Below are 651,281 nucleotides of genomic sequence, written 5' to 3'. Positions count from 1 at the left end.
GATGGGTACTGCAGTGAGTCCCGCCACGTCCCGGCCGCCGGTGCCGTCACTCATGGCCCGCCCTCGGCTCGGTCGCCCGGGATCCGCTCCCGGGGTTGATGGGTACTGCAGTGAGTCCCGCCACGTCCCGGCCGCCGGTGCCGTCACTCATGGCCCGCCCTCGGCTCGGTCGCCCGGGATCCGCTCCCGGGGTTGATGGGTACTGCAGTGAGTCCCGCCACGTCCGGGCCGCCGGTGCCGTCACTCATGGCCCGCCCCCCCGGGTCAGTCGCCCGGGATCCGCTCCCGGGGTTGATGGGTACTGCAGTGAGTCCCGCCACGTCCGGGCCGCCGGTGCCGTCACTCATGGCCCGCCCCCCCCGGGTCAGTCGCCCGGGATCCGCTCCCGGGGTTGATGGGTACTGCAGTGAGTCCCGCCACGTCCGGGCCGCCGCTGCCGTCACCCATGGCCCGCCCCCCGGGTCAGTCGCCCAGGATCCGCTCCCACAGCAGTGAGTCCCGCCACGTCCCGTCCAGCAGGATCGTGGAGTGCGCCACGCCGTAAGGGCTGAACCCGTTGCGGCGCAGCACCCGCTGCGAGGGCAGGTTCTCCAGGTTGGTGGACGCCTCGGCCCGGCGCAGCTTCAGCACGTCCCGCATCACCTCCAGCGCCAGCGCGACGGCCCGCCCGGCGTGCCCCTGGTTCTGGGCGTTGCCAGCGATCCAGTACCCGAGCGAGCCGCGCCGCAGGTGCGGCTGCGGCAGGATCCCGCCCACGGTGACCTGCCCGATGACCTCCTCGCCGGCCAGCACCACCCCCGGCCACAGTGTCCCGGACTTGTGCGCGTCCAGCAGCCCGTCGATCCGCTCGGCCTGGCCCCTCGCGGTGTAGAAGGACGCCGGCTGGGCCGGTTCCCACGGCCGGAACGCCTCGACGTCCCGAAGCCGGTGCTCGGCGATCGGGGCGGCGTCGGCGGGCTCGATCAGGCGGATGCTGGTGGTGCCGGGCATGGAGTTGTCCTCGTCATGGTGGGATGGGAGGGACAGCCTATGTCGCGGACCCCCAAAGCGCTCGACACCGCCGATAGCCTCACCCCGTGACCCACCCGCTCGTGACCGACGTGCTGACCTCCGACGACCCCTGGCGCGTCCTGATACCCGCCGCGCTGAACCCGCCCGCCGACGCCGACGCGGTGGCCGCGAGCGCGGGGGAGTCCTACGAGGACGCCGACGAGCCCGGCCGGTCGCGGCTGGTGTCGCTGCTGCGGATGCTGGAGGGGGCCGCCGACCCGGTCGTCATCGGGCTCCTCACCCGGCACCGCTCCCGCGACCTCGTGTCCCTCGCCCTCACGCGCCGCCTCGCCCTACCCGCGCCGACCCTGGACGCACTCATCGCCGAACGCGGGCTCGACGCCGGAACGGTGGCCGCCCTCGGCCTCTCCGGCGACCCCGCCCGGGCCGCCGCGCTGGGCGGCCTCCTCGGCGACGGGGACGTGGGCGGCGAGGCCGCGCTCGCCCTCGCCCGGCTCGGCGCGCGCGAGTGGACCGAGGCCATCGCCCGCCGCCTCTCCGAGACCCGGGGCCGCACCCACGTCGCCTTCACCGTCGCGCTGGAGGAGATGGGCGATCCCGCCGCCGTCCCGCACCTGCTCGACTGGCTCGCCCACGGCCCCGGGCTGCCCGCTGGGGACGTCCACCGCGCGCTGGTCCGCCTGACCGGGCGCGACCCGCTGGTGCCCGAGGGCGATTTCTCCGCACAGGTCCGCCGGATCTGGCGCGACCTCGATCTCACCACCCGGCCGGAGCCGGACGTCCGCGTCACCGCCGACCGGCCCGGCCGCCTGACACTGACTCTCGATGAGGGACGCGGGGGCGTGCGCGTCGCCTACGACCCGCCCGAGCCGGGCTCGTCATGGCCGCGCTGGAACAAGACCCTGCGGGTGGGCGGGCATCCGCTCTACTCGCTCGGCTCCGACTGCGACACGTGCGAGACCATGATGGTCCTGGGCGGCTTCCCGCCCGCCGAGGCGCGGGTCAACGCCGTGCGGGTGCGCGACGCGCTCGCCGACCTCCGTGAGCTCGCGCCCGCGACGATCGCCGCCCTGGAGCCCGTCGTGGGCGAGCTCGAAACCGGCGTCTACCGGGCCGCCCTGGTCGGCCTGCCACTGGAGCGGGTGGATCATCCGGGGTCGTCATGGTGGAACCGGCGCCTCGGCGAGCGTGCCGAATCGGAGTGGGAGGAGGGCGACGGCTGGTCCGGGACACCCCACTTCCAGGTCCCGGAGCCGATCCTCGGGCCGGTGCCCACTTTCGGCATCGTGATGCCCTCCGAGCCGCTCGACGGGCTCGACCCGTCCACCGTCGCGGCTCACTCCCGGGCCATCGCCCGCGGCGAACGGCCGACGGCGCTGGTCCTGGCCTGGGTGGAGGACAAGTACGTCCAGGCCGAATGGGCCGAGCGGCACCTGCTCGGCCTCGTCCTCGACGGCCACCACCGCCTCGCCGCCTACGCCGGGGCGGGTGTGCCCGCCAGCGTCCTGCTGCTCGTGCGAACGCGGCACGACGGCCTCCAGGATGAGATCCTCGACGCCCTCTAACCCCGGTTCGCGCAGTAGATCGAGTCGCTCGCCGAGTGCCCGTCCCCGTTGCCCGTCACCACGATCGAGTGCGAGGCCCCGGTGCATCCCTGCGTGCGGTTGTAGCTGCCCTTGCTCCCGGGCGCGGTGACGCTGTAGCTGCGCGACCCGGAGAGCCGGTAGGTGAAGGTACGCGAGCCTTCGCCGTTGACGCCGGAGAAGGTCACCGACAGGGTCGCCGGTCCGGTGCCGTCGGTGGTGACGGAGAAGGTGGCCTTCACGTCGCAGTCGGCGCCGGAGCCGGAGCAGCCGGTCCAGCCGATGCCGCTCATGCCCACGCCGGTGACGTGGGCGGGCGGTGGCGGGGGCGGTTCCTTCTCCGGCTCGGGCTTCTCACCGGTCTCGCCGGGACCGGTGCCCGGCCCGGGGGACGAGCCGGGTGGGGACGACGCGCCGGGGGAGGAGCCCGGGGCGTCGGAGCCCTGCGAGCCGGGCTCGTAGGTCGGCGGGATCCAAACGCCGCTGTCCTGCTCGGACGCGGCCAGGCCCGGCGGCGCCTTGTCGGGCGGGGTGGCCACGATGGCGGCGATGACCACGGTGAGGGCCGCGGCGGCCGCGGCGGTGGCCAGGACGCGCCTGCGGAGCGGCCACGGGTCGAATGGAGTGCTGGTCGGCGGGGTCACGGCGAGACCACCTGGGTTAAAGAGGGCGTGACCTGCATCATACTTCGGGCCGCCAGGTTCGCGCCGTCGACAGTGGACGCACGGGGTCGATGTAGCGCGGCAGGCCGGGTTCGCGGCCGCGGATGGCCGTCAGCTCGGCGGCGGTGGCGGCGGTGATGCGGTCGGCGGCGCGGCGGACGTCCCCGGGGTTGTCCATGGACAGGCCGCTCAGGTCGACCACGCGCCCGAAGTGGACGCGCGCCACCGGCCGCCGCCACAGCGCCGAGACGAGCCGGGCGGCCATCGTGCCCGGGGCGTCCCACGTGGTGATCTCGTGCGCGCCCCACTGGGCGACCACGACGACGGGCGCGCCGGTGAGCAGGGCCAGGCGGGCGACGCCGGTCTTGCCGCGCTCGGGGCGCAGCAGCGGGTCGAGGGTGATGCGTCCCTCGGGGTAGGCGGCGATGGTGGAGCCCTCGCGCAGGGCGTCGGTGGCGTGGTGGAGGGCCTCGGTGACGGTGTGGGCGCCCCGGTCCACGCGGATGTGCCCGCTGCGCCGCATGAGGGTGCCGAAGACCGGGGTGGTGAACAGGCCGCGTGAGGCCATGATCCGGGGCGCGAGGTGTTTCCGCGCACAGGCCGCGATCAGTACGAAGGGGTCGAAGGGACCGATGTGATTCCCGGCCAGAATGAGCGGACCTTGCCGTAGCTTGTCCGGTATGTCGCCGGTAACGCGGACCCGGCTGAAGGCGGGGATGAGGACTCGGGAGAGGCGCAGCAGGAAGCGCCACAGGCCGGGCGGCCGCCATGTTCTACGTTCTGTAGAGTTTTCTACGTCCCGTAGAAGTACCTGAGGAGGGCCTTCGATGGAAGTACTCGACGCCTCGCGCTGGCAGTTCGGGGTCACCACCGTCTACCACTTCCTGTTCGTGCCGCTGACCATCGGTCTCTCCTTCCTCGTGGCCGGATTCCAGACCGCCTGGTACCGCACCGGCAACGAGAGGTGGCTGAAGCTCACCAAGTTCTACGGGAAGCTGTTCCTGATCAACTTCGCCATGGGCGTGGTCACCGGGATCGTCCAGGAGTTCCAGTTCGGCATGAACTGGTCGGCGTACTCGCGGTACGTCGGCGACATCTTCGGGGCCCCGCTCGCCATCGAGGGCCTGCTCGCCTTCTTCCTTGAATCGACGTTTCTCGGGCTGTGGATCTTCGGCTGGGACCGTCTCCCGAAGAAGATCCACCTGGCCTGCATCTGGATCGCCGCGGCGGGCACCGCGATGTCGGCCTACTTCATTCTGGCCGCCAACTCCTTCATGCAGTGGCCGGTAGGGTACCGCCTCAACGCCGAGACGGGCCGGGCCGAGCTGGTGGACTTCATGGCCACCATGACCAACAAGGTCGCGCTCATCACGTTCCCGCACACCCTCTTCGGGTGCTTCCTGACCGCCGGCGCGCTCATCATGGCCGTCGCCCTCTGGCACCTCTACCGCAAGAACACCCCCGACGACGACCGCAAGGCCTTCCGCTCGGCGGCGAAGATGGGCGCGATCACCACCCTGATCGCAATGGCCGGGATGTTCGTCACCGGCGACATCCAGGGCAAGATCATGACCGAGACGCAGCCCATGAAGATGGCCGCCGCCGAGGCCCTCTACGAGACCGAGCAGCCCGCCGACTTCTCGCTGTTCACCATCGGCAGCCTCGACGGGACCGAAGAGGTCTACGCCCTCAAGGTCCCCGACCTGCTCTCGTTCCTGGCCACCGGGACCTTCGACGGCAAGGTCCTCGGCATCAACGACGTCCAGAAGATGTACGAGGAGCAGTTCGGGCCCGGCGACTACCGCCCCAACATCCCCGTCACCTACTGGAGCTTCCGCGGCATGATCGGCTTCGGCGCCCTCGCCGCGCTGATCGCGCTGTGGGTCCTGTGGTCGATGCGCAAGGGCCGCACGCCCGCCAGCCGCCTGCTGAAGTGGCTCGTCCCGTTCGTGCCGCTGATGCCCCTGGCCGGCAACAGCCTCGGCTGGATCTTCACCGAGATGGGCCGCCAGCCCTGGATCGTGTTCAGCCTGCTCAAAACCGCCGACGGAGTGTCGCCCACCGTCACGCTGGCGCAGATCCTCACGTCCTTCATCGTCTTCACCGTCCTCTACGGGACCCTCGCGGTCGTCGAGGTCGGGCTGCTCCTGAAATACGCCAAGGCGGGCCTGCCCGACGTCACACCGCCCCCGCCCTCCGACGACACACCCGACGGCGAGGACAAGCCCCTCGCGTTCGCCTACTAGTTCGACTACCTGGAGACCGTCATGGATCTCGTCGACGTTTGGTTCGTGCTGATCGCCGTCCTCTGGACCGGCTACTTCATCCTCGAAGGCTTCGACTTCGGCGTCGGCGCCCTCCTGCCCGTCCTCGGCCGCGACGAAGTGAACCGCCGCGTCATGATCAACACGATCGGGCCGGTGTGGGACGGGAACGAGGTGTGGGTCCTCGTCGCCGGCGGCGCCACCTTCGCCGCGTTCCCCGAGTGGTACGCGACCCTCTTCTCGGGCTTCTACCTGCCACTGCTGCTCATCCTCGTCGCGCTGATCCTGCGCGGCGTGGCCTTCGAATACCGCGGCAAGCGCGACTCGGCGTCCTGGAAGGCCCGCTGGGACGCCTGCATCGTGTTCGGCTCGGTCGTCCCCGCGTTCCTGTGGGGCGTGGCCTTCGCCAACATCACCAAAGGCGTCCCCATCGACGCCGCGGGGGAGTACGCGGGCGGATTCTGGAACCTGCTCAACCCTTACGCGCTACTGGGCGGGCTGACCACGCTCTCGCTGTTCCTGCTGCACGGAGCGGTGTTCATCTCGCTCAAGACGGCCGGGGGGATCCGGGACTCGGCCCGGGTTCTGATCTCGCGGCTCGGGCCGGTGGTCGTGGTGATCGCGGCGGCGTTCCTGGTGTGGACGGGGGTGCTGCACGGGAACGGGTGGTCGATCGGGGTTTCGGTGGGGGCTGCTGTCTCCCTCCTCGGTGGTCTCTTCGCCGTCCGGGCGGGGCGTGACGGGTGGGCGTTCGCCGGGACCGCGGCGGCGATCGGGCTGTCGGTGGTGGCGCTGTTCGTGGCGCTGTTCCCGGATGTGATGCCTTCTAGCTTGGATCCGGGGTGGAGCTTGACGGTGGAGAATGCTTCTTCGACGCCTTATACGCTGAAGATCATGACGATCGTGGCGGGGGTGTTCACGCCGATCGTGCTGTTGTACCAGGGGTGGACTTACTGGGTGTTCCGGAAGAGGTTGACGGCGAAGAGTATTCCTCGGTGAGGGGTGGGGTGGGGTGGGGGTTTTGGGGCGGCTTTTGGGTCGCCCCTTTTTTGTCTTGCGGCAGTCCCCAGCCCCCAGCCGTCGCGAGCACCCCCCGTTGCGCCACCTCTCCCATCACCCTCACCCCGGGCTCGGGCCGTCTGGCTTCTCGTCCCGCCCCCACGGATCTTCCGTCCTCTAGTCCCTGCATTGGCGCTATGACACGGTCGCCGTCTGGCCTGGGCTTTCAGCCCTCGCCCCGACCAGGACGCTGTCCTGGACCTGGGCCTCTCTCGGAAGGGGGCTTCGCCTCGGCTCTCGGGCCGTTGTCCCCAGGCTTCAACCCGGGTCGGGCTTGTTTTGGGTTGTTCTTTGCGAGCGGCGGTGCCCTTCGTCGGTCGGCCCCGGCACCATAACGACGAACCTGGGGGTGTCAAGCCAAAGAACGCGGCTTGACACCCCCAGAACCCTCGTTACCGATTCCTTTACGGCCGACCGACGAAGGACCCCACCACCCGAAGCCGGCATCTGCGCTATCGCGCCAGCTTCCGTGGGGCACCCTCCGCTGGTTGGGCCGATACCCACCCCGCTCACCAACCCGCTTCGCCCGCCCCGCCTGCCCGCCCCACCCACATCGCCCGCCCCGCCTGCCCGCCCTGCCCCGCCGCGCCCTCGCTGTGCCTTTTCCAGCCGCGCGTCACCGCCGCATCGTCGCCTGCCCCCGCCAGCCTCCGTATGTGCCCTGCCGTTTTCGCGCCTTGCCCGCGTCTGCGCCTGTGTCCCGTGCGCGCACACGCTTCAGCCCACTCGGCCCGCCTCAACCACTCACCGGGCGCCTCGCTTACCCGCCCGCTCCGGCCCCGCCCGGCGGCCCCACTCATCCCGGGCAGCACTACGGCCCGGCGGATGTGTCACCACCGGGCCGTTCGCGTTCAGAGCCGCTGCCTTCTGCCTTTGCCGCCGCCGCTGCGTTGTGGTGCCTTCGTGCTCTTCCTGCCGTCGTACCTTCGTACTCTCGTGCCGTCTGTCGTCGTGGGCTTGGGGTTAGCCCAGTTCGGCGAGGCGGGCTTCGAGTTCGGCGAGTTGGGCGCGCAGGCGTTCCGCTTCTTCGGCGGCGGAGGCGCGGGCCTGTTCGACGATCTCTTCGACGAGGGCGGCCACCGCTGGGGATTCCAGGGAGCGGACCATTTCCACCGCGTGGGAGGACTTGATGGGGACGGCGCGGGCGACGACCTTGGTGCCCTTGGCGGCGGCCACGGTCCACTCGTCGTCCTTGAACTGCAAGGTGACGGTGAGCTCGGGGCCGCCCTTGGGCTTGGGGGCGGTCTTCTTGCGCGGGGCGGGAGCCGGGGACGGGGATGCCGTCGGGCTCGTGTTCGCTTCGCCGTTGGGCTGGTGCGGGACCGCGCTGTCCATGTCGCTCATCATGTGACCCCTCTTGTTCGTACCGTTATCGACGCCATTGTGCCGCTCCTCCAGAAGCGGCGCGCCCTTAGGTGGCGCCGCCGTGGCGGGCTCGGGTTCGGCCGCCTTGCGGGGAGCGCGGCTGAGTTCGCCGCGTTCGGGGAGGCGGATGTCGGCCACGGAGAACGGCAGTTCGTCGTTGCCGAACCGCACGGTCACGAACTCGCCCTCGGCGGGCTCTTCCAGCCGCATCACCTTCCCGATCCGGCCGGCGATCTGCCCCGCCGCGTCGGTGAACACCACCTTCGGATTCTTCCCGGTTGCGAGGCTCTCCTCGATGACCTGGAGATCCGACGTGGACAGACCCATGTTCGGAACACCACCTTTCAAAGCGCTTCGTACAGTTGTATCAAGACCATGTGACAAACCGTTCGCTCGCCCACCTGCTCGTGGGCAGAATGACGCCGTGATCATTCGCCGTGAGAAGCCCGAGGACGTGGGCACCGTACACGTCGTGCATGAGGCGGCTTTCGGCCGTGACTTCGAATCCGGTCTCCTGAAAGGATTGCGGGGGGACGGGGGCTGGGTTCCGGAGCTGTCGCTGGTGGCCGAAGTGGACGGCCGGATCGTCGGTCACGCCGTCTCCACCAGGGGATTCGTGGGGGAGCGGCGGGACGTGGTGGGGCTCGGCCCGATCGGTGTGCTGCCGGGAGAGCAGGGCGGGAGGGTGGGGACGGCGCTGATGCACGCGTCGATCGCGGCCGCCGACGCGCTGGGCATGGCGGCGGTCGTGCTGGTGGGGGACCCGGGGTTCTACGGGCGGTTCGGGTTCGCTCCGGCGGCGGGTTTCGGCGTCGAGGCGCCCGAACCGAACTGGGGCGCGTACTTCCAGCTGCGGACGCTGGCCGCGTACGCACCGGGTCTGGCGGGCCGGTTCGTGTTCGCGGGACCGCCGGCCGCGAGCGCGCCGCCCATCGAGCGAGCGGGCGGTTAGCCCTGTCCTTTGCTAACCCTGCCTTTTGCTAACCCTGTTCCTCGGCGATCTCGCGGGCGCGGTCGCGGGCGGCCTCCACGGCGTCGGCGATGGCCGCGCGGACGCGGTGGCGCTCCAGCTCGCGGACGGCGTTGATCGTCGTCCCGGCCGGTGAGGTGACGGCCTCGCGCAGCTTGACGGGGTGCTCGCCGGTGTCGCGCAGCATCGCGGCGGCGCCCACGGCGGTCTGGACGATCAGGTCGTGCGCGGCGGCGCGGGGCAGGCCCAGCAGGATCGCGGCGTCGGTCATGGCCTCCACGAGGTAGTACATGTAGGCGGGGCCGGAGCCGGACAGGGCGGTCACCGCGTCCTGGTGCGCCTCGGGCATCCGCAGGGTCTTGCCGAGGGGCCGGAACAGCTCCTCGGCGACCGCGAGGTGCTCCTCGGTGGCGTGCTCGCCGGCGGAGACCACCGTCATCGCCTCGTCGACGAGGGCGGGGGTGTTCGTCATGGCGCGGACGACGGGGGTGCCGTCGGGCAGGCGCTTGGCGAAGAAGGACGTGGGCAGTCCCGCGCAGAGCGACACCACGACCTGCGAGGCGCTGACGTGCCCGGCCAGTTCGGTCATCAGCTCGGCGGCGTCCTGCGGCTTGACCGCCAGGACGACCACGTCGGCGGCCGCGGCGGCCTCGGCGTTGGCGAGGACGCGCACGCCCAGCGCCTCGCGCAGCTCGGCGGCGCGTTCGGGCCGCCGCGCGGTCGCGATGAGGGTGTCGCCGGGACGTCCGGCGCGCAGTAGACCCGCGAGCACGGTGTGCCCGATCTTGCCCGCTCCCAGCACCGCGACGGTTGTCATGGATCCTCCAGGGGAAAAGAGATCTGGACGGCTCCGTCGGCGCTGACGGTGCCGTCCAGACTAACGAGCGTCCGGGGCCAGGGGACTCAGTCGAGCTCGGCGAGTCCGGCGTTCTCCAGCAGCTCCTTGCGGATCTTGCGGGGCAGGCGGTCGACGTAGACGGTGCCGTCGAGGTGGTCGGTCTCGTGCTGGAAGCAGCGGGCGAGGGTGCCGTCGCCGGTGTAGACCACGGGGTTGCCGTGCATGTCGAAACCGCGGACGGTGGCCACCGCCGTGCGGGTCAGCTCGTGGTACTCGCCGGGGACCGACAGGCAGCCCTCCATGTCGGTCTCCAGCTCGCGGGGCGCGGGCGCCGGGTCGAGGACCGGGTTGACGACGTGGGCGACGAGGTGCTCGTCGTTGGCGTCGGGGCAGTCGACGACGAACACGCGGGCGTCCACGCCGATCTGGTTGGCGGCCAGGCCGACACCGTTCGCGGCGTACATGCTGGCGAACATGTCGGCGATGAGCTGCGCGAGCTCGTCGTCGAACTTCTCCACCGGGGCGCACGCCTTGTGCAGCACCGGCGTGCCGTACAGGGTGATGGGGCGCGCGGTTCCCTGCGGCGCGTCGGTCATCGCTCCTCCTTCTTGCAAGTCATGTGCAAGAACCCTATCCGGCGGCCGGGACGGCGCGCCGCACGCCGTCCAGGGACCACGCCAGCAGCGCGAAGCCGATCGCGATGGCCAGCTGCGAGGCGACGCCCCTGGGCCAGTAGATGTGCCACTGCGAGAACGCCACCGAACCGGCGACCAGCACCACCCCGCCCGCGATCGCCTTCGGCCCGGCGCGCATGACGAGGACGGCGGAAGTCAGCAGAGACGCGGCCACGAACGCGTAAGCGCCGACATAGCCGAGGTCGTTGCCGATCTCGAAGAGCCGGTTGAGGACCGGGTCGCGGTCCATGGCCATGCCGTGGTGCCCGCCGCCGGAGTGGACGCCGTTCTGCACGAGCCAGCCCGTCCCGATGCCCGCCAGGGTATCCAGGGCGCCGTAGAAGCCGAGGTAGATCCAGCCCGCGATCCGCGCGCCCCACGCCAGGACGCCCGGCAGCCCGGCGGGCGTCCCGCGCAGCAGCAACCACTGCGCGACCGCGAGCAGCGGGAACACCGGGATCAGGATGATGTGCATGTTCGTCCACCACCGGGCGGTGTCGGCGGTGAGCTCCTGTGGGTGGGACAGTCCGATACCGGCCAGGACCAGCGAGGGCCCGGCCACGGCTACGTAAATCAACCAGCGCATGTGCGCATCGTAGGGACCTGCGATGGAGATCACACGGGCGGAAGGCCCGGACCGTCCACTTCGAGCCCCGTTGGGGTGGCCCGCGGCGCGCGGCGCGTCGCAGGATGAGGGCCGCCCACCACCCCGGCAGGAGAGGAAGCCGCCGTGCCACGCCGTCCCAGCGCCGCCACCGGACTCGCGCTCATCGTCGCCGCCTCGGTCGCCTTCGGCTTCTCCGGGCCGCTCGCCAAGGGCCTCATCGGCACCGGCCTCCCGCCCACCCAGGTCACGTGGTTGCGCGTCACCGGCGCCGGAATCGCGCTGACGGCCGTCGCGCTGCCGGTGTTCCTGCGCCGCCCGAAACTGCCGCTGGCGGGGCTCGCCGCGTTCGGGCTGGCGGCGGTGGCGGGCGTCCAGGCCTTCTACTTCCTGGCCGTGCAGCGCCTCCCGGTCGGCGTCGCGCTCCTCTTCGAGTTCGCCGGACCCGTCCTGGTGGTCGCCTGGGTCCGCTTCGTGCGGCGCTCGCCGCTGCCGCGCGCGGCGGTGCTGGGGACGGCGGTGAGCCTGGCGGGGATCTGCGTGGTCGTGCAGATCTGGACCGGCCTGCGCCTGGACGGCCTCGGTCTGCTCTTCGGCGCCTGCGCGGCGGTCTGCCAGGCCGCCTACTTCGTCGGCGGCGAGCGCCTGACGGCCACCGTGGACACCCGGGTCCTGCTGGCCTCGGGTTTCGTGGTGGGCGCGGTGGCGCTGACGCCGGTGGCGCGGCCGTGGGACATCGACTGGTCGCTGCTGGCGGGCCCGGCGGTGGTGGCCGGGGCGCGCCCGGCGGCGTGGATCCTGGCGGCGGTGCTCATCGTGGGGACGGTGATCGCCTACCTGCTGGGCATCGCCGGGCTGAAGCGGCTGTCGGCGCCGGTCGCGGGCGCGCTGGGGTACCTGGAGGTCGTGGTGGCGTTCGCGGCGGCGTGGGCGCTCCTGGGGGAGCGGCCCACGCCGGTGCAGCTGGCGGGCGGCGCGATCGTCATCGCCGGGGTGTTCCTGGCGCAGCGCGCGATCGCCGCCCGCGAGCCCGTCCCGTCAGCCGTGTGAGGGCCGGGGCACCCATTTCCACATCGCGACCGCGCCCAGCGCGCCGAGCAGCCCCATGGCGATGATCGCCGGGCCGAGGGCGAAGACGGCGGCGATGCCGCTCATGAGCAGCGGGCCGCCGGTGACGCCCATGTCGGCGCACAGCCGCCAGCCGCCCAGGAACCGCGCGCGACCGACGTCGGGGGACGCGTCGGCCCCGAGGGTCATCACGATGCCGCTGCCGATCCCGTTGCCGAAACCGAACAGCATCGCCACCGCGCCCAGCGACCACACGTCGTGGGTCAGGGGGATCAGCAGCAGAGAGATCGCCATGATGACCATGCACGGGATCGCCACCCAGCGGCGCCCGTACTTGTCCATCACCTTGCCCGCCGGGTAGAAGAGCAGCATGTCCACCGCGGCGGCCACGCCGAAGACCACGCTCGTCGCCGCCGGGTCGATGCCCAGGACGTCGGCCCACAGCGGGATCACCACCGGACGCGCGGCTCGCAGCGCGCCGACCGCCGACGCGGCCAGCCCGAGGGTGAGGAACACCGGCAGGTTCTCGCGCAGGACGGCCAGGGTGCCGTGGTGGCCGTCGCCGGGCTTGACCGCGTCGGCCTTGTCCGCGCCCTCCGGCGAGGGCACGAGCAGCAGGACCGCGAGCCCGGCCACCGCCGTCACCAGGTGCACCCAGTACGCGGCGGAGGTGCCCCACCACGTCAGGGCCAGCGCGCCCAGGAACGGCCCGGCGAACATGCCGATGCGCTGCGTCCCGCCGAGCGTGGACAGCGCGCGGGCGCGCAGGGCGTAGGGAACGGCCTCGGTCACGTAGGTCTGGCGCGCCAGGCCCCAGGCCGCGCGGGCCATGCCCATCAGGAACACCGACACCCCGAGGAGCCACAGGGAACCGGTGAAGGCGCAGCCGACGAGGGAGACGGTCAGCAGGACGGTCGCCAGGGTCATCGTGCGGCGCTCGCCGATGCGCCCGGCGAGGGCCCCGGCGGGGATGTCGGCGGCGAGGTTGCCGATCCCGGCGAGGGCGGCGATGAGCCCGGCCACGCCGATCGAGGCCCCGAGTTCACGGGCGGAGACGACGATGATCGGCGCGACGGCGCCCTGGCCGATGCCGAACAGGACGGTGGGCAGGTAGACGGGGGCGATGAGGGAACGCAGGGATACCGGCGTGGGGGCGGTGGTCGTCATGGGCGGCCATCACACCGAATGGCGGCTCCGTTCGCGAGAGATTCGAGAGGCATACTCGCAATCTTGGCATGGGTACGATCGCCCGCATGACGAGCCTCGTGCGACCCTGGTCACTGACCGAGCCCGGAACTCCCCTGGAGAACGCCCACCGCGCCCTCGACCGGATCGAGGCCGTGGACGGCCGGGTGCGCGCCTTCGTCGCCGAGCCGGACCGCCGGGAACGCCTGCTCGCCGAGGCCGAAGCCGCCCCCGAGGGCCCGCTGCGGGGCGTCCCGGTCGGCATCAAGGACATCGTCAACGCCGAGGGCCTGCCCACCCGCGGCGGCTCCGGACTGCCGCCGGAGGTCGTCGGCGGACCCGAGGCCACCGTCGTCACCCGCCTGCGCGCGGCCGGGGCGCTCGTCGCGGGCAAGACCGTCACCGCCGAGTTCGCCGTCCTCGCCCCCGGCGAGACCGTCAACCCGCACGACCCCGCCCACACCCCCGGCGGCTCCAGCAGCGGCTCGGCCGCCGGAGTCGCCGCCGGGATGGTCCCCCTCGCCATCGGCACCCAGACCGTCGGCTCGGTCATCCGGCCCTCGGCCTTCTGCGGGATCACCGGCTTCAAACCCACCCACGGGCGCATCCCCATCGACGGCGTCATCCCCAACGCGCCCACCTACGACACCCTCGGACTCCACGCCGCCGACCTCGCCGGGATCGCCGCCGCCGCGCCCGTACTCCTCGACGGCTGGCGCGACACCGCCGACGCCCGCCCGCCGGTCCTCGGCGTCCCCGACGGCCCCTACCTCGCCCACGCCGACATCGGCGCGATCGCCTCCCTGGAGGAGCAGATCGAGCGCCTCCGCGAGGCCGGATACGCCATCGTCCGCGCCCGGCCCTTCGACGACTTCGAGCACATCCGGGCCGTGCAGTTCACCGTCAACCGCTTCGAACTCGCCCGCTCGCACGCCGACTGGTACGCCAAGTACGGCGAGCTCTACCGCCCGCAGACCGCCCGGGCCATCGGCGAGGGCCACCCGATCACCGAGGGCGCCTACGCCGAGGCGCTCGCCGAGCGCGAGGACGTCCGCGCCCGCCTGGCGGCCCACACCGACGCCGCCGGTGTGGACGTGTGGCTCGCCCCGCCCGCGACCGGTGTCGCGCCGGAGGGGCTGGGCAACACCGGCAACGCGGTGATGTGCCTGCCCTGGAGCTTCACCGGCTGGCCGTCGCTGACGCTGCCCGTGCCGCGCCCGGCGGGCGCGCTGCCCCTCGGGCTCCAGCTCGCCGCGCGTCCCGGCGCCGACGAGGAGCTGCTGTCCTGGGCCGCCGGGGTGGAAGGCGTGATCCGTTAGCTGCGTGCGCGGGCGGTCTCTTGCTACCTTGAGTCGCCCGCGCATTCCCGAGCGCCAGAGGACGACATGGGAAACCCTTCACCCGGCTACGATCCGGCATACCAGCAGCCCTCGCAGGGGCAGTACCCACAGCAGGGACAGCCCGTCTACCCGGCGCAGCCCGCGGAGGGCCAGCCCTACGGGCAGCCCCCGGCGGCCCAGCCACCCGCGTACGGCCAGCCGCAGCAGCCCTACGGGCAGCCCCAGCAGCCCGTGCCCCCTCAGTACGCTCCCCCCGGGCAGCCCGCGCCGGGCCAGCCGGTCCCGCCGCCCGGCGGCTACGGCGTGCCCAAGCTCGGGCCCGTGCGCCCCGGCGGCGCGTCCCTGGCCATGAGCATGGCCTTCGTGCTGGCCGGCGTGGAGTTCATCGCGCTCGCGCTGGCCCTGTACCGCACGTTCTCCGGGGACCACCCGCCCTTCGGCGGCGACAGCGGCGTCAGCCGCATCTTCGACCTGCTCGGTTATCTCATCACCATCGGCGCGATCGTGCTCCTCGCCATCGGCGGCGCCGGGGTGGCGGGCGGCAAGGACTCCGGCCGCGTCCTGACCGCCCTGGCCGCCGGGTTCTTCCTGATCGCCAACGTGCGTCAGATCATCTTCGACGCCGGCTGGCTCATCAATTTCGAGTTCAACCTGGAAGTCCTGTTCTACATCCAGTTCATCCTCAGCCTCATCGGGGCCGTGGCCGCCGCGCTGGCCACGTTCCCGCTCGCCGGGCGTCCCGCGTCGCGCTGGTTCGCCGAGAAGACCCTCGCCCGCTAGGGCTCACGCGGTGAAGAGCTCGCGCTCGACCTCGTCGAGCGCGAGCCGCACCGCCCCCAGCGCCACCGAGCGGTCGGCGAGCGTCGATGCCTCGACCGGCACCGGGTAGAGGCACAGGTCGGCCAGCCGCGTCCGCAGCGGCCCGATCAGCTTCTCCCCGGCCTGCGACAGCCCGCCGCCGACGACCACCAGCTCCGGGTCGACCGTCAGCACCGTCGCGGCGATGCCCGTGGCCAGATGGTGGACGAGGTCCTCCCCGGCGGCGTGCCCGTCGCGCAGCAGCCGGGCCGTGTCATACCAGCCCATGCTCCTCATGATCCCGATCTCCCCGGCCGCCCCGTGCCGTCCCGGATGGACCTTCCCGCCCAGCAGGATGCCCGCCGAGATCCGCCGCCCCGCCAGGATGTACACGACGTCCGCGGCGCCCTCGGCGACCCCGCACCAGTGCTCGGCGAGCGCGGCCATGTTCGAGTCGTTGGCCACCAGCACCGCCCCCGGGCACAGGCCCGCCAGCTCGGTCGGCAGGTGCAGGCCCGTCCACCCCGGCAGGTGCCCGGAGAGCGCGACGCGGCCGGTGGCGTCCACGATGCCGCTGGTGCCGACGCCGATGGCGCGCACGTCGGCGGGATCGATCCCGGCCAGTTCGGCGACCTCGGTCAGCGCCGTGCGCATCGCCGAGACCCGCTGCGGCGCGGGAGCCTGCGGGTCGAGCGCGACGCGCTGCCCCGCGCGGACCTCGCCGCACAGGTCGGCGGCCACCGCGTACAGCTTGTGCGCGCCCACGTCGATGCCCAGGACGTACCCGGCGTCGGCGTTGAACGCGAACCGCCGCGCGGGACGGCCCACGACGCGCGGCCCGTCGGGCGGGCCGCTCTCGCGGACCAGGCCGCGGCCGAGGAGCTCGCCCACGGCGTCCTCGGCGGTGGGCCGGGAGACCTCGGCGTGCGCGGCGACCTCGGTGAGCGTGGCCGGTCCCCGTTCGTGCAGCACCCGGAGCACGGCCACGGTGTTGAGCCGGCGTAGCAGGCTGGCATCGCCCCCGCCACGTCTTTTGATGACGTCCCTTGCCATACCGTCCCTCTGCGCGTATGTCCCACCCGAGTGCCGAGTCTGGCACAGGGATTTCGCAGACAGGTTGCCGAATGACGGGTGAAAGTTCTTCACGCCTGGCCGATCATGGGTATCGCCGAATCGGCACGGGCGTCTTGACCTGGGAACTAATGTCGGCCCATGGCGCACCGCATGGCAGATTCCGCGCAGGAGCCGCCGCATCCGCACAGGTGGATGATCCTGGCGGTCATCGGTCTCGCGCAGCTCATGATCGTGCTGGACGCCACGGTCATGAACATCGCGCTCCCGTCGGCGCAGCAGGAACTGGGCTTCAGCAACGACTCCCGGCAGTGGATCGTCACCGCCTACTCGCTGTCCTTCGGCAGCCTCCTGCTCATCGGCGGGCGCCTGTCGGACCTGTTCGGGCGCAAGCTGACCTTCATCGTCGGCCTGATCGGCTTCGCCGGGGCCTCGGCCCTGGGCGGCGCGGCGGGCAACTTCGAGATCCTGGTCAGCGCCCGCGCCCTCCAGGGCGTCTTCGGCGCGCTGCTGGCCCCCGCGGCCCTGTCGCTGCTGACGACCACGTTCAGTGATCCGAAGGAGCGCGGCAAGGCCTTCGGCATCTTCGGCGCGATCGCCGGTGCCGGTGGCGCCATCGGCCTCCTGCTGGGCGGCGTCCTCACCGAGTACCTCGACTGGCGCTGGTGCCTCTACGTCAACCTGGTCTTCGCCGTCATCGCCCTCATCGGCGCGATCGTCTACCTCCAGCCCGGACTGCACGCCGACAAGCCCTCGCTGGACATCCCCGGCACCATCGTGGTGACCGCCGGGCTGTTCTGCGTGGTCTTCGGCCTCTCCCGCGCCGAGACCCGCTCGTGGGGCTCGCCGATGGTGTGGGGCTTCCTGGTGGCCGGCGTCGTCCTGCTGATCGCCTTCGTGTTCATCGAGATGAAGGTCGCCCACCCGCTGCTGCCGATGCGCGTGGTCCGCGACCGCGACCGGGGCGGCGCCTTCGTGGCGGTGTTCATCGCCGGCGCGGGCATGTTCGGGATCTTCCTGTTCCTGACCTACTACATGCAGCAGACCCTGCAGTACTCGCCGGTCAAGAGCGGCGTGGCGTTCCTGCCGATGGTCGCCGGGATCATGATCACCGCGCAGGTCTCCACCATCGTCCTGCTGCCCCGCATCGGGGCGAAGATCCCAGTGGCGCTCGGCATGGCGCTGTGCGCGGTCGGCCTGGTGTGGCTGACCCGCATCGACGTGGACAGCGTCTACGTCACCGAGGTCATGCCGCAGCTGATCCTCACCGGTCTCGGCTTCGGCCTGATCATCGCCCCCGCCATGAACATCGCCACCGCCGGCGTCAGCGAGCTGGACGCCGGGGTGGCCTCGGCGACGGTGAACACGTCCCAGCAGGTCGGCGGCTCCATCGGCACCGCCCTGCTGAGCACGCTCGCGAACAACGCCGCCACCGCCTTCATGGACGGCAAGCAGCCCACCCCGCAGCTGCTCGGGGAGGCCGCCCTCAAGAGCTACACGACGGCGTTCTGGTGGTCGGCGGGCATCTTCGTGATCGGCGCGATCGTGTGCGGGCTGATGCTGCGGCCCGGCAAGCACGAGGCCGGGGTCGACTCGCCCGCGATGCTGCACTTAGGACCGGTGGTTGGCCCTCCGCGCGGCCTCGGCCGCGGCGGCGCGCCCGTCCGCCTCGACACCGGCGATGATCCCGTCGACGTCGCGCTCGGCCCGGTTCTGGCTCATCTTCGTCTTCGCCTCGATCCGCGAGATCACCAGCTCGACCCCGACGATGCCGGGCAGCAGTCCGTCCACCCAGGAGCGCGGCGGCTCGTCGACGGTCCACGGACGCGGCCGCCCCGCCTCGTGCTTGGCCGCCAGGCGCCGGATCTGGTCCTCCACCCACGCCACGTCGTCGCGGATGACGAGCTCGCCGTGGACGTTGGCCGCGCGGTAGTTGAAGCTCGGCGACACACGCGAGTCCTCATCGCGGGAGGCGTACCAGTTGGGCGTGACGTAGAAGGTGTCCTCCCGCAGCAGCACCATCGCCTCGCCCGTCCACGGCGTGCGCCACTGCGGATTGGCGCGCGCCAGGTGCCCGTGCAGGGCGTGCCGCTCGGGGTCGTAGACCCACGGGATCCTGGTGGTGAGCAGGCCGCGGGCGGTCGCGGTGACCAGGTCGCCGGCGCCGTGGTTCACCAGTAGTTCGGTGACGGCGTCATCGTCGGCGGCGAAATGCGCTGGCACGTACATGTCGATCTCCTCGGTCGCGGGCGGAGAGTATGCCGCGCGCTCAGGCGTCCCGAACAGTCCACGTGGGCCGGATCACGGCGAACCCGCCGAACTGGAGGCCCGCGATCACCAGCAGCAGCACCGGAGGCGGCAGCGCCGCCCCCGCGCCCGCCAGCGCCGCCCCGGCCGCCGCGGCCGAGATCTTCATGGCCGCGCCGAGGGTGAACACCTGCGCCCGCGTGCCCTCCGGGGCGTGCTCGGCGCGGACGTGGAACGTGCTGCTCAGCAACGGCCCGTTCGCCAACCCCGCCAGCGCGTAGACGACCACGCACAGCGCGAAGGACGGCGTCACCGCCGCCAGCGCGAGCGCCGCGCCCGTCCCCAGCAGGCTGTAACCCGCCAGCCGCATCGCCGGAGGCGTCCGGCGCAGCCTCGTCAGCGACAGCGTGGAGGCCAGCGCGCCCAGCGCGAACGCGGTCATCAGCGGCCCCGCGCCCTCCGGATCACCCCACCGCCCCGCCAGCAGCACCGTCGTGAACGTCAGCGACCCGATGCCCAGGTACGCCAGCGTCGTCCCCGCGGTGATCGCCCGCAGCGGCCGCACCGTCCACAGCGCCCGCAAACCCGCCCCCAGCGCCGCCGCCGTACTCCGCCCACCCCCACCCACCCGGTGCGGCAGCGTGGCCACCAGCACCGCCGCCAGCGCCGCCCCACCCGCCATCGCCAGCGTCGCCGTCGCCGGCGACCACAGGTACGCCGCCCCCGATGCCAACGCGGGCGCCGCCACCGAAGACGCGTTGTACGTGGCCGCGTCCCACGCATAAGCCCGCGACTGCCCCTCCGGCGCCACCAGCCCCGCGACCAGCGCCGACAACCCACCCGTGATCATCGGCCCACACGCCCCACCCCCCACCGCCACCAGCAAAACCACCCACGTCGGAGCCCGCCCGACCAGCCCCGCCAAACCCGCCAGCGACCCCGCGAACCCCATCAGAGCCCCGCAATAAAGAAGCCGAGGCCGCCGTGTCCTCGCCGCCAGCGCCCCCGACAACGGCCCGGCGAGCAGATGAGGAGCCATGAACCCGGTGAGCACCAGCGCACTCAACCCCGGACGCCCCGTCCGGTCCAAAGCCAGCAGAGCGACGGCGATGCCGACACCGTCATCGGTGAGCCGCGCGAGAAAGGCGGCGGCGAGATACCGCGGGAGGGGAGCCACACACCCAACTGTAACGGTTTATCGAAGCAATGCGTTACGGTGGACGAGTGAACACCGGCTTCCGGCCCGCCCACCGCCTCACCGACCTGGCCAACCTCCTCCACGAGGACCCGGAGGCGAACAACGAGCGCATCACCGCAGTCCTCGCCGTCCACGGCGAACACGACACCGTGAACGAAGAAGAAGCGGAGGACCTGCGCGCAGCGGTGAACAGGCTCTCAACACTGCTGGCCGAAACCGACGAGAACCACGCGGCCGAACAACTCAACGCCATCCTCGCCGCCCACGCCGCCCCACCCCGCCTAGAACGCCACGACGGCCACCCCTGGCACCTCCACGTGGAACCAAGAGGCGCGAGCTGGAGCGAATGGCTCCTCGCCGCCTCCGCACACGCACTCGCCCGCCTGCTGGGAGAACGAGGCCGCATCGCCTGGGGCAAGTGCCCCGGAAACCGCTGCCCCGAGGGCCCGTACTTCGTGGACGACGGCCCGGGCCTGCCCAGGCGCTTCTGCTCGCAGGCGTGCGCGGCACGGGAGAGGCAGGCAGCGCTGAGGCGAAGGAGAAGAGAAGCGGGGGAGTGAGAGGGGGAGTAGGGCAACCCACTGGGCCCGTGCACGAAGCCCGCCCGAGGACAGGGGCGAGACGCGGGGCAGAGCCGGGTGCGATGCGCAGCCAAGAGCGAGGGAACTAAGCCGGGCAAGGCGACTGGCTCGCTACGGGGTCAAAACCCGGGCAACAGACAAGCTCGTTGTTTTAGACCCGGGCAAGGTGACTGGCTGGCAACGGGGTCAAAACCCGGGCAAACAGACAAGCTCGTTGTAGTAGAGCCCAAACGACACGGCCCGCAACCCGCGAACAAACCGCGCCCCCGAGACCAGATCCGCGCGAGCTGTCTCGGGATAGGAGAGGATCCTCCCTCGGTCGGCCGGATGGTTCTTCGAACGAGGGTTCTCGGGGTGTCAAGACAGCACTTCCGTCTTGACACCCCGAGGTTCATCGTTCACCGTCGCAAAGGCCGAACGCGGGTGGAGCCTCCCGAGAGAGGTCCGGCGTCCAGGGGCCGCACCCCTGGTCGGGTCCCAGGGGTGAAACCCCTGTCCAGAGGGTGAGGAACAACCACCGCCAACCCAGGGAAGAGAAAGCGGCCGATCCGCAAAAACCCCACCATTCACCCACCAGTAACCCCAAAACCGGGCGCGTTACCCCCCAAATCCCCCAAACCTCCAGTTATCGTGTCCGCTCACGCCCACCTGGAGGACCCATGGACCGACGTGTATTCCTGCGCACCGCCGTCGTCACCACCGCCGCCACCGCCCTCACCGGCTCCCTCTGGCAGCGCGCCGCGGCCGGCAAGTCGACCCTCACCACCCCCTACGGCCCCCTCCGCGAACCCGACGCCAACGCCATCGCCCTCCCCGAGGGCTTCACCTCCCGCGTGGTGGCGCGAAGCGGAAAGAGAGGATGGCACCCCGCCCCCGACGGCGGCGCCTGCTTCCCCGACGGCGAGGGCTGGATCTACGTCTCCAACTCCGAGGTCCCGGACGGCGGCGCCTCCGCGATCCGCTTCACCCCCGAGGGCGAGATCGACGACGTCTACCGCGTCCTCTCCGGCACCACCCTCAACTGCGCGGGCGGCGCGACCCCCTGGGGCACCTGGCTGTCCTGTGAGGAGACCACCGGCGGCCGCGTCTACGAGACCGATCCGCGCGGGGAGAAGAGCGCCGAGCAGCGCCCGGCGATGGGCCGCTTCCGGCATGAGGCCGCCGCCTGCGACCCGGACCTGAAGGCCGTCTACCTCACCGAGGACGAGCCGGACGGCTGCTTCTACCGCTTCACCCCCGACTCCTGGGGCGATCTCTCGACCGGCCGCCTCGACGTGCTGTGCGAGAACCAGGTCTGGCGGGAGGTGCCGGATCCGCTGGTGGGCCGGAAGGGCACCCAGACCCGCCACCAGCTCGACGACGCGGTCCACTTCGACGGCGGCGAGGGCTGCCACTACGCCGACGGGGTCTGCTACTTCACCACCAAGGGCGACAACTCGGTGTGGGCGTACCGGACCGGGGACGCCTCGGTGGCCGCGATCTACCGGGGCGGCGGGTCCCTCAGCGGCGTGGACAACCTGACCGGCACCGCCGGGGGTGACCTGTACGTCGCCGAGGACGGCGGGAACATGGAGATCAACATCATCACCGCCGACGGGATCGTCGCCCCCGTCCTGCGTGTGCGCGGGCACGACCGGTCGGAGATCACCGGCCCGGCGTTCTCCCCGGACGGCACCCGGCTCTACTTCTCGTCCCAGCGCGGCGAGAAGGGCGACAAGTGGGGCTCCGAGGGCGTCACGTTCGAGGTGACCGGCCCGTTCCGTCGGTGACCACAAGCCACTCTCGGTGACGGTATCCCATGCGGTTTGGGACATGTGGATCTTCCTGTTAGCCTCGGGCCGTAGGGATGCCGCCGTCAGATCGAGGCTCCACATTGTCCACGATCGTCATGCCCCGGTTCGGGCCGCTCGTCACCGGGAACTGTGTGCCGCAATCGAACCGGCTCACCGGTGCCGGGCTGTTCGGGACTTTAAGGCCCGGCCCGGGGACCGTCGACTTCCCACCGTCCCTTGCGGACCATCTGCGGGCGCTTCCCGCCGCCTCCCTTCACTCGGCCGCCACCCCCGCCGAGATCCCTTTCGGGCGCCTCTGGTCGAAGCCTTCGCGCGCCCGAAGCGTCTCCGTCTCCGGTGAGAGCGCCGGGATCGCGCCACCCTTCGCCGTGCCCGCCGCCACCGGCCGTCCGGCCGCCGGGTCCGCCGCGCCCACCTCCGGAAGGAGACCGCGATGACCGACCGCCGCCTCGCCGTCATCGGCATGGCCCTGCGCATGCCGCGGGCCGGCACGCCTGAGGAGTTCTGGGACCTCCAGCTCTCCGGCCGCAGCGCCGTGCGCCACTTCACCCGCGAGGAACTCCTCGCCGAGGGCCTGCCCGCCGACGACCCGTCCTTCGTCGGCGCCACCGCGCCCTTGGACGGCGTCGACCTCTTCGACGCCGACTTCTTCGGCATGAGCCACGCCGAGGCCCGCGCCACCGACCCCCAGCACCGGCTGTTCCTGGAGGTCGCCCACCACGCCCTGGAGGACGCCGGGCGCGCCGCCCCCGGCTCCCGCACCGCCGTGTTCGCCGGGGCCGCCGACTACCACCTGTACCCCCTCGGCGGGTACCTGCGCCGCAACCTCGCCGCCGAGGTCGCCGCCGCCGACCAGGTCACCGGCCTGCGCCTGATCATCGGCGGCGACCCCGACTTCGTGGCCACCCGCACCGCCTTCAAGCTCGGCCTCACCGGACCGGCGATGACCGTGCAGACCGGCTGCTCCAGCGGGCTCGCCGCCGTCCACCAGGCCGCCGCCGCGCTGTTGTCCGGGGACGCCGACCTCGCCGTGGCGGGGGCCACCGCCGTCCACGTCCCGCAGGTCACCGGCTACCACCACGTGCGCGGCACGATCCTGTCCCGCACCGGAGTGTGCCGTCCCTTCGACGCCGCGGCCGACGGCACCATCGGCGGCAGCGGCGTCGGCGCGGTCGTCCTGAAACGGCTCGCCGACGCCGTCGCCGACGGCGACCGGATCCACGCGGTGATCATGGGCGTCGGCCTCAACAACGACGGCGACCGCAAACGCGCCTACGCCGCCCCCAGCGGCGCCGGGCAGACCGAGGCGATCCGCCGCGCGCTCGACGTGGCCGGGGTGTCGGCCGCCGACATCGGCTACGTGGAGGCCCACGGCACCGGCACCATCAAGGGCGATCCCATCGAGTTCGCCGCGCTGACCGCCGCCTTCCGCGCCGACACCGACGCCGTCGGCTACTGCGCCATCGGCACCGGCAAGCCCGTCTTCGGGCACCTGGACTCCGCCGCGGGCATCGCCGGGCTCCTGCGCGCGATCTGCGCCGTCCGCGACGGCCGCATCCCCCCGCTGGTCAACCACGACACCGTCAACCCGGCCATCGACCTGGCGGACAGCCCGTTCCGGATCCCCCTCGCGGCCGAGGAGTGGACCGGGCCGCGCATCGCCGGGGTCAGCTCCTTCGGCGTGGGCGGCACCAACGCCCACGCCATCGTCGCGCAGGCGCCCGAGCCCACCGCCGCGCCGAACACCGCGCGCGGCGTCCTGCCCGTCTCCGCCGCCCACCCCGACGCGCTGCGCGAGCTGGCCGCCGCCTACGCCGCGACCCTGCGCGCCGACGGCGACCTGCCCGGCGCGCTCACCACCGCCCGGCACGGCCGCCGCCACCACACCCACCGCCTCGCCGTCCACGCCGGCACGGCCGAATCCGCCGCCGACGCGCTGGACGCCTTCGCCGCCGGCCGCCCCGGCGACTACACCGCCGGTGACGCCGGAACCGCCGTGCCGCTGCTCGCCTACACCGGCCAGGGCAGCCCGTACCGGGGCATGTCCCGCGCCTTCCACGACGCCTACCCCGTCTTCGGCGAGGTCGTCGACCGCGCCCCCGCCCACCTGCGCGAGGTCCTCCTCGAACCCGGCGACGAGCCACTGGGGACCGAGCTCGCCCAGCCCGCGCTGTTCGTCCACCAGGCCGCGCTCACCGCGCTGCTGCGCGCCCAGGGCGTCACGCCGTCCGTCGTCACCGGCCACAGCGTCGGCGAGTTCGCCGCCCTGCACGCCGCCGGGGCCCTGTCCTTCGCCGACGGCGTCCGGCTCACCGAGGCGCGCGGGCGGCTGATGGCCGCCACCGCCCCCGGCGGAATGCTCGCCCTCCAGGCGAGCCCGGACGAGGCCGCCGCCTTCGGCGAGCTCACCCTGGCCGCGGTCAACGGCCCCGAGAGCGTCGTCCTGGCCGGTCCCGCCGACGCCGTCGACCGCGCCGGGGAGACCGCGCGCGAACGCGGCCTGCGCGCCACGCGTCTCGACGTGGACCGCGCCTTCCACTCGCCGCTGCTGGACCCCGTCCTCGGCGAGTACCGCGAGGCCGCCGCCACCGTCGCGTGGCGGCCCGCCGGGATCGCCTTCGTGTCCTCCATGGACGGTGAACTCCGCGAGGCGGGCTGGACTCCCGACCCGGACTACCTCGTCGCCCAGGCCCGCCGCCCGGTCCGCTTCGACGCCGTGGTCGCCACCCTCGCCGCGATCGAGGGCGGCCTGGCCGTGGAGGCCGGGCCGAAACCCGTCCTCACCGGGCTGCTCCTGCCGCGCGTGCCCACCGTCCACACCGCCGGGCTCGCCGCCTGGGACCGCGCCCTCGCCGCGCTCTACACCGCCGGTGCCGCCCTCACCTGGGGCGAACCCGACGGTCCCCGGGCGTGGTTGCCCCTCTACCCCTACCGCCGCCAACGGCACTGGATCGATGCGCCGACGACGACCCCCAAGGGAGCCACGATGACCGACCGACCCGAGGCCGATCTGCTCGCCGAGCTCACCGCGCTGGCCGCCGCGAAGCTGGGCCGCGAGCCCGCCGCGACCGATCCGGACACGTCCTTCGCCGCCTATGGCGCCGACTCGCTGCTGCTGGTGGCCCTGACCCGCGAGCTGGAGGTCGGGTACGGGGTGCGGGTGAGCATGCGCGAGCTGTTCGAGGACGCCGACACCGTCCGCAAGCTCACCGCGGTGGTGGCCGCGCGCAGGCCCGCCGCGCCTCCGGCACCGGTGGCCCCTGCGGCCCCGCCGGTCGCGGCCCGGCCGGTGGCGCCGCCCGCGCCGGTCGCGGTGACCGCCCCGGCCGCGCCGCCGTCCGGGGACATCTACGCCGTGCTGGCCCAGGCCGCGCACCAGACCGCGCTGGCCGCGCAGGCCTCGGCGGAGGCGGTCAGCGCCGCCGCGCGGCTCCTGGAGCAGCGCGCCCCCGCTCCCGTGGCCCCCGTGCCCCTGGCTCCCGTCGCGCGTCCCGAGCCCGTCAAGGCGCTCCCGGCCGCCCCCGCGCCACCTGCCCGCGCCAACCGGGACGTCCCCGACTTCGGCCTCTACTTCTTCGGCGACTACCCCGACGCCGCCGCCGACGGCGCCAGCACCGGCTCCTACGCGCTGCTGCGCGAGGCCGCCCGCTTCGCCGACACCAACGGCTTCACCTCGGTATGGCTGCCCGAGCGGCACTTCGACTCCTTCGGCGGGCTGTTCCCCAACCCCTCGGTGCTGGCCGCCGCGATCGCCGCCGACACCACCCGCGTCCGCATCAACGCCGGAAGCGTCGTGCTGCCCCTGCACGACACCATCCGCGTGGTCGAGGAATGGTCCATGGTGGACGGCCTGTCCGGCGGCCGCGCGGGCATCGGCATCGCCTCCGGCTGGCACCCCGCCGACTTCGTCTTCCACCCCGAGCGCTTCGCCACCCGCGCCGAGGTCATGTACGAGCAGCTGGAGGAGCTGCGCGGGCTGTGGGCGGGCAAGGCCGCCGCCCGCACCGACGGCTCCGGCTCGCCCGCCGAGGTCCGCCTGTTCCCGCGCCCGGTGCAGGCCGCGCCGCCCATGCACACCGCCATCGTGGGCAACCCCGAGTCCTACCGCCGCGCGGCCGCCGCCGACCTGGGCGTGGTCACCAACCTGATGACCCAGACCCCCGAGCAGCTCGCCGCCAACATCGCCCTCTACCGCCGGACGCGCGCCGAGCACGGCCTCGACCCCACCGCCGGGCGCGTCACCGTCCTCCTGCACGCCTACCTCGGGCCGGACGCGCGGGCCGCCCGCGAGGAGGCCTACGGGCCCTTCCGCAACTACCTCAACGCGTCCCTGAAGCTCTTCGGGCAGATGGCCGCCAGCCTCGGCCTGGGCGCCGACATCGACCGGCTCGCCCCCGCCGACCTCGACTACCTGTTCCGCCGCGCCTACGACCGCTACTGCGACACCCGCGCCCTCATCGGCAGCCCCGAGTCGGTGCGCGCCATCGCCGACGCCGTCACCGCCGCCGGGGCCGACGAGATCGCCGCCCTGGTGGACTTCGGGATGCCCGCCGACGCCCTGCGCCGGGGCCTGCCGCACCTGGCCGCCCTGCGCGACTCCTACACCGGCGCCGGCGACGAGCTCACCCCCGCCGAGGAGCGCATCTGGCTCGCCGAGAAGATCGCGCCCGGCGAGTGCGCGTACAACGAGCCCCGCGCGATCGCCCTGTCCGGCCCGCTCGACGCCGCCCGCCTGCGCGAGGCCGTGGACGCCCTCGTCGCGCGCCACCCCGCGCTGCGCACCGTCTTCGGCGAGCGCGACGGGCGTCCCGTCAAGCGCGTCACCGCGATGCCCGCGGAGTTCGCCGTCGAGGACGTCGCGGGAGCCGACGAGGACGAGGTCGTGCGCCGCGCGATCGCCGCCGAGAGCGTGCGGCCCTTCGACCTGGCCGGGGGCCCGCTGTTCGTCACCCGGCTCCTGCGCTTCGCGCCCGACCGGCACGTCCTCGTGCTGTCCTTCCACCACATCGTCGTGGACGCCGCCTCGGCCACGGTCCTCACCCGCGACCTGTCGCTGCTGTACCGCGGCGAGCCGCTCCCGCCGGCCGACGGTCCCGTCCCGGCGCCCGAACCGGCGGCCGTGGCCGCCGACCTGGCCTACTGGCGCGAGCGCCTCTCCGGCGAGCTGCCGGTCCTGGAGCTGCCCACCGACCGGCCGCGCCCGGCGATCCCGTCGGCGGAGGGCCGCGCGCACATGTCGCGGCTGGCGCCGGAGCTGACCGCCCGGATCGGCGAGCTGGCCCGCGCCAACTCGGCGACCGTCTACATGACCCTCCTGGCGGGCCTGGCGGTGACGCTACGGCGGTTCACCGGGCAGGACGAGGTCGTCATCGGCCTGCCCATCGCCCGCCGCCCCGAGGGCACCCAGAACACCGTCGGGTTCCTGGTCAACACCCTCGCGCTGCGCATCGACCTGTCCGGCGACCCCGGCTTCGCCGAGATCATCGCGCGCGTCCGGCGGGCCACCCTGGAGGCCTACGACCACGCCGAGGCGCCCTTCGAGACCGTCCTGCGGGACCTGCGCGTAGAACGCGATCCCGGCCGCAACCCGGTCTTCCAGGTCATGGCCGAGTACAAGAACGCCGAGGCCTTCGTCCTGGACCTGCCCGGCGTGACCGCCACGCCGCTGGAGGTCTGGCGCAGCCGGGCCATGACCGACGTGCTGTGGCACTTCACCAACGGCCCCGCCGGGATCGGCTGCCACCTGGAGTACTCCACCGACCTCTTCGACGACGCCACCGCCGAGCGGATCGCCGCGCACCTGCGCGACACCCTGGAGTCGGCCGTCGCCGGAACCCGCCCGGCCGAGCTCGTCACACCCGACCGGGACGCCCTGGAGCGCCTCCAGTGGGGCGCGCCCGCCGAGGCGCCCGGATGGCTCGTCCACGAGCGCTTCGCCGCGCTGGCCGCCGAGCGGCCCGGGTCCGTCGCGATCATCCACAGGGGACGCGCGAGCACCTACGGCGAGCTCGCCGCCGACGCCGCCCGCCTCGCCCACCACCTCCGCGAGCGCGGCGCCCGCCCGGGCGAGATCGTCGCGGTGCGCACCCCGCGCGACCCGCGCTTCCTCACCGCGATCCTCGCCGTCCTGCACACCGGCGCGGCCTACCTGCCCATCGACCCGGCCGTCGGCGACGCGCGCGCCGCCGGCCTCATCGCCGACTCCGGCGCGCTCCTCACCGTCACCGCGGGCGACACCACCGCCCCCGGCGAGCGCGTCCACCTCGACGGCCTCGACCTCGGCGGCCACCCCGACGCCCCGCCCACCTCCGCTGTCGGCCCCGGCGACCCCGTCGCGGTCATCTACACCTCCGGCTCCAGCGGACGGCCCAAGGGCGTCCTCCTCGCGCACGGCGCCCTCGCCACCTTCGCCGCCGTCCAGCACCGCCGCTTCGGCCTGACCTCCGCCGACCGCTCGGCGATGGTCTGCGGATTCAGCTTCGACGGCTCCATGGGCGAGACCTGGCCGGCGCTCACCACCGGCGGCGGCCTCGTCCTCGCCGACGAGGAGGACCGCCGCTCCTCACGCGACCTCGCCCGCTGGTACGACGCCAACCGCGTCACCGTCAGCCTCCTGCCCACGCCACTGGGCGAAGGCCTCATCCGCCTCCCGCTCGCCGAGCAGCCCGGCCTGCGGATCCTGTTCGTCGGCGGCGACGTCCTGCGCGTGCGCCCCACCGGGCCCACGCCCTACGAGCTGTACAACCTGTACGGCCCCTCGGAGGGCACCGTGTGGGTCACCGCCCACCCCGTCGGCACCGCCGGGCCGGTGCCCGTACCCATCGGGACCCCGCAGGACGGCACCGGCGTACTCCTGCGCGACCCCGCCGGACGCCCCGTCCCCATCGGCGCCCACGGCGAGATCCACCTCGCCGGGACCGGCGTCGCGCCCGGCTACCTCGGCGCGCCCGCACTCACCGATGAGCGCTTCACCACCGACGCCGCCACCGGCGAACGCGTCTACCGCACCGGCGACCTCGCCCGCTGGACCAACGACGGCGTCCTGGAGTTCCTCGGCCGCGCCGACGACCAGGTCAAGATCCGCGGCTTCCGCGTCGAACCCGGCGAGGCCACCGCGGCCCTGCGCGAACTCGCCTTCATCACCGACGCCGCCGTCATCGCCGTCCGCGACGGCCACGGCGACGCCCACCTCCACGCACACGTCGTCGGACGCGGCGACCGGCTCGCCGACCGCGCCCGCGCCGCGCTCGCCGAGCGCCTGCCCGACTACCTCGTGCCGCGCGCGTGGACCGTCCACGACCGGCTCCCGGAGAGCGCCAACGGCAAGACCGACCGGCGCGCGCTGGCGTCCGTCCCCGTGGACGCCGTCGCCGCCGAGGGCGTCCCGGAGCGCCTGACCCGCCTGTGGGCCGAGCACGTCGAACCCGGCGGGCCGGAGGCGTCCTTCTTCTCCCTCGGCGGGCACTCGGTCACCGCGATGCGCCTGCTGAACGCCGTCCGCGAGGAGTTCGGCGTCGAGTACCCCTCGGCCGACTTCTACCGCCGCCCCACCCTGGCGGCGATGGCCGAGCGGCTCGGCGCGACGGCGGAACGCCGCGAGGGCCCGGTCTCCATCCAGCAGCGCAACCTGCTGGCGAACTGGGACGAGCACCCGGCCATGTGGAACATCGGCTTCCGCCTCGACCTCACCGGCGACCTCGACCTCGCCGCCGCGCAAGCCGCCTTCACCGCCCTGGCCGCCCGGCACGAGTCCCTGCGCAGCCGCTTCCACCGCGTCGACGGCGCATGGGTCCAGACCGCCGAGGACCCCGGGCCCGTCGAGCTCACCGTGCTCGACCTGCGCGAGGACGGCGACGTCGACGCCGTCGTCCACGAACTGGTCATGGCGCCCCTCGACCTGCCGGGCGGACGCCCGTGGCGCACCGCCGCGCTGCGCCTGGGCGAGCGCGAGTGGCGGATCGTGGTCACCGCCCACCACGCGATCACCGACGGGTGGGCGATGTCGCTGCTGCTCACCGAGTTCGCCGAGTTCTACACCGCCCGCCTGGAGGGCCGCGAGCCGGTGCTGGCGCCCGCCGGGCAGTCCATCGACTACGCCGCCCGCCAGCGCGCCGCCGACACCCCCGCCGAGCACGACCGGCGGATCGCCTACTGGGTGGACCGCCTGCGCGAGCAGCCGATGTCCTTCCCGCTGCCCTACGACCTCCCGCCCGGCGAGATCGCCGGAGGCGAGGCGCGCATCGTCCGGCGGGCGCTCCCCGCCGAACTGGCCGCGCGCATCCGCCGCGTGGCAGCCGAGGGCGGCGTGACGCCCTTCGCGCTGCTCGCCACGTCCCTGGGCGTGTACCTGCGCGAACTCACCGGCCAGCGCGAGCTGCTGGTCAACGCCGCCTACGCCAACCGCGAGACCACCGCCGACGAGACCGTCATGGCCTCCCTGGCCGTGGCGTCGATGGTGCAGATGGACATCGACCCCGCGCGCGGACTGACCGACCTGGCCACCGAGGTCATGGCCCGGCACGCCGAGGGCGTGGCGCACCACCGCTCCTTCTGGCCGATCTTCGATGCCCTGCGCGCGGTGCGCGGCGCCGACGAAGTCCCGCCGCCGCCCCTGTCGGCGCACTTCCAGTACCAGAGCACCATGGAGGCGCCCGTGTCGATGCCCGGCCTGACCGCCGAGGCCGACGAGATCCCGCTGTCCGGCGCGCGCGGCGTCGCCGAGTTCTTCACGATCCCGCTCGCCGACGGCATGGACGCCGGGCTCGCCTTCGACACCGACCGGCTCAGCGAGGCCCGCGCCTGGGAGTGGGTGGAGGGCTTCATCGCCACCGTCGACCGGCTCACCGCCGATCCGCAGGCGCCGGTGGGTGAACTCAAGGTGAATGTCGGACCCGCGATCTAGGCTCGCGGCATGTGCCGCAACATCCATCGCCTGTACAACATCGACCCGCCGGTCACCGAGGACGAGATCCGCGACGCCGCCCTGCAGTACGTGCGCAAGGTGAGCGGCGCGGCGAAGCCCTCGGCGGCCAACGCCGAGGCCTTCGAGCGCGCCGTGGACGCGGTGGCCGAGGCGACCGCCGGGCTGCTGGCGGCCCTGGTCACCAGCGCGCCGCCGCAGAACCGGGAGGAGGCGGCCGAGAAGGCGCGCGAGCGCTCCCGGGCGCGGTTCGGGGGCTAGCCACCGGACGGGAGGGCCGCCCTGGTGGCCCTCTCAGCCCGGCGGGGTGGTCAGCGGCAGCCGCGCCGGGTCGTCCAGCGCGAAGGTCGGGACGCCGCCCGGCCGGTCGGTGGCCGCGAGCAGCGCGGCGGTGTCCTCGTCCGGCGGGCACTTGCGGCCCTCGGTCTCGTCCAGATAGGACCGCAGGAACTCCCGCAGCGCGGCCCCCGAGACGGTGCCCGCGCCGTCGAGGCCGGTCAGCTCCGGGTCCACGTGCAGGCTCAGCAGGACGAGCCCGTAGAGCCGCCCGGTCTCCGCCGACAGCGCGGGCTGGAAGTACGGCAGGTCGAGCGCGGCACCGCCGTGGCGGGCGTAGAACCGCAGCCGCGCGGTCGGGTCGCCGTGGGCGGCGCTGCCCGCGTGCGCCTTCGGGTGCTCCACCTCGGCCAGGATCGCGCACGGCCGGTACCGCACGATCCAGTCGTGGACGACGTGCGCCAGCAGCTGCCCGCCCACGCCGGTCCCGCGCTGCGAGTCCAGCACCGCCAGGTAGGTCAGCAGCTGCACGCGCGCCGCCGGATACCACCGGCCGATCGCGGCGGCCACCGGGCGCTTGCGGGCGTCCAGGACGGCCGTGCCGGTGGTGCGGCCGTCGGCGACCTCGGCGCGCAGATCCGCCGGGGAGGCCAGTTCGGCGGGCGGGAAGCTCGGCGTGAGGACCTCGCGGTGGACGTCGTCCCAGAGCGGGTCCGCACCGGTCAGATCGGCGAATCTCATGGCCCTCCTCGCGTCCCCATCAGGCTAAACGCCACCGGGCCGCCGTGTGGCCGATCTGGACGCCGGGCTCCGGATGCGGCAGTCCGTGACCATGCCGCCCGCCGGCGGACACGTGGACGGCGAGTGGTCCGGGGACGCCGCCAACGGCTCGATGGACCGCGCCTGCGCCCGCGTGGCCGAGCCGGGCATGCCCGCGGTGGCCTTCACCGAGCACGTGGACCACACCGCCTGGCCACGCCGCCGGTCTTCGACGCCGACGGCCATCTGGAGCACCTGGCGCGATGCCGCCGGAAGTACCCGAACCTGCGGATCATCAGCGGCGTCGAGCTCGGCGAGCCGCACCTGCACCGGGCCGCCGCCGGGCGGCCGCCGGCCACCGGCTCCTTCGAGGGCGCCCTCGGGTCCCTGCACCGCCTGCCCGTGGACGGCGGGTACGCCGAGCCGCCCCAGTCGTTCACCGAGCGCGAGCCCGCCGAGGTCGTGCGCGCCCACCTCGCCGAGATCCCGCGCGTGATCGCCGGGGCGCGGCCTTCGGGTCCTGGCGCACATCGACCACCCGGCGCGGTACCGGCCGCGCGACTCCGAGGAGGAGTTCCGGCACGCCCTGCGCGCGGTCGCCGCTGATCCTGGACCGGTGGGGCGATGCCGGCGGGCGCGCGGTCACCTTCGGCAGCGACGCCCACGAGCCGGAGCGCCTGGCGCGCGGCCTGCGCGAGGCCGCCGTGATGGCCGAGGGCTTCGGGTACCGGCCCGGCCGCCACCCCTTCGACGTCTGGTACCGCTGAACCCCGGCACCCGGCCCGGCCCGGCTCGACCGAGCCGAGCCGGGCCGGGTGGCTCTCAGGGGCGGCCCAGGGACGCCAGGAGCCGCTGCGCCTCGGCGGTCTGGGTGTCGTCGAGCAGCCGCGACTTCTCCGCGGCGATCATCAGGTGCTCCCGGGCCTCCTCGGCCGGGCCGTGCTTGGCCAGGAACGCCCCCATCCGCAGCCTCGCCGAGGCGATCAGCCGGTTGTCGTTGCGGGTGTGGACCAGCCGCAGCGCCTGGAGGTAGTGCCGCCGCGCCAGGTGCGGCTCCTCGCGCGCCTCGTGCAGCTGCCCGAGCGCGATCTCCACATAGGACCGGCACAGGTCCGCGCCGATTCCCGTCAGCAGCGTCCGCGCCTGATGCAGGGGCGCCAGGGCCGCCTCGAAACGCCCGGCCCGCAGGTGCAGTTCCCCCTGGTGCCGCAGCAGCGTCGCCTCCAGCTGCGGCCTGCGGGGTCCGGTGGGCAGGATGCGGAGGGCCTCGGCGACGGTCTGCGCGGCGTCGTCGTAGCGCTCGTGCTCCAGCTCCAGGCCGGTGAGGATGGCGTAGGTCCACAGGGCGTCGTGGGACTGCCCGGTGGCGGTGGCCAGCGAGATCGCCACCCGGAAACTGGTGCGCGCCTTGGCGTACTGGTCCAGCGAGGAGTGCGCCACGGCCAGGCCGTGGTGGATGAGCCGCTGCCCGCGCAGGTCCCCGCTGCGCCGGGCGGCGTCCAGGGCGACGCGGTACAGCGCGATCCACTCGCGGCGGTTGCCGCGGACCGCCAGCCAGCCGTGCATGCCCGCCGCGAGCTGCCAGCAGCGGCGCGGGCGGTGCTCGGCGGCCTGCCGGGCGCAGCGGGCGATGTTGACCGCCTCGGCGTCCAGCCACTCCAGGGCCTGCTTGGCGTGCTCGAAGCTCCCGGCGGGGGTCCGCTCGGGATCGATGACGGGATGCTCGGGCCGCAGCCGCCGGTGGGCGGCGTCGACGCCGACGGCCATCCAGTCCAGGAGCCGGTCGATGGTCAGCTGCGCCATCGCCGGGCCGTCCTCCTCCTCGTGCCGCTCGGCCGCGTAGATCCGCAGCAGCTCGTGGAAGCCGTAGCGGCCGTTCTCCAGCGCCTCCAGCAGGTGCGTGGCGGCCAGCTGCTCCAGCCCCGAGCGGGCGTCGGGCTCGTCCAGGTCGGCCAGCGCCGCCGCCGCCTCCACCGTGAAGGTGTCCAGCGGCGCGATGGCCAGGCTGCGCCACAGCCCCCGCAGCCACATCGGCTGCGCCCGGTAGGAGGCGTCGAAGGTGGCCCGGACGCCCGGGTCGCCCGGCAGCCGCATGTGGTCGAGCCGGTCGGGCCCGGTCAGCTCCTGGATCGCCGTCTCCAGCGAGACCTTCGAGCGGCGGCGCAGCCGTTCCCCGGTGAGCCGCAGCGCCACCGGCAGCCCGCCGCACAGCTCCGACAGCCGCCGCAGCCGGTCCTCGTCGCGGCCGCGCTCGTCGGGCAGCAGCAGCCGCAGCAGGTTCACCGACTCGGTGGAGTCGAAGGGCCCGAGGGTGACCTGCGTGCCGTCGGTGCGCGCCGACAGGGCGGGCAGGTCGCCGCGGCTGGTGATGATGACCGCGCAACCCGGGGAGCCGGGCAGCAGCGGCAGGATCTGGGCGTCGTCGGAGGCGTCGTCCAGCAGGATCAGCAGCCGCCGGGAGGCGGTGACCGTCCGGAACCGCCCGGCCAGTTCGTCGGGATGGGTGGGCAGCACCGCCGGTGGGACACCGAGGCTGCGCAGGAGCTGGGAGAGCGCGGCGGTGGCGTCCAGCGCCGGGCCGGGGTCGTGGCCGCGCAGGTTGACGTGCAGGAGCCCGTCGGGGAAGCGGGACGCTATGCCGTGCGCCCAGTGCACCGCCAGCGTCGTCTTGCCGCTCCCGGCGATGCCGTTGATGTTGACCACCGGCGCGTGCGGCCCCACCAGGAGCCGGTCGAGGGTGGCGAGCTCGGCGGCGCGGCCGGTGAAGGTGGAGATGTCGGCCGGCAGCTCCGCCGGGGGAGGGGTGAGGCGGGACGAGGCGGGAGTCTGCCGCACGGGAGCCGCGGCCGGGCGCGCCGAGGACGGGTCGTCGCCGCGCAGCAGCGACTGGTGCAGGGCCTGCATGCGCGAGCCCGGGTCGATGCCCATCTCGTCGACGAGGTGGGCGCGGAACCCCTGATAGAAGGACAGGGCCTCGGCGCGGCGCCCGCAGCGGCCCAGCGCGGTCATCGCCAGCTCCGCCGGGCGCTCCCGCAGGGGATGCGCCGCCGAGAGGGCGATCAGCTCGCTGACCACCGACTCGTGCCGGCCCAGTTGCAGCTCCAGCTCCAGGCACTCCTCCCACACGACGAGCCGCTGCTCGTCGAGGTAGGTGGCCCGGTGGGCGAGGCTGGGGCTGCTGACGTCGGCGAGGGCCCGGCCCCGCCACAGTTCGAGTGCCCGGCGCATCAGTTCCACGGCCCGGGCGGGTTCGGCCTCGGCGACGGAACGGGCCTGCCCGGCCAGCGCGAGGAACTCGCGCGAGTCGAGCGTGGCCCCGTCGAGGCTGAGCCGGTATCCGGTGCCCTCCGTGAGGATGCGGGGCTGGCCCCGGCGGCCCTTGAAGGCCTGCCGCAGGACCGAGATGCAGTGCTGGACCTGACGCGTGCTCGTCGGTGGTGGGCTCTCGTCCCACAACGCGTCCACCAGCTGGCTGATCGGGACCACCCGCTCGGCGTCCAGCAGGAACGCGGCGAGCGCGGTACGGGTTCTTCTGCCACGCAACTCGATCCGGTCGTCTTCCACCGCTTCGACGGATCCGAGTATCCGAAACTCCATTGTCTCCCCAGGTGCAGCGCGGTCTCCCGTGGTGCTCGGTCCCGTCAACGAGTCCCACCGGGTGTTTCCTCCTGTGTACGCGGACCGGTACCGCGCTCGCTTCGGGTCTTCGGTTCCTTTCCATCCGAACCGCACTTCGCGTTCACCGTTTCGAGGACGGCGAGGACCGGGGGAGGACGGGGGGAGGACGCGGCGGTGATGAATGGAGCACGGCGTCGCCGACAGTGATCGTGGCCGGTGACGCCGTGACCACTGAGGAGGGTGACATGAAGAGGATCACTGTCCGCCGATTGGTTCCGGTGCGGCTCCCTGCAACGGCCAAGGCGATCTATGACGGCGATTCGTTCGGCTGGCCGGGTTGTGACCCGGTCTTCCACGAGCCGCCGGCGCAGTAGCCGGGCGTGCGGGGTGCCCCGGCCCGAGACGGAGGTGACCACATTGAAGAAGATCACGATCCGCCGGACCGAGGTCGTGCGCCTGACCAGCGCCGCGCAGCCGCTCTACTCGAACGGTTGCGTTGTCGTCGTCCAGCAGTAACCGGGCCGTCGTTCCACTGTGGAGTGACCGTGAAGAAGATCACCGTGCGCAAGACCGAGTCGGTGCGCCTCACCAGCGCCGCCGCCCCGCTCTACGGCCCGACGCCGAGCTGTGGCGGTTTCGACCAGGCGTAAGCGCCCATGAGAACCGGAAGGGGTTCGACCATGAAGAAGATCACGATCCGCCGGACCGAGACCGTGCGCCTCACCAGCGCCGCTCAGCCCCTCTACAGCGGCGGCTGCGGCGGCCCGCTGCAGCCGAACCAGCCCGTCCTGGCCTAAGGAGCAGACGTGAAGAAGATCTCGATCCGTAAGACCGAGACCGTTCGCCTGACCTCCGCCGCCCAGCCGCTGTACAGCGGCGGCTGCGGTGGCGGCCCCTCGGTGCCCGTCGTCGACCAGCTCGCTTAAGGGGACCGGCCGTGAAGAAGATCTCGATCCGCAAGACCGAGACGGTGCGCCTGACCTCCGCCGCCCAGCCGCTGTACAGCGGCGGCTGCGGTGGTGGCCCCTCCATCCCGGTTCGCCAGGCCTAATCCACCCGGAGGACCGCATGAAGAAGATCGCCGTTCGCAAGGTCGAGACCGTGCGTCTCACCTCCGCCGCCACGCCGCTCTACATGGGCACCGGCTGCGAGGTCGCCGCCTAGGTCCACCCGAATCCGCCGTCCCCCACTGACGGCGGACGGACCCGCGCGGCGAAACCCGGCCCCGGTACCCCCGGGGCCGGGTCGTCGGCTCCGCGATCGCAACACCGGTGGCGCCGCGGCCCGGCCCCCCAGGGGGCCGCGGCGCCACTCTCCCGGCCCGCCCGTCCGCGTCGGCACACCCCGCGGACCACCGGTCGCCGGGACGGACCCGCCCGATTCGGCGCGGGCGGCCCACCCGCCCGCGCCACCCGACCCCCGGGAGCCGCCATGGCCGCCGCCGACACCCTCCACCGTCCACTCCGGATGCACCACCTCACGTTCCTCGACGAGGGCGAAGAGGTGACCGTGGGGCGCCCCGACATCGACTCCTACATCCACCTCCCGCCCGACGGCGCGGCCCTCCTGAGGCGGCTGTCGCAGGGGAGCACCCCCGCCGAGGTCGCCGAGTGGTACCACGCCGAGTACGGCGAGACGGTGGACATGGCCGACTTCCTGGAGGCCATCACCGACCTCGGCTTCGTGGCCGCCGAGGGCGAAGAGGTCGCCGCCGCGCCCCGCGTGAAATGGCAGGGCCTGGCCAGGGTCCTGTTCTCCAAGCCCGCGTTCGCCGTTTACGGGCTCCTCATCGCCGGAGCCGTCGCCGCCACGGTCATGGACCCCACCCTGGCGCCCAGCTACCGCAACAGCTTCTTCCACCCCTCGCTGCTGGTGGTCTCGCTGACGCTGTTCATCGGCCAGTTCCCGTTCCTGATCCTGCACGAGGGCGCCCACGCCCTCTCCGGCCGCCGCCTCGGGCTCAACTCCAGCCTGCGCTTCAGCCGCCGGCTGTACTTCATCGTCCTGGAGACCGCCATGGACGGCCTGGTCTCGGTGCCCCGCGCCAAACGCTTCCTGCCGATCCTCGCCGGGGCGATCACCGACCTCGTCGTCACCGCCGTCCTCACCCTGACCGCGGCCGCGACCACCGGCATCGTGCGCGGCATCTGCCTCGCCTTCGCGCTCACCACCCTGATGCGCCTGCTGTGGCAGTGCTACTTCTTCCTCCGCACCGACCTCTACTACCTGGTCGTCACGGTCCTGGGCTGCACCAACCTGCACGCGGTCTCCCGCAACCTCCTGCACCGCCGCCTGGCGAAGCTGCTCCGCCTGAAGACCCCGCCGACCACCCCCGGCGCCGAAGCCGACTACAAGGCCGCCCGCTGGTACTCCTGGCTCCTCGTCGTCGGCTACGCCGCGATGCTGGTCAGCGTCATCACGGTGGTCATCCCCTCCACCGTCTACGTCGTCGTGGAGGTCTTCGACCGGATCGACGCCGGCGCCTCGGCCGGGATGATCGCCGACAGCATCGTGGTGGCCGTCCTGATCCTGTCCCAGTTCGTCATCGCGGGCGCGCTCGCCCTGCGGGAACGGCTTCGCAACACCACCACATTGGAGAACCCGTCATGAGTGGACAGACCTTGAGTGGGCAGGCCTCGCTTGGGCAGACCCCGGCCGGACATCGCTGGTTCCGCCTCGACGGGCGGGACACCGTCCCCGACCTCGGCGCCGCCGCCCCGCTGACGGCGCCCCTGAGCGCCCACAGCCGCCTGCGCGGCCCCTACACCTTCGGCGGGAGCCTCGCCCGCGCCTTCGTGCCGGACGCGCTGCGGATCGTCCCCGACCTGGTGCGGCTGCACGAGACCGCCGTGCTGTCGATGGCCCCCGAGCTGCGCGAGACCGTCGGCGCGACCAAGGACACCCTGACGTCCCTGGCCGTCCCCGCCGAACGCACCCGCTTCTACTCGCGGCTGCGGACCCTGCGCCTGGCCCACGCCCTCACCGAACTGGTCCGCGACTCCGTCAAGGCTGGCGGCGAGAGCCGCACCCTCATCATCCGCGACGCCGAGGCCGCCGACCCCACCGACGCCGAGCTCATCGCCGTCCTCCTGCGCCGCGTCGACCCCGAACTGCTCACCATCGGCGTGTGCACCGCCGCCGGCGCGGACCTCCCGGACGTGCTGGCCGAGGCCCTCGCCGCCCACGCCACCGCCGAGGACGTCCCCGCGGGCGAGCCCGGTCCCCTCCCCGCCGACCCGGCCGCCGCTTACGTCGCCGCCGAGGGCCTCACCGGCGACGACCGCCTCCACGCCGCCTACGCCGCCCTCGACGACGACGCCCGCGCCGCCCTGCACGCCGCCCGCCTGGCCGAGCTCACCGCCGCCGACGAGCAGAGCCTGCGCCTGGGCGCCGTCCCCTGGCACGCCGAGCACACCGGCCACGACGAGGCCGTCGCCGCCCTCCGCCACGCCCTCGACTACTGCATCGACATGGGCTATTACGACGCCACCGTCGACTTCGGCCGCCGCGGCCGCGTCTTCGTCAACGCCGACAACGACATGGAGAACTGGTGGGCCTTCACCACCAAGATGACCACGTCGCTGGCCGCGCTCGCCCGTCCCGAGGAGGCCGAGGCCCTCTACGACGACGCCCGCGCCACCACCATCTCGGTCGCCATCCACCAGCAGGCCGCCTACGCCACCGCGATGCTCTACACGCGCCACCACGAGCCCGAGGACCGCGACCACCGCAAGGCCAAGGCGTGGATCAACCAGGCCATCGCCTTCGCCTCGCAGCTGCCCGATCCCGCCGAGCGGGCCTTCGGCTCGGCCTTCTACCGCAACGGCCTCGCCCTCATCGAGCTGCACCTGGGCGAGCCGCAGAAGGCCCTGGACCTGGTGGACGAGGGTCTGCGCATCCTGGACGGCACGCTCTCCCAGGACGAGCACAAGCTGCACCGCTCGGTCCTGCGCTACAACCGCGCGCAGGTCCTGGCCGGTCTCGGCCGCGTCGAGGAGGCCCTCCAGGACTACTCCGAGGTCATCGAGGTCGACCCGAACTACCCCGAGTACCACTTCGACCGTGCCGCTCTCCTGCGCCGCCTCGGCCGTGAGGAAGAGGCCCTGCACGACTACGACGAGGCGATCCGCCTCAGCCCGCCCTTCCCGGAGGCCTACTTCAACCGCGCGGTGGTCCGCGCCGCCCTCGGCGACGTCGACGGCGCCCTGCGCGACCTCGGCGAGACCATCGCGCTGGAGCCGGAGAACGTCGACGCGCGCGTCAACCGCGCCGAGCTGCTCCTGGAGTCCGGCCGCGTGGACGAGGCGGGCGGCGATGTCGCCGCCGGGCTCGCGCTGGACGCCGAGCGCGCCGAGCTGCACGTCCTGCGCGGGCACCTCGCCGCCGAGACCGACGCCGGGGCCGCGCTGGCCGCCTACGACCGGGCCCTGGAGATCAACGCCGACCTGCTGGGCGCGCTCACCGCCCGCGCGGAGCTGCGCTACGCCGCCGGTGACCTGCCCGCCGCGCTGTCCGACCTGGACACCGCCGCCGCCGCGCACCCGGATGACCCGGCGGTCCTGTTCAACCGCGCGGTGGTCCTCATCGACCTCGGCCGCCCCGGCGACGCCCGCGCCGATCTGGAGAAGGCCGCCGAGGCCGCCCCCGACGACGAGGACGTCGCCGGGAAGCTGGCCGAGCTGCGGGAGGCGGCATGAGGGAAGAGCGGAACGGCCCGGCGGTAGGCCGGGTGCCGGGTGTTTCCGGGCGACCGAATGCCGCAATGAGATGGAGCGGCATGAGGGAAGAGCGGAACGGCCCGGCGGTGAGCCGGGTGGCCGGTGTCTCCGGCGGCCTGAGGATTCCTGTGGCGGGAGGCTCGCGATGACCGTCACCGACGCCCGTCCGGCCGCCGACACGCTCCTTCGCCGCACCTTCGGCCAGTTCGCCACCGGCGTCGCCGTGGTCACCACCGCCGGGCCCGACGGCCCGGCGGGGCTCACGGTCAACTCCGTGGCCTCGGTCTCGCTGAATCCGCCGCTGATGCTGTGGTGCCTGCGCCAGGAGTCGGCCTCGCTGGAGGTGTTCTCCACCTGCCGGGCCTTCGCGGTGAACGTCCTGGCCGCCGGTCAGTCGGAGGTGGCGCGCACCTTCGCCACCCGCGACCATCCCGACCGTTTCGGCACGGTGTCGTGGACGCCCGGGCACGAGGGCGCGCCGGTTCTGTCGGGCGTGACCGCGTGGCTGGTGTGCCGCCGGACGTCGCCGCCGATCCCGGCGGGTGACCACGTCGTCGTGTTCGGCGAGGTCGTCCGCCACCACGCCTTCGGCGGCGAGCCGCTCGTCTTCGCGCAGAGCCGCTTCCGGCGCCTGTGCGGCGAGGAGCCCTAGCCGCCCGCGCGATCTCCGCTCCGCCGTCCGCGCTCGCGGCGCATCGGGACGGCGCGGCGGGCTCGCCTTTCGCGGCCCGGGGAAGCGGAAGGCGGGGCGGAGGCGGCCTGTTCGGCCGGGAACGAGGGGGCCGCCTCCCCTGTCACGGCAGTGAACCCGGGATCTACCGCGGTAAACCCAGGATCTCGGCCAGGTCGAAGTTGACCGGCCGCTCCAGCTGCTCGAACGTGCACGAGCGCGGCTCGCGGTCGGGCCGCCAGCGCTTGAACTGGGCGACGTGCCGGAAGCGCACGCCCTCCATGTGGTCGTAGCCGACCTCGACGACCAGTTGCGGTTCGAGGGGCACGAAGTCGTAGTTCTTGCCGCCGCTCCAGCGGCTGCCCTCGGCGTTGCGGGGCGTGCGCGTCCCGGACTCCTGCCGCTCGGGCGCCCACGGGTGTCCCTCCACGGTGGTCACCAGCGGCTGGAGCTCGGTGACCAGTTCGGCGCGCCGCGCCATCGGGAACGCGCTGCACGCCCCGACGTTGACCAGCTCACCGGCCTCGTTGTACAGGCCGAGCAGCAGGGACCCCAGGTACTCCGGGCCCGCCTTGTGCGGCCGGTAGCCGGCCAGGACGCAGTCGGCGGTCCGCTCGTGCTTGATCTTGATCATGGTGCGCTTGCCGGGCTGGTAGGTGCCGTCGAGCGGTTTGGCGACCACGCCGTCCAGGCCGGCGCCCTCGAAGACGGAGAACCACTCCTCGGCGGTCTTCGGGTCGGTGCTCATCGGCGTGACGTGGACGGGGGAGGGGGCCGCGCCGAGGGCCTCCTCCAGCCGCGCGCGCCGTTCGGCGAAGGGCCGCCCGGTCAGGTCCTCGTCGCCGAGGGCGAGCAGGTCGAAGGCCACGAAGTGCGCGGGGGTCTCCACCGACAGGAGCCGCACGCGGCTCTCGGCGGGATGGATGCGCTGCTGGAGCGCCTCGAAGTCGAGCCGTTCGCCGTCGGCGGCCAGGACGACGATCTCGCCGTCGACGGCGCACCGCTCGGGCAGCAGCGCCCGCACCGACTCCACCAGTTCGGGGAAGTAGCGGGTCATCGGCTTCTCGTTGCGGCTGCCGATCTCGACCTCGTCGCCGTCGCGGAACACGATGGAGCGGAAGCCGTCCCACTTCGGCTCGTAGCCGTAGTCGCCGACGGGGATGCGCGCCGCGGCCTTGGCCAGCATCGGCGCGACCGGGTGCGTGACCGGAAGTCGCATGAGTGCATTCTGGCCTCTCAGGAGGCGTCTTTCGGCGCGAATCTGGAAGCGAACACGTAACGCACGACCACCTGCAGGGCCGCGGTGACCGGCAGCGCGGCCACCGCGCCGACGAGCCCGGCGGCCGCCCCGCCGACGAGCGCGGCGGCGAAGGCCGACAGGGGCGTCAGCGAGGTCGCGGTGGCGAAGACGCGCGGGGCGAGCAGGTAGTTCTCGAAGAGCTGGTAGGCGCAGAAGAACGCCACCGTCGCGATCGCCGTCGTCAGGCTCACCGTGAGGGCCATGCCGACGCCGAGGATCGCCCCGAGCGTGGCGCCGACCTGCGGGACGAGGTCCAGCGCGGCGACGCCGAGGGCCAGCAGCGCCGGGTAGGGCACGCGCGCGACGAGGAAGAAGACGTAGGCGCAGCCCCCGGCGGCCGCGCAGATGACGATCTGCCCGGACACGTAGCCGCCGATCTTGCCGAGGGCCTCGCGCATGACACCGGCCCACTCGGGGTTGCCGAGCAGCCGCGCGACGCCGTCCACGATGCGGGGGAGGGCCATCATGAAGTACACCGTGAGCGCGGCGATCGTCATCACCGAGAACACGCCCGCGCCGATCTTGCCGAGCAGGCCGATGAGGAACCCGAAGGAGCTCGACAGGGCGTCCGGCAGCGCGGTGAGCGCCTTCTTGAGGCCCTCTTGTACGTCCTCGCGGCGCACGAACTGACCGATCGCGTTGTTCTCGTCGGAGACCTGGTCGCCCAGTTTGGTCAGCGTGTCCGGCAGCGACTCCAGGAGCTGCGCGAACTGCCGGACCGCCGGGGCGAGCCCGACGGCGGCGAGGCCGAGGACGATCACGGTGAGCGACACGCACACGATCGTCACGGCCAGCCCGCGCCGCATGCCGTGCCGGGTGAACAGCGAGACCAGCGGTTCCAGCCCGGCGGCGAGCAGGAAGCTGAGGAAGATCAGGATCAGCACGCCGATGGCCTGGACGGCCAGGTAGGCGACGCCGCCGGTGAGCAGCACGATCGCGGTGATGACCGCGTAGCGCCAGAACGGCGGGTGGGTCGTCTCGCCCATGGGGCCTCCGCTCACCGGTGGTGTCTGCGTGAAGCCTAGGGACTGAAGGTGATTCAAATCCCTTTTCGCGAAGATCACCAGCACGGAGCGTCACATCTGGCAGCCTTGTCGCATGGCTGAGACGGCGGAAAAGAGCGTGTTCCTGCGCTGGACGACCATTCTGCCCGTTCTGGCCCTGGTGGCCTTCCTGGTCTTCCTCGGCACCGACCTGCCCAAGTGGGGCGTCCTGGTCGTCGCGCTGCTGCTCGGCGGGGCGGTCCTGGCCTCGGTGCACCACGCCGAGGTCATCGCCCACCGCGTCGGCGAGCCTTTCGGGTCGCTGGTGCTGGCGGTGGCGGTCACCATCATCGAGGTCGCGCTCATCGTGTCGGTGATGGCCGGCGGCGACGAGTCGAAGTCGGCCGCGCTGGCCCGCGACACCGTCTTCGCCGCCGTGATGATCACCTGCAACGGCATCGTGGGCCTGTGCCTGCTCGCCGCCGCCCTGCGCCGCCGGGTGGCGATCTTCAACCCGGAGGGCACCGGCGCGGCCCTGGCGACCGTGGCCACCCTGGCGACGCTGTCGCTGGTCCTGCCGACCTTCACCACCTCGGCCCCGGGACCGCAGTTTTCGGCCGCGCAGCTGGCCTTCGCCGCGTGCGCCTCGCTGGCCCTGTACGGGCTGTTCGTCGGCGTCCAGACCGTGCGGCACCGCGACTACTTCCTGCCCATCACCACCGCGGGCGAGGTCGTCGACACCGAGGAGCACGCCTCGCCGCCGCCGATGAAGGAGGTGGTGATCAGCCTCGTCCTGCTGCTGGTGGCACTGGTCGCCGTGGTCGGCGACGCCAAGGCGGTCTCCCCGACGATCGAGCGCGCGGTGTCCGACGCCGGTCTGCCGCACGCGGTCGTCGGCGTGGTCATCGCCCTGATGGTGCTGCTGCCGGAGACCCTCGCCGCCGTGCGCGCCGCCCGCCGCGACCGCACCCAGACCAGCCTGAACCTCGCCTACGGCTCGGCGATGGCATCGATCGGCCTGACGATCCCCGCGATCGCGATCGCCTCGATCTGGATGACCGGCCCGCTGGTGCTCGGGCTGGAGCCGACGCACATGATCCTGCTGGCGCTGACCGTGGTCACCGGCATCATCACCATCGTCCCGGGACGCGCGACGCTGCTGCACGCCGGGATCCATCTGTCCATTCTGGCCGCGTTCATCTTCCTGGCCATGACTCCTTGACCGCCCGGGGCCGGTGGGCCACACTCGGCGGGGACCGCCTTGGAAAGCGCTTGCCATTGTCGTTTCGCGGCAATGGGGCGCCGTTCGTCAATGGAGTCCCATGCGCCGCCGCACCCTCCTCACCGCCGCCGCCCTCGGCGGAGCCTCCGTCCCCTTCGCCGCGCTCCCCGCGTCCGCCGACGACGTCCCCGGCCTCCGCGCCCGCGCCGCCGCGCTGCTGACCGGCGGCGACTTCGACCCGGCCGACCCCGCCTTCGCCGCGCCCCTGGCGTCCCTCGCCGGGCAGGCGTCCGCCATCGCCGCCACCCTCATCCGCGACCCCGCCCGCGACCGCCTGTGGCCCGACCTCGGCGACCTGACCACCACCATCGCCAACGTGTCCCTCAGCTACCGCCGCCTGCGCACCCTCGCCCTCGCCTGGGCCACCCCCGGCACCGCCCACACCGGCGACCCCGCGCTGCTCGCCGAGGTCCTGGCCGGACTCGACCTGCTCTACCAGCGCGGCTACAACGAGACCAAGCCGGAAACCGGCAACTGGTGGTTCTGGGAGATCGGCAACCCCCGCGCGCTGATGGACGTCTGCGTCCTCGTCCACGAGCACCTCGGGCCCGAGCGGCTGGCGGCGTCCCTGCGCGTGGTCGACCGCTTCTGCCCCGACGCCGACCGCCGCACCAACGCCCCCACCCTCGCCGAGACCGGCGCCAACCGCGCCGACAAGGCCGTCATCGTCGCCCTCCGCGGCATCGTCGGCGGCACCCCCGCCAAACTCGCCTCCGCGCGTGACGCCGTCTCCGACGTCCGTGACGCCGGACGCAACACCCTCCTCGGCTACGAGACCACCGGCGACGGCTTCTACGAGGACGGCTCCTTCGTCCAGCACACCTACATCGCCTACACCGGCACCTACGGCAACGTCCTGCTCGCCGGGCTCGCGTTCATCATGCGCCTGCTCGCCGGATCCCCCTGGGAGATCACCGACCCCGCCCGCACCGTCGTCTTCGACGCCGTCGAACGCACCTTCGCGCCCTTCATGCACGACGGCCTGATGCTCGACACCGTCGCCGGGCGCGCCATCTCCCGCGAGACCGCCGGCAACCACGCCTGGGGCAACGACACCGTCGGCGGCGCCCTCCTCCTCGCCGAGAGCGCGCCCCCGGAGTACGCCGCGCGCTTCCGCGCCCTCGCCAAGGGCTGGATCCGCGCGCGCACCTCCCGCCCCTACCTGGACGCCGCCCCGCTGGCCGCCCTGCCCCGCGCGCTCGCCGCCGTCCGCTCCAGCGCACGGCCCGCGCGCCTCCCGAACGGCTTCCACGTCTTCGCCGACATGGACCGGGTCGTCCACCGCCGCCCCGCCTGGACCCTCGCCCTCGGCCTCTCCTCCCGCCGCATCGCCACCTACGAGAGCGGCAACGGCGAGAACCCCCGCGGCTGGTTCACCGGCGACGGCGTCACCTACCTCTACGACGGCGACCAGGACCAGTTCTCCGACGCCTTCTGGCCCACCGTCGACTCCCAGCGCCTGCCCGGCACCACCGTCGACCCCGCACCCCGCGCGCCCTTCTCCGGCAGCCTCCACCGACCCGCCACCACCTGGTCGGGCGGCGCGTCCCTCGACACCGTCGGCGTCGCCGGACTCGACCTCGCCGCCTTCAGCTCGGCCCTGCGCGCCCGCAAGTCCTGGTTCTGCCTGCCCGAGGCGGTGATCTGCCTGGGCGCGGGCATCACCGCGCCCGCCGAGACCGTCATCGAGAACCGCAACCTGCACACCGCCACGCCCCGCCTCGTCATCGACGGCGAGCACCAGCCCCGCGACCCCGGCGCGGCGACCGTCCACACCGCCGCGTCCTGGGCCAACCTCGACGGCACGGCCGGCTACGTCCTGCTCGAACCCGCCGACCTGCACGCCCTGCGCGAGGACCGCACCGGCGCCTGGCGCGACATCAACACCGGCGCCGACACCGGCGGAAGTACCACCCCGCTCACCCGCCGCTACCAGACGATGTGGCTGACCCACACGTCCGGCGGCACCTATGCCTACGCCCTGCTCCCCGGGGCCTCCCTCGGCCAGACCCGCCACTGGGCCCGCCGCCCGCCGGTCACCGTCCTCGCCAACACCGCCGACGCCCAGGCCGTCGCCGCCGACGGCCTGCTCATGGCGGCGTTCTGGCGCGCGTCGTCCGTGCCGGGCCTCACCGCGTCCGGCCCCTGCGCCGTGGTCGCCCGCACCTGCCGCGACCGCCTGGAACTGGCCGTGTCCGACCCGAGCCGCACGGCCGCGTCGGTGACCCTCGACCTCCCCCTCGCGGTCACCCGCCAGCTGGACGGCACGGGCTTCACCGTCGACGCGCCCGGCCGTGTGACGGTCGCCCTGGGCGGGACCCGGGGGCACACGCTGCGGGGGGTGTTCGCGCTCTAAGGAACCCGGCCAGAACGACCGCGTCGCCGACATGTGGGCCGCCCACCGCGCGCCCTGACGTCACCACCCGACGAGCCGCCCGCGTTCGAGGCAACGCGCGCGGCCGGGCAGACGAGGATGAGCATGACCCGCCCGCGACGGGCTTCGTTGATGGGGGGGGCTCCTTTCGCGGGAGCTCACCTTCGCCGTGGCACGGGCTGCCGGGCGGGAACGCGGGAGACGCGAATGGGTCCGGCGAGGCTTCTCGTGCGGGCAATGAAAAACCCCGGGCCATTCGGCCCGGGGCTTTTCGTATTGGTGTCGAAGGGGGGACTTGAACCCCCACGCCCGATAAAGGGCACTAGCACCTCAAGCTAGCGCGTCTGCCATTCCGCCACTTCGACTTGCTCTGCGCTCACTCTACCCTGCGTCTCCCGGGCCTCTCCAACCGGTATTCCGGTTGTCGGCCCCGGTTGTTCCGGGTGACTCGCACGAGTGGGAACAGTACACGATCGTGGTCGGGCGGGTTGTGGGGAGGGGTGTTTCGTGGGGACGGTGGGTTAAGGCCGTCCGGCTATGTCAGTGCGTTGGCCATGGCGACCACGACCGGGCCGAGTAGCGGGAGCGCGACGTTGGAGAGGGCGTAGACGATCGTGTACGCCATGAGGGGGGTGGTGTTGCCGGCCTGCTGCTGGACGGCGGTGATGCCGGGGGTGGAGCACTGCTGGCCGCAGATGGAGCCGAGGACGAGGGGGGAGGGCAGTTTCATGATCTTCCAGCCGACGATCAGGGAGATCGTGGCGGGGATGAGGGTCATGAGGACGCCGGCGATGGGGAGGCCGATGCCGAACTGCTTGACGAGGCGGACGGCTTCGGGGCCGGAGGAGAGGCCGACGGCGCAGATGAAGGTGGCCAGGCCGAGGGTTTTGATGACCTCGGCGGCGGCGGGGTGGTACTGGCCGACTTTGGGGTCGCGGGCGCGGAACCAGCCGAAGGCGAGGCCGGAGAGGAGGCAGCCGCCGCCGGTGCCGAGGCCGAGGGGGATGTCGCCGAGGGGGACGACGATCTTGCCGATCATGAAGCCGAGGACGACGCCGATGGAGATGAAGACGAAGTCGAACTTGACGCCGGGGTCGATGCGGAAGCCGACCTTGGGCACGAAGGCGGCGAGGTCGGCCTTGGTGCCGGTGAACTTGAGGGTGTCGCCGCGGTGGATGTCGGTGCCGGGCTGGACGGGCAGGTCGTGGTCCATGCGGTTGATGCCGGACAGGAAGACGCCGTGGCGCTGCTGCGGCGGGATCTGCTCGCGGAGCTCGCCGAGGGTGGCGTGGGAGAAGCCCTTGGCGGTGACGACCACGTCGGCGGCGTCGAGTTCGAGGTCGGTCATGCCGGACGTGGGGGCGACCTCGGGGCCGAGGACCTTGTCGCCCGACAGGAGCGCGTCGCGGGGTCCGACGAGGAGGACGATGTCGCCCAGGACGAGGCGGGCGGCGGGTTCGGCGGCGATGTTGTCGCCGCCGCGGCGGATCCGCTCGACGGTGACGCCCTTGCCGAAGCGCTTCTCCACGTCGGCGACGGTGAGGCCGTCACCGGCGACGATCTGGTGCGCGCGGCCGACGAGGCCGGGCAGGGCGGGGGAGGCGGCCTCGTCGGTGGAGCCGCCGCCGAGCTTGCGCCACAGCTTCTCGGCCTCGGCGCGCAGGTCGACGCGCATGATCAGCGGGAAGAACTGGCTGGCCATGAGCACGATGGTGATGAGGCCGCAGATGTAGGAGATCGAGTAGGCCGTGCCGACGTTGGCCTGGAGGGTGCTGATCTCGGCCGCGGGCAGGTTGAGTTTGGCGATGGCGTCGGTGGCGGTGCCGACCACGGCGGACTCGGTGGCGCCGCCGGCCATGAGACCGGCGGCGGTGCCGATGTCGAGTCCCATGATCTTGATCGCGGCGGCGGTGATGGTCAGGACCATCACCACCTCGATCACCGTGAACACGCCGTAGCGCAGGCTCTTGCGGTTGAGACTGGCGAAGAACGAGGGGCCCGACAGGTAGCCGAGGGTGAAGATGAACATCGCGAAGGCGATGTTCTTCACCTCGTCGTTCAGCTTCACGTCGGCGAACATGCCGACGACGATGGCCACGATCAGGGTCCCGGCCACGCCGCCCAGGGAGATCTTCCAGATCCGCACCGCGCCGATGGCGAAGCCGAGCGCGAGGCAGATGAAGAGCGCGATCTCGGGCGTGCTCTGGATGATGTTCTTCGCCCAGTCCATGTCGGTCAGCCGCCGTTCCGCTTGTCGAACTCGGCCTTGTACTCCTGCCCGATCTCCCAGAGCCAGGAGCCGATCTTCTCGTAGGCGTCCATCGGCAGGTTCGCCATCGAGACGCGGACCGACCAGTCGGGGCCGTCGAAGCCGCCGCCGTTCAGCAGGACGATGGAGCCCTTCTCGGCGAGCCGGAAGATCGGGTCGACCGGTTCGTAGGTCTCCTGCATCCACGCGGCGAACTCCGCGCCCCAGTTGCGTTCGGCCCAGGACAGCAGGTCCAGCTCGGTGTAGTAGTGCGCCGAGTGCGGGTCGTGGGGGAGGTTCACGCCCATGCCCTTGGTGAGGGCGTTCATGCGGCGGGCGATGATCGACTGGCAGATGTGCTTGTACTCGTCGCCCTCGTCGAGCAGGGCCTGGAGCGAGAAGAGCGCCATCTGCGTCTGCTGCGGTGTGGACAGCCCGGCGGTGTGGTTGAGGGCGACCTGCCGGGAGTCGGCGACGAGGCGGTCGATGAACCTGAGCTTCTCCGGTTCCAGGGTGATGGTGGAGTAGCGCTTGTTCAGCAGGTCCTTCGTGGACTGGTCGTGCGCGGCGAGCATCTCGTCGAAGACGTTGTCCTGGTTGACGGCGATGACGCCGAGGCGCCAGCCGGTGCAGCCGAAGTACTTGGAGAAGGAGTAGACCCCGATGGTGTTGCGGGGGACGGCCGCCATGAGCGACTGGAACCCGTTGACGAAGGTCCCGTACACGTCGTCGGTGATGACGGTGAGGTTCTTGTTCTTCTCCTTGACGATGGTGGCGATCCGGTTGAGGGTCTCCGGCGCGAGCATCACCGAGGGCGGGTTGCTGGGGTTGACGCAGAAGAGCGCCTTGACGCTGGGGTCGGCGAGCTTGTCGATCTCGGCGTCCGGGTACTGCCAGGTGTGGAAGCCGTCCTGGTCGACCTTGTCGGCCTGGAGTTCCAGCACGTTGAACTGGTAGCGCTCCAGGTGCGGGATCTCCAGGTACGGGGTGAAGATGGGCGTCATGATCGCGATGGTGTCGCCGGGCTTGAGCAGGCGGTTGATGATCGCGGTGTCGAAGATGTAGCACATGGCGGCGGTGCCGCCCTCGGTGGCGAACAGGTCGAAGCGGCCTTCGGCGGGCGTCGTCCCGGCGCACATCTCCTTGACGATGTACTCGTGGACGACCTGCTCGATGCAGGTGAGCATCCGGTCGGGGACGGGGTAGTTGTCGCCGATGACGGCGTCGGTGAGCTCGTGGACCCACGTGTCGGGGTCGAAGCCGAGGCGGTCGACGCCGTAGGCGACGGACCCGGTGAGCAGGTCGGCGCCGGTCTCGTGGCGGTTGGTGGTCAGGAACGCGGTGAAGCGCTCGGCGATGCCGCCCTTGGCGGGCATGCCGCCCAGGACCGACCACTCGCTCCAGGCGCGGTTCGACTCCTCCAGCGCGAAGCGCAGGAGGAGGCCGAAGGCCGCGCGCGGGACGGTGGCGACCCAGTTGGGGTTGCCGCGCCCGGCGTTGAGCATCTGCCCGGCCCCGGCCTGCGCGTTCTCGTCGGCCAGTTCGATCAGCCGGTTCTTGATCTCGAACGGGCTGAGCTGGAGGAGCTGATGCTCCTCGTCGCGGCTGGTCTTCGTGCCGGCCGGATCGATCGTCGTCATGGTGCGGTCGTCCCCCCGTTAGTCGTCACGCCAGCAGCGCGACGATGATGGTTCCCCAGATCGTGAGCAGGGTGTTGCCGATGGCGTACGGCACGGTGTAGCCGAGGACCGGGACCTGGCTCTTGGCCTGGTCGGTGATGGCGCCGATGGACGCCGTCGTGGTGTTGGCCCCCGCGACCACGCCGAGCAGGATCGGCGTCTTGAACTTGAAGACGTACTTGCCGAGGTACAGGCAGATCACCATCGGCGTGAGCGTGACGATGAGCCCGGCGCCGACCAGGCCGAGGCCCTCCGACTTGACGCCGGAGATGAACTGCGGTCCGGAGGTGATGCCGACGATGGCCACGAACATGCACAGCCCGCCCTGGCTCATCAGCCAGTTCGCCGCCGGTGGGAACCGCCCGAAGGTGGGGGACTTGGCGCGCAGCCAGCCGAAGACGAGGCCCATGATGAGCGCGCCGCCGGAGGTGGTGAGGCCGATGCTGGCGCCGGCGATGGCGAGGGTGGGGATGCCGATGAGGCCGCCGACGACGATGCCGAGCCCGATGTAGGAGAAGTCGGTCTCGTCGCTGCTGCGGTTGGGGTAGCCGATGACCTTGGTCGCGGCCTCGACGAACTCCTTGCCGCCCTGGATGGTGATCTCGTCGCCGCGGTGCATGACGGTGGAGTCGCTCCACGGGATCTGGATGCCGCCGCGCACGAGCTTGTTGACGAACACGCGCGGGGCGTGCTCGGCGAAGGCGTCGCCGACGGTGGCGCCGACGAGCTTCTTGTTGGTGATGACCAGCGGCAGCTGCTCGATCTGGTAGTCGAGGAGCTCCTGGTCGTCGACCTCCTCGCCCCAGGTGTCGTCGATGTCGAGGGCGACCAGGTCGGGGCGGCGGGTGGTGACGGTGACGATGTCGCCCTCGCGCAGGACGGTGCCGGAGTCGAGCTGCTGGATGCCGCCGTCGCGGCGGAGCTTGTGCAGGATGACCCGGTGCCCCTGCTGGAGGGCCTCGCGTTCGATGTCGCCGATGGTGCGCCCGATCAGCTCGGGCCGGGTGAGCTTGTAGGCGCGGCGGACGACGGAGTAGTAGGCGGGACCGGCGTCCTTCTCGGTGGCGGTGCCGAGCTGCTTCTCCATCTCGTGGGAGGCGGCGGCCAGGTCCTTGGTGCCCATCATGCGCGGCGCCACGGTGGACAGGAAGTACGCGGCGGCGGCCGTGCCGAACAGGTAGCAGACGGAGTAGCCGACGGCGATCTGGCTCTGATAGGTGGTGATCTGCTCCTGGGTGATGCCCGGCAACTGGGCTATCGCCTGATCGGCGACGCCGATGACGGCCGATTGCGTCAATCCGCCGGCGAGCAGGCCCGAGCCCCAGCCGGGTCCGTAGTGGAGCAGCTTGGCCATCACATAGGACACGATCAGGCCGATGACGCAGGAGATGACGGCCAGGATGACCTGCTTGATCCCGTCGCCTCTGAGCCCGGCGAAGAACTGCGGTCCCACGTTGTAGCCCAGGGCGAACAGGAAGCCGATGAAGGCGACCGTCTTCACCAGGTCCGGGACCTGGGTGTGGGTCAGGGCGCCGATCAGCACGCCCGCGAGGAGGCTGCCGGTGACCGCGCCCAGCGTGAGGCTCTTGTACTTGAGCTTGCCGACGAAGAACCCGATGGCCAGCGCGAGGAAGATCGCCAGTTCCGCGTGTTCCACCAGCACGTTCTTCAGCCAGCCCATCGAACCCCCCGCTCCCATGGCCGTCGCTGGTCAACGTACATCCATCCGATGTGATCGAAAGGGGCGATTTGTGAAATCCGTGCGAGCCGGATCACACCGCCTTGACCCTGACGTAACGTCAGGTCATAGCGTCGGCCGCGGAGGTGAGCACGCATGCCCTACACGGTGGGACGGGCCGCCGCGCTGGCCGGTGTCACGGTCCGCACGCTGCACCATTACGACCGCCTCGGACTGGTCCGGCCACGCGGCCGCGACCGCTCCGGGTACCGCCGGTACACCGACGGCGACCTGGAGCGGCTGCACCAGGTCCTGTCCTACCGCGAACTGGGCTTCGGGCTCGACGACATCGCCCGCCTCCTGGACGACCCGGACGCGCGCCCGCTCGACCACCTGCGGCGCCAGCGGTCGCTGCTGGAGGAGCGGATCGCGCGGCTGACGGCCATGGCGCGGGCGATCGAGCACATGATGGAGGCGACCGAGATGGGACTGTCCCTGACCCCCGAGGAGCGATTCGAGGTCTTCGGCGAGCACGACCCCGCGAAGTACGAGGACGAGGTCCAGCGCAAGTGGGGCGCGAGCCCCGCCTACAGCGAGAGCCGCCGCCGCACCGCGTCCTACGACAAGGCGCAGTGGGCGGCGATCAAGGCCGAGGCCGAGGCCATCACCCTGGCCTTCAAGGACGCCATGGCGCGCGGCGAGCCCGCCACCGGCGCGGCCGCGATGGACCTCGCCGAGGAGCACCGCGCGCACATCACCCGCCGGTACTACGACTGCGGGTACGACGTCCACCGCGGCCTGGCGGCCATGTACGTGCGGGACCCGCGTTTCACCGCGACCTACGACGTCGTCGCGCCGGGCCTGGCGGCCTACATCTCCGCCGCGATCACCGCCAACGCCGACCGCGCCGGAGCCTAGATGTGAGGGCTCCCCCCGGGGAGCCCTCCCCATGGACACCTCACGCGGCGTCACCGCATGCTGGAGACGAACGAGCAGCCACACGTCCCAGGAGCCCGCGACATGAGCGCCGCACCCGAGCCCCGCCCCTACGTCGTCGGACCCGACGACGCCCCCGACAAGTACCGCCTGCGCCGCCAGGTCGGCGGAGGCGGCGAGGCCGAGCTGTGGGAGGCCGAGCTCACCGTGGACGGCGCCGCCGAGCGCGTCGCGGTGAAGGTCCTGCGCGACCGCCACGCCGTGGACGCCGGAGCCTGGCGCGACCGCTGGTCGGAGCAGGCCGAGCTGCTGCGCCTCATGCGCCACCCCGGCGTCGTCGGCGTCCACGCCTACTTCGAGGGCGCCCGCATGCACCTGGCGGGCGAGACCCCCGACCCCGCCGAGGGCCGCACCCACTACCTGGTCATGAACTGGGTCGACGGCCAGGACCTGCGCCAGTGGGTCACCGAGGGCCACGACCGCGGCGCCGCCCTGCGCCACCTCATGCAGATCGCCGACGTCCTCGACTGGCTCCACGAAGGACGCGCCACCCCCTCCGGGCGCCCCGTCGTCCACGGCGACGTCAGCCCCGGCAACGTCGTCATCAACGCCGACGGGCAGGCCGTCCTGGTCGACTTCGGGCTCTTCCGCATGGCCACCGCCATCGCGCTGCCCTCCGCCGGAACCCAGGGCTACCTCGCGCCCGAGGTCGTCCTCGGCGGCGAGTACAGCCCGGCCTCCGACCGTTACGCCTTCGGCGCGCTCGCCTACTTCGTCCTCACCGGCAGCGCGCCCCCGGCCGATCCCGAGCTGCTGCGCCTGGAGATCGCCGACGCCGTCGACCCCGGCGGCGTCGCCGACGCCGACCTCCTCGGCCGGATCTTCGACCCCGAGCCGGCCGAGCGCCCGGCCGTCGGCGACTGGATCCGCCTGCTGCGGCAGCACTCCTCGACGATGATCCCGCGCGGGGCCTCGCTGCCCGCCCCGGCGCCGCGCAGCTCGCTGCCGCCGCCGCGCCCGCCGCGCGTCCTGGCCGCCCGCCGCCCCACCGTGTGGCGCGAGCCGGTCACCACCGGGCCGGTGCTCACCGTGCCACCGCCACCGCGGTCGCTGCCGCGCGCGCGTCCCATCGCCGCGCCTCCCCCCAAGCGCCGCTTCGACACCTGGCAGTGGCTGGTGGCCGTGCTCGCCGTCGTCCTCGTCGTGGCCTTCTGCGGCCTGATGGGCGCCGCCCTGTGGGCCAACTCCCACGGCGACGACTCCGGCCCGATGAACGCCAACAGCAACTACTCTCCGTTCATCCTCCAGCCTCCGCCGGGGGCGACCCGGGTGCCGATCACGATCAACGGGCAGGGCTACGAGGCCATCCAGGCCGCGCCCTGCGCGAAGTTCACCGCGCAGGACTACGCGCTGCCGGGCGGCTACAACAGCGTCGACCTCCAGCTCGTCCTCGCCGATGACAACCCGAAGGGCACCGGCGCGCTGTTCACCGTCGAACTCGACGGCAAGGAGGCGGCCAGCACCACCGTCGGCCAGGGCGACTGGGGCAGCCTCAGCGTCCGGTTGCGCGACGCCAAGGTCATGCGCGTGACGGTGGAGTCCACCGCCCCCGGTACGTGCGCGGTGCTCTCCGGAAGCGTCTCGTGAAGGCGCTGCCCGACCTCATCGTCGAATACGAGGGAAACACCACGGTCCTGACGGCCACCGACACCCTCACCTTCGGCCGGGACGCCTCCTGCGGCCTGTGCCTGGACAGCGCCGACCTCGGCGTCAGCCGCATCGCCGGGCGCCTCTCGGCCACCGGGAGCGGCTGGGCGGTGACCAACCTCAGCCGCAAGCGGCCCCTGCACATCGTCGACGCGGCCGGGTTCGGCGTCCCGCTGCCGGTGGTCTCCGCCGGTGGCGTCCCCAGCCGCCGCTCGGTCGACGGTTCTCCGCTCACCGTCCTCGTCGTCGGCGAGGCCTGGACCTACGCGCTCATCCTGCGCCTGGACTCCGACGACCCCACCGGGAGCATCGAGGACCCCCTCGACGAGAACCGGACCCGCACGCAGCTGCCCGCGCTCACCGACCGCCGCCGCGAGGTCCTGGTCGCCATGACCTCGGGATACCTGCGCCCCTACCCCTACTACGACCCGCGGCCGCGCACGTACCAGGAGATCGCCGACATGCTCGGCCTGCCCAAGTCCACCGTGGTCAAACGCATCGAGCAGGTCCGCCTCGACCTGGTCAACGCCGGTGTCCTCGGGCTGGAGAAGGAACTGGACGCCCGCCGCACCCTCTGCGAGTGGCTGTTGGCCACGCGCGTGCTCACTCCCGCGGATCTGGACTGGCTCACCGTGCGCGCCGCCGCGCGGGATCGCGCTTCACCGAGCACATAGGAGCAAAGGATCTCCAGTACGATCTTGCCCATGCTCGTACTCGGAGGTTACGGCGAGGGCCTCGGCCTGGCCGACAAGGGAATCCGCGTCATCCCCGCCGACCGGCCCTCCTACGCCGTGGCGCGCGACGGCGTGATCTACGCCGCGCTCGAACGCGACGGCGCGCCCGGCGGCGTCCTCGCCGTGCGCGAGGACGGCACGGTGCTGGCCGTGGAGTCCTCCGGCGGCGACTCGCCCTGCCACCTCGCCTTCCACGGGCACTGGCTGCTGGTGGCCAACTACGGGGGCACCGTCGGCGTCCTGCCGCTGTACGAGGACGGCGGGCTCGGCGCGCTGCACGAGGCCGTCGCGCACGTCGGCTCGGGTCCCAACGCCGAACGGCAGGAGGGACCGCACGTCCACCAGGTGGTGGTCTCACCCGGCGGCGGCTGGGTCCTGGCGGTGGATCTGGGCACCGACGAGGTCGTCGTCTACGCCTTCGCCGACGGCGAGCTGACCCGGCACGGCGCCTACGCCGCCACCCCGGGCAGCGGCCCCCGGCACCTGGCCTTCTCCCCGGACGGCGCGTACGCCTACCTCGTGGGCGAGCTGGACGACTCGCTCACCAAGCTCGCCTGGCACGAGGCGCGCGGCGAGCTGAGCACCGTGGCGCGCCTGCGCACGCTCCCGGAGAACGTCGCGCTCACCAACTACCCCGGCGCGGTGCGCGTCTCGGCCGACGGCTCGCTCGTCTACGTCACCAACCGCGGCCACGACTCCATCGCCGTGGTCGACGCCGGGCCGTTCCGCCTGCGCACCACCGTCCCGTGCGGCGGCGAGTGGCCCCGCGACGCCGTGCTGTCGGGCGACCTGATGTACGTGGCCAACCAGTTCAGCGGGACGGTGGACGTCCTCGCGCTGGAGGACGGCGTCCCGGCCGTCACGGGCGAGCGCCTGGAGTTCCCGGCGGTGACGAGCGTCCTGCCGCTCTAGGCCTTGCGCGCCAGGAGCTGCGCGCCGCGCGAGCGGTGGCCGTTCATCGTGGCGACCTCGACGCCCTCCTCGGCGAGGATCTCGAAGCCGCCGAGGAGCCCGCGCAGGTGCTCGATCGAGTGATGGCGGCAGCGGGCGCCGTCGTCGGTGGTGAACACGCCGTACGGGCCGTCCTGGTCGGCGGCGTAGCGAGCGAGGTTGCGCTCGTCGTCCTGGAGCAGCAGGTCGCTGACGTACAGCAGCCCGCCGGGCGCCAGCAGCCGGGCGATCTCGGCGATCAGCGCGCGCTGGTCGGCGTCGGCGGGGACGCAGGTGAGCACCGCGAAGAGCAGGACGACGTCGAAGGACCCGCCGGGCGCGGCCACGGCGGGCGGATCGGTGATGACGCCGAAGCGCAGACCCGGGTGCTCGCTCCGGCCGCGGTCGATGAGCGCGGGGGAGAGGTCGACACCCGACACGTCGGTGAACCCGAGCTGGCCGAGCTCGCCCATGAGGCGGCCGTAACCGCAGCCGTAGTCGAGGACGCGCGCGTCGCGCGGGATGTCGGCGAGGCGCTCGGGCCGCAGCGGGTGGGTGAAGGTCTTGGCGGCGCCGGGGCCGTCCCAGTAGGCGAGCTGGCTCATGCCCGGGCAGCCTACCCGCGGGTCGCCCCGGAACCTCCCGGCCCGGGGCGAGTCGATCAGCAGCCGTTCGGGTACTGCTTCCACCAGCAGTAGTTCGGGCAGTTGTCGTAGTGGATGCAGCAGTACTTCTCGTGGCCGTAGGCGCACGCGCCACAAGTGCCCTGGTCGAGGGGGATGCAGCGGTAGGCGCGGGCGCCGGTGCGCGGGACCAAAGAGTCCAGTAACCGGTCGGAGATGGCGCGAAGCGCGGTCATGATGCTCCTTCGAGGTGACGCGGCGGAACCTTGGCCGCCGTGTGGGGCAGACGCTAGTGATGCGACCGGGATCACGTTGCCCCCTGTGGACGAATCACGCTTTAGCGGCCTACCGGAAGCCTCGTGCCCGCCGCAGGGCCGCCGCGATCTCGCCCGGCGCCGGGTCGTCCAGGACGGCCGCGAGGTGCCCGTCGGGACGCGCCAGCCACACGCGTCCGGGCCGGGCGTCCAGGGCCTCGCCGCTCACCCGCAGCGCCGGGACCGGTGCCGCGGGCGCGTCGCCGGTGTGCAGGAGCGCGAAGTCCCCGAGGTGCTCGCGCAGGCGCCCGGAGCCGTGCGGCTCGTCGGGGCACACGTCGCCGGGGGCGACCGCGAGGCCGTCGCGCGGGGTGGTCAGCGGCGAGCGCGCGTAGGAGTGAGGCGCGTACAGCCGCCCGCTGTCCACCTGGGCGAGGGCCCCGGCGTCGCCGCTCGCGGCGCGGGTGAGGACGTCCTCGCGGTGGGCGGCCTCCTCGGGGGTGCGCGGGACGAGGAAGCGCATGGTCGCGCCGGTGACGCGCAGGTTCTCCAGCGCCGCCGCGCGCCGCTCGTGGTGGTAGGACGGCAGCAGCGCCGGTCCGGCCAGCCCGGCGCGGTCGAGGGCGATCTTCCACGCGGCGTTCTCGGCGTCGGCGATGCCCGAGTTCAGGCCGCGCGCCCCGAACGGGCTCATCACGTGCGCGGCGTCCCCGGCGAGCAGGACGCGCCCCTCGGCGAAGGACGGCGCGGCCCGCTGCGCGAAGCGGTACGACGACAGCCACACGATCTCGTAGGGCAGGCCGCCGGTGATGAGGCGGATCCGGCGGTCCACCTCACCGCTCGCGCGCGCACCGGCGAGGTCGAAATCGCCCGGCACCTGCCAGTCGATCCGCCACACCGAGTCCGGCTGCGGGTGCAGCAGCACCTGGCGGCCGGGATTCCACTCGGGGTCGAAGTGGAAGCGCCGCTGCGGCCCGAAGGGCAGCTCGGCGCGGATGTCGGCGATCAGGAAGCGGTCGCCGAAGGACTCGCCGGGGAAGTCCAGCCCGAGGGCGTCGCGGACGGCGCTGTGGCCACCGTCGGCGCCGATGAGGTGGCTGGCCCGCAGCGTGCCGCGCCCGGTGCGGACGGTGACGCCGCCGTCCTGCGCCAGGCCGGTGACGGGCGTGCCGTAGCGGATCTCGACGCCCGCGCTCCGGACCGCGGCTTCCAGGACCTCCTCGACGCGCCACTGCGGGATGTTCACGAACGGCGGGAAGCCCGTGACCGTCTCCGGGAACGTGATCCGGAAGAGCTCCCGGTGCCGGTGGTAGGTGCGGCCGTGCGTCCACGTCACGCCCTCGCGGGCCAGGACCTCACCGCAGCCGGCCCGGTGCAGGGCGTCCAGGACCTCGCGCTGCACGCAGATCGAGCGCGAACCGGCCGCCTCCCGCCGCTCCGCCGTCTCCAGCACCACCGCAGGGACGCCCCGCCGGGCCAGGAACAGCGCGGCGGCCAGGCCCACCGGCCCGCCGCCCGCGATCGCCACGGGCTCCACGCTCAGCCCTTCAGCTCCGCCCACACCTCGCGGTCGCGCTCGGCGGTCCACACGCGAGGCCAGTCCACACCCGCGCGCTCGTCCCAGTAGCGGGACACGTTGAACGGGAGGCAGTGCTCGAAGATCGGCCACGACCCGTACCGGGGCGCCAGGGCCGCGTGCGCGGCCTCGAAGGCGTCCCGCAGCCCGCCACCGCGCTCGGCCGCCGCGTCCACCTCCCGGCACATGACGGTCAGGAAACCCCGGGTCTGTGCCACCGCCGCCGCGACCTCGTCACGGCCCTCCACGACGTCCCCGCGCCCGCCGATCAGCGTCGTGGCGCCCAGGGCGGCCACCGCGTCCAGCGTCGCGCCCGCCCAGTCGCGGTGGAAGGCGTCCCCGGTGTACAGCGCGGCCCGCGCCTCCACCAGGTCACCGGCGAACAGGACGCCCCGGCCGGGCAGCCACGCCACGATGTCCCCGGCGGTGTGCCCGCGCCCGAGATGCCGCAGCACCAGGTCGCCGCGCCCGCCGCCCAGATCGATGGTCAGCTCGCCGGTGAACGTCACCGTCGGCCGCGTCAGGCCCGGGATCGACTCGGCGCCGGTGAACAGCCGCGGCATCCGCCCCGCCTCCGAGGCCCAGTCCTCGGCGCCGCGCTCGCCGATCAGGAAACGCGTCCGCTCGTGCGCCACGATCTCCTGCGCGCCGAACGCGGCCGCGCCCAGCGTCCGGACCGCGTGGTAGTGCGACAGGACGAGGTACCGCACCGGCTTGCCCGTGCGCTCCCGCAGCCGCTCCAGCCACCGCCCCGCCATCACCGGCGTGGCGCGCGCCTCGAAGCACACCAGGAAGTCCTCGCCCTCGATCGCGCCCACGTTCGGGTCGCCCTCGGCGGTCAGCGCGTACACGCCCTCGGCGAGCTCGGCGAAGGTCTCGGTCTTCTCGGCCAGGTCGGCCGAGGAGGCGAAGGGCACGGACACGGCGGCTCCTAGCTGACGTCCACGGTCACACTGTGCAGCCCGGTCGCGCCGTCGGGGGCGACCGGTGCCCGCTGCTCAGTCTGCACGACTCCGCCGCCGTCGGTGGCCCGCACGGTCAGGCGATGCTCGCCCGGCGTGGCGTCCCATTCACAGACCCACTGCCGCCAGGTGTCGGAGGAGGTGACCTCCGACAGCCGCGCGGGCAGCCACGGCCCGTCGTCCACGCGCAGCTCCACGGCCTGGATCCCGCGATGCTGCGCCCAGGCCACCCCGGCCACCGCGACCTTCCCCGCCGTCGCCTTGCGTCGCGGGGTGTCGATGCGCGACTCGGTCTTGATCGGCGCGGGCGTGGACCAGCCGCGCGGGATCCAGTAGGCGTCGAAGTCGGCGAAGGAGGTCAGCTCCAGCTCGGTCAGCCACTTGGTGGCCGAGACGTACCCGTAGAGGCCCGGGACGACCATCCGCACCGGGAAGCCGTGCCGCACCGGCAGCGGCTCGCCGTTCATGCCCACCGCCAGCATCGCGTCCCGGCCGTCCACGCACAGGGCCGTGGGGGACCCGGCGGTCCACCCGTCGGCGGAGCGGCCGACGAGCTGGTCGGCACCGGCGTCGGGACGTACCTCGGCCAGCAGGTCGGCGAGCGGGACGCCCAGCCACCGCGCGTTGCCCACGAGCTCCCCGCCGACCTCATTGGACACGCACGTGAGGGTGATGTCGCGCTCGATCATGGGGCGCTTGAGGAGGTCGTCGTAGCTCAGCTCGATCGGGTTGGCGCACCTGCCGTGGATCCGCAGCCGGTAGTCGGCCGGGAGGAGGTTCGGGGGCACGAGGGCGGTGTCGATGCGGTAGAAGTCGCGCGCGGAGGTCTGGAAGGGCGTCAGGCCGTCCACACCGAGCTCGGCGCCCGCCGGGCGCGGGGGAGCGGGGGACGCCGGGGCCGGCAGCGCGACCTTGTTCCGCGCCTCCTCCACCGCGGTGCCCTGCCCGAAGTTGCGGCCGATCGCCACCCCGGCACCCGCCCCGGCCAGCGCGAGCCCGGAGACGGTGATGAAGCGGCGGCGGTCCCAGGCGCGCGGATCCCACGGCGGCTTCTCACCCGCCACCGGCGCCCGCCGCAGCAGGCCGTAACCGACGGCGAGCGCGACCAGGCCCGCCACGATCGAGGGGATCGCGTCCACCGCGCCCGAACCCTCGCGCGTCACCGCCGCGACGACGCCGACGGCGGTGAACAACGCCACGGCCACACCGGCGTAGCGGAGCCTGCGCGAGCCCACCACGCCCACCGCGGCCGCGATCACCGCGAGGAGCACCGCCGTGCCGACCTGGAGGGCGAGCTTGTCGTAGGTCCCGAAGACCCCGATCGCCCACTCCTTCACCGGCTCGGGAGTGGCGCGCACGACGTGGTCGCCCACCGCGACCAGCGGCGCGCCCGAGGGACCCGTGAGCGCCGCCGTCAGCTCGCCCGCGCCGAGCCCGGCGCAGGCGGCGACGACACCGGAGAGGGCCGCGGCCCACCGTTCGACTGCCATGCCCCCATTCTTGTGCGCCCGGGGCCGCGCGGCCCGCCCCGCCGGGCGGCGGTAAGGGAGCGGTAACCATTCAGGGGCACCGATTCCCGGAGGGATTGATTCCGGCGCCGCCTTCGGCCACCATGTGCCCACATGACCGATCTCCGCCTCGGCATCATCGGCTGCGGGAACATCTCCGGCCAGTACCTCGCCACCCTCACCGGCCTCCCCGGCGTCACCCCCGTCGCCTGCGCCGACCTCGACCCCGCGCGCGCCGCCGCCACCGCCGCCGGGCACGGCCTGCGCGCCCTCGGCGCCGACGCCCTCCTCGCCGACCCGGACGTGGACGCCGTGGTCAACCTGACCGTCCCGAGCGCCCACGCCGACGTCACGCGCGAGGCCATCGCCGCCGGGAAGCACGTGTGGAGCGAGAAGCCCCTCTCCCTGACCCGCGAGGACGCCGCCGCCATCACCGCCGAGGCCGCGGCCGCCGGGGTGCGGGTGGGCTGCGCGCCCGACACGATCCTGGGCGCCGGGCTCCAGACCACCGCCCGGGCCGTCGCCGACGGGCTGATCGGGCGTCCCGTCGCGGCCACCGCGTTCTTCGCCACCGCCGGTCCCGAACTGTGGCACCCCGACCCGGAGTTCTTCTACGCCAAGGGCGCCGGGCCCCTGCACGACATCGGCGTCTACTCCCTGACCGCCCTGGTCGCCATCCTCGGCCCGGTCGCCACCGTCACCGCCGTCACCGCCAGGGGCCGCGACCAGCGCGTCATCGAGTCCGGGCCCAAGGCCGGGCGGACCGTCCCCGTCGAAGTCGCCACCCACTACAGCCTCACCCTCGGCATGGCCTCCGGCGCCGTCGCCACCATCGTCACCTCCTTCGACGTGCCCGGGCACCACCTGCCGCACCTGGAGGTCCACGGCACCGACGGCTCCCTCACCGCCCCCGACCCCAACCGGCACGACGGGCACCCCTCGCTGCGCCGCCGGGGCGAACGCGAGTGGACCGAACTGCCGCACACCGGCGGCTACCTGGGATCCCGGCGCGGCATCGGCGTCCACGACCTGGCGACGGCACTGGCCCAGGGACGCCCGCACATCGCCTCCCTGGAACTGGGCGCGCACGTCCTGGACGTCATGCTCACCGCCGACGAGGCCGCCGCGGCCGGACGGACACTGCCCGTGGCCGGCGGCTGCGCCCTTCCACCGCCGGTGCCCGGCCTGATCGGAGGATGAGCGGCCGAAACCGGCACGATATGACCGGAATGTCGTTAACCTCCTTGGCAGCCGGGTTCACACGAGGCTGTTTCAGGAGGTCGACATGCTCGGACGCATCGCTCCCGCCGCCGCGCTCGCCGCCGTCCTCGCGGTCGGCGCGGCCGCACCCGCGCGGGCCGAGGACCCCGCGCCCGCCTACCCGTCCTCGATGGCCGCCCTCGGCGACTCCATCACGCGCGGCTTCAACGCGTGCGGCTGGTTCTTCGACTGCACCGCCCGCTCCTGGAGCACCGGCGACAGCGACCGGGTCAACGGGCACTACCACCGCCTGACCACCCTCAATCCCGGGCTGGAGGGCAACCGCCACAACAACGCCGAGACGGGCGCGAACTCCGCCGACCTCGTCGCGCAGGCCTTCGACGCCGTCGAACAGCGCGTCGACTACGTGACCGTCCTCATCGGAGCCAACGACGCCTGCGCCGACACCGAGGCGGGCATGACCAGCGCCATCCAGTACCGCACCAACGTCTCCGCCGCCCTCGACGCGATCAAGGAGGGCCTGCCCGACGCGCGCGTGTTCATCGCCTCCATCCCCGACGTCTACCGGGTCTGGGAGGCCGGGAAGGACAATCCCGACGCCCGCAACACGTGGGAGCTGGCCGGGATCTGCCAGTCGCTGCTGGCCGACCCGCTGTCCACCGACGCCGCCGCCGAGCAGCGCCGCGCGAACGTGCGCCAGCGGGTGGTCGACTACAACACCGCGGCCTCGGAGCTGTGCGCCGCCTACGGCCCGAACTGCTCCTACGACGGCAACGCCGTCTTCGGCACCCAGCTCACCGCCGACGACATCTCCGCGTGGGACTTCTTCCACCCGAATGTGGAGGGCCAGGCCCGCATCGCCGAGGTCACCTTCGCGGCGGCCTTCGGGACCGAGCCGTCGCCGTCAACGTGATCGGTTGCTGGTAAGAAGGGGGGATGAGCGCAGCCGCATCCCTCCCCCCTCACCCGTCCGCCGAGGACGAGGTCGTCGAGATCTGCCGCGACCTGCTGCGGATCGACACGACCAACACCGGCGACAACGACACCAGCGCCGGTGAGCGGGTCGCCGCCGAGTACGTCGCGGAGAAGCTCGCCGAGGTCGGCTTGGAGCCGGTCATCGTGGAGAGCGCGCGCGGCCGCGCCAGCGTCATCTGCCGCTACGAGGGCGCCGACCCGTCCCGGGGCGCGCTGCTGATCCACGGGCACCTCGACGTGGTGCCCGCCGACGCCTCCGAGTGGTCGGTGCACCCCTTCTCCGGCGAGCTCAAGGACGGCTACCTGTGGGGCCGGGGCGCGGTGGACATGAAGGACTTCGACGCGATGACCCTCGCCGTCGTGCGCCAGTGGAAGCGCGAAGGCCGCGTCCCGCCGCGCGACCTGGTCCTGGTGTTCTTCGCCGACGAGGAGGCCGGTTCGGCTTATGGCGCGCACTTCGTCGTCGACGAGTACGCGCACCTGCTGGACGGCGTCACCGAGGCGATCGGCGAGGTCGGCGGTTTCTCCGTCTCGGTGAACAACGACCTGCGGCTCTACCTGATCGAGACCGCCGAGAAGGGCCTGGACTGGCTGCGGCTGACCGTCTCGGGCCGTCCCGGGCACGGCTCGATGATCCACGACGACAACGCGGTGACGCAGCTCGCCGAGGCCGTCGCGCGCATCGGCCGCACGCGTTTCCCGGTCGTGATCACCCCGACCGTGCGGGCGTTCCTGGAGGAGGTCTCGGCGATCCTGGACGTCGAGCTGGACCTGGAGAACCCCGAGGCGACCATCGCCAAGCTCGGCCCGATCGCCCGCCTCATCGGCGCCACCATCCGCGACACGGCCAACCCGACGCGCCTGGACGCCGGGTACAAGGACAACGTGATTCCCGGCAAGGCGCAGGCCGTCATCGACTGCCGCACGCTCCCCGGGCGCAGCGAGGAGTTCGAGCGGCAGCTGCGCGCCATTGTCGGCCCGGACGTGCAGGTCGACTACATCCACCGGCAGCCGGCCCTGGAGACGAGCTTCGACGGTGCCCTCGTGGACGCGATGGCCGCCGCGCTGCGCGCCGAGGACCCGGGCGCGCGTCCCGTCCCGTACATGCTGTCGGGCGGCACCGACGCCAAGGCCCTCAACCGGCTCGGCATCCGCTGCTTCGGTTTCGCGCCCCTGAAGCTCCCGGCCGACCTGGACTTCTCCGCCCTGTTCCACGGCATCGACGAGCGCGTGCCCGTCGACGGCCTCCAGTTCGGCGTCCGCGTGCTGGACCGGTTCCTGTCCGGCAGCTGACCCGAAGACCCCGCGGCTGAGCCCCCTCGCAGCAAGCACCCGTGACCGCATCGGAAGAAAGAGCGAGCTCATGCCCCACGACACCGCTTCCCGCGTCCCGGAGGTGGCCGCCGCACTGGAGGCGGTCATCGTGGCGACCCGCAGGCACCTCGACGTCATCGCCGCCGAAACGCGCGGTGACGCCGAGGTGTGGGCCGCCTACGTCGCCCTGAACGAGGCCAGCGTCGCCTACGACCGGCTCATCGACGAGGTCTACGGCGAGGCGACCCCGTGGGACCCGCGTCCCCTCCCCGGCGGTGACGGCGAGGGCCCCTGGGCGGGCGGCGACGACCTCGCCGAACCCGACGGGCAGCCGGTGATCATCTCGGTGCGGCAGCGGCGCGACTACCTCGTGCCCAGCCAGGCGGCGCTGATGCGCATCGCCGAGGCCGCGCGCGAGGCCGTCCCCGATCCCGAGGACGACGGTTCGCCGCTCACCGGGATCGGCGACGCGGTCCTGGAGCTGCTGCACGCCGGTGGCGGGACCCTCTCGGCCCTGGAGATCGAGGAGCTCACCCCCCTCGACGGGCTGGTCGTGGTCAACGAGATCGCCGCCTCGATCGACCTGGACGCGGTGGGCAACGGCGGTGAGGACGCGGCGTTCGTGATGGGCGGCGAGCAGCCCGTGGTGGGGCGCCTGGACGAGCGCTCCAACTACGACTACGACGATGAGGACGAAGAGGAAGAGGACGAGGGGGAGTAGCGGGCACGGAGACGGCCGTGAGAACGGCCGTGTGCCGAGACCCCTCCGGCACCACCGGGGAGAGAAGTGTCGTGGCCGGGTGGTCGTGGTGGATGCTCACGGGAGCGGCGCATCCGGCCCGGCCGGCCACGACGTATCCGTGTGCCGGGGAGTCTCGGTGACCACCGGCCCGCGAAGAGCGTCCTCAGCACCGGGGTCCAGGGCGACGCCCTGGTCGGGTGCAGGGCGAAGCGCCTGCGAGCCCCGCCCCGTCGGCGGGCTCCCACGGCACTCCGTCCCCAGGACCCCGGGACCCGGGTCGGTCAGTACGACAGTCCCGGCAACCCGATCCCCGTCCGGGTCCGCCGCCGTCGCAGCGTGACCTTCCGTTCTCCACCGGGGTAGCGCGCGACCCGGGCCAGTTCCCAGCCGCCGTACTCGGCGGCCACGGAGAGCCTGGCCTGGGCGGTCAGGGGGTCGACCTCCCCGCCGATGCGCAGGGGAACGTACTCGTAGGCGTCGGTGGAAGACTCGTCGGCGCCCGCATCCATCTCGTCCATTCCGACATAATGCACCCGTTCGCCGGTGAACGCCACGCCTCCGCGCGGTGTCTACGCCTGGCGTTCGGGGTAGCCGATCTGCGGCGCGGACACGTCGTCGAGCGCGAGGCGGATCTCGGCGGGCAGGACGACCTTCTCGGCGGCCATCGCGCCCATGAGCTGCCCGACGGTGCGGGCGCCCAGGATCGCCGAGGACACCCCGGGACGGTCGCGGACCCAGGCGATGGCGACTTCCAGGGGCGACACGCCCAGGCCATCGGCGGCGGTGGCGACGGCCTCCACGATCCCGGCGCAGCGGTCGTCGAGGTAGGCGCCGACGAAACGCGCGAAGTGCACCGAGGCGGCGCGGGAGTCGGAGGGCCGCCCGAAGCGGTACTTGCCGGTCAGGACGCCCCGGCCCAGCGGCGACCACACCAGCATGCCCAGCCCCAGCGACGTGCACGCGGGGATGACCTCGCGTTCCACACCGCGCTGGACGAGGGAGTACTCGACCTGGGTCGCGGTGATCGGCGCGCGTCCCGGCCACGCCTGCTGCCAGGTGGTGGCGCGCGCCGTCTGCCAGCCGGAGAAGTTGGAGACGCCGACGTAGCGGGCGCGCCCGGACGACACCGCGTAGTCGAGCGCCGAGAGCGTCTCCTCCAGGGGCGTGTCGGGGTCGTAGAGGTGGAGCTGCCACAGGTCGACGTGGTCGGTGCCGAGCCGCGCCAGGGACTCGTCGAGGGACCGCAGGAGATGCGCGCGGGAGGTGTCGCGGCGCCGGTCGGCGCCGGTGCGGACGCCCGCCTTCGTGGCGATCATCACGTCGGCGCGGGGGAGCACGGTGCCGAGGAGCCCGCCGAGGATCTGCTCGGCCTCGCCGTCGGCGTAGACGTCGGCGGTGTCGACGAGCGTTCCGCCGGCGTCCACGAAGGCCTTGAGCTGCGCGGCGGCGTCGTCGGCGTCGGTGTCGACGCCCCACGCCATCGTCCCGAGCGCGAGCCGGGACACCTCCAGCCCACTGCGTCCCAGCGGTCTCTGCTCCATGACCAGGGACGGTACCGGGAAGCGTCGAGCCGCGCCGCACGCCCCGCCGGACGGCGGAGGCGTCGGGCTAGGCTGATGCGATCGTCCACCGGGCGAATCAGATGGAACGTCTGCGATCGGGAGGGGTTGACGTGCGTCTCGGGCTCAGTCTCGGTTACTGGGGGAGCGCCGCCGAACCGGCCGCTCATCTCGCGCTCACCCGGCACGCCGAGGAGCTCGGCTACTCCGTCGTGTGGGCCGCCGAAGCCTACGGATCCGACTCGGTGACGATGCTGACCTGGCTGGCGGCGCAGACTTCCCGCATCGACGTCGGCTCCGGCGTCATGCAGATCCCGGCGCGGCAGGCGACGATGACCGCGATGACGGCCGCCTCGCTGGACGCGCTGTCCGGCGGCCGGTTCCGGCTCGGGCTGGGCGTGTCGGGGCCGCAGGTCTCGGAGGGCTGGTACGGCGTCCCGTTCGCCAAGCCGCTGGGCCGCACCCGCGAGTACGTCCAGGTCGTGCGCGCCGCCCTCAACCGCGAGCGCGTCGCCTTCTCCGGCGAGCACATCACGCTGCCCCTGCCCGACGGCCCCGGGAAGGCCCTGCAGCTGGCCATGAAGCCGCGCCGCGCCGACATTCCCCTTTATCTCGCGGTCATCGGCCCGAAGAACCTCGAACTGGCCGGGGAGATCGCCGACGGCTGGCTCGCGGTGTTCTTCGCCCCGGAGTTCGCCGCCGAGCAGCTCGCACACGTCAAGGCCGGCGCCGAGAAGGCCGGGCGCGACCTGTCGGGCTTCGACGTCGTCCCGACCGTGCCCGTCGTGGTCTCCGACGACGTGGCCGCCGCCGCCGACCCCGTCCGCGCCTACACCGCCCTGTACCTGGGCGGCATGGGCAGCCGCAAGCAGAACTTCTACCACAACCTGGCCGTGCGGATGGGCTTCGAAGAGGCCGCCGACAAGGTCCAGGACATGTACCTGGAGAAGAAGCACCGGGAGGCGATGGCCGCCGTCCCGCACGAGTTCATCGACCGCGTCTCGCTCATCGGGCCGCCGGACCGCATCGCCGACCGCCTCGCCGCCTACGCCGAGGCGGGCGTGACGACGTTGTCGGTGACGCCGTTCGCCGCGACCCCCGAGGAGCGGGCGAACACACTGCGAGTGGTCGCCGAGGCCGCCGCCAAGGCCGGAGTGGGGGAGTAGCGCGTGGAGATCTGGCAGGCCATCATCCTCGGCATCGTCGAGGGCCTGACCGAGTTCCTCCCGGTCTCATCGACCGGGCACCTGACGATCGTCGAGGAGCTCATCGGGCTCAAGGTCAACGACCCGGCCGTCACCGCCTACACCGTGGTGATCCAGATCGGGGCGATCGCGGCGGTGTTCGTCTACTTCTGGAAGGACATCTCGCGCATCAGCGTGGCCTTCTTCAAGGGCGTGTTCAACAAGGAGGAGCGGCAGAACTTCGACTACCGCTTCGCCTGGTACATCATCATCGGCTCGATCCCGGTGGGCATCGTCGGCTTCCTCGGCAAACCCATCATCAAGGGACCCCTGCGCAGCCTCTGGGTCGTGGCCGCCGCGCTGATCCTGTGGAGCTTCGTGATGTGGTTCGCCGAGCACGCGGCCACCATGCAGCGCCGGGAACGCGACCTGACCTGGAAGGACACCCTGATCATCGGGCTGGCCCAGTGCTTCTCGCTGATCCCGGGCGTCTCCCGCTCCGGCGCGACGATCTCCATGGGCCTCCTGCGCGACCTCGACCGCGTCACCGCCACCCGCCTGTCGTTCTTCCTGGGCATCCCCGCCCTGACCGCCGCCGGGCTCTACGAGCTCAAGGACGCCTTCGAAGGCGACATCGGCGTCGTCCCGATCCTGGTCGGCACCGTGGTCAGCTTCGGCGTGGCCTACGCGTCGGTGGCGTGGCTGCTCAAATTCGTCTCCGGCCACAGCATCAAGGCCTTCGTCTGGTACCGCATCGGACTGGGCGTGCTGATCATGGTGCTGCTCGGGACGGGTGTGCTGCAGGCGACCTGAGCCCGGGCCACCCGCGTCCCCTCGCAACGATCAAGGGCGACGTACATTCGGTGTCATGCCGACAGTCCTGCTGCTGCGCCACGGACGGACCACCGCCAACACCGCCGGGATACTCGCCGGGCACATGCCCGGCGTCAACCTCGACGACACCGGGATGGCGCAGGTCGCCGACGCCGCCAAGCGGCTCGCGGGCCTGCCCCTCGCCGCGGCCGTGACCAGCCCCCTCGACCGCTGCCGCGAGACCATCGGCACCGCCCTGGGCGACCGGGACCTCACCGTGGAGATCGAACCCGCGCTCGCCGAGTACCGCTACGGCGACTGGGAGGGCCGCAAACTCAGCGAACTGGCCGCTGAGCCGCTGTGGCGGACCGTCCAGACGCACCCGTCGGCGGCCACGTTCCCGGGCGGCGACTCCGCCGCCGACACCGCCGCCCGCGCGGTCCGGGCGATCCGTGAACGCGACGCCCGCGTCCTCGCCGAGCACGGCCCGGACGCCCTGTGGCTCGCCTGCACCCACGGCGACATCGTCAAGGCCGTCGTCGCCGACGCCCTCGGGCTCCACTTCGACCTGTTCCAGCGCATCTCCGCCGGTACCGCCTCGATCACCGCCATCCGGTACACCCCCGAACGCCCGTACCTGCTGCGCCTCAACGACACCGGCAGCGATCTGTCCGATCTGGTCGCCGCCCGCCACAGCGTCGACGACCCCCAGCCGGAGGAGCCCGGCGGCACCGCCGGGATCGTCGGCGGCGGCCGGTGATCCACATACCCGCGACCGATAGGCTCTAACCCATGACGGGCCAGCTGTACGAATTCCTGCCGCCCGAGCGCTTCGTGGCCGGAACGGTGGGAGAACCCGGTGAGCGCACCTTCTTCCTCCAGGCGCGCGGCGGCGGCAGAGTCGTCAGCGTCGCGCTGGAGAAGGGCCAGGTGCGCCTGCTCGCCGACCGCATCGACGAGCTCCTCGGTGAGGCCGCGCGCCGCTTCGGCGCCGAGGTCGAGGGCAGCGCGCCCGTCGACCACGGCCCCCTCGACACCCCCATCGAGGAGGAGTTCCGGGTCGGGGCCATCGGCCTGGGCTGGGACGCCGAGAGCGAGCTCGTGGTCGTGGAGATGATCCAGGTCCCCGAGGACGAGGACGTCGAGCCCGACGACGAGAAGCTGGACCGGATGCGCGTCCAGATCGCGCCCGCCGTGGCCCGCGCCTTCGCCACGCGCGCCCGCAGCGTCGTGGCCGCCGGGCGTCCCCCGTGCCCGTGGTGCGGTGGGCCCATCGACGTGGCCGGGCACCTGTGCCCGCGCTCCAACGGATACCGGCGCCGCGAGGACGGGGACGACCCCGTTGTCTGACCCGGCGTCCTCCGAGGCCCTGCTGCTGGAGGGCGAGCTGGAGATCGAGGGGCGTCTCCTTGAGGCGTCCAACGCGACCCTGCGCGCCTTCGTCGAGCTCGACGGGCGCCGCGAGCGCTGCGTGTACAAGCCGATCGCCGGTGAGCGGCCCCTGTGGGACTTCCCCACGGGCACCCTCGCCGGGCGTGAGGTCGCCGCCTACCGGGTGGCGCGCGCGTTCGGGCTGGACCTGGTCCCGCCCACGGTGATGCGCGAGGGCCCGCACGGGCTCGGCGCGTGCCAGCTGTGGATGGACGAGGAGGACGAGCCGCTGGTCGCCTTCGTCCCCGCCGGTGAGGTCCCCGGCGGCTGGCACGAGGTCGCCGCCGCGCGCGACGAGGAGGGCAACCCCTACCGTCTCGCGCACGCCGCCGCCGCCGAGCTGGCGATGATGGCCGCCCTCGACGTGGTCCTGAACAACGCCGACCGCAAGGGCGCGCACATCCTGCGCACCCCCGGCGGCGTGTACGGCGTGGACCACGGCCTGTGCTTCCACCCCGAGCCGAAGCTGCGCACGGTCCTGTGGGGCTGGGCGGGGGAGCCGCTGCCCGCGGCGGTGGCCGCCGCGCTGGAGCTGTTCCTGGCCGCGCCCGCCGAGCCGTACGGGCAGTTCCTGACCGCCGAGGAGCTGGACGCCACGCGCGCCCGCGCCGAGAAGCTGCGCGCCGACGGCCGCTACCCCTCGCCGCCCGCCGACCGGCCCGCGCTGCCCTGGCCACCGGTGTAGATGATCTACGTCTCCGGGCCGACGCGAGCCTGATTCACTCCGGCTCTGGATAGTCTCGGGGAATGGAATCTTGGCAGTCACCTCGCCTACCCCGGGTACCCGGCACACCCGTACCGCTGGCGCTCTACGACACGGCGTCCGAGACGGTCAAGGTGTCGCTACCTGGTGAGACCGCGCGCATGTACGTCTGCGGCATCACCCCGTACGACGCCACACACCTGGGCCACGCGGCGACGATGCTGATCTTCGACCTGGTCAACCGGGTCTGGCGCGACAACGGCCACGACGTCGTGTACGCCCAGAACGTCACCGATGTGGACGAGCCGCTGCTGGAGCGCGCCGAGCGCGACGGCGAGGACTGGATCGTCCTGGCCATGCGCGAGACGGCCCTGTTCCGGGAGGACATGGAGGCCCTGCGCATCCTGCCGCCCGCGCATTACATCGGCGCGGTGGAGTCGATGCCGGAGATCACCGAGCTCATCGGCGGGCTGATCGAGGCGGGCGCGGGCTACACCGTCGAGGACGGCACCGGCGACGTCTACTTCCCGGTGACCGCCTCGGCGGAGTTCGGCTACGAGTCGAACTACGACCGGGCCACGATGCTGGAGTACTTCGCCGAGCGCGGCGGGGACCCGAAGCGCGAGGGCAAGCGCGACCCGCTCGACGCGCTGCTGTGGCGGGGCCGCCGCGAGGGCGAGCCGTACTGGCCGTCGGCGATGGGCGAGGGCCGTCCCGGCTGGCACATCGAGTGCGCCGCGATCGCGCTGACCTACCTGGGCGAGACCATCGACGTGCAGGGCGGGGGCAGCGACCTGATCTTCCCGCACCACGAGTTCTCCGCCGCGCACGCCGAGGTCGCCACGGGCAAGCGCCCGTTCGCCGGGCACTACGTCCACGGCGGCATGATCGGCTGGCAGGGCGCGAAGATGTCCAAGAGCAAGGGCAACCTGGTGTTCGTCTCGCGCCTGCGCGCCGACGGGCACGACCCGGCCGCGATCCGGCTGGGCCTGCTGTCGGGCCACTACCGCGAGGACCGGGAGTGGACTCCGGCGATCCTGGAGGCCGCCGAGGCGCGCCTGGCGACCTGGCGCGCGGCCGCCGCCCGCCCGTCGGGCCCCTCGGGTGAGGCGCTGGTGGCCGAGCTGCGCGCCCGCCTCGCCGACGACCTGGACGCCCCCGGCGCGCTGGCCGTCGTGGACGCCTGGGCCGCCGCCGAGGGCACCGACGCCTCCGCGCCGGACCTGGTCGCCGGAGCCGTCGACGCGCTCCTGGGCGTCGGGCTGCGGTAACACCCCTCTCCACGGACGGCGGGCACGTGTGCCCGCCGTCTTTTCGTGTGCGGCCGCTCACACCGGCGAGAATGGGGCTTGACTCTCCAGCCGCTGGAACCCGGAGCCTTTCACTCATGAGCGACACGCGCCCACTGACCATCGGTGAGCTGGCCCGCCGGGCCGGCGTCCCCGTGCGGACGGTGCGGTTCTGGTCCGACGAGGGGATCCTCCCGCCCGCCGCGAGGTCGGCGGGCGGGTACCGCCTCTACGGCGAGGACGCCGTGGCGCGGCTCGACCTGGTCCGCACGCTGCGGGACCTGGGCCTCGACCTGGCCCTGGTCCGGCGGGTGCTGGCCGCGCAGGACACCCTGCCGGAGGTCGCCGCCGCGCACGTGCGAGCGCTGGACGCCGAGATCCGCGTGCTGCGGACCCGGCGGGCGGTGCTGGCGTCGGTCGCTCGACGTGGCAACAGCGCCGAGGAGATGAGAGTGATGCACGAACTGGCGAAACTGACGGCCGGAGAGCGCCGCCGCATGATCGACGATTTCGTCACCGCGACCTTCGAGGGCGTCGACGGCGGGCACATCGCCGAGGGCATGCGAGGGCTGCCGGACCTGCCGGACGAACCCACGCCCGAGCAGGTCGACGCGTGGATCGAGCTCGGTGAGCTGATCGGCGACGAGGACTTCCGGATGCGCGCGCGGCAGATGGCCGTGGCGGGCGCGATGGGCGAGCGCGAGCCGCTCCCGGTGGACAACGAGAGGATCCTCGCCGAGGGCGGCGCGGCCCTGGCGGCGGGCGTCGACCCGGCCTCGCCGGAGGGACGCGCGGTCGCCGGCCGGATCCTGACCGCCGACCTCGACGACGCGGCCCGGGTGCGGGTCGCCGACGAGCTGGCGCTGTTCACCAGCGCCAAGGTCGAGCGGTACTGGGCGCTGCTGGGGATCCTGGCGGGCCGCCCGCCGTTCCCACCGCGCATCCCCGCCTTCGAGTGGGTCATCGCCGCTCTGCGCGGTTAGAAATCCGCGCGGTTAGGAGACGAAGCCGGGCCACGGGCACCCGCCCGTGGCCCGGTCGGTCTCAGGCCGCGTGCGCGGCCTTGCGGGGCGTCTTGCGGACGAAGGACTCGCGCGCGGCGGCGAAGCCGGAGCGGTCGTCGAAGATGTCCTGCGCCATCTCCGCCAGCTCGCGGGCGGCGTAGTAAGCGGGCGGGCGCGAGCCCTGCAGGAACCGCAGCTTCGCGTCGTAGGTCTGGCGCCAGTGTTCCGGCGAGGCGTACAGCGCGGCCTGGTCCATCAGCCACTCGTCGAAGGCGGCCGGATCACGCGGGCCGACGCCGTCCACCAGGCCCAGCCGCAGCGCGGTGGCGGCGTCCACCGGCTGCTTGTCGTCGAGCAGCTGACCGGCCAGCGTCACCCCGACCCGCCGGGGCAGCGTGTAGGTGTGCAGCTCCGAACCGAACAGGCCGATGTCGTAGAACGGGTTGAGGACGACGCCCTCGCGCGCCAGCGCGACATCGGCGGCCAGCCCCAGCATCGCCCCGCCGGCGCCCGCGCTGGCGGTGTAGGCGGCGATGGTGAGCTGACCGGTGTCGGAGACCAGCGCCGAACACACGTCGTTGATCGCGTTGATGTTGTCCCAGGCCTCCTGGGCGGGATCCTCGGCCGCCTCCACGCGGTTGAGGTCGATGCCGTTGGAGAAGAACTCGTCGGTCCCCTTGAACACCAGGACCGAGGTGTCCTGCTCCAGGGCGTGATCGAGGGCGCGCAGGACCCGGCGGCAGTGCGCGGTGCCCATCGCGCCGTTGTGCGCGCGCACGGTCAGCACGCCGACCGGACCGATCCGGCGGTAGCGGACCTCGCGCAGCGACTCCGGCGCGTCCAGCTCCGGGACGTCGAGGTCGCCCAGGACCCGCAGCGCCGACTGCTTCACGCCGTCACCGCCCTCGGCCCTCGGGTGCTTCAGGCGGCCCAGCCACAGCGCCCGCCCGTCACCGGTGGCCACCGCGACCGCCTCCTCGTACCGCCCCACGACCGTGCCGGGCCGCGCGGGACGCTCCAGGAGCTCGCCCACGTGGGCGTCGTAGGCGTGCACGACCATGCCGCGCAACTCCGTGCGCACACCCGGCGCCGAATCGGCGGCGGCCACCCGCACCGCGATCGACCCGGCGTCCCAGGACCAGTCGAACATCCGCTCGTCGCGCTTCAGCAAGGGACGCGTGCGCGCATGCGGGACGGGCCGGGGCGCGTCCTCCTGCGGCAGCGGCCGGAAGGTCGGGTCGGCGGCCTTGGCCACGACCTCGGCCACGCACTCCAGCGCCGCGTCGGCGACCGGCCCGTTGTACACGGCCGACTTCGCCACCCCGCGCGGCAGGGGGAACGTCCGCGTCGCCCAGATCGGACCCGCGTCCATCTCCTCCACCGCCTGGAGGGCCGTCACACCCCAGAGCGCCTCGCCCTCGGTGATCGCGTGGTCCAGCGAGGACGGACCGCGGTCGCCGACCGGCCCCGGGTGGACGATGATCGTCGGCCAGCCCGTCCACACCTTCTCCGGCACCCGGTGCTTGAGGAACGGGCACACGATCAGGTCGGGGGAGACGTCCTCCACGGTCTCCACGATCGCGTCCTCGCCCATGTCCGCCAGGGCGATGCCGACGTCGTGCCCGGAGGCGCACAGGGAGGTCCATACGCGTTGGCTGAGGCCGTTGAACGCCGAAACCAGCAACAGGATGCGCATGACTCGCCTTTCGGTCGAGGAGGGGGCGCCTCCGGTCCGAGGGGGTTGGACCCGGGCGAGCCTAGCGAGTGACCATGAAAGGGACCAGACCGGGTGTGTGCCGGAATTGTGGGCGGCACCGGCCGTTATCCGTCGCACTCATAGTGCGACGGGCCCGAACGGGTGATGGGTGCGAATGGGTATCAAACGTCACCGTAATGGGCGTGCCGGGCATGAAAAGGCCCGCGCGGGGCAGCGCGGGCCGATACGGAAAGGGGAGGTCACTCCGTGTGGTCGCCACCCTGGCGGCGACGCAGGTAGCGCTCGAAGTCGCGGGCGATCTCATCGCCGTCCGGCTGCGGGGACGGCTGGTCGTCCTGCCGCTCCAGCGACTCGATGTACTCGGCGATCTCGGCGTCGGACCCGGCCAGCTCCGCGATGGAGTTCTCCCACTCGGCGGTGTCCTCCACCAGCCCGCCCGTGGGCACCGGGATGTCCAGGATCTCCTCCAGCCGGCCCGCCAGGGCCAGCGTCGCCTTCGGGCACGGTGAGGCCGCCGCGTAATGCGGGATGTGCACCCACAGCGAGACCACGTTCAGCCCCGCGCGCCCGATCGCCTCCTGGAGGACCCCCACGATGCCGGTGGGGCCCTCGTACGCCGAAGGGGTGAGCTTCAGACGCTGAACCAGGCCCTCGTCGGCCGCCGTGCCCGAGACCGGCAGCGGGCGCTTGTACGCCACGTCCGACAGCAACGCGCCCAGCAGGATCACCTGATCGACCTCAAGGCTGTGACACAGCTCAAGGATCTCCTCGCAGAAGGAGCCCCAGCGCATGTTCGGCTCGATCCCGTGCAGCAGCACCACGTCCCGCGTCGCCCCGTCCGGCGAGCAGGCCGTGAAGTGGGTCGTCGGCCACTCGATGTGCCGGCCGCCGTCCTCGGTACGGGTCAGCGTGGGGCGATTGACCTGGAAGTCGTAGTACGGATCGGGATCCAGGTGGCCGATGCGGGTGGCGCCCCACTGCTCGGCGAGATGCTCGATCGTCTCCACCGACGCGCCCGTCGCGTCGTTCCAGCCCTCGAAGGCGGCGATCAGCACCGGTGACCGCAATGTGGGAAGACCGTCGAACTCTGTCACCCGGCAAGGGTACGCGGCCCCCCGCGCGGCTAACCTGGACGGGTGTCGAACATTCCGCTGCTCACCGCCATTAAAGAACGTGTCCTGATCGCCGACGGCGCCATGGGCACGATGCTCCAGGCGGTCGATCTGAGCGTCGAAGACGACTTCCAGGGGCATGAGGGTCTCAACGACATCCTCAACGTCTCCCGGCCAGACGTCGTCCAGTCCGTCCACGAGGCCTACCTCAAGGCGGGTTCGGACTGTATCGAGACCAACACCTTCAACACCAACCTCGGCGGACTCGGCGACTACGACATCCCGCACCGCACGTTCGAACTCGCCGAGGCGGGCGCGCGGCTGGCCAAGGAACTCGCCCACGGCTACTCCACCGCCGACCGGCCCCGCTACGTCCTGGGCTCCCTCGGGCCGGGCAACAAGCTGCCCACCCTCGGCCACGTCACCTACGGCGACCTCCGCGACAACTACCAGCAGGCCGCCGAAGGCCTGCTGACCGGCGGAGCCGACGCCATCCTCGTGGAGACCTGCTACGACCTGCTCCAGGCCAAGGCCGGGATCATCGGTGCCAAACGCGCCATGGCCGCGCGCGGGATCACCGTCCCGCTCATGTGCCACGTCACCGTGGAGACCACCGGCACGATGCTGGTCGGCAGCGAGATCGGCGCGGCCCTGACCGCGCTGGAGCCCCTCGGCATCGACTTCATCGGCCTCAACTGCGCCACCGGCCCCGCCGAGATGACCGAGCACCTGCGGCACCTCTCGCAGCGCGCCAAGGTGCGCCTGTCGGTCATGCCGAACGCCGGCCTGCCCGAACTGACCCCTGAGGGCGCCCGCTTCCCGCTCACGCCCGTGCAGCTCGCCGACGCACTGGAGCGCTTCGTCGGCGAGTACGGCGTCGGCCTGGTCGGCGGCTGCTGCGGCAGCACCCCCGAACACATCCGCCAGGTCAGCGAGCGCCTCGCCGGGACCGCCGCGCCCGTGCGGACGCCGGTGATCGAGCCGGGCACGTCCTCGTCCTACCACCACGTCCCGTTCCAGCAGGACGCCTCGATCCTCATGGTCGGCGAGCGCACCAACGCCAACGGCTCCAAGGCCTTCCGCGACGCCATGCTGGAGGCCGACTGGCAGAAGTGCGTCGGCATCGCCCGCGAGCAGGCCCGCTCCGGCGCGCACCTGCTGGACCTGTGCGTCGACTACGTCGGCCGCGACGGCTCGGCCGACATGCGCGAGCTGGCGTCCCGCTTCGCCACCGCGTCCACGCTGCCGATCATGCTCGACTCCACCGAGGTCCCCGTCATCGAGGCGGGCCTGGAGTCGCTCGGTGGACGCTGCGTCGTCAACTCGGTCAACTTCGAGGACGGCGACGGCCCCACCTCCCGCTACTCCCGGCTGATGCCGATCATCGCCGAGCACGGCGCGTCCGTGGTGGCGCTGCTCATCGACGAAGAGGGACAGGCGCGCACCAAGGACTGGAAGGTCCGCATCGCCCGCCGCCTCATCGACGACCTGACCGGCCGCTGGGGCCTGGACGTCGCCGACGTGTTCATCGACGCCCTCACGTTCCCCATCGCCACCGGGCAGGAGGAGACCCGCCGGGACGGCATCGAGACCATCGAGGCCATCCGCGAGATCGCCGCCCTCTACCCGGGCGTCAACTTCACCCTCGGCATCTCCAACGTGTCCTTCGGCCTCAACCCGGCCGCGCGGCAGGTCCTCAACTCGGTGTTCCTGCACGAGTGCGTGGAGGCCGGGCTGACCAGCGCCATCGTGCACTCCTCGAAGATCCTGCCGATGGCGCGCATCCCCGACGAGCAGCGCGAAGTCGCCCTCGACCTCGTCTACGACCGCCGCCGCGAGGGCTACGACCCCGTCCAGCGGTTCATCGAGCTCTTCGAGGGTGCCTCGGTGGCCGCCGCGCGCGCCACCCGCGCGCAGGAACTGGCCGGGCTGCCCCTCGACGAGCGCCTGGAACGCCGCATCATCGACGGCGAGCGGCAGGGCCTGGAGGCCGACCTCGACGAGGCCCTCCAGACCCGCGACGCGATCGCCATCATCAACGACACGCTCCTGTCGGGCATGAAGACCGTCGGCGACCTCTTCGGCTCCGGCCAGATGCAGCTGCCCTTCGTGCTCCAGTCCGCCGAGGTCATGAAGGCCGCGGTGGCACACCTGGAACCGCACATGGAGAAGGCCGACGGCGCCGGCAAGGGCACCATCGTGCTGGCCACCGTCAAGGGCGACGTCCACGACATCGGCAAGAACCTCGTCGACATCATCCTGTCCAACAACGGCTACACCGTGGTCAACCTCGGCATCAAGCAGCCCATCAACGCCATCATCGAGGCCGCCGAAGAGCACAAGGCCGACGCGATCGGCATGTCCGGGCTGCTGGTGAAGTCCACCGTCATCATGAAGGAGAACCTCGCCGAGCTCCTCCAGCGCGGCATGGCCACCCGCTGGCCCGTCCTGCTCGGCGGCGCCGCCCTCACCCGCGCCTTCGTCGAGGACGACCTGCGCGACATGTTCTCCGACGGCGAGGTCCACTACGCCCGCGACGCCTTCGAGGGACTGTCCCTCATGGACCGCGTCATGACCGCCCGCCGGGGCGGCGCGCCCGTCATCGACGCCGAGCGCCAGGCCGTCCTGGAGCAGCGCCGGGCCCGCCGCGAACGCCACAAGAGCGTCACCCTCGCCGACGGCCCCGGACTCGACGACACCTCCGTGCGCGCCGACATCCGCTACGGCGTCGACGTGCCCACCCCGCCCTTCTGGGGCACCCGGGTGGTCAAGGGCCTGGCGATGAACGACTACGCCGCCTTCCTCGACGAGCGCGCCACCTTCGTCGGCCAGTGGGGCCTCAAACCCGCACGCGGGGGAGAGGGCATGTCCTACGAGGAACTCGTCGAGACCGAAGGCCGCCCCCGCCTGCGCTACTGGCTCGACCGGCTCGCCGCCGACAAGGTCCTTGAAGCGGCCGTCGTCTACGGCTACCTGCCCTGCTACAGCGAGGGCAACACCCTCGTCGTGCTCGACGAGAACGCCGCCGCCGAACGGGCCCGCTTCACGTTCCCGCGCCAGCGGGTCGGCAAGCGCCTGTGCATCGCCGACTTCTTCCGCTCCGGCGAAGAGGCCCGCGAGAAGGGCTACGACGTCCTCGGGCTCCAGATGGTCACCATGGGCCTGCCGGTCAACGAGTACACCGCGAAACTGCTCGCGCAGAACTCCTACCGCGACTACTTCGAGGTCCACGGCGTCTCAGTGCAGCTCACCGAGGCGCTCGCCGAGTACTGGCACCACCGGATGCGCACCGAGCTGGTGCTGCCCGGCGGCGGCACGGTCGCCGACGCCGACCCGGCCGACCTGGACGGGATCCTCGGCACCGACTACCGCGGCTGCCGCTACTCCTTCGGCTACCCGGCCTGCCCGGAGCTGGAGTCGCGGGCGGACATGGTCCGGCTGCTGGACGCCGGGCGCATCGGGGTGGAACTGAGCGAGGGCTTCCAGCTGGTGCCCGAGCAGTCCACCGACGCGATCGTGGTGCACCACCCGGACGCGAGCTACTTCAACGCGAAGTGAGCGAAAGGGGCGGCCCGCGGGCCGCCCCTTCTCACATCGGCAGCGAGCGCAGCGCGAGCGCGCCCTCGGGCCACTCGGCGCCCTCGCGCAGGACCCTGCGCATGGTGCGGGCCGGCATGACGATCTCGCCCCCGGGCTGGTGGGCGGTCACCTCGCCCTCGACGAGGGTCCAGCCGAGCCGCTCGTAGACGGGGACGCGCGTCGGCAGGCAGAACAGCAGCGCCAGGTCCAGGCCCAGGACGTCGCGGGCGTGGTCCATGATGCCGCCCACCGCGACGCGGGCCAGGCCCCTGCCGCGCTCGGTGGGCGAGACGATGACGGTGCCCAGCCCGGCGATGTCGAGCTCGGCGCCGCCGGCGGTGACGGGGACGCGGGCGACACCGGCCGCGGCGACCAGGCGCCCGCCCGGCTCGCGGACGGCAAAGTAGACGTCCTTGGCCATCCAGGTCACGCCCAGGCGGCCGGTCTCGAAGGGGTCGACGGTGTGGCCGGTCAGCTCGGCGAAACGCTCCGGGCCGAGCTCGGGCAGGAGTTCGAGGGTGTATCCGGACATCGATCAAGGATGCCCCGGTGTGCGCGAGACCACGAGCGGACGCCGCCCTCGATCACCTACGGTTGGTGGCGTCCCCGCCGATCAGAGGAGCCCCTGCCGTGCCGATGCCCGCCGCCGTCCTGTTCGACATGGACGGGACCCTCACCGACAGCGAGAAGCTGTGGTCGATCGCCCTCGACGAGCTGGCCGCCACCCATGGCAAGACCCTGTCGGCGCACACGCGCGAAGCGATGGTCGGGACGAACATGCACGTCTCGATGGTGATGTTCCACGACGACCTGGGCCTGCCCCACGAGGGCATGGCCGCCAGCGTGGTGTGGCTGGAGACGCGCATGGCGGAGCTGCTGGCCGTGGGCGCGCCCTGGCAGCCGGGCGCGCGCGAGTTCCTGCTCGCGGTGCGCGCGGCGGGCCTGCCGACGGCGCTGGTGACGGCCACCGCCCGCGAGCTGACCGAGACGCTGCTGGACAACACCCTCGGGCGGGAGAACTTCGACGCGAGCGTGTGCGGGGAGGAGGCCGGCGCCTCCAAACCCGACCCGGCGCCCTACCTGCGCGCCGCCGGGCTGCTGGGCGTCGACCCCCGCGACTGCCTGGCGGTGGAGGACTCGCCCACCGGGCTCGCCTCGGCCCACGCGGCCGGCTGCCGCGTCCTGGCGGTGCCCAGTGAGGTGGCGCTGGTGGTGCCGGAGGGGGTGCACGTCATCGACTCGCTCATCGAGGCCGATCTGGACCTGGTGCGGGCCTTGATGGTTTGACCCGGAGCCGTTGCGGGTATGGACAAAGGACGGCCGATGAGAACCGTCCTTTGTGTACTCAAGACTACTCCCCGCTACGGGGAGACGACAATGGCCCACACCAGTTACAGAGGGTGTGGGCCATTGACTCGTCCGGGTGGGGCCTACTCGTAGGAGATGGCCTTGAGGACGTTGAGGCGGTTGGCCCGGTAGGCCGGGATCAGAGCGGCCAGGACACCGATCACGATCGCCGCGATGAGGTAACCGGCGATGGTCCCCCACGGAAGCGCCAGTTCGGTGACGAAGTCGTTCTTCAGGGCCCGCTGGCCCAGCACGCCCAGCCCGACGCCGACGCCGATGCCCAGCAGCGCGCCGAACAGCGAGATCACCACCGACTCCACGGTGACCATGCCGCTCACCTGCGACCGGCTGAAGCCGACCGCGCGGAGCATCCCGAGCTCACGGGTGCGTTCCAGCACCGACAGCGTCAGCGTGTTGATCACGCCGATGACCGCGATGAACATCGCCAGCAGCAGCAGGACCTGGATGACGGTCAGCATGATGTCGATGATGCTCTTCATCTGGTCGCCGATCGCCGAGACGTCGGCGACGGTGACGAGCGGGTTGTCGGCCAGCAGGTCGTTCAGCTTGTCGGTGACGGCCTTCTTGTCGGCTCCGTCGCCGAAGGCGATGAACGCCTGCACGGGGCTCTTGAGCGGGAAGTACTGCGCGTCGGCGGAGGACACGTAGATGGCGGGATCGTCGCTGTCACCGGAGGCGATGATGCCGCTGACCGTGAAGGTCCGTGGCGCCGGGTCGCCGCTGAAGGTGATGGTGGCCGAGCCCCCGAGCGACAGTCCGTACTCCTTGGCGACCGCCTGGTTGACCACGAGGTCGGTGCCGGAGCCGAGGGAACCGCTGCCCTCGTGCATCTTCTGCCCGAGCATGTAGGTCATCGCGGGCAGGTCGTCGGTGGCCTGCACGAAGACGTCCTTGCCATTGAGCTTGGCGGCGCCGTCGAACCACACACCGGCGACCTTGTCGACGCCCTGGACCTGCTTGGCCTCGCCGAGGATCTTCTCGTCGAAGGTCGGCGGGACCTGGCTGGGCGCGGTTCCGGCGATGAGCACGTCGGCCTTGAGCGAGGTCTCCAGGAACTTGTCGAAGCTCGCCTGCACCGAGGCCGCCAGGACGCCGATCGCGGTGATCAGGGTGACCCCGATCATCAGCGCCACCGCCGTGATGGAGGTGCGGCGCGGGTTGCGGCCGGAGTTGAGGCGGCCCAGCTTGCCGGGGATCGACCACGACATCAGCCGCCCGATGAGCGACACGAACGGCCGCGCGATCAGCGGCGTCGCCAGGATCGCCCCGATGAACAGCAGGCCGATGCCCGTGGCGAAGACGCCGAGGGTGGCCTCCTTGATGCTGAGCTGCCAGATCACCAGCGCCGCGCCCGGGACCAGGAACAGCCCACCGGCGACCGCGAAGGGCCAGACCGGCCGGATCGCGTTCGCGGCGTCGCGCAGCGCGGCGATCGGGGGAATCCGGGAGGCCCGGATCGCGGGGAACAGCGCGGCCAGGATCGTGACGCCGATGCCGATCACCAGCGAGGCGATGACCGCCCCGACCGGCACCGACAGCTCCGCCGTCAGCTGACCGCCGAACAGGTTCCCCAGCACGGCCGTGCCGCCCCATCCGGCCAGGATGCCCAGGCCGAGCCCGAAGACACCGGCGATGACACCGATGAAGAGGGCCTCCAGGAGCACCGAACCCAGCACCTGCCCACGTGCCGCGCCCATCGCCCGGAACAGCGCCAGCTCACGCGTCCGCTGCGCCACGATGATGGAGAACGTGTTGATGATCAGGAAGATGCTGACCAGGACCGCGATCGAACCGAAGGCGATCAGGACGTAGTTGAAGGCGTCGAGGACCGTGCCGAACTGGTCGCTCACCGACTTGGCGAGCTCCTCACCGGTCTGGACCTTGTAGTCGCCGCCGAGGGCCGCCTTGACGTTGTCGCGCAGCTGCTCGTCGGTCGTGCCCGGCGCGGCCTTGACGTCGATGGACGTGAAGACGCCGGTCTTGTCCAGCACCAGCCGCTGCGCCACCGGAGTGGTGAAGTACATCGTCTTCTCGCCGCCGAGGGTGTCGCGGCCACCGGTGAAGCCGAAGACGCCCGAGACGGTGAAGGTCTGCTTGCCGGAGCTGTCCAGCAGGGAGATGACGGTGAACTTGTCGCCGACCTTGAGCCCGTTGGCCTCGGCGAGGTTCGCCGAGAGCGCCACCTGGTCGTCGGAGACCGGGCCGGAGCCCTCCCGCATCTCGATCGGGTCATCGGCGCCGACCCAGTTGGCGGCGATGGTCGGCGCCCCGAAACCGGGCGCGACCTTGCCGTTCTTGTCGACCACCTGGACCACGCCGGCGCCGTCGGTGACCAGGCCCTTGGGGGTCCCCTCGACGCCCTTGACGCCGGCGAGCTGCGCGAGCACGCTCTCCGGGATCGCCTCCGGCTGCTGAGTGGTCTCGTTGGTCTTGGCGGAGGTCACCTGCACGTCGACGCTCTCGAACGCCGTGGTGAACATCGACTCGATCGAAGCCCCGAACGACGAACGCAGGACCAGCGAACCGGCGATGAACATCACGCCCAGGATGATCGCGATGGCCGACAGGAACAGCCGGGCCTTCCGCGACATCAGGCTCTTGAAAGTTGCCCGCAGCATGGCTAGGCGCCCTCCGCCCGCTGCGCCTGCTTCGCCGCCACGATCTCCTCAAGGCGCTTCAGCTCGTCCAGGACCTGCTCGGCCGTGGGGTCCATCAGCTCGTCGACGACCTGGCCGTCGGCGAGGAACAGGACGCGGTCGGCGTAGGACGCCGCGTTCGCGTCGTGGGTGACCATCACGATGGTCTGCCCGAAACGGTCCACCGACTCGCGCAGGAAGTTCAGGACCTCGGCGCCCGAGCGCGAGTCCAGGTTTCCGGTCGGCTCGTCGGCGAAGATGACCTCCGGGCGCGACACCAGCGCGCGGGCACACGCCACACGCTGCTGCTGACCGCCGGAGAGTTCGGTGGGCTTGTGCGTCAGCCGGTCCCGCAGGCCGACGGTGTCGATGACCTGGTCGAACCAGGCCCGGTCCGGCTTGCGGCCGGCGATGGACAGCGGCAGGGTGATGTTCTCCTCCGCCGTCAGTGTGGGCAGCAGGTTGAACTGCTGGAAGATGAAGCCGATGTTGTCCCGCCGCATCTGCGTCAGCTGGCGGTCCGACATCCCGGTGACCCGCAGGTCCCCGATGAAGACCTCACCGCGGTCGACGGTGTCCAGACCGGCCATGCAGTGCATGAGCGTCGACTTGCCCGAACCCGACGGCCCCATGATCGCGGTGAACCGGCCACGGGCCATGTCCACGCTCACGTCGCGCAGGGCGACGACCTGGGCCTCACCGGTGCCGTAAACCTTCCAAACACCCGCGGCGCGCGCCGCGATACCCGCGTCGGCCATGGTCGTTGAAGCCACGTTACCCATCCCTCCCCGAGAGGTTGAGCGTCCCTGTGACGCCCCCTGGTGACAGCGATGCTGTTGTCAACCAAGCTAAGGCGGCCACGGGCCCGAACCGTCCTGCGCGGGAACGGTCTTTCGCTACGCCCCTCGGCGTAGGAGTCCCCCCACCCGGGATCAGGGGAACCCTGAGAACCCGCCCTCGGGACGATCGCCGCCTCCTCCCTGGGAAGGAGGAACCTGTGAACCCTCTCAACTCGGAGGCCTACACCCACCGAGCTCAGAGCGACACGGCCTCAGCGACGGGGTTTGACCAGGCCCGACTCGTAGGCCAGGACCACCGCCTGCACGCGGTCGCGCAGCCCGAGCTTGGTCAGCACGTGCCCGACATGAGTCTTCACCGTCGTCTCACTGACCGTCAGCTCTTTGGCGATTTCGGAATTCGACAGGCCGCGCGCCACATGCACCAGCACCTCCCGCTCCCGGTCGGTCAGCGAGTCCAGCGCCAGCGGCGGGCGCTCACCCGGATCCGGCAGCCGGTCGGCGAACCGCTCCAGCAGCCGCCGCAGGATCCGCGGCGCCACCACCGCCTCACCCCGCGCCACCGTCCGGATCGCGGTGATCAGCTCATCGGCGGGCACGTCCTTCGACAGGAACCCGCCCGCCCCCGCCCGCAGCGCGCCCACGACGTACTCGTCCAGATCGAAGGTCGTCAGGATCAGGATGTGCACCGGCAGCGACGCGTCCACGATCGTCTTCGTGGCCGCCACACCGTCCATGCGCGGCATCCGGATGTCCATCAGGACCACGTCCGGCAACAACCGCCGCGCCAGGTCCACCGCCTCCTGACCGTCACCGGCCTCACCGACGATGTCGATGTCGGGCTCGGCCCCCAGCACCATCCGGAACCCCGTGCGCAGCAGCGGCTGGTCATCGGCGAGTAGGACCCGGATCGGGCGATCGGCGGTATCGGTCACGAGATGCTCCCGTCAGATGGGCTGTCGACCGGGATTTTCGCGTACACCCGGAAACCCCCGCCCGGCCGGGGGCCCGTTCTGAGCGTGCCCCCGTACAGGGAGATCCGTTCGCGCATGCCCACCAGACCGTGCCCGACGCGCTCCCCGGGCACCGGCGGCGTCAGGCGCGGGCCGCGCCCGTCGTCGAAGACCTCCACCTGGAGCTCCTCCTCGCCGAACTTGATGCGCACCTCGGCCTTGGCACGGCCACCGTGCTTGAGGGTGTTGGTCAGCGCCTCCTGGACGATCCGGTACACCGACAGCGCGACACCCGGGTCCAGCTCCCGCTCGGGCCCCTCGATCAGCAGCCGCACCGGCAGCCCCGCCTCACGGACCTGGTCCACCAGGCTCTGCACACCCGACAGGCCCGGCTGCGGGGTCAGCTCGGCGGCGTCCTCGTCGGAGGTCCGCAGGACGTCGAGGAGCCGGCGCATCTCGCGCAGCGCGGTGCGCCCGGTGTCCTCGATCGTCGACAGCGCCTCGTCGGCGCGGCGCGGATCGTTGGCCAGCACCCGCCGCGCGCCGGTGGCCATGACCCCCATGACCGACACGTGGTGGGCGACGACGTCGTGCAGCTCGCGGGCGATGCGCCGCCGCTCGTCCGACACCGCCTGCGCGGCCAGCGCCTGCTGGTTCTCCTCGGCGACCTGCGCGCGCGTCCGCAACGCCTCGACCAGCGCCCGCCGGTTGTGCACCAGCCGCCCCGAGAACACCGCCGTCAAGGCGAGCACGTACGTCGTCACGTAGGTCGCGGTCGTACTGCCCTGCCCCATGATGTCGGCGGGGAAGAAGTACGTGGCCAGCGTCCCCGAGCCGAGCAGGAGACCGATGGAGATGAGCGCGGTACGCCACCCGTGGTCGGCGCACGCGGTGTAGATCAGGATGTACAGGGAGAAGCTGGACGTACCCCACCAGGCGTCGTGCACCACGAGCGGCAGCACGTAGCTGGCCACCTGGAGCGCCACGGCGACCTTGAACCAGCGCCTGCGCAGCACGATCGCCAGCGAGCCCGGCAGCATCCACGGCAACGCCGTCCACAGCAGGCCCCGGAACCGCTCATCGCCCGAATTGGCCATGAGCAGGAACCCGAGCGTGCTGAAGAACAGCCAGAACAGCGCGACGAAGAAGTCGAAGACCATCGGCCGGGCACGCAGCCACCGATGCACACGACCGTCCCGGCCCCACCACCCCGGTGCGGCCTCCCGCTGTTCACTCACATCCTGGACGGTAATCGGTCTCACCCGGCGTCGACTCCTTACCGGGACCGATTTGCCGGTCATCCGCGAGGAGGAGTGACCACCCCGTCACGACCAGGGGCACCCGGGTACGGGGGAGGAGTACCACCGAACTCGGGGCACTTGTCCTGATGCGGGCACCACGAGCACAACCGACCCGGCTTCGGCGCGAACTCACCCGTCTCCAGGGCCTGCTCGATGGCCGACCACAGCGCCTTCAGCGCCCGCTCGAAACGCTCCAGCTCCTCGGCGTCGGGAGAGTGGTCCAGCACCACCTTGTCCCTCAGATAGAGCAACCGCAGCATCCGGGGAACCACCCCACGCGTGCGCCACAGCACCAGCGCGTAGAACCGCAACTGGAACAGCGCCTTGTTCTCGAAGGCCTCCGCCGGGGCCTTCCCCGTCTTGTAGTCGACGACCCGCACGTCACCCGCCGGCGACACGTCCAGCCGGTCGACATAACCCCGCAGCACCAGCCCGTCGTCCAGCGTCGCCTCGACCAGCGTCTCCCGCTCGGCCGGCTCCAGCCGCGTCGGATCCTCCACCGAGAAGTAGCCCTCGACCAGATCACGCACCGACGCCAGCCACGGCTCCAGCCGCGGATCCTCCGCCGCGAAGATCCCCGCGATCGCCGTGTCCTCGACGAGCAGCCGCGCCCACTCCGGCTCCACCAGCGACACCGCCCGCGCCGAAGTCCGCTCCACCGCCGGAACGTCGTACAACCGCTCCAGCACCGCGTGCACCAGCGTGCCCCGCGCCATCTCCGGCGTCGGCTCCTCCGGCAACCGGTCGATACTGCGGAACCGGTACAGCAGCGGGCAGTTCTTGAAGTCGGCCGCCCGCGACGGGGACAGCGACATCGGCACGACCGGCAGCGGGGAACCCATGCCGCCCATCGTAGGGATCACCCCCGACAGCCGCATCCGGCGACCCGTAGCATCGACGTGATGGACGATCGGGCACCCCGGCAGGACGGTCGGAAACGCGGCGGCGCACGGCGCCCCGGCACACCGCGACGCCGCGGCGTGCGCCTCGGCCGCGTCCTCGGCATCCCCGTCTACCTCAGCGCGTCCTGGCTCATCCTCGCCGTGCTCATCGTCATCGTCTACTCCGACACCGTCCGCGCCAGCCTCCCCGCCCTGCCCGAAGGCCTCGTCTACGTCGTCGCCTTCAGCTTCGTGGTCACCCTCTGCCTCTCGGTGTTCCTCCACGAACTCGGCCACGCCCTCACCAGCCGCCACTACGGCATCGGCGTACGCGGCATCACCCTGGAGATGCTCGGCGGCTACACCGAGATGGAGGAAGAGGCGCCACGCCCGGGCGTGGAGGCCAAGGTCGCGCTCGCCGGACCGGCCGTCTCGCTCGTGCTCGGCGGCATCGGCGTGGCCCTGGTGATCATGCTCCCGGGCGGGAACCTGGGCCACGAGCTGGCCTTCCAGTTCGCCGTGTCCAACATCATCGTGGCGGTCTTCAACGCGCTCCCCGGGCTCCCGCTGGACGGCGGCCGCGCGCTGCGCGCGCTGGTCTGGAGCGTCCGCGGCGACAAGCACGTCGCCACCCGCGTCGCCGGGTACACCGGCCGCATCGTGGCGGCGCTGACGCTGCTGGCCGGGGTGTGGCTGTTCTACGCCAGCGGCGCCAGCAGCATCGTCAGCCTGCTGTTCACCGGCATGGTCGCGATGGTGCTGTGGGCGGGCGCGGGCCAGGCCATCCGGGTCGGCGAGGTCGGCGGGCGCATCCACCTGCTGACCGTGGCCGACCTGATCCGGCCCGTCACGTCCGTCCCGACCGGCACGCCCCTCTCGGAGGCCCTCAGGCGCGCCGAGGAGACCGCCGCGATGGGCGTCCTCGTGGTGGACTCCTCCGACCGGCCGGTGGCCCTCATGCACGGCCACGCCGCCCGCCAGGTGCCCCTCGACCGGCGCCCCTGGGTCACCGTCGACGCCGTCTCCCGCGATCTCGAACCCGGCGCCGCCCTCGGTCCCGAGATGCGCGGCGAGCAGATCATCAACGCGATCCGCGCACGCCCGTCCACCGAGTACGTGGTGATGAGCGAGGGTGAGGTGCGCGGCGTCGTGGTGGCCGCGGATATAGCCAGGGTCCTGGACCCGCGTACGATACGCCGTCCGTACCCGACCAGTGACAATGGAGCACCATCCTGATGGAGCAGCGCAGGGGACCGTTCCGCGAGGGCGACCGCGTCCAGCTCACCGATACCAAGGGCCGCATGGCCACGATCACGCTGGAGAGCGGCAAGGAGTACCACACGCATCGTGGCGCCATCGCCCACGATGACCTGATCGGCAAGCCCGAGGGCTGCGTCGTCCGCACCGTGGGGATGACCGAGTACCTCGCGCTGCGTCCGCTCCTGTCGGACTTCGTGCTGTCCATGCCCCGCGGTGCCCAGGTGATCTATCCCAAGGACGCGGCGATGATCGTCGGCGTCGGTGACATCTTCCCCGGCGCGAAGGTCCTGGAGGCCGGCGCCGGATCGGGCGCCCTCTCGTGCTCGCTGCTGCGCGCGATCGGGGAGGAGGGGCACCTCTACTCCTACGAGATCCGCCCCGACTTCGCCGAGATCGCCCGCAAGAACGTCGAGTCGTTCATGGGCGGCCCGCGCAAGAACTGGACGCTCACCACCGGCGACCTGGCCGACGCCGACGTCCCCGCGGGGGAGATCGACCGGATCGTGCTGGACATGCTGGCGCCCTGGGAGCACCTCGACCTCGTGGAGAAGGCCCTCATCCCCGGTGGCGTGTTCATCGGCTACGTGGCCACCACCACCCAGATGTCGGATCTCGTGGAGGCGATGCGCGCCAAGGGCGGCTTCACCGAGCCCCGCGCCTTCGAGTCGCTGGTCCGCGACTGGCACCTGGAGGGCCTGGCCGTGCGCCCCGACCACCGGATGATCGCGCACACCGCGTTCCTGGTGGTGGCGCGCAAGCTCGCGCCGGGGACGGTGGCGCCGATGCGCAAGCGCAAGCCGAGCAAGGGGCAGGAGGCGTACCAGGAGCGCCGGGGCGGCGCGCCGGGGACGCGGGGGGCGGCGGAGAGGGTTGCGGCTGTCGCCGAGGCGGGTTCCGAGGTCGTTTCCGTGCCCGAGGTCGAGGCTGCGCCTGAGGCCGAGGCCGTGCCTTCGGCCGAGGTGACGGCGGAGGCTTAGGCCGGTCGGGGTTCGGCCTGTTCCCGGGCTTGATGGCTCGGGTTTACGGCCGTAGTGCTGGGGCTTGCGTCTGGGCTGCCGCGCATCCGGGTCGCGGGGCGACCCGGATGCTTGCCACTGAAGTGCTTTGTACCCGGCGTGTGCGGACCACGGGCCGAGCCCCCGCCTTCGTGTTTGAAGCCGGGTCTTAAGAGCGCAAGCCGCACACATCGCCGGGGCAACGGTGAAAGAGCGATTTCTCCATCTTTTCGGTCGTCGAACTAAAGCCCGTAGGGGGCACAGCCGGCCCCACCCAACCTGGCCGAACTCACGGCCGGTGGGGTTGCGGCCTTCTTGGCTTCAAACGCCGGGTACGGGGAATCGAGGGCAAGTGTTCCGGCCGGCCACGGCCGGAACACGCGGCAGCACCATCACTCGGGTGGCCACGACGGCGGGTGAGGTTTGTCCGGAAGCCCGTGTGATCGGCTTCCATCGCGGACAGCCTGTGCCGGGCCCCGCTGCGGCCGGTCTGATCTCCGCGTTGGCCCCACTGTGGCCGGTCGGTCAGCCCGGTCCGACCGTGTCCGGTGGCCGTCACGCTTCGTGCTGGAGCATGTCCAACCCGCCCGAAACCGGGCACGACACGCCCGGCCGACTCTTCATCACAAAAACGGCCCGACCAAAAACGGCCGGGCATGTCGTCTTTCCGCCGCGAGCGCCAACTCGGGGGTGTCAAGTTCACGACTGAAGATCGCCGGGAGGGGTGGATCCCGGTGGTTTTCAGTGTCGTCCGGGGCTACTCCGGGACGGGTCCGGCGACCACGGAGTCGTCGGCGGAGCGGCGTACGTGGATGCAGTCGCCGGGGCAGTCCTTGGCCGCGTCGATGACGTCGAGGCGGTACTCCCGGGGCACGTCGACGCGGGCGCCCTTGTCGGTGAGGAGCTCCCCATCAGGGCCTTTGACGTACGCGAGCCCGTCGATGTCGAACTCGAAGACGTCGGGGGCGTACTGGGCGCAGAGCCCGTCCCCGGTGCACAGGTCCTGATCGATGAACACGGTCAGGGCGTCGTTGTCGGTAGCCACGGGGCAAGACTAACCCCGCGCGGGGCGGGTGTCGGCGGTCGGTGGGAGAGACTCCCACCGCAATCGAGCCCTTACCCACAGGCGTGTCGCGATCTATGCTCGGAGCCTTGTAACGGTTAGGGTTGAACGTACGACCTTCAGCCCCCGGGAGGTGGGGACGTGGCACGTAGCGATGACGCAGAGGCCCGCGCCGCGCGATGGGAACGAGAGACCCGTGATCTCTCCAGCCAGGTTGCGTACCTGCAGGAGGAGCTGGCTCTCGCCCGGCGCAAGATGACCGAAACGCCGCGGCACGTGCGGCTGCTCGAAGACCGTTTGGCGGCGGCGCAGGCGCAGATCCAGAGAATGTCGGAGCAGAACGAGAGGCTCGTCTCCACGCTCAAGGAGGCGCGCGACCAGATCGTGACGCTCAAGGAGGAGATCGATCGGCTCGCCCAGCCGCCCAGCGGCTACGGCGTGTTCCTCGGCGCGCACGAGGACGGGGCGGTGGACGTGTTCACCGGCGGCCGGAAGATGCGCGTGGCATTGTCGCCGTCCATCGATCCCGAGGACCTGCGGCTCGGCCAGGAGGTCCTGCTCAATGACGCCATGAACGTGGTCGCCGCCTACGGGTTCGAGCGCACCGGCGACGTGGTGACGTTGAAGGAGGTCCTCAGCGACGAGGAGGGCACGCCACGGCGGGCCCTGGTCGTCTCGCACGCCGATGAGGAGCGCATCGTCCACCTCGCCGACAGCCTGATCGGGGAACCGATCCGGGCCGGTGACGCGCTCATGGTGGAACCGCGGTCGGCTTACGCCTACGAGCGGATCCCCAAGAGCGAGGTCGAGGAGCTGGTGCTGGAGGAGGTGCCCGACGTCAACTACAGCGACATCGGCGGCCTCGCCCGGCAGATCGAGCAGATCCGCGACGCGGTGGAGTTGCCGTTCCTGCACGCCGAGCTGTTCCGTGAGCACCAGCTGCGCCCGCCGAAGGGCGTCCTGCTGTACGGCCCGCCCGGTTGCGGCAAGACGCTGATCGCCAAGGCGGTCGCCAACTCCCTCGCCAAGCAGCTGGCGGGCGAGAAGGACGGCGGCGAGCGCGCCAAGAGCTACTTCCTGAACATCAAGGGCCCGGAGCTGCTGAACAAGTACGTGGGTGAGACCGAGCGGCACATCCGCCTGATCTTCCAGCGTGCTCGTGAGAAGGCCGGCGAGGGCCAGCCGGTGATCGTGTTCTTCGATGAGATGGACTCGGTCTTCCGCACCCGCGGTTCGGGTGTGTCCTCCGATGTGGAGAACACCATCGTTCCGCAGCTGCTGTCGGAGATCGACGGCGTGGAGGGGCTGGAGAACGTCATCGTCATCGGCGCCTCCAACCGCGAGGACATGATCGACCCGGCGATCCTGCGGCCCGGCCGTCTGGACGTCAAGATCAAGATCGAGCGGCCGGACGCCGAGTCCGCCCGCGACATCTTCTCCAAGTACATCCTGACCGACCTGCCGTTGCACCCCGACGACCTGGCCGAGCACGGTGGCTCGCGTGAGGCCTGCGTGGAGGCGATGATTCAGGCGGCGGTGGAGCGGATGTACACCGAGACCGACGAGAACCGTTTCCTTGAGGTCACCTACGCCGACGGTGACAAGGAGGTCCTGTACTTCAAGGACTTCAACTCGGGCGCGATGATCCAGAACATCGTGGACCGGGCCAAGAAGATGGCGATCAAGGAGTTCCTGACCACCGAGCGCAAGGGCCTGCGGCTCCACCACCTCCTCGACGCGTGCGTCGACGAGTTCCGGGAGAACGAGGACCTGCCGAACACGACGAACCCCGACGACTGGGCCCGCATCTCCGGCAAGAAGGGCGAGCGGATCGTCTACATCCGCACCCTGGTGTCCGGGAAGGGCAGCGAGGCGGGGCGGTCGATCGACACCGTCAGCAACACCGGCCAGTACCTGTAGGTCATCGACGATGGGGACGGGACGCCTTCGGGCGTCCCGTTCTTCGTGTGTCAGGGGGGTGGGTCGCCCCAGGAGGCTTTGACCTCGCGGTAGGGGAGGACCTTGATGCGCACGCCTTCGCGCAGGTAGCCGGCCAGGACGAGGGCGCGGCGGTCGTCGGCGAGGACGTGGACGCAGCCGTGGGAGTAGGACAGCGCGTTGGTGCGCAGGACGGCTCCGGCGTCGTCGGTGTCGGGGGTGGTGTGCAGGAAGACGCCGGGGGAGCCTTCCAGGAGCTGCGCGGCGGAGCCGAAGTCGTTCAGGATCCACTCGGCGGGCAGTGGGCGGAGGGGGCCGCCGGCCTTGGCGGCGTCGTACTCCTTCTTCAGGACCGCCCGTTCGCCGCCGGCGGCCCATTCGAGGGCGATCTGGGTGAGCGTGGCGTCCAACCGGACGGTGTCGGGCACGAGCGGGATGGGCAGGGACCGCACCGAGTGCCAGCGGCCGTTCCGCTCGAATTCCACGTCCCCGCCGCGTTCGCGGAGGGGTGTGCCGTTGGCGAGCTGGGAGTTCTTCCACACTCGCGACAGGTGGGCGCGGTCGGGGCCGAGCCGGTAGGTGCCGGGGGCGGTGGGGTCGGCGGTGTGGCCGTCGGCGGTGTAGGAGCGCCAGGGGCCGCCGCGCGCGGGGATGCGCCGCATGATCACGCCGTGCACGAAGACCGCGATCTCGCCCATCGGGAGCATCCGGCCGTCCTTCCAGGCCACCTCGGTGACGTAGGGATCGAAGACGAGCAGGACGTCGGCGGGGCGCGGGGCGGCGGCCTCGGCCATCTCGGCCTCCACGCGCGGCCGGTCGATCGCGGGGGTGTGGTCGAGGAGTTCGCCCAGGGCGGTCGCGGTGAGGTTCTCGTACACCGCGATCCGCTCGGCGGGCGGCAGGGCGCGCAGGGCCTTCCAGGCCGCGCCGTAGGCGAGGCGGCCGTCGAGGGCGGCGCGGACGGCGTCCAGCGCGCGCTGGCGGCGCAGCGCACGGCCGGTGGCGGCGTTGCCCGCCGCGCGCTGGAGCCACAGCGCGGGCGCGAGCCGGGGCGCCGCGGCGCGTGGCGACGCGGGCGTGAGCGCGTCCGGCCGCGGCGGACGGCGTGCGTGCATGATCGGCCCCCTCGCTTACAGGGTGCCGGGGCGAGCGGGGCCGTGTGCCCGGATCGGGCCAACCGGGCGGGGCGGGAATCCGCCGTTACGCCGTGGGCGTATCGGCTCGCCTTCACCCGGTCCGGCCGCCTAGGTTCGGGCCATGACCCTCATCTCCGTGAACGGCACCCGCCTCTACGTCGACGCGCGCGGGCCCGAAGACGGCGTCCCGGTGGTGTTCGTGCACGGCGGTCCCGGCATGAGCTGCCACCCCTTCATGAGCGCCCAGGGCGACGCGCTCGCCTCGCGTGGCCTGCGGATCATCGGCGTCGACCAGCGCGGCCTCTTCCGTTCCGATGAGCTCCCGGCCGACGCCGAGATCACCATCGAGGCGATCATCGGCGACTTCGAGGCCCTGCGGGAGGCGCTCGGGCTGGACGGCTGGGGCGTCATCGGCCATTCCTTCGGTGGCTGGCTCGCCACCCACTACGCCGTGGCGCATCCGGGGCGGGTGCGCTCGGTGCTCTTCGACTCGCCCGGCTGGGACCAGGACATCGCCGGGCGGCACCGGCTCGCCATCATCGCCGAGATCCTCGACGGCCGGGGCGACGAGGAGGGCGCGACGCGGGCGCGGCGGCTGATGATGAAGCCGGAGCGGCTGGCTCTCGCCGACGACGTGCACGGGCAGATCGCGGCCCTGGGCGAGGACGCGTGGCGGATGACCTTCGCCACCCGTGAGGCCTCCGACGCCTTCGACGCCGCACAGGCCGAGGTCCCCGAGGACGCCTGGCGCTGGGAGCGGCACCTGCACCTGCGCGCGCGGTCCTTCGAGCCGGCGCTGCCGCTGCTGGAGAAGCTGACGATGCCCACGATGCTGCTGCACGGGCGCCACGACCCCGTCGTCCCGCCCGCCGCGGTGGGCGCCTACCGGGCGGCCGTCGCCGAGCCGCGCGCCGTGCGGCTCGACGGCTCGGCGCACCTGCCGTTCGCGGAGGAGCCGGAGGCCTACACCGAAGCGGTGGCGGCCTTCTTCACGAAGGGCGCGTGAACTCGCCGTACCAGCGGCGCACCGGCGGCTCCTCGCCGTCCAGGTAGTCCTCGACCGTCACCGCCGTGAGGCCGTGAGCGGCGAAGGACGCCATCTCGGCCCGGGTCAGCGGCCACGGCATGCGGCCCGGGTCGCCGTCGTCCTCGCGGTGCCGGGCCAGGACCTGGAGGGTGCCGCCGGAGGCGACCAGGCCCGCCACGGCGGCGATGGCGCGCTCGCGGGCGCCGCCGGTGAGGACCTGCACGGTGAAGACCTCCACGACCAGGTCGAAGGACCACACCGAGGGCAGGTCCAGCAGGTCGGCGGCCAGGTAGTCGACCTTCGAGTCCGGGAACCGCTCCCGGGCGGCGGCCACGGCGGTGGGGGAGACGTCGAAGGCGGTCACCGACCAGCCCAGGGACGCCAGGAACTCCGCGTCGTCGCCCAGCCCGCAGCCGACCACCACGGCCCGGCCCGAACCGGGCCGGGCGCGTTCGACGAGGCCCGGGAACGGCGCCAGGTCCGCCCACGGGACGACCGCGCGCCCGTCCCGGGCGGCGGCGTAGAGCTCTTCGAACCAGCCGGTGTCGTCACCGGCTTCGAGGGAACGGGTGGCTAGATCGCGTGCGGTGGCGCGGAGCGCGTCGTCGGTCATGGGAGCGATCTTGCCCTAAGCGGGCACGGGGATGCGCCCCACGATCTCCCGCGCGATCGCCAGCGACGACGTCGCCGCCGGGGACGGCGCGTTCAGCACGTGCACCTGGCCCGGGGCGTCCACGATCAGGAAGTCGTCGACGAGGCTCCCGTCGCGCGCGATGGCCTGCGCGCGCACACCCGCGCCCGCGCGCACGATGTCCCCGGTGCCGATCTCGGGCACCAGCCGCGCCAGGCTCGCCGCGAACAGCCGCCGCGACAGCGACCGGCGCACCTCGCCCATGCCGTACCGCCAGTGCTTGCGCGCCAGCTTCCACAGGCCACCGTAACCGGCCGCCGAGGCCACGTCGGCGGGCCGGACCCGCGCCCACGTGTAACCCTCGCGGGCCAGCGCCAGGACCGCGTTGGGACCGGCGTGGACCGTCCCGTCGATCATTTTCGTCAGGTGCACCCCGAGGAACGGGAACTGCGGGTCCGGGACCGGGTAGATCAGCCCGTTCACCAGGCCCACGCGCTCCGGGCGCAACTCGTAGTATTCACCCCGGAACGGGATGATCCGGGCGGGCGGGCGCAGACCGGCCATCCGGGCGATCCGGTCGGAGTGCAGGCCCGCGCAGTTCACCAGCACGTCGGCGGGCACCTCCCCGCCGGTGGTCTCCACCACCACGCCCGAGCCGGACCGAGCGATACCCGTCACGCGCGTCCCCAGGCGGACCTCGCCGCCCTCCTTCACGATCAGCTCCGCCAGGGCCCGGCAGACCGCGCCGAAGTCGGTGATGCCGGTGCTCGCCACCCGCATCGCCCGCACACACGAGACGTGCGGCTCGAACTCGCGCGCCTCCTCCGGCGACAGCATCGTCACCGGCAGGCCATTGGCCACCGAGCGCTCGAACAGCGCGTCCAGGCGGGGAATCTCATCAGTGGAGGTCGCCACGATGAGTTTGCCGCAGATGTCGGTCGGGATACCGTGGTCGGAGCAGAACTCGACCATCGCGGCCGCCCCGGACTTGCACAGCCGCGCCTTGAGACTGCCGGGCTTGTAGTACACACCGGCGTGGATGACGCCCGAATTGTGGCCGGTCTGGTGAACGCCGACCGACACCTCTTTCTCCAGGACCGTCACCGACGAACCCGGACGGTCCAGCAGCAGACGGTGAGCCGTCGCCAGGCCCACGATCCCGCCACCAACCACGACGTAACGCGCCACACCAACTCCAGTCCACGACCAGGTGAATCCAGGTCGAACCTACCGCCGGAACGTAACCGGCCTTACACATCCCGGCCACGGGCCATCAAACCCGTGGACAACCAAGGGGTTTAAACTCCACGCGGTCTGAGGTCCTATCGTCAGGGGAGACATGTCAGAGATCATCGCCCTCGGTCAGCCGACAGTAGGGGAAGCCGAGATCGAGGCCGTCCGCGAGGTCTTCGCCTCCGGCTGGCTCGCCGGCAACGGCCCGACCTGCCGCAAGTTCGAGGAGCAGTTCGCCGCCGCCACCGGCACCGCGCACGCCCTCGCGCTGAACAGCTGCGGCGGAGCGCTCCACCTGGCGATGCTCGCCCTCGGCGTCAAGCCCGGCGACGAGGTCATCGTGGCCGACTACACCTTCCCCGCGACCGGCCACGCGGTGATGTGGACCGGCGCCAAGCCCGTCTTCGCCGACGTGCGCGCCGACACCTTCACCATCGACCCGCAGGCCGCGGCGTCCCTGGTCACCGACAAGACCGCCGGCATCATCGCCGTCGACCCCTTCGGCCTCCCCGCCGACTACGACGAGCTGCGCGCGATCGCCGACCGGCACGGGCTGTTCATCGTCCAGGACGCCGCCTGCTCCTCCGGCGCCACCTACAAGGGCGCCCCCGCCGGCGCCCAGGGCGACATGGCCACCTTCTCCTTCCACGGCCGCAAGGGCATCACCGCCGGTGAGGGCGGCGCCCTCGTCACCGACCGCGCCGACCTCGACGCCTACGCGCGCAAGATGCACTCCTACGGCATCGAAGGCGCCGTGACGCGCGCCGCCCTCAGCAACCTCCCCCTCCCCGTCTTCGACGAGGCGGGGTACAACTACCGCATGTCGGACGTCGCGGCCGCGATCATGATCGCCCAGCTCGATCGGCTCCCCGCCATCCTCGACGCCCGCGCCGCCGTCGCCAAGATGTACGGCGAGCTGCTCGGCGACTTCGAGCTGCTCACCCTCCCGCACGTCCCCGCCGACCGCACCCACCCCTGGCAGTCCTACGTCGTGACGCTCGCCAAGGGCGTCAACCGCGGCGAGGTCGCCATGAGCCTGCGCGACCGGGGCGTCCAGTGCACCTTCGGCACCTACGCCTCCCACCAGCAGCCCGTCTACGGCGAGCAGCCGGTCCTCCCGGTGTCGGCCGACCTCTTCGACCGCCACCTCGCCATCCCCATGCACGCCAACTTGACCGACGACCAGGTCGAGACCGTCGCGGCGACGCTGCGCGAGATCGTCACCACGGTCGCCTCGAAGAACTAGGACGAGACGCTCACCATGACTGACAAGAAGGTCTTCTTCACCGGCGGCGCCGGCTTCATCGGCATGCACGTCCTGCCGCTCCTCCTGGAGCGCGGCTACACCGTGCGGGTCTTCGACAACATGAGCCGCGGCGACCAGGCCGCGCTCGCCCCGTACCTGGAGTCCGGCAAGGTCGAGCTCGTCGTCGGCGACGTGCGCTACGGCGCGGCCGTCGCGGCGGCCATGCGCGGCTGCACGCACGTGATCCACTTCGCCACCGTGTCGATCAACAAGAGCGTCGCCGACCCGCACGAGTCGATCGACATCAACATGACCGGCAACAACAACGTGTTCGCCACCGCCGCCGACCTCGGCGTGAAGCGGCTGGTCTTCGCGTCCACCGCCTCGGTGTACGGCGACCCCGAGCGCCTGCCGATGCACGAGGACGACACGCTGCGCCCGCTCACCCCGTACTGCATCACCAAGCGCGCCGGTGAGGACCTCCTGGGCTTCTACCAGCGCACCAAGGGCCTGTCCTGGGTCGCCAACCGCTTCTTCAACGTGTACGGGCCGGGCCAGAAGCTCGACGCGTACTACACCTCGGTGATCAACACCTTCATCCAGCGCATCAAGTCCGGCCAGCCGCCGACGATCGACGGCAAGGGCGAGCAGTCGATGGACTTCGTGCACGTCACCGACCTGGCCAAGGCCGTCGTGGCGTCGCTGGAGTGCGAGGCGGAGAACTTCCCGGTCAACGTCGGCACCGGCGTGGACACCTCCATCGCGCAGCTGGCGAAGATCCTGATCCAGGCCATCGGCTCCGACGTCGAGCCGATCTTCCGCCCGCGCGACGTGCTGGTCTCCCGCCGCGCCGCCGACATCTCCCGCGCCAAGGAGCTGCTCGGCTGGGAGCCCACCATCACCGTCGAGGAGGGCATGTCCGCCCTGGTGGCCGAGGCCCTCGAAGCGTAAGTGAACACGGCCGGCCCGACGCGAAGGGAGCACCCGTGACCGCCGGGCTGCCCGACAACCCGTACAACCAGCACGCCTGGATCATCGGCGACCCCGTCATCGGCGAGGGCACCTGGATCGGGGCGTTCACCGTCGTGGACGGCTCCGGTGGCCTGACCATCGGAGCCGGCTGCGACATCTCCTGCGGGGTGCACATCTACACGCACTCCACCGCGCGCCGCTGCGTCACCGGCCGCGAGTATCCCGACATCGACCGCGCGCCGGTCGTCATCGGCGATCACGTCTTCATCGGCGCCAACGCCGTCATCAACATGGGCGTCACGATCGGCGACAACGCCGTCATCGGCGCCGGAGCCGTCGTGACGCGCGACGTCCCGCCACGTACCGTGGTGGCGGGCGTACCGGCACGACCCACCGCCACCGTCGAACTCGGTGGCGCCACCGTGCGCTTCGTCCCCCTGGCGGACGAGGCCCCGCACGCCCCCTGACCGGGCCATTGGCCTTCGAGCGAGGAACACTCAAGTGCGTATCGCGGTCGTGAACAACTTCTTCCCGCCCCGCACCGGCGGCAGCGCCCACCTGTCGGAGTCACTGGCCAAGGGGTACGCGGCCAGAGGCCACGACGTCCTCGTCATCGCCGCCGCCTACGGCGGGGCCCCCGCGGTCGAGGAGCGCGACGGCATCCGCATCGTGCGCCTGCCGTCCTGGCAGCTTCCCCAGACGCGCCTGGCGGTCTCCTTCGACATCCTCTTCGCCACCCGCCCCGGGATCTGGCGGCGTGTGAAGAAGGTCCTCGGCGAGTTCCGGCCCGACGTCGTCCACCAGCACGGGCAGTTCTTCGACCTGACCTGGGCGACCGGCCTGTGGGCGCGGAAGAAGAAGGTCCCCACCCTCCTGTCGGTGCACACCCGCCTGGAGAACCCGCAGGCCAGCTACCACGGCGTGTTCCGGGCCCTGGACGCCATGATGGTCCGCCCGCCGATGAAGCTGCACAAGCCGCGCCTGGTGGTCATGGACGTCCTCATGGACGAGTACATCAAGGCCCGCTACAAGAAGGCCTACGCCGGTCTCGACTACATCCCCGTCGGCGTCGAACCCGACTGGACCCTCGGCGGCGACCCCGCCCTCGTCCGCGAACGCCACGGCCTCGGCGACGCGCCCCTGATCCTGTCGATCGGGCACGTCATCCCACTGCGGGACCGCGTGACGCTGGTAGAGTCCCTCCCGAAGGTCCTGGCGGAGTTCCCCGACGCGAAGCTCCTCGTCGTCGGCCGCACCTACTTCGACGCCTACCAGAAGCGCGCCCAGCAGCTCGGCGTCACCCACGCCATCGTCGAGGTCGGCGTGGTGCCCAAGAGCGACATCCCGCACTACCTCGCGGCCGCCTCCGTGGAGTCCCACGAGCAGGGCTTCGGGCTCGGCACCGCGACCCTGGAGGCGATGGCGGCGGGCGTGCCCGTGGTCGCCCCCGCCCGCGCGGACAACTTCCCCGGGATCGACCTGGTCGACGGCGGCAACATCTGGCTCACGCCGCTGGGTGACTCCGACGCGATGGCCGACAATATCATCGCCGTCCTGCGCGACCCCGCGCACGCGAAAGAGGTCGCGCTGGCCGGGCAGGCGCTGATCCGGGAGCACTTCACGATGGACCGGGTGCTGGACAAGCACCTGGAGGTATTGGGGCGGCTCGCGGGGGAGTAGGGCGGGCGGTCTGCGCTCGCCATGCCGGCTGTGTCCGTGGAGGCGGGCGCGTGGCTCGCGGGGCTTCGGGCGCGCCCGGCCACGCTGCTTCGTGCCGCACACACGTGGCTTGTGGTGGAGATGGCCCGGGCTGGTTCGGGGAGCGGGGTGTCGGTGGACGGTGGTGGGTGCGCACGGCGAGTGGTGAACCGGCCGGGCTTCTGCGGCCGGGCCGCAAGGGCGGGCTCGGGCCGGTGATGTACGCGCTGGTTCGCACTCGCCTGACCCGGTGCGCCGACCCAGTTCACCCACCTGCTTTAGCCACCCACCCGCCTTGCCACATGCCACCACATGCCGCACACACGTGGCTCGTGGTGGAGACGGCCCGGGCTGGTTCGGGGAGCGGGGTGTCGGTGGACGGTGGTGCGTGCTCACGGCGGCTGGTGAACCGGCCGGGCTTCTGCGGCCAGGCCGCAAGGGCGGGCTCGGGCCGGTGACGCACGCATCGGTTCGCGCCCGCCTCACCCACCCAGCCACACACCGGGTTCACCACCCCTCCTCACCCACACCCACCTCACCCACACCCACCTCACCCTCCCCATCTCGCGCTGGAAGCGACGCGGCGCGGGGATGGGCGAGCGTGGCGAGAACATGCCGCTGAGGCGTGACTTTCGCGTGGGTGGGATGCGGCGTCCCCGGTGACTTGTGCGCCGGGGCTGCGGCGTAGGTGCGGGACCGCCGTCCTGAGGCGCTCGCGGGCTTGCCCGGCCGTGACGCGTGTTGCGGCATGCGGGCTGGTGAAGCGTCGCCCCACCCGCCTGCCCGGCCGGGCAGGCCCGGCTCAGGTTGCGGGCTCGCCCGGCGGTGACGCGTGTTGCGGCACGCGGGCTGGTGAAGCATCGCCCACCCGCCCGGCCCGGCCCGGGTCGCGCACGTCCCACCGTCTCGCGTGCCGCCGCCGGGTGTGCCGTGTGCCGCAGTGCGTCCCGTCACCCGGCTTGCCGCCGTCCCGAACCACCCACCCCCGGCCACGCGAAAGGGCCGGTACCACCCGGTACCGGCCCTTCGTTCGCTCAGTTCGTTCGCGCAGTTCGTTTACGCTGTGCGCGCTCCCCGCCGGGTCAGGACCCGTCGAGCATCTGCGCCACGAGCTTGTGCGGGGCCAGGATCGATTCGCGCTCCTCGTCGATGTCGACGGTGCCGTCCAGCAGGCCGAGGAAGCGGTTCAGCTGGGCGACCAGGGGCTCGACGTTGGTCACCAGTTCGGGGATCTCGATGATCGTCTGCTGGCGGTAGCCGAGGCCGGACTCCATCTGGAGGTCGTTCGACACGTGCCGGTAGATCGTCACGTCGCGGCGCAGGAGGTCGATCTCGATGACGCGCTGGCGCTCGGTGATCGACAGGGTGCGGACCTTGCGGTGGCCGAGGCGGCTGGCCGAGCAGGTGGCCACCGAGCCGTTGGCGAAGGTCACCACGGCGTCGGCGACGTCCTCGGCGTCGGGCAGCGACGAGGGGTGGAACCGGCCGGTGCCGCCGGTGATGCCGGCGGCCTCGCCGCCGACGAGGCGCAGGCAGGCGTCCACGTCGTGGATGAGCAGGTCCCAGGCCACGCCGGTGCGGATGCGGGGCGCGTAGGGGCCGTGCCGGACGGCGGCCAGGTGGACGGGGTCCTCCACCATCGCCGCGACGGTGACGATGGCGGGGTTGAAGCGCTCCACGAAGCCGCACATGAGCGGGATGCGGTTCTTGGCGGCCACGTCGACCAGCTCGGCCGACTCCTCGTAGGTCGAGGTGACGGGCTTCTCCACCAGCAGCGGCAGCCCGGCCTCCAGGACCGGCGCGGCCAGCTTGTAGTGCAGGCTGGTGGGGGCGGCGATGACGACGGCGTCGATGCCGCTCACGTCGTCCAGGGACGGGGCCCAGGTGCCGCCGAAGCGGCCGGTGATGGCCTCACCGGTCTGCTGGACGGGGTCGACCACGAGGGCCAGTTCGGCGCGCTCCGACTGGGAGATGACCCGCGCGTGCAGGGATCCCATCGAGCCGGCGCCGATGAGGGCGATGCGGGGCGCCGCCATGTCAGGCCTCCATGATCGTGCGGACGGCCTCGACGATGGTGTCGAGGTCGGCTTCGGACAGGTACTGGTGCACCGGGAGCGACAGGCACTCGCGGGCGACGCGCTCGGCGACGGGCACGTCGGAGGCGATGACGCGCGGGTTGTCGCGGTAGCAGTCGTAGTCGAAGACGGTCTTCGGGTAGTACACGCCGGACCCGACGCCGCGCTCCAGGAGCTTGGCGGCCAGCTCGTCGCGGTTCACGGGGGCCTCGCCGGAGACGAGGACCGTGTACTGGTGCCACACGTGGGAGCGGCCGGGCAGCTCGGTCGGCAGGGTCAGGCCGGGGACGTCGGCGAGCCCGGCGGACAGGCGCGCGGCGTTGCTCTTGCGGGCCTTGACGACCTCGTCGTACAGGCCGATCTGGGGCAGCGCGATGGCGGCCTGGAGATCGGTGAGCCGGTAGTTGTGGCCGGCCATCTCGTACTGGTAGCGGGCGCGCATGCCCTGGTTGCGCAGGACGCGCAGCTTGTCGGCGAGGGCGGCGTCGGAGGTGGTGATCATCCCGCCTTCGCCCGTGGTGATGTTCTTCGTCCCGTACAGGGAGAAGCAGCCGATGCCGAAGGAGCCGGCGCCGCGCCCGTCGAAGGTGGCGCCGACGGCCTGCGCGGCGTCCTCGATGACGGCGAGGCCCTTCTCGGCGGCCAGCGCCGGGATGGCGGCCATGTCGGCGGTCTGCCCGTACAGGTGGACCGGCATGAGGACCTTCGTGCGGTCGGTGACCGCGCCGGCGAGGGCCTCGGCGGTGACGCAGAAGTCGGTGGCGTCGATGTCGGCGAAGCGGGCGGTGGCCCCGGCCTCCAGGATCGCGTTCAGGGTCGCGACGAACGTGAAGGGGCTGGTGATCACCTCGTCGCCGGGCTGGAGGTCCAGTGCCTGGACGGCGGCGACGAGGGCGGTGGTGCCGTTGTTCACGGCGATCGCGTGCTCGGCGCCGGTCAGCGCGGCGAAGGCCTCTTCGAGAGCCGCGACCTTCGGTCCGCTGGCCAGCATCCCGGACCGGATGACCTCGGTGACCAGCTCCTCGGTGCCCTCGGGCAACCGGACCGTCGACACAGGGATCACGCGTTTACTCCAACCAGTGGGGGGACCGTCATGTGGGAAAGCGAGGCCGACGGTACCAAACCGGCCCCCAGGTCAACGCGTCCCCGTATAGCGCTCACATGCTAGTGTCTCCTGTTCAAACCATTCCCATTCCGGCGTAACCTTGCACCCACTCGCCGGTCACGAACCCATGCGAGCCTGGGGCGGCTGAAAGGAGTGCGTCGGTGTCCGAACTCACCGCCGTGACCTCACCAGACATGGCAAAGACGGACCCACGCGAGAGGGAAAGCACCATCGACACTGAGAGTGCGGCCCCCGCGAAAGACGCCCCCGTGAGCCTTCTCGCACGCATCAAGTCGGTCGTCGCCAAGCCGCTCGTGGTCCATACCGTCCGGTACGGATTCATCGCGGCGGTGCTCCTCGCGGTCGGGTATTCGCTCTATTCCTCGTGGGACGACATCACCGCCTATCTCTTCCAGCTCGCCTGGCAGTCGGTGCTCCTGTCCTTCGCGGCGGTTTTCGCCGGGATGTACGCCAATGTCCTGGCCTGGCGGGTCATCGTGCGGTCCCTGGACAGCGAGGTGACGGTCGCCTCGGCGGCGCGCATCACCCTCCTGGGCAACCTCGCCAAGTACCTGCCCGGCTCGGTGTGGGCCTACGTGGCGCAGATGGAGCTCGGCAAGCGCGCCGGGATCCCCCGCGCGCGGGCGTTCGTGGCGTCCATCATCGCCGTGGGCCTCTCCACCACCGCCTCGCTGCTGATCGGCCTGTTCGGGCTGCCGTCGCTGCGGGCCACCGACGGCGGAGAGCCGTTCATGTGGGTGCTGCTGGCGCTGATCCCCGTCGCCCTGTTCTGCGCGCACCCCAAGGTCCTCACCCGCCTCATCGAGATCTTCCTGCGCGTCCTGCGCCGCCCGCCCCTCGGGCACCAGATCAGCTGGCGGACCGTGCTCACCGCAACCGCGCTGTCGGCGGTGGCGTTCGTGTGCTTCGGCGTGCACCTGTGGCTGCTGGCCAACGCGGCGACCGACCCGGGCCTCGACGGGCTGTTCCGCAGCGTCGGCTCCTTCTCCCTCGCGATGACCATCGGCATGCTCGTGGTGATCGCCCCCAGCGGACTCGGCGTCCGCGACGGCGTCATCACCGCCGCGCTCGCCCCGTTCGTCGGCCTGACCACGGCCGTGGCCATCGCCGCGATCTCCCGGGCGGTGTTCACCGTTGCCGATCTCGTCGCCGGTGGCGCCGCGGGGATCTCCACCGTGGCCGAGCTCCGCAAGCACAAGACCGAGGCGAAGGGCTAGAGACGCACCCATGCTGACCGAACTCCGGTCGGCGGGTGCGAACGCGCCCTCCGACAAGTCCGTGCACCCGCGCCGCGACCCGGCGCGGTTCCTGCTTTTCCTGGCCGGCTCCTGGGCCCTGGCCGTCGCCGCCCACCTCATCGGGCTGGACTGGCTGCTGCTGCCGGTGATCTGGCTGGGCACCGCCTCGCTGCTGCGCATCGGGACGACGCTCCTCGACCGGCTCGTGCCCGCCCTCGGGCTCGTCGCCGGTCTCCTCATCATCGGCGGCTACGTCACCACGCTGTGGCCGTGGGGGCTGGCGCCGGTGCCCATCGGGGGAGCCGCGCTCACGATCCTCGTGGTGGCGTCGTACCTGACCGGGCGGCGCCCGCAGATGCCGCGGCGGGTCACACCCACCGACGTCACCATGACCGCCGGGGGCGTCCTGGCCGGACTGCTGGCCGCCAAGCCGACCATGGCCACCACCGGCCTGGGCTGGGCCGCCTACGCCGGCATCACCGGCGACCGGCTGCGCCAGTTCAACCTCTTCGACACCATCCGCGTCCTGGGCGGATACCCGGCCGTGCAGCCCCACGAGGCCGCGCCGATGCTGGAGTCGAGCATGCTCCCGGCCTACCCCGCCGGGATGCACTACGTGTACGCCGTCATCGACTCGTTCATGACCGGCACCACCGACCCCGGCCGGTCGCTGGACGCCCTCCAGCGCTACCACTGGTACGTCCTCATCTCCTACGCCGTGTTCGCCGTGACCGTCGCCTGGGCCGCCCGGTACCTCGCGCCCGGCCTCGCCGCGTGGAAGCAGATGCTGGCCACGACGACGATCCTGCTGTTCCTGGCCACCGGCATCTACACCACCGGCCTGTGGGAGGGCTTCGACGCGCAGACCGCCGGGATGCTGTTCCTGGCGCTGCTGGTCGCCGTCCTGGCCCGGCCCACCAAGTCCGTCGGCGAGCAGCTGCTCCTGGCCGGCGCGCTCACCGTGGCCGTCGCGCACACCTACACCCTCTACGCGGTGTTCGCCGCGATCGCGGTCCTGGCCGCGCTGGCGATCCAGTGGCGGCGGCTGAAACGCCACCCGCGGATGCTCATCGCCGCCGCGGTGTTCTTCGGCGCCGCCGCGTCCCTCCAGGTCGTCATCCCCGCCCTCCAGGGCTTCGAGGCCAGCGACCACGTCAACGCCACCGGCTTCATCATCGTGATGCCCCGGACCCTGGCCTTCGCGCTGCTGGCGCTGGCCGCCGTCGCGCTCGTGCGCCGCGGGCTCACTCGCAGCCCGCGCCTGCGGGTCCTGGCGATCACCAACATCGCCGGGCTGCTGTTCGCCATCGGCCTGTGGATCTACAACGTGGCGTTCATCGGGACCGGCTCCTACTACTTCGAGAAGGTCGTCTACGCCCTCGCCATCGTCAACCTGGTGACCTGCGCGGGCGCGCTCGCGCACGTCAAACCACGGCTGCGCCTGCCCGTCCACCCCGGCGTCACCGCCGTGGCGATGGTGCTGCTGGCCGCCGTCATCACCGGGACCATCCCCAGTGGCCCCGCCAAGTACAACCACGCCGAGCATCAGCCGGGGCCCGACACCAACTGGGTCAGCGTCTACGGGTCCGGCACCATCTACGCCGGGTTCACCCCCGCGCTCACCTGGCTGGCGCAGCGCGGCCTCGTCGGCGACGGTGTCCCCACCCAGATCGTGTTCAGCTCCAGCGGCGTGGCCAACCAGCAACTGACGCTGGTCACCTCGATCCTCAACCGCAACATCGGTGGCCTCTACCGCCAGATCTACGGCGTGGAGCTCACCGGACTGCGCGGCCACGAACCCGGCGACAAGCTCGACGCCACCACGCAGACCAGCCTCGACCTGTACAAACTCGTCTGCACCGAGAGCAAGGTGCCCCTGCGGGTCATCACCAACGACCCCGGCACCGCCGCCATCCTGCGCGAATTCGCCGCCACCAACCCTGGCGCGGGCCTCACCGTCATCCTCGCCGAGGACCTTCCCGGGGAAGGACCACCACCCACCACCTGATTCCGGCGTCTAGGCTTCCAACATGACCGTTCGCCGCATCATGGGCACCGAAGTCGAATACGGCATCTCAGTGCCAGGACAGCCGGGCGCCAACCCCATGGTGACCTCCAGCCAGATCGTGAACGCCTACGGAGCCCGCCCCGAGCTCGCCAAGGGCGGGCGGGCCCGCTGGGACTACGAGGAAGAGTCGCCCCTGCGTGACGCGCGGGGCTTCACCTACACCGGGGCCATGTACGACCCCGCCGAGACCCTCGCCGACGAAGACCTCGGCCTGGCGAACGTCATCCTGACCAACGGCGCTCGCCTGTACGTCGACCACGCCCACCCCGAGTACTCCACGCCCGAGGTCACCAACCCCCGCGACCTGGTCCTGTGGGACAAGGCCGGCGAGCGCGTGATGGCCGAGGCGGCGCGGCGGGCCGCCACCGTCCCGGGCCACCAGCCGATCAACCTGTACAAGAACAACACCGACAACAAGGGCGCCAGCTACGGCGCGCATGAGAACTACCTCATGAGCCGCTCGACGCCCTTCGCCGACATCGTCGCGTACCTGACGCCGTTCTTCGTCACCCGCAACGTGGTCACCGGCGCCGGGCGCGTCGGCATCGGGCCCGACGGGTCCCGCGCGGGTTTCCAGCTGTCGCAGCGCGCCGACTACTTCGAGGTCGAGGTCGGCCTGGAGACGACGCTGAAGCGGCCCATCATCAACACCCGCGACGAGCCGCACGCCGACGCCGACAAGTACCGGCGCCTGCACGTCATCATCGGTGACGCCAACCTCTCCGAGATCTCCACCTTCCTGAAGATGGGCACGACCTCGCTGATCCTGGCGATGATCGAGGACAAGGCCCTCACCGGCGATCTCGGCATCGCCGACCCCGTCGCCGAGCTGAAGGCCATCAGCCACGACCCGACCCTCACGCACAAGGTGCGCCTGCGCGACGGGCGCCGCATGACGGCCGTGCAGGTCCAGTGGGAGTACTTCCGCCGCGCCAAGGCCTACGTGGAGGACCGCTGGGGCCAGGACGCAGACGAGGTCACCCGGGACGTCCTCGCGCGCTGGGAGAGCGTCCTGGACCGGCTGGAGCGCGACCCGATGCTGCTGGCCGAGGAGCTGGACTGGGTCGCCAAGTACCGCATCCTCAAGGGTTACCGCGACCGCGAGGGCCTGGGCTGGGAGCACCCGAAGCTGCACCTGGTCGACCTGCAGTACTCCGACGTGCGTCCCGGCAAGGGCCTCTACAACCGGCTCGTCGCGCGCGGCGCCATGCGGACCCTGTTCACCGAGGACGAGATCCGCGCCGCGATGGGCGAGCCGCCCAAGGACACCCGCGCCTACTTCCGCGGGCGCTGCCTGTCGAAGTACGGCACCGAGGTCGTCGCCGCGTCGTGGGACTCGGTCATCTTCGACGTCGGCAGCGAATCGCTCATCCGCGTGCCGATGATGGAGCCCGAGAAGGGCACCGAGGCGCACGTGGGCGCGCTGTTCGACCGGTGCGCCTCGGCCAAGGACCTGCTCGACATCATCACCGGCGGAAGGTGAGCGCGGTCCACCCGTGACTCGCGTTCACCTGACACGGATTGGACAATGTGGACCGGCGTCCGCCGCGTGCGGACGCCGGATCTTCGCGGTACGGTTCAGAGCACACGGTTAGCACACCAGTACACAGCCGTTACTGTGAGCTACCCCGAAACAGGACATGAGGTGATGGCGATGGCGACCAAGGACAGTGGGGGACAGTCGCAGTCCTCCCGTTCGCGCCAGGAGTCCGAGATCGACGAGACCCCGCCGCCGGAGGCCAACCCGGAGGTGCAGGCCCGTCACGAGGAGCTCACCGAGGAGGTCGACGACCTTCTCGACGAGATCGACGCCGCGCTGGAGAGCAACGCGTCGGAGTTCGTGCGGTCGTTCGTCCAGAAGGGCGGCGAGTAGCCGCTCGTCCCTTCGGGCGGGTGGCCGGGTGACAACACGAGAGGGGGGCGGTTGAGCGGGGAACGACCGGCGGGCACGGCCCTCCGGAGCAACAGAACCCAGCCGACGGCAACGGGGACGGGCGGAGACCACCGGGCGCGAGCGCGGAGTCGCCGCCCTTCACCGTGCCCGCCCCTCCTCCGGGAGGCGCGCCGCGTGGGGGAGAGACGACGCGCGGCGCGACCTTCAGTATCTTTGGCGTGCCGTACCGTACGCCGAACGGACGCAGACCGAGTGACAGGAAGAGGGAGCCCGTGACCACTGGAGCAGACTTCCCGGGACGGATGCCGGCGGCCTTCACCGCGACCGGCTCGTCCTCGTTCGCCGAGTTCCTCCAGGCCGCCGCGCCCGAGCTGCTGCCCGGTCGCCGCGCCCTCCCCCCGGGGGCCCTCGACGGCGCGCAGCCGCATGCCACCACCATCGTCGCCCTCGCCTTCGACGGCGGCGTCATCATGGCCGGCGACCGTCGCGCGACCCAGGGCAACCTGATCGCCAGCCGCGACATCGAGAAGGTCTACCCGTCCGACTCCTACTCGCTGGTCGGCATCGCCGGCGCGGCGGGCATCGGCATCGAGATGGCGAAGCTGTTCCAGGTCGAGCTGGAGCACTTCGAGAAGATCGAGGGCACCCCGATGTCGCTGCGGGGCAAGGCCAACCGCCTGGCGACCCTGGTGCGCGGCAACCTCGGCGCGGCCATGCAGGGCCTGGCCGTGGTCCCGCTGTTCGCCGGTTTCGACCTCGACGCGGTCGAGCCCGCCACCGTGGGCCGCATCTTCAGCTACGACGTGGCCGGCGGCCTCTACGAGGAGCGCGAGTACGACGGCATCGGCTCCGGCTCGCTGTTCGCGCGCTCGGCGCTCAAGAAGCTCTACCGGCCCGGCGCCGACGCGCGCAGCGCGCTCCGCTGGGCCGTCGAGGCGCTGTACGACGCCGCCGACGAGGACAGCGCGACGGGTGGGCCCGACCTCACCCGCGGCCTGTTCCCGGTGGTGATGACGGCGACCGCGGAAGGGACCGAGCGGATCGGCGACGACGACATCGCCGCCATCGCCCGTGAGGTCATCGCCGAGCGCACCGAGCGTCCCGGCCGTTAGTCGTTGTCCGGTAGTTGAAGGGAGACCGCCGTCGTGGCCATGCAGTTCTACACCTCGCCCGAACAGATCATGCGGGACCGCTCGGAGTACGCCCGCAAGGGCATCTCGCGCGGCCGCAGCGTCGTCGTCCTCAGTTACGCCGGAGGCGTGCTGTTCGTGGCCGAGAACCTCTCGACCGCGCTGCACAAGATCAGCGAGATCTACGACCGGATCGGTTTCGCCGCCGTCGGCCGCTACAACGAGTTCGAGAACCTCCGCGCGGCCGGTGTGCGCATGGCCGACCTGCGCGGCTACGCCTACGACCGCCGGGACGTGACGGCCTGGCCCCTGGCGAACGTGTTCGCGCAGAGCCTGGGCGCCATCTTCACCGAGCAGACCAAGCCCTTCGAGGTCGAGGTGTGCGTGGCGGGCGTCGGCGAGACCCCCGAGGACGACGAGCTGTACCGCCTGACCTACGACGGCTCGATCAACGACGAGCCGGGCTTCGTGGCGATGGGCGGCCTGGCCGAGCAGATCGGCTCCGTGGTCCGCGAGTCCTATGAGGCCGGTGCCGACCTGGCGACCGCGCTCGCCCTGGCAGTGAAGGCCCTGGGCAGCGTCGGCGGCGAGGGCGGCGCGGCGCGCGAACTGAAGGCCGGTCAGCTGGAGGTCGCCATCCTCGACCGCGGCAAGCCGGGCCGGACGTTCCGGCGCATCCGGGGCGCCGCGCTGGAGGCGCTGCTCCCGGCTGAGCCTCCGGTGGAGGAGACGCCCGACGAGGACGAGGTCGACGTCCCGCTCGACGAGATCATCGACGGTGAGACCGGCGGCGACGAGAAGAAGGACGGCGACGCCTGATCCGGCGGTCCCCTTCGGACCGTGAGATCGTCCGATGCGGGCGGTGGGCACCGTGTGCTCACCGCCCGTGTTGTGTTCACCGTAGGTGATGGCGCGTAAAAACTGTCGGTATCGACAGTGTGGACTGTCGGCTTCGACCGGTAGTGTCGTCCCATGGACAGGCGGATTTTCGGTCTGGAGACCGAGTACGGTGTGACCTGTACGTTCCGTGGACAACGGCGGCTCTCGCCCGACGAGGTGGCGCGTTACCTCTTCCGTCGGGTGGTCAGCTGGGGCCGCTCCAGCAACGTGTTCCTGCGCAATGGGGCCCGCCTTTATCTCGACGTCGGCTCCCATCCCGAGTACGCCACGCCCGAATGCGACTCGGTGACCGAGCTGGTGCGGCACGACCGGGCCGGCGAGCGCATCCTAGAGGGTCTGCTGATCGACGCCGAGCGGCGCCTGCACGACGAGGGCATCGCCGGTGACATCTACTTGTTCAAGAACAACACCGACTCGGCCGGAAACTCCTACGGCTGCCATGAGAACTTCCTGGTCTCCCGGCACGGCGAGTTCGGGCGGCTGGCCGACATCCTGATCCCGTTCCTGGTGACCCGGCAGTTGATCTGCGGTGCCGGGAAGGTCCTCCAGACGCCCCGGGGCGCGGTGTACTGCCTGTCGCAGCGCGCCGAGCACATCTGGGAGGGGGTGTCCTCGGCGACGACGCGGTCGCGGCCGATCATCAACACCCGCGACGAGCCGCACGCCGACGCCGAGCGCTACCGCCGCCTGCACGTCATCGTCGGCGACTCCAACATGAACGAGGTGACCACCTTCTTGAAGGTGGGCAGCGCCGACCTGGTCCTGCGGATGATCGAGGCGGGCGTGGCGATGCGGGACCTGACCCTGGAGAACCCGATCCGGGCGATCCGCGAGGTCTCCCACGACATCACCGGCCAGCGCAAGGTCCGCCTGGCCAACGGCCGTGAGGCCAGCGCGCTGCAGATCCAGCAGGAGTACCTGGCCAAGGCCGCCGACTTCGTGGAGCGCCGTGGCGGCGACGAGGTCGCCAAGCGTGTCGTGGAGCTGTGGGGCCGGGTCCTGGAGGCCATCGAGAGCGACAACCTGGGCGCGGTCGAACGTGAGGTCGACTGGATCGCCAAGCTGAAGCTCATCGAGCGCTACCGCGCCAAGAACGGCGACATGCCGATGTCCTCGCCGCGGGTGGCGCAGCTCGACCTCGCCTACCACGACGTGCGGCGCGGCCGGGGCCTGTACTACCTGATGGAGCGGCGCGGGCTGGTCGACCGGATCGCCGGTGACGTGGAGATCTTCGAGGCCAAGGAGCGTCCGCCGCAGACCACCCGGGCGCGGCTGCGCGGCGAGTTCATCCGCCGCGCGCAGGAGCGCCGCCGTGATTTCACCGTCGACTGGGTGCACCTGAAACTGAACGATCAGGCGCAGCGCACCGTGCTGTGCAAGGATCCGTTCCGTTCTCGTGATGAGCGTGTGGATAAGCTCATCGCCGGTATGTGACGCGCATGACGTGAGGGCGGTGGTTTCCAGTGGCGACGAAGTCTGCCGGTGACGACGAGGTGACCCCGGACGAGGCCGTGGTGACGGCCGAGGGGAAGCCCGCCGAGCCGGAGGCCGGCGAGGACACCGCCACTGCGGAGACCGCCGAGCCCGAGGGCACGGCGCTGACGCCGGAGGCGCAGGCCGCCGCCGACGAGGTCCGCCGGCCCGTGAAGGGCCGGATGGGCCGCATGGAGCGTCGCCGCCAGAAGATCCGCGACGAGATCGAGCGCAACCGCCGGGGCGACTTCAAGGTCCCGACGTGGGTGCTGACGGTGGCCCTGATCGCGTTCGTCGCGGCTTGGGCGGCGCTGATCTTCTGGGCCTGACCGGCGCGCTGTTCACCGGCTCTGCTTACCGGGCCTCGCCACCTGTGGCGAGGCCCGCGGCGTACCGTCCGGCGGCGGCGCTGGTCAGGAAGTAGGCGTGGTCGGCGTCCAGGCCCCGGCCCATCGTCGACAGGCCCACCGGCAGCGCGCGGAGGGCGGCGTCCAGGCCCTCGGAGGCCACCCGCACCACCCGGTGCCGTCCGAGCGCGGGCAGCTGCTCGCGGACCCGGTCTTCGAGGTCTTTCGGGAGCTCGCCGGGCAGTACGAGGTCGGCGGGGGCGAGCGCGACGCGCCCGTAGGCGGTGAGGCTGTGGTGGGAGATGCCCAGGTGCCGGTCGCGGGCGTCGGCGTCGGACAGGCGCAGCGCGCCGACGGGCCGCCCGCCGAGGGCGGCGGTGGCGTTGACCGCCTCGCCGGTGCTGGTGCCGGAGAAGCCCCAGGTCGTGCCGGTGCCGAGGTTGCCGGGTCCCTGGGTCACGATGGCGACGTCGGCGCGCAGGGCGTGCCGGGCGGCCAGGAGGCCGGTGTGCACGTTGGTGGCTTCGAGGTCGCCGCCGAAGGTCTGCCCGGTGGTGACGGTGCCCGCCAGGAGCGGGGCGAGGCCGTCGAGGGTGCGGGAGAACCACGCGGGGAGCGCGCCTCCGTCGGTCATGACGTAGGCGACGCGCAGGTTCGGTCCGCCGGCGTGGACTCCGGCCAGGATCGCGGGGAGGGCCGAGTGCAGGTCGGCGGTGACGACGGGCATTCCGCCGATGTCGTCGGCGGTGGCCAGGGCGTCGCGGTGGGGGGAGGCCTCCTCGTCGGCGGCCAGGACCATCGTCTGCATGGGCGTGTACCGGGCCTTGACGACGTGGCCGGGGGTGGTCCGGTCCTCGGGGAGCGCGTCGGGGAGGGCGATGACGTGGGCGTAGCCGCCGGTGCCGAGCCCGGCTTTGAGGGCGTTGGTGTTGAGCAGGACGCGGTCGCCGACGGCGGGCGTCCCGATGAGCTCGGTGTAGGCGAGCGCCCGGACGGTCTCTGGATCGTCGGGGGTTCTGCGGTGGAGTTCCACCGTCAGCTCGCGCGCGCCGTTCCAGGCGCGTCCCAGTGCCGTCACCGTTCCGCTTCGCCACCGCACCACGAGGGGGAGGTTAGCAGGGCCACACGTTCGTAGCGGTGGAGCGGTCGCGCGGCGGTGGTGCGATGGCGTCACCCGAGGCTGCTGCTAGTTTCTGTTGTGTGTCCCGCTCGCGTACCGAACGTCTGGTGAACCTGGTCATCTGCCTGCTGTCGACCAGGCGGCACCTGACCGCGGCCGAGATCGCCCGCACCGTCCCCGGTTACGAGCACGACGCGCGCGACTCCCGCGCCCATGAGGCCTTCCAGCGCAAGTTCGAGCGCGACAAGGCCGAGCTGCGCGAGCTGGGGATCCCCGTCGAGATGGGCACCGACAGCATCCTGGACACCGAGGTCGGCTACCGCATCGCCCGCCGCGAGTACGAGCTGCCCGAGCTGCACCTGCACGCCGACGAGGCCGCCGCGCTGGGTGTGGCCGCGCGTCTGTGGCAGCACGCGGGGCTGGCCTCGCGGGCGACGTCGGCGCTGGCGAAGCTGCGCGCCGGGGGAGTCGACGTCGATGACGCCGAGTACGAGGACTTCGCGCCGGTCAGCACGGTCGACGAGGCGCTGGCCCCGATGCTGGCGGCGGTGAACGTGCGGCGGGTCGTGGAGTTCACCTACCGCGTGCCCAGCGCGGACGTGGCCGCGCGCCGTCGGCTCCAGCCGTGGGGCGTGGTCTGCTACCGGGGGCGCTGGTACGTCGTGGGCCATGACCTGGACCGGGACGCCGAGCGCTGCTTCCGGCTGTCGCGGATCCTGGGGCCGGTGGCGACGACCGGTGAGGCGGGCGCCTACGAGATCCCGGTGACGGGGGACCTGATCCGGCACGTCGCCGACGCCCCGCAGGCGCCGTCGCGGCGCGCGACCGTGCGCGTCCGGCCGGGCCGCGCGGCCGGTGTGCGGCGGCGGGCGGTGCAGATCCTGCCGCGCGCGGGCGCCGTCGACCGCATCGTGGTGCCCTACACCGACGCGCGTTCGCTGGCGCGGACGCTGGTGCGTTACGGCCCGGACGTGACGGTGGAGGACCCGCCGGAGGTGCGCAAGGAGATCGTCGCGCTGCTGACCGAGATGGCGGCCGTGGGCGGTGCCCGATGAGCGCCACCGGCACCGGGCGGCTGACGCGGCTGCTGAACCTCGTCCCCTATCTCCAGGCGCGGCCGGGCATCCTCGTCGCCGACGCCGCCGCCGACCTGGGCGTGACCGAGCCGCAGCTGCGCGAGGACCTGACGCTGCTGTGGATGTGCGGGCTGCCCGGTTACGGGCCCGGTGACCTGATCGACATGTCCCTCGACGAGACGGTGACGATCACCTTCGACGCGGGCATGAGCCGTCCACTGCGGCTGAACTCCGATGAGGCGCTGGCGCTGATCGTGGCGCTGCGGCTGCTGGCCGAGACCCCGGGCGTGGCCGACGTGGAGGCCGTCCGGCGGGCCCTGGCGAAGCTGGAGTCGGCCTGCGGTGACGCCGCCCCGGCGGCCACGCGCGTCGAGGTCGGCGCGATGGCGCCCGAGGGGTGGGTGCCGCAGATCCGCGCGGCGCTGCGCCGCCGCCGGGCCCTGCGCATCACCTACTACACCGCGGGCCGGGACGCCTCCAGCGAGCGCGTCATCGACCCGATGCGGCTGCTGGTCGTCGACGACTTCACCTACCTGGAGGCGTGGTGCCGCCGCGCCGACTCGATGCGGCGCTTCCGCCTCGACCGCATCGACGCCCTCACCGAGCTGGACGAGCCGTGCTCCCCGCCGCCGCAGGCGCGGCCCGGCGACATCCGCGACGGGCTGTTCCAGACCTCCGACGAGCAGCCGATGGTGACCGTGCGCATCGGCCGCGACTCGCGCTGGGTCACCGAGTACTACCGCTGCGAGGACGTCCGGGAGGAAGAGGACGGGCGCTGGCTGGTCTCGCTGCGCGCGGCGAACCTCGACTGGGCGGCCCGCTTCGTCCTCGGGCTGGGCGCCGACGCGCAGGTGGTGGCCCCACCGGAGCTCGCCGCGCGCGTCGCGGGCGATGTGGCGGCGGCGCTGGCGGCCTATGACGAGGCCGGAGGGTAGGGTGTGCCGGTGATCTGGTGGGTGCTGGCGGGTGTGGTCGTGCTGTCCCTGGTCGTGCTGGCGATCGCGCTGGTCCCGGTGCTGAAGCGGCTGGTCCGGCTGCGGTCGGAGATGACCGCGCTGCAGGCGCGCGCGGCCGAGGGCGAGGCCCTGCGGCTGCGGCTTGAGGAGCTGACGGCCGACGCGCAGATCGTGCGCGAACGACTGGAAAATTTCCGTACTGATAGCCGGTGACATTGCGCACCCGATACGGACGGGTGCGGCGAATCGGACGAACGGCCGCTTGACGATCTTCGATACCCCGGTCAGGATGGCGGTCGGTGAAACGAACGGCCCGGTTGAGGGGCCACGCGAGCCGACGGGGACAATTCAGGACCCGTACGATTGGGGTCGTCCCCTTATCTGGAGGTGCCGTCGTGTTCAACGCGCTCAAGCCCTGGCACATCGCCGTCCTTGTCGTGGTGCTGATCCTGCTGTTCGGCGCGAAGAAGCTCCCGGACGCCGCCCGTGGTCTCGGACGCTCCCTGCGGATCCTCAAGGCCGAGACGAAGAACCTGCGCGACGAGGCCAAGGCCGACGACAACAACACCGAGATGGACGCGAAGGCCGAGCCGCAGCACTCGCGCAAGACCATCGAGGGTGACGCGATCCAGCAGACCACGCGGGACAAGACCCGCGAGGACGTGTGACGATCCGTCACTGACCTTTAACGATGGCCTTGAAATCCCGAGGCGCGAAGAAGTCCCAGTTCCAGAAGGCCTCCGACGGCTCCATGACGCTCATGGACCACCTGCGCGAGCTGCGCAGCAGGTTGTTCAAGGCCAGTCTGGGGCTGGTGCTCGGCCTCATCGTCGGCGTCATCTTCGCCCAGGAAATCATCAACTTCATCACCGATCCCTACTGCGATTTCATGCGCGACAGCCTGATCAAGGACGGCGCCGACATCGCGGGGTTCAAGTGCAAGTTCAACGTGGTGTCGCCCGTCGACATCTTCCTGCTGAACCTGCGCGTGGGTCTGCTGGTCGGCTTCATCCTCTCGGCACCGGTGTGGCTGTACCAGCTGTGGGCCTTCGTCGCGCCCGGCCTGCACAAGCACGAGCGGCGTTACACCTACCGCTTCGCGGCGGTGGCCGGCCCGCTGTTCATCGGCGGCGCGATCCTCGGCTACTTCGTGATCTCGAAGAGCCTGCAGTTCTTCCTCGGGTTGTCCAACCAGTATGACCTGACACCCGACATCAACGGGTACTACGACTTCGTCACGAACGTCATGTTGCTGTTCGGCGCCGGATTCGAGTTCCCGCTCCTGATCGTCGCGCTGAACCTGGTCGGTGTGGCCAGCGCCAAACGCCTCCTGTCGTGGTGGCGCGTGGCGACGGTCCTGATCTTCGTGTTCTGCGCGGTGGTCACCCCGACCCCCGACCCCTTCGGCATGACCGCCCTGGCCATCCCGATGGTGGGCATGTACTTCGCCGCGGTCGGATTCGCCTTCCTGCACGACCGGCGCAAGGCGAAGCGCGAGGCCGCCAACTGGGGCGGCGACCTGAGCGACGACGAGGCCAGCGACCTCGGTGACATCGTCACCGGCGAGGAGCAGGCGAGCGAGGTCGACGACCCGACCCCGATCTCCCCGGCCGAACCGCCGCGACGCTACGACGACGACGCGACGTAGAACCTGAGCGACGACCCGGTGCCCGTCCCCGAAAGGGGGCGGGCACCGTTCGATTCGATGATCGTTTAAACGGGTCGACGGTGTCGGATCCCCGGTGTAGACACGTCCCATGTCCGTTTCACCAATCACCCTGCGGGTGGCCGTGGCCGATGATCTGCCGGCCATCACCGAATGCTTCTCCTCCTCGTTCCTCTTCGACGACAACCCCGACTTCAAGGCGGGCATCGCCTTCGTGTGGGACCCCGAGCGCTGGCTGGTCGCCGAGGAGGAGGGCCGGGTCGTTGGCACCGGCGCCATCTTCACCCGCGACATGACCGTCCCCGGCGCGGTGATCCCCGCCGCGCACATCACCGCGATCTCGGTACGCCCCGACGCCCGCCGCCGCGGCACCCTCGGGCAGCTCATGCGACGCCAGTTCACCGACGCCACCGAGTCCATCGCCGTGCTGTGGGCCAGCCAGACGCAGCTCTACCGCCGCTACGGCTACCGCGACGCCGCCGACTCCTGCACCTACGAGGGCGATCTGCGCCTGCTCGGCATCCCCGACACCGCCGTCCCCGGCCGGATCCGCGAGATCAGCCTGGAGCGGGCCGCCGAGCTGCTCCCGCCGCTGTTCGACACCGCCGCCGCGGCGCGCCCGGGCATGTCCTCCCGCGACGAGGCCTGGTGGAAGCGCCACCTCAACGACCCCGCCTCGCAGCGCCACGGCGCCTCCGCCCTGCGCGTCCTCGTCCATGAGAACGCCGAGGGTGTCATCGACGGCTACGCGCTGTGGCGCGTCAACATCAGCTGGACGGTCCGCGGCGCCGAGCACCAGAGCGTCATCCAGGAGCTCATCGCGCCCGAGACCAGCGCCTACCTGGCGCTGTGGCAGTGGTTCGCGGGCCTGGACATGGCCCCCATGTTCCTCCTGCGGCGCGGGGCGGCCATGGACGAGCGCCTGCGCCACCTCGTCGGCGAGCCCCGCCAGCTCCAGCCGCGCGTCAACGAGACCCTGTGGGTGCGTGTCCTCGACGTCCCCCGTGCCCTGGCCGCCCGCGGCTACGGCCGCGACCTCGACGTCGTCCTGGAGGTCACCGACCGGCTCGTGGAGGCCAACCGCGGCCGCTTCCGCCTCACCGTCAAGGGCGACCTGGTCACCTGCGAGCGCACCGAGGACCCCGCCGACCTCAGCCTCGACGTCGACGTCCTGGGCGGCGTCTACCTGGGCGGGCGCTCGCTGGCGCTCTACGCCTCCCTCGGCGAGGTCACCGAGCACACCGACGGCGCCCTGCACGCCACCGCGACCGCGTTCTCCTGGCCCGTCGCCCCGCACGCGGTGGAGCTCTTCTGACGTGACCCTCCGTCTGCGCACCGAACGCCTCGACCTGCGGCCCTTCGCCGCGACCGACCTCGACGAGGTCCACGCCTACCGGCGCCTGCCGGAGGTCGCCGCCTACCTCTACACGCCGGTCCTGTCCCGCGAGCAGGTCGCCGAGCGGCTCACCGAGCGCGCCGGGTGGACCACGCTGGCCGGCTCAGGGGGCGTCAACCTCGCCGTCGTGCTACGGGACAAGGACGCCGTCATCGGCGAGGTGAACCTCGTCTGGTACAGCGAGGACAACCGCGCCGCCGAGCTCGGCTACGTCTTCCACCCCGCCTTCGCCGGGCACGGCTACGCCTCCGAGGCCGCCGCCGAGATCCTGCGGTACGCCTTCGAGGAGGCCGGGCTGCACCGTGTGGTGGGCCGCTGCGACGCGGAGAACACCGCCTCCTGGCGGCTCATGGAGCGCCTCGGGATGCGGCGGGAGGCCCATTTCGTCCGCAACGAGATCATGCCCTACTCCAAGGACCGCGACGACCCGTACGTCTCCGAGCTGATCTACGCGATGCTCGGCGACGAATGGCGCGCGCGGGCCTAGACACGTGTTGAGGGCGGCGGAATGCTCCGCCGCCCTCCGGGACACTTCGATACCGTCTCGGGACTACTCCTGCCCGGCCTCGGCCGGGGTCTCCGCCACCGCGACCTCGGCCGGAGCCGCGCCCGCGACCGCGATCTTCACCGGCTCCGGGGCCGGCTTCGTCACGCCGGACACCCGCACGGTCAGCACGCCGTTGTCGTAACCGGCGCTCACCTGCTCGGCGGTCACACCCACCGGGAGGCGGTAGTCGGCGCGGAACTCGCCCGCGCTGCGACCGCGGACCAGGATCTTGCCGCCCTCGGCGACCTCGCGCTTGCGCTCGCCCTTGATGGTCAGGCGGCGCGGGGCGACCTCGATGTCGATGTCCGAAGCCGACACTCCGGGCAGGTCCACCGAGATCACGACGTCGGAACCCTCGGTGACCACGTCGGCGGCCACCCGGGAGACGGGAGCCGCGCTCGCCACGGGGCGGCGGGCGGGGACGCCGAAGACGTGGGAGACCAGGCGGTCGAACTCCGCGTTGACGCGAACGCTTCGAACGGCCGGTTCCCAGTAACGCAACACCATCGCGATGCTCCTCTAGTTCACGTTCGAATTAGCACTCGCGGGGTGTGAGTGCCAGTGCGAGTAGAGACGCCGCAGGTGGGGGACTTAATTCCGCTCGGTGATCCGGATCACCGCGTCCAGGCCGTGCACGGTTCCCGGACCCGTCGCCGGTAGCAACAACGTCCGGCACCCGATCGATGCCGCGCCCGCGTCGGCCAGCGTGTCGCCGACCATCAGCGCGTCGGCGGGCTCCACGTCCAGCGCGAAGCAGGCCCGCTGGAAGATCTCCGGGTTCGGCTTGCACACGCCCAGCTCGTAGGACAGCACCCACTCGTCGACGAGGGTGTCGAAACCCAGCTCCTTGGCCACCGGGCGCAGGTCGAAGCCGATGTTGGACACCACCGCCGTCTTGATCCCGCGCTCCCGCAGCGCCGTGAGCATCGGGATGGTGTCGGCGTAGGCGTGCCACCCGTCCGGGGCCACCAGACGCGCGTACATCGCCTCGGCGAGGCCCTCGAAGCCCAGGCGCGGGTTGTCCAGCCAGATCTGCTCGACGAGGCCGGTGAACGCCTCGGCGTGCTCGGCCTCCGACAGGTCCCGGTTCGCCCACGCCGCCGCCAGCGACGGGCGCACGCGGGTGGGACCGCGTCCGCTGGGCCAGCCCGCGTGGACCACCGCGTCGGCGATGGCGGTCACCCGGATCGGATCCAGCTCGACCTCCAGGCACGCCGCCGCGCGCCGCACGGACTCGTCGGTCGGTTCTATCTGCGCGATGGTGCCGTGGAAATCGAGGAGCACGGCGGTGGGTGTGTTTCCGGCCACGAGATGAACCCTAATCGCCCCCGCCACCCGGTGTTGTGGCCGGTCTCGGCGCTGTCACCCATCCGGAGGGGTCTAGGCTGGAGGTTCGGGCGCGCACGGCGCGCCTGTAAGCGTCATGCGTGTTGTCGCACCCTGCGGTTAGGGTTGTGACATGAGTAGTCCCGCCGAGCGGTATGCCGCGGCCCGCAGGCGGGCGGAGCATCCCGCGCTCGCCGAGTTCAGCTCCGGGCTGGAGTTCGGGCTCGACGACTTCCAGATCCGCGCCTGCCGCGCCCTGGAGAGCGGCGGCGGCGTCCTGGTGTGCGCCCCGACCGGCGCCGGCAAGACCGTGGTCGGTGAGTTCGCCGTCCACCTGGCCCGCCGCACCGGCCGCAAGTGCTTCTACACCACCCCCATCAAGGCGCTGTCCAACCAGAAGTTCGCCGACCTGGTCAAGGTCTACGGCGAGGGCGAGGTCGGGCTGCTGACCGGCGACAGCGTGATCAACGGGGACGCGCCGATCCTGGTGATGACCACCGAGGTCCTGCGGAACATGCTCTACGCCGGTTCCAGCGCCCTCGAAGGCCTCGGTTACGTGGTCATGGACGAGGTGCACTACCTCGCCGACCGGTTCCGGGGCGCGGTGTGGGAGGAGGTCATCATCCACCTCCCGGCGTCGGTGACGCTGGTGTCGCTGTCGGCGACGGTGTCCAACGCCGAGGAGTTCGCCGACTGGCTGGTGAGCGTGCGCGGCCGCACCGAGGTCGTGGTCTCCGAGCACCGGCCGGTGCCGCTGTGGCAGCACATGCTGGTCGGGCGGCGCATGTTCGACCTGTTCGGCAACGCCAACGCCGCCGAGCTGCGCGAGGTCAACCCGCAGCTGATGCGCGAGGCCCGCGAGCAGCAGCGCCGCCTGGGCGTGGACCACCGGGGGCGGCAGCGGCGCGGGCGTCCCGTGTCGCGTCCCGACGTCATCGCCCGCCTCGACGACGAGAACCTGCTCCCGGCGATCGTGTTCATCTTCAGCCGCGCCGGATGCGACGCGGCCGTGGCGCAATGCCTGGCGGCGGGCCTGCACCTGACCAACGCGGTGGAACGCGCCGAGATCACGAAGGTCGTCGAGCGCCGCACCGCCGGGATGGCCCCCGACGACCTGCACGCCCTGGGCTACTGGGACTGGCTGGACGGGCTCCGGCGCGGCCTGGCCGCCCACCACGCCGGCCTGCTGCCGGTGTTCAAGGAGGTCGTGGAGGAGCTGTTCTCCGCGGGCCTGGTCAAGGCCGTCTTCGCCACCGAGACCCTCGCCCTCGGCATCAACATGCCCGCCCGCTGCGTGGTCCTGGAGCGGCTGGTCAAGTTCAACGGCGACGCCCACGTCGACATCACCCCGGGGGAGTACACGCAGCTCACCGGGCGCGCCGGGCGGCGCGGCATCGACATCGAGGGCCACGCGGTGGTGGCCTGGTCGCCGGACCTGGACCCCCGGCACGTGGCCGGGCTGGCGTCCACGCGCACGTTCCCGCTGCGGTCGAGTTTCCGGCCCTCGTACAACATGGCGATCAACCTGGTGGCCAACATGGGCGCCGAGCGCGCCCGGGGGCTGCTGCGGTCCAGCTTCGCGCAGTTCCAGACCGACCGGGCGGTGGTCGGGCTCGCCGAGCAGGTGCGCGCCGCCGAGCGCGCGGCGGCCGTTCACGACAAGGACATCACCTGCCACCTGGGCGACTTCGACTCCTACTACGCGCTGATGCTCGACATCAGCGGCCGTGAGAAGACCCTCGCGCGCTCGGGCAAGGCCGAGCGGCGCGACGCGGTGGCCGAGTCGCTGGCCAGGCTGAAGGTCGGCGACGTCATCCACATCCCCGGCGGCAAGCGCGCCGGGCTGGCGGTGGTGCTGGACACCGGCGTCCCGCGCGGTGGCGAGCAGCGCGTCACGGTGCTCACCGAGAACCGGTGGGCCGGGCGCATCACCGAGGCGGTCTTCGCCGAGCCGGTGGAGGCGCTGGCGCACGTGCGCGTCCCCAGGCACTTCAACCACCGCGCCCCGGCGGCGCGGCGGGACCTGGCCGCGACCCTGCGCAACACCGGCGCGGTCGCGCACGGCCCGCGCCGGACCCGCCGGCAGGTGCCGGTGGGCGAGGACGTGGAGCTGACGCGCCTGCGCGAGCGGCTGCGCGCGCATCCCTGCCACCAGTGCCCCGAGCGTTCCGAGCACGCCGGGTGGGCGCGGCGGCGGCAGCGGCTCATCGACGACAACACGCGCCTGCGCCGCAAGGTCGACGCGCGCAGCGGTTCCCTCACGCGGGTCTTCGACGCGGTCTGCGCGGTCCTGGAGTCGCGCGGCTACCTCGACGGCGGGCACGTCACCGATCACGGCCGGACCCTGTCGCGGCTGTGGACGGAGACCGACCTGCTGGTCGCCGAGTGCCTGCGCGCCGGTGTCTGGGAGGGCCTGAACTCCGCCGAGCTGGCCGCGGTGGTGTCCACGGTGCTCTACGAGTCGCGCCGGGACGGCGACCTGCCCGCCACGCTCCCGCAGGGGGCGATCTCGCAGGCCGTCACGGCCACCCTGTCGGTGTGGGAGGGCCTGGCCGCCGAGGAGCGCGGCAAGAGCCTCGACGCGTCCCGCGAGCCCGATCTGGGCTTCGTGTGGCCGATGTTCCGGTGGGCGCGCGGTGAGCCGCTCGCCAAGGTCCTGGCCTCGGTCAACGGGCCCGACGTGGAGATGCCCGCCGGTGACTTCGTGCGCTGGACGCGGCAGACGATGGACCTGCTCGGCCAGATCTCCGAGGCCGTCGGCCCCCGGCACTCCCTGCACAAGACCGCGCGGGAGGCCGCCACCGCCCTCAAGCGGGGCGTGGTCGCCTACGTCTGACCGGTGACGCGGGCGGCGAAGCCGTTCACCAGATCGGCGAACAGGCCCGGCCGCTCCGCCATCGGGAAGTGCCCGCAGCCGTCCATGACGCGCGCCCGGCTGTCCGGCAGGGCCGCCGCGAGCGCGAGCCCGTCGGCGGGCCGCGCGGCGGTGTCCTGCGCGCCGGAGAGCACCAGGACCGGCAGGCCGAGGCCGTCCAGGGGCGGGGCGGGTTCGCTCAGGTAGGCGTCCACCAGGCGCAGCCAGCCGGGCCGCCCGCGCGCCGCGGTGTTCCGCGCGGCGGCCGCCCGGGCGTGCGGGCGGTGGAAGGGGGCGACCAGCACCACCGCGGAGGGGACCGGCGCGCACGTCCCGCTCAGCAGCTCCAGCAGCAGGTTCGCCGCGAGGCAGTGCGCGACGACGATGTCGGCGCCGCCCTCGACGCTGGCGCACACCCGCCCCAGGCGCGCCGGGAGCTCGCAGCCGCCGTCCCACGGCAGCTCGGCGTCCCACAGCTCCAGGCTCGGCGCGGCCAGCGCGGCGAACGCGTCCCAGGACGACGCCGCGGCCCCCGGGCCGTGCAGGAGGAGCGTCCGCACGGGCGCCCGCACGGCGGACGAGCGCCTGGGCCGCGCGGTGACGATCATGGTGGACACCGGCATGACGGTCCTCCTCAGACGCCGGATGCGCTGCCTACCGCGAACCTCGCACGCCCCCGCGAGGGCGGGCAAGGGGCACCGCAAGAACCTGCCAGCGGCGCATACGGCCCCGCGCGGGCCACCGGCAGGTTCCTGTCAGAGCGCGGCGACCAGGCGCCGCATGGAGCGGATCGCCGAGCGGATCTCCTGGAGCAGCCGGTCGGCGTCGGGCGGCGTGCGCGGCGCGCTGCCCACGGTGTCCACCACGGCGCCGTAGGGGAGCGTGAACGCGGCCACCGCGTCGCAATGCTGGAACGGCACGTAGATCGCCGAGGTGACCACCAGGACCCGGTCGCCCGCGCCCAGCTTCGCCACCTGATCCGCCCAGAAGCGGCACGTGTCGGGGGTGTTCGCCCGCCGCTTCGCCGGCGCCGAGGACGGCGCGGCCACCACCCGCAGGACCGTGGTGTCGGGCAGATGGTGGGTCTCCACCCGCCACGCCCGGTGCGGATCCGCCGACGGGTCGCCACCGGCGTCCACCGTGGACGGCTCGCCCGCCCCGAACGCCCGCCGCGCGCCCACCGTCATCGCCTCGACCTCGAAGACGCAGTCACCGGCGTCCACACTCGACGCCTCGGCCAGCTCGGCGGGCATCAGCGGCCGGAACCCGCCCACCGCCGTCACCGACGGCGAGGACGTGCCCGACGCCAGCAGCGCCGCCGCGTGCGCCGTGCGGTCCAGGCACGCCGCGAACAACCCGCCCAGCACCAGCACGTGCGTGTAGGAGTCCAGGCGCGGCGGCGCCGGCCGCACCAGCCCCAGCGCGTCCGCCGAGGACGTGATCAGCGCCGAGGTCGCCGGATCGAAGGACCGGCGCACGGCGTGACTGCGCTCGCCGCCGCCCCGGAAGTCCCAGTGCGCGGCCGAGAAGCCGTCCAGCCAGGCCAGGACCTCGGTGACCGGGCCGCGGGGGACCATGCCCCCGAACGCGGCCGCCAGGCGGCGCAGGGGAGCGCTCGTCGCCCACGCGAGGGCCTCGGCGCGCACGCCGTCGGCACCGGCGCGGCCGGGCAGAGGAGGGTTGGGCACCCGGACACGATAGACGCCCACCGGCCCCCGTGGGCGGTCAACCGCCGGGCAGCAGTCCCAGCTGCGCCGCGCGGGCGCCGGCCTGGAAACGCGACTCCGCGCCGAGCTTGCGCAGGATCTCGGCCACGTGCCGCCGGTAGGTCCGCACCGACATGCCCAGCCGCCTGGCCGCGGTATCGTCCTTGTGCCCCGCCGACAGCATCCCGACGATGGTCACCGCGAGCGCGTCGGCGTCCTCCCCGTACCAGCGCTGGTAGGTCGGCAGGCACGTGGCGGTGTCCCACACCGCGTTCAGCGAGCGGCGCAGCCCCTCCAGGATCACCGTCCCCCGGATGACCAGGCACTGCTCGCCGGAGCGGGCGGTACTGCCCCACACCACCGCCGCGCGCCGGTCGGCGATGACGGCGTCGTGGACGCCCCGCCGCCCCACCCGGACCTCGGCGCCCAGGGCCGCGGCCGCCTCGGCGTGGCGGCGCAGCGCGTCCTGGGACAGCGCCCGGGCCGAGACGAGGTGCCGGACCCGGACGCCGCGCGCGGCCAGCTCGCCGACCGCGCGCAGGTGCGCGGTGAGGCGCGCGGAGGTGTGCGCGGTCGCGCCGGAGACGGCCAGGACGTACTCGCCCTCGGTCTCGGCGGTGAGGGACGCCGCGGCGTCCCACCAGTCGCGGGGGCACTGCTCGACGCGGGTGTCGGGACGACGCCGGGCGCGCCTGCTGACCCGCAGGGCCTCTTCGAGGAACCCGTGGGCGCGTATAAGGGTCTCTTCAAGTCGGTCGGTGCCGGTTTCGGCGGTCTTCTGCCCGAGGCCGGACCGGTATTCGCGCTCATGTTCATGAATCGGTGACATCTCGCCCCGCCATGTTTGTCAATCCCCCTCCGGGGTCGAGTATATAGCTGGCATTTGGGATCAGCACAGGATGATCAGTGCAGGCGAAACGGCATGTGAGGGCGGTACTTCCGGGCATTGGGTCCATAGTGGACAATCTCTCTCGGGTCGGGTGCCATAACGTCGAGCTAACGGAGAATGAATCCTCCACTTAGTCGGGTGGTCAATTCCGGCGTGCTCGGCTAAATGAACAAGAAAGGGGCTTTGGGAATGAGCGAATGGTGGCCGTGAGGACACTTTCAGCGTTTGGGAAGCCGACCGTGGGGCCGCGGTTACGAAGAGAGGTTTTCCTTGCGGACGCAAGTTGTCCGCAAGGCTGCCTAGTGTCGTCTTCATGACGCACACAGAACAGCTCGCCCCGGTCGCCCTGCGCGGCTTCGCCACCATCACCTACTGGGCCGAGGACGTCGCCGCCGCCCGCGACTGGTACGCCGCGATCCTGGGCACCGAGGCCTACTTCGACCGCTCCGGGCCCGACGGGCGTCCCGTCTACGCCGAGTTCCGCCTCGGCGACCGCCGCGCCGAACTGGGCATCGCCGACAGCCGATTCGCGCCGCCGACCGGCGCGAACGGACCCGGCGGGGCGATCATGTACTGGCACGTGGACGACCTGACCGGCACCTACGAGCGGCTCCTCGCCAACGGTGCCACCACCTACCAGCCGCCCACCGAACGCGGCGAGGGCTTCGTGACCGCCGCCGTGGTCGACCCCTTCGGCAACATCCTCGGCGTCATGTACAACGCGCACTACCTGGAGATGCTCCGTGACTGACATCGACGTGGACGGCATCGAAGTGGGCGAACACCGCGGCGCGCCGGTCGTGCTCGCCGCCACCCGGCGCGCATGGGAGGACTGGCTCGCCCGGCACCACGCCGACCGTACCGAGGTCTGGCTCAAGATCGCCAAGAAGTCGGCGAAGGCCGAGCGCACCATCGATGCCCAGGACGGCCTGCGCGGCGCGCTCTGCTTCGGCTGGATCGACTCGGTCCGCCACCCCCTCGACGGCGAGTACTTCCTCCAGCGCTACGGCCCACGCCGCGCGAAGAGCCCCTGGTCGCGCCGCAACATCGGCATCGTGGGCGAGCTGACCGCCGCCGGGCGGATGCGTGAGCCGGGCCTGGCGGAGGTGGAGCGCGCCAAGGCGGACGGCAGGTGGGCGACGGGGCTCGGGACGGGCTGAGGGGCGCGCGGGCCGCGCTTTCATGGGCCGCCCGCCCGGCCCGTCACCCCGGTCGTGACTTCGCACTCGGCTCACGGCGGCGGTGGATCCGATGGAGCTCGCGGTACCCGGGGCGGGATCGCCCCGGCCGAGTCCGGGGCATCCTGACCCGTCGGCAGGGCGGACACCGGCGGCCGGTGGGTGACGCCGACCTCGCCCGCCTCGGGTGGGCCTCGTGGAACCGGGCCGCCTTCTCCCGCCCGGCGATGGAAGGGGGTGGCCGCGCTGGTGGCGGCCCTCTGGCCCACGCGACCGGTCGGTGCGGCAGGCCGTCGCCGGGTTCCGCCGCGACGCCCCGCCGCGCGCGGGCCTGGGCCGATCCCGGCCGCGGCTGCGGGTGCGATCAGGGGCGCACGGTGCGCCGATGAGCCTTCGGTGTCGTGGGCGGCCGGGTGTTCGGGTCACCTCTGCGGCTCCGGCGCCCGTACGGCGCGTGGTTCCCGGCCGCAGCGCCGTACCGGCCGGCGGAGAGCCTTCGTTGTGGGAGTTGCCCCGGCTCCACCGCCACTCCTTCTCCGCCGCTACCCCAGCCGCAGTCCCCGGTGGGTCTCGCGGAATCCGGCCGCCGCCAGGGCCGCGCCCAGTGGGGTACCGGTCACCGGCACACCGTCGCCGCGTTCGACGGCCAGGGCCCCCAGCCCGGCGCGGCGGACGGTCTCGACCAGGCCGCGCGCGGCGGCGTCCAGGGTCCGCTCCTCACGGGTGAAGGACAGCATCGTGCGCCCGCCGCGCTCGACGTAGAGGGCCGCCTCGCCGTCCACGAGGACCACCAGGGCTCCCGCGCGGCGGCCGGGCCGGTGGCCGCCGGTGCCGTCGGCGACGGTCTCGTGCGGATCGGGCCAGCCCAGGCCCGCGCCGAAGGGGTTGGCCGGGTCGGTCGCCGCCAGGACGACCACGTCGCCGGTGCCCGGTCCGGCGCAGGAGCGCAGGCGGTCCACCGCGCCCGGTTCGGCGAACTGGGCCGCGCCGAGGCCGGCCACGAAGTAGCCGCGCCGGACCGCGCCCCGGTCCTCCATCGCCGACAGCACCGGGTACAGCCCGACCGTGGTGTCCTTCACCAGGACCCCGTGCCGGTCCAGCGCGGTGGCCGCGCGGGCGTGCAGGCGCCGGGTGGGATCGGTGTCCGGCGCGGGGAGCCGCTGCCAGCGGCCGGCCGCGGTCGGCGGTGACGTGCGCGCGGACGTGCCCAGCCGGAACCGCGCCGGACGCGCCCGCCGCGAGCGCGGGGGGGCGGGCCGCGACTTGTGCGCGCCCGCGCCCGACAGCAGCGTCCGCAGCGGCGCCAGCGAGTCGTTGGTGATCCAGCCCGACCACACCAGGTCCCACAGGACCGCCACCAGGGTGTCGTCGTCCTCGGCGTCGACGGTCTCGGCCAGGTCCCGGAAGAACCGCGCCTGCCCCAGCGCCTCCAGCACCGCCTCGTGCAGCTCGGTGGACAGCGCCTCCGGGTTCGGTTCGGGCAGCAGCAGCTCGGCGGTGTCGGCGTAGGCGAGGGTGATCCAGCCGTCATTGCCGGTCAGCGCGCCCGCGCCCGCCCACAGCAGCTCACCCGAGGAGGTCAGCTCGTCCAGGTAGACCGGCGTGTAGTCGCCGACGCGGGCGGGCAGGACGAGCCGCTCCAGCGCCGAGGCCGGGACCGGCTGGCCCTGCAGCTGCTCCACCGCCGCCGCGACCGCGTCCACGCCCACCGCTTCCTCACCGACGCCCTGCCACGCCGGTAGGAACCGCGCGTAGGCCGTCGCGGGGACCGGCGCGATCTCCGCGCGCAGCGCGGCCAGGCTGCGCCGCTTCAGCAGCCGCAGGACCTCCACGTCGCACCACTGCGGCTCATCGGCGGTGAAGCGGCCGTGCTCGACCGAACCGGCCGCGTTCAGCCGCCGCAGCACCGGTTCCACCGTCGCCACCGGAACGCCGAACCGCTCGGCTGCCCCGGCGGCCGTGAACGGTGTGTGCGTGCGCGCGTACCGCGAGACCAGATCGCCCCACGCGTCGGCCACCGGCGCCAGGAACGCCGCCGGGAGCCCCTCGAAGGACGCCCCCAGCGCCTGCGCGTAGCGCCCGGCGTCCTCGGCCAGGATCCAGCGGCCGCCCCAGCGCGCCACCCGTCCCGCGCAGGACAGCTCCTCCGCCCAGCCGGGCGCCGCGCCGCGCGCGGCCAGCTCCTCGTCCGACAGATCACCGACGACCCGCAGCAGCTCCACCACGTCCTCGGCGTCGCGCAACCGGTCCGCGCCCGTCCACTGCAGCCAGCCCGCCGCCTCGGCCACCACCGCCGGATCCAGCAGCTCGGTGTGGTCGACCTCGCCCAGCAGCTCCGCCAGCAGCGACGAGTCCACCGCCAGCGCGTTCGCGCAGCGCTCGGCGATGGGCGTGTCCTCCGAGTACAGGTTCCCCGCGACATAGGCGAACAGCAGGGACCGCGCGAACGGCGAGGGCCGCTTGGTCTCCACCTCCACCAGCCGCGTGGTCCGATTCCCCAGCTCCCGCATCAGACCCGTCAGCGCGGGCAGGTCGAAGAAGTCCTCCACGCACTCCCGCGCCGCCTCCGCCGTCACCGGGAAGTCCTCGAACTCCCGCGCCACCCCGAACAGCTGCGCCGCCCGCTGCCGCTGCTGCCACAACGGCTGACGCCGCCGCGGATCCCGGCGCGGCATCAGCAGCGACCGGGCCGCGCACTCGCGGAACCGCGCCGAGAACAACGCCGAATTCGCCAGCTGACCGGTCACCATCGCCGAGATCTCACCCGGATCGAAGACCACCAGATCGGCGCCCGGCGGCTCCGGCATGTCCGGCAACCGCAGCATCACGCCGTCATCGGTCGGCAGGATCTGCGCGTCCACCTTGTACCGCTCCGCCGCCCGCGCCGCGATCGCCAGCGCCCAGGGGCCGTTCACCGGCTTGCCCAGCACCGAGTGGACCGCCAGCCGCCAGTCGCCCAGCTCGTCGCGGAACCGCTCCACCACCACCGTCCGGTCGTCGGGCACCGAACCGGTCGCCTCCCGCTGCGAGGACAGGTACGAGGACAGGTTCGCCGTGGCGAAGGCGTCCAGCTCCGGCCACACCCCGGCGTCCTCACGCAGACGGCGGCCGATCGCGCGGCCCAGCTCCACCGGGCGCCCCGGGTCCTCGCCCTTCCAGAACGGCATCCGCGCGGGCTGACCCGGCGCGGGCGTCACCAGCACCCGGTCCGGGGTGATCTCCTCGATGCGCCACGTGGAAGCGCCCAGCACGAACACGTCACCGGCCCGCGACTCGTAGACCATCTCCTCGTCGAGCTCGCCGACGCGCGAGCCGCGCCCGCCGTCCACCAGCGACACCGGGTACAGGCCCCGGTCGGGGATCGTGCCGCCGGAGGTCACCGCGAGCCGCTGCGCGCCCTCCCGGCCGGTGAGGACGTCGGTGCGGCGATCCCACACCAGCCGGGGACGCAGATCGGCGAAACCCGTCGACGGATAACGCCCGGCGAGCATGTCCAGGACCGCCGTCAGCGCCGGTTCCGGCAGCTCCCGGTACATCGAGGCGCGCCGGACGGTCGCGGCCAGCCGCGCCACCGGCCACGGGTCCATCGCCGTCATCGCCACGATCTGCTGCGCCAGCACGTCCAGCGGATGCTTCGGGCCGGTCATCTCCTCCAGCGCGCCGGCGCCCATGCGCTCGGCCACGACCGCGCTGACCAGCAGATCGTGCGGGTGCGTGGGCATGACCACGCCCTTGGAGACCGCGCCGACCTGGTGCCCGGCGCGCCCGACCCGCTGGAGACCGGAGGCCACCGACGGGGGCGAGCCGATCTGCACCACCAGGTCCACGGCGCCCATGTCGATGCCCAGTTCGAGACTAGAGGTGGCCACCACCGCCGGGAGCGCCCCCGACTTGAGCGCCTCCTCGACGTACCGGCGCTCCTCACGCGACATCGAACCGTGGTGGGCGCGCGCGACCGTCGGCGCGACACCGGCCGCCACCGGCGACTGGGCCGTCATCTGCCCCGGGATCGCCGTCGGGGCGAGGATCTCGGCGGCGAGCTCGTTCAAGCGCCCGCACAGGCGCTCGGCCAGGCCCCGGCCGTTCACGAAGACGATGGTCGCGGAATGGGCGCGGATCAGGTCCAGCAGCCGCCGCTCGACCGCCGGCCACACCGTGCCCTTGCGGCCGTCCTCATCCGGCGGGATGTCGGTGAGGTCGGGGATCGGGACCTCGACGGTCACCTCGATCGTCTTCGCCGAAGGCGGGCGCACCACCGTCACCGGCGCCGCGCCGCCCAGGAACTCCGCGGCGCGCTCGATCGGCCGGACCGTGGCCGACAGGCCCACCCGCTGCGCCGGGCGCTCCAGCAGCGCGTCGAGGCGCTCCAGCGTCAGCGCCAGATGCGCGCCCCGCTTCGTCCCGCACACCGCGTGGACCTCGTCGACGATGACGGTCTCCACCGACCGCAGTGATTCACGCGCGGCCGAGGTCAGCAGCAGGAACAGCGACTCGGGCGTGGTGATCAGGATGTCGGGCGGGGTGCGCGTGAACGCGCGGCGCTCGCTCGCCGGGGTGTCGCCGGTGCGCATGCCGACGGTGACGTGCGGAGCGGGCAGGCCCTCGGCGTCGGCGATCGCGCGGATGCCGTCCAGCGGGCGGCGCAGGTTGCGTTCCACGTCGTAGGCGAGGGCCTTGAGGGGACTGACGTAGAGGACCCGGCAGCGCGCCTTGGCGTCCTCGGGCACCGGGCGGGTCGCCAGCCGGTCCAGGGCCCACAGGAACGCCGAGAGGGTCTTGCCGGAACCCGTCGGCGCCACCACCAGCGCGTTGTCGCCGCGGGCGATCGCCTCCCACGCCCCCGCCTGCGCGGCGGTCGGGGCGGTGAAGGCCCTGGCGAACCAGTGCCTCGTGGCGGGGCTGAAGGCGGCGAGCGGGTCGGCGGTCATGTCCCGATCATGCCCCGGGGGTCCGACACGCGGCCCCTTCTCCGCGACGCCGATCGCCGATAGGCTCCCCGACACCGCGAACGGGAGGGAGTACCCACATGGACCTGAGCGCCGAAGCCGAGGCCATCCGTGACGACCTGGTGGCACTGCGCCGCGAACTGCACCGCATCCCCGAGATCGGGCTCGACCTGCCGCTGACGCAGGCGGCCGTCCTGCGCGCCCTCGACGGGCTCGGCCTGGAGATCACCACCGGGCGCGGGCTGTCGTCGGTGACCGCCGTCCTGCGCGGCGGGCGTCCCGGGCCCGTCGTCCTGCTGCGCGGCGACATGGACGCCCTGCCGGTGACCGAGCTGTCCGGCGAGGAGTTCACCTCCGCGCACGACGGCGTCATGCACGCCTGCGGGCACGACCTGCACACCGCCGGGCTCGTCGGCGCCGCCCGCCTGCTCGCCGCGCACCGCGAGTCCCTCGCCGGTGACGTGGTCTTCATGTTCCAGCCGGGTGAAGAAGGCTTCGACGGAGCCGGGCACATGATCGAGGAAGGCGTCATCACCGCCGCCGGGCGTCCCGCCGACCACGCCTACGGGCTGCACGTGCTGTCCGGGATGCTGCCCGCCGGGGTCTTCACCTGCCGCCCCGGGCCGCTCATGGCCGCCTCGGCCGGGCTGTACGTCCGCGTCCTCGGCGCCGGAGGCCACGGCTCACGACCCCACAGCGCCCTCGACCCCGTCCCCGCCGCCTGCGAGATGGTCACCGCCCTCCAGACGATGGTCACCCGCAGCGTGGACGTCTTCGAGCCCGTGGTCATCACCGTCGGCACCTTCCACGCCGGGACCCGCCGCAACATCATCCCCGACGAGGCGACCTTCGAGGCGACCGTGCGGACCTTCTCCACCGAGATCGCCAAACAGGTCGGCGACAGCGCGATCCGGCTGTGCGAAGGGATCGCGGCCGCCCACGGCCTGCGCGCCGAGGTGCGCTTCGAACCGGAGTACCCGGCGACGATCAACGACACCGCCGAGTACGAGTACTCGGCGGCGATGGTCCGCCGGGTCTTCGGCGAGGACCGCTACAGCGAGCTCCGCGACCCCCTCACCGGCTCGGAGGACTTCTCGCGCGTCCTGGAACGCGTGCCCGGCGCGTACCTGTTCCTGGGCGCGTGCCGCCAGGACGACCCGAACACCGCGCCGAGCAACCACTCGCCCCGCGCGGCCTTCGACGACGCGGTCCTGCCGGACGCCGCGCGCCTGCTGGCGGAGCTGGCGCTGGGGAGGCTCTCCGGATGAGCTTGTGCGTGGACGTGTTCACCGTGCCGGACCGGCGGATCACGAAGGTGCCGGAAGACGCCTCCGACCTGGCCGGTTTCGAGGTCTGGCGATGGAAGGTCTGGGCGTCACCGCTGGTCCGCGCGCTGGACGCCCGGTTCTTCCCGCGGCTCGACGGCGCCGACCTGTGGGTGGAGCCGGAGGACCTGGACGCCTTCGGCGCGGAGTGCGCCCTGCTGCGCCGCTGGCTGGACCTGATCGCCGAGGCGAGCGGCGTGAGGGCGGAAGACGTGGGGCTCCGGCTGGCGCACATCGAGGCGGCGGTGGAGCGAGCGCGGGGAATCGGTGGGGGAGTGGTGGTCTGGTAGCGCGCGAGCCGCCGTTCGCGGTAGGGGCGGGTGTGCCGATGAGGCGCGGGTGGCCCGGGCCAATGGGGACGGCCGGGCCACCGGTGTCCGTCAGTTTGCGCTTCGGCCGACGGGCCATCACCCGAGCCGATCCGTGTGAGCACCTCCGGGTCCGCCGCAGCCACGGCGACGGTGTCCACGTGGCGGGGGAGTGGAACCGGCGAACGCGGATGGCGCACGGCCGTGTTCGCTTCGGCGGACCCGGTTCCCGGGGCGATGCACGCTCTCACCGGTGAGACCGGCGCGTGCCGGTCGCCGCGGTGGGCGGTCGTGCCTCTGGATCGCGTGTGCACGTCGGGTGAACCCGGCGATGAGCCTCGCCATCGCCGGAGAGCCGGGATCGCGCGTGCCGGGTGAGCCGGTCGTGTGCGGGTGAGCCGGGGTGATGGGCCGGCCGGGTGGAGAAGTGCGCTCGCCGCGCCGGGTTTCGCTGTGCGCATTGCCCGGAGCGCCGGAGGCCGAGGTGTATCCCGGCGTGGCGTTGTGGGTGACCGGGATGCCGTACTTCGGGGATCGGGTGGGTCTCGTGGCCGTTCGGTGCTGCCGGGGCGGGTGTCCGGGCTCGCGCGTGGTGGTGTCGGCCGTATGAACCGGCCGAAGGCGCTGCCCCGCCGGCGCGATGCGTCGTGTGAAGTGCCGGATCCGGAGGTGCGCTCCGGTGCCGCCCGGGACGGCGAGGCTTTTGGGGTTCGCGCCAATCGCCGCCCGCCGGGCTACCCGGCCCGCGACCCCGGGTGTCCCCGGACTCGCGGGCCGTATGACCCGGGTGTCGCGCTGTTTCCGTACGAGAAGCCGTGCCGTGCCGTCTCGCCTGCCGTGTCTCGCTCGCGCCGCAGGTGCCGGGGCGCGAGCGGGCGGGACCGCCGGGCGGCCGGTTCGCGCTAGAAGTCGACCGGCTCCGCCTCGACCACGGCCTCGTCGGCGGTGGGGGAGGTGCCCGTGATGCCGAGCTTCTCCTTGATCTTCTTCTCGATCTCGTTGGAGAGGTCCACGTTCTCCTTCAGGAACGCGCGGACCTTTTCCTTGCCCTGGCCGAGCTGGTCGCCCTCGTAGGTGTACCAGGCACCGGACTTGCGGATGATGCCCTGCTCGACGCCGACGTCGATGATGGAGCCCTCGCGGCTGATGCCGTGGCCGTAGACGATGTCGAACTCGGCGATCTTGAACGGCGAGCTGACCTTGTTCTTGACGACCTTGACCTTGGTGCGGTTGGCGACGGCCTCGCCGCCGTCCTTGAGGGTCTCGATGCGGCGGACGTCGAGGCGCACCGACGCGTAGAACTTCAGGGCCTTACCACCGGTGGTGGTCTCGGGGCTGCCGAAGAACACGCCGACCTTCTCGCGGAGCTGGTTGATGAAGATCGCGGTGGTGCCGGTGTTGCTCAGGGCGCCGGTGAGCTTGCGGAGCGCCTGGCTCATGAGGCGGGCCTGGAGGCCGACGTGACTGTCGCCCATCTCGCCCTCGATCTCGGCGCGGGGCACCAGGGCCGCCACGGAGTCGATGACGATGAGGTCGATGGCCCCGGAGCGGATCAGCATGTCGGTGATCTCAAGGGCCTGCTCACCGGTGTCGGGCTGGGACACCAGGAGCGCGTCGGTGTCGACGCCGAGGGCGCCGGCGTACTCGGGGTCGAGGGCGTGCTCGGCGTCGACGATGGCGGCGATGCCGCCCTCGGCCTGGACGCTGGCGATGGCGTGCAGGGCGAGGGAGGTCTTACCCGAGGACTCGGGACCGTAGATCTCCACCACCCGGCCGCGGGGGTAGCCGCCGATGCCGAGGGCGACGTCGAGGGCGATCGAGCCGGAGGGGATCGCCTTGATGTCGGCCTTGGGGCGGTCGCCCAGGCGCATGACCGAGTTCTTGCCGAACTGCTTGTCGATCTGTGCGAGGGCCAAGTCGAGCGCTTTGGCCTTGTCAGGTGCGGAAGCCATACCGACCCCTCCCGGATACGAAGCGGTTTTCGATGTCGATGCTTTAGCCATGCCGGTCACGGTAGACGCCGGGTGTGACAACCGCGTTCCGGCGTGGCCGTGACGACTCTACCCGAACTAACGTTCGATACGGGACGAGGTTACGGGTACCGCTACCTGCGCAGACGAGCGGGTACGCGGTCGCCGTACGCCACGCAGACCGCGCGCCAGATGTCGCCGATGTCCTCGCCGGCCGCGATCGCCTGTTCGACGGTGCGCCCGGCGAGCTGCGGCAGTACCTGGTCGGCGGCGACGCTGGCGGCGTAGGCGGGCCCGAAGGTCTCGCCCATGCGCTCCCAGAAGTCGGTCCGTCGCATCCTCGTCCTCCTCCGTTACGTGCGTGCGCGCAGCGCGAGGGCGACGACGGGGACCGTCGCCACGGCCGCGCACAATGCCAGGATCGGGTAGCCGAAGCCGTCCAGGACCACCCCGGACAGCGCTCCGGCCGACGCTCCGGCGACGCCCATCGTGACATCGGACAGGGCCTGAGCCGACGCGCGACGCGCCACGTCGACCGATTCGGTCAGCAGCGCCGATCCGCCCACCATCGTGCAGGACCAGCCGAGCCCGAGCAACACCAGCCCGATGGCCAGCTGCGTGCTCCCGTCGTCGGCGGCGGTCCCCGCGGTGGCGCAGGCGGCGATGAGCAGCGCGATGCCGGTGAGGATCACGAACTTGCGGCCGAAGCGGTCGGCGGCCCAGCCGACGACGGGGGAGAACGCGTACATGCCCGCCACGTGCAGGGCGAGGATGACGCCGACGATGCCCTCGACGCTCATGCCGTGCCCGGCGTGCCCGTCCATGCTCTGCTTGATGTGCACGGGGGTCATCACCATGACGCCGACCATGACGAGGTGCCCGATGGCGACCGCCGCCAGCCCGAGGACCGCGCTCGCGCTGCCCCGGACGGCGCGCCACCCGGCGGCCAGCCCGCGGTCGGCGCGGGTGACGGCGGGCGCGGAGGCCAGGGCGCGGGCGGTGAGCAGCGGGTCGGGCCGCAGCATGATCCACAGGACGAGCCCGGCGAGGACGAAGCCGACGCCGCTGGCCAGGAACGGCCCGCCGTACTTGGGCAGGCCGAGGGTGTTCTGCGCGAAGGAGTCGGTGGGCGGCATGACGACCGGGCCGGCGACGGCGCCGATCGTCGTCGCCCACACCACGAAGGCGAGCTGGCGGCCGCGTCGCGCGGGTTCGGCGAGGTCGGCGGCGGTGTAGCGGGACTGGAGGTTCCCGGCGGTGCCGCCCCCGAAGAGGAACATGCCGAGGAAGCCCAGGGCCACCGAGTCGGCGATGACGGCGAGGATGATCAGCGCGGCCCCGACCGTCCCGAGGGCGTAGGACAGCACGAGCCCGGGCCGCCGCCCGAAGGCGTTGGTGACGCGGACGACGGGGATGGCGATGACCGCCGCGCCGATGACGGACAGGCTCTGCCCGAGCCCGGACAGCCCGGGTGTCCCGGTCAGTTGCAGGAACAGCAGGGAGCCGACGGACACGCCGATGGACAGGCCGACGCCGCCGAGCACCTGGGTGCCGGCGAGGGTGCGGATCGTGCGGCTCTGCAGCCGCCGCACGTCCACCGAGGGGGTGGTGACGGACACGGGGTAACTCCTGGGGATGGGTAGGGGAGCGGAGTCAGCGCAGCTGGAGGGTGGGGGCGAGCGCGATGGCGACGGCGTCGGCGACGCGCTCGCGGTCCTGCGCGCGGGAGAGGTGGCTGACGGTGATGCGGATGCCCGGGGCCGACCGGAGCCGGTTGACCGAGCCGGGGCTGACGGCGTATCCCGCGTCGCGCAGGACCGTCACGGCGGAGGCCTCGTCGGGGACCGGTACCCACACGTTGAGTCCGGTGCGCCCGGCGCAGTGCACGCCGCGTTCGGTGAGGGCTCTGATGAGCCCTGATCGTCGTTCGTCGTAGGCGGCGCGAGCGCGGGCGACGACGCCCTCGACGGCGGGATCCTCCCACAGCCCGAGGACGAGGTGCTGTAGCACGGTCGACACCCAGCCGCTGCCCATGCGCATGCGCCCTTCGACGCGGGCGATGACGTTCTCGGCGCCGGAGACGGTGGCCAGGCGCAGGTCGGGTCCGTAGGGTTTGGACACCGATCGCACGAACAGCCACCTGTCGGTGCCGCCGACGACGGGGTGCAGGGGATCGGTGGCCAGCTCGCCCCAGTGGTCGTCCTCGACGACGAGGACGCCGGGGTGTTCGGCGAAGACCTCCCGCAGGGAGGCGGCGCGCGCGGCGGTGATGATGGCGCCGGTGGGATTGTGGGCGCGGCTGGTGACCACGGCGGCCCCGGCGCCCTTGCGGAGGGCTTCGCGCATCCCTTCGGGCGTGGGTCCCTCGGCGTCGACGGGGACGGGGATCGCGTGCAGCCCGAGGGTGGCCACGAGGTCGCGGAGGTTGCCCCAGCAGGGGTCCTCCACGGCGACGCTGTCGCCGACGGAGAGGTGCGCGGTGAGGGCCTGCTCGACGGCGTCGAGGGCGCCGTTGGCGAAGGTGATGCCCCCGGCGGGCAGGCCGTCGGCGGCCAGCCGTTCGGCGGCGAGGTCGGCCAGCTCGGGGCAGGGCCCGGCGCGGCGGTATCCGGTGGCGGTGTGGGGGACGCGGCTCAGCGCGGTGCCGAGACCGGGCAGGAGCTCCGGGTCGGGTTCGCCGCCGCTGAGGTCGAGGACCCCGGGGGGCAGTTGCGCGGGCCCGCGATGGGCGACGGGGAAGCGGTGCCGCACGCGCGTCCCCTGCCGTCCGGCGGTCTCGATGATGCCGCGCTGCCGTAGCGCGCGGTAGGCCGAGGCCACGGTCGCCGTCGCCAGCCCGAGGTCCTCGGCGAGGCGCCGGACCGGGGGCAGCGCGTCGCCGGGCGCGAGATGCCCGTCGCGGACGCCGGTCTCCACGCTCGCGGTCAGCTCGGCCGCCGTGCCACCAGTCAGCTGGTATTGTTCTGCCACAACTCAGGGATTGTACTAGAACAATCCGCTGACGCAAGAGAGGAGTCCCGGTGACCTACCCCCGCACCGACCGCACCACTTCCCTCCGCGAGCCCGCCAAGCTCCGCTACGACGCCGACGAGGCCCACCGCATCCTCGACGAGGCCTACGTCTGCCACATCGGCTACACGGCCGGCGACGGGCTCCCGCGCGTGCTCCCCACCGTCCACGCGCGCGTCGGCGAGACCCTCTACGTCCACGGCTCCACCGGCAGCCGCGCCATGCTCGGCGCCCGCGACGAAGGCGTCGACGTGTGCGTGACCGTCACCCTCCTCGACGGCCTCATCCTCAGCCGCTCCTGGTTCCACCACTCCGCCAACTACCGCTGCGTCATCGCCCACGGCAAGGCCCGCCTGGTCGGCGACCCCGACGAGAAGCTGACCGCGCTCGCCGCGATCGTCGACTCCTTCGCCGAGGGCCGCTCCACCTCCTCGCGTCCCCCCTCGGCCCGCGAGCTCGCCCAGACCGCCGTCCTGGCGCTGCCGCTGACGGAGGTCTCGGTCAAGACCCGCACCGGCGGGCCCAAGGAGGAGCCCGAGGACATCGGCCTGCCCTACTGGGCCGGGGTCGTCCCGCTCGTGCTCACCCCGCAGGAGCCGGTCGAGGACGATCATGTGACGGTGCCCGCTCCCGCGCATGTTGCGTCCGCCGGACGCCCCGTGCAATCTTGAGCGCCATGGGCGTGACCAACATCTGGGCCTACCTGATCGGCACTCTGCTGATCATCCTGCTACCGGGTCCCAACTCTCTGTACGTGCTGTCCGTCGCCGCCCGCAGAGGCGTCCGCGACGGCTACCGCGCGGCCGCCGGGGTGTTCATCGGCGACTCGGTCCTCATGGTCCTCTCGGCCGCCGGGGCGGCCTCGCTGCTGAAGGCCTCGCCGACGCTGTTCAACATCGTCCGCTGGGCCGGCGTGGCCTACCTGTGCTGGATCGGCTTCAACCTCGTGCGCGAGGCGATCCAGATCTGGCGGACCCGCAAACAGGCGGGCGAAGCGACCCCCGACGTGCCCGCCGCGGCCTCCACCCGCGTCGAACGGCCCTTCTACCGGGCGCTCGGCGCGAGCCTGCTCAACCCGAAGGCGATCCTGTTCTTCGTCTCCTTCTTCGTGCAGTTCGTCGACCCCGAATACGCCTACCCCGCCCTGACGTTCCTGATCCTGGGCGCCATCGTCCAGGTCTTCAGCCTCAGCTACCTGACCCTGCTCATCTTCTCCGGCTCCGGCCTGGCCAACGCCTTCCGCAGGCGCCGCCGCCTCGCCTCGGCCGGCTCGGCGACCGTCGGCGCGGTGGTCATCGGCTTCGCCGCGAAACTCGCCGTGACCAGCATGGGCTGACCCGTCTCCCCGGTCCCTGTCACACCCGTGTGATGGGATCGGGGACATGGCCTTTGGTAACAGCGCCGGACGAGGCGGCGGGCGCGGCAAGTGGAACAAGCGACGCGATGACGACGGCGACGAGGCCGAGCGCGCACCGCGCGACCCCGCCAAGGAGGCCGAGCGCGCCCGCGAGATCTGCCTCCGCCTCCTCTCGGCGCGTCCCCGCACCCACGCCGAACTCACCGAGGCCCTCACCAAGCGCGAGATCCCCGAAGAGGTCGTCACCGAGGTCCTGGAGCGCTACACCGAGGTCGGCATCATCGACGACGCCGCCTTCGCCGGCGCCTGGGTCACCAGCCGCCACCGCGGCAAGGGCCTCGCCCGCCGCGCGCTGAGCGAGGAACTGCGCCGCAAGGGCGTCGACCGCGAGGTCTCCGCGCTCGCCCTGGAACAGCTCGACGAGGGCGACGAGCGAGAGATGGCCGCCGCCCTGGTGGCCCGCAAGCTCAAGGGCTTCTCGCCCTCGGTCGAGAACGACGCCAGGGTCCGCCGCCTCGTGGGCATGCTCGCCCGCAAGGGCTACCCGCCGGGGATGGCCATGTCCGTCGTCCGCGAGGCCATCGCCAACGAAGACCTCGATCTGGCGGAGGACTGATGCGGACGATCGGCGCCGCGCAGCGACGCGCCCGCCTGGCCGCCCGGCAGCTCGCCCACCGCGCCACGCCCCTCGAAGTGGCCCGCGCGCTGGTGGTCCTGCACGGCTCGGACCCCGCCAGCCCGCACCTGTCGATCGCCGCGCGCGGCGACCACACCCCCGCCGACGTCGAACGCGCCATGTACGACGAGCGCGTCCTGGTCCGCATGCACGCCATGCGCCGCACGGTCTTCGTCGTCCCCGCCGACCTGGTCGCGGTCGTGCACGCCTCCTCGACCGTGGCCGTCGCCGCCCGCGAACGCCGCCAGATGGTCGCCTTCGCCACCGCGCAGGGCTTCACCGCCTTCGGCGAGGCCGAGGCGGCCGTCCTCAAGCGACTCGCCGAGGGCGAGGCCACCGGCGCCGAACTGGGCCGGGCCGTCCCCGCGCTGCGCACCTCGTTCGTCTACGGCCGGGGCACCTCCTACGAGGCCGCCCAGACCCTCGGCACGCGCCTCCTGCCCGTCATGGGCATGGAGGGCTCGATCATCAGGGGCCGCCCGAAGGGCTCGTGGACCAGCGCGACCTTCACCTGGTCGGCCGCCACCCCACCGTCCCCGATGCCGCCCGCCGAGGCGGAGGCCGCGCTCGTCGGCCGCTGGCTCGCCGCGCACGGCCCCGGCACCGAGGCCGACCTCAAGTGGTGGACCGGCTGGACGCTCACCGCCGTCCGCCGCGCGCTCACCGCCGTCGGCGCCGTCACGGTCGCCCTCGACGAGGGCGAGGGCTTCGTCCTGCCCGGCGACGAGGACGACGTCCCCGCGCCACCGCCGTCCGCCGCGCTGCTCCCCGCGCTCGACCCCACCCCGATGGGCTGGAAGGAACGTGGCTTCTACCTGTCCCCGGACATGATCGGCGAGCTCTTCGACCGCAACGGCAACATCGGCCCGACCCTCTGGTGGGACGGCCGCGTCATCGGCGGCTGGTCGCACACCCCCTCCGGCGAGATCGCCGTGGAGTACCTCGCCGACCCCGGCGCGGACGGCCACGCGGCCGTGGACGCCGAACGCGAGCGCCTCGCCCGGCTGATCGGCGACGTCCGCGTGACCCCGCGATTCCGCACGCCACTGGAGAAGCGCCGCAATACCTGAATCACGCTCACCCCACCGGGCGGTGATCCTCGGTACCGTGAACACCACGCCGCCGCCGGAGGACCCACCGTGACCGGACCCCGCACCGACGAGATCGAGCACAAGTACGACGTGCCGGACGGCTTCGCCCTCCCCGACCTCGGCGCGGGCCCACCCCGCGAGTACCTCCTGCGCGCCGTCTACCACGACACCCCCGGACTGCGCCTCGCCGCGCACCGCGTCACCCTCCGCCGCCGCGAGGGCGGCACCGACGAGGGCTGGCACCTCAAACTGCCCACGGTGGGAGAGTCGCGCGCCGAGATCCACGCGCCGCTCGCCGATGACGTGCCGCCGGAGATCCTCGGCCTGGTCGCCGCCTTCACCCGCGGCGAGGACCTGACCGCCTCGGCGACCCTGACCACCCGCCGCGTGCTGCGCGAGGTCACCGCCGACGACGGCGCCGTCCTCGCCGAGATCGCCGACGACACCGTCACCGCCACCCGGGGTACGCGCACCGAGACCTGGCGGGAGATCGAGGCCGAGCTCAAGGACGGCCCCCGCGCGCTGCTCGACACCATCGGCGAACGCCTACGCGAGGCCGGTGCCCGGCCCGCCGCCACCGCCTCCAAGCTCGCCCGCGCCCTCGGCCCCGACCTCCCGCGCCGCCGTGCCGCCGGGCGCGAGGGCGGCGCGGGCGCGGCGGTCACCGCCTACCTCGCCCGCCAGCTCGACGCGATCCTGCTGCACGATCCCCTCGCCCGCCGCGCGGAGTTCGACGCCGTCCACCGCATGCGGGTGGCCGTGCGGCGTGTGCGCAGCCTGCTGCGCAGCGCGCGGCCCGTCCTCGCCCGCGCGCACACCGACGAGCTGCGCGGCGAGCTGGCGTGGCTGGCCGGTGAGCTGGGTGAGGTCCGCGACCTGGAGGTCCTGCGGATGCGCTTCACCGCGCACCTCGACGGGCTCGGCCTGCCGCGTCCCCGCCTCCTGGACGACCTGGCCGCGAGCGAGGCGGCGGCCTACGGGCGGCTGAACCGGACGCTGTCGCGCCGGCGGTACTTCGCCGTCCTCGACGGACTCGACGCCCTGGTGGCGCTGCCCCCGTTCACCGGCCGCGCGAAACGCGCGGCCGACGACGAGCTGCCCCGCCTGCTGAGCCGGGTGGCACGGCGGCTGATCACCGCGCACGACGAGATCCTGGTGGCCGAGGACCCCGCCGCGCAGCGGCACGAGACCCGCAAGCTCGCCAAGCAGCTGCGGTACGCCGCCGAGGCGGCCAAGCCGGTGCTCGGGAAGCGCGCGGCCCGGGTGGCGAAGGCCGCCACGGAGGTCCAGGAGACCTTCGGGGGAGCGCAGGACGGGGTGATCGCGATGGAGCACCTGCGCGGGGCCCAAGCGGGCGCGGGGGACGCGGGGGAGGCCTTCACCCTGGGCGTGCTCTACGGGCTGGAGGTGCGCGAGCACGAGGACCGCGCGGCGATGGACGCCGCGTGGGCGGGGCTGCTCGAAGCCCTCGATTAGGGCTTGAACCGGGTGGCGGCGGCGGTCATGATCTCCCGATGGATCTCGCGGCCCTCGGCCTGACGGGCATCGCCCGCTTCCACACCTTCCGGGGCGTGCCGCTGATCAGCGCGAAGGTCCCGCCGGGGGAGCACGACCGGGTGTGGCGCGAGCTGCGGGCGGCGCATCCGGAGACCGGCCTGTGGCCGCTGCTCGGCGCGCTCCCGGCACCGCTCGGCGCGAGCTCGCGCGAGGCCTGGGACCTCCTGCGCGGGATGGCGCCCGGCGCGGGTCCCGAGCCGGAGCCGCCGCCCGGGAGCCTCGCCGAGTGGGCCGCCGTGCGGTCGGTCGGCGCGGCGCTGGGGCCGGTGTGGCTGGACGAGGCCCTGCGCGTCGATCCGGCGGAGCGGACGGCCGAGATCGTGCGGGCGCAGCGGGAGTGGTGGGACCCGGGCACCGCGTCCCTCCTCGACCCGGCCGCCCTCGCCGCCGTGCTGCCCGGCGAGGTCCCCGAGCCGCCGCCGAACCGCCGAGGGAGTGACCGGCCGGGGCACGCCGCCGAGGTCCTCCTCGTGCCCGCGCGCGCCGGGTACGAGGTCCCGGGGCTCGTGCCGGAGGTCATCGGCACCGTCAACTGGTGCGGGAGCGCGTCTCACCCGGGGCTCGACGTCGTCGACCAGATCGCCGTGCTGCGCCACCTGGAGGGCGTCTACGGCGCCGAGCTGTACTACTTCGGCCGCGGCGTCGAGCTGGCGGTGTCGCGGCCGCCGGTGACCCGTGAGGCCGTGGCGATGTGCGCCATCGAGCAGTTCTGCTTCTCCGGCTCGCTCACCGAGACCATCGGCGGCGTCCGCGACGTCGCGATGGAGCAGGCGGCGGGCCGCCACTGGCATCTGTGGTGGGACTGACCTACGCCAGCACCACCAGGGCACGCCCCAGCTCGATCGGCAGCCGCCCCGGCGGGAGCCTGCGCGCCGCCGCCTCCACGAGGTCCCGGGTCGACAGCCCGGTCGACTCCCCGCCGAGCCTGGCGGTGAACCAGCCGTCGTCGCCGGTGATCGCCACGTCGGGCGCGACCTCCTGCAGCGCGTCCAGGACGAACCACGCGCGCCAGGCCTCGCGGTCGGCCCGCTCCTCGTCGGTGACGGGCACGCCCGCGTCGTCGGCGTGGACGGCGAGCTCGCTGGCGAAGTACCAGACCTGCCGTCCCAGGGGGTAGGGCCCGACGGCGGTGTCGATGGACGCCTCGCCGCCGCGTGCGCGCAGGTCGGGGTGGGTGTCGGCGACCTTCGCGCGCCACAGCTCCAGCAGGGCGTCGGTGGTGAGGGGCCGCAGTTCGGCGACCACGCGCTCATTGAGGTCCTCGTAGCCGACCTGTTCGCCCTCGCGGCTCGCGTACTCGGCGACGGTGCCGTCGAGCCCGGCGCGGGCGTAGTCGGCCAGCCCGCACAGGTGCGCCAGGAGGTCCTTGCGGGACCAGCCCGCGCAGCGGGTGGGGTACGTCCACTCCGCGGGCTGCAGGGACGAGTAGAAGGCGTCGACGCGCTCGGTCTCGCGGTCGAGTCGGTCGAAGGCGTCGGTCGTCATGGGATGGACTCTAGGCCCGGAGGGCGGCGTCCGGGGTGTGAAGCCGCGCGGGCCGGTCCGGACGTAGGAGGTGAGGGGGTCTCCGAGCCGGGGACTATCCTTGCTGCGTGTCTGTGGAAACCACTCCTAAAACGTTCGAAGTGCGCACGTACGGCTGCCAGATGAACGTGCACGACTCCGAGCGCATCTCCGGCCTGCTGGAGACCGCCGGGTACGAGCGCGCCTCCGATGGCGAGTCCGCCGACGTCGTCGTGTTCAACACGTGCGCCGTGCGGGAGAACGCCGACAACCGCCTCTACGGCAACCTCGGACACCTTCGTCCCGTCAAGGACGCCCACCCGGGCATGCAGATCGCCGTCGGCGGCTGCCTGGCGCAGAAGGACCGCGGCGAGATCGTCAAGCGCGCGCCCTGGGTGGACGTGGTCTTCGGCACCCACAACATCGGTTCCCTGCCGGTGTTGCTGGAGCGGGCCCGCCACAACGCCTCGGCCGAGGTGGAGATTCTGGAGTCGCTGGAGGTGTTCCCCTCCACGCTGCCGACCCGGCGCGAGTCGACGTACTCGGGCTGGGTGTCGATCTCGGTCGGCTGCAACAACACGTGCACCTTCTGCATCGTGCCGAGCCTGCGCGGCAAGGAGAAGGACCGCCGTCCCGGCGACGTCCTCGCCGAGGTGCGCGCGCTGGTCGCCGAGGGTGTCAGCGAGGTCACCCTGCTGGGCCAGAACGTGAACTCCTACGGCGCCGAGTTCGGCGACCGGGAGGCGTTCTCGAAGCTCCTGCGCGCCTGCGGCGAGATCGAGGGCCTGGAGCGGGTCCGCTTCACCAGCCCGCACCCGCGCGACTTCACCGACGACGTGATCGCCGCGATGGCCGAGACGCCGAATGTCTGCCACCAGCTGCACATGCCCCTCCAGTCCGGTTCCGACCGGATCCTGAAGGAGATGCGCCGCTCGTACCGCTCGGAGAAGTACCTGGGGATCCTGGAGAAGGTCCGCGCGGCCATGCCCGACGCGGCCATCACCACCGACATCATCGTCGGCTTCCCCGGCGAGACCGAGGAGGACTTCCAGGCCACCCTGGACGTGGTGCGCAAGGCGCGCTTCTCGGGCGCCTTCACCTTCCAGTACTCCAAGCGGCCCGGGACGCCCGCCGCCGACATGGACGGCCAGCTGCCCAAGGCGGTCGTCCAGGAGCGCTACGAGCGCCTCGTCGAGCTGGTCAACCAGATCGCCTGGGAGGAGAACCAGAAGCTGGAGGGCACCGAGGTGGAGATCCTCGTGGCCGCCGGTGAGGGCCGCAAGGACGAGGCCACCGGCCGCCTGTCCGGGCGCGCCCGCGACGGCCGCCTCGTCCACTTCGACGCCACCATGCTCGTCGACGGCGAGGGCGGGTTCCTGGAGCCCGACATCCGCCCGGGCGACGTCGTCCGCACCGTCATCACCTACGGCGCCCCGCACCACCTGGTCGCCGACGGCGAGCTGCTCGGCCACCGGGCGACCCGCGCGGGCGACGCCTGGGAGGCGGGCAACACGCCGAAGCTGCCGGGGGTGAGCCTGGGCATGCCGACGATCGGCGCGCCGAAGCCGCTGCTGAGCATCGGGCAGCCGTCGGAGGACGACGGCTGCGCCTGCGGCGGGCACTGATCGGGCCCGCTCAGCCCACCACCGTGAGGCCGTCGTGGATCTCGTCCACGGCGGCCTTGTCGCCGTCGGCGCCCATGGCGACCAGGATCGCCCAGGTGTCGGCGACGCGCACCGCCGTGACGCGCAGGTAGCGGTAATCGGGGACGCCGACGTAGTTGTAGCGGACCGAGGAGGTCACCGCGTCGTGCCCGCTGACGGTGAGGCTCTTCGAGGACTCGGTGTCCACGGCGAGTTCCGCGCGTGAGTTCCCATTCTCGGCGAGCCCCTTCGCGATGCCCAGCACGGTCTCCTCGCGAGCCTCGTAGGGGGACGCCAGGAACTCCGGGGTCGGCGCGAGCATGAAGGACCCGGCCCCCGCGCTCTCCGGGGCCGCGAGGCCGCCGTCGGCGGCCTTCTCCCAGCCGCCGGGGATCGGGTAGCACAGGCCGCTGGCCCGGTCGGTGACGTGGTCGTCGTCGCCGCACCCGCCGGGCAGGAGCAGCACGACCACCACGACGCCGGCCGCCACGACCGCGATCGCGCCCAGGATCACCGCCAGCAGGACGCCCGGGCGCCGCCGGCGCGGGCCCGCGATCGGCTCAGCCACGGGCCACCAGCCAGGCGGCACCACCGATGACCAGCAGCAGGACGGCCAGGACGAGCAATAAGAGCCGGTGACGGCTGCGCAGCATGGACTCCATACCCACCATCCTCGCGCGCCCGTCAAGTCCGGGTCAGGACATGACGTCCAGATTGTCGTGGATCTCGTCCACGGCGTCGGCCTCGTCATCGCTGAAGCCCACCGAGGACAGCAGCGACCACGTGCCCGGCTCGACCTCGATGGCGGTGAGCCGCACGTGGATCTCCGCCGGCCGCCCGGCGTCCCGCTCGTACCACAGGAACGCGCTCACCGCGTCGTGCCCGTCGATGCTCCCGGTGCTGGTCTGCACCCGCGAGTACCGCAGCGCCGGGTCGTCGCGGGCGATCCCCGCGTACTCCACGGCCAGCTCCGTCAGCCGCTCGGGATCCCCGGCGTAACCCGGCATCGGCTCCGCCTTGGCCCCACCGCTCGCGGTGCCCTCCAGGACGCCGGGAGCGGCACCGGGCGCCCGATCCCAGCCCGCCGGGATCGCGTAGCACAGGCGGGTGGCGTCGTCGGTGACGTAATCGCGGCCGCCGCATCCGCCGCGCGTGAGGAACCAGGAGACCAGGCCCCCGGCGGTGATCACGACGACCGCGACGAGGCCGAGGGCGCGGACGCGCCCGTGGCGGACGGGCGTCTCGGGGGTGGCCTCCTGGATCATCCGTCCATCCTGGACGATGGCGGGCGCCCGGCGGTATCGGTGGAAACCCGTAAGTGCCTCAGCCGTGCTTCGCCCGAATGCGTTCATAGGCCACGCGGGCGGCCTCGGGGTCCGGCACGCTCACCGGCAGGGTCCGTCCCGACACCAGCGTGAAGACCACGGCGGGCCCGGGACGCAGCAGCGCGCGCCCGCGCCGGGCCTCGCCGGCGTGCACCGAGCGGATCGTGCGCAGCGGCAGGCGGACCACACTGGCGGGCAGGATCCCGAAGCGCACCCGGACCGAGTACAGGTCCATCTCCAGCCGGACGCGCCGCCCGGCCGCCGCGCGCACCGCGCAGGCCACCGCGATCAGCGCGAACACGATCCGCGCCGGGAGGAAGCCGATGAGCGCCGCGGCCAGGGCGCAGGCCCCGGCGGCGGTCAGGAACGCGGCGGTACGGGTGCGGGCGCGCGCCTCACCGGCCCAGGAGCCCTGCGCGCGTCCGACCCGGTACTTCGGCGGCACGGTCAGTCCAGCAGCGCGTCGCGGAGCTTCTCCACGTCCTCGAAACCGATGACGCGCGCGTAGGCCTCCACCGAGCCGAAGCGCTCGCGCAGCCCGGTGAGGGTGTCCAGCATCGCCTGCGCGGGCGCGGGGAAGCCGGTGAAGGTGCTGGCGCGGTTCTTCTCGGCCCACTCGCGGTAGCGGCGCTGCCCGTGGTCGGTGAGGTGGTAGTCGGCGGCGATGACCTCGTCGGGGACGCCCAGCAGCGCCAGCGTCACCGCGATCACCAGGCCGGTGCGGTCCTTGCCGGCGATGCAGTGCACCAGCGCGGGGGTCTGCCCGGCGAACAGGTCCAGGGCCTCGCGGATGGCCTCGGCGCCGGTCTCCAGCATCGCGATGTAGCGCTGCGGGAGGAACTCCGGGGCGGCCTCGGGACCGGCCTGCGGGAACCGCTCCCAGCGCAGGTGCAGCAGCTCCAGGTGCCGGTGCTCCACGCCGTCGGCGGTGAAGAACCCGTGTGTCTCCCGCTCGACGGGGGTGCGCAGGTCGATGACGGTGCGCAGGCCCAGCCCGGCGATGCGGGCCAGGTCCTCGCCGGTGGCGGTCTTGAGCTGGTCGGAGCGGAACAGCACGCCGTGCTTGACGGTGCGCCCGTCGGCGGTGCGCAGACCGCCCAGGTCGCGCATGTTGTGAACGCCGTCCAGGACGACGCGGCGGGGTTCGTCCTCGGTAGAGGAACGCGGCCGGGGCGTTTCCGCCCCGGCCGTCGTCACTTCGCTCATCAGGTCGCCTTCTGCGCCAGCTCCAGGAACCGGCGCTTGCCGGCGAGGGACTCCTCGGCCTCCTTGACGCGACGCGCGTCGCCGGACTCCTTGGCCTTCTCCAGCTTGCGCTCGGCCTCCTCGACCTGCTGGCGCATCTGCGCCAGCAGCGGGTTGTCCTCGATCGAGGTGCGGCGCCACGCCACGTCCACCGCGTCGCGGATCTTGGACTCCACGGTGCGCAGCCGCTTCTGCAGCCCGGCGGTGTTCTCGCGCGGGACGCGGCCGACCTCGTGCCACAGGCCCTGGATCTCGCGGAACTTCTGCTGGGCGGCCTTCACGTCGGCCTCGACGTCGATGGCCTCGGCCTCGGTGAGCAGCTCGCGCTTGCGGTTCAGGTTCTCCTTGAACTCGTTGTCGCGGGCGGTGAAGACCTCGCTGCGGCGGTTGAAGAACGCGTCCTGGGCGGCGCGGAAGCGCTGCCACAGCTTCTGCTCGACGTCCTTGCCCGCGCGGCCGGCGGCCTTCCAGTCGTCCATGAGGGCCTTGAGGGCCGCGGCCGTCTCGTTCCACTCCTCGGAGCGGGACAGCTGCTCGGCCTGCGCGATCAGCTCCTCCTTGCGCGACTGGACCGTCTTGCGCTCGGAGTCGAGGCTGGCGAAGTGCGCGCCCCGGCGGCGGGTGAACCCGTCGCGGGCGGCGGCGAACCGGCGCCACAGCGCGGTGTCGGTCTTGCGCTCGACACCGTGGATGGTCTTCCACTCGTCGACGATCGTCTTGAACCGGTCGCCGCTGGCCTTCCACTGCGTGGACGACTCGGCGAGCTGCTCGGCCTCGGCGACGAGCGCCTCCTTGCGGGCGAGGGCCTCGGCGCGCGCGCCGGCCTTCGCCTCGGCGGCCTCATCGGCCTTCGAGCCCGCCCGGCCGGACAGCTCGTCCAGGCGCGCGGCCAGGCCGTCCAGGTCACCGACGACGTGTGCCTCGTCAAGGCTCTCGCGGAGCTTCTTGATCGCCGAGACCGTGTGCTGGGGGTCTGCGTTGCCGGAATTGAGGCGTGCGGCGAGCAGATCGACCTCGGTCACCAGATCGGCGAAGCGCCGCGCGAAATGCGCGAGCCCCTCCTCGGGAGAACCGGCCTGCCAAGAACCCACGACGCGTTCACCGGCACCGGTTTTGACGTACACCGTGCCATCCGCGTCGACTCGACCGAACGCCGTCCAGTCGTGCCCGTCTGCGCTCATCACGCTCATTCCTCTACCAACTCTGACTTGTCTCGCCCGACCCTACGGTGATTCCGTACGGTCCGCCACTGTCGATGTACACCGCTCTCCGCATTCTCACAGGTCCGCCCGGGGACGCGTCGAGGGCCCGAAGCCGAACCGTGACCGTATTGCATACGTCGCGTGCGGTTACCGTGAGGTGTGCGTGGAGATGACGGACTGCCCGGACCCGTGCTCGCCCTCGTCGGCCCGACGGCGGCGGGCAAGTCGGCGTTGTCCCTGGCGGTGGCCCGTGCGGTGGGCGGCGAAGTGGTCAACGCGGACTCGATGCAGCTGTACCGGGGCATGGACATCGGCACCGCCAAGCTCACCGAGGCCGAGCGCGAGGGTGTCCCGCACCACCTCCTCGACATCTGGCCGGTGCGACAAACGGCGGATGTGGCCTCGTACCAACGGCTGGCCAGGGCTGCCGTAGAGGGCATTCTTTCCCGGGGAAGGGTTCCCATCCTCGTCGGCGGCTCCGGGCTGTACGTGGACGCCGTCCTCGACGAGTTCGAGTTCCCCGGCACCGACCCGGAGATTCGCGCGCGGCTGGAGGCCGAGCTCACCGAGAGCGGCCCGGCGGTCCTGCACGCCCGCCTCGCCGAGCGCGACCCGGCCGCCGCCGCCGCGATCCTGCCCAGCAACGGGCGCCGCCTCGTCCGCGCGCTGGAGGTCGTGGAGCTCACCGGCGGCTTCCGCGCCGAGCTGCCCGAGCGCGTCCCGCACTACCGCGCCCTGCGCCTGGGCGTCGACCGCGACACCGCCGGGCTGGACGTGCGCATCGCCGACCGCGTCGGGCTGATGTGGAAGGGCGGCCTGGTCGACGAGGTCCGCGCGCTGCTCCCCGAGGGCCTCGCCGAGGGCCGCACGGCCTCCCGCGCGATCGGCTACCGCCAGGTCCTGAACTTCCTCGCCGGTGAGTGCACCGAGCAGGACGCCCACGACGAGACCATCCGCGTCACGCGCCGCTTCGTGCGCCGCCAGCGCTCCTGGTTCGGGCGCGACGACCGCGTCCGGTGGCTGGACGCCGCCCGCGATGATCTCGCCGCCGAGGCCGAGGGCATCATTGACCGGTGGACCTGAACAAGATCGCCGGTGAGGGCGTCGCATTCGCCAAGGGGCACGGCACGGGCAACGACTTCATCGTCATCCCCGACCTGGACGCCTCCCTCGACCTGAGCGACGCGCAGGTCGCCGCGATCTGCGACCGCCGCACCGGCCTGGGCGCCGACGGCATCCTCCGCGTCGTGCACGCCGCCAAGGCCGCCGAGGCCGAGGGCCAGGCCGCCGAGTGGTTCATGGACTACCGCAACGCCGACGGCTCCATCGCCGAGATGTGCGGCAACGGCGTCCGCGTCTTCGTCCGCTACCTGCTGGACGCCGGGCTCGCCGAGGGCCCCACCGTGCCCGTCGCGACCCGCGCGGGCCTGCGCGTGGCCGACGTGGTCGGCGGCGACCTGCGCGTGGACATGTCCGCCGCCCGCCACCTGGGCACCGAGCGGGTCACCATGGCCGGGCGCGAGTACACCGGCGAGCACGTGAGCATGGGCAACCCCCACATCGTGGTCGAGGTCACCGAGGAGGAGCTCGCCGCCCTCGACCTGAGCGGCGACCCGTCCTTCGACCCGGCGGTCTTCCCGAACAAGGCGAACGTGGAGTTCATCGCGCCGACCCCGACGGGCGTGCGGATGCGCGTCCACGAGCGGGGCGTGGGGGAGACGCAGTCCTGCGGCACCGGAGCCTGCGCTGCCGGGGCCATCGGCCTGGCCAAGGGCAAGGGCACCGCCACGGTGGACGTGCCCGGCGGGCGCCTGACGGTGACCGTGGACGAGCGGACGCTGTGGCTGAGCGGGCCCGCGGTGATCTTCGCGGCCGGGCGCGTGCTGATCCCCTGAGCCACCGATGAGCGGCCACGTGTGTGCCGCGCGTCGAGAGGGTCATCGATAAGAGTGAGTTATGTCGATGTCGTGATTCGGCTCACATGCCCGCGAAACATCCCGAAAAGCGCCGCAACGCGAAGGGCCCCGGATCACCGGGGCCCTTCGCGTCAGTACCGGTCTAAGGACGGGTTCTTCCCCGCCAGCAGCGCCTTCTTCACCGCGTCGGCCACCGCCGGGGCCACGTGCGGGTCGAACACGCTGGGGATGATCACACTCGGGTTGACCTTGTCGGCGCCCACCACGTCGGCGATCGCCTGCGCGGCGGCGAGGGCGGCGGCGTCGGTCCACTCCTCGGCCTGCGCGTCGAGCATGCCCCGGAACACCCCGGGGAAGGCCAGCACGTTGTTGATCTGGTTGGGCTGGTCGGAGCGGCCGGTCGCCACGATCGCCGCGTACTGCGCCGCCTCGATCGGGTTGATCTCCGGGTCGGGGTTGGCCAGCGCGAACACGATCGGGTCCTTCGCCATGCGGGCGACGTCGGCGCCCTCCAGCAGGTTCGGCGCGCTCACACCGATGAACACGTCCGAGCCCACCAGGGCGCCCTTGAGGTCGCCGGAGTAGCCGTCCTTGTTGGTGTGCTCGGCCAGCCACCGCCACGACTCGCGGTTCTGGACCTCCGGCAGGCCCTTGTGCAGCGCGCCGGGACGGTCGCAGGCCACGATGTCGCCCACACCCTGCTTCAGCAGCAGCTTCATGATCGCCGTACCCGCCGCGCCCGCGCCCGACACGACCACCCGGACGTCCTCGATGCGCTTGCCGACCACCCGCAGCGCGTTGGTCAGCGCCGCCAGGACCACGATCGCGGTGCCGTGCTGGTCGTCGTGGAACACCGGGATGTCCAGGCGCTCGCGCAGCCGCTCCTCGATCTCGAAGCAGCGCGGCGCGGCGATGTCCTCCAGGTTGATGCCACCGTAGACCGGGGCGATCGCGGTCACGATGTCCACGATCTCGTCGGTGTCCTGCGTGTCCAGGCACACCGGCCACGCGTCGACACCGCCGAAGCGCTTGAACAGCGCCGCCTTGCCCTCCATCACCGGCAGCGCCGCCGCCGGCCCGATGTTGCCCAGGCCCAGCACCGCCGAGCCGTCGGTCACCACGGCCACCGTGTTCCGCTTGATGGTCAGGCGGCGGGCGTCCTCGGGGTTCTCCGCGATCGCCATGCACACCCGGGCCACACCCGGCGTGTATGCGCGCGACAGCTCGTCGCGGTTGCGCAGCGAGACCTTCGACGTCACCTCGATCTTGCCGCCCAGGTGCAGCAGGAACGTCCGGTCGGAGACCTTGCGGACCTTCACCCCCGGCAGCGATTCGAGGGTCTGCGCCACCAGCTCGGCGTGCGCGGAGTCGGAGGTGTCACACGTGAGGTCGACGACCACGCTCTGGTGGTCGGAGCTGACCACGTCCAGCGCCCGGACGATCGCCCCCGCCTCGCCTACGGCGGTCGTGAGCCGCCCGATCGCCCCCGCGTCGGCCGGAAGCGAGACGCGGACGGTGATGGAGAACCCGGCACTGGGCAGCTGGCGAATGGACACGACGCTCCTCTTCGAGACACACCTGGGCGATACAACCCCCAACATTCTTACTCCCATTCCCGCGCCCGCCGCCGGACGGTGCCGCGGGCGTGCGCCCGCTCGCAGAAGATTCACCCGGCGTACCGCCGTGTCCCTGGCAAGATGACGGCATGGAACGCGTGCTCGGCATCGGCGGACACTTCATGCGGGCGGCCGACCCGGCGGCGCTGGCCGCCTGGTACCGCGACGGCCTGGGACTCGACACCGACCAGTACGGCCTGTGGACGCAGGAGGCCGGACCGACCGTCTACGCCGCCTTCGAGGCCGAGACCGACTACTTCGGCTCCCGCGAGCAGCAGGTCATGATCAACTTCCGGGTCCGCGACCTCGACGCCATGCTCGCCCAGCTCCGCGCCAAGGGCGCCGACGTGGCCGAGGAGACCCAGGACATGGACGGCGTCGGCCGCTTCGGCTGGGTCACCGACCCCGAGGGCAACCGGATCGAACTCTGGCAGCCCGCCTGAGGCCCCACCGGCGGCCCGTCCGCCGGTAATCTCCCCTCCCATGGGAGCCGTCGCGCTCGCCGCGGTGTCGGCGATCATCTGGGGCGTGGGCGACTACGCCGGCGGACGCGCCTCGCGCGCGATGCCCGCCCTGCGCGTGACCGCCCTCGTCCAGCTCCTCGGCCTGCCCGTCGCCCTCGCGGCCGCGCTCGCCATGACCTTCTGGGGCACGGGCGCCACCGTCGTCCGGCCCGCCGACCTCGCCTGGGGCGCCGCCGCCGGACTGGCCGGGCTCGCCGGGATCGTCCTGCTCTACCGCGCCCTCGCCGGCGGCGCGATGGCCGTCGCCGCGCCCACCACCGCCGTGGCCGCCGCCGTCCTCCCCGTCGGCATCGGCCTCTTGCTCGGCGAACGCCCCGGCCCCACCGCCCTCATCGGCGTGGTCTGCGCGCTCCTCTCGGTCGCCCTGGTCAGCGCCGCCGGCGGAAGCGGGAAGGTCACCGCCGGGCTCGTCCTCACCGCCATCGGCGCCGGGACCGGCTTCGGCCTGTTCTTCGCCGGCATGGACCGCTTCGGCGAGAACGCCGGAATGTGGCCCCTCGTCGGCGCGCGCGTCATCGGGGCCGTGCTCGGCCTCGCCGTCCTGCTGCTCACCCGCCGTCCCGAGGGCCCGCTCCCGCGCCGGGAACTGGCCGCCGCCGGCAGCCTCGACACCATCGCCAACGTCACCTATCTGCTCGCCCTCCATTCGGGAATGCTCGCGGTCGTCGCGCCCGTTGCATCCCTGTACCCGGCGTCCACGGTCCTGCTCGCCTTCGCGCTGGACCGGGAGAGAGTGCGGCCCGTACAGGTCACCGGCCTGGCGCTCGCGGGGGCCGCGCTGGTCCTCACGTCCATCGCGTAACGGATCGCCGGGGGTAATGGGATGCGTTACGCGTATCGGCGTGCCACGATCTACGTAATGACTGAGACGAACATGAACCCTGAATTCGAAGACGACTTCGACGATCTGTTCACCAACACCACCGGCGACTTCGAACTCGCCGAGCGGAACGCCCTGCGGCGGGTGGCGGGTCTGTCGACCGAGCTGACCGAGATCACCGAGGTCGAGTACCGGCAGCTGCGCCTCGAAAGGGTCGTGCTCGTCGGCGTCTGGACCGAGGGCACCCTGGACGAGGCGGAGAACTCCCTCAAGGAGCTGGCCGCGCTGGCCGAGACCGCCGGTTCAGAGGTGCTCGACGGGCTGATCCAGCGGCGTTCCCGGCCCGAGCCCGCGACCTTCATCGGCAAGGGCAAGGTGTCGGAGCTGCGGGACGTGGTCGCCGAGGCGGGCGCGGACACCGTGATCGCCGACGGCGAGCTCACGCCCAGCCAGCTGCGCGCGCTGGAGCAGGAGATCAAGGTCAAGGTGATCGACCGCACCGCGCTGATCCTGGACATCTTCGCGCAGCACGCGAAGTCCCGGGAGGGCAAGGCGCAGGTCGAGCTGGCCCAGCTGCAGTACCTCATGCCGCGCCTGCGCGGCTGGGGTGAGACCTTGTCCCGGCAGGCCGGTGGCCGTGCCGGTGGCCAGGGCGGCGGCGTGGGTCTGCGCGGCCCGGGTGAGACGAAGCTGGAGACCGACCGCCGGCGCATCCGCACGCGGATCGCGCGGCTGCGGCGGGAGATCGCCGAGATGCGGACGGCGCGCGACACCAAGCGCACCAACCGGCATCGGCATCTCGTGCCGAGCGTGGCGATCGCCGGTTACACCAACGCCGGCAAGTCCAGCCTGCTGAACCGGCTGACCGGCGCGGGCGTGCTGGTGGAGGACGCGCTGTTCGCGACCCTCGACCCGACCACGCGGCGGGCGCTGACCTCGGACGGGCGCCACTACACGCTGTCCGACACCGTCGGCTTCGTGCGGCACCTGCCGCACCAGCTGGTGGAGGCGTTCCGCTCGACGCTGGAGGAGGTGACCGAGTCCGATCTCGTCGTGCACGTGATCGACGGGTCGCATCCCGACCCGGCCTCGCAGGTCCGGGCGGTGCGGGAGGTGCTGACCGAGATCGGCGCCGACGCCCTGCCGGAGATCCTGGTGATCAACAAGATGGACGCGATCACCCCCGACCGGGAGATCGAGCTGCGCGCCGACTACCCCGACGCGGTCTTCGTGTCCGCCCACACCGGCGCGGGCATCGACAAGCTGCGCCTGGTGGTGGAGCAGGCGCTGCCGCAGCCGGCGGTCGAGATGACCGTCTGCGTCCCGTACGTGCGAGGCGATCTGGTGTCCCGGATCCGCCAGCGCGGCGAGGTCCTGAGCACCGAGCACCGCGGGGACGGCACGGTCGTCCACGCGCGGGTCGACGAGGCGCTCGCGGCGGAGCTGCGACCGTTCGAACTGGCCGCTGACACGGCGTGACCGACGAGGGCCGGGGTGTGCTCTGCCCTGGCCCTTTCGGTCCGTTCCGGCTAGTACCATCCTGGCCGTTAGTACGGGGTCTTGAAGCCGTTGATCCGGCGCGTCGGTTGAACGTGAACCCTTCTGGCAGACTGTGCGGCGTGCGTCGACTGAAACTGCGATCTTCCGGGCGGACGCCCTCGCGCGTCGTGGCGACCGCCCTGCTCACCGCCGGTCTGATCGGCGTGGCCGCCCTTCCCGCGGCCGCCGACCCCTCGGGTGAGCCCCAGCCGCCGAAGGCCGGCGAGGACGTCTGCTCGATCTCCGACCAGCGGCTGTCGACCCTCGTGGGTCTGGCCGCCGACGGCGACGGGTACTGGGCCGTGGCCGACGGCTCGGTCAACATGTCGCAGCTCGACGTGATCCAGCTGGACGGGTCCTGCAAGGTCAAGAAGACCGTCACCGCCTACCGCGGCGGTGGTCCCGCCGACCCGGTGGACCCGCAGGACCTCGCCATCGACAAGGACGGCCGCCTCTGGGTGGCCGACTTCGCCGACCCGGCCAAGACCCGCGACCGCATCGCGTTGTGGCGGGTGGATCCGAAGGACCCGAACAAGTCGGAGCTGTACCGCCTGACCTACCCCGGCGGGGAGAAGCACGACTCGACGGCGCTGCTGCTGACCCCGGACGGCAAGCCCCTGGTGGTCACCAAGGACGCGCGCAGCGCGGTCCTGTTCGCCCCCACCGGTGAGCTGAAGGACGGCCAGACCGTCGAGCTCAAGGAGGCCGGCAAGTTCGAGTTCAAGGCCACCGACACCCCCGGCGGCCCGATCGGCCCGCCCGGGCAGGTCGTGGCGACCGGCGCGGCGGTGTCCGCCGACGGCTCGAAGGCGGTCATCCGCACCTACACCGACGCCTACGAGTGGAACGTGACCGGCGGCGACGTCGCGAAGGCGATCACCGGCGGCGCCCCTCTCCGCACGGCCCTCCCGGACGAGGCCGTGGGCGAGGCGATCGCCTACAAGGACGGCAAGTTCGTCACCGGTTCCCAGGACGAGGGCTCCGGCGCGGCCCTGCGCTCCTACGACCCGGTGGTGCCCGAGACGCCCAAGGCGGAGTCGAAGGACGAGGGCGACTCGCGCAGCTTCTTCGACAAGCTGACGCTGGACCAGATCATCTGGATCATCGTCGGCGTGGGCATCGTGGGCCTGGTGCTCGCCGGTGTGGGCGTATTCGTGATCGTGCGTTCCCGCAAGGCGCGGGCGGCCGCGGCCGCCAAGCCCTCGGGGCAGGCCGAGGACGCCATCGACGACCATCTGCGGGGACGCCGTGGCGGCCCCCGGGACGAGGAGGACCCGCGCGAGCGGGGCTTCGGCCCGCCGCGTGAGCGCGTCCAGGAGGAGCGCGGCTTCGCGCCCCCGCCGCAGGATCGGCCCGGGTACCGCGAGGAGCCCTACCGCGCTCCCGACCGCCGTTACGGGCCGCCGGAGCCGCGTCCGGCCGCCGAGCCGCGCCCGGACCGGCGCCCGCCGTCCCCGCGTCCCGGTGGCGGGGGAGCGGTCTACGGCGGTGGCGGCAACTACGAGCGTGAGCCGCACCGGCGCGAGGACGACGCCCGGCCGGACTTCGGCATCCCCGACGACCGGCGCTAGACCAAGAGAGCGGCCCGGCTGGAAGTTTCCAGCCGGGCTGCTCTCTTTAGTGCGAACGTCAGATGCGGCGCAGGACCGCCACCACGCGCCCGAGGACGCTGGCGTGGTTGGCGGGGATGGGGTCGTAGGCCGGGTTCTGCGGGACCAGCTCGACCACCTCGCCCCGGCGGCGGAAGGTCTTGACGGTGGCCTCGTCGTCGAGGAGCGCGGCCACGATGTCGCCGCTGGTGGCGTCGTCCTGCTGGCGGACGACGACCCAGTCGCCGTCCTGGATGGCGGCGTTGATCATCGAGTCGCCCTTGACGCGCAGCAGGAAGTGGCTGCCCTCGCCGACCAGCTCGCGGGGGAGCGGGAAGACCTCTTCGGCGTTCTGCTCGGCCAGGATGGGCGTTCCGGCGGCGATCTCGCCCAGGACCGGCACGAAGGCCGGGACGGGCCGCGCCAGGGACTCCTCGGCGGCCGCGGTGGCGTTCTGCGGGCGGATGTCGACCGCGCGGGGCCGGTTGGGGGCCTTGCGCAGGAAGCCCTTCCGCTGGAGCACGCCGAGCTGGTAGGCGACCGAGGACGCCGACGCCAGGCCGACGGCCTCGCCGATCTCGCGGACGCTGGGCGGGTACCCCCTGGCGTCGACCGACTCGCGGATGTAGGCGAGAATGCGGCGTTGCCTTTCGGTGAGCTCGGCTTTCGATTCGCCCGAATCGCCGTTGTCGCCGGGCTTGGCCGCACTGATGGCCACCTGAGTCCTCCTCATGGGTGATCGTCGCTGGTGGCGACATTAGTCGGTTGTGTCGGCTAAGGCAAACATCCGTTCGAAATCCGCCGTCGTGTCGACGCGGGACGGTCACATTGTGTGACCATTGTGGCGCGTGTGATCGAGGGGACAGGGTCCGTTCGGGCCGGATCCAGCGGTTCGGCTTGCGGCGCCGCCACGAAAGACATACCGTCGGTGCCACAACATCTAGTGGTTGTACCTCGCTCGCCCATCTATGGGTAGGGTCCGCCTCCGGGCCGGATCCGCCCGGCGGGTAAGGTGTGGGACGACCGCGAAGGCGATGTGCGGTCCACGTGGCGGCGGAAGGAGGCGGGTGGCGTGCGGTGTCCTTACTGTCGGCACTCGGACTCCCGGGTGGTCGATTCGCGTGAGGCCGAGGACGGCCTGATCATCCGGCGGCGGCGCTCCTGCCAGAGCTGCGGGAAGCGCTTCACCACCGTCGAGGAGTCGGTCCTGGCGGTCGTCAAGCGCTCCGGCGTCACCGAGCCCTTCAGTCGCGACAAGGTCGTCACCGGCGTCCGCAAGGCCCTCCAGGGGAGGCCCGTGGACGACGACGCGGTGGCGGTGCTCGCGCAGAAGGTCGAGGACGCGATCCGCTCGCGCGGCGCGGCCGAGGTCCCCAGCCACGAGGTGGGTCTGGCGATCCTGGAGCCCCTGCGGGACCTGGACGTGGTCGCCTACCTGCGTTTCGCCAGCGTGTACCGCGCCTTCGAGTCCCTGTCGGACTTCGAACGCGAGATCGCCCTGCTGCGCGCCGAGGCCGAGGGCGCCGCCGTGGCGCAGGCCGTGCACGTCGACGCCGGCGAGCCCGCCGCGCACGACGTCGGCCCTCCCGACGAGGAGAGCGGCGGAGAGCCCCGGGTCCCGGCGGCCCGCGAAGCCTGATCGACCGGTGTTCCGGACCATGGCACAGCCATGCCCGGGAACGCCGGATATATGAGTCTTGTTGTCATATAGGAAGCGTGGCGGTGACGAATCGCGCGCGGTATCGAAGGAGAACCATGACCGAGGCAGTCAGCACCACGTCGGGTCCGGGGAAGGCCCGTCGCGGTGGCGTCGTCACCGGCAAGAAGAAGGGCAAGGGCCTGACCGTCGACCGCGTGTGGACCACCGAGGGCGTCCACCCCTACGACGAGATCGCCTGGGAGCGCCGTGACGTCGTCATGACGAACTGGCGCGACGGCTCGATCAACTTCGAGCAGCGCGGCGTGGAGTTCCCCGGGTTCTGGAGCGTCAACGCCACCAACATCGTCACCTCCAAGTACTTCCGCGGCGCCGTCGGCACCGAGCAGCGCGAGTGGAGCCTGCGCCAGCTCATCGACCGGGTCGCCAAGACCTACCGCAAGGGCGGCGAGGACCACGGCTACTTCGCCACCGAGACCGACGCGCAGGTCTTCGAGGAGGAGCTGACCTGGCTGCTGCTGCACCAGTACTTCAGCTTCAACTCCCCGGTGTGGTTCAACGTCGGCACGGCTTCCCCGCAGCAGGTCTCGGCCTGTTTCATCCTCGCCGTGGACGACTCGATGGACTCCATCCTCGACTGGTACAAGGAGGAGGGCCTGATCTTCAAGGGCGGCTCCGGTGCCGGTGTGAACCTCTCGCGCATCCGGGCGTCCAAGGAGCTGCTGTCCTCGGGCGGCAACGCCTCCGGCCCGGTCTCCTTCATGCGCGGCGCCGACGCCTCGGCGGGGACCATCAAGTCCGGTGGCGCCACGCGCCGCGCGGCCAAGATGGTCGTCCTCGACGTCGACCACCCCGACGTCGCCGAGTTCATCCAGACCAAGGCCCGCGAAGAGGACAAGATCCGCGCCCTCCGCGACGCCGGTTTCGACATGGACCTCGGCGGTGACGACATCGTCAGCGTGCAGTACCAGAACGCCAACAACTCCGTGCGGGTCTCCGACGAGTTCATGGCCGCCGTCCAGAACGGCACCGACTTCCCGCTGCGCGGCCGCCTCGACGGCGCCGAGATCGAGCGCGTCGACGCCAAGGACCTGTTCCGCAAGCTGGCGACCGCCGCGTGGGAGTGCGCCGACCCGGGCATCCAGTACGACGGCACCATCAACGACTGGCACACCAACCCCGAGACCGGCCGCATCACCGCGTCCAACCCGTGCTCGGAGTACATGTCGCTGGACAACTCCAGCTGCAACCTCGCCTCGCTGAACCTGATGAAGTTCCTGCGCGACGACGACTCCTTCGACGTGGCCAAGTTCGTCAAGGCCGTCGAGTTCGTCATCACCGCGATGGAGATCTCCATCTCCTTCGCCGACTTCCCCACCGAGAAGATCGGCGAGACCACCCGCGCCTACCGCCAGCTCGGCATCGGCTACGCCAACCTCGGCGCGCTGCTGATGGCGTCCGGCATGGCCTACGACAGCGAGGACGGCCGCGCCTACGCCGCCTCCATCACCGCCCTGATGAACGCGGTGTCCTACCGCCGCTCGGCCGAGCTGGCCGGCATCGTCGGCGCCTACGACGGCTACGCCCGCAACGCCTCGGCGCACACCCGCGTCATGCGCAAGCACGCCGCGGCCGTCGACGCCGTCAAGACCTTCGGCGCCAACGACAAGGCCCTCGTCGAGGAGGCCGTCGCCGAGTGGCGCGAGGCCCTGGAGACCGGCGAGAAGAACGGCTGGCGCAACGCGCAGGCCTCGCTGCTGGCCCCCACCGGCACCATCGGCTTCATGATGGACTGCGACACCACCGGCATCGAGCCGGACCTGGCGCTGGTCAAGTTCAAGAAGCTCGTCGGCGGCGGCTCCATGCAGATCGTCAACGGCACCGTGCCGCGCGCCCTGCGCAACCTGGGTTACCAGGAGGAGCAGATCGAGGCGATCGTGGAGTTCATCGCCGGCAACGGCCACGTGGTCGGCGCCCCCGGCCTCAAGGAAGAGCACTACCCGGTCTTCGACTGCGCCATGGGCGAGCGCACCATCGCGCCCATGGGCCACGTGCGGATGATGGCGGCCGTCCAGCCGCACCTGTCCGGCGCGATCTCCAAGACGGTCAACCTGCCGGAGTCGGCGACCATCGAGGACATCGAGGACGTCTACTTCCAGGGCTGGACCCTGGGCCTGAAGGCGCTGGCGATCTACCGCGACAACTGCAAGGTCGGTCAGCCCCTCTCGGTGGTCAAGAAGGAAGAGGCCGTCGTCGAGGAGACGCCGCGGGCCGAGATCGAGAAGATCGTGGAGTACCGGCCGGTCCGCAAGCGCCTGCCGAAGAAGCGGGCCAGCGAGACGGTCTCGTTCTCCGTGGGCGGCGCCGAGGGTTACCTGACGGCGTCCAGCTACCCGGACAACGGGCTGGGCGAGGTGTTCTTCAAGATGTCGAAGCAGGGTTCGACCCTGGCGGGCATCATGGACGCCTTCTCGGTGGCGATCTCCATCGCGCTGCAGTACGGCGTCCCGCTGGAGAAGTACGTCGAGAAGTTCACCAACATGCGCTTCGAGCCGGCCGGCATGACCGACGACCCGGACATCCGCATGGCGGCCTCGGTGATCGACTACCTGTTCCGGCGCCTGGCCCTGGACTTCCTGCCCTACGACACCCGTAGCGAGCTGGGCATCCTGACCTCGGCCGAGCGGATCGCCGAGGCCAACGGCGAGGACCCGGCGAGCGTGGGCCGTGACGAGGACGAGGTCGACTTCGCGGCCCTGGCCTCCTCGGCGCCGATCGAGAAGGTCGTGGAGAAGATCGTGGAGAACGCGCCGTCGCGCGCCAACGTGGGTTCCTCGACGGAGCTGCTGGAGCGGGTCATGGGCAAGGCGGCCGACGCGCCCCTGTGCATGACCTGCGGGACGAAGATGCGCCCGGCCGGTAGCTGCTACGTGTGCGAGGGCTGCGGCTCGACCTCCGGTTGCAGCTAGGCGGCCAGAACGGCGGTGCCCCCGGTTCGCGATGAACCGGGGGCACCGCCGTTTTCGGCGTGTGAGTCAGCCCATTCCGCTGATGACGGTGAGGGTCGTCCACAGGCCGACGTGGACGCGGTCGCCCAGGTTCAGCGGGTAGGCGACGTTCTTCGGGAGGGGCTGCTGGGCCTCGTTGATGAAGGTCCCGTTGGCCGAGCCGACGTCCACCACCGCCCATCGCCCGTCGGGCTGTGCCACGAACAGGGCGTGGGCGTGGGAGACCGCCGCGTCGGTCGGGGGGCCGGAGAGGTCGATGTCGGGGTTGATGCCCTTGGACGCGCTGCGCCGTCCGACCAGCAGCTGCGGGCCGTGGAGGCGGAAGCGGCGCTGGGGGCAGTAGGCGGGGTACTGCATGGTGTTCGGGTCGAGGTCGTTGGCGCGGCAGATGCGCTCGAAGTAGCCGCGGTCGGCGTCGGCGGTGACCTGCCAGGGCCCCATGGGCGCCACGACCTGCGGCTGGTGGCCGTAGGGCGCGCCGAACGGGTCGGCCGCCGGGGGCTGCGGGGGAGGCGGCTGGTGGGCGGCGAACGGGTCGGCCGGGGCCGGTGGCGGTGGTGGCGCGCCGAACGGGTCGGCGGGCGCGGGTGAGGGGACGCCGAAGGGGTCCGCCGGTGCCTGGAAGGCCGAGGTGTGCTCGATCGGCCGGGACGGCGGGTGGTCGAAGGCCGGGGGCGCCGGGAAGGACGGCGGCTGCTCGATGACCTGGAACGCCGTCTGCGGCTCCAGCGGCGGAGGCGGCGGGGGAGCGCCGTTGGTGGGCGGCGGCGCGTGGAACATCGAGGCCGGTGGCGCCGGTGGGGGAGCGGCCTGGGGCGCGCCGAACGGGTCGAGCGGCGGCTGGTGCTGGACGCCGGGCGCCTGCCCGGCGGGAGCCACCCCGGGACCCCAGCCGCACGCCTCGCAGAAGCGGTCCAGCAGCGGCTCGCCGCACTCCGGGCACGGCGAGGGCTGGGGGGTGTACCAGGCCGTCGGCGGTTCGGCGGCGGCGTGCGGCGGCACGTGGGGCACGGCCGCCGCGCCGTTCATGGGCGCGCCGCACTCGTCGCAGAAGTCGGCGGTCGCGGAGTTGTGTCCCGCTGGGCAGATGGGCATGGGGATCGGTGCTCCAGGCTGGCTCAGGCGTCGGTGGCGTCGTCGTCTTCGGCGCGGCGTCTGAGGGCGACGGTCGTGGTCGACCGTACGCCCGCCATCTCCACGTCGATGCTCTTGGCGTCGGAGCGCAGGCGGACGGTGCCGGTCGGGGCGTCCTCGATCTCGACGAGCTTGCCCAGGGCGGCCAGGGCCTGGGTGTGGTCGGACTCGGTGGCCAGCGCGACGGCGCGGCCGAGCTTCTCGGTGGCCAGTTCGCGTTCGTCGTTCTTGAACGCGGCCACGCCCTGGAGGATGGCGGTGGCCAGTTCCTCCTGGCCGGTGTAGTGCGCGACGCGCGGGTTGATCTCGGTGAACAGGGTCGTCTCGTCGGTCCATTCGACGGTGACGGTGTGCTCGGCGAGGGTGGTCTCACCGGCGGTGATCTTGAGGCGGGTGGCCAGGCGGGGCGCCTCGCCGACCTCGCCGACGGGGATCTCCAGGCACACGTGGAAGTCGCGGGTCTCGCCCGGGCCCCACGCGCCGATCGGGTAGTCGCCGGTGCGGGGGTTGACCTGGTCCACGCGGTCGGTGAGGTCCTCGATGGTGGGCGTGACCTGCTTGACGAGGCGGATCCGGGCCCCGGCGGGCGACCACACGCGCAGGGTGGCGTTGCCGAGGGTCTTGCCCATCGCGTTCTCGGTCATCGCCCGGAAGTCACCGGCCAGGTGCGAGGGGTCCTCCAGCCCGCCGACGGTGCCGAGCATCGCCGAGGAGATCTTCAGGAGCACCTCGTGCTTCCACTCCTTGCCCACGCCGCGCGCGTCGCAGGTGAAGGAACCGGTGTTCTCGGCCAGGACGGTGTCCAGCTCGGCGGCCGTCTCGTGCAGGTTGTCGCCGTCGGTGAGCAGGATGCCGTGCTTGACCTCGGCGTCGCTGGTGGCCAGGAGCTTCCCGGCCAGCCGCAGCCACGAGCCGATCGCGGTCCCGCCGAAGGCGCTCAGCCGCTCCACCGCCGACTTGGCCGCCGCGCGGGTCTGCGCGTTGGCCGGTACCAGCCGCATGTCGCTCGGGTAGCCCATGAACGCCTTGTCGGTGCCGGCCACGATCGCGAAGGGCGTCCCGTCGCGGAGGGTGTCGACGGCGCTGGCGACCGCGCGGCGCGCCTCCACGATCTTCTTCCCGATCATCGAGCCCGAGCAGTCGACCATGATGACCTGCGCCATCGACGCCGACCCGGACGGGGCGGCCACGACCGCGCCGGTGCCCTCGGCGGCGGTGACGGTGAGGATGGCGTCGACGACGCGGGCACCGGCGGCCAGGTAGGGGTTGTGGTCAACCTCAAGCTGGAAGTTCGGTGCCTGCTGCATCATCGCTCTCCGTCCTCGACAGGGGGATAGGCCAGTACCGCCACGGAAATGTTGTCCACGCCGCCGGCGTCGATGGCGCGCTGCACCAATGCTTGCGCGGTCGTCGCCGGATCGCCCATGGGCGTCAGCGCCAGATCGGCGGGCTGCGGGAGATAGCGGGAGAGGCCGTCACTGCAGACGACCAGGAGGCCGGGGCCCGGCGGGACGAACGTCTCGACGTGCGGGTCGAGGGCCGGGGAATCGGCGCCCAGCCAGTGGTCCAGTGCGTAGGCGTGCTTGTGCTGGTAGCGCGGATCGTCGCCGGGGACGCCCTGCGCGGCCAGGCGGCCGGCGAGGCAGTCGTCGACGGTCAGGCAGCCGATGGAATCGGCCGACCACCAGTAGATCCGTGAATCACCCACCCACGAGATCGTCACCTCGCCTGGCGACACGATCGCCGACACATAGGTGCACGCCGGGGGGTTCTGGGCGTAGGACACGCCCACCGCGGCCGCCGCCTGAGCTGCCTCGGCCAGGCCGATGTGCGCGGCCGAACCCGACGGCTTGCCCGCCGCCAGCTCGTCCAGCACCACCCGGATGCCGGTCTCGGTCGCGGCCAGGGCGGCGTCGTCGGACTGCGTCGCCGAGGCCACCCCGTCGCACACCACCGCCACGGTGGTGTTCCCGAACCGCCCGATCGCCAGGGCGTCCTCGTTCCGCTTGCGGCGCGGCCCCCGGTCGGTGCACCCGGCGACCGGACCCAGGTCCAGCGCCGAACGGATCGAGTTCGGCGACCGCCGCTGCCCGCAGTGGACGCAGAACCCGTCCGGCGTGGTCTCCGGCCGCCCGCACTGCAGGCACGCCGAGAGGTTCGCGGCCGTCGACAGCCAGCGCGGCGCCGGTGGCGCCACGGCCGTCTCGACCGTCCGCGCCTCCAGGGCCTCACCGCATCGTTCGCACCACTGCGAGGCGTCCTCGGCGGGGAGGTCGCAGGCCGGGCAGTGCATCGTCGTAGCTGTCACGTCCAGGTCCTCGGTCGTATCCGGTTGGCGCGGTCCACCAGCGCGATCCGCCGCGTCTGGTCGGCGCAGGTTCGCGCCTGGTCACGATACGAGTGTTCCAGGCCGAAGCGCAGACCGCGTTCGTCGACGGGCCAACCTAGCAATCGCGCGCCAGGCTCACCGCGCCCGGCGGCCCGCAGCCACTCCAGCGCGGTGTGCAGGACCTCGGCGGCCACCACCGCGCGCCGCTCGTCCAGATCGACGGCCTCCAGCCGCGTCGCGGCCGTGCGCAGGTGCTCCACCGTCAGCTGCGTGACCGGCGCCGACAGCAGCACCCGGATCGCGGCCACCTGCGCGGTGGTGTGCTGCGCCGAGGAGTGCGGGACCTTGTCCAGCACCGCCACCGCCGCGTCGCGCTCGCCCCGCCGCGCCAGCAGCCGCGCCAGCCCGAACGCCGAGGAGACGAACGCGTGATCGGTGTTCCACACCAGGCCGTAGAAGCGCTCGGCGCCCGCCAGGTCGCCCGCCCACTCGCTCGCCGCCGCCAGCGCCAGCTTCGGCGACAGCTCACCGGGCAGCTCACTGTAGACCCGGTCGAAGTGGGTGCGCGCCACCGTCGGCTCACCCGCGCGCATCGCGGCCATGCCCCGGTACCAGTCGGCGCGCCAGTCGTCCTGCTCGTCCTTGGCGTAGGCGTCCAGCTCCAGCCGCGCCTCGGCGACCCGGCCGTCCTCGATCAGCTCCAGGATCAGCCGCAGCCGCAGTTCCGGGCTGCGCACGGGTGCCGCCCGCAACGCCGCGATGCGGCCCTCCGGCGTCGGCGCGGTCAGCGTCGCCAGGTAGCCCGCGCCCGCGTCGGAGGAGTCCACCTGCGGGATCGGCAGCGCCGGGACGACCTGCGTGAAATCGACCGCCGCGTCGACCCCCGACGCCCCCTGCGGCCCGCTCGCGTCGGAGTTGACCACCCGCCCCAGCTCCACACCGAAACTGCGCCGGGTCGGGGTGAACCACGTCGACAGCGACGGGTGCGGCTTGCCCTCCTCCGCCGCGCGCGTCTCCCGCAGCACACCCATGAGCTGCTCGCGCATGTCCTCGGCGGTGGCGAACCGGTTGTACGGATCGGGATGCGTCGCCCGCAGCAGCAGCCGGTGGTACGACTCGTGCTCGGCGAACAGCCGCACCTCGCTCCGCGCCGGCAGCGTGTGCCGGAACTGCTTGGTGAAGCCGTGGAAGTCGAAGGACAGCACCGCCAGCGACCGCGCCACGGTGTACAGGTCGCTGGCCACCGACGGGCCGCGCTCGCCGATCTCGGGGGCGTGGTAGCCGGGCGTGCCGTAGATGGGGGAGACGGTGTCGTCGATGCGGCGGACCGCGCCCAGGTCGATCAGCTTGAGCTGCTGGCCGACGTGGATGACGTTGTCCGGCTTGAAGTCGCAGTAGAGCAGGCCCTGCTCGTGCAGGTAGCCCATGGCGGGCAGGATCTCGGCGCCGTAGGCCAGGACCTGCGCCAGCGGCAGCGGGACGTGCTTGCCGGCGGCGTCGCGGTGGTCGCGGCGCAGGTCGCGCAGGGACTGCCCGGCGGCGTACTCCATCACGATGTAGTTGAGCGGGTCGCCGGTGACGGGATCGGCGTGCCGGGTGAAGTCGAAGATCTCCACGATCGCGGCGTGGTCGATGCCGACCAGGTACCGCTTCTCGGCGATCGCGACGGCCATCGCCTCGGGATCGGTGGTGTTGATCAGGCCCTTGAGGACCACCCAGCGGTCGGAGACGTCATCGCTGACGTGCCGGTCGCGCGCCAGGTAGATCCAGCCCAGGCCGCCGTGCGCGAGCGCGCCGAGGACCTCGTAGCGGTCGTTGACCACGTCCCCGGGCCGCAGCGAGGGCACGAACGAGAACGGCGTCCGGCAGTGCGGGCAGAAGCCCTCGGTGCGTCCCGGCCGGTCGTCGCGGGTGCGGCCGACGGGCTTGTCGCACTTGTGGCAGTAGCGGTGCCCCTCGGGCACCACCGGGTTGTCCGGGATGACCTCGGAGGGATTGCGCGGCTGCACCCACGGGATGTCGATCTCCCGCGTCCCGGCCCGCATCGAGCGGGTGCCGCGCGTGGTGCGGGTGCTCGGCATGGTCTGGGACGCCGTCATGGGCGCGCTCATCGGCGCGCTCACCGGCCCGGTGGGCACCGCCGGGCTGAGCGCGGCGGCGACGGCGTCGGGCCGGACGCGCCCGCACTCGTTGCAGTAGCCGTCGGCCTCATACTGGCCCCGGCAGCCCGGGTGGACGCACTGGTTCATGCCGTCTCCTCGCTGGAAAGCAGCGCCTTCTGGAACTCCCGCACGGCGCGGGTGGCCGCGCGCAGGTCGCAGGGCGCGGTCCACAGCAGGGCCCGCGCCGTCTCGTAGGTCGCGGTGACGTCGGCGCGCTCGGCGGCGCCCACCCGTCCCGCCTTGGCCTGGTAGGCCGTCAGCCGGCCGCGCAGCTCCGCGCGGCGCTCCATGAGCGCCGCGGCGGTCTCCCGCAGCTCCTCGGCGACGGCGGTCGCGGCGGCCACGGCCGCGTCGACGGCCGACAGCCGGGCGCGCACCTGCCCCCAGCGCGCGGCGGCGGCCAGCCGCCGGACGTCGGACAGCTCCTGCCGCAGCGTGGGCGCTCGCGACACCAGCGGCGGCAGCCGCACGTCGGCGATCTTCACCGTGGCCACCGCCGCGCCCTCGGACGCCTCGCGTTCGGCCTCGGCGAGCGCGGCGATGGCGGTGCGGCGTTCGAGGAGGGCCTCGGGGAGGCCGGTGCGGAGCCGGTCGAGTTCGGCGAGGGCGTCCAGGACGGGCGTCACGCGCGCGGTGAGGTGGTCGAGGGTGGCGAGCGCGCCCGCGTCGAGGGGGTCGGCGAGGGTGGCCGCGCGCGCGGTGGTCAGTTCGCGTTGCAGCGAGGGGAGTCCGGCGTCGTCGCCGGTGCCGAGCAGCTCGGCGAGGCGTTCGGCGTCGTCGATGGCGCCGGTGAGGGCGGCGAGCCGGTCGGCGACGGTGGCGCAGGCGTCGTCCACGCGTTTGTAGGCGGCCTTGACCGCGCCGGTGGAGACGTTCATGCGGCTGGTGAGTTCGGCGAGTGTGACGCGTTCGGTGACCTCGGCGCCGGTCTCGGCCGGGTTGTGGCCGTCGGCGGTGAGCGAGACGACCTCGTCGGTGAGGATCAGCGCGAGTTCGCTCGCGGCGGCGTCGCCGGGTTTGGGCCGGGTGGCGCGGACGTCCTTGGCGCGGTCGAGGGCGGCGCCCAGGGAGGTGAACTGCGACCACAGGGCGCTCATGCGCGCGTCGGTGTCACCGGCGACGGCCCTGGTCTCGCCGGTGAGGTCCCCGTCGCGCAGGAACGCGCGGGCGGGGTGGTTGTCGAGGGCGTAGAGGTCCTCGGCGATCTTGCGGCGCGCGTGCTCGTGCCTGCGCAGCTCGCCGTCGATGTCCTCCAGGTTCATGGCGTGGCCGCTACCGGCCGTACTGGGGGGCGGGAGGGCCAGCGGCGCCGAAGATGGTGGCGAGCGAGGGGCCCTTCTTCTTCTCGTCGAAGGGGCTGCTGGGGTCGGCGTAGATCGCGGCCCAGGTGCCGTCGGCGCGGATCTGCTCCAGGACGGCGTTCACGAACTGGACGAGGTCCTTGCGCTCCTTGTTGATCGCGATGCCGTAGGGCTCCTGCTTGATGGGCTCGTCGGAAAGGACCAGGTTGGGGTCCTGGGCCTGGAACCCGGCGAGGATGGTGTTGTCGGTGGAGATGGCGTCCACCGTGCCCTGCTGGAGCATCACCAGGCAGTCGGTCCATTCCAGGGCGGCCACGGCGACGGGCTTGGACGGCTCGGCGGCGATCTGGTTGATGGAGGTGGATCCGATGGTGGCGCACACCCGCTTGCCGCCCAGTTCCGACAGCTTCTGGATCGGCTTCTTGCCGGGGTCGGCGGGGTCGCGTTTGGTGAGGATGAGCTGCTCGGCCGTCAGGTACTCGCTGGAGAAGTAGACGTCGTTCCAGCGGTCGCAGGTCATGGTCATGGTGCGCACGACCATGTCGACGTCGCCGTTCTTGACGAAGTCGATGCGCTGCTTGGAGGTGATCGTCTTGAACTGGATGTACTTGGGGTCGTCGCTCTTGAAGATCGCCTTGGCGATCTGGCGGGCGATCTCGACGTCGAAGCCGGTGAGGTTGCCGGTGGCGGGGTCGCGGTAGCCGAAGAGGTAGGTGTTCTGGTCGACGCCGACCACGAGCTTCCCGTTGGCCTTGATCTTGGCCATGGAGGAGCCGTCGGGGATGGCGGTGCCGTTGGCGGGGGCGAAGCTCTGGCGCGCGGCGGGGGTGCATTCGGCGGCGGGCTTGGCCTCCGGGAGCACGGCGGGGTCCTGGACGCCGACGGGCATCGGGGGACGGGCGTCACCGGCGGGCAGCTCCGGCGTGGTCGCCATGCCGCAGGCGGCCAGCGCCAGGGCGGTCAGGACGGCGGTGGTGGCCGCTAGGACGCGACGTCGCGCGCGGGTCATCGGTGCTCCCATCATCGGTACTCCGCAATACGTCGCTGCAGGCCGCGGGTGGCGGCGGCCAGCGCGATGAGGGACAGGAGACCCGCGCCGATCCCGGCGCCGGTGAGGCTGTTGCGGGCGCTCGTGGTCTGCTCGTGGAAGTGCTTCCCGGCGGCGTCGATGGCCTTGGCCAGGGCCTGGTCGAGGTCGCGGGACAGCTTCCCGGCCTCGCCGTCCTTCTCGCCGAGGGCCATCGCGACGGCGGTGTTGTAGTCGCCCAGGACGTCGGCCTGGTGGAGCTTCTTGTGGGTGTCGATCCAGGCGTTGAGGGTGGTCTGCGCGCCGGAGAGGACGTCCTTGAGGGCCGGGTCGGCGTTGGCCGCGACGGCCTTGGCCAGGAGCCCCTGGTCACCGGACAGGGCGTTCATCTGGGTCACGTAGCTCTCTTCGGCCTTGGTGGCCGCGTCGCCGCCGCGTGCGATGAGCGTGACGGCCTCCTGGGTGCGGGCCTGGAGGGCGGCGATGCGGGCCTCGGCGAGTCGCTCGATCTGCGCCGAGCCGTTCTCGCGGCCCGAGGAGATGTGCGAGGCCGCCAGGATCGAGGCCGCGCCGGTCCACAGCAGCAGCACCAGGACCGCGCCGGTGGCGGTCAGCAGGCCGATGTTGAACACGCGGTTGGTGCGCTTGGCCAGGTCGCGCTGGGTGTAGGCGAGCAGCAGGAGGGTCGCCACGGCCAGCACGATGGTGATGAAGGGCCACAGGCTCGCCGAGTCCTGGGTCTCGCCCAGTTGCGTGGTGGCGTTCTTCTGCAGGTCGCGGGCGGCCGGCAGCAGCTCGTTCTGCATCATGCCCGAGGCGAGCCGCAGGTAGGCGGCGCCGACGGGCAGGCCCTGCTGGTTGAGGGTGCGCGCGGTCTCGACGTAGCCGGTGTAGACCGGCAGCCCGGCCGACAGGACGGCCACGGCGTCGGCGGCGTCCTGGGTGGTGATGCTGGCGGCGGCCGTCGCCAGCTGCACGGTGGCGCGGTTGACGTCCTCCAGGTAGCGGGCGCGGACCTCGGGCCGTTCCACGCCACCGGCGAGGAAGGCCCCGGCTGCGGTGGCGTCGGCGTCCGAAAGGGACTGGTAGACCTCCAGCGCGGCCAGCCCGAGGCGGCCGTTGCCGTCGGCGACGTCGGTGATCTGCTCGTCGCGCCCGACCACGTCGCTGACGGCCGCCACGCCCGAACCGAGCGTCAGGACGGCCAGGATCGCCAGGATCAGCGTCAGGCGGGCGGGCGTGCCGCCACCCGAGGCGGTCAGCACCGTGCGGACCCGGGCGATGGGCCCGCCACGTGGACCGCGCTGACGCGGGACGTCCACCGTGGAGCTACGCGGACGCGGAATGACCGGCCCGGCCTTCGTCTCCGTCGGCATCAAATCCTCCCAGCGGCCAACCGGCCCACCAATGAGACCATGGCGGTCAAGGTACCGCCCACCGCCAAATCCACGCGATCACGGGATGGTTGCGGTTCGCTCGCGACTTTCTGACGGACGATCGACACACCTCGATTTGATTGCCGCTACATCACATGTGAGATAACGTCGCCGAGTGACTGATGACTACCGACGCCGTATCGGCAAACTCATCCGGGACTCCCGTCAGCACCGCGGCTGGACGCAGACGCAGCTCGCCGAGGCCCTGGCGACCAGCCAGAGCGCGGTGAACCGCATGGAGCGCGGCCAGCAGAACCTGAGCCTGGAGATGCTCGCCCGCATCGGCGAGGCCCTCGACAGCGAGATCGTGTCCCTGGGCACGGCCGGGCCCATGCACCTGCGCGTGGTCGGTCCCACCACCCTGTCGGGCTCCATCGACGTCAAGTCGAGCAAGAACGCCGGGGTCGCGCTGCTGTGCGCCAGCCTCCTCAACAGGGGCCGCACGGTGCTGCGCAAGGTCGCGCGCATCGAAGAGGTCAACCGCATCCTGGAGGTCCTCAACTCCATCGGCGTCAAGACCCGCTGGCTCAACGCCGACAACGACTTGGAGATCGTGCGCCCCGAGCAGCTCGACCTCCTCGGCATCGACGCCGAGGCGGCCCGGCGCACCCGCAGCGTCATCATGTTCCTCGGCCCCCTCATGCACGCCGAGACCACCTTCGAGCTGCCCTACGCCGGCGGCTGCGACCTGGGCGCGCGCACCGTCGAACCGCACATGATCGCCCTGCGGCCCTTCGGGCTGTCGGTGAAGGCCACCGAGGGCAGCTACCACGCCACGGTGGAGGGCCTCGGCGCCCCGAGCCGCCCCATCGTGCTGACCGAACGCGGCGACACCGTCACCGAGAACGCCATCCTGGCCGCCGCTGGGGCCGCCGGCGTCACGATCATCCGCAACGCCAGCCCGAACTACATGGTCCAGGACCTGTGCGTGTTCCTGACCCGCCTCGGCGTCCGCATCGACGGCATCGGCACCACCACGCTGACCGTTCACGGCCGCGCCGACATCTCCGCCGACGTCGACTACGCCCCCAGCGAGGACCCGATCGAGGCGATGAGCCTGCTGACCGCGGCCATCGTCACCGGCTCCGAGCTCACCGTGCGCCGCGCGCCCATCGAGTTCCTGGAGATCGAGCTGGCGCTGCTGGAGGAGATGGGCCTGGACTACTCCCGCAGTGAGGAGTACCCCGCGGCCAACGGGCACACCCGCCTGGTCGACCTCACCGTGCGGCCCTCGAAGCTGCACTCGCCGATCGACAAGATCCACCCGATGCCGTTCCCCGGCCTCAACATCGACAACCTGCCGTTCTTCGCCGCGATCGCGGCCACCGCGACCGGTTCGACGATGATCCACGACTGGGTCTACGACAAGCGCGCCATCTACCTCACCGAGCTCACCAAGCTCGGCGCGCGCGTCACCCTCGCCGACCCCCACCGCGTGGTGGTCGAGGGCCCGACCCGCTTCTCGGCCGCCGAGGTCATCTGCCCGCCCGCGCTGCGCCCGGCGGTGGTCGTCCTGCTGTCGATGCTGGCCGCGAAGGGCACCTCGGTGCTGCGGAACGTCTACGTCATCAACCGCGGCTACGAGGACCTCGCCAACCGCCTCAACGAGCTGGGCGCGCAGATCGAGATCTTCCGCGACATCTGACCGCGACAGGGGCCGGGATCACCGATCCCGGCCCCTCAGCCGGTGAACACCGCCGCGCGGAAGCCGTCCCGGACCGCCTTGATCGGCAGCCGCTCGCGGCTCCAATAGACCCGGTTGGTCAGCAGCACCGCCCACCGGCCCTGCTTGGGGCACAGCCAGAAGGCCGTGCCGGTGAAGCCGGGGTGCGTCCACACGTCCTCCTCCGGCGCGGTGCCGTGCGCGGGATGCCAGAACAGCCCGCGCGCCGGGTCCAGGCCGCCCGTCTGCGTCCGCAGCGACTCGGCGAGCCACGCCGAGCCGAAGCCCAGCCGCTCGTCCGGGCGCAGCAGGTGCGCCAGGAACAGGCCCAGGTCGCCCGCGGTGGAGAACACCCCGGAGATGCCGCAGGCGCCCCCGAACAGGCGCGTGGAGAAGTCGTGGACCTCGCCGCGGCGGTGCGTCCCGGACTCGGGGTCGAGCTCGGTGGGCGCGCATCGCCCGCGCAGGTCCGCCGGCACCGGCCCGAACCACGTCTCGCGCATCCCCAGCGGCTCCCACACGCGTTCGCGGGTCAGCTCCGCCAATGTGGTGGCGGTCAGGCGCTCGGCGAGCACGCCCAGGACGAACGCGGCCCGGTCGGTGTACTTGACGGCCGTGCCGGGCGGCTGGTGCAGGTCGGCGGTGAGCACGCCGCGCACGATCGCCGCCGGATCGCTCCCGTAGTTGGCCTTGAAACCGGCGTGGTGTGGCAGGCCCGCGGTGTGCGCCAGCAGCTGCCGTGGCGTCACCGGTCCCAGCGGGTGCCCGCTCGTCTCGGGCAGGTGCGCGTCGAGCCGGTCGTCGAGGGCCAGCCGCCCGGCCTCCCACAGGCGCCCGATCGCCGTCCACACCACCAGGACCTTGGTGAGGCTGGCCAGGTCGAAGATCGCGTCGAGGCCGATCGGCTCGGGGGCGGCCGGGTCGGCGACGCCCTCGGCGCCGGAGGCGATGACGCCGCCCGCGTCCCCCACCGCCCACACCGCTCCGGGATGGACCCGGTCGGCGACGCCGGCGAGCAGGACGGGGCGGACGCGCTCGGAGATCGTCATGCGGCCCGAGGCTACCGGCCTCAGGCGGGCACGGCGTCCAAGCGCTCGTGGTCGGCGTCGACGGCGTCGAGCCCGGCCAGGTGGCGGCGGCGCAGGAACAGCACGCCCATCGCCACCACGCAGCAGGCCGCGCCGACGTAGTACGGCAGGCTCACCGAGACCTCCTCGCCGAGCTTGGAGGCGATGTAGGGGGCCAGGGCCGCGCCCATCCAGCGCACGAAGTTGTACCCGGCCGAGGCCGTGGCGCGCGGGGCGTCGGAGACCTCCATGGCCGCCTCGGTGAAGACGGTGTTGTTGACGCCGATGGCCAGGCCCGTGGCGACGGTGAAGGCGATGATCCCGCCGTGCCCGGACAGCGCGATGCCGATCTGGCACACCACCATGAACGCCAGGGCCAGGTGCATCGTCCCCACCGAGCCCAGGCGCCGCTGGAGCATGGGCGCCAGGAACACCGACGACAGCGCCACCAGCACGCCCCAGCCGAAGAAGACCGAGCCGATGCCGTAGGCGTTCATGCCGAGGATGAACGGGGTGAAGGCCAGGACGGTGAAGAACGCGTAGTTGTAGAACAGCGCGGTGACGGCGGTGGTGGACAGGCCGCCGTGGGCCAGCGCCCGCAGCGGGTCGCTCAGGCGCGCCTTCACCGCCGGTTTCGGCATCCCGCGCAGCAGCGTGGCGATGAGGATGAAGCCGACCGCCATCAGCGCCGCCGTTCCGAAGAACGGGTAACGCCAGTGCCAGTCGCCCAGCAGCGCTCCCAGCAGCGGGCCCGCCGAGATGCCCAGGCCGAGCGCGGCCTCGTAGAGCAGGATGGCGGACTCGGCCCCGCCGCTGGCGGCGCCGACGATGACGGCGAGGGCGGTGGCGACGAACATGGCGTTGCCCAGTCCCCATCCGGCGCGGAAGCCGACGAGCTGGCCGACGGTCTGGGACGTCCCGGCCAGCGAGGCGAACAGCACCACCAGCGCCAGTCCGGCCAGCAGGGTCCGCTTCGCGCCGATGCGGCTGGAGACCCAGCCGGTCAGCAGCATCGCCACCGCGGTGACCAGGAAGTAGCTGGTGAACAGCAGGGAGACCTGGCTGGGCGTGGCCTCCAGGCCCTTGGCGATCGACGGCAGGATCGGGTCGACCAGGCCGATGCCCATGAACGCGATGACCGCCGCGAACGCGGTGGCCCACACGGCGGCGGGCTGCTTGAGGATGTTCTTTCCCGATGACCCCTCGGGGTTGTGTGCGGTCATTCTTCGGGGGCTCCTTGCACGAGTAGGCGCAGCGCGGGGATCGCCAGGGCGATCGCCTCGCGGTCTTCGGGGGAGAGGGCGGCCAGCCGCCCGGCGAGGAACGCGTTGCGGCGTCCGCGCCCGGCGGCCAGCGCGGCGCGGCCGGTGTCGGTGAGCGAGGCGGTGACCACGCGCGCGTCGGCGGTGTCGCGTCCGCGCTCGACCAGGCCGTCCCGCTCCATGCGGTTGACCTGGACGGTCATGGTCGGCATCCGTACGCCGTGCTCGGCGGCGAGGTCGCCCATGCGGCGCGGGCCGCCCAGGAGGGAACCGAGGACGGCCAGCTGCGGTGGGCTGACGTCGAGATCGGCGGTCGCCTGCCGCAGCAACAGCACCATGTCGCGCATGAGGCGGCTGACGTCGGCGGCGAGTGCGTCGTGGTCCATGGCTCCCCAATTACTTAGCTTGGCTAACTTAGCTGAGCTAACGATATACCCGCGGGGTCCGGGACGTCCACCGCGATGTCGTACCCCCGGGTTAGCGTCGGGCCATGACCCTGACGATCGCGAACGCCACGGTGAACACGACCGACCCGCGCGCCCTGTCCGCGTGGTGGATCGAGGCCCTCGGCGGCGAGGTGACCTCCGACTACGGCGACTTCATCTTCATCTCGGCCACGCCCATCTCGATGGGCTTCCAGAAGGTCGACGAGCGTCCCGCCGGGCAGACCGTCCACCTCGACCTGGTCGCCGACGACCGCGACGCCGAGGTCGCCCGCCTCAAGGGCCTGGGCGCCACCGTCGTCGCCGAGCACGAGGTGCCCGGCGTCAACTGGACGATCCTGCTCGACCCCGACGGCAACGAGTTCTGCATCGCCGACGCGCACTAGGCTCGCGGCCGCCCACCCCGCACGCCATCACGGGCCGGTTCACGGCCGGAGTGGACGGCGGGGGCCTCACCGTGCCCGGCCGCCGGATCCGCCCCGTGAGCGGGCCCGGTGACGTTCCCTCACCGGTTCATCCGGTCACAAACCGGCCCGCCGGGTTGCCGCGCGGGCCCGCGGAGGAGTACACCAGCGGATGGACATCCGACCCCCTTGATGTGCCGGAGGCACACACGATGACCACCATCCTGGTGACCGGCGCGACCGGACTGCTCGGTTCGGCGCTGCTCGACCGCCTGTCGGGCGCCGCCGAGCTGCGCGCCCTCAGCCGCCGCGAGCACGACGCCGACCCGCGCGCCGCCTGGTACGCCAGCGACCTGCACACCGGCGCGGGCCTGGCGCGGGCGCTCGACGGCGTCGACGTCGTCGTCCACTGCGCCTCCGAGCCCGACGTGCCCGGCGCCGACGTGGAGACCACCCGCACCCTCGTCGACGCAGCCGAGGCCGCCGGGGTCGCCCACTTCGTGTTCGTCTCCATCGTCGGCATCGACGAGATCCCGATGCAGTACTACAAGGACAAGCGCTGCTGCGAGCGCATGGTCCGCGAGTCGGCGGTCCCCTCGACGACGCTGCGCGCCACCCAGTTCCACCAGTTCATCCCGCGCCTGGTCGACCGCTTCGCCGAGCTGCCGATCCCGGTGGTGGTCGTGCCGCGCGGCACCTGCCAGCCGGTCGACGTCACCGAGGTCGCCTCGCGCATCGCCGAGCTCGCCCTGGGCGAGCCCGCCGGGCGGGTGGCCGACCTGGGCGGGCCGCAGGTCCTGAGCATCGCCGAGCTGGCGCGCGACGAGCTGCGCGCGCGTGGCGCGAAGCGGCCGGTGGTGTCGACGTGGATGCCGGGCAAGCTGGGCGCCGCCTACGCGGCCGGGTGCCTGACCACTCCGGCGAACGCGTGCGGCGGTCGCACCTGGGGCGAGTACGTGGGAGCCAGAGGGGACTTAAGATCGACGCATGCCGGGTGACCGTCCGTACGTGCTCCTGTCGGCGGCCATGTCCGCCGACGGTTATCTGGACGACGCCTCGCCCGAGCGGCTGATCCTGTCCACGCCCGGCGATCTGGACCGCGTCCGCGAGGTCCGCGCCGGGTGCGACGCCATCCTGGTCGGCGCCTCCACGGTCCGCCGCGACAACCCGAGCCTGACGGCGGGGGAGTCGGTGCGCCAGCCGCGCCGGGTGACGGTGACCGCCACCGGCGATCTCGACCCGGCCTCGCGGTTCTTCACCGTCGGCGCGGGCGAGCGCCTCGTCTACGTGGCCTCGCCCGCCGCGCAGCGCGCCCGGGAGCGCCTGAGCGGCCTGGCGACCGTCGTCGACGCCGGTTCACCGGTGGCGTGGCCGACGGTGCTGGCCGACCTGCGCGGGCGCGGCGTCGTCCGGCTCATGGTCGAGGGCGGCGGGACGGTCCACACGCAACTCCTCACCGCCGGGCTGGCCGACGAGCTGCACCTGGTGGTGGCGCCCTTCTTCGTGGGCGACCCCCGCGCCCCCCGCTTCGTCGGGCCGGGCGTCTTCCCGCACGGCAAGGACCACCGGATGCGCCTGGCCGACGTCAGCCGCATCGACGACGTGGTCTTGCTGCGCTACCTCCTGGACGGAGCCGAGTGAGCGACCTGGAGCACCTGTCCCTCGCCGTCGAGCTCGCCTACCGCTGCCCGCCCTCGGCGAGCGCGTTCAGCGTGGGCGCGGTCCTGGCCCGCCCGGACGGCCCGGTGCTGGCCCGTGGCTTCTCACGCGGCGAGCAGCCGCAGGACCACGCCGAGGAGGTCGCGCTGCGGCACGCGCCCGGCGACCTGGACGGGGTGACGGTCTACTCGTCGCTGGAGCCGTGCGGGCGGCGCGCCTCGCGTCCGCGCACCTGCGCCGAGCTGATCGTGGCGGCCGGTATCCGCCGGGTCGTCTACGCCTGGGAGGAGCCCTCGCTGTTCGTGGAGGGCCGGGGCGCGGAGGTGCTGCGCGCGGCCGGTGTCGAGGTGCTCGTCGTGGACTCGCTGGCGGCGCGCGCCCGCGCCGCCAACGCCCATCTGCTCACCGATTAGGGGAAACTGGTCCTCATGCCGAACCCGTTGATCACCGCGGCCCAACTGTCCCAGGCGCTCTCGGAGCAGACCCCGCCGGTCATCCTCGACCTGCGCTGGTCCCTGACCCCGCCCGGCGGCGTCCGCAATGGACCGTCCGGACGCGACGCCTACCTGCACGGCCACATCCCCGGCGCGGTCTTCCTGGACCTGGACGCCGACCTGTGCGGCCCGCCCGGGCCCGGCGGGCGGCACCCGCTGCCCGATCCGGCGCGGCTGCAGGAGGTCCTGCGGCAGGCCGGTGTCGGCGCGTCCTCGCGGGTGGTCTGCTACGACGCCGGGGACATGATGAGCGCCTCGCGCGCGTGGTGGACGCTGCTGTGGGTGGGCCTGGAGGACGTCGTCGTGCTCGACGGCGGCATGGCCGCGTGGCTGGCCGCCGACCTGCCGCTGACCACCGCCGTCCCCGAGCCGGTGCCCGGCGACCTGACGGTGCGCCCCGGCGCGGTGCCGGTGCTGGACGCCGCGCAGGCCGCGCGGACCGCCGCCGAGGGCGTCCTCATCGACGTGCGCGCGGCCGAGCGCTTCCTGGGCGAGACCGAGCCGATCGACCCCGTCGCCGGGCACATCCCGGGCGCGATCAACGTGCCGGACGCCCCGAACCTCGCCGAGGGCGGCGGCTTCCGCACCCCCGATGAGCTGCGCGCGCGTTACCTGCCGGTGGGCGCCGAGGACGACCAGGCCGTGGGCGTCTACTGCGGATCGGGCATCACCGCCACCCACACCGCGCTGGCGATGGCGGCGGCGGGACTGCGCGTCCCGGCCGTCTACATCGGCTCCTGGAGCAACTGGATCGCCGACCCGCACCGCCCGGTGGCCACGCGCGAATAGCCGCGAAGCGGGAGTGGCGCCCCGGCCCGGGAGCCACTCCCACCGTTCCTCGCGTCCCTACCCGCGGGACGGCCGCAGCCACATCGCGACCAGCACCGCCGAGACCGCCAGGACGATCGCCGTCACGCGGAAGCCGGCCGACATCGCGCCGGTGAAGGCGTCCACCACCGCGTCGTGCCGGGCGGGCCCGGCGACGGCGAGGGCGTGCGCGACGGAGTCCGAGGGCACGCCCTCGGGGAGGGCGCCGGAGAATCCCGCGGTGAGGACGGTCCCGACGACGGCCACGCCCAGCGCGCTGCCGACCTCGCGGGTGGCGCTGTTGAGACCCGAGCCCAGACCGGCGCGCTCGTGCGGCACGGCCGTCATGATCACCGTCGACAGCAGGGGCAGGCTCAGGCCCATGCCCAGCGCGACCACGCTCATCTCGGCGGCGTAGACCCAGTAGTGGGTGCCCGCGTCGGCGGTCGACATGAGACCCAGCCCCGCCGCGATCAGCAGCAGCCCGCCGGTGACCACCGGGACGCGCCCCAGCCGCGCGGCCAGTTCCGCCGCCCGGCGCGTCATCACCATCATGATGACCGCGAGGGGCCCGATGGCCAGGCCCGTCACCAGGGGCGTGTAGCCCTTGGCGAACTGGAGGTACTGGGCGTTCATGAAGAACAGCCCGAACATCCCCAGGAACGTCGCGGTGACGCCGAACGCGCCCGCCCGCAGCGCCCGCCCGGCGAACAGCCGCGGGTCGAGCACCGGGTTCGCCGCCCGCAGGGCGTAGAGGGTGTAGACGGTGAAGACGGCGGCGGCGAGGGCGAAGCCGCCCAGGACCCACGCCGAGGCCCAGCCCAGCTCGGGGCCTTCGATGATGCCGTAGAGCAGGCCCAGGAAGGCCACCACCAGCAGCGCCGAACCGGGCAGGTCCAGGCTCGCGCGGTGCCGCGCGGTCTTCGGCGCGGCCAGCGCGACCACCAGCAGCAGCGCCAGCGCCAGCGGCCCGGCGGACCAGAACAGGGCCCGCCAGCTCGCGTCCTCCAGCAGCGCGCCGCCGCCGATGTTGCCCACGACCCCGGCCACCCCCGTGGCCGCCGTCCAGCCGCCGATGGCCTGCGCCCGCTTCTCCGGCGGGAACGCGTGCACCGTGATGGACAGCGTCGCCGGCATGATCAGCGCGGCCCCGGCGCCCGACAGCGCGCGCCCGGCCAGCAGCAGCGGCACCGACTCCGCCAGGGCCGCCACCAGGCACCCGGCGGCGAACAGCGCCAGCCCGCCCATCAGGGCGCCCTTGCGCCCGAACCGGTCCCCGAAGGCCCCGGCGGGGATGAGCAGGCACGCGAAGACGATGACGTAGGAGTCCACGATCCACAGCAGCTGACTGCTACTGGGACGCAGCACGTCGGACGCCAGGCTCGGCAGGGCCACATTGATGGCGGCCACCAGCGCGATCGTCAGGACCGTGCACGACGACATGAGCGCCAGGATGAGACCGCGCCTGGGATGGCCCGTTACGGGCGGCGCGGCGGTGGGGGCGATTGCGGACATGGCGAATGAACCTCGAAACAGGATGAAAGGGAGGAACGCTCCCGGATCGGGGCGTCCTCACCACCGTAGAACCGCCACCGCATTACCGCAAATGCAAGGATCGCAAGAGAACTGTGCATCGGACGCAATCCACCGGTTAAGCTGCCGCTCGTGCACCCGCGCCTGGACCTGAACCTGCTCATCGCCCTCGACGCCCTCCTCACCGAAGGCAGCGTCACCGGCGCCGCCGAACGGCTCCACCTGTCCCCGCCCGCCATGAGCCGCACCCTCGGACGCCTCCGCAAAGCCCTCGGCGACCCCGTCCTCGTCCGCTCCGGACGCGCCATGGTCCCCACACCCCGCGCCGAAGCCCTCCGCGCCGAGGTCCACGCCCTCGTCGACCGCGCCGACGCCCTCTTCCGCGGACCGCGCCCCCTCGACCTGGCCGCCGTCGAACGCACCTTCACCCTCCAGGCCGACGACTCCACCTTCGCCGTCATCGCCGCCCACCTGCTCCACCGCGTCCGCGCCCAGGCCCCCGGCGTCACCCTCCGCTTCCTCGGCGAGGGACCCCGCTCCGCCAGCCCCCTCCGCGACGGCACCGCCGACCTGGAGATCGGCGTCATCGACGACCCCAGCCCCGACGTCCACGCCGAGGCCCTCACCGTCGAAGAAGGCGTCGTCGTGGTCCGCGCCGGACACCCCCTCACCCACGGCGAGGTCACCCTCGCCCGCTACGCCGCCGCCGAGCACCTCACCGTCTCCCGCCGCGGCATCCTCCACGGCCCCATCGACACCGCCCTCGCCGCCCACGGACTCACCCGGCCCGTCGTCGTCTCCGTCCCCACCGCCACCGTCGCCCTCGTCCTGATCGCCGGCACCGACCTCGTCGGACGCGCCGCCCTCGGCCTCCACGCCCCGCTCCTCGACCGCTTCGGGCTGGTCACCGTCGACGTCCCCATCGACCTGCCCGCCCTCACCATCTCCCAGGCCTGGCACGCCCGCTTCCACGCCGACCCCGCCCACATCTGGCTGCGCGGCCTCGTCCGCGAGGCCTTCACCCATGGGGCAGGATCGAAACCGTGATCAAGCTTCCACCCCGATACACACACCGCCCCGCCACCACCGACGACATCCCCGCCGTCACCGCGCTCGCCGACGCGCGCGAGCGGCACTTCCACGGCCTGCCGCACGCCGATCCCGGCGACGTCGCGGCCACCTTCGCCCGCCCCGCCCTCGATCCGGCCACGCGCACCCTCCTCGTCCACGGCCCGGACGGCGACCTGGCCGCGTGGGCCTGGGCCGAGCGGCGCGGGGAGATCCACGTCCATCCCGCGCACACCGGGCACGGCCTGGGCACGGCCCTGCTCGACTGGGCCGAGGGCCTGACCGCCCCGGGCCGCTTCGTGCAGAGCGTCACCGACGCCGACACCGCGGCCGTCGAGATCCTCACCGCCCGCGGATACACGCGCCTGGCCACGGCCTGGCTGCTGGAGATCGGGCTCGACGGGGGAGTGGACGTCCCCGAGGTCCCCGGAGGCGTCACCGTGCGCCCCTTCGCCGACGGCGACGGGCCGGGCGCGCACACGCTGATGGAGGACGCCTTCGCCGCCTTCCAGCCCCGCCGCAAGGACTACGCCGAGTGGGCCGAGGGCACCGTCGCGCGGGAGACCTTCGCGCCCTGGGCCTCACCGATCGCCTTCGAGAACGGCGAGCCGGTGGGCGCGGTGGTGTCCCTGGACGTCCCGGGCTCCGGCGAGGGCTACATCGAGCGCGTCGCGGTCCGCGAGGACCGCCGCGGCCGCGGCATCGCGCGCCTGCTGCTGCGGCACGCCTTCGCCGCGTTCGCCGCGCGCGGCCTGAGCGCGTGCACCCTGTGGACGCACTCCGAGACCGGCGCCCTGGCACTCTACGAGCGCGTCGGGATGCGCGTGCGGCGCTCGGCCACCGTCCACGCCCGCGACCTGGCATGACGAAGGGCGCCCGGGTCCAGAACGGACCCGGGCGCCCTCTCGCGGCTCGTGCCTAGTCGCGCTTGTAGCCGACGACCAGCTCGGTGGCCAGCTGCTCCAGGAACAGGCCGATGTCGGTGATGACGCCGGTGGCCTGGGCGCTGCCCCGGTCGGCCAGCTTGGTGACCGTGGCGGGGTTGATGTCGACCGACACCAGGGGAGTGGTGGCGGGCAGCAGGTTGCCGGTGGCGATCGAGTGCAGCATCGTGGCCACCATGATCGCGAAGCCGACCTCCGGCAGGGCCGCGCGCATGGCGCGCTGCCCGGCGATGACGTCGGTGTAGACGTCGGGCAGCGGGCCGTCGTCGCGGACCGAGCCGACCAGCACGAACTGCTTGCCGTGGGTCACCATCGCGTGCATGACGCCGTCGGTGAGGACGCCCTGCTCGACGGCGGCGGCGATCGAGCCGCAGCGGCGGATCGTGTTGATGGCGCGGATGTGGTGCTCGTGGCCGTGCGGGACGCCGTGGCCCTGCTGGAGGTCCACGCCCAGGGACGTGCCGTACAGCGAGGCCTCGATGTCGTGGGTGGCGAGGGCGTTCCCGGCGAACAGGACGTCCACGAAGCCCTCCTCGACGAGGGCGACCATCGGCTTGGCGGCGCCGGTGTGCACGATCGCGGGCCCACCGACCCACAGGATCTTGCCGCCGCCGCGCTTGACCTGGCGCATCTGCTCGGCGATGCGCTTGACCAGCAGGGCCTGCGGCTTCTCGCTGGAGACCTCGCTGGACATGAACTCGAAGCTGGTCGAGCCCGGGTCGGCGCGCTTCGGCTCCGGCAGCGGCGTCACCTTCACGCCGCTGGCGCCGCACACGACCGGGTCCTCGCGGCGGATGTCGGAGACGGCGATGGTGCGCGCGCGGCCGTCCTCGATGATGATCCCGCAGTCCATTTCCGGGTTGGCCACCGGAATCCACGCGCCCTCCAGCCGCACCGAGGTGGGCAGGTTGGTGGTGGAGTAGAAGTCGTCGGGGAACACACCGTCGGCCGGGGCCGGGCGCAGGACGACCGCGCCCGGGTCGACCTGGTTCGTGCCGTGGGTCTGGAGTCGCATGAGGATGCGCGCGAGCTGCTCGCCGTCCTCGGCGCCGACGGTCAGCCGGGCGTACGACTCGTCGGTGTGGGTGCGGCCCACGTCCAGCCGGTCGATCCGGTAGTCCCCGCCGTATTCGAGCACGTCGTCGAGAATGCGGGCGAAAACTCCCGAATCCAGGATGTGCCCGCGCACCTCGACGGTCTCGGTGTGCTTCACGGAAAATGCCTCCTGACAAGGTCCAACACGGGTTCGGTGCGTGCCGCTCCCAGGTGGACGGTAACCGCCGTCACGGCGGCGGCCGTCGTCAGGGGCGACATCGTCGCGTCACCCGGCCGCCGGGCGCCGTTCGCCACGCGGCCATATTGCCGGTACCCCGAAGGAGGGACGGCGGGACCGGTCACACCGGTCCCGCCCATCGGGTCGTTCTAGAAACTGTCGCCGATCACGCGAGCATCGACGAGTCGCCCGCCGCGCCGGGCATGGTGTTGTTCGTCACCCGGTCCAGCAGTGAGGTCGCCAGCATCGGCGAGCACAGGTCGGCCGGGGTGTAGACCGGCACGGACAGGCCCGCGGCGGCCTCGCGCATCGCCAGCGGCGAGCAGGTCAGCAGACCGGAGACGGCCAGGACCGGCAGGCCCATCGACTGGAGCCGCTGGACGCCGAAGAGCGCGCCGGCGGCCTCGCCGGAGGCGAAGACCATGCCGTCGATGAGGCGGCGGATCTCGGGACGGTCGAGCAGGGCGGCGGTCTCCGCCTGCAGGACGCCGTCGGCGATCTCCAGGACCACCGCGTCGACGGCCTGCGCCGAGATGTGGCCGTGCAGCAGCTGCGCGCTCTCCACCAGCTCGTCCAGGGGGACGCGGAAGGTGGTCGGGTAGCCGGCGTCGGTGAAGTCGTAGGCGGCCACCGCCCCGGCGTCGCGGAACAGCCACGGGTCGCCACCGGCGCCGGTGCCGGTGATCTTCGCGGTGCCCACGCGCAGACCGGCCTGGGTCAGGCCGCGCACGATCGCGGCGACCGTGGTGGTCTTGCCGGAGTTCATGGACGTGCCCACGACGACGATGGTCGTCGGCGGGCGCAGCGCGGTCGGCGGCTCGCCGAGCCGGAAGTCGCGCAGGTTCAGCACGCGGCCCTCGGCGTCGCCCAGGAGGCCGATGGGGGCCAGCCGGGTGGGGGCGCCGACGGAGGTGTGGCGGCTGTGCACCTTGCCGAGGACGCCGCCCGCGGCGACGAGGTCGGCCGGGCCCAGGTCCTCGGGCAGCTCCGCCTCGAACTGGTCGGGGGCGTACCGGGCGCCGCAGGCCAGCAGGAGTTCGTCGCCGACGTAGAGGGTGGCCCTGCGTCCGCTGGGCAGCTCGACCCAGTTGTGGTGCCCGAGCTGGGTGACCCTCGCGACGACCAGATCCCCGCGTGCCGGGATCGCGTCCTCAATGAGGGTGTACTGCTTGGAGAGGTCCACGTGGCGGACCGTGTAGGCGGCCTTGAGACGAGCAGCACGCTCGGCCGGGAGAACATTGACGTACACCGACGCTCCTTGAGAATGCGCTAGTGAGACCGCCGAATGGCGAGTGAGCGAAGCTTACGACCCGCACCTCGGTGACGGAAGGGCGCGGGTCGCTTAATTCTTCGGCGTGTTGCGGTGGATTCTATTCCACGCCCGCGGATACAGCACGTATCCAGCCGCTGACCTGCTGCGACGCCTTCTCCAGGAGGTGCCTTCCGGTGACCAGGACGTCCTGGAACGCGTGCAGTTCCGCCAATTCATCTGCGGTGTACCACCCGAACGGGTGATCTTCGGCGTCGATACGGCCCAGATCCCCGGCCACCGCGACGAACTGGTGATCCACGTGGATGTGCGGCTCACTCAGATGACGGTCCCCGGAGGGCAGCTCGAACTCCATGATCCACCAGGGCACGGGCACACGGGCGACCACGTCATCGTGGGGTACCGGCGGGTAGTCGCGGGGCAGGTCGGTGTGCGGTTCGACGAGCCGCAGGTCCCGCAGGCCGGTCTCCTCGGCCGCCTCGCGCAGCGCCGCCTCGGCCGCGTTCTCGGTCGGTTCGACATGGCCACCCGCGGGTACCCACTTATGCCACAGCGGGTGTTCGATCAGCGCCAGCCGCCATTGACCGTCATCGAATCGGTGCAGGATGTACACGGTCGCGGTGGAGTGCTTGATCATGTCCGGGTTCTCCCATGGATCCCTTGTGGGTCAACACGACCCGCCGATAGGGGGTGGCTATCCTGCTTGCCTGCGCCAGACGGCGGCGGCTTTATCGGCGCCGCGTTCTTCAATACTGTGTTGCCCAAAACCTTAAGTCCGCCGCCGAAAGGCGGCGCACCGACCGGGGCGAGCCCGGCAGGGACGGAGAGAGACAGTGTCCGAAGGTGGCTTCGACGCCTACGGAGTGGACGCGGCCTATGACCGCGGCGCGGCCGTGTGCGTCATCGGGGCCGGCATGGCCGGTCTCCTCGCGGTGAAGAATCTGCGGGAGCACGGTTTCACCGTCGACTGCTACGAGCGGGAGACCGCCGTGGGCGGTTCGTGGAACTGGCGCAACGACCGCAGCCCGGTCTACGCCAGCACGCACCTCATCTCCTCGCGCCCGCTGACGGAGTTCCCCGACTTCCCGATGCCCGACGACTGGCCCGACTACCCGCACCACTCGCAGGTCCTGGGCTACCTGGAGCGCTACACCGACCACTTCGGGCTGCGCGAGCACATCTGGTTCGGCAGCGAGATCTCCCGCGTCGAACCCACCGGGGACGGCCGCTGGGACGTCATCGTCAAACCCGTCAGCGGCAACGCCGCCCGCCGCCTGCGCTACGCCGCCGTCGTCCTGGCCAACGGCCACAACTGGGACCCCCGCATGCCCGAGTACGACGGCATGCACGAGTTCCGCGGCGAGATCGTGCACTCCTCCGCCTACAAGGAGCCCTCGAAGGTGCGCGGCAAGCGCGTCCTGGTGGTCGGCGCCGGCAACTCCGGCTGCGACATCGCCGGGGAGGTCGCCCTCAACGCCGAGGAGACCTGGCACTCCTCCCGGCGCGGCTACTGGTTCGTGCCCAAGTACGTCTTCGGCAAGCCCGGGGACCAAGCCCTGGCCGGTCTGGACTGGCTGCCCTTCGGGCTGCGCCAGAAGGTCTCCGAGATCGTGCTGCGCAAAGTCGTCGGCGACCCCGCGCGGTTCGGCATGAAGCGGCCCGACTTCCGCCTCTTCGGCTCCCACCCCATCGTCAACAGCCACCTCATGTACCACATCGGCCAGGGCTCCATTAAGCCCAAACCCGACATCGAGCGCTTCACCGAGGACGAGGTGGTCTTCGCCGACGGCACCCGCGCCAAGCCGCACACCGTCATCATGGCCACCGGCTACCGCACCACCTTCGACTTCTGCGATCCCGAACTGCTCGGCATGACCGGCCCCGACGACGCGCCCCGCCTCATCGCGCAGATGCTGTCCCCGAAGGCGCAGACCCTCGCCGTGGTCGGCCTCGTCCAGGCCAACGGCAGCCACTTCCCGCTCGCCCACTGGCAGACGGTGGCCCTGGCGAAATGGCTGCGGCTGCGCGAACGCGACCCGCAGGCCGCCCGCGCCTTCTGGGCGAAGGCGGTCCCCGACGCCGGGCGGCGCTACGTCCACGGCCACCTCAACGACACCGCCCGCCACCGCCTTGAGGTCTCCCACGACGTCTACCTGAAGGCCCTCGGCGACCTGATCCAGGAACTGGAGGGCGTGAAATGACCCGCCGCCTCGACGTCACCCGCGGCCTCGACTACCGCGACCCCGTCCCGCACGCCCACCGGGAGATCCTCGCCGTCCTGCCCGAGGACCCGACCGGCAAACCGCCGCTCCTCTTCGTCTCCGGCGACCCGCGCGGCGCGCGCGTGTTCACCGAGCACTGGCTTCCCCACGCCGCCCACCGCGGCTTCCCCGCCCACGCGCTGAGCGTGCGCGGCCAGGGCGGCGCGGCGAAGGTGAAGGGCGACCTGCGCGCCCACGCCCACGACCTCGCGCAGGCCGCGGCGTCCCTGGCCACCCGCCCCGTCCTGCTCGGACACGGCAAGGGCGCGGCGATCCTCGCCGAAGGACTCGCCCGCTACCCCGCCCGCGCGGCCGTGCTCATCGCCCCGCGCCTGGGACGCACCGTCCCGCCACCGCCCGCCGGTGAACCGCCGATCCTGGTCGCCGGGGACCCCGGCGACAAGCGCGCCCCCCAGGCCGCGCTGGAAAAGACCGGCGCCCACTACGGCGTCGCGCCACTGCTGTTCCAGGGCGCCGGGCACGACATGATGCTGAACGCCGCCTGGCGCGAACCCCTCGACGCGATCCTTGACTGGCTCGACAAGCTCACCGAAGAAGAACGCGCCTGACCGCGCGGCACGGCGGCGGCCTCACGGGGCCGCCGTCCTAGACGACCGCGCCGTCCTCCGGGTCGTACGGATCGTCCTCGTCACCGGGACGCAACCGCCAGATCAGCACCGCCACACCCGACAAGACCACACCCGCGCCCAGCAGGATCGCCGCCTCGTACCCGAACCCCAGCACGTCCAGCAGACTCGGCCGCACGAACACGACCACGCCCACCACGATCAGCAGCAACCCGATGATCGCCGGGCGCGAGGGCTTCGGCACCGGTGGCGGAGGCGGCGGCTCATAAGTCTCGGCGGCCTCCTCCGGCGACTCCGGCAGATCGGCGTCCCACAACTCCAGCAGCGTCGGCTCGGCCGGCTTCGCCGCCGCGGGCTTCGCGGGCGGCTCGTCGTCGGCCTCGTCCTCCTCGCCCGGCCACTTCGGCGAATCCAGCCCGGCGATCAGCTCCGAGAACCGGCGCTCCAGATTGTCGCCGGTGAGCTGCTCCTCCGTCAGGCCGTCCGGACGCTCCGGCTCATCCTCGGGACGCTCTGTCATCGGCCCGGCTCCGCTCCACCGCCGGGTCCCGCGGGGGCGGCGCCCAGGAGCTCGCCGACGAAGGCGACGCTGCCCGCGAACAGCTCGGGGGCGTCGTTGTCGAGGGTCATCACGTGGTAACTGTGCTGCATGACGTGCTCGGCCACATCCTCACTGGAGACGCCCGCCAGCAGCATACGGCTGTTCGCCGGCTCGACCACGTGGTCCTGGGCACTGCGGTAAACACGCAGGGGCACGGTGATGTTCCCCAGCCGCGACCGCGTCAGCCGCCACAACTCCGTCAGCGATCTCAGCGCCGCCAGCGGGATCCGGTCATAGGCCAGCTCGGTGATGCCCGGCTTGGCGATGTCACTGGCGATGCCCGGCGCCGACCGCGCCAGCCGCGAGATGACCGGCAGCAGATAGTTCACCGCCACCTTCTGCGAGAACAGCGACGGATTCACCACCACCAGGCCCGACAGGTCCGCGCCCCGCTCCTGCGCCAGCCGCAGCATCAGCGTCGCACCCATCGAGATGCCCATGCCGACCACCGGACGGCCCCGGCCCAGCGCCTCGTCCAAGGCCCGCTCCACCTCGCCGTACCAGTCCTGCCAGCGCGTGGCCGCCATGTCCTGCCACCGCGTCCCGTGCCCGGGCAGCCTCGGCCCGATCACGGTGTAACCGGCGGCGTGCACCGCCTCGCCCCACGCCCGCACCGTCTGGGGAGAACCGGTGAAGCCGTGCGACATCACGATCGTGGCCGGCGCCTCGGCGCCCGCGTCGAAGAGGAACGGCTCCGCGCCGGGAAGGACGGGCACCGGACACCTCCGCAAGTGTTGGGCGGGAACTAGCGATACCCCGTAATCCTGGCACGGACCGCGGCGAAAGGCACGGCGGTAGGCGTGCCCGGCGGAGGGGACGCAATACTTAGACGACAACGTGATCGGGGTCATCGTCCATCGCCCATGTCCGGAGGTGCCGGTGCTGTACTGGTGGTTGAAGTACGTCTTCGTCGGCTGGTGGCTGCGGCTCCTCTACCGCCCGAAGGTCGAAGGGCTGGCGAACATCCCGAAGACCGGCGCCGCGATCGTGGCCAGCAACCACCTGTCGTTCTCCGACTCCATCTTCCTGCCCCTGGTGGTGCCCAGGAAGATCACCTTCATCGCCAAGGCCGAGTACTTCACCGGCAAGGGCCTCAAAGGGATTTTCTCCCGCTTCTTCTTCACCGGCGTCGGAGCCATCCCCGTCGACCGCACCGGCGGCAAGGCGGCCGCGGACGCCCTGTCGACTGGAAAGCGGGTGCTCGCCGAGGGCGGGCTGTTCGGGATCTACCCGGAGGGGACGCGCTCGCCCGACGGGAAGCTGTACCGGGGGAAGACCGGGGTCGCGCGGCTCGCGCTGGAGACGGGGGCGCGGGTGATACCGGCGGCGATGATGAACACGGGGGAGTTGCAGCCGATCGGGAAGAAGCTGCCGAAGATCGGGCGGGTGCACATCCGGATCGGGGAGGCGCTGGATTTCTCGCGGTATGCGGGGCTGGCGGGGGACAGGTTGGTGGAGCGGGCGGTGACGGACGAGATCATGTACGAGCTGATGGAGTTGTCGGGGCAGGAGTACATCGATGCTTATGCGGCTAAGTTTCGGGGGTAGGGGCGTTCGGTATTCCCCGTCGACTCGCGCCGGGCCCGGGCCTTGCTTCTGCCGGGGCCCGGCCGCAGCCCCAGCCGCAGTCCGAGCCCCAGCCCCAGCCCCAGCCCCAGCCCCAGCCGTCGCGAGCCTCGCTACCACAGCACCCGTTACGGCACCTCTCCCGTCGCCCTCACCCCGAGCCCGTCTCCCCGCGCTTCTTGCCTTCCCCCCACGGGTCGCCCTCGCCCGATCACCTGCATCGGCGCTATTTGACGGTCGCCGTCTGGTCAGGGCTTTCACCCCTAGGACCCGACCAGGGGTGCGGCCCCTGGACGCCGGACCTCTCTCGGGAGGCGTCTCCTCCTCTGGCCGGCCATATCGACGCTGAACGAGGAACCCCGGGGTGTCAAGACGGAAGAGCTGTCTTGACACCCCCAGAACCTGCGTTCTCAAGAACACGTCTGGCCGACCGACGGAGGATCCACCTCTCCTATCCCGAGACAGCCCCCGCACAAGCTGGTCCCGGGGTCGCCGTTTTGTTTGCGGCTTACGGGCCGTCTCGGTCCGGCTCTACTACAACGAGCTTCGTTTAGTGCCCGGGTTTTGACCCCGTTGCCAGCCAGTCACTTTGCCCGGGTTCAAGCCGCCCTCGGCTACGCATCGCACCCGGCTCTGCCTTGCGTCTCGCCGTTGTCTTCGGGCGGGCTTCATGCCACGGGCTTGTGTGCCCTGCCCGGCTCTCGCCTTCGTCCGTCGCGCGTGCTGTTCCTCGGGCGGCTTCGTGCCGCCGCCCGCTCGGTCCTTCTTCTCTTCCGCTTGCCGCCGCTACTTGTCCTCTAGTCCTGCTCGTCGGCGTAGGGCCGGTACGTCCGTCACTACGATGCGCCTGCCTTCTGTGCGCAGCCAGCCTCTTCCGGCGAAGCTGCCGATGGCCTGGTTGACGCTTTGGCGGGAGCCGCCGGCCATTTCGGCGAGCTGGCTCTGGTTGAGCTCGATGGTGACCATGGCGGCGGCGCTGTTTCCGGCGAGGCGGACGAGGGTCTTGGCGACTCTGCCCGGGAGGTCGAGGAAGACGTGGTCGGCGTTCTGGTCGGTGAGGCGGCGGACGAGGAGGCCCATCGCGCGCAGGACCACGTCGACCATGCGGGGGTTGGCGTGGACGAGGTCGATGAAGGCCACGCGGGACAGCGCCATGGCGGAGGTGTCCTCGATGGCCTCGGCGGATGCGGATCTGGCCGAGCCGTCGAGGAGGGACACCTCGCCGAGGACGTCGGGTGGGCGCATCACGTTCAGCATCGCGCGTTCGCCGGTGGGCGCGGTGCGGAAGACCGAGACCGCGCCGGAGCGGATCATGATGAGGGACTCGCCCGGGTCGCCTTCGACGAACAGCAGCTGCCCGCGGCGGTACTGGCGGGGCACTGAGACCGAGGCGATGCGCTTGCGCGCCTCCGGCTCCAGGCCCGAGAACATCGCCACACCTGCGAGCGGATCATCGGACGAACGGTTGTCCACCTGCGCACCCCCTACCACGGAGGACCGTCTCCCACGGGCACCCCCGATCATGGCCGGAAATACCTCGCTTGTACAGCCCCGCATTCGTTGCTCGGCATGATCCGCACCGATACGCCGCGCTCAGAGGGGACACGGGTGATACCGGCCCCGGCGACGTACAGTGACTGCTCACGTGAGCTTTATACCCTAGTGTCCGCATTGGCGCCAGACCCTGTCGTGGGACGGCGGTCGGCGGGCGCGGGATGGCTACCGTCGCGTACCGTCATGACGGGCGTGGACGGGTGTCCACGGGGCGGGACGTTCCTCTGAACGGACGGGGGAGTCCAGGCCGATCGGAGAACAACTCTCGCTGAAAGGGCAGGGCGTGGAAGAGCGTGGCTACCGGTACTTCTACGACTGCGAGTTCATCGAGGACGGGGTGACGATCGACCTGGTGTCGATCGGCGTCGTCGACGAGGAGGGGCGCGAGTTCTACGCGGTCTCCACCGAGTTCGACGACCGCAAGGCGATCCCGTGGGTGCGCCGCAACGTCCTCGACAAGCTGCCCTCGCCCTCGGACAAGGCGTGGCGCAGCCGGGAGCGGATTCGCGACGACCTGTACGAGTTCCTGGTCGCGCCGCTGCGGGGGCGCGCGCAGACGCGCATGGAGCTGTGGGCCTGGTACGCCGCCTACGACCATGTGGCGCTGGCGCAGCTGTGGGGGGCGATGCCGGCGTTGCCGCGCGCGCTGCCGCGCATGACGAAGGACCTCAAGCAGCTCTGGGACGACCTGGGCCGCCCCGATCTGCCGGTGATCGAGGGCGATCAGCACGACGCGCTGGCCGACGCGCGGCACAACCTGGCGCGCTGGCGGGTCATGCGGGACGGGGACACGCCTCCGGCGGTGTGACGCAGGTCCTGCGGGGTAAGTCACAGGGCAGCGGTTAGAGTCACCCTCGTGGCGGCGAGCCCCGGACCGGCAATGAGGCCGCAGGTCGTGTACCGATCCCAGTCCGCGGCGGCAAACACCGCACAAGCACACAGGGAGTGAGAGCACATGCGCGTTGGCGTGCTCACCGGCGGGGGCGACTGCCCCGGTCTCAACGCTGTCATCCGTGCCGTGGTCCGTAAGGGCGTGACCGAGTACGGCCACGAGTTCGTCGGATTCCGTGATGGCTGGCGCGGCCCGCTGGAGAACGTCACGATGCCCCTCGGCATCAAGGAGGTGCGCGGCATCCTCCCTCGCGGCGGCACCATCCTGCGGTCCTCCCGCACCAACCCGTTCAAGATCGAGGGCGGCGTCGAGAAGATCCGGGAGAACCTCAAGGCCACCGGTGTGGACGCGCTCGTCGCCATCGGCGGTGAGGACACCCTGGGTGTGGCGAAGAAGCTCGCCGAGCTCGACGTGCAGGTCGTGGGCGTCCCGAAGACCATCGACAACGACCTGGGCGCCACCGACTACACCTTCGGTTTCGACACCGCGGTCAACATCGCGATGGAGGCCATCGACCGGCTGCACACCACCGCCGAGAGCCACCACCGCGCGGTCGTCGTGGAGGTCATGGGGCGGCACGCGGGCTGGATCGCGCTGCACTCCGGCCTGGCCGGCGGCGCCAACGTCATCCTGCTGCCCGAGCGGCGCTTCGACCTCGCCGAGGTCGTGGGTCACGTGAAGTCCCGCTTCGAGATCGACTACTCGCCGATCATCGTGGTCGCCGAGGGCGCCATGCCCACCGAGGGCGACCTGGTGACGCAGGACGCCGAGCTCGACGCGTTCGGGCACGTCCGCCTCGGCGGCATCGGCGACTGGCTGGCCAAGCAGATCGAGCAGCACACCGGCAAGGAGGCCCGCGCGGTCGTCCTCGGCCACGTGCAGCGCGGCGGCACGCCCACCGCGTTCGACCGGGTCCTGGCGACCCGCTTCGGCCTGCACGCCATCGACGCGGTCAACGACGGCGACTGGGGCAAGATGGTCGCGCTCCAGGGCACCGACATCGTCCGCGTGCCCCTTGAGGACGCCACCCGTGAGCTGAAGACGGTTCCGGTCGAGCGGTACCACGAGGCCGAGGTCTTCTTCGGCTAGAGCATCGCTGACCAGCGGTTCTACCTGAAACGAGCCGGGCGCGCCACCAAAGCGCGCCCGGCTCGTTGTACGCAGCGTGAACTCCACGATGCCTGATCTGACCGGATTCGTCCTCCATCGCGTCATCGAGGACATCGACTTCGAGGGGATCGGGGTTCCCGGGCTCGACGGGTGGTTCTACCGCCTCGAAGAGGGCGGCCGGCTCAGGTCGGTGGGGGTCTACACCTTCGAGGGGACGGAGATCTTCCGCGCCTGGGGCTACGTGGGGGAGAAGCACTGCCGCGCCAGCGCGCTGCGCGACGAGGAGGGCCGCTGGTGCGCCACGCACCTGGACTGCCCGGAGGTGCGCGTTCATCGGCGCGACCAGACGGTGATCGGGTTCTCGGTGCGTGTGGGAGACGCCGAACCCAGATACGTGCGGGTCAACGCGCTGGTGGGGGCCTAGCCGCTAGCGGTTCCGCCGCCGCCGGCCGGGGTGCCACCACACACCCGGGCCGGCGGCAGGCATCCGCAGGGTCTCGGGGAGCCCGGACGGGCTCCTTCGGGGGTTTCCGTCTCAGCGCCGCTCGGGCACCGCCTTCTCGGCCGCCTTGGCCTTGGCGGTGGCGCGCACGTACAGGATCGACGAACCCGTCACGGTCAGTACCGCGAGCATCCCGGCCACATGCAGCACGGGATCCTTGATCGGCACGAACGCGAAGAATGCCGCCGGGATCTGCACGATCGCCATCAGGCCGAGCATGAGCAGTCGCCGCTCCTTGCCCCAGTACCACGCCGTCAGCAACGGCGAGGCGATGAGGGCGAAGGTGAGCACGTCGAGAACGGCGTGCAGGTACGGGTTCGCGACCCGATCGTGTGCGACGGCCCAGGCCGGAGTCGAGATGGAGAGGGCTCCGAGGACGGTGAGGAGAACGATCGCGACTCTCCGCATTCCGCACCTCCCATTCAAGGCATGGTCGTTTCTTCACTCCCTCACCAGACGGTACGAGCCGTCACGTCCCGTGAGTGTCGGGTACTTGGCAGAACGGGAGGGAATCTCAGATTCGGCGCGAACGGCACGATGCGCCACCGGAGTCCCCGCCGTCCCCGAAACGGCCGATCGGGTGCTTCATCGACGCCCAATTCCATCGATCGGCGTCGATCGCCTCGTGGTGTGACCGTTTTCATCTGCTGAGATACCCCACCTGCCATCTGGGACGCACCGGGACGACCGTAAGCTTTCTGCGTGACTCTCCAGTGGCATCACCTCCGCGACCAGGACCGTCCCGGCCAGCAGGCCGACGCGACCTCGCTCGGGCTGGACCGATGGCGCGATCTGCCGCGCGACCAGATGCCGCCTTGGACCGACTACGCCCGGGTGGACGAGGTCTGCCGCACCCTGGCGAACGTCCCGCCGATCGTCGCCCCGCACGAGGTCGACCAGCTGCGTCAGCGGCTCGCCCTCGTCGCCGAGGGGAAGGCGTTCCTGCTCCAGGGCGGCGACTGCGCCGAGACCTTCGACGACAACACCGAGTCCCACCTGCTGGGGAACGCTCGGACGCTGCTGCAGATGGCCGTGGTGCTGACCTACGCCGCGAGCATGCCGGTCATCAAGGTCGGCCGCGTCGCGGGCCAGTACACCAAGCCCCGCTCCAACGCCCTCGACTCGCTCGGGTTGCCGGTCTACCGCGGCGACATGATCAACTCGCTTGAGGCCACGCCCGAGGCCCGGGTCGCCGACCCCGACCGCATGGTCCGCGCCTACGCCAACGCGGCGGCGGCGATGAACATGCTGCGCGCGTTCCTCACCGGCGGCATCGCCGACCTGCGGGCCGTGCACGACTGGAACAAGGACTTCGTCAAGCAGTCCAAGGCCGGCGAGCGCTACGACGCCATCGGCCGCGAGATCGACCGCGCGCTGGCCTTCATGGCCGCCTGCGGGGTCGATGACGAGGCCCTCCACAACGTGACGGTCTTCGCCTCCCACGAGGCGCTGGCGCTGGAGTACGACCGGGCGCTGACCCGCGTCGTCGGCGACAAGGCCTACGGCCTGTCCGGGCACTTCCTGTGGATCGGTGAGCGCACCCGCCGTCTGGACGGCGCGCACATCGACTTCATCTCCCGCATCGCCAACCCGATCGGGGTGAAGATCGGCGCGGGCACCAGCCCCGAGTGGGCCCTGGAGGTCTGCGAGAAGCTGAACCCGGACAACGTCCCGGGCCGGCTGACGCTGATCAGCCGCATGGGCAACCAGAAGATCCGCGACGTCCTGCCCGAGATCGTGGAGCGGGTGAACGCCGCCGGCCACAAGGTCGTCTGGCAGTGCGACCCGATGCACGGCAACACCATCGAGTCGGCCTCGGGCTACAAGACCCGCCAGTTCGACCGGATCGTGGACGAGGTCCTCGGGTTCTTCGAGGTTCACCGCGGCCTGGGCACCCACCCGGGTGGCATCCACATCGAGCTGACCGGTGAGGACGTCACCGAGTGCCTGGGCGGCGCCCAGGCGATCGAGGACGCCGACCTGTCGATGCGCTACGAGACGGCCTGCGACCCGCGCCTGAACACGCAGCAGTCCCTCGAACTCGCCTTCCTGGTCGCCGAGATGCTGCGGCACTGACGGCGAGTGCGGCATGAGGACGTGCCGCGCGTCTCGGCGACGAAGCCGGTCGAGATGCTGCGGCACTGACGGCGAGTGCTGCACTGACGCACGGACTTCGCGCAAGCGAAAGGGCGGCCCCTCCGGTCACGGAGGGGCCGCCCTTTTCGGCTTCGGGTTCAGCCCTGGCCGAGGAGTGCCAGCACGGGGCACTCGTCGATGAGGTCGCAGATGCGGTCGAGGCAGGTGCCGCACTCGGTGCCCGCCGCGCAGGCGTCGCCGACCGCTTCTTCGGTGCGCGCGCCCGAGGCGATGACCGCGCGGACTTCCTTCTCGCTCACTGAGTGGCAGACACAGGCGAGCACCGTTCCTCCAGGCGAACACTTAACCAAGGCTTGCCTAAGGTAACTGAGAGTTCGTGCGCCCGCCATAGTCCGCGAGTGTCAGTTTTCGGCGCTGACCTCCAGCAACGCGGGCAGCACCTTCAGGACGTGGCCGACATCATCGGCCGAGACGTCGAGGTGGGTGACCAGGCGCACGCGGTCCGGGGCGATCGGGGACACCAGGACGCCCTCCCGCGCGGCGGCCTCGGCGAAGGCCCGGGAGTCGCTCACCGGCACCATCACGATGTTGCTCTGCACGTTCCGGTCGACGTCGTCCACGCCCAGCGCGGTGGCGATCAGCTTGGCGTGCGCGTGGTCCTCGGCGAGCCGGGCGACGTGGTGCTCCAGCGCGTAGAGCCCGGCGGCGGCGAGGATGCCCGCCTGCCGCATCCCGCCGCCCAGGCGGCGGCGGACGGCGCGGGCCTTGGCGACGCGTTCCCGGGTGGAGACCAGGACCGAGCCCACCGGGGCGCCCAGGCCCTTGGAGAGGCAGACCGAGACGGTGTCGAAGAGCTCGCCGTACTCGCGCATGGGGACGCCGTCGGCGACGTGGGCGTTCCAGAGCCGCGCGCCGTCGAGGTGGGTGAGCAGCCCGCGCTCGGCGGTGAGTTCGCGCAGGCGTTGCAGCTTGTGCAGCGGCACGACCCGCCCGCCGCCGAGGTTGTGGGTGTTCTCCACCGCGATGGCCGAGGTCGGCAGGGCGTATCCGCCGCCGGGGCGCACGAAGCCCATGACGGTGTCGACGTCCAGGTGCCCCTCGCGGGTGGGCCAGGTGCGGGTGGAGACGCCGGCGTAGGCCGCGGCGGCGCCGCTCTCGAAGGTGACCACGTGCGCGTCGGAGTCGCACAGGAGCTCCGAGCCGGGCGCGAGGAGCGCCTGGATCGCGATCTGGTTGGCCATGCTGCCCGAGGGGCAGTAGAGCGCGGCCTCGTGGCCGAGGAGGGCGGCCACCTCGTGTTCGAGCGCGGTGACGGTGGGGTCCTCGCCGTAGACGTCGTCGCCGACGTCGGCGCGGGCCATCGCCTCGCGCATTCCCGGGGTCGGCCTGGTGACGGTGTCGCTGCGAAGATCGACGGACATGGGCCACAGCATAGGCGCGCCCGGGTCCGGGTAACCCCTCGGTGAGACAGGGGAGCCTGGCCTCATTGAGTCCGCCCTTAATGAGCGGAGCCTGTCCTAATTTAGGCTTTCCTGGCTGGCTGTCCGAATGCTCCCGGTAATACGCTGAGATCATTGGACCGTCGATTCATCGGAAGGCGCAGCCACCATGCAGGGCGACAAGAAGGTCATCGAGTTCCTGAACGAGCAGCTCACCGCCGAGCTGACCGCCATCAACCAGTACTTCCTGCACGCCAAGATGCAGGAGAACTGGGGCTACGTGAAGCTGGCGGTCTACACCAAGCACGAGTCGATCGACGAGATGCGTCACGCCGAGGCGCTGACCGACCGCATCCTCTTCCTCGACGGCATGCCCAACTACCAGAAGCTGTTCCCGCTGCGCATCGGTGAGAGCGTTCCCGAGCAGTTCGCCTGCGACATGAAGATCGAGGTCGAAGCGGTCGAGCGGCTCCGCAAGGGCGCGGCCTACATGCGGCAGATCGGCGACATCACCTCCGCGAAGCTCTTCGAGGAGATCCTCGCCGACGAGGAGCACCACATCGACTACCTGGAAACCCAGATGGCGCTGATCGAGAAGCTCGGCGAGGAGAAGTACCTCCAGACGCTCATCGAGCAGCCCAAGGGCGACTGACGTCCCGGCGGCACGATAAAGGCGGGTGGGCCGCACGGCCCACCCGCCTTCGGCGTCTCTAGCCGTTGCGGCAGCAGAGGTGCATCGCGCACGGCGAGCAACACTGCCACACGCCGTTGGCGCACTGACGGTCCACGCAGACGTCGGCGCAGGCGTGGGCGTCGGTGGCCGGGACGAGCTTGTCCAGCATGCGATCGGCCAGGCGCTTGGCGACTCGGATCATGGTGCCTCCTCAGGTCGGGCTTTCGGCACAATCTGGCAGCGGGGACCCCGGGTGTCAACGCGCGCCCCATCGGCCTGTGCGGACGGGTGTGCGCTTGGGCGGTTCGCGGCGAAACCGCAGGTGCCCGGACCGGTCAGTAGGTGTAGAGGGTGACGCTGGAGCCCTTCGGCTGCATGGTGTCGCCGTCGGGGCTCATGTCCCAGACCTCGTCGTTGCCCAGGGGCAGGTCGAAGCGCTCGACCTTGAACCCGAGCCGCTGGAGCTCGCCGCGGGCCTCGTCGAAGGACTTGCCGACCACGTTCGGCAGCATGATCGGCTCGGCGCCCTTGCTGACGGTGATGGTCACCGCCGAGCCCGCGCCGACGCCGGTGTCGACCGGGGGGTCCTGCGCGAAGACCTCACCGGCGGGCACCTGGTCGTGGTACTGCTCGACGACCACGGGCACCAGCCCGAGCCCTTCGAGGGTGGACTTGGCCAGCTCCAGTTGCATTCCCACCACCGGCGGGACTTTCACCGGCGCCGGTCCCTCGCTGACGGCCAGGACGACGGGGGTGTCGCGCTTGACCTCCGTGCCCGGCGCGGGCGTCACCGAGATGACCTTCCCGGCGGGGACGGTGTCGCTGAACTGCTGCTGGAGCGTCACCACCAGGTTCATGGACTCCAGCTTGGCCTTGGCGGCCGCGCCGTCCATGCCCACGATGTCCTGGGTGATGGTGTAGCGCTCGGGTCCCAGCGACAGCGTCACGCTGATCGGCTCGCCGTCCAGGATCTTCTCGCCCGGCGCGGGGTCCTGCGCCAGGACGAAGCCCTTGGGCACGTTCTCGGAGTAGCCGCCGGGGGCCCAGCTGACCGTGAAGCCCTTCTCGGCGGCGAGGCTCTCGGCGTCGGTGGCGACCAGATCCAGCAGCGAGGGCGTCCGCTCGTAGCGCCCGGCGCTGAACCACCAGCCGAGGGCGCCCACGAGCAGCATGATCACCGCGACGGCACCGACGGCCAGGAGGGTCCGCCGGGTCAGTTTCGGGAACCGCGGCCCACTCTCCTCGGGCGGCGGTGGCGGGACGGCGGGTGTGCTGCGCCCGCGCACGACCGGTTCGGTCGGCAGGACGGTGGTCGTGCGCTCGGGCCTGCGCGCGGCGGGCGCGGCGGCCGGTTCGGGCACCAGCGCCAGGCGCGCGGCGAACTCGGTGGCGTCGGCCGGGCGGGCCGCGCGGTCGCGGCGCGTGGCGGCCACGACGAGCGCGTCCAGCTCGGGCGGGATGTCCTCGGCGAACTCCGAGGGCGGCGGGACGTCCTCGCTCACGTGCCGCCCGGCGACCTCGGCGGGGTCGTCCCCGTCGTAGGGGACCACGCCGGTGAGCAGCTCGAACAGCAGGATCCCGGCCGAGTACACGTCCGAGCGGGCGTCGGCGACGCCCTCGGCGACCAGCTCCGGCGGCACGTAGGCGACGGTGGCCAGCAGCTGGCCACCGTGCTCGTCGTCGGCGTCGGGGCCCTGGACGATGCGGGCGAGCCCGAAGTCGGCGACCTTCACCGCGCCCGACTCGGCCAGCAGGACGTTCTCGGGCTTCACGTCGCGGTGGACGAGGCCGACGCGGTGCGCGGCCGACAGGGCGTCCAGGATGCGCGCGGCGATGCGCAGGGAGTGGCGCACCGGCAGGCGCGAGTGCTCGTTCAGCACGTCGCGCAGGGTCTTGCCGTTGACGTACTCCATCACCAGGTACGGCAGCCCGTCGTGGGAGCCGGTGTCGTAGACGCCGACCACGTTCGGGTGCGACAGGCGCGCGATGATCTTCGCCTCGCGTTCGAAGCGCGCGGTGAAACCGGCGTCGCCTGCTTCGGCGCGCCTGATGATCTTGACGGCGACCACGCGGTCGAGTCGCTCGTCGACCGCCCGGTACACCGTCGCCATGCCTCCGGTCGCGATGCGCTCGGTGACGCGGTAGCGGCCTTCGAGTGAGGCTCCGATCAGCGGGTCGGTGACGGTGGTGTCCATTGCCACCGAGTGTACGGAGCGGTGGCGACGCCCCGGTGGACGGCGCGCTCAGTCTCCCGGCGACTCCGCCAGCCACCTGCCCAGACGCGCGGCGAGCTCGGGCGTGGTGCCCGATTCGGCGTGGCCCATGCCGCGCTCGATCCACAGCTCCTTGGGCTCGCGCGCGGCGTGGTGCAGCTCATAGGCGTGCCGCAGCGGGAAGTACCGGTCGGCGTCGCCGTGCACGACCAGGTACGGCGCGGGCGCGACGAGCGGCGCGGCGTCCGTCGGCGACAGGGGGAGCTCGTGCCAGCCCTCGCCGCTGATGCGCGTGTTCAGGAACGCGCGCGAGACCAGCCGCCCGGCGCGCAGCTCCACCGCGCGGTGCAGCCACCGCATCGCCGGGGTGCCCTTGTAGTACCAGCGGCTCGGCCCGCTCACCGAGGCCACCGCCGTGACGTCGCCGTACAGGGCGCCGTAGCGGACGGCCACGGCCGCGCCCATGGAGAAGCCGATGAGCGCCACCCGGGCGTAGCCGAGTTCGCGTGCGTGCGTCACGGCCGCCGCGACGTCCAGGACCTCCCGGTCGCCGAGGGTGGACAGCCCGCCGGAGTGCCCGTGGCCGCGGAAGTCGAAGCCGATGACGCCGGCGTGCTCGCGGAAGACGTCGGTGATCTCGCCGAGGCGGGGGTTGCGCCAGGTGCCGGTGAAGCCGTGCGCGACCACGATGGCCAGGCCGGAGTGCCGCCGGGGCGGCCGGTGGACGGCGTCGAGGCGGACGCCGTCCTCGGTGGTGATGGTCTGGCGGGTCATGCCACCTGCGCCCGGTACATGCCGGTGTGGTTGGTGAAGGCGAAGGCGCCCTCGGTGGCCACCCGCTCCTGGATGAGCGCGGAGGCGCGCGCCAGGACGGCGTCGAAGTTCCCGCCGAGGCCGCTCAGGGCGCGGGTGGAGTCGAAGAAGGCGATGACCGGCGCGGCCTCGGGGACGACGGTGCGCGCGCGGTAGGACACGCTCTCCACCACGGGGAACGCCTCGCGGGCGAGTTCGCCCATCTCCTCGGCGCTCAGGTGTCCGCCGACCATGCCGCCGGCCGGGTGGCCGAGGACGTCCATCGCGGCCCGGTCCCACAGCTCGTCGAGCTCGTGTTTGTCGCCTTCGCGGTTGCCCATGATGAGCACCGACCCGTCCTCGCGCACCACGCGGGCGAACTCGGCGACGGCCGCGCGCGGGTCGGGCACGTGGTAGAGCATGTGCAGCGCCAGCACCGCCGAGCAGGACCGGGTGGCCAGGGGCAGGTGCGTGGCGTCGGTGACGACGCCCGGCGCGCCCGCCACCGACACCATCCCCGCCGAGAGGTCGGCGGCGATGACGGTCAGGTCGGGGCGGGCGGCGCGCAGGGCCTTGCTGTAGGCGCCCGAGCCGCAGCCGACGTCGGCGAGCACGCCGCCGGGGACGTCGCGCAGCCGGTGGACGACCTCGCCCACCAGGTCCAGCCGGGGACGCCGGTGGTCGTAGATCGCGCGGCGGGTCTCCAGTGGACGCTCGTCGCGGTAGGCCTTGGTGCGCAAGGCCTCACGGTCGGTGTGTGCCGGGCTCGCGGTCGTCATGGTCAACGACCTTACCGGCGGGCCTCAGCTCGTGGGCGCGGTCGGAGCCGGGCCGGACGGCGACGCACTGGGCGAGGCCGAGGGTGAGGCCGAGCCGCTCGGTGAGGCCGAGGGTGTGTGCGAGGTCTCGGTGGTCGGGCTGGGCCGCGACGTCGAGGGTGAGGTGCTGGGGGAGGCCGATGAGCTGCCGGAGGTGGGCAGCGGCGAGCCGAGGTAGGGGAATCCAGCGCTGCTCTGCGGGTCCAGGTACTGCTCGGCGAGCCCGGCCGGGTGGCCGGTGGCCTTGCCGTCGCCCTCGGCGGAGGTGCCGCCACCGCCGCCGATCCGGTTCAGGAGGCCGGTGGACAGGATGAGGCCGGTGGCGGCCACGAGGATGATGATCACCGCCAGGAGCCGCACCGATCCGCGCTTGCCGCGCAGGTCGTAGCGGACGGAGCGGATCATGCCGCGCAGCTCTTTGGACAGGGAGCGCATGGGTCTCACTTGGGGGTCCTTCCGACTGTCGGTGTGCAGGCCGGGAGGAGCCGCGAAAGGCTTGGGGGTGGGCGGCCGACCGTGTATGCGACGGTCCACTCGCGACAGGCACGAGTGGACCGACAGGAGGTATGTAACTGATGACGCCGCAGACGATGGTTCCGCCATCGGTGGTGAGGGTGGGTGGACCCGACGCGTCGCCCGTGGCCTGTGCAATCCCCTCAGATGCACCGGCCCGGCGCCGTACCCGGATCCACCGTCCCCGCCTCACCGCGCCGGATCATCCGTGCGCGACACTGGATTCAACGAGCCGGGCCGGAGAAGGTGACTCCCCGGCCCGAAAAAAGAAACGGATTCGGATATTCGGTGGACCCTGCATCCTCCGAACGGAGGAGCCTGTGGAGGGTCCAGTGAGGATGACGGGGACCGAATGCGGTCGCTTACGTACTTCGGCGTGCTGCTGGGCTGCCTCGTCTGCGCCGGATGGCTCGAACCGGTCCTGAAGGTCGGCGTCGCCGCCCGCTGGCCGCGGGTCCTGCGCAGCATCGCCGTCGTGGCGGTGCCCTTCCTCGCCGTCGATCTCACCGCGATCCTGGCCGGCTGGTGGTGGTTCGACCCCACCGCCATCAGCGGCCTGACGTTCCCCGGCGGCGTCCCGCTCGAAGAGGTCCTGTTCTTCGCGGTGGTGCCGGTGTGCGCGATCCTCGGCTTCGAGGCCGTCCGCACCGTCCTGGCCCGCCTGGAGGCGCGCCGGTGATCTACACGCTCACCGCCGCCGCGCTCGTGGCCGCCGCCGTCGTGCTCGACCTCGCCGTCCTGAAGACCAGGCTGCTGCTGGGCCTGGCGTGGTGGCTGACCTACCCGATCGTGCTGGGCTTCCAGCTGCTGTCCAACGGCGTCCTGTCGGGGATGGGCGTCGTCCACTACCGGCCCGACACCATCCTCGGGTGGCGGGCCTTCCACGCGCCCGTGGAGGACCTCGGCTTCGGCTTCGCCCTCGTCCTGGCGACCCTGTCGGTGTGGGTCTGGCGCGAGCGCCGGTTAGAGGACCCGCTGGATCGCGGCGGTCGCCAGGTGCTCCAGGACCGGCCGCGCGGCGGCGTCCACGTCCGCACCGGCCAGCGCCGTCGCGGCCTGCTCGGCCAGCCGCGCGATGCGCTCCTCGGTGCGGGCCAGCGCGCCGGTGCCGGTGATGACGTCCCGCAGCGCCGCCACGCCCTCCGCGGTCAGCGCCGGATCGCCCAGCCACGTGTCCAGCAGCTCCCGCTGGGACGGTGCGGCGGTCTCGTAGGCCGCGGCGATGAGGTAGGTGCGCTTGCCCTCGCGCAGGTCGTCCCCGGCGGGCTTGCCGGTGCGCGCCGGGTCCCCGAACACGCCCAGGACGTCGTCGCGCAGCTGGAAGGCCTCGCCCAGCGGCAGGCCGTAGTCGGAGTAGCCGCGCAGCAGCTCCTCCGGCGCGCCCGCGAGCGCCGCGCCGATCATGAGCGGCCGCTCCACGGTGTACTTGGCGGACTTGTACCGCGCGACCTTGCCCGCCCGCTCGATCGTGGTGTCCCGCGCGGCCTGCGCCAGCACGTCCAGGTACTGCCCGGCCATCACCTCGGTGCGCATCGCGTCGAACAGCGGACGCGCGCGCACGATCGCCTCGCCCGGCATCCCCGCCGCGCAGAACAGCTCGTCCGACCACGCCAGGCACAGGTCGCCCAGCAGGATCGCCGCCGCCGCGCCGAACTCGCGCTCGCCGCCGAACCAGCCCTGCGCGGCGTGCTGCGCCTCGAACCGCTTGTGCAGCGAGGGCTCACCCCGCCGCGTGTCGGAGGCGTCGATCAGGTCGTCGTGGATCAGCGCCGAGGCCTGCAGCAGTTCGAGCGAGGAGACGCACGCCACGACCTGCTCGGAGTCGGCACCACCCGCGCCCCGGTACCCCCAGTACGCGAACGCCGGGCGCATCCGCTTGCCGCCGCCCAGCACGAAGGACTCCAGCGACTCGGCGACGGGCAGGAGGGCGGCGTCGATGTCGGTCAGGCGCGGCCGCTGGAGCGACAGGAAGGCCTCCAGGGCCTTTTCGATCCGCGCGCCGAGGCTCGCGGTGTCGAGAGGGGAGGGGTGTCGGCCGTCGCCTGCGTAGGTCACCCGTCGACGCTAACGGGTTGGCTCGCGGAGATCCAACCGGGTGCGGCCCGCGAGGCGGGTGACACGGGACCGACGGGGGATTGACGCGGGAGTGACGCGTGGGGTGAGATGTCGCCGCCCACGTTCAACGCGGCGTACGTGCCGCCGTGCCCTCTGGAGTCCCCGCCGTGCTGATTCGCGTGCACACCGAAGCCGACCTCCGCCTGAAGAAGCGGGCCGCGAAGTACGCGACCCTAAAGCAGCGCAGGAAGCTGTTCAACTACGGCGTGGTGAGCGTGCTGCTGGCCGTGCTGCCACTCGCCTTCTCCCCGGCCGATGAGCTGCCCAGCGCCTGGGTCATCTTCACCACGGGCTACTTCACGCTCTGCGCGATCTGCTTGTTCACGCTGCTGTGTGCGATCCGGAGCGCGCTGCGGAAGGGCGCGAAGAACTCCGCGCTCGACACCCGGCCCACCCAGTACCTGCTCACCGAGGAGAGCTTCGGCTTCGAGTCCCCCGGTGAGGAAATGAGCCTCGCCTGGACCCTCATCGGCGAGGTCCGTGAGTACCACGACATGTGGCTGATCCACCGCTGGGACGGCACGCAGGTCTGGTTCCTGCCCAAGATCGGCATGCCCGAGCCCGACATCGAGGAGTTCCGCGCGTTCCTGGCCACCCGCCACCAGCTCGCCGCCGCGATGAGCGCGCAGGCCGCCTGACATGGAGCTCACCGGCTTCTACGTCCCCGACCCCCGCCAGGTCGCGCGCGTCGTGCGCCGGGTCAACCGGGGCAGGCGGTGGGTGCGGCTCCTGGGTGGGCTGGGGCTGTCCGTCTTCGCCGTGGCCGCGATTCACGTCGGCCGGGTGTACGCACCGAGCGGCCCGGTCGAGTGGGGCGTACTGGCGGCCGGTGCGGTGGCGGGCGCGGTGGGCATCACGCATGTGGCGATCTGGTGGGCCCTTGAGCGAGAGATGGGCGCGTTCGCCCGCGCGGGTGAGTTCGGCGCCCGCATCATCTCCGTCACCACCGTCGGCATCTCCGTGCGAACCCCGGACCGGCTGATCGAGGCCCCTTGGGAGACCATCGGCCCGATCCGCGAGGTCGCCGGTGTGTGGCTGGTGCCGTTCCCGGGCGAGGAGACGCGCGTGATCGTGCCACCCTCCGCCTTCGTCCCCGGAGACGCCGCGACCTTGCGCACCATGCTCGAAGCCCGGGCCACCGCCTCCAAGGCCTGACCCGGGCTCCCCCCCACCCCCGGCTAACTCTTCGCCTTGAGCGCCGCCATCCGCGCCTCGATCTCGGCCTCATCACCCAGCTTGTCGAGGCTCTCGAACTGCGCGTCCAGCGAGGACGCCGCCAGCTCCTGCGCGCCCCGGGCCTGCGCCTCCTCGCGCTTGATCTTGTCCTCGAAGCGCGAGATCTCGCTGGTCGGGTCCATGATGTTGATGCTCTTGATCGCGTCGTTGACCTGGTTCTGCGCCTGCGCGGTCTTCTGCCGGGCCACCAGGTTGTCGCGCTTGCCCTTCAGCTCGACCAGCTTCCCCTTCATCTGCTCCAGGCCGGTCTTCAGCTTGTCGACGGAGTCGCGCTGCGCCGCCAGGGTCGGTTCGGCGGCCTTGGCCTCCTTCTCCGAGTCGATCTGGCGGCCGAGGGCCACGCGGGCGAGGTTGTCGAACTTGTCGGCGTCCTCCGGCTTCCCCGACGCGCGCAGCTCATCGGCCTTCGCGCTCGCCGAGGCGGCCTTGGCGCCCCATTCGCGCGCGGCGTTCATGTCGGCGTTGTAGTCGTCCTCGGCCATCCGGAGGTTGCCGATGGTGCTGGCGATCGCCTGCTCGGCCTCGCTGATGTTGCCCGAGTAGTCCCGGATCAGCTGGTCGAGCATCTTGCCCGGATCCTCCGCCGAGTCCAGCAGCGCGTTGATGTTGGCCCTGGCCAGCTGCGCGATGCGCCCGAAGATGCCCTGTTTCTCGGTCATGTCCCCATTCCCGTCTCGTCGCGATACCTAGAAACGCCCGCCGGCGCCCCGGCGTCCGCGCGTGGCGCCGCCGCCGAAGCTGCCCGGAGTCACCCGCCGTCCGCCGCCCTGCGACGAACCGCGCCCACCGCCACCACCGCCGCCCAGGAGGGTGCCGATGAGGATCCCGCCGAGCATCGCCCCGGTCGAGGACCCGCCACCGCCTCCGCCGCCGAAGCCGCCGCCACCGCCCATCGGGCTCTGGTAGCCGCGGACGTCGCCCTCGGCCAGCTCCTGCGCCGAGGCGGCGAGCTGGTCGGCGCGCTGCGCGGCCTCCAGCGCCGCGATGGGGTCGCTGGACGAGGCGGCGACGGCCTGGTCGTACTGCCGCCGCGCCTCCGCCAGGCGCGTGCGCGCCTCGGAGCCCACGCCGCCGCGGTTGGTGTTGATGAAGTCCTCGGCGGCGGCGATGCGGCTGCGCGCGGCCAGCGCCGCCTGGTCCAGCGCGGCGCGCGCACGCTGCTGCCGCGCTTCGAGATCGCGGATGTCGGCCAGCGAGGCGTCGAGCGCGCCGTCGGCCTCCTCCAGGCGGCGGACGGCGTCCAGCGGGTCGAAGGACCCCGAGGCCATCTCCGCGCGCACGGCCGCCGCGACGCTCTCGGCACCGGCCAGGACCTGCGTCAGGTCACCCTGCGCGTGGCCCGCCTGCACCGCCGCGCGGCCCTCCGCGACGTCCTTGTCGGTCTCGGCCAGCAGCGCCGGGAGACCCGACTCGGCCTGCCCGAGCTCGCTGACGCGCCGCTCGACGGCCTCCACGAGCTGCCCGGTCTGCCCGAGCGCCTCCTCGGCGGCCCGCACCATCACCGCCGCGCGGTTCCCGTCGCCGGTGCCGAGGGCGCGACCGGCCTGGGTGAGCTGCTCGTTGGCGAAGGCGAGCCGGTCGGCGGCCTGGCGCGGATTGTCGGCCACGGACGCCGAGGCGCTCGCCGGGTACTTCGCGGCCAGCCCGGACAGCGTGGCGCGCGCGGCCTCCAGGCGCCCGGTGAGCACCTGCGCGGAGCCCTCCAGCTCGCCGATGGCCTCCGGCGCGCGCTTGCCGAGGTCGCGCAGCCGGTCGAAGTCGGCGGCCTCGGCGTCCAGGCGCTGGTTCGCCTCCTGGCAGCGGGTGATGATCTCGGCCAGCCACGCGTGGCGCGTCGGGTCGTCCTCGGGCTCGTCGTCGTCGAGTTTCTGGCGCAGCCGGAAGGCGGCGTTGAGGTGGTCCTTGGCGGCGGCGAGGGTCTCGGCGAAGCGGACGGTGGACTCCTCGCCGAACTGCGCGGTGGCGAAGCCGAGTTCCTGCTCGCTGGTGCGCACCGCGTCGTCGGTGTCGATGAGCAGCTGGCTGGCCTGCGCGTCGAGCTGGGGGAGGGGCACGTCGGCGAGCGGCGCGGGCGCGCCGCCGGTGGCCTGTGGCGCCTTCTTCTTGCGCGAGCGCAGCCACAGCCACAGGCCCACGCCGATGGCGGCGGCCACGATGGCGATGAGGAAGCACGTCCACGCCGAGGGCCCGCCTCCGACGCCGGGGTCGGCCTTGCCGGGCTGCACCTGGACGGGCGGGACGGGCTTGCCGGACAGGGCCGCGTTGTAGCCGTTGGCGGCGCCGATCGCCGCGCCCGCCCAGTCGTTCTGGCGCAGCGCCGGTTCGATCGCCACCGACGCCACGTCGTCCAGCTGCGCGTCGGTGAGCTTGAAGGACGGGTCGACCGAGACGGCGTACTGGCGTGCGGAGGTGCCCACGGCCATGAGCATGTCGCGGCGGCCGAGGCCGTTCTTGACGGCGGTGTCGTCGGCCCACGCCTGCGCGCCGCGCCCGGAGAAGTCGGCGACGTAGACGACGTAGAGCTGGACCTTCTGGTCGCGGTCGAGCGTGTCGAGGGCCTGCGTCACCTCGCCCCTGCGCGCGCCCAGGGCGTCGACCTTGTCGGTGATCTGACCCGACGACGCCAGCGTCACCGGTTCCTCGGCGAGCGCGGGCGCGGGCGTGAGCGCGACCGCGCCCCCCACCAGCGCACACGTTCCCGCCAGCCACAGCCTGAGCAGCCCCCGCCGTGCCATCGGACCCCTTCCGCACCTAAGCGGACAATTCCCAACGAGGCTAACAATTCAGACACCTTCGGCAGGTGGAAACCGTCCCACTCCATGACCCGCCGACACCGCAAGGTGTCCTGGCAGTTCCCCGGCGGTTAGGGTTTGAGATGTGACACTCGGTGCCCCGTCGGTGATGCCCGGCCAGCCGCCCGCGATCGGCGACCTGGTCCGCGGTGGCGACCCCACGTTCTCCTTCGAGTTCTTCCCGCCCTCACCCGGGCGCGCGGGCAGCGAGAAGACACTGTGGACGGCGCTGCGCGAACTGGAGTCGCTGCACCCGTCGTTCGTGTCGGTCACCTACGGCGCCGGTGGCGGCAACCGCGCGGCGACGGTGGAGACCACCGACCGCATCGCCACCGAGACCACGATGCTGCCGATGGCGCACCTGACCGCGGTCAACCACTCCGTGGCCGAGCTGCGCAACCTCATCGGCCACTTCGCCTCCGTCGGCGTGCGCAACATCCTCGCGCTGCGCGGCGACCCGCCCGGCGACGTCGCCGGCGACTGGATCGCCCACCCCGAGGGCTACGAGCACGCCTACCAGCTGGTCGAGCTGATCAAGGAGTCCGGCGACTTCAGCGTCGGCGTGGCCGCGTTCCCCGAGCGCCACCCGCGCTCGCCCGACTGGGACAGCGAGATCCGCAACTTCGTGGCCAAGTGCCGCGCGGGCGCCGACTTCGCCATCACCCAGATGTTCTTCGACTGGCGCGACTGGGCGCGGCTGCGCGACGCCACCGAGAAGGCCGGCTGCGACGTCCCGATCATCCCCGGTGTCATGCCGGTGGTGAACGTGCGCAACCTCGTGCGCATCGCCGAGCTGACCGGCGCGACCATCCCCGCCGGCGTGGCCGCGCGCTTCGAGGCCGTCTCCGGTGACGCCGCCGCCGTGCGCGCCCTGGGCGTGGAGATCGCCACCGGGCTGTGCGAGCGGCTGCTGGCCGAGGGCGCCCCCGGCATCCACTTCATCACCATGAACCGCTCCACCGCCACGCGCGAGATCTGGCAAAACCTGCGTTCCATGGCGGCCGTCTGATATCCAAGGTGCCATGAGTGCGCTGGCGGCAGCGGGGAACCTCACCGGGAGGGCCCTGACGGCAATGCGGGTGCGTCAAGGCACCCTCACGGGGGTCGGCGTCGTCGCCGCCCTGATCACGCCCCTGATCACCGGACGCGGCGGCGGCTTCATCGCGCTGGCCGCCGTCCTCGTCCTCACCACCGCGGGCACCGACATCGGCCGCGCTGCCCTCGCCGTCCACGCCGGACGCCGGACGCACCGCGGCGAGGTCTTCGACGCCCTCGCCGCGCGCGTCGCCGAGGCCGCCTGGCTGTGGGCCTTCTACGTCCTGGGCGCCATGGGCGGCGTCGTCGTCATCGCCGGGGCCCTGTCCTGGCTGCACGAGTACGTGCGCGCCAAGGCCGTCGCCGCCGGGATGACCGAACCCGGGATGCAGACCCTCGGCGAACGCAACATGCGCGTCATCATCGCCGTCATCGGCTTCGTCGTCGCCGGAGCCGCCGTCGTTCTCGGCGACGGCCTGTCCACCGGCTTCGCCACCGGCATCGCCAGCCTCGCCACCACCGCCTGGGCGCTCCTGGGCTTCCTCGGGTTCGTGCAGCTGCTCATCGTGGCCGGCACGACCCTCAAGTAGCGCCTAGCGCTCCAGGCCCAGCACCGCGAAGGGACGCTGGTCGCCCGGGAACAACGCGTCGCGCACCAGGTCCTGGAAACCCGTGCGCCGGTACAGCCGCCACGCCCGCGACGCCGACTCGTCGGCCTCCGGCGTCGACAGCACCACCGTCTTGCCGGGCGCGTCGTCCAGCAGCTCGGTCAGCATCCGCTCGCCGATGCCGTTGCCCTGCGCGTCGGGCCGCACCTGCAACTCCACCAGTTCGAAGACGTCGGTCATGTACCGGTCGTAGAGCTCCGGCGACAGCCACTGCGACACCTGGTCGTGCCACCACTGCCCGCGCTTGCCCAGGTAGCCGTAACCGAAACCGAGCAGCCGGTCGTCGGCGGCCGTCACCGCCACCGCCCGCATCCCCTCGAACTGCGCGTGGCCGACCACGAAACCCTGGCGCATCCGCGCCACCTCGACCGGATAGCCCATCGCCTCGGCGTAGACGGTCATCACCTCGCCCACCCGCGCGGTGAGGTCCTCGGGGGTCCAATGCGTCAGCGTCATCAACTTTCCGCTCCTCAATAGCCGCCAGGGGTACTGCCGTGTCTGCCGGACGCACGCTACGCGATGCGCGCACGCTTCCGGGCGTCACTCCCACCCCGCCGCCACCGTACGTCGGGTAGAACAGAGCAGGCCTTGCCGATCACCAGACAGGAGTAGCAGTGTCCACCACCCTCGCCTTCACCGGCGGCCGTGTGCTCCCCATCGACGCCGACCCGATCGAGGACGGCGTCGTGGTCGTCACCGACGGCCGCATCACCGCCGTCGGGGGCCCCGGCACCCCCGTACCCGACGGCGCCGAGATCGTCGACGCCACCGGCAAGTGGATCGTCCCCGGCCTCATCGACGCCCACGTCCACCTCGGCGTCCACGAGGAGGGTGAGGGCTGGGCCGGGCAGGACACCAACGAGATGACCGACCCGGTCACCGCCCACGTCCGCGCCATCGACGCCATCAACCCCGCCGACATCGGCTTCGAGGACGCCATCGCCGCCGGCGTCCTGGCGGTCAACGTGAATCCGGGCAGCGGCAACCCGATCGGCGGCCAGTGTGCCGCCATCAAGACCCACGGCCGCACCGTCGACGAGATGGCCATGCGCGTGCCCTCCGGCCTCAAATCCGCCCTCGGCGAGAACCCCAAGCGCGTCTACGGCGACAAGAAGCAGACGCCCTCCACCCGCCTGGGCACCGCCGCCGTCATCCGCGGCGCCTTCGTCGACGCCGCCAACTACAAGGCCAAGCGCGCCGCCGCCGAAGAGGGCAAGCCCGTCGACCGCGACCTGAAACTGGAGGCCCTCGCCACCGTCCTCGACCGCGAGATCCCCTGGCGCCAGCACTGCCACCGCGCCGACGACATCGCCACCGCCATCCGCATCGCCGAGGAGTTCGGCTACCGCCTCGTCCTCGACCACGGCACCGAGGCCCACCTGCTGGCCGACATCATCGCCGCCAAGGACATCCCCGTCATCATCGGCCCGCTCATCGTCTCCCGCAGCAAGGTCGAGGTCCGCAACCGCTCGGTGAAGAACCCCGGCCTGCTCGCCGCGGCCGGCGTCACCATCGCCATCACCACCGACCACCCGGTCGTGCCCATCGCCAACCTCGTCCACCAGGCCGCCCTCGCCGTCAAGGAGGGCCTGCCGCCCCGCACGGCCATGGAGGCCCTCACCATCAACCCCGCCCGCATCATGGGCGTCGACGACCGCGTGGGCTCCCTCACCGTCGGCAAGGACGCCGACCTGTGCGTGTGGTCCGGCGACCCCCTCGACCTCTACTCCCGCGTCGAGCGCGCCTACATCGACGGCGTCGAGATCTACGCCCACGAGGGCTAGAAACGGCGAACGCCCGGCCGAACCCGGCCGGGCGTTCCCCATCAGTTCACGAAGGACTAGTCGTTACGCGAGCGGTAGCCCCGCTCCGGACGCTCGAAGCGGTCCTTGCGGCCGCCCTGGCCGCGGTAACCGCCACCGGTCCGGCCGTCACGGGGGTGACCGTCACGCGGGTGACGGTCGTCGCGCTTGAAACCACCGCGCTCGCCACCGCGGTCGCGGTCGCCGAAGCGGCGCTCGCCACCACCGGCGTTGGCGCCGCGCGGCTTGTTGCGGTCGAAGTCGCGGCGCGGGCGGTGCGCCCGGTGCTCGCGGTCGTCCTCGACGATGGTGCCGTTGCGGACGCCCTCGGCGTACTCGGTGGCCTTGCGGGCCCGCTCCTGCAGGTCGATGAGGCGGTCCTCGGCGGCCTGGAGGCGGCGGGTCAGCTGCACGATCTCCGACTCGGCGTCCTCGACGGCGCGCGAGGCGGCGTCGGCGCGGACGTCGGCCAGCGAGCGGGCACCGGTGATGCGGGTCAGCTCCTCGCTGAAGGCGCCCTCGACGCGGTGGCGCTCGGCCTCCACCCCGGCCTCCTCCAGCAGCTTGAACATGGAGCGCCGCTGGTGGGGGAGCACGATGGTGGCGACGATGCCGCTCTCACCGGCGCGGGCGGTGCGCCCGGCGCGGTGCAGGTAGTCCTTGGTCGTCCCGGCGGGGTCGACGTGCAGGACCATGTCGACGCCGTCGACGTGGATGCCGCGCGCGGCCACACCCGTGGCGACCAGCAGCGGGACCTTGCCCTCCTTGAAGTCGGCCAGGGTCTTGGTGCGGGCGGCCTGGTTCATGCCGCCGTGCAGGGCCAGGGCGCGGACGCCACCGGCGTTCAGCTCCTCCACGACGCGCTCGCAGCCGAGCTGGGTCCGCACGAACGCGATGGTGCGGCCCTGGCGGGCGGCGACCATGGCGGTCACGGCGGACTTGTCGTTCGGCTTCACGACCAGGACGTGGTGCTCCATGGTGGAGACCGCGCCGGCGGGCGGGTCGACCTCGTGCGTGACGGGGGAGGAGAGGTAGCGCTTGACGAGGGTGTCGATCTCGTTCTCCAGGGTCGCCGAGAACAGCATGCGCTGCCCACCGGCGGGAACCTGGTCGAGGATCTCGGTGACCTCGGGCAGGAAGCCCATGTCGGCCATCTGGTCGGCCTCGTCGAGGACGGCGACCTCCACCTCGGTGAGGTCGGCGACACCGCGCGACATCAGGTCGCGCAGGCGGCCCGGGGTCGCCACGAGGACGTCGACGCCGCGCTGCAGCGCGAAGATCTGCCGCTGCATCGAAGTGCCGCCGCAGACGACCTTGATGTCGAGGTTCAGGACGTTGCCGTAGGGCTCCAGCGAGTCGGCGACCTGCATCGCCAGCTCACGGGTCGGCACGAGCACGATGCCGCGCGGGCGCTTGGCCTTGGTGCGGCCGCCCGCCAGGCGGTTGAGCAGGGGCAGACCGAAGGAGAGGGTCTTGCCGGAGCCGGTGCGGCCGCGCCCGAGGATGTCGCGCCCGGCGAGCGCGTCGGGGATGCTGGCGGCCTGGATGGGGAACGGTGTCGTGACGCCGCGCTCGGCGAGGGCGTCGACTACACGCTGCGGCAGGCCCAGCTCGGAGAACGTGGGCATGTCGGTGTGGGACAAGATGTACCTTTCGGGATCTCGGCACGCGTCGAGGTCCCCGCCGGTCCAGTGAGACCGCCTGTCGCGGTCGTGTGACGGATGCTTCGGTACGCGCCTTGGGCGGCACCGTGCTTCGCGGTGTAGCCCCTCATGGAATGCGGCCGCTCTGGCGGCCGACGTACCAGTCTACGGGTACACCCGGTACGGATGCGCGCCCAGGGCGCCAATGGTGGGCGAACACACCTTTCCGCAGCGCTGCGTAGGCGTTTGCGGTGACCGGTCCCATACCTCCCGGAAGGCCGCCGAAAGCGCTATCCGGCGAGATCAGGGCCCGATCGCGGCGGCACCGCCCCGGCACAGAGGGGCGACGCGGACGACTACCCTGATCCACGTGACACGTCGCGCGAAGATCGTATGCACCATCGGTCCGGCAACAGCAACACCCGACCGGATCCGTGGCCTCGTGGAAGCCGGGATGGACATCGCCCGGCTCAACTTCAGCCACGGGAAGCACGCCGACCACGAACTGGTCTACCAGCTCGTGCGCGAGGCCGCCGCAGCGACGGGGCGGCCCATCGGCATCCTTGCCGACCTGCAAGGACCCAAGATCCGGCTAGGCACCTTCACCGACGGTCCCGTTCAATGGAGTACGGGCGACCACGTGACCATCACCAGCGACGACGTTCCCGGAACCGCGGAACGGGTGTCGGTCACCTACAAGAAGCTTCCCGCCGAGGTACACGCCGGTGACCGGCTCCTCGTCGACGACGGCAAGCTCTCCCTGGAAGTCCTCGACGTGGACGGCGCCGACATCCGATGTCTCGTCGTCGAGGGCGGGCCGGTCTCGAACAACAAGGGACTGTCCCTGCCCAACGTCGCCGTCAGCGTTCCGGCGCTCTCGGATAAGGACACCGAGGACCTGCGTTTCGCGCTGGGCCTCGGCGTCGACCTCGTCGCACTCTCCTTCGTCCGCTCCCCCGAGGACATCAAACCGGTCCACGCGATCATGGACGAGCTGGGCGCCCGCCGCCCGGTGCTGGCCAAGATCGAGAAGCCGGAGGCGGTCACCCGCCTCGAATCGATCGTCCTCGCCTTCGACGGCATCATGGTCGCCCGCGGCGACCTGGGCGTGGAGCTCCCGCTGGAGCAGGTCCCGCTCGTGCAGAAGCACGCGGTCCAGCTCTGCCGGGAGAACGCCAAGCCCGTCATCGTCGCCACCCAGATGCTCGACTCGATGATCGAGAACTCGCGCCCGACCCGCGCCGAGGCCTCCGACGTCGCCAACGCCGTCCTCGACGGCGCCGACGCGGTGATGCTCTCCGGTGAGACGTCGGTGGGCCGGTACCCGATCGTCACGGTGCGCACCATGGCGCGCATCGTCGCCACCACCGAGGCGGGCAACATCGACGCCCCGCACCTCGGGCACGACCCCCGCACCCAGGGCGGCGCCATCACCGCCGCGGCGGTCCGGGTGGCCGAGGCCATCGACGCCAAGGCCCTGGTGGCGTTCAGCCAGACCGGTGACACCGTGCGCCGCCTGGCGCGCCTGCACAGCGACCTGCCGCTGCTGGCCTTCACGCCCGAGCCGTCGGTGCGCAGCCAGCTCGCGCTGTCCTGGGGCACCGAGTCGTTCCTCGTCCCGTTCGTGCACCACACCGACGAGATGTTCGAGCAGGTCGACCACGCCCTCATCAGCGTGGGCCGGGCGCAGCCCGGCGACCTGGTCGTCATCGTCGCCGGCAGCCCGCCCGGGACGCCCGGCTCGACCAACACCATCCGGGTGCACCGCATCGGGTCCCTGGACAAGGAATGACCAAGCCGCGGATCTCCGCCCCGCCCACGGCCACCGCGCCGCGGGCGGGGCGGAGGCCGCCGAGAGGAAGCGCATGAACATCCTCGTCGGGCAGGACGCCGTCGACGACCTCCTGCGGGTGCTCGACCTGGAGCACATCGACGGCGACATCTACCGGGGCGTGGGACCCCAGGTCGCGCCCCAGCGCGTCTTCGGCGGCCAGGTCGCCGGGCAGGCCCTGGTGGCCGCCGGGCGCACCATCGGCTCCGACCGGCACGTGCACTCCCTGCACGGCTACTTCGTGCGCCCCGGCGACTCCACGCTGCCGATCGTCTACGAGGTCGAGCGCATCCGCGACGGGCGGTCCTTCTCCGTCCGCCGCGTGGTGGCCCTCCAGCAGGGCAAGACGATCTTCTTCATGTCGGCCTCCTTCCACATCGGCGAGACCGGCCTCGAACACGCCGACGCCATGCCGGACGTGCCGCCGCCCGGCGAGGTGCCCACCCTCGCCGAGCGCCTGGCCGACACCCCCGACCGGCTCGGCATCTGGGCGCGCACCCCGCGCCCCATCGACGTCCGCTACATCGGCCAGTCGGGCTTCGCCCGCTCCGGTGACCGGCCCTCCAGCAACGAGCAGCGGGTGTGGATGAAGGTCGACGGGAAACTGCCCGACGACCCGCTGATCCACACCTGCGTCCTCACCTACGCCAGCGACCTGACGCTGCTGGACACCGTGCTCAACCAGCACGGCGAGGTGTGGGGACCCGGCGGCTACCTCGGCACGAGCCTGGACCACGCGATGTGGTTCCACCGCCCGTTCCGCGCCGACGAGTGGTTCCTCTACGACGCGGTCAGCCCCTCCGCCAGCGGCGGACGCGGCCTGGCCACCGGCCAGTTCTTCGCCGCCGACGGCGGTCACATCGCCAGCGCGGTGCAAGAAGGTCTCCTGCGGGCCATGCCCGCCATTCCCCCCGGGGTGCCGTAATGCGCCTGTCCGCGCGCGTCGACTACGCGCTTCGCGCCACCGTCCAGCTCGCCGTCTCCGGACCCGACCCGATCAGCGCCGAGCGGATCGCCGCCGCCCAGGAGATCCCCGCCAAGTTCCTGGAGAGCATCCTGCTCCAGCTGCGCCGGGGCGGCGTCGTCACCAGCCGCCGCGGGCCCGACGGCGGGCACCAGCTCGCGCGTCCCGCCGCCGAGATCAGCCTCGCCGAGGTCATCCGCGTCATCGACGGCCCGCTGCTCGGCGTGCGCGGCCACCGGCCCGAGCACCTCGGCTACCCCGGTCCCGCCGCGGCCCTCCAGGACGTGTGGATCGCGCTGCGCGCCAGCGAACGCGAGATCCTGGAGGCGGTCAGCGTCGCCGACGTCGCCGAGGGCCGCCTGCCCGACAAGGTCCGCCACCTCGCCGAGGACCCCAAGGCCTGGGAATGAAGGACGCCCCGGGTGCGAACACCCGGGGCGTCGAGGAGGAGGATGACGGTCAAGCGACGCCGAGGTAGGCGTCGCGCACGGCCGGGTCCACCAGGAGATCGGCGCCGGTGCCCTCGCGGGTGATCGAGCCGGTCTCCATGACGTACGCGCGGTCGGCGCGCGACAGCGCCTGCTGGGCGTTCTGTTCCACGAGCAGGATCGTGGTGCCCTGATCGCGGATCTCCAGGATGATCTGGAAGATCTGCGCGATCAGCATCGGCGCCAGCCCCATCGACGGCTCGTCGAGGAGCAGCAGCTTCGGGCGCGACATCAGCGCCCGGCCGATCGCCAGCATCTGCTGCTCACCGCCGGACAGCGTCCCACCGGGCTGCCTGCGCCGCTCCTTCAGGCGCGGGAACAGCATGTAGACGTGGTCCAGGTCGGCGTTCAGCTGGGCGCCGCGCTTGCGCGTGTAGGCGCCCATGAACAGGTTCTCCTGCACGGTCATGCCCGAGAAGATGCCCCGGCCCTCCGGCGCCTGGCAGATCCCGGCCACCACCCGGCGGTCGGGACGCATCTTCGTGATGTCCTCACCGCCGAAGGTGATCCGCCCGGTGCTCGGCCGCCGCAGCCCCGAGATGGCCCGCATCGTGGTGGACTTCCCGGCGCCGTTGGCGCCGATGAGGGCCACGATCTCGCCCTCGCCGACACTGAGGCTGATGCCGTGCAGGGCCTGGATGCGCCCGTAATGAACGTCCAGGTTCTCGATCTCAAGCAGCATCTTCGGGAACCCCCAGGTAGGCGGCGATGACGCGCGGGTCCTCGCGGATCTCGGCGGGCGGGCCCTCGGCGATCTTCTGCCCGAACTCCAGCACCACGATCCGGTCGGCCACGCCCATGACCAGGCGCATGTCGTGCTCGATGAGCAGGACGGTGTGCCCCAGGTCGCGGATGTCGCGGATCAGCTGCTGCAGCCGCTCCTTCTCCGCCGGGTTGAAACCGGCGGCCGGCTCGTCCAGGCACAGCAGCTTCGGCCGCGTGGCCAGCGCCCGCGCGATCTCCAGCCGGCGCTGATCGCCGTAGGGGAGATTGCGGGCCAGCTCGCCGCCGCGCCCCTCCAGACCGACGAACTCCAGGAGCTCGGCGGCCGTACGGCGGCCGTCGCGCTCCTCCCGGCCGTGGCGGGGCAGGTGCAGCAGCGCGCCGATGACGCTGGTCTTGTGGTGGGCGTCGGCGCCCACCATGATGTTCTCCTCGGCGGTCATCTCCGGGAACAGGCGGATGTTCTGGAAGGTCCGCGCGATGCCCATCCTGGTGATGATGTGCGGCTTGCGGCCCGACAGGCGCTCGCCGTCGAACTCCACCCGGCCCGAGGTCGGCTTGTAGACCCCGGTCATCACGTTGAAGCAGGTGGTCTTCCCGGCGCCGTTGGGGCCGATGAGGGCCAGGATCTCGCCGGTGCGGACCTCGAAGTCGACCCCGTCGAGGGCGACCACGCCGCCGAAGCGCAGGGTCACGTCCCGCACCGACAGCAGCGGCGCCCCGGGCGGGGCCACCGTCTCCGGCGCGGTCTCGGCCAGGAACTCGGCGGGGGAGTCCCCGCCCCGCTCCTCGGCCGCGATCTCCTCGGCGGCGGCGGTCTCCTTGGCGGTGGGCGTCTCTTCAGAAGTGGGTGTGTCTTCAGAAGTGGGAGTGGTCTCGTCGTCAGGCACCGGCGGCCGCCTCCTTCGCTTCCAGCTTGCGGTCCTGCAGCTCTCTGGCCCTCCGCCTGCTCGGCCACAGGCCCTGCGGGCGCAGCACCATGATCACGATCAGCGCCAGGCCGAAGACCAGTTCCCGCTTGGTGGACAGGAACCGGAACCGCTCGGGCAGGTAGAACACGATGACCGTGCCGAGCACGACGCCGAGGATGTTGCCCTGGCCGCCCAGCACGATGGCGGCCACGAACATCACCGACAGCAGCAGGTTGAAGTTGCCGGAGTTGACGAAGACGTTCCGGGTGGCGAACAGCGCGCCCGACAGGCCGCCGATCGCCGCGCCGATGGCGAAGGCCCACAGCTTGAACTTGAAGGACTCCACGCCCATGATCGAGGCGGCGTCCTCGTCCTCGCGGATCGCCAGCCACGACCGGCCCACCCGGCTGCGCTCCATCGAGCGCACCGCCAGGATCACCACGATGATCAGAACCAGCGCCAGCCAGTAGTAGGGCCGCGCGTCCATCGGGGTGAAGATGTCCAGGTCGAAGTCGAACTTGATGCGGAACCAGCCGAAGACGTTCCAGTCGACGTGGGCCTCGTCCGGAGCGGGAACGCTGGGAATGCCGCGCTGGCCGTTGGTGACCCGCAGGTTCACCGCGACCAGCCGGATGATCTCGCCGAACCCGAGGGTGACGATGGCGAGGTAGTCGCCGCGCAGGCGCAGCGTCGGCGTCCCCAGGATCACGCCCGAGACCATCGTCAGCGCGATGGCGATCGGCACGCAGATCAGCCACGGGTACTTGGTGGCCACGATGGAGTCCGGCGAGCCGAAGATCGCCACCGTGTAGGCCCCCACGGCGTAGAAGCCGATGTAGCCGAGGTCGAGCAGGCCCGCCATGCCGACCACCACGTTGAGGCCGACGGCGACCAGGACGTAGATGGCGATGGTGGACAGCACGAAGGAGAAGCCGATCCCGTTGGGGATCTCGTCGGTGCGGAACGGGATGCCGGGGATGGCGATGTTCGGCAGCGCGAACAGCAGCACCACACCGGCCAGGCCGGCCAGGAGCCGGACGGGCTTGGGGATGCTCTGCCACCGCCCGCGCAGGCCCTGCGCCCACTTCTGCCGCCCGGCCTCCGCCTTGCGGACCCCGTCGGCGACGGCGTAATAGCGCTCTTTGAGCGTCGTCATGCCCTTGCCCTCCCCAGCGAGTCACCGAGGATGCCGGTCGGCCGGAACATGAGGACGATGACGAGGATGACGAAGGCCACCACGTCGATCCACTTGTTCCCGAAGAAGCCCGCGCCCAGGTTCTCCACGAGACCCAGGACCAGACCGCCGACGAGCGCGCCGCGCAGGTTGCCGATGCCGCCCAGGACGGCCGCGGTGAACGCCTTCAGGCCCAGCAGGAACCCGATGTTGAAGCTGATCGTGCCGATCTTGAGGTTGTAGAGCGTCGCCGCCACGCCCGCGGCCAGACCGCCGAGCAGGAAGGTCAGCATGATGACGCGGTCCTTGTTGACGCCCATCAGCGCGGCGGTGTCCTCGTTCTGCGCCACCGCGCGGATGCCCAGGCCGAACCTCGACCGGTTCAGGAACGTGTCCAGCAGGAACCACATCACGATCGCCGACAGCACGATCCCGATCTGCAGGTTGGTGACCGGCGCCGGGTTGATGCTCATGCCCGGGTCGATCACGAACTGCGTCTTGGGTTCCACCAGCAGCGGCACGCCCCACGGCCGACGGTTGGTGAGCTCGCCGACCAGCTCGGAGATCGCGACGGAGGCGCCGATGGCGGTGATGAGGAAGATCAGCCGTGGCGCGTTCTTGCGTCTGAGCGGCGCGTAGGCGACGCGCTCGATCAGGACGGCCGTGCCGCCCGACACCAGTGACGCGGCGATGGTGCCCGCGCCCAGCAGGAGGATGACGGTGCCGAGGGCGGGGACGGGGTTGCCGTCACCGGCGGCGTAGCCGATCCATCCCCACACGATGATGCTGGCGTAGGTGCCGACCAGGAACACTTCCGAGTGGGCGAAGTTGATCAGCTGGAGCACGCCGTAGACCAGGGTGTACCCGAGGGCGATGAGCGCGTAGATGGCGCCCTGGGTGAGCCCGGCGACGACCAGGTCGCCGAGGTTGGGCAACAGGTCGTGCCAGCGGTCGGAGAAGTAGTTCACGAATCACGTCCTTTGTGGACCGGGAGTCCGTAGAGAGCACCGTGGGCACGGCCGCTGGTGCATGCCGTGCCCACGGTGTTGTCGGGACTACTTGATGGGCTCCCGGGCGATGATCTGTCCGCCCTTGACGTCGTAGGTCCAGATCACGATCTGGTCCGCGGCGATCTCACCGTGCGCGTCGAACTTGATGTGCTTGGAGACGCCGTCCTTGTCGTACTTGTTGACGAAGTCGAGCATCTTGGCGCGGTCGGTCACGCCGGAGGTGATGCCGTCCAGGAAGACGTTCGCGGCGTCGAAGGCCTCGGCGGCGTACGTTCCGGCGTCCTCCTTGAAGCGCGCCTTGTAATCGGCGGCGAAGGTGCCGGTGGCCTTCTCGGCGGGGATGCAGGGGCAGGTCACGATCGAGCCCTCGGCGGCGTCGGCCGCACCGGTGATGAAGCCCTGGTCCTTGATGCCGTCGGGGCCGACGAAGGTGGTCTTGATGCCCGTGCCCTTGATCTGCTTGGCGAGCGGGCCGCCCTCGGCGTAGTAGCCGGCGAAGAACACGACGTCCGGCGCGGCGGTCTTGACCTTGGCGACCACGGCGGAGAAGTCGGTCTGCTTCGGCTGGATCTGCTCGTAGCCGACGACCGCGGAACCGAGGGCCTTCTTCGACTCCTCGGACAGGCCGGTGCCGTAGTCGGAGGTGTCGTCGATGACGAAGACCTTGGAGGCCTTCAGGCTCTCCTTGATGAACTTGCCGACCGCCGGGCCCTGGGAGGCGTCGTTGCCCAGGGAGCGGTGGAAGGTCGTCCAGCCCTTGGTGGACAGGTCGGGGCGGGTCGCGGAGGCGGAGATGATCGGGAGCTTGCCGCCCTCGAAGATCGAGCCGGTGGCGGAGGTGGGGCCGGAGAAGGCCGGGCCGACCACGCCGAGCACGCTGGCGTTGGCCACCAGGCCCTGGGCCAGACCGGGCGCGACGGACGAGTCGCCCTTGTCGTCGGCCTGCTCAAGGGTCACGCACTTGTCGGCGTGCGCCGAGTTGTGCTTCTCGACCGCGAGCTGCACGGCCTGCAGGATCGGCTTGCCGAGACCCGCGTTGTCACCGGTGATGGGGCCCATCATGGCGATCTTGTAGGTGCAGGATTTGCCGTCGCCGTTGTCGCCCGACTTGTCACTGGGCGCGCAGGCGGCCGTGCCGATCAGGGCCGCCGCGACCGCCACACCGGTCAGCGCGCGAACGAGGTTTCGCCTCACGAGTCTTGCCCTCCTGGAGATTCCGAGGGGTCCAGGGCAGGGGCTATCGGCTGCGTTGTCCGAAGCTCCCTTGCTCACAGACCGCACGGACCGGCACATCGATCCGTTGGCGAGGGACGTTATCGGCAACCGGAGCGGATGTGAAGGGGCTCACGCTGGTGAGGAGTCAAATGTTATGGATCTGTGTCCGCCAAGGTCATCTAAGCGTGATGAAAGACCGGAGAGGCTAGATCAACTCGGCCAAACGGTTAATGGGATCAGGCCGACTCGGCCTTGCCCGGCTCGTTCTCCGGGGTGGTTTCGGCGATGATCCGGGCGGCCACTTCGCCCATGGACAGACGGTGGTCCATGGCGGTGCGCTGCACCCACCGGAACGCGTCCGGTTCGGCCATGCCGTACTTGGTCATCAGCAGGCCCTTGGCGCGGTCGATCAGCTTGCGCGTCTCCAGGCGCTCGGTGAGGTCGCCGACCTCTTTCTCCAGTGCCACCATCTCGGCGAAACGGGCGATGGCGACCTCGATGGCGGGCACCAGATCGCTCTTCTGGAAGGGCTTGACGAGATAGGCCATCGCGCCGGCGCTGTTGGCGCGCGCGATCAGGTCGCGCTGGCTGAAGGCGGTCAGGATGACCACCGGCGCGATGCGGCCGGAGACGATCTTCTCGGCGGCCGCCAGGCCGTCCATGATCGGCATCTTGATATCGCAGATGACCAGGTCGGGGCGGTGTTCCTCGGCGAGCTTGACCGCCGCCTCGCCGTCGCCGGCCTCGGCGACGACGTCGTAGCCCTCTTCGGTGAGCATCTCGGCCAGGTCGAGCCGGATGAGCGCCTCATCCTCGGCGATGAGAACGCGCCGGCGCGGTGCTTCGGCCATGGCTGCGACCTAACCTCTCGTCTGGTCCATACGGGCGCACGCGGGCGTTCACGCCGGTCACGTGCGGGAGGTAGTAGCGTATCCGGTCCGCGGGGGTGGCCGAAGAGGCCCGACCGCCGTGTGGGACGGGGCGTCCGGGCGGATAGGTGGATGCGGGCACGAGGAGGCGGTCTGTAGGATGAGGCGGGCGCTCACGGGCGCGGCCACCACCCGGTGCGCGACCCTCTTCCAGGCGGTCCGGCGGCACCGGTGAATTGCGCCGGGCCCGCTGAATCGCCAATCGCGAAACGGTCCGCGGACCGAATGCGCGCCGAAGTGATGGAATGGCAGACATGGCGCACTCAAAATGCGCTGCTCGAAAGGGCGTGCGGGTTCAAGTCCCGCCTTCGGCACCATTGTCCCAGTGCGAATGATCGACTGAATGAAAGCGTCCGGTTCGCCGGGCGCTTTTTTGTTTCCGCGCCCGCCGTCGCCGCCCGCCGCCGCCGGGCCCGCCACCGTCCACAAGCGACGCGTGCCGGGCGTCCCGCACAGTGGACGGAGCGCTCACCTCGCGATCACCCCGCGCCGCGACGCCGCAGCTACGCCCACGCGTGCGGGAATGACCGTACGCACGCTGTTCACCTGACGTTGCCGCCGTCTTCGGCGAACCCACCCGAAGCGGCCCTAGTGTCCGTTCGGTGCCGACCGGACGAACGACAGCGGGATCCGGGACATCGCACTCCGCTTCGGCCAGGCCGTTGTGCGTGGATGTTCTCGCCGACTCCGACACCCGATGGAAATGGGGCGCCCTCCTCGCGCGCCGCCTGGACCCGGGCTGCCGCCTCACGGCGAGATTCCTGCACGCCAGATCGACCCCGACGGCGCGGCAGCTCGAAGAAGTGGGCGTGCGGCCCGACGGCATGACCGAGGCCCCGCTGGTCGACTACCTCGCCGACGCGGAGCTCGCCGAGACCGACGTGCTGATCCTGGCCACCACCGGTGGCGTGGCGCAGAGCGCCATGCACGGTTTCGCCCGCCGCTGGGCCGGGCGCGAGCGCCGCCCGATCCTGGTCACCGGCTACGTCGGCGTGGTCTACGAGAAGATGACCGACGGCCTGCTGCTGCGGGCCGGGGCCGACGTCGTGCTGGCCAACTCCGCCTTCGACGCCGACCGCTTCCGCACGGTCTACGACGGCGTGGGCGTCCCCTCGTCGTCCATTGTGGAGACCGGCCTGCCGTTCCTGCACGGGCGGACCTACGACGCGGACGCGGTGGCGCGCGGCGAGCGCCGGTACACGGTGTGCTTCGCGGCGCAGCCGTCGTCGCCGCAGTCGAAGGGGGAGCGGCTGCACATCCTGGAGCGGGCCGCCCGGCACGCGCGGCTGCATCCCGAGCGCGACGTGCTGGTGAAGCTGCGCAGCCTGCCGGGCGAGCACACCACGCACCTGGAGGACTTCCCGTACCAGCTCCTGCTGTCCAAAGTGGAGGGCGTCCCGGCGAACCTGCGGCTGGTCTACGGCAACATGGGCGAGGTCCTGGACGGCACCGACCTGTCGGTGACGGTCAGCTCCACCGCGGCCCTGGAGTCGATGCAGCGGGGCATCCCGACGGCGATCCTCACCGACCTGGGTGTGCGCGAGGCCCTCGGCAACCACTACTTCGTGTCCTCGGGCTGCCTGGCGTCGTGGGACGAGCTGGACGCGGGCGCCGCGCCGGTGGCCGATCCCGCGTGGCTGCGCGCCAACGGGGTCCTGCCCAATGACGCCGACCCGTTCGTGGCGCTGCGCGAGCGGCTGGACGAGCTGGTCGCCGAGCGCGACGCGAACGGCCTGCCGGAGCTGCGTCCCTATTACTCCATGTCCCGCGCGGGCGGGTACCTCTCCGGGCTGCTGCGCAGGCAGGGCCTGGAGGAGGACGGCGGCCCGCGCCCGCGGTCCCCGGAGGGGTCGGGCCGCTCGGCCGTCAGGCGCTTCGCGCGCCGGTCGATGCGCTCGGCGTACCGGGTGGCGGCCAACCGGCTGGCGCCGGTGATCCGCCGCTGGGGCCAGCTGTAGTCCGATATCGGCGATCCACAAGAGAGTGATCAGTTGAGCGTTCTGGTGGTGATCCCCGCCCGTGGTGGCTCCAAGGGGGTTCCCGGTAAGAATCTCGCCCCGGTGGCCGGTGTGCCGCTGGTGGCGCGCGCGGTCGCGGCGAGCCTGGCGGCGTCGCGAGTGACACGCGTGGCGGTGTCGACCGACGACGCCGGCATCGCCGCCGCGGCCCGCGCCGCGGGCGCGGAGGTGGTGGAGCGCCCGGCGGCCATCGCGGGGGACACCTCCTCCAGCGAGGCGGCCGTCCTGCACGCCCTGGACGCGCTGCCCGGCGGCGCCGAGGTCGCCGTGGTGGTCCTGGTGCAGTGCACCAGCCCGTTCCTGTCGTCCTCCGATGTGGACGGTGTGGTCGCGGCCGTGCAGGAGGGCGCCGACAGCGCCTTCACCGCCGCGCCCTTCCACGGGTTCCTGTGGCGCGAGGGTCTGGCGGGCGCCGAGGGCGTCAACCACGACGCCTCGCACCGGGCGATGCGGCAGGCGCGTCCCGAGGAGCTCCTGGAGACCGGCGCGGCCTACGCGATGCGCGCGGCGGGCCTGCGCGAGCACGGCCACCGCTTCTTCGGGCGGGTGGCCATGGTCCGCGCCGATCCCGCCCGGACCCTGGAGGTCGACGACCCCGCCGACCTGGCGCGGGCGCGCGCCCTGGCGCCGCTGCTGGACACCGGGCGGGTCCCGGCGCTGTCCGATGTGGACGCCGTGGTGCTCGACTTCGACGGCACCCAGACCGACGACCGGGTCCTCATCGACGCCGACGGCCGCGAGCTCGTCGCCGTGCACCGCGGCGACGGCATGGGCGTGGCGCGGCTGCGCGCGGCCGGTCTTCCCGTCTTCATCCTGTCCAGCGAGACCAATCCCGTCGTCGCCGCCCGCGCCCGCAAGCTGCGGGTGCCGGTCGTGCACGGCGTGGACCGCAAGGACATCGCCCTGAAGCGGTGGTGCGACGACGAAGGCGTCGCCCCCGAACGGGTCCTCTACGTCGGCAACGACGTCAATGATCTGCCCTGTTTCGATCTGGTCGGCTGGCCCGTTGCGGTCGCCGACGCCCACGAGGTCGTCAGGGCGTCCGCGCGCGCGGTCACCGTCGCGCGCGGTGGATACGGCGCCGTCCGCGAGATCGCGGCGTGGCTGCTCGGTTCGCAACTCGAAGGGAACGCGAAGGCGACATGAACACCCCCCGAATGCGTCAGCTCGGTGAGCGCGAGGTCGGCCCCGGCCGTCCCGTCTACGTCACCGGCGAGATCGGCATCAACCACAACGGCGATCTGGAGAACGCGTTCGCCCTCATCGACGCGGCCGCGGCCGCCGGGTGCGACGCCGTCAAGTTCCAGAAGCGCACCCCCGAGATCTGCGTTCCCCGCGATCAGTGGGACATCGAACGCGACACCCCGTGGGGCCGCATGACCTACCTCGACTACCGGCACAAGGTCGAGTTCGACGTCGACGACTACCGCGCCATCGACCAGCACTGCCGCAAGCGCGGCATCGACTGGTTCGCCTCGCCGTGGGACGTCCCCAGCGTCGACTTCCTGGAGCAGTTCGACCTGCCCGCGCACAAGGTCGCCTCGGCCTGCCTCACCGATGACGAGCTGCTGGTCCGCCTGCGCGAGACCGGCCGCACCATCATCGCCTCCACCGGCATGTCCACGCCCCGCCAGATCCGGCACGCCGTGGAGGTCCTGGGCAGCGACCGCGTCCTGCTCTGCCACACCACCAGCACCTACCCGGCGCCCACCGGCGAGCTGAACCTGCGCATGCTGGGCACCCTGGAGCGCGAGTACCCGAACGTCCCGATCGGCTACTCCGGCCACGAGACCGGCCTCCAGACCACCGTCGCGGCCGTCGCGCTCGGCGCGGTGTTCATCGAGCGCCACATCACCCTCGACCGCGCGATGTGGGGCTCCGACCAGGCCGCCTCCGTCGAGCCGCAGGGCCTGCAGCGCCTCGTGCGCGACATCCGCACCGTCGAGGCCGCCCTCGGCGACGGCGTCAAGCAGGTCTACGAGGGCGAGAAGGCCGCCATGAAGAAGCTCCGCCGCGTCCCCGGCCGGCTCACCGAGGAGCACCAGCCCGCATGACCCGCACGCTCGCGCTGCTGGAGAGTCCCGCGCAGATCCTCAACCTGCTCGAATGGGCACACGATGAGGACGGACGCGAGATCGCCGCGGCGGTGATCCTGCCCCGCGCCGAAGCCGCGCGCGAGCAACTGCGGACCATGTCCGGACTCGCCGAGCGCACCGGGCCGGTCGTGTCGACGTTCTCCCCCCGAGACGGCGCGCGCGAACTGGCCCGGTGCGCGGCGGTCCTGGCCGGGCGCGTCGCCCGCGCCCGGACCCTCGTCATCGGCGACCCCTTCTCCCAGCTCACCCAGGCCCTCCTCCCACTGGCCCGCCCCGAACGCGTCGTCATCATCGACGACGGCACCGCCACCATGGAGTTCGCCGCGCGCCTGCGCGAGGGACGGCCCCTCACCCGCTGGCACAGCACCGCCCGCGCCCCCGCGCGAGCCGCCCGCGCCACCCGCTGGCTCACCGGGCGTCCCGTCGAGCTGTTCACCTCGCTCCCGGTGCCCGCGCCCCCCAACGTCACCCTCACCGCCAACACCTACGCCTGGGCCCGCGCCGGATTCGGGCCGCCCGAGGTCACCGACACCGTCGACCTGCTCGGCACGTCCCTCGTCGAGACCGGCGTCGTCGACCAGGACGCCTACCTCACCGCCGTCGCGCGTCTGGCCGGAACCCACCGCGTCGACCGCTACCTCGCCCACCGCCGCGAGAGCCCCGCCAAGCTCGCCGCGCTCGCCGAGCGGACGGGCGTCACCGTCGTCCGGCCCGAGCTGCCCCTCGAACTGCACGCCCGCACCGGCCCGGTCGCCGCGACGATCATCAGCTTCCCCTCGACGATGGTCCACACCCTGCCGCTGCTGCTGGCCGGAAGCGGTGTCCGCGTGGTCATCCAGGAGGTCGAGCCGTCCTGGCTGGCCGCCGGGGCGTCCGGGCACGCCTCCCGGTTCCTGGCCGAGGTCACCGGCAGCGCCCGCGAACGGCACGGGCTGGCCACCGTCCCGCCGTTACGGTCTAGTTGAATCAGCGGTGTGGATCTTGATCAGCTCACCGCCGTCGCCGCCCGCCTGACCCAGGTGCCCGGCGTGGTCGCCGTCGCCCTCGGCGGCAGCCGCGCGCGCGGCACGCACCGCCCCGACTCCGACATCGACCTCGGGCTCTACTACCGCGGCGACCTCGACGTCACCGCCCTCCGCGAGCTCGCCGGGCGGGCCGACATCACCGAACCCGGCGGCTGGGGACCGTGGGTCAACGGCGGCGGCTGGCTCACCGAGGGGGAGTGGCGGGTGGACTGGATCTACCGCGACCTCGACCGCGTCCACACCGTCTGGGACGACTGCCGCGCCGGCCGCTACGAGGTGGGCGCCCAGGCCGGGCACCCCCTCGGCTTCTACTCCCACGCCTACGCCGGAGAGGTCGCCTTCTGCCGCGTCCTGTCCGACCCCACCGGCGAGCTCACCGCCCTCAAGACCGCCACCGCCGGCTACCCCGCGCCCCTGCGGGAGGCGCTGCTGGACGGCCTCTGGGAGGCCGGGTTCATGACCGCCAACGCCGCCTACGGCGTCAAGGGCGACGACCCCGTCTACGCCGCCGGATGCCTGTTCCGCGCCATCGGGGTCCTCTGCCACGCCCTCCACGGCCACGCCGGGAAGTGGCTGGTCAACGAGAAGGGCATGGTCGCCTCCGCCGACGCGCTCGGCCTCGTCCCCGGCTTCGGCGAGCGCGCCGGGGCCGTCCTGGCCGGGCTCGGCGACATCGCGGGCGCGGTGGCCGCCGCCGAGGCGCTCGCCGGTGACGTGCGGGCGGCGGTGGGCCGCTAGAGCCAGCCGCGCTCCTCGGCGAGCCGGGCGGCCTCGGCGCGGGTGCGCGCGCCGGTCTTCCCGATCGCCGAGGACAGGTGGTTGCGGACCGTCCCGTCGGTCAGGCGCAGCGACTTCGCCACGTCGCGGATCGTGCCGCCCTCCGCGGCGGCCTTGAGGACCTCGCGCTCGCGGTCGGTGAGGGGGCTGGCGCCGAAGGACAGCGACTCGGCGGCCAGGACGGGGTCGACCACCCGCAGGCCCGAGGCGACGCGGCGGACGGCGTCGGCGAGCTGCTCGGGCGGGGAGTCCTTGACGATGAACCCGTGTGCGCCGGAGGCCATCGCGCGCGCCAGGTACCCGGGGCGCCCGAAGGTGGTGCAGATGATGACGCGGCAGGAGGGCCGCTCGGCGTGGATGCGCGCGGCGGCGCCCAGCCCGTCGAGGCGGGGCATCTGGACGTCCAGCAGCGCGACGTCGGGGGAGAGGCGCACGGCGGCCTCCACGGCCGCCTCGCCGTCGCCGACCTGGGCGACGACCTCGATGTCGGATTCCAGGCCGAGCATGGTCGACAGCGCGCCGCGCACGAGCGCCTGGTCGTCGGCGACGAGGACGGTGATCATCCGGTGGTCCTGACCGTGAGCGTGTATCCGCCGCCGGGCGCCGGTCCGGCCTCCAGGACGCCCCCGATGGCCTCCACGCGCTCGCGGAGGCCGGTGAGGCCGTTGCCCTGCGGCGCCGGGCGGCCGCGTCCGTTGTCGCGGACGTCGAGGCGGCCGTGGGAGACGGTGACGGCGCAGCGGCCGGCGTGGGAGTGGCGGATGACGTTGGTGACGCCCTCGCGCACCGCGTAGGCGAAGACGGTGCGCTGGGGCTCGGGGACGCCGTCGACGGCCAGCGGCAGCTCGGGGGTGATCCCGGCGGCGCGCAGGGCCGCGCGGGCCGAGGCGAGCTCGGCGGCGAGGCTGGCCTCGCGGTAGCCGGAGACGGTGGCGCGGACCTCGCCGAGGGTGTCGCGGGCGAGGTGCTCGACGTCGGTGATCTCCACCCCGGCCTCGGCGGGCCGGTCGGCTTCGAGGAGGCGGCGGGCCAGGCTCGACTTGAGGGTGATGGTGGTGAGGGTGTGCCCGAGGATGTCGTGGAGGTCGCGGGCGATGCGCGCGCGTTCGTCGCGGGCCGACAGCTCGGCGATGCCCTCCTGGGCGGCGCGCAGCTCGCGGTTGGCCTGCACGAGGCGGCCCATGAGGATCGTGATGGTGGCCATCGACCCGAAGATGAGCAGCTGCGCGAAGGCGTCCCCGGAGGTCTCCAGGACGAACGCGGCGGCCATGAGGAGCGCGACGACGATGACGTCGACGATCAGGGCGATGCGCAGTGGCGCGGCGAAGGCCAGCGAGTTGATCGGGTAGATGAACAGGTAGACGGTGTCCATGCCGCCCAGCACCAGCAGGACGGTGGCCAGCACGAACACGCCGGTGAACATCGTGATCCGGTAGGCGGGGGCGCGGCTGTAGGCGGCCATCGCGGGCAGCGAGACGAAACTGACGGCGTAGACCAGGTACAGGCCGACGATGAGCCACGCGGGCACGCCCAGCGGGTTGTTCCGCACCGCCGTCTGCGCCAGGTCGATCAGGTAGATGGTGAAGAACAGCGCGATGAGCATCCCGGCCAGGCGGAACCGGCGGCCGCGGCGAGCCCACCAGGACCCGTCGGTCCCGGTGGGCGTCGTCTCGGTCATGAGGTCAACCTATGCCCTGGCGGCCGAGCCGGCGAAGCGACGGGCGCTGATGAGCCCGGCGACCACGGTCCAGGCGGCCAGCACCATGATCGCGGTGACCAGGTGCTTGTTGTCGTAGAGCGCCGACTGGCCCAGTTGCGTGAACCAGTAGCTGGGGGTGGCCTTCATGATCGCCGAGAGCCAGCCGGGGGCCACCTGCGCCGGGATCCACATGCCGCCCAGGAGCGCCAGGAGCATCGAGGAGACGCCCATGATCGCCGGGAGGCTGTCGGCGGGGATCGTCAGGCCGATGAGCAGGCCCAGCGCGGCGAAGGGCAGCGCGCCCAGCCAAAGCCCGGCGGTGGCCACCACCCAGCCCCCGGCGCTCAGGCTCACGCCCTGGAAGACCGCCCCGACCAGGCTCACCAGCAGGATCGACGGGATCGACACCAGCATGGCGACGATCACCTTGGTGTACAGGTACGTCGAGGCGCTCATCGGCGTCAGCCGCAGCTGCCGCTGCCAGCCGCCGCCGCGCTCGACGGCCACCCGCGCGCCGGTCGACAGCGCCGCCGACATCGCCCCGAAGGCCGACATGCTCACCATCAGCGCCGCCGTCACCGACGCGCCGTCCTCGTAACGGGCGTCCTTGCCGCCGTAGAGGCCCGACAGCAGCACGAACAGCACCGCCGGCATCACCAGGCTGAAGATCATGAAGCGGCCCGAGCGGATGATGCGGCGGCATTCCAGGGCCAGATAGCGCGGATTCATCGCGCGGCTCCTTCGGTGGTGAGGGCCAGGAAGGCGTCCTCAAGGCTCATGGCGTTGATCTCGATGTCGCGGGCCGAGGGCTCGGCGGCCAGCAGCGCGCGCAGGGCCGCGTCGCTGTCGGCGCAGGCCAGGGTCACGTGCGAACCGCGCACCGCGACCTCCGTGACGCCCGGCAGCGCGCTCAGGACCGCGGCGTCGGCGCCGTCCACCACCGCCGTCAGGCGGCGGCCGGTGACGTGGGAGCGGATGTCGGCGACCGAACCGTCGGCGATCACCCGGCCCTCACGCATCAGGACCACCCGGTCGGCGAACTGCTCGGCCTCGTCGAGGTAGTGCGTGGCGAACAGGACGGTGCGCCCGGTGCGCTGCATCCCGCGCCAGAACTCGCGGCGGGTCTCCACGTCCATGGCGACCGTGGGCTCGTCCAGCACCAGCAGGTCCGGATCGCACACCAGCGCCATCGCGAACCGCGCCCGCTGCTTCTGCCCGCCCGACAGGCGCGAGCAGCGCCGGTCGGCCAGATCGGCGATGCCCGCCGCGGTCAGCGCGTCGGCGACCGGCATGGGCTTGCGGTGCAGCGCGGCGATCAGCGCGACCGACTCGCCGACGGTGGTGTCCTCCAGCAGCGCGGCGTCCTGGAGCATCGCGCCGACGTGGCCGTCGGCGATCGCCTGCCGGGGCGTGCGCCCGAAGACCTTGACGTCGCCGGCGTCGGGCCGGGTCAGGCCCAGCAGCATGTCGACGGTGGTGGACTTGCCGGCGCCGTTGGGGCCCAGGAGGGCCACCACCTCGCCGGGGGTGATGTGCAGATCGACGCCGGCGACGGCGTGCACGTCGCCGAAGGACTTGCGGAGTCCCGTCAGGCGGACGGCGGCTCCGTCGGGGGCGGTGGCGTTGCTGGTCATGTCTCCACGATGCGGCCCGCGGGCGCCCGGGACGGATGCCGTGCGTCATGGGCCCGGCATGACATCCGTCAGGGGCCCGGCCCGCTGTGACGGGTGTCGCGGTGGCGGACGTCTCGCCCCCGGCACGGCACGAAACCCGCGCCCGCGGCGTTGATCAATGAGGACACATCGAGAAGCCCCGAGAGGACAGTTCCCATGGCGATCATCAAGTCTCCGCTCTCCAAAGGCGCCCGCAAGGTCACCGGCGCGGCCCTCCAGGGGGCGCTCGCCGACCTGGTCGACCTGTCCCTCGTCGGCAAGCAGGCCCACTGGAACGTGTACGGACGCAACTTCCGCTCGCTGCACCTGCAGCTCGACGAGATCGTGGACGCCGCCCGCCTGGCGGCCGACACCGTCGCCGAGCGCGCGGTGACCATCGGCCTGTCGCCCGACGGCCGCGCGGGCACCGTCGCCTCGGACACCGGCCTCCCGGCGATCAAGGACGGCCAGCTCACCGACAGCGACGTCATCGCCTACTTCGTGGACGCCTACGCCGGCGTCATCGAGCGCATGCGCGCCCGCGTGGACGAGACCGCCGAGGCCGACCCGGTCACCCAGGACGTGCTCATCGGCATCACCGGCGAGCTGGAGAAGCAGTACTGGATGCTCCAGGCCGAGCAGGGCTGACGCCTCACGGGGCCGCGCCCGCCCCGGCGCGGCCCCGCGAAGTGCGAGCGGGTCCCGGACCGCGCCGGGAGACAGGCGCCGCGGGCCGGGACCCGAGCTTTCAGACGGTCTCGGGCACCGGCGCCGCACCGCGGCGGCGGGCGCGGACCGCGCGGACGGTGAGCCCCGCCCAGCCGGCCACGACGAGCCCGTAGACGGCGTAGCGCAGAGCGTCGGGGGCGTCCAGGGCGATGAGGACGACACGTGCGTTGGTGACCACGATGAGGCCGCCGACGGCGAGACCGAGGTAGTGGGACGGCAGGACGCGCACCAGGTAGGCCGCCACCGGCGCGGCCGCCGCGCCGCCGATGAGCAGCGCCGCCACCGCCGTCCACTCGATGCCGCCCTCCAGGTTCAGCAGGAAGCCCAGGCTGGCGGCGACCGCCACGGCGAACTCGGCGGTGTTGACCGTGCCCACCGCCTTGGCCGGCGCGAGCCGGTCGGTGGCCAGCAGCGCGGGCGTGGCCACCGGGCCCCAGCCGCCGCCACCGGTGGCGTCCACCGTCCCGGCGAACAGGCCCAGCGGCACCAGGAAGCGCGAGCGCAGGGGATGCGGGGACATCGGCCGCGTCCTGGGCCGGGAGAAGCGGAAGAGGATCGCCGCTCCCAGCACCAGGAGGATCACCGACATCCACGGCTTGGCCGCGTCGCCCGGAAGGTGCGACAGAAGGGTGGCGCCCGCGAAGGCGCCGACCGCGCCGGGCAGCCCGATGCGGACCGCCACGCGCCAGTCGACGTTCTTGAACCGCCAGTGCGATACGCCCGAGGCGAGGGTGGTGCCGATCTCGGCCAGGTGCACCGACGCCGAGGCGGCGGCGGGGGACAGGCCGGCGAACACCAGCAGGGTGGAACTGAGCACGCCGTAACCCATGCCCAGCCCGCCGTCGACGAGCTGCGCGGCGGCGCCGATGAGCGCCAGGATCGCGAGCTTGCGCATGTCCACCCCCTCGAAACGCGAGAATTCCTACTAGGTCGATAGGAAAAACAGATTACCCGGCCCCGCCCGATCCGTAAAGAGCCACCCCGGGTGGTGTCCGGCCGGTATGTCACACCCGCCCACTAGGCTGCTCCTGTGACGGACACCCAGCCTCGGCTTCTCCTCCTCGACGGGCACTCCCTGGCCTACCGCGCCTTCCACGCCCTCCCCGAGGAGAACTTCAGCACCACCACCGGCCAGACCACCAACGCCGTCTACGGCTTCACGTCCATGCTGGTGAACCTCCTGCGCGACGAGAAGCCCACCCACGTCGCGGTGGCCTTCGACGTGTCCCGGGTGTCCTTCCGCACCGAGATGTACGCCGAGTACAAGGACGGCCGCTCCGCCACACCCCCCAGCTTCAAGGGCCAGGTCGAACTCATCGGCGACGTCCTGACGGCCATGGGCATCACCGGCATCCGCAAAGAGGGCTTCGAGGCCGACGACATCATCGCCACCCTCGCCGCCCAGTCCACCGCCGCCGGATACCAGACCCTCATCTGCTCCGGCGACCGCGACGCCCTCCAGCTCGTCGACGAGCACGTCACCGTCCTCTACCCCAAGAAGGGCGTCTCCGACCTCGCCCGCATGACCCCCGCGGCCGTCGAGGAGAAGTACGGCGTCACCCCGCCCCGCTACCGCGACCTCGCCGCCCTCGTCGGCGAGAAGAGCGACAACCTCCCCGGCGTCCCCGGCGTCGGCCCCAAGACCGCCGCCAAGTGGATCACCACCTACGGCTCCCTCGACGCCATCATCGCCGACGTCGACGCCATCAAGGGCAAGGCCGGCGAGAACCTGCGCGCCCACCTCTCCGACGTCATCCGCAACCACCAGGTCAACCGCCTCCTCGACGACGTCGAACTCGACGCCGCCCCACCCGCCCTCGAATGGCTGGGCTGGGACCGCGCCGCCGTCGCCGAACTCTTCGACGCCCTCGAATTCCGCGTCCTGGCCGACCGCATGAACCAGCAGCTGGCCGACCGCGCCATCGGCGAGGCCGTCGAAGAGGCCGCCGCCGAACCCGTCGCCGAGCAGGTCACCGGCACCGTCCTCGGCACCGGCGAGGTCGCCGCCTGGCTCACCGCCAACACCACCCCCGGCACCCGCGCCGCCATCGCCGTCACCGGCCACTTCGGCCGCGGCACCGGCGACCTCACCGCCATGGCCGCCGCCACCGGCGACGAAGCCGCCTGGTGGGACCCCACCGCCCTCGACCCCGCCGACGAGGCCGCCGTCGCCGCCTGGCTCGCCGACCCCGCCCGCCCCAAGGCCGTCCACGACGCCAAACCCTTCCTCCTCGCCACCGCCGAACGCGGCTGGACCGTCGCCGGGCTCGACACCGACATCGCCCTGGCCGCCTACCTCGTCCGGCCCGAACGCCGCAACTACTCCATGGAGGAACTCGCCCAGCGCTACCTGCGCCGCGAGCTCGACGTCGCCGCCACCACCGAGGCCCAGCCCACCCTCGACGGCCTCCTCACCGGCGACGAACCCGCCGACGCCGCCGAGCAGGCCCTCATCCGCCGCGCCCGCGCCGTCCTCGACCTCGCCGAGGTCCTCGACGCCGAACTGGAGCGCACCGGCGGCACCCGCCTGCTCGCCGAGATGGAACTGCCCCTCGCCCAGGTCCTGGCCGACATGGAACGCGCCGGCATCGCCGCCGACACCGCCTACCTCGACGAGCTCGACTCCCGCTTCGCCTCCGACGCCCGCGACTCCGAGCAGGCCGCCATCGACGTCATTGGCGAGCAGTTCAGCCTGCGCTCGCCCAAGCAGCTCCAGGCGATCCTGTTCGACAAGCTCGGCCTGCCCAAGACCAAGCGCACCAAGACCGGCTACACCACCGACGCCGAGGCGCTGCGGCAGCTGCAGATCAAGACCGAGCACCCCGTGCTCCCGCACCTGCTGCGCTACCGCGAGGTCGACAAGCTCAAGACCACCGTCGCCGGGCTGCTCACCTCGGTCGCCGACGACGGGCGCATCCACACCACGTTCCAGCAGACCGTGGCGGCCACCGGGCGGCTGTCGTCGACCGACCCGAACCTGCAGAACATCCCCATCCGCACCGACGAGGGCCGCCTCATCCGCCGCGCCTTCGTCGTCGGCCCCGGCTACCAGGAGCTGATGACGGCCGACTACAGCCAGATCGAGATGCGCATCATGGCGCACCTCTCCGGCGACGCCGGGCTCATCGACGCCTTCGCCACCGGCGAGGACCTGCACACCACCGTCGCCGCCCGCGTCTTCGAGGTCGCCCCCGCCGACGTCGACGCCGAGATGCGCCGCCGGATCAAGGCCATGTCCTACGGCCTCGCCTACGGCCTGTCGGTGTACGGGCTCTCGCAGCAGCTGGGCATCAGCGCCGAGGAGGCGCGCGTGCTGATGGAGGAGTACTTCCAGCGCTTCGGCGGCGTCCGCGACTACCTCCGCACCGTCGTGGAGGAGGCCCGCCGCGAGGGCTACACCGAGACGATCTTCGGCCGCCGCCGCTACCTGCCCGAGCTGAACAGCGACAACCGGCAGCTGCGGGAGATGGCCGAGCGCGCCGCGCTCAACGCGCCCATTCAGGGCTCGGCGGCCGATGTCATGAAGATCGCCATGCTCGCCGTCGACCGCGCGATCCGTGACGAGGGGCTCACCTCCCGCGTCCTGCTCCAGGTTCACGACGAACTCGTGCTGGAGGTCGCGCCCGGTGAGCGGGAGCGGCTGGAGGCGCTGGTGCGCAAGGAAATGGCCGCCGCCTGCGAACTCTCCGTGCCGCTGGACGTGTCGGTGGGCGTGGGCGCCGACTGGGACTCGGCCGCGCACTGACCACCGTCAGGGGTGCGGTTGGACCATGTGGTAATGAACGCGGTACTCTGGGCGCTGCGTCGACTAACCCGCTACCTCGGCATGGAGCAGGTCAGCGTCGCCGATGACGGTCACGAGGTCAACTCGTTGGAAACGCCGCGTCACCGGACGAACCATCCGGAAGCGGGCGGATCCACCTGGTTCTGAGCGCGCGGCCGCCTCGGCGGAGGGTTCTCGCGCGCCAGCACGACTAACTCCACCAGTATCCGGAGCACTTGCCCTAATGACGAGCAGCATCGAGGCCACCTCGGGCACCGGCGCCGAAGGCGCCACGGTCAACGACGACATCACCACCGAGGAAGAGTTCCTCGCGGCGATCGACGAGACCATCAAGTACTTCAATGACGGCGACATTGTCGAAGGCACCGTCGTCAAGGTCGATCGGGACGAGGTCCTGCTCGACATCGGCTACAAGACCGAGGGCGTCATCCCCTCGCGCGAGTTGTCGATCAAGCACGACGTGGATCCGGCCGAGGTCGTCGCCGTCGGTGATCACATCGAGGCCCTGGTGCTCCAGAAGGAGGACAAGGAAGGCCGGCTGATCCTCTCGAAGAAGCGCGCCCAGTACGAGCGCGCCTGGGGCACGATCGAGAAGATCAAGGAAGAGGACGGCGTCGTCCGCGGTTCGGTCATCGAGGTGGTCAAGGGCGGCCTCATCCTCGACATCGGCCTGCGCGGCTTCCTGCCCGCCTCCCTGGTGGAAATGCGTCGTGTCCGCGACCTGCAGCCCTACGTGGGCCGCGAGCTCGAAGCCAAGATCATCGAGCTGGACAAGAACCGCAACAACGTGGTCCTGTCCCGCCGTGCCTGGCTTGAGCAGACCCAGTCCGAGGTGCGCACCGAGTTCCTCAACAAGCTCGCCAAGGGCCAGGTCCGCAAGGGTGTCGTCTCCTCGATCGTCAACTTCGGCGCCTTCGTCGACCTTGGCGGCGTGGACGGCCTCGTGCACGTCTCCGAGCTCTCCTGGAAGCACATCGACCACCCGTCCGAGGTCGTCGAGGTCGGCAAGGAGGTCGAGGTCGAGGTCCTGGACGTCGACCTGGAGCGCGAGCGCGTGTCCCTCTCGCTGAAGGCCACCCAGGAAGACCCGTGGCGCCAGTTCGCGCGCACCCACGCGATCGGCCAGATCGTCCCGGGTCGCGTCACCAAGCTGGTTCCGTTCGGTGCCTTCGTCCGCGTGGAGGACGGCATCGAGGGTCTGGTCCACATCTCGGAGCTGGCCGAGCGCCACGTCGAGGTGCCGGAGCAGGTCGTCAACGTCGGTTCCGAGGTCATGGTCAAGGTTATCGACATCGACCTTGAGCGTCGCCGCATCTCGCTCTCCCTCAAGCAGGCCAACGAGGCCTTCGTGGAGAACGAGGAGCAGTTCGACCCGACCCTGTACGGCATGGCCGCGCAGTACGACGACCAGGGCAACTACATCTACCCGGAGGGCTTCGACTCCGAGACCGGTGAGTGGCTTGAGGGCTTCGACACCGCTCGCGAGGAGTGGGAGCGCCAGTACGCCGAGGCCCGTCAGCGCTGGGAGGCTCACGCCAAGCAGATCGCCGAGACGGTCATCAAGGACGCCCCGGCGTCCGTCGAGGGCGCCGAGCCCGCGGCCAAGAAGTCCTCTGGTGGCGGCTCCTCCAAGCCCGCCGCCGAGGAGCCCTCGGGCACCCTCGCCACCGACGAGGCCCTCGCGGCTCTCCGCGAGAAGCTCGCCGGCGGCAAGTAAGACCACAGCGAACCGGCCGCGTGTAAAGGCGCGGTAGGGGAGTGTGAAAGAGCCCGCCCGGGAAACCGGGCGGGCTCTTTCACGCCCACGGGCGGATCGCGGCGGCCCGGCCGCCGGATCGGGATGATCACCGGGCCACCGCGCGCCCGGATTCGGGTGACTAGACTCTCCGCGTGCTCAACATCGGCCTCACCGGAGGCATCGGCTCGGGCAAGTCGGCCGTCTCCGCGCATCTGGCGTCCCTCGGCGCCGTCGTCATCGACTCCGACGTCCTGGCCCGCGAGGTCGTCGCCCCCGGCACCGACGGGCTCGCCGCGATCGTGGCGGCCTTCGGCGACGTGCTGACCGGGGACGGCGCCCTCGACCGCGCCGCGCTCGGCGCGCGCGTCTTCGGGGACGAGAAGACCCGGCGCGAGCTGGAGGCGATCATCCACCCGCGCGTGCGCGCCCGCAGCCTGGAACTGGCCGCCGCGGCGCCCGGGGACGCCATCGTCGTCCACGACATCCCGCTGCTGGCCGAGGTCGGCCTGGCGCCCACCTTCCACCTGGTCATCGTGGTGGAGACGGCCATGGACATCCGGCTGGAGCGCCTCAAGGCCCGCGGGACCACCGACGCCGAGAAGCGCATCGCCGCCCAGCTGAGCGACGAGGACCGCCGCGCGATCGCCGACGTCCTCCTCGACAACTCCGGCACCCTCGACGACCTGCACGCCCGCCTCGATGAGCTGTGGGCGGAGCGCCTGGTGCCCTACGAGCGCAATGTCCGCGAACATCACCGCGCCCGCCGCCCCGACGCGGTCGAGCTGAAGGCCCCCGACCCGGCGTGGCCCGCGCGTTTCGAGCGCATCGCCGCGCGCCTGCGCCACGCCTTCGCCGAGGTCGCCCTGCGCGTCGACCACATTGGCTCGACCGCGGTCCCCGGCCTGGCGGCCAAGGACGTCATCGACGTCCAGGTCACCGTGCGCGACCTCGCCCACGTCGACCAGCGGATCCCGCAGCTGGCGCGTGCCGGGTTCGTGCGGGTCTCCGGCGTCGACCACGACGAGCCGAAGCCCTTCGCCCCCGATCCCTACGAATGGCGCAAGCAGCTCTTCGGCGGCACCGACCCCGGCGACATCACCCACGTGCACGTCCGCGTCGAAGGCACCCCCGGCTGGCGGTACGCCCTGCTGTTCGGCGACTGGCTGCGCGCCGAGGACGCCGAACGCGACGGCTACGCCGGCCACAAGCGCGCCCTCGCCGTGGAGCACGCGGTCACCTCGGACTACGCCGAGGCGAAGGAACCGTGGTTCACCGACGCCCTCGACCGGGCCGAGGCCTGGGCGAAGAAGACCGGCTGGGCGCCTTAGGACGGTGCGGCGCCCAGCCGGCCGGTGTGCGGGAGGGTAAGGCTCGTGGTCAGCCGCCGAGCGCGGCGGTGACGGCGGACGGGATCTGGAGATAACCGAGGGTCCCGGGCGCCAGGTCGGCGTGCGCGAGACCGTACTGGCGGGTGCGCATCTCGACCCGGCGCAGTGACTTGTCATTGGTGACCCAGTAACGGAACGGCGCCTGCCCGCTGGGCGCGGCCTGGTCGCCGCTCATCGGCAGCTCGAAGGTCGTCGCGCGGAGCTTGCCGAGCCGGGCCTCCCGCAGCCAGCTCGCGTGCTCCTTGACCACCGCGGTGTCATCGGCGCGCCCGGAGACCAGCGACATCAGCTTGAACAGCAGCAGGTCCATGTCACCGGCCCCGGCGTTCGGGTCGACGCGCTCCGACCACGCCTGCGTGCGCCAGCCGCCCGCCGGCGGTGTCGCCGGTGGCCGCTTCGCCTCGCCCTTGACCGGCGCCGAGCGCCACCCGACGCCGCCGGGCAGCACGAGCATCTGGCCGTCCTGCTCCTCACCGGGATTGTCGACGGTCAGGTACAGCAGCGGACGCCGCCAGTCGACCCAGCCGACCGCGCGCAGGACCTCGCCGTCGGCGACCGGCATCGTCAGGTCGACCGTGGACACCGTCCCCGCGTTCTCCTTGCGCAGGCCCGCCAGCAGCGTCGCCTCGGCGTCGGTGACCTTGCGGGGCGCCACCGGCGGCCCCCCGAGCAGGTCGATCGCCGGGATCCGCGCCTGCGCAGGATCTGGACGCTGTTCGAGCAGCAGGTCGATGGTGGCCAGGCCCTGCCCGCCCGGGTTGACCTGGAGCCGCCGCAGCCGCCCCTCGCGGTCGACGTGCATGATCGCCTCCGGCTGCGCGCCCGCAGGGGCGGCCGAGGCCGAGGAGGACGGGTCCGGCGCCGGGCCGACGGCCAGGGGCGCGCGAAACACGTCCACCGGCACCCCGTCGATCGTGCCCTCCTCCAGCCACAGGGCCTTCTCCTGGAGGGCGCGCTGGTCGTCGGGCCGGTCGGCGGCCAGCACCATCATCGCCGACAGGACGATGTCCAGCGCGCGCGTGGTCGGGTCGGGCGACTGCTCCGACTCCATCACCGAGGTCCGCCGCACGCTCCAGCCGTCGGCCGGAAGCGTCGCCGGATCGGCCGCGTGGTCGCCCGGCCGCGTGGCGACCAGCCCGGGCACGGCCTGCACGAGACCGGTGTAGGTCGGCTGGGACGACGGCTTGACCGCCGCGTAGACCAGCGGCTGCGTCCAGTCGACCCAGCCGGAGATCTCCGTCTCGCCCAGCTCCTTGGGCATGCGCGCCAGCACGGCCACCGTGCCCATCGCCAGGTTCTTCTGGCGCACGCCCGACAGCCGCGCCGCCTCATCGGCGGTGACCGTGCGCGAGGCACCGCCGTCCTTGTTCATGCAGCCCACGCCGACGTAGCTGAAACCCCCCAGGATCAGCGCGATCGCGCCCACCCACACCACGAAGCGGCGGGTCACGGGATGCTTCTTCACCGGTGGTCGCGGCGTCTTCTTGGCCGGGGCCGAGGACTTGGTCCCCGTCCTCGTTCGAGTGATGGTTCTGGTCCGTTCGCTCATCCCCACTCCCGGGTCAACGAACGAGTGGCGGGAAAGTGACTCGGCGCTCACCCGCGCGGCCAGGGGATCCCACGAACCTGTCACACCCCCGGCGTAGGTTAAGCGGCATGGCCTTCGAGATCGAGCGAGCGTCCGGCACGTTCCAAGTCGTCAGTGAGTACCAGCCATCGGGCGACCAGCCGACCGCCATCGCCCGGCTCGCCGAGCGGATCGGGGACGGTGAGGCGCACTCGGTCCTGCTGGGCGCCACCGGTACCGGCAAGTCGGCGACCACCGCGTGGCTCATCGAGAAGCTCCAGCGCCCGGCCCTGGTCATGGCCCCGAACAAGACCCTCGCCGCGCAGCTCGCCAAGGAGTTCCGCGAGCTGATGCCGAACAACGCCGTCGAGTACTACGTCTCCTACTACGACTACTACCAGCCCGAGGCGTACGTCCCGCAGACCGACACCTTCATCGAGAAGGACTCCTCCCTCAACGAAGAGGTCGAGCGGCTGCGGCACCGGGCCACGTACTCGCTGCTCACCCGCCGCGACGTCATCGTCGTCGCCACCGTGTCGGCCATCTACGGCCTGGCCACCCCCGCCGAGTACCTGCTCGGCGCCACCGGCGTCACCGTCGGCCAGGAGATCGACCGCAACACGCTGCTGCGCCGCTTCGTCGACCAGCAGTACAACCGCAACGACACCGTCCTGGCGCGCGGCAGTTTCCGCGTCCGCGGCGACACCATCGAGATCATCCCCGCCTACGAGGAACTCGCCGTCCGCATCGAGATGTTCGGCGACGAGATCGACAAGCTGTACTACCTGCACCCCCTCACCGGCGAGATCGTGCGCGAGACCGACCGCGTGGTCGTCTTCCCGAACAGCCAGTACGCCACCAGCACCGAGCGCATGGAACGCGCCATCGTCGGCATCGAGGCCGAGCTGGAGGACCGCCTGGCCGAGCTGGACCGGCAGGGCAAGCTCCTGGAGTCGCAGCGGCTGCGCATGCGCACCTCCTACGACCTGGAGATGATGAAGCAGATCGGGTCCTGCTCGGGCATCGAGAACTACTCCCGGCACATCGACGGCCGCGCGGCGGGCACGCCCCCGCACACGCTGCTGGACTACTTCCCCGACGACTTCATCACCGTCATCGACGAGTCGCACGTGACCGTCCCGCAGATCGGCGGCATGTACGAAGGCGACGCCTCCCGCAAGCGCACCCTCGTCGAGCACGGCTTCCGCCTCCCCAGCGCCCTCGACAACCGCCCCCTGCGCTTCGACGAGTTCCGCGAGCGCGTCGGCCAGTCGGTGTACCTGTCGGCCACCCCCGGCAACTGGGAGCTCGACCAGGTCCAGGGCGAGGTCGTCGAGCAGGTCATCCGCCCGACCGGGCTGGTCGACCCGCAGGTCGTCGTCCGCCCCACCAAGGGCCAGATCGACGACCTCATGGAGGAGATCCGCACCCGCGCGGAGAAGAACGAGCGCGTCCTGGTCACCACCCTGACCAAGAAGATGTCGGAGGACCTCACCGACTACTTCATGGACCACGACATCCGCGTCCGCTACCTGCACTCCGAGGTCGACACCCTGCGCCGGGTGGAGCTGCTGCGCGAGCTGCGGGCCGGCGAGTACGACGTCCTGGTCGGCATCAACCTCCTCCGCGAGGGCCTCGACCTGCCCGAGGTGTCCCTGGTGGCCATCCTCGACGCCGACAAGGAGGGCTTCCTGCGCTCGGAGACCTCCCTCATCCAGACCATCGGCCGCGCCGCGCGAAACGTGTCCGGCCAGGTCATCATGTACGCCGAGAACATCACCCGCTCCATGCGCAACGCCATCGACGAGACCGACCGGCGCCGCGACAAGCAGATCGCGTACAACACCGAGCACGGCATCGACCCCCAGCCGCTGCGCAAGAAGATCGACGACCTGCTCACCGACATCTACGCCGAGGCCGAGGACAGCAACACCCTCGTCGGCGGCTCCGGCCGCCAGCGCAGCCGCGGCAAGTCGCCGGTCGCCGAGACCCGCAGCCGCAAGACGAGCGTGGTCAGCGGCGGCAAGCCCGGCATGGCCCGCGAGGAGCTCGCCTCGCTCATCGCCGACATGAACGAGCAGATGCTGAACGCGGCCCGCGAGCTCCAGTTCGAGCTCGCCGCCCGCATCCGCGACGAGCTGCACGAGCTCAAGCGCGAGCTGCGGATGATGGAGGAGGCCGGGGTCTGACCCGGGCGCGGTGAGCCGCCCCGCCCCACGCGGTGGGGGAGGGGCGGGCACGGGCCGGGCCGTGAGGACGTGACGTGGCCGGGGTGGCGGGAGACCGCCGTCCCGGCCCCGTCGGCTCGCGGGGTGACCGTCCTTGGACGCCATGCGGCAACTCCACCGCCACCGACGCCGGCTGACGGGCCAGATCCCCCTCGGCGACCAGGGCCTTCACACCCGGCTCCGCACCCACGACCGGATCCATCCCCACAGGCGGTGAGCGGGTGCGTGTGTGTCGCGCAACGAGAGGCAGTCGATAAGCGCCGGTTATGTCGATGAGGTGGCCCGGGAATCGGATCCGAACGGCAGAACCCGCCGGCAGCGAGAGGGCCACAACCGGCGATGGGCCCGTGGTGGCACGGGCCGGGAGGCACGGTGGTCTGCTTCGCCCGGCGGACTCGGCCGTTTCCGTGCGACGGCGGTGGGCGGTCCTGTCATCGCGGGGTGCGCGGCCCTTGCCGCCGGGGGCACGGTCCCGCCGGCGGGACGGCGCGGATGCGCGGCCGCCCCCAACGGGCCGAACTGGGAACAAACCCGCACGGACGGCGGTTGTAAAAGGGGACCGCCGGGAAAACCGGCGGTCCCGAGATCGGCGTGAACGGGCCCGGTGGATTCAGACGTCGCGGTAGTGTTCGACGACCGGCGGGGCCGACCAGAAGGAGTCGATCGCGGCGCGCCAGCGGGGGAACCGCTCCGAGCCGCGGAATCCCTCGGTGTGCGCCTCCAGGGTCTCCCACTCCACGAGGAGGACGAAACGCTTCGGGCTCTCGACGCCGCGCGTCATGCGCACCGAGCGGCAGCCGTCCGCCTCGGCGATGATGGGCCGCGCTTGGGCGTAGGCCGCCGCGAAGGCGTCCTCCTGCCCCTCGTTGATCTCGAATACCGCCACTTCAAGTACCATGGCGGCAGTCTGGCATCCCACCGCCGGTCCCCGGTGACGCGCCCATGGTTTTTGCGTCACATTAACGACCACAGGCGGCGTCCGGTGCTGACATCCGCACTGCCGTACGCAACAATGGTGCGAGCGGGAGGGGAGTATCCCCCAGCGGCGATCGTCGTCAACACGGTGCGCAAGGCCCAGATCGGCCCTCTGCCCCCGGCGTCGCCGGTCCGCGCGGTTCGTCCGCGCGCGACGGGAGAGACCTTCCGGGGCACACACGTATCTGAGTGTTGAACCGGAAGGCATGAAACGTGAACATCCCGGCCTGGGTCTGGGTGGCCACCCTGTGTGGTCTCGCTCTGCTGCTGATCTTCGATCTCGCGATCATCGGCAGGCGTCCGCATGAGCCGACCATCCGCGAGTCCGCCCTGTGGGTGGCCTTCTACGTGGGGCTCGCCGGGCTCTTCGCCCTCGGCATCTACCTGACCTCCGGCGGCGTCTATGCCACGGAGTTCGTATCGGGCTGGGTCACCGAGTACAGCCTCTCCGTCGACAACCTGTTCGTCTTCGTGATCATCATGGGCAAGTTCGCGGTGCCGCGGATCTACCAGCAGAAAGTGCTGATGATCGGCATCATCCTCGCCCTGATCATGCGCGGCGCGTTCATCGCCGTGGGCGCGGCGGTCGTGAGCCGCTTCGTGTGGGTCTTCTACCTCTTCGGCCTCTTCCTCATCTACACCGCGATTCAGCTGGTGCGGCACAAGGAGGATGACGACGACGTCAAGGAGAACCTGATGATCCGGTGGGCGCGCCGCGTCCTGCCGGTCTCGAAGGACTTCGACGGCGCCCGCATGACCACGCGTCTCAACGGCAAGAAGTTCGTGACGCCGATGCTGATCGTGATGATCGCGATCGGGACGACCGACCTGATGTTCGCCGTCGACTCGATCCCGGCGATCTTCGGGCTCACCCAGGAGCCGTACCTGGTGTTCACCGCGAACGTGTTCGCCCTGATGGGCCTGCGGCAGCTCTACTTCCTGCTCGGCGGCCTGCTGGACCGCCTGGTCTACCTCTCGCTCGGCCTGGCCGTGGTGCTCGGCTTCATCGGCGTGAAGCTGCTCTTCCACGCCATGCACGAGAACAACCTGCCCTTCCTCAACGGCGGCGAGCACATGAGCTGGGCGCCAGACATCTCCACGAACCTGTCGTTGGTGGTCATCGTCGGAGTGCTGGCCGTGGCCACGGTCGCCTCGCTGATCAAGTCGCGGGGCGCGGTGGAGACACCGGCACCGGCGGCGCCGGTGGCCACCGAGGCGGTGGAGAGCGAGGCGGACGCGCCGGGAAAAGCCCGGGGCGCGACGGGCGGGAGCTCGGCGCGCGGGGCGATTCCGGAGCCGAATAGACCGCAGTAGCGATGTGCGCCGGTGAGGGCGCCGGGGACGTCCCCGGCGCCCTCACCGCGTCTCAGGTGCGAAAAGGACCGGGCCACATCGTGGCCCGGCCCTTTTCGCGTGTGCGGTCTCAGCCGTTGATCTCGACGGCTCCGGCGCCGATGAGGGTGGCGCGGCGGTCGCCGGTGAAGGTCTCGTGGACGACCTTGCCGTAGACGCCCGAGGCGTGCAGCATCGTCGGGTCGCCGTTGTCGTCGGGCGCGCCGACGAAGCCGACGTGGTGGATGTCGCGGCCTTCCTTGGCGAAGAAGTACAGGTCGCCGGGGGAGGCCTCTTCGGGGTCGACGGGCTTGCAGGCGGCGGACTGGTCGTCGGCGTCGCGGGGGACGGTGACGCCCAGGTAGCGGTGCACGAGGTGGACCAGTCCGGAGCAGTCGACGCCGTAGGCGGAGAGGCCGCCCCAGACGTAGGGGACCTCCAGGAGGCGGGCGGCGACGGTGAGCACGGCCTCGCCGGTGAGTTCGGCGCGCGGGCCGGCGGGGGAGAGGTCGTGTCCGCGGACCCAGGCCGGTTCGCTCTGGCCGGGGACGGTGACCGGGACCCAGCCGCGGTAGGGCGCGCCGACGGCGGTGAGCCGGGTGCTCAGGATGACCCCGGCGACGCTGACGTCGCCGTCGGGTTCGTCGCGCAGGGAGGTGGCCGTGGCGTCGACGATGTAGGGGTCGCCGCCGCCGGTGGCGGGTTCGGCGAGCTGTGCGAGGGGGAGCCAGCCGGGGTAGCCGCGTTCGCCGAGTTTGGCGGCGGGCTGACCGGGGATGACGACCTTGGCCCAGTCGCCGTCGATCTCCTCGACGACGACCTCGTCGTTGAACAGGAGCTGGGTCAGGGTCTTGCCGTTGAGTCCGTTGACGCGCTGTTCGCGATCCATCGAGGCGACCCATTCGCGGACGCCGGAGGGCGCGCGCAGTGCCGGGGCGTTGAGGTTGTCGACCTGCTGGGGTGCGGTCCAGAGCGTTGCGGTGGCGACCGAGACGACAGCCGGCTGTCCGATCTCGATGGTCACATTCCCTCCTGGTGGATTGGCGCTGCCGGGTGGCGCATGTCGTGCACGATACGGAACCGTCTCAGGTTTCGCATCGCGCCGCGCCATGTTGAAAGCGAGTCGTGACGCTATGGCGATGTGGCACGCGGCGTCAGGCGGTGACGCCGAGGCCGGGTCCCGAGGGCAACACGATACGGCCCTTGTCGTAGGTGAGGGGAGGCGCGGTGAGCCACCATGCGGCGTCGAGGTCGCTGACGGCGGTGGTGCCGCAGGCGGCGACGAGGGACGCGGCGGCGGCCACGCCGATGTGGCTCTCCATCATGGAGCCGACGATGTATCCCATGTCGTGGGCGCGGGCGAGGGTGAAGAGTGCGCGGGCGGGGCGCAGGCCGCCGCATTTGGCGAGTTTGACGTTGATCATGTCGGCGGCGCGGCGGCGGATGATCTCGACGGCGTCGCGCATGGTGTGCGCCGATTCGTCGGCCATGATCGGGGTGAGGGTGCGTTCGGTGACGTAGGCGAGGGCGTCGAGGTCGTGGGCGGGGGTGGGCTGCTCGACGAATTCGATGCCGAGTCCGGCGTCTTCGAAGCGGCCGATGATGGCGACGGCCTGTTTGGGGTTCCAGCCCTGGTTGGCGTCGAGGCGCAGGGCGATGTCGTCGCCGACGGCGGCGCGGACGGCCTTGATGCGCTCGGTGTCGCCGGCGGGGTCGGCGCCGACCTTGATCTTGAGGACGGTGAAGCCCTCGCCGACGCGGTCGAGGGCGGCGGAGACGAGGGCGTCGGTGCCGCCGGCGGAGAGGGTGACGTCGGTGGTGGCGCCGGTGGCGGTGCCGCCGAGGAGGCGGGTGACGCTGACGCCGAGGCGGCGGGCGGCGAGGTCGTGGAGGGCGATGTCGACGGCGGCCTTGGCGCCGCGGTTGCCGACGACGGCGGTCTCGACGCGGTCGAGGAGGGTGTTGAGGTCGTCGGGGTCGGTGCCGAGGAGGACGTCGCGGAGGGGGCCGTCGACGCAGGCGCGGGCGCCGTCGAGGGATTCGCCGGTGACCCGCCAGACCTGCGGCGCCTCGCCGATGCCGGTGACGCCCTGGTCGTCGGTGACGGTCACGACGACGGATTCGACGTGGGTGGCGGTGCGCAGGGCGGTGACGAAGGGCGTGTGGAGCGGGAGGCGCGCGATGTGGGTGGAGACCTCGGCGATCGACATGGCTCGCACCTTATCCCGGGGTTCACGCGAAAGGGAAGATCACTCGGTAGTTTCCTCTGAATTCCTTTGGAGGGATCCCACAAGTGGTGCCGGGATCGGGGCTGGCATGATCTGTCGCATGACAGTCACCGACACCCGCCTTCTGCTCGACTCTCTCGTCAACAGTGGACTCTCCGGGAAGGAACCGTCACGGGAGGAACTGCTGGCCGTGCTGGCCACCGGCGACGACGAACTGCTGGACGTGGTGGCCGCCGCCGCCCGTCTGCGCCGGGAGTTCTTCGGCGTCCGGGTCAAGCTGAACTACCTGGTCAACCTCAAGTCCGGGCTGTGCCCGGAGGACTGCACGTACTGCTCGCAGCGGCTGGGGGGCAAGACCGAGATCCTGAAGTACTCGTGGCTGTCGCCGCAGGACGCGGCCAAGACCGCCTCGGCGGGCGTGGCCGGGGGCGCCAAGCGCGTGTGCCTGGTGGCCAGCGGGCGCGGCCCGTCCGATCGCGACGTCACGCGCGTTGGGGAGACGATCGCGGCGATCCGGGACGAGAACCCGCAGGTCGAGGTGTGCGCCTGCCTGGGGCTGCTCTCGGACGGGCAGGCCGAGAAGCTGCGCGATTACGGCGTGGACGCCTACAACCACAACCTGAACACCAGCGAGGACCAGTACGGCGACATCTGCTCCACGCACGACTACGCCGACCGGGTGGAGACGGTGGGCAAGGCGCGCGAGGCGGGCCTGTCGCCGTGCTCGGGGCTGATCGCCGGCATGGGGGAGACCGACGCCGACCTGGTCGACGTCGTGCTGAAGCTGCGCGAGATCGACAGCGACTCCGTCCCGGTCAACTTCCTGATCCCCTTCGACGGGACACCGCTGGAGGGGACGTGGGAGCTGACGCCGCAGCGGTGCCTGCGGATCCTGGCCATGGTGCGCTTCGCGGTGCCCGACCGCGAGGTCCGCATCGCCGGTGGCCGCGAGCTGCACCTGCGCACGCTCCAGCCGCTGGCGCTGCACGTGGCCAACTCGATCTTCCTGGGCGACTACCTCACCAGTGAGGGCCAGGCCGGCGCCGACGATCTGAAGATGATCGCCGACGGCGGATTCAGCGTCGAGGGCGCCGGGGAGACCACGCTCCCGGAGAACCGCGAAGAGGTGCGCGTGCGCCGCCGCGGCGCCGGGACCGAGGTCGCCCCGAACGCCTAGGGTGCGAGACGGCGTCGGCCCGCCGCGTCTCTGAGGCCCGGTGACCCCGCGGTGCCGCATCGACGCCCCGGTACAGGACCTGTACCGAGACGCCGATGCGGCTCGCGGGAATGCAGTGGGCCCGGTCGTCAGCGCGACAGGAACGCGTCGACGGCCGCCACGAAGGCCTCCGGCGCCTCCAGCCACGGGTAGTGCCCGGCACCGGGCAGGAGCACCAGCTCACCGTCGCGGAACAGCTTGATCGCCTCCGCGGCGGCGAAGCGGGTGGGCCAGATGTCCAGCTCGCCGCCGATGAGCAGCACCGGGGCGGGCAGGACGGCGTACTTCGCGGCCAGCGCGGCGGCGTCGACCTCCAGGCCCTTGTACATCCCGAGGGTGCCGTCCTTGGAGCGCTGGGCGGGATCGGCGGCGGCGTGGGCCCGCGCGACGGCGTCCCAGCGCCCGTAGATGAGCGGCGCCATGCCGTAGCGGTGCCGCTCGCTCTCGTCCCAGTCCCGCGCGGCGTTGACCGCGGCGAAGGCGGCGGTGGCCTCGGCGTACCAGGGCTCGTGGGCGCGTTCGGCGATGACGGTGGCGCCGTCGAGGTGGGAGTCGAGCCCGCTGGCGGCCAGTGAGGGCGCGGCCAGCACGAGCTTGCGCAGCCGCTCGGGGTAGGTCGCGGCGTACAGCTGCCCGATGCCGCCACCGGCGGAGTGGCCCAGCAGGTCGATGACGTCCAGGCCGAGGTGCTCGCGCAGGGCCTCGACGTCCTTGATGAGGTGGTCCACGCGGTAGGTCGCCGGGTCGGCGGGCACCTGCGAGGCGCCGGTGCCGCGGTTGTCGAAGACGATGAGCTCGCGGCGGGCGTCCAGGCCGCCGAGATCCCCGAGGTACTCCGAGGCGCGGCCGGGCCCGCCGGGGGCGACGATGAGGGGCTGACCGGCACCGAGACGCCGGTAGGCGATCTCGGTGCCGTCGTGGGAGATGAAGCTCGGCATGCGGTGAAGCATGCCCCCGGCTAGATCAACACGGGGTTAAATGTGCCGCGGACTACAGGCCGTGGCGCGCGTCCCAGCTGGCCGAGGCGATGCGGGCCAGCAGCGCGCACGCCTCGTCCTCGCCGCGCTGGGAGTGCGCGGTGGGACTGGTCACGCACACCGACAGGATGTAGGCGGGCGCGTCATCGGGGTAGATGACGGCCGCCGAGTGCCGGATGCCGTCGATCCAGCCGTTCTTCAGCGCCGTCGGCGTGCCCTCGGGCAGGCCGCGGGCCAGGTCGACGTGGAACTCCTGCTCCCGCAGCACGTCGATCATCTCCAGGCAGGCCCGCTCGGAGGCCACCGTGCCGTTGGCGATCGCCCGGAACAGCACGCCCAGGTCGGCGGCGGTGATGGTGTTGTCGATACCGGCGTCGCGGGCGGCGAAGTCCTCCATGCCGCGGCGGGTACGGCTGCCCGTGGCGCCGACGGTCTCCCACAGCGCGTCGGCGGCGTCGTAGCCGACCGTCTCCAGCGCGAGGTTGGTCGCCAGGTTCGACGAGCGCACGATCATGCGCTTGAGCAGCCACCGCAGCGAGACGCCGTGGCCGAGCTTCTCCCACACCTCGCGGTCGGAGTCGTAGGACTCGGTCATCTCGAAGCGCCCGCCACCAGGGGAGCGGCTGTCGAAGTCATGGTGGACGATGACCGGCGCGTCCAGGTCCAGCTCGCGCCCGTCGGCCAGCCGGTAGGCGGCGGCCATGACCCCGACCTTCATGGTGCTGGCCGGGTAATGGCGCTCGTCGGGCAGCCGGGTGTAGGCGGGTTCGCCGTCGAGGCGCGCGCACCAGACCGAGACGGTACCGGGCATTGCGGCGATGTCGGGTTCGAGCGCCTGGAAGGCTTCGATCACGGTCATGCGGCGACCCTACAGTGGACCGCCGACACCGGCGAGCGGCCGGTGGATCACCGTCTGCGGCGCAGGCCCAGGATGCGGTGGCCGACGTCGATGAGGGTGGTGCGCATGGTCTCGCCGTCGACGTCGTCGAGGAGGATCGAGGCGGCGGTGGTGGCCAGGCAGGCCATGACGGCGTTGGCGCGGATGCGCTCGACGGGATCCTCGGAGTCGCGGGCGAGCAGGAGCAGCGGGCGGTAGAGGAGCTCGCCGAAGTCCTCGCGCTGGCCGAGGACGCTGATGACGCCGGGGTCGGCGCTCATGAGGGTGATGAGGTCGCGGTGCTTGACGGCGAGCCCGGCGAATCCGGTGATCATGGCCTCGGCGCGGGCGTGGTGGCCGCGCAGCTTCTCCGCCTCGTCGATGAGGGTGATGAGCTCGCCGATGGCGGGCTTGATGACGGCGTCGAGGATCTCGTCGCGGGTCTTGAAGTGGTGGTAGACGGCGGCCTTGGTGACGCCGATGCGGTCGGCGATCATCTGCAGCGAGGTCCCGGCGAAGCTGTGCATCGCGAACAGCTGGCGGGCGCATTTAAGCAGCCGCTCCCGGGTGCTCTCCCGGACGTCGTCGTCCTTCGCCATGGCCGTCATTCTTCCTCATCACGCTGGGCACACAGGCGTGAACACCTGTCGAACGGCAAGGCTACTCCTTGCCGATTGTAAGGCTGATCACTAGCCGATCGGCTTGGAGCCACCTTGCCGATCGGCTAGTTTCGGGGCTGTCCCGGCGCTCGACAGGGGCGCCGTCCGCACAGGCTGGAGCGAACTTCCGTGGCGACATTCCTCTACCGGCTCGGCCGGTTCTCCTACCGCAGGCGGTGGCTGGTCCTGGCCATCTGGCTGGTCGTGCTGGCCGGCGCCGGCGTCGGCGCGGCGACCCTCGCGGGGCAGACCGGCAACACGGTGGGCATCCCGGGCACGGAGTCGCAGGAGGCCATCGACCACCTCAAGGAGACCTTCCCCGAGGCGGGCCTGGGCAACGGCCGCGCCCTCGTGGTCTTCGCCGCCCCCGAGGGCGGCGACCTGCGGGCCGAGCCCGCCAAGTCGGCCGTCATGGCCACCGTCGGCCAGCTGAACGACCTCCCCAAGGCCGGGCCCGTCGCCGACCCCTACACGATGGGCAGCGTCTCCCCGGACGGCCGCTACGCCTACGCCCAGGTCGGCTACGACGTCCAGGGCTTCGCGCTGGAGGAGACCGACCGCGACGCCCTCAAGGCCGTCGGAGCCCCCGCCCGCGACGCGGGCCTCACCGTCGAGATCGGCGGCGACGCGCTCATGGGCATGCCCCAGACCGGCATCACCGAGGTCATCGGCGTCGGCGTGGCCGCGGTGGTCATGCTGATCACCTTCGGCTCCCTCGCCGCCGCCGGAATGCCCCTGCTGACCGCCCTCATCGGCGTCGGCGTCGGCGTCCTGGGCATCACCACCGCCTCCGGCTTCCTCGACCTCGACTCCAACACCAGCATCCTGGCGATGATGCTCGGCCTGGCCGTCGGCATCGACTACGCGCTGTTCATCGTCTCCCGCTTCCGCCACGAACTGCGCGTGCGGGGAGACGGGCCGGAAGCCGCGGGCCACGCCGTCGGCACCGCCGGTTCGGCCGTCGTCTTCGCCGGCCTCACCGTGATCATCGCCCTGGCGGGCCTCACCGTCATCGGCATCCCCATGCTGGGCGCGATGGGCCTGGCCGCCGCGGCCACCGTCGCCATCGCCGTCCTGGTCGCCCTCACCCTGCTCCCGGCGCTGCTCGGCCTGGCCGGGCGGAAGGTCCTCGGCCGCCGCGACCGCGTCACCCCCGCCGCCGTCACCCGCGTCCCCATGGGGGAGAAGTGGGCGCGCTTCACCGTCCGCTTCCGCGTCCCGGTGCTGATCGTGGCCCTCCTGGGCCTGGGCGCGCTCGCCGTGCCCGCCGCCGACCTGCGCCTGGGCCTGCCCGACGACGGCATGGCCGCCTCCGACACCACCCAGCGCAAGGCCTACGACATGATCGCCGCGGGCTTCGGTCCCGGCGTGAACGGCCCCCTCACCGTCGTCGTCGACGCCGAGGGCTCCGCCGACCCGATGGCCACCGCCAAGCGCGTGGGCACCGACGTCGACGCCGTCGACGGCACCCTGTTCGTCAGCCCGCCCACCCCGGCGCCCGACGGCCACACCTTCCTGCTCACCGTCATCCCCGCCTCGGCGCCCACCGCCGAGGAGACCACCGACCTCGTCCACGCCATCCGCGACGTCCGCGACGGCATCGAGGACGCCACCGGCGCCCAGGTCACCCTCACCGGCCTCACCGCGATGAACATCGACCTCTCACAGAAGATGTCCGACGCGCTGATCCCCTACCTGGCGATCGTGGTCGGCCTGGCGTTCCTGCTGCTCATGCTGGTCTTCCGCTCCGTCCTGGTGCCGCTCAAGGCCACCCTCGGCTTCCTCCTGAGCGTGGCGGCCACCTTCGGCGCGGTCGTCGCGGTCTTCCAGTGGGGCTGGCTGGACTTCCTGTTCGGCGTGGAGGAAACCGGCCCGATCATGAGCCTGCTGCCGATCCTGCTCATCGGCATCCTCTTCGGGCTCGCCATGGACTACCAGGTCTTCCTGGTCACCCGCATGCGCGAGGACTACGTCCACGGAGCCGCGCCCCGCGACGCCGTCGTCACCGGCTTCCGGCACGGAGCACGGGTCGTGGTCGCCGCCGCGGTCATCATGATCAGCGTCTTCGGCGGGTTCATCTTCGCCGACCAGGACCTGATCCGCTCCATCGGCTTCGCGCTGGCCTTCGGCGTCCTCGTCGACGCGTTCGTGGTCCGCATGACCATCGTCCCGGCCCTGATGGCGCTGCTCGGCAAGGCCGCCTGGTGGCTGCCGCGCTGGCTCGACCGGATTCTGCCGAACGTGGACGTGGAGGGCGAGAAACTGGCCAAACCGGCCGAACGGCGGGAAACCGTTGGCGCCGGGGTCTGACCGACCCGCATGATCGTCTGATGCTGACGATCCCCACGGCCCTCCTCGACACGCGCGGACGCGACGAGGAGGGCCGTTCCTGGCTCGCCTCCCTGCCCGCCCTCCACGAGCGCTACCTCGCCGAATGGGACCTGCGTCCCGCCGAGGGGCACGTCGAGGGCGGGATCGCCTCCTTCCTCCAGCCCGTCCGGCGCGCCGACGGCACCCGCGCCTACCTGAAGTTCCAGCCCGTCGACGAGGAGAACATCGGCGAGGCGATCGGCCTGCGCGCCTGGGACGGGCGTGACAGCGTCCGCCTCCTGGACGAGGACCCCGCCACCGGCGTCCTGCTGCTGGAGGCCCTCGACGCCACCCGCCCGCTGTCGAAGCTGGCCGACTCCGGGGCCGCCGCCGAGGTCATCGGCGGGCTCCTGGCCTCCCTCACCGCGCACAAGGCCCCGGAGGGACTGCGCACGCTCGCCGACATCGCCGCCCAGATGCTGGCCGACGTCCCCAAGACCCTGGCCGCCATGGCCGACGAGGATGAGAAGGCGCTGCTGAGGACCTGCGCCGACGCCGTCGCCGAACTCGTGGGCGAGCCCGGCGACCGGCTGCTGCACTGGGACCTGCACTACGACAATGTCCTGGCCCCGCTGCCCGGCACCGGCCGCGGCGAGTGGCTGGCCATCGACCCCAAGCCCCTCGCCGGCGACCCCGGCTTCGACATCCTGCCCGCCCTGCACAACCGCTGGAGCGAGATCACCGGCGCCGGCGATCCCGCCAAGGCGCTGCTGCGCCGCTTCGACGCCATCACCGGCGCCCTCGCCATCGACCGCGACCGCGCGGCGGGCTGGACCCTGGGGCGGGTCCTGCAGAACTCGCTGTGGACGGTCGAGGACGGCGAGGACCGCCTGGAGGAACCGCAGATGCTCATCGCGCGGGTGCTGCTGGCGCGATGACGGCGACGACGCTGGCCGAGCTGGCCCGCCGGCACGGATTCACCGCCGCCGAAGCGGTGGCCGCGCCCGTGCAGGGGGTGGCCAACCACGTCCACTTCGTGGGCGGCGACCTCGTGGTGCGGGTGGCCCGCGAGGGCTTCGGCGACGACCTGCGCAAGGAGGCGGCGGTGATCCCGGCGGCCGGGCGCGCGGGCGTCCCGGTGCCCGAGATCGTCGACGCCGGTGAGCTCGACGGCGTGCCCTACATGCTCCAGCGGCGCGTGCCCGGCGAGGCGCCGCCGCTGCCGGAGCGTCCCGAGGGCGACGCCAGGGGAGCGGCCTACCGCGACCTGGGCGCCGTCCTGGCCCGGCTGCACGCGCACGCCACCGTCCCGCCGGGCGTGCCCGCCTTCGACGCCGGGGACCCCACCCGCCTCACCGGATGGCTGACCCGCTCGGGACGGCTCGGCGCCCAGACCGCCGACTGGCTGGCGGCCTGGCTGGACCGGCTCGGCGAGCTCGGCGGGACCGCCGCCGGGCGGTGCCTGCTGCACGGTGACGCCGGCCCGGCCAACACCCTCGCGCGGGACGGGCGGGTGACGGGGTTGCTGGACTGGGGTGACGCGTGCGCGGGGGATCCGGCGGCCGACCTGGCGAAGGTGCCGCCGGTGGCGCTGCCCTACGTCCTGGACGGCTACCGCCCGGCCGAGCCGTTCGCCTTCGCCGCGCGGGTCCTGCGCGTGCACCTGCACTGGGCGGTGGGGCGCTTCCCGACGCCGCCGGACCTGGGCGCGCGGCACTGGAGCGCCCAGCCGGGCAACCGGGTGGCGGAGTTGCTGCGGCTGTTCGCGCTGGGCGCGCCGTCCCCGTGGCGTGAACTGGGCCCGGTGTGACGAAAGGCCGCCGCGAGTGATCGCGGCGGCCCTCAGGTCGATCGTGTCTAGCGGGCGCCCAGACGGCGGGCGCGGCCGCGCATCGCCTGGTCCAGGATCACCTTGCGGATGCGGATGGCGGCCGGGGTGACCTCCACGCACTCGTCCTCGCGGCAGAACTCCAGGGCCTGCTCCAGGGACAGCTTGCGCGGCGGGATGAGCCGCTCCAGCTCCTCACCGGTGGAGGAGCGCACGTTGGTGAGCTTCTTCTCCTTGGTGATGTTCACGTCCATGTCGTCCTGGCGCGAGTTCTCACCGACCAGCATGCCCTCGTAGACCTCGGTGCCCGGCTCCACGAACAGGGTGCCGCGCTCCTGGATGTTGAACATGGCGTAGCTGGTGGCCACACCGGTGCGGTCGGCGATGAGGGAGCCGTTCTGGCGGGTGCGCAGCTCGCCGAACCACGGCTCGTACTTCTCGAACACGTGGTGGGCGATGCCGGTGCCGCGGGTCTCGGTCAGGAACTCGGTGCGGAAGCCGATCAGGCCGCGCGCCGGGACCAGCCACTCCATGCGGATCCAGCCGGTGCCGTGGTTGACCAGCTGCTCCATGCGGCCCTTGCGGGTGGCCAGGAGCTGGGTGATGGCGCCCAGGTACTCGTCGGGGGCGTCGATGGTCAGGCGCTCGACGGGCTCGTGCTTCTTGCCGTCGATGTCCTTGGTGACCACCTGCGGCTTGCCGACGGTCAGCTCGTAGTTCTCCCGGCGCATCTGCTCGACCAGGATGGCCAGCGCGAGCTCGCCGCGGCCCTGGACCTCCCAGGCGTCGGGGCGCTCGGTGTCCAGGATCCGCAGGGACACGTTGCCGACGAGTTCCTTGTCGAGGCGGTCCTTGACCATGCGGGCGGTGACCTTGGCGCCCTTCACCTTGCCGGTGAGGGGGGAGGTGTTGGTGCCCAGGGTCATGGAGATGGCGGGCTCGTCGACGGTGATCAGCGGCAGCGCGACGGGGTTCTCCAGGTCGGCGAGGGTCTCGCCGATCATGATGTCGGGGAACCCGGCCACGGCGATGATGTCGCCGGGCCCGGCCTCGGTGGCGGGCTTGCGCTCCAGGCCGTCGGTCATCAGCAGCTCGACGACGCGGGCGCGCTCGACGTTGCCGTCGGTGCGGCACCAGGCCACCGTCTGGCCCTTGGTGATGGTGCCCTGGTGGACGCGGCACAGCGCCAGGCGGCCCAGGAAGGGGGAGGCGTCGAGGTTGGTGACGTGCGCCTGCAGGGGCGCGCCCTCCTCGTAGGAGGGGGCGGGGATGGTCTCCAGGAGCGTCCGGAACAGCGGTTCGAGGCTGTCGGAGTCGGTGGGGACGGTCCCGTCGGCGGGCATCTCAAGGGTCGCGATGCCGTCGCGGGCGCAGGCGTAGATGATCGGGAAGTCGATCTGGGACTCGTCGGCGTCGAGGTCGAGGAAGAGCTCGTAGGTCTCGTCGACGACCTCCTTGATGCGCGCGTCGGAGCGGTCGACCTTGTTGATGACGAGGACGATCGGCAGCTTGGCGGCCAGGGCCTTGCGGAGGACGAACCGGGTCTGCGGGAGGGGTCCCTCGGAGGCGTCGACGAGCAGGACGACGCCGTCGACCATGGTCAGGCCTCGTTCGACCTCACCGCCGAAGTCGGCGTGGCCGGGGGTGTCGATGATGTTGATCGTGACCGACTCGCCGTCGGGGCCGGTGTAGTGGACACCGGTGTTCTTGGCGAGGATGGTGATGCCCTTTTCGCGTTCCAGGTCCATCGAGTCCATCACCCGGTCGTCGACGTTGGCGCCCTGGCGGAACGCGCCGCCTTGCTTGAGCATGGCGTCAACGAGGGTGGTCTTGCCGTGGTCGACGTGCGCGATGATCGCGACGTTGCGTAGGTCGGAACGAAGGGCCATGCTCTTATCGTCCCTTACGGCCGGCGGCGAGATCGCGGCGGCCCGGCTTATTGTGCCGTTAACCCGGTCACGTGCGCGTCTCTGACCTGCGTCGACGCGTTCTGGTGGGTTCTGTGGGGCTGGTGGGGGCGGTGAGGGTGGGGAGCGCCACACGCGCTCCCCGGGGTCCCGGTCACCAGCCGCGGGCCCACCATTCGTCCAGGGCGGGCCGCTCGGCGCCGAGGGTGGTGTCCTTCCCGTGGCCGGGGTAGATCCAGGTGGAGTCGGGCAGCCGGTCGAAGAGCTTTGCGCGCACGTCGGTGAACAGCCGCTCGAAGGCCTCGCGCCCGGCGGTCCCGCCGACACCGCCGGGGAACAGGGAGTCGCCGGTGAACACATGGGCGATGCCGCCGGGCTCCTCGTACATCAGCGCCACCGATCCGGGGGTGTGGCCGTCGAGGTGGATCACCTCCAGCGCGCTGCGTCCGCAGGCGATGGTGTCGCCGTCGACGAGGGTGCGGTCGACCACGGGCAGTTCGGGGGCGTCCAGCTCATGGGCGTAGGACACCGCCGAGGTGGCGGTGACCAGTTTCTCCAGGGCCTGCCAGTGGTCGCGGTGGCGGTGGGTGGTGACCACCGAGGACAGTCCGGCCGAGCCGATCAGCGCCACGAGGCGGTCGGCGTCGTTGGCGGCGTCGATGAGGACCTGGTCGCCGGTGTCGTGGCAGCGCAAGAGGTAGGCGTTGTTGTCCATGGGGCCCACGGAGATCTTGGTGATGGACAGCCGTCCCAGATCGCGGGTGGAGGCGGGGCCGTTCGGGGTAACGGAGCCGGTGTAGGAGGTCATGGCGGAATCCTCCCGCAAACCGGCTTGCCAAGCACGACCCCTTGGTCTTAACTTCACCGTGACGCGCGAGCAGTGAGAGGAGGTGTCCGGTGCGCGATTCGGCAAGTCGATGTCCGAGCCCGTGGCGGTGTTTGCGCACGGTGCCGGACCCATCCCCATTCGTGTCCGCCGCGCCGGGTATCTGAGGCAGCGCGGACACTTGTTCTGAAGGTGCTGCCTGAATCATGAATCTCACTTTGCCGTCCCTCGGCTGGGACGACACTCTTCGCGCTGCCTACCAGCGGCACGACAAACGCGGTCAGCGTCCCGGGCGTGTCGCCCGTGTCGACCGCGGCATTTGCACCGTTCTCACCGCGGGTGGAACCGTCCGGGCCAGCCTGTCGGGCCGGATGCTGGGCGACCTGGCGGCCGATCCCCTGAGCGGGCCGTGCGCCGGTGACTGGGTCGTGGTGCGCCAGTGGCCCGACGACCGCACCACTTTGGAAGCCGTGCTGCCCAGGCGGACCTCGATCGTGCGCGCCGGGGCGAGTAAGTCGGCCACCGGCCAGATGATCGCCACCAACATTGACACCATCGCCGTGGTCGAGCCCCTGGATCCCGATCCCGACCCCGGCCGCATCGAGCGTTTGATGACCCTGGCGTGGGATTCGGGCGCCACGCCGATCCTGTTGCTGACCAAGGCCGACGCGGTGGGCGATCCGGCCGCGCTCGCGCTGTCGTTCGCCGACGCCGCGCCGGGCGTCCCGATCATCCCGGTGAGCACGGTGACCGGTGAGGGCCTGGACGTCATCGCCGAGCACGTCCCGCCGGGGCGGACGCTGGCGCTGGTGGGGCCCTCGGGCGCGGGCAAGTCGTCGCTGGTCAACGCCCTCGCGGGGGCGGAGGTCATGGTGACGCGGACGCTGCGCGCCGACGGCCGCGGCCGGCACACCACCAGCTACCGGGCGCTGGTGCCGATCCCGGACGGCGGTGTCATCCTCGACACGCCCGGGCTGCGCAGTGTTGGCCTGTTCGACCGGACTCCCGGTGAGGGCGACGGCCTGACGAGGGCCTTCGCCGACGTGGAGGATCTGGTCGCGGCCTGTCGCTACTCCGACTGCCGCCATGAGACCGAACCGGGCTGCGCGGTGCGCGAGGCCCTTGAGCTGGGCGTGCTGTCGGCCCGGCGCTATGACAACTGGCGCAAGCTGCAGCGCGAGCTGGAGTTCGAGCGCCGCCGGGTCGACGCCCGTTCCCGGCAGGCCCAGAAGGCCAAGGCCAGGCAGCGCCAGGCGGCGGTCCGCCGCAGGGAGATGTGAGGCGGGAATCGCACCCCCGCGCGTGGGAGCCCGCTTAGCGTGCGGGCTCCCGGCGTCGTAGTGTCGAGTGGGTGAGCTGCGCTTACACGGTTTTGTCAGACCCCACCGATAGGGTGCGCGCGTGACCCAGACTCCGACCTCAGCAAGATCGACTAGTGGCGACGTCGTGGACATTCCCGACGTCTCCGGGGTGACGATCGGCGGCCGTCCCTCCAGCGGGCGGATCGCCATCCGCGGCGCCCGCGAGCACAATCTGCGCAATGTCAGCCTCGACCTGCCGCGCGACGGGCTGATCGTGTTCACCGGCCTGTCCGGATCCGGCAAGTCCTCCCTGGCCTTCGACACGATCTTCGCCGAGGGCCAGCGCCGCTATGTGGAGTCCCTGTCGGCCTACGCCCGGCAGTTCCTGGGGCAGATGGACAAGCCCGACGTCGACTTCATCGAGGGGCTGTCCCCGGCGGTGTCGATCGACCAGAAGTCGACCTCGCGCAACCCGCGCTCGACGGTGGGCACCATCACCGAGGTCTACGACTACCTGCGCCTGCTGTTCGCCCGCATCGGGCAGCCGCACTGCCCGGTCTGCGGCGAGCCGGTCACCAAGCAGACCCCGCAGCAGATCGTCGACCGCGTCCTGGGCATGGACGAGGGCACCCGCTTCCAGGTGCTGGCGCCGGTGGTGCGCGACCGCAAGGGCGAGTACGTCGACCTGTTCGCCGAGCTCCAGACCAAGGGCTACGCCCGGGCGCGGGTGGACGGGACGGTGCATCAGCTCACCGACCCGCCCAAGCTCAAGAAGCAGGAGAAGCACTCCATTGAGGTCGTCGTCGACCGCCTCACCGTCAAGGCCAGCGCCAAGCAGCGGCTGACCGACTCGGTGGAGGCGGCGCTGCGGCTGGCCGGGGGCATCGTCCTGCTGGAGTTCGTGGACCTGCCCGAGGACGACCCGCACCGCGAGCGGCGCTACTCCGAGCACCTGGCCTGTCCCAACGACCACCCGCTGGCGCTGGACGACCTGGAGCCGCGGTCCTTCTCGTTCAACACCCCCTACGGTGCCTGCCCGACCTGCATGGGCCTGGGCGTGCGCATGGAGGTGGATCCGGAGCTGCTGGTCCTGGATCCGGAGAAGACCCTGCGCGAGGGCGCGATCACGCCGTGGTCGAACGGGCACATGCTCGGTTTCTACCTGCAGCTGATGGGCGCGCTGGGCGAGCAGCTGGGTTTCGACCTGGACACGTCCTGGCAGGCGCTGCCGGCGCGGGCGCAGAAGGCGATCATGAACGGCGTGCAGGATCCGGTGCACGTCAAGCACCGCAACCGGCACGGGCGCGAGCGGTCCTATCACGCCAAGTTCGAGGGCGTCATCCCGTGGCTGGAGCGGCGGCACGCCGACAGTGAGACCGACACCAGCCGGGAGCGCTTCGAGGGCTACATGCGCGAGGTGCCCTGCACCGACTGCGGTGGCACCCGGCTGAAGCCGGAGGTCCTGGCGGTCACCGTGGACGGCCGCAACATCGCCGAGATCTCGGGTCTGTCGGTCGCCGAGTGCGCCGAGGTGCTGGCCGGGCTGGTGCTGAGCGAGCGGCAGGCGGTCATCGCCGAGCGCGTGGTCAAGGAGATCAACGCGCGGCTGCGGTTCCTGCTGGACGTGGGCCTGGACTACCTGTCGCTGGACCGCACGGCGGCGACGCTGTCGGGTGGTGAGGCGCAGCGGATCCGGCTGGCGACCCAGATCGGCGCGGGCCTGGTGGGCGTGCTGTACGTGCTGGACGAGCCGTCGATCGGTCTGCACCAGCGCGACAACCACCGGCTCATCGAGACGCTGGTGCGGTTGCGGGACCTGGGCAACACCCTCATCGTCGTCGAGCACGACGAGGACACCGTGCGCACCGCCGACTGGGTGGTCGACATCGGCCCCGGCGCCGGTGAGCACGGTGGCCGGATCGTCCACTCCGGTCCGCTGGAGGGGCTGCTGGCCAACGAGGAGTCGCTGACCGGCGCGTACCTGTCGGGACGCACGGTGATCCAGACTCCACTGGCCCGCCGCCCTCCGACGAAGGGCCGCGAGCTGGTGGTGCGGGGCGCGCGCGAGCACAACCTGAAGAACGTCGACGCGGTCTTCCCGCTGGGGTGCATGATCTCGGTGACCGGGGTGTCCGGCTCGGGTAAGTCCACCCTGGTCAACGACATCCTCTACGGCGTGCTCGCCAGCCGCATCAACGGCGCCAAGATCGTCCCCGGGCGGCACCGGCGCGTGGACGGCCTGGAGAACGTGGACAAGGTCGTCGGCGTCGACCAGTCGCCGATCGGGCGCACCCCGCGCTCCAACCCGGCGACCTACACCGGCGTGTTCGACCGCATCCGCAAGCTGTTCGCCGAGACCACCGAGGCGAAGGTGCGCGGCTACCAGCCGGGCCGCTTCTCGTTCAACGTCAAGGGCGGGCGCTGCGAGGCGTGCTCCGGTGACGGCACCATCAAGATCGAGATGAACTTCCTGCCCGACGTCTACGTCCCCTGCGAGGTCTGCCTGGGCGCGCGGTACAACCGCGAGACCCTGGAGGTCCACTACAAGGGCAGGACGATCGCCGAGGTCCTGGACATGCCCATCGAGGAGGCGGCCGACTTCTTCGAGCCGATCACCGCCATCCACCGGCACCTGAAGACGCTGGTGGACGTCGGGCTGGGCTACGTCCGGCTGGGGCAGCCGGCGCCGACCCTGTCGGGTGGTGAGGCGCAGCGGGTGAAGCTGGCCAGCGAGCTGCAGAAGCGCTCCACCGGCCGCACGGTCTACGTCCTGGACGAGCCGACCACGGGCCTGCACTTCGAGGACATCCGCAAGCTCCTGAAGGTCCTGGAGGGCCTGGTCGACAAGGGCAACACGATCATCGTCATCGAGCACAACCTCGACGTGATCAAGACCAGCGACTGGGTCATCGACATGGGGCCCGAGGGCGGCAACAAGGGCGGCACCATCGTCGCCGAGGGCACCCCGGAGCAGGTCGCGCGGGTCGAGGCCAGTCACACCGGCGCGTTCCTGCGCAAGATCCTCGACGGCGGCGCCCCGGCGCCCGCGCCGCGCAAGGCCGTCGCGAAGAAGACGGCGAAGAAGACCGCCGCGGCCCGCAAGTAGCCGCGGCCGGGCGCCGACGCCGGACTCCCGCGCAGGAGGCCGGCGCCGGCGCCCGTATCGTCGCGCGCGCTTCCTGAAGACCGGCTGAAAGGGCGGCGTGCTGCCCTGGCCAGGCCGTCACCGGCTGGCTACCCTGCTCTGATGACGCATCAACAGAAGTCCGCGGAAGACGAGTCGCACCGCGCCCTGGCCGGTGAGGTCCTGCGCTCCTCCCGCCGCCAGCTCCTGTGCGGCACCGGCGTCGCCGCGATCGCCGCGGTGCTGGCCGCCTGCGGCACCGGCTCCGGCGACGGCGCCAAGGACGGCGGAGACGCCAAGACCAACACCCCCGGGAGCACCAGCGGCAGCCAGCCCGCCGGGCCGCTGGCCACCCTCGCCGAGGTCCCCGTCGGCGGTGGCATCACGGTCGGCGACCTCGTGATCGTCCAGCCCACCCAGGGCGTGGTGAAGGCCTACAGCCGCTCCTGCCCGCACATGCACAACCCCGTCGACGCGCCCAAGGACGGCGTGATCACGTGCCCGTTCCACCAGTCGAAGTTCAAGGTGGAGGACGGCTCGCGGATCAGCGGCCCGGCCACGACCGGGCTCACCGAGGTCAAGGTCACCGTCGCCGACGGCAAGATCACCAAGGCCGCCTGAGCGCGGCCTTCCCGTACCCGCGGCCCGGCGGGTACGGGACCCGGCGGCTGGAACGGGGAATGTCGGACTCGGCGACTAGGCTTCGCCCGTGGCTCTCGACTACCGTCCGGCAACCGGCACCATCCCCACAGATCCCGGCGTGTACCGGTTCCGCGACCCCGGCGGGCGCGTCATTTACGTGGGCAAGGCCAAGAACCTGCGGTCCCGGCTCAGCTCCTACTTCGCCGACCCGGCCACCCTGCACCCGCGCACCCACCAGATGGTGCACACCGCCTCGGCCGTCGACTGGGTGGTGGTCGGCACCGAGGTCGAGGCCCTCCAGCTCGAATACTCCTGGATCAAGGAGTTCGACCCCCGCTTCAACGTCAAGTACCGCGACGACAAGAGCTACCCCTACCTCGCCGTCACCCTGGACGAGGAGTTCCCGCGCCTGCAGGTCATGCGCGGGGCCAAACGCAAGGGCGTGCGCTACTTCGGGCCCTACTCCCACGCGTGGGCGATCCGGGAGACCCTCGACCTGCTGCTGCGGGTCTTCCCCGCCCGCACCTGCAACAAGGGCACCCTCAACCGCGCCCAGCGCACAGGGCGCCCGTGCCTGCTCGGCGACATCGGCAAGTGCGCCGCGCCCTGCGTCGGGCGCGTCTCGCCCCTGGAGCACCGCTACATCGTCGACCGGTTCTGCGAGTTCATGGCCGGCAGCGGCGAGCAGCTGATCAAGCACGTCGAGGCCGAGATGCTGGCCGCCTCGCAGAACCTGGAGTTCGAGAAGGCCGCCCGTCTGCGCGACGATCTGGTGGCCCTCAAGCGCGCCCTGGAGAAGCAGGTCGTGGTCCTGCCCGACGACACCGACGCCGACGTGGTCGCCTTCGCCGACGACGAGCTGGAGACCGCCGTCCAGGTCTTCCACGTGCGCGGCGGGCGCGTGCGCGGCCAGCGCGGCTGGATCGTGGAGAAGTCCGAGGACGTCACCACCGGCGACCTCGTCCACCAGTACGTCTCCCAGGTCTACGGCGGCGGGGGAGAGGTCGACGTCCCCCGCGAGCTGCTGGTCCCGGCCGTACCCGCCGACGCCGAGGCGCTCACCGCCTGGCTGGGGCAGCTGCGCGGCGCGAAGGTCTCCATCCGCGTCCCGCAGCGCGGCGACAAGAAGGCCCTCGCCGAGACCGTCCACCGCAATGCCGTGCAGGCCCTGCACCAGCACAAGCTCAAGCGCGTCGGCGACATCACCGCCCGCTCGAAGTCCCTCGAAGACCTCGCCGAGGCCCTCGACCTGCCCACCGCGCCCCTGCGCATCGAGTGCTACGACATCTCCCACATCCAGGGCACCGACGTCGTGGGCAGCATGGTCGTCTTCGAGGACGGCCTGCCGCGCAAGAGCGAGTACCGCAAGTTCATCGTGCGCGGCGAGCAGGTCGACGACACCGCCGCGATGTCGGAGGTCCTGCGCCGCCGCTTCGCCCACGCCGCCACCGAGGACGCCGAACCCGCCGAGGAGGGCGCCCCCGCGAAGAAGAAGCGCTTCGCCTACCCGCCGCAGCTGCTCGTGGTCGACGGCGGCCTCCCGCAGGTGAACGCCGCGGCCGCCGCCCTCGCCGACGCCGGGGCCGGTGACGTCCCCGTCATCGGCCTGGCCAAGCGCCTGGAGGAGGTGTGGATGCCCGATGAGGAGTTCCCGGTCATCCTGCCCCGCCGCAGCGAGGGCCTGTTCCTGCTGCAGCGCCTACGCGACGAGGCGCACCGCTTCGCCATCAGCCACCACCGGCAGCGCCGCTCCACCCGCATGACCGCCTCGGAGCTGGACGCCGTCCCCGGCCTCGGCGAGATCCGCCGCAAGGCGCTGCTGCGGCACTTCGGTTCGCTCAAGCGGCTGCGCGCGGCCAGCGCGGAGGAGATCGCCAGCGTGCAGGGCATCGGCAAGGCCACCGCCGAGGCGGTCCGGGCGGCGCTGGCGCCGGAGGCGGAGAATAAGGACGCCGGGGACACCACGGCCGAGGCGTAGCGGGCCGGGGCGTGTCTCGTGGGTGCGAGACGGTGCCGGCCGCGTTTTTGAAGCCCTGTGTTGGTCGCAAGCCGGTCTTGCGGCCTCGTACCGGTGTTGTACGTGGCCGGGAGAGCGGAGCCGCGAGGGGCCGAGGTGCCGTCGGCTCTCCGCCGCCCCGCAAAGATGTCCTAGGGCGCGCCCGCCTACTCCTCCACCGGGTGCGCGGTGAACGCGCCCGCGTACGGCTCGCTCACCGGCTCGGCCAGCTCCAGCCGGAACACGCGCCCGGCCGGCGCGGCGTCCCGGAACGCCAGGGACGGGCTGTGCACCAGCAGCGTGATCTCACCGCCGCCGTCGAGCGCCTCGGCGGTGACCAGCCACCGCCGCAGGAGATCGCGCCCCAGCGGATCCACCTCGACACCGGTCACCCGCACCGTCATCGCCGTCATGGACCCATCTTCCCCTCCAGCAGCGCCAGCGCCTGGAGAACCTCCTCGTAGAAGGGGATCTCGGCGCCGTAGGCGTTGATGTCGTCCTGGATCCACTTCGCGGGCGCGAAGAACTGCTTGTCGAAGGCGGGCGTGCCCGCGCCGAACTTCTTCTGCAGCGCCACGGTGGTCTTCTGGTGGACCGCCTCGTGGATCTCGGTGCCGCGGATCAGGATCGGCTGGCACTTCGACATCGGCTTCGGGGTGATGGTGACGACCCCGGTGGGGCTGGTCTGCCCGGCCACGGTCGGGTTGATGCCCTGCTTCTTCAGTGAGGCGAAGACGGCGTTGTCCACGTCGTCGCCGTCCTTGAGCCCTTTGATGGCGCGGCAGGCGGCGTACTCGCCCTGCATCTTCTTCGCCCACGCGATCGCCTTCTCGACCTCCGGGACGCAGCCCGGACCGGTGGCCCCGGCGCAGTAGGAGAAGTCGAGGTCGAGGCCCCGCACGTTGATCACCACGAGCTTGCCCAGGAAGTCCAGGGCGTCCCGCCGGTCGGGCACCGACCACACCCCCAGCAGGTCGATGACCGGGCGCAGCTCGGCCGCGCCGATCGTCCCGCCCTTGGCCTTCAACTCGGCCACCGTGATCGCGGTGGTCATGCGCGGGCCGCCCATGCCCCCGGCGGCGGCCTTGAGCGCGGGGAAGGAACCGCGCGGGATCAGCGCCGCCAGCAGCGGCAGCAGCCCGAAGATCGCGTGCCCGTTGAGGATGCCGAAGGCCTCGTCCACGCACCCGTCCCGGACGGCCTGGTCCACCGAATCGGCGTCGTTTCCGGCCCGCCGCGTTCCGGGCGGCCGGCACTTGGGCGCGCCCGCGTCGGCCGTCCCGGCGTCCGGCTGCCGCGACACCACCGGCGCCCGCTCCCCGGCGCACGGGCAGCCGTCGTGGACCTCGTCACCGCAACGCTGGAGCAGCGCGGTCACGGCGGCGTTCCCGGCCATCGCCTGAAGCCGCAGGAGCCCCCGCCGGTCGTCCGCCGGAGCCCGGCGGTGAACCTCCTCGGCGCGGGGCACCACCCTCGCGTCGCGGTCGAGCGCGCGCATGAATCCAGCGTCCCACCACCCGTGACATGCGGTCCTGCACGAAAGGGCAGCCGCGCGGGCGGCCCTGGCCACGCGTCAGAAACACCGCCCACACGCGTCGCACGGAATCCCCCGCCCACCGTGATCGTTGTCCCGGCAGGGGCGCGACGACCGGTGGATCTCCCGCGTCCCCCGGGACGCCCGATCCACCCGATGGGGGACACTGACCCAATGCCGGACACGCCCACGCACCTCGACGACGCGCCCACGGCCGCGTCCCCGCCGTCGCGCGCCGACCTCGACCTCGTCATCGTCACCGGCGTGTCGGGCGGGGGCCGCTCCACCGTCGCGCGCGCCCTGGAGAACGTCGGCTACTACGTCGTCGACAACCTCCCACAGGCGCTCATGGTCACCATGGCCGAGCTCGCCTTCGAGTCCGAGGTCACCCGCCGCACCGCCATGGTCCTCGACGTGCGCAGCGCCGCCTTCTCGGTCGACCTGACCGGCGCGGTCAAGGAGATGCGCGCCCGCGGCTTCCGGCCCCGCGTGGTCTTCCTCGACGCGCAGGACGACGTCCTGATCCGCCGCTTCGAATCGGTCCGCCGCGCCCACCCCCTCCAGGGCTCCGGGCGCCTGCTGGACGGCATCGTCGCCGAACGCGACCTGCTCACCGACGCCCGCGACGAAGCCGACGTCGTCATCGACACCTCCCACCTCAACGTCAACCAGCTGCGCTCACGCGTCGAAGAGCTCTTCTCGGTCGACTCCGCGCGCAACCTGCGCGTCACGGTCCTGTCCTTCGGCTTCAAGTACGGCCTCCCGCAGGACGCCGACTTCGTCCTCGACGCCCGCTTCCTGCCCAACCCCTTCTGGGTCCCCGAACTGCGCGACCACACCGGCCGCGAGGCCGAGGTCAGCGAGTTCGTGCTCGGCCAGCCCGGCGCCACCGAGTTCGTCGACACCTACGCCGACCTCATCCGCCGCACCACCGGCGGCTTCGAACGCGAGGGCAAGCGCTACGTCACCGTCGCCATCGGCTGCACCGGCGGCAAGCACCGCAGCGTGGCCATCGCCGAGGCGCTCGCGCTGCGGCTGCGCGACGCGGGCCTGTCGGCCTACGCGCACCACCGCGACCTGGGGCGCGAATGAGGCGCCCCCGCGTAGTCGCCTTCGGGGGAGGCAAGGGCCTGTCGGTGTCGCTGCGCGCCCTGCGCCGCCTGCCCGCCGACATCACCGCCGTGGTCACCGTCGCCGATGACGGCGGCTCCAGCGGGCGCCTGCGCGTCGACCGCGGCGCGCTCCCGCCCGGCGACCTGCGCCAGGCGCTGGCCGCGCTCGCCGACGACCAGGGCGCCGCGCGGCTCATGCAGCACCGCTACGAGGGCACCGACTCGCTGTCGGGGCACACCGTGGGCAACCTGATGCTGCTGGGGCTGCTGGAGATCCACGAGGACCCGGTCGCCGCGCTGGACGAGGCCGGGCGCATGACGCGCGCGCACGGGCGCGTCCTGCCCATGTCGACGGTGCCGCTGCGCATCGAGGCCGACATCATCGACGAGCACGGGCGGCCCGGCGTGGTCCGCGGCCAGCACAATGTCGCCGTCAGTCGCGGCACGGTGACCGCGGTGCGCCTCGACCCGGCCGACCCGCCGGTGGCCGCCGAGGTCCTGGACGCGGTGGCGCACGCCGACGTGATCCTGTTCGGGCCCGGCTCCTGGTACACCAGCGTGCTGCCGCACCTGCTGACCCCGCGCCTGCGGGAGGCGATCGCCGAGAGCCGCGCGCGCCGCCTGCTCACCCTCAACCTCTCCGAGGACACCGAGACGGCCGGGCTGTCTCTTGCCGGGCACCTCGGCGCGTTCGCCAAATACGCCGACGGAGTGACGATAGATTGGGTAATCGCCGACGCCCGCGCCGTGGGATACCCCGATCCGGTCGAGAGTGCGGCACAATCCCTTGGAGCGAGGCTCGTCCTCGCCCGGGTCGCCCGCGATGACGGGACCCCTCGACACGACCCGGACGCTCTCGCGGCCGCGCTGCGTCCCCTTCTGGAGACCGAGCGCGAGTCCGCCGCCACGGAATTTCGAAGGAGTGCTGGCGAGTAATGGCGATGACCGCGGCCGTCAAGGATGAGCTCAGTCGCGTCGAGGTGACCAAGCAGTGCTGCCGCCGGGCCGAGATGACGGCCATCCTGCGTTTCGCCGGGGGCCTGCACCTCGTCGCGGGCCGCATCATCGTCGAGGCCGAACTCGACACCGGGAGCGCGGCACGCCGCCTTCGACGCGACATAGCCGAGGTGTACGGCTATGGCAGCGAGATCCACGTCCTGTCGGCCGGAGGCATCCGCCGCAGCACCCACTATCTGGTGCGCGTGGCGGAGAACGGCGAGACCCTGGCCCGCCAGACGGGCCTGCTGGACGTGCGGGGCCGCCCGGTGCGCGGCCTGCCGTCCCACGTCGTGGGGGGCTCGGTGTGCTGCGCCGTGGCCGCCTGGCGCGGGGCGTTCCTGGCCCACGGGTCGCTGACCGAACCGGGCCGCTCCTGCGCCCTTGAGGTCACGTGCCCCGGCCCGGAGTCGGCGCTGGCGCTGGTGGGCGTGGCCCGCCGCATCGGCGTGATCGCCAAGGCCAAGGACGTGCGGGGCAGCGACCGGGTGGTGATCAAGGACGGCGACGCCATCCGCGAACTGCTGACCCGGCTGGGCGCGCACTCGTCGGTGCTGACGTGGGAGGAGCGGCGCGTGCGCCGCGAGGTCCGCGCCACCGCCAACCGGCTGGCCAACTTCGACGACGCCAACCTGCGCCGCTCGGCGCGGGCCGCCGTCGCCGCCGCCGCGCGCGTCACCCGGGCCCTGGAACTGCTCGGCGAGGAGGCCCCCGGGCACCTCGTGGAGGCCGGGAAGCTGCGCCTGGCCAACCGGCAGGCGTCCCTTGAGGAGCTCGGCGCGATGGCCGAGCCGCAGCTCACGAAGGACGCGATCGCCGGGCGCATAAGGCGTCTGCTGTCCCTGGCCGACCGGCGGGCGCGCGAGCTGGGCGTCCCCGACACCGAATCGGCGGTGACCCCGGAGATGCTCGCCGGCTGATACCCCGCGGGAATGCGGCGACCGAAAGTGCGATGGGAGTCACGTTCGCGCATGAGATGCGTGCGCGTGAACGATCGTTCACGCGCACGCCCTCCCGGCGACGCCGCCGCGCGCCGCCGGGTGGCGTTCGTCCCACCCTTCGAGCCACGCGTGCCGCCGGACACCTCCACAAGGGCTCCGTACTACTCTTTCGGTGCCGGGACATTGCCTCCCCTGCCGTACACCGGGCCCGACCTTGGGTAGGGTCGTGGTGATCGGCAAGGCAATGCCGGTGTAACGCAAGTTCGCAAAGCATGGCGGCGACGAGGCCGACAGCTGTTACAAGCTGGGCCCGCCGGACCGTAATGGGGGCGGCGAGCCGAGTCACCTTCTGGCAGCCGGCCGTCCAAGGCTGGCGACTTATCTGTCGAGGAGTTGGGTCGAGTGACCATCCGCGTGGGTATCAACGGTTTCGGCCGGATCGGGCGTAACTTCCTTCGGGCCGTGCTGGCGTCGGGCAAGGACGTCGAGATCGTCGGCGTGAACGACCTCGCCGACGCCGCCGTGCTGACGCACATGCTCAAGTACGACTCGGTCATGGGCCGCCTGCGTGCCGAGGTCAGCCACGACGCCGACTCGATCACCGTGGACGGCAAGACCTTCAAGGTCACCGCCGAGACCGACCCGGCCGCGCTCCCGTGGGGCGAGCTGGGCGCCGACATCGTCATCGAGTCGACCGGGCGCTTCACCAACGCCGAGGACGCCGCCAAGCACATCAAGGCCGGCGCGAAGAAGGTCATCATCTCCGCCCCCGCCAAGGGCGAGGACATCACCGTGGTCATGGGCGTCAACGACGGCCTCTACGACCCGGCCGCGCACAACATCATCTCGAACGCCTCCTGCACCACCAACTGTGTGGCGCCGATGGCGAAGGTCCTGAGCGACACCTTCGGGTTCGAAAAGGGCTTCATGACCACCATCCACGCCTACACCACCGACCAGCAGCTGCTGGACCAGGTCGCGGTGTCCCGCAAGGGCACCCTCGACCTGCGCAAGGTGCGCGCGGCGGCGCTGAACCTGATCCCGTCGACCACCGGCGCGGCGAAGGCGACCAGCCTGGTGCTCCCCGAGCTCAAGGGCAAGATCGACGGCATGGCCTTCCGCGTCCCGGTCCCGACCGGCTCGGTCACCGACCTCGTGGTCAACGTCGGCCGGGAGACCTCCGTCGAAGAGGTCAACGCCGCGTTCAAGGCGGCCGCCGACGGCCCGCTCAAGGGCTACCTGTACTACACCTCGGACGAGATCGTCTCCAGCGACATCGTGGGCGACCCGGCCAGCTGCACCTTCGACTCGCTGTCCACCATGGTCAACGGCAACCAGGTCAAGGTCATCGGCTGGTACGACAACGAGGCCGGCTACTCCCACCGCCTGGTGGACCTGGCCGCGCTCGTCGGCTCCCGGCTGTAGGGGAACCGCGTCTTGCGTACTCTCTCCGACCTGCTCAGCGAGGGTGTGCGGGGTCGGCGCGTGCTCGTGCGCGCCGACCTCAACGTCCCGCTGGCCACCGATGACGCCGGCGTCCGCCGCATCACCGACGACGGCCGCATCCGCGCGGTGCTGCCGACCCTGACGGTGCTGCAGGAGGCGGGCGCGAAGGTTGTCGTCTGCTCCCACCTCGGCCGCCCCAAGGGCGCGCCGGAACCGAAGTTCACCCTCGCGCCCGTCGCGGCGCGGCTGGCCGAGCTCCTCGACCGTCCCGTCGCCTACGCCACCGACACCGTCGGCGAGTCGGCGCGCGAGGTCGTCGGCGGCCTGGCCGCCGGTGAGGTCGCGCTGCTGGAGAACCTCCGCTTCAACCCGGGGGAGACCAGCAAGGACGACGCCGAGCGCGGCGCCTTCGCCGCCGAGCTGGCCTCGCTGGCCGAGGCCTATGTGGACGACGCGTTCGGCGCGGCGCACCGCAAGCACGCCAGCGTCTACGACGTCCCCAAGCTCCTCCCGCACGTGGCCGGTGGCCTCATCGTGCGCGAGCTGGAGGTCCTCAAGCAGCTCACCGACGACCCGGCGCGGCCCTACGCGGTCGTCCTGGGCGGCGCGAAGGTCTCCGACAAGCTCGCCGTGATCAACGCGCTGCTGCCGAAGGTCGACCGGCTCCTCATCGGCGGCGGGATGTGCTTCACGTTCCTCGCCGCCCAGGGCCACGAGGTCGGCGGCTCGCTGCTGGAGACCGAGCAGATCGGGACCTGCGAGGACCTGCTCGCCGCCGCCGGGGACAAGATCGTGCTGCCCGTCGACGTCGTGGTCGGCAACGACTTCAGCGACGACGCGGCCACCGAGACCGTCTCCGCCGACGCGATCCCGGCCGGGCAGAAGGGCCTCGACATCGGCCCGGAGTCGGTGAAGCTGTTCGCCGGCGAGCTCGCCGGAGCGCGCACCGTGTTCTGGAACGGCCCGATGGGCGTCTTCGAGTACCGGCCCTACGCGGCCGGGACCCGGGGCGTGGCCGAGGCCGTCGCCGCGGTCGACGGGATGAGCGTGGTGGGCGGTGGCGACTCCGCCGCGGCCGTGCGCGTCCTGGGCCTGGACGAGACCGCCTTCGGGCACATCTCCACCGGCGGCGGCGCGTCGCTGGAGTACCTGGAGGGCAAGACCCTGCCCGGCATCGCCGCCCTGGAGGACTGAAGTGACCGGCCCCCGCCGCCCGCTGATCGCGGGCAACTGGAAGATGAACCTCAACCACTTCGAGGCGATCGCCCTCGTCCAGAAGCTGGCCTTCAGCCTGGACGAGAAGCAGCTGTCCGATGTGGAGGTCGTCGTCCTTCCCCCGTTCACCGACCTCCGCAGCGTCCAGACCCTGGTCGACGGCGACAAGCTGCTGATCGGCTACGGCGCGCAGGACATCTCCGAGCACGCCTCGGGCGCCTACACCGGTGAGATCGCCGGTTCGATGCTGGCCAAGCTCGGCTGCACCTACGTCGTCATCGGCCACTCCGAGCGCCGCGAGTACCACCACGAGGACGACGCCCTGGTCAACCGCAAGATCAAGGCCGCCCTCAAGGTCGAGGTGACCCCCATCGTGTGCGTCGGGGAGAAGCTGGAGGTCCGTGAGGCCGCCGGGCACCTGGAGCACTGCTTCAACCAGCTCGACGGTGCCCTCGACGGTCTCAAGGCCGAGGAGATCGCCCGGCTCGTGATCGCCTACGAGCCGGTCTGGGCCATCGGCACCGGCCGCACCGCCACCCCCGAGGACGCCCAGGAGGTGATCGGCGCGCTGCGCGAGCGGCTCGCCGAGCGCCACGGCAAGGAGGTCGCCCAGACCGTCCGCGTCCTCTACGGCGGTTCGGTGAAGTCGGCCAACATCGCCATGATCATGGCGAAGAAGGACGTCGACGGCGCCCTGGTGGGCGGCGCGAGCCTCGACGGCGACGAGTTCGCCGCGCTGTGCCGCTTCCCGGAGCACGCCAAGCTCGGCTGAGGCGCGACGACACGCGAGACGGTGACGGCCGGGGGAGCCCCCGGCCGTCACCGCATCCACCGTCCGTACCGCCTTCGGTCGTCCTAAAGGGATGATCCATTCGGTGAGCCGCGATCCCGGTAGCGGTTGTGCAACAACCCATTCACGTCACCGGTTACCGGCAGGTTGGTCGGCTACCATCTACCGACCCGGCCTCTGCCCCCGACGGATGGATCTGGATCATGCGTGCGTCCGACCCCGTTCAGTGGCGTGTAACCGTTCGGCGCGCGATGGCGGCCGGTGTGGCCGCGATCGTCACCGCCTCGGTGATCGGCGCGTGCACCGAGCCGCAGGCGCCGGCCGCGCCGAGCGCGTCCAGCGCGCCGGTCAAGGGCGGGACGCTGGTGCTGCTGGACGAGGCGGAGTACTTCGACACCCTCGACCCGCAAGAGGTCTACGTCCTCAACCAGGCCAATCTGAGCACGCTCATCTACCGCACCTTGGTGTCCTTCACGACCGTGCCCGGTGAGACCGCGGTGCTCGCGCCGGACCTGGCCACCGACCTGGGCCGGCCCTCCAACGGCAACCAGACCTGGGAGTTCACCCTCCGCGACGGCGTGAAGTGGGAGAACGGCGAGCCGGTGACCTGCGAGCAGGTCGCCTACGGGGTGTCGCGCGCGTTCGACACCCGCAACGGGGAGTCGGCGGTGGTCAAGGGCGGCCCGGCCTATCCGCGGCAGGTCCTGGACGTCCCCGAGAGCTACACCGGTCCCTACACGCAGCCCGACGCCGATTTCAGCGCGGTGGAGTGCCCGGACCGCCAGACGGTGCGCTTCCACCTGAAGCACCCGGTGGGCGACTTCCCGTACATGCTGACCCTGCCGGTGTTCTCCCCGGTCCTGAAGATGGGGCGGGCCAAGGAGGAGGCCTTCGACCGGGGTCCGCTGTCCAACGGGCCGTACAAGATCATCCGCACGAAGGGCCCGGACGACAAGAACGGCGTCAAGGGCGAGCTGATCCTGGAGCGGAACGCCTACTGGGACCCGGCCGTGGACTCGATCCGCCCGGCCCGTCCCGATCGCATCGAGGTGCGTTACGGCGCCGACCGGGAGGTGGCCGCGCAGCAGATCCTCACCGGCAACCCCGAGTACGCCAACGCCGTCATCTGGAACTCCACGGTCACGCCCAACTTCGTGCAGCAGATCGTGAACGACCCGGCGCTGCTGGCGCACACGCTGACCGGGCCGACGAACTCGCTGCGGTACCTGTCGATCAACACCTCCAAGGTCACCGGCCTGGCCTGCCGGCAGGCGCTGATCTACGCCTTCGACCGGCGGAAGTTCCTCAGCAACTACGGCTCGACGGCGATGGGGGAGTACGCCTCGACGATGATCCCGCCGGGCTCGCCGGGCTACAAGGACTTCGACCTGTACGGGGCGCGCTCGCATCCCGACGGCGACCTGGACAAGGCGCGGGACCTGTGGGGCGCGTCGTGCCCGTCGACGCTGGTGCTGGACCACGCCGACACCGGGCCGCTGCGGCGGGCGGTGGAGTCGATCGTGGAGACCTACGGGCGGCTGGGCGTGCGGGTCAAACCCAACCCGATCCCGCTGGACCGGTTCTTCCCCACCATCCAGGACCCCCGCACGCAGGGCGACCTGACCCTGGCGTCCTGGAACGCCGACTGGCCGAACGGTTCGGGCACGCTGCCCGCGCTGTACCACAGCGCCTCGATCGTGCCGGGCAGCAACCTGAACTACGCACAGCTGGACGACAAGGGCGTCGACGGGCTGATCGACGCGGCGATGGCCGAACCGGACCTGGCCAAGCAGTACGCGCTGTGGGGCGAGGCCGACCAGGAGATCGCGCGGCTGGCGCCGACCGTCCCGATCTCGTGGGGCAAAGCGCTGCAGCTGATGGGTTCCAATGTCCGTGGCGCGGTGATGCACCCGCAATACGGGATGGCCTCGGCGATGGCGCTGGGCCTGGCGAGTGCGTAAGATCGCGGTCGGTCGGCTAAGCTGGGCCGGTTCGTGCCTAAGAAGGGACAGTCAAGATGGCCTATGCGCTCGTCGGTGGCCTGCTGCTCACCAGCGTGCTGCTGATCGTGCTCGTTCTGCTGCACAAGGGCAAGGGCGGTGGTCTCTCCAGCATGTTCGGCGGCGGTGTCACGTCCAACCTCAGCGGCTCCTCGGTCGCCGAGAAGAACCTCGACCGCATCACCATCGTGATCGGGGTCCTGTGGCTGGCGTGCATCGTGGCGTTCGGTGTTCTGCTGAAGTCCGGCGGTAGCTGAGGTCTTCCATCTGAGCCCGAATCATCTTAGACTCATGCGCGCGGCCCCTTCGGGCCGCGCGCATTGTGCATACCTGCGTCTTGCGCCCCGCACAGCAGCCCCCCTGTGACAGGAGCGGAACGTGGCAAGTGGCAACGCCATCCGTGGTACTCGCATTGGCTCCGGACCCGCCCGGTTCATCGAGCGAGGCGAACCGGCACCACGGCAGTTCATCAGCTACTGGTGCGCCAACCTCCATGAGACCCGTCCGTCGTTCGCTCTCGACGTCCAGCCGCCCGAGACCTGGGACTGCACCCGCTGTGGTCTCCCGGCCGGGCCGGACCGGGAAGCGCCCCCGGAACGGCCGCACGCGAAGCCCTTCAAGACCCATATCGCCTACGTCATGGAGCGCCGCTCCGAGGCCGACGGCGCCGCATTGCTCGAAGAGGCCCTGGCCAACCTCCGCCGTCGGCGCGGAGAATAGCCGGGGTCTTCCGCTACCGGTGTCCTGATGCGCGCCGGGCGTCCTCCGGCCCGCATCAGGACACCGTTACGTCATGTTCGGCGGCGTACACGGCGAATCCCCGCACGCACCGCCCGGTGAACCTGTCGAGCGCGGCCCGGTAGATCCACCCGGTGCCCGGCACGCGCGCCTTGAACGTCGAACGCCATCGCACCCGGCAGCCCCCTGCGGTGGGTGTGATGTCGATGTCGGCCCGGTGGTCCCTGAGCGGCAGGCCCTCCAGCTGCACGTAGCTCAGCCGCCGGTCGGGCACCAGTTCCACGATCTCCTCGATCGAGTGCGCGCGCCCGGTGCCGAAGTGACGGACCGCCCCCGGTCCCTCCGCCTCGAACTCGCCGGGCGACTGGAGCTCGAAGCGCTCCAGCGGTGACCACAGCGGCCAGGTGCTGCCGTCGCGCAGCAGCGCGTACACCGTCGCCGGGGAGGCGGTGGTGTCGGCGCTGTGGTCGATCGGCTTCACACGGGGATTGTCGCGCATTCCGCTCCACGGTGGACGCACCCGTGGTGCGACTCACTCGTGCCGACCGGTCCGCCGGAAGACGGCGTACCCGGTGGCGAGTCCGGCGATGGCGGCCGGTGGCAGCGGCGGCCAGGAAACCCGCCTGGAGAGGCTCCTTGACCTGCTCCATGCTTACCACGTCGTCGAGGCGCACGGCGTCGGTGGTCAGCTCGTAGACCTCCTCGGCCCGCGTCCAGTCGAAACGGCGACTCGGGGGAGCGATCCCGTGCGCGACGGTCCCCACACCGCCCGCCCGTGGCGCTTAGCGATTTCTTAGCGCGCGCTTTGCGGAAGGCGGGATCGTCCTGATGGGCGGGGGACCGCCCGAGCCCACTATCGAGGGGAGCACGGTATGAGGACCACTCTCGCCGGACTCGGCAGACGAGCGGCGTCACTGATCGCGGGACTGGCGCTCACCGCGGGTCTGCTGACGGCCACGGCGGCGCCCGCGTCGGCGATCCCGCCGCCGGACCCGGTCGGCACGACGTCGGTCACCGTCACGAGCACCCTCGACGGTATGCGCCACAGCCTGAAGGCCCAGGACGGCCACATCTATCATCGGGAGGACGGCCCGGGCATCACCTGGAACGGCAGGTGGAACGCCCTTTACACCGCGACCGGCGCGACCAGGGTCGACGCCACGTACGACCCGAACCTGGGTCTCCAGGTGGTGGCGGTCATCAACGGATTCCTCTGGCACATCGTCCGTCTTCCCAACGGGAACTGGACGGGCTGGGAGACCATCTATAACGCGCCAGCGGCCCAGGACGTGTCCATCGCGGTCCAGACCAACGGCGACGCCCACATCGCCGCGGTGATCGGTGGTCGGCTCTATCATCGCGTCCGCCACTGGGCGGGCGACTGGACCCCCTGGATGTCCTACCCCAACTACGCCGGATCCGATGTCAGCGACGTCGATGTCGCCGTCGACGGGGAGAACAACCTCCAGCTCGTCGCCGTCACCTCCGGCCAGATCAGGCACACCGCCCGCTACCAGAGCGGCGCCTGGGCGGGCTTCTCACTCATCTACAGCGGTGGTGCCGCCACCAGTGTGGGCATAGCCGCGCAGGCCTGGAGCCCGCCGGACGGCGGCGACTCCCGGGTCGTGGCCGCGGTCGGCGGGCGCGTCTTCGTGGCCTATCGCTACTCGAACGGCGCCTGGTACGGCGGCTGGAACGGCTTCGACGTCGGCTGGGTCGACACGGGACGCGCAGGGAGGGTCACCGTCGACATCACCTACCTCTACAACTTCCTGAACTACTTCGATCAGAACGATCTGAGCGTCTGACCGCCCTCTTCGCGCACGAAACGCCCGGATCCCGAAGACCCGGTGCCGGCTTTGACGGAAGCCGGCACCGCCCCGGGAACGCCCGCCCACTCCCCGGAGGGCGGGCGTTCCGCACTCCCCGGGCACGGAAAACGCCCGGCCCACCGTGGTGGGCCGGGCGCCGTCGCCTGTGCCTATGCGGCCTGCGCGCTGTTGTAGAGGGTCTGGGCGTCGTTACCGAAGTACGGCCCGAACATGTACGTCTGCAAGAAGTTGTACTTGAAGCTGTTCACCGAGGTCTGGATACCGACGCCGGTGGACTCGCTGAAGGACCTGAACCACGGCCCTCCACTGGAGCCGCCGGTCATGTCGCACTTGAGGCCGATGTCCTGGCTGAGCAGGAAGTCGTTGATGGTGACGCCGGAGCAGTAGATCAGCTTCTCACCGTCATAGGGGGCGGCGGCGGGGAAGCCGAAGTCGTAGACCTGCACACCGCGCGGCTGGTTGAAGGCGATGCCCTGGCCGCCGACGACGTCGGTCAGGTACGCGCCGTTCAGCTGGTTCACCACGGCCATGCCGACGTCGTAGTTGATGTCCTCGGAGGCGATCCACTGCGGCGTGGACAGCAGCTGGCGGCCGGTCCAGGTGCCGTAGGGACGGTTGCCGTTGTTGTAGTTGGGCACGAAGACCCAGTTGGTGTGCCATGCGCCCTGGTACTTCACGCAGTGCCCGGCGGTGACGACGGTGCTCTTGTTGCCGCTGGTGAGGGCGTTGCCGGAGCAGGAGGCGTTCTTGCCCTGGAACGTGAAGAAGACGCGGCCGGAGGTCGTGACCACCTTGCCGCCGCCGGTCCACTGGCCGCCGCCGTTGGTGGGGGAGAGGGGGGTGATGGTCTGCGGCTCGCCCTTGGCGACGTCGGTGGACGTGCCGGGAAGTGTGTCGACCGTGATGTCGAGGGGAGTCGCGGACTTCATCCGCTCCGGCGTCCAGTAGCGCAGGGCGTCCAGCTGGGCCGAGGCGCTGACGGCGGACGGGTGGGCGACGCGGGAGTCGATGCCGCCGTCCTTCGCCGAGGCGGCGAGGGGCGCGGCGACGACGGCCGCGGCGGTTAAGACGGAGAGGACGGCGAGTCTGGCTGATCGCATGTGAGGTTCCTCGTTTCCGTGTGGGAGGGTCCCCCGGCCCGAGCCGGGGGAGCGCGCCCCGGCCGGACGAAGATCGTCCCGACCGGTACGGCTCCGTCCCGTTTGGACGGACATCGGCCATGGTATTGCCGCGCGACGCCTCCGCGCTACCCCCTGGTAACTCACGGGCGCGTCAATACAGTGGACAGCCACGCGTGGACGGTGCACGATCGTCGCCAGGCCACCGTGATCGCGTGGCCGGGCAGAGAATGCCGAGACGAAGGCGAGCCGCATGCTGAGGATCAGGCGCAAGATGGTCACCGCCGCCATGGGAACCCGCGACGGGCGTGCCCACCGGCGCGACCGCACCCGCCCGGGTAACTGGCTGCCGTTCTACGCGGCCTCCCTGGCCTGGAGCCGCCGCATGCGCCGCCACCAGGGGCGCTGAGAAGTGACGAAGAGGGGCCCGCGTTTTCACGCGGGCCCCTCTCTTCGGGTCACTTGTTGAGCGAGTGGAACCTCGGCGGCAGCTCGATGGCCGCGTCGGCGTCCAGCAGCCAGCGGGTGGCCTTCGTACCGTGCGCGCCCGCCGCCGGGATCTGCACCGGACCGCCGCCGGACAGGGCCCGGCCGACCGCCGTCGCCTTCCCGAAACCCGAACCCAGCAGCCACACCTCGCGGCCGCTGTTGATGGCCCGGTGGGTCAGCGAGACCCGCGTCGGCGGGGGCTTGGGCGCGCCGCGCACCGCCACCGCCGTCCGCTCGTCGTAGACGGCCGGATGCCCCGGGAACAGCGACGCGACGTGACCGTCCTCGCCCACCCCGAGCATCACCACGTCGAAGACCGGCAGATCCAGGTCGCCCGGCGCGGCATCGGCCAGATCGGCGGCGTACCGCGCGGCCGCGGCCTCCGGGTCCTCGCCGTCGGGACCGTCCGAGGCGGGCATCGCGTGCACCCGCTTCGGCTCCACCGGCAGCGCCGACAGCAGCGACTCCCGCACCTGCGTCTCGTTGCGCTCGGCGTCACCGGAGGGCAGGAAACGCTCGTCGCCCCACCAGAAGTCCACCAGGGACCAGTCCACCGCGTCCCGCGCCGGGCTGTCCCGCACCGCCTTGTGGATGCGGTCGGCGATGCGCCCGCCCGTCAGCACGACACCGGCGGTACCCCGCTTGGCCTGCGCGTCGATCAGCCGCACGATCAGCCGGGCCGCCACCGCCTGCGCCAGCAGTTCGGCGTCGCGGTGGACGACCACGCTGGACGTGGTCACGAGGACGCCGCCGGCTTCAGGTGCCCGGTGGCGTTGCCCAGAGCCTGCTCGTAGGGCTGATCGGGGTCGAGGTGCCGCAGCTCCTCGGCCAGCAGCTCACCCAGGGTCCGGCCCTTGATGGTCTGCGTCCGGTCGGGGAAACCGGTGCGGCGCAGCAGCGTGTTGCCCTCCGCGTCGCGGTCGATGGCGATCTCGTGCCCGTCGGCCAGGGTGAACGTGACGCCCTTGATCGCCGGCAGGTTCTCCGAGTCGCGCACGACGTCGGTGTCCACGATCGTCGGGACCACGCCCAGCCGCCCGCCCAGCCAGCCCGACATCAGCACCGCGCTGGGGTCGCTGGCCTTCGCCGCGATCGTCACCGCCGTGGCCGGGGCCGTGGCGGTGTCGAAGGCCGACGCGATCAGCGAACGCCAGTAGGTGATGCGCGTCCAGGAGATGTCGGTGTCACCGGGGCTGTAGTCCCGGGCCCGGCCCTGGAGCGAGGCCACCGGATCGGCCGAACGCGCGCTGTAGGTGATCCGCCGGTCGGCGAACGCCCCCAGCGGGTCCTCCGTGGTGTGCGCCGGCGGCGGCACGAACCAGCAGGTCACCACCGGCACGTCGGGCGCCAGCAGCGGCATGACCACCGACTCGGCGTGCTCGACCAGGGGACCGTAGACGCGCATGACGACCGCCTCGCACGGGCCCAGCCGCCCGCCGACCACGATCTCGGCGTCCAGCCGCGGCGCGGTCTGCTCGTGATCGCGGCGGACCACGATCAGCAGACGGCACGGATGCTGCTGCGCGGCGTGCGTGAGCGCCGCCTCGGCCTCGCGCTCGCCCTTCTCGTCGACGATGACGACCAGGTTCAGCGCCAGACCGCTGGTGAGGCCGCCGGAGCTGTGCCGCTCGGCGGCGAGGGCCTTCACGACCTCGGTGGCCGTGGTGTCCCACAACGCGATCACTTGGATACTCCTCGGTTCGTCATCAGGCTCGGCGCCAGGTGCGGCCGTCGCGGGCGAGCATCTCGTCGGCGGCGGCCGGACCCCAGGTCCCGGCGGCGTAGGGGTGGGGCTTGCGCCCGGCCCAGAAAGCCTCCAGCGGGTCGATGACCGCCCAGCTCGCCTCCACCTCGGCGGCGTCGGGGAACAGGGTCTTGTCGCCGATGAGGACGTCGCGGATGAGCCGCTCGTAGGCCTCGGGGCTGGACTCGGTGAACGCCTCGCCGTAGAGGAAGTCCATGGAGATGTCGCGCAGCTCCATGCCCGTGCCCGGCACCTTCGAACCGAACTTCACCGTCACGCCCTCGTCGGGCTGGACCCGGATGACCAGCTGGTTGTGGCCGAGGGTCTCGGTGTCGTACTCGTGGAAGGGCAGGTGCGGGGCCTTCTTGAACAGCACCGCGATCTCGGTGACCCGGCGCGGCAGGCGCTTGCCGGTCCGCAGGTAGAACGGGACCCCGGCCCAGCGGCGGTTCTGGATGTTCAGCTTGACGCCGGTGTAGGTCTCGGTGGTCGACCCGGCGGGGATGTTGTCCTCGCCCAGGTAACCGGTGACCTTCTCACCGGCGACCCAGCCCTCGGCGTACTGGCCGCGGACGGCGTAGGTCTCCAGGTCCTCCGGCAGCGTGATCGCGCGCAGCACCTTCAGCTTCTCGGTGCGGATCTCGTCGGGGGAGTAGCCGACCGGCTCCTCCATCGCGGTGAGCGCCAGCAGCTGGAGCAGGTGGTTCTGCAGGACGTCGCGGGCGGCGCCGGCCGAGTCGTAGAACCCGGCGCGGGAGCCGATGCCGACGTCCTCGGCCATGGTGATCTGCACGGAGTCGACGTAGTTGGAGTTCCACACCGGCTCGAACAGGGCGTTGGCGAACCGCAGGGCCAGGATGTTCTGGACCGTCTCCTTGCCCAGATAGTGGTCGATGCGGTACACGTCCTCGCCGGTGAACACGTCGTCCACCAGGTCGTCGAGCTCGCGCGCCGACTCCAGGTCGTGCCCGAACGGCTTCTCCACGACCACGCGACGCCAGCCGCCCGAGGCGGTGTTGTCGGCGGCGCCGGTGCGCTCCAGCTGCTTCAGCACCAGCGGGAACGCGCCCGGCGGGATGGAGAAGTAGAACGCGGCGTTGCCCTGGATGGCGTGCGTGGCGCGCAGCTCGTCGAGGGTCTCGCTGAGGGTGTCGAACGACGCGTTGTCGTCGAAGGAACCGGGCACGAACTTGAAGTTGCCCGCCAGCCGGTTCCACACCTCCTCCCGCCACGGGGTGCGGGCGTGGTTCTTGGCCGCGTCCCGGGCCAGGTCCTCGAACTCGCCGTGGCCCCAGTCGCGGCGGGCGAAGCCGAGGATCACGAACGCGGCGGGCAGCAGCCCGCGGTTGGCCAGGTCGTAGACGGCCGGGATGAGCTTCTTGCGGGCCAGGTCGCCGGTGACGCCGAAGATCACCAGAGCGCAGGGCTCGGGGATCTTCGGCAGCCGCCGATCCTGGGGATCGCGAAGGGGATTGGGGACGGTCATGCCAGCTCCTTGACCGCTGCGAGAATCTGGGCGATGCCCTGTGCACGGTCGGTCAGGTGCAGCCGCAGCAGCGGGTAGGACCGGCTGCTGAGAGCCTGCCGGTCACCGGCGGCCTGGGCGGCCTGGAGCTGTCCGAAGGTGAAGGGCTTACCGGGGACGTCGAGGTCGTCGCTGACCGCGCCGGTGATCTGGAGGAACGCGCCGGTGGGGCGGCCCCCCTTGTGGAACTGGCCCGTGGAGTGCAGGAACCGCGGTCCCCACCCGAAGGTCACCGGGGCGGTGGTGGCCCGCGCGAGCAGGTCGCGCAGCCCGCCGGCGCCGGCGTCGGCGACGCGGTCCAGGTAGGCCATGACCGACACGTAACCGCCCTCGCCGAGGGAGGCGAGCAGGCCGCGCAGCGCCGAGGCGAGGGTGTCGCCCTCACCGCCGTAGACCTCCACCGCGCCTTCGGTGAAGCGGGGCGCCTCGTCGGGCAGGCCCTTCTCCAGGATGGCGTTGGTGTTGTTCTTGCTCTCGGTCACGTTCGGCTGGTTGAACGGGTCGATGCCGATCAGCTTGCCCGCGTAGGCGGTGGCCAGTTCCCAGGCGAGGAACTGCGCGCCGAGCGGGCCGTTGACCGCCAGGTCCGGCAGGGCCAGGTGCCCGGAGGTGGGCAGGTGCGCCACCGCGGAACCGCCGACGGTCACCGCGAGGACGTCCTCGCCGGTGAAGCCGGGGGCACTGGGCGCGTCCACGACCACGGGGAGGACCCCGAGGCCGTCCTTGCCGGTGGACTCGGCGATGAGCTGCTCGGCCCAGTCGCCCAGGCCCACGATTCCGGAGCCGTCGGGGGCGATGGTGACCGTCGGGCGCGACGCGAGGGCCGCGCCGAGGGTCAGCGCCGGGTTCTCCTTCTCGTCCTGGCTGGACGCGGCGAACTCGGCGGCCTGGTCGATGAGTTCCTCGACGTCCACACCGGCCAGGTAGGACGGGACCAGCCCGAAGGCGGTGAGCGCCGAGTAGCGTCCGCCGACGTCGGAGTCGGCCAGGATGACCTCGGCGCCCATCTCGTTGCCGATGGTCTCCAGCGGGGAGCCGGGGTCGGTGACGATGACGAAGCGGCCGCCGATGTCGGACAGCCCGTGGTCCTCGAAGGCCTGCCAGAAGGCCCGGCGGTGGCTGTCGGTCTCGACGGTGCCGCCGGACTTGGAGGAGACCACCACGACGGTGTTCTCCAGGTCCTGCGCCAGCGCCGCCCGGATCTGGCCGGGGTCGGTGGTGTCCAGGACCGTCAGGGGGACGTCCAGGGTGCGGGTGATGACCTCCGGCGCGAGCGAGGATCCGCCCATGCCGGCCAGCACCACGCGGGTGAGCCCCTTGGCGCGCAGCTTGGTGCGCAGTTCAGCCAGGCGGGGCAGAAGTTCCCGGCTGCGTTCGTGGGTGTCAACCCAACCGAGTCGAACCGCCGCCTCGGCCTCGGCCGCCGGACCCCACAGGGTGGAGTCCTTGGCGGCGAGGCGGGCGGGGGTGTCATCGGCGATCAGCTGAGCCCGACTGGCTGACGTGTCCACTGTGGTGGTAACCGCCAGCCCCCCGGCAGCCTCCATGCGTATCACCGCGTTCACCTCTTTTTTTGTTGTTTACGTCTGTCAGGCCTTGTCGAGCTCGGCGGAGATGGTCGCGAGGAGCTCGTTCCACGAGACCTCGAACTTCTCCACACCTTCGCGTTCCAGAACGTCGATGACGTCGTCGTATTCCACGCCCAGCCCGGCCAGGGCGTCTAGGACCTCGCGGGACTCGGCGTAGGTGCCGGTCACGGTGTCGCCGGGGGTGTCGCCGTGGTCCTCGAACGCCCGCAGGGTCGCCTCGGGCATGGTGTTGACCACACCGGGGGCGATGAGGCCCTCGACGTAGAGGACGTCGGAGTAGTCGGGGTTCTTCACGCCCGTCGACGCCCACAGGGGACGCTGGGGACGCGCGCCGGCCGCGGCGAGGGCCTTCCAGCGGTCGCTGGAGAAGGCCTCCTCGTAGGCCTGGTAGGCCAGGCGCGCGTTGGCCACGCCCGCCTTGCCGCGCAGCGCGAGGGCCTCGGGCGAGCCGAGCTTCTCCAGGCGCTTGTCGATCTCGGTGTCCACGCGCGACACGAAGAACGACGCCACCGACTCGATGGTGGACAGGTCGTGCCCGTTCGCCTTCGCCTGCTCCAGGCCGGTGAAGAAGGCGTCCATGACGGCCTTGTAGCGCTCCAGGCCGAAGATGAGGGTCACGTTGACGCTGATGCCCTCGGCCAGCACCGCGGTGATGGCGGGCAGGCCCTCCAGGGTCGCGGGGATCTTGATGAGCACGTTGGGGCGGTCCACCGCCCACCACAGGTACTTCGCCTCGGCGACGGTGGTCTCGGTGTCGTGCGCCAGGCGCGGGTCGACCTCGATGGACACGCGGCCGTCGGTGCCGTTGGAGGCGTCGAAGACCGGGCGCAGGATGTCGGCGGCGGCGCGCACGTCCCACGTGGTCAGCACGCGGGAGGACTCCTCCACCGACAGCTTGCGGCGGGCCAGGTCGGCCAGCTGCGGGCCGTAGGTGGTGCCCTTGGCGAGGGCGTTGGCGAAGATCGACGGGTTCGTCGTGACGCCTACGACGTGCTGCTCGTCGCGCATCTTCTCCAGGTTCCCGGAGGTGATGCGGTCGCGGGACAGGTCGTCGAGCCACACGGCCACCCCGGCGGCCGAAAGGGCGGCGAGCCGGTCGGTGTTGTTCTCAGTCATCTCGGGTCTTCTCTCGTCTTCTCGGGGCTAGCCGTTGGCCTTGGCCAGGCTGCGCTTGGCGGCCGCGACCACATTGTCGACGGTGAAGCCGAATTCCTCGTAAAGGCGCTCGAACGGGGCCGAGGCGCCGTAGTGTTCCAGGCTCACGGCCTCACCGGCGTCGCCGAGCAGGTCGCGCCAGGACATGGCGATCCCGGCCTCGACGCTGACGCGGGCCTTCACCGAGGCGGGCAGCACCTCGGCGCGGTAGGCGGCGTCCTGCTCGTCGAACCACTCGCGGCAGGGGACCGACACCACGCGGGTGGCGATGCCCTCGGCCTGCAGGGCCTCGCGGGCGCCGACGGCCAGGCTCACCTCGGAACCGGTGGCCATGATCACGACCTGGGGCGCGCCGCCCTCGGCCTCGGCCAGGACGTAGGCGCCCTTGGCGGTGTTCTCCGCGCCGGCGAACTTCTCGCGGTCCCAGGTGGGGACGTTCTGGCGGGTCAGCGCCAGCGCTGTGGGCCGGTCGGTGTGCTCGATGGCCTTGCGCCACGCCCACACCGTCTCGTTGGCGTCGGCGGGACGGACCACGTCCAGGCCCGGGATGGCGCGCAGCGCCGAGAGGTGCTCGACCGGCTGGTGGGTCGGGCCGTCCTCGCCGAGGCCGATGGAGTCGTGCGTCCACACGTAGACGACCGGCTGCTTCATCAGCGCCGCCAGGCGCACCGCCGGGCGCATGTAGTCGGAGAACACTAGGAAGGTGCCGCCGTAGGGACGGGTCCCGCCGTGCAGGGCGATGCCGTTGAGGATCGCGCCCATGCCGAACTCGCGGATGCCGAAGTGCAGGGTGCGCCCGTAGGGGTGGCCCGGGAACTTCTTGGTGGCGTGCTCGCTGGGCAGGAAGGACGGCTCGCCGTCCATCGTGGTGTTGTTGCTGCCGGCCAGGTCGGCCGAGCCGCCCCACAGCTCGGGGAGGACCGGGGCGAGGGCGGTGAGGACGTTGCCGGAGGCCACGCGGGTCGCCACGCCCTTGTCGCTGGCCTCGAACACCGGCAGGGCGTCGGTCCAGTTCTCCGGGAGGGTGTGGGTGGAGATGCGGTCGAACTCGGCCTTGCGCTCGGGGTTGGCCGCGGCCCACGCGTCGAAGGCGGTGTTCCACTCGGCGTGGGCGGCCTTGCCGCGCTCGACGAGACCGCGCGCGTGGCCGATGACCTCGGCGGCGACGTCGAAGGACTTCTCCGGGTCGAAGCCCAGGATCTCCTTGGTGGCGGCGGCCTCGGCCGCGCCGAGCGCCGAACCGTGGATGCCGCCGGTGTTCTGCTTGGTGGGCGCCGGGAAGCCGATGATGGTCTTCAGGCGGATGAACGACGGCTTGTCGGTGACGGCCTTGGCGGCCTCGATCGCGGCGTAGAGCGCGTCGAGGTCCTCGTGGTAGCCGTCGGCGCCGCGCCAGTTGACCGTCTGGGTGTGCCAGCCGTAGGCGTCGTAGCGGGCCGCGACGTCCTCGGAGAAGGCGACGTTGGTGTCGTCCTCGATGGAGATCTCGTTGTCGTCGTAGATGACGACGAGGTTGCCCAGCTGCTGGTGCCCGGCGATGGCGGAGGCCTCGTGGGTGACGCCTTCCTGCACGTCGCCGTCGGAGCACAGGACGTAGATGTGGTGGTCGAAGGGCGACTCACCCGGGGCGGTCTCGGGGTCGAAGAGACCGCGCTCGCGGCGGGCGGCCATGGCCATGCCGACCGCGGTGGCCAGGCCCTGGCCGAGGGGACCGGTGGTGGTCTCCACGCCCTTGGTGTGACCGTGCTCGGGGTGACCCGGGGTCAGGGAGTTCCACTGGCGCAGCGCCTCCAGGTCGCCCAGCTCCAGGCCGAAACCGCCGAGGTAGAGCTGCACGTACAGGGTGAGGCTGGAGTGGCCGCAGGAGAGGACGAAGCGGTCGCGCCCGGCCCACAGGGTGTCGGAGGGGTCGTGGCGCATGACGCGCTGGAAGAGCAGGTAGGCCGCCGGAGCCAGGCTCATGGCCGTCCCGGGGTGGCCGTTGCCCGCCTTCTCCACCGCGTCAACGGCGAGCACCTTCGCGGTCTTCACCGCGCGTGAGTCGAGTTCGGACCAGTCCAGGCGGGTCTCGGACACGTCATATCTCCTTTGTGCTGAGTTCGCGACGGGCGGCGGGCAACTCTGACGACCCCCGGTGACGGCGACAATTATCACCGCCGACGTTTTCATAGAACCACCGCCCGCCGTGAACCTATCCCGGACCGGCCGGTCGGTTGCGTGTTTCGGGCCACGTGGCGGATGGGGCGCGCGACATAAGACCGGCCCCGTCCGCCCGCCCGCCGAGGGGGCGGCTTACGCTCCTCTACGATGCGTAGACATGTCACGGCCGACCCTGGGAGCGTCCCGATGAGCGTCCTCTCGGACAAGCCCGCCGCCCGCGCCGAATCGGCCGGGTCCGCCGGGGCACCCTCGGACGCCCAGGCGCGCCCGGCTCCCACGATCCGGCAGATCCTCGGCGCCTACGTGTCGCTGACCAAGCCGCGCATCGTGGAGCTGCTGCTCATCACGACCGTCCCGGCGATGATGCTGGCCGCGCGGCTCGCCCACGACGGCCTGCCGTCGCTGTGGCTGGTGCTGGCCGTGGTCATCGGCGGCGCGATGGCGGCCGGCGCGGCCAACGCGCTCAACTGCTACATCGACCGCGACATCGACCAGCTCATGCGGCGCACCTCGCGCCGCCCGCTGCCCTCGCACACCGTCTCTCCCCGCAACGCGCTGGTCTTCGGGCTCGTGCTGGGCGTGGTGTCGGTGGCGCTGATCTGGCTGACCTCGAACGCCCTCGCGGCCCTGCTGACGCTCGGGGCGATCGCTTATTACGACATCGTCTACACCCTTTGGCTGAAGCGCCGGACCGCCGCCAACACCGTGTGGGGCGGGGTCTGCGGCGCCGCGCCGGTCCTCATCGGCTGGGCCGCGGTCACCGGGAACCTCTCCTGGGAGGCCTGGGTCCTGTTCGCGGTGGTCTTCTTCTGGCAGCCCCCGCACTTCTGGGCTCTGGCCGTGAAGTACCGCGACGACTACGCCGCCGTGGGCATCCCGATGCTGCCGGTGGTGGCCTCGATGCGCCGGGTCGGCCTGGAGTCGGTGATCTACGCGTGGCTGACCCTGGCGTCCTCGCTGGTGCTGTGGCCGATGGCGACCACCCCGATCTACGGCGTCGTCGCCCTGGTCACCGGTGGCCTGTTCTGCCTGGAGGCGCACCGCATGTACGGCCGCGCCCGCCGCGACGAGGACCTCAAGCCCATGCGGCTGTTCCACTGGTCCACGACCTACCTGACCCTGCTGTTCGTCGCGCTGGCCGTCGACAGCTTCCTGATCTGAGCGAAGATCCCTCGGCTAGCCTTTCGGGCGTGCCGAATCCCTCTCGCTCACAGCCCCGTGTCGCGCTGGTGACCTGCGCGAAGCTGCCCGAACTCGACGAAGACGACCGCCTCGTCGCGCCCGCGCTCGCCGCGCTGGGCGTGGAGGCCGTCCCCGTGGTGTGGGACGACCCGGCGGCCGACTGGGACGCCTTCGACCTGGTGGTCGTGCGCAACCCGTGGGACTACACGCTGCGCCGCGAGGAGTTCGTGGCCTGGGCGCACCGCGTCCCGCGCCTGGTCAACGGCGCGGCGGTGCTGGAGTGGAACACCGACAAGCGCTACCTCGCCGAGCTGGCCGCCGCCGGCGTCCCGGTCATCCGCACCGACTTCTACGCCCCCGGTGAGCCGCCGCGCCTGGGCGACACCGGCACCTGGGTGATCAAGCCCACCGTGAGCGCCGGCAGCGCCGACACCGAGAAGTACGACCTGACCTGGCCGCAGAAGCGCGCGCTGGCCGGAGCGCACGTCGCACGCCTGCACGGCGCGGGCAGGACCGCGATGGCGCAGCCCTACCTCTCGGCGGTCGACACCTACGGTGAGACCGCTCTCCTCTACTTCAACGGTGTCTACAGTCACGCCGTCTGCAAGGGCCCGATGCTCAGCGGGCGCGTGACCGACGAGACGGGACTCTTCATCACCGAGGAGATCACCCCGCGCGAGCCCACCGCGGCCGAACTGGCCACCGCGGCCAAGGTCCTGGCCGCCGCCCCCGGCGACCTGCTCTACGCCCGGGTGGACCTGATCCCCGGCGAGGACGGCGAGCCCACGCTGCTGGAGCTGGAGCTCACCGAGCCCTCCCTGTTCCTCGGCCACGGCGAAGGCGCCGCCGCGCGCTTCGCCGCGGCCGTGACCGCGCGGCTCTAGAGCGTGCGGTACTTCGAGCGCATGTCCACGATCACGATCGTCACGTAGATCAGCGCCAGCGCGCCCAGCGCGACGATCGCCGGACCGTACAGCGCCACGGGGGTGACCGCCAGACACGCGGTCACTCCCGCCCACGTCGAGACCGGCACCCGCTCGCGGCGGCGCAGCTTGATCGCGGCCAGCATGAGCAGGAACAGCGCCGCCCCACCGCACAGCAGCAACGCCGGCAGCGGCTTCAGGTGCGACTCGGCGTGCCCGACGGTCTTCTTCACGCCCACCGCCATCAGCACGATCGAGGCGACCAGCGGCAGGTGCATGTAGCTGTAGGTGTCGCGCGCCAGCCGCGGCCGCGCCACACCCTGGGCGTGCACGAGGGCGTGCTCGCCGTCCTTGGCCTCGGAGTCGAAGTACCGCCACCACATCGCGCTCACCAGCGCGATGGCGACCAGGCCGGTGGCCAGCTCCAGGCCGCTGACCCCGCCCTCGGCGGTGGCGCCCACGCCGACGGCCACGATCGACTCGCCGAAGGCGATGATCACGATCAGCTGGTGCCGCTCGGAGAAGTGCCCGGGGTGCACCGAGAACCGGTCCACACCGGTGATGAACGGACCGGCGTACAGCACGGCCACCGCCGCCAGCCAGATCCAGCCGCGCCAGGCGTCCGGCAGGAACGCCGCCGCCAGGATCAGCAGCGAGCCGATCATGTTGGTCGGCGACAGCCACCGGATCGCCGCCCGGTTCAGCTTCCCGCCGGCGGTGGCGAACAGCAGCGTGTGCAGCACCATCACCAGCAGGTTGCCCACCGCGAAGGGCACCGCCGCGTCGCCGAAGGCCTCCGGCGCGGTCAGCGAGACCACCGCCAGGGCGCCCATGCAGCCCAGCAGCACCAGCCGCGGCAGCAGGAAGTCGGTGTTGACCGCGTTGGTCAGCCACGCGTACGCCCCCCACGACCACCACAACACCATCAGCAGCAGGACCGCGCTCAGCAGGCCGTGCGGCGTCGGGTTGGCGGCCAGGAGACCGGTGACCTGGGTGAACGCGAAGACGAAGACCAGGTCGAAGAACAGTTCGAGGGTGGACGCCCGGCGCTCGTCGGGCGCGGCCGGCTCGGCCACCTCGGTGGAGGGAGAGGGGTGGGTCACCCGGGGATTGTGCAGTGAAGATCGCTCACCTGCAAATCCGTTCGTTGACGCCCGCCCGCGACTCCGCTACACCGGCGGTATGCGCACCCGCCTCCTCGCCGCGCTGACCGCGCTCGCCTCCCTCGCCGCGCCGCTGACCGCCGTCCCGGCACGGGCCGCCACCGCGTCCCCCGGCTGCGACCCGATCGACCCGGCCGCCTGCCTCCTGCCCTTCCCCAACGACTGGTTCACCGTCCCCGCGACCACCCCCACCGGACGCCGCGTGAACCTCGACCCCACGGCGACCCCGCGCAACCTCGCCGGGAAGAACATCGACCCCGCCGCCTGGAACGCCGCCGACGGCTTCTCGCCCGGCTCGATGCTGCTGGCCCGCGTCCCCGGACTCGACCTCGCCGCCACCGGGGCCGCGCCCGTCACCGACATCGGCCGCTCCCTCGACCGCGACGCGCCGATCGTCCTGCTCGACCTCGACACCGGCGAACGCGTGCCCTACTGGGCCGAACTCGACGCCAACGCGCCCGAAGCGCGCCGGGCGCTGATCGTGCGCCCGGCGCGGAACCTGCGCGACGGGCACCACCACGCCGTCGCCCTGCGCGACCTCCGCGACGCCGCGGGCGCCCCGATCGCGCCCGGCGAGGCCTTCACCCGCGTCCTGGGCGGCACCCTGCCCGAGGACGACCCCCTCGCCGCGCGGCAGCGCTCGCTGCGGCCCGTCCTGCGCGACCTGCGCCACCACGGCGTCGCCGCCAGCGGCCTCTACCTCGCCTGGGACTTCACCGTCGCCAGCACCGCCTCCACCACCGGGCGCCTGACCCACATGCGCGACGACGCCCTCGCCACCCTCGGCGGCGGCTCCCCGTCGTTCACCGTGACCTCCGTCGTCGACCGCACGCCCACCGAGGACCCCCAGATCGCCCGCGAGATCACCGGCGAGCTGCGCGTGCCCAACTACCTCACCGCGCCCGGCGGGCCGCCCGGCTCGACCCTGCGGCTGGGCGCCGACGGCCTGCCCACGGCCTCCGGCGAAGTCCGCGCCGCCTTCGTGTGCGTCGTACCCCGCTCGGCCATGGACCACCCCGCGCGCGCCTCCCTGTACGGCCACGGGCTCCTGGGCAGCCCCAACGAGGTCCGCGCCCGCAACGTGCGCGCCATGGCGGGCGAGCACGGCTTCGTGTTCTGCGCGACCCGCTGGAGCGGCATGGCCGACGAGGACATCCCCTACGTCGCCGGGGTCTTCGCCGACCTCTCCCGCTTCCCCGCCGTCCCCGACCGCCTCCAGCAGGGCATGATCGCGTTCCTGTACCTGGCCCGCGCGCTCGCCCACCCCGGCGGGCTCTCGGCCGACCCGGCCTTCCGCGCGCCCTCCGGGCGGCCGGTCTACGACCGGCGGCAGGGCGTGGTCTTCGACGGCAACAGCCAGGGCGGCATCGCCGGGGGAGCGCTGATGGCCGTGGCCACCGACGTGCGGCGCGGCGTCCTGGGCGTCCCCGGCATGAACTACTCGACCCTGCTGAACCGGTCCCGCGACTTCGCGCCCTTCCAGGCGGTCCTCGACCGCGCCTACCCCGACAAGCTCGACCAGCAGCTGATCCTGGCGATGCTGCAGATGCTGTGGGACCGCGGCGAGGCCGACGGGTACGCCGCGCACATGACCGGCGATCCGCTGCCCGGCACGCCGCGCCACGACGTCCTGATGCACGTGGCCTTCGGCGACCAGCAGGTCGCCACCGTCGCCGCCGAGGTGGAGGCCCGCACGATCGGCGCGCGGGCCCACACGCCCGTCGTCGCGCCCGGCCGCAGCCCCGACGTCCGGCCCTTCTGGGGGCTGCGGGCCCTGCCGTGGTGGCCCTACCCCGGCTCGGCGGTGGTGCTGTGGGACAGCGGGGCCGCGCCGCCGCCGGTGACCAACACGCCGCCGGTGACCGGGCCGGACTCCCACGAGGACCCCAGGGCCGACCCGGCCGCGCGACTGCAAAAAGCGGTGTTCCTCAAGTACGGCCTGGTCGTCGACGTGTGCGGGGGACGGGCCTGTACGGCCGCGCCGGCCTAGACCCGGCGCAGCCTCACGACCGGGATGTCCCGCTCGGTCTTCACCTGGTAGTCCGCCCAGCCCTGGAACACCGAGGACAGGTACGGCCACAGCTTCGCCTTCTCCCCGGCGCTCACCGTGGACGCGTCGGCCTCGAAACGCTCGGGGCCCACGCGCAGCCGCACCCGCGGGTTCTCCGCGATGCTGCGGTACCAGAGCGGGTCGGCGTCCTTGCCGCCGTTGGACGCCACGATCACGTGGTCGGCGCCGTCACGGCCGTACATCAGCACCGTGCGGTGCCAGTCGCCGCTGCGGCGGCCGACGTAGTCCAGCAGCAGGCAGGGCACGCCCATCACGGTGGTGCCCTTGACGCCCCCGGACTCCTCGTACTCGCGCGCCTGCTTCGCGACCCATTCCACCGGGCTGATCCGCACCTCGGACATCGGCGCTCCTCTCGTCGCCCACGACGCTACAAGCGGCACGGCGAAGCCGCCCGTACCTTGCCGCCGGTGGCACTGCGGCGGCCGACGGCGCATATCGCGCCCGGATAGGTGACTGTCCGCCACTGGCTTCTACCGTTCGGTAGCCGATGTGATGGGGGCCGGTCCCAACTCACGACCGGGAGAAGCCCGTGAAACGGAGCGTCACCGCCGTCCTCGCCCTGATCGCCGCCCTCTTCGTGCTGACCGTCCCCGCCCCCGCCCAGGCGTCCACCGCCTGCGGCTACACCTGGTACGCCACGACCTACTTCGACCCCGACGACCACTTCACCGGCTGCAAGGGCACCCTCTGGATGCAGCTCGACGGCAACCTCGTCATCTACCACGAGTACGGGTACCCCCTGTGGGCCTCCAACACCGCGGGCCACGACTACGCCTACGCCGCCTTCCAGACCGACGGCAACCTCGTCGTCTACAGCGCCACCGGCTCACCCCTGTGGGCCAGCAACACACGCGCCCCCGGCGGCCGCCTGGTCTACCAGGACGACGGCAACCTCGTGATCTACAACCGGTACGGGACGGCCGTCTGGGCCACCAACACCGCCCACTGACCACCCGGCGGCCCCGGTCACGCCGGGGCCGCCGTGTCCGCGCACATTCACGATCATGACAATGGCCCGATGCCCCTCGACCGCATCGCGCTCATCTCCGACGTCCACGGCAACCTCACCGCCCTCGAAGCGGTGCTCGCCGACATCGACGCCCGCGGCATCGACCGCGTCTTCAACCTCGGTGACTACGTCGGCAAGGGACCGCGCGGCCGCGAATCGGTCGACGTGTGCCGCGCGCGCTGCGAGGTCAACATCCTGGGCAACTGGGACGACTTCCTGCCCCGCACCGACGTGGAGTCCAACCCCGACCTCGACTGGTGGCGCGGCCAGCTCGCCCCCGGGCAGGGCGAGTGGCTGCGCGGGCTGCCCTTCAGCCACGACTTCCGGATGAGCGGCCGCAACGTCCGCCTCTTCCACGCCTCCTCCACCGACGTCCACCGCCGCGTCCGCTTCGACCACGACGAGGCGGAGTTCCTGGAGATGTTCGCCAACACCCCCGCCACCGGTGAGGGCCCCGTCCCCACCGTCGTCGGCTACGGCGACACCCACGACGCCTACTACGAGGTCGACCGCGGGCGCCGGACCCTGTTCAACACCGGCAGCGTCGGCAACAGCATGGACGACCCGACCCCCGTCTACGTGATCCTCGAAGGCGTCATGGACGGCGAGGATGAGGCGCCCTTCGGGATCCAGTTCGTGCGCGTCCCCTACGACGTGGAGGCCGAACTGGCGGTGGCGCGCGAGATGGGCGTGCCGCAGTACGCGGGCTACGAGGCCGAACTGCGGCACGGGATCTACCGGCGCGACCTCGGCAAGCCGGTGAGCTACCACCGGCGGGCGCGCTAGGGGTTCGTCCTCACGACAGCAGCACCGGCACCTCCGTGTAGTCGTTGCTGGTGAACGACGGCAGCCTGCGCAGCTCACCCGGGTCCACCGCCAGGCGCAGGCCGGGGAACCGCTCGAACAGCGCGGTGAGCGCCAGGGTCGCCTCCAGGCGGGCCAGGGGCGCGCCGATGCAGAAGTGGACGCCGTGGCCGAAGGCGAGGTGGTCCTTGTCGGCCCGGTCGAGGTTCCAGTCGTCGGGGAGGGTGTGGACGCGCGGGTCGCGGCCGTGGGCGGCGAAGCCGATGATGATCGGGTCACCGGCGGGGATGAGGGTGCCGCTCGGCAGCTCGATGTCCTCCACGGCGTAGCGCAGCGGCAGGAACCCGACGGGCGACTCCAGGCGCAGGGTCTCGTCGAGAACGTCGTCCCAGCGGGCCGGGTCGCGGCGGACGCCGGCGAGCGCGCCGGGGTGGGTGAGCAGGTTGACCACGGCGTGGTCGATGAGGGCGACGGCGGTCTCGGAACCGGCGCCGATGAACAGGATCATCGTGGCGATGAGCTCCTCGGGGGTGAGGGTGCCGCCGTCCTCGTCGTGGACGAAGAGGAGCTGCGCGGTGAGGTCCTCGCCGGGGTCGGCGCGCTTGTGCTCGATGAGGGCGCCCATCTCGGCGATGAGGGCGGCGCCGTTGGCGTCGGCGTCCTCGGTCGACGAGGAGGTGATGTTGGAGGCGTCGACGACGTGGGAGAGGGTGGCGCGCAGGCCCTCGGGCACGCCGAACAGGTCGAAGATGACGGTGCTGGGGATGCGGTAGGAGAACGACCGCCGCAGGTCGGCGGGCGGGGGAGCGGCGGCGAGGGCGTCCAGGGCGGAGGCGACGACGGCCTCGATGGCCGGGCGCATGGCCTCGATGCGGCGGACGGTGAAGGCGCGCGCGACCATGCGGCGCAGGCGGGTGTGGTCGGGGCCGTAGGCGTTGAACAGGCTCGGCGAGGTCCACGGCACGAGCCAGCCGAGCGCGGACACGTCGGCGAAGCCCTTCCAGTGCCGCCGCGCGTCGCGCGACACCCGGGGGTCGGTGAGGAGCCGTTTGACTAAGGCGCCGTCGGTGACGGCCCACGCGGACACGCCGTCGCGCATCGCGACGCGCACGGCGTCGTGTTCGCGCAGCTCGGAGTTGAGGGCGTGCAGCCGCGTCCCGGTGGAGTCGAGAGTGGTCATGTGGCAGCCAATCACGAAGCGCGACATGATCGCCACCCCTCGAAGGCTCAGCCCGTCGCGTCGGCGGCCAGCTTCGCCGGGGCCTGAATGCGGTAGGAGTCGGGCAGGAGCTCGCGCAGCTCGTCCCAGTCGGTGCCGTCGTCGAGGAGCATGCCGACCACGTCCTCGCCCCAGCTCCCGCGGAAGTAGGGCTCGCCCAGGTTCTCGAAGGCCAGGACCTCGGCGGGCTCGGCGCGGAAGGTGATCCGGAACAGCCCGTCCTCACCGCCGAAGACGTGCGCGACGGTGGCGTTGCGGACCCGCCAGCGCGTCCCCACCCAGGCGCGTTCCTCCTCGCACTCGGGCAGCGCGTCGAAGATCTCGCGCAGCCGGTCCACCAGCTCCTCGGGAACCTCAGGTCGATCACCCATGAGGTGAGTGTGCCTCACGGGTACGACATCGGTCCCGGCGGTGAAGACCAACCGGTGCCAGTGCTCGGCGGAGCGGACCGCCGCCCGGCGAGTACCCCGCCGGTGACAGGGCGGCGCCACACCTCTCCGGCCCGTATCGTTCGGGCATGGAGTCCACGGCCCCACCCCGCGTCCTCATCATCGGACTCGACCCGTACCGCGTGCCCGGGCCCTGGGACCCCGCGCCGGTCGCCGAGGCGATCGCGGCCGGACTGGCCGCCTTCACCGAACACGGCGTGGGCGCCGAGACCTGCCTGATCGGCCTCGACGGCACCGACGACGTGGCGGCCACCGTCCGGACCGCGCTGCGATCCCGCCGCTGGGAGTGCGTGGTCATCGGCGGCGGCCTGCGACACTCCGGTGACGAGACCGAGCTCCTGGAGCAGGTGGTCAACCTCGTGCGCCGGTTCGCGCCGGACGCGGCCATCGCCTTCAACCGCACACCGCGCGACATCTACGACGCGGCCGCCCGCTGGATCACCTGACCGGTGCCGTTCGTAACAGTGGGCACGGATCCGGTAACACCGCTGCCGTAGGCTTCGGTCCATGACCGTACATGAATCTCAGACCGTCGACTTCTGGTTCGACCCCATCTGCCCCTGGGCGTGGATGACCTCCCGCTGGGTTCACGAGGTGCAGCGCCAGCGTCCCAACGTCACCGTCAACTGGCACGTCATGAGCCTGGCCGTGCTGAACGAGGGCCGTGAGCTGCCGCCGGAGTACCACGAGGCCGTCGTGGTGCGCGGCTGGTACGCCGTGCGGGTCCTCATCGCCGCCGCCAAGGCGCACGGGGACAAGGTCCTCGGCGACCTGTACACCGCGCTGGGCAACCGCATCCACCTCCAGGGACGCGGCACCGTCGACCGGGCGCTGCTCGAAGAGGCGCTCGCCGAGGTCGGGCTGCCGACGGAGCTGGCGGCGGCCGCCGAGACCGATGAGCACGACACCGAGCTGCGCGCCAGCCACGCCGAGGGCATCGGCCTGGTGGGCCAGGACGTCGGCACGCCCGTCATCGCCGTCAAGGGCGCCGACGGGGAGCGCGTGGCGTTCTTCGGGCCGGTCGTGACGCCCTCGCCCAAGGGCGAGGCCGCCCTGAACCTGTGGGACGGCACGCTCCTGGTGGCGGGCACGCCGGGCTTCTACGAGATCAAGCGCACCCGCACCCAGGGTCCGATCTTCGACTAGTTCGTCAGGACGGGGTGGCGGTGCGCGTGCCGTTCCAGTGCACGCGTACCGCCGCCACGGCCGGGCCGGACGGGTCGCCCAGGAGCTCGTAGGCGTCCAGCTCGCGGACCAGGCCGTGGTGTCCCCAGTGGCCCGACGAGGTGGCGATCAGGTCCAGGTCGAGCGCGGTGGCCAGCGCGACGAGTTCGGCGGCGGCGTCCTCGCCGAGACCGTCGAAGGCGCCGTCGAGGACGGCCGGACGCGCGGTCCCCTCCGGGTAGAGCGCGGCGAGCGCCAGCAGCGCCGCCGCCGGGCCGCTCGGCGCGTCCCACTCACCCCAGGTACGGGGGTCGAGCCTGCGGGCGAGGACGCCGTCGGCGGCCATCGCCGCCAGCAGCCCGCACAGCTGCTCCTCCTGCGCCGGTCCGCGCCGGGCGCGCAGCAGCGACAGGACGGTCCGCTCTCGCGCGTCGGGCACCATCCACGTCACCGCCGGGACGCCGTGGCGGTCGGCCAGGCGCGAGAAGCGGTCGAGGATCGCGTCGGCGGCCTGGACGCGGTCGCTCAGCTCCGCCGCCAGGACGCCCCACCAGCCCGACGCGGCGCGTGTGCGCTCGGCCAGGTGCGCGCGTTCGCGCTCCACCCGCGCCGAGAGGTCGTCGGCGTCGAGGGTGACCAGGCCGTTCTCGCGGCCCAGCCGGCCACCGTGGCGCGCGGCGAGTTCCCGCAGCGCGCTCTCCAGCTCACCCGGGTCGCCGTCGCGGGGCGCGGCGGGCACCCCGGCGAAGGCCCGCTCGGCCTCGGCGGCCTCGCGTTCGCGGTCCATCAGCGCGGTCTCGGCCCAGTCGAGGCGTCCCCGGGCGCGGGCCAGGGCCTCGCGGCGGGCGGACGCGGCGTCCAGCAGCGCGCCGGGAGACGGCACTCCGGGTGCGGCGCCGGTGCGGTTGCGGCCGGTGGCGTAGCGCGCCGAGGCGGCCGCGTACTGCTCGCGCATCCCCTCCCAGGCCGCCGAGAGGCGGGCCTGCACGTCGAGGCGGTCGATGAGGCGCCCGGCGTACTCGGCGGCCGCGGCCACCCGGTCGGCCAGGCGCGCCAGGGCCTCCGGAGCGTCGCCGCGTTCGGCGGGACGCAGCGCGGCGGCGTGTTCGCGCGCGGCGGCCGCCGCCGCGCGCAGCGAGTCCAGCTCGGCGGCCACGACGCCCACGGTCAGTTCGGCCTGCGCCTGCGCGGCCCCGGCGTCGCGCAGCGCGGCCGGTGAGGGCATGCGCGCCAGCAGCCCGTCCAGGGCCGCGCACCGCCCCGTGGCCGCGTCGCAGTCGGCGGTGGCGGCGGCCAGATCGATGGCGAGGGCGGCGATGCGGCGGTCGGCGCGGTTCAGGTCGCGTTCGCGCGCGGCGGCCCGGTTGGCCGCCCCGATCAGCTCGGCGCGGGGCTTGGCGTGTGCGCCGCGCACCGGCCCCAGGCGCCAGCGGCCGTCGAGACCGAGCCAGTGCGCCGAGGCCGACTCGCCCAGCCCGATGCCGCGCAGCGTCGCGGCGACCTCCGGATCGGCCGAGATCAGCACGTCGGCCAGCGAAGCCCCCACCACGGGTCCGGTGACGCGCACCGTCACGCCCTTCTCATAAGGACCGGACGCGTGCCCGCCCAGGCGCGCGGCGAGCAGCCCCGAGCCCTCCAGCGCCGCCTCCAGCCCGGCCTGCCCGGCGGCGCTGACGCCGGAGGCGAACTCCACGCGCGTCCACCAGCCGCCGTCGCGGCGCTCGCCGCCCAGCGCGGCCCGCTCGGCGGTGGCCTCGGCCAGCGCGGCGGTCAGGGCGTCCACGCGCGAACGGGTGGCGTCGCGTTCGACGGCGGCGTGGGCGACCATCGGCGCGGCCAGGTCGCGCACGGACTCCGGTCGCGCCCCGGCGATGCCGGGCAGCCCGGCGGCGACGGCCTCGTCGTGCCAGGCGGTCAGGTCGGCCTCGTGGGCGCGCTCGGCCTCGGCGCGGCGGACGGTCTGCCGCTCGGCGCGGTGCCGCGCGGCGGCCAGGCGCGTCTCGGCGGCGTCGGCGCGGCGCCCGGCCTCGTGGGCCTCGCGGCGCGCGGCCGACCAGGCGGCGTGCGCGTCGGCGGTGGCGCGGGCGCGGGCGACGCGGGTGTCCAGCGAGGCCCGGGCGTCGCGCAGCTCGCCGCGCCAGGACGCCAGCGCGGCCCCCAGGCCCGACACGTCGCGTCCGGTCGGTTGCGGGGGAGACCCCGGCAAGGGGACGGCCGAGGCCCCGGCGAGCCGGACGGTGCGCGACCACTCGTCGCGCAGCCCCGCCAGCTCGCCCAGGGCGAGGGAGGCCGCGGCGCGGTCCCAGCCGGCCAGCCGGTGTTCGAGGTCGTGCAGGTGCCCCAGGTCGCGCCAGCGGGCCCGCAGGTCGCCGTCGCCGATCGGCGCGGCGCGCAGCCGGGCGTCGGCCTCGCGCGCGGTGGCGGCGGCGCGGGCGGCCTCGGCGCGGGCGGCGTCGCGGGCGCGGGTGGCGTCCTGGACGGCCGCGCGCGCCTCGCGCAGCCGCGCCTCGCGGGACGCGGCGACGGCGCCCAGGTAGGCGGCGTGCGCCCGGCGCAGCTCCAGCGCCGACTCCCGCCGCCGCTCCAGCTCGGCGAGGGCCCGGTGGGCGGCGGCCAGGTCGGCGAACTCGGTGGTGGCCTCGGCCAGCAGCGCCGGGTCGGGCGCGGGCAGCACACCGGGCAGCACCGGGCCGGACAGGCGCGCGGCGCGCAGCGCGTGGGCGACGTCGGCGGGCCTGGACGGGTCGAAGCCGAAGAGCTCGGCGACGCGCGAGCGGTAGGCGGCCGGGTCGGCGTGGACCGCGCCCGCGCCCACCAGGCCCGGCAGGTCGCGCAGGCCGGGCCGCCGCGCCGGGTCGTCCAGCGGCAGCGAGGCGCCGACGGGGACGGGCGTGCTGAAGAACCGCGCGCCCAGGCGGCCGTCGGGCAGCGCCGACAGGGCCGCGCCGATCACGCGCGTCTCGCCGTCGCGGGCGAACTCCAGCCACACCAGGCCGGTGCCCTCCACGGTCGCGGCGGCGTGCCGCCCGGCGGCGCGGACGTCGGCGTCCAGCGGCAGGCAGATCAGCCGCAGCACCCGCGCCGGGAGCGTCGGGTCGGCCGAGCGCAGGATGAGCCGCCCGCTCTCGCAGGCGAAGACCTCGTCGAGGCCGCCGACACCGTGCACCCCCGCACGCGACAGCCGCCATCTCGTGACGGGGCGCGCCGCGCGGACCCCGGGCCTGGCCAGTTCCCCGACGCTCATGACGCTCCCCCTTCAAGCGGCAGCAGCCGCGCGAGGGCGGCGTCCACCGCCAGCAGCGCGTCCTCGCCGTCCTCGGCGTACCCGGAAAGGCCGCCGTCGATCTCGCCCACCACGCCCCAGGCGCGCAGGGTCAGCAGCGCCTCGGCGACCGCGCGGCGCCAGGCCAGGGGGCCCTCGGCGCCGGGGTCGATGCCGGCCTCACCGGCCAGGGCCGTGACGCGCGCGTCCAGCTCGGCGGCGGTCACGCGCGCGCCCACGCTCGGCAGGACCGCCACCGCCAGCAGCAAACAGGCGTACATGCGCGGGGTGAACGGCGAGCCGTCGGCGCGAAGCAGCGAGGCGCGCGGGTCGATGACGCGCGCACCGGCGGCGTCCACCAGCAGGCCGCGCCCGTACTCGTCGCCCAGCCGCGCCGCCAGCTCGGTCTCGCGGCGGCGGACGGCGGGCAGGCCCGCGTCGGCCGCGGGCAGTACCGGCCGTGAGAGGAGTGTCGCCATGGGGTCCATCACGACCTCCCGTCGAGCGGCGCGACGCGCACCTTGAACCCGTCGAGGGTGATCACGCCGTCCTCGCCGTACAGCGGTGTGCGGACGCCCGGCGCGCGCAGCAGCTGGAGCTCCAGGCCCGTGGGGGCGTCGGCGACGTAGGCGTCCCCGTCGGGCGCGGCCTGCGCCAGCGCGCGGCCGAGCAGATCGGTGAGCAGCCGGAACGCGCCGCGGGAGAGCCTGCGCCGGGCCAGGTCGGCGGCCGCCTCGCGCAGCTCGCCGGAGGCGCGGGCGAGCTCGCGTCCGGCCCGCCCGTCGCGCTCCAGGACCGCCTCGCGCGCCGCCGCCAGGTCGAGCGCCGGCGGAGGTGGCCCTTCGGCGGCGGTCGGCTCGGGGGAGGGGACGCCGATCGCGGCGGCGTAGAGGCGCGCGGCCTCCTCGTCACCGGCGGCGTCGACCCGCCCGGCCAGCTCCGCCAGCCACCGAGAGGGCGGATCGGGCGCGGTGGCCGCGGCGACCTCCACCGAGGTCGCCGACACCGCCCGCAGGATCCGCCGCCCGAGATCGGTGAGCCCGTACCGCACGGTTCCCGCGCGGTAGGCCACCAGACTGTCGGCCTCGTCCGTCCTTGTCACGTTGCCCCACGCGACGAGCCGCTCCAGCCTCGCCCGTGCGCCGTCCGGGTCTCCGCCGGTGGCCGAGGCCACCTCCGTCGCGGTCAGGCGCAGTTCGCGGTCACCGTCGAGGGCGCCGAGAACCGCCTGGTACGACCCGGAATCGGGCACGAGAAGATGAGCCAGTCCCGTCGGCGAGGCGGGGGAACCGGTGCCGGAAGCGGTCACCGGTGAGGCCCCCAGCATCCCACCGTCCACAAACCATGACGTTATCGGTCAAGATGGACGGTCGCCGGGAGAACGCGAAATCAGCTCGCGGCCTCGGCGGGAACCTGGCGCGGGCCGGGCACCGGCAGGTCGGCCACGTCGCGCACCCGGGTCCGGAACGGCAGCAGCAGGGCCGCGATCCACAGCACCGACGCGCCGAGCATGTGCGCGCCCACCAGCAGCGCCGGGACGTTGGTGAAGTACTGCACGTACCCGATGACGCCCTGGCCCAGCTCCACCCCGAGCAGCCAGTAGGCGGCCACCAGTGCCGCGCGCGGGGCCTTGACGGCCCGCAGCGCCAGCACCATCGCCACCGTCAGGCCGATCAGGAGGAAGACCGCGTCGGCGTGCAGCTGGGTGATCAGGTGCCCGTCGATGTTCAGGCGGGGCGTGGCCGGGTCGCCGCCGTGCGGGCCCGAGCCGGTCACCAGCGTGCCGATCACGATCGCCGCCAGGGCCGTCCCGGTGATCGACCAGGCGAGCACGCGCAGGGGCCGCGGGACGACCGCGCGCGGCGGGCCGTCCGGCTCGCCCGAGCGCACCCAGAACGCCACCGCCGCCACCATCACCCCGATGCTGGCCAGGAAGTGCCCGGCCACCGTGTACGGGTTCAGGCCCGTCATGACCGTGATCCCGCCGATGACCGCCTGCGCGGGGATGCCCGCCAGCAGCAGCGCCGAGACCTTCACCAGCGACGTCCGGCGCGGCTTGCGCTTCCACGCAGCGATCAGGCCCAGCAGCGCGATGAGGCCGACGACCACGCCGAAGAGGCGGTTGCCCCACTCGATGGCGCCGTGGATCCCCATCTCGGTGGTCGCGTGGAACGACTCCGGGGAGCAGTTGGGCCAGGACGGGCAGCCCAGGCCCGAACCGGTCAATCGGACGGCCCCGCCGGTGACCACGACGACGACGTTGGCGATGATGTTGATCAGCGCGATGCGCCGGACCCATGCAGGTGACACGGTTTCACAGGCTACGGGGACCACCGGAGGGCGTCGTGGCCGGGTGCGGGCCAAGTTCTACAGGGCATCGAAGTTCCTGCTGGGGCCGGTGACGGCCGCCACGAAGCCGGTAAGGGTACCCTGCGTGATCACCTTCACCGGCCCCCGGAATGGCCCCCCGCTGCGAAATAGGTAACACTGGGGTTGTGGAATTCGACGTGCTGATCGAGCGGACCGGGGGCGCATGCGCGACTCCCGACGGCCGCACGCGCCAGCGCGTCGCCCAGCTGCTGCTGGAACGGGGCCACGCCACCGCCGCCGAGCTCGCCGCGACCCTGGGGCTGTCCGCCCACGGCGTCCGCAAGCACCTGGACGCCCTGGCCGGTGAGGGCCTGGTCGAGACCCGCGAGCCCACCGCCACCGGCGGTCGCGGCCGGGGACGCCCGGCGAAGGCCTACCGCCTCACCGAGGCCGCCCGCGACACGTTCCCGCACACCTACGACAACCTCGCCGGCGACGCGCTGCGCTGGATCTCCCGCCACGGCGGGCCCGGCGCGGTCGGCGCCTTCGCCGCCGAGCAGGTGGCGAGGCTGGAGGACCACTGCCGGACCGCCATGGACGGCGCCGGTGAGGAACCCCTGGCCCGCGCCGCCGCCCTCGCGGGGGCGCTCTCGGCCGAAGGCTACGCCGCCACCGCCTCGGCCATCGCCTCCGGTGGCCAGCTCTGCCAGCACCACTGCCCGGTCGCGCACGTCGCCGCGGAGTTCCCGCAGCTGTGCGAGGCCGAGACCGAGGTCATCGGTCGGCTCGTCGGCACACACGTGCAGCGGCTGGCCACCATCGCCAACGGCGACGGAGTGTGCACCACGCACATCCCCGCCCCGCAGACGACCAGCAAGCCCGGTTCCGGGCGGTAGATACCGCCGAGAGATTGCTAAGGACGCGACAGACATGACGGAGACCACGAGCCAGGCCCCGATGAGCCAGGACGAGGTACTTGCCTCCCTCGGTAAGTACGAGTACGGCTGGGCCGACTCCGACGTGGCCGGCGCCTCGGCGCAGCGCGGACTGTCCGAAGCCGTCGTCCGCGACATCTCGGCCAAGAAGAGCGAGCCGCAGTGGATGCTGGACCTGCGCCTGAAGGGCCTCAAGCTCTTCGGCCGCAAGCCGATGCCGAACTGGGGCTCGGACCTGTCGGGCATCGACTTCGACAACATCAAGTACTTCGTGCGCTCCACCGAGAAGCAGGCCGCCTCGTGGGAGGACCTGCCCGAGGACATCAAGAGCACCTACGACAAGCTGGGCATCCCGGAGGCCGAGAAGCAGCGCCTGGTCGCCGGTGTCGCCGCCCAGTACGAGTCCGAGGTCGTCTACCACGCCATCCGCGAGGACCTTGAGCAGCAGGGCGTCATCTTCCTCGACACCGACACCGCGCTCAAGGAGCACCCGGAGCTCTTCCAGGAGTACTTCGGCACCGTCATCCCGGTCGGCGACAACAAGTTCGCCGCGCTGAACACCGCGGTGTGGTCCGGCGGCTCCTTCATCTACGTCCCGCCGGGCGTCCACGTCGACATCCCGCTGCAGGCCTACTTCCGGATCAACACCGAGAACATGGGCCAGTTCGAGCGGACCCTCATCATCGTCGACGAGAACGCCTACGTGCACTACGTCGAGGGCTGCACCGCCCCGATCTACTCCTCCGACTCGCTGCACTCGGCGGTCGTGGAGATCATCGTGAAGAAGGGCGGCCGCTGCCGCTACACGACCATCCAGAACTGGTCGAACAACGTCTACAACCTGGTCACCAAGCGCGCCGTGGCCCAGGAGGGCGCGACCATGGAGTGGGTCGACGGCAACATCGGCTCCAAGGTGACCATGAAGTACCCGGCCGTGGTCATGACCGGCGAGCACGCCAAGGGCGAGGTCCTCTCGGTCGCCATGGCCGGTGAGGGCCAGCACCAGGACGCCGGCGCGAAGATGACCCACGCCGCCCCGTACACGTCCTCCTCGATCATCTCCAAGTCCATCGCGCGCGGCGGCGGCCGCACGTCCTACCGGGGCCTGATCCAGGTCAACGAGGGCGCGCACCACGCCAAGAGCACCGTCAAGTGCGACGCGCTGCTGGTGGACACCATCTCCCGCTCCGACACCTACCCGTACGTCGACGTCCGCGAGGACGACGTGCAGATGGGCCACGAGGCGACCGTCTCCAAGATCAGCGACGACCAGCTGTTCTACCTGATGAGCCGCGGCCTGACCGAGGACGAGGCGATGGCCATGATCGTCCGCGGGTTCATCGAGCCGATCGCCAAGGAGCTCCCGATGGAGTACGCGCTGGAGCTGAACCGACTCATCGAGCTGCAGATGGAGGGCGCGGTCGGCTGACCGCGCCGCCAGGACACATCTCGTTTCGCATTCGACCGGAGTAGAGACACGCATGACCACGAACGCCTTGGCGCGCCCGCATTCGCACGGGGCGGGCGCCGAAGCGCCCCCGAAGACGAAGTCGCAGCTGCTTCGCTCCTTCGACGTCGCCGACTTCCCGGCCCTCAACGGCCGTGAGGAGGACTGGCGCTTCACGCCCCTGCGGCGCCTGCGCCACCTGCACGACGGCGAATGGAGCCCGGCCGCCGCGTCGCCCCGCCACGAGTACGGCGACCTGCCCGAGGGCGTCACCGTCACCACCGTCGGCAAGGACGACGCCCGTATCGGCAGCGTGCTGACCCCCTTCGACCGGGTCAGCGCGCAGGCCTTCACCGGCGCCTCGGAGGCCCTCGTGGTCTCCGTCGCCCGCAACGCCGCCGTCGCGACCCCGGTCGTGGTCCGCGTCGTCGGGCAGGGCGCCGAGGGCGTCGCCTTCGGGCACACCTTCCTGGAGATCGGCGAGTCGGCCGAGGTCACCATCGTCCTCGACCACACCGGCTCGGTGACCCTCGCCGACAACGTCGAGATCGCCGTCGGCGCCAACGCCAAGGTCACCCTGATCTCGGTGGCCGACTGGTCCGGCGACGCCGTGCAGGTCCAGCACCAGAAGGCCCGCCTGGCCCGCGACGCCAGCCTCAACCACATCTCGGTGAGCCTGGGCGGCGACCTGGTCCGCCAGTACGTCTCGGCCGAGTACACCGGCCCGAACGCCTCCTTCGAGGCCGCCGGGGTGTACTTCGCCGACACCGGGCAGCACCTGGAGCACCGCCTGCTGGTCGACCACGGCGTCCCGGACTGCCGCAGCGACGTCAACTACCGCGGCGCCCTCCAGGGCGACGGCGCGCACGCGGTGTGGGTCGGCGACGTCCTCATCCAGGACGTGGCCACCGGCACCGAGACCTACGAGATCAACCGGAACCTGGTCCTCACCGAAGGCGCCCGCGCCGACTCGGTGCCGAACCTGGAGATCGAGACCGGTGAGATCGTCTCCGCCGGGCACGCCAGCGCCACCGGCCGCTTCGACGACGAGCAGCTGTTCTACCTCCAGTCGCGCGGCATCACCGAGGACGAGGCCCGCCGCCTGGTCGTGCGGGGCTTCTTCGCCGAGCTGCTGAACAAGATCCCGGTCGCCGACCTGCGGGACCGCCTGCTGGCCACCATCGAGGAGCGCCTGTCGAGGGCCGGCGCCTGATGGAGGCCACCACCGACCGGATCCGCGTGTGCGCGCTGGCCGACCTCCCGGTCGGCACCGCCGTGCGCGCCGAGATCGACGACACGCCGATCGCGCTGGTCCGCACCGGCGACGAAGAGGTCCACGCCATCTACGACGAGTGCTCACACGCCGCGGTGGCGCTCTCCGAAGGGGAGGTCGAAGGCTGCACCCTGGAGTGCTGGCTGCACGGCTCCCGCTTCGACCTGCGGACCGGTGAGCCCACCGGCCTGCCCGCCACGGTCCCGGTGCCGGTCTACCCGGTCGAGGTCCACGACGGCGACGTTTACCTGAGCATGGTCCCCAAGACCACGAGTGACGAGTAATCACAGGAGCGAGTAACACAATGAGCACCCTTGAGATCCGCGACCTCCAGGTGTCGGTCAACACCGGCGATGAGGAGAAGCCGATCCTGGCCGGGGTCGATCTGATCATCCGGTCCGGCGAGACGCACGCGATCATGGGCCCCAACGGCTCCGGCAAGTCGACCCTGGCTTACTCGATCGCGGGCCACCCGAAGTACACCATCACCGGCGGCTCGGTCCTCCTCGACGGCGAGGACGTGCTGGAGATGAGCGTGGACGAGCGCGCCCGCGCCGGGCTGTTCCTCGCCATGCAGTACCCGGTGGAGGTCCCCGGCGTCTCGGTGAGCAACTTCCTGCGCACCGCCAAGACCGCCATCGACGGCGAGGCCCCCAAGCTGCGCACCTGGGTCAAGGAGCTGCAGCAGGCCATGGACGACCTGGAGATGGACCCCCAGTTCGCCACCCGCAGCGTCAACGAGGGCTTCTCCGGCGGTGAGAAGAAGCGCCACGAGATCATGCAGCTGGAGCTGCTGAAGCCCAAGATGGCCATCCTCGACGAGACCGACTCCGGCCTCGACATCGACGCCCTGCGCATCGTGTCCGAGGGCATCAACCGGGTCAAGGAGAAGCAGGGCCTGGGCGTCCTGCTCATCACCCACTACACCCGGATCCTGCGATATGTGAAACCCGACTTCGTGCACGTCTTCGTCGGTGGGAAGATCGTGGAAGAGGGCGGGCCGGAGCTGGCCGAGCAGCTTGAGGCCGAGGGCTACGACCGTTACGTCAAGGGCGCCGGCACCGCCGCCGTGGGGGCGTAACCATGACCGATCCTGGAACGGTTCTGAAGGACGAGCTGTACGGCGACATGCCGAAGCTCGACGTCGGCGCGATCCGCGCCGACTTCCCGATCCTCGGCCGCGAGGTCAACGGACGGCCGCTGGTCTACCTCGACTCCGCCGCCACGTCCCAGAAACCGGTCCAGGTCGTCGAGGCGATGCGGGAGTTCGCCCTGGCGCACAACGCCAACGTCTCCCGCTCGGTGCACACCCTGGGCACCGAGGCCACCGAGGGATACGAGGGGGCGCGGGTGAAGGTCGCGGCCTTCATCGGCGCCGCCCGTCCCGAGGAGGTGGTGTTCACCAAGAACTCCACCGAGTCGATCAACCTCGTGGCCTACTCGATGCTGGCCGCCTCACTGGACCCGAAGGCCGACCCGCGACTGCGGCTCGGCCCCGGCGACGAGGTCGCCATCACCGAGATGGAGCACCACTCCAACATCGTGCCCTGGCAGCTCCTGTGCGAGCGGACCGGCGCGACGCTGCGGTGGCTGGGCATCGCCGACACCGGCCGCCTCGACCTGTCCAACCTCGGTGAGATCGTCAACGAGCGCACCAAGATCGTGTCGTTCGTGCACCAGTCGAACCTCCTGGGCACCATCAACCAGGTCTCGCCGATCGCCCAGCGCGCCCGAGAGGTCGGTGCGCTGGTCATGATCGACGCGTCCCAGTCGGTGCCGCACATGGGCGTCGACCTGGCCGACTACGACGTGGACTTCATGGTCTTCACCGGGCACAAGATGCTCGGCCCCACCGGCATCGGCGTCCTCTACGGCCGCACGGAGCTGCTGGAGGCCATGCCGCCCTTCCTCGGCGGCGGCTCGATGATCGAGACGGTGTCGATGACGGGTTCGACCTTCGCGGCGCCCCCGGCGAAGTTCGAGGCGGGCACCCCGCCGATCGTGGAGGCCTACGGGCTCGGCGTGGCCGTCGACTACCTGAACCGGGTCGGCATGGACGCCATCCGCTGGCACGAGAAGGAGCTCACCGCCTACGCGCTGGCCGCGCTGGGCACGGTGGACGGCCTGCGCGTGGTCGGGCCGGGCGCGGCCGTCGGCCGCGGCGGCTGCGTCTCCTTCCACCTGGACGGCATCCACCCGCACGACGTCGGGCAGATCCTCGACTCCGAGGGCGTCGAGGTCCGCGTCGGACACCACTGCGCCAAGCCGACCTGCGTCCGCTTCGGCGTCCCCGCCACCACCCGCGCGTCGTTCTACCTGTACAACACCACCGCGGAAGTGGACGCCCTCATCGCGGGGTTGGAGAAGGTACGGAAGGTGTTCGGCTGATGCAGTTGACCGACCTGTACCAGGAGATCATCCTGGACCACTACAAGCACCCGCACGGGCGCGGACTGCGCGACCCGTACGAGGCCGAGGCGCACCACGTCAACCCGACCTGCGGCGACGAGATCACCCTCCGGGTCCACCTGGAGGGCGACAAGGTCGCCGACGTGTCCTACGACGGTGTGGGCTGCTCGATCTCGCAGGCCTCGGCCTCGGTGCTGTTCGACCTGCTGAACGGCAAGGCCCTGAGCGAGGCCATGACCACCATCGAGGCCTTCACCGAGCTGATGACCGGCAAGGGCGAGGTCGAACCCGACGAGGACGTGCTGGAGGACGCGGTGGCCTTCGCCGGAGTGGCGAAGTACCCCGCGCGCGTCAAGTGCGCCCTGCTGTCCTGGATGGCCTTCAAGGACGCCGCGGCCCGCGCGGCGAGTGAGAGCGGAGACAAGTCGTGAGCGAAGAAGTGCTGGAGACGGCCTCCGCCCCCGAGGCGGAGGGCGCGACCCCGGAGACCGGCGGCAAGAAGGCCGCCGTGGACGACATCACCGAGGCGATGAAGGACGTCGTCGACCCCGAGCTCGGCATCAACGTCGTCGACCTCGGCCTCGTCTACGGCGTGCACGTCGACGACGACAACGTCGCCACCCTCGACATGACCCTCACCTCGGCGGCCTGCCCGCTGACCGACGTCATCGAGGACCAGACCCGGTCGGCCCTGTGCACCGGCCCCGGCGGCGGCCTGGTCAACGACATGCGCATCAACTGGGTGTGGATCCCGCCGTGGGGCCCCGACAAGATCACCGACGACGGACGCGACCAGCTCCGCGCGCTCGGCTTCAACGTCTGAGGCACTGTACGTCAGAGACACCGCAACGTCTGAGGTTTCAGCGGACGCGTGAGTTATCGCCGAAGGCCCGCCCGTGCGGCGGGCCTTCGGCGTGTCCGCCCGCCCTCGCCGTCGTTGTACCCGCGTGTACGCGATCGAGTTCCCCGGCCATGACCTCGCGGTGGACGACCTCGTGCGCCTGCCGCACGGACCGCGTTACGAACTGCACGAGGGCGCGCTGCTGATCTCGGGACCGCCGATCCTGTGGAAGTCGCGGGTCTGCGCCGAACTGGCCGCCGCGCTGCACCGCGACGGGCTGCCCGTGCGCGAGCGGGTCCACGTCCGCCTCGGCGCGCGCAGCAGCCGCGTCGCCGACGTCGCCGTCTTCCGCCGCGAACCCGGCCGCGAGCGCTGGCTCTTCGAACCCGAGGAGCTGGCCATGACCGTGGAGATCGACGCCTCGAACTCGCCCTACGCCGCCCGCGAGGACCGCGCGGCCCGCTTCGCCACGGCCGGGATCCCCGTCTACTGGCGGGTGCGGCCGGCCGGGGACGGCGACGCCGTCATCGTCCGTCACGACCTCGGCGCCGGCGCCCGCTACGCCGAGACCGGCGTGACGACCCTGTCGGTGCTGCTGGGCTGAACCGGCCTACTCGCCGATGTTCTTCAGGGCCTCCCGCCGCGACAGCCCCGGCAGGTTCGCGCGCTTGACGTACTCGCGCACCGCGTCCGGGTCGGTCTTGGCGTACTCCCGCAGCGCCCAGCCGATGGCCTTGCGGATGAAGAACTCGGTATCGCCCTTGCGGCGCTCGCAGTAGGCGAACAGCCGCGCGGTGTCGGTGTCGCCCTTGTAGGTGAGCTGGTGCAGGATGGCGATCCTGGCCAGCCAGAAGTCCTCCTCGCCGATCCACTCGTCCATGACCGCCGCCAGTTCCGGATGGGCCGCCACCAGCGGCCCGGCCACGCGGGAGGCGAGGGCGTCGACGGTGTCCCACCAGGACTTGGCGGTGACCAGCTCGTGCAGGACGGGCACGAAGGCGGGGGAGAGGGCGCGGGCGCGCTTGACGAGGACGTCGGTGGCGAAGTACTGGTACTCGCGCTCCGGCAGTGCCCAGCAGGCGCGGGCCAGCGCGGCCAGGCCGGCCTCCGGCCACGACTTCGTCTCGGCCAGCAGCGGCCGCGACGCGCTGCGGCGGATCGGCGTTGGCAGGCCCAGGAACGGGAAGAGGTCGCGCATGTAGGCGGCCATCGCGGCCGCTCGCGCGGTGTCGGCCTCGGCTTCGAAGGCGGTGCGCAGGCGGTCGGCCAATGCGGTGGTCGGCGGGTTGTCCATGCGACTATCCTCGCCGAGACCCCCGACGAGACGGCCCAGGTGATCACGATGTCCTCTTCGCGCCCCGCTACCGGCGGAGGCCGGATCATCGCCGTCGCCCCCGAGCGGGTGGTGCGCTGGCTGAACGGGTTCATCGGGCGGCACGGTCCCAGCGCGATCGAGCAGACCCTGGACGGGATCACCCTCACCGCCGCCGACGGGTCGGTCGCGGCGTGCGCGCTGCCCCTCGACGAGCGCTTCGAGGCCGAGGTCGAGCCCGAGGAGCTGGTGGAGGCCTTCGTCGAGCGGGCCGAGACCGAGCGGGTGGTGGCCGTGGTGATCCTGCGCAAGGGCGCCTTCGCGATCGGGGTGTTCCGCGGGGCGAAGCTGCTGGCCTCGAAGGTCGACACGACCTACGTGCAGGGACGCACCGCCGCCGGGGGCTGGTCGCAGCAGCGCTACGCGCGCCGCCGCGAGAAGCAGGCGGCGATCGCGCTGAAGAAGGCCACCGAGGCCTGCGTGCGGGTCCTGGCCCCCTTCGTCGGCGAGATCGAGGCCGTGGTGGGCGCCGGCGACAAGCGGGGGATCGCCGAGATGCTGACCGAGAAGCGCCTGGCGGCGCTGGGGGACCGGCTGTTGCCGCTGTCGATGGACGTCGGCGAGCCCCGGCTGAACACCCTCAAGGACACCCCGCGCCAGTTCCGGGCCGTCCACATCCACCTCACCGAGCCCGAACCCGAGCCGGAGCCCGTGCCGGACGCCGGGGACGCCGAGGGCCGGGCCGCGCGCGGCGATTGAACCGCGCGGGAGTCGGCGGTCTCGGCGGTGGAGTGATCCGCACCGTGCGGCTCCCGGAAATGCACGGTGATCCACCGGAATGGCACACGAACGATCAACCGGGCGATTCGCACCGGTAAGTTGAAACGTTTCGACGACCGGAATCACGCAACGTGATCATGGACCGGAGTGAGAAGGGTGTCAATTCCCTTCCGTTGTTTCGAAGCGATGACGCGATCGCGTCCGCCCGGAACTGTCAATGGGCGATTCGGGGGACGAGTAGAACAGTGCAGAATCGGTCTCAGTTGATCTCGATGGGGCGAAAGGCGCCCCCGGGAACCCGGGGTGCGAAAAGCGGCGGCGCCCAAAGGGCGCCGCCGCCGAATCGTCGGCCCGAAAGGCCGTCGCGGGGGTGATTCTTCCGTCTAGATGTCGACGCCGTGCTCGCGCAGGAACGGGACCGGGTCGATGGCCGCGCCGTCGATGTGCACCTCGAAGTGCAGGTGCGGGCCGGTGACGTCGCCGGTGGAGCCGGCGTGGCCGATGGTCTGGCCGGTCTCGACCTCGTCGCCCACGCTGACCACGACATCGGAGTTGTGGCCGTAGAGGGTCTCCTGGCCGTCGGGGTGGCGGATGGTCACCGAGATGCCGTAGCCGCCGTTCCAGCCCGCCTGGACGACGGTGCCCTTGTAGGCGGCCTTGTTGTCCTGGCCGGTGTCGGCGGCGAAGTCGGTGCCGGCGTGCATCTCGCCGCCGCGCCAGGCGCGCGGCCCGTACACGTCGGAGACCGGCGCGTCCGACGGGAGGGTCCAGCGCCGGGCGGCCTCCTCGCGCTCCTTGCGCTCGGCCTCCTCCCGCTCGCGGGCCTCCTTCTCGGCCTTCTCCTTGCTCTCCTTCAGGGTGGCGTCGCCGGAAGACTGGCTCAGCGACCGGTCCTTGTTGCGCGTGGCCTGGTCGTCCTGGGCGACCCGGGTGGGGTCGGGGGCGACGGCGGTCGCGGCGGCGGTGGCGCCCACCGGCTCGTCGGCCGCCGAGGCGACGTTGAAGCCGGTGGTGATCACGGCGGCCGCGACCAGGCCGGCGAAGGCGGCGCGGGGGACGTACGGCCGGGCTTTGGCCGGTTCAAGGCGGTGGAAGCCACCGCGGAGCTGTTCTGCCAGATGCCGCGCCCGGGATCTTCCGATCCGGGTCGCGGCACCGATCTTCTGCGCGAGAGTCGAGGCACCGGCCTTGGCCCGGTGCCTCGCCGTCTTCGCTGGATGCTTCGGCTCAGACATAACCCGCTGAAAGCTAGCGACTACGCTCCGGACACCCGGGTCGCTACCAGGCGAAACGAGGCATCAAAGGGCCGTGCGCCGGATCGGAAAGACCCGTTCGGTCCAGATCTCCGCCCCGCCCGTCGGAGGCGGATGGGTCCATCGGCGATCACTGGTTACACTCGACGCATGCTCCACCGTTGCGAAGACTGACCTTTCCAGCCGACCGTCATCACGTGTTGAGCCCTGCTCCACGCGGTCGGCCGATGTCTCGCGCCCATGGTCAGTCCTGTTCGTCCCGAAAGTGAGCACATTCGCATGATTTCCGTGACCGGTCTCGAACTCCGCGCCGGCTCTCGCATCCTGCTCGAAGACATCAGCCTGCGCGTGCAGCCGGGCGACCGCATCGGCCTGGTCGGCCGCAACGGCGCCGGCAAGACCACCACGCTCAAGGCCATGGCGGGGGAGTCCCTGCCCTACGCGGGTTCCTTCGAGCGCCGCGGCCCCTTCGGCTACCTGCCCCAGGACCCCCGCACCGGTGACCTGGGCGTGTCGGCCCGCGACCGCGTGCTGTCCGCGCGCGGCCTGGACACCCTCATGGCCGACATGAAGAAGCTGGAGACGGCGATGGCCGAGGTCGTCGACGCCGGTGAGCGCGACCGCCTCGTCCGCAAGTACGGCGCCCTGGAGGACCGCTTCGCGGCCCTGGGCGGTTACGCCGCCGAGGCGCAGGCCGCGCGCATCTGCGCCAACCTGGGCCTGCCCGACCGGATCCTCGCCCAGACCCTGAGCACCCTCTCCGGTGGTCAGCGCCGCCGGGTGGAGCTGGCCCGGATCCTGTTCGCCGACACCGCCGACGGCGGCGGCACGCTGCTGCTCGACGAGCCCACCAACCACCTGGACGCCGACTCCATCGCCTGGCTGCGCGACTTCCTGTCGGCGCACAAGGGCGGGCTCATCGTCATCAGTCACGACGCCGAGCTGCTGGACGCGGTGGTGAACAAGGTCTGGTACCTCGACGCCAACCGCGCCACCGTCGACGTCTACAACCTGGGCTGGAAGAAGTACCTGGAGGCCCGCGAGGGCGACGAGCAGCGCCGTCGCCGCGAGCGCGCCAACACCGAGAAGAAGGCCGCGGCGCTGACCGCGCAGGCCGAGAAGATGCGCGCCAAGGCCACCAAGGCCGTCGCCGCGCAGAACATGCTCAAGCGGGCCGAGCGGATGGTGTCGTCCCTGGAGGACGTGCGCGTCTCCGACCGCGTGGCCAAGGTCCGCCTGCCGCAGCCGGCGCCCTGCGGGAAGACCCCGCTGACTGCGCACGGCCTGTCGAAGTCCTACGGGTCCCTGGAGATCTTCATGGACGTCGACCTGGCCGTCGACCGGGGCTCGCGGGTGGTCATCCTGGGCCTCAACGGTGCGGGCAAGACCACGCTGCTGCGGATGCTGGCCGGTGTGCTGGAGCCCGACACCGGCGAGGTCGTGCCCGGCCACGGCCTGCGGATCGGGTACTACGCGCAGGAGCACGAGACCCTCGACGTGGATCGCACGGTCCTGGAGCTGATGCGCAGCGCGGCCTCCACGGCCGGTTCGGACCTGCCCGACACCGAGCTGCGCAAGATCCTGGGCGCGTTCCTGTTCACCGGCGATGACGTCGACAAGCCCGCCGGGGTCCTCTCCGGCGGAGAGAAGACCCGCCTGGCGCTGTCCACGCTGGTCTGCTCGGGCGCCAACGTGCTGCTGCTGGACGAGCCGACGAACAACCTCGACCCGGCCAGCCGCGAGCAGGTCCTGGACGCCATCGACCGCTTCCCCGGCGCGATCGTCCTGGTCACCCACGACCCGGGCGCGGTGCGCGCGCTGCGCCCGGAGCGGGCGATCATCCTGCCCGACGGCATCGAGGACACCTGGAGCGACGACCTGCTGGAACTGGTCGAGCTCGCCTGACACCGACGGGACCCCCGGCTTCGGCCGGGGGTCTTTTCACGCGCGGACGCGCTTTCGCGCCCGAACGCGCACGCGAACACGCCTCGCGGCCGGCGCTTCACGCGGGCGTCCTGCGCACTGCTGGCCCCTTCCGTCCCGTACGCGGTAGAACGCACTGGTCAAGTGCTGCCCACACACGAGGACGGACCACCCATGGCTTTACGACTGCGGCATCCACGGGCGAGGCTGCTCGCCGCCGCCCTGGCCGCCACGGCGCTCATCGCGCCCGCCGCGGCCTTCGCGGCACCACCGGCGTCCGACGGCGCGCTGGGGGCCGTGACCGGCTTCCACGCCGACGGCGCCGCCTACACCTTCGACGCCGGGGCCGCCAAGGCCCGCGTGATGTTCTCCCTGGACGACCAGTTCCGGCTCCAGGTCGCCCCCGACGGCGAGTTCACCGACCCGGCCAACACCCCTCCGCAGGAGCCCGGCGCCCCGGCGGCCGACATCGTGGTGAAGACCGACTACCCGGCACCGGTCACCACCTACACCGAGACCTCCGAAGCGTACGTGCTGGCCACGGCCTCGGTGCGGGTCATCGCCCGCAAGTCGCCGCTGACCTTCGCCGTCGAGCGCGCCGACGGCACGCCCGTGTGGCGCGAGACGGCCCCGGTGTCCTGGACCAGGGCCGGGAGCGGCTGGCGGACCAGCCAGCACCTGGCGCGCGGCGAGCGCGAGCAGTTCTTCGGCGGCGGCATGCAGAACGGCCGCTTCAGCCACCGCGGCACCACCATCAAGATCACCGATCCGGACGGGTGGGAGGACGGCGACGTTCCCAACGCCTCGCCGTACTACATGTCCACCGCCGGTTACGGGGTCCTGCGCAACACCTTCACCGCCGGGTCCTACGACTTCGGCGAGCCGGTGACCACCAGCCACGACGAGGACCGCTTCGACGCGTACTTCTTCGTCGGGGACCTGAAGACCTCGCTGAACCGGTACACCGCGCTGACCGGGCGGCCGATGATGCCGCCGATCTACGGCATGGAGCTCGGCGACGCCGACTGCTACCTGCACAACGCCAACCGCGGCGAACGGACCCCCGAGGACGCGGTGGCCGTCGCGCAGGGCTATGTCGACCACGACATGCCGCGCGGCTGGATGCTGGTCAACGACGGCTACGGCTGCGGTTACGAGCGCCTCGACTGGATGGGCGGTGAGCTGCGGGAACGCGGTATCCAGCTGGGTTTGTGGACCGAGGACGGCCTGCCGAACCAGGAGTACGAGGTCGGCACCGCCGGGCTGCGGGTGCGCAAGCTGGACGTGGCCTGGGTCGGCGACGGCTACCGGCACGCCCTGTCGGGCTGCGAGGACGCCCACGACGGCATCGAGCGCTACTCCGATGCGCGCGGCTACGCCTGGACGGTGGCCGGCTGGGCGGGCACGCAGCGGTGCGCGGTCCAGTGGACCGGCGACCACTCGGGGTCCCTGGACGCGGTGCGCTGGCAGATCCCGGCCATCCACGGCGCGGGCCTGTCGGGCATCGCCTACAGCGCCGGCGACATCGACGGCATCTTCGGCGGCTCGCCGGAGTCCTACGTCCGCGACCTGCAGTGGAAGGCCTTCACGCCCGCGCTGATGACCATGTCGGGCTGGGCCGAGAGCGACAAGCAGCCCTGGGCGTACGGCGAGCCGTACACCGCCATCAACCGCGACTACCTGCGGCTGCGCGAGCGGCTGCTGCCCTACCTGTACACCCTGGCCGCCGAGGCGCACGCCACCGGCGTGCCCATCGACCGGTCGCTGGTCCTGGAGTATCCCGGCGACCCGAACACCTGGGGCGACAAGGCCGCCCACGAGTTCCTCGCCGGACGCGACTTCCTGGTCGCGCCGGTCTACCAGCGCGGCGAGGTCCGCGACGGGATCTACCTGCCCGAGGGCACCTGGGTCGACTACTGGTCCGGCCGCCTGTACCAAGGCCCGGCCACCATCGACGGCTACCACGCGCCGCTGGACCGGCTCCCGCTGTTCGTGCGGGCCGGGGCGATCGTGCCGATGTGGCGCGACGGCGTCAACAACCACGCCGAGGTCAGCCCCGGCGACCGCCTCACCCTCGACGTCTACCCGCGGGGCGAGTCGTCCTTCACCCGCTACGAGGACGACGGCCTGACCAGGCGCTACGCCGCCGGGGAGAGCGCCCGCCAGGAGTTCGCCGTGCGCGCCCCCGAGGCCGGGCGGGGGACCGTGGAGGTCGCCATCGGCGCCGTCGGCGGCTCCTTCGCCGGGCAGACCGCGACGCGGCCCTACGAGATCACCGCCCACACCGGGCAGCGCCCCACGCACGCCTTCCTCGGCGAGCGCAAGCTGCCCGAATTGCGCGACAAGGCCGCCTACGACGCCGCCGCGCAGGGCTGGATCCAGGACGGCGACGTCACCCGCGTCAAGACGCCCCCGCTCGGCATCCGCACCGGCGCGACGCTGCGCCTGACCGGGTCCAGCGCCGTCGGCGGCCCCCACCCCGAGGCCCACGACGCCTCCGCCGCCCTCGGTCTGCCCGCCTTCACCCCGCCGGGGACGGCCACCACCGCCACGGTCTCCTTCACCAACGACACCGGCGCCACCCTCAAGGACGTCACGCTCACCGTGGCCGCCCCCGAAGGCTGGAGCGTCACCCCCTCCACCCGCACCCTCGCCAAGGTCGGGCCCGGAGCCACCCAGACGGCCTCATTCGCCCTCACGCCCGGTGGGGCACCCGGAACGGCCACGGTGACCGCCACGGCCTCCTACGAGGCCCACAAGGCCCGCTACCGGGCCGACACGGCCCGCTCCACCCTCGTCCCCTACGCCGACCTGACCGCGGCCATGAACAACACCGCCGTCTCCGACGACGCCGACGTCGGTAAGGCCGACATCGACGGCGGCGGATCGAGCTTCTCCGCCCAGTCGCTGGCCACGGCCGGACTGCGGCCCGGGCAGACCTTCACCTACCGGGGCACGGCCTTCACCTGGCCGTCCACCGCCACCGGCACCGGAGCCGCCGACAACGCCACCGGCACCGGCCAGTCCATCCTCGTCACCGGCACCGGGACACGCCTGGCGCTGCTGACCACCGGCACCTCACGCGAGGCGAGCGGCCCCATGACCATCCGCTACACCGACGGCACGACCACCCAGGTCACCCTCTCCACACCCAACTGGTGCTGCCTGCCCACCGGCGACGCCGACATCGCCGTCCGCGTCAAGGGCAAGAACACCCCCTCCGGACCCGGCCAGTACCCGGCCGTCGAATACCGCATCTACCACCGCGCGTTCACCATCGACCCCGGCAAGACCGTCCAGGCCGTCACCCTGCCCGACAACGCCACCGTGCACGTCTTCGCCATCGCCGTCTCATGACCAACGCCGGGGGCACGGTCAGGCCGCGCCCCCGGCGCCCACCCGCAGATCCACCACGATCGGCCGGTGATCGGAGGCCCGCCCACGCGGCGAGAACGCCGCCACCGGCACCAGCTCCGGCGACACGTGCACGTAGTCGATGCGCCGCACCGGCCACACCGACGGGAACGTCCCACCCGGCGCCCGGCCCCAGAACCACGACAGCCACCCCAACGGCCCCGGCCGCACCGCCGCCCACCCGTCATTGAGGACCTGCCGCAACGGCACCAGCTCACCCCGCCGCGGCGGCGCGTTGAAGTCACCGGTCAGCACCACTGGCGCCGGACGCCCCTGGCGCGCCCGCGCGATGAACTCACCCACCGCCACCAGCTGCCGCGAACGGCCCGCCCCGTCCCACGGCAGGTGATTGAGGTGCGTGTTCACCATGTGCAGCGGACCGTCCGGAGTGGACACCAGTGCCCGGATCACCGCCCGGTCCTCCTCCGAATCCCGCGTCGGCAGCGCCGCCAGCTCCGAGTCCAGCACCGGGAAACGCGACAGGATCGCGTTGCCGTAACCACCGTCCCCGCGCCGGATGCTCGGCAGGAACACCGCCTCCATGCCCAGCCGCTCACCCAGCTCACCGGCCTGATCGGCCCAGCCCGAGCGCTCCCCGTAGCGCCGGTCGACCTCCTGCAGGCCCACCAGATCCGGCGCCAGCCGCGCCAGCGCCGCCCCGATCCGGTCCAGCGAGGGCCGATTGCGGTCATCGGCCCCGTGGTGGATGTTGTAGCTGACGACCCGCACGCTGCCCATCAGCGCAGGTTAACGCCTACCACGGCGACAACAGCACCGCTTCCACGATCACCGCCGTCACCGCGCCCACCGCCGCCGCGCCCACCGGCAACGGAGACGGCGGACCACCCGGACGCGCCGGAGCCGTCGCCGCCAGCGTCAGCCACGGGAAGAACGGCAGCCACGCGTGCTCCACACCCCCGCGCGCCAGACCCGCCACCACCGAGAACACCACCGCCACCGCCGAACCCACCAGGAACGGCCACCCCGGCGTGTTCCGCATCTTGCGCGCACTGGCCACCAGCGCCGGACCGCACGCCACCAGCAGGACCACCAGGCTCAGCGCCGCCCACCACGCCCACGGCCGCTGCGACTCGATCCGGCTGGAGTAATCGGCGTAGGCCATCCGCAGCCCCGCCATCCAGTTGAACCCCAGCAACTGCGCCACCAGCAACGGCGCCAGCGCACCCGCGCCCATCCACACATTGTGGAACGGCCGCCGCCGCGCGAAGTTCAAGAACACCAGCGCCAGGCCCATCCACGCCGCCGCGTACGAGAACATCGTCGACACGCCCAGCAGCAGACCCGCCGCCACCGCCGTACCGAACGCCGGCAGCCCCTTGCGGAACCGCTCACTGGCATAGGCGCCCATCGCCATCGTCGCCGCCAGCAGCGCCGAGGTCACCCCGTCCATGCTCACCGCGACCCAGATCGCCCACGGTGCCAGGACCAACAGGGGCGCGTACCGGCGCGCGGCGCGCTCGCCGACGGCCGACTTCGCCGCGATCAGCACCAGCGGCACGGTCAATGTGGACAGCGCCGTCAGCGCCACCCCCAGGCCCGGGCCCGTCCCCACCAGCGGCACCAGCAGCGCCAGCAGCAGCAACGGTCCCGGCGGATGCCCCGAGGAGGCCGCCGTGAGATGCGAGCCCATGCCGGTGAAGGCCGCCAGGAAGTCCAGCGGCTCGGCGGCGGCGGTCACATTGGGCAGGTACCCGTCCACGCCGGTCAGCGGGTGGCCCAGGCCGCCACGGGTGTCCAGCAGCCCCAGCGACAGCGTCCACGCCAGCGCCGCGACGTAGGAACCCCACACCACCACGCCCCACCGCAGCCGCGCCGCGCGCGGCCGGGAAGCCGTCCACAGCACCGAAACCGCCACCAGCGGAGCCAGGAGGCTCACCCACTTGATTGCAATTCGGTAACGGCCGAAGAAGGGCGCGGCACCCGTTCCGAGGTCGTCGGCGAACGCCACCGCGAGGGCCGCGATGAGCAACCCGATGAGCACCAATGTAAGCCAGATCACCAGGTCACGTAGCTGAGCGCCCGCCTGTTCGCGTATAGGGCGCGGCGAACTCTCGCCCGGTCCGGTCGTCACGGGCACATACGGTATCGGGTTCCCGACAAGAGCCGGGTAACGGTCGAGCGGAAACCTAATACTGGCGCATGATCGCCGGGCGCGGTCTAATAGGTGAGACCGTCAACCGCTCACCGTGAGTTGTGAGGGAAAGAAATGGCAGCCACCGACACCAGCACTACCAACGACAAAGGACGCCGGATCGTCGGCGCCGAACGCGCGACACTCGCCCGAAACCTGGTACAGCGATACAGCCAGGGTGAGAGCATTCGCGCGCTGGCGACCGCGACCGGCCGGTCGTACGGTTTCGTGCACCGTGTGCTGACCGAGTCGGGTGTCCAACTCCGCCAGCGCGGCGGTGCCCGCCGTCGCAAGCAGGCATAGCCCGACAGCACACGGTACGGCAAGGCGCTGGTACGTGTTCTGCAAGCGGTATCAAGGGGTCTTTCTTCGGTCGCCTTAAGGCGGCCTCTTTGCGGTCCGAAACCGGCCCGCCCGTCGGGGGACGGCGAGATGGAAGACGACACCGCGACACCGAGAACGCGCTGGGGCCGACCGGAACCACCCGGTGATCACCACCGGGCTAGTGTCTCCGAGCGACCCAGCGCCGCCAAGGAAGGCAGAACGCCATGACCGACGCCGACGCCGTTCGTCTGACCGTGGACGGGCCGGTAGCGCACATCGAGCTCTACCGGCCCGCGAGCCACAACTCGCAGACCCCGGCCATGTGGGACCGGCTGCGCCAGATCGGCCGGGACCTGCGCGGCGACGTCCGCTGCGTCGTCGTCACCGGCGCCGGGCCCTCCTTCTCCTCCGGCCTCGACCGCGCCGTCCTGGCCGGATCCCTGCCCGGCGAACTGGCCGCCCTCCCCGAAACCGAGGCCGAGGAGCGCATCGCCGAGTTCCAGGCCGCCTTCTCCTGGCTGCGCCGCCCCGACCTGCTCACCATCGCCGCCGTCCAGGGCCACGCCGTCGGCGCCGGACTCCAGCTCGCCCTCGCCTGCGACTTCCGCGTCCTGGCCGAAGACGCGCGGCTGCGCATGCCCGAGGTCACCCTCGGCATCGTCCCCGACCTCGGCGGCACCGGCCGCCTCATCGAACTCACCGGCTACGCCCGCGCCCTCGAACTGTGCCTGACCGGACGCGCCGTCACCGCCCGCGAGGCCCTCGCCTGGGGACTGGCCACCATCGTCGTCGAGGCCGCCGAACTCACCGGCGCCACCCGCGACCTGACCGCCGCGCTGCTGTCGGCGCCCCGCGCGGCGGCCACCGAGGCCAAGGCACTGCTCCTGGGCGCCACCACCCGCACCGCCGGCGAGCAGCTCGCCGCCGAACGCGCCGCCCAGGTCCGCTGCCTACGCGGACTCGCCGGCGCATAGCTCCACCCGCGCGCGAAATAAAAGGCCGCCGCGCGGAATTGTCACCCCCGACGGCCTACCCGGAGGTAAGAAACAGTGGCGATGATGCGCGGTCACTTCGCGATGGTCAGACCCGATCGCGCCAAACTCGCGGGGGTCAAACTCACCAAGGGAACACTGCGGCGAATCCTGCGCTTCGCCACGCCCTACAAGTGGAAGATCGCCGTCTTCCTCGCCACCGTCGTGCTGTCCTCCGGCATCGGCGTGGCCATCCCCGTCCTCGCCGGGCACGTGGTCAACGCCATCACCGACGGCGGGACCTTCGGCGTCGTCCTGCGCCTGGCGATCATCATCGCCGCCCTCACCATCGTCGACGGCGCGCTCTCACTGGCCGACCGCTGGTTCTCCGCCCGCATCGGCGAGGGCATCATCTTCGACCTGCGCCGCGGCATCTTCGGCCACGTCCAGCGCATGCCCATCCAGTTCTTCACCCGCACCCAGACCGGCGCCCTGGTCTCCCGCCTCAACAACGACATCCTCGGCGCCCAGCGAGCCTTCACCTCCACCCTCTCCGGCGTCGCCAGCAACACCATCGCCGCCTCCCTCACCCTCGCGGTGATGATCGGGCAGAGCTGGCAGATCACCGTCCTGTCCCTGGTGATGCTGCCCCTCTTCGTCCTGCCCGCCCGCTTCTTCGGCCGCAAACTCGCCGCCCTCACCAAAGAGGGTTTCGACCTCAACGCCAGCATGAACGCCCAGACCACCGAGCGCTTCGGCGTCGGCGGCGCCCTCCTCGTCAAACTCTTCGGCCGCCCCGAAGAGGAGATCGACGCCTTCGCCGCCAAGGCCGGGCGCGTCCGCGACATCGGCGTCACCACCGCCATGTACGGCCGCGTCTTCCTCGTCGCCCTCACCGTCACCGCCGGGCTCACCCAGGCCCTCGCCTACGGCCTCGGCGGCTGGCTCGCCTTCGAGAAGACCATCTCCGCCGGCACCGTGGTCACCCTCGCGCTGCTCCTCACCCGCCTCTACGGGCCCCTCACCGCCCTGTCCAACGTCCGCGTCGACGTCATGAGCGCCCTGGTCAGCTTCCAGCGCGTCTTCGAGATCCTCGACCTCGAACCCCCCATCCGCGACGCCCCCGACGCCGTCGACGTCCCGCGCGGCAGCGGACGCGTCGAGTTCCGCGACGTCCACTTCCGCTACCCCTCCGCCGCCGAGGTCTCCCTGGCCTCCCTCGAAGAAGTCGCCACCCTCGACCAGCGCGTCAACGAACCCGTCCTCAACGGCGTCAGCTTCACCGTCGAACCCGGACAGCTCGTCGCCCTCGTCGGCCCCTCCGGAGCCGGCAAGACCACCACCTCCATGCTCGTGCCCCGCATCTACGACGTCACCGGCGGCGCCGTCCTCGTCGGCGGCGTCGACGTCCGCCACGCCACCGCCGCCTCCCTGCGCGCCGAGATCGGCGTCGTCACCCAGGACGCCCACCTCTTCCACGACACCATCCGCGCCAACCTCGCCTACGGCCTCGGCGACGTCGCCGACGACGACGTGTGGCGCGCCCTCGAACGCGCCCAGATCGCACCCCTCGTCCACACCCTCCCCGACGGCCTCGACACCGTGGTGGGGGAGCGCGGCTACCGCTTCTCCGGCGGCGAGAAGCAGCGCCTGGCCATCGCCCGGCTCTTGCTGCGCTCGCCCGGCGTGGTCATCCTCGACGAGGCCACCGCCCACCTCGACTCCGAATCCGAGGCGGCGGTGCAGACCGCGCTCACCGAGGCCCTCGCCGGGCGCACCGCCCTCGTCATCGCCCACCGGCTGTCCACCGTCCGCGACGCCGACCAGATCATCGTGCTGGCCCAGGGCCGCGTCGCCGAACGCGGCACGCACGAGGAGCTCGTGGCCGCCGGAGGCATGTACGCCGACCTGTATCGGACCCAGTTCGCGCAGCGAACCGAGGATGGGGCCGCGCAGCGAACCGAAGACTCCAGTGCGCAGCGGGCCGGTGGCGACGAGGTCGTCACGACGGTGGGCTGAACGCGTACACGTAGCGCCGCCCGGGCGGCTCGCTCGCCGACCACACCCGGTCCCGCGACGGCCAGTACGAGAACGACTCCGGGCCCTGCGGGAGCACGTCGAAGCCGACCACCGGCGCCTCGCCCGGCCGCCACACCGCGAGCTCGCCGCCGTCCCGGTCGCCGTCGCCGTCGCTGACCGACAGCAGGAACCGGTCGCCGACGGCCACCGCGCCCTGCGCGGTCGCCAGGCCCGGCGTCCACACCCCGTCGGCCCGCGCCACGCCGTCCTCGCCTTCGCGCGGCAGGCCGTCGGCGGCCAGCGGCAGGCGCGCCAGGCGGGCGGCGCCGGGGGAGTCGGCGTACTCGCCGAGGAGGAGGGCGTCCTCGGGTCCGCGGTCGACGGAGATGAAGGACAGCCGCAGCTCGGGGGCGTCCCCGGTGGCGGTGTGGCGGTACATGGCGGTCTGGGCGAGCACGTAGGAGTAGCCGCGCCCCTGGAACGTCCCGTCGTCCTGGCGGCCGAAGGCGCCGGGCAGGTCGGCGCCCACGCGCCAGAGATGGTCCAGGCCGAAGACGCGGACGCCGTTCCAGGTGTCGACGACGTACAGGCGGTCGCCGTACCAGGCGATGCCCCCGGCGTGGACGCGCACGGGCTCGAAGGTCGCCTCGCCGTCGCGCCACACCGGCTCGGCGAGCAGGACGTGCCGGTAGCGGGGCGCGGTGGGATCGGTGAGGTCGACGAAGCTCAGCCGCACGCCCTTGTCGGTGGCCCCGCCGTCGGCGGTGTCGTACCAGCTGACGATCATCGTCTCGCGGCCGTCGTAGTCGGGGGTGCCGGTGGCGTCGGCGGAGGTGGTGACGCCCTGGGGCATCCAGCCGGGGGTGGCGGCGTCGGCGTCGTTCCAGCAGAAGGACGCGGCGAGGGCGGCCACGGGGGCGTCGCAGGCGTGGCCGGTGCGGTTGGCGCCGTCCAGCAGCGCGCTCACCGAGGTGTTCGGGAGGGCGGCGTCCAGGGCGTCCAGTAGGGACCGGTCGGCGCGCTCAGGGGTGAAGCGGAGGTCGGCGGCCTCGGCGGCGTGCGCGGGCAGGGGGAGTAGCGCGACGGCCAGGGCCAATGCTGCGACTGCGGTCCACTGTGAACGCGGCACGGTCCACAAGGTATCGCATAGATGATCTTAAGATGGTCGATTCACTGGGCGCGGCGGCGGACGGCTTCCTCGATCAGGCCCAGGATCGGCTCGATGTCCTTGGCGTCGCGGCCCATCGCCAGGTGCAGGACCAGTCCGTCGTAGGCCAGCTCCAGGAACTGCTGGAGCACCTCGATGGGACGGTCGTCGCGCAGGATCCCCGCCTCGCGCTGGCGCTCCAGGCGCTCGCGGGTGGCCTCGGCGATGGCCGCCGAGCGCTGCTCCCAGCGGGCGGCGAACTCGGGGTCGGTGCGCAGCCTGCGGGAGACCTCCAGCTGGCTGCCCAGCCATCCGGCGGTCTCGGGCTCGTGGGCGGAGGCGGCCAGGTCGCGCATGACCTGCACGAGGCCGTTCTCGGCGACGGTGGCGACCATGGTGGCCGCGTCGTCCTCGGCCACGGCCAGAAACAGCGAGTCCTTGTCGCGGAAGTGGTGGAAGATCGCGCCCCGGGACAGGCCGATCTCCTGCTCCAGGCGGCGCACGGTGGCGCCCTCGTAGCCGTGGCGGGCGAAACAGGCCCGCGCCCCGGCCAGGATCTGCCGACGGCGCGCGTCCAGATGGTCTTGACTCACCCGTGGCACTCTTGGTCGCCCTCCCGTTCCTCCGTGTGCATCCGATCGTCCCACCTGCCGGACCGGGATGCAATCCGTACGTACGACTTGCCGACCGCTGTCACACTCACGGTCGTGACCCTGCTCCTGATCGACCTCGACAACACCCTCATCGACCGCGACGCCGCCTTCCGCCGCGGCACCGGGATCTTCCTGGACGCGCACGGGCTGCCCGCGTCCGATGTCGACTGGGTCATGGAGCTCGACGATTCAGGCTATACGGACCGTCCGACAGTGGCCTCGACCGTCGCCGCCCGCTACGGCCTGGACCCCGAGGGCGTCCTGGCGTTCCTGCGCAAGGGCGCCCGCGAGCACGCCGTCATCACCCCCGAGACCCGTGCCGCCCTCCAGGCCGCGCGCGCCGCCGGTCACCGCGTCGTCATCGTCACCAACGGCCTCGTCGACCAGCAGACCGGAAAGATCCGCAACGCCGGGCTCGACGTCCTCGTCGACGGCTGGACGGTCAGCGAGGGCGTCGGCGCCAAGAAGCCCGCGCCCGCCATCTTCCACGCCGCCGCGGCCTCCATCGGCGCCTCCCTCGACGGCGCCTGGGTCATCGGCGACCGCGACGACGCCGACATCGCCGGCGCCCACGCCCTGGGCCTGTCCTCGGTGTGGATCCACCTCGGCCGCGACTGGACCCTCCCGGGCCTGGCCCCCACCCGCACCGCCGCCACCGTCGCCGAGGCCATCGGATACGCCGCGAACCTCTGAAAACGTCGCACCGGGCGTCCACAATGAGGCGACAATCGCCGAGCGGAAGGACGCCACCGTGAACTGGACCCTCGAAGTCGTGGTCGTACCCGTCACCGACGTCGAACGCGCCAAGGAGTTCTACTCGCAACGCCTCGGCTTCAACCTCGACCACGACGTCAGCAACGAACCCCACGGCCCCCGCATCGTCCAGCTGACCCCGCCGGGCTCCGGCTGCTCCATCGTCGTCAGCGACACCCTCACCACCATGACCCCCGGCAGCCTCAAAGGCCTCCAGCTCGTGGTCAACGACCTACGCGCCGCTCACAAGGAACTCCAGGACCGCGGCGTCGGCGTCAGCGCGGTGCAGGTCTACGGGGCGAACGGCTTCGAGCGCGCGAGCGACGACACCGAGCTGGACAACATCGGGTTCGTGCACTTCGACGACCCCGACGGGAACGGCTGGTCGATCCAGCAGATCTCGTCGCGGGGGTAGAGGGGTCGGCGCACCCCGCGCCGGCGGCCGCGCGTCCCGCCGTCGGCGCGGGAGCACGGTTCGAACCCCAAGGTGCCCCCGATAGATAAGAGCTAGTTACGTTCGAATCCCCGTCCGGCTCCGCGATCCCCGAAAGCGAGGAGGCCCGCGCGAACCCGCGCGGGCCTCCTCGAACCACTCCGTCACATGTGGACGACGCCACCGCCGGAGCCCTGCCCCTTGCGCACCAGCAGTGCGGCCACCGCGCCGGCGACGGCGACGATCGCCGCGACGGTGAGGCTGTGGGAGAAGCCCTCCATGAAGGCGTTGTGGGCGCCGGTGGTGATGGGGGCGTGCAGTTCCACCGGGACCTTCTCGTTGATCGGCGCGATGCCCTGCGCCACGAACGGGATGGCCTGGGCGAGCTCGGGCGCGTTGGCCATCTGCTCGGGGACGCCGGCCTTGATCAGGTCGGGGGCGAGGACGTCGCCGACGCGGTTGACCAGCAGGACGCCCAGGATGCTGGTGCCCAGGACGCCGCCGAGCTGTCCGGCGGTCTGCTGGAGCCCGCCGGCGATGCCGGCGAGGCGGGCGGGCGCGTTGCCGATGATGGCCTCGGTGCCGGCGACCATGACGAGGCTGAAGGACACGCCGAAGAGGGTCAGCCACGGCCAGATCGCCGAGTAGGTCGTCTCGACCTCGAAGCGGGAGAACGCGTACAGCGAGCCCGCCAGGGTCAGCATGCCGATCACCAGGGGCGGGCGGGGCCCGAACTTCTGGGTCAGCAGGCCGGCGAGGGGAGAGGCGAGCAGCATGACGCCGGTCATCGGCAGGACGCGCACACCGGCCTCGATGGGGCTCATGCCGTGCACGTTCTGCATCCAGAGCATGAGGAAGAACAGGCTGCCGAACATCGCGAAGAAGCCGCCGATCATCAGCAGGGTGCCGATGGACAGGGGCAGCGACTTGAACAGCGCCAGCGGCAGCAGCGGTTTGCGCGCCATCGCCTCGCGGATGAAGAAGAGCACGAACAGCACGCCGGCGGCGATGAAGGAGATGATCGGCGTCTTGTCGCCGAAGCCGTACTCCTGCGCCTTGATCAGGCCCCACACGAGCCCGAACAGCGCGCCGATGAGCAGGACGATGCCGGTGAGGTCGAAGGACCCGTCGGACTCCTCGTCGCGCGACTCGCGGATCACCCACACGCCCACGAAGAGGCCGACCACGGCCACCGGCGCGTTCACGAAGAACACCCAGCGCCAGTCGGCGTGCTCCACCAGCAGACCGCCCACGACCGGGCCGGAGGCGATGGACAGGCCGACGGTCGCGCTGAACAGGCCGATGGCCATGTTCAGCTTCTCGGCGGGGAAGGTGTTGCGGATGATGGCCAGCGCGGCCGGCTGGAGCAGTGCTCCACCGATGCCCTGGACGACGCGCCAGCCGATGACCATGCCGATGGAGCTGGCGAAGCCGACGCCCATGGACGCCAGGGTGAAGGCGACGACACCGATCAGGAAGATCTTCTTGCGGCCGAAGCGGTCGGCCAGCTTCCCGGCGGGGATCAGCAGGACGGCCAGGGCCAGCAGGTAGCCGTTGGTCACCCACTGCAGGTCGGACAGGTCGGCCTTGAAGTGCTCGGCGATCTTCGGGTTGGCGATGGAGACGACGGTGGCGTCCAGGCCCACCACCATCACACCGAGGGCCACGGCGAGCATCGTGAGCCAGGGGCTGCCCTTACCGGCGCGGCCGGGCGGGGGAGGAGGGGACGGACTCTTCTGGTCGAGCACGGCGCTGGTCATGGGCGTCTCTCCGCGGGGTCGATGGTGCCTACTCGGAGAAACTGTCAGAGACTGCCAAGAGACGTCAACTGACTAATGTCAGAATGTGTCAATCGTCATACGGAAGGGAAACGGACCCCCGCCACCACCCCTGAACGGCGATAGGATCCGGCCATGACGGCCATGACCACCGACGACCCGCGCCCCTCCGTCACCGCCGACGGTGGCGCCGCGGACGCCGCGGGCCTGCGCGAGCGCAAGAAGCGGCGCACCCGCGACGCGCTCATCGAGGCCGCCTACACCCTGGTCATCGAACAAGGCTACGAATCGACCACGGTGGACCAGATCGCGGATGCGGTGGAGGTGTCCCCGCGCACGTTCTTCCGCTACTTCGGCTCCAAAGAGGACGTCGTCCTCGACATCCAGGACCGCGTCTGGGACGCCGTCTACGAGGCCTGGCACCGCCAGCCCGCCCACCTGCCCGTCGTCGCCGCCGTCCGCAAGGCCATGGCCCAGGTCCTGGCCCGCCTCGAAGACGGCGGTTTCGGCATCGACATCGACCGCATGGAGCAACTGCGCGAGGTCATCGCCACCGACGACCGCCTCTGCGCCCTCTCCGCGCAGCGCCAGGTCATCCAGTCCGGACGCGTGGTCGCCCTCATCGCCGAGCGCATGGGCGTCGACCCCGCCGCCGACATCCGCCCCGAACTCGTCGCCGCGCTCATCGTCACCGCCACACACGTCGGCGTCCACTCCCCGCGGGCGGCCACCGGCGGCGCCGGCGTCGCCGCGCGCATCGACACCTGCCTCAGCCTGCTCCAGAACGGCGTCGACTACCCCGCCGCGTCCTAGCCCGACACACGGTCCCCGAACGGCCTCGACCGAGCGTGTCATCATCGCCTCATGAGCGAAGATCCGGTCCCGAACGCACCCTCCACCGATCTGCGGGTCGCCGTGGCGCAGGCCGCCTCGACCCCCGGCGACCTCGCGGCCAACGTGGCCAAGGCCGTCGAGTTCGTCGACCGCGCCGACAACGAGGGCGCCGACCTGGTCGTCTTCGGCGAGCTGTTCCTGCCCGGCTACCACCTCGGCGTCCTGGCCGAGGACCCCGACGGCTGCGACGTCGAGGCCGACGGCGAGCACCTCGTGGCCGACACGCGCCTGGACCCGCTGCGCGAGATCGTCCAGCACCACCACCTGAGCGTCCTCATGGGAGCCAGCGTCCGCCGCGACGGTGAACGCCACATCGCGCAGCTGCTGATCGACCGTTACGGCCTGGTGCACGACGTCTACCACAAGCAGCAGGTCTGGGACGAGGAGAACGCCCTCTACACCCGCGGCGACCAGGGCGGCAGCGTCGAGCTCGCCAGCTGGAACCTGGGCCTGGGCATCTGCTACGACGCCTGCTTCCCCGAGCACGCCCGCGCCGCCGCCGCCGACGGAGCCCACGCCTACGTCGTGGGCGGCGCCTACCTCACCGGGGGAGGCCACCGCCGCGACCTGTACCACGCCGCGCGGGCCCTGGACAACACCTTCTACACCGTCTTCGCCGGTGCCGTCGGCGGCAGCGACCCGTGGGCCTTCGGCGGCGGCAGCGCCATCTACGACCCCGAGGGACGCGTCCTGGCCCGCGTCGACGACGACACCGAGGGCATCGCCGCCGCCGACCTCGACCCCCAGCGGCTGGCCGAGACCCGCCGCGAGCACACCATGCTCGCCGACCGTCCACTGGAGGGACTCGGCGGCCGCCGGGTCACCAAGGCGCCCGGCGCCTGAGCACTAGCGCCGCCGGACGGCGACGACGGTGTCGGTGACGACCGCCGTCTCGCCGTCCGGGCCGCTCGCCTCCCTGGACGGGGTGTCCAGCCGCGCCGCCTCGAACACCGCCGGGTCCAGGTCGAGGCCGTCGAAGATCTCCCGGGGCGTGGGGTAGGGGTCCTCGCGGTTCCAGCCCCAGGGCCGGTCCGAGCCGTGCTCGACCACCAGCAGCGTCCCGCCCGGCGCCAGCGCGCCGGCCGCCCGCCGCAGGACCTCGTCGCGCGGGAACACGAATGGCGTCTGCAGGTAGAGGGCCGCGACCAGGTCGAACTCGCCGTCGGGGAACGACACGGCGAGGTCGTGGCGTTCGGTGACCACGCGCCCGCCCACGCCCGCATCGGCGGCGTGCTCGCGGACGCGCTCCAGCGCGGTGGGGGAGATGTCCACGGCGGTCACGTGCCAGCCCAGTGCGGCCAGGTGGACGGCGTCGCCGCCCTCACCGGCGCCCAGGTCGAGGGCGCGCCCCGGCTTCAGCCCGGCGATCGCGGCGGCCAGGGGAGGGTTGGCCCGGCCCGACCACACCTTCGGGCGGGTGGCGTAGCGCTCCTCCCAGAAGTGCGCGGCCTCGGACGTCATCGGCGTTCCATGCTCGCTCACGCCACCAGCATCGCCGCGGAGGGGCGCCGGGGCGAGGATTATTGCCGATCCGGCAACACCGGCGGAGAAAAGGGACGGATGGGAGCATGATTCGAACCCCAGAACACACTTACTCGATAATGGAGTGTTATGTTCGAATCCCCATACCGCCAGGATCCCGGCACAGGCTTCACACCCTTCTCCAAAGAGAAGGGTGTCCCGGCTCGCTATCTGCTTCCTTCCCTATGAGGGTGCGTGTATCGTCCGTAGGGGAGTGATGGGGAACTTTCGAGGAGTCTCTCGTGGCGGAGTTGTATTCCGTGGAGCAGGTCGCCGATCTGCTCGGCCTGCACGTCAAGACCGTTCGCGCCTACGTGCGGGACGGCCGGCTGAAGGCCGCGCGCATCGGCAAGAGCTACCGCGTCGCGCGCGAGGACCTCGACGCCTTCACCGGGCGCCCGTCGCCGGAGCCGGAACCCCGGCTGATCGACGTGTCGGCGGTGGTCCGCGTCGACGGCATCGACGCCGTGGAGATGCGTCGGGCGGCCGACATGCTGATGGCCGCCATCGCCGGGCCGCCCGACGTCGACGAGCCCCTGCGCGTGGAGACGGTCTTCGACGAGGCGCGCCGGAGCATGAAGATCCTGGTCCTGGGCGGGCCGGGCCGGGCGGCGGGAGTTCTGGCCATCATCGACACCTATCTGAAGGAGCGGCAATGAGCGACATCGTGGAGACCCTGCACGGCGTGGGAGTGCTCTTCTGCGATCCCGAGGGCGACGCGGTGACCGACGAGCGCTCGGCCGTCGACCTCATCGCCGCCAACTACGGCCGCGGCGCCGACTGGGTGGCGGTGCCGGTGGAGCGACTGAGCGCGGACTTCTTCACGCTCCGCACGGGCGTGGCCGGGGGGATCATGCAGAAGTTCGTGCAGTACCGGGCCGGGCTGATCGTGCTGGGCGACGTCAGCGCGCACATCGAGGCCAGCGACGCCTTCCGCGACCTGGTGCGCGAGTCGAACCGGGGCCGCCACGTGTGGTTCCTGGCCGACCGGGACGCCGTGGCCGCCCAGCTGGAGCGCGTCGCGGCCTGAGGCGGTACGGCGCGGCGATCAGCGCCCCTGCGGAGGTACCGTGCCCGGAGCCGAGCTCACTCCGGCCCAGTTACGGCGATACCGGTTCCCACAAGCGTGGGGGTGATCCGAGACGGTCAACCGCACCCGCACCTGGAGCTGAAAAGGGCCGGAAGACATAGCGTCTTCCGGCCCTTTCGCGCTTCGCTAGAGCGAGGCCGCCCGCGACAGCGCCGCCGCCTCGCGCGCCTCACTGGCCACCTGCGCCGGGATGTGCTCGGCGCGCCAGTGGGCCTGGCCCGCCTCGGGGAGGGTGTCGATCGGGTCGTAGTACGGGTACTCGCGGATCAGGGCCTCGGGGTCGGCCATCTCGATCGACGTCCGGTAGTTCTTCGTCCAGTAGGACACCCCGCGCTCGGCGTCGTAACGCGACACCTGGTGCACCCACCGCTTGCCCACGAAGGGCACGTCGCACACGATGCGGGGAGTGGCGTAGCCGGGCAGGTAACCCATGATCGAGGTCTGCAGGGCCTGCGCGGTGGCCAGCGAGGTCCGCCAGTGCTCGGCGTTGGGGATCATGTCGCACATGTAGAAGTAGTACGGCAGGATGTTCGCCTCGCCCTGCAGCGCGAAGCACAGGTCCAGCAGCGCCTTGGTGCTGTCGTTGACACCGCGCATCAGGACGCCCTGGTTGCGCACGTCGCGGACGCCGGCGTCCAGCGCCGCGCGAGCCGCGCGCGCCACCAGCGGCGTCACCGACTGGGCGTGGTTGACGTGGGTGTGGATGGCGAGGTTGACCCCGCGCGCCCGGGCGGTCTGGGCGACGCGGCCCAGGCCCTCCACCACGTCGTCCTGGAGCCAGTGCTGCGGCAGCGCCGCCAGGGCCTTGGTGGCCAGGCGGATGTCGCGGACGGTGTCGATGTCCAGCAGCCGGGTCAGGAAGCTCTCAAGGTTCTTCCACGGCACGTTGGCCACGTCGCCGCCGGAGACCACCACGTCGCGCACCCCGGGATGAGCCTGGAGGTAGTCGATCATGGCGTCGTAGCGGTCCTTGGGCTTCAAGGTCAGCTTCAGCTTGTCCACCGTGGGGGTGGAGTTGCCGACGAGGTCCATGCGCGTGCAGTGCCCGCAGTACTGCGGGCACGTGGACAGCAGCTCGGCCAGCACCTTGGTCGGGTAGCGGTGGGTGAGACCCTCGGCGACCCACATGTCGTGCTCGTGCAGCGAGTCGCGGGTGGCGTAGGGGTGGGACGGCCAGTCGCGCCGGCGGTCGGAGGCCACCGGGATCATGTACCGCCGCACGGGGTCGGCGTAGAAGGCCTCGGTCCACGCGCCGGGGGTGTCACCGGGGGATTCCACGACCATGGTGTTCAGCATCTGCGGCGGGACCAGCATCGACATCGTCGCCAGGTGCTCCTGGTCGTCGGCGAGGTCCTTGTAGAAGCTCTCGTCGACGAGCTCGCCGAGCAGGGCGTGCAGCTGCTTGATGTTCTTCACGCAGTTGACGCGCTGCCACTGCGCCGACTCCCACTCTTCGGTGGTCACGTCGCGCCAGCCGGGGAAGCGCCGCCAGTCGGGCTCGGCGAGTTCGGCGCGCCGGTAGATGTACGGCTGCTCCATGACCGTCGGTCCGGTGCCGTCCGTCAAAGACACGTTAACGCCTCCTCGGCATTGAGATACGCGATTCACGAGAGGCTACTAGCGGAAACCCTCCTGATGTCAAGCTACCCCGCCGGAGAATCTTCGGCTATCCTGCTGGGGATCTTCACCCGTGCTCAAGGAGGAGCGATGTCGGAAACCCCCTCGTCACCTGTGGGTCTGCACCGGGTGCTGGAACCTTCGGGGGTGCTGCCGCAGGCGGCGTGGAAGCTCGACGCGCGCGGCGAGATCGCCGCCGATGAGGTCCGCATCCGCGTCGAGCGCCTCAACCTGGACGCGGCCAGCTTCCGTCAGCTCTCCGTCAAGTTCGGCGGGGACGGTGGACAGGTGCGCGATGAGGTGCTGCGCATCGTCGCCGAGCGCGGGAAGATGCACAATCCGGACACCGGTTCGGGTGGGATGCTGATCGGGACGGTCGAGGCGGTCGGCCCGGACTCCCCGCTGGGCCTGCGGGTGGGGCAGCGGGTGGCGACCTTGGTGTCGCTGACGCTGACGCCGCTGGTGATCACCGATGGGCTGGCGCGCTGGGACGGCACGAGTGAGCAGGTCCCGGCCGAGGGGCACGCGGTGCTGTTCGCGCGCTCGATCGCGGCGGTTCTGCCCGATGACCTTCCGGCGGACCTGTCGCTGGCGGTCTTCGACGTGTGCGGTGCCCCGGCGATGACCGCGCGGGTGGTGGAGGAGTACGCGGCCAATACCGGCCGGGCGCCGCATGTGGCGGTGCTGGGCGCGGCGGGCAAGAGCGGCGCGCTGTCGCTGGCGGCGGCGCGGGCCTCGGGCGCGGGCCGGCTGACGGGCCTGGTGCCCAATCCGGGTGAGGCGAAGCTGCTGGCCGAGGCGGGTCTGGCCGACTCGGTGGTGGTGGCCGACGCGACGGACCCGGTGGCCACGGCCGAGGCGGTGTCCTCGGTGGGCGGCCTGGCCGACGTGACGGTGGTGTGCGTGGACGTGCCCGGCTGCGAGCACGGCGCGGTGCTGGCCACCGCCGAGGGCGGCACGGTCATCTTCTTCTCGATGGCGACCTCGTTCCCGGCGGCGGCGCTGGGTGCGGAGGGCCTGGCGGCCGACGTGCGGATGCTCATCGGGAACGGGTACACCCCGGGTCACGCGGAGCTGGCCCTGCGGCTGCTGCGTTCCTCGGCGGGGGTGCGTTCGTTGTTCGAGCGCCGCCTGGTCGAGACTAGGCACTCATGACGACTCTTTACCGCGGTGGGCACATCCTCTCCCCGGCCGCTCCGGCGGCGACGGCGCTACAGGTCGACGACAACGGTGTGATCTCGTGGCTGGGCGCCGACGCCGACGCGCCCCAGTCGGACGTGATCGTGGAGCTGGAGGGACGCCTGGTCACCCCGGCGTTCGTCGACGCCCACGCCCACATCACCGGCCTGGGCGCCGACCTGATCGGCCTCAACCTCGCCGGTACCTCTTCGGCGGCCGACCTGCTGGAGCGGGTCGCCGCGCACGTGCGGGATCTGCCGGGTGACGCGGTGGTGGCCGGGCACGGCTGGGACGAGTCGACCTGGGCCGATCCGCGGCTGCCCACCCTCGCCGAGCTCGACCGCGCCACCGGTGGCCGCAAGGCCTACCTGTCGCGGGTGTGCGGGCATCAGGGCCTGGCCTCGCCCGCCCTGCGGGCGGCGCATCCGGAGTACGCGGCCAAGGAGGGTTTCGCCGCCGAGGGCCCGCTGACGCTGCATTCGCACAAGTCCTACCGGGCCGCGGCGGCCGAGTCGGTGACCGACGGGCAGCGCGCGGAGTTCCAGCGCGCGGCGCTGGGCCGGGCGGCGAGCCTGGGCGTGGCGGCGCTGCACGAGTGCGGCATCGGCCTGGCGGGGACCTCGGTGCCCGAGCGGGAGTTCGCCGCGCTGCTGAGGCTGTCGCGCGAGGAGGACGTCCCGCGCGTGGTGGGTTACTGGGGTGAGTTGTGCGCGGCGGAGAAGGCGCGGGATCTGGGCGCGCACGCGTGTGGCGGTGACCTGTCGGTGGACGGGTCGATCGGCGCGCACACGGCGGCGTTGCGGGAGGCCTACGTCGACGCCGACACGCTGGGGCACGCGTACTTGTCGGCCGAGGATGTGGAGAACCACATCCTGGACTGTCACCGGCACGGGATCCAGGGTGGGTTCCACGCGATCGGGGATCAGGCGATCGCGAACGTGGTGGCGGGTGTGGGCGCGGCCGCGCAGCAGGTGGGTGTGGAGGCGGTGCGGGGTATGCGGCACCGTGTGGAGCACGCGGAGTTGCTGGACAAGCAGCTGATCGCGGGTTTCGTGGCGTTCGGTCTGCACGCGAGTGTGCAGCCGGCGTTCGACGCGGCCTGGGGTGGGCCGGACGCGATGTACGCGCGCCGGTTGGGTAAGGAGCGTGCGCTGGCGGCGAATCCGTTCGCTTCGCTGGCGGGTGTGGGTGTGCCGCTGGCGTTCGGTTCGGACGCTCCGGTGACGCCGTGTGATCCGTGGGGTGGGGTCGCCGCGGCGGTGTGGCATCACAATCCGGCGCAGCGGTTGTCGCTGAAGTCGGCGTTCGCGGCGGCCACGCGTGGTGGCTGGCGTGCGATGGGGGATGACGTGGCGGGGGTGCTGGTTCCGGGTGCTCCGGCGACGCTGGCGGTGTGGGAGCACCGTTCGGCGGATCTGCCGGATCCCCGGGTGGCGCCGTCGTGTGTGCGCACTGTGTTGGCGGGGCGCACGATTTTCGTGGAGGAGTGAGGTAGTGGCGCATCAGCCGCGGTTGCGTTTGGACGCCGATGTGGTGGCGCGGGCGAGGGGTCTGGCCCGTCGCGCGGGTCAGCCGGTGGTCGATATCGCGCGGAGTCATACGACGGTGTCGGTGGAGCGGGCGACGCTGCGGCTGGCGGGTCTGGCGGGTGCCGATCCGGATGGGATCCCGTGGGTGAACCGGCTGGTCGACGCGGTGCGTGAGGACGTTGGTGTCGCGCACGGTGTGGCGGCGCCGGTGTTCCACGCGCTGGCCAGTGAGGGCCATTCGGATCTGGTGGCGCTGGCGCAGAAGGCGGCGTCGGGGGCGGTGCGGTTCACCGTTCCCGACGGGCGTGCGGACGCCGAGGCGCGCAAGCTCGCGCGGGCGGCGGTCTCGCACGGCCTGGAGGTCGTGGACGCCAAGCGGGTGGAGCGGGAGCGGATGGTCGCCGAGATCGGTGACCCGCAGCAGCGTCCGTGGATCTATTTGATCGTGGCCACGGGTGACATCTATGAGGACATCCCGCAGGCGCAGGCGGCGGCGCGGGCGGGCGCGGACGTGATCGCGGTGATCCGTTCGACGGGTCAGTCGCTGCTGGACTATGTGCCCGAGGGCGCCACGCGTGAGGGTTTCGCGGGGACCTATGCCACGGGTGAGAACTTCCGGCTGATGCGGGCGGCGCTGGATGAGACCTCGCGTGAGCTGGGGCGTTACATCCGGCTGACGAATTACGCGTCGGGGTTGTGCATGCCGGAGATCGCGGCGCTGGCGGGTTTGAACCGGCTGGACATGATGCTCAATGACTCGATGTACGGGATCTTGTTCCGTGACATCAACCCGATCCGGACGTTCGTGGACCAGCGGTTCTCGCGGCAGGTGCACTCGCGGGCGGGGATCATCATCAACACCGGTGAGGACAACTACCTGACCACCGCCGACGCGGTGGAGGCGGCGCACACGGTGACGGTGTCGCAGTTGCTGAACGAGTTCTTCGCGCATGAGGCGGGGCTGCCCGATGAGCTGCTGGGGCTGGGGCACGCCTTCGAGATCAACCCGGATCTGCCGGATTCGTTCCGGCTGGAGCTGGCGCACGCGCTGCTGGCGCGGGAGCTGTTCCCCGACGCGCCGCTGAAGTGGATGCCGCCGACCAAGCACATGACCGGTGACGTGTTCCGGGGTTATCTGCTGGACGGGTTCTTCAACCTGGTGGGTTCGATGACCGGGCAGGGGATCCTGCTGGTGGGGATGATGACCGAGGCGGTGGTGACGCCGTGGCTGTCGGATCGCGACCTGGCGCTGCAGAACGTGCGTTACGTGCTGAACGCGTGCGGTGGGCTGGCCGAGGACTTCCATCCGCCGGCGGGCGGGTTCATCGACTCGCGGGCGAATCTGGTGCTGTGCGAGGCGGTGGAGTTGCTGGAGAAGATCTGCGACGACGGTCTGCTGCAGGCCATCGGCGAGGGCACCTTCGGGATCATGAAGCGCCCGGCCGATGGCGGGCGCGGCCTGGACGGTGTGGAGAAGCGTGCGGGTGACTACTTCAACCCGGCGGTGGAGATCCTCGACGGGGGTGAAGGGTGATGGGCGACAGTCCCAAGATCGTGCGTCCCTACGGTGACACCACCGGTGACGGGATGGTGCAGGTGTCGTTCACGCTGCCGGTGCCGCACGACAAGCGCGCCGAGGGCGCGGCGGTGCAGCTGGCGCAGAAGATGGGCATGGACCCGGCGATGCTGGTTCATGCCAAGCAGATGGGCACCGCGCACACGTTCTTCGTGGTGTACGGGTCGGTGAACCATCTGGTGAACCTGTCCGAGGTCAACGTGATCGAGCGCGACTACCCCTTGCTGTCGAGCAAGGAGGTGAACACCGCGGTGAAGGAGAACCTGGGCCGCAAGCTGGTGGTGGTGGGCGCCTGCATCGGCACCGACGCGCACACGGTGGGCATCGACGCGATTTTGAACATCAAGGGCATCGCGGGTGAGAAGGGCCTGGAGTACTACCGGGAGCTGCGGGTGGTCAACCTGGGCGCGCAGGTGCCGGTGCCGGACCTGGTGAACCGGGCGGTGGACGAGGGCGCCGACGCGGTGCTGGTGTCGCAGGTGGTGACCCAGCGCGACGCGCATCTTCACAACACCAGGGAGATGTCGGCGGCGTTCCGGGAGGCCTTCGGGCCCACCGAGCGGCCGCTGCTGATCGTCGGGGGCCCGCGCTTCGACGAGACCATGGCCGGCGAGCTGGGCGTCGACCGGATCTTCGCGCGCGGCACCACTCCCGGTGACGTCGCTTCCTATCTCGTCCACGCGCTGGCGAGCCGACCGAAGGAGCCCGTGGCGTGAGCGCCGTTGAGGGACTGACCGTCACCCACCGCCGTTACATCCCCTACAGCCATGCCCACTACGCCGGGAACCTGGTGGACGGGGCCTACGGGTTGGGGTTGTTCGGTGACGTGGCCACCGAGTTGTGCATCCGCTCCGACGGTGACGAGGGCCTGTTCGCGTCGTATTCGGACGTGCAGTTCCACGCTCCGCTGCGGGCGGGGGACGTCATCGAGACCACGGCGGTGCTGACGAAGGTCGGCACGCGCTCGCGGCGGATCAGTTTCTCGGTGCACGTGATCTGCCGTGGCCGCCCGGATCTGGGCGAGTCGGCGGCGGAGGTGTGCGATCCGCCGATCCTGGCCACCAGTGCCACGGGGACCGTGGTCGTTCCGCCGAAGGCGTGAAGGCATGAGCGCTTCTGCGGTGGTGTGCGCCGACGTGGGTTCGACGTACACCAAGGTCGCGGCGGTCGATGAGGTCACCGGTGAGCTGTACGCCACCGCGGCCCATCCCACGACGGTGGGCACCGATGTGCTGGAGGGGCTGGGGGCGGCCCGGGCGGTGCTGGAGTCGCGGCTCCCGGCGGGTGTGGGGGTGTCGGGGACGCTGGTGTGCTCCTCGGCCGGTGGTGGCCTGACGTGCGCGGTGATCGGCAATGAGCCCCTGGTGACGGCCACCGCGGCGCACCGGGCGGCGTTGTCGGCGGGTGCGCGGATCGTGCGGGTGGCCGCGGGGGCGCTGTCGGCGGCCGATGTCGCGGGCATCGCCGAGACGGTCCCGGACACGATCCTGCTGGCGGGTGGTACCGACGGCGGGGACGCCACGGTGCTGCTGGAGCACGCGCGTCAGCTGGCGGAGGCGGCCGGGGCCGAGGCGCGGTTGCGGGTGCCGGTGGTGCTGGCGGCCAACGCGAAGGCCGCGCCGGAGGTGGAGGGGATCCTCACGCGGGCGGGGCTGAGCGTGCGGTCGGTGGGCAACGTGCTGCCCCGGATCGGGCGGTTGCGGCCGCAGGAGGCGCGTGAGGCGCTGCGTGAGGCGTTCTTGACGCATGTGATCGCCGGGAAGCGGCTGTCGGCGGGGGAGGAGTTCACGCGCATGGTGCGCGCGGCGACTCCCGACGCGGTGTTGCGCGGGGTGGAGTTGCTGGCTGACGGCCACGGTGAGGTGCCCGGGCGGGGTGATCTGCTGCTGGTGGACGTGGGGGGTGCGACCACGGATGTGTACTCGGTGCTGACGCCGGACGCCGAGCTGCTGGGCCCGCGCGCGGAGGTGGCCGGTACGCAGTGGCGGGCGCGGACGGTGGAGGGTGATCTGGGGATGCGCTGGAACGCCCCCGGTGTGGTCGAGGCGGCCCTGGGGGAGAAGCTGCTGACCCCCGATGAGGCCGACGGGCTGGCGGCGGCCGTGGCGGTCCGGGCGGCCGATCCGGGGTTCCTGCCCGCCGATGGGGCCGAGGCGGCCGTCGATGAGCGGCTGGCGGCTTTGGCGATCACGGTGGCGTTGCGCCGCCATGCCCGGGGGGAGCGCCTGGACGGTCCCGACGGGCCGTTTCGGGGTGGCAAGGACCTGCGTCAGGTGGCCCTGGTGGTGGGTTCGGGTGGGGCGTTGCGGCACGCGCGGGCGGGTCGTGGTGTGGGCGTGGTGCGCTCGGCGATCGCCGATGGGGCCGGTGGGTGGCCGTTGCCGGTGTCGCCGTCGGTGACGGTGGACGCGCGGTACGTGCTGGCGGCGGCGGGTCTGCTGGCGGAGGTGCTGCCGGGCGCGGCGGCGCGGTTGCTGGCGGGGTGCCTGGGTGGGGTGTGAGACGGGTGTGGCGGGTGTCAATCTCGGGTGGATTTCCCGGACCCGGTTGACAGCCCCCGTATGGGACGCCTTACCGTTGCCTTGTCCGTAATCGGGGGCGGCTCGGCTCGCTTCGTTCCTTCGCAGACTGGGCAATCGGTGGTGGTCGGCCGCATCACCGCCGGCGGCCAGGCTCAGCGCGCGGGGGTCGGCGGGGCGGTGCGAGACGGTCGCCGTGAGGTGAGGATCGCAGGTCGCGCGATCGGCCAGTAGACAACAGTTCGGGGTTTGGCAGCCGGCCGGTTCCGAATTGGTCCGAAGGTCGTGTCGTGTGACGTGCGTCGATCACCCGCCGAAAGGGCCTGGGAACGCGAGGGGCGTGGTGGCTGCCACGCCCCTTCGCCGTATCCGGCGGGCGTCGGTGATACTTGCTGGACCCTTCACCTCAACGACACGCGGGAGCGCCTGTGGCGGCCACGTCTGTGGATCCGGGCACGGTCACGGCAACTGAAGCGGCCGGGCCGTGGTGGCGCGGGCGCGACCGGAGGGGACGCGCGCGGTTGCGTCTGCCGGTCGCCTACGGCCTGGCGCTGGTATCGGGCCTGGGCCTGTGGCTGTCGTTCCCGCCGATCGGGCTGTGGTGGCTGGCGCCGTTGTGCGTGGCGGGGCTGGGCGCGGCGGTGCACCGGCAGCGGCATTGGGCCGGTTTCGGGCTGGGCACGGTGGCCGGCTGGGCGCTGTTCGTGCCGTTGCTGGACTGGACGGGTACGCAGGTGGGCGCCTGGCCGTGGTTGCTGCTGGCGACCCTGCAGGCGGTGTTCGTGGGGATGCTGGGTGCCTTCACCGCCGGTGGCGGCCGGGTCTTCGACCGCTGGCACTGGACGTGGCCGGTGGGTACGGCCGCCTTGTGGGTGGGCATGGAGGCGGTGCGCGACCGGTTCCCCTTCGGCGGGTTCCCGTGGGGGCGGCTGGCCTTCGCGCAGGCCGATTCGCCGCTGCTGGCCTTCGCGTGGCTGGGCGGCGCGCCGCTGGTGACGTTCGTGACGGCCCTGTCGGGCGGGTTGCTGCTGTGCGCGGTGTGGCGGTGGCGGCACATCGGCTGGGGGAAGGTGACGGCGTTCGCCGCCGCGGCGGTGCTGCTGGTCCTGGCGGGGCTGGTGGTGCCGACCTCGACGCCGGGTGGGCGTGAGGCGGTAGTGGCGATCGTGCAGGGCAACGTCCCACGCCTGGGCCTGGACTTCAACGCGCAGCGGCTGCAGGTTCTCAACAACCACGCCGAGGCCACCATCGAGCTGGCCGGGCGGGTCGCGCGCGGTAGCGAGCCGCAGCCGGACCTGGTGATCTGGCCGGAGAACTCCTCCGACATCGACCCGGTGCGCAACCTCGACGCCAAGGCGATCATCGACAACGCCGCGGCGGTCATCAAGGCGCCGATCCTGGTGGGCGCGCTGGTCAAGGGCCCCGACGGGCGCTCGCGGAACTCCGGGCTGGTGGTCTACGCCGGTCAGGAGCCGCGCGTGGGCTACGTCAAGCGCAACCTGGTGCCGTTCGTGGAGCAGGTGCCGTTTCGGGACCTGGTGGAGAAGATCACCGACAAGGTCAAGATCGCCGGCAACTTCGCCCCGGGCACCGAGCCGGGCGTGGTCGACATCGGCGGGGTGAAGGTCGGCGACGTGATCTGCTACGAGATCGCCTTCGACGACGTGGTCCGCGAGACCGTCGACACCGGCGCGGAGCTGATCGCGGTGCAGACCAACAACGCCACCTTCAACAACGCCGAGGCCCAGCAGCAGCTGGCGATGGTGCGGCTGCGGGCGGTGGAGCACGGGCGCAGCGCCCTGATGGCGTCCACGGTGGGCGTGTCGGCCTACGTCGACGCCGACGGGACGGTGCACGAGGCCACCGAGTTCAACACGCGGGCGGCGATGTCGCGCGCGGTGCGCCTCGGTGACGGCGTCACCCCCGCTCACCTGCTCGGTATGCTTCCAGAGTTGCTGATCGCCGCCGGTGCGGTGGCGATCGTGGTGGCCGCGGTCGTGCTGCGCCGCCGCCGCGTGGGCACCTCGGCGTGAGATGAACCTGGAGGGGAATTCGTGACGACCACACCGGCCGGTGAGGACTATCCGCGCATCGGCAAGGTCCTGGTGATCATCCCCACCTACAACGAGAAGGACAACGTCGAGTCCATCGTGGCGCGCACGCGCGCGGCGGTGCCGGTGGCGCACATCCTCGTCGCCGACGACAACAGCCCCGACGGGACCGGCGACATCGCCGACGGCCTGGCCGCCGCCGACGCCAACGTCCACGTGCTGCACCGGGCCGGGAAAGAGGGCCTGGGCATGGCCTACCTGGCCGGTTTCGCCTGGGCCCGCGAGCACGGTTACGACGTCGTGGTCGAGATGGACGCCGACGGCTCCCACGCCCCCGAGCAGCTCCACCGCCTCCTGGACGCCCTGGGCGAGGCCGACGCGGTCATCGGCTCCCGCTACGTCCCCGGCGGCAAGGTCGTCAACTGGCCGGCCCACCGGCTGCTGCTGTCGCGCGGCGGCAGCCTCTACACCCGCATCCTGCTGGGCGTGCCGGTGCGCGACACCACCGCCGGGTACCGCGCCTACCGCCTGGACGCCCTCGACAAGTTCGACCTGGGCACGGTGGCCTCGGCCGGGTACTGCTTCCAGATCGACCTCACCTGGCGGGCGGTGCGCGCGGGCCTGCGGGTGGTGGAGGTCCCCATCACCTTCGCCGAGCGCGAGCGCGGCGCGTCCAAGATGGGCGGCTCGATCGTGCGCGAGGCGCTGCTGCGGGTGGGTTCGTGGGGTGTGAAGCACCGTGCGGGGCAGGTCGCGTCGCTGTTCGGCGGTAAGGACAAGGCGCGGCGATGACCGGGCCCGTCCGGCGGCGGCGCCGCTTCCCGTTCGGATCGCTGCTGGTGATCTGCGAACTGGTCGTCTACATCCTCGTCGCGCGCTGGATCGGGATCGGCTGGACGATCCTGCTGACGCTGGTCACCGGTTTCGCCGGGGCGAGCCTGATGCGCTACTTCGGCGCCAAGGCCTTCCGCGCCTATGCCGAGGACGCCCGTGAGGGGCGCCCGCCCGGGCGCACCATCGTCGATGGGACGATCGCGTTCGTCGGCGCCATCGGGCTGCTGGTGCCGGGGTTCATCTCCGATGTCCTGGGGCTGCTGTGCGTGTTCCCGCCGACGCGGGCGCTGCTGCGGCCGCTGGCCGAGAGGCTGCTGGCCTCGCGGTTGCCCTCGGGGCAGATGGGTGCGATGTTCGGGCCGCGCCGGGTGCGCACCGAGGCGGGGATGCCCGATGAGAGCGGGCCCCACGACGTCATCGACGGTGAGGTCCTGGAAGGCGAGATCGTCGACGGCCCCCGTGAGGACAACGAGGGGCCGCGGTCACCGAAGTGACCACGGCCCCGTCGAAGGAAGCGGGTAATCAGGCCGTCTTAGGCCTTGCCGCGACGCGCGCGGACCTCTTCCAGACGCTCGTTGAGGATCTCCTCCAGATCGTCGACGCTGCGGCGCTCCAGGAGCATGTCCCAGTGCGTGCGCGGAGGCTTGCCAGACTTGGCCTCCGGCTCCGAACCGTCCACCAGCCGGGCGGTGGTGCCGTCCAGGCGGCACTCCCACGTCGACGGAACTTCGGCGTCCACGGCGAAGGGCACCTCGAAACGGTGCCCGCGCTCGCAGACGTAATCCCTGGTCTGCCGCGGCGCGAGCTCGGTGTTGCGATCGGACTCGTAGCTGATCGCGCCGAGACGGCTGCCGCGCAGCATACGCTCACCCATAAACCGGCTTCCCCTCTAAGACCCTAAAGACGGCCACATCTGCGACATCTGTCCGGTGTAACGACGCAGCCGCTTGAATGTTTCCCTAACGGGTACCGCGACGTCCACCGGGGAAAGGATGGCATCACGTCGTCCGTTCCGGCGCTTTGCGCGGCACCCGTTGTGACGTTGATCGTCATACCCACGCCCCATGGAGTGTATGCGCAGGTCAGCGCGGTGACTGTCGCGACGCGGACACCGGGGGCGCCGAGGGGCGCGCGAAGACGTGTGAAGAACCGGGGTGATCAGGCACACCATCGAGCCGTCGCCGGATCAGCAGGCAGGCCAGCCCGGCCAGGACCAGTGCGGCCAAGGGTACGGCGAAGGCGGCGCGGACGGCCGCCGAGATGGCCGGGGTGTGTTCGGGGTCGGCGGCCAGGACGCCGCCGGGCAGCGTGCGGGTCAGCAGGGTGCTCACGGTGACCGCGCCCAGGGTCGAGCCGAGGGTGCGCAGGGTGGTCAGGGCGCCGCCGGCGGCTCCGGCGGCGCCGGCGGGGACGAGGGCGAAGGCGAGGGTTCCCGGTGGGGCGAAGACCACGCCCATGCCGACGCCGAAGACCGCGATGGAGGCGATCGTCATCGGTGTGGAGCCCAGTCCGGTGGCCAGCCCGGCCAGCCCGGCGATCATCAGGGCGAGTCCGGCCAGCAGTGGCGGGAGGGGGCCGCGGCGGTCGGTGAGGCGTCCCGACAGGGGCGCGAAGGGCACCGAGACGGCCGGGCCGATGGCCACCAGGGCTCCGGCTGTGGCGGGGGAGAGCCCGTCGGCGGCCTGGAGGTGCCCGGTGGTCAGCAGGACCATCGCCGCCACGGCCGTCGACAGGGCCGCCGAGACGGCGGCCATGAGCACGAATCCCGGTGTGCGCAGCAGCATCCGGGCGACGCCCTTGGCACGTGGCGTGACAGGTGGGGGCGGGGTCGCCGGGAGCAGCAGCGCCCCCAGCAGGGCGGCCAGGGCGGCGGTGGCGGCCAGGCCCGCGAAGGCCGCGCGCCATCCGGCGGCGCCGATGGCCGCGCCGCCCAGGGACGGACCGGCCGCCACCGCCAGCCCGGCCACCGCTCCCCACACCCCGAAGGCGCGGCCGCGCCGGGCGGCGGGGTGGGTGCGGGCCAGGATCGTCAGGGCCTGCGGGGTGGCCAGTGCCGCGGCGGCGCCCTGCAGGACGCGCGCGGTGATCAGCCACGTCCCGCCGGGGGCGAGGGCCGCGGCGGTGGCGGTGAGGGTGAACAGGGCCAGGCCGGTGGTGAGGAGGCGCTTGGGGCTGCGGTGGTCGCCGAGGCGCCCGGCGGCGGGCAGGACGGCGGTGAAGGCGATGAGGTGGGCGTTGACGATCCACATCTGGGTGGAGCCGGTGAGGTGGAGGTCGGTGGCGATGGCGGGGAGGGCGACGGCGGCCAGGGTGGTGTTGGCGCCGAGGATGAAGACGCCGGTGAGCAGGACGGCCAGGGTGGTGCGGGGTTGTGGCATGCTGCGAAGCTAGATCCGCTGCGGCCCAATGATCAGGGCCACTCATGGCCGGTTCGGCTGGTCCACTTCGGGAGGGGTGCGCGGGTGGAGGAGGTGCTGCGGGAGCTGTCGCTGCCGGTGGAGGGGCGGCGCGGGCGGTCGCTGGAGGGGCTGCTGCGGGAGCGGATCCGGCGGGGCGTGCTGGCGCCGGGGACGCGGTTGCCGTCCAGCCGGGACCTGGCCGGGCAGCTGGGGGTGGCGCGGGGGACGGTGACGGCGGTGTACCGGCAGCTGGCCGCCGAGGGGTACCTGGTGGCGGTGCGGGGCTCGGGGACGCGGGTGGCCGAGCTGGCCGCGCCCGGCGCGGGCGGGGGAGCGGCACCGGGGGGCGCGCGGGCGCGGTTCGACCTGTCGCCGGGCCTGCCGTCGCTGGCGGCGTTCCCGCGGGCGGCGTGGCTGCGGGCGGTGCGCGCGGCGCTGGCCGAGGTCCCCGACGCGGCATTGGGGTATCCCGAGGCGGCCGGTTCGCGGGAGTTTCGGGCGGAGCTGGCGGGGTATCTGGGGCGGGTGCGGTCGGTGGAGGCCTCCGCCGAGCGGATCGTGGTCACCCACGGGACCTTCGACGCGCTGGGGCTGCTGGCCGGGCACCTGCGCGAGGAGGGGCACGGGGTGATCGCGGTGGAGGATCCCTGCGGGGCCGGGCAGCGGGAGCTGCTGGCGCGCTCGGGGCTGGAGGTGGTGGGCGTGCCGGTGGACGGCGAGGGGCTGGACGTGGCGGCGCTGGCGGCCACCGGGGCGCGGGCGGTGGTGGTCACCGCGGCGCATCACTATCCGCTGGGCGTGGCGTTGTCGGCGGCGCGCAGGCGGGCCCTGGTGGCCTGGGCGCGTGAGCGCGACGGGCTGATCGTGGAGGACGACTACGACGCCGAGTACCGCTACGACCGTCCGGCGCTGGCCGCGGTGCAGGGCATGGCGCCCGAGCACGTGGTCTACTCCGGGACGGTGTCGAAGACCCTGGCGCCTGCGCTGCGGCTGGGGTGGCTGGTGGTGCCGGTGGCGCGGCACGCCGACCTGGCGCGGCGGATGTGGCTGCGCTGCCGGGGCGCCGGCGGGCTGGACCAGGCGGCGTTCACGCGGTTCCTGTCCGGTGGCGGCTACGACCGGCACCTGCGGGTGACGCGCGCGGAGTACCGGCGGCGGCGCGACGCGTTCCTGGCGGCCCTGGCGGAATTGTTCCCGCAGGCGGTGCCGGAGGGCATCGACGCCGGGCTGCACGTGCTGCTGCGGCTGCCCGAGGGCAGCGACGACGCCGCGGTGGCCCGCCGCGCCCAGGGCTGCGGGGTGGCGGTGACGGCGCTGTCGTCGTACGCGCCGGGGCACCGCCCGGCGCTGGTGGCGGGGTTCGCCGGCGTCCCGGTGGGGCGGATGCGCGCGGCGGTCAGCGCGCTCGCCACCGCCTACGTCCACTAAATACCGGTTGATGACCGTCGGTCCGCTTATGATCGGCGTCCAGGAGGTGCGCAGTGGCCCAGAACGGACAGCTCCAACCCGGCGCCGACCGGGGCTTCTTCGGGCATCCCCGGGCCCTGGCGACCTTGTTCTCCACCGAGCTGTGGGAGCGGTTCAGCTATTACGGGATGCGCGCCATCCTGGTGCTGTTCCTGTCGGCCTCGGTGGCCAACGGCGGTTTCGGGTGGTCGCAGAGCGATGCCACCGCCCTCTACGGCGTCTACACCGGCATGGCGTACCTGACGCCGATCGCCGGTGGCTGGATCGCCGACCGGCTGCTGGGGCCCAGGCGCTCGGTGCTGTGGGGCGGTGTGGTCATCGCGCTGGGCCACTACAGCCTGGCGGTGCCCACCCACGGCACGTTCTTCCTGGGCCTGGTCCTGATCGTGCTGGGCACCGGGCTGCTCAAACCCAACATCTCGGCGATGGTGGGCAACCTCTACGGCAAGGACGACCCGCGCCGCGACGCCGGGTTCTCCCTGTTCTACATGGGCATCAACATCGGCGCGTTCATCGCGCCGCTGGTCACCGGCGCGCTGAGCAAGAACGGCGACTGGCACATCGCCTTCGGCGTGGCCGGGCTGGGCATGACGATCGCGGTGATCTGGTACGTGGCCGGGCGCAAGGGCCTGGGCGAGATCGGCGCGCGGCCCACCAAGCCCCTCGCCGAGGGCGAGGGCGCCAAGGTCGCCAAGGCCGTGGGGATCACCGTGGGCGTGGTGGCGGTGCTGGCGGTGGTCTTGGCGCTGCTGGGATGGCTGCGGGTCAACACCGTCCTGGCGCTGCTGACGATCGTCCCGATCGGCATCGCGATCTTCTACTTCACCAAGATGTTCGCCGACCGCCAGATCAGCGACGTCGAGCGCTCCCGCCTGAAGGCCTACGTGTGGCTGTTCATCTTCGCCGCCTCGTTCTGGCTGATCTACGACCAGGCCGGGTCGGTGCTGAACCTGTTCGCCGAGAACTCCACCGACCTGGACCTGCCGGTGGTCGGGGAGATCTCGGCGGCCACCCTGCAGGCGGTCAACCCGATCTTCATCATCATCGGCTCGCCCATCGCCGGGGTGGTGTGGCTGCGGCTGGGCCACCGCCTGCGCACCCCGGCCAAGTTCGCCCTCGGCCTGGTGTTCAACGGCCTGTCGTTCATCGTGATGATGTTCGCCGCGCTGGCCGCCGTCGGCGGAGAGAAGGTCTCACCGCTGTGGCTGGTGGCCACCTACGCGCTGCAGGTCACCGCCGAGCTGTGCATCAGCCCGGTGGGGCTGTCCACGACCACCAAGCTGGCCCCCAGCGGCTACACCGCGCAGATGCTGGGCCTGTGGTTCCTGTCCACCGCCGTCGGCGACGCCATCGGCGGCCAGGTCGGGCGCCTGGCCACCGTCATCGACCAGTGGCAGTACTTCCTGATCCTCGGCTCGGCCTCGGTCCTGCTGGGCGTGGCCGCCTTCGGGCTGGTCAAGAACCTCAGCCGCCTGATGGCGGGCATCCACTAGCCGGGTCTAACGCCATCGCCTCGGCCATCGGCGTCAGCGACAGCTCACCCGAGCGGTAGTGCTTGCGGCACAGGACCTGGTAGTGCACCGCCGAGGAGTCGGTGTCGCCGATGACGACCTGCTCCCCGGCGCGCGCGATGCGCCCGTCGACCACGCGCGCGTTCAGCTGCCCCTCCGCCCCGCACCAGCACAGGACCTCCACCTGCAACCGCAGCGCCTCATCGGCCAGCTCCAGCAGCCGCCGGGTCGCCGGGAACAGCTTGGAGCGGAAGTCGGTGGCCAGCCCGAAGGCGTAGACGTCGACGCCGTCGCAGTCGACCAGGTCGGCCATCTGCTCCACGTGCTCGGCGGGGTAGAACTGCACCTCGTCGCAGATCACGTAGTCGGCGCCGGTGGCCTGGGCCACCGCCCGCAGGTCATCGCCGTCGGTGAGCTCGGTGGCCTCCTTGGCCAGCCCGATGCGGGTGGTGATGCGCGCGCCCCCCGAACGGTCGTGACGGGTCAGCAGCAGGCCCCTGCGTCCCGAACGGGTGTGGTTGTGGTGGATCTGCAGGGCCAGGGTGGATTTACCGCAGTCCATGGGTCCGTAATAGAACTTCAAGCGCGCCGTCACGGGCAGGAAGCCTATGGGCAGCCGCCGGTTCACAGACGCGCGGGTGGGGTGTTGCCCGCCGCGGCGATCGCCTTGCGCATCGGCACGAAGAACAACAGCGCGAAGCCCACCAGGAAGAACACGATCAGCGACACGATCGCCCACCGGTAGGAGCCGGTCGCGCTGTAGGTGAACCCGAACACCAGCGGCCCCAGCCAGCTGGTGCCCTTGTCGCTGATCTCGTAGAGACCGAAGTACTCGCCCTCGTGACCCTTGGGGATCAGCTGGCTGAACAGCGAGCGCGACAGCGCCTGCGAGCCGCCCAGCACGAACCCGATCGACACCCCCAGCGCCAGGAACATCGCCACGTTCCCGGCGGGGATGAAGTAGGCGGCCACCACGATGACCACCCACACCGCCAGCGACACCAGCACCGTCTTCCACGCGCCGATCGACTTGGCCAGCCTGCCCAGCGCCATCGCCCCGGCGAAGGCCACGAACTGCACCAGCAGGATCGTGGGCATCAGCACGGTGTTGTCGAAGCCCAGTTCCTCCGAGCCGTACTGCCCGGCCAGCGCGATCACCGTCTGGATGCCGTCGTTGTAGATGAGGAACGTGATCAGGAAGAACAGCGTCAGCGGGTAGGCGCGCATGCCCTTGAGGGTGCGGAAGAACTCCCGGAAACCGTCGGTGAGCACCGAGCCGCGCGGGTGCTCGCCCAGTACCGGCTCCCGGTTGACCAGGCGTTTGACGGTGATCGTGGTGAAACCGGCCCACCACAGGCCCGCCGACACCAGCGACCAGCGCGCCACCTCGCCCTGGTGGTCGCTCCACACCAGCACCGCCGCGACGTTCAGCAGCAGCAGCGTCCCGCCGCCCAGGTACCCGATGGCCCAGCCCCGGCTGGAGACGGCGTCGCGGTCCTCCTCGCTGGAGATCTGCGGCAGGAACGAGTTGTAGACCACCACCGAGGCGCCCAGGGCGACGTTGGCGACCAGGAACAGGGCCGCGCCCAGCAGGAACCGCGAGCCGGTCAGGAACACCAGGCCCGTGGTGGCCGCCGCGCCGGTGTAGGCCAGCAGGCCCAGCAGCTGGCGCTTGCGGCGGGAGCGGTCGGCGATCGCGCCGGTCACCGGCAGCACCAGGACCTGCAGGATCACCGACAGGCTGGTCACGTACGGCCACAGCGAACCGGCCGGGATGTGCCAGCCCAGCACCGAGATCTCACCGTTGGCGTCGGCGCCGTTCTTGGCGATCGCCGTCAGGTAGGGACCGAGGAAGGCGGTGACCACGGTGGTGGAGAACGCCGAGTTCGCCCAGTCGTAGATGTACCAGCCGGTGCGTTCGCGCCGGGTGCTGGAGCCGTAACCGGCCTCGATGGTGCTCATGCGGGCATACCGTCCATGGGGGTGGGGTCAGGCCATAGGCCGCGGGCGGTGTAGACCTCTTTGAGCACGTCCAGGCGGTCGGTCATGACGCCGTCGACGCCGAGGTCCAGCAGGGCGTTGATGGTGGGGGCATCGTCCACTGTCCACACGTGTACGTCAAGACCCAGGTCGTGGGCGTGGGCCACGAAGCGCCGGTCGACGACCCGGATGGGTCCCGAGCGGACCGGGACCTGCAACGCCACCGCTCCCGCCACCCCGCCGCGCCGCGAGCGCGGCATGAGGGAGGCGAGTTTGAAGCGGGCGACTTCTTTGGGGCCCATGGAGGTCGCCAGGCGCGGTCCGGCGGCTTTGCGGACGCGGGCGAGGCGGGCGTCGGAGAACGCCCCGATGCAGACCCGGTCGAGGCTGTTGGTGGCGTTGAGGGCGGCGAGGGTGGATTCGACGGCGGTGTCGGTTTTGATGTCGATGTTGAAGCGGATGTGCGGCCAGGCGCCCAGGACGTCGTCCAGGCGCGGGATGAGGGGTTCGCCGCTCAGGCGGATGGCGGCCAGGTCGGGCCAGGCGAGGTCCTCCACGCGGCGGGGGTCGCCGGTGAGGCGTTTGAGGGTGGGATCGTGGAAGAGGACCGGTACGCCGTCGGTGGACACGTGCACGTCGGTCTCGATGTAGCGGTAGCCGGCCTCGGCGGCGCGGGCCAGGGCCGCCGAGGAGTTCTCGTCGCCCTGGGCGCCGCCGCCGCGGTGGGCGAAGGCGATGGGGTGGGGGGCGTCGAGGTACGGGTGCGGGCGGGGCCGGTGTGGCATGGCTACGAGTATCCCGGGCCTGTCGAACCCGGCGTGTCCACTTCAGAACGTTCCGGTGACGTCGCGGTGGGTGTCGGGTGAGGCCACCCGCACGGCCGACTCCCAGCGGGTGTGACGGTAGGCAGTATGGTGTGCGGTCGGGGAAGGAGATAACTCGGATGCGCGTGCTCGGTATTGACTTCGGTACCTCCAATACGGTGGCGATCCTGCGAATGCCCGATGGGCGTACGCGGCCGCTGCTGTTCGACGGTTCGCCGTTGCAGCCCTCGGCGGTGTACCTCGCCCCCGACGGGCGGATGCTCGTCGGCCGCGACGCCGAACGCAACGCCCGCGTCGACCCGTCGCGCTTCGAGCCCAACCCGAAGCGGCGTATCGACGACGGTTCGGTGTTCCTGGGCGACCAGGAGATCGCGGTGCCCAGGCTGATGGCCTATGTCCTGGAGCAGATCCTGACCGAGGCCCGCCGCCAGATCGGCGGCCAGCCCGAGCAGCTGCGGATGACCCATCCCGCGCGCTGGGGTGAGCGGCGCCGGTCGCTGCTGATCGAGGCCGCCCACATCGCGGGCCTGCCCAAGCCGCAGCTGATTCCGGAGCCGGTGGGCGCGGCGTCCTATTTCGCGACCGTGCTGGGCACCTCGGTGCCGGTGGGCCGGTCGCTGGCGATCTACGACCTGGGCGGCGGGACCTTCGACGCCACGGTCGTGCGGCGCACCCAGACCGGTTTCGAGGTCTTGAGCGAGGAGGGCCTCAACGACGTCGGTGGCCTGGACTTCGACCACTCGATCGTGGAGCACCTGGGGCAGACCTACGGGGCGTCCAACCCGGCGGTGTGGCAGAAGCTGATCAACCCCGTCGACGACAAGGACCGCCGTTACCGGCGGATGCTGTACGAGGACGTGCGCGGCGCCAAGGAGATGCTGTCGCGCACCGCCAGCGCCGACATCCACCTGCCGGCCCTCGACGTCGACGCGCACCTGACGCGCGAGGAGTTCGAGAACCTGGCCCGCCCGCACCTGGAGCGGACCGTGGAGTGCATGGGCCGCGCGATCGCCGCGGCGCGGCTGACGCCCAAGGACCTGGTGGGGATCTTCCTGGTGGGCGGTTCCAGCCGCATCCCGCTGGCGGCGCATCTGCTGCACAAGGAGATGGGCGTGGCACCGCGCACCATCGAGCAGCCCGAGACGGTCGTGGTCGAGGGCGTGCTGGCCGTGGGCGGTCCCGGTGGGGCGGCTCCGGCGCGCCCGGTGGGCCCGCCGGTGTCGGGCCCGGCGCGTCCGGCGGTGATTCCCAACCGCCCGGTCAGCGGCCCGCCGCCGCAGCAGCCGCCGCGTCCGCCGGTGATGCAGCAGCCCCCGATTCGTCCCGTGCAGCCTCAGCCGCAGCCGGTGATGCGCCCGGCGCCGCAGCCGCCGATCGTGCAGCCCCGGGTGGTGCCGCCGCCGGTGGTCCAGCAGCCGGTCAAGCCGCCGGTGGCCAAGAAGGCCTGGCACCAGGAACCGGCGGTGGTGGCCACGATCGCGGTGGCCGGCATCCTCGTGCTCGGTTTCATCGTGCTGCTGGTGGTCGCCCTCAACGGCAACAGCTGACCCGCGTGTTCCACGAAAACCCGCCGCGCTGAGCGCGGCGGGTTTTCACGTTTCCCGCCGAACCGAACGGGTGTAATGTCCCTAGGCGTCAATTCCCCCTTACATTTGGACGGTTCCCACCCCATGTTGTTCCGCTCCCTCGGCAGCAGCGGCCTCAAGATCTCCGCCCTCACCTTCGGCAACTGGCTCGCCGGTGCCGACCCCTCCCAGCTGGCCGCGTGCGTGCGCGCGGCCCTGGACGCCGGTGTCACCACCTTCGACACCGCCGACGTCTACGGCAACCCCGACTTCGGCGCCGGCGAGCGCGCCCTGGGCGAGGCCCTGGCCGGTGTGCGCCGCGAGTCGCTGGTCATCGCCACGAAGGTCGCCCTGCCCACCGGGGACGGCCCCAATGACCGCGGGCTGTCCCGCAAGCACGTGATGGAGTCGGCCGAGGCGTCGCTGCGGCGGCTGCGCACCGATCACATCGACCTCTACCAGGCGCATCGTTTCGATCCCGACACGCCGCTGGAGGAGACCATGAGCGCTTTCGCCGACCTGGTCCACCAGGGCAAGGTCGGGTACCTGGGCGTGTCGGAGTGGACGGCGGCCCAGATCGAGGCCGCGCACGCGCTGACGCGGGAGCTGCGGGTGCCGCTGGTGTCCAGCCAGCCGCAGTACTCGATGCTGTGGCGGGTCCCCGAGGCCGAGGTCGTGCCCACCAGTATGCGGCTGGGGCTGGGGCAGATCGTGTGGTCGCCGCTGGCGCAGGGCGTCCTGGCCGGGCGCTACCCGCCCGGTGACGGCGTGCCCGAGGGGTCGCGGGCGACCACCGAGCGCGGGAAGCTGTTCGTGAGCCGGTACATGTCGCGGGCGGTCCTGGAGGCGGTGCAGCGGCTGCGGCCCATCGCCGATGAGGTGGGGCTGAGCATGGCGCAGCTGGCGCTGGCGTGGGTCCTGCACCGGCCCGGGGTGGCCTCGGCGATCATGGGTGCCTCGCGGCCCGAGCAGGTCGCGGCCAACGCCGCGGCGGTGGAGGCGACGCTGCCCGGGGACGTCTTCGCCGCCGTCGACGCCGCGCTGGTCGACCCCGTCCACGGTGACCTCGTCGAACGCGACGGCGCCAAGGTCGCCCGCGCGATGGACGTCATGCCGGCCTGGCGCGAGTGATGCCCGGCCTGCTCGCCCGGGTGGCGCCCGATCTGGGGCCGCTGCGGTCGTCTCCGGCCTACCGCAGGTTGCTGGGCGGGCAGGTCGTGTCACTGGTCGGTACGCAGATCACGCAGGTCGCCGTCCCGCTCCAGGTGTGGGAGGCGACCCGCTCGTCGCTGGCGGTGTCGCTGATCGGGGTCGCCGGTCTGGTGCCGCTGGTGGTGTTCGGTCTCTACGGCGGGGCCATCGCCGACGCCGTCGACCGGCGCCGCCTGGTGCTGGTGACCTCCACGGTGATGCTGGCCGTCAGCGCGGTCCTGCTGGTGCAGGCGGTGCTGGGGTCGCCGCACGTGTGGCTGCTGTTCGTGTGCGTGGCGGTGCAGGCGGGGGCGGCGGCGGTCGATTCGCCCGCCCGGTCCTCGATGATCCCGCAGCTGCTGCCGGGCACGTCGCTGGCGGCGGCCAACAACCTGCGGCAGGCCGGTTTCCAGTCGGGGATGATCGCCGGGCCGCTGCTGGCGGGCGTCATCGTCGGCGCGGGCGGCTACGGGTGGGCCTATGCCGCCGACGTGGTGTCCTTCGCGGCGGTGTTCTACTCGGTGCTGCGGCTGCCGTCGATGCCGCCCGGCGACGGGGGACGCCCGGCGGGCCTGTCGTCGGTCCTGGAGGGCCTGCGGTTCCTGGCCGGGAACAAGACGCTGCTGATGACCTTCCTGGTCGACATCAACGCCATGGTCTTCGCCGCGCCCAGGGCCCTGTTCCCGGCCCTGGCCTACGGGACCTTCCACGGCGACGCGGCCACCGCCGGTCTGCTCTACGCCGCCCCGGCCGTCGGCGCCTTCGCGGTGACCCTGGTCGGGGGAGCGGTGGCGCGGGTGCGGCGGATGGGCCTGGGCGTGATCGTCTCGATCGCGATCTGGGGCCTGGCGGTGGCGCTGCTGGGCGCCACCTCGTGGCTGTGGCTGGGCCTGAGCGCGCTGCTGGTGGCCGGTGCCGCCGACACCGTCTCGGCCATCTACCGCTCCACCATGCTGCAACTGGGCACGCCACCGGGCATGCAGGGACGCCTCCAGGGCGCCCACATCGTGGTCGTCACCGGCGGGCCGCGCCTGGGCGACATCCGCACCGGCGCGACCGCGGCGTGGTGGGGGACGGGCGCGTCGCTGGTCTCCGGCGGCCTGGTGTGCCTGGCCGGGATCATCGCGCTGGCCCTGGCGGTGCCGTCCTTCGCCCGCTACGACGCGCGCAAGGCCGAGGCCGCTCGCGGCGGCTAGGGGAACTCGTCCAGCAACCGGTACAGCTCGATCCGCAGCGCGTCGGGCGGGTGGGCGCCGTAGGCGCGCAGAAACGCCTCGGCGTGCGCCGGGCCGAACTGCGGATTGAGATCGGAGACGATCGACCGCGCCATGACCGCCACATCGGTGTAGCGGTCGGCGACACCCAGCCGCCCCACGTCGATGATCCCGGTGACGGCCAGGGAATCGGCCTCCAGCAGCACGTTCGGCAGGCAGAAGTCGCCGTGGCAGACCACCGGCTCCTCCACCGGCCCGGCCGCCAGCAGCGCGTGGAGCTCGGCCAGCAGCCGCGCACCGTCCTCGGGATCCGCCCGGCCCGCGGCCACATCGGCACGGGCCCGCGGCACGCGCACCGCCAGCCGCCGGTCGAAGGGACAGCCCTCCACCGCGACGGCGTGCAGCTCACGCGCGAAACCGCCCAGGACCCCGGCCACCGCGAGCCTGCGCCCCTGCGGCCACGGGTCGGAGGCCGGGCGCCCGGGCAGCGTCACCGTCACCACGAACGCGTGCCCCTCGACCTCACCGGTCTCGATCACCTCCGGCGCGGGCACCCCGGCCTTCGCCAGCCACGCCAGGCGCTCGCCCTCGGCGGCGACCTCGCCGTCACCGATCTTGACGTGCAGGCGCGAAGGCCCACTGAGGCGGTACACCCCGGCGCCGGACATGCCCAGGGTGACCGGTTCCCACTCGTGGGCGGGGTAGCGGTGGCGCAGGCGGCTCACGGCGGCGTCGCGGCTCGGTTGGGTCATGGCCTCGATTGTGGCCACCGGCGCCGCCGTGAGCACCGGCTTTTCACTTGCCCGGTGTCACGCCCTCGGCCAGGCGCCGCGCCCACTCCTCGCGGGTGTTGAGGTGGGGGAGGGGTTCCTCGGGCACCGGCACGCCCAGGGCCTCGCACAGCGGGCCCCAGCCCTGCTTGGCGTTCCACTCCAGCAGCCGGCCGGCGGGGGCGGTGTCGCGCACGTGCTGGAGGTAGGCGTCGTAGGCCTTCACCCCGGCGGCCGGGTCGTCGAAGAGCTCACCGAAGACGTGCCGCCACAGGCCTTGCGCCATGGCGAAGAACTCCGGCGGGGCGAAGTCGGGCCGGCGGCGGTAGGCCTGGGCCATGACCGTGGCGTCCATGCTGCCCCACCAGGTGGGGCCGTCGTCGCGCACCGACAGCACGATCAGCGCCTCGGGGTTGGCCTCGGCCAGCTGTGGCCAGTACGCCGAGGCCGGCCAGTCCACGGCGCTGGTGTAGCCGTCCAGGAGCCCGTCGAGCCGGTCTGTGTCGCCCTCGGTGACGGCCTTCCAGCCCTCCAGGTGGTCGGGATGCTCGAAGACCTCGGTCATGTGGTAGCAGGAGCCGCCGACCAGCATGGGGAGGGCGGCTTTGAGTGTGGACGTTCCCGTGCGGGGCAGGCCCGCTCCGATCACACGCAGCATTGTCCACATGGTACTGAAACATTCTCGTAACACAACATGCGTGGTCAACGGGTGCGGTTTCAGCAGAACTCGTCCAGAAGCCGGTAGAGCCCCACTCGTTCCGGATCGGCCGGAATCTCCCCGTAGCGGTACATGAACCGGTCGGTGTACTCCCGGCCCAGGTCGTCCAGGTCGCGCGTCATCAGCGCCAGGTCGGCGTAGCGGTCGGCCACGCCCAGCCGCCCGACGTCGAGGAGGCCGACGACCTGGAGCGTGACGGGGTCCAGCAGCACGTTGGCGTCGGTGAGGTCGCCGTGGCAGACGGCCGTCTCCTCCACCTGGACGCGGCCCAGCCGCTCCTCCAGCGACGCCAGCAGGCGCGTGCCGTCCCAGCCCAGGTGCGCCTCGTCGAGATCGCCCAGGTCCACCTCGCCCAGGCCCACCGCGGTGGCGGCGTTGGGGACGGTGACCGCCAGGCCGCGGTCGAAGGGGCAGGCGTCGGCGGGCAGGGCGTGCAGGACGCGCGCGAGGTCGGCCACCGCGTCCACCGCCGCCAGCAGCCGCTCCGGTTCCCATTCCGGGGACATGGGCACGCCCGCGACGGCGGTGGTCACCAGGTAGGTCCACTCGCCGACCCGCCCGGTGTCGGCGACCTCGGGCACCGGCAGGCCCTGCCGGGCCAGCCAGTCCAGGCGCGGTGCCTCGGCGGCCACGTCGAAACCGGGGTCGGGATGCAGCGGCGGCGCCCCGATCTTCACGTACAGGTCGCTCGCACCGCTCAGGTGGAAGACGCCCGCGCCGGACCGGCCCTCGGTGACCGGCCGCCATTCGTGCCGGCCGTAGCGGGCTCGCAGCAGTGCCAGGGCCTCATCCACGGGGTGTCCAATCCGCAGACCGCATCCGGTACAGGACATGGCGCACCAGGTGCGAATGCGTCCAGGGCGGCACCATCGGATGGTCGAAGTCGTCACCGGGGTCGCGGACCATGCCCAGCCGCTCCATCACCGCCATCGAGCGGGTGTTGACGGTGGCGGTGAACGCCACGATCTCCTCGCGTCCCAGCGTCGTGAAGGCGAAGTCGAGGCAGGCGCGCGCGGCCTCGGTGGCGTACCCGTGCCCCCACGCCGGGCGCGCCAGGCGCCACGCGATCTCCAGGGCCGGGGTGAACGGCGCCTCGAAGGTCGCCGGGTTGAGGCCGGTGAAGCCGATGAACTCACCGGTGGCGGCCACCTCCAGCGCCCACAGCCCGAAGCCGTTCTGCTCGAAGCGTTCTTCGACGCGCTCGGCGAAGAGCTCGGACTGGGCACGGGTCAAGGTGGACTGGAAGTACTTCATGACCGCGGGGTCGGCGCTCATCGCGGCCCACGGCTCGCGGTCGGATTCCCGCCACCGGCGCAGCAGCAGGCGCTCGGTGGCGAACTCGGGGGCGGGTGCGTGGTCCACCGCTGCATGGTAGACGTCCGCGCCCGCCCGCCCCGGTATTTATTCGATGGCGCCCTCACCGCGCAGCAGCGTGGTCTTGGCGTCCACGCCGAAGATGTACTGGCCCAGGCCGTCGGCACGCACGATGCGGTGGCAGGGGATCAGCAGCGGGACGGGGTTGTGGCCCAGCGCGCTGCCCACCGCGCGCACCGCCTTGGGGTTGCCGATGCGCTCGGCGATCCAGGTGTAGGGCCTGACCTGTCCGCGCGGGATCGTCCGCGCCGCGCTCAGCACCGAGGACGCGAACGGCGTCAGCCACGTCAGGTCGTAATCCAGGCCGCCGCCGTCACCGGTGGCGAGGGCGTCGGTGAGCGCGGCCGGGGGGTGGTCGGTGCGCAGCAGCGGGCGGGCGAAGCGGGCCTTGAACTCCTCGGCCAGGGTGCCCAGGGCCGCCGGGCGCAGCCACGCCACGCCGTGTTCGGTGTAGGCGACGTCGACGTCGCCGAGGGGGCTGGTGGCGCGGGTCCAGCGGGCGGTGATGCGGTCGAAGACGCGGGCCGGTGGCGCGGCGGCCAGCCCGGCGAGGGCCTGTTCGAGGTCATCGAGCGGCATTGACGGCCTCCCTGTGATGGACGCGGAGCGCGGCGAGGCCGCGGGAGACATGGGATTTGGCGGTGCCTTCGGGCACGCCCAGGACCTGGGCGATCTCGGCGATCGGGAGATCGAGGACGTGGCGCAGGACGACCGCTTCGCGCTGCCTTTCGGGTAGCAGCGCCAAGCGCGCGGCCAGTTCACGGGCGGTCTCATTCTGCTCGGCGGCGCGGGCCGGGTTCTGGGTGGGGTCGCAGCGGTCGGGGGCGTTGTCCAGCGGCCCGGGCGGTGGCTTGCGGGCCTTGGTGCGCCGGTCGTTGCGGAGGGTGTTGAGGGCGATGGTCAGCAGCCAGGCCCGGGGCTGGAGGGTGTCCAGGTCGGGCGGGCGGGTGGAGATGAGCGACCGGTAGGCGCGCAGGAACGTCTCGGCGGTGAGGTCCTCGGCGTCGGCGGGCGAGCCGGTGGCGCGCAGGGCGACGGTGTGCACGTAGACGCGGTAGGCGTCGTAGAGGCCCGCGAAGCCGGTGTCGAGGTCCTCGCGCAGCGCGTCGAGGATGGGGACGGGATCGTCAGGTCGGCTCACGTTGAACAGAACACCGCGGGGCCCGCGTTAGTTGCACGAGTTCGGCGACTCGTAGGCTGTGTGTTATGTCACGGAGTGGTGCGGTGGTTCTGGCGCGCGTTCACGGACGTCAGGGTGAGCTGGTGTTGCGTCGAGTCGACGGGCACTTCGAGATCATCAGCAACGGGGTGTTCCTGATGGACACCCGCAACGGGGAGTCGGAGCGCGTCCTGGTGCGCGCGGCCGTGGAGGCGGTCAAGGGCGATGGCGCGCGGATGCTGATCGGCGGCCTCGGCGTGGGCTTCTCCCTCGCCGAGGCCGCGCGTCATCCCCGCGTGGGATGGGTGACGGTGGTGGAGTGCGAGCCGTCGGTGATCGCCTGGCACGCCTCTCACCTCGCCGACTTCTCCGCCGGGGCGGTGCGCAGCCCGGATGTGACGGTGGTCTGCGCCGATCTGCTGGCGTGGCTGCGTCAGGCGCCCGAGGGCTGCGCCTTCGACGCGATCTGCCTGGACATCGACAACGGTCCCGACTGGACGGTGACCCCGGCCAACGCCGAGCTGTACACCGGGGACGGGCTGGGGCTGGTGTGCTCGCGGCTGGCGCCCGGTGGCGCGGCGGCGTTCTGGAGCGCCTCGGCGTCGGAGGCCTTCGAGGAGCGGCTGCGGGAGCGGTTCGCCGCGGTGCGCGTCATCGAGGTCCCGGTGCCGCGCGGCCCGGCCGACGTGGTCTACGTGGCCTCGACCTGAGCCTCCAGGACGAGGTGGTGGGGCGCGAAGCCGTTGCGCCGGTAGAAGCGGATCGCGTCGTCGTTGGCGGCGTAGGCGGTGACGGCCAGCCGGTCGGCCTTCTTGTCGAGCGCCCAGGCGCGGAAGGCCTCCACCAGCGCCGAACCGACGCCCCCGTCACGGGCCTCGGGGCGCACGTACATGCTGCGCAGGGTCGCCAGCCGGATCGGTCGCATGTGGCTCGCCTGGGCGACGTCCCCGGTCAGGGACCCCACAACGCGCCCGTCGCGGATCGCGGCCAGGATCAGCCGCTCGGGGTCGCCGATGCCCTCGGTCAGCGACTGGGCGGCGTTGGTGCGCGGCCAGTCGAGGTTCATGGTGGGGTCACGGGTCCCGGCGTCCTCGCTGAACAGCCCGATGGAGCACTCCACCAGGCCGGGAACGTCGTCGTGGACGGCGGTTCGGATCTCGGTCATGGCAGAAGGCTAGAGGCCGCCGGTCGCCCATAAATATGACGCGGGCCACGGGACTAGCGTGTGCGGCATGGAGACGATCTTTCGCCGCGCCGTGCGCGTGGTGTGCCTGGACGCCGGTGGGCGCGTGCTGCTGATGCGCTGGCGCGACCCGGTCTCGGGGAACACGCTGTGGGAGCCGCCCGGCGGCGGCGTCGATCCCGGTGAGGACGACCTGACCGCCGCGCGCCGGGAACTGGCCGAGGAGACCGGCCTGGACCCGGCGGCGGTGGGCGAGGCCAGTGTCGCCGTCGAGCGCGACGTGATCTGGGCCGGCAAGAACTTCGTCGGCACCGAATCGTTCTTCCTGGCCTGCTTCGCCACCGACGAGCCCGCCCTGGACGGCGCCGGGCGCCTGGACTACGAGAACGAGCAGCTGGTCGACACCCGCTGGACGCCCCTGGAGGAGCTGGCGGGCGTGGAGAGCCTGGAGCCGCCGCGGCTGGCCGAGGTCATCGCCGCCCTCCGGGCGGGCTGACCGTCAAGGCCGCGCCGGTGGGAGCGGAACGGGAGTGGGACCCCGCCACGCTGGGTATGGTCCCGTGATGAACGAGACCTTCACCATCACCGGCGGCCGGGGTGTCCTGACCGCGTCGTGGCCCATGGACCGCCCGCCCGAGCAGGTGTGGCGCTCACTGGTGGACGCCGACCGGCTCGCCGAGTGGTTCCCCGCCCGCGCCGAGATCGACGGCGACGTCATCGTCTTCCGCTTCCCCGACGACCCCGGGGAACCGGCCGAGGGCAAGGTCACCGAACGCGTGGAGGGCTCGGTGCTGGCCTACGGGTGGGGTGGCGACCTGCTGCGCTGGGAGGTCTCACCCGAGGGGGTCCTGTCGCTGCGGCACACCTTCGACGACGTGCCCGGCGCGGCCAGTTTCGCCGCGGGCTGGACGGCGTGCGCGGCGGCGCTGCGGGGGTCCCTGCACGGGCTGGCGCCGGTGGAGAACACCGCGTGGGCGGCCGACCACGAGCGCTTCGCGGCGATGTTCGCACTCGGCGAGGGCGTGGCCGAAGACGACGGGGACGGCTGGAAGGTCCGCGTAGAGCGGCAGCTTCCGGCGAGCGTGGAGGCGACCTGGGCCCACCTGGGCGAGCCGTCCTTCACCGACGTCGGGGAGCCGGTCCCGCCGGGGTTCCTGGCCCCGGGCCTGCTCGCCGGGCCGGTCACCGGCGTCGAGGCGCCCTTCCACCTGGGCTACCGCTGGCGGGACGCCTCGGGCGCCGAGCGCGGGGACGTGCGCTGGGAACTGGCGCAGGGCACCGGCGGCGCACGCCTGCTGCTGACCCAGACCGGCACCGGTGAGGGCGCCGAGCGGGCCCGGCTCGCCTGGCGCGACGTCGTCGCGCGGCTGGCGGCCGGGCTGCTGCTGTCTCACACGTCGTAGTGGACGCTGACCGGGGCGTGGTCCGACCAGCGGGCGGCGTGCTCGGCCGCGCGCTCGACCTCGGCGTGGACGGCCTTGGCGGCCAGCCCGGCGGTGGCGATGTGGTAGTCGATGCGCCAGCCGGCGTCGTTGTCGAAGGCGCGGCCGCGGTAGGTCCACCACGTGTAGGGACCCGGGCCCTCGGGGTGCAGCTCACGGAAGACGTCGACGTAACCGGCCTCGTCGAAGACCGTCGACAGCCAGGCGCGCTCCTCGGGGGTGAACCCGGCCTGCTTCTGGTTGGTCCGCCAGTTCTTGAGGTCGATCTCCTTGTGGGCGATGTTCCAGTCGCCGCAGACCACGACCTCGCGGCCCTCGGCCAGAGCGCGGTCGCGCAGGGCCAGCAGGTAGGCGTGGAACTCCTTGCAGAAGCGCTCCTTTTCCTCCTGGCGGGCGGTGCCGACCTCACCGGAGGGCAGGTACAGGCTGGCCACGGTCACCCCGGGCAGGTCGACCTCGATGTAGCGGCCCGACTCGTCGAACTCCGCCGAGGAGAACCCGACCTGCACCCGGGAGGGCTCTAGTCGGGTGAGCACCGCCACCCCCGCGCGGCCCTTGGCCGAGGAGGAGGCGGTCGCCTGGAACCAGCCCGCCGAGGCCAGCACCTCCGCCGGCCACTCCTCGGGCGTGGCGCGCACCTCCTGCAGGCACACCACGTCGGCGTCGGTGGCCGAAAGCCACTCCACCAGGCCCTTCTTGGCCGCCGCCCGTACCCCGTTCACGTTCACCGTCGACACTCTCAGCACGTCCTGCACGGTACCCGCCGCCGGCCGGAGCAGGGCATCCTGGACGCGTGGCGTTCCTCAAAAAGAAGCGAATCCAGCGCGTGGCCGCCTACGGCCTGGCCCGCGAGGGCGAGCGGATCCTGATGGTCCGGGCCGGGCGCGGCCTCCACGACGCGCCCGGGCAGTGGATGCTGCCCGGCGGCGGCGTCGAACACGGCGAGCACCCGCAGGAGGCCGTGGTGCGCGAACTGGCCGAGGAGACCGGCCTGCGCGTGAGCGGACCGGACCTGCTGCACGTGGGCAGCGAACACAAGATCGTGCGCGGCGCCGACTTCCACTGCGTCTTCTTCGTCTACGCCGTGCAGGTCACCGGCGGTCGCCTGCGCGCCGAACCCGACGGCGCCACCAGCGGCCCCTCCTGGATCGAGACCGCCGCCCTGCCGGGGATGTCCATCATGGACGCGCACGCGCAGATCCTGCCCGCACTCATCACGCAGGCTCCCTGACAGTTACCCCTTCCGCGCGGCCCCGCCCGCGAGTAAGGTCACGGGCCATGATCACCTCCCCGCGCATCGCCGTAGGCGGCGTCCACATCGAAAGCAGCACCTTCAGCCCCCACCGGGCCGCCGACGCCGACTTCACCGTCACCCGCGACGCCGACCTGCTGGCCCGCTACGACGCCCTGCCCACCGGACTGTCCCCCCACGCGCGGTGGGTGCCCCTGGTCCACGCCCGCGCCCTGCCCGGCGGCGCCGTCACCGCCGAGTTCTGGAAGAAGATCTCCACCGAACTCCTGGACCGCCTGGCCGCCGCCCACGCCGCCGAGCCCCTCGACGGGGTCTACCTCGACATCCACGGCGCCATGAGCGTCGAGGGCGTCACCGACGCCGAAGGCGAGCTCGCCGAGGCCGTGCGCGCCATCGTGGGCCCCGATGTGCTGGTGTCGGCGTCGATGGACCCGCACGGCAACGTCTCGCGGAAGCTGGCCGAGAACCTGGACCTGGCGACCTCGCACCGGATGTCGCCGCACGAGGACTGGCTGCTGACCATGCAGCGCGCCCAGGACAACCTGGTGGCGTGCCTGCGCGAGGGCGTGCGTCCCCGCAAGGCGTGGGTGACGGTGCCGGTGCTGCTGGGCGGGGAGAAGGCCTGCACCCGTGACGAGCCGGCCAAGGGCCTCTACGGGGCCCTTCCGGCCATCGAGGCCCTCGACGGGGTCATCGACGCCGCGATCTGGATCGGTTACGCCTGGGCCGATGAGCCGCGCTGCAAGGCCGCCGTGCTGGTCACCGGCACCGACGCCGGTCTGATCGCGGCCAAGGCGCGGGAACTGGCGCGCGGCTGGTGGGAGGCGCGCGGCGACTTCGGTTTCTCCACCCGCACCGCCGACGCCGACGGCGCCATCGCCGAGGCGATGGAGTCTAGCGAGCGTCCCTTCTTCATCTCCGACTCCGGTGACAACCCCACCGCCGGTGGCTCCGGGGACGTCCCGTACACCCTGACCCGCCTGCTGGCCCACCCCGGGCTGGCCGCCGGTGACAAGAGCGCGATCTGGGCGTCGGTGGTGGCGCCGGAGGCGGTGGCGGTGTGCGTGGCGGCCGGGCTGGGCGGGCGCGTGGACGTCGAGGTCGGCGGCGCGCTGGGTTACGCGGGCGGTGCGAGTGTGCCGCTGTCGGGGACGGTGACCTCGATCCTGCGCGATGATGCCACCGGCGGCGATCTGGCGGTGGTCACCTCCGGCGGGGTCCACGCGATCTTGACCTCTCGCCGCAAGCCCTACCACTACGTCTCCGACTTCACCGAGCTCGGCCTGGACATCGCCGCCGTCGACGCGGTCGTGGTCAAGATCGGGTACCTGGTGCCCGATCTGTTCGACGCCGCCGCCGACTGGATCCTGGCGCTGACCCCCGGTGGCGTCGACCAGGACATCGTGCGCCTGGGGCATGGCGGTGTGGTGCGGCCCATCTACCCGCTGGACGCCGGGATGGGCGAGCCCGACCTGACCCCGGTGGTGTGGTGAGCGAGGAGGCCCTGGCCGGTGGCGGGGTGAACGCGGTCTCGCGCGTGGGCGACACGGTGCGCCGCCCCACCGGGCGGCACACCCCGGCCGTGCACGCCCTGTTGCGGCATCTGGAGGCCGCGGGTTTCAAGGGCGCCCCGCGCGTCCACGGTTTCGACGAGCGGGGCCGGGAGATCCTCGATCACCTCGACGGGCGGGTGGCGCATCCGCCGCTGCCGGGCTGGGCCTCCGGTGACGAGGCGCTGGTGGCGGCCGGGCGCCTGATCCGCGCCTTCCACGACGCCAGCGTGGGCTTGTCCGGTGAGCATCCGTGGATGTTCCCGGCCCGGGAGCCGGCCGAGGTGATCTGCCACGGCGATCTGGCGCCCTACAACTGCGTCTACCGCGAGGCGATCCCGGCCGGGCTCATCGACTTCGACACCGCCCACCCGGGGCCGCGCGTGTGGGACCTGGCCTACGCCGCCTACCGGTTCACGCCGCTGACCGACCCGTTCGGGCCCGAGGGCGGATTCGACATCCTCCGGCAGACCAGGCGCCTGGGGCTCTTCGCCGACGCCTACGGGCTGGACGAGGCGTCCCGCGGGGTGCTGGTGGAGACCGCCGCGCTGCGCCTGGAGGCGCTGGTGGAGCACATGCGCGCGCGGGCCGCCGCCGGTGACGCCGCCTTCGCCGGGCACATCGCCGAAGGCCACGACGCCTTCTACCTGGCCGACATCGCCTACCTGCGCGCCAATGCCGGCGCCCTATCGCAGGGGCTTGGCCTCGGGCAGTGACAGCCGGTCCACCGCCGCCCGCCTGGCGCGTTCCGGGCGCCGGTCGTAGCGGGCGGTGGTGGCCGGTGAGGCGTGCCCGACCAGGCCCTGCGCGGTGGCCAGGTCGACCCCGGCGTCCAGCAGCTCGCCGATGAAGGTGCGCCGGAAGTCGTGCGGGCTGCGGGTGGGTGCCTCGGCCTGGGCCAGGCGCCGGGTGAGGATGTCGGCGATCGCCTGCCCGGTCATGGCCGCCACCGCCCCGTCGCGGACGCGCAGCCGCCCGGCTTTGTTGATGGCCCCGAACAGCGCGCCGGGGACGCGCCCGCGCGCCGCCAGCCACGCCTCGACCCGCGCCACCGCCTGCGAGGTCAGGTACACCAGGCGCTGCTTGTTGCGTTTACCGGTGACGGTGAACGAGCGCGCCATCGAGTCGTAGTCGCCCAGGGCCAGCCCGGCGATCTCGGCGCGGCGGGCTCCGGTGGAGTAGAGCACCGCCAGCAGCGCGGCGTCGCGGCGACCGGCGGGGCCCTCGTCGGCGTCGCAGGCGGCCAGGGCGGCGCCCAGGATCTCGGCGGGCACGTGCTGGCCGTGGGGGAGGCGCACGTTGTCCACGGTGGCCAGGTCGGCGGCGCGCTGGTAGTCCTCGGCGCTCATCAGCCCCAGCCGCCAGGCTTCCTTCAGCACCCGCCGCAAGGCCACCAGGTGCTTGTTCACGTACGCCGGGGACCAGCCCTGCTCGGACAGGATCACCCGGATGCGGGTGGTGTGCTCGTAGCGCAGCAGGTGCCAGGGCTGGCCCGAGCCGTCGGTGTTGTCATCGCCGGTCAGCAGCCGCGCGATGCGGTCCAGGCAGCCGCGCATGGATCGCCGCGACTCCGCCGAGTCCAGCGCGTCCAGGTAGGTGCGGTACGGGTCGCCGCCGGGCCGCTCGGGCAGCCGGGGAACCTCCACGATGGACGACACCCGCCCACCCTAGACGCCCAGCCACCCCGCCCACCGCTCCACACCCTGCGCGTAGCGGACGAGGTCGCCCAGCAGTCCCGGCACCGCCTCCTCGGCCAGGTCCCGCCGGGCGGCGTGCTCGTCGAGGGCGTGCCGCAGGTGCATCTCGGTCCAGTTGGCGTGCTTGACCAGCCACGCCGCCAGGGTCTCCGCACCGCTCACCCGGCCCTTGCCGCCCGCGGCGGCATAGGCCTCCAGCAGTGCCCGGGCCGCCGCGCGGCCGGGTTCGCCGGCCTTGACCCCCGACCACTCCAGGCAGGCCGCGGCCAGCTCCTCATCGGCCGTCCACGGGCCCGCCACGTCCCAGTCCACGATCACCGGGAAGCCACCGGCGGCCGTCAGCGCGTTCTTGGGCCCCAGATCCCGGTGCGTGGCGATCACCGGGCGGTTCACCGTCGCGCGCTCGGCGGCCAGTTCCCGCACCACCCGCCACGCCCTGCGCGCATCCGGCATCAGGCCCGCCCAGGAGCGCCCCCGGGCGCGCCCTGCGAGCGCGGCCAGGTGCGCGTCGTCGTGGGTGGCCACCATGGGTGCGGCGTCGGGGTCGCAGGCCAGCGGGAGGCGGTGGAGGGTGGCCAGGTGGACGCCGATGCGCGAGGCCAGCAGCGGGTCGCGGGTGGCCTGCGGCACGGGTGCGCCCTCGGCCCATTCGTGGACGCGGACGCACAGCCCGTCGATCTCGGCGATGGCGGCGCCGCCGGTGAACACCGGGCGCGGCAGGGTCAGGCCCGCGCGCCCGGCGGCGATCTCGATGGCCACCGCCTCGTCCATCATCTCCGGCCACCTGGGGGATCGGGCGTGGTCGACGCTGCGGTCGAAGACCTTCACCGCCCAGCGGCCCTTGGCCGTGGTCAGCCGCCACACGCGGTGGGAGAAGGCGCCGGGGACCGCGCGGGGGTGGCCGCGGACCTCGCCCAGGCCGTAGGCGCGGGCGATGCGCGCGGCGGTGACGTCGTCCACGGTCGGCTCCCTTTGTCGCACCCGTCTACCTTGGAACCATGAGCGAGACTCACGGCCCATTGCGGCGAGGCGTGCGCGACGCGCTTCCGGGCGTCATCGGACTGCTCGCCGCGACCGCCCTGCTGTGGGTGGTCGAGGCGGCCGACGCCGTCCTGCCCGGCGAATTCGACGAGGCCGGGATCGTCCCCCGCGACGGCGATGGTCTCATGGGGATCTTGCTGGCGCCGTTCCTGCACGCCGATTTCGGCCATCTGGCGGCCAACACCGTCCCCCTGGTGGTGCTGGGGGTCCTGGCGGCGCTGGCCGGGACGGCCCGGTTCGTGCTGGCCACGCTGTTGATCATGGCCGTCTCCGGGCTGGGGGTGTGGCTGACGGCCCCGGCCAACACCGTCACCGTGGGTGCCTCGGGCGTGGTGTTCGGGTACCTGGGGTACGTGGTGGCGCGGGCGGTCTTCGACCGGAACCTGCTGTACGCCGGTATCGCGATCGCGGTGGTGCTCGTCTACGGCGGACTGGTGTGGGGCGTGCTGCCGGGGGCCGCGGGAGTCTCGTGGCAGGGGCACCTGTTCGGGCTGATCGGCGGGGTCCTGGCGGCCTGGCTGCTGCGCGGGGCGCGCGCGAAGGTCACCGTCTAGCGACCAGGTCGGCCGCCGCGCTCGGCCAGTGGGGGTGGGTGAAGGCGAACCCGGCCTCGGTGAGGCGGCCGGGGACCACGCGGCGGCTCTTGAGCAGCAGCTCGGTGTCGGCCCGCATCGCCCACGCGCCGATCTCGGCCATCCAGGCGGTGGCCGGCAGGCCCGGCGGGCGGCGCCACGCCCGGCGCAGGGCGCGGGCGAAGGCGGCCTGCGGCAGCGGATTCGGGGCGGCGAGGTTGACCGGCCCGGCCAGGTCCTGGCGGTCGATGAGGAACTCCACCGCCCGGGCGAAATCTCTCTCGTGGATCCAGGACACGTACTGGCGGCCACCGGCGACCGGGCCGCCCAGGCCCAGCCGCGCCAGCCGGGACAGCACGTCGAAGACGCTGCCGCGGTCGGGGCTCATCACCATCGCCGAGCGCAGCGCGACCTTGCGGGTGCCGGGGGTGCGCGCCTCGGCGAGGGCGGCCTCCCAGGCCACGGCGATGTCGATGGAGCGGTCCCAGTAGCGGGGGACGCCGAGCTCGCCGCCGCCGATCACGCCGGTGGCCTCGTCGTTGGCGGCGTCGAAGCGGTGGGCGTAGACGGTGGCCGTCGACATCTGCAGCCACACCCGCGGCGGGCGGCGCGCGGCGGCGATCGCCTCGCCGACGGCGCGGGTGGAATCGACGCGCGAGTCCATCATCTCGGCCAGGTTGGCCTCGGTGTAGCGGCAGCCGACGCTGCGCCCGGCGAGGTTGACCACGGCGTCGCAGCCGTCCAGGTGCGCCCACCACGGGCCCTCGCCCGAGGCGTCCCACACCTCCCCGCGGGCACCCGGCACGGTGCGCCCGGTGCGGCTCATGACCACCACCTCGTGGCCGCCGGCGGCGAAGTGGCGGGCGAGGGCGGCTCCCACGTGGCCGCTGCCGCCGGGCATGACGATCTTCATTCGGGCACCTCCCGGGTCGGGACACCACCAGCCTAGACCTAGTTGAACGCGTTCAAAACGCTGGGGCGGGCCGGTCGCCTATGGCACCATGAGCGGGTGAGCGGCATCTCCGCCGACCAGAAGCGCCTGCGGGACCTGGCGCTGCTGCGCCGCGTCCGCGACCGCATCGACCGCGAGTACGCCCGCCCGCTGGACGTGGAGGCGCTCGCCAAAGGCGTCCACATGTCGGCGGGGCACCTGAGCCGGGAGTTCAAGCGCGCCTACGGCGAATCGCCCTACGGGTACCTGATGACCCGGCGCATCGAGCGGGCGATGGCGCTGCTGCGCCGCGGCGACCTGAGCGTCACCGAGGTCTCGGTGGCCGTGGGGTGCGCCTCCCTGGGCACCTTCAGCACCCGTTTCACCGAGCTGGTGGGCGTCCCGCCGAGCGTGTACCGGCAGCGGGCCCTGGAGGCCACCACCGAGGGCATGCCCTCCTGCGTGGTCAAACAGGTCACCAGGCCGATCAGGAATCGAGAAGCACCGCCACCGGCGCGCGCCTAGGGTTGCCGACATGGACATCACCATTCACCAGACATTTCTCCCCCAGAACGACCCCGAGGCCGCCCTGGGCTTCTACCGCGACGTGCTGGGCTTCGAGGTCCGCAACGACGTCGGTTTCGACGGTCTGCGCTGGATCACCGTGGGCCCGGCCGGGCAGCCCGACACCGCCATCGTCCTGTCGCCCCCGGCGATGGACCCGGGCCTGACCGAGGACGAGAAGAAGAGCATCGTGGAGATGATGGCCAAGGGCACCTACGCCGCGGTCATCCTCGCCGCCCAGGACCTTGACAAGACCTTCGAGCAGATCTCCGGCGCCGGCGCCGAGGTCGTCCAGGAACCCGTCGACCAGCCCTACGGGGTCCGCGACTGCGCCTTCCGCGACCCGGCGGGCAACATGGTCCGCATCCAGCAGCGCGCCTGACCCGCGCCCGGGGGCGCCCACCGGACGCCCCCGGCACTCCTTCCAGCACACGGAGACACGATGAGCGACCGCCCGCACGCCGCCGACGTCCACGACCTGATCCGCGTGCAGGGCGCACGGGTCAACAACCTCAAAGACGTCAGCGTGGAGATCCCCAAGCGGCGGCTGACGGTGTTCACCGGGGTGTCGGGCTCGGGCAAGAGCTCCCTGGTCTTCGGCACGATCGCCGCCGAATCGCAGCGGCTGATCAACGAGACCTACCCCTCGTTCGTGCAGGGCTTCATGCCCAGCCTGGCCCGCCCGGAAGTCGACCGGCTGGAAGGGCTGACCACCGCCATCATCGTCGACCAGGAGCGCATGGGCGCCAACCCCCGCTCCACGGTCGGCACCGCCACCGACGCCAACGCCATGCTGCGGATCCTGTTCAGCCGCCTGGCCAAGCCCCACATCGGCTCCCCGAACGCCTACTCCTTCAACGTCCCCTCGGTCAAGGCCAGCGGAGCCATCACCGTCGAGCGCGGCGGCAAGACCAAGGCCGAAAAGGCCACCTTCGAGCGCCTGGGCGGCATGTGCCCGCGCTGCGAGGGCATGGGCTCGGTCAGCGACTTCGACCTCGGCGCCCTCTACGACGCGTCCCTGTCACTCAACGAGGGCGCGCTGACGATCCCCGGCTACAGCATGGACGGCTGGTACGGGCGCATCTACCGCGGCAGCGGCTTCTTCGACCCCGACAAGCCCATCGCCACATACAACAAGCGCGAACTGCACGACCTGCTCCACAAGGAACCCACCAAGATCAAGGTCGACGGGATCAACCTCACCTACGAAGGCCTCATCCCCAAGATCCAGAAATCGATGCTGTCCAAGGACGTCGACTCCCTCCAGCCGCACATCCGCGCCTTCGTCGAACGCGCCATCACCTTCGACATCTGCCCCGACTGCCACGGCACCCGCCTGGGACCCCAGGCCCGCGCCTCAAAGATCGACGGCAAATCCATCGCCGACGTGTGCGCCATGCAGATCAGCGACCTCGCCACCTGGATCACCGCCCTCGACGAACCCTCCGTCGCGCCCCTGCTCACCGGCCTGCGGCACCTCCTGGACGCCTTCACCGGCATCGGCCTGGGCTACCTGTCCCTCGACCGGCCCTCCGGCACCCTCTCCGGCGGCGAGGCCCAGCGCACCAAGATGATCCGCCACCTCGGCTCCTCCCTCACCGACGTCACCTACGTCTTCGACGAACCCTCCATCGGCCTGCACCCCCACGACATCGAACGCATGAACGACCTCCTGCTCCAGCTGCGCGACAAGGGCAACACCGTCCTGGTCGTCGAGCACAAACCCGAGATGATCGCCATCGCCGACCACATCGTCGACCTGGGCCCCGGCGCCGGCAGCGGCGGCGGCGAGATCGTCTTCGAAGGAACCCTCGACACCCTGCGCGCAGCCGACACCGTCACCGGCCGCCACCTCGACGACCGCGCCACCCTCAAAAAGACCGTCCGCACCCCCACCGGCGCCCTCAAGATCCGCGGCGCCACCGCCAACAACCTCCAGGACGTCGACGTAGACGTACCCCTGGGCGTGCTGTGCGCGGTCACCGGCGTGGCCGGCTCCGGCAAGAGCTCCCTCATCCACGCCTCCATCCCCGCCACCGAAGGCGTCATCGTCGTCGACCAGACCGGCATCCGCGGCTCCCGCCGCAGCAACCCCGCCACCTACACCGGACTGCTCGACCCCATCCGCAAGGCCTTCGCCAAGACCAACGGCGTCAAACCCGCCCTCTTCAGCTCCAACTCCGAAGGCGCCTGCCCCGCCTGCAACGGCGCCGGAGTCATCTACACCGACCTCGGCCCCATGGCCACCGTGGAATCGGTGTGCGAGGAATGCGAGGGCAAACGCTTCCAGGCCGCCGTCCTCGACCACCGCCTCGGCGGCCGCGACATCAGCGAAGTCCTGGCCATGCCCGTCACCGAGGCCGCCGCCTTCTTCGCCGACGGCGAGGCCAGGACACCCGCCGCTCACAAGATCCTCGACCGGCTCGCCGACGTCGGCCTGGGCTACCTGACCCTCGGCCAGCCCCTCACCACCCTGTCCGGCGGCGAGCGCCAGCGCCTCAAACTCGCCACCCACATGGGCGACAAGGGCGGCGTCTACGTCCTGGACGAACCCACCACCGGCCTGCACCTGGCCGACGTGGAACAGCTGCTGGCCCTCCTGGACCGCCTGGTCGAGGCCGGGAAATCGGTCATCGTCATCGAGCACCACCAGGCCGTCATGGCCCACGCCGACTGGATCATCGACCTGGGCCCCGGCGCCGGGCACGACGGCGGCCGCGTCGTCTTCGAAGGCACCCCCGCCGACCTCGTTAAAGACCGCTCGACACTGACCGGGCGGCACCTGGCCGACTACGTGGGCGCCTGAACCGCCCCGCCATGTCACACCCGGGCCATAGGCTTCCCGGCATGGTCACCTTCGCCTCGGCCGCGCCGGTGCTTCCCGTGCGCGACATCGACGCCGCCGGAGCCCACTACCGGGCCCTCGGCTTCGCCGTCACCGCCTACGACGGCGAGGCCGCCTACGCCTTCGCCGAGCGCGACGGCGTCCACCTGCACTTCTCACAGGTCGCCGCCCTCGACCCGGCCACCTCACTGGTGTCGGTGTACCTCTACGTCGACGACGCCGACGCGCTGCACGCCGGCTGGACCGCCACCGGCCTGCCGGGACGGTTCGTGGCGCCCACCGACACCGACTACGGCCTGCGCGAAGGCGCCCACGTCGACCCCGACGGCAACCTCCTGCGCTACGGCTCCCCGCTCACACGCTGAAGCGGAGGCCGGGTTCCCCCCGGCCCCCGCAACAACCTCAGAGCAGGTCGCTCACGGAGTCCACGACCACGCCGAACCGGTCGCGCACGGTGGTCAGCGCCGCCGCCGCCAGCGCCGAGGCGGGCACCGCGGTCCCGTCGGGCCCGGCCAGCGAACGCGTCGCGGTGGCGTCGGCGACCACCGTCGGGCGGAACCCGCGGTTGACGGCGCCCTGCGCGGTGAACTGCACGCACATGTGCGTCATGAAGCCCGCCAGCACCAGGTCCTCGCCCACGCCCAGCTCACGCAGGGTCTTCTCCAGCTCGGTCTGCCAGAACGCGTCGGGGAACTGCTTGACCACCACCGGCTCGCCCTCGATCGCGGCGACCTGGGGGCTGATCTGGCCGATCTCGGCGCGGATGTCGTAGGGACCGCCCTCGCCGCCGTCGTTGATGACGTGGACCACCGGGATCCCGGCCTCACGGGCCGCGGCCAGCAGGCGCGCACCGGCCGCCAGGGCCTCCTCGGCGCCTTCCAGGGCCATTACACCCGTCCGGTAGGTGTTCTGGAAGTCGATCATGATCAGTGCGGTGTCGGCCAGGCGCGGGGGCGTGTCGTCCAGGCCGACGACCTCGCGCAGAGTCTTGGAAACAGACATGGTGATACTCCGGTTTCAGGGCAGGGTTCATCGCGGGCACGGCCGTGCCCGGATGTGTGGGTGAAAAAGTCAGACGGTGGTGCGGAACCGGCGGCGGTAGGCCGCCGGTGTCGTGCCGATCTGTTTGCGCAGCGCCCGGTGGAGGGTCTCCACCGAGCCCAGGCCGCAGGCGAGCGCGACCTGCTCCAGGGCCTGGTCGGTGCTCTCCAGCAGCCTGCGGGCCGCCTCCACGCGCGCGGCCTCGACATAGGCCGCCGGTGTCGTCCCGGTCTCCTGCCGGAACACCCGCGCGAAGTGCCGCTCGCTCAGCCGCATCCGGCCCGCCAGCGCCGCCGCCGACAGGTCGCCGTCGAGGTGCTCGGCGATGTGCATGCGCAACTCGTCGATGTCGCGCCGGCCGGCCGGTGGCCGCGACAGGGGGACCGAGAACTGGCTCTGCCCGCCCTGGCGCTTGAGGTACATCACCAGATGCCGGGCCACCGCCAGCGCGATCTCCTCACCGAGGTCCTCGGCGACCAGCGCCAGCGCCAGGTCCATGCACGCGCTGATGCCCGCGCCGGTCCACACGTTCCCGCAGCGCACGAAGATCGGATCGGGATCGACGGTGACCTCGGGGTGGTCGGCGGCCAGCTGCGCCGCCGTCGACCAGTGCGTGGTGGCCGTCTTGCCGTCCAGCAGCCCGGCGGCGGCCAGCAGGTGCGCGCCCACGCACACCGACGCCACCCGCCTGGCCAGCGGCGCCGCATCGCGCACCCAGGCCACCACGTCGGCGTCGATGCGCGCCACCGGGCCGCCGGGGCGGAGGTCGACCGCGCCGGGCACCAGCAGGGTGTCCAGGACGCCGTCGACCTCCGCGAAGCTCAGGTCGGTCACCAGCCGCACGCCCGCCGAGGTGGTCACCACACCGGGCGTGGGCCCGGCCAGCTGCACCAGGTACCCGGCCTCCCCACCGGTCTCCCGGTTGGCGAGGGCGAAGACCTCGGCCGGGCCGGTCACGTCGAGCAGGTCGACGTCGGGGAAGACCGCGATGACCACGCGGCGGATCTTGGACATGCACCCATCCTGACCCGCGACGGGCGTGACGGCAATGACGATGTTCTGTCAGATCCGGACTAACGCGTCCGCCAGCGCGCCAGCACCTCCGCCTCCCGCTCGCCCGACAGGCCCTTCTCCAGGGGGAGTCCGGCCAGCTCAGCGGCGGTCCGCGCGATCGATCGCGCGCTGAAACCGGCGCGCAGCGAGGCCGCCGGATCGGCCGTCCCGCCCACATCGTGGGTCGCGTCACCGATGCCGGCCATCGGCAGATCGGCGTCGGAGACGCCCTCGGCCTCCAGGAACGCCTTGTCCACCCACGTCACCACCGGCTCGCCCACCCCGAGGCCGGCGGCGATGTCGGCGAACAGCGCCGCGAAGGTGTACTCGCCGGAGCCGCCGACCAGGTGGAACACCCCGGCGCGACCCTCGTCCAGGCACGCCACGGTGAAGTCGGCGATGTCGCGGGCGTCGACGACCTGCACCGGCGTGTCCGGCCCGCCCGGCGCCAGGATCTCCCCGCCGCGTGCCACCCGGTGCGTCCAGTAGTCCAGCCGCCGGTAGGGGTCCCAGGGGCCCACGATGTAGGTCGGCCGCAGGATCAGCGTGCCCTCGCCGAACAGCTCGCCCGCCGCCCGCTCGCACAGCACCTTCAGCGCGCCGTAGGTCTCCTCGGTGATCGTCTCGGGCACCGGGCCGTCGATCTCGATCAGGCTCGCGTCCTCACCGAAACCGGGCTCGTCGAGGGTGTAGACCGACAGGGTCGACACCAGGACGTAGCGCCCGCCGCGCCCGCCCAGCGCGGCGGCGAGGGTGGTGACGTGCCGGGGGAAGTACGCGCACACGTCGATGGTGGCGTCCCACTCGCCCTCGGCGAGCGCCGCGGTCAGGGCCGCGGTGTCATCGCGATCGGCCAGCACGTGCTTCGCCCGGCCGTCGAAGAGTTCGGTGCCGGTCCTGCCGCGGTGCACCAGGGTGACCTCGTGGCCGGCGGCGATGAGGGCTTCGGTGAGATGGCGGCCGACGAAACGGGTACCGCCGATGAGGAGGATTCGCATCGCGCGATGGTATGCCCCGGGGCGGGGAAATTCATGTGAGCCAAGCCCGGCCGCCCGGCGGCGGCACGCTGATGGTCCGGGAGTGCGGGGCGCGGTGTGGCGCATGCGCGCCAAGACGGCGACTCACCAGACGAGTCCATCCAGATGGTTGTGGCCGCAGAGCACACGGGTGATGCGGTCCCGCGTCGCTTCGCGTACGTCGGGCCGGGGGTGGTGTGCGTACAGCGCGAGTTCGCGCTGCATGTCATAGAAGAGCAGCCGATCGCGCAGACGCTCGCGCTCGAACAGTTCCGGGTAGGCGCCGCGCAGCCATCCGGGGACTTCTTTGAGCGTGGTCTCGTCCAGCCCTTGCCCACCGGGTACGGGTGGGTATTCCCGCGCCTTCGCGCACCAGCGGAGGATGGTGTCGAGCTCGACGTCCGCCGGTTGAGCCGAGGCCTCGGCGAAGTCGATGAGGCCGGTGACGTGTCCCCGGCCGACGATCACGTTGGATCCATGCAGATCACCATGGACGAGGACGGCTTCGTCGGCGGCGAACAGCGGCAGCCGCTCCCGGATCCAGTCGGTGACGTCGGCGAGCAGGCGCGCGTCGTGACCGGGCAGTCGCCGGGCGTCCTCCACCGGCTGAAGGGCCGCGCTCAGCACGGGCGGGTGGAACGAGGCCCGCGGCCTCCCGGCGAGTGCTCCGGCGAGCCAGGGCGGGAGCAGGCCCGCCGGGACGGGCACCCGGTGCAGGGCGCGCAACGCCGCGCCGAGGCTCTCGATGATCGCTTGCCGCGTGGGCGAGTCCGCCGTCGGCCACGTTTCGTGGAGGGAGCGGCCGGGCAGGCGCCGGGTGACCGACCACGGCCCGTCGGGGCCGTCGCCGTGGGCGAGGTGCCGGGCGTGGGGGACCTCGCTTCCGGTGAGCAGGCCGACGACCGCGGCGTCGTGGCGATACGCGTCGGGGAACTGCCCGTTGCTCAGCCGTACGACGTATTCGTCGCCGACCCACGCGCGACTGACCCAGCTGCCCTTCGGGAGATAGCGCCCGGTCGCCGGCAGGCCGGCGGAGGCCAGCGTCCTCAGCAGCGCCGGATCGGCGGTGACCGGTGCCGATCGGTTGCCCACGTGCCAAGTCTCGCACGCACCGCTTCACCGACCGGGCCGACGACGCTCAGGACGGCACGCGGCCATGCGCGCGCCCGAAGCCCGCCACGGACTTCGCCGGAAGCCACGGTGGGGGAGTGGGCCGTGCCCGCCACCCATCGAGGGCGGCGGGCACGCGGCCGCCTAGTCGACGGCGGTCCCCTCCAGCTCGATCAGCTGACCCGGGATCGCCAGCCTGGTCACCCCCAGCATCGTGGTCGCCGGAGCCACCCCCGCCGCGCCCAGCCGTCCCGCCAGCACGCCGTAGTGCTGGAACAGCAGGTCCACGTCGGTGGTGTAGACGTTGAGGCGCACCAGGTTCGCCAGCGACATGCCCGCCCCGGCCAGCACCGCCTCCACGTTGTCCAGACTCAGCGCCAGCTGCGCGGCCATGTCCCCGTCGTGCTCGGGCTTGCCCTCGGCGCTCATCGCCGTCTGCCCCGACAGGTAGAGCGTCCGGGTGTTACCCGAGACCAGCTCGCCCTGGTTGAAGCCCATCGCCACCGACCACTCCACGGGGTTGACCGCGGTTCGTTCCATCGCCACTTCGTCTCCCATTCGATCAACCGGCGCCCTTCGACGCCGTCATGATCAGCATCCCGGGAAATCACGACACCTCCTGTCGGGTATTTTCGATAGAGTTTCGCGATGCGCGCCGATCGCCTGGTCTCGCTGGTCCTGCTGCTGCGCCGGCACGACCGGCTCTCGGCGACCGCGCTGGCCCGCGAGCTGGAGGTCTCCACCCGCACCGTCCTGCGCGACATCGAGGCCCTGTCGGCCGCCGGCGTCCCCGTCTACGCCGAACGCGGACGCCACGGCGGCTTCGCGCTCCTGCCCGGCTTCCGCACCGAACTCACCGGCCTCAACCACGACGAGGCCCTCGCCCTGGTCGTGGCCGGATCCCGGCGCGGCGCACGCGCCTTCGGACTGGGCTCGGCGCTCACCTCCGGCATGCGCAAACTCCTCGACGCCCTCCCCGACAGCCCCCGCGCCACCGCCACCGACGCCGTGCGCCGCATGCTCATCGACCCCGAGACCGACCTCCTCGCCCGCCGCGTGGAACCCGAGGAGACACCCGACGGCGTGCTCGCCGAGATCCGCCGCGCGGTGGTCGCCGGGCACCGGCTGCGCATCCACTACGCGGCCTTCGAGCAGGCCCCCCGGTGGCGCACCATCGACCCGGTCGGGCTGGTCGGCGTCCGCGATCAGGCCTACCTGCTGGCCATCCGCGACGGCGAGGACCGCACCTACAAGCTCTCCCGCGTCCTGGCCGCCGAGGAACTGCGCGAACCGGCGCGGCGGCCCGAGCACGTCGACCTCGACCGGGCCTGGCGCGAGCGCAGCACGCGCTTTAGGACCGGAGGCGACCAGGTCACCGTGCTACTGCGGCTGAGCCCGGCGCGGCGGGCCGAACTGGCCGGCACCGCCCTGGCGATCCTGGCCGAGGACACCGAGGACGACGGGCGGCTGCGCGTGGAGGTCACCTTCCAGGACCCCCGCCACGCGATCTGGGCGCTGTGGCAGCTGGCCGCCGACGGTGAGGCCCTGTCCCCGGCCTGGCTGCGCGAGGCCCTGCGCGAACGCGCCGCCGCCGTCGCCGCCCGCTACCGCGACGGTCACTGACCACCGTCCTCCACAGTGGACACCGCGCGGGTTCGCCCCGGGCCCGCCTCCGGGGCGATGCGCCCGGCCCGTCCAGGCGGTAGTGTCGGGGAATCGGAATGTCTCCGTCGGAGACCGCGCGCCTTCTCGCGCGCGCCGATCTTTGGCCTGGTGGAGCCAGGGACTCGCGTTCTGCAATCCCGATTGGCGGCCATGGGTACACCCCGGCACGTATCGAGCGCAACCCGCAATTCGTTCCCCCCGCCCCCGACCATGGGCGTGGAAGAGGAGTACTTCATCGTCGACCCGGACAGCCGCGAGGCGGTCCCGGCCGCCGCGGCGGTCGTCGCGCGCGTCGAGGACTGGGCCGGCGGCTCGGTCGGCACCGAGTTCACCAAACAGCAGATCGAGGCGCGCACCGCGCCCTTCACCGTCCTGGGCGAGCTGGCCGGGCAGATCCGGCGGATGCGGCGGATCGCGATCGCCGCCGCCGGGGCCGAAGGCCTGCGGGTGACCGCGACGGGCACGCCGATCCTGGGCGACGTCGTCCCGCCCCCCATCGCCGACATACCCCGCTACCGCGAGACCACCGAGATGTTCCGGGCCCTGCAGGACGGGCAGAACATCTGCGCCTGCCACGTCCACGTGCACGTCCCCGACCGGGCCACGGCGATCCTGGCCGGCAACCACGTGCGGCCCTGGCTGCCGGTGCTGCTGTCGATGAACGCCAACTCGCCCTACCTCGCCGGGCGCGACACCGGCTACTCCAGCTGGCGGACCCTGTCCTGGAGCGGGTGGCCGGTGGCCGGCCCACCGCCGTTCTTCGGCTCGCTGGGGCACTACGAGGACGTCGTCGGCAACCTCCTGGAGGCCGGGGCGCTCAAGGACCGCCGCTCGATCTTCTGGGACATCCGGCCCTCGGCGCACCTGCCGACGCTGGAGATCCGCGTCGCCGACGTCGCCCCCGGCTACAAGGAGACGGTGCTGCTGGCCTCGCTGGTGCGGGCCCTGGTCGTACTGGGCGTCAAAGCCGTCGGCGAAGGCGACAAGGGCCCGCGCATCCCCGCCGAGATCCTGCGCGCCGCCCAGTGGCGCGCCGCCCGCGACGGGATCGAAGGGCACGGCCTGGACGTGCGCAGCGGGCGCCTGCGCCCGGCCACCATCCTGGTCGAGGCCCTGCTGGCGCGCGTGCGCCCGATCCTGGAGTCGTGGGGGGAGTACGAGACGGTACGCCGCCTGTGGGAGGAGTCCCGCGTCAAAGGAAGCGGTGCCGCCCGCCAGCGCGCCGACTACGCCCGCCGCGGGCGCCTGACCGACGTCGTCGACGGGCTCATCGCGGCCACCGACCCCGACCCCCGCGCGTTCCTGCCCGAACCGGCGGGCATGGCCGAAGGCGCCGGTGACGGCATGGCCACCCTCGGCGGCTGAAACCGCACGACCCGCCGGGCACGGGCGTGCGTTCCCACCAGGACCACGCCCACACAGGACACCCGGCACGTCCCTGACCAGGCAAAACGCTCTGAGATAGCCGTAGTGGCCCAAACGGGCCGCACCCCGTGTCCCGCTAAGGGACGGGGGAGGGCGGATCGAGGTCCAGACCCCGCCTCTCCGCCCGACCAGCCCACGGCCCCGGCCATCACGGCCCCCTCCTCGCCGGTGCCCCCGGTTTCTCCTTGAGACCCTGCATCTCGTGTCACCGGTTCGCCGGAAGGCGTCACCACGTGGGCCCTGGGCCGGTGTCCGCCGGGCGGCCGGGGTGGTGGACCTCCCGGACCCGCGCGACGGCGCCCACCGCTACGTCCTCGCCCACACCGCCCACATCGCCCGCACCACCTTCGCCACCGGCGCCGAGTACGACGCGCTGACGGTGACCTTCGAACCGGGACGCTGGTGCGCGCGCGGCGCGACGGACTCGGTATCCCCGCGCCGCGCCCTCGTGGACGGCGGCCTCCCGCCCGCGACTCCGGCCGCCACCGCCTCACCCCGGGCTGATGACCGGGCCCCGCTCGTCTTGATCATGAAAGAATATGCTGATACTATTCTTTCATGACCCAGCACGCCGATGCCGAGACACGACGTATCCAGGTCGCCGAAGCACTGCTGACCACGATCGCCGAGCGCGGGCTGGCGCGGACCACCCTCACCGACGTCGCCGCGACGGCCGGTGTGTCGGTGGGGCTGGTGCAGCGCTACTTCCGCTCCAAGGACGAGCTCCTGCGCTTCGGCTTCGACCACGTCTGCCGGCGCACGCGGGAGCGGGTAGGCCGGGTCCCGATCGTGCTCCCGGTCCGCAACGTCGTCATCGCGCTGATGGAGCAGATCCTGCCGCTGGAGCCCGAGCGGGAGAAGGAGCTGGGCGTCTGGCTGAGCTTCGTCCAGGCCTCGCTCACCGATACGGAGCTGGCCGCCACTCATCAGGCGAGCGTCACCGAACTGATCGATGGCCTCACCGCCGCCTTCGAGGGAGCGCAGCGGGCCGGGGAACTCCCGCCCGGCCTCGACCTCAGAGCCGAGGCCGCGGCACTGGCGGCCTTCGTGGACGGACTGTGCCTGCATCACGCGACCACCCAGAGCTTCGACGCCGCGCGCTCGCGTGCGGCACTGAGGACGTACGTCGATCGGATGTTCGCCAGCGGCCGGTAACGACGACGCCCGCGCATCGCGTGGCTCACCGAGACGGTGCCCGGCCGTCGACGCCGCCGTCACCGCTGTGATCACCGGAGCGTGACGTCCGGCCGATCCGGCGTGCCCGGCATCCCCTCTTTCCGTTTTCCCAGGAGGACCTTCCATGAGCATGCCCAATCGCCGTTCCGTTCTGGCCGGACTGGCCGCCGGAGCCGTCGGTGCCATCGCCATCGGCGGCGCCGAAGCCCGGGCCACGCCTCCGCCGGCCGTGGCGACGGCCCCCGGCTGCCCGCCGCCGATGCCGGGGGACAAGGTCGGCCCCGGCGACACCCGTTACCCCGATCTGGTCGCCAGGGGCGCCAACCGGCGATTTAGCGCCAGTCCCGACTACGTCCACCTGGCCTCCACCACCGGCCAGGTCGCCGACGCCGTGGCACAGGCGGTGCGGGCCGGGAAACGCGTCGCGGTGCGCAGCGGCGGAGGCTGCTTCGCCGACCTCGTCGACAACCCCGACACGAAGGTCGTCATCGACCTGGCCGGGATGACCGGCCTGTGGTACGACCCGGCCATGCGGGCCTTCGCGGTCGAACCGGGCGTGCAGCTCGGTGAGCTGTACCGGCGGCTGTTCCTGGGCTGGGGAGTGACCGTTCCGCTCGGGAGCTGCCCTGAGGTCGGGGCGGGCGGGCACATCATGGGCGGTGGACACGGAGCGATGTCGCGGCTGCACGGGCTGGGCGTCGACCACCTCTACGCCGTCGAGGTCGTCACCGTCGACGCCTCCAACAAGGTCCGGGTCACCGTGGCCACCCGCGAGCCCCGCGACCCGAACCGTGACCTGTGGTGGGCGCACACCGGAGGCGGCGGCGGCAACTTCGGCGTCGTCACCCGCTACTGGCTGCGGACACCCGGTGCGACCGGCGGCGACCCGCGGCGCCTGCTGCCGCGCCCGCCCGCGCGGGTACTGGACTTTCAGCTCCTGTGGGGATGGGACCGGCTCGACCACGAGTCCTTCACCCGGCTGGTGCGCCAGCACGGCCAATGGCACGCCGCCAACAGCGCGCCCGGTTCCCCCGGCACCGACCTGCACAGCGCGCTGCTGCTGTTCGGGACCAAGCTCGGCGCGGTCATCGTGAAAGGCCAGGTGGTCGGCCCGGACGCCGAGCGGACCCTGGCCGGATACGTCGCCGCCCTCACCGCGGGCACCAGCGCACCGCACTACCTTGAGCAGACCCACCGGCCGTGGCTGGAGAACCAGACCTCGGCGGCCGACAGCGAGGAGATCCTCGGCTCCCGATTCGTGGCCAAGACCGGATATCTGCGCGACCGGTTCACCGACGCGCAGATCCAGGTTCTGTGGGAGGCGCTGTCCGCCGATCCCGAAGCCGGTCCGCAGGGCGCGGTGTGGCTGGTCTCCACCGGCGGCAAGGTCAACGCCGTCGCCCCCGGCGACACCGCGGTCGTGCAACGCGACTCGGTGCTCAAGGCGATCTTCACCGCGTCCGGCGCGTCGGCCGAAGAGGACGCCGCCCATCAGCGATGGGTCCGCGACCTCTACCGGAAGGTCTACGCCGCGACCGGTGGCGTACCGCCGCACGACTCCCGCAACGGTGGCTGCTACATCAACTATCCCGACCCCGACCTGGCCGACCCGGCGCAGAACACCTCCACCGTCCCCTGGCACGACCTCTACTACGGGGACAACTACGCCCGCCTCCAGCAGGTGAAGCGGACGTGGGATCCACGCAACCACTTCCGGCACACCCTGTCGGTACGGCTCCCGAACTGAGCCGGGTTCCGGCCACGGAGACGCCGCGCGGACGCGGCGTCCCCGTGGCCGGGTCGGCGCACGCCGTGGCCCATGCGGGGTGGAAGGTCCGCTACACCCAGGGCGACATCCATAAAGCCACGACCCTAGGCCCCTGAACAGGGAAAACGCCCTGAGAACCCCGTAGAGCCGCGAAATGTCACCCGCAGCCCTATGGGGACCCACCTTCGACAGTGGTTGCGTCCGCCACGCGACCTCGCGAACAGGGCGAGCCCCCTCTCGCCGAACGGGACCGCGACGCGGCGGGCTCCACCCCGCTGGTGACACCGAAACGACGAAACCCAGTGACATCCAAGCGCAGGGTCTCAGTTTCTCCTCCCGCGTCCCGGGCCCGTCCCGATCCATGATTACTTGCGGGAATCTTCATTCCCGTGAGTTATACATCCCCACCGGGCCGTCCATCTTTTCTATTTAAGATTTAGCAAAACCAGATATTCAATAAATAACTCAGGCTGGCCGGGCGTCCCGGCGAGGCGCGGCCGCCGGTGCGGGCGTGGCGGGTGGGGCGCGATTAGGCTGCCGGGGTGAAGACCGACATCCTGTGCAAGCACTGCGGCGCGATCGTCCCCCAGAAGGCCGGGCGCGGGCGGCCACGCCAGTACTGCCCGGAAGGCACCTGCCAGGGCGCGGCGAAGCGGGAACGCGACCTGCGCCGGGCCTCCCCCGGGCTGGAGGGCGCGCTGGCGCGGGCCGAGGATCTCTACGACCGCATGGAGGCGGGCCTGGCGCAGGCCCTGGAACCGCTGGCGCGGGTGCTGGCCGACGAGATGAGTCCGGCCGGTGTCGAGGCGAAGGTCTCGGCGATCAACGCCGAGGCCGCCGCCCGGGTCGCCTCGGCCAGCACCGATCGCGAGGACGCGCTGCGGCGGCTGCGCGACGCCCAGGCCGCCGCCACCCGCGCCGAGGCCGCCCACGGCGAGGAGGTCACCGCGCTGCGGGCGGAACTGGCCGCCGCGCGGGAGGCCGCCGGTGCCGCCGCCGCGCAGGCCGAGCGCCTGGCCGGCGAGCGCGACGCGGCCGAGACCCGCTCCGCGCAGGCCGAGCGGCGCGCCGCGGACGCACACGCCGAGGCCACCGCCGCCGCCGACCGCTCGGCGGCCGACCGGGCGATCGCGGCCGCCGCCGAGACCGCCCGCGAGGAGGCCGAGGCCCGCGCCGCTCAGGCCCTGGCCGCCAAGGAGACCGCCGCGCGGGAGGCGGTGGTCGCCCGTGCGGAGAAGGACATGGCCGCCCAGGCCCGGGCCGCCGCCGAGGAGGAGCGCACCGCGGCGGTGGCGCGCGCTGCGGCCGCGACCGAGTCGGCCGAGCGGGCCGGCGCCGAACTGGCCGCGTCCCGGGAGGCCGCCGCGCGTGAGCTGGCGGTGCTGCGGGAGGAGAAGGCCGCGCTGGAACGCGAGTCGGGCCAGGCGCTGCGGGCCTTGCGCGCCGAGGCCGCCGAGGCGAGCGCGCGGGCCGAGGGGCTGGCGGGGCGGCTGGAGGACCACCGGGCGCAGCTGGCCTCGGCCCGATCGGAGGTGTCGGTGCTGATGGAGCGCGCGGTGACCGCCGAGGTGGCCCGCCGCGCGGCCGAGGCGTCCCTGGCGGCGCTGGAGAAGAAGGACTAGCGCTCAGGCCAGTGCCTGGTGGGCGGTGGTCCAGAAGTCCTGGATCACCCGGGTGGAGTCGGGTGTGGACATCCCGACCTGGGTGAGCAGGACGCCCACCAGGCCGCTGCCGGGGTCGGCGTAGGCGCTGGTGCCGGTGCCGCCGTCCCACCCGAACTGCCCGGCGGGGACGTACCCGTCGCGGCGGGTGTGGACGCCCATCCCGAAGCCCCACCCGCCGGGCGGCATGCCCTGGGCGATGTGGGCGATGCCGCGGTACATGTTCTGGCGGGCGGCGCTCATCTGCGGTGACAGCCGGTCGGTGGTCATCAGCTCCACGGCCGGGCGCGACAGGATCGGCTGGCCGTGGCCCAGCAGCATCCGGAAGTAGGCGTGGTAGTCGTCGGCGGTGGAGACCAGGCCGCCGCCGGCGCCCTGGAAGGCCGGGGGTGTGCTGGAGCGGCCGCCTCGCGCCTGGTCCCACACGTGGAATTCGCCGGTGGCGGGGTCGGGTCCGTACAGCGGTGGCAGGCGGTCGATCTTTTCGGCCGGGACGTGGAAGCCGGTGTCGTTCATGCCCAGGGGCGTAAAGAGGCGTTCGCGCAGGAACTCCTCCAGGGTGGTGCCGGCGACGCGGGCGATGAGCACGCCCAGGACCTCGATGGCCAGGTCGTACTGCCAGCGCCGCCCGGGCTGGTGGGACAGGGGCAGCTCACCCAGGCGGCGCATCCACTCGCCGGGTTCGGGTGCGGGGCCGGAGTAGACGCTGTAGTCGGTGGCGGCGAAGGTGGCCGCGCGGATGGGGGCCGTCATCAGCTCGAAGTCGACGCCGAGGCCGAAGGTGGAGGTCAGCAGGTCGCGGACGGTGATGGGGCGCTCGGCGGGGACGGTGTCGTCCAGGGGCCCGTCGGGGCGTGCCAGGACGCGGCGGGCGGCGAGCTCGGGCAGCCAGGCGTCGACGGGTTCGTCCAGGCGCAGGCGGCATTCGTCGAGCAGGATCATGGCCCCGGCGGTGGTGACGGGTTTGGAGGCCGAGGCCATCCGGAAGATGGTGTCGCGGCGCATGGGCGGGCCGCCGTCGTGGCGCATGGTGCCGATGGCCTCGACGTGGGTGTGGTCGCCGCGGCCGAGGAGGGCGACCAGGCCGGGGATCTTCCCCGACTCCACGTGCCGGGTCAGTACCCGCCGGACCCGGCGCAGCCCGGCCTCGGTGAATCCCCGCTGTCCCATCGTCTTCTCCTCACGATCGCGTGTTTTCCTACTCCGGAAACGCTACGTTGCCTTTCCCAGCGACTCAATCCTCATGTTGCGTTCAGCTGACATTACCGCTGGTCAGAGCACAGAAAGTATTGCAATGGGTTCTGCTTTCAATGCAATGTCGATGTGTGGAGCGTTGCGATGACCGGTACTGAAGGCTATGGTGGGGGCCGTGGGAAGGGGGCCGTGATGCCCGGAGGCAGGCTCACCCGTCACGAACGCCGCCAGATCGCCCAGGGGCTGGGTGAGGGGCTGGCCTACGCCGAGATCGCCCGGCGGCTGGAGCGCCCGACCTCCACCATCACCCGGGAGGTGATGCGCAATGGGGGCGCGGGCGGCTACCGCCCGGAGCTGGCGCAGCTGGCCACCGAGCGCCGCGCGCATCGCGGCAGGCGCGCGGCGCCGGTCCCGGCGGGTGGCGGTGACGTGGCGGCGGTGCGGGTCTATGAGGAGATGTTCGCGGCCAATTTCATGGGCACCGGGATGCCGGCGATGACCTCGCGGGTGCTGGCGTGCCTGGCGCTGGCCGAGGACGGCGGGTTCACCGCCGCCGAGCTGGCCGCGCGGCTGGGTGTCAGCGCGGCCTCGGTGTCCAAGGCGGTGACGCTGCTGGAGGGGCAGAGTCAGCTGCGGCGGGAGAAGGCGCCGGGCCGCCGCGAGCGCTACGTGGTCGACGATGACGTGTGGTACCAGGCGATGATGGCCAGTGCCCGCAGTATCGCGGCCTTGACCGGCATCGCACGTGAGGGCGCGGGCGCGCTGGGGGAGGGTGCCGCGGCGGCGCGGCTGGCGCGGGTCGCGCGGTTCCTGGCGGTGGTGTCGTCGGGCATCGAGCGGGCCGCCGAGGAGGCCCGCGAGCTGCTGCACGACGACACCACCGGATAGTGGTCTGGACCAATCCCGGGTGGTCGTGGCAGTATCACCCCCACCACCCACAGGAGTCCACATGAACGCACGGGTCATCGTGTTCGGCATCGACGGTGTCCGCCTCGACACCCTCCGGGCGGCCAGCACGCCCCACATCGACGCCATCGCCGCGGCCGGGTCGCTGGCCCCGGTGCGCATCCGCGAGGTCAACCCCACCATCTCCGGGCCGTGCTGGGCGACCATCGCCACCGGTGTGCACGCCGACGCCCACGCCATCCTGGGCAACGACCTGTCCGGCCACGCCCTGGACGATCACCCCTGCTTCCTGCGGCGGGCCACCGACGCCGGGCTTCGCTCCTATGGCGCGGCGGCCTGGCCGCCGCTGCTGACGCCCGACTCCGGCGGCCCGATCTTCCGGCCCGCGATCGCCTTCGCACCGGCGGTCCGCGACGGGCAGCCCGCCGGTGGGGACCCCGTCACCGACGCCCAGGTCGCCGACCACGCCGTGGAGACCTTGAGCGCCCTCGACCCGCACGTGTCCTTCGTGTACTTCGGCCACCCCGACGAGGTCGCCCACCACATCGGCACCGGCGCGGAGTACACACAGGCCATCGAGCACTCCGACATGCTGCTGGGCCGGGTGGTGGCCGCCGCGCGCGCCCGCGCCGAGGTGGACTGGACGTTCCTGGTGGTCACCGATCACGGGCACGTCGACGGCGGCGGGCACGGCGGCGACTCCGATGTGGAGCGCACCGCCTGGATCGCCGCCAACCGCGCGCTCCCGGCCGATGTCGAGCACGCCTCGATCCCGGCGCTGGTAGCCTCCGCCCTGACCTAGGAGGAGCATGTTCGCCACCGTCATCGTGCGCGTGTCCACCGGCCGGATCCCGGTCGCCGCCGACGTCACCTCCGAGTGCGAGCGGTTCCTGGCGCGTGAGGCGCCCGGGCGCGACGGGCTGCTGAACGTGTTCGTCCCGCACGCCACCGCCGGTATCGCCGTGCTGGAGACCGGCGCCGGCAGCGACGAGGACCTGCTGGCCGCCATCGACGTGCTGCTGCCCACCGACGACCGCTGGCGCCACCGCCACGGCACCCCGGGGCACGGGCGCGACCACGTGCTCCCGGCCTTCATCGCCCCGCACGCCACCCTCCCGGTCATCGGCGGGCGCCTGGCGCTGGGCACGTGGCAGTCGGTGGTGTTCGTCGACACCAATGTCGACAATCCCGAGCGGCAGATGCGGCTGTCCTTTCTGGGCTGAGGAGTCGTTCTTTGGCTGAGATCTTGGCGAACGCGGTCGCGCGGTTACCCTTGGCCGCGTGACTGCGACCCTCGACACCACCTGGGACGGCCTGCCGATCGCCCCCGACGACCCGCGCGGCTCCACGATCGTGGTCCGCCGCCGGGCCGGGGACGACTTCGAGTACCTGCTGCTGCACCGCGCCCAAAAGGGCCCCGACTACGCCGGGGCCTGGGCGTGGACGCCACCGGCGGGTGCCCGCCAGCCCGAGGAGGCGGTCTATCCCGCCGCGCTGCGGGAACTGGAGGAGGAGGCCGGCATCACCGGCGCGGTCCTGCACCCGGTGGACCTGTCGGAGGGCTGGGCGAGGTTCATGGCCGAGGTCCCCGAAGGCACCCCGGTGATCCTCCACGACGTCGAGCACGACGCCCACCAGTGGGTGAGCGCCCAGCGCGCCGGGCGGCTGTGCCGTCCCAGCGTGGTGGCCCGCCAGATCCCGGTCGCCGACACCATCCCGGCGGTGGCGATCACCTTCGCCGCGCCCGGCGGCGGCGAGGACCTGGCCACCTGGCGCGAGCACCGCTCGCTGCCCGACACCGGTCCCCTCACCGCCGACGATCACGTGCTGCTGATCGACGGTGTGCCCTGCGGCTACGCCCGCCACACCCTCATCGGCGAGGCCGTGGAGCTGGAGTGCCTCATCGGCGACCCCGAGTGGTCGTGGCGGGGGCTGGGCCCGGTGGCGATCTGGGCCTACATCCGCCAGGTGCTGCTGGTGGCCCACCCCGGCGCGGCGTGGTTCACCGCCCGCCCCGGCGGTGACGTGGCCGCCCGCCGGGCGCTGGCCAAGGCCGGTTTCGCCGCCGACGGTGAGGTCTTCGCGCTGCCCCGCGCGCACTGGTTCGGTTAAAACGCCTCGCGGGCCCGCCACGGGCCCGAGCAGGATGTCGGGCATGAGCGAGAGCATCGACGGCAATGTCCTGGACTACTACGAACGCGGCGGGGAATCCGACCGCCTGACCCGCAGCGCGCACGGGCGCCTGGAGTTCGAGCGCACCCGGGCGATCCTGTCCAGCCTGCTGGGCCGGCGGCCGCAGCGGATCCTGGACGTCGGGGGCGGCATGGGCGTCCACGCGCGGTGGCTGGCCGAAGACGGCCACGACGTCACCGTCATCGACCCCGTCCCCTCGCACGTGGCCGCCGCCGCGCGGCTGCCGGGTGTCACCGCCGTCCTCGGTGACGCCCGCCGCCTGGAGGCCCCGCTCGGCTCGGCCGACGCGGTGCTGCTGTTCGGGCCGCTCTACCACCTGATGTCGCACCAGGACCGCGTCACCGCCATCCGCGAGGCCGCCCGCGTCACGCGCCCCGGCGGGCTGATCGCCGCGGCGACCATCTCGCGTTACGCCGCCTGGCTGGACGCCGCCCGCCGCGCCAGTTTCGGCGACGACACCGAGGACGCCGTGCTGCGCCTGGTCGCCCAGACCGGCGTCATCGACCCCCACCGCTTCGGCTCGCCCAACTTCACCACCGCCTACACCCACCTGCCCGGCGAGGCCGACGCCGAGTTCACCCACGCGGGCCTGGCCGCGCCGGCGACCGTGGCCGTCGAAGGCGGCGCGTGGCTGGTGGGGGACCTGGGCGCCATCCTGGACGACCCGGTGGCGCGGGAGCGGATGATGGCCGGGCTCAGGGCCATGGAACGCGAGCCGACGCTGCTGGGCGTCAGCTCCCACCTGCTGACCTACGCGCGGCGTTGAGCGCGCGGCGCGTCAGCAGCCACGCCCGCTGGTGCTCCTCACCCGACAGCTCCAGCGCCGCGGCGTAGAGGACGTCGGCGGCGGCGAGCTCGCCCAGGCGGGCGGTGAGCTCGGCGCGCACCGCCGGAAGCATCGCCTGCCCGGGCAGCTCCAGGCCCTCCAGCAGGCCCAGGCCCGCCGCCGGGCCGCTCGCCTCGGCCACGGCCACCGCCCGGTTGAGGCGCACCATCGCCGAGCCGGTGATCTCCTCCAGGCGCGCGTAAAGCGCGGCGATCAGGTCCCAGTCGGTGTCGTGGGCCCTGGCGGCGGTGGCGTGGGCGGCGGCGATGCGCGCCTCCAGGGCGTAGCGGCCCATCCCGGCCCGCTCCAGCAGCCCCAGCGCCTCCTCGATCTCACCGGTATGCCAGCGGGTGCGGTCCTGGTCGGGCAGCAGCACCTCGCCGCCACCGGCGCGGCGGGCGTCACGGCGGGCGTCACGGCGGGCGTGCTGCAGCATCACCAGCGCCAGCAGCGCCGCCGTCTCCGGTTCGCCCGGCATGAGCTCGCGCACCAGCCGCGCCAGGCGCACGCCCTCGGTGGCCAGCGCGGTGTCGCCACCGGGCCGGTACCCCTCGGTGAAGACCAGGTACACCACGTGCAGGACGCCGGCCAGCCGCTCGGGCAGCTGCGGGCCTTCCGGGACGCGGTAGCCGATACCGGCCTCGGTGATCTTGCGGCGGGCGCGGGTCAGGCGCTGCGCCATGGTCGCCTCGCCCACCAGGAACAGCCGCGCCACCGTGCGCGTGGGCAGCCCGGTGACATAGCGCAGGGTCAGCCCGATGCGCACCGGCAGCGCCAGCGCCGGATGGCAGCAGGTGAACATCAGCCGCAGCCGGTCATCGGCGATGCCCACCGGCCCCGCCTGCGGCTCGCCTTCGGCCAGTAGCGGCAGCTTGCGGGCGGCGACCCCGGCCCGGCGCAACCGGTCCAGGGCCGCGCGCCTGGCCACCGTCCGCAGCCACCCGGCCGGATTGCCCGGCGGCTGCTCCGGCCAGTGCTCGCACGCCCGCGCATAGGCCTCACCCAGGGCCTCCTCGGCGGTGTCGAGACCGAACTCGGCGGCCAGCGAGGCCAGCAGCCTCGTCCAGTGCTCGCGGTAGGCGTCCTCGACGTTCACCCCGCGATCGGCCGGACTTCCACGATGTGGGCCGGGAGCGCCTTGGCGTAGTCCAGAGCCTCGTCCAGGCCCGCGGCCTCCACCAGGTAGTACCCGCCCAGCTGCTCGGCGGTCTCGGCGTAGGGCCCGTCGGTCAGGACGAACCCGCCGGGGGTGGCGCGCACGGTGGTGGCCGAGGCGGCCGGGGCCAGCTCCTCACCGCCGATCATGGCGCCGCGTTCGGCGAGCATCCGCCCGAAGGCCTCATGGGCGGCATAGGCCTGCTCGCGGGTGGCCTCATCGGCCTCGGCCCAGGTCTGGTCGGCGGCGTAGATCATCAGCAGGTACTTCACGGCTTCGCGTCCCTTCCCGATGCGGGGTGTCATGGTGGTGACGCGCAGGCCCGGCCGGTATCGACACCGGCCGGGCCATGAAATTCTCTTGGCGTCCCTATCCGAAGGTGTCGGGGTCGGGGCCCATGCGGTGCCCGGCCTCCAGGCCGGTGATGGCGGCGACCTCGGCCTCGGAGAGGGCGAAGTCGAACACGCCGAAGTTCTCCACGATCCGCGAGGGCGTCACCGACTTCGGGATCACCACCGCCCCGATCTGCAGGTGCCAGCGGATCACCACCTGCGCCACGGTCTTGCCGTGCGCCGAGGCGATGCCGTCCAGGACCGGGTCCTGCAGCAGCGCGCCGCCCTGCCCCAGCGGGCTCCACGACTCGGTGGCGATGCCGTGGGCGGCGTGGTACTGGCGCAGCTCGGCCTGGTTGAAGTCGGGGTGCAGCTCGATCTGGTTGAGCGCCGGGACCGTGCCGGTCTCGGCGGCCAGGCGCTCCAGGTGCGGGATGTGGAAGTTGGAGACCCCGATGGCGCGGGCGCGCCCGTCGGCGGCGATGCGCTCCAGGCCCTTCCAAGCGTCCACGTACAGGTCCTTGGCCGGGACCGGCCAGTGGATCAGGTACAGGTCGACGTAGTCGGTGCCCAGCTTCTCCAGGGACTCCTCAAAGGCCCGCTCCACCGACGCCTGGTCGGAGTTCCACAGCTTCGTGGTCAGGAAAATGTCCCCGCGCGGCACGCCCGAGGCCGCGATCGCGCGCCCCACACCCGTCTCGTTGCGGTAGACGGCGGCGGTGTCGACGCTGCGGTAACCCGCCTCCAGCGCCGCGGCCACCGCCGAGCGCGCCTCGTCGTCACTGGCCTGCCACACGCCCAGACCCAGCCGGGGCATCGCCACGCCGTTGTTCAAAGCGACGGTGGTCTCCACGATCGTCTCGCCTCCTGTCGGTGTCACCGTGATGCTTCCATGAGTTCCATCGTGTCGGGGTCGGGTCCGCCGCGTTCGCCCCGGTCCAGGGCGTCGATGGCGGCCACCTGCGCATCCGACAGGCGCAGGTCGAGGGCGGCGATGCCCGCCGCCAGCCGCTCGGGCTTGCCCGATTTGGTGATCGGGCGCGTCCCGCGCGCCAGATGCCACGCCAGCACCACCTGCGCCGGGCTCGCCCCGATCTCCCCGGCGATACCGGTGATCACCGGGTCGTCCAGGCCGCGTCCTTTGTTCAGCGCGCTCCACGCCTGCGTCTGGATGCCGTGGGCGGCGTGGAAGGCCCGCAACGGCACCTGCCCCAGAAACGGGTGCGCCTCGACCTGGTTGACCAGCGGATACACCCCCGTCTCGGCGAACAGCCGCTCCAGATGCGGGATCTGGAAGTTCGACACCCCGATGTGGTCCACCAGCCCCTCCTCCCGCAACCGCAGCAGCGCCCGCCACGACTCGGCGTACAGGTCACGCGAGGCCACCGGCCAGTGGATCAGGTACAGGTCCACCCGCTCCAGGCCCAGCTCCCTCATCGAGGTCCCGAAATCGGCCAGGACCGCCTCGTACCCGTGATGGTCGTTCCACACCTTCGTGGTCACCCACACGTCCTCACGCGGCAGCCCCGAGGCGCGCACCGCCGCCCCCACCCCGGCCTCGTTGCCGTAACGCGCGGCGGTGTCCACCCACCGGTACCCCGCCTCGAAACCCGCCGCCAGCACCCTGGCCAGCTCATCGCCGTGCAGCTGGGAGGTCCCCAGCCCGATCCGCGGCATCTCGGAAAACCTCACGCCAGCGCCTCCAGATCCCTCATCTGCGCGGCGACGAACGCCGCGTCCACGACCGCGCCGTGCCCGGGAACCACCGGGCCGGTCATCTCCGGCAGCAACCTGCCCAGCGCGGCCACCCAGCCGCGCACATCGGCGTCACCGGTCTGCGGCGGCGCGCCCTCCTCCACGATGTCGCCGCATATCACCACGCCCTCACAGGCCACGACCACGTCACCGGGGGAGTGGGCGTGCCCCACCGGCCACACCCTGGCCACCACACCACCCAGATCCAGCTCCACCACCCCCTCCACCAAACGGTTCGGCGGCAGCGGCACCAGAGCGGGCAGCTCGGCGGCCATCACCGCGTCCAGATGCCCATAGGAGGCCACGATCCGCTCCCGCAGCTCCGTGGTGTCACCCGACAGCCGCTGCGCCACCCCCGGCCCCGCCCAGAACTCCTCCACCCCCAGCACCTCGGCGATCACCCCGTTACCGAAGCAGTGATCGAAATGCGCGTGGGTGTTGACCACCCGCACCGGCAGCGACGTCACCGCACGCACCCCATCGGCCAGCTCACGCGCCTGCGAAGGCCCCGACAAGGTGTCCACCAGCAACGCACCGGCATCACCCACCACCAGCGACAGATTCACATCCAGCACCGGATACCGCCACACCCACACCCGGTCGCTCACCGGTGCGAACCCACCGGTCAGTACCACACCGTCACCGCCCGCTCCACACCATCGACACGCACCCGCCCACCATAGGGCAGCACCTGCTGCGGATCGGTGTGCCCGATATGGACCCCGCACACCACCGGAACACCCGGGCGGTACTCCGCAAGTGTGGCCAGCACCGCCGCCACCTGACCAGCCCAGAACTCTTCTCGCTCGCCCACCGGCAGCCGCCGGTCGAACGACCACGACTTGGCCCGGCCCAGCACCACCGCCCCGAAACGGGCCAGCAGACCGCGCTCGCCCATGTTGCGCAGCATCCGGTGGACCTGCCCGGCGCCGGGCATCTCCTCGCTGGTCTCCAGGAACAGCACCCCGCCCTGCGGGAAGGACTCCACCGGCGCGACCCGGTCGGCGGCCATGATCCAGTCCAGGACCTCCAGGCAGCCGCCCCACGCCGGTCCCTCCACCGCCACCTCCGGGCCGTGCCACGTCCACGGCGCCGAAGCCCGCATCAGCGGCTCGGCGCTGAAGGTGCCCGCGTCGGCCCAGTCGCGGCCCTCGTCACCGAAGACCCCCGGATCCTGAAGCCGGAAGGGCCCGCCGGTGAACATCGCCGCGCGCAGCGAGGCCGCCGATAGCGGATTCATCGCCACCGGCCGCCCGAACTCCACCATCACCGATCCGCCGTGGAAGCCCACCACACCGCAGCGGTGCAGGAAGTTCAGCAGGTTGGTGTTGTCGCTGTAGCCGAAGAACCGCTTGGGATTGGCGGCGAACACCACCGGATCCAGGTGCCCGATCACCCGCACCTGATCATCGCCGCCGATACTGGCCACCACCGCCGCGATCGAATCGTCACCGAAGGCGGCGTGCAGGTCATCGGCCCGCTCCCTGGGCGTGGACCCCATCCGCCTGGTCGAGGGGTACTCCACCGGCTCCAGCCCCCACGCCCGCATCCGCTCCAAACCCAGCTCGAAGGGCAACGGCAGAATCCCGGGCAGGCCCGCACCGGCCGACACCACCGCCACCCTGTCACCGGGCCGCAGCAACGGCGGGTACACCAAGTCGCTCATGATCACCGACCTTAGACACGCACGGGGCGGCGTGCCACACCAATCGGCGTGCACAATGGTCGGCGTGCTGGACTACGACACCGAAGCCGGACGCTACGACGCCACCCGCGGCGGCGAAGCCCGCGCCCTGGCCGCCGCCACCGCCCTCGACGCCCTCCTGCCCGCCACCGGCGTCATCGCCGACATCGGCGGCGGCACCGGCATCGTCTCCCGGCACCTGGCCACCCCCACCCGCACCGTCATCGTCGCCGACGCCTCCACCGGCATGCTCACCCTGGCCGCGCGGCGACTCCCCGGACGCGCCGTGCGCGCCGACGCCACCCGCCTGCCCTTCGCCGACGCCTCCCTGCACGCCGTCACCTGCATCTGGCTACTGCACCTGCTCCCACCCCACCTCACCGACGCCGTCATCACCGAAGCCGCCCGCGTCCTGGCCCCCGGCGGGATCCTGGCCGCCACCATCGGCAAGAACAACGCCCACCAGGGCGGCGACGACACCGACGCCATCCTCCACCGCGTCCACCAGCAAGGCGGCGCCCCCCACATCCCCTCCGACGACCCCGAACGCCTCGCCCAGGTCACCGCCACCCGCGGCCTCACCCCCCAGGCCACCACCACCTTCACCGGCCACGGCCAGGGACGCACCCCCAACAACCTCGCCTACGACCTGGCCGACGGCCGCCACCTCACCTGGCTACCCCACCTCACCCAGACCGACCTCGACGCCGCACTCGCCGACCTGGCCGCCCTGCCCGGACCCGACGTGCCCCGCACCGACCCGGTCTACACCCTGGCCTCCTGGCGCAGGTGAGCACACCGTCACCTGTTCGCCCTCGGCGAAGACCCTGGCCCCACCGCACCCATCCCCGCCAGGCTCATACGGCATGAGCATCGCGGTGATATCCGACGTCCACGGCGTCGCACCCGCCCTGGAGGCGGTCCTGTCCCAGCCCGAGGTCGCCACGGCCGAGGTGATCGTCTGCTGCGGCGACGTGGCCGCCGGCCCCCAGCCCACCCAGGTCCTGGACCGCCTGGCCGCACTCGGCGACCGCGTACGGTACGTGTCCGGCAACGCCGACCGCGAAATGGCCGACTGGCACCCGGGCACCACCGCCGCATACCCCGACGAGGTCACCCCCTGGGCCGCCTCGGTCATCAGCGCCGAACACCGCGCCTGGATGGCCTCCTGGCCACACGACCTGACCCTGACCGTCGACGGGCTCGGCGAGGTCTACTTCTGCCACGCCACCCCACGCCGCGACGACGAGGTCATCGTCGTCGACTCCCGCCCAGACCTGTGGACCCAGATCCAGCGGCAACTGCCCGCCACGGTGTCCACCATGGTCATCGGCAACACCCACATGCCCTTCGCACGCCTGGCCGGCAACCGCATGATCGTCAACCCCGGCTCCGTCGGCATGCCCTACGGCCCACCCGGCGCCTACTGGGCACTCCTGGGACCCGGGATCCAACTGCGCCGCACACCCCTGGACGCCGACACCGTCTGCGCCCAGGTCGCCACCTCACCCTTCCCCGGCGCGACACGCTTCGCCGAGGAATACCTGCGCGGCGCCTACAGCGACTTCGACGCCCTGGCCGTCTTCGGCCCCCGCGACGGCCGCTAACCCCCGCTGGTGGCCGCGGTACTGGCCGCCACCGACGCCGTCACCGCCGCGATCACCGCCATCTGCGTGGCCGCGATCGCCTCCCTGGTGGCCTCACCGGCCCACCCCGCCTCCGCCAGGCCCTTGACCACCCGCCGCGCCTCCCACGACGACAACCCCGGCAGCGCACGCCTCTCCAGGCTCGTGGCCCGAATCAGCCCCGCCAAAGCCGCCGTCCGCGCGTCCCCGGCCACACCATTGCCCGCCGCCCGCTCCAGCCGCGCCCGCGCCTCACCCTCACCACGCCCATCGGCGAGAGGGTAATACCGGTACGGGAACAACCCGAAGACCTTGTGGACCTCCTCGCGCAACACACCCTCACCCACCAGCCGCTCCCGCACCCGCGGCAGCAACTTCCGGGAGAACGTGTTGACCCACGAACGAGCCGTACGCGGCTTGTCGGCACCCACCCGCGCCAGCGCCTCATCGGCGAACTCATCCCCAATGGAGGCCGCACTCACCACATGGACCTTCTTGCGCCCATCAACCCGCAACCGCTCACTCAACGCCAGCTCCAGCAACAGCGAACCGGCCAGCCCCAACTCCAGGCCCGTCGCACGATTACGCCCGGTGTCATCGTCATAGGCGATCAGCAGAAGTTCATCGGCCAGCCGAAGAGTACGCATCCCCCAAGGGTAATCACCCCCGCGCGAACGCCAGAACCTCCGCATAACCAGGGTCGTACCCGTCACTACTGTCGACCACCATCGACGGCACACCCAGATCCATCATCGCGTAGGCGTCCCAATCGATCCCACCCACACGCATCGCATCCACATGCGCCCCATGCCGCACCCTGGCCGCATACCGCGCACCGGCCACCTCCACCGGCACCGCACAATGCACCACCACCGCATCGGTGACCGCCACCAACGGCGCCAGCGCACCGGCGAACCGCGCCTGAAACGCCTGCTCCAGCACGAAACCCGCACCCGCCGCCGCCAACCGCGCCGCCACCGCGTACTGCACCCGCACCGAGGCCAAACCCACCCTGCGCGAATCCTCCAAGGAGGCCACCCCGACCACGTCGGCGATGACCTCCTTCACCTCGTCCTTGGCCAGCAACACCAAACCGGCGTCCTGCGCCAGCCGCGCCGCCAAAGTCGACTTACCCGAACCCGGGACACCCGAGACCACGACCATTCTCGTCACCCCGGCACCCTAGCCCGGGCCCTACGGCAGAACCAGACCCACCTTCGCCGCCGCATACCGCGACTGCACGTCACCCCAGTTCACCAGATCCCACAACTTGGTCACATAATCGGGACGCACATTGCGGTACTGCAGGTAGTAGGCGTGCTCCCACGCGTCGAACACCAGCAACGGCACCGAACCGGTACCCACGTTCCCGTGATGGTCATAAACCTGCTCCACGATCAGCCGCCGACCCAGCGGCTCCCAGGCCAGCACACCCCAGCCCGAACCCTGCACCGCCGTGGTCGCCGCCGTCAGATGCGCCCGGAACGCCTCGAAGGAACCGAAGAACTCATCGATCGCCTCACCCAGCTCACCCTCGGGGCGCTCGCCGCCCTCGGGGGAGAGGTTCTTCCAGAACAGCGAGTGCAGGACGTGCCCGGAGACGTGGAAGGCGAGGGTCTTCTCCTGGCCGACGATGGCGGAGTAGTCGCCCTTGTCGCGCGACTCCGCGATCTGCTCCAGGGTGTCGTTGGCGCCCTTGACGTAGGCGGCGTGGTGCTTGGCGTGGTGCAGTTCCAGGATCTCCCCGGACATCGCCGGCTCCAGCGCGGCGTAGTCGTAGGCGAGATCGGGAAGCGTGTAGACGCCCATGGCGTTCCTTCTTTCCACAGGGATTCGGAGAACATCGCAACCCTATGGCTATTGCAGAATCCTTGCAATAAGGCGCGCCTGTGACACACGTCCACTAGCCTTCCGGGAATGCCGATCACCCTCGTGCGCCACGCGATGCCCGTCGTGGACCCCTCCGTGCCCGCCCACACCTGGGGACTGTCCGAACAGGGCCGCCACGCCGCCGCGGGCCTGCGCCTGCCACCCGGCCCCTGCCACCACACCGCCAGCGCCGAACCCAAGGCCGCCCAGACCATCCACGCCACCCGCCCGCACGCCACCGTCCACATCGACCCCGCCTTCGGCGAGATCCTGCGCCCCCACGACCCCACCCTCACCGGCGAACAACACCGCGCCCAGGCCGCGGCCTACCTATCCGGCACCGACCACCCCGGCTGGGAGACACGCGCCCAGGCCATCACCCGCTTCGACGACGCCGTCCACCGCCACGCCACCCACCCCGGCCACCTCATCATCGCCACCCACGGCATGGTCATGACCCTGTGGCTGACCACCGTCCTGGACCTGCCCGACCCCGTCGCCTACTGGCGCGCCCTGGCCTTCCCCGACACCGTCACCCTCCAAACGCCCCACCGGCGGCCAGCAGCCAGCTGATCCGCGGCCGCAACCGCGCCGCCAGATCCCGCGACGCCCCCACGTCCACCACACCCGGCTCGGCCGCCACCCCCGCACCCGGCACCACGTTCCAATGCGCGTGACGGCACCCCTCACCACCCTCCACCGCCGACACCCGCAACCCCACCGCGTCCACATACTCACCCAGCGCCCGCCCCGTCGCGTACACCACTCGCTGCAACGCCGCGTACTCGCTCATCGAAAACCCCGCCAGCAACCGCTCCCGGTGCATCGCCGGAGCCACCAGCACATGCCCGAACGCCCACGGGAACCGGCTCAAGAACACCACGCACACCGCGTCGCGATAGGCCACCGGATGCGCGAAGGCCGGATCATTCGACACCAGCCCGCAGATGAAACACGCCTCAACCTCGTCCATGCCGCCGAATTCAATCGCATCCCCGCCACCGCCCCTATCCTGACCTTGCAGCAGACCACGCGAAAGGGACACCGATGGCCGACACCACCCGCCCCGGACGCGCCTGGATCATCCAGATGAGCCTGCGCGACCACGGCGAGGGACACCGCGTCGCCACACCCCTGGAACTGCTGTTCGACCTGTCCTTCGTCGTCGCCGTCGCCCAGGCCGCCCTGCAACTCGAACACGGGCTCGCCGAAGGGCACACCTGGCAGGGCATCGGCACCTACCTCATGATCTTCGCCGCCATCTGGTGGGCCTGGATGAACTTCACCTGGTTCGCCAACGCCTTCGACACCGACGACGTCCCCTACCGCCTGCTGACCCTCCTGCAGATCGCCGGATCCCTCGGCCTGGCCGCCGGCATCCCCGCCATGGCCCACATGGACTTCACCGTCGGCGTCATCTCCTACGTGGTCATGCGCATCGCCTACGTCCTGCAATGGGCCCGCGCCCGCGGCCACGCCCAAGGCCGCATGCGCGCCGTGGCCACCCGCATGATCATCAGCGTCACCCTCGTCCAGCTCGGCTGGGTCGCCTACCTCGCGGTACCCCACGACCTCCAGATACCGCTGTTCATCGCCCTGTTCGCCCTCGACGTACTCTGCCCCGCCATCTCCGGGTGGGACATCCGCCTGGGCGGCCACCGCCACCACATCGCCGAACGCTACGGCCTGTTCACCATCATCGTCCTGGGCGAATCCATCACCGCCGCCACCATCGCCATCTCCAACGGCGTCGACAAGGGCGGCCCCCTGGCCGACCTGCTCGTCCTCGCCGCCGGCGGCCTCCTCATCGTCTTCGCCATCTGGTGGCTCTACTTCGACTACCAGGGCACCGGCGCCGTCGGCCGCGACTGGTGGCGCCAGTTCCTATGGGGCTACGGCCACTACTTCATCTTCGCCGCCGTGGCCGCCGTCGGCGCCGGACTGGCCCTGGCCGCCGGGCAACTCACCGGCCATGCCACCGAAGATGCGGGCGGACTCCCCGCCTGGGGCCTGGCCCTGGCCATCGCCGTCCCCGTCGCGGTCTTCCTGGGCATGAGCGCGCTGTTCGACACCGTCGCCGAAGGCAACTGCGACACCCGCCGCCTGGTCTCCACCCTCATCACCGCCGCGGCCGTCCTGGCCGCCTGCGCCCTGGCGCCCGCGATCGGCCTACCGTGGACGATCGTGGTCATCGGTACCCTCATGGCCCTGCTCACCGCCGGCGAGGTCATCGCCGCCCACCGCCGCCACGCGCTCACCTGACCACCGCCGCGCCGGGGCGTCCAGGTCGTCCAGGCCGCCCAGCACCGTCCGGAAGATCAGCCCCAGCTGCTCGCCCTGCTCGGGGGTGAGCCGGTCGAACAGCAGGTTCCGCACCGCCTCGACGTGCCCGGGCGCGGCGGCCACCACCTTGGCCACGCCCTCCTCGGTCAGCATCGCCATCGTGGTGCGCTTGTCGCTGCGGTGCCGCTCCCGGCGCACCAGGCCCGCCTCCTCCAGCCGGGCCACCGCGTGCGACAGCCGCGAAGCCGAGCCGCGCACGGTCTGGGCGAGCTCGCTCATCGTCAGTGTGCGCCCCGGTGCCTCCGACAGCGCCGAGAGGATCATGTAATAGGCGTGGGGGAGGCCCTCGTCGCGCTGCAACTGCCGGTCGAGGGCCTCCATCAGCAGCCGCGAACCCCACATGAACGCCCGCCAGGAGCGCTGCTCGTCCTCGTCCAGCCACCGCGTCGTCATGTCACCAGCCTAGGAACACTTGAACTCTCAAGCAACCGGGGATATGGTTGAAACCTCAAGCTAGGAGCCCGCCATGACCCGCACCCCCGCCATCTACCTCTCCCACGGCGCGCCACCCCTGGCCGACGACGCCCTGTGGACCCGCCAGCTCGCCGCGTGGTCGGCCGGCCTGGAGCGGCCCGAGGCGATCCTGGTGGTCTCGGCGCACTGGGAGAACGACCCCCTCACCATCGGCGCCACCCGGACCGTCCCGCTCGTCTACGACTTCTGGGGCTTCCCGCAGCACTACTACGACGTCACCTACCCCGCGCCCGGGGCACCCGGCCTGGCCGCCGACGTGGCCAGGCTCCTCCCCGGCGTCCACCACGATCCCGGCCGCGGCCTCGACCACGGCGCCTACGTCCCCCTCAAGGAGATGTTCCCCGAGGCCGACATCCCCGTCCTGCAGATGTCGATGCCCACCCTCGACCCCGCCGAGCTCTACGGCGTCGGCAAGACCCTGGCCCCACTGCGCGACCAGGGCGTCCTCATCGTCGGCTCCGGCTTCACCACCCACAACCTGCGCGGCATCGACCCGGGCCTGGGCACCGACGAGGCCCCCGCCTGGTCCAGGGAGTTCGACCACTGGACCCAGGAGGCCGTCACCGCACGCGACGTCGACGCCCTCCTGGACTTCCAGCGCAAGGCCCCCGCCGCGCACATCGCCCACCCCCGCACCGAGCACTACGCCCCGCTGTTCGTGGCCCTCGGCGCCGCCGAGGAGGACGACGCCGCGGGCCACGCCGTCATCGACGGCTACTGGTACGGGCTGGCCAAGCGCTCCTTCCAGTTCGGCTGAACAGCACCCACACCCCGAACACCGGGAACAGCGCCAGCCACAGGTTCGGCGCCCACCAGCCGGGGGAGTAGTCCCCGCGCAGCGCCCAGAAGTTCAGCGCCGACAGCCCGGCGGCGTGCGTCAGCGCCAGCGAGACCAGCATCAGCGACCGCCCGGCCGGATTTCCCCGCCGGGCCAGCCACAGCGCCGTCAGGCCCGTGGCGCTGACCATCAGGTCCAGCCCCAGAAACGACCAGTTCCAGTCGGCCATGACCCCGTCGCGGTAGGCGGTGAACACCCCCAGCGCCGAGGCCGTCCAGTAGGCCAGCAGGCCCACGTCGGTGCCCAGCATCAGCCGCTTCACCCAGCGCTCACCCATGCCCGGCCGCCCCCGAGGACACCAGCACGACCACGCCCGCCACGATCAGCGCCATGCCCGCCGCCGCGGTCCAGTTCAGCCGCTCGGAGAACAGCCACCAGGCCGCCACCGCGACCCCCGCGGTGCCGACCCCCGACCAGATCGCGTACACCACGCCCACGTTCAGGCTCCGCAACGCGATCCCGATCAGGGTGAACGACACCCCGTAACCCACCAGGACCGCCGCGAGGAGCATCGGGCGGAACCCGCCGGCCAGGGCCCGCAGCGACAACGTCGCCGCCACCTCGCCGACCACCGCCACCGCCAGCAGCACCCAGGGCATCAGACCTCCCCGATCCGCAGCAGCCGCGCCCGCAGCGCCCGGTGCAGCTCGGGGTCCGGCGGCGCCAGGTCCACCAGCCGCGCCAGCCACCACCCGTCCACCGCCATCCGCGCCAGCGTCGCCTCCACCGGATCGATCCCGTCGCGCACCAGCCGCTCCTGCCACCGCCGGTAGACCTCCCGCAACGGCGCCAGCGCCTCGGGATCGACCAGCGCGGCGGCGAACAGCGCCGCGGTCACCTTGTCGGCCTCGCTCCCGGCGCCCTCGGCCTCCGGGGAGATCGTGGCCTCGATGTAGGTGCGCGTCGCCGCGCCGGGGGAGTCCCCGGCACCTCGCAGCGCCCGGTCGAAACGCCCCACCAGGCGCTCGACCATCCCGCCCACCAGGGCCTGCTTACTGGAGAAGTGATAGAGAAGGCCGCCCTTGCTGACCCCCGCCTCCCGCGCCACCGCGTCGAGGGTGAGAGCCCCCGCGCCTTCGACCAGAAGGACGCGGGTGGCGGCGTCCAGCAACCGCTCACGTGTCTCGGACATGAGCATCACTGTACCGTCCAGACGGTACAGTCGCCAGTCCGGAAAGAACCCCGGGCGACCGGGTGCGGCCGCCCGGGGAACCGGCTCAGCCCCTCGGCTCACCGAACCAGCGCGCCAGCCCCGCCTCCAGACCCCGCTGATCATCACCGGCCCACGCGACATGACCATCGGGACGCAGCAGAACCCCCGCCACGTCCACCGCCACCGAAGCATCGGCCACCCGATCGACCCGATCGGCCCAGCCCCCCACACTCAACCGCTCCGAACGATCCAGCAGCAGCCCACGACCCCCGCGCATCACGTCGTACAAACGACCGCCCCTCACCGCGACATCGCGCATCCGCCGCCCCACCAGATCCGGGCCCTCCCCGAAGTCGTACCGCACGCCGATCGCGGTGATCTTCTCGATCAGGTACCGGTTGACCACCTCGAAGTCCATCAACTCACCCAGCAGCCCCCGCAACGCCCGCGCACCCGCCCCCGGCGACATCAACTCCGCCTGCGCACGCGTGTTGTCCAGCACCTCCCCGGCCACCGGACGGCGCTCGTCCTCATAGGAGTCCAGCAGCGCCTCCGGCGCCCAGCCGCGCACCCGCCCCGCCAGCTTCCACCCGAGGTTGACCGCGTCCTGCACCCCCAGATTGAGCCCCTGCCCGCCGATCGGCGGATGGATGTGCGCCGCGTCCCCGGCCAGCAGCACCCGATCGACCCGGTAACGCCCGGCCAGCCGGGTGGCGTCCCCGAAACGCGACAGCCACCTGGGGGAGTGCACACCGAAATCGGTTCCGGTGATCTCCCGCAGCCGCCGCCGGAAATCCTCCAGCACCGGCGGCTCACCGCCGACCGTCTCGGCCGGGACCACGACACTGTAGACGCCCACACCCACCGGCCTGACCCAGAAGCGCCGGTCACTCCGGCCGAACGCGGCCATCGCCGCCGCGATCTCCTCCTGCGGGACACCCACTTCCATCTCGCCCATCAGGGTGTCATTGCGCGAGGGCTCCCCGGGGAAGCCGACGCCCAGAAGCTTGCGGACCGTACTGCGCGCGCCATCGCAGCCGACGAGATAACGCGAGCGCAGGCGCGTGGCGTCGTCCAGCGTGACGGTGACGCCTTCGCCGTCCTGCTCGAACGCCTCGACGGCGTGGCCGCGCCGGACGGTCGCGCCCAGCTCCACCGCGTGGCGTTCGAGGAGATCGACGATCACCGGCTGGGGGACACCCAGCAGATAGGCGTAGTCGGAGTCGAGTTCCGGCGCGGGCTTGTCGATCGCGGCGAAGAAACCGCCCGCCGGGCGGCGCCGCCCGTGCCCGGCGACGGCGTCCAGCAGCCCGCGCATCGCCAGCAGCTCGATGCTGCGCACGTGCAGGGCGACGATGCGGGCGAAGGAGACCGGCTCGGTGTCCTTGTCCAGGACCAGGACGGACACCTCGTGCAGGCGCAGCTCGGCGGCCAGCATCGCGCCGGCCGGACCGCACCCGGCGATGATCACATCGGCGTCGTAGACCGACGGGCCGGTGGTGACCTGTGGAGAGTTCATCGGTGTTGCCTTTCGGGAGGGCCTTCACATCCAGGCGGCTCCCGGCGACACCTACGTCGATCGCCCGACCGTGACCGGCAAGGGGGAGCACCCACGTACTGCGTTCATGGGTCTCACCTCCCGGGGCGGGGTCGCGGTCCATTGCAAGCTATCGCACCCGCGCTACCCCGGGGAAGGGGGCCCAACTTTACAGAACTACATAATGTTGATTATCAAGCGCAAATTGAGCGGGGCCGAGAGGGGCCGGAAGAGGCCCCGACAGCCTCGAAGACCGTGCACACAGGACACCTCCGACGCCCACCGGCACGACGTCGCCCGGCGTGCGCTCGCCATGGCGAGCGCACGGGCCCGGGGATCTCCAGGACGCCTTGGCATCGACCTTGGGCGAAGGCGTTACGCGTTCTGGCCGGCCTGTACGCCCTCGCCGGCGTTCGCACCCGACATAAGGCACGGGCACGGCGTGCGGGCCGGTACCCCGGACTACCGGCCCCGCACATCGTGCTTGACATAAATCCCGCGCGGACGGTCCGCGGGCCACCGTGGACGATCGCCCGGCGCGCTCGCGACCCGAGCGGCGGCGTGTCCGGCCCGAGCCGGTCGCTCGCCACGTCCCGCGCCCCGGAGATCGCGCTTCCACACCCCCGGTGTCACCGCACGGGCACTCACCTCCCCTGGCCGGTCCCCGTACCCCCGGCCCGGCCGGGACCGTCCTGTCGCACCTCCGCCGTAGCGTCCACCCCACCTCCCGAAAACCCTTGCAAATTCCGCATAACTACACTTATATGGAAAAATCACCCAAACGACCACGTATCGCAGAACATGAAAACCAGGGGAGACCCCCACCTCTCCCCCACCCGGAGGTCCCGATGCGCTACCCCACCGCCGTCGACGCGTTCTTCCTCTCCCGCGCTCCCCGCAAGGACTCCCCCCACACCACCGCCGCCTACCACCGCGATCTGGCCGTCATCTCCGCCGCGGCCGCCCGCGACCTGGGCCTCTCCCCCGCCGAGCTGGACTGCGCCGCCCTGTCCCCCGTGGTCCTGCGCCGCGCCTTCGCCGAGTACGCCGCCACGCGCGCCAAGTCCTCCATCGCCCGCGCCTGGTCGACGTGGAACACCTTCTTCGCCTTCTGCGTCGGCGACGGCATCGTCGACGGCAACCCGATGTCGGGTGTGGCGCGCCCGAAGGTGCCCGACCGCTCTCCCAAGCCCCTGCGGGGTGAGGACGCCGCCGAGCGGCTCCTCGCGGCGATCGCCGCCGGGGCCCGCAAGGCCCGCAATCCCTGGCCCGAGCGCGATCTGGCGGTGGTGGCCACGCTGCTGCTGACCGGCCTGCGCACCGCCGAGCTGCTGGCCCTGTCCTACGGTGATCTGGCCGGGGCCACCGGTGAGCAGCGCCTGGTGGTGCGCGGCGGCAAGGGCGACGCCGACCGGGTGGTGCCCGTCGACGTCCCGCTGGAGCTGGTGCTGGGCGAGTACCTGGACACCCGGCGCGGGCGGCTGCCGGGCGAGCGTGATCCGCTCCCCCGGCGCTCGCCGCTGTGGGTGAGCCACACCGGTGAGGCGCTGTCGCGCAACCAGTTGCAGTACCTGGTGCGGGAGTCCTACCGGTGCGCCGGTATCGACGACCGGGTGGAGCGGGGTGCGCTGGTGCACGCGCTGCGGCACACCTTCGCCACGCGCCTGGGGCAGTCGGGGGCCTCGGCGACCGAGATCATGGAGCTGCTGGGGCACCGGAGCCTGGCGGCCTCGCAGGGGTACATCAAGGCCACCGCGCGGGAGCTGCGGGAGGCCGCCCGGGCCAATCCGACCTACGGGTTCGTGGGCCGTCTGGTGCGCCGGGAGCCGGGGTAGGGTGTGCCGCATGTCGCAGAACGGTGTCCTCGATTCCACCGCCCGCAAGCTGTCGCATCGCCTGGCGCTGGCCCAGTCGAAGGGCCGCATCCCGTCGATCGTGGCCGGTGTGGTGCGCTCGGGTGAGCTGGTGTGGTCTGCGGGCAGGGGCCGGGTGGAGGGGGCGGCGCCGGACGTCGACACCCAGTACCGGATCGGCTCGCTGACCAAGTCGCTGGTGGCCGTGGCGGTGATGCGGTTGCGGGACGAGGGCCTGCTGGACCTGTCGGACCGGCTGGAGGCGTTCGTGCCGGGGACCGCGGTGGGCGACCGGACGGTGGGGCAGCTGCTGTCGCATTCGGGTGGCCTGCCGGCGGAGCTGCCGGGTTCGTGGTGGGAGCGTTCGCCGGGGGTGGATTCCGCCGAGCTGGTGCGGTTGATGGGCGACGGGGTCGCGGTGTCGTGGCCGGGTAAGGGCTTCCACTACTCCAACCCGGGTTTCGCGTTGCTGGGCGAGCTGGTGTCGCGGGTGCGGGGTGAGGAGTGGACGCGGGTGCTGGCGCGGGAGGTGCTGGAGCCGCTGGGCATGAAGCGCACGACGGCGCTGCCGGAGGGGCGGGCGGCCACGGGCCTGGCGGTGCATCCGTGGATGGACGTGGTGATGCCCGAGGCGGTGCAGGACACCGGGGCGATGGGGCCGGCGGGTCAGCTGTGGTCGACGGTGGCCGACCTGGCGCGGTTCGCGTCGTTCCTGTCGGGTGACACCGGGGGTGTGCTGAGCGCGGACACGGTGCTGGAGATGGCCGAGCCGGTGGGGGTGTCCGATGGGGACGAGTGGGTCTCCGGCTATGGGCTGGGCCTGCAGTTGTGGCGGGCGGAGGGGCGCCGGGTGATCGGTCACAGCGGGTCGATGCCGGGGTTCCTGGCGGGGATCCTGGTGGCGCCGGGAGCCGACGCGGGGGTGGTGGGGCTGAGCAACGTGACGTCCTCGCCGGACGGGTTCGCGTTCCCGGATCTGCTGCGGATCTTCGTGGACGCCGAGCCGGTGTTCCCGCAGGAGTGGCTGCCCGAGGAGGGCGCGGATCTGTCGCTGCTGGAGCTGGCCGGTCCCTGGTACTGGGGTCCGGGGGCGTTCGTGATCCGGGTGCGGCGGGAGGGCTGGCTGGAGCTGGCGCCGATCTCGCGGGGCCGCGGTTCGCGGTTCCGGCCGCTGGGTGACGGCTCGTGGCTGGGCCTGGACGGCTACTACGCGGGCGAGCGCCTGGTGGTGGTGCGTGATGCGGTGGGTGGTGTGTCGCATCTGGATGTGGGGACGTTCGTTTTCACGCGGGTGCCGTATGAGGGTGATGGTGTGCCGGGTGGGGTTGTGGGGGGTTGGCGGTAGTTGGGTGTTGTGGGCGGCCCGGCGCGGTGGTGCGCCGGGCCGTTCGCCGTTAGTTGATGCCGACGAGTTCGACGTCGAAGATCAGGGTGGCGCGGGGTGGGATGGCGCCGGGGAATCCCGCTTCGCCGTAGGCGAGTTCGTGGCCGATGGTGAGGGTGCGTTTGCCGCCGATGCGCATGCCGAGCAGGCCCTGGTCCCAGCCTTTGATGACCTGTCCGGCGCCGAGGGTGAAGCTGATGGGCTGGCGTCCGGCGGAGCTGTCGAAGACGGTGCCGTCGGTGAGGGTGCCGGTGTAGTGGACGGAGACGGTGTCGCCGTTCTTGGCTTCGGCTCCGTCGGTGGGTGTGTGGTGTTCGGTGATCTCCAGTGCCATGGGGTGCACGTTATCAGCGGGTGCGTCCGCGGGGTTTGAGTCGGGTGGTGGGCATGGGGGGTGCGTCGAGTCGGGTGCCTTTGCCGGTGTAGCCGGTGACGGTGCCGAAGCGGGGGTCGTGGTTTTCCCAGGCTTGGCGTGCGGTGACGATTTCGTCGTGGTCGCGGGCGATGAGGTTCCACCACATGACGATTTCTTCTTGGAAGGGTTCGCCGCCGAGGATGAGGAGGGTGGTGGGTTGGTCGTGGGTGGTGATGGTGAGGGTGGTGCGGTTGGTGCCGAGGTAGAGGAGGGGGCCGGGTGGGAGTGGGGTGTTGTCGATGGTGGGGTTGCCGGTGGCGGTGAGGGCTCCGTGTTCGTGGTGGGGGTTGAGGGGGATGGTGTGGGTGGTGTTGGGGGGTAGCTGGATTTGGAGGAAGAGGAGGGGGGTGTGGGTGGTGGCGGGGCTGGTGGTGCCGTTGTGGGTGCCGAGGATGACGGTGGTGGTGCCGTCGGTGGGTAGGTGGGGGTGGTGTTCGAAGTGGGGGGTGGTGTTGCGGGCGTGGTCGGGTAGGGCGATCCAGAGTTGGAAGCCGTGGAGGGTGGGTGGGGTGTCGGGGGTGGTGTTTTCGCTGTGGGTGATGCCGTGTCCGGCGGTCATGAGGCCGAGTTCGCCGTTGGTGAAGGTTTGGTGTCGGCCGGTGGAGTCGCGGTGCTGGACGTGTCCGCTGATGAGCCAGGAGACGGTTTGGAGTCCGGTGTGGGGGTGGGGTGGGACGTTCATGGGGTGGGTGTGGGCGGGGTGTGGGCCGTAGTGGTCGATGAAGCAGAAGGCGCCGATCATGCGGCGGGTGCGGCTGGGGAGGGTGCGGTGGACGGTGGTGGTGTCGCGGATTCCGCCGAGGGCGACTTCGTGGCCGGGGATGAGTTCGGTGGTGGGGGTGGTGCTGGGGGTTGCGGCGCAGGTGGTTTCGGTGGGGTTGTGGTCGAGGTTGCTCATGGGGTGAGGGTAGTGGGGTGGGGTGGGTGTGGTGATCTTGGCGGGGAATAGTTGACGTGTCAGCATCCTTTGATACTGTTGCTGACGCGACAACAAATTGGAGGTGGTCGTGATGCCGGCCGTGACCGTGGACAACCCACTGGCGCTCCCCCGCGTCCCCGAACCCAACCCGCTGACCGACCTGCCGCGCCCGGTGGTGTCGGTGACCACCGCCCCCACCGGCTACGAGGGCGAGGGCTTCCCGGTGCGCCGGGCCTTCGCCGGTGTCGACCTGCGAGCGCTGGACCCGTTCGTGCACATGGACCAGATGGGCGAGGTCGAGTACGCCCCGGGTGAGCCCAAGGGGACCCCGTGGCACCCGCACCGGGGTTTCGAGACGGTGACGTACATGATCGACGGGGAGATGGCCCACTCCGACTCCCACGGCGGGGGCGGTCTCATCGGGGGTGGTGACACCCAGTGGATGACGGCGGGGTCGGGGATCCTGCACATCGAGACTCCCCCGGAGCACCTGGTGGCCTCCGGTGGGCTGTTCCACGGGCTGCAGCTGTGGGTGAACCTGCCCCGGGACGCCAAGTTCGCCCAGCCGCGCTATCAGGACATCACCGGTGACCGGGTGGCGTTGCTGTCGTCGGGCGACGGTGGCGCGCTGGTGCGGGTGATCGCCGGTGAGGTGGCCGGGCACGCCGGCCCGGGCAGTACCTATACCCCGATCACGCTGGTGCACGCGACGCTGTCGCCGGGGGCGTCGCTGACGCTGCCGTGGCGGGCCGACTTCAACGCGCTGGCCTATGTGCTCAACGGCGACGGGTCGGTGGGTGCCGAGAAGCGCCCGATCGGCGCGGGCCGGCTGGCGGTGTTCGGGGCCGGTGACAGCCTCACCATCGCCGCCGGCGCCCGGCAGGAGTCGCGCTCGCCGAACCTGGACGTGTACATCCTGGGCGGGCTGCCCATTCGCGAGCCGATCGCGATGTACGGGCCGTTCGTGATGAACACCAAGGCCGAGGTGGTGCAGGCCTTTGAGGACTTCCAGGCGGGGCGGCTGGGGCGGATCCCGGCCGCGCACGCCGATGTGGCCGGTGCCGACGGCGGCCCGGTGACCGCCTAGGCGGTCTCTTCGGACGGGGACGGTTCCACCGGGACCGTCCCCGCCGGTGCCAGGGTCCAGGCGACGGTGAGCCCGGCCAGCAGCTGGCAGACCAGCAGCACCACCAGGGCCGCCACGCTCAGGTACTCCCCCGGCCACAGTGGCGCGTCGGGGTCGACGATGGCCATCAGCGGCGCGGCCAGCCACAGGATCGCCGCGGGGAAGACCACCGCGCCCACCGTCACCGACACCATCCGCTGCGGCACGGCCGCGGCGATGCCGGCCGCGGCCGTCCAGGCCAGGATCCCGCAGGCGACGGTGACGGGCAGGACGTCGAGGTAGAACCCCGTCCAGTCACCCAGGCCCTCCCCGAAGCGCAGGGCCACGGGGTGCCCGGGGACCAGGCTGCGGCTGAGGACGGGTGCCCGGGGTATCCCGGCGGAGGCCACCGGCGGCAGCAGGACGGCCAGGATCAGCCATCCGGCCAGGCCGGGCAGGATGCCGCGGGTTCGCGATCGCATGAGCGGTATTGTCGCCCGCCCCCGCCGGGGCCGGCGGGGGCGGGGTGGATCACAGGACGTAGGGGCTGTCGGCCTCGTCGGCGGCGGTCAGCAGCGCGCCCTTGTTCAGCGGCCAGATACTGGAGTCGACGCAGCTGTAGGCGGGCAGGAACCCGCCGCAGCTGCCCGATTCGCCGCCGACTTCGATGGTGAAGCTGGCCACGCCCAGGGCGCCGTAGGTGTAGTCGTCGGTGACACCACCGGAGGTGTAGCCGACCGTCTCGGGCCCGGTGCCCACGATGTAGCCGTTGCTCTGGGCCATCTTCTTGCCCAGGGCCCGCAGCTGGGCGTCATTGGGCGCCTTGGCCGAGGTGTAGCCCCACGGGACCACGACGTACCCGCCGTAGGAGTGCAGGGTGATCATGGTGTCGCGTGCGGTGGTGGGCGCCGGTCCGGTGTCACCGCGCTGGTCGGGGTGGATGGCCCGATACCACGACTCCAGGGCCTTGACCTCGGGTTCGCTGGCCGCGGCGGTCCCCTGGTAGGTCTCGGAGCAGGCGCTGTTGGACTCGTTGCCCCACTTGTAGCTGGAGTTGCGGTTGAGGTCGACGCCGATGGAGGTGCCCGAGCAGCCCCGGGAGTTGTTGGCGTTCTTGCGCTGCAGCTTGGGCCGGTTGCCGCCGGAGGCCACGATGTCCACACCGTCGGGGTTGGCGATGGGCACGATCCACACCTCGGTGGAATCCAGCAGCGCGGTGATCCGCGCGTCACTGCCGTAGCCGGTGGTGAGGGTGTCGATGAACCTCCAGGCGAGCTCGCCGGTGGCGATCTCGCGGGCGTGGATCTGGGCGATCAGCGAGAAGCGCGGTTTGGGCGACTGCGGTGCCAGGGAGCAGTCGCCGGCGTTCTTCTTGGTGACGCACAGGGCCAGGATGTCGTGGCCGCCGGACAGGCCCTTGGTCTTGCGCCAGGAGTCGCCGATGTCGTACAGGCGCGTCAGGGACGGGTAGGCCGCCGCGACCTGGTTGAGGTGGTTCTCCTGGGCGGTGACGGTGTGGTAGCCGCCGTAGTAGGTGTCGGCGGCGGTCAGGCCCGCCGGGACGCTCTTGTAGACGGTGTCGACGTAGGTCAGGTGGCGTCCCTGGCGGGTCAGTTTCGCCGCGGTGGCCTTGTCGGCGACGATGATGGTCCCGCCGGGGCCCTCGTCGGCGATGTCGAGTCCGCTCAGGCCCCTGGCGTCGTCGATGCGCCAGTAGTAGGGCGTGGAGTCGGATGCCTGGGTGGGTGAGGCCACCACCGTGACGGCCAGCGCGGCGGTGAACGCCGCGGCCAGCAGGGTGCGTAAGCGCATGGCGCGCTCCTTTCTCTCGTAGAGGCGAGTGTGGCAGTTCGCCCGCGGCGGCGGCGGTTTGCCAGACTGGGGGGCGTGTACGACGACGATGTGCTGGCCACGCCCCGCAAGCGCCCCGTGACACCCGTGGTGGAGGCGACCGGGGAGGTCGTGGCCGAAGAGGCGGTCAGCGGTTTCTGCGGCCTGGTGGTGGACTGCGCGGCCGATTCAGTGACTCTCGAAGACCGGCACGGGCGGCGGCGGGTGTTCCCGCTGCTGCCCGGCGGGTTCCTCATCGACGGGCGCACCGTCACCCTGGCCCGCCCCAAGGGCACCGGCCCGGTGCGCGCGGTGCGCTCGGCGTCGGGATCGACATTGGTCAAAGACCACACCGCGCGCGTGGCGCGGGCGGCGCGCATCTACGTCGAAGGCGCCCACGACGCCGCCCTGGTGGAGCGGGTGTGGGGACACGACCTGCGCGTGGAGGGCGTGGCGGTGGAGTTCCTGGAAGGCGTCGACGACCTGGAGTCGATCGTGGCGGCCTTCTCCCCCGGCCCCGCCCGGCGCCTGGGCGTCCTGGTCGACCACCTCGTGCCCGGCTCCAAGGAGTCGCGGATCGCCGCGCGCGTTTCCGGCGAGCACGTCCTGGTCACCGGTCACCCGTTCGTGGACGTGTGGCAGGCGGTGAAGCCTGCGGCGGTGGGCATCGCGGCCTGGCCGGTGGTGCCCAAGGGCACCCCGTGGAAGGAAGGCGTGATCGCCGCCCTGGGCTGGCGGATGGACACCGGGCAGGCGTGGCGGCGGATCCTGGAGTCGGTGCGCGACTACCGCGACCTGGAGCCGCTGCTGCTGGGACGGGTGGAGGAGCTCATCGACTTCGTCACCACCTGAGGCGCGCGGCTACCCTTCACCACGGCCGAAGGCGGGAGAAGGGCGGCGGCATGCGCTACTGGAAGACGGTCCTGGCCGCGTTCGCGGCGGTACTGGTGCTCACCGGCTGCACCGCCACCGGTGACCCGGCCGCCCCGCCGGTGGCCTCATCGGCCCCGGCCGGGCCGAAACCGGGGGTACCGGCCTCCATCGCCGCCCTGGGCGACTCCATCACCCGCGGCGTCAACGCCTGCGCCAAACTCGGCACCTGCGATGAGGTGTCGTGGTCGACGGGAGCGCGGCCCTGGTCGCACGCCTCGCGGCTGCAGGCCCTGCGCCCCGACGCGGTGGTGCGCGCCGCCAACTACGCCGTGCCCGGCGCGGTGGCCGCCGACCTGCCCGCGCAGGCCGCCCAGGCCGCGCCCACCCGCCCGGGCTATGTCACCGTCCTCATCGGCGCCAACGACGCCTGCCAGGCCACCCCCACCGAACCCGGCGTGCTCGGCGAGCGCGTGGGTGAGGCGCTGCGGCTGATGGTGGAGGCCGAGCCGGGTGCGAAGATCCTGGTGGCCAGTGTCCCCGACCTGTACCGGTTGTGGGAGGTCGCCCACGGTGAGGAGCGGGCGCGGTGGGTGTGGTCGCTGGGGTTGTGCCCGGGGCTGCTGGCCGATGCCGGTGACGAGGGGGCTCAGGCGGCGCAGCGGCGGCAGCGGGTCGCCGAGGTCGTCGACGGGTACAACCGGGCGCTGGAGGAGGCGTGCGCGCGGTTTTCGGGCAACTGCCGTTTCGACGGTGGCGCGGTGCACGAGGCGGGCCTGGAGCTGTCGCATCTGTCCACCATCGATTTCTTCCATCCCGGTGAGGCCGGGCAGGAGGCGCTGGCCGAGGCGACCTGGCGCGCCGGGTACGGCTGGTAGGCGCACACGGGGAAGGCCCCCGCACCATCGGTGCGGGGGCCTCGTTGTCAGGTCAGCGGTGTTAGGCGGGCAGGAGCCAGCCGCCGTTGACCTTGCTGGGTGCCGAGCACCCGAGTTTGTCGAGGGTGAAGTCCAGGATGTTCTCCTGGCCCTTGATGACGGTGAAGATCGCCACGTCGGCGGCCCAGCCGTCCTTGGAGACGATGACCTGGTACTTGCCGGCCTTGAACCAGTAGGCGTAGTCGCCGTTCTTGTCGGCCTTCAGGTCGGTGCGCACACCGGTGGAGATGAGCTTGATCTGGACCTGCGCGCCCACGATGGGGTGCACCGCGCCCGAGCAGTCGCGCCCGCCGATGGTGCCGACGAGCTTGCCGAGGTTGGCGGTGGGGGCCACGATCATCTGGACACCGATGGTGGCGTTGCCGTACGGGGTACCGGTGTTGACGCGGAAGGACGCGTCGTAGGTGCCCGGCTGGTCGATGCCGTCGGCGGCCTTGCCGGAGGTGACGACCTTGACCGTCACGGTCTGGCCCGGGTTGACGGTGACCTTGCTGGGGTTGGCCGACAGCCAGGAGACGTCGCCGCTGGCGCCGCACTCCTCGTAGCCGGGCAGGTTCTCAGAGCCCTTGACGCCGGGTGCGCCCGAGCCCGAGCCACGTCCACCGATCTTGTAGATGCCGCAGGTTCCGGCGCCACGGTAGAGGGTGTTGATGGCGTTGCCGAGCGTCGACCAGGTGTTGGCGCCGGCGTCGAAGGCGTAGGTGGCGTTGGTCAGGCCGCTGGAGGCGTTGACCACGCCGTTGGACACGACCAGGCGGTCGTTGCCCACGCCGTAGGAGGCGGCCCACACGTCGGCGGGCATGTCGGCCTTCTGGGTCCAGGTGGCAGAGGACGGGTCGTAGGACCAGGTCTGCTTGGTGGATCCGGCCGTGGCGTTACCGCCGGCGCACACGATCTGCCCGCCGAGGGCGCCGCAGGCGGCGTAGGCGATCGACGTCGGGTAGGACGTCAGGGTCTCCCACGCGTCGTTGGCGGCGTCGTAGGTCTGCACCAGGTTGGACTTGGGGCAGGTGGCGCCGTCGACGCATCCGCCGACCAGGTAGATCTTGCCGTCCAGGACGGCGTGGCCGGCGGCGGCCATGGGCTGGGGGTTGTCCGACTTCTGCGACCAGGTGTTGCTGCCCGGGTCGTAGGCGTAGGTCTCGGAGTTGTTGGGGTCTCCGTTGTCCCAGCCGCCGGTGACGTAGAGCTTGCCGTCGACGAACTCGCCCTGGGCCTGCATGAGGGGCTCGGGGATGTCGGCGATGGCCTTCCAGGTCTTGTCGGCGGGGTTGTAGACGTAGGCCTTGGTCGACGGCGAGGACGGCTGGATGCCGCCGACGGCGTAGACGAGGCCGTCGTTGGTGGCCACGACGTGGTCGAAGATGCCCGCGGGGGCGTCGGTGATGGACTGCCAGCCGTCGGCGGCGGTGCCCTTGGGGGCGATGCCGCCGGGGTTGTCGATGCGTTCGATCTTGCCGGTGGCGGCCGGTGCGCTCAGGGGCGTGATGGTGGGCGCCATGCTGGACTGAATCGACTGCATCGTCCAGCCGCCGGGAACCTCGGAGAGGTTGACGGTGGCCGGGGCGGTCCCGGAGTTGGTGATCTTCACCGAGTGGGTCCAGCTGCCGCCCATGGTGACCACGGAGTTGAGCTGGGTCTTGTCGATGCTGATCTTGCCGGCGCCCAGGACGTAGTCCTGCTTGACGGTGCCGTGGTTGGCGACGTTGACCGTGGCCGAGGACGAGACGTATCCACCCTTCTCAGCGGTGAAGTTGTGCGCACCGGTGGTGGGGGTGAACAGCCAGTAGAAGCCGTCGGCGAGGTTGGTGTCGTCGGGGGTGGCCACGGTGGTGGCGGTGGCCCCGGAGACGGCGTCGGTGATCTTGGCGCCGTTGAGGGCCTTGCCGGTGTTCTGGTCCAGGACGGTGCCCACGACCAGGCCGCCGTTGACCGGGACGCAGGCGGGCATGCCGACGCGGACGTTGTCGACCTCCCACCACCAGTCGTAGGTGCCGACGTAGTGGAACTTGAACTTGGCGGCGGTGGCGGTGGCGTAGGCGGCCAGGTCGATGGACTCGGTGGCCGGGCCGCGGCGGTCGTCGCCGTTGACGTGCTCCCACAGCTTGGTCCAGGTGGCGCCGTTGTCGGTGGTGATCGACACCGAGGCCACGTCGCCGGAGAGCATGTTGAGGTCGCTGTTGAAGGTCAGGACCTTGTAGTTGGCGGTGGAGACGTTGACCGCCGGGGAGATCAGGTCGGTGTCGACGTCCTTGCCCGAACCGGACTTGTCGCTGTCGGCCACGGCGAAGCCGCCGTCACCGCCGGAGAGGTTGCCGCGGTTGCCGGGGTCGTTGAAGGCCCAGGCCAGGCCGCCCTTGGTGGAGTTGTTCACCACGGTCCACCCGGTGGGGGTGGTGGTGCCGGTGAACCGCTCGTCGAGGGTCAGGGCGCTGTAGTCGAACTGGTAGCCCTTGGCGGTGCAGGCCGGCAGCGGGACCAGCGCGGCGTCGGCGGTCATCACCTGGGTGGTGTCGACGACGACGTCCTTGGTCTGGTAGCCGGGGTACTGCGCCTCGAAGTGCAGGGTGTAGGTCCCGCCGGGCAGGGTGACGCTGTAGGCGCCGGTGGCGGGGTTGGTGTAGGTGTACACGTTGGTGCCGGGCACGGTGACCTTGGCGTACAGGGGCCAGCCCTGGCCGCCGCCGTCGGTGACCAGACCGCGGATGGTGCCCGAGGGCACCGACACCAGCGCCAGGGTCACCGTGGCGGTGGCGCCCTCGGTGACGTGGGCGGTGGTGGTCTTGGTGCCGTAACCGAACTTGCTGGCGGTGATGGTGTAGTCGCCGGCGCTGGCGGTGGCCAGGTTGAACTTGCCGTCGGCTCCGGTGGTCAGGGTGCGGTCGACGGGGCCGTCGACGACGACGGTGGCGCCGGCCAGGGCGGTGCCGTCACCGGTGACGGTGCCGGTGAGGGCACCGGTGCCGCCGCGGGGGCTGGCCGCGACCGCGGCGAGCGCGTCGAGGCGGCCCTCACCGAAGACGTTGTTGTTGGCCAGGGTGCCGCCGCATTCGAGGTTCTCGGTGTCGCGGGCGGTGGCGTTGAGGATGGCGATGGTGGCGTCGATGTCGCCGACCAGTGAGGGGGCCGCCGACCACATCAGCGCCACGGTGGCGGAGGTGTGGGGGGCTGCCATGGAGGTCCCGGAGTAGGCGCCGTAGGCGTTGTTCGGGAGGGAGGAGCGCACGTTGACGCCGGGCGCGGCGATGTTGGGCTTGATCTGCCCGGCGCGGCCGGGGCCCCGCCCGGAGAAGTACGCGATGGCGTTGTTGACGTCGTAGGCGCCCGAGGAGTAGCTGACGGGGTAGAAGCCCGGGGAGCCGCTGGTGTTGCAGCCCAGGTCGCCGTCGTTGCCGTTGGACCACGACGGGAAGATGCCCGCGGTCTTCCAGTTCTGGACCATCGACTCGTACCACGGGTCGTCGCCGGGGTCACCGCCCCAGGAGTTGTTGATGATGTCGGGGGCCTTGGTGGGGTCGGGGTTTTGGCCGTTGGCGTCTTTGGGGGCCAGCAGCCACTGCCCGGCGGCGATCAGGTGGGTGTCGGCGCAGGAGCTGGTGGCACAGCCCTTCGCGGCGATCCACTTGGCGCCGGGGGCCACACCGATGGTGTCGGTGGCGGTCCCGCCGACCATGGTGCCCATGGTGTGGGTGCCGTGGCCGTTGTTGTCACAGGGGACACCGGCGGTGGGGCAGGAGCCGGTGGCGTCGAACCAGTTGTAGGAGTGGTCGTAGGTGCCGTCGGTCTTCTTGCCGCGGTAGGCGCCGTTGACGGCCGGGTGGGTGTAGTCCACACCGGAGTCGAGGTTGGCCACCACGATGCCTTCGCCGCGGACACCGAACTGGCTCCACACGTCGGTGGCCTTGATGTTGGTGAGGTTCCACTCCACGCCGTTGGTGGTGGCCTCGGTGGTGCCGGCCTGAGGCGTTTCCAGGGTGGTGTGGGATTCGACCTCGATGCGCTCGACGTCGCCGAGGACGGCGAGTTTGTCGATGACGCCCTTGTCGGCGTTGCCGATCTTGATGAGGTTGACGATCCAGTAGGACTCGTAGGCCACGCCCTGGTCGTCGAGGACCTTGCGGGCCTGGGCCTGGGTGCGGTCGGCCTGCTCGGTCAGGGCGTCGTATACCGCGATGCCCTTCTCGTTCTTGGTCTTGGCGGCGTGGGCGGCCGACATGTCGGCTTCATCGCCGAAGCGGACCCAGATGTCGGCTCCACCGTCACTGGACAGTTCGGACAGGACCTTGGCGTCGACCTTGGCCGCGACGGCCTCGGCCGTGGTCTGCGCGGGGTCGGCGTAGGCGATGCCCTGGCCTAGGAAAAGCGGCAGCACTGCTGCTGCCGCGGTGAGGGTTAATGCGTTGCGCCATCGCCGTGTCGGGCTATGCACGACGGCTCCCTTCTCGGTGGTTTGCCGGATGTGCGGGTCGGGTCGCCCGCATGTTCCGGTTCGCCGACGATCGTCGTCCATGCGAATACCGAGTGCAATGGGTGCCGTGTGGCGTCTTTACGCCACAACAGGATACGCCATCCGGTCAGCGGAACCAGACGAACGGCTCGTGCGTCGGGTCCGGGTGGTCCTGGCTGGTCATCTGTTGGTCGGGGTCAGTGAAAGAGATCTCCGGCGAAGCCGAGTCCGGCGGCGGCCAGTATCGCGCCGATGATGAGAAAGACGATGGAGACGAGGATCCAGGCGACGGCCGCGCCGAAGGCGCCGAAGAACCCGATCTTGAAGGCGGTGCCGGCCGAGACGGTCACCTTGGAGCGGTCGGGGGTGTAGCCGCCGCCGTACTGGTCATAGCTCATGGACACCGACGGTAGAGCCCTCGTGCCACACCGGGCATCGACCGGGCGGACGTGCGAGCGCGCCGCGACGGAGCGTGCCGGTGGCACGAACGGGCCCATACCCGTGACCGTGTGGCACGCGGTGCCGCCCAACTTGCGAACAGAACAGTTTCGATATATCTTTAACTTACGACGAGAGAGGGAGTCCATCATGAACGACCACTGGTTCAACGACGAACAAGGCCGCCGCCACCACCGCGGACGCCGCCCGCACCGCCACGACGACCACGGCTTCATCCCCCCCGTGCCCCCCATCCCGCCACCACCGCCGGGTCCCCCGCCAATGGGCTTCCCGCCCGGCTCCGGCCACTGGCCCTTCGGCGGACCCGGCCCCCACCGCGGCCGCACCCGCATGCGCCGCGGCGACGTGCGATCGGCCATCCTGGGCCTGCTCACCGAAGAACCCCGCAACGGCTACCAGCTCATCCAGGAACTGGCCAGCCGCTCCGGCGGCATGTGGCGCCCCAGCCCCGGCTCCATCTACCCCGCCCTCCAGCAGATGGAGGACGAGGGACTGGTCCGCGCCGTCGACATCGACGGCAAACGCACCTTCGAACTCACCGAGGCCGGCAACCGCTACGCCGCGGAGAACCCCGACCGCCTGCGCGGCCCCTGGGACAACCTCCAGTCCAACGTCGACGACGAGGCCGTGGAATACCGCCGCCTGGTCGGCCAGGTCGTCACCGCCGCCGAACAGGTCGCCACCGCCGGCGGGCCCACCCAGATCGACAAGGCCCGCGCCCTGCTCGCCGAAACCCGACGGGGTCTTTACCGCATCCTCGCCGAAGACGACGACGATCTCGCCTGATACCCCGACAAGCCCGGCGCGCCCGCGTACGCGCCGGGCCCACCGGTGCGCGCACCCGCGCCGGGACCGAATACCGTGAACCCATGGTGTTGACCTCCCCGCCGCCACCGGCGACAGTCGTGGCCCAATGGCGGATCGGCCAGGTGACCAAGATCGGCCGGGTCGCCACCGGCATGATGAACAAGAACTGGCGCGTCGACACCGACACCGGCTCCTACGTCCTCAAACTCTTCCTGGACGTCCGCGGCCCCCAGCTGGCCTTCCAGCACCGCGTCCTGCGCTCCCTGGCCCAGGTCGGCGTCCCGGTCCCCCTGCCGGTGCCCACCCGCTACGACTCCGAGACCATCCTGGTCGCCGGGCACGAGTACGGCCTCTTCCCCTGGATCACCGGCGTCCACCGCTCGGGCCTGTCGATGACCTTCGAGCGCGTCACCGAACTGGGCGCCACCCTCGGCCGCATCCACGCCACCCTGCGCCACACCCTCCCCACCCGCCCGGCGCCCTACCAATCGCAGGCCCAGACGGCCATCGCCGCCCTCGCCAACATCGACCGCCTGCTGGACGTGGTGGAGAACCGCTCCACCAACACCGACTTCGACCGCCTGGCCGAACGCACCCTGCGCATGAAACGCGGCATGCTGCTGCGCCTGGCCGACCGCTTCCCCCCGCCCATCCCCACCACCATGGCCGGCTACATCCACGGCGACTTCCACCCCCACAACGTCCTGCTCGACCGCAGCGACCAGGTCATCGCCGTCCTGGACTGGGACCGCCTGCGCGTAGGCCCCTACTCCCGCGAACTCGTGCGCGCCGCCAGCTTCTTCTTCACCTACGGCGACGAACGCGGCATCGACATCGAACGCGCCGCGGCCTTCATCGCCGGATACCGCTCCACATACGACATCGGTCCCCAGGCCATCGCCGACGGCATCCACCGCCTGTGGTGGGAACGCCTCACCGAGAACTGGATCGTGGAGTGGCACTACCTGCGCAAGAACACCGCCTCCGACCACCTCCTGGCCGGGCAGGCCGCCCTCCTGCAATGGTGGACGGGACGATACGACGAGGTGATGCAGGCCCTCACCGTGTAAGACTGGCCGCCATGAACACCCCCCTGCCCCATCTCACCCTCACCGGCACCCCCCACCAACAGGGCCTGACCCACGGCCGCGAACTCGCCGGCGACATCGCCGCCAACGTGGCGATGTACCGGGCCCGGCTGCGCGACGACGCGGGCCTGACCGGTGAGCAGGTCGCCGAGCGCGCCGGGTTGTACCTGGACGTGTTCACCGCCGCCGACCCCGCCTACCGCGCCATGATGGACGGCATCGCCGAGGGCTCCGGGCTGCCGCTGATCGACATCGCCGTTCTCAACGCCCGCTACGAGATCCTCTACAGCGCCTGGAGTGCCGCCGGGCGCACCGACGTCGGCGAGTGCACCTCCTTCGGGGTGACCCGGGCCGCCTCCGGTGACGGGGTGGCGCGCATCGGGCAGAACTGGGACTGGTTCCCCGGTGTGCGCTGCGCCCTGCTGCGGGTGGAGGAGGAGGGCCGCACGATCCTGGGCCTGACCGAGGCCGGTATCGCCGGGGTGAAGATCGGCGTCAACGACGCCGGTGTGGGCCTGTGCGTCAACGGGCTGACCAGTGACACCGACTCCTGGGAGCGCGGTGGGCTGCCGTTCCACCTGCGGACCTGGCGGGCCCTGCACGCCCCAGACCTGGCCGGGGCGATCGCGGCGGTCACCGAGGGCGCCGAGGCCGGTGAGGTGTCCTGCTCGGCGAACTTCATGCTGGGCGACCGGGGTGGCGTGGCCGATGTGGAGCTGTCGCCCAAGGGCGCGCGCGTCCTGCGCACCGAGCGGGTCCTGGTCCACGCCAACCACTTCGTGGATCCGGCGGTGCTGGGGGTGACCGAGACGTGGCGGACGTGGCCGCCGACGACCTTCGACCGCCATGAGCGCCTGGAGACGCTGCTCGGGGACGGTCCGGTGGCACTCGATGAGATCGAGGCGAAGCTGCGCGATCACGAGAACGGCGTCAACGCGCTGTGCCGCCACCCGCTGCCCTCGCAGCCGGAGCACCTGCGGGTGCACACCGCGCTGGGGGTGATCCTGGACCTGGACGCTCCTGCGGTGTCCTACACCGCCGGTCCGCCCTGCGAGTCGCCGTTCACCACCGTGGCCCTCTAGCCGCCGCAACGCCTGAAAGGCCCCCACCGGATGCCCGGTGGGGGCCTTTGCGGCGTGTGGGGTGTTCGGTGGTGCCGGGGCGGCCCTCCACAGCGGCCGCCCCGGCACCACCGAGTCCCGTGGGCGCTACCCGTTACTTCAGGGCGCCGGCGGTCATGCCCGCCTGGATCTGGCGCTGGAAGATCGTGTAGGCGATCAGGATCGGGACCATGGCGATGACCATGGAGGCCATCAGCGCGGTGAAGTCGGGGTCGTAGCGTTCCTTGACGGCGATGTTGGCGATGCCCTGGGTCAAGACGTTGTTCTCCTCGCTGGGCATCAGCACCAGGGGCAGCAGGAACTGGTTCCACTGGCCGATGACGTTGAAGATGGCGATGGAGATGATGCCGGGCTTGGCCATGGGCAGCATGACCTGGAAGAACAGCCGGTAGTGGCCGGCGCCGTCGATCATGGCGGCCTCGGCGACCCCGTGCGGGAGGGTCTTGAAGAACGAGGTCAGGAAGAACACCGTGAACGGCAGCGAGTAGGCCACATAGACCATGATCAGGCCGTACTTGGTGTCCAGCAGGCCCACCGAGTCCATGATCGAGTGCAGTGGCACCAGGGCCAGGAACACCGGGAACATCATGCCGGAGACGAACAGGTAGAAGAAGAACCTGTTGCCGCGGAACTGGTAGCGGGCCAGGACGTAGGCGGCCATGGAGCCCAGGGCCATGGTGAAGAAGACGCCGCCGCCGACCACGACGATGGTGTTGACGAAGAAGCCGCCGATGCCGGCCTTCTCCCACGCGCGGCCGAAGTTCTCGAAGTGGAGGCTGGAGGGCAGGCCCAGCGGGTTGGCGAAGACCTCGTCGTTGCTCTTGAGGGAGGTCAGGATCATCCACAGCAGGGGCAGGATGATCATCGCCGCCCACAGGGCGAGGAATCCGTGGGAGAAGACGCGCATCACGCCGCCGGTGCTCTTGATGCCGCGCTTGCCCTTGGGCTCGGCGGTGGTGGCCGCCGGAGCCGGGTTCTGGGTGGTGGTCGCCATGTACCTGGCCCCTTTCCTACAGTTCCACGTTCTCGCGGCGGGTCAGCCGCATCGACAGGGCCATCAGGGTGAGCGTGAAGAAGAACAGGATCACGCCCACGGCGCAGGCCATGGCGGCCTGTCCGTTGGAGAAGAAGTTGTACATCACGCCGCCCATGACCTCGCTGCCGTGGTCGGGGCCGCCCTGCTGCGGGGTCATGATGAACACCAGCGCGAAGCCGTCCAGGGCGATGATGCCCAGGTAGATCCAGGCGGTGCGGATGGAGTCGAACAGCAGCGGGAGGGTGATCTTGAAGAAGGTCTGGACGCGGCTGGAGCCGTCGATCATGGCCGCTTCGTAGATCTCGGCGGGGATGGAGGCCATCGCCGAGGAGAAGTAGACCATGTAAAACCCGACCGAGCTCCACACCATGACGATCATGACCATGACCAGCACGAGGCTGGGGTCGGATACCCAGCCGCTGGACTTGAGGGGCACGCCGAAGATCGCGAGCAGGGCGTTGAGCAGGCCGTACTCGTCGGAGCGGTAGATCGCCTGCCACAGGATGCCGATCATGACCACCGACAGGACCTGCGGGAAGAAGAAGAGGATCTTGTAGAAGGCCGAGCCGCCGACGCCGCGCATCCGGCCGCCCCGGCTCTTTCCGCCGACGTTCAGCATGAACGCGAAGAAGAGAGCCAGGGCGATGACGGCGAGGGGGACCACGATCAGCATGATCGCGTTGTGCTTGAGCGCCGGGATCAGGTACACCGAGTACAGGTCGCTGGTGAAGAGCTTCTTGAAGTTCTCCAGGCCCACGAACTTGTAGTCGGGGTTGGTCCCGTTCCAGTTCGTCATGGAGAACTGGAAGGCCTGCGCGAACGGCGACAGCACCAGGATGAGGTACAGCGCCACCGGCAGCACCAGGAACGACGCGACGAACCAGTTCGCGCGTCGTTTCGAGGCGCTTTTGCGCCGGCGCGGCGGCGCGCTCACTTTCGCGGTGTCACTCATGATCGTGGTCCCCTGACCGGCCTAGTTGCGGTGCTGCTTCTGGATGGAGGAGTCGGCCTTGATGTCGTCGGCGGCCTTCTGGGCGATGGTGATGAACTCGTCCGGGCTCAGGCGGCCGGCCATGACCTCACCGAGCTTGGGACGGATGATGCCCTTGCTGGCGTTGGCGTACCACTCGTCGAACTTGAACGGGTAGGCGGCCGAGGCGGTGGTCTTGAGGGCCTCCTGGACGGCGCGGACACCGGGGGTGTCGGGCATGCCCTCGGACTTGCCGGCGACCACGGTCAGCGAGGAGGTCTTGGCGGAGAACGCCTCGCGGCCCTTGGCCGACAGCATGATGCGCAGGTACTCCATGCCGCCTTCGCGGTTCTTGGCGTCCTGCGGGACGGCGAAGCCCTCACCCGGGGCGGCCCAGACCGCGTTGGGGTTGGTCGAGCCGTCCAGGGCGGGCACGATCATGCACTTCAGGTCGAAGCCCGGGTCGGCGGCGAGGAGGTCCTTCTCCTCGTTCTCCAGCCAGGAGCCGACCGGGATGAACGCCGCGTCCTTCTTGATGAAGCGCGCCTGGGACTGGCGGTGGTCCAGGCCCTCGGAGCCGTCGAGGATGTAGCCCTTGGTCTTCAGCGAGACCATGGCCTCCAGGGCGAGCTTGATCGAGGGGTGCTTCCAGGCGTTGGCCTCAAGGTTGTCGATGTTCTTGACAACGTCGTTGCCGCCGTGGCGGGCGGCGAGGGTGAAGAGCACGTCGAACAGGTAGTACGGGTGGACACCGGTGTAGGTCCACGGCGCGATACCGGCGGCCTTGATCTTCTCGCAGAGGGCGAGCATCTCGGTCCAGGTCTTGGGCTCGGTCCAGCCCTTCTCCTTGAACAGGCTGCCGCTGTACCAGATGGCGTACAGGGTGAAGCCGTAGTTCAGGACGTTGAACTTGCCGTTGTAGGTGCCCAGCTCGACCACGCCGCCCAGGAGGGTGTCGCGCACCTTCTTGGCCGGGTCGTCGATGGAGGGGGCGTCCAGCAGCGGGGTCAGGTCGGCGTACTGGCCGTTGTTGGCCAGGTCGGCGTGGTTGATCTGCTGCGCGCCGGAGTTGTCCAGGACGTCCGGCGGGGTCTTGGACTGGAAGCGCGGGCCGATCTCGGCGCGGATGTCGGTGATGCCGGCGTGCTTGATGGCCGACTCGGGGAACTTCGCCTTGTAGAGGGCCTCCTGGGCGATGGCGTAGTCATCGCCGTAGCCGCCCTTGAAGACGACGACCTCAAGGGGCTTCTTGCCGTCGACCTTGAAGGGGTTCTCGGCGTTGGTGTTGTCGGCGGCGACGCCGTCCTTGTCGTCGCTGCCGCCACCGGCGCACGCCGCGAGGAACCCGGCGGCCGGGACGGCCATGCCGAGCGCCGCGGAGGTCTTGAGAACGGACCGGCGCGAGACCTCGCCGCTCTCGTTGGGGGTGGTTTCGGTTGCCATGGTGTGTCTCTCCTGGGGGTTCGGGTCAGGCGGTGCGGCGGATGCGTCCGGCGTACCGCGACTCGATGGTGTTGTTGTGTGCGTCCCCTTCGGGGATGTTGGCCGAGAGGTACACGGGTGGCACCTCTCCGCCGTCGAGCTGCCGCCGAACTACTTCGGCGACGATCATCTGCGCCAGTAGGGCGGCGCTGATGGAAGAGGCCGCGCAGACCGCACCGCCTGTGGGCAGGGGCAGGAGCGCGTCGCCGTACGGTGCCCTGTTGTCCAGGACGACGTCGGCGATGTCGAGCAGTCGTTTGCCCGAGGGGTGCCGGGCCGGGACCCGGGAGCTGTGGTCGGCGGAGGTGATCGCGATCAGCGGGTGGCCGGCTTCGGCCACCGCGAGGGCGAATTCCACGATCGAGCCGTTGATGCCCGACTGGGAGGCGATGACGAACACGTCTCCGGGGCGGGCGCCGGTGAGGGCGAAGAGTTTGCGGGCGTAGGCGGGGTCGCGTTCCAGGAGGGGGCTCTCCAGGAGGGAGGCGTCCTCACCGCCGATGAGGACCAGGTCGCGCAGGGCGATGCGGTTGGTGGGCACCAGTCCCCCGGCGCGCCCGGCCAGTTCCATGGCCAGGGCCTCGGAATGTCCGGTGCCGAAGACCTGCAGGACGCCGTTGTCGCGCAGCGAGGCGGCGATGAGGCCGGCGGCCTGGGTCACGCCCTGGGCCTGGGTGGCCACGACGTCGGCGAGGACCTCGTTGAGGGCCTGGACGTAGGCGTGTGCGTCGACGCTCATCTGCGCTCCTTCGCGGTGTCGGGGTCTGGCGGGGTCGGTTAGGGCTGTTGCACGTTACAAGCGGTCAGGCGCCGGCCGTCGCGGGGCCTCGGGTTATGAGGCGTTCACCGGTGTCGGTGGCGCCGCGGTCGGTGCGGTGGGCGGCCACCGCGCGCGAGGTCGAGGCGAAGAAGGTGTTGGTGCAGGGGAAGTTCAGTTGCGCCACGGCCACGTACAGCAGGTCCAGGACCAGCATCTGGGAGTGGCGGGCGGCCAGGACGTCGGCGCGGAAGCTGCGGGTCTGGGTGCAGGTGGTCAGCACGATGTCGGCGACGTCGGTGATGGGGGCGGCGGGGAAGCTGGTGACGGCCACCGTCAGCGCGCCGTGGCTGGAGGCCTCGGCCAGCATCTCGATGGTCTCCACGGTGGCCCCCGAATGCGAGACGGCCACCGCGACGTCGCCCTCCGACAGCAGGGCCGCGCTGGTGAGGCCGTCGTGGACCTCCCGCCAGGTCCACACCGGGATGCCGATGCGGTGCAGGCCCGACTGGAACTCGGCGCCCACCAGGGCGCTGCCGCCGATGCCGTAGACGTCGACGCGGGAGGCTCCGGCGATGGCCTCGGCGGCGCGTGCCACGGCGGCCACGTCCAGCAGGGCCGCGGTGTCCTGGATGCTGGCCACCGCCGCCGACAAGACGTTGCCCAGGACCAGATCGAGGGAGTCGCCGGGGTCGATGTCGCGGCCGATGTCGACCGACCAGCCCACCGAGGCCGCCGCGCGCCCGGAGGCGGTGGCGATGGCCACGCGCAGCCCGGCGTAGCCGTCGAAGCCCAGGGCGCGGCAGAAGCGGGTGATGGTGGCCGGGGAGGTGCCCGAGCGCTCGGCGAGCTCGACGATGGTGGAGCGGGCGGCGCCGGCGGGGTCGGCCAGGACCTGCTCGGCGACCTTGCGCAGGGCTCCGGTGAGTTCGCCGTGGGCCGTGCGGATGCGGACCAGCACTCCGCCGCTGGGGTCGTCGGCCACCTGGGCGCGACCCTCGTCGGTGTGGTGCTCGGTCATAGCTGGTGACGCTCCTTTGCATCGGCCCGGTGACGTGAACCACGTCGTGCGCTGAGAAGAACTTTTACCTTCGCGGCCCGATCGTCAAGGGCTGGCGGGAAATCTTTTCATTCCCGAGACCTTTCGTAACGGTGGGTTCATGACGTCTTCACGGTGCGCCGATCACGGCCTGAGCCGCTGCTCGGCGATGAACGCCCAGGTCAGGGCCGCTGTGGCCGGGCCAGCTGAACAGTAAGGTTCCCGGCGTCTTGACGTCAAAGACGAAAATACGAGTTACCAACACCACCCCGCGTTCACCCGCCGGTCGCCGCCACGTCACTTGTGGACGAGTCGCGCAAAACGGGCACGGCGAACAGGGCCGGAAAAAGGGGGCGATCCCCTTCTCCCGGCCCTGGCGAGTCGCGGCCGTCTAGCCCTTGGCGCCGTTCTTGCGCAGGGTGTCGGTGGCCTCCTGCAGGTGGGCGGTGAACTCCGAGGGACGCATCGTGCCGACCATCAGCTTCAAGATCGCCGGGCCCACGACCTCATCGGAATAGGTCCGGTACAGCTTGTCGAACTTGAAGGAGTACACCTCGTCACCGGCCTTCTTCAGCAGCTCGGCCGTCGACTGGACACCGGGCGAGTCCAGGCCGCCCTCGGCGGTCTTGACCGCCGTCAGCGACGCCACCCGCGAACTGAACTGCCGCGAACCCTCCTTCGACAGCATCAGCCGCAGGTACTCCAGCCCACCGGCGGGATTACGCGCCTGCGCCGGAACGATGAAGGCCTCGTCGCCACCGGCGAAGACCATCCCCGGGGCACTGCTGCCCTCCAGCGCCGGCGGGCCCATCACGCTCATCTTGAACTTCGGCGGGGTCTTCTCCCGCTGCTCGTTCTCCAGCCACGACCCGCACGGAATGAACGCCGCGTCACCGTTGCACCAGAAGTCCTGCGACTCGGTGTGCGACATCGTGGCCGCGCCCTTGTAGATGTAACCCGACTGGCCCAGCTGATACCACGCCTCGGCCGCCAGCCGCACCGACTCGTTCGTCCACGCCTTGGCCGACAGCGAGTCCATGTCCTTGGCCACCTGGCGCCCACCGTGGCGCACCGCCAGCGTCACGAACGGCTCCAGCAGGTAGTACGGGTACTTCCCCTGGAACACGAACGGCGAGATCCCCTGCGAACGGATCCGCCCGCAAAGCTCGGTGAACTCCGGCCACGTCTTGGGCACCTGCCACTTGCGGTCGTTGAACAACGCCGCGTCGTACCACAGCCCCGAGGCCGAGTAGCTGTAGAACAGCATGTACATCTTGTCGCCGCCGAAAGACCCGTCGGCCACGATCCCCGGACGCAACGTGTCACGGACCTTCACCGCCGGGTCATCGGCCGAAGGAGCGTCCAGCAGCAGCGTCAGATCCAGCAGCTGCCCCTTCTCCTTCATCTCCTCCGGCGGCACCTGATGGGCACCGGAGTTGTTGACCACGTCCGGCGGGCGCGCCGCGGCCAGCAACGGCTTGATCACCTCGGAGATCTCCACGACCGCCAGATGCTCCACCGGAGCCGAAGGGAACTTGTTCTTGTACAGGACCTCATGGCCCTCGGCGGCGTAACGATCACCGTAACCGCCGTTGAAGATGACCACGTCCAAGGCGGTGGCACCATCGACGCCGAACGGATTGTCCGCACCACCGGTATTGGCCAGCGCGCCCTTGGGCGCCGCCGCGACCGGCTCGTCGCCATCGGAACACGCCGACACGAGCCCGGCGGCCGGACCCAGGACGGCGGCGCCGAGCGCGGCCCGGCGCAAGACGCTCCGGCGGGTGGCACGGCTGGAGGATGAGAGGGGCACCGACCGACTCCTTCTGACCGTTCTGACCGGAGGGATCCGCACAGAGAGGTGTGACACGGAAAGGTACCTGACCCACCCCGCCCCCCACCTCACCCCTCCCGCCAAGCTCCCACCGGCGAGACGGCCACACCCGTTCACCCGGCGTACCATCGCCCGATGCGCAGCGACCTCGTCCTCGGCTTCGACATCGGCGGCACCTCCACCCGCGCCCTCACCGCCACCCTCACCGGCGAGCGCCTGGCCACCGGCACCGCCCCCGGAGGCAACCCCACCTCCCACGGCACCGACACCGCCCTGGCCCACATCGCCCAAGCCGCCGCGCACACCCTCACCGGCATCGACCCCACCCGCGTCGCCGCCGTCCACATCGGCCTCGCCGGCGGCGAACCCCTCCAGCACGGCCCCGGCAAAACCGCCCTCGACACCGTCTTCACCACCCTCGGCGTCCCCACCACCACCCCCGTCACCTGCGGCACCGACCTCATCGTCGCCTTCGCCGCCGGCACCTCCTCCCCCGAGGGCACCATCGCCATCGGCGGCACCGGCGCGGTCGCCGGAGGCGTCGCCGGCCACGAACTCATCTCCCGCGGCGACGGCTACGGCTGGCTCCTGGGCGACGCCGGCTCCGGCTTCTGGCTCGGCAAACGCGCCGTCCGCGCCACCCTGGAGGCCATCGACGGCCACGCACCCATCGGGCCACTGGCCAAAGCCGTGCTCGCCGAGACCTGGAACGAACCCGGCGAGCCCACCTCGCGCCGCCTCATCGACGTCGTCATGCGCCGCCCCCACATGACCCTGGCCGCCCACGCCCGCCTGGTCACCACCGCCGCCACCGACGGCGACCCCGTCGCCATCGCGCTACTGGAGCAGGCCGCCGCCCACCTGGCCGCCACCATCATCTCCGTGCGCGACACCCGCGAACGCACCCCCATCGTGCTGGCCGGCAGCCTCCTGACCGCCGGAACAGCCGTCGGCACCGGCGTCCGCGACCGCCTCACCCGCGCCTTCCCCGACGCGCCACTGCTCACCGGCACCGACGGCGTGGCCGCCGCCGCCTGGCTGGCCGCCCGCGACCTCGTCGACGACCCCACCGCCCTCCACAAGCGCCTCCTGGGCTAAAGCGCGTCCTCGCGCGTCAGCTCCCAGCACGCCACCGCCGCCGCGGCCGCCACGTTCAGCGAATCCACCCCACCGGTCATCGGCAACCGCACCCGCACACTGGAGGCGCCCATCGCCGCATCGGTCAGCCCCGGGCCCTCCGCGCCGAACAGCAACGCCGCCCGCGACTTCTGCTCCACACTCAACCGCTGCATCGGCAACGCGTCGGCGGCCGGAGTCAGCGCCAGCACCGTGAAACCCGCCTCCCGCACCAGCCCCAGGCCCTGCGGCCACGGCTCCAGGAACGCGTACGGCACCGCGAACACCTCACCCATGCTCACCCGCACCGATCGCCGGTACAGCGGATCGGCACACGTCGGCGACAACAGCACACCGTCCATCCCCAGCCCCGCCGCACCCCGGAACAACGCACCGATATTGGTGTGGTTATTGACGTCCTCCACGATGATCACCCGCCGCGCCCCCGCCAGCACCTCCGCCGCACTCGGCAACGGCCGCCGGTGAAACGACGCCAGCACCCCCCGGTGCACATGGAAACCCGTGACCGACTCCAGCACCTTCGGCGCACCCGCGTACACCGGCGCGCCACCCCCGGCCAGCTCCGCGACCTGCCCCACCCGCTTGGCGTCCACCAGCATCGACCGCATCCGGAACCCCGCCCGCAACGCCCGCCGGATCACCAGCTCACCCTCGGCGATGAACAACCCGTGCGGCTGCTCGAAACGCGTCCGCAACGCCAGATCGGTCAAGGCGCGATAATCGCCGAGCCGGTCATCCGAGGCATCGGAGACCGGCTCGACATGTTCCATTGCGACTATCGGACGTCACCTTCCGCACGCCGCTCCACCGGAGCGGGAACCGGCTCCGGCGCCTCCTGCGGCACCGGCAGCGCATGCGCCTCGATCGCGCGCTCGCCACCCTCCACCGGCGGCGCCTCGGCCTTGGCCGGCGCGGCCTTCTCGCCGCCCCCGCCCAGACCCAGACCGCTCATCGCCCCCGAGAAGGAGTCCAGAGCCCGGGTCAGCTCGGCCGGGATCATCCAGATCTTGTTGGCCGGACCGGCCGCGATCTGCGGCAGCGTCTGCAGGTACTGGTAGGCCAGCAGCTTCTCATCGGGGTTGGCGGCGTGGATCGCGTCGAAGACCTCCTTGATGGCCTTGGCCTGACCCTCCGCCTCCAGCACCCGCGCCTGCCGGGAACCCTGCGCGCGCAAAATCGCCGCCTGCTGCTCACCCTCGGCGTTGAGGATCTGCGACTGCTTGACACCCTCGGCCGTCAAGATCGCCGCACGCCGGTCACGCTCGGCCCGCATCTGCTTCTCCATCGAGTCGCGGATACTGGGCGGCGGCTCGATCGCCTTGATCTCCACCCGCGTCACCTTGATGCCCCACTTGCCGGTGGCCTCGTCCAGCACCACCCGCAGCGCCCGGTTGATCTCATCCCGGGACGTCAGGGCCTTCTCCAGGTCCAGCGAACCGACCACGTTGCGCAGCGTCGTCACCGTCAGCTGCTCCACACCCTGCAGGTAGTTCTCGATGTTGTAGGTGGCATCGGCGGGATTGGTCACCTGGTAGTACAAGACCGTGTCGATCGACACCACCAGGTTGTCGGAGGTGATCACCGGCTGCGGCGGGAACGACACCACCCGCTCACGCAGGTCCACCTTCGCCCGCACCGAATCGATGACCGGGACCAGGAAGTTCAGCCCCGCCCCCAACGTCTTGCGGTAACGGCCCAGCCGCTCCACGATGTAGGCCTGCTGCTGCGGCACGATCCGGATCGACTTGGCCATGGTCACCACCACGAACAAACCGACCACCGCGAGGAAAAGCCAAAGTACGACCTGACCGGCGTCACTCACTGCTGCCTCCACACCATCGCTGTCGCTCCCCTGATCTCCACGACGTGCACGCGCTCACCGGCCTCCAGGACCTGACCGTCCTCATAGACCCGCGCGCTCCATTCCTCTCCGCCGATCTTGACCACACCCTGCCGGTCGTCGACGCGTTCGAGCACCAGCGCCGGAGAACCCTCCAGCGCCGCCAGGCCGATGTCGGCGTCGGGGCCACTGCGATCGTTCATCATCCGCCGCGCGATGGGCCGCAACACGAACAACGAGAACGCCGAGACCACCGAGAACACCGCCACCTGCAACACGGGATCGGCCCCGAGCGCGGCGGCACCCGCCGCCGCCAGGGCACCGGCCGCCAGCATGATCAGCACGAACGACAGCGCGAACATCTCCGCGACGGCCAGCAGTACCGCGATGATCAGCCAAATGAAGGGGGCCATGCCTAAATCCTGGCACGTCCCGGCCACCTTCGCGTATCCGCCCGCCGGACCCACCATCACACCGAAGCGCCCACGCCGGGCCAAACCGGCCCACCACGCCCATCGGACACCCTCACCGACCCCGCGAGAAGACCCGCCGCCGCCACCGGACCGCGCTCGCCCGGGGTAGCGAGGCGGGCGCCCGGTCGCCTGTGGCGGCTCATCATCGGCGGCCGCGGCGGTGGTCGTCGCCCGCTTCGGTAACGGTTACCGTGTGGGGATGGTCTCCTCCGCCCACTCTGGATTGACGGTGCGCCCATCGGCGCGGCTGGTGCCGTGGCTGCGGGCCTGGCGCACCGGGCTGGTCCCCTATGACGCCGTCGTCGACGCCGTCACCGAGGAGCTGGGCGCCGGCGACATCGAGCATGTCGTGGCCGACCTGCCCGGGTCGTGGCACCCGGTGCCGCTGGGTGAGGCCTCGACGCTGTTCGCGCGGACCCACCCCGATGACATCCGGCTGGTGCTGCCGGTGCCCGGCGACCCGCGGGGGCTGCCGGTGAAGGGCCCGTTCACCGGGGCGGCGCTGACCACCGGTGAGGCCGTCATCGCCGGGTCGAGCGGGCTGGTCCCCGAGATCACCGAGCACGTCTCGGGCTCGGGTGACCGGTGGGAGTCGGTGACCTGGCGCGTGTATCCCATGGGCGACATCGCCGCCGGTCACCAGCCGACCCCCGGGGAGGCCGAGGCGGAGCTGTCGGAGGCGCTGCACACCGCCACCGGGCGCCTGGTGGCCCTCGATGTGGCCCGCTGGCGCCCGGAGCTGGGGGTGGCGCTGTCGCAGTTGCGGCGCAGCGAGCACGGCATGGACCTGCCGCCCGGCTACGACCAGCGCGCCCGGCGTCTCTACGCCCGCGCCGGTGTGCTGGAGCGGGTGCTGGCCATCGCCGAGACCGACGCCCCCGGTGGCGCGGTCAACGCCCATGAGGCCGCCGAGCGCGACGCGGCGCTGCGTCCGCTGGCCACCGCCTGCCGTCAGGCGCTGATGGCCGCCTGCAACGCGCGGGTGGGCTGAGACGAGAGAACCCCCGCCGGCGGCGGGGGTTTTTCTCAGTTCGAGCGGGTCAGCGCGGCGGTATGGGTGGCCTGCGCGCCGGGCAGCATCCCTCGGGGGTGCTGTCGAAGGTGGGGACCTTCCCGAGGTGGCGGGCCGGGACGCCCTGGGTGCGTTCGGTGATCAGTTCGCGGACCATCGACACGAACGCCGGGTGCGTACCGGGGGTGGCGACTCGGGAGAAGGCCATGCCGAGGTTCTCGGCGGTCTTGGCGGCCTCGTTGTCGAGGTCCCAGATGACCTCCAGGTGGTCGGAGGTGAATCCGACGGGGACCACGATGACGCCTTCGACGCCCTGGTCGGCCAGGACCTTGAGGTGGTCGTTGACGTCGGGTTCCAGCCAGCGCGCCTCGGGCGGGCCCGAACGCGACTGCCACACCAGGTCCCAGCCCAGGTGCGGGGCGGCGGCCTCGGCGACCAGGCGCGCGACCTCGGCGTGCTGGTCGGTGTAGCGGGCGCCGGAGGGTCCCGACACGTCGTTCATGCTGTTGGGAATCGAGTGGGAGGTGAACACCAGGCGCGTGTTGGCCGGCATCGAGGGCAGGGCCGCCTGGACGCCTTCGACGAAGGGGGTGATGAACCCGGGGTGGTCGAAGTAGTGGCGGATCTTGTCCACGATGGGCGCGTCGACGCCGACGGCGGCGCGTGCGGCGGCGATGTCCTCCAGGTACTGGCGGCACGAGGAGTAGGACCCGTAGGCGCTGGTCACGAACGCCAGGGCGCGTTTGATGCCGTCGGCGCGCATCCGCTGTAGGGCCTCCACCAGCATCGGCGGCCAGTTGCGGTTGCCCCAGTAGACCGGCAGGTGGATGGTGTGCGCCGACAGTTCACCGCGCAGTGCCGCGATCAGGGCCCGCACCTGGGCGTTGATCGGGGACACGCCACCGAAGTGGTAGTAGTGTTCGGCGACTTCGGACAGCCGCTCGTCGGGGATGCCGCGCCCGCGGGTGACGTTCCGCAGGAACGGGAGCACATCGTCGGGGCCCTCGGGTCCCCCGAAGGAGACCAGGAGCAAAGCGTCGTAGGTCATCAGACCCCAACCGCGTGAAACCCGCCATCCACGTGGACGATCTCGCCGGTGGTGGCCGGGAACCAGTCCGACATCAAGGCGAGGCAGGCCTTGGCGACGGGTTCGGAGTCGGTGAGGGACCAGCCGAGCGGCGCGCGTGAGGTCCAGGCCTCTTCGAACGCCTCGAAGCCGGGGATGGACTTGGCGGCCATGGTGCGCACCGGACCGGCGGCGACCAGGTTCACCCGCACGCCCTTGGGCCCCAGATCGCGGGCCAGGTACCGGCAGGTCGACTCCAGGGCGGCCTTGGAGACGCCCATCCAGTCGTAGACCGGCCAGGCCTGGGTGGCGTCGAAGTCCATGCCGACGATCCCGGCGCCGGGGCTCAGCAGCGGCAGCGTGGCCATGGCCAGGGACTTGAAGGAGTAGGCCGACACGTGCAGCGCGGTGGCCACGTCCTCCCAGGGGGCGGTGAGGAAACCGCCGCCGAGGGCCGAGGGGGGCGCATAGGCGATGGAGTGCAGGACCCCGTCGAGGCCGTCGGTGTGCTCCTTGACGCGGTCGGCGAGGCTGCCCAGCTGCTCGGCGTCGGTCACGTCCAGTTCCACCACCGGCGCCGGCGCCGGAAGGCGTTTGGCGATCCGCTCGACCAGTGACATGCGGCCGAACCCGGTGAGGACCACCTGGGCACCGTGCTCCTGGGCGAGCTTGGCCACCCCGAACGCCAGCGATTGCTCGGTGATCAGGCCGGTCACGAGCAGACGCTTACCTTCAAGCATCCCGGTCACGTGTGTTCCCTTCGTACGGTCTCATTGTTCGGCGGGGCGCGCGGCCGCGGCAGCGCCCGATCCGGCCCCGCCTACGCAGTCAGTATGTCGGTGCCGGACTAGTGGCCCATGCCCAGGCCGCCGTCGACGGGGATGACCGCGCCGCTGATGTACCCGGCGTCGTCGGCGGCCAGCCACCGCACCGCCGAGGCGACCTCGTCGGTGGAGGCGAACCGCCCGGCGGGGATGGACTTGGCGTAGGCGTCGCGCTGCGCCTGGGTCAGCTCGGCGGTCATGTCGGTCTCGACGAAACCGGGCGCGACGACGTTGGCGGTGATGTTGCGGGTACCCAGCTCACGGGTGATGGAACGCGCCATGCCCACCAGGCCGGCCTTGCTGGCGGCGTAGTTGACCTGCCCGGCGTTGCCGTAGAGGCCGCTCACCGAGGAGATGAAGATGATGCGGCCCCACTTGGCGCGCAGCATCTTGGCCGAGGCGCGCTTGGCGCAGCGCCACGCGCCGGTCAGGTTGGTGTCGATGACACGGGTGAACTGGTCCTCGCTCATCCGCAGCAGCAGCGTGTCGTCGGTGATGCCGGCGTTGGCCACCAGCACCTCCACCGGGCCCAGTTCCTTCTCCACGGTGGTGAAGGCGGCGTCGACGGCCGCGCCGTCGGTGATGTCGCACTCCACCCCGAACAGGCCCTCGGGCGCCCCGCTGCCCCGGTGCGTCACCGCGACCTTGTCACCCTGCTTCGCGAAGGCCTGGGCGATGGCCAGGCCGATGCCTCGGTTGCCGCCGGTGACGAGAACGGTTCGGGACACGGCGGGCGCTCCTCGTGAATTGGTCGGGCCTGATCGGTCGGCGATGATCGTACGCGATGGGGGTGATCGAGACCTCCCCCGACCCGGCGCGCGGGCGTCACGGAATACGCGAGGTCCACACCAGGCTCATCGCCGCCGCCGCCAGCGCCGCCAGCAGTCCCGCGCCGATGAACCACTGCGCGATCTCCCGCGACACCGTGCGGTACCCGATGGACGAACCCATGTCGGCGTACACGTCGGCGAGCTCGTCGCCGGTGACCGCCTCGTAGAACTTCCCCTCGGTGGCCTCGGCCAGCTGCGCCAGGGCTTTGCGGTCGACGGGGACCTTGGTGTACTGGCCCTCGATCTCCACCACGCCCTCGTCGGTGCCGAACGCGATCGTGGAGACCGGCACGTTGGCGGCCTTGGCGGCGTCGGCGGCCTCCTCCACGAACCGCCCGGCGGTGCGGTACCCGTCCGACAGCAGCACGATCCGCGCCGGCGCCAGTTCCTGGGCGCCCTCGGGCGGGACGGCGGCGATGGCCTGCAGGGAGGCGAAGACGGCCTCACCGGTGGCGGTGGCCGCCGCCATCTGCAGGGAGTCGATGCCGGTGATGACCTGGGAGCGGTCCTTGGTCGGCGACACCACCACGTTGGCGGTCTTGGCGAACGACACCAGCCCGACGTTGAAGTTCTTCGGCAGGCTGGTCACGAACTTCTTCGCCGCGGCCTGCGCGGCCTCCATCCGCGAGGGCGCCACGTCATCGGCCATCATCGACAGCGACACGTCCATGGCCAGCACGATCGTGGCGCGCTCGTTGGGTTCGCGCACGTCCACCGAGGGTCGCGTCATCCCGATCGCCAGGATCGCCAAGGCCAGCAGCATCGCGCTGGCGGCCACGTGCCGTTTCCAGCCCAGGCCCTTGGGCGCCAGCTGCCGCAGCAGGTCCAGGTTGGAGAACTTCACGGCCGTGGCGCGCTTGTGCCGCTGGGCGTAGACGTAGGCCCCGGCCAGGGCCGCCACCGGCAGCAGGGCCAGCAGCCACAGCGGTTGCAGCAGGCGGATCATCGGGTGGAGCCTCCGGTGCGTGCGTGCCGCCTGGCGGCGACGAAGCGAACGATGTCCAGCAGCCAGTCGGAGTCGGTGGACAGGCGCAGGTGCCCGGCTCCGGCGCGGCGCAGGGCGGCGGCGATACCGGCGCGCTGCTCGGCGGCCGCCTCGGCGTAGCGGCGCCGCAGCGAGGCGGTGGTCTGCACCTCGTGGACGGCGCCGGTCTCGGGATCGACCAGTTCCAGTACGCCCACGTCGGGCAGTTCCAGCTCGCGGGGGTCGACGATCTCCACCGCCAGCAGGTCGTGGCGCACCCCGAGTTTCCGCAGCGGGCGCTGCCAGCCCTCGGGGGCCAGGAAGTCCGAGATCACCACGGCCAGCCCGCGGCGGCGCGGCGGGCGGTTGAGGGAGTCGATGAGGGCGGCCAGGTCGGTGCGGGCCGGGCGCCTGGGCGCATCGGCGATGCGCTTGAGCAGCACCTGGGCGCCCTTGCGGCCCGGCATCGCCGGGATCCGCACCGGTGCCTCACCGGCGCCGACGACGGCGCCGATGCGGTTGCCGCCGCGCACCGTCAGGTGCGCCATGGCCGCCACCGCCGCCAGCGCCAGGTCGCGTTTGAGGCAGCGGGCGGTCCCGAAGTCCAGGCTGGCCGACATGTCCACCGCCAGCCACGTCTCCAGCTCCCGGTCGGCGATGGTAGTGCGCACGTGCGGGTGGGTGGTGCGGGCGGTGACCGGCCAGTCCATGCGCCGCACGTCGTCACCGGGCCGGTACTCCCTGGCCTCGCCGGGTTCGCTGCCGGGACCGGGCAGCAGCCCGAGGTAGTCGCCGTGCAGGAGCCCGTCGAGCTTGTTGTTGATCAGCAGCTGCAGTTTCGACAGCACGAACTCGCCGCGCCCGCCGGGGTGTGCTCCCCCGGCGTCGCGGCGCATCCGGCCCAGCGCCGACAGGCCCGCGCCGCTCATCGCGGTCAGCCCGCCCGGCCGGGGCCGACCCAGCCCTGGGGGGCCGGTGGGGCCTGCGGTGGCTGGGGTGCGGTGACCGGGCGCGCGTTGGCGTCCTGGCGGGGCGCGACGGTGGGGGCGGGGACCCCGGCCAGGACCATGTCGACGATCTCCTCGGCGGGCACGCCGTCGGCGAGCGCGTCGTAGGACAGCACCAGGCGGTGGCGCAGGATGTCGGGGGCGATGTCCTGGAGGTCCTGGGGCAGGGCGTAGTCGCGTCCGCGCAGCACGGCCAGGGCCCTGGTGGCGCGCACGATGCCCAGTGAGGCCCGGGGGCTGGCGCCGTACTGGATGAGCCCGGCGGCGCCGCCCAGCCCGTACTCGGCGGGTTTGCGGGTGGCCATGACCAGGCGCACGGCGTAGTCGACGAGGGCGTTGTGGACGAAGACCTCGTCGGCCTTGGCCTGCAGGCGCAGCACGTCGTCGGTGGTGAAGACCTGCGCGGGTTCGGGGGCCTTGACGCCCATGCGGTAGACGATCTCGCGTTCCTCGGCGTCGGTGGGGTACCCGACCATGATCTTGAGGAGGAACCGGTCGCGCTGGGCCTCGGGCAGCGGGTAGACGCCCTCCTGCTCGATGGGGTTCTGGGTGGCCATGACCAGGAACGGGTCGGGGACCATGTGGGTCTGCCCGCCGATGGACACGTGTCCTTCGGCCATGACCTCCAGCAGCGCCGACTGGACCTTGGCCGGTGCCCGGTTGATCTCGTCGGCCAGCAGGAAGTTCACGAACACCGGGCCCAGTTCGACGTCGAACTTCTCACTGGACTGCCGGTAGATGCGCGTTCCCACCACGTCGGAGGGCACCAGGTCGGGGGTGAACTGGATGCGGCTGAAGGAGCCGCCCACGACCCTGGCCAGGGTCTCCACCGCCAGGGTCTTGGCGACCCCGGGGACGCCTTCGAGCAGGCAGTGCCCGCGCGCCAGCAGCGACACGAACATCCGCTCGATCATCCGGTCTTGACCGACGATGACCTTCTTGACCTCGAACAGGGCCTTCTCCAACTGCGACGCGTCTTGCGCCGGCGTGGAAGAGTCCACCGTCGTCGTATTGCTCGTCACCTGCACCTCCAACACACCCGTCGGCCACGATCCTAACGACACCCGCCCACCGGGGAACTTTTACGCGCCCGGGTCTGGACAACCCACCTGGTGAGGCCTGTAACATGAGCCTCACGTCGGGCGGCTTCCCCCGTGGCCGCCCGACGTCTTTCATATCCTTCCCGCCTAGGCGTTGCGGCTTCGTCCACACGAGAGCCCCCTGCGGTGAAGGAGGAATCCGGTGATCTGTTCGGCGCGCGGCTGCCGTGAGGCGGCGGTGTGGGCTCTGCGCTGGCGCAACCCCAAGATCCACGACGCGTCGCGGGTCAAGACGTGGCTGGCCTGCGAGGGCCACCGCCGCAGCCTGGAGTCGTTCCTGGCCGCCCGGGACTTCCCGGTGCGCGCCGAGCCCTTCACCGCCCCGCCCGCGGCATAGGCTGGCCCGGTGCAGCCCGATGTGTGGGACGTCCCCGGCGCCCAGTGGCGCCCGGTCGACGCGCGCCTGGCGCGGGTCCGGCTGATCAACCTCTACCTCGTCTGCGTGCCCCTGGCGGGCGTCGCGGCGCTACTGGCGGTGTGGTGGTGGGGTCAGCGCTTCGCGTGGCTGATCGCCGCCCTGGCCCTGGCCCTGCTGATCCTGCGGACGGTGGCGATCGTGCGCGCGGTGAAGGTGTGGGCCTACGCCGAGACCGATGAACACCTGCTGGTGCGCCACGGCATCTGGACCCGCAGGCTGTCCATCGTCCCCTATGGGCGCCTGCAGTACCTCGACGTCACCGCCGACCCCGTCTCCCGCGTCTACCGCCTGGCGACGCTGGTCCTGCACACCGCCGCGGCCACCACCGACGCCACCGTCCCGGGCCTGAGCCCGCAGGCGGCCACCGAGCTGCGCGACCGCCTCGCCGAGGTCTCCGGCGCCCGCACGGAGGGCCTGTGACACCCACCGGGATGCGCCGGCTGCATCCGCTGTCGCCACTGCTGCGCGGCCTGCGCAGCTTCTGGTTCGTCATCGCCGCCATCTCCTGGCAGGGCTTCGCGCAGCTGGGCCTGACCCGCGGCGCGATCATCGTGGCCGCCTTCGGGCTGCTGGGCCTGGCCTGGTCGTGGCTGGGCTGGCTGACCACCGGCTACCAGATCACGCAGGGCGAACTGCGCGTCAACGACGGGATCCTCACCCGCTCCCGCCGTGCCATCCCCATCGAGCGCCTCCAGGCCGTCGACGTCGTCCAGCCGCTCCTGGCGCGCCTGACCGGCCTGGCCGAACTGCGCCTGGAGACCGCCGGCGGCGGCAAAACCGAAGCGCCCCTGTCGTACCTGACCCTGGCCGCCGCCCACGACCTGCGCCGCCAGCTCCTGGCCCACGCCGCTCCCCCACCCACCGAAACCACCGACACCCCGCAGACCACCCCACTGGTCTCGGTGCCCACACCGCGCCTGATCGCCGCGCAACTGCTGACCCCCCACATCCTGCTGCTGCCCATCGCGGTGGCCTTCACGGTGTGGCTGTTCATCATCAACCCCGACCTGACCCTGTTCGGCATCGCCGGAACCGTCACCGCCGTGGCCGGGATCTTGTTCCAGCCGGTCAAAGAGGCCATGGTCAACTACCGCTTCACCGCCCGCGTCGCCCACGACGGGCTGCGCGTGGGCCACGGCCTGCTGGAACGCCGCGCCCAGACCCTGCCCCTCAAACGCGTCATCGCCGCCGGAGTCCGCGCGCCCCTGCTGTGGCGCGGCTTCGGGTGGGCCCGCGCCAGCGTCGCCAGCGCCGCCTACGGCCTCGACTCCGGCATCGAGGGCTTCGCCGGGCGCACCCTGCTGCCGGTGGGCACCCGCCTGCAGGCCCGCCAGGTCGTGGCCGCGGTCCTGCCCGGCGTCGACCTCGACGCCATCACCTGGAACCCGGCGCACCCGCGCTCGCGGTGGGTGGCGCCGTTGTCGTGGCGGCGGCTGGCGGTGTCCATGGAGGATTCGGTGTTCGCGGTGCGTTCGGGGTGGGCCACGCGTGCCGAGCTGGTGGTCGATTACCGGCGGATCCAGTCGGTGCGGGTCACGCAGGGCCGCTGGGAGCGGTTGTTCGGGCTGGCCACGGTGCACGCCGACATCGCCGGCGCGCCCGGGATCGCCTCCCGGGCGCGGGGCCGTGAGCTCAGTGAGGCCCTAAGGCTGGCGCGGGATCTGATCCGGCGTTCGGCGCCGCCGGCTCCTGCGCCTCTTCCTCCTGCCGATCGGCCTGCTGGGGAGGGGTAGTGGTGGGGCGGCGTTTGCGGCGGTAGGCCGCCCATGCCTTCTCGGCCAGGCCGACCACGATGAAGGTGATGGCGACGTAGACCCAGCCGACGAGGACGTCGATGATCCAGTGTTCGGCGGAGTAGACCAGGGTGAAGGTCATGGCCAGGGGGTACAGGCACAGGATCGGGATCCAGTACTTGCGGACCTTGGGGAAGAAGAACGCCACGACCAGCAGCGCGAAGGCGGTGTGGAGGGATGGCATGGCGGCCACGGGGTTGGACAGCCCGATCTGGGCCTTGTTGAGCATGTTCCCGGCGCCGTGGAGGCCGATGAGGTCCCAGCCGCGGGTGGAGATGCGCGCCACCGGGTCGATCATCCCGTATTTGCTCGCCCACCAGGGCGGGGCGGCGGGGTAGAGGAAGTAGGTGGCCAGCCCGAAGAAGGTCAGGAAGAACCAGCGGCGGATGAAGCGTCCCCATTCCACGCGGTTGCGCAGCCACAGGATGACCGCCACCAGGAGTGCGGCCACGAAGTGGGAGAAGTACACCACCGAGACCATGACGTCCCACCATTGGACGTGGTCGGGGTTGTAGAGGTGCGCCTGGAGCCACACGGTGGGGACGTTGCCGGCGAACATGGCGGTGTCGGCGGCGATGAGGTCGACGGCGTGGGGTGTGAAGCCTTGGTCGGCGAAGCCGCGGGAGATGTTGTAGATCTCCAGCAGGATGATGATGGGCAGCCAGTCGCGCAGGAACTCCCAGTGGCGTTTGAGGGGGTAGTGGTTGTTCCAGGCGATGGTCAGGGCCCAGAACCACAGGAACGCCAGGACGGGGTCGGTGGTGGGCAGCCCGAGTGTGAAGCTGTAGGCGACGAAGGCCGCGATCCAGGCCAGGACGCCCAGGAGGCGGCGCCTGCCGGTGGGGGATGCCGTCTGCGCGTTGTCGGCCGAAGTCATTTAACGCCCTTCAGGAGTCGTCACCGGTCGCCGCGACCGCCCATGGGAGTGCCTCGCCGATGGGTTCGCGCACGAGCGCGTGCGCCACCGCATCGTACGGGGTCGCCTCGGCGTTGCAGATCACGACGCGCGCCCCGTGGCGCAGGGCCAGGTCGACCAGGCCGGCGGCGGGGTGGACGGTGAGGGAGGTGCCGATGGCGATGAGCAGGTCGGCGGCTTGCGCGGCGGCCACGGCGGCCTCCAGGACGGGGGTCTCCAGGTTCTGCCCGAAGGAGATGGTGGCCGATTTGAGGATGCCGCCGCATGCCAGGCAGGCGGGGTCGGGTTCGCCGGCTTCGACGCGGTCGAGGGCCGAGCGCATGGTGGTGCGCTGGTCGCAGGTCATGCACTGGACGCCGAAGAGGCTGCCGTGGATTTCGATGACGCGCTGGGGGTCGTTGCCGGCGCGCTGGTGGAGGCCGTCGATGTTCTGGGTGACGATGGCCTGGAGGTCGCCGCGTTTCTCCAGGGTGGCCAGTGCCTTGTGGGCGGCGTTGGGGGTGGCGGCCCAGGCGGGGTGGTCGCGGCGGCGCAGCCAGGATTCGGCGCGCAGTTGCGGGTCGCTCATGTAGGCGTCCAGGGTGACGTAGCGGGCCGCGGTGGGGTCTTTGGTCCACACGCCCTGCGGGCCCCGGTAGTCGGGGATGCCGGAGTCGGTGGAGATCCCGGCTCCGGTGAGGGCGACGATGCGGCCGGTGCCCTGGAGGTGCTCGGCGAGTGCGGTGCGCGTCATGGCCGCACGGTACCCGTCGTGGCCGGTTGCCGCCCAATGGCCCATGGGGGGTGCTTCGCCCTAGGCTGTGGGGATGGATCTGGTCGTGGGCGCGGAGTCGGGTGTGGAGGCGCTGGTCGCCGAGGGGGATCTGGCCCATCAGCTGGGGTCGGGGGATGTGCCGGTGCTGGGTACGCCCAGGGTGCTGGCGTTGATGGAGGCGGCGTGTGTGGGGGTGACGGCGGGGCGGCTGCCGCCGGGGTCGACGTCGGTGGGTGTGCGGGTGGAGTTGTCGCATGTGGCCGCGGTGGGCGTGGGCGCGCATGTGACGGCCACGGCGCGTCTTGAGGGTGTGGAGGGGCGCCGGTTGCGGTTTTCGGTGCGGGTCTCCGATGGGGTGAGCCTGCTGGCCGAGGGTGTGGTGGAGCGTGTGGTGGTCGACCGGGAGAGGTTCGTGGCCGGTCTTTAGGGGAGGCGGTCGATTTCGAGGCTGGAGTCCATTTCCAGCAGCAGGTTGGGTTCGCCGGTGACGATGGGCCAGCCGCGGCGGCGCTGGGCGCACCAGGCGACGTGCCCGGAGGAGAGGTTGCCGTGCTGTTTGGTGCGCGACAGCAGCAGCCCGATGTCTTTTGCCGCCCGGTGGTCGAGGTCCAGTATCACCGTGACGGGCAGTCCCAGCAGGACGGTGAGGGCGTCGCGGTCGCGGCGGGGGGCGTGCGACCAGGCGGCGGTGAGGGCTCCGGAGGGGACGGCCAGGACCATGCCCTGTTCCACCGCGGTCCACACCACCGCCTGCGGGTAGGGGCGGCTGGCGGCGAAACCGATGATGGCCGAGGCGTCGAGGATGCGGCCACCGATCACGAGGGGACGCCCTGGTGGTGTTTGCCGCCGTCTTCGACGCCGAGCAGCTCGCGTGCCCAGGCGAGGTGCTCGGGGGTGGGGCCTTGTCCTTTGCGGTCGAACAGGTCGCGGAGGTCCGACAGGCCCTGGTCGCGGTCGAGGCGGGCCTTGACGGCCTCGGCGACGTAGGAGGAGACGGAGTCGGCGCCGCCGGCGTCGACGAGTCTCTTCAGCTGGTCAGCCTGGTCGGCCGGCATGGTGACGGTGATCCGCTGGCTGTTGCTCTGCATACCGGACACGGTAGTCGACGCATACTGGCCGCCGCCAGCCGCATGACGGCCCATCAGGAGACCACCGACCCGACGGCGGGTTTGGCGGCCAGCTGGGAGTCGGCGCGGCGGATGCCGGGGTCGAGGGTCTTGTCGACGAAGATGGCGAACCAGGTACAGAAGACCAGGACGGTCCAGACCTTGCGGGAGTTGTCGGCGGTGCCGGCGCGGTGCTCGTGCAGGAGCTTGCGGGCGTAGCCCAGGTCCAGGTACTCCCCCGCGCCGGAGGTGGACAGGATGTGGTCGGCCCAGGCGAACATCTCGTCTTTGAGCCACACCCGGGTGGGGGTGGGGAAGCCCATCTTGGCGCGGTTGACGATGGCCGGGGGCACCACCGAGGCCAGGGCCATGCGCAGCGCGTGCTTGGTCTGCCCGGCGATCTTGGAGGGGACCTTCTCGTCGAGGGGGATCTTGGCGGCGACCTTGAAGACCTCGGGGTCCAGGAACGGCACCCGCACCTCCAGGGAGTGCGCCATCGACATCCGGTCGGCCTTGACGAGGATGTCGCCGCGCAGCCAGGTGTAGATGTCGACGTACTGCATGCGCGTGGTGGGGTCCAGGCCCTGGCATTCGGCGTAGACGGGCCCGGTGACGTCGGTGTAGCGCACGGCCGGGTTGTAGCGGCGCATCAGCAGCTGCTTTTCGGCCTCCTCGAAGATCGTGGCGTTGCCCTTGAAGCGCTCCTCCAGGGGCGTGGTGCCGCGCTGGAGGAAGCTCTTGCCCTTGACGCCCTCGGGGATGACCTTGGAGACCGCGCGCAGACCCGACTGCATCGACTGCGGCAGGGCCTGCACGCCTTTCAGCGACAGCGGCTCGCGGTAGATGGTGTAGCCGCCGAAGAACTCATCGGCCCCCTCACCGCCGATGGCGACCGTGACGTATTCGGCGGCCTTCTTGGCCACGAAGTACAGCGGCACCAGGGCCGGGTCGGCCACCGGGTCGTCGAGGTGCCACACGATCCTGGGCAGCTCCTCCATCATCTCCCGCGCGCCGATCTTGGTGCCGATGGAGGTGACGCCCAGGTCGCGCGCCGATTCCTGGGCCACGTCGAGCTCGTTGTAGTGGCCGGGCACGTCGAAGCCCATGGTGAAGGTCAAGATGCCGGGGTTGAACTCCCGGGCCAGGGCCACCACGCCGGTGGAGTCGATGCCGCTGGACAAGAACGCGCCCACCGGCACGTCGGAGCGCATGTGGATGCGCACCGACTCGCGCACCACCTCCAGGATCTCGTCGTAGAGGCGGCGGGGGTCGTCGACCGGGCGGGGCTGGAAGTCGGCGCGGTAGTAGCGCGCCGAGGTCACCGGCTGCGCCTGCTCGTGGGGCTGACCGGGATCGAACACGACCTGGTAGCCCGAGCCGATCCGCTTGATCGCCCGGTGCATCGTGCCCGGCTCCGGCGGGTACTGCAGCGTCAGGTAGTGCGACAGGTTCGCCTCGTCGATGTCGCGGGGGTCCACGAACGGCATCAGCGCCTTCTTCTCCGAGGAGAACAGCACCCCCTGCGGCGTCTGCAGGTAGAACATCGGCTTGATTCCGAAGGGGTCGCGGGCACCGAAGGCGCGCCGCTCGGCGCGGTCCCAGATCACGAACGCGAACATCCCCCGCAGCCGCGAGGTCACCGACGGGCCCCAGTGGTGGTACCCGGCCAGGATCACCTCACCGTCGCCGTCGGTGCGAAAGACCGCCCCGAAGTCGCGCTGCAACTCCGCGCGCAACTCCTTGTAATTGTAGATCTCACCGTTGAACGTCATCACGTAACGGCCCTCGGCGTACCACATCGGCTGATGGGAACTGGCCACGTCGATGACCGACAGGCGCTTGTGGGCCAGCACGGCGTCCTCGTCGATGAGCTCCACACCGGTCTCGTCGGGCCCGCGGTGGTGCAGGTGCTCCACGGCCTCCCCGATGGGGCCCTTGAACAGGCCCGCCGTCCCGTTGGCGCTGATGAAGGTAAGGAGTCCGCACATGTTGAACGTGTAATCCCTTCACGGGGTGGTCTCTGCCCGACCCACCGAGACTACCGAGATCTCTCCGGCGCCCGTGGAGCGCACCCGAAGGCGACCTGCGGCACCCGCGGGCACCGACCCCGCCCGCCGCCCACCGCCAGGCGATACCGTCGAAGTGCACACCCCCGCACAGTAACATTGCAATGACGCCCGGCCGTTTACTGAAATGGAGCACCCCTGTGAGCGAGGACAACACCGTTCCCACCCAGCCGGTCGAAGGCGAACGCAAACACGACACCGGCTACCCGCCCCGCCTCCTGGAATTCATGCGCACCGGCTGGGGCGAATCCCCCATCCCCGGCCTCACCCGCCTCCCCCAGGCCGCCAACCACGCCCAGCGCCGCGCTCGCCTCTCGGAGCTGTTCCCCGGCCAGACGCTGGTGATCCCCACCGGCGGTGAAAAGCAGCGCGCCAACGACACCTTCTTCCGGTTCCGGGCGGGTTCGGACTTCGCGTGGCTGACCGGCGACTACGACCCCGAGGGCGTGCTGGTGCTGCACGCCACGGCCGGCGGGCACGACGCGGTGCTGTACCGGCGGGCGCGCAAGTCGCGCTCGACCGATGAGTTCTTCCGCTCCGCCCAGTACGGCGAGCTGTGGATCGGGCGCTCGCACTCGCTGGAGGAGAAGTCGCTGGAGCTGGGTGTGGAGACCCGCAACGTGACGGGCCTGGTGTCGGTGCTGGAGCATCTGGCGCCGGCCGCCACGCGGGTCCTGCGCGGTTTCGACGCCGATGTGGACGCCAAGGTCGCCGTCACCGGGTCGGGCGAGCGCGACGTTGAGCTGGCCGAGCGGCTCTCGGAGCTGCGGGCGCTGAAAGACGCGTGGGAGATCGCGCAGCTGCAGGAGGCCGTCGACATCACCGTGCGCGGTTTCGAAGACGTCGCCCGGGTGCTGCCGGCCACCGGCGCGGTCAGTGAGCGGCTCATCGAGGGCGTCTTCGCGCTGCGGGCCCGCCATGAGGGCAACGGGGTGGGCTACGACTCGATCGTGGGCGCCGGTTCGCACGCCACGACGCTGCACTGGATCCGCAACGACGGCGCCACCACCCCCGGTGAGCTGCTGCTGATGGACATGGGAGTGGAGAACAATCACCTCTACACCGCCGATGTCACCCGCACCGTCCCGGTCTCGGGTTCCTTCACGCCGTTGCAGCGGCAGGTCTACGACCTGGTCTACGCCTCCCAGCAGGCCGGTATCGACGCGATCAAGCCGGGTGTGGTCTACAAGGACATCACGCAGGTGTGCATGCGGGTGCTGGCCGAGGGCCTGCACGACCTGGGCCTGCTCACCGGCAGCGTCGAGGCGACCATGGAGCCCGACTCCCAGCTCTACCGCCGCTGGACCCTGCACGGCTACGGGCACTTCCTGGGCCTGGACGTCCACGACTGCGCCAACGCCCGCCGCGAGCACTACCATGACGGGGAGTTCCAGCCCGGTCACGTGGTGACGGTGGAGCCGGGCCTGTACTTCCAGGCCGACGACGAGCTGGTGCCGGCCGAGCTGCGGGGTGTGGGCGTGCGCATCGAAGACGACATCCTGGTCACCGCCGACGGCACGGTCAACCTCTCCGACGGGCTGCCGCGCACCTCGGCGCAGGTGGAGACCTGGCTGGGCGAGCAGCGCGCCGCCGGTCCCCGCCTGCCCGGGTAGGCGACCTCTCAGGGCCCGCCGCCGTCGGTGCTGGACGGGGCGGGCCTTTCCCCGCTACGCTCTCCACCAACCGGTTGGTGGAGAGGATGTCGGGAGCATGACCGCACGCCGCGCACAGCTCATCGAGGCCGCCCACGACCTCATCGTCGCCCACGGCATCGCCGGGCTGCGCACCCGCGCGGTGGCCGCCGCCGTCGGCATCGACCACTCCACCCTCCACCACCACTTCCCCACCAAGGCCGACCTCATCGAGGCCGTCGCCGACCGCGCCCTGGCCGCCTTCCGCCCCGCCGAAGGCCCCACCCAGACCCTCACCGAGCACCTGCGGCACCTGGCCGCGCTCATGACCACCCGCCCCGACCTGTTCACCCTCATGCGCGAACTGGACCTGCACGCCACCCGCGACACCGCCATCGCCGCCCTCATGGGCCCCCGCGACGACCGCTGGCGCGCCTCCCTGACCGCGCTACTGCCCCACCCCGTCCACGCCGACCTCGTCATCGCCACCGTCAAAGGCGCCGGAAACCACCCGGCCACCGCCCCGGCGGTGCTGAAGGCACTGCTGGACCTGCTGCGGAAGTGAGACACCCGTGAAGATCACCGTCATCGGCGCCGGCATCGGCGGCCTGTGCCTGGCCCAGGGCCTGCGCGGCAGCGGCGCCCAGGTCACCGTCTGCGAACGCGACACCGCCCCCACCGCCCGCGAACAGGGCTACCGCCTCCACATCGACCCCACCGGCTCGGCCGCCTTACGCCGGTGCCTGACCCCTGAGGCCTGGCACGACCTCACCGCCGCCACCGGCGACCCCGGAACCGCCGGATTCGGCTTCCACACCCAGCGCCTGCGCACCCTCTGCCAGATCGACGACACCCTCTTCCGCGCCGGAATCACCGGCGGCCACCACGCCGCCGACCGCGCCACCCTGCGCCGCACCCTCCTGCACGGCCTGGACGCCACCGTCGACTTCGGCCGCCACTTCACCCACTACGAGGCCCTCCCCGGCGGCGGCGTGCGCGCCCACTTCACCCACGGCCCCCCTCTCGACGCCGACCTGCTCGTGGGCGCCGACGGCACGCGCTCGCGGGTGCGGGCGCAGTTGCTGCCGCACGCCGGGCGCGTGGACACCGGCGCGACCGGCACGGGTGGGAGGCTGGCGCTGACGCCGGAGACCAGGTCGTGGCTGCCGGAGGTCTTTTCCGGTGGCCTCAACGTGGTGATGGGGCCGCGTGACTTCCTGTTCACCGCCGTCCACGTCCGCCGTGATCCCACCCTGCCGGGTGAGGACTATCTGCTGTGGGCGCTGGTGACCAGGTCGGGGGTGATCCCCGGTGGGCTGTCGGGCGAGGCGGCGCGCGACCCGGTGGCAGCGCGCGTGCGCCAGTGGCATCCGCTGCTGCGGCGGATGGTCGCCGAGACCGATCCGGCCACGGTGAACTCTTTCGCGTTCTTCGCCGCCCGGCCGGTGGGCGCCTGGCGAAGTGGCCCGGTGACCGTCCTGGGCGACGCCCTGCACGCCATGCCCCCCACCGGTGGTGTCGGCGCCAACACCGCCCTGCGCGATGCGGCGGCCCTGTCGGGTGCGCTGCGGCGGGCGATGGCCGGTGGCCGGCTGCGCGATGAGCTGGCCGCCTTCGAGGCGGGGATGCGCGATTACGGGTTCGCGGCGGTGGCGGCGTCGCTGGCGCGCACGCGGCAGGCGATCCAGGGGCGGGTGCCGCGGGCCTTCGCCAGGGTGTTTCTGGGCGCGTGCGGGAAGATCGGCCCGCTGCGGCGGGCGGTGTTCTCCGGGCAGTGGTCGTGAGGCGGGGCTTGACCTGGAGCGCGCTCCAGGTCATAGCGTCGCGGTGAAGCGACGAGATGGATCGAGGAATATCGTGGAATACCGTTACATGGGCCGGACCGGGCTGCGGGTCAGCGAGCTGTGCCTGGGCGCGATGCACTTCGGGGGCGACACCGACGAGGAGACCTCGGTGGCGATCCTGGACGCCTTCGCCGAGGCCGGCGGGACCTTCATCGACACCGCCGACGCCTACCACTCCGGGGCCTCCGAGGAGATCCTGGGCCGCTGGCTCAAAGGCCGCGACCGCGACAAGCTGGTCATCGCCACGAAGGTGTTCTGGGGTCCCGGCGGCAACGACCACGGACTGTCCCGCAAGCACCTGGTCAAGGCCGTCGAGGCCAGCCTGCGCAGGCTGGGCACCGACCACATCGACGTGTACTACACCCACTTCTGGGACCCGGTGACGCCACTGGAGGAGACCCTGGGCGCACTGGACCTGATGGTCAAGGCCGGCAAGGTCCGCTACCTCGGCGCCTCCAACCTCACCGGCTGGCAGCTGCAGAAGTCCATCGACACCTCCCTGGCCCGCGGCTGGGAGCCCTACACCGCCCTGCAGCCGCTGTACAACATGCTCGACCGCGAGGTGGAGTGGGAACTGGCCCCCATCTGCGCCAACGAGGGCCTGGGGCTGATGCCGTGGAGCCCGCTGCGCGCCGGCTGGCTGGCCGGGCGCTTCCACCGCGGCATGCAGGCACCACCCGAGGGCACCCGCATCGCCAACGCCAAGGTCACCCACCTGGAGAAGTGGGAGCTCTACGCCAACGAGCGCACCTGGCGCGTCCTGGACGAACTGCACGCCGTGGCCGCCGAGACCGGGCGTCCCGCCCTGCAGGTGGCGCTGCGCTGGCTCATGCAGACCCCCGGGGTCACCGCCCCCATCATCGGGCCCCGCACCTTCGACCACTACACCGGCAACATCGCCGCCTCGGGATGGTCGCTGACGGGGGAGCACATGGCGCGCCTGAACGCCGCCAGCGACAAACCCAAGGTCTACCCCTACGACATCCAGGACCTCGGCCTCGACGAGCGCTGAGACCCCCCGCTTTCAGGAGCCCGGCCCACAGGCCGGGCTCCTTTACGTTCTCTAGGCCGGGGCCAAAAACTCCAGGCGGTTGCCGAAAGGGTCGAAGGTGTGGAACCGCCGCCGCCCCGGGATCGACTCATTGTCCCAGGTCACCTCGAACCCCCCGGCCTCCAGCCGCGCGGCAAGCCCGTCGAGGTCGGCCCACAGCAGCCCCGGGTGCGCCTTGCGCGCCGGGACGAAATCGGCCTCCACGCCCAGGTGCAGCTCGATGCCCTCGTCCCCGGGACCGCGGTACCAGGCCCCGCCCCGCACCGCCAGCGCCGGGGGCTTGACCAGCTCGCGCAGTCCCAGAATCCGGGCGTAGAAGGGCCGCGCGGCCTCCTCCCCACCGGCGGGAATGGCCAGCTGAACATGATCGATGCCGTAGCTCACGGATGCCTCCAACGGCGAGTGGCGGACGTTACCCCGACACCTTAGCAAGACGGACGTACGGTTTGCGGTATGGTGGTGGCGAACACGAAAACAACCACACCAAGCCTCCCCTTGCCAACACCACCGGCAAGGCCCTGCGGCACACTGACCCAAGAGATCACCGACAAAGAAACCATCGAGGGAGTAACTGTGGCCAGCCTCGACAGCTTCAACGCCAAAACCACCATCAACGTCGGCGACACCGACGTCGACATCTACCAGCTCTCCGCCGTCGACGGACAGCACAAACTCCCCTACAGCCTCAAAATCCTCCTGGAGAACCTCCTCCGCACCGAGGACGGCGCCAACATCACCGCCGACCACATCCGCGCGCTCGCCGCCTGGGACCCCACCGCCACCCCCAGCGTGGAGATCCAATTCACCCCCGCCCGGGTGATCATGCAGGACTTCACCGGCGTCCCCTGCGTCGTCGACCTGGCCACCATGCGCGAAGCCGTCCGCGACCTCGGCGGCGACCCCGACCGCATCAACCCCCTCGCCCCCGCCGAGCTGGTCATCGACCACTCGGTGATCGTGGACTACTTCGGCAGCCCCGACGCCCTCGAACGCAACGTCAACCGCGAATACGAGCGCAACCGCGAGCGCTACCAGTTCCTGCGCTGGGGCCAGACCGCCTTCGACGAGTTCAAGGTCGTCCCCCCCGGCACCGGCATCGTCCACCAGGTCAACATCGAGCACCTGGCCCGCGTGGTCATGGTCCGCGACGGCATCGCCTACCCCGACACCTGCGTCGGCACCGACTCCCACACCACCATGGAGAACGGCATCGGCGTCCTGGGCTGGGGCGTCGGCGGCATCGAGGCCGAGGCGGCCATGCTCGGCCAGCCCGTCTCCATGCTCATCCCCCGCGTCGTCGGCTTCAAGCTCACCGGCACCCTCCCCGCCGGCGCCACCGCCACCGACCTGGTCCTCACCATCACCGAAATGCTGCGCGACCACGGCGTCGTCGGCAAATTCGTGGAGTTCTACGGCGAAGGCGTCACCTCGGTCCCCCTGGCCAACCGCGCCACCATCGGCAACATGAGCCCCGAATTCGGCTCCACCTGCGCCATCTTCCCCATCGACGCAGAAACCCTCGACTACCTGCGCCTGACCGGCCGCAGCGAACAGCAGCTCGCCCTCGTCGAGGCCTACGCCAAGGCCCAGGGCCTGTGGCACGACCCCTCCGTCGAGCCCGCCTACAGCGAGTACCTGGAGCTGGACCTGTCCACGGTGGTGCCCTCCATCGCCGGACCCAAGCGCCCCCAAGACCGCATCGAGGTCACCCAGGCCAAGACCACCTGGCGCCACGACGTTGCCAACTACGTCGCCGACGACGAGGCCGGCAAGGAGAGCTTCCCCGCCTCCGACTCCCCCGCCGCCGGCCCCAACGGCCGCCCCCACAAGCCCACCCCGGTGACCCTGCCCGACGGCACGAGCTTCGAACTCGACCACGGCGCCGTCGTCATCGCCGCCATCACCTCCTGCACCAACACCTCCAACCCCTACGTCATGGTCGGCGCGGCCCTTTTGGCCAAGAACGCCGTCGACAAGGGACTGACCCGCAAACCCTGGGTCAAGACCTCCCTGGCCCCCGGCTCCCAGGTCGTCACCGGCTACCTTGAGCGCGCAGGCCTGTCCCCCTACCTCGACAAGCTCGGCTTCAACGTCGTCGGCTACGGCTGCACCACCTGCATCGGCAACTCCGGGCCCCTGCCCACCGAGATCTCCGCCGCCATCGCCGCCGCCGACCTGGCCGTCACCTCCGTCCTGTCGGGCAACCGCAACTTCGAAGGCCGCATCAACCCCGACGTCAAGATGAACTACCTGGCCTCCCCGCCACTGGTGGTCGCCTACGCCCTGGCCGGGTCCATGGACTTCGACCTCGACAACGACGCCCTGGGCACCGACACCGACGGCAACCCCGTCCACCTGCGCGACATCTGGCCCTCCCACGAAGACATCTCGGCCATCGTCAACTCCAACATCGGCCGCGACATGTTCCTCAAGGACTACGCCGGGGTCTTCGACGGCGACGCCCGCTGGCAGGGCCTGCCCATCCCCACCGGCGCCACCTTCGAATGGGACCCCGAGTCCACCTACGTCCGCAAGGCCCCCTACTTCGACGGCATGCCCGCCGAACCCACCCCCGTCACCGACATCACCGGCGCCCGCGTCCTGGCCAAGCTCGGCGACTCCGTCACCACCGACCACATCTCACCCGCCGGATCCATCAAGGCCGACTCCCCCGCCGGGAAGTACCTCACCGAGCACGGCGTCAGCCCCGCCGACTTCAACTCCTACGGCTCCCGCCGCGGCAACCACGAAGTCATGATCCGCGGCACCTTCGCCAACATCCGCCTGCGCAACCAGGTCGCCCCCGGCACCGAAGGCGGCTTCACCCGCGACTTCACCCAGCCCGGCGCCCCCGTCGCCGCCATCTACGACGCCTCCCAGAACTACCAGGCCGAAGGCACCCCCCTGGTCGTCCTGGCCGGCAAGGAATACGGCTCCGGCTCCTCCCGCGACTGGGCCGCCAAGGGCACCTCACTGCTGGGCGTACGCGCCGTCATCGCCGAAAGCTACGAGCGCATCCACCGCTCCAACCTCATCGGCATGGGCGTCCTCCCCCTCCAGTTCCCCGAAGGCACCACCGCCGACACCCTCGGCCTCACCGGCGAGGAGACCTTCTCCTTCACCGGCGTCACCGACCTCAACGACGGACACATCCCCACCACCGTCAAGGTCACCGCGGGCGATGTCACCTTCGACGCCGTCGTCCGCATCGACACCCCCGGCGAAGCCGACTACTACCGCCACGGCGGCATCCTCCAGTACGTCCTGCGCTCGCTGATCACCAAGTAGGCGCACCATGAAGAAGGGGCCGCGCATACCGCGCGGCCCCTCCTTCGTGTGCCGGCCCTACAGGGCCAGCACCACGCCCATCGCCTCATTGGCGGCGTCGCCGGCCACCGGATCCAGCAGGCACCGCCGCAACGCCGTCAGCACCCGATCACGGTCCAGGCCCCCGTGGCGCACCGCCAGCTGCCCCAGCGCCCACGCCCCCACCCGCCGGATCTCGGGATCGGCACCGGCGATCATCTCCAGCGACAGCGCCTCCAGCTCGGCGTACCCGCCGCCGGCCGCGATCGCCGCGCCCATCACCTGCCCCACCCGCCCGCGAGCCACCGCCAGGCGCACCAACGCCGAACGCACCCCCGTGGGGGACGCGTCCACCGGCTCCGACCAGGTCACGACACCGCCTTCACTATCCTGTCCACCGCCTCGGCCAGCACCTCCGGCGACGTCGCCAGATTCAGCCGCGCGAAACCCTCACCCTCCACACCGAAGTGCGGGCCCGGCACCAGCGCCACACGCCCCCGCTCCAGCAGGACCTCGGCCGGATCGGCGCCCAGCCCCAGATCCCGGAAATCCAGGAACGACAGATACGTCGCCGCGGGAGCCACGAACCCCACCTCCGGCAGACGCTCACCCAGCAGCCGTGCGACCAGCGCGCCGTTACGCAACAGACTCTCACGCAACCCGTCCAGCCACTCCCCGCCCTCCTCGAACGCCGCCACCGACCCCAGCACCCCGAACAGCCCCGCGTGATCGGGCAGCTCCGGATCCAGCCCCGACACATCCGCCCCGGGCCCCGGCACCAGCAGCGCCGCCTTCAAACCCGCCAGGTTCCACGCCTTGGACGCCGAGACCGCCGTGAACGAGACCGCCGACGCCTCGGTGTCCAGCGACGCGAAGGGCACATGCGGCACGCCCGGCATCGTCAGCGGCGCGTGGATCTCATCGGCCACCACCCGCACCCCGTACCGCTCGGCCAGAGCGGCCACCGCCAGCAACTCCGCCTCCGAAAACGCCAAACCGGCCGGGTTGTGCGGATTGCACAGCAGATACGCGCTCGCTCCGGCGGCGAAATCGGCTTCCAGGCGGTCCAGGTCCAGCCGGAATCCGCGCGACTTGTCATAATCTAGCGGGCTGGACACGATGCGCCGCCCCAGATCCCGCAGCGCCCGGTAGAACGGCGGGTACACCGGTGTGGAGATGACCACCGCGTCGCCGGGCCCGCTCACCTGCTCCAGCGCCGCCGACAGCCCCGTCATCACATCCGCGACCAGCACCGGCGCGCCCGGGTCGACCCGCCACCCGTAACGGCGCTCGGCGAAGGCCGCGAAGGCCTCCGGCAGGCGCCCCGGATGCGGGTACCCGGTGTCGCCGCGCTCCACCGCCGCCGACAGCGCCCGCGCCACCGGCGGCGCCAGCTCGGCGTCCATCTCGGCCACGAACACCGGCAGGACATCGGCCGGGTACAGCCGCCACTTGACACTCGTGCGCTCACGCAACCGGGACAACGTCAGACCGGCGAGGGGATCGATCATGCGACAAGGATGCCAGCAAGATCGATGAACATAAAAGTGCCGCCGGACGCGAGACGCGTCCGGCGGCACCATCGTGCGTTCACTCGATCAGCCGGAGACGACCTGCACGTCGTCGACGGCGGCCTCGATGAGGCTGCCCGTCGAGGCGTCGGTCGCCGAGACCACGATGCGGATCGTGGCACCGGCGAACTCACTGATGTCGGCGTTGCTCAAGGCCAGCCAAGCACCGGCCTTGTTGACCGCCGAGGCCGGCACGTTCACCACGACCTTGGAGGCGATGCCCGGCGCGGTGATCGTCACCTTGAAACCATCGGCCGAGGAGGCGTTGTTCAGGTGCGCCAGGTAGTACTTCAGCGAGATCTTCGCCGCCTTGCCACCCGGAACCGCGATCGCCGGAGACGTGATCGTCGTCGTGCCGCCGTCCACGTCATAGGTACCGGCATCGGTACCCGCCGCCGCGCCCGTCACCAGGCACGTCGACTCCGTCGCGCAGTCATTGCGCTGAAGCGTCGTACCCGAGTAGCTGGTGGCCGCCGGGTCGCCGCGCTCCCACTTGCCCGCCGTGGCGGTGTCGGTGCCGCCAGCGTTAACCGTCCACCCCTTGTTCGTGGAGAAGTCGTCACCGAAGATCACCGTCGGCTGCGTCACCGTCGACACCGTCAACGAGTACGTGCGGGACTTCGTGCCCGTCTCACCGGTACCCACCACCGTGATCGTGTACGTCCCCTGCGGCGTGGCCGCCGTGGTCGTCACGTTCAAAGTCGCCGAACCCGGCGTCGTCACCGAGGAGGGCGTGACCGTCGCGGAGATGGTCGTCTGGGCAGGGGACACCGTGGCCGAGAACGACACCGTCTGCGGCGTGCCCACGTTCGTCGTCGCGATCGTCGCCGACGCCGAGCCGCCAGGCTGCACCGAACCCGACGCCGGGCTGATCCCGAAGTCGAAGTCACGGGTGTTCTTCGAGCACACCGGGTCGGAACCACCCGGAACGCTCACGCCGTCGAAGGCCGCCTTGGCGATGTTGTACTCGGTGCAGGTGGCGAACACCGGCGACGTCGCGGCGAAGTTCAGCGCCGCCTTGCGCGCCTGGGCGTACGTCCACGACGAGTTCTTCCCGTTGAGGGCGCCCATCCAGATCTTGCCCGCGCTGGCGATACCGACACCGGCCGGGATGGTGGTGCTGTTGCACGTCGTCGAACCCGGCTTGCCCGCGCCACCGGGCGCGGTGCCCTCGGCCGTCAGGTAGAACCAGTGGTTGATCGGACCGGCCGCCGCGTGCACCTCGGTGCTCGGAATCGACGTCGACCAGCAGTTCGGGTCGCCCTCGGCGCCCGGGTTGGGCATGTTGCGAATCGGCGCGCCCGGGGTCAGCAGACCCGCGGCCTCACCCACCAGATAGTCCGGCGAGTCATTACCCGACGCCACCGGCTGGTTGTCCCACCACTCGGTCAGCGCACCGAAAATGTCACCGGTGCCCTCGTTGATGCCACCGGTCTCATTGCCACCGGAGGAACCACCGGGCGTGGTCTGGAAGATCGCGTGCCCCAGCTCGTGGGACACGATGTCGATCGAGGTCAGCTGCCGCTGGTTGTCCTGCGAGTGACCGAAAGTCGCCGAACTGCCGTTCCAGTACGCGTTGACGTCGTTCAGGTTCACGAACAGCGGGAACGCCCCACCGGTGCCGTTGATGCCGTTGCGGCCGACCCAGCCGGCCAGCATGTCCCACTCCTGGCCCGCGGCGTACATCGCGTCCACACACGCCGTCACCAGGTCGGTGCCGGTACCGGTGCCCCAGGTGTCATCGGCATCGGTGTAGACCGCACCGCCCTGGGGAGCGCACGACAGACCCGGCCGGGCCGCGTCGCGCATGATGTAACCCGAAGGGCTGTTGGGCGAGGTACCGAACTGGACGGTGCCGGGACGACCGTTGTAGTACGTGTTACCCGTACCCGCCTTCACGTCGTCATAGACGGCCAGTTCCTTACCCGAGTCGGCATCGGTGTAGATGGACCGCAGGATCGGCGCGCCGTCCTCGTCCACCCCCGCCACCTGGCTGACATAGGCCAGCGCCGGGGCGTCGCCGTGCGCGAAGACCACCAGGCGAGCCGTCGCCAGCGCGTCCTCGGCCGTGGAGTCCTTCGCCGAGCGATCCGCCTTGGTGTCGGCCAGCGACAGCTTCGCCGTCTGCGCCACCGAGGTGTACAGCACCGTCCCGGCATCGTTGGTCGCGATCACGAAGTCGCCGCCCACGACCGGAATCCCGTCATAGGCGCGCTCATAGGAGATGAAGTTGAGCCCGAGCGAATGCTCCGACTTCACACGCTGGAAGGTGTCATGCGAGCCGACGTACAAATCGGCGGCGCGCGAGTTGACGTACGCGTCGGCGGCCTGGGCCGCAACGGCTAATACATTCGCCTGCGGTGTGGCCGCGGGCCGCGGATCGGCGGAGGCGACGGCGCTTAACGTGACGCCTGCGCACAAGCCGAGTGCCGCGGCGGCCACGAGAGTGCGTCTCATGGACCGACTCCATTCATGTCGGGGCCCGGGCTAGCGGGCCGGTAACCCCGCAATCTGTCGGAATCGCACAGAAACTGTCAATCACTGCGGACCCATCGTCAGTCAGCGAATACCCAACGTTCGCTCAGGGCACCAACAGTCGCCACCGGTTCCCGATAAGGGCGACATCGACGCAGGCCCACCACCCACCACCCACGACTACCGAACATGAACACCGTTTCGAACACCCTTGGTTACCCACAAGTAGTATTCGAACGTGACCACCCCATACGCCCAGGACCACATCCAGCACGACGGCCACCGCCTCGGCGTCCACCGCTACCCCCAAACCAACGGCCCCAACATCCTCATCCTGCCCGCCATGGGCGTCCCCGCCGGCTACTACCGCCCCTTCGCCCAAGCACTCGCCGCACACCGGCTCACCGTCGCCGTCACCGACCTGCGCGGCACCGGCAGCTCCACCCCGCACCCCGCACGCGGCCACGACTACGGCTACCCCGAACTCGTCGACGACGTCCAAATCCAGCTCACCCACCTGCGCGAGCACTTCGCCGGACGCCCCGTCCTCCTCCTCGGCCACAGCATCGGCGGCCACCTGGCCACCCTCCACCTCGCCGGGCAAGCCGACCCCGCCGTCCACGGCATGGCCCTCGTCGCCAGCGGCATCCCCTGGGCCGCCCTCCTCGGCTGGCGCGGCCCCCTCGCCCACGCCTACGCCGCCGGCGTCCTCGGCACCGCCCGCACCCTCGGCTACTGGCCCTGGAAGGGCACCACCGGACGCCAGCCCGTCGGCGTCATCCGCGGCTGGGCCCACGCCATCCGCCGCGGCACCCTCATCCCCCTGCCCGGCCGCGACCTCGCCGCCGTCAAGGTCCCCGTGCTGTCCATCAGCATCGACGGCGACGGCTTCACCCCCGCCGTCACCGGCAACTACCTCACCGACCAGCTCACCGGCACCACCACCGTCCGCCACCACTACACACCCCACGAAGCGGGCGTGAAGAAACTCGGCCACATCACCTGGGCCCGAGCCGCCGGACCACTCGCCGCGCGCATCGCCGACTTCGCACGCGCCATGTGAGCACCCCGCTCACCGCAGCACCGCCGCCAGCACATCACCCCCCAACGCCGCCACATCCCCAACATTGGCGACGTAACGCACATAACGTCCCTCCCGCCGGCCCGTCACCAAACCCGCCCGGCGCAACACCGCCAAATGACGCGACACCTCCGGCGCCGAAAGCCCCCACGCACCCGCCAGCTCACCCGTGGTGTGCCCACCACGAACCAGCGTCCGCAACAACCGCAACCGCACCGGATGCGCCAACGCCTCCAGCCGCCGCGTCACCACCTCCAGCGACACACCCTCCCCAGGCGGCCCCACCTCCGCGACCGGATACTGCACCACCGGCCGCCACCCCACCGCATGAACCACCACCACATGCGGACGACCGAACACACTCGGCAAAAACGTGACTCCACCACCACGAGCCGAAACCACACCGTCCTGCAACTTGTCCACCACGATCGCGCCCCCACCCGGAGCCAACGACACCGCACCCGACACCCCCGCCAGCGCCGCCCCGACCCCCCGGCGCCGCAACAGATCCCCCTTCACCCGCGCATCCCCCGCCAACCGCACCACCACCCCCTCCCAGGCCGCGTCGAAAAACGCCCCCGCGCACTCCTCCAACGTCCGCCGCACCCGGGCCCGCACCCCCACCGGATCCGCCAGCAACCGCTCCGCGAAAGCCTCCTGCAACCCACCCCGAGCCTGCGCCAAGCCCAGCGCACGCTCACGCGCACCCGCGTCCACCAACGGCGACCGCCCACCGAAACGAACCCGATCATTGCCACACGTGGTAACCAGCGCCGCCGCCACATAAGCCTCATCACCGATCCGGTCCACATCGTCCAGCTCCTCGGCCAAAGACCCCCTCGCACGAGCCGGAACCAGAAAATCCGCCCGCGAAGAACGCCACAGGAACTCCGCCTCCCGCAACCGCTCCGCCAACTCCGGCCGCAACCCGGCCCACACCTCCCCCGCCCACCCCGCGAACAACGGATGATGCGCGGGCTCGGCCAGCACATGCAACATCGCCGTCAACTCCGCCAGCGGCGAAACCCCGAACCGCAACCCCTCCACCGGCACACCACCGATGTCGATCCTCAACACCATCCCCCCATGATCACCCCCCACCCACCCCACCACCCAACCGCTTGACCAACACCGTCAACCCAACGGCCAAACCAGACCAGCCGACGCACCGTCACACCATGACCAGCACCAAACTCCACCCCCGCACCCTCATCCACGCCACCGGAGGCCCCCGCTACGCCATCGCCCTCGCCATCGACGCACTCGGCACCGGCCTACTACGCCCCTTCCTCCTCCTCTACGGCATCACCGCACTCGAACTCTCCGCCACCACCACCGGCACCACCATGACCATCGGCATCCTCATCGGACTCACCACCACACCCGCCATCGGCCGATGGCTCGACCACGGCGCACGCAGCACCGTCGTCGCCACCTCCATGCTCATCCGAGTCCTCGGCGTGGCACTACTACTCACCACCCCACCCGGACACCTCTGGCCATTCGCCACCGCCGCCCTCCTCCTCGGCATCGGCAACCAGACATGGCCCACCGCCCACGCCGCCCTCGTCACCACCATCACCCACGGCCACCAACGCGACACCGCGCTTGCGGCCGGCCGAGCCCTGCGCAACGCGGGCCTGGGCGTCGGCGCCCTCCTCGCCACCGCGTGCCTGGCCGGCGGCACCACCGCGCTGCGGGTACTGGCGGCCGCCACCGGGCTCGCCTATCTCGCCGCGGCCGCCCTGACGTGGTCGGTCCGCCTGCGCGCGGACACCGCCACCACTCCGGCCACCGGCGCCGACGCCGGTCCCGCGCCACGGATGCGCGCGCTGCTGGCCGCCAACGTGGTCTACGCCTTCTGCCTCAACATCTTCGAAATCGCCGTCCCCCTGGTGCTAGTGACCGGCCTGCACGCCTCCCCGGTGTGGTCGGCGGCCATCTTCGTGGCCAACACCGTGCTGGTGGTGACCCTGCAGGTCCCGGTCACCGTTCTGATGTCGCGCTTCTCCCGGCGGACCGTGCTGGCCCTCGCCGGTGCGGTCCTCACCGCCTCCTACCTCGGCTTCCTCGCCGCCACCGCACTGGGACGCGACTGGGGTCCCCCGGCCTTCGTGGCGGTGTCCGTCGTCTGCACCATCGGCGAGATCATCTACACCGGCAGCGCCACCCCTCTCGTGGCAGCCCTCGCCCCGAGCCGTGTCCTGGGACGCTCCCTCGCGCGGCTCCAGCTCTCCACCGGCTTCGGCCTGGCCGTCTCCCCGGCGGTCATCACCGCACTGGCGCCGCACGGCCCGGTCGCCCTCTGGGGCGGTCTCGCCGCCGCGACCCTCCTGTCCACCTCCGCCATCGCACCCCGCCGCGCCAAGAGGACCACCGCGTTAGAGCCATCCCCCCGCGCCGGAAGCCCCGATGATCACGGCGCGCCCGGCGCGCTTTTGATCGGAGAAGGTTTTGTGGCTGCAGAGGTCGACTGGCCGGGCAAGTATTTGACATAACCCTCCATTATCGATAAAAAAATTCGAGGGGTCATGGAGACATTGTGGATCGTGGGGGTGTGCCCTGCTCCCCGAACGCTCCTGCCCGCTCCCTCACGCCCGTCGTGGCCGCAACCAGCGCCACACGCCCGCGTCGTAGCCGATGGACAGGGCCCCCGCCAGGACGAGGGGCGCCGAGGCCGGCACCGCCGCTCCGGCCAGCAGCGCGGCCGAGGCGAGGGGGCTGGCGCACACCGCGACGCTGCGGGCCACGCTCGTCAGGCTCGCCGCGGCGGTGCGGTGCGCGGGCGTGGTGATGGTGGCGACGAAGGCCTGGCGCGCCGGTACGTCGATCTTGGACAGGACGGCGGCGGCCACGGTGAATCCGGGCGCGAAGGGCAGGCACAGCAGCAGCACGTTGGCGGCGGCGTGCGGGACCAGCATCGTGCGCAGGAGACCGAACCGGCCGGCGAAGGACGGAGCGGCCAGCGCCGACAGCGCCGACAGGAGGTTCGTCGCGGCGAACAGCAGGCCGAGCGCGGCGGGACCGGCGCCGTAGTGCTCGTGCAGCCACCAGGCGAGCATGGTCCGCACCGCCAGTCCCCCGGCGAAGGCGTCGACGGCGAACAGCCCGGCGAGCAGCCTCATCCGCAATGGGAGACGCTCCGGGGGCCCGGGCGAGCGGCCGGGTGCGGTGGCTCGCGGGGCCTCGGCGTCCGGTGACAGCATCGCGCAGACGGCCAGGACGGCGAGGGCCAGCAGCGCGTACACGCAGAACCCGAGGTCCCCCGCCGAGACGAATCCGGCCTCGCCGAGCGCGGCGGCGAGCAGGCCGCCGAGGGCCCCGGCCAGCAGCGCGAGGAAGTTGCAGGCGGTGAACGCGCGGGTGTGGGCGCGTTCGGGCACCGACTGGGCGAGGATCGCCTGCTCGACGCCGCTGAAGGGCGTGTTGTCGTTGGTGGAGGGCGACACGGTCCCGGCGAAGGCCGCCAAGAGCAGCATCGGGAACGACTCGCACACCGCGAAGACGCATCCGGCCGCGGCCATGAGGGCGGCGCCGGCCATCAGGGCCCGGCGGCGGCCCCAGCGGTCGGCGTAGAGGCCCATCAGGACGCATCCGGCGACCGATCCGGCCGCGGCGACGGCGATGAGCACGCCGACCTCGGCGGGGGTGCGCCCGTCGTCGAGGAGCATCCCGGCGAGCAGGACGCTGGTGGTGCCGAAGGCGAGGGTGCGCAGGGCACGGGCGAGGACGACCAGGCGGGCGTCGCGCGTGACGGCCGGTGCCGATTTCAGCCGCACCACGGGCGAAGCCTGGGGAATGCCGCTTACGGTGCGATCCTCATCGGGGCGTGGCGCGAAGGAGGCGGCCGCGCGTTCCCCGGAACGTGCAAGGACCGTCCCCTGCTCACCAAGTGGGGAGTGGGTTCGGCCCCACTCCCCCGGGCCGTCAGTCCTGGAACTCGACCTCGATGTGCGGCGACAGGGCCCGCAGGAAGTCCGCCGCGTCGAACATCGCGCCCGCCGAGGCCACGCCGCTGACCTTGGCGCGGCCGGACAGCAGCCGCTCCACCGCCTCCGCGGCCAAGGGCGCGGTCACCGCGTAGGTGTCGCGTCCCCGCGCGATCGCGCGGCGCTCGACGCCGCCCGCGCGCACCCGCACGTCCACGACGAAGGTCTGGTTCGAGCGGCCCGAGTCGTCGGCGGCCACCGGCGTCGGGGTGTCCTTGTCGGCGATGTCCCCGGCGGCCTCGGCGCTCATGTAGGTGCGCACCTCGGGCACCGCGAAGTGGCTGGGGACGGTCACCACGTCGGCCATGGTGAACTCGGCGACCACGTCGCGCTCCCCCAGCGGCTCCGGGAACGACCACTTCTGCCGCAGCAGGTCCTCAGCGTGGTACTCCAGGGCGCCCTCGCGGAACCGCACCCGCTTGCCGCCACGGCGCTCCACGGAGACCGCGCCGGCCACGCGCGAGCCCTCGGTGGGGTGCCAGCCGTTGAGGCCGTAGGCCACGTGCACCTCGTCGGCGGCGGTCCACTCCCCCATCAGCGCGGTGACCAGCAGGTCGCCCAGGCCGCCGTAGAAGGCCATCGCCGGGACGATCGGGGTGGTGGCGCCGGCGTTGTCGGCGAAGGTGTCGGCGTTCGCCTCGATCTCGGCGGCCACGTCGACGTAGGGGATGCCCGCGCGGGCCGCCGCCGCGGCCACCGGCCCGGCGGTGGTGGCGAAGGGACCGGCGGTGTTGACCACCGCGTCGGCCCCGGCGAGGGCCCGATCGAGCGCGGCCGCGTCGTCGGCGGTCGCCGGGCGGATGTCCGCCCCGCCGATCTCGGCGGCGTAGGCCTCCAGCCGGGCGGCGTCGCGTCCGGAGAGGATCACGCCGAAGCCGCGCTCGCGCAGCTCGGCGACCATGAAGCGGCCGGTGTGTCCCGTCGCGCCGTATACGACCACGGTGTTGCCCATGAGGGGTCCTCTCAGCGGTGCTGTCGATCTCGTCGCCGCAAGCTTCACACGTCCTTGATCACGACGTCATTGTCCGAAACGACGAGCACCGTACACTTTCGGACATGCACACCGTCGCGATCCTCGCCGCCGGGGAACTCCTCCACTTCGAGCTCGGCGTCGCCCACGAGATCTTCGGCAATCCGCCGCAGGAGTCCGAGGGCTGGTACGACGTGGTCCTGTGCGGGCCCGGGCCCGTGCGCGTGGGGCCGTTCACCGTCGAACCCGCCGCCGGGCTCGCGCACGCCTCGACCGCCGACACGGTGGTGGTGCCCGCCCTCGCCGACCCCGGCACCGTCCCGGACGACCTGGTGGCGGCGGTGCGCGCGGCACACGAGGCGGGCGCGCGGGTGGCGTCCCTGTGCACCGGCGCGTTCGTCCTGGGCGCCGCCGGGCTCCTCGACGGGCGCCGCGCCACGACCCACTGGGCGCACGCCGCCGACCTCGCCGCGCGGTATCCGGCCGCCCACGTCGACGCCGACGTCCTCTACACCGACAACGGGAGCGTCCTGACCGCCGCCGGGAAGGCCGCCGCCGTCGATCTGTGCCTGCACATGGTCCACCGCGACCACGGCGCCGGGATCGCCAACTCCGTGGCCCGCCGCCTCGTCGCCCAGCCGCACCGGCCCGGCGGGCAGGCGCAGTTCGTGAGCACGCCCCTGCCCGCCCGTGACGACCACCGGCTGGCGCAGGTGCTGGCGTGGGCCCAGGAGCACCTCGACAAGCCGATCACCGTCACCGACCTGGCCCGCCGCGCGCACACCAGCCCCCGCAACCTCGGGCGGCAGTTCCACGCGCTGCTGGGGGTGACACCGCTGCAGTGGCTGCTGACGCAGCGGGTCCGGCGCGCCCAGGAGCTGCTCGAAGTCAGCGACGAGAGCATGGACGCCGTCGCCCTGGCCACCGGGCTGGGCACCGCGGCGACGCTGCGGCGGCAATTCAAGCGTGTGGTGGGCGTGCCGCCCGACGGTTACCGGCGCACCTTCCGGGCGGCACTGCGCTGACCCGGTCAGGCGGCCGGCACGACCCAGTCCAGCAGGTGAGTGGTCCCGCCGACCGGCACGACTAGGATCCTCAGGCCCGCCCCGATGTCGCGGACGCCTTTGACGCTCGGCCGAACACGGAAGGCCGGGTCGCCGGTGGGGCCGTCCGGGATGCCGAAGCCCGCCGCGCCCCGTGGCGCCCAGAAGAAGCCGGTGCCCATCACGGTCACGGCCGCGCCAGCGAGCCCGGCATGACCGTCTCCTAGTCCCCGCCCGGCACCCGGCCGGGCGGGATGTTGTGGTTGAGCCGGAAGGTGTTGCGCGGGTCGTAGACGGCCTTCAGGCCGGTGAGCCGCTCGTAGTCGGCGGGGCTGTAGGCCGAGCGCACCTGACCGGCGGCGTCCCGGCCGTTCATGAAGTTCAGGAACCGGCCGCCGGTGCTCCACGGGGCCATCGCGGCGAACAGGCGCGTGTGGGCCCGGCGGATCTCGCCGGTGCCGGAGTGCTCGATCCGGGACACCACATTGAGCAGATGGCGCGCGTCGCGATTGCCGACGGCGTTGGGTACCGCCGGTGGGCGGGCGAGCCCGCCACCGAGGTGGCGCAGCTCCACCACGTGCGGTACGGGCGCGTGCGGCCCGGCCAGGGCCAGGACGGCGTCCAGCGCGGCCGGGCCGAGCTCGCCGAGCATGGCGGTCCCGGACTCGGTGGCGCCGGGCGCGACGGGGTCATTGTGGATCGACCCGGCCTCGGTGTAGGGCAGCACGCGCAGGGTGTCCATCAGCGGGCCGAGCGTGCGTAGCGGCACCACGAGCCGCTCCCCCTCAGCGGGGTCGCCGGGTGCGTGGGCGATGCGGATCTGGACGGTGTGGCGCCCGCGCATCGGCTCCGGGATGGAGGGGCAGTCGGGTGTGGCGATCAGCGCGATCGAGGAGTTCATGACGTCCGGGACGGTCGCGGTCCACTCAAGGTAGGCGGCGAACACGTCGGCGGCCCGTTCGGCCGGGAAGACCAGCACGCCGCCGTACACGACGGTGACCGGCATCAGGTCGATCGCCATCGAGGTGACCACGCCGAAGTTGTCACGGCCGCCGCGCAGGGCCCAGAACAGGTCCGGCTCGCGGTCGGGGGTGACGTGCCGCAGGCGGCCGTCGGCCGTCACGACGTCCAGGCTCCGCACGTGGTCGGCGGCGTAGCCGAAGCCGCGGGACAGCAGGCCCAGGCCGCCGCCGAGGGTGTAGGAGACCGCGCCGACGTGCGGGGCGGAGCCGGACAGGGGTGCCAGCCCGGCCGGTGCCGCCGCGTGGACGACCTGGTCCCAGCGTGTTCCGGCGGCCACCCACGCGGTGCGGGCGGCGGCGTCGATCCGGACGGCGCTCATGCCCGCGGTGGTGATCAGGACGCCGCCCTCGGCGGCGACGGCGGCCGTGGCGTGCCCGGTGCCCTGGACGGCCACCGGGAGCCCCCGGTCAACGGCGTAGCGCACGGCCGCCTGTACGTCGGCGGGCCCGGTGGCGGCGAAGATGAGGTCGGGACGGTGCGTGCGGGCGGTCTGCTAGCCGGCGCGTTCGGTGTCGTAGCGCTCGTCGTGGGGTGCCAGGACGGGCCCGGTCACCTGGTCCAGGAGGTTCATGCCGCCGCCTTCTCGTCGTGGAGCCGGGTGGACAGGAAGCGGCCGGCGCGCTCCAGCGCCGCCACCGCCTCGGCCGAGGTGCCGTCGTGCTGGAAGACGTGCGGCTGCCGCGCGGCGACCTCCAGGGTCACCGTCACCTCGTCGGCCGCGGCCCGTCCGGCCAGGCGGACGGCGTCGTCCAGCAGCAGCTCGCTCGAACCGGCCTGGATCAGCAGGGGCGGCAACCCGGCGAGGTCGGCGAAGAGCGGGCTCGCCCCGGGTGCCGCGGCCTCGGCGCCGTCGAGGTAGCGCTCGAAGAACCACCCGAGATCGGCCGGGGTGAAGATCGGGTCCACGCCGTCCTTGGTGCGCACGCTCGTCCCGCCGAGGGTCAGGTCGGCCACCGGTGAGAACAGGACCGCGGCGGCCGGCATCGGCAGCCCCTCGTCCCGGGCGCGCAGCATGGTGACAACGGCCAGCATGGCACCGGCGGAGTCGCCCGCGAGCACCAGCCGTCGCGGGTCGGCGCCGGAGTCCAGTAGCTCGCGGTAGGCCGCCAGGCAGTCGTCGGGCGCGGCGGGGAAGGGGTGCTCGGGCGCCAGGCGGTAGTCGAGCGAGACCGCCCGGCCGTCCAGGTGGCGCAGCAGCTCGGCGGGGAGGTGCGCGGTGGCGCGCGCCGAGCCGACCACGAAGCCCCCGCCGTGCAGGTAGAGCAGCACGTCCTCCCCCGCGACGCCGGACGCCGCCGGGCGCAGCTCCAGCGCGGGCCGACCGCCGAGCGTCGTCTCCGACGCGGTGACGTGCGCGGGCAGTGGCCGGGTGAACAGGTTCGCGAAGTGCTCGCGCATTTCTGGGATCTCGGGCATTTCATCCTCCGGAAAACTTTAGTCATGTTCCCTGATAGTCAGGTGACCGTATCATCTCTCCTGATATTGTCAAGGCGCCTGATCAATCAACGGGAAGGGCCGGCGATGACGCGATCCGAGACGAGCGAGAGGCGGGAAGGGCCCGGACTGCCACTGTCCGCGCTGCTCACCCAGGCCAGGGACATCGTGCTCAAGGGACTCCACGAGGAGCTGGCCGAAGAGGGATTCGAGGGGATCCGCTCCGTCCACGGCTCCGTCTTCCGCAACATCGACGCCGGGGGCTCACGACTGACCACGCTCGCCGAGCGCGCCGGGCTCACCAAGCAGGCGATCGGCGAACTCATCGACGACCTTCAGAAGCACGGCTACCTGGAGCGGGTCGCCGACGAGGCCGACCGCCGCGCGAAGATCATCCGGCTGACCGGCGAGGGCAGGGCGGCCCAGGCCGCGGCGGTCCGGATACTCGCCGACATCGAGCGGCGATGGTCCCGGGCGCTCGGAGAGGAGCGGGTCGCCCAGCTCCGGGAGTCCCTGGAACGCGTCATCGCCCTCGAATCAGCCGCCCCTCCCCCGCGGACCTCTCCGCGATAGGCACAGACCGGCCGTGCGGGCCCGATCAGCGGGCCGACAGCCCACCGGGGTCCGTGCCGCTTCCTTCTGATCGCGTGGCTTTAGGACCTTGAGATGTCGGCCATGTCGCGGCGAGGTGACATAACTATCAATTATCCATCGAATGTGAGAGTCCGGCTTCCACTCCCGTCACCGTGATCCACGCGCTCAGGCGGCGGGCCGTCCGGTGCGGCCACATGAGAACGGAGCGGGCCCCGATCTCCGGGACCCGCTCCGTGGTGACGGCTCTTGAGTGTCCTGCGGGGTCAGTGCCCCCGTCCCGCTCCCCCTAACGGGGTCTTCTTCGCCCCGTCCAGGTTGGGCACACGGCCCTCGTACGGCGTGGACAGCACGATCGTGGTGCGGTGGGTGACGCCGGCCTCCGAGCGGATGCGCGCCAGCAGGCGCTCCAGCGCGGTGGGACCGTTGACGCGCACCTTGAGCAGGTAGAAGTCCTCCCCCGCGACCGAGTGACAGTCCTCGATCTCCGGCAGTGCCGACAGGCGCTGGGGCGCGTCGTCGTCGGCGGCGGGGTCGATGGGCTTGATCGCCACGAAGGCGGTGAGCGGCAGTCCGGCCTTCTCGTAGTCGAGGCGCGCGGTGTATCCGAGGATGACGCCGCGCTCCTCCAGCCGCTTGACGCGCTGGTGCACCGCTGAGGTGGACAGGCCGACGCGTTCGGCGAGTTCGGTGTAGGACATGCGGCCGTCCGCGGTGAGCGCGGCGACGATTTGGCGGTCGAGGTCTTCCACGCCTCAACGGTACCGGCGTACCGGTTCGGGCACGCGGGCGATGCGGTGGTGGGTGTGTGGACGAACGGGTGGTAACGCGGCGGGGAACGGTGTGGCTCCCCGCCGCGGTGGTCCTACTTGCCCATGGCGCGGGCGATGACCATGCGCTGGATCTGGTTGGTGCCCTCGACGATCTGGAGGACCTTCGCCTCGCGCATGTAGCGCTCGACGGGGTGGTCGCGGACGTAGCCGTAGCCGCCGAGGACCTGGACGGCGTCGGTGGTGACCTTCATGGCCATGTCGGTGGCGAAGAGCTTGGCCTGGGCGGCGATGACGCTGTAGGGGCGTCCGGCGTCCTTGAGGCGGGCGGCGTGCAGGACGATCTGGCGCGCGGCGGTGATCTGGGTGGCCATGTCGGCGAGCATGAAGCCGACGCCCTGGAAGTCGATGATGCGGGTGCCGAACTGCTCGCGGTCCTTGGCGTAGGCGGTGGCGTAGTCGCAGGCGGCCTGGGCGAGGCCGACGGCGCAGGCGGCGATGCCGAGGCGCCCGGCGTCCAGTGCGGACATGGCGATGCGGAAGCCGGTGCCCTCGTCGCCGATGAGGCGTTCGGTGGGGACGCGGGCGTCGTCGAAGGCGATGATCGCGGTCGGGGAGGCGTTGAGGCCCATCTTGCGTTCGGGCTTCTGGGGGTTGATGCCGGGGGTGGCGGCCTCGGCGAGGACGCAGGAGATCCCGGCGGCGCCGGGTCCGCCGGTGCGCGCGAAGACCTGGTAGAAGTCGGCGACTCCGGCGTGGGTGATCCACGCCTTGGTGCCGCTGATGACGAAATCGCCGCCGTCGCGGACGGCCTTGGTGGTGAGGGCGGCGGCGTCGGAGCCGCCGGCGGGTTCGGTGAGGCAGTAGCCGCCGAGGAGTTCGCCGCCGAGCATGTCGGGCAGCCAGCGTTCGCGCTGTTCCGGGGCGCCGTATTCGGCGAGGGGGTAGCAGGCGAGGGTGTGGACGCTGACGGCTTCGGCGACGGTGAGCCAGCGCTGGGCGAGGGTCTCCAGGACCTGGAGGTAGACCTCGTAGGGCTGCCCGCCGCCGCCGTGTTCCTCGGGGTACGGGAGTCCCAGAAGCCCGGCGCGGCCGAGGGTGCGCAGGGCCTCGCGGGGGAACTCTCCGTTCTCCTCGGCGGCCTCGGCGCGGGGCGCGAGTTCGCGGTCGGCGATGTCGGCGGCCAGGTCGAGGATGGCGGCCGCTTCGTCGGTGGGGAGCAGGCGGTCGGTGGTCACAGGACGGTCACCTCGGTCGGGAGGATGTCCAGGCGCGTGACACCTTCCTCGGTGCACACCACGATGTCCTCGATGCGCGCGCCGTGGCGGCCGGGAAGGTACACGCCCGGTTCGATGGAGAAGGTCATTCCGGGGGTCAGCACGGTCTCGTCGGTGGAGACGATGTAGGGCGCCTCGTGCCCGTCGAGGCCGATGCCGTGGCCGGTGCGGTGGGTGAAGTACTCGCCGTAGCCGGCGTCGGTGAGGACGGCGCGGGTGGCGGCGTCCACGGAGGCGGCGGTGACGCCGGGGCGGACGGCGTCGACTCCGGCCTGGTGGGCGGCCTTGAGGGCGCCGTAGTAGGCGGTGAAGTCGGCGGGCGGTTCGCCGATGCTGTAGGTGCGGGTGCAGTCGGAGCCGTAGCCGGAGGCGACGGTGCCGCCGATGTCGACGACGACGGGCTCGCCGCGTTCGATGACGCGGTCGGAGACGCCGTGGTGGGGGCTGGCGCCGTTGGGGCCGGAGGCGACGATGACGAAGGAGACGGCGGTGTGGCCCTCCTCGATGATCGCGGCGGCGATATCGGCGGCGACCTCGCGTTCGGTGCGGCCGGGGTGCAGCCACTCCCCCATGCGGGCGTGGACGCGGTCGATGGCGCCGGCGGCGCGGCCGAGTTCGGCGATCTCGGCGGCGTTCTTGACCATGCGCATGGGGTTGACGACGGTCCCGGCGAGGGCGAGGCGGGCGCCGTGGACGGCGTTTTCGATGCCGTGCCAGTGGGCGGCCCACATGCGTTCGGCGGCGCCGAGGACGCGGTTCTTTCCGTCCAGGTGCTCGTCGAGGTGGGCGGCGAGGAGGGCGTAGGGGTCCTCGCCGTCGATGTAGTCGGTGAGGGACACGCCGACGCCGGGGAGCGGGCTGTTCTCGGCGAGCGGGCGTTCCAGGCGTGGCACGATGAGGGCGGCCGGGCCGGTGGCGGGGACGACGAGCGCGGTGAGCCGTTCTGAGGCGTGCGCGTCGTATCCGGTCAGGTAGCGCAGTTCGGCGCCTGGGGTGATGACTAGGGCGTCGAGCCCGAGGGACGCGGCGGCCTCGCGGGCGGCGGCGATGCGTTCGGGCGTGTACAGCGACTCTGCGGCACTCACGCTGGGGAGCTTAACGGTAGTTCAGGCGCGGTGTCTGGCAGGCTGGCGGTGTGCTGATGATTGTGGACGCACCCGGTCTGTGGTTCCGGTCCTTCTACGGCGTGCCCTCCTCGGTGCGCGCCCCGGACGGGACGCCGGTGAACGCGGTGCGTGGATTCGTGGACGGGCTGGCGACGCTGATTCGCGCGTACGGGCCTTCGGAGCTGGTGTGCGCGGTCGATCTGGACTGGCGGCCGCAGTGGCGGGTGGATCTGCTGCCCACCTACAAGACGCATCGGGTCGCCGATTCGGGCGAGGAGGAGGCCCCGGACGAGCTGGGGCCGCAGGTGGAGGTGATCGTGGAGGTGCTGGCCGCCCTGGGCGTGCCGGTGGTGGGTTCGGCGGGTTTCGAGGCCGATGACGTGCTGGCGACGCTGGCGGCGCGGGCGTCGGGTCCGGTGGACGTGGTGACGGGTGACCGGGACCTGTTCCAGCTGGTGGCCGACGCGCGCTCGGTGCGGGTGGTCTACATCGGGCGGGGCATCGGGAAGGCGGAGGCCTTCGACGCGGCGGCGGTGCGGGAGCGGTTCGGTGTCGAGCCGGGTCAGTACGCCGATTACGCGGTGCTGCGCGGTGACCCCTCGGACGGGCTGCCGGGCGTCAAGGGCGTCGGGGACAAGACGGCGGCGCGGCTGATCACCGAGTTCGGTTCGCTGGACGGGCTGGCCGCGGCCGCGGCGGAGGGCGCCAAGGGCGTCACGCCGCGGGTGCGGACGTCGCTGGCGGAGGCGGCCGGCTATCTCAAGGCCGCGCCGACGGTGGTCCGTACGGTCGCCGATGTGCCGTTGCCGGAGGTGGACGGGACGCTGCGGGCCGAGCCGGCCGATCCGGTCGCGCTGGAGGCCCTGTCGGCGCGGTGGGGCATCGGGAGCCCGCTCGGGCGGTTCCGGGCGGCGGTGGAGGGCGTCCCGGCGTCCTCCTGAAAGGGCTGCTTCCTCAAAGGGCTCCTCTTCCTCAAAGGGCAGTGGATCATCTGAAGCCGCCGGTGGGCCGGTTCGGCTCACCTAGGCTGCCTGCAAGCCCCCTGATCAGCGAGGGAACAGGCAGGGAGGATCCACATGCGATTGCTATCCAGGCGGATGGCCGCGGCGGCGGGGGCGTTCGCCCTCGCCGCGGGCGTCGCGGCCACCGGTGGCGTGGTGCCGGCGGACGCGGCGGGACCGGTCGTCGAGGCGCGGTGCGCCGATCCGGGGGCGCGGTTGCTGCCCGGGGCGGGGGCGCGCGACCCGAACACGATCGGGGCGGCGGAGCTGGCCGCGCGGGAGGACGAGCTGGCCTCGCGGCTGGCGAAACTGGGGCGCCCACCGACAGAAGGCCCGGTGGTGGTGGAGACGTGGGTGCACGTCATCACCCCCGACGGGACGACCGGTGACGTGCCCGACGCGCAGATCGACGAGCAGATGGACGTGCTGAACACCGCCTACGCCGGTGGCACCGGCGGCGCGCCGACGCCGTTCCAGTTCGTGCTCGTGGGCGTCACGCGCACGCAGAACGCCGGCTGGTACGGGGTCACTCCCGACACCGCCGAGGAGCGGGACATGAAGGCGGCGCTGCGCGAGGGCGACGCCGGGACGCTGAACCTGTACACGGCCGGGATCGGCGGCGGGCTGCTGGGCTGGGCGACGTTCCCCGACCGCAACATCGGCTCCGACGACGGTGTCGTGCTGCTCAACTCCAGCCTGCCGGGCGGGTCGTCCACGCCCTACGACGAGGGCGACACCGCCACGCACGAGGTCGGGCACTGGCTGGGGCTCTACCACACGTTCCAGGGCGGGTGCGCCACTCGCGGCGACCAGGTCGCCGACACGCCCGCCGAGTCCGAGCCGCAGTTCGCGTGCGCCGACCGGGACTCCTGCCCGCGCAAGCCGGGCTGGGATCCGGTGCACAACTTCATGGACTACACCCCCGACGCGTGCATGTACGAGTTCACGCCGGGGCAGGCGCAGCGCATGGCCGACCTGTGGGCGGCCTACCGCCAGTGACGGTGAGTGCCGGGGGCGTCCGCACCGGACGCCCCCGGGGCTCAGGCCGCGTCCTGGAGGGCCGCGCGCAGGGCGAGGCGGTGGGTGCGGCGGATCTCGGCCTCGCGGTTGCGGCGCACGTCGGCCGGTGAGGTCAGCGCCAGGGGCGGCACCGGGCGGGGGTGGCCCTCGTCGTCGACGGCGACCATGACCAGGTGCGCGGTGGCGACGGTGGTGGGCGGGACGGAGGCGTCCCAGCGGTCGGCGGTGACGCGGACGGCGACCTCCATGGAGGACCGCCCGGTCCAGGTGATCTGGGCGTCGACGTGGACGACGTCGCCGACGCGGACGGCGACCAGGAACGCCGTCTCGTCCATGGAGGCGGTGACGGCCGGGCCTTCGGAGTGGCGGGCGGCGACGACCCCGGCGACGGAGTCGATGAGTTTGAGGATCACTCCCCCGTGCACGGTACCCATCAGGTTCGTGTCGTGCGGGGACATGATGCTGGACATGGTGACCCGCGACGCCGATGGCGGGCGGGCGATCTGGAGGGCGGTCATGCCGCGTTCCTTCCCACGAGAACGGTCATGAGACCGGCGGCGGGAGGGGCTGGAATGCCGGGGCCGACGGTCACCGCGCCGGGTCGGCGCGGGGCGCGGGCAGGTATCGGGCTCACGAGGTCCTCGTTCACCGTTGCGGGGCAGCCCCGGACTCACACCGGGTTCCCTCTTGCGGCGGCCGCTCCACGGCACGGGAGCGGACGCACCAGCGCCATGATCATGGTAGCCGCGCGGGGGTCTGCCAGGATGGTGCCGTCGGTCACCGGGACGGGAGGCACACGATGGTCACGGTCGAGCTGGTCCAGGGCGACATCACGCGTGAGCGGGTGGACGCCATCGTCAACGCGGCGAACTCCTCGCTGCTGGGCGGCGGCGGGGTCGACGGCGCGATCCACCGCGCGGGCGGCCCGGAGATCCTGGCGGCCTGTGAGCAGCTGCGGCGTTCCCACTACGGGCGGGGGCTGCGCGAGGGCGACGCGGTGGCCACGACCGCCGGGCGGCTGGAGGCGACGTGGGTGATCCACACCGTCGGGCCGGTGTGGTCGCCGTACGGGGCCGAGCCGGAGGTCCTGCGCTCGTGCTACCAGCGGTCCCTGGAGGTGGCCGCCGGGCTCGGTGCCCGGTCGGTGGCGTTCCCGCTGGTCTCGGCGGGGATCTTCGGGTGGCCCGAGGACGACGCCGCGCGCATCGCGCTGGAGGTCCTGGCCGCCGGGGTCCCCGAGGTGCCGCTGCGGCGGCTGGTGCTGTTCGGCGAGGAGACCTACGCCACGGCCGCGCGCGTGTGGGCGGGAATAACCAGTGGACGGAAATGATTATCGTCTTCGGATTCGAAGGGAGCTCTCCGATGGCGAACGACATCCGCCCGGTGGTCAAGCTGCGCAGTACCGCAGGCACCGGCTACACCTACGTGACCCGCAAGAACCGCCGCAACGACCCCGACCGGCTCGTGCTGCGCAAGTACGACCCGCTCGCCGGACGGCACGCCGAGTTCCGCGAGGAGCGCTAGACCCGGAAGGGACGCCCCCGAGAGGGCGTCCCTTTTTCCGTGTCAGGCGGGCTTGAGCTCGTCGACGCCGGCCAGCGCCCGGACGTCCACGCCCGCGGCGGCCAGGGACGCGCGCGCGTCGGCGCTCAGGTTGCCGATGAGGAAGGACGCGCCGATCAGGGACGCGCCGGTGCCCTCCAGCATCGCCGCGACGCCCTTGACGGTCGAGCCGCTCTCGCTCCAGTCGTCGACCAGCAGCACCCGCGCACCCACGCCGAAGGCGGCCCGGTGGGCCACCAGCTCACCGGCGGACAGCGTCTCGTGCGGTCCCTTGAAGAAGAACCGGCGGTCGCGGCAGACGGGGGCGAAGGCCACGCCCAGTTCGGCGGCCACGCGCGGCCCGAACAGCAGCCCGCCCGGGTCGGGCCCGGCGACCACGTCGACGCGGCCGAGGAACTCGTGGGCCAGGCCGCGGGCGATGTCGGTGAGCGCGTAGGGGTCGGCGAGCAGGGGCCACAGGTCGGTTTCGCCGCCGCGCCAGGTGATGGCGCGGGTGACGGCGGCGCGGGCGGCCTCCACGGGTCCGGCGTCGGCGCCGTCGAGGCGGCGTTCCATGAGGATCTCGTCGCGCAGGGGCAGTCCCTCGCCGGTGACGCGGGGGATGGTGGGTTTCTGGCGGCGGGCGAACTCGATGGCGTCGGGGCGCAGTCCGGCGTATCTGAGCCCGTTCTTCTGGTAGAAGCGCTGGGCGCCGGTGTTGTCGTTGGAGGTGGCCACGCGCACCCGCGGGGCGCCGGTGCGCTGCGCGTGTGCGATGGCGGCCTGGATGAGCGCGGTCCCGGCGCCGCCGCCTTCGCCGTTGATGCTCATGATCTCCAGGCCCCCGGCGTCGACGCGGAAAGTGAGCGCGCCGACGAGGACCCCGTCGCGTTCGGCGACGAGGGTGGGCAGCAGGGTGAGGTCGTGGCCGACGCCTCCGATGACGACGTAGGGCCTGGTCCAGGCCGCGGTGAGGATGGCGTCAATGGCCGCGCGATCGGCGTCCACGGCCTCGCGAACGGTCGTCTCGATCATGTCGTGACGATACCCGGATGCGCCCGAAACGGCTCCTCTGCGAAGATCCCGGCCATGAGCGAGCTGTGGGACACCGAGGGGAAGGTTCTGGCCGCGCTCGACCGTTTCGAGGCGGCGCTGCCAGGCTGGGTGCGCCCGGCCGCGTTCGGGCTGGGCTGGGAGCCCGGGGGCGAGTTCGCCTGGGCGCGTCACGATCTCGGCGAGCGGCCGCTGGCGGCGGTGGTGCTGGCGAGGGTGTGCGGTCACGCGGGCGGTTCGGCGTCCTACCGGCTGACGGCGTCCGATCTGGACGAGGCGATCGCGTCGCTGGCTCCGGCGGAGGCGTGTGCGTCGCTGGACCATCCGGACCTGTGGGCGTGGCGTCCGCTGCGGGCGGCGCTGCCCGAGGGCGAGGGTGTCATCGCGGTCTTCGCCGCCGACTTCGCCTATGCGGGCGGTGACCGGTACGTGTCGGCGCTGGTGGCCGAGGCGATGGGCGGGCGCGAGGAGAACGCCGACGGGACCACGACGCTGTGGCGGCCGGTGGGCCCGGCGGAGCTGGCCTACGTCCGTGAGCACGGTTCGTGGCCACCGCGGCTGCCCGACCAGCCGATCTTCTACCCGGTGCTCAACCGGGCCTACGCCGAGCGCATCGCGCGCGAGTGGAACGTCCCGCACTCGGGGACGGGGTATGTGACGCGGTTCCGGGTGGAGACGCGGTTCCTGCGGCGGTATCCGACGCGGCGGGCCGGTGGCGAGGACGTGCTGGAGCTGTGGGTGCCGGCGGAGGAGCTGGGTGAGCTGAACGGCCACATCGTGGGAGAGATCGAGGTGGTGGCGCGGTTCGGAGAGGGGGACAAGTGACTCAGTAGATGCCGTCGATCGGGTGTTCCGCCTCATTCGGCAGCGCCACTACGTACGGGGCGCCACCGATGGTGGTCCTTGGGCGGTCGTCATCGCCGGCGGGGACCAGACGGGCGGACACCCACTGGCCTTTCCGAGGTTCTGGCAGACCGAGCTCTCTCGCGATGCGCGGATGCTCGTCTTGATGCCCGAGCACGACGATGCCCTTGCCCCTCAGCGGTATCCTGGCGTCACGGACCCGCTTGGGCATGTCCTGCTGGACGGCCAAGACCGCCACCGTGTCCCGACTGACGAGTCTTCCTCGTACGACCTCGAACAGCAAGGTGATCTTTCCCTGTCCCGACCTTGCGGCCAGGATTCTCTCCCGATCCGCCGGGTCCATGTGCAGCAGGGCGTTCGCCGGAAGCCGGCCATCGGCGATCAGCCAGCGAACCGCAGTGCGGCCGGTCATCGAGATCGTTCGCTTACCATCGCGATTCGCACCGGCATTGAGGATCGCCTCGGTGACACGTACCAGACCGACGCGAAAGTGCGATGCGTCGTCATCGGCATGGAGGAGCAGGCACAGGTGCCCCACCGCTTCACCCGGGATCGGCCAACGCCATGGTTTGAGTGAGAACTTCGCGTCCACGTCGTGCCCGGCAATGAGGTAGTCCATGCCCTTCCTGCCGCGCTTCGCCCCGAGGGCCGCACGAAGGACGATCTCGACCTTGGTTCCCAGGTAGGTCTTCTCGGTCTTCTCCAAGTCATCCACACGGTATCGTCCGGTCCGCGGACCGTCGAGCACCTCGTCGATGGACTGTCGGAACACTCGCCCGAAGAGCTCTTCGTCAATGCCTCTGAAGTACCACGTGACCTCGTCGAGACCGGCGTCCAATCCGCTTTCACCGGCGGGGGCTCGGCCCGGGGTGGGGAAGAGCGATTCCTGCATTCAGAGACTCTCGCCCGCCACCCGCCGGTGAGCTCGGCTTCCGTTCGACAGGCGGCGATCCAGCCGAACCCGACGGATCGTGTGTCTCCACCGTGTCGCCACGAGCGCGTCCGCTGCCTCCACCTTCAACGGGATGCCCAGCGCTGCGCCCAGCACGTGTGCGGCAAGGCGCGGAGGGATCGCGTTCCCGATCTGCTGTGCGACGTCCGAACCCTTCCATGGAAAGTCCATCGGGAAGGTCTGAAGCCGACCGGCCTCCGCATTGGTGAAACGCGCGTACTCGATTTGGTCGTCATTGGCCGATACCAGACGGTTACGGGAGATCTTCCCCGTCACCGTCGCCGCCGGCTCATCTTTCGTGCGTCGCCCCCGCAACTTCGGGTCACCACCGGTTCCGTAGTTCGAGATCACCACGAAGCGCTCCGAACGGTCGATCGCGTCCGCCATCGTCTTCCAGGGAGGCCGCTTCCGCTCCTCTTCGGTCCTCCATTCGGTCCTGGCCACACCCTTGTAATAGCGGCGGTGTGTGGCTTCGGGCAGGACCGGCTGAACGCCCAGGCGGGCGATGAGGATGGCCCGCCGTCGTGTCTGGGGAACACCGAATTCCTCAGTATGCAGAACGCCACAGGCGGTGTAGTAGCCGATCTCTCGCAGGACGCCCGCCATCGCGTTCCAGACCGGCAGCACCGTCGGGACCTGCTCGAGGACGATCGCCTCGTACGGATCACCTGCCCCGTGCGCCTCAAGGGCCCAACGCAGAGGCTCCAACACGAGTCCGGTCCGCGGATCGTCTTGCGAGGAGAGCTCCTTCCCCACGCTCTCGCCCTTCGCCATCAGGGTGACACATCGCAAGACCTCATCGAGGGCCTTCCTGCCCGTGCCCGAACCCGCCACCGTGTAGGTCTGACACGGAGGCCCTCCGGTGAGCACCGTGGCATCGGCGAAGTGCTTCGGTCTGAATTCCCGCACATCGCCCTGTTTGGTCTTGATATTGGCCGCTTCACGTGTTGCGCACGCGTTTTCATCCCATTCGATCCCGACGACCGGGATACCCAGCCAGCGGGCCGCGACATCGAGACCGCCGGGTCCGGCGAACAGGTCCACGATCCGAGGAGGCTTCTGTGTGGGGGTCGTGGACGAGTCGGGGATCATGAGGCCGGATTCTATAAGGTTCCGTCGTCCCCTCCCAGGAGCCCGTCGGCGCGGCGGCTCACCGCCGCGCGGCCCCGGAAGGTCCCTCCCATCATCGGCTCCGTGGCGTTGCCCAGTACAGGAGGACAGGCGAGTACGGACCGAGATGTGGATCTTTCATCTCAATCGCTCGATCTGCTTCCCTCAAACGCTTCGCCCTCGCCGCCCGAAACGCGCGCTGAGCCGCTTGGAGATCCGCTGCTCTACGTTCACCAGGCCCAACAGCCCTCCCGTCATCACCTCTGGGGTCAGAAGGCTCGCGACATCGTGTTTTCCCATCACGATCGGCTTTCCATCCTCACCCTGAGCTACCGTCGTGCCGTTGAGACGTTGGACATGGAGGACGCGCGCCACGGCCTCCTCTCCGTACACGCCCTTCACGACCTCCATGACCTGGGCTTCGTCCTCCATCGGAGCGTGCTCTTTCGTCCAGTAGTCGAGGATGGTCGCGAAAACGGGGTGAGCGATGTTGAGCCAGACGACGCCGCGGTACTCCGTCCCGTCATCGACCGGGAGCCGATCCTTCTCGTCATATCTCGCGAGATATTTGGCCTCATCCTCATCGAAGGCCTTCCATTGGTAGGCGGGGAAGCCCGATTTGATCGTTCCGGAGACACCCCGAGCCGTCCCGTTCGCTCCGGGTGCGATGGGGCGAGCCCCGTTGCCGGAACTACCCTGCTCCGCGCTCCGAGGACCTCTGCCACGGACCTGACCCTGTTCTGGCCCCTTGGTGTCGTCGACGGCGTCGGCATCGAGCGGGGTCCCCTGGACCTTCCCTCTGCTGGAGGCGAGTACGCGAGAAGCCGCGAACCGGTGGTTGTACTGGTCCAGGATGCGCCCCAGATTCTTCGCCATGGAAGCGGTGTCGGCGATGCCTTCGCTCTGGCGTGCCCGGTCCCGGGCGTCGGCCAGTTCTGGTGGGAAGTTGGCGTAGAACGCGTCTCCCCATTCGTCCCAGGGAAGTGCCCCGCCTCCCTTGGAGATGAGCATGTTCCTGGATGCCTGCGGCAGCACACCCCAATTTGTCGGGTGGCTCTCTTTGTAGACCGGAGGATGGATGATCAACCATGTGCGGCGGACCAGCTCATCGCTCACGCCGAAGCGGCGGAAGCGATATTTGCCGCTGTCCGTGTGGTAGGCCTCGCCCTTGTAGGCCACCGTGACGACCGGACGCTGGGTGATGTAGTCCGCCGAACCTCCGACCGCCGCCTCTGGCTCTGGGACGTAGTACCAATCGACACGGGTGCCGTGTCGGTCCACGACCACCGATCCTCGCAGGGCCTGGTCCGGAATGTAGTGTTCCAGACCGCTCACCTTCCGCTGATGCAGTGCGACGGTGGTTCCATCGGGTAGCTCGATGGTCTTGTCCTGTGTTTCTCGGCGTGTTCGCGACTTGACGGTCTCAAGGTAGGTGACCTTGGTGTCGATCGGGCCGCGTGGACCGGCTGGTATCGACAGGAGGCGCTCGTTCAGGTACCTCACGACACCGCGCAGTGTCTCCTTCTTGTCGGGATCGCCGTCCACGGTACTGCTGTCACGTGATGCCCCCAGGAGGACGATGATCGTTCCCGTGGTCATCCAATCGGGCCGGATCTTCGCCCAGTCACATCCGTGCTCCTCGTCGAAGTAGGGCGGGACGACATCGTCCCAGCTCCCGTCCTCGTCTACGAACTCCTTCAGAACGTAGTCGCCCCGCCGGTCACGTTCGATCCAGAGCATCGCGCCATCAGGTGAATCCTCGGTGTAGCTGATCACCACGACGCCGTACGGGTTCCACGGTAGGACGGAGGACTTGAAGCCCTGACCGAAGTTCTCGCCCAGACCGATCGTCTTCCCACCGCCGCCGAAGGTCGTCAAGAACTCCGGCATGACGTCTCGGGCCATGCCATCGCCGTTATCGAGGATCACCCGTCGCAGCACACCCGACTTGGCGGCGGCCTGAGTCTCGATACCGAACTCGATGCGCGAGGCGTTGCTCTCTTGAGAGTTCTTCCATGCCTCCCGAGCCCACTGGTACTCACCTCCCGCCTCATACGCCTGACGAATCAAGTGCTGGGTCGCACCATCGGGCACCTTGACCTGCTTTGCCACACCGCCCCCTCAGCAGTCGGCGAGGTGTCACTTCGATGGCCCCGTTCCAGAGCCCGATCACCCCGTGCGCGAGATTCTAGTCACCCATGAGAACTCTTCACTTAAGCGTGGCTTTCCGTTCGATCCCGTCGTATCGTGTCCGTCCATGAGCAGCCCGCGGCGTCCCAATGTCATCTGGATCGTGTCCGACGATCACGGTTACGCCGACCGGTCGCGGCTGGGGGTGCGCGATGACGTCTCGACGCCGGCGCTGGATCGGCTGGCCGGGGAGGGCGTGTCGTGCACCGAGGCCTACGTCTCGGCGCCGATCTGCTCGCCGTCGCGGGCGGGGCTGGTGACGGGGGCGCATCAGCGTCGGTGGGGTGTGCGGTGGTTCGACGACGCGGCGTTCGCGCCGGAGGGGATGCCGACGGTCGCCGAGCTGATGCGCGGCGAGGGGTACGCCACGGGCTACTTCGGGAAGGTCCATTATGGGCCGGAGCGGCCCGGGGACCGGGCGTGCCCGGAGAATCACGGGTTCGGCGAGTCCTTCTACGGGCTGGCGGGGATGCAGCAGGGGCGGCTCAATTACCTGCGGCACTCCTCGGCCGCCGTGGACGAGTACGGGCCGGAGGCGGCGTGGCGGATGGGTGTGCTGCCGCTGCGTGAGAACGGCGAGGAGGCCGAGCTGGAGGGCTTCCTGACCTGGGAGCTGGGGCGGCGGGCGCGTGACTTCGTCACCCGGCACGCCGGGGAGCCGTTCTTCCTGCAGCTGGCGTTCAACGCCGTGCACAACTTCACCTGGCAGCTGCCCGACGAGGAACTCGCCGCGCGCGGCCTGCCCCGGCGGGCCGACTGGGACGACGACGTCTCCGACTACCTCGACTGGTACGACGGCGCGATCTCGCCGCACCTGGAGCACGGCCGGGAGTACTACCTGGCGCAGCTGGAGCTGATGGACGCCGAGATCGGCAAGCTCCTGGACCTGCTCGACGAGCGGGGGCTGGCCGAGAACACCCTGGTCGTCTACCTCACCGACAACGGCGGCTCGGCCTGCAACTACGGCGACAACGCGCCCCTGTCGGGCTCGAAGTACACCCTCTGGGAGGGCGGGGTGCGCGTCCCGATGATCGCGCGCTGGCCCGGTGGGGGGCTGCCGTCCGGTGTGGACCGGGACGGCCTGGTCAGCGCCCTCGACCTGGCGCCGACGGCGCTGGCGGCGGCTGGCGGCGCGTGGGACGGCTTCGACGGGCGCGACCAGCTCGCGCACTGGCGCGGTGAGGCGGGCAGCCCGCACGAGGCGCTGTACTGGGACTGCGGGTTCCAGTGGGCGGTCCGCGACGCGCGCTACAAGCTGCGCCACGCCGACGGCGGCGACCCCACCGCGCGGGCCATCGCGCAGGTGGAGCACACCGCCGTCGGGGACGGCACGGCCCTGTTCGACCTGGCCGCCGACCCGGGCGAGACCCGCGACCTGTCGGCGGAGCTGCCCGGGGTCGCCGCGCGGCTGCGCGCGGAGTGGGAGCGCTGGCGCGACGAGGTCGGCGCGGGTCAGTCGTCGTAGTGCTGCCGCTCTCCCCAGTGCTCGAACTCCCGGCGCAGCCCGTTCTCGGTGTACTCGATGGGATGATCGGGGTCGATGCCCTCACTGGGGGGCGTGGCATCGCCCGGGGGATCTGTGACGATGGGCAGGCCCGCGGCCTGCCGCTCGAATGAGGGGACCTTCCCCTTGTCGGTGATGTCGTCTCCGTCGTAGGTGCCCCACTCGGTGGTGCCCTTGAGGAAGTCGTAGGCGTGCCCGAGCTCGTGGTACAGCACCGTCGAGGGCGGCTTCGAGCCGTTCGAGGTGTACTCGGGGTTGTAGTCGATGTTGACGTCGCTCATGCTCATCAGCCAGGAATTGGCGTAGCCGTTGGCGTCGGGGGTCTGGTTGATGACGATCTCGCGCTCGCCGACGGCTCGGTCGCCGTGCGAGTCGGCCACGGCCCGGCCGAGTTCCTCGATCATCTTCCGCCCGGTCGGTGAGGAGGCGAACAGGTCGAGGTCGGCGCGCACCCGCTCCTGGAAGTCGGGGCTGCCCTTGATCTGGATGAACGAGGTGTCGGGTATCTCCACGACCTGGTGCTTCTCCACGCCCGGGGTCATCCGGTCGTCCTTCTCCACGTAGGCCCGGTCGGTTCCGGCGCCGCCGTCGACGTCGTCGGAGCCGCGCCCGGCGTAGAGGACGTCGTTGCCGCTTCCGCCGCCGACCTGGTCGTCGCCCTGGCCGCCGGAGACGACGTCGTTGCCGCCGCCTCCGTTCACGACGTCGGAGCCCTTGCCGCCCTCGACGTAGTCGCGGCCGTCGCCGCCGTCGGCGTGGTCGTCGCCGTTGAGTCCGTAGACGATGTCGTCGCCCGCGCCGCCGTCCAGGACGTCGTTTCCGTCCTGGCCGTCGATGTAGTCGTCCCCGGCGCCTCCGGAGACCGCGTCGTTCCCGGCCCCGGCGCGGACGCGGTCGGCCCCGCTCCCGGTGGCGATGGTGTCGTCGCCTTTTCCCGCGGTGACGGTGTCGTTGCCGGAGTTGGTGGAGATGTAGGAGTTCCCGGTGGCGGTCGTGGTGGCGGTGACGGTGTCGTCGCCGTTTCCGCCGATGACGGTGTGGTTTCCCTTCGCTCCGATGCCGATCACGTCGCCGCCGTCACCGGCCAGGACGGTGGCCGGGGCGTCGCCGCCCACGCCGATGACGTCGTTCCCGGCTCCCCCGCGCAGGGTGATCGGGGTGCCGGGCGGGTAGGTGGTGGTGACCCCGTTGACCGTGACCACCACGTTTCCGTGCGCGTCGGTGCCCACCGACATCTTGTCGTCGCCGGTGGTGCCGTTGACGACGTGTGAGCCGTCGGGGAGGTCGAGGGTCAGGCCCGGGCGCGTCGCCTCGGGCGGCAGCGGGTAGGGACTGGGCCCACCGTCGGCGAGCGCGTCCCAGCCCTTGGAGATGTCCGTCCAGGCCCCTTCCGCGGGCAGCTCACCGGCGAATCCGGTGAGCCTGCCCTTGAGTGCCTCGCGTTCGCGGCGGGCGGTGGCGACGGCGGCGGTGACCTGTGCCGTCTGCTCGGCCGTGGTGGGTTTGAAGTGGATCGTGGTGGCGTCGGCGGTGTTGGGGACCGCCGCCATGAGGGCGCTCTCGTCCTGGGTGAGGCGGCCCTGGACGGCGCGCAGCTCGCCGGCGGTGTCGCGCAGTGCCTTCGCGACCTTCTTCGTCTCGGGCTCCACGTCGTCCAGGGAGCCGGTCAGTTTCGCCACGTGCGAGGCGTAGCCGTCGCGGGCGTCGCCCCTCCACTTCCCGTCGACGACCCTTTTCGCGGCGGCGGTGAGGCCGGTGGCCGCCCTGGTCGCCGATCCGCCGAGGGTCTCCCAGGCGGTGGCGACGGTTTCGAGGTGGCCGGGGTCGGCGCGCAGGTTCCACCAGGTCCGGTCGACGTTGATCGGCTTCTGGAGATCGGTCACGGCTTCCCCTCTCGTCCGGCCAGGTGGAGGTTCAGGGCCTGCTCCAGGTCGGTCTGCCGATAGGAGAAGGCGATCCGCAGGAGACGGTCGGTGTCGCCTTCGCAGACCTCGGCGAGGTTCTCGAAGGCCGTACCGGCTCCCGTCCGGGCTTTCTCGTGGGCTTCGCCGAAGGCCTCCGCTCCCTCGGCGTTCCCGAATGCCGCGGCCTTGATCATCGTCGCCGCGCGGGCGGCCGACAAGGCCGTCCGCAGGCCTTTGGCGAGGTTCAGACTGTCGCGGGACAAAACCGCGAGTTCCACCGGATCAGCGCGTGTCTCTGACATCCGGCCACGCTACCGGCCCCGTCAAGGCCCCATTGTGGACTCGTCCGAAAGGACCACCCGCCCATCATGGCCTTACCGATGGGTAGCGGGGCGGTGGGGGCGGCGAAACTCCGGGCCGGTGCGGGGCGTACGTGGGCGCGACTCGATAGGCTCGCCGCACCCACTGACGAGGAGCCCGATGACCCACCAGCACCAACCCCATGAGCACCACGAGCAGCAGCCCATCGACTGGGCCGCCGAGGCCGCGCGCCTGCTGGAGTCGGCCCAGGCCAACGCCGACTTCTACGACGAGGCCGCCGCGCTGGTCCTCACGCCGGACGACACCCTCGTCGTCGACTTCGCCTGCGGCGGCGCGGGCATGGCGCACGCGATGCGCACCGCCTCGGGTCCGGGCACGCGTGTGGTGGCCGTCGACAAGGAGGCCGGGACCTTCGCCGAGGCCGCCGCGCACCTGCCGGACGTGGAGTTCGCCACCGGCCTGTTCGAGGACGGCGCGGAGAAGCTGCTGGCGGCCATCGGCGGCCCGGCCGACCTGATCTGGTGCGCCCACTCCGTCCACCACGCCCAGGACGGGCAGGCCGCCGTCGACACCCTCGCCTCGCTGCTGAAGCCGGGCGGGCGGCTCGTCCTCGTCGAGGGCGGGCTCTCCCCGCGCTACCTGCCCTACGACCTGGGCGTGGGACGCCCGGGCCTGGAGGAGGGCCTGGCGGTCGCCAAGTACCGGCGAATGGCGGGCATCGACCACCACGTGCGGATGCGCTACGGCTGGCCGGTGGCGCTGCGGCACGCCGGGCTCACCGAGGTCACCAGCCGGACCATCCTCACCGACAAGCCCGCGCCACTGTCGGAGGTCGACCTCGCGCGGGTCCTGGGCACGCTGATCCGCCAGGTCGACTGGAACCGGGAGTTCCTGCCGCCGGAGGACGTCGAGGTCTGGGACCGGCTGCTGAACGCCGACGACGAGCTGTGGCTGGGCAACCGCGCCGACGTGTACAACCTCGACGCCCGCACCCTCCACCTCGGGCGCCGGCCGGGGTGATCGTCCCCCGCCCGCACCAGAAGGCGGTCCTGGCCGACCTGGACCGCCTCTTCGCCGCCGGGCACCGCCGGGCCTGGGTGGTCATGCCACCGGGGTCCGGCAAGACCCTCATCGGGGTCACCGCCGCGCAAGCGCTGGGGCGGCCCGTGGTCGCCTTCGGCCCCAACAGCGCCATCCAGGGCCAGTGGCTGGCCGAATGGGAGCGCGCCACCGGGACGCCCGGCTCGGCCGGGCGCGACCTGTCGGCGGCGTTCACCGCCCTCACCTACCAGGCCCTGGCCAGCTTCGATCCCGACGCCGAGGTCGATGACGACGGCGGGCGCGTCCCGCACGTGGAGCGGCTGCGCGAGAGCGGGCGGGAGCTGATCGCCGCGCTCGCCGCACGCCCGGTCACCCTCGTCCTCGACGAATGCCACCACCTGCTGGACGTGTGGGGCGAGCTGCTCTCGGAGGTCCTGGCGCTGCTGCCCGACGCGATCGTCATCGGGCTGACCGCCACTCCCCCGTCGGCGCTCACCCGCGCCGAGGGCGAGCTCGTCGCCGATCTGTTCGGGGAGCTGGTCACCGGGCCGTCGATCCCGGCGGCGGTGCGCGCCGGGCTGCTGGCGCCCTACGCCGAGCTGGCGTGGCTGACGGCGCCCACCGAGCGCGAGCGGGCGTGGCTGGGCGCGCAGTCGGACCGCTTCGCCGAGCTGACCGCCGATCTGCTCGACCCGGGTTTCGCGTCCACGCCGTTTTTGGCCTGGCTGGACGCCTACGCGGTGCGGCGCTCGCACACCGGCGGTGACGGCCCGGCGGTGCCGTGGGCGCGGTTCGCGCGCGAGCGGCCCGAGGAGGCCGACGCGGTGCTGCGGTTCCATCACGCGGGCCTGCTGGCGCTGCCGGAGGGCGCGCGGCCCGGTGAGGCGCACCGGCGCGAACCGGATGCCGAGGACTGGATGCGGCTGCTGCATCCCTTCGTCCGGCGGGTTCTGCGCGGCAGCGCCGACCCGCGTGACGCGCACGCCCATGACGCGATCCGGCGGGTCCTGCCGGGGCTGGGCTACCAGGTGACCGCGCAGGGGGTCCGGGGCGGGCGCTCGCCGGTGGACCGGGTCATCGCGCGCAGCGCCGCCAAGATCGAGGCGGTGCGCGACATCCTGGCCGTGGAGCACGCCGCTCTGGGGGCGGACCTGCGCGCGGTGGTGGTCTGCGATCACGAGCGGGCGACGGCGACGCTGCCGTCGCGGCTGGTGGGGGTCCTGGACGAGGACGCCGGTTCGGCGCGGCTGGCGCTGCGGCGGCTGGCGGACCTGCCGTGGGCGCGGCCGATGCTGGTCACCGGGCGGACGCTGGCCGCGCCGGTGGCGCTCGCGGCGGAGTTCCTGGCCTACGCGGGTGTTCCCGGGCTGCGGCTGGAGGAGCTCGGCGCCGGGCTCGCGGCGGTGACCGGCCCGTGGAGCGCGCGGCGCTGGACGCCGCTGGCCACCCGGTTCTTCCTCGCGGGACGCGCGCGGGTGCTGGTCGGGACGCGGGCGATGCTCGGCGAGGGCTGGGACGCCGCCGGGGTCAACACGCTGGTCGACCTGACCGAGGCGACCACCGGGACGGCCGTCGTCCAGTTGCGCGGGCGCGCGCTGCGGCTCGATCCGGAGCGTCCGGGGAAGGTCGCGCACACCTGGTCGGTGGTCTGCGTCGAGGAGCGGCATCCCAAGGGGTCGGCCGACTACCGGCGCTTCGTGCGCAAGCACGACGGGCACTTCGGGGTGACCGCCGAGGGGGCGGTGCTGTCGGGCGTCCCGCACGTCGACGCCGGGCTGTCGCCGTTCGGGCCGCCGGAGGCGGCGTCCTTCGCGGCGTTCAACGCGGCCATGGCCGCCAGGGGCGCGCAGCGGGACCGGACCCGCGCGCTGTGGCGCGTGGGCGAGCCCTATCGCGACCGCGTCGCCCACACCGTCCGTGTGGTCGGCGGCCTGGCGCGGCCTTCGGTGTCGGCGCCGCCGGTGTGGGTGCCGGGTCCGGTGCCGCCGGGACGGTCCGGTGGCGGCTGGGCGGCGCCGGGGGCGGCGGTGCTGTCGGCGGCGGCCTTCGCGATCGGCGCGCCGGTGCCGGGCGCGCTGGTGGCGGGCGTGGCCGGGATCGCGCTGTACGCCGACGTCCGCTCGGCGCGGCGGACCGCGCGGCTGCTGCGGGAGGCGGCCCTGGCCGCGCACGACCTGGGTCCACTGGCGCGGGCGACGGCCGAGGCGCTGCGCGAATGCGGGCTGGTCTCGCGCGGGGCGGAGGCGGTGGAGCTGGAGCCCGACGAGCTCGGAGCGTGGCGGGTGCGGCTGCGGGAGGTGTCCACCGAGGAGTCGGCGGTCTTCGCGCGCGCCTTCGACGAGGTGGTCTCCCCCGCCGCCGATCCGCGCTATCTGATCGAGCGGCGGGTGGTCGGCGATCCCGGGCGGGGTGTGGCGGCGCTGGCGCGGCACTGGCCGTCGCGGCGGCGCGAGCCGTTCCCGGTGGTCCATCACGCGGTGCCGTCGGTGCTGGCCCGCCGCAAGCACGCCGACGCGTTCGCGCGCGCCTGGCGGCGGTGGGTGAGCGAGACGGCGGCGCTGTACACGCGCGGGACCGAGGCGGAGCTGATCCTGGCGGCGCGGCGCGGGATGTCGCCGCTGGACGTGACGACGGCGTTGCGGCTGAGCTGGGACTGAGGAGTCCCTTGTTGACAATCGCCCCGGCACCCCTCATCATGCTTTCACTACTTGATTAGTGAAAGGGTGGTGGAGTGATCGAGTTCCGCGTCGACCGGCGCTCCGGCGTCAGCACGTACATGCAACTCGTCCACCAGGTCAAGGACGCGCTCCGGCTAGGGCTGCTCATGCCCGGCGACCGGCTGCCCACCGCGCGGGAGGTCGTGGAGGCCACCGCGATCAACCCGAACACGGTCCTGAAGGCCTACCGGGAGCTCGAACGCGAGGGCCTGGTCGAGCCGCGGCCGGGGCTGGGGACGTTCGTGCGCAAGTCGCTGGTCCACGACGCCACGGCCGAGGGGCCGCTGCGCGCGGAACTGGGCGCGTGGATGGCGCGCGCCAAGGCCGCCGGGCTGGAGCGCGAAGACGTCGCGGCCCTGTTCAAGGCGGTCACCGATGACACCTACTGAGGAAAGCGAGAAGCACGTGGACGAACTCGCGCTGGAGACGCGCGATCTCGGCAAGCGCTACCGCCGCACCTGGGGACTGCGCGGCTGCGACCTGCGGCTCCCGGCCGGGCGGGTGGCGGCGCTGGTCGGGCCGAACGGGGCCGGGAAGAGCACGCTCATGGCCCTCGCGGCGGGCCTGATCCCGGCCACCGAGGGCCGCATCGAGGTCCTGGGCCGCGTCCCCGACGGCACGGGCTGCCCCCGGGGCGTGTCGTTCCTGGGCCAGGACAAGCCGCTCTACAAGGGCTTCACCGTCGCCGAGACGCTGCGGATGGGCCGTGGACTCAACCCCGACTGGGACGGCGAGTACGCCACACGGCTCATCGAGGAGGGCGCGATCCCCCTCACCGCGAAGGTCGGGACGCTCTCCGGCGGGCAGCGCACGCGCGTCGCCATCGCCCTGGCCCTCGGGCGGCGGCCCCGGTTGCTGCTGCTGGACGAGCCGCTGGCCGATCTCGACCCGCTCGCCCGCGACGAGGTGATGAAGACGCTCATGGCCAGCGTGGCCGACACCGGCACGACGGTCCTGCTGTCCTCGCACATCCTGGCCGACCTGGAGGACACCTGCGACCACCTGGTCCTGGTCGCCGGCGGGCGCGTGGCCCTGTCGGGCGACGTGGAGGACCTGCTCGCCGCGCACCACGTCCTCATCGGCGCCGGGGACCCGCCGCTGGAGGGCGTCGTCGAATCGCGCACCACCGGACGGCAGTCGACCGTCCTCGTCCGCGCCCCCGGCGCGGTCGCGCCGCCCGGGTGGCGGCGTGAGACACCCACCCTGGAGGAACTCGTGCTGTCCCATCTCCGCGTCCAGGCCGCGCAGCGGAGCGCGGCGTGATCTGGCTCGCCTGGCGCCGCCAGCGCGCCGTCGCCCTCGTCTCGGCCGCCGTCACCGGCGTCGTCATCGCGCTGCTGGCCGTCGTCCACTTCGTCTCGGCGGCGCGGCTGGAGCGGGACGGCTGCGACGTCAATCCGTGTTCGGGCGACCTCGTCACCGCCTTCCAGAACGACTTCCAGGACCTGTACTTCCCGATGGTCATGGTCCTGTTCGCCGTCCCGGCGCTGCTGGGCCTGTTCGCGGGGGCTCCGCTGTTCGCCCGCGAGGCCGAGCAGGGCACCCACGTCCTGGCCCTCACCCAGTCCGTCGGGCGCCTGCGCTGGTGGGCGACAAAGGTCCTGGTGGCCGCCGTGCCGCTGCTGGTGACCGCGCTCGCGCTGGGCCTGGCCTCGGAATGGGCGGCCAGGCCGCTGAACCTGGTGATGGCCAGTCCCATCCGGACGCCGATGTTCGAGACCCGGGGACTCGTGGTCGCCGCCTACGCCCTGCTCGCCTTCGCGCTGTCGGCCACCATCGGGCTGATCCTGCGCAACACGCTCGGGGCGTTCGCCCTGGCGCTGGGGCTGTACGTGGTCCTGCTGCTCGTCACCGGCAACGTCCTGCGCCCGCAGTACGCCGAACCGCTGCGGGAGCAGCACTCCACGGCCGAGGAGCACTACGACGAGTTCGAGGTGGCCGGAAACTCCTGGCTGATGGACGGCGGCTACCTCAAGGCCGACGGGAGCGAGGCCGAGGTGGGCGAGCCGTGCCTGCCCGAGTGCGTCCGCGCCAACCGCGTCGCCTGGGTCTACCTCGACTACCAGCCCGCGAGCCGGTTCTGGCGCTTCCAGCTCACCGAGTCGGCGATCATCGCGGCGGTCGCCCTTCTCGCCGCCTACGCCGGGGCTCCGGCCGTGCGGCGGCTGCGTCCCTAGTACGCCGAAACGGCCCGGTCCACCGCGGGGGGACCGGGCCGTTTCGTGTGTGCGTCAGTCCTCGATCGGGTGCAGGACCCGGCGCAGGAACGCCCGGGTCCGCTCGTGCCGGGGATCGCCGATCACCTGGCCGGGCGTGCCCTCCTCGACGATGACGCCGCCGTCCATGAAGATCACCCGGTCGGCGACCTCGCGGGCGAAGGCCATCTCGTGGGTCACGACCATCATCGTCATGCCCGTGCGGGCCAGGTCGCGCATCACGTTCAGGACGTCGCCGACCAGCTCGGGGTCCAGCGCCGAGGTGGGCTCGTCGAAGAGCATCAGCTTCGGCTTCATGGCCAGGGCCCGGGCGATCGCCACCCGCTGCTGCTGCCCGCCGGACAGGCGCGCCGGGTACTCCCCGGCCTTGTCGCCGACGCCGACGGAGGCGAGCAGCCCGCGCGCGGTCTCCTCGGCCTCGGCGCGGCCGAGCTTGAGGACCCGGCGCTGCGCGATCGTCACGTTGTCCAGCACGCTCAGGTGCGGGAACAGGTTGAACTGCTGGAAGACCATGCCGATGTGGCGGCGGGCGCGGTCCAGGTCGGCGTCGCGGTGGGTCAGCAGGTCGCCGGCCACCCGGATCTCGCCCGCGGTGGGCTGCTCCAGGAGGTTCACGCAGCGCAGCAGCGTGGACTTGCCCGAACCGGAGGGCCCGATGACGCACACCACCTCGCCGGGCCGGACGTCGACGTCGATGCCGCGCAGGACCTCCAGGTCCCCGAAGGACTTGTGCAGGCCCTTGATCGACACCATCGGCCGGTCCAGCAGCACGGCGGCCTCGGCCTCCTCGACCGGTTCGGTCACGTCGCTCACCTCGCCTTCGCCTGTCGCGCTTCGAGCCGCCGCACCAGGAAGCCCAGGGGCAGCGTGATCACCAGGTAGCTCAGGCCCGCCAGCACGATCGGCGTCGAGTTGGCGTGCTCGGTGGCCAGGTCGTTGCCGATCTTGGCGAGCTCGGCGGTGCCCGCCGTCAGGCCGACGGCGAAGACCAGCGAGGAGTCCTTGAACAGCATGATCAGCTCGTTGGTCAGCGGCGGGATGACGATCCGGATCGCCTGGGGCAGCACGACGGTGACCATGGCGCGGGTGGCGCTCATGCCCAGCGAGCGCGCGGCCTCCACCTGTCCCTTGGGGACGGCCTGGATGCCGGCCCGGAACGTCTCGGCCATGTAGGCGGCCGAGACCAGGCCGAGGGCGATCGCCACCGTGCCGTAGGGCGGGAACGGCAGCTGGCGGTCGGGTCCCAGGACGACGGGGAGCCCGTAGCCCAGGAGCATGAACACCAGCAGCGCGGGCAGGCCGCGGAAGAGCTCGATGTAGCCGTGGGCGAACCAGCGGTTGAGCCGGACCGCCGACAGCCGCATGACGGCGATGAGCAGTCCGAGGAAGAAGCCGATGACGTACCCGGAGCAGGTGTAGATCATCGTGTTGACCAGACCGATGGTGATCAGGTCCGGGAACAGGAACTTGAACGTCGAGGGGTTGAAGAAGACCTCTTGGAAGCGCTGCCAGTCGAGGGCGACGGCGGCCACGACAACGATCAGGACGAGAATCGCGTACTGGACGCCGACGCCGAAGTTGCGGCGCTGCCGAGGGGTGAGGCCGGTCCGCGGGAGCGAACCGGCCTCGGTTGCGGAATCGCTCATGAGGTGGCCGGCTTCTCGCCGATCCACTTCTGGTAGAGCTCGTCGTACTTGCCGTTCTTCTTGGCCTCGGCGAGGGTCTCGTTGATGATCTTGACGAGGTTCGGGTCGGCGTTCTTCTTGAGGCCGAACCCGTACTGGGCGCCGGTCTTGATCATGCCGCCGAGCTCGAAGTCCTTCTCGATCTCGGGCTTGGTGAGCCAGTCGTAGATCACCGGGTGGTCCTGGAGGATCACGTCGACGGTCCCGGACTGCAGGGCCTGGAGCTGCTTGCCCGCGTCGTTGAACTGGACGGGGTCGAGCCCGGCCTTCGTGGCGTAGTCGAGGCTGGTGGTGGCGGCCTGGACGCCGAGCTTGAGGCCCTTGGACTTGACCTCCTCGATGGTCATGACCTTCTTGCCCTTGGGGGTCATGAAGGCGATGATCTCGTCGAAGTAGGGGTCGGAGAAGGTCAGGTTCTGCTTGCGCTCGTCGGTGATCGTCATACCGGCGGCGGCCAGGTCGCAGGTGCCGGCTTCGAGAGCCGCGCCGCCCTTGATCTGGTTGAAGTCGATGTCGACGATGTCCTGCTTCACGCTGAGCTTGGCGGCGACGAGGTCGACGATGTCGACGTCGAAGCCGACGACCTTGTCGCCCTGCTTCTCCTGGAAGGGCGGGTAGGGCAGGCTGGTGCAGACCGTGAGAGCGCCCGCCTTGACGAGGCTGACCTGCGCGCCGGAGGGCGTCTCGGTCGTCGGCTTCTCCTTAGCGCAGCCGGCCATGGCGATCGTGGCGGCGAGCACGAGCCCGCCGATGGCCGCCAAACGGCGGCGGCGTCCTGTGATCACGGGTTTCCTCCCTCAGGGCCCTGGATCTGATTCCGAGCAGTGTAGAGGCGTGGGCCACACTCGGGGAGTTTCAGAGATTGACTGTTATGACTCTGTGTCCCTGGGCGGACGCACGGGCAGGCGGGGCTGCCCCCGCGGACGCCCGTAGGGACGGTGCCCATTACGGCGTGTCGCCGGGGTGCGCGAAACGATCTCCGGGGGCGCTGGTCAGGGCGGGGAGGCGGGCCGGGGCGGGTCTTTCGTCCTCACCCGTCGGGACGACGTCCACTCGGCCGTACCGGGCGCTCCGGTCGCCGCGCGGCGTCCCCGTACGGCGGGGCGGGCGGCGCGTCAGGACGATGACAGGACGGTTACGGGACGGCCAACCTGATGGTGGGACCGAGCTTCCGGGAGGCCGCCATGGACCGTCCGTCGTACGTCATCTGGGACATGACCTACGCGTGTCCGTTACGGTGCGTGCACTGCTATTCGGAGTCGGGCCGGCGGCCCTCGCTCCAGCCCTCGCCGGCCGACATGGAGCGCATCGCCGACGCGATCGTGTCGCTGGGTCCCGATGAGATCGCCTTCTCCGGTGGGGAGCCGCTGATCGTGCGGGGTGTGCTGGGCCTGGCCCGGCGCATCCGCGAGGCGGGCGTGCGGGTGTCGCTGTACACCAGCGGCTGGACGCTGACGCCGGAGCTGGCGGCGCGGCTGGTGGAGGAGTTCACCGAGGTCCACGTGAGCGTCGACGGGGCCACCGCCGCCACGCACGACCGGATCCGGGGCCGCCGAGGGTCGTTCGCGCGGGCCCTGGGAGCCCTGTCCATGCTGGACGAGGCCGCCGCGCGCCGCCCGGACTTCGTCTTCGGCGTCGACTCGGTGGTGGTGTGCTCCAACATCGACGAGGTGGAGGCGGTCTGCCGGGACGTGCTGCCGCGCTATCCGCGCCTGGCGCAGGTCCTGTTCGGCGCGGTGATCCCCTCGGGGCTGGCCAGCCGCGCGGGATTCGCGCGGCTGGAGCTGCTGGGCGAGGAGGAGCTGGCGCGGCTGTGCGATCCGGGCCTGGCCGAGAAGCTGCGCGCGCTGGTCCCCGGCGTCAACGTGCAGGTCACCACCAACCGCGAGCTCCAGATGCATCCCGACCTGATCGCCGAGGGCATGGTGTTCCCCGCGATGCAGGTCGAGCCCGACGGCGCGGTGCGGGCGATGCCGATCTACGAGGGCACCGTCGGGAACCTCCTCCATGAGGATCCCGGGGAGCTGTGGCGGCGGTCGGTGGCGCGCTGGAGCGACCCGTTCGTCACCGGGGCCCTGCGCGAGGCGCGGACCTGGCCGCAGTGGGCCGAGGCGACCCGCCGCATCGACGAGCGCTTCGGCTCGGCGGCGGTGCGCGAGCGCATCGCCAACCGCCCGGGCTACCCGCTGCACGCGGCCTGAGCGATGGACGACTTCCTGGCGGGCGTGGCCCGCGACGCGTTAACCGCCTTCCCCGGATGGCGGGTGCGGGCCGGTGGGCAGTGGTGCACGGCGGGTCCGGCCGATGAGCCCATGGGCGTCCAGGGCTGGAAGCTGCACGTGTCGGCCACGCCGCTGTCGGCGCCGGTGGTGCTGCGGCTGGTGGCGCCGATCCTGGCGCGGGCGCGATGCCCGTTCAAGTTCGCCGCCGACCTGAGCGTGGTCCGCGAGCTGTGCTCGGGGCAGAGCGCGCGCGGTTCGGGCGGGAAGTTCCTCACCGCCTATCCCGGCCCGGGCGAGGCGGAGTGGCGCGAGCTGGCCGGTGAGCTGGACGCGGTCACCGCCGGGCTGCCCGGTCCCGGTGTCCTCTCCGACCGGCCGGTGCGCCCGGGAAGCCTGGTGCACTACCGTTTCGGGGTCTACGCCGGGGTCTCGGCGCTGTCGGCCGACGGCACGATGGAGGCGATGCTGCGGGCGCCGGACGGCTCGCTCGCCCTCGACGTGCGCGCCGCCTCCTTCGTCACGCCGCCGTGGGCGCCGCCGGACCCGATGGGCACCGCGCCGAAACGCCCGGGGCGGCCCGCGCCGGTGCTGCTGGGCGGGCGTTTCCGGGTCACGCGCGCCGTCAGGCACTCCTTCACCGGCGGGGTCTTCCGTGCCCTGGACCGGGAGAGCGGGCGGCCGGTCGTCGTCAAGCGCGCCCGCCGCGACACCGCCGCCGACCTGACGGGACGCGACGCGCGCGACGCGCTGCGCCACGAGGCCGACATGCTCACCCGGCTGGCCGGGCTCGGGCGGGTCCCGGCGCTGCTCGGGCTCTTCGAGCAGCAGGGCGACCTGTTCCTGGCCGAGGAGGAGATCACCGGCCTCGACCTGCGCCGCTGGGCCGCCGCGCACGGCGGCGAGCCCTCGCCGGGGCTGCTGGCGCACGTGGCCTCCGACGTGTGCGCGCTGCTGGCCGAGGTGCACGCGGAGGGACTCGTCGTCCGCGACCTGACCCCGGGCAACGTGATGGTCGACGCCGACACGCGCGCCCGGCTCATCGACCTGGAGCTGCTCGCCGAGCCCGGCGCGCCGGTCACGCGCGCCTACACGCTCTCCTACGGCTCGCCAGAGCAGGCCGCCGCGCCCTGGCACGGCCCGGCACCGCAGACGTCCTCCGACCTCTTCGGGCTCGGCGCGACCCTCTTTCACATGGCGACCGGGGTGGACCCGCTGCTGGCCGAGGACGACGAGCCGGGCCGCTCCCCCGCCGAACGCGCCGGGGCGTGGCTGGCGGCGATCGGGACGCCCGCCGCGCGGCTGGCCGCCGCGGTGGTCCCGGCGCTCATGGACGACGACCCGGCCCGCCGCCCCTCCCCCGCCGAGGTGAGCGAGGCCCTGACCCGACCGGCGCGGCCGGTCGCCGCGCGGCCACTGGATCCGGGCGTGCTGGTGGAGGACGCGACGGCGCATCTGCTGTCCACGATGGACCTCACCGCCGACGAGCCGTGGCCGCGCGAGGGCTTCGCCGCCACCACCGATCCCCTGAGCCTGCACTACGGCTCGGCCGGGATCCTCGGCGTCCTCACCGCCCGCCACCTCGCCGCACCCGAGGCCGTCCCGGCCGGGAGCCTGCGCGGCCTCGCCGGGCACATCATCGAGCGCCTCGGCCGCCTCCCGGCCCTGCCGGGCCTGCACTTCGGGCGCTCGGGGACGGCGTGGGCGCTGCTGGAGGCCGGGCTGGCGCTGTCGGAGGAGTCCATCGTGGACGCCGCCGCGGCCGTCGCGCGCGACATCCCCGTCGAGGCGGCCAACCCCGACGTGTGCCACGGCGTCGCCGGAGCCGGGCTGACCCGGCTGCGCTTCGCCGAGGCCACCGGCGAGGCCGCCTTCACCGAGGCCGCGATCGAGGCCGTCGAGCTGCTCTGCGGGCGCGCCGTCCACGACGGGGACTCGCTGCTGTGGCCGGTGCCCGGCGACGCGCCCACCGTCTTCGCCGGTACCGCGCACCTCGGCTTCGCCCACGGCACCGCCGGGATCGGCGCGTTCCTGCTCACCGCGCACCTGCGCACCGGGCACGTGGAGGCCGGGCGCCTCGCCGAGGCCGCCGGGCGCTCGCTGGCCGCCGCGGCCATCGTCGACGGCGAGGCCGCGGTGTGGCCCGAGCGGCCCGGCGGGCGACCGCGCACCCACTGGTGCTCGGGGTCCTCCGGCGTCGGCACGTTCCTCACCGCGCTGTGGCGCGCCACCGGCGAGCCGCGCGCGCTGGAACTGGCCCGCGCCGCCGCCGTGGCGGTGCACCGCTCCCGGTGGGGCAACGGGACGTCCCAGTGCCACGGCAACGCCGGCGACGGCGACTTCCTGCTCGACCTGGCCGCGGCCACCGGCGAGGACCGGTACCGCGACATGGCCACCGACCTGGCCACCGCGACGGCCGTGCGCGCGGCCCGGCGCGGCGGGCGGTGGCTGATCCCCGAGGAGTCCGGGGCGTCGTTCTCCGCCGGTTTCGGGACCGGCCTGGCGGGCGTCCTGTCGTTCCTCTCGCGGCTGCGCGACGGCGGGCGCCGTCCGTGGCTGCCCGAGACGTTCACCGGCGACGGTGAGCGCACACCCGCGACCAGCACGGAGAGGAGGTGAACACGATGGAGTTCGAGCTGACCGAGATCGAGGCCCTGGAGATCCTCGACGACGAGGAGACCGAGGTCGCCCTCTACCCCTGCAGCTACACCTGCGGTTACACCTGCCGGGTGACGTTCCAGCCGGCGTAACGGACACCCCGTTCCCGCCCACGACCAGGGAGCGGGGACGGGACCGGAGGCGAACCGGCGGCCGGGGACGTCACCGCGCCCGGCCCACCGGAGGCCTTCGGTGAGGAGGAGGAGCCCGGCACCGGGCTTTACCCGTACACCAGGACATGCAGGCCGACCTGCGTGTTCACACCGATCAAGGAGTGATCATGGAATACGACCTGACCGAGATCGAGGCCCTTGAGGTCCTCGACGACGAGGAGACCGAAACCGGCCTCTACCCGTGCAGCTACACGTGCGGGCACACCTGCTCCGTCACGTTCAAGCCCGCGTAGACACCACGTCGAAAGCGGGCGGGCGCGGGCAATTGCACATGCCCATGACGTTCAAGCCCGCGTAGTGACCACGTCCCGTTCCCGCGCGATCAGGGCGCGGGAACGGGACCGCGTCCAACGTACGCCGCCCCCGCGAAGGAGAACGCGCATGCCCATGGAGTCCACAGTGGAACGGCGGCTGAGCCCGGCGTTCACCGCCGACGGCGAACGCGCCGCGTGCGTCCTCGTCGACGGCGTGGGCCGCGCGGCGGTGGAGGTGACCGAGCTGGACGGGAAGGTCCCGGTGGCGCGGGTGCTGGCGGGGCCGGTGAGCGTGCGCTGCCAGGTGGTCCCGGCACCGGACGGGCGCGCGGTGAGCGTGAGCAGCGCCGATGGCGCGCACCGGCTGTCGCTGCACGATGTGGAGGGCCAAGTGGGGCTCGGGGAGTCGCGGGCTCCGGCGTTACGCGCGGTGCCGAGCCGGGACAGGCGGGTGCTGGCGTGGCTGGTGTCGGGTGACGGGGAGCGTTCGGCGCTGTCGCGGGTGGACGCGCGGACCCTGTCGGTGGCGCCGGTGGCGGTGGTGGAGGGCCGGGTCGCGGGCGCGGTGTGGTGGTGCGGTGACATGGCGGTGATGGAGGTCTTCGCGGGCCGGTCGCGGCGGATCGTGCGCGTGGACGTCCGGACGGGCGCGACGCGGACGGTGCCGACCTCGGGTCCGGTGACGCTGCTGGCGGCGGCGGGCGGTGAGCTGCTGGTGCGGCCGCCGCAGGGGACGGTGACGGGGTGGCTGGGTGCGGACGGGTCGCGGTTGCGGGCCTTGTCGTGTCAGGGGATCCCGAGGGCGCTGGCGGTGGACCCGGCCGGTAAGCGGGTGGCGCTGCGGGTGGACGAGGGGACGCGGTCGCGGCTGCTGATCGCCGAGGCGGGCGCGGCGGAGGTGACCGAGCCGCCGCTGCCGGCGGGGGTGGTGCGCGCGGCGGGCTGGGGGCGGCGGGGACTTCATCTGTTCCGGACCGATCCGGTGACGCCGCCGGGGCTGTCCACGGTGGATCCGGACGCGGGAATGCGCGCGCGTGGCGCGCCGGGAGCGCGGACGGAGGTGTTCGCCGGTCCGGCGGGGCCGATCGAGGCGGTGGTGTACGGGGACCGGTTGCGGGCGCGGCGGCTGGTGGTGGCGCTGCACGGTGGCCCGGAGGCGGCCTGGGATCTGGGCTGGGATCCGCTGTTCGCGCGGCTGTCGGCGGCGGGGGTGGCGGTGGTGGCGCCCAATCAGCGCGGCAGCACCGGTTACGGGGCGGCGCACCGGCGGGCGATCCGGGGCGCGTGGGGTGGCCCGGACCTGGCCGACGTGCTGTGGCTGGGGGCGCAGCTGGCGGCGGTGCGGCCGCGCGCGCAGGCTCCGGCGCTGTTCGGCACGAGCTACGGGGCGTTCCTGGCGCTGCTGGCCGCGGCGGCCGAGCCGGAGCGGTGGTCGCGGTGCGCGGCGGTGGCGCCGTTCCTGTCGGCGCGGCGGCTGCACGCCGACGCCGGCCCGGCGGTGCGGAGCCTGATCGAGCGGCTCGACGGGCGTGAGGACGTCGAGGACGCGCTCGGCCCGCGTGACCTGGTGCGGCTGGCCTCGCGGGTGGTCGCGCCGGTCCTGATCGCGCACGGCACCGATGACGACGTGATCCCGGTGGCGCACTCGCGGACCCTGGCGGGGCTGCTGGGGGCCCGCTACCGGGAGGTGCCCGGCGGTGGGCACGACCTGCTGACCGAGCCGGGCGGGGAGGCGCTGACCGGTGAGGTCGCGGCGTTCCTGAGCGGGCAGGGCTTGAACGGGCAGAGCCTGGAGGGTGGCCGGTGAGGCGGCTGGCGCGGCTGGCCGGGCTGGCGCCGCTGCCCTCGGCGCTGACGCTGGTGTGCCAGGCGGCCGGGCAGGCCGCCGCGATCGCGGTCCCGGCGGTGCTGGCGGTGGTCGTCGACGGCCTGCTGTCGGGCTCTCCGGGGCTGCTGTGGCCCGCCGCGCTGGCGGGGCTGCTGCTGGGGCAGGCCCTCGCCGACGCCGCCGCCGGGGTGGCCTCGGCGGGCGCGAGCAGCCGGGTGACCGCGCGGTTGCGGGGGCGGCTGGCGCGGCACGTGCTGGCCCTGGGTGTCCCCGGCTCGCGGCGGCACGACACCGGCGACCTGGTGGCGCGGCTGGCGGGCAACGCCACGGCGGCGGGCCGGGCGGTCCCGGCGGTCGCGGCGACGCTGCTGGCGGCGGTGACGACGGTGGCGGGCGCGGTGGCGCTGTGGCTGCTGGACTGGCGGCTGGGGGCGGTGTTCCTGGCCGGGACGGTCCCGGCGGTGCTGCTGCTGCGGCGGCTCACCGGTGACATCGGCGCCTCCTACGCGGGCTATCTGGAGCGGCTCGGCGCGATCGCCGGGCGGCTGGCCGAGACCGTCGGCGGGGCGCGCACGGTCCGGGCGAGCGGGACCTCGGCGCATGAGATCGGCCGGATCCTGGAACCGCTGCCGGGCCTGCGGGAGGCGGGGGCGAGCACGTGGGCGGCGCAGCGGGCGATCACCTGGCGGGTGGACCTGCTGATCACGGTGTTCCGGCTGGCGGTGCTGACCACGGCCGGGTTCGGCGTCTGGCGGGGCTGGCTGTCGCCAGGTGGTTTCGTGGCGGCGGCGCTGTACCTGGGGATCGCGATGGGTTTCCTGGACCAGGTGGACAACCTGGTCACCCTGGCCGAGGCGGGCGCCAACGCCGGGCGCGTATCCGAGCTGCTGGACGAGGAGGCGCCGGCGGCGCGGGAGCCGTCCGCAGGGGACGGCCCGGCGACGCTGTCGCTGCGGGGGGTGCGCGTCGAGGGCGTCCTGGACGGCCTCGACCTGGAGATCCCGGCCGGTGCGTGCGTGGCCGTGGTGGGACGCTCCGGCGCGGGCAAGAGCACCCTGGCGCTGCTGGCGGGCGGGCTCCTGGAGCCCGACGCGGGCGAGGTGCTCGTCGGCGGCGCGCCGGTGGCGCGCGGGCAGGTGTCCTACGCCTTCGACCGGCCGGTGCTGCTGGGCGAGACCGTCGCCGACGCCATCGCCTACGGCCGCCCGCACCTCAACGGCGAGGTGGGCGAGGCGGCCCGGGCGGCGCAGGCCGACGCGTTCGTCCGGCGCCTGCCGGAGGGCTACGCCACTCCCCTCGCCGAGGCGCCGCTGTCGGGCGGTGAGCTGCAACGGCTGGGGCTGGCGCGCGCGATCGCGCACGGGGGACGCGTCCTGGTGCTCGACGACGCGACGTCGGGGCTGGACACCGTCACCGAGGCGCGCGTCGCGAGCGCTCTGGACGGGCTGGCCGGACGCACGCGCCTGGTCATCGCGCACCGGGCGGGCACCGCCGCGCGCGCCGATCTGGTGGCCTGGCTCGACGAGGGCCGCATCGCCGCCCTCGGGCGGCACGAGGACCTGTGGCGTGACCATCCCGGGTACCGGGACCTGCTGGGGAGGACCGGATGAACCCGGGTGTGCGGCTCCTGCTCGACCGCCTGCGCGAGGGCCGCGGCTCGCTGGCGCGGCTGGCGGTGTGGTCGGCGGCGGAGTCGCTGCCGACGTTCGTCACGGGCCTGGCCCTGGCGCGCGCGACGGACCGCTTCCTCGCCCGCGACCTGTGGGGCGGGCTGGTGTGGCTGGCGGCGCTGCTGGGGGCGTCCCTGGTGGGCGTGGCGGCCACACGGCGGCTGTTCCCGTACCTGACGGCGGTGGTCGAGCCGGTCCGCGACGCGCTGCTGGAGGCGGCGGTGACCGGCGCGGTCGCGGCGGCGGTGGACGGGTCCGGGCGCGACACCGGGGCCGTGGCGCGGCTGACGGGGCAGGTCCAGTCGGTGCGGAACCTGCTGTTCGCGCTGCTGCGGACCTTGCGGCAGATCGTCTTCACGATCGTGGCCGCGCTGATCGGGCTGGCGCTGCTGGCGCCGCTCATCGCCGCGATCGCCGCCGTGGCGGTGACCGGCGCGCTCGCCGTCTTCGCGCTGCTGCTGCCGGGCCTGGCCCGCCGTCACCGCGCGGTGCTGCTCGCCGGTGAGCGGGTCGCCGCCACCGGCGGCGCGGTCTTCGCCGGTACCCGCGACGTGCTGGCCTGCGACGCGGTGGGCCGCGCCGGGGACGAGATCGCCGCCGTCGCCGAGGACGAGGCGCGGCGGACGCGGTCGCTGGCGCGCGTGTTCGCCGTCCGGCACCTGCTGGTCTTCTGCGGCGGGCAGCTGCCGCTGGCCGCGGTGCTGGTGGCCGCGCCGTGGCTGCTGCGCGACGGGCGTCTCACGCCCGGCGCGGTCGTGGGCGCGGTGACGTACCTGGCGGTCGGCCTGGAACCGGCGGTGCGCAGCGTCATCGCGCTGCTCGGCGGCTGGGGCCTGGACCTCTGGGTGAACCTCACCCGGCTCGGCGAGACCTTCGCCGCGACGCCCGAACCGCCCGGGACGGCACCGGTGGCCACCGGCGACCTGACGGTCTCCGGGCTGCGCTTCGCCTACGGCCCGCACGCCGCGCCGGTCGTCGACGGCCTCGATCTGACCGTCGCCGACGGCGGGCACCTGGCGATCGTCGGCGCCTCCGGGATCGGCAAGTCCACCCTCGCCGACCTGCTCTGCGGGCTGCGCGCCCCCGACGCCGGGACGGTCCGCCTCGGCGGACGCGAGCTCCCCGCCATCCCGGGACTGCGGCGGGCGGTGGCGCTGATCCCTCAGGAGGCCTACGTGCACACCGGGACCCTCCGCGACAACCTCGCCTGGCTCGCGCCGGACGCCACCGACACCGCGCTACTGGCCTCGGCCCGCGCGGTCGGGCTCACCCTCGGCCTCGACGACGAGGTCGGCGGCCTGTCCTCGGGCGAACGCCAGCTCGTCGCCCTCGCCCGCGTGCACGCCTCACCCGCGCGGCTGGTCGTCCTCGACGAGGCGACCTGCCACCTCGACCCGGCCGGCGAGGAGCGCGCCGAGAACGCCTTCGCGCGGCGTCCCGGCACGCTCATCGTCATCGCCCACCGGATCAGCTCGGCCCGGCGGGCGCGGGAAGTGCTGCTGCTCGACGGCGACGCCGTGTCACACGGCGCGCCCGACTCGCTGGCGCGCACCTGCCCCGCCTACGCCGAGCTCGTCCGTCACTGGGCGTAGGCCACGAACTTCCACAGGAAGCCGTCGGGGTCGGTGACGTAACCGAAGTAGCCGCCCCAGGCGGCTTCTTCGACGGCTCGCACGACGGTGGCCCCGGCCTCGATGGCCTTGCCGAGCAGTGCGTCGACCTCGGCGGGGGTGGCGAGGGTGCGGTGGAAGGAGACGCCGGCGAAGCCGGAGCCCTCGGCGGGGACGCCGGCGTCGGCGGCGGCGGCTTCGCGGGGGTAGAGGGCGATGTCGGAGGCCTTGGCGGAGCCTTCGCCGGAGCCCTCGCCGGAGCCCTCGCCGGAGCCCTCGCCGGAACCCTTGCCGAAGCCCAGGAGGACGAAGTGGCCGGCGTCTTTGCGGACTTCGGCGCCGAGGGCGGCGTAGAAGTCGCGGGAGCGGGCGATGTCGGCGACGCCGAGCATGATGGTGGTGGGGGCGATGGGGGGTGTGGGTGTGGTGGTCATGGTGCTCTCCTTTGTGGGGTGTCGCACACATGACCGGTTCGGTGGGGGAAGTGTGACCGGGGTGGGGGGCTTGTTTCCGACGCCTGTTGTGGCTCGTCGTGCTTCTTGTCTATCGCCCCGCGGATCGTCCGTGTTCGATGTATCCACGGCGTTGCGGCTAAGTGAGGGTCGCCGTCTGGCCTGGGCTTTCAGCCCTCGTCCCCGACCAGGACGCTGTCCTGGACCTGGGCCTCTCTCGGGAGGCGTCTCCTCCTCTGGCCGGCTGGAACGACGCTGAACGCAGAACCTGGGGGTGTCAAGACGGAAGAGCGTGTCTTGACACCCCCAGAACCTGCGTCCTGAGAACACGTCTGGCCGACCGACGGAGGATCCACCTCTCCTATCCCGGGTCGCTGTTTTCGCGCGGGCTGGTCTTGGGTTGCCGTCTGTTCTGCGGGCTGCGGGCCGTCTCGGTGCGGCTCAGTTCTGCGGCTTACTGACGGTCTCGTTGCGGCTCAGTTTTGCGGCTCGCTGGCGATCTTCGGCCCGTCTTCGTACCTGTGCCGGTGACCGTCGACATCCTTCTAGCTCGTCGCCGCAGCCCATCGGTCGATCGCGCCGTCCATCGTGTCCAGCGGGATCGAGCCGTGCCCGAGGACCTGGTCGTGGAAGCCCTTCAGGTCGAAGCGGTCGCCCATGGTCTTCTTCGCGCGGTCGCGGGCGGCCTGGATGCGCAGGCGGCCGACCATGTACGCCAGGGCCTGGCCGGGCCAGGCGATGTAGCGGTCGACCTCGTTGACGATGTTGGCCTCGGACAGCGCCGTGTTGTCCAGCATGTACTGGATCGCCTTCTCCCGGGACCAGCCGTAGTAGTGCATGCCGGTGTCGACCACGAGGCGGCAGGCGCGCCAGGCGTCGAAGGAGACCATGCCGAGCTTGGCGAGCTCGTCGGTGTAGAGGCCGAGTTCGTCGGTGAGGCGTTCGGTGTAGAGGCCCCAGCCCTCGGAATGGGCGGTGACGTAGGCGTAGCGGCGGAAATCGGGGAGGCCTGTGAGGGCGACGCCGAGGGCGAGCTGGAGGTGGTGGCCGGGGACGGACTCGTGGAAGGCGAGGCACTCGTATTCGAAGCGGGTGCGCAGGTCGGGGCGGTAGGTGTTGACCACGTGGGCGCCGGGGCGGGAGCCGTCGCCGGAGGGGGCGAGGTAGTAGCCGAGGACGGAGTCGGCGGCTTCGGTGGCGTCCATGGGGCGGACGACGCAGGGGGCGATGTCGTAGGACTTGAAGGCGTCGGGGAGGGCCTCCTCGGCGCGGCGGAGGGCGATGGTGACGGTGTCGACGATCTCCTCGGCGCTGGTGTAGCGCAGGGCGGGGTCGGTGCGCAGGGTGGTGAGGACCTGGGCGGTGCCGGTGGCGCCGAGGGCGCGGCCGCCGCGTTCGGCGAACTCCTCGCGCAGTCCGGCGACGAGGGCGAGGCCGGTCTCGTGGAGTTCCTCGGGGGTCATCTCGGTGGTGGTGTGGCGGCGGACGGCGTCGCGGTAGGCCTCGGCGCCGCCGGGGACGTGGGTGACGCCGACGTGTTCCTGGCCGCGTGCGGTGGGCAGGATCCTCTCGGCGAGGGCGGCGCGGTAGCGGGCGAGGGCGGGCCGGAAGGAGCCCGCGACGATGTCGGCACCGCGTGCGCGCCAGGCCTCGGTGTCGACGCCTTCGGGCCGGGGCCGCAGCATGGGGTCGGTGGCGACGGGGTTGGCGAGGTAGCCGTCGATCTGGGCGATGGTCTGGCGTACGCCGCGCTCGGTGGGGGTGCGTCCCTCGGCGACGGCCTGGAGGTAGCGGCCGGTGAGGCCGTCGAAGTATCCGCCGAGCTTGCCGAGGCGGGTCAGGTAGGCCTCGGCGAGGGCGGGGTCGCCGACGTTGGTCATGGGGACCACCGCGACCATCTCGGCGAGGACGCCGCTGGTGGTGGCGCTGACGGCGATCTCGCCCAGGCCCCCGGCGATGGCCTCGCGGTCGTCGCGGATGGTGCGGGCGAGCATGTCGCGGGTGACACGGTCCTCGCCGTGGAGGGTTTCGGGGTCGATGGCCTCGACGCGGGCGGCGAACCCGGCGAGGCGGGCGTCCCAGGCGGCCGAGCCCTCGCGGGTCGGGTCGGGGACCTCGGCGTCGTATCCGGGTGTGCCCTGCACGGACGCGTAGATCGGCTCGTTCTCGCACCAGGCGGTGTAGTAGTCGGCGGCCAGCTCGGTGATGTTCTCCACCGTCGTGTCTCCCCTCCTCGTGGACGGCGGGAAGGTTACCCGCCGTCCGGGGCGCTCGCCGAGCGCGTTTAAGAGGGGGTCAAGGTACCGTCGCGCATCTCCATGGCGCGGTCGAGGAGATCGAGGTGGCGCAGGTCGTGGGTGACGACGACGGTGGCGGTGCGGCGCTCGCGGGTGGCGTCGCGCAGGAGGGCGATGACGTCGTGGCCGCGTTCGGCGTCCAGCGCCGAGGTCGGCTCGTCGACCAGCAGCAGCGCGGGCTCGCCCATGAGGGCGCGGGCGACGGCGACGCGCTGGCGCTCGCCGCCGGAGAGCCTGCCGGGGCGGCGGTGGGCCTTGGCGGCGAGGCCGACGTAGTCGAGGAGCTCCATCGCGCGGGTCCTGGCGGCGGCCTTGGGGGCGCCGGTGACGTGGGCGACGAGGAGGAGCTGGTCGAGGGCGGTGAGCGCGGCCAGGAGGTTGGCCTGCTGGAAGACGAAGCCGACGCGGTCGCGGCGCAGCCGGTCGCGGTCCTTCTGGCCCAGGCCGGTGACGTCGGTGCCGGCCACGGCGACGGTGCCCGACTCGGCGGTGACGAGGGCGCCGGCCACGGCCAGGAGGCTGGACTTGCCGGAGCCGGAGGGCCCGGTGACGGCCACGATCTCGCCGGGCTCGACGGTGAGGGACACGTCGTCGAGGGCGACGAGGCGGCGGTCGCCGTCGGGGTAGGTGAGGCGGACGTCCTTCATGATCAGGCTCATCGGGCGGCTCCCAGGGCGGTGAGTGGGTCGACGGTGGTGGTGCGGCGCACGCACACGGCCGCGCCGAGCAGGCCGACGCCGACCATCGCGGCGACGGGGACGGCGACGGTGGCGACGTCCAGGACGAAGGGGACGGCTTGCGAGGCGAGCGCGCCGAGCCCGGCGGCCGCGCCGCCGCCGATGGCGGCTCCGGCGAGCAGGACGGCCAGGGCCTGGCCGAGGGCGTCGCGCAGGAGGTAGCCGCGTCCGCCGCCGATGGCGCGGACGACGGCGAGGTCGCCGGCGCGCTGCATGGTCCACACGGTGAAGAAGGCGCCGACGATGAGGACGGACACGCCGAGCAGGAGGACGCGCATGAGGGTGAGGGAGCCCTGTTCGGAGGAGTAGCCGCCGACGGCGGCGTAGGCGGTGTCGCGGTCGGCGGCGACGGTGCCGGGGACGTGGGGTGCGGTGCCGTCGACGAGGACGGCGGAGGCGGTGTCGGTGCGGGCGAGGGCCTGCCAGTCGGTGAAGGTCACGTAGACGACGGGCAGGTGGTTGAAGGTGACGTCGTCGACGATGGCGGTGACGGTGTAGGTGTGCCCGCTCAAGGTGACGGAGTCGCCGATGGAGGCGTTCAGCCCGGCGGTGACGGCGGCCTGTCCGGCGCCGGGGGCGGTGCCGGTCTCGGTGGCGGGGTAGAGGGCGGGGTCGGCGCCCAGGACGGTGACCGCGTCGGTGGTGTCGCCGCTGGTCATGCGGGTGGTGGAGACGCCGATGGGGTCGCCGCCGAGGGCGGTGACGGTGGCGGGCGGGAGCGCGGAGGTGGCGAAGTCGGTCTTCTGCGCGGCGGCCGGTTCCTGGAAGACGAGGTCTCCGGGTGGCAGCGCGGTGACCGCCGAGACGCTGGCGGCGCCGAGGCCGGCGGTGAGTCCGGTGAGCAGGACGACCATGAGGGTCATGAGGGCGATGACGCCGCCGAGCAGCGCGAAGCGCCCTTTGGCGTAGCCGAGTTCTCTCCAGGCGATGAACACCCGGCCAAGCCTGGTTCGCGTCCGGCCGGGCGGCATCGCAAGCGCGATGGGAGCGGGCCTCCAACCAAAGTTGGAGGCCGGGTGGCGCTCGCGCGGCTAGCGTCGGGGGGTGACCAGTCCGTCCACGGCCCGCCCGGTGGCGCTCGCGCTGCTGCGCCGGGCGCAGCACGTCCTGTTCGCCGCGCTGGTCGCGGTGGGGGCGGTGCGCGCGGTCGCGGCGGGGCGGCACGCGGCGTGGTGCGTGGTGGGCGCGCTGCTGCTGGCGGCCTGGTACGGGCTGGGTGTGGTGCTGGCGCGGCGTTCGGGTGACCGGACGGTGGCGGCGGTGTGGCTGGTGGTGCTGACGGCGGGCTGGGCCGGGCTGTCGCTGCTGTCGGCGGATTTCGCGTGGGTGGTCTTCCCGCTGTTCCTGTTGTTCCTTCAGCTGCTGCCGCTGCGGGTCGCGCTGGTGTGCGTGGCGGGGCTGACGGCGGTGACGGTGGTGGTCTTCGCGTGGCAGCGGGGGCGGGTGGACGTCGCGGCGGTGCTGGGGCCGGTGATCGGCGCGGCGGTGGCGGTGGTGATCACGGTGGTGTACCGGGATCTGCGTGAGCAGAGCCTGGAGCTGGCCGCCGCGCGCGACCGGCTGGCGGCCACCGAGCGGCGCGCGGGTGTGCTGGCCGAGCGGGAGCGCCTGGCCCGGGAGATCCATGACACGGTGGGGCAGTCGCTGTCGGGGATCATCATGCTGCTGCGCTCGGGGCGTCCGGGGGCGGTGGAGACCGCGGTGGGTGCCGCGCGGGTGGCGCTGGAGGACACCCGCCGCCTGGTGCGGGCGCTGACCCCGGCCGAGCTGGACGGCGCGTCGCTGCCCAAGGCACTGGAGGGGCTGGTCGCCGAGGCCCGTGACTACGGCCTGGACGCCACGCTGGTGGTGGACGGTGAGCCGCCGCGCCTGCCGACTCCGGCGGCGGTGGCGCTGCTGCGGGCGGCGCAGAGCGCGGTGGCCAATGTGCGGCAGCACGCGGGGGCCACGCGGGTGGCGGTGACGCTGACGGTGCAGCCCGAGGCGGTCAGCGTCGATGTCGCCGATGACGGGAAGGGCTTCGATCCCGCCGACCCCTCCCCCGCGCCGACGTCCGGGACGGGCCTGGGGCTGGCGGCGATGCGCGACCGGCTCGCCGAGGTCGGCGGGCGGCTGATCGTGGAGTCGCGGCCGGGTTCGGGGACCGCGGTCAACGCGACCGTGCCCAGGCAGGAGGAGCCGTGAGCGTCCGCGTTCTCATCGTCGATGATCACCCGATCGTGCGGCAGGGTCTGCGCGCCGCCCTGGAGGACGGCGGGCTGAGCGTGGTCGCCGATGTCGGCACCGGCGAGCGCGCGCTGGAGCTCGTGCCGGAGTTGCGTCCCGATGTGGTGGTGATGGATCTGCAGCTGGGCGCGGGCCTGGACGGGGCGGAGACGACGCGGCTGCTGCGGGCGCTGCCGGAGCCGCCGCGGGTGCTGGTGCTGACCACCTATGACTCCGAGGCCGATATCTTGCGTGCGATCGAGGCGGGGGCGACGGGTTATCTGCTGAAGGACGCCGAGCCGGGTGAGCTGCGGGCGGCGATCGCGACGGCCGCGCGGGGTGAGACGGTGCTGGCGCCGTCGGTGGCGACGCGGCTGGTGTCGCGGGTGCGGGCGCCGGCGCGGACGCTGACCGCGCGGGAGACGCAGGTGCTGCGAATGGTCGCCGAGGGGGCCAGTAACGCCGCGATCGCGCGGGAGCTGTTCATCACCGAGGCGACGGTGAAGTCGCATCTGGTGCAGGTCTTCGCCAAGCTGGGGGTGGACAACCGGACGGCGGCCACCGCCGAGGCGCGCAGGCGCGGCGTCATAAGGTGAGTCCCGTGCGCATCGGGGTGCTCGGGCCGCTGGAGGCGCGCGGTGAGGACGGCGTGCCGGTGGCGGTGGGCGGTGCCCGGCCGCGCGCGTTGCTGACGTATCTGGCGTGGCGGGCGCCGCGGGCGGTGCCGTCGGCGACGCTGATCGGGCTGTTGTGGGAGGAGCCGCCGGCCAATCCCGCCAACGCGTTGCAGGCGCTGGTCTCGCGGCTGCGCCGGTCGCTGGGGGCGGGGGTGCTTCCGGCGGCCGAGAACGGGTACCGGCTGGCCGCCGATACCGATCTGGCCGCCTTCGGGCGGCTGCTGGCCACCGCGCGGGAGGCGGGTGACCGCGCCGGGGTTCTGGGTGAGGCGCTGTCGCTGTGGCGGGGTGAGGCGCTGGCCGATCTCGACGAGCGGGTGGCGGGGCCGGAGCGGGCGCGGCTGGCGGAGCTGCGGCTGTCCACGGTGGAGGATTACGCGCACGCGTGCCTGGACGCCGGGCGCGCGGGTGAGGTGGCGGCGCTGCTGGCCGCCGAGGCCGCCGCGCATCCGCGGCGGGAGACGCTGCGGGCGCTGCACGTGCGCGTCCTGCACGCCCTGGGCCGTTCCGCCGAGGCGCTGACCGCGTTCGAGGACGCCCGCGCGGCCCTCGCGGAGGACCTCGGCGCCGCGCCGGGTCCGCAGCTGTCGGCGGCGCACCTGGCGGTGCTGCGGGCGCCGGAGTCGCCGGGTGATCCGCGCGGGAACCTGCCGCTGCCGCTGACGGGGCTCGTCGGCCGCGAGGACGACCTGGCCGCGATCGCGGGGCTGCTGGAGCGCGACCGGCTGGTCACGCTGCTGGGGCCGGGCGGGGTGGGCAAGACCCGGCTGGCGCTGGAGGCCGGGCGCGGGGTGGCGGTGCCGGGCGGGGTGTGGCTGGCCGAGCTGGCGCCGGTCGCCGAGGCGGGCGAGGTCGGGCGGGCGGTGGCGCGCGTGCTGTCGGTGCGCGACCCGCGCTCCCCCGTCCTGGGCGCCGATCCGGTGCCGGTGGCCGAGCGCGTCGCGCGCGCCATCGGCGACCGGCGCACGCTGCTGATCCTGGACAACTGCGAGCACGTCATCGGCGCCGCGGCCGCGCTGGCCGAGCGGCTGCTGACCTCCTGCCCGCGGCTGACGGTGCTGGCCACAAGCCGGGAGCCCCTGTCGGTCACCGGGGAGGCGCTGTACCCGGTGGCGGGCCTGCCCGGGGCCGACGCCGTGCGGTTGCTGCGGGAGCGCGCGCGGGCCGCCGCGCCCGCCGCCGTCCTGGACGACGCCGCGGCGGCGGCGGTGGTCGCGCGCCTGGACGGGCTGCCGCTGGCGGTGGAGCTGGCCGCCGCGCGGCTGCGCTGGCTGCCGCCGGGTGAGCTCGCCGCGCGCCTGGACGACCGTTTCGCGCTGCTGACCGGGGGCAGCCGTACCGCGCTGCCGCGCCATCGGACGCTGCGGGCGGTGGTGGAGTGGAGCTGGGATCTGCTCACCGACGCCGAGAAGGACTTCGCCGCGCGCCTGTCGGTCTTCGCCGGTACCGCCGATCTCGCCGCGGTCGAGGGGGTGTGCGGTGAGTACGGGCTGGAGACGCTGCCGTCGCTGGTGGACAAGTCCTTCGTGGTCGCCGTGCCCGGCGGGTACCGGATGCTGGACACCATCCGCGCCTTCGCCGCCGACCGGGCCCGCGACCACTCCGTGCGCGTCTATGACCGGTACCGGGACCGGCACGCCGCCCATTACCTGGAGCTGTCGGCGCACGAGCCGGGTGATCTGGTGTCGCTGGCGCGGTTCGCGCGCGCCCACGAGGACCTGCTGGCGGCGCTGACCCGGCTCATCGAAGCCGGGGACGCGGTGGGCGCGCTGCGGTTGTGCGCGGGTCTGTGCCGCCGGTGGTGGGCGCTGAACCAGCGGGAGGAGGCGATGGTGTGGTCGCGGCGGGCGCTGGCGCTGGCCGACGCGCCGCCGCCGGGCGCGGCCGGTCCGTACGCGATGTGCGTGTTCTCCTCCGGCCTGGCCGGGTGGGCGCCGGAGTTCGCCGACACCGCGGCGGTGGGCGAGGCGGCGGCGCGGATGAGCGCCCTCGTGGACGCCGCCGAGGCGGAGGGCAGCGCGTTCGTGGCGGTGCAGGTCATCGCCGCCGCGCTGCACATGCTGGCCGGTGAGCCCGGCGCGGCCCGCGCGCGCCTGGACCGCTACGCCGGTGGGGACGACCCGTGGCTGGCGGCGGCCGCGCTGATGATGCGCGCCCAGTTCGCGTGGCGCGGTGAGGACCGGGGCGCGGCCGCCGCCGACCTGGAGGGGGCGCTGGGGCTCGCGCGGGGCCTCGGGGACCATTTCAGCGTGGTCAAGGCCGCGCTGAGCCTGGCCGGGCTGCGGCTGCTGGACGGCGACCGTCCGCGGGTGGCCGCGCTGCTCGGCGAGGTCACCGGGGCCCTCGACGCGCTGACGGCGTTCCCGGAGTCGGCCGATCTGCGGCTGCGGCTGGCGGGCCTGCGCCTCGACCTCGGCGAGACCGCCGGGGCCCTGGCGCAGCTGGAGGCCGCCGAGCGGCTCCTCGACGACACCCTGGGGCCCGACACCCACACCCACGCGCGGATCGTGCGCGCCGGGATCCTGCGCGCCCGGGGCGAGTTCGCCGCCTCGGCGGCGCTGTACCGCTCGGTGCTGGGGCGGCTGGCCGGTACCCCGCCGGACCCGCAGCCCCTCGCCTGCCTGGCGCGCACGGGGCTGGGGCGGGCGCTGGTGGCGATGGGCGATGTCGCGGGCGGTCTGGCCGAGCACGCCCGGGCGCTGCGGTACCTGAACACGCATCCGGCGGCGCGGCTGCGGGTGATCCCGGTGATCGCCGACGGGGTGGGCCTGGCGGCGCTCGCCGCGGGCGACGAGGCGTCAGCGGTGCGGCTGTTCGGGGTCGCGGCGGGCCTGGACGGGGGCGCGCATCACGACCGGGACGTCGCGGGGGTCCTGCCGGGGCTGCTGCCGCGCCTGGGGGCGGCGTTCGCGGCGGGCCGGGCGGCCGTCCCGCCCGATCCGATGGGGCTGGACGGGGCGGGCGCGGCGGCGCTGCTGGGGCTAGATCCGGCGCTTGTAGGCGGTGACGGCCAGTGGGGCGGCGACGGCGGCGATCACCGCGCCCCAGATGGCGGTGGCGAGCAGGTGCCCGCCGAGGCCGGTGGCGTAGTCGCCGCCGATGAGCAGTCCGCGGATGACCGAGACCAGGTGTGAGACCGGGTTGATCTCCAGCCAGCCGCGCATCCAGCCGGGCGCGTACTCGGGGTTCATGTAGGCGTTGCTGCCCATGGCCAGCGGGAGCATGACGGCGGTGATGAGGACCTGGATCCCGGCGGGGTTCTTGGCGATGAGCCCGACCCAGGCCGAGACGCAGCCGACGCACATGGCGAAGCCGAGCAGGACGAGTAGCGCCAGGAGGGCCTGCGCGGGTCCCGTGGCGACGCGGAAGCCCACGACGTAGCCCATGCCGAGGGCGGCGACGGCGGAGATGGCCAGCGCGACGGTGTCGGCCAGGACGCGGCCGAGCAGTGGCGCGGTACGCGAGATCGGCAGGCCGCGGACGCGGTCGAAGACGCCGTTGGTGAGGTCGGTGTGCAGCATCATGCCGGTGCGGCCGGTGCCCATGAGGGTGACCTGGGCCAGGACGCCGGGCAGGGCGTAGAGGACGACTCCGGCGCGGTCGCCGTCGTTGTTGGCGCCGCCGAAGAGGTACACGAACACCAGGATCATGATCAGCGGCTGCATGAGCAGGCCGATGATCTGGCCGGGTGAGTTGCGCATGGGGACCAGGCCGCGCCAGGTGAGGGTCAGGCCCTGGGTGAGGAGGTTGTTCACGCGAGGGCTCCTTCGGCGTGGGCGGTGTGGCCGGTGATGGACAGGAACACGTCGTCGAGGCTGGGGCGGCGCAGGGCGAGCTCGCCGACGAGGATCCCGGCGTCGTCGAGGCGGCGCAGGGCCGCCGGTGGCAGGTGCGGGTCGTGGACGCCGACGCTCAGCAGCCCGCCGTTTTCCTCGGGTTCGGCGCCGGTGAGGTCGCGCAGGACGGCGACGGCGTCGGTGAGGCGGCCGGGGTCGAGGGGGCGGACCTCCAGGCGCTGGCCGCCGACGGCGGCCTTGAGCTCGTCGGGGGTGCCGGAGGCGACGACGCGGCCGTGGTCGATGACGGCGATGGTGTCGGCGAGCTGGTCGGCCTCGTCGAGGTACTGGGTGGTGAGCAGGACGGTGACGCCGTCGGCGACGTGTTCGCGGATCACCGTCCACAGGTCGTTGCGGGCGTGGGGGTCGAGGCCGGTGGTGGGCTCGTCGAGGAACAGAAAGCGGGGGCGGCCGATGAGGCTGACGGCGAGGTCGAGGCGGCGGCGCATGCCGCCGGAGTAGCCCTTGGCGCGGCGTCCGGCGGCCTCGGTGATGCCGAAGCGGTCGAGGAGGTCGCGGGCGCGGCGGCGGGTCTCGGCGCGGGTGAGGCCGAGGAGGCGGCCGACGAGGACGAGGTTCTGCTCGCCGGTGAGGTCTTCGTCGACGGAGGCGTACTGGCCGGTGAGGCCGATGAGTTCGCGGACCTTGTGGCCGTCGGTGGTGACGTCGTGGCCGTCGACGCGGGCGGTGCCGGCGTCGGGTCGCAGGAGGGTGGCCAGGATCCGCACGGCGGTGGTCTTCCCGGCGCCGTTGGGGCCAAGGACGCCCAGGACGGTGCCGGTGCGGGCGGTGAGGCCGGCGCCGTCGAGGGCGGTCTTGTCGCCGAAGCGTTTGACGAGGCCGTGGGCCTCGATGGCGTAGTGGTCGCTGGTGCTGAACATGCTCCGAGCCTCGCGCCGGGTGCTGACACGAGGCTGACGGAGCGGGTGTCAGCCGAGGACGGCGAGGGCGTCGCCGTGCCTGCGGGCGCGGTCGGCGATGACGATGGTGCGGGCGGCCTTGTCGTGGAGGGTCTGGCGGTTGGGTTTGTCCCAGAGGCAGAACAGCGGGTCGATGTCGCCGGAGCGGACCAGGAGCGAGAGCGGCAGGACGAGCGCGGTGAGGATCGCGCCGTCGATGAGGCGGGCCAGGAGGCGGACGCCCAGGGGCGCGAGCGGCACGGCGGGGGTTTTGGGCGCGCGGAAGCGCTTGGCCATGTGCGGCGGTCTTTCGGGGTGTGGGCTTTGGGCGAAAGGGGCGTCACGCCGCGTGGGCACGCGGCGTGACGGGACTTTACCGGTACGGCGTGTAGCCAGGTGGGAGGGGTGGCGGGAGCTTGATCACGGAGGTCCGGCCGCAGATGTCGTGCAGGGTCTGGCGGCGGGCGCCGAAGATCGACAGGACGTCGGCGAGGGCTACGCAGTTGATGATCCCGAAGAGGCCGGCGACGCCGGCCCGGGCCAGCATCCGCCCGCCGGTGGGCGGGCGCCAGTCCTCGGCGCGCACGATCCGCAGGCGCAGGACGCGTTTGCCGACGGTCGCCTCCCAGCGGGTGGTCATGAGGATCTGGTAGGCCACCTGGGCGAGCATGACGATGGCGCTGATGAGGGCGAGGCCGAGGTAGTAGCGGCCGTAGAAGGCGTCGGAGAGGTCGGCGTGCTCACCGGACAGGATCCGCTGCTGCACGTCCTGCTGGTGGCGGGCCCGGTCGGCGGTGTTCATCAGCCACAGTGGAATGGTGATGACGCTGGTGAGGCCCCCGACGATGAGGTTGTCGAGTAAGTGGGCGGCGAGGCGCTCCCAGGGGGAGGCGAGGGTGACGGGCATGGGCGCGGGCGCGCGCATGGGCACGGCGAAGCCGCCGGCGGGCATGGACATGACGTTCCTCTCGGGCAAGAAGAGGGGGACGTGATCTCGGGCTGACGGGCATGGGTGCACTGGGGCTGAGAGAACCATAGGTGAGGTCCGGTGGGAACCCCAATGTCCACAAGGGCGGCGGGAAGGGCAGGCGGGGCTGCCCGGGAGGGCTGCTCAGTGCCCGGGATAGGGGGCGTACACCGGCTGTGGTGGGGGGAGCTTGACGACGACGGTGCGGGCGACCTTGTCGTGGAGGGCCTGCTTGTCGGGGTTGAGGAACACCCACAGTGGATCGAGCCAGTTGACGCAGGGCACCAGGCCGAGCACGACGGTGAAGCCGCTGCGGGCGGCCATGCGGCCCCAGCCGGGGGTGGCGCCGTCCTCGCGCTGGATGATCTTCAGGCGCAGGACGCGTTTGCCGACGGTGGCGCCCCACTTGACGGTGAGGATCGTGTCGTAGGCCATCGTGGCCAGCGCGCTCAGGACGAAGACCGCCGCCCACATGAGCAGCAGGCTCGGCGGGAAGGCGTCGCCGAAGCCGAGGTGCTCGCCCGCGGCCAGCCGCCGCCGGCTCTCCTCGCTCTGGTCCAGCACGTCGAGCATGAAGAGGATCATCAGGGGCACGGCCACGACGCTGACGGCGCTGCCGACGATGAGCTGGTCGATCATCTTGGCGCCCAGGCGCTCCCAGGGCGAGGCGAGGTACGGCACCGGCTGGGCCGTCTCGCGGGGCGGGGCGGTGAATCCGCCGGTGGGGACCGACATGGCGTCTCCTGGGGGCACGGGAGGTGCGGGCGACGGAAGCGTACTCCCACTGCCAAGACGATGGCCTCGTCGCGGAGCCGGGCGGACGGCGCTCTCGCCGCCCGCCCGGTGCCCTCAGTCGGCCAGCGCCAGGGCCAGGGCGAAGCGCCCGGCCGCGTCGGTCCACCAGCGGCCGACGGTGAAACCGGCGGCGGCCAGCTCGCCGGTGAGGCCCTCGCGGCGGAACTTCGCCGAGATCTCGGTGCGCAGGTCCTCGTCCTTGGCGAAGGACACCGTCAGGCCCACCCCGGGTATCGCCACGTCCTGGGCGTAGCGGGAGCGCAGGCGCATCTCGATCCACTCGCGCTCGGCGTCCCAGACCGCGACGTGGTCGAAGGCCGCCGGGTCGAAGTCGGCGCCGAGGCGGTGGTTGAGGACGCGCAGGACGTTGCGGTTGAACTCCGCGGTCACCCCGGTGGCGTCGTCGTAGGCGGCGACGAGGGTGGCGGGGTCCTTGACGAGGTCGGCGCCCAGGAGCAGGGCCTCCCCCGGTTCCAGGACCGCGCGGACCGAGGACAGGAACGCCGCGCGCTCGCCGGGGTCGAGGTTGCCGATCGTGCCGCCCAGGAACGCGATCAGCCGCCCGGGGCCCATGGGGAGGTGCTGGAGGTGGCGGGTGAAGTCGCCGACGATGCCGTGCACCTCCAGTCCGGGGTAGCGCCCGGCGATGCGGGTGGCGGCCTCGCGCAGCGCGCCGCCGGAGACGTCGAGGGGGACGAAGCGGGCGAGGCTGCCGTGGGCGCGCAGGGCGTCCAGGAGCAGCAGGGTCTTCTCCGAGGAGCCCGAGCCCAGTTCCACCAGGGTCTTGGCGTCGCCGGCGGCGGCGATGGCGGGGGCCCGCGCGGTGAGGATCTCGCGTTCGGCGCGGGTCGGGTAGTACTCGGGCAGGCGGGTGATCTCCTCGAAGAGCGCGCTGCCCGCGTCGTCGTAGAACCATTTGGGCGGCAGCCACTTCGGCGTCGCGCCCAGCCCGGCCAGGACGTCGCCGCGCATCTGCGCGGCGATGTCGCCGGGGACGAGATGCTCCTCGATCTCCACGTCGGCGGTCATGCGAGAGCCTCCACTGTGTACATGGACATGTCGGCGGCGACGAGCCGCCCGTCCGGGACGGCGGTCCAGTCGCCGCGCCGGCCGTGCGGTTCCGAGGCGAGCATGACGACGCCGCCCCGGTGCAGGATGGACAGTGAGTGACCGGCGGTCGTCGCCCAGACGCCGGTCCCGTCGGTGAGCAGCAGGTTGAGCCGGGAGCCGGGCGCGGCGGCCAGGACCTCGGCGGTGAGGGAGCCCAGGGCCTCCCCCGGCGGGATCCCCTTGCGCAGCCGGTCGCGCAGCAGCACCCACAGCAGCGCCGAGTCGGTCGGCGCGTCGATGGTGTACAGGTCGACCGGCGGGATCCCGGCGGCCAGCCCGGCGAGGCTGCCGGGCCAGCCGGTGACGCGCCCGTTGTGGCTGAACAGCCAGGTGTCGTCGCCGAAGGGCGCGCAGGCGGTCTCCACCACCGGCATCCCGACGGTGGCCGAGCGGATGGCGGCCATGAACGCGCAGGCGACCGTGGTGTCGGCCAGCGCGGCCAGGCCGGTGTCGCTCCACATCGGGCACGGGCGCCGGTACCGGACGGCGCGTCCCTGGTGGTACCAGCCGATCCCGAAGCCGTCGGCGTTGATGGTGCCGCCGCCGCGCATGTCGGCGGGCGCCCAGGACTGGCGCAGTAAAGAGTGCTCGGGCTCCAGCAGGACCCTCGCCAGGCTGACGCGCGGCCCGAGGTAGGCGAGATGACGGCACATCAGGCGGCGTCCCCCTTCACGTCCCGACGGCTCCTCACTCGCCCTCCCGGGCGTCTCGCGCGCAGCGGAAACCGGCGAAGATCTGCCGGCGTACGGGCAGGTCCCAGTTGCGGAAGGTGCCGCGGCAGGCGACCGCGTCGGTGCCGAAGGAGCCGCCGCGCAGGACCTTGTACTCGGTGCCGAAGAAGACCTCGGAGTACTCGCGGTAGGGGAAGGCGGCGAAGCCGGGGTAGCCGTGGAAGTCGCTGCTGGTCCACTCCCACACGTCGCCGATGAGCTGGTGCACGCCCAGCGGCGACGCGCCCGCCGGGTACGCGCCGACCGGGGCGGGCCGCAGGTGCCGCTGGCCGAGGTTGGCGTGCGCCTCGCCGGGATCGGCGTCGCCCCAGGGGTAGCGGCGCGAGCGGCCGGTCTCCGGGTCGTGGCGGGCGGCCTTCTCCCACTCGGCCTCGGTGGGCAGGCGGCGGCCCGCCCAGGCGGCGTAGGCGGCGGCCTCGTGGTAGCAGACGTGCACGACGGGCGCGGCGGGGTCGATCGGGGCGCGGACCCCGAAGTGGGTACAGGTGCCGTCGCCGTGCCAGTGCATCGGCCGCACCAGTCCCTTGTGGACGCGGTGGTGCCAGCCCTCCGGGCTCCACCAGCGCGGGTCGAGGTAGCCGCCGTCGTCGATGAACACCGCGTACTGGGCGTTGGTCACCGGCGCGGTGTCGATGTGGAACGACGCCACGTCCACCTCGTGCGCGGGCCGCTCGTTGTCCAGGGCCCACGGCTCGGCGCTGGTGCCCATCGTGAACGGCCCGCCGGGCACCAGGACCTCGCGCCCGACGTCGGCGATGGACGGTGGCGGCGGTGGCGCGGTCAGCGCCGGGTCGCCCTCGCGCAGCTGATGGGTGGCCAGCATCGTCTCGTCGTGCTGCTGCTCGTGCTGGGCGATCATGCCGAAGGCGAAGCCGCCGTCCACGAGGCGCGCGCCCTCCAGGGGCACGGTGTCGAGGATGTCGAGGACCTTGTCGCGCACGGTCCGCACGTACGCGCGGGCCTCGCCGGGTCCCAGCAGCGGCAGGGACGGGCGGGTGGCGCGCGGGTGCTTGAAGGCGTCGTAGAGGCGGTCGATGTCGTCGCGGACCGGCTCACGCCGCCCCACGTCGCGGACCAGCCAGAGTTCCTCCTGGTTGCCGATGTGCGCCAGGTCCCACACGAGCGGGGACATCAGGGGAGAGTGCTGTCGGGTCAGATCGTCGTCGCCGACGTCGGTCAGAATCGTGCTCCGCGCCCTGGCGCGGAGCAGGTCGGCGGCCGCGCGGGCGCGCGCATCCGTGGACACGGCTCCACCTCCGTGAATGGGGTTTCGGGGGAAATCCCGGACCGGGAGCCGTGAGTCGCGGCGGCCGTCTCCACCGTCGCGCTCGCGCGCGGACGGCGCTTCGCCGCCCGCGTCGGGGTCGTGCCCGTGCCGTGGCGGCGGTCCGGTCTTGAAGCGGATCCGTGCCACGTAGCGCGCGGGGTCGGTCGTCCGCCGCGCCGCCGTCGGGATCATCTCCGTCACTCCTCGTGCCGAGAAGACGACGGTACCGTCCGTCCGCCACGTGCGCGACGGGCCCGCTCAATCCTTTGCCGCGCCCCGCTTCAGGCGCTCGGCGAGCTCGCCGAGGGCCACCCGCAGCTCCTCGGGCTCGCGGACGGTGAAGTCGCAGCCCAGGGTGGCCAGCATCCCGGCCAGGCCCGGGAGGTTCTCCGCGCGGGTCCGGTAGAGGACGCCGTGTCCGGTCACCGACAGTTCACCGACGGATCGCGGAATACGGTTCCGGGCGTCCTCGATGGTGGTGTGCAGCAGGATCTCGCAGGGCCAGCGGTAGGCGACGGCGTTGAGGGAGCGCATCAGGTGCTCCACGGCGTCGTAGTCGCCGGGGACGGTGAAGTCGCCGGCGACGGCGGTGGCGGCGCTGATCCGGTCGAGGCGGAAGGTGCGCAGCTGCCCGGAGCGGTGGTCGTGGCCGCTGACGTACCAGCGTCCGCTGTGCAGGACGATGCCGTAGGGGTCGAGGTCGCGTTCGCTGTCCTCGCCCTTCCAGGAGCGGTAGGCCAGGCGGACGCGGTGGCGGCAGGCGACGGCCTCGCCGAGGGTGAGCAGGATGGTGGCGCGCGGGCCGTCCCCGGCGACGGCGGGCGCGGTGAAGACCAGGCCGGACTCCAGCAGCGCGGTGCGCTCGCGCAGCCGCTCGGGCAGGACGCGGCGGAGTTTGGCCAGGGCGGTCTCGCCGTCCAGGGTGGACATTCCGGTGCGGGTGGCGGCGACCAGGCCGAGGGTGACGGCGACGGCCTCGCCGTCGGTGAGCATCAGCGGCGGAAGCTTGTAGCCGGGCCCGAGACGGTAGCCGCCGTAGCGGCCGCGGCGGGCGGTGACCGGCAGGCCGAGTTCGGCCAGGCGGGCGGCGTAGCGGCGGACGGTCCGCTCGTCGACATCGAGGCGGGCGGCCAGCTCGGGGCCGGTGTACTCGCGCCCGGACTGGAGCAGCTCCAGCAGGGCCAGGATCGCGGTCCCGGGCACGCGTTCGGCGGGTGGCATGACGCACAGTTTAATCCGGGCGGGTTCGGTCCTGATTGGCTTCTAAGCTCAAGGCACACCGCTGAACGAAGGAGTCACCGATGGCCACCTACATCCTCGTCCCCGGAGCCTGGCTCGGCGCCTGGGCCTGGCGCGACGTCGCCGCCGGCCTGCGCGGGCGCGGCCACGAGGTCTACGCGCTCTCGCTGACCGGCCTCGGCGAGCGCTCCCACCTGGCCGGTCCGGAGGTCGGCCTGGACACCCATATCGCCGACATCGTGAACCTGGTGGAGTCGGAGGACCTGCGCGAGGTGATCCTGGTGGCGCACAGCTACTCGGGCGCTCCGGTGACGGGGGCCGCCGACCGGCTGGGCGAGCGGCTGTCGCGGGTGGTGTGGGTGGATTCGGCGCCTTTCGCCGACGGGATGGGCATGACGGCGTTCGTCTCGCCGGAGGAGCTGTGCGATGATCCGGTCTCGATCCCGTTCCCGGGCGGGGCGAATCTGGCGGCGGGTGACTCGGGTCGCGGGCTGACCGCCGAGCACGTGGCGCTGCTGGACGCGCGCGCCAAGCCGCATCCGCGCAAGTCCTACACCGACGCGCTGTCGCTGACCGGTGGGCAGACCGCCCGCAATGTCCTGATCGCCGCCGATGACACGCGCGGGATGGTGGCGGCGGGTCTGCCGATCCTGTCGTTCTTCGGCGAGGACTTCGACCGCTTCGACCTGGACACCGGCCACTGGCCGATGCTGAGCGCGCCCGGCGAGCTGGCCGAGGTCCTGTCGAAGGTGGCCTCCGGCGACTAGGGTCGGCCCTATGGCGGGCACGGACACCGGCGCCGGCCGCGTTCTCGCGGCCGGCGTCCAGGAGAGCAATGGGCTGACCGCGCGCTGGCTGCGCGCGCTCGACGAGGCGCCTTCGGTGCTGTCGGGTGCGGGCGCGTGGCCGCTGCTGGCGGTGCTGTCGGCGGGTGCGGCCGGTGCCGCCCGCGAGGAGCTGGCCGCGGCCACCGGGGTCGATCCCGATCGCGCGCTGGACGTGGTGGGCGCCTATGCCGCGCTGCTGGAGTCCTCGGCGTGCACGCGTTTCTCGACCGGGCTGTGGTCCTCACCGCGGATCACGGTGCGCCCGGAGTGGTCGGGACGGCTGCCGGAGGCCTGGTTCGGGCGTCTCACCGGTGATCTGGACGCCGACAAGGCGGCTCTGGACGCGTGGGCCGCCGAGCGCACGCTGGGGCTGATCCCGAGGATGCCCATCGAGCTGACCCCGGAGACGGTGCTGGTGCTGGCCACCGCGCTGGCGGTGCGCACGCGCTGGGCCTCGCCCTTCGAGGACGCCGCCTATCAGCCGACCGGCGGGGCGTGGCGCACCGACCGGCCGTGGCTGGGGCTGCGCCGTGACACCGGTGACCTGGGCGCGCTGCGCGTGGTCGACGGCGTGACGATCGTGGCGGTGGAGGGGCAGGACGACGTCGACGTCCACCTGGTCCTCGGGGAGGCCGCCTCGGCCCCGGCCGAGGTGCTCGCGGCGGGCATCGCCGCGGTGGGCCGCGAGGGCACCGGCGAGTACGGCCCGGGTGTCAGCGTCCACGCCGAGCCGTCCTTCGAGAGCGATCCGGCGCCGGTGCTGCGGCTGAACACCGTGGCCTTCGACGTCTCGGCCGATCACGACCTGCTGCGCCACCCGGGTGTCTTCGGGCTGGCCACCGCGCTGACCCGGGGCGCGCACTTCCCCGGTGTCAGCGCCGATCCGCTGGAGATCAGCGACGCCGCCCAGGCGGCGACCGCGACGTTCTCCGCGCGCGGCTTCGAGGCCGCCGCCGTCACCGTCGCGGGGATGCGCTGCACGGGGATGCTCATGCCGCAGGGCGCCGAGCGGCGCGTGGTGCGCGTCGACGTCGACCGGCCCTTCGGGTACCTGGCGGTGCACCGGCCCAGCGGCCTGGTGCTGGTCGCCGGGTGGGTGCGCGAGCCCAAGCGGTTCCAGATCAGCCGGTGAGACCCTGTTCCCATCAGGCCGGTCGGCCCACCTTCCCGTCCCGCCCATCACGCCCTCGCGAGTGCCGAGTTGCCAGCGTTCAGTGAAAGCCGCGCCTCCCCGGGGAGCTAGAACGGGGCAGCAGAGGGGCCGGCGGGATGAATACGGTGAGTATTCGAGCGGGTGCGGGACACCCGCCGCACGGGAGGACATTTCAGTTGAACATCATCACGCGCAGAATCGCCGTGTTCATCCTCGCGACGGCCGCCATCTTAGGATTGGTCACCACCTCGGCGGCCGCATCGGGAGGCGCGGGTGGCGGCGCACCGGTCACCACCGTGACGCGCGCAGGATCCGCCGAACTGAACGGCTGGCTCGGGGAGTGCTACCCCGAGGTCGACTCCCCCAGGGGCGGTGGCTGGTGCGATGGCAACGGACCCGATCACCAGTACCGTGGCGTGGCCGGGTGCAGCAACAACCGTGAGTACTACGGCCCGTGGAAGTGGGCCGGGGACCGCACCAAGTCCTTCGGGACCTGCCCCCGCGGCACACGGCTGTATTACGCGACCCTCGACGCCTACTAGTCACCACGTGACAACCGCCCCCTGCGGACATGACGTCGGCGGGGGCGGGCCGCGTTCACCCGGCCGGCTTCTCTGAGGCGGATGCCCCATGCCCGTGGATCACGAAGCGGCCGACGGCATCCCGATGCGGTGACAGCGACGAATAGGCACCGCGACGGTTCACCCGGTGAGCACCTGCTGGAGCACCAGCACCCGGTCGCCGAGGACGTAGCCGGGCACGATCACGTCGCGCACCGGCAGGTCCGGCGGCGAGCCGCGCCAGACCTGCTGGCGGGCCTTGTCGATGGTCTCCCCCGGCGCGAACTCGAAGTCCCACAGCTGCTCGCCGGGCAGTTCGGCGATCTCGCGGCGCAGCGAGCGCGCGGCCTCGGCGAGGGCTTCGATGAAGTCCTCCAGCTGGCGGCCGGGGTGGTTGCGGTCGCGGCTGTGGGGGTGGGCCTGCCAGATGTCGGCGGGGCGGGGGTCGGCGCCCAGGAACAGCGCCCGGCACACCTCGCGCGTCATCGCCGCCCGTGCCTGCTCGCGGGCGCGCCGGTCGTACTCGCGCACGCCCTCGGCGACGAAGCGCAGGACGTCCTGCTCCATCAGGAAGCGGAACTTCTCGGCGAGTTCCTGGTGGCGCAGGACGGCGTTGTTGGCCGAGCCGCCGGACTCGCTGTGGCGCTGGGCGAGGATCTCGGTGAAGCGCCGGTTGAGGTGCTGGTAGTGCTGTTCGAGGGTGCTCAGGCGACCGTCGATGCGCGAGACGGCGTTGGTGACCGAGGACAGCAGGCGGCGCTCGCGCTCGCCGGGCAGGCGGCGGCGCAGTTCCTCCACGTCGCGGCGCAGGTCGTCGTGGGCGGCGACGAGTTCCCGCAGGGCATGGTCGGCGCCATCCCGTTTGGGTTCGGTGTCGTTGTCCATGGCGGTGTCTCCTATCCGGCCGCGCGGTGGAAGGTGAAGGAGGTGTTCAGCCGCGCGCCGGTGCGCACGACCTTGGCGTCCACGACGACCTCGGTGCCGCCGAAGGACATGGTCACCTCGACGTTCTGGTCGTCGCGCGGCAGCGCGGCCACTTTGGACAGGTCGGCGGTGATGGTGCCGAGTTTGACGCAGCCGCGCTCGTCGACGTAGCGCGGTTCGCGGTCCTCGGCGATGTAGACGGTGACGTCCATGCTGGTCTGCTTGGGTTTGATGGGCCAGTAGTGGCGCACGACGTTCTCGCCGACGGGGACGATGTCGCCGCGGCGCACGAAGATGGAGAAGCGGTCGGCGACCATGTCCTGGCCCCACTCGTCGCGCCATTTGCGGGTGAGGTCCCCGGCGAAGCCGTCCTCGACGGGCAGGTTGGTGCTGACGCCGTAGGTGTAGCGGCTGCAGCGGGCGACCACGACGTCGGGGGTGAGGGCGTAGTGGACGGCGCCGAGCAGGACGGCCGCCGACGGGTTGGGCGGCACGACGAGGTTGCAGCCGTTGGCCTCGACGTAGCGGCGCAGCCGCTGCTCCAGGTAGGCCGACTGGGCGAAGCCGCCGACGAGCAGGACGGAGGCGACCTCCCCGGCGTCCTCGATCTGGCGGTCGACCAGGCGCAGCACGTCGCCGATGATGTGGTCGAAGATGCGCCGGACCTCCAGGGGCGTCAGCACCAGGGAGTCGTCGATGCCGTCCTGCTCGTACTCCAGGCGGGCCAGGGCGGCGTCGTCGAGGAGTTTGTAGATGCGCACCGGGATGGGGATGTTCAGCGGGGCGTCGCGGGAGGGGTCGAAGTTGCGTTTGGCGCGCTCCCAGGAGTCCATCAGGTCGAGGGTGGCCTGGGGGTCCTCGCGCTGGAAGCGGTCGACGACCTCGACGGGCAGGCGCTTGGCCAGCAGGGTCTCCACGAAGCGCTTGTCGACGAAGGCCGAGCCGAGCGCGTCGCCGGGGCTGTAGCCGAGCTGGGTGAGCTTGTGCTCGGCGGAGACCTCGTAGGTGGTCAGGTCGACGGTGCCGCCACCGGCGTCGACGACCATGAACCTGCGGCCGAGGGTGGTGATGGCGGCGGTGGAGTGGTAGGCCTCGCAGTAGAGGGCGGCGACCTCGGGCTCCACGGCGATGAGCAGGCGCTCCTGGTCGGTGGGGAACCCGGCCTTCTCGGCGCATTTGCGCATCACGTCGCGTTCCCGGTCGCCCCAGATCGCCGGGACGGTCACGCACCAGCGGATCTCGTCGGGGTCGACCTGCGCGGCGGCCACGATCTGGTCGAGGGCGAAGCGGTAGAAGACCCGCAGGTAGGCCGTGATGTGCTTCTCGGCCTCCTCGGCAGGCACCAGGGAGCCGTCCCACAGGCCCATTTTGAAGCGGTCGGCGTAGACCCAGCCGGGGTTGCGGCGGCCCTCGGTGTTGTAGCGGCGGTGGGCCTCGTAGCCCCATTCCAGGACCTTGCCGCCGTCCAGGAGCAGGGACGTGCGGTTCTTGATGTAGGAGACCGGCTGCCCCTGCCACTGGTCGTGGAGGTTCACCGTCCGCTCGGCGGCGGGGTTGTTGGCCTCGTTCAGGAAGGCCCAGGCGAAGCCCGTCCCGTGGGTGCCGAAGTCGACGGCGGCGGCGACTCTGATGTCGGGCATGATCTCCTTCTTCTTCACCAGGTCCGCAGGGGCGAGGGCCCCTGCGTCATCGCGCGCAGGGCGGCGGTGGCCAGCAGTGAGGTGATGCGCGCGGCGCGGCCCTCGTCGCCCATGGACGCGAAGGCCGCGGCCAGTGACCGCAGCCCGTTGACGGTCTCGGCGTCGCCTCCGGCGGCGGTGGCCACCAGGTCGAGGGTCTCGTCGTCGATGTTGGCCGCGGCGGCCTCGGGCAGGCCGCTGTCGGCGAGGATCACCGACTGCCAGAAGGACGCCTGGCGCAGCCCGATCGCGCCGTGCGCGGCGGCGAACTCGTAGCCGGTGGCGTTGGCCACGCCCACCCAGCGGCGCTCCTCGGGGTCCTTGACGAGGCGGTGGATGCGCGGGGGGATGCCCGAGGCGATCAGCCGGTGCCACTCGGCGAGCACGCCGGCCACGACGCCGCAGACGTGGGCGAGGGCGTCCTGGAACTCCAGGAGGGCCTCGTCGTCGCCGTCGGGGACGGTCAGGCGCGGCAGGTGGAAGTCGACGCGGGTGTCGGCGTCGCCGGTCAGTCCCCACGCGCTGATGGACACCCACAGCCGCCGGGCGGTCTGGAGCTCGCCGTGGACGAGGATGACCGGCAGGTCCGGGATGGTCTCGCGGACCACGAGCAGGTCGAGGTCGGTGTGGGTGAGGGGGCGGCGGAAGAACCCGTCGAGGCTGCGGGCGTCGGCCGCCCACGGCTGCTGCTGCCAGCCCTTGCGCAGCCCGACGCGGAAGGAGCGGTGGCCGTCCTCGGAGCTCTCCCCGGCGATGGGGGCGAACAGCAGGACGGGCGACTTGCCGTCCTCTCCGGCGGCCCGCAGGTACTTCAGGACCGTTTCGGTGTCGTGCACGAACGGGTTGTGGGCCTCGGCGCGCTCCTCGTGGCGCAGGGCGCGCGCCATCCGGAACCGCACGAGTTCGAGGTGCTCGGCGTCGTGGACGGCGCGGTCGGCGTTGAAGCGGTCGCGGTCGAGGGCCTGGAGATGCTGGCGGACGGAATCCTGGGCGTGCAGCGCCGACTGGAAGCGCTCGGCGCGTTCCTCCCGGGCACGCGCCGCCGCCTCGGTGCGGCGGAAGTTCTCCGTCTCGCGGCGTTTCTGGAGGGCACTGGCGGAGAGGCTGCCCAGGAGGGTGGTGAGAACCCCTTCGAGAAGCACCTAACCGGTTTACCCCACAAGGGACGGATCGGCCAATGCCTGTCGGGTAGGCGACAGTTAAGGTGCCTGTTCAGCCGGTCGCGACTGCCTTCCCGCCCGTCAGGTCGGCCAGGACGGCGTTGATGCCCAGCGCGGTGGCGTAGGCGAGGTCGACGGCCTCGCGGTCGAGCAGCCACTGGACCTGGAGGCCGTCCATGAGCGCGATGATCACCGAGGCGGCCGCGTCGAGGCGCTCCTCGCCGGGCTCGTGCCCGGCGCAGACCTCGCGCAGCGCCTCGGCGAGGATCCGCCGCAGCCCGGCGAAGCGGTTGCGGAACCACTCCTGCCCGGGGTGGTCGTCGGTGACCGACTCGGCCGACAGGACCGCGTAGGACTGCACGATGCCCGGCCGGGTGGCGTTGAGGCGGGCGGTGCGGACCAGGTGGTCGAACAGCTCCAGGCCCTCCGGGAGCCGCTCGACGGCCAGTTCCTCGAAGTCGGCCTCGTCGCGGTAGCGCAGGACCTCCAGCAGCAGCTCGTCCTTGGATCCGAAGTGGTGCAGGATCCCGGCGTGGGTGATGCCGACGACCTCGGCGATCTCGATGAGGGATCCGCGCATGTACCCGCGCCGCCCGAAGATCCCCATGGCGGCGCGCAGGATGTCCATGCGGCGCTGCACCGAGCGGCGCTGCCTGGCGCTCACCTTGCCCATCGGCGGGGTCCCGGAGTCGGTCATGGGCACACCCTATTCAACGGGGGCGACACCCTGGACGGCCGCCACCGGCCCGTCCGCCGGCAGGAAGCAGGCCGACAGGCGCCGCCCGCCGGACAGCTCGGGACGCTCGCCCTCGCAGCGGGCGAAGGCGTGCGGGCAGCGCGGGGCGAAGGCGCAGCCGGGCGGGAGGGAGGCGAGGTCGGGTGGCGCGCCGGGGATCCCGGACAGGGCCCGGCGCGGTCCCCGCAGCGGCGGGAAGGACCCGAGGAGGCCGCGGGTGTAGGGGTGGCGGGGCTCGGCGTAGATCTCGGCGGCCGGGGCGTCCTCGACGATGCGCCCGGCGTACATGACCGCGATCCGGTCGGCCATCTCGATCAGCAGGGACACGTCGTGGGTGATGAATACGACCGAGAAGCCCAGCTCGGCGCGCAGCGCGATGAGGCGCTCCACGATCTGGCGCTGGGTGACCACGTCGAGAGCGGTGGTCGGCTCGTCCATGATGACCACCTGCGGGTCCAGGGCGAGGGCCATGGCGATCATGACGCGCTGGCGCTGCCCGCCCGACAGCTGGTGGGGGTAGGCGGGCATCCGGTCGGCGGGGATGCCGACCAGTCCCAGCAGTTCCCGCGCCCGTCCCTTGTGGACCGACATGGGCACGCCCGGCCGGTGCGCGGCCATCACGTCGGTGAGCTGGCGGCCGACGCGGCGGACCGGGTTCAGCGAGTTCATCGCGCCCTGGAAGACGATGGCGATCTCGTCCCAGCGGGCCGCGCGCAGCTCGTCGTCGGGCAGCCGCAGCAGGTCGAGGGTCTCCCCCGTGCGCGAGTGGAACAGCACCTCGCCGCCGGTGATGAGCCCGGGCGGCGGCAGCAGCCGGGTGGCGGCGTAGGCGAGGGTCGACTTGCCGCAGCCGCTCTCCCCGGCCAGCCCGAGGACCTCGCCGCGGCCCAGCGACAGGCTCACGTCGCGCAGGGCGTGGACGGCGTCGTCGTGGTAGCCGTAATCCACCGACAGTCCGCTGATCTCCAGGACGGGCTGGTTCACGAGGTCTCCTTCCGCCGCACGGGGGTGAATCCGACGCGCGGCCGGATCCCCTTCACCGGGCGGTTCCCACCGGTCCGCAGGCGCGGGTTGACGAATTCGTCGATGCCGAAGTTGACCAGGGTCAGCGCGGTGCCCAGCAGCGCGATGCACAGCCCGGCGGGCACGAACCACCACCACGCGCCCTGGGCCAGGGCCTGGTTGCTCTGCGCCCAGAACAGGATGGTGCCCCAGTTCCAGTCGGACACGCTGGTCACACCGATGAAGGCGAGGGTGATCTGGGAGAGGACCGCGAAGATGACGGTCCCGATGAAGCCGGAGGCGATGATCGCGGTCAGGTTCGGCAGGATCTCGAAGAACACGATCCGCCACAGCGACTCGCCGTTGGCGCGGGCGGCCTGCACGAAGTCGCGTCGGCGCAGCGAGAGGGTCTGGGCGCGCAGGATCCGCGAGCCCCACGCCCAGCCGGTGAGGCCGATGACCAGCGCGACGGTCGTCCCACCGGCCGAGGGCAGCAGGCTGGCCACGATGATGATCAGCGGCAGCGCCGGGATCACCAGGAACACGTTGGCCAGCAGCGACAGCGCCTCGTCCCCGGCGCCGCCGACGAACCCGGCGGTCACGCCCACCACGATCGACAGGACCGTGGCGATCGCCCCGGCCAGCAGGCCGACCAGCAGCACCCCGCGGGTACCGGCGATCAGCTGCGACAGGATGTCCTGCCCGGTGTTGGTGGTGCCCAGCCAGTGCGCGCCGGACGGTCCCTCCAGCAGCGCCGGGGACAGCGCGTCGGGATCGTAGGGGGCGATGAGCTCGCCGAGGGCGGCGACGAGGGCGAACACGCCCAGGATGATGAGGCCGGCGGCGGCCTTGCGGTTGCGCAGGACCAGCCGGAAGCCCCGGCGCGGGGTCACGAGCGCGGTGGGGGTCGTGGTTGCCATGCCGGTCAGCCCTCCTGCCGGGTGCGCGGGTCGAGCAGGGCGTAGGCGAGGTCGGCGAGCATGTTGGCCGCCAGCACCGACAGCGTGATGATGAGGAAGACGCCCTGCATGAGCGGGTAGTCCTTGGCACTGACGCCCTGGTAGAGGATGTAGCCGATGCCGGGGTAGGAGAAGACGATCTCGGTGACGAGGGTGCCGCCGACGATGAACCCCAGGGACAGGGCGAAGCCGGAGACGTTGGGGAGGACGGCGTTGCGGGCGGCGTAGGCGAACATGACGGTGCGTTCCTTGAGGCCCTTGGCGTGGGCGACGGTGACGTAGTCCTCGGCGGCGACGGTGACGGTCATGTTCCGCATCCCCAGCATCCATCCGGCGATGGAGCTGATCACGATGGTGATGGCGGGCAGCGCGCCGTGGTAGACCGCCGACCAGATGAAGTCGGCGTCCCAGGACGGGACGAACGCGCCGTCCCAGCCGCCCGAGGAGGGGAACAGCGGCCAGGCCACGGCGAGGACGGCGATGGCGATCAGGCCGAGCCAGAAGTAGGGGATGGCGGAGAAGAAGCTGCCGATCGGCAGCAGCGCGTCGGTCCAGCGGCCGCGCCGCCAGCCCAGGTAGGCACCGGCGAGGGTGCCGAGGGTGAAGCTGACCATGGTGGACAGCCCGACCAGGATCAGCGTCCACGGCAGGCTCTGCTCGATGACCTCGGCGACCGGTGTCGGGAAGTAGGTGAAGGACAGGCCCAGGTCGCCGGAGAACAGCCGTCCCCAGTAGTCGAGGTACTGCTGCCACAGGGAGGTGTCCTCGTCGAGGCCGAAGAGGGCGTAGAGGGCCTTGGTGGCGTCGGTGCTCAGCTGCCCCTGGTAGCGGGTGATGAGCGACTGGACGGGGTTGCCGGGCAGCATGCGCGGGATGAAGAAGTTGAGGGTGATCGCCGCCCAGGCGGTGACCAGGTAGAACGCCAGGCGGCGCAGCAGGAAGGTCATTCCGGCGCCTCCGTGTCGTAGAGCCAGCAGGCGACCGCGCGGCCGCCGGGGCCGGGCAGCGCGGGCGGGGCCTGCGTCCGGCACCGCTCCATCGCCTGCGGGCAGCGGGGATGGAAGCGGCAGCCGGGCGGCGGGGTGATCAGGCTCGGCGGTTCGCCGCGCGCGGGGATCTCGCGGTCCCCGCCGGGCCGGTCGGGGTCGGGCGCGGAGGCGATGAGCAGGCGCGTGTAGGGGTGGGCGGGGTCCTGGGTGACGGCCTCGCTGTCGCCGCTCTCCACGATCTCCCCGGCGTACATGACCACGGTGGTGTCGGCGAAGTAGCGCGCCGAGGCGATGTCGTGGGTGATGTAGAGGACGGCGAGGTCCAGCTCGGTGGTCAGCTCCCGCAGCAGGTTCAGCACGCCCAGGCGGATGGACACGTCCAGCATGGACACCGGCTCGTCGGCCAGCAGCACCGAGGGCCCGGCGCCCAGGGCGCGGGCGATGGACACCCGTTGGCGCTGCCCGCCGGACAGCTCGTGGGGGAACTTGTCCAGGTACCGCTCGGGCGGGGTGAGGTGGACCTGCTCCAGCAGCCCGGCCAGCCGCGCCGTGAGCTCCGGCGTGGACAGTCCGGCGTGGTGGATGCGCAGGGACCTGGTGAGGATGTAGCGCACGGTGTGGACGGGGTTGAGGGAGGCGAAGGGGTCCTGGAAGATCATCTGCACCTGGCGGCAGTAGGCGCGGAAGCGGCGGCCGAAGCGCGCCGAGACCGGCTCGCCGCGCAGCCGCACCTCCCCCGCCGTCGCCGGGTGCAGCATCGCCAGGAGCCTGGCGACGGTGGACTTGCCCGAGCCGGACTCCCCGACCAGGGCGACCACGCTGCCGCGCCGCAGCGTCAGGTCCACCGATTCCACGGCCCGCACGGCCTTGCGGCGGAGCCCTTTGCGGACCGGGAAGTGCTTGGTGAGCCCGCGCGCCGACAGCACGACCCGGTCGTCGGGTGGGGGTGGGGTTTCAGCCATGCCTGTCCTTCGTGGAGCGGCCGGGCACCGGCCGGGCGGGCGACTCACCCGGCCGGTGGGTCCGGGGTGGGTCCGGGGTGGGTTAGGCCTTGGTGAGCTTCATGAGGATCTGCGAGGCGCACGGCTGCGTGGGCTGCGGCATCGCGTACGGGTCGTCCTGGCTCGGCCAGCCCTTCCACTGCTTGGTGGAGTACTCCCCGCCGATGGGACCGGCGACCAGCGGGATGGCCGGGACCTGCTCGACCATGAGGTCCTGGAGCAGGTCGAGGGCGGCCTTGCGCTCGGTCTCGCCGGTGGCGTTGGCGAAGTCGGCGAGGGCCTTGGTGGCGTCTTCGTTGCGGTAGCGGCCCAGGTTCCAGGTCGCGGTCTCGCCGAGGGGCTTGTACTGGGCGCCGTCCATGATGTTGGCGTAGATGTCCCAGGGGGTGACGCCGGTGTTGGTCCAGTGGATGGTGGCGTCGAAGTCGCCGACGGCCAGGGCCTGGGTCCAGGCGTCGACGGTCTTGGTCTCCACGGTGGCCGCGATGCCGAGCTTCTTGGCCGCGTCGGCGATGATCTGGAGGTCGGCGAGGTAGTCCGACCAGCCGGCCGGGTCGACGAGCTTGAAGGCCACCGGCTTGCCGGAGGGGTCCTTGAGCTCCTCGCCGTCGAGCTTGTACCCGGCCTGGGTGAGGATCGACTTGGCCTTCTCGATGTCCACGGCGTGCTTCTGGCCCTGGTACTTGGCCGAGATGAAGGCCTCCCCGGCGGGCAGCGGGATGCCGGTGGGGCTGTCCACGAGGGGGTAGAGCCCGGCGTGGCCCTGCTTGTGGATGGCGACCCGGTCGATGACCAGGCTCAGGGCCCGGCGCAGCGCGGCGTCCTTGAACACGCCCTCGCAGTTGAGCCACAGCGCGTGGATGCCCAGGCCCGAGGGGAACCACAGCTTGTGGTTGGCGGAGTCCTTGGCCACGAACACGTTCTGGTAGTCGGGCATGAACACGAAGGACCACTGGCAGGCGCCGCTGGCCAGCGCGGTGGTCTGCGCGTTGTTGTCGTTGTACGAGGTGTAGCGGACCTCGGGGACGGCGGGTTTGCCGCCCCAGTAGTCCTCGCGGGCGGCCATGGTGACGACCTGCGCGGTCCAGGTCTTGAGGGTGTAGGGGCCCGAGCCGACCGGGTTCTGGTTGGTGTCGGTGGTCGGGTCGGCGATCGCCGACCACACGTGCTTGGGGACGACGAAGGTGTTCAGGATCTTGCCCTGGTTGATGTACTGGGAGGCGGTGAAGCCGACCTCGACGTCGCCGCCGTTGACCGTGATCGCCTCATAGGGGATCGCGTCGCCGTTGAAGGCGGGCGTGGACTTCAGCAGCGTGAAGGTGAAGGCGACGTCCTCGGCGGTGAGCGGCTTGCCGTCGCTCCACGTGACGCCCTCGCGGACCGACAGGGTGACCTTCTTGTAGTCGGGCGCCCACGTCCACTTCGTGGCCAGCCACGGCGTCGGCGGCTTGCCGGGCGCGATCAGGTTCACCTGCGCGAGCGGCTCGTAGACCAGCCACCGGTAGCCGAGGCTGTTGCCGGAGGAGGTCGGGGTGAACGGGTTGGAGTTGTTGGCGAGGGGACCGTTCGGCATGCCCACGGTGAGGGCCTCGCCCGCGCCCTCGCCGGTCTTGCCGTCGCCGCAGGCGGCCAGGAGGGGGGTGGCGAGCGCGCCGGCCATGAGGCCGAGGGTGGTGCGTCGTTTCATGGTGGTCACTGCTTTCCGGGGCTGGGGCGTTGTCAGTGGCGGGTGAGGTGTCCGTCGAGGCGCAGGTCGGTGACGGATCGCCCGGCGCGCAGCCGGTAGCGGCCGGGTGGGGTCGTCCACGCGCGGCTTCCGGCGTCCCAGATCTGCAGGGCGCGGGGGGCGATCGGGACGGTCGCGGTGGCGGTCTCGCCGGGCGCGGCCTCGACGGTGGTGTATCCGGCGAGCCAGCGGACGGGCCGTTCGGGCCCGCCGCCGGCTTCGAGGTAGAGCTGGACGGTTTCGCGGCCCGCGCGGGGGCCGGTGTTGCGGACGGTGACGGCGGCGGTGAGCTCCTCGCCGTCGTCGATGGTGAGATCGGTGTAGTCCCAGTCGGTCCAGCCGAGGCCGTGGCCGAAGGGCAGGGCGGGTTCGCGGCCGGCGCGCAGCCAGCCGCGGTGTCCGATGTGGACGCCTTCGGGGTAGTGGACGCGCCCGCCGTCGGGGATGGCGTTGGGGACGGGGACGTCCTCCGGCCGGGCGGGGAGGGTCCAGGGCAGCCGCCCGGCGGGTTCGGTCCGGCCGGTGAGGACGTCGGCGAGGGCGTGGCCGCACTCCTGTCCCGGGAACCACGTCCACAGGGCGGTGGCGGCCTCGGCGAGCCAGGGCAGCAGCACCGGTGCCCCGGCGTTGACGGCGATGACGGCGCCGGGGTCGGCGGCCAGGACGGCGCGCACGAGGTCGTCCTGGCGGCCGGGCAGGTCGAGGGTGGCGCGGTCCCAGCCCTCGGATTCGACCTGGTCGTTGGTGCCGACGATGACCACGGCGAGGTCGGCGTCGCGGGCGGCGGTGGCCGCGGCGGCGATCTCCTCGTCGTCGGTGGGGCCGGGCGGGCGGTGGCGCAGTTCGGCGCGCGCGAAGCGGCCGTAGGCGACGGCGTCGACGATCTGGAGTTCGGCGATGACGTCGACGGTGGCGGGGCCGGTGACGGTGAGGCCGGTGCCGGGCGGGGCGTTGACGCTGGAGTCGAGCAGGACCTCGGGTCCGGCGATCGCGGTCGCGCCACCGGCCTCGATGCCTCCGATGTGGACGGTGTGGGCGCCGACGGTGCCGAGTTCCAGGTGGTGCTCGCCGGGCTCGCCGAGGGTGACGCGGGCGGTGAGGCGGGCGGCGGTGACGCCGTCGGGGACGTACCACCAGCCGTCGCCGGTGGCGTGCACGGCGGAGGAGACGCGGCGGCCGTCGTCGTCGAGGAGGTCCAGGCGCAGGCCCGGCTCGCCGCTCTCGGGGTCGGTGCTGCGGCCCTTGAGGTCGAGGCGCGGCGGGTGCGGGCGCGCGTCGCATCCCCGGTGGACGGTGATGGTCGCGTCGGGGAAGGCCGCGCGCAGGCCGTCGAGGGGGGTGACGGTGAGGTCGGGGCGGACGTGGGCGCTGCCGCCGCCCTGGGTGAAGGCGTCCACGGCGTTGGGGCCGATGAGCGCGATGGAGCGCACGCCGCCGACGGGCAGGGCGCGGCGGTCGTCCTTGAGGACGACGGTGGAGCGGGCGGCGAGCTCGCGCAGGAAGTCGCGGACCCCGGTGACGGGGACGCCGGGGGCGGCCTCGCCGCGTGCGCCCACGCGCTCGGCGAGGCGCAGGATCCGGCGGGCCTTGTCGTCGATGAGCGCCTCGGGGACCGAGCCGTCGCGGACGGCGGCGACGAGGGCGTCCTCCCAGGGCCCGCCGGGGCCGGGCATGACCAGGTCGAGCCCGGCGAGGGCGGTGGGGACGGTGGAGCGGGCGGCGAGCCAGTCGCTGACGACGACGCCGTCGAAGCCCCATTCCTCTTTGAGGAGGCCGGTCAGCAGCCGCCGGTGCTCGGTGGCGGTGGCGGTCTCCTCGCCGTCGTCGAGGCCGTTGTAGGCGGCCATGACCGCCCACACGCCGGCTTCGACGGCCGCCTCGAAGGGGGCGAGGTAGACCTCGCGCATGGCGCGCTCGCCGACGACGGCGACGTATTCGGTGCGCAGGGTCTCGGAGTCGTTGGCCGCGAAGTGCTTCACGCACGCCCCGACGCCGCTGGCCTGCATGGCGCGAATGAGGGCGGCGCCGGTGCGCGCGGTGAGCAGCGGGTCCTCCGAGTAGCACTCGAAGTGGCGTCCGCCGACGGGGGTGCGCTGCATGTTCACCACCGGCGCGAGGACGACGTCCACGCCGTGCCGCCTGGCCTCCTGGGCGAAGACCTCGCCGAGCCGGGCGGCGACGTCCTCGTCCCAGGTGGCGGCCAGGGCCGTCGGCGACGGGAACGACGCGGCGGTCTCCCCCTCGCCACCCCGCACTCCGGCCGGCCCGTCGGACATCACCAGCGGCCGCAGCCCGGCCACGGGCAGCGGGTGCAGGACGAACGGCGCCGCGCCGGTGAGCAGGCGGACCTTCTCCTCCAGCGAGAGCAGGGGAAGCGGATCACTCATGTCAGGCACTGGCGGACTCCCGGGGGTGGGGCGGGTGACGGGGGTCACGCTAGCAAACTTACTAACAGGTCAGTAAGTGAAGTGGAGGTAACGGTTTGATAACCCCGCCATGACCGGTGTGATCGACTAGCCTCGTGCCGCATGACGACCACCCCATGGGAACCCGGGCGTTCCGTCTCGATCCGTTACGGCCGTTACGACACCACCCGCTGGGTGTTCACCGGCAACGTCATCGCCGACACCCCCACCGAGCTGGCGATCCACCTGCCCACCGGCGCGCCGACCGTCACCTCGACGGCGGCCGACGGCACCCCCATCGCCGAGCTGCCGAGGGAGCGCCTGAGCGAGCCCCGCGTCCCGGCCATGACGTCCTGGTACGGGGAATCGGCGATCTTCGTGTTCCCGGTGGCCGTGCCCTGGTCGGTGTGGATGTTCTTCGAGCCGGACGGCCGCCTGCACCGCTGGAAGATCAACCTGGAGCGGCCGCACACCCGCTGGACGGACGCGTCCGGGAACGCCTTCGTGGACACCTCCGACCGCACCCTCGACGTGATCGTCTACGCCGACCGGACCTGGGAGCTGAAGGACGAGCGGGAGTTCGCCGAGGTGAAGACGGGCGTGCCGGGCTACTTCACGCCGGAGCTGGCCGAGCGGATCCGCGGGCACGCCGCGGAGTCGGCGGCCCTGGCGGTGCGCGGCGAGGGCGTCTTCGACGGGCGCTACACCGACGTCGTGCGCGATCCGTCCTGGGCGATGCCGGTGCTGCCGGAGACGTGGCGGGAGCCGCACGCCAACTGGCCCTAGGCACGGCGAAAGGGCGCCCGTGACCGGGCGCCCTTTTTCGCGGGCTCAGGCCGCGGTGGCGTAGGCCGCGCGGCGCCTGCGGTCCATCGCGCCCGAGGCCAGGGCCACCGCGAGGCCGCCGGCACCCAGTAGCGCGGCGACCCAGCCGGTGGCGGTGTAGCCGAGCCCGGCGTCGATGACGGTCCCGCCGAGGAAGGCGCCGAGGGCGTTGCCGAGGTTGAACGCGCCGATGTTGACCGCCGAGGCCAGCGTCGGGGCGCCCGCGGCCTGGTCCAGGACCCGCGTCTGCAGCGGCGCGACGGTCGCGAAGGAGACCACGCCGAAGCCGAGGATCGCCGCGACGAGCCCGGCCTTGCTGTGCGCGGCGGGCAGGAACAGCAGGGACACCGCGATGAGCACGGCGAGGATCGCGTACAGGCTGGGCATGAGCGCCCGGTCGGCGAAGCGCGCGCCGATCAGGTTGCCCACGACCACGCCGACACCGAAGAGGCCGACCAGCACCGGCACCGCGCCCTCGCCGAATCCGGCGACCTCGGTGGCCATGGGCGCGATGAAGGTCAGCACGGTGAAGGCCGGGGCGAAGCCGAGGACCGTCATCAACAGCGCCATCCACACCTGCCCGCGCCGGAACACCTTCATCTCCTCCCGCAGCGACGGCAGCTCACTCCCCGCGCCGTCGGCGGGAACGAGCGCCAGCACGCCCAGGAACGCCACCACGCCGATCGCCACGACCGCCCAGAACGCCGACTGCCATCCGAAGGCCTGGCCGAGCAGCGTCCCCAGCGGCACGCCCAGCACATTGGCCAGCGTGAGCCCGGTGAACATCATCGCGATGGCCCGCGCCCTGCGGTCGGGCGCGACCAGTCCCGCCGCCACGACCGAGCCCACCCCGAAGAACGCGCCGTGCGCGAAGGACGACACGATCCGTCCCGCCATCAGCACCCCGTAGCTCCCGGCGAGCGCCGAGACGATGTTCCCGGCGATGAAGATGCCCATGAGCAGCAGGAGCATCTTCTTGCGCGCCAGCCGGTTGCCCAGGATCGTCAGCACCGGCGCCCCGATGAACACCCCGAGCGCGTAGCCGGACACCAGCAGCCCGGCGGTCGGGATCGACACCCCGAACTCGGCGGACAGGTCGGGCAGCAGCCCGTTGATGACGAACTCGGTGGTCCCGATACCGAAGGCGCTGATCATGAGCGCCAGCAACGCGAGGGGCATGCCCTGACTCCCGATACGCTAGTACAGTTGCCCCAGCAGGCCGACTACCGGCTTGTGCAACATACGGCGTCTGAAATAGTTGCAGACGCTCCCTATCTCAGCACGCAAGGACCGCGGCCGCAACCGCCGCCCCGGGAAGGTGTCCCATGCCACTCGCCGATGACGCCGTGGAAGCCCGCGCCCACGGCTGGCGCACCCTCGCCGCCCTGCACGCCCGCATCGAGGACGCCCTCGAACGCGCCCTCCAGGCCGCCCACGAGCTGAGCGTGAGCGAGTACACCGTCCTGGACGTCCTGGCCCGCCAGGACGGCTGGCACATGCGCATGCAGCAGCTCTCCCGCGCCGCCGTCCTCAGCCAGAGCGCCACCACCCGGCTCGTCACCCGCTTGGAGAACCGCGGCATCCTCGCCCGCTTCCTCTGCCCCGATGACCGCCGCGGCATCTACACCGAGGTCACCCCCACCGGCCTCGCCCTCCTCGCCGCCGCCCGCCCCACCCACGACGCCGTCCTGGAGACCGCCCTCGCCGAGGCCGACGCCATCCCGGAGCTGCGCGCGGTCGTGGCGACCGTGCGGGGGCTGACGGCGGGTCAGACGGTGTAGGTGAACATCACCGGCGTCAGCCTCGCCGGATCCGGCACCCACGGCTGCACGAGCCGGACGGTGCCGCCGGACGCGACGGGCCCGCCGGGGCCGGTGGCGACGGCGATGCCGAAGAGGATGAACAGCGCCGCGGTGACCTCCGGCGAGGAGGCGTGGGCGACCTCGTTGCGGGTCAGGTTCACCGTGAGGTCCACACCGGTCGTCCCCTTGACCTCCACGTGCAGCACCTCCTCGCCCCGCACGTGAGGTCCCACGGGTTGGTGCCCGCGGTCGCGCGCGACACGTCGGTCACCGTCCACCCCCGCTGTAGGTAGTGCGCGGTGGCCGCGGCCATCGCGCACTCCTCGACGGCCTTGCGCACCGCCGGATCGGCCTGCCTGCCCTGGCCGCCGCCGGGCCGCCGCGTCCCCGCCGGAGACGTCACCCCACCGGCGGCGACCGGCGCCACGACGCCGCCCGCCGCGGTCAGCACCCGCGCCAGCGCCGCCGCGTCCATGCCGTGCCCGGCGGGCAGGCTCACCGCCAGCCGGACGCGCTTGGAGTTGTTGCCGCTCTTGCGCGTCCCGGCGCCGCGGGCCACATCGCCCAGGCTCGCCGTGATCGCCAGCCGGAGCCCCTCCATGTCGCCCACATCGGCGAGCGCGACGGGGTAGGCCCGGTCGCGCAGCGACACGTGCCGGGCGGCCACGTCGAGGTTGCGGCCGCGGGCGGAGTCCAGGAGCGCGCCGGTGAGGACGGCGCCGATGCTCCCGAGGCGGGTGAGCAGGGTCCGCAGGGCCTCGGCGTAGTCGCTGTTGCGGGGCAGGTCCGAGCCGGTGACCTTGCCGCCCGCGCTGTGCAGGGTGAGGGCGAAGCCGTCGCCGTCGGCGGTGAGTTCGAACTCGGCGTTCAGCTCGGTCCCGTCGTTTCTTCGCGCCCGCATCGGCGAACGATGCCACGCCGGTCCCTCCTCCCGCCACACCCGACCCCGGTACCCCCGCCCCTCACTCCCGCGGGTGACGCCCTCTCCCCCACCCGCCTTCTACGGTCGCCCCATGAACCCCTCCTTCTGGCGTCTCCCATTCGCCGCGATCACCTGGCGGCGCCTGGCGCACGTCCTCACCGGCGCGGTGCTCGCGCCGGTGCTGCTGATTCCGCTGCTGTTCGGCTGGGGTGTCCGGCTCGAACTCGCGCGGGCGCGGTGGATCGGCGCGGTTCCGGGGGTGAGGCCGCGTCCGGCGCTGTACGGGCTGGCGAATCTGGCGCTGGCGGTTCCGTTCGGCGTGTTCTTCGGGTATCTGTGTCTGCTGTGGCCGTACTGGGTCTCGTACCCGGTGGTGTTCTGGGACGCCGATCTCGCGCACGGCACGTGGGGCGGCCCGACGCGGCTGGGCGCGTTCGCGGTGCACACCTCGCCGGCGCTGGTGATGCTCTTCGTGGGGCCGTGGCTGCTGAAGCAGGCGGCGCGGGCTCATGCCGCGGTGGTGCGGCGCCTGCTCTAGCGGCCCCACTCCGGGACCACGTCGACCAGCACCTGCTCGCCCGGCGTGGGCGGCGGCTCACCGGCTCGCGCGGCGATCTCGGCGCGGTAGCGCTCGTGGTCGTCGAAGGTGCGCCAGCAGGACAGTACGAGGACCTCGCTGTTGCCCTCCTCGGCGAGGAATCCGCCGAGCATGCCCGAGGCCACCGCCAGCGCCGGTTCCCAGCGGCGGTTGGCGCGGTCGATGACCTCGCCGAAGCGCCCGCCGGGGACGCGGACGTGGGTCAGGCGCAGGAGCCCGACGCCGGTCATGCGCGGCTGGAAGCCGCCGGACAGCTCGCGGCGGGTGATGAAGGTGCGGGCGGAGGCGTCGACGGGCCCGGCGTCGTGGTAGGCGAAGCGGTCGCTCCAGAACTCCAGGACGTGCGCGGCCCCGGGGCGCCCGCGCTCGAAACCTCCGGCGCGCGCGATGAACCCGGGCCGCGCGCCCGGGTCCACCAGAGCGGGCGCCTCGTCGTACCGCGTCCACGTCACGAGCACGCCGACACGGTATCCCACGTCACGTGATGTGGCGGAGGGCGTCCTCGATGGCGCGGTAGAAGGTCGGGTAGGCGTACATCATGTTGCGCATGCTGGTCACCTTCACCTCGGCGTAGACGGCCACGGCGAGCGCGCCCATCGTCTCGCCGCCGGAGGGGGCGGCGACGGTGGCGCCGACGAGGAGGTCGCGGTCGGTGTCGATGACGAGTTTGACGATGCCCTCGTTGCCGTCGCCGTAGATCCAGCCGCGCGCCGAGGTGGGGATCTGGGTGATGCCGACGTGGACGGACAGCCCGGCGTCGCGGGCCTGCTGCTCGGTCATGCCGACGGCGCCGACCTCGGGGTCGGTGAAGGTGACGCGGGGCAGGGCGCGGTAGTCGGTGGGCGGTCCGGGCTCGCCGAGGATGTCGCGGACGGTGACGGCGGCCTGGTACATCGCCACGTGGGTGAACTGCCCGTGCCCGGTGACGTCGCCGACGGCCCAGAGCTTGTCACCGGCGCGCATGTGCCCGTCGACGGGGATGGCGTGGCCGGACGGGTCGATGCCGACGGTCTCCAGCCCGAGGTCGGCCATCTGGGCCTTGCGGCCGACGGCGACGAGGAGTTTCTCGGCGGTCTCGGTGGTGCCGTCGTCGAGGGTGAGGGTGAAGTTCTGGCCGTCGTGGGCGACCTTGACGGCCCTGGCGCCGACGCGGATGCGGATGTCGTCCTCGGCGAGGGCCTGGTGGACGATCTCGGAGGCCTCGGGCTCCTCGGCGGGCAGCAACCGCCCGGCGCCCTCGACGATGGTGACGGCGGTGCCGAAGCGCGCGAAGACCTGCCCGAGCTCGACGCCGATGGCGCCGCCGCCCAGGACGATGAGGGAGGAGGGGGCCGTCTCGGTGGCGATGGCCTCGCGGTTGGTCCAGTAGGGAGTCCCGGCCAGGCCCTCGATCGGGGGGATGACGGGGGCGCCGCCGGTGGCGACGACGACCGCGCGCGTGGCGGTGTAGGTCACGCCGTCGACCTCGACACGCCCGGGGCCGGCGAGTTTCCCGCGTCCGCGCACGAACGTGCCGCCCTTGCCGGTGAAGCGTTCCACGGCGACCTTGTCGTCCCAGTCGTCGGTGGCCTCGCTGCGGATCCGGGACGCCACGGGCGCCCAGTCGGGGGTCACCTGCACGAACCCGCCGATGCCCTCCAGGCGGCGCGCGTCGGCGATGAGGTTGGCCGCGCGGATCATCATCTTGCTGGGGATACAGCCCCAGTAGGGGCATTCGCCCCCGACGAGGCCTCCGTCGACGCCCAGGACGCGCAGGCCCGCGTCGGCGAGCCGTTCGGCGATCTCCTCGCCGCCGACGCCCATGCCGAGGATGATGGCGTCCACTTCGGTCATGCCCTTCGCCCTTCGCCGTTCTTGCCCGCTGTCTCCCCCGCACGTTACGCGCCGCGTGCGCCCGGCGTCGCGTGAAACGGGTTACGGTGATGGGGAGAGCCGGGCCTCCCCCGACCGGCCCGGCGCACGCCAAGCCGAGGAGTGTTGCCGCATGGTCCGCAAGGTGCTCGCGGTCATCGGCGGAGCGGCGGTACTGGCCGTCGTCGCCGCCGGGGCGGCCGTGATCGTGCTGAAGAAGATGGCCGACGCCATCCCCGACGACGTGCTCGCCGACGCCGATCCGATCGACGAGGATGAGGACGAGTCCGAGGGTGAACGGCCGGTCACGCCGCTGTCGCCGACCACGCCGTAACGGACCGGGACCTCAGGGTCCCGGTCCCGCGGCGAGGCCGTGCCGGACGGCGTAGAGCGCGGCCTGGGTCCGGTCGGCGACGCCGAGCTTGAACAGCACGTTGGACACGTGCGTCTTGACGGTCTTCTCGGCCACCACGAGTTCGCGGGCGATCTCGCGGTTGGAGCGGCCGGAGGCGATCAGCGCCAGCACCTGCCGCTCCCTCGGGGTGAGCTGCGGGACGTCGCGGGCGGGCGCGGCGGTCATCGCGGCCAGGGCTTCGGGGGCGAGCAGTGTCTGGCCGTTGTGGACGGCGCGGATGGCGGCGACGAGGGCGTCGGGCGCGGCGTCCTTGTAGAGGAATCCGGCGGCACCGGCGGCGATGGCGGGGCCGACCTCGCGGGGGTCGGTGACGGAGGTGAGCACCAGCGCGCGCGGGCGGGGTCCGGTGAGCGCGGCCAGGACGCCGGGTCCGTCCAGGACGGGCATGCGGTGGTCGAGGAGCAGCACGTCGGGGGTGGTCGCGGCGACGACGGCGAGTGCCTCGGCGCCGTCCCCGGCCTCGCCGACGACGGTGATGTCGTCGTGGAGGTCGAGGAAGGTGCGCAGGCCCTGCCGGACGACGGGGTGGTCGTCGGCGATGACGACGCGGATCACGTCAGTCACGCGGCACCGCCAGGGTGATCACGGTGCCCCCGCCGGGGGCGGTGCGGACGTCGAGGCGCCCGCCGAGTTCGGTGGCGCGCACCGACATCGACTGCAGGCCCAGGCCGTGGGTGGCGTCGGCGCGGGTGTCGAAGCCGCGCCCGTCGTCGGCGACGCGCAGCAGGAACGCGCCGTCCTCGGCGTCCATGGTCAGGTCGACGCGGGTGGCGCCGGAGTGCCGCAGCGCGTTGTGGAGGGCCTCCTGGGCGATGCGCAGGACGACGGTCTCGGCCGCGGCGGGCAGTCCGGAGGCGCCGACTCCGGCGTGGACGCGGACCTCGGCGGCGTGCAGGCGGTCCAGCAGCCGCACCTCTTTGAGGAGGGTGACGACGAGGCCGTCGGCGGCCAGGTCGGGGGGCGCGATCTCGCCGATGACGCCGCGCAGCTCGCCGAGGGCCTGCCCGGCGAGGTCGGCGACCTCGGTGATGCGCTGTCTGGCCATGGCGGGGTCGCCGTCGATGAGGGCTCCGGCGGCGTGGGCGGTGAGCCGCAGGGAGAACAGCTTCTGGGCGACGGCGTCGTGGAGGTCGCGGGCGAGGCGGGCGCGTTCGCGCAGCGCCGACAGCTGCTCGGCGCTCTCGTAGAGGCGGGCGTTGGTGATGGCGATGGCGGCGTGGGCGGCGAACAGGCCCAGGAGCGCCTGGTCGTCCTCGGTGAAACCGCCCGGGGAGGCGGTGTCATCGGAGACGGTCTTGTTGGCCAGGAAGATGATGCCGAGGATGGAGGCGCCGTCGCGGATGGGCACGCCGAGGAACCCGGCCATCACCGGATGGGTCTTGGGCCACCACCCGAAGCGCGGGTCGGCGCGGATGTCGCCGAGGCGCACCGGTGCCCCCTCGCGCAGCATCGCGCCGAGCATCCCGTGCTGGCGCGGGAGCTTGCCGATGCGGTCCCATTCCTCGTCGGAGATGCCGTCGGCGACGAACTCGGCGAAGGCGCCGTCGTCGTCGGGGACCCCGAGGGCGCCGTAGCGCGCACCGAGCAGTTCCCGCGCGGAGCGGACGATGACCTGGAGGACCTCGCGCACCGACTGGTGCCGGGTCACCGCGAGCACGGCGGCGCTCACGGCGCGCAGGATCTCGTCGCGGTGGTCGGTCACCCGATCAGCTTAGGCCGGGGACGGATCGTGCCCGGGCGGGCGGCGGATCCCGGTGGGACCATCGCGGGCCGGCGCCGCGCTCAGATCGCGTTCGCCGTCGGTGACTCGCACGCGCCGGCCTGGGAGTCGGCGTGGCGATACGCGTGCCGCCGCGGCCCGCCCGATGCCGGGAGTCCCGGTGAGGCCCAAGCCGTCGATCACCGCTCCCGGAAGGCGAAGGGACCGGCTCTCCACGCTCCCCCACGTGCGGCGCTTCGGCGGCCGCTCGGCGACGGCGTGCCGGGCCGGGGATCCGGGTGCGACGGCGGCCCACCGGAGGCCTCGTGTTCGAACGGGCACCACCCCGGCCCCGGGGTGGTGCCCGCCGTGGCTACGTCTCGCGCCGCACCCGGCGCAGGGCGAAGCCGAGGGCGATGAGCGCGCCGGCGGCCATGAGCCATCCGGCGATGCCGGGGCCGGTCACCGGCAGCGGCGGGGTCACGGTCGTGGTGGCCGAGCAGCCGGGCTCGCCGGGTGAGGCGCAGTTCCCGCCGGGTGTGGTGGTGGTGACGGCGTTGACGAGTTTCCCGGCGGCGGTCGCGGTGACCGAGTAGGTCACGGTGACCGTCGCCGCGACGGGCAGCGGGCCGCGCCAGGTGAGGCGGGCGCCGGTGACGGTGACGGTTCCGGCGGTGGCCGTGGCGTCGCCGTTGTAGCGGGCGCGCTCCAGCACCCTGGTCAGGTCGTCGGTGAAGGCGAGGGAGTCGTAGCCGCCCTTGCCGGTGTTGGTCACGGTGACGGTGTAGGTGACCTTCTGCCCGGTCTTGACGGTGCCCGGCTCGGCCCTCTTGGTCAGGGTGAAGGCGCGGACGGGTGTGTCGGTGGAGCAGTTGGGGTCGATGACGGCCTCGGCGAGGCGGGCGGTGCCGGCGGGCATGGGCTTGGGGCAGATGGCGTCGTCGGGGCGCTGGATCTGGTTGTGGAGCCCGTGGTCGCCCAGCCCGGTCTTCTTGACGGTGACCGAGTAGCGGATGGTCACGGTGGTCTTGCCGGGGACGGTGCCGGTCCACACCAGGTTCGGGGGCTGCCAGGCCGCCGATCCGGTGGTGGCGGTGGCGTCGTTGTTGTAGTCGGCGTCGTCGAGGACGCCGGTGAGGTCGTCGGAGACGCGGGCGTCGCGGTAGGCGCCGTCGCCGGTGTTGACCACCAGCACGGTGTAGCGGACGACGTCGCCGGGTGAGACGGGTCCGGGCGTGGCGGACTTGTAGATCTTCAGGTTCGGCGAGGGCAGGACGACGTCGCAGTCGGGGTCGGCCGATCCGGTGGCGCAGTTGGAGTCGGGGACCACGATCACGTTGCTCATGCGGCGGTCACCGGCGTTGGTGACGGTGACGGTGTAGGTGATGGTCGCCTTCTCACCGGCGGCCAGGTCGCCCGACCACGTCAGGGTGGGCGGGGTGAAGGCCACGGTGCCCTTGTCGGCGGTGGCGTCGTCGTTCCAGGTCGCGTCGTCGAGGACGTCGCTCAGGTCGTCGGTGAGCGAGGCGCCGGTGTAGGCGGCGCGGCCGGTGTTCTCCACGGTGAGGGTGTAGGTGACCTTCTCGCCCGGGGAGGCGTCGGTCTTGTCGGCCTTCTTGGACGCCTTGAGCGCGGCGAGCGGGGTGATCGTGGAGCAGCCGGGGTCGGCCGAGCCCGGCGGGCACGTGGATCCGTCCGGCCCGGTCACCGCGTTCTTGAGGCGCTTGTCGCCGGCGGGCGGGCGCCCGACGGTCACGGTGTAGGTGATCGTGACGGTCTGCCCGGCGGTCACGTCACCGGTCCACGTCAGCTTGGGCGCGGTGTAGGTGACGGTGCCCGAGCTCGCGGTGGCGTCGGCGTTGTAGGCGGCGTCGTCGATGACACCGGACAGGTCGTCGCTCACCGAGGCGCCCGGGTATGGGCCGGTTCCGGTGTTGCGGACGGTGATCGTGTAGGTGACGGTCTCGCCGGGCTTGGCCGAGGCGGGTGCGGAGGTCTTGCGGATCTCCAGTTTCGCCACGGGCGTCTCGGTGCCGCACGATGGGCATTCGGTGATGGCGTTCTTGAGTGTCAGGTCGCCCGTCGGGGGCTTGTTGACGGTGACGGTGTAGGTGACGGTGACCGTCTTGCCCGCCGCGACGTCACCGGTCCACGTCAGCTTGGGCGCGGTGTAGGAGACGCTGCCGCCGGTGGCGGCCGCGTCCTTGTTGTAGGTGGCGTCGTCGATGACGCCGGTGAGGTCGTCGGTGAACGTGGCTCCCTTGTAGGCGCCGGTGCCGGTGTTGGACACCGTCACGGTGTAGGTGACCTTGTCGCCGGGCCTGGCCGAGGCCGGGGAGGCGGTCTTGGTGATGGTCAGGATCGCCACCGGTGTCTCCGTGCCGCACGAGGGGCACTCGGTGATGGCGTTGGTCAGCTTCTTGTCGCCGCCGGGCGGGTCGTTGACCGTGGCGGTGTAGGTGACGGTGACCGTGGCGCCCTTGGCGAGGTTGCCCGTCCAGGTCAGGCGGGGCGCGGTGTAGACCGCGGTGCCGGTGGAGGCGGTGGCGTCGTTGTTGTAGGTGGCGTCGTCGATGACGCCGGTCAGGTCGTCGGTGAAGGTGGCGCCGGGGTAGTCGGCCTGCCCGTCGTTGGTGACGGTGACGGTGTAGGTGACGGTCTCCCCCGGCTTGACCGTGGCGGGCCGGGCCGTCTTGGTGATCGTGTAGGTGGCGATCGGCGTCTCGGTCTCGCAGGCGGTGGCGCAGTTGGTGCCCTCGCCGGTGACGGCGTTCTTCAGCTTCTTGTCCCCGCCCGGGGGCCTGTTCACGGTGACGGTGTAGGTGACCGTCACGGTGGCCCCGGCCTCGACGATGCCGCTCCAGGTGAGCTTCGGGGAGGCGTAGGACGCGGTGCCCGAGCTCGCCGAGGCGTCGTTGTTGTAGACGGCGTCATCGAGGACGCCGGTCAGGTCGTCGGTGAAGGAGGCGTTGTTGACCGGCCCGCGCCCGTTGTTGGTGACGGTGACGGTGTAGGTGACGGTCTCGCCGGGCTTGGCCGAGGCCGGGGCGGCGGTCTTGGCGATCACCAGGTTCCCCAGCGGGACCACCGTCGAGCAGTCGGGGTCGCTGGACCCGGCCGGGCAGTTGCCGCCGCCGGTGACCGCGTTGATCAGGTTCTTGTCCCCGGCCGGTGGTGAGCCGACGGTGACGGAGTAGGTCACGGTGACCGTCGCACCGGCCGCCACGTCACCGGTCCACGTGAGCCTGGGCGCGGTGTAGGACACGGTGCCCGAGGACGCGGTGGCGTCGGTGTTGTAGGTGGCGTCGTCGATGACGCCGGAGAGGTCGTCGGTGAAGGTGCCGCCCCGGTAGAGGCCGGTGCCGGTGTTGGTGACCGTGACGGTGTAGGTGACCTTGCCGCCGGGCAGGGCCGAGGCGGGCGTGGCGGTCTTCTTCACCGCCAGGACCGCGATGGGCGTCACCGTCGTGCAGTCGCCCTCGCAGGTGGATCCGTCGGTACCGGTCACCGCGTTGCCCAGTTTCTTGTCGCCGGTGGGCGGTGTGTTGACGGTGACGGTGTAGGTCACCGTGGCGGTGCCGCCGACCGGGAGGTCGCCGCTCCACGACAGGGTGTTCCCGGTGCGCGTGGCGGTGCCGGCCGACGCGCTCACCGAGCCCCAGGTGGCGTCGTCGAGGACGCCGGACAGGTCGTCGCTGAAGGACGCTCCCTTGTACTCGGTGGCGCCGGTGTTGGTGACGGTGACGGTGTAGGTGACCGTCTCGCCGGGCTTGGCCGTGGCCGGGGACGCGGTCTTGCGCAGGCTGTAGGAGGCCACCGGGGTGACCGTGGTGCAGTCGCCGTCGCAGGTGGACCCGTCGGGCCCGGTGACGGCGTTGGTGAGCTTCTTGTCCCCGGCGGGCGGGGTGTTCACGGTGACCGAGTAGGTCAGGGTGACCGTGCCCTTGGCGGCCACGTCACCGGTCCACGTCAGCTTGGGCGCGCTGTAGGTGACGGTGCCGGAGGTGGCCGTCGCGTCGTTGTTGTAGGCGGCGTCGTCGAGGACGCCGGTCAGGTCGTCGGTGACCGAGGCGCCGGGGTAGGCCGCCTCGCCCTCGTTGGTGACGGTGACGGTGTAGGTGACCTTCCCGCCGGGCTTGACCTCGGCCGGGGACGCGGTCTTCTTGATGGTGAGCTTGGCGATCGGGGTGACCGTGCCGCAGTCGGGGCACTCGGCGATGGCGTTCTTGAGCGTGAGGTCGCCGGTCGGCGGCTTGCTGACGGTGACGGTGTAGGTGACGGTGACCGTGCCGCCGGCGGCCACGTCGCCGGTCCAGGTGAGCTTCGGCGCGGTGTAGGACACCGACCCGGAGGTGGCCGAGGCGTCGTTGTTGTACGTGGCGTCGTCGACGACACCGGTGAGGTCGTCGGTGAACGTCCCGCCCCGATAGACGCCGGTGCCGGAGTTGGTGACGGTGACCGTGTAGGTGACGGTGTCGCCGGGCTTGGCCGAGGCGGGCGAGGCGGTCTTGGCGATGGTCAGCGCGGCCACCGGTGTCACGGTGGTGCAGTCGCCCTCGCAGGTGGACCCGTCGGTGCCGGTGACGGCGTTGGTCAGCTTCTTGTCCCCGGCGGGCGGGGTGTTCACGGTGACCGTGTAGGTGATCGTGGCCTCCTCGCCCTTGGCGAGGTCGCCGGTCCAGGACAGGGTCGGCGAGGCGAAGGTAGCGGTGCCCTTGGAGGCGGTCACCGAGCCCCAGGTCGCGTCATCGAGGACGCCGGAGAGGTCGTCGGTGAAGGACGCTCCCTTGTACTCGGCCTCGCCGTCGTTGATCACCCGCACGGTGTAGGTGACCGTCTCGCCGGGCTTGGCCGTGGCGGGTGTCGCGGTCTTCTTGAGCCGGTAGGTGGCCACGGGCGTCTCGGTGGAGCAGGATCCGGTGCACTGCGAGCCGTCGGGCCCGGTGACGGTGTTCTTCAGTTTCTTGTCCCCGCCCGGCGGTTTGCCGACCGTGACGGTGTAGGTGATGGTGGCCTTCTGCCCGGCGTTGAGGTCGCCGGTCCAGGTCAGTGTGGGCGAGGTGAAGGTCGCGGTGCCGGTGTCGGCGCTGACCGCGCCCCAGGCGGCGTCGTCGAGGACGCCGGACAGGTCGTCGCTGACCGAGGCGCCCGGGTAGGGGCCGGTGCCGGTGTTCTCCACGGTGATCGTGTAGGTGACGGTGTCACCGGGCTTGGCCGAGGCCGGGGAGGCGGTCTTGGCGATCGCGAGGCGCCCGACGAGGGTCTCGGTGCCGCACGTGGGGCACTCGGTGATGGCGTTCTTGAGTGTCAGGTCGCCCGTGGGCGGCTTGTTGACGGTGACCGAGTAGGTGATGGTCACCGTGGCGCCCGCGGCCACGTCGCCGCTCCAGGTCAGGCGGGGCGCGGTGTAGGCGACGGTGCCGGACGTGGCGGCCGCGTCGTCGTTGTAGGTGGCGTCGTCGATGACCCCGGTGAGGTCGTCGGTGACGGTGGCTCCCTTGTAGACGCCGGTGCCGGAGTTGGTGACGGTCACGGTGTAGGTGACCTTGTCGCCGGGCTTGGCGTTGGCGGTCGAGGCCGTCTTGGCGTAGGTCAGCGCGGCAACGGGCGTGACGGTGGTGCAGTCGCCCTCACAGGTGGACCCGTCGGTGCCGGTCACGGCGTTCTTGAGGGACTTGTCCCCGGCGGGCGGGGTGTTCACCGTGACGGTGTAGGTGATCGTGGCGGTGGCGCCCTTGGCCAGGTTCCCGTTCCAGGACAGGGTCGTCGGCGTATAGGTCGCGACGCCCGACGAGGCGGTCACCGAGCCCCAGGTCGCGTCGTCGACGACGCCGGAGAGGTCGTCGGTGAAGGAGGCGCCGGTGTAGTCGGCCTGGCCGTCGTTGGTGACGGTGACGGTGTAGGTGACCGTCTCGCCGGGCTTGGCCGAGGCCGGCGAGGCGGTCTTGGCCACGGTGTAGGTGGCCACGGGAGTGGTGGTGGAGCAGTTCGGGTCACTCGATCCGGCCGGGCAGTTGGAGTCGGCGGTGCCGGTGACGGCGTTCTTCAACTGCTTGTCCCCACCCGGGGGCTTGTTGACCGTGACGGTGTAGGTGATGGTGACCGAGGCCCCGGCGGCCACGTCGCCGCTCCAGGACAGCGTCGGCGCGCTGTAGGCGGCCGTGCCGGAGGTGGCGGTGACCGAGCCCCAGGTGGCGTCGTCGATGACACCGGACAGGTCGTCGCGCACGGTGGCGCCGGTGTAGGCCGCGGCGCCGGTGTTGCGCACGGTCAGGGTGTAGGTGATCGTCTCGCCGGGCTTGGCGGTGGTGGCCGAGGCGGTCTTGGTGATCGTCAGGTTCGGCGTGGGCGTGACGGTGGAGCAGTCGGGGTCGGTGGACCCGGCGGGGCAGTTGGAGTCCTCGCCGCTGACGGCGTTGCGCAGGATCTTGTCACCGGCGTTGGTGACGGTGACCTTGTAGACGATGGTCGCGCTCTCCCCCACGGCCAGGTCACCGGTCCAGGTGAGCGTGTTCCCACTGCGCAGGGCCGTGCCCACGTCGGCGGTCACCGACACCCAGGTGGCGTCGTCGAGGACGGCCGAGAGGTCATCGCTCACCGAGGCGCCGGGGTAGTCGGCGGTGCCGGTGTTCCGCACGGTGATGGTGTAGGTGACCGTCTCGCCCTTCTTGGGCGCGGCCGGGCTGACGGTCTTCTTCACCTGGAGCAGCCGCAGCTTGGTCTCGGTGGCGCAGTCGGGGTCGGTGGACCCGGCGGGGCAGTTGGTGCCGCCGGTGAGCTTGTTCTTGAGGACCTTGTCGCCGGTGGGCGGCTTGTTGACGGTGACGGTGTAGGTCACGGTGACGGTGCGGCCCTTGCGGACGTCGCCGGTCCAGGTCAGGGTGGTCGGCGTGTATGACGCGGTCCCGGACGAGGCGCTCACCGAGCCCCAGGCCGCGTCGTCGATGACGCCGGACAGGTCGTCGCTGAAGGAGGCGCCGGTGTAGTCGGCCCGGCTGTTGTTGGTGACCGTGACGGTGTAGGTGACGGTGTCGCCGGGACCGGCCTCGGCCGGCGAGGCGGTCTTGGCCACGGTGTAGGTGGCCACGGGCGTCTCGGTGCCGCAGTCGCCGGTGCAGCCGTCGGGGGCGGTGACGGCGTTCTTGAGCACCTTGTCCCCGGCCGGGGGCGAGCCGACGGTGACGGAGTAGGTGACGGTGACCGTCGCCCCTGCCGCCACGTCGCCGGTCCACGTCAGCTTCGGCGCGGTGTAGGACGTGGTCCCGGAGCTCGCGGCGGCGTCGGCGTTGTAGGCGGCGTCATCGAGGACGCCGGTGAGGTCGTCGGTGAAGGTCGCCCCGGCGTAGGGCCCGGTGCCGGTGTTCTTCACCGTCACGGTGTAGGTGACCTTGTCGCCGGGCCTGGCGGGTGAGGGCGAGACGGTCTTGGTGATCTCCAGTTTCGCCACGGGCGTCTCGGTGCCGCACGTGGGGCACTCGGTGATGGCGTTCTTGAGCGTGAGGTCACCGGTGGGCGGCTTGCTGACGGTGACGGAGTAGGTGACGGTGACCGTCGCCCCTGCCGTCACATCGCCGGTCCACTTGAGCTTGGGCGCGGTGTAGGTGGTCGTGCCGGAGGACGCGGCGGCGTCGGCGTTGTAGGTGGCGTCGTCGATGACGCCGGTGAGGTCGTCGGTGAAGGTCGCACCCGTGTAGACACCGGTGCCGGTGTTCTTCACGGTGACGGTGTAGGTGACCTTCTCGCCGGGCTTGGCCGAGGCGGGCGCGGCGGTCTTGGTGATCTCCAGGGTGGCCACGGGGGTCTCGGTGGAGCAGTTGGCGGTGCAGCCGTCGGGGGTGGTGACGGTGTTCTTGAGCAGCTTGTCGCCGCCGGGCGGGTTGTTGACGGTGACGGTGTAGGTGATGGTCGCGGTGGCGCCCTTGGCGACGTTGCCGGTCCAGGTGAGCCGGTTGCCCACGCGCATCGCGCTGCCGGAGTCGGAGGAGACGGTGCCGAAGGTGGCGTCGTCGAGGACGCCGGAGAGGTCGTCGGCGAAGGACGCGTCCATGTAGTCGGCGAGTCCGGTGTTGGTGACGGTGACGGTGTAGGTCACGGTGTCGCCGGGTTTGGCGGTGGCGGGCCGGGAGGTCTTGGCGACGGTGATGGTGGCGACGGGGGTGGTGGTCTTGCAGACCGGGTCGGTGTTGCCGGTGGGGCAGTTGGAGTCGGCGGGTCCGGTGACGGTGTTCTTGAGCTGCTTGTCGCCGGCCTGTGGGCGTTTGACGGTGACGGTGTAGGTGATGGTCGCGCTGGCGTTGACGGCGAGGTTGCCGGTCCAGGTGAGTTTCGGGGTGGTGAAGGTGGCGGTGCCGGTGGAGGCGGTGACCGAGCCCCAGGTGGCGTCGTCGAGGACGCCGGTGAGGTCGTCGGTGGCGGTGGCGTTGTTGTAGACGCGGCCGGAGGTGTTCTGGACGGTGAGGGTGTAGGTGACGGTGTCGCCGGGGCGGGCGGTGGCCGGGGAGGCGGTCTTGGTGATGCGCAGGCCCGGTGGCGGGGTGATGGTGTTGCAGTTGGGGTCGGTGGATCCGGGCGGGCAGTTGGAGTCGGGTGAGGTGACGGTGTTCTTGATGGTGCCGTTGCCCTGGAAGTGGGCGGTGACGTAGTAGAGGACGGTGGCCTTGCCGCCGATGGGGAGGTTCCCGGTCCAGGTGAGGGTGTTGCCGTTGCGGACGGCGCTGCCGGTGTCGGCCGAGACGCCGCTCCAGTAGGCGTCGTCGAGGACGTCGGTGAGGTCGTCGCTGAAGGTGGCGTTGTTGTAGGCGACGGTGCCGATGTTCTCCACGACGACGGTGAAGGTGACGGTCTCATTGAGCTTCGGGAACGGTGGTTTGGCGGTCTTGGTGACCTTGATGGCCTTGATGGGGGTGGTGGTCTTGCAGTCGGCGTTGGTGGATCCGGCCGGGCAGTTGGAGCCACCGGTGACGACGTTGGTGAGGCGTTTGTCGCCGGTGGGCGGGTTGGCGACGGTGACGGAGTAGGTGATGGTGACGGGTGTGCCGGGCTGGATGTCGCCGGTCCAGGTCAGTTTCGGGGAGGTGTAGGTGGTGGTGCCGGTGGTCTGGGTGACCAGGCCGTCCCAGGTGGCGTCTTCGAGGACGCCGGTGAGGTCGTCGGTGAAGGTGGCGCCCTTGTAGACGCCGTTGCCGGTACTGGTGACCGTGACGGTGTAGGTGACCTTCTGGCCGGGTGAGGCCACGGCGGGTGAGGCGGTCTTCTTGACGGTGTAGACGACGACGGGGGTGGTGGTGCCGCAGTTGGGGTCGGTGGAGCCGGTGGCGCAGTTGGAGCCGCCGGTGACCTTGTTCTTCATGGACTTGTCGCCGGTGGCGGGGTTCTTGACCTCGACGGTGTAGGCGATGACGACCTTTTTGCCGCCGGGGACGCTGCCCTTCCAGGTGAGTTTGGGCGCGGTGTAGGCCGGCTGGGTGGTGGTGCGGACCTCGTCGATGGTGGACACGGCGTCGTTGCCGTAGGTCGCGTCGTCGATGACGCCGGTGAGGTCGTCGGTGATGTCGGCGTTGGCGGCGGTGGCGCCGACGTTCTCGACGGTGATGAGGTAGGTGATGACGTCGCCGGGGCGGGCGGTCTCGGGGGTGACGGTCTTCTTGACGATGAGGCCGGTCACGGGGGTGACGGTGGCGCAGTCGGGGTCGGTGGATCCGGCGGGGCAGTTGGAGCCGCCGGTGACGGCGTTGCGCAGGACCTTGTCGCCGCCGGGTGGGTTGCCGACGGTGACGCTGTAGGTGATGGTGACGGTGGCTCCGGCGGCCACGGTTCCGGTCCAGGTGACCTTGCGCGCGCCGTAGCCGACCGAGCCGGATGAGGCGGTGGCGTCGGCGTTGTAGGTGGCGTCGTCGAGGACGCCGGTGAGGTCGTCGGTCACCGAGGCGCCGGTGTAGGCGCCGGTTCCGGGGTTGGTGACGGTGACGGTGTAGGTGACCTTCTGGCCGGGCAGGGGCTGCGCGGGCGAGGCGGTCTTCTTGACCTTGAGCCAGGCGATGGGGACGGTGGTGGCGCAGTCGGGGTCGGTGCTGCCGGAGGCGCAGTTGCTGCCGGGGACGGTGACGGTGTTCTTGAGGGAGGAGTCGCCGGTGGGCGGGTTCTTCACGGTGGCGGTGTAGGTGACGACGACGGTCTTGCCGGCGGCGATGTCGCCGGTCCAGGTCAGTCTCGGAGCGGTGTAGGAGGGCTGGGTGGTGGTGTTGGCGCCGTCGACGGTGGACTTGGCGTCGGCTCCGTAGGTGGCGTCGTCGATGACGCCGGAGAGGTCGTCGGTGAGCGAGACGCCGGTGGCGGCGGTGGTGCCGGTGTTGGCGATCTCGATGCGGTAGCTCACCTTGTCGCCGGGCTTGGCGTTGGCGGGGCTGACGGTCTTGGTGACCTCCAGCTTGTCCAGCAGGTTCCGGGAGGTGGAGCAGCCGGCCAGGTCGGTGATCTTCCAGGAGCCCATGGGGTTGGGGTCGACGCTGCCGACCTGGTTGGCGGTGTCGGAGACCGCGCCGCCGGGGACCAGGGTGGAGGCGCCGGTCTTGGGGTCGACGCGGTAGAGGCTCCCGGCGTAGTAGCCGAGGTAGATGTAGCCGTTGAGGTAGGCCATGCCGTAGTTGTCGAAGCCGTTGGAGGAGCCCGGGCCGGTGACCTTCACGGCCTGCTGGGTGGTGCCGGTGGCCGGGTCGAGGCGGTAGATGTAGGTCAGGCCGCCGTAGCTGAGTCCGTAGTAGACACCGCCGTCGCGGTCGACGAACCCGTCGGGCACCATCGTGCCGCCGGCGAAGACGGGGTCGTTGGCCGGGACCGAGGTCAGGTTCGTGCCGCGCGTCCAGACCTTGGAGGTGCCGGTCTTGAGGTCGAGCTGGAAGATCTTGGGCACGCCGCCGTTCTGGAAGCCGTAGAGCAGGCCGCTCTTGGCGTCCATGGTCAGTCCGCCCCAGTTGGTGCCCGACGGCAGCGTGCGCGTCTGCCCGTTGTAGATGGTGTCGGTGACGGTGGTGGTGCCGGTGACCTGCTTGTAGAGGGTGAGGTTGGCGGTGGTGTAGCTGGAGTAGAAGGCGGTGATCGCGCCGGTGTCGGGGTCGGGGCCGATGGCCATGTCGGTGGCCCAGTAGTCGGGCGGCCCGGGTGTGCCGCGCTTGGCGAGGGTGGTGTTCTTCGGCGTGGCGTTGCCCGAGGCGTCGTTCTGCAGCCGGAGGGATCCGATGTAGAAGCTGGAGTAGAGGTGGTCGCAGTCGATCGAGGCCGGGCTGGGGTCGGAGGACACCGTCCAGGACGCCGCGTAGGCCGGTGCGGCGATCGCGAACACCGCCGAGGGCACGGCGAGCGCCAGCACGGTGAGCCTGGCGGCGAGCCTGGTGAAGGTGCTCATCGGCACTCCTGGTGTGTCGATCCCGGAAACGATCGGAACATATCACCCTAGGCCGACAAAACCGCCTTAGTGGACATATCCGCAGCTCATGGACGGTCCTAGGACCAAAGTCCCGGTCGGTTCCCGGTCCGCCGCCCGACGCCGGGCGTCCACTGTCGCCATAGCGTCGGGGTATGCAGACGAAGAAGATCGCACTGATCACCGGCGCGTCCCGCGGCCTCGGGCGGGCGCTGGCCACCGCGCTGTCGGCGCGCGGCTGGCGGCTCATCCTGACCGCGCGCGGCGAGGAGGCCATACGCGAGGCGGCGGTGGGCCTGGACGCCGTGGTCCTGGCCGGGGACGTCGCCGACCCGTGGCACCGCGCGCGCCTGGCGGCCATCGCCGCCGACGAGGGCGGCCTGGACCTGCTGGTCAATAACGCCTCGGGGCTGGGCGCCGCGCCTCTCCCCCGGCTGGCCGACTATCCGCTCAGGGTGCTCACCGACCTGTTCGCCACCAACGTGGTGGCCCCGGTGGCGCTGGCGCAGGACGCGCTGCCGTCGCTGCGGGAGCGGGGCGGGGCGGTCCTGAACATCACCTCCGACGCGGCGGTGGAGGCCTATGAGGGCTGGGGCGGCTACGGCGCGACGAAGGCGGCGCTGGAGCAGGTCTCGCACGTGCTGGCCGCCGAGGAGCCTCGGGTGGCGGTGTGGTGGGTGGATCCGGGCGAGATGCGCACGGAGATGCTCGCCGAGGCGGTCGGGGTGGAGGCGCTGGAGGCGCCGGAGCCCGACGGGGTGGCCGCGCGGCTGGCCGAGCTCGTCGAGCGCCGTCCGGCCAGCGGCCGCTACCAGGCGAGTGAGCTGGAGGTGGCCACGTGACGGCGACGCTGGAGGAGTTCACCACGCTCCCGCCGGAGCTGGAGGCCCATGAGCCGCCGGAGGCGCGCGGTCTCTCGCGCGACGGCGTGCGGATGCTGGTCACCGGGAAGGCGAGCGGCCGGGTCTCCCATCACGCGTTCACCGCGCTGCCGGACCTGTTGCGGCCCGGGGACCTGCTGGTGGTGAACACCTCCGGGACGCTTCCGGCGGCGGTGCGCACCGAGCGCCTGGCGATCCATTTCAGCGGGCGCCTGGACGGCGGTGACTGGCTGGTGGAGCTGCGCGAGCCGCGCGGCCACGCCACCGTCCCCTATGGGGGCGGGCTGCCGGGTGAGTGGCTGCCGCTGCCGGGTGGGGCGACGCTGCGGCTGGTGGACCGGCATACGCCGCGGTTGTGGCGGGCGCGGCTGGACGCCGAGGTGATCGGTTACCTGCGGGCGCACGGCAAGCCGATCCGCTACGGCTATGTGGAGCGCGACTGGCCGCTGTCGGCGTATCAGACGGTCTTCGGGGTGGATCCGGGCAGCGCGGAGATGCCGAGCGCGGGCCGGCCGTTCTCCGAGGCGCTGGTGACGCGGCTGGTGGCCAAGGGGGTGGCGTTCGCGCCGGTCACCCTCCACACGGGAGTGGCCTCGCTGGAGAAGGACGAGCCGCCCTACGCCGAGTGGTTCAGCGTCCCGGCGGTCACCGCCGGGCGCGTCAACGACACGCGGGCGGCCGGTGGGCGGGTGATCGCGGTGGGCACCACCGCCGTCCGGGCCCTGGAGAGCGCCGCCGACGCCGAGGGCCGGGCGCGTGAGGCGAGCGGTTTCACCGGCCACATCGTGACTCCTGAGCTGGGGGTGCGGCTGGTGGACGGGCTGCTGACGGGGCTGCACGAGCCGCGCTCGACGCATCTGTGGATGCTGCGGGCGATCTGCGGGGAGGACCTGCTGGCCCGCTCCTATGCCGAGGCCGTCGCCGAACGGTACCTGTGGCACGAGTTCGGCGACGTCCACCTCATCGCCTAGGCGTGCCCGGCGACCTCGTCGTAGCGCACCCCGAGGCTCTCGAACACCCCGGCGGCGAACCCGCCGGGGTGCAGCAGTCCCAGCAGCATGCACCTGGCGCCGTCGCCGCGATCCTTGCCGACCTCGCGCATCGAGCGCATGAGGACCCGTTTGGCGGCCTGGGAGAAGCCCGGGTTGCGTTTGGGTCGGCGGTGGCCCAGCGCGCCGGCGCCCAGTCCGGCCTCGGTTGCCGAGACGATCTCGTCGACGTCGATGCCCAGGTCGCGCAGGGCGGCGGCGTCGACGTCGCTGATCCCGCCGCGGCGGCGGGCGCGGGCGAAGGCGTCGCGCAGGGTCTCGGCGTCCAGGTCGGCGAAGCGGCGGACCCCGGAGGCGGGGTCGGCGAACAGCGCCAGCGCGAGGTGTTCCTCCCCGACCTCGGCGGCGCCCTCCAGCCGCGCGGCGATGACGGACCCGTGGATGGCCCGCTTCATGACCGCGTCGGGTCGATCGAACATCACCCGATCTCCTTTCCGTGCTTCTTGTGGACGGCCTGCCTGCTGACGCCGAGGGAGTCGGCGATCTGCTGCCAGGCCCAGCCCCGGGCGCGCGCGTTGCGCACCTGCGCGCTCTCCAGGCTCTCCATCAGGCGCCGCAGCGCCGCCACGGCCCGCAACCCCACGGCGGGGTCGCCGGCTCCGGCGGCCGCGGCCAGGTCGGTGGCTTCAGTCATGGGTGTCAACTTACATTGACACACTCCGGTTGTCAACCCAAGTTGACGCCGGGAACGGCGAACACGATCAGGCGCGAAACCCGCCGGGGCGCGAGGATCGACCCATGACGGAAACCGACCGCCTCGCCCGGCTCCTCGACGCGGTGACGGCCTGCCTGGACGACCCGGGCCTCACCGGCGAGGACCTGGCCGCCCGCGCCCACCTCAGCCGCCACCACTTCGACCGCCTGGCCACCGCCGCCCTCGGCGAACCCCCCGGCGCGTTCCGGCGGCGCCTCCTGCTGGAGCGCGCCGCGCACACCCTGGCCACCACCGACCGGCCGGTCACCGTCATCGCCTTCGACGCCGGATACGGCTCGCTGGAGGCGTTCACCCGCGCCTTCGACCGTGCCTTCGGCCGCGCGCCCAGCCGCCACCGGCTCGCCCGCGACCCGCGCTTCCGCATCGAGGCCCCCAGCGGCATCCACTTCCACCCACCGGGCGGCGTCCGCCTGCCCGCCACCGAAGGAGATCCCATGTCCATCGTCACCGACCTCATCGACCAGCACGTCACCCTCGTCGGCGAGCTCCTGGAGAAGGCGCGGCCGCTGTCGGCCGAGGCCCTCGACCGGCCGGTCCCCTACGCCGTCGACTACAGCTCCGGCGACACCACGCTCCGTGAGCTGCTGGCGCACCTGGTGGGCTCCACCGAGCGCTGGATCGCGGCGATGAGCGCCCGCCCGGCCCCGGCCGAGGGCGGCGACTCGATCTCGGCGCTCGCCGAGCGCTACGGCAAGGCCGGGCCGGAGTGGCGCGGGCTCGCCCGCACCGCGCTGGAGGGCGGCCGCTCCGGGGAGACCTTCATCGACGCCACCTGCGAACCGGCGCGCACCTTCACCTACGGCGGCTCCGTGGCGCACCTGCTGCACTACGGGACGCTGCACCGCTGCCTGGTGATCGGCGCCCTGCGCGCCGAGGGCGTCGAGGGCCTGCCGGTCTCCGACCCGATCCACCGGGTCGGCGCGGCCGCCTGACCTGGGCTTTCGCGAGCTGTGCCCGGGTGTGCCCCGACTGTGCCCCGGGCACATGTCAAAAAACGGCCCCTTTTTGTGCTTAGGGGTGAGGGACATCGCGGCGGGAGGCCGCCGCGTCGGCCAGCAGGACCGCCGCCGCCCGGAAGCCCCGCGAGAAGGCCGTCTCCCCGTCACCGGTCGCGATCGTCCAATGCGCCGTCGCCGAGGCCCGCACCAGGGCCCAGGCGGCGGCGCGCTCGCGCGCCACGCACAGCCCGTCGGCGACCGCCTCCACGAGCTCGGTGACCGTGCCCGCGTCGGGGCGGTCGGCGAGCTGGCGGGCGATGAGCCATCCGGCGTCGAAGGCGCGCTCGCCGATGAGCGGCTTGGGGTCGATCAGCAGCCACGGGGCGCGCTCGGCGGCCACGAAGTTGCCCAGGTGCGGGTCGCGGTTGACCAGTCCTTCGGGGCCGTCGGGGACGGTCAGCTCACCGGCCGTGGCCGCCGCGCGCCCGGCCAGCGCGGCGGGCAGGCACCGCGAGGCGGCCAGGCCGGCCCGCCAGGCGCGGGTCACGTCCGGTACGCGCGGGTAGTCGGCGAAGCCGGGTGGGGTGGTGCCGGGCACGCGCCACAGGCGCCGCAGGATCGCCGCGGCGATGGCGACCGCGCCCACCCGGTCGGGCTCGTCGACGAGGGCGTGGCCGGGCTCGGCGCGCTCGATCAGCATCGCCCCGGCCGGGTCGTGCTCCAGTAAGCGGACCGCGCCGTCGCCGTCGTAGTGGTGCAGCGCGGTCGCCTCGGCGGCGTTCTCGGCGTCGGGGATGAACAGCTTGAGCGCCGAGGCGGTGCCGTCGAAGCGCCGCACGGGGACCACGTGGGAGATGTTGCCCCCGGGGAACGGGGCGCCGACGGGCTTGAGGCCCCAGCGTCGCGCGTAGGCGGCCACCGAGTCGGGCAGGCCGGCCAGCCAGCGCCGCCCGGCCTCGCCGTACCAGGCGGAGATGTTGGCCCGCAGGTTACCGGTCGGTCCATCCCCCATCCGGCGACGATAGCTGTGACAGAGTGATCCATGTGGACCCTGTCATCTCCCTTACCACCGACTACGGGCTCGCCGACGGCTTCGCGGGCGTCTGCCACGGCGTGATCGCCGGGATCGCGCCCACCGCGCGCGTCATCGACGTGACCCACGAGGTCCCGCCCGGCGACGTCCGGCGCGGCGCGCACGTGCTGGCGCAGTCGCTGCCGTACCTGCCCGCCGGAGGCGTCCACGTCGGCGTGGTCGACCCCGGCGTCGGCACCGTCCGGCATCCGCTGGCGCTGGCCACGCCCCGGGGCGTGCTGATCGGGCCGGACAACGGGCTGCTGGTCTGGGCGGCCGAGGCGCTGGGCGGGGTGACGCAGGCGATCGCGCTGTCCAATGACGCCTGGCACCGCCACCCGGTCTCGCGCACCTTCCACGGCCGCGACGTCTTCGCGCCGGTCGCCGCGCACGTCGCCGGTGGTGTCGCGCTCACCGACCTGGGCGATCCGCTGCGGATCGGCGACCTGGTGCGGCTGCCCGAGCCGCGGGTGACCGCGGTCGACGACGGCGTGGACGCCGAGGTGCTCACCGTCGACCGCTTCGGCAACGTCCAGCTGGCCGCGTCCCCGTCGCTGCTGGACGAGCTGGGCGAGAAGCTCACGGTCAACGGCTGGGACGCCTCGCGCGGCGACGTCTTCGCCACCGCCCCCACCGGTGGCCTGGTGGTGCTGGGCGATTCCGCCGGGCGGGCGGCGATCACGGTCAACGGCGGCAGCGCGGCGGCCGTCCTGAGCGTCGCCCCGGGTGACGTGGTGCGCGTGCGCGCCGCCGGGTGAACTCTTCTCGCGGCCGCCACCGGGCGGGTGCCGAACCGGTCTAGACGCGCCAGCCGCCCTCGACGCCGGGCGCCTCGGGGGCATCGGCGGCCAGCGCGGCCCACATCGCGGTCAGCCGCTCGCGCGTTTGAGCGTCGGTGACCGTCTCGCCGTCCATGACCGAGCGCACCATGGGCACGCCGAGCACGGCGTCCTCGCGCAGGTTGGCGGTCATGATGGTGAGGGTCTCCACGATCCAGGCGCGGGAGCGGGCCGCCCCCGAGGGGCTCGGGGACGCGGTGAGCACGGCGGTGGGCTTGTCGTAGACCTCGCCGCTGCCCACCAGCCACTCCAGGGCGTTCTTGAGCACGCCGGGCATCCCGGCGGCGTACTCGGGGCTGGCGACCACGAACGCGCCGGCCTCCTCGACCTTGGCGCGGAACGCGGCCACGACCTCTGGGGCGTCGTCGGGGTCGATGGCGGGGTCGAAGTGCGGGAGGGCGCCCAGGCTCGGGTAGATCTCGATGTCCCAGTCGCCGGGGGCCAGCGCGGTGGCGGCGCGCAGCAGCGCGGTCACGGTCGACTGTGGACGGAGGCTGCCGCTGACGGCGAAGATCTTCACCCGCGCGAGGCTACTCCCGGCGCGCGGGCGTGCCCTCGCGCCGGAGGAGTCACTGTGGAGGGAGAGTGGGATTCATGCCATTGTGCATGTCGCGCATCTCACCCAGGCCGTCGGCGAATCCCTTGAGCCGGTCGGCGGCGTCGGTGAGGCGGCGGACGGTGAGGTCCTCACCGCCGGGCACGACGGGTCCCATGGCGGCGCTCTCGGCGACGATCTGGGCGGCTCCGGCGACCATGGACTCGTAGGCGGCCACCCCGGACTCCAGGCGCCCGACGAGCTGGCGGTGGGCCTCGATGAGGTTGTGGCGCTGGGGTCCGCGGGCGACGTCGATGGAGCGTTCCACGCCGCGGACCTGGTGGGCCAGGCCGCGCAGCTGCTCGGCGACGTCGTCGACCTCGTCGACGGCCTCGCGGGCGGGGCCCTCCAGGCGGGCGACGAGCCCGCGGTAGGCGCGGTCGGCGGCTTCGAGGCGCTCGTAGGGCCCGCGGGCGGCCGAGCGCCGGAACTGGGTCTCGGTGCGCTTGCGGTGCAGGACGCCGGCGGCGGCCTCGCCGATGTTGTTGAGTTCCCCGGCGAGGGTGTAGACGCCGTGCTGGGCCAGGCGGGCGGTCTCGGCCGGCATGGCCTTGGACAGGTGCCGGTAGTCGAACCAGCGCAGGGCGGCCATGCCGATGGAGGCGCCGGTCAGCGCGGCCCAGATCGCGTCCGGGCCGCCGAGACCGGCGTAGGGCACCAGGACGGCCGTGGCGCCGCCGAACAGTCCGGACAGGACCGTCCAGCGGCGCGCCGCGCGCAACCTGCGCCGTAGTTTCTTGTACGGCTGGCCGAGGCCGGTGAAGCCCTGCCGTCGGGGATCCATGACCATCGGCGTCGCCGCCTTCCGTGCTCAGGGGCGGTCAGCCGGTCGAGGCGTCCTTGTCCTTCTGGATGCTGGCGCGGATCTCGTCCAGTCGCGAGACGCTGGCGCTGGGGCCGGTGTCCGCGGCGGGACCGGCGCCGACCGCCGGGGCGAGCTTGTCCCCGGACAGGCTGGCGCGGATCTGCTCCAGGCGCGCCGAACCGGCCATGTCCAGCGTGGACTTCTGCACCTCCAGCATGCGGCCCTCCACGGAGTTCTGCGCCAGTTCGGCGCGGCCCATCGCGGTGGCGTAACGCTGCTCGATCTTGTCGCGGACCTCGTCGAGCGAGGGCACGTTCTTCGGCGCGGCCAGCGCCGACATCGACTCCAGCGAGTTGGCGATGGTCTCCTGCATCTTGGCCTGCTCCAGCTGCGAGAGCAGCTTGGTGCGCTCGGCCAGCTTCTGCTGGAGCATCATCGCGTTGTTCTCGACGGCCTTCTTGGCCTGCTGGGCGGCGCCGATGGCCTGGTCGTGGAGGGTCTTGAGGTCCTCCATCGACTGCTCGGCGGTCACCAGCTGCGCGGCGAAGGTCTGCGCCGTCTGCTCGTACTTCTGGGCCTCTTCCTCATCGCCCTGCGCGCGCGACTTGTCGGCGAGCACCAGGGCCTGGCGGGCCGAGGCCTGGAGCTTCTCGACGTCGCTCATCGTGCGCGACAGCTTCATCTCCAGCTGGCGCTGGTTGCCGATGACCGCGGCGGCCTGCTGCACGAGCGCCTGATGCTGACGCTGCGACTCCTCGATCGCCTGCTGGATCTGTACCTTCGGATCGGCGTACTGGTCGATCTTCGCACCGAACAGCGCCATGAGGTACTTCCAGCCCTTAGCGAACGGATTCGCCATATCGCGGTCCTCCCTGCGGCTTCCCAACACGTATTCGTAGTACGTCTATGGTGTCAGGCACTCGCCACTCCACAAAATCGCCCGGCCTCTATCTCTCGGGCCCGTCCGACCAGTAGATTACGCGGCCACGCGCGCTTCGGGGGACGCGTGGCGCTCGCGGCGCTGCGGCGGGTGTGTGACGCGAGTCGCGGCATTGCGCGGTCGCAGGGCCGTCACGATGGCATCAGAGCGCACCGGGGACAGCCGCGCGCGGCGGACCTCGCGGAGCTTGTCGAGGCGCTGGGCGTCCTCGACGCCGGCGACGGTGCGGCTGACCTCGCCGAGCACGTCGGACAGGCGCGTGTCGAGGGCGTGGCAGATCGCGGCGAGGAGTTCCGAGGAGGCCTCCTTGTGGCCGCGCTCGATCTCGGAGAGGTAGCCCAGGCTCACGTTCGCGGCGGTGGACACGTCGCGCAGCGTGCGCTTCTGCGCCCGCCGGCGGTTCCGCAGCGCCTCGCCGATGATCCGACGAAGAAGCACCATCGCCTGCCCCCTTCACTGAGGTCGGTTACCCCGGATTGCCCGCCACGGTACCGCGCGTTCACGCGATCAGCACGCACGTGCCGCTCCCGGGGCGGAGAGCTCTTCACTGAGCAGCCGCAACGCCGCGTCGACGGCGTGGCGCCGGATCCGCTCGCGGGATCCGGAGAAAAGGAACGAGGCGGTGCGAACCCGCCCGTAAGGTCCGGCCACGCCCAGGCACACCGTACCGGCCGGGACGCCGTCGTGCGGACCGGGGCCCGCCACGCCGGTGGTGCCCAGGCCCCAGTCGGCGCCGATGCGGGTCCGGGCGCCGGTGGCCAGGGCGGCGGCGACCTCCTCGGAGACCACGCCGAACTCGGCGATCACCGCGGCGGGCACGTCGGCCATGGTCGTCTTGACCTCGGGGTCGTAGGCGACCACGCCGCCGCGGAAGACGGCGCTGACGCCGGGCACGCTCACCAGCTCGGCGGCCAGCAGGCCGCCGGTGAGGGACTCCGCGGTGGCCACGGTCTGGGCACGGCTCGCGAGGGTCTCGACCACGGCGGCGACGCTCACGCTCCGGTGCTCCCTTCGGCGGCGCGCCGCCCCTTCCGGCGCAGCGCGATGACCCTGACGACGTAATCGGCGCCGGTCACGATGGTGACGACCAGGGCGGCTCCCATGAGCCACGGCCCGACCGCCGCCATGGACTCCGGCCACGGGAACAGGTACCAGGCGATGGCCCCGATCTGGAGCACCGTCTTGACCTTGCCGCCGCGACTGGCCGCGATGACGCCGTAGCGGATAACCCAGAATCGCATCAGCGTGATTCCGATTTCCCGCACGAGGATGACCAAGGTCACCCACCAGGGCACCAGGTGGTAGCCCGACAGCAGGACCAGCGCGGTGCCGGTGAGGGCCTTGTCGGCGATCGGGTCGGCGATCTTGCCGAACGGCGTCACCCAGTCGTTGGCGCGCGCCAGGTACCCGTCGAGCCAGTCGGTGGCCGAGGCGACCAGGAAGACCCCGCAGGCGGCCAGGCGCCATCCGTCGTGGACGAAGCCCGACAGCGCGACGAACATGACGAAGACCGGGATCAGCACCAGGCGCAGCGCGGTGATCGCGTTGGCCGGGTTGACGACCGGGACGACGCGCCGCGGCCGGGCCTCATTCATGCGCCGACGTCTCCACCTTCGCCACGATGTCGACGCCGAGGCTGTCGACGACGGTGGCGGTGACGAAGTCGCCGGGCTTGAGCCCGTCCACGTCGCCGACGAGGGTGGTGGTGCCGTCGACCTCGGGGGCCTGGTGGGCGGCGCGGCCCTCGATGACCGTCTCGCCGTCCTCGTCCTCCTCGATGAGCTCGACCAGGACGCGGACCTCCTGCCCGATGCGGTCGGCGGCGCGCTGGGCGGCGATGTCGTCGACGAGCTCGGAGACGATCTCCACGCGCTCGGCGATGACGTCCTCGTCGAGCTTGCCGGGCAGGTTCGCCGCCTCGGTGCCGTCCTCATCGCTGTAGCCGAAGACGCCCACGGCGTCCAGGCGGGCCTCGGTGAGGAACTCCAGGAGCTCGCCGAACTCCTCCTCGGTCTCGCCGGGGAAGCCGACGATGACGTTGGTGCGGATACCGGCCTCGGGGGCGAAGCCGCGGATCTGCTCGCACAGCTGGAGGAAGGACTCCACCGAGCCGAAGCGGCGCATCCGGCGCAGCACGCTCTCGCTGGCGTGCTGGAAGGACAGGTCGAAGTAGGGGGCCACGCCGGGCGTGGCCGCGATGGTCTTCACCAGGCTCGGCCGCAACTCGGCGGGCTGGAGGTAGGACGCCCGGACGCGCTCGACGCCGTCGATGGCGGCCAGGTCGCGGATGAGCCGGTCCAGCAGGCCCTGCTCGCCGAGGTCCTTGCCGTAGGAGGTGGTGTTCTCGCTCACCAGGCTGATCTCGCCGACGCCCTCGGAGGCCAGCCAGGCCGCCTCGGCCAGGATGTCCTCGGGACGGCGGGAGACGAAGGCGCCCCGGAAGGACGGGATCGCGCAGAAGGTGCAGCGCCGGTCGCAGCCGGAGGCGATCTTCACGTGCGCGACGGGACCGCCGGTGAGGCGCTTGCGGAGCACCTTCAGGTGCGCCGGGAGGCCCTCGGCGTCGCGGTCGCCGTGCCCGGGGACGATCGCCGCGGCCGCCGGTCGCGCCACCGGAGTGATCGGCAGCAGCTCCCGGCGGTCGCGCGGGACGTGGGCGTCGGGGCTGGCGCCGTTCAGGATGGCCTGGAGGCGCGCCGAGATCTCCGGGTAGTCGTCGAAGCTGAGCACCGCGTCGGCCTCGGGGAGGCTCTCGGCGAGCTGGTTGCCGTACCGCTCGGCCATGCAACCGGCGGCCACCACCTTCGCGCCGGTGTCGGCGGCGGCGAGCAGGGTGTCGACCGACTCCTGCTTGGCGGCCTCGACGAACCCGCAGGTGTTGACCATGACGACGTCGGCCTGGTCGGAGTCGTCGGTCAGCTCCCAGCCGTCGGCGGCGAGCCGGGCGGCCAGTTCCTCGGAGTCGACTTCATTGCGCGCGCAGCCCAGGGTCAGGAGCGCGACACGGCGTGTTGCTGGTACGGACACCCCAAGAGCCTATCGGTCGCCTGTGACGGACGATCGGTCAGCCGAGCGATCGCGTGTAATACAGCTTCTGCTCGTCCTGGTGCGTGTAGCCGAATCCGGCCTTGGTGAGCACCTTCTGGCTGGCGATGTTGTCGTGATCGGTGCTGGCGATCACAGTGGTGAGACCGGCCACTCCGGCCAGTCCGGTGACCACGCCGAGGACGGCCTCGGTGGCGATGCCGCGTCCCTGGAAGCTCGCGGCGACGCCGTAGCCGACCTCGGTGGTGCCCGACTCGTCGGGCGGGCCGAACAGGCCGATGCCGCCGATGACGGTGCCGGTCTCGGTCCACACGATCTCGTAGGGCCCGAAGCTGCGGCCCAGGTCGTCGGCGGCGGGGTTGCCCAGGTACATCTTGGCCACGTCGACGTCGTCGGGCGCGGGCCAGCCGGGCGCCCAGTCGGCGTCGCCGGGGTTCCCGTCGACCATGGCCTGCGCGCAGACGACGGTGAACGGGCGGAGGGTGAGTCGCTCGGTGCGGATCACGGTGTCGGTCACGGCCGCATTTTATCCGCCGGGCGATCTTGAGAGGTGATCACACCTCGCCTTCGAAACGGGCGGCCAGATACCCCGCCCGATCGGCCTCTTCGCGCGCCGAGGTCAGGTACCGCGTCCAGGCCCGGGCCTCGAAGGCGACCACGCCCATCTCCCACACGCAGTAGGTCGGCAGGTGCCCGGCGCGCTCGACGGGCCGGTACTCCCCCGTGGAGTCCTCGTGGACGGTCTCCCACAGCTCGTTGTTCTCACGCCACGTGCAAGTCAGCAGCAGGTGACCGGCGCCGCAACGGTGGTGGATGACGAAGCCGAGCTCCCCGGTGACGTCGAGGCCCAGGACGGTCTTCTGCGCCAGCTCGGTCTGCTCGGGGGTGAAGACCGCGCCGGGCGGGGCCATCTCGTACCACTTGAGCGCGGTGCCGGGCAGGACGCCGGTGGCGCGGGCGTGCTTGGGGACGTGGGCGTAGTCGCGGGCGACCTGGGTGAGCGTCATGGTCGACACCTTAGGCGCCGTATGCGACAGGTCGTGTCAGCTACCGCCGGGCATGGCCGGCCACAGGCCCCGGGTGAACCCGCCACGCTCGGCGCGTTTGCCCGCGGCGGCCTCGGCGACCTCCCGGGGGCTGAAACCGAAGGCGGCGGTGAGCGCGGTGAGGACCTCGTGGACGTCGGCAAGCTCGCCGGGCGCGGCGCGCGCCGGCTCCTCGGTCTCCTCGCGGAGTGTGTCCGGCAGGGCCGGGACCATCTCCTCGGGGCCCAGGACGCGCACGTCGGCGGGGTGGCCGGCGGCGGCGGCGGCGATGATCTCGGGGATGCGGTCGCGGACGAGTTCGCCGTGCTGGATCTTGTCGGTCACGTGCCCATCTTCCGCCCGGGGGCGGTGTCCGTCATGGACGGCGCGCGAGGCGCCGTCCATGACGGTGCCGGCTACATCGGGGTGCAGCAAGAGCCCCAGCGGGTGGTGCCGTCGGCGTTATAGATCAGCCAGCGGTTGCCGTAGCGGCCGCAGCTGGTGTTGTTGATGCAGTCCTTCCACACGACCAGAGACGACGCCGTCGCCTTGGCGGGCGGGGCGAACAGGCTCAGGACGCGGTCGGTCATACGACCCATGGTCGCCTTCATCGGTGTTCCTCCTTGCTCGGGCGCGGACGCCCGCTCCGCGCGGGTGGGCCGTGCGGAGCGCTCTCCACTGTGGACGGGTGGGCCGTCCTGGTTCCGAGGCTAAGAGGCCGCCCGAGAGGGCGGCAAGGGCCGCGCGGGCATATGCGGTCTGATATGCGGAGGGCGAGGATCGCGCAGGTGGGGCGTTCCCCGAGCCCACCGGTGCGCCACCGCCGCAGGGGCCCGGAGCCGCGATACCGCGGTGAGGATCATGTGAGGCGGGGCGTGTGCGGTGAGGCGGGCGCGAAAACGGCGCCCGGAGTCCGGGCGCCGCTCTGTGCCGGGCCTCAGCCCTGCGGGACGCAGCAGGCGCCCCACAGGTGTGTGCAGCGGCCGGTGAAGATGTAGGTGCGGTGCCCGGTGTCCTTGCACGAGGCGTCGGCGACGCAGAACTCGTCGGGACGGCAGGACGCCCCGGCCGTCGCCGGCGGCACGAGGGAGCACAGCAGGCGGTCGGCGAGGCGCGTGGTCGGAGTCGTCATCTGGGTGCCTCCAGGCGGGACGGCTCGCCGGGCGTCCCCCGTGGACGCTTCGGCCGTCCCGTGTTCCGAGGCTAGGAGCGATCGCCGCCCGGTGGGGCGGCGCGGCGTGGCGCGTGTGCGCTCGGGTGTGCTGTGGCGATGCGGGCGGGGCGCCCGGGGACGCCCCGCCCGCGCCCGGTTCAGCAGCAGGCCTGCCAGTGGAACACGCAGTCGCCGCTGGTGTAGCCGTGGCGCTTCCTGCTCCGGCAGTTGGAGTTGGTGTAGCAGCCCGGCTCGGGCGGGCAGGCGGCGCGCGCCCGCTTCGGCGGCGCTAAGGCCGCGAGGAGCCGGTCGGCCAGGCGGCCGGTGAGAGTCTTCATGGAGCGACCTCCGAACGGGACCGCCCTCGGGCGTCCCCCGTGGACGCGCACACGGTCCCGTTCACCGAGGCTAGAGAACCGCTCCCGGCCGCACCGCCCCCGTATGCGGACCGGTATGCGATCGGGTCAGTTGCAGCAGTACAGGCTCACGAACTGGCAGTTGCCCCGGAAGTAGCCGAAGACGCGGCCGCTGGCACAAGCGCTGTCGTAGTAGCAGTCGTAGTCGGGGTAGCAGCCCGCCGCGGCCTTGGCGGGCGGCGAGACGAGGGACAGGACGCGGTCGGCGAGCGAGCCGAGAAGTCTCACGCGGGTTCCTCTCAGTGGGAGGTCGCGATCCACTGTGGACCACGACCTCCGTCACCGTAGGCCGCGATACCTGACATGCCCTGACAGCCTCAGGTCACGGGCGGGTAACCCTCACCCGCCCTTGATGGAGGTGAGCACCCCGGCCAGTTCCTCGGGCTTGACCAGCACGTCGCGGGCCTTGGAGCCCTCGGAGGGGCCGACCACGCCGTGGGTCTCCATGAGGTCCATCAGCCGCCCGGCCTTGGCGAAGCCGACGCGCAGCTTGCGCTGGAGCATCGAGGTCGAGCCGAACTGGCTGGTCACCACCAGCTCGGTGGCCTGGAGGAGGAGGTCCATGTCCTCGCCGATGTCGGGGTCGATGTCCTTGCGCGGCCCCTCGGCGGCCACCGCGACGTCCTCGCGGAACTCCGGCTCGCGCTGCTTCTTGGCGAACTCCACCAGGTGGGCGATCTCGGCGTCGCCGACCCAGGAGCCCTGGATGCGCTGGGTCTTGCTGGCGCCCATGGGCAGGAACAGCCCGTCGCCGCGCCCGATGAGCTTCTCGGCGCCCGGCTGGTCGAGGATGACGCGCGAGTCGGCCAGCGAGGAGGTGGAGAACGCCAGGCGGGAGGGCACGTTGGCCTTGATCAGGCCGGTCACCACGTCCACCGAGGGCCGCTGCGTGGCCAGCACCAGGTGGATGCCGGCGGCGCGGGCGAGCTGGGTGATGCGCACGATGGCGTCCTCGACGTCGCGGGGCGCGACCATCATCAGGTCGGCCAGCTCGTCGACGATGACCAGCAGGTAGGGGTAGGGCCGGTAGACGCGCTCGCTGCCCGGCTGGGGCTTGATCTGCCCGTTGCGGACCTTGCGGTTGAAGTCGTCGATGTGGCGGACGCCGTTGGCCGACAGGTCGTCGTAGCGGGCGTCCATCTCCTTGACCACCCACTGGAGGGCGTCGGAGGCCTTCTTGGGGTTGGTCACGATCGGCGTCACCAGGTGCGGGATGCCCTCGTAGGCGGTCAGCTCGACCCGCTTGGGGTCGATGAGCAGCATCCGGACCTCGTCGGGGGTGGCGCGCGCGATGATCGAGCCCAGCACGGAGTTGATGCAGCTGGACTTGCCCGAGCCGGTGGCCCCGGCGATGAGCATGTGCGGCATCTTGGCCAGGTTCGCCAGGACGAAGCCGCCCTCGATGTCCTTGCCGAGGGCCACCACCATCGGGTGGGAGTCGGCCTGCGCGGTCGCCGAGCGCAGCACGTCGCCGAGGGCCACGTCCTCGCGGTCGGTGTTGGGGATCTCCACGCCGACGGCGCTCTTGCCCGGGATGGGGCTGATGATGCGCACGTCGGGGCTCTTGACGGCGTAGGAGATGTTGCGGGAGAGCTGGATGACCTTCTCGACCTTGACCGCCGGGCCGAGCTCGACCTCGTAGCGGGTGACCGTCGGGCCGCGGGTGAAGCCGGTGACGGCGGCGTCGACGGCGAACTGCTCGAAGACCTCGTGGAGTGCGTTGATCACCACGTCGTTGGCCTTGCTGCGGGTCTTGGGCGGCGCGCCCTTCTTGAGCAGGTCCAGCGGCGGGAGCCGGTAGTCGCCCTCGGGCAGCGGCGGCTGGACGGCCTTGCGCGGCGGCTCGCCGTGCTCGGGTGGGCGGCGGGCGTCCGGGACCGGCGGAGCCTTGTCCTCCTCGGCGACGGGCAGTATCGGGTCGGGGTCGACCGGGTCCTCATCGAGGGGCAGCGCGTTGAGGTCGACGGGCTTGCGGCGCCTGCGGGAGGCGCGGGGGGCCTTGACGGGCTCCTCGCCGGTGTCCTCCCCGGTCTCAACGGGCGCGGCGGGCCTGCCGGTGGCCAGGGAGAACAGGCGGCGGATCCGCTCGGGGATCTGGTTGATCGGGGTGGCGGTGACCACCAGCAGCCCGAAGACCCCCAGCAGCACCAGCATCGGCACCGCCACGTAGGGCGAGAGCGCCTTGGCCAGCGCGCCGCCGACCACGCGCCCGATGGCGCCACCGGCGTGCAGCTGCCCGCCGAGCGTGGTGGGGCTGCCCCCGGCCAGGTGCAGGACGCCGATGGTGGCCAGCCAGATGGAGATCCAGCCGACGATCGCGCGGCCCTTGGCCTCCTCGCCGAAGGAGTGCCGGAACACGCGCACGGCCCCCAGGACGAGCACGACCGGCAGGACGATGGCGGCGCCACCGGCCAGCCAGCGCACGGTCTTCTCCAGGGCCTCCCCGACGAATCCGGCGGTGTGGAACCACACGCCCACCGCGAGGATCAGCGCGAAACCGACCAGCAGCAGCCCCAGGCCGTCGCGCCGGTGCGCGTGGTCGAGGTCGCGCGCGCTGGCCGCGCCCTTGGCGACCGAGCGGGCCGCCCAGCCCAGTGAGCGGGCGATGCCCGTCCAGAGCGCCCCGAGGCCCTTCACGAGCACTTCGAGGGGGCCCGGGATGGTCGCCTTGGGCTTGGCGGTCTTCTTGGCCGGGCGCCGTGCGGGGGCGCGGCGCGCGGGGGTGGACCGCTTCGCGGCGGTCTTCTTGCGCGTCGTGCTGGCCATGTGCATACCGTACCGAGGAACGACACCCGTGTCGTTCAGACGGGCCGCCGCACCGCCCGCCAGGTGCGCAGCTGCTCGGCGGCGAAGGCGGCGTTGGGTGGTTTCGGGGCGGCCGCCACGGCCGCCGCCAGGGCCTCCAGGCGCTCCTGCGGCTGCGCGCCGAAGGTGGTGGTCAGCGGCACGCGCAGGACGCGCGGGGAGTCGGCGGGCAGGACGATCAGGTGCGGCCGGAACACCCGGCGGCGCCCGGCGAGCATGCCCCTGGCGTCACCGCGCTCAAGCCCGGGCTCGGGCCCGAAGCCCTGCCCGAACCAGACGGCGCGGGCGGTGGCGATGTCGGCGCGCCGCCGGCGCAGCAGCACCCGCGCGGTCACCACCGTCCCGTCGAGGCGCACGCTGCTGCCGACCATGACGATCGTGATGAGGATCGACGCCCCGATGGCCGACGCGCCGGTCATGAAGGCCGACAGGACCCCCATGCCCTCCTGCGCGTTGGCCGACATCATCACCGCCGCTCGATAGAAGAGCCAGGCGAGCGCGGCGGGCGCCACGAGCACGCCGAGCACGAGTTGCGCGGCCTTGCGGGCGGGGCCGGAGGAGAAACGAACGGTCACGGGCACGACCTCCGCGTCCATGGTGGACGCGGTGGCCGCGCCCGCGCCTCGGCTATTCGGTCGCGTCCTTCATGAGCCCGCGCAGGACCGCGACGCCGGCGGGGTCGCCGGTGACGGTGAGGACCTCGTCGCCGGCGCGCCGCCACAGCCACATCAGCATGTCGGCGGGGGCGGCCTCGACGGTGGTGGCGGCCTCGCCGTCCTCGTCGATGACGACGCCCCGGGTGGTGGGCCGCACGAACCAGGAGCGGCCGCCGGAGCGGACCTCGATCGTGGGCAGGTCGGCCTCGCGGAACTCCTCGTACTTGACCGAGCCCCAGGCGAGCATGATCCGCAGGACCTCGTCGGCGCCGTCGAGGGCGAGGGCGTCGCCGACGGGGGTGACGGGCGTCCCGGCGGCGAGTTCGGCGTCGGCGCGGTGGACGGCGGTCTCCAGGGCCATGCGGCGGATCCAGAAGCCGACGGTCTGGTCGGGCTCGTACCAGGTGGGCGTGGCGGTCTCGGGGGTGAGGCGCTCGAAGTCGGCGGTGAGGGCGGCGTAGGACCGGTCGAGCAGTGGCCCGGTGGCCTCGCCGGACAGGTCGGGCGGCCATGTCTCGGGCGGCCCGGCCGGGTCCATTCCGGCGACCTTGTGGAGGTAGACGTGCGCGACGTGGCGGCGCAGGTCGTCCAGGGTCCAGCCGGGGCAGGTGGGCACGGTCGCGGTGGGGTCCTCGCCGGCGTCGCGCAGGAGTGCGAAGTCGGCGGCGAGGGCGGCGCGGTAGCCGGTCCAGTCGGGCATGCCGATCACCCTAGGCGGCGGGTGCGACACCGCGCTTGCGGCGGCGGCGAATGTGGAGATAGAGGACACCGGCCCAGGAGACGGTGACGACGGCGGCGACGAGCCAGCGGACCAGGACGGTGTCGCGCTCGGGGTAGACGACGCCTTCGATGTAGGTGTCGATGAACCCGCCGGGTCGCAGGCCGGCGTCACCGGCCTTGTGCCGGAAGGCGTCCTCCAGGTGGGTGAGCGGGCAGATCACCGGGAAGGCGATGGCGGCCAGGCCCCAGCAGGCCATGGCGAGGTGGGCGAACCACACGCGCGGCCAGCGCCAGGCGAGAAAGCCGCCGAGGGCGAGGAAGGCCAGGACGAGGAAGTGCAGGACCATGACGGCCTGCCCGGCGATCCGGAAGAACATGCGTCCAGGATGGGGGAACCGGTGGGCGGGCGGGGTTTCCGCGGCCGAATCGTTGCGGGGGTGAGGCCGGGCGTCCACACGGGACCGGCTCCTCAGCCGCCGACGTACAGCTCGGCCGGTTCCCCGTGGTGGTCGACCATTCCGGCGTAGCTCAGCCCGGCCCGCAGCGCGATCTTGCGGGAGGGCGCGTTGCTCGGCCGCAGGACGGCCGCCACGCGGCGGGCGGGGTCGGCGCGCGCGGCGGCGGTGACGGCGGCGTCGGCGGCCTCCTGGGCGTAGCCGCGTCCCCAGGTCTCGGGCCGGAAGCGGTAGGCCAGGTTGTAGGAGGCGAGGCCGCCGATGTCGGCGCGGCGGACGCCGGTGAGGCCGATGACCTCGCCCTCGCAGGTCTCGCGGACCGACCAGTAGCCCAGGCCGTGCTCGTCCCATTCGGCGATCCAGCCGTCGAGCCACGCGCGGGTCTCGTGGGGGTCCCCGGCGGGTCCGCCCGGGTTGTGCTCGTTGGTGCGCGGGTCGGCGTGGATCTCGTGCATGGCGGTGTGGTCGCCGGGGGCGGGACGCCGCAGGCACAGCCGCGCGGTGTGGGCGTGCGCGGGGCCGTCGAGCTCGTCATAGGTGGTCATCGCGGTCAGGCTATCGGGCGGTCCACGTGAGAGTCGATCACATCTTTCGCTCGGGCCTCACGGGTCCCATCACGGTGTTAGCGTCCCGTTACCACCAGTGAGGAGACGGGGATGGCGACGGACACCACGAGCCCGCCCGGCGCGGCTCCCGCCCTGACGCAGGCACGCACCCGGGTCGTGTTCTTCACGATCGTGCTGGGCATGCTGATGGCGGCCCTGGACTCCACGATCGTGGCCACGGCGCTGCCGACGATCGTGGCCGACCTGAACGACCCCGGCCAGATGGCCTGGGTCGTGACCGCGTACCTGCTGGCCGAGACGGTCTCGGCGGCGGTGGTCGGCAAGTTCGGCGACCTGTTCAGCCGCAAGATCATCTTCCAGTTGAGCGGCATCGTCTTCGTGCTCGGCTCGATGGCCGCCGGGCTCGCCTGGGACATGTCCTTCCTGGTCGTCTCGCGCGCGGTGCAGGGCCTGGGCGCCGGCGGCCTGATGGTGACGTCCATGGCGCTCATCGCCGACGTGATCCCGCTGCGCGAGCGCGGCAAGTACCAGGGCGCCATCGGCGCGGTCTTCGGCGTCACCACCGTCATCGGGCCCACCATCGGCGGGCTGTTCACCGACCACCTGAGCTGGCGGTGGTGCTTCTACATCAACCTGCCGATCGCGGTGGTGATGGTGCTGCTGGCGGCGCGCACGATCCCGGCGGTCAAGAAGCACGGGCATCCCTCGATCGACTACCTGGGCCTGATCCTGGTCGCCGGCGGCTCCTCGGCGCTGATCCTGGGCCTGGAGTGGGGCGGCGACACCTACCCGTGGAAGTCCGTCGAGGTCATCGGCATGTTCGTGGCGGCGGTGGTGCTGCTGGCGGCCTTCGTGTGGGCGGAGTTCCGCGCGAGGGAGCCGATCATCCCGATGCACCTGTTCGCCAACCCGGTCTTCACCGTCAGCTCCATCCTCAGCTTCATCGTCGGCTTCGCGATGCTGGGCGCGATGACCTACCTGCCCACCTACCTCCAGTACGTCGACGGCGTCACCGCCACCGCCTCGGGCGTGCGGACCCTCCCGCTGGTCGTGGGCCTCATGGGCACCTCGATCTTCTCCGGGACGGTGGTCAGCCGCACCGGCCGCTACAAGATCTTCCCGATCATCGGCACCGCGGTGATGGCCCTGGGGCTGTACCTGATGTCCACGATGGGCCCGGGGACGTCGGTGTGGCTGGAGTCGCTGTACATGTTCGTCCTCGGCCTGGGCATCGGGCTGGCGATGCAGGTCCTGACCATCGCGGTGCAGAACACCGTGCCCTACAAGGAGATGGGCTCGGCGACCTCGGGCGTGACGTTCTTCCGGACCCTGGGCAGCGCGTTCGGGACGGCGATCTTCGGCACCCTGTTCACCAACAAGCTCTCCCCCGAGCTGGCCGCCGCCTTCGCGCAGTCGCCGGGGGTCAACCCGCAGGCGGTGGCCAGCCCGACGGCGCTGCACGAGCTGCCCGCCGCCCAGACGGTGCACGTCATCGCCGCCTACTCCGACACCATCAACTACGTCTTCTTCTGGGTCGTGCCGATCGCGCTGCTGGGCTTCGTGGTGTCCTTCTTCCTCAAGGAGCTCCCGCTGCGCGACACCGCCCGCGCCGCCGCCACCGACATGGGCGAGGGCTTCGCCGCGCCCGACTCCGCCGACGAGCGCCGCCGCCTGGAGCGGGCCGTGGCCGGGGTCATCAGCGAGGACCGGGGCGCGGTGGCCGAGACGATCCTCGCCGACGCCGACACGTCCCTCTCCCCCGCGCAGGCCTGGCTGCTCACCCAGGTGCACCTGCGGGGCACCGCCTACGGGCAGGCGAACCTCTCGGCGATCGCCGCCTCGCACCGGCTGCTGCCGGAGATCCTGCGCCCGGCCTACATCGGCGTCGCCGCCGACGGGTACGTGCGCATCGACGGCGACGACCTCGACCTGACCGTCCTGGGCCAGTACGAGGTGGACAAGCTCGTCGCCGCCTGGCAGCGCTGGCTCGACCGCCGCCTGGGCGACTGGGACCTCTCCGACGACGCCGACCGCACCGAGTTCACCAACGCCAAGCGCGCGCTGGCCGCGCAACTGCTCAATGAGGACGAGGAGAGGTTCGCTACCGCCTCGTCGCGATGAGCGCCTCGATGCCGTCCAGCACCCGCTCCAGCCCGAAGGCGAAGTTCTCCGCCGGGCCGTGCGCGTGCGAGTCGGCGTCGGCGACCGAGACCACCGTCGGGTAGCTGGCGTAGTCGATGAGCCGGTCCAGGACCGGCGAGGTCTGGTGCCACCACTCCTCGCGGGTCTGCCCGGTCCGGCGCTCCTCCTCGATGACCTGCACCGCCGAGCGCGCCGCGCCCGCGACGTACCCGGCGACCAGGCTGATCACCGAGACCATCGCGGTGGAGTCCAGGCCGGTGCCCGACAGCGTCGACAGCTCGCGCTCGTAGTTGACCAGCGCGTTCGGGCCGATGGGGGTGCGCTCGGAGCTCGCCGCCAGCAGCCACGGGTGGCGCAGGTACAGCTCCCACAGGCCGCGCGCGACCGAGGCCAGCAGCTCCCGCCAGCCCTCCCCCACGGGCACCGGGCGCTCGCCGAGGGCGGCGTCGACCATCAGCGCGACCAGCTCGTCCTTGGCCGGGACGTAGGTGTAGAGCGTCATCGCGCCCACGCCCAGCCGCTCGGCGACCTTCCGCATGGACAGGGCGGCCAGCCCGTCGGCGTCGGCGAGCTCGATGGCGGCGCGCACCACCGCGTCGCTGGTGAGGCCCTGCTTGGGTCCGCGGCTGGGGCGTTCGGTGGCGCCCCAGAGGAGCTCAAGGCCCCGGACGGCGGTGGAGGTGTCGGGTTTCATCGGTGTCCATCCTAGATCTTCGTACGTCGTACGGTACACTGCGTACACCGTACGACGATCTGGAGGCTCCCCTTGAACTCCCCACCCCCCGCCCTGCGCGCCGAGGGCGTCGTCAAGAAGTACCGGGACGCCGTCGCCCTCGACGGCTTCTCGCTGACCGTCGCCGACGGTTCCGTGCACGGCCTGCTCGGACCCAACGGCGCCGGGAAGACCACCGCGGTACGGATCCTGGCCACCCTCCTGCGCTTCGACGCCGGGCGCGCCGAGGTCGCCGGGCACGACCTGTCGCGCGAGCCCGCCCGCGTCCGCGAGCGCATCGGCCTGGTCGGCCAGTACGCCGCCGTCGACGAGCTGCTGTCGGCGCGGCAGAACCTGCGGCTGTTCGGGCGGCTGTTCCACCTCTCGCGCCCGGCCGCGCACCGGCGCGCCGACGAACTGCTGGAGCGCTTCGGGCTCGGCGAGGCCGCCGACCGTCCCGTCGGGCGCTTCTCCGGCGGGATGCGCCGCCGCCTGGACATCGCCTGCGCGCTGATCCTGTCCCCGGCCCTGCTGTTCCTCGACGAGCCGACCACCGGCCTCGACCCGCGCGGCCGCGAGGAGGTGTGGTCGGCGGTGCGCGACCTGGTCTCCGGCGGGACCTCGGTGCTGCTGACCACGCAGTACCTCGACGAGGCCGACCGGCTCGCCTCGCGCGTGAGCGTGCTGGACGGCGGGCGCGTCATCGCCGAGGGCTCCCCCGACGAGCTCAAGGCCCGCGTCGGTGGCGACCGCCTCGAAGTGACCGTCGCCGACCCGCGCGAGGCGGAGGAGGCCGCGCGGATCCTGGCGCGGCACGGCGACCTGCCGCACACCGACGGCGAGCGCGTCAGCGTCGCCGTCTCGCACCGGGTGAAGGCCCTCACCGGCGCGGTGCGGGACCTGGAGGAGGCGGGCCTGGCGGTCGAGGACGTCGCCCTGCGCCGCCCGACCCTCGACGAGGTGTTCCTGCGACTGACCGGAGGCGGACGATGAGCGCGATCGGATGGGCGGTCTCCGACACCGTCTCCCTCACCCGCCGCGAGACGATGCACTGGCTGCGGCAGCCGTTCGCGGTCATCGTGGGCCTGCTGTTCCCGGTGCTGTTCTTCCTGATGTTCGGCTACCTCCTGGGCGGCGGCATGACCGTCCCGGGTGGCGGCGGCTACCGGGACGCGCTGATCCCGGGCATGTTCGCCATGACCATGATGTTCGGCGTCGAGGCCACCATGACCGCGATGGGCGCCGACGCGGCCAAGGGCGTCACCGACCGGTTCCGCTCGATGCCGATGTCGGCGGTGGCGGTGGTCGCCGGGCGCTGCTGCGCCGACCTGATCCAGTCGGCGCTGGGCCTGCTGGTCCTGGTGGCCTGCGCGGCGGTGTCCGGGTGGCGCTGGCAGGACGGTCTGGCGGGCGCGCTGGCGGCGTTCGGGCTGCTGTTGTGGCTGCGGTTCGCGATGCTGTGGATCGGGGTGTTCCTCGGCTTGATGATCAAGGGGCCGCAGGGCACCGCGACGGTGCAGATCCTGGTCTACCCCTTGGCGTTCCTGTCCAACGTGTTCGCCGCGCCCGAGAGCATGCCCGCCTGGCTGGGCGCGCTGGCGGAGTGGAATCCGCTGTCGGCGACGGCGGCGGCCGCCCGTGACCTGTTCGGTGGTCCCGGCTTCGGCGGCGACTCCTTCGCGGCCTCCCATCCGCTGCTGCTGGCGCTGCTGTGGCCCCTGGTCCTGACGGCGGTGTTCCTGCCGCTGTCGGTGCGCAAGTACCGCGGCCTCAGCCGCTGAGGCGCGCGGGGGCCGGGCACTCGCCCGGCCCCCGCGCGGCGGGAGGCGCCGGTCGAGGCCGGGACGGGAACGCAGCCCCGTCTCCCGGCGGCCTCGCGCCCGCCGGGTCAGTTGTTCGGCGGCGCCCCGTAGATGTCGTGGACGAACCCGGTGAGGGCCGCGTCGTCGAGGTGCCGGGCGAGGTCGGCCTCGCTGATCATGCCCACCAGGCGGCGGTCGTCGATGACGGGCACGCGGCGCACGCCGCGGCGGGTCATCAGCTCCAGCACCTCGGCCTGGTCGGCGTCGCCGCGCACCCAGGCCAGGTCGCCGGTGGCGAGCTCGCCGGCGGTGCAGTCGCCCGGGTCGTGTCCCAGCGCCACGCACTTGGTGACGATGTCGCGGTCGGTGATGATGCCCTGGAGCCGTTCGTCGGCCCCGCAGACGGGCAGTGAGCCCACCTGCCGCTCCGCCATCATCCGCGCCGCCTCGGCGAGGGTCTGTTCGGCGCCCACGCAGTCGGCGCCGGGATGCATCATGTCGCGAGCCGTGCTCATGGCCGAAACCTCCGTTTCGCTGCCGCGCACGGGCACCGTGCGGGCGGGCCGCACGCGCGTGTGAGAAAAAGGGCTCACGTCCAGGCTCCCACACCGGGCGGGGCGGCGAGGGCCGATCACACGTCCCGGTCGAGGCGCTCGCGCAGCACGTCCAGGGCCCGGGAGGCCGCCTCGCGGACCGCCTCGTCGGGATCGAGGAGCGCGTCGCGCAGGCCAAGCGCGTGCTCGCCCTCTCCCACCGCGCCCAGGGCGCGCGCGGCGGCGGCGCGCACGCGGGGCGTGCCGTCGTCGAGGAGGTACGCGAGGTCCTCGGCGGCCTCGCCGAGCTCGCGCAGGGCGGCGGCCTTGGCGCACATCTCCCGCACCCGCCAGGCCGGATCGCCCAGCCCGGCCACGACGTCGCCGCCGACGGGCGGACGCCACACGTACAGCAGCCCGCGCGCGCCCCACACGCGCGGCCAGTACCGGTCCTCCCCCGGCTCGGCCTCGCGTTCCAGCTCCCAGCGGGCCACGCGCCCGCCCAGCCACAGCAGGGAGGGCAGTTCGGGATCGTCGAAGGCGGCGCGGGCGGCGAGCAGGTCGCCGCACCAGGCGGCGATCTCGTCCTCGCCGAAGACGGCGGCGGCGCCGCGCAGCAGATCGCGCGGGGACGCCGCCAGGTCGGCCGGCTCGCTCATGGCACCTCCAGGTGGGTCACCGCCCGTTCTACCAGGCACCTGTGACACGGCGTCCATTTCGCACGGTTAACGCGCACGTTAGCGCCGTGGGTTTCTCACGAAAGGGACATGACAGCGCACACTATCCGTCACCGGCCGGTACCGGAACGATGGTCTTCATGGACGCCCGATACGAAGCATTCGCCATGGCCGACCCGGTCTTCTACGACGCGATGCACTCGACGTCGACGGCCGGTGAATCCTTCGCCATCGCGGCCCGTCCCCTCCCCGAAGGCTGGCGCCGCTACGAGCAGGACGACTGGTTCGTCTTCCAGCCCGAGCGCACCCACGCCCGCGAGCAGGGCTGGAAGATCCACGCCTCGGCGGCCCTCGACGTCGGCGAGAAGGTCCTGGAGGCGGTGTGGGACTACTGCACCGCCAAGGGCATCGGCTTCAAGTTCCTGCGCTCCCGCGCCGCGCTGTCGGCCCGGGTCTCCAAGTACGCCCCGCGCGGCTACGCCGGGAAGCTGGTGACGATCTACCCGGCCTCCGACCAGGAGTGCGAGGCGATCCTCACCGAGCTCGGCGCGATCCTGGACGGCACGCCCAACCCGTACATCCTCAGCGACCTGCGCTGGGGCGAGGGCCCGCTGTTCGTGCGCTACGGGGCGTTCACCAACCGCTACGTGGTCAACGACAAGGGCGACGTGGTCCCCGCGATCGCCGCCCCCGACGGCACGATGGTGCCCGACCGCCGCGACCCGGTCTTCTACACCCCGCCGTGGGTGGAGCTGCCGGACTTCCTCCAGCCGGCGATGGCCGCGCGCCAGGCCGTCACGGTCACCGACCTGCCCTACGCGATCGACCGCGTCATCCACTTCTCCAACGGCGGCGGCATCTACGTGGCCACCGACAACCGCACCGGCGAGCGCGTGGTGCTCAAGGAGGGCCGCCCGCACGCGGGCCTGGACTCCGACGGCAACGACGCGGTCCGGCGGGTCGAGCACGAGCACGCGGTGCTGACCCGGCTGGCGGGCATCCCGGGTGTGCCGCGCGTCCACGACCTGTTCGGCGTCGGCGAGCACAAGTTCCTGGCGATGGAGTTCGTCGAGGGCGATGTGCTGTCCAAGGCGCTGGTGATGAAGTACCCGCTGATCGACGCCAAGGCGACCCCGGAGGACTACGCGGCCTTCACCGCGTGGGCCACCGACGTGCACGCCAAGGTCGCCGCGACGATCCACGCGATCCACGAGCGCGGCCTGGTCTACGGCGACCTGCACCTGTTCAACGTGATCGTCACCGAGGACGGCGTGGTGCGGCTGCTCGACTTCGAGGTCGCCACCGAGATCGACTCCGGTGTGCGGGCGGGCCTGGGCAACCAGGGCTTCGCGCCGCCGTACGGGACGACGGGCGTGGAGGCCGACGAGTACTCCCTGGCGTGCCTGCGGCTGGCGCTGTTCCTGCCGATGACGAACCTTTTGTGGCTGCACCGGGCGAAGGCGCGGCACTTCGCCGCCATCGCCGCCGAGTGCTTCCCGGTGGACCGGGCGTTCCTGGACGCCGGCGCCGACGTGATCTCCCCGGACACCTACGAGACGCCGCCGGTGCTGGACCCCGATGACTGGCCGGGCCTGCGCGACTCGCTCGCCAAGGCGATTCTGGCCACCGCGACCCCCGAGCGCGACGACCGGCTGTTCCCCGGCGATCCCGAGCAGTTCGCCATCGGCGGCCTCGGCCTGGCCAACGGCGCGGCGGGCGTCCTGTACGCCCTGCACGCCACCGGCGCCGGCCGCCACGAGCAATATGAGGAGTGGCTGCGGTCGCGGGCACTGAACCCGCCCGGCGGGACCCGGCCGGGTCTCTACGATGGGCTGCACGGGACCGCGCACGTCCTGGAGGTCCTCGGGCACCGGCAGCCGGCCCTCGACGTCCTGGCGATCTGCCTCGGCGAGGACTGGGAGTCGCTGGGACCGGACCTGGCCACCGGCCTGTCGGGTGTCGCGCTGAACCTCCTCGACGCCGCCGAACGCACCGGCGAGCCGGGCCTGCGCGACGCCGGGCTGCGCGCCGCCGACCTCGTCGCCGCGCACGCTCTCGCCGATGACGGCACCGCCACCCTCAGCGGCGGCACGAACCCCTACGCGGGCCTCATGCGGGGCCGCTCGGGTCAGGCGCTGGCACTGCTGGCGGCCTTCGACGCCACCGGCGACGCCGGGTTCCTCGACGCCGCCGCGCGCGCCCTGCGCGGTGACCTGCGCTGCGCGGCCGTCCGCGACAACGGTTCGATGGAGATCGACGAGGGCTGGCGCACCATGCCCTACCTCGACGTCGGCGGCGCCGGGCTGGGCATCGCGCTCAACGCGTACCTGGCGCGCGCCCACGACGACGAGTTCGCCGCGGCGATCCCCCGCATCGAGCTGGCCTCGTCCTCGCGGATGTACATCCTCCCGGGCCTGTTCAGCGGCCGCGCCGGCATCGCGCATTGGCTGGCGCTGCGCGACCGGAACGACCCGCGGGTCCGCCGCCACATCGCCGACCTCGCCTGGCACGCGCTGCCCTACGGCGGCGGGCTGTCGTTCCCCGGTACGGCACTGCTGAGGCTGTCCTCGGACCTGGCCACCGGCACCGCAGGGGTGCTGCTGGCCGCCGGATCGGCGCTGCACGAGGAGCCCGTCGGGCTTCCGCTGCTGCCGGTCCCCACGATCCCCGCGCCTCCCGGCGCGGTGCACCAAAGGTAAGAAACCCCCAGCAAGACCCCATCAAAAGGAGACCATCATGGCTCTGCTCGACCTTCAGGGCATGGAGAACACCCCCACCTACGGCGGCGGCGGAAGCAGCCACGGCGGCGGTTCGTCCGCCTCGGGCCACAGCTGCCCCAGCAACCTCTCCGCGCTGCTGTGCGGCGGGACCAGCGGCCTCTCCGTGACGCTCTGCCACCCGTAACGATCACCGCGGCGGCCCCGTCTCCACAGGGGGCCGCCGCTCCCTTCCCTTCCTGGAGGACTGATGCGCGAGGCGATCCCCCGGCGCGGACGATGGCGGCTGCCCGTCATCGGTCTCTGCGCGCTCGCCGGTACGGGGGTGTCGCTGGCGCTTCCGGCGGTCCTCGGCCGGGTGGTGGACGCCCTCGGCGACCGGAGTCTCCTCTTCCTCGCGGCGCTCCTGATCGCCGGGGGCGTGGCCGTGGACCTGCTGGACGTGTACCTGTCGGCCGGTTTCCTCGCCGACGCCACCGCGTCGCTGCGCCGCGGGATCGTGTCGCACCTGCTGGCCCTGCCGCCGTCGGGGACGGCGCGTTTCGGGACCGGCGACCTGGTGGCCCGGGTCAGCGGCAACGCCGCCGAGGCCGCCGGGGCCGCACCCCAGATCGTGGGCCTGATCGCCTCGGCGGTGCCGCCACTGGGCAGCCTGGTGCTGCTCGCGCTCATCGACGTCTGGCTCGCGGCCGCGTTCCTGGTCGGCGTGACCGCGATCGTGCTCGTCCTGCGCACCTACACACGCCGCACCACCGAGGCGGTCGCCGGTTACCAGCGCGTGCAGGGCGAGATCGCCGGGCTGCTCGCCGAGTCGCTGACCGGAGCGCGCACGATCGCCGCGGCGGGGACGGCCGATCGCGAGCGCGAACGGGTCCTGGGCCCGCTGCCCGAGCTGCACCGGCACGGGCGCCTGACCTGGCGGGTCCTGTCGGCGACCGGGGCCAAGGCCGCGGTCGCCGGCCCGCTGGCGCTGGTGGCGGTGCTGGCGGTGGCCGGATGGGCGCTGTCGCGGCACCGGATCACCCCCGGCGAGCTGTTCGCCGCCGCGCAGTACGCCGCCCAGGGCGCCGGGCTCGGCGGCCTCACGGGGCTGCTGGGCGGGCTGGCGCGGGCGCGGGCGGCGACCGGCCGCGTCCGGGAGGTCCTCGACGCGCCCGCCTTCGAGCACGGCGACGCTGTTCTGCCGGCCGCGCCGGGCCGCCTGGAGCTGCGCGGCGCGACGGTGACCGGCGTGCTGACCGATGTGGACCTCGACCTGCCCGGCGGGAGCCTCACCGCCGTCGCCGGGCGTTCCGGGTCGGGCAAGTCGACCCTGGCGGCGCTGTGCGCGCGGCTGCGCGACCCCGACGAGGGCGCGGTCCTGCTCGACGGCGTCCCGCTGCCCGAGCTCACCGAGGACGCCCTGCGCGCGGCCATCGGCTGCGCCTTCGAGCGTCCCGTCCCCGTCGGCGCCACCGTCGCCGAGGCCATCGCCTGCGGGCGCGGCATCGACGTGACGGCCGCCGCGCGGGCCGCCGACGTGCACGACTGGGCCACCCGGCTCCCCGAACGCTACGACACCCCCCTCGACGAGGCGCCCCGCTCCGGCGGTGAGACGCAGCGTCTGGGGCTGGCCCGCGCCTGGCCCGCCGGGCGGCTGCTGGTCCTCGACGACGCGATGTCCAGCGTGGACACCGTCACCGAGCTGCGCATCGGGCGCGCGCTGACCCGCGATCACGGCGGCCGCACCCGCCTCGTGGTCACCCACCGCGCGCAGACCGCCGCGCGCGCCGATCGCGTCGTGTGGCTCGACGACGGGCGCGTGCGCGCCGTCGCCCCGCACGCCGAGCTGTGGGCCGAGGCCGACTACCGGGCGGTGTTCGGCTCATGAGACGCGCCCTGCTGTACGGACTGCGGTCGCTGCGCGCCGGTCCCCTCGCGCGCTTCCTGCTGTGGTCGGCGCCGGAGGCGCTGCCGGCCGCCGTCGCCGGTCTGGCGATCGCGCGGGCCGTCGACGACGGCTTCCTCGCCGGGCGGCCCGGCGTCGGGATGCTGTGGCTGGCGGCGCTGCTGGCGGCCTCCGGCGCGGGCGCGTTCGGCGCCGCGCAGGTCTACCGCCGCCTGGGCGACCTGACCGAGCCGTTCCGCGACGGCCTCGTCCGCGTCGTGGTCGACGGCGCGCTGCGCCGCGCCACCGCCGGGCTCGACCACGAGGGCGCGCTGGCGCGGCTGACGCACCAGGCCGAGATCGCCCGCGACTCCTACGCCGGGCTGCTGGTGCTGGTCCGCTCCTTCGCGGTCACCACCGTCGGCGCGGTCCTCGGGCTGGCCTCGGTGGCCGCGCCGGTGCTGGCCTGGGTGCTCCCGCCGTTCCTGCTGGGCCTGGCCGGGCTGCTGCTGTCACTGGGTTTCGCCGCCCGCCGCCAGTACGCCTACGTGCGCGGCGACGAGCGCCTGTCGGCCGTCGCGGCGTCCACACTGGCCGCCGCCCGCGACCTGACCGCCACCGGCGCCCGGGGCTGGGCCGCCGAACGCGTCGGGGAGGCCGCCGACGCCCAGGCCCGCGCGGAGAAGGCCCTGGCCTGGGTCACCGCGCTGCGCGTGCTCTGCCTGGCCATCGGCGGCGCCGGTCCCCTGCTGGCGCTGCTGGCGGCCGGCCCCTGGCTGCTGGCGCGGGGTGTGGGCACCGGCGCGATCATGGGCGGGCTCACCTACGTCCTCATGGGACTGCGGCCCGCGCTGGGCGCCCTCGCCCAGGGCCTGGGCGCCGGCGGGCTGCGCTTCGCCGTCACCCTCGGGCGGCTCCTGGACGCCGCCGACGCCCCTCCGGCCGATCCGCCGCAGGTGGTGGCGGGCGGCGGCAGCGCGGTCTCCACACGCGGCCTGACCTTCGCCTACGGACCCCACGCCGCGCCCGTGCTGCGCGGCCTCGACCTCGACCTGCGCGAGGGGGAACGGCTGGCCGTGGTCGGCCCCAGCGGCATCGGCAAGTCCACCCTGGCCGGTCTCGTCTGCGGGCTGCTCACCCCCGGCGCCGGGACGGTGACCATCGACGGCGTCGACGCCCGCGAGGCGCGCGGGCAGCGCGTGCTCATCCCCCAGGAGGCGCACGTCTTCACCGGCACCCTCGCCGAGAACATCGCCTACCACCACCCCGGGGCCACCGCCGCGCAACTGGACGCCTCCATCGACGCCGTCGGCGCCCGCGACCTCGTCGAGCGGCTCGGCGGGCCCTCCGCCGTCCTTTCCCCGGCCGAACTGTCGGCCGGCGAGCGGCAGCTCATCGCGCTGGCCCGCGCGCACCTGTCACCGGCTCCCCTGGCCGTCCTGGACGAGGCCTGCTGTCACCTGGACCCGGCCGCCGAGGAGCGCGCCGAGGGCGCCTTCGCCGAACGCGGGACCCTCATCGTCATCGCCCACCGGGCGGGTTCGGCGCTGCGCGCCGACCGGGTGCTGGTGCTCGACGGCGAGGAGGCGGTACTGGGCGCGCGGGACGAGGTGATCGCCCGCTCGCCGCTGTTCCGGGACCTGCTGGGGCACTGGGAGCACGATGCTCAAATCCATCCGGCGTCCTGAGCGATGCGGACGGCCTCGATGCGGGTGCGCGCACCGGTCTTGGCCAGCGCGCGGGAGAGGTAGTTGCGCACCGTCCCCGCCGAGAGGTAGAGGCGCTGCGCGATCTCGCTGGTGGGAGAGCCGTGCGCGGCCAGCTCCAGGACCTCCCGCTCGCGGTCGGTGAGCGGGTTGCCGGGCGCGGTGAGCACGGCCAGGGCGAGGTCGGCGTCCAGGACGGCGCGGCCTCCGGCGAGGTCGCGAATGCCGTCGATGAGGCGTTCGGGCGAGACGTCGGTGCCGATCATGCCGACGCGGGGGCCGAGGGCACCGGCGGCGTGCCGGACGGCGGCGTGGCGCTCCATCAGCAGCAGCACGCCCGCGCCGGGCGCGGCCTCACCGATGCGGGCGCATAATTCGTCGACGGGGACGCCGGGCAGCTCGGCGTCGAGCACGACGACGGCGGGGTCTTCGGCGCGTGCGGCGGCGACCAGGTCCTCGCCGCCGGTGTGTTCGGCGATCACGTGGAGGTCGTCGACCTGGGACAACACGGTGGCGAGCGCCTCGCGCCACACCGTGCGTCGTTGTCCGAGCAGTATGCGAATCAAGGCGGGTCCCGACCTTCGTCCATCGAACTCGTCCCCGGAGAGGGCATTCTCACCAGGCATTGGCGGGCCGGAGAATTTCAGGGCCATATTGGGCGTGCCTCACACAAGCCTTGGGAACGGGCCTTCACTCCGAGCCTAATGCGCCGGATACCCAACCGTCAAATTCCCATTCTCCGCACTGAGAAGTGTTTTCACTCGAACGAGTGACCCTGCAATTAGTTACGGCCTGCCACTGTCGGATCAACGACACTAGATGCGTGAGCAGCGAAGACGGAGGTCATCGATCACCCGGACGTAACGCGGCGAAACTCCCAGCTCAGCAAGCATACGGGGACTCGCGCGAATCCGCGCGCCATTCTTTGCCCGCCAGGCTACCCGCCGGTACGATCTCCCGCCGTTCATTCCGGCATTCTCCCGAGCGATTACCGGTCCCATTCAGCGGATCATCGCGCCCGCCGGGCAACAATTGTTCGTCCCGCAAAACTGTGCGCGGGGGCGACATGTTGCCGCCGAAGTCCCCCGGGCGCGCCGCCGGCGCGGTACGGTCCCGGTACCGATCGCAGCCCGCCCCGGGGGTGGTTCCATGCCGACGAATCGCGTCGAGTTCGACGTCGACGGACACACGATCAGCATGTCCAACCCGGACAAGGTCATGTATCCCGACACCGGCTTCACCAAGTCCGACGTCGCCGCCTACTACCGCGCCGTCGCCACGATCATCGTCCCGCACCTGCGCGACCGGGCCGTCACGCGCATCCGCTACCCCAGCGGCACCGGCCAGAAGCCGTTCTACGAGAAGAACGCGCCGAAGGGCACGCCCGGCTGGGTGCGCCTGGCCACCGTCGCCACGCCCGGCTCGTCCAAGGACCGCGACTCCGCCGACTTCGTGGTCGCCGACAACGAGGCGACCCTGGTGTGGCTGGCCAACCTCGCCGCCCTGGAGCTGCACACCCACCAGTGGCTCCTCGACGGCCGCGAGGCCGACGAGACCGAGCCCCGCATGCCCGACCGCCTGGTCGCCGACCTCGACCCCGGCCCCGGCTCGACGCGCGCCGACTCCGCCAGGGTCGCCTTCCTGCTGCGCGACCGGCTCGCCGAGGACGGCCTCACCGCCCACGTGAAGAGCTCGGGCAAGAAGGGCCTGCACCTGTGCTGCGCGATCGCCGCGACCCAGCCCGACGTGCAGGTCTCGGCCTACGCCGAGGCGGTGGCGCGCGAGCTGGAGGAGGAGCATCCCGACCTCATCACGGCCAACATGCTCAAGGTCAAGCGCGAGGGGCGCGTCTTCATCGACTGGAGCCAGAACAACGCGGCCAAGACCACCGTGGCGCCCTGGTCCCTGCGCGGCCTGACCATGCCCACCGTCTCGGTCCCGATGACCTGGGAGGAGGTCGAGGGCGACCGCGACCTGCGCTTCACTCCCGAAGAGGCCCTGGAGCGGGCCGCCGACGGCGACCTGTGGGCGCCCCTGCTGGAACGCGGGCCCGAGGTCCCCGAGCAGGACAAGGTCCGCAAGCGCCGCCCCGGCCGCCGCTGGACCTAGCGCACGCGCGACTCCATCAGCCACCCGGCGGCCTCGTCCGGGGACAGTTCCGCACCGCGCTGGAAGGCCGGGTCGTATCCGGGACGCCCGAGGGCGGCCACCAGGCTCTCGCGCAGGGCGCGCAGTTCGGTGTCGCCGTGGTCGAAGGCGCCCCGGGCCGCCCGGCTCAGGCCCAGCGCGGTCGCCGCGCCCTCCGCGTCGCCCTCCAGGAACAGCAGCCGGGCGAGCAGGTGACCGGCCGAGGGAACGTCCATGGCCGCCCGCGCGGCCTCCACGGCCCCGGGCAGCAGCGCGCGGGCACCGGCGGCGTCGCCGGCGCCGAGGCGGTTGGCCATCCGGGCGGGCGGCAGCCGGTACCCGACGGCCACCGGCAGCCGCCCGGCGAGCTCCTCCAGGCGGTCCAGCTCCCGGTCGGCGCCCACGGGATCACCTGATCGGCGGCTCAGCTCGGCGGCGACGGCCAGGACCTCGATCGCCAGGACCGGCTGGCCGCGCCGCCGCACGGCCGTCTCGGCGGTCTCGACGTCGTGGCGGGCACCGGCCAGGTCGCCGCCGCGCATGCGCTCGGTGGCCAGGGCCAGGCGGGTGGAGACCTCGTCCTGGGAGCCGAGGTCGACGGCGATGGCGAGGCTGTCCTCGTAGGCGGCGACGGCGCGGTCGTGCTCACCGGCGACGGCGTGGACCTGGGCCAGGCCGTACAGGGCCTTGGCCGCCCACCAGCGGTCCCCCACCCGCTCGAACAGGCGCAGGGCGGTGGCCATCGCGCTCGCCGAGGCGTCCCCGTCGCCGCGCACGCGGTGCCGCATCGCCTCGATCATGTGGGTGCAGGCGATCGCCCACTCGTCGGTCCCGGCGCGCACCCGGGCGATCTCACGGTCGGCGAGGTCCCCGAGGCCGAAGACGGGCGCCATCACCAGCACGGTCGTCAGCAGCATCGGGTGGCGCTCCAGCGCGCCGGTGGCGGCGCAGTCCTCGATGAGCTCGCGCAGGCGCCCGGGATCGGTGAGCGGCTCCTCGCGGTCCCCGACGCGGTGGATGGCGGTGAAGGCGGCCCGGGCGGGGGCGGGCAGGGCCTCGCCGAGCGCGGCGGTCCGGGCGACGTAGTCGTCGGCGCGGGCGTCGTAGCGGACCATGACCCAGTACCAGTACAGCGGCGCGAGGACGGCGGCGGCGTGCTCGCCGTCGCCGTCCTCGATCGCCGTGTGCAGGGCGTGGACGAGGTTGGCGTGCTCGTCGTGGAAGAGGCGGAGCGAGTCCTCCTGGTGGTGTCCGCGCAGCAGCGGCTCGTGTTCGGCGGCCAGCGCGGCGAAGTGCCGGGTGAAGGCGGCCCGGGCGGCCTTGTCCTCACCTTCGAGGCGCAGGTGCTCCCCGGCGTGGGCGCGGATGGTCTCCAGCATGCGGTAGCCGTCGGCGCTCCGCTCCACGATGGACTTGTCGACCAGGGAGTCGAGGAGGTAGGCGATCTCACCGGCGGGGAGGCCCGCGTCGGCGCAGACGGCCTCGATCGCGGCGGGGCCCGTGCGGGCGGGGATGACCGACATCCGCCGGGCCAGCGCGCGCTCATCGCCGGACAGGAGGTCCCAGCTCCAGGCGATGACCGCGCGGAGGGTCTGCTGGCGGGGCCGGGCGCCGCGGTTGCCGGTGCTCAGGAGCCGGAAGCGGTCGTCGAGGCGGCGGGCGATCTGCTCGGCGCTCATGCTGCGCAGGCGCGCGGCGGCCAGTTCCAGCGCGAGCGGCAGCCCGTCCAGGCGGCGCACGATGTCCACGATGGGGCCGGTGGTCCCGGCGTCGAGGGTGAGACCGGGCTGGACGGCGGTGGCGCGGTCGAGGAACAGCCGCACGGCCGCCGAGCCGGACGCCTCCTCGGGCTCGGCGTGCTCGGGCGGGAGGCCGAGTGGCCCGAGGCGGCAGAGGGCCTCGCCGATGACGTCGAGGGGCTCGCGGCTGGTGGCCAGGATCGTCAGGTCCGGCAGGCGCGCCAGGAGGTGGGCGGCCAGGTCGGCGGCGGCGCCGGTGAGCTGCTCGCAGTTGTCGAGGATCAGCACGCCCTCGTCGCCGGTGAGCATGGCCGCGATGCGCTCCAGGGGTGTGCCGGGCGGCTGGGGCCCGGCGGGGCTGAGCGCGCCGAGCACGGCCTCCACGAGGGCTTCGGCGGTGTGGGCGTCGGCGAGCGGGACGAGCCAGACGCGGCCGCGGGCGTGGGCGCGGTGGCGTCCGGCGGCCTCCACGGCCAGGCGGGTCTTGCCGGCGCCGCCGGGGCCGACGATGGTGACCAGCCGGGAGTCGTCCAGCGCGCGGTCCAGGGCGCGCAGCTCGTCCTCGCGGCCGACGAAGCTGGTCAGCGCGGCCGGGAGGCGCCCGCCCGGGGCCACCACCCGTTCGGGCCGGGGCGCGGTGGGCTCGCCGCGCAGGACTGCCAGGTGGGTCTCGCGCAGGCGCGGTGAGGGGTCGACGCCGAGTTCCTCGGCGAGGGTGTCGCGCACGCGCTCGAAGGCCGCCAGGGCGTCGGACTGGCGCCCGGCGGCGTGCAGGGCGCGCATGCGCAGCCCCGCGAGGCGCTCCCGCAGCGGGTGGGCGATGGCGGCGGCCTCCAGGTCGGCGAGCACCTCACCGTGCTCGCCGAGCCGCAGCGCGGCCTCGAAGCGATCCTCGGAGGCCCCGGCGCGCAGCTCGTCGAGGCGGGCCCCGGCCGTGGCGGCGAAGGGGATGTCGCGGACGTCGGCCAGCGCGTGCCCGCGCCACAGCGCCAGCGCCTCGTCCAGCAGGGACGACGCGCGCCCCACCGAGCCGCCGGCCAGTTCGCGGGCGCCGCGCCGGGCGAGCTCCTCGAAGCGGAGCGCGTCGACGTAGCCGGCCTCCAGGCGGTAGCCGCCGGTGACGCGCTCGACGACGGCGGCCCCGGCCAGGGCCTTGCGCAGCCGGTGGACGAGGGCGTGGAGCGCGTTGACGGTGCCCCCGGCCTGCTCTCCCCACAGCCCGTCGAGCAGCGCGTCGACCGTGGCGACGTCGTTTCCGGCGAGCGCGAGCCTGGCCAGCAGCGCGCGGATCCGGGTGCCGCCGAGGTCGATCGGCGTGCCGTCGTCGGTGTGCGCCTCGACGGGCCCGAGTACGTGAATCCGCATGATCGCCAGGTTATCGGGCGTCTCTTACACGGCTCCGGGCCGCTGGAAGCGGGATGTAAGTGGCCTGTCAGCGGCGCCGCCGAAGGTGGAACACGTAACCGAGACCAAGACCGAGAGGGCAGTGCGATGAACGCGAACGAGAAGATCCAGACGGTGCTCGACCGCTCGGTGGCCGAGTACGGCGTCCCCGGCATCGTCGCCGAGGTCCGCGAGGGCGACCGGACCTGGTTCGGCACCGCGGGCGTCTCCGACACCGAGACCGGCGCTCCCCGCCGGGCGGGCGAGTTCTTCCACACCGGCAGCAGCGGCAAGGCCTTCACCGCCGCGACGCTGCTGGGCCTGGCGGCCGAGGGGCGGCTGAGCCTGGACGACGCGGTCAACAGGCACCTGCCGGGTGTGCTGGACGTGAACGGCTACGACGGCGAGGCGATCACCGTCCGGCACCTGCTGGGCAACACGGGCGGGCTGTTCCCGACCGGCCTGGCGCCGGAGGTCAGCTACCGCTACGCCACGCGCTCGGGGATGGACCGGCACCGCTTCGACACCTTCACCACCGAGGAGCTGCTGCGGGTGGCGGTGTCGCAGCCGCCGGTGGGCGCGCCGGGCGAGCGCTTCTGCTACGCCAACGGCGGTTTCTACCTGGCCGGGGCGATCATCGAGGCGATCACCGGCCGGACCTACGCCGAGGAGGTCGAGCGCCTGGTGATCGGGCCGCTGGGGCTGACGCACACCTGGGTGCGCGGCGTGAAGGAGACCGGTTACCCCGAGCCGCACCCGCGCGGCTACTCCCACCAGTTCCTCAAGGACGGCGCCGACCCGGGCGCGGTCACCCCGGAGAACTGGCAGTCGCTGATGGAGGAGCCGGGCCTGCCCGCCCTCGACGTCACCGAGCTGAACTCGTCCCTGGGGTACGCGGCCGGGAACGTCGTGTCGACCACCGGCGACATGATCCGCTTCCTCAACGCGATCGTCAGCGGTGAGCTGCTCCCGGCCGAGCAGCACCGGCAGATGTGGACGACGGTCTCCACCGACGGCGCCTTCTGGATGCCGCACACCCGCTACGGCCTGGGCGTCTTCGAGTTCGTCCCGGAGGCGACCGGCGGGCGTGAGCTGCGCGGCATCGGCGGCAGCTTCTGGGGGACCTACTTCTTCGCGGTCGGCACCCCCGACGGGCGGCACACGATCGCCGCCCACACCAACACCGAGTGGAAGTCCTGGGACCCGATGTTCCAGCTCATCGAAGCGGAGTTCGGCGTCGCCATCGGCGGCTGAGCACACCCCGGGCCACCGGCGCCCGCCGGTGGCCCCCTCCCCCACCTCTCCCCTCGAAAGGAAGCCCCCCGATGAACACCTACGCCACCCCCGAGCCCATCACCGCCGCGGTGTCCCTGAGCGCCGCCGAGATCCGCGTCAGCGCCACCGACCGCGCCGACACCACCGTCGAGGTCCGCCCGGCCGACCCGGCCGACGCCACCGACGTGGCCGCCGCCGAGCGCGCCCGCGTCGAGTACGCCGGTGGGCGGCTGACCGTCAAGGACCGCTCCCGCGTCCGCTACCAGCCCGGCCGCCTCGTGGTGACCGTCGGGCTGCCGACCGGCTCGGCGCTGGCGGTGACCGTCCGCGACGGCGGTCTCAGCGGCGAAGGCCGCCTGGGCCCGGTGCGGGCGCACGTCGCCGACGGCCACATCCGCCTCGACAGCGCCGGTGAGCTGCGGCTGTCCACCGAGCGCGGCGACATCAGCGTGGACCGCGCCGCCGACGGCGTCCACGCGACCGTCTCGCACGGTTCGGTGGTGATCGGCGAGCTGCGGCGCGGCCTGGCCGAGCTGTCGGTCGGCGCCGGGCGGATCGGCGTCGGCGTCCCGGAGGGCACCGCGATCGTGCTGGACGCCAAGACCGCCCTCGGGCGGGTCCGCGACAACCTCGGCGACCTGCCCGAGCCCTCCGGGGACGACACCGCCGAGCTGCGCGCCCACCTCGGCAGCGGCGACATCGTCCTCGACCGCGTCAGCGGCAACTGACACCGACTTCCCGAACGGAGACCACCCCGATGAAGACGACCATCCGCAAAGCCGCCACCTGCCTCCTCGCCGCCGGACTCGCCCTGACCGTGACCGCCTCCCCCGCCTCGGCCGGCGGCCGCCACGCCGGAATCCAGCGGGTGCTCGAACAGGCCGTGGCCGACGGCACGACGCCCGGCATCATCGCCGAGGTCCGTGACGGCGACGGGCGCTGGTTCGGCGCCGAGGGCGTGGCCGACACCGGCACCGGCCGCGAGCGCCACCGGCAGGACCGCTTCCGCATCGGCAGCACCACCAAGGCGTTCACCTCGACGGTGGTGCTGAAGCTGGTGGCCGAGGGGCGGCTGAGCCTGGAGGACAGCGTGGAGAAGTGGCTCCCCGGCGTGGTGCGCGGCAACGGCAACGACGGCGCGGCGATCACCGTCCGGCAGCTGCTCAACCAGACCAGCGGCCTGTTCGCCTACACCCTGGACCCGGCCTGGATCGACGCCTACTTCTCCCCGAACTACCCCGAGCACCAGTACGAGCACTACCGCCCCGGGGACCTGGTGGCCATCGCGATGACCCACCCGCCGCTCTACGCCCCCGGGACGAGCTGGAACTACTCCAACACCAACTTCGTGCTGGCCGGGATGATCATCGAGAAGGTCACCGGCCGCTCCTACGCCGATGAGGTCACGCGGCGGATCCTGCGCCCGCTGGGCATGAGCGCCACCTACGTCCCCGGCGACGAGACCGTGATCCGCGGGCCGCACGGCCGCGCCTACTCCACGCTGTGGCAGGGCCCTACCGCCGAGCGCCACGACGTCACCGACATGGACGCCTCCTGGGGACGGGCGGCCGGGGACATGGTCTCCACCACCGGGGACCTCCAGACGTTCTTCCGGGCGCTGCTGGGCGGGCGGCTGCTGCCCCCGGCGCTGCTGGAGGAGATGCTGACGACGATCCCGACCGATGGCAAGGGCTGGCTGGAGGACCGTGGCTACGGGCTCGGCATCGTCGCCCACAAGCTGCCGTGCGGGGTCACCGCCTGGGGCAACGGCGGCATGATCCACGGCTCGTGGACCTACGCGATGGGCAGCAAGGACGGCTCGCGCATGGTCGTCTCCAACATCAACGGCGACTGGGGCGACGCGCTGGCGGTCTTCACCGCCGAGCTGGAGGCCGAGCTGTGCCCGTGACCGGGTGAACCGAGGAAGCGCCCCCGCCGGGATCCCGGCGGGGGCGCTCGCCTATGCCCGCGACGGCTCCTCCACCCGGCGCAGCGCCGAGGTCGTCACGCGCGGGGCGAGGACGCAGGCGGCCAGCGCGAGCCCGGCTCCGGCGATGACGAAGGCGTTCCGGACGCCGACGGTCCCGCCCAGGATCCCGCCGGTCAGGCCGCCGAACGGCACGACGCCCAGGACGACCAGGCGGTAGGCGGCCGTCACGCGGCCCAGCAGGGCGTCGGGGACGGTGGCCTGGCGCAGGGTGGAGACCACGATCTGGTTGCAGGAGGCGGCCACGGCCGCCAGGAACATCGCGATGAGGCCGGGGACGATCCCGGCGCCCAGCCCGAGGACGGCGTAGCTGGCGGCCGGGGCGAGCGCGGCCGCCCAGGTGACCGGGCCGCCGCCGACGCGCGGGATGACCTTCTCGGCGATGAGTGAGCCGAGGACGGCTCCGGCGGCCGGGACGGCGATGAACAGCCCGTAGGCGGCCTCGGGCACGCCGAGGGGGCCGGTGACGAGCAGGACGAGGATCGAGCCGGTGGCGGTGCTGAAGAAGTTGATGGCGGCCGAGATCAGCGCGACGCGCCGCAGCAGGTGGTGCCGCCAGAAGTGGCTCCAGCCGGCCGAGATGTCGGCGAGGACGCCCTGGGCGGTCTGGTGTTCGGCGGCCTCCTCGGTGGGGGTGGGCAGCAGGCGCGGCAGGAGCAGGGCGGCGAGCCCGGCGAGGGCGAAGAGACCGGCGGCGCCGCTGAAGGCGAAGACGGCGGCGACGGCCATGAGGGAGGAGCCGACGGGCGGGCCGATGAAGGTGTTGATCACCGACTGGGTGGCGAAGAGCCTGCCGTTGGCGCGTTCGAGCCTTTCGCGGGGGACGACGCGGGGCGGGACGGTGAGGGCGGCGTTGTCGACGAGGGTCTCGGCGGTTCCGGCGATGAAGACGGCGGCGTAGAGCAGCCAGACGCTCTCCCAGCCGAGGGCGACGGCGGTGGCGAGCAGGGCGAATCCGGCCGCGCGCAGGAGGTTGCCGCCGATGAGGATGCGGCGGCGGTCCATGCGGTCGGTGAGGGCTCCGGCGGGGAGCGTGAACAGCAACCAGGGCAGGAACTGGACGATCGTCATGCCCGCCACGGCGAGGGGGTCGCGGTTGAGGGAGGCCATCAGGAGGGGTGCGGCCGCGACGAGGATGCCGTCGGCGGTGTTGGAGGCCGCCTGGGAGCCCCAGAGCGCGCCGAACCCGGAGAGCTTCCGCATTGCCCTAACTCCTTAAAACATGATTGAGCATTAGGGCTGGCACGCTAACATGTAAACGTGCCGAAAGGAATTAGGGTGCCGGTACTGCCGGACGTCGAGCCCTCGCGCGTCGGCGGCGACCTCGCCGTCGACTTCCTCAACACCGTCTCCTGGCGCCGCGACCCCGAGCGGCGCGCCGAGCTCCTGCCCGGCTACACCCACGTCCTGGCCTGGCTGGAGCGCACCGGGCTGATGGGCGCCGACGACGCCACGGCCCTGGCCGGGCTCGCCGAGCGGGACCCCGAGCTCGCCGCGGCCGAGTACGCGCTGGTCATCGAGCTGCGCGACGGCACCTACGACGCCCTCGTCGACGGCGCCCACCCCGAGGCGCTCCAGCGGGAGCTGGCCGCCGCGCACGCCGCCAGCCGCCTCGACCGCGAGCCGGGCGGGGCGTGGCGGTGGGCCCCGGCGAGCCCGGGCCCGTCCACACCCCGCCACACCCTCGCCCTGGAGTTCGCGCGACTGCTGACCTCGGAGGCGGTCGCGCGCTTCCACCGCTGCGAGGACCGGCACTGCGGGTGGGTCTTCCTGGACACCTCCCGCCAGCGCAACCGGCGCTGGTGCAGCGCCGCCGACTGCGGCAACCGCAACCGCGTCCGCGCCCACTACCGGCGCTCGCGCGCGGGTGATCCGGCCTAACGGCGCAGCCGCGTCACCCCCGTCCCGATGGCCCACAGCAACAGCGGGAAGACCGCCAGGCGCTCCATGACACCCAGCCCGAGCCCGAGATAGGCCTGCGCGAGGGTGAGGACGGTGGCCGCCGCGGCGATCACCCCGGCCGCGAGGGTCCACCATTGCCGCAGCGACGCCCCCAGCAGGATCATCGCGGCCGAGCCGCCGGCCAGCATCATCATCGCGCCCAGGCCGTGCGCGGTCAGGTTCTCGTTCTCCGGGGCGAGGGAGACCACGACCCAGCCGGTCCCGGCCACCACGAGCAGGACCTTGGCGACGGTGACCGCCCGCCGGGCCGGCCAGGACCGCCAGGCGAGCAGCGTCCCGGCGGCCAGCAGGATCCCGCTGAGCGCGAAGGAGGCGTTGACCAGGCCGTGCGCGGGCGAGCAGATCTCGACCACGCTGCCGTCGGTGAAGTACTCCCAGGGGCCGCAGGCGGTGTTGCCGAGGTCGCTGACGAACTGCCCGGTGAAGGAGTAGGGGGCCGTCGAGGCGGCCTGCGCGATCGCCTGGACGACGAAGAAGAGCACGAGCAGAATCCACGCGTAAGCCGCGAAACGGGCACGCGAAGGGTGCGTGAGCATGACTCACCTTTCCAGGGGGTGTCAGGGGTGGAGCCCGAAATGGGCGGCGCCGACCGCCGTCCGGACCCGTGGCCCGGCCGTGGCCGTACCCATGTGGGGACTAGAGTCCGCGTTCCAGCAGGTCGAAGGCCTCGTCGATCAGGACGCCGGCGGCGCGCCCGATCGCCGGCAGGCGCGAGGCGCGCACCGCCCACTCCAGGACACCGAAGGCGGTGGTCACCAGCACACTCGGGTGGGCGTCGGTCAGCGGGTCGCGCCCGTCGCGGGCGGCGATGGCGGTGATGACGGCCAGGAAGCGGCGCTCCTCGTCCTTGGGACGCGAGGCGCGCGCGTGGAGCTCGGGATGGCGCCGCCACAGCGCGATCTGCTCGTCGCTCGGCAGGTGCGTCCCGGCCATGTCCTTCACCAGCGCGCGCATGACCCGCACGGACGGCTCCTCCGGCGGACGCTCGGCGATGAAGGCGGTCAGCTCCTCGACCTCGGGGGCGGGCGCGAGGGTGAGGGCGTCCTCCTTGGCGGAGAAGTAGTTGAAGAAGGTGCGCGTCGAGATGTCGGCGGCGGCGCTGATCGCCTCGACGGTGGCGGCCTCCAGGCCCTTCTCCAGGGCGAGGTGGACGGCGGCGTCGGCGATGAGGCCGCGCTTGCGCCGCCGGGTCTGTGCCCGGCGGCGCTCGGCGGCTGATTCCATGCGTTGCACCCTACGCAGAACTTGCACACTCCGCAAGTTTTGCACATCGTGCAACTCTTGCGGAGTGTGCAGTTCCATTAGGGGCGCGGCCCCCCACCGGACGGGAGGCCGCGCCGGCTCCTCGCGCTACTTCGGGTGCGCCACGTCCACGACGGGCAGCAGCGTTCCGTTCACGCTGATCTTGAGCCTGGGGTGGCGACCGGCCCGGAACACGATGGTGCGGGTGTAGTCGCCGTTGTCCAGGACCGGCGCGGGCTCGCCCTTGATCACGTGCTGGAACTTCGCGTCGTGGGTCAGCTCCCAGGCCACCGTCCGGTCGAAGCCGGGCCCGAGGGGCTCGCCGTTCTCATCGCGCGGGGTGATCGTCACCTTCACCGCCTGCTCGGGCGGGCGGGCGTCGGCGCGCTCCTTGCGGATCAGCGTCTTGCGGGCGCTGACGCCGACGGTGGCCAGCACGGTCTGGTCGAGCTGGTGGTTGAACTGCTCGCCGTCGGTGTCGGTGCCGTCGGTCAGGACCCGCCAGTTGTAGGCGCCGGGCTTGTCGACCTTGGCGAAGGTGTTGGTGTAGATCCCGGTGCCGTCCTTGTCGTGCAGCAGGTCGGTGCCGTCGACGAACAGGCCCTTGCCGCCGCAGTGCTCGCGGGGCAGCTCCTTCCAGCCGTGCTTGTCGAGGATCGCCTGGAGCAGCGCGCCGCGCCCGATGGCGTGGTCGCCGTGCTTGCCGTCGTCGTCCTTCTTGCGCTTGGTGGCCGCCAAGTCGGCGTCGCCGAGCCCGGCGACCAGGGCGCCGAAGCCCTCGGCCGGGGCGTCCAGGACGGCCCGCACGGTCGCCCCGACGACCGGCTCGGCGTCGTGGCGGATGCGCACGGTCAGGTTCATCTTCCCGCCGGTCTCATAGGACAGCTTGTCCAGGCGCAGGTCGGACTTCACGTGCAGGTCCTCATAGGCCAGCACATCGGTCAGCGCCAGCGCCTCGGCGGTGGCGCCGTTCATGTGCCGCACCCGCCAGAACGTCGAGCCGGGGAACGCCGAGGCGTCGGTGACACCGGCGTAGTGGTGCCCGGGGAAGTTCTCGATGGTCACCGGCACCGCGACGTAGTCCTTCAGGTCGGGGTCCCAGCGGGTCAGCTCCATCGCGAAGGTGCCCTTGAGCAGCGCGGTGGCGAAACGCGTCGGCGAGGTGGTGGTGAAGAAGATCTCGTTGGTGGAGACGCCCGAGCCGGGCTCGCGCTCGTTGCGGGTGGCCAGCTGATTGAACTCCTGGGAGTTCTTCAGCATCGCCAGGAAGGCGTTGGCCAGGCCCGCGGTGTTGGTGGCCACGAACTGCTGGGCGCCGCTGATGCTGGCCAGCACGCCCAGGTCGGGCGCCGAGCCCAGCGCGATGGCGAAGATCTGCGCCTTGTCCTCGGGGCCCACCCCGGTCAGGTCGGGCTCGTTGCGGCGGGTGGCGAACAGCTTGGCCTGCTCGGCCACCGGCGGCAGCACGGCCGGCGCCTCCAGGCGCACCGTCCCGGAGTTCTCCTGGCCGTCGGTGAGCAGGACGATGATGTCGCGCCGGTCGTCGGGCAGACCGTCGGCGACCAGGAGCTTCATGCCGTGCACGAGGCCGTCGCCGATGGGGGTGTTCCAGAACGGCGTCCCGAAGTCGATCGTGGGCAGCTCGTCCTTGACCGTCCCCGGCGCGCCGGGCGCGCGGATGGTGGCCACGAAGGTCGGGTCGGGGACGCCGTTGGTCGGCGGGCTGGGGTTGCGGAAGCCGCCGGCCTGGTCCTCGAAGCGCGCCAGGGCGATCTTGTCGAGGGCGTTGGCGCCCTCCCGGAAGTCACCGAAGAGCTGCACGAACAGCTGCGCGGAGGTCTTGGCCAGCTCCCAGGGCTCGCCGAGCATGCTGCCCGAGCGGTCCAGGACCAGCACGGCCCGCTGCGGCCGCGACTTGATCGTCATCGGCGTGTCGGGACCCAGGCGGCTGTAGTCGAAGGGATCGCGGGCGTCGTTGCTGCGCACCCGCGCGGTGACGTGCACCGGAGCGGCGGTGTTGCCGTAGACGCCCGGCAGGTTCACCGGCAGCGTGCTGGAGGCCGCCGCCAGCGACGGCAGGTCGCTGATCACCAGGGCCCCGGAGTGCCCGAAGGCGTAGGTGACGGTCCGGGCGGGCGGAACGGGCGTCGCCCACGGCAGCCGCACGCCGCCGTCCACGATCATCGTCGCGTCGGCGGCCGAGGCGGAGATGTTGATCAGCGAGGTCTCCAGGGGGTCGCCGATCGGGGCGACCACGGCCGTCGGGTCGCAGATGACGCGCAGGACGTCGTTGTTGCTGTCGGCCTCCACGCTCAGCTTCCACGTCGAGGCCGCCGTGGTGGTGGCGATCAGCTGGAAGTACTTGTCGACGCCGCCGGTGCCCAGGGCGTCCTCGATGGAGACCGAGTTCTGCGAGGTGCCCGGGTCGACCCCGGCGCCGATGGTCCGCGAGACGTTCCAGCTCCCGCCGGAACCGGCCAGGACGCCCACCCCGGCGGCGGTGATGTCGAGGGTGGTGCGGGTGATGTCGCCGGGACCGCCGGAGGTGGGCGGGCTGGGCGGCTCGATGAAGGTGAGCTTGACCGACAGCCCCGCCGCGCCCGTCGGGTAGGTGAGGTTGATCGTTCTGGGGGCGAAGTCGGTGAAGTTCAGCTTGAACACGACGTCGATGAGCGTGGAGTCGTCGACGGTGTACAGGGCGGCGTTGGTGGTGCTGGGAGTGATGGTCGGCATCTCGGGCCCTTCTCAGATGGCGGTGATGATGCGTTTGGCGAAGATGTCCTGGCTGCTGTTGGCGCGGTTGCTGGCCCAGAACAGCCAGATCCCCCGGTCCCCCATCGACACCGCGTGCGGGAACTGGTCGCTCATGGGGTGGGCGGTCACGTTCAGCGCCGAGCTCCAGCCCGTGCCGCCGGTGACCTTGCGGCGCAGGACGACGTCGAAGTTGGACGTGGTGATCTGCCGCGACGTGAACAGGCTCAAGGTCCCGTCATCGGTGCGGACCACGGCCGGCTGCCCCTCGGCGGCGCTGTCGGCGATCACCTCGACCGTGCCGAGGGTGGTGTCGGTGATCGCGACGGTCCGCACCGGCAGGTTCACGCCCTCGTCGAAGAAGAGCGCGCCCTCGGTGTCGGAGACCGCCACCACGAACGGCTCGCGCCCGGTGAGGGTGTTGTTGCTGAATTCCAGCGCGCCGGTGGCCCCGTCCAGGCGCATGACGGCCACCGTCCCGGTGCCGGTGGGGAACGTAAGCCAGATCTTGCTCGTCGCGGCGGCCGCGACCATGCCGCCGGCGCCGCCGACGATCGCCCCGGGCACGTCGACGGGGGCGGCGTCGGCGAAGGCGCTGGTGGTGTGGTCGTAGCGGCGGTACTGCCAGCGCCCGTTGGCGATCTGCCAGAACATGTACACGTACTGGTTGCACAGGACCGCGAAGGGCGTGCCCTCACCGGTTCCGGCGGTGGCCACCACGGTCTGCTCGGTGGCGGCGAGCAGGTTGGCGGCCAGCCCGCGCTTGAAGAACACGTCGGCGGCGGGGTTGCCCAGGGTCGAGGACTGGTAGAGCACCACGAGCTCGCCGTTGGGCAGGACCACCGTGGACGGTTCGGAGCGCACCCCGGAGGCGGTGCTGGTGATCTGCACCGGCGTGCTGAAGCCCAGTTCCGGCTTGGAGGTGTCGTAGGAGGCGGTGAACAGCCGGAACGTGGAGCCGTCCTGGCGCTGGGAGTGCCACACGATCCGCAGCAGGTCGGTGGTCTCCTTGATCACCGAGCGGCGGAACAGGTCGGTCCCGGCCGCCGGGGACAGGCCCACGTCGGGCGTGGTGGGCAGCCGCCCGGCCAGCAGCGCGTTGATGGCCTCCCGGATGCTGACCGCCGGGCGTCCCACGCCGCGCCGGTAGTCGAAGGGGTCGACGCCCAGGACGTCGGCGATCAGGTGCGCCGGGGGTGTCAGCAGCCGCCGCTGGCGCAGGTCGGTGATGTCGGTGTCGGCGACGGTGACGCCGGTCCGGTTGATCCGCGCGAGCGTGGTGTAGGAGTGCCCGGCCTCGCGGGTGGGCGTGGTGGAGGTGAGGCGGGCGCGGACGGCCCACTCGCGCCGGGTGCGCGCGCAGGTCTCCACGCCCAGGCCCGGCAGGACGAGGGTGTTGTCGTCGTCGGGGGTGACCAGCCACTCCCACACGTCCAGTTCGACGGTGATGTCGCCGGTGGCGGGGATGGCGTCGATGACCACGGTGCCCTGCTTGACGGCGCGGGCGGCGGCGCCCGGCTGGGTGGTGTAGAGGGGCTGGGCCTTGAAGTCGAGGTCGGCGCCGATCATGACGTCGAGTCCGTCCACGATGTAGCGGCCGACCTTCAGCAGGGCGGTGTCGAAGGGGCCGAGGGTCCCGCCCGGGCCCTGTGTCCCGGCCCGGATGGCGAGGGTGTCGTTGCCCCCGGTGATCTTGTAGCCGTCATTGCCCTCGGGGACGCCGTCGCCGACGTACCACTTCAGGAACGCGCGCAATTCGAACTTGCGGATGTCGTCCTTGGTGTTCCAGTCGGCGTCCACCAGGGGAACGCCCTGCTGGAGGCGGACGTTGACGTGGGCGAGCAACGGGTTGAAGGTGCTCGGCGTGATGGTTGCCATTGGATGCGGCTCCTGTCAGAACACCAGCCAGACGGTCCGCTCCAGCGTGCTGGCGGGGTCTTTGGCGATGGCGGGGTGAGTGCGGTAGTTGACCAGGACGTCGGCGCCGGAGACGCGGGCCACGAGCCCGAACTCGCGCAGGGTGCTGGTGCCGTGGTTGGCGTCGGGCCAGGTGGGCACGCCCGGTCCGAGGACGGCCTTCAGCTGGAGGGTGTTGGTGGGCGTGGCCGATACCGTCCCGTTGGCGGGGTTGATGAACTCCACCTGCATGGAGGCGCGCGGGAAGCGGTAGGGATTGGGGTCGACGAGGGCGGCCTGCGTCGGTGAGGGCTGCGGGGGCCCGCTGGTGTCCCACACGGGCAGTCCGGCGCCGACGTTGAGGCCGATGACGGGCTGGACGGCGGGCGCGCCGCGCATGAAGGCCGAGAGCAGGCGGCGGCAGTCGGCGACGATGGTGTTGCGCACCCAGCCGCGGTCCCACACCGGGCGTCCGTCGGGTCCGTAGAGGACGTCGCGGAACTGCCCGTAGAAGCCCTCGGTGGGGTGGTCGTGGTCGGTCATCGATGTCTCCGTCACTGCGGGGGCTGGTGGTGGGTGCGCCAGCGCATGCTGAGCGGGTGTGCCGGGTCGGCGCTGACGCCGGTGGCGGTGGGATCGGCCGGTGGCGGGGTGGAGGGCACGGCGCTGCCGAGGATTCCCCAGCCGGGCAGGTTCACCGCGACGGTCTCGGCGGTGGCCTGGTGCTCGATGTCGGGGTGCTTGTCCTCGACGGGGTCCAGCAGGTCGGCGGCGGCGGTGTAGACGTACTCGACCTCGGCGCGGGGCGCCAGGCGCACCACGGCGCGGGTGTTGACCGGCAGGAAGCGGCGCAGGACCGCGCGCAGCCGCTCGGCCATGCTCTCGTCGAGGAGCCCGGAGACGGCCTGGGTGAGGTAGAGGCCGACGGTGCCGCGGGTGTACAGCTCGTCGTCGCGCAGGGGGTCGTCGAGGTCCCCGGCGGGCCGGTGGGAGGTGTAGGCGACCAGGTCGTCCCAGGTGCCCAGGCGGCGCAGCCGGTCGATGTCGCCCAGGACGACGCTGGTCGTCCCGGCGTAGCGGGTGATGGTGCCGGTGTCGGGGACGGCGACGCGCCCGGCGGCGGCGTGCGGGGTGGAGCGGTCGGAGCGGTGCAGCAGCCAGGTCGCGCCACCGGCGGTGACCGGCGCGGGCCAGGTGTCGGCCGGACCCCCGGCGGTGACCTCGGTGGCGGCGCCGCCGACGGCGACCGACCACAGGTCGGCCCCGCCGGTGCGGTCGGTGCGGAAGTAGACCAGGGGCGGCAGCCCGGGGCGGGTCAGCACGCCCGGCTCGCGGTCCCCGGCCACACCGCCGGTGGTGGTCACCGCGGCCTCGGCGCTCCACGCGCCGCCGGAGGGCTTGCTGCGGGCCCGCAGCCGCCAGTCGCCGCCGGTGTGCGCGCCCTGGCGGGCCCACACCGCCCACAGCCGCCCGTCGGGGTCGCGCCCGAGTGAGGGCTCGCGGCTGGACAGGTAGCGCTTGTCGGCCTCGGGCTGCCCGTCGGGGTAGGCCTGCGAGAGCAGCTCGTCGCCGCCCCAGGCCGCGCCGTCGAAGCGGAGGGTCCGCACGCGCCAGGTGAGCGCGTCGCGGGTGGCGTAGGCGAGCTGCACGCCGGTCCCGTCGGCGACGGCGGCCAGGTCGGCGTAGTTCCCGGCGGACAGGACGGGCACCGGCTGGGCCGGGGTCCAGGTGAACACGTCGCCCCAGTCGCCGCTCGCGGTGGCGTTGTTGGGGCCGAAGCCGAGGGCGGTGGCCGCGCCGGAGCGGGCGAGGTCGACGGTGAGGGAGGCGTCGGTGCCGATGGAGGCGCCGGTGAGGCGCAGCGCGCCGCCGGGCGCGGCCGAGGCGGTGGTGATGCCCCCGGCGCGCAGGTTGATCACCGCGATGACCTCGCCGAGCATCGGCGCGGCCGGGTCGGCGAAGTCGTCGCGGGCGAACTGGACGCCGCGCCTGCGCCCGGTGGCGTCGGCGAGGACCAGCCAGGAGCCGTGCGGGATCGGGAAGGGTCCGCTGCGCACGCCGGTGAGCGCCGGCGGGGTGGCGGTGCCGGGCGTCCCGATGGCCGACATGACGCGCGCGTCGCCGAAGCCGGGGCGGTCCACCCACGCCAGCAGCACCCGCCCCGGCAGTCCGGGCCCGGCGGGCGGCAGGGCGGCCGCGGCGGGCTCGCCGCCGGGGAACGCGACGGCGGAGCCGCCCCACTGGCCGCCCCGGTAGGACTTCACGCACACCGTCCCCTGTGGACTGGGCGGCAGGAACGGCGGCGCGGTGACGGCCGGTGCGGGGACGAGGGCCTCGCCGGTGACGATCGCGCGGGCGAAGCCGGTCCCGGCGGCGGCACGGCGGGCGGCGCGGTCGCGGACCGGGGCGAGGGGGTCGCTGACGGCGTGGAAGAGGTGGAAACCGCCGGTGACGGCCACGGGCGAGAGGCGTCCGCGCGGCGCGCCGTCGAGGCTGACCAGGCTGGTCTCGGCCGGCTCCACGCGCAGGGTGCCCTCGTGGGCGTCGAGGCGCAGCCGCCCGTTGGGCAGGGCGGTGGCGGTGACGTCGGGGTGGACGCGGTTGACCACGGCGGCGACCTCGACGGCGGTGGCCGCGCCGAGCGCGACGGCGTCGGTGGCGGCGAACCTGGCGGTGACCGGTCCCCCGGCGTCGGTGGCGACGGTGAACTCCTGCCCGGGCGCCAGCGGGAACGGTCCGGCGAGGGTGCCGGTGACGCTCGCCAGCCCGTCGCCGGTGTTGGGCGGGGCGAAGCCGAGCAGGTCGGCGGCGTCGGTGGCCGCGCGCCATCCGGCCGCCGTCTCGCGCAGCGCGAACACGTTGGCCTGGGCGGGCTGGTTGCTGCGGGCCAGGTGCTGGGCGTACTCGGCGACCCGGATCTGCCAGCCGGTGTAGCGGGTGACGATGCCGCGCAGGTTCGGGACCGTGCCGACCGTGCGGTACAGGGCGGGCGCGGCCCGGACCTCGTTGCGCTGGGCGTAGACGGGCAGGGTCCGGTCGGTGCGCCAGTCGATGAAGGCGGCCAGCAGCGGCAGGTACTCCGGTGGCACCCGGTCGATGTCGTGCAGGTCGCGCAGGGCCTCGGCGGTGCTGCGCGCCAGGGCGAGGGGCGCGGCCACGGCGGTGAGGAAGCGCCGCAGCTGCCCGCGCCCGCGCAGCTCCGGCGGCAGCGAGCGCAGGGTCTCCTGGATCTGGGGTGCCAGCGCGGCGATCTCGTCGGCGCGCAGGGCCAGGTCGTCGCGCTGGTGGACGGCGGGCAGCATCGCGTAGAGCCGCTCGGCGAGGCCGTGGTCGGCGGTGGCGAGCGCGGCGGCGCTGGAGCCGTCGGCGGCGTGGTAGCCGGTGCCGTCGAAGGCGAAGACGGTGTAGTAGTAGCGGGTCCCGGGGGTGAGGCCCTCGTCCACGTAGGACTCGGTGACGGTGTCGCCGGTGAGGACGGCGATGCCGTCGTCGGGCCCGGTGGGGTGGCTGCGTTCGCGGCGCACGACGCGGGTGCCGACGAGGAAGGCGCCGCCGAAGGCGGTGACGGGCGGGTTGACCCAGGTGAGCCGCACGGCCCGGCCGAGCGGGTCGGAGACGGCCCGCGCGCCGGTGGGGGCGCGGGAGATGGTGCCGGTGGTCACCGCGCGACACCTCCCTCCACGACGAGGTGGATGGTGTCGGCGTAGCCGGGGCGGGCGAGCTCGAAGGGCGCGAGTTCGATGACGCCGTCGGCGTCGACGCCGCCGAGGGGGTCGCGGCTGAACTGGGTGACGGTCAGCGACGCGACCTGCGGGAGGCTCTGGAGGGCGTCGTAGAGGCGGGAGAGGTAGAGGGGTTCGCCGAAGCCGACGGCGTCGAAGGCGAGGAGCCCGGCCGCGGCGGCGGTGACGGCGGCGTAGACGTCGGACTGGAGGTAGTAGGGCTCGGCGCGGACGTTGGCCGACAGGTACACGTCGGCGGGTTCGGGTCCCAGGACGCGGAGGGTGCTGGTGGCCATGCGGGAGGACTCGAAGGCGGCGAGCAGGTCGCGGCGCAGGAGTTCGGAGGGCTGGTCGACGCGTCCGCTGGGGGCGACGTAGAGGAGGACGTCGTTCCAGTTGAGGGCGACGGCGCGGGCCTTGCCGACGCCGGGGGTGCGCAGGGCGAGCTCGACGTAGTCGTCGGCGGTGACGGCGCGGTCTTGGGCGCGGTAGAGGCGGGGGGCGAGGTCGCGGGAGAGGTCGAGGCTCTCGCGTTCGGTGCCGCCGGAGCCGCCGGCGGGGGTGTTGCAGCGGCGGATCTCGCTGACGGAAGTGGTGAACTCGGTGCCGGGCGGGACGTTGCCGGCCGCTCCCCCGCCGACGCGGTAGTCGGCGCGGATCTCGACCTGGTCGGATCCGCTGCCGCGGGGCGGGATGGCGCCGTTGACGCCGTCGCCGAACAGGAGGGTGACGCCGCCGTCGGCGTCGCGCTGGACGGCGAAGCAGCGCTGGACGGGGGTGGCCGCGGCGAGGCTCTTGACCTCGTGCCAGAGGGTCTCGCCGCCGGGTCCGGCGATGGTGACGGTGACCGAGCCGTCGATGACGGGTTTCTCGGCGAGGGCGTGGTGCTGGTCGGGGCTGCCGTCGGAGGTTCCGGCGACCTCGGCGGTGACGGTGCGGCCCTCGACGGCGGCGACGGGCAGGAACCAGCGCAGGTCGTCCTCGATGACGGGGCCGAGGTCGGCGGCGGTGATGACGGTGGCGCGGGGTGTCTCGAACTGGAGGCGCTCGCCGGCCGGTGTGGTGGTGAGGAACGCGGTTCCGGCGGGGACGGTGACCGGCAGGGCCTGGGTGGCGTCGAGGGCGACGGCGAGCTCGACGGTGGCGGCCACGGCGCTGCGGGGCTGGAAGCCGAGGAGGCGCATGAGCTGGACCATGGCCTCGGGCTCGTCGCTGGTGGCGGGGAACAGCTGCGAGGCGATGCGCGACTGGTAGTAGAGGGTGATGTCGCTGGCGTAGGCGAAGAGCTCGATGAGCAGGACGCCCAGGTCGTTCGGGGAGTGGTCGGTCCACTCGGGCAGGGTGCGGCGGGCGATGTCGAGCATGGACTCGCGCAGGGCCTCGTAGCCGAGGTTGGTGTAGTCGACGGGGACGCCTCTGACCTCGCTCATGACGTCCTCGGCAGGGTGAGGGCCACGCTTTCGGCGGCGTTGCCGGTGGGTCCGGTGGTGGTGTAGTCGAAGGCGATGGTGAGGGTGGACTCGTCGTGGGTGAGCCGCAGTGGCCCGGTCAGGCGCGCCTCGGGGAGGTTGTCGCGCAGGGCGCCTTCGATCTCGCGGCGGATCAGGGAGCGCAGGGTGTGGTCGTTGGGGTCCTGGAGGCGGGCGTGGACGCCGCCGCCGTAGCGGCGGCGCAGGACGCGCTCGCCGAGGCGGGTGGACAGCAGGTGCCGCAGGTCCTCGGTGATCTTGGCGGTGCCGCTGGTCTGGGCGATGCGCCCGCCGGTGACCCGGAAGGGCATGGACATGCCGCGCCGGTCGCTCATCGGAGTCTCCCCTTCTGCGTGGTGGGGGCCGCCGGGGTGGAGCCGGGGACGGCCAGGCCGGTGATCGCCGTCCTGAGGGCGGCGTTGGTGGCCGGGTTGGCGGGGTCCCAGGAGGTGAAGGCGGCGCGGACCCCGGCGGCGAAGGCGCGCAGTTGCTCGACCTCGTTGCGCAGGGCCGTGACGTAGGTCCAGTACGGGGAGTCGGCGGCGGTGTCGCTGACCGTCTCGGCGTCGGCGGTGAGGATCTTGTAGACGCCCTGCCCAAGGGCGTCGAAGTTGGGGCGGACCTCGGGTTTGTCGACGTTGGATCCGGCGGGCGGGTCGAGGGTGTCGAGGTAGGCGCGCATCGCCTCGCGCAGTTCGGTGGCGCAGACCGTCTTGTCGGGTCCTAGGGGCATGTGGGCACCTCCTTCACGCGAGGACCTGGAACTGGGTGGGTACCGGGACGACGGGGGCGCCGAGGTTGCCGACGCCCATGTCCCCGGCGTGCAGGACGGGCGCGCCGCCGGCGCCGAGTTTGACCAGGCCGCCGCTGACGGTGACCATGGGCGCGTTGACCTTGACCTCGGCGGCGCCGACTTCGACGCTGCCGCCGCCGGCCTCGACCTTGACGGAGGAGGAGGTGAGGGTGGCCTTGGCGAGTCCGGCGCCGTGTTTGACCTCGATGGAGGAGGAGCCGAGGGTGATCTCGTGGCGGTTGGCGCCGTCGGTGATCTTGACGCCGCCGCCGTCGAGGGTGATCTTGTGGGAGTTGACGCCGTCGGTGATCTCCACGCCGGTCTGGGTGAAGGCCAGGGAGTGGCCGTTCTTGCCGTCGGCGAGGGTGACGGCCTCGGAGCCGCCGGTGTCGTCGAAGACGAGGAGGTGCCCGGCGGGGGTCTTGATGACCCGGACGGTGGGGGGTTCCTTGGCGCCCTCGGCGGGCGGGGTGCCGGGCACGTGCTGGATCCCGGTCCACAGCGGGTGCGCGGGGTCGCCGCCCTCGAACTCCACCCACACCTGGGTGTCGTTGTCGGGGATGAAGAAGACGCCGTAGGGCAGGGCCGCGCGGGCGGGCACCAGTTCCTCGGGCGGGAAGACGGTGGGCACCGAGACCTTGACCACGCCGAGCTTGTCGGGGTCGCGGTTGTCCTTCACGACTCCGGAGTACTTGCCGAAGTAGGAATCGGGCACGGCCTCCCCCTCACCGAACGGCCTTGAACTCGGACTTGTAACCGCCGGCGTCGACGGTGTGGGTGACGCTGCTGACGTACCAGTCGCCGTTGAAGCGCTCGTGGACCCCGGCGACGGTGACGTTGCACTTGGCGCGCAGCCAGATCGACCCGGCGGTGGTGCCGGTGGCCGACATGCCCAGGCGCCGCGACTCCAGGGAGCCGGTCTCGTCGTCGAGGGTCTTCTGGTCGGCGGCGACGGCGCCGACGGCGGGTTTGGGCTTGGCCAGGTCCTGCTGGAGCTTCTCCCGGGCGCGCGCGCCGACGTCGTAGAGCGCCTCGATGTCGTCGGCGTCGGCGCGGCTGGCGCGGGCGCGCAGGTCACCGGCGAGGTCCCAGATGAACACCTCGGCGGGCGGCTGCTCGGGCGTGCCGACCGACTTGCCTCCGGAGTCGAGGTCGTTGACCTCTTTGACGCGGTCGATGTAGCTGGCGTCGAAGGCGGGGCTGAAGGTCATCAGGTTGGAGCGCGGTCCCATGCGGTAGCGCAGGACGAGCTGCTCGGGCCGGTTGATGGACAGGATCCGCCGGTCGGGGATGAAGTAGAGGACCTCGCGCAGGTTCTCGTCGAGTTCCACGAAGCACTTCGACTGGTACTTCTTGGCCAGGTCCTGCAGGAAGGCCAGGTCGGTCTTGCCGTCCTGGTTCTCCGAGGAGATCTTGGCGTTGGGGTTGGGGTCGGCGACCACACTGGCGAAGCCGTAGGGCGCGGCGATCTTCTGCACGACGTCCTTGAGGGTGGTCGAGCTCCACCGCTTCTTCTTCTCCACCAGGCCCATCTCGATGGACTTGTCCTCGCCCTTGAGCTTGACCTGCGGGATCCCGCCGTCGGGATAGGACACCTCGACCTTGGTGATGAGGGCGCGCAGCATCATGGCGTGCTGGCCGGGCTCGTTGTAGCCGATGTCGATCTCGGCCTTGCAGCCCTCCATGAGCCCGTCGGCGTAGATGAGCTTGGGGTCGTTGACCGCCAGGCTCACGTTGTCGGCGAGCCGGTCGTCCTCCACGACCTGCACCGAGGACACCCAGCGGGTGATGTCGCGGCCTTCGACGACGACGGAGAAGTAGGGGGTGCGCGCGATGCGCGGGGCGGTCATCAGAAGCTCCGGGACCGGTCGGCGCGGGTGGCCTCGCCCCGGGCGGGCAGGGCGAGGACGTCGCCGGGGGCCAGGTCGAGGGGGTAGCGCAGGGGGTTGGCGTCCAAGACGCGCCACCACAGCAGCTCGTCGCCGAGGGCGGCGCGGGCGATGAGGTCGGCGGCCTCGCCCTGGCGGACGCGGTGGGTGGCCCCGCCGGGATCGGCGACGCCGGTCAGGCGCAGGCCGATGACGTGGCGGCGGGTGCCGTCGGGGGCGTCGACCTCGAAGACGGGGAGGCCGGCGAAGCGGGATCCGCGCGGGACGGGCACGTCATCCTCCTTGCGGGTCGGCGTTGTAGGGGGTGATCTCGACGAGGGTCACCTGGATCTCGGCGCGCAGGGGCCGCAGATCGGGGGTGAAGGCCTGCTCGCTGATGGAGACCTCGGTGACCACGCAGTCGATGACCCGGTCGCCCCATCCGAAGGCGCACACCGGCGGCGCGGTGAACAGCGGCTCGCCGGTGGCGTAGAGGGACGTGAAGCCGTCCTGTGCGGTGGCGGCGTCCTGCCAGCGGTCGGTGCTGGGGTAGACGAAGGCGCGGTACTTGGTGAGCTCGGGGCCGATGCCGCCCTGGTCGTCGCGTTCGATGCGCATCGGCTCGGCGCTCGGGTCGGCGATGGGGCGTCCGTCCACGTTGACGGTGAAGGACAGGGTCCGGTCGCCGCCGGAGGTGTACTGCCGGACGGGCATGAGCAGGCCGGGGGCGTTGAGGGTGGCGTAGCTGATGGACCGCTTGTCGCTGATCTTGTCGGGGTTGAACTGGAACTCCACCACGATCTCGGGTTCGAGCCCGACGCTGGCGAGGAAGCCGCGGACGGGCGCGCGGTAGGCGAGGTGCTGGGCCACGGTTCCTCCTCTCAGGCCGCCGCCGGGCGTCCGCCGGCCTGGAAGTCCTGCGTGGAGCGCAGGGCGCCGAGGCGGGCCTGGAGCTGGGCGATGATGTCGTCGGTGAGCAGGGACGCCGAGTCGGCCTCCAGGCGCTCGGCGTTGATGGCGATGTTGATGCCGCCGGCGTTGACGGTCTGGTCGACGCTGGTGGCGCCCGCGGCGGGTGCCGCGGCGAGGGCGCCGCCGGTGCCGAGGGCGCCCAGGGCGGGTGCCTCGGGCAGGACCGGTGCCGGTGGCGGGGGCGGTGGGAGGGCGGAGGCGAACTGGGTGCTCTGCGAGACGTCGAGGCTGGCGCTGTCGTCGGAGCCGAAGAGGAAGTCGCCGACGCCGCCGATGGCGTCGCTGATGCCGCCGCCGATGTCGCCGGCCACGTCGCCGATGGCCCCGATGGCGTCCCCGGCGAATCCGGCGACGGCCCCGGCTGCGTCGGCGATGCCGCCGGTGATGCTGGAGATGCCGTCGCCGATGGCGGAGAAGACGCTCCCGGCGATGTCGGCGAGGCCGGAGAGGGCCGAGCCGATGCCGCCGATGACGCCGGACAGGAAGGAGCCGATGCCGGAGAGCATGGACATGATGCCGCCGAGGCCGCCCATGATGGCCGCGACCGAGGCGAGGGGCCCGGCGGCGTAGACGAGGGCGGCGGCCACGGCCCACACGAACGCCGCGACCAGGGCCAGGCCGATGGCCATGGTGATCATCTCTCCGGCGCTCATCCCGGCCATGAGGGCGGCCAGCTGGGTGAGGGCGGCGATGAGGCCGGTGAGGCCGGGCAGGGCGGCCACGGTCTGGGCGGTCATGGTGTTCATGGCCATCGACAGGCCCCACACGAACAGCGCGATGAGGGCGAATCCGGCGGCGATGGCCACGAGCTGGCCGACGCTGAATCCGGCGATGGCGGTCATGAGCGCGGTGATGGCGGTGAAGAAGGACGCCAGTGGCCCGATCGCGGAGATGGCCTTCTCGGTGAGGGTGTCGAGGGCCTTGCCGAGCAGCCACACGAATCCGGCGATGAGCAGGAACCCGACGGCGATCTTGGCCATCTGGCCCCAGTCGAATCCGGCGATGGCGGTCATCAGTTTGGTGATGGAGTCGAAGAACGCGTTGAGTTGCGGGACGATCTTCTCCAGGTCGGCGGTCACGAAGCTGAAGGCCTTGCCGAGGAGGGCGACGAAACCGGCGATGGCGGCGAAGCCGAGGGCGATCTTGGCCAGCTGGGACCAGTCGAAGCCCGCGATGGTCGTCATCAAGGCGGTGATGGCCTCGAAGAAGGTCTTCAGGTGCGGGACGACCTTGTCCAGGTCGGTGGTGAACATCTGGAAGGCCTTGCCCAGGGCGGCCACGAACACCGCGATCCCGGCGAACCCGGCGGCGATCTTGGCCAGCTGGCCCCAGTCGAACCCGGCGATGGCCGTCATGAGCGCGGTGATGGCCTCGAAGAAGGTCTTGAGCTGCGGGACGATCTTGGTCAGGTCGCTGGTGACGAGCTGGAAGGCCTTGCCGAGGGCGGCGACGAAGACGGCGATCGCGGCGAAGCCGACGGCGATCTTGCCGAGCTGCTCCCAGTCGTATCCGGCCAGGGTGTTCATCAGCGGTATGAGCGCGCCGACGAGGACGGCGATGGCCCCTGCGGCCAGGATCGCCCCGGCGGTGAAGGTCGCCAGGGCCGCGCCGACGCCGAACAGGAACGCCACGATCAGCGCCAGGCCCAGGGCGAGCAGCCCGAGCAGGCCCAGGAGTTTCCACAGGTCGAGCCCGTCGAGCGGCCCGGCGCCGGTGACGATGACGTTGATGACGCCGAAGACGGGTATGCCGTGCCTGATCTCGTCGAGGATCTGCTGGAGCAGCCCGATGATCTGGGAGCCCATGCCGGAGACCTCGGTGGCGAAGCTCGCCGTCAGCGACTCCAGGCGCATCACGGCGGCGATGATGTCGTGCAGGTGGATGTGGGAGCGGCCGTCCAGCCAGCGCATGTAGCGGATGTTGTCCAGCAGTTCCAGGAACGTGTTGTAGCTGAGGTAGGCCACCGCCCACCGGATCGCCTCGATGTTGTCCAGCATCGACTCGTTCATGACCTGCACCTTCAGGCGCCGGTCGGTGATGCCGTTGAACACGTCGACGACGTCGATGCTCAGCACCGCCAGGGCGTCGTTGAGGCCGCGCAGGTGGGCCTCGATGCGGTCCAGGGGCGGGCGGACCACGTCCAGGAGGGCCCGCCGGGTGTACGAGCCGATCAGCCGCGCGCTGTCGTCGCTGAGGGACAGCGACATGGGCAGGACGCCTTCCACGGTGGTCATCTCCCTTCGGGTGCCTCGACGTCATCGGGGGGGCGCAGGAGTCAGTGCCGCGCCTGGGCGCGGGCGCGTTCCATCTCGGCTCTCTGCTCGGCCAGGACCTCCGCGAGCAGCGCGACGTAGGCGCGCCGCTCGCCGACCTCCAGGCCCATCGCCTCGGAGTGGCTCCAGTGGAGGTGGTAGCCCAGGGCGAACACCTCCTGCCGCAGCCGTTCCTCCGGGGTCAGCTCGGGGTAAAAAAACCGGTCAGGTCCAGCGAGGTCTTCATGGGACGCCCGCAGGTCTGGCAGTCGATCTCTCGGGTGAGGTCCAGGCCCGGCATCTCCTCGCGGAAGGCGCGTTCGATGCGGGCGCGGTCGCCCATGGTCAGGTCGGACAGGATCTTGGTGCCGAGGGCCTCGCGGCGGGCGGCGGGCATTTCCTCGCCGTCGCCGCTGACGGCGACGAGGCAGCGGGCCAGCAGCGCGTTGGTGCCCTTGGCGGGGTTCTCGCGGGCGACGGGGGCGACGCGTTCCTCGTCGGTGCCGACGGGGAGGCGGAAGCGCAGGAGGTCGTACCAGGCGTCCTTGCCGCGGTCCTCGAAGCCGTCCTCCAGCTGGACGGTGATCTCGGGCGGGACCGGGTCGTCGCTGACGCGCACGGGGAAGGACTCCAGGTCCTCCACCGACATGGTGGTCTCCTTGCAGGACGGGCAGGTGTAGCTGGCCTCCAGCTCGGTCCCGAAGGTGAGCTTGCGCAGTTCCAGGAGCAGGAAGTTGCGGTCGGCGGAGGTCAGCTCGCCGATGATCCGGCGGTCGACGCGCTCCAGCTTCCCGAGTCCGCGCAGGCACCCGGAGAGCAGTTCGGTGACCAGCCGGCCGCCGTTGGAGCGCAGCTTGCGGTCGCCGAGGAGGGCCTCCTCGTGCCCGGTCATCTTGCGCAGGCGGGCGGTGCGGTGCAGGCGCCCGTCGGCGTCGAGGTAGCCGACGGGCAGCTCGACCTCGTGCTCGCGGGGGCGGCGCGGGCGCGCCTCGACCTCGGTCACCGTCACGAGACACGCTCCAGGCCCTCGTGCTCCAGTTCCAGGGTCTGCTTGAAGAGCCCGGCCGAGCCGGCCTCCAGGTCGGAGAACTTCGAGGACTTCACCCACGCGCCGTAGAACGCGAAGCGCAGGACCTCCTGGCCGTTCTCCATCTTGATGACGGCGCCGTTGCGGCGGACCGAGGAGGTCTGGGAGTTGCCGTTCAGCTGGAACATCTCGCCGAACCAGTCCTTGAAGAACCCGTCGAAGCGGCTGCCGTCGACGTTGCGCTCGATGACGAGGGTGTCGAACTTGTAGATCCCGCTGGCGATCTTGTGGACGACCGGGGATCCGCCGTCGGGCTGCTCGATGGTCTCGGTCATGCCCTCGTTGAGGCCGGTGACCTTGGTGACCGGGCACTGCGTGCCCTCGATCTCGACCATGAACCCGTGGGTGCGGTAGGACTCTTGAAAAGTCAGCTCAGCCATTGCGATTCTCCTTGGCTAACTGTCGGAGGCGCCGGCCGCGCCGTCCTGCTGGCCGACGACCACGAGGATCGCCTCGGCGGGTTTGGCGGGGTAGAAGTAGACCTCAAGGGTGAAGATCCCGTTGGCGACGTCGGCGGGGGCGTTGTTGTCGGAGTCGCATTTGACGGTGAAGACGCTCTCGGCGGGGTCGGAGCCGAAGGCGCCCTGCCGCCACAGCCCCAGCAGGAACGGGGTGACGACGTTGTGGCGGACGGCGTTGCGCAGGGCCTCGGTGTGCGGTTCCTGCGCCACCCAGGTCAGCCCGTCCCGCAGGGACGACTTGATGAAGTTGAACAGCCGCCGGACGTTCACGAACAGCCAGCGGGTGTCGGTGGAGAGGGTGCGCGAGGCGTCGACGACGATGCCCGCGCCGGGCAGGGCGCGGATCCCGTTGACGCCGCCGTCGCGCACCAGATCCGTGTGGTCGGTGTCGGTCATGTCGTACTCGACGCCGAGGGCGTCGTTGATGCGCGCCTCGTCCCCGGCCGGTGCCTTCCACACGCCGCGCGCGTCGGTGATGCGCGCGTAGACGCCCAGGATCTGCCCGACGGGCGGGATCCAGATGGTGGGGGCGGTGGGCGCGCTGCCCGGGTCGGGGTTGATGACCTGGATCCACGGTCCGTAGAGGGCTCCGTAGACCTTGCGGCCGCGCAGGGCGGCGGCGTAGGCCTTGGCGCCCTCGCGGTCGAAGCCGTAGGGGACGGCGCCGACGAACATCGCGTCGCCGCGCCGCTCGCAGTAGGAGATCGCGCCGGCGGCCACGCCGACCGAGGTCGTCTCGGGGCAGGAGATGAGCTGCACGGGCAGCTCGTTGAACGCTTCCAGCCCGGTGCGCTGTGCGGGGTCGCCGAGGTAGGCGGTGTCGGCGGGGTCGGCGCCGTCGTCGCCGAGGGTCAGCGGGTAGATCCCGGCGGCGGGGGCGTCCAGGCCGGTCCCGGAGGCGCTGTCGAGGTCGGTGACGACGATGTAGGCCGAGCCGCGGCGGGGGTCGTTGACCACGGCCTCCACGAAGGTCTCGGCGCCGTCGACCATGCTGACCGGGCCCAGGCGCTCGACCTCGGCGCCGTCGCGGCGCACGACCAGGTCGAACTCCACGGTGGACACCCGCGCGGCCACGGCGGGCAGCGCCGGGAACGACGGCGTGGTGGGCCAGCCGATGAGCCGGTAGGTCTCCGAGGCCGCGGTGAGCGTCCGGAAGGCAACCGCACCGGCCACGGGGGTGGCGGTGTTGAGACCGAGGGCGGTGCGGGCGTCGGTGGCGGGCGCCGACGGCGCGGCGACCACGATGGTGGACCCGGCGCCGTCCCCGTTGGACAGCAGCGCGAGCCGGTTGTTGTGGGTGATCTCGGCGCTGAAGCGCACCGCGCGGCGGTTGATGGCGGCGGCGACCTCGGCGACGGTGACCGCGGCCGGGTTGAGCCAGTCGGAGTCGTGGAACACGATCGTCTCCGGTGTACCGCCGTCGGCGGTGACGGTGATCCCGGCCCCGTCGGCGACGGTGGCCGCGACCCCGGCGGTGCCCAGGACGTGGCCGCGCGTGGCGACGCGGGCCGCCGAGCCGATCCGGAACCCGCTGGCGCTGGACAGCGCCAGCGCCGAGCGCCCGGCGGCGATGTTGGCGTCGCTGTTGCCGGTGACGCCCAGGCTCGCCGGTCCGCTCGCCTGGAGGCGGCTCCACACCCGCGCGTCGGTCGAGACCGCCGCGACGGCGAGGTGCCCGTCGGGGGTGACGGCGGCGCGCACGGCGGTGGTCTGCCGGTTGATGGCGGCTGCGACCTCCTGGGCGGCGGCGGCGCCGATGACGGCGAAGTCGGCGGCCCGGAAGGTGACGGTGCTGACGGCGTCGGCGCCCCTGGTGGTGACGGTGAAGGTCGCGGTGGTGCCGTCGGTGAGCGCGAAGGGCTCGGCGGTGCTGCCGATGACGTGGGCGGGGACGGTGGCGCTGCCGAGGGGGTGGTCCTCGACGGCGACGGTCAGGGCGTTGCCCCAGGCGCCGGGGTCGGGCGCGCCGCGCGATCCGGCCTGGATCTTCAGGGTCGCCGCGGGGCTGCCCGCGCGGTCGTTGACCGTGGCGGTGGAGGCCTTGGCCCCGGCGCCGACGACGCGGACGATGAACGCGTCGGCGCCGCCGTTGGCGAAGAAGCCGCGCACGGCGTGGGTGCCGAAGGCCTTGGGGTGGTAGCCGCCGAAGGTGGCGGTGTAGTCGGCGAGCCCGCGCACCCGTACGGCGCGGTCGGGCACGCCGCGCAGGCTGCGCACGAGCAGCCCGGCGGTGGAGGTGGGCGCGGCGGCGACGGCCGGTGACGAGCGCCCGTCGACCTCGATGACGGTGACTCCGAGATTGAAGGTCATCTCTGGCTCCTAGGCTTCGGCGGCCGAGCCGCCGCCCGGCTGCTGGCCGACGATGATGTGCACGGTCTCCGCGGGGCGGACGGCGTAGAAGTAGACCTCGACGCGGAACAGGCCCAGGTCGACGTCCTGTGGCGGGTTGTTCTCGGCGTCGCATTTGACGGTGAAGACGCTCTCGGCGGGGTCGGAGCCGAAGGCCCCTTGCCGCCACAGCCCCAGCAGGAACGGGGTGATCACGTTGTGCCGGACCATGTCGCGCAGGGCCTGGGTGTGCGGCTCCTGGCGCACGAAGCGCAGTCCGTCGCGCAGGGTGGCCTTGACGAAGTTGAACAGCAGCCGCACGTTGACGTACTGCCACCGGTTGTCGGTGGACAGGGTCCGGGAGGCGGCGACGACGGGTGCGCGCCCGGCGACCGAGCGCACGCCGTTGACGCGGCCGCTGCGCACCAGGTCGTCGTGCTCGGCGCCGCTGAAGGCGGCCGAGAGGGCGAGCGCGCCGCGCACGTCGGCGGCGTCTCCGGCGGGGGCCTTGTGGACGCCGCGTTCGCGTTCGGTGCGGGCGTAGACGCCCATGACGTGCCCGTCGGGTGGCACGAACCGCACGGGTGAGGGCCCGGTTCCGGCGGGGTCGGAGACCAGGATCCAGGGGGCGTACATGGCGCCGTAGACCTTGGCGGCCTGGAACTGCGCGGAGTAGCCCTTGACGGTGCCGGCGTACTGGGAGGTGGTCTCGGTGTAGTCGGAGGGCGCGCGGGGGACGACGCCGACGGGTGCGCCGCGGTCGGGGGCGGAGCCGACGTACATGGCGTCGCCGCGTCCGGCCGCGTAGTCGAGGGCGGCGTGGACGGCGATGGCGCGGCCGGTGTTGTCCAGGAGGTGCGCGTCGGGGACGGCGATGAGCTGGACGGCGGCGGTGTCGAGGGCGTGGAGTCCGGTGCCGAGGGCGGCGCTTCCGGCGAGCCCGGCGGCGGTGGCGGCGGTCTCGGCTCCGCCGGTGAGGGCGGCGCCGCTGGTGACGGCGGGGACGTCGAGTCCGGGCGCGGAGCCGGTGGTCAGGGACGCGGCGGTCACGTAGCGGGAGCCGGTGAGGGGGTGGTTGACGCGGTCGGGGGCGTAGTCGGGTCCGGGCCGCGTGGAGAGGTTGGTCCAGGTTTCGACGACGTCGAAGGTGGACGTGAGGGGGTTCTGGAGGCGCAGGATGAGCCGGAACTCGGCGGTGGTGACGGCCACGCCGGCCGCGACGGCCTCACCGGTGGCGGTGGAGATCGTGACGGTGCGGGTGACGGGGTCGAGGTCGGTGACCACGCGGAAGAGGGTGGTGGTGGAGACCACGCGCAGGACGCTGCCCTTGGCGATCCCGGCGGTGGAGGCCAGCACGAGGGTAGTCGCGGCGGCTCCGGCGGCGGTGGCCACGGTGGTGGTGGCGCGCGGGTCGTCGCGGACGTCGGCGCGCAGGTCGTGGGCCCATGTTCCGGGGTCGGTGGCGCCGCGGTATCCGGCGGTGAGCCGCAGGCTCGCGGCGGGGGTGTTCTGCCGGTCGTTGAGGACGACGGTCGCCGAGGCGCTGCCGGGTCCGGTGACCCGGACGATGTGGGCCTCGCGTCCGCCGTTGAGGAAGAACCCGGTGACGGCGTGCGGGAGGTAGCCCAGTGGGACGTGCCCGCCGAAGCGGTCGTTGAACTGGTCGAGCCCGGTGACGCGGACGGAGGTGTCCGGCACGCCGCGGCGGGTGCGGCCGACGAAGGCGGCCACGGAGGTGGGGGCCGAGCGCAGCGCGGGTGCGGCCCGGCCGTCGACCTCGGTGACGTTGACGCCTACCTGGAGGGGCATCGCTACGTGTTCCTTTCTGGCGACATGCGGACCGCTCCCTGCGCGGCGAGCCGCTGGAGCAGCGCGTCGGCAGCCGTGTCGCGGGCCAGGACGAGGCGGCCGCGGGCGGGCAGCATGAGGCGCCCGGTGGGCAGCTGGAGCTCGATGGGCGCGGAGGTGAGGTTCTCCACCACGGCGGTGTCGGCGGCTGGCCGGCAGACCATCCGGGCGGGGAGGGTGCGGTAGGGCTCGGCGTGTGCGGCGTCGCCGGTGAAGCCGAGGACGGCGGCGGCGTCGGGGGCGGCGTCGGCGGGCGCGGTGACGCTCAGGCGCGAGCCGACGCCGGTGGTGGGCGAGGTGAGCTGGACGCGCCCGTCGGCGGTGGGGCGTGCGACGACGCGGCGCAGGCGGGCGTTGATGGCGGCGCTGACCTCCCCGGCGGTGCGTTCGGTGGCCTCGCCGAAGGCGACCTTGCGGGCGAGGCCGTCGACGTGGACGGTCATGGACGCCCCGCGCGGCAGCGAGAAGGGTCCTTCGTGGTGTCCGGTGAGTCGCGCCGATCCGGGCCCGAGGCCCTCGGCGTAGGAGTCCTGGGCGAGGCCGAGGGCGGCGGCGCCGGACCCGGCGACGCGCAGCAGCGCGGTCTCCCCCACGCCGTCGCTGACCAGGGCGAGCGCGTCGTCGCGGACCTCGCCGCGCACGCCGTCGAGGTCGGACAGGATCTCGGCGAGTTCCTTGGCGGTGGTCTCTCCGGCGGGTAGCCGCACGGTCTGCCAGACCCCGTCGTCGACGCGGACGGACAGTTCGGCCCCGGCGGGGATCCGGTAGCTGGTCATAGCCGCAGCACGATTCCCTCCTGGTCTTCGGGGGCGGGCGGGGGCGGGGGCTCGTCGGAGCCGGGTGGGAAGGGCCCGAGGAGGGGCCCGGACAGGACGCTCCCGGAGCGCACCCAGGGGTATTCGGCGCGTTCGCCGGTCTCCACGCGGGTTCCGACGTGGAGGTAGACGGGGGCGGGGAAGCCGCGGACGCGCTGGTCGAGGGGCGGTGGGAGGAGGGTGCGGACGGGCAGGACGGTCCCGTTGACGCGGAGCCCGGTGTCGATGCCGACGCGGGCGAGGATGGCCTCGCGCAGGGCGAGGGACTGGTCGCGGTCGCCGGAGGCGGGCAGGATCTGGTATTCGGCGAGGACGGGCCGGGCGGGCGGGCGCACGGAGCACACGGTCATGGGACCGCGTGGGCGGAAGCTGTCGCGCTGGGCGACGTTCCAGCCGCGTTCGGGTTCCTCACGCTGGTCGGTGAGGGTGAGCAGGATGGCGGGGTCGGGGGTGGCGCCGGGTGGTCTGAGGGGCTCCTCTTCGGCGACCACGGGGGCGACGACGCTGATGGTGACGCCACTGGCGGCGGCCTGGGCGAGGCCGGGCGCGATGGTCAGGGTGGTCGTCCCGGCGGGCTGGTCGTGGACGGCGGAGGTGACGCGGTGCCGCGCGGCGCGGTCGGAGAGGGCGAGCTCGTTTCCGGCGCGCAGGAGGGTGTTGTGGGCGGTGACGAGGGTGGTGGCGGCGAAGGCGGCGGGCTGGACGGCCAGCGCGGTCACGCCGGGCAGCGGGAGTCCGCCCAGGAGCGCGGTCAGGCCGTGTTCCAGGTCGGTGAGCGGGTGTTCGTCCACGGCGAGGAGTTCGTCGAGGCGGACGGTGACGGGTGTGTCGGTGAGGGCGCGCAGCCACATGCCGGTGACCTGGGCGCGGCGGTCGGCGGCGATGCCGAAGGCGTGCTGTTCCCAGACGCGGGCGCGGTTGACGGGGATGTACCAGCGGTGCTCCTCGCCGGGGAGGTCACCGGCGTCGGTGTAGCCGAGTTCGAGGGCGAAGGGCCGGTTGGCGGTCCCGTCGCCGCCTCTGGTCGCCCAGGTCCACAGCCGCAGTTCCTTGTAGGGCCGCAGGTCGAGGGGGCCGGGTGGGGTGTAGAGGGCGCGGACGCCGGTGGCGCCCGAGCGCAGGGCCAGCTGGAGGCTGCCCGCGCCCTGTACACGGAAGGGCGAGACGGTCGCGGCCAGGCGCGTGGGATCCTCCGACGTCCAGACGTCGTCGAATCCGTGCACCGTCGCGCTCGGCATGCTCGGTCCCCCTAAAGCGTGTCCGCGGGCTCACCGCCCGGATACGAGTCAAGACCCGGTGTGGGTGGGGCGGCAGGTGCGCGCAGGCGGCCGAGGGGGAAGGCGACTGTGCCTTTTAAACCGTGAATTCAGGACCTAGGTCCCAGCGATGTGAACTGTGCGGTGACGGGGAATGTGCCGGTCAGCGCCGGGTGGGGACGAGGTAGTGGAGGCGGCCGTGCAAAGTGGCCTCCAGCAGGCCCCCGTTGGCCTCGATCGTCCCGATCGAGCCCAGGTTGTCCTCGGCGCAGATGATGGTGACCTCGGTCAAACCCGCCTCGGCGGCCACCGGCAGCAGCGCGGCCAGCATCGCCGTGGCGTGCCCGCGGCGGCGGGCCGAGGGCCGCACGTCGTAGCCGACGTGCCCGACCTGGCGGCGGATCTTCTCGGGCAGCGGGGTGCGCAGGGTGATGCGTCCCAGGTACTCCTCGCCGTCGGTCCACCACAGGCTCCGGCAGGGCACCCAGCCCTCGGGGACGTTGGCCGGGTCGGCCTGCCCGTTGAGCCAGGCGAGGTATTCGGTGAACACCGCCGGGTCGTGCCAGGTCTCGCCGTACTCCTGGATCTCCTCCCCCACCAGGGAGTTGTCGTGCTCGGTCCCGCGGCCCTCGGCCTGGAACTCCTTCATCGCGGTCAGGAACGACGCGTGCACCGACGCGTTGGGTGTGATCAAGACGGACATGCCGGGGATCTTCCCCGACCCGTCCGAGGTCTGTCACGCGGGATTGTGCACAATCCTTGCCTGACCGCCGATCCAAAGGGGATGGAACGACGATGGCGCAGCCGACCACCGTGAAGGACCCGCTCGCCCAGCGCGTCACCGTCTGGATCGGCTTCCCGATCGCCGGCGCCCTGGTGGTGTTCCTCCTCGAACGGCTCGCCGACTGGATCGCCGGGCTGGAGTGGGCGCCCTTCCAGGGCCTGTTCCGGCTGGTGTCGAAGATCCCCGAGCCGTGGGACGTCATCGGCGCCGCCGGCGCCGGTCTCCTGCTGGGCCTGTTCATCGCGCTGATCGCCCACACCGAGAGCCTGCTGGTGGAGGTCGGCGACACCGAGGCCAAACTCACCACCGACGGCCGGACCCGGGTCTTCCCGCGCGAGACGGTCACCGCGGTGTGCCTGTCGGGCAAGGACCTCGTCCTCTTCGGGCCCGGCACCACCGAGCTCGCCCGCGACAACACCGACGCCGACCCCGGCGCCCTCGCAGCGGCCTTCGCCTCGCACGGCTACACCTGGCTGCCCTCCGGGGACCCCTACGCCGACGATTTCCGCCGCTGGGTCGACGACCCGTCCGTGCTCCCCGAGGGCGCCAACGGGCTGCTGAAGGCGCGCGAGAAGGCCCTGTCGAAAGACGACCGCAAGGACGCCGCCGAGCTGCGCGAGGAGCTGGCGCGCCTGGGCGTGGCGGTGCGCGACGAGAAGAAGAAGCAGTACTGGCGCAAGACCACCGGCGCCTGACATCCCCAAATTACCAAGACCGGCCCGCGGCGATCGCGCCGCCGGGCCGCCTTCGGCACCCCCGCCGCCGAGTAGTGTCGCTGCTCCGCCATTGGAAGGAGCCCCCGTGAACCCCACCCGCACGGCCTATCTGACCGCCGCCGACATCGCTCTCGCCCTCCTCGCCGACGACGCCGTCGCCGCCACCTGGGAGCGCCCGAGCGCCCTCGCCGAGTTCGGCGTGGCGGGACTCGCCGGGCACCTCGCCTACCAGGTGTCCAGCGTCCCGGAGATCATGGCCGAGCCCGTACCCGGCGGCGAGCCGCGCACCCTCCTGGGCCACTACGAGAGCGCCGCCTGGATCGACGCCGACATCGACCATGAGGTCATGACCGGCATCCGCCGCAGTAGCGAGGACCGTGCCGCGATCGGCCACGACGCCCTCGTCAAGGCCGTCACCGCCGACCTGGCCACCGTGCGCGCCGACCTGGCCACCGCCGGCGAGGACCGGCAGATCCACCTCGCCGGGCGCTGGTCGCTGACCCTGGACGACTTCCTCGTCACCCGCACCATGGAACTGGTCGTGCACTCCGACGACCTCGCCGTCTCCGTCGGCGTGGCCACCCCGGAGTTCCCCGACGACGTCACCGAGCCCGTCATCGACCTCCTGGCACGGCTGTCGGTCAAGCGGCGCGGCGCGCTGCCCCTCGTCCGCGCCCTCTCGCGCGCCGAGCGCGCGCCGGAGACGGTCACCGCGTTCTGACGCACCCGTAGCCGGACGGTGGGCCGCCCACCGTCCGGCCCGGGCACCCCATCACCCGGCCGACGCCGCCTTCGGCGTCCACTGCCCCTCCCGGCCGCCTTCGGCGTCCCAAGGTCGACATGTCCACAAGAGACGGGTCTTCCCACAGCGCCCCCCGAAATGCCACCATGTCCGGCATGGTGACGGTCGATCCCGCATTCCTCGGCTTCCGCGGCCCGTGGCAGCCCACCGCCCTCGAACGCGAGGCGGCCGTCCGCATCCTGCCCGCCCTCGCCCCGCCCCATGACGGCGAGACGCTGCTCATCCGGCTGGAGCGCATCGCCGCGGCCGCCACCGTCATCCGCCGCGCGATCCTCGACGCCGGGCCCGGCATCACCGAACCGGCCGTCCCCATCTGCCTGGCCCGCCTCGCCGTGGCTGCTCTTCGTCGCCTCACCGCTCTCGAAGAGCTCGCCGACCGGCTCCTGGAGGCCCGCGCCGGGCTCACCGCCGACGACCCGCCCTCGGTCGACGCCGACGAGCTGCGCCGCCGCGTCCACCTCGCCGAGGAGGTCGTGGCCCGCCTGGCGCAGCTGCTGTGGACCGCCGTCGGCCCCGACTGACCGGCGCGGCCGTTTCGGCCCGCGCGACCCGCGGCGGCTCCTAGGCTGTCCTGCGGAGCCGTCCGGGGAGGCCGCCATGACCGACGTCCACGTGGAGTCCGAGTTCGCGCCGCTGCGCACCGTCGTCCTCGCGCGCTGCGAGCTCGCCGTGCCCGCGCCGCCGCCCGGCTCGCCCGAGCTGCGCTTCCTGCGCGAGGGCGCCGCCGAGCGCAACTCCCTCGGCCGCGACCTCCGCGAGGCCGATCCGGCCCGCCACGCCGCCTGGGAGCGCGAGCGCGAGGCCTTCGGCGCGGTCCTGGCCGCGCACGGCGTGGAGGTTCTGCGTCCCCGCCTCCTCACCGAGGAGGAGAAGCGCACGGGGACCGACGGTTACGCCAATTTCTTCTCCCGCGACCCGTTCTTCACCGTCGGCGGTCACGTCATCGAGGGCTCCCTGCGCCTGCGGCACCGCCGCCGGGAGATCCTGCCCATCCGCGACATCCTCGACGAGCGCGTGCTCCCCGCCGACTGCTCCTACGTCGCCGTCCCCCGGCCCGGCATCGCCACCGCCGGCGGCGACGAGCCGGGCCCGTTCCTGGAGGGCGGCGACGTCCTCGTCCTGGGAAAGCGCGTCTTCGTCGGCGCCTCCGGCCTCGCCTCGAACGAGCGGGGCGCCCGCTGGCTGCGCAAGCTCCTGGAACCGCGCGGCTACACCGTCGAGCTGGTGCCCCTGCACGACCACATCCTGCACCTGGACTGCGCCCTCGGGCTCATCCGCGAGGGGCTCCTCGTCCACTGCCCCGAGGCGATGCCCGGCGGCCTCCCGGAGTCCCTGCGCGGCTGGGACGCGGTGACCGTCACCTTCGACCAGGCGACCTCCCTGGCCACCAACGGCCTGCCGATCACCCCCGGGGTCTACGTGACCGATCCCGAGTTCGCCTTCCTCGGCGACCGCCTGGCCGAGCACGGTGTCCGCGTCGAGTACGTGGACTTCGCGATCACCCGCTCCTTCGGCGGTTCCTTCCGCTGCAGCACCCAGGCGCTCCTGCGCCGGGAGTGAGCGCCTAGAAGCGCCCGTGCCGCAGGACGGTGCGCTGCGCGAAGTAGCCCTCGACGGCCGCCGTCCGCTGCGCCTCGTCGCCGAGATCGACGTCGCCGCCGGGATCGCCGAGGTCGGCGAGCGCCGCCGTGAACCGCTCCCCCATCTCGCCGTCGAGCCGGGCGGCGTCGAGCGCGGTGAGCTCACGCAAGCCCGCGACTCCGGCGGTATCGGCCCGTCCGGCCTCGCGCATCGCGATGGCCGCGCCGGGCGCGCGGGTGTCGTCGAGGCCGCCGAGTTCGGGTTCGCCGGTTCCGACGGCGACCGCCATCAGCCGCCCGAGGAGGTAGGCCGGGTCGCGGCGCTCGCCGAAGGCGCGGCGTCCGGCGCCGACGGTCTTGCTGACGGCCTGCTGGCTGACGCCGGTGAGCTCGGCGAGCCTGGCCTGGGTGTAGATCGCGGGGTAGGCGGTGCGGGCGATGCCGATGATGGAGGCGCGGAGCCGTTCGGCGCGTCGGCCTTCGTCGATGGTGTGGGTGAGTTCGGCGAGTTCGGCGTCGATGCGGGCGGGGGTGTAGGTGCCGGTGTCGTCCATGCGGGGATCGTAGCTCGCCACAACCAGGTTGTACAACCTGGTTGTATCAATGCCCAAGAAGGCCCCCACACGCGCAATTGAGACGGTGTGGGCAAAGAAAGGCCCCGGAGGCCCGACTGGGCAATAGCCAGGCCTCCGGGGTGAGCCGCAGCGGAGCGTGCCCACGCTCCACATGTGCTGCGGTGGGCGCCGCCTGCGTGCCCGTGCCTGCGGCGCCAACGGAACAATACCCATCTCTCGGCGGGATGTGAAGGCGGGTCGGTCGGGAGTGAATACCTTCCTTATCCAGGAAGAAACCTTCCGGTTCCACAGGTGGTTCACCGACCGTCCACCAGGGACAATGGCACACTTTCGGCACGCCCGAACCCTGGTCGCCGGCGCGAGGACTTAGTACATTCGTTCGCATGACTCACGCGAACGTCGCTCCCGTCCGGGGGCACCGGGCCGTGACCCGGGACTACGGAAGGCCCGTCGATCTCGGCAGTGTCCGCCCGCGCCCCGGTACGGTCCATCTCACCGGCCGCCCCATTCGCTTCGGCGAGCTCATCGACGGGCGCTGGTACGTCGAGGTGGAGCGCGAGTGCCGCGCGTTCGCCACGCGCCAGGACGCCGAGGCGGTGGCCGGTCAGCTGCAGGAGCGCTTCGCGCGGTTGTGGGACGCCGCGCGGCTGCGTCCGGGCATGGCCTAAGTCCGCGGCGAGCAGGTGCCGCAGGAAGTTCTGCGGCGCGTCGAGGAAGGCCCTGGTGACCGCGACGGGCCCGGCGTCGTCGTATTCGACGGGCAGGATGTCGCCGCTCTCCTCGATCTCCAGGATCCGCGCGCCGGGCACGGCCAGCAGGATGGGCGAGTGGGTGGCGATGATGAACTGGCTGCCCTGCGCCACCAGGTCCACCACGAGCCGCAGCAGCGCCAGGCAGCCGTGGACGGACAGCGCGGCCTCGGGCTCGTCGAGGACGTAGAGGCCCTGGGGCCCGAAGCGGTGCGCGACGAGGTCCAGGAAGGACTCGCCGTGGGAGCGCTCGTGGAGTGAGACCCCGCCGTACGAGCCGAGCATCGCGCCGTCGGTCTCGGCGATGCGCTCGATCTCGCTGGCGACGTTGTAGAAGGACTCCGCGCGCAGGAAGAACCCGGTCTTGGGCCGCATCCCGGGGTGCCAGGTGACGATGAGGTGTTCCGACAGGGACGACTCGGTGGCGCGGGTGGCGAAGCGGAAGAACTGGGAGCCGCCCTCGGCGTTGAATCCCAGGGCCACGGCGAGGGCCTCGACGAGGGTGGACTTCCCGCTGCCGTTGTCGCCGCACAGGACGGTGACCGGGGCGTCGAAGCCGAGCCCGCCGGTGCGGATGAGGTGGCGGACGACGGGCAGCCCGAAGGGGTAGCCGTCGCGTGGCGCGTCGGGTGATACGCGCATGCCCCGGACGAACGGCGCTCGCGGCTTCATGATCCCTCCCCCACCGGGACTCTACCGGCCGGACGGCCCTCGCCCGGCTGCTTCGAGGATACGTATCGGATCTGGGACAGAACTTGCCGTTTGACGACCGTCGGTGGTAGAACCGGTGACGAAGATACGCTCCGTAAAATCCCAGAGAGGACCGCCATGCTCGCGGACACCGGTCCCGCGGTGACGATCCGCCCGCTGCGCGACAGCCCCGAGATGAACGAGGCCGTCGATCTCTACCGGCGCGGCTTCCACCTCAAGCCCACCGATCCCTCCTTCTCCCCGCGCCTGCTGGCGGCCCTGCGCGACAACGGCGGCGGCGTCCTGGGCGCCTTCCACCCCGACTCCGGCCTGGTCGGCCTCGTCATCAGCTTCACCGCCCTCGACGACGGCCGCCCCTACCAGTACTCGCAGACGGCGGTGGTCGACCCGGCCGTGCAGAACGCGGGCATCGGGCGGCGCCTCAAGCTCGCCCAGCGCGAGCACGCCCTGGCCTCCGGGATCGGCACGATCCGCTGGACCTTCGATCCGATGCGCACCCGCAACGCCCACTTCAACTTCGACGTGCTGGGCGCGCGCGGACGCTGGTTCCGCCGCAACTACTACGGCTCGACCGACATCGGTCCCGAGGCCGGCGCCCGCAGCGACCGCGTGGTCGTCGAATGGGACCTGGACGCCTACCCGGGCGCCGACCGGCGTCCCACCGCCGCGCCGACGCTGGTGTGGGGCGAGCACGTGGAGCGCTCCGGCGAGGTGCTGCTGGGCGTCCCGGCCGACTGGGCGTACGTGTACGCCGCCGACGCCGACGCCGCCGAGCGGGTGCGCGACAGCGTCGCCGACCTGCTGGAGTCGCGCATGGACGACGGCTGGTCGATCGTCAGCTGCGTGCGCGTCTCCGACGACACCGCCGTCTACCGGCTGGTGCGGTGAGCGTGCCCGAGCGGCTCGTCGCGGCCGCCACCGACGCGCCGCAGAGCCGCCTGGCCGAGCTGATCGCCGCCGACTACCCGCAGGTGCCGCATCTGCCGCGCCTGCTGCGGCGGGCCGAGGCCGGGCCGAAGGACCTCGACGCGCTGCTCGCGGCGGCCGGGATCGACGGCTACCCGGCGCTGCGGGAGCTGGCCGAGCGCGACGCCGACCGCGCGCTGTCGAGCCCGGACGCCCGTTACGGCGCCCGCATCCGGGCACGGTCCTCGGCCGACGCGCTCATGCGCCAGGTGATCGCCCACGAGCAGGCGAACCTTAAGTCCACGCTGGAGGCGGTGGCCGCCGACGGGCACGTGGAACTGGCGGCGGGCCGCATCGCCGCCGCCCGCCGCCGCTTCGTGATCGGCGGCGGCAAGTCGGGGGCGTACGCGTCGCTGGTGGCCAGCGACCTCTCGGCGTCGATGGCCGGGGTGACCCTGGTCGACGGCTCGGGCCTGGGCGCCATCGACCTGCTGTCGGACGTGCGCTCCAGCGACGTGCTGGTGGCGTTCTCGTTTCGCCGCTACGCCCGCACGACGCTGCTGGCCGCCGAGGAGTTCGCGCGCGCCGGCGGCGTCCTGATCGGCGTCACCGACTCCCGCGACTCGCGCCTGGCGCGGCTCAGCGACGTCCCGGTGATCGTGGCGACCGGCAGCGCGTCCTACGCCGACTCGCCCACGGCGGTCGCGGCGGTCTGCCATCTGCTGGTCACCCTCGCCGCCGCGAGCGCCAAGGGCGCCCGCCGGCGGCTGGCGCGGCGGGACGAGCTCGCCGCGCGTCTGGAAGCCTACGAGGAGGTTTGATGCGCGTCGATCGGATCGAGGCGTTCCGGGTGTCGCTGCCGCTGGTGCACGAGTTCCAGACGAGCTCGCACCGCAAGTCGCATCTGGAGCACGTCCTGGTGAAGGTCACCGACGCCGGTGGCGCCGCCGGGTGGGGTGAGATCGCCTCGCCCTCGGGGCCGTTCTACAGCCCGGAGACGGTGGAGACGTGCTGGCTGATGCTGCGCGGCTTCCTCGCCCCGGCCGTCCTCGGCCGCGACTGGGACCACCCGTCGCAGGTGCCGGGGCTGTGGGCGAAGGTGCGCGGCCACGAGTTCACCAAGGCGGGCCTGGACATGGCCGCCTGGACCCTGTGGACCGGCGCGTCCGGGACGCCCCTGGCCGCGGCCCTGGGCGGGACGCGGGCGAAGGTCACCGCCGGTGTCAGCCTCGGCATCGAACCCACCGTCGACGACCTGCTCGCCCAGGTCGCCGCGCACGACGCGGCGGGCTACCCGCGGATCAAGCTGAAGATCCAGCCCGGCTGGGACGTCGAGCCGGTCAAGGCGGTCCGCGCGGCCTTCCCGCACCTCCAGGTCCACGTCGACGCCAACGGCGTCTACACCGAGGCGCAGGCGGAGGTCTTCACCGAGCTCGACTCCACCGGCCTGGTCATGATCGAGCAGCCCTACGCCCCGCGCGCGCTGGCCGCGCACGCCCGCCTCCAGAAGCTCCTGGAGACCCCGATCTGCCTGGACGAGTCGGTGGTGACCGTCGACGACCTCGACACCGCCCTGGCCCTGGACGCCGGGCGCGTGCTGAACATCAAGGTGTCGCGCATGGGCGGCCTCACCGCCGCCGTGGCCGCCCACGACCGCGCCCGCGAGGCCGGGATCCCCGTCTGGTGCGGCGGGATGCACGAGTTCGGGGTGGGCCGCGCCGCCAACGTCGCGCTGTCGGCGCTGCCCGGCTTCACGCTGCCCTCCGACGTGTCGGGCTCCGACAAGTACTACGCCCGCGAGGTCATCGCGCCCCCCGTGGTCGCCACCCAGGGGCGGGTGACCGTCCCGGTGACCGCCGGGCTCGGCCACGACGTCGACGAGGAATTCGTGCGCGCCCAGGCCGGCGCCACGCTCGACCTGCGCGGCTGAGCGCGCCCGGTGCCCCACCATGGACCGTGACGGACAGGAGACCGCATGACCTTCGACATCCGCGCCGCCCGCGACTGGGCCGCCGCGCACGAGGACGAGATGCTGGACGATCTGCGCGCCCTCGTGGAGTGCGAGACGCCCAGCGACGACCGCCGCGCCCTGGCCGACGGGCTCGCGCTGGTCCGCGAGTGGATCACCGAGCGCCTCGGCGTCCCCGGACGTGCCGAGCAGGTTGAGGGCGGCCCGCACGGCGACGCGCTCGTCCTGGAGTACGGCCACGGTGGCGCGCCCACGCTGATCCTCGGCCACTACGACACGGTCTGGCCGGTGGGGACGCTCAAGGAGATCCCGTTCCAGCGCGACGGCGACGTCCTGCGCGGCCCCGGCGTCTTCGACATGAAGGCCGGTCTCGTCCAGGGCGTCTGGGCCCTGCGCGCCTTCGACGCCCTCGGCGTCACCCGCCCCCCGGTGCGCCTGGTCATCAACGGCGACGAGGAGATCGGGTCCCCGGCCTCGCGGGAGACCATCGAGGCCGCCTGCGCCGACGCCGCGAAGGTCCTGGTCCTGGAGCCCAGTGTGGACGGCCGCGTGAAGACCGCCCGCAAGGGCATCGGCGGCTTCGAGATCGAGCTGACCGGCGTGGAGGCCCACGCCGGTCTCGACCCCACCGCCGGGGCCAGCGCGGTCAACGCCCTCGCCCGCGTCGTCCTGCGCCTGGCCGAGGCCGCCGACCTGTCGGTGGGCACCTCCGTCAACGTCGGCATCGTCTCCGGCGGCACCCGCCGCAACGTCACCGCCGGGCACGCCCACGCCTCCGTCGAGGTCCGCGTCAGCACCCTCGCCGAGGCCGCCCGCGTCGACGCGCTCATGGCCGGACTCGACCCCGGCGACGCCCGCGTCACCGTCACCGCCTCCGGCGACTGGCGCCGCCCGGTCATGGACCGCACCCCCGCCATCGCCGCCCTCTTCACCCGCGCCCGCGACCTGGCCGCCCCACTGCTGAGCCTGGAGGAGGCCTCCGTCGGCGGCGCCTCCGACGGCAACTTCGCCGCCGCCACCGGCCGCCCCGTCCTCGACGGCCTCGGCGCGGTCGGCGCGGGCGCCCACGCCCGCGACGAGCACGCCACCGTCTCGGGCATGATCGAGCGCTGCGCCCTCACCGCCGCGCTGGTCGCCGACGCCTGAGAGCCCGGCACCGCCGGGGATCCCGCGTCCGCGGAACCCCGCTGCCCCCATCGGTGAATAGGAGGAGTCGGCGCCCTGCGGCCGCCGACCCGAGCCTCCGAGATCGACACCGACCGATGGGAGCGAACATGACCAAGCTGCTGAACAAGGCCGCCGACAAGATCCTGGACCGGCTGATCCCCAAGAGCACCGCCTCGGCCGACACCACCTGGAACGAGTGGTGTGCCTCCTGCCGCTGGTCGGGCCACGGAGACAGGCTCACCCGCCCTTACCGCGTCTGCTACGTCGTCGGCGGAAGAAGCGGCTGCGGCACCTGCAACAACTGGGCCGACTGCTGACGACCACGGGGGCTGTGCCGGCCGGCTCCGGCCGGCGCAGCCTCCCCACGGGCCGAACCGGCCATGACGGCACGTCCGCCGCTAGGGCCCCCCGGGTTCGAGCACGAAGACCGGGATCACCCGGCCCGCGTTCACCGCGTAGCCCGCATAGGGCGGAAAGGCGGCAACCGCCCGCTCCCACCACCGCGACTTCTCGTCCCCGGTCACCTCCCGGGCGACCATGACCCGCCGCTCCGGCCCGTCCTGGAGATCGACCCGCGGGTTGGCGGTGAGATTGAAGTACCAGTCGGGATGGCGCGGAAACCCACCCTTGGTGGCCACCGCCGCGTAGGACCCGTCGTGCTCGACGCGCATCAGCGGCACCTTGCGAATCCGGCCGCTCCGCGCGCCCCGCATGGTGACGATGACGACCGGCAGCCCGGTGTCCCACAGCGTCGTCCCCCGCGTACCGCCGGAGCTCTCGTACAGCTCGACCTGCTCGCGGATCCACTGTGCGGGACTCGGGTCGTAGTCACCCTCAAGAGGCATCGCGGTCACCCCATCGTCGTGGACGGATCATGCCGGGATGGTCCGGGACAAGCCTCGCACATGCCCCTCGCCCGGGTCCATGTTCAGCCCTCCGGCCGCCGCTCCACCACCCTCGCCGCGTGCCTGGCCGCCTTCGCACGGTTCCCGCACCCCTCCATCGAGCACCAGCGGCGGCGGCCGTTCTTGCTCACGTCGTGGAACCATAGGAGACAGTCCGGGTTGGCGCACTTGCGGATCCGCTCCGGGCGCGCCTCCGCCACCAGGTCCACATAGGCCCGCGCGGCCCGCCACGCCGGGCCCCACTCCGGCGGCGCCTCCACCGTCTCGCTCCGGCGCCCGTCGCGCAGCTCGTAGCGGACGCGCCCGCGCGCCAGGACCGCGTTCAGCGCGTCCTCGCCCTCGCCGCGCAGGCAGGCGCGGATCGCCTCGCGGGTCTCCACCAGCCCGGCCAGGCCCTCGGCGGGGAAGCCGTAGAGGCCCAGCCACGCAGTGAGCGCGTCCTCCTCGAACAAATCGTGCCGGACACCGGCGTCCATCCACACGGTGTTGACCAGGTCCAGGGCGAGGGGTTCGCCCTCCAGGGGTCGGCTCATGTGGCCAGCATAACCCTCTATCCACCTTTCACCGGTTAGTCGGCGGTGTTAGTGTTCGGTCCCGCAACCGGTAAACCTCATTTAGACGGTTAGAGCCCCTGCGAACATCCGCCGCGCCCCCGGACGCGACGCACCTACACCCCGAGGTGAAGTCATGACCACCCTGTCCACATTGCCCCCCGTCACGGCGACCATCCCCGCCTCCCCCACCAGCGCGACCGTCACCCCGCGCCCGCCCCTGAAGGTGGTCGCGCTGCGGACCCTGGCCGCCCTGATGGGACTGCTCCTGCTGGCGGCGGTCACCCGGGCCTCGGGCCTGTGGCTGTTCGCCCTGCCGTTCGCCGCCACGGCCGGGATCATCGCGGTGGCCCCCTCGGCGCCGTTCTCGCAGCCGCGGAGCATCCTGCTCGGACAGCTGTCGGGGGCACTCACCGGACTGGCGGTCACCGCGGTGACCGGCCCGTCGATCTGGGCGGCGGCGGTCGCGGCGGCCCTGTCGACGGCGCCGATGCTGCTCCTGCGCGCACCTCATCCTCCGGCGGGGGCGACGGCGGCGTTCGTGGGCCTGACGGCGCCGGGCTGGCTGTTCCTGGTCAACCCGGTCCTGGTCGCCTCGGTGCTGCTGATCGCGGGCGGCTGGGCGGTCGGGAAGCTCCTGCCGGGCCACAAATATCCGGTCTACTGGCGCTGACCACCGCCTTCGAAAACGCGACGGCCGCCCACGGGCGGCCGTTTCCGCATTATCCGAAAAGTTCCCCAAACGACTCAATTGTGATCTGAATCACAAGGACTTCTGTCCCCAGTTATGGACTGTTAAGTTCAGAACCGATGTTGCGCAAGGTCAGCCGATCATCACCCGTCGGCTGATCATCGTGGCCGTTTCCCAGAAAGCGGCCCGAGGCGAATACGGGGACCCATCGTGAAGATCTCAGGCCGATCCGCCACGACCGATGTCATCACCACTCCCGAAATCGATCTCCGCGCGTTCATGCGCCTATTTCCCACCGGTGTCGCGTTATTGACCACCGGCAGCGGCGAGAACGCGTCGGCGATGACGCTCAACTCGCTGGTCTCGGTATCGCTTTCTCCCCCGCGCGTGCTCATCGGCGTGCAGCGCTCCTCGCGCACCCACGCCGTCCTGACCCGCGAGGGCTCCTTCAGCCTCAATCTCCTCGCCGCCCACCAGGGACCACTGGCGCGGCTGTTCTCCTCCCGGGACAAACCCGGCGGCGCCGACCTGGAGCTCTACGTCGAGCGCCACCACCTCCACGGCCGCCCCTGCGACGTCCTGCCCGGCGGCCTGGCCGCCCTCGGCTGCGACGTCGAGGCGGTCTTCGACGCCGACGACCACGACCTCCTCCTCGGCCGCGTGCGCGTCCGCGTGCCCGGCGCGAGCGGCGCCGACCCCCTGGTCTTCCACCGGGGACACCTGGGCGGGACCGTCCGGCATGGCTGAGCCAGGCGTGCTCGCCGTGCGCGGCGCCGTGCGGCCCGACGACGACACCCCCGCCGCGATCGGCGCGGCCACCCTCGAACTGCTCACCGCCGTCCTGGACCGCAACGCGCTGTCCCGGGAGTCGGTCATCAGCGTGTTCTTCACCGCCACCCCGGACCTCACCGCCGACATCCCCGCGCTCGCCGCGGCCGAGGCCGGCTGGACCGCCCCGATGCTGTGCGCGGCCGAAATGGCCGTACCCGGGGCCATGCCCCGGGTCATCCGCCTGCTGGCGCACGTCAACTGGCCCGGCGGACGCCCCGTCGCGCACGTCTACCTGCGCGGCACCGGCCCCAGCAGACCATGACCTCCCAAAGAGCATGACCTCCCACAGACCATGACCCCCTGAAGACCGGCGCCACCGACCCCATCACCGGCCTGGCCGCGCTCCCGCGCGGCCCCGCGACGCGAGGTCCGCATGCCCGATCCCTTCACCCGGCTCGAAACCCTCCTCGGCCCCGGGCGCGTCCACCGCGCGCCCCTGGAACCCCGCGCCAACGTCGGCATGTTCCGCACCCGCGACCTCGCCGGGCTCATCCGCCCCGGCGACGTCGACGGCGTCCGCGCGACCGTGCGCGCCTTCGCCGGGCACCACCCACTCCACGCCGTCAGCACCGGCCGCAACTGGGGACTGGGCTCGCGCGAGCCGGCCGCCGACGGCGCCGTCCTGCTCGACCTGTCCGGCCTCGACCGCGTCCGCGCCCTCGACACCGCCGCCGGATGGGCCGTCATCGAGCCCGGCGTGACCCAGCTGCGCCTGGCCGGGCTGCTCACCGGGACCGGGCGCGTCCTGAACGTCACCGCCTCCTCGGGCCACACCAGCGTCCTCGGCAACGCCGTCGACCGGGGCGTGGGCCTGCGCCGCCAGCGCACCGCCGACCTCGCCGGGCTGGAGGCCGTCCTCGCCGACGGCACCCTCGCCCGCTTCGGCTGGTGGCCCGGCGAGCGCCCCACCGTCCCCTACCCGCACGGGCTGGGTCCCTCGCCGCTGCACCTGTTCACGCAGTCCTCCCTCGGCGTGGTCACCGCCGCCGCGATCACCCTCGCGCCGCGGCCGGAGGCGCAGCGGGTGCTGCGGATCGCCTTCGCGCGCGGCGACCTGGCCAAGGCCGTCGACGAGCTGCGCCGCTGGACCGCGCAGGGCCTGGTGTCGGGGGTCCTGAAGATCTACGACACCGTCTCCACCCGCTCCTACGGCGGCCGTCAGGGCGACTACCTGGCGCTGGTGTGCGTGGAGGGCACCTCCCGCGCGGTCGAGGCGCTCACGGGGGTGCTGCTCGCCGAGGCCGCCGACAGCGGCCTCTTCGGCGCGATCACCCGCTCCGACACCGACCCCGCGGCGCCGGACGACGCGGTCCTGCGGGTGGTGGAGGCCGCCTACGCCGGGGATCCCTCGCGCAACGAGGAGATGCTGCGCTCGGCCGTCGGGCAGCCCGCCGACCGTGTGGACAGCGACGGCGGCGGCTGGCTGTTCTTCCTGCCGCTGATCCCCTTCACCGGCCATGACGTCGCCGCCGCCCAGGACCTCCTCGACGTCATCCACACCCGCACCGGGGTGCGCGCCGGGTGCACGGTCAACGCCCTCGACGCCGACGTCGTCGACTTCGTCGTGTCCATCCGCTTCCCCCGCGAGGAGGCCGCGGCCGCCCACGCCGCCCTCGACCTCGCCCACGAGCTCTTCGACGGGGCCGGATACCGGCCCTACCGGCTCGACGCCGACCACGCGGCCTGGATCGACCGGGCCGCCCCCGATCCCGCCGCGCTCGCCTTCGTCCGCGGCCTCAAGAGGTTCGCCGATCCCGCCGGGGTGTTCGCCCCGGGCCGATACGCCTGACCAGGGAGCCACCATGACCACCGTTGACGCGCGGCCCTCGGCCGCCGATCTCCAGCTCCGCGCCGAGAAGGCCGTCCCCGCCCTGCGCGAGCACGCCGCCGCCGTCGAGGAGGCGCGCAGCCTCACCCCCGAGGTGGTGGCACTGCTGCGCGAGCTCGGCGTCTTCGCCGCGGCCGTGCCGCGCTCGCGGGGTGGCGCGGAGATGACCTCGGCGGAGCAGACCCGCCTCATCGAGACCATCGCCACCGCCGACGCCTCCATCGGCTGGTGCGTCATGATCGGCATGGACTCCGGCATCTACTCCGGGTTCCTCACCGAGGCGGCCGCCGGCGCGCTCTACCCGCGCCCGGACCTGATCACCGCCGGGTGGATCCACCCGCAGGGCCGCGCCGAGCGCGTCCCGGGCGGCTACCGGATCTCCGGCGACTGGCGCTTCGGCAGCGGCATCACCCACTGCGACGTGCTGGCCGCCGGTTGCGTCGTCCACCGCGACGGCGAGCCCGAGCCCGATCCGCTGACCGGCGATCCGGTGCAGTGGCGGGTGGCGCTGGCCGGCCCGTCGGCCTACGACGTCCACGACACGTGGTTCACCACGGGGCTGGCCGGCAGCGGTAGCCGCGACTACTCCGTGCGGGACCTGTTCGTGCCCGAGGAGCACGTCTTCTCCTTCCACGCCCCGCACCGGGCCGGGCCGCTGCACGCCGCGCCGGACGCGATCCTGCGCAAGATGTCCGGCGTCCCGCTCGGTCTCGCGCGCGCGGCGCTGGACCACGTGCGCGGTCTGGCGCCGGGTCGCCGCGACCGGGAGACCGGCGCGCCGTGGGCGGAGGACCCGCGCGTGCAGGCCACGCTCGCCGAGGCCGAGATGCGGCTGTCGGCGGCGCGCGCGGCGGTCTACACGTCCCTCGACGAGCAGTGGACGCGGCTGAGCCTGGGCGAGGACGCCGGCACCGACGCGCGCGTGGCCACCGCGCTGGCCCGCTACCACGCCTTCCGCACCGCGCGGTGGATCGTGTCCGCCCTCTACGACCTGGTCGGCGGTTCCTCCGTCTACCGGCGCTCGCCGCTGGACCGCTGGCTCCGCGACGTGAACACCATGTGCCAGCACGCCGTGGCCCAGGACTCCGTCCTGCGCACGACCGGGGAGGTCCTTCTGGGCGGGACCTCCCGCAGTCCGTTCTTCTAGACCGAAGCGAAGGAGCATCGCGCATGCGCGTCGTCCTCTTCTCCGAGATCAACTCCAAACTCGGCTCCCCGTTCCTGAGCCTGCTGTCGGGTCACCCGATGGCCGAGCTCATCGCGCTGGTGACCTCACCACCGGGCCGCCGCTGCTCCTATTTCGTGCACGACGAGCGGCAGGTGGACCTGGAGGCGCAGGCGCGCGGGCTGGGCGTCCCGGTGCTGCGGCCGCGCCGGGTCAACGAGCCCGAGGCGGTCGCGGCGCTGCGCGCGCTGCGGGCCGACTACTTCATCGTGGGCAACTTCCAGCAGATCCTGTCCCCGGAGCTGCTGGCCGTCCCGGCGGTGACGTGCGTGAACTTCCATCCGAGCCCGCTGCCGCGCTACGCCGGGCTGGCGCCGTTCTACTGGATGGTCCGCCACGGCGAGCGCGACGGGGCGGTCACCGCGATCGAGATGGCGCCGGGTCCCGACACCGGTGCGATCATCCGGCAGAACCCGATGCCGCTGACGGGGGCCGAGACGGCCCTGGAGCTGCGCACGGCGCAGGAGCGGGAGAACAGCCTGATGCTGCTGGAGCTGATCCCGCAGCTGCGGGACCGCAGTTTCAGCACCGTGGCGCAGGATCTGTCGCGGCGGACCTATTTCGGGCGGCCGGGGGCCGGGGACTACCAGCTCGACTTCACCCGTGACGCGGTCACGGTGGAGCGGGCGGTGCGCGCGGGCTACCGGCATCCGGGCGCGCACACGGCCCGGCCGGACGGGTCGCGGCTGGTGATCCTGAGCGCGGAGCCGGGCTCGACGCGGCTGGCGCTGGACGAGCCGGGCACCGTCCGGCGCTGCTCGGACGGGTGGCACGTGGCCGCGGCCGACGCGTGGCTGCGCGTGCTCACCGTCGAGCACGACGGCGCCGAGGTGCCGGCCGAGGCGCTCGGGGGCGTCCTGGCCGATCACGCGGTGCTGGGCCGCGAGCATTCCTCGGCGCGCTGAGGCGGGCTCACCGAGCCATGGAGGGGCACTGACAATGGCCGATCATCACATGGGAGACACGCCCGGCCGGGTGGTGCACGTTCCCGCAGGGGGCGGGACGCCGATCTGGCTGTCGGGCGACGTGTACTCGCTCAAACTGGGGGCCGCCGACTCCGGTGGCACCGCCACGTTCCTGGAGGCCAGTGTGCCGCCGGGTGGCGGGCCGCCCTCGCACGTGCACGCCGATGCCGACGAGGCCTTCTACCTTCTCGCCGGGGATCTCGACATCTACGCCGCCGGTGAGCAATATGCGGCGGCCACCGGTGATTTCGTGTTCATTCCCAAGGGGACCGCCCACCGGTTCCATAACGCGGGAACGCATACGGTGAAACTGCTGCTGTTCTTCACTCCCGCCGGGGTGGACCGGTTCTTCCTGGAGGCCGGGAGACCGGCCGTTCCGGGTGTGCCGGTGCCGACGGCGGCCGAGGAGGACCCGGTCCGCATCGCCGAGATAGGCGCCAGGTACGGGCTCCATCCGGCGCCGGAGGGAGCGGCGTGAGAACACCGTACTTGACCAGGCGGTACAGAACGCAATAGGATCTCCATATGGCCAGACCACGCGCCTTCGACCATTCGACCGTCGTCGAGGCGGCCATGGAGACCTTCTGGAGCAAGGGCTACCAGGGCGCCTCGACCGAGGATCTGTGCGCGAGCACGGGCCTGGCCCGGGGCAGCCTGTACAACGCCTTCGGCAGTAAGCACAAGCTCTACGAGGAGGCCCTCAACCGCTATTCCGTGGAGGGCCTCACCACGCAGCTGGCGATCCTGGACGAGCCGGGGCCGGTGCTCGGGCGGCTGCGCACGCTCCTGGAGACCGCGGTCGACATCGACCTGGCCTCCGACGAGCGGCGCGGCTGCCTCATCGTCAACGCCGCCGTCGAGGCCGGTGGCGGCGACCGGGATGTGACCCGCCGCGTCCGGCGCCACTTCGGCGTCCTGGAGGACGTGGTCACCGACCTGATCGCCGAGGGCCGCCGCTCGGGCGAGCTGCGCGGTGGCGACGAGCCCCGGCAGGCCGCCCGCACCTTCCTCAGCGGCTATTACGGGCTGCGCGTGCTGGGCAAGTTCCTGCGCGAGCGCGAGGCGCTGATGGAGGTCGTGGAGGGCAGCCTGGCCCGCCTGTGAGCCGTTGATCGACGTCCGACCCTTCTCGCTACCCACATTCTGAACCGATCAGTCAAGAACTGAATCCACAAACCTTAGGGAGGCGCGCCGCATGCCGCTCGCCATCTACGTCCTGGGCCTGGGCATCTTCTCCATGACGACCAGCGAGTTCATGGTCTCCGGCCTGATGCCCACCCTCGCCGACCACTTCGACGTCTCGATCCCCCAGGTCGGCTACCTCGTCACCACCTTCGCGGTGGCGATGGTGGTCGGCGGGCCGCTGCTGACTCTGGCGCTGCTGAAGGTCCCGCGCAAGAAGGCGCTGATGACGCTCATCGCGATCTTCTTCGTGGCCCAGGTCGCCGGCGCGCTCGCGCAGACCTACTACCAGCTCATGGGCGCCCGCTTCGTCACCGGCATCGCCTCCTCGGCGTTCTTCGGGGTGTCGCTGGCCATCTGCATGGACATCGTCGGCCCGAAACTGCGCGGCCGGGCCTCCTCGGTGGTCCTGGGCGGCCTCATGGTGGGGACGGTCCTCGGCCTGCCGCTGGCCACCGTCGTCAACCAGTACTTCGGCTGGCGCGCCAGCTTCGGCGTCGTCGCCGGGCTCGTCCTGCTCACCGGCCTGATCTCGCTGAAGGTCATCCCCGTGACGCCCAAGCCGGAGTCGGTGAGCGTGCGCCACGAGCTGCGCGCCTTCCGCAACGGCCCGCTGTGGGCGGCCTTCACCACCAGCGCCCTCATCATCGGCGCGGTCTTCGCCGCCTTCAGCTACTTCGTGCCGATCTTCACCGAGCTCGGCGGCTTCAGCACCGCCACCGTCCCCGTCCTGCTGGCCGTCTACGGCCTGGCCACCGTCGTCGGCAACGCCATCGTCGGCCGCGTCGCCGACACCCGCACCATGTCCACCATGGTCATCGGCCTCACCGTCCTGACCATCGCCCTGGCCGTCTTCGCCCTCAACGCCGGCGCCCAGCCCGTCGCGGTGGCCTGCGCGATCGCCATCGGCCTCGTCGGCGTCACCATGAACCCCGCGATGGTCACCCGCGTCATGCGCGCCGCCAACGACCGGCCCCTGGTCAACACCGCCCACACCTCCGTCATCAACATCGGCATCATGGGCGGCTCCTGGCTCGGCGGCCTCGCCATCGCCTCCGGCTACGGGCTCGTCTCTCCACTGTGGGTCGGCAGCGGCCTGGCCGCGCTCGGCCTGATCTCCCTGCTCCCGTTTCTCCGTTCCAGCCCCGCTCCCGCGCCCGAGACCGCACTCCACGCCACCGCCCCACCTGAGAGCAGCACCGTCTGACCCGGGAGTCCCCCATGTCCCTGCCCCTGACCGGCAAGGTCGCCCTCGTCACCGGCGGCAGCCGCGGCATCGGCGCGGCCATCGCCCTCCGACTCGCCACGGACGGAGCCGACGTGGCCCTCACCTACGCGTCCTCGGCCGAGCCCGCCAACACCGTCGTCAAGCAGATCACCGCCCTCGGCCGCCGCGGCCTGGCCCTCTCCGCCGACGCCGCCGACCCCACCCAGATCGACGCCGCCGTCGCGCACACCGTCACCACCCTCGGCCGCCTCGACATCGTCGTCAACAACGCCGGTCACCTCCCCACCGCCACCGGCCTCTGCGACATCGACCGCACCATCGCCATCAACGTCCGCGCCCCCTTACTCACCGCCCTCGCCGCCTCCCCCCACCTCGGCCACGGCGGCCGCATCATCACCATCGGCAGCTGCCTCACCGGCCGCGTCCCCGCCCCCGGCCTCACCCTCTACGCCATGTCAAAATCCGCCGCCCACGGCCTCACCCGCGGCCTCGCCCGCGACCTCGGCCCCCGCGGCATCACCGTCAACGAGATCCTCCCCGGCCCCATCGACACCGACATGAACCCCGCCGACGGCCCCACCGCCGACACTCAGCGCGCCCTCACCACCCTCGGCGCCTTCGGCCGTCCCACCGACATCGCCGCGACGGTGGCCTTTCTCGCCTCCCCCGAGGCCGGATTCCTGACGGGGGCCACCATCGCCGTCGATGGCGGCACCAACGTCTGACCCGAAGGGCCCGCGCTGAGGCCCCAGACGCGTGCCACCAGAGGACCCCGCTCGCGGGCCGGGCGGGGTCCGCGCTCGTGGTGGCGTGGAGCCGCCCTCGACGTCGATCGCGTGGACACGACCTGCGATCCCACGACCGCCAGAACCCCACCCCTCCCCCATCTTGCTCACCCGTGCTAACTTTTGCTCATGCGAGCAAATCTCACCGTCACCGAGCAAGCCCGCCGCGCCCAGATCGTCGCCGCCGCCATCGAGACCATCGCCGAACTCGGCCACGCGCGCGCCTCCTTCGCCAAGATCGCCGAGCGCGCGGGCCTGAGCTCCACCGGCCTGATCTCCTACCACTTCCGCAGCCGCGGCGCCCTCATGGCCGAGGTGCTCGGCACGGTCACCGCCGCGTTCACCGAGTACGTCGTGGCCGAGGAGGACGACGGCACCGCCGCCGGGGCCCTGCGCGCCTTCCTCCTGGCCAACATCGGCTTCATGCGCGACCATCGCTCGCAGGTCGTGGCGATGCTGCGGGTGGCCGAGGCGGTCTCGGGCGGGGACGACGGCGGGCTGGCCGTGCGCGATCGGGCCGCCCTGGCCGCGCTCCTCGCGAAGGGCCGGGACGCCGGTGAGTTCCGCGCGTTCGACGCCGACCTCATGGCGGGTTTCGTGCTCTCCCTGCGCAACGGGGTCATCATGCGCGCCGCCGCCGAGCCCGGTTTCGACCTGGACGCCTGCGGCCGCGAGCTCCTGGCCACCGTCGATCTCGCGACGCGCCCGTGAGGCGCGTGGCAGCGGCGCTCGCCGCACTCCTCCTGCTCCTCGGCTGCACCAAGAAGGGCGATGACATGACGATCGTGACGACCACTACCGGCGACCTGCGGGGTGTCGCGGACGGCGGAACCGTGCGCTGGCAGGGCATCCCGTACGCCGCTCCGCCGGTGGGCGAGCTGCGCTGGGCGCCGCCGGCGCCCGCGGCGAAGTGGGAGGGGGTGCGCGACGCCAGTGAGCCCGGCAGCCCGTGCCCGCAGCTTCCCGCGGCCTACGGTGGCGCGGGCAGCACGAACGAGGACTGCCTCTTCCTCAATGTCACCGCCCCGAAGGACGCCGAGGGCCTCCCGGTGGTCGTCTGGATCCACGGGGACGGCGCGATCGGCTCCGGTGACGTCTTCGACGGCCGGGCACTGGCCGCCAAGGGCGTCGTGGTGGTGACGATCAACTACCGCCTGGGCGTCTTCGGCGCCTTCGCCCATCCCGAGCTGCCCGACTCCGGGACGGTCGGGTTCCAGGACCAGCGGGCGGCGCTGCGCTGGGTGGGCGCCGAGATCGCCGGTTTCGGCGGTGATCCGCAGAACGTGACGCTGATGGGCGTGTCCTTCGGCGCGACGGCGATCGCGGGGCATCTGATGTCACCGGGGTCGCGGGGCCTGTTCCAGAAGGCGATCATGCACAGTGGATTCTCCACGATGGACGCTCCGGCGGGCGCGCTGTTCCCGCAGCTTCCGGCGCTGCCGAGGTTCGGGTGGAAGGAGGACGCCGAGATGCGCGCGATCGGCGCGTCGGTGGCCGCCGAGCTCGGCTGCGGCGACCTCGCCTGCCTGCGGCGCAAGTCGGTCCAGGACCTGCTGGCCTATCCGCAGGTGATGAACATCTTCCAGGGCTACATCCTCGGCAATGAGCAGCTGCCGGGCGACCCGATCGCCGGGCTGGGCGAGGTCGCCGGGATCCCGGTCCTGGCGGGGTCCACAAAGGACGAGCACCGGGCGTTCACCGCCATCCGGGCGATGTCGGGCGCGCCGATCACCGCCGCCGACTACGAGCCCGCGCTCAAAAACGCGTTCCCGGACCACTGGCGCGAGGTGGCCGGGGAGTACCCGCTGTCGGACTACGCCAATGCCGCGCTGGCGTTCTCGGCGGTCATGACCGACCGGATGTGGGCGCGCCAGACCGCCACCCAGAACGACCTGCTGGCCGAGCGCAATCCCCTGTGGTTCTTCGAGTTCGCCGATGAGAACCCGCCGGCCACGTTCCCGTTCCCCGAGGACCTGCCCGGCGGCGCCCACCACAACGCCGACATCGGGTACCTGTTCCCGACGCCGGAGTTCGCCGCGTCCATGTCGGACGGTCAGCGCGCGCTCTCCGACACGATGCTCACCCTGTGGGCGCGGTTCGCCCGTGACGGCGATCCCGGGGACGGCTGGGCGAACCACTCCCCCGGCGCGCCGGTGCGCTCCTTCGCGCCGGGCGCGATCGGCCCGGTCGACTTCGCGGGCGAGCACCGGCTGGCGTTCTGGGCGGGCATCACCGCATAGGGCCGGATGACAGGAAGAAGGGGCGGACCCCGATGTCCGCCCCTTCCGCCATTGGGGGCACGAGCGCGTTCGCCACCGCCTCGTGCCCGTGGAGCTAGTGGTCCCGCCGGGTCGCCAGCCGCGCCAGCCCGCGCAGCTCTCCGGCGGCGACGTCCCCAGGGGACGCCATCGCCAGCTCCGCCAGGGCCGCGGTGAGCAGTTCGTCGGCCTGGCCCTGGCTCCACGCCCGTCCACCGGCGATGTCGATCAGCTCGGCCGCCCGCGCCAGTTCGGCATCGGAGAGCGGATCGCCCCGGTGGTAGAGGGCCGCCAGTTCCTCACCGGCGGCGGTGCCGGAGGTGAGAGCGGAGACCACGGGCAGGGATTTCTTGCGGTTGTTGAGGTCGGAGTAGACGGGTTTGCCGGTGACCGACGGCTCGCCCCAGATGCCGAGGAGGTCGTCGACGTGCTGGAAGGCCAGGCCCAGCCGCGTCCCGAAGCCCTTCATGCGCGCGGCGCGCTCGGCGTCGGCGCCGCCGAAGGACGCACCGAGGGCGCAGGCGCAGCCCAGTAGCGCGCCGGTCTTGCCGTCGGCCATGGACACGCATTCCATGAGGGCCACGTCGGAGCGGTCCTCGAAGCCCATGTCGGAGGCCTGCCCGTCGACCAGGTCCAGCACCGCCGTGGACAGCATCCGCATCGCCGGGCGCGAAAAGGGGTGCCCGCAGGCGGCCAGGACGTCGAAGGCGAGCGTGACGAGCGCGTCCCCGGCCAGGATGGCCGGTCCCACGCCGTAGACGCTCCATGCGGTGGCGCGGTGGCGCCGGGTGGCGTCGCCGTCCATCACGTCGTCGTGCAGGAGCGAGAAGTTGTGCACGAGTTCCACGGCGACGGCGGCGGGTACCGCCACCGCGCTGGATCCGCCGACGGCCTCGGCCGCCAGCAGGACCAGGGCGGGGCGCATGGCCTTGCCGCCGTCACCGTGGTCGGGGGACCCGTCGGCGTCCCACCAGCCCAGGTGGTATCCGGCGATGCGCCGCATGGACGCCGGTAGCGTGTCGACGGCCGCGCGCAGCGCGGGCTCGACCTGGTCGCGGCTCCAGGCGAGCACTTCCCGCGCGGATCTTCCGCCGATGTTCACCGCACTGGTGGTCATAACGGGTCCCCTCCCTCTCGTGGCCTCAGCGGCCGATCTCGACGTGCTCCAGCACTCCCAGCGCGTCCGGTACCAGCACGGCCGCCGAGTGGTAGGCCGAGACCAGGTAGGACGCGATGGCCTTGTCGTCGATGCCGGTGAAGCGCACCGAGAGGCCGGGTTCGACCTCGTCGGGCAGCCCGGTCTGGGTGAGCCCGATGACGCCTTCGTCCTTGAGGCCCACGCGCATGGCCAGGATGGAGCTGGTGCCGGTGGCGCTGACCGGGATCTTGTCGCTGGGCAGCAGCGGGACGCCCCGCCACGCCTGGACGACCTTCCCGTCGAGCACGGTCGGCTCGGGGTAGATCCCGCGGGCGTTGCATTCGCGGCCGAAGGCGGCGATGGCGCGCGGGTGGGCGAGGAAGAACGCGGTCTTGCGGCGGCGGGCGAGCAGGTCGTCCATGTCGTCGGGGGTCGGGGGCCCGGAGTGGGTGTGGATGCGCTGTTTGAGGTCGGCGTTGTGGAGGAGACCGAAGTCGGGGCTGTTGATCAGCTCGTGTTCCTGGGCCTCGCGCAGGGCCTGGATGGTGAGCCGCAGCTGCTGCTCGGTCTGGTTCATCGGCTTGTTGTAGAGGTCGGCCACGCGGGTGTGGATGCGCAGCATGGTCTGGGCGACCGAGAGCTGGTACTCGCGTGGTGTGAGGTCGTAGTCGACGAAGGTGCTGGGCAGGTCGAACTCGCCGTCGTGGCCCGCGGCCAGGTCGATGGAGGCCTCGCCGTGCTTGGAGACCGAGGGGCCGCCGGCGGCGCGGACGGCCTCCAGGTGGGCGCGCAGCAGTGGGCTGCGCTCGACGAGGGCGGCGAAGTCGGCGCGGGTCAGCGACAGGACGGTGACGGGTGTGCGGGCCTTGAGGGTCGATTCCCAGATGGCGCCGTCGTCGGCGCCGCCGCCCAGGAGGAGGGCGTTGCCGAAGAACTCGCCGGATCCGCTGGTGCCGAGCACGACCTGGTCGCCGAACTCGCCGGTGCCGGTCTCCTGGACCTTGCCGTGGGCGATGAGGTGGACCTGGTCGACGGGGTTGCCGAACTCGGCGATGACCTGGCCGGGCTCGTACTCGCGCTGGGTGAAGCGCCCGGCGAGCGCGGCCAGCGTGGCCTCGTCGTCGAAGTCGCGCAGGGCGGCCAGTTCGCGCAGTTCGGCGGGGATGACGGCGATCTCGGCGCCGGTGGTGGTGAAGCTGACGCGGCCGTCGCCGAGGGTGTAGGTGAGGCGCCGGTTGACGCGGTAGGTGCCACCGTCGACCTGTTCCCAGGGGAGCATCTTGAGCAGCCACCGGGGTGAGATGCCCTGCATCTGGGGTGTGGACTTGGTGGTGCTGGACAGGTTCCGGGCCGCGCGTGTGCTCAGGCTGAGCTGCTGGGCCTCGTGCTCGGTCGGTGTGATGGTCACAGGAGGCTCCCGGTGGTCGTGGTGTCATGGGTGCGGACGGCGGGCCGGGCACCGGTGGTGCCGAGGCCGCGTGGTCCGGCCGGGAACCGCGTGGGCGGTCCCGGTTCGTGCGGTGCGGTGGGCCGGGTGAAGGCCCGGAGCGCTGAGGTGCCCAGGCCGCGGCGGCCGCCGAAGAAGGGCCGCAGCTCCTCCACGCGGTAGCGGCTGGTCTCGGCGTGCCAGAGTTTGATGCCGGCCATCCAGTCCTTGAGTTCGCCCACATAGGACGTGAGTGCCGCGCGGGTGGCGGCGTCGAGTCCTTCGACGTCGAAGAGGACGGGCAGCTCGTCGGCGACCATGCGCTGGAACTGGCCGAGGCGGGCGTTCATGAGGTCGACGGCCACGGCGAGGGCGTGCTCGCGGTCGCTGTCGAAGAAGTTCTGCACGACGAGGACGAAGTTGTGGACCTCGCCCTCGTACTCGATCTCCTTCTGGAAGGAGTAGATGTCGTTGAGGATGCAGGCCCAGTCGGCGGCGGAGTCCTCGATGCCGCGGATGGTGCCGGTGGCGAACAGCTCCGGCGGGACGTCGGGGCAGTTGCCGAGTTTGGCCAGTTCCATGGTCAGCGGTGAGCCGAAGGTGCGGCGGCGGGTCTCCAGGTAGTCCACCGGGTCGGGGATGCGGTGCTGCTGGGCGTTGGCGACCTCCCAGGCCCAGGAGTCGAGCATGTCGGCGACGGCGAAGTGGAATCGCCCGCGCGCCGTGGTGTTCATGGACGCGGTGGTGCGCGTCCACAGGTCGGCCAGCCCGTTCTCCAGCGGGTGGATCGGGTGCGGGGTGGGTCCGGGCTTACGGGGTGTGAACTCCAGGAGCCGGGCGACCATGGCCTTGGCGGCGGCCAGTCCGCCGGGGGCGTTGTTGAAGACCGCCGGGAAGTAGTCGTCGCCGTAGGTGCCCCAGGTCAGCCACTGTGCCGAGATGGTCAGCTCGGCGGCGGTGGCGTCGGGGTCGAGTCCGGCCGAGCAGAGGGCGAAGTCGAAGCCCTCGTTGTCGCGGCGTGACCACAGTGGACGCCCGCCGCCCTCGGGCAGCGGGTCGTAGAAGCCCATCCGCCCGGCCCATTCGACGCTGTCGCGGCGGGCGACGTCGACGTGCGGGTTGACGGTGACGGGGAAGGGCAGCGGGAAGCCGGGTCGCGGCAGCGGCCCGGTCTTCTGGTAGGGGACGTGGGTGAAGGAGCGGGCGCCGTCGGTGAGTCCCTTGAGGAGCCCGCGCAGGGCGGATGTCCCGATCCCGGTGGGCCCGCCCAGGACGGTGTCCTTGGGCCCGCCGCCGTTCATGTACCGGTTGGAGCGCATGTGCCATTCCTGCCCGCCGGACTGCCAGTCCTGCAGGCCCTTGGCGTAGGCGAGGACCTGCGCCTGCTCCCCGGGGGCGAGCCCGGTCTCGGCGAACAGGACGGGCAGCTCGGTGAGCACGGTGTTCTCGAACTGGTGCAGGCGTGAG

598 protein-coding genes, 2 tRNA genes, 4 pseudogenes and 1 riboswitch (1 of these 605 cut by a window edge) are annotated in these 651,281 nt (G+C 72.1%); of the genes and pseudogenes, 293 read left to right on the top strand and 311 right to left on the bottom strand.

Features of this window, described 5'->3' with window-relative positions:
• Positions 1–462: 462 nt before the first annotated feature.
• Positions 463–990 carry a GNAT family N-acetyltransferase gene (locus QSK10_RS19595; RefSeq protein ID WP_285664304.1) on the bottom strand — a complete coding sequence of 176 codons (528 nt, stop codon included), beginning with the start codon at positions 988–990 and terminating at the stop codon, positions 463–465.
• An 86-nt stretch (positions 991–1,076) separates the two neighbouring features.
• Here QSK10_RS19595 and QSK10_RS19590 point away from each other — a divergent pair, with 86 nt between their 5' ends.
• Positions 1,077–2,576 carry a hypothetical protein gene (locus QSK10_RS19590; RefSeq protein WP_285664303.1) on the top strand — a complete coding sequence of 500 codons (1,500 nt, stop codon included), beginning with the start codon at positions 1,077–1,079 and terminating at the stop codon, positions 2,574–2,576.
• Here the strand turns inward: QSK10_RS19590 and QSK10_RS19585 are convergent.
• Positions 2,573–3,238: a hypothetical protein gene (locus QSK10_RS19585; RefSeq protein ID WP_285664302.1), complete on the bottom strand. Its 666-nt coding sequence runs from the start codon at positions 3,236–3,238 to the stop codon at positions 2,573–2,575. The two genes, QSK10_RS19590 and QSK10_RS19585, sit on opposite strands and share 4 nt — an antisense overlap.
• A gap of 37 nt (positions 3,239–3,275) precedes the next feature.
• Positions 3,276–4,085, bottom strand: a complete 810-nt coding sequence (locus QSK10_RS19580) for a lysophospholipid acyltransferase family protein (RefSeq protein WP_432705346.1) — start codon at positions 4,083–4,085, stop codon at positions 3,276–3,278.
• Between QSK10_RS19580 and QSK10_RS19575 the strand changes: the two genes are divergently transcribed.
• Together QSK10_RS19575 and cydB are read left to right on the top strand one after the other, a co-directional pair.
• A complete protein-coding gene (locus QSK10_RS19575; protein WP_285664301.1) occupies positions 4,084–5,502 on the top strand; it encodes a cytochrome ubiquinol oxidase subunit I in 1,419 nt (472 codons plus the stop codon). The genes QSK10_RS19580 and QSK10_RS19575 overlap by 2 nt on opposite strands.
• Before the next feature lie 21 nt (positions 5,503–5,523).
• Entirely contained in the window at positions 5,524–6,519 is a 996-nt protein-coding gene (gene cydB, locus QSK10_RS19570; protein WP_285664300.1) for a cytochrome d ubiquinol oxidase subunit II, read from the top strand.
• Between the two features lie 1,023 nt (positions 6,520–7,542).
• Here cydB and QSK10_RS19565 read toward each other — a convergent pair.
• Entirely contained in the window at positions 7,543–8,271 is a 729-nt protein-coding gene (locus QSK10_RS19565; protein WP_285664299.1) for a hypothetical protein, read from the bottom strand.
• Positions 8,272–8,368: 97 nt separating this feature from the next.
• On the opposite strand from QSK10_RS19565, the gene QSK10_RS19560 reads away from it, so the two are divergent.
• Positions 8,369–8,896 carry a GNAT family N-acetyltransferase gene (locus QSK10_RS19560; RefSeq protein WP_285664298.1) on the top strand — a complete coding sequence of 176 codons (528 nt, stop codon included), beginning with the start codon at positions 8,369–8,371 and terminating at the stop codon, positions 8,894–8,896.
• A 28-nt stretch (positions 8,897–8,924) separates the two neighbouring features.
• Here the strand turns inward: QSK10_RS19560 and proC are convergent, their stop codons facing one another.
• The 3 genes from proC to QSK10_RS19545 form a co-directional block, all read right to left on the bottom strand.
• Positions 8,925–9,731, bottom strand: a complete 807-nt coding sequence (gene proC / locus QSK10_RS19555; protein WP_285664297.1) for a pyrroline-5-carboxylate reductase — start codon at positions 9,729–9,731, stop codon at positions 8,925–8,927.
• Between the two features lie 86 nt (positions 9,732–9,817).
• A complete protein-coding gene (gene def, locus QSK10_RS19550; RefSeq protein WP_285664296.1) occupies positions 9,818–10,348 on the bottom strand; it encodes a peptide deformylase in 531 nt (176 codons plus the stop codon).
• 34 nt (positions 10,349–10,382) lie between these two features.
• On the bottom strand, positions 10,383–11,012 hold the full coding sequence (locus QSK10_RS19545; protein ID WP_285664295.1) for a hypothetical protein: 630 nt from the start codon (positions 11,010–11,012) through the stop codon (positions 10,383–10,385).
• Positions 11,013–11,156: 144 nt separating this feature from the next.
• Between QSK10_RS19545 and QSK10_RS19540 the strand changes: the two genes are divergently transcribed.
• Positions 11,157–12,080 carry an EamA family transporter gene (locus tag QSK10_RS19540; protein WP_285664294.1) on the top strand — a complete coding sequence of 308 codons (924 nt, stop codon included), beginning with the start codon at positions 11,157–11,159 and terminating at the stop codon, positions 12,078–12,080.
• On the opposite strand, the gene QSK10_RS19535 is transcribed toward QSK10_RS19540, so the two are convergent.
• A complete protein-coding gene (locus QSK10_RS19535) occupies positions 12,069–13,265 on the bottom strand; it encodes an MFS transporter (protein WP_285664292.1) in 1,197 nt (398 codons plus the stop codon). The two genes, QSK10_RS19540 and QSK10_RS19535, sit on opposite strands and share 12 nt — an antisense overlap.
• A gap of 86 nt (positions 13,266–13,351) precedes the next feature.
• On the opposite strand from QSK10_RS19535, the gene QSK10_RS19530 reads away from it, so the two are divergent.
• Entirely contained in the window at positions 13,352–14,602 is a 1,251-nt protein-coding gene (locus QSK10_RS19530; protein WP_285664291.1) for an amidase, read from the top strand.
• A 66-nt stretch (positions 14,603–14,668) separates the two neighbouring features.
• Positions 14,669–15,403 carry a hypothetical protein gene (locus tag QSK10_RS19525; RefSeq protein ID WP_285664290.1) on the top strand — a complete coding sequence of 245 codons (735 nt, stop codon included), beginning with the start codon at positions 14,669–14,671 and terminating at the stop codon, positions 15,401–15,403.
• A gap of 3 nt (positions 15,404–15,406) precedes the next feature.
• Here QSK10_RS19525 and QSK10_RS19520 read toward each other — a convergent pair whose 3' ends face one another.
• Positions 15,407–16,408 carry an ROK family transcriptional regulator gene (locus tag QSK10_RS19520; RefSeq protein ID WP_285664289.1) on the bottom strand — a complete coding sequence of 334 codons (1,002 nt, stop codon included), beginning with the start codon at positions 16,406–16,408 and terminating at the stop codon, positions 15,407–15,409.
• A 225-nt stretch (positions 16,409–16,633) separates the two neighbouring features.
• Between QSK10_RS19520 and QSK10_RS19515 the strand changes: the two are divergent.
• Positions 16,634–17,878, top strand: a pseudogene (locus QSK10_RS19515) (MFS transporter); the annotation flags it as partial.
• Between the two features lie 225 nt (positions 17,879–18,103).
• Here the strand turns inward: QSK10_RS19515 and QSK10_RS19510 are convergent.
• Together QSK10_RS19510 and QSK10_RS19505 are read right to left on the bottom strand one after the other, a co-directional pair.
• The gene (locus tag QSK10_RS19510) at positions 18,104–18,721 is read right to left on the bottom strand and encodes an FMN-binding negative transcriptional regulator (RefSeq protein WP_285664485.1); all 618 of its coding nucleotides are present in this window, start codon (positions 18,719–18,721) and stop codon (positions 18,104–18,106) included.
• A gap of 40 nt (positions 18,722–18,761) precedes the next feature.
• Positions 18,762–19,916, bottom strand: coding sequence for an MFS transporter (locus QSK10_RS19505; RefSeq protein ID WP_285664288.1), 1,155 nt, complete (start codon positions 19,914–19,916; stop codon positions 18,762–18,764).
• Positions 19,917–19,963: 47 nt separating this feature from the next.
• Between QSK10_RS19505 and QSK10_RS19500 the strand changes: the two genes are divergently transcribed.
• The 4 genes from QSK10_RS19500 (at position 19,964) to QSK10_RS19485 (ending at position 31,492) form a co-directional block, all read left to right on the top strand.
• Positions 19,964–20,497, top strand: coding sequence for an ABATE domain-containing protein (locus QSK10_RS19500; RefSeq protein ID WP_285664287.1), 534 nt, complete (start codon positions 19,964–19,966; stop codon positions 20,495–20,497).
• A gap of 680 nt (positions 20,498–21,177) precedes the next feature.
• Positions 21,178–22,287 carry an alkaline phosphatase PhoX gene (locus QSK10_RS19495; protein WP_285664286.1) on the top strand — a complete coding sequence of 370 codons (1,110 nt, stop codon included), beginning with the start codon at positions 21,178–21,180 and terminating at the stop codon, positions 22,285–22,287.
• Between the two features lie 457 nt (positions 22,288–22,744).
• Positions 22,745–31,213: a type I polyketide synthase gene (locus tag QSK10_RS19490; RefSeq protein ID WP_285664285.1), complete on the top strand. Its 8,469-nt coding sequence runs from the start codon at positions 22,745–22,747 to the stop codon at positions 31,211–31,213.
• A 9-nt stretch (positions 31,214–31,222) separates the two neighbouring features.
• On the top strand, positions 31,223–31,492 hold the full coding sequence (locus QSK10_RS19485; protein ID WP_285664284.1) for a DUF2277 domain-containing protein: 270 nt from the start codon (positions 31,223–31,225) through the stop codon (positions 31,490–31,492).
• Positions 31,493–31,525: 33 nt separating this feature from the next.
• Here QSK10_RS19485 and QSK10_RS19480 read toward each other — a convergent pair whose 3' ends face one another.
• From QSK10_RS19480 to QSK10_RS19470, 3 genes are all read right to left on the bottom strand, one after another.
• Positions 31,526–32,248: a GNAT family N-acetyltransferase gene (locus QSK10_RS19480; RefSeq protein ID WP_285664283.1), complete on the bottom strand. Its 723-nt coding sequence runs from the start codon at positions 32,246–32,248 to the stop codon at positions 31,526–31,528.
• Between the two features lie 24 nt (positions 32,249–32,272).
• Positions 32,273–32,740, bottom strand: coding sequence for a hypothetical protein (locus QSK10_RS19475; protein WP_285664282.1), 468 nt, complete (start codon positions 32,738–32,740; stop codon positions 32,273–32,275).
• Positions 32,741–33,088: 348 nt separating this feature from the next.
• Entirely contained in the window at positions 33,089–35,830 is a 2,742-nt protein-coding gene (locus QSK10_RS19470) for an AfsR/SARP family transcriptional regulator (protein ID WP_285664281.1), read from the bottom strand.
• 299 nt (positions 35,831–36,129) lie between these two features.
• Here QSK10_RS19470 and QSK10_RS19465 point away from each other — a divergent pair, with 299 nt between their 5' ends.
• The 4 genes from QSK10_RS19465 (at position 36,130) to QSK10_RS19450 (ending at position 41,254) form a co-directional block, all read left to right on the top strand.
• On the top strand, positions 36,130–36,258 hold the full coding sequence (locus QSK10_RS19465) for a hypothetical protein (RefSeq protein ID WP_285664280.1): 129 nt from the start codon (positions 36,130–36,132) through the stop codon (positions 36,256–36,258).
• Positions 36,259–37,315: 1,057 nt separating this feature from the next.
• Entirely contained in the window at positions 37,316–38,494 is a 1,179-nt protein-coding gene (locus QSK10_RS19460) for a hypothetical protein (RefSeq protein WP_285664279.1), read from the top strand.
• Positions 38,491–40,581, top strand: a complete 2,091-nt coding sequence (locus tag QSK10_RS19455; protein WP_285664278.1) for a tetratricopeptide repeat protein — start codon at positions 38,491–38,493, stop codon at positions 40,579–40,581. The genes QSK10_RS19460 and QSK10_RS19455 overlap by 4 nt, the downstream gene beginning before the upstream one ends.
• Positions 40,582–40,747: 166 nt before the next feature.
• Entirely contained in the window at positions 40,748–41,254 is a 507-nt protein-coding gene (locus tag QSK10_RS19450) for a flavin reductase family protein (protein ID WP_285664277.1), read from the top strand.
• A 163-nt stretch (positions 41,255–41,417) separates the two neighbouring features.
• On the opposite strand, the gene QSK10_RS19445 is transcribed toward QSK10_RS19450, so the two are convergent.
• Together QSK10_RS19445 and QSK10_RS19440 are read right to left on the bottom strand one after the other, a co-directional pair.
• On the bottom strand, positions 41,418–42,491 hold the full coding sequence (locus QSK10_RS19445) for an ATP-dependent DNA ligase (RefSeq protein WP_285664276.1): 1,074 nt from the start codon (positions 42,489–42,491) through the stop codon (positions 41,418–41,420).
• A 17-nt stretch (positions 42,492–42,508) separates the two neighbouring features.
• Positions 42,509–43,558 (bottom strand): AI-2E family transporter, encoded by a 1,050-nt coding sequence (locus QSK10_RS19440; RefSeq protein WP_285664275.1) that lies wholly within the window; start codon positions 43,556–43,558, stop codon positions 42,509–42,511.
• A gap of 112 nt (positions 43,559–43,670) precedes the next feature.
• Here QSK10_RS19440 and QSK10_RS19435 point away from each other — a divergent pair, with 112 nt between their 5' ends.
• Complete coding sequence (locus tag QSK10_RS19435) at positions 43,671–44,777, top strand: calcium:cation antiporter (RefSeq protein ID WP_285664274.1); 1,107 nt, start codon at positions 43,671–43,673, stop codon at positions 44,775–44,777.
• A 100-nt stretch (positions 44,778–44,877) separates the two neighbouring features.
• Positions 44,878–47,193 carry a polysaccharide lyase 8 family protein gene (locus QSK10_RS19430; protein ID WP_285664273.1) on the top strand — a complete coding sequence of 772 codons (2,316 nt, stop codon included), beginning with the start codon at positions 44,878–44,880 and terminating at the stop codon, positions 47,191–47,193.
• 295 nt (positions 47,194–47,488) lie between these two features.
• Here the strand turns inward: QSK10_RS19430 and QSK10_RS19425 are convergent.
• The 4 genes from QSK10_RS19425 to aspT (QSK10_RS19410) all read right to left on the bottom strand — a co-directional run bounded on the left by QSK10_RS19425 (position 47,489) and on the right by aspT (QSK10_RS19410) (position 52,819).
• Positions 47,489–47,576, bottom strand: a tRNA-Leu gene (locus QSK10_RS19425).
• Between the two features lie 170 nt (positions 47,577–47,746).
• Positions 47,747–49,441 carry an aspartate-alanine antiporter gene (gene aspT / locus QSK10_RS19420; RefSeq protein WP_285664272.1) on the bottom strand — a complete coding sequence of 565 codons (1,695 nt, stop codon included), beginning with the start codon at positions 49,439–49,441 and terminating at the stop codon, positions 47,747–47,749.
• Between the two features lie 5 nt (positions 49,442–49,446).
• On the bottom strand, positions 49,447–51,099 hold the full coding sequence (locus QSK10_RS19415; RefSeq protein ID WP_285664271.1) for a bifunctional aspartate transaminase/aspartate 4-decarboxylase: 1,653 nt from the start codon (positions 51,097–51,099) through the stop codon (positions 49,447–49,449).
• A gap of 25 nt (positions 51,100–51,124) precedes the next feature.
• The gene (gene aspT, locus QSK10_RS19410) at positions 51,125–52,819 is read right to left on the bottom strand and encodes an aspartate-alanine antiporter (RefSeq protein ID WP_285664270.1); all 1,695 of its coding nucleotides are present in this window, start codon (positions 52,817–52,819) and stop codon (positions 51,125–51,127) included.
• A gap of 153 nt (positions 52,820–52,972) precedes the next feature.
• Between aspT (QSK10_RS19410) and QSK10_RS19405 the strand changes: the two genes are divergently transcribed.
• The 4 genes from QSK10_RS19405 to QSK10_RS19390 all read left to right on the top strand — a co-directional run bounded on the left by QSK10_RS19405 (position 52,973) and on the right by QSK10_RS19390 (position 57,105).
• The gene (locus QSK10_RS19405) at positions 52,973–53,734 is read left to right on the top strand and encodes a MerR family transcriptional regulator (protein ID WP_285664269.1); all 762 of its coding nucleotides are present in this window, start codon (positions 52,973–52,975) and stop codon (positions 53,732–53,734) included.
• A 102-nt stretch (positions 53,735–53,836) separates the two neighbouring features.
• Positions 53,837–55,399, top strand: coding sequence for a serine/threonine protein kinase (locus QSK10_RS19400; protein ID WP_285664268.1), 1,563 nt, complete (start codon positions 53,837–53,839; stop codon positions 55,397–55,399).
• Positions 55,396–56,133 (top strand): hypothetical protein, encoded by a 738-nt coding sequence (locus QSK10_RS19395; RefSeq protein WP_285664267.1) that lies wholly within the window; start codon positions 55,396–55,398, stop codon positions 56,131–56,133. Before QSK10_RS19400 ends, QSK10_RS19395 begins: the two co-directional genes overlap by 4 nt.
• Positions 56,134–56,163: 30 nt before the next feature.
• Positions 56,164–57,105, top strand: a complete 942-nt coding sequence (locus QSK10_RS19390; RefSeq protein WP_285664266.1) for a lactonase family protein — start codon at positions 56,164–56,166, stop codon at positions 57,103–57,105.
• Here QSK10_RS19390 and QSK10_RS19385 read toward each other — a convergent pair.
• The 5 genes from QSK10_RS19385 to QSK10_RS19365 all read right to left on the bottom strand — a co-directional run bounded on the left by QSK10_RS19385 (position 57,102) and on the right by QSK10_RS19365 (position 62,028).
• Positions 57,102–57,728 (bottom strand): class I SAM-dependent methyltransferase, encoded by a 627-nt coding sequence (locus tag QSK10_RS19385; RefSeq protein WP_285664265.1) that lies wholly within the window; start codon positions 57,726–57,728, stop codon positions 57,102–57,104. The two genes, QSK10_RS19390 and QSK10_RS19385, sit on opposite strands and share 4 nt — an antisense overlap.
• 56 nt (positions 57,729–57,784) lie before the next feature.
• Positions 57,785–57,982, bottom strand: a complete 198-nt coding sequence (locus tag QSK10_RS19380; RefSeq protein WP_285664264.1) for a hypothetical protein — start codon at positions 57,980–57,982, stop codon at positions 57,785–57,787.
• A gap of 109 nt (positions 57,983–58,091) precedes the next feature.
• Positions 58,092–59,537 (bottom strand): FAD-dependent monooxygenase, encoded by a 1,446-nt coding sequence (locus QSK10_RS19375; RefSeq protein WP_285664263.1) that lies wholly within the window; start codon positions 59,535–59,537, stop codon positions 58,092–58,094.
• 2 nt (positions 59,538–59,539) lie between these two features.
• Positions 59,540–60,499 (bottom strand): MBL fold metallo-hydrolase, encoded by a 960-nt coding sequence (locus QSK10_RS19370; RefSeq protein ID WP_285664262.1) that lies wholly within the window; start codon positions 60,497–60,499, stop codon positions 59,540–59,542.
• Positions 60,500–60,507: 8 nt separating this feature from the next.
• On the bottom strand, positions 60,508–62,028 hold the full coding sequence (locus tag QSK10_RS19365) for a molybdopterin-dependent oxidoreductase (protein ID WP_285664261.1): 1,521 nt from the start codon (positions 62,026–62,028) through the stop codon (positions 60,508–60,510).
• Positions 62,029–62,160: 132 nt separating this feature from the next.
• Here QSK10_RS19365 and QSK10_RS19360 point away from each other — a divergent pair, with 132 nt between their 5' ends.
• The 4 genes from QSK10_RS19360 to QSK10_RS19345 all read left to right on the top strand — a co-directional run bounded on the left by QSK10_RS19360 (position 62,161) and on the right by QSK10_RS19345 (position 66,277).
• Positions 62,161–63,246: a Gfo/Idh/MocA family protein gene (locus QSK10_RS19360; RefSeq protein ID WP_285664260.1), complete on the top strand. Its 1,086-nt coding sequence runs from the start codon at positions 62,161–62,163 to the stop codon at positions 63,244–63,246.
• Positions 63,247–63,331: 85 nt separating this feature from the next.
• A complete protein-coding gene (locus tag QSK10_RS19355) occupies positions 63,332–64,180 on the top strand; it encodes a GDSL-type esterase/lipase family protein (RefSeq protein WP_285664259.1) in 849 nt (282 codons plus the stop codon).
• Positions 64,181–64,203: 23 nt separating this feature from the next.
• Positions 64,204–65,535, top strand: a complete 1,332-nt coding sequence (locus tag QSK10_RS19350) for a M20/M25/M40 family metallo-hydrolase (protein ID WP_285664258.1) — start codon at positions 64,204–64,206, stop codon at positions 65,533–65,535.
• 70 nt (positions 65,536–65,605) lie between these two features.
• Positions 65,606–66,277, top strand: a complete 672-nt coding sequence (locus QSK10_RS19345) for a hypothetical protein (RefSeq protein ID WP_285664257.1) — start codon at positions 65,606–65,608, stop codon at positions 66,275–66,277.
• A 302-nt stretch (positions 66,278–66,579) separates the two neighbouring features.
• Here QSK10_RS19345 and QSK10_RS19340 read toward each other — a convergent pair whose 3' ends face one another.
• Positions 66,580–66,816, bottom strand: a complete 237-nt coding sequence (locus QSK10_RS19340) for a DUF5703 family protein (protein WP_285664256.1) — start codon at positions 66,814–66,816, stop codon at positions 66,580–66,582.
• Positions 66,817–66,867: 51 nt separating this feature from the next.
• Positions 66,868–67,839, bottom strand: a complete 972-nt coding sequence (locus QSK10_RS19335; protein WP_285664255.1) for an aldo/keto reductase — start codon at positions 67,837–67,839, stop codon at positions 66,868–66,870.
• A gap of 131 nt (positions 67,840–67,970) precedes the next feature.
• Between QSK10_RS19335 and QSK10_RS19330 the strand changes: the two genes are divergently transcribed.
• From QSK10_RS19330 to QSK10_RS19300, 7 genes are all read left to right on the top strand, one after another.
• Positions 67,971–69,023 (top strand): LLM class F420-dependent oxidoreductase, encoded by a 1,053-nt coding sequence (locus QSK10_RS19330; protein ID WP_285664254.1) that lies wholly within the window; start codon positions 67,971–67,973, stop codon positions 69,021–69,023.
• A 3-nt stretch (positions 69,024–69,026) separates the two neighbouring features.
• Positions 69,027–69,854 (top strand): undecaprenyl-diphosphate phosphatase, encoded by an 828-nt coding sequence (locus QSK10_RS19325; RefSeq protein ID WP_285664253.1) that lies wholly within the window; start codon positions 69,027–69,029, stop codon positions 69,852–69,854.
• Positions 69,855–69,909: 55 nt separating this feature from the next.
• Positions 69,910–70,614, top strand: coding sequence for a histidine phosphatase family protein (locus QSK10_RS19320; protein ID WP_285664252.1), 705 nt, complete (start codon positions 69,910–69,912; stop codon positions 70,612–70,614).
• Positions 70,615–70,646: 32 nt separating this feature from the next.
• On the top strand, positions 70,647–71,204 hold the full coding sequence (locus tag QSK10_RS19315) for a DUF3090 domain-containing protein (protein WP_285664251.1): 558 nt from the start codon (positions 70,647–70,649) through the stop codon (positions 71,202–71,204).
• Positions 71,197–71,970 carry an SCO1664 family protein gene (locus QSK10_RS19310; RefSeq protein ID WP_285664250.1) on the top strand — a complete coding sequence of 258 codons (774 nt, stop codon included), beginning with the start codon at positions 71,197–71,199 and terminating at the stop codon, positions 71,968–71,970. The genes QSK10_RS19315 and QSK10_RS19310 overlap by 8 nt, the downstream gene beginning before the upstream one ends.
• Positions 71,971–72,032: 62 nt before the next feature.
• Positions 72,033–73,259, top strand: coding sequence for a cysteine--1-D-myo-inosityl 2-amino-2-deoxy-alpha-D-glucopyranoside ligase (mshC, locus tag QSK10_RS19305; protein WP_285664248.1), 1,227 nt, complete (start codon positions 72,033–72,035; stop codon positions 73,257–73,259).
• Positions 73,260–73,375: 116 nt separating this feature from the next.
• Positions 73,376–74,260 carry a MerR family transcriptional regulator gene (locus tag QSK10_RS19300; RefSeq protein WP_285664247.1) on the top strand — a complete coding sequence of 295 codons (885 nt, stop codon included), beginning with the start codon at positions 73,376–73,378 and terminating at the stop codon, positions 74,258–74,260.
• Between the two features lie 61 nt (positions 74,261–74,321).
• On the opposite strand, the gene QSK10_RS19295 is transcribed toward QSK10_RS19300, so the two are convergent.
• Both QSK10_RS19295 and QSK10_RS19290 read right to left on the bottom strand, forming a co-directional pair.
• Positions 74,322–75,977, bottom strand: a complete 1,656-nt coding sequence (locus QSK10_RS19295; RefSeq protein WP_285664246.1) for an enoyl-CoA hydratase-related protein — start codon at positions 75,975–75,977, stop codon at positions 74,322–74,324.
• Positions 75,978–76,237: 260 nt separating this feature from the next.
• Positions 76,238–77,092, bottom strand: coding sequence for a PAC2 family protein (locus tag QSK10_RS19290; RefSeq protein WP_285664244.1), 855 nt, complete (start codon positions 77,090–77,092; stop codon positions 76,238–76,240).
• Positions 77,093–77,143: 51 nt separating this feature from the next.
• Here QSK10_RS19290 and metH point away from each other — a divergent pair, with 51 nt between their 5' ends.
• Complete coding sequence (gene metH / locus QSK10_RS19285; RefSeq protein WP_432705345.1) at positions 77,144–80,668, top strand: methionine synthase; 3,525 nt, start codon at positions 77,144–77,146, stop codon at positions 80,666–80,668.
• Between the two features lie 31 nt (positions 80,669–80,699).
• On the opposite strand, the gene QSK10_RS19280 is transcribed toward metH, so the two are convergent.
• The gene (locus tag QSK10_RS19280; protein ID WP_285664243.1) at positions 80,700–81,221 is read right to left on the bottom strand and encodes a GNAT family N-acetyltransferase; all 522 of its coding nucleotides are present in this window, start codon (positions 81,219–81,221) and stop codon (positions 80,700–80,702) included.
• 104 nt (positions 81,222–81,325) lie between these two features.
• On the opposite strand from QSK10_RS19280, the gene QSK10_RS19275 reads away from it, so the two are divergent.
• Entirely contained in the window at positions 81,326–81,976 is a 651-nt protein-coding gene (locus tag QSK10_RS19275; RefSeq protein WP_285664483.1) for an HAD family hydrolase, read from the top strand.
• A 143-nt stretch (positions 81,977–82,119) separates the two neighbouring features.
• Here QSK10_RS19275 and QSK10_RS19270 read toward each other — a convergent pair whose 3' ends face one another.
• From QSK10_RS19270 to QSK10_RS19250, 5 genes are all read right to left on the bottom strand, one after another.
• The gene (locus QSK10_RS19270; RefSeq protein WP_285664242.1) at positions 82,120–84,675 is read right to left on the bottom strand and encodes an ABC transporter permease; all 2,556 of its coding nucleotides are present in this window, start codon (positions 84,673–84,675) and stop codon (positions 82,120–82,122) included.
• Between the two features lie 2 nt (positions 84,676–84,677).
• Positions 84,678–85,475 carry an ABC transporter ATP-binding protein gene (locus QSK10_RS19265; RefSeq protein ID WP_285664241.1) on the bottom strand — a complete coding sequence of 266 codons (798 nt, stop codon included), beginning with the start codon at positions 85,473–85,475 and terminating at the stop codon, positions 84,678–84,680.
• A gap of 269 nt (positions 85,476–85,744) precedes the next feature.
• Positions 85,745–86,425, bottom strand: coding sequence for a response regulator (locus QSK10_RS19260; RefSeq protein WP_285664240.1), 681 nt, complete (start codon positions 86,423–86,425; stop codon positions 85,745–85,747).
• A complete protein-coding gene (locus tag QSK10_RS19255; protein WP_285664239.1) occupies positions 86,422–87,630 on the bottom strand; it encodes a sensor histidine kinase in 1,209 nt (402 codons plus the stop codon). Before QSK10_RS19255 ends, QSK10_RS19260 begins: the two co-directional genes overlap by 4 nt.
• A gap of 110 nt (positions 87,631–87,740) precedes the next feature.
• The gene (locus QSK10_RS19250; protein ID WP_285664238.1) at positions 87,741–88,586 is read right to left on the bottom strand and encodes a RecB family exonuclease; all 846 of its coding nucleotides are present in this window, start codon (positions 88,584–88,586) and stop codon (positions 87,741–87,743) included.
• A 60-nt stretch (positions 88,587–88,646) separates the two neighbouring features.
• Here QSK10_RS19250 and QSK10_RS19245 point away from each other — a divergent pair, with 60 nt between their 5' ends.
• Complete coding sequence (locus tag QSK10_RS19245; RefSeq protein WP_285664237.1) at positions 88,647–89,861, top strand: site-2 protease family protein; 1,215 nt, start codon at positions 88,647–88,649, stop codon at positions 89,859–89,861.
• Positions 89,861–90,862: a tRNA (adenine-N1)-methyltransferase gene (locus QSK10_RS19240; protein ID WP_285664236.1), complete on the top strand. Its 1,002-nt coding sequence runs from the start codon at positions 89,861–89,863 to the stop codon at positions 90,860–90,862. The genes QSK10_RS19245 and QSK10_RS19240 overlap by 1 nt, the downstream gene beginning before the upstream one ends.
• A 775-nt stretch (positions 90,863–91,637) precedes the next feature.
• On the opposite strand, the gene QSK10_RS19235 is transcribed toward QSK10_RS19240, so the two are convergent.
• A complete protein-coding gene (locus QSK10_RS19235) occupies positions 91,638–91,925 on the bottom strand; it encodes a ferredoxin (RefSeq protein ID WP_285664235.1) in 288 nt (95 codons plus the stop codon).
• A 159-nt stretch (positions 91,926–92,084) separates the two neighbouring features.
• On the opposite strand from QSK10_RS19235, the gene arc reads away from it, so the two are divergent.
• Positions 92,085–93,863 carry a proteasome ATPase gene (arc, locus tag QSK10_RS19230; RefSeq protein ID WP_285664234.1) on the top strand — a complete coding sequence of 593 codons (1,779 nt, stop codon included), beginning with the start codon at positions 92,085–92,087 and terminating at the stop codon, positions 93,861–93,863.
• Between the two features lie 50 nt (positions 93,864–93,913).
• Here the strand turns inward: arc and QSK10_RS19225 are convergent, their stop codons facing one another.
• Positions 93,914–94,996, bottom strand: a complete 1,083-nt coding sequence (locus tag QSK10_RS19225; RefSeq protein WP_285664233.1) for a L,D-transpeptidase family protein — start codon at positions 94,994–94,996, stop codon at positions 93,914–93,916.
• Between the two features lie 142 nt (positions 94,997–95,138).
• On the opposite strand from QSK10_RS19225, the gene QSK10_RS19220 reads away from it, so the two are divergent.
• Positions 95,139–96,023: an alpha/beta fold hydrolase gene (locus tag QSK10_RS19220; RefSeq protein ID WP_285664232.1), complete on the top strand. Its 885-nt coding sequence runs from the start codon at positions 95,139–95,141 to the stop codon at positions 96,021–96,023.
• Here the strand turns inward: QSK10_RS19220 and QSK10_RS19215 are convergent.
• The gene (locus QSK10_RS19215) at positions 96,007–96,657 is read right to left on the bottom strand and encodes a class I SAM-dependent methyltransferase (protein ID WP_285664231.1); all 651 of its coding nucleotides are present in this window, start codon (positions 96,655–96,657) and stop codon (positions 96,007–96,009) included. The two genes, QSK10_RS19220 and QSK10_RS19215, sit on opposite strands and share 17 nt — an antisense overlap.
• A gap of 15 nt (positions 96,658–96,672) precedes the next feature.
• Complete coding sequence (gene lhgO / locus QSK10_RS19210; RefSeq protein WP_285664230.1) at positions 96,673–97,863, bottom strand: L-2-hydroxyglutarate oxidase; 1,191 nt, start codon at positions 97,861–97,863, stop codon at positions 96,673–96,675.
• A 151-nt stretch (positions 97,864–98,014) separates the two neighbouring features.
• On the opposite strand from lhgO, the gene QSK10_RS19205 reads away from it, so the two are divergent.
• From QSK10_RS19205 to QSK10_RS19190, 4 genes are read left to right on the top strand one after another with little or no spacing between them, the layout of a single operon-like run.
• Entirely contained in the window at positions 98,015–99,154 is a 1,140-nt protein-coding gene (locus QSK10_RS19205) for a DegT/DnrJ/EryC1/StrS family aminotransferase (RefSeq protein ID WP_285664229.1), read from the top strand.
• A 15-nt stretch (positions 99,155–99,169) separates the two neighbouring features.
• On the top strand, positions 99,170–100,105 hold the full coding sequence (locus QSK10_RS19200; protein ID WP_285664228.1) for an NAD-dependent epimerase/dehydratase family protein: 936 nt from the start codon (positions 99,170–99,172) through the stop codon (positions 100,103–100,105).
• Positions 100,106–100,140: 35 nt separating this feature from the next.
• The gene (locus QSK10_RS34315; protein ID WP_285664227.1) at positions 100,141–100,593 is read left to right on the top strand and encodes an acyltransferase; all 453 of its coding nucleotides are present in this window, start codon (positions 100,141–100,143) and stop codon (positions 100,591–100,593) included.
• 34 nt (positions 100,594–100,627) lie between these two features.
• Positions 100,628–101,806, top strand: a complete 1,179-nt coding sequence (locus tag QSK10_RS19190; protein ID WP_285664226.1) for a glycosyltransferase family 4 protein — start codon at positions 100,628–100,630, stop codon at positions 101,804–101,806.
• 1,100 nt (positions 101,807–102,906) lie between these two features.
• Here QSK10_RS19190 and QSK10_RS19185 read toward each other — a convergent pair.
• Positions 102,907–103,860 carry a Gfo/Idh/MocA family protein gene (locus QSK10_RS19185; protein ID WP_285664225.1) on the bottom strand — a complete coding sequence of 318 codons (954 nt, stop codon included), beginning with the start codon at positions 103,858–103,860 and terminating at the stop codon, positions 102,907–102,909.
• 1 nt (position 103,861) lies between these two features.
• Complete coding sequence (locus tag QSK10_RS19180; RefSeq protein ID WP_285664224.1) at positions 103,862–104,962, bottom strand: DegT/DnrJ/EryC1/StrS family aminotransferase; 1,101 nt, start codon at positions 104,960–104,962, stop codon at positions 103,862–103,864.
• 311 nt (positions 104,963–105,273) lie between these two features.
• On the opposite strand from QSK10_RS19180, the gene QSK10_RS19175 reads away from it, so the two are divergent.
• From QSK10_RS19175 to QSK10_RS19140, 8 genes are all read left to right on the top strand, one after another.
• The gene (locus QSK10_RS19175; protein WP_285664223.1) at positions 105,274–106,242 is read left to right on the top strand and encodes a lysylphosphatidylglycerol synthase transmembrane domain-containing protein; all 969 of its coding nucleotides are present in this window, start codon (positions 105,274–105,276) and stop codon (positions 106,240–106,242) included.
• A 10-nt stretch (positions 106,243–106,252) separates the two neighbouring features.
• Positions 106,253–108,271 (top strand): hypothetical protein, encoded by a 2,019-nt coding sequence (locus tag QSK10_RS19170; RefSeq protein WP_285664222.1) that lies wholly within the window; start codon positions 106,253–106,255, stop codon positions 108,269–108,271.
• 22 nt (positions 108,272–108,293) lie between these two features.
• Complete coding sequence (gene dop / locus QSK10_RS19165) at positions 108,294–109,814, top strand: depupylase/deamidase Dop (protein ID WP_349497695.1); 1,521 nt, start codon at positions 108,294–108,296, stop codon at positions 109,812–109,814.
• Between the two features lie 171 nt (positions 109,815–109,985).
• Positions 109,986–110,204, top strand: a complete 219-nt coding sequence (locus tag QSK10_RS19160; protein WP_285664221.1) for a ubiquitin-like protein Pup — start codon at positions 109,986–109,988, stop codon at positions 110,202–110,204.
• A gap of 323 nt (positions 110,205–110,527) precedes the next feature.
• Positions 110,528–111,337 carry a proteasome subunit beta gene (gene prcB / locus QSK10_RS19155; RefSeq protein WP_285664481.1) on the top strand — a complete coding sequence of 270 codons (810 nt, stop codon included), beginning with the start codon at positions 110,528–110,530 and terminating at the stop codon, positions 111,335–111,337.
• Between the two features lie 33 nt (positions 111,338–111,370).
• The gene (gene prcA, locus QSK10_RS19150; protein WP_349497694.1) at positions 111,371–112,174 is read left to right on the top strand and encodes a proteasome subunit alpha; all 804 of its coding nucleotides are present in this window, start codon (positions 111,371–111,373) and stop codon (positions 112,172–112,174) included.
• Between the two features lie 153 nt (positions 112,175–112,327).
• The gene (gene pafA / locus QSK10_RS19145; protein ID WP_285664220.1) at positions 112,328–113,689 is read left to right on the top strand and encodes a Pup--protein ligase; all 1,362 of its coding nucleotides are present in this window, start codon (positions 112,328–112,330) and stop codon (positions 113,687–113,689) included.
• 29 nt (positions 113,690–113,718) lie between these two features.
• On the top strand, positions 113,719–114,057 hold the full coding sequence (locus QSK10_RS19140) for a hypothetical protein (protein ID WP_285664490.1): 339 nt from the start codon (positions 113,719–113,721) through the stop codon (positions 114,055–114,057).
• A 25-nt stretch (positions 114,058–114,082) separates the two neighbouring features.
• Here QSK10_RS19140 and QSK10_RS19135 read toward each other — a convergent pair whose 3' ends face one another.
• Positions 114,083–115,177, bottom strand: coding sequence for a DUF3866 family protein (locus QSK10_RS19135; RefSeq protein WP_285664219.1), 1,095 nt, complete (start codon positions 115,175–115,177; stop codon positions 114,083–114,085).
• Positions 115,178–115,275: 98 nt separating this feature from the next.
• On the opposite strand from QSK10_RS19135, the gene QSK10_RS19130 reads away from it, so the two are divergent.
• From QSK10_RS19130 to QSK10_RS19100, 7 genes are all read left to right on the top strand, one after another.
• Positions 115,276–116,250, top strand: coding sequence for a helix-turn-helix transcriptional regulator (locus QSK10_RS19130; RefSeq protein WP_285664218.1), 975 nt, complete (start codon positions 115,276–115,278; stop codon positions 116,248–116,250).
• On the top strand, positions 116,247–117,206 hold the full coding sequence (locus QSK10_RS19125; protein ID WP_285664217.1) for a helix-turn-helix transcriptional regulator: 960 nt from the start codon (positions 116,247–116,249) through the stop codon (positions 117,204–117,206). Before QSK10_RS19130 ends, QSK10_RS19125 begins: the two co-directional genes overlap by 4 nt.
• Before the next feature lie 9 nt (positions 117,207–117,215).
• Positions 117,216–117,440 carry a hypothetical protein gene (locus QSK10_RS19120; protein WP_285664216.1) on the top strand — a complete coding sequence of 75 codons (225 nt, stop codon included), beginning with the start codon at positions 117,216–117,218 and terminating at the stop codon, positions 117,438–117,440.
• A gap of 182 nt (positions 117,441–117,622) precedes the next feature.
• Positions 117,623–117,895: a Sec-independent protein translocase subunit TatA gene (tatA, locus tag QSK10_RS19115; RefSeq protein ID WP_285664215.1), complete on the top strand. Its 273-nt coding sequence runs from the start codon at positions 117,623–117,625 to the stop codon at positions 117,893–117,895.
• 23 nt (positions 117,896–117,918) lie between these two features.
• Entirely contained in the window at positions 117,919–118,875 is a 957-nt protein-coding gene (gene tatC, locus QSK10_RS19110; RefSeq protein ID WP_285664214.1) for a twin-arginine translocase subunit TatC, read from the top strand.
• A 109-nt stretch (positions 118,876–118,984) separates the two neighbouring features.
• Positions 118,985–120,208 carry a GNAT family N-acetyltransferase gene (locus QSK10_RS19105; protein WP_285664213.1) on the top strand — a complete coding sequence of 408 codons (1,224 nt, stop codon included), beginning with the start codon at positions 118,985–118,987 and terminating at the stop codon, positions 120,206–120,208.
• 1 nt (position 120,209) lies between these two features.
• Positions 120,210–120,776 carry a GNAT family N-acetyltransferase gene (locus QSK10_RS19100; RefSeq protein ID WP_285664212.1) on the top strand — a complete coding sequence of 189 codons (567 nt, stop codon included), beginning with the start codon at positions 120,210–120,212 and terminating at the stop codon, positions 120,774–120,776.
• 63 nt (positions 120,777–120,839) lie between these two features.
• Here QSK10_RS19100 and QSK10_RS19095 read toward each other — a convergent pair whose 3' ends face one another.
• Entirely contained in the window at positions 120,840–121,343 is a 504-nt protein-coding gene (locus tag QSK10_RS19095; RefSeq protein ID WP_285664211.1) for an Hsp20/alpha crystallin family protein, read from the bottom strand.
• 84 nt (positions 121,344–121,427) lie between these two features.
• Complete coding sequence (locus QSK10_RS19090; RefSeq protein WP_285664210.1) at positions 121,428–122,144, bottom strand: HAD family hydrolase; 717 nt, start codon at positions 122,142–122,144, stop codon at positions 121,428–121,430.
• A gap of 151 nt (positions 122,145–122,295) precedes the next feature.
• Between QSK10_RS19090 and QSK10_RS19085 the strand changes: the two genes are divergently transcribed.
• A complete protein-coding gene (locus tag QSK10_RS19085; protein ID WP_285664209.1) occupies positions 122,296–124,998 on the top strand; it encodes a DEAD/DEAH box helicase in 2,703 nt (900 codons plus the stop codon).
• On the opposite strand, the gene QSK10_RS19080 is transcribed toward QSK10_RS19085, so the two are convergent.
• The 3 genes from QSK10_RS19080 to QSK10_RS19070 form a co-directional block, all read right to left on the bottom strand.
• Positions 124,989–125,639: an alpha/beta fold hydrolase gene (locus tag QSK10_RS19080; protein WP_285664208.1), complete on the bottom strand. Its 651-nt coding sequence runs from the start codon at positions 125,637–125,639 to the stop codon at positions 124,989–124,991. The genes QSK10_RS19085 and QSK10_RS19080 overlap by 10 nt on opposite strands.
• A 132-nt stretch (positions 125,640–125,771) precedes the next feature.
• The gene (locus QSK10_RS19075) at positions 125,772–126,704 is read right to left on the bottom strand and encodes a hypothetical protein (protein ID WP_285664207.1); all 933 of its coding nucleotides are present in this window, start codon (positions 126,702–126,704) and stop codon (positions 125,772–125,774) included.
• A gap of 37 nt (positions 126,705–126,741) precedes the next feature.
• On the bottom strand, positions 126,742–127,551 hold the full coding sequence (locus tag QSK10_RS19070) for a helix-turn-helix transcriptional regulator (protein WP_285664206.1): 810 nt from the start codon (positions 127,549–127,551) through the stop codon (positions 126,742–126,744).
• Positions 127,552–127,924: 373 nt separating this feature from the next.
• On the opposite strand from QSK10_RS19070, the gene QSK10_RS19065 reads away from it, so the two are divergent.
• Positions 127,925–128,362 (top strand): VOC family protein, encoded by a 438-nt coding sequence (locus tag QSK10_RS19065; protein ID WP_285664205.1) that lies wholly within the window; start codon positions 127,925–127,927, stop codon positions 128,360–128,362.
• Positions 128,355–128,771: a YdeI/OmpD-associated family protein gene (locus QSK10_RS19060; protein ID WP_285664204.1), complete on the top strand. Its 417-nt coding sequence runs from the start codon at positions 128,355–128,357 to the stop codon at positions 128,769–128,771. The genes QSK10_RS19065 and QSK10_RS19060 overlap by 8 nt, the downstream gene beginning before the upstream one ends.
• Before the next feature lie 560 nt (positions 128,772–129,331).
• Here QSK10_RS19060 and QSK10_RS19055 read toward each other — a convergent pair.
• Positions 129,332–133,717: a DEAD/DEAH box helicase gene (locus tag QSK10_RS19055; protein WP_285664203.1), complete on the bottom strand. Its 4,386-nt coding sequence runs from the start codon at positions 133,715–133,717 to the stop codon at positions 129,332–129,334.
• 98 nt (positions 133,718–133,815) lie between these two features.
• On the opposite strand from QSK10_RS19055, the gene QSK10_RS19050 reads away from it, so the two are divergent.
• Both QSK10_RS19050 and QSK10_RS19045 read left to right on the top strand, forming a co-directional pair.
• The gene (locus tag QSK10_RS19050) at positions 133,816–135,003 is read left to right on the top strand and encodes a M20 metallopeptidase family protein (protein WP_285664202.1); all 1,188 of its coding nucleotides are present in this window, start codon (positions 133,816–133,818) and stop codon (positions 135,001–135,003) included.
• A complete protein-coding gene (locus QSK10_RS19045) occupies positions 135,000–135,350 on the top strand; it encodes a hypothetical protein (RefSeq protein WP_285664201.1) in 351 nt (116 codons plus the stop codon). Before QSK10_RS19050 ends, QSK10_RS19045 begins: the two co-directional genes overlap by 4 nt.
• 920 nt (positions 135,351–136,270) lie before the next feature.
• On the opposite strand, the gene recA is transcribed toward QSK10_RS19045, so the two are convergent.
• From recA to QSK10_RS19025, 4 genes are all read right to left on the bottom strand, one after another.
• Positions 136,271–137,320, bottom strand: a complete 1,050-nt coding sequence (gene recA, locus QSK10_RS19040) for a recombinase RecA (protein WP_285664199.1) — start codon at positions 137,318–137,320, stop codon at positions 136,271–136,273.
• A 152-nt stretch (positions 137,321–137,472) separates the two neighbouring features.
• Positions 137,473–137,676 carry a DUF3046 domain-containing protein gene (locus tag QSK10_RS19035; protein WP_285664198.1) on the bottom strand — a complete coding sequence of 68 codons (204 nt, stop codon included), beginning with the start codon at positions 137,674–137,676 and terminating at the stop codon, positions 137,473–137,475.
• Positions 137,677–137,691: 15 nt separating this feature from the next.
• A complete protein-coding gene (locus QSK10_RS19030) occupies positions 137,692–138,957 on the bottom strand; it encodes an MFS transporter (protein ID WP_285664197.1) in 1,266 nt (421 codons plus the stop codon).
• Positions 138,958–138,991: 34 nt separating this feature from the next.
• Positions 138,992–140,308, bottom strand: a complete 1,317-nt coding sequence (locus QSK10_RS19025) for an aminotransferase class I/II-fold pyridoxal phosphate-dependent enzyme (RefSeq protein WP_285664196.1) — start codon at positions 140,306–140,308, stop codon at positions 138,992–138,994.
• Positions 140,309–140,358: 50 nt separating this feature from the next.
• Here QSK10_RS19025 and QSK10_RS19020 point away from each other — a divergent pair, with 50 nt between their 5' ends.
• The 6 genes from QSK10_RS19020 (at position 140,359) to QSK10_RS18995 (ending at position 145,834) form a co-directional block, all read left to right on the top strand.
• A complete protein-coding gene (locus QSK10_RS19020) occupies positions 140,359–141,018 on the top strand; it encodes a pyridoxamine 5'-phosphate oxidase family protein (RefSeq protein WP_285664195.1) in 660 nt (219 codons plus the stop codon).
• A gap of 5 nt (positions 141,019–141,023) precedes the next feature.
• Positions 141,024–141,683, top strand: coding sequence for a leucine efflux protein LeuE (leuE, locus tag QSK10_RS19015; RefSeq protein WP_285664194.1), 660 nt, complete (start codon positions 141,024–141,026; stop codon positions 141,681–141,683).
• Positions 141,684–141,729: 46 nt separating this feature from the next.
• A complete protein-coding gene (locus tag QSK10_RS19010) occupies positions 141,730–142,320 on the top strand; it encodes a regulatory protein RecX (protein ID WP_285664193.1) in 591 nt (196 codons plus the stop codon).
• Positions 142,320–143,450, top strand: coding sequence for a winged helix DNA-binding domain-containing protein (locus QSK10_RS19005; protein ID WP_285664192.1), 1,131 nt, complete (start codon positions 142,320–142,322; stop codon positions 143,448–143,450). The genes QSK10_RS19010 and QSK10_RS19005 overlap by 1 nt, the downstream gene beginning before the upstream one ends.
• Positions 143,451–143,519: 69 nt before the next feature.
• Positions 143,520–144,947, top strand: a complete 1,428-nt coding sequence (locus tag QSK10_RS19000; protein WP_285664191.1) for a CYTH and CHAD domain-containing protein — start codon at positions 143,520–143,522, stop codon at positions 144,945–144,947.
• A gap of 38 nt (positions 144,948–144,985) precedes the next feature.
• Positions 144,986–145,834 (top strand): DUF4253 domain-containing protein, encoded by an 849-nt coding sequence (locus QSK10_RS18995; protein ID WP_285664190.1) that lies wholly within the window; start codon positions 144,986–144,988, stop codon positions 145,832–145,834.
• Between the two features lies 1 nt (position 145,835).
• Here the strand turns inward: QSK10_RS18995 and QSK10_RS18990 are convergent, their stop codons facing one another.
• Positions 145,836–146,513 (bottom strand): maleylpyruvate isomerase family mycothiol-dependent enzyme, encoded by a 678-nt coding sequence (locus QSK10_RS18990; RefSeq protein WP_285664188.1) that lies wholly within the window; start codon positions 146,511–146,513, stop codon positions 145,836–145,838.
• Positions 146,514–146,620: 107 nt separating this feature from the next.
• Here QSK10_RS18990 and miaB point away from each other — a divergent pair, with 107 nt between their 5' ends.
• Positions 146,621–148,156, top strand: a complete 1,536-nt coding sequence (gene miaB / locus QSK10_RS18985) for a tRNA (N6-isopentenyl adenosine(37)-C2)-methylthiotransferase MiaB (RefSeq protein WP_432705341.1) — start codon at positions 146,621–146,623, stop codon at positions 148,154–148,156.
• A gap of 10 nt (positions 148,157–148,166) precedes the next feature.
• Here miaB and QSK10_RS18980 read toward each other — a convergent pair whose 3' ends face one another.
• From QSK10_RS18980 to QSK10_RS18960, 5 genes are all read right to left on the bottom strand, one after another.
• On the bottom strand, positions 148,167–148,742 hold the full coding sequence (locus QSK10_RS18980; RefSeq protein ID WP_285664185.1) for a hypothetical protein: 576 nt from the start codon (positions 148,740–148,742) through the stop codon (positions 148,167–148,169).
• A gap of 127 nt (positions 148,743–148,869) precedes the next feature.
• Positions 148,870–149,439 (bottom strand): hypothetical protein, encoded by a 570-nt coding sequence (locus QSK10_RS18975; RefSeq protein WP_285664184.1) that lies wholly within the window; start codon positions 149,437–149,439, stop codon positions 148,870–148,872.
• 58 nt (positions 149,440–149,497) lie between these two features.
• Positions 149,498–149,944 (bottom strand): hypothetical protein, encoded by a 447-nt coding sequence (locus QSK10_RS18970; protein ID WP_285664183.1) that lies wholly within the window; start codon positions 149,942–149,944, stop codon positions 149,498–149,500.
• Positions 149,945–149,946: 2 nt separating this feature from the next.
• Positions 149,947–150,705: a tyrosine-protein phosphatase gene (locus QSK10_RS18965; protein ID WP_285664182.1), complete on the bottom strand. Its 759-nt coding sequence runs from the start codon at positions 150,703–150,705 to the stop codon at positions 149,947–149,949.
• Positions 150,705–151,925, bottom strand: coding sequence for a DUF349 domain-containing protein (locus QSK10_RS18960; RefSeq protein WP_285664181.1), 1,221 nt, complete (start codon positions 151,923–151,925; stop codon positions 150,705–150,707). The genes QSK10_RS18965 and QSK10_RS18960 overlap by 1 nt, the downstream gene beginning before the upstream one ends.
• A 180-nt stretch (positions 151,926–152,105) precedes the next feature.
• On the opposite strand from QSK10_RS18960, the gene miaA reads away from it, so the two are divergent.
• Both miaA and dapF read left to right on the top strand, forming a co-directional pair.
• On the top strand, positions 152,106–153,029 hold the full coding sequence (gene miaA / locus QSK10_RS18955) for a tRNA (adenosine(37)-N6)-dimethylallyltransferase MiaA (RefSeq protein ID WP_285664180.1): 924 nt from the start codon (positions 152,106–152,108) through the stop codon (positions 153,027–153,029).
• Positions 153,020–153,841 carry a diaminopimelate epimerase gene (gene dapF, locus QSK10_RS18950; RefSeq protein WP_285664179.1) on the top strand — a complete coding sequence of 274 codons (822 nt, stop codon included), beginning with the start codon at positions 153,020–153,022 and terminating at the stop codon, positions 153,839–153,841. The genes miaA and dapF overlap by 10 nt, the downstream gene beginning before the upstream one ends.
• A 152-nt stretch (positions 153,842–153,993) precedes the next feature.
• Here dapF and QSK10_RS18945 read toward each other — a convergent pair whose 3' ends face one another.
• Positions 153,994–155,418: an NAD-dependent malic enzyme gene (locus tag QSK10_RS18945; RefSeq protein ID WP_285664178.1), complete on the bottom strand. Its 1,425-nt coding sequence runs from the start codon at positions 155,416–155,418 to the stop codon at positions 153,994–153,996.
• 149 nt (positions 155,419–155,567) lie between these two features.
• On the opposite strand from QSK10_RS18945, the gene QSK10_RS18940 reads away from it, so the two are divergent.
• From QSK10_RS18940 to QSK10_RS18925, 4 genes are all read left to right on the top strand, one after another.
• Positions 155,568–155,921 carry a VOC family protein gene (locus tag QSK10_RS18940; RefSeq protein WP_285664177.1) on the top strand — a complete coding sequence of 118 codons (354 nt, stop codon included), beginning with the start codon at positions 155,568–155,570 and terminating at the stop codon, positions 155,919–155,921.
• 40 nt (positions 155,922–155,961) lie between these two features.
• Positions 155,962–156,804 carry an EamA family transporter gene (locus QSK10_RS18935; protein WP_285664176.1) on the top strand — a complete coding sequence of 281 codons (843 nt, stop codon included), beginning with the start codon at positions 155,962–155,964 and terminating at the stop codon, positions 156,802–156,804.
• Between the two features lie 57 nt (positions 156,805–156,861).
• Entirely contained in the window at positions 156,862–158,301 is a 1,440-nt protein-coding gene (hflX, locus tag QSK10_RS18930) for a GTPase HflX (RefSeq protein ID WP_285664174.1), read from the top strand.
• A 140-nt stretch (positions 158,302–158,441) separates the two neighbouring features.
• Positions 158,442–159,932, top strand: a complete 1,491-nt coding sequence (locus QSK10_RS18925) for an NHL repeat-containing protein (protein ID WP_285664172.1) — start codon at positions 158,442–158,444, stop codon at positions 159,930–159,932.
• Positions 159,933–159,990: 58 nt separating this feature from the next.
• Here QSK10_RS18925 and lexA read toward each other — a convergent pair whose 3' ends face one another.
• Complete coding sequence (gene lexA, locus QSK10_RS18920) at positions 159,991–160,668, bottom strand: transcriptional repressor LexA (RefSeq protein WP_349497693.1); 678 nt, start codon at positions 160,666–160,668, stop codon at positions 159,991–159,993.
• A gap of 354 nt (positions 160,669–161,022) precedes the next feature.
• Here lexA and nrdR point away from each other — a divergent pair, with 354 nt between their 5' ends.
• Positions 161,023–161,589, top strand: coding sequence for a transcriptional regulator NrdR (nrdR, locus tag QSK10_RS18915; RefSeq protein WP_285664170.1), 567 nt, complete (start codon positions 161,023–161,025; stop codon positions 161,587–161,589).
• Between the two features lie 215 nt (positions 161,590–161,804).
• A complete protein-coding gene (locus QSK10_RS18910; RefSeq protein ID WP_432705344.1) occupies positions 161,805–164,576 on the top strand; it encodes a vitamin B12-dependent ribonucleotide reductase in 2,772 nt (923 codons plus the stop codon).
• Between the two features lie 66 nt (positions 164,577–164,642).
• Here QSK10_RS18910 and QSK10_RS18905 read toward each other — a convergent pair whose 3' ends face one another.
• From QSK10_RS18905 to QSK10_RS18875, 7 genes are read right to left on the bottom strand one after another with little or no spacing between them, the layout of a single operon-like run.
• Positions 164,643–165,710, bottom strand: a complete 1,068-nt coding sequence (locus QSK10_RS18905) for an FHA domain-containing protein (RefSeq protein ID WP_285664168.1) — start codon at positions 165,708–165,710, stop codon at positions 164,643–164,645.
• 23 nt (positions 165,711–165,733) lie between these two features.
• The gene (locus QSK10_RS18900; protein WP_285664166.1) at positions 165,734–167,059 is read right to left on the bottom strand and encodes a VWA domain-containing protein; all 1,326 of its coding nucleotides are present in this window, start codon (positions 167,057–167,059) and stop codon (positions 165,734–165,736) included.
• Positions 167,056–168,057, bottom strand: coding sequence for a protein phosphatase 2C domain-containing protein (locus QSK10_RS18895; protein WP_285664165.1), 1,002 nt, complete (start codon positions 168,055–168,057; stop codon positions 167,056–167,058). The genes QSK10_RS18900 and QSK10_RS18895 overlap by 4 nt, the downstream gene beginning before the upstream one ends.
• Complete coding sequence (locus QSK10_RS18890; protein ID WP_285664164.1) at positions 168,054–170,327, bottom strand: serine/threonine-protein kinase; 2,274 nt, start codon at positions 170,325–170,327, stop codon at positions 168,054–168,056. The genes QSK10_RS18895 and QSK10_RS18890 overlap by 4 nt, the downstream gene beginning before the upstream one ends.
• A complete protein-coding gene (locus QSK10_RS18885; RefSeq protein WP_285664163.1) occupies positions 170,324–171,502 on the bottom strand; it encodes a hypothetical protein in 1,179 nt (392 codons plus the stop codon). The genes QSK10_RS18890 and QSK10_RS18885 overlap by 4 nt, the downstream gene beginning before the upstream one ends.
• Positions 171,503–171,512: 10 nt before the next feature.
• Complete coding sequence (locus tag QSK10_RS18880) at positions 171,513–172,550, bottom strand: glutamate ABC transporter substrate-binding protein (RefSeq protein WP_285664162.1); 1,038 nt, start codon at positions 172,548–172,550, stop codon at positions 171,513–171,515.
• A gap of 11 nt (positions 172,551–172,561) precedes the next feature.
• On the bottom strand, positions 172,562–173,944 hold the full coding sequence (locus tag QSK10_RS18875) for a GlnX family signal transduction membrane protein (RefSeq protein ID WP_285664161.1): 1,383 nt from the start codon (positions 173,942–173,944) through the stop codon (positions 172,562–172,564).
• Positions 173,945–174,119: 175 nt separating this feature from the next.
• On the opposite strand from QSK10_RS18875, the gene QSK10_RS18870 reads away from it, so the two are divergent.
• Complete coding sequence (locus tag QSK10_RS18870) at positions 174,120–175,649, top strand: helix-turn-helix domain-containing protein (RefSeq protein ID WP_285664160.1); 1,530 nt, start codon at positions 174,120–174,122, stop codon at positions 175,647–175,649.
• A 35-nt stretch (positions 175,650–175,684) separates the two neighbouring features.
• On the opposite strand, the gene QSK10_RS18865 is transcribed toward QSK10_RS18870, so the two are convergent.
• From QSK10_RS18865 to QSK10_RS18855, 3 genes are read right to left on the bottom strand one after another with little or no spacing between them, the layout of a single operon-like run.
• On the bottom strand, positions 175,685–176,716 hold the full coding sequence (locus QSK10_RS18865; protein ID WP_285664159.1) for a serine hydrolase domain-containing protein: 1,032 nt from the start codon (positions 176,714–176,716) through the stop codon (positions 175,685–175,687).
• Positions 176,717–176,736: 20 nt separating this feature from the next.
• Positions 176,737–177,957: an MFS transporter gene (locus tag QSK10_RS18860; RefSeq protein ID WP_285664158.1), complete on the bottom strand. Its 1,221-nt coding sequence runs from the start codon at positions 177,955–177,957 to the stop codon at positions 176,737–176,739.
• Positions 177,954–178,382, bottom strand: coding sequence for a MarR family winged helix-turn-helix transcriptional regulator (locus QSK10_RS18855; protein WP_285664157.1), 429 nt, complete (start codon positions 178,380–178,382; stop codon positions 177,954–177,956). The genes QSK10_RS18860 and QSK10_RS18855 overlap by 4 nt, the downstream gene beginning before the upstream one ends.
• 104 nt (positions 178,383–178,486) lie before the next feature.
• Here QSK10_RS18855 and QSK10_RS18850 point away from each other — a divergent pair, with 104 nt between their 5' ends.
• The 5 genes from QSK10_RS18850 (at position 178,487) to QSK10_RS18830 (ending at position 181,785) form a co-directional block, all read left to right on the top strand.
• Positions 178,487–178,825, top strand: coding sequence for a VOC family protein (locus QSK10_RS18850; protein WP_285664156.1), 339 nt, complete (start codon positions 178,487–178,489; stop codon positions 178,823–178,825).
• 230 nt (positions 178,826–179,055) lie between these two features.
• Positions 179,056–179,841 (top strand): SDR family oxidoreductase, encoded by a 786-nt coding sequence (locus QSK10_RS18845; protein WP_285664155.1) that lies wholly within the window; start codon positions 179,056–179,058, stop codon positions 179,839–179,841.
• A complete protein-coding gene (locus tag QSK10_RS18840; RefSeq protein WP_285664154.1) occupies positions 179,831–180,484 on the top strand; it encodes a RibD family protein in 654 nt (217 codons plus the stop codon). The genes QSK10_RS18845 and QSK10_RS18840 overlap by 11 nt, the downstream gene beginning before the upstream one ends.
• Positions 180,481–180,915, top strand: a complete 435-nt coding sequence (locus QSK10_RS18835) for a cytidine/deoxycytidylate deaminase family protein (RefSeq protein ID WP_285664153.1) — start codon at positions 180,481–180,483, stop codon at positions 180,913–180,915. Before QSK10_RS18840 ends, QSK10_RS18835 begins: the two co-directional genes overlap by 4 nt.
• Before the next feature lie 15 nt (positions 180,916–180,930).
• A complete protein-coding gene (locus tag QSK10_RS18830; RefSeq protein WP_285664152.1) occupies positions 180,931–181,785 on the top strand; it encodes a sulfurtransferase in 855 nt (284 codons plus the stop codon).
• Positions 181,786–181,842: 57 nt separating this feature from the next.
• Here QSK10_RS18830 and QSK10_RS18825 read toward each other — a convergent pair whose 3' ends face one another.
• Positions 181,843–183,318, bottom strand: coding sequence for an MFS transporter (locus QSK10_RS18825; RefSeq protein WP_285664151.1), 1,476 nt, complete (start codon positions 183,316–183,318; stop codon positions 181,843–181,845).
• A gap of 150 nt (positions 183,319–183,468) precedes the next feature.
• Here QSK10_RS18825 and QSK10_RS18820 point away from each other — a divergent pair, with 150 nt between their 5' ends.
• Both QSK10_RS18820 and QSK10_RS18815 read left to right on the top strand, forming a co-directional pair.
• Positions 183,469–184,383 carry a LysR family transcriptional regulator gene (locus QSK10_RS18820; RefSeq protein WP_285664150.1) on the top strand — a complete coding sequence of 305 codons (915 nt, stop codon included), beginning with the start codon at positions 183,469–183,471 and terminating at the stop codon, positions 184,381–184,383.
• Positions 184,380–185,270, top strand: a complete 891-nt coding sequence (locus QSK10_RS18815; RefSeq protein ID WP_285664149.1) for a GNAT family N-acetyltransferase — start codon at positions 184,380–184,382, stop codon at positions 185,268–185,270. Before QSK10_RS18820 ends, QSK10_RS18815 begins: the two co-directional genes overlap by 4 nt.
• Positions 185,271–185,322: 52 nt before the next feature.
• Here the strand turns inward: QSK10_RS18815 and QSK10_RS18810 are convergent, their stop codons facing one another.
• The 3 genes from QSK10_RS18810 to QSK10_RS18800 all read right to left on the bottom strand — a co-directional run bounded on the left by QSK10_RS18810 (position 185,323) and on the right by QSK10_RS18800 (position 188,528).
• Positions 185,323–186,561 carry an ornithine cyclodeaminase, nickel-pincer nucleotide-dependent gene (locus QSK10_RS18810; RefSeq protein WP_285664148.1) on the bottom strand — a complete coding sequence of 413 codons (1,239 nt, stop codon included), beginning with the start codon at positions 186,559–186,561 and terminating at the stop codon, positions 185,323–185,325.
• A gap of 226 nt (positions 186,562–186,787) precedes the next feature.
• Positions 186,788–187,870, bottom strand: coding sequence for a hypothetical protein (locus QSK10_RS18805; protein WP_285664147.1), 1,083 nt, complete (start codon positions 187,868–187,870; stop codon positions 186,788–186,790).
• Between the two features lie 121 nt (positions 187,871–187,991).
• On the bottom strand, positions 187,992–188,528 hold the full coding sequence (locus QSK10_RS18800) for an NUDIX domain-containing protein (RefSeq protein WP_285664146.1): 537 nt from the start codon (positions 188,526–188,528) through the stop codon (positions 187,992–187,994).
• 196 nt (positions 188,529–188,724) lie between these two features.
• Here QSK10_RS18800 and QSK10_RS18795 point away from each other — a divergent pair, with 196 nt between their 5' ends.
• Together QSK10_RS18795 and QSK10_RS18790 are read left to right on the top strand one after the other, a co-directional pair.
• The gene (locus tag QSK10_RS18795; protein ID WP_285664145.1) at positions 188,725–190,092 is read left to right on the top strand and encodes a flavin-containing monooxygenase; all 1,368 of its coding nucleotides are present in this window, start codon (positions 188,725–188,727) and stop codon (positions 190,090–190,092) included.
• Positions 190,089–190,721, top strand: coding sequence for an alpha/beta hydrolase (locus QSK10_RS18790; RefSeq protein WP_285664144.1), 633 nt, complete (start codon positions 190,089–190,091; stop codon positions 190,719–190,721). Before QSK10_RS18795 ends, QSK10_RS18790 begins: the two co-directional genes overlap by 4 nt.
• A 37-nt stretch (positions 190,722–190,758) precedes the next feature.
• On the opposite strand, the gene QSK10_RS18785 is transcribed toward QSK10_RS18790, so the two are convergent.
• On the bottom strand, positions 190,759–191,259 hold the full coding sequence (locus QSK10_RS18785; RefSeq protein WP_285664143.1) for a hypothetical protein: 501 nt from the start codon (positions 191,257–191,259) through the stop codon (positions 190,759–190,761).
• Positions 191,256–192,056 carry an alpha/beta hydrolase gene (locus QSK10_RS18780; RefSeq protein WP_285664142.1) on the bottom strand — a complete coding sequence of 267 codons (801 nt, stop codon included), beginning with the start codon at positions 192,054–192,056 and terminating at the stop codon, positions 191,256–191,258. The genes QSK10_RS18785 and QSK10_RS18780 overlap by 4 nt, the downstream gene beginning before the upstream one ends.
• A 163-nt stretch (positions 192,057–192,219) precedes the next feature.
• Here QSK10_RS18780 and QSK10_RS18775 point away from each other — a divergent pair, with 163 nt between their 5' ends.
• Complete coding sequence (locus QSK10_RS18775) at positions 192,220–192,888, top strand: lysophospholipid acyltransferase family protein (RefSeq protein WP_285664141.1); 669 nt, start codon at positions 192,220–192,222, stop codon at positions 192,886–192,888.
• 804 nt (positions 192,889–193,692) lie between these two features.
• On the opposite strand, the gene QSK10_RS18770 is transcribed toward QSK10_RS18775, so the two are convergent.
• Positions 193,693–194,337 carry a Crp/Fnr family transcriptional regulator gene (locus QSK10_RS18770; RefSeq protein WP_285664480.1) on the bottom strand — a complete coding sequence of 215 codons (645 nt, stop codon included), beginning with the start codon at positions 194,335–194,337 and terminating at the stop codon, positions 193,693–193,695.
• Positions 194,338–194,743: 406 nt separating this feature from the next.
• On the opposite strand from QSK10_RS18770, the gene QSK10_RS18765 reads away from it, so the two are divergent.
• From QSK10_RS18765 to QSK10_RS18755, 3 genes are all read left to right on the top strand, one after another.
• On the top strand, positions 194,744–195,268 hold the full coding sequence (locus tag QSK10_RS18765) for a polyadenylate-specific 3'-exoribonuclease AS (RefSeq protein ID WP_285664140.1): 525 nt from the start codon (positions 194,744–194,746) through the stop codon (positions 195,266–195,268).
• A 147-nt stretch (positions 195,269–195,415) separates the two neighbouring features.
• The gene (locus QSK10_RS18760) at positions 195,416–196,441 is read left to right on the top strand and encodes a 6-phosphofructokinase (protein WP_285664139.1); all 1,026 of its coding nucleotides are present in this window, start codon (positions 195,416–195,418) and stop codon (positions 196,439–196,441) included.
• A gap of 88 nt (positions 196,442–196,529) precedes the next feature.
• Positions 196,530–196,886 (top strand): hypothetical protein, encoded by a 357-nt coding sequence (locus QSK10_RS18755; protein WP_285664138.1) that lies wholly within the window; start codon positions 196,530–196,532, stop codon positions 196,884–196,886.
• 111 nt (positions 196,887–196,997) lie between these two features.
• Here the strand turns inward: QSK10_RS18755 and QSK10_RS18750 are convergent, their stop codons facing one another.
• The gene (locus tag QSK10_RS18750; RefSeq protein WP_285664137.1) at positions 196,998–197,372 is read right to left on the bottom strand and encodes a hypothetical protein; all 375 of its coding nucleotides are present in this window, start codon (positions 197,370–197,372) and stop codon (positions 196,998–197,000) included.
• Between the two features lie 294 nt (positions 197,373–197,666).
• Here QSK10_RS18750 and QSK10_RS18745 point away from each other — a divergent pair, with 294 nt between their 5' ends.
• Complete coding sequence (locus tag QSK10_RS18745; protein WP_285664136.1) at positions 197,667–199,040, top strand: class II 3-deoxy-7-phosphoheptulonate synthase; 1,374 nt, start codon at positions 197,667–197,669, stop codon at positions 199,038–199,040.
• Positions 199,041–199,198: 158 nt separating this feature from the next.
• On the opposite strand, the gene QSK10_RS18740 is transcribed toward QSK10_RS18745, so the two are convergent.
• A complete protein-coding gene (locus tag QSK10_RS18740) occupies positions 199,199–199,384 on the bottom strand; it encodes a (2Fe-2S)-binding protein (protein ID WP_285664135.1) in 186 nt (61 codons plus the stop codon).
• Between the two features lie 78 nt (positions 199,385–199,462).
• Complete coding sequence (locus QSK10_RS18735) at positions 199,463–200,482, bottom strand: threonine aldolase family protein (protein ID WP_285664134.1); 1,020 nt, start codon at positions 200,480–200,482, stop codon at positions 199,463–199,465.
• A gap of 187 nt (positions 200,483–200,669) precedes the next feature.
• Here QSK10_RS18735 and bfr point away from each other — a divergent pair, with 187 nt between their 5' ends.
• Positions 200,670–201,152, top strand: a complete 483-nt coding sequence (gene bfr, locus QSK10_RS18730; RefSeq protein WP_285664133.1) for a bacterioferritin — start codon at positions 200,670–200,672, stop codon at positions 201,150–201,152.
• A 58-nt stretch (positions 201,153–201,210) separates the two neighbouring features.
• Here bfr and QSK10_RS18725 read toward each other — a convergent pair whose 3' ends face one another.
• The 5 genes from QSK10_RS18725 to QSK10_RS18705 all read right to left on the bottom strand — a co-directional run bounded on the left by QSK10_RS18725 (position 201,211) and on the right by QSK10_RS18705 (position 205,440).
• Entirely contained in the window at positions 201,211–201,375 is a 165-nt protein-coding gene (locus tag QSK10_RS18725; RefSeq protein WP_285664132.1) for a hypothetical protein, read from the bottom strand.
• Between the two features lie 133 nt (positions 201,376–201,508).
• Positions 201,509–203,368 carry a Stk1 family PASTA domain-containing Ser/Thr kinase gene (locus QSK10_RS18720; protein ID WP_285664131.1) on the bottom strand — a complete coding sequence of 620 codons (1,860 nt, stop codon included), beginning with the start codon at positions 203,366–203,368 and terminating at the stop codon, positions 201,509–201,511.
• Positions 203,369–203,416: 48 nt separating this feature from the next.
• Positions 203,417–204,160: an alpha/beta hydrolase gene (locus QSK10_RS18715; RefSeq protein WP_285664130.1), complete on the bottom strand. Its 744-nt coding sequence runs from the start codon at positions 204,158–204,160 to the stop codon at positions 203,417–203,419.
• Positions 204,157–204,957 (bottom strand): class I SAM-dependent methyltransferase, encoded by an 801-nt coding sequence (locus QSK10_RS18710; RefSeq protein ID WP_285664129.1) that lies wholly within the window; start codon positions 204,955–204,957, stop codon positions 204,157–204,159. The genes QSK10_RS18715 and QSK10_RS18710 overlap by 4 nt, the downstream gene beginning before the upstream one ends.
• A gap of 24 nt (positions 204,958–204,981) precedes the next feature.
• Entirely contained in the window at positions 204,982–205,440 is a 459-nt protein-coding gene (locus tag QSK10_RS18705; RefSeq protein WP_285664128.1) for a hypothetical protein, read from the bottom strand.
• A 421-nt stretch (positions 205,441–205,861) separates the two neighbouring features.
• Here QSK10_RS18705 and QSK10_RS18700 point away from each other — a divergent pair, with 421 nt between their 5' ends.
• Positions 205,862–206,188, top strand: a complete 327-nt coding sequence (locus QSK10_RS18700) for a lycopene cyclase domain-containing protein (protein ID WP_285664127.1) — start codon at positions 205,862–205,864, stop codon at positions 206,186–206,188.
• Positions 206,125–206,439 (top strand): annotated as a pseudogene (locus QSK10_RS34310) (lycopene cyclase domain-containing protein); the annotation flags it as partial. The gene QSK10_RS18700 and the pseudogene QSK10_RS34310, both read left to right, overlap by 64 nt.
• A gap of 33 nt (positions 206,440–206,472) precedes the next feature.
• Here QSK10_RS34310 and QSK10_RS18690 read toward each other — a convergent pair.
• A complete protein-coding gene (locus tag QSK10_RS18690) occupies positions 206,473–207,564 on the bottom strand; it encodes a polyprenyl synthetase family protein (RefSeq protein ID WP_285664126.1) in 1,092 nt (363 codons plus the stop codon).
• Positions 207,565–207,731: 167 nt separating this feature from the next.
• On the opposite strand from QSK10_RS18690, the gene QSK10_RS18685 reads away from it, so the two are divergent.
• Together QSK10_RS18685 and QSK10_RS18680 are read left to right on the top strand one after the other, a co-directional pair.
• Positions 207,732–208,262, top strand: a complete 531-nt coding sequence (locus QSK10_RS18685) for a YcxB family protein (RefSeq protein ID WP_285664125.1) — start codon at positions 207,732–207,734, stop codon at positions 208,260–208,262.
• Between the two features lies 1 nt (position 208,263).
• The gene (locus QSK10_RS18680; protein WP_285664124.1) at positions 208,264–208,779 is read left to right on the top strand and encodes a hypothetical protein; all 516 of its coding nucleotides are present in this window, start codon (positions 208,264–208,266) and stop codon (positions 208,777–208,779) included.
• 23 nt (positions 208,780–208,802) lie between these two features.
• Here QSK10_RS18680 and QSK10_RS18675 read toward each other — a convergent pair whose 3' ends face one another.
• Positions 208,803–209,519, bottom strand: a complete 717-nt coding sequence (locus QSK10_RS18675) for a PspA/IM30 family protein (RefSeq protein WP_285664122.1) — start codon at positions 209,517–209,519, stop codon at positions 208,803–208,805.
• Positions 209,520–209,546: 27 nt separating this feature from the next.
• Positions 209,547–211,595, bottom strand: a complete 2,049-nt coding sequence (locus tag QSK10_RS18670; protein ID WP_285664121.1) for a TPM domain-containing protein — start codon at positions 211,593–211,595, stop codon at positions 209,547–209,549.
• 142 nt (positions 211,596–211,737) lie between these two features.
• Between QSK10_RS18670 and metF the strand changes: the two genes are divergently transcribed.
• The gene (metF, locus tag QSK10_RS18665; RefSeq protein WP_285664120.1) at positions 211,738–212,661 is read left to right on the top strand and encodes a methylenetetrahydrofolate reductase [NAD(P)H]; all 924 of its coding nucleotides are present in this window, start codon (positions 211,738–211,740) and stop codon (positions 212,659–212,661) included.
• A 13-nt stretch (positions 212,662–212,674) separates the two neighbouring features.
• Complete coding sequence (locus QSK10_RS18660; RefSeq protein WP_285664118.1) at positions 212,675–213,277, top strand: CDP-alcohol phosphatidyltransferase family protein; 603 nt, start codon at positions 212,675–212,677, stop codon at positions 213,275–213,277.
• 3 nt (positions 213,278–213,280) lie between these two features.
• Here the strand turns inward: QSK10_RS18660 and QSK10_RS18655 are convergent, their stop codons facing one another.
• Positions 213,281–213,811: a GNAT family N-acetyltransferase gene (locus QSK10_RS18655; protein ID WP_285664117.1), complete on the bottom strand. Its 531-nt coding sequence runs from the start codon at positions 213,809–213,811 to the stop codon at positions 213,281–213,283.
• A 158-nt stretch (positions 213,812–213,969) separates the two neighbouring features.
• Here QSK10_RS18655 and QSK10_RS18650 point away from each other — a divergent pair, with 158 nt between their 5' ends.
• Positions 213,970–215,139 carry an amidohydrolase gene (locus QSK10_RS18650; RefSeq protein WP_285664116.1) on the top strand — a complete coding sequence of 390 codons (1,170 nt, stop codon included), beginning with the start codon at positions 213,970–213,972 and terminating at the stop codon, positions 215,137–215,139.
• 56 nt (positions 215,140–215,195) lie between these two features.
• On the opposite strand, the gene QSK10_RS18645 is transcribed toward QSK10_RS18650, so the two are convergent.
• Positions 215,196–216,800, bottom strand: a complete 1,605-nt coding sequence (locus tag QSK10_RS18645; RefSeq protein WP_285664115.1) for a DEAD/DEAH box helicase — start codon at positions 216,798–216,800, stop codon at positions 215,196–215,198.
• 364 nt (positions 216,801–217,164) lie between these two features.
• Between QSK10_RS18645 and pyk the strand changes: the two genes are divergently transcribed.
• From pyk to QSK10_RS18630, 3 genes are all read left to right on the top strand, one after another.
• Positions 217,165–218,592: a pyruvate kinase gene (pyk, locus tag QSK10_RS18640; RefSeq protein WP_285664479.1), complete on the top strand. Its 1,428-nt coding sequence runs from the start codon at positions 217,165–217,167 to the stop codon at positions 218,590–218,592.
• Between the two features lie 73 nt (positions 218,593–218,665).
• The gene (locus QSK10_RS18635) at positions 218,666–219,556 is read left to right on the top strand and encodes an acyl-CoA thioesterase (RefSeq protein WP_285664114.1); all 891 of its coding nucleotides are present in this window, start codon (positions 218,666–218,668) and stop codon (positions 219,554–219,556) included.
• A complete protein-coding gene (locus QSK10_RS18630; RefSeq protein WP_285664113.1) occupies positions 219,556–220,005 on the top strand; it encodes an RrF2 family transcriptional regulator in 450 nt (149 codons plus the stop codon). The genes QSK10_RS18635 and QSK10_RS18630 overlap by 1 nt, the downstream gene beginning before the upstream one ends.
• A 49-nt stretch (positions 220,006–220,054) precedes the next feature.
• On the opposite strand, the gene QSK10_RS18625 is transcribed toward QSK10_RS18630, so the two are convergent.
• The 6 genes from QSK10_RS18625 to QSK10_RS18600 form a co-directional block, all read right to left on the bottom strand.
• On the bottom strand, positions 220,055–220,765 hold the full coding sequence (locus QSK10_RS18625; protein WP_285664112.1) for an ABC transporter ATP-binding protein: 711 nt from the start codon (positions 220,763–220,765) through the stop codon (positions 220,055–220,057).
• Positions 220,755–221,564 (bottom strand): ABC transporter ATP-binding protein, encoded by an 810-nt coding sequence (locus tag QSK10_RS18620; protein ID WP_285664478.1) that lies wholly within the window; start codon positions 221,562–221,564, stop codon positions 220,755–220,757. Before QSK10_RS18620 ends, QSK10_RS18625 begins: the two co-directional genes overlap by 11 nt.
• A 124-nt stretch (positions 221,565–221,688) precedes the next feature.
• Positions 221,689–222,789, bottom strand: coding sequence for a branched-chain amino acid ABC transporter permease (locus tag QSK10_RS18615; RefSeq protein WP_285664477.1), 1,101 nt, complete (start codon positions 222,787–222,789; stop codon positions 221,689–221,691).
• A gap of 80 nt (positions 222,790–222,869) precedes the next feature.
• Entirely contained in the window at positions 222,870–223,859 is a 990-nt protein-coding gene (locus QSK10_RS18610) for a branched-chain amino acid ABC transporter permease (RefSeq protein WP_432705340.1), read from the bottom strand.
• 87 nt (positions 223,860–223,946) lie between these two features.
• A complete protein-coding gene (locus tag QSK10_RS18605) occupies positions 223,947–225,095 on the bottom strand; it encodes a branched-chain amino acid ABC transporter substrate-binding protein (RefSeq protein WP_285664111.1) in 1,149 nt (382 codons plus the stop codon).
• A gap of 257 nt (positions 225,096–225,352) precedes the next feature.
• Positions 225,353–225,967: an ANTAR domain-containing response regulator gene (locus QSK10_RS18600; protein WP_285664110.1), complete on the bottom strand. Its 615-nt coding sequence runs from the start codon at positions 225,965–225,967 to the stop codon at positions 225,353–225,355.
• A gap of 309 nt (positions 225,968–226,276) precedes the next feature.
• Between QSK10_RS18600 and QSK10_RS18595 the strand changes: the two genes are divergently transcribed.
• The 6 genes from QSK10_RS18595 (at position 226,277) to QSK10_RS18570 (ending at position 231,922) form a co-directional block, all read left to right on the top strand.
• Positions 226,277–226,362: transfer RNA gene (locus tag QSK10_RS18595), tRNA-Leu, on the top strand.
• Between the two features lie 351 nt (positions 226,363–226,713).
• Positions 226,714–228,003, top strand: a complete 1,290-nt coding sequence (locus QSK10_RS18590; protein WP_285664109.1) for a DUF6716 putative glycosyltransferase — start codon at positions 226,714–226,716, stop codon at positions 228,001–228,003.
• 33 nt (positions 228,004–228,036) lie between these two features.
• Positions 228,037–229,209: an acylneuraminate cytidylyltransferase gene (locus QSK10_RS18585; protein ID WP_285664108.1), complete on the top strand. Its 1,173-nt coding sequence runs from the start codon at positions 228,037–228,039 to the stop codon at positions 229,207–229,209.
• The gene (locus QSK10_RS18580) at positions 229,206–230,117 is read left to right on the top strand and encodes an N-acetylneuraminate synthase family protein (RefSeq protein WP_285664107.1); all 912 of its coding nucleotides are present in this window, start codon (positions 229,206–229,208) and stop codon (positions 230,115–230,117) included. Before QSK10_RS18585 ends, QSK10_RS18580 begins: the two co-directional genes overlap by 4 nt.
• A complete protein-coding gene (locus QSK10_RS18575; protein ID WP_285664106.1) occupies positions 230,114–231,124 on the top strand; it encodes a hypothetical protein in 1,011 nt (336 codons plus the stop codon). The genes QSK10_RS18580 and QSK10_RS18575 overlap by 4 nt, the downstream gene beginning before the upstream one ends.
• 9 nt (positions 231,125–231,133) lie before the next feature.
• Entirely contained in the window at positions 231,134–231,922 is a 789-nt protein-coding gene (locus QSK10_RS18570; RefSeq protein WP_285664105.1) for a nucleotidyltransferase domain-containing protein, read from the top strand.
• Here the strand turns inward: QSK10_RS18570 and QSK10_RS18565 are convergent.
• From QSK10_RS18565 to QSK10_RS18550, 4 genes are read right to left on the bottom strand one after another with little or no spacing between them, the layout of a single operon-like run.
• Positions 231,919–232,524 carry a response regulator transcription factor gene (locus QSK10_RS18565; protein WP_285664104.1) on the bottom strand — a complete coding sequence of 202 codons (606 nt, stop codon included), beginning with the start codon at positions 232,522–232,524 and terminating at the stop codon, positions 231,919–231,921. The two genes, QSK10_RS18570 and QSK10_RS18565, sit on opposite strands and share 4 nt — an antisense overlap.
• On the bottom strand, positions 232,521–233,639 hold the full coding sequence (locus QSK10_RS18560) for a sensor histidine kinase (protein WP_285664103.1): 1,119 nt from the start codon (positions 233,637–233,639) through the stop codon (positions 232,521–232,523). The genes QSK10_RS18565 and QSK10_RS18560 overlap by 4 nt, the downstream gene beginning before the upstream one ends.
• Before the next feature lie 9 nt (positions 233,640–233,648).
• Complete coding sequence (locus QSK10_RS18555; RefSeq protein WP_285664102.1) at positions 233,649–234,389, bottom strand: ABC transporter permease; 741 nt, start codon at positions 234,387–234,389, stop codon at positions 233,649–233,651.
• On the bottom strand, positions 234,386–235,294 hold the full coding sequence (locus QSK10_RS18550) for an ABC transporter ATP-binding protein (RefSeq protein ID WP_285664101.1): 909 nt from the start codon (positions 235,292–235,294) through the stop codon (positions 234,386–234,388). Before QSK10_RS18550 ends, QSK10_RS18555 begins: the two co-directional genes overlap by 4 nt.
• A gap of 195 nt (positions 235,295–235,489) precedes the next feature.
• On the opposite strand from QSK10_RS18550, the gene QSK10_RS18545 reads away from it, so the two are divergent.
• Positions 235,490–235,960 (top strand): Dps family protein, encoded by a 471-nt coding sequence (locus tag QSK10_RS18545; RefSeq protein WP_285664100.1) that lies wholly within the window; start codon positions 235,490–235,492, stop codon positions 235,958–235,960.
• A gap of 100 nt (positions 235,961–236,060) precedes the next feature.
• On the opposite strand, the gene QSK10_RS18540 is transcribed toward QSK10_RS18545, so the two are convergent.
• A complete protein-coding gene (locus QSK10_RS18540; RefSeq protein ID WP_285664099.1) occupies positions 236,061–236,936 on the bottom strand; it encodes a sulfite exporter TauE/SafE family protein in 876 nt (291 codons plus the stop codon).
• A gap of 135 nt (positions 236,937–237,071) precedes the next feature.
• Here QSK10_RS18540 and polA point away from each other — a divergent pair, with 135 nt between their 5' ends.
• The 4 genes from polA to coaE all read left to right on the top strand — a co-directional run bounded on the left by polA (position 237,072) and on the right by coaE (position 242,891).
• A complete protein-coding gene (polA, locus tag QSK10_RS18535; protein ID WP_285664098.1) occupies positions 237,072–239,786 on the top strand; it encodes a DNA polymerase I in 2,715 nt (904 codons plus the stop codon).
• A gap of 33 nt (positions 239,787–239,819) precedes the next feature.
• On the top strand, positions 239,820–239,972 hold the full coding sequence (locus QSK10_RS18530) for a hypothetical protein (RefSeq protein WP_285664097.1): 153 nt from the start codon (positions 239,820–239,822) through the stop codon (positions 239,970–239,972).
• Between the two features lie 76 nt (positions 239,973–240,048).
• Positions 240,049–241,542, top strand: a complete 1,494-nt coding sequence (rpsA, locus tag QSK10_RS18525; RefSeq protein ID WP_285664096.1) for a 30S ribosomal protein S1 — start codon at positions 240,049–240,051, stop codon at positions 241,540–241,542.
• A gap of 173 nt (positions 241,543–241,715) precedes the next feature.
• Positions 241,716–242,891 (top strand): dephospho-CoA kinase, encoded by a 1,176-nt coding sequence (coaE, locus tag QSK10_RS18520; protein WP_285664095.1) that lies wholly within the window; start codon positions 241,716–241,718, stop codon positions 242,889–242,891.
• Between the two features lie 49 nt (positions 242,892–242,940).
• Here coaE and QSK10_RS18515 read toward each other — a convergent pair whose 3' ends face one another.
• Positions 242,941–244,401, bottom strand: a complete 1,461-nt coding sequence (locus tag QSK10_RS18515; protein ID WP_285664094.1) for a hypothetical protein — start codon at positions 244,399–244,401, stop codon at positions 242,941–242,943.
• A 206-nt stretch (positions 244,402–244,607) separates the two neighbouring features.
• Between QSK10_RS18515 and uvrB the strand changes: the two genes are divergently transcribed.
• A complete protein-coding gene (gene uvrB, locus QSK10_RS18510; protein WP_285664093.1) occupies positions 244,608–246,707 on the top strand; it encodes an excinuclease ABC subunit UvrB in 2,100 nt (699 codons plus the stop codon).
• A gap of 649 nt (positions 246,708–247,356) precedes the next feature.
• Here uvrB and QSK10_RS18505 read toward each other — a convergent pair.
• On the bottom strand, positions 247,357–247,644 hold the full coding sequence (locus QSK10_RS18505; RefSeq protein ID WP_285664092.1) for an antibiotic biosynthesis monooxygenase family protein: 288 nt from the start codon (positions 247,642–247,644) through the stop codon (positions 247,357–247,359).
• Positions 247,645–247,934: 290 nt separating this feature from the next.
• Here QSK10_RS18505 and QSK10_RS18500 point away from each other — a divergent pair.
• Positions 247,935–248,888, top strand: a pseudogene (locus QSK10_RS18500) (TerC family protein); the annotation flags it as partial.
• A gap of 256 nt (positions 248,889–249,144) precedes the next feature.
• Here the strand turns inward: QSK10_RS18500 and QSK10_RS18495 are convergent.
• Positions 249,145–250,077, bottom strand: coding sequence for a C40 family peptidase (locus QSK10_RS18495; protein WP_285664091.1), 933 nt, complete (start codon positions 250,075–250,077; stop codon positions 249,145–249,147).
• Between the two features lie 130 nt (positions 250,078–250,207).
• Positions 250,208–251,263, bottom strand: coding sequence for a mandelate racemase/muconate lactonizing enzyme family protein (locus QSK10_RS18490; RefSeq protein ID WP_285664090.1), 1,056 nt, complete (start codon positions 251,261–251,263; stop codon positions 250,208–250,210).
• A 118-nt stretch (positions 251,264–251,381) separates the two neighbouring features.
• Here QSK10_RS18490 and bioB point away from each other — a divergent pair, with 118 nt between their 5' ends.
• Positions 251,382–252,458 carry a biotin synthase BioB gene (gene bioB / locus QSK10_RS18485; protein WP_285664089.1) on the top strand — a complete coding sequence of 359 codons (1,077 nt, stop codon included), beginning with the start codon at positions 251,382–251,384 and terminating at the stop codon, positions 252,456–252,458.
• A gap of 128 nt (positions 252,459–252,586) precedes the next feature.
• On the opposite strand, the gene QSK10_RS18480 is transcribed toward bioB, so the two are convergent.
• Genes QSK10_RS18480 through QSK10_RS18470 form a run of 3 tightly spaced genes read right to left on the bottom strand, consistent with a single transcriptional unit; the run spans position 252,587 to position 254,950 of the window.
• A complete protein-coding gene (locus QSK10_RS18480) occupies positions 252,587–253,435 on the bottom strand; it encodes an alpha/beta fold hydrolase (RefSeq protein ID WP_285664088.1) in 849 nt (282 codons plus the stop codon).
• A gap of 52 nt (positions 253,436–253,487) precedes the next feature.
• On the bottom strand, positions 253,488–254,333 hold the full coding sequence (locus tag QSK10_RS18475) for a serine hydrolase (protein ID WP_285664087.1): 846 nt from the start codon (positions 254,331–254,333) through the stop codon (positions 253,488–253,490).
• 47 nt (positions 254,334–254,380) lie between these two features.
• Positions 254,381–254,950, bottom strand: coding sequence for a TetR/AcrR family transcriptional regulator (locus tag QSK10_RS18470; RefSeq protein ID WP_285664086.1), 570 nt, complete (start codon positions 254,948–254,950; stop codon positions 254,381–254,383).
• A gap of 189 nt (positions 254,951–255,139) precedes the next feature.
• Between QSK10_RS18470 and QSK10_RS18465 the strand changes: the two genes are divergently transcribed.
• The 3 genes from QSK10_RS18465 to QSK10_RS18455 are packed head-to-tail and all read left to right on the top strand — an operon-like array spanning position 255,140 to position 259,130.
• Positions 255,140–257,320 carry an MMPL family transporter gene (locus tag QSK10_RS18465; protein WP_285664085.1) on the top strand — a complete coding sequence of 727 codons (2,181 nt, stop codon included), beginning with the start codon at positions 255,140–255,142 and terminating at the stop codon, positions 257,318–257,320.
• A 20-nt stretch (positions 257,321–257,340) separates the two neighbouring features.
• The gene (locus QSK10_RS18460; RefSeq protein WP_285664084.1) at positions 257,341–258,258 is read left to right on the top strand and encodes an aminoglycoside phosphotransferase family protein; all 918 of its coding nucleotides are present in this window, start codon (positions 257,341–257,343) and stop codon (positions 258,256–258,258) included.
• Positions 258,255–259,130: a phosphotransferase family protein gene (locus QSK10_RS18455; RefSeq protein ID WP_285664083.1), complete on the top strand. Its 876-nt coding sequence runs from the start codon at positions 258,255–258,257 to the stop codon at positions 259,128–259,130. The genes QSK10_RS18460 and QSK10_RS18455 overlap by 4 nt, the downstream gene beginning before the upstream one ends.
• 47 nt (positions 259,131–259,177) lie before the next feature.
• Here the strand turns inward: QSK10_RS18455 and typA are convergent, their stop codons facing one another.
• Together typA and QSK10_RS18445 are read right to left on the bottom strand one after the other, a co-directional pair.
• Positions 259,178–261,037, bottom strand: a complete 1,860-nt coding sequence (gene typA, locus QSK10_RS18450) for a translational GTPase TypA (protein WP_285664082.1) — start codon at positions 261,035–261,037, stop codon at positions 259,178–259,180.
• Between the two features lie 172 nt (positions 261,038–261,209).
• Positions 261,210–261,863 (bottom strand): MBL fold metallo-hydrolase, encoded by a 654-nt coding sequence (locus tag QSK10_RS18445; protein WP_285664081.1) that lies wholly within the window; start codon positions 261,861–261,863, stop codon positions 261,210–261,212.
• Positions 261,864–262,087: 224 nt separating this feature from the next.
• Here QSK10_RS18445 and rsgA point away from each other — a divergent pair, with 224 nt between their 5' ends.
• The 4 genes from rsgA (at position 262,088) to uvrC (ending at position 268,926) form a co-directional block, all read left to right on the top strand.
• Positions 262,088–263,161, top strand: a complete 1,074-nt coding sequence (gene rsgA / locus QSK10_RS18440; RefSeq protein ID WP_285664080.1) for a ribosome small subunit-dependent GTPase A — start codon at positions 262,088–262,090, stop codon at positions 263,159–263,161.
• A 196-nt stretch (positions 263,162–263,357) separates the two neighbouring features.
• On the top strand, positions 263,358–266,288 hold the full coding sequence (gene uvrA, locus QSK10_RS18435; protein WP_285664475.1) for an excinuclease ABC subunit UvrA: 2,931 nt from the start codon (positions 263,358–263,360) through the stop codon (positions 266,286–266,288).
• A 141-nt stretch (positions 266,289–266,429) separates the two neighbouring features.
• A complete protein-coding gene (locus QSK10_RS18430; RefSeq protein ID WP_285664079.1) occupies positions 266,430–266,927 on the top strand; it encodes a Rieske (2Fe-2S) protein in 498 nt (165 codons plus the stop codon).
• A gap of 88 nt (positions 266,928–267,015) precedes the next feature.
• Positions 267,016–268,926, top strand: a complete 1,911-nt coding sequence (gene uvrC / locus QSK10_RS18425) for an excinuclease ABC subunit UvrC (protein WP_285664078.1) — start codon at positions 267,016–267,018, stop codon at positions 268,924–268,926.
• 185 nt (positions 268,927–269,111) lie between these two features.
• On the opposite strand, the gene QSK10_RS18420 is transcribed toward uvrC, so the two are convergent.
• Entirely contained in the window at positions 269,112–269,357 is a 246-nt protein-coding gene (locus QSK10_RS18420) for a hypothetical protein (RefSeq protein WP_285664077.1), read from the bottom strand.
• Positions 269,354–270,442: a hypothetical protein gene (locus QSK10_RS18415; protein WP_285664076.1), complete on the bottom strand. Its 1,089-nt coding sequence runs from the start codon at positions 270,440–270,442 to the stop codon at positions 269,354–269,356. The genes QSK10_RS18420 and QSK10_RS18415 overlap by 4 nt, the downstream gene beginning before the upstream one ends.
• Positions 270,443–270,652: 210 nt before the next feature.
• Here QSK10_RS18415 and rapZ point away from each other — a divergent pair, with 210 nt between their 5' ends.
• The 9 genes from rapZ to QSK10_RS18370 all read left to right on the top strand — a co-directional run bounded on the left by rapZ (position 270,653) and on the right by QSK10_RS18370 (position 279,698).
• Positions 270,653–271,570 carry an RNase adapter RapZ gene (gene rapZ / locus QSK10_RS18410; RefSeq protein WP_285664075.1) on the top strand — a complete coding sequence of 306 codons (918 nt, stop codon included), beginning with the start codon at positions 270,653–270,655 and terminating at the stop codon, positions 271,568–271,570.
• Positions 271,567–272,526 (top strand): gluconeogenesis factor YvcK family protein, encoded by a 960-nt coding sequence (locus QSK10_RS18405; RefSeq protein ID WP_285664074.1) that lies wholly within the window; start codon positions 271,567–271,569, stop codon positions 272,524–272,526. Before rapZ ends, QSK10_RS18405 begins: the two co-directional genes overlap by 4 nt.
• Positions 272,526–273,506, top strand: coding sequence for a DNA-binding protein WhiA (gene whiA / locus QSK10_RS18400; protein ID WP_285664073.1), 981 nt, complete (start codon positions 272,526–272,528; stop codon positions 273,504–273,506). Before QSK10_RS18405 ends, whiA begins: the two co-directional genes overlap by 1 nt.
• Before the next feature lie 423 nt (positions 273,507–273,929).
• Positions 273,930–274,952: a type I glyceraldehyde-3-phosphate dehydrogenase gene (gene gap, locus QSK10_RS18395; protein ID WP_285664072.1), complete on the top strand. Its 1,023-nt coding sequence runs from the start codon at positions 273,930–273,932 to the stop codon at positions 274,950–274,952.
• A gap of 12 nt (positions 274,953–274,964) precedes the next feature.
• On the top strand, positions 274,965–276,167 hold the full coding sequence (locus tag QSK10_RS18390) for a phosphoglycerate kinase (protein WP_285664071.1): 1,203 nt from the start codon (positions 274,965–274,967) through the stop codon (positions 276,165–276,167).
• A 1-nt stretch (position 276,168) separates the two neighbouring features.
• A complete protein-coding gene (gene tpiA, locus QSK10_RS18385; RefSeq protein WP_285664070.1) occupies positions 276,169–276,960 on the top strand; it encodes a triose-phosphate isomerase in 792 nt (263 codons plus the stop codon).
• Between the two features lie 281 nt (positions 276,961–277,241).
• The gene (locus tag QSK10_RS18380; protein WP_285664069.1) at positions 277,242–278,939 is read left to right on the top strand and encodes an ABC transporter substrate-binding protein; all 1,698 of its coding nucleotides are present in this window, start codon (positions 277,242–277,244) and stop codon (positions 278,937–278,939) included.
• Positions 278,940–278,995: 56 nt separating this feature from the next.
• Positions 278,996–279,235 (top strand): preprotein translocase subunit SecG, encoded by a 240-nt coding sequence (gene secG, locus QSK10_RS18375; RefSeq protein WP_285664068.1) that lies wholly within the window; start codon positions 278,996–278,998, stop codon positions 279,233–279,235.
• A gap of 121 nt (positions 279,236–279,356) precedes the next feature.
• Positions 279,357–279,698 (top strand): RNA polymerase-binding protein RbpA, encoded by a 342-nt coding sequence (locus tag QSK10_RS18370; protein ID WP_285664067.1) that lies wholly within the window; start codon positions 279,357–279,359, stop codon positions 279,696–279,698.
• A gap of 55 nt (positions 279,699–279,753) precedes the next feature.
• Here the strand turns inward: QSK10_RS18370 and QSK10_RS18365 are convergent, their stop codons facing one another.
• A complete protein-coding gene (locus QSK10_RS18365) occupies positions 279,754–280,197 on the bottom strand; it encodes an SRPBCC family protein (protein WP_285664066.1) in 444 nt (147 codons plus the stop codon).
• Between the two features lie 391 nt (positions 280,198–280,588).
• Between QSK10_RS18365 and QSK10_RS18360 the strand changes: the two genes are divergently transcribed.
• Positions 280,589–281,524, top strand: a complete 936-nt coding sequence (locus QSK10_RS18360) for a PLL family lectin (RefSeq protein ID WP_285664065.1) — start codon at positions 280,589–280,591, stop codon at positions 281,522–281,524.
• Between the two features lie 173 nt (positions 281,525–281,697).
• On the opposite strand, the gene QSK10_RS18355 is transcribed toward QSK10_RS18360, so the two are convergent.
• Positions 281,698–282,648, bottom strand: a complete 951-nt coding sequence (locus tag QSK10_RS18355; protein ID WP_285664064.1) for a trypsin-like serine peptidase — start codon at positions 282,646–282,648, stop codon at positions 281,698–281,700.
• Between the two features lie 271 nt (positions 282,649–282,919).
• On the opposite strand from QSK10_RS18355, the gene QSK10_RS18350 reads away from it, so the two are divergent.
• A complete protein-coding gene (locus tag QSK10_RS18350; protein WP_285664063.1) occupies positions 282,920–283,075 on the top strand; it encodes a hypothetical protein in 156 nt (51 codons plus the stop codon).
• Between the two features lie 49 nt (positions 283,076–283,124).
• On the opposite strand, the gene pgl is transcribed toward QSK10_RS18350, so the two are convergent.
• From pgl to tkt, 6 genes are read right to left on the bottom strand one after another with little or no spacing between them, the layout of a single operon-like run.
• Positions 283,125–283,895 (bottom strand): 6-phosphogluconolactonase, encoded by a 771-nt coding sequence (gene pgl, locus QSK10_RS18345; RefSeq protein WP_285664062.1) that lies wholly within the window; start codon positions 283,893–283,895, stop codon positions 283,125–283,127.
• Complete coding sequence (locus tag QSK10_RS18340; RefSeq protein ID WP_285664061.1) at positions 283,892–284,839, bottom strand: glucose-6-phosphate dehydrogenase assembly protein OpcA; 948 nt, start codon at positions 284,837–284,839, stop codon at positions 283,892–283,894. The genes pgl and QSK10_RS18340 overlap by 4 nt, the downstream gene beginning before the upstream one ends.
• A gap of 22 nt (positions 284,840–284,861) precedes the next feature.
• Positions 284,862–286,385, bottom strand: coding sequence for a glucose-6-phosphate dehydrogenase (gene zwf / locus QSK10_RS18335; protein ID WP_285664060.1), 1,524 nt, complete (start codon positions 286,383–286,385; stop codon positions 284,862–284,864).
• Positions 286,382–287,971, bottom strand: coding sequence for a glucose-6-phosphate isomerase (locus QSK10_RS18330; RefSeq protein WP_432705339.1), 1,590 nt, complete (start codon positions 287,969–287,971; stop codon positions 286,382–286,384). Before QSK10_RS18330 ends, zwf begins: the two co-directional genes overlap by 4 nt.
• Before the next feature lie 42 nt (positions 287,972–288,013).
• On the bottom strand, positions 288,014–289,129 hold the full coding sequence (gene tal / locus QSK10_RS18325; RefSeq protein WP_285664058.1) for a transaldolase: 1,116 nt from the start codon (positions 289,127–289,129) through the stop codon (positions 288,014–288,016).
• 27 nt (positions 289,130–289,156) lie between these two features.
• Entirely contained in the window at positions 289,157–291,244 is a 2,088-nt protein-coding gene (gene tkt / locus QSK10_RS18320) for a transketolase (RefSeq protein WP_285664057.1), read from the bottom strand.
• A 270-nt stretch (positions 291,245–291,514) separates the two neighbouring features.
• Between tkt and QSK10_RS18315 the strand changes: the two genes are divergently transcribed.
• Both QSK10_RS18315 and QSK10_RS18310 read left to right on the top strand, forming a co-directional pair.
• A complete protein-coding gene (locus QSK10_RS18315) occupies positions 291,515–292,489 on the top strand; it encodes a heme o synthase (protein WP_285664056.1) in 975 nt (324 codons plus the stop codon).
• Positions 292,490–292,518: 29 nt separating this feature from the next.
• Complete coding sequence (locus tag QSK10_RS18310) at positions 292,519–293,394, top strand: ATP-grasp domain-containing protein (protein ID WP_285664055.1); 876 nt, start codon at positions 292,519–292,521, stop codon at positions 293,392–293,394.
• Here QSK10_RS18310 and QSK10_RS18305 read toward each other — a convergent pair.
• Positions 293,391–294,536, bottom strand: coding sequence for a low temperature requirement protein A (locus QSK10_RS18305; protein ID WP_285664054.1), 1,146 nt, complete (start codon positions 294,534–294,536; stop codon positions 293,391–293,393). The genes QSK10_RS18310 and QSK10_RS18305 overlap by 4 nt on opposite strands.
• Before the next feature lie 79 nt (positions 294,537–294,615).
• On the opposite strand from QSK10_RS18305, the gene QSK10_RS18300 reads away from it, so the two are divergent.
• The gene (locus tag QSK10_RS18300) at positions 294,616–296,586 is read left to right on the top strand and encodes a hypothetical protein (RefSeq protein WP_285664053.1); all 1,971 of its coding nucleotides are present in this window, start codon (positions 294,616–294,618) and stop codon (positions 296,584–296,586) included.
• On the opposite strand, the gene QSK10_RS18295 is transcribed toward QSK10_RS18300, so the two are convergent.
• Positions 296,583–297,008: a nitroreductase family deazaflavin-dependent oxidoreductase gene (locus QSK10_RS18295; RefSeq protein ID WP_285664052.1), complete on the bottom strand. Its 426-nt coding sequence runs from the start codon at positions 297,006–297,008 to the stop codon at positions 296,583–296,585. The genes QSK10_RS18300 and QSK10_RS18295 overlap by 4 nt on opposite strands.
• A 188-nt stretch (positions 297,009–297,196) precedes the next feature.
• Between QSK10_RS18295 and QSK10_RS18290 the strand changes: the two genes are divergently transcribed.
• Positions 297,197–297,616, top strand: a complete 420-nt coding sequence (locus QSK10_RS18290; protein WP_285664051.1) for a hypothetical protein — start codon at positions 297,197–297,199, stop codon at positions 297,614–297,616.
• A gap of 69 nt (positions 297,617–297,685) precedes the next feature.
• A complete protein-coding gene (locus tag QSK10_RS18285; protein ID WP_285664050.1) occupies positions 297,686–298,462 on the top strand; it encodes a metallophosphoesterase family protein in 777 nt (258 codons plus the stop codon).
• Positions 298,463–298,472: 10 nt separating this feature from the next.
• On the opposite strand, the gene QSK10_RS18280 is transcribed toward QSK10_RS18285, so the two are convergent.
• Positions 298,473–299,687, bottom strand: coding sequence for a cytochrome P450 family protein (locus QSK10_RS18280; protein WP_285664049.1), 1,215 nt, complete (start codon positions 299,685–299,687; stop codon positions 298,473–298,475).
• Between the two features lie 20 nt (positions 299,688–299,707).
• The gene (locus QSK10_RS18275; RefSeq protein ID WP_285664048.1) at positions 299,708–300,070 is read right to left on the bottom strand and encodes an MmcQ/YjbR family DNA-binding protein; all 363 of its coding nucleotides are present in this window, start codon (positions 300,068–300,070) and stop codon (positions 299,708–299,710) included.
• A gap of 146 nt (positions 300,071–300,216) precedes the next feature.
• Between QSK10_RS18275 and QSK10_RS18270 the strand changes: the two genes are divergently transcribed.
• Both QSK10_RS18270 and QSK10_RS18265 read left to right on the top strand, forming a co-directional pair.
• Positions 300,217–300,594, top strand: coding sequence for a hypothetical protein (locus QSK10_RS18270; RefSeq protein WP_285664047.1), 378 nt, complete (start codon positions 300,217–300,219; stop codon positions 300,592–300,594).
• Positions 300,595–300,655: 61 nt separating this feature from the next.
• A complete protein-coding gene (locus QSK10_RS18265) occupies positions 300,656–301,294 on the top strand; it encodes a mycothiol-dependent nitroreductase Rv2466c family protein (RefSeq protein ID WP_285664046.1) in 639 nt (212 codons plus the stop codon).
• 4 nt (positions 301,295–301,298) lie between these two features.
• On the opposite strand, the gene QSK10_RS18260 is transcribed toward QSK10_RS18265, so the two are convergent.
• The 4 genes from QSK10_RS18260 to QSK10_RS18245 all read right to left on the bottom strand — a co-directional run bounded on the left by QSK10_RS18260 (position 301,299) and on the right by QSK10_RS18245 (position 306,884).
• On the bottom strand, positions 301,299–304,556 hold the full coding sequence (locus QSK10_RS18260; RefSeq protein WP_285664045.1) for a hypothetical protein: 3,258 nt from the start codon (positions 304,554–304,556) through the stop codon (positions 301,299–301,301).
• Positions 304,553–305,053 (bottom strand): DUF2398 family protein, encoded by a 501-nt coding sequence (locus QSK10_RS18255; RefSeq protein WP_285664044.1) that lies wholly within the window; start codon positions 305,051–305,053, stop codon positions 304,553–304,555. The genes QSK10_RS18260 and QSK10_RS18255 overlap by 4 nt, the downstream gene beginning before the upstream one ends.
• Positions 305,054–305,061: 8 nt before the next feature.
• Positions 305,062–305,826 carry a DUF2397 family protein gene (locus QSK10_RS18250; RefSeq protein WP_285664043.1) on the bottom strand — a complete coding sequence of 255 codons (765 nt, stop codon included), beginning with the start codon at positions 305,824–305,826 and terminating at the stop codon, positions 305,062–305,064.
• A 137-nt stretch (positions 305,827–305,963) separates the two neighbouring features.
• Positions 305,964–306,884: a COX15/CtaA family protein gene (locus QSK10_RS18245; RefSeq protein WP_285664042.1), complete on the bottom strand. Its 921-nt coding sequence runs from the start codon at positions 306,882–306,884 to the stop codon at positions 305,964–305,966.
• Between the two features lie 185 nt (positions 306,885–307,069).
• Here QSK10_RS18245 and QSK10_RS18240 point away from each other — a divergent pair, with 185 nt between their 5' ends.
• From QSK10_RS18240 to QSK10_RS18200, 9 genes are all read left to right on the top strand, one after another.
• Positions 307,070–307,780: a helix-turn-helix transcriptional regulator gene (locus tag QSK10_RS18240; RefSeq protein ID WP_285664041.1), complete on the top strand. Its 711-nt coding sequence runs from the start codon at positions 307,070–307,072 to the stop codon at positions 307,778–307,780.
• A 34-nt stretch (positions 307,781–307,814) separates the two neighbouring features.
• On the top strand, positions 307,815–309,248 hold the full coding sequence (gene sufB / locus QSK10_RS18235; RefSeq protein ID WP_285664040.1) for a Fe-S cluster assembly protein SufB: 1,434 nt from the start codon (positions 307,815–307,817) through the stop codon (positions 309,246–309,248).
• Positions 309,249–309,300: 52 nt separating this feature from the next.
• On the top strand, positions 309,301–310,479 hold the full coding sequence (gene sufD, locus QSK10_RS18230) for a Fe-S cluster assembly protein SufD (RefSeq protein WP_285664039.1): 1,179 nt from the start codon (positions 309,301–309,303) through the stop codon (positions 310,477–310,479).
• Positions 310,479–310,823: a non-heme iron oxygenase ferredoxin subunit gene (locus tag QSK10_RS18225; RefSeq protein WP_285664038.1), complete on the top strand. Its 345-nt coding sequence runs from the start codon at positions 310,479–310,481 to the stop codon at positions 310,821–310,823. The genes sufD and QSK10_RS18225 overlap by 1 nt, the downstream gene beginning before the upstream one ends.
• A gap of 20 nt (positions 310,824–310,843) precedes the next feature.
• Positions 310,844–311,620: a Fe-S cluster assembly ATPase SufC gene (gene sufC, locus QSK10_RS18220; RefSeq protein WP_285664037.1), complete on the top strand. Its 777-nt coding sequence runs from the start codon at positions 310,844–310,846 to the stop codon at positions 311,618–311,620.
• 2 nt (positions 311,621–311,622) lie between these two features.
• Complete coding sequence (locus tag QSK10_RS18215; protein ID WP_285664036.1) at positions 311,623–312,927, top strand: cysteine desulfurase; 1,305 nt, start codon at positions 311,623–311,625, stop codon at positions 312,925–312,927.
• A complete protein-coding gene (sufU, locus tag QSK10_RS18210) occupies positions 312,927–313,379 on the top strand; it encodes a Fe-S cluster assembly sulfur transfer protein SufU (RefSeq protein WP_285664035.1) in 453 nt (150 codons plus the stop codon). The genes QSK10_RS18215 and sufU overlap by 1 nt, the downstream gene beginning before the upstream one ends.
• The gene (locus tag QSK10_RS18205) at positions 313,376–313,771 is read left to right on the top strand and encodes a metal-sulfur cluster assembly factor (protein ID WP_432705338.1); all 396 of its coding nucleotides are present in this window, start codon (positions 313,376–313,378) and stop codon (positions 313,769–313,771) included. Before sufU ends, QSK10_RS18205 begins: the two co-directional genes overlap by 4 nt.
• Positions 313,772–313,895: 124 nt before the next feature.
• The gene (locus QSK10_RS18200; RefSeq protein ID WP_285664034.1) at positions 313,896–314,393 is read left to right on the top strand and encodes a Uma2 family endonuclease; all 498 of its coding nucleotides are present in this window, start codon (positions 313,896–313,898) and stop codon (positions 314,391–314,393) included.
• A gap of 6 nt (positions 314,394–314,399) precedes the next feature.
• On the opposite strand, the gene QSK10_RS18195 is transcribed toward QSK10_RS18200, so the two are convergent.
• Positions 314,400–315,083, bottom strand: coding sequence for a DNA alkylation repair protein (locus QSK10_RS18195; RefSeq protein ID WP_285664033.1), 684 nt, complete (start codon positions 315,081–315,083; stop codon positions 314,400–314,402).
• A gap of 48 nt (positions 315,084–315,131) precedes the next feature.
• On the opposite strand from QSK10_RS18195, the gene QSK10_RS18190 reads away from it, so the two are divergent.
• Positions 315,132–315,860: an acVLRF1 family peptidyl-tRNA hydrolase gene (locus tag QSK10_RS18190; RefSeq protein WP_285664032.1), complete on the top strand. Its 729-nt coding sequence runs from the start codon at positions 315,132–315,134 to the stop codon at positions 315,858–315,860.
• Between the two features lie 404 nt (positions 315,861–316,264).
• Here QSK10_RS18190 and QSK10_RS18185 read toward each other — a convergent pair whose 3' ends face one another.
• Positions 316,265–317,116, bottom strand: a complete 852-nt coding sequence (locus QSK10_RS18185; protein ID WP_285664031.1) for a M23 family metallopeptidase — start codon at positions 317,114–317,116, stop codon at positions 316,265–316,267.
• 297 nt (positions 317,117–317,413) lie between these two features.
• Here QSK10_RS18185 and QSK10_RS18180 point away from each other — a divergent pair, with 297 nt between their 5' ends.
• A complete protein-coding gene (locus QSK10_RS18180; RefSeq protein WP_285664030.1) occupies positions 317,414–319,039 on the top strand; it encodes an ABC-F family ATP-binding cassette domain-containing protein in 1,626 nt (541 codons plus the stop codon).
• A 192-nt stretch (positions 319,040–319,231) separates the two neighbouring features.
• A complete protein-coding gene (locus QSK10_RS18175) occupies positions 319,232–322,414 on the top strand; it encodes a TIM-barrel domain-containing protein (RefSeq protein WP_285664029.1) in 3,183 nt (1,060 codons plus the stop codon).
• An 18-nt stretch (positions 322,415–322,432) separates the two neighbouring features.
• Here QSK10_RS18175 and QSK10_RS18170 read toward each other — a convergent pair whose 3' ends face one another.
• Together QSK10_RS18170 and QSK10_RS18165 are read right to left on the bottom strand one after the other, a co-directional pair.
• On the bottom strand, positions 322,433–323,209 hold the full coding sequence (locus tag QSK10_RS18170; RefSeq protein ID WP_285664028.1) for an endonuclease/exonuclease/phosphatase family protein: 777 nt from the start codon (positions 323,207–323,209) through the stop codon (positions 322,433–322,435).
• Positions 323,210–323,225: 16 nt separating this feature from the next.
• Positions 323,226–324,491 carry a hypothetical protein gene (locus QSK10_RS18165; RefSeq protein ID WP_285664027.1) on the bottom strand — a complete coding sequence of 422 codons (1,266 nt, stop codon included), beginning with the start codon at positions 324,489–324,491 and terminating at the stop codon, positions 323,226–323,228.
• Positions 324,492–324,698: 207 nt separating this feature from the next.
• Here QSK10_RS18165 and QSK10_RS18160 point away from each other — a divergent pair, with 207 nt between their 5' ends.
• The 3 genes from QSK10_RS18160 (at position 324,699) to QSK10_RS18150 (ending at position 327,937) form a co-directional block, all read left to right on the top strand.
• Positions 324,699–324,926, top strand: coding sequence for a helix-turn-helix domain-containing protein (locus QSK10_RS18160; protein WP_285664026.1), 228 nt, complete (start codon positions 324,699–324,701; stop codon positions 324,924–324,926).
• A 245-nt stretch (positions 324,927–325,171) separates the two neighbouring features.
• A complete protein-coding gene (locus QSK10_RS18155; RefSeq protein ID WP_285664025.1) occupies positions 325,172–325,921 on the top strand; it encodes an enoyl-CoA hydratase/isomerase family protein in 750 nt (249 codons plus the stop codon).
• Positions 325,922–326,005: 84 nt separating this feature from the next.
• The gene (locus QSK10_RS18150) at positions 326,006–327,937 is read left to right on the top strand and encodes an ABC transporter ATP-binding protein (protein WP_285664024.1); all 1,932 of its coding nucleotides are present in this window, start codon (positions 326,006–326,008) and stop codon (positions 327,935–327,937) included.
• Here QSK10_RS18150 and QSK10_RS18145 read toward each other — a convergent pair.
• The gene (locus tag QSK10_RS18145) at positions 327,921–329,066 is read right to left on the bottom strand and encodes a hypothetical protein (protein ID WP_285664023.1); all 1,146 of its coding nucleotides are present in this window, start codon (positions 329,064–329,066) and stop codon (positions 327,921–327,923) included. The genes QSK10_RS18150 and QSK10_RS18145 overlap by 17 nt on opposite strands.
• Positions 329,067–329,107: 41 nt before the next feature.
• Positions 329,108–329,686: a TetR/AcrR family transcriptional regulator gene (locus tag QSK10_RS18140; RefSeq protein WP_285664022.1), complete on the bottom strand. Its 579-nt coding sequence runs from the start codon at positions 329,684–329,686 to the stop codon at positions 329,108–329,110.
• Positions 329,687–329,791: 105 nt separating this feature from the next.
• Between QSK10_RS18140 and QSK10_RS18135 the strand changes: the two genes are divergently transcribed.
• Both QSK10_RS18135 and QSK10_RS18130 read left to right on the top strand, forming a co-directional pair.
• On the top strand, positions 329,792–330,430 hold the full coding sequence (locus QSK10_RS18135; RefSeq protein WP_285664021.1) for an HAD family hydrolase: 639 nt from the start codon (positions 329,792–329,794) through the stop codon (positions 330,428–330,430).
• A 58-nt stretch (positions 330,431–330,488) separates the two neighbouring features.
• A complete protein-coding gene (locus QSK10_RS18130) occupies positions 330,489–330,905 on the top strand; it encodes a glyoxalase superfamily protein (protein ID WP_285664020.1) in 417 nt (138 codons plus the stop codon).
• Positions 330,906–331,087: 182 nt separating this feature from the next.
• Here the strand turns inward: QSK10_RS18130 and QSK10_RS18125 are convergent, their stop codons facing one another.
• Positions 331,088–332,683, bottom strand: a complete 1,596-nt coding sequence (locus QSK10_RS18125) for an MFS transporter (protein ID WP_285664019.1) — start codon at positions 332,681–332,683, stop codon at positions 331,088–331,090.
• A gap of 153 nt (positions 332,684–332,836) precedes the next feature.
• On the opposite strand from QSK10_RS18125, the gene QSK10_RS18120 reads away from it, so the two are divergent.
• Both QSK10_RS18120 and QSK10_RS18115 read left to right on the top strand, forming a co-directional pair.
• A complete protein-coding gene (locus QSK10_RS18120; RefSeq protein ID WP_285664018.1) occupies positions 332,837–333,514 on the top strand; it encodes a TetR/AcrR family transcriptional regulator in 678 nt (225 codons plus the stop codon).
• A gap of 51 nt (positions 333,515–333,565) precedes the next feature.
• Positions 333,566–334,438: a carbon-nitrogen hydrolase family protein gene (locus QSK10_RS18115; RefSeq protein ID WP_285664017.1), complete on the top strand. Its 873-nt coding sequence runs from the start codon at positions 333,566–333,568 to the stop codon at positions 334,436–334,438.
• A gap of 3 nt (positions 334,439–334,441) precedes the next feature.
• On the opposite strand, the gene QSK10_RS18110 is transcribed toward QSK10_RS18115, so the two are convergent.
• The gene (locus QSK10_RS18110) at positions 334,442–335,077 is read right to left on the bottom strand and encodes a class I SAM-dependent methyltransferase (RefSeq protein WP_285664016.1); all 636 of its coding nucleotides are present in this window, start codon (positions 335,075–335,077) and stop codon (positions 334,442–334,444) included.
• A 281-nt stretch (positions 335,078–335,358) separates the two neighbouring features.
• On the opposite strand from QSK10_RS18110, the gene QSK10_RS18105 reads away from it, so the two are divergent.
• Positions 335,359–335,775: a helix-turn-helix domain-containing protein gene (locus QSK10_RS18105; RefSeq protein ID WP_285664015.1), complete on the top strand. Its 417-nt coding sequence runs from the start codon at positions 335,359–335,361 to the stop codon at positions 335,773–335,775.
• Entirely contained in the window at positions 335,772–336,146 is a 375-nt protein-coding gene (locus QSK10_RS18100; RefSeq protein ID WP_285664014.1) for a DUF4180 domain-containing protein, read from the top strand. Before QSK10_RS18105 ends, QSK10_RS18100 begins: the two co-directional genes overlap by 4 nt.
• 186 nt (positions 336,147–336,332) lie before the next feature.
• Here QSK10_RS18100 and QSK10_RS18095 read toward each other — a convergent pair whose 3' ends face one another.
• Complete coding sequence (locus tag QSK10_RS18095; RefSeq protein WP_285664473.1) at positions 336,333–337,745, bottom strand: KamA family radical SAM protein; 1,413 nt, start codon at positions 337,743–337,745, stop codon at positions 336,333–336,335.
• Between the two features lie 168 nt (positions 337,746–337,913).
• Between QSK10_RS18095 and kdd the strand changes: the two genes are divergently transcribed.
• The 9 genes from kdd to QSK10_RS18050 all read left to right on the top strand — a co-directional run bounded on the left by kdd (position 337,914) and on the right by QSK10_RS18050 (position 348,005).
• Positions 337,914–338,978 carry an L-erythro-3,5-diaminohexanoate dehydrogenase gene (gene kdd, locus QSK10_RS18090; protein ID WP_285664013.1) on the top strand — a complete coding sequence of 355 codons (1,065 nt, stop codon included), beginning with the start codon at positions 337,914–337,916 and terminating at the stop codon, positions 338,976–338,978.
• Positions 338,975–340,492: an amidohydrolase gene (locus QSK10_RS18085; RefSeq protein ID WP_285664012.1), complete on the top strand. Its 1,518-nt coding sequence runs from the start codon at positions 338,975–338,977 to the stop codon at positions 340,490–340,492. The genes kdd and QSK10_RS18085 overlap by 4 nt, the downstream gene beginning before the upstream one ends.
• 4 nt (positions 340,493–340,496) lie before the next feature.
• On the top strand, positions 340,497–342,065 hold the full coding sequence (kamD, locus tag QSK10_RS18080) for a lysine 5,6-aminomutase subunit alpha (RefSeq protein WP_285664011.1): 1,569 nt from the start codon (positions 340,497–340,499) through the stop codon (positions 342,063–342,065).
• A complete protein-coding gene (kamE, locus tag QSK10_RS18075) occupies positions 342,065–342,823 on the top strand; it encodes a lysine 5,6-aminomutase subunit beta (RefSeq protein WP_285664010.1) in 759 nt (252 codons plus the stop codon). Before kamD ends, kamE begins: the two co-directional genes overlap by 1 nt.
• On the top strand, positions 342,820–343,209 hold the full coding sequence (gene kal, locus QSK10_RS18070; RefSeq protein ID WP_285664009.1) for a 3-aminobutyryl-CoA ammonia lyase: 390 nt from the start codon (positions 342,820–342,822) through the stop codon (positions 343,207–343,209). Before kamE ends, kal begins: the two co-directional genes overlap by 4 nt.
• Positions 343,210–343,213: 4 nt before the next feature.
• Positions 343,214–344,608: a glutamate mutase L gene (locus QSK10_RS18065; RefSeq protein ID WP_285664008.1), complete on the top strand. Its 1,395-nt coding sequence runs from the start codon at positions 343,214–343,216 to the stop codon at positions 344,606–344,608.
• A 539-nt stretch (positions 344,609–345,147) separates the two neighbouring features.
• Positions 345,148–346,659, top strand: a complete 1,512-nt coding sequence (lnt, locus tag QSK10_RS18060) for an apolipoprotein N-acyltransferase (RefSeq protein ID WP_285664007.1) — start codon at positions 345,148–345,150, stop codon at positions 346,657–346,659.
• 21 nt (positions 346,660–346,680) lie between these two features.
• Positions 346,681–347,469, top strand: coding sequence for a polyprenol monophosphomannose synthase (locus QSK10_RS18055; protein ID WP_285664006.1), 789 nt, complete (start codon positions 346,681–346,683; stop codon positions 347,467–347,469).
• Complete coding sequence (locus tag QSK10_RS18050; RefSeq protein ID WP_285664005.1) at positions 347,466–348,005, top strand: FxsA family protein; 540 nt, start codon at positions 347,466–347,468, stop codon at positions 348,003–348,005. Before QSK10_RS18055 ends, QSK10_RS18050 begins: the two co-directional genes overlap by 4 nt.
• 38 nt (positions 348,006–348,043) lie before the next feature.
• Here QSK10_RS18050 and QSK10_RS18045 read toward each other — a convergent pair whose 3' ends face one another.
• Positions 348,044–348,385, bottom strand: a complete 342-nt coding sequence (locus QSK10_RS18045) for an RNA polymerase-binding protein RbpA (protein WP_285664004.1) — start codon at positions 348,383–348,385, stop codon at positions 348,044–348,046.
• A gap of 208 nt (positions 348,386–348,593) precedes the next feature.
• Positions 348,594–349,889: an MFS transporter gene (locus tag QSK10_RS18040; RefSeq protein WP_285664003.1), complete on the bottom strand. Its 1,296-nt coding sequence runs from the start codon at positions 349,887–349,889 to the stop codon at positions 348,594–348,596.
• Between the two features lie 84 nt (positions 349,890–349,973).
• On the opposite strand from QSK10_RS18040, the gene pdxR reads away from it, so the two are divergent.
• Both pdxR and QSK10_RS18030 read left to right on the top strand, forming a co-directional pair.
• Positions 349,974–351,338 carry a MocR-like pyridoxine biosynthesis transcription factor PdxR gene (gene pdxR / locus QSK10_RS18035; RefSeq protein WP_285664002.1) on the top strand — a complete coding sequence of 455 codons (1,365 nt, stop codon included), beginning with the start codon at positions 349,974–349,976 and terminating at the stop codon, positions 351,336–351,338.
• Between the two features lie 53 nt (positions 351,339–351,391).
• Positions 351,392–352,870 carry a peptide MFS transporter gene (locus QSK10_RS18030; RefSeq protein ID WP_285664001.1) on the top strand — a complete coding sequence of 493 codons (1,479 nt, stop codon included), beginning with the start codon at positions 351,392–351,394 and terminating at the stop codon, positions 352,868–352,870.
• On the opposite strand, the gene QSK10_RS18025 is transcribed toward QSK10_RS18030, so the two are convergent.
• Genes QSK10_RS18025 through QSK10_RS18015 form a run of 3 tightly spaced genes read right to left on the bottom strand, consistent with a single transcriptional unit; the run spans position 352,842 to position 355,653 of the window.
• Positions 352,842–353,489, bottom strand: coding sequence for a thymidine kinase (locus tag QSK10_RS18025; protein ID WP_285664472.1), 648 nt, complete (start codon positions 353,487–353,489; stop codon positions 352,842–352,844). The two genes, QSK10_RS18030 and QSK10_RS18025, sit on opposite strands and share 29 nt — an antisense overlap.
• 23 nt (positions 353,490–353,512) lie before the next feature.
• Positions 353,513–354,850, bottom strand: coding sequence for an MFS transporter (locus QSK10_RS18020; RefSeq protein WP_285664000.1), 1,338 nt, complete (start codon positions 354,848–354,850; stop codon positions 353,513–353,515).
• The gene (locus tag QSK10_RS18015) at positions 354,847–355,653 is read right to left on the bottom strand and encodes a glycerophosphodiester phosphodiesterase family protein (protein ID WP_285663999.1); all 807 of its coding nucleotides are present in this window, start codon (positions 355,651–355,653) and stop codon (positions 354,847–354,849) included. Before QSK10_RS18015 ends, QSK10_RS18020 begins: the two co-directional genes overlap by 4 nt.
• Positions 355,654–355,811: 158 nt before the next feature.
• Here QSK10_RS18015 and QSK10_RS18010 point away from each other — a divergent pair, with 158 nt between their 5' ends.
• From QSK10_RS18010 to QSK10_RS18000, 3 genes are all read left to right on the top strand, one after another.
• Positions 355,812–357,239, top strand: a complete 1,428-nt coding sequence (locus tag QSK10_RS18010; protein WP_285663998.1) for an Hsp70 family protein — start codon at positions 355,812–355,814, stop codon at positions 357,237–357,239.
• A 123-nt stretch (positions 357,240–357,362) separates the two neighbouring features.
• A complete protein-coding gene (locus QSK10_RS18005) occupies positions 357,363–358,388 on the top strand; it encodes an aldo/keto reductase family protein (protein ID WP_285663997.1) in 1,026 nt (341 codons plus the stop codon).
• A complete protein-coding gene (locus tag QSK10_RS18000) occupies positions 358,388–359,644 on the top strand; it encodes an MFS transporter (RefSeq protein WP_285663996.1) in 1,257 nt (418 codons plus the stop codon). Before QSK10_RS18005 ends, QSK10_RS18000 begins: the two co-directional genes overlap by 1 nt.
• Here QSK10_RS18000 and QSK10_RS17995 read toward each other — a convergent pair.
• Genes QSK10_RS17995 through QSK10_RS17970 form a run of 6 tightly spaced genes read right to left on the bottom strand, consistent with a single transcriptional unit; the run spans position 359,641 to position 363,665 of the window.
• A complete protein-coding gene (locus QSK10_RS17995) occupies positions 359,641–360,414 on the bottom strand; it encodes an APH(3') family aminoglycoside O-phosphotransferase (protein ID WP_285663995.1) in 774 nt (257 codons plus the stop codon). The two genes, QSK10_RS18000 and QSK10_RS17995, sit on opposite strands and share 4 nt — an antisense overlap.
• Before the next feature lie 43 nt (positions 360,415–360,457).
• Positions 360,458–361,090: a sulfotransferase family protein gene (locus QSK10_RS17990; RefSeq protein WP_285663994.1), complete on the bottom strand. Its 633-nt coding sequence runs from the start codon at positions 361,088–361,090 to the stop codon at positions 360,458–360,460.
• A gap of 59 nt (positions 361,091–361,149) precedes the next feature.
• On the bottom strand, positions 361,150–361,944 hold the full coding sequence (locus tag QSK10_RS17985) for an APH(3') family aminoglycoside O-phosphotransferase (protein ID WP_285663993.1): 795 nt from the start codon (positions 361,942–361,944) through the stop codon (positions 361,150–361,152).
• Entirely contained in the window at positions 361,937–362,512 is a 576-nt protein-coding gene (locus QSK10_RS17980) for a GNAT family N-acetyltransferase (RefSeq protein ID WP_285663992.1), read from the bottom strand. Before QSK10_RS17980 ends, QSK10_RS17985 begins: the two co-directional genes overlap by 8 nt.
• A gap of 39 nt (positions 362,513–362,551) precedes the next feature.
• Entirely contained in the window at positions 362,552–363,103 is a 552-nt protein-coding gene (locus QSK10_RS17975) for a methylated-DNA--[protein]-cysteine S-methyltransferase (RefSeq protein WP_285663991.1), read from the bottom strand.
• A complete protein-coding gene (locus QSK10_RS17970) occupies positions 363,090–363,665 on the bottom strand; it encodes an RNA polymerase sigma factor (RefSeq protein WP_285663990.1) in 576 nt (191 codons plus the stop codon). The genes QSK10_RS17975 and QSK10_RS17970 overlap by 14 nt, the downstream gene beginning before the upstream one ends.
• 65 nt (positions 363,666–363,730) lie before the next feature.
• On the opposite strand from QSK10_RS17970, the gene QSK10_RS17965 reads away from it, so the two are divergent.
• Positions 363,731–364,393, top strand: coding sequence for a spermine/spermidine synthase domain-containing protein (locus QSK10_RS17965; RefSeq protein ID WP_285663989.1), 663 nt, complete (start codon positions 363,731–363,733; stop codon positions 364,391–364,393).
• Here the strand turns inward: QSK10_RS17965 and QSK10_RS17960 are convergent.
• Entirely contained in the window at positions 364,375–364,848 is a 474-nt protein-coding gene (locus QSK10_RS17960) for a GNAT family N-acetyltransferase (RefSeq protein ID WP_285663988.1), read from the bottom strand. The genes QSK10_RS17965 and QSK10_RS17960 overlap by 19 nt on opposite strands.
• A 67-nt stretch (positions 364,849–364,915) precedes the next feature.
• Here QSK10_RS17960 and QSK10_RS17955 point away from each other — a divergent pair, with 67 nt between their 5' ends.
• The gene (locus QSK10_RS17955; protein WP_285663987.1) at positions 364,916–365,362 is read left to right on the top strand and encodes an NUDIX domain-containing protein; all 447 of its coding nucleotides are present in this window, start codon (positions 364,916–364,918) and stop codon (positions 365,360–365,362) included.
• A gap of 67 nt (positions 365,363–365,429) precedes the next feature.
• Positions 365,430–366,269 carry an SRPBCC domain-containing protein gene (locus QSK10_RS17950; RefSeq protein ID WP_285663986.1) on the top strand — a complete coding sequence of 280 codons (840 nt, stop codon included), beginning with the start codon at positions 365,430–365,432 and terminating at the stop codon, positions 366,267–366,269.
• On the opposite strand, the gene QSK10_RS17945 is transcribed toward QSK10_RS17950, so the two are convergent.
• Complete coding sequence (locus QSK10_RS17945; RefSeq protein ID WP_285663985.1) at positions 366,257–367,054, bottom strand: exodeoxyribonuclease III; 798 nt, start codon at positions 367,052–367,054, stop codon at positions 366,257–366,259. The genes QSK10_RS17950 and QSK10_RS17945 overlap by 13 nt on opposite strands.
• A 47-nt stretch (positions 367,055–367,101) precedes the next feature.
• Between QSK10_RS17945 and QSK10_RS17940 the strand changes: the two genes are divergently transcribed.
• The 3 genes from QSK10_RS17940 to QSK10_RS17930 are packed head-to-tail and all read left to right on the top strand — an operon-like array spanning position 367,102 to position 369,826.
• Positions 367,102–367,539 (top strand): NUDIX hydrolase, encoded by a 438-nt coding sequence (locus QSK10_RS17940; RefSeq protein WP_285663984.1) that lies wholly within the window; start codon positions 367,102–367,104, stop codon positions 367,537–367,539.
• Between the two features lie 47 nt (positions 367,540–367,586).
• Entirely contained in the window at positions 367,587–369,053 is a 1,467-nt protein-coding gene (locus QSK10_RS17935; RefSeq protein ID WP_285663983.1) for a M81 family metallopeptidase, read from the top strand.
• Positions 369,050–369,826: a phosphotransferase gene (locus tag QSK10_RS17930; RefSeq protein WP_285663982.1), complete on the top strand. Its 777-nt coding sequence runs from the start codon at positions 369,050–369,052 to the stop codon at positions 369,824–369,826. The genes QSK10_RS17935 and QSK10_RS17930 overlap by 4 nt, the downstream gene beginning before the upstream one ends.
• Here the strand turns inward: QSK10_RS17930 and QSK10_RS17925 are convergent.
• Both QSK10_RS17925 and QSK10_RS17920 read right to left on the bottom strand, forming a co-directional pair.
• Positions 369,797–370,768 (bottom strand): tyrosine-type recombinase/integrase, encoded by a 972-nt coding sequence (locus tag QSK10_RS17925; protein WP_285663981.1) that lies wholly within the window; start codon positions 370,766–370,768, stop codon positions 369,797–369,799. The genes QSK10_RS17930 and QSK10_RS17925 overlap by 30 nt on opposite strands.
• 9 nt (positions 370,769–370,777) lie before the next feature.
• Complete coding sequence (locus QSK10_RS17920) at positions 370,778–371,767, bottom strand: phosphotransferase (protein ID WP_285663980.1); 990 nt, start codon at positions 371,765–371,767, stop codon at positions 370,778–370,780.
• A 38-nt stretch (positions 371,768–371,805) separates the two neighbouring features.
• Between QSK10_RS17920 and QSK10_RS17915 the strand changes: the two genes are divergently transcribed.
• The gene (locus QSK10_RS17915) at positions 371,806–372,402 is read left to right on the top strand and encodes a rhomboid family intramembrane serine protease (protein ID WP_285663979.1); all 597 of its coding nucleotides are present in this window, start codon (positions 371,806–371,808) and stop codon (positions 372,400–372,402) included.
• Here the strand turns inward: QSK10_RS17915 and QSK10_RS17910 are convergent.
• Positions 372,392–373,333, bottom strand: coding sequence for an epimerase (locus QSK10_RS17910; RefSeq protein WP_285663978.1), 942 nt, complete (start codon positions 373,331–373,333; stop codon positions 372,392–372,394). The genes QSK10_RS17915 and QSK10_RS17910 overlap by 11 nt on opposite strands.
• Positions 373,334–373,429: 96 nt before the next feature.
• Here QSK10_RS17910 and QSK10_RS17905 point away from each other — a divergent pair, with 96 nt between their 5' ends.
• The 4 genes from QSK10_RS17905 to QSK10_RS17890 are packed head-to-tail and all read left to right on the top strand — an operon-like array spanning position 373,430 to position 377,125.
• Entirely contained in the window at positions 373,430–373,876 is a 447-nt protein-coding gene (locus QSK10_RS17905; RefSeq protein WP_285663977.1) for a helix-turn-helix transcriptional regulator, read from the top strand.
• Between the two features lie 10 nt (positions 373,877–373,886).
• On the top strand, positions 373,887–374,297 hold the full coding sequence (locus QSK10_RS17900; RefSeq protein ID WP_285663976.1) for a VOC family protein: 411 nt from the start codon (positions 373,887–373,889) through the stop codon (positions 374,295–374,297).
• 60 nt (positions 374,298–374,357) lie between these two features.
• A complete protein-coding gene (locus QSK10_RS17895) occupies positions 374,358–376,721 on the top strand; it encodes an ATP-binding cassette domain-containing protein (protein ID WP_285663975.1) in 2,364 nt (787 codons plus the stop codon).
• A 41-nt stretch (positions 376,722–376,762) separates the two neighbouring features.
• A complete protein-coding gene (locus QSK10_RS17890) occupies positions 376,763–377,125 on the top strand; it encodes a bleomycin resistance protein (protein ID WP_285663974.1) in 363 nt (120 codons plus the stop codon).
• A gap of 37 nt (positions 377,126–377,162) precedes the next feature.
• Here the strand turns inward: QSK10_RS17890 and QSK10_RS17885 are convergent, their stop codons facing one another.
• The 5 genes from QSK10_RS17885 to QSK10_RS17865 form a co-directional block, all read right to left on the bottom strand.
• Entirely contained in the window at positions 377,163–377,762 is a 600-nt protein-coding gene (locus tag QSK10_RS17885; protein ID WP_285663973.1) for an isochorismatase family protein, read from the bottom strand.
• A gap of 69 nt (positions 377,763–377,831) precedes the next feature.
• On the bottom strand, positions 377,832–378,815 hold the full coding sequence (locus tag QSK10_RS17880) for a GlxA family transcriptional regulator (RefSeq protein ID WP_285663972.1): 984 nt from the start codon (positions 378,813–378,815) through the stop codon (positions 377,832–377,834).
• 59 nt (positions 378,816–378,874) lie between these two features.
• Complete coding sequence (locus QSK10_RS17875) at positions 378,875–379,852, bottom strand: NAD-dependent epimerase/dehydratase family protein (protein ID WP_285663971.1); 978 nt, start codon at positions 379,850–379,852, stop codon at positions 378,875–378,877.
• Positions 379,853–379,975: 123 nt separating this feature from the next.
• Positions 379,976–380,962 carry a phosphotransferase family protein gene (locus tag QSK10_RS17870; protein ID WP_285663970.1) on the bottom strand — a complete coding sequence of 329 codons (987 nt, stop codon included), beginning with the start codon at positions 380,960–380,962 and terminating at the stop codon, positions 379,976–379,978.
• A gap of 162 nt (positions 380,963–381,124) precedes the next feature.
• The gene (locus tag QSK10_RS17865; protein ID WP_285663969.1) at positions 381,125–381,520 is read right to left on the bottom strand and encodes a RidA family protein; all 396 of its coding nucleotides are present in this window, start codon (positions 381,518–381,520) and stop codon (positions 381,125–381,127) included.
• 108 nt (positions 381,521–381,628) lie between these two features.
• On the opposite strand from QSK10_RS17865, the gene QSK10_RS17860 reads away from it, so the two are divergent.
• The 6 genes from QSK10_RS17860 (at position 381,629) to QSK10_RS17835 (ending at position 388,636) form a co-directional block, all read left to right on the top strand.
• Positions 381,629–382,603, top strand: coding sequence for a helix-turn-helix transcriptional regulator (locus tag QSK10_RS17860; RefSeq protein WP_285663968.1), 975 nt, complete (start codon positions 381,629–381,631; stop codon positions 382,601–382,603).
• A 252-nt stretch (positions 382,604–382,855) separates the two neighbouring features.
• A complete protein-coding gene (locus tag QSK10_RS17855) occupies positions 382,856–384,010 on the top strand; it encodes a carboxylate-amine ligase (protein WP_285663967.1) in 1,155 nt (384 codons plus the stop codon).
• Between the two features lie 331 nt (positions 384,011–384,341).
• Complete coding sequence (locus tag QSK10_RS17850) at positions 384,342–384,632, top strand: hypothetical protein (RefSeq protein WP_285663966.1); 291 nt, start codon at positions 384,342–384,344, stop codon at positions 384,630–384,632.
• Complete coding sequence (locus QSK10_RS17845) at positions 384,629–385,225, top strand: TetR/AcrR family transcriptional regulator (RefSeq protein WP_285663965.1); 597 nt, start codon at positions 384,629–384,631, stop codon at positions 385,223–385,225. The genes QSK10_RS17850 and QSK10_RS17845 overlap by 4 nt, the downstream gene beginning before the upstream one ends.
• A 145-nt stretch (positions 385,226–385,370) precedes the next feature.
• Complete coding sequence (locus QSK10_RS17840) at positions 385,371–386,993, top strand: FAD-binding oxidoreductase (RefSeq protein WP_285663964.1); 1,623 nt, start codon at positions 385,371–385,373, stop codon at positions 386,991–386,993.
• A gap of 563 nt (positions 386,994–387,556) precedes the next feature.
• Positions 387,557–388,636 carry a hypothetical protein gene (locus tag QSK10_RS17835; protein ID WP_285663963.1) on the top strand — a complete coding sequence of 360 codons (1,080 nt, stop codon included), beginning with the start codon at positions 387,557–387,559 and terminating at the stop codon, positions 388,634–388,636.
• A gap of 3 nt (positions 388,637–388,639) precedes the next feature.
• Here the strand turns inward: QSK10_RS17835 and QSK10_RS17830 are convergent, their stop codons facing one another.
• Positions 388,640–389,845, bottom strand: coding sequence for a serine hydrolase domain-containing protein (locus tag QSK10_RS17830; RefSeq protein ID WP_285663962.1), 1,206 nt, complete (start codon positions 389,843–389,845; stop codon positions 388,640–388,642).
• 216 nt (positions 389,846–390,061) lie between these two features.
• On the opposite strand from QSK10_RS17830, the gene QSK10_RS17825 reads away from it, so the two are divergent.
• From QSK10_RS17825 to QSK10_RS17805, 5 genes are all read left to right on the top strand, one after another.
• Positions 390,062–390,757, top strand: a complete 696-nt coding sequence (locus QSK10_RS17825) for a helix-turn-helix domain-containing protein (RefSeq protein WP_285663961.1) — start codon at positions 390,062–390,064, stop codon at positions 390,755–390,757.
• A 61-nt stretch (positions 390,758–390,818) separates the two neighbouring features.
• Positions 390,819–391,577 carry an alkaline phosphatase family protein gene (locus tag QSK10_RS17820; RefSeq protein ID WP_285663960.1) on the top strand — a complete coding sequence of 253 codons (759 nt, stop codon included), beginning with the start codon at positions 390,819–390,821 and terminating at the stop codon, positions 391,575–391,577.
• Positions 391,578–391,584: 7 nt separating this feature from the next.
• Positions 391,585–391,998, top strand: a complete 414-nt coding sequence (locus tag QSK10_RS17815) for a YjbQ family protein (RefSeq protein ID WP_285663959.1) — start codon at positions 391,585–391,587, stop codon at positions 391,996–391,998.
• 58 nt (positions 391,999–392,056) lie between these two features.
• Positions 392,057–392,887, top strand: coding sequence for an NUDIX domain-containing protein (locus QSK10_RS17810; RefSeq protein ID WP_285663958.1), 831 nt, complete (start codon positions 392,057–392,059; stop codon positions 392,885–392,887).
• Between the two features lie 43 nt (positions 392,888–392,930).
• A complete protein-coding gene (locus QSK10_RS17805) occupies positions 392,931–393,734 on the top strand; it encodes a class I SAM-dependent methyltransferase (protein WP_285663957.1) in 804 nt (267 codons plus the stop codon).
• On the opposite strand, the gene QSK10_RS17800 is transcribed toward QSK10_RS17805, so the two are convergent.
• The 6 genes from QSK10_RS17800 to QSK10_RS17775 form a co-directional block, all read right to left on the bottom strand.
• Positions 393,700–394,890: an RNA polymerase sigma factor gene (locus QSK10_RS17800; protein ID WP_285663956.1), complete on the bottom strand. Its 1,191-nt coding sequence runs from the start codon at positions 394,888–394,890 to the stop codon at positions 393,700–393,702. The two genes, QSK10_RS17805 and QSK10_RS17800, sit on opposite strands and share 35 nt — an antisense overlap.
• On the bottom strand, positions 394,887–395,255 hold the full coding sequence (locus tag QSK10_RS17795) for a YciI family protein (RefSeq protein WP_285663955.1): 369 nt from the start codon (positions 395,253–395,255) through the stop codon (positions 394,887–394,889). Before QSK10_RS17795 ends, QSK10_RS17800 begins: the two co-directional genes overlap by 4 nt.
• Positions 395,256–395,319: 64 nt before the next feature.
• A complete protein-coding gene (locus QSK10_RS17790; protein ID WP_349497692.1) occupies positions 395,320–396,162 on the bottom strand; it encodes an aldo/keto reductase in 843 nt (280 codons plus the stop codon).
• On the bottom strand, positions 396,159–396,974 hold the full coding sequence (locus QSK10_RS17785) for an aldo/keto reductase (protein ID WP_285663954.1): 816 nt from the start codon (positions 396,972–396,974) through the stop codon (positions 396,159–396,161). Before QSK10_RS17785 ends, QSK10_RS17790 begins: the two co-directional genes overlap by 4 nt.
• Positions 396,971–397,645 (bottom strand): MBL fold metallo-hydrolase, encoded by a 675-nt coding sequence (locus tag QSK10_RS17780; protein WP_285663953.1) that lies wholly within the window; start codon positions 397,643–397,645, stop codon positions 396,971–396,973. Before QSK10_RS17780 ends, QSK10_RS17785 begins: the two co-directional genes overlap by 4 nt.
• Before the next feature lie 17 nt (positions 397,646–397,662).
• On the bottom strand, positions 397,663–398,703 hold the full coding sequence (locus QSK10_RS17775; protein ID WP_285663952.1) for a S66 peptidase family protein: 1,041 nt from the start codon (positions 398,701–398,703) through the stop codon (positions 397,663–397,665).
• Between the two features lie 64 nt (positions 398,704–398,767).
• Between QSK10_RS17775 and QSK10_RS17770 the strand changes: the two genes are divergently transcribed.
• Both QSK10_RS17770 and QSK10_RS17765 read left to right on the top strand, forming a co-directional pair.
• Positions 398,768–399,514 (top strand): class I SAM-dependent methyltransferase, encoded by a 747-nt coding sequence (locus QSK10_RS17770; protein ID WP_285663951.1) that lies wholly within the window; start codon positions 398,768–398,770, stop codon positions 399,512–399,514.
• A gap of 73 nt (positions 399,515–399,587) precedes the next feature.
• Positions 399,588–400,328, top strand: coding sequence for a metallophosphoesterase family protein (locus QSK10_RS17765; RefSeq protein WP_285663950.1), 741 nt, complete (start codon positions 399,588–399,590; stop codon positions 400,326–400,328).
• Here QSK10_RS17765 and QSK10_RS17760 read toward each other — a convergent pair.
• Genes QSK10_RS17760 through QSK10_RS17750 form a run of 3 tightly spaced genes read right to left on the bottom strand, consistent with a single transcriptional unit; the run spans position 400,325 to position 402,155 of the window.
• On the bottom strand, positions 400,325–400,993 hold the full coding sequence (locus tag QSK10_RS17760) for a GOLPH3/VPS74 family protein (RefSeq protein ID WP_285663949.1): 669 nt from the start codon (positions 400,991–400,993) through the stop codon (positions 400,325–400,327). The two genes, QSK10_RS17765 and QSK10_RS17760, sit on opposite strands and share 4 nt — an antisense overlap.
• 13 nt (positions 400,994–401,006) lie before the next feature.
• Positions 401,007–401,510, bottom strand: coding sequence for a P-loop nucleotide/nucleoside kinase family protein (locus QSK10_RS17755; protein WP_285664470.1), 504 nt, complete (start codon positions 401,508–401,510; stop codon positions 401,007–401,009).
• Between the two features lie 30 nt (positions 401,511–401,540).
• Positions 401,541–402,155, bottom strand: coding sequence for a superoxide dismutase (locus tag QSK10_RS17750; RefSeq protein WP_285663948.1), 615 nt, complete (start codon positions 402,153–402,155; stop codon positions 401,541–401,543).
• A 108-nt stretch (positions 402,156–402,263) separates the two neighbouring features.
• Between QSK10_RS17750 and QSK10_RS17745 the strand changes: the two genes are divergently transcribed.
• Entirely contained in the window at positions 402,264–402,788 is a 525-nt protein-coding gene (locus QSK10_RS17745) for a histidine phosphatase family protein (RefSeq protein WP_285663947.1), read from the top strand.
• Here QSK10_RS17745 and QSK10_RS17740 read toward each other — a convergent pair.
• Complete coding sequence (locus tag QSK10_RS17740; protein WP_285663946.1) at positions 402,748–403,188, bottom strand: HIT family protein; 441 nt, start codon at positions 403,186–403,188, stop codon at positions 402,748–402,750. The two genes, QSK10_RS17745 and QSK10_RS17740, sit on opposite strands and share 41 nt — an antisense overlap.
• 74 nt (positions 403,189–403,262) lie before the next feature.
• On the opposite strand from QSK10_RS17740, the gene QSK10_RS17735 reads away from it, so the two are divergent.
• A complete protein-coding gene (locus QSK10_RS17735; RefSeq protein ID WP_285663945.1) occupies positions 403,263–404,477 on the top strand; it encodes a low temperature requirement protein A in 1,215 nt (404 codons plus the stop codon).
• Here the strand turns inward: QSK10_RS17735 and QSK10_RS17730 are convergent.
• Entirely contained in the window at positions 404,385–404,951 is a 567-nt protein-coding gene (locus QSK10_RS17730) for a MarR family winged helix-turn-helix transcriptional regulator (RefSeq protein WP_349497691.1), read from the bottom strand. The genes QSK10_RS17735 and QSK10_RS17730 overlap by 93 nt on opposite strands.
• Positions 404,952–405,024: 73 nt before the next feature.
• On the opposite strand from QSK10_RS17730, the gene QSK10_RS17725 reads away from it, so the two are divergent.
• A complete protein-coding gene (locus QSK10_RS17725) occupies positions 405,025–405,789 on the top strand; it encodes a dioxygenase family protein (protein ID WP_285663944.1) in 765 nt (254 codons plus the stop codon).
• Here QSK10_RS17725 and QSK10_RS17720 read toward each other — a convergent pair.
• The 4 genes from QSK10_RS17720 to QSK10_RS17705 form a co-directional block, all read right to left on the bottom strand.
• Entirely contained in the window at positions 405,737–406,147 is a 411-nt protein-coding gene (locus QSK10_RS17720) for a DUF5360 family protein (protein WP_285663943.1), read from the bottom strand. The genes QSK10_RS17725 and QSK10_RS17720 overlap by 53 nt on opposite strands.
• A complete protein-coding gene (locus QSK10_RS17715; RefSeq protein WP_285663942.1) occupies positions 406,140–406,469 on the bottom strand; it encodes a DMT family transporter in 330 nt (109 codons plus the stop codon). Before QSK10_RS17715 ends, QSK10_RS17720 begins: the two co-directional genes overlap by 8 nt.
• Positions 406,469–407,002, bottom strand: a complete 534-nt coding sequence (locus QSK10_RS17710) for a TetR/AcrR family transcriptional regulator (RefSeq protein ID WP_285663941.1) — start codon at positions 407,000–407,002, stop codon at positions 406,469–406,471. The genes QSK10_RS17715 and QSK10_RS17710 overlap by 1 nt, the downstream gene beginning before the upstream one ends.
• An 85-nt stretch (positions 407,003–407,087) precedes the next feature.
• Positions 407,088–408,542, bottom strand: coding sequence for an FAD-dependent monooxygenase (locus QSK10_RS17705; protein ID WP_285663940.1), 1,455 nt, complete (start codon positions 408,540–408,542; stop codon positions 407,088–407,090).
• Between the two features lie 866 nt (positions 408,543–409,408).
• Between QSK10_RS17705 and QSK10_RS17700 the strand changes: the two genes are divergently transcribed.
• Together QSK10_RS17700 and QSK10_RS17695 are read left to right on the top strand one after the other, a co-directional pair.
• Positions 409,409–410,395 (top strand): tyrosine-type recombinase/integrase, encoded by a 987-nt coding sequence (locus QSK10_RS17700; protein ID WP_285663939.1) that lies wholly within the window; start codon positions 409,409–409,411, stop codon positions 410,393–410,395.
• A gap of 10 nt (positions 410,396–410,405) precedes the next feature.
• The gene (locus QSK10_RS17695) at positions 410,406–411,758 is read left to right on the top strand and encodes a serine hydrolase domain-containing protein (RefSeq protein WP_285663938.1); all 1,353 of its coding nucleotides are present in this window, start codon (positions 410,406–410,408) and stop codon (positions 411,756–411,758) included.
• A gap of 49 nt (positions 411,759–411,807) precedes the next feature.
• On the opposite strand, the gene QSK10_RS17690 is transcribed toward QSK10_RS17695, so the two are convergent.
• Positions 411,808–412,131, bottom strand: coding sequence for an FKBP-type peptidyl-prolyl cis-trans isomerase (locus tag QSK10_RS17690; protein ID WP_285663937.1), 324 nt, complete (start codon positions 412,129–412,131; stop codon positions 411,808–411,810).
• 13 nt (positions 412,132–412,144) lie between these two features.
• Positions 412,145–413,110 carry a pirin family protein gene (locus QSK10_RS17685; RefSeq protein WP_285663936.1) on the bottom strand — a complete coding sequence of 322 codons (966 nt, stop codon included), beginning with the start codon at positions 413,108–413,110 and terminating at the stop codon, positions 412,145–412,147.
• Between the two features lie 112 nt (positions 413,111–413,222).
• On the opposite strand from QSK10_RS17685, the gene QSK10_RS17680 reads away from it, so the two are divergent.
• Entirely contained in the window at positions 413,223–414,218 is a 996-nt protein-coding gene (locus QSK10_RS17680; RefSeq protein WP_285663935.1) for a pirin family protein, read from the top strand.
• Here the strand turns inward: QSK10_RS17680 and QSK10_RS17675 are convergent.
• Together QSK10_RS17675 and QSK10_RS17670 are read right to left on the bottom strand one after the other, a co-directional pair.
• Positions 414,215–414,718, bottom strand: coding sequence for a hypothetical protein (locus QSK10_RS17675; RefSeq protein ID WP_285663934.1), 504 nt, complete (start codon positions 414,716–414,718; stop codon positions 414,215–414,217). The two genes, QSK10_RS17680 and QSK10_RS17675, sit on opposite strands and share 4 nt — an antisense overlap.
• A gap of 49 nt (positions 414,719–414,767) precedes the next feature.
• Positions 414,768–416,048, bottom strand: coding sequence for a M14 family zinc carboxypeptidase (locus QSK10_RS17670; RefSeq protein WP_285663933.1), 1,281 nt, complete (start codon positions 416,046–416,048; stop codon positions 414,768–414,770).
• A gap of 66 nt (positions 416,049–416,114) precedes the next feature.
• Here QSK10_RS17670 and QSK10_RS17665 point away from each other — a divergent pair, with 66 nt between their 5' ends.
• Positions 416,115–416,918: a DUF3097 domain-containing protein gene (locus QSK10_RS17665; RefSeq protein WP_285664469.1), complete on the top strand. Its 804-nt coding sequence runs from the start codon at positions 416,115–416,117 to the stop codon at positions 416,916–416,918.
• 50 nt (positions 416,919–416,968) lie between these two features.
• The gene (locus QSK10_RS17660) at positions 416,969–417,814 is read left to right on the top strand and encodes an SGNH/GDSL hydrolase family protein (RefSeq protein WP_285663932.1); all 846 of its coding nucleotides are present in this window, start codon (positions 416,969–416,971) and stop codon (positions 417,812–417,814) included.
• A gap of 61 nt (positions 417,815–417,875) precedes the next feature.
• Here QSK10_RS17660 and QSK10_RS17655 read toward each other — a convergent pair whose 3' ends face one another.
• Both QSK10_RS17655 and QSK10_RS17650 read right to left on the bottom strand, forming a co-directional pair.
• Positions 417,876–422,246 (bottom strand): S8 family serine peptidase, encoded by a 4,371-nt coding sequence (locus tag QSK10_RS17655; RefSeq protein ID WP_285663931.1) that lies wholly within the window; start codon positions 422,244–422,246, stop codon positions 417,876–417,878.
• Between the two features lie 272 nt (positions 422,247–422,518).
• The gene (locus tag QSK10_RS17650) at positions 422,519–422,719 is read right to left on the bottom strand and encodes a hypothetical protein (RefSeq protein WP_285663930.1); all 201 of its coding nucleotides are present in this window, start codon (positions 422,717–422,719) and stop codon (positions 422,519–422,521) included.
• A gap of 190 nt (positions 422,720–422,909) precedes the next feature.
• On the opposite strand from QSK10_RS17650, the gene QSK10_RS17645 reads away from it, so the two are divergent.
• From QSK10_RS17645 to QSK10_RS17635, 3 genes are all read left to right on the top strand, one after another.
• Complete coding sequence (locus QSK10_RS17645; RefSeq protein ID WP_285663929.1) at positions 422,910–423,566, top strand: PadR family transcriptional regulator; 657 nt, start codon at positions 422,910–422,912, stop codon at positions 423,564–423,566.
• Between the two features lie 83 nt (positions 423,567–423,649).
• Positions 423,650–424,657: a phosphotransferase gene (locus QSK10_RS17640; protein WP_285663928.1), complete on the top strand. Its 1,008-nt coding sequence runs from the start codon at positions 423,650–423,652 to the stop codon at positions 424,655–424,657.
• Between the two features lie 11 nt (positions 424,658–424,668).
• Positions 424,669–425,757: a C45 family autoproteolytic acyltransferase/hydrolase gene (locus tag QSK10_RS17635; protein WP_285663927.1), complete on the top strand. Its 1,089-nt coding sequence runs from the start codon at positions 424,669–424,671 to the stop codon at positions 425,755–425,757.
• 133 nt (positions 425,758–425,890) lie between these two features.
• Here the strand turns inward: QSK10_RS17635 and QSK10_RS17630 are convergent, their stop codons facing one another.
• From QSK10_RS17630 to ngcE (QSK10_RS17605), 6 genes are all read right to left on the bottom strand, one after another.
• Positions 425,891–426,790 carry a carbohydrate ABC transporter permease gene (locus QSK10_RS17630; protein ID WP_285663926.1) on the bottom strand — a complete coding sequence of 300 codons (900 nt, stop codon included), beginning with the start codon at positions 426,788–426,790 and terminating at the stop codon, positions 425,891–425,893.
• A 16-nt stretch (positions 426,791–426,806) separates the two neighbouring features.
• Positions 426,807–427,784: a carbohydrate ABC transporter permease gene (locus QSK10_RS17625; RefSeq protein WP_285663925.1), complete on the bottom strand. Its 978-nt coding sequence runs from the start codon at positions 427,782–427,784 to the stop codon at positions 426,807–426,809.
• 21 nt (positions 427,785–427,805) lie between these two features.
• Complete coding sequence (gene ngcE, locus QSK10_RS17620) at positions 427,806–429,245, bottom strand: N-acetylglucosamine/diacetylchitobiose ABC transporter substrate-binding protein (RefSeq protein ID WP_285663924.1); 1,440 nt, start codon at positions 429,243–429,245, stop codon at positions 427,806–427,808.
• A gap of 25 nt (positions 429,246–429,270) precedes the next feature.
• Entirely contained in the window at positions 429,271–430,023 is a 753-nt protein-coding gene (locus QSK10_RS17615; RefSeq protein WP_285663923.1) for a sugar isomerase domain-containing protein, read from the bottom strand.
• Positions 430,024–430,087: 64 nt separating this feature from the next.
• On the bottom strand, positions 430,088–431,062 hold the full coding sequence (locus tag QSK10_RS17610) for a MurR/RpiR family transcriptional regulator (RefSeq protein ID WP_285663922.1): 975 nt from the start codon (positions 431,060–431,062) through the stop codon (positions 430,088–430,090).
• Positions 431,063–431,471: 409 nt separating this feature from the next.
• Positions 431,472–432,893, bottom strand: a complete 1,422-nt coding sequence (gene ngcE, locus QSK10_RS17605; protein ID WP_285663921.1) for an N-acetylglucosamine/diacetylchitobiose ABC transporter substrate-binding protein — start codon at positions 432,891–432,893, stop codon at positions 431,472–431,474.
• A 156-nt stretch (positions 432,894–433,049) separates the two neighbouring features.
• On the opposite strand from ngcE (QSK10_RS17605), the gene QSK10_RS17600 reads away from it, so the two are divergent.
• Positions 433,050–434,012, top strand: a complete 963-nt coding sequence (locus QSK10_RS17600) for an N-acetylglucosamine kinase (protein ID WP_285663920.1) — start codon at positions 433,050–433,052, stop codon at positions 434,010–434,012.
• Here the strand turns inward: QSK10_RS17600 and QSK10_RS17595 are convergent.
• The 3 genes from QSK10_RS17595 to QSK10_RS17585 all read right to left on the bottom strand — a co-directional run bounded on the left by QSK10_RS17595 (position 434,009) and on the right by QSK10_RS17585 (position 436,304).
• Positions 434,009–434,821 (bottom strand): TrmH family RNA methyltransferase, encoded by an 813-nt coding sequence (locus QSK10_RS17595; protein ID WP_285663919.1) that lies wholly within the window; start codon positions 434,819–434,821, stop codon positions 434,009–434,011. The genes QSK10_RS17600 and QSK10_RS17595 overlap by 4 nt on opposite strands.
• A gap of 5 nt (positions 434,822–434,826) precedes the next feature.
• Entirely contained in the window at positions 434,827–435,804 is a 978-nt protein-coding gene (locus tag QSK10_RS17590; RefSeq protein WP_349497698.1) for an SPFH domain-containing protein, read from the bottom strand.
• A 65-nt stretch (positions 435,805–435,869) separates the two neighbouring features.
• A complete protein-coding gene (locus QSK10_RS17585; protein WP_285663918.1) occupies positions 435,870–436,304 on the bottom strand; it encodes an NfeD family protein in 435 nt (144 codons plus the stop codon).
• A 259-nt stretch (positions 436,305–436,563) separates the two neighbouring features.
• Here QSK10_RS17585 and QSK10_RS17580 point away from each other — a divergent pair, with 259 nt between their 5' ends.
• Positions 436,564–437,355 (top strand): Rv1486c family protein, encoded by a 792-nt coding sequence (locus QSK10_RS17580; protein ID WP_285663917.1) that lies wholly within the window; start codon positions 436,564–436,566, stop codon positions 437,353–437,355.
• A 49-nt stretch (positions 437,356–437,404) separates the two neighbouring features.
• Here QSK10_RS17580 and QSK10_RS17575 read toward each other — a convergent pair whose 3' ends face one another.
• From QSK10_RS17575 to QSK10_RS17550, 6 genes are all read right to left on the bottom strand, one after another.
• Positions 437,405–438,424 carry a ferrochelatase gene (locus QSK10_RS17575; protein ID WP_285663916.1) on the bottom strand — a complete coding sequence of 340 codons (1,020 nt, stop codon included), beginning with the start codon at positions 438,422–438,424 and terminating at the stop codon, positions 437,405–437,407.
• Positions 438,424–439,191, bottom strand: coding sequence for an enoyl-ACP reductase FabI (gene fabI / locus QSK10_RS17570; protein ID WP_285663915.1), 768 nt, complete (start codon positions 439,189–439,191; stop codon positions 438,424–438,426). Before fabI ends, QSK10_RS17575 begins: the two co-directional genes overlap by 1 nt.
• A gap of 98 nt (positions 439,192–439,289) precedes the next feature.
• Entirely contained in the window at positions 439,290–439,994 is a 705-nt protein-coding gene (fabG, locus tag QSK10_RS17565; protein WP_285663914.1) for a 3-oxoacyl-ACP reductase FabG, read from the bottom strand.
• 97 nt (positions 439,995–440,091) lie between these two features.
• On the bottom strand, positions 440,092–441,042 hold the full coding sequence (locus QSK10_RS17560) for a VWA domain-containing protein (RefSeq protein ID WP_285663913.1): 951 nt from the start codon (positions 441,040–441,042) through the stop codon (positions 440,092–440,094).
• Entirely contained in the window at positions 441,039–441,956 is a 918-nt protein-coding gene (locus QSK10_RS17555) for a DUF58 domain-containing protein (RefSeq protein ID WP_285664468.1), read from the bottom strand. Before QSK10_RS17555 ends, QSK10_RS17560 begins: the two co-directional genes overlap by 4 nt.
• A gap of 38 nt (positions 441,957–441,994) precedes the next feature.
• The gene (locus QSK10_RS17550; RefSeq protein ID WP_432705343.1) at positions 441,995–443,095 is read right to left on the bottom strand and encodes an AAA family ATPase; all 1,101 of its coding nucleotides are present in this window, start codon (positions 443,093–443,095) and stop codon (positions 441,995–441,997) included.
• Positions 443,096–443,309: 214 nt separating this feature from the next.
• Between QSK10_RS17550 and QSK10_RS17545 the strand changes: the two genes are divergently transcribed.
• From QSK10_RS17545 to QSK10_RS17535, 3 genes are read left to right on the top strand one after another with little or no spacing between them, the layout of a single operon-like run.
• Positions 443,310–443,504, top strand: a complete 195-nt coding sequence (locus tag QSK10_RS17545) for an acetone carboxylase (protein ID WP_285663911.1) — start codon at positions 443,310–443,312, stop codon at positions 443,502–443,504.
• Between the two features lie 9 nt (positions 443,505–443,513).
• Entirely contained in the window at positions 443,514–444,005 is a 492-nt protein-coding gene (locus QSK10_RS17540; protein WP_285663910.1) for a PH domain-containing protein, read from the top strand.
• On the top strand, positions 444,002–445,318 hold the full coding sequence (locus QSK10_RS17535) for a PH domain-containing protein (protein WP_285663909.1): 1,317 nt from the start codon (positions 444,002–444,004) through the stop codon (positions 445,316–445,318). The genes QSK10_RS17540 and QSK10_RS17535 overlap by 4 nt, the downstream gene beginning before the upstream one ends.
• On the opposite strand, the gene QSK10_RS17530 is transcribed toward QSK10_RS17535, so the two are convergent.
• Both QSK10_RS17530 and QSK10_RS17525 read right to left on the bottom strand, forming a co-directional pair.
• Entirely contained in the window at positions 445,218–446,255 is a 1,038-nt protein-coding gene (locus tag QSK10_RS17530) for a phosphatase PAP2 family protein (protein ID WP_285663908.1), read from the bottom strand. The two genes, QSK10_RS17535 and QSK10_RS17530, sit on opposite strands and share 101 nt — an antisense overlap.
• 10 nt (positions 446,256–446,265) lie before the next feature.
• A complete protein-coding gene (locus tag QSK10_RS17525) occupies positions 446,266–447,027 on the bottom strand; it encodes an SIR2 family NAD-dependent protein deacylase (protein ID WP_285663907.1) in 762 nt (253 codons plus the stop codon).
• A gap of 73 nt (positions 447,028–447,100) precedes the next feature.
• Between QSK10_RS17525 and QSK10_RS17520 the strand changes: the two genes are divergently transcribed.
• Positions 447,101–447,475, top strand: coding sequence for a thioesterase family protein (locus QSK10_RS17520; RefSeq protein ID WP_285663906.1), 375 nt, complete (start codon positions 447,101–447,103; stop codon positions 447,473–447,475).
• On the opposite strand, the gene QSK10_RS17515 is transcribed toward QSK10_RS17520, so the two are convergent.
• Genes QSK10_RS17515 through asnB form a run of 3 tightly spaced genes read right to left on the bottom strand, consistent with a single transcriptional unit; the run spans position 447,472 to position 450,142 of the window.
• Positions 447,472–447,867 carry a hypothetical protein gene (locus QSK10_RS17515; RefSeq protein ID WP_285663905.1) on the bottom strand — a complete coding sequence of 132 codons (396 nt, stop codon included), beginning with the start codon at positions 447,865–447,867 and terminating at the stop codon, positions 447,472–447,474. The genes QSK10_RS17520 and QSK10_RS17515 overlap by 4 nt on opposite strands.
• Positions 447,864–448,136: a ribbon-helix-helix domain-containing protein gene (locus QSK10_RS17510; protein WP_285663904.1), complete on the bottom strand. Its 273-nt coding sequence runs from the start codon at positions 448,134–448,136 to the stop codon at positions 447,864–447,866. Before QSK10_RS17510 ends, QSK10_RS17515 begins: the two co-directional genes overlap by 4 nt.
• Positions 448,137–448,189: 53 nt before the next feature.
• Entirely contained in the window at positions 448,190–450,142 is a 1,953-nt protein-coding gene (asnB, locus tag QSK10_RS17505; RefSeq protein WP_285663903.1) for an asparagine synthase (glutamine-hydrolyzing), read from the bottom strand.
• A 218-nt stretch (positions 450,143–450,360) separates the two neighbouring features.
• Here asnB and QSK10_RS17500 point away from each other — a divergent pair, with 218 nt between their 5' ends.
• From QSK10_RS17500 to QSK10_RS17485, 4 genes are all read left to right on the top strand, one after another.
• Complete coding sequence (locus QSK10_RS17500) at positions 450,361–451,833, top strand: aminopeptidase P family protein (protein ID WP_285663902.1); 1,473 nt, start codon at positions 450,361–450,363, stop codon at positions 451,831–451,833.
• 97 nt (positions 451,834–451,930) lie between these two features.
• Positions 451,931–452,416 (top strand): TetR/AcrR family transcriptional regulator, encoded by a 486-nt coding sequence (locus QSK10_RS17495; RefSeq protein ID WP_285663901.1) that lies wholly within the window; start codon positions 451,931–451,933, stop codon positions 452,414–452,416.
• Positions 452,417–452,423: 7 nt separating this feature from the next.
• A complete protein-coding gene (locus QSK10_RS17490) occupies positions 452,424–453,635 on the top strand; it encodes an FAD-dependent oxidoreductase (RefSeq protein ID WP_285663900.1) in 1,212 nt (403 codons plus the stop codon).
• Between the two features lie 73 nt (positions 453,636–453,708).
• A complete protein-coding gene (locus QSK10_RS17485; RefSeq protein ID WP_285663899.1) occupies positions 453,709–454,707 on the top strand; it encodes an aldo/keto reductase in 999 nt (332 codons plus the stop codon).
• A gap of 51 nt (positions 454,708–454,758) precedes the next feature.
• On the opposite strand, the gene QSK10_RS17480 is transcribed toward QSK10_RS17485, so the two are convergent.
• Positions 454,759–455,130: a VOC family protein gene (locus QSK10_RS17480; protein ID WP_285663898.1), complete on the bottom strand. Its 372-nt coding sequence runs from the start codon at positions 455,128–455,130 to the stop codon at positions 454,759–454,761.
• A gap of 189 nt (positions 455,131–455,319) precedes the next feature.
• On the opposite strand from QSK10_RS17480, the gene acnA reads away from it, so the two are divergent.
• Complete coding sequence (gene acnA / locus QSK10_RS17475) at positions 455,320–458,034, top strand: aconitate hydratase AcnA (protein ID WP_285663897.1); 2,715 nt, start codon at positions 455,320–455,322, stop codon at positions 458,032–458,034.
• 57 nt (positions 458,035–458,091) lie between these two features.
• Here the strand turns inward: acnA and QSK10_RS17470 are convergent, their stop codons facing one another.
• The 3 genes from QSK10_RS17470 to QSK10_RS17460 all read right to left on the bottom strand — a co-directional run bounded on the left by QSK10_RS17470 (position 458,092) and on the right by QSK10_RS17460 (position 462,080).
• Positions 458,092–458,424, bottom strand: a complete 333-nt coding sequence (locus QSK10_RS17470) for a hypothetical protein (protein WP_285663896.1) — start codon at positions 458,422–458,424, stop codon at positions 458,092–458,094.
• Complete coding sequence (locus QSK10_RS17465) at positions 458,421–459,563, bottom strand: MalY/PatB family protein (protein WP_285663895.1); 1,143 nt, start codon at positions 459,561–459,563, stop codon at positions 458,421–458,423. Before QSK10_RS17465 ends, QSK10_RS17470 begins: the two co-directional genes overlap by 4 nt.
• An 87-nt stretch (positions 459,564–459,650) precedes the next feature.
• Positions 459,651–462,080 (bottom strand): M4 family metallopeptidase, encoded by a 2,430-nt coding sequence (locus QSK10_RS17460; RefSeq protein ID WP_285663894.1) that lies wholly within the window; start codon positions 462,078–462,080, stop codon positions 459,651–459,653.
• 256 nt (positions 462,081–462,336) lie between these two features.
• Here QSK10_RS17460 and QSK10_RS17455 point away from each other — a divergent pair, with 256 nt between their 5' ends.
• The gene (locus QSK10_RS17455; RefSeq protein ID WP_285663893.1) at positions 462,337–463,161 is read left to right on the top strand and encodes an alpha/beta hydrolase family protein; all 825 of its coding nucleotides are present in this window, start codon (positions 462,337–462,339) and stop codon (positions 463,159–463,161) included.
• A gap of 9 nt (positions 463,162–463,170) precedes the next feature.
• Here QSK10_RS17455 and QSK10_RS17450 read toward each other — a convergent pair whose 3' ends face one another.
• Positions 463,171–464,259, bottom strand: coding sequence for a DUF5937 family protein (locus QSK10_RS17450; protein ID WP_285663892.1), 1,089 nt, complete (start codon positions 464,257–464,259; stop codon positions 463,171–463,173).
• A gap of 98 nt (positions 464,260–464,357) precedes the next feature.
• On the opposite strand from QSK10_RS17450, the gene QSK10_RS17445 reads away from it, so the two are divergent.
• The gene (locus QSK10_RS17445; protein WP_285663891.1) at positions 464,358–465,677 is read left to right on the top strand and encodes an MFS transporter; all 1,320 of its coding nucleotides are present in this window, start codon (positions 464,358–464,360) and stop codon (positions 465,675–465,677) included.
• Positions 465,678–465,770: 93 nt separating this feature from the next.
• Here QSK10_RS17445 and QSK10_RS17440 read toward each other — a convergent pair whose 3' ends face one another.
• Both QSK10_RS17440 and QSK10_RS17435 read right to left on the bottom strand, forming a co-directional pair.
• Positions 465,771–466,961, bottom strand: coding sequence for an MFS transporter (locus QSK10_RS17440; protein ID WP_285663890.1), 1,191 nt, complete (start codon positions 466,959–466,961; stop codon positions 465,771–465,773).
• 145 nt (positions 466,962–467,106) lie between these two features.
• Positions 467,107–468,120 carry a saccharopine dehydrogenase NADP-binding domain-containing protein gene (locus QSK10_RS17435; protein ID WP_285663889.1) on the bottom strand — a complete coding sequence of 338 codons (1,014 nt, stop codon included), beginning with the start codon at positions 468,118–468,120 and terminating at the stop codon, positions 467,107–467,109.
• 104 nt (positions 468,121–468,224) lie between these two features.
• Between QSK10_RS17435 and QSK10_RS17430 the strand changes: the two genes are divergently transcribed.
• Entirely contained in the window at positions 468,225–469,163 is a 939-nt protein-coding gene (locus tag QSK10_RS17430) for a helix-turn-helix domain-containing protein (RefSeq protein WP_285663888.1), read from the top strand.
• Between the two features lie 5 nt (positions 469,164–469,168).
• Here QSK10_RS17430 and QSK10_RS17425 read toward each other — a convergent pair whose 3' ends face one another.
• The 3 genes from QSK10_RS17425 to QSK10_RS17415 all read right to left on the bottom strand — a co-directional run bounded on the left by QSK10_RS17425 (position 469,169) and on the right by QSK10_RS17415 (position 471,620).
• Complete coding sequence (locus tag QSK10_RS17425) at positions 469,169–469,372, bottom strand: DUF4267 domain-containing protein (protein WP_285663887.1); 204 nt, start codon at positions 469,370–469,372, stop codon at positions 469,169–469,171.
• Positions 469,373–469,404: 32 nt separating this feature from the next.
• Complete coding sequence (locus QSK10_RS17420) at positions 469,405–470,667, bottom strand: FAD-binding oxidoreductase (protein WP_432705342.1); 1,263 nt, start codon at positions 470,665–470,667, stop codon at positions 469,405–469,407.
• A 104-nt stretch (positions 470,668–470,771) separates the two neighbouring features.
• Entirely contained in the window at positions 470,772–471,620 is an 849-nt protein-coding gene (locus QSK10_RS17415) for an alpha/beta hydrolase (protein WP_285663885.1), read from the bottom strand.
• Positions 471,621–471,725: 105 nt separating this feature from the next.
• Between QSK10_RS17415 and QSK10_RS17410 the strand changes: the two genes are divergently transcribed.
• Entirely contained in the window at positions 471,726–472,211 is a 486-nt protein-coding gene (locus QSK10_RS17410) for a MarR family winged helix-turn-helix transcriptional regulator (protein WP_285663884.1), read from the top strand.
• Positions 472,212–472,495: 284 nt separating this feature from the next.
• On the opposite strand, the gene QSK10_RS17405 is transcribed toward QSK10_RS17410, so the two are convergent.
• The 3 genes from QSK10_RS17405 to QSK10_RS17395 form a co-directional block, all read right to left on the bottom strand.
• Positions 472,496–472,981, bottom strand: a complete 486-nt coding sequence (locus QSK10_RS17405) for an Lrp/AsnC family transcriptional regulator (protein ID WP_285663883.1) — start codon at positions 472,979–472,981, stop codon at positions 472,496–472,498.
• 113 nt (positions 472,982–473,094) lie between these two features.
• A complete protein-coding gene (locus QSK10_RS17400) occupies positions 473,095–474,237 on the bottom strand; it encodes an acyl-CoA dehydrogenase family protein (RefSeq protein ID WP_285663882.1) in 1,143 nt (380 codons plus the stop codon).
• Positions 474,234–475,361, bottom strand: a complete 1,128-nt coding sequence (locus tag QSK10_RS17395; RefSeq protein ID WP_285663881.1) for a M24 family metallopeptidase — start codon at positions 475,359–475,361, stop codon at positions 474,234–474,236. The genes QSK10_RS17400 and QSK10_RS17395 overlap by 4 nt, the downstream gene beginning before the upstream one ends.
• A gap of 56 nt (positions 475,362–475,417) precedes the next feature.
• Here QSK10_RS17395 and QSK10_RS17390 point away from each other — a divergent pair, with 56 nt between their 5' ends.
• Both QSK10_RS17390 and QSK10_RS17385 read left to right on the top strand, forming a co-directional pair.
• Positions 475,418–476,323, top strand: a complete 906-nt coding sequence (locus tag QSK10_RS17390) for a 5'-3' exonuclease (protein ID WP_285664467.1) — start codon at positions 475,418–475,420, stop codon at positions 476,321–476,323.
• Between the two features lie 135 nt (positions 476,324–476,458).
• A complete protein-coding gene (locus QSK10_RS17385) occupies positions 476,459–477,382 on the top strand; it encodes a zinc metalloprotease (RefSeq protein ID WP_285663880.1) in 924 nt (307 codons plus the stop codon).
• Positions 477,383–477,423: 41 nt separating this feature from the next.
• Here the strand turns inward: QSK10_RS17385 and QSK10_RS17380 are convergent, their stop codons facing one another.
• The gene (locus QSK10_RS17380) at positions 477,424–477,921 is read right to left on the bottom strand and encodes an acyl-CoA thioesterase (protein WP_285663879.1); all 498 of its coding nucleotides are present in this window, start codon (positions 477,919–477,921) and stop codon (positions 477,424–477,426) included.
• An 81-nt stretch (positions 477,922–478,002) separates the two neighbouring features.
• Positions 478,003–478,146, bottom strand: a riboswitch (cobalamin riboswitch).
• Between the two features lie 56 nt (positions 478,147–478,202).
• On the opposite strand from QSK10_RS17380, the gene QSK10_RS17375 reads away from it, so the two are divergent.
• Both QSK10_RS17375 and rpmG read left to right on the top strand, forming a co-directional pair.
• Positions 478,203–478,733: an O-acetyl-ADP-ribose deacetylase gene (locus QSK10_RS17375; protein WP_285663878.1), complete on the top strand. Its 531-nt coding sequence runs from the start codon at positions 478,203–478,205 to the stop codon at positions 478,731–478,733.
• 32 nt (positions 478,734–478,765) lie between these two features.
• Entirely contained in the window at positions 478,766–478,927 is a 162-nt protein-coding gene (rpmG, locus tag QSK10_RS17370; RefSeq protein ID WP_285663877.1) for a 50S ribosomal protein L33, read from the top strand.
• Positions 478,928–478,969: 42 nt separating this feature from the next.
• Here rpmG and QSK10_RS17365 read toward each other — a convergent pair whose 3' ends face one another.
• Positions 478,970–479,980 carry a GNAT family N-acetyltransferase gene (locus tag QSK10_RS17365; protein ID WP_285663876.1) on the bottom strand — a complete coding sequence of 337 codons (1,011 nt, stop codon included), beginning with the start codon at positions 479,978–479,980 and terminating at the stop codon, positions 478,970–478,972.
• 471 nt (positions 479,981–480,451) lie between these two features.
• Here QSK10_RS17365 and QSK10_RS17360 point away from each other — a divergent pair, with 471 nt between their 5' ends.
• Complete coding sequence (locus QSK10_RS17360; protein WP_285664466.1) at positions 480,452–480,823, top strand: hypothetical protein; 372 nt, start codon at positions 480,452–480,454, stop codon at positions 480,821–480,823.
• A gap of 1 nt (position 480,824) precedes the next feature.
• On the opposite strand, the gene QSK10_RS17355 is transcribed toward QSK10_RS17360, so the two are convergent.
• From QSK10_RS17355 to QSK10_RS17345, 3 genes are all read right to left on the bottom strand, one after another.
• Entirely contained in the window at positions 480,825–481,754 is a 930-nt protein-coding gene (locus QSK10_RS17355; protein ID WP_285663875.1) for a NaeI family type II restriction endonuclease, read from the bottom strand.
• Entirely contained in the window at positions 481,755–482,858 is a 1,104-nt protein-coding gene (locus tag QSK10_RS17350) for a DNA cytosine methyltransferase (RefSeq protein ID WP_285663874.1), read from the bottom strand.
• A 231-nt stretch (positions 482,859–483,089) separates the two neighbouring features.
• Entirely contained in the window at positions 483,090–485,036 is a 1,947-nt protein-coding gene (locus QSK10_RS17345) for a hypothetical protein (RefSeq protein WP_285663873.1), read from the bottom strand.
• Between the two features lie 145 nt (positions 485,037–485,181).
• Between QSK10_RS17345 and QSK10_RS17340 the strand changes: the two genes are divergently transcribed.
• Positions 485,182–486,579 carry a sulfatase family protein gene (locus tag QSK10_RS17340; RefSeq protein ID WP_285663872.1) on the top strand — a complete coding sequence of 466 codons (1,398 nt, stop codon included), beginning with the start codon at positions 485,182–485,184 and terminating at the stop codon, positions 486,577–486,579.
• Here the strand turns inward: QSK10_RS17340 and QSK10_RS17335 are convergent.
• A complete protein-coding gene (locus QSK10_RS17335) occupies positions 486,567–488,501 on the bottom strand; it encodes a M91 family zinc metallopeptidase (RefSeq protein WP_285663871.1) in 1,935 nt (644 codons plus the stop codon). The two genes, QSK10_RS17340 and QSK10_RS17335, sit on opposite strands and share 13 nt — an antisense overlap.
• A complete protein-coding gene (locus QSK10_RS17330; protein ID WP_285663870.1) occupies positions 488,498–488,824 on the bottom strand; it encodes a hypothetical protein in 327 nt (108 codons plus the stop codon). The genes QSK10_RS17335 and QSK10_RS17330 overlap by 4 nt, the downstream gene beginning before the upstream one ends.
• Positions 488,825–489,002: 178 nt before the next feature.
• On the opposite strand from QSK10_RS17330, the gene QSK10_RS17325 reads away from it, so the two are divergent.
• From QSK10_RS17325 to QSK10_RS17305, 5 genes are all read left to right on the top strand, one after another.
• On the top strand, positions 489,003–489,863 hold the full coding sequence (locus QSK10_RS17325) for a class I SAM-dependent methyltransferase (RefSeq protein WP_285663869.1): 861 nt from the start codon (positions 489,003–489,005) through the stop codon (positions 489,861–489,863).
• A complete protein-coding gene (locus QSK10_RS17320) occupies positions 489,860–492,541 on the top strand; it encodes a DEAD/DEAH box helicase family protein (protein WP_285663868.1) in 2,682 nt (893 codons plus the stop codon). The genes QSK10_RS17325 and QSK10_RS17320 overlap by 4 nt, the downstream gene beginning before the upstream one ends.
• Positions 492,542–492,615: 74 nt before the next feature.
• Positions 492,616–492,990, top strand: a complete 375-nt coding sequence (locus QSK10_RS17315; RefSeq protein WP_285663867.1) for a GntR family transcriptional regulator — start codon at positions 492,616–492,618, stop codon at positions 492,988–492,990.
• Complete coding sequence (locus QSK10_RS17310) at positions 492,977–493,864, top strand: ATP-binding cassette domain-containing protein (protein ID WP_285663866.1); 888 nt, start codon at positions 492,977–492,979, stop codon at positions 493,862–493,864. Before QSK10_RS17315 ends, QSK10_RS17310 begins: the two co-directional genes overlap by 14 nt.
• Positions 493,861–494,778, top strand: coding sequence for an ABC-2 membrane transporter-related protein (locus QSK10_RS17305; protein ID WP_285663865.1), 918 nt, complete (start codon positions 493,861–493,863; stop codon positions 494,776–494,778). Before QSK10_RS17310 ends, QSK10_RS17305 begins: the two co-directional genes overlap by 4 nt.
• A gap of 54 nt (positions 494,779–494,832) precedes the next feature.
• Here QSK10_RS17305 and QSK10_RS17300 read toward each other — a convergent pair whose 3' ends face one another.
• The 3 genes from QSK10_RS17300 to QSK10_RS17290 are packed head-to-tail and all read right to left on the bottom strand — an operon-like array spanning position 494,833 to position 497,287.
• The gene (locus QSK10_RS17300) at positions 494,833–495,570 is read right to left on the bottom strand and encodes an amino acid ABC transporter ATP-binding protein (RefSeq protein ID WP_285664465.1); all 738 of its coding nucleotides are present in this window, start codon (positions 495,568–495,570) and stop codon (positions 494,833–494,835) included.
• Positions 495,571–495,626: 56 nt separating this feature from the next.
• Positions 495,627–496,463 (bottom strand): amino acid ABC transporter permease, encoded by an 837-nt coding sequence (locus tag QSK10_RS17295; RefSeq protein ID WP_285663864.1) that lies wholly within the window; start codon positions 496,461–496,463, stop codon positions 495,627–495,629.
• On the bottom strand, positions 496,460–497,287 hold the full coding sequence (locus tag QSK10_RS17290) for an ABC transporter substrate-binding protein (protein ID WP_285663863.1): 828 nt from the start codon (positions 497,285–497,287) through the stop codon (positions 496,460–496,462). The genes QSK10_RS17295 and QSK10_RS17290 overlap by 4 nt, the downstream gene beginning before the upstream one ends.
• Positions 497,288–497,686: 399 nt before the next feature.
• Here QSK10_RS17290 and QSK10_RS17285 point away from each other — a divergent pair, with 399 nt between their 5' ends.
• The 7 genes from QSK10_RS17285 (at position 497,687) to QSK10_RS17255 (ending at position 506,896) form a co-directional block, all read left to right on the top strand.
• Positions 497,687–498,703, top strand: a complete 1,017-nt coding sequence (locus QSK10_RS17285) for a radical SAM protein (RefSeq protein WP_285663862.1) — start codon at positions 497,687–497,689, stop codon at positions 498,701–498,703.
• 3 nt (positions 498,704–498,706) lie between these two features.
• A complete protein-coding gene (gene lanL / locus QSK10_RS17280; RefSeq protein WP_285663861.1) occupies positions 498,707–501,340 on the top strand; it encodes a class IV lanthionine synthetase LanL in 2,634 nt (877 codons plus the stop codon).
• Positions 501,341–501,345: 5 nt separating this feature from the next.
• Positions 501,346–501,471 (top strand): hypothetical protein, encoded by a 126-nt coding sequence (locus QSK10_RS17275; protein ID WP_285663860.1) that lies wholly within the window; start codon positions 501,346–501,348, stop codon positions 501,469–501,471.
• 188 nt (positions 501,472–501,659) lie between these two features.
• Positions 501,660–501,785 carry a hypothetical protein gene (locus QSK10_RS17270; RefSeq protein ID WP_285663859.1) on the top strand — a complete coding sequence of 42 codons (126 nt, stop codon included), beginning with the start codon at positions 501,660–501,662 and terminating at the stop codon, positions 501,783–501,785.
• A 148-nt stretch (positions 501,786–501,933) separates the two neighbouring features.
• A complete protein-coding gene (locus QSK10_RS17265; RefSeq protein ID WP_285663858.1) occupies positions 501,934–503,613 on the top strand; it encodes an alpha/beta hydrolase family protein in 1,680 nt (559 codons plus the stop codon).
• Positions 503,610–505,244: an ABC transporter ATP-binding protein gene (locus QSK10_RS17260; RefSeq protein WP_285663857.1), complete on the top strand. Its 1,635-nt coding sequence runs from the start codon at positions 503,610–503,612 to the stop codon at positions 505,242–505,244. The genes QSK10_RS17265 and QSK10_RS17260 overlap by 4 nt, the downstream gene beginning before the upstream one ends.
• The gene (locus QSK10_RS17255) at positions 505,241–506,896 is read left to right on the top strand and encodes an ATP-binding cassette domain-containing protein (RefSeq protein WP_285663856.1); all 1,656 of its coding nucleotides are present in this window, start codon (positions 505,241–505,243) and stop codon (positions 506,894–506,896) included. The genes QSK10_RS17260 and QSK10_RS17255 overlap by 4 nt, the downstream gene beginning before the upstream one ends.
• Here the strand turns inward: QSK10_RS17255 and QSK10_RS17250 are convergent.
• The 4 genes from QSK10_RS17250 to QSK10_RS17235 all read right to left on the bottom strand — a co-directional run bounded on the left by QSK10_RS17250 (position 506,884) and on the right by QSK10_RS17235 (position 511,335).
• On the bottom strand, positions 506,884–507,348 hold the full coding sequence (locus tag QSK10_RS17250) for a VOC family protein (protein ID WP_285663855.1): 465 nt from the start codon (positions 507,346–507,348) through the stop codon (positions 506,884–506,886). The two genes, QSK10_RS17255 and QSK10_RS17250, sit on opposite strands and share 13 nt — an antisense overlap.
• A 563-nt stretch (positions 507,349–507,911) precedes the next feature.
• Entirely contained in the window at positions 507,912–509,582 is a 1,671-nt protein-coding gene (locus QSK10_RS17245) for a DUF885 domain-containing protein (protein ID WP_285663854.1), read from the bottom strand.
• Positions 509,583–509,650: 68 nt separating this feature from the next.
• Positions 509,651–510,322: an ABC transporter ATP-binding protein gene (locus QSK10_RS17240; protein ID WP_285663853.1), complete on the bottom strand. Its 672-nt coding sequence runs from the start codon at positions 510,320–510,322 to the stop codon at positions 509,651–509,653.
• Positions 510,319–511,335, bottom strand: a complete 1,017-nt coding sequence (locus QSK10_RS17235) for an FtsX-like permease family protein (RefSeq protein WP_285663852.1) — start codon at positions 511,333–511,335, stop codon at positions 510,319–510,321. The genes QSK10_RS17240 and QSK10_RS17235 overlap by 4 nt, the downstream gene beginning before the upstream one ends.
• A gap of 109 nt (positions 511,336–511,444) precedes the next feature.
• Here QSK10_RS17235 and QSK10_RS17230 point away from each other — a divergent pair, with 109 nt between their 5' ends.
• The 3 genes and pseudogenes from QSK10_RS17230 to QSK10_RS17220 all read left to right on the top strand — a co-directional run.
• Positions 511,445–512,584, top strand: a complete 1,140-nt coding sequence (locus QSK10_RS17230) for a sensor histidine kinase (protein ID WP_285663851.1) — start codon at positions 511,445–511,447, stop codon at positions 512,582–512,584.
• Complete coding sequence (locus QSK10_RS17225) at positions 512,581–513,201, top strand: response regulator (protein ID WP_285663850.1); 621 nt, start codon at positions 512,581–512,583, stop codon at positions 513,199–513,201. Before QSK10_RS17230 ends, QSK10_RS17225 begins: the two co-directional genes overlap by 4 nt.
• A pseudogene (locus QSK10_RS17220) lies at positions 513,198–513,881 on the top strand (AfsR/SARP family transcriptional regulator); the annotation flags it as partial. The gene QSK10_RS17225 and the pseudogene QSK10_RS17220, both read left to right, overlap by 4 nt.
• A 2,382-nt stretch (positions 513,882–516,263) precedes the next feature.
• Here QSK10_RS17220 and QSK10_RS17215 read toward each other — a convergent pair.
• The 9 genes from QSK10_RS17215 to QSK10_RS17175 all read right to left on the bottom strand — a co-directional run bounded on the left by QSK10_RS17215 (position 516,264) and on the right by QSK10_RS17175 (position 524,108).
• Entirely contained in the window at positions 516,264–517,037 is a 774-nt protein-coding gene (locus tag QSK10_RS17215; protein WP_285663849.1) for an ABC transporter permease, read from the bottom strand.
• Complete coding sequence (locus QSK10_RS17210) at positions 517,034–517,999, bottom strand: ATP-binding cassette domain-containing protein (protein WP_285663848.1); 966 nt, start codon at positions 517,997–517,999, stop codon at positions 517,034–517,036. Before QSK10_RS17210 ends, QSK10_RS17215 begins: the two co-directional genes overlap by 4 nt.
• Before the next feature lie 48 nt (positions 518,000–518,047).
• Positions 518,048–518,314: an RDD family protein gene (locus QSK10_RS17205; protein ID WP_285663847.1), complete on the bottom strand. Its 267-nt coding sequence runs from the start codon at positions 518,312–518,314 to the stop codon at positions 518,048–518,050.
• Positions 518,315–518,390: 76 nt separating this feature from the next.
• On the bottom strand, positions 518,391–518,975 hold the full coding sequence (locus QSK10_RS17200) for an RDD family protein (protein WP_285663846.1): 585 nt from the start codon (positions 518,973–518,975) through the stop codon (positions 518,391–518,393).
• 153 nt (positions 518,976–519,128) lie between these two features.
• Positions 519,129–519,719 carry an RDD family protein gene (locus QSK10_RS17195; RefSeq protein ID WP_285663845.1) on the bottom strand — a complete coding sequence of 197 codons (591 nt, stop codon included), beginning with the start codon at positions 519,717–519,719 and terminating at the stop codon, positions 519,129–519,131.
• A 114-nt stretch (positions 519,720–519,833) separates the two neighbouring features.
• A complete protein-coding gene (gene egtD, locus QSK10_RS17190; RefSeq protein ID WP_285663844.1) occupies positions 519,834–520,808 on the bottom strand; it encodes an L-histidine N(alpha)-methyltransferase in 975 nt (324 codons plus the stop codon).
• Entirely contained in the window at positions 520,805–521,542 is a 738-nt protein-coding gene (gene egtC, locus QSK10_RS17185; protein WP_285663843.1) for an ergothioneine biosynthesis protein EgtC, read from the bottom strand. The genes egtD and egtC overlap by 4 nt, the downstream gene beginning before the upstream one ends.
• A gap of 34 nt (positions 521,543–521,576) precedes the next feature.
• Positions 521,577–522,866, bottom strand: coding sequence for an ergothioneine biosynthesis protein EgtB (gene egtB / locus QSK10_RS17180; protein WP_285663842.1), 1,290 nt, complete (start codon positions 522,864–522,866; stop codon positions 521,577–521,579).
• Positions 522,867–523,145: 279 nt separating this feature from the next.
• Entirely contained in the window at positions 523,146–524,108 is a 963-nt protein-coding gene (locus QSK10_RS17175) for a helix-turn-helix transcriptional regulator (RefSeq protein WP_285663841.1), read from the bottom strand.
• 80 nt (positions 524,109–524,188) lie between these two features.
• Here QSK10_RS17175 and QSK10_RS17170 point away from each other — a divergent pair, with 80 nt between their 5' ends.
• From QSK10_RS17170 to QSK10_RS17160, 3 genes are all read left to right on the top strand, one after another.
• Positions 524,189–524,893 (top strand): alpha/beta hydrolase, encoded by a 705-nt coding sequence (locus tag QSK10_RS17170; RefSeq protein ID WP_285663840.1) that lies wholly within the window; start codon positions 524,189–524,191, stop codon positions 524,891–524,893.
• Between the two features lie 10 nt (positions 524,894–524,903).
• Positions 524,904–526,085 (top strand): serpin family protein, encoded by a 1,182-nt coding sequence (locus QSK10_RS17165; protein WP_285663839.1) that lies wholly within the window; start codon positions 524,904–524,906, stop codon positions 526,083–526,085.
• 317 nt (positions 526,086–526,402) lie between these two features.
• Entirely contained in the window at positions 526,403–526,648 is a 246-nt protein-coding gene (locus QSK10_RS17160) for a hypothetical protein (protein ID WP_285663838.1), read from the top strand.
• A gap of 159 nt (positions 526,649–526,807) precedes the next feature.
• Here QSK10_RS17160 and QSK10_RS17155 read toward each other — a convergent pair whose 3' ends face one another.
• From QSK10_RS17155 to QSK10_RS17110, 10 genes are all read right to left on the bottom strand, one after another.
• Positions 526,808–527,551 (bottom strand): hypothetical protein, encoded by a 744-nt coding sequence (locus tag QSK10_RS17155; RefSeq protein WP_285663837.1) that lies wholly within the window; start codon positions 527,549–527,551, stop codon positions 526,808–526,810.
• An 11-nt stretch (positions 527,552–527,562) separates the two neighbouring features.
• On the bottom strand, positions 527,563–529,230 hold the full coding sequence (locus tag QSK10_RS17150; RefSeq protein ID WP_285663836.1) for an Hsp70 family protein: 1,668 nt from the start codon (positions 529,228–529,230) through the stop codon (positions 527,563–527,565).
• 14 nt (positions 529,231–529,244) lie between these two features.
• Positions 529,245–530,411, bottom strand: coding sequence for a hypothetical protein (locus tag QSK10_RS17145; RefSeq protein ID WP_285663835.1), 1,167 nt, complete (start codon positions 530,409–530,411; stop codon positions 529,245–529,247).
• 70 nt (positions 530,412–530,481) lie between these two features.
• Positions 530,482–531,126, bottom strand: a complete 645-nt coding sequence (locus QSK10_RS17140; RefSeq protein ID WP_285663834.1) for a TetR/AcrR family transcriptional regulator — start codon at positions 531,124–531,126, stop codon at positions 530,482–530,484.
• Positions 531,127–531,135: 9 nt separating this feature from the next.
• Positions 531,136–532,149 (bottom strand): ABC transporter ATP-binding protein, encoded by a 1,014-nt coding sequence (locus QSK10_RS17135; protein ID WP_285663833.1) that lies wholly within the window; start codon positions 532,147–532,149, stop codon positions 531,136–531,138.
• A complete protein-coding gene (locus QSK10_RS17130; RefSeq protein ID WP_285663832.1) occupies positions 532,146–533,087 on the bottom strand; it encodes an ABC transporter permease in 942 nt (313 codons plus the stop codon). Before QSK10_RS17130 ends, QSK10_RS17135 begins: the two co-directional genes overlap by 4 nt.
• 5 nt (positions 533,088–533,092) lie before the next feature.
• Complete coding sequence (locus QSK10_RS17125) at positions 533,093–534,073, bottom strand: ABC transporter permease (protein ID WP_285663831.1); 981 nt, start codon at positions 534,071–534,073, stop codon at positions 533,093–533,095.
• The gene (locus QSK10_RS17120; protein WP_285663830.1) at positions 534,070–535,077 is read right to left on the bottom strand and encodes an ABC transporter ATP-binding protein; all 1,008 of its coding nucleotides are present in this window, start codon (positions 535,075–535,077) and stop codon (positions 534,070–534,072) included. The genes QSK10_RS17125 and QSK10_RS17120 overlap by 4 nt, the downstream gene beginning before the upstream one ends.
• A gap of 82 nt (positions 535,078–535,159) precedes the next feature.
• Positions 535,160–536,803, bottom strand: coding sequence for an ABC transporter substrate-binding protein (locus QSK10_RS17115; protein WP_285663829.1), 1,644 nt, complete (start codon positions 536,801–536,803; stop codon positions 535,160–535,162).
• Between the two features lie 32 nt (positions 536,804–536,835).
• Entirely contained in the window at positions 536,836–539,229 is a 2,394-nt protein-coding gene (locus tag QSK10_RS17110) for a beta-glucosidase family protein (RefSeq protein ID WP_285663828.1), read from the bottom strand.
• Between the two features lie 141 nt (positions 539,230–539,370).
• Here QSK10_RS17110 and QSK10_RS17105 point away from each other — a divergent pair, with 141 nt between their 5' ends.
• On the top strand, positions 539,371–540,033 hold the full coding sequence (locus tag QSK10_RS17105) for a DUF402 domain-containing protein (protein ID WP_285663826.1): 663 nt from the start codon (positions 539,371–539,373) through the stop codon (positions 540,031–540,033).
• Positions 540,034–540,078: 45 nt separating this feature from the next.
• On the opposite strand, the gene QSK10_RS17100 is transcribed toward QSK10_RS17105, so the two are convergent.
• Positions 540,079–541,251 carry an MFS transporter gene (locus tag QSK10_RS17100; protein ID WP_285663825.1) on the bottom strand — a complete coding sequence of 391 codons (1,173 nt, stop codon included), beginning with the start codon at positions 541,249–541,251 and terminating at the stop codon, positions 540,079–540,081.
• 146 nt (positions 541,252–541,397) lie between these two features.
• On the opposite strand from QSK10_RS17100, the gene QSK10_RS17095 reads away from it, so the two are divergent.
• Complete coding sequence (locus QSK10_RS17095; RefSeq protein ID WP_285663824.1) at positions 541,398–541,853, top strand: MarR family winged helix-turn-helix transcriptional regulator; 456 nt, start codon at positions 541,398–541,400, stop codon at positions 541,851–541,853.
• On the opposite strand, the gene QSK10_RS17090 is transcribed toward QSK10_RS17095, so the two are convergent.
• Both QSK10_RS17090 and QSK10_RS17085 read right to left on the bottom strand, forming a co-directional pair.
• Positions 541,841–542,047 carry a hypothetical protein gene (locus tag QSK10_RS17090; RefSeq protein ID WP_285663823.1) on the bottom strand — a complete coding sequence of 69 codons (207 nt, stop codon included), beginning with the start codon at positions 542,045–542,047 and terminating at the stop codon, positions 541,841–541,843. The genes QSK10_RS17095 and QSK10_RS17090 overlap by 13 nt on opposite strands.
• Positions 542,032–542,775 (bottom strand): hypothetical protein, encoded by a 744-nt coding sequence (locus tag QSK10_RS17085; protein WP_285663822.1) that lies wholly within the window; start codon positions 542,773–542,775, stop codon positions 542,032–542,034. Before QSK10_RS17085 ends, QSK10_RS17090 begins: the two co-directional genes overlap by 16 nt.
• A 112-nt stretch (positions 542,776–542,887) precedes the next feature.
• On the opposite strand from QSK10_RS17085, the gene QSK10_RS17080 reads away from it, so the two are divergent.
• A complete protein-coding gene (locus QSK10_RS17080) occupies positions 542,888–543,334 on the top strand; it encodes a hypothetical protein (RefSeq protein WP_285663821.1) in 447 nt (148 codons plus the stop codon).
• Here QSK10_RS17080 and QSK10_RS17075 read toward each other — a convergent pair.
• Together QSK10_RS17075 and QSK10_RS17070 are read right to left on the bottom strand one after the other, a co-directional pair.
• Positions 543,331–543,852: a hypothetical protein gene (locus tag QSK10_RS17075; RefSeq protein ID WP_285663820.1), complete on the bottom strand. Its 522-nt coding sequence runs from the start codon at positions 543,850–543,852 to the stop codon at positions 543,331–543,333. The genes QSK10_RS17080 and QSK10_RS17075 overlap by 4 nt on opposite strands.
• Positions 543,853–543,871: 19 nt before the next feature.
• On the bottom strand, positions 543,872–545,227 hold the full coding sequence (locus QSK10_RS17070) for a dihydrolipoyl dehydrogenase family protein (RefSeq protein WP_285663819.1): 1,356 nt from the start codon (positions 545,225–545,227) through the stop codon (positions 543,872–543,874).
• 151 nt (positions 545,228–545,378) lie between these two features.
• Here QSK10_RS17070 and QSK10_RS17065 point away from each other — a divergent pair, with 151 nt between their 5' ends.
• Positions 545,379–545,579: a hypothetical protein gene (locus tag QSK10_RS17065; protein WP_285663818.1), complete on the top strand. Its 201-nt coding sequence runs from the start codon at positions 545,379–545,381 to the stop codon at positions 545,577–545,579.
• Positions 545,580–545,591: 12 nt separating this feature from the next.
• Here QSK10_RS17065 and QSK10_RS17060 read toward each other — a convergent pair whose 3' ends face one another.
• From QSK10_RS17060 to QSK10_RS17050, 3 genes are all read right to left on the bottom strand, one after another.
• Entirely contained in the window at positions 545,592–546,224 is a 633-nt protein-coding gene (locus QSK10_RS17060; RefSeq protein ID WP_432705337.1) for a response regulator transcription factor, read from the bottom strand.
• A complete protein-coding gene (locus QSK10_RS17055) occupies positions 546,217–547,362 on the bottom strand; it encodes a GAF domain-containing sensor histidine kinase (RefSeq protein WP_285663817.1) in 1,146 nt (381 codons plus the stop codon). The genes QSK10_RS17060 and QSK10_RS17055 overlap by 8 nt, the downstream gene beginning before the upstream one ends.
• Before the next feature lie 370 nt (positions 547,363–547,732).
• Complete coding sequence (locus QSK10_RS17050; RefSeq protein ID WP_285663816.1) at positions 547,733–558,760, bottom strand: DUF7927 domain-containing protein; 11,028 nt, start codon at positions 558,758–558,760, stop codon at positions 547,733–547,735.
• Positions 558,761–558,933: 173 nt separating this feature from the next.
• Here QSK10_RS17050 and QSK10_RS17045 point away from each other — a divergent pair, with 173 nt between their 5' ends.
• Together QSK10_RS17045 and QSK10_RS17040 are read left to right on the top strand one after the other, a co-directional pair.
• Positions 558,934–559,620 (top strand): SDR family NAD(P)-dependent oxidoreductase, encoded by a 687-nt coding sequence (locus tag QSK10_RS17045; protein ID WP_285663815.1) that lies wholly within the window; start codon positions 558,934–558,936, stop codon positions 559,618–559,620.
• Positions 559,617–560,630, top strand: a complete 1,014-nt coding sequence (locus QSK10_RS17040; protein ID WP_285663814.1) for an S-adenosylmethionine:tRNA ribosyltransferase-isomerase — start codon at positions 559,617–559,619, stop codon at positions 560,628–560,630. The genes QSK10_RS17045 and QSK10_RS17040 overlap by 4 nt, the downstream gene beginning before the upstream one ends.
• On the opposite strand, the gene QSK10_RS17035 is transcribed toward QSK10_RS17040, so the two are convergent.
• Together QSK10_RS17035 and QSK10_RS17030 are read right to left on the bottom strand one after the other, a co-directional pair.
• The gene (locus QSK10_RS17035; RefSeq protein ID WP_285663813.1) at positions 560,627–561,127 is read right to left on the bottom strand and encodes a Clp protease N-terminal domain-containing protein; all 501 of its coding nucleotides are present in this window, start codon (positions 561,125–561,127) and stop codon (positions 560,627–560,629) included. The genes QSK10_RS17040 and QSK10_RS17035 overlap by 4 nt on opposite strands.
• Entirely contained in the window at positions 561,127–561,342 is a 216-nt protein-coding gene (locus QSK10_RS17030) for a helix-turn-helix domain-containing protein (protein WP_285663812.1), read from the bottom strand. Before QSK10_RS17030 ends, QSK10_RS17035 begins: the two co-directional genes overlap by 1 nt.
• Before the next feature lie 104 nt (positions 561,343–561,446).
• Between QSK10_RS17030 and QSK10_RS17025 the strand changes: the two genes are divergently transcribed.
• Positions 561,447–562,355, top strand: coding sequence for a helix-turn-helix domain-containing protein (locus tag QSK10_RS17025; protein ID WP_285663811.1), 909 nt, complete (start codon positions 561,447–561,449; stop codon positions 562,353–562,355).
• A 79-nt stretch (positions 562,356–562,434) separates the two neighbouring features.
• Here QSK10_RS17025 and QSK10_RS17020 read toward each other — a convergent pair whose 3' ends face one another.
• On the bottom strand, positions 562,435–563,373 hold the full coding sequence (locus tag QSK10_RS17020) for an aminoglycoside phosphotransferase family protein (RefSeq protein WP_285663810.1): 939 nt from the start codon (positions 563,371–563,373) through the stop codon (positions 562,435–562,437).
• A 32-nt stretch (positions 563,374–563,405) separates the two neighbouring features.
• Here QSK10_RS17020 and QSK10_RS17015 point away from each other — a divergent pair, with 32 nt between their 5' ends.
• Complete coding sequence (locus QSK10_RS17015; protein WP_432705336.1) at positions 563,406–564,191, top strand: SAM hydrolase/SAM-dependent halogenase family protein; 786 nt, start codon at positions 563,406–563,408, stop codon at positions 564,189–564,191.
• 40 nt (positions 564,192–564,231) lie between these two features.
• Here the strand turns inward: QSK10_RS17015 and QSK10_RS17010 are convergent, their stop codons facing one another.
• The 19 genes from QSK10_RS17010 to QSK10_RS16920 all read right to left on the bottom strand — a co-directional run bounded on the left by QSK10_RS17010 (position 564,232) and on the right by QSK10_RS16920 (position 577,432).
• Positions 564,232–564,792 (bottom strand): NADPH-dependent FMN reductase, encoded by a 561-nt coding sequence (locus QSK10_RS17010; RefSeq protein WP_285663809.1) that lies wholly within the window; start codon positions 564,790–564,792, stop codon positions 564,232–564,234.
• Positions 564,793–564,841: 49 nt separating this feature from the next.
• Positions 564,842–565,651, bottom strand: a complete 810-nt coding sequence (pspM, locus tag QSK10_RS17005) for a phage shock envelope stress response protein PspM (protein WP_285663808.1) — start codon at positions 565,649–565,651, stop codon at positions 564,842–564,844.
• Between the two features lie 37 nt (positions 565,652–565,688).
• Positions 565,689–566,531 carry a PspA/IM30 family protein gene (locus tag QSK10_RS17000; protein WP_285663807.1) on the bottom strand — a complete coding sequence of 281 codons (843 nt, stop codon included), beginning with the start codon at positions 566,529–566,531 and terminating at the stop codon, positions 565,689–565,691.
• A 117-nt stretch (positions 566,532–566,648) separates the two neighbouring features.
• The gene (locus QSK10_RS34305) at positions 566,649–567,053 is read right to left on the bottom strand and encodes a helix-turn-helix domain-containing protein (protein WP_432705335.1); all 405 of its coding nucleotides are present in this window, start codon (positions 567,051–567,053) and stop codon (positions 566,649–566,651) included.
• Between the two features lie 66 nt (positions 567,054–567,119).
• The gene (locus QSK10_RS16990) at positions 567,120–567,608 is read right to left on the bottom strand and encodes a CinA family protein (RefSeq protein WP_285663806.1); all 489 of its coding nucleotides are present in this window, start codon (positions 567,606–567,608) and stop codon (positions 567,120–567,122) included.
• Positions 567,605–568,207 (bottom strand): CDP-diacylglycerol--glycerol-3-phosphate 3-phosphatidyltransferase, encoded by a 603-nt coding sequence (gene pgsA / locus QSK10_RS16985; RefSeq protein WP_285663805.1) that lies wholly within the window; start codon positions 568,205–568,207, stop codon positions 567,605–567,607. Before pgsA ends, QSK10_RS16990 begins: the two co-directional genes overlap by 4 nt.
• Positions 568,200–569,639, bottom strand: a complete 1,440-nt coding sequence (gene rimO / locus QSK10_RS16980; RefSeq protein ID WP_285663804.1) for a 30S ribosomal protein S12 methylthiotransferase RimO — start codon at positions 569,637–569,639, stop codon at positions 568,200–568,202. Before rimO ends, pgsA begins: the two co-directional genes overlap by 8 nt.
• Positions 569,640–569,676: 37 nt before the next feature.
• Entirely contained in the window at positions 569,677–570,174 is a 498-nt protein-coding gene (locus QSK10_RS16975; RefSeq protein ID WP_285663803.1) for a GNAT family N-acetyltransferase, read from the bottom strand.
• A gap of 37 nt (positions 570,175–570,211) precedes the next feature.
• Complete coding sequence (locus QSK10_RS16970) at positions 570,212–570,664, bottom strand: hypothetical protein (RefSeq protein ID WP_285663802.1); 453 nt, start codon at positions 570,662–570,664, stop codon at positions 570,212–570,214.
• Between the two features lie 36 nt (positions 570,665–570,700).
• Complete coding sequence (locus QSK10_RS16965) at positions 570,701–571,027, bottom strand: nucleoside triphosphate pyrophosphohydrolase (RefSeq protein ID WP_285663801.1); 327 nt, start codon at positions 571,025–571,027, stop codon at positions 570,701–570,703.
• A 71-nt stretch (positions 571,028–571,098) separates the two neighbouring features.
• On the bottom strand, positions 571,099–571,293 hold the full coding sequence (locus tag QSK10_RS16960; protein WP_285663800.1) for a hypothetical protein: 195 nt from the start codon (positions 571,291–571,293) through the stop codon (positions 571,099–571,101).
• A gap of 326 nt (positions 571,294–571,619) precedes the next feature.
• Positions 571,620–571,814 carry a hypothetical protein gene (locus tag QSK10_RS16955; protein ID WP_285663799.1) on the bottom strand — a complete coding sequence of 65 codons (195 nt, stop codon included), beginning with the start codon at positions 571,812–571,814 and terminating at the stop codon, positions 571,620–571,622.
• 179 nt (positions 571,815–571,993) lie between these two features.
• Positions 571,994–572,173, bottom strand: a complete 180-nt coding sequence (locus tag QSK10_RS16950; RefSeq protein ID WP_285663798.1) for a hypothetical protein — start codon at positions 572,171–572,173, stop codon at positions 571,994–571,996.
• A gap of 126 nt (positions 572,174–572,299) precedes the next feature.
• Complete coding sequence (locus QSK10_RS16945) at positions 572,300–572,479, bottom strand: hypothetical protein (protein ID WP_285663797.1); 180 nt, start codon at positions 572,477–572,479, stop codon at positions 572,300–572,302.
• A gap of 111 nt (positions 572,480–572,590) precedes the next feature.
• Entirely contained in the window at positions 572,591–575,017 is a 2,427-nt protein-coding gene (locus QSK10_RS16940; protein ID WP_285663796.1) for an FtsK/SpoIIIE family DNA translocase, read from the bottom strand.
• A 35-nt stretch (positions 575,018–575,052) separates the two neighbouring features.
• The gene (locus QSK10_RS16935; RefSeq protein WP_285663795.1) at positions 575,053–575,631 is read right to left on the bottom strand and encodes a hypothetical protein; all 579 of its coding nucleotides are present in this window, start codon (positions 575,629–575,631) and stop codon (positions 575,053–575,055) included.
• A gap of 52 nt (positions 575,632–575,683) precedes the next feature.
• A complete protein-coding gene (locus tag QSK10_RS16930) occupies positions 575,684–576,412 on the bottom strand; it encodes a maleylpyruvate isomerase family mycothiol-dependent enzyme (RefSeq protein ID WP_285663794.1) in 729 nt (242 codons plus the stop codon).
• Between the two features lie 10 nt (positions 576,413–576,422).
• Positions 576,423–576,809 (bottom strand): DUF2784 domain-containing protein, encoded by a 387-nt coding sequence (locus tag QSK10_RS16925; RefSeq protein ID WP_285663793.1) that lies wholly within the window; start codon positions 576,807–576,809, stop codon positions 576,423–576,425.
• Positions 576,810–576,901: 92 nt separating this feature from the next.
• Positions 576,902–577,432, bottom strand: a complete 531-nt coding sequence (locus QSK10_RS16920) for a GNAT family N-acetyltransferase (RefSeq protein ID WP_285663792.1) — start codon at positions 577,430–577,432, stop codon at positions 576,902–576,904.
• Between the two features lie 111 nt (positions 577,433–577,543).
• On the opposite strand from QSK10_RS16920, the gene QSK10_RS16915 reads away from it, so the two are divergent.
• A complete protein-coding gene (locus QSK10_RS16915; protein WP_285663791.1) occupies positions 577,544–579,574 on the top strand; it encodes an MDR family MFS transporter in 2,031 nt (676 codons plus the stop codon).
• Here the strand turns inward: QSK10_RS16915 and QSK10_RS16910 are convergent.
• On the bottom strand, positions 579,555–580,289 hold the full coding sequence (locus QSK10_RS16910) for a TetR/AcrR family transcriptional regulator (RefSeq protein ID WP_285663790.1): 735 nt from the start codon (positions 580,287–580,289) through the stop codon (positions 579,555–579,557). The two genes, QSK10_RS16915 and QSK10_RS16910, sit on opposite strands and share 20 nt — an antisense overlap.
• 72 nt (positions 580,290–580,361) lie before the next feature.
• On the opposite strand from QSK10_RS16910, the gene QSK10_RS16905 reads away from it, so the two are divergent.
• Positions 580,362–581,300 (top strand): ATP-binding cassette domain-containing protein, encoded by a 939-nt coding sequence (locus QSK10_RS16905; RefSeq protein WP_285663789.1) that lies wholly within the window; start codon positions 580,362–580,364, stop codon positions 581,298–581,300.
• Positions 581,297–582,088: an ABC transporter permease gene (locus tag QSK10_RS16900; protein WP_285663788.1), complete on the top strand. Its 792-nt coding sequence runs from the start codon at positions 581,297–581,299 to the stop codon at positions 582,086–582,088. Before QSK10_RS16905 ends, QSK10_RS16900 begins: the two co-directional genes overlap by 4 nt.
• Before the next feature lie 107 nt (positions 582,089–582,195).
• Here QSK10_RS16900 and QSK10_RS16895 read toward each other — a convergent pair whose 3' ends face one another.
• Both QSK10_RS16895 and QSK10_RS16890 read right to left on the bottom strand, forming a co-directional pair.
• Complete coding sequence (locus QSK10_RS16895) at positions 582,196–582,624, bottom strand: CBS domain-containing protein (RefSeq protein ID WP_285663787.1); 429 nt, start codon at positions 582,622–582,624, stop codon at positions 582,196–582,198.
• A 116-nt stretch (positions 582,625–582,740) separates the two neighbouring features.
• Positions 582,741–583,301 carry a HEAT repeat domain-containing protein gene (locus QSK10_RS16890; protein WP_285663786.1) on the bottom strand — a complete coding sequence of 187 codons (561 nt, stop codon included), beginning with the start codon at positions 583,299–583,301 and terminating at the stop codon, positions 582,741–582,743.
• A gap of 158 nt (positions 583,302–583,459) precedes the next feature.
• On the opposite strand from QSK10_RS16890, the gene lanKC reads away from it, so the two are divergent.
• The 4 genes from lanKC (at position 583,460) to QSK10_RS16870 (ending at position 589,591) form a co-directional block, all read left to right on the top strand.
• Positions 583,460–586,018 carry a class III lanthionine synthetase LanKC gene (gene lanKC / locus QSK10_RS16885; protein WP_285663785.1) on the top strand — a complete coding sequence of 853 codons (2,559 nt, stop codon included), beginning with the start codon at positions 583,460–583,462 and terminating at the stop codon, positions 586,016–586,018.
• A gap of 37 nt (positions 586,019–586,055) precedes the next feature.
• Entirely contained in the window at positions 586,056–586,223 is a 168-nt protein-coding gene (locus QSK10_RS16880; RefSeq protein WP_285663784.1) for a SapB/AmfS family lanthipeptide, read from the top strand.
• Positions 586,224–586,286: 63 nt separating this feature from the next.
• A complete protein-coding gene (locus QSK10_RS16875; protein ID WP_285663783.1) occupies positions 586,287–587,906 on the top strand; it encodes an ABC transporter ATP-binding protein in 1,620 nt (539 codons plus the stop codon).
• A complete protein-coding gene (locus QSK10_RS16870; RefSeq protein WP_285663782.1) occupies positions 587,903–589,591 on the top strand; it encodes an ATP-binding cassette domain-containing protein in 1,689 nt (562 codons plus the stop codon). Before QSK10_RS16875 ends, QSK10_RS16870 begins: the two co-directional genes overlap by 4 nt.
• On the opposite strand, the gene QSK10_RS16865 is transcribed toward QSK10_RS16870, so the two are convergent.
• Entirely contained in the window at positions 589,570–590,175 is a 606-nt protein-coding gene (locus QSK10_RS16865) for a response regulator transcription factor (RefSeq protein ID WP_285663781.1), read from the bottom strand. The two genes, QSK10_RS16870 and QSK10_RS16865, sit on opposite strands and share 22 nt — an antisense overlap.
• 583 nt (positions 590,176–590,758) lie before the next feature.
• Here QSK10_RS16865 and ligD point away from each other — a divergent pair.
• On the top strand, positions 590,759–591,718 hold the full coding sequence (gene ligD / locus QSK10_RS16860) for a non-homologous end-joining DNA ligase (protein ID WP_285663780.1): 960 nt from the start codon (positions 590,759–590,761) through the stop codon (positions 591,716–591,718).
• Here the strand turns inward: ligD and QSK10_RS16855 are convergent.
• Entirely contained in the window at positions 591,715–594,840 is a 3,126-nt protein-coding gene (locus QSK10_RS16855) for an AfsR/SARP family transcriptional regulator (RefSeq protein WP_285663779.1), read from the bottom strand. The two genes, ligD and QSK10_RS16855, sit on opposite strands and share 4 nt — an antisense overlap.
• A 126-nt stretch (positions 594,841–594,966) precedes the next feature.
• Between QSK10_RS16855 and QSK10_RS16850 the strand changes: the two genes are divergently transcribed.
• The 3 genes from QSK10_RS16850 to QSK10_RS16840 all read left to right on the top strand — a co-directional run bounded on the left by QSK10_RS16850 (position 594,967) and on the right by QSK10_RS16840 (position 598,042).
• Positions 594,967–596,112 carry a serine hydrolase domain-containing protein gene (locus tag QSK10_RS16850; RefSeq protein ID WP_285663778.1) on the top strand — a complete coding sequence of 382 codons (1,146 nt, stop codon included), beginning with the start codon at positions 594,967–594,969 and terminating at the stop codon, positions 596,110–596,112.
• A 71-nt stretch (positions 596,113–596,183) separates the two neighbouring features.
• A complete protein-coding gene (locus tag QSK10_RS16845) occupies positions 596,184–596,861 on the top strand; it encodes a DUF4097 family beta strand repeat-containing protein (RefSeq protein ID WP_285663777.1) in 678 nt (225 codons plus the stop codon).
• Positions 596,862–596,890: 29 nt separating this feature from the next.
• On the top strand, positions 596,891–598,042 hold the full coding sequence (locus QSK10_RS16840) for a serine hydrolase domain-containing protein (protein WP_285663776.1): 1,152 nt from the start codon (positions 596,891–596,893) through the stop codon (positions 598,040–598,042).
• Positions 598,043–598,093: 51 nt separating this feature from the next.
• Here QSK10_RS16840 and QSK10_RS16835 read toward each other — a convergent pair whose 3' ends face one another.
• Complete coding sequence (locus QSK10_RS16835; protein WP_285663775.1) at positions 598,094–599,323, bottom strand: MFS transporter; 1,230 nt, start codon at positions 599,321–599,323, stop codon at positions 598,094–598,096.
• 75 nt (positions 599,324–599,398) lie between these two features.
• Here QSK10_RS16835 and QSK10_RS16830 point away from each other — a divergent pair, with 75 nt between their 5' ends.
• Entirely contained in the window at positions 599,399–600,001 is a 603-nt protein-coding gene (locus QSK10_RS16830; RefSeq protein WP_285663774.1) for a CGNR zinc finger domain-containing protein, read from the top strand.
• On the opposite strand, the gene QSK10_RS16825 is transcribed toward QSK10_RS16830, so the two are convergent.
• The 22 genes from QSK10_RS16825 to QSK10_RS16720 form a co-directional block, all read right to left on the bottom strand.
• The gene (locus tag QSK10_RS16825; RefSeq protein WP_285663773.1) at positions 599,998–600,618 is read right to left on the bottom strand and encodes a DUF998 domain-containing protein; all 621 of its coding nucleotides are present in this window, start codon (positions 600,616–600,618) and stop codon (positions 599,998–600,000) included. The two genes, QSK10_RS16830 and QSK10_RS16825, sit on opposite strands and share 4 nt — an antisense overlap.
• 100 nt (positions 600,619–600,718) lie before the next feature.
• Positions 600,719–601,306 carry a TetR/AcrR family transcriptional regulator gene (locus QSK10_RS16820; protein ID WP_285663772.1) on the bottom strand — a complete coding sequence of 196 codons (588 nt, stop codon included), beginning with the start codon at positions 601,304–601,306 and terminating at the stop codon, positions 600,719–600,721.
• A gap of 126 nt (positions 601,307–601,432) precedes the next feature.
• Positions 601,433–604,057: a vWA domain-containing protein gene (locus QSK10_RS16815; RefSeq protein WP_285663771.1), complete on the bottom strand. Its 2,625-nt coding sequence runs from the start codon at positions 604,055–604,057 to the stop codon at positions 601,433–601,435.
• Positions 604,058–604,069: 12 nt separating this feature from the next.
• Positions 604,070–605,953 (bottom strand): DUF6519 domain-containing protein, encoded by a 1,884-nt coding sequence (locus QSK10_RS16810; RefSeq protein ID WP_285663770.1) that lies wholly within the window; start codon positions 605,951–605,953, stop codon positions 604,070–604,072.
• Positions 605,954–605,968: 15 nt separating this feature from the next.
• Complete coding sequence (locus tag QSK10_RS16805; protein ID WP_285663769.1) at positions 605,969–606,514, bottom strand: hypothetical protein; 546 nt, start codon at positions 606,512–606,514, stop codon at positions 605,969–605,971.
• A gap of 11 nt (positions 606,515–606,525) precedes the next feature.
• Complete coding sequence (locus tag QSK10_RS16800; protein WP_285663768.1) at positions 606,526–609,633, bottom strand: phage tail protein; 3,108 nt, start codon at positions 609,631–609,633, stop codon at positions 606,526–606,528.
• Positions 609,630–611,123 carry a baseplate J/gp47 family protein gene (locus QSK10_RS16795; RefSeq protein ID WP_285663767.1) on the bottom strand — a complete coding sequence of 498 codons (1,494 nt, stop codon included), beginning with the start codon at positions 611,121–611,123 and terminating at the stop codon, positions 609,630–609,632. Before QSK10_RS16795 ends, QSK10_RS16800 begins: the two co-directional genes overlap by 4 nt.
• Positions 611,120–611,497, bottom strand: coding sequence for a GPW/gp25 family protein (locus QSK10_RS16790; protein ID WP_285663766.1), 378 nt, complete (start codon positions 611,495–611,497; stop codon positions 611,120–611,122). Before QSK10_RS16790 ends, QSK10_RS16795 begins: the two co-directional genes overlap by 4 nt.
• Positions 611,494–611,895, bottom strand: a complete 402-nt coding sequence (locus QSK10_RS16785) for a hypothetical protein (RefSeq protein ID WP_285663765.1) — start codon at positions 611,893–611,895, stop codon at positions 611,494–611,496. The genes QSK10_RS16790 and QSK10_RS16785 overlap by 4 nt, the downstream gene beginning before the upstream one ends.
• A gap of 13 nt (positions 611,896–611,908) precedes the next feature.
• On the bottom strand, positions 611,909–612,670 hold the full coding sequence (locus QSK10_RS16780) for a phage baseplate assembly protein V (RefSeq protein WP_285663764.1): 762 nt from the start codon (positions 612,668–612,670) through the stop codon (positions 611,909–611,911).
• Positions 612,671–612,680: 10 nt separating this feature from the next.
• A complete protein-coding gene (locus tag QSK10_RS16775; RefSeq protein ID WP_285663763.1) occupies positions 612,681–613,805 on the bottom strand; it encodes a phage late control D family protein in 1,125 nt (374 codons plus the stop codon).
• A complete protein-coding gene (locus QSK10_RS16770) occupies positions 613,805–614,116 on the bottom strand; it encodes a LysM peptidoglycan-binding domain-containing protein (protein WP_285663762.1) in 312 nt (103 codons plus the stop codon). The genes QSK10_RS16775 and QSK10_RS16770 overlap by 1 nt, the downstream gene beginning before the upstream one ends.
• A gap of 1 nt (position 614,117) precedes the next feature.
• Positions 614,118–614,693, bottom strand: a complete 576-nt coding sequence (locus tag QSK10_RS16765) for a CIS tube protein (RefSeq protein ID WP_285663761.1) — start codon at positions 614,691–614,693, stop codon at positions 614,118–614,120.
• A gap of 11 nt (positions 614,694–614,704) precedes the next feature.
• A complete protein-coding gene (locus QSK10_RS16760) occupies positions 614,705–617,029 on the bottom strand; it encodes a phage tail family protein (RefSeq protein WP_285663760.1) in 2,325 nt (774 codons plus the stop codon).
• Positions 617,030–617,070: 41 nt separating this feature from the next.
• Complete coding sequence (locus QSK10_RS16755; RefSeq protein ID WP_285663759.1) at positions 617,071–617,223, bottom strand: hypothetical protein; 153 nt, start codon at positions 617,221–617,223, stop codon at positions 617,071–617,073.
• Positions 617,224–617,249: 26 nt separating this feature from the next.
• A complete protein-coding gene (locus QSK10_RS16750) occupies positions 617,250–618,056 on the bottom strand; it encodes a T4 family baseplate hub assembly chaperone (protein WP_285663758.1) in 807 nt (268 codons plus the stop codon).
• Positions 618,053–618,514 carry a phage tail protein gene (locus QSK10_RS16745; RefSeq protein WP_285663757.1) on the bottom strand — a complete coding sequence of 154 codons (462 nt, stop codon included), beginning with the start codon at positions 618,512–618,514 and terminating at the stop codon, positions 618,053–618,055. The genes QSK10_RS16750 and QSK10_RS16745 overlap by 4 nt, the downstream gene beginning before the upstream one ends.
• A 15-nt stretch (positions 618,515–618,529) precedes the next feature.
• Positions 618,530–620,905, bottom strand: a complete 2,376-nt coding sequence (locus tag QSK10_RS16740) for a phage tail sheath family protein (RefSeq protein ID WP_285663756.1) — start codon at positions 620,903–620,905, stop codon at positions 618,530–618,532.
• Between the two features lie 9 nt (positions 620,906–620,914).
• Positions 620,915–622,732: a phage tail sheath family protein gene (locus tag QSK10_RS16735; protein WP_285663755.1), complete on the bottom strand. Its 1,818-nt coding sequence runs from the start codon at positions 622,730–622,732 to the stop codon at positions 620,915–620,917.
• A gap of 2 nt (positions 622,733–622,734) precedes the next feature.
• On the bottom strand, positions 622,735–623,547 hold the full coding sequence (locus tag QSK10_RS16730) for a hypothetical protein (RefSeq protein WP_285663754.1): 813 nt from the start codon (positions 623,545–623,547) through the stop codon (positions 622,735–622,737).
• Complete coding sequence (locus tag QSK10_RS16725; RefSeq protein ID WP_285663753.1) at positions 623,544–624,824, bottom strand: hypothetical protein; 1,281 nt, start codon at positions 624,822–624,824, stop codon at positions 623,544–623,546. The genes QSK10_RS16730 and QSK10_RS16725 overlap by 4 nt, the downstream gene beginning before the upstream one ends.
• 181 nt (positions 624,825–625,005) lie before the next feature.
• Complete coding sequence (locus QSK10_RS16720) at positions 625,006–625,545, bottom strand: GNAT family N-acetyltransferase (RefSeq protein WP_285663752.1); 540 nt, start codon at positions 625,543–625,545, stop codon at positions 625,006–625,008.
• A 92-nt stretch (positions 625,546–625,637) separates the two neighbouring features.
• On the opposite strand from QSK10_RS16720, the gene QSK10_RS16715 reads away from it, so the two are divergent.
• The 4 genes from QSK10_RS16715 (at position 625,638) to QSK10_RS16700 (ending at position 628,704) form a co-directional block, all read left to right on the top strand.
• The gene (locus QSK10_RS16715; RefSeq protein WP_285663751.1) at positions 625,638–626,321 is read left to right on the top strand and encodes a YqeB family protein; all 684 of its coding nucleotides are present in this window, start codon (positions 625,638–625,640) and stop codon (positions 626,319–626,321) included.
• 106 nt (positions 626,322–626,427) lie between these two features.
• Positions 626,428–627,063: a maleylpyruvate isomerase N-terminal domain-containing protein gene (locus QSK10_RS16710; RefSeq protein WP_285663750.1), complete on the top strand. Its 636-nt coding sequence runs from the start codon at positions 626,428–626,430 to the stop codon at positions 627,061–627,063.
• A gap of 176 nt (positions 627,064–627,239) precedes the next feature.
• A complete protein-coding gene (locus QSK10_RS16705; protein ID WP_285663749.1) occupies positions 627,240–627,665 on the top strand; it encodes a hypothetical protein in 426 nt (141 codons plus the stop codon).
• A 76-nt stretch (positions 627,666–627,741) separates the two neighbouring features.
• Entirely contained in the window at positions 627,742–628,704 is a 963-nt protein-coding gene (locus QSK10_RS16700) for a dimethylarginine dimethylaminohydrolase family protein (protein ID WP_285663748.1), read from the top strand.
• A gap of 4 nt (positions 628,705–628,708) precedes the next feature.
• Here the strand turns inward: QSK10_RS16700 and QSK10_RS16695 are convergent, their stop codons facing one another.
• A complete protein-coding gene (locus QSK10_RS16695; RefSeq protein ID WP_285663747.1) occupies positions 628,709–629,278 on the bottom strand; it encodes a hypothetical protein in 570 nt (189 codons plus the stop codon).
• Positions 629,279–629,595: 317 nt separating this feature from the next.
• Positions 629,596–630,720 carry an AAA family ATPase gene (locus QSK10_RS16690; RefSeq protein ID WP_285663746.1) on the bottom strand — a complete coding sequence of 375 codons (1,125 nt, stop codon included), beginning with the start codon at positions 630,718–630,720 and terminating at the stop codon, positions 629,596–629,598.
• A gap of 156 nt (positions 630,721–630,876) precedes the next feature.
• Here QSK10_RS16690 and QSK10_RS16685 point away from each other — a divergent pair, with 156 nt between their 5' ends.
• From QSK10_RS16685 to QSK10_RS16665, 5 genes are all read left to right on the top strand, one after another.
• Complete coding sequence (locus QSK10_RS16685) at positions 630,877–631,647, top strand: hypothetical protein (protein WP_285663745.1); 771 nt, start codon at positions 630,877–630,879, stop codon at positions 631,645–631,647.
• The gene (locus tag QSK10_RS16680; RefSeq protein ID WP_285663744.1) at positions 631,644–632,486 is read left to right on the top strand and encodes a MurR/RpiR family transcriptional regulator; all 843 of its coding nucleotides are present in this window, start codon (positions 631,644–631,646) and stop codon (positions 632,484–632,486) included. The genes QSK10_RS16685 and QSK10_RS16680 overlap by 4 nt, the downstream gene beginning before the upstream one ends.
• A complete protein-coding gene (gene menC, locus QSK10_RS16675; RefSeq protein WP_285663743.1) occupies positions 632,486–633,595 on the top strand; it encodes an o-succinylbenzoate synthase in 1,110 nt (369 codons plus the stop codon). The genes QSK10_RS16680 and menC overlap by 1 nt, the downstream gene beginning before the upstream one ends.
• 45 nt (positions 633,596–633,640) lie before the next feature.
• The gene (locus QSK10_RS16670) at positions 633,641–634,780 is read left to right on the top strand and encodes a M20 family metallopeptidase (RefSeq protein WP_285663742.1); all 1,140 of its coding nucleotides are present in this window, start codon (positions 633,641–633,643) and stop codon (positions 634,778–634,780) included.
• 128 nt (positions 634,781–634,908) lie between these two features.
• Positions 634,909–635,118 (top strand): hypothetical protein, encoded by a 210-nt coding sequence (locus QSK10_RS16665; RefSeq protein ID WP_285663741.1) that lies wholly within the window; start codon positions 634,909–634,911, stop codon positions 635,116–635,118.
• An 81-nt stretch (positions 635,119–635,199) separates the two neighbouring features.
• Here QSK10_RS16665 and QSK10_RS16660 read toward each other — a convergent pair whose 3' ends face one another.
• Complete coding sequence (locus QSK10_RS16660) at positions 635,200–635,646, bottom strand: nitroreductase family deazaflavin-dependent oxidoreductase (RefSeq protein WP_285663740.1); 447 nt, start codon at positions 635,644–635,646, stop codon at positions 635,200–635,202.
• A gap of 83 nt (positions 635,647–635,729) precedes the next feature.
• Positions 635,730–636,239 (bottom strand): CGNR zinc finger domain-containing protein, encoded by a 510-nt coding sequence (locus QSK10_RS16655; RefSeq protein WP_285663739.1) that lies wholly within the window; start codon positions 636,237–636,239, stop codon positions 635,730–635,732.
• 154 nt (positions 636,240–636,393) lie between these two features.
• Between QSK10_RS16655 and QSK10_RS16650 the strand changes: the two genes are divergently transcribed.
• The 12 genes from QSK10_RS16650 (at position 636,394) to QSK10_RS16595 (ending at position 647,232) form a co-directional block, all read left to right on the top strand.
• Complete coding sequence (locus tag QSK10_RS16650; protein WP_285663738.1) at positions 636,394–636,930, top strand: HPP family protein; 537 nt, start codon at positions 636,394–636,396, stop codon at positions 636,928–636,930.
• Positions 636,931–637,158: 228 nt separating this feature from the next.
• Positions 637,159–637,695, top strand: a complete 537-nt coding sequence (locus QSK10_RS16645) for a flavin reductase family protein (protein ID WP_285663737.1) — start codon at positions 637,159–637,161, stop codon at positions 637,693–637,695.
• Positions 637,688–638,041, top strand: a complete 354-nt coding sequence (aroH, locus tag QSK10_RS16640; RefSeq protein WP_285663736.1) for a chorismate mutase — start codon at positions 637,688–637,690, stop codon at positions 638,039–638,041. The genes QSK10_RS16645 and aroH overlap by 8 nt, the downstream gene beginning before the upstream one ends.
• A gap of 111 nt (positions 638,042–638,152) precedes the next feature.
• On the top strand, positions 638,153–639,568 hold the full coding sequence (locus tag QSK10_RS16635; RefSeq protein ID WP_285663735.1) for an FAD-binding oxidoreductase: 1,416 nt from the start codon (positions 638,153–638,155) through the stop codon (positions 639,566–639,568).
• 13 nt (positions 639,569–639,581) lie between these two features.
• Complete coding sequence (locus QSK10_RS16630) at positions 639,582–640,754, top strand: acyl-CoA dehydrogenase family protein (protein WP_285663734.1); 1,173 nt, start codon at positions 639,582–639,584, stop codon at positions 640,752–640,754.
• Between the two features lie 23 nt (positions 640,755–640,777).
• Positions 640,778–641,737 (top strand): methionyl-tRNA formyltransferase, encoded by a 960-nt coding sequence (locus tag QSK10_RS16625; RefSeq protein WP_285663733.1) that lies wholly within the window; start codon positions 640,778–640,780, stop codon positions 641,735–641,737.
• 34 nt (positions 641,738–641,771) lie between these two features.
• Positions 641,772–642,275, top strand: coding sequence for a cupin domain-containing protein (locus QSK10_RS16620; RefSeq protein ID WP_285663732.1), 504 nt, complete (start codon positions 641,772–641,774; stop codon positions 642,273–642,275).
• A 47-nt stretch (positions 642,276–642,322) separates the two neighbouring features.
• Entirely contained in the window at positions 642,323–642,901 is a 579-nt protein-coding gene (locus QSK10_RS16615; RefSeq protein ID WP_285663731.1) for a TetR/AcrR family transcriptional regulator, read from the top strand.
• A gap of 91 nt (positions 642,902–642,992) precedes the next feature.
• Positions 642,993–644,186 (top strand): MFS transporter, encoded by a 1,194-nt coding sequence (locus QSK10_RS16610; protein ID WP_285663730.1) that lies wholly within the window; start codon positions 642,993–642,995, stop codon positions 644,184–644,186.
• 14 nt (positions 644,187–644,200) lie between these two features.
• Positions 644,201–644,932: a 3-oxoacyl-ACP reductase family protein gene (locus QSK10_RS16605; RefSeq protein ID WP_285663729.1), complete on the top strand. Its 732-nt coding sequence runs from the start codon at positions 644,201–644,203 to the stop codon at positions 644,930–644,932.
• Between the two features lie 189 nt (positions 644,933–645,121).
• Complete coding sequence (locus tag QSK10_RS16600; RefSeq protein WP_285663728.1) at positions 645,122–645,703, top strand: TetR/AcrR family transcriptional regulator; 582 nt, start codon at positions 645,122–645,124, stop codon at positions 645,701–645,703.
• Between the two features lie 5 nt (positions 645,704–645,708).
• Positions 645,709–647,232 carry a carboxylesterase/lipase family protein gene (locus QSK10_RS16595; RefSeq protein ID WP_285663727.1) on the top strand — a complete coding sequence of 508 codons (1,524 nt, stop codon included), beginning with the start codon at positions 645,709–645,711 and terminating at the stop codon, positions 647,230–647,232.
• 94 nt (positions 647,233–647,326) lie between these two features.
• Here QSK10_RS16595 and QSK10_RS16590 read toward each other — a convergent pair whose 3' ends face one another.
• The 3 genes in view from QSK10_RS16590 to QSK10_RS16580 are tightly spaced (at most 25 nt apart) and all read right to left on the bottom strand, a layout consistent with a single transcriptional unit that may run on beyond the window.
• Entirely contained in the window at positions 647,327–648,367 is a 1,041-nt protein-coding gene (locus QSK10_RS16590; protein ID WP_285663726.1) for a family 2 encapsulin nanocompartment cargo protein polyprenyl transferase, read from the bottom strand.
• Positions 648,368–648,392: 25 nt separating this feature from the next.
• Positions 648,393–649,796 (bottom strand): family 2B encapsulin nanocompartment shell protein, encoded by a 1,404-nt coding sequence (locus QSK10_RS16585; protein ID WP_285663725.1) that lies wholly within the window; start codon positions 649,794–649,796, stop codon positions 648,393–648,395.
• On the bottom strand, positions 649,793–651,281 hold the 3' portion of the coding sequence (locus QSK10_RS16580; RefSeq protein ID WP_285663724.1) for a terpene synthase family protein. The gene runs 824 nt beyond the window's last position; 1,489 of the gene's 2,313 nt are visible here — the last part of the coding sequence; the start codon falls outside the window, past its right edge; the stop codon is at positions 649,793–649,795. The genes QSK10_RS16585 and QSK10_RS16580 overlap by 4 nt, the downstream gene beginning before the upstream one ends.

The sequence above is a fragment of the Actinorhabdospora filicis genome (assembly GCF_030269765.1).
GTDB lineage: Bacteria > Actinomycetota > Actinomycetes > Mycobacteriales > Micromonosporaceae > Actinorhabdospora > Actinorhabdospora filicis.
Note: the sequence above shows the minus strand (reverse complement) of the source record. Positions and strands in the feature narration are given on the sequence as shown.

What these genes read in the sequence shown, in the direction of transcription:
- QSK10_RS16810 (WP_285663770.1), bottom strand. Translation starts at nt 605,953, where the DNA reads ATGGCAACCATCACGCCGAGCACCTTCAACCCGTTGCTCGCCCACGTC.
- QSK10_RS16735 (WP_285663755.1), bottom strand. Translation starts at nt 622,732, where the DNA reads ATGCCCCTCCAGGTAGGCGTCAACGTCACCGAGGTCGACGGCCGGGCC.
- QSK10_RS16620 (WP_285663732.1), top strand. Translation starts at nt 641,772, where the DNA reads ATGGCCGATCATCACATGGGAGACACGCCCGGCCGGGTGGTGCACGTT.
- QSK10_RS18880 (WP_285664162.1), bottom strand. Translation starts at nt 172,550, where the DNA reads ATGACCCGCGCGCGACGTCGCGTCCTAGCGGCCACCACCGCCGTCCTG.
- sufC (WP_285664037.1), top strand. Translation starts at nt 310,844, where the DNA reads ATGAGCACCCTTGAGATCCGCGACCTCCAGGTGTCGGTCAACACCGGC.
- QSK10_RS19390 (WP_285664266.1), top strand. Translation starts at nt 56,164, where the DNA reads ATGCTCGTACTCGGAGGTTACGGCGAGGGCCTCGGCCTGGCCGACAAG.
- QSK10_RS17155 (WP_285663837.1), bottom strand. Translation starts at nt 527,551, where the DNA reads ATGGACAACGACACCGAACCCAAACGGGATGGCGCCGACCATGCCCTG.
- QSK10_RS17045 (WP_285663815.1), top strand. Translation starts at nt 558,934, where the DNA reads ATGCAGACGAAGAAGATCGCACTGATCACCGGCGCGTCCCGCGGCCTC.
- QSK10_RS18905 (WP_285664168.1), bottom strand. Translation starts at nt 165,710, where the DNA reads ATGCCCATCTGCCCAGCGGGACACAACTCCGCGACCGCCGACTTCTGC.
- QSK10_RS17625 (WP_285663925.1), bottom strand. Translation starts at nt 427,784, where the DNA reads ATGAGTGACACCGCGAAAGTGAGCGCGCCGCCGCGCCGGCGCAAAAGC.
- QSK10_RS17450 (WP_285663892.1), bottom strand. Translation starts at nt 464,259, where the DNA reads ATGGTGTTGAGGATCGACATCGGTGGTGTGCCGGTGGAGGGGTTGCGG.
- QSK10_RS16720 (WP_285663752.1), bottom strand. Translation starts at nt 625,545, where the DNA reads ATGTCCGTCTTGATCACACCCAACGCGTCGGTGCACGCGTCGTTCCTG.
- QSK10_RS17875 (WP_285663971.1), bottom strand. Translation starts at nt 379,852, where the DNA reads ATGCGAATCCTCCTCATCGGCGGTACCCGTTTCGTCGGCCGCCATCTC.
- QSK10_RS17640 (WP_285663928.1), top strand. Translation starts at nt 423,650, where the DNA reads ATGGTGTTGACCTCCCCGCCGCCACCGGCGACAGTCGTGGCCCAATGG.
- QSK10_RS17025 (WP_285663811.1), top strand. Translation starts at nt 561,447, where the DNA reads ATGACGGAAACCGACCGCCTCGCCCGGCTCCTCGACGCGGTGACGGCC.
- QSK10_RS18040 (WP_285664003.1), bottom strand. Translation starts at nt 349,889, where the DNA reads ATGCCACAACCCCGCACCACCCTGGCCGTCCTGCTCACCGGCGTCTTC.
- QSK10_RS18845 (WP_285664155.1), top strand. Translation starts at nt 179,056, where the DNA reads ATGACCACCATCCTGGTGACCGGCGCGACCGGACTGCTCGGTTCGGCG.
- QSK10_RS18560 (WP_285664103.1), bottom strand. Translation starts at nt 233,639, where the DNA reads ATGACCGAGACGACGCCCACCGGGACCGACGGGTCCTGGTGGGCTCGC.
- QSK10_RS18315 (WP_285664056.1), top strand. Translation starts at nt 291,515, where the DNA reads ATGAGCGTCCTCTCGGACAAGCCCGCCGCCCGCGCCGAATCGGCCGGG.
- QSK10_RS19460 (WP_285664279.1), top strand. Translation starts at nt 37,316, where the DNA reads ATGGCCGCCGCCGACACCCTCCACCGTCCACTCCGGATGCACCACCTC.
- QSK10_RS17890 (WP_285663974.1), top strand. Translation starts at nt 376,763, where the DNA reads ATGGTCACCTTCGCCTCGGCCGCGCCGGTGCTTCCCGTGCGCGACATC.
- QSK10_RS19440 (WP_285664275.1), bottom strand. Translation starts at nt 43,558, where the DNA reads ATGGGCGAGACGACCCACCCGCCGTTCTGGCGCTACGCGGTCATCACC.
- QSK10_RS19095 (WP_285664211.1), bottom strand. Translation starts at nt 121,343, where the DNA reads ATGGTGTTGCGTTACTGGGAACCGGCCGTTCGAAGCGTTCGCGTCAAC.
- QSK10_RS17205 (WP_285663847.1), bottom strand. Translation starts at nt 518,314, where the DNA reads ATGGCCAAGCGCTTCCGCGCGCCCAAAACCCCCGCCGTGCCGCTCGCG.
- QSK10_RS17630 (WP_285663926.1), bottom strand. Translation starts at nt 426,790, where the DNA reads ATGGCGACCACCACCCAGAACCCGGCTCCGGCGGCCACCACCGCCGAG.
- whiA (WP_285664073.1), top strand. Translation starts at nt 272,526, where the DNA reads ATGGCGATGACCGCGGCCGTCAAGGATGAGCTCAGTCGCGTCGAGGTG.
- sufD (WP_285664039.1), top strand. Translation starts at nt 309,301, where the DNA reads ATGACCACGAACGCCTTGGCGCGCCCGCATTCGCACGGGGCGGGCGCC.
- QSK10_RS17950 (WP_285663986.1), top strand. Translation starts at nt 365,430, where the DNA reads ATGAACGAGACCTTCACCATCACCGGCGGCCGGGGTGTCCTGACCGCG.
- QSK10_RS19350 (WP_285664258.1), top strand. Translation starts at nt 64,204, where the DNA reads ATGAGCGCAGCCGCATCCCTCCCCCCTCACCCGTCCGCCGAGGACGAG.
- QSK10_RS18555 (WP_285664102.1), bottom strand. Translation starts at nt 234,389, where the DNA reads ATGAATCCGCGCTATCTGGCCCTGGAATGCCGCCGCATCATCCGCTCG.
- QSK10_RS17600 (WP_285663920.1), top strand. Translation starts at nt 433,050, where the DNA reads ATGCGCAGCGACCTCGTCCTCGGCTTCGACATCGGCGGCACCTCCACC.
- QSK10_RS17840 (WP_285663964.1), top strand. Translation starts at nt 385,371, where the DNA reads ATGAGCATGCCCAATCGCCGTTCCGTTCTGGCCGGACTGGCCGCCGGA.
- QSK10_RS17410 (WP_285663884.1), top strand. Translation starts at nt 471,726, where the DNA reads ATGACGCGATCCGAGACGAGCGAGAGGCGGGAAGGGCCCGGACTGCCA.
- QSK10_RS17035 (WP_285663813.1), bottom strand. Translation starts at nt 561,127, where the DNA reads ATGTTCGATCGACCCGACGCGGTCATGAAGCGGGCCATCCACGGGTCC.
- QSK10_RS17285 (WP_285663862.1), top strand. Translation starts at nt 497,687, where the DNA reads ATGGACCGTCCGTCGTACGTCATCTGGGACATGACCTACGCGTGTCCG.
- QSK10_RS19085 (WP_285664209.1), top strand. Translation starts at nt 122,296, where the DNA reads ATGAGTAGTCCCGCCGAGCGGTATGCCGCGGCCCGCAGGCGGGCGGAG.
- sufB (WP_285664040.1), top strand. Translation starts at nt 307,815, where the DNA reads ATGACGGAGACCACGAGCCAGGCCCCGATGAGCCAGGACGAGGTACTT.
- QSK10_RS18050 (WP_285664005.1), top strand. Translation starts at nt 347,466, where the DNA reads ATGACCGGGCCCGTCCGGCGGCGGCGCCGCTTCCCGTTCGGATCGCTG.
- aspT (WP_285664272.1), bottom strand. Translation starts at nt 49,441, where the DNA reads ATGGACTGGGCGAAGAACATCATCCAGAGCACGCCCGAGATCGCGCTC.
- QSK10_RS19465 (WP_285664280.1), top strand. Translation starts at nt 36,130, where the DNA reads ATGAAGAGGATCACTGTCCGCCGATTGGTTCCGGTGCGGCTCCCTGCA.
- QSK10_RS18975 (WP_285664184.1), bottom strand. Translation starts at nt 149,439, where the DNA reads ATGATCCAGGAGGCCACCCCCGAGACGCCCGTCCGCCACGGGCGCGTC.
- QSK10_RS17365 (WP_285663876.1), bottom strand. Translation starts at nt 479,980, where the DNA reads ATGATCGAGACGACCGTTCGCGAGGCCGTGGACGCCGATCGCGCGGCC.
- QSK10_RS17065 (WP_285663818.1), top strand. Translation starts at nt 545,379, where the DNA reads ATGGTCCGCAAGGTGCTCGCGGTCATCGGCGGAGCGGCGGTACTGGCC.
- QSK10_RS18470 (WP_285664086.1), bottom strand. Translation starts at nt 254,950, where the DNA reads ATGGCGAAGGACGACGACGTCCGGGAGAGCACCCGGGAGCGGCTGCTT.
- QSK10_RS18530 (WP_285664097.1), top strand. Translation starts at nt 239,820, where the DNA reads ATGAACGCGGTACTCTGGGCGCTGCGTCGACTAACCCGCTACCTCGGC.
- QSK10_RS17175 (WP_285663841.1), bottom strand. Translation starts at nt 524,108, where the DNA reads ATGCCACCCGCCGAACGCGTGCCCGGGACCGCGATCCTGGCCCTGCTG.
- QSK10_RS18855 (WP_285664157.1), bottom strand. Translation starts at nt 178,382, where the DNA reads ATGGACCACGACGCACTCGCCGCCGACGTCAGCCGCCTCATGCGCGAC.
- QSK10_RS16960 (WP_285663800.1), bottom strand. Translation starts at nt 571,293, where the DNA reads ATGAAGGCGACCATGGGTCGTATGACCGACCGCGTCCTGAGCCTGTTC.
- QSK10_RS17385 (WP_285663880.1), top strand. Translation starts at nt 476,459, where the DNA reads ATGCGATTGCTATCCAGGCGGATGGCCGCGGCGGCGGGGGCGTTCGCC.
- QSK10_RS17105 (WP_285663826.1), top strand. Translation starts at nt 539,371, where the DNA reads ATGACGACCACCCCATGGGAACCCGGGCGTTCCGTCTCGATCCGTTAC.
- QSK10_RS18825 (WP_285664151.1), bottom strand. Translation starts at nt 183,318, where the DNA reads ATGTCCGCAATCGCCCCCACCGCCGCGCCGCCCGTAACGGGCCATCCC.
- QSK10_RS18100 (WP_285664014.1), top strand. Translation starts at nt 335,772, where the DNA reads ATGAGCGACATCGTGGAGACCCTGCACGGCGTGGGAGTGCTCTTCTGC.
- QSK10_RS19455 (WP_285664278.1), top strand. Translation starts at nt 38,491, where the DNA reads ATGAGTGGACAGACCTTGAGTGGGCAGGCCTCGCTTGGGCAGACCCCG.
- QSK10_RS17120 (WP_285663830.1), bottom strand. Translation starts at nt 535,077, where the DNA reads ATGGCTGAAACCCCACCCCCACCCGACGACCGGGTCGTGCTGTCGGCG.
- QSK10_RS17730 (WP_349497691.1), bottom strand. Translation starts at nt 404,951, where the DNA reads ATGACGACGCGGTGGCTGGACGAGGACGAGCAGCGCTCCTGGCGGGCG.
- QSK10_RS17755 (WP_285664470.1), bottom strand. Translation starts at nt 401,510, where the DNA reads ATGGTCGTGGTCTCGGGTGTCCCGGGTTCGGGTAAGTCGACTTTGGCG.
- QSK10_RS17375 (WP_285663878.1), top strand. Translation starts at nt 478,203, where the DNA reads ATGGTCACGGTCGAGCTGGTCCAGGGCGACATCACGCGTGAGCGGGTG.
- QSK10_RS19125 (WP_285664217.1), top strand. Translation starts at nt 116,247, where the DNA reads ATGAGCGCCACCGGCACCGGGCGGCTGACGCGGCTGCTGAACCTCGTC.
- QSK10_RS18405 (WP_285664074.1), top strand. Translation starts at nt 271,567, where the DNA reads ATGAGGCGCCCCCGCGTAGTCGCCTTCGGGGGAGGCAAGGGCCTGTCG.
- QSK10_RS19050 (WP_285664202.1), top strand. Translation starts at nt 133,816, where the DNA reads ATGGACCTGAGCGCCGAAGCCGAGGCCATCCGTGACGACCTGGTGGCA.
- QSK10_RS18255 (WP_285664044.1), bottom strand. Translation starts at nt 305,053, where the DNA reads ATGGCGACACTCCTCTCACGGCCGGTACTGCCCGCGGCCGACGCGGGC.
- QSK10_RS17270 (WP_285663859.1), top strand. Translation starts at nt 501,660, where the DNA reads ATGGAATACGACCTGACCGAGATCGAGGCCCTTGAGGTCCTCGACGAC.
- QSK10_RS16625 (WP_285663733.1), top strand. Translation starts at nt 640,778, where the DNA reads ATGCGCGTCGTCCTCTTCTCCGAGATCAACTCCAAACTCGGCTCCCCG.
- QSK10_RS18890 (WP_285664164.1), bottom strand. Translation starts at nt 170,327, where the DNA reads ATGAACCAGTGCGTCCACCCGGGCTGCCGGGGCCAGTATGAGGCCGAC.
- QSK10_RS18420 (WP_285664077.1), bottom strand. Translation starts at nt 269,357, where the DNA reads ATGACGGCGATGACGGTGCGGGTGACCGGTGTCGAGGTGGATCCGCTG.
- QSK10_RS18095 (WP_285664473.1), bottom strand. Translation starts at nt 337,745, where the DNA reads ATGGAGCAGCCGTACATCTACCGGCGCGCCGAACTCGCCGAGCCCGAC.
- QSK10_RS17000 (WP_285663807.1), bottom strand. Translation starts at nt 566,531, where the DNA reads ATGGCGAATCCGTTCGCTAAGGGCTGGAAGTACCTCATGGCGCTGTTC.
- QSK10_RS19400 (WP_285664268.1), top strand. Translation starts at nt 53,837, where the DNA reads ATGAGCGCCGCACCCGAGCCCCGCCCCTACGTCGTCGGACCCGACGAC.
- QSK10_RS16870 (WP_285663782.1), top strand. Translation starts at nt 587,903, where the DNA reads ATGAGACGCGCCCTGCTGTACGGACTGCGGTCGCTGCGCGCCGGTCCC.
- QSK10_RS18540 (WP_285664099.1), bottom strand. Translation starts at nt 236,936, where the DNA reads ATGCGCAAGCTCGCGATCCTGGCGCTCATCGGCGCCGCCGCGCAGCTC.
- QSK10_RS16925 (WP_285663793.1), bottom strand. Translation starts at nt 576,809, where the DNA reads ATGTTCTTCCGGATCGCCGGGCAGGCCGTCATGGTCCTGCACTTCCTC.
- QSK10_RS18460 (WP_285664084.1), top strand. Translation starts at nt 257,341, where the DNA reads ATGCTGACGATCCCCACGGCCCTCCTCGACACGCGCGGACGCGACGAG.
- uvrB (WP_285664093.1), top strand. Translation starts at nt 244,608, where the DNA reads ATGGCCTTCGAGATCGAGCGAGCGTCCGGCACGTTCCAAGTCGTCAGT.
- QSK10_RS19435 (WP_285664274.1), top strand. Translation starts at nt 43,671, where the DNA reads ATGGCTGAGACGGCGGAAAAGAGCGTGTTCCTGCGCTGGACGACCATT.
- QSK10_RS16740 (WP_285663756.1), bottom strand. Translation starts at nt 620,905, where the DNA reads ATGACCTTCAATCTCGGAGTCACCGTCATCGAGGTCGACGGGCGCTCG.
- QSK10_RS19315 (WP_285664251.1), top strand. Translation starts at nt 70,647, where the DNA reads ATGACGGGCCAGCTGTACGAATTCCTGCCGCCCGAGCGCTTCGTGGCC.
- QSK10_RS17820 (WP_285663960.1), top strand. Translation starts at nt 390,819, where the DNA reads ATGAACGCACGGGTCATCGTGTTCGGCATCGACGGTGTCCGCCTCGAC.
- QSK10_RS16600 (WP_285663728.1), top strand. Translation starts at nt 645,122, where the DNA reads ATGCGAGCAAATCTCACCGTCACCGAGCAAGCCCGCCGCGCCCAGATC.
- QSK10_RS16725 (WP_285663753.1), bottom strand. Translation starts at nt 624,824, where the DNA reads ATGCCGAGCGCGACGGTGCACGGATTCGACGACGTCTGGACGTCGGAG.
- lanL (WP_285663861.1), top strand. Translation starts at nt 498,707, where the DNA reads ATGGACGACTTCCTGGCGGGCGTGGCCCGCGACGCGTTAACCGCCTTC.
- QSK10_RS18785 (WP_285664143.1), bottom strand. Translation starts at nt 191,259, where the DNA reads ATGACAGAGCGTCCCGAGGATGAGCCGGAGCGTCCGGACGGCCTGACG.
- QSK10_RS17740 (WP_285663946.1), bottom strand. Translation starts at nt 403,188, where the DNA reads ATGGACGAGGTTGAGGCGTGTTTCATCTGCGGGCTGGTGTCGAATGAT.
- QSK10_RS16685 (WP_285663745.1), top strand. Translation starts at nt 630,877, where the DNA reads ATGCTCGCGGACACCGGTCCCGCGGTGACGATCCGCCCGCTGCGCGAC.
- QSK10_RS17195 (WP_285663845.1), bottom strand. Translation starts at nt 519,719, where the DNA reads ATGTCGGTCCCCACCGGCGGATTCACCGCCCCGCCCCGCGAGACGGCC.
- QSK10_RS18265 (WP_285664046.1), top strand. Translation starts at nt 300,656, where the DNA reads ATGACCGTACATGAATCTCAGACCGTCGACTTCTGGTTCGACCCCATC.
- QSK10_RS18170 (WP_285664028.1), bottom strand. Translation starts at nt 323,209, where the DNA reads ATGGGCAGCGTGCGGGTCGTCAGCTACAACATCCACCACGGGGCCGAT.
- QSK10_RS17695 (WP_285663938.1), top strand. Translation starts at nt 410,406, where the DNA reads ATGTCGCAGAACGGTGTCCTCGATTCCACCGCCCGCAAGCTGTCGCAT.
- QSK10_RS18760 (WP_285664139.1), top strand. Translation starts at nt 195,416, where the DNA reads ATGCGCGTTGGCGTGCTCACCGGCGGGGGCGACTGCCCCGGTCTCAAC.
- QSK10_RS16970 (WP_285663802.1), bottom strand. Translation starts at nt 570,664, where the DNA reads ATGACGCTCACCCAGGTCGCCCGCGACTACGCCCACGTCCCCAAGCAC.
- QSK10_RS19010 (WP_285664193.1), top strand. Translation starts at nt 141,730, where the DNA reads ATGGCCTTTGGTAACAGCGCCGGACGAGGCGGCGGGCGCGGCAAGTGG.
- QSK10_RS17355 (WP_285663875.1), bottom strand. Translation starts at nt 481,754, where the DNA reads ATGCAGGAATCGCTCTTCCCCACCCCGGGCCGAGCCCCCGCCGGTGAA.
- QSK10_RS18655 (WP_285664117.1), bottom strand. Translation starts at nt 213,811, where the DNA reads ATGACGCTGACGCATTGGACCCCCGAGGACCTCACCGCGCGGGTGGGC.
- QSK10_RS19485 (WP_285664284.1), top strand. Translation starts at nt 31,223, where the DNA reads ATGTGCCGCAACATCCATCGCCTGTACAACATCGACCCGCCGGTCACC.
- QSK10_RS19320 (WP_285664252.1), top strand. Translation starts at nt 69,910, where the DNA reads ATGCCGACAGTCCTGCTGCTGCGCCACGGACGGACCACCGCCAACACC.
- QSK10_RS17575 (WP_285663916.1), bottom strand. Translation starts at nt 438,424, where the DNA reads ATGACCTACGACGCTTTGCTCCTGGTCTCCTTCGGGGGACCCGAGGGC.
- QSK10_RS17830 (WP_285663962.1), bottom strand. Translation starts at nt 389,845, where the DNA reads ATGGGACAGCGGGGATTCACCGAGGCCGGGCTGCGCCGGGTCCGGCGG.
- QSK10_RS17585 (WP_285663918.1), bottom strand. Translation starts at nt 436,304, where the DNA reads ATGGCCCCCTTCATTTGGCTGATCATCGCGGTACTGCTGGCCGTCGCG.
- bioB (WP_285664089.1), top strand. Translation starts at nt 251,382, where the DNA reads ATGACAGTCACCGACACCCGCCTTCTGCTCGACTCTCTCGTCAACAGT.
- QSK10_RS18700 (WP_285664127.1), top strand. Translation starts at nt 205,862, where the DNA reads ATGCGGTCGCTTACGTACTTCGGCGTGCTGCTGGGCTGCCTCGTCTGC.
- QSK10_RS18005 (WP_285663997.1), top strand. Translation starts at nt 357,363, where the DNA reads ATGTTGTTCCGCTCCCTCGGCAGCAGCGGCCTCAAGATCTCCGCCCTC.
- QSK10_RS16630 (WP_285663734.1), top strand. Translation starts at nt 639,582, where the DNA reads ATGACCACCGTTGACGCGCGGCCCTCGGCCGCCGATCTCCAGCTCCGC.
- QSK10_RS18995 (WP_285664190.1), top strand. Translation starts at nt 144,986, where the DNA reads ATGGATCTCGCGGCCCTCGGCCTGACGGGCATCGCCCGCTTCCACACC.
- ligD (WP_285663780.1), top strand. Translation starts at nt 590,759, where the DNA reads ATGCCGACGAATCGCGTCGAGTTCGACGTCGACGGACACACGATCAGC.
- QSK10_RS17295 (WP_285663864.1), bottom strand. Translation starts at nt 496,463, where the DNA reads ATGAGCGATTCCGCAACCGAGGCCGGTTCGCTCCCGCGGACCGGCCTC.
- QSK10_RS16715 (WP_285663751.1), top strand. Translation starts at nt 625,638, where the DNA reads ATGGCGCAGCCGACCACCGTGAAGGACCCGCTCGCCCAGCGCGTCACC.
- QSK10_RS18675 (WP_285664122.1), bottom strand. Translation starts at nt 209,519, where the DNA reads ATGACCGAGAAACAGGGCATCTTCGGGCGCATCGCGCAGCTGGCCAGG.
- QSK10_RS19495 (WP_285664286.1), top strand. Translation starts at nt 21,178, where the DNA reads ATGGACCGACGTGTATTCCTGCGCACCGCCGTCGTCACCACCGCCGCC.
- QSK10_RS18150 (WP_285664024.1), top strand. Translation starts at nt 326,006, where the DNA reads ATGCGCGGTCACTTCGCGATGGTCAGACCCGATCGCGCCAAACTCGCG.
- QSK10_RS17775 (WP_285663952.1), bottom strand. Translation starts at nt 398,703, where the DNA reads ATGAGCGACTTGGTGTACCCGCCGTTGCTGCGGCCCGGTGACAGGGTG.
- QSK10_RS17255 (WP_285663856.1), top strand. Translation starts at nt 505,241, where the DNA reads ATGAACCCGGGTGTGCGGCTCCTGCTCGACCGCCTGCGCGAGGGCCGC.
- QSK10_RS17685 (WP_285663936.1), bottom strand. Translation starts at nt 413,110, where the DNA reads ATGAGCAACCTCGACCACAACCCCACCGAAACCACCTGCGCCGCAACC.
- QSK10_RS18875 (WP_285664161.1), bottom strand. Translation starts at nt 173,944, where the DNA reads ATGCCGACGGAGACGAAGGCCGGGCCGGTCATTCCGCGTCCGCGTAGC.
- QSK10_RS17445 (WP_285663891.1), top strand. Translation starts at nt 464,358, where the DNA reads ATGACCAGCACCAAACTCCACCCCCGCACCCTCATCCACGCCACCGGA.
- QSK10_RS16815 (WP_285663771.1), bottom strand. Translation starts at nt 604,057, where the DNA reads ATGCCGACCATCACTCCCAGCACCACCAACGCCGCCCTGTACACCGTC.
- QSK10_RS19170 (WP_285664222.1), top strand. Translation starts at nt 106,253, where the DNA reads ATGCTGACCGAACTCCGGTCGGCGGGTGCGAACGCGCCCTCCGACAAG.
- rsgA (WP_285664080.1), top strand. Translation starts at nt 262,088, where the DNA reads ATGAATCTCACTTTGCCGTCCCTCGGCTGGGACGACACTCTTCGCGCT.
- QSK10_RS17610 (WP_285663922.1), bottom strand. Translation starts at nt 431,062, where the DNA reads ATGACCGAGCACCACACCGACGAGGGTCGCGCCCAGGTGGCCGACGAC.
- zwf (WP_285664060.1), bottom strand. Translation starts at nt 286,385, where the DNA reads ATGACCGTCCCCAATCCCCTTCGCGATCCCCAGGATCGGCGGCTGCCG.
- recA (WP_285664199.1), bottom strand. Translation starts at nt 137,320, where the DNA reads ATGGCTTCCGCACCTGACAAGGCCAAAGCGCTCGACTTGGCCCTCGCA.
- QSK10_RS17705 (WP_285663940.1), bottom strand. Translation starts at nt 408,542, where the DNA reads ATGAACTCTCCACAGGTCACCACCGGCCCGTCGGTCTACGACGCCGAT.
- QSK10_RS17170 (WP_285663840.1), top strand. Translation starts at nt 524,189, where the DNA reads ATGGCCACCTACATCCTCGTCCCCGGAGCCTGGCTCGGCGCCTGGGCC.
- QSK10_RS17735 (WP_285663945.1), top strand. Translation starts at nt 403,263, where the DNA reads ATGGCCGACACCACCCGCCCCGGACGCGCCTGGATCATCCAGATGAGC.
- QSK10_RS19270 (WP_285664242.1), bottom strand. Translation starts at nt 84,675, where the DNA reads ATGCTGCGGGCAACTTTCAAGAGCCTGATGTCGCGGAAGGCCCGGCTG.
- QSK10_RS17050 (WP_285663816.1), bottom strand. Translation starts at nt 558,760, where the DNA reads ATGAGCACCTTCACCAGGCTCGCCGCCAGGCTCACCGTGCTGGCGCTC.
- QSK10_RS17700 (WP_285663939.1), top strand. Translation starts at nt 409,409, where the DNA reads ATGCGCTACCCCACCGCCGTCGACGCGTTCTTCCTCTCCCGCGCTCCC.
- QSK10_RS18295 (WP_285664052.1), bottom strand. Translation starts at nt 297,008, where the DNA reads ATGTCCGAGGTGCGGATCAGCCCGGTGGAATGGGTCGCGAAGCAGGCG.
- QSK10_RS17645 (WP_285663929.1), top strand. Translation starts at nt 422,910, where the DNA reads ATGAACGACCACTGGTTCAACGACGAACAAGGCCGCCGCCACCACCGC.
- QSK10_RS17530 (WP_285663908.1), bottom strand. Translation starts at nt 446,255, where the DNA reads ATGACTTCGGCCGACAACGCGCAGACGGCATCCCCCACCGGCAGGCGC.
- QSK10_RS17885 (WP_285663973.1), bottom strand. Translation starts at nt 377,762, where the DNA reads ATGTCTGTTTCCAAGACTCTGCGCGAGGTCGTCGGCCTGGACGACACG.
- QSK10_RS19405 (WP_285664269.1), top strand. Translation starts at nt 52,973, where the DNA reads ATGCCCTACACGGTGGGACGGGCCGCCGCGCTGGCCGGTGTCACGGTC.
- QSK10_RS18755 (WP_285664138.1), top strand. Translation starts at nt 196,530, where the DNA reads ATGCCTGATCTGACCGGATTCGTCCTCCATCGCGTCATCGAGGACATC.
- QSK10_RS17725 (WP_285663944.1), top strand. Translation starts at nt 405,025, where the DNA reads ATGACCCGCACCCCCGCCATCTACCTCTCCCACGGCGCGCCACCCCTG.
- QSK10_RS17995 (WP_285663995.1), bottom strand. Translation starts at nt 360,414, where the DNA reads ATGACCCAACCGAGCCGCGACGCCGCCGTGAGCCGCCTGCGCCACCGC.
- QSK10_RS18600 (WP_285664110.1), bottom strand. Translation starts at nt 225,967, where the DNA reads ATGGCCGAAGCACCGCGCCGGCGCGTTCTCATCGCCGAGGATGAGGCG.
- rpsA (WP_285664096.1), top strand. Translation starts at nt 240,049, where the DNA reads ATGACGAGCAGCATCGAGGCCACCTCGGGCACCGGCGCCGAAGGCGCC.
- proC (WP_285664297.1), bottom strand. Translation starts at nt 9,731, where the DNA reads ATGACAACCGTCGCGGTGCTGGGAGCGGGCAAGATCGGGCACACCGTG.
- QSK10_RS18480 (WP_285664088.1), bottom strand. Translation starts at nt 253,435, where the DNA reads ATGCCGAGCTTCATCTCCCACGACGGCACCGAGATCGCCTACCGGCGT.
- QSK10_RS16670 (WP_285663742.1), top strand. Translation starts at nt 633,641, where the DNA reads ATGACCTTCGACATCCGCGCCGCCCGCGACTGGGCCGCCGCGCACGAG.
- sufU (WP_285664035.1), top strand. Translation starts at nt 312,927, where the DNA reads ATGCAGTTGACCGACCTGTACCAGGAGATCATCCTGGACCACTACAAG.
- QSK10_RS17690 (WP_285663937.1), bottom strand. Translation starts at nt 412,131, where the DNA reads ATGGCACTGGAGATCACCGAACACCACACACCCACCGACGGAGCCGAA.
- QSK10_RS16825 (WP_285663773.1), bottom strand. Translation starts at nt 600,618, where the DNA reads ATGCTCACGCACCCTTCGCGTGCCCGTTTCGCGGCTTACGCGTGGATT.
- QSK10_RS19275 (WP_285664483.1), top strand. Translation starts at nt 81,326, where the DNA reads ATGCCCGCCGCCGTCCTGTTCGACATGGACGGGACCCTCACCGACAGC.
- QSK10_RS19340 (WP_285664256.1), bottom strand. Translation starts at nt 66,816, where the DNA reads ATGGACGAGATGGATGCGGGCGCCGACGAGTCTTCCACCGACGCCTAC.
- prcB (WP_285664481.1), top strand. Translation starts at nt 110,528, where the DNA reads ATGCCGGCGGCCTTCACCGCGACCGGCTCGTCCTCGTTCGCCGAGTTC.
- QSK10_RS16920 (WP_285663792.1), bottom strand. Translation starts at nt 577,432, where the DNA reads ATGACCACCTATGACGAGCTCGACGGCCCCGCGCACGCCCACACCGCG.
- QSK10_RS19295 (WP_285664246.1), bottom strand. Translation starts at nt 75,977, where the DNA reads ATGCGCATCCTGTTGCTGGTTTCGGCGTTCAACGGCCTCAGCCAACGC.
- QSK10_RS17525 (WP_285663907.1), bottom strand. Translation starts at nt 447,027, where the DNA reads ATGACGCGCACCGCACTCGCCGAGCACCTCCAGGGCACCGGCCGCATC.
- pgsA (WP_285663805.1), bottom strand. Translation starts at nt 568,207, where the DNA reads ATGAATGAGGCCCGGCCGCGGCGCGTCGTCCCGGTCGTCAACCCGGCC.
- QSK10_RS18300 (WP_285664053.1), top strand. Translation starts at nt 294,616, where the DNA reads ATGCGCACCCGCCTCCTCGCCGCGCTGACCGCGCTCGCCTCCCTCGCC.
- QSK10_RS17100 (WP_285663825.1), bottom strand. Translation starts at nt 541,251, where the DNA reads ATGCCCCTCGCGTTGCTGGCGCTCATGATCAGCGCCTTCGGTATCGGG.
- QSK10_RS18670 (WP_285664121.1), bottom strand. Translation starts at nt 211,595, where the DNA reads ATGGCACGGCGGGGGCTGCTCAGGCTGTGGCTGGCGGGAACGTGTGCG.
- QSK10_RS16850 (WP_285663778.1), top strand. Translation starts at nt 594,967, where the DNA reads ATGAACGCGAACGAGAAGATCCAGACGGTGCTCGACCGCTCGGTGGCC.
- cydB (WP_285664300.1), top strand. Translation starts at nt 5,524, where the DNA reads ATGGATCTCGTCGACGTTTGGTTCGTGCTGATCGCCGTCCTCTGGACC.
- QSK10_RS18490 (WP_285664090.1), bottom strand. Translation starts at nt 251,263, where the DNA reads ATGTCGATCGCCGAGGTCTCCACCCACATCGCGCGCCTCCCGCTCCAC.
- QSK10_RS17720 (WP_285663943.1), bottom strand. Translation starts at nt 406,147, where the DNA reads ATGGGTGAGCGCTGGGTGAAGCGGCTGATGCTGGGCACCGACGTGGGC.
- QSK10_RS18545 (WP_285664100.1), top strand. Translation starts at nt 235,490, where the DNA reads ATGGCGATCATCAAGTCTCCGCTCTCCAAAGGCGCCCGCAAGGTCACC.
- QSK10_RS19055 (WP_285664203.1), bottom strand. Translation starts at nt 133,717, where the DNA reads ATGACCGCCGACCCGCTCGCCGCCTTCAGCCCCGCCACGAGGCACTGG.
- QSK10_RS17915 (WP_285663979.1), top strand. Translation starts at nt 371,806, where the DNA reads ATGAGCGAGACTCACGGCCCATTGCGGCGAGGCGTGCGCGACGCGCTT.
- QSK10_RS17795 (WP_285663955.1), bottom strand. Translation starts at nt 395,255, where the DNA reads ATGACACCCCGCATCGGGAAGGGACGCGAAGCCGTGAAGTACCTGCTG.
- QSK10_RS18885 (WP_285664163.1), bottom strand. Translation starts at nt 171,502, where the DNA reads ATGAACCTGGAGGACATCGACGGCGAGCTGCGCAGGCACGAGCACGCG.
- QSK10_RS19280 (WP_285664243.1), bottom strand. Translation starts at nt 81,221, where the DNA reads ATGTCCGGATACACCCTCGAACTCCTGCCCGAGCTCGGCCCGGAGCGT.
- QSK10_RS19225 (WP_285664233.1), bottom strand. Translation starts at nt 94,996, where the DNA reads ATGCACGCACGCCGTCCGCCGCGGCCGGACGCGCTCACGCCCGCGTCG.
- QSK10_RS16845 (WP_285663777.1), top strand. Translation starts at nt 596,184, where the DNA reads ATGAACACCTACGCCACCCCCGAGCCCATCACCGCCGCGGTGTCCCTG.
- QSK10_RS19595 (WP_285664304.1), bottom strand. Translation starts at nt 990, where the DNA reads ATGCCCGGCACCACCAGCATCCGCCTGATCGAGCCCGCCGACGCCGCC.
- QSK10_RS18065 (WP_285664008.1), top strand. Translation starts at nt 343,214, where the DNA reads ATGAGCGCTTCTGCGGTGGTGTGCGCCGACGTGGGTTCGACGTACACC.
- QSK10_RS17745 (WP_285663947.1), top strand. Translation starts at nt 402,264, where the DNA reads ATGCCGATCACCCTCGTGCGCCACGCGATGCCCGTCGTGGACCCCTCC.
- QSK10_RS17975 (WP_285663991.1), bottom strand. Translation starts at nt 363,103, where the DNA reads ATGCCGCTCGATGACCTCGAACAGGCCCTCGCCGGGCTGGCCGCCGCG.
- QSK10_RS16665 (WP_285663741.1), top strand. Translation starts at nt 634,909, where the DNA reads ATGACCAAGCTGCTGAACAAGGCCGCCGACAAGATCCTGGACCGGCTG.
- QSK10_RS19250 (WP_285664238.1), bottom strand. Translation starts at nt 88,586, where the DNA reads ATGGGTTCCCCGCTGCCGGTCGTGCCGATGTCGCTGTCCCCGTCGCGG.
- QSK10_RS18710 (WP_285664129.1), bottom strand. Translation starts at nt 204,957, where the DNA reads ATGACGACCGCGAGCCCGGCACACACCGACCGTGAGGCCTTGCGCACC.
- secG (WP_285664068.1), top strand. Translation starts at nt 278,996, where the DNA reads ATGGCCTATGCGCTCGTCGGTGGCCTGCTGCTCACCAGCGTGCTGCTG.
- QSK10_RS18180 (WP_285664030.1), top strand. Translation starts at nt 317,414, where the DNA reads ATGATTTCCGTGACCGGTCTCGAACTCCGCGCCGGCTCTCGCATCCTG.
- QSK10_RS18580 (WP_285664107.1), top strand. Translation starts at nt 229,206, where the DNA reads ATGAACACCCCCCGAATGCGTCAGCTCGGTGAGCGCGAGGTCGGCCCC.
- QSK10_RS17560 (WP_285663913.1), bottom strand. Translation starts at nt 441,042, where the DNA reads ATGATCCGCCTGCTGCAACCGCTGTGGCTGCTGGCCCTGCTGCCGGTG.
- QSK10_RS18830 (WP_285664152.1), top strand. Translation starts at nt 180,931, where the DNA reads ATGCCGAACCCGTTGATCACCGCGGCCCAACTGTCCCAGGCGCTCTCG.
- QSK10_RS17330 (WP_285663870.1), bottom strand. Translation starts at nt 488,824, where the DNA reads ATGTCAGAGACACGCGCTGATCCGGTGGAACTCGCGGTTTTGTCCCGC.
- QSK10_RS17580 (WP_285663917.1), top strand. Translation starts at nt 436,564, where the DNA reads ATGGTCTCCTCCGCCCACTCTGGATTGACGGTGCGCCCATCGGCGCGG.
- QSK10_RS17520 (WP_285663906.1), top strand. Translation starts at nt 447,101, where the DNA reads ATGGATCTGGTCGTGGGCGCGGAGTCGGGTGTGGAGGCGCTGGTCGCC.
- QSK10_RS18630 (WP_285664113.1), top strand. Translation starts at nt 219,556, where the DNA reads ATGCGCCTGTCCGCGCGCGTCGACTACGCGCTTCGCGCCACCGTCCAG.
- QSK10_RS16775 (WP_285663763.1), bottom strand. Translation starts at nt 613,805, where the DNA reads ATGACCGCCCCGCGCATCGCGCGCACCCCCTACTTCTCCGTCGTCGTC.
- QSK10_RS17615 (WP_285663923.1), bottom strand. Translation starts at nt 430,023, where the DNA reads ATGAGCGTCGACGCACACGCCTACGTCCAGGCCCTCAACGAGGTCCTC.
- QSK10_RS17125 (WP_285663831.1), bottom strand. Translation starts at nt 534,073, where the DNA reads ATGACCTTCCTGCTGCGCCGCCTGGCGTTCTACCTGGTCACCGCCTGG.
- QSK10_RS18960 (WP_285664181.1), bottom strand. Translation starts at nt 151,925, where the DNA reads ATGAGCGCAGACGGGCACGACTGGACGGCGTTCGGTCGAGTCGACGCG.
- QSK10_RS18015 (WP_285663999.1), bottom strand. Translation starts at nt 355,653, where the DNA reads ATGCCACACCGGCCCCGCCCGCACCCGTACCTCGACGCCCCCCACCCC.
- QSK10_RS17130 (WP_285663832.1), bottom strand. Translation starts at nt 533,087, where the DNA reads ATGGCAACCACGACCCCCACCGCGCTCGTGACCCCGCGCCGGGGCTTC.
- QSK10_RS17765 (WP_285663950.1), top strand. Translation starts at nt 399,588, where the DNA reads ATGAGCATCGCGGTGATATCCGACGTCCACGGCGTCGCACCCGCCCTG.
- QSK10_RS19265 (WP_285664241.1), bottom strand. Translation starts at nt 85,475, where the DNA reads ATGGGTAACGTGGCTTCAACGACCATGGCCGACGCGGGTATCGCGGCG.
- QSK10_RS18750 (WP_285664137.1), bottom strand. Translation starts at nt 197,372, where the DNA reads ATGCGGAGAGTCGCGATCGTTCTCCTCACCGTCCTCGGAGCCCTCTCC.
- QSK10_RS19415 (WP_285664271.1), bottom strand. Translation starts at nt 51,099, where the DNA reads ATGACGACGATCGATCCGGCCGGCACGAAGACCAGCCGCGACGAGGAG.
- QSK10_RS18155 (WP_285664025.1), top strand. Translation starts at nt 325,172, where the DNA reads ATGACCGACGCCGACGCCGTTCGTCTGACCGTGGACGGGCCGGTAGCG.
- QSK10_RS16655 (WP_285663739.1), bottom strand. Translation starts at nt 636,239, where the DNA reads ATGAGCCGACCCCTGGAGGGCGAACCCCTCGCCCTGGACCTGGTCAAC.
- QSK10_RS18280 (WP_285664049.1), bottom strand. Translation starts at nt 299,687, where the DNA reads ATGTCGCGCTTCGTGATTGGCTGCCACATGACCACTCTCGACTCCACC.
- QSK10_RS19445 (WP_285664276.1), bottom strand. Translation starts at nt 42,491, where the DNA reads ATGCGACTTCCGGTCACGCACCCGGTCGCGCCGATGCTGGCCAAGGCC.
- QSK10_RS18045 (WP_285664004.1), bottom strand. Translation starts at nt 348,385, where the DNA reads ATGGGTGAGCGTATGCTGCGCGGCAGCCGTCTCGGCGCGATCAGCTAC.
- QSK10_RS17825 (WP_285663961.1), top strand. Translation starts at nt 390,062, where the DNA reads ATGCCCGGAGGCAGGCTCACCCGTCACGAACGCCGCCAGATCGCCCAG.
- QSK10_RS19575 (WP_285664301.1), top strand. Translation starts at nt 4,084, where the DNA reads ATGGAAGTACTCGACGCCTCGCGCTGGCAGTTCGGGGTCACCACCGTC.
- QSK10_RS16695 (WP_285663747.1), bottom strand. Translation starts at nt 629,278, where the DNA reads ATGGACGACACCGGCACCTACACCCCCGCCCGCATCGACGCCGAACTC.
- typA (WP_285664082.1), bottom strand. Translation starts at nt 261,037, where the DNA reads ATGGCCCTTCGTTCCGACCTACGCAACGTCGCGATCATCGCGCACGTC.
- QSK10_RS17965 (WP_285663989.1), top strand. Translation starts at nt 363,731, where the DNA reads ATGTCACGGAGTGGTGCGGTGGTTCTGGCGCGCGTTCACGGACGTCAG.
- QSK10_RS18840 (WP_285664154.1), top strand. Translation starts at nt 179,831, where the DNA reads ATGCCGGGTGACCGTCCGTACGTGCTCCTGTCGGCGGCCATGTCCGCC.
- QSK10_RS16760 (WP_285663760.1), bottom strand. Translation starts at nt 617,029, where the DNA reads ATGACCACCGTGGAAGGCGTCCTGCCCATGTCGCTGTCCCTCAGCGAC.
- QSK10_RS18430 (WP_285664079.1), top strand. Translation starts at nt 266,430, where the DNA reads ATGACGCATCAACAGAAGTCCGCGGAAGACGAGTCGCACCGCGCCCTG.
- aroH (WP_285663736.1), top strand. Translation starts at nt 637,688, where the DNA reads ATGGCTGAGCCAGGCGTGCTCGCCGTGCGCGGCGCCGTGCGGCCCGAC.
- QSK10_RS16690 (WP_285663746.1), bottom strand. Translation starts at nt 630,720, where the DNA reads ATGAAGCCGCGAGCGCCGTTCGTCCGGGGCATGCGCGTATCACCCGAC.
- QSK10_RS18195 (WP_285664033.1), bottom strand. Translation starts at nt 315,083, where the DNA reads ATGGACAACCCGCCGACCACCGCATTGGCCGACCGCCTGCGCACCGCC.
- QSK10_RS18270 (WP_285664047.1), top strand. Translation starts at nt 300,217, where the DNA reads ATGGAGTCCACGGCCCCACCCCGCGTCCTCATCATCGGACTCGACCCG.
- QSK10_RS16820 (WP_285663772.1), bottom strand. Translation starts at nt 601,306, where the DNA reads ATGGAATCAGCCGCCGAGCGCCGCCGGGCACAGACCCGGCGGCGCAAG.
- QSK10_RS17760 (WP_285663949.1), bottom strand. Translation starts at nt 400,993, where the DNA reads ATGCGTACTCTTCGGCTGGCCGATGAACTTCTGCTGATCGCCTATGAC.
- QSK10_RS18350 (WP_285664063.1), top strand. Translation starts at nt 282,920, where the DNA reads ATGCTGAGGATCAGGCGCAAGATGGTCACCGCCGCCATGGGAACCCGC.
- QSK10_RS16785 (WP_285663765.1), bottom strand. Translation starts at nt 611,895, where the DNA reads ATGCCCCTAGGACCCGACAAGACGGTCTGCGCCACCGAACTGCGCGAG.
- QSK10_RS34305 (WP_432705335.1), bottom strand. Translation starts at nt 567,053, where the DNA reads ATGGTGCTTCTTCGTCGGATCATCGGCGAGGCGCTGCGGAACCGCCGG.
- QSK10_RS17115 (WP_285663829.1), bottom strand. Translation starts at nt 536,803, where the DNA reads ATGAAACGACGCACCACCCTCGGCCTCATGGCCGGCGCGCTCGCCACC.
- QSK10_RS19220 (WP_285664232.1), top strand. Translation starts at nt 95,139, where the DNA reads ATGACCCTCATCTCCGTGAACGGCACCCGCCTCTACGTCGACGCGCGC.
- QSK10_RS18625 (WP_285664112.1), bottom strand. Translation starts at nt 220,765, where the DNA reads ATGCTGCTTGAGATCGAGAACCTGGACGTTCATTACGGGCGCATCCAG.
- QSK10_RS17085 (WP_285663822.1), bottom strand. Translation starts at nt 542,775, where the DNA reads ATGCGGGCGCGAAGAAACGACGGGACCGAGCTGAACGCCGAGTTCGAA.
- QSK10_RS17300 (WP_285664465.1), bottom strand. Translation starts at nt 495,570, where the DNA reads ATGGTGTCGATCAAGGGCCTGCACAAGTCCTTCGGGGACCTGGAGGTC.
- QSK10_RS17210 (WP_285663848.1), bottom strand. Translation starts at nt 517,999, where the DNA reads ATGTTCAGCACCAGCGACCACTACGCCATCGAGGCCCACGGCCTCGTC.
- QSK10_RS17080 (WP_285663821.1), top strand. Translation starts at nt 542,888, where the DNA reads ATGAACCCCTCCTTCTGGCGTCTCCCATTCGCCGCGATCACCTGGCGG.
- QSK10_RS17955 (WP_285663987.1), top strand. Translation starts at nt 364,916, where the DNA reads ATGGAGACGATCTTTCGCCGCGCCGTGCGCGTGGTGTGCCTGGACGCC.
- QSK10_RS18190 (WP_285664032.1), top strand. Translation starts at nt 315,132, where the DNA reads ATGTCCTCTTCGCGCCCCGCTACCGGCGGAGGCCGGATCATCGCCGTC.
- QSK10_RS17415 (WP_285663885.1), bottom strand. Translation starts at nt 471,620, where the DNA reads ATGCCCGAGATCCCAGAAATGCGCGAGCACTTCGCGAACCTGTTCACC.
- asnB (WP_285663903.1), bottom strand. Translation starts at nt 450,142, where the DNA reads ATGTGCGGACTCCTTACCTTCATCAGCGCCAACGGGACGGCGGGCCTG.
- QSK10_RS18185 (WP_285664031.1), bottom strand. Translation starts at nt 317,116, where the DNA reads ATGTCTGAGCCGAAGCATCCAGCGAAGACGGCGAGGCACCGGGCCAAG.
- QSK10_RS16875 (WP_285663783.1), top strand. Translation starts at nt 586,287, where the DNA reads ATGCGCGAGGCGATCCCCCGGCGCGGACGATGGCGGCTGCCCGTCATC.
- QSK10_RS16840 (WP_285663776.1), top strand. Translation starts at nt 596,891, where the DNA reads ATGAAGACGACCATCCGCAAAGCCGCCACCTGCCTCCTCGCCGCCGGA.
- QSK10_RS17070 (WP_285663819.1), bottom strand. Translation starts at nt 545,227, where the DNA reads ATGACCGAAGTGGACGCCATCATCCTCGGCATGGGCGTCGGCGGCGAG.
- QSK10_RS17240 (WP_285663853.1), bottom strand. Translation starts at nt 510,322, where the DNA reads ATGAGCCTGATCATGAAGGACGTCCGCCTCACCTACCCCGACGGCGAC.
- QSK10_RS17340 (WP_285663872.1), top strand. Translation starts at nt 485,182, where the DNA reads ATGAGCAGCCCGCGGCGTCCCAATGTCATCTGGATCGTGTCCGACGAT.
- QSK10_RS17895 (WP_285663975.1), top strand. Translation starts at nt 374,358, where the DNA reads ATGAGCGACCGCCCGCACGCCGCCGACGTCCACGACCTGATCCGCGTG.
- QSK10_RS17360 (WP_285664466.1), top strand. Translation starts at nt 480,452, where the DNA reads ATGGGCGGGCGCGAGGAGAACGCCGACGGGACCACGACGCTGTGGCGG.
- QSK10_RS17140 (WP_285663834.1), bottom strand. Translation starts at nt 531,126, where the DNA reads ATGACCGACTCCGGGACCCCGCCGATGGGCAAGGTGAGCGCCAGGCAG.
- QSK10_RS17710 (WP_285663941.1), bottom strand. Translation starts at nt 407,002, where the DNA reads ATGTCCGAGACACGTGAGCGGTTGCTGGACGCCGCCACCCGCGTCCTT.
- QSK10_RS16890 (WP_285663786.1), bottom strand. Translation starts at nt 583,301, where the DNA reads ATGAGCGAGCCGGCCGACCTGGCGGCGTCCCCGCGCGATCTGCTGCGC.
- QSK10_RS17275 (WP_285663860.1), top strand. Translation starts at nt 501,346, where the DNA reads ATGGAGTTCGAGCTGACCGAGATCGAGGCCCTGGAGATCCTCGACGAC.
- QSK10_RS17815 (WP_285663959.1), top strand. Translation starts at nt 391,585, where the DNA reads ATGTTCGCCACCGTCATCGTGCGCGTGTCCACCGGCCGGATCCCGGTC.
- QSK10_RS17865 (WP_285663969.1), bottom strand. Translation starts at nt 381,520, where the DNA reads ATGGAACGAACCGCGGTCAACCCCGTGGAGTGGTCGGTGGCGATGGGC.
- QSK10_RS18285 (WP_285664050.1), top strand. Translation starts at nt 297,686, where the DNA reads ATGCCCCTCGACCGCATCGCGCTCATCTCCGACGTCCACGGCAACCTC.
- QSK10_RS17650 (WP_285663930.1), bottom strand. Translation starts at nt 422,719, where the DNA reads ATGAGCTATGACCAGTACGGCGGCGGCTACACCCCCGACCGCTCCAAG.
- QSK10_RS18355 (WP_285664064.1), bottom strand. Translation starts at nt 282,648, where the DNA reads ATGCGATCAGCCAGACTCGCCGTCCTCTCCGTCTTAACCGCCGCGGCC.
- QSK10_RS17845 (WP_285663965.1), top strand. Translation starts at nt 384,629, where the DNA reads ATGACCCAGCACGCCGATGCCGAGACACGACGTATCCAGGTCGCCGAA.
- egtC (WP_285663843.1), bottom strand. Translation starts at nt 521,542, where the DNA reads ATGTGCCGTCATCTCGCCTACCTCGGGCCGCGCGTCAGCCTGGCGAGG.
- QSK10_RS17430 (WP_285663888.1), top strand. Translation starts at nt 468,225, where the DNA reads ATGCACACCGTCGCGATCCTCGCCGCCGGGGAACTCCTCCACTTCGAG.
- QSK10_RS19430 (WP_285664273.1), top strand. Translation starts at nt 44,878, where the DNA reads ATGCGCCGCCGCACCCTCCTCACCGCCGCCGCCCTCGGCGGAGCCTCC.
- QSK10_RS17880 (WP_285663972.1), bottom strand. Translation starts at nt 378,815, where the DNA reads ATGTCCAAGATCCGCCGCGTGGTCATCGCGGTCTTCCCCGACGTCGAC.
- QSK10_RS16745 (WP_285663757.1), bottom strand. Translation starts at nt 618,514, where the DNA reads ATGGCTGAGCTGACTTTTCAAGAGTCCTACCGCACCCACGGGTTCATG.
- QSK10_RS19525 (WP_285664290.1), top strand. Translation starts at nt 14,669, where the DNA reads ATGGGAAACCCTTCACCCGGCTACGATCCGGCATACCAGCAGCCCTCG.
- QSK10_RS19065 (WP_285664205.1), top strand. Translation starts at nt 127,925, where the DNA reads ATGACGCACACAGAACAGCTCGCCCCGGTCGCCCTGCGCGGCTTCGCC.
- egtD (WP_285663844.1), bottom strand. Translation starts at nt 520,808, where the DNA reads ATGACCGCCGACGTGGAGATCGAGGAGCATCTCGTCCCCGGCGACATC.
- QSK10_RS18160 (WP_285664026.1), top strand. Translation starts at nt 324,699, where the DNA reads ATGGCAGCCACCGACACCAGCACTACCAACGACAAAGGACGCCGGATC.
- tatC (WP_285664214.1), top strand. Translation starts at nt 117,919, where the DNA reads ATGGCCTTGAAATCCCGAGGCGCGAAGAAGTCCCAGTTCCAGAAGGCC.
- QSK10_RS19345 (WP_285664257.1), top strand. Translation starts at nt 65,606, where the DNA reads ATGCCCCACGACACCGCTTCCCGCGTCCCGGAGGTGGCCGCCGCACTG.
- leuE (WP_285664194.1), top strand. Translation starts at nt 141,024, where the DNA reads ATGGGCGTGACCAACATCTGGGCCTACCTGATCGGCACTCTGCTGATC.
- mshC (WP_285664248.1), top strand. Translation starts at nt 72,033, where the DNA reads ATGGAATCTTGGCAGTCACCTCGCCTACCCCGGGTACCCGGCACACCC.
- QSK10_RS18415 (WP_285664076.1), bottom strand. Translation starts at nt 270,442, where the DNA reads ATGCGCGCGCTCGACCGCGACGCGAGGGTGGTGCCCCGCGCCGAGGAG.
- QSK10_RS19545 (WP_285664295.1), bottom strand. Translation starts at nt 11,012, where the DNA reads ATGCGCTGGTTGATTTACGTAGCCGTGGCCGGGCCCTCGCTGGTCCTG.
- QSK10_RS19240 (WP_285664236.1), top strand. Translation starts at nt 89,861, where the DNA reads ATGGAGCAGCGCAGGGGACCGTTCCGCGAGGGCGACCGCGTCCAGCTC.
- QSK10_RS18860 (WP_285664158.1), bottom strand. Translation starts at nt 177,957, where the DNA reads ATGACCGCACACAACCCCGAGGGGTCATCGGGAAAGAACATCCTCAAG.
- hflX (WP_285664174.1), top strand. Translation starts at nt 156,862, where the DNA reads ATGACTGAGACGAACATGAACCCTGAATTCGAAGACGACTTCGACGAT.
- QSK10_RS16660 (WP_285663740.1), bottom strand. Translation starts at nt 635,646, where the DNA reads ATGCCTCTTGAGGGTGACTACGACCCGAGTCCCGCACAGTGGATCCGC.
- QSK10_RS19215 (WP_285664231.1), bottom strand. Translation starts at nt 96,657, where the DNA reads ATGACCGACGACGCGCTCCGCGCCACCGCACGCGATCTAGCCACCCGT.
- QSK10_RS16635 (WP_285663735.1), top strand. Translation starts at nt 638,153, where the DNA reads ATGCCCGATCCCTTCACCCGGCTCGAAACCCTCCTCGGCCCCGGGCGC.
- lanKC (WP_285663785.1), top strand. Translation starts at nt 583,460, where the DNA reads ATGGACGCCCGATACGAAGCATTCGCCATGGCCGACCCGGTCTTCTAC.
- QSK10_RS19200 (WP_285664228.1), top strand. Translation starts at nt 99,170, where the DNA reads ATGACTGACAAGAAGGTCTTCTTCACCGGCGGCGCCGGCTTCATCGGC.
- QSK10_RS17325 (WP_285663869.1), top strand. Translation starts at nt 489,003, where the DNA reads ATGACCCACCAGCACCAACCCCATGAGCACCACGAGCAGCAGCCCATC.
- QSK10_RS18085 (WP_285664012.1), top strand. Translation starts at nt 338,975, where the DNA reads ATGACGACTCTTTACCGCGGTGGGCACATCCTCTCCCCGGCCGCTCCG.
- kamE (WP_285664010.1), top strand. Translation starts at nt 342,065, where the DNA reads ATGGGCGACAGTCCCAAGATCGTGCGTCCCTACGGTGACACCACCGGT.
- def (WP_285664296.1), bottom strand. Translation starts at nt 10,348, where the DNA reads ATGACCGACGCGCCGCAGGGAACCGCGCGCCCCATCACCCTGTACGGC.
- pafA (WP_285664220.1), top strand. Translation starts at nt 112,328, where the DNA reads ATGGACAGGCGGATTTTCGGTCTGGAGACCGAGTACGGTGTGACCTGT.
- QSK10_RS17595 (WP_285663919.1), bottom strand. Translation starts at nt 434,821, where the DNA reads ATGGAACATGTCGAGCCGGTCTCCGATGCCTCGGATGACCGGCTCGGC.
- QSK10_RS19080 (WP_285664208.1), bottom strand. Translation starts at nt 125,639, where the DNA reads ATGCCGGTGTCCACCATGATCGTCACCGCGCGGCCCAGGCGCTCGTCC.
- QSK10_RS18900 (WP_285664166.1), bottom strand. Translation starts at nt 167,059, where the DNA reads ATGATGCAGCAGGCACCGAACTTCCAGCTTGAGGTTGACCACAACCCC.
- QSK10_RS16900 (WP_285663788.1), top strand. Translation starts at nt 581,297, where the DNA reads ATGAGCGCGATCGGATGGGCGGTCTCCGACACCGTCTCCCTCACCCGC.
- QSK10_RS19245 (WP_285664237.1), top strand. Translation starts at nt 88,647, where the DNA reads ATGGACGATCGGGCACCCCGGCAGGACGGTCGGAAACGCGGCGGCGCA.
- QSK10_RS16950 (WP_285663798.1), bottom strand. Translation starts at nt 572,173, where the DNA reads ATGAAGACTCTCACCGGCCGCCTGGCCGACCGGCTCCTCGCGGCCTTA.
- QSK10_RS16730 (WP_285663754.1), bottom strand. Translation starts at nt 623,547, where the DNA reads ATGACCAGCTACCGGATCCCCGCCGGGGCCGAACTGTCCGTCCGCGTC.
- QSK10_RS18940 (WP_285664177.1), top strand. Translation starts at nt 155,568, where the DNA reads ATGGAACGCGTGCTCGGCATCGGCGGACACTTCATGCGGGCGGCCGAC.
- QSK10_RS16700 (WP_285663748.1), top strand. Translation starts at nt 627,742, where the DNA reads ATGACCGACGTCCACGTGGAGTCCGAGTTCGCGCCGCTGCGCACCGTC.
- QSK10_RS18455 (WP_285664083.1), top strand. Translation starts at nt 258,255, where the DNA reads ATGACGGCGACGACGCTGGCCGAGCTGGCCCGCCGGCACGGATTCACC.
- QSK10_RS17805 (WP_285663957.1), top strand. Translation starts at nt 392,931, where the DNA reads ATGAGCGAGAGCATCGACGGCAATGTCCTGGACTACTACGAACGCGGC.
- QSK10_RS17030 (WP_285663812.1), bottom strand. Translation starts at nt 561,342, where the DNA reads ATGACTGAAGCCACCGACCTGGCCGCGGCCGCCGGAGCCGGCGACCCC.
- QSK10_RS19335 (WP_285664255.1), bottom strand. Translation starts at nt 67,839, where the DNA reads ATGGAGCAGAGACCGCTGGGACGCAGTGGGCTGGAGGTGTCCCGGCTC.
- QSK10_RS18020 (WP_285664000.1), bottom strand. Translation starts at nt 354,850, where the DNA reads ATGAGCACCATCGAGGCCGGTTACGGCTCCAGCACCCGGCGCGAACGC.
- QSK10_RS18330 (WP_432705339.1), bottom strand. Translation starts at nt 287,971, where the DNA reads ATGGAGGCTGCCGGGGGGCTGGCGGTTACCACCACAGTGGACACGTCA.
- QSK10_RS16790 (WP_285663766.1), bottom strand. Translation starts at nt 611,497, where the DNA reads ATGAGCGACCGGCGCGGCATGTCCATGCCCTTCCGGGTCACCGGCGGG.
- QSK10_RS19450 (WP_285664277.1), top strand. Translation starts at nt 40,748, where the DNA reads ATGACCGTCACCGACGCCCGTCCGGCCGCCGACACGCTCCTTCGCCGC.
- QSK10_RS19565 (WP_285664299.1), bottom strand. Translation starts at nt 8,271, where the DNA reads ATGGGTCTGTCCACGTCGGATCTCCAGGTCATCGAGGAGAGCCTCGCA.
- ngcE (WP_285663924.1), bottom strand. Translation starts at nt 429,245, where the DNA reads ATGGCAACCGAAACCACCCCCAACGAGAGCGGCGAGGTCTCGCGCCGG.
- QSK10_RS17590 (WP_349497698.1), bottom strand. Translation starts at nt 435,804, where the DNA reads ATGGCCAAGTCGATCCGGATCGTGCCGCAGCAGCAGGCCTACATCGTG.
- QSK10_RS19480 (WP_285664283.1), bottom strand. Translation starts at nt 32,248, where the DNA reads ATGAGATTCGCCGATCTGACCGGTGCGGACCCGCTCTGGGACGACGTC.
- QSK10_RS17960 (WP_285663988.1), bottom strand. Translation starts at nt 364,848, where the DNA reads ATGACCGAGATCCGAACCGCCGTCCACGACGACGTTCCCGGCCTGGTG.
- QSK10_RS18635 (WP_285664114.1), top strand. Translation starts at nt 218,666, where the DNA reads ATGAACATCCTCGTCGGGCAGGACGCCGTCGACGACCTCCTGCGGGTG.
- tal (WP_285664058.1), bottom strand. Translation starts at nt 289,129, where the DNA reads ATGACTGAGAACAACACCGACCGGCTCGCCGCCCTTTCGGCCGCCGGG.
- QSK10_RS19300 (WP_285664247.1), top strand. Translation starts at nt 73,376, where the DNA reads ATGAGCGACACGCGCCCACTGACCATCGGTGAGCTGGCCCGCCGGGCC.
- QSK10_RS19105 (WP_285664213.1), top strand. Translation starts at nt 118,985, where the DNA reads ATGTCCGTTTCACCAATCACCCTGCGGGTGGCCGTGGCCGATGATCTG.
- QSK10_RS17095 (WP_285663824.1), top strand. Translation starts at nt 541,398, where the DNA reads ATGCCACTCGCCGATGACGCCGTGGAAGCCCGCGCCCACGGCTGGCGC.
- QSK10_RS18790 (WP_285664144.1), top strand. Translation starts at nt 190,089, where the DNA reads ATGACCCGCCGCCTCGACGTCACCCGCGGCCTCGACTACCGCGACCCC.
- QSK10_RS19490 (WP_285664285.1), top strand. Translation starts at nt 22,745, where the DNA reads ATGACCGACCGCCGCCTCGCCGTCATCGGCATGGCCCTGCGCATGCCG.
- QSK10_RS18965 (WP_285664182.1), bottom strand. Translation starts at nt 150,705, where the DNA reads ATGAGCGAAGTGACGACGGCCGGGGCGGAAACGCCCCGGCCGCGTTCC.
- QSK10_RS18120 (WP_285664018.1), top strand. Translation starts at nt 332,837, where the DNA reads ATGACGGCCATGACCACCGACGACCCGCGCCCCTCCGTCACCGCCGAC.
- QSK10_RS18720 (WP_285664131.1), bottom strand. Translation starts at nt 203,368, where the DNA reads ATGGACACCACCGTCACCGACCCGCTGATCGGAGCCTCACTCGAAGGC.
- dop (WP_349497695.1), top strand. Translation starts at nt 108,294, where the DNA reads ATGACCGTTCGCCGCATCATGGGCACCGAAGTCGAATACGGCATCTCA.
- QSK10_RS18735 (WP_285664134.1), bottom strand. Translation starts at nt 200,482, where the DNA reads ATGTCCGTCGATCTTCGCAGCGACACCGTCACCAGGCCGACCCCGGGA.
- QSK10_RS19360 (WP_285664260.1), top strand. Translation starts at nt 62,161, where the DNA reads ATGACCGATCTCCGCCTCGGCATCATCGGCTGCGGGAACATCTCCGGC.
- QSK10_RS17555 (WP_285664468.1), bottom strand. Translation starts at nt 441,956, where the DNA reads ATGCGCCGCGACGCCGGGGGAGCACACCCCGGCGGGCGCGGCGAGTTC.
- QSK10_RS16880 (WP_285663784.1), top strand. Translation starts at nt 586,056, where the DNA reads ATGGCTCTGCTCGACCTTCAGGGCATGGAGAACACCCCCACCTACGGC.
- QSK10_RS17380 (WP_285663879.1), bottom strand. Translation starts at nt 477,921, where the DNA reads ATGACCGCCCTCCAGATCGCCCGCCCGCCATCGGCGTCGCGGGTCACC.
- QSK10_RS18445 (WP_285664081.1), bottom strand. Translation starts at nt 261,863, where the DNA reads ATGACCTCCTACACCGGCTCCGTTACCCCGAACGGCCCCGCCTCCACC.
- QSK10_RS18565 (WP_285664104.1), bottom strand. Translation starts at nt 232,524, where the DNA reads ATGATCACCGTCCTCGTCGCCGACGACCAGGCGCTCGTGCGCGGCGCG.
- QSK10_RS16805 (WP_285663769.1), bottom strand. Translation starts at nt 606,514, where the DNA reads ATGACCGACCACGACCACCCCACCGAGGGCTTCTACGGGCAGTTCCGC.
- QSK10_RS19385 (WP_285664265.1), bottom strand. Translation starts at nt 57,728, where the DNA reads ATGAGCCAGCTCGCCTACTGGGACGGCCCCGGCGCCGCCAAGACCTTC.
- QSK10_RS18215 (WP_285664036.1), top strand. Translation starts at nt 311,623, where the DNA reads ATGACCGATCCTGGAACGGTTCTGAAGGACGAGCTGTACGGCGACATG.
- QSK10_RS19070 (WP_285664206.1), bottom strand. Translation starts at nt 127,551, where the DNA reads ATGTCACCGATTCATGAACATGAGCGCGAATACCGGTCCGGCCTCGGG.
- QSK10_RS18475 (WP_285664087.1), bottom strand. Translation starts at nt 254,333, where the DNA reads ATGACCGTGATCGAAGCCTTCCAGGCGCTCGAACCCGACATCGCCGCA.
- QSK10_RS18505 (WP_285664092.1), bottom strand. Translation starts at nt 247,644, where the DNA reads ATGGTACTTGAAGTGGCGGTATTCGAGATCAACGAGGGGCAGGAGGAC.
- rpmG (WP_285663877.1), top strand. Translation starts at nt 478,766, where the DNA reads ATGGCGAACGACATCCGCCCGGTGGTCAAGCTGCGCAGTACCGCAGGC.
- QSK10_RS17860 (WP_285663968.1), top strand. Translation starts at nt 381,629, where the DNA reads ATGCGCGCCGATCGCCTGGTCTCGCTGGTCCTGCTGCTGCGCCGGCAC.
- QSK10_RS18725 (WP_285664132.1), bottom strand. Translation starts at nt 201,375, where the DNA reads ATGATCCGAGTCGCCAAGCGCCTGGCCGATCGCATGCTGGACAAGCTC.
- QSK10_RS17265 (WP_285663858.1), top strand. Translation starts at nt 501,934, where the DNA reads ATGCCCATGGAGTCCACAGTGGAACGGCGGCTGAGCCCGGCGTTCACC.
- QSK10_RS16940 (WP_285663796.1), bottom strand. Translation starts at nt 575,017, where the DNA reads ATGGCCAGCACGACGCGCAAGAAGACCGCCGCGAAGCGGTCCACCCCC.
- QSK10_RS18010 (WP_285663998.1), top strand. Translation starts at nt 355,812, where the DNA reads ATGCGCGTGCTCGGTATTGACTTCGGTACCTCCAATACGGTGGCGATC.
- kdd (WP_285664013.1), top strand. Translation starts at nt 337,914, where the DNA reads ATGTCGGAAACCCCCTCGTCACCTGTGGGTCTGCACCGGGTGCTGGAA.
- aspT (WP_285664270.1), bottom strand. Translation starts at nt 52,819, where the DNA reads ATGGGCTGGCTGAAGAACGTGCTGGTGGAACACGCGGAACTGGCGATC.
- QSK10_RS16915 (WP_285663791.1), top strand. Translation starts at nt 577,544, where the DNA reads ATGGCGACGGACACCACGAGCCCGCCCGGCGCGGCTCCCGCCCTGACG.
- QSK10_RS17150 (WP_285663836.1), bottom strand. Translation starts at nt 529,230, where the DNA reads ATGCCCGACATCAGAGTCGCCGCCGCCGTCGACTTCGGCACCCACGGG.
- QSK10_RS19355 (WP_285664259.1), top strand. Translation starts at nt 63,332, where the DNA reads ATGCTCGGACGCATCGCTCCCGCCGCCGCGCTCGCCGCCGTCCTCGCG.
- QSK10_RS17935 (WP_285663983.1), top strand. Translation starts at nt 367,587, where the DNA reads ATGATCACCTCCCCGCGCATCGCCGTAGGCGGCGTCCACATCGAAAGC.
- QSK10_RS16910 (WP_285663790.1), bottom strand. Translation starts at nt 580,289, where the DNA reads ATGAAACCCGACACCTCCACCGCCGTCCGGGGCCTTGAGCTCCTCTGG.
- QSK10_RS17900 (WP_285663976.1), top strand. Translation starts at nt 373,887, where the DNA reads ATGGACATCACCATTCACCAGACATTTCTCCCCCAGAACGACCCCGAG.
- QSK10_RS19510 (WP_285664485.1), bottom strand. Translation starts at nt 18,721, where the DNA reads ATGTACGTGCCAGCGCATTTCGCCGCCGACGATGACGCCGTCACCGAA.
- QSK10_RS19005 (WP_285664192.1), top strand. Translation starts at nt 142,320, where the DNA reads ATGCGGACGATCGGCGCCGCGCAGCGACGCGCCCGCCTGGCCGCCCGG.
- QSK10_RS17715 (WP_285663942.1), bottom strand. Translation starts at nt 406,469, where the DNA reads ATGCCCTGGGTGCTGCTGGCGGTGGCGGTGGTCGGCGAGGTGGCGGCG.
- QSK10_RS17460 (WP_285663894.1), bottom strand. Translation starts at nt 462,080, where the DNA reads ATGAGACGCACTCTCGTGGCCGCCGCGGCACTCGGCTTGTGCGCAGGC.
- QSK10_RS17165 (WP_285663839.1), top strand. Translation starts at nt 524,904, where the DNA reads ATGGCGGGCACGGACACCGGCGCCGGCCGCGTTCTCGCGGCCGGCGTC.
- QSK10_RS17200 (WP_285663846.1), bottom strand. Translation starts at nt 518,975, where the DNA reads ATGTCCATGCCCGCCGGCGGCTTCGCCGTGCCCATGCGCGCGCCCGCG.
- QSK10_RS17310 (WP_285663866.1), top strand. Translation starts at nt 492,977, where the DNA reads ATGACACCTACTGAGGAAAGCGAGAAGCACGTGGACGAACTCGCGCTG.
- QSK10_RS19035 (WP_285664198.1), bottom strand. Translation starts at nt 137,676, where the DNA reads ATGCGACGGACCGACTTCTGGGAGCGCATGGGCGAGACCTTCGGGCCC.
- QSK10_RS17635 (WP_285663927.1), top strand. Translation starts at nt 424,669, where the DNA reads ATGAACACCCCCCTGCCCCATCTCACCCTCACCGGCACCCCCCACCAA.
- QSK10_RS17660 (WP_285663932.1), top strand. Translation starts at nt 416,969, where the DNA reads ATGCGCTACTGGAAGACGGTCCTGGCCGCGTTCGCGGCGGTACTGGTG.
- QSK10_RS18115 (WP_285664017.1), top strand. Translation starts at nt 333,566, where the DNA reads ATGAGCGAAGATCCGGTCCCGAACGCACCCTCCACCGATCTGCGGGTC.
- QSK10_RS16835 (WP_285663775.1), bottom strand. Translation starts at nt 599,323, where the DNA reads ATGCGGAAGCTCTCCGGGTTCGGCGCGCTCTGGGGCTCCCAGGCGGCC.
- QSK10_RS16705 (WP_285663749.1), top strand. Translation starts at nt 627,240, where the DNA reads ATGGTGACGGTCGATCCCGCATTCCTCGGCTTCCGCGGCCCGTGGCAG.
- QSK10_RS17670 (WP_285663933.1), bottom strand. Translation starts at nt 416,048, where the DNA reads ATGCGCTTACGCACCCTGCTGGCCGCGGCGTTCACCGCCGCGCTGGCC.
- QSK10_RS19535 (WP_285664292.1), bottom strand. Translation starts at nt 13,265, where the DNA reads ATGACGACCACCGCCCCCACGCCGGTATCCCTGCGTTCCCTCATCGCC.
- QSK10_RS18990 (WP_285664188.1), bottom strand. Translation starts at nt 146,513, where the DNA reads ATGACGACCGACGCCTTCGACCGACTCGACCGCGAGACCGAGCGCGTC.
- QSK10_RS18225 (WP_285664038.1), top strand. Translation starts at nt 310,479, where the DNA reads ATGGAGGCCACCACCGACCGGATCCGCGTGTGCGCGCTGGCCGACCTC.
- QSK10_RS17435 (WP_285663889.1), bottom strand. Translation starts at nt 468,120, where the DNA reads ATGGGCAACACCGTGGTCGTATACGGCGCGACGGGACACACCGGCCGC.
- QSK10_RS19365 (WP_285664261.1), bottom strand. Translation starts at nt 62,028, where the DNA reads ATGGCAGTCGAACGGTGGGCCGCGGCCCTCTCCGGTGTCGTCGCCGCC.
- QSK10_RS18550 (WP_285664101.1), bottom strand. Translation starts at nt 235,294, where the DNA reads ATGACCAGCAACGCCACCGCCCCCGACGGAGCCGCCGTCCGCCTGACG.
- QSK10_RS19185 (WP_285664225.1), bottom strand. Translation starts at nt 103,860, where the DNA reads ATGGCGGCGCCCCGCATCGCCCTCATCGGCGCCGGCTCGATGGGATCC.
- QSK10_RS16615 (WP_285663731.1), top strand. Translation starts at nt 642,323, where the DNA reads ATGGCCAGACCACGCGCCTTCGACCATTCGACCGTCGTCGAGGCGGCC.
- QSK10_RS19205 (WP_285664229.1), top strand. Translation starts at nt 98,015, where the DNA reads ATGTCAGAGATCATCGCCCTCGGTCAGCCGACAGTAGGGGAAGCCGAG.
- QSK10_RS16590 (WP_285663726.1), bottom strand. Translation starts at nt 648,367, where the DNA reads ATGACCACCAGTGCGGTGAACATCGGCGGAAGATCCGCGCGGGAAGTG.
- QSK10_RS18850 (WP_285664156.1), top strand. Translation starts at nt 178,487, where the DNA reads ATGACCCTGACGATCGCGAACGCCACGGTGAACACGACCGACCCGCGC.
- QSK10_RS17510 (WP_285663904.1), bottom strand. Translation starts at nt 448,136, where the DNA reads ATGCAGAGCAACAGCCAGCGGATCACCGTCACCATGCCGGCCGACCAG.
- QSK10_RS17110 (WP_285663828.1), bottom strand. Translation starts at nt 539,229, where the DNA reads ATGAGTGATCCGCTTCCCCTGCTCTCGCTGGAGGAGAAGGTCCGCCTG.
- QSK10_RS18575 (WP_285664106.1), top strand. Translation starts at nt 230,114, where the DNA reads ATGACCCGCACGCTCGCGCTGCTGGAGAGTCCCGCGCAGATCCTCAAC.
- QSK10_RS16650 (WP_285663738.1), top strand. Translation starts at nt 636,394, where the DNA reads ATGACCACCCTGTCCACATTGCCCCCCGTCACGGCGACCATCCCCGCC.
- QSK10_RS17675 (WP_285663934.1), bottom strand. Translation starts at nt 414,718, where the DNA reads ATGCGATCGCGAACCCGCGGCATCCTGCCCGGCCTGGCCGGATGGCTG.
- bfr (WP_285664133.1), top strand. Translation starts at nt 200,670, where the DNA reads ATGCAGGGCGACAAGAAGGTCATCGAGTTCCTGAACGAGCAGCTCACC.
- QSK10_RS17910 (WP_285663978.1), bottom strand. Translation starts at nt 373,333, where the DNA reads ATGAAGATCGTCATGCCCGGCGGCAGCGGCCACGTGGGAGCCGCCCTC.
- QSK10_RS16610 (WP_285663730.1), top strand. Translation starts at nt 642,993, where the DNA reads ATGCCGCTCGCCATCTACGTCCTGGGCCTGGGCATCTTCTCCATGACG.
- pspM (WP_285663808.1), bottom strand. Translation starts at nt 565,651, where the DNA reads ATGGATCCCCGACGGCAGGGCTTCACCGGCCTCGGCCAGCCGTACAAG.
- QSK10_RS19160 (WP_285664221.1), top strand. Translation starts at nt 109,986, where the DNA reads ATGGCGACCAAGGACAGTGGGGGACAGTCGCAGTCCTCCCGTTCGCGC.
- QSK10_RS18935 (WP_285664176.1), top strand. Translation starts at nt 155,962, where the DNA reads ATGGGAGCCGTCGCGCTCGCCGCGGTGTCGGCGATCATCTGGGGCGTG.
- QSK10_RS18175 (WP_285664029.1), top strand. Translation starts at nt 319,232, where the DNA reads ATGGCTTTACGACTGCGGCATCCACGGGCGAGGCTGCTCGCCGCCGCC.
- QSK10_RS16795 (WP_285663767.1), bottom strand. Translation starts at nt 611,123, where the DNA reads ATGAGCGAGGTCAGAGGCGTCCCCGTCGACTACACCAACCTCGGCTAC.
- QSK10_RS18770 (WP_285664480.1), bottom strand. Translation starts at nt 194,337, where the DNA reads ATGTTCTCGGGCCTGGAGCCGGAGGCGCGCAAGCGCATCGCCTCGGTC.
- QSK10_RS18000 (WP_285663996.1), top strand. Translation starts at nt 358,388, where the DNA reads ATGCCCGGCCTGCTCGCCCGGGTGGCGCCCGATCTGGGGCCGCTGCGG.
- QSK10_RS17465 (WP_285663895.1), bottom strand. Translation starts at nt 459,563, where the DNA reads ATGATCGATCCCCTCGCCGGTCTGACGTTGTCCCGGTTGCGTGAGCGC.
- QSK10_RS16930 (WP_285663794.1), bottom strand. Translation starts at nt 576,412, where the DNA reads ATGCCCGACTGGACCGGCTACCGCGCCGCCCTCGCCGCCGACTTCGCA.
- QSK10_RS18275 (WP_285664048.1), bottom strand. Translation starts at nt 300,070, where the DNA reads ATGGGTGATCGACCTGAGGTTCCCGAGGAGCTGGTGGACCGGCTGCGC.
- QSK10_RS17390 (WP_285664467.1), top strand. Translation starts at nt 475,418, where the DNA reads ATGATTGTGGACGCACCCGGTCTGTGGTTCCGGTCCTTCTACGGCGTG.
- QSK10_RS17250 (WP_285663855.1), bottom strand. Translation starts at nt 507,348, where the DNA reads ATGACCACCACACCCACACCCCCCATCGCCCCCACCACCATCATGCTC.
- QSK10_RS18360 (WP_285664065.1), top strand. Translation starts at nt 280,589, where the DNA reads ATGAGGACCACTCTCGCCGGACTCGGCAGACGAGCGGCGTCACTGATC.
- QSK10_RS17495 (WP_285663901.1), top strand. Translation starts at nt 451,931, where the DNA reads ATGACCGCACGCCGCGCACAGCTCATCGAGGCCGCCCACGACCTCATC.
- QSK10_RS16955 (WP_285663799.1), bottom strand. Translation starts at nt 571,814, where the DNA reads ATGACGACTCCGACCACGCGCCTCGCCGACCGCCTGCTGTGCTCCCTC.
- QSK10_RS17680 (WP_285663935.1), top strand. Translation starts at nt 413,223, where the DNA reads ATGCCGGCCGTGACCGTGGACAACCCACTGGCGCTCCCCCGCGTCCCC.
- QSK10_RS17020 (WP_285663810.1), bottom strand. Translation starts at nt 563,373, where the DNA reads ATGGGGGATGGACCGACCGGTAACCTGCGGGCCAACATCTCCGCCTGG.
- QSK10_RS16895 (WP_285663787.1), bottom strand. Translation starts at nt 582,624, where the DNA reads ATGAGCACGGCTCGCGACATGATGCATCCCGGCGCCGACTGCGTGGGC.
- rapZ (WP_285664075.1), top strand. Translation starts at nt 270,653, where the DNA reads ATGCCGGACACGCCCACGCACCTCGACGACGCGCCCACGGCCGCGTCC.
- QSK10_RS18680 (WP_285664124.1), top strand. Translation starts at nt 208,264, where the DNA reads ATGGAGCTCACCGGCTTCTACGTCCCCGACCCCCGCCAGGTCGCGCGC.
- QSK10_RS19045 (WP_285664201.1), top strand. Translation starts at nt 135,000, where the DNA reads ATGAGCTTGTGCGTGGACGTGTTCACCGTGCCGGACCGGCGGATCACG.
- QSK10_RS18865 (WP_285664159.1), bottom strand. Translation starts at nt 176,716, where the DNA reads ATGACGATCTCCGAGCGCGTCCGCCCCGTCCTGCTCGCCGGCGTCGCC.
- QSK10_RS17990 (WP_285663994.1), bottom strand. Translation starts at nt 361,090, where the DNA reads ATGCTGCGTGTGATCGGAGCGGGCCTGCCCCGCACGGGAACGTCCACA.
- QSK10_RS18660 (WP_285664118.1), top strand. Translation starts at nt 212,675, where the DNA reads ATGAGTGCGCTGGCGGCAGCGGGGAACCTCACCGGGAGGGCCCTGACG.
- QSK10_RS17750 (WP_285663948.1), bottom strand. Translation starts at nt 402,155, where the DNA reads ATGGGCGTCTACACGCTTCCCGATCTCGCCTACGACTACGCCGCGCTG.
- menC (WP_285663743.1), top strand. Translation starts at nt 632,486, where the DNA reads ATGCGCGTCGATCGGATCGAGGCGTTCCGGGTGTCGCTGCCGCTGGTG.
- QSK10_RS18715 (WP_285664130.1), bottom strand. Translation starts at nt 204,160, where the DNA reads ATGACCCGCCAGACCATCACCACCGAGGACGGCGTCCGCCTCGACGCC.
- QSK10_RS18260 (WP_285664045.1), bottom strand. Translation starts at nt 304,556, where the DNA reads ATGAGCGTCGGGGAACTGGCCAGGCCCGGGGTCCGCGCGGCGCGCCCC.
- QSK10_RS18800 (WP_285664146.1), bottom strand. Translation starts at nt 188,528, where the DNA reads ATGATCAAGCACTCCACCGCGACCGTGTACATCCTGCACCGATTCGAT.
- QSK10_RS18125 (WP_285664019.1), bottom strand. Translation starts at nt 332,683, where the DNA reads ATGACCAGCGCCGTGCTCGACCAGAAGAGTCCGTCCCCTCCTCCCCCG.
- QSK10_RS16605 (WP_285663729.1), top strand. Translation starts at nt 644,201, where the DNA reads ATGTCCCTGCCCCTGACCGGCAAGGTCGCCCTCGTCACCGGCGGCAGC.
- QSK10_RS17855 (WP_285663967.1), top strand. Translation starts at nt 382,856, where the DNA reads ATGGGCGTGGAAGAGGAGTACTTCATCGTCGACCCGGACAGCCGCGAG.
- QSK10_RS19530 (WP_285664291.1), top strand. Translation starts at nt 13,352, where the DNA reads ATGACGAGCCTCGTGCGACCCTGGTCACTGACCGAGCCCGGAACTCCC.
- QSK10_RS19380 (WP_285664264.1), bottom strand. Translation starts at nt 57,982, where the DNA reads ATGACCGCGCTTCGCGCCATCTCCGACCGGTTACTGGACTCTTTGGTC.
- QSK10_RS16855 (WP_285663779.1), bottom strand. Translation starts at nt 594,840, where the DNA reads ATGCGGATTCACGTACTCGGGCCCGTCGAGGCGCACACCGACGACGGC.